The organism is Microbispora sp. CA-135349 (assembly GCF_050947365.1).
In the GTDB taxonomy this organism is placed as follows: Bacteria; Actinomycetota; Actinomycetes; order Streptosporangiales; family Streptosporangiaceae; genus Microbispora.
The window spans coordinates 4,092,626-4,998,157 of record NZ_CP192001.1 but is presented as its reverse complement, the minus strand read 5'-3'; the positions used below and the strand labels follow the sequence as shown (position 1 = coordinate 4,998,157).

The 905,532-nt window shown below is 72.0% G+C and carries 805 protein-coding genes, 18 pseudogenes and 5 riboswitches (2 of these 828 only partly in view); of the genes and pseudogenes, 402 read left to right on the top strand and 421 right to left on the bottom strand.

The annotated features are described in order from the left end of the window. The 3 genes from ACQPZZ_RS23120 to ACQPZZ_RS23110 form a co-directional block, all read right to left on the bottom strand. On the bottom strand, window positions 1–445 hold the beginning of the coding sequence (locus ACQPZZ_RS23120) for a phosphotransferase family protein (protein ID WP_432921809.1). It extends 560 nt beyond the left edge of the window; only the first 445 of its 1,005 coding nucleotides appear in the window; it begins with the start codon at window positions 443–445; its stop codon lies beyond the left edge, outside the window. Window positions 446–465: 20 nt separating this feature from the next. Then, window positions 466–1,350 (bottom strand): aldose 1-epimerase family protein, encoded by an 885-nt coding sequence (locus tag ACQPZZ_RS23115; protein ID WP_432921806.1) that lies wholly within the window; start codon window positions 1,348–1,350, stop codon window positions 466–468. Window positions 1,351–1,959: 609 nt separating this feature from the next. Further along, entirely contained in the window at window positions 1,960–3,282 is a 1,323-nt protein-coding gene (locus ACQPZZ_RS23110; RefSeq protein WP_432921803.1) for a GH1 family beta-glucosidase, read from the bottom strand. A gap of 146 nt (window positions 3,283–3,428) precedes the next feature. Between ACQPZZ_RS23110 and ACQPZZ_RS23105 the strand changes: the two are divergent. Then, window positions 3,429–4,589, top strand: a pseudogene (locus ACQPZZ_RS23105) (RNA-guided endonuclease InsQ/TnpB family protein). Here ACQPZZ_RS23105 and ACQPZZ_RS23100 read toward each other — a convergent pair. The 3 genes from ACQPZZ_RS23100 to ACQPZZ_RS23090 are packed head-to-tail and all read right to left on the bottom strand — an operon-like array spanning window position 4,573 to window position 7,678. Next, window positions 4,573–5,784 carry a 2-oxo acid dehydrogenase subunit E2 gene (locus ACQPZZ_RS23100; protein WP_432921800.1) on the bottom strand — a complete coding sequence of 404 codons (1,212 nt, stop codon included), beginning with the start codon at window positions 5,782–5,784 and terminating at the stop codon, window positions 4,573–4,575. The pseudogene ACQPZZ_RS23105 and the gene ACQPZZ_RS23100 sit on opposite strands and share 17 nt — an antisense overlap. Then, the gene (locus ACQPZZ_RS23095) at window positions 5,781–6,758 is read right to left on the bottom strand and encodes an alpha-ketoacid dehydrogenase subunit beta (protein WP_363645210.1); all 978 of its coding nucleotides are present in this window, start codon (window positions 6,756–6,758) and stop codon (window positions 5,781–5,783) included. The genes ACQPZZ_RS23100 and ACQPZZ_RS23095 overlap by 4 nt, the downstream gene beginning before the upstream one ends. After that, complete coding sequence (locus ACQPZZ_RS23090; protein WP_432921797.1) at window positions 6,755–7,678, bottom strand: thiamine pyrophosphate-dependent dehydrogenase E1 component subunit alpha; 924 nt, start codon at window positions 7,676–7,678, stop codon at window positions 6,755–6,757. Before ACQPZZ_RS23090 ends, ACQPZZ_RS23095 begins: the two co-directional genes overlap by 4 nt. A 548-nt stretch (window positions 7,679–8,226) precedes the next feature. Between ACQPZZ_RS23090 and ACQPZZ_RS23085 the strand changes: the two genes are divergently transcribed. The 13 genes from ACQPZZ_RS23085 (at window position 8,227) to ACQPZZ_RS23025 (ending at window position 29,390) form a co-directional block, all read left to right on the top strand. Then, window positions 8,227–13,809, top strand: a complete 5,583-nt coding sequence (locus ACQPZZ_RS23085) for an amino acid adenylation domain-containing protein (RefSeq protein ID WP_432921794.1) — start codon at window positions 8,227–8,229, stop codon at window positions 13,807–13,809. Next, window positions 13,806–15,353, top strand: a complete 1,548-nt coding sequence (locus ACQPZZ_RS23080) for an AMP-binding protein (RefSeq protein ID WP_432921791.1) — start codon at window positions 13,806–13,808, stop codon at window positions 15,351–15,353. The genes ACQPZZ_RS23085 and ACQPZZ_RS23080 overlap by 4 nt, the downstream gene beginning before the upstream one ends. A gap of 1 nt (window position 15,354) precedes the next feature. Next, a complete protein-coding gene (locus tag ACQPZZ_RS23075; RefSeq protein WP_432921788.1) occupies window positions 15,355–16,941 on the top strand; it encodes a condensation domain-containing protein in 1,587 nt (528 codons plus the stop codon). Beyond that, window positions 16,935–17,168 (top strand): phosphopantetheine-binding protein, encoded by a 234-nt coding sequence (locus ACQPZZ_RS23070; protein ID WP_432921785.1) that lies wholly within the window; start codon window positions 16,935–16,937, stop codon window positions 17,166–17,168. The genes ACQPZZ_RS23075 and ACQPZZ_RS23070 overlap by 7 nt, the downstream gene beginning before the upstream one ends. Then, the gene (locus ACQPZZ_RS23065; RefSeq protein WP_432921782.1) at window positions 17,165–19,003 is read left to right on the top strand and encodes a condensation domain-containing protein; all 1,839 of its coding nucleotides are present in this window, start codon (window positions 17,165–17,167) and stop codon (window positions 19,001–19,003) included. Before ACQPZZ_RS23070 ends, ACQPZZ_RS23065 begins: the two co-directional genes overlap by 4 nt. A gap of 1 nt (window position 19,004) precedes the next feature. Further along, complete coding sequence (locus ACQPZZ_RS23060; protein ID WP_363645196.1) at window positions 19,005–19,217, top strand: MbtH family protein; 213 nt, start codon at window positions 19,005–19,007, stop codon at window positions 19,215–19,217. Beyond that, window positions 19,214–20,641: a condensation domain-containing protein gene (locus tag ACQPZZ_RS23055; RefSeq protein WP_432921778.1), complete on the top strand. Its 1,428-nt coding sequence runs from the start codon at window positions 19,214–19,216 to the stop codon at window positions 20,639–20,641. Before ACQPZZ_RS23060 ends, ACQPZZ_RS23055 begins: the two co-directional genes overlap by 4 nt. Before the next feature lie 13 nt (window positions 20,642–20,654). Further along, complete coding sequence (locus tag ACQPZZ_RS23050) at window positions 20,655–22,568, top strand: non-ribosomal peptide synthetase (RefSeq protein ID WP_432921775.1); 1,914 nt, start codon at window positions 20,655–20,657, stop codon at window positions 22,566–22,568. Beyond that, entirely contained in the window at window positions 22,565–25,705 is a 3,141-nt protein-coding gene (locus tag ACQPZZ_RS23045; protein WP_432921772.1) for an amino acid adenylation domain-containing protein, read from the top strand. The genes ACQPZZ_RS23050 and ACQPZZ_RS23045 overlap by 4 nt, the downstream gene beginning before the upstream one ends. 149 nt (window positions 25,706–25,854) lie before the next feature. After that, the gene (locus tag ACQPZZ_RS23040; protein ID WP_432921769.1) at window positions 25,855–26,379 is read left to right on the top strand and encodes a MauE/DoxX family redox-associated membrane protein; all 525 of its coding nucleotides are present in this window, start codon (window positions 25,855–25,857) and stop codon (window positions 26,377–26,379) included. Between the two features lie 17 nt (window positions 26,380–26,396). Next, window positions 26,397–26,972, top strand: a complete 576-nt coding sequence (locus ACQPZZ_RS23035; protein ID WP_432921766.1) for a TlpA family protein disulfide reductase — start codon at window positions 26,397–26,399, stop codon at window positions 26,970–26,972. A 29-nt stretch (window positions 26,973–27,001) separates the two neighbouring features. Next, window positions 27,002–28,861: an ABC transporter ATP-binding protein gene (locus ACQPZZ_RS23030; protein WP_432921763.1), complete on the top strand. Its 1,860-nt coding sequence runs from the start codon at window positions 27,002–27,004 to the stop codon at window positions 28,859–28,861. A gap of 70 nt (window positions 28,862–28,931) precedes the next feature. Next, on the top strand, window positions 28,932–29,390 hold the full coding sequence (locus ACQPZZ_RS23025) for a S26 family signal peptidase (RefSeq protein ID WP_363645182.1): 459 nt from the start codon (window positions 28,932–28,934) through the stop codon (window positions 29,388–29,390). A 223-nt stretch (window positions 29,391–29,613) separates the two neighbouring features. Here the strand turns inward: ACQPZZ_RS23025 and ACQPZZ_RS23020 are convergent, their stop codons facing one another. From ACQPZZ_RS23020 to ACQPZZ_RS22980, 9 genes are all read right to left on the bottom strand, one after another. Continuing rightward, window positions 29,614–29,793, bottom strand: coding sequence for a hypothetical protein (locus ACQPZZ_RS23020; RefSeq protein ID WP_432921759.1), 180 nt, complete (start codon window positions 29,791–29,793; stop codon window positions 29,614–29,616). Between the two features lie 140 nt (window positions 29,794–29,933). Further along, on the bottom strand, window positions 29,934–31,790 hold the full coding sequence (locus ACQPZZ_RS23015; RefSeq protein WP_432921756.1) for a BTAD domain-containing putative transcriptional regulator: 1,857 nt from the start codon (window positions 31,788–31,790) through the stop codon (window positions 29,934–29,936). 125 nt (window positions 31,791–31,915) lie between these two features. Then, window positions 31,916–32,935 (bottom strand): LacI family DNA-binding transcriptional regulator, encoded by a 1,020-nt coding sequence (locus ACQPZZ_RS23010; RefSeq protein WP_432921753.1) that lies wholly within the window; start codon window positions 32,933–32,935, stop codon window positions 31,916–31,918. 28 nt (window positions 32,936–32,963) lie between these two features. Continuing rightward, complete coding sequence (locus ACQPZZ_RS23005) at window positions 32,964–34,355, bottom strand: GH1 family beta-glucosidase (RefSeq protein WP_363645298.1); 1,392 nt, start codon at window positions 34,353–34,355, stop codon at window positions 32,964–32,966. Between the two features lie 41 nt (window positions 34,356–34,396). Next, on the bottom strand, window positions 34,397–35,290 hold the full coding sequence (locus ACQPZZ_RS23000; RefSeq protein ID WP_432921749.1) for a carbohydrate ABC transporter permease: 894 nt from the start codon (window positions 35,288–35,290) through the stop codon (window positions 34,397–34,399). Continuing rightward, entirely contained in the window at window positions 35,287–36,240 is a 954-nt protein-coding gene (locus ACQPZZ_RS22995) for a carbohydrate ABC transporter permease (RefSeq protein ID WP_432921747.1), read from the bottom strand. The genes ACQPZZ_RS23000 and ACQPZZ_RS22995 overlap by 4 nt, the downstream gene beginning before the upstream one ends. An 84-nt stretch (window positions 36,241–36,324) precedes the next feature. After that, window positions 36,325–37,671: an ABC transporter substrate-binding protein gene (locus tag ACQPZZ_RS22990; RefSeq protein WP_432921745.1), complete on the bottom strand. Its 1,347-nt coding sequence runs from the start codon at window positions 37,669–37,671 to the stop codon at window positions 36,325–36,327. A gap of 347 nt (window positions 37,672–38,018) precedes the next feature. Next, window positions 38,019–39,518, bottom strand: a complete 1,500-nt coding sequence (locus ACQPZZ_RS22985) for a sulfatase family protein (protein WP_432921742.1) — start codon at window positions 39,516–39,518, stop codon at window positions 38,019–38,021. A 120-nt stretch (window positions 39,519–39,638) separates the two neighbouring features. After that, complete coding sequence (locus ACQPZZ_RS22980; RefSeq protein ID WP_432921739.1) at window positions 39,639–40,457, bottom strand: aldo/keto reductase; 819 nt, start codon at window positions 40,455–40,457, stop codon at window positions 39,639–39,641. A gap of 99 nt (window positions 40,458–40,556) precedes the next feature. On the opposite strand from ACQPZZ_RS22980, the gene ACQPZZ_RS22975 reads away from it, so the two are divergent. Next, a complete protein-coding gene (locus tag ACQPZZ_RS22975; RefSeq protein ID WP_363645164.1) occupies window positions 40,557–41,597 on the top strand; it encodes a hypothetical protein in 1,041 nt (346 codons plus the stop codon). After that, the gene (locus ACQPZZ_RS22970) at window positions 41,594–42,847 is read left to right on the top strand and encodes a DUF6716 putative glycosyltransferase (protein WP_432921735.1); all 1,254 of its coding nucleotides are present in this window, start codon (window positions 41,594–41,596) and stop codon (window positions 42,845–42,847) included. The genes ACQPZZ_RS22975 and ACQPZZ_RS22970 overlap by 4 nt, the downstream gene beginning before the upstream one ends. A gap of 150 nt (window positions 42,848–42,997) precedes the next feature. Here the strand turns inward: ACQPZZ_RS22970 and ACQPZZ_RS22965 are convergent, their stop codons facing one another. Continuing rightward, window positions 42,998–44,488 (bottom strand): aromatic amino acid ammonia-lyase, encoded by a 1,491-nt coding sequence (locus ACQPZZ_RS22965; protein WP_432921732.1) that lies wholly within the window; start codon window positions 44,486–44,488, stop codon window positions 42,998–43,000. 62 nt (window positions 44,489–44,550) lie between these two features. Here ACQPZZ_RS22965 and ACQPZZ_RS22960 point away from each other — a divergent pair, with 62 nt between their 5' ends. Next, window positions 44,551–46,104, top strand: a complete 1,554-nt coding sequence (locus tag ACQPZZ_RS22960) for an NAD(P)-binding domain-containing protein (RefSeq protein WP_432921729.1) — start codon at window positions 44,551–44,553, stop codon at window positions 46,102–46,104. Beyond that, window positions 46,088–47,599 (top strand): class I adenylate-forming enzyme family protein, encoded by a 1,512-nt coding sequence (locus tag ACQPZZ_RS22955; protein ID WP_432921726.1) that lies wholly within the window; start codon window positions 46,088–46,090, stop codon window positions 47,597–47,599. The genes ACQPZZ_RS22960 and ACQPZZ_RS22955 overlap by 17 nt, the downstream gene beginning before the upstream one ends. 16 nt (window positions 47,600–47,615) lie before the next feature. Here the strand turns inward: ACQPZZ_RS22955 and ACQPZZ_RS22950 are convergent, their stop codons facing one another. Beyond that, complete coding sequence (locus ACQPZZ_RS22950) at window positions 47,616–48,644, bottom strand: helix-turn-helix domain-containing protein (protein ID WP_432921723.1); 1,029 nt, start codon at window positions 48,642–48,644, stop codon at window positions 47,616–47,618. 242 nt (window positions 48,645–48,886) lie between these two features. Between ACQPZZ_RS22950 and ACQPZZ_RS22945 the strand changes: the two genes are divergently transcribed. Beyond that, on the top strand, window positions 48,887–49,144 hold the full coding sequence (locus ACQPZZ_RS22945) for a hypothetical protein (RefSeq protein WP_432921721.1): 258 nt from the start codon (window positions 48,887–48,889) through the stop codon (window positions 49,142–49,144). 73 nt (window positions 49,145–49,217) lie between these two features. Here the strand turns inward: ACQPZZ_RS22945 and ACQPZZ_RS22940 are convergent, their stop codons facing one another. From ACQPZZ_RS22940 to pulA, 6 genes are all read right to left on the bottom strand, one after another. Further along, window positions 49,218–50,486, bottom strand: a complete 1,269-nt coding sequence (locus ACQPZZ_RS22940) for a polysialyltransferase family glycosyltransferase (protein WP_432921718.1) — start codon at window positions 50,484–50,486, stop codon at window positions 49,218–49,220. Beyond that, window positions 50,479–51,429, bottom strand: coding sequence for a glycosyltransferase family 2 protein (locus ACQPZZ_RS22935; protein WP_432921715.1), 951 nt, complete (start codon window positions 51,427–51,429; stop codon window positions 50,479–50,481). The genes ACQPZZ_RS22940 and ACQPZZ_RS22935 overlap by 8 nt, the downstream gene beginning before the upstream one ends. Beyond that, complete coding sequence (locus ACQPZZ_RS22930) at window positions 51,426–53,504, bottom strand: N-acetylneuraminate synthase family protein (RefSeq protein ID WP_432921712.1); 2,079 nt, start codon at window positions 53,502–53,504, stop codon at window positions 51,426–51,428. The genes ACQPZZ_RS22935 and ACQPZZ_RS22930 overlap by 4 nt, the downstream gene beginning before the upstream one ends. Before the next feature lie 110 nt (window positions 53,505–53,614). Further along, window positions 53,615–55,012: a sensor histidine kinase gene (locus ACQPZZ_RS22925; RefSeq protein ID WP_432921709.1), complete on the bottom strand. Its 1,398-nt coding sequence runs from the start codon at window positions 55,010–55,012 to the stop codon at window positions 53,615–53,617. A 139-nt stretch (window positions 55,013–55,151) separates the two neighbouring features. Beyond that, complete coding sequence (locus tag ACQPZZ_RS22920; protein ID WP_432921706.1) at window positions 55,152–56,582, bottom strand: serine hydrolase domain-containing protein; 1,431 nt, start codon at window positions 56,580–56,582, stop codon at window positions 55,152–55,154. Between the two features lie 87 nt (window positions 56,583–56,669). Next, entirely contained in the window at window positions 56,670–59,264 is a 2,595-nt protein-coding gene (gene pulA, locus ACQPZZ_RS22915) for a pullulanase-type alpha-1,6-glucosidase (RefSeq protein WP_432921703.1), read from the bottom strand. Between the two features lie 190 nt (window positions 59,265–59,454). Here pulA and ACQPZZ_RS22910 point away from each other — a divergent pair, with 190 nt between their 5' ends. After that, on the top strand, window positions 59,455–60,072 hold the full coding sequence (locus ACQPZZ_RS22910; RefSeq protein ID WP_432934492.1) for an amino acid-binding protein: 618 nt from the start codon (window positions 59,455–59,457) through the stop codon (window positions 60,070–60,072). Window positions 60,073–60,090: 18 nt separating this feature from the next. On the opposite strand, the gene ACQPZZ_RS22905 is transcribed toward ACQPZZ_RS22910, so the two are convergent. After that, window positions 60,091–61,359, bottom strand: a complete 1,269-nt coding sequence (locus ACQPZZ_RS22905; protein ID WP_432921700.1) for an ABC transporter ATP-binding protein — start codon at window positions 61,357–61,359, stop codon at window positions 60,091–60,093. Between the two features lie 418 nt (window positions 61,360–61,777). On the opposite strand from ACQPZZ_RS22905, the gene ACQPZZ_RS22900 reads away from it, so the two are divergent. The 6 genes from ACQPZZ_RS22900 to ACQPZZ_RS22875 all read left to right on the top strand — a co-directional run bounded on the left by ACQPZZ_RS22900 (window position 61,778) and on the right by ACQPZZ_RS22875 (window position 68,782). Continuing rightward, entirely contained in the window at window positions 61,778–63,073 is a 1,296-nt protein-coding gene (locus ACQPZZ_RS22900) for an extracellular solute-binding protein (RefSeq protein WP_432921697.1), read from the top strand. A 3-nt stretch (window positions 63,074–63,076) separates the two neighbouring features. Next, window positions 63,077–64,039 (top strand): carbohydrate ABC transporter permease, encoded by a 963-nt coding sequence (locus ACQPZZ_RS22895; protein WP_432921694.1) that lies wholly within the window; start codon window positions 63,077–63,079, stop codon window positions 64,037–64,039. After that, window positions 64,033–64,905 carry a sugar ABC transporter permease gene (locus ACQPZZ_RS22890; RefSeq protein WP_432921691.1) on the top strand — a complete coding sequence of 291 codons (873 nt, stop codon included), beginning with the start codon at window positions 64,033–64,035 and terminating at the stop codon, window positions 64,903–64,905. The genes ACQPZZ_RS22895 and ACQPZZ_RS22890 overlap by 7 nt, the downstream gene beginning before the upstream one ends. Before the next feature lie 26 nt (window positions 64,906–64,931). Then, the gene (locus ACQPZZ_RS22885; RefSeq protein WP_432921688.1) at window positions 64,932–66,545 is read left to right on the top strand and encodes a glycoside hydrolase family 13 protein; all 1,614 of its coding nucleotides are present in this window, start codon (window positions 64,932–64,934) and stop codon (window positions 66,543–66,545) included. Between the two features lie 10 nt (window positions 66,546–66,555). Beyond that, window positions 66,556–67,578 carry a LacI family DNA-binding transcriptional regulator gene (locus tag ACQPZZ_RS22880; RefSeq protein WP_363645128.1) on the top strand — a complete coding sequence of 341 codons (1,023 nt, stop codon included), beginning with the start codon at window positions 66,556–66,558 and terminating at the stop codon, window positions 67,576–67,578. Between the two features lie 271 nt (window positions 67,579–67,849). Next, window positions 67,850–68,782: a carbohydrate kinase family protein gene (locus ACQPZZ_RS22875; RefSeq protein WP_432921683.1), complete on the top strand. Its 933-nt coding sequence runs from the start codon at window positions 67,850–67,852 to the stop codon at window positions 68,780–68,782. 203 nt (window positions 68,783–68,985) lie between these two features. Here the strand turns inward: ACQPZZ_RS22875 and eda are convergent, their stop codons facing one another. From eda to edd, 3 genes are read right to left on the bottom strand one after another with little or no spacing between them, the layout of a single operon-like run. Beyond that, the gene (gene eda / locus ACQPZZ_RS22870; RefSeq protein WP_432921680.1) at window positions 68,986–69,603 is read right to left on the bottom strand and encodes a bifunctional 4-hydroxy-2-oxoglutarate aldolase/2-dehydro-3-deoxy-phosphogluconate aldolase; all 618 of its coding nucleotides are present in this window, start codon (window positions 69,601–69,603) and stop codon (window positions 68,986–68,988) included. Next, entirely contained in the window at window positions 69,600–70,574 is a 975-nt protein-coding gene (locus ACQPZZ_RS22865; protein WP_432921677.1) for a glucokinase, read from the bottom strand. Before ACQPZZ_RS22865 ends, eda begins: the two co-directional genes overlap by 4 nt. Next, window positions 70,571–72,400 (bottom strand): phosphogluconate dehydratase, encoded by a 1,830-nt coding sequence (edd, locus tag ACQPZZ_RS22860; protein ID WP_363645120.1) that lies wholly within the window; start codon window positions 72,398–72,400, stop codon window positions 70,571–70,573. Before edd ends, ACQPZZ_RS22865 begins: the two co-directional genes overlap by 4 nt. A gap of 241 nt (window positions 72,401–72,641) precedes the next feature. Here edd and ACQPZZ_RS22855 point away from each other — a divergent pair, with 241 nt between their 5' ends. The 5 genes from ACQPZZ_RS22855 to ACQPZZ_RS22835 all read left to right on the top strand — a co-directional run bounded on the left by ACQPZZ_RS22855 (window position 72,642) and on the right by ACQPZZ_RS22835 (window position 76,624). Continuing rightward, window positions 72,642–73,793, top strand: a complete 1,152-nt coding sequence (locus ACQPZZ_RS22855) for an ROK family protein (protein ID WP_432921673.1) — start codon at window positions 72,642–72,644, stop codon at window positions 73,791–73,793. A 287-nt stretch (window positions 73,794–74,080) separates the two neighbouring features. Further along, window positions 74,081–74,854, top strand: coding sequence for an NPCBM/NEW2 domain-containing protein (locus tag ACQPZZ_RS22850; protein ID WP_432921670.1), 774 nt, complete (start codon window positions 74,081–74,083; stop codon window positions 74,852–74,854). A 143-nt stretch (window positions 74,855–74,997) separates the two neighbouring features. Continuing rightward, window positions 74,998–75,792, top strand: coding sequence for an ion transporter (locus ACQPZZ_RS22845; RefSeq protein ID WP_432921667.1), 795 nt, complete (start codon window positions 74,998–75,000; stop codon window positions 75,790–75,792). Beyond that, window positions 75,789–76,412, top strand: coding sequence for an HD domain-containing protein (locus ACQPZZ_RS22840; protein ID WP_432921664.1), 624 nt, complete (start codon window positions 75,789–75,791; stop codon window positions 76,410–76,412). Before ACQPZZ_RS22845 ends, ACQPZZ_RS22840 begins: the two co-directional genes overlap by 4 nt. Before the next feature lie 5 nt (window positions 76,413–76,417). Further along, window positions 76,418–76,624: a hypothetical protein gene (locus ACQPZZ_RS22835; RefSeq protein WP_432921661.1), complete on the top strand. Its 207-nt coding sequence runs from the start codon at window positions 76,418–76,420 to the stop codon at window positions 76,622–76,624. Window positions 76,625–76,682: 58 nt separating this feature from the next. Here ACQPZZ_RS22835 and ACQPZZ_RS22830 read toward each other — a convergent pair whose 3' ends face one another. The 10 genes from ACQPZZ_RS22830 to ACQPZZ_RS22785 form a co-directional block, all read right to left on the bottom strand. Then, complete coding sequence (locus ACQPZZ_RS22830) at window positions 76,683–76,985, bottom strand: hypothetical protein (protein WP_432921658.1); 303 nt, start codon at window positions 76,983–76,985, stop codon at window positions 76,683–76,685. 7 nt (window positions 76,986–76,992) lie between these two features. Further along, window positions 76,993–77,574 carry a hypothetical protein gene (locus ACQPZZ_RS22825; RefSeq protein WP_432921655.1) on the bottom strand — a complete coding sequence of 194 codons (582 nt, stop codon included), beginning with the start codon at window positions 77,572–77,574 and terminating at the stop codon, window positions 76,993–76,995. Continuing rightward, window positions 77,574–77,738: a hypothetical protein gene (locus ACQPZZ_RS22820; RefSeq protein ID WP_432921652.1), complete on the bottom strand. Its 165-nt coding sequence runs from the start codon at window positions 77,736–77,738 to the stop codon at window positions 77,574–77,576. Before ACQPZZ_RS22820 ends, ACQPZZ_RS22825 begins: the two co-directional genes overlap by 1 nt. 7 nt (window positions 77,739–77,745) lie before the next feature. Next, on the bottom strand, window positions 77,746–78,330 hold the full coding sequence (locus tag ACQPZZ_RS22815) for a hypothetical protein (RefSeq protein WP_363645094.1): 585 nt from the start codon (window positions 78,328–78,330) through the stop codon (window positions 77,746–77,748). Beyond that, complete coding sequence (locus tag ACQPZZ_RS22810) at window positions 78,330–80,225, bottom strand: hypothetical protein (RefSeq protein ID WP_432921649.1); 1,896 nt, start codon at window positions 80,223–80,225, stop codon at window positions 78,330–78,332. Before ACQPZZ_RS22810 ends, ACQPZZ_RS22815 begins: the two co-directional genes overlap by 1 nt. Window positions 80,226–80,793: 568 nt before the next feature. Further along, a complete protein-coding gene (locus ACQPZZ_RS22805) occupies window positions 80,794–81,366 on the bottom strand; it encodes an AAA family ATPase (RefSeq protein ID WP_432921646.1) in 573 nt (190 codons plus the stop codon). Further along, the gene (locus tag ACQPZZ_RS22800; RefSeq protein ID WP_363645088.1) at window positions 81,363–81,650 is read right to left on the bottom strand and encodes a hypothetical protein; all 288 of its coding nucleotides are present in this window, start codon (window positions 81,648–81,650) and stop codon (window positions 81,363–81,365) included. Before ACQPZZ_RS22800 ends, ACQPZZ_RS22805 begins: the two co-directional genes overlap by 4 nt. Before the next feature lie 121 nt (window positions 81,651–81,771). Further along, window positions 81,772–83,133: a S8 family peptidase gene (locus tag ACQPZZ_RS22795; protein ID WP_432921643.1), complete on the bottom strand. Its 1,362-nt coding sequence runs from the start codon at window positions 83,131–83,133 to the stop codon at window positions 81,772–81,774. A gap of 189 nt (window positions 83,134–83,322) precedes the next feature. Next, window positions 83,323–84,948, bottom strand: a complete 1,626-nt coding sequence (locus ACQPZZ_RS22790) for an LCP family protein (protein WP_432921640.1) — start codon at window positions 84,946–84,948, stop codon at window positions 83,323–83,325. 86 nt (window positions 84,949–85,034) lie between these two features. Then, a complete protein-coding gene (locus ACQPZZ_RS22785) occupies window positions 85,035–86,249 on the bottom strand; it encodes a neutral zinc metallopeptidase (protein ID WP_432921637.1) in 1,215 nt (404 codons plus the stop codon). Between the two features lie 997 nt (window positions 86,250–87,246). Here ACQPZZ_RS22785 and ACQPZZ_RS22780 point away from each other — a divergent pair. Further along, window positions 87,247–88,116, top strand: coding sequence for a LysR family transcriptional regulator (locus ACQPZZ_RS22780; RefSeq protein ID WP_432921634.1), 870 nt, complete (start codon window positions 87,247–87,249; stop codon window positions 88,114–88,116). 166 nt (window positions 88,117–88,282) lie between these two features. Next, window positions 88,283–89,185, top strand: coding sequence for a dihydropteroate synthase (gene folP / locus ACQPZZ_RS22775; protein WP_432921631.1), 903 nt, complete (start codon window positions 88,283–88,285; stop codon window positions 89,183–89,185). A gap of 170 nt (window positions 89,186–89,355) precedes the next feature. On the opposite strand, the gene ACQPZZ_RS22770 is transcribed toward folP, so the two are convergent. The 3 genes from ACQPZZ_RS22770 to ACQPZZ_RS22760 all read right to left on the bottom strand — a co-directional run bounded on the left by ACQPZZ_RS22770 (window position 89,356) and on the right by ACQPZZ_RS22760 (window position 92,977). Further along, entirely contained in the window at window positions 89,356–90,774 is a 1,419-nt protein-coding gene (locus ACQPZZ_RS22770; protein WP_432921628.1) for a pyridoxal phosphate-dependent decarboxylase family protein, read from the bottom strand. An 8-nt stretch (window positions 90,775–90,782) separates the two neighbouring features. Continuing rightward, window positions 90,783–92,135: a sensor histidine kinase gene (locus tag ACQPZZ_RS22765; protein ID WP_432921625.1), complete on the bottom strand. Its 1,353-nt coding sequence runs from the start codon at window positions 92,133–92,135 to the stop codon at window positions 90,783–90,785. A gap of 167 nt (window positions 92,136–92,302) precedes the next feature. Beyond that, the gene (locus ACQPZZ_RS22760; protein WP_432921622.1) at window positions 92,303–92,977 is read right to left on the bottom strand and encodes a response regulator transcription factor; all 675 of its coding nucleotides are present in this window, start codon (window positions 92,975–92,977) and stop codon (window positions 92,303–92,305) included. Between the two features lie 174 nt (window positions 92,978–93,151). On the opposite strand from ACQPZZ_RS22760, the gene ACQPZZ_RS22755 reads away from it, so the two are divergent. From ACQPZZ_RS22755 to ACQPZZ_RS22740, 4 genes are all read left to right on the top strand, one after another. Next, window positions 93,152–94,309, top strand: coding sequence for a LolA family protein (locus ACQPZZ_RS22755; protein ID WP_432921619.1), 1,158 nt, complete (start codon window positions 93,152–93,154; stop codon window positions 94,307–94,309). 85 nt (window positions 94,310–94,394) lie between these two features. Beyond that, window positions 94,395–95,582: an ATP-binding cassette domain-containing protein gene (locus ACQPZZ_RS22750; protein WP_432921616.1), complete on the top strand. Its 1,188-nt coding sequence runs from the start codon at window positions 94,395–94,397 to the stop codon at window positions 95,580–95,582. After that, window positions 95,569–96,522: an ABC transporter permease subunit gene (locus tag ACQPZZ_RS22745; protein WP_432921613.1), complete on the top strand. Its 954-nt coding sequence runs from the start codon at window positions 95,569–95,571 to the stop codon at window positions 96,520–96,522. Before ACQPZZ_RS22750 ends, ACQPZZ_RS22745 begins: the two co-directional genes overlap by 14 nt. Before the next feature lie 64 nt (window positions 96,523–96,586). Continuing rightward, the gene (locus ACQPZZ_RS22740) at window positions 96,587–97,057 is read left to right on the top strand and encodes a hypothetical protein (RefSeq protein ID WP_432921610.1); all 471 of its coding nucleotides are present in this window, start codon (window positions 96,587–96,589) and stop codon (window positions 97,055–97,057) included. Here ACQPZZ_RS22740 and ACQPZZ_RS22735 read toward each other — a convergent pair. From ACQPZZ_RS22735 to ACQPZZ_RS22720, 4 genes are read right to left on the bottom strand one after another with little or no spacing between them, the layout of a single operon-like run. Then, the gene (locus ACQPZZ_RS22735; protein ID WP_432921607.1) at window positions 96,987–97,787 is read right to left on the bottom strand and encodes an ABC transporter ATP-binding protein; all 801 of its coding nucleotides are present in this window, start codon (window positions 97,785–97,787) and stop codon (window positions 96,987–96,989) included. The genes ACQPZZ_RS22740 and ACQPZZ_RS22735 overlap by 71 nt on opposite strands. 2 nt (window positions 97,788–97,789) lie before the next feature. After that, complete coding sequence (locus ACQPZZ_RS22730; RefSeq protein WP_432921604.1) at window positions 97,790–98,578, bottom strand: ABC transporter permease; 789 nt, start codon at window positions 98,576–98,578, stop codon at window positions 97,790–97,792. Between the two features lie 6 nt (window positions 98,579–98,584). Further along, entirely contained in the window at window positions 98,585–99,385 is an 801-nt protein-coding gene (locus ACQPZZ_RS22725) for an ABC transporter permease (RefSeq protein ID WP_432921601.1), read from the bottom strand. After that, the gene (locus ACQPZZ_RS22720) at window positions 99,382–99,768 is read right to left on the bottom strand and encodes a hypothetical protein (protein ID WP_432921598.1); all 387 of its coding nucleotides are present in this window, start codon (window positions 99,766–99,768) and stop codon (window positions 99,382–99,384) included. The genes ACQPZZ_RS22725 and ACQPZZ_RS22720 overlap by 4 nt, the downstream gene beginning before the upstream one ends. A gap of 116 nt (window positions 99,769–99,884) precedes the next feature. Here ACQPZZ_RS22720 and ACQPZZ_RS22715 point away from each other — a divergent pair, with 116 nt between their 5' ends. The 4 genes from ACQPZZ_RS22715 to ACQPZZ_RS22700 all read left to right on the top strand — a co-directional run bounded on the left by ACQPZZ_RS22715 (window position 99,885) and on the right by ACQPZZ_RS22700 (window position 104,268). Next, the gene (locus tag ACQPZZ_RS22715; protein ID WP_432921595.1) at window positions 99,885–100,865 is read left to right on the top strand and encodes an alpha/beta hydrolase; all 981 of its coding nucleotides are present in this window, start codon (window positions 99,885–99,887) and stop codon (window positions 100,863–100,865) included. 129 nt (window positions 100,866–100,994) lie between these two features. Continuing rightward, window positions 100,995–101,396 carry a type 1 glutamine amidotransferase gene (locus ACQPZZ_RS22710; protein ID WP_432921592.1) on the top strand — a complete coding sequence of 134 codons (402 nt, stop codon included), beginning with the start codon at window positions 100,995–100,997 and terminating at the stop codon, window positions 101,394–101,396. A gap of 268 nt (window positions 101,397–101,664) precedes the next feature. Next, entirely contained in the window at window positions 101,665–103,419 is a 1,755-nt protein-coding gene (locus tag ACQPZZ_RS22705; RefSeq protein WP_432921589.1) for a protein kinase domain-containing protein, read from the top strand. A 45-nt stretch (window positions 103,420–103,464) separates the two neighbouring features. Next, a complete protein-coding gene (locus tag ACQPZZ_RS22700) occupies window positions 103,465–104,268 on the top strand; it encodes an ABC transporter ATP-binding protein (protein ID WP_363645048.1) in 804 nt (267 codons plus the stop codon). A 144-nt stretch (window positions 104,269–104,412) separates the two neighbouring features. Here ACQPZZ_RS22700 and aceA read toward each other — a convergent pair whose 3' ends face one another. Further along, a complete protein-coding gene (gene aceA / locus ACQPZZ_RS22695; RefSeq protein WP_363645046.1) occupies window positions 104,413–105,705 on the bottom strand; it encodes an isocitrate lyase in 1,293 nt (430 codons plus the stop codon). A gap of 243 nt (window positions 105,706–105,948) precedes the next feature. Between aceA and ACQPZZ_RS22690 the strand changes: the two genes are divergently transcribed. The 3 genes from ACQPZZ_RS22690 (at window position 105,949) to ACQPZZ_RS22680 (ending at window position 109,092) form a co-directional block, all read left to right on the top strand. After that, the gene (locus ACQPZZ_RS22690) at window positions 105,949–107,421 is read left to right on the top strand and encodes a helix-turn-helix domain-containing protein (RefSeq protein WP_432921584.1); all 1,473 of its coding nucleotides are present in this window, start codon (window positions 105,949–105,951) and stop codon (window positions 107,419–107,421) included. 130 nt (window positions 107,422–107,551) lie between these two features. Then, window positions 107,552–108,637, top strand: coding sequence for an LLM class flavin-dependent oxidoreductase (locus ACQPZZ_RS22685; protein ID WP_432921581.1), 1,086 nt, complete (start codon window positions 107,552–107,554; stop codon window positions 108,635–108,637). 29 nt (window positions 108,638–108,666) lie between these two features. After that, window positions 108,667–109,092 (top strand): winged helix-turn-helix transcriptional regulator, encoded by a 426-nt coding sequence (locus tag ACQPZZ_RS22680; RefSeq protein WP_432921578.1) that lies wholly within the window; start codon window positions 108,667–108,669, stop codon window positions 109,090–109,092. Window positions 109,093–109,114: 22 nt separating this feature from the next. Here ACQPZZ_RS22680 and ACQPZZ_RS22675 read toward each other — a convergent pair whose 3' ends face one another. Together ACQPZZ_RS22675 and ACQPZZ_RS22670 are read right to left on the bottom strand one after the other, a co-directional pair. Continuing rightward, complete coding sequence (locus ACQPZZ_RS22675) at window positions 109,115–109,567, bottom strand: zinc-binding dehydrogenase (protein WP_432921575.1); 453 nt, start codon at window positions 109,565–109,567, stop codon at window positions 109,115–109,117. Then, a complete protein-coding gene (locus tag ACQPZZ_RS22670) occupies window positions 109,531–109,989 on the bottom strand; it encodes an alcohol dehydrogenase catalytic domain-containing protein (RefSeq protein ID WP_432921572.1) in 459 nt (152 codons plus the stop codon). The genes ACQPZZ_RS22675 and ACQPZZ_RS22670 overlap by 37 nt, the downstream gene beginning before the upstream one ends. 19 nt (window positions 109,990–110,008) lie before the next feature. On the opposite strand from ACQPZZ_RS22670, the gene ACQPZZ_RS22665 reads away from it, so the two are divergent. Further along, window positions 110,009–110,503 carry a hypothetical protein gene (locus ACQPZZ_RS22665; RefSeq protein WP_432921569.1) on the top strand — a complete coding sequence of 165 codons (495 nt, stop codon included), beginning with the start codon at window positions 110,009–110,011 and terminating at the stop codon, window positions 110,501–110,503. Here ACQPZZ_RS22665 and ACQPZZ_RS22660 read toward each other — a convergent pair. Next, complete coding sequence (locus ACQPZZ_RS22660) at window positions 110,469–111,068, bottom strand: TetR/AcrR family transcriptional regulator (RefSeq protein WP_432921566.1); 600 nt, start codon at window positions 111,066–111,068, stop codon at window positions 110,469–110,471. The two genes, ACQPZZ_RS22665 and ACQPZZ_RS22660, sit on opposite strands and share 35 nt — an antisense overlap. A 118-nt stretch (window positions 111,069–111,186) precedes the next feature. Between ACQPZZ_RS22660 and ACQPZZ_RS22655 the strand changes: the two genes are divergently transcribed. The 3 genes from ACQPZZ_RS22655 to ACQPZZ_RS22645 are packed head-to-tail and all read left to right on the top strand — an operon-like array spanning window position 111,187 to window position 114,681. Beyond that, window positions 111,187–112,416 (top strand): MFS transporter, encoded by a 1,230-nt coding sequence (locus ACQPZZ_RS22655; protein WP_432921563.1) that lies wholly within the window; start codon window positions 111,187–111,189, stop codon window positions 112,414–112,416. A gap of 35 nt (window positions 112,417–112,451) precedes the next feature. After that, on the top strand, window positions 112,452–113,417 hold the full coding sequence (locus ACQPZZ_RS22650) for a glucosyl-3-phosphoglycerate synthase (RefSeq protein ID WP_432921560.1): 966 nt from the start codon (window positions 112,452–112,454) through the stop codon (window positions 113,415–113,417). Window positions 113,418–113,469: 52 nt separating this feature from the next. Continuing rightward, window positions 113,470–114,681 carry an acyl-CoA dehydrogenase family protein gene (locus ACQPZZ_RS22645; protein ID WP_363645034.1) on the top strand — a complete coding sequence of 404 codons (1,212 nt, stop codon included), beginning with the start codon at window positions 113,470–113,472 and terminating at the stop codon, window positions 114,679–114,681. Window positions 114,682–114,796: 115 nt separating this feature from the next. Here ACQPZZ_RS22645 and ACQPZZ_RS22640 read toward each other — a convergent pair whose 3' ends face one another. From ACQPZZ_RS22640 to ACQPZZ_RS22620, 5 genes are all read right to left on the bottom strand, one after another. After that, the gene (locus ACQPZZ_RS22640) at window positions 114,797–115,702 is read right to left on the bottom strand and encodes a hypothetical protein (RefSeq protein ID WP_432921557.1); all 906 of its coding nucleotides are present in this window, start codon (window positions 115,700–115,702) and stop codon (window positions 114,797–114,799) included. Window positions 115,703–115,726: 24 nt separating this feature from the next. Next, entirely contained in the window at window positions 115,727–116,785 is a 1,059-nt protein-coding gene (locus ACQPZZ_RS22635; RefSeq protein WP_432921554.1) for a hypothetical protein, read from the bottom strand. Further along, window positions 116,782–117,945, bottom strand: coding sequence for a 5'-methylthioadenosine/S-adenosylhomocysteine nucleosidase (locus tag ACQPZZ_RS22630; protein ID WP_432921551.1), 1,164 nt, complete (start codon window positions 117,943–117,945; stop codon window positions 116,782–116,784). Before ACQPZZ_RS22630 ends, ACQPZZ_RS22635 begins: the two co-directional genes overlap by 4 nt. Window positions 117,946–117,949: 4 nt before the next feature. Continuing rightward, window positions 117,950–118,675, bottom strand: coding sequence for an NUDIX hydrolase (locus ACQPZZ_RS22625; RefSeq protein WP_432921548.1), 726 nt, complete (start codon window positions 118,673–118,675; stop codon window positions 117,950–117,952). Window positions 118,676–118,939: 264 nt separating this feature from the next. Further along, on the bottom strand, window positions 118,940–120,739 hold the full coding sequence (locus ACQPZZ_RS22620) for an MGMT family protein (protein ID WP_432921545.1): 1,800 nt from the start codon (window positions 120,737–120,739) through the stop codon (window positions 118,940–118,942). A gap of 273 nt (window positions 120,740–121,012) precedes the next feature. Between ACQPZZ_RS22620 and ACQPZZ_RS22615 the strand changes: the two genes are divergently transcribed. Further along, window positions 121,013–122,020 carry a patatin-like phospholipase family protein gene (locus ACQPZZ_RS22615; RefSeq protein ID WP_432921542.1) on the top strand — a complete coding sequence of 336 codons (1,008 nt, stop codon included), beginning with the start codon at window positions 121,013–121,015 and terminating at the stop codon, window positions 122,018–122,020. 285 nt (window positions 122,021–122,305) lie between these two features. Here ACQPZZ_RS22615 and ACQPZZ_RS22610 read toward each other — a convergent pair whose 3' ends face one another. Beyond that, window positions 122,306–123,502: an IS701 family transposase gene (locus tag ACQPZZ_RS22610; RefSeq protein ID WP_432934490.1), complete on the bottom strand. Its 1,197-nt coding sequence runs from the start codon at window positions 123,500–123,502 to the stop codon at window positions 122,306–122,308. Between the two features lie 344 nt (window positions 123,503–123,846). Here ACQPZZ_RS22610 and ACQPZZ_RS22605 point away from each other — a divergent pair, with 344 nt between their 5' ends. Beyond that, window positions 123,847–124,683: a class I SAM-dependent methyltransferase gene (locus tag ACQPZZ_RS22605; RefSeq protein WP_432921539.1), complete on the top strand. Its 837-nt coding sequence runs from the start codon at window positions 123,847–123,849 to the stop codon at window positions 124,681–124,683. A gap of 4 nt (window positions 124,684–124,687) precedes the next feature. Here ACQPZZ_RS22605 and ACQPZZ_RS22600 read toward each other — a convergent pair whose 3' ends face one another. Further along, on the bottom strand, window positions 124,688–125,203 hold the full coding sequence (locus ACQPZZ_RS22600) for an NUDIX hydrolase (RefSeq protein ID WP_432921536.1): 516 nt from the start codon (window positions 125,201–125,203) through the stop codon (window positions 124,688–124,690). A 57-nt stretch (window positions 125,204–125,260) separates the two neighbouring features. On the opposite strand from ACQPZZ_RS22600, the gene ACQPZZ_RS22595 reads away from it, so the two are divergent. The 6 genes from ACQPZZ_RS22595 (at window position 125,261) to ACQPZZ_RS22570 (ending at window position 132,307) form a co-directional block, all read left to right on the top strand. Then, the gene (locus ACQPZZ_RS22595) at window positions 125,261–126,298 is read left to right on the top strand and encodes an alcohol dehydrogenase catalytic domain-containing protein (protein ID WP_432934488.1); all 1,038 of its coding nucleotides are present in this window, start codon (window positions 125,261–125,263) and stop codon (window positions 126,296–126,298) included. Between the two features lie 199 nt (window positions 126,299–126,497). Continuing rightward, complete coding sequence (locus tag ACQPZZ_RS22590; protein ID WP_432921533.1) at window positions 126,498–127,637, top strand: aminotransferase class I/II-fold pyridoxal phosphate-dependent enzyme; 1,140 nt, start codon at window positions 126,498–126,500, stop codon at window positions 127,635–127,637. A 34-nt stretch (window positions 127,638–127,671) separates the two neighbouring features. Then, window positions 127,672–128,559, top strand: coding sequence for a hypothetical protein (locus ACQPZZ_RS22585; RefSeq protein ID WP_432921530.1), 888 nt, complete (start codon window positions 127,672–127,674; stop codon window positions 128,557–128,559). Continuing rightward, window positions 128,556–129,596 (top strand): hypothetical protein, encoded by a 1,041-nt coding sequence (locus ACQPZZ_RS22580; protein ID WP_432921527.1) that lies wholly within the window; start codon window positions 128,556–128,558, stop codon window positions 129,594–129,596. The genes ACQPZZ_RS22585 and ACQPZZ_RS22580 overlap by 4 nt, the downstream gene beginning before the upstream one ends. After that, on the top strand, window positions 129,593–131,236 hold the full coding sequence (locus ACQPZZ_RS22575) for a thiamine pyrophosphate-binding protein (protein ID WP_432921524.1): 1,644 nt from the start codon (window positions 129,593–129,595) through the stop codon (window positions 131,234–131,236). The genes ACQPZZ_RS22580 and ACQPZZ_RS22575 overlap by 4 nt, the downstream gene beginning before the upstream one ends. A gap of 51 nt (window positions 131,237–131,287) precedes the next feature. Beyond that, a complete protein-coding gene (locus tag ACQPZZ_RS22570; RefSeq protein WP_432921521.1) occupies window positions 131,288–132,307 on the top strand; it encodes a fatty acid desaturase family protein in 1,020 nt (339 codons plus the stop codon). A gap of 17 nt (window positions 132,308–132,324) precedes the next feature. On the opposite strand, the gene ACQPZZ_RS22565 is transcribed toward ACQPZZ_RS22570, so the two are convergent. Beyond that, window positions 132,325–133,161 carry a hypothetical protein gene (locus ACQPZZ_RS22565; RefSeq protein ID WP_432921518.1) on the bottom strand — a complete coding sequence of 279 codons (837 nt, stop codon included), beginning with the start codon at window positions 133,159–133,161 and terminating at the stop codon, window positions 132,325–132,327. 304 nt (window positions 133,162–133,465) lie between these two features. Between ACQPZZ_RS22565 and ACQPZZ_RS22560 the strand changes: the two genes are divergently transcribed. From ACQPZZ_RS22560 to ACQPZZ_RS22530, 7 genes are all read left to right on the top strand, one after another. Further along, on the top strand, window positions 133,466–135,184 hold the full coding sequence (locus ACQPZZ_RS22560) for a carbamoyltransferase family protein (RefSeq protein ID WP_432921515.1): 1,719 nt from the start codon (window positions 133,466–133,468) through the stop codon (window positions 135,182–135,184). A gap of 237 nt (window positions 135,185–135,421) precedes the next feature. Further along, the gene (locus tag ACQPZZ_RS22555) at window positions 135,422–136,771 is read left to right on the top strand and encodes a phosphotransferase (RefSeq protein ID WP_432921512.1); all 1,350 of its coding nucleotides are present in this window, start codon (window positions 135,422–135,424) and stop codon (window positions 136,769–136,771) included. 482 nt (window positions 136,772–137,253) lie between these two features. Then, window positions 137,254–138,123 (top strand): class I SAM-dependent methyltransferase, encoded by an 870-nt coding sequence (locus tag ACQPZZ_RS22550; protein WP_363645000.1) that lies wholly within the window; start codon window positions 137,254–137,256, stop codon window positions 138,121–138,123. Between the two features lie 226 nt (window positions 138,124–138,349). After that, on the top strand, window positions 138,350–140,731 hold the full coding sequence (locus ACQPZZ_RS22545) for a beta-ketoacyl synthase N-terminal-like domain-containing protein (RefSeq protein WP_432921509.1): 2,382 nt from the start codon (window positions 138,350–138,352) through the stop codon (window positions 140,729–140,731). Then, window positions 140,728–141,066, top strand: coding sequence for a PqqD family protein (locus ACQPZZ_RS22540; RefSeq protein WP_432921506.1), 339 nt, complete (start codon window positions 140,728–140,730; stop codon window positions 141,064–141,066). The genes ACQPZZ_RS22545 and ACQPZZ_RS22540 overlap by 4 nt, the downstream gene beginning before the upstream one ends. A 7-nt stretch (window positions 141,067–141,073) precedes the next feature. Continuing rightward, on the top strand, window positions 141,074–142,048 hold the full coding sequence (locus ACQPZZ_RS22535; RefSeq protein ID WP_432921503.1) for a TIGR03560 family F420-dependent LLM class oxidoreductase: 975 nt from the start codon (window positions 141,074–141,076) through the stop codon (window positions 142,046–142,048). Then, complete coding sequence (locus tag ACQPZZ_RS22530; RefSeq protein WP_432921500.1) at window positions 142,041–142,301, top strand: acyl carrier protein; 261 nt, start codon at window positions 142,041–142,043, stop codon at window positions 142,299–142,301. Before ACQPZZ_RS22535 ends, ACQPZZ_RS22530 begins: the two co-directional genes overlap by 8 nt. Window positions 142,302–142,323: 22 nt before the next feature. Here the strand turns inward: ACQPZZ_RS22530 and ACQPZZ_RS22525 are convergent, their stop codons facing one another. Then, the gene (locus tag ACQPZZ_RS22525) at window positions 142,324–142,980 is read right to left on the bottom strand and encodes a thioesterase II family protein (protein WP_432921497.1); all 657 of its coding nucleotides are present in this window, start codon (window positions 142,978–142,980) and stop codon (window positions 142,324–142,326) included. A gap of 181 nt (window positions 142,981–143,161) precedes the next feature. Here ACQPZZ_RS22525 and ACQPZZ_RS22520 point away from each other — a divergent pair, with 181 nt between their 5' ends. From ACQPZZ_RS22520 to ACQPZZ_RS22495, 6 genes are all read left to right on the top strand, one after another. Beyond that, the gene (locus ACQPZZ_RS22520) at window positions 143,162–143,998 is read left to right on the top strand and encodes a hypothetical protein (protein ID WP_363644988.1); all 837 of its coding nucleotides are present in this window, start codon (window positions 143,162–143,164) and stop codon (window positions 143,996–143,998) included. Between the two features lie 180 nt (window positions 143,999–144,178). Next, window positions 144,179–145,453: an MFS transporter gene (locus tag ACQPZZ_RS22515; RefSeq protein WP_432921493.1), complete on the top strand. Its 1,275-nt coding sequence runs from the start codon at window positions 144,179–144,181 to the stop codon at window positions 145,451–145,453. Between the two features lie 87 nt (window positions 145,454–145,540). Then, the gene (locus ACQPZZ_RS22510) at window positions 145,541–145,777 is read left to right on the top strand and encodes a phosphopantetheine-binding protein (RefSeq protein ID WP_363644985.1); all 237 of its coding nucleotides are present in this window, start codon (window positions 145,541–145,543) and stop codon (window positions 145,775–145,777) included. Continuing rightward, window positions 145,774–147,294: an amino acid adenylation domain-containing protein gene (locus ACQPZZ_RS22505; RefSeq protein ID WP_432921488.1), complete on the top strand. Its 1,521-nt coding sequence runs from the start codon at window positions 145,774–145,776 to the stop codon at window positions 147,292–147,294. Before ACQPZZ_RS22510 ends, ACQPZZ_RS22505 begins: the two co-directional genes overlap by 4 nt. Window positions 147,295–147,430: 136 nt before the next feature. Next, window positions 147,431–150,556 (top strand): amino acid adenylation domain-containing protein, encoded by a 3,126-nt coding sequence (locus ACQPZZ_RS22500; protein WP_432921485.1) that lies wholly within the window; start codon window positions 147,431–147,433, stop codon window positions 150,554–150,556. Between the two features lie 127 nt (window positions 150,557–150,683). Then, complete coding sequence (locus ACQPZZ_RS22495) at window positions 150,684–151,220, top strand: NUDIX hydrolase family protein (protein ID WP_432921482.1); 537 nt, start codon at window positions 150,684–150,686, stop codon at window positions 151,218–151,220. A 7-nt stretch (window positions 151,221–151,227) separates the two neighbouring features. Here the strand turns inward: ACQPZZ_RS22495 and ACQPZZ_RS22490 are convergent, their stop codons facing one another. From ACQPZZ_RS22490 to ACQPZZ_RS22475, 4 genes and pseudogenes are all read right to left on the bottom strand, one after another. Beyond that, window positions 151,228–152,211: a nucleotidyl transferase AbiEii/AbiGii toxin family protein gene (locus ACQPZZ_RS22490; protein ID WP_432921479.1), complete on the bottom strand. Its 984-nt coding sequence runs from the start codon at window positions 152,209–152,211 to the stop codon at window positions 151,228–151,230. After that, a complete protein-coding gene (locus ACQPZZ_RS22485) occupies window positions 152,208–152,828 on the bottom strand; it encodes a hypothetical protein (protein WP_432934486.1) in 621 nt (206 codons plus the stop codon). The genes ACQPZZ_RS22490 and ACQPZZ_RS22485 overlap by 4 nt, the downstream gene beginning before the upstream one ends. Then, on the bottom strand, window positions 152,825–153,742 hold the full coding sequence (locus ACQPZZ_RS22480; RefSeq protein WP_432921476.1) for an ADP-ribosylglycohydrolase family protein: 918 nt from the start codon (window positions 153,740–153,742) through the stop codon (window positions 152,825–152,827). The genes ACQPZZ_RS22485 and ACQPZZ_RS22480 overlap by 4 nt, the downstream gene beginning before the upstream one ends. A 124-nt stretch (window positions 153,743–153,866) precedes the next feature. Next, a pseudogene (locus ACQPZZ_RS22475) lies at window positions 153,867–154,982 on the bottom strand (MFS transporter); the annotation flags it as partial. Between the two features lie 139 nt (window positions 154,983–155,121). Between ACQPZZ_RS22475 and ACQPZZ_RS22470 the strand changes: the two are divergent. Then, on the top strand, window positions 155,122–155,865 hold the full coding sequence (locus ACQPZZ_RS22470) for a hypothetical protein (RefSeq protein WP_432921473.1): 744 nt from the start codon (window positions 155,122–155,124) through the stop codon (window positions 155,863–155,865). On the opposite strand, the gene ACQPZZ_RS22465 is transcribed toward ACQPZZ_RS22470, so the two are convergent. Next, window positions 155,798–157,081 (bottom strand): alkaline phosphatase, encoded by a 1,284-nt coding sequence (locus ACQPZZ_RS22465; RefSeq protein WP_432921470.1) that lies wholly within the window; start codon window positions 157,079–157,081, stop codon window positions 155,798–155,800. The two genes, ACQPZZ_RS22470 and ACQPZZ_RS22465, sit on opposite strands and share 68 nt — an antisense overlap. A gap of 1,149 nt (window positions 157,082–158,230) precedes the next feature. Between ACQPZZ_RS22465 and ACQPZZ_RS22460 the strand changes: the two genes are divergently transcribed. The 4 genes from ACQPZZ_RS22460 (at window position 158,231) to ACQPZZ_RS22445 (ending at window position 164,524) form a co-directional block, all read left to right on the top strand. Then, entirely contained in the window at window positions 158,231–160,390 is a 2,160-nt protein-coding gene (locus ACQPZZ_RS22460; RefSeq protein ID WP_432921467.1) for a hypothetical protein, read from the top strand. 147 nt (window positions 160,391–160,537) lie between these two features. After that, window positions 160,538–161,920 (top strand): multicopper oxidase domain-containing protein, encoded by a 1,383-nt coding sequence (locus tag ACQPZZ_RS22455; protein ID WP_432921464.1) that lies wholly within the window; start codon window positions 160,538–160,540, stop codon window positions 161,918–161,920. A 97-nt stretch (window positions 161,921–162,017) separates the two neighbouring features. After that, window positions 162,018–162,770 (top strand): YcnI family copper-binding membrane protein, encoded by a 753-nt coding sequence (locus tag ACQPZZ_RS22450; RefSeq protein ID WP_432921461.1) that lies wholly within the window; start codon window positions 162,018–162,020, stop codon window positions 162,768–162,770. Continuing rightward, window positions 162,767–164,524: a copper resistance protein CopC gene (locus ACQPZZ_RS22445; protein ID WP_432921458.1), complete on the top strand. Its 1,758-nt coding sequence runs from the start codon at window positions 162,767–162,769 to the stop codon at window positions 164,522–164,524. Before ACQPZZ_RS22450 ends, ACQPZZ_RS22445 begins: the two co-directional genes overlap by 4 nt. Window positions 164,525–164,631: 107 nt before the next feature. Here ACQPZZ_RS22445 and ACQPZZ_RS22440 read toward each other — a convergent pair whose 3' ends face one another. The 5 genes from ACQPZZ_RS22440 to ACQPZZ_RS22420 form a co-directional block, all read right to left on the bottom strand. After that, window positions 164,632–164,961 (bottom strand): hypothetical protein, encoded by a 330-nt coding sequence (locus ACQPZZ_RS22440; protein ID WP_432921455.1) that lies wholly within the window; start codon window positions 164,959–164,961, stop codon window positions 164,632–164,634. 713 nt (window positions 164,962–165,674) lie between these two features. Continuing rightward, the gene (locus tag ACQPZZ_RS22435) at window positions 165,675–166,850 is read right to left on the bottom strand and encodes a glycosyltransferase family 4 protein (protein ID WP_432921452.1); all 1,176 of its coding nucleotides are present in this window, start codon (window positions 166,848–166,850) and stop codon (window positions 165,675–165,677) included. Further along, complete coding sequence (locus ACQPZZ_RS22430; protein WP_432921449.1) at window positions 166,847–167,734, bottom strand: sulfotransferase family protein; 888 nt, start codon at window positions 167,732–167,734, stop codon at window positions 166,847–166,849. The genes ACQPZZ_RS22435 and ACQPZZ_RS22430 overlap by 4 nt, the downstream gene beginning before the upstream one ends. Before the next feature lie 11 nt (window positions 167,735–167,745). Continuing rightward, the gene (locus tag ACQPZZ_RS22425; RefSeq protein WP_432921446.1) at window positions 167,746–168,312 is read right to left on the bottom strand and encodes an HAD domain-containing protein; all 567 of its coding nucleotides are present in this window, start codon (window positions 168,310–168,312) and stop codon (window positions 167,746–167,748) included. Window positions 168,313–168,432: 120 nt separating this feature from the next. Beyond that, entirely contained in the window at window positions 168,433–169,857 is a 1,425-nt protein-coding gene (locus tag ACQPZZ_RS22420) for an endo-1,4-beta-xylanase (RefSeq protein ID WP_432921443.1), read from the bottom strand. Window positions 169,858–170,587: 730 nt separating this feature from the next. On the opposite strand from ACQPZZ_RS22420, the gene ACQPZZ_RS22415 reads away from it, so the two are divergent. Together ACQPZZ_RS22415 and ACQPZZ_RS22410 are read left to right on the top strand one after the other, a co-directional pair. Continuing rightward, window positions 170,588–171,670 carry a ricin-type beta-trefoil lectin domain protein gene (locus tag ACQPZZ_RS22415; RefSeq protein WP_432921440.1) on the top strand — a complete coding sequence of 361 codons (1,083 nt, stop codon included), beginning with the start codon at window positions 170,588–170,590 and terminating at the stop codon, window positions 171,668–171,670. Window positions 171,671–171,792: 122 nt separating this feature from the next. After that, complete coding sequence (locus tag ACQPZZ_RS22410; protein ID WP_432921437.1) at window positions 171,793–173,178, top strand: extracellular catalytic domain type 1 short-chain-length polyhydroxyalkanoate depolymerase; 1,386 nt, start codon at window positions 171,793–171,795, stop codon at window positions 173,176–173,178. A gap of 105 nt (window positions 173,179–173,283) precedes the next feature. Here the strand turns inward: ACQPZZ_RS22410 and ACQPZZ_RS22405 are convergent, their stop codons facing one another. Together ACQPZZ_RS22405 and ACQPZZ_RS22400 are read right to left on the bottom strand one after the other, a co-directional pair. After that, on the bottom strand, window positions 173,284–174,516 hold the full coding sequence (locus ACQPZZ_RS22405; protein WP_432921434.1) for a PP2C family protein-serine/threonine phosphatase: 1,233 nt from the start codon (window positions 174,514–174,516) through the stop codon (window positions 173,284–173,286). A 149-nt stretch (window positions 174,517–174,665) separates the two neighbouring features. Further along, window positions 174,666–175,364: a class I SAM-dependent methyltransferase gene (locus ACQPZZ_RS22400; RefSeq protein WP_432921431.1), complete on the bottom strand. Its 699-nt coding sequence runs from the start codon at window positions 175,362–175,364 to the stop codon at window positions 174,666–174,668. Between the two features lie 119 nt (window positions 175,365–175,483). On the opposite strand from ACQPZZ_RS22400, the gene ACQPZZ_RS22395 reads away from it, so the two are divergent. Beyond that, window positions 175,484–175,750 (top strand): hypothetical protein, encoded by a 267-nt coding sequence (locus ACQPZZ_RS22395; protein ID WP_432921428.1) that lies wholly within the window; start codon window positions 175,484–175,486, stop codon window positions 175,748–175,750. A gap of 205 nt (window positions 175,751–175,955) precedes the next feature. Here ACQPZZ_RS22395 and ACQPZZ_RS22390 read toward each other — a convergent pair whose 3' ends face one another. From ACQPZZ_RS22390 to ACQPZZ_RS22375, 4 genes are all read right to left on the bottom strand, one after another. After that, a complete protein-coding gene (locus ACQPZZ_RS22390; RefSeq protein WP_432921425.1) occupies window positions 175,956–178,451 on the bottom strand; it encodes a PEP/pyruvate-binding domain-containing protein in 2,496 nt (831 codons plus the stop codon). Window position 178,452: 1 nt separating this feature from the next. Further along, the gene (locus tag ACQPZZ_RS22385; protein ID WP_432921422.1) at window positions 178,453–179,169 is read right to left on the bottom strand and encodes a TetR/AcrR family transcriptional regulator; all 717 of its coding nucleotides are present in this window, start codon (window positions 179,167–179,169) and stop codon (window positions 178,453–178,455) included. A 148-nt stretch (window positions 179,170–179,317) separates the two neighbouring features. Continuing rightward, the gene (glpK, locus tag ACQPZZ_RS22380) at window positions 179,318–180,829 is read right to left on the bottom strand and encodes a glycerol kinase GlpK (protein ID WP_432921419.1); all 1,512 of its coding nucleotides are present in this window, start codon (window positions 180,827–180,829) and stop codon (window positions 179,318–179,320) included. Window positions 180,830–180,891: 62 nt separating this feature from the next. Beyond that, window positions 180,892–181,671, bottom strand: coding sequence for an IclR family transcriptional regulator (locus ACQPZZ_RS22375; RefSeq protein WP_363647500.1), 780 nt, complete (start codon window positions 181,669–181,671; stop codon window positions 180,892–180,894). A gap of 276 nt (window positions 181,672–181,947) precedes the next feature. On the opposite strand from ACQPZZ_RS22375, the gene ACQPZZ_RS22370 reads away from it, so the two are divergent. The 3 genes from ACQPZZ_RS22370 (at window position 181,948) to ACQPZZ_RS22360 (ending at window position 186,129) form a co-directional block, all read left to right on the top strand. Then, a complete protein-coding gene (locus ACQPZZ_RS22370; RefSeq protein WP_432921415.1) occupies window positions 181,948–182,784 on the top strand; it encodes an MIP/aquaporin family protein in 837 nt (278 codons plus the stop codon). 69 nt (window positions 182,785–182,853) lie between these two features. After that, the gene (glpK, locus tag ACQPZZ_RS22365; RefSeq protein ID WP_432921412.1) at window positions 182,854–184,371 is read left to right on the top strand and encodes a glycerol kinase GlpK; all 1,518 of its coding nucleotides are present in this window, start codon (window positions 182,854–182,856) and stop codon (window positions 184,369–184,371) included. 45 nt (window positions 184,372–184,416) lie between these two features. Next, complete coding sequence (locus tag ACQPZZ_RS22360) at window positions 184,417–186,129, top strand: glycerol-3-phosphate dehydrogenase/oxidase (protein WP_432921409.1); 1,713 nt, start codon at window positions 184,417–184,419, stop codon at window positions 186,127–186,129. Between the two features lie 198 nt (window positions 186,130–186,327). On the opposite strand, the gene ACQPZZ_RS22355 is transcribed toward ACQPZZ_RS22360, so the two are convergent. Then, the gene (locus ACQPZZ_RS22355) at window positions 186,328–187,875 is read right to left on the bottom strand and encodes a protein kinase domain-containing protein (protein ID WP_432921406.1); all 1,548 of its coding nucleotides are present in this window, start codon (window positions 187,873–187,875) and stop codon (window positions 186,328–186,330) included. A 240-nt stretch (window positions 187,876–188,115) separates the two neighbouring features. Between ACQPZZ_RS22355 and ACQPZZ_RS22350 the strand changes: the two genes are divergently transcribed. Continuing rightward, complete coding sequence (locus ACQPZZ_RS22350; protein ID WP_432921403.1) at window positions 188,116–189,195, top strand: endonuclease/exonuclease/phosphatase family protein; 1,080 nt, start codon at window positions 188,116–188,118, stop codon at window positions 189,193–189,195. Between the two features lie 135 nt (window positions 189,196–189,330). Here the strand turns inward: ACQPZZ_RS22350 and ACQPZZ_RS22345 are convergent, their stop codons facing one another. From ACQPZZ_RS22345 to ACQPZZ_RS22335, 3 genes are read right to left on the bottom strand one after another with little or no spacing between them, the layout of a single operon-like run. Continuing rightward, window positions 189,331–190,101 (bottom strand): hypothetical protein, encoded by a 771-nt coding sequence (locus tag ACQPZZ_RS22345; RefSeq protein ID WP_432921400.1) that lies wholly within the window; start codon window positions 190,099–190,101, stop codon window positions 189,331–189,333. Beyond that, window positions 190,028–190,495: a hypothetical protein gene (locus tag ACQPZZ_RS22340; protein WP_432921397.1), complete on the bottom strand. Its 468-nt coding sequence runs from the start codon at window positions 190,493–190,495 to the stop codon at window positions 190,028–190,030. Before ACQPZZ_RS22340 ends, ACQPZZ_RS22345 begins: the two co-directional genes overlap by 74 nt. Beyond that, window positions 190,489–190,833: a YncE family protein gene (locus ACQPZZ_RS22335; RefSeq protein ID WP_432921394.1), complete on the bottom strand. Its 345-nt coding sequence runs from the start codon at window positions 190,831–190,833 to the stop codon at window positions 190,489–190,491. The genes ACQPZZ_RS22340 and ACQPZZ_RS22335 overlap by 7 nt, the downstream gene beginning before the upstream one ends. A gap of 36 nt (window positions 190,834–190,869) precedes the next feature. Here ACQPZZ_RS22335 and ligA point away from each other — a divergent pair, with 36 nt between their 5' ends. The 4 genes from ligA to ACQPZZ_RS22315 all read left to right on the top strand — a co-directional run bounded on the left by ligA (window position 190,870) and on the right by ACQPZZ_RS22315 (window position 195,666). Next, window positions 190,870–192,954 (top strand): NAD-dependent DNA ligase LigA, encoded by a 2,085-nt coding sequence (gene ligA / locus ACQPZZ_RS22330; RefSeq protein WP_432921391.1) that lies wholly within the window; start codon window positions 190,870–190,872, stop codon window positions 192,952–192,954. 89 nt (window positions 192,955–193,043) lie between these two features. Beyond that, window positions 193,044–193,409, top strand: a complete 366-nt coding sequence (locus tag ACQPZZ_RS22325) for an SRPBCC domain-containing protein (RefSeq protein WP_432921388.1) — start codon at window positions 193,044–193,046, stop codon at window positions 193,407–193,409. After that, window positions 193,406–194,332: an MFS transporter gene (locus ACQPZZ_RS22320; protein WP_432921385.1), complete on the top strand. Its 927-nt coding sequence runs from the start codon at window positions 193,406–193,408 to the stop codon at window positions 194,330–194,332. Before ACQPZZ_RS22325 ends, ACQPZZ_RS22320 begins: the two co-directional genes overlap by 4 nt. A 101-nt stretch (window positions 194,333–194,433) precedes the next feature. Then, the gene (locus tag ACQPZZ_RS22315) at window positions 194,434–195,666 is read left to right on the top strand and encodes a hypothetical protein (protein WP_432921382.1); all 1,233 of its coding nucleotides are present in this window, start codon (window positions 194,434–194,436) and stop codon (window positions 195,664–195,666) included. 36 nt (window positions 195,667–195,702) lie between these two features. Here the strand turns inward: ACQPZZ_RS22315 and ACQPZZ_RS22310 are convergent, their stop codons facing one another. Beyond that, entirely contained in the window at window positions 195,703–196,371 is a 669-nt protein-coding gene (locus tag ACQPZZ_RS22310) for an HAD hydrolase-like protein (protein WP_432921380.1), read from the bottom strand. Between the two features lie 42 nt (window positions 196,372–196,413). Beyond that, on the bottom strand, window positions 196,414–197,556 hold the full coding sequence (locus tag ACQPZZ_RS22305; RefSeq protein ID WP_432921374.1) for an ROK family protein: 1,143 nt from the start codon (window positions 197,554–197,556) through the stop codon (window positions 196,414–196,416). Window positions 197,557–197,660: 104 nt separating this feature from the next. On the opposite strand from ACQPZZ_RS22305, the gene ACQPZZ_RS22300 reads away from it, so the two are divergent. The 7 genes from ACQPZZ_RS22300 to ACQPZZ_RS22270 all read left to right on the top strand — a co-directional run bounded on the left by ACQPZZ_RS22300 (window position 197,661) and on the right by ACQPZZ_RS22270 (window position 203,331). Further along, window positions 197,661–198,389, top strand: a complete 729-nt coding sequence (locus ACQPZZ_RS22300) for an amino acid ABC transporter ATP-binding protein (RefSeq protein WP_363647473.1) — start codon at window positions 197,661–197,663, stop codon at window positions 198,387–198,389. A gap of 22 nt (window positions 198,390–198,411) precedes the next feature. Next, window positions 198,412–199,341, top strand: a complete 930-nt coding sequence (locus ACQPZZ_RS22295) for a glutamate ABC transporter substrate-binding protein (protein ID WP_363647471.1) — start codon at window positions 198,412–198,414, stop codon at window positions 199,339–199,341. Beyond that, window positions 199,341–199,985 carry an amino acid ABC transporter permease gene (locus ACQPZZ_RS22290; protein ID WP_363647469.1) on the top strand — a complete coding sequence of 215 codons (645 nt, stop codon included), beginning with the start codon at window positions 199,341–199,343 and terminating at the stop codon, window positions 199,983–199,985. The genes ACQPZZ_RS22295 and ACQPZZ_RS22290 overlap by 1 nt, the downstream gene beginning before the upstream one ends. Continuing rightward, window positions 199,982–200,809: an amino acid ABC transporter permease gene (locus ACQPZZ_RS22285; RefSeq protein ID WP_363647467.1), complete on the top strand. Its 828-nt coding sequence runs from the start codon at window positions 199,982–199,984 to the stop codon at window positions 200,807–200,809. The genes ACQPZZ_RS22290 and ACQPZZ_RS22285 overlap by 4 nt, the downstream gene beginning before the upstream one ends. Then, window positions 200,796–201,746, top strand: a complete 951-nt coding sequence (locus ACQPZZ_RS22280; RefSeq protein ID WP_363647465.1) for an asparaginase — start codon at window positions 200,796–200,798, stop codon at window positions 201,744–201,746. Before ACQPZZ_RS22285 ends, ACQPZZ_RS22280 begins: the two co-directional genes overlap by 14 nt. A 38-nt stretch (window positions 201,747–201,784) precedes the next feature. Then, window positions 201,785–202,531 carry a copper homeostasis protein CutC gene (locus ACQPZZ_RS22275; protein WP_432921367.1) on the top strand — a complete coding sequence of 249 codons (747 nt, stop codon included), beginning with the start codon at window positions 201,785–201,787 and terminating at the stop codon, window positions 202,529–202,531. A 65-nt stretch (window positions 202,532–202,596) separates the two neighbouring features. Further along, window positions 202,597–203,331 carry an alpha/beta hydrolase gene (locus tag ACQPZZ_RS22270; protein WP_432921364.1) on the top strand — a complete coding sequence of 245 codons (735 nt, stop codon included), beginning with the start codon at window positions 202,597–202,599 and terminating at the stop codon, window positions 203,329–203,331. On the opposite strand, the gene ACQPZZ_RS22265 is transcribed toward ACQPZZ_RS22270, so the two are convergent. Together ACQPZZ_RS22265 and ACQPZZ_RS22260 are read right to left on the bottom strand one after the other, a co-directional pair. Beyond that, the gene (locus ACQPZZ_RS22265; protein ID WP_432921361.1) at window positions 203,318–205,459 is read right to left on the bottom strand and encodes an MMPL family transporter; all 2,142 of its coding nucleotides are present in this window, start codon (window positions 205,457–205,459) and stop codon (window positions 203,318–203,320) included. The genes ACQPZZ_RS22270 and ACQPZZ_RS22265 overlap by 14 nt on opposite strands. Window positions 205,460–205,529: 70 nt before the next feature. Continuing rightward, window positions 205,530–205,934 (bottom strand): hypothetical protein, encoded by a 405-nt coding sequence (locus ACQPZZ_RS22260; protein ID WP_432921358.1) that lies wholly within the window; start codon window positions 205,932–205,934, stop codon window positions 205,530–205,532. A 358-nt stretch (window positions 205,935–206,292) separates the two neighbouring features. Between ACQPZZ_RS22260 and ACQPZZ_RS22255 the strand changes: the two genes are divergently transcribed. Both ACQPZZ_RS22255 and ACQPZZ_RS22250 read left to right on the top strand, forming a co-directional pair. Then, window positions 206,293–210,201, top strand: coding sequence for a ThuA domain-containing protein (locus tag ACQPZZ_RS22255; RefSeq protein WP_432921355.1), 3,909 nt, complete (start codon window positions 206,293–206,295; stop codon window positions 210,199–210,201). Window positions 210,202–210,294: 93 nt separating this feature from the next. Next, window positions 210,295–210,936: a hypothetical protein gene (locus ACQPZZ_RS22250; protein ID WP_432921352.1), complete on the top strand. Its 642-nt coding sequence runs from the start codon at window positions 210,295–210,297 to the stop codon at window positions 210,934–210,936. A 205-nt stretch (window positions 210,937–211,141) separates the two neighbouring features. Here the strand turns inward: ACQPZZ_RS22250 and ACQPZZ_RS22245 are convergent, their stop codons facing one another. Beyond that, entirely contained in the window at window positions 211,142–212,305 is a 1,164-nt protein-coding gene (locus ACQPZZ_RS22245; RefSeq protein WP_432934484.1) for an ROK family protein, read from the bottom strand. A gap of 320 nt (window positions 212,306–212,625) precedes the next feature. Here ACQPZZ_RS22245 and ACQPZZ_RS22240 point away from each other — a divergent pair, with 320 nt between their 5' ends. The 6 genes from ACQPZZ_RS22240 to ACQPZZ_RS22215 all read left to right on the top strand — a co-directional run bounded on the left by ACQPZZ_RS22240 (window position 212,626) and on the right by ACQPZZ_RS22215 (window position 218,928). Beyond that, window positions 212,626–214,071 (top strand): sugar ABC transporter ATP-binding protein, encoded by a 1,446-nt coding sequence (locus ACQPZZ_RS22240; RefSeq protein WP_363640514.1) that lies wholly within the window; start codon window positions 212,626–212,628, stop codon window positions 214,069–214,071. Next, entirely contained in the window at window positions 214,068–215,066 is a 999-nt protein-coding gene (locus ACQPZZ_RS22235; RefSeq protein WP_363640512.1) for an ABC transporter permease, read from the top strand. Before ACQPZZ_RS22240 ends, ACQPZZ_RS22235 begins: the two co-directional genes overlap by 4 nt. Then, window positions 215,063–216,004: an ABC transporter permease gene (locus ACQPZZ_RS22230; RefSeq protein WP_432921347.1), complete on the top strand. Its 942-nt coding sequence runs from the start codon at window positions 215,063–215,065 to the stop codon at window positions 216,002–216,004. Before ACQPZZ_RS22235 ends, ACQPZZ_RS22230 begins: the two co-directional genes overlap by 4 nt. Then, window positions 215,991–217,211: an ABC transporter substrate-binding protein gene (locus tag ACQPZZ_RS22225; protein ID WP_363640508.1), complete on the top strand. Its 1,221-nt coding sequence runs from the start codon at window positions 215,991–215,993 to the stop codon at window positions 217,209–217,211. The genes ACQPZZ_RS22230 and ACQPZZ_RS22225 overlap by 14 nt, the downstream gene beginning before the upstream one ends. Window positions 217,212–217,228: 17 nt before the next feature. Continuing rightward, entirely contained in the window at window positions 217,229–218,047 is an 819-nt protein-coding gene (locus ACQPZZ_RS22220) for a sugar phosphate isomerase/epimerase family protein (protein WP_432921344.1), read from the top strand. Window positions 218,048–218,142: 95 nt separating this feature from the next. Further along, window positions 218,143–218,928, top strand: a complete 786-nt coding sequence (locus ACQPZZ_RS22215; protein ID WP_432921341.1) for an SDR family NAD(P)-dependent oxidoreductase — start codon at window positions 218,143–218,145, stop codon at window positions 218,926–218,928. 15 nt (window positions 218,929–218,943) lie between these two features. Here the strand turns inward: ACQPZZ_RS22215 and ACQPZZ_RS22210 are convergent, their stop codons facing one another. Then, window positions 218,944–220,338, bottom strand: coding sequence for a lectin (locus tag ACQPZZ_RS22210; protein ID WP_432921338.1), 1,395 nt, complete (start codon window positions 220,336–220,338; stop codon window positions 218,944–218,946). 320 nt (window positions 220,339–220,658) lie between these two features. Here ACQPZZ_RS22210 and ACQPZZ_RS22205 point away from each other — a divergent pair, with 320 nt between their 5' ends. From ACQPZZ_RS22205 to ACQPZZ_RS22195, 3 genes are all read left to right on the top strand, one after another. Beyond that, complete coding sequence (locus ACQPZZ_RS22205; protein WP_432921336.1) at window positions 220,659–223,346, top strand: glycoside hydrolase family 3 N-terminal domain-containing protein; 2,688 nt, start codon at window positions 220,659–220,661, stop codon at window positions 223,344–223,346. 62 nt (window positions 223,347–223,408) lie between these two features. Further along, window positions 223,409–224,881: an acyltransferase family protein gene (locus ACQPZZ_RS22200; RefSeq protein WP_432921333.1), complete on the top strand. Its 1,473-nt coding sequence runs from the start codon at window positions 223,409–223,411 to the stop codon at window positions 224,879–224,881. Beyond that, complete coding sequence (locus tag ACQPZZ_RS22195; RefSeq protein WP_432934482.1) at window positions 224,773–225,564, top strand: SAM-dependent methyltransferase; 792 nt, start codon at window positions 224,773–224,775, stop codon at window positions 225,562–225,564. Before ACQPZZ_RS22200 ends, ACQPZZ_RS22195 begins: the two co-directional genes overlap by 109 nt. Here ACQPZZ_RS22195 and ACQPZZ_RS22190 read toward each other — a convergent pair. Further along, window positions 225,531–226,715: an MFS transporter gene (locus ACQPZZ_RS22190; RefSeq protein ID WP_432921330.1), complete on the bottom strand. Its 1,185-nt coding sequence runs from the start codon at window positions 226,713–226,715 to the stop codon at window positions 225,531–225,533. The genes ACQPZZ_RS22195 and ACQPZZ_RS22190 overlap by 34 nt on opposite strands. A gap of 87 nt (window positions 226,716–226,802) precedes the next feature. Here ACQPZZ_RS22190 and ACQPZZ_RS22185 point away from each other — a divergent pair, with 87 nt between their 5' ends. After that, a complete protein-coding gene (locus tag ACQPZZ_RS22185; protein ID WP_432921327.1) occupies window positions 226,803–228,557 on the top strand; it encodes a DEAD/DEAH box helicase in 1,755 nt (584 codons plus the stop codon). 96 nt (window positions 228,558–228,653) lie between these two features. Here the strand turns inward: ACQPZZ_RS22185 and ACQPZZ_RS22180 are convergent, their stop codons facing one another. Further along, the gene (locus tag ACQPZZ_RS22180) at window positions 228,654–230,303 is read right to left on the bottom strand and encodes a GH39 family glycosyl hydrolase (RefSeq protein ID WP_432921324.1); all 1,650 of its coding nucleotides are present in this window, start codon (window positions 230,301–230,303) and stop codon (window positions 228,654–228,656) included. 207 nt (window positions 230,304–230,510) lie between these two features. Here ACQPZZ_RS22180 and ACQPZZ_RS22175 point away from each other — a divergent pair, with 207 nt between their 5' ends. Continuing rightward, entirely contained in the window at window positions 230,511–231,554 is a 1,044-nt protein-coding gene (locus ACQPZZ_RS22175) for a LacI family DNA-binding transcriptional regulator (protein WP_432921321.1), read from the top strand. On the opposite strand, the gene ACQPZZ_RS22170 is transcribed toward ACQPZZ_RS22175, so the two are convergent. After that, complete coding sequence (locus tag ACQPZZ_RS22170) at window positions 231,514–233,409, bottom strand: cytochrome c oxidase assembly protein (protein WP_432921318.1); 1,896 nt, start codon at window positions 233,407–233,409, stop codon at window positions 231,514–231,516. The genes ACQPZZ_RS22175 and ACQPZZ_RS22170 overlap by 41 nt on opposite strands. Before the next feature lie 307 nt (window positions 233,410–233,716). On the opposite strand from ACQPZZ_RS22170, the gene ACQPZZ_RS22165 reads away from it, so the two are divergent. The 3 genes from ACQPZZ_RS22165 (at window position 233,717) to ACQPZZ_RS22155 (ending at window position 237,079) form a co-directional block, all read left to right on the top strand. Then, window positions 233,717–235,468 carry a glycoside hydrolase family 27 protein gene (locus ACQPZZ_RS22165; protein ID WP_432921315.1) on the top strand — a complete coding sequence of 584 codons (1,752 nt, stop codon included), beginning with the start codon at window positions 233,717–233,719 and terminating at the stop codon, window positions 235,466–235,468. A 187-nt stretch (window positions 235,469–235,655) separates the two neighbouring features. Beyond that, window positions 235,656–236,246 (top strand): MFS transporter, encoded by a 591-nt coding sequence (locus tag ACQPZZ_RS22160; RefSeq protein WP_432921312.1) that lies wholly within the window; start codon window positions 235,656–235,658, stop codon window positions 236,244–236,246. A gap of 104 nt (window positions 236,247–236,350) precedes the next feature. Further along, on the top strand, window positions 236,351–237,079 hold the full coding sequence (locus tag ACQPZZ_RS22155; RefSeq protein WP_432921309.1) for a YcnI family copper-binding membrane protein: 729 nt from the start codon (window positions 236,351–236,353) through the stop codon (window positions 237,077–237,079). 589 nt (window positions 237,080–237,668) lie between these two features. Here ACQPZZ_RS22155 and ACQPZZ_RS22150 read toward each other — a convergent pair. Further along, window positions 237,669–237,983 carry a hypothetical protein gene (locus tag ACQPZZ_RS22150; protein WP_432921306.1) on the bottom strand — a complete coding sequence of 105 codons (315 nt, stop codon included), beginning with the start codon at window positions 237,981–237,983 and terminating at the stop codon, window positions 237,669–237,671. Here ACQPZZ_RS22150 and ACQPZZ_RS22145 point away from each other — a divergent pair. Continuing rightward, window positions 237,943–240,828, top strand: a complete 2,886-nt coding sequence (locus ACQPZZ_RS22145) for a DUF222 domain-containing protein (RefSeq protein ID WP_432921303.1) — start codon at window positions 237,943–237,945, stop codon at window positions 240,826–240,828. The genes ACQPZZ_RS22150 and ACQPZZ_RS22145 overlap by 41 nt on opposite strands. 415 nt (window positions 240,829–241,243) lie before the next feature. Here the strand turns inward: ACQPZZ_RS22145 and ACQPZZ_RS22140 are convergent, their stop codons facing one another. The 3 genes and pseudogenes from ACQPZZ_RS22140 to ACQPZZ_RS22130 form a co-directional block, all read right to left on the bottom strand. After that, window positions 241,244–241,963 carry a Dyp-type peroxidase gene (locus ACQPZZ_RS22140; protein ID WP_432921300.1) on the bottom strand — a complete coding sequence of 240 codons (720 nt, stop codon included), beginning with the start codon at window positions 241,961–241,963 and terminating at the stop codon, window positions 241,244–241,246. Further along, a pseudogene (locus ACQPZZ_RS22135) lies at window positions 241,959–242,228 on the bottom strand (Dyp-type peroxidase domain-containing protein); the annotation flags it as partial. The gene ACQPZZ_RS22140 and the pseudogene ACQPZZ_RS22135, both read right to left, overlap by 5 nt. 127 nt (window positions 242,229–242,355) lie before the next feature. Continuing rightward, window positions 242,356–243,138 (bottom strand): annotated as a pseudogene (locus ACQPZZ_RS22130) (AraC family transcriptional regulator); the annotation flags it as partial. 158 nt (window positions 243,139–243,296) lie between these two features. On the opposite strand from ACQPZZ_RS22130, the gene ACQPZZ_RS22125 reads away from it, so the two are divergent. The 10 genes from ACQPZZ_RS22125 (at window position 243,297) to ACQPZZ_RS22080 (ending at window position 253,981) form a co-directional block, all read left to right on the top strand. Next, window positions 243,297–244,253, top strand: a complete 957-nt coding sequence (locus ACQPZZ_RS22125; RefSeq protein WP_432921297.1) for an SDR family NAD(P)-dependent oxidoreductase — start codon at window positions 243,297–243,299, stop codon at window positions 244,251–244,253. Window positions 244,254–244,311: 58 nt separating this feature from the next. Beyond that, window positions 244,312–244,536, top strand: coding sequence for a hypothetical protein (locus ACQPZZ_RS22120; RefSeq protein WP_139579411.1), 225 nt, complete (start codon window positions 244,312–244,314; stop codon window positions 244,534–244,536). 84 nt (window positions 244,537–244,620) lie between these two features. Beyond that, entirely contained in the window at window positions 244,621–245,619 is a 999-nt protein-coding gene (locus ACQPZZ_RS22115; protein WP_432921294.1) for an N-acetylglucosamine kinase, read from the top strand. Beyond that, window positions 245,616–247,079, top strand: coding sequence for a glycoside hydrolase family 3 protein (locus tag ACQPZZ_RS22110; RefSeq protein ID WP_363646782.1), 1,464 nt, complete (start codon window positions 245,616–245,618; stop codon window positions 247,077–247,079). The genes ACQPZZ_RS22115 and ACQPZZ_RS22110 overlap by 4 nt, the downstream gene beginning before the upstream one ends. A gap of 149 nt (window positions 247,080–247,228) precedes the next feature. Further along, complete coding sequence (locus ACQPZZ_RS22105; RefSeq protein WP_432921291.1) at window positions 247,229–249,049, top strand: ABC transporter substrate-binding protein; 1,821 nt, start codon at window positions 247,229–247,231, stop codon at window positions 249,047–249,049. Next, window positions 249,046–250,080: an ABC transporter permease gene (locus ACQPZZ_RS22100; protein ID WP_432921288.1), complete on the top strand. Its 1,035-nt coding sequence runs from the start codon at window positions 249,046–249,048 to the stop codon at window positions 250,078–250,080. Before ACQPZZ_RS22105 ends, ACQPZZ_RS22100 begins: the two co-directional genes overlap by 4 nt. Continuing rightward, window positions 250,077–251,009 carry an ABC transporter permease gene (locus ACQPZZ_RS22095; protein ID WP_432921285.1) on the top strand — a complete coding sequence of 311 codons (933 nt, stop codon included), beginning with the start codon at window positions 250,077–250,079 and terminating at the stop codon, window positions 251,007–251,009. The genes ACQPZZ_RS22100 and ACQPZZ_RS22095 overlap by 4 nt, the downstream gene beginning before the upstream one ends. Before the next feature lie 4 nt (window positions 251,010–251,013). After that, window positions 251,014–252,039: an ABC transporter ATP-binding protein gene (locus ACQPZZ_RS22090; RefSeq protein ID WP_432921282.1), complete on the top strand. Its 1,026-nt coding sequence runs from the start codon at window positions 251,014–251,016 to the stop codon at window positions 252,037–252,039. Then, window positions 252,036–253,043: an ABC transporter ATP-binding protein gene (locus tag ACQPZZ_RS22085; protein WP_432921279.1), complete on the top strand. Its 1,008-nt coding sequence runs from the start codon at window positions 252,036–252,038 to the stop codon at window positions 253,041–253,043. The genes ACQPZZ_RS22090 and ACQPZZ_RS22085 overlap by 4 nt, the downstream gene beginning before the upstream one ends. Next, window positions 253,040–253,981 (top strand): GNAT family N-acetyltransferase, encoded by a 942-nt coding sequence (locus ACQPZZ_RS22080; RefSeq protein WP_432921276.1) that lies wholly within the window; start codon window positions 253,040–253,042, stop codon window positions 253,979–253,981. The genes ACQPZZ_RS22085 and ACQPZZ_RS22080 overlap by 4 nt, the downstream gene beginning before the upstream one ends. Before the next feature lie 2 nt (window positions 253,982–253,983). Here ACQPZZ_RS22080 and ACQPZZ_RS22075 read toward each other — a convergent pair whose 3' ends face one another. Then, window positions 253,984–255,090, bottom strand: coding sequence for an exo-beta-N-acetylmuramidase NamZ family protein (locus ACQPZZ_RS22075; protein WP_432921273.1), 1,107 nt, complete (start codon window positions 255,088–255,090; stop codon window positions 253,984–253,986). A gap of 24 nt (window positions 255,091–255,114) precedes the next feature. Here ACQPZZ_RS22075 and murQ point away from each other — a divergent pair, with 24 nt between their 5' ends. The 3 genes from murQ (at window position 255,115) to ACQPZZ_RS22060 (ending at window position 257,968) form a co-directional block, all read left to right on the top strand. Further along, entirely contained in the window at window positions 255,115–256,017 is a 903-nt protein-coding gene (murQ, locus tag ACQPZZ_RS22070; protein WP_363646790.1) for an N-acetylmuramic acid 6-phosphate etherase, read from the top strand. Between the two features lie 22 nt (window positions 256,018–256,039). After that, a complete protein-coding gene (locus ACQPZZ_RS22065) occupies window positions 256,040–257,077 on the top strand; it encodes a serine hydrolase domain-containing protein (RefSeq protein ID WP_432921270.1) in 1,038 nt (345 codons plus the stop codon). 78 nt (window positions 257,078–257,155) lie between these two features. Beyond that, entirely contained in the window at window positions 257,156–257,968 is an 813-nt protein-coding gene (locus ACQPZZ_RS22060; protein ID WP_432921267.1) for a DUF1206 domain-containing protein, read from the top strand. Window positions 257,969–258,053: 85 nt separating this feature from the next. Here ACQPZZ_RS22060 and ACQPZZ_RS22055 read toward each other — a convergent pair whose 3' ends face one another. The 11 genes and pseudogenes from ACQPZZ_RS22055 to ACQPZZ_RS22005 form a co-directional block, all read right to left on the bottom strand. After that, window positions 258,054–259,511: an ABC transporter ATP-binding protein gene (locus ACQPZZ_RS22055; RefSeq protein WP_432921264.1), complete on the bottom strand. Its 1,458-nt coding sequence runs from the start codon at window positions 259,509–259,511 to the stop codon at window positions 258,054–258,056. Further along, a complete protein-coding gene (locus tag ACQPZZ_RS22050; protein ID WP_432921261.1) occupies window positions 259,508–260,254 on the bottom strand; it encodes an ABC transporter permease in 747 nt (248 codons plus the stop codon). The genes ACQPZZ_RS22055 and ACQPZZ_RS22050 overlap by 4 nt, the downstream gene beginning before the upstream one ends. Further along, entirely contained in the window at window positions 260,251–261,162 is a 912-nt protein-coding gene (locus ACQPZZ_RS22045) for an ABC transporter permease (RefSeq protein ID WP_432921258.1), read from the bottom strand. Before ACQPZZ_RS22045 ends, ACQPZZ_RS22050 begins: the two co-directional genes overlap by 4 nt. Further along, entirely contained in the window at window positions 261,159–262,688 is a 1,530-nt protein-coding gene (locus ACQPZZ_RS22040) for an ABC transporter substrate-binding protein (protein WP_432921255.1), read from the bottom strand. Before ACQPZZ_RS22040 ends, ACQPZZ_RS22045 begins: the two co-directional genes overlap by 4 nt. Beyond that, window positions 262,681–263,442 carry a class I SAM-dependent methyltransferase gene (locus ACQPZZ_RS22035; protein ID WP_432921252.1) on the bottom strand — a complete coding sequence of 254 codons (762 nt, stop codon included), beginning with the start codon at window positions 263,440–263,442 and terminating at the stop codon, window positions 262,681–262,683. The genes ACQPZZ_RS22040 and ACQPZZ_RS22035 overlap by 8 nt, the downstream gene beginning before the upstream one ends. Then, on the bottom strand, window positions 263,439–264,581 hold the full coding sequence (locus ACQPZZ_RS22030; RefSeq protein WP_432921249.1) for an MFS transporter: 1,143 nt from the start codon (window positions 264,579–264,581) through the stop codon (window positions 263,439–263,441). Before ACQPZZ_RS22030 ends, ACQPZZ_RS22035 begins: the two co-directional genes overlap by 4 nt. Beyond that, a complete protein-coding gene (locus ACQPZZ_RS22025) occupies window positions 264,578–265,573 on the bottom strand; it encodes a dipeptide epimerase (protein WP_432921246.1) in 996 nt (331 codons plus the stop codon). The genes ACQPZZ_RS22030 and ACQPZZ_RS22025 overlap by 4 nt, the downstream gene beginning before the upstream one ends. After that, window positions 265,570–266,613 (bottom strand): PLP-dependent cysteine synthase family protein, encoded by a 1,044-nt coding sequence (locus ACQPZZ_RS22020; RefSeq protein ID WP_432921243.1) that lies wholly within the window; start codon window positions 266,611–266,613, stop codon window positions 265,570–265,572. Before ACQPZZ_RS22020 ends, ACQPZZ_RS22025 begins: the two co-directional genes overlap by 4 nt. Next, on the bottom strand, window positions 266,610–267,395 hold the full coding sequence (locus tag ACQPZZ_RS22015) for a Rossmann-like domain-containing protein (protein WP_432921240.1): 786 nt from the start codon (window positions 267,393–267,395) through the stop codon (window positions 266,610–266,612). Before ACQPZZ_RS22015 ends, ACQPZZ_RS22020 begins: the two co-directional genes overlap by 4 nt. Beyond that, window positions 267,392–268,645 (bottom strand): ATP-grasp domain-containing protein, encoded by a 1,254-nt coding sequence (locus tag ACQPZZ_RS22010; protein WP_432921237.1) that lies wholly within the window; start codon window positions 268,643–268,645, stop codon window positions 267,392–267,394. The genes ACQPZZ_RS22015 and ACQPZZ_RS22010 overlap by 4 nt, the downstream gene beginning before the upstream one ends. 497 nt (window positions 268,646–269,142) lie before the next feature. Then, a pseudogene (locus tag ACQPZZ_RS22005) lies at window positions 269,143–269,321 on the bottom strand (cytochrome P450); the annotation flags it as partial. Window positions 269,322–269,421: 100 nt separating this feature from the next. On the opposite strand from ACQPZZ_RS22005, the gene ACQPZZ_RS22000 reads away from it, so the two are divergent. The 3 genes from ACQPZZ_RS22000 (at window position 269,422) to ACQPZZ_RS21990 (ending at window position 273,112) form a co-directional block, all read left to right on the top strand. Continuing rightward, entirely contained in the window at window positions 269,422–269,970 is a 549-nt protein-coding gene (locus ACQPZZ_RS22000; protein WP_432921234.1) for a TetR/AcrR family transcriptional regulator, read from the top strand. Between the two features lie 23 nt (window positions 269,971–269,993). Beyond that, complete coding sequence (locus ACQPZZ_RS21995; RefSeq protein WP_432921231.1) at window positions 269,994–272,156, top strand: MMPL family transporter; 2,163 nt, start codon at window positions 269,994–269,996, stop codon at window positions 272,154–272,156. A gap of 95 nt (window positions 272,157–272,251) precedes the next feature. Continuing rightward, window positions 272,252–273,112 (top strand): universal stress protein, encoded by an 861-nt coding sequence (locus tag ACQPZZ_RS21990; protein WP_432921228.1) that lies wholly within the window; start codon window positions 272,252–272,254, stop codon window positions 273,110–273,112. A 114-nt stretch (window positions 273,113–273,226) separates the two neighbouring features. Here ACQPZZ_RS21990 and ACQPZZ_RS21985 read toward each other — a convergent pair whose 3' ends face one another. From ACQPZZ_RS21985 to ACQPZZ_RS21960, 6 genes are all read right to left on the bottom strand, one after another. After that, a complete protein-coding gene (locus tag ACQPZZ_RS21985) occupies window positions 273,227–273,571 on the bottom strand; it encodes an RNA polymerase-binding protein RbpA (protein ID WP_142574828.1) in 345 nt (114 codons plus the stop codon). A gap of 125 nt (window positions 273,572–273,696) precedes the next feature. Further along, window positions 273,697–275,046, bottom strand: a complete 1,350-nt coding sequence (locus ACQPZZ_RS21980) for an MFS transporter (protein ID WP_432921224.1) — start codon at window positions 275,044–275,046, stop codon at window positions 273,697–273,699. Window positions 275,047–275,164: 118 nt separating this feature from the next. Next, window positions 275,165–275,962: a glycerophosphodiester phosphodiesterase gene (locus tag ACQPZZ_RS21975; protein WP_142574830.1), complete on the bottom strand. Its 798-nt coding sequence runs from the start codon at window positions 275,960–275,962 to the stop codon at window positions 275,165–275,167. Between the two features lie 57 nt (window positions 275,963–276,019). Then, window positions 276,020–276,325 (bottom strand): acyl carrier protein, encoded by a 306-nt coding sequence (locus ACQPZZ_RS21970; protein WP_432921220.1) that lies wholly within the window; start codon window positions 276,323–276,325, stop codon window positions 276,020–276,022. Then, window positions 276,322–277,995 (bottom strand): fatty acyl-AMP ligase, encoded by a 1,674-nt coding sequence (locus ACQPZZ_RS21965; RefSeq protein ID WP_432921217.1) that lies wholly within the window; start codon window positions 277,993–277,995, stop codon window positions 276,322–276,324. The genes ACQPZZ_RS21970 and ACQPZZ_RS21965 overlap by 4 nt, the downstream gene beginning before the upstream one ends. Then, window positions 277,992–279,053 (bottom strand): SDR family oxidoreductase, encoded by a 1,062-nt coding sequence (locus tag ACQPZZ_RS21960; protein ID WP_432921214.1) that lies wholly within the window; start codon window positions 279,051–279,053, stop codon window positions 277,992–277,994. Before ACQPZZ_RS21960 ends, ACQPZZ_RS21965 begins: the two co-directional genes overlap by 4 nt. A 75-nt stretch (window positions 279,054–279,128) precedes the next feature. Between ACQPZZ_RS21960 and ACQPZZ_RS21955 the strand changes: the two genes are divergently transcribed. The 3 genes and pseudogenes from ACQPZZ_RS21955 to ACQPZZ_RS21945 all read left to right on the top strand — a co-directional run bounded on the left by ACQPZZ_RS21955 (window position 279,129) and on the right by ACQPZZ_RS21945 (window position 281,084). Beyond that, window positions 279,129–279,701, top strand: coding sequence for an EF-hand domain-containing protein (locus ACQPZZ_RS21955; RefSeq protein WP_432921211.1), 573 nt, complete (start codon window positions 279,129–279,131; stop codon window positions 279,699–279,701). A 54-nt stretch (window positions 279,702–279,755) separates the two neighbouring features. After that, window positions 279,756–280,052, top strand: a pseudogene (locus ACQPZZ_RS21950) (IS701 family transposase); the annotation flags it as partial. Between the two features lie 570 nt (window positions 280,053–280,622). Further along, entirely contained in the window at window positions 280,623–281,084 is a 462-nt protein-coding gene (locus ACQPZZ_RS21945) for a hypothetical protein (protein ID WP_432921208.1), read from the top strand. A gap of 724 nt (window positions 281,085–281,808) precedes the next feature. Here the strand turns inward: ACQPZZ_RS21945 and ACQPZZ_RS21940 are convergent. The 3 genes and pseudogenes from ACQPZZ_RS21940 to ACQPZZ_RS21930 all read right to left on the bottom strand — a co-directional run. Then, window positions 281,809–282,529, bottom strand: a pseudogene (locus ACQPZZ_RS21940) (transposase); the annotation flags it as partial. Window positions 282,530–282,784: 255 nt separating this feature from the next. Then, window positions 282,785–283,360 (bottom strand): TrmH family RNA methyltransferase, encoded by a 576-nt coding sequence (locus ACQPZZ_RS21935; RefSeq protein WP_432921205.1) that lies wholly within the window; start codon window positions 283,358–283,360, stop codon window positions 282,785–282,787. Next, window positions 283,357–284,001, bottom strand: a complete 645-nt coding sequence (locus ACQPZZ_RS21930) for a class I SAM-dependent methyltransferase (protein ID WP_432921202.1) — start codon at window positions 283,999–284,001, stop codon at window positions 283,357–283,359. Before ACQPZZ_RS21930 ends, ACQPZZ_RS21935 begins: the two co-directional genes overlap by 4 nt. Before the next feature lie 128 nt (window positions 284,002–284,129). On the opposite strand from ACQPZZ_RS21930, the gene ACQPZZ_RS21925 reads away from it, so the two are divergent. Next, window positions 284,130–284,690 (top strand): RNA polymerase sigma factor, encoded by a 561-nt coding sequence (locus ACQPZZ_RS21925; RefSeq protein ID WP_432921199.1) that lies wholly within the window; start codon window positions 284,130–284,132, stop codon window positions 284,688–284,690. Beyond that, complete coding sequence (locus ACQPZZ_RS21920; protein ID WP_432921196.1) at window positions 284,687–285,562, top strand: hypothetical protein; 876 nt, start codon at window positions 284,687–284,689, stop codon at window positions 285,560–285,562. Before ACQPZZ_RS21925 ends, ACQPZZ_RS21920 begins: the two co-directional genes overlap by 4 nt. A gap of 660 nt (window positions 285,563–286,222) precedes the next feature. Here the strand turns inward: ACQPZZ_RS21920 and ACQPZZ_RS21915 are convergent. From ACQPZZ_RS21915 to ACQPZZ_RS21900, 4 genes are all read right to left on the bottom strand, one after another. After that, on the bottom strand, window positions 286,223–286,666 hold the full coding sequence (locus ACQPZZ_RS21915; protein ID WP_432921193.1) for a hypothetical protein: 444 nt from the start codon (window positions 286,664–286,666) through the stop codon (window positions 286,223–286,225). A 688-nt stretch (window positions 286,667–287,354) separates the two neighbouring features. Next, window positions 287,355–288,302: a VWA domain-containing protein gene (locus ACQPZZ_RS21910; RefSeq protein ID WP_432921190.1), complete on the bottom strand. Its 948-nt coding sequence runs from the start codon at window positions 288,300–288,302 to the stop codon at window positions 287,355–287,357. Then, a complete protein-coding gene (locus ACQPZZ_RS21905; protein ID WP_363646809.1) occupies window positions 288,299–289,219 on the bottom strand; it encodes a DUF58 domain-containing protein in 921 nt (306 codons plus the stop codon). The genes ACQPZZ_RS21910 and ACQPZZ_RS21905 overlap by 4 nt, the downstream gene beginning before the upstream one ends. Further along, window positions 289,216–290,259 (bottom strand): AAA family ATPase, encoded by a 1,044-nt coding sequence (locus ACQPZZ_RS21900; protein WP_432921187.1) that lies wholly within the window; start codon window positions 290,257–290,259, stop codon window positions 289,216–289,218. The genes ACQPZZ_RS21905 and ACQPZZ_RS21900 overlap by 4 nt, the downstream gene beginning before the upstream one ends. A gap of 125 nt (window positions 290,260–290,384) precedes the next feature. On the opposite strand from ACQPZZ_RS21900, the gene ACQPZZ_RS21895 reads away from it, so the two are divergent. Continuing rightward, window positions 290,385–291,161: a hypothetical protein gene (locus ACQPZZ_RS21895; RefSeq protein WP_432921184.1), complete on the top strand. Its 777-nt coding sequence runs from the start codon at window positions 290,385–290,387 to the stop codon at window positions 291,159–291,161. Between the two features lie 59 nt (window positions 291,162–291,220). Here the strand turns inward: ACQPZZ_RS21895 and ACQPZZ_RS21890 are convergent, their stop codons facing one another. The 3 genes from ACQPZZ_RS21890 to ACQPZZ_RS21880 all read right to left on the bottom strand — a co-directional run bounded on the left by ACQPZZ_RS21890 (window position 291,221) and on the right by ACQPZZ_RS21880 (window position 295,219). After that, entirely contained in the window at window positions 291,221–292,444 is a 1,224-nt protein-coding gene (locus tag ACQPZZ_RS21890; protein ID WP_432921181.1) for a beta-ketoacyl-[acyl-carrier-protein] synthase family protein, read from the bottom strand. Between the two features lie 1,157 nt (window positions 292,445–293,601). After that, window positions 293,602–294,528 (bottom strand): AfsR/SARP family transcriptional regulator, encoded by a 927-nt coding sequence (locus ACQPZZ_RS21885; RefSeq protein WP_432921178.1) that lies wholly within the window; start codon window positions 294,526–294,528, stop codon window positions 293,602–293,604. A 28-nt stretch (window positions 294,529–294,556) separates the two neighbouring features. Then, on the bottom strand, window positions 294,557–295,219 hold the full coding sequence (locus tag ACQPZZ_RS21880; RefSeq protein WP_432921175.1) for a hypothetical protein: 663 nt from the start codon (window positions 295,217–295,219) through the stop codon (window positions 294,557–294,559). 177 nt (window positions 295,220–295,396) lie between these two features. Between ACQPZZ_RS21880 and ACQPZZ_RS21875 the strand changes: the two genes are divergently transcribed. After that, complete coding sequence (locus ACQPZZ_RS21875; RefSeq protein WP_432921172.1) at window positions 295,397–297,508, top strand: sensor histidine kinase; 2,112 nt, start codon at window positions 295,397–295,399, stop codon at window positions 297,506–297,508. Continuing rightward, window positions 297,498–298,154 carry a response regulator gene (locus ACQPZZ_RS21870; RefSeq protein WP_432921169.1) on the top strand — a complete coding sequence of 219 codons (657 nt, stop codon included), beginning with the start codon at window positions 297,498–297,500 and terminating at the stop codon, window positions 298,152–298,154. The genes ACQPZZ_RS21875 and ACQPZZ_RS21870 overlap by 11 nt, the downstream gene beginning before the upstream one ends. A 182-nt stretch (window positions 298,155–298,336) precedes the next feature. Here the strand turns inward: ACQPZZ_RS21870 and ACQPZZ_RS21865 are convergent, their stop codons facing one another. Beyond that, complete coding sequence (locus tag ACQPZZ_RS21865; protein ID WP_432921166.1) at window positions 298,337–299,650, bottom strand: alpha-amylase family protein; 1,314 nt, start codon at window positions 299,648–299,650, stop codon at window positions 298,337–298,339. A gap of 249 nt (window positions 299,651–299,899) precedes the next feature. Here ACQPZZ_RS21865 and ACQPZZ_RS21860 point away from each other — a divergent pair, with 249 nt between their 5' ends. After that, window positions 299,900–300,784 (top strand): DUF2268 domain-containing protein, encoded by an 885-nt coding sequence (locus tag ACQPZZ_RS21860; RefSeq protein WP_432921163.1) that lies wholly within the window; start codon window positions 299,900–299,902, stop codon window positions 300,782–300,784. A 50-nt stretch (window positions 300,785–300,834) separates the two neighbouring features. Further along, window positions 300,835–301,602 (top strand): TSUP family transporter, encoded by a 768-nt coding sequence (locus tag ACQPZZ_RS21855; protein WP_432921160.1) that lies wholly within the window; start codon window positions 300,835–300,837, stop codon window positions 301,600–301,602. On the opposite strand, the gene ACQPZZ_RS21850 is transcribed toward ACQPZZ_RS21855, so the two are convergent. The 5 genes from ACQPZZ_RS21850 to ACQPZZ_RS21830 form a co-directional block, all read right to left on the bottom strand. Further along, entirely contained in the window at window positions 301,592–301,897 is a 306-nt protein-coding gene (locus ACQPZZ_RS21850) for a hypothetical protein (RefSeq protein WP_432921157.1), read from the bottom strand. The genes ACQPZZ_RS21855 and ACQPZZ_RS21850 overlap by 11 nt on opposite strands. A 306-nt stretch (window positions 301,898–302,203) precedes the next feature. After that, a complete protein-coding gene (locus ACQPZZ_RS21845; RefSeq protein WP_432921154.1) occupies window positions 302,204–303,220 on the bottom strand; it encodes a zinc-binding dehydrogenase in 1,017 nt (338 codons plus the stop codon). A 421-nt stretch (window positions 303,221–303,641) separates the two neighbouring features. Next, window positions 303,642–304,358 (bottom strand): DUF3618 domain-containing protein, encoded by a 717-nt coding sequence (locus tag ACQPZZ_RS21840; protein WP_432921151.1) that lies wholly within the window; start codon window positions 304,356–304,358, stop codon window positions 303,642–303,644. After that, window positions 304,334–304,732: a phage holin family protein gene (locus tag ACQPZZ_RS21835; RefSeq protein WP_079319590.1), complete on the bottom strand. Its 399-nt coding sequence runs from the start codon at window positions 304,730–304,732 to the stop codon at window positions 304,334–304,336. The genes ACQPZZ_RS21840 and ACQPZZ_RS21835 overlap by 25 nt, the downstream gene beginning before the upstream one ends. Beyond that, window positions 304,729–305,667 carry a hypothetical protein gene (locus ACQPZZ_RS21830; RefSeq protein ID WP_432921147.1) on the bottom strand — a complete coding sequence of 313 codons (939 nt, stop codon included), beginning with the start codon at window positions 305,665–305,667 and terminating at the stop codon, window positions 304,729–304,731. Before ACQPZZ_RS21830 ends, ACQPZZ_RS21835 begins: the two co-directional genes overlap by 4 nt. A 599-nt stretch (window positions 305,668–306,266) precedes the next feature. Between ACQPZZ_RS21830 and ACQPZZ_RS21825 the strand changes: the two genes are divergently transcribed. The 4 genes from ACQPZZ_RS21825 to ACQPZZ_RS21810 all read left to right on the top strand — a co-directional run bounded on the left by ACQPZZ_RS21825 (window position 306,267) and on the right by ACQPZZ_RS21810 (window position 311,140). After that, entirely contained in the window at window positions 306,267–307,586 is a 1,320-nt protein-coding gene (locus tag ACQPZZ_RS21825; protein WP_432921144.1) for a sugar ABC transporter substrate-binding protein, read from the top strand. A 300-nt stretch (window positions 307,587–307,886) separates the two neighbouring features. After that, window positions 307,887–308,894, top strand: coding sequence for a carbohydrate ABC transporter permease (locus ACQPZZ_RS21820; RefSeq protein ID WP_363646826.1), 1,008 nt, complete (start codon window positions 307,887–307,889; stop codon window positions 308,892–308,894). Next, window positions 308,887–309,726 (top strand): carbohydrate ABC transporter permease, encoded by an 840-nt coding sequence (locus ACQPZZ_RS21815; RefSeq protein WP_432921140.1) that lies wholly within the window; start codon window positions 308,887–308,889, stop codon window positions 309,724–309,726. The genes ACQPZZ_RS21820 and ACQPZZ_RS21815 overlap by 8 nt, the downstream gene beginning before the upstream one ends. Window positions 309,727–309,769: 43 nt before the next feature. Further along, window positions 309,770–311,140, top strand: coding sequence for a GH1 family beta-glucosidase (locus ACQPZZ_RS21810; RefSeq protein ID WP_432921137.1), 1,371 nt, complete (start codon window positions 309,770–309,772; stop codon window positions 311,138–311,140). 31 nt (window positions 311,141–311,171) lie between these two features. On the opposite strand, the gene ACQPZZ_RS21805 is transcribed toward ACQPZZ_RS21810, so the two are convergent. Next, the gene (locus tag ACQPZZ_RS21805; protein WP_432921134.1) at window positions 311,172–312,221 is read right to left on the bottom strand and encodes a LacI family DNA-binding transcriptional regulator; all 1,050 of its coding nucleotides are present in this window, start codon (window positions 312,219–312,221) and stop codon (window positions 311,172–311,174) included. Window positions 312,222–312,434: 213 nt separating this feature from the next. On the opposite strand from ACQPZZ_RS21805, the gene ACQPZZ_RS21800 reads away from it, so the two are divergent. The 3 genes from ACQPZZ_RS21800 to ACQPZZ_RS21790 all read left to right on the top strand — a co-directional run bounded on the left by ACQPZZ_RS21800 (window position 312,435) and on the right by ACQPZZ_RS21790 (window position 314,416). Further along, window positions 312,435–312,968 (top strand): GNAT family N-acetyltransferase, encoded by a 534-nt coding sequence (locus ACQPZZ_RS21800; protein WP_432921131.1) that lies wholly within the window; start codon window positions 312,435–312,437, stop codon window positions 312,966–312,968. A 48-nt stretch (window positions 312,969–313,016) separates the two neighbouring features. Further along, window positions 313,017–313,460: a protein-tyrosine phosphatase family protein gene (locus ACQPZZ_RS21795; RefSeq protein ID WP_432921128.1), complete on the top strand. Its 444-nt coding sequence runs from the start codon at window positions 313,017–313,019 to the stop codon at window positions 313,458–313,460. A gap of 215 nt (window positions 313,461–313,675) precedes the next feature. Further along, a complete protein-coding gene (locus tag ACQPZZ_RS21790; RefSeq protein ID WP_432921125.1) occupies window positions 313,676–314,416 on the top strand; it encodes a sulfite exporter TauE/SafE family protein in 741 nt (246 codons plus the stop codon). Here the strand turns inward: ACQPZZ_RS21790 and ACQPZZ_RS21785 are convergent. Beyond that, window positions 314,401–314,598, bottom strand: a complete 198-nt coding sequence (locus ACQPZZ_RS21785) for a hypothetical protein (protein WP_363646879.1) — start codon at window positions 314,596–314,598, stop codon at window positions 314,401–314,403. The genes ACQPZZ_RS21790 and ACQPZZ_RS21785 overlap by 16 nt on opposite strands. 32 nt (window positions 314,599–314,630) lie before the next feature. On the opposite strand from ACQPZZ_RS21785, the gene ACQPZZ_RS21780 reads away from it, so the two are divergent. Both ACQPZZ_RS21780 and ACQPZZ_RS21775 read left to right on the top strand, forming a co-directional pair. Continuing rightward, on the top strand, window positions 314,631–315,335 hold the full coding sequence (locus tag ACQPZZ_RS21780; protein WP_432934480.1) for a hypothetical protein: 705 nt from the start codon (window positions 314,631–314,633) through the stop codon (window positions 315,333–315,335). Between the two features lie 153 nt (window positions 315,336–315,488). Beyond that, the gene (locus tag ACQPZZ_RS21775; protein WP_363646834.1) at window positions 315,489–315,698 is read left to right on the top strand and encodes a hypothetical protein; all 210 of its coding nucleotides are present in this window, start codon (window positions 315,489–315,491) and stop codon (window positions 315,696–315,698) included. A 109-nt stretch (window positions 315,699–315,807) separates the two neighbouring features. Here the strand turns inward: ACQPZZ_RS21775 and ACQPZZ_RS21770 are convergent, their stop codons facing one another. From ACQPZZ_RS21770 to ACQPZZ_RS21760, 3 genes are read right to left on the bottom strand one after another with little or no spacing between them, the layout of a single operon-like run. Then, entirely contained in the window at window positions 315,808–318,075 is a 2,268-nt protein-coding gene (locus ACQPZZ_RS21770) for a prolyl oligopeptidase family serine peptidase (RefSeq protein WP_432921121.1), read from the bottom strand. After that, window positions 318,075–319,856: an N-acetylglutaminylglutamine amidotransferase gene (locus tag ACQPZZ_RS21765; protein WP_432921118.1), complete on the bottom strand. Its 1,782-nt coding sequence runs from the start codon at window positions 319,854–319,856 to the stop codon at window positions 318,075–318,077. The genes ACQPZZ_RS21770 and ACQPZZ_RS21765 overlap by 1 nt, the downstream gene beginning before the upstream one ends. A gap of 3 nt (window positions 319,857–319,859) precedes the next feature. Then, window positions 319,860–320,999: a carboxylate-amine ligase gene (locus ACQPZZ_RS21760; protein WP_432921116.1), complete on the bottom strand. Its 1,140-nt coding sequence runs from the start codon at window positions 320,997–320,999 to the stop codon at window positions 319,860–319,862. Between the two features lie 225 nt (window positions 321,000–321,224). Between ACQPZZ_RS21760 and ACQPZZ_RS21755 the strand changes: the two genes are divergently transcribed. The 4 genes from ACQPZZ_RS21755 to ACQPZZ_RS21740 all read left to right on the top strand — a co-directional run bounded on the left by ACQPZZ_RS21755 (window position 321,225) and on the right by ACQPZZ_RS21740 (window position 324,704). After that, complete coding sequence (locus tag ACQPZZ_RS21755; protein WP_363646839.1) at window positions 321,225–322,595, top strand: cellulose binding domain-containing protein; 1,371 nt, start codon at window positions 321,225–321,227, stop codon at window positions 322,593–322,595. A 280-nt stretch (window positions 322,596–322,875) separates the two neighbouring features. Further along, entirely contained in the window at window positions 322,876–323,748 is an 873-nt protein-coding gene (locus tag ACQPZZ_RS21750) for a universal stress protein (protein WP_432921113.1), read from the top strand. Between the two features lie 111 nt (window positions 323,749–323,859). Continuing rightward, complete coding sequence (locus ACQPZZ_RS21745; protein ID WP_432921110.1) at window positions 323,860–324,345, top strand: DUF6194 family protein; 486 nt, start codon at window positions 323,860–323,862, stop codon at window positions 324,343–324,345. 50 nt (window positions 324,346–324,395) lie between these two features. Beyond that, window positions 324,396–324,704: a thiamine-binding protein gene (locus ACQPZZ_RS21740; protein WP_363646842.1), complete on the top strand. Its 309-nt coding sequence runs from the start codon at window positions 324,396–324,398 to the stop codon at window positions 324,702–324,704. 66 nt (window positions 324,705–324,770) lie between these two features. Here ACQPZZ_RS21740 and ACQPZZ_RS21735 read toward each other — a convergent pair whose 3' ends face one another. The 5 genes from ACQPZZ_RS21735 to ACQPZZ_RS21715 form a co-directional block, all read right to left on the bottom strand. Next, entirely contained in the window at window positions 324,771–325,454 is a 684-nt protein-coding gene (locus tag ACQPZZ_RS21735) for an endonuclease V (RefSeq protein WP_432921106.1), read from the bottom strand. Window positions 325,455–325,625: 171 nt separating this feature from the next. Continuing rightward, window positions 325,626–326,891, bottom strand: coding sequence for a hypothetical protein (locus ACQPZZ_RS21730; protein ID WP_432921103.1), 1,266 nt, complete (start codon window positions 326,889–326,891; stop codon window positions 325,626–325,628). A 163-nt stretch (window positions 326,892–327,054) separates the two neighbouring features. Then, window positions 327,055–327,960: a D-isomer specific 2-hydroxyacid dehydrogenase family protein gene (locus ACQPZZ_RS21725; protein WP_432921100.1), complete on the bottom strand. Its 906-nt coding sequence runs from the start codon at window positions 327,958–327,960 to the stop codon at window positions 327,055–327,057. 146 nt (window positions 327,961–328,106) lie between these two features. Further along, entirely contained in the window at window positions 328,107–329,258 is a 1,152-nt protein-coding gene (locus tag ACQPZZ_RS21720; protein ID WP_432921097.1) for a glutathione-independent formaldehyde dehydrogenase, read from the bottom strand. 188 nt (window positions 329,259–329,446) lie between these two features. After that, window positions 329,447–330,583 (bottom strand): sensor histidine kinase, encoded by a 1,137-nt coding sequence (locus tag ACQPZZ_RS21715; protein ID WP_432921094.1) that lies wholly within the window; start codon window positions 330,581–330,583, stop codon window positions 329,447–329,449. 196 nt (window positions 330,584–330,779) lie between these two features. Here ACQPZZ_RS21715 and ACQPZZ_RS21710 point away from each other — a divergent pair, with 196 nt between their 5' ends. Together ACQPZZ_RS21710 and ACQPZZ_RS21705 are read left to right on the top strand one after the other, a co-directional pair. After that, window positions 330,780–331,595: a TetR family transcriptional regulator gene (locus tag ACQPZZ_RS21710; RefSeq protein ID WP_432921091.1), complete on the top strand. Its 816-nt coding sequence runs from the start codon at window positions 330,780–330,782 to the stop codon at window positions 331,593–331,595. Window position 331,596: 1 nt separating this feature from the next. Further along, a complete protein-coding gene (locus tag ACQPZZ_RS21705) occupies window positions 331,597–332,865 on the top strand; it encodes a cytochrome P450 (protein ID WP_432921089.1) in 1,269 nt (422 codons plus the stop codon). A gap of 31 nt (window positions 332,866–332,896) precedes the next feature. Here ACQPZZ_RS21705 and ACQPZZ_RS21700 read toward each other — a convergent pair whose 3' ends face one another. Then, window positions 332,897–334,189, bottom strand: coding sequence for a glycosyltransferase family 4 protein (locus ACQPZZ_RS21700; protein WP_432921086.1), 1,293 nt, complete (start codon window positions 334,187–334,189; stop codon window positions 332,897–332,899). Window positions 334,190–334,265: 76 nt separating this feature from the next. On the opposite strand from ACQPZZ_RS21700, the gene ACQPZZ_RS21695 reads away from it, so the two are divergent. Then, window positions 334,266–335,150 carry an AraC family transcriptional regulator gene (locus tag ACQPZZ_RS21695; protein ID WP_432921083.1) on the top strand — a complete coding sequence of 295 codons (885 nt, stop codon included), beginning with the start codon at window positions 334,266–334,268 and terminating at the stop codon, window positions 335,148–335,150. Window positions 335,151–335,175: 25 nt separating this feature from the next. On the opposite strand, the gene ACQPZZ_RS21690 is transcribed toward ACQPZZ_RS21695, so the two are convergent. From ACQPZZ_RS21690 to ACQPZZ_RS21680, 3 genes are all read right to left on the bottom strand, one after another. Beyond that, on the bottom strand, window positions 335,176–336,189 hold the full coding sequence (locus tag ACQPZZ_RS21690; protein WP_432934478.1) for a hypothetical protein: 1,014 nt from the start codon (window positions 336,187–336,189) through the stop codon (window positions 335,176–335,178). A gap of 253 nt (window positions 336,190–336,442) precedes the next feature. Next, entirely contained in the window at window positions 336,443–337,201 is a 759-nt protein-coding gene (locus ACQPZZ_RS21685) for an SDR family NAD(P)-dependent oxidoreductase (protein WP_432921080.1), read from the bottom strand. Further along, on the bottom strand, window positions 337,198–338,085 hold the full coding sequence (locus tag ACQPZZ_RS21680; RefSeq protein ID WP_432921077.1) for an NAD(P)-dependent oxidoreductase: 888 nt from the start codon (window positions 338,083–338,085) through the stop codon (window positions 337,198–337,200). The genes ACQPZZ_RS21685 and ACQPZZ_RS21680 overlap by 4 nt, the downstream gene beginning before the upstream one ends. A 413-nt stretch (window positions 338,086–338,498) precedes the next feature. Between ACQPZZ_RS21680 and ACQPZZ_RS21675 the strand changes: the two genes are divergently transcribed. Then, window positions 338,499–338,948 carry a hypothetical protein gene (locus tag ACQPZZ_RS21675; RefSeq protein ID WP_432921074.1) on the top strand — a complete coding sequence of 150 codons (450 nt, stop codon included), beginning with the start codon at window positions 338,499–338,501 and terminating at the stop codon, window positions 338,946–338,948. Further along, window positions 338,870–339,961 carry an Ig-like domain-containing protein gene (locus ACQPZZ_RS21670; protein WP_432921071.1) on the top strand — a complete coding sequence of 364 codons (1,092 nt, stop codon included), beginning with the start codon at window positions 338,870–338,872 and terminating at the stop codon, window positions 339,959–339,961. Before ACQPZZ_RS21675 ends, ACQPZZ_RS21670 begins: the two co-directional genes overlap by 79 nt. Window positions 339,962–340,073: 112 nt before the next feature. On the opposite strand, the gene ACQPZZ_RS21665 is transcribed toward ACQPZZ_RS21670, so the two are convergent. Beyond that, complete coding sequence (locus ACQPZZ_RS21665) at window positions 340,074–341,327, bottom strand: MFS transporter (protein WP_432921068.1); 1,254 nt, start codon at window positions 341,325–341,327, stop codon at window positions 340,074–340,076. Window positions 341,328–341,576: 249 nt separating this feature from the next. Between ACQPZZ_RS21665 and ACQPZZ_RS21660 the strand changes: the two genes are divergently transcribed. Continuing rightward, window positions 341,577–343,145, top strand: coding sequence for an alkaline phosphatase D family protein (locus ACQPZZ_RS21660; RefSeq protein WP_432921065.1), 1,569 nt, complete (start codon window positions 341,577–341,579; stop codon window positions 343,143–343,145). Window positions 343,146–343,156: 11 nt separating this feature from the next. Here the strand turns inward: ACQPZZ_RS21660 and ACQPZZ_RS21655 are convergent, their stop codons facing one another. Together ACQPZZ_RS21655 and ACQPZZ_RS21650 are read right to left on the bottom strand one after the other, a co-directional pair. Continuing rightward, window positions 343,157–344,923, bottom strand: coding sequence for a thiamine pyrophosphate-dependent enzyme (locus tag ACQPZZ_RS21655; protein ID WP_432921062.1), 1,767 nt, complete (start codon window positions 344,921–344,923; stop codon window positions 343,157–343,159). 12 nt (window positions 344,924–344,935) lie between these two features. Further along, window positions 344,936–345,166, bottom strand: coding sequence for a hypothetical protein (locus tag ACQPZZ_RS21650; RefSeq protein WP_432921059.1), 231 nt, complete (start codon window positions 345,164–345,166; stop codon window positions 344,936–344,938). 294 nt (window positions 345,167–345,460) lie between these two features. On the opposite strand from ACQPZZ_RS21650, the gene ACQPZZ_RS21645 reads away from it, so the two are divergent. Both ACQPZZ_RS21645 and ACQPZZ_RS21640 read left to right on the top strand, forming a co-directional pair. Then, entirely contained in the window at window positions 345,461–348,622 is a 3,162-nt protein-coding gene (locus ACQPZZ_RS21645) for an FAD-binding and (Fe-S)-binding domain-containing protein (protein WP_432921056.1), read from the top strand. Beyond that, a complete protein-coding gene (locus ACQPZZ_RS21640; RefSeq protein WP_432921053.1) occupies window positions 348,612–350,474 on the top strand; it encodes a thiamine pyrophosphate-dependent enzyme in 1,863 nt (620 codons plus the stop codon). Before ACQPZZ_RS21645 ends, ACQPZZ_RS21640 begins: the two co-directional genes overlap by 11 nt. 82 nt (window positions 350,475–350,556) lie before the next feature. Here ACQPZZ_RS21640 and ACQPZZ_RS21635 read toward each other — a convergent pair whose 3' ends face one another. From ACQPZZ_RS21635 to ACQPZZ_RS21615, 5 genes are all read right to left on the bottom strand, one after another. Next, a complete protein-coding gene (locus ACQPZZ_RS21635; RefSeq protein ID WP_363646863.1) occupies window positions 350,557–351,597 on the bottom strand; it encodes a PP2C family protein-serine/threonine phosphatase in 1,041 nt (346 codons plus the stop codon). A 238-nt stretch (window positions 351,598–351,835) separates the two neighbouring features. Further along, window positions 351,836–352,489, bottom strand: a complete 654-nt coding sequence (locus tag ACQPZZ_RS21630; protein WP_363646864.1) for a potassium channel family protein — start codon at window positions 352,487–352,489, stop codon at window positions 351,836–351,838. Between the two features lies 1 nt (window position 352,490). Next, window positions 352,491–353,840 carry a TrkH family potassium uptake protein gene (locus ACQPZZ_RS21625; protein ID WP_432921049.1) on the bottom strand — a complete coding sequence of 450 codons (1,350 nt, stop codon included), beginning with the start codon at window positions 353,838–353,840 and terminating at the stop codon, window positions 352,491–352,493. Window positions 353,841–354,025: 185 nt separating this feature from the next. Further along, window positions 354,026–355,201 (bottom strand): GDSL-type esterase/lipase family protein, encoded by a 1,176-nt coding sequence (locus ACQPZZ_RS21620; RefSeq protein ID WP_432921046.1) that lies wholly within the window; start codon window positions 355,199–355,201, stop codon window positions 354,026–354,028. A 60-nt stretch (window positions 355,202–355,261) separates the two neighbouring features. Further along, window positions 355,262–355,831, bottom strand: coding sequence for a TetR/AcrR family transcriptional regulator (locus tag ACQPZZ_RS21615; RefSeq protein WP_432921043.1), 570 nt, complete (start codon window positions 355,829–355,831; stop codon window positions 355,262–355,264). A gap of 126 nt (window positions 355,832–355,957) precedes the next feature. Here ACQPZZ_RS21615 and ACQPZZ_RS21610 point away from each other — a divergent pair, with 126 nt between their 5' ends. Both ACQPZZ_RS21610 and ACQPZZ_RS21605 read left to right on the top strand, forming a co-directional pair. Further along, window positions 355,958–356,296, top strand: a complete 339-nt coding sequence (locus ACQPZZ_RS21610; protein WP_363646868.1) for a PadR family transcriptional regulator — start codon at window positions 355,958–355,960, stop codon at window positions 356,294–356,296. Then, entirely contained in the window at window positions 356,293–357,420 is a 1,128-nt protein-coding gene (locus ACQPZZ_RS21605; RefSeq protein WP_432921040.1) for a hypothetical protein, read from the top strand. The genes ACQPZZ_RS21610 and ACQPZZ_RS21605 overlap by 4 nt, the downstream gene beginning before the upstream one ends. Before the next feature lie 28 nt (window positions 357,421–357,448). Here the strand turns inward: ACQPZZ_RS21605 and ACQPZZ_RS21600 are convergent, their stop codons facing one another. Continuing rightward, window positions 357,449–357,721, bottom strand: a complete 273-nt coding sequence (locus ACQPZZ_RS21600; RefSeq protein WP_432921038.1) for a hypothetical protein — start codon at window positions 357,719–357,721, stop codon at window positions 357,449–357,451. 130 nt (window positions 357,722–357,851) lie between these two features. Here ACQPZZ_RS21600 and ACQPZZ_RS21595 point away from each other — a divergent pair, with 130 nt between their 5' ends. Beyond that, complete coding sequence (locus ACQPZZ_RS21595) at window positions 357,852–358,505, top strand: hypothetical protein (RefSeq protein WP_432921036.1); 654 nt, start codon at window positions 357,852–357,854, stop codon at window positions 358,503–358,505. Window positions 358,506–358,539: 34 nt separating this feature from the next. Here the strand turns inward: ACQPZZ_RS21595 and ACQPZZ_RS21590 are convergent, their stop codons facing one another. From ACQPZZ_RS21590 to ACQPZZ_RS21580, 3 genes are all read right to left on the bottom strand, one after another. Beyond that, on the bottom strand, window positions 358,540–360,831 hold the full coding sequence (locus ACQPZZ_RS21590; RefSeq protein ID WP_432921033.1) for an N-acetylmuramoyl-L-alanine amidase: 2,292 nt from the start codon (window positions 360,829–360,831) through the stop codon (window positions 358,540–358,542). Between the two features lie 192 nt (window positions 360,832–361,023). Further along, complete coding sequence (locus ACQPZZ_RS21585; protein ID WP_432921030.1) at window positions 361,024–366,384, bottom strand: amino acid adenylation domain-containing protein; 5,361 nt, start codon at window positions 366,382–366,384, stop codon at window positions 361,024–361,026. Further along, window positions 366,381–371,462, bottom strand: a complete 5,082-nt coding sequence (locus ACQPZZ_RS21580; RefSeq protein ID WP_432921027.1) for an amino acid adenylation domain-containing protein — start codon at window positions 371,460–371,462, stop codon at window positions 366,381–366,383. The genes ACQPZZ_RS21585 and ACQPZZ_RS21580 overlap by 4 nt, the downstream gene beginning before the upstream one ends. A 354-nt stretch (window positions 371,463–371,816) precedes the next feature. Here ACQPZZ_RS21580 and ACQPZZ_RS21575 point away from each other — a divergent pair, with 354 nt between their 5' ends. After that, window positions 371,817–372,206 (top strand): hypothetical protein, encoded by a 390-nt coding sequence (locus tag ACQPZZ_RS21575; protein WP_432921024.1) that lies wholly within the window; start codon window positions 371,817–371,819, stop codon window positions 372,204–372,206. A 234-nt stretch (window positions 372,207–372,440) separates the two neighbouring features. On the opposite strand, the gene ACQPZZ_RS21570 is transcribed toward ACQPZZ_RS21575, so the two are convergent. The 4 genes from ACQPZZ_RS21570 to ACQPZZ_RS21555 form a co-directional block, all read right to left on the bottom strand. Continuing rightward, window positions 372,441–374,003: an alpha-L-arabinofuranosidase B gene (locus ACQPZZ_RS21570; protein ID WP_432921021.1), complete on the bottom strand. Its 1,563-nt coding sequence runs from the start codon at window positions 374,001–374,003 to the stop codon at window positions 372,441–372,443. A gap of 517 nt (window positions 374,004–374,520) precedes the next feature. Further along, window positions 374,521–375,051 carry a hypothetical protein gene (locus ACQPZZ_RS21565; RefSeq protein ID WP_432921018.1) on the bottom strand — a complete coding sequence of 177 codons (531 nt, stop codon included), beginning with the start codon at window positions 375,049–375,051 and terminating at the stop codon, window positions 374,521–374,523. 64 nt (window positions 375,052–375,115) lie between these two features. Beyond that, window positions 375,116–375,745, bottom strand: a complete 630-nt coding sequence (locus ACQPZZ_RS21560; protein ID WP_432921016.1) for a response regulator — start codon at window positions 375,743–375,745, stop codon at window positions 375,116–375,118. After that, window positions 375,742–376,845 (bottom strand): sensor histidine kinase, encoded by a 1,104-nt coding sequence (locus ACQPZZ_RS21555; protein WP_432921013.1) that lies wholly within the window; start codon window positions 376,843–376,845, stop codon window positions 375,742–375,744. The genes ACQPZZ_RS21560 and ACQPZZ_RS21555 overlap by 4 nt, the downstream gene beginning before the upstream one ends. Window positions 376,846–376,860: 15 nt before the next feature. Here ACQPZZ_RS21555 and ACQPZZ_RS21550 point away from each other — a divergent pair, with 15 nt between their 5' ends. The 3 genes from ACQPZZ_RS21550 to ACQPZZ_RS21540 all read left to right on the top strand — a co-directional run bounded on the left by ACQPZZ_RS21550 (window position 376,861) and on the right by ACQPZZ_RS21540 (window position 379,659). Further along, window positions 376,861–377,565 (top strand): ABC transporter ATP-binding protein, encoded by a 705-nt coding sequence (locus tag ACQPZZ_RS21550; protein ID WP_432921010.1) that lies wholly within the window; start codon window positions 376,861–376,863, stop codon window positions 377,563–377,565. Then, window positions 377,562–378,311 carry an ABC transporter permease gene (locus tag ACQPZZ_RS21545; RefSeq protein WP_432921007.1) on the top strand — a complete coding sequence of 250 codons (750 nt, stop codon included), beginning with the start codon at window positions 377,562–377,564 and terminating at the stop codon, window positions 378,309–378,311. The genes ACQPZZ_RS21550 and ACQPZZ_RS21545 overlap by 4 nt, the downstream gene beginning before the upstream one ends. Before the next feature lie 340 nt (window positions 378,312–378,651). Further along, window positions 378,652–379,659 carry a glycoside hydrolase family 11 protein gene (locus tag ACQPZZ_RS21540; protein ID WP_363647307.1) on the top strand — a complete coding sequence of 336 codons (1,008 nt, stop codon included), beginning with the start codon at window positions 378,652–378,654 and terminating at the stop codon, window positions 379,657–379,659. A gap of 79 nt (window positions 379,660–379,738) precedes the next feature. Here ACQPZZ_RS21540 and ACQPZZ_RS21535 read toward each other — a convergent pair whose 3' ends face one another. Together ACQPZZ_RS21535 and ACQPZZ_RS21530 are read right to left on the bottom strand one after the other, a co-directional pair. Continuing rightward, entirely contained in the window at window positions 379,739–381,397 is a 1,659-nt protein-coding gene (locus tag ACQPZZ_RS21535; RefSeq protein WP_432921004.1) for a tetratricopeptide repeat protein, read from the bottom strand. 76 nt (window positions 381,398–381,473) lie between these two features. Continuing rightward, window positions 381,474–381,569 (bottom strand): annotated as a pseudogene (locus ACQPZZ_RS21530) (hypothetical protein); the annotation flags it as partial. 990 nt (window positions 381,570–382,559) lie between these two features. Here ACQPZZ_RS21530 and ACQPZZ_RS21525 point away from each other — a divergent pair. The 3 genes from ACQPZZ_RS21525 (at window position 382,560) to ACQPZZ_RS21515 (ending at window position 384,495) form a co-directional block, all read left to right on the top strand. Then, window positions 382,560–383,126: a type IIL restriction-modification enzyme MmeI gene (locus ACQPZZ_RS21525; RefSeq protein ID WP_432921001.1), complete on the top strand. Its 567-nt coding sequence runs from the start codon at window positions 382,560–382,562 to the stop codon at window positions 383,124–383,126. A gap of 116 nt (window positions 383,127–383,242) precedes the next feature. Further along, complete coding sequence (locus ACQPZZ_RS21520; RefSeq protein ID WP_432920998.1) at window positions 383,243–383,470, top strand: hypothetical protein; 228 nt, start codon at window positions 383,243–383,245, stop codon at window positions 383,468–383,470. 317 nt (window positions 383,471–383,787) lie between these two features. Next, window positions 383,788–384,495, top strand: coding sequence for a DUF4190 domain-containing protein (locus ACQPZZ_RS21515; RefSeq protein ID WP_432920996.1), 708 nt, complete (start codon window positions 383,788–383,790; stop codon window positions 384,493–384,495). Between the two features lie 368 nt (window positions 384,496–384,863). Here ACQPZZ_RS21515 and ACQPZZ_RS21510 read toward each other — a convergent pair whose 3' ends face one another. Then, window positions 384,864–385,157 (bottom strand): helix-turn-helix transcriptional regulator, encoded by a 294-nt coding sequence (locus ACQPZZ_RS21510; protein ID WP_432920993.1) that lies wholly within the window; start codon window positions 385,155–385,157, stop codon window positions 384,864–384,866. A gap of 77 nt (window positions 385,158–385,234) precedes the next feature. After that, window positions 385,235–385,864, bottom strand: a complete 630-nt coding sequence (locus ACQPZZ_RS21505; RefSeq protein ID WP_432920990.1) for a 2'-5' RNA ligase family protein — start codon at window positions 385,862–385,864, stop codon at window positions 385,235–385,237. Window positions 385,865–386,289: 425 nt separating this feature from the next. Between ACQPZZ_RS21505 and ACQPZZ_RS21500 the strand changes: the two genes are divergently transcribed. From ACQPZZ_RS21500 to ACQPZZ_RS21475, 6 genes are all read left to right on the top strand, one after another. Next, window positions 386,290–387,471 carry a helix-turn-helix domain-containing protein gene (locus tag ACQPZZ_RS21500; protein ID WP_432920987.1) on the top strand — a complete coding sequence of 394 codons (1,182 nt, stop codon included), beginning with the start codon at window positions 386,290–386,292 and terminating at the stop codon, window positions 387,469–387,471. Further along, a complete protein-coding gene (locus ACQPZZ_RS21495) occupies window positions 387,468–388,001 on the top strand; it encodes a flavoprotein (protein WP_432920984.1) in 534 nt (177 codons plus the stop codon). The genes ACQPZZ_RS21500 and ACQPZZ_RS21495 overlap by 4 nt, the downstream gene beginning before the upstream one ends. 473 nt (window positions 388,002–388,474) lie before the next feature. Next, window positions 388,475–388,693: a hypothetical protein gene (locus tag ACQPZZ_RS21490; RefSeq protein ID WP_432920981.1), complete on the top strand. Its 219-nt coding sequence runs from the start codon at window positions 388,475–388,477 to the stop codon at window positions 388,691–388,693. Next, window positions 388,690–389,025: a hypothetical protein gene (locus ACQPZZ_RS21485; RefSeq protein ID WP_432920978.1), complete on the top strand. Its 336-nt coding sequence runs from the start codon at window positions 388,690–388,692 to the stop codon at window positions 389,023–389,025. The genes ACQPZZ_RS21490 and ACQPZZ_RS21485 overlap by 4 nt, the downstream gene beginning before the upstream one ends. Window positions 389,026–389,269: 244 nt before the next feature. Beyond that, window positions 389,270–389,392: a DUF397 domain-containing protein gene (locus ACQPZZ_RS21480; protein WP_432934476.1), complete on the top strand. Its 123-nt coding sequence runs from the start codon at window positions 389,270–389,272 to the stop codon at window positions 389,390–389,392. 89 nt (window positions 389,393–389,481) lie between these two features. Then, the gene (locus ACQPZZ_RS21475; protein WP_432920975.1) at window positions 389,482–389,901 is read left to right on the top strand and encodes a hypothetical protein; all 420 of its coding nucleotides are present in this window, start codon (window positions 389,482–389,484) and stop codon (window positions 389,899–389,901) included. Window positions 389,902–390,026: 125 nt separating this feature from the next. Here ACQPZZ_RS21475 and ACQPZZ_RS21470 read toward each other — a convergent pair whose 3' ends face one another. Then, window positions 390,027–392,186 carry a choice-of-anchor P family protein gene (locus ACQPZZ_RS21470; protein ID WP_432920972.1) on the bottom strand — a complete coding sequence of 720 codons (2,160 nt, stop codon included), beginning with the start codon at window positions 392,184–392,186 and terminating at the stop codon, window positions 390,027–390,029. A gap of 667 nt (window positions 392,187–392,853) precedes the next feature. On the opposite strand from ACQPZZ_RS21470, the gene ACQPZZ_RS21465 reads away from it, so the two are divergent. After that, a complete protein-coding gene (locus ACQPZZ_RS21465; protein WP_432920969.1) occupies window positions 392,854–393,504 on the top strand; it encodes an HAD family hydrolase in 651 nt (216 codons plus the stop codon). 577 nt (window positions 393,505–394,081) lie between these two features. Then, window positions 394,082–394,285, top strand: coding sequence for a cold-shock protein (locus tag ACQPZZ_RS21460; RefSeq protein WP_363647287.1), 204 nt, complete (start codon window positions 394,082–394,084; stop codon window positions 394,283–394,285). Between the two features lie 255 nt (window positions 394,286–394,540). Here the strand turns inward: ACQPZZ_RS21460 and ACQPZZ_RS21455 are convergent, their stop codons facing one another. Together ACQPZZ_RS21455 and ACQPZZ_RS21450 are read right to left on the bottom strand one after the other, a co-directional pair. Beyond that, the gene (locus ACQPZZ_RS21455; RefSeq protein ID WP_363647286.1) at window positions 394,541–394,768 is read right to left on the bottom strand and encodes a hypothetical protein; all 228 of its coding nucleotides are present in this window, start codon (window positions 394,766–394,768) and stop codon (window positions 394,541–394,543) included. Window positions 394,769–394,897: 129 nt separating this feature from the next. Beyond that, window positions 394,898–395,404, bottom strand: coding sequence for a hypothetical protein (locus ACQPZZ_RS21450; protein WP_432920965.1), 507 nt, complete (start codon window positions 395,402–395,404; stop codon window positions 394,898–394,900). A 197-nt stretch (window positions 395,405–395,601) separates the two neighbouring features. On the opposite strand from ACQPZZ_RS21450, the gene ACQPZZ_RS21445 reads away from it, so the two are divergent. Then, window positions 395,602–395,982: a hypothetical protein gene (locus ACQPZZ_RS21445; RefSeq protein WP_432920962.1), complete on the top strand. Its 381-nt coding sequence runs from the start codon at window positions 395,602–395,604 to the stop codon at window positions 395,980–395,982. A gap of 34 nt (window positions 395,983–396,016) precedes the next feature. Next, window positions 396,017–396,196: a hypothetical protein gene (locus ACQPZZ_RS21440; RefSeq protein WP_432934699.1), complete on the top strand. Its 180-nt coding sequence runs from the start codon at window positions 396,017–396,019 to the stop codon at window positions 396,194–396,196. Between the two features lie 100 nt (window positions 396,197–396,296). On the opposite strand, the gene ACQPZZ_RS21435 is transcribed toward ACQPZZ_RS21440, so the two are convergent. The 5 genes from ACQPZZ_RS21435 to ACQPZZ_RS21415 form a co-directional block, all read right to left on the bottom strand. Continuing rightward, window positions 396,297–397,733: an ATP-binding protein gene (locus ACQPZZ_RS21435; RefSeq protein ID WP_432920959.1), complete on the bottom strand. Its 1,437-nt coding sequence runs from the start codon at window positions 397,731–397,733 to the stop codon at window positions 396,297–396,299. 65 nt (window positions 397,734–397,798) lie between these two features. Next, complete coding sequence (locus ACQPZZ_RS21430) at window positions 397,799–398,488, bottom strand: response regulator transcription factor (RefSeq protein WP_432920956.1); 690 nt, start codon at window positions 398,486–398,488, stop codon at window positions 397,799–397,801. A 43-nt stretch (window positions 398,489–398,531) separates the two neighbouring features. Then, on the bottom strand, window positions 398,532–399,146 hold the full coding sequence (locus tag ACQPZZ_RS21425) for a GerMN domain-containing protein (RefSeq protein ID WP_432920953.1): 615 nt from the start codon (window positions 399,144–399,146) through the stop codon (window positions 398,532–398,534). Continuing rightward, window positions 399,143–400,399, bottom strand: a complete 1,257-nt coding sequence (locus ACQPZZ_RS21420; RefSeq protein ID WP_432920950.1) for an acyltransferase family protein — start codon at window positions 400,397–400,399, stop codon at window positions 399,143–399,145. The genes ACQPZZ_RS21425 and ACQPZZ_RS21420 overlap by 4 nt, the downstream gene beginning before the upstream one ends. A gap of 44 nt (window positions 400,400–400,443) precedes the next feature. Further along, entirely contained in the window at window positions 400,444–401,331 is an 888-nt protein-coding gene (locus ACQPZZ_RS21415) for an SGNH hydrolase domain-containing protein (protein WP_432920947.1), read from the bottom strand. A 163-nt stretch (window positions 401,332–401,494) separates the two neighbouring features. On the opposite strand from ACQPZZ_RS21415, the gene ACQPZZ_RS21410 reads away from it, so the two are divergent. Then, complete coding sequence (locus ACQPZZ_RS21410; RefSeq protein ID WP_432920944.1) at window positions 401,495–401,635, top strand: hypothetical protein; 141 nt, start codon at window positions 401,495–401,497, stop codon at window positions 401,633–401,635. An 81-nt stretch (window positions 401,636–401,716) separates the two neighbouring features. Here the strand turns inward: ACQPZZ_RS21410 and ACQPZZ_RS21405 are convergent, their stop codons facing one another. Continuing rightward, window positions 401,717–402,733 carry a LacI family DNA-binding transcriptional regulator gene (locus ACQPZZ_RS21405; protein ID WP_432920941.1) on the bottom strand — a complete coding sequence of 339 codons (1,017 nt, stop codon included), beginning with the start codon at window positions 402,731–402,733 and terminating at the stop codon, window positions 401,717–401,719. 209 nt (window positions 402,734–402,942) lie between these two features. On the opposite strand from ACQPZZ_RS21405, the gene ACQPZZ_RS21400 reads away from it, so the two are divergent. The 7 genes from ACQPZZ_RS21400 (at window position 402,943) to ACQPZZ_RS21370 (ending at window position 415,230) form a co-directional block, all read left to right on the top strand. Beyond that, a complete protein-coding gene (locus ACQPZZ_RS21400; RefSeq protein ID WP_432920938.1) occupies window positions 402,943–404,898 on the top strand; it encodes a glycoside hydrolase family 127 protein in 1,956 nt (651 codons plus the stop codon). A 142-nt stretch (window positions 404,899–405,040) separates the two neighbouring features. Continuing rightward, window positions 405,041–406,756 (top strand): CBM35 domain-containing protein, encoded by a 1,716-nt coding sequence (locus ACQPZZ_RS21395; protein ID WP_432920935.1) that lies wholly within the window; start codon window positions 405,041–405,043, stop codon window positions 406,754–406,756. A 30-nt stretch (window positions 406,757–406,786) separates the two neighbouring features. Then, window positions 406,787–408,058, top strand: coding sequence for a sugar ABC transporter substrate-binding protein (locus tag ACQPZZ_RS21390; protein WP_432920932.1), 1,272 nt, complete (start codon window positions 406,787–406,789; stop codon window positions 408,056–408,058). A 67-nt stretch (window positions 408,059–408,125) separates the two neighbouring features. After that, window positions 408,126–409,106: a carbohydrate ABC transporter permease gene (locus tag ACQPZZ_RS21385; protein ID WP_432920929.1), complete on the top strand. Its 981-nt coding sequence runs from the start codon at window positions 408,126–408,128 to the stop codon at window positions 409,104–409,106. Beyond that, window positions 409,103–409,924 (top strand): carbohydrate ABC transporter permease, encoded by an 822-nt coding sequence (locus tag ACQPZZ_RS21380; RefSeq protein WP_432920926.1) that lies wholly within the window; start codon window positions 409,103–409,105, stop codon window positions 409,922–409,924. The genes ACQPZZ_RS21385 and ACQPZZ_RS21380 overlap by 4 nt, the downstream gene beginning before the upstream one ends. Window positions 409,925–410,174: 250 nt before the next feature. After that, window positions 410,175–413,123, top strand: coding sequence for a LamG-like jellyroll fold domain-containing protein (locus ACQPZZ_RS21375; RefSeq protein WP_432920923.1), 2,949 nt, complete (start codon window positions 410,175–410,177; stop codon window positions 413,121–413,123). A 406-nt stretch (window positions 413,124–413,529) separates the two neighbouring features. Continuing rightward, window positions 413,530–415,230 carry a lectin gene (locus ACQPZZ_RS21370; RefSeq protein ID WP_432920920.1) on the top strand — a complete coding sequence of 567 codons (1,701 nt, stop codon included), beginning with the start codon at window positions 413,530–413,532 and terminating at the stop codon, window positions 415,228–415,230. A 72-nt stretch (window positions 415,231–415,302) separates the two neighbouring features. Here the strand turns inward: ACQPZZ_RS21370 and ACQPZZ_RS21365 are convergent, their stop codons facing one another. The 6 genes from ACQPZZ_RS21365 to ACQPZZ_RS21340 form a co-directional block, all read right to left on the bottom strand. Then, window positions 415,303–417,375, bottom strand: a complete 2,073-nt coding sequence (locus ACQPZZ_RS21365) for an alpha-galactosidase (protein WP_432920917.1) — start codon at window positions 417,373–417,375, stop codon at window positions 415,303–415,305. A 90-nt stretch (window positions 417,376–417,465) separates the two neighbouring features. Continuing rightward, window positions 417,466–418,512, bottom strand: coding sequence for a LacI family DNA-binding transcriptional regulator (locus ACQPZZ_RS21360; protein ID WP_363647694.1), 1,047 nt, complete (start codon window positions 418,510–418,512; stop codon window positions 417,466–417,468). Window positions 418,513–418,522: 10 nt separating this feature from the next. After that, window positions 418,523–419,860, bottom strand: coding sequence for an ABC transporter substrate-binding protein (locus tag ACQPZZ_RS21355; RefSeq protein ID WP_363647692.1), 1,338 nt, complete (start codon window positions 419,858–419,860; stop codon window positions 418,523–418,525). A 31-nt stretch (window positions 419,861–419,891) separates the two neighbouring features. Then, entirely contained in the window at window positions 419,892–420,716 is an 825-nt protein-coding gene (locus ACQPZZ_RS21350; RefSeq protein ID WP_363647690.1) for a carbohydrate ABC transporter permease, read from the bottom strand. A gap of 24 nt (window positions 420,717–420,740) precedes the next feature. Further along, window positions 420,741–421,682, bottom strand: coding sequence for a carbohydrate ABC transporter permease (locus ACQPZZ_RS21345; protein ID WP_432920912.1), 942 nt, complete (start codon window positions 421,680–421,682; stop codon window positions 420,741–420,743). Between the two features lie 176 nt (window positions 421,683–421,858). Next, a complete protein-coding gene (locus tag ACQPZZ_RS21340) occupies window positions 421,859–423,313 on the bottom strand; it encodes a family 43 glycosylhydrolase (protein ID WP_432920909.1) in 1,455 nt (484 codons plus the stop codon). A gap of 518 nt (window positions 423,314–423,831) precedes the next feature. On the opposite strand from ACQPZZ_RS21340, the gene ACQPZZ_RS21335 reads away from it, so the two are divergent. The 5 genes from ACQPZZ_RS21335 (at window position 423,832) to ACQPZZ_RS21315 (ending at window position 433,390) form a co-directional block, all read left to right on the top strand. Then, window positions 423,832–424,647 carry an NAD(P)H-binding protein gene (locus ACQPZZ_RS21335; protein ID WP_432920906.1) on the top strand — a complete coding sequence of 272 codons (816 nt, stop codon included), beginning with the start codon at window positions 423,832–423,834 and terminating at the stop codon, window positions 424,645–424,647. Window positions 424,648–424,813: 166 nt separating this feature from the next. Further along, window positions 424,814–425,674 carry a haloalkane dehalogenase gene (locus ACQPZZ_RS21330; RefSeq protein WP_432920903.1) on the top strand — a complete coding sequence of 287 codons (861 nt, stop codon included), beginning with the start codon at window positions 424,814–424,816 and terminating at the stop codon, window positions 425,672–425,674. 215 nt (window positions 425,675–425,889) lie between these two features. Beyond that, a complete protein-coding gene (locus tag ACQPZZ_RS21325; RefSeq protein ID WP_432920900.1) occupies window positions 425,890–427,497 on the top strand; it encodes a TIGR02677 family protein in 1,608 nt (535 codons plus the stop codon). Then, window positions 427,494–428,909, top strand: a complete 1,416-nt coding sequence (locus tag ACQPZZ_RS21320; protein WP_432920897.1) for a DUF2398 family protein — start codon at window positions 427,494–427,496, stop codon at window positions 428,907–428,909. Before ACQPZZ_RS21325 ends, ACQPZZ_RS21320 begins: the two co-directional genes overlap by 4 nt. Beyond that, on the top strand, window positions 428,909–433,390 hold the full coding sequence (locus tag ACQPZZ_RS21315; RefSeq protein WP_432920895.1) for an SbcC/MukB-like Walker B domain-containing protein: 4,482 nt from the start codon (window positions 428,909–428,911) through the stop codon (window positions 433,388–433,390). Before ACQPZZ_RS21320 ends, ACQPZZ_RS21315 begins: the two co-directional genes overlap by 1 nt. Before the next feature lie 25 nt (window positions 433,391–433,415). On the opposite strand, the gene ACQPZZ_RS21310 is transcribed toward ACQPZZ_RS21315, so the two are convergent. Further along, on the bottom strand, window positions 433,416–434,171 hold the full coding sequence (locus ACQPZZ_RS21310) for a class I SAM-dependent methyltransferase (RefSeq protein ID WP_432920893.1): 756 nt from the start codon (window positions 434,169–434,171) through the stop codon (window positions 433,416–433,418). Window positions 434,172–434,408: 237 nt separating this feature from the next. Here ACQPZZ_RS21310 and ACQPZZ_RS21305 point away from each other — a divergent pair, with 237 nt between their 5' ends. Next, window positions 434,409–436,103 (top strand): AMP-binding protein, encoded by a 1,695-nt coding sequence (locus ACQPZZ_RS21305; protein WP_432920891.1) that lies wholly within the window; start codon window positions 434,409–434,411, stop codon window positions 436,101–436,103. Between the two features lie 58 nt (window positions 436,104–436,161). Here ACQPZZ_RS21305 and ACQPZZ_RS21300 read toward each other — a convergent pair whose 3' ends face one another. Next, a complete protein-coding gene (locus ACQPZZ_RS21300) occupies window positions 436,162–437,049 on the bottom strand; it encodes an oxidoreductase (protein ID WP_432920888.1) in 888 nt (295 codons plus the stop codon). A gap of 26 nt (window positions 437,050–437,075) precedes the next feature. Beyond that, window positions 437,076–438,509, bottom strand: coding sequence for an MFS transporter (locus ACQPZZ_RS21295; protein ID WP_432920885.1), 1,434 nt, complete (start codon window positions 438,507–438,509; stop codon window positions 437,076–437,078). A gap of 201 nt (window positions 438,510–438,710) precedes the next feature. On the opposite strand from ACQPZZ_RS21295, the gene ACQPZZ_RS21290 reads away from it, so the two are divergent. Continuing rightward, window positions 438,711–439,289 (top strand): TetR/AcrR family transcriptional regulator, encoded by a 579-nt coding sequence (locus ACQPZZ_RS21290; RefSeq protein WP_432920882.1) that lies wholly within the window; start codon window positions 438,711–438,713, stop codon window positions 439,287–439,289. Between the two features lie 66 nt (window positions 439,290–439,355). On the opposite strand, the gene ACQPZZ_RS21285 is transcribed toward ACQPZZ_RS21290, so the two are convergent. Continuing rightward, window positions 439,356–443,024 carry a LamG-like jellyroll fold domain-containing protein gene (locus ACQPZZ_RS21285; RefSeq protein WP_432920879.1) on the bottom strand — a complete coding sequence of 1,223 codons (3,669 nt, stop codon included), beginning with the start codon at window positions 443,022–443,024 and terminating at the stop codon, window positions 439,356–439,358. Between the two features lie 384 nt (window positions 443,025–443,408). On the opposite strand from ACQPZZ_RS21285, the gene ACQPZZ_RS21280 reads away from it, so the two are divergent. The 8 genes from ACQPZZ_RS21280 to ACQPZZ_RS21245 all read left to right on the top strand — a co-directional run bounded on the left by ACQPZZ_RS21280 (window position 443,409) and on the right by ACQPZZ_RS21245 (window position 455,810). Next, entirely contained in the window at window positions 443,409–444,686 is a 1,278-nt protein-coding gene (locus ACQPZZ_RS21280; RefSeq protein ID WP_432920876.1) for a sugar ABC transporter substrate-binding protein, read from the top strand. Between the two features lie 14 nt (window positions 444,687–444,700). Beyond that, on the top strand, window positions 444,701–445,684 hold the full coding sequence (locus ACQPZZ_RS21275; protein ID WP_432920873.1) for a carbohydrate ABC transporter permease: 984 nt from the start codon (window positions 444,701–444,703) through the stop codon (window positions 445,682–445,684). Beyond that, on the top strand, window positions 445,681–446,487 hold the full coding sequence (locus ACQPZZ_RS21270) for a carbohydrate ABC transporter permease (protein ID WP_432920870.1): 807 nt from the start codon (window positions 445,681–445,683) through the stop codon (window positions 446,485–446,487). The genes ACQPZZ_RS21275 and ACQPZZ_RS21270 overlap by 4 nt, the downstream gene beginning before the upstream one ends. A gap of 27 nt (window positions 446,488–446,514) precedes the next feature. Continuing rightward, complete coding sequence (locus ACQPZZ_RS21265; protein ID WP_432920867.1) at window positions 446,515–448,236, top strand: amylo-alpha-1,6-glucosidase; 1,722 nt, start codon at window positions 446,515–446,517, stop codon at window positions 448,234–448,236. A gap of 54 nt (window positions 448,237–448,290) precedes the next feature. Further along, the gene (locus ACQPZZ_RS21260) at window positions 448,291–449,298 is read left to right on the top strand and encodes a LacI family DNA-binding transcriptional regulator (protein ID WP_432920864.1); all 1,008 of its coding nucleotides are present in this window, start codon (window positions 448,291–448,293) and stop codon (window positions 449,296–449,298) included. 126 nt (window positions 449,299–449,424) lie between these two features. After that, window positions 449,425–451,074: a serine/threonine-protein kinase gene (locus tag ACQPZZ_RS21255; RefSeq protein ID WP_432920861.1), complete on the top strand. Its 1,650-nt coding sequence runs from the start codon at window positions 449,425–449,427 to the stop codon at window positions 451,072–451,074. A 114-nt stretch (window positions 451,075–451,188) separates the two neighbouring features. Beyond that, entirely contained in the window at window positions 451,189–454,674 is a 3,486-nt protein-coding gene (locus tag ACQPZZ_RS21250) for an indolepyruvate ferredoxin oxidoreductase family protein (protein ID WP_432920858.1), read from the top strand. Beyond that, entirely contained in the window at window positions 454,671–455,810 is a 1,140-nt protein-coding gene (locus ACQPZZ_RS21245; protein ID WP_432920855.1) for an acyl-CoA dehydrogenase family protein, read from the top strand. The genes ACQPZZ_RS21250 and ACQPZZ_RS21245 overlap by 4 nt, the downstream gene beginning before the upstream one ends. A 69-nt stretch (window positions 455,811–455,879) precedes the next feature. Here ACQPZZ_RS21245 and ACQPZZ_RS21240 read toward each other — a convergent pair whose 3' ends face one another. Together ACQPZZ_RS21240 and ACQPZZ_RS21235 are read right to left on the bottom strand one after the other, a co-directional pair. Continuing rightward, complete coding sequence (locus ACQPZZ_RS21240) at window positions 455,880–456,242, bottom strand: tyrosine-type recombinase/integrase (RefSeq protein ID WP_432920852.1); 363 nt, start codon at window positions 456,240–456,242, stop codon at window positions 455,880–455,882. Window positions 456,243–457,105: 863 nt separating this feature from the next. Beyond that, the gene (locus ACQPZZ_RS21235; protein WP_432920849.1) at window positions 457,106–457,288 is read right to left on the bottom strand and encodes a hypothetical protein; all 183 of its coding nucleotides are present in this window, start codon (window positions 457,286–457,288) and stop codon (window positions 457,106–457,108) included. A gap of 48 nt (window positions 457,289–457,336) precedes the next feature. Between ACQPZZ_RS21235 and ACQPZZ_RS21230 the strand changes: the two genes are divergently transcribed. The 3 genes from ACQPZZ_RS21230 (at window position 457,337) to ACQPZZ_RS21220 (ending at window position 459,125) form a co-directional block, all read left to right on the top strand. After that, window positions 457,337–457,555, top strand: coding sequence for a hypothetical protein (locus ACQPZZ_RS21230; protein WP_432920846.1), 219 nt, complete (start codon window positions 457,337–457,339; stop codon window positions 457,553–457,555). 545 nt (window positions 457,556–458,100) lie between these two features. Beyond that, on the top strand, window positions 458,101–458,274 hold the full coding sequence (locus ACQPZZ_RS21225) for a hypothetical protein (protein ID WP_432920843.1): 174 nt from the start codon (window positions 458,101–458,103) through the stop codon (window positions 458,272–458,274). A 275-nt stretch (window positions 458,275–458,549) separates the two neighbouring features. After that, window positions 458,550–459,125 (top strand): NADPH-dependent FMN reductase, encoded by a 576-nt coding sequence (locus ACQPZZ_RS21220; protein WP_363647192.1) that lies wholly within the window; start codon window positions 458,550–458,552, stop codon window positions 459,123–459,125. 3 nt (window positions 459,126–459,128) lie between these two features. On the opposite strand, the gene ACQPZZ_RS21215 is transcribed toward ACQPZZ_RS21220, so the two are convergent. The 12 genes from ACQPZZ_RS21215 to ACQPZZ_RS21160 form a co-directional block, all read right to left on the bottom strand. Next, on the bottom strand, window positions 459,129–459,854 hold the full coding sequence (locus tag ACQPZZ_RS21215) for a VOC family protein (RefSeq protein WP_432920840.1): 726 nt from the start codon (window positions 459,852–459,854) through the stop codon (window positions 459,129–459,131). Further along, window positions 459,854–460,480, bottom strand: coding sequence for an HAD-IA family hydrolase (locus ACQPZZ_RS21210; protein WP_432920837.1), 627 nt, complete (start codon window positions 460,478–460,480; stop codon window positions 459,854–459,856). The genes ACQPZZ_RS21215 and ACQPZZ_RS21210 overlap by 1 nt, the downstream gene beginning before the upstream one ends. A 9-nt stretch (window positions 460,481–460,489) precedes the next feature. Then, window positions 460,490–461,572 carry an MSMEG_0565 family glycosyltransferase gene (locus ACQPZZ_RS21205; protein WP_432920834.1) on the bottom strand — a complete coding sequence of 361 codons (1,083 nt, stop codon included), beginning with the start codon at window positions 461,570–461,572 and terminating at the stop codon, window positions 460,490–460,492. Further along, a complete protein-coding gene (locus ACQPZZ_RS21200; protein ID WP_432920831.1) occupies window positions 461,569–462,417 on the bottom strand; it encodes a carbon-nitrogen hydrolase family protein in 849 nt (282 codons plus the stop codon). Before ACQPZZ_RS21200 ends, ACQPZZ_RS21205 begins: the two co-directional genes overlap by 4 nt. Beyond that, window positions 462,414–463,310 carry a carbon-nitrogen hydrolase family protein gene (locus ACQPZZ_RS21195; protein WP_432920828.1) on the bottom strand — a complete coding sequence of 299 codons (897 nt, stop codon included), beginning with the start codon at window positions 463,308–463,310 and terminating at the stop codon, window positions 462,414–462,416. The genes ACQPZZ_RS21200 and ACQPZZ_RS21195 overlap by 4 nt, the downstream gene beginning before the upstream one ends. Further along, window positions 463,307–464,746 (bottom strand): MSMEG_0567/sll0787 family protein, encoded by a 1,440-nt coding sequence (locus ACQPZZ_RS21190; RefSeq protein WP_432920825.1) that lies wholly within the window; start codon window positions 464,744–464,746, stop codon window positions 463,307–463,309. Before ACQPZZ_RS21190 ends, ACQPZZ_RS21195 begins: the two co-directional genes overlap by 4 nt. 7 nt (window positions 464,747–464,753) lie before the next feature. Next, a complete protein-coding gene (locus tag ACQPZZ_RS21185; RefSeq protein WP_363647186.1) occupies window positions 464,754–465,818 on the bottom strand; it encodes an MSMEG_0568 family radical SAM protein in 1,065 nt (354 codons plus the stop codon). A gap of 4 nt (window positions 465,819–465,822) precedes the next feature. Then, window positions 465,823–466,338, bottom strand: coding sequence for an MSMEG_0572/Sll0783 family nitrogen starvation response protein (locus ACQPZZ_RS21180; RefSeq protein WP_142562294.1), 516 nt, complete (start codon window positions 466,336–466,338; stop codon window positions 465,823–465,825). Window positions 466,339–466,364: 26 nt separating this feature from the next. Then, window positions 466,365–467,192 carry an amidohydrolase family protein gene (locus tag ACQPZZ_RS21175; RefSeq protein ID WP_432920821.1) on the bottom strand — a complete coding sequence of 276 codons (828 nt, stop codon included), beginning with the start codon at window positions 467,190–467,192 and terminating at the stop codon, window positions 466,365–466,367. 5 nt (window positions 467,193–467,197) lie between these two features. Continuing rightward, window positions 467,198–468,529 carry an MSMEG_0569 family flavin-dependent oxidoreductase gene (locus ACQPZZ_RS21170; RefSeq protein ID WP_432920818.1) on the bottom strand — a complete coding sequence of 444 codons (1,332 nt, stop codon included), beginning with the start codon at window positions 468,527–468,529 and terminating at the stop codon, window positions 467,198–467,200. A 95-nt stretch (window positions 468,530–468,624) separates the two neighbouring features. Next, window positions 468,625–469,776 (bottom strand): FAD-dependent oxidoreductase, encoded by a 1,152-nt coding sequence (locus ACQPZZ_RS21165; protein ID WP_432920815.1) that lies wholly within the window; start codon window positions 469,774–469,776, stop codon window positions 468,625–468,627. Further along, window positions 469,773–470,366, bottom strand: a complete 594-nt coding sequence (locus ACQPZZ_RS21160; protein WP_363647182.1) for a TetR/AcrR family transcriptional regulator — start codon at window positions 470,364–470,366, stop codon at window positions 469,773–469,775. The genes ACQPZZ_RS21165 and ACQPZZ_RS21160 overlap by 4 nt, the downstream gene beginning before the upstream one ends. Window positions 470,367–470,552: 186 nt before the next feature. Between ACQPZZ_RS21160 and ACQPZZ_RS21155 the strand changes: the two genes are divergently transcribed. Then, on the top strand, window positions 470,553–471,434 hold the full coding sequence (locus tag ACQPZZ_RS21155; RefSeq protein WP_432920812.1) for a DMT family transporter: 882 nt from the start codon (window positions 470,553–470,555) through the stop codon (window positions 471,432–471,434). A 132-nt stretch (window positions 471,435–471,566) separates the two neighbouring features. On the opposite strand, the gene ACQPZZ_RS21150 is transcribed toward ACQPZZ_RS21155, so the two are convergent. The 4 genes from ACQPZZ_RS21150 to ACQPZZ_RS21135 form a co-directional block, all read right to left on the bottom strand. Beyond that, the gene (locus ACQPZZ_RS21150; RefSeq protein ID WP_432920809.1) at window positions 471,567–473,120 is read right to left on the bottom strand and encodes a M28 family metallopeptidase; all 1,554 of its coding nucleotides are present in this window, start codon (window positions 473,118–473,120) and stop codon (window positions 471,567–471,569) included. Window positions 473,121–473,278: 158 nt separating this feature from the next. Beyond that, window positions 473,279–474,178: a D-alanyl-D-alanine carboxypeptidase family protein gene (locus ACQPZZ_RS21145; protein WP_432920806.1), complete on the bottom strand. Its 900-nt coding sequence runs from the start codon at window positions 474,176–474,178 to the stop codon at window positions 473,279–473,281. Window positions 474,179–474,311: 133 nt separating this feature from the next. Further along, window positions 474,312–474,476 carry a hypothetical protein gene (locus ACQPZZ_RS21140; protein ID WP_432920803.1) on the bottom strand — a complete coding sequence of 55 codons (165 nt, stop codon included), beginning with the start codon at window positions 474,474–474,476 and terminating at the stop codon, window positions 474,312–474,314. Continuing rightward, window positions 474,473–475,576 (bottom strand): SMI1/KNR4 family protein, encoded by a 1,104-nt coding sequence (locus ACQPZZ_RS21135; protein WP_432920801.1) that lies wholly within the window; start codon window positions 475,574–475,576, stop codon window positions 474,473–474,475. The genes ACQPZZ_RS21140 and ACQPZZ_RS21135 overlap by 4 nt, the downstream gene beginning before the upstream one ends. Before the next feature lie 128 nt (window positions 475,577–475,704). Between ACQPZZ_RS21135 and ACQPZZ_RS21130 the strand changes: the two genes are divergently transcribed. From ACQPZZ_RS21130 to ACQPZZ_RS21120, 3 genes are all read left to right on the top strand, one after another. Continuing rightward, complete coding sequence (locus ACQPZZ_RS21130; protein ID WP_432934474.1) at window positions 475,705–476,445, top strand: group II truncated hemoglobin; 741 nt, start codon at window positions 475,705–475,707, stop codon at window positions 476,443–476,445. Window positions 476,446–476,579: 134 nt separating this feature from the next. After that, a complete protein-coding gene (locus ACQPZZ_RS21125) occupies window positions 476,580–477,857 on the top strand; it encodes a C39 family peptidase (RefSeq protein ID WP_432920798.1) in 1,278 nt (425 codons plus the stop codon). A 26-nt stretch (window positions 477,858–477,883) separates the two neighbouring features. Then, a complete protein-coding gene (locus ACQPZZ_RS21120; RefSeq protein ID WP_432920795.1) occupies window positions 477,884–478,501 on the top strand; it encodes a TetR/AcrR family transcriptional regulator in 618 nt (205 codons plus the stop codon). On the opposite strand, the gene ACQPZZ_RS21115 is transcribed toward ACQPZZ_RS21120, so the two are convergent. Next, the gene (locus ACQPZZ_RS21115) at window positions 478,487–480,184 is read right to left on the bottom strand and encodes an alpha/beta hydrolase (protein ID WP_432920792.1); all 1,698 of its coding nucleotides are present in this window, start codon (window positions 480,182–480,184) and stop codon (window positions 478,487–478,489) included. The two genes, ACQPZZ_RS21120 and ACQPZZ_RS21115, sit on opposite strands and share 15 nt — an antisense overlap. A gap of 176 nt (window positions 480,185–480,360) precedes the next feature. On the opposite strand from ACQPZZ_RS21115, the gene ACQPZZ_RS21110 reads away from it, so the two are divergent. Next, window positions 480,361–481,230, top strand: a complete 870-nt coding sequence (locus ACQPZZ_RS21110; protein WP_432920789.1) for an IclR family transcriptional regulator — start codon at window positions 480,361–480,363, stop codon at window positions 481,228–481,230. A 93-nt stretch (window positions 481,231–481,323) separates the two neighbouring features. Here the strand turns inward: ACQPZZ_RS21110 and ACQPZZ_RS21105 are convergent, their stop codons facing one another. Then, a complete protein-coding gene (locus ACQPZZ_RS21105; RefSeq protein WP_432920786.1) occupies window positions 481,324–481,896 on the bottom strand; it encodes a flavin reductase family protein in 573 nt (190 codons plus the stop codon). Between the two features lie 165 nt (window positions 481,897–482,061). On the opposite strand from ACQPZZ_RS21105, the gene ACQPZZ_RS21100 reads away from it, so the two are divergent. Then, the gene (locus tag ACQPZZ_RS21100) at window positions 482,062–482,208 is read left to right on the top strand and encodes a hypothetical protein (protein ID WP_432920784.1); all 147 of its coding nucleotides are present in this window, start codon (window positions 482,062–482,064) and stop codon (window positions 482,206–482,208) included. 28 nt (window positions 482,209–482,236) lie between these two features. Here the strand turns inward: ACQPZZ_RS21100 and ACQPZZ_RS21095 are convergent, their stop codons facing one another. After that, window positions 482,237–483,163, bottom strand: coding sequence for an oxygenase MpaB family protein (locus ACQPZZ_RS21095; RefSeq protein WP_432920781.1), 927 nt, complete (start codon window positions 483,161–483,163; stop codon window positions 482,237–482,239). Beyond that, entirely contained in the window at window positions 483,160–483,570 is a 411-nt protein-coding gene (locus ACQPZZ_RS21090; protein ID WP_432920778.1) for an undecaprenyl diphosphate synthase family protein, read from the bottom strand. Before ACQPZZ_RS21090 ends, ACQPZZ_RS21095 begins: the two co-directional genes overlap by 4 nt. Before the next feature lie 357 nt (window positions 483,571–483,927). Then, window positions 483,928–484,069: riboswitch (cyclic di-AMP (ydaO/yuaA leader) on the top strand. 11 nt (window positions 484,070–484,080) lie between these two features. Here ACQPZZ_RS21090 and ACQPZZ_RS21085 point away from each other — a divergent pair. After that, entirely contained in the window at window positions 484,081–484,803 is a 723-nt protein-coding gene (locus tag ACQPZZ_RS21085; protein ID WP_432920775.1) for a glycoside hydrolase family 25 protein, read from the top strand. 68 nt (window positions 484,804–484,871) lie between these two features. Here ACQPZZ_RS21085 and secD read toward each other — a convergent pair whose 3' ends face one another. Together secD and ACQPZZ_RS21075 are read right to left on the bottom strand one after the other, a co-directional pair. Further along, a complete protein-coding gene (gene secD, locus ACQPZZ_RS21080) occupies window positions 484,872–487,118 on the bottom strand; it encodes a protein translocase subunit SecD (protein ID WP_432920772.1) in 2,247 nt (748 codons plus the stop codon). Between the two features lie 36 nt (window positions 487,119–487,154). Further along, on the bottom strand, window positions 487,155–487,640 hold the full coding sequence (locus ACQPZZ_RS21075; RefSeq protein WP_432920769.1) for a hypothetical protein: 486 nt from the start codon (window positions 487,638–487,640) through the stop codon (window positions 487,155–487,157). Window positions 487,641–487,902: 262 nt separating this feature from the next. Between ACQPZZ_RS21075 and ACQPZZ_RS21070 the strand changes: the two genes are divergently transcribed. From ACQPZZ_RS21070 to ACQPZZ_RS21055, 4 genes are all read left to right on the top strand, one after another. Continuing rightward, window positions 487,903–488,271: a hypothetical protein gene (locus ACQPZZ_RS21070; RefSeq protein WP_432920766.1), complete on the top strand. Its 369-nt coding sequence runs from the start codon at window positions 487,903–487,905 to the stop codon at window positions 488,269–488,271. Between the two features lie 368 nt (window positions 488,272–488,639). Beyond that, the gene (locus ACQPZZ_RS21065; RefSeq protein WP_432920763.1) at window positions 488,640–488,996 is read left to right on the top strand and encodes a TraR/DksA family transcriptional regulator; all 357 of its coding nucleotides are present in this window, start codon (window positions 488,640–488,642) and stop codon (window positions 488,994–488,996) included. Continuing rightward, window positions 488,993–489,823, top strand: coding sequence for a rod shape-determining protein (locus ACQPZZ_RS21060; RefSeq protein ID WP_432920760.1), 831 nt, complete (start codon window positions 488,993–488,995; stop codon window positions 489,821–489,823). Before ACQPZZ_RS21065 ends, ACQPZZ_RS21060 begins: the two co-directional genes overlap by 4 nt. Further along, complete coding sequence (locus tag ACQPZZ_RS21055; protein ID WP_363647161.1) at window positions 489,810–490,148, top strand: TraR/DksA family transcriptional regulator; 339 nt, start codon at window positions 489,810–489,812, stop codon at window positions 490,146–490,148. Before ACQPZZ_RS21060 ends, ACQPZZ_RS21055 begins: the two co-directional genes overlap by 14 nt. Window positions 490,149–490,279: 131 nt before the next feature. On the opposite strand, the gene ACQPZZ_RS21050 is transcribed toward ACQPZZ_RS21055, so the two are convergent. From ACQPZZ_RS21050 to ACQPZZ_RS21040, 3 genes are read right to left on the bottom strand one after another with little or no spacing between them, the layout of a single operon-like run. Next, a complete protein-coding gene (locus ACQPZZ_RS21050; RefSeq protein ID WP_432920756.1) occupies window positions 490,280–492,100 on the bottom strand; it encodes an ABC transporter transmembrane domain-containing protein in 1,821 nt (606 codons plus the stop codon). Then, on the bottom strand, window positions 492,097–493,827 hold the full coding sequence (locus ACQPZZ_RS21045; protein ID WP_432920753.1) for an ABC transporter ATP-binding protein: 1,731 nt from the start codon (window positions 493,825–493,827) through the stop codon (window positions 492,097–492,099). The genes ACQPZZ_RS21050 and ACQPZZ_RS21045 overlap by 4 nt, the downstream gene beginning before the upstream one ends. A 1-nt stretch (window position 493,828) precedes the next feature. Further along, window positions 493,829–494,419 carry an NADPH-dependent FMN reductase gene (locus ACQPZZ_RS21040; protein ID WP_432920750.1) on the bottom strand — a complete coding sequence of 197 codons (591 nt, stop codon included), beginning with the start codon at window positions 494,417–494,419 and terminating at the stop codon, window positions 493,829–493,831. 112 nt (window positions 494,420–494,531) lie between these two features. Between ACQPZZ_RS21040 and ACQPZZ_RS21035 the strand changes: the two genes are divergently transcribed. The 6 genes from ACQPZZ_RS21035 to ACQPZZ_RS21010 all read left to right on the top strand — a co-directional run bounded on the left by ACQPZZ_RS21035 (window position 494,532) and on the right by ACQPZZ_RS21010 (window position 500,647). Further along, window positions 494,532–495,272, top strand: coding sequence for a TetR/AcrR family transcriptional regulator (locus ACQPZZ_RS21035; RefSeq protein WP_432920747.1), 741 nt, complete (start codon window positions 494,532–494,534; stop codon window positions 495,270–495,272). A gap of 103 nt (window positions 495,273–495,375) precedes the next feature. Continuing rightward, complete coding sequence (gene hsaA / locus ACQPZZ_RS21030) at window positions 495,376–496,542, top strand: 3-hydroxy-9,10-secoandrosta-1,3,5(10)-triene-9,17-dione monooxygenase oxygenase subunit (protein WP_432920744.1); 1,167 nt, start codon at window positions 495,376–495,378, stop codon at window positions 496,540–496,542. A 111-nt stretch (window positions 496,543–496,653) separates the two neighbouring features. Beyond that, window positions 496,654–497,277, top strand: a complete 624-nt coding sequence (locus ACQPZZ_RS21025; protein ID WP_432920741.1) for a TetR family transcriptional regulator — start codon at window positions 496,654–496,656, stop codon at window positions 497,275–497,277. A 10-nt stretch (window positions 497,278–497,287) separates the two neighbouring features. Beyond that, complete coding sequence (locus ACQPZZ_RS21020; protein WP_432920738.1) at window positions 497,288–497,527, top strand: hypothetical protein; 240 nt, start codon at window positions 497,288–497,290, stop codon at window positions 497,525–497,527. A 135-nt stretch (window positions 497,528–497,662) separates the two neighbouring features. Continuing rightward, complete coding sequence (locus tag ACQPZZ_RS21015) at window positions 497,663–498,859, top strand: steroid 3-ketoacyl-CoA thiolase (protein ID WP_432934472.1); 1,197 nt, start codon at window positions 497,663–497,665, stop codon at window positions 498,857–498,859. A gap of 159 nt (window positions 498,860–499,018) precedes the next feature. Then, window positions 499,019–500,647, top strand: a complete 1,629-nt coding sequence (locus tag ACQPZZ_RS21010) for a beta-1,3-glucanase family protein (protein ID WP_432920735.1) — start codon at window positions 499,019–499,021, stop codon at window positions 500,645–500,647. A 55-nt stretch (window positions 500,648–500,702) separates the two neighbouring features. Here the strand turns inward: ACQPZZ_RS21010 and ACQPZZ_RS21005 are convergent, their stop codons facing one another. Beyond that, window positions 500,703–501,647 carry a DMT family transporter gene (locus ACQPZZ_RS21005; RefSeq protein WP_432920732.1) on the bottom strand — a complete coding sequence of 315 codons (945 nt, stop codon included), beginning with the start codon at window positions 501,645–501,647 and terminating at the stop codon, window positions 500,703–500,705. A gap of 464 nt (window positions 501,648–502,111) precedes the next feature. On the opposite strand from ACQPZZ_RS21005, the gene ACQPZZ_RS21000 reads away from it, so the two are divergent. The 7 genes from ACQPZZ_RS21000 to ACQPZZ_RS20970 all read left to right on the top strand — a co-directional run bounded on the left by ACQPZZ_RS21000 (window position 502,112) and on the right by ACQPZZ_RS20970 (window position 509,894). After that, entirely contained in the window at window positions 502,112–502,993 is an 882-nt protein-coding gene (locus tag ACQPZZ_RS21000) for a pentapeptide repeat-containing protein (protein ID WP_432920729.1), read from the top strand. Window positions 502,994–503,002: 9 nt separating this feature from the next. Continuing rightward, window positions 503,003–505,351: an ATP-binding protein gene (locus ACQPZZ_RS20995; RefSeq protein ID WP_432920726.1), complete on the top strand. Its 2,349-nt coding sequence runs from the start codon at window positions 503,003–503,005 to the stop codon at window positions 505,349–505,351. A 112-nt stretch (window positions 505,352–505,463) separates the two neighbouring features. Beyond that, the gene (locus ACQPZZ_RS20990; RefSeq protein WP_432920723.1) at window positions 505,464–505,688 is read left to right on the top strand and encodes a hypothetical protein; all 225 of its coding nucleotides are present in this window, start codon (window positions 505,464–505,466) and stop codon (window positions 505,686–505,688) included. After that, window positions 505,685–506,674 carry an FAS1-like dehydratase domain-containing protein gene (locus ACQPZZ_RS20985; protein WP_432920720.1) on the top strand — a complete coding sequence of 330 codons (990 nt, stop codon included), beginning with the start codon at window positions 505,685–505,687 and terminating at the stop codon, window positions 506,672–506,674. The genes ACQPZZ_RS20990 and ACQPZZ_RS20985 overlap by 4 nt, the downstream gene beginning before the upstream one ends. After that, entirely contained in the window at window positions 506,665–507,090 is a 426-nt protein-coding gene (locus tag ACQPZZ_RS20980; RefSeq protein WP_432920717.1) for a MaoC family dehydratase, read from the top strand. The genes ACQPZZ_RS20985 and ACQPZZ_RS20980 overlap by 10 nt, the downstream gene beginning before the upstream one ends. Further along, window positions 507,087–508,262 carry a lipid-transfer protein gene (locus tag ACQPZZ_RS20975; RefSeq protein WP_432920714.1) on the top strand — a complete coding sequence of 392 codons (1,176 nt, stop codon included), beginning with the start codon at window positions 507,087–507,089 and terminating at the stop codon, window positions 508,260–508,262. Before ACQPZZ_RS20980 ends, ACQPZZ_RS20975 begins: the two co-directional genes overlap by 4 nt. 330 nt (window positions 508,263–508,592) lie before the next feature. Next, a complete protein-coding gene (locus ACQPZZ_RS20970; RefSeq protein ID WP_432920711.1) occupies window positions 508,593–509,894 on the top strand; it encodes a condensation domain-containing protein in 1,302 nt (433 codons plus the stop codon). Window positions 509,895–509,907: 13 nt separating this feature from the next. Here the strand turns inward: ACQPZZ_RS20970 and ACQPZZ_RS20965 are convergent, their stop codons facing one another. Both ACQPZZ_RS20965 and ACQPZZ_RS20960 read right to left on the bottom strand, forming a co-directional pair. Next, the gene (locus ACQPZZ_RS20965; RefSeq protein WP_432920708.1) at window positions 509,908–511,065 is read right to left on the bottom strand and encodes a sensor histidine kinase; all 1,158 of its coding nucleotides are present in this window, start codon (window positions 511,063–511,065) and stop codon (window positions 509,908–509,910) included. Then, entirely contained in the window at window positions 511,062–511,718 is a 657-nt protein-coding gene (locus ACQPZZ_RS20960; RefSeq protein ID WP_363647144.1) for a response regulator transcription factor, read from the bottom strand. The genes ACQPZZ_RS20965 and ACQPZZ_RS20960 overlap by 4 nt, the downstream gene beginning before the upstream one ends. Window positions 511,719–511,873: 155 nt before the next feature. On the opposite strand from ACQPZZ_RS20960, the gene ACQPZZ_RS20955 reads away from it, so the two are divergent. Beyond that, window positions 511,874–513,304, top strand: coding sequence for a hypothetical protein (locus tag ACQPZZ_RS20955; RefSeq protein ID WP_432920705.1), 1,431 nt, complete (start codon window positions 511,874–511,876; stop codon window positions 513,302–513,304). Between the two features lie 143 nt (window positions 513,305–513,447). On the opposite strand, the gene ACQPZZ_RS20950 is transcribed toward ACQPZZ_RS20955, so the two are convergent. Continuing rightward, window positions 513,448–515,973: a DUF222 domain-containing protein gene (locus ACQPZZ_RS20950; protein ID WP_432934470.1), complete on the bottom strand. Its 2,526-nt coding sequence runs from the start codon at window positions 515,971–515,973 to the stop codon at window positions 513,448–513,450. A gap of 290 nt (window positions 515,974–516,263) precedes the next feature. After that, window positions 516,264–517,244, bottom strand: coding sequence for an aldo/keto reductase (locus ACQPZZ_RS20945; protein WP_432920702.1), 981 nt, complete (start codon window positions 517,242–517,244; stop codon window positions 516,264–516,266). A 63-nt stretch (window positions 517,245–517,307) separates the two neighbouring features. Between ACQPZZ_RS20945 and ACQPZZ_RS20940 the strand changes: the two genes are divergently transcribed. From ACQPZZ_RS20940 to ACQPZZ_RS20930, 3 genes are read left to right on the top strand one after another with little or no spacing between them, the layout of a single operon-like run. Further along, window positions 517,308–518,303 carry an ArsR/SmtB family transcription factor gene (locus ACQPZZ_RS20940; protein WP_432920699.1) on the top strand — a complete coding sequence of 332 codons (996 nt, stop codon included), beginning with the start codon at window positions 517,308–517,310 and terminating at the stop codon, window positions 518,301–518,303. 47 nt (window positions 518,304–518,350) lie between these two features. Then, window positions 518,351–518,938 (top strand): TetR/AcrR family transcriptional regulator, encoded by a 588-nt coding sequence (locus tag ACQPZZ_RS20935; protein ID WP_432920696.1) that lies wholly within the window; start codon window positions 518,351–518,353, stop codon window positions 518,936–518,938. Next, window positions 518,935–519,747, top strand: a complete 813-nt coding sequence (locus ACQPZZ_RS20930; RefSeq protein WP_432920693.1) for an MBL fold metallo-hydrolase — start codon at window positions 518,935–518,937, stop codon at window positions 519,745–519,747. Before ACQPZZ_RS20935 ends, ACQPZZ_RS20930 begins: the two co-directional genes overlap by 4 nt. Window positions 519,748–519,914: 167 nt before the next feature. Here ACQPZZ_RS20930 and ACQPZZ_RS20925 read toward each other — a convergent pair whose 3' ends face one another. Continuing rightward, window positions 519,915–520,745 (bottom strand): helix-turn-helix transcriptional regulator, encoded by an 831-nt coding sequence (locus ACQPZZ_RS20925; RefSeq protein WP_432920690.1) that lies wholly within the window; start codon window positions 520,743–520,745, stop codon window positions 519,915–519,917. 31 nt (window positions 520,746–520,776) lie between these two features. Further along, window positions 520,777–522,240 (bottom strand): MFS transporter, encoded by a 1,464-nt coding sequence (locus ACQPZZ_RS20920; protein WP_432920687.1) that lies wholly within the window; start codon window positions 522,238–522,240, stop codon window positions 520,777–520,779. A 250-nt stretch (window positions 522,241–522,490) separates the two neighbouring features. On the opposite strand from ACQPZZ_RS20920, the gene ACQPZZ_RS20915 reads away from it, so the two are divergent. The 4 genes from ACQPZZ_RS20915 to ACQPZZ_RS20900 all read left to right on the top strand — a co-directional run bounded on the left by ACQPZZ_RS20915 (window position 522,491) and on the right by ACQPZZ_RS20900 (window position 530,967). Further along, a complete protein-coding gene (locus tag ACQPZZ_RS20915) occupies window positions 522,491–524,089 on the top strand; it encodes a peptide chain release factor 3 (RefSeq protein WP_432920684.1) in 1,599 nt (532 codons plus the stop codon). A 229-nt stretch (window positions 524,090–524,318) separates the two neighbouring features. After that, window positions 524,319–525,674: an SWIM zinc finger family protein gene (locus tag ACQPZZ_RS20910; RefSeq protein WP_432920681.1), complete on the top strand. Its 1,356-nt coding sequence runs from the start codon at window positions 524,319–524,321 to the stop codon at window positions 525,672–525,674. Window positions 525,675–525,688: 14 nt separating this feature from the next. Continuing rightward, a complete protein-coding gene (locus ACQPZZ_RS20905) occupies window positions 525,689–528,319 on the top strand; it encodes a hypothetical protein (RefSeq protein ID WP_432920678.1) in 2,631 nt (876 codons plus the stop codon). Next, the gene (locus tag ACQPZZ_RS20900; protein ID WP_432920675.1) at window positions 528,316–530,967 is read left to right on the top strand and encodes a DUF6493 family protein; all 2,652 of its coding nucleotides are present in this window, start codon (window positions 528,316–528,318) and stop codon (window positions 530,965–530,967) included. Before ACQPZZ_RS20905 ends, ACQPZZ_RS20900 begins: the two co-directional genes overlap by 4 nt. A gap of 18 nt (window positions 530,968–530,985) precedes the next feature. On the opposite strand, the gene ACQPZZ_RS20895 is transcribed toward ACQPZZ_RS20900, so the two are convergent. The 4 genes from ACQPZZ_RS20895 to ACQPZZ_RS20880 all read right to left on the bottom strand — a co-directional run bounded on the left by ACQPZZ_RS20895 (window position 530,986) and on the right by ACQPZZ_RS20880 (window position 536,483). Further along, on the bottom strand, window positions 530,986–532,140 hold the full coding sequence (locus ACQPZZ_RS20895; protein ID WP_432920672.1) for an alpha-hydroxy-acid oxidizing protein: 1,155 nt from the start codon (window positions 532,138–532,140) through the stop codon (window positions 530,986–530,988). Between the two features lie 98 nt (window positions 532,141–532,238). Further along, window positions 532,239–532,886, bottom strand: coding sequence for a DUF4352 domain-containing protein (locus ACQPZZ_RS20890; protein ID WP_432920669.1), 648 nt, complete (start codon window positions 532,884–532,886; stop codon window positions 532,239–532,241). A 327-nt stretch (window positions 532,887–533,213) separates the two neighbouring features. After that, the gene (locus tag ACQPZZ_RS20885) at window positions 533,214–534,056 is read right to left on the bottom strand and encodes a serine/threonine-protein kinase (RefSeq protein ID WP_432920666.1); all 843 of its coding nucleotides are present in this window, start codon (window positions 534,054–534,056) and stop codon (window positions 533,214–533,216) included. A gap of 555 nt (window positions 534,057–534,611) precedes the next feature. Beyond that, window positions 534,612–536,483 (bottom strand): hypothetical protein, encoded by a 1,872-nt coding sequence (locus ACQPZZ_RS20880; protein WP_432920663.1) that lies wholly within the window; start codon window positions 536,481–536,483, stop codon window positions 534,612–534,614. 338 nt (window positions 536,484–536,821) lie between these two features. Between ACQPZZ_RS20880 and ACQPZZ_RS20875 the strand changes: the two genes are divergently transcribed. Further along, window positions 536,822–538,720 carry an N-6 DNA methylase gene (locus ACQPZZ_RS20875; protein WP_432920660.1) on the top strand — a complete coding sequence of 633 codons (1,899 nt, stop codon included), beginning with the start codon at window positions 536,822–536,824 and terminating at the stop codon, window positions 538,718–538,720. Window positions 538,721–538,744: 24 nt separating this feature from the next. Next, window positions 538,745–540,283, top strand: coding sequence for a protein kinase domain-containing protein (locus ACQPZZ_RS20870; RefSeq protein WP_432920657.1), 1,539 nt, complete (start codon window positions 538,745–538,747; stop codon window positions 540,281–540,283). Window positions 540,284–540,287: 4 nt separating this feature from the next. Here ACQPZZ_RS20870 and ACQPZZ_RS20865 read toward each other — a convergent pair whose 3' ends face one another. The 5 genes from ACQPZZ_RS20865 to ACQPZZ_RS20845 all read right to left on the bottom strand — a co-directional run bounded on the left by ACQPZZ_RS20865 (window position 540,288) and on the right by ACQPZZ_RS20845 (window position 546,359). Next, window positions 540,288–540,632 (bottom strand): hypothetical protein, encoded by a 345-nt coding sequence (locus tag ACQPZZ_RS20865; RefSeq protein ID WP_432920654.1) that lies wholly within the window; start codon window positions 540,630–540,632, stop codon window positions 540,288–540,290. Then, a complete protein-coding gene (locus tag ACQPZZ_RS20860; protein WP_432920651.1) occupies window positions 540,632–543,010 on the bottom strand; it encodes an AAA family ATPase in 2,379 nt (792 codons plus the stop codon). Before ACQPZZ_RS20860 ends, ACQPZZ_RS20865 begins: the two co-directional genes overlap by 1 nt. A gap of 139 nt (window positions 543,011–543,149) precedes the next feature. Further along, window positions 543,150–544,412, bottom strand: coding sequence for a cytochrome P450 family protein (locus ACQPZZ_RS20855; RefSeq protein WP_432920648.1), 1,263 nt, complete (start codon window positions 544,410–544,412; stop codon window positions 543,150–543,152). Between the two features lie 154 nt (window positions 544,413–544,566). Continuing rightward, window positions 544,567–545,172 (bottom strand): response regulator, encoded by a 606-nt coding sequence (locus tag ACQPZZ_RS20850; protein WP_432920645.1) that lies wholly within the window; start codon window positions 545,170–545,172, stop codon window positions 544,567–544,569. After that, entirely contained in the window at window positions 545,169–546,359 is a 1,191-nt protein-coding gene (locus ACQPZZ_RS20845; protein WP_432920642.1) for a sensor histidine kinase, read from the bottom strand. The genes ACQPZZ_RS20850 and ACQPZZ_RS20845 overlap by 4 nt, the downstream gene beginning before the upstream one ends. A gap of 240 nt (window positions 546,360–546,599) precedes the next feature. On the opposite strand from ACQPZZ_RS20845, the gene polX reads away from it, so the two are divergent. Together polX and ACQPZZ_RS20835 are read left to right on the top strand one after the other, a co-directional pair. Next, complete coding sequence (gene polX / locus ACQPZZ_RS20840) at window positions 546,600–548,330, top strand: DNA polymerase/3'-5' exonuclease PolX (RefSeq protein ID WP_432920639.1); 1,731 nt, start codon at window positions 546,600–546,602, stop codon at window positions 548,328–548,330. Window positions 548,331–548,341: 11 nt separating this feature from the next. Further along, window positions 548,342–549,436 carry a class I tRNA ligase family protein gene (locus tag ACQPZZ_RS20835; protein ID WP_432920636.1) on the top strand — a complete coding sequence of 365 codons (1,095 nt, stop codon included), beginning with the start codon at window positions 548,342–548,344 and terminating at the stop codon, window positions 549,434–549,436. A 67-nt stretch (window positions 549,437–549,503) separates the two neighbouring features. Here ACQPZZ_RS20835 and ACQPZZ_RS20830 read toward each other — a convergent pair whose 3' ends face one another. The 8 genes from ACQPZZ_RS20830 to pobA are packed head-to-tail and all read right to left on the bottom strand — an operon-like array spanning window position 549,504 to window position 556,500. Beyond that, on the bottom strand, window positions 549,504–550,913 hold the full coding sequence (locus ACQPZZ_RS20830) for a rhodanese-like domain-containing protein (RefSeq protein ID WP_432920633.1): 1,410 nt from the start codon (window positions 550,911–550,913) through the stop codon (window positions 549,504–549,506). After that, complete coding sequence (locus ACQPZZ_RS20825; protein WP_432920630.1) at window positions 550,910–551,845, bottom strand: carbohydrate kinase family protein; 936 nt, start codon at window positions 551,843–551,845, stop codon at window positions 550,910–550,912. The genes ACQPZZ_RS20830 and ACQPZZ_RS20825 overlap by 4 nt, the downstream gene beginning before the upstream one ends. Then, entirely contained in the window at window positions 551,842–552,222 is a 381-nt protein-coding gene (gene pcaC, locus ACQPZZ_RS20820; protein WP_432920627.1) for a 4-carboxymuconolactone decarboxylase, read from the bottom strand. The genes ACQPZZ_RS20825 and pcaC overlap by 4 nt, the downstream gene beginning before the upstream one ends. After that, window positions 552,219–552,974 carry a 3-oxoadipate enol-lactonase gene (pcaD, locus tag ACQPZZ_RS20815; RefSeq protein WP_432920624.1) on the bottom strand — a complete coding sequence of 252 codons (756 nt, stop codon included), beginning with the start codon at window positions 552,972–552,974 and terminating at the stop codon, window positions 552,219–552,221. The genes pcaC and pcaD overlap by 4 nt, the downstream gene beginning before the upstream one ends. Then, window positions 552,971–554,152 (bottom strand): 3-carboxy-cis,cis-muconate cycloisomerase, encoded by a 1,182-nt coding sequence (gene pcaB / locus ACQPZZ_RS20810; RefSeq protein WP_432920621.1) that lies wholly within the window; start codon window positions 554,150–554,152, stop codon window positions 552,971–552,973. The genes pcaD and pcaB overlap by 4 nt, the downstream gene beginning before the upstream one ends. Next, window positions 554,142–554,648 (bottom strand): protocatechuate 3,4-dioxygenase subunit alpha, encoded by a 507-nt coding sequence (gene pcaG / locus ACQPZZ_RS20805; protein WP_432920618.1) that lies wholly within the window; start codon window positions 554,646–554,648, stop codon window positions 554,142–554,144. Before pcaG ends, pcaB begins: the two co-directional genes overlap by 11 nt. Continuing rightward, window positions 554,645–555,316, bottom strand: a complete 672-nt coding sequence (gene pcaH / locus ACQPZZ_RS20800; RefSeq protein ID WP_432934468.1) for a protocatechuate 3,4-dioxygenase subunit beta — start codon at window positions 555,314–555,316, stop codon at window positions 554,645–554,647. The genes pcaG and pcaH overlap by 4 nt, the downstream gene beginning before the upstream one ends. Continuing rightward, complete coding sequence (pobA, locus tag ACQPZZ_RS20795; protein ID WP_432920616.1) at window positions 555,310–556,500, bottom strand: 4-hydroxybenzoate 3-monooxygenase; 1,191 nt, start codon at window positions 556,498–556,500, stop codon at window positions 555,310–555,312. Before pobA ends, pcaH begins: the two co-directional genes overlap by 7 nt. Window positions 556,501–556,592: 92 nt before the next feature. On the opposite strand from pobA, the gene ACQPZZ_RS20790 reads away from it, so the two are divergent. Further along, entirely contained in the window at window positions 556,593–557,357 is a 765-nt protein-coding gene (locus ACQPZZ_RS20790) for an IclR family transcriptional regulator (protein ID WP_363638304.1), read from the top strand. Between the two features lie 12 nt (window positions 557,358–557,369). On the opposite strand, the gene ACQPZZ_RS20785 is transcribed toward ACQPZZ_RS20790, so the two are convergent. From ACQPZZ_RS20785 to ACQPZZ_RS20760, 6 genes are all read right to left on the bottom strand, one after another. Then, complete coding sequence (locus ACQPZZ_RS20785) at window positions 557,370–557,816, bottom strand: cellulose binding domain-containing protein (RefSeq protein WP_432920612.1); 447 nt, start codon at window positions 557,814–557,816, stop codon at window positions 557,370–557,372. 367 nt (window positions 557,817–558,183) lie between these two features. Further along, the gene (locus tag ACQPZZ_RS20780) at window positions 558,184–558,393 is read right to left on the bottom strand and encodes a hypothetical protein (RefSeq protein ID WP_432920609.1); all 210 of its coding nucleotides are present in this window, start codon (window positions 558,391–558,393) and stop codon (window positions 558,184–558,186) included. 24 nt (window positions 558,394–558,417) lie between these two features. Then, complete coding sequence (locus ACQPZZ_RS20775; protein ID WP_432920606.1) at window positions 558,418–558,906, bottom strand: hypothetical protein; 489 nt, start codon at window positions 558,904–558,906, stop codon at window positions 558,418–558,420. Between the two features lie 110 nt (window positions 558,907–559,016). Continuing rightward, entirely contained in the window at window positions 559,017–559,868 is an 852-nt protein-coding gene (locus ACQPZZ_RS20770; protein WP_432920603.1) for a LuxR C-terminal-related transcriptional regulator, read from the bottom strand. Continuing rightward, window positions 559,858–560,994: a sensor histidine kinase gene (locus tag ACQPZZ_RS20765; protein WP_432920600.1), complete on the bottom strand. Its 1,137-nt coding sequence runs from the start codon at window positions 560,992–560,994 to the stop codon at window positions 559,858–559,860. The genes ACQPZZ_RS20770 and ACQPZZ_RS20765 overlap by 11 nt, the downstream gene beginning before the upstream one ends. A 346-nt stretch (window positions 560,995–561,340) precedes the next feature. Continuing rightward, window positions 561,341–561,832, bottom strand: coding sequence for an OsmC family protein (locus ACQPZZ_RS20760; protein ID WP_432920597.1), 492 nt, complete (start codon window positions 561,830–561,832; stop codon window positions 561,341–561,343). A gap of 216 nt (window positions 561,833–562,048) precedes the next feature. Here ACQPZZ_RS20760 and ACQPZZ_RS20755 point away from each other — a divergent pair, with 216 nt between their 5' ends. Beyond that, on the top strand, window positions 562,049–563,755 hold the full coding sequence (locus ACQPZZ_RS20755) for a GAF domain-containing protein (protein WP_432920594.1): 1,707 nt from the start codon (window positions 562,049–562,051) through the stop codon (window positions 563,753–563,755). Window positions 563,756–563,832: 77 nt separating this feature from the next. Next, the gene (locus tag ACQPZZ_RS20750) at window positions 563,833–564,720 is read left to right on the top strand and encodes a universal stress protein (protein WP_432920591.1); all 888 of its coding nucleotides are present in this window, start codon (window positions 563,833–563,835) and stop codon (window positions 564,718–564,720) included. Between the two features lie 65 nt (window positions 564,721–564,785). Here ACQPZZ_RS20750 and ACQPZZ_RS20745 read toward each other — a convergent pair whose 3' ends face one another. After that, window positions 564,786–565,343 (bottom strand): CBS domain-containing protein, encoded by a 558-nt coding sequence (locus tag ACQPZZ_RS20745; protein WP_432920588.1) that lies wholly within the window; start codon window positions 565,341–565,343, stop codon window positions 564,786–564,788. Window positions 565,344–565,568: 225 nt separating this feature from the next. Here ACQPZZ_RS20745 and ACQPZZ_RS20740 point away from each other — a divergent pair, with 225 nt between their 5' ends. Both ACQPZZ_RS20740 and ACQPZZ_RS20735 read left to right on the top strand, forming a co-directional pair. Continuing rightward, on the top strand, window positions 565,569–566,075 hold the full coding sequence (locus tag ACQPZZ_RS20740; protein WP_363638283.1) for a CBS domain-containing protein: 507 nt from the start codon (window positions 565,569–565,571) through the stop codon (window positions 566,073–566,075). An 80-nt stretch (window positions 566,076–566,155) separates the two neighbouring features. Then, window positions 566,156–566,785 (top strand): MBL fold metallo-hydrolase, encoded by a 630-nt coding sequence (locus tag ACQPZZ_RS20735; RefSeq protein ID WP_432920585.1) that lies wholly within the window; start codon window positions 566,156–566,158, stop codon window positions 566,783–566,785. 47 nt (window positions 566,786–566,832) lie between these two features. Here ACQPZZ_RS20735 and ACQPZZ_RS20730 read toward each other — a convergent pair whose 3' ends face one another. Beyond that, window positions 566,833–567,723 (bottom strand): hypothetical protein, encoded by an 891-nt coding sequence (locus ACQPZZ_RS20730; protein WP_432920582.1) that lies wholly within the window; start codon window positions 567,721–567,723, stop codon window positions 566,833–566,835. A 71-nt stretch (window positions 567,724–567,794) separates the two neighbouring features. After that, entirely contained in the window at window positions 567,795–568,595 is an 801-nt protein-coding gene (locus ACQPZZ_RS20725) for a glycerophosphodiester phosphodiesterase (protein ID WP_432920579.1), read from the bottom strand. 250 nt (window positions 568,596–568,845) lie between these two features. Between ACQPZZ_RS20725 and ACQPZZ_RS20720 the strand changes: the two genes are divergently transcribed. The 7 genes and pseudogenes from ACQPZZ_RS20720 to ACQPZZ_RS20690 form a co-directional block, all read left to right on the top strand. Continuing rightward, window positions 568,846–570,342 (top strand): alpha-N-arabinofuranosidase, encoded by a 1,497-nt coding sequence (locus ACQPZZ_RS20720; protein ID WP_432920576.1) that lies wholly within the window; start codon window positions 568,846–568,848, stop codon window positions 570,340–570,342. A gap of 131 nt (window positions 570,343–570,473) precedes the next feature. Next, complete coding sequence (locus ACQPZZ_RS20715) at window positions 570,474–573,734, top strand: BREX system ATP-binding domain-containing protein (RefSeq protein ID WP_432920573.1); 3,261 nt, start codon at window positions 570,474–570,476, stop codon at window positions 573,732–573,734. 102 nt (window positions 573,735–573,836) lie between these two features. Further along, complete coding sequence (locus ACQPZZ_RS20710; RefSeq protein ID WP_363638271.1) at window positions 573,837–574,022, top strand: hypothetical protein; 186 nt, start codon at window positions 573,837–573,839, stop codon at window positions 574,020–574,022. A gap of 108 nt (window positions 574,023–574,130) precedes the next feature. Continuing rightward, entirely contained in the window at window positions 574,131–575,138 is a 1,008-nt protein-coding gene (locus ACQPZZ_RS20705) for an MvdC/MvdD family ATP grasp protein (protein ID WP_432920569.1), read from the top strand. Continuing rightward, on the top strand, window positions 575,128–576,174 hold the full coding sequence (locus ACQPZZ_RS20700) for a TIGR04500 family putative peptide maturation system protein (protein ID WP_432920566.1): 1,047 nt from the start codon (window positions 575,128–575,130) through the stop codon (window positions 576,172–576,174). Before ACQPZZ_RS20705 ends, ACQPZZ_RS20700 begins: the two co-directional genes overlap by 11 nt. Further along, window positions 576,171–578,327: a peptidase domain-containing ABC transporter gene (locus ACQPZZ_RS20695; protein ID WP_432920563.1), complete on the top strand. Its 2,157-nt coding sequence runs from the start codon at window positions 576,171–576,173 to the stop codon at window positions 578,325–578,327. The genes ACQPZZ_RS20700 and ACQPZZ_RS20695 overlap by 4 nt, the downstream gene beginning before the upstream one ends. Before the next feature lie 69 nt (window positions 578,328–578,396). Beyond that, a pseudogene (locus ACQPZZ_RS20690) lies at window positions 578,397–579,737 on the top strand (BTAD domain-containing putative transcriptional regulator); the annotation flags it as partial. A gap of 863 nt (window positions 579,738–580,600) precedes the next feature. Here ACQPZZ_RS20690 and ACQPZZ_RS20685 read toward each other — a convergent pair. Next, a complete protein-coding gene (locus tag ACQPZZ_RS20685; protein ID WP_432920560.1) occupies window positions 580,601–581,299 on the bottom strand; it encodes a CBS domain-containing protein in 699 nt (232 codons plus the stop codon). Between the two features lie 260 nt (window positions 581,300–581,559). Here ACQPZZ_RS20685 and ACQPZZ_RS20680 point away from each other — a divergent pair, with 260 nt between their 5' ends. Then, window positions 581,560–582,432 (top strand): universal stress protein, encoded by an 873-nt coding sequence (locus tag ACQPZZ_RS20680; protein ID WP_363638261.1) that lies wholly within the window; start codon window positions 581,560–581,562, stop codon window positions 582,430–582,432. A 73-nt stretch (window positions 582,433–582,505) separates the two neighbouring features. Here ACQPZZ_RS20680 and ACQPZZ_RS20675 read toward each other — a convergent pair whose 3' ends face one another. Further along, window positions 582,506–583,855 (bottom strand): glycoside hydrolase family 30 protein, encoded by a 1,350-nt coding sequence (locus tag ACQPZZ_RS20675; protein WP_432920557.1) that lies wholly within the window; start codon window positions 583,853–583,855, stop codon window positions 582,506–582,508. 871 nt (window positions 583,856–584,726) lie between these two features. Then, window positions 584,727–585,170, bottom strand: coding sequence for a tRNA (N6-threonylcarbamoyladenosine(37)-N6)-methyltransferase TrmO (gene tsaA / locus ACQPZZ_RS20670; RefSeq protein WP_432920554.1), 444 nt, complete (start codon window positions 585,168–585,170; stop codon window positions 584,727–584,729). 84 nt (window positions 585,171–585,254) lie between these two features. Here tsaA and ACQPZZ_RS20665 point away from each other — a divergent pair, with 84 nt between their 5' ends. Further along, a complete protein-coding gene (locus ACQPZZ_RS20665) occupies window positions 585,255–585,812 on the top strand; it encodes a YceI family protein (RefSeq protein ID WP_432920551.1) in 558 nt (185 codons plus the stop codon). A 30-nt stretch (window positions 585,813–585,842) separates the two neighbouring features. After that, window positions 585,843–586,688, top strand: coding sequence for an NAD-dependent protein deacetylase (locus ACQPZZ_RS20660; RefSeq protein ID WP_432920548.1), 846 nt, complete (start codon window positions 585,843–585,845; stop codon window positions 586,686–586,688). 10 nt (window positions 586,689–586,698) lie between these two features. On the opposite strand, the gene ACQPZZ_RS20655 is transcribed toward ACQPZZ_RS20660, so the two are convergent. Further along, window positions 586,699–587,454 (bottom strand): CbtA family protein, encoded by a 756-nt coding sequence (locus ACQPZZ_RS20655; RefSeq protein ID WP_432920545.1) that lies wholly within the window; start codon window positions 587,452–587,454, stop codon window positions 586,699–586,701. Between the two features lie 10 nt (window positions 587,455–587,464). Beyond that, a complete protein-coding gene (locus ACQPZZ_RS20650) occupies window positions 587,465–587,677 on the bottom strand; it encodes a CbtB domain-containing protein (RefSeq protein ID WP_363410733.1) in 213 nt (70 codons plus the stop codon). 28 nt (window positions 587,678–587,705) lie between these two features. Then, window positions 587,706–587,887, bottom strand: a riboswitch (cobalamin riboswitch). Between the two features lie 47 nt (window positions 587,888–587,934). On the opposite strand from ACQPZZ_RS20650, the gene cobF reads away from it, so the two are divergent. The 4 genes from cobF to ACQPZZ_RS20630 are packed head-to-tail and all read left to right on the top strand — an operon-like array spanning window position 587,935 to window position 591,426. After that, entirely contained in the window at window positions 587,935–588,693 is a 759-nt protein-coding gene (cobF, locus tag ACQPZZ_RS20645) for a precorrin-6A synthase (deacetylating) (protein ID WP_432920542.1), read from the top strand. After that, the gene (gene cbiE / locus ACQPZZ_RS20640) at window positions 588,690–589,925 is read left to right on the top strand and encodes a precorrin-6y C5,15-methyltransferase (decarboxylating) subunit CbiE (protein WP_432920539.1); all 1,236 of its coding nucleotides are present in this window, start codon (window positions 588,690–588,692) and stop codon (window positions 589,923–589,925) included. The genes cobF and cbiE overlap by 4 nt, the downstream gene beginning before the upstream one ends. After that, window positions 589,922–590,674, top strand: a complete 753-nt coding sequence (gene cobM / locus ACQPZZ_RS20635; protein WP_363638244.1) for a precorrin-4 C(11)-methyltransferase — start codon at window positions 589,922–589,924, stop codon at window positions 590,672–590,674. Before cbiE ends, cobM begins: the two co-directional genes overlap by 4 nt. Beyond that, entirely contained in the window at window positions 590,662–591,426 is a 765-nt protein-coding gene (locus ACQPZZ_RS20630; protein WP_363638242.1) for a cobalt-precorrin-6A reductase, read from the top strand. The genes cobM and ACQPZZ_RS20630 overlap by 13 nt, the downstream gene beginning before the upstream one ends. On the opposite strand, the gene ACQPZZ_RS20625 is transcribed toward ACQPZZ_RS20630, so the two are convergent. The 3 genes from ACQPZZ_RS20625 to cobG are packed head-to-tail and all read right to left on the bottom strand — an operon-like array spanning window position 591,414 to window position 594,758. Then, window positions 591,414–592,910 (bottom strand): precorrin-2 C(20)-methyltransferase, encoded by a 1,497-nt coding sequence (locus tag ACQPZZ_RS20625; RefSeq protein ID WP_432920535.1) that lies wholly within the window; start codon window positions 592,908–592,910, stop codon window positions 591,414–591,416. The genes ACQPZZ_RS20630 and ACQPZZ_RS20625 overlap by 13 nt on opposite strands. Before the next feature lie 6 nt (window positions 592,911–592,916). Next, the gene (locus tag ACQPZZ_RS20620) at window positions 592,917–593,549 is read right to left on the bottom strand and encodes a precorrin-8X methylmutase (protein ID WP_432920532.1); all 633 of its coding nucleotides are present in this window, start codon (window positions 593,547–593,549) and stop codon (window positions 592,917–592,919) included. A gap of 24 nt (window positions 593,550–593,573) precedes the next feature. Continuing rightward, complete coding sequence (gene cobG / locus ACQPZZ_RS20615) at window positions 593,574–594,758, bottom strand: precorrin-3B synthase (RefSeq protein WP_432920529.1); 1,185 nt, start codon at window positions 594,756–594,758, stop codon at window positions 593,574–593,576. 72 nt (window positions 594,759–594,830) lie between these two features. Continuing rightward, window positions 594,831–594,953: riboswitch (cobalamin riboswitch) on the top strand. A 53-nt stretch (window positions 594,954–595,006) separates the two neighbouring features. Between cobG and cobN the strand changes: the two genes are divergently transcribed. Further along, window positions 595,007–598,594: a cobaltochelatase subunit CobN gene (gene cobN / locus ACQPZZ_RS20610; RefSeq protein WP_432920527.1), complete on the top strand. Its 3,588-nt coding sequence runs from the start codon at window positions 595,007–595,009 to the stop codon at window positions 598,592–598,594. Here cobN and ACQPZZ_RS20605 read toward each other — a convergent pair. The 6 genes from ACQPZZ_RS20605 to ACQPZZ_RS20580 all read right to left on the bottom strand — a co-directional run bounded on the left by ACQPZZ_RS20605 (window position 598,552) and on the right by ACQPZZ_RS20580 (window position 606,471). Further along, on the bottom strand, window positions 598,552–599,898 hold the full coding sequence (locus ACQPZZ_RS20605) for a cobyrinate a,c-diamide synthase (protein ID WP_432934466.1): 1,347 nt from the start codon (window positions 599,896–599,898) through the stop codon (window positions 598,552–598,554). The two genes, cobN and ACQPZZ_RS20605, sit on opposite strands and share 43 nt — an antisense overlap. Then, window positions 599,895–600,497, bottom strand: a complete 603-nt coding sequence (gene cobO / locus ACQPZZ_RS20600) for a cob(I)yrinic acid a,c-diamide adenosyltransferase (RefSeq protein ID WP_432920524.1) — start codon at window positions 600,495–600,497, stop codon at window positions 599,895–599,897. Before cobO ends, ACQPZZ_RS20605 begins: the two co-directional genes overlap by 4 nt. Before the next feature lies 1 nt (window position 600,498). Beyond that, window positions 600,499–602,556, bottom strand: a complete 2,058-nt coding sequence (locus tag ACQPZZ_RS20595) for a VWA domain-containing protein (RefSeq protein ID WP_432920521.1) — start codon at window positions 602,554–602,556, stop codon at window positions 600,499–600,501. Next, complete coding sequence (locus ACQPZZ_RS20590) at window positions 602,553–603,155, bottom strand: histidine phosphatase family protein (RefSeq protein WP_432920518.1); 603 nt, start codon at window positions 603,153–603,155, stop codon at window positions 602,553–602,555. Before ACQPZZ_RS20590 ends, ACQPZZ_RS20595 begins: the two co-directional genes overlap by 4 nt. After that, window positions 603,149–604,681, bottom strand: a complete 1,533-nt coding sequence (locus ACQPZZ_RS20585; RefSeq protein ID WP_432920515.1) for a cobyric acid synthase — start codon at window positions 604,679–604,681, stop codon at window positions 603,149–603,151. The genes ACQPZZ_RS20590 and ACQPZZ_RS20585 overlap by 7 nt, the downstream gene beginning before the upstream one ends. A gap of 52 nt (window positions 604,682–604,733) precedes the next feature. Next, window positions 604,734–604,858: riboswitch (cobalamin riboswitch) on the bottom strand. A gap of 62 nt (window positions 604,859–604,920) precedes the next feature. After that, window positions 604,921–606,471, bottom strand: coding sequence for a serine/threonine-protein kinase (locus ACQPZZ_RS20580; RefSeq protein WP_432920512.1), 1,551 nt, complete (start codon window positions 606,469–606,471; stop codon window positions 604,921–604,923). 83 nt (window positions 606,472–606,554) lie between these two features. Here ACQPZZ_RS20580 and ACQPZZ_RS20575 point away from each other — a divergent pair, with 83 nt between their 5' ends. Genes ACQPZZ_RS20575 through ACQPZZ_RS20560 form a run of 4 tightly spaced genes read left to right on the top strand, consistent with a single transcriptional unit; the run spans window position 606,555 to window position 613,395 of the window. Then, window positions 606,555–609,275 (top strand): FtsX-like permease family protein, encoded by a 2,721-nt coding sequence (locus tag ACQPZZ_RS20575; RefSeq protein WP_432920509.1) that lies wholly within the window; start codon window positions 606,555–606,557, stop codon window positions 609,273–609,275. Then, window positions 609,272–611,809: an FtsX-like permease family protein gene (locus ACQPZZ_RS20570; RefSeq protein WP_432920506.1), complete on the top strand. Its 2,538-nt coding sequence runs from the start codon at window positions 609,272–609,274 to the stop codon at window positions 611,807–611,809. The genes ACQPZZ_RS20575 and ACQPZZ_RS20570 overlap by 4 nt, the downstream gene beginning before the upstream one ends. Beyond that, window positions 611,793–612,734: an ABC transporter ATP-binding protein gene (locus ACQPZZ_RS20565; RefSeq protein WP_432920503.1), complete on the top strand. Its 942-nt coding sequence runs from the start codon at window positions 611,793–611,795 to the stop codon at window positions 612,732–612,734. The genes ACQPZZ_RS20570 and ACQPZZ_RS20565 overlap by 17 nt, the downstream gene beginning before the upstream one ends. After that, window positions 612,727–613,395 (top strand): ABC transporter ATP-binding protein, encoded by a 669-nt coding sequence (locus tag ACQPZZ_RS20560; RefSeq protein ID WP_432920500.1) that lies wholly within the window; start codon window positions 612,727–612,729, stop codon window positions 613,393–613,395. Before ACQPZZ_RS20565 ends, ACQPZZ_RS20560 begins: the two co-directional genes overlap by 8 nt. Before the next feature lie 2 nt (window positions 613,396–613,397). Here ACQPZZ_RS20560 and ACQPZZ_RS20555 read toward each other — a convergent pair whose 3' ends face one another. After that, window positions 613,398–614,333, bottom strand: a complete 936-nt coding sequence (locus ACQPZZ_RS20555) for an aldo/keto reductase (protein WP_432920497.1) — start codon at window positions 614,331–614,333, stop codon at window positions 613,398–613,400. A gap of 263 nt (window positions 614,334–614,596) precedes the next feature. Here ACQPZZ_RS20555 and ACQPZZ_RS20550 point away from each other — a divergent pair, with 263 nt between their 5' ends. Next, window positions 614,597–615,637 (top strand): family 2 encapsulin nanocompartment cargo protein polyprenyl transferase, encoded by a 1,041-nt coding sequence (locus tag ACQPZZ_RS20550; RefSeq protein ID WP_432920494.1) that lies wholly within the window; start codon window positions 614,597–614,599, stop codon window positions 615,635–615,637. Window positions 615,638–615,666: 29 nt separating this feature from the next. Here the strand turns inward: ACQPZZ_RS20550 and ACQPZZ_RS20545 are convergent, their stop codons facing one another. The 4 genes from ACQPZZ_RS20545 to ACQPZZ_RS20530 are packed head-to-tail and all read right to left on the bottom strand — an operon-like array spanning window position 615,667 to window position 622,050. Then, window positions 615,667–616,716 carry a glucose 1-dehydrogenase gene (locus ACQPZZ_RS20545; RefSeq protein ID WP_432920491.1) on the bottom strand — a complete coding sequence of 350 codons (1,050 nt, stop codon included), beginning with the start codon at window positions 616,714–616,716 and terminating at the stop codon, window positions 615,667–615,669. 21 nt (window positions 616,717–616,737) lie between these two features. Further along, window positions 616,738–617,280: a MarR family winged helix-turn-helix transcriptional regulator gene (locus ACQPZZ_RS20540; RefSeq protein WP_432920488.1), complete on the bottom strand. Its 543-nt coding sequence runs from the start codon at window positions 617,278–617,280 to the stop codon at window positions 616,738–616,740. Beyond that, the gene (locus tag ACQPZZ_RS20535) at window positions 617,277–620,279 is read right to left on the bottom strand and encodes an FAD-binding and (Fe-S)-binding domain-containing protein (RefSeq protein WP_432920485.1); all 3,003 of its coding nucleotides are present in this window, start codon (window positions 620,277–620,279) and stop codon (window positions 617,277–617,279) included. The genes ACQPZZ_RS20540 and ACQPZZ_RS20535 overlap by 4 nt, the downstream gene beginning before the upstream one ends. Window positions 620,280–620,283: 4 nt before the next feature. Next, a complete protein-coding gene (locus ACQPZZ_RS20530) occupies window positions 620,284–622,050 on the bottom strand; it encodes a thiamine pyrophosphate-dependent enzyme (protein WP_432920482.1) in 1,767 nt (588 codons plus the stop codon). A 103-nt stretch (window positions 622,051–622,153) separates the two neighbouring features. On the opposite strand from ACQPZZ_RS20530, the gene ACQPZZ_RS20525 reads away from it, so the two are divergent. Beyond that, a complete protein-coding gene (locus ACQPZZ_RS20525) occupies window positions 622,154–623,257 on the top strand; it encodes an enolase C-terminal domain-like protein (RefSeq protein ID WP_432920479.1) in 1,104 nt (367 codons plus the stop codon). Window positions 623,258–623,263: 6 nt separating this feature from the next. Here the strand turns inward: ACQPZZ_RS20525 and ACQPZZ_RS20520 are convergent, their stop codons facing one another. The 4 genes from ACQPZZ_RS20520 to ACQPZZ_RS20505 all read right to left on the bottom strand — a co-directional run bounded on the left by ACQPZZ_RS20520 (window position 623,264) and on the right by ACQPZZ_RS20505 (window position 627,008). Then, entirely contained in the window at window positions 623,264–623,866 is a 603-nt protein-coding gene (locus ACQPZZ_RS20520; protein ID WP_432920476.1) for a class I SAM-dependent methyltransferase, read from the bottom strand. A gap of 59 nt (window positions 623,867–623,925) precedes the next feature. Then, window positions 623,926–624,648, bottom strand: coding sequence for a TNT domain-containing protein (locus ACQPZZ_RS20515; RefSeq protein ID WP_432920473.1), 723 nt, complete (start codon window positions 624,646–624,648; stop codon window positions 623,926–623,928). Between the two features lie 414 nt (window positions 624,649–625,062). Continuing rightward, window positions 625,063–625,758 carry a response regulator gene (locus ACQPZZ_RS20510; protein WP_432920470.1) on the bottom strand — a complete coding sequence of 232 codons (696 nt, stop codon included), beginning with the start codon at window positions 625,756–625,758 and terminating at the stop codon, window positions 625,063–625,065. After that, window positions 625,755–627,008, bottom strand: coding sequence for a sensor histidine kinase (locus tag ACQPZZ_RS20505; RefSeq protein WP_432920467.1), 1,254 nt, complete (start codon window positions 627,006–627,008; stop codon window positions 625,755–625,757). Before ACQPZZ_RS20505 ends, ACQPZZ_RS20510 begins: the two co-directional genes overlap by 4 nt. Before the next feature lie 180 nt (window positions 627,009–627,188). Here ACQPZZ_RS20505 and ACQPZZ_RS20500 point away from each other — a divergent pair, with 180 nt between their 5' ends. Further along, entirely contained in the window at window positions 627,189–627,422 is a 234-nt protein-coding gene (locus ACQPZZ_RS20500) for a hypothetical protein (RefSeq protein ID WP_432920464.1), read from the top strand. Then, window positions 627,409–628,425 (top strand): hypothetical protein, encoded by a 1,017-nt coding sequence (locus ACQPZZ_RS20495; protein WP_432920461.1) that lies wholly within the window; start codon window positions 627,409–627,411, stop codon window positions 628,423–628,425. The genes ACQPZZ_RS20500 and ACQPZZ_RS20495 overlap by 14 nt, the downstream gene beginning before the upstream one ends. Window positions 628,426–628,552: 127 nt before the next feature. Here the strand turns inward: ACQPZZ_RS20495 and ligD are convergent, their stop codons facing one another. Then, entirely contained in the window at window positions 628,553–629,521 is a 969-nt protein-coding gene (gene ligD / locus ACQPZZ_RS20490) for a non-homologous end-joining DNA ligase (protein WP_432920458.1), read from the bottom strand. A 133-nt stretch (window positions 629,522–629,654) separates the two neighbouring features. On the opposite strand from ligD, the gene ACQPZZ_RS20485 reads away from it, so the two are divergent. Genes ACQPZZ_RS20485 through ACQPZZ_RS20470 form a run of 4 tightly spaced genes read left to right on the top strand, consistent with a single transcriptional unit; the run spans window position 629,655 to window position 632,740 of the window. After that, window positions 629,655–630,368, top strand: a complete 714-nt coding sequence (locus ACQPZZ_RS20485) for an ABC transporter ATP-binding protein (protein WP_432920455.1) — start codon at window positions 629,655–629,657, stop codon at window positions 630,366–630,368. Continuing rightward, window positions 630,365–631,054 carry an ABC transporter permease gene (locus ACQPZZ_RS20480; protein ID WP_432920452.1) on the top strand — a complete coding sequence of 230 codons (690 nt, stop codon included), beginning with the start codon at window positions 630,365–630,367 and terminating at the stop codon, window positions 631,052–631,054. Before ACQPZZ_RS20485 ends, ACQPZZ_RS20480 begins: the two co-directional genes overlap by 4 nt. Window positions 631,055–631,058: 4 nt before the next feature. Then, window positions 631,059–632,144 carry a sensor histidine kinase gene (locus ACQPZZ_RS20475; protein ID WP_432920449.1) on the top strand — a complete coding sequence of 362 codons (1,086 nt, stop codon included), beginning with the start codon at window positions 631,059–631,061 and terminating at the stop codon, window positions 632,142–632,144. After that, window positions 632,144–632,740 (top strand): response regulator, encoded by a 597-nt coding sequence (locus tag ACQPZZ_RS20470; protein WP_432920446.1) that lies wholly within the window; start codon window positions 632,144–632,146, stop codon window positions 632,738–632,740. Before ACQPZZ_RS20475 ends, ACQPZZ_RS20470 begins: the two co-directional genes overlap by 1 nt. A gap of 22 nt (window positions 632,741–632,762) precedes the next feature. Here the strand turns inward: ACQPZZ_RS20470 and sigJ are convergent, their stop codons facing one another. Further along, the gene (gene sigJ / locus ACQPZZ_RS20465; RefSeq protein ID WP_432920443.1) at window positions 632,763–633,704 is read right to left on the bottom strand and encodes an RNA polymerase sigma factor SigJ; all 942 of its coding nucleotides are present in this window, start codon (window positions 633,702–633,704) and stop codon (window positions 632,763–632,765) included. A gap of 96 nt (window positions 633,705–633,800) precedes the next feature. Between sigJ and ACQPZZ_RS20460 the strand changes: the two genes are divergently transcribed. Continuing rightward, on the top strand, window positions 633,801–634,175 hold the full coding sequence (locus tag ACQPZZ_RS20460) for a hypothetical protein (RefSeq protein ID WP_432920440.1): 375 nt from the start codon (window positions 633,801–633,803) through the stop codon (window positions 634,173–634,175). A gap of 10 nt (window positions 634,176–634,185) precedes the next feature. Here the strand turns inward: ACQPZZ_RS20460 and ACQPZZ_RS20455 are convergent, their stop codons facing one another. From ACQPZZ_RS20455 to ACQPZZ_RS20445, 3 genes are read right to left on the bottom strand one after another with little or no spacing between them, the layout of a single operon-like run. Beyond that, complete coding sequence (locus tag ACQPZZ_RS20455) at window positions 634,186–634,635, bottom strand: hypothetical protein (protein WP_363638177.1); 450 nt, start codon at window positions 634,633–634,635, stop codon at window positions 634,186–634,188. After that, window positions 634,632–634,865, bottom strand: a complete 234-nt coding sequence (locus ACQPZZ_RS20450) for a ribbon-helix-helix domain-containing protein (RefSeq protein ID WP_432920436.1) — start codon at window positions 634,863–634,865, stop codon at window positions 634,632–634,634. The genes ACQPZZ_RS20455 and ACQPZZ_RS20450 overlap by 4 nt, the downstream gene beginning before the upstream one ends. Before the next feature lie 18 nt (window positions 634,866–634,883). Further along, a complete protein-coding gene (locus ACQPZZ_RS20445; protein ID WP_432920433.1) occupies window positions 634,884–635,099 on the bottom strand; it encodes a hypothetical protein in 216 nt (71 codons plus the stop codon). 82 nt (window positions 635,100–635,181) lie between these two features. On the opposite strand from ACQPZZ_RS20445, the gene ACQPZZ_RS20440 reads away from it, so the two are divergent. Next, a complete protein-coding gene (locus tag ACQPZZ_RS20440; RefSeq protein WP_432920430.1) occupies window positions 635,182–635,916 on the top strand; it encodes an SDR family NAD(P)-dependent oxidoreductase in 735 nt (244 codons plus the stop codon). 63 nt (window positions 635,917–635,979) lie between these two features. Here ACQPZZ_RS20440 and ACQPZZ_RS20435 read toward each other — a convergent pair whose 3' ends face one another. The 8 genes from ACQPZZ_RS20435 to ACQPZZ_RS20400 all read right to left on the bottom strand — a co-directional run bounded on the left by ACQPZZ_RS20435 (window position 635,980) and on the right by ACQPZZ_RS20400 (window position 645,265). Further along, entirely contained in the window at window positions 635,980–636,474 is a 495-nt protein-coding gene (locus ACQPZZ_RS20435; protein WP_432920427.1) for a hypothetical protein, read from the bottom strand. A 73-nt stretch (window positions 636,475–636,547) separates the two neighbouring features. Further along, entirely contained in the window at window positions 636,548–637,552 is a 1,005-nt protein-coding gene (gene hpnH / locus ACQPZZ_RS20430) for an adenosyl-hopene transferase HpnH (RefSeq protein ID WP_432920424.1), read from the bottom strand. Next, window positions 637,552–639,090, bottom strand: a complete 1,539-nt coding sequence (gene ispH, locus ACQPZZ_RS20425) for a 4-hydroxy-3-methylbut-2-enyl diphosphate reductase (RefSeq protein WP_432920421.1) — start codon at window positions 639,088–639,090, stop codon at window positions 637,552–637,554. The genes hpnH and ispH overlap by 1 nt, the downstream gene beginning before the upstream one ends. After that, complete coding sequence (gene shc, locus ACQPZZ_RS20420; RefSeq protein WP_432920418.1) at window positions 639,087–641,000, bottom strand: squalene--hopene cyclase; 1,914 nt, start codon at window positions 640,998–641,000, stop codon at window positions 639,087–639,089. Before shc ends, ispH begins: the two co-directional genes overlap by 4 nt. Next, window positions 640,997–642,433, bottom strand: coding sequence for a hydroxysqualene dehydroxylase HpnE (hpnE, locus tag ACQPZZ_RS20415; protein WP_432920415.1), 1,437 nt, complete (start codon window positions 642,431–642,433; stop codon window positions 640,997–640,999). The genes shc and hpnE overlap by 4 nt, the downstream gene beginning before the upstream one ends. Beyond that, window positions 642,430–643,470, bottom strand: coding sequence for a phytoene/squalene synthase family protein (locus ACQPZZ_RS20410; protein WP_432920412.1), 1,041 nt, complete (start codon window positions 643,468–643,470; stop codon window positions 642,430–642,432). The genes hpnE and ACQPZZ_RS20410 overlap by 4 nt, the downstream gene beginning before the upstream one ends. Beyond that, a complete protein-coding gene (hpnC, locus tag ACQPZZ_RS20405) occupies window positions 643,445–644,296 on the bottom strand; it encodes a squalene synthase HpnC (protein ID WP_432920409.1) in 852 nt (283 codons plus the stop codon). The genes ACQPZZ_RS20410 and hpnC overlap by 26 nt, the downstream gene beginning before the upstream one ends. Window positions 644,297–644,467: 171 nt before the next feature. Beyond that, window positions 644,468–645,265 (bottom strand): polysaccharide deacetylase family protein, encoded by a 798-nt coding sequence (locus ACQPZZ_RS20400; protein WP_432920406.1) that lies wholly within the window; start codon window positions 645,263–645,265, stop codon window positions 644,468–644,470. Window positions 645,266–645,396: 131 nt separating this feature from the next. Between ACQPZZ_RS20400 and ACQPZZ_RS20395 the strand changes: the two genes are divergently transcribed. Then, window positions 645,397–646,587: an MGDG synthase family glycosyltransferase gene (locus ACQPZZ_RS20395; RefSeq protein ID WP_432920403.1), complete on the top strand. Its 1,191-nt coding sequence runs from the start codon at window positions 645,397–645,399 to the stop codon at window positions 646,585–646,587. On the opposite strand, the gene ACQPZZ_RS20390 is transcribed toward ACQPZZ_RS20395, so the two are convergent. Then, entirely contained in the window at window positions 646,499–647,416 is a 918-nt protein-coding gene (locus tag ACQPZZ_RS20390; protein ID WP_432920400.1) for a DMT family transporter, read from the bottom strand. The two genes, ACQPZZ_RS20395 and ACQPZZ_RS20390, sit on opposite strands and share 89 nt — an antisense overlap. A 161-nt stretch (window positions 647,417–647,577) precedes the next feature. On the opposite strand from ACQPZZ_RS20390, the pseudogene ACQPZZ_RS20385 reads away from it, so the two are divergent. Next, window positions 647,578–648,021 (top strand): annotated as a pseudogene (locus ACQPZZ_RS20385) (SPW repeat protein); the annotation flags it as partial. Here ACQPZZ_RS20385 and ACQPZZ_RS20380 read toward each other — a convergent pair. From ACQPZZ_RS20380 to ACQPZZ_RS20350, 7 genes are all read right to left on the bottom strand, one after another. Then, complete coding sequence (locus tag ACQPZZ_RS20380) at window positions 647,936–648,469, bottom strand: FAD-dependent oxidoreductase (RefSeq protein WP_432920397.1); 534 nt, start codon at window positions 648,467–648,469, stop codon at window positions 647,936–647,938. The pseudogene ACQPZZ_RS20385 and the gene ACQPZZ_RS20380 overlap by 86 nt on opposite strands. Then, on the bottom strand, window positions 648,466–649,377 hold the full coding sequence (locus ACQPZZ_RS20375; protein WP_363638147.1) for a LysR family transcriptional regulator: 912 nt from the start codon (window positions 649,375–649,377) through the stop codon (window positions 648,466–648,468). Before ACQPZZ_RS20375 ends, ACQPZZ_RS20380 begins: the two co-directional genes overlap by 4 nt. A gap of 68 nt (window positions 649,378–649,445) precedes the next feature. Next, window positions 649,446–650,285, bottom strand: coding sequence for a serine hydrolase (locus ACQPZZ_RS20370; RefSeq protein ID WP_432920393.1), 840 nt, complete (start codon window positions 650,283–650,285; stop codon window positions 649,446–649,448). A gap of 37 nt (window positions 650,286–650,322) precedes the next feature. Continuing rightward, window positions 650,323–651,930, bottom strand: coding sequence for an N-acyl-D-amino-acid deacylase family protein (locus ACQPZZ_RS20365; RefSeq protein ID WP_432920390.1), 1,608 nt, complete (start codon window positions 651,928–651,930; stop codon window positions 650,323–650,325). Then, on the bottom strand, window positions 651,927–652,679 hold the full coding sequence (locus tag ACQPZZ_RS20360) for an amino acid ABC transporter ATP-binding protein (protein WP_432934464.1): 753 nt from the start codon (window positions 652,677–652,679) through the stop codon (window positions 651,927–651,929). The genes ACQPZZ_RS20365 and ACQPZZ_RS20360 overlap by 4 nt, the downstream gene beginning before the upstream one ends. A 17-nt stretch (window positions 652,680–652,696) precedes the next feature. After that, window positions 652,697–653,665 carry an amino acid ABC transporter permease gene (locus ACQPZZ_RS20355; RefSeq protein ID WP_432920387.1) on the bottom strand — a complete coding sequence of 323 codons (969 nt, stop codon included), beginning with the start codon at window positions 653,663–653,665 and terminating at the stop codon, window positions 652,697–652,699. Further along, window positions 653,656–654,540 carry an ABC transporter substrate-binding protein gene (locus ACQPZZ_RS20350; protein WP_432920384.1) on the bottom strand — a complete coding sequence of 295 codons (885 nt, stop codon included), beginning with the start codon at window positions 654,538–654,540 and terminating at the stop codon, window positions 653,656–653,658. Before ACQPZZ_RS20350 ends, ACQPZZ_RS20355 begins: the two co-directional genes overlap by 10 nt. A 205-nt stretch (window positions 654,541–654,745) precedes the next feature. Here ACQPZZ_RS20350 and ACQPZZ_RS20345 point away from each other — a divergent pair, with 205 nt between their 5' ends. After that, window positions 654,746–655,345, top strand: a complete 600-nt coding sequence (locus ACQPZZ_RS20345) for a hypothetical protein (protein WP_432920381.1) — start codon at window positions 654,746–654,748, stop codon at window positions 655,343–655,345. 70 nt (window positions 655,346–655,415) lie between these two features. Here ACQPZZ_RS20345 and ACQPZZ_RS20340 read toward each other — a convergent pair whose 3' ends face one another. After that, window positions 655,416–657,128, bottom strand: coding sequence for a pentapeptide repeat-containing protein (locus ACQPZZ_RS20340; protein ID WP_432920378.1), 1,713 nt, complete (start codon window positions 657,126–657,128; stop codon window positions 655,416–655,418). A gap of 135 nt (window positions 657,129–657,263) precedes the next feature. On the opposite strand from ACQPZZ_RS20340, the gene ACQPZZ_RS20335 reads away from it, so the two are divergent. After that, the gene (locus ACQPZZ_RS20335; protein ID WP_432920375.1) at window positions 657,264–658,127 is read left to right on the top strand and encodes an SDR family oxidoreductase; all 864 of its coding nucleotides are present in this window, start codon (window positions 657,264–657,266) and stop codon (window positions 658,125–658,127) included. Window positions 658,128–658,187: 60 nt separating this feature from the next. On the opposite strand, the gene ACQPZZ_RS20330 is transcribed toward ACQPZZ_RS20335, so the two are convergent. Continuing rightward, the gene (locus tag ACQPZZ_RS20330) at window positions 658,188–658,388 is read right to left on the bottom strand and encodes a DUF3072 domain-containing protein (protein ID WP_363638131.1); all 201 of its coding nucleotides are present in this window, start codon (window positions 658,386–658,388) and stop codon (window positions 658,188–658,190) included. A 59-nt stretch (window positions 658,389–658,447) separates the two neighbouring features. Beyond that, window positions 658,448–658,984: a hypothetical protein gene (locus tag ACQPZZ_RS20325; RefSeq protein ID WP_363638129.1), complete on the bottom strand. Its 537-nt coding sequence runs from the start codon at window positions 658,982–658,984 to the stop codon at window positions 658,448–658,450. Between the two features lie 72 nt (window positions 658,985–659,056). On the opposite strand from ACQPZZ_RS20325, the gene ACQPZZ_RS20320 reads away from it, so the two are divergent. The 4 genes from ACQPZZ_RS20320 (at window position 659,057) to ACQPZZ_RS20305 (ending at window position 662,091) form a co-directional block, all read left to right on the top strand. Then, a complete protein-coding gene (locus ACQPZZ_RS20320; protein WP_363638127.1) occupies window positions 659,057–659,200 on the top strand; it encodes a hypothetical protein in 144 nt (47 codons plus the stop codon). A 154-nt stretch (window positions 659,201–659,354) separates the two neighbouring features. Then, window positions 659,355–659,996, top strand: coding sequence for a GOLPH3/VPS74 family protein (locus ACQPZZ_RS20315; RefSeq protein ID WP_432920371.1), 642 nt, complete (start codon window positions 659,355–659,357; stop codon window positions 659,994–659,996). Window positions 659,997–660,022: 26 nt separating this feature from the next. Then, on the top strand, window positions 660,023–661,495 hold the full coding sequence (locus tag ACQPZZ_RS20310; RefSeq protein ID WP_363638123.1) for an APC family permease: 1,473 nt from the start codon (window positions 660,023–660,025) through the stop codon (window positions 661,493–661,495). Then, on the top strand, window positions 661,492–662,091 hold the full coding sequence (locus tag ACQPZZ_RS20305) for a GNAT family N-acetyltransferase (protein ID WP_432920368.1): 600 nt from the start codon (window positions 661,492–661,494) through the stop codon (window positions 662,089–662,091). The genes ACQPZZ_RS20310 and ACQPZZ_RS20305 overlap by 4 nt, the downstream gene beginning before the upstream one ends. Before the next feature lie 64 nt (window positions 662,092–662,155). Here the strand turns inward: ACQPZZ_RS20305 and ACQPZZ_RS20300 are convergent, their stop codons facing one another. The 3 genes from ACQPZZ_RS20300 to ACQPZZ_RS20290 form a co-directional block, all read right to left on the bottom strand. Then, window positions 662,156–662,416: a winged helix-turn-helix domain-containing protein gene (locus ACQPZZ_RS20300; RefSeq protein WP_432920365.1), complete on the bottom strand. Its 261-nt coding sequence runs from the start codon at window positions 662,414–662,416 to the stop codon at window positions 662,156–662,158. A 233-nt stretch (window positions 662,417–662,649) separates the two neighbouring features. Then, the gene (locus ACQPZZ_RS20295; RefSeq protein ID WP_432920362.1) at window positions 662,650–664,137 is read right to left on the bottom strand and encodes an MFS transporter; all 1,488 of its coding nucleotides are present in this window, start codon (window positions 664,135–664,137) and stop codon (window positions 662,650–662,652) included. 18 nt (window positions 664,138–664,155) lie between these two features. Then, window positions 664,156–664,935 (bottom strand): DeoR/GlpR family DNA-binding transcription regulator, encoded by a 780-nt coding sequence (locus ACQPZZ_RS20290; RefSeq protein ID WP_432920359.1) that lies wholly within the window; start codon window positions 664,933–664,935, stop codon window positions 664,156–664,158. A 70-nt stretch (window positions 664,936–665,005) separates the two neighbouring features. Here ACQPZZ_RS20290 and ACQPZZ_RS20285 point away from each other — a divergent pair, with 70 nt between their 5' ends. After that, complete coding sequence (locus ACQPZZ_RS20285) at window positions 665,006–666,037, top strand: helix-turn-helix transcriptional regulator (protein WP_432920356.1); 1,032 nt, start codon at window positions 665,006–665,008, stop codon at window positions 666,035–666,037. 75 nt (window positions 666,038–666,112) lie between these two features. On the opposite strand, the gene ACQPZZ_RS20280 is transcribed toward ACQPZZ_RS20285, so the two are convergent. Next, window positions 666,113–667,255: an FAD-dependent oxidoreductase gene (locus tag ACQPZZ_RS20280; RefSeq protein WP_432920354.1), complete on the bottom strand. Its 1,143-nt coding sequence runs from the start codon at window positions 667,253–667,255 to the stop codon at window positions 666,113–666,115. Window positions 667,256–667,509: 254 nt separating this feature from the next. On the opposite strand from ACQPZZ_RS20280, the gene ACQPZZ_RS20275 reads away from it, so the two are divergent. The 3 genes from ACQPZZ_RS20275 (at window position 667,510) to ACQPZZ_RS20265 (ending at window position 669,519) form a co-directional block, all read left to right on the top strand. After that, entirely contained in the window at window positions 667,510–668,112 is a 603-nt protein-coding gene (locus ACQPZZ_RS20275) for a TetR/AcrR family transcriptional regulator (protein ID WP_432920351.1), read from the top strand. 82 nt (window positions 668,113–668,194) lie between these two features. Beyond that, a complete protein-coding gene (locus ACQPZZ_RS20270; RefSeq protein WP_432920348.1) occupies window positions 668,195–669,079 on the top strand; it encodes a DUF2268 domain-containing protein in 885 nt (294 codons plus the stop codon). Further along, window positions 669,076–669,519: a MerR family transcriptional regulator gene (locus tag ACQPZZ_RS20265; RefSeq protein WP_432920345.1), complete on the top strand. Its 444-nt coding sequence runs from the start codon at window positions 669,076–669,078 to the stop codon at window positions 669,517–669,519. Before ACQPZZ_RS20270 ends, ACQPZZ_RS20265 begins: the two co-directional genes overlap by 4 nt. Before the next feature lie 50 nt (window positions 669,520–669,569). Here ACQPZZ_RS20265 and ACQPZZ_RS20260 read toward each other — a convergent pair. After that, window positions 669,570–669,719: pseudogene (locus tag ACQPZZ_RS20260) on the bottom strand (transposase); the annotation flags it as partial. 56 nt (window positions 669,720–669,775) lie between these two features. Between ACQPZZ_RS20260 and ACQPZZ_RS20255 the strand changes: the two are divergent. From ACQPZZ_RS20255 to ACQPZZ_RS20245, 3 genes are all read left to right on the top strand, one after another. Beyond that, window positions 669,776–670,972, top strand: coding sequence for an RNA-guided endonuclease InsQ/TnpB family protein (locus ACQPZZ_RS20255; protein ID WP_432920342.1), 1,197 nt, complete (start codon window positions 669,776–669,778; stop codon window positions 670,970–670,972). A gap of 56 nt (window positions 670,973–671,028) precedes the next feature. Beyond that, a complete protein-coding gene (locus ACQPZZ_RS20250; RefSeq protein WP_432920339.1) occupies window positions 671,029–671,400 on the top strand; it encodes a TipAS antibiotic-recognition domain-containing protein in 372 nt (123 codons plus the stop codon). Window positions 671,401–671,709: 309 nt separating this feature from the next. Beyond that, window positions 671,710–672,540 (top strand): MOSC domain-containing protein, encoded by an 831-nt coding sequence (locus tag ACQPZZ_RS20245; protein ID WP_432920336.1) that lies wholly within the window; start codon window positions 671,710–671,712, stop codon window positions 672,538–672,540. Between the two features lie 94 nt (window positions 672,541–672,634). Here the strand turns inward: ACQPZZ_RS20245 and ACQPZZ_RS20240 are convergent, their stop codons facing one another. Next, the gene (locus ACQPZZ_RS20240; protein ID WP_432934462.1) at window positions 672,635–673,030 is read right to left on the bottom strand and encodes a RidA family protein; all 396 of its coding nucleotides are present in this window, start codon (window positions 673,028–673,030) and stop codon (window positions 672,635–672,637) included. A 130-nt stretch (window positions 673,031–673,160) separates the two neighbouring features. Here ACQPZZ_RS20240 and ACQPZZ_RS20235 point away from each other — a divergent pair, with 130 nt between their 5' ends. Next, on the top strand, window positions 673,161–674,129 hold the full coding sequence (locus ACQPZZ_RS20235; protein ID WP_432934251.1) for a helix-turn-helix transcriptional regulator: 969 nt from the start codon (window positions 673,161–673,163) through the stop codon (window positions 674,127–674,129). Between the two features lie 360 nt (window positions 674,130–674,489). Here ACQPZZ_RS20235 and helR read toward each other — a convergent pair whose 3' ends face one another. Together helR and ACQPZZ_RS20225 are read right to left on the bottom strand one after the other, a co-directional pair. Then, window positions 674,490–676,637, bottom strand: a complete 2,148-nt coding sequence (gene helR / locus ACQPZZ_RS20230) for an RNA polymerase recycling motor ATPase HelR (RefSeq protein WP_432934249.1) — start codon at window positions 676,635–676,637, stop codon at window positions 674,490–674,492. A 338-nt stretch (window positions 676,638–676,975) separates the two neighbouring features. Beyond that, window positions 676,976–677,827, bottom strand: a complete 852-nt coding sequence (locus ACQPZZ_RS20225) for a helix-turn-helix domain-containing protein (RefSeq protein ID WP_432934247.1) — start codon at window positions 677,825–677,827, stop codon at window positions 676,976–676,978. Between the two features lie 229 nt (window positions 677,828–678,056). On the opposite strand from ACQPZZ_RS20225, the gene ACQPZZ_RS20220 reads away from it, so the two are divergent. The 3 genes from ACQPZZ_RS20220 to ACQPZZ_RS20210 all read left to right on the top strand — a co-directional run bounded on the left by ACQPZZ_RS20220 (window position 678,057) and on the right by ACQPZZ_RS20210 (window position 679,500). After that, a complete protein-coding gene (locus tag ACQPZZ_RS20220) occupies window positions 678,057–678,818 on the top strand; it encodes an SDR family oxidoreductase (protein ID WP_432934245.1) in 762 nt (253 codons plus the stop codon). A gap of 98 nt (window positions 678,819–678,916) precedes the next feature. Further along, window positions 678,917–679,195 carry a LysE family transporter gene (locus tag ACQPZZ_RS20215; protein WP_432934243.1) on the top strand — a complete coding sequence of 93 codons (279 nt, stop codon included), beginning with the start codon at window positions 678,917–678,919 and terminating at the stop codon, window positions 679,193–679,195. Continuing rightward, window positions 679,192–679,500, top strand: coding sequence for an alpha/beta fold hydrolase (locus tag ACQPZZ_RS20210; RefSeq protein ID WP_432934241.1), 309 nt, complete (start codon window positions 679,192–679,194; stop codon window positions 679,498–679,500). The genes ACQPZZ_RS20215 and ACQPZZ_RS20210 overlap by 4 nt, the downstream gene beginning before the upstream one ends. Window positions 679,501–679,628: 128 nt before the next feature. On the opposite strand, the gene ACQPZZ_RS20205 is transcribed toward ACQPZZ_RS20210, so the two are convergent. From ACQPZZ_RS20205 to ACQPZZ_RS20175, 7 genes are all read right to left on the bottom strand, one after another. Then, entirely contained in the window at window positions 679,629–680,609 is a 981-nt protein-coding gene (locus ACQPZZ_RS20205) for an aldo/keto reductase (protein ID WP_432934239.1), read from the bottom strand. Then, entirely contained in the window at window positions 680,606–680,983 is a 378-nt protein-coding gene (locus ACQPZZ_RS20200; protein WP_363638077.1) for a MerR family transcriptional regulator, read from the bottom strand. Before ACQPZZ_RS20200 ends, ACQPZZ_RS20205 begins: the two co-directional genes overlap by 4 nt. A 46-nt stretch (window positions 680,984–681,029) precedes the next feature. Further along, entirely contained in the window at window positions 681,030–683,090 is a 2,061-nt protein-coding gene (locus tag ACQPZZ_RS20195) for a cellulose binding domain-containing protein (RefSeq protein WP_432934236.1), read from the bottom strand. Window positions 683,091–683,316: 226 nt separating this feature from the next. Further along, window positions 683,317–684,336: a hypothetical protein gene (locus ACQPZZ_RS20190; protein ID WP_432934234.1), complete on the bottom strand. Its 1,020-nt coding sequence runs from the start codon at window positions 684,334–684,336 to the stop codon at window positions 683,317–683,319. Further along, window positions 684,336–684,980 (bottom strand): hemerythrin domain-containing protein, encoded by a 645-nt coding sequence (locus tag ACQPZZ_RS20185; protein ID WP_432934232.1) that lies wholly within the window; start codon window positions 684,978–684,980, stop codon window positions 684,336–684,338. Before ACQPZZ_RS20185 ends, ACQPZZ_RS20190 begins: the two co-directional genes overlap by 1 nt. A gap of 54 nt (window positions 684,981–685,034) precedes the next feature. After that, window positions 685,035–688,352, bottom strand: a complete 3,318-nt coding sequence (locus tag ACQPZZ_RS20180; protein ID WP_432934230.1) for a BTAD domain-containing putative transcriptional regulator — start codon at window positions 688,350–688,352, stop codon at window positions 685,035–685,037. Between the two features lie 359 nt (window positions 688,353–688,711). Continuing rightward, complete coding sequence (locus ACQPZZ_RS20175; RefSeq protein WP_432934228.1) at window positions 688,712–688,951, bottom strand: alpha/beta fold hydrolase; 240 nt, start codon at window positions 688,949–688,951, stop codon at window positions 688,712–688,714. Between the two features lie 263 nt (window positions 688,952–689,214). On the opposite strand from ACQPZZ_RS20175, the gene ACQPZZ_RS20170 reads away from it, so the two are divergent. After that, window positions 689,215–690,630, top strand: coding sequence for a xylulokinase (locus ACQPZZ_RS20170; protein ID WP_432934226.1), 1,416 nt, complete (start codon window positions 689,215–689,217; stop codon window positions 690,628–690,630). Between the two features lie 203 nt (window positions 690,631–690,833). Here the strand turns inward: ACQPZZ_RS20170 and ACQPZZ_RS20165 are convergent, their stop codons facing one another. Beyond that, window positions 690,834–691,289, bottom strand: a complete 456-nt coding sequence (locus tag ACQPZZ_RS20165; RefSeq protein WP_432934224.1) for a hypothetical protein — start codon at window positions 691,287–691,289, stop codon at window positions 690,834–690,836. Window positions 691,290–691,441: 152 nt separating this feature from the next. Beyond that, window positions 691,442–692,005 carry a MarR family winged helix-turn-helix transcriptional regulator gene (locus ACQPZZ_RS20160; RefSeq protein ID WP_432934222.1) on the bottom strand — a complete coding sequence of 188 codons (564 nt, stop codon included), beginning with the start codon at window positions 692,003–692,005 and terminating at the stop codon, window positions 691,442–691,444. A 104-nt stretch (window positions 692,006–692,109) separates the two neighbouring features. Here ACQPZZ_RS20160 and ACQPZZ_RS20155 point away from each other — a divergent pair, with 104 nt between their 5' ends. The 6 genes from ACQPZZ_RS20155 to ACQPZZ_RS20130 all read left to right on the top strand — a co-directional run bounded on the left by ACQPZZ_RS20155 (window position 692,110) and on the right by ACQPZZ_RS20130 (window position 700,799). Continuing rightward, a complete protein-coding gene (locus ACQPZZ_RS20155; RefSeq protein WP_432934220.1) occupies window positions 692,110–695,367 on the top strand; it encodes an efflux RND transporter permease subunit in 3,258 nt (1,085 codons plus the stop codon). An 81-nt stretch (window positions 695,368–695,448) separates the two neighbouring features. Beyond that, complete coding sequence (locus ACQPZZ_RS20150) at window positions 695,449–696,078, top strand: ArsR/SmtB family transcription factor (protein WP_432934218.1); 630 nt, start codon at window positions 695,449–695,451, stop codon at window positions 696,076–696,078. Next, complete coding sequence (locus ACQPZZ_RS20145; RefSeq protein ID WP_432934216.1) at window positions 696,075–697,355, top strand: MFS transporter; 1,281 nt, start codon at window positions 696,075–696,077, stop codon at window positions 697,353–697,355. The genes ACQPZZ_RS20150 and ACQPZZ_RS20145 overlap by 4 nt, the downstream gene beginning before the upstream one ends. 159 nt (window positions 697,356–697,514) lie before the next feature. Next, the gene (locus ACQPZZ_RS20140; protein WP_432934214.1) at window positions 697,515–698,501 is read left to right on the top strand and encodes an aldo/keto reductase; all 987 of its coding nucleotides are present in this window, start codon (window positions 697,515–697,517) and stop codon (window positions 698,499–698,501) included. Between the two features lie 112 nt (window positions 698,502–698,613). Beyond that, entirely contained in the window at window positions 698,614–700,041 is a 1,428-nt protein-coding gene (gene purB / locus ACQPZZ_RS20135) for an adenylosuccinate lyase (protein ID WP_432934212.1), read from the top strand. 8 nt (window positions 700,042–700,049) lie between these two features. Continuing rightward, on the top strand, window positions 700,050–700,799 hold the full coding sequence (locus ACQPZZ_RS20130) for a GNAT family N-acetyltransferase (RefSeq protein ID WP_432934210.1): 750 nt from the start codon (window positions 700,050–700,052) through the stop codon (window positions 700,797–700,799). Between the two features lie 76 nt (window positions 700,800–700,875). Here the strand turns inward: ACQPZZ_RS20130 and ACQPZZ_RS20125 are convergent, their stop codons facing one another. Then, a complete protein-coding gene (locus ACQPZZ_RS20125) occupies window positions 700,876–701,706 on the bottom strand; it encodes an HAD family hydrolase (RefSeq protein WP_432934208.1) in 831 nt (276 codons plus the stop codon). Between the two features lie 123 nt (window positions 701,707–701,829). Continuing rightward, window positions 701,830–702,588, bottom strand: a complete 759-nt coding sequence (locus ACQPZZ_RS20120; protein ID WP_432934206.1) for a MerR family transcriptional regulator — start codon at window positions 702,586–702,588, stop codon at window positions 701,830–701,832. Window positions 702,589–702,834: 246 nt separating this feature from the next. On the opposite strand from ACQPZZ_RS20120, the gene ACQPZZ_RS20115 reads away from it, so the two are divergent. Continuing rightward, window positions 702,835–704,310, top strand: a complete 1,476-nt coding sequence (locus tag ACQPZZ_RS20115) for a pectinesterase family protein (protein ID WP_432934204.1) — start codon at window positions 702,835–702,837, stop codon at window positions 704,308–704,310. Window positions 704,311–704,499: 189 nt separating this feature from the next. On the opposite strand, the gene ACQPZZ_RS20110 is transcribed toward ACQPZZ_RS20115, so the two are convergent. Continuing rightward, complete coding sequence (locus tag ACQPZZ_RS20110) at window positions 704,500–705,063, bottom strand: TetR/AcrR family transcriptional regulator (protein WP_432934202.1); 564 nt, start codon at window positions 705,061–705,063, stop codon at window positions 704,500–704,502. 77 nt (window positions 705,064–705,140) lie between these two features. Here ACQPZZ_RS20110 and ACQPZZ_RS20105 point away from each other — a divergent pair, with 77 nt between their 5' ends. The 3 genes from ACQPZZ_RS20105 to ACQPZZ_RS20095 all read left to right on the top strand — a co-directional run bounded on the left by ACQPZZ_RS20105 (window position 705,141) and on the right by ACQPZZ_RS20095 (window position 707,933). Continuing rightward, on the top strand, window positions 705,141–706,412 hold the full coding sequence (locus tag ACQPZZ_RS20105; RefSeq protein ID WP_432934200.1) for a CynX/NimT family MFS transporter: 1,272 nt from the start codon (window positions 705,141–705,143) through the stop codon (window positions 706,410–706,412). An 88-nt stretch (window positions 706,413–706,500) separates the two neighbouring features. Further along, window positions 706,501–707,367: a MerR family transcriptional regulator gene (locus ACQPZZ_RS20100; protein ID WP_432934198.1), complete on the top strand. Its 867-nt coding sequence runs from the start codon at window positions 706,501–706,503 to the stop codon at window positions 707,365–707,367. Beyond that, entirely contained in the window at window positions 707,364–707,933 is a 570-nt protein-coding gene (locus ACQPZZ_RS20095) for a hypothetical protein (RefSeq protein WP_432934197.1), read from the top strand. Before ACQPZZ_RS20100 ends, ACQPZZ_RS20095 begins: the two co-directional genes overlap by 4 nt. Before the next feature lie 65 nt (window positions 707,934–707,998). Here ACQPZZ_RS20095 and ACQPZZ_RS20090 read toward each other — a convergent pair whose 3' ends face one another. From ACQPZZ_RS20090 to ACQPZZ_RS20070, 5 genes are all read right to left on the bottom strand, one after another. Next, window positions 707,999–708,979: a sterol desaturase family protein gene (locus ACQPZZ_RS20090; RefSeq protein ID WP_432934195.1), complete on the bottom strand. Its 981-nt coding sequence runs from the start codon at window positions 708,977–708,979 to the stop codon at window positions 707,999–708,001. Window positions 708,980–709,037: 58 nt separating this feature from the next. Continuing rightward, window positions 709,038–709,886 (bottom strand): helix-turn-helix domain-containing protein, encoded by an 849-nt coding sequence (locus ACQPZZ_RS20085; protein WP_432934193.1) that lies wholly within the window; start codon window positions 709,884–709,886, stop codon window positions 709,038–709,040. A gap of 11 nt (window positions 709,887–709,897) precedes the next feature. Continuing rightward, complete coding sequence (locus ACQPZZ_RS20080; protein WP_432934191.1) at window positions 709,898–710,983, bottom strand: tyrosine-type recombinase/integrase; 1,086 nt, start codon at window positions 710,981–710,983, stop codon at window positions 709,898–709,900. Window positions 710,984–711,035: 52 nt separating this feature from the next. Further along, window positions 711,036–711,503 (bottom strand): ribosomal protein L7/L12, encoded by a 468-nt coding sequence (locus ACQPZZ_RS20075; RefSeq protein WP_432934189.1) that lies wholly within the window; start codon window positions 711,501–711,503, stop codon window positions 711,036–711,038. Between the two features lie 97 nt (window positions 711,504–711,600). Next, on the bottom strand, window positions 711,601–712,551 hold the full coding sequence (locus ACQPZZ_RS20070) for a DUF2218 domain-containing protein (protein WP_432934187.1): 951 nt from the start codon (window positions 712,549–712,551) through the stop codon (window positions 711,601–711,603). A gap of 116 nt (window positions 712,552–712,667) precedes the next feature. On the opposite strand from ACQPZZ_RS20070, the gene ACQPZZ_RS20065 reads away from it, so the two are divergent. After that, the gene (locus ACQPZZ_RS20065) at window positions 712,668–713,267 is read left to right on the top strand and encodes an ArsR/SmtB family transcription factor (protein ID WP_432934185.1); all 600 of its coding nucleotides are present in this window, start codon (window positions 712,668–712,670) and stop codon (window positions 713,265–713,267) included. Here the strand turns inward: ACQPZZ_RS20065 and ACQPZZ_RS20060 are convergent. After that, complete coding sequence (locus ACQPZZ_RS20060) at window positions 713,195–714,007, bottom strand: phosphotransferase enzyme family protein (protein WP_432934183.1); 813 nt, start codon at window positions 714,005–714,007, stop codon at window positions 713,195–713,197. The genes ACQPZZ_RS20065 and ACQPZZ_RS20060 overlap by 73 nt on opposite strands. A gap of 178 nt (window positions 714,008–714,185) precedes the next feature. Here ACQPZZ_RS20060 and ACQPZZ_RS20055 point away from each other — a divergent pair, with 178 nt between their 5' ends. Continuing rightward, entirely contained in the window at window positions 714,186–714,326 is a 141-nt protein-coding gene (locus tag ACQPZZ_RS20055; RefSeq protein WP_432934181.1) for a hypothetical protein, read from the top strand. Between the two features lie 15 nt (window positions 714,327–714,341). Here the strand turns inward: ACQPZZ_RS20055 and ACQPZZ_RS20050 are convergent, their stop codons facing one another. Next, window positions 714,342–715,226, bottom strand: a complete 885-nt coding sequence (locus tag ACQPZZ_RS20050; protein ID WP_432934179.1) for a LysR family transcriptional regulator — start codon at window positions 715,224–715,226, stop codon at window positions 714,342–714,344. Between the two features lie 80 nt (window positions 715,227–715,306). Here ACQPZZ_RS20050 and ACQPZZ_RS20045 point away from each other — a divergent pair, with 80 nt between their 5' ends. From ACQPZZ_RS20045 to ACQPZZ_RS20030, 4 genes are all read left to right on the top strand, one after another. Then, window positions 715,307–716,515, top strand: a complete 1,209-nt coding sequence (locus ACQPZZ_RS20045) for an MFS transporter (protein ID WP_432934178.1) — start codon at window positions 715,307–715,309, stop codon at window positions 716,513–716,515. A gap of 35 nt (window positions 716,516–716,550) precedes the next feature. Beyond that, window positions 716,551–717,309 carry a sugar nucleotide-binding protein gene (locus ACQPZZ_RS20040; protein WP_432934176.1) on the top strand — a complete coding sequence of 253 codons (759 nt, stop codon included), beginning with the start codon at window positions 716,551–716,553 and terminating at the stop codon, window positions 717,307–717,309. Between the two features lie 77 nt (window positions 717,310–717,386). Beyond that, window positions 717,387–718,247: an SDR family oxidoreductase gene (locus ACQPZZ_RS20035; protein WP_432934174.1), complete on the top strand. Its 861-nt coding sequence runs from the start codon at window positions 717,387–717,389 to the stop codon at window positions 718,245–718,247. 242 nt (window positions 718,248–718,489) lie between these two features. Further along, window positions 718,490–718,708, top strand: a complete 219-nt coding sequence (locus tag ACQPZZ_RS20030; protein ID WP_432934172.1) for a hypothetical protein — start codon at window positions 718,490–718,492, stop codon at window positions 718,706–718,708. A 532-nt stretch (window positions 718,709–719,240) separates the two neighbouring features. On the opposite strand, the gene ACQPZZ_RS20025 is transcribed toward ACQPZZ_RS20030, so the two are convergent. After that, window positions 719,241–719,591 carry a sensor histidine kinase gene (locus tag ACQPZZ_RS20025; protein WP_432934170.1) on the bottom strand — a complete coding sequence of 117 codons (351 nt, stop codon included), beginning with the start codon at window positions 719,589–719,591 and terminating at the stop codon, window positions 719,241–719,243. A gap of 4 nt (window positions 719,592–719,595) precedes the next feature. After that, window positions 719,596–720,114: pseudogene (locus ACQPZZ_RS20020) on the bottom strand (response regulator transcription factor); the annotation flags it as partial. 87 nt (window positions 720,115–720,201) lie between these two features. Here ACQPZZ_RS20020 and ACQPZZ_RS20015 point away from each other — a divergent pair. From ACQPZZ_RS20015 to ACQPZZ_RS20000, 4 genes are all read left to right on the top strand, one after another. Beyond that, a complete protein-coding gene (locus ACQPZZ_RS20015) occupies window positions 720,202–720,891 on the top strand; it encodes an ABC transporter ATP-binding protein (RefSeq protein ID WP_432934168.1) in 690 nt (229 codons plus the stop codon). Further along, a complete protein-coding gene (locus ACQPZZ_RS20010; protein ID WP_432934166.1) occupies window positions 720,891–721,991 on the top strand; it encodes an FtsX-like permease family protein in 1,101 nt (366 codons plus the stop codon). Before ACQPZZ_RS20015 ends, ACQPZZ_RS20010 begins: the two co-directional genes overlap by 1 nt. 163 nt (window positions 721,992–722,154) lie before the next feature. After that, the gene (locus ACQPZZ_RS20005; RefSeq protein ID WP_432934164.1) at window positions 722,155–722,421 is read left to right on the top strand and encodes a hypothetical protein; all 267 of its coding nucleotides are present in this window, start codon (window positions 722,155–722,157) and stop codon (window positions 722,419–722,421) included. Between the two features lie 387 nt (window positions 722,422–722,808). After that, window positions 722,809–723,249: an ABC transporter permease gene (locus ACQPZZ_RS20000; protein ID WP_432934162.1), complete on the top strand. Its 441-nt coding sequence runs from the start codon at window positions 722,809–722,811 to the stop codon at window positions 723,247–723,249. A gap of 34 nt (window positions 723,250–723,283) precedes the next feature. Here the strand turns inward: ACQPZZ_RS20000 and ACQPZZ_RS19995 are convergent, their stop codons facing one another. Then, the gene (locus tag ACQPZZ_RS19995) at window positions 723,284–724,297 is read right to left on the bottom strand and encodes a diacylglycerol/lipid kinase family protein (RefSeq protein WP_432934160.1); all 1,014 of its coding nucleotides are present in this window, start codon (window positions 724,295–724,297) and stop codon (window positions 723,284–723,286) included. Window positions 724,298–724,326: 29 nt separating this feature from the next. Continuing rightward, a complete protein-coding gene (locus tag ACQPZZ_RS19990) occupies window positions 724,327–724,722 on the bottom strand; it encodes a DUF3224 domain-containing protein (RefSeq protein WP_432934158.1) in 396 nt (131 codons plus the stop codon). A gap of 189 nt (window positions 724,723–724,911) precedes the next feature. On the opposite strand from ACQPZZ_RS19990, the gene ACQPZZ_RS19985 reads away from it, so the two are divergent. Further along, window positions 724,912–725,664, top strand: a complete 753-nt coding sequence (locus ACQPZZ_RS19985; RefSeq protein ID WP_432934156.1) for an ATP-binding protein — start codon at window positions 724,912–724,914, stop codon at window positions 725,662–725,664. Window positions 725,665–725,695: 31 nt separating this feature from the next. Here the strand turns inward: ACQPZZ_RS19985 and ACQPZZ_RS19980 are convergent, their stop codons facing one another. Beyond that, window positions 725,696–726,145 carry a universal stress protein gene (locus ACQPZZ_RS19980; protein WP_432934154.1) on the bottom strand — a complete coding sequence of 150 codons (450 nt, stop codon included), beginning with the start codon at window positions 726,143–726,145 and terminating at the stop codon, window positions 725,696–725,698. A 92-nt stretch (window positions 726,146–726,237) separates the two neighbouring features. Between ACQPZZ_RS19980 and ACQPZZ_RS19975 the strand changes: the two genes are divergently transcribed. The 4 genes from ACQPZZ_RS19975 to ACQPZZ_RS19960 all read left to right on the top strand — a co-directional run bounded on the left by ACQPZZ_RS19975 (window position 726,238) and on the right by ACQPZZ_RS19960 (window position 729,567). Beyond that, entirely contained in the window at window positions 726,238–726,954 is a 717-nt protein-coding gene (locus ACQPZZ_RS19975) for an alpha/beta fold hydrolase (protein ID WP_432934152.1), read from the top strand. A gap of 102 nt (window positions 726,955–727,056) precedes the next feature. Further along, the gene (locus ACQPZZ_RS19970; protein ID WP_363637990.1) at window positions 727,057–727,992 is read left to right on the top strand and encodes an ABC transporter ATP-binding protein; all 936 of its coding nucleotides are present in this window, start codon (window positions 727,057–727,059) and stop codon (window positions 727,990–727,992) included. A 1-nt stretch (window position 727,993) separates the two neighbouring features. Continuing rightward, on the top strand, window positions 727,994–728,767 hold the full coding sequence (locus ACQPZZ_RS19965; RefSeq protein WP_363637988.1) for an ABC transporter permease: 774 nt from the start codon (window positions 727,994–727,996) through the stop codon (window positions 728,765–728,767). After that, on the top strand, window positions 728,767–729,567 hold the full coding sequence (locus ACQPZZ_RS19960) for an ABC transporter permease (RefSeq protein ID WP_363637986.1): 801 nt from the start codon (window positions 728,767–728,769) through the stop codon (window positions 729,565–729,567). The genes ACQPZZ_RS19965 and ACQPZZ_RS19960 overlap by 1 nt, the downstream gene beginning before the upstream one ends. Before the next feature lie 16 nt (window positions 729,568–729,583). Here ACQPZZ_RS19960 and ACQPZZ_RS19955 read toward each other — a convergent pair whose 3' ends face one another. Continuing rightward, on the bottom strand, window positions 729,584–730,144 hold the full coding sequence (locus ACQPZZ_RS19955) for a GNAT family N-acetyltransferase (RefSeq protein WP_432934149.1): 561 nt from the start codon (window positions 730,142–730,144) through the stop codon (window positions 729,584–729,586). A 150-nt stretch (window positions 730,145–730,294) separates the two neighbouring features. Between ACQPZZ_RS19955 and ACQPZZ_RS19950 the strand changes: the two genes are divergently transcribed. After that, the gene (locus ACQPZZ_RS19950; RefSeq protein ID WP_432934147.1) at window positions 730,295–731,278 is read left to right on the top strand and encodes a helix-turn-helix transcriptional regulator; all 984 of its coding nucleotides are present in this window, start codon (window positions 730,295–730,297) and stop codon (window positions 731,276–731,278) included. Here the strand turns inward: ACQPZZ_RS19950 and ACQPZZ_RS19945 are convergent. Next, window positions 731,269–732,183, bottom strand: a complete 915-nt coding sequence (locus tag ACQPZZ_RS19945) for an SDR family oxidoreductase (RefSeq protein WP_432934145.1) — start codon at window positions 732,181–732,183, stop codon at window positions 731,269–731,271. The two genes, ACQPZZ_RS19950 and ACQPZZ_RS19945, sit on opposite strands and share 10 nt — an antisense overlap. A gap of 207 nt (window positions 732,184–732,390) precedes the next feature. Between ACQPZZ_RS19945 and ACQPZZ_RS19940 the strand changes: the two genes are divergently transcribed. From ACQPZZ_RS19940 to ACQPZZ_RS19930, 3 genes are read left to right on the top strand one after another with little or no spacing between them, the layout of a single operon-like run. Beyond that, the gene (locus ACQPZZ_RS19940) at window positions 732,391–733,320 is read left to right on the top strand and encodes an alpha/beta hydrolase (RefSeq protein WP_432934143.1); all 930 of its coding nucleotides are present in this window, start codon (window positions 732,391–732,393) and stop codon (window positions 733,318–733,320) included. 33 nt (window positions 733,321–733,353) lie between these two features. Beyond that, window positions 733,354–733,809 (top strand): GbsR/MarR family transcriptional regulator, encoded by a 456-nt coding sequence (locus tag ACQPZZ_RS19935; protein WP_111699619.1) that lies wholly within the window; start codon window positions 733,354–733,356, stop codon window positions 733,807–733,809. A 9-nt stretch (window positions 733,810–733,818) separates the two neighbouring features. Next, on the top strand, window positions 733,819–734,631 hold the full coding sequence (locus ACQPZZ_RS19930) for a class I SAM-dependent methyltransferase (RefSeq protein WP_432934141.1): 813 nt from the start codon (window positions 733,819–733,821) through the stop codon (window positions 734,629–734,631). A 114-nt stretch (window positions 734,632–734,745) separates the two neighbouring features. Here the strand turns inward: ACQPZZ_RS19930 and ACQPZZ_RS19925 are convergent, their stop codons facing one another. The 3 genes from ACQPZZ_RS19925 to ACQPZZ_RS19915 all read right to left on the bottom strand — a co-directional run bounded on the left by ACQPZZ_RS19925 (window position 734,746) and on the right by ACQPZZ_RS19915 (window position 737,530). After that, on the bottom strand, window positions 734,746–735,903 hold the full coding sequence (locus ACQPZZ_RS19925) for a winged helix DNA-binding domain-containing protein (RefSeq protein ID WP_432934139.1): 1,158 nt from the start codon (window positions 735,901–735,903) through the stop codon (window positions 734,746–734,748). Between the two features lie 4 nt (window positions 735,904–735,907). After that, on the bottom strand, window positions 735,908–736,939 hold the full coding sequence (locus ACQPZZ_RS19920; RefSeq protein ID WP_432934137.1) for an aldo/keto reductase: 1,032 nt from the start codon (window positions 736,937–736,939) through the stop codon (window positions 735,908–735,910). A gap of 168 nt (window positions 736,940–737,107) precedes the next feature. Continuing rightward, window positions 737,108–737,530, bottom strand: a complete 423-nt coding sequence (locus ACQPZZ_RS19915) for a VOC family protein (RefSeq protein ID WP_363637968.1) — start codon at window positions 737,528–737,530, stop codon at window positions 737,108–737,110. 273 nt (window positions 737,531–737,803) lie between these two features. Between ACQPZZ_RS19915 and ACQPZZ_RS19910 the strand changes: the two genes are divergently transcribed. Then, a complete protein-coding gene (locus ACQPZZ_RS19910; RefSeq protein WP_432934134.1) occupies window positions 737,804–738,766 on the top strand; it encodes a helix-turn-helix transcriptional regulator in 963 nt (320 codons plus the stop codon). A gap of 46 nt (window positions 738,767–738,812) precedes the next feature. On the opposite strand, the gene ACQPZZ_RS19905 is transcribed toward ACQPZZ_RS19910, so the two are convergent. Then, window positions 738,813–739,259, bottom strand: coding sequence for a TetR/AcrR family transcriptional regulator C-terminal domain-containing protein (locus ACQPZZ_RS19905; RefSeq protein WP_432934460.1), 447 nt, complete (start codon window positions 739,257–739,259; stop codon window positions 738,813–738,815). A gap of 2 nt (window positions 739,260–739,261) precedes the next feature. Between ACQPZZ_RS19905 and ACQPZZ_RS19900 the strand changes: the two are divergent. Beyond that, window positions 739,262–740,821 (top strand): annotated as a pseudogene (locus tag ACQPZZ_RS19900) (ATP-binding cassette domain-containing protein); the annotation flags it as partial. Here ACQPZZ_RS19900 and ACQPZZ_RS19895 read toward each other — a convergent pair. After that, window positions 740,791–740,997, bottom strand: a pseudogene (locus ACQPZZ_RS19895) (VOC family protein); the annotation flags it as partial. The pseudogenes ACQPZZ_RS19900 and ACQPZZ_RS19895 overlap by 31 nt on opposite strands. Window positions 740,998–741,107: 110 nt before the next feature. On the opposite strand from ACQPZZ_RS19895, the gene ACQPZZ_RS19890 reads away from it, so the two are divergent. Further along, window positions 741,108–741,602 (top strand): GNAT family N-acetyltransferase, encoded by a 495-nt coding sequence (locus tag ACQPZZ_RS19890; protein ID WP_432934133.1) that lies wholly within the window; start codon window positions 741,108–741,110, stop codon window positions 741,600–741,602. Between the two features lie 116 nt (window positions 741,603–741,718). On the opposite strand, the gene ACQPZZ_RS19885 is transcribed toward ACQPZZ_RS19890, so the two are convergent. After that, window positions 741,719–741,877 carry a hypothetical protein gene (locus tag ACQPZZ_RS19885; RefSeq protein ID WP_432934131.1) on the bottom strand — a complete coding sequence of 53 codons (159 nt, stop codon included), beginning with the start codon at window positions 741,875–741,877 and terminating at the stop codon, window positions 741,719–741,721. Between the two features lie 55 nt (window positions 741,878–741,932). Here ACQPZZ_RS19885 and ACQPZZ_RS19880 point away from each other — a divergent pair, with 55 nt between their 5' ends. Both ACQPZZ_RS19880 and ACQPZZ_RS19875 read left to right on the top strand, forming a co-directional pair. Further along, complete coding sequence (locus ACQPZZ_RS19880) at window positions 741,933–742,451, top strand: CGNR zinc finger domain-containing protein (RefSeq protein WP_432934129.1); 519 nt, start codon at window positions 741,933–741,935, stop codon at window positions 742,449–742,451. 7 nt (window positions 742,452–742,458) lie between these two features. Further along, a complete protein-coding gene (locus ACQPZZ_RS19875) occupies window positions 742,459–743,166 on the top strand; it encodes a helix-turn-helix domain-containing protein (RefSeq protein WP_432934127.1) in 708 nt (235 codons plus the stop codon). Window positions 743,167–743,216: 50 nt separating this feature from the next. Here the strand turns inward: ACQPZZ_RS19875 and ACQPZZ_RS19870 are convergent, their stop codons facing one another. Both ACQPZZ_RS19870 and ACQPZZ_RS19865 read right to left on the bottom strand, forming a co-directional pair. After that, window positions 743,217–743,816: a YdeI/OmpD-associated family protein gene (locus ACQPZZ_RS19870; RefSeq protein WP_432934125.1), complete on the bottom strand. Its 600-nt coding sequence runs from the start codon at window positions 743,814–743,816 to the stop codon at window positions 743,217–743,219. 43 nt (window positions 743,817–743,859) lie between these two features. Beyond that, window positions 743,860–744,297 (bottom strand): carboxymuconolactone decarboxylase family protein, encoded by a 438-nt coding sequence (locus tag ACQPZZ_RS19865; protein ID WP_432934123.1) that lies wholly within the window; start codon window positions 744,295–744,297, stop codon window positions 743,860–743,862. 184 nt (window positions 744,298–744,481) lie between these two features. Here ACQPZZ_RS19865 and ACQPZZ_RS19860 point away from each other — a divergent pair, with 184 nt between their 5' ends. Then, window positions 744,482–745,432, top strand: a complete 951-nt coding sequence (locus ACQPZZ_RS19860; RefSeq protein ID WP_432934121.1) for a helix-turn-helix transcriptional regulator — start codon at window positions 744,482–744,484, stop codon at window positions 745,430–745,432. A gap of 280 nt (window positions 745,433–745,712) precedes the next feature. Here ACQPZZ_RS19860 and ACQPZZ_RS19855 read toward each other — a convergent pair whose 3' ends face one another. From ACQPZZ_RS19855 to ACQPZZ_RS19835, 5 genes and pseudogenes are all read right to left on the bottom strand, one after another. Continuing rightward, window positions 745,713–746,111, bottom strand: a complete 399-nt coding sequence (locus ACQPZZ_RS19855) for a VOC family protein (RefSeq protein WP_432934119.1) — start codon at window positions 746,109–746,111, stop codon at window positions 745,713–745,715. 80 nt (window positions 746,112–746,191) lie between these two features. Further along, window positions 746,192–747,175: a DUF952 domain-containing protein gene (locus ACQPZZ_RS19850; RefSeq protein WP_432934117.1), complete on the bottom strand. Its 984-nt coding sequence runs from the start codon at window positions 747,173–747,175 to the stop codon at window positions 746,192–746,194. A gap of 143 nt (window positions 747,176–747,318) precedes the next feature. After that, window positions 747,319–748,017: a TioE family transcriptional regulator gene (locus ACQPZZ_RS19845; RefSeq protein WP_432934115.1), complete on the bottom strand. Its 699-nt coding sequence runs from the start codon at window positions 748,015–748,017 to the stop codon at window positions 747,319–747,321. Between the two features lie 194 nt (window positions 748,018–748,211). Further along, window positions 748,212–748,874 carry an alpha/beta hydrolase gene (locus ACQPZZ_RS19840; RefSeq protein WP_432934113.1) on the bottom strand — a complete coding sequence of 221 codons (663 nt, stop codon included), beginning with the start codon at window positions 748,872–748,874 and terminating at the stop codon, window positions 748,212–748,214. Window positions 748,875–749,046: 172 nt separating this feature from the next. Then, window positions 749,047–749,391 (bottom strand): annotated as a pseudogene (locus tag ACQPZZ_RS19835) (alpha/beta fold hydrolase); the annotation flags it as partial. Here ACQPZZ_RS19835 and ACQPZZ_RS19830 point away from each other — a divergent pair. Continuing rightward, window positions 749,366–749,812, top strand: a pseudogene (locus ACQPZZ_RS19830) (hypothetical protein); the annotation flags it as partial. The pseudogenes ACQPZZ_RS19835 and ACQPZZ_RS19830 sit on opposite strands and share 26 nt — an antisense overlap. A gap of 61 nt (window positions 749,813–749,873) precedes the next feature. After that, window positions 749,874–750,371: pseudogene (locus ACQPZZ_RS19825) on the top strand (LuxR C-terminal-related transcriptional regulator); the annotation flags it as partial. A gap of 171 nt (window positions 750,372–750,542) precedes the next feature. Here ACQPZZ_RS19825 and ACQPZZ_RS19820 read toward each other — a convergent pair. Together ACQPZZ_RS19820 and ACQPZZ_RS19815 are read right to left on the bottom strand one after the other, a co-directional pair. Then, entirely contained in the window at window positions 750,543–750,866 is a 324-nt protein-coding gene (locus tag ACQPZZ_RS19820) for a DMT family transporter (RefSeq protein ID WP_363637936.1), read from the bottom strand. A gap of 129 nt (window positions 750,867–750,995) precedes the next feature. Beyond that, complete coding sequence (locus ACQPZZ_RS19815; RefSeq protein WP_432934111.1) at window positions 750,996–751,586, bottom strand: TetR/AcrR family transcriptional regulator; 591 nt, start codon at window positions 751,584–751,586, stop codon at window positions 750,996–750,998. A 78-nt stretch (window positions 751,587–751,664) separates the two neighbouring features. Between ACQPZZ_RS19815 and ACQPZZ_RS19810 the strand changes: the two genes are divergently transcribed. Beyond that, complete coding sequence (locus tag ACQPZZ_RS19810; protein WP_432934109.1) at window positions 751,665–752,672, top strand: hypothetical protein; 1,008 nt, start codon at window positions 751,665–751,667, stop codon at window positions 752,670–752,672. A 183-nt stretch (window positions 752,673–752,855) separates the two neighbouring features. Here the strand turns inward: ACQPZZ_RS19810 and ACQPZZ_RS19805 are convergent, their stop codons facing one another. Together ACQPZZ_RS19805 and ACQPZZ_RS19800 are read right to left on the bottom strand one after the other, a co-directional pair. Further along, window positions 752,856–753,143: a hypothetical protein gene (locus tag ACQPZZ_RS19805; protein WP_432934107.1), complete on the bottom strand. Its 288-nt coding sequence runs from the start codon at window positions 753,141–753,143 to the stop codon at window positions 752,856–752,858. A gap of 37 nt (window positions 753,144–753,180) precedes the next feature. After that, complete coding sequence (locus ACQPZZ_RS19800) at window positions 753,181–754,377, bottom strand: cytochrome P450 family protein (protein WP_432934458.1); 1,197 nt, start codon at window positions 754,375–754,377, stop codon at window positions 753,181–753,183. 104 nt (window positions 754,378–754,481) lie between these two features. Here ACQPZZ_RS19800 and ACQPZZ_RS19795 point away from each other — a divergent pair, with 104 nt between their 5' ends. Both ACQPZZ_RS19795 and ACQPZZ_RS19790 read left to right on the top strand, forming a co-directional pair. Continuing rightward, complete coding sequence (locus tag ACQPZZ_RS19795; protein ID WP_432934105.1) at window positions 754,482–755,621, top strand: TetR/AcrR family transcriptional regulator; 1,140 nt, start codon at window positions 754,482–754,484, stop codon at window positions 755,619–755,621. Between the two features lie 250 nt (window positions 755,622–755,871). Next, on the top strand, window positions 755,872–756,846 hold the full coding sequence (locus ACQPZZ_RS19790) for a radical SAM protein (RefSeq protein WP_432934456.1): 975 nt from the start codon (window positions 755,872–755,874) through the stop codon (window positions 756,844–756,846). A gap of 130 nt (window positions 756,847–756,976) precedes the next feature. Here the strand turns inward: ACQPZZ_RS19790 and ACQPZZ_RS19785 are convergent. After that, window positions 756,977–757,261 (bottom strand): annotated as a pseudogene (locus ACQPZZ_RS19785) (endonuclease domain-containing protein); the annotation flags it as partial. A 418-nt stretch (window positions 757,262–757,679) separates the two neighbouring features. Then, on the bottom strand, window positions 757,680–758,162 hold the full coding sequence (locus tag ACQPZZ_RS19780; protein WP_432934103.1) for an RrF2 family transcriptional regulator: 483 nt from the start codon (window positions 758,160–758,162) through the stop codon (window positions 757,680–757,682). A 90-nt stretch (window positions 758,163–758,252) separates the two neighbouring features. Here ACQPZZ_RS19780 and ACQPZZ_RS19775 point away from each other — a divergent pair, with 90 nt between their 5' ends. Next, a complete protein-coding gene (locus ACQPZZ_RS19775; protein WP_432934101.1) occupies window positions 758,253–759,461 on the top strand; it encodes an MFS transporter in 1,209 nt (402 codons plus the stop codon). Window positions 759,462–759,498: 37 nt separating this feature from the next. Further along, window positions 759,499–760,014, top strand: a complete 516-nt coding sequence (locus ACQPZZ_RS19770) for a GNAT family N-acetyltransferase (RefSeq protein WP_432934099.1) — start codon at window positions 759,499–759,501, stop codon at window positions 760,012–760,014. Between the two features lie 534 nt (window positions 760,015–760,548). Here the strand turns inward: ACQPZZ_RS19770 and ACQPZZ_RS19765 are convergent. Genes ACQPZZ_RS19765 through ACQPZZ_RS19745 form a run of 5 tightly spaced genes read right to left on the bottom strand, consistent with a single transcriptional unit; the run spans window position 760,549 to window position 763,584 of the window. Beyond that, window positions 760,549–761,829, bottom strand: coding sequence for a transposase (locus ACQPZZ_RS19765; RefSeq protein ID WP_432934097.1), 1,281 nt, complete (start codon window positions 761,827–761,829; stop codon window positions 760,549–760,551). Then, window positions 761,808–761,996, bottom strand: coding sequence for a hypothetical protein (locus tag ACQPZZ_RS19760; protein WP_432934095.1), 189 nt, complete (start codon window positions 761,994–761,996; stop codon window positions 761,808–761,810). Before ACQPZZ_RS19760 ends, ACQPZZ_RS19765 begins: the two co-directional genes overlap by 22 nt. Beyond that, entirely contained in the window at window positions 761,984–762,583 is a 600-nt protein-coding gene (locus ACQPZZ_RS19755; protein WP_432934093.1) for a hypothetical protein, read from the bottom strand. The genes ACQPZZ_RS19760 and ACQPZZ_RS19755 overlap by 13 nt, the downstream gene beginning before the upstream one ends. Continuing rightward, entirely contained in the window at window positions 762,584–762,952 is a 369-nt protein-coding gene (locus tag ACQPZZ_RS19750) for a hypothetical protein (protein ID WP_432934091.1), read from the bottom strand. It lies immediately after the preceding gene. Next, window positions 762,940–763,584: a DUF4158 domain-containing protein gene (locus tag ACQPZZ_RS19745; protein WP_432934089.1), complete on the bottom strand. Its 645-nt coding sequence runs from the start codon at window positions 763,582–763,584 to the stop codon at window positions 762,940–762,942. The genes ACQPZZ_RS19750 and ACQPZZ_RS19745 overlap by 13 nt, the downstream gene beginning before the upstream one ends. Between ACQPZZ_RS19745 and ACQPZZ_RS19740 the strand changes: the two genes are divergently transcribed. Continuing rightward, the gene (locus ACQPZZ_RS19740; protein WP_432934087.1) at window positions 763,555–763,752 is read left to right on the top strand and encodes a hypothetical protein; all 198 of its coding nucleotides are present in this window, start codon (window positions 763,555–763,557) and stop codon (window positions 763,750–763,752) included. The genes ACQPZZ_RS19745 and ACQPZZ_RS19740 overlap by 30 nt on opposite strands. Window positions 763,753–763,775: 23 nt before the next feature. Here the strand turns inward: ACQPZZ_RS19740 and ACQPZZ_RS19735 are convergent, their stop codons facing one another. Then, entirely contained in the window at window positions 763,776–764,732 is a 957-nt protein-coding gene (locus ACQPZZ_RS19735; RefSeq protein ID WP_432934085.1) for a helix-turn-helix transcriptional regulator, read from the bottom strand. 62 nt (window positions 764,733–764,794) lie between these two features. Between ACQPZZ_RS19735 and ACQPZZ_RS19730 the strand changes: the two genes are divergently transcribed. Next, window positions 764,795–765,943, top strand: a complete 1,149-nt coding sequence (locus tag ACQPZZ_RS19730; RefSeq protein ID WP_432934083.1) for an epoxide hydrolase family protein — start codon at window positions 764,795–764,797, stop codon at window positions 765,941–765,943. An 85-nt stretch (window positions 765,944–766,028) separates the two neighbouring features. Here ACQPZZ_RS19730 and ACQPZZ_RS19725 read toward each other — a convergent pair whose 3' ends face one another. Continuing rightward, window positions 766,029–766,907 carry a sigma-70 family RNA polymerase sigma factor gene (locus ACQPZZ_RS19725; RefSeq protein WP_432934081.1) on the bottom strand — a complete coding sequence of 293 codons (879 nt, stop codon included), beginning with the start codon at window positions 766,905–766,907 and terminating at the stop codon, window positions 766,029–766,031. 82 nt (window positions 766,908–766,989) lie between these two features. Here ACQPZZ_RS19725 and ACQPZZ_RS19720 point away from each other — a divergent pair, with 82 nt between their 5' ends. Beyond that, a complete protein-coding gene (locus ACQPZZ_RS19720) occupies window positions 766,990–767,439 on the top strand; it encodes a carboxymuconolactone decarboxylase family protein (RefSeq protein WP_432934080.1) in 450 nt (149 codons plus the stop codon). 13 nt (window positions 767,440–767,452) lie between these two features. Here ACQPZZ_RS19720 and ACQPZZ_RS19715 read toward each other — a convergent pair whose 3' ends face one another. Then, entirely contained in the window at window positions 767,453–767,659 is a 207-nt protein-coding gene (locus tag ACQPZZ_RS19715; protein WP_432934078.1) for a hypothetical protein, read from the bottom strand. Between the two features lie 359 nt (window positions 767,660–768,018). On the opposite strand from ACQPZZ_RS19715, the gene ACQPZZ_RS19710 reads away from it, so the two are divergent. The 3 genes from ACQPZZ_RS19710 (at window position 768,019) to ACQPZZ_RS19700 (ending at window position 772,436) form a co-directional block, all read left to right on the top strand. Next, window positions 768,019–769,059: a LacI family DNA-binding transcriptional regulator gene (locus ACQPZZ_RS19710; protein WP_432934076.1), complete on the top strand. Its 1,041-nt coding sequence runs from the start codon at window positions 768,019–768,021 to the stop codon at window positions 769,057–769,059. A 428-nt stretch (window positions 769,060–769,487) separates the two neighbouring features. Next, window positions 769,488–770,909 (top strand): cellulose binding domain-containing protein, encoded by a 1,422-nt coding sequence (locus ACQPZZ_RS19705; RefSeq protein ID WP_432934074.1) that lies wholly within the window; start codon window positions 769,488–769,490, stop codon window positions 770,907–770,909. Between the two features lie 765 nt (window positions 770,910–771,674). Further along, on the top strand, window positions 771,675–772,436 hold the full coding sequence (locus ACQPZZ_RS19700; protein WP_432934072.1) for a phytanoyl-CoA dioxygenase family protein: 762 nt from the start codon (window positions 771,675–771,677) through the stop codon (window positions 772,434–772,436). Between the two features lie 27 nt (window positions 772,437–772,463). Here ACQPZZ_RS19700 and ACQPZZ_RS19695 read toward each other — a convergent pair whose 3' ends face one another. After that, window positions 772,464–773,273, bottom strand: a complete 810-nt coding sequence (locus ACQPZZ_RS19695) for an ArsR/SmtB family transcription factor (RefSeq protein WP_432934070.1) — start codon at window positions 773,271–773,273, stop codon at window positions 772,464–772,466. Between the two features lie 87 nt (window positions 773,274–773,360). On the opposite strand from ACQPZZ_RS19695, the gene ACQPZZ_RS19690 reads away from it, so the two are divergent. The 4 genes from ACQPZZ_RS19690 (at window position 773,361) to ACQPZZ_RS19675 (ending at window position 777,061) form a co-directional block, all read left to right on the top strand. Next, a complete protein-coding gene (locus ACQPZZ_RS19690) occupies window positions 773,361–774,494 on the top strand; it encodes a sensor histidine kinase (RefSeq protein ID WP_432934068.1) in 1,134 nt (377 codons plus the stop codon). Then, entirely contained in the window at window positions 774,491–775,150 is a 660-nt protein-coding gene (locus ACQPZZ_RS19685; protein WP_432934066.1) for a response regulator transcription factor, read from the top strand. Before ACQPZZ_RS19690 ends, ACQPZZ_RS19685 begins: the two co-directional genes overlap by 4 nt. A gap of 109 nt (window positions 775,151–775,259) precedes the next feature. Then, the gene (locus ACQPZZ_RS19680; RefSeq protein ID WP_432934064.1) at window positions 775,260–776,705 is read left to right on the top strand and encodes an alpha/beta fold hydrolase; all 1,446 of its coding nucleotides are present in this window, start codon (window positions 775,260–775,262) and stop codon (window positions 776,703–776,705) included. A 176-nt stretch (window positions 776,706–776,881) separates the two neighbouring features. After that, window positions 776,882–777,061: a hypothetical protein gene (locus ACQPZZ_RS19675; protein WP_363637906.1), complete on the top strand. Its 180-nt coding sequence runs from the start codon at window positions 776,882–776,884 to the stop codon at window positions 777,059–777,061. A 15-nt stretch (window positions 777,062–777,076) separates the two neighbouring features. Here ACQPZZ_RS19675 and ACQPZZ_RS19670 read toward each other — a convergent pair whose 3' ends face one another. The 4 genes from ACQPZZ_RS19670 to ACQPZZ_RS19655 all read right to left on the bottom strand — a co-directional run bounded on the left by ACQPZZ_RS19670 (window position 777,077) and on the right by ACQPZZ_RS19655 (window position 781,842). Next, a complete protein-coding gene (locus tag ACQPZZ_RS19670; RefSeq protein ID WP_432934062.1) occupies window positions 777,077–777,994 on the bottom strand; it encodes a TIGR03620 family F420-dependent LLM class oxidoreductase in 918 nt (305 codons plus the stop codon). 102 nt (window positions 777,995–778,096) lie between these two features. Then, the gene (locus ACQPZZ_RS19665; protein ID WP_142559732.1) at window positions 778,097–778,429 is read right to left on the bottom strand and encodes an ArsR/SmtB family transcription factor; all 333 of its coding nucleotides are present in this window, start codon (window positions 778,427–778,429) and stop codon (window positions 778,097–778,099) included. A gap of 58 nt (window positions 778,430–778,487) precedes the next feature. Further along, window positions 778,488–779,690: an Ig-like domain-containing protein gene (locus tag ACQPZZ_RS19660; protein ID WP_432934059.1), complete on the bottom strand. Its 1,203-nt coding sequence runs from the start codon at window positions 779,688–779,690 to the stop codon at window positions 778,488–778,490. 139 nt (window positions 779,691–779,829) lie between these two features. After that, on the bottom strand, window positions 779,830–781,842 hold the full coding sequence (locus tag ACQPZZ_RS19655; protein WP_432934057.1) for a cytochrome P450: 2,013 nt from the start codon (window positions 781,840–781,842) through the stop codon (window positions 779,830–779,832). A gap of 317 nt (window positions 781,843–782,159) precedes the next feature. Between ACQPZZ_RS19655 and ACQPZZ_RS19650 the strand changes: the two genes are divergently transcribed. After that, the gene (locus ACQPZZ_RS19650; RefSeq protein ID WP_432934055.1) at window positions 782,160–783,254 is read left to right on the top strand and encodes a hypothetical protein; all 1,095 of its coding nucleotides are present in this window, start codon (window positions 782,160–782,162) and stop codon (window positions 783,252–783,254) included. Between the two features lie 43 nt (window positions 783,255–783,297). Here ACQPZZ_RS19650 and recD2 read toward each other — a convergent pair whose 3' ends face one another. Both recD2 and ACQPZZ_RS19640 read right to left on the bottom strand, forming a co-directional pair. Then, window positions 783,298–785,559, bottom strand: coding sequence for an SF1B family DNA helicase RecD2 (recD2, locus tag ACQPZZ_RS19645; protein WP_432934053.1), 2,262 nt, complete (start codon window positions 785,557–785,559; stop codon window positions 783,298–783,300). A gap of 126 nt (window positions 785,560–785,685) precedes the next feature. Beyond that, a complete protein-coding gene (locus tag ACQPZZ_RS19640) occupies window positions 785,686–786,276 on the bottom strand; it encodes a TetR/AcrR family transcriptional regulator (protein ID WP_432934051.1) in 591 nt (196 codons plus the stop codon). A 182-nt stretch (window positions 786,277–786,458) separates the two neighbouring features. Between ACQPZZ_RS19640 and ACQPZZ_RS19635 the strand changes: the two genes are divergently transcribed. The 5 genes from ACQPZZ_RS19635 (at window position 786,459) to ACQPZZ_RS19615 (ending at window position 791,254) form a co-directional block, all read left to right on the top strand. Then, on the top strand, window positions 786,459–787,352 hold the full coding sequence (locus ACQPZZ_RS19635) for an LLM class flavin-dependent oxidoreductase (protein ID WP_432934050.1): 894 nt from the start codon (window positions 786,459–786,461) through the stop codon (window positions 787,350–787,352). Next, window positions 787,352–788,296 (top strand): alpha/beta hydrolase family protein, encoded by a 945-nt coding sequence (locus tag ACQPZZ_RS19630; protein ID WP_432934048.1) that lies wholly within the window; start codon window positions 787,352–787,354, stop codon window positions 788,294–788,296. Before ACQPZZ_RS19635 ends, ACQPZZ_RS19630 begins: the two co-directional genes overlap by 1 nt. A gap of 185 nt (window positions 788,297–788,481) precedes the next feature. Beyond that, window positions 788,482–788,919, top strand: a complete 438-nt coding sequence (locus tag ACQPZZ_RS19625; protein ID WP_363637886.1) for a MarR family winged helix-turn-helix transcriptional regulator — start codon at window positions 788,482–788,484, stop codon at window positions 788,917–788,919. Continuing rightward, entirely contained in the window at window positions 788,916–789,761 is an 846-nt protein-coding gene (locus ACQPZZ_RS19620; RefSeq protein ID WP_432934045.1) for an alpha/beta fold hydrolase, read from the top strand. The genes ACQPZZ_RS19625 and ACQPZZ_RS19620 overlap by 4 nt, the downstream gene beginning before the upstream one ends. Before the next feature lie 140 nt (window positions 789,762–789,901). Continuing rightward, window positions 789,902–791,254 carry a serine hydrolase domain-containing protein gene (locus tag ACQPZZ_RS19615; RefSeq protein ID WP_432934043.1) on the top strand — a complete coding sequence of 451 codons (1,353 nt, stop codon included), beginning with the start codon at window positions 789,902–789,904 and terminating at the stop codon, window positions 791,252–791,254. 16 nt (window positions 791,255–791,270) lie between these two features. On the opposite strand, the gene ACQPZZ_RS19610 is transcribed toward ACQPZZ_RS19615, so the two are convergent. Genes ACQPZZ_RS19610 through ACQPZZ_RS19595 form a run of 4 tightly spaced genes read right to left on the bottom strand, consistent with a single transcriptional unit; the run spans window position 791,271 to window position 794,861 of the window. Further along, on the bottom strand, window positions 791,271–792,467 hold the full coding sequence (locus ACQPZZ_RS19610; RefSeq protein ID WP_432934041.1) for an ABC transporter permease: 1,197 nt from the start codon (window positions 792,465–792,467) through the stop codon (window positions 791,271–791,273). Next, a complete protein-coding gene (locus tag ACQPZZ_RS19605) occupies window positions 792,464–793,249 on the bottom strand; it encodes an ABC transporter ATP-binding protein (RefSeq protein ID WP_432934039.1) in 786 nt (261 codons plus the stop codon). Before ACQPZZ_RS19605 ends, ACQPZZ_RS19610 begins: the two co-directional genes overlap by 4 nt. Next, entirely contained in the window at window positions 793,246–794,310 is a 1,065-nt protein-coding gene (locus ACQPZZ_RS19600; RefSeq protein ID WP_432934037.1) for an efflux RND transporter periplasmic adaptor subunit, read from the bottom strand. The genes ACQPZZ_RS19605 and ACQPZZ_RS19600 overlap by 4 nt, the downstream gene beginning before the upstream one ends. Further along, entirely contained in the window at window positions 794,307–794,861 is a 555-nt protein-coding gene (locus ACQPZZ_RS19595) for a hypothetical protein (RefSeq protein ID WP_432934035.1), read from the bottom strand. Before ACQPZZ_RS19595 ends, ACQPZZ_RS19600 begins: the two co-directional genes overlap by 4 nt. A gap of 142 nt (window positions 794,862–795,003) precedes the next feature. Between ACQPZZ_RS19595 and ACQPZZ_RS19590 the strand changes: the two genes are divergently transcribed. The 3 genes from ACQPZZ_RS19590 (at window position 795,004) to ACQPZZ_RS19580 (ending at window position 797,875) form a co-directional block, all read left to right on the top strand. After that, entirely contained in the window at window positions 795,004–795,657 is a 654-nt protein-coding gene (locus ACQPZZ_RS19590; RefSeq protein ID WP_432934033.1) for a response regulator transcription factor, read from the top strand. After that, window positions 795,654–796,829 (top strand): sensor histidine kinase, encoded by a 1,176-nt coding sequence (locus ACQPZZ_RS19585; protein WP_432934031.1) that lies wholly within the window; start codon window positions 795,654–795,656, stop codon window positions 796,827–796,829. The genes ACQPZZ_RS19590 and ACQPZZ_RS19585 overlap by 4 nt, the downstream gene beginning before the upstream one ends. 219 nt (window positions 796,830–797,048) lie before the next feature. Further along, a riboswitch (cyclic di-AMP (ydaO/yuaA leader) is annotated at window positions 797,049–797,180 on the top strand. Between the two features lie 14 nt (window positions 797,181–797,194). Next, window positions 797,195–797,875 carry a CHAP domain-containing protein gene (locus tag ACQPZZ_RS19580; protein WP_432934029.1) on the top strand — a complete coding sequence of 227 codons (681 nt, stop codon included), beginning with the start codon at window positions 797,195–797,197 and terminating at the stop codon, window positions 797,873–797,875. Window positions 797,876–798,070: 195 nt separating this feature from the next. Here the strand turns inward: ACQPZZ_RS19580 and ACQPZZ_RS19575 are convergent, their stop codons facing one another. From ACQPZZ_RS19575 to trpB, 8 genes are all read right to left on the bottom strand, one after another. Beyond that, entirely contained in the window at window positions 798,071–798,535 is a 465-nt protein-coding gene (locus tag ACQPZZ_RS19575; RefSeq protein WP_432934027.1) for a hypothetical protein, read from the bottom strand. Between the two features lie 106 nt (window positions 798,536–798,641). Continuing rightward, complete coding sequence (locus tag ACQPZZ_RS19570; RefSeq protein WP_432934025.1) at window positions 798,642–801,032, bottom strand: ATP-binding cassette domain-containing protein; 2,391 nt, start codon at window positions 801,030–801,032, stop codon at window positions 798,642–798,644. Window positions 801,033–801,177: 145 nt separating this feature from the next. Continuing rightward, a complete protein-coding gene (locus ACQPZZ_RS19565; RefSeq protein ID WP_432934024.1) occupies window positions 801,178–801,588 on the bottom strand; it encodes a VOC family protein in 411 nt (136 codons plus the stop codon). Between the two features lie 5 nt (window positions 801,589–801,593). Beyond that, window positions 801,594–802,043, bottom strand: coding sequence for a helix-turn-helix transcriptional regulator (locus tag ACQPZZ_RS19560; RefSeq protein ID WP_363637860.1), 450 nt, complete (start codon window positions 802,041–802,043; stop codon window positions 801,594–801,596). Window positions 802,044–802,175: 132 nt separating this feature from the next. Continuing rightward, complete coding sequence (gene rox / locus ACQPZZ_RS19555; protein WP_432934021.1) at window positions 802,176–803,717, bottom strand: rifampin monooxygenase; 1,542 nt, start codon at window positions 803,715–803,717, stop codon at window positions 802,176–802,178. A 228-nt stretch (window positions 803,718–803,945) separates the two neighbouring features. Then, entirely contained in the window at window positions 803,946–804,701 is a 756-nt protein-coding gene (locus ACQPZZ_RS19550; protein ID WP_432934019.1) for a GntR family transcriptional regulator, read from the bottom strand. Further along, entirely contained in the window at window positions 804,698–805,513 is an 816-nt protein-coding gene (trpA, locus tag ACQPZZ_RS19545; protein ID WP_432934017.1) for a tryptophan synthase subunit alpha, read from the bottom strand. The genes ACQPZZ_RS19550 and trpA overlap by 4 nt, the downstream gene beginning before the upstream one ends. Further along, the gene (trpB, locus tag ACQPZZ_RS19540) at window positions 805,510–806,715 is read right to left on the bottom strand and encodes a tryptophan synthase subunit beta (RefSeq protein WP_432934015.1); all 1,206 of its coding nucleotides are present in this window, start codon (window positions 806,713–806,715) and stop codon (window positions 805,510–805,512) included. The genes trpA and trpB overlap by 4 nt, the downstream gene beginning before the upstream one ends. A gap of 134 nt (window positions 806,716–806,849) precedes the next feature. On the opposite strand from trpB, the gene ACQPZZ_RS19535 reads away from it, so the two are divergent. From ACQPZZ_RS19535 to ACQPZZ_RS19525, 3 genes are read left to right on the top strand one after another with little or no spacing between them, the layout of a single operon-like run. Next, window positions 806,850–807,428 (top strand): PadR family transcriptional regulator, encoded by a 579-nt coding sequence (locus ACQPZZ_RS19535; RefSeq protein ID WP_432934013.1) that lies wholly within the window; start codon window positions 806,850–806,852, stop codon window positions 807,426–807,428. Beyond that, window positions 807,425–808,225 carry an NAD(P)H-binding protein gene (locus tag ACQPZZ_RS19530; RefSeq protein ID WP_432934011.1) on the top strand — a complete coding sequence of 267 codons (801 nt, stop codon included), beginning with the start codon at window positions 807,425–807,427 and terminating at the stop codon, window positions 808,223–808,225. The genes ACQPZZ_RS19535 and ACQPZZ_RS19530 overlap by 4 nt, the downstream gene beginning before the upstream one ends. An 8-nt stretch (window positions 808,226–808,233) precedes the next feature. After that, the gene (locus ACQPZZ_RS19525; RefSeq protein WP_432934454.1) at window positions 808,234–808,701 is read left to right on the top strand and encodes a hemerythrin domain-containing protein; all 468 of its coding nucleotides are present in this window, start codon (window positions 808,234–808,236) and stop codon (window positions 808,699–808,701) included. 1 nt (window position 808,702) lies between these two features. Here ACQPZZ_RS19525 and ACQPZZ_RS19520 read toward each other — a convergent pair whose 3' ends face one another. After that, complete coding sequence (locus ACQPZZ_RS19520; protein WP_432934009.1) at window positions 808,703–809,587, bottom strand: LysR family transcriptional regulator; 885 nt, start codon at window positions 809,585–809,587, stop codon at window positions 808,703–808,705. A gap of 125 nt (window positions 809,588–809,712) precedes the next feature. Between ACQPZZ_RS19520 and ACQPZZ_RS19515 the strand changes: the two genes are divergently transcribed. The 3 genes from ACQPZZ_RS19515 (at window position 809,713) to ACQPZZ_RS19505 (ending at window position 813,352) form a co-directional block, all read left to right on the top strand. Then, window positions 809,713–811,098 (top strand): MFS transporter, encoded by a 1,386-nt coding sequence (locus ACQPZZ_RS19515; protein ID WP_432934007.1) that lies wholly within the window; start codon window positions 809,713–809,715, stop codon window positions 811,096–811,098. A 34-nt stretch (window positions 811,099–811,132) separates the two neighbouring features. Continuing rightward, window positions 811,133–811,930 carry a 2-phosphosulfolactate phosphatase gene (locus ACQPZZ_RS19510; protein WP_432934005.1) on the top strand — a complete coding sequence of 266 codons (798 nt, stop codon included), beginning with the start codon at window positions 811,133–811,135 and terminating at the stop codon, window positions 811,928–811,930. A gap of 210 nt (window positions 811,931–812,140) precedes the next feature. After that, window positions 812,141–813,352, top strand: coding sequence for an ATP-binding protein (locus ACQPZZ_RS19505; protein ID WP_432934004.1), 1,212 nt, complete (start codon window positions 812,141–812,143; stop codon window positions 813,350–813,352). Window positions 813,353–813,381: 29 nt separating this feature from the next. Here ACQPZZ_RS19505 and ACQPZZ_RS19500 read toward each other — a convergent pair whose 3' ends face one another. The 4 genes from ACQPZZ_RS19500 to ACQPZZ_RS19485 all read right to left on the bottom strand — a co-directional run bounded on the left by ACQPZZ_RS19500 (window position 813,382) and on the right by ACQPZZ_RS19485 (window position 818,820). Beyond that, complete coding sequence (locus ACQPZZ_RS19500) at window positions 813,382–814,353, bottom strand: sigma-70 family RNA polymerase sigma factor (protein ID WP_432934002.1); 972 nt, start codon at window positions 814,351–814,353, stop codon at window positions 813,382–813,384. Further along, window positions 814,343–815,569 carry an NAD(P)/FAD-dependent oxidoreductase gene (locus tag ACQPZZ_RS19495; protein WP_432934000.1) on the bottom strand — a complete coding sequence of 409 codons (1,227 nt, stop codon included), beginning with the start codon at window positions 815,567–815,569 and terminating at the stop codon, window positions 814,343–814,345. The genes ACQPZZ_RS19500 and ACQPZZ_RS19495 overlap by 11 nt, the downstream gene beginning before the upstream one ends. 202 nt (window positions 815,570–815,771) lie before the next feature. Beyond that, window positions 815,772–816,968: a hypothetical protein gene (locus ACQPZZ_RS19490; protein WP_432933998.1), complete on the bottom strand. Its 1,197-nt coding sequence runs from the start codon at window positions 816,966–816,968 to the stop codon at window positions 815,772–815,774. A gap of 247 nt (window positions 816,969–817,215) precedes the next feature. Beyond that, window positions 817,216–818,820, bottom strand: coding sequence for an MFS transporter (locus ACQPZZ_RS19485; RefSeq protein WP_432933997.1), 1,605 nt, complete (start codon window positions 818,818–818,820; stop codon window positions 817,216–817,218). Between the two features lie 209 nt (window positions 818,821–819,029). On the opposite strand from ACQPZZ_RS19485, the gene ACQPZZ_RS19480 reads away from it, so the two are divergent. Beyond that, complete coding sequence (locus tag ACQPZZ_RS19480) at window positions 819,030–819,623, top strand: helix-turn-helix domain-containing protein (RefSeq protein ID WP_432933995.1); 594 nt, start codon at window positions 819,030–819,032, stop codon at window positions 819,621–819,623. A 134-nt stretch (window positions 819,624–819,757) separates the two neighbouring features. Further along, window positions 819,758–820,609 (top strand): class I SAM-dependent methyltransferase, encoded by an 852-nt coding sequence (locus tag ACQPZZ_RS19475; protein ID WP_432933993.1) that lies wholly within the window; start codon window positions 819,758–819,760, stop codon window positions 820,607–820,609. A gap of 28 nt (window positions 820,610–820,637) precedes the next feature. On the opposite strand, the gene ACQPZZ_RS19470 is transcribed toward ACQPZZ_RS19475, so the two are convergent. The 3 genes from ACQPZZ_RS19470 to ACQPZZ_RS19460 form a co-directional block, all read right to left on the bottom strand. After that, entirely contained in the window at window positions 820,638–821,033 is a 396-nt protein-coding gene (locus ACQPZZ_RS19470) for a DUF1062 domain-containing protein (RefSeq protein WP_432934452.1), read from the bottom strand. Between the two features lie 178 nt (window positions 821,034–821,211). Continuing rightward, on the bottom strand, window positions 821,212–821,949 hold the full coding sequence (locus ACQPZZ_RS19465; RefSeq protein WP_432933991.1) for a VOC family protein: 738 nt from the start codon (window positions 821,947–821,949) through the stop codon (window positions 821,212–821,214). 9 nt (window positions 821,950–821,958) lie between these two features. Continuing rightward, a complete protein-coding gene (locus ACQPZZ_RS19460) occupies window positions 821,959–823,002 on the bottom strand; it encodes a hypothetical protein (protein ID WP_432933989.1) in 1,044 nt (347 codons plus the stop codon). Between the two features lie 132 nt (window positions 823,003–823,134). Here ACQPZZ_RS19460 and ACQPZZ_RS19455 point away from each other — a divergent pair, with 132 nt between their 5' ends. Both ACQPZZ_RS19455 and ACQPZZ_RS19450 read left to right on the top strand, forming a co-directional pair. Further along, a complete protein-coding gene (locus tag ACQPZZ_RS19455) occupies window positions 823,135–824,343 on the top strand; it encodes a sensor histidine kinase (protein WP_432933987.1) in 1,209 nt (402 codons plus the stop codon). Continuing rightward, complete coding sequence (locus ACQPZZ_RS19450; protein ID WP_432933985.1) at window positions 824,331–824,993, top strand: response regulator transcription factor; 663 nt, start codon at window positions 824,331–824,333, stop codon at window positions 824,991–824,993. The genes ACQPZZ_RS19455 and ACQPZZ_RS19450 overlap by 13 nt, the downstream gene beginning before the upstream one ends. A 60-nt stretch (window positions 824,994–825,053) precedes the next feature. Here the strand turns inward: ACQPZZ_RS19450 and ACQPZZ_RS19445 are convergent, their stop codons facing one another. Beyond that, complete coding sequence (locus ACQPZZ_RS19445) at window positions 825,054–825,539, bottom strand: FBP domain-containing protein (RefSeq protein ID WP_363637816.1); 486 nt, start codon at window positions 825,537–825,539, stop codon at window positions 825,054–825,056. Window positions 825,540–825,622: 83 nt separating this feature from the next. Here ACQPZZ_RS19445 and ACQPZZ_RS19440 point away from each other — a divergent pair, with 83 nt between their 5' ends. Continuing rightward, window positions 825,623–826,222 (top strand): TetR/AcrR family transcriptional regulator, encoded by a 600-nt coding sequence (locus tag ACQPZZ_RS19440; RefSeq protein ID WP_432933983.1) that lies wholly within the window; start codon window positions 825,623–825,625, stop codon window positions 826,220–826,222. A 49-nt stretch (window positions 826,223–826,271) separates the two neighbouring features. Here ACQPZZ_RS19440 and ACQPZZ_RS19435 read toward each other — a convergent pair whose 3' ends face one another. Further along, entirely contained in the window at window positions 826,272–827,210 is a 939-nt protein-coding gene (locus ACQPZZ_RS19435) for an RNA polymerase sigma-70 factor (RefSeq protein WP_432934451.1), read from the bottom strand. A 197-nt stretch (window positions 827,211–827,407) separates the two neighbouring features. On the opposite strand from ACQPZZ_RS19435, the gene ACQPZZ_RS19430 reads away from it, so the two are divergent. Continuing rightward, window positions 827,408–828,151: an SDR family NAD(P)-dependent oxidoreductase gene (locus tag ACQPZZ_RS19430; protein ID WP_432933981.1), complete on the top strand. Its 744-nt coding sequence runs from the start codon at window positions 827,408–827,410 to the stop codon at window positions 828,149–828,151. Window positions 828,152–828,283: 132 nt separating this feature from the next. Here ACQPZZ_RS19430 and ACQPZZ_RS19425 read toward each other — a convergent pair whose 3' ends face one another. The 5 genes from ACQPZZ_RS19425 to ACQPZZ_RS19405 all read right to left on the bottom strand — a co-directional run bounded on the left by ACQPZZ_RS19425 (window position 828,284) and on the right by ACQPZZ_RS19405 (window position 833,152). Next, window positions 828,284–829,108 (bottom strand): urease accessory protein UreD, encoded by an 825-nt coding sequence (locus tag ACQPZZ_RS19425; RefSeq protein ID WP_432933979.1) that lies wholly within the window; start codon window positions 829,106–829,108, stop codon window positions 828,284–828,286. Then, entirely contained in the window at window positions 829,105–829,806 is a 702-nt protein-coding gene (gene ureG, locus ACQPZZ_RS19420; RefSeq protein WP_432933977.1) for an urease accessory protein UreG, read from the bottom strand. Before ureG ends, ACQPZZ_RS19425 begins: the two co-directional genes overlap by 4 nt. A 31-nt stretch (window positions 829,807–829,837) precedes the next feature. Beyond that, the gene (locus ACQPZZ_RS19415) at window positions 829,838–830,512 is read right to left on the bottom strand and encodes an urease accessory protein UreF (protein ID WP_432933975.1); all 675 of its coding nucleotides are present in this window, start codon (window positions 830,510–830,512) and stop codon (window positions 829,838–829,840) included. Window positions 830,513–830,556: 44 nt separating this feature from the next. Beyond that, the gene (locus tag ACQPZZ_RS19410) at window positions 830,557–832,383 is read right to left on the bottom strand and encodes an urease subunit alpha (RefSeq protein WP_432934449.1); all 1,827 of its coding nucleotides are present in this window, start codon (window positions 832,381–832,383) and stop codon (window positions 830,557–830,559) included. Window positions 832,384–832,480: 97 nt separating this feature from the next. Further along, a complete protein-coding gene (locus ACQPZZ_RS19405; protein WP_432933973.1) occupies window positions 832,481–833,152 on the bottom strand; it encodes an urease subunit gamma in 672 nt (223 codons plus the stop codon). 499 nt (window positions 833,153–833,651) lie between these two features. On the opposite strand from ACQPZZ_RS19405, the gene ACQPZZ_RS19400 reads away from it, so the two are divergent. Then, on the top strand, window positions 833,652–834,182 hold the full coding sequence (locus ACQPZZ_RS19400; protein ID WP_432933971.1) for a hypothetical protein: 531 nt from the start codon (window positions 833,652–833,654) through the stop codon (window positions 834,180–834,182). Window positions 834,183–834,360: 178 nt separating this feature from the next. On the opposite strand, the gene murJ is transcribed toward ACQPZZ_RS19400, so the two are convergent. After that, complete coding sequence (gene murJ, locus ACQPZZ_RS19395; protein ID WP_432933969.1) at window positions 834,361–836,010, bottom strand: murein biosynthesis integral membrane protein MurJ; 1,650 nt, start codon at window positions 836,008–836,010, stop codon at window positions 834,361–834,363. A gap of 174 nt (window positions 836,011–836,184) precedes the next feature. After that, window positions 836,185–836,718: a YbhB/YbcL family Raf kinase inhibitor-like protein gene (locus ACQPZZ_RS19390; protein WP_432933967.1), complete on the bottom strand. Its 534-nt coding sequence runs from the start codon at window positions 836,716–836,718 to the stop codon at window positions 836,185–836,187. 147 nt (window positions 836,719–836,865) lie between these two features. Here ACQPZZ_RS19390 and ACQPZZ_RS19385 point away from each other — a divergent pair, with 147 nt between their 5' ends. Together ACQPZZ_RS19385 and ACQPZZ_RS19380 are read left to right on the top strand one after the other, a co-directional pair. Continuing rightward, window positions 836,866–837,570, top strand: coding sequence for a GntR family transcriptional regulator (locus tag ACQPZZ_RS19385; protein ID WP_432933965.1), 705 nt, complete (start codon window positions 836,866–836,868; stop codon window positions 837,568–837,570). A gap of 191 nt (window positions 837,571–837,761) precedes the next feature. Continuing rightward, window positions 837,762–838,352 carry a DinB family protein gene (locus ACQPZZ_RS19380; protein WP_432933963.1) on the top strand — a complete coding sequence of 197 codons (591 nt, stop codon included), beginning with the start codon at window positions 837,762–837,764 and terminating at the stop codon, window positions 838,350–838,352. A 130-nt stretch (window positions 838,353–838,482) separates the two neighbouring features. Here ACQPZZ_RS19380 and ACQPZZ_RS19375 read toward each other — a convergent pair whose 3' ends face one another. Further along, complete coding sequence (locus ACQPZZ_RS19375; RefSeq protein ID WP_432933961.1) at window positions 838,483–839,340, bottom strand: LysR family transcriptional regulator; 858 nt, start codon at window positions 839,338–839,340, stop codon at window positions 838,483–838,485. Window positions 839,341–839,410: 70 nt separating this feature from the next. Between ACQPZZ_RS19375 and ACQPZZ_RS19370 the strand changes: the two genes are divergently transcribed. Further along, the gene (locus ACQPZZ_RS19370) at window positions 839,411–839,728 is read left to right on the top strand and encodes a hypothetical protein (RefSeq protein WP_432933960.1); all 318 of its coding nucleotides are present in this window, start codon (window positions 839,411–839,413) and stop codon (window positions 839,726–839,728) included. A 46-nt stretch (window positions 839,729–839,774) separates the two neighbouring features. Here the strand turns inward: ACQPZZ_RS19370 and ACQPZZ_RS19365 are convergent, their stop codons facing one another. Both ACQPZZ_RS19365 and ACQPZZ_RS19360 read right to left on the bottom strand, forming a co-directional pair. Next, window positions 839,775–840,524: an SDR family oxidoreductase gene (locus tag ACQPZZ_RS19365; protein WP_432933958.1), complete on the bottom strand. Its 750-nt coding sequence runs from the start codon at window positions 840,522–840,524 to the stop codon at window positions 839,775–839,777. Between the two features lie 143 nt (window positions 840,525–840,667). Then, window positions 840,668–841,468: an SDR family NAD(P)-dependent oxidoreductase gene (locus tag ACQPZZ_RS19360; protein ID WP_432933956.1), complete on the bottom strand. Its 801-nt coding sequence runs from the start codon at window positions 841,466–841,468 to the stop codon at window positions 840,668–840,670. A gap of 65 nt (window positions 841,469–841,533) precedes the next feature. On the opposite strand from ACQPZZ_RS19360, the gene ACQPZZ_RS19355 reads away from it, so the two are divergent. Further along, window positions 841,534–842,133: a TetR/AcrR family transcriptional regulator gene (locus ACQPZZ_RS19355; RefSeq protein WP_432933954.1), complete on the top strand. Its 600-nt coding sequence runs from the start codon at window positions 841,534–841,536 to the stop codon at window positions 842,131–842,133. A gap of 67 nt (window positions 842,134–842,200) precedes the next feature. Here ACQPZZ_RS19355 and ACQPZZ_RS19350 read toward each other — a convergent pair whose 3' ends face one another. Together ACQPZZ_RS19350 and ACQPZZ_RS19345 are read right to left on the bottom strand one after the other, a co-directional pair. Next, a complete protein-coding gene (locus ACQPZZ_RS19350) occupies window positions 842,201–843,277 on the bottom strand; it encodes a methyltransferase domain-containing protein (protein ID WP_432933952.1) in 1,077 nt (358 codons plus the stop codon). A gap of 176 nt (window positions 843,278–843,453) precedes the next feature. Then, window positions 843,454–844,179, bottom strand: a complete 726-nt coding sequence (locus ACQPZZ_RS19345; RefSeq protein WP_432933950.1) for an FMN-dependent NADH-azoreductase — start codon at window positions 844,177–844,179, stop codon at window positions 843,454–843,456. A 65-nt stretch (window positions 844,180–844,244) separates the two neighbouring features. Between ACQPZZ_RS19345 and ACQPZZ_RS19340 the strand changes: the two genes are divergently transcribed. The 3 genes from ACQPZZ_RS19340 (at window position 844,245) to ACQPZZ_RS19330 (ending at window position 847,084) form a co-directional block, all read left to right on the top strand. Continuing rightward, window positions 844,245–845,144, top strand: coding sequence for a sigma-70 family RNA polymerase sigma factor (locus ACQPZZ_RS19340; RefSeq protein WP_432933948.1), 900 nt, complete (start codon window positions 844,245–844,247; stop codon window positions 845,142–845,144). Between the two features lie 162 nt (window positions 845,145–845,306). Then, complete coding sequence (locus ACQPZZ_RS19335) at window positions 845,307–846,203, top strand: putative protein N(5)-glutamine methyltransferase (protein WP_432933946.1); 897 nt, start codon at window positions 845,307–845,309, stop codon at window positions 846,201–846,203. Then, entirely contained in the window at window positions 846,200–847,084 is an 885-nt protein-coding gene (locus ACQPZZ_RS19330; RefSeq protein ID WP_363637770.1) for a fructosamine kinase family protein, read from the top strand. The genes ACQPZZ_RS19335 and ACQPZZ_RS19330 overlap by 4 nt, the downstream gene beginning before the upstream one ends. 174 nt (window positions 847,085–847,258) lie before the next feature. On the opposite strand, the gene ACQPZZ_RS19325 is transcribed toward ACQPZZ_RS19330, so the two are convergent. From ACQPZZ_RS19325 to ACQPZZ_RS19310, 4 genes are all read right to left on the bottom strand, one after another. Beyond that, complete coding sequence (locus ACQPZZ_RS19325; protein WP_432934447.1) at window positions 847,259–847,606, bottom strand: GntR family transcriptional regulator; 348 nt, start codon at window positions 847,604–847,606, stop codon at window positions 847,259–847,261. A gap of 53 nt (window positions 847,607–847,659) precedes the next feature. Then, window positions 847,660–848,916, bottom strand: a complete 1,257-nt coding sequence (locus ACQPZZ_RS19320; RefSeq protein ID WP_432933944.1) for an APC family permease — start codon at window positions 848,914–848,916, stop codon at window positions 847,660–847,662. Between the two features lie 33 nt (window positions 848,917–848,949). Then, window positions 848,950–849,624 (bottom strand): pyridoxine/pyridoxamine 5'-phosphate oxidase, encoded by a 675-nt coding sequence (locus ACQPZZ_RS19315; RefSeq protein ID WP_432933942.1) that lies wholly within the window; start codon window positions 849,622–849,624, stop codon window positions 848,950–848,952. Window positions 849,625–849,798: 174 nt separating this feature from the next. Continuing rightward, window positions 849,799–849,981 (bottom strand): hypothetical protein, encoded by a 183-nt coding sequence (locus ACQPZZ_RS19310; protein WP_432933940.1) that lies wholly within the window; start codon window positions 849,979–849,981, stop codon window positions 849,799–849,801. A gap of 223 nt (window positions 849,982–850,204) precedes the next feature. Between ACQPZZ_RS19310 and ACQPZZ_RS19305 the strand changes: the two genes are divergently transcribed. After that, window positions 850,205–850,909, top strand: a complete 705-nt coding sequence (locus tag ACQPZZ_RS19305) for a hemerythrin domain-containing protein (protein ID WP_432933938.1) — start codon at window positions 850,205–850,207, stop codon at window positions 850,907–850,909. 15 nt (window positions 850,910–850,924) lie between these two features. Here the strand turns inward: ACQPZZ_RS19305 and ACQPZZ_RS19300 are convergent, their stop codons facing one another. Together ACQPZZ_RS19300 and ACQPZZ_RS19295 are read right to left on the bottom strand one after the other, a co-directional pair. After that, a complete protein-coding gene (locus tag ACQPZZ_RS19300) occupies window positions 850,925–852,169 on the bottom strand; it encodes an RNA polymerase sigma factor (RefSeq protein ID WP_432933936.1) in 1,245 nt (414 codons plus the stop codon). Continuing rightward, window positions 852,166–852,579, bottom strand: a complete 414-nt coding sequence (locus ACQPZZ_RS19295) for a YciI family protein (protein ID WP_432934445.1) — start codon at window positions 852,577–852,579, stop codon at window positions 852,166–852,168. Before ACQPZZ_RS19295 ends, ACQPZZ_RS19300 begins: the two co-directional genes overlap by 4 nt. 296 nt (window positions 852,580–852,875) lie before the next feature. On the opposite strand from ACQPZZ_RS19295, the gene ACQPZZ_RS19290 reads away from it, so the two are divergent. From ACQPZZ_RS19290 to ACQPZZ_RS19275, 4 genes are read left to right on the top strand one after another with little or no spacing between them, the layout of a single operon-like run. Beyond that, a complete protein-coding gene (locus ACQPZZ_RS19290; RefSeq protein ID WP_432933934.1) occupies window positions 852,876–854,471 on the top strand; it encodes an alpha/beta fold hydrolase in 1,596 nt (531 codons plus the stop codon). Window positions 854,472–854,531: 60 nt separating this feature from the next. Next, window positions 854,532–854,939 (top strand): GntR family transcriptional regulator, encoded by a 408-nt coding sequence (locus ACQPZZ_RS19285; RefSeq protein ID WP_432933932.1) that lies wholly within the window; start codon window positions 854,532–854,534, stop codon window positions 854,937–854,939. After that, window positions 854,936–855,805 (top strand): ABC transporter ATP-binding protein, encoded by an 870-nt coding sequence (locus ACQPZZ_RS19280; RefSeq protein WP_432933930.1) that lies wholly within the window; start codon window positions 854,936–854,938, stop codon window positions 855,803–855,805. Before ACQPZZ_RS19285 ends, ACQPZZ_RS19280 begins: the two co-directional genes overlap by 4 nt. After that, complete coding sequence (locus ACQPZZ_RS19275) at window positions 855,802–856,767, top strand: hypothetical protein (RefSeq protein ID WP_432933928.1); 966 nt, start codon at window positions 855,802–855,804, stop codon at window positions 856,765–856,767. The genes ACQPZZ_RS19280 and ACQPZZ_RS19275 overlap by 4 nt, the downstream gene beginning before the upstream one ends. Before the next feature lie 96 nt (window positions 856,768–856,863). Here the strand turns inward: ACQPZZ_RS19275 and ACQPZZ_RS19270 are convergent, their stop codons facing one another. Next, the gene (locus ACQPZZ_RS19270) at window positions 856,864–857,064 is read right to left on the bottom strand and encodes a hypothetical protein (RefSeq protein WP_432933926.1); all 201 of its coding nucleotides are present in this window, start codon (window positions 857,062–857,064) and stop codon (window positions 856,864–856,866) included. A 9-nt stretch (window positions 857,065–857,073) separates the two neighbouring features. Further along, the gene (locus ACQPZZ_RS19265) at window positions 857,074–857,952 is read right to left on the bottom strand and encodes an alpha/beta fold hydrolase (RefSeq protein WP_432933924.1); all 879 of its coding nucleotides are present in this window, start codon (window positions 857,950–857,952) and stop codon (window positions 857,074–857,076) included. 109 nt (window positions 857,953–858,061) lie between these two features. On the opposite strand from ACQPZZ_RS19265, the gene ACQPZZ_RS19260 reads away from it, so the two are divergent. After that, entirely contained in the window at window positions 858,062–860,080 is a 2,019-nt protein-coding gene (locus ACQPZZ_RS19260) for a BTAD domain-containing putative transcriptional regulator (RefSeq protein ID WP_432933922.1), read from the top strand. A gap of 32 nt (window positions 860,081–860,112) precedes the next feature. Here the strand turns inward: ACQPZZ_RS19260 and ACQPZZ_RS19255 are convergent, their stop codons facing one another. Beyond that, window positions 860,113–860,892 carry a helix-turn-helix domain-containing protein gene (locus ACQPZZ_RS19255; protein ID WP_432933920.1) on the bottom strand — a complete coding sequence of 260 codons (780 nt, stop codon included), beginning with the start codon at window positions 860,890–860,892 and terminating at the stop codon, window positions 860,113–860,115. Between the two features lie 88 nt (window positions 860,893–860,980). On the opposite strand from ACQPZZ_RS19255, the gene ACQPZZ_RS19250 reads away from it, so the two are divergent. Then, window positions 860,981–861,829 carry an NAD(P)H-binding protein gene (locus tag ACQPZZ_RS19250; protein WP_432933918.1) on the top strand — a complete coding sequence of 283 codons (849 nt, stop codon included), beginning with the start codon at window positions 860,981–860,983 and terminating at the stop codon, window positions 861,827–861,829. 64 nt (window positions 861,830–861,893) lie between these two features. Here the strand turns inward: ACQPZZ_RS19250 and ACQPZZ_RS19245 are convergent, their stop codons facing one another. Beyond that, on the bottom strand, window positions 861,894–862,835 hold the full coding sequence (locus ACQPZZ_RS19245; protein ID WP_432933916.1) for a pentapeptide repeat-containing protein: 942 nt from the start codon (window positions 862,833–862,835) through the stop codon (window positions 861,894–861,896). Window positions 862,836–862,959: 124 nt separating this feature from the next. After that, window positions 862,960–863,751 carry an MBL fold metallo-hydrolase gene (locus tag ACQPZZ_RS19240; RefSeq protein WP_432933914.1) on the bottom strand — a complete coding sequence of 264 codons (792 nt, stop codon included), beginning with the start codon at window positions 863,749–863,751 and terminating at the stop codon, window positions 862,960–862,962. A gap of 328 nt (window positions 863,752–864,079) precedes the next feature. On the opposite strand from ACQPZZ_RS19240, the gene ACQPZZ_RS19235 reads away from it, so the two are divergent. The 3 genes from ACQPZZ_RS19235 to ACQPZZ_RS19225 are packed head-to-tail and all read left to right on the top strand — an operon-like array spanning window position 864,080 to window position 866,453. Beyond that, window positions 864,080–864,742 carry a DUF998 domain-containing protein gene (locus ACQPZZ_RS19235; RefSeq protein ID WP_432933912.1) on the top strand — a complete coding sequence of 221 codons (663 nt, stop codon included), beginning with the start codon at window positions 864,080–864,082 and terminating at the stop codon, window positions 864,740–864,742. Window positions 864,743–864,789: 47 nt separating this feature from the next. After that, the gene (locus ACQPZZ_RS19230; protein WP_432933910.1) at window positions 864,790–865,161 is read left to right on the top strand and encodes a YciI family protein; all 372 of its coding nucleotides are present in this window, start codon (window positions 864,790–864,792) and stop codon (window positions 865,159–865,161) included. Between the two features lie 8 nt (window positions 865,162–865,169). Continuing rightward, the gene (locus tag ACQPZZ_RS19225; RefSeq protein WP_432933909.1) at window positions 865,170–866,453 is read left to right on the top strand and encodes an RNA polymerase sigma factor; all 1,284 of its coding nucleotides are present in this window, start codon (window positions 865,170–865,172) and stop codon (window positions 866,451–866,453) included. A 52-nt stretch (window positions 866,454–866,505) separates the two neighbouring features. Here ACQPZZ_RS19225 and ACQPZZ_RS19220 read toward each other — a convergent pair whose 3' ends face one another. Continuing rightward, a complete protein-coding gene (locus tag ACQPZZ_RS19220; RefSeq protein WP_432933907.1) occupies window positions 866,506–867,198 on the bottom strand; it encodes a TetR/AcrR family transcriptional regulator in 693 nt (230 codons plus the stop codon). Between the two features lie 54 nt (window positions 867,199–867,252). Here ACQPZZ_RS19220 and ACQPZZ_RS19215 point away from each other — a divergent pair, with 54 nt between their 5' ends. Further along, window positions 867,253–868,371 carry an FAD-dependent oxidoreductase gene (locus tag ACQPZZ_RS19215; protein ID WP_432933905.1) on the top strand — a complete coding sequence of 373 codons (1,119 nt, stop codon included), beginning with the start codon at window positions 867,253–867,255 and terminating at the stop codon, window positions 868,369–868,371. 129 nt (window positions 868,372–868,500) lie between these two features. Here ACQPZZ_RS19215 and ACQPZZ_RS19210 read toward each other — a convergent pair whose 3' ends face one another. From ACQPZZ_RS19210 to ACQPZZ_RS19200, 3 genes are all read right to left on the bottom strand, one after another. After that, the gene (locus ACQPZZ_RS19210; RefSeq protein ID WP_432933903.1) at window positions 868,501–868,878 is read right to left on the bottom strand and encodes a GntR family transcriptional regulator; all 378 of its coding nucleotides are present in this window, start codon (window positions 868,876–868,878) and stop codon (window positions 868,501–868,503) included. Next, a complete protein-coding gene (locus ACQPZZ_RS19205) occupies window positions 868,875–869,708 on the bottom strand; it encodes a hypothetical protein (RefSeq protein ID WP_432933901.1) in 834 nt (277 codons plus the stop codon). Before ACQPZZ_RS19205 ends, ACQPZZ_RS19210 begins: the two co-directional genes overlap by 4 nt. 169 nt (window positions 869,709–869,877) lie before the next feature. Further along, entirely contained in the window at window positions 869,878–870,894 is a 1,017-nt protein-coding gene (locus ACQPZZ_RS19200) for a helix-turn-helix domain-containing protein (RefSeq protein ID WP_432933899.1), read from the bottom strand. A gap of 85 nt (window positions 870,895–870,979) precedes the next feature. Between ACQPZZ_RS19200 and ACQPZZ_RS19195 the strand changes: the two genes are divergently transcribed. Beyond that, entirely contained in the window at window positions 870,980–872,233 is a 1,254-nt protein-coding gene (locus ACQPZZ_RS19195) for an MFS transporter (protein ID WP_432933897.1), read from the top strand. A gap of 72 nt (window positions 872,234–872,305) precedes the next feature. Next, window positions 872,306–872,647: an MmcQ/YjbR family DNA-binding protein gene (locus tag ACQPZZ_RS19190; RefSeq protein ID WP_432933895.1), complete on the top strand. Its 342-nt coding sequence runs from the start codon at window positions 872,306–872,308 to the stop codon at window positions 872,645–872,647. A gap of 55 nt (window positions 872,648–872,702) precedes the next feature. Here ACQPZZ_RS19190 and ACQPZZ_RS19185 read toward each other — a convergent pair whose 3' ends face one another. Further along, window positions 872,703–873,287 carry a helix-turn-helix domain-containing protein gene (locus tag ACQPZZ_RS19185; protein ID WP_432933893.1) on the bottom strand — a complete coding sequence of 195 codons (585 nt, stop codon included), beginning with the start codon at window positions 873,285–873,287 and terminating at the stop codon, window positions 872,703–872,705. Between the two features lie 118 nt (window positions 873,288–873,405). Here ACQPZZ_RS19185 and ACQPZZ_RS19180 point away from each other — a divergent pair, with 118 nt between their 5' ends. Together ACQPZZ_RS19180 and ACQPZZ_RS19175 are read left to right on the top strand one after the other, a co-directional pair. After that, complete coding sequence (locus tag ACQPZZ_RS19180; protein WP_363637726.1) at window positions 873,406–873,888, top strand: cation:proton antiporter regulatory subunit; 483 nt, start codon at window positions 873,406–873,408, stop codon at window positions 873,886–873,888. A 9-nt stretch (window positions 873,889–873,897) separates the two neighbouring features. After that, window positions 873,898–875,058 carry a cation:proton antiporter gene (locus ACQPZZ_RS19175; protein WP_432933891.1) on the top strand — a complete coding sequence of 387 codons (1,161 nt, stop codon included), beginning with the start codon at window positions 873,898–873,900 and terminating at the stop codon, window positions 875,056–875,058. 57 nt (window positions 875,059–875,115) lie between these two features. On the opposite strand, the gene ACQPZZ_RS19170 is transcribed toward ACQPZZ_RS19175, so the two are convergent. Then, on the bottom strand, window positions 875,116–875,325 hold the full coding sequence (locus ACQPZZ_RS19170) for a hypothetical protein (protein WP_432933889.1): 210 nt from the start codon (window positions 875,323–875,325) through the stop codon (window positions 875,116–875,118). Window positions 875,326–875,463: 138 nt separating this feature from the next. On the opposite strand from ACQPZZ_RS19170, the gene ACQPZZ_RS19165 reads away from it, so the two are divergent. Next, window positions 875,464–876,669 (top strand): NAD(P)/FAD-dependent oxidoreductase, encoded by a 1,206-nt coding sequence (locus tag ACQPZZ_RS19165; RefSeq protein ID WP_432933887.1) that lies wholly within the window; start codon window positions 875,464–875,466, stop codon window positions 876,667–876,669. Window positions 876,670–876,708: 39 nt separating this feature from the next. Here the strand turns inward: ACQPZZ_RS19165 and ACQPZZ_RS19160 are convergent, their stop codons facing one another. The 4 genes from ACQPZZ_RS19160 to ACQPZZ_RS19145 all read right to left on the bottom strand — a co-directional run bounded on the left by ACQPZZ_RS19160 (window position 876,709) and on the right by ACQPZZ_RS19145 (window position 880,039). Continuing rightward, window positions 876,709–877,515, bottom strand: coding sequence for a cytochrome c oxidase assembly protein (locus ACQPZZ_RS19160; protein ID WP_432933885.1), 807 nt, complete (start codon window positions 877,513–877,515; stop codon window positions 876,709–876,711). A gap of 10 nt (window positions 877,516–877,525) precedes the next feature. After that, window positions 877,526–878,065: a DUF2243 domain-containing protein gene (locus tag ACQPZZ_RS19155; RefSeq protein WP_432933883.1), complete on the bottom strand. Its 540-nt coding sequence runs from the start codon at window positions 878,063–878,065 to the stop codon at window positions 877,526–877,528. 242 nt (window positions 878,066–878,307) lie between these two features. Further along, window positions 878,308–879,075, bottom strand: a complete 768-nt coding sequence (locus tag ACQPZZ_RS19150; RefSeq protein ID WP_363637714.1) for a TetR/AcrR family transcriptional regulator — start codon at window positions 879,073–879,075, stop codon at window positions 878,308–878,310. A gap of 154 nt (window positions 879,076–879,229) precedes the next feature. Next, window positions 879,230–880,039, bottom strand: a complete 810-nt coding sequence (locus tag ACQPZZ_RS19145; protein ID WP_432933881.1) for an MBL fold metallo-hydrolase — start codon at window positions 880,037–880,039, stop codon at window positions 879,230–879,232. A 318-nt stretch (window positions 880,040–880,357) separates the two neighbouring features. Here ACQPZZ_RS19145 and ACQPZZ_RS19140 point away from each other — a divergent pair, with 318 nt between their 5' ends. Next, window positions 880,358–880,786: a glutaredoxin domain-containing protein gene (locus ACQPZZ_RS19140; RefSeq protein WP_432933879.1), complete on the top strand. Its 429-nt coding sequence runs from the start codon at window positions 880,358–880,360 to the stop codon at window positions 880,784–880,786. On the opposite strand, the gene ACQPZZ_RS19135 is transcribed toward ACQPZZ_RS19140, so the two are convergent. After that, window positions 880,746–883,841: a BTAD domain-containing putative transcriptional regulator gene (locus ACQPZZ_RS19135; protein WP_432933877.1), complete on the bottom strand. Its 3,096-nt coding sequence runs from the start codon at window positions 883,839–883,841 to the stop codon at window positions 880,746–880,748. The genes ACQPZZ_RS19140 and ACQPZZ_RS19135 overlap by 41 nt on opposite strands. Before the next feature lie 98 nt (window positions 883,842–883,939). On the opposite strand from ACQPZZ_RS19135, the gene ACQPZZ_RS19130 reads away from it, so the two are divergent. Then, window positions 883,940–884,893: a tyrosine-type recombinase/integrase gene (locus ACQPZZ_RS19130; RefSeq protein WP_363637704.1), complete on the top strand. Its 954-nt coding sequence runs from the start codon at window positions 883,940–883,942 to the stop codon at window positions 884,891–884,893. 50 nt (window positions 884,894–884,943) lie between these two features. On the opposite strand, the gene ACQPZZ_RS19125 is transcribed toward ACQPZZ_RS19130, so the two are convergent. The 3 genes from ACQPZZ_RS19125 to ACQPZZ_RS19115 all read right to left on the bottom strand — a co-directional run bounded on the left by ACQPZZ_RS19125 (window position 884,944) and on the right by ACQPZZ_RS19115 (window position 887,405). After that, a complete protein-coding gene (locus ACQPZZ_RS19125) occupies window positions 884,944–885,735 on the bottom strand; it encodes a MerR family transcriptional regulator (protein WP_432933875.1) in 792 nt (263 codons plus the stop codon). Window positions 885,736–885,757: 22 nt separating this feature from the next. Continuing rightward, on the bottom strand, window positions 885,758–886,657 hold the full coding sequence (locus ACQPZZ_RS19120) for an alpha/beta fold hydrolase (RefSeq protein ID WP_432933873.1): 900 nt from the start codon (window positions 886,655–886,657) through the stop codon (window positions 885,758–885,760). 91 nt (window positions 886,658–886,748) lie between these two features. Continuing rightward, the gene (locus ACQPZZ_RS19115; protein ID WP_432933871.1) at window positions 886,749–887,405 is read right to left on the bottom strand and encodes a maleylpyruvate isomerase N-terminal domain-containing protein; all 657 of its coding nucleotides are present in this window, start codon (window positions 887,403–887,405) and stop codon (window positions 886,749–886,751) included. A gap of 139 nt (window positions 887,406–887,544) precedes the next feature. Here ACQPZZ_RS19115 and ACQPZZ_RS19110 point away from each other — a divergent pair, with 139 nt between their 5' ends. After that, complete coding sequence (locus ACQPZZ_RS19110) at window positions 887,545–887,928, top strand: nuclear transport factor 2 family protein (protein ID WP_432933869.1); 384 nt, start codon at window positions 887,545–887,547, stop codon at window positions 887,926–887,928. A 74-nt stretch (window positions 887,929–888,002) separates the two neighbouring features. Here the strand turns inward: ACQPZZ_RS19110 and ACQPZZ_RS19105 are convergent, their stop codons facing one another. After that, a complete protein-coding gene (locus ACQPZZ_RS19105; RefSeq protein WP_432933867.1) occupies window positions 888,003–888,755 on the bottom strand; it encodes a sulfite exporter TauE/SafE family protein in 753 nt (250 codons plus the stop codon). Continuing rightward, on the bottom strand, window positions 888,752–889,297 hold the full coding sequence (locus ACQPZZ_RS19100) for a helix-turn-helix domain-containing protein (RefSeq protein ID WP_432933865.1): 546 nt from the start codon (window positions 889,295–889,297) through the stop codon (window positions 888,752–888,754). Before ACQPZZ_RS19100 ends, ACQPZZ_RS19105 begins: the two co-directional genes overlap by 4 nt. 67 nt (window positions 889,298–889,364) lie before the next feature. On the opposite strand from ACQPZZ_RS19100, the gene ACQPZZ_RS19095 reads away from it, so the two are divergent. After that, window positions 889,365–889,622, top strand: coding sequence for a hypothetical protein (locus tag ACQPZZ_RS19095; protein WP_432933863.1), 258 nt, complete (start codon window positions 889,365–889,367; stop codon window positions 889,620–889,622). Window positions 889,623–889,688: 66 nt separating this feature from the next. On the opposite strand, the gene ACQPZZ_RS19090 is transcribed toward ACQPZZ_RS19095, so the two are convergent. From ACQPZZ_RS19090 to ACQPZZ_RS19075, 4 genes are all read right to left on the bottom strand, one after another. Beyond that, entirely contained in the window at window positions 889,689–890,687 is a 999-nt protein-coding gene (locus ACQPZZ_RS19090; RefSeq protein ID WP_432933861.1) for an NAD-dependent epimerase/dehydratase family protein, read from the bottom strand. Between the two features lie 5 nt (window positions 890,688–890,692). Beyond that, window positions 890,693–891,229, bottom strand: a complete 537-nt coding sequence (locus tag ACQPZZ_RS19085) for a GNAT family N-acetyltransferase (protein ID WP_432933859.1) — start codon at window positions 891,227–891,229, stop codon at window positions 890,693–890,695. 256 nt (window positions 891,230–891,485) lie between these two features. Continuing rightward, complete coding sequence (locus tag ACQPZZ_RS19080; protein ID WP_363638386.1) at window positions 891,486–892,070, bottom strand: DUF4865 family protein; 585 nt, start codon at window positions 892,068–892,070, stop codon at window positions 891,486–891,488. Between the two features lie 25 nt (window positions 892,071–892,095). Beyond that, on the bottom strand, window positions 892,096–892,653 hold the full coding sequence (locus ACQPZZ_RS19075; protein ID WP_432933857.1) for a TetR/AcrR family transcriptional regulator: 558 nt from the start codon (window positions 892,651–892,653) through the stop codon (window positions 892,096–892,098). 137 nt (window positions 892,654–892,790) lie between these two features. Between ACQPZZ_RS19075 and ACQPZZ_RS19070 the strand changes: the two genes are divergently transcribed. Both ACQPZZ_RS19070 and ACQPZZ_RS19065 read left to right on the top strand, forming a co-directional pair. Next, window positions 892,791–893,453 carry a lysophospholipid acyltransferase family protein gene (locus ACQPZZ_RS19070; protein WP_432933855.1) on the top strand — a complete coding sequence of 221 codons (663 nt, stop codon included), beginning with the start codon at window positions 892,791–892,793 and terminating at the stop codon, window positions 893,451–893,453. Window positions 893,454–893,513: 60 nt separating this feature from the next. After that, complete coding sequence (locus ACQPZZ_RS19065; protein WP_432933853.1) at window positions 893,514–895,136, top strand: penicillin-binding transpeptidase domain-containing protein; 1,623 nt, start codon at window positions 893,514–893,516, stop codon at window positions 895,134–895,136. Between the two features lie 86 nt (window positions 895,137–895,222). Here ACQPZZ_RS19065 and ACQPZZ_RS19060 read toward each other — a convergent pair whose 3' ends face one another. Then, window positions 895,223–895,480 (bottom strand): DUF3040 domain-containing protein, encoded by a 258-nt coding sequence (locus tag ACQPZZ_RS19060; RefSeq protein WP_363637671.1) that lies wholly within the window; start codon window positions 895,478–895,480, stop codon window positions 895,223–895,225. Between the two features lie 135 nt (window positions 895,481–895,615). On the opposite strand from ACQPZZ_RS19060, the gene ACQPZZ_RS19055 reads away from it, so the two are divergent. Then, entirely contained in the window at window positions 895,616–896,803 is a 1,188-nt protein-coding gene (locus ACQPZZ_RS19055; protein ID WP_432933849.1) for an Rv2578c family radical SAM protein, read from the top strand. 72 nt (window positions 896,804–896,875) lie between these two features. Here ACQPZZ_RS19055 and ACQPZZ_RS19050 read toward each other — a convergent pair whose 3' ends face one another. Further along, window positions 896,876–897,526: a TetR/AcrR family transcriptional regulator gene (locus ACQPZZ_RS19050; protein ID WP_432933847.1), complete on the bottom strand. Its 651-nt coding sequence runs from the start codon at window positions 897,524–897,526 to the stop codon at window positions 896,876–896,878. Between the two features lie 233 nt (window positions 897,527–897,759). Here ACQPZZ_RS19050 and ACQPZZ_RS19045 point away from each other — a divergent pair, with 233 nt between their 5' ends. The 4 genes from ACQPZZ_RS19045 (at window position 897,760) to ACQPZZ_RS19030 (ending at window position 901,969) form a co-directional block, all read left to right on the top strand. Beyond that, on the top strand, window positions 897,760–898,407 hold the full coding sequence (locus ACQPZZ_RS19045) for a CatB-related O-acetyltransferase (RefSeq protein WP_432933845.1): 648 nt from the start codon (window positions 897,760–897,762) through the stop codon (window positions 898,405–898,407). An 87-nt stretch (window positions 898,408–898,494) separates the two neighbouring features. Then, window positions 898,495–899,778, top strand: a complete 1,284-nt coding sequence (locus tag ACQPZZ_RS19040; RefSeq protein ID WP_432933843.1) for an erythromycin esterase family protein — start codon at window positions 898,495–898,497, stop codon at window positions 899,776–899,778. A gap of 29 nt (window positions 899,779–899,807) precedes the next feature. Further along, window positions 899,808–900,473, top strand: coding sequence for a class I SAM-dependent methyltransferase (locus tag ACQPZZ_RS19035; RefSeq protein ID WP_432933841.1), 666 nt, complete (start codon window positions 899,808–899,810; stop codon window positions 900,471–900,473). Between the two features lie 113 nt (window positions 900,474–900,586). Continuing rightward, the gene (locus tag ACQPZZ_RS19030; RefSeq protein WP_432933839.1) at window positions 900,587–901,969 is read left to right on the top strand and encodes a glycosyltransferase family 4 protein; all 1,383 of its coding nucleotides are present in this window, start codon (window positions 900,587–900,589) and stop codon (window positions 901,967–901,969) included. 63 nt (window positions 901,970–902,032) lie between these two features. Here the strand turns inward: ACQPZZ_RS19030 and ACQPZZ_RS19025 are convergent, their stop codons facing one another. Beyond that, the gene (locus ACQPZZ_RS19025) at window positions 902,033–902,794 is read right to left on the bottom strand and encodes an SDR family NAD(P)-dependent oxidoreductase (protein WP_363637657.1); all 762 of its coding nucleotides are present in this window, start codon (window positions 902,792–902,794) and stop codon (window positions 902,033–902,035) included. A gap of 233 nt (window positions 902,795–903,027) precedes the next feature. On the opposite strand from ACQPZZ_RS19025, the gene ACQPZZ_RS19020 reads away from it, so the two are divergent. Continuing rightward, a complete protein-coding gene (locus ACQPZZ_RS19020; protein ID WP_432933837.1) occupies window positions 903,028–903,879 on the top strand; it encodes a helix-turn-helix transcriptional regulator in 852 nt (283 codons plus the stop codon). A 128-nt stretch (window positions 903,880–904,007) separates the two neighbouring features. Here ACQPZZ_RS19020 and ACQPZZ_RS19015 read toward each other — a convergent pair whose 3' ends face one another. Further along, window positions 904,008–904,517: a MarR family winged helix-turn-helix transcriptional regulator gene (locus tag ACQPZZ_RS19015; protein WP_432933835.1), complete on the bottom strand. Its 510-nt coding sequence runs from the start codon at window positions 904,515–904,517 to the stop codon at window positions 904,008–904,010. A 147-nt stretch (window positions 904,518–904,664) separates the two neighbouring features. Between ACQPZZ_RS19015 and ACQPZZ_RS19010 the strand changes: the two genes are divergently transcribed. Then, window positions 904,665–905,532 carry the 5' portion of an NAD(P)/FAD-dependent oxidoreductase gene (locus ACQPZZ_RS19010; protein WP_432933833.1) on the top strand. 230 nt of this gene lie beyond the right edge of the window, so 868 of the gene's 1,098 nt are visible here — the first part of the coding sequence; the start codon lies at window positions 904,665–904,667; its stop codon lies off the right edge, out of view.

Genomic DNA, 905,532 nt, shown 5'->3' with positions numbered 1-905,532 from the left:
AGACACCCGTAGCCGGGATCGCGTGCAGGCGGGCGAGGTGACGGCCCAGCTCGAACCGCAGTGTGCTCTCTTCCGCGGGGCTGACCGTCGTCCGGTTCCACGGCTTCCCGTCGAGCGCGGACAGGATGAGGTAGTCGCCGCCCAGCACCGGGTCGTCGAACGACGCCCGGAGCAGGGCGGGCATCGGCAGCCCCACGGGCTGGGCGAGGTGGTAGACCATCGCCTCGGTGCGCAGCAGATGCCGCTCATAGGTCAGCAACCGCAGGCCGGGCGGAGGCCCGAGCTTGAGCACCACGTGACGGCCGTCGTCGAGGCCGAGTCGCCAGACGCTGTTCGCGAAGCCGTCGGTGAGTTCCTCCGACGAGGTCAGCCCGCAGCCCAGCGCGTCGCGGGTGATCTCCTCGAGCTGCGCGAGGGGTAACCGCCTTTTCGTCCTGCTGTCCATTCAGTCTTCCCGTGACGGAGTTACGGAGCGGTGAGCGCGATGGTCCACGTGGCCTCGTGCTTGTCCCCCGGCTGCAAAACGATCAGATCCGTGCCCGAGTTGAAGGCGTCGGGCGGGCAGGTCATCGGCTCCACGGCCAGTCCCCGATGGCCGAGCCCCGTGCCGGTGCAGATCTGGACCCACGGCATCACCGCCGGGTCCCAGGTGAGCTCCACCCCGCCCTCGGGGCCGAGCACGCGCACGCGTCCCTCCGTCACGCCGGTGAAGGCGTGGTCGACGGCGGTGTCCCCGATAACGTGCGGCGTCCTGAAGTCGTACGGCGTCCCCGCGACGTCCACCAGGTCCGTGGGGGCGAGCAGGTCGTCGGTGAGCAGCACCTTCCCGGCCGGGAGGCTCAGCTCGTAGGCGGTGACCTCCGGCCCGGCCAGCAGCCAGGGGTGCGGCCCGCAGCCGTACGGCGCCGCCGTCTCGCCGACGTTCTGCGCCGTCAGCGTGGTCGACAGGCCCTCCTCGGACACCGAGTGCCGCACCTCCAGGGCGATCCTGTGCGGGTAGCCCTCGCTCGGCTCCACGAGGTGGGTCAGCCGTACGTGGCCGTGGTGGTCCTCGACCGACAGCAGCTCCGCGCACTTCCAGTCGAGGCCGGCGACGAGCCCGTGCAGGGAGTGCCCGCGGTCGGGCTCGTTCACCGGAAGGTGGCGGCGCTGCCCGTCGAAGACATAGGTGCCGCCGACCACGCGGTTCGGCCAGGGAGCGAGAATGGTGCCGCTGTAGTACGGGACCGGCCCGCCCTCCGGCCAGCTCGTCACCAGATCGCGGCCCTCGTGGCGCAGTACGCGCAGCGCGCCGCCCCGCTCGCTGATCGTGGCCTGGTAACCGCCGCCGGCAAGTGTGTAATCGGGCACAGGGGAGTCCTCTCGCTTACGCGACGTCAAGAAGCGGGTCATCTGACGGTATGCAGGGACTTTATCCCGGCTCATCGCCCTTGATCCAAGCGGGGTAGCTCACTGGGAGAGATGTGGGAGCGCTCCCATAGAGGGAAAAGCTAAGTCTTTTCGGCGGACGCGTCAACTTATTCGCGGGATTGTCGCGTAGATCGATGTAACGGCACCGATTTGCCGCAGACCGGTCATCGCATGCACGTGCATGGGCGACCGCCCACCGGTCCCCGCTGAAAGTTTCAGCCCCGCACGACCCCCGCCCCCGTGATCTCGCAGCGCTGTCCGCACGCGCGGCCCTCCGGCGGTTTCCGCACGTGATCTCGTAGTTCGCCGCACGCCCGGGCTCCGACCGGGCGATTCCTGCTCGTGATCGCGCAGGGGAAGCGCGCGTGACCGCGCCGACCGGCCGGAACGCTTCCCTTGATCTCGCACTGCGAGATCAGGGGAAGCGTCCGCGCGGGTCGCGCGGCGGGGCGTCGCAGCGATCAGGTCAGGTGTGTCTGCCGGCCGGCCCGTGGTGGCGTGACAAACCGCACGATCACCCTGGGAGGCCGGTGGGGGGCTCCGTGGTCGTCAGCGCAGCTCGCCGCTCTTCACGACGTCGCGATACCAGAGCGCGCTGTCCTTGGGTACGCGCTTTTGCGTCGTGTAGTCGACGTACACGATGCCGAACCGCTGGCTGTATCCCTCGGCCCACTCGAAGTTGTCGAGCAGCGACCAGACGTGGTAGCCCTCGACCTGCGCCCCGGCCTCCATCGCGCGGCGCATCGCGCTCAGGTGGTCGCGCAGGTACGCGATCCGCCGATCGTCGCGGACCCGACCGTCGGCGTCGACCCCGTCCACGGTGGCCAGGCCGTTCTCGGTGATGACCATCGGCACGCCGGGGTAGTCGCGCTGCACCCGGACGAGGATGTCGTGCAGGCCCTCGGGGTAGATCTCCAGCCACTCGGCCTGGGCCCGCTCGTGGACGAAGACCCGCTCGCCCTTGCCGTCCACGAAGACCGGGGTGTAGTACTGCACGCCCAGCACGTCGATGGGCTCGCTGATGACGTCGAGGTCTCCGTCGAGGATGTGGTCGGCCATCGGGCCGCGCTCGGAGATCCAGCGCAGCGTGTCCTCGGGATAGCGGCCCTTGAAGATGGGGTCGAGGTAGAGCCGGTTCTCGAGCCCGTCCTGGTGGCGGGCCGCCTCGCGTGCCTCCGGCGTGTCGTCGGCCGCGTAGGTGGGGTGCAGGTTGAGTGCGGGGCCGATGCGGCGTCCCGGGTGCCGCTCGTGCAGCACGCGGGAGGCGAGGCCGTGCGCGAGCAGCAGGTGGTGGCAGGCGACGAACGCGCGCGCGTCGTCCTTGAAGCCCGGCGCGTGCTGGCCGAACCGGTAGCCGCAGTCGACCACCGTCTTGGGCTCGTTGATCGTCAGCCAGTCCCTGATCTCCAGGGCGTCGAAGCAGATCCCGGCGTACTCGGCGAAGCGCTCGGCGGTGTCCCGGTTCTCCCAGCCTCCCCGGTCCTGCAGTTCCTGCGGCAGGTCCCAGTGGAAGAGCGTGGCCATCGGCCGGACGCCGCGCTCGGCCAGCCCGTCGACGAGCCGGCGGTAGAAGTCGATGCCCTTCTGGTTGGGCTTGCCCGATCCCGTGGGCTGGATCCGCGGCCAGGCGATGGAGAAGCGGTAGCTGCCCAGGCCAAGGTCGGCGATCAGGTCCAGGTCATCGTTGTAACGGTGGTAGTGGTCGGCGGCGTGCTCCCCGCTGTCTCCGTCGCGTACGTTTCCGGGGACCGCGCAGAAGGTGTCCCACACCGATGACCCGCGGCCGTCCTCCGTGGTCGCGCCCTCGATCTGGTAGGCCGCGGTGGAGGCGCCCCAAACGAAGTCGGCCGGAAACCGTGCGGGTGAGTTCATCAGAAACCTCCGAGGAAGCCCCCGCCTTCGGGCGGGGGAGGAAGCGGACTCCCTGGGGAGCAGGGCCGGGCAGGCGGTTCGCCGCAAGGCGAACCGCCGTACGAACACACGTACGATCCTTGGCTGGGTGTGTGATGATGTGCGGCATGGCGCAGGTAGTGAAGCGGGCCTACAAGTACCGCTTCTACCCCACCCCCGAACAGGCTGCCGAGCTTGCTCGGACGTTCGGATGCGTGCGCCTGGTCTACAACAAGGCGCTGGAGGAGCGGACCCGCGCCTACACCCTGGAGGGTCGCCGGGTGTCCTACGTGGAGTCCTCGGCGATGCTCACCCAGTGGAAACGCAGCGGAGACTACGACTTCCTGTCGGAGGTCTCCTCCGTCCCCCTGCAGCAGGCGCTGCGGCACCTGCAGGCCGCGTTCGCGAACTTCTTCGCGCGCCGGGCCCCACTGGACATCGTGTGGTCGCGCCCGCTTCCGCAGGGGGCGCAACCGTCCACCGTGACGGTGAGCAAAGACGCGGCCGGGCGATGGTTCGTGTCCCTCCTCGTGGAGGAGACGATCCCGTCGTTGGCTTCCGTGGACGCTCAGGTCGGCCTGGACGCGGGCCTCACGAGCCTCCTCACCTTGTCCCGCCCGGTCGACGGGCTGACCGGCGAGGACGGCAAGATCGCCAACCCCCGGCATGAACGAGCCGCCCGCAGGCGCCTGGCCAGGGCCCGGCGAGACCTGGCACGCAAGACCGCGGGCAGCGTGAACCGGGCCAAGGCCCGGCGAAGGGTCGCCCGCGTCTACGCCCGGATCACCGACCGCCGTCGGGATTTCCTGCACAAGCTTTCGACTCGGCTCGTCCGTGAGAACCAAACGGTCGTGATCGAGGACCTCACCGTCCGCAACATGCTCAAGAACGGCTCGCTGGCCCGCGCCATCTCCGACGCCTCGTGGCGGGAACTGCGGTCGATGCCGGAGTACAAAGCGCGATGGTACGGGCGCGGGTTGCTGGTTGTGGGCCGGTGGTTTCCCTCCTCCAAGCTGTGCTCTGCGTGCGGGGCGCTGCACGAGTCGCTGCCGCTGAAGGTCCGGACCTGGGAATGCGCCTGCGGCGTGGTCCACGACCGGGACGTCAACGCCGCGAAGAACATTCTCGCCGCCGGGCTGGCGGAGAGGTGAAACGCCTGTGGAGCTGGTGTAAGACCTCAACGAGAGACCTCTCGCACGAGGCGACCGGCAATGAAGCAGGAAGCCCGACCGGCGACGGTTGGAAACCCCTCCCTTCAGGGAGGGGAGGATGTCAACCATTCTCGGTGAGGAAACGCGCGGGTGATTCGAGCGCCGTGCGGAGTTCGCCGAGGAACTCCGCGGCATCGCGACCGTTGATGAAACGGTGGTCGTACGCGAGGCCGATTGTGGCGGTCTTGCGTACGGCGAAGCCCGAGCCGTCCTGGACGACCTCCGAACGCGGCGCGGTCAGCGACAGCGCGCACGTCTGGCCGGGGAAGACGATCGGGACGGCGAACACGATGCCGTCGTGCGTGTGCAGGGTGAGCGTGATGGCGCCTCCCTGGAGGTCGCGTTCCCGGAACGACCCGGTGAGCGCCGTCTTGCGGAAGCCGACTAGGTCGGCGGCGATCTCGGCGAGCGGCCGGTTGCCGACATCGCGGACGACCGGGATGAACAGTCCCCGGCCCACGTCGACCGTCACGCCCACGTCGGCGGTGGCGGCCCTTCTCGCCCGCGGGCCGGGAGCGGGCTCCGCGAAGAACATCGGGAACCGGTCGAGCAGCCCGCCGGCCGCCTTCACCACCATCTCCGGCAGGCCGACCAGGGTCCGCAGCCGGCGGGTGAGGTCGCGGGCGAGCGACAGGACCTCGGTCACGTCGACGTTCATCGCGGTGAAGGCCGCCGGAATCTCGCGCAGCGACCGCTCGACGACCTCGGCCGTCCGCTGCTGCGCCCGCGACAGCGTGATCCACTGTGCGTCGTCGTCCCCGTCGGTGCCGGTCGCGCCCGTGGTGTCGTCCGCACTCGCGGCGTCGTCCGTGCCCGTGGTGTCCCCGGCGAGCAGCTCCTCGACGTCGGTCCGCCTGATCACCTTACGGCCGAGGGCGTACACCCGCTCCATGGCGATGCCGTGCGCCTCGATCAGCTCGCGCGCGGGCGCGGTGACGACCACGCCCGAGACGTCGCCGGGCGGCGCCGGGGTCTGCGGCCCGCGCGGATTCCCGTCCGCGGCCTTCTGGACGGGCTCGTCCGCGCCTGCGGCCTCGTCCGCGGTTCCGAGCAGGCGGGCGATCACCTGCCCCGGCTCGCATTCGGCCCCCTCGTCGACCAGCCGCCGCAGGACGCCCTCCGCCGGGGCCTCGACCTCCTCGGTCGCCTTCGACGTCTCCAGCAGCACGATCGGCTCGCCGTCCCGCACCGCCTGCCCGTCCCCGGCCAGCCACTCGACCAGGATGTAGGAGGTGTCGTTGTTGTTGAGCTTGGGTACGCGGAACTCGGTCACGACAGCGCCCCTCTCACCGCGGCCCGGATGCTGTCGGCCTGCACGAGCACCTCACGTTCCAGATGGGGGGCGGCGGGGATGACCCCGTCCGCCGAGTTTATTAGCGTGATCGGGCGGCGCAGCCGGCCCCACAGGCGCGGGTAGAGCGCCGTGGCCACCTCGGCCGCCCAGGTGCCGCCCTCGGTTCCGTCGTCGACGACGCAGACGTGCGGCGCGTCCTCCAGCCCCGGCAGGTGGGGCACGGGGTAGAGCTGGGCGGGCACCAGCAGTTCGCAGACCAGGTCGTCCTCCAGGAGCAGCGCCCGCATGGCGTCGAGCGTCCGGTGGACGAGCCCGCCATGGGTGACCAGCGTGCAGTCGGGGCGGCCCGCGCCGTCGAGGTACACCCGCGCCACGTCGTCCACCAGCTCGAACCGGAACATGTCGTCCGTGCGGTACATCTGCCGCGTGTACAGGACCTTGTCCTCGAAGAACAGGCAGGGCCGGCCGAGCCCGAACATCCGGGCGAACAGCTCGCCCGCGTCGTGGAACGGCGTCATCTCGAACAGGGACAGTCCCGGCACGCCGATGAAGTGCTTCTGCGGGTTCTGACTGTGGGTCGGGCCGTAGCCGCGGTTGCCGCCCGTGGGGCAGCGCACCACGAGCGGCACCGGCACGGGCCTGCCGTACATCGAGGTGGACTTGGCGGCGAAGTTGGTGATCTGGTCGAACGCCAGCGCCACGAAGTCGGCGAACATGATCTCGACGATGGCCTTGTCGCCGGCCAGGGCCAGCCCGGCCCCGACCCCGGCGATCGCGCCCTCGCTCAGCGGCGTCGACCTCACGCGGGAGCCGAACCGGCCGGACAGCCCCCGAGTGATCTTGAACGCGCCGCCGTAGGGGTCGCTGACGTCCTCGCCGAGCAGGTGGACCGACGGGTCGGACTCCATGAGGTCGTGCAGCGCCTGGTTGAGGTGCTCGGAGACCCTGGTCACGCCGCCCCTCCCGGCCGGGAGTGGGGCCGGGCGGAGACCTCGGCGACCACCCGCTCGACGAGCTCGCGCTGCTCCCGGTCGACCCGGGCGAACCGCTCGGGATCGGCCTCGGCGTACCGGTCGTACCAGTCGGACTCCCGGACCCGGCGGATCTCCTCCGGCGGGCGGGTGTCGTCGCCCTTGCTGTGCGGTCCGAGGCGGTGTGTGGCGAACTCGACCACCAGCGGGGACGGCTCGGCCCGCACGGCGTCGACCAGCGGGGCGAGGGCCTGCCTGATCTCGCCGACGTCGGTGGACGTGACGTGGTGGTGACGGACGCCGAAGGCCGCCGCCCTGGCGGCGATCGTGCCGGCCATCTGCGCGGACGTGGGGGTCGACTGGGCGATGCCGTTGTGCTCGACCACGACCAGCAGCGGCACCCGCCAGAGGGACGCCATGTTCAGCGCTTCGTAGACGGCGCCCTCGCCCCAGGTGCCGTCTCCGATGTACGCGCAGGCGAGCGCTCCCGTGCCGGCCAGTTTCAGGGCCACCCCGGTCGCCACGGGCAGGCTCTCGCCCTGCACCCCCGTGGACAGGAAACGCCGGTGGTAGATGTGCTGGCTGCCGCCGACGCCCCCGCACAGGGCGCCCTCCCGCCCCATGATCTCGGCGAGCAGGCCGTGCGGGTCGGGGTGGCGGGCGAGGAAGTGGCCGTGGCCCCGGTGGTTGCTGAACACGAAGTCGTCGTCGCGGAGCAGGGCCGACAGCGCGACCGGGATGTACTCCTGCCCGAGGCAGGTGTGGGTGGTGCCGCTGAGCACGCCCTGCTCGAACAGACGGAGCAGGGCTCGCTCGAAGTGCCGGATGAGGAGGAGTGAGCGGAGATCCCCGTCGTTGAGGGCATGCCGCGGGCTCCGGGCCGGTGCAGCGGTGACGATCACAGGTGGTCCGCTCCTGGTGCGTCTTCGGTCGAGGGCGCGCTCGACGCCGGGCCCGGCTGCCAGGGACAGGAGCGCCGGCATCCATGGGCAGGAGCGCCGACATCCATTGACAGGAGCGCCCTGTATCTGGGAGCGCTCCCACGGAGGGTAGGTGCGGTAAGAGGCCTTGTCAATCCCCGGCCATATGGCGAAATCGGCGTATTACGACCGCATTGTCCGTGATCTGCGGCAATATCCTCACATTCCCCACCTTGGGGCTAATAACGGACAGAAACTTCCATGACACTTGACGAACGAAAGCCCTGATCTCTAGCCTCCACTGCCGTGGGAGCGTTCCCACTAATGTGTCCGAAATGGGGGTTACCGGCGCGAGCGGCAGTGGATTCCGTGCCGCGCCAGGCACCAGGCAGGAAGCTCACCGGCGGTGATTCCGCCGCCGGGTCGTTGGCCGCCCGCGTCTTCGCATCGAATCGCCGGCGTACCGGGGCGCAGAGCGCACAGAGGAATGCCATGTTCTTAATGCAAATTTCAACCGAGGTGCCGGCGTCGTGACCCGGACCGGCCTCTCACCGGCCAAGCAGGCGCTGCTGGCACAGCGGCTCAGGGCCGGGAAAGCCGCGAGCGTCACCGTGCCGCCGCGCCCGGCCGGCACCCACCCGCCGCTTTCGCACGCGCAGGAGCGCCTGTGGTTCCTGGAGCAGTACGCCCCCGGCACCACCGCCTACACCGTCGCCTTCGCCGTCCGGCTGGACGGCGGTGAGATCGACGACGCGGCCTTGGAACGCGCCCTCATGGAGGTGGCCCGGCGTCACGAGACCCTGCGCACCCGGTTCGTCACCACCGATGACGGGACGCCGGAGATCGTGCTGGACGACGAGCCCCTGGTGGAGCTGCGGCTGTCGGATGACCCCGCCACCGCGCGGGAGGTCGTCCAGGAGGAGCTGGGCCGGCCGTTCGACCTGGCCGCCGGCCCGCTGCTGCGGCTGCTCCTGGTCCGGCTCGGCGCCCTCGAGCACGTGCTGCTCCTGACCATGCACCACACCGTCACCGACGGCTGGTCCTGCGACATCGTGATGGAGGAGCTGCTCGCCCTGCACGAGGCGTACCGGACCGGGACCGACGCCGGTCTCGCCGCCCCGCCCGTGCAGTACGGCGACTACGCGGTGTGGGAACGCGGACGGACCCACGAGGACGACATCCGCTACTGGCGGGAGCGGCTGGCCGGGTTGCCGCCGCTGGAGCTGCCGACCGACCTGCCGCGCCCGCCCGAGCAGGGATCGGCGGGCGCCGCCCACGACGTCGTGCTGGACCGTGAGCTGGTGGACGCGCTCACGGAGCTGGCCGCGGCGAACGGCGCGACGCTGTACATGACCCTGCTCGCCGCCTTCCAGGTGCTCCTCGGGCGCTACTCCGGTCAGGACGACTTCGCGGTCGGGTCACCCGTCTCGGGGCGCGACCTGCCGGAGCTGGAGCGGGTGGTCGGGCTCTTCATCAACTCGCTGCCGATGCGGGCCGACCTGTCCGGCGACCCGACCTTCGCCGAGCTGCTCGGCCGGGTGCGCGAGACGGCGCTGGACGCCTACACGCACCAGGAGCTGCCCTTCGACCGGCTGGTCGGCGAGCTCGGCGTCGAGCGCGACGTCAGCAGGTCGCCGGTGTTCCAGGTGATGTTCGCGCTGCAGAACTACCGGTCGGCGGCCCTGCGCACCCAGGGCCTGACCATGTCGGCGTACCCGTTCGAGGTGACCGCCAGCCGGTTCGACCTCGCGTTGTACCTGATGGACCAGGGCGACGCCCTCCACGGCACCATCACCTACCGCACCGAGCTGTTCCGGCCGGCCACTATCGCGCGCCTGGCGGAGTGCTTCGAGAACCTGCTGAGGTCGATCGTCGCCGACCCCCACGCCCGGGTGCCGGACCTCGAGCTGCTTCCGGCGGCCGAGCGTGACCGCGTGCTCGGGTTCGCGGGAGCGGCTCCCGAGGCCGAGGCGCCTGCGGCGGACGCGTTCGGCGGGGCGCCGGCGCTGCATGAGGTCGTCGCCGCGCAGGCGGCCCGCACCCCGTCGGCGACCGCCGTCGTCAGCGGGGACGACGCCCTCACCTACGCCGAGCTGGACGCCGCGGCCGACCGGCTCGCCCGGCGGCTGCGCGGGCTCGGCGTGCGGCGCGACGACCGCGTGGCGATCTGCCTGGAGCAGTCGACCGGGCTCGCGGTCGCGGTGCTCGGCGTGCTCAAGGCGGGCGCGGCCTACCTGCCGCTCGACCCGGAGCACCCGCGCGGCCGGCTCGAGTACGTGCTGGCCGACGCCGCGGCGTCGGTCGTCGTGACCAGCCCGGACCTGCGCGACCGGCTGCCGGACGACATCACCGCCGTGCACCTCGACAACGAGACGGACGAGGACGCGCCGGAGCCCGGTGAGCCCTGGGAACCCACGGCGCCGGGCGACCTCGCGTACGTGATCTACACCTCCGGCACCACCGGGCGGCCCAAGGGCGTCGCGGTGCAGCACCACGAGGTCATGGTCTACCTCGCCGGGGTCCGCGAGCGGCTGGGCGTGGAGCCCGGCTCGTCCTTCGCCCTGCTCCAGTCCCTCGCCTTCGACTTCGGCGTCACGGTCTTCTACCTGTGCCTGATGACCGGCGGCACCCTGCACCTGGTGCCCTCGCGCACCGCCGGTCCCGAGCTGGCGGAGATCTTCCGGCGGACCGGGATCGACTACCTCAAGATCACGCCGTCACATCTGGCCGCGCTGCTCGCCGACGCCGGGCCGGACGACCTGCTGCCCAGGAAGCTGCTGCTGCTGGGCGGCGAGGCGGCCCCGCGCGGCTGGGCGGCCGAGCTGGAGGCGCTGGGCCGCTGCCGGGTCGTCAACCACTACGGGCCGACCGAGGCCACCGTCGGCGTGACCACCTACGACGTCGCCCGGCTGCCCGCTCCCGACGGACCTGCCGAGGCGAGCGTGAGCCTGCCGATCGGCTCGCCGCTGCCCGGGGCGCGGGCGTACGTGCTGGACGAGCGCTTGCGGCCGGTGCCCGCCGGAGTGCCGGGGGAGATCTACCTCGGCGGCGACCGGCTGGCCCGCGGCTACCTGAACCGCCCCGGACTGACCGCCGACCGGTTCCTCCCCGACCCGTACGGCCCGCCCGGCGCGCGCATGTACCGCACGGGGGACCTCGGCCGGTGGTCCGGCACGGGCGACCTGGAGTTCCTGGGCCGCCGCGACCTGCAGGTGAAGATCCGCGGCTACCGGGTCGAGCTGGGTGAGGTCGAGTCGGTGCTGGCCGACCATCCGGACGTCGCCCAGGCCGTGGTCGAGCCGCGCGGCGAGCAACTCGTCGCCTATCTCGTCCCCGCCGCAGGGAACGCGGAGAGCGCCGTGGACGGCGCACGGCCGGAGACCGCGGACGTGCGCGCGTGGCTGGCCGACCGGCTGCCCGCGTACATGGTCCCCTCGCGGTACGCCTGGCTCGACGAGCTGCCGCTCAAGTCGCACGGCAAGGTGGACCGCTCGCGGCTGCCCGAGCCGGAGGCCGACGTGGCGGCGGCCGAATACGTCGCCCCGGCGCCCGGCGCCGAGGAGGACGTGGCCCGCGTCTGGGCGGAGGTGCTGGACGTCGAGCGCGTGGGGGCGCTCGACGACTTCTTCGCCCTGGGCGGCCACTCGCTGCTCGCGATGCGGGTCATCGCCCGGCTGCGCAAGGCGCATCCGGACCGGCAGATCACGGTGCTCGACGTGTTCAAGCACCGCACCGTCCGCGAGCTGGCCCGGCTGCTCACGGCCGAGGGGGACGTGCCGCGCTCGCTGCTGCACCGGCTCACCCCCGCCGGGCCCGCCACCACCACCATGGTGTGCGTGCCGTACGGCGGGGGCAGCGCGGTCGTCTACCAGCCGCTCGCGGACGCGCTGCCGGACGACTGGGCGCTCTTCTCGGTGGCCGTGCCCGGCCACGAGCTGGGTGAGGAGGCCCGGCCGTTCGACGAGGTCGTCGTCGACTGCGTGGCCGAGATCTCCGAGATCATGGACAGGAACGGCGGCTCGCTGGTGCTGTACGGCCACTGCGGCCTCGGCGTCATGCTGTCCGCCGAGATCGCCCGGAGGCTGGAGGCGGACGGCCGCACCGTGGACGCGCTGTACCTCGGCGGCGTGTTCCCCTTCGCCCGGCCGGGCCGCGGCATGAACTGGCTCGGCACCTTCTTCGACAAGCTCACCAGCGACCAGCAGCGGGTCAACGCCCTGACCGCGGCCGGGCTCGACGTGGAGGACCTCGGCCGGGAACAGGTCAAACTGATCGTGCGCAACCGCCGCGAAGGCACCCGCGCCGCCGAGCGGTACTTCACGCGGATCTTCGAGGAGGGCGGCGGCCCGGCGCTGCGCGCGCCGGTGATCTCCGTGGTCGGCGAGCGCGATCCGGCGGCCGAGTTCTACCAGGAACGTTACAAAGAGTGGCACTGCCTGTCGGACGAGACGGCGTGCGTCGTCCTCGACGAGGCCGGGCACTTCTTCCTGCGGTATCGCAGCGACGAGCTGGCCGAGATCGTCACCGGCACCCACGCCGCCCTCGCCTCCGGACGTACGGAGGGGATGGAACGGGACGAGGGCCGCACCTGGTGGTTGCAGGGCGTCTCGAGCCGGTCGGCCGAGGCCGGAACCGGAACCGAGGCCGGCGCGGCGAAGGACGGCACGGACGGCGCCGACGGCGCGGCGGACACGCAGGTGCGCGTCGGCCCGCCGCCCAGCATGCGGCGCTTCCTCATCGTCGCGGCCGGACAGCTCGTCTCGATCACCGGCTCCGCGCTGACCGAGTTCGCCATCCCGCTGTGGATCTACCTCACCACCGGTTCGCTCGCCAGGTTCGCGCTGTTCTCCGTGCTCGGCCTGCTTCCCGGCATGCTCGTCGCCCCGCTGGCCGGCGCCCTCGTCGACCGGTTCGACCGGCGCAAGGTCATGATCGCCGGAGACGCGGCCGCCGGCGGCACCCAGCTCGTGCTCGGGCTGCTGCTGTGGACCGGCAACCTGCAGGTCTGGCACATCTATCCACTGCTGGTCTGCCTGTCCGTCGCGCTCACCTTCCAACGGCTGGCGTACGGCTCGGCGATCCCGCAGCTCGTGCCGAAACGGTTCCTCGGGCACGCCAACGGCGTCGTCCAGATGGCCACCGGCACCGCGCAGCTCATCGTGCCGCTGATCGCGGTCGGGCTGATGGCGGCGATCGGGCTGGAGGGCATCCTGGTCATCGACGTGGCCAGCTACGTCGTCGCCACGCTCACCATCGCGCTGATCCGCTTCCCGGCGACGATGGCCTGGAAGCGGCGGGAGAGCGTGCTCGCCGAGATGATGGGCGGCATCCGCCACTCCTGGGGCAACCGGGGCTTCCGCGCGATGCTGTTCTACTTCGCGGTGCTGAACGTCTTCCTGTCCCCGCTGTTCATGATGATCTCGCCGCTGGTGCTGTCGTTCGGGTCGCTGGCCGAGGTCGGCCGGGTGTCGTTCGCGGGCGGGCTCGGCGCCTTCCTCGGCGGTCTGGCCATGGCCGCCTGGGGCGGCCCGCGGCGCCGGCGGTTGTACGGCGTGCTGCTGTCCACGCTCGCCCTGTCGGTGTTCTGCCTGCTGACCGGGCTGAACCAGGACCTGTTCCTCATCGCCGTCGGCGCGTTCGGCATGTCGCTGTGCCTCACCCTGCTGAACGGCGTCTACGCCACGATCATCCAGGTCAAGGTGCCGCAGCGGTTCCACGGACGGGTCATCGCGCTGAACACGCTGGTCGCCTGGTCCACGCTGCCCATCGGGTTCGGCCTTGTCGCGCCGTACGGCGCGCAGGTCTTCGAGCCGCTGCTCGCCCCGGACGGGCCGCTCGCCGACACCGTGGGCACGGTGCTCGGCACCGGCCCCGGCCGCGGAATCGGCTTCATGTACGCCTGCTTCGCCCTGGCGATCGCCGTCATCGCACTGGTCGGGATGCGGGTGCGGGTGCTGCGCCGGTTCGACGCCGACGTGCCCGACGCCCTGCCGGACGACGTCGTCGGCTACCAGGCCCTGACCGAACGCATCGCGGCCGCCCGTAGGGACAAGCAGGCGGACACACGGGCGGACACACCGGCGGCCCGCGAGCCCGAGAAGGAGCACGCATGACGGGGACGACGGAGACGCGGGCGGTGCCCGCGCTCACCGTGCCGGAGCTGCTGCGGCTGCGCGCGGAGCAGGAACCGGACGGCGTGGCGATGATCGTCGAGGGACACGGGACGCTCACTTTCGCCGAGTGGGACCGCAGGTCGGCGGCGCTCGCCGCCGGCCTGGCGGACCGGGGGATCACACCGGGCGACCGGGTGGCCCTGCACTTCGGCAGCCGTGACTGGATCGACTTCGCCGTGGCGTTCTTCGGGGTGCTCAAGGCGGGCGCGGTGGCCGTGCCGATGTCGGACCGGCTGGCGCCGGCCGAGCTGCGCTACATGATCGAGCACTGCGCGGCGGCGGCGGTGCTGCTCGGCCGCGACCTCGCGGCGCCGGCGGAGCGTTCGTGGACCGCGACCCCGGCGGAGCTGGAAGCCGGCGTCGAGCCGGAGACGGCGCAGGAAGGACCGCGGGTGCGGCCCGGCGACCTGGCGCAGATCCTCTACACCTCCGGCACGACCGGGCGGCCCAAGGGGGTCGGCGCGAGCCACGCCAACCTGGCCTACGGATGCGTCACCCAGCCCAAGCGCCGCAGGTTCGCCCACTCCCGCCATCTGCTGCACGCCTTCCCGATCGGCACCAACGCCGGCCAGACGATGCTGATCAACGCGCTGGACGCCCGGCCGGCCGTGCTGACCCCGGCGCGGTTCACGCCCGGCCGGTTCGCCCGGCTGATCGAGACCTACCGCCCCGGCACCGTGTTCCTAGTGCCCTCCATGGCGATCGAGCTGCTCGACGCCGGGCTGCACGAGCGGCACGACATGTCCAGCGTGGTGCTGCTGGGGTCGGCGGCGGCCGCGCTTCCTCCCGCCCTGTCGGAACGTCTGTCGGCGGCCTTCCCAAACGCGACCGTGACGAACTACTACACGTCCACCGAGGCCGCCCCCGCCCAGACGATCATGATTTACGACCGGACGCGGCCGGCCGCGCTGGGCCGGCCGGCGTTCGGCGGCTCGCTGCGCATCACCGACGAGAACGGCACCCCGCTCCCGCCGGGGGAGACCGGCGAGGTCTGGATGCGCTCGCCCACCGCCACCCGGTCCTACTACGGCGACGCCGAGGCCAGCGCCCGGTCGTTCCGCGACGGCTGGGTGCGCATGGGCGACGTCGGTTACGTGGACGCCGACGGCTATCTCTACCTCGTCGACCGGGAGAGCGACGTGGTCAAGAGCGGCGCGTTCAAGGTGTCCACACTCCAGGTGGAGGCCGCGCTGCACGAGCACCCGGGGATCGCCGAGGCGGCCGTGTTCGGGCTCCCGCATCCGGTGCTGGGCTCCGTGCTGGGCGCCGCGGTCGTGCCCAGGTCGCAGGGGCGGCCGGAGAGCCCGGGGTTGTCGGAAAAAGAGGTGCGCGCCTTCCTGATGGACCGGCTGGCCTGGCACGAGCTGCCCGAACGGGTCCTCGTGGTCGACAGCCTGCCCAGGAACCAGTCAGGCAAGGTCATCAAGAAGGGGCTGCCCGCGCTGCTGGGCGACTCCGTGATCAGCACGACGGAAGGCAAGTGAGATGTCACCGACACTGGTCGGCGAGGGGGAGCAGGCGTCCCTCGCGCAGCACGGCATGTGGATAACGGAGCGGATGGGCTGCGGGGGCCGGGTGTACCACATGCCCCTGGCCATCCGGTTCGACGGCCCTCTCGACGTGGACCGGCTGCTGGCCGCCTGCCACGACGTGGTCCGCGCGCATCCCCAGCTCGCCGCGGCCCTGGCGGAGCGGGACGGCGTGCTGCGCCTGGTGCCCGCCGCCGTTGCGCCGCCGATCGGATTCGAGGACGCCTCCGGGTTCGAGGATGCAGGGCGTGAGCCCGGCGAGCTGGTCGAGCGCGAGACCGCGCTCGCCCTGGACCTCGAGACCGGGCCGACCGCGCGGTTCACCGTCTTCCGGCTCGCGCCGGAGCGGCACCTGCTCGTCTTCGTCGCCCACCACGCCGTCTTCGACGGCATGTCGAAGGACATCCTGGTGCGCGGCCTGGCCGACGCCTACGCCGGGCTGTCGTCGCCGGCCCTTCCCGCGGCGTACGGCGAGGCCGTCGAGCGGGAGGACGCCCGGGTGGCCGAGCTGCTCGGCGACGCCGCCGCGTTCTGGCGCGACCGCTGGCGTGACCGGCAGGACCTGCGCCTCCCCGGGCTGTCCGGGGTCTCGATCCGCGCCGCGGCCGGCGAGGCCGTCGACTTCGCGCTTCCCGCCGACCTCGCCGTCGCCGCCGAGAAGATGGGCGTCTCCCGGTTCGAGCTGGTGCTCGCCGCCGTGCACACCCTGCTCGCGGCGTACGGCAACGAGGACGCCGCGGTGGCCGTGGACCTGTCGACCAGGACCGAGGAGACGCGGGGCCACATCGGCCCCTTCGTGAACGAGCTGCCGGTGCCGGCTCCGGCCCCGGGCGGGACGTTCGCCGAGTTCGCCCGGTCCCTGCGCGAGGAGTTGCGGGCCGTCTACCGGTTCCGGCAGGTGCCGCTCGCGCGTGCCGTCGGCGGCGTGAGCCCCCGCACCGCGCTGACGCCGGTCTCGGTCAGCTACCGCAGGCGTGACGGGAGCGCGCCGCGGTTCCCCGGCGTGGAGGCGTCGGTGGACTGGATGTCGTTCAACCACGCGGTGCGCGGCACGCTGCACCTCCAGGTGGTGGACGCGCCGGACGGCATCGCCGCCCGGCTGCAGTTCAACCCGGCCGTCCTGAGCCGCTCCGGCTGCGAGACCGTCGCCGAGCACCTGCTCGCCCTGCTGCGCGCGGTGGCCGCCGCCCCCGACGCCGGCGTGGCCGGCCTGCCGCTGCCGTCCCCGCCGGCAGGCGGCGCGGTCGAGCCGTCCCTCGCGCGGGCCGGGGAGCCGGCCGCCGCCTCCCGGGCCGATGAGGCGGACGCCGCGCCGTACCTGGCGGAGGTGGGCGAGATCTGGCGCGAGGTGCTCGGCATGCCGGAGATCGGCCCGGACGAGGACCTGTTCGACCTCGGCGGGCACTCACTGTCGATCACCCAGATCATCGCCAAGGTGCGCGAGCGGATGGACGTGGAGTTGTCCTTCGACGTGTTCTTCGACGAGCCGACGATCACCGGGATCGCGGCGGAGGTCGCCCGCCTGCGGGAGGAGGCATGCTGAGGGAGCGCGTCGCCGAGCTGGTGTCGAAGGCGAGCGGCGGCGACCTGGCCGTCGCCGACGTCCTGGAGGCGGACTGCAGCCTGCCCGCGCTCGGCCTCACCTCGATCGCCTACCTCCGGCTGATCGACCTGCTGGAGACCGAGTTCGACTGCGACGTCGACCTGGACGGCGGTCATCTCGACACGCTCGACGGCCTGGTCGAGCACATCGCGGGGCAGCGGACGTGACCGCGGGCCCGCCGACGGCGCAGGTCACCGGTCTCACGGCGCTGCCGCCGCGCACCGTGGAGTTCCGCGGCGCCCGGGGCGGGCAGGCCCCGCTGACCTGGGGCCAGCAGGGGATCTGGCGCTCCACCCAGTGGCTGGACGACGGCGACCCCTACTTCAACCTGGCCTGGACCCTGCCGGTGACCGGCACGGCCGGCCTGGACGCCGTGCTGCGCGCGGTGGGCCGCCTCATCGAGCGGCACGAGACGCTGCGCACGGCGTTCGTCCGGGACGGGGAGGGCGCCGGGGACACCGGGGGCGACACCGCCCGGGGCAACACGGTCCAGGGCAACACCGTCCAGCGGGTGAGCCGGGAGGGCCGGCTCACGGCCGGCGTGTACGAGGTGGCGGCAAAGCCGATGAGCGCGGCCAAGGCGCTGGCCGCCGAGCTGGCCGCGACCGGGTTCGACTACGCGGCCGAGTTGCCGATCCGGTGCGCGGTGGTCTGCCAGCGGGGGCGGCCGCGCGCGCTGGCGCTCGCGTTGTCCCACCTCGCGCTCGACGGCTGGTCGCTGAACATGGTGGCCGCGGAGTGGCCCCGGCTGGTCGCCGGGGAGGACCTGCCCGGCCCGGACTGGCAGCCGCTCGACCAGGCCGCCTTCGAGCAGTCCGACCCGCCGCCCGGCGGGCAGGCGCTGCGGCACTGGCGGACCGGTCTCGCGTCCGCCCCGCGTTCGATGTTCGACTTCCCGGTTCGGGAGCCCGAGGAGCCGCGCTTCGTCCGCCACGGGATGGACTCTCCGGCGGCGGCCGTGGCCGCCGAGGCGCTCGCCGCCCGGCACGGCGTCACGACCTCCAGCGTGCTCACGGTCGCGAGCGCCGCGCTGCTGGCCGCCGTCACCGGGCACCCCACGGCGGCGATGCAGCTCATCGTGTCGAACCGGCACCACCCCGGGATGGAGGCGATGGCCGGGCCCGCCGCCCAGGACGGGCTGTGCGTCATCGACTTGGGGAACGGGACGTTCGCCGACGCGCTGCGCCACGGACATCGCAAGACCATGGCGACGTACCGGAACGGGCACTACGACCCCGCGCTCGTGCTGGCCGCGTGGGAGGCGGAGGCGTGGGACCGCGGCGCCGACATCGACCTGGACGCGTTCTTCAACGACGTCAGGCAGGCGGGCCGCTGGCAGGGCCTGCCGCAGGTCGATCCGGGGGACGCCGCGGCGCTCGCCGCGCTGCGGGGCCGCACCAGGACGTTCTTCGTCGGCGGCTATCCCGCGGTCAAGGCGAGGATCTTCTTCGCCACCGGCCCGGCCCCGTCCAGCTGTGAGTTCTACGTGCTGGTGGACACGGCGTTCCTGCCGGGAGCCGTCGCCGAGCGGATGCTCGCCGGCCTGGAGGAGCTGCTGGTCCGGGCCGTCTCGGAGGAGGTGCCGCTGGACCAGGTCGCGAAGATCGCGGGTCTGGACCCCGTACGGCGCCCCGCCGGGTGGACGGCGATCGGCCACGACTGGGTGAGCCTGCCGGAGACCGAGGCGCTGCTCCGCCGGGTGTGCGGAGCCGAGGCCGCGGTCGTCGCGGAGGACCCCGGAGACGGCACCGGAGACGGCACCGGCGGCGGGGCGGCCAGGCTGACCGGGTATCTCGTCGCGCGTCCCGGGCTGGACACGCCCGACGCCGTCCACACCGCCTTCATGCGCGCCGCGGCCGGCCGGACCGACGTGCTCGCCCCCCACCACTACGTCCTGTGCCCGGAGCCGCCGGCCGGCCCCGCGGACTGGCCCGCCTGCCCCCGTCTGATCGAGGGCGACGGCCGGGCCCCGTCTTCCGCAATGACCCTCTTGGGAAGGTGACATGACCGACTCCCCGATGCTCGTGGTCGTCAACGACGAGGAGCAGTACTCCGTATGGTGGAGCGACCGCGAGCCGCCCGCCGGGTGGCGGTCCACCGGCTTCGCGGGCACGCGGCAGGAATGCCTGGACCACATCGAGACGGTGTGGACCGACATGCGGCCACGGAGCGTACGCGACCAGGGCACGCTGAGCGTACGCGACCGGGGCAGATGACCGCCGCCGAGCGCCGCGCCGCGCTGATCGAGAAGCTCGCCGGGCTGCCCCCCGAGCGGCGGGCGGCGCTGCTGCGCTCCCTCGGGGGCGCGTCTCGGGACCCAGGCGGGCAGGAGTGGCCGCTGTCGCCGGGCCAGGAGCGGCTGTGGTTCCTCAGCCGCTTCGACCCCGGTGACACCAGTTACAACACGCCCTGGTGCATGCGGCTGCGGGGGCCTCTCGACGTGGACGCGCTGACCGGGGCGTTCACCCGGATCGTGGCGCGGCACGAGGTGCTGCGTACCCGCTTCCGGCTGCGCGGGGACGCCCCCGTGCAGGTCGTGCTGCCGCCCGCACCGGTGCCGCTGGAGAAGATCGCGCTCGCGGGGGAGGCGGACCTCGACCGGGCGCTGAAGGAGTTCGTCGAGCGTCCGTTCGACCTGGAGAACGAGCCTCCTCTGCGGGCCGGCCTGGCCCGGCCGGGCGAGGACGACGCGGTCGTGTGCATCGTCCTGCACCACATCGTGATGGACGGCTGGTCGCTCGACGTGCTCATGCGCGAGCTCACGGAGTGTTACGCCGCCGGGCGCGAGGGACGTGAGCCCGAGCTGCCGGAGCTGCCCACGCAGTATCCCCGCTTCGCCGTGCAGGAGAGACAGCGGGACCACACCGAGGGCCTGGAGTTCTGGACGCGCCGCCTGGCCGGTGCCCCCGCGCTCGACCTTCCGGCCGACCACCCCCGGCCGGCCCGGTGGTCCGGGCGCGGCGGACGCGAGCAGCTGCTGCTGCCGCCGGAGGAGATCACGCCGCTTGAGAAGGTGGCCAGGAAGCGGCGCTGCACGTCCTTCATGGCCCTGGCCGCCGCCTACCAGGCGACCCTCGCCCTGGCGTCGGGCCAGACCGGCTTCTGCGTCGGCGTGCCGGTGGCCGGCCGGTCCCGCAGCGAGCTGACGCCGTTGATCGGCTACTTCGGCAACACGATGGTGCTGCGCGCCGATCTGTCCGGCGACCCGTCGTTCCACGAGCTGCTGGACCGCGTGCGGGAGGCGACCCTGGCGGGGATGCGGCACGCGGAGGTGCCGTTCGAGCATGTCCTGGCCGCGCTTCGCGTCCCCCGCGACATCAGCAGGCCGCCGCTGTGCCAGGCCATGTTCAACCTGCACAACCTGCCCAAGGACGATCTGCTGGGGACCCGGATGGCCGACCTCGGCCGGGAGGTCTACACGGTCCCGCCCAGCCACACCAAGTCCGAAGTGTCGATGGACCTGTGGCGGGGCCCGGAGGGGCTGGGCGGCGTCCTCGACTACAGCAGCGATCTGTTCACGCCCGCGACCGCGCGCCGCCTCGTCGGCGGTTTCGCCGAGGTCGTACGGCGGGCCGGGGCGGACCCGGACATCCGGCTGTCCGCGCTGAGCGGTCCGTTCGCGAGCGTGTTCCCGAAGTGAAAGGTGCGTGAAAGTGAGTGACGCGGTGAGCGGCGTGACCATCCCTGATACGGCGCTCGCGCTGATCCGCCGGTGGCGTGACGCGAGCCCCGACGCGGTCGCGGTGAGCGGCGCCGGCGGCGTGCTGACCTACCGGGAGCTGCACGACAGGGTCGACCGGCTGGCGGCGCTGCTGCGCGCCCGCGGGGTCGGCCCGGAGGTCCCGGTCGGCCTGTGCCTGGAGCGCTGCCCCGGCATGGTCGTCGCCCTGCTCGCCGTGTGGCGGGCCGGCGGCGCCTACGTGCCGCTCGACCCGGGGTTCCCCGAGGACCGGCTCCGCTTCATGCGGGAGGACGCGGGCATCCGGCTGGTGCTGGCCGGGCAGGGGGTCGAATCCCGGCTGCTCGACGGCGTCCCCGACGTCGTCGAGCTGACGTGGGACGGCGTACCCGCCGCGGGTGCGGCGTACGGCGACGCCGATGCGCCGGCCGACGGCGAGGTGTTGGCCGGCGGCGCCGTGGGGGACCTGGCCTACCTCATGTACACCTCGGGTTCCACCGGCAGGCCCAAGGGGGTCGCCGTGCCGCACCGCGCGGTGGTCAACCTGCTGGAGTCCTTCGCCTCCCTGCTGGAGCTCACCCCGCGCGACGCCTGGCTGGCGGTCACCACGCTGTCGTTCGACATCTCGGTGCTCGAGCTCCTCCTGCCGCTGGCCTGCGGCGCCCGGGTGGTGGTCGCGTCCGGGCACGAGACGGCGGACGGCCGGGCCCTACGGTCGCGCGCCGTGAGCGAGGCCGTCACGATCATGCAGGCGACCCCGGCGAGCTGGCGCATCCTGCTCGAATCCGGCGGTGTTCCCGAGAACGTCGCGACCCGGCTGTGCGGGGGCGAGGCGCTGCCCCGCGACCTCGCCGACGCCCTCCTCGACGGCGGCGCCCGGCTCTGGAACGTGTACGGCCCGACCGAGACGACGGTCTGGTCGACGGCCGGGCGGGTGGCCCCGTCACCGGCCCCCGTGGACCTGGGCGAGCCCATCGGCAACACGACGGTGCACATCCTCGGCCCCGACGGCCGTCCCGTGCCGCCCGGCGAGGCCGGTGAGCTGCACATCGGCGGCGCCGGCCTGGCCAGGGGATACCGCGGCATGCCGGGACAGACGGCGGCAAGGTTCCTGCCCGACCCGTTCTCCGCGATGCCGGGGGCCCGCCTGTACGCCACGGGCGACCTCGCCACGATCGAGAACGGCAGGCTCCGCTACCTCGGCCGGGCCGACCAGCAGGTGAAGGTGCGCGGATTCCGGATCGAGCTCGGCGAGATCGAGAGCGGGCTGCGGGCCGCGCCGGAGGTGGCCGGCGCCGCCGTCGGCGTCTGCGACGGTCCCGACGGGCTACCGCGTCTGGTCGCCTACGTCGTACGCGCGGCGGGGGAGCCAGAAGGGGCCGACCTGTGGCCGTCCCTGCGCGACCGGCTGCGCCGCGACGTGCCCGAATACATGGTGCCCGCGCACCTCGTGGTGCTGGACGCCCTGCCGCTCACCCCCAACGGCAAGCTCGACCGCAAGGCCCTGCCCGTGCCGGAGTGGACCCGGGCGCGCAGCAGGCCCTACCGGCCACCGTCCACGCCGCTGGAGGAGGACCTCGCGGCGATGTGGGGGGAGGTGCTAGGCATCGCCGAGCCGGTGGGCGTCGACGACGACTTCTTCGAGCTGGGCGGGCACTCGCTGACCGCCACCCAGATCATCGCCAGGATCCAGGCGCGCTACGCGACCAGCGTGCCGATCGTGGTGCTGTTCGAGAACCCCACGGTGGCCGACCTGGCGGCGGCGATGGACCGGCTCGACGACGACGACCTGGACCTCGCCGACATCGCCGCGCTCCGCGACGAGCTCGACGGCCTCAGCGCCGAGGACCTGGCGGCCGTGCTCGACGAGATGGCGTCGGACGCATGAGGGCGCCCCTGTCGCCGGGCCAGGAACGGCTCTGGCTGCTGCAGAGGCTGGACCCCCGCGACGCCTCGTACACCATGTACACCGTCCGCCGGCTGCGCGGGCCCCTCGACGCGGACGTCCTCGAAGGAGCGCTCGCCGACGTCGTGGCCCGGCACGAGGGCCTGCGCACGCGGTTCGAGGAGGAGGACGGCGTTCCCTGGGCGGTCGCCGAGCCGCCGGGGGCGGGGTCCCTCCCGCCGGTCGAGCGCATGCGGGCCGACGACGAGGAGCACGCCCGGCGGATCGTCGCCGAGCGGGTGAACGCGCCGTTCGACCTCGCGGAAGGCGTGCCGTTGCGCGTCGCCCTCATCGCGATCGGGCCGCTGGACCACGTGCTGTGCGTCACGATGCACCACATCATCGGCGACGGCTGGTCGCTGGGGATCCTGTTCGACGATCTGGCGGAGTGCTACACCGCGCGCCTGCGCGGGCGCGCGCCGAGCCTGGCGCCGCTGCCGGTCCAGCCGTCCGACTACGCCCGCTGGCAGCGCCGCCGCGCCGAGCGCGCGGTGCCGTACTGGCAGGAGCGGCTCGCCGATCCGCCGCCGCCCGACCTGCCCTGTGGAATCGGGGCCGGGGACGTCCGCGACGAGGATCGCGCGGGCTTCCAGATCGTCCGGGCGGGCCGGGAGATCGCCGGCGAGCTGGACCGGCTCGCCCGGGAGAACAGGACCACGCTGTTCACCGTGCTCATGGCGGCCTACCAGGTGCTGCTGCACCGTCACACCGGCCACACCGACGTCCTCGTCGGCACGGCCGTGGCCGGCCGCGACCGGGTCGAGCTGGAGCCGTTGATCGGCTACCTCTCGCAGACCGTCGTGCTGCGCGGCGACCTCGGCGGCGATCCGTCGTTCACCGAGCTGCTCGGGCGCACCCGACAGGAGGCGCTGACGGCGCTCAGCCGGCCCTCCGTGCCGTTCGAGCGGATCGGGTATCCCGCCGAGGCGCTGATGCCGACCATGTTCATCCTGCACAGCCAGGACCTGGGACCCACCCGGCCGTTCGGCGACCTGTCCGTCGGCTTCTTCCCCGACGGCTACCGGCAGGTCAAGCTCGGCCTGTACACCGAGGCGTGGCTCGACGGCGGCGAGATCATCGTCTCGTTCGGCCACGACGGGTCCAGCGGATCCCCGCATGAGGCGGAGGCCGTCCGCCGGCTCGCCGAGCGCTTCCTGCTCCTGCTCGAGTCGGCCGTGGCCGAGCCGCATCGCCGGATCTCCGAGCTGCGCGTGTGGACCGGCGACGACGAGGCCGACATCCGTGCGATGGCCGGGGACGGCGCCGACGCCCCGGAGCCGGACGGCAGAGGACCGGCGGTCCCCGAGATGATCGCGGAGGTCGTCCGGCGCACGCCCGGCGCCGTCGCGGTGGTCTGCGGGCAGACCGAGATCACCTACGCCGAGCTGGACCGGCGGGCGGCACGGCTCGCCGCGGCGCTGCGGGCGCGGGGCGTGCTCCCCGGCGACGTGGTCGGCGTCTGCCTGCCCCGTTCGGCCGAGGCGATCACCGCGCTGCTCGCGGTCTGGCGGGCCGGCGCGGCCTACCTGCCGTTCGAGCCGGACGAGCCGGAGGAGCGGCTGGCCTTCTCGCTCGCGGACGCCGGGGCGACACATGTGATCACGACCCGGGCGCTGCCCGCCGGGCTCACCGCCGTCGACCCGCTGGCCGGTGAGGACGAGACGGCCCTCGACGGCCCGGACGACCCCGATGACCTGGGCGAACCGGCGCGGACGCGTCCGGGTGACGTGGCCTACGTGATCTCCACCTCCGGCTCCACCGGCCGGCCCAAGGGCGTCGCCGTCGAGCACCGCGCCATCGCGGCCCGGATCCGGTGGATGCGCGAGGACTACGGCCTGGCGCCCGGCGACCACGTCGTCCAGTTCGCGTCGCTGAGCTTCGACACCCACCTCGAAGAGGTCTTCCCCACGCTCGCCGCGGGGGCGACCCTGGTGCTGCTGCCCGGCGGGGCGGCGACGCTGCCCGATCTGCTGGCCGCTCCGGGCGGGGATCGGGTCACGGTGCTCGACCTGCCCACCGCCTACTGGCATCACCTGGTGGAGGAGATCGACCAGATCGCCTGGCCGCCCGCGCTCCGCCTGGTCATCATCGGCGGCGAGCAGGCGTCCGGCGCCGCGGTGGCGCGCTGGCACGGCCGGTTCGGCGAGGGCGTCCGCCTGGCGAACACCTACGGCCCGACCGAGGGCGCGGTCATCGCGACCGCGGCCGATCTCGGAGCGACTCCGTACGGCAGGCCGCCCATCGGCCGCCCCATCGGCGCCACGACGGTCCACCTGCTCGACGCCGCAGGGGCGCCGGTCCCGAAGGGCGCGATCGGCGAGTTGGTCATCGGCGGCACCGGGGTGGCACGCGGCTACCTGCGCCGCCCGGCGCTCACGGCCGCGGCCTTCGTACCCGACCCGCTGGGACCGCCGGGATCGCGCAGATACCGCACCGGGGACCGGGCGCGCTGGAACCAGGACGGCGCGCTGGAGTTCCTCGGACGGATCGACGGGCAGCTCAAGGTCCGCGGCTTCCGGATCGAGCCGGGCGAGGTCGAGGCGCGGCTGCTCGACCATCCGGGTGTCGGCCAGGCGTTCGTGACGGTCCACGCCGAGGAACTGGTGGCGTACGTGACCGGAACCGCGACGGGGGAGGAGCTCGCCGCGCACCTCGCGCGGACCCTGCCGCGTCATCTCGTCCCGACCGCCTGGGTCGTCCTCGACTCGCTGCCGCTCACCAGCCGCGGCAAGGTGGACCGCGCGGCGCTGCCCGCGCCGGTCCGGGCGCCGTCGGCCGGGCACGTCCCGCCGAGCACGGACGCGGAGCTGCTGGTGGCCGAGATCTGGGCGGAACTGCTCGGCGTCGATGCCGTCGGCGCGAACGACGACTTCTTCACCCTGGGCGGGCACTCGCTGCTCGCGACGAGGATCGCGGCCAGGCTGCGCCGGGCGACCGGGATGGAGGTCCCGGTTCGGACGATCTTCGAGCGGCGCACCGTGGCCGAGTTGGCCATCGCGCTGGAGGACCTGCTGGTGGCCGAGCTGGAGGACATGTCGGAGGAGGAGGCCGAGCGCCTGCTCTCGTCCGCCGGCGGCTGATCGCGAAACGCCCGCCCGTGCTCCGGTCTCGCCCGGGCACGGGCGGGCGTGTACATCGGGACGTGTATCGGGCGTGTAGCGGCTTGTTCCCGGCCCTGGCTAGCGTGGGCAGGGCCTGCCCGCCCCCGTCGTCGTTGAGGTGCGCCTCGATGTCCTATGTCCTCGTCGGCTGCCGCCTGCTGATCGGGCTGGTCTTCGTCCTGTCGGCGGTGAGCAAGATCCGGAGCCGGGCGGCGTACGCCAAGTTCCGGGAGGCCACCCGCTCGCTCGCGCCGGGGCTGCCGTACCGGCCGGTGGCGGCCTTCGTCGTGGCGCTGGAGCTCGCGGTCGCGCCGGCGCTGGCCTGGCCGACCACCACCCCGATCGGGTTCGCCGCGGCGGCGGCGCTGCTGGCCGCGTTCACCGTCGCGACGGCCTCGGCGATCCGCCGCGGGTCCCGGGTCGACTGCCGGTGCTTCGGGCCGTCCGCGACCACGGCGGGAGCCGGCCACCTCGTCCGGAACGGCGTACTGCTGGCCGCCGCGACGGCCGGTGCGGGGCTGGCCGTGGCGGGGGTGCCACCGGTGGGCGCCCACCTCGCCGGGGTGGCGGTGGCGGTGGCGGCGGCCCTGCTGCTCACCACGCTGGCGGTGCTGGCCGACGACATCGCCGGCCTCTTCTCGGCTTCGCCCTGACCGGAGGTCCCGTTTCCATGCCGTTCCTGATCGCCCTCGTCGTCCTGGTCGGCGTCCTGTGCGTGCTCGACCTGTTGCTCACCCTCGGGGTGATCCGCCGGCTGCGCGTGCACGGCGAGATGCTCGCCGCGCGGCCGGCCGCCCAGCCGGAACCGATGCTCGCGGCGGGCGGGACGGCCCGGCCGTTCTCGGCCGTCACCGTGGACGGCGTGCCCCTGTCGGACACATCGCTCGCGGACCCGACCCTGCTCGGCGTCTTCTCCACGGGATGCCCGGCCTGCGTGGAGCGCCTGCCGCTCTTCGTCGAGCGCGCCCGGGCGTTCCCCGGCGGGCGCGATCACGTGGTCGCCGTCGTCGTCGGTCCGGAGGACGCCGCCGCCGAGGACGTACGCGAGCTGCGGCCGGTGGCGCACGTCGTGGTCGAGGACCACGGGGGCGCGGTCGCCCGGGCCTTCCGGGTGACGGGGTTCCCGTCGTTCGCCCTGGTGGGCGGCGCGGCGGACGGCGCGGCGGACGGCGCGGCGAAAGTGCTGGCGAGTGGCACGCTCCTCGAGGATCTCGGCGATCTCGACGCCGTCGCGGCCCGTCGATGAAGGGCGCTCCGACCGGCGGCGCCTCGGGCGTGAACACGCCCCCCGGCGGCCGGGCGGCCCCGGGTTCCGGCTCCGTCACCCGCGCGGCGCTGGCCGCGGCCGGCATGGCGTGGCGGGCGGGCAGCCGCCTCATGGCCGGCTTCGCCGCGCTCACCGTGCTGACGGCGGCGGTGCCGGTGACCCTCGCCTGGCTGACGAAGCTGGCGCTCGACCGGGTCGCGGCCGGGCATGCCGCCGTCCCCTCCCTGGCCGGACTCGGCCTCGCCATGGCCGCGTGCGGCGTGCTGCTCACGCTCGCGCCGCAGGTCACCGAGTATCTCAAGGCGGAGACCGGCCGCAGGGTGGGCCTGATCGCGCAGGACCGGCTCTTCCGGGCGACCGAACGCTTCGTCGGCCTGGCCAGGTTCGAGGACCCGCCGTTCCTCGACCGGATCCGCATGGCACAGCAGTACGGCGGCTCGACTCCCGCGATGGTCGTCTCGGCCGTGCTCGGTGTCGTGAAGGCGGTGGTGCTCGGCGCCGGATTCCTGGTGTCCCTCCTGGTCACGATGCCGTGGGCCGCGCTGGCGGTGATCGGCTCGGCGGCGCCGGCCCTGGCGGCGCAGGTGTGGCTGTCCCGGCGGCGGGTGGCGATGCTGTGGCGGATCGGCCCGGTGGAACGCCGTGAGCTGTTCTTCACCGACCTGATGCTCAACGTGCGAGCGGCCAAGGAGCTCCGGCTGTTCGGGATCTCCTCCTTCCTCAGGGAGCTCGTGAACGGGCAGCGCCGCGCCGCGAACGCGGAGCGGCGCCGGACGGACCGGCGGGAGCTGTGGGTGCAGGGCGCGTGCGGCCTGTTCAGCGCGCTGTCGGCGGGTGGCGGCCTGGTATTGGTGCTGGTCTCCACGGCCGACGGCGCCGTCGGCGTCGGAGACGTGTCGCTGTTCGTCGCCGCCGTGGCCGGGGTCCAGTCGGCTCTCGGCGGGCTCGTCACCGAGCTCGCCCTCGCGCATCGGCAGCTCCTCCTGTTCGACCACTACCTCGCGGTCCTGCGCACGGAGCCCGACCTGCCCGTCCCCGCGGTTCCCGCGGGGTCGCGGCCTCTGCGCGGCGGCATCGAGCTGCGGGACGTCTGGTTCCGCTACTCGCCCGGCCACCCCTGGGCGCTGCGCGGGGTCAGCCTCACCATCCCGTACGGCACGGCCGTCGCCCTCGTCGGGAGGAACGGAGCGGGCAAGAGCACCCTGGTCAAGCTGCTGTGCCGGATGTACGACCCGGAACGCGGCGCGATCCTGTGGGACGGCGTGGACATGCGTGACATGGATCCGGCGGAGCTGCGCCGCCGGATCGGCGCGGTCTTCCAGGACTACATGGAGTACGACATGACCGCGGCCGAGAACATCGGGCTGGGCGACCTGGACGCGATGCACGACCGCGATCGGATCGAGTCGGCGGCACGCCGCGCCGGCGTGCACGGGCCGGTCTCGGCGCTGCCCCGGGGCTACGACACGCTGCTTTCGAAGATCTTCTTCGAACCCGGGGACGAGGACCGCGACGTCGTGTCCGGCGCGCACCTGTCCGGCGGTCAGTGGCAGCGGCTCGCGCTGGCCCGGGCCTACCTGCGCGGTGAGCGTGACCTGCTGATCCTCGACGAGCCCAGCTCCGGCCTGGACGCCGAGGCCGAGCACGAGATCCACACGGGGCTGCGTGAGCACCGCAGGGGCAGGACCACCGTGCTGATCTCGCACCGGCTGGGGGCGGTCCGCGACGCGGATCACATCGTCGTGCTGGACGAGGGCCGGGTCGTCGAGGAGGGGACGCACACGACGCTGACGGCGTCGGACGGCCTGTACGCCCGGCTGTTCACCATGCAGGCGCGGGGATACCAGTCCGAGCGGGTTCCGGGGTGAGCCGGATGGCCCGTGCGCGTGTCCGGTCACTCCGGCGGCCGGCGCCCTCGGCGCGGGGAGGGCGGGCGGCGTGTTCGCGTTGACGACTGTGGCCCTGCTCGCAGCGGGGGCCGGGGCCGCGATCGCCCTGATACGGCGGATTTTCCTGGTGGTCGAGGTCGAGGGGCGGAGCATGGAGCCCTCCCTGTCGGCGGGAGACCGGGTGCTCGTCCGCCGGCAACCGAGACGCGGCCAGTCCGTGAGCCGCGGCGAAATCGTGGTGATCGCCCGGATCGGCCCGGGCGAGGGCTTCGTGGTCGACGGCGGTCCCCAGCGGGTGATCAAGCGGGTGGCGGCCGTGGCCGGAGACCCGGTCCCGCCGATGTTCCGGACGCTGGGGGAGGAGGCGGTGCCGCCGGGGCACATCCTCGTGCTGGGCGACAACCTGGAGCACAGCGCCGACTCGCGCCAGTGGGGGTTCCTCCCGATGCGGCGGGTCGCCGGCATCGTGGCCCGCCGTCTCCCGCCCGGGCCCTCCGAGATCGCGTGAAAACGTCGCCCGCTGATCGCCGGGCCCATTTCCCGCGGACTGCCGCCGAATCCCCATGGCCGCTGCGGCCGTGAGGTGATCCGGCCGGAAAAGGATCAGGCGCAAAAGGATCAGGCGCAAAAGGATCGGGGCGGAAAATGTGGGGGGGAAAGGCCCGGAAAACGTAGAGACGAGAAAGGCGGGACGCCCGTCATCCGGGCGTCCCGCCGTGTCCTGCCGAACGTCAGCAGGTGTACTGCCAGGACCCGCAGTACGTGCCGCCGGGGATCTCGCTGCCCCAGCAGCAGTACTGGCGCAGGCAGGTGCCGCTGTACACGTACGAGCAGTTGATGGCGCTCGCCTTGGTCTCCGGAACGAACCGGCCGAGCATCCGGTCGGCCAGGCGCTGAATCCTATTCGTCATCACAACCTCCTCGTTTGACATCTGGTATTCATAAAATAGCGACGAACGTAACAATCGGCATACCAGCCTGATACACGCGGCCTTGTATTCCCCGCATATCGAATTGCCGGCCGCCGGGGCGACATCGCGGGGAGCGCGGCTCACCCCGCGGCCGAGGTTCTCGCCATCTCCAGTGCGAACAGCCGGGTGAGGCCGTTGATCCGGTAAAGACCCTCACCGGACGGTTCGATCAGGCGGATGTCGGCGAGCCGGCCGAGCGCCGCCGACGCCGTGTACGGGTCGCATCCGAGGAGCCAGGCGGCCGCGGCCCGGTCACATTCGGTGATCTTCCCCGTGCCCAGCCGGTGCAACAGCGCGACGGCGTTCCCGTCCGAGGCGACCTCCCCCCGGAGCAGGGCCTCGTAGTCCGGGCGGAGGGCGCCGCGAATCGACAGGTCGCCGTAGGTGAGAAGGTCGAGGCGGTGCCGCTCGTCGGCGAGCATCGTGGCGAAGGCCGCCGGCGACCACTCCTGCCGGACGGCGAGCCTCTTACCGGCGATGTACAGCGCCAGCGGAAGGTGATCGCACAACTCGGCCACCCAGCCCGCGTGCTCGGACTGGACGCGGGAGCCCTTCCGCCCCCGAAGCCGGATCAGCAGCTCAGCCGCCGCCGAGTGCTCCAGAGGACCGAGCGGTACGTGCTCGATGTGGTCGAGTGCGGCCAGCACCCTGCGGCTGGTGATCAGGACCCGGCACTCACGGGAGGCGTCGAGCAGCGGCCGCACCTGCCGCTCCTCGGTGACGTTGTCGAGCAGGACCAGCAGCCGCCGTCCCGTCGTCGCGGCGATGAACCGCTGCACGGCCTCGCTCTCGCTGGCCGGCACATCCTCGTACGCCGGCACCCCGAGGGCGGCCAGCAGGCGGGTCAGGGTCTCGAACGCGCCGAGCCCGGCGCAGGACCGCAGGTCGACGTAGAGGGTCCCGCCGGGAAACGCGTCGGCGGCCAGGTGGGCGGCGTGGATCGCGAGCGCCGACTTGCCCGTGCCCGCCGGGCCGTGCACGGCGACCGACGTTCCCGGGGGCGCCGGCGCGGTGATCCGCGCGACGAGGTCCTTCAGCTCCCCGTCCCGCCCCAGGAAGCGGGGCGGCGGAACGGGCAGCGCCGACAGGGACGGCGCCTCCGTCGGCGGGGCCGGCACGAGCCGGGCGGTGCGGGCCGCCCGGGGCGCGGCGGGCGCCGCCGGGGACGGCTCGGCGAGGTGCGCGGGCTCACCGAGCGTGGGATCGCGCTGCAGGATCGCTTGATAGAGGGACGCCAGCTCGGGGCCGGGCTCGACGCCAAGTTCCCCACGGAGGACCGCCCGCGCCTGGGCGTAGGCGGCCAGGGCCGCCGCCGCGTCACCGGTCCGGTACAACGCGAGCATCAGGTGGCCCCACAGTCGTTCCCTGGTGGCGTGCCCGCCGAGAATCTCGCGGAGCTCGACGATGACCTCGGCGTGCTCGCCCAGGGCGATCCGCGCCTCGGCCAGCGTCTCCAGAGCCAGCGCCCGCTGCTCCTCGAGGGCGTCCAGCCGCGGTCCCAGCGCCGCCGACCTCGGGACGTCCTCGGCGGGGGCGCCGCGCCAGAGGGACAGCGCCGCGGACAGGCGCCTGAGCGCCGTTGCCGGGTCACCGCAGGAGAGCGCCTCCCGGCCCCGCCGTACGGCCTCGGTGAACTCGGTGAGGTCGAGCTCGCCGGGACCGACGTCGAGCAGGTAGCCGGGTGGCCGGGCGACCAGCCGTTCCGGCGCGCCGAGGACGTCGCGCAGCCGGTTCGCGTACGTCCGCAGGTTCGCGACGGCCGAGCGTGGCGGGTCCGCATCCCACACCGCGTCCACCAGCCGTTCCAGCGACACCGTACGGTTGGCCTCCAGCAGCAGGACGGTCAGGAGCACACGCTGCTTGGGGGAGCCGAGCGGGATCTTCCTGCCATCTCGTCGTACCTGGACCGGGCCCAGAATGCTGAACCGCAGACTCATCAAACCTCCGTGTACCGGAAGGAAATCGAGGTCGCACAGGTTCTGCCGTGCAGCAGGTGTGGTCATGGTGCGACCGCCGCGCACCCTCGGGTGCGCGGCGGTCTCTTCGTTCGCCGCCGGTCGCGTCAGGCGGAGGCGCGGATCACCAGATGGGTGTCGAGGATGACGACCGGCTGCTCCAGCGGCTCGCCGTTGATCCGGGCGATCAGAAGCTGGACCATCTGCCGGCCCATGGCCTCGGTCGGCTGGTGCACGCTCGTCAGCTGCGGGTCGGTGTGCAGCGCCACCTTGGAGTCCTCGAAACCGATCACCGCGACGTCGCCGGGCACGGAAAGGCCCTGCTCCTTGAGCACCCGCAGGGCGCCGACCGCCATCGGGTCGGAGGCCGTGAACACGGCGTCCAGATCGGGGTGGCGGGCGAGCAGGTCGCGCATGCCCGCCTCCCCGCTCTCCTCGGAGAAGTCGCCGTACGCGACGCGCTCGGTCATGCCGGTAGCGAGCAGCGCGTCGCGGTAGCCGGCCAGACGGTCGACACCCACGCCCATGTCCTGCGGACCGGAGATGGTGGCGATCTTCGTTCTGCCCTTGGAGAGCAGGTACTTGACCGCCTGCCGGGCGCCGGCCCGGTTGTCCATGTCGACGAAGCTGAACGGGTTGAGCCCGACCGGGCGGCCACCGAGCACGGTGGGCACGCCCATCTCCTCCAGCCGCCCCGGCAGCGGGTCGGCGCCGTGCACCGAGGTCAGCAGCACGCCGTCGACGTGCTGCCCGGTCAGATAGTGCTCAAGCCGGTCGTGCTCGGCGCGGTTCTGGGCCATCGTGAGGATGAGCTGGAGTCCGGTCTCCGACAGCGCGGAGCCGATGCCGCGGATGAGCCCGGCGAAGTACGGCTCGTCGAAGACGCGCTGCTCCGACTCCGACACCACCAGCGCGATGGTGTCGGTCCGGTTGGTCACGAGGGTGCGCGCCGCCCGGTTGGGCACGTAGCCGAGCTCCTGAATCGCCAGTAACACCGCGTCGCGGGCCCGGTCGCTCACCTTGGGCGAGCCGTTGATGACCCGCGACACGGTGCCGCGGCCGACTCCGGCGCGCGCGGCGACCGCTTCCAGAGTCGGCCGGCCTCCGGAACGGCGGTCCCCGTTCATTTACACTGCCCCCTTAACGCGTCTGCGCTTATTGTGCCCGACCCAGCAAGCCGCCGTGTCTGATGGTGTCGGCATACCACAAAGCGCTCGATTTCAGGGTCCTCGCCTGGGTCTCGTAATCGACGTGAACGAGACCGAAACGCTTGCCGTACCCCCAGGCCCACTCGAAGTTGTCCATCAGGGACCAGGCGAAGTAGCCCTGGAGCGGGATGCCCGACTCGATGGCCTCGTGGCAGATGCGCAGGTGGGCGTCGATGTAGGCCACCCGGTCGGGGTCGTGCACGGTGCCGTCCTCGCCGAGCACGTCGTCGTAGGCCGCGCCGTTCTCGGAGATGTAGAGCGGGATCCGCGGGTACTCGTCGGCGATCCGCCGCAGCATCTCGTACAGGCCGCTGTCGTCGACCTCCCAGCCCATGGAGGTGACCGGGCGGCCGCCGTTGACGAAGCCCACGTGCTCGCTGCCGATCCACGGCGACCCGGAGTCCGTCGGAGCGGCGGCCGCCGAGGCGGCGCCGCCGGGCGCGCCGGACACGGTGAAGCGGCTGTAGTAGTTGATCAGCAGCATGTCGATCGGGGACGCGATCGTGGCCAGGTCGCCGTCCTGGATGAACTCCATGTCGGACAGGTGGCTGAGATCGGCCAGCACGTCCTCGGGGTAGGCGCCCTTGAGCAGCGCGTCCAGGAAGAAGCGATTCTGCAGCCCGTCGATGCGGCGGGCCGCGTCCTGGTCGGCCTCGCTGCCCGTGGCCGGCGTGACCGGATACACGTTGACGCAGCCGCCGATCTGCGAGTCGGCGTTCTGCGCCCGCAGCGCCTGGACGGCCAGGCCGTGCGCGAGGTTCAGGTGGTGCGCGGCGCGCAGCGCGGCGGCCGGCTCACGCCGCCCGGGGGCGTGCTCGCCGGAGGCGTAGCCGAGGAACGCCGAGCACCAGGGCTCGTTGACCGTGCTCCAGTGCCTGACCCGGTCGCCGAGCTCGGCGTGCACGGCCGCGGCGAAGTCGGCGAAGCGCTTCGACGTGTCGCGCGACGGCCACCCGCCGGCGTCTTCCAGCGCCTGGGGGAGATCCCAGTGGTAGAGCGTCAGCCACGGGTCGATCCCGTAGCTGAGCAGCTCGTCGACGAGCCTCTTGTAGAAGTCGAGGCCCTTGCTGTTGTACGCGCCCGAGCCGTCGGGCTGGATCCGCGGCCAGGAGACGGAGAACCGGTACGCCGTCAGGCCGAGATCGGCCATCAGCTTGACGTCCTCGCGATACCGGTTGAAGTGGTCGATCGCGATCTCGGCGTTGTCGCCGTTCACGATCCGGCCGTCCTGCGCGCAGAAGGTGTCCCAGATGGAGCGGCCCCGCCCGTCCGCGGTGAGCGCGCCCTCGATCTGGTACGCGGAGGTGGCGGCGCCCCAGACGAACCCGGTGGGGAACATCAGGCCGACCGTCTCTGCCTCGGGTCGTGTGCCTTGCGTCGTCACGCCTTGACCGCACCTTCCATGAGTCCGCCGATGATCTGTCGGCCGAACAGGATGAAAACGACGATGAGCGGGAGAATCGACATGAGCGTGCCGCTGAAGATCAGCACGTAGTCCGTTCCGTACTTCGCGTTGAGCGAGTTGATCGCGACCTGGACCGTCGGGTTGTCCGGGTTCAGCACGATCAGCGGCCACATGAACTCGTTCCAGTTCAGCATGAACGTGTTGATGCCCAGCACTCCCATGCCCGGCCGTACGGCGGGCAGGATGACGTTCCACCAGATCCGCAGGGTGGAGGCGCCGTCGACGCGGGCGGCCTCGACCAGCTCGTTGGGCACGGCCTGCTCGGTGTACTGCGTCATGAGGAAGACGCCGAAGCCGTTGAGCAGGAAGGGCAGGATCACGGCCTTGATCGAGCCGACCCATTCGAGGTTGACCATGAGCCGGTAGAGGGGGACCTGGCCCATCTGCTGCAGCGGGACCATCATCGTCAGCAGGACCAGCAGCAGCAGGATCTTGCCGCCCTTGAAGCTCAGCCGGGCGAACGCGAAGCCGGCGAACGTCGAGATGATCACCACCGAGAACGTCACCGTGGCTGAGATGATCAGCGAGTTGGTGAGACCGGTCAGGTAGTGCGCGTCGGGGTTGGTCAGCACGCGCTGGATGTTCTGGCCGAGGTTGCCGCCCGGCAGGAACGGCGGCGGCATGTCGGTCGCCTCGATGTTGGTGCGCGAGGCGATGACGATCATGTAGTAGAGCGGGAACGCCGAAATGATGATCGTGACGGCCAGCACGAGCTTCGTCAACGGCGTGGCGGTCCAGATGCCTGCGGCCCCTCCCTGCCGCTTGGCGCGCCGCCGCCGCGTCTGGGCGGGCGCGGAGAGCGTGGTCACTTGTTGCCCCCGATCCGGCGGATGAGCAGGAAGTTGATGGCCGATCCGATGAGGATGAGCAGGAACAGCAGCCAGGCGGCCGCGGAGGCGTAGCCGTAGTCGAACTCGCGGAAGCCCTGCTCGAAGATGAACATCGAGACGGTCTGGAACTGACTGGTCGTGCCGCCGTGGACGTTGCCGTTGTAGAACGTGGTCGGCTCGGCGAACAGCGTGAGGCCGCCGATGGTCGAGTTCAGCACGACGAAGATCATCGTCGGCCGGAGCATCGGAACGGTGATCTGCCAGAACTGGCGCCGCCGGGACGCGCCGTCGATCGAGGCCGCCTCGTAGAGGTCCTTCGGGATCGTCTGCATGCCGGCCAGGAAGATGATCGCGTTGTAGCCGGTCCAGCGCCAGTCGACCATGGTCGCGATGGCGAGCCAGGAGGGGAGGCGCTCGGCCTTCCAGTCGATGGGGTCGGCTCCGAACCAGCCGAGCACCCAGTTGACCATGCCCCAGTCGCGGCCGTACAGCTGGGTGAAGACGACCGCCACCGCGACGACCGAGGTGACGAGGGGGAGCAGGACGCCCAGCCGGACGAACAACTGGCCCTTCATCCGCTTGTTCAGCGCGTTGGCCAGCAGCAGCGCCAGCAGCATCTGCGGGACCGTCGCGATGACGAACATCGCGAGGGTGTTGACGACCGCCCTCCAGAAGGCGGAGTCGGACAGCAGGGCGGTGAAGTTGCCGAGGCCCGTCCATTCGACCGTGCCGGCGAGGTCGTAGTCGAAGAACGAGTAGTAAAGGGTGAAGGCGAGCGGGAAGAGCCCGAAGATCAGGAAGAGGATGTAGTACGGGGAGATCAGGAGGTACGGTGCGGCCTTGAGGTCCAGCCAGGTCAGGAAGGATCGCCCCGACCCCGACCGGACGTGCCTCCGGCTGGGCGGCATCGCGTCGACGTGCAGGCTCATAAGTTACCTTTCGGGTGAAAGCAGGCGACCGGCCCGCCGGCGGGGTGCCGCTGCGGCGGGCCGGTGCTCACCTGGCGGGCAGGATCAGCCCGCGGCCTTCACGGCGTCGTCGACGAGCTTCTTCCAGCCGTTCGCGTACGGCACGGAGCCGTCGTCGATGGCGGAGACGACCGACTCGATCGCGTTCTTGACCTGGGCGTGCTTCACGCCTAGGAAGACCGGCTGAAGCGCCGAGGCGGACTTGGCGAAGATCTCACCGACCGGAGCGTCGTTGAAGTACTCGTTCTTCGCGCCCTGGACGGCCGGGTCCTGCTGGGCCTGGACGTTGCTCGGCATGTTGCCGGCGTAGTTGAAGACGTTGACCTCGGCGTCCTTACCGGTCAGGTAGTCGAGGACCTGCGCGGCCTCCTTCGGGTGCTTCGACTGCTTCGGCACCGCGAGCCACGAGCCGCCCCAGTTGCCGCCGCCGCCCGGCACCGCCGCGACGTCCCACTTGCCCTTGAACTCCGGTCCGGCGCCGTCGTCACCGCTGACCGCGCCGAGCATCCAGGACGGGCAGCCGAGGGTGGCGAACTGCGACTTCTTCATGCCCGTGTTCCACTCGGGCGTGAAGTTGCGCAGCTTGGCGGTCAGGCCCTCCTGGCTGATCTTCTGGGCGAAGTCGTACGCCGTCTTGACCGCCGGGTTCTTGTCGACGATCAGGTTGTTGTCCTTGTCGAAGTAGGAGACGTTGCCGTTCTTGGCGGCCTCCTGCACCAGCACCACGTTGTAGAGCGTGTTGGTGCCGTCGACGAACTTGGTGTCCTTGATCTTGTCCTGGAACTTGTGGGCGACCTTGACGAAGTCGTCCCAGGTCGGCCAGAGCTTGCCGACCGCTTCGCGGTCGGACGGCAGGCCCGCCTTCTCGAACAGGTCCTTGCGGTAGCACAGGCTCATGCCGCCGATGTCGGTGCCGAGACCGAAGAGCTTGCCGTCGGCGGTGACGCCGTTCTCCCACTTCCAGGCGGCGAAGTCGTTCTTGCGGTTCTGCAGGCCGAACTCGCCCAGGTCGGCCCACCACTCGGGGTGCGCCTTGGCGAGGCCCATGCCGCCCTCGTCGATGCCGACGACGTCGCCGGCGCCCGCGCCGGACTGCAGCCACTGGATCATCTGCGGCCAGTAGACCTGCTCGAACTGGTCGGTGAGGTGGTCTTCCTTGATCTTAATGTCGGTGTGCTCGGCGTTCCACTTGGCGATCGCCTCTTTGTAACCGAAGTTCTTGCCGCCGCCGAACGTCTGGACGGTGACGGTCACGGGGCCTGCCGCCTGCGTGGACCCGCCGCCCGCGGTGCTGGTCTTGTCGTCGTCCGTGCTGCAGGCGGCGGCGCCGAGAGCCAGCGCGGCCACCGCGGCGACCGCGAGCAGCCTGCCGCGGCGCGAGTTGCTAGTCATTCCGGACCCCTCTCAGGTGGTATCCCGAATCGTTCGTGGGAGGTGCATCCCAGGCCGGTCCCCGATCTTCACGGCCCGCGATCGAAGGTTCTGCTCTGTGCTCCCGCACCGTGGACGTATGCACCGTTGGGAGCGCTCCCACGAAGGGTCCTCTATGAGCAACGCGGGCGTCAATATGCCGAAACCTAACTGTTACTCCCTAGGTGGTTAGAGCCGTTCAATGGGACATAGTAGGACATAGCACTCTTGGGAGCGCTCCCATATCCATATGGGCAGAAATAAATAGCGGACGCCCCCAACCTGCGGGGGCGCCCGTCCTTATGGGTGTCGTGATGCGCTCCGTCGCCTCATCCGTCACTCGCGGTGGCCGTCCCCAGGGACACTCCGCCGCCCAGCGAGGCACCGGCGCCCGCGGCGTCCGCGACCCGGCAGGCCGGCCCGGAACAGGCGCGCAGCAGCGCCAGCCGGGCCGAGAGCGCCGCGGTCAGGCCCGGATCGGCCGTCGCCACGATGTTGTGCAGCTCCGCCGGGTCGTCCCGCAGGTCGTAGAGCTGCCGTTCCCCGGTCTCGTACTCCACGTACGCGTACCGCCCGGTCCGCACCATGGCGTACGTGGGCGGCGACTGCGGCGAGTAGGAGGGGTGGTAGAACTCCGCGAGTACGGCGTCGCGCCAGGGGACGTCGTGCCCGCGCAGGAGCGGGACGAGCGAGCGCCCTTCGGCCGTGGGCGGCACGGCGGCCCCGCCCAGCTCGGCGAACGTGGGCGCGAGGTCGACCGTCGACGCGAGCGCGTCGACCGCGCCCCCGGCGGGCACGCCCGGCCCGCGCACCACCATCGGCACCCGGATGTCCTCCTCGAACGGCGTCGTCTTGCCCGGCCGCAATCGGTGCTGGCCAAGGTGGAAGCCGTTGTCGGAGGTGAAGAAGATGTAGGTGTCGTCCAGCCGGCCGGCCCGGCTCAGCGCCTCGACCAGCGCGCCCACCATGTCGTCCACCCCCAGCATCGCGCGCAGCCGGTCCCGGTGGACGCGGTCGATCCGGCGGGTGTCGGCGGCCGACAGCGGTGTGCGCTCGCTGAGCCAGCGGGGCTCGGCGGACAGGTCGGCCTGGTCGAACGACGCGGTCCGCGGCGCCCGCTCGCCGGCGAAGGCGGCCTCGTGGCGCGGCGCGTGGTGCGCCGGCAGATGCGGAGCGACCGGGGCGAGGTAGAGGAAGAACGGAGCGTCCCCCTCGGCGGCACCGGTGACGAAGGCCGCGGCCTTGGCGCTCAGCACGTCCTCCAGGTAGTCCTCGGGCGCGTGGCCGTACCGCCGGACCGCGCCGTTCTCGTTGAGCGCGTAGCCGTACTCCTGGTACAGGCGGGTGACGGGGACCTGCCACTCGTCCCAGCCGGGCGGCACGTACGTGCGCGGCGCCCCCTCGGGATAGTTGTTGAGGTACTTGCCCATGAGCGCGGTGCGGTAGCCCGCGTCGTGCATCCATGTCCCGAGAGTGGACGCCTCCAGCGGCCGGAACTTGGGAAACCCGCCGGTCGGCGACCGGTTGCTCCACACCTGGTGGCTGTGCATGTACTGCGAGCGGAGAATCGACGAGCGGGAGGGGCAGCACCAGGGATTGGTGACGAAGAAGCGGGACAGCGTGGTGCCCTGGCGCACCAGGAGGTCGGTGATGTTGGGGAACCGGCTCAGATCCGCCGCGTCCAGGTCGTCGGTGAGGATCAGCACGATGTTGGGCCGGTGGGCCGCGGGCACGGGCTCGACGCGGGCGGCGCCGATGAGTCCGAAGCACAGCAGGAGCGCCGCCGCGAGCCCGGCCCACAGCTTTCTCGATCGTCGTGGTTGGGGCACGGCAGCAATCATTGCCGCGCCTCCGCCAGGGGAAACGTACGCCGCGTAATCGTGCGATCGCTCCGTGTCCTTATGTCTGGGCTCCGGCGAAAACTCCCCCGGGCGCGAACCCCCGGCAGGTCAGCCGAAGATCGCCGGGTCCGGGCCGAGGCGGCGGCCCTCGTCGAGGCCGTTGATCGCGGCCATGTCCTCGGGGCTCAGCTCGAAGTCGAAGACCTCGATGTTCTCCTTGATGCGCGACGGCGTCACCGACTTCGGAATCACGATGTTGCCGAGCTGGATGTGCCAGCGGAGCACCACCTGGGCGGCCGTCTTGCCATATCTATTGCCGATTTCGGCTAGGACGGGCAGGTCGAGCAGCCCCTTGCCCTGCCCGAGCGGGCTCCACGCCTCGGTGGCGATGCCGCGCTGCGCGTGGAAGCCGCGCAGTTCCCGCTGTGCGAGCTGCGGGTGCAGCTCGATCTGGTTCAGCGCGGGGATCACCTCGGTCTCGGCGAGCAGGCGCTCCAGATTTGCGACCGTGAAGTTCGACACGCCGATCGCCCGCACCCGCCTGTCGACGTACAGCATCTCCAGGGCCTTCCACGTCTCGACGTACTTGCCCTGCCGGGGCGCCGGCCAGTGGATCAGGTACAGGTCGAGGGTCTCCAGGCCGAGGCGCCGCATGCCGGCGTCGAAGGCCCGCATCGCCTCGTCGTAGCCGTGCTCGTCGTTCCAGAGCTTGGTGGTGACGAACAGCTCCTCGCGGGGGATGCCGGAGGCGCGCAGGGCGCGGCCGACCCCTTCCTCGTTGTGGTACAGCTTCGCCGTGTCGATGCTGCGATAGCCGTACTCCAGGGCCGTCGCCACGGCCTTCTCGGCCTCGTCGTCGGCCACCTGCCACACGCCGAAGCCGAGCTGCGGCATCCGGACGTTGTTGTTCAACGTAATGACGTTCATGCCTCCCATGCTGCCGCAACGCCCCCCGAAGATCCCTTCGGGGTCTGTTCACCGCGTGTTCCCGCCGCCGTAGTGTCGGACGGCTACGGTGAGCGCGTCGTGAACGTTTCTTTACGGGGCGTGGAGAACGAGGGACGGCGCCACGCCGCCGAGCAGGGGCAGGCCGTCGCGTGGGTGGAGTCCCCCCTGCAGCTGCTGTGCGTCGTCGAGGCGCACCACGCGGGGCTCCTCGGCCCCACCACCAGGGTGGTGCCGCGGGCCGGGCTGCCCGCGCTGCGGCTGACCCGCCGCGAGCTCGGGCGGCTCGGGCCGCCCGAGGGGCTGGAGCTCGCCGAGCCGTCCGAGCGGGCACCCCGGCCGGGCCGGACATGGGTGGCCGGCGACGCCTTCTCCGGGCGGGTCCAGCTCGCCCTCGTCACGGCCGTCCCCGGCCGCACCGTGCTGGTGGACGACGGGCTGGCCACGATCCGCCTGCTGGAGCTGCTGGTCGCGCGGCGCCCGCTGCTGCGCGCCCGCGGGACGCCGGGCCTCGGCCGCAAGGTGCTCGGCGCGGTCGCGGGGTTCCGCCTGCGCACCCGCGGGCCCACGGTGTTCACTGCGCTCCCGGTGCCCGCCGGCCTCGCGGAGGCGGTGGAGGACGCGGGTGTGCGGCTCGTGCGGCACGACTTCGCCTGGCTGCGCGCCCAGCCCGCCGACCGGCCGCCGCCGGAGCGCACGGTCGTGCTCGGCACCTCGCTCGTGCGCAACGGGCTCATCCACCGCGACCGCTACCTGCGCTGGCTCGAGCGGATCGGCGAGCCCGTCGCGTACTTCCCCCACCGCCGTGAGGACCCCCGCGACCTCGACCGGGTGCGCAGGGTCGCCGGGCTGACCGTGTACGACGCCGGGGCGCCCGCCGAGATGACGCTGCGTGACCTGCGGCCGGACCAGCGGGTGCTGAGCCTGCCGTCCACCGCGGTGACCTCGCTGCGCGTCCTGCTGTCGGGCCGGGGCGTGCCGGTGGAGACGGTGGACGTGCCGGAGGACTGGTGGACGGCCTCGGCCGCCCCGTCGCTGCGCTCCCACCTCCAGCTGTTCGCGCACCAACCCCATCAGCCCGATCAGCTCCACCCGCACGATCCCGGAAAGGGTGCTCCTTGACCCGTCTGCTCGCCGTGGCCGACTCCGACTCCTATCTCAAGTGGGCCGCGGGCCTGCTCGACGCGACCCCGGAGGACTGGGTCACCGACCTGGCCGTCGTCCGCACTCCCATCGCTCCCTCGGCGGCGCAGATCGCCGCCGCGGTGAGCGGCACCCGCGCGGGCCGAGCCGGGCGGGAGCTGCCGCCCGTGCTGCCGGCCCGGCAGCTGCGTCGGGCCGCCGAACGGTTCCGGCCCGACGTCGTGCTGCTCGCCTGCACCGGACCGGTGGTGGACGCGCTGGCGGCGACACCGGCCGGGCCGTTGTCCGGGCCGTTGCCGGGGCGGGGGCCCCGGCCGGTGCTGGTGTCGGGGCTGCCCGGCATCTCGGTGCCCGCGACGGAGAAGGCCTGGCTGTTCCGCAGCGGCTGTGACCTGTTCGTCGTGCACAGCGCCCGGGAGGTCGCCGAGTTCTCCGAGATCGGCGCGCGGCTCGGCGGGGGAGGCGCGGTGGCGCTGGCCCGTCTGCCCTACCTGGACCTCCTGCACCGCGAAGCGGGCGGAGACGACGCCGGAGGCGTACGCGACCGCGTCGTGTTCGCCACCCAGGCCAAGGTGCCCAGGCGGCGCGAGGAACGGGAGCGGATCCTGCTCGCGCTCGCCGAGCTGGCGCGGGCCAGGCCCGGCCTGGACGTGGTGGTCAAGCTGCGCGCCCGCGACGACGAGCGGCAGACGCACAACGAACGCCACCACTACGAGCGGCTGTGGACCGCGATGGAGGCCGAGGGCCGGGTGCCTCCCGGCGCCGTGCGCTTCGCCGCCGGTCCGATGCACGAGCACCTGAGCCGCGCCGCCGGCTTCGTCACCGTCAGCTCGACCGCCGCGCTGGAGGCGATCGCCGCGAACGTGCCGCTGCTCGTGCTGTCCGACTTCGGGGTCGGCGCGGAGATGATCAACCTGGTGTTCGAGGGCAGCGGCTGCCTGGGCACGCTCGGCGACCTCGCCGAGGCGGACTTCCGGTTCCCGGCGGAGGAGTGGTGCCGGGACAACTACTTCCACGACCGCTCGGCCGGCGACTGGACCGGCCGGGTCGCCGAGCTGGTCGCCGCGGCCCGCGCGGGGACGCTGGAGCCCGCGCGCTCGCTCCTCGACGGCCCCGAGCACGCGGCCGCCCGCCGCCGAGCCCGGTTGCGCCTGGAGGTGCCGCCCAGGGTCCTGCGGTACGGCTACCGCGCCAAGCGGCGGATGCGCGGCTACCTCAAGGCTTTCTAGACGAGGGCGCACGCGGTGGCCACGTCCGGGGCCGCATCCGGCACCGGGGCGCGCCCCCACGAGCGCGGCGCGGGCCGATCGTCATGGAATGCCTGCGAGCCGCCTGGGGAGTGACGAAACCAGCGGAACGACCATGGCGCGGGCTGTCCCTCACAGAGGGGGTGTCGCGGTGAGCAGCTCGGCGGCGTTACGGACATCGGCGTCCAGCGGGCGGTCGGGATCGACCGCGGGGATCGCCTCGGCCAGGGTGTCGAGGAGCGCCGCGCAGCCCGAGGCCGTGGGGCGGCGGGCGCCGACGTGCGCCGCCTGCCGCAACCCCACCGCCAGCGACCCGCAGAGCAGCCGCAGCAGTTCGGCCATGTCGTAAGCACGCAGGGCGGCCTGGGTGCCGAACGGCACCACGTCCTGGTTGTGCAGGTTGGTCGGCAGGCTCTGCATGCCGGCCGGCACGGCGGCGCGGCGGATCTCGGCGACGAACGCGGTCGTGGCGAGCTGCACCCCCTGCATCCCGTGCTGGCGGCCGGGTCCGGCGGCGAGCATGGGGGGCAGGCCGCCGTTGCGGGCCGGGTCGACGAGGAGGTCGAGCTGCCGCTCGGCGAGGTTGCCGAGCTGAGCGGTGACCATCGCCAGGACATCGGCGGCGAAGGCGGCCGGCTGCCCGAAGAAGTTGCCGCCGTGCACGACCAGGTCGTCGTCGGGGAAGAACAGCGGGTTGTCGCTGACGCTGGACAGGTCGGCCGCGACGACACCGTCGACGTAGCGCAGGGCGTCCTCGGTGGCGCCCAGCAGTTGCGGGGAACAGCGGATGCTGTACGGCTCCTGCAGCGGACGCGTGCCGGCCGGGAGGGTCCCGGCGAGGGTCTTGCGCATGCCGTCGGCGACGTCGATCGCGCCGGGATGGCCGTAGGCGCCGAGCAGGCGGGGGTGGAGGAAGCCCGGGTCGCAGCCGAGCAGATCGACCAGCAGGCAGGTGAGCGCCTGCAGGGCGCGGTGCGAGGACCGGACGCTGTCCAGGGCGAGGGCGGTCGCGGCCGTGGTGAGGGAGGTGCCGTTGACGAGCGCGAGGGCGTCCCGGCCGTCGAGCGTCAACGGGGTCAGCCCGGCATGGCGCAGCGCCTCGGCCGCGGGCATCCGCGATCCGTCGAGATACGCCTGTCCCCGGCCGCGCAGTGCCTGGGCGGCATAGGCGAGCGGGATCAGGTCCCCGCTCGCGCCGACCGAACCGTAGCGCGGGATCGCCGGGACGAACGTCGTCGCGAACATCGCGGCCAGCCCGTCGACCACGTGTGCGGAAACCCCGGACGCACCCTGGGCGAGCGACCACGTACGCACGAGGATCGCGGCCCGGCTCACGTCATGGGCCAGATCCGGCCCCTGCCCGGCGCCGAGGTGCGCCAGGGTGTTGTCACACTGGTCCGCTTCCTCCTCCCGGCCGGCGAACCCGACGAGGGCGCCGAATCCGGTGGTCGCGCCGTAGACCGGACGTTCCTCCTCCCGCACGTCGCGGAGGAAGCCACGGCCGCGCTCGACGCGGTCACGGACGGACGCGTCGACCACGACGGACACCGGCGCCGCGGCGCGGTGCAGGTCGGCTGAGCGCAGCGGAGCGCTGAGGTCGATGGTGTCTTCGACGGCGGGCATGTCCGGACTGTAGGCGGCGGATTCTCAGAATCCTATGAGAATCCGTCCGTAGCTTTCGGCTCATGGCGCATGACTACCTGATCATCGGGGCCGGACCGGCCGGGCTGCAGCTCGCCGCGGAGCTCGAACACGCCGGTCACGACTATGTCGTCCTGGAGCGCGGAGCCGGCCCGGGCACCTTCTTCACCCGGTTCCCGCGGCACCGCCGGCTGATCTCCATCAACAAGGTGCACACGGGGTACGACGACCCGGAGCTGCGGCTGCGGATGGACTGGAACTCGTTGCTGAGCGACGATCCCGACCTGCTGTTCACCCGCTACAGCGAGGAGTACTTCCCGCAGGCCGACGATTTCGTGCGTTACCTGTCCGACTACGCGGCGGCGACCGGCGTCAAGGTGCGCTACGACGTCGACGTCTTCCGGATCGGCCGGAACGACGACGGCTTCACCGCCACCGATCGCAGCGGGCGCATCTGGCGGGGGCGGCGGCTGGTCGTGGCCACCGGGGTCTCCCAACTGCACGTCCCGCCGATCCCGGGCGTCGAGCACGCCGAACGCTACGACACGTTCGAAACCGATCCGGCGTCCTTCGCCGACCAGCGGGTCCTGGTGATCGGCAAGGGCAACTCGGGGTTCGAGACCGCCGACGCGCTCATGGCCCAGGCCGCGGTCATCCACGTCGCCGGGCCGCACTCGGTCAGGATGGCCTGGCAGTCGCACTACGTCGGGCACCTGCGCGCGGTGAACAACAACTTCCTCGACAGCTACCAGCTGAAGTCCCAGAACACGATCCTCGACGGCACGGTGGAGAGCATCGAACGCCGCGCCGACGGCGGCTACCGGGTGATGTTCCGCTACGCCCGCACCGTGGAGGCGCTGCGCGAGCTGTTCTACGACCGGGTGGTCGTGTGCACCGGTTTCCGGTTCGACGCCTCGGTGTTCGACGACGGTTGCCGGCCCGCGCTGGTCATCGACGACCGTTTCCCCGAGCAGACGCCGGCGTACGAGTCCGTCAACGTGCCTGATCTGTACTTCGCCGGCACGCTCACCCAGCAACGCGACTTCAAGCAGGGCACCAGCGGGTTCATCCACGGTTTCCGGTACGGGGTGCGCGCGCTCTACCGGATCCTGACCACCCGGTACCACGGCGGGACCTGGCCGGCCGAGCGGGTCGAGCCCACCCCGGACGCGATCAGTGACGCGATCATCGCCCGGGTCGGCCGCTCGTCGGCGCTGTGGCAGCAGTTCGGCGTGCTCGGCGACGTCGTCACCGTGACCGGAGGCACCGCGCTGTACCAGGAGGAGGTCCCGGTGGCGTACGTGGCCGACGGCGGCCTCGGCGGCGCCCGGCACACCTTCGTCGTCACCCTGGAGTACGGCCAGGGCCACGACGCCGTCGACCCGTTCGACATCTCGATCCCGAGGGTCGTCGAGAACGACGCCGTCAACGCCCACGACGCGAGCTACCTGCACCCGGTGGTGCGGCACTACCGGGACGGCGCGCCGGCCGGCGTCCACCACCTCGCGGAGAACCTGGAGAACCAGTGGAACCTGCCGGAGGTGCACCAGCAGCCACTGGCCGTGTTCGTCAAGGAGTGCCTTGCCGACGCCGGCTGAGCCGTACCCGCGTGCCGTTCTGGACCTCCTGGAGGCGGCCGGGGACCGGCCCGTCTTCGAGCACGGCGCCCGTGCCGTCACCGGCGCGCAGATGCTGGGCCTCGTCCGGCGGATCGCGGCCGGGCTGCGCGCCGCGGCCGTCGGACCCGGGGACGGCCTCGCCATGATGCTCGGCGTCACCCCGGAGGCGTTCGCCGCGACCATCGCCGCCTACGTCGTGGGAGCCCGGGCCGTCGGTGTGCGGCCCGGACTGCCCGACGGCCAGTTGCGCCACGTGCTCCACCAGGACATCACCGCGGTCGTGACCGACGCGGCCACCGGTCCGGAACACGCGCGGCGCACGCTGACCGTCTCCGAGCTGCTGGCCGCGCCCGGCGAGGACGGTCCGCTGCGCCTGTCCGGCCGGCCGGAGGACGTCGCCCGGCTCGTCTACACCAGCGGCAGCACCGGCACACCCAAGGCCTGCGCGCAGACCTACGCCGCCATGAACGCGGCGTGGACGGCCCGCCCGGAGGCGTGGCCGCCGGCGATCCGCGAACTGGCCTCCCGGCTGCGGCGCTACCTCGTGTTCGGGTCGCTGAGCAGCCAGGTGATGATGGAGTACGGCATAATCACGCTCGCCGCGGGCGGGACCATGGTCGTCGCCGACCCGCCCGCGCTCCCCGAAGCGATCACCAGGTATCGGGCGACCGCCAGCGTCATCACCGTGCCCCGCCTGTACAAACTCGTCGCCGCCCAGCGCACCGCCCCGGCCGACCTGAGCAGCCTCCGGGCGCTCATGGTGTCCGGGTCGCCGCTGGAGGCGTCCCGGCTCCGCGAGGCACTCGACGTGCTCGGCCCGGTCGTGTTCCATGGCTACGGGCAGACCGAGACCGGCACGATCTCCATGGCCACGCCGCAGGACGTCCCCCCGTCGGTCGGATTCCCGCCCGACGTCGTCGACGTCGAAGTCCGGGACGCGGCCGGCCGGCCCGTCCCGCCCGGCGTCGACGGCGAGCTGTACGTCCGCACGCCGGCTCAGGCCATCGGGTACTGGGCCGAGCCGGCGGAGACCGCCGAGGTGTTCGTCGACGGGTGGGTGCGCACCCGCGACCTGGGCCACTTCGACGAGGACGGACGACTGCACCTGGCGGGGCGGACACGGGACGTCGTCATCGTCAACGCCAACCTCTACTACACAGGCCCGATCGAGCGGGTCCTGGCTACCTCCCCCGACATCGCGGAGGCGTACGTGGTCGGCACCCCGGACGAGGACACCGGCGAGGCGGTGCACGCGTTCGTGGTACCGGTGGCGGACCGGAACCCCGACCTCGGCTCGCTGCGGGCGCTGGTCGGTGAGCGGCTCGGCGAGGCATGCGTTCCGGCGACCGTCACCGTCCTCGACGAGGTGCCGCTGACGCCGAACGGCAAACCGGACAAGCGCCTTCTGACGACCGCGGTCCCCCGAGCCGGGAACGGCGCTCCTCGACGGCCGTCCGGTGACTCGGAGGGATGAGCGGGCGCCTGGTATGTCAGTGAAGGAGTGGTCGAGCCGGCCGCTCGCTCCCCGACGGCCCCGAGCCCGCCGATCGCCCGGCCGCCGCCGTATGCCGGTGCTCGCGTGGTGAGATGCCGTAGGCGGCGCGGAAGGCGCGGCTGAAGGTCGAGGCGTCGGTGAAGCCCCAGCGGGCGGCGACGGCCTGGACGGGAAGGGAGCGCTGCCGGGGGTCGGCGAGATCGCGGTGGCACCGTTCCAGCCGGCATCGGCGGATCCAGGCGGCCACGGTGAGGCCCTGTTCCCGGAAGAGCGTGTACAGGTGCCGGACGGAGATCTGGTGCGCCGCGGCGATCGTCTCAGGGGTGAGGTCAGGGTCGCCGAGCCGCTGCCGGATGAAGTCGTGGATCAGCGACAGCAGGGCCTGACGCCGCGATTCGGGTGACAGCAGGGCGGTGGCCTCGACCCGGTCGGCGCAGGCGGCGGCGATCAGGTCGAGGGTGACGGCGGCCACCGCCTGCGCGCTGTGAGGGGTGAGGCTCTCGGCGTTGTCCGCCAGGTGCCGGAGGTGTCCGGCCAGTACGCCGGTGATGCCCTGCCGGACGGGAAACGGCGTCGCGGCGAGCCGCCCGACGACCTCGGACCGCAGGCCGAGGGCGTCCCGGGGGAACTGGACGACCAGGGCCTCGGCCGGATCGCCGTCCGGTCCTCGCCATCCCTGGTACGGCCGGGAGGAGTCGATGGTGAGGAACTGTCCGGCGCGGAAGGTCGCGTCGCGCCCGGCCTGCCTCAGGCCGCCGGCGCCGCCGAGGAGGAGGTGCAGCTGGAAGACCTCGGGATCCGACTGCCTGATGAGCTTGGCGGTCCGATTCACCCGCAGCGTGTGGTGGCTCATCATCGAAAGCTGCACCGTGCCGAGATCGAACACCCGCGCCGACGCGTGGAAACGGGCGGGATGGTCGGTGGCCAGCCACGCGTGCACGTGTGCCTGCGACATCGTGTCGTACCAGTAGGGAAATCGATCTCGAACGGCCAGGTTCCTGGTGTCCCACTCCAGAATTTTCATGATGTTTCCTCGGCGAGTGGTCGTACGGGGAAGCGCGTTCCGCCGTGAAGTGCTTCCCGGTCACCGTTGTCGTGAGTGCGCCGGAGCGAGAGCCACGCCGGTGAGATCGCATCGGCGGCGTGCACGAATTGCCAGCAATCGTGCAGAGGAAGTCAAGACATCCGCGACGGCTCCCGGCACCCTGACTGCAGGGAGCCCATTCTGCGCCGCAACGACCCTCAGCACGCCTCGGAGGAAGCCCCATGGCAACACCGCGCGAGATCGCCCTCCCGCATCGAGCGCCGGCGGTTCTGTTCGACGAAGCACGGCAGCAGCCGCGGGCGCAGTGTCCCATGCTGACCGGCGCCGACGCCGGAGCCCGGCCGCTCCCATGCCTGCTCGTCATCCCCGAACCTCTCGTCACCGGCCGCGGCGCCCGCACTCCGCGGTGTGGCCGGACGGCGTCACCACCCCCGGCCTCGGCGGCGGAGGTTGCGACCACGGTCGCCCTGTGCTGCTGATCGCCGCGGAAGCCCCAGCATGGCGCACAGCCCGAGAAATCACCACAAGCATGTCCCGCTGGGAGGCGAGGGCTCAGCGGGACAGCAGGCGGCGCAGGCGGGAGGCCGGGCCGGGAGCAGGCGCGGCCGGGCGCGGCCGGTCGACCAGGCCCAGCGACTCCAGCCTGCGCTTCTTGAAGTAGCGCGCCGGTCCGTGGGCGCGCACGTAGGCCGTCGCGGCCTCACGCAGCCCGGGGTGGGCTTCGCTTTGCATGCAGTAGCCCACGGCCGCGACCAGAGCGGGCAGGTCGGCGGCGGGCGGCTCGACGATCGTGCCGTCGGCCTGCAGCCGGGGCAGCGCGGCGTCCGCGATCGTCGCCGGGATCCGGTTGCTGTTCTCGTACGGCGTGAGCCGTTCGAGCACGAGGTCGCAGCCGGTGGTCGCGACCGGCAGGCCGAACAGTCGGCGCGCGGTCACCAGCGCGGTGGAGAAGCACCCGGCGACCAGTTCGGGGCGGTGCGCGGCGAAGCACGCCTCGGCGGGCGTCGTCTCGGCGGCCACGAGGAGCTCGACGCCCAGCTCCGCGGCGACCGGCCGCAGCTCGCGGGCGTGCCGCCGCCCGGCGGCGGGGTGCGGCTTGAACAGCACGCTCCGGTGGCCGCGCGCCGCCAGGCCGCGCAGCATGCGCGCGTGCAGCCCGGCCTCCTCCTCGGCCGTGAGCAGGCCGAGCGCGGACAGGTACTGGCCGAGGATCACCGCGCCGGCGCGCGGCGCCGCCTCGGCCGCCTCCGCCACCCGGCCTGCCACGCGTGCGAACGACGCGTCCGTCAGGGCCTCGGCCGGCACGCCGTGCTCGGCCAGGAGCAGAGGCGCGAGGCCGGGGACGAGATCGAGGTGGAGCAGCCGGGTGATCCGCCCGGCGATCTCCTGGGGGAGCGGGTCGCGGGTCGGCCCGTAGCTCATGAGGCCGTCGGAGTAGACGGTGATCGGGCAGTCCCTGATCAGGCCCGCGAGCGTACGCGACGGGGACACCGCGACCGACTCCAGCACCAGTTCGTCCGGCTCGCCGACCAGGTCGCGCAGCAGGCGGCCGAGCATGGGCGTCTCGATCGAACGGGGTTTCCAGTCCGAGGGGTGCAGCGGCGCGATGACCTCGTTCCAGGACAGGACGCGGTCGAACCTGTCGCGCAGCGCGGCGAACCCCGGCGCCTCGTCCAGCGCCGGGGTGACCTCCGGGATCGCCGCGTTGTTCGACACGAGGAGGACCCGGCCGCGGTCGCGGAACCGTCCCTCGTCGATCGCCGCCGCGATCGTCATCGCGCCGAACAGGGTGGAGGCGTAGAACAGCGTGGAGTCAGGCACGCGGCCCTCCCGGCAGATAGGGACCCAGCAGGGTGGCCCGCTCGGGCTCCAGCCCGCCGATCGCCTCGGTCAGCGTCTCGCGCGGCAGCCGGGCGAGTGCCTTACGCGCCCGCTCGTCGAACCGGGCGCGTACGGCCGGGGTGAACCGGCCGGCGAGCTCCACGTGGTGGGCGAGCAGCGCGCACAGGTTGCGGGCCGCCTTGGGCAGGAAGAACGGCTCGGCCTCGTCGAGCACGATGTCGTAGGCGTCGAAGAAGTGGAGCTGGCGCTCGTCGCCGATCCGCGTGAGCGAGGCCGTGACCCCCCGCCGGTAGTACACGCCCGCGAGGGAGACCACGGCGTACGACCGGGCCAGGCGGTGCAGCCGCCAGATCCACGGGCGGTCCTCGGCGGTGTGCAGCCCGGCGGGGAAGGTGAGCAGGTCGCCCAGCTCGCGCCGGTAGATCCCGGCCCAGGCGTAGGGGTAGTCGACCATGGTCGTGCGATCGGCCGGCAGGATGCCGTCGCGCGGGTCGAGCACGACGCCGCGGCGCGGCTGCGGCGCCCGGTGCGTCTCCCGCCTGCGCCCCTCGACCTGGACGTGGTCGACCCGGACGAAGTCGCACCCGAGCCCGTCGGCGGCGGCGACGAGGCGGGACAGGTAGCCGGGCGCGAGCCAGTCGTCGGCGTCGAGGAAGGTGACGTAGCGGCCGGCGGCCAGCTTCAGCCCGGCGTTGCGGGCGCCGGCCAGCCCGGCCGGCGCCGGGTTGCGGACGACCGTGAGCCCCGGCAGGTCGCGCCGGAAGTCCTCGATCACCTCCGGCGTCGCGTCGGCCGACCCGTCGTCCACGACGATCACCTCGGTGTCGAACTCGGGCGTCCGGTTGCGCGCCAGCGACGTCAGCGCGTCGCCGAGGTAGGCCGCGCCGTCCCGGACCGGCACGACGACGGACAGAGTGATCATGCCGTGACGCGGCGCAGGCGGGCCCGGGGGGCCACCTCGCCCGGGTAGACGCGCTTGACGCCGTCGCCGAGGGCGGTCTCGATGATGCGGATGTCGCGGATCAGGTGCTCCAGGCCGGTGGGCTCCAGCGAGGCGGCGTGGTCGGAGCCCCACATCGCGCGGTCGAGGGTGATGTGCCGCTCGACGGTCACCGCGCCCAGCGTCACGGCCGCCAGCGAGATCTGCAGCCCGCGCTCGTGCCCCGAGTAGCCGACCGGCACGCCGTACCGCTGCCGGAGGGTGGTGATCATGCGGAGGTTGGCCTCCTCCGGCGGCAGCGGGTAGGTGGAGGTGGCGTGCATCATCACCAGGCGCTCGGTGCCGAGGATCTCCACGGCCGCGTCGATCTCCTCGATCGTCGACATGCCGGTGGACAGGATGACCGGCTTACGGGTGGCGGCCAGCGCGCGCAGCAGTTCGTGGTCGGTCACCGAGGCCGAGGCCACCTTGTGCGCGACGACGTCCATGTCCTCGAGGAACTCCACCGACGGAACGTCCCAGGGCGAGGCGAACCAGTCGATGCCGCGCTCATCGCAGTATTTGGCGATGTGGGCGTACTCGTCCGCGCCGAACTCGGTCCGGAGCTTGTACTCCATGTAGGTCATCTCGCCCCACGGCGTCTGCCGGATCTGGTCGCGCTGCTCCGGCGGCACGCAGATCTCCGGCGTGCGCTTCTGGAACTTGACGGCCTGGCAGCCGGCGTCGGCGGCCACGTCGATCAGCTTGCGGGCGATGTCGACGTCGCCGTTGTGGTTGATGCCGATCTCGCCGATCACGTAGACGGGCTGCCCGGGGCCGACCAGCGACCGGCCGATCCGCACCGGCCGCGGCGTGCCGGAGACGGCACGGCCGTACGCCACGGGCGCGGGGACCGGGACGGTCTCCAGCGCGGCGGCCGGGCGGGCCGCGAGCACCCGGTCGGACAGCTCGCGCACGGCTCCGGCGCCCCCGGGGGCCGACAGCACGACGCGAGCGGCGGCGCGCACCCGGGGGTGGGCGTCGGGCACCGCGACCGGCCAGCCGACGATCGCCATGCAGGACAGGTCGTTGACGTCGTTGCCGACGTACGCCACCCGCTCGGGCGACAGGCCCTCGGCGGCCAGCCACTCGCGCAGCGCGACGTCCTTGGCGCCGAGGCCCTGCACCACCGGCACGCCCAGCTTGGCGGCGCGGGCGGCGACGACCGGGTCGCGCTCGGTGGACAGCACGAGCACCTTCACGCCGGCCCGGCGCAGCAGCGCGATCCCCATCCCGTCGGAGCGGCTGACCGCGACCATCTCCCGGCCGTCGGAGGCGACGAACGCGCGGTCGTCGGTGTGCACGCCGTCGAAGTCGGTGACGACGGCGTCGACGTCGATCGGCAGCGGCTCGTCCACGAACGGCGCGAGCGCCCGGGCGATCTCCAGGTCCTCGGGGGTGTCGATCTCGACCGCGTGCCGGGCGGGCACCGGCTGCACGGCCACCTTGCCGAAGAAGCGGTGGCCGCGCTCGCGCAGGCCCTCCGCCCGCATGACGTAGAACGCGCCGGTCTCGCGGAAGTGGGGCTCGCGGTCCTGGCGGCGCGGGCGCACGGCCGGGTCGTGGTTCACCCCGTGGCCGGCGCCGGTCCAGACGAACTCGTAGGTCTCGGTGCCGGAGAAGACCGAGTCGGCCGCGCCGTCCAGCACCTTCGCGACGGCGGCGTCGAGGTCGCGGGGGTCGAGGAACGCGCTGGTGCACTGGACGAGCACGACGATCTCCGGCTCCTCGCCGGCACGTCCGGACAGCTCCGACAACGCGTGCAGCACGGCGGACTCGCTGGAGGCGGTCGAGCCGCTGAGATCGGCGGGCCGGCGCACGACCCGGGCGCCCGCGGCCTCGGCCACCGCGGCGATCCCGTCATGGTCGGTGCTGACGACCACCTGGTCCACGAGTTCGGCGCGCAGACAGGCGTCCACCGCGCGGGCGACGAGAGGGATGCCGCCCACCTTCTCCAGGTTCTTCAGTGGGACGCCCACCGAGCCTCCACGGGCGGGGACGACGGCCAGCACTCGCACGAGTGACTCCTCTACCTGCGACATCGGGAACCCGCGTGACCCAAGGGGGCCGGGGGTGTCCCGAAAACTAGCCAGCAGGTCCTTTCGTTCGGGGTTACTCGGCTGAACGATCAGGGGCGCGGCTCTGAATTCTGCGTGTCGCCGCCGTCGGCGGGGTTGGCCGCAGCCAGCGGCAGCGTGATCACGAACCGCACGCCGGGCTCGCCGTCCGTGACGTCCTCGACCCTGATGGAGCCGCCGTGGGCCTCGACGACCTCGCGGGCGATGGCCAGGCCGAGGCCCGTGCCGCCGCGGTCGCGGCTGCGCGCGGCGTCGGTGCGGTAGAAGCGCTCGAAGATCCGCTCGCGGTCGGTCTCGGGGATCGGCCGGCCGTCGTTGCGTACGTACAGGACGGCCTCGTCCCCGGCGCGCTCGACCCGCACGCACACCAGCGTCAGCGCGTGCCGTTCGGCGTTGTCGAGCAGGTTCGCCACGACCCGGGCGAGGTGGCGGCGCATCCCCTTGACCGTCACCCCCGGGGTGTTGTGAAGGTGGGTCGGCAGCCGTTCCGCCCGCCGCTCGACCTCGGTGACGACCAGGTGGGACAGGTCGACCTCCTCCCTGGCGGTCTCCGGGACCGTGGGGATCCGGGCGAGCAGGAGCAGGTCGGCGACGATCGCCTCCAGGCGTTCGGTGTCGCGCAGCGCGGCGCCGACCGCCTCGTCGGTGTCCTCGGGATGCAGCCGCGCGCTCTCCAGCTGGGCGCGGATCCCGGTGATGGGAGTGAGCAGTTCGTGCGAGGCGTCGGCGGCGAACTGCCGCTGCCGCTGGATCGACATGTCCAGCCGGGACAGCGCGTCGTTGGCCGCCTGAGCCAGCCGGGAGAACTCGTGGTCGCCGGGCGGTTCGGGCACCCGGCCGCCCGAGTTCCTCTCGCTGATCCCGGCGAGCTCCGACCGGATCGCCTCCACAGGCCGCAGCGCGCGGCCGGTCACCTTCCAGGCCGTCCAGCCCGCCAGCGCGGAGAGCAGCAGGGCCGCGAGAAGCAGCGCCGGCAGTGTCAAGGGGGTGTCGAGGATCGGCGGGGCCGCCCGGCCCGCGTAGACGAGACTCGAGCCGGAGCCCGGGGACACCCGCAGCACGGTCACGTAGAGGCAGTCGTGCCCGGTGGGCGAGCAGGCCGTCGTCTGGGTGATCTCACGGCCGGGGGCCGTGCGTAACGGGCTCAGGCGCGGCAGGTTCTTGGCGGCGGCGCTCTCGGCGACGATGCGGCCGTCCGGCCCCGTCACCTCGATCAGGTCGATGCCGTCGTCGCCGACCGGGATGGGGTCGCTCAGGCGCCCGTCGCGGATCTGCCCCGCGACGTGGGTGGCGGTGTCCAGGCTCCGGTCCCAGATGCGGTCCGCGACCGCGTCGCGGACGAGCACGTGCACCACGACCGCGAGCGGGATCAGCAGGATCGCCGCGGTCCCGGCGGCGAGAAGTGCCAGCCGGGCTCGCAGTGACGGGGAGCGCCTGGGGAGGAGCATTACCCGAGGCTACTGATGGTCATCTTTAAGAAAACTCGCGACACCGAAAAGATCCCACCAAAGTTGCTCAAAGTCTCCTAATTCTCCGCAGTTCGTGCACGGTGCCGCGAGGCGGTCGTAACGGACCGGTACATGTCGCCTACGCCACGTCAGGCCGTGTCATCAGCGGCGACCGCAGATGCAACGCCAGATCGGGGCCGGTCAGGGGCACGGCGTTCCACGTCGCCACCGCTGTGCCCGCGGCGGCGTCGACCACCAGCCGCACCCGGTGCGGCGTGGTGATGACGAAGAGCTCGGCGACGAACGTGTCGCCCTGCCAGGCGCCGGCCGCGACGACGGGGCGGCCGAGCGGCGAGGTCTCCCGCCATTCGCCGTGGCCGGCCTCGACGTCGAGGAACGACCCGAATCGCAGGAGCCATCCGCCGTCCACGGGATCGACGATCACCGTGGTGCCGTCGGGCAGAGCCGAGTCCTCGGCGGAGGCGTCGAGTCTCGCCGTGACGGAACGCTCCGGGGCGGCCAGACCCGGCACCGGCGCGAACGACAGCCGCCGCAGCCGCTCGGCGAGGATCTCGTCGTCCCGGCTGCTCCCCGCCTGGTCCACGCCGGGCAGCAGGCACTCCCAGATCGCGCCGAGTATCTCCTCCCCCTGCGGCACGGCAGCGGTCACGGCGATCACGAGATCGTGCGACGGGACGACCACGCACAGCTGGCCGAGGGCGCCCTCGCCGCGGTAACCGTGACGTGACATCCAGAACTGGTAGCCGTACCCGCACAGCGCGTCGGGGTTGTCCGACCAGCCCTCGATCTGCTGGGTGTCGATGTGCCGTCTGGTCGCGAGCTCCACCCATTCGCGCGGGACGAGCCGCCGGTCGCCCCAGAGGCCTCCGCGCAGCAGCAGTTCACCGAAGGCGGCGACGGCCTCGGTCGTGAGGTGCAGCCCGTGGAATCCGAAGGCGGCACCGCTCGACACCCGGTCCCATTCCGCGTGGTCGACGCCCATCGGCGTGAAGAGGCGCTCGTCGAGCAGTTCGGGCAGGCCCCGGCCCGTGACCCGTTCCGCCATCCGGGCCAGGATGAAGGTGGTCGAGTTGTCGTAGGCGTGCCGTGTTCCCCCGGGCTCGGGAAACGGCAGGCGCAGGAAGCCCTTCACCAGGTCGCCCGGCTCCAGCCGCCAGGCCTCGGCGAGGCTGTCCGCGGGGTGTCCGGTCGTCATGGACAGCAGGTGGTGCACGGTGAGGCGGCGGCCCCGCTCCGAGATGCCGGCCGGAACGTGGTCGGGCAGCACGTCCACCACCCGGTCGTCCAGCGACAGCAGCCCGTCGGCGATCGCGAGCCCCACGGCGACCGAGGTGAACGACTTGGTCAGCGAGTAGAGAAGGTGCGGGCGTCCGGCCGAGTACGGCGCCCACCAGCCTTCGGCGACGACGTGACCGTGGCGTACGACCATGAGGGAGTGACACTCGACGGATCGCGCGTCGAGCCGGTCCAGCAGCGCGGCGACCGAACGCGACGACATCCCCGAGGCGGCCGGCGCCGAGCGCGGCAGTAGGGGGCGTTGAGTAGGCATTCGGGGACCCTACCGATCGCCCGATCACATGGACGACTCATTATCCGGGGCCACCGATCACGTGAAACCCGTTCCGGTCCGGCCACGTCACCGAGGCCGCGCCGGGTTCCCCTGATGGGTCTGGGTGAAGACCGCGACCGTGCGGGCCGGCACGGTCAGCGTGCCGGCCGCCGGATCCGCCGACGCCCGCCGGACCACCGGGTCGCCCGACGCCGCCTGCACGGGGTGCAGCGCGGCTCGGGCCCCCTTCAACGCGGCGACGGCCGGTGCGGCGGTCGTCCCGGTGGCGTTGAACACCACGTAGATCGCCGTGTTCACGGGATCGACGCCGGTGGCGTCGATGCGCATGACGATCACGCCGGGAGCGCCGGACGGCGGGAAGGAGACCCGCCTGCCGATCTCCGCGGCCGAGCCCAGCGAGAAGGCGGGGGAGGAGTAGCGGATCCGCAGGAACTCGCCGAACCTCGCCCGGGCCGCCCCGATCGCCGCGCAGCCGGGCCGCAGTGCGGGGTCGGCCAGCAGGGGCCGCGCGTACGGCCAGCGCGCCTCGTTGTCCTTCGCGGGCGGCAGGCCGCCGCCGAAGCCGTTGCCGTCGCGGCAGTCCCACAGCAGGCGGTTGAACCAGTCGCCGGAGTCGTAGGAGTTGCGGTCGAGCGACTTGGACCGCAGGCGCTCGCTGCCGGCGTGGACGAACGCGGTGCCCTGGCCGAGCAGGACCGCCGCCAGCGACAGCGACTGCATCCTGACCCGGTCGGCCATCGGGGTGTCCCCGGGCAGCTTGTAGGCGAGCGCGTCGAACAACGTCTCGTTGTCGTGGGCGTCCACGTAGGTCACCGTGTCGCCGGGACCGGCGGCGTACCCGGCGGGGCCGCCGTTGTAGTCGACCTCCGACCCCTTGACGGACGTGCCGGCCGAGCCGGTGAACGTGAAGTCGCGCAGGTTGCCCGCGAGCCCGAGCTTGATCAGGTCCTCGTAGTGCGCGAGCCGGTCGCAGGGCCGATCGCCCAGGCCGGAGCCGAAGCCCTGCACGCCGGGGTCGGCGTCGAACGGCGTGCCGCCGCGCACGGCGTCGCGCAGCCGGTCGCTGAACGTGCCGATCCCGGTCCCGGCCATGCCGGCCTGGGTGGCCTGCTCGAACCGGGCGTCGCCGGCCACCTCGCCGAAGCTCCAGCCCTCGCCGTACAGGATGATCGACCTTCCGTCCACACCGTCCTCCGCGAGCGTGAGCGCGTCGAGGGCCGCGCGCACGGCGAGGATGTTCGCCTTCGGGTGGTGGCCCATCAGATCGAACCGGAAGCCGTCGATCTTGTACTCCCTGGCCCAGGTGACGATCGAGTCGACGACGAGCCGGCCCATCATCGTGTGCTCGGGGGCGGTGTTCGCGCAGCAGGTGGAGGTGGCCACCGTGCCGTCGTCCATGAGCCGGTGGTAGTAGCCGGGGACGACGCGGTCGAGCACGCTCGTGGGGTCCTGCCCGGCGGCGTGGGTGTGGTTGTAGACCACGTCCATGACCACCCGCAGGCCCGCGCCGTTGAGCCCGGCGACCATCTCGCGGAACTCCCTGATCCTCCGGTCCGGGTCGGTCGCGTACGAGCCCTCGGGCACGGTGTGGTGCAGCGGGTCGTAGCCCCAGTTGAAGGAGTCCGTGGCGGCCGTCTCCGCGACGCACGCCTGCTGCCGGTCGGAGTCCGGCGGCAGCGCGGCCAGGTCACCGGCGGGCTCGGTGCGGTCGGCCTTCCGGTCGGGCACGGTCGCGAAGTCGAAGACCGGCAGCAGGTGGACGTGGGTCAGCCCGTCCTTCGCCAGGCTCCGCAGCTCGGTCATCCCGGCGCCGCCGCTCTCGGTGAACGCCTTGTAGGTGCCGCGGGCGGCCTCGGGGACCGTGGCGTCGGAGGCGGAGAAGTCGCGGACGTGCAGTTCGTAGATCGACGCCCGGTCCTGGCGCACCGCCGGGGGCTTTGTCAGCGCCGTCCACCCCTCGGGCCGCAGCGACCGGTCGCCGAGATCGACGATCTGGCTGCGCCCGGAGCCCGCCGAGACCGACAGGCTGTAGGGGTCGGTCACCTCGTTGGTCACGATCTTCCCGGCGGCAGGGGCGTAGACGGTGACGAGGTAGGTGTAGTACCGGCCCCGCCACGACGCCGGGCCGTCGACCGACCACACGCCCGTCGCGTCGTCCCTGCGCATCGGGTGGACCGTCCGGCGATCGGTGGACGGGCCGTCGTAGAGGGCCAGCTCGACCGTGCGCGCCGTCGGCGCCCACACGGCCAGCCCGCCGTTCCCGGTGGGGCCGAGCGGGACCTTCGCCGCCCCGGCGTACAGGTCGTCGAGCACGCCGGGGATCTGCACGCCGGTGGCGGTCAGCAGCGCGCCGCAGGGCCCGCGCTCGATGGCCATCACCTGCCCGCGCAGCGCGTCGCGCACGAGGTCCGCGTCGCGCGGGTCCACCTTCAGCGCGCCGTACGCCGCCAGATGCGGCCACGTGGCCTTCTGGGCATCGGTGAGCTGCCCGGGAGTCAGCCGGACGAGGTGGACGTCGCCGGTCAGGTCGCCGTCGGCGCACGCGATGTCGCCCTCGGCGGAGCAGGCCAGCGCGTAGTGGTTCGCCGCGACGACCTCGCCCTTCCACACGACCGTGGCCCGGTCGATCCACTGGGCCGTCGCCTCGAGGTATCCGTCCACACCTGACAGTTTCCACGCCCCGTGGCCGGTCATGCCCGAGGCACGGGCGGCGCACGGCGCTGCCGCGGGGTCCGGAAACATCGCGGCCAATCCGTGACCCACCGCTGTAACAGCCGCGAAACGCGTGTCCGACACTGTTGGTGTCGACGTTGGGCCGCGTGAAGAGGATCGTGAAGAGGATGTGGTGGGGATGTTGCTGCGGCTGCGGGTTTCGCTCCCCGACCGGCCCGGGGTGCTCGGTCAGGTGGCGCGCGCGTTCGGGGTGATGGGCGCGGACATCCTGCAGGTCACCGTGCTGGAGCGGCAGGCGGGCCGCGCGGTCGACGACTTCACCGTCTCCTGGTCGGGCGTGTTCGAGCCCGGCGAGCTGCGCGAGCGGATCGGCGTTGTGCCCGGCACGCGGGTGGAGGCCGTGTGGCCGACCAGGGAGGTGCCCGGCACGAGCCCCGACTACGACCTGCTCGGCCATGTCGCCGCGGACCCCGACCGGGCGTACGTCACCCTGGTCGACGCGGTGCCCGACCTGGTGAGCGCGGAGTGGGCGGTGGCGGTCGAGTCGGCCGACGGCACGATCGTCCACGGCAGCTGGCAGGCGCCGCAGATCGTGCCCGCGGCCGAGCTGACCCCGCTGCGCGCGTCGGCGTTCGAGGAGGGCGGGCTGCACCTGGCGAGCGTGCCGATGGACGGCGTCCACCTGGTGGTGGCCCGCGAGCAGGGCCCGGCGTTCCACCGGGCGGAGCTGGACAAGATCGTCCGCCTGGTGGGGATCGTCTCCGTGCTGGCCGGCGGCGTCAGCCGCCCGGTGTGAGGGGCGGCGTGAGCGGCGTCAGCGGCGCGGCGGGTCGATGCGACCGCCGTCCATGGTGAACAGCATGAGCCGGGAGACGTCGACGGCGACCCGGCCGTGCTCGCCCGCGCGCCACACGGGGCGGTTGCCGAGCCTGACGATCAGGTCCGCGCGGCGGTGCGTGCCCGACTGCGAGATCGGCTGCGGCTCCTCCTCCACGGGGGCGGAGCCGTTCAGCAGGCGGCGCATCATCGACCGCGCCCTGCCGCCGCCTCCCGAGCCGTTCAGCTGACGACGGTCCGGCGGCTCCGGCACCACGACGCCCGGGATCCCGGCCTCCAGATAGGCGAGCCACTCATGGCCGTGATACTCCAGCGTCCGCACCCGCCCGAAGAAGGTCGGCCCTTCGGTCTTCTCCGGTACGGGGACCAGCCCGTCGGGCCGGATCCCCACGATGATCTGCATGCCGGTGTGCTGGGACACGGCGTACGCCCGTGGATCGGTCCAGGGCATGGTGAGCTGATGTGGACCGAAATCGAGCATTATGTACTGATTTTGCGGCGTGCGGACCGTGGCCGCGAGCAGGTTGAGCTGCTGCGAGTTGAGGAACGCCGCGGTGAACGCGGTCGCGGGGTCGTTGTAGACCTGCGCCGGAGTGCCGATGTCCTGCAGCACGCCCCGGTTCATGATGGCGATGCGGTCGGCCAGGGTGAGGGCCTCGACCTGATCGTGTGTCACGTAGATGGTGGTGACCCCGAGGGCGCGCACCAGCGACGAGATCTCCATGCGCAGCTCGGTGCGCATGCCGGCGTCCAGGTTGGACAGCGGCTCGTCCATCAGGAACAGCGAGGGCTGGCGCACGATCGCGCGGCCCATCGCCACGCGCTGGCGCTGGCCGCCGGACAGCGTGCCCGGCCGCCGGTCCAGCGTGTCGCCGATGTGCAGCGCGCGTGACAGCTCGACGACCCGCTGCTTGACCATGGCCGGGTCGGCCTTGGCGATCTCCAGCGGGAAGGACAGGTTGCCGCGCACCGTCCGATGGGGATACAGGGCGCCGTTCTGGAAGACCATCGCGACGTCCCGGTCCCGGGGGGCGAGGTTGTTGGCCAGCTGCCCGCCCAGCCACAGGTCGCCGGAGGTGATGTCCTCCAGGCCCGCGATCATCCGCAGCAGCGTGGACTTCCCGCAGCCGGACGGCCCGAGCAGGACGAGGAGTTCACCCTCTTCCGCGCGCAGGTTCATACGGTCGACCGCGAGATACCCCCCCGGGTAGACCTTCGTCACGTTGTCGAGGACGACGGTGCTCATGCCACCTCCTCGACTTCGGCCCCGATTGGGGTCGTGCCGTAGGCGCGCAGGTAAACGCCTCGCCAGACGCCGTCTTCACTGATGCGCTCGCTACGCTCGCTCATGCAAGCTCGTTCCTCCCGAGCAGGCGCGCCCGGATCCCCAGCCGTCGGTGTAAATGATGAGGTAGTACATCGCGTTGCGGGCGCCCGTGTCCATACGTGTCGTGAAAGATCCGGCATCTGCGTGCAACTGCTCGTTACTCGTTACTTTCCCCTCGCTCAAGGCGCCTGTCAGGGCCGGGTCGTGACCTCCCGATGGCCCTTCGGGAAACGTCAAAGGTAACGAAATTGCTGAAAGTTTCTGCAAGGCCTTTCATCCCCTCTCCGCCCCTGTTACGTTCCGCTCAAATCCCCCCTGAGCAAGGAGTGCGACGCAGATGAGGCGAGTCCTCACGTCCGCGGCGGTGGCCGCGGCGCTCGCTCTGGCGGTCACCGCCTGTGGCAGCTCTTCCGGCGGCGCCGGATCGGCCCCGGCCAAGAGCGCCGTCCCCGCTGAGGTGTCCGGCACGGTCACCTGGTGGGACACCTCGGACGCCACGACCGAGGGCCCGGTCTTCCAGGAGATCATCAAGGGCTTCGAGAGCACGTACCCGAAGATCAAGGTCAACTACGTCAACGTGCCGTTCGCGGACGCGCGGGACAAGTTCAAGACCGCCGCGCAGTCCGGCTCCGGCGCCCCCGATGTGCTGCGCACCGACGTGGGCTGGGTCGCGGAGTTCGCCTCGCTGGGGTATCTCGCCCCGCTCGACGGCACCCCCGCCCTCGACAAGCCCGAGGAGTTCCTGCCCGTCCCGGCCGCCAGCGGCAAGTTCAACGGCAAGACGTACGGCGTGCCGCAGGTGACGGACACCCTCGGCCTCCTGTACAACAAGGAACTACTGAAGAAGGCGGGCTACGACGAGCCTCCGGCCACGATGGCCGACCTCAAGAAGGTGGCGCTCGACGTCAAGTCGAAGACCGGAGCCGGCGGCATCGCCCTGAACGTGGACGCCTACTTCCTGCTTCCGTTCATCTACGGCGAGGGCGGCGACTTCGTCGACGTCCAGAACAAGAAGATCACGATCTCGTCCCCGCAGAGCGTGGCGGGGGTGAAGATCGTCGAGGACCTCATCACGTCCGGCGCCGCCGTCAAGCCCGCGCTGCAGGACAGCTACACGAACGCCGAGACCGCGTTCAAGGACGGCAAGGTCGCGATGATCTTCAACGGGCCGTGGTCGAACGCCGACAACCTCGGTGGCAAGGTGTTCAAGGACAATCCGGACAACTTCGGCGTCGCCCCGGTCCCCGCCGGTTCGGTGAAGGCGGGCTCGCCGCTGGGCGGCCACGACTACACCGTGTACGCGGGGTCGCAGAACCTCGACGCGTCCTACCTGTTCGTCCAGTACATGGCGAGCGCGGAGAGCCAGGCGAAGATCGCGGGCAAGCTCGGCCTGCTGCCCACCCGCCAGCCCGCCTACAGCGCGCCGGAGGCCACCGCGAACCCGAAGATCGCCCAGTGGGCGAAGCCGATGGAGACGGCCGTCGAGCGCCCCTGGATCCCCGAGGCCGCCTCGTTGTTCCAGCCGCTGGTCGAGGGCTACCAGAAGCTCGCCGGCGGGCAGACGACGACCGAGCCCATGCTCGAGGACGTCGCCACCGCCTACCAGGGCATCCTCAAGGGCTGGAGCCTGTAGGCCATGACGGCTGACGTCGTCGCGACGAGAAGGGCCGCGCCCCGCAGTGGGGCGCGGCGCCTCCTGTCGCGCCACTGGTACGCCTGGGCGATGACCGCGCCGGTCGTCATCGTGACGCTGGTGCTGGTCGGCTATCCCCTCGTGCGGGGCGTGTACCTGTCGCTCACCGACGCGACCGAGGCCACCATGGGCCGCACGATCGGGATGAACGTCATCCCGTCCACGTACGAGTTCGTGGGCCTGCAGAACTACGCCGACATCATCACCTCGTCGGAGTTCCTCGGCCGGCTCGCCTGGACGGTCGTGTGGACCGTCGCGTGCGTGGCCCTGCACGTGGGCATCGGCCTCGGCCTGGCCCTGCTGCTCAACCGGCCCATGCGCCTGCGGTCGTTCTACCGCGTGCTGCTCGTGCTGCCCTGGGCGGTGCCGGCCTTCGTGTCGGCGTTCATCTGGCGCTACCTGCTGAACGGCGAGTTCGGCGTGGTCAACGCCGTCCTGCGGGCCGCCGGGTTCGCCGGGATCGCCTGGCTCGACGACCCGTTCTGGGCCAAGGTCTCGGTGATCGCCTGCAATGTCTGGCTGGGCGTGCCGTTCATGATGCTCGCACTGCTCGGCGGGCTGCAGGCCATCCCGCGCGAGCTGTACGAGGCCGCCGAGGTCGACGGCGCCACGCCCTGGCAGCGGTTCCGCCACATCACGCTGCCGGGCCTGCGCCCGGTGTCGAGCACCGTCGTGCTGCTCGGCACGATCTGGACGTTCAACCAGTTCCCGGTCATCTACCTGCTCACCAAGGGAGGACCGGGCGGATCCACGGAGATCCTCGTGACGTACGCCTACCGCCAGGCGTTCGAGGGCATCAGGAACTACTCGGGCTCCGCCGCCTGGGGCCTGGTGATCCTCGCCCTGCTCGTCGTGCTGGCCACGGTCTACCGGCGCGCGCTCAGGCAGCAGGGGGAGGCATGGTGAGCCGGGCCGCCCCCGCCCGCCCCGGCACCTGGAGCCGCGACGGGCGCAGCCCCCTCAGGTCGGTCGCCCTGCACCTCACGCTGATCGCGGCGAGCATCGTGTCGGTGTTCCCGGTGGCGTGGCTGGTGCTGACCTCGCTCAAGCCGCGGACGGTCATCGAGACCGCCTCGGTCGCGCCGATCGACCACCCCACGCTCGCCAACTACACGCAGGTCCTGGGGGAGACCCGGTTCCTGACGTGGGCCGCCAACTCCGTCATCGTCTCGCTCATCACCGCCGTGCTCGGCGTGCTGCTGGCGGCCACCACCGGCTACGCGGTCAGCCGCTTCCGCTTCCCCGGTTTCCGCTCGGTGATGTGGATGCTGCTGATCACGCAGATGTTCCCCGTGGCGATCCTGATCGTGCCGATCTACAACCTGATGGCCGGGCTCGGGCTGATCAACCAGTTCCCGTCCCTGGTCATCGCCTACCTCACCTCCACCGTGCCGTTCTGCGCGTGGATGATGAAGGGCTACTTCGACACCGTCCCCGTGACGATCGACGAGGCGGGCCGGGTGGACGGCCTGACCCCCTTCGGCACGTTCTGGCGGCTCATCCTGCCGCTGGCCAAGCCCGGCCTGGCCGTGGCCGCGTTCTACTCGTTCCTCACCGCCTGGGCGGAGGTCGCGTACGCCAAGGCGTTCATGACCGGGGACGACAAGTACACGCTCGCCGTCGGCCTCGACCAGTTCGTCGGCCAGCACAAGGCGGAGTGGGGCCTGCTCACGGCGTCGTCGGTGCTGATCGCCATCCCGGCGGCCGTCGTCTTCCTGCTCGTCCAGCGCCACCTCGTCACCGGCCTGACGGCCGGTGCGACGAAGGCGTGACCCTATATGAGAATCGGGGGATCCCAATGACCGAACTCGCCGTCCAGCCGTCCGCGCTCACCACCAGATGGTGGCGCGACGCGGTGATCTACCAGGTGTACGTCCGCAGCTTCGCGGACGGCAACGGCGACGGGATCGGCGACCTGCTCGGCGTCCGCAGCCGCCTGCGGTACCTGTCCGACCTCGGCGTGGACGCGATCTGGCTGACGCCGTTCTACCCCTCGCCCATGGCCGACTTCGGGTACGACGTGGCCGACTACCGCAACGTCGATCCGATCTTCGGGTCGCTGGCGGACGCACAGGCGCTGATCGCCGACGCCCACCGGCTCGGCCTGCGGGTGATCGTGGACGTGGTGCCCAACCACACCTCCGACCGGCACCCCTGGTTCGAGGCGGCGCTGAAGGCCGGGCCGGGCAGCCCGGAGCGGGAGCGCTACATCTTCCGCGAGGGTAAGGGCGCGGCGGGCGAGCTGCCGCCCAACGACTGGGAGTCGATCTTCGGCGGGCCCGCCTGGACCCGGGTCGGGGACGGCCAGTGGTATCTGCACCTGTTCGCCCCCGAGCAGCCCGACCTCAACTGGGAGCACCCCGAGGTGCACGAGGAGTTCGCCGACGTGCTGCGGTTCTGGCTCGACCTCGGGGTGGACGGCTTCCGGATCGACGTGGCGCACGGCATGGTCAAGGCCCCCGGGCTGCCCGACGTGGGGGCCACGGGCCAGGCCGAGATGATCGGCGCGCAGATCGTGCCGTTCTTCGACCAGGACGGCGTGCACGAGATCCACCGGGCCTGGCGCCGCATCCTCGACTCCTACGAGGGCGAGCGGATCGGGGTGGCGGAGGCGTGGGCGCCCTCGCCCGAGCGCCTGGCCAACTACGTCCGCCCCGACGAGCTGCACCAGGCGTTCAACTTCCACTTCCTGAAGACGCCCTGGGAGGCCGCACGCTTCCGGGAGGTCATCGACGAGTCGGTGCGCACGTCGGCGCTGGTGGGCGCGCCCGCGACCTGGGTGCTGTCCAACCACGACGTCAAGCGGCACGTCACCCGCTACGGCGGCGGCGAGCGCGGCCTGCGGCGGGCGCGGGCGGCGGCGCTGCTCATGCTGGCGCTGCCCGGCTCGGCCTACGTCTACCAGGGCGAGGAGCTGGGGCTGCCCGAGGTGCTCGACCTGCCCGAGCAGTACCTGCAGGACCCGCAGCGGCTGCGCGACCCCGACAGCGGGCGCGACGGTTGCCGGGTGCCGCTTCCGTGGACCGCCGCGGGCGAGCCGCCGTACGGCTTCACCCCGCCGGGCATCTACGAGAGCTGGCTGCCGATGCCGGCCGAGTGGCGCGACATGTCGGTGGAGGCGCAGCTGCGGGACGGCGCGTCGACGCTCAGCCTCTACCGGACCGCCCTCGCCCTCAGGCGGGAGCACCCGGAGCTGGGCGACGGCTCGCTGACCTGGCTCGACAGCCCGGCCGGCACGCTCGCGTTCCGGCGCGGCGACGCGTTCGTCTGCGTCCTCAACATGACCCAGGAATGGGTGGAGACCGGGACGCCGGGCGACCTGCTGCTCGCCAGCGGGGGACCGGAGATCGCCGGCGGAGTGGTGCGGCTCGCGCCCGACTCCGCCACCTGGTGGACCCCGAAGAATGTCTAAAGTGATGCTCATGAACACCACACGGCTCGCCGACATCGCCGCTCAGGCCGGAGTGAGCGAGGCGACGGTGAGCCGTGTGCTCAACGGCAAGGCGGGGGTCTCCCCGGCCACCCGCCAGGCCGTGCTCACCGCCCTCGACCTGATGGGCTACGAGCGGCCCCAGCGGCTGCGCCAGCGCAGCAACGGCCTGATCGGCCTGGTGATCCCGGAGCTCGGCAACCCGATCTTCCCGGCGTTCGCGCAGGCGATGGAGAAGTCGCTGATCCAGCACGGTTACACGCCGATCCTGTGCACCCAGGAGCCGGGCGGCGCCCCCGAGGACGAGTTCACCGAGATGCTCCTCGACCGGGGCGTGTCCGGCATCGTCTTCGTCTCCGGCCTGCACGCCGACACCACCGCGCGGATGGACCGCTACACGCGGCTCACCGACCGGGGGCTGCCGATCGTGCTGGTGGACGGCTACAACGAGGCCATCCCCGCGCCGTTCATCTCGCCCGACGACCGGCTCGCCGCGCGCCTGGCCGTACAGCACCTGGTGGACCTCGGGCACGAGCGCATCGGCCTCGCGCTGGGGCAGCGGCGGTTCGTCCCGGTCATCCGCAAGATCGACGGCTTCCGCCTGGCGATGGCGCAGCTGCTCGGCCTGTCCGACGTCGACGACCTCATCCGGCACTCGCTGTTCTCCGTCGAGGGCGGGCAGGCCGCCGCCTCGGCGCTGCTCGACCGCGGCTGCACCGGGATCTTCTGCGCGAGCGACCTCATGGCCCTCGGCGCGATCCGCGCCGCGCGCGAGCGGGGGCTGTCCGTGCCCGGCGACGTGTCGGTCGTCGGGTTCGACGACTCACCGCTGATGGCGTTCACCGACCCGCCGCTGACGACCGTGCGCAAGCCGATCGGCGCGATGGCGGCCGCGGCCGTCGAGACGCTGCTCGAGGAGATCGGCGGCACCCCGGCCAAACACGTCGAACTGATCTACCAGCCCGAGCTCGTTGTGCGCGGCTCCACCAGCTCGGGCCCCCTCGTCAACCGCTGAGCCCTGCCTTTGAGCCCTGCCTTTGAGCTCTGCCTTTGAGCTCTGTCTCTGAGCCCTGTCTCTGAGCTCTGCCGCCGAGCCCCGCTGTCCGGTCCTGACGCGGATGGCCGCCGCCCGTCCCGGCCGCTCGTGACCGCGTGAAGCGCCGGCGCCGTCCGGCGTGCCCGCAGGCCGGTGCGGGCACGCCGCATCCGATCGTCTTTTCCCTCTTCCTGCGCGGACGTGCGAGGTCACCGCGCCGGATCTCCACATGTCCTCAGGAGCGTCGCGAATGACCGATCACACCTCCGACGTCCTGGTCGTCGGCGGCGCCGGCGTCGACACGACCGTCTACGTGCCCGAACTGCCCCTTCCGTACGCCGACACCTACGCCGTGCCGCCCGTCGTGGACCGGATCGGCAACACCGGCGCGGGCGTGGCGCTCGGCTGCCACGCCCTCGGCCTGCGCGTGAAGTTCGTCGACCTGATCGGCGACGATCCGCAGGGCGCGCTGATCCGCGGCCACCTCGCCGCCCGCGGAGTGGACTTCACCCACGCGGTGTCGGAGGCGGGCACCCGCCGCAGCGTCCTGCTCGTGGGCCCGGACGGCAGGCGCCTGTCGCTCTTCGACCCCCGGGTCGTCCCCGGCCAGCGGATGCCCGCCGGCCTCTACCTGCCCGCCCTCCGGGCGGCCCGGCATGTCCACGTCTCGATCGTGGACTTCGCCCGGCACGTGTACGCCGACATCCCGGACGGCACGACGGTCTCGACCGACCTGCACGACTGGGACGGCGAGAACCCGCACCACGAGGACTTCGCCTACTCCTCCGACCTGGTCTTCCTGTCCGCCACGAAGCTCGGCGGACGGCGGGAGGAGGTCATGCGGGCGATCGCGGAGCGGGGCCGTGCGTCGGTGGTCGTGTGCACGGCCGGGGCCGAGGGCTGCCACGTGCTCGCCGTGCCGGAACGGAGCCGCGGCGAGATCCCGGAACAGGGCCGCGGCGAGGTCCGGCACTTCCCGGCCGAGCCGCTGCCCGGCCCGATGGCCGACAGCGACGGCGCCGGCGACGCGTTCGTGTCCGGCTTCCTGTACGGACGGCTGACCGGCCGGCCCCTGGAGGAGTGCGTACGGCTGGGCGCCGTGGCCGGGGCGCACGCGTGCACCTCGGAGGGCACCCATGAGGACCCCATCGGCCCGGACGCCCTGCTGGGCGCGCTCCCATGAGACGACGCCGGGCCCGCGACCGCCGGTGAGCGGTCACGGGCCCGGCACCCATGGACGTGCCCGGGTCGCGGGCACGGGCATGGCCACCGGTTCGGCAGAGGGAGGACGGCCGGACCGGCGAGCTGGGAAGACTCAGGAAGCGCTCACGGACACAGCGCTCACGGACACAGCGCTCTTGGGCACAACGCTTATGGGCACGACGCTCATGGACGCAGCGCCGCGGCCTCGGATGCGAGCTTCTCGATCCTGGCGAAGTCGCCCGCCGTGACCAGGCTGCGCGGGGTGAGCCAGCTTCCGCCGACGCAGCCGACGTTCGGCAGGGCGAGGTAGGCCGGCGCGTTCGACGGGGTGATGCCGCCCGTCGGGCAGAACCGCACGTCGGGCAGCGGGCCGCTCAGGGCCTTGAGGTACGTGACGCCGCCGGCCGGCTCGGCCGGGAAGAACTTCAGCTCGCGCACCCCGCGCTCGGCCAGGGTCATCGCCTCGGTGGCCGTGGTGACGCCCGGCAGGAACGGCACGCCCGCGGCGAGCATGGCCGCGAGCAGGCCGGGCGTGGTGCCGGGGGAGACCAGGAAGCGGGCGCCGGCTCCGGTCGCGGCCTCCACGTCCTCCGGCGAGCGCACGGTGCCCGCGCCGATCACGGCCTCCGGCACCTCGGCGGCGATCCGCCGGATCGCGTCGAGGGCGACCGGGGTGCGCAGCGTCACCTCGATGACCGGCAGACCCCCGGAAACCAGGGCCCGGGCGAGGGGGACGGCGCTCTCGGCGTCGTCGAGGACGACCACCGGGACGACCGGCGCGAGGTCGAGAAGGTTGCTCATACACGCTCCACATCGGGAAATCGTTGGGCGAGCCAGGCGGCCGCACCCGTAAGCGCCGGCTGCTCGGCGATGATCAGTGAGGTGGCGATCGCGGCGGCGTACTCCGACAGCGCGGGCGCGGTCGTCTCGAACCGGGCCCGGAACGCGCTGCCGGGGATCCGCGAGACCAGGCGGGGGAGAACCCCGCCGCCCAGGTAGACCCCGCCCCGCGCGCCGAGGGTGAGCGCCACACCGCCGGCGAAGCCGCCGAGCAGGGCGAGGAAGACCTCGACGGTCTCGGCGCACAGAGGGTCGTCCGAGGCGGTGATCTGCGCCGCCGTGATCGGGGGCGCCGTACGGGCCCCGGGTGCGACGCCGCGCACGAGCGCGAGCCCGCGGTGCAGGCGGGGCAGCCCGGTGCCGGACAGCAGGTGCTCGGCGTCCACGTACGGCAGGCCGTCCGCGCGCAGCGCCCGGACGATCTCCATCTCCAGATCCGTGACGGCGGGAACCGCCACGTGCCCGCCCTCGCCGGGCACCGGCTGCCAGCCCTCCCGTACGGGGACGAGGCCGGCCACGCCGAGCCCGGTGCCGGGTCCGAGTACGGCCTTCGTCAGGCCGGCGGCCGGCGGCGGGCCGCCGAGCGGCACGAGATCGTCCCCCGCGAGGTGCGGCAGCGAGATCGCCAGCGCCTCGAAGTCGTTGAGCAGCACCGTGCGCGGGATGCCGAGTTCCTCCACGGACCCCGACCATCCCGCGTTCGTCAGCCGGTACCGGTCCCTGTCGACCGGCCCGGCGATCGCCAGGCACGCGGCCCCCGGCCGAACTCCGCCCGCATTGTCTGCGAGATAGGCGGCTACGGCATCGGCAAGGCCGAGATGCTGGGAAACGTCGAGTACGGCTACCGCCTCCGGCTGCCCTCCGGGCCGGGCGACCAAACCGAAACGGGCATTCGTGCCGCCGATATCGGCGACCAGCCAGGGAAGGCTCATGCCACACCGCCGAAGACGCTCGCTCCGCGCTCGGCGGGGCCGACCGTGCGGCGGAAGGCGGCGAACAGCTCGCGGCCGGTGCCGGTCCACTGCTCGTCGGTCAGGGGCGCGCCCTCCGGCGTACGCCCGGTGAGGTCGGCGAGCACGGTGAGGGTCCCGGCGGCCGAGTCGAGGCGGATCACGTCGCCGTCGCGCACCAGCGCGATCGGCCCGCCGTCGGCGGCCTCGGGGGACAGGTGGATCGCCGCGGGGACCTTCCCCGAGGCGCCGGACATGCGGCCGTCGGTGACGATGGCCACCTTCTGGCCGCGGTCGAGCAGGACGGCCAGCGGCGGCGTGAGCTTGTGCAGCTCCGGCATGCCGTTGGCGCGGGGCCCCTGGTAGCGGATGACCGCGACGAAGTCCTGCCCGTCGAGCTCGCCCCGCTCGAACGCGGCGAGCAGATCGAGCTGGTCGTCGAACACCTTGGCCGGGGCCTCGATCACCAGATGCCCGGGCTTGACGGCGGAGACCTTGCTCACCGCCCGGCCCAGGTTGCCCGACAGCATGTGGATGCCGCCGTCGGGGGAGAACGGCTCGGCGACCGGCCGCAGGACCTCGGGGTCGGTGCTGGGCGCGGTCCGCTCCTCCCACACCAGCGCGCCCTCCTTCAGCGCGGGCGCGGACCGGTAGAGGCCGAGGCCGCGCCCGGCGACCGTGAGCACGTCCTCGTGGAGCAGCCCGGCGTCCAGCAGGTCGCCGATGAACACGGGCATGCCGCCCGCGGCCTGGAAGTGGTTCACGTCCGCCTGGCCGTTGGGATACATGCGGGTGATCAGCGGCACGACCTTGGACAGGTCCGCCATGTCGTCCCACGTCAGTTCGATGCCGGCGGCCGCCGCCATGGCGACCAGGTGCATCGTGTGGTTGGTGGAGCCGCCGGAGGCGAGCAGCGCGACGACCGCGTTGACGATCGCCTTCTCGTTCACGACCTCGGCGACGGGCGTGTACTCCTCGCCGTGCGGGATGATCTCGACCGCCCGGCGCGCCGCCGCCGCGGTCAGGGCGTGCCGCAGCTCGGTGTGCGGGTTGACGAACGTCGCCCCCGGCAGGTGGAGGCCCATGACCTCCATGAGGAGCTGGTTGGAGTTGGCGGTGCCGTAGAACGTGCAGGTGCCGGGGGAGTGGTAGGAGGCCGCCTCGGCGTCGAGCAGCTCCAGGCGGCCGATCTTGCCCTCGGCGAAGGCCTGCCGCGCCCTGGCCTTGACCTTGTTGGGCAGGCCCGAGGTCATCGGCCCGGCGGGCACGAATATCGCCGGTAGGTGCCCGAAGCGTAAGGCGCCGATGAGCAGTCCCGGGACGATCTTGTCGCAGACCCCGAGGAGCAGGGTCGCGTCGAACATGTCGTGCGACAGCGCGATCGCGGTCGCCATCGCGATCACGTCGCGGCTGTAGAGCGACAGCTCCATGCCCGCCCGGCCCTGCGTGACGCCGTCGCACATCGCGGGGACGCCGCCCGCCACCTGCGCCACGCCGCCCGCCTCCCGGACCGCCCGCTTGAGCTCCGGCGGGTAGGTCTCGTACGGCTGGTGCGCCGACAGCATGTCGTTGTACGACGTCACGATGGCCACGCCGGGCTTCGCCGTACCGCGCAGGTCGAGCTTGTCCTCGGCGGGCGCGGCGGCGAAGCCGTGGGCCAGGTTGGCGCAGCCGAGCCGTCCCCGAGCCGGCCCCCGCTCGCGCAGCTCGGCCCCGGCGCGGCGCACCCGCTCCAGGTAGACCCCGCGGCTGTCGCGGCTGCGCCTGACCACGCGCTCGGTGACCTCGGTGATAACGGGGTTCGTCACGGAAGGTCCTCCTCCTGCCGGGGCCGCCGCGAGGCGGGGTCCAACTCGCCCGGGAAGCGTCGTCCCGGGACATGTGCCAGGCGGCACGTCCGGCCCCCGATCCGTTGATCGGGCACCAGGTGTCGATCAGGCACGGAAGGGACAGTATCGGGAAGTTATGCCACTTTTCAAGCCTAGTTTTGTAATTCAGAATGAATAAGTCGTTGAACTTAGGTGAGTTCCTATGCTCTACTTAGGCTTGATGTCGCGTTTAGCTACCACAGGTGAGGTCCTCCAGCTGATCCGCAGCGGGGAGGCGGTGACGCGTGCCGACATCGGCCGCGTGACGGGCCTGTCCCGCCCGGCCGTCGCGCACCGCGTCGCCGACCTGCTCCAGCGCGGTCTGATCCTGGAGGACGCCGAAGGGCCGTCCACCGGGGGCCGCCCGCCCGTACGGCTGCGTTTCGCCGCCTCCGGAGGAATCGTGCCGGTGGCCTCGCTGGGCGCCCGGCGCACGCAGATCGCGCTGTGCGACCTCGCGGGTGAGATGGTGCACCGCACCGACCTGGACATCGACGTCGAGGAGGGGCCGGCCGTCGTGCTGCCCCTGCTCATGGACACCTGGGAGAAGCTGCTCGACGGGCGGACCGACGTCGTCGGCATCGGCCTCGGCGTCCCCGCCACGGTGGAGTTCGCCGCCGGGCGGGTCGAGAGCGCCCGCGTGATGGCGAGCTGGACCGGCGTGGTGATCCCGCCGGTAATCGCCGAGCGGTTCCGCGTGCCCGTGCTCGTGGACAACGACGTGAACGTCATCGCGATGGGCGAGCACCGCGTCGTCTACGCATCCGAACTCGACGACCTGCTGTTCGTGAAGGTCTCCACCCGCATCGGCGCGGGCGTGATCTCCGGCGGCGGCATCCTGCGCGGCGCGCTCGGCGCGGCCGGGGAGATCGGGCACATCCCGGTGCGGGACGGCGGGGGCGTGCTGTGCCGTTGCGGCAACCTCGACTGCGTCGACTCGGTCGCCAGCGGCACCGCGATCCTGCGCGAGCTGAGGGCCAAAGGCCGTGACGTGACGTCGCTCGCCGACGTGACCGCCCTGGTCCGGGCCGGCGACGCGGAGACCATGGCCGTGGTGCGGCAGGCCGGCCGCTGGCTCGGCGAGGTCATCTCCGGCGCGGTCAACCTGCTCAACCCCGCCGTCGTGGTGCTCGGCGGCGACGTCGCCGAGATGTTCCAGCCGCTGGTGTCCGGCGTGCGCGAGGTGGTCTACCGGCGCTCCACCCAGCTCGCCACCCGCAGCCTGCGTATCGAGCGCAGCCGGCTCGGGCCCGGTGCGGGCATCACCGGCTGCGCCCTCATGGTCCTCGACCACGTCCTGTCGGCCCAGGCCGTCGACGCCGCCGCCCGCTGAGAGATCCGCCGAAGTGCGCCGCGCTTCGCCGCTGCGGTACCGGCGTGGGACCATCGCCGGGCTCCCGGCGCCGCGGAGGGGCGATCACGTCCGGGCGACCCCAGTCCCCGAGGTTCGGGTCTCTTCTGCGGCACGCGGAGTGCCGGGCGCCGGCCGAGTCATGGCTCGATTCACCCGGCGGCCGAGGACACGTCCGGCAAGGTGCGCATTCTGTCCGTCATCTCACCCTCACGGGGCGGCCGCGGTTATCGTGACCCTCGCTGATCACCTGCAGGAGGGATGGTTCCGTGGCGCATCCGTCTGAGGCTCCGGCCAAGCCGAGCGCCCGATTACTTCCGCAGGCGGTCGGCGTGGTGGCCGATGTGGCCGCCGTAGCGGCCCTGCTCGCCGGCGGCGGGGTGGCCATTGTGTGGACGGCCAGTTTCGGCGCGGTGGTCGCCGGTGTCTACCTCGTGTGGAGACGCTGGGGCGAGCAGGTCGACCGCACCCTGCTCGCCGGATTCGTCATCGCCGTCGCCGGTGCCGGGGTGTTCGGCTATGCCACGGCCACGCGGACCAGCCAGGACGCCGGCTCGCCGTCGTCGGCGCAGAAGATCGACGAGGGCGGCGCCGCGGCTTCGCTCAAGGAGCGCGCGGCGGAGGAGCGCACCGGCGCCGCCCCGCCGGCGGGCGCGAGCTGGCTGGTCGACATGGAGATGGTGGAAGGCGGACAGGGATGGGAGCGAGGGTCGCGGACGGTTGGCGCCGAAGTGTTCCCCCACAGCGTCGTCGGCTCGACGTGCTTCTCGACGTACGACCAAGACGCGTCGTTCAACCTCGGCCGGCGCTTCCGCCGTTTCCAGGCCACCGTCGGCCTGCCTGACGACGCTGCCACCGGCTCCGTCACCCGCTTCACCGTGTCCCTGGAAGACCGGCAGCTCTTCAGCCGTGACCTGCGGTTGGGCGAACGGGCCCGCGTGGATGTGCCGGTGACCGGCGGGCTGCGGCTGGTGCTGCGCGTCCAGCAGGTCGGGCTGACCGATTGCGGCGCCGCGGTGTGGGGTGAGGCGCTCCTTCGCTGACCATGCGGCGCGCCGTCGAGACCTTCCGCAAGCCCGGGGAGCGGAGCAGCGCGCGGCGATCTCGGCGAGGCCTACTGAGAACGGATATGTCGGGCGGGGGCATTAGGCTCTTGCCGATCTTCCATGGCCTCCAGGAGTTTTCCGTGCGTGAACGTGTCCGCCGCCTGATCGAGTCGCGGCGGTTCCAGCAGGCGATCACCGTGGTGATCCTCGTCAACGCCGCCACGCTGGGTGTCGAGACCTCCGCCGAGGCGGTCGCCCGCTACGGCACCGAACTGCACATCGCCGACCACGTGGCCCTGTACGTCTTCGTGGCGGAGATTCTGGCCAAGATCTACGTCTACGGGTGGCGGTTCCTCCGCGACGCCTGGAACGTCTTCGACCTGCTGATCATCGGCCTCTCGTTCCTGCCCACCGCGGGCGGCCTGTCGGTGCTGCGAGCCCTGCGCGTCCTGCGGGCGCTGCGGCTGATCTCGGTGGTGCCGTCGCTGCGCCGCGTGGTCTCCGCGCTGCTCACGGCCATCCCCGGGATGTCCTCGATCGTCGTCCTGCTCGGCCTCGTCCTGTACGTCGCCGCCGTGATGGGCACGAAGCTGTACGGCGCCGCCGCGCCCCGGTATTTCGGCGATCTGCCCACGTCGCTGTACACGCTCTTTCAGGTCATGACGGGCGACGGATGGTCGGACATCAACCGCGAGTTGATGGACACCCACCCCTCGTCGTGGATCTACTTCATCGTGTTCGTGCTGATCTGTACCTTCGTCGTGCTGAACCTCTTCATCGCGGTCGTGGTCAGCGCGATGGAGGAGGAGGCCAGGGAGGACAGACAGGACAGACAGGACAGGGAGGACAGCTTGACGCTCGCCGAGCTGTCGGCCCTGCGGGAGGAGATCAGGGGCCTGCGCGAGAGCCTGAACGAGCGGGTTCCCAGCTCGTGACCGAGGCCTCGCGGACTCCGCGCACGCGGCTTCCGACGGACTCGGAGATCCGCGCGCTGCACGCGAGACACGCGCCCACGGAGGAGGCGTTCGCCCTCGTCCACACGCACTGCGAGATCGTCTGCGCGATCGCCCTGCGCCTGGCCGGCAGCGCCGGTCTCGACGTCGACGTCGAGCTGGTGCGGGCCGGAAGCCTCCTGCACGACGTCGGGGTCTACCGGCTCTACGACGACGGCGGCCGGCTCGACCACGCCGGCTACGTGCGCCACGGGATCCTCGGCCACGAACTACTCCGCGCGGAGGGCTTGCCCGAGAGCCTGGGCCGGTTCTGCTCCCACCACACGGGTGTGGGAATCACTCGGGAGGACGTGGTGCGGCAGGGACTGCCGCTGCCTCCCGGCGACTACCTCGCGGAGTCGACCGAGGAGAAGCTCGTGATGTTCGCGGACAAGTTCCACAGCAAGACCGACCCGCCGAGATTCCTCACCGCCGGCACCTACGCGGCCCACGTCCGGCGATACGGCGACGACAAGGCCGAGCTGTTCGCCGTGATGTGCGCGACCTTCGGCGTGCCCGACCTGCGCCCGCTCGCCGCCGCCTACGGGCACGAGATCGTGTAACCGCCGTGAACGCGCCCGATGACGACATCCTGATCACCAGGCGGCTACGTGTGGTGCTGGCCGAGGACGCCGTCGTTCTCCGCGACGGCATGGTCGAGTTGCTCGCGGCCCGCGCATGCGAGGTGGTGGCCACCGCAGGGACGGCGCCCGAACTGCTCGCCGCCGTGGCCGAGCACCCGCCCGCGGAGGCACGGCCCTCGACCCGGAGGTGATCACGCGTGCGCTCGTAGGGCGGGAGCGGCTTCACGAGTGACGGTGTGTCCTTCTGGTTCAGGTGAGGCCGTACCTGGCGCTGATGTCCCTGGCCTGCTCGGCGGTGACCTCGGGCGGGGTGTTCGCCAGGGCGCGCCGCAGGTCGGACAGGACGGCGTCGGCGCAGCCGCGGACACGGGTGCGATGCAGGGTCAGTTGCTCGTCGAATCGCTGCGCGGCCGGCCCCGTCCACACGCGCCCGGAATGAAAGGTTCGGTACTGCGTCTCGAGATGGTCGGTGATCTCCGTGAGCATCGGCTCCGCTGTACGCAGCGTGTCCCGCAGCGCCAGATACAGCGGATTGGGCACGAGACCGGCCATGTCGTGGTCACCCCCTTGTCGTGGACGGGGTGAGGGTAGGCGTGCTGTCCGGCTTGATCAGCTTCGGCGTGATCAGTTTCATCAATGCCACCACATCCGCCGCATTGTCCCGCCCCTCAACCTCCTTCTCTAATTTGATGAGGAGCTCTGCATGGCCTCGTGCGAGCATCGCGTGGGCAGAATTATCGTCGGTCGACGAGTTTTCGCCGTAGTAGCCGATGGCTCCGGGAATGATTGCGGGCAAAGGAGAGGCGCCGTTCTGCAGCTGATCTTTGACCCGATCTTCACTGCTCAACGGGACCAGGAGAATCTGCAACACCTTCAGCCGGTCGCCGCCTCGTTGATAGATGGCGCAGTCTCCGTCACCGGCGTCCGGCCGGTCGAGGTCCATGTAGCCGCGTACCAGCGGATTGTGTTCCCCGGTCATCAGTTCGACGGCTTTCAGTGGAATATATTTGCACACGTAGGGCGGGGCGGCGACTGTCGGCATCGGCGTTCGGTCAATTTTGATCTCCGTGTGCTGGCAGTCACTGAAAAGGGTCAACGCGCAGATCAACCCTGCCGTCCCGGCAGCTCGTGACGTTTTCATCAATTATACTCGACAAAGGCTTGCATGAAATTGGTGTTCACGCGGCTCAGCAGGTCGTCCCAGCGCTTTCCTATTAGGTTCACGTCGCGAAACCACATTGGCTCCGCTGTACGCAGCGTGTCCCGCAGCGCCACATACAGCGGATTGGGCACGAGGCCGGCCATGTCGTGGTCACCCCTTTGTCGCGGACGGGGTGAGGGTAGGCGTGCTGTCCGATTTGATCAGCTTCGGCGCGATCAGTTTCATCAACGCCACCACATCCGCCGCATTGTCCCGCCCCTTGACACCCTCCTCCAGCTTAATGACGAGTTCGGCATCGCCGCGCGCGAGAATCGCGTGAGCGGAGTTGTGCTTGATCGACGAGTTGTTCCCGTAGTAGCCGATGGCATCGGGCACGATCGTCGGCAAAGGGGAGGCGCCGATACTAAGCTGATCTCTGACCCGCGCTTCGCCTCCCATCGGCACCAGGACGATCTGAAGAACCTTCAATTGGTCGCCATCGCGTTGATAGACCGCACACCCGCCATCGCCGAGGCCACTGGGGCGATCGAAGCTGAAGCCACCGCGCACCAGTGGATTGGTTTCTCCGGTCATCAGTTCGACGGCCTTCAACGGGACGTAGTCGCAGATGAAAGGCGGGGCGGCGGCCGTGGGCAGAGGTGTCTGATCGACCTTCGCCTCCCTGCTCTGGCAACTGGCGGTCAGGGCAAGCAGGCAACTCAGTCCTGCTGCTCCGGCGGCTCGTGTCCATCTCATCATTTGAACTCTGAGAAAGCTCGCGAGTAGCTCTGGTTCAGACGTTCCAGGAGCTCCTTCCAGTGACTTCCAATCAATTTATCATCGCGGATCCATCGTTTGTATGCGTCGAGTCGTTGCTCGCCGACAACCTCACCGCGAGCTGTTCTATCGAGCATCTCGTTTCTGCTCATGATGGTCCGGCCATCCTTCAGGAAGTTGTTGGGATTTCCGCGAGGGTCTTGGTCTTTCTTCAGACTCTCGAGCGAAGCCCAGGGGTGGTTCGGCGCAGGTGGATCGGCTGAGCCGAAGAGACCGTACTTGAGCATCGCCTGCACGGTCAGGTCACTCAGAAGTTCCTGCGTCGTCCTCGCCGCTGAGTTGGCGTTCTTTTTGGCCTTGTCTTCGGAATCGCCTTCGGCGGTGTCTTCGATCATCCCCGTCCACGCGCCGGCGACACCGGAGACTACCGGCCAGGCCCCTGACTGCGGTATGGCAAGGCCGGTGTTCACGATGGCGAGGAGGACCTTCATGTTCCTTTCCTGTGCTTCGTCGAGATCCTTGCCCTGACCTATTTCGGCAAGTCCGCCCGTGTCCGTGATCAAGCCGAACCCTGCTCCAATCCATTCGGCCTGGGTCGACAGCGCCGCGTCACGCCCGGTGAGGGCCATATCGGCGGCGCCGTGATCGAGGAGCTTCTTGGCAAACGCAGTCTGAGCGACCATGACGGTGCTGAATGCCCGGGAGTCGCCGAATGTCTCCGTCATGACTTCATGGATTTCATCTCTTACGATTCGCGCACCCCAATAAGGTGATTTAGGAATACTTGGATAGGTTGTGTACGCGACGTCGGGCACGCTCTTGTCCCCGGTATCGTAGGCGACGCGATTGACGTCGAAAATGTAGCCGGCCAGGATTCTGGCCGTGGTGGTGGGGGGAACGGCGGGTGGGGAATCCGCGGAAATCCGTTCGGCCTCCAGATGGAAGAAACGAGAGGCCAGTTGGGCGGACAGGTATCCGCGGGAAGGCCGATCGGGGGTGCCCTCGTGGTCGCGGAAGGTGAGCATGGCGGCCTCCAGCGCCTCGCCCAGTGCCGCGCCGTCGTCCGGCATGTAAGGCCACGACAAGTAGCGTTCCAGTGCCTTGGGATCGCCGAGGAAGAAGTCCTGCGCCGCTATGGGATTGCGGGCAAGGGCCCGCATGAGGGTCTTCCTGATCGCGGGCTCGCCCGCCATCGCCGACGCACTCTTGTCGATTCTCCGGGCCACCGCCACGAGGAAGGCGGCGGAGGCGAAGGTGCCGTGCTCAAGCGCCAGCGCCAGGGCGTAGCCCGGACGCCAGTCGACGATGGCCTTATCGAGCGTGGCGGTCAGTTCGTCCCCGTAGACGGGGCTCAGGCGTGGGCTCGCGGTGCCGAGGGTCTTGCCGAGGGCCTTCTGCAGCCGCTGCATGATCGCGTCATCGGTGTGCTCGACGGTTTTGATCAGCAGGTCGCGTAGCCGTGCGGCGCCAAGTGTGTTCATCAGCGCCAGAGCGAACGCCGGGTCTCCCGTCCGCTTCTCCAGCGCCGCCACGGTCTTCGCGTCGGCCTCGCCGTTCCTGCCCGCCTCGGTCAGAGTGCTGACCGCTGCGTACACGTCGGGATCCCGGCCGGCTCTGCCGTACAGGCTCTCGTCGAAGGCGGTCATGCCATCGGGCGCGGCGGCGGAGGCGGCCCACTCGTCGTGCTCGGCGCGGATCGTGTCGCGTCGTCGCCGCAGGTCGGGCCGGGCCGTCTCGATCCAGCCCCGCGCCTCGCGCAGGGCGCCCAGCCGGGAGGTGTCCAGGTCGAGCCGCTCCAACATGCCACGAAGTCTCGGCTCGGCACGGCCGATGGCGTCCTGCGCCTGGCCGAGTCCGCGGTCGAAGGCGTCCATCGCGGCCGGATCTATGCCGGCGAAGCCTCCGCTGCGGTTCACCCAGCCCTCGGGTGGTGCCGTGGGTTCCGGCCGGCCGGGCGTGCCGGGCCGGGTCGAAGGGGCCTGCGCGGGTGTGGGTGACGGAGCGGTGGGCGCCGGCTGAGGGTGCGGCGACGGGACGGAGGCCGGGCCGGGTGGAGACGGCTGAGGCGAGGCCGGTGGGGGAGTGGGCGGGGATTCGAGGCGCGGTGACGGCCGAGGGTTGCCTGACGGATGGGTCATACGGCCCGGACTCCCCTGATGTCGATGACGGGCGACGACTCAGGCAGCAAGATTATTTACATTGCTCTCGTTTCGTAAACAGCACCGATAGATCCGATATAGCGGATCAATGGCTGTCGCGCACTCCCGCATTCTCCCGTGCCGTTCCCGGGGCGGTGAAGAGGGTTCGCGACCTGCTGCTCCAACGAAATTAGGAAGATGCGCCGGTCGAATTCCCCGTGCGGCACGACTTACCGGCCGCCGATCCGGGCGGGCGGCAAACAGCGTGAAGGACCGCCCCTTTTTGCCGTGAGGCGGTGAGCGGTCAGGTGCGGGCGGAGGCGACGAGACGGTCGACCTGCCGCTCCAGTGGAACAGCGCCCAGGCGGTTGTCGATCTCGTCGTACGGCACGGCGGGCGGGTCGTCGACGCGGATGGCGCGCAGGTATTCGGCGAACCTCTCCAGCTTCTGCCCGTCCCTCGCGAGGCCCCGGCGGATCAGCCGCTCGCGCAGCGTCGGGCCGTCGGAACGGACCCAGATCAGGCGCACCTCGTGGCCGCCCAGCGCCTCCGCCCACGCGTGCCAGAGCGCCGCGTCGTGGACCTGTGAGGTGAAGGGCCCGCCGAGCATCACCGGGCAGCCGTGGGAGCGGATCTCCCTGGCGGTCGCCGTCATGCCGGCGTATTCGTGCCGCTTGACGTGCTCGTCGTACCACGGACCCTCGCGCTCGCCGTGCGGCCTGCCGTACGCGGCGAGGGTGGCCTCGACGAAGCCGCCGTACATGGTGTCCTTGTCGAGCAGGGCGGGCACGGGGTCGAGACGGGCCAGCAGCAGGTCGCAGACGGTCGACTTGCCCGCGCCCGGTGGGCCGGACACCACCCAGAGAGGGGCGGTCATCGCGGCGGGCCATAGGGCTCGATGGGCGGATCGGAGTAGGGCCCGCCGTCCGCGCGCCCGCGGCCGTCGCCGGAGTCCCCGCCGTCCGCCGCCCCGGCGCCCGGATCGCCGACGCGCCGGCCGGCGTCCTCCGTCACCCGCAGGACGTACAGGTTCCTGGCCGGGTCGACCGGCACGAGGCCGTAGGCGGTGTCGACCTCGTCCGCGGTGAGGTCGAGCCGCCGCATGGCCTCCTCCAGCGTCGCGGGCGCGGGAAGCCGCACGGTGATCAGCACCTCGGCCACCGGCCCCGCCTCCCCCTGCTGGACGTCTCATCACCGACGGCGCGGCCGCCTTCACGGTGCTGCGGTCTCAGGCCGCCTTCGCCGCGCTGTGTTCTCAGGCGGCCTTCGCCGCGCTCTGTTTTCAGGCGGCCTTCGCCGCCCGGCGGCGCAGCGCGGCGACGATGCCGGCGGCGTCCACCACGCCGTACCCGTAGTCGTTGTCATACCCTACGGCACTGCGATCATCGGCCGTCCGGCGCAGCAGGGTCCGGAGCTGGGCGGGCGACAGCACGGTGGCGGGCCAGCGGGTGCGGACGGCGGCGACCAGCCCGGCCGCGACGGGACAGGCGGCCGAGGTGCCGGAGTCGGGCTCGCCGTCGCCGAGCGCGCCCGAGCCGGCGAAGTGGGTGTAGGCGCAGACGTCCGGCTTGCGCGCGGCCAGCCGCCCCGGACCCTGGGAGGAGTAGCCCACCCGCGTCCCCGCCGTGTCGATCCCGCCGATCGACAGCGCCCGGGGATGGGAGTTGGCTCCGACGATGGGCCGGTCGGGGTAGGCGCATCTGCCGTCTCGGCACTGCGTCCCGCAGTTGCCGGCGGCGAAGAGGATGTCGGCCCCGGCCTCGGCCAGGCTGCCGACGATCAGGTTGAACGGGTGGGCGGGGTTGTCGGAGTAGTTGCCGGGATTGCCCGGTGGGAAGTCCCAGCGGGGCGAGAACGACCCCCAGCTGTTGGTCACCACGAGCGCCCGCGACTCGGCCGGCTGGGCGTCGAGGACCTCGCGCAGGTGGGCGTACGCGGCGATCGCGTCGGACAGCAGGCCGTCGAGCGTCGAGCCGCCCTGCCGCCGGGACAGCAGCACGGGCACGTCCACGAGTGACGCCTTGGGCGCGGCGATGAGCGCGTCGAAGGCGCACATCGATCCGTGGTCGACCGGGAAGTCTCCCGGCGTCCCGGAGACGCTCTTGGGGTTCCAGCTCCGCTCGTGATCGACGGTCACGTCGTGCCCGCGTGCGGCCTTGACGTACGCCGCGTTGATGCCCGTGTCGATGACCGCGAGGGGGACGCCGGAGCCGTCCAGCCCCTCGGCCGCCAGGTCGGGCACGCGCAGCAGCCGTTCGACGTCGTGCCAGTCGCCGACGGCGGGGTCGCCCGCGCACGTGAGCGTGGTCTCGATCGCCGGGTCGGCGTACACCGCCACCACGTCGCGGCGGGCCGTGGGCAGGAGGGCGACCCTGCTGGTGACCTCGTCGTCGGCGATCTCCCCGCGGACGACGACCGAGGCGTCCTGCGGCGCCATGGAGAAGACCAGCGGCTGGTTGAGCGACAGCGGGTCCCCGCCGGGGAACGCGGGCATCGGGCGGGGCACGGCCACAGGGGCGTACGAATGGTCGAGGACGACCCCGGGCAGGCCGTCGGCCACGTCGGACGGCATCGAGGGGACCGACGGGTCGGCGACGGCGGCGACCAGGTCGGGGGACGGACGCAACTGGATGAGTACGCGCACGACGAGTCCACTCCGTTACTCAGCGGATTGTGACTGGGTGGATACGTTACGTGACAACCTTGCTGTATCCGTGAAGGCGGCGTCCACACCTTCACCGAAAAACCGCCCGGTGCCGCCCGGCCGAGGCCCTCGCTCGAAAACCCCGGCTCAGAAGTCCTCGATCAGAAGTCCTCGATCAGAAGCCTTCGGTCAGAAGCCGCACAGCTCCGAGAGGCTCTTGGCCGCCTTGTCGTTCGGGGTGGGGGTCGAGCGGGGGCTCGCCCCGGCGAGGACCGGCGTACGTGAGGGGGACGGGCTCGGCGACACGGACCGGCTGGGCGAGCCGGAGGGACTCGCGGACGCCGGCGATCCCGTGGACGTCATCGGCGAGGCGGTGGCCGCGACGGTGCCCCGCTCGGTCATCGACTCCCGGATGGCGTCCAGGGTCAGTTTCCTGATCTTCGCCCAGTCCGGGTTGCCGGTGTAGATGAGCGGCGGCACGAACTGCAGGCTGGTGATCTTGGCGCCGCGCACCTTCATGCCGAGGGGGACGAGGTGCTCCAGCAGGTCGCGGGGAATGTCGGTGCGGAACATGTGCCGGGCCGCCGCTGCGATCTTGCTGAAGTTCGCGAGAACCGTGGCCGGGGTCACCTGCTGGGCGAGCGCGCCGATGACGCAGCGCTGGCGGGACATGCGGGAGAAGTCGTCGCTGTCCACCCGGGAGCGGCCGTACCAGAGCACCTCCTCGCCGTTCAGCGTCCGGTAGCCGGCCTTGATGGTCCCGGCGGTGCCGAACTTGCCGCCCCACTTGACGTCCTGCTCGACCCGGATCTTGAGCCCGCCCACCGCGTCGATCAGAGCCGCGAAGCCGAACATGTCGACCATCGCGTAGTAGTCGATGTGCAGTCCCAGGGTGTAGCCGATGGCGTCCTTCAGCGCCTGGGCGCCCTTGTTCTTGCCACCCATGACCTGGGGGTTGTTGTCGGCGTAGTACCAGACCGAGTTCAGCAGCCCCTGCCCCTCGGCGTTGAAGCCGTCGGGGAACACCTTGCGCAGCGGGCTGCTCGGGGGGAAGCGGACGTACTGGAGGTTGCGCGGCAGGCTGAACAGGACGGTGTTGCCGGTAGCGATGTTCACGCTGGCCACGGTCATCGAGTCGGTGCGCACCCCGACCCGGTTGCCCGCCGCGTCGCCGCCGATCAGCAGGAAGTTCACCCGCTTGCGGCCGTTCCACGGGTCCTCGGCGCGTACGGGGACGGGAGTCGTTCCCTCCGCCGGCGCCATGACGTCGTCGAGTAACTGGTTGGCCGTCCTGATCGTGTTCGCGGTCAAGGCGAACGGGGCCATCACGGCCACGCACAGCACGCCCACGACGATGCCGGACACCACCTGCCCGGTCTGCGGCAGGCGCTGCGGGCGCAGGGCGACGAACGACAGGAGCACGAGCGTGAACCAGGCGAGCGCGCACACGGCGGCGCCGGCCATGATGGCGGTGAGCGTGCTGCCGCGCAGCGCGGCCCCCGCGTCGTCCTTCAGGCGCAGGACCAGGACCACCAGGGCGACCAGCACGACGCCGAACGTCGCCAGCAGCGCGATTCCGGTGCGGCGGTTGCCCGCCCGTAGGTGGGCCGCCCCGGGGAGGACGGCCGACAGCGCCGTCCAGCCGATCAGGGAGGCGGTGGTCAGCGGAGGGCCGAAACGCGGCGCCCCGCCGCGAGCGGCCGCCGCGGGCGGCGGGTCCGTGGGCTTCTCGTCGCTCCCACTCCCACCACGCTGACCTGCACTCTGACCTTCCCGGGGACCCCCGGGATCGTCAGCGGGACCCCCGCCTCGCATGGTTCACCGCTCTCTCCTCCGAAGCTGTGGCTAGGGATTCTAACCCCCATATCCGGACAAGGTAGACGTAAACCAAGGACTGTTGATCACGAGACGGACGCGGAGCCGACGACCCAGGTGTTGCACTGGTAGGCCATCGGGCGGGTGTACCCCTGGCGGAACCACGCGGCGTTGCTGCGCGTGTTCCCGTGGTCACGCGGTCCTCCCGGCGGGTCGCCCAGGTGGCTGTACGCCCACAGGAGCGTGTTGCGCCGGGTGGAGTCGATCGGATACGAGGCGGCGACCGACCGCATGAACATGCCGCCGAAACACGTCGCCTGCAGTTCGTGCCGGCGGCTGAGGGCCATTTTGCCGCTGCGCGAGGTGGAGTCGAGCGTCTGCCGCCACCAGGAGTCGGAGATGCCCGACAGGCTCTGGATGTGATGACCGTACTCGTGGGCCATCATGCTGACGATGATCCCGTTCCACGACCCGAGCGGGCCGTACTCCCGCGCCATGGCCGAGGTGGAGGCGTAGATGGTGCTGTTGGTCGGGCAGTAGTACGGCACGTTGCTGCCGGGCGAGGGATAGTCGCCGCACGCGCCCCTGCCCTTGCGGGCCGCGATCATGTATTTGGGCGGGCTCCAGTCGATTCCCACCCGCTCGAGCGCCGGCGCCCACGCCTTGCTCATGCACGCGCCGGTCTTGAGGATCAGCGCCTTGAACTGGGCGTGGTTGTAGATGCTGGCGTTCCCGCCCCGGCAGTTCGTCTTCGCCGGCGACCCGGCCCGATAGAGGCTGTTGTTCTTCGCCGTCCGGTTGAGCACGGGCCTCGGCCGCGTCGTGGGCTGAGACGTCGGCTTCGAGGTCGGCCTCTGCGTCGGTTGCGTGTCCGTGGTGACGTCGTCCGAGGGAAACGACGAGAAGGTGGAGGTCGGGATCGCGATCGGCGAGACCGTCTCGTCGTGGTGCGACAGACCGGCCAGCGCGCTCACGATCACGACGAGGACGAAGACCAGCGCGAGCATGCCCATGACCGCGCCGACGATCACTCCCGCGCCCGACTTGCGGCGTGGCGGACGCCAGGCGGGCGGCGGATAGGCGGCGGCCGGCCCGCGCGGGGGAGGCGGGGGCTGCGGCGTCCACCCCGGCCCCTGGGGCGCCCATCCCGGACCCTGAGACGCCCGCCCCGGTCCCGGCGCCTGCGCCGGGACCGGGGGGAACGGCGCGCCCTGCGGCGTCTGCGGCATCCCCTGGGGCGGTATCGCCTGGGGCGGGGACTGCGGCGGCATCCCCTGCGGCGGCATCCCCTGCGGAGGCATCGCCTGAGGCGGGGACTGTGGCGGCATCTGCTGGGGCGGCATCGCCTGAGGCGGCGCGGGGACCGCCATATGCGCCTGCGCCGCCGGGGCGCCGCCGCTCTGCGGGTACGCGAGCCCGCTCGGCGCGTACCCCTGGCCTCCCGGCTGGCCCGCCGCTCCGTTCGCCGGGGCGTACGCAGGACCGGCCGGCGGACCCGCCGGAACGGAGGGGGCCGGCGCGGGCGCGTAGGGCTGTGCGTAGGGCCCGGCCTGAGACTGCGCGGCGGATTGCGCGGGGTACGGAACCCCGCCCTGCGGCTGAGATCCGGGGTACGCCCCGGCGCCTTGCGGCGGCCCGCTCGGCGGGTAGGGGCCGCCCTGCGGCATGCCGGAAACATGGGGACCCTGGGGCTGGGGGCCGCCCTGAGGCGAGGGGGTCGCCTGATACCCCGGGCCGCCAGAGGGGGCGTTCCCCGGATACGCGGGCGGGCCCGGCGGATTGACCCCGGGCGTCCCGGGCGGCGGATAGGGACCGCCGTAGGGCTGACCTCCCGGCGCCTGGGAGCCGTTGTGCGCCTGTGCCGGCGGCGGGTAAGGAGCGGCGCCGGCCCCCGGCTGCCATGCAGCGCTCTCCGGGCCGCCCCACCCCGGCTGCCATGCACCGTTCTCCGGGCCGCCCCACCCCGGCTGCCACGCACCGTTCTCCGGGCCGCCCCACCCCGGCGGACCGTACGGCCCCGGCGCCGCGCCGGGGGGTCGTGATCCGTCAGGTGCACCGGATGTGGCCTCCGGTCGCGGCGGATACGGCGGCCCCGAATTCGGAGAACTCCCCCCGGGCGGCTCCTGCGGAGGGTACTGCTGCGGCACGACGTTGCCCCCTTTGTGGATTTGGGGCAAAAGAATACTGATTTCCCATCCCTCACGGATGTAGCAGATGTCGGGCACGATGTGTAATCGACCGGCGTGATCTCTGCGATGTTCCGGAATCGCCGGGCTCGTCTGCCCTAGCGTTTTTCGCATGAATCTGCAGCAGCTCCGTTACGTGGTCGCCACTGCGGAGCACCGCACCATGACCGATGCCGCCAGATCGCTCTATATCGCGCAGCCCGCTCTGTCCCGCGCGATACGCGACCTGGAACGCGAACTCGGGATGACGCTTTTCGCACGCTCGGGCCGCGGGGTCGTCGTGACGGCCCAGGGGCGCCGGGTCGTGAAGCTGGCCCGCGAGGCCCTCGACGCGGTGGCCGAGATCGAGGCCCTCGCAACGCAGGGCAACTCCTCCGGCGCCGAACTGCGGATCGCGTCCACTCCGAGTCTCGAGCCCGGTCTCGCCGGGCGCCTGCTGCCCGCCTACGCCGCCGAACATCCGGGAATCCGGGTGCAGATCGTGCGCTGCGAGGGCCGCGAGGGGGTGGTCAGCGCGGTCCGCGAGCAGCGTGCCGATCTCGGCCTGACCGACCTTCCGGTTCCCACCGACCTGGTCAGCCACCCCCTCGAACGTCAGGAGATCGTGCTGATCTCCCCGCCGCGCATCGATCTGCCCGACCCCGTCCCCGTGGCCAGGCTGGACGGCATGCGGCTGGTGCTGCCCGCCCCCGGCAGCCCGCGCCGCAGGGAGTTCGACCAGATCTTCGCCACGTACGGCGTGCGCCCGATCCCGGCCGTCGAGTCCGACGAGCGCCGGGGCTGGCTGCGGGCCGTGAGGGAGGGGCGGGCCTCGCTGCTGTGGTACCGCGGCATGGCCGAGCAGGCGGCGAGGGCGGGCCTGGTGGTCCGGTCGCTCGATCCCTCCCTCCGGAAGATCATCGCGGTGGTGCACGCCCGGCGCCGGCTTCCCGTGATGGCGCAGGACTTCCTGGCCCTGGCCGAGGGCGGATCCGCGGCGTGACGCATGTCCGGCGGTTGGACCGTTCCACCACACCCGGCGCCCGGCCCGGCGCGACGAGCCCACCCGGGGAGTGCCGCCGTGATCTTCTGCCCTACAGTGAGGCGCCATCGGGGCGGCCGCAGTAGGCCGGCAAGATCACGGGACACGACCTAGTACGCTGGCGGCGATGTCCACTACGCCGCCGCTGCCCGCCGCGGCGCCCGGCCGGCCGGGCGTCCTGCGTTTGCGCGGGCGTGCCTTCGGCCCCGGCGACTTCGCGGTCATGGCCGTGGTCAACCGGACCCCCGACTCCTTCTACGACAGGGGATCGACCTACGCCTTCTCCGCCGCGGTGGACGCCGCCTCCCGGCTCATCGAGGAAGGGGCGGACATCGTGGACATCGGCGGCGTGAAGGCCGGTCCCGGCACGGAGGTCGATCCGGCCGAGGAGATACGCCGCGTGGCCGAGGTCGTCGCCGCGGTGCGCGACCGGCATCCCGAGGTGATCATCAGCGTCGACACCTGGCGCTCGGAGGTCGCCAAGGTCGTCGCCGAGGCCGGAGCCGACCTGCTCAACGACACCTGGGGCGGCGTGGACCCCGAGCTCGCCGAGGTCGCCGCGGCCTACGACATCGGGCTGGTCTGCGCGCACGCCGGGCGGGTGGAGCCGCGCACCCGGCCGCATCGCATCGCGTACGCCGACGTGGTGGCCGACGTGGTCGCGTACACGACGGACCTCGCGGAGCGGGCGGTCGCCGCGGGCGTGCGCCGCGACGCGATCCTGGTCGACCCGGCGCACGACTTCGGCAAGAACACATGGCACTCGCTGGAGGTCACCAGGCGGCTCGGCGAGCTGGCCGCGACGGGGTGGCCGGTGCTGGTCGCCGTCTCCAACAAGGACTTCGTCGGAGAGACGCTGGGCGGCCTGCCCGTGGAGGAACGCCACGCCGGCACACTGGCGACGCTCGCCGTTTCGGCGCTGCAGGGCGCCCGGGTGTTCCGCGTCCACGACGCGGCGAGCGCCCGTACGGCTCTCGCGGTGGTCGCCCGCCTCGGCGGCGCGTCCGCCGGCCCCTCCACGCCGTCCTGAGGGTCCGCGAGGCCGGCCGGCGTCGCACAGCCTCACGACCTGAGTGATGTCCGTGTCGATGTCCGCGATCATCTGGTCGGGATCGCCGCCGGTCATGCCGCCGTCCCCCCGTGCGTGGAGCGCGGCGCCCGTCGGATCGGAGTACGCCCGGCGTTTCGGCGAGGGGCGGGTCAGGAGTACAGGACCGACAGGAAACGGACGAGGATCGCCTCGCGGGTCGCGGCGGGCAGCGCGTCGAGCACCGCGTTCACGACCGCCATCCCCGGCTGCCCCGTCGCGGTGAGGTCGATTCCCACCGACGCGGCGAGTTCGGCGAACGTGGCGTCGTCCAGCGCGTCGAGGTCGAGGGACGCGATGAGCTCGGGCAGGCCGTCGGGCACCTCGGCCGGGCCCCGCCGCCGGGCGGCCGCGGCCGCCTCCGCGATCACCTCCAGCATCGCGTCCACGCCCGCCAGCGTCACGCCGGTGACCGTGATGTGAATGTTGGCCGGGATCCCGGCGTACGACAGCTGCGGCTGAAGGAACCAGCCGAGCCGGCGTGCCTCGTCGGCCAGCACGAACACGTCCACCTCGGGCGACCCGGCGATGGCGACCAGCGCGGCCTCGGGCTCGCCGAGCACCCGCAGACCGGGGATCTTCCCCACACCCTCGACCAGCCGCCTGGCCGCCTCCACGGTCCTGCGTCCGAGCTCCAGGTAGCCCTCCCGGCCGAGGGCCTGCAGGGTCGCCCAGGCGCCGCCGAGCGGCCCGGCCGAGCGCGAGCTCTGCACGGTCGCGTTGATGATCGTGTAGCCGGGCCAGGCCGCCGAGGCGAAGTAGGCCCTGCGGCGCAGCTCCGCGTCGCGGAACAACAGCACCGAGGCCCCCTTCGGCGCGTACCCGAACTTGTGCAGGTCGCACGAGATCGAGGTGACGCCGGGCACGCTCAGGTCGAAGGGCGGGATCGTGGCGCCCGCCTCGCGCAGCCACGGCAGCAGCCACCCGCCGACGCAGGCGTCCACGTGGCACGGCACGCCGCGGGCGGCCGCGAGCGCGGCGACCTCCTCGACCGGGTCGACGACGCCCTGCGGGTAGGACGGCGCGGAGACCACCGCGAGCGCCGTACGGTCGTCCAGCGCGGCCTCGAACGCCGGGACGGAGGCCCGGTAGGTGACCGGGTCGACCGGGACCGGCACGGTCTCCAGGCCGAGGTAGTGCGCGGCCTTGTGGAACGCCGGGTGCGCGGTGACCGGCAGCACGACCCGGGTGGCGCCCGGACGGGCGTCGCGGGCGGCCTTCACAGCCAGCATGATCGACTCGGTGCCGCCGCTGGTGAAGATCCCCGGCGCGCCGGGGCGTCCGAGCAGCTCGGCGACCGCCCCGACCACCTGCCGCTCCAGCGCGACCATGCTGGGAAAGGCCGTCGGGTCGAGCATGTTGACCTCGAGCATCTCCGCGTACGCCCGGTGCGCGGCCTCGTGCACCTCCGGCAGGCCGGTGTCGTAGACGTAGGCCGTCACCTTGCCGCCGCGGACCGGCAGGTCGGCCGCCTTCAGGGCGGTCAGCTCGGCGAGCAGTTCGGTGACGGGCCTGCCGTGGTCGGGAAGCATGGAACTCCTCAACGTGCCAGGGGGAGCCGGACGACGGCACGCAGTCCGGGGGAGGCGTCCTCCAGATGGACCGTACCGCCATGCGCCTCGACCGTGGTGCGCACGATCGCGAGACCGAGCCCGGCCCCGCCGACGTCGCGGCTGCGCGCGTCGTCGAGCCGGGTGAACCGGTCGAAGACCCGCTCACGGTCCTCGGGCGGGATGCCCGGCCCGTCGTCGGTGACGCTGAGCTCCGCGGTCGTCCCGTCGGCCCGTACGCCGATCCGGACCGTGGACGCGGCATGCCGCAGGGCGTTGTCGACCAGGTTGGCGAGCACCCGCCGCAGGTCCAGCGCGTCGCCCGGCACGACGGGAGACGGGCCGGGCCCGAGGTCGAGATCGAGGCCGTACCGCTCGGCCGTACGGCGGGCCATGTCGGCGAGGTCGACGGGCTCCCGCCGGCCCAGGCGGCCCTCGTCGAGCCGGGCGAGGGCGAGCAGATCCTCGGCGAGGCGCGACAGCCGGAGGGTGTCCTCGAGCACCCCCTCGGCGGTCTCCTTCCAGTCCTGCCCGTCCGGGTGGCTGAGCGCGACCTCAAGCTGAAGCCGGATGCTGGCGAGCGGGCTGCGCAGCTCGTGCGCCGCGTCGGAGACCAGCGCCCGCTGGCGGGCGTCGGCCTCCTCCAGCCGCCCGAGCATGTCGTTGAGAGTCGTGGCGAGCGCGTGGACCTCGTCGCGCGCCTCGGGCACCGGCAGCCGCCGCGACCGCGCGGTGCCGCCGACCTCGGCAGCGCCCCGCCGCAGCAGCGCGATCGGCCGCAGCGTGCGCCCGACGACCAGCCATGAGACCGCGGCCAGCAGCGCGAGCAGGATCGGCATGCCGGCGATCAGCACGTGCCCGGTGGTCACCAGGCTGCTCTCCACCTCGGCGAAGGACCGGGCCACGATCACCGTCACGCCGCGGTCCGCGCTGAGCGCCCGCACCCGCAGCGGCCCCGGCAACGCGTACGGCCGGCCGTCCAGGAAGCGGGGCGCGCCGGTGCGCACGGCGGCCTCCCGCTCCCGCGCCGGCAACAGGGGAACCAGCCGGTCGGTGTTCGGCGTGGCGTCGACGATCCGCCCGTCCCGGTCGAGCACCTGCACGATCGTGTTGTCCACCGCAACGACGGGATCGGACAGCCGGTTCGCGTCGGACAGCGCGACGATCTCACGGCCCCGCTGGTACACCTGGTCGTCGATGCCGCGGACGAGCGCCTCGCCGAGCACCCCCACGAACACGTACGCCGACACGCCGAGGGCGAGCGCCAGCACGGCGGTCGCCGCGGCGGTCACCCGGAACCGCAGGCTCTGCCGCCGCCACCACGTCACCGGGCGCGCGAGCACGGCCGGACCGGGCGCGACCGGATCGGGCGCGCGTGAGTCCGGCGCGGGTGGCTTGGGGGCGGGTGGCTTGGGGGCGGGTGGCTTGGGGGCGGGTGATTTGGGGGCGGGTGATTTGGGGGCGGCCGGCTGCGGTGCGGGTGATCCGGGTGGGGGTGATCCGGGCACGCTCAGCCGCCGTCGCTCGCGAGCCGGTATCCGGCCCCGCGCACGGTCTGCAGGGCGGCGCGGCCGAAGGGTGTGTCGATCTTCCTGCGGAGATACCCGACGTACACCTCGACCACGTTCGGATCGGTGTCGTAGGTGTCCCAGACGTGCTCCAGGATCTCGGGTTTCGACACCACCTCGCCCGGCCGGCGCATCAGGTATTCCAGCAGGGCGAACTCCCTGGGCGTCAGCTCGACCGGCGTCTCGTCCCGCGCGACCAGCCGGGCCGCGGGGTCGAGCGACAGGTCGCCCGCGCGCAGCACGGACGGCCTGCGGCCGCCGCCCCGGCGCAGCAGCGCCCTGAGCCTGGCCACCAGCACGACGTACGAGAAGGGCTTGGTGAGGTAGTCGTCGGCGCCGAGGTCGAGCCCGTCGGCCATGTCGTACTCGCCGTCCTTGGCCGACAGCATGAGGATCGGCACCCAGTTCTCCTCCGCGCGCAGCTGCTTGCACACGTTGTAGCCGGACAGGCCGGGCAGCATGATGTCGAGCACGACCACGTCGTAGTCGCCGACGCGGGCCAGATGCAGGCCCTCGTTGCCGTCGTGCGCCAGGTCGACGGCGAAGCCCTCCGCCTGCAGCCCGCGGCGCAGCGCCGCCGCCATCCGCCGCTCGTCCTCCACCACCAGAACCCGCATTGTCCCAGTGTGGACCTTTTCGCGGGCGCGGGCGCGACGAGCCTGAGAGCCCTCTCAGCCCGTCTCAGCGTCAGCACAGGTACGTCCCGGCAGTCTCGGGTCGTCAGGTTTTCCGCCCATAGTGGGAGATGTGAAATGGCGAAGAGAGCCCGCGCCGTGAGGTGGGGAGTTCCGGTGGCGGCGGTGGCCGTCGTGGCGGCGGCCGTGGGGACCGGCCCGGTGATCGCCGCGGTCCGCAGCGAACCGTCCCTGCCGGACCGTACGGCGGAGCAGTTGCTGACCGAAGTCGCGCGCACCTGGCAGAACGGCCGGATGCCGCAGATGTCCGGCACGATCGTCGAGACGGCGTCGCTCGGCCTGCCCGCGCTGCCCGGCATGTCGGGCCTGTCCGGGCCGCCCGGGTCGTCCGGGGCCACGCCGTTGTCGCTGCTGTCGGGGTCGCACCAGCTCAAGATCTGGTACGCGGGGGAGAACCGGTTCCGCCTCATGTTGCCGGGGGAGATGAGCGAGACCGACGTCATCGCGAACGGCGGCACGGTCTGGATGTGGGACAGCGCCGCCAACACGGCGACGCGCCTCACCGCCCCGGCGGCCACCGGCGGCAGGCCGGACGGCGCCTTCCCGATGCGGCCCGGACCCGGGTCCCCGATGCGGCCCGGAGCGTCGTCGTTCGCGACGCCCGAGCAGGCCGCGCGGCAGGCCCTGAACGCGGCGGGCACCGACACCGCGATCAGCGTCGGCGAGAACGTGACGGTCGCGGGCCGCGCGGCCTACCAGATCGTGCTGACGCCCAAGGCGGCCGACTCGCTGATCAAGGACATCCGGGTGGCGCTCGACGGTGAGAAGCTGATGCCGCTGCGTGTCCAGGTGCACGCGAAGGGAGCGGCGGAGCCGGTCTTCGAGGTCGGCTTCGAGTCGCTGTCGTTCACCGCTCCGGCCCCGGAGAACTTCTCCTTCACACCGCCGCACGGCGCGAAGGTCGAGCAGGGGACGGCCGAGCCTCCGGCCGGCCACCGTCCGGAGGCGGCCGCCGAGGCGCACGACCGGGGCCGGGTGGTCGGGTCCGGCTGGGACAGGGTGCTCGTCACGTCCCTGGCCGACGTCACCGGCCAGAAGCAGGAGGCGCAGAAGCAGGACGGGAAGGGGCGTGACGGTGTGGACATCGCCGCGCTGCTCGACGGCGTGAAGGCGTCGGCGACCCCCGTCAGCGGACAGTGGGGGAGCGGCCGGCTGCTGCGCACGAAGGTCGTGTCGATCCTGATCACCGACGACGGCCGCCTGCTCGCCGGCGCCGTGACCCCGGAGGCTCTCTACCGGGCAGCGGTGCGATGAGCGAGCCCGCACACCGTACGGCGGCCGCGTCCACGCTGTGTGCGCCGACGCCGGGAACGGCTCGGACGCGGCAGGCGCGAGGGACATGGCGGACCGGATGGACACCAACCGGATGGACACCGACCGGATGGACACCGACCGGATGGACACCGACCGGATGGACACCGACCGGATGGACACCGACCGGATGGACACCGACCGGATGGACACCGACCGGATGGACACCGACCGGATGGACATGGACCGGATGGACGCGGTGAGCACGGTGACTGCGGGCACGCGCGCGGGGGCGCCCAGGGAAGACATCGGGGCGCCCCCGCCCTCCCCCGGGGACGCGGCGGCGCAGGCCATCGTCACGTCCGGTCTCACCAAACGCTTCCGGGGCGGCCAGGTGGCGGTCGACGGCGTCGATCTGGCCGTGCCGCGCGGCGCGGTCTTCGGCTTCCTCGGCCCCAACGGCTCGGGCAAGACCACGACGATCCGCATGCTGCTCGGCCTGGTCGCCCCGACCTCCGGCACGTGGTCGCTGCTCGGGACGCCCATGCCCACGGGGCTGGCGCGGGCGCTGCCGCGCGTCGGCGCGGTGGTCGAGGGGCCGGCCTTCTACCCGTACCTGTCGGGCGAGGCGAACCTGCGCCGCTTCGACGCGGCCGACCCGGGCGCCGACCCGCGGACGGCCCGGGCCAGGATCGGGGCGGCACTGGAGCGTGTCGGGCTGACCGCCGCGGCGGGCAAGCGCTACCGCGCCTACTCCCTGGGCATGCGCCAGCGCCTGGCGATCGCCGCCGCGCTGCTGGTCCCGAGGGAGTTGCTCGTGCTGGACGAACCGACCAACGGCCTCGACCCACAGGGCACCCGGGAGGTCCGCACGCTGATCAGACGGATCGCCGAGGACGGCACGACCGTCTTCGTCTCCTCCCACCTGCTGAGCGAGGTCGAGCAGATGTGCACCCACCTTGGTGTCATGCGTACCGGCCGGCTCGTCGCCCAGGGCCCGATCGCCGCGCTGCGCGCGTCGGGCGAGCGGCCGCGGCTGCGTGTGGAGACGCCGGACGTCGCCGAGGCGGCGGCCGTGCTGATCCGGGCCGGGCTGGAGGACGTGCGCCCGGGGGACGGCGAGGTGACGGCGGTCGCCGGCGAGCGGGCGCCGGAGCGGATCTGCGCGCTGCTCGTCGGCGAGGACGTGGCCGTGCGCGGATTCGGCGTGGTGCGTCCCACGCTTGAGGAGGTCTTCGTCGGCTTGACGGGGGAGGGGTTCGATGTCGGTGCGTGAAAAGCCGGTGAGTGAGATTCCGGTGAGTGAGGAGGCGGCGGCCGTGCCCGATACCCGGCCGGCCGAGGCGGCGCGGGACGCGAAGCCGCCGTCGGCGCCGGAGGGCGCCCCGCCCGCGCCGGTTCACCTGCGGCACCTGACGCGGCTGCTGGCCTCCGAGATCGGTCTGACGTTCCGCCGTCCGCGCAACCTCGCGATGCTCGGGGTGCTCGCGGTCGTGCCGGTGCTGGTCGGCGTCGCGGTGCGGGTCGCCTCGGGGGGCGACGTGGGCGGCTCGATCGTCGGCCAGATCGCGGGCAACGGCCTGATGCTGACGTTCGCGGCGTTCGTCGTCATGATGCCGATCGTGCTGCCGCTGACCGTGGCGGTCGTGGCGGGCGACGCGGTCGCCGGCGAGGCGGCCCAGGGCACGCTGCGCTACCTGCTCGTCGCTCCGGCGGGCCGGACCAGGCTGCTCGCGGTCAAGTACGCCAACATCGTGGTCTACTGCCTCGCGGCGTGCGCGGTGGTGGCGCTGTCCGCGCTGGCGGTCGGGCTGGTGCTCTTCCCCGTCGGGCCGGTGACGCTGCTGTCCGGCACGACGATCCCGGCGGCCGGCGCCCTGCTGCGCGTCGGGCTGGTCGTCCTGTACGCCGCAGCGGGGATGGCCGCGCTCGGCGCGGTCGCGCTCGCGGTCTCCACGCTCACCGAGGCGCCGATCGGTGCGGTGGCCGCGAGCGTCGTGCTGGTGGTGGTCAGCCAGGTGCTGACCGCGATCCCGCAGGTCGCGGCCGTACGGCCGGTCCTGCTCACGTGGTGGTGGGACGCGTTCGACGGGGCCCTGCGGGAGCCGATGGCGACCGACCGGATGGGCCAGGGACTGCTCGTCTTCGCCGCCTACGCGCTGGTTTTCGGCTCCGTCGCCTGGGCGCGCTTCACGAGCGAGGACATCACGGCGTAAGTGCTGCCCTTTACCGTTCTTTGTCGCTAGTGTTGCCGCGGACCTCTCACCCAAGGCGGTGTTCATGCGGCACTTCTTCGGGCTGCTTCTGGGCGCTCTCGTCGCGGCGGCTCTTCTCCTCGGTGGCGGATGGGCGTCCCAGGAGGCGGTCCGGGGAGCGGCGCAGAGCGTCGACCCGGCCAAGGACACGCGCATGCTGATCGCTCTGGGCGTGATGGCCGTCGTGGGCCTGCTGCTCGGGCTGGTGCTGGTGGGCCGGGTGTCACCGCTGGCGGCGTTCGTCCCGTCGATGGCGCTGCTGGCCTGGACCGTGGTCTACGTCCTGGACGTGTCGCGCGCCGCGAGCCTCGTGCCCACCGGCCCTGCGGTGCAGGCCGAGCTGCTGCAGGCGGGCCGGGGCATGCTCACGCTGCTGTCCACCGGCGTCTACGGCCTGCTCGGCGTCGCGTTGTTCCTCCCGGTGCTCATGCCGTCCCGCTGGTCCGGTCCGGTGCGGGACGAGGAGGAGGAGTACGAGGAGTCGTTCGGCTTCTGAGATAGAGGCCGGCCACCACGTCCTCGATCGACGCGGGCCCGGGCGCCGTCGCGCGCAGGTCGTCCACGGTGCCGTCGAAGGCCAGCCGGCCGTGGTCGATCAGCAGCACCCGGCGGCACAGCCGCTCGACGTCGCCCAGGTCGTGGGTGGTCAGCAGCACGGTGGTCCCTCGTTCGGCGCATCGCCTCCGCAGGAAGTCGCGCACCTCCGCCTTGCTGACGACGTCGAGCCCGATCGTCGGCTCGTCGAGCACCAGCACGTCGGGATCGTGCAGCAGAGCGGCGGCGATGTCGCCCCGCATCCGCTGCCCGAGGCTGAGCTGGCGCACCGGCGTCCGCAGGAAATCGCCCAGGTCGAGCAGGTCGCACATCTCGTCGAGCCGCTCCCGGAACACCTTGCGATCTACCTTGTAAAGGAGCCGGGCCAGTTCCAGGCTGTCGCGCAGCGGCAGGTCCCACCACAGCGTCGTCCGCTGGCCGAAGACGACGCCGATCCTGCGGGCCAGAGCCGTACGGCGCCGGGAGGGGTCGAGACCGGCCACCCTGATCCGGCCCGACGTGGGCGTGAGGATCCCGGTCAGCATTTTGATCGTGGTGGACTTGCCCGCGCCGTTCGGGCCGAGGAAGGCGGCGAACTCCCCGGCCGCGATGCGGAAGGACAGGTCCCGTACGGCGTGCACGACCCGGCGGCGGACCGTGAAGGTCCGGCCGGCCCCGTCTGCCTCGATCATGGTCAGCTCCCCGTCGATCGGTAGCGGCGGATCCCCGCACGCCAGGCGAGCGCGGCGACGGCGGCCAGCGCGAGCGCGGCGGCGGGGGACAGCAGGCCCGTCCAGGACGGCAGCCCGAGCGGGTCGGGCCGGCCGAGCACGTACAGGCCCGGCTGCCAGTTGACGAACGCCAGCGGCAGCACGAAGGTGAGCCCCCGGACGATGCGGGCGTCGTAGACGCTCAGCGGATACTGGTTGAGCATGGCCCCGCCGTAGGTGAACGCGTTGGCCACCTCGGGGGCGTCGGTGAGCAGGAACTGCAGCGCGCCGCCCAGCGTGAACAACGCCGTGAAGATCACGATGCCCGACGCCACCATGACGGGCACCATCCAGACGCGGCCGAGGGGGATCTCCAGCCGCGCCAGGGCCACGCCCAGCACCGCGGCGGCCTGCACGGCCCGGCCGATCCGGTGCGGGCTGAAGCGGTCGGCCGCCACCTGCACGAAGAGCGACGCGGGCCGGATCAGCATGACGTCGAGGGTGCCCGCCCTGATGTGCTGGCTGATCCGGTCGACGTTGCCGAACAGCATGTCGGCGAGCGCGAAGGCCAGCTCCGACGCGCCGTACAGCAACATGACCTCGGCCAGGCCGAAGCCGGCCAGCGTGTCGGTGTTGGCGAAGATCACCCAGATCACCGCTATGTCCAGGCCGCCGACGACGAATGCGCCCGCCGTCGTGAGCGCGAACGAGAGCCGGTATTGCGCCGCGGCCCGCGTCCACGTCCAGGCCAGCAGCGCGTACGTCCTGATCATGGGCGCTCAGCCACCCTGGATCACGACCTTCCTGCGGGCGGCGCCGGTCATGAGCGCGCCCAGGGCCAGCAGGACGGCGGCCCACAGCGCCTGGAAGACGAGGGCGCGGGCGGGCTCGGCCGTGCCGAGGTAGACGTCGGCCGGCACCTGGGCCATCGCCGACCACGGCAGCGCGCGGGCGAGTTCGCCGAACCACCCGGGGAAGATGGTCAGGGGCAGCATGAGCCCGCTGAAGAACGTGGTGAGCACCATCGACAGCGTCGCGAGGCCCCGGTCGTCCATGATCCAGCACGTCGCCAGCGCGATGATGTACCTCCACCCGAAGCTCACGACCACGCCCAGGGCGACGCTCGCGAGGAACGCGACCGGCGCGCGCGGGGCGACGATGCCGAACAGCGACGCGCCGACGAGAGCCGGCGGCGCGCCGCGGACGGCGAACAGGTACGCTGCCCGGCCCAGGTCCTCCGACAGGCACCAGGCCTGCAGGGACGCCGGGCGGACCAGGTCGAGCGCCACGTCGCCGCTGCGGATGCGCTGCGGCAGGTCCAGGCCGCCGCCGAACAGCTGCATGGGCCCGATGAACGCCTGCGTGAGGAACGTGAACGTCACCGCCGCCGCGACGTCGTACCCGCCGAGCCCCGGCCGGGCCTGCCACAGCGCGATCAGCACGTACGCGCGCAGCACCCCGAAGACGGTGTTGGTGAAGGCTCCGGCCAGCGCGGCGGCCCAGTAGGTCGCGTGCCTGCGGAAGCCGTACCAGGCGAGCCGCGGATAGAGGGCGACGGCGGCGCCGTGGCCGGGGATCAACGGTCGGCGAGGCGGTAGACGAACCGCAGCCCCGACCACACCTCGTCCACGGCGCACACCTTGTTGTCCACCAGGCCCTCGCCGAGCCCGAAGGCGCGGACGACGTCGCCCGACAGATCGGTGGCGGCGCCGCTCGCCTTCTTGGGCCAGCTCACCCACAGGCCGCCGTTCCGGGCCAGGCGCTCGCGAGCCCGGGGGAACCCGGACCGCAGGGCGGCCTCGTCGGGGCAGAACATCACGATCACGTCATAGGGCGCGGAACTTCCGTCGTCCTTGTCGTGACCGTCGATCGGCAGGTTTTGCGGAGCGTTTACCAGCAACACGCGGTGGCCGGGCTTGACACCGAGCTTCCGGGGCAGCGGAGCCCCCGAATATCCAGTCATGGATGCCTCATGTCCTGCGGATGTTACCTTTTCGTAACACGGTTGTAAGGGGGGTGAAACATGCCAACCGATAGAACGGATGACCAAACGGGGAATGTCCCTTTTGGGAGGCTTTTATGGGCCATGATCTAAATGTAGACATCCGTCCGGAATATCCGGTCAGCTGGCAGGCTGCCGCGATCAACGGGGTCCTGCGCGGCACCATGAAGCCGATCTCCACGATCCTCGTGCGCAACACCACGGGCATGGCCATGGCCAGCCGCATCATCTGCCTCGGCGAGCGGGTCTCCGGCATCCTCCCCAAGCACGTGTCCATCGTTCCAGACGGATTCGGCTCGTGCACCGGGGAATGGGTGCACGGCGGGCCCGGCCTGGACGAGGGCAAGGCGGTGCTCTACTTCCACGGCGGGGCCTACTTCGTCTGCTCCCCGGCCACCCACCGGCCGATCACCTGGCGGCTGTCGGCCGCCACCGGCCGCCCGGTGTTCTCCCTCGACTACCGCCAAGGGCCGGTCCACTCCCTCGCCGAGTCGCTGACGGACGCGCTCCGGGCGTACGAGTGCCTGCTCGGCCTCGGCTACGCCGCCCAGGACATCGTGCTGGCCGGAGACTCCGCGGGAGGTCATCTCACCCTCGCCACGCTGCTGTCCCTCCGGGACCGGGGCATGCCCCTCCCCGCAGCCGGGATCTGTCTGTCCCCCTGGACCGACCTCAGCTCCAGCCGCCGCCGCGCCAACGTCTGGTCCGACCCCATGCTCCCCGCGGGCCGCGTCGACTGGCTCGCCCGCCGATGGACCGACGGCCTCGACTGCTTCGACCCCCTGGTGTCCCCCGTCTACGGCGACTACACCGGCATCCCCCCGCTGATGATCGTCACCGGCTCCACCGAGGTCCTGCGCGACGAGGCCCGCAGGGTCGCCGTCAGCGCCCGCGAGAACGGCGTGCAGGTGACCTACGAGGAGTGGAACCGCATGCCGCACATCTTCCCCCTCCTCGCCGACGTCCTCCCCGAGGGCCGCCTGTTCTTCGAGCACGTCTCCCGCTTCCTCGGCGCCGTCCACGCCCGCCACTCCGCCTCCGGCGCCGAGGCCGCCTGATCAGGGCCGCGGTTCACCGGACGTCGCTCAACGCGCGGATGAGCGCGCCGAGGTCCTTGCCGTACGCGTGCTCGGGCGGCGTCGCGTAGCCGATGACGAGGCCGGGCGGGGCCGGTAGAGTCGGGCCTCGTGCCGGAAACGCCGCGTGTGCTCGCCGTACAGAACGCAGCGAACGGAGGCCCTGGGCGGTTCGGGGAATGGCTGGACGCCGGGCTGCCCGCCGCCGTCCCGGCGATCGAGAACCACATCGACGCCATCACGGCCCTGCCGCCGGGCGCGGTCTGGCTCGCCGAGACCGGACGCTGCCCCTATCAGGCCTTCCGGCTGGGCGAGCGCGCCTGGGGTGTGCAGTTCCACCCCGAGGTGGGGCCAGAACGCATCCGGCAGTGGGACGTCGAGCACACCCGCAGGCGAGGTCTCGACCTCGACGAGCTGTACGCCGCCGCCGTGGCAGGCGACGCGCTCTCGCGGGCGGCCTGGGGCGAGGCGGCCTCCCGCTTCGCCGCCTTGGTCCGCGAGGGACGACCTTAGGGTCGTGGATCCGGCGCGCGGCGTTCGCCGCGACGGACGGTTCGGCCCTGGCCGTGCTCTGTTCGCGGGTCGTTTTGTGGCTTATGAGACCTATGTGACCTGCGGTTTCTCGATCTGACCTAACCGAACGGTGGCATTGGCCTTACCTCTCATGCCGCTTGTCGCTACTTGAGCGCGTGGCGCGTTCCAAACGGCCACAGTGGCTGTGCGGCACTTCGAGAGAGGTAGCTTCCGTATGGCACGTGGCGGAACGGCCCCCGGAAACGGCATGCCTCCCGGTGTGCGCCCGCTGACGGTGGGCGACCCGGTCGTCATCGGGCGTTATCTACTGCTCGGCCGGCTGGGCAGCGGCGGAATGGGCGTGGTCTACCTGGCCGGGCACCCCGGCGGAGGATACGTCGCGCTGAAGACACCGCATCCGATGCACCTGGGAGATCCCACGCTGCGGGCCCGCTTCGCCGAGGAGGTCGCGCTCTCCCGGCGGGTGGTGCCGTTCTGCACGGCCGCCGTCATCGAGGACGGTCTCGACGGCGAACGGCCCTATCTCGTGACCGAGTACGTCCCCGGCCCCCCGCTCTCCCATGTCGTCGCCGCGCAGGGACCGCTCACCCCCGACCTCGCGTACGGCGTGGCCCTCGGCACGGCCGCCGCGCTGGTGGCCACGCACGAGGCCGGACTGGTCCACCGGGACCTGAAGCCCGGCAACGTGCTGCTGTCGCCGCGCGGGCCGTTCGTCATCGACTTCGGGATCGCTCGCGATCTGGACGTCGCCATGGCGCACACGCAGGCCGGGCAGATCATGGGCAGCCCCGGCTGGGTCGCGCCCGAGCGGCTGCGAGGTCACCATGCCATCCCCGCCTCGGACGTGTTCTCCTGGGGCTGCCTGGTCGCGTTCGCGGCGACCGGGCTGCATCCGTTCGGCGCCGGTGATCTCGACGTGCTCACCCGGCGCATCCTGGTCGAGGAGCCCCGGATCGACGCCGTGCCGAAGATGCTGTGGGACGGCGTGGCGGCGGCGCTGCGGCGCGACCCCGCCGGCCGTCCGGACGCGGCCTGCCTGCTGGCCTCCCTGCTCGCGGCGAGCGGGATCCACGCGGCCGCCGATCCCCGGCGGGCGGTCGCCGCCGTGCTCGACGAGATCTGGCAGCCCGTGTCCTACCCGGCGGGCGCCCTGCCCGGCCGGGCGGCCGTGCGCGGTCAGCGTACGGAGGGCGGGACGGCCCAGGGATCGGCACAGGGATCGGCACAGGGCGGATCGGCACAGGGCGGATCGGCACAGGGGCCGGCACAGGGCGGATCGACACAGGGCAGGTCGACACAGGGGAGGTCGACACAGGGCAGGGCGGCGCGGCGCCGTGCGGCGCGTTCGGGGGCGCAGATGTCCCACGCGGGTTTCGCGGCGCTCGCCACCGTGACGATCGCCGCGGTGACCGTGGTCGCGGCGGGCGCCGGCTCGGCCCACATGGAGAGCACGGCGGATCCGCCGCCCGCGCTGCCCGTGGCCGTCCCCGGCGAGGACAGCGCCCTGCCGCCCGAGGACGTGCTCGGCACCTTCCGCCCGCCGGTGGTTCCCATCGCGGACGGCGCCGGGCCCCGGGTGACGGTGACGGCCACGCGGACCATGCCGCCACCCGCACCACCGTCCGCACCACCGGCCGCACAGCCGTCCGCACCGTCCACGCCGCCGCCCGGGACGGCGGCCCGGGACGACGCGTGGACCACTTCGGCGCCGTCGCCGCCCCCCGGGGTGATCCGGCGCCCGCCGGCGAAGGGGGACTGCGCCACCGGGCGGCCGCGGGACTGTCGTTCGCCCCGGCCGTCCCCGCCCGTCCGGCCCGGACAGACCAGGCAGCCGGGGAATCCCGAACATCCCGGACAGGGCCATACCCCGATCCCGTCGCCGGGGATCACCAGGGAGCCGCAGTGGGGAGACGGGGAGTCTTCTCCGCCCAGCGCCACTCCGCCGCCCCCGGTGGGCGAGTCGCCGGGCGTGGTCGCCACCCCGGCGCCGTCCATCCCCTGAAACGCCGTCGTGAGCGGGTGCGTTCATGCACCATGCTGTGTGTTCATGGACGCAGCTCTCGAACTCGACGACGTGACCGTCCGCGTGGTCGGCCGGACCCTGGTGACCGGGGCCGACTGGCGGGTGGAGCACGGCCAGCACTGGGTGATCCTCGGCCCCAACGGCGCCGGGAAGACGACGATGCTCTCGGTCGCCGCCGCCGTACGCCACCCGAGTTCGGGCACGGCCACCGTGCTCGGGCGCCGGCTCGGCCGGGTCGACCTGCGGGAACTGCGCCGGACCATCGGCCTGGTGGCGGCCAGTCAGCGTCTGGTGGACGAGTCGCTGCTGGAGGAGGAGGGCGCGACCGCGCTGACCGTGGTGCTCACCGGCCACACCGGGACGAGCGCGCCGCTGTGGGACCGGTACGGCGACGAGGAGCGGGAGCGGGCGCACCGGCTGCTGGCCGACCTCGGCTGCAAGGACCTGGCCGACCGCAGGTTCCAGGTGTGCTCGCAGGGGGAGCGGGCCCGGGTCCGGGTGGCCAGGGCGCTGATGGCCGATCCGGCGATCCTGCTGCTCGACGAGCCGTTCGCCGGCCTCGACCTGCCGGCGCGGGAGGACCTGATCGAGGCGCTGGAGGACCTGGCCCGCACCCGGCAGGGGCTCACCACCGTGATGGTCACGCACCACCTGGAGGAGGTGCCGGCCACCACGACGCACGCCCTGCTGATGCGCGACACCCGCATCCTGACCGCCGGTCCCGTCGAGGAGGTGCTGACAGGACCGAACCTGTCCGACTGCTTCGGCCGCCGTCTGCGCATCGACTCGCTGGACGGCCGCTGGTATGCCCGGGCGCTCCGCGTCTGACCGCGTCTGACCGCGTCTAACCGTGTCTGACTCGGGACTCGCCCGCGTCGCGGCCCCGCCGCCGATTCGTCAGAGCCCCGAGGGTGACCTGCGGATCGGCGGCGGGACCCGATCGTCCGACCTGTGTCCGTGCGCCGGCGCCGCTCAGCGAGCCCCGGCGAACTGCGCCTCCTCCGTCGAGCCGCTCAGGGCCGTCGTGGAGGAGTCCGGCGCGACGGCCGTGCTGACCAGGTCGAAGTATCCGGTGCCGACCTCGCGCTGGTGGCGGGTGGCGGTGTAGCCGAGCCGTTCGGCGGCGAACTCCGCCTCCTGGAGGCCAACGTAGGCCGTCATGCCCTCCTCGGCGTAGCCGCGGGCGAGGTCGAACATGGAGTAGTTCAGCGAGTGGAAGCCGGCCAGGGTGATGAACTGGAACTTGTATCCCATGTGGCCCAGCTCGCGCTGGAACTTGGCGATCGTCGCGTCGTCCAGGTGCTGCTTCCAGTTGAACGACGGCGAGCAGTTGTAGGCCAGCATCTGGTCGGGGTACACGCGCTTGATCGCGTCGGCGAACTCGCGCGCCACGTCGAGGTCGGGCGTGGAGGTCTCCATCCACAACAGGTCGGCGTACGGCGCGTAGGCCAGGCCCCGGGCGATGCAGGCGTCGACGCCGTTGCGGACCCGGTAGAAACCCTCGGCGGTGCGGTCGCCGATGCAGAAGGCGCGGTCGCGGGGGTCCACGTCGCTGGTCAGCAGCGTCGCGGCCTGGGCGTCGGTCCGCGCGATGACCAGGGTGGGGACGCCCGCCACGTCGGCCGCCAGGCGGGCCGCGTTGAGAGTCTTGACGTGCTGGCCGGTGGGGATCAGCACCTTGCCGCCGAGGTGGCCGCACTTCTTCTCGGACGCGAGCTGGTCCTCCCAGTGCACGCCCGCGGCGCCGGCCGCGATCATCGCCTTCATCAGCTCGAACGCGTTGAGCACGCCGCCGAAGCCGGCCTCGGCGTCGGCCACGATGGGCGCCAGCCAGTGCGGGGCCTCCTCGTCGCCCTCCGCCCAGCTGATCTGGTCGGCCCGGAGCAGCGCGTTGTTGATCCGGCGGACCACGGTGGGGACGGAGTTGGCCGGGTAGAGGCTCTGGTCGGGATAGGTGTGACCGCTGAGGTTGGCGTCGGCCGCCACCTGCCAGCCGGACAGGTAGACGGCCTTGAGGCCCGCCTTCACCTGCTGGACCGCCTGGTTGCCGGTCAGCGCGCCCAGCGCGTGGACGTAGTCCTCGTGGTGCAGCAGGCTCCACAGGCGCTCGGCGCCGAGGCGGGCCAGCGTGTGCTCCTCCTGCACGGAGCCGCGCAGGCGGATGACGTCCTCGGCCGTGTAGGTCCGCTCGACGTTCGTCCACCGCGGATTGCTGTCCCAGTCCTGCTGCAGCCGCTGGACGGCTGCGGTGAGGCGATCCGACATCTCCGGTCACTCCCTTGTTGCGTACGTTGTCGTCACCTGGGGCTTGCTTCCGAGTTTGTGTCGATATCAAGACACTCACAAGGCCTCCCAATCGAAAGAACGGCAGATTTTCTTCTTCGCGTAAGACTCGGGGGTATTCGACGGTGAAGAAACGTCAAGTTTTCGCTATGGACTAGACCAATCCGCGTGAGGTGGATCGCGTCCGGTTGGAAGAATCGCTGATTTTCCGCATAAGATCGGGTTATGACCTCCGTTCTGGGCGAAGAACCGCTGTCTTTGACGCACGAGCTCGATCTCCTGGCCTTCGGCCAGCGGCTCAAGCACCTGCGCAAGCAGCGCGGTCTCACGCTCACCGAGCTCGGCGAGCGCGTCGGGCGCGCCCCCAGCCAGCTGTCGCTGCTGGAGAACGGCAAGCGCGAGCCCAAGCTCTCGCTGCTGAAGTCGCTGGCCGCCGCGCTGAGCGTGCCGGTGGAGGAGCTGCTGCGCAGACAGGCGCCGAACCGGCGGGCCCAGCTCGAGATCGCCCTGGAGGAGGCGCAGCGCGACCCGCTGTACGCGGGACTCGGGCTGAGCCGGCTGAAGGTCTCCTCGCGGGTGCCCAACGACGTGCTCGAACACATCCTCGGCCTGTTCGAGGAGCTCAAGGCCAGGGAGGCGAAGGGCACGGCCACGCCGGAGGAGGCGCGCGCCGCCAACGCCGAGCTGCGGCGCAGGCAACGCGAGCTGGGCAACTACTTCGAGGACATCGAGAAGGCCGCCGCCGAGGCGTTGACCGCCGTCGGCTACCGGACCGGCGCGCTGTCGGAGAGCACCGTCCAGGCGCTGGTGTCGCACCTCGGGTTCGCCGTGCACACCGCGCCCGACCTGCCGCGGTCGGCGCGGTCGGTGACCGACCTGCGCAACCGGCGTATCTACGTCAAACGCCAGCAGCTGGGCATGCACACGCCGCGTACCGTGCTGCTCCAGACGCTCGGGCACATCGCGCTGCAGCACCACAAGCCGCGCGACTTCGCCGACTTCCTGCGCCAGCGGGTGGAGGCCAACTACTTCGCCGCGGCCGTCCTCGTGCCCGAGGCGGCGGCCGTGCCGTACCTGCGGGAGGCCAAGCAGGACAAGGCGCTGTCGGTGGAGGACCTGCGTGACGTGTTCGCGGTGTCCTACGAGATGGCGGCGCACCGGTTCACCAACCTGGCCACGCGCCATCTCGACCTCGTGTGCCACTTCGTGCGCAACGACGCCGGCGGGATCATCTACAAGGCGTACGAGAACGACGGGATCATCTTCCCCGCCGACGAGCAGGGGGCGATCGAGGGCCAGCGGATGTGCCAGCAGTGGTCGGGGCGCCAGGTGTTCCTGTCGCCCGACCGGTTCTCGCTGTACTACCAGTACTCCGACTCGCCCACCGGCACGTACTTCTGCGTCGCCCACGTGGACCCGTCGCAGGAGAAGGACTTCGCGATCACGCTCGGCGTGCCCTACCGGGAGTCGCGGTGGTTCCGGGGCCGGGAGACCACTCACCGCACCAAGTCGAACTGCCCGAACGGCGAGTGCTGCCGCCGCCCGCCGGCCGAGCTGGCGCAGCGCTGGGAGGGCTACGCCTGGCCGTCGGCGCGCGCCAACTCCCACGTGCTGGCCGCGCTGCCGCCCGGGTCGTTCCCCGGCGTCGACGAGGCCGACGTGTACGCGTTCCTGGAGCGCCACGCCGGCCACGGCTGAGAGGCCCTGCCACGCCTGGAACCCCGACCAGGCCCTCGCCATCCGGGAGAGCCGCGGTTCCCTCCGGATGACAGAGGCAGAAAAAAGTGCCTTCTGCCGCCGGCCGTGGAACTCGTGCAAGATCGAGGCCGTGAGATTCCTCGCCGCCACCCTGCTGTCCGACGATCCGAGCCTGCCCGGGTACGTGCCGGGCGCCGAGCGTGAGCGGTTCCGGGAGGTCGTCGACCTGGCGGTGTGGGCCGAGCGGATCGGCTACGACGCCTTCGGGGTCGGGGAGCGTCACAACCCGGTGTTCCTGTCGTCGGCGCCGGCGGTGGTGCTGTCGCACATCGCCGCGAAGACGAGCCGCATTCGGCTGGTCACGACCGTGGCGGTGCTGTCGCTCGCGGATCCCGTACGGACCGCCGAGGAGTACGCGACGCTCGACCATCTCAGCGACGGACGCCTGGATCTGATCATCGGTAAGGGGAACGATCCCGTCTCGCCCGGAATGTTCGGCGTGGCGGAGGACGAGCTGTGGGACCGTCTGGAGGAGAGCTACGAGCTGGTACGGCGGCTGTGGCGCGAGGAGCGGATGACCTGGTCCGGACGGTACCGGCCCGAGCTGAAGGACGCGACGACCCGGCCGCGCCCGTTCCAGCGGCCGGCCCCGCGGGTGTGGCACGGCTCGGCGACGAGTGAGCGCTCGATCGACCTGGCCGCGAAGTGGGGGGACCCGCTCTACTCGGCCAACGGGTTCCGGCGCACCGAGCACTACCTCGGCCTGGTGCGCCGTTATCGCGAGCGGCTCGCCCGGTACGGGCACGACCCGGATTCCACGCTGGTGGGCGTGGGGGCGCACTCGCCGGTCATCACCGATCGGTCCCAGGACGCGCTCGCCCTGGCCCGGCCCGCCTTCGAGTCCTTCCGGCGCCTGCCCGTCGCGGACCGCAACCACTTCCCGTTCGACTCGTTCGAGGACTTCCTGGCGAACGGGTCGGCGCTGGTGGGCACCGCCGAGCAGGTCACCGCCAAGCTGCTGGACCTGCATGCCTCCTTCGGCAACCAGGTCTTCGGCGTCGGCCTGGAGGGGTTCTTCTTCGCCGACTCCGCGGTCACCCGGGCCCACCTGGAGCGCTTCTTCGCCGAGGTGGTCCCCGTCGTGCGCAGGGAGATCCCCACACCCGCCTGGGAGGCGGCTGCCGCCCATTCCCCACTGGACCTACCGGGAGGGTGAAGTAATATCGCCGTGGGGGTGGGGTGACCATGGCCGCGAGATCCTCCGACGGCGACGCGCGACGGGAGTGGGTGCCCGCTGTCCTGGCCGCACGCGACGACACGGCCTGCCGGGTACGCGAGGTGCTGGACCGGGTGGGCGAGAAGTGGGCGGTGACCGTCATCGCCGAGCTCGGCAGGAAGCCGCGGCGCTACAACGAGCTGCGGCGTTCCATCCCGGGCGTCAGCCAGCGCATGCTGACCGCGACCCTGCGCGACCTCGAACGCGACGGACTGGTGCGGCGCACCGTGCACCCGGTGGTCCCGCCGCGTGTCGACTACGAGCTGACCCCGCTCGGCGCGACCCTGCTGGACACCGTGTCGGCGCTGCTCGACTGGGCCGTGGAGCACATCGACGACGTCGACGGGGCCCGCGCCGAGTACGACGGCCGGCAGGAGGCCGCGGCTCCGGGATGACGCCCGAGCGGGTCGGGACGGCTCAGGCGCCGACCTCGATCACGATCTTGCCGCGGGCGTGACCGTCCTCCACCGCACGCAGCGCCGCGGGCGCCTGCTCGAAGGGGAACGCCTGCGTGACGAACGGCCGGAGTGCGCCGGTCACAGCCAGGTCCGCCACGGCCTCCAGCACCGCTCTGTCGCGGACCCGCTCGACCAGCGAGCCGCCCAGACGGCCGACCGTCTCCCGGTCGACCGCCGTGATCAGCTTCGACCGGTCCTCCAGCAGGCCGGCCACCTCCTCCAGCGCCCTGCCGCCGACCAGGTCGTAGATCGCGTCGACGCCGCCCGGCGCCGCGGCCCGAATACGGTCGGCCGCGCCCGGCCCCGGCTCGACGTGGACCACGCCCAGCGACTCGAGGAAGTCCTTCTTCCCGGCGCTGGCGGTGCCGATCACCCTCACGCCGGTGTGCTTGGCGATCTGCGCCGCCGCCACCCCGACGCCCTTCCGACGCCGGTGATCAGCAGGGTGGCGCCGGGCGGCAGACCCAGTTGCCGCACGCCGTCGTACGCGGTGGCGGCCGCGATGGGCAGCGTCGCCGCGTCGGCGAACGACAGGCCGGCGGGCTTGGGCGCGGTCAGTTCGAGCGGAAGCAGCGCGTACTCGGCGTACCCGCCGGCGACGGTGTTGCCGAAGACCGCGTCGCCGGGCGCGAACTCGCCGGCGCCGTCCCCCACCTCCTCGACCACTCCGGAGACCTCGCCGCCGAACACGGCCGGGAAGTCGACCGGAGCGATCTGCGCGAGGTGGCCGCTGCGCCGCTTCCAACCGACGGGGTTGACCCCCGCCGCCCGCACCGCGACCAGCACCTGCCCGGGACCGGGGACCGGCCGCTCCACCTTCGCGAACGTCTCCACCTCCGGACCCCGGCGGGCGATGCGGACGCGCCGGCTCTCGCGGCGGTGCGCCGGGTCGCGGCCGCGCTGGCGCGGGGACACGGCCGAGCGGGATACCGCCGGGTCCGCCCCGCTGGCGGAGGTCGCCCTGCTGCGGAACCCGGGGCTGCCGGCCCTGCTCGTCCAGGCGGAACTCGGCGGCGCGGGGGAGAGCTGGGAGACGGTCCTCGAGGCCGTCCGGCTTCTCTCCCACGCCGACGCGTCGGCCGCGATGCTGTTCGGCTACCACCACCTGCACCTGTGGCGGCTGGGGCAGTACGGCAACCCGGGCCTGGCCGAGCGAGCGGCCCTGGGGACGGCCCGGGAGGGGTGGTTCTGGGGCGGTGCGAGCAACCCCCGCGATCCGGCTGACCCTGGTCCCGGACGGCGGCGGCTATCTGGTGCGCCGGCGCAAGGGCTTCCCGATGGCGCCGCCGGTCATCTCTCGACGGCGGCGGCGGTCACTTCTCGACGGCGGCGCGGACGAACGCCATGATGTGGTCGCGCAGCGCCTCGTGGCCCTCGGGGGTCGCCGCCTCCTCGCCGACCGTGATCCGGGCGAGCTGCGGCATGACGCTCGGCCACATCGCCATGCCCACGAGCGAGAACACCATCCGGGCGACCGAGGCGTCCGGCTGGCGGCCGAGACCCTCGGCGAGGGATTCGGTCTTCGACCGGCACTTGTCCACCCGCAGCTCCTGACCGGGCAGCAGGTCGTCCTCACCCCGGTAGTGCAGCGCCTCCCACATCAGCAGGCGTACCAGGTCGGGGTGGGCGGAGTAGAAGTCGAAGAGGTTGCCGACGTACTCCGCCGGGTCCTTGCCCGGCATCGCCACCGCGGCGGCGACCTCGTCCAGTGCCGCCTTGATGACGGTGTCGAACAGCTTCTCCTTGCTGCCGAAGTGCCCGTAGATCCGCTCCTTGTTGACCCCGGCCCGCTCGGCGATGCGGTCCACCCGGGCGCCCGCCACGCCGTACGCCGCGAACTCCGTCCGCGCGGCCTCCAGCAGGGCGGCCTTGGTGGCGGCGGTGGGGTCCTTGGCGTCTTTGCGCGGCGACATCGGCTTCCTCCGGGTTCGCGAGCGGACGGGGCTCAGGGTGGGTTCCGCCCAGCATACCGAACCGTGCCACCAACTAGTTGGTTGACACCCAACTGGTTGGTTGGCTACTGTCCCGGCCATGAGCAGATCAACTCACGCCGTCATCGAGACGGCACCCGCGATGCACCGTCCCCCTGAGGCGGACTCCGAGGGCTACGCGCCGTTCGCGCGGACCGTGGCCGCGTTCGTGCCGGCCGGGCTGCTCGCCACCGGGCACCTCTACGTCGTGATCCCCCTGCTGGCGCGGATGTCGGCGGAATGGGGCGCCCCCGCCGCCGTCCTGACCTGGCTGGTCAGCGCGTTCGGCCTCGGATACGCGGCGGGCTTCCTGCTGTTCGGCCCGCTGTCCGACCTGTACGGCAGGCGTCGCGTGATGACCTGGGGCATGGCGGCCACGGCGGTGACGACCGCGCTGGTCGCGCTGAGCCCCGGCTCCGGGGCGGCGCTCGCGCTCCGGGTGGTCGAGGGCGTCACCACCGCCGTCTTCGCCCCCACCGCGTTCGCGTACATCGCCGAGCGCGTCGAACCCCGCCGCCGGCCCGTGACGATGACCTCCGTGGTCAGCGCGTTGTTCGCCTCGGCCGTGGTCGCCCAGCTCGCCGCCAAGGCCCTCGGGGACCTGCTCGGATGGCGGACGGTCTTCCTGCTTGGCGCCGCCGCGTTCGCCGTCGTGACCGTCGTGCTGCGCCGGGTGATGTTGCCCGACACCGGCCGCGGGGCGGGAGGGAACCCCTACGCCGCCGTTCCGGCGCTGCTGCGCGATCCGCGCCTGGTCCTGGTGTACGCCGCCACGCTCACGGTCCTCGGCGCGTTCGTCGCCCTCTACACCGCGCTGCAGCTCGAAGGCCCCGCGGGCATCGCCGGCGACCCCTCGGCGCTGCTGACGCTGCGGGCCACCGCACTGCCGGCGATCGTCGCGATCCCGTTCGCCACGCCGTACCTCGCCCGGATCTCCCCGGCCCGCAGGGCGGCGCTGGCCCTCGGGCTCGCCGCGGCGATCGCGCTGGTGGTCGGGCTGACCGCCCCCGGTGTCGCCGTGCTGGCGGTGCTGCTGGCCGTCTTCGCCTTCGCGATCGGCGTCGCCGCTCCCGCCGTGATCGAGACCGTGGGCCTGCTGGCCGGCCCCGCGCGGGCCACGGCCGTCTCCCTGTTCACCTTCTTCCTGTTCACGGGGGCCAGCATCGGCCCGGTCGCGGCCTCGGCAGCCGCGCCGTACGGCTTCGCCGCTCTCATCTACGGCGTGGCGGGGGTGCTCGCGCTGGGAGGGGGGCTCGTGCTGATCGCCTCCTCCGGCCGCCGCATAAGGTGATGCCAGTGAAAGTGGCGGACAGGGGGAGGACGGGCGTGCTGCCTGAGGTGGAGGCCTGGCTGAGTCGGCGTGCCTCGTCGGCGGCCGACTGGCCGGCCCGCGCCCTGCTGTCCGCCAAGGGAGGCGCCACGATCTCGGTGGTGCTGCCCGCGAGGAACGAGGAGGAGACGGTCGGGGAGATCGTCTCGGCCGTGCGGCGCGACCTCGTCGAGGCCGTGCCGCTGGTGGACGAGCTGGTCGTGATCGACTCCCGGTCGTCGGACGACACGGCGGCCCGGGCCTTACGCGCCGGGGCGAAGGTCTTCGCGCAGGACGAGATCCTGCCCGAGCTGCACGATCCGCGCTACGACGGCAAGGGCGAGGCGTTGTGGAAGTCCCTCGCGGTGACGACCGGCGACCTGGTGGTGTTCGTCGACGCCGATCTGCGCGAGTTCCGGACCTCGTTCGTGACCGGCCTGCTGGGGCCGCTGCTGGCCGACGCCGCGGTGGGATACGTGAAGGCGTGCTATGACAGGCCGCTGCTCGGCGCGGCGGAGCCGAACGCCGGGGGCAGGGTCACCGAGCTGGTCGCCCGGCCGCTGCTCAACCTGCACTGGCCGCTGCTCGCCGGGTTCGTGCAGCCGCTCGCGGGGGAGTACGCCGGCCGCCGCGCGGTCCTGGAACGGGTGCCGTTCGTCACCGGGTACGGCGTGGAGCTGGGACTCCTCATCGACCTGCTGGATCTGGTGGGGCTCGACGCGCTCGCGCAGGTCGACCTGGGCCGCCGGGTCCACTCCCACCAGTCGACCGAGGCGCTCGGCGGGATGGCCGGGCAGATCATGCACACCGCCTGGGCGCGGCTGGAGCGTCACAACAAGATCGTCCCGTTGCACGAGCCGTCCGCGCGGCTCGTCCAGTTCGAACGCGGCCCGGCGGGACACCGCCCGGTGACCCGGGACGTCGGGGTGGCCGAGCGCCCGCCGATGGCGACGGTCCCCCAATACGCCTCCCGGCTGCGCTGACCGGCTCCTCGGGTGTTACCGTTGGTAACACTTCAGGAGAGGAGAGCCCCCGATGACCTTCTGCCCCGAGTTGAGCGACGACCTCCGCGAACTGCGCGGCTGGGTCCGCGAGTTCGCCCGGGACGTCGTCCGCCCCGCCGGTGCGGAATGGGACGAGCGCGAGGAGACGCCCTGGCCGCTCATCGAGGAGGCCGCCAAGATCGGGCTGTACTCGCTGGACTTCTTCGCCCAGCAGTGGTTCGAGGAGTCGGGGCTCGGCCTGCCCGTGGCGTTCGAGGAGTTGTTCTGGGGCGACGCCGGCATCGGCCTGTCGATCGTGGGCACCGGCCTGGCCGCCGCCTCCATCGCCGCGAACGGCACCCCCGAGCAGATGGGGGAGTGGCTGCCCCAGATGTTCGGCACTCCCGGCGACGTCAAGCTCGGCGCGTTCTGCTCCTCGGAGCCGGACGCCGGCAGCGACGTCGGCGCGATCAGGACGCGCGCCGTCTACGACGAGGCGAAGGACGAGTGGGTCCTCAACGGCGTGAAGACCTGGGTCACCAACGGCGGCATCGCCAACGTCCACGTCGTCGTGGCCTCGGTCGACCCCGCCCTGGGCACCCGGGGGCAGGCGTCCTTCGTGGTGCCGCCCGGCACGCCGGGCCTGTCCCAGGGCCAGAAGTTCAAGAAGCACGGCATCCGCGCCTCACACACGGCCGAGGTCGTCCTGGACGACGTACGGGTGCCCGGACGGTGCCTGGTGGGCGGCAAGGAGAAGCTGGACGAGCGGCTCGCCCGGGCACGCGCCGGCGCGCGGTCCGGCGGGCAGGCGGCGATGCGGACCTTCGAGACCACCCGCCCCCTCGTCGCCGCCATGGCCGTCGGCGTCGCCCGCGCGGCCTACGAGTACGCCCGCGACTACGCCCGGGAGCGGGAGCAGTTCGGCCGCAAGATCGGGGAGAACCAGGCAGTCGCGTTCCTGCTGGCCGACATGGCCACCCGGGTGGACGTCGCCCGGCTGATGACCTGGCGGGCCGCGTGGACGGCCCGCAACGGCCGGGGGTTCGAGCAGGCCGAAGGCTCGATGAGCAAGCTGGTCGCGAGCGAGACCGCCGTCTGGGCGACCGAGCAGGCCATCCAGATCCTCGGCGGGGCCGGCTACACCCGCGAGCACCCGGTCGAGCGCTTCCACCGCGACGCCAAGATTTTCACGATCTTCGAGGGCACGTCGGAGATCCAGCGCCTCATCATCGGCCGCGCCGTCACCGGCCTCCCCGTCCGTTAGCGGTGGCTGCGGGGCCGATTGCTCGGCGGGCAGAGCGATCCGATGAGGTGCACGTCCGATCTCTGCCGGCGGCTGCCGTTCCAGCCGCCGGCGGAACCGCTGTCTCCCAGCCCGCCTACGCGGCGGGACGTTCAGGGTCATCCAGGCTGGTCGCGCCGCGGCGGCGCTCGGGGGTCATCCACGCCTTGCCCTCCGCCGCGACACCCTCGAGGACATGCAGAGTGTGGCGCAGCCCGGCCGCGTCCAGCGATACCTCGGAGATCTCTTCGGGATCCTCGGACTGCTGGTGTTCCTCCGGTTCCGGCCCGATCATCTGAGCGGGGATCTTCTGGCCGTCGATGAGGGAGAGCTCGAAGGTGTGCGCGTTGTCGTCCGACTGCCGCACGTGGACGGCCGTGACCGCCTCGAAGCGGTAGTTCAGCCGATTCCGATCGTGGAAGGTGCCGTCCGCGAAGTGAAGCCTGGCGTTGCACTGCCGCACCCCGTCGGCGGTGATGAGGAAAATCATCATCTCGTACTTCCGGTACCGCCAGGGTCCGCCTGATACCCGCGCCCGGGTCGCGGAACCGCTCCGCGCCTCGATGAAGGCGTAGGCGACGACGTCGCTCATCTTGAGCCGGTAGTGCCGCAGCGCCTCGTTCAGGAGCACTTTGCGATCGCAGTCCAGCCAGGCGGCCATCTCTCTGTCGTCGGGCTTGTCGGCGAGCCGGTGCTTCCAACGGACGTAGGCCGCCGCGCACTCGGCCGACAGCTTCTCGGCATCAGACGTGTCGGCGATGAACCGGCGCCGCGCGAGGGCGATCCGCAGCCAGGCGCGCTCGGCGATCCAGCCGGCCGCGATGGCCAGGACGACCGACGCAATCCCGGCCGGCCCGCCGGTCCGCACCGCGCCGCTCACCGCCCAGGCCCCTCCGGCGGCGAAGGCCATCGCGCCGAGCACGGCCGTCGCCATCGTGCGCGGAGGAGTGGCAAGTTCGTGACGGTAGCTCCACAGCGTGCCCTCCGCCCATCGGTCCGCCACCGCACCGGCTCGATGGCGGATCAGCTAGTTGAACGCCTCGACCTTGATACCCGTGTCGCGATACGCGTCCGCCACCTCGTCGCGCATGCGCCTGCGGATGCCGGCCGTCCACGTGAGCCACACTTCGCGGTCCATCCCGTTCGGCATGTACTTGACGAGGTAGTACGCGAACCGATGGTCGACTCTCCGCGCGAAGCGATCGGGGGGCGTGTCGGTCCTGGGGCGTGGAGTCGGCGCGTACGCCTCGTCCATCTCCCGCCGCCGCCCCGAACGGAAGCGCCATTCCAGGCCGGCAGGGGCGGCGACACAGGCCCCGACGATGCCAAGCAGATAGGCGAACAGAGCGGAGATCCGGCCGCCCTGCACCAGCAGCAGGCCGATGTGCGCGGTTCCCGTGACGGACGCGACCGTCCCCGCCACCGCCTTGAGCCACGTCGGAACGGGAACCCGTTCCTGCTCGGGCTGCCGCACCTGTGGATCGGCCGGCTCCGGCTGGAAGAACTTCCAGACCCGGTGCTCGCGGCTGCCGGCCTTCTGCTGCTCACAGGCGTCCCGCAGCGTGAGACGCCACATCTGGTCCTTGATCGGCCCGTCGAGGAACAGCTCCATATGGCGCAGGATCATGGTCCGCTGAGCCGGGCGGAGCCCGTCGAGCTCCGCCATCAGACTGCGGACGTCCGCGTCGGGCTTCTCCGCCGCGTCCAGAAGCCGGCGGACGGTTCGCACGCCGTCGGCCCAGGAGTCGTCGCCGGTGAGCGGGAGAAAGCGGTCCGAGTCTCGCAGGCGGGCCGCCTCCTGGGCGGACAGCTCCCGGCGGGTCCTGCCGCTGACCATGGCGAGCAGCCAGTAGAAGCACAGCCGGTTCGTGAGGTAGCCGGATGCGAGTGCCTCGTCGATGAGCCGCAAGGCCCGGCCCGCCGCGCCGCCCTCGAGGAAACGCGCGCCGGTCTCGAACTTCTCCTGAGGCGACGGATTCAGCGACATCTTGTAGTGGTTGACATCGCCGTGTACGACGGCCGCCTGCACGTCGACATGCGCGGAATCGGTGGCGGAGTTCGTCGCGGTGTTCTGCGGCGGCGTCATGACAGGGCCTGCGCGAGGGCAATGACGGCCGCCAGTTCCGCCGCCAGCTCGCCGACATCGCTGATCAATCCCCGCAGCTTCTTGAGCGCCAGGGTCAGCCTGCTTTTGCGCTCCGGCGCCTTCGACCGCAGAGCCTCGTCCGCCACCGTGAGCTCGGCCTCGGCCGCTGCGTAGGTGTCCTCGTCCAGGCGGCCGTCCGCGCGCGTCCGTTCCAGCCGGGCGCGGAAGGCGGCGAGCGCCTGCTCCAGGTCGACCGGCTGACGCGGGTCTGGGCCGAACCGGACGCCGCCGTGCACGACGCCGGCCTGAACGCCGACCTGGGCGTTGTCACGTGCGATGTTGTACGTCGTTCCCTGCTCCGGCATCCTGGTTCCTCTCGCCGCCGCCTTCGGTAGCCAGCCGCCGTCCCGGTCCTCGGCGGCGATCTCTTCGGCCAGCGCGGCCGCGAACGTCGCGGCGTTGGCCACGGCCCGCTGCTGCCACCGTTCGCGGTCCGTCACCTCCTTGGTTCCGTCGGCCCGGTCGCTGATGCCCCTGATGACGACCACAGGCAGTGCGCCGTTCAGATGTCCCGCCTGGGCCACACCGGCGCCTTCCATCTCGACAGCGAAAGCGTCGTTGTAGTTCTGCTGGATCCATCGGGCATGTCCGGACACCTTGGAGTTCAGGACCACCTCACCGGCCGCGATCGCGCCGAAATGCACCTGCGGGACATGGCCGGGATCGGGGAGATCACGCGTCCACGCGCCGATGCGGCCGATGTGCCGCGCGAGTTGATCGGCAGCGTGCGAGGTATCCCAACCGCGAGGGCGGCTCTTGAGTCCGTCGTCCTCGCTCGTTCCCCCGTGATAGGCGTAGACGCGGGTCGCCACAACGACGTCCCCGAGAGCGATGTGAGACTGGAGGGCGCCCGCCACGCCCACGAACAGCAGAGCGGCCGGGGCGAACTCGGCGATGGCCCGTTCGGCCAGCACGGCCGCCGACTGGTTGCCCGTCCCGACATGGGCCAGGGCCAGACGGCAGCGGTCGCCGTTCAGACGACCGACCTCGAAACGGGTGCCCTGCTGATGGCGGTGTAGCTCCGGGTCGAGCAGCTTTCTCCGGATCGCTTGATATTCCAGGTCCAGCGCGGTGAGGATCACGATCGGGCGGTCGCTCACTGTCCTACTCCATTGCGTTCGGCGGTTCGGCGGGCCGGACCATCGGCGGATAGAGGACTGTGCACGGACCGGCTCGGAACAGCCGGGCCGGCCGGCCAGTGGTGGCCTTGCGGGCTGTCCCTGCCGGGACGATGAACCCTTCGGTCTTCTGGACCTTGCGATAGAAGTTCCGGGGATCGAGTGGGATCCCCCAGACCGCCTCGTACACGTCCTGCAGATCGGTGATGGTGAACGTCGGTCCGCAGAAGGCCGTGGCGAGGGAGGAATGTTCAAGCTTGACGCGAGCACGTTCTACGCCATCCGTGATGATGCGCCGATGGTCGAAAGCGAGCTCGACATCGCCGGAGAACACGTGCTCGACGGGCTGCCATCCTGCGTCGGCCGCGTCCGTTCCCGCGGTCGGCTCCGGCAGGCGGGGTGCGATGGCCAGGTACGCCACGGACACCACGCGGCCACGCGGGTCGCGACCCGGGTCTCCGTACACGCCCAGTTGCTCAAGGCTGAGGGTTTCGACGTCGAGGTCGGCCTCCTCCGACAGCTCCCGGCGGGCCGCGGCGGTGATGTCCTCCTCGGCGTGCTGGAGAAATCCGCCGGGTAGCGCGAGAGCACCTTTGTACGGCTCGACACCGCGCTCGACGAGCAGCACGTGCAGGCTCGACTGGCGCAACGTCAGGATCACCAGGTCAACCGCGAGGAGAACGACGGGCGGCACCCATTGGTCCTCGGTCATGCGGCAGAGACTATCTTTTTGTCAAACTGACAGAAATAGCCGCGAGGTAAGACGTGTCAGTCCCGGAACGGGGCCGAGGCGAGTGCGGCCAGGCCTGACATGCTTCGCTGAGGAACGAGGGGAAGGCGCCACCACGTGCGCCGCAGGCGCGAGGCGTACGCGGGCCGCCTCCTGGCGGCCACGCCTGATCGTCCTCTCCGGGTTCGGGGCTGTGGCGTCAGGAGACGGCCCGGGATGCCCTGCCGGTGGTGCTGCTCGCAGCGGTCAGTGGGGTGGTTCGCCGGTCAGGAACTCGTTCAGGGCCGAGATGATGACCTCTCGGGACTCCGGACGCGCGAGGGCGGCCGGCTGGAGCGAGGGGTACTTCGCGTAGCCGGCGGGTTCGAGCTGGTCGCGCAGACGGGCCGATCCCGGAAGGACGCCGAGCCTCTCGGCGAGCTGTGCCATCCGTTCTTCTGATGCGCCGTGGTTGCGGATGGACCCGAAATTGACAGCCAGGACCGACTTGGCCGGACTCGTGTAGATGCTCCACACGGAGGCCGTGTCCGAGCCGAGATTGAACCAGGCGGTCACCGACGGATACTCGCCCTCGCCGAAGTAGTACTCGTGGAAGGACGGGTGGCTCTCGGCGTGACGGTAGACGGCCAGCAGTGTCTCGCGAACGTCGGCGGGACAGTACCGCTCGACGGCCTGGAGGAAGCCGGGCTCGTCCCACGTGCGCTTCACCCGGGAGCCGGCGGCCTGTCCTGCCCCTTCTGCCGAAGGGGCGCCTCGCATCTCGCCCGCACTGTCGGGGCTCGGGGCGGGAAGGGTGTCGCCGAGGGCCAGTTGGATGGCGATGGCCATCGTTTCGAGCCACTCGATGGTCGCCTCCGCCTCGTCTGCGGTGATCGGGGCCTTCTGCCCGGGGCGTACCGGATCGTGGTCGGCGGTGTGGGCGATGTTGTTCCTGCGCCAGGCGATCTCTCGCAGCCTCGCGCGGACGCCGTCCGCGGTGATCGGATTCTTGGCGTCCTGCCCGGTCAGGACCTCGGCGACCTTCACCCACAGATTCACCGTGCTGACGTAGGCGAACCCTTCCTTGATCTTCTCCGGGTTCTGGAAGGTCATGAACGCGAAATGCCGCTCCAAGTGGGCGCGGAAGGTCTCCCCGACAGGTTCGCCGCGATAGTGAACACGCTCGAACAGCTGGACGGGGATGTTCAGATTGTCGAATCTGGGAGGACGGGGCACATGCGGAGCCAGGGCAAGAGCCACGGCCCGGTCGACGATCTCGCGCGTGATCCAGTGGTCGAGAGCCGCCACGGCCTGGGTCCAGGCCGCGCGGTAGAGGTCGGTGACGTCGAAGGAGCCGACCCCGAGCCGCTCCAGGTTGCGCCCGCCGTCGACGAGCTGCCGGGCGTACTCGAGGTTCTGCTGGAACTGCTCGAACGCGGCAGGAGTCGGGTCGGGCGGAGGCGGAGGCTGGGGACCGCCCACGGGCGGGAGATCGACGCCGGTCTGGGCGAGCATCGTACGGAACCGGTCGGCGGTGACGCGCCGCCGCGGGTCGGCCCGGCCGGCGTGGTCGAAGGTCAGGCCTTCCTTCTCGAGCACCTCACGCGGATCATCGGTCCGTTCCGGGTCCAGCCAGCGGAACTGCGGAGAGATCCGCCCTCCCGACTGCAGGACCCGATGAGCATGGCCCGTGTCGGCGCTCTCGGCCATGAAGCCTCCCACCGACTGCGCCGACATGCCCACCAGGGCCGCCAGGTCGCCATACGTGGTCCAGTGGCCCGGCTCCAGGCGCTCCAGGGCCTCCAGGACGACGTTCCAGCGGGGGTCGCTGTAGACACGACCCTGTGGCGGCAGCCTCCTCGCCCGGTACTGCCGCGCCAGTTCGCGGTAGAGCTCGGTGCCCTCGAAGCCGTCGAGCGCGCGGACACCGGCGTCGGTGATCGCCCAGCCGTTCCGTTTCGTCATCCAGCCGAGAGACGCGGCCTCTCCCGTGCGGAAGCCCAGTTGCGCCCACCACCGTTCCTGGCCGTGCGCGTTGGGCCCCCGCAGCTCCGGGGGTATCGTCACTCTCCCTTCGACTTCCTTGCGAACCTCTTCGGGTCGCAGCGGCCGTCCGGCCTCACGCAGGAGCTCGAGCGTGGCGCGGAGAATGGGAGAGATCTTGTCGGCATAGGCCATCGGGGGGATTCCTGCCTTTCAACTGTCGCCCCCGGCAGGATAAACAAGCGCTCGGTGAAAGTCCCTCGTCTCACGTAACCCTCACCTCTTCGGACGCGGGTGAAACAAGGGCATACGGGTAGAAAGTGGGACCGGGGCCGGGAGAGCGTGGGGAAACGGCCGATGACGACGGCGTTCATCCTGTGGGGAGGCGGCAGCCTGGGGGCCGCGCAGGTCGGCATGCTCCGCGCGCTCACCGCTCACGGGATCCGCGCCGACATGGTGGTGGGCGCCTCGATCGGGGGACTCAACGGCGCCTACTACGCCTCCCGTCCCGACGCCGCGGGAGTGGAGGAGCTGGCCCGGCTGTGGCTGTCGGTGAGCAGCCACGACGTGTATCCGGTGAGCGGGCCCGACGTGCTCCGCACGCTGACGGGAAACCTGCCCTTCCATCCCCTGCGGGGAGCCCTGCAGGCACTGGGCGTGCTCAACTACGCCTTTCCGCTCAATCCGGCCACACTGGCCGCGGCCGCGCTCGGCCGCCGCAACTACCTGTTCGACAACTCCTCCCTGCGACGGTTCCTCGAACGCATCCTGCCGATCCACGCCCTGGAGGAGACGGCGACCCCGCTGTCGGTGCTCACCGCGGATGTGCGGACGGGGCGGCCGGTGGTCCTGTCGCGGGGACCCGCGCTGCCGGCCCTGCTGGCCAGCACCGCGATCCCGGCCCTGTATCCCACCGTGACGATCGGGGACCGCGTGCTCATGGACGGCGGCGTCGCGGACCTGACCACGCTGGACTACGCGGTGGAGGCGGGCGCCGACGAGGTGTACCTGCTGGCACCCGGATTCTCCTGCCACCTGCCGGCCGCGCCGTCGACGGCCATCGCCATGGCCCTGCACGGTTACAACCTGCTCAGTGAGCAGCGCATCAGCGCCTCGATCAGGCAGAACAGGCGGCGGACCCGGCTGCACGTGCTGCCGCCGCTGTGCCCGGTCGAGGTGCTGCCCGTCGACTTCCGCGGTACGGCCGACATGATCGAGCGGGCGACCCGGTCGACCACGCATTGGCTGGAGCGGCACGAACCGCACCCCGGTCTCGCCCGTCCGCTCGGCCCGCCGCACGGCGAGCACCACCGGCGGTGCGGGCCGGGACACCCGGCATCTCGCACAGGGCGCACCGCACCGTAGATCGCCTGGTCGCAGGGGGTTCCGCTGCTCGCGACCCCAACACGTCGACGTACAGATGTCCGCCGACACGCTGCTCGTCCGGCCTCGCCGCCTCCACCGTCACCGACGGGGTGAGCAGGGCGTCGGCGTAGTGGGCGCCGCGCCACAGATCGAGCGGCCGTGAGGGTCCGTGGGCCTCAGCCGGGGGCTCGGACATCCCCCGAAGGGGCCGGTACTACAACCGGGTTTCGTGACATGGATCGTGAACGTGTCGTGGCGGAGCCGCCGTCTTCCCGGCGGGGGTGCTCACAGGTGCCAGGAGACGGCGGACTCCGGCCGGTGTGAGGGGGACCGGGCCGCACGGGCTCTCCGGGCGTGGACGGCGGAGACGGCCAGGTACGCGTGGGCGAGCATCGCCAGGGTGATGTGCCGGTGCCAGCCGTCGAACCGCCTGACCTGGTAGTGGTCCAGGCCGACCTCGTTCTTGGCGGCGCGCAGGCACTCCTCTGCCGCCCGGCGGGCGCCGGCGACGCGGACGAGCTGCTCGATGGTGGTGCCCGTGGGGCCGAAGCACAGGTGGTACACCAGGTCCCGGGGGTCGGCGATAGTCCGGCGGATCAGGAGCCACCGCTGCCACGCGTCCTGCCCGCCGGGAGGGTCGCCGGGAGGGTCGCCGGGCCATGGCGGCAGGGTCGCCATGGCCCAGTCGTACATGAGACCTTCGGCGGCTCGGCCCGCCGAGACGCGTTTCCATGCCCGCGGGGGCGCGTCAGCGGTCACCGTGTCGAAGCGCGGGCCGGTGTCGCCGGGGCCGATCGATCGGCTCCCCGGCACGGCCAGCACATACCCGATCCGGCGGTGCTCCAGGTGGCGGCGGAATTCGCGGTCATCGCCGTAGGTCTCGTCGGCCGTCATCCACCCGGCCGGGACGCCGGCGTCCAGAGCCCGGTCGAGCATGGCGGCGGCCAAGTCGGATTCGGTGGCGAACCGCGTCTGCTCGGGGATGCCGGCTCGCGCGCATCGCGCCGGGTCGCCGATCCAGCTTTCGGGCAGGTACAACTCGGCGTCGATCAGCGCGCACCCGCGTGCGGAGGCGTAGGCCAGGAACACTCCCAGCTGGCAGTTCTCCACCCTCCCGGCCGTGCCGGAGTACTGACGCCGCACCCCCGCGGACTGGTCCCCCTTCTTCGGGAATCCGGTCTCGTCCACGACCAGCACCCCATCGGGTCCCCCGAGGTGCTCGACGACGTAATCCCGCAGATCGGCGCGTACTTCCCGGTGCTCCCAGCGCATGTCGTTCAGCAGTCGTTGCATGCGATGGGGCCGGGCTTCACCGGCGGCCTCCGCCAGTTGCCAGCCGTTCTTGCGCTCCACCGGCGCGAGGAGCCCGACCAGGTAGGCGCGCGCCTGACGGCGGGGCTCCACCCGGCCGAATCGGCCGGCCACCCGGCCGAACAGTTCATCCAGTCCCACCGTTCGGGACCGTGCGTCATCGGCCCTCACCGGATCCGGCACGGAATCGACTATAGATAACGAAACCTGACTGCAGAAGGGGCGGATCCATGGTTCGCCGGCTCGTCTGGGCGAAGTTATCGCAGGCCGGGGAATTCAGGATGTCCGTAACTCAGTAAAGGTCTGAGTCATGGCTCTTTTCGCCTGCGCGATGTGATGCAGTCTGCTGCGAAACCCCAGGTCAACTGGCCTTTGCCATGCTCGGATCGAGCCCTCGAGCGGAAATCAAGGGGGTTGCGATGTATACCTATTGTTCACCTATAGTTGATACGTACTTCACCATCAGAGGGGGCTGATCCGTGGATTCAGTACGTTCTACCGCTGTCAGTGGCCATATGCAGTTGCGCGAGTTGCTGCTCGGTATCGAGGGTCTGGCCCTGCTGCGCGGGATGAACGACGGCGACGACAAGACGGTTGAAGCGCGCATCGACGAGGTTCGGTGGCTGGCGGACGCGGGGAACACCGCCGTCGATGAGCGCATTCCGGTGCGCGAACTGGACGTCGAGGCTCTGTATCGAGCCTGGGCGGACACCTACGACGACGCCAGCCGGCCGATCCGCCCGATCGAGGAACCTGTGGTTTGGTCTCTGCTGGAGCAGGCGGCGCCGGGCCGGGCTCTGGACGCGGCGTGCGGCACCGGTCGGCACGCTCGCAAGCTGGTCGAGCTGGGCCACCGGGTGACCGGCGTCGATCTCTCTCCGGAAATGCTGGCCAAGGCCAAGGAGCAGTCTCCCGAGGTGGATTGGCGGACGGGCGACCTGGCCGACCTTCCCCTGGAGTCCGGGTCGTTCGACCTGGTGGTCTGCGGTCTGGCGCTGGACCATTGCCCCTCGCTCCTAGAGCCGGTGGCCGAGCTGGCCCGGGTGACCCGGCCGGGTGGCCGTGTCATCGTTTCCGACATAAACCCCCTGATGTCGATTCTCGGGGGCGCGGCGCACGTCAAGCTGGACCAGGGAGTGCGTGGCTTCGCCCGCAATCACAGCCATCTGCACAACGATTTTCTGACCGCGTTCCAGGAGGCCGGCCTCGAAGTGCGACGGCTCCACGAGCCGCGATACGAAGCCGGCCACCTGGCGCTCAAGCGGACCGCTATGTCGCTGGTGCCGGACGCGACGCTGGCCGCCTATCTCGGGTTGCCGGCTGTCGTGGTCTGGGATCTGCGGCGTCTATAAGCGGTCAAGACCAGAGTTCGAACGGCTCACTGAGCTTCTCCCCGGCCAGGAAGCCAGTCAGCAATTGGGGAAGACTGCGGGGATAGAACTGTTCGGAGCTGGCCACCACTTCGGCGATCGGCCACCAGCGAAAGTCGAAGTAGTCATCGCGCTCGTAGTCGAGGCGACCGGCCTCGTCGATCAGGTCGCCTGGGCGGTCAAGGCGCACCTCGACCACGACCTCATGCTGGAGATGCCGTCGATCGCGGTGCCGGAACGAGGCGGTCCGGCTCCAGTTCGGTGGCCTGACCTGTTCGGGGGAAATGATGATGCCGGTCTCTTCACGCAGTTCCCGCACCGTGGTTTCCAGGTAGGTCTCGCCCTCGTCAATGCCGCCTCCGGGTAGTTCCCACCACTGGCCGAGTTCCGGCGCGGTCAGTTCGTGAGTGTGAAAAAGCAGGATGCGGTCGCCGGTGTCGCGAAGCACGATGCGAACCGCGTCACGTTCGAAAATCGGCAGGTCCTGGGGGATCTCGACCATGACCAAACCTTTCGTCTCGGGAGTGTCAGCCAAGCGTATAAGAAGGAGTGGCGGGTGATGCGTGCTGTCGTATTCGACAGGGCTGGATTGGTGGTGGTCGACGAAATCGACGATCCGGTCCTCAGTGCCCCCACTGATGCGGTGGTCGGCGTAGTCGCCGCCGGTGTGTGCGGATCCGACTTGTGGTACTTCCGGGGAATCGACCCGGTGGAGCGGGGCGCGCCGCTCGGACACGAATTCGTGGGTGTGGTGCGCCAGGTCGGCACGCAGGTCGAGAATTTCCGGGTCGGCGACGCGGTGGTGGCGCCGTTCAACTACGCGGACGGCACGTGCGCCGCGTGCCGGCGCGGACTGCCGTCGTCCTGCCCGGCAGGCGGCTTCTGGGGCGGGGCGCCGGGACGCGGCGGCGCCCAGGCCGAGGCGATCACGGTTCCCTTCGCCGACGCCAATCTGGTCCGCGTGCCCGCCCCCTCCGACGACAAGGAGCTTTTCCGCTACCTGCTCGCGGCGGACGTGCTGCCGACCGCCTGTCACGCGGTGGCCAACGGCGAGATCACCGGTGACTCCTCGGTGGCCATCGTCGGGGACGGTCCGGTCGCCCTCGCCACGGTGCTGATGGCGAGCCGGGCCGGGGCGGGCGCCATCACCGTGGTCGGCCATCACGCGGATCGGCTGGCGGTCGCCAGTTCGTTCGGCGCGACTCATGTGCTCCTCGCCGAGGGCGACGCGGTTTCGGCCGGCGAGCAGACACGAAGACTCGCGGGAGAGATCACGACGGTCATCGAGTGCGTCGGCACCCAGGCCGCCCTGGACACCGCCCTGGCCTGCGTGCGGGACGGTGGCCTGCTTTCCTGGGTGGGGTTGCCGGTGGGTGACAGCGTCATCTCCATGATTAACGTGTTCGACCGGAATCTGACTCTGCGTGGCGGGGTGACCCCGGCCCGGCATTACCTGCCGGGAATTATTGACTCGATGTCGTCGGAGCTGGACCGATTGGCGTCTCTCGTCGATTTCTCGTTCCGCCTGGATGACGCGCAGGCGGCCTATGAGGCGATGGACCGACGTCGCGTGATCAAGTCGGCACTCATCCCTTGACTGGTTACTTGACCGTATCTACTCGTTAATGTTATGTTCATTCGCGGTTTATGTGCAGATCGGCTGACATCTTCCACCCGCGCCCGTCTCGATTTGAATAGGTCGATGGCGGCTTGCGCGAAGAGGGGGTACGGAAGTCATGCGCGAAATAACCTACCGAACTCCATCCATCCCCGGCCCTGACATTTATGTCGAGGTCATGACGCTCGCCGCCAAACTGGACGCCATCAATCTCGCGCAGGGCTTTCCGCAGGACGCTCGGGCTGCCGCGGTGGCGGAGCAGGCCATCGATGAAGGTCTTCTGCGACACACTCAATACACCTCCCTGTTCGGTCTCGCCGAGCTGCGGGAGGTGCTGGCCGAGCGGGCCGCGGCCGCGGGTCTGAACTACGACCCCACGACCGAGATCACCGTCACGATCGGGTGCACCGAAGCGGTCGCCGTGGCGTTGCTGGCGGTAGCTCCCGCGGGATCGGAGGTCCTGACTCCCGAGCCCTTCTACGACAGCTACCCGGGGGTCGCCCGGTTGGCCGGGGCGCGCCTGGTCCCTGTCCCGATGGCCGACCGGAACGGCGGCTTCGAGCTCGACATCGAGGGGATGCGGCGTGCCGTCACTCCCGCGACCCGGGCCATCCTGCTGAACTCGCCGCACAATCCCACCGGATACATACTGTCCGAACGTGCCGGTGCGGAGCTCGCCCGGCTGGCCGTCGAGCATGACCTGTACGTCGTCAGCGACGAGGTCTACGAGGAGCACGTCTACGACGGCCCCCACGTCCGCATCGCCGCCTATCCGGGCATGCGGGAGCGCACGGTGGTCTGCTCGTCGGCCTCGAAGATGCTCGCTGTCGGCGGATGGCGGGTCGGCTGGGTGCTCGCGCCGGAGGCGGTCAGCGATGCGATCCAGCACCACCACCGCCATCTCACCTTCGCCGTGCCGACGCCGCTGCAGGCCGGGGTGGCGGGGGGACTGAGGTGGGCCGGGCGAACCGGGTACTTCGCCGACCTGCGGGCCGACTATCGGCACCGCCGGGACGTGTTGTCCGCCGCGCTCGCCGAAGCGGGGCTCGCGCCGCGGGCCGCGCCGGGCGGCTTCTTCGTGGTCGCCGACGTGGCGCCGTGGGGCGCGACGCCGTCCGCCATGGGGCCCTTCGCCAAGCGGCTGATCCGCCGAGCCGGAGTCGCCGCCCTGCCGATGGGCGACTTCTTCGCGGAGCCGAAGCAGGCCGGAACGCTCATGCGCTTCGCCTTCTGCAAACCACTGCCGATGCTGCTCGAAGCGGCGCGCCGGCTCGGTGAACACGGCAGCTTAGGAGGGCTGGCCGTCGAGCACGACTGACCATGCCGGAGATTCACGCGGGAGAGGAACGCGCGTGCCAGATCGGGGCCTTCACGTCGCCATGCTCGGCATCGACGGAACGGGCAAGTCGACGATGGCCGAAATGCTGTCCGAGCTGCTGTCGGCGGACGGCCATGCGGTGAAGAAACTCAGTTATCGCGGCGAGCTGAGAGAGGCGAGCCGGACCAACACTCGGCACGCCCTGCAGGAGCTTTGGGTGGAATCACTTCGGCTGCTGTATCTGGGCGTCGAGGAACTGGTGCCGCCGCCGTCGTACGTGGAGTTCGACGGCGAGGACTGGGAGCGGCGGCTCCGCGACACGCCGGTCGCGGCGAACGTTCCCGTGGGCCCCCTGGCCGCCGCCTGGCTGGAATGGGTCGGCCAGGTGCTTCTGCGCCACGAGTCGGTGATCCCGAACCTCGCGGCCGGAGTGCATGTGGTGGATGAGAGCTTCGGGCTCAAGACGGCGTTCCGCGAGCTCCTGCTCGCTTCCCGGCTGAACGCCGATCCCGCCATGGCCGACGAGATCGGCACCGCGAAGACCGTTCTCAGCCGGCTGTTCGCCACCTGCCGGCCGGACATCGGCCTGGTCATCACCTCGCCGATCGAGCAGGCGTACCGCTGGCGGATGCGCCAGAAGGGCGCGCTGGGCATCTTGGAGTCGATGACGGTCGCCGGGGGTGATGCGCACCTGGACGGCTTCGTCGAGATCCAGTCCACGTGTGACGCCTATTTCCGCGAATTCGCGGCGTCGGCGGGCTGGACCGTCTTCGAGATGGAGGACCTGCCGCCACAGGACAACTTCGACCGACTTCTCGGCGTGCTGAGAGCGCATCCCGTGATGGCATCGCTGCTGCCGGATCGGGGCGAGCACGCCGGCTCCGTCAGCACGGCCGACGCGACCGGAGGACTGCACGTATGAGCCTTGTCAGCGCCTACAACGAATGGGATCCGTTGGAGGAAGTCATCGTCGGATCCGCGATCGGGGCCCGGGTGCCACGTGCCGAGCGCAGCATCCTGTCGATCGACTACCACGAGATAGGCGACCCCGCCGCCCTGCCGTCCGGCCCGTACCCGAAGGACGTCGTCGATCAGACGGAAGAGGAGCTGGAACAGTTCTGCACGGCCCTGGCCGGTCTGGGGATAACCGTGCGCCGGCCGGCGCCGTCCGATCCCGACGCCGTGCTGCGCACCCCGCTGTGGGAGACGGACGGCTATTACGACCACGCCCCTCGCGACACCGTGCTGGTCGTCGGCGATCTGCTCATCGAGGCGCCCATGGTGATTCGGGGACGGGCCCTGAAGCAGGCGCTCTACCGCGATCTGATGCTCGAGTACTTCCACAGCGGCGCCCGGTGGATCGCGGCGCCGAGGCCCCGGCTGGCCGATGAGACCTATCGCCCGGAGCTGCCGGAAGGACAACGGCTGGCGAACCTGGAGCCGGTCTTCGACGCGGCCAACGTGTTACGCGTCGGCACCGACCTGCTCTATCTCGTCTCGGACGGCGGCAACGAGCTCGGCGCCCGATGGCTGCAGGAGGCGGTCGGTCCGCAGTACACGGTGCACCCCTGCGGCGGTCTCTACACCGCCGCGCACGTCGACACCACCATCGTGCCGCTGCGCCCCGGCCTGGTGCTGCTGAACCCGGAGCGCGTGACCGAGGAGAACCTGCCGGAAATCTTCGCGTCGTGGGACAAGATCTGGTGCCCGGAACTGGTGGACATCGGCTTCGCCGGGCCCGCGCCGGTGAACTCCGTCTGGATCGGCATGAACCTCCTCAGCCTCAGCCCCGACCTTGTCGTGGTGGAGCGGCGCCAGGTCGGTCTGATCAAAGAGCTGGAGGACAAGGGCATCGACGTACTGCCGCTGCCACTGAGCCATGCCCGTACCTTCGGCGGCGGCTTCCACTGCGCGACACTCGACGTCCGTCGTCGCGGAACCCTCGAGTCGTACCGATGACCGGCGCCGATCTCGTCGTCGACGTGCTGGCCGACGAGGGCGTCCGGCACGTCTTCGGCAACCCCGGGACCACGGAGCTGCCGTTGGTCGCCGCGTTGTCGCGCCGCGGAGAGCCGGGTTATGTGCTCGGCCTCCAAGAGAGCGTGGTCGTCGGTATGGCGGACGGATACGCTCAGGCCACGCGCCGGCCCAGCTTCGTCAACGTGCATGCGATGGCCGGGCTCGGCAACGCCTTGGGCAATCTGACGAACGCCCAGGTACAGGGCTCCCCCATCGTGGTCACCGCCGGCCAGGCCGACCAGCGTCACCTGGTGGCCGACCCGCTGTTGTCCGGGGATCTGACGGGTCTCGCCGCGCCGGTGACGAAGTGGGCGCACGAGGTCCGCCGGGTCGACGATCTGGAGGTCGTGCTGCGCCGCGCCTTCCGCGACGCGGCGTCGCCACGACGCGGCCCGGTGTTCGTCTCCTTGCCGACGGATGTGCTACAGGCTGAGACGCCCGCCACGGACCGGACCCCGAGGTCGGCCGTGATCCGGGACAGCACCGCGCCGGGCGTGGAGGATCTTCTCGACATTCTGCTCGGCACCGCCCCGGATCGAATCCTGGTGGTGGCCGGCGACGACGTATCCGCCGGTGACGCGGTCGGAGCGCTGGTGGAACTCGCCGAGGCCCTGGGAGTCGCGGTGCTCGGCTCGTCGTTGTACGGCACGACCGTCTTCCCGACGACGCACCCGCTGTGGGCCGGTGAGATCGGCCTTACGGCCGGAGACATTCGGGAGACGCTCCGCGGCTACGACCGGGTACTGGTGCTGGGCGGCCGGGCCTTCATGGCGTACGGCTTCGATCCCGGTCCGATGGTGCCGTCCGGTGTCGAGCTGCTCCAGATCGCCGAGGACCCGCACCAGATCGCCAGGTTCGTTCCGGTTCGCCTCGGCCTGGTCGGCGGCCTGCGTGCCACCCTGCGGAAGCTTGCCGCGGAAGTACGCAAGCGCGGCGATGCCGGCCGGGCGGCGACGTCGGCCGCGGGGCTGGCCACGACGCATCTGGCGAACCGGGCCGAGCGCGAGGCGGCCGCGCTGGACCGGTATCCGGACTCGCCGATGGCGCCGCAGGCGGCGGTGCATGCCCTGCTCCGCGCGATTCCGGATGACATCGTCGTCGTGGACGAGTCCATGACCTGCGACGAGCACGTGCGCGCCCTCCACCGAACCGACGGTCCCGGACGCTACTTCGCGGCGCGGGGCGGAGGCCTGGGCTGGGCGATGCCGGCCGCCCTCGGAATCTCCCTGGCGTACGAACGGGAGCCGGTGTTGTGCGTCGTGGGCGACGGGTCGGCCATGTACAGCCCGCAGGCGATATGGACGGCCGCGCACGAGGGCCTGCCGGTGGTTTTCGCGGTCGTCAACAACGCCCAGTACCTGATGCTCAAGCGGAACCTCCGCCGGACGACCGGGCGGGACGACATGTCGTTCGTCGGCATGGACGTCGACGACCCGGCGGTGGACTTCCTCGCGCTGGCCGAGGCGATGGGCGTGGAAGCATGCCGCGCCACCAGTCCTGCCGACGTCGCCGAAGCGGCGGAATTCGCCTGGTCCCTCGGCCGGCCCTACCTCATCGACCTGCCCATCGGCCCGGGATGATCAGGCGCTCGCCCCCAGCGCCGGCCGTCCGTCTCACGGAGAGGAGATGTGATGTCCTCCACGATCTACAAGAACCGATTACCGGCCGCATCCCCGGAACCCCCGTCCGCCAAGCCGTACCACCGCGGCTACACCGCCCCACCCGAGCTCAGATCGGCGATCGCGGCAGCCCACCGCAACCGGAGCTGGATCACGATCGGGGCCGCGCTCGCCGATCATCTGGTGATCTACCTGGCCCTGGCGGCGACCGTCTGGACGGTGACGAACGGCTGGTGGCCGCTGAGCCTGATCGTCGTCCCAGCCGGGCTGGTCGTCGTCGGGCGTAACCTGCGGGCGCTTGAGTGCCTGATCCACGAGGGGTCGCACTTCAACCTGAGCCGGACCCGTCGCCGGGCCAACGACGTGCTGACCTTCGTCTTGTGCGGGTTGCCGGCGGGCATCATCGTCGCCGACTACCGTGCCTCGCATCTGCTGCACCACGGTCGTTTCGGCGGAAATCAAGATCCTGATCGGCAGCGCTACATCGAACTGGACCTGGAGCCGATGCGCCGGGACGACTGGCGTACGTTCCTGATGGGGCTGAGCCGGCGCCTGCCGCGCTACCAGATCGGCTGGCTGCGTGCGATCGGCGCCGATCGGCTCTGTCTGGCGATGCCGCTGGGCTGGGCCCTCATCGCGGTGGGGGCGCCCTTCTGGGCTCTGGCCGGACCGCACGAGGGCATCGTCGCGGCGGTCGCCTGGCTCGGCGCCTATCTGCTGGTGCTTCCCGTGATCAGATTCCTGGCGGAGTCGTCCGAGCACGTCTACTCCGACGCCACCACCGTCTTCGACGCGACGATCTCGAACCTGGGCCGGATGCAACGCCTCCTCCTGCACGCGCACAACGACGGCTATCACACGGTGCACCACATGTGGCCCGGCGTGCCGCACCACGCCCTGCGGAAGCTTCACGAGCTGCTGCTCGTCGAGGATCCGGACGGCTACGGCGCGCGGCTGCGATTCCGTACCCGTTTCCTGCAGGAACCGCAGACCCGGCCAGGTGGACCGGCCGGGCGGCGGCGCCCGCGGTGAGGGGACGCTGTGTGTCCTCACGAGTCGTGCAGGAGACTCCCGATGGCCGGATGGCCGGCGAGCAACTCACGAAGCCGCGCGAAGTTGACCGGCGGCGCAGCGTCCTGCATCTCCAGCACTACCCAGTTCGGCTGCCGGGCGAAGCGGCGGAAGAAGGAGTCGCACTCCTGCTGCAGGCGCACAAAGCCGTCGCGCCCGCGGGCGCCGGCCGCCGCGCCAAGATCTTCGAGGCTGCCCAGTGCGCCCTCCTGCCGAATGCGCCACCGGTACGCCTGATCCACCGAGGAGCTGCTGATCACGATGCCGACGTCGGGGGCGGTGGATTTGAATAATTCCGTGATGATCTCTCGGGCGCGGCCGATTTCCGCGGCGAGGGCCGGATCGTCATTGAGCAGATCGGCGATCAGGAGTTCTTTGTACGCCATCTTCAAACTGAAGCTCTCGTCGATGACGTGGACCCCGCGGGCGCGATGCGGGTTGACGATCTCGTGCATCAACAATGTCTGCCCCACCCATTCCAGCCAGGCGGCCGCAAGGGGGCCGCCCGGCACGTTGGTGGAGAATTTCGAGCCGGCGTACCGCTTCTCCCACTGCTGGCTGTGAAATTCATCGTAGGAGGCGGGGGCCGGCGGCAGATCCACTCCCAGGTGAACGAGCCGGAGCGACTCGACCCACAGTTGACGAAGCGATTCTCGGGTGTTCGGCCGCTCTGCCAGCTCGAGCTCCTCTCGCCAGCTCAGGACCTTCGCCTCATGGCCGCTCCGCTTCAGTTCGTCGGCCAGCATCCTCGTCATGGTTGTCTTTCCTGTGCCGTCGATGCCCAGCACGGCGATATACAACCCGGCTTCGCGCATTTCCGATCCCTTTGATTGAGGTCGCCCGGAGCCTTTGTCTATCATCGTGCAAAGTAGCTCGGCAACCGTTCGGAAGAAGTTCGCAATCTGTGGTTGCGGGGCCTATTGCAGTCAGGTAGCTTGATATTCGGTCAATGTCGGTAATTGCGCCGGGATCGCTTTCGGAAGTGGCGGTCACATCATGTCCGGCGTGCATGAATCTTCGATTATCAATGTCTCTCAACGCCATTCCTGTCGGTTTGGTCCGGAGGCGTTGGTAGTGAGTGTCAGCGGCGACGAAGCGCGACCACCGGGGAGTTTGACATTGAAAAGCAATCCCATCGTCATCGGGATCAACACCGTCTACCACGAGTCGTCGGTCTGCGTGGTCCGCGGCGCCGAGGTGCTGGCCTTCGCGGAGGAGGAGCGCTTCAACCGCCGCAAGCACGCCAAGCCGGCCGACATCGACACGGTCGACGAGATCCCGGTCGAAGCCCTGCGGGACTGCATGCTGCGGGCCGGCATCACCGCCGAGGACGTCGACTACGTGGCCACGTCCTTCGACCCGGCACTGCGTCAGCCGCCCCTGGACGAGCCGGTGACCGCCGGCTCCTGGGGTCATGCGGACGGTGAGCGGTTGTTGCTGGAGCGACTCAACCGCATTCCGGACGAAGTGTCCAAGGTGCTGGGCGCGGACATCCGGGATCGCTGGGTCTGGGTGCCGCACGAAATGAGCCACGCGGCCAGCGCCTACCTCGCCTCCCCGTTCGAGGAGGCCGCGGTGCTCAGCATCGACGGTATCGGCGAGCATTCGACCGCGCTGCTCGCGTACGGCCGTGACGGCCGGATTGAACCGTTGGACACCGTCGTCTACCCGAACTCGCTCGGCTTTGTGTGGGAGAAGCTGGCGAAGTTCGTCGGGCTGGACGAGTACTCCGCGCCGAAACTCATGGCCTTGGCGGCGTTCGCCCCGCCCGACCGCTATCGGGAGACGTTCGAGAAGATCGTCCAGCGGGACGGCGGGGGGTTCACGGTCGACCTGGACACCTTCCGCTTCCGGGTGGAGGACTACGAGCCGCTGGAGGAGCTGTTCGGCCCCCGCCGGACCGGTGGACCCGGCGCTCCGTTCGAGTACCGGTACGCCGAGGTCGCCGCGAGCCTGCAGGAGATGACCGAGGAGGTGCTTCTCACCCTTGCCGGCCGCCTGAAGGAGATGACGGGCTCGGCCAACCTGTGCCTGGCCGGCGGAGTCGCGCTCAACTGTGTCGGCATGGGCCGCCTGCTCAACGACGGACCGTTCGACGGGGTCTTCGTCCAGCCGCTGGCGCATGACGGCGGCACCGCCTTGGGAGCGGCTCTGCTGGTCGCGCGCCAGAAGGGGCGGGTCAGCGGCCGCTTCGTCATGACCGACCCGTACATCGGGTCGCCGCCGCCCACTCCGGCGCAGGTCGAGGCCGCGATCGCGGCCGCGCCGGTCAAGGCCACCCGCCTGGACGACGCTCCGCGTACCGCTGCGGAGCTCGTCGCCGACGGCAAGGTCCTCGGTTGGATGCAGGGCGCCGCCGAGGTGGGTCCCCGGGCGCTCGGGAACCGCTCCATCATCGGCGATCCGCGGAATCCGTCCACCAAGGACAGGATCAACGTACGCGCCAAGCACCGCGAATACTTCCGGCCGTTCGCGCCCTCGGTCCTGGAGTCGGAGGCGGCGGACTGGTTCGAGTTCGCCAGGCCGTCGCTGTCGACCCGGTTCATGTCGTTCGCCGTCAAGGTGCGGGCCGACAAGCGAGCGCTCGTTCCCGCCATCGTGCACGTCGACGGCACGGCTCGCATGCAGACCGTGTCCGCCGAGGTGAACGCGCGATACCACGCTCTCATCCGCGAGTTCAAGGAGCTGACCGGCATCCCGCTGGTGCTCAACACCTCGTTCAACACCTATGACGAGCCGATCGTCTACACGCCCGCGGACGCCATTCGCACCTTCCTGCGAACCGGCATGGACGCGTTGATCATCGATGACTACCTCATCGAGCGTGACCCGCAGTGACCGTGGGGGTGTCAGCGGTGCGGCGCGCCGGCTCGGCCGTGAGCGGCTGGCGCGTCCACCGTCCAGCCGTCGCGCCGGGCGATCTCGATGGCGGCCGGGCGCGGGAGGGTTCCGAGCGGATGAACGGCGGGTGGCATCACGTGGCATGCTCCGGTGCCGGAAACGCCGGCGTGGTGAGGACGACGTGGTGAGGACGACGCGCACCCGTGACGAGCGCACTCCGGAGGAGATCGGCGGATGACCGACGTGATCGTGGCCGCGCTGCGTGGCGCACTGGCCACGGGATCCTTCGCCCGGCTGCGCTCCTTCTACGCGCCCGAGCCGGTTCTGGAAAGCTACGTGACGGGTCACCGGGAAACCACCGTCGGGGTGGACGCCATCGAGCGGAGCTGGGCCCGGATAGCACCGGGACCCGGCGTCGAGACCTACTTCTCGGTCGACGTCCATCCGGGCGGATATGACATCGACGTCCAGCGTACGGTGCGACCGACCGGCCGTCCGGAGCGGTACCTGCACCGAATCGGCGTGGTCGACGGCCGTGTCTCCCGGCACATCGTCTACCCGTCCCTGCCCAGAGAACCGGTGCGGCTGCTCCCCGAGCCGGTCGCGAAGTCGCTCGTCGCCGGCTCCGTCGGCGATCTGGCGCACCGGGGATTCTCCGGCGCGACGTTGATGCGGGCGCGGCTTGCCAGCGGCGAGCCTGTCGTCATCAAGCACATCCGGCCGGGTCGTGACTGGCTGGCACGGGCGAGCGGAGACGAGGGGCGGGAGGGGTGGTTGTTCGTCGAGGGTGTCTACGACCGGCTTCCCGCGCAGATCACGACCCCGGTGATCGACGCCGTCGCCTCTGACGACGGTTGGGTGATCGTCATGCGCGACGTGAGCGGGGCGCTCGACACCGTGAGACACGGCGACCCGGTCGCCTGCGGCAGCGTCCTGCTCGCCGCCGTCGCCGAGATGCATCGGGCCTTCCGCGACACCCGGCCGAGTGCCGTCCTGTGCTCACCGGCGGACCGGCTGCGGTTGTTCTCGCCCTTGCGGCCACTGATTGAGCGGCGCGGCCGTGACATGCTGCCCAAGACCCTGAACACCGCCTGGGAGTCGTTCGCTGACGGCGCCGGCGATGCGGTAGCCGACGCGGTGCTGCGCCTGGTCGCCGACCCGGCGCCCCTGTTGAGTGCGCTCGCAGCCGAGGCGCCGGCCACGCTTCTGCACGGCGACTACCGGCCGGACAACCTCGGTGTCGAAGGCGGCAGGGTCGTTGCGCTGGATTGGGGGCTCGCCTGCCATGGCCCGGCGGAGCTGGACTTCGTGTGGTTCTTGTCCAACACCGCCTGGGCCGGTGATGAGGCACGGGCGGCGTTGGAGGCGGAGTGGGAGAGAGTCAACGGCGGTCACCGGGCAGGCCTCGCGCTCGACCTGGCGGTGATCTTCCACGCTGTCATGGGCGAAGTGGCGTTTGTGATGTCCGAGGCGCGACACCAGCCCGACGGCTTTCCCAAGCCTTCCGCCGCGACCGTGCGATGGTGGCTGCGGCGGCTTGAGCAGGCGTTCGAGCGAGTCGGCGACCTTCGCGGCGAAGGCTGAGGCGCGATGACACATCACCCCGGATACGTTCCACCCGGATGACCATGAATGGTCGACATGCCGTTTCGTCGAGAGAGGGGAGTGATTTCTCCACTGATTTGCCCGTCGCCGTGCGCGCGACCATTCGAATTTGATCGGCATCGGCACGTCCGGGTCGCCGCTCTCGTTTGAGCTGGGAAGAATTCGCCGCGAACGGCGGGATGTCGCGGCGCTTACCAGATGGCGAGAGGACGTCCGCCGGCCAATCCGGCGAGTTTATGATCGCGCCCTTCGCCGGTTAATTCGGCACTGGACATCAGTAGATGATCGTGGCAATCTTGCAGGAGTCGTGGTTGAAGTACGCGACGGTCGCGATGATGCATGACGGCTGCGAGCGTTAAACGGCCCGGGAGGGCCGGAGTGAACGCGATGAAAGGTAGACCTGAATGGCGACGACGAGGCCACTTCATCCTGTCTTCGACTTACCGATATCGCACTTGAAGATGCTGAACGATCGCACTCGGACCCAGCGTTACTTCGAAGCGCTGCGGGAATCGGTCCGGCCGGACTCTGTCGTCGTCGACGTGGGTACGGGCTCCGGGGTCCTGGCGCTGGCGGCGGCCAAGGCGGGCGCGCGGCATGTCTACGCGTTCGAGATCGGGCGTATGGCGGACGCGGCCGAGGCGCTCTTCGCCGGCAACGGGATGGCCGACCGCATCACCCTGCTCCGCGGCGACGCCTTCGAGCTGGAACTGCCCGAAGCCGCCGACATCCTGGTGAGCGAGACGATCGGGCGTGAACCGCTCGAGCAGTACGCGCTCGAGCTCTCCATCGACGCGAGGGAACGCCTGCTCAAGCCCGACGGCATCCTCATTCCGCACGCCATGGCGATCCACGCGACGCCGGTGGAGATCCCGGCGGACGAGCTCGACCGGATCCACTTCACCGAAGCCACCACGGCGCGGCTCAGGCAGTGGTACGACATCGACTTCACCCCGTTGGCCACCGCGCCGGTTCCGCGGGTGATGTTCAAGCCCGGACGTACGGTGCTCGGCTGGCCGCGCCTGGCCGCACCGGTCGAAGTGGCGTTCGTCGACTTCGCGCGGGCGACGGAGCGGTTCGTCGAACAGTCCGGCACGGCCAAGGTCGACAGGCCGGGCACCGTCAACGGAATTCTGGTCTCCTTCGATCTCCGGCTGTCGCCGGGCAGCACGTTCACCACGCACCCGGACCGGGTGAGCCCCGACAACAGCTGGAAATACACCGTGATCCTGCCCGAGCCCGTATCCGTCGAGCCCGGGGCGGAACTGGACCTCACCTACCGTTATCGCGTGCCCGGTCGGCAGCCGGGTGTGGATCTGACGATTCGCTGATGAATTCGTGTGGAGCTGGAAAACTGGCATCGGGACAGCCGTGGCGATGTGGCGTCCGATACGGTCGCCGGCTCAGGGGATGACAACGGGGAGATGAAATGAAAAGAAGTGGAGTGCCCGATCGCCGCCCACCGGCTCACCCGATGAAAAGCTCTTCAATTCGTGAGTATTGCGCGCGCTTCTTCGTCGAAGGCAGGGACTCGCGCCGGACGCAGGGAGCGGCCCGATGACGAATGCGTCACTTCGCGGTCTTCCCGTCGCCGTGATCGGGATGGCCGGTCGCTTCGCCGGAGCGGGCGATGTCGCGCAGTACTGGAAGAATCTGCTGGACGGTCTCGACACGGTGAGCCGGCTGGATCAGGACAAGGCCGGGGAGGATGAGCAGCCGGAGTCCGGGCGCGTGGCCGACGGCGGGTTCGTGCGCGCGGTGGGCAAGGTCGGCGACGTCGATCAGTTCGACGCCGACCACTTCCGGGTGCCGCCGGCGGAAGCCGTCACCATGGATCCGCAGCAGCGGGTCCTCCTGGAGGTCGCGGCCGAGGCCATGGACGACGCCGGCTACTCCGGCGATCGTGACTGTGTCGTCGGCGTGTTCGTCGGGTGCGGGGAGAACCTGTACTTCCGCGATTTCCTGGCTCCCACCGAGACCGGCACGGGACGGCTCCGCGACGTACGCCTCACCATGGCGAACGAGAAGGACTTCCTCGCGCCGCGGCTCGCCTTCAAGCTGGGTCTCACCGGGCCGGCGATCACCGTGCAGACCGGTTGTGCCACGGCGCTCAGCGCGGTCGCGATGGCATGCTCGTCCCTGGCCGCCGGGGACTGCGACATCGCTCTGGCCGGTGGTGTCAGCCTCCTGCTGCCCGATGTCGACGGTTACACCTACAACGAGGGCGGCATCCTGTCGGCCGACGGGCGCTGCCGCGCCTTCGACGCGGAAGCGTCCGGGACGGTGCCCAGCTCGGGCGCCGGAATCGTCGTCCTCAAGCGGGACGACGACGCGCGGGCCGATCGAGACAACCGCCGGGTCGTGATCCGAGGCTGGGCGATCAACAACGACGGCGGATCGCGCGCGGGCTTCTCCGCACCGAACGTCGACGGTCAGGAGGCCGTGATCCGGGCCGCGCTGGCCCGGGCGGGTGTCTCCCCCGGGCAGGTGGGCTACGTCGAGACGCACGGGACCGGGACCGCCATAGGCGACTCCGTCGAGTTCGAGGCCCTGCGACGGGTCTTCGCCGGTGACGGCCGGCCGCCTGGGTCCGTCACCCTCGGGGCGGTCAAGGCGAACATCGGCCACGCCGATGCGGCGGCGGGCATAGCGGGGCTCATCAAGGCGATTCTGGCCGTCGAAAGCGGCACGCTGCCGGGAACGGCGCACTTCCGCACGCCGAATCCCGAGCTCGACATGGAATCGACGCCCTTCGTGGTGACCGCCGAGACCCGGCCCTGGCGGACGGAGGGATCACGCATCGCCGGCGTGAGCTCCTTCGGGCTGGGCGGGTCCAACGCCCACGTCATCGTGGAACGGGCGCTCACCGTGCCGACGGCCCCTGCCGTGCGATCGCGCAAGGTGCTGGCGCTGTCCGCCCGTACCGAGGACGAGCTGGATCGGATGCGCATGCGGCTCGCCGAACGAATCGAGTCGATGGACTCGATCGACTCCGCCGAACTGTCCGACATCGCCTACACGCTCGCGGTCGGGCGCGGTCGCTTCGTCCGGAGGTGGGCGGCGGTGGTCGGCAGCGGCGCCGACGCCATCGCGAAGCTACGGGCACCCGATGAGGCAGGGCCGTCCGCTCCGCGATGGTCGCTGGTGATCGCCGGGGCCCCCAACGACCTGGCGGAGATGGGGAAACGGCTGCGGGAAGCCGAGCCGATGGTGCGGTCGGGTCTCGTTGAACTCACCGGATCGGCCGAGCTGGACGGCCTGCCCTCGCACAAAGCCGGCGCGCTCGCGGCGGCCGTCGTCGGCCGGACACTGCGGCGCCTCGGGCTGACCTTCTCCCGAGTGGACGCGCCGGGCTGGGTGCGGCCGGTCGCGGAATGGCTGACCGGCGGCGCCGACGCCGCGTCGCTGGCCGCGGCCCTGGACGCATGCACCGACGCCGCGGCGTCGAAGGACGCCCGTCACGGCCCCGGCCAGGTGGTGATCGGGCCGTCGTTCGACCTGGAGGACGTGCTGGCCGCGGCGTGGCGCGCCGGAGCCGGCATCGACTGGGCCGCCTACTACGCCGAAGAACGACGCAGGCGTGTCTCGCTGCCCGCTTACCCGTTCACCCGCCGCCGGTTCTGGCTCAACCGTCCCGTCCGCGTCCTGGATGCGGGCGGTGATTCCCCGGGCGCGTCGGCGCCGGCGAACGGGATGAGCACCGCCGACTACGTCGAGCAGGTGTGGCGCGAGGTTCTCGGCGTCGAGCACATTCCGCCGGACGCGCACTTCTCGCACGACCTCGGCGGCGACTCCATCTACGCGGTGGAGATCGGTGCCCGCCTGAGCGAAGGACTCGGGCTGGAGCTGCCGGTCGACCTGCCGTTCATCGCACCCACCATCACTGCCACAGCGGCTTACGTCGAGAAGACCTCGGCCAAGGAGGAGGCGGACTCATGACCACCGTAAGCGACGACATGGTCCTGGTTCGCGGGCTGGACGTGACGGCCCGCCTCAGCGACACGGTCGCCGAGCTCAGTGACCGTGCTGCCGGCGGCTTGCTGCTCGAGACACTGATCGGCCGCTACGTTCTCGACCGCGATGCCCGCATGGCGTGGCTGCTGATCGATGGGCGCCGCACCGTGGGTCAACTGCTCGAAGGTGTCGCCGAGGCCTCGGGTCAGCCGCTCGAAGAGGTTCGGCAGCCGACATACGACCTCTGTGAGCAGCTCCTCGAACGCGGCCTGGTCGAAGTGGCCACGCCCGCCGACGTCGAAGCCCTGACCAGTCTTTAGGTGTGGCATGACTCGCCGACCCATCACGCGCGTTGGCCTGCAGTTCAGTGGCTACTCGTTCGCGGGCGTCCCGGATCAGAAGCTTTTCGAGCATGTCGTGGACGCCGCGCGCGCGGCCGAGAACGCCGGCTTCGACAGCCTGTGGACCATGGATCACCTCCACCAGATCGCATCGGTGGGCAGCCAGGACGAGCCCATCCTGGAGGCCTACACCACCATCGCCGCGTTGGCGGCCGTCACCTCGGCCGCACGTCTCGGCGTGCTCGTCACCGCCTGCGGATTCCGCAATCCGGCGCTTCTGGCCAAGATGGTTACCACTATCGACATCATCAGCGGTGGCCGGGCGATTCTCGGGATCGGTGCCGGTTGGCACGAGGAGGAGTACCGAGCGTACGGCCTGAGCTTCCCGCCTCCGCGGCAGCGATTGGCCGAGCTCGACGAGGCGGTGCGGATCTGCCGTGCGATGTTCACCGAGTATGCGCCGAAGTTCTCGGGGACCTACCACAGCATTGACGAGCCGCTGAACATACCCCGTCCGATCAATCCCGACGGTCCGCCCATTCTCATCGGCGGAGGTGGCGAGCGGGTGCTGATCCCCCTCATCGCCAGGCTCGGGGACGCCTGCAATTTCTTCGGCGGACCGGCGACCGTACGCCACAAGATCGAGGTACTCGAACGGGCATGCGCGGCCGTGGGCCGTGACAGCGGCGAGATCACGAGGACGTGGCTGGGCCATGCGATCATCACCGAATCCGAGTGGGAACTCCAGGAATCGCTGGATCGGCTCGGAACGCTGCTGAATCTGCCGCCGAACGCGGCTCGCGGCTTCGCCCTTTGCGGCACCAGGAAAGAGGTCCGGCGCCAGGTGGCGGAATACCGCAAGTCCGGGGTGGACGGATTCATCCTCGCCGTCCTCGACCCCACCGATCTCGCGCATCTGCACAGCGTCGGCACGACCTTACGGGAGGCGATGGATGACTGATCGGGCGTGCGCACCGGAGGTCGAGTTCGACCTCGACGGCACCCCGGCCGAGGTCGTGCGGGCGGTATGGGCAGACGCTCTCGGCGTGGCGACGATCGAGCCGGACGTCGGCTTCTTCGACCTCGGCGCGACGTCGGCGATGATACTCGGCGTGGTTCGCGTCCTTCGCCGGCGCTGGCCCGGCCTCAAGGTCGTGGACGTCTTCTCTCACCCGACCGTCGCGCAGCTCGCGGCACTCCTCGACGATGAGTGAGGTGAACGCCGGACGTGGTCCGTCACTCCAGCGCGACGCGGATCGTCTCCGCGAGTTCCAGCCACGCTTCACCTTCGAGCAGGTGATCACCCCCGGCTATCTCATGGAAGCTCGTCGGGCCCGTCGTCACCCGGTGCCAGCCGTCGACCTGGGCTCTGCCGAGCACCTCGTCGCCCGCGCCGTACACGACGGTGAGCGGTACCTCGAGGGGATCGCCAGGCTCGTACGCGTAGCGCGACATCAGCTCGATGTCCGCGGCGATGATGGGGAGCAGCAACTCGACGAGGTCGGGCTCCTCCCGGAATTCCGCCGGCACATACGTCATGAGGTCCTGGTCCACCGCGATGCCGGCCTCGGCGAAGTCCCGCGGTGGCCGCTGCGACGCGACGATAAGGCGGGTGACGTCGATGCCGCGGCCGGGATCGGCCAGAGCCTTCGCCAGCTCGAAGGCGAGCACCGCTCCGGAGCACTGGCCGAACAGCGCCACGCGCGACACGCCCAGGTCGGCCAGCTCGGCGACGGTCTCGGCGACGACGTGGGACATCGTGTCCGCGGGCGGCTCCGTCCGGCGGCTCTCGCGCCCCGCGAGCCGCAGGCCGTACACCGTGGCCACGTCGCCCAGCAGTGGGCCCCACGAGCGGAAGGGAGCCGCCCCGGCGCCGGCCCATGGAATGCACACGAGCGCCGGGCCGTCGCTCGCCGGCTCATTCCATGGAATGAGCGACTTTCCCGGCCTTGCCGTCACGGAATTCGATTGATTCATAGTGTGGATACTATGCCGCCGAGAGTCCGATGTACATCATGAGAACGCCAGGACAGTGTTTTCGATAATAACGGCAGACCGATCGGAGGAATTCATCATGTTCAAGCCCACCATTGAGGTCATCGTCTCTCAGCCGCGATTCCGGCAACCGCCGGACCTGACCTTCGAGGGTATCCTCAAGCGGTTCCCGGGATTAGCGGAAGCGCACGCGGTGTGCCGTACGGGGTCGACCGCGGCCGGCTGGGGGAACGTCTTCAGCGATTTCGACCTGTACGCGTTCTCGGATCAGCCGCTCGAGCTTCCCGTGGACGAGACCATGGAGAAGTGGCCGGGGTCGGACAAGAGCGGAATACGCTGGGACAACTGGATGGGCGAGTACGAGAAGTCGCGCGTCGATCTGACGATCTGGCCGACCGACGCCCTCGCCACCATAATCGCGCCCTACCTCGAGTCCGAGGTCGAATTCTGCGGCATGAGCGACGTGCTGCTGGACTTCGTCTACCGGTTCTCCATCGGCATTCCCCTGAAGAATGAAAGTTACTTCCGGGAGATGCGCGAGATGCTCCACAGGTCGTCGTTCCGCCGCGCACTCGCTCGGTCCATCAAGGTGTGGTCGGAGAACGCGCTCACCGATGTGGCGGGTCAGCTGGACGCCGGCGACGACGCGTCCGCACGCATTGCCGCAGGGCTCGCGGCGGCCAGAGCCGTGGATGCCTGCCTCGTTCTGTTCGGGGAGTTCTGCCGGCGCGACAAATGGGTGATGCGCCGCCTGGCGAACACGCCGCAATGCGGGATCGGTGTCGATGAGTATCGATCGGTGGTGCTGAACGGCACCCGCCCCGGAGAGTCCGACGGGGACTACGCGCGGCGCGTGGCGCGCTGGGCGCAGGGGCACCTGGTCCGGCTCGAAGGCGAGTTCCTGGCGACCTCCTGACCTCACGAAGCCGCAGAACCGGACCGGGCGCAGGACGAGGAGGGCCGAATTGGATACCGCAGGACATGTCACCAGGGTCGTCGCGCGGGCGCGCGGACGCCGCCGGGGAGCGTCCGGCGCCGGCCGGGCCATCCTCGCTGAGACGGCCGGCGTTTGCCCGGTCACGATCGAGGTCCGCCGGTGAGCGGGACCGTTCGGCTGACCCGCCTCCGGGCTCTGCTGCGCGGCCCGGAGGACCGTCGCCAGCGACTGTTGACGCAGGCGACGATCGTGAACACCGTCGGCATGGGGATGTTCATGTCCGTCGGCACGATCTTCCTCATCAGATTCGCCGGGCTGGATCCGGCCGAGGTGGGTGTGGGGCTCACGGTCGGCTCGCTGGCCGGCCTCGGGGCGGGCGTACTGATCGGCGACCTGGCCGACCGCCGTGGCGCACGCGAGGTCGTCATCGCCGCCCTGGTGCTGGAAGCGGTGGGGAGCGCCGGCCTGTTGCTGGTACACAACCTGTGGTCCCTGATCGCCGTGTCCGCTGTCGCCGCCGTCGGCAGCGGGGGAACGAGCAGCGCCCGCGGCGCGATGATCGGTGTGCTCGCCGAAGCGGGCAAGGGCGCACGGTTGCGTTCGTACCTGCGTGCCGTGACGAATGTGGGACTGGCGATCGGCACCCTCACCGCCGCCGTCGGACTGCACATCGACACCCGCCCGGCCTACCTCCTCCTCATCGTCACCGACGCGGTCACGTTCGTGCTGGCCGCCGCCATCCTCTCCCGGCTGCCGCATCTGCCGCCGACGCGCGTCAAGAGCACCGGCTCCACCGGGAAGGAACGCAGGTGGATCGCCGTGCGCGACCGCCATTACCTGAGCCTGACGGTCGCGGCGTCGGTGGCGAGCCTGCAGTACTGGGTCCTGATCCAAGCGCTCCCGGTGTGGATCGTGCTGAAGACGGACGCACCGCATTCCATGGCGGCGCTGGCGCTTTTCCTCGGTTCGGTCATCGTCGCGGCGCTCCAGGTCCCGGCGACGCGGTCGATCGACGGTCCGCGATCGGCCGCGCGGCTGGTCGCGCTGTCCGGCCCGCTCTTCCTGATCGCGTGGATCATGATGGCGATGTCGGCCGGCCCGTCCGCGTGGATCGCCGTCGTGCTGCTGCTTCTCGGGGTGCTCGTGCACTCGCTCGCCGAGGTGTGGCAGGCGGGTGGCTCCTTCGAGTTGTCCTTCGCCCTCGCCCGTCCCGAGGCGCAAGGGCAGTACCAGGGCGTTATGGGCATGGGGCACAGCCTGGTCGCCGCGGTGGCGCCAGCCATCGTCATCACGCTGTGCATCGACGGAGGAACGTACGGCTGGATAGTGCTGGCCGTGGTGGTCGCCGTGGCCGGCTTCGTCTGTGCGCTGATCGAAAGAAACTGGGGCCGCTCGCGGCATCCGGTGCCCGGCAGCCCGGAGATGCAGACCTGAACGTCCGACCGGGCGGTGCGGTGGTGCGATCGACCGGTCTCCCGGGCGCTGCGCATCGTCGCGCGGAACGGCGAAAGGAACATGGTGATGTCACACGTTGCAGCCAGTGAGCTCGTGCCGAGACTCACGGCGATCTGGGAGGCCGAGCTGGGTGTCGCCGTGGCTCCCGACGACGACTTCTTCGACCTCGGCGGCGACTCGCTGCTCGCGCTCGCGGTCGCTCGTCAGGCGACCGCGGCGGGGATGCCGATGCAGGCGGGAGCGGTGTTGCGCCATCCGACGGTGGCGGCGCTCGCCGAAGCGGTGCGAAAGGGAACGGCGTGACCGGAGGACGCCCGCAGACGGTGCACGGGGTGTTCGCCGACGTCGCCCGCTCGATGCCCGGGGCGGTCGCCGTCGAGGACGACCGGGATCGCATGACCTACGCGGAGCTGGATCAGCGAGCGACAGCGCTGGCGGAGGTCATCGTCGCTCGAGGATGCCGCGGTGGGTTCGTGGGCGTCCTGCTCGACCGGTCGGCGCAGACCATCGTCGCCCTTCTCGCCGTCCTGAAGGCCGGCGCGGCCTACGTGCCACTCGATCCGGCATACCCCCGGGCCCGGCTCCTGGAGATGGTCGAGCGATGCGGCGCCGCACTGGTGCTGACGACCGTCGCCGTCCATGAGGCCGTCGGCGACGTGGGTGCGAAGGCGATCTTCTTGGACGAGGTGCCGCGGCTCCCGGCGGCCGTCCCGTCCTCCGAGCCCCCGCGCGGGCCCTCGGACCCGGCATACGCCATGTTCACGTCGGGTACGACAGGCCGGCCGAAGGCCGTCGTGATCTCCCATCACAACGTGGTCAATCTGGCGACCCGCGCCGACTATGTGGATCTGAGCCCGGCCCGGACGTTGCTGCAGTTCGCCCCGATCTCCTTCGACGCTTCGACGTTCGAGATCTGGGGTGCGCTCCTCAACGGCGCCAGGTTGGTGGTCGCACCCGGGGGGTTGCTCGGCAGTGATCAGCTCGGTGCGACGCTCGTACGCCATCGGGTCGACTCGATGTGGCTGACCTCCGCGCTCTTCCACCAGATCGTGGACACGGATCTGGCGGCGCTCGGACCGGTGACGCAGTTGCTGGCCGGCGGCGATGTGCTGTCCGCCGATCACGTGCGGCGGGCGCTGGCGGCGGTGCCGGGACGCGTGGTGGTGAACGGTTACGGTCCGACGGAGACCACCACCTTCGCCTGCTGCCATCGCATGTCGGCGGTGGAGGAGGTCGGTCATCCGGTGCCGATCGGTCGTGCGATCCCCGGCGTCCGGGTGTGGATCATGGCGGAGGAGGGTGCGCCGGTGCCCGCCGGGGAGGTGGGAGAGCTGTGGATCGCGGGTGAGGGCGTGTCGCTCGGCTATCTGCAGGACCCGGACGAGAACAGGCGCAGGTTCGTCCCCGAGCCGGGGAATCCCGGATCCCGCGCCTACCGGTCCGGCGACCTGGTGCGGTCGCGCAGCGACGGGGTGCTGGAGTTCCTCGGGCGGATCGACGACCAGATCAAGGTGCGCGGGCACCGCATCGAGCCCGCCGAGGTGGAAGCCGCCCTGGTCGCGCAGCCCACCGTACGCCGGGCCGTGGTCACCGCCCACGAGATCCGGCCGGGGGACAAGCGTCTCGTGGCCTACCTGGTCCTTGCGCCCGGCGCCGAACTCCGCGTTCCGGAACTCCGGCGTGCGTTGTCCGCGACGTTGCCGTCCTATCTGATACCGGCACGGTACGTGGTGCTGGACGATCTGCCGGTCACGAGGAACGGCAAGATCGACCGGCGCGCACTGCCGGCGCCGGAATGGACGCCCGCCCGCGCCGGATGAGCGGTGGCGCGCGTGCCGGCCCGCGCACGCCCTCCCGGCCTCTCACCCGACGGAAGAAAGGCGCACCGACATGGCAGGTTCTCCCCCTCCTCACTCGGAACAGCCGCGGACGCGGGATGACGGCGCGAAGGAGCGTGTGAGCCGGTTGTCGCGCGGGATCGGGCCGGCGGCCTACCGGAACGGTGACCGGATCGAGCACATCGTCCGTCATCATGAACGGCTGGCGCCGGACGCCGTCGCGGTGCGGCAGGGGAGCCGCGCACTCTCGTATCGGGAACTGGTCGCCATGGCGGACCGAATCGCGGGCGGCCTGGCCGAGCGGGGCATCGGGCCCGGCGACATCGTGCCGGTGTGCCTGCCTCGCTCGCCGGAATTCGTGGGCGTTCTGCTGGGCGTACTGACCACCGGCGCGGCCTACCTGGCCATGGATCCCGGTTGGCCGGTCGCCCGGCGCGAGTACATCCTCGCCAGAAGCGGCGCCACGTTGTCGGTCACCTCCGAGGGGCGGGCGGACCCTGTGACCGGTGTCCGGCGGTTGACGGTCGCCGAGCTGACGGCGGGTGGCGGCGTCACGCCGCCACCCGGGCTGAGCGGTACGGACGCCGCCTGTGTCTTCTACACCTCCGGATCGACCGGACAGCCCAAGGGAGTCGTGTCGCCTCATCGCGGCACGGTGCGGGTGCTGGTGGGCAACGACGACGTTCCCCTCGACGCCGGCACCGTCTTTCTCCAGGCTGCGCCGCTGCCGTGGGATGGAGCGTCGCTCGAACTGTGGGCCCCGTTGCTCAACGGCGGCTGCAGTGTGCTGCTCGACGCGGAGGCACCGGTGCTCGACGTGGCGGCCTTGCGAGAGGCCGTGGACGGAGGCGTGAACAGCCTCTGGCTCACCAGCTCGTTGTTCAACGTGTTCGTCGACGAGGCGATCGAGCTGTTCGGCACCGTACGGGTGGTGCTCATCGGCGGCGAGCGGGTCTCGGTGACCCATGTGCGGCGACTTCTCGACCGGTTCCCGGAGCTGCCCGTGGTCAACGGATACGGACCTGTGGAAAGCACCATCTTCGCCACGACGCATGCCATCCGCCGATCGGACGTCGAACCGCCGTCCCTTGACATCCCCATCGGGCGCCCGGTGCCCGGCACCGGTGTAGTCGTCGTGGACGACGCGTTGCGGCCGCTTCCTCCCGGGCATCCGGGGGAGCTGCTCATCTCCGGTGACGGGCTCGCACACGGGTACCTGGGAGATCCCGATCAGACCTCGCGTGCTTTCGTCGAGGTCGACGGTGTCCGGCATTATCGGACGGGTGACCTGACGGTCCTCGACGATGGCGTCCTGCGCTACCGCGGGCGCATCGATCGGCAGGTGAAGGTGAACGGTGTCCGTATCGAGCCGGGCGAGGTGGAGGCGACCTTCGAGAACCACCCGGGAGTACGGGCCTGCTCGGTCGTCAAGGTGGAGAACGACGGCCGTCCCCTGCTGGTGGCGCTGTTCGAAAGCGCCGACGAGGTGCCGCCCACGGCGGAAACACTCCGGGCGTTCGCCGCGGAACGCCTTCTTCCGGCCATGGTTCCGGCGGTTCTGCACCGGGTCGATCGTCTCCCACTCGGGGTGACCGGCAAGGTGGACACGGCGCGGGTCACGGCCATGGCGGAGCGTGTCGTCGAGGAGAGAACCCCTGGGACCGACTCCGGCGTCGGCGCGGCCGTGGAAACCGCCGTACCGGACGTCCCCTTTCTCTCGGTGGCCCGATCCCTGCTGGGTGTCCCTGATCTCCGGCTCGACGACGACCTCTTCGCCGCGGGAGCCACCTCGCTCGACGTGGTCCGCCTGGCGTCACGGTCCGCCGCGTTGCTGCCGTCCCCGGTCGGCCTGACGGATGTCTACCGGACGCCGACCGTCCGGGGTCTGCTCGACACGGCCCGCGTGCGAGCAGGACGACAGCCGGCCGTCGCTGAGAACTCCTCGGCGGCCGATGCGCCGCTGTCGCACGCGCAGACCCGTTTCTGGCTGTCCGAGCAGTTCAGCCCGGGCGCCGCCGACAACATGATCGTTCTTGCGTACGTCGTCACCGGCAGATTGGAGCCGCAGATCCTGGAGACGGCGTTCCGCGACGTCATCGAGCACCACGCGATACTCCGGACGGTATACACGCAGCCGCGACCGAAGGTGGTGCGGCAGACGGTCGTGACGTCGCCGTTTCGCATCGAGACGGTCCCGGCTCCCGCCGGGGCGGAGAACGACGTCGAGGCCGCGGCGCGGCTGCTGACGGCGGACTGGTGGCGGACGCCTTTCGACCTGGAACGCGAGGCACCCCTCCGTGTCCGGGTGAGCCGGCTCGACGAGGAGCGGTACCTGCTGGGGCTGCACCTGCACCACATCGCCTTCGACGGCTGGTCGGAACGGATCCTGATGGCCGATCTCGCGACCGCCTATCGGGCCAGGACGACCGGTGCGGTCCCAGTCCTGCCGGACACACCGGCGTACGCCACGTACAGCCGGGCGGAGCCGGGCGACGCCGGGAGCGGTGTGGAGGCGGAGCTGCGTCACTGGCGGCGCGTCCTGGAGCCGCCGGTCGCCCCGGCCTTCGCGCCACCGCACTCGAATTCGCCCGAAGGACCGCGATGCGAGATCACCCGGATGCTGCCGGGGTCCCTGGTCGGCGAACTGCAGGCCATCGCATCCGGGCTGGGATCGCCGTCCGCCGCGCTCCTGTCCGCGGCGGTGGCGCAGGCGGAGGCGCGCACGTTCGGCGTCGCGGAGGTATGCGTCGGCACCCTGGCGCCGTCGCGGCCGGATCCGCGCTTCGACAACGTCGTCGGCTGCTTCGTCAATCCTCTCCCTCTGGTGTTTCGCGCGGCGGGGGACCCGGGACGGCGTCTGCCACCGGCCGAGGCGGCCGAGCAGCTCCGCGCCGCCATGAGCCACAGCGGGATCCCTTTCGACGCGCTGGTTCGCGCGCTCGGACCGGCCCGGGGCAGACATCCCTGGTTCCAGACCTGGGCAGTGGTGCAGCACGAGCCGCCCCGCGGCGAGCTGAGTCCGCACGTCCGATACCGGCCGGTCCGCGTGGCTCCTCCGTCGACCGCGATGGAGCTTCTCGTGGAGGCCGTCCCGCAGGGCGATGGCAGCTGGGAGCTGGTGGCCTCCTGCCGTACGGATGGAATCGGGGCGGCCACGTTGCGGGATCTGGTGGAGAGGCTGACCGAGGCGCTCGAGCGGTATGCCCACGACGGCGTCATCGAGGAGCCGCCCATCACCGCTTGAGGCGGACCGAGCGGAACCGGACTATACAGTGATCGTCCCGAAGGTGCGCCGCGAGCGCCGTAGAGGTCCGACCGGGAACCTCGCCGAGATGCGAACCGCCCCCCGCCTGGGCAAGTACGATCGATCCGTGACCGAAATGACCGAAACGACGCCAGGCTGGCTCGCTCCCGACGAGATCGAGTCGATGCGGGGCCGGATGCCGATCCTGTACGTGGACGCCGTGCCCGTGCGCGTGGACGACACGGGCACTGTTACCCGCGTCGGCCTGCTGCTGCGGATAGGCGCCGACGGCACCGTGAGCCGGGCGCTGGTGTCCGGGCGGGTGTACTACCACGAGCGCATCCGCGACGCGCTTCTGCGCCATCTGGAGAAGGATCTCGGACCGGTGGCGCTGCCGAGCGTGCCGGTCTCGCCGACGCCGTTCACGGTGGCGGAGTACTTTCCCACCCCGGGGGTCACGCCGTTCCACGACCCCCGCCAGCACGCGGTCTCCCTGGCGTACATCGTCCCGGTGCGCGGTGACTGCCGGCCCCGGCAGGACGCGCTGGACCTGGAGTGGTTCACGCCCGAGGAGGCGGCCGCCCCGGTCGTCCAGCAGGAGATGACCGGCGGTCAGGGCGTGCTCCTGAAGCAGGCGCTCGCCTACGTCGGCCGCCTGACCTGATCCGGGGTCACTCCTCCGCGGCGGCAGGGCCGAGCGCCCGCGCCAGCCGGTCAAGCCAGTCGCGGGCGGTCCCGGTGACGTGTGGATACTCGGCGCGAAACTCGTCCCAGTCCACCTCGTCGAGAGAACGGATCGTCTCCGGGCCGAACTCACCGGCCTCGCGCTCTCCGAGCGCGTCGCGCAGAACCCCGTGAAGAAGGTCGCGGGGAAGCGCCACGCGCTCGGCGAGCAGGACGGCGTCGTAGAGGTCCTTGCCCTGCGGGTGTCCGTCGGAGACCAGCCAGAGCACTTTCCACGCCAGCGACAGCTCCGGGGTGGCGGCGAGTATCGGCGTGGAGTCACCCCCGCCGGGGCGGGGGATCAGGGCGACTTCCGGCGGAACGGGCAGGCGCTCGTTGAAGGTGAAGTCGAGCTGGACGGTTCCCGGCGGAAGGTCGCCGGCCCGCCAGGTGAACACGAGCCGCCGTCCGGGGACACGGTCGTACGTCCAGATCTCGTCCGTCGCGATGTCGCCCGGGTCGAAGGTCACCGTGCCGTCGGCAGGACCGGCCACGGTGGCGGCGATGACGCCCTTGAACATCGCGACGGTGAGCGGGCTGTCCATGTCCACGGTGGGCGGGACGACGACCCAGTCGAGGTCGCCCGGCTCACGCGCCTGCTCGCCGACCCAGGCCTCGAGCAGCAGACTTCCGCGCAGCACGAGGTTCTCGTGCCACGGGGACTCGGCGACGACCCGGACCACATGATCGATCGCCCGGCGGCGAGCCCGCCGCCACCGGCGCCCGGCCTCCGGGTCGTCGAAGACCGGCTCGCCGGCCCGGAACGCACGGTAGAACTGCTTCAGCGCCGGGTCGAAGATCGGCGGCTGGCGGATGCCCGGCCTGTCCGTGACGGGCAGGTAGGTCGTGGGGAACAACGGTGTGCCGCGCGGCGGCACCGTGGTCCCCTCGGGGAGAGTTACTCCCTTGAACCGATCCCAGCTTGACGTCATCGCTCCTCGATCCAGCCGTGGTCGATACCCGGGTTGTCGTCGTGGACGACGTACTCTCGCTCGGCTTCGAGTACGGCGTAGCCGTGCTTTCCGAGATCGGACAGCAGCGCCTCGAAGCGGCGGCCGGCCGTGGCCAGCCCGACACCCCGGCATCGCTGCGTGACGAAACGCTCGTGTGAACCGTCGTCGCGCTGCCGGCGGGCGTTCCGCGACACGTGCGCGCCGTGGACGACGGCGAGATCGGTGAGTGGCGCCAGGTCTGCGCGGACGGCGACCTTGACGTGGTGTTCGAAGTAGAGGCCGGGCATCGCCGCGGCGGCCTCGGCGGTCTGAGGGACGTCCTCGTTCCAGGGGGCCGCCTCGATCTTGACCCGGACCACGCGGAACCCCGCGCCCCGCAGTCGCTCGGTGTGGGCGGCGGCGGTCGTCCTCTGCGCGCCGAGCGTGCCCTCGCCCCGGACGGTGAGCATCGGCTGGGAACGGACCGTCCCGCGTGCGAGCACGATGTGCGTGAACTTCATGTCGTTCTCCCGCGCCCAGGCGCCGAGCGACCCGGCGTCGTCCGCGGCCACCGTCAGGTGGATGTCGAAGACGCCCCTGAACTCCGGGCCGCTCACCGGCGGGCGCCGCTTCCCGGCAGGCTTGCCGGCACTCCGGCCCAGCCGGGCAGCGGTTCCACCCGGCGCAGCCAGTCCTGCGGCAGCCCGCCGAGCCCGGCCCGGCCGCCCAGGATGCCGCCGACGATCGCGCAGGTGGTGTCGACGTCGCCGCCCGCCGTCGCCGTCGTCCAGACAGCCCGCTCGACGTCGTCGAGGTGCCGGGCCGCGGCCCACAGCGTGAACGGCACGGTGTCGCGCGCCGTCACCTTCCGGCCGTTGCCCAGAGCGTCGGCGGCGAGCAGGGGATCGGTGATCGTGAGCAGCCGTCTGGCCGCGCCGATCCCGCTCCGCAGGCGGCCGGGCGGCGTGTGCTCCAGGACGGCGTCGAGGAAACGGCCGGGAGACAGGTCCGCTTCGCCCGCCGCCACGGCGGCGGCCACGGCCACGGCGACCGCACCCGCCACGGCCTCGGAATGGGTGTGCGTGACCCGGGCGGACAGTTCGGCCTGCCGTGCGGCGCGGACCGGATCCCCGGCGAACCAGGCGCCCAGCGGGGCGACGCGCATGGCAGCGCCGTTCCCCCACGAGCCGTTCCCGTCGAAGAGCCCGGACGCGAGTGCCCGCCAGTCGCCTCCCTGCCGGACGAGCCGCAGCATGCGGCCGGTGGCCGGGCCGTAGCCGCGGTCGAAGTCGTGGTGGGCGGCGAACGAGGCCGCCAGCGCGTCCTGGTCGACCGTGCCTCGGTCGGCCAGGAGGCGGTAGATCGAGCAGGCCATCTCCGTGTCGTCGGTCCACTGCCACGACCCGGGCGGCAGGGTTCGGGTGGCGAGCGCCTCGCGGTTGGCGGGCACGAAGAACTGGGAACCGAGCGCGTCGCCCAATGCCAGGCCGTACAGGGACGCGGTCGCGCGAATGAGGGGATCGGACGCCATCGCCGCCCAGTCTGGCACACGGATCCGGCTTGGACGGGGGTTGTCGAGAAGCCGGGCGGCCCACGCGGCTCGCGGATCCCTGACGTCGGTGATCGCGGAGGTGGCGGGTCAGGGCGACCGCGGTGAGCAGGGCGGCGAGCGCGCACACGCCCCGCCAGCCGGCCGCGCTCCAGACGCGTATCCCGATCCAGGACCCCGCGCTGCCGCCGAGGTAGGCGCAGGTCATGTAGGCGGTGTTGAGCCTGCCGCGGGCGTCGGGACGCAGGGCGTAGACCCGGGCCTGGTTGGCGACCATGCCGCACTGCATCGCGACGTCGAGCAGCAGCGTGCCGAGGGTCAGCGCGGCCAGGCCCGCCGTGCCGCCGAGCGACCCGGCGGCGAGGACCGCCGCCGAGAGGAGGACCCCGAGCATGCAGACGAGGTTCACCGGATCCGGTCCCACGCGGTCCACGAGACGGCCGGCGACGGGAGTGCACAGCATGGTCGCCGCGCCGACCAGGGCGAGCACTCCGACGGCCTGGGCGCCCAGCTCGTACGCCGGGCCGGTGAGCAGGAGCGCAAGGCAGGTCCAGACGGCCGAGAACCCGGCGAAGACGGCCGCCTGGTAGAGGCAGGAGCGGCGCAGTTCGGGCTCGGCGCGCAGCAGGCGCAGCGGTTCGGCCAGGAGCGCGGGGTAGCGCCGGCGGGTGGATGCGGCCGTGACCGGCACCGTGACGGCCAGGCCCGCCGCGAGGAGCAGCGCCATGGCCGCGGCCACCAGGTATGGAGCCCGCCAGCCCAGCCACTCGCCGAGGGTGCCGCTGAAGGTGCGGGCCAGCAGCATGCCGCCGGTCGATCCGCTCAGCAGCGTGCCGATCACCGCTCCCCGGCGGTCGGCCGCCACCAGACCGGCCGCCAGCGGCCCGACGACCTGCGCGGCCACGGTGGTGAGGCCGACCAGGGCGGCAGCGACGACGAGCGGCGGCAGGGCCGGCGCGCAGCCCGCGGCGAGCAGGCCCAGCCCGGTCAGAGCGAGCAGGGTCACCAGGAACGGCCGGTGCGGGAAGCGGTCGCCGAGCGGCACCAGCAGGACGATCCCGGCCGTGTACCCGGCCTGGGTGGCGGTCACCACCAGGGCGCCCGCGCCGGGGGACAGGTGCAGCCCGGTGGCGACCAGCGGCCCGATCGCCTGCGGGAAGTAGACGTTGCCCACCGCCACCGCGCAGGTGAGGGTCAAAATCACGAGGATGCGGCGGCTCATGCTTCGGCCACCGGCCCGTCGGCGGCATCGCGGACGCGGCGCTGTCCGGTCGTGCCGCTCACGACGACGAATACGTGGGTCATGGACCGAAGTCCACGCCACGGGCATCCCGCCGCCAATCGATGTAGCTTGGGGCTTAATGATCAGCTTTGTGCTCGGCGTCGAGGATCTCGCGGACACGAGGTTCGCTCTCTCGCCCCTGACCGAGACGGTGCTCAGTCTGCGGGTGCTGCGCGACCCGGGCCTGTCCGCAGTGCATCTCCCATGGCGCAGATCCGTTGTCGGCGAACTCGGCACGCTCGACACGGACCTGCTGATGTCCCTGGTGGCGGAGAGGTTCACCGTTCCCGACTTCCTGACCCCGAGACCCGAGACCTTCGCCCCGGAGTTCGAGGAGGAGCTGGCGGCGGTCCGCCGGACCCCACCCGACCTGGTCCGCCGCGACCTGGCGGCCACGCACGCGCCGGGTCCGCTCCCCGGGCCGCTGCGCGACGGCGCCACCACCGACGACGCGCCGGTCGTACGGCTCCGGGACGCCGTCTGCGACCTCCTGGAACGCTACTGGGAGATCGCGGTCAGGCCGTTGTGGCCGCAGATGCGGCTGGTGCTGGAGGCCGACATGACCTACCGGGCGCGGCAGCTGGCCGTGGGTGGCGCCCGCCTGCTGTTCGCGGGCATGCATCCGAACCTGCGCTGGGACGACGGCGTGCTGCACGTCGACAAGATGATCGGCAGCTTCCGCGTCGCGGCGGCCGGCCGGGGACTGCTGCTCGTGCCGTCAGTGTTCGCGCACAAGCGTCCGCATGAGCGGTCGTTCAGCGGCGTGAGGTCAGCACCTGCGAGAGGACCTCGTGCACGTAGGTGTTGGGGTGCTTGCCGGTGAAGAGGGTGGAGAGGGGCCCCTCCGCCGTAACCGGCACGTCCACGCCGGTGTGGCCGGTCGTGGTCCAGTCCATGACGAACGTGAGCTTGCTGCCGTGGACCGGGAACGGACCGTCCTCGGTCGACAGGTCGCTGCCGCTCTCGTCGCTGCCGGAGGTGTCCTCCACGGTGAGGCCGCCGCAGTCGTGGTCACCCGTGACGACGAGAAGCGTGTCGGGGTGCGCGGCCACGTACGCCCTGGCGACCTGGACGGCCTTCTCCAGCGATCGCATGGCCTGGAGCATGCGGGTGCCGTTGTTCTCGTGCGCGAACTCGTCGATGCCCTCTTCCTCGACGAAGAGGAAGAAGCCCTTCTTGTTCGTGCCGAGGATGTCGAGGGCCTTCTTGGTCATGGTGGCCAGGTCCACGGCCGGAGAGTAGACGTCGCCCTGGCCTTCGGGCCTCTGCTGGAACATCTCCTCGTTGCCGAACAGGCCCAGCAGCTTCCCCCGCTTGGCCTTCGCGAGCTCCTTGGCGGTGGAGACGTACTGGTAGCCCGCGCTCTTGGCCTGGTCGATCAGGTTGCCCTTGGTGCCCTTGCTGGCCTCGCTCGGATCCTCGGCGGGCTTGTCCGGCCACGCGCCGGGCGTGCCCGCCGGGAGCCACCAGTCCTCGCCGCCGCCGAGGATGACATCCGGCTTGCTGACCGCCAGGTACTGCCGCGCGATCTCGTCCTGGGCCGAGCGGTCGGCGGTCTGGGAGAACCACGCGGCGGGGCTGGCGTCGGTCACCTGAGCCGTGGTGACGAGGCCGGTGGACTTGCCCGCCGCCTTGGCCTGCCGGCCCAGGATCGGCAGCGGCTTGCGGTTGACGTCCACACTGATGGCGCCGTTGTAGGTCTTGGTCCCCGTGGCCCAGGCGGTGGCCGCCGCGGCGGAGTCGGTGATCGCTGTCGCGGGGTCGTGCGGACTGGTGCTCAACTGCCCGGAAACCGGAAGCCTGTCCATGGTGAGCTGTCCGTCGAGACCGGTCAGGTACAGCCGCGCGGCTTCACGGTGAGCCGCGGACATGCCGTCACCGTTGATGAAGATCACGCTGCGCGCCCGGCCGGCGCCGTGGCCGGCAGCGGCGGCGTTCGCGGACAGGACAGGAGTGAGGACCGCGCCGAGGACCGCTGTCGTGGCCACAGCCGTCGTCGGCACAAGCAGCCGCAGCAGGCGCTTGCGGGGGATATTCATCAAAACTCCCATGTGGGTATCTGTTGGCAGGACGGGGATATTACGGGCAGAAGGCCACGACGAGATGAACACGGCTTGGCAGGAGCTTTAACCAGGCCGGACCACGCGTCTCCCGGAGCTCTGCCGCCCGCCCGACCGTACGGGAGGGTGACGACGGCGGCGGCCGATCGACGCGAATTTGCCGTTCCCATGAATTGATGACGAACATGCCCGGCGGATCACGGCGTCTGTTCACGTGGCATAACCCGGCATTGTCGTGATGCACACCGTGCCACGTCCTTAGTGTGGCTAACTTTCTCGCTGCCGCACCCGAACCCACGAGCGGGTGCCGGTCGCCGAGGAAGGACACGATGCGAAGAAGCGACATGGACAGGAGCCCGGCGGTCCGGGCTCGCGGAATCACAGTTCTCCTGCGGAGAACGTGTTCTGGCTGATGGGCCTGCTCCCCGGCGCCGATCTCGCGGTGCCCGCTGCGGCCAGCCCCTCTTGCCGCCGTGACGCGGGCCCGCAGAGGCGCGCAACGAAGAGCCGCTCACTGGGACCAGTACGAGCTGGACCCAAAAACTTCTGCGATCGTCGACCCGCGTAAGTGTCGTACTCGAGGTATCTGCGGTCCTTCTCCCACGCGGCCTTTGACGTCTCATGAGTCGTGAAGGGTGCCGGTGTGTGTCACGCCGTTTGTCCCGCCGCCGGCAATGGAGTAATCGGTGGACCCTGACCGTTGGGCCACGTTACGCGGCTTGTTTCGGGGTTGTTGCGTCTGTTGTCGGCCGTTTGTATTTGTCCATCAGCTGCCTGAGCGGCGCAAATCCCGCTCTGGGTAGTTCGACCTGAGCTTGGTACTGAACCAACCCGATTCACGGACCCCGCCGCGCCACGTTGAGGCGTTCGTAACCGTGTTGCGCGTGAGCGCCCATTCACGGCGAGTTAACTCCGCCTAGCCGCGGCGTGAAACATCCGGCTGGCGTCATCGATCTCACCCCACTTCAGGAGGAGTGCATGCATTCTCCCCCACGCGGCATTCTCGCCGCCCGACGCCGGGCCAATCGACGACGGCTGGCTTGGCTGCTGACCCCGATCCTGGTTCTCGTAACAATCGGGGTCAGTCCTTCCTCATCCCAGGCGCTTCCGATCGGTGTAGGAACGCCGGTGCAATTCACGCTAACCGACAACCAGGGTGCGTGGTTCGACACCGGTGCGACGCTGTTCGGCACGCGGTCGCTCGGCGTCGCCGTGACGCCGCGGACCAAGCTCGCGTCGCTGCCGCTGAACACCGACACGCTGCTCAACGGCGATCTCGGCGGCGGCCTGCTCAACCTGCCGCTGCTCAACGGCGACGCACCGCTGATCGGCAGCCTCGGTGTGAACGTCAACAGCCTGCTCAACCTCGACCAGCTCAACTCGGCGGTCGACGCGGCGGGCGGCGTGCTCGGATTCCTGAACCCAACGATCCAGCGTGCCAAGACGCAGATCAACCAGCTCAGCCAGCAGCTGTCGACGGTGCCGGACAGCAGTGCCGTCCCGCTCGGCAGCCTGCCCGTGGGTCTCGACCTGATGCGCACGCTCAACGAGGTCGCCGCGCTGGCGCCCGCGGACCTGAGCCTCGCGCCGAAGGCGAAGTTCACGGTGGCGGCACCGGCGGCCGCCTCGGCCCACTCGGTGACCAGCCTGATCTGGCCGGTCGGCGCGCAGCCGCTCGACCAGAACAGTGCGTTCATCGGCAACGTCGAGGCCAACCTGACCGAACCGGGCCTGTACGCGTGGGTCTGCAAGATCCACCCCTACATGCTCGGCGCTGTGGTCGTGGACGACCCGCTCACGCCCGGCCTGGACTTCGGCAAGAAGCTCAACGTCAACGTCAAGGGCGGCATCGTCGTGCCCAGCTCGGCCGACGTGGTGCAGGAGCTCGTGCAGAAGTTCTTCCGGATCACCACCCCTGACAACTGGCAGGTCTACAGCAACACGCAGACCAAGAACTGGAACCCCTACTACCCGCCCGCGCCGATCCTCGAGTACGACGCGAACGAGCAGCCGGTGATCATCCCGAGCCTCGACGCGTACTACAACAGCAAGTTCAACGAGGGCGTCACGCTGCCCGCGCTAACCCAGCGGCCGAGCGTGCCCGGCGTCGGTGAGCTATGGGTCGACACCCAGATGGAGCAGTACGCCGGCAAGGTCAAGTCCGGCGCGGCGACCAAGGTCGACGTGCAGAACTGGACCGTAGACCGGAAGGTGGCGCTACCACAGATCAACCTCAACAACCCGCACAATATGTGGTCGGACCGCGACGGAAAGTACATCTATCAGACGGAATGGTTCTCCGACCGCCTGACCGTATTCGACCGGACCACGGGTAAGCTCGTGCGAACTATCCAGGTCGGCCCGGACCCATCCCATGTGATGACCCGGACCGACACCGACCAGATCCACGTCGCCATCAACGCCGGCAACGCGGTGGTCGAACTGAGTCCGGGTGCCAAGCAGATCGACAGACGCATCCTGGTGCAGGGTCCCGGCCAGACACCGGCCCACCCGCACGCGCACTGGATGAGCGCCGACGGGCACACCATGGTCACGCCGAACGTCAACCACAACAACTCGACGATCGTCGACGTGCCGTCGGGCTCGATCCAGGAGGTGCAGACCGAGCAGCTGCCCATCGCGACCGGCATGATGCCGGACTCCTCGAAGTACTACGTGGCCAACTTCCTCGGCCAGAGCGTCTCCTGCATTTCGCTGGACGGGCCGGCGTGCCACACCGACAGCGGCACGAAGGTCGGCTACAAGTCCATCAACCTGTGGGCGAACTACGACATGGTGACCGGGGCGACGACCGGGGGCTTCGGCGGCCTGCCGATCCAGATCCCGGTCAGCCCTGACGGCAACGTGGCGTTCGTGGCGAACACGCTCACGAGCAACATCGCCGTCATCGACACCAAGACCGACAAGGTCATCAAGTACATGCCGTGCGACTCCGGCTGTCACGGCATCAACTTCGGTGCCAAGCGCGGCGGCGGCTACTACGCCTACGTGTCGAGCAAGTTCGCCAACACCCTCGCCGTGATCGACCCCGACCCCAACGGCGACGGCAACCCCGCCGACGCCACAATCGTCGGCAAGATGGTTCTCGACTCGGCCGCGGGCACCGCCGTGGACGACGTCGTGACCGGCTACAACGGCATGGGCGGGCAGGGCGTCTTGCCCTACCCGATCGTCTACAACGGCTGGGTGCAGAACGCCACGCCGGAGATGGCGAACCAGCTCACGTGTGCCCAGCTCAACCCCATCAACCCGGCAGTCTGCGAGTAACTGCGGGCCCGCACTGCGGGGGAGGGACCGTGAAACGGACGGTCCCTCCCCCTGACCAGGGCCCCCGATCGCGCACCACCCACGCCGGTCCATTCGGCCGCCGACACGTGGGCGCGTGCATTCCACAGTAGACGAGGAAGTACACCCATGTCTGATACGACCGCGCCGGAGCCCTTCGCGGCCCTCCGGCGTGCCCTCTCCGACGCCTCGCCACCGGTACGGCGGCTGATGCTGATCGGCGTGATCGCGCTCTCGATGCTGGTCTCCGGCGTGGCACTGTTCGCGCCGAAGGCCGCGAACAGTGCCACGAACCACACGATCGCGATCAAAAACTTCGCGTTCACGCCAGACGTGCTCACGCTGGCACCCGGCGACACGGTCACGTTCGTCAACCAGGAGACAGACGGTACCGTCCACGCCATCCGCGGCGACTTCACGTCCCCGGACCTGCCGCCCGGGGCGAGCTTCATGGTCACCGTCACCGCCGCCGGCTCGTACAACTACTACTGCAGTTTCCACCCGTACATGACCGGCATCATCAACGCCGGAACGGCACCGCCGTCGCCGTCGCCGCCCCGGTCACCGAGCGCGAGCCCGTCGCCGTCCCGCTCACCGAGCGCGAGCCCGTCGCCGAGTGGCAGCCCGGGCGCGAGCCCGAGCCCGAGCGTCTCCCCGACGACGCCGCCGCCCGGCACCGCGCCCTGCGACAAGCCGGTCCTCGGCGCCGACCAGGGCGATGGCACCCGGCTGGCCGCCTACGAGCTGGTCGGCACCGTCAAGGTGTTCAAGCTGTGCATGTCGCAGACCGACTGGGAGGTCTCGCCCGGGGTGGTGAAGCAGGCGTACACGTTCAACGGCATAGTGCCCGGCCCCACCATCAAGGTCAACGAGGGCGACCAGGTGCGGGTCATCGTGCAGAACGACCTGCCGGAGCACACGGCGGTGCACTGGCACGGCATGCAACTGCCGAACGCGCAGGACGGCGTGCCGGACATCACCCAGCCGCACATCATGCCCGGCAAGACCTACACGTACGAGTGGACCGCCAAGTCGACCGGCACGCACTGGTACCACTCGCACATGGGCGGCGGCCAGGTCGGCCGGGGCCTCTACGGCGCGCTCCTGGTGACCCCGACGCTGGGCGACATCGCCGCCGACAAGCACTACACCATCGAGATCGGCGACGGTTCCAACGGGTTCACCTTCAACGGCAAGTCGTACCCGGCGACCGTGCCGCTGACGGCGGCGGTCAACCAGAAGGTCCACGTCCGGCTGATCGGCACGGGCCCCGAGATGATCCACCCGATGCACCTGCACGGGGTGCCGTTCCAGGTCGTGGCCCAAGACGGCAACAAGCTCGCCTCACCGTACACCGTGGACACGCTCAACGTCGGTGTCGGACAGACGTACGACATCGTGTTCCAGCCCAAAGAGCCCGGGAAGTGGTTGCTGCACTGCCACATCTTCTCCCACTCCGAGGGGCCCAACGGCATGATCGGCCTCGTGACGATCATCAATGTAACGCCGTAATCGCCGGCTGAACCCGCCTCCGAACCCGTGCCGGTCAGCCGTGAGCGCACCTGGCCGGCACGGGCTCCACATACCGATACGCGCAAGGAGTCCGCGCATGAAGCCCATCCGTGCCGTCGCCGCGACGCTCGTCGCCGGCGTCGCCGTCCTGCTCGCCCCCACCTCGCCGGCGTGGGCCCACGTCACCGTTTCCCCCTCGGTCGCCACCACCGGCGGCTACGGCACGTTCGCGTTCAAGGTGCCCGACGAGCGCGCGGACGCGAAAACGACCCGCGTCGAGGTCGTCTTCCCGGAGAACGCCCAGCTCACCAGCGTCTCCCTGCGTCCCGTCCCGGGCTGGACGGCCACTGTCGCCACCCGGCAACTGCCGAACGCCGCGTCCGCCGGGCACGACGACGAGGCCGCCGACAAGGCCGTCACGGGCATCGTGTGGGAAGGCGGCGCCATCAAGCCCGGCGAGTTCCAGGTCTTCGAGGTGTCCCTCGGTCCGCTGCCCACCACGCCCGGCCAGCTCGTGTTCAAAGCGCTGCAGACCTACAGCGACGGTGAGGTCGTCCGCTGGATCGACATCCCGGAGGCCGGCGCGCCACGGCCCGAACACCCGGCGCCGATGATCGACGTCAAGCCGGCGGACGCGCAGGCCAACGCGCCCGCCGCGCCCGCTGCGCCCGCCGCGGCCACCCCCACCCCCACCGGCGACGGCGTCGCTCGCCTGCTCGGCTGGGCCGGCCTCGCGCTCGGCGCCCTCGCGCTGCTGACGGCGGCCGCGACCGGGCTGCGCCGGCGCACCCCGGTGCCGGCCTCCGCGCCGCTCGCGGAGGCGGACACAGCCGCGCGGCTCTCGCCGTGACCCGCATCAGGACGCGCGGCGCGGGGCTCGCCGTCCTCCTCGCAGGGTTCGCCACCGCCGTGTCCCTCGTGGTGGCGAGCCCTGCCTGGGCGCACGCGGAACTGGTCGACGCCGCGCCGGCCAACGGCCAGATCTACCAGGACTCGCCTCGGACGCTGCTGCTGCAGTTCACCGACCCGGTGACCGTGCCGCCGGACGGCCTGCGGCTGTTCGGCCCAGACGGCGCCCGCATCGGCATCGGCGCACCGGTCCACCGCGTGGGCGACGACACGTCGGTGGAGGCCCCGCTGAACGGGAAACTCGCCGACGGCGTCTACACCGTCTCGTGGCGGGTGGTGTCCTCCGACAGCCACCCGGTGCAGGGCGCCTACACGTTCACCGTCGGTACGCCGGGCAGCCGCCCGGCCGGCGTCACGCCCCCGGGCGATCGTTCCGGCGATGCCGCGACGGCGTACGGCGCCGCCCGGTGGGCCGCGTTCGCAGGATTCGCCATGCTGCTCGGCACCGCGTTCTACCTGGCGTGGTGCTGGCCGGCCGGTGCGCGGCGACGGTCGGCCCGGCGGGCGTTGTGGGCCGGCTGGGGAGTCAGCCTCGCTGCCGCGATCGCCTCCGGCCTGTTGTACGGGCCGTACGTGGCCGACGGCGATGTGGCGGGCGCCTTCGACCTGCGGCTGCTGTCCACGACGTGGGCCACCGGCCTTGGCCGTGCCCTCGGGCTTCGCGTCGCTCTGCTGCTCGCCGCGGCGCCCGCGCTCGTCTGGTTGCTGAACCGCTACCCGGACGCGCCGGACCGCCGCACGCGGTGGACGGCCGCGGCGGCGGTGCTCGCGGCCGCCGCGGCGCTCGCCGCGACCTGGAGCATCGCGAACCACAGCGTGACGGGCGAGGCCGGCGGGTTCGCCGTGCCGGTCGACGTCGTGCACCTCGTCGCCGGCTCGGTCTGGCTCGGGGGTCTCGTCGCGCTCGCCATGACGCACGTGCCGACCCGCGACGCCGTCACCCTGCGCGTGGCGGTGCCCCGGTTCTCGCACACGGCGCTGGTGTGCGTGGCGCTGATCGTCGCCACCGGCCTGTTCCAGGCATGGCGGCAGGTCGGGTCGCCGCCGACGCTGTTCGCCACCGCGTACGGCATGGTTCTGCTGGCGAAGGTCGCCCTCGTGGTCGTGCTGGTCGCGTTCGGCGCCGCCGCCCGCGGATGGGTCGCCCGCTACTACGGCGCGGGCGGCAACCGGCGCCGCGGCGGCCCTGACCCGCACCAGCTCTACGCGTTCTACCGGCGGCTGCTGGCCGAGATGGCGGTGGGCGGCGTCGTGCTCGGCCTGTCCGCCGCGTTGGTCGCCATGGAGCCGGCCCGCTCGGCGTACGCCGAGCGCCGCTCGACGGCGGCGCCCGCGAATACGGCGGCGCCGGTGCCGGCCGTGCCCACACCCGTGCCGTTCTCGGCCGGCTCCGGCCCCGCCGCGCGCGGTGCGGTGCTGCTCGCGGTATTTCCGCCCAAGGTGGGGCCGGCGCAGCTGCACCTGTCGGTGCTCGACCCGAACGGCGCGCCCCTCAACGTGCCGGAGGTGCACGCCGCCATGACCCTCACAGACCGGGACCTCGGGCCGATCCCGGTGGAGCTCCAGGGCGCCGGCGGGCACTACATCGGCCAGCTGAACCTGCCGTTCCCGGGTCGCTGGCAGGCCGTTCTCACGGTCCGCACCACGGAGACGGACCAGGCCACGGTTCGCGTCGTGGTCGACGTGAGCGCCTGAAGGGCGGATTCGGACAAGCCACGCGGCACGCGGGCCGAGATCGACACGGCGGTCGCGGACGCGCAGTGCCGGGCCGAGACCGGCTACTCCGACGTCCGCCGCACGGTCTACACCGAGGCCCAGCAGCGGGTCATCGACCGCGATCGTGCCGTCTTGCCCGGGCCGCCGAAGCTCAGCCGGGTGTCCGGCAGCAGCGCCCTGACGTGCCCGAACTCGCCGCCGGAGGAGACCTCGAACCCGTCCGTGTACGGCGCGAGCGTCCGCAGCACCTCGGGGTCGGGGTTGGCCTTGACGGCGTAGCAGAGCTCGGTCCCGGCCAGGGCGGCCTGTACGGCCGCCACGTGGCGGGCGAGCCCGGCGAGGTCGTAGACGTAGGCGGGGACGTCGTCCAGCGACTCGGCGATCTGCCGTACGCCCGATGGGATGGCCATGCTCATCCGCGCCCCTGGCGTGGGTCGGCTCGGGCCAGAGCGGGCCGGGGCGGGGCCCGGGCGGCGCGAGCGGGTTGGCGACGTGCACGTATCCGGCCTCCCGGTCGGCCGCCCTCGCCCATCGCACGGTGAGGTTCGCCTTGGCGGGCAGCGGCGCCCCCGCCAGCAGCCGGGTCAGCGGCGCGAGGGCGTTGAGGTCGGCAGCGGGCCAGGCGGCGCGGCCGGGCAGGTAGCGGGATGCACGGTCGGGTGCATGGTCGGATGCGTGGCGGGATACATGGTCGGGCGCGTGGGCGGCGACGTAGCAGTGTCGGCCACTGTGGCGGCGACCTCCGCCAGGTGGTTGACGAACAGGCAGTAGGCCACCCGGTCCCAGCCGCGACCGGCGTCGTACGGCAGAGGAGAGGATGATGATCCCCGGTCCTAAGAAGCGGAACGGCACGAATCGTCCAGGTCGGTTGGGGGTGTGTCGCTCATGGCGGTCATCTTCCTCCCGCGGCCGCTCATCCTCGGCTGACGCGCAGCGGTGGAGGCGCTCGTTGCCAGGCGATCGGGCATCGGTGTGCCGCTCTTCCGGCCCTGCGCCGCTCTCGCGGGAACCCGGAGCAGATGAACCGCTTCTCATGGTACGAGGCGCACGACTACAAGAAGCCCTACCCGGGTGACGGCGAGATGCACGGGGCGGGAGGCCGGCCGGGGCGGCGTCCGCGTGAGCCGGGTCAGCGCCGCGCCCGCGCGTCGCTGCCCGACTTGGCCCGGAGGAGTTCGGCGAACAGGTTCTCCCACAGCGGCATGACGTTCTCCGGCGCGTACTCCCTGGCGGTCGCCGCGGCGGCCGCGCCCATGCGCAGTCGCAGGCCGCGGTCGGCGATGAGCCGGTTGAGGGCCGCGGCGAGGGCGTCGACGTCCTCGCAGGGCACCAGCAGACCGTCGGCGCCGTCGGTGAGCACGTCGCGGGGGCCGGTCGGGCAGTCGAAGGCCACGATCGGCAGCGCGTGGGTCATCGCCTCGATCATGACCATGGGCAGGCCCTCGAAGCGGCTGCTCAGCGCGTAGACGGAGGCCCGGGTGAGTTCGTCGTCGAGGCGGTCGGTCCGGCCCATCAGCGTCACGTGCGCGGACAGGCCGTGCTCGCCGATCAGCCTGCGCAGGGCGGCCTTCTTCGGGCCGGTGCCGAAGACCCGCAGGCGCCACTCCGGATGGTCCTTCACCACCTGGGCGAACGCGGGGAGCAGCAGGTCGAAGCCCTTCTGCCTGACCAGGCGGCCCGCGGCGACCACGATGGGGTGCTCCTGCCGGGACGGCTCCTGGTTCACCGAGTGCACCGCGTTGGGGATCCGCACGATCCTCGTCCCGGGCAGCGCGCGCTCGTATTCGCTCCGGTCGCCGGCCGTCAGCACGGCGACCGCGTCGAACGCGCCGTAGTGCCGGACGATCTCCTCGCGCAGCGTCTGCGGATAGGTGCCGAGGTTCATGTGCTCCTGCGCCACCCGTACGACGTTCGTGGAGCCGCGACGCGCGGAGATCAGGTTCAGCGCCGGCCGCGTGGTGATGAGGATCCCGTCGTCCACCGAGGCGACGTAGTCGATGACGGCCTTCTCGACCCGCTCGGTGAAGTAACCGGCGGCGAACTCGCCGTACGGCACGATCTTGCCGCGCAGCCGCCGCCACACGCGGCGGCCGAGGGAGTCGGCCAGCACGCCGGCCCGCTGGTCCACGAGCGTGGTGAGGGCGACGGCGGGATGCAACCGGAACTGCGGCTCCTCACGGCGGCGCACCACGCTGACGATCTCCACGTCGTGGCCGAGCGCGGCCATCGCGTTCGCCTGGTTGACGACGGTGCGGATCGTGCCGCCCATGCCGTAGGCGTGCAGGAGCATGTAGCGGATCCTCATCGGCCCTCCTCCCGGGGGAGGTAGCCCCAGCTGCGGCACATGGGTTTGAGCAGGCCGGGTATCTCGTCCGCCCCGGGCAGGTCGCGCCCCGGCTGCACCGTGCCCGACCGGATCTTGTCGCTCCAGTCGCCCAGGCCCTTCTGCACCACCTTCTGCTCGCCGTACGCCAGCATCGCGGGCTCCCACTCCACTCCGAGGAAGTCGCAGATGGCGCGGGTCGTCTTCTCGGGCTCGGCGGTCAGGTCCTCGTAGCGCACGGTCAGGCCGGTGAGCGCCTTCCTGGCCCGCTGCACCGCCTTCATGTAGCGCAGAGCGTCGGCGGCGGCCTCCTCCCTGGTCCGCTTGACGGGGTCGGCCTCATACCAGGAGGCGGCGATGGAGGCGGGGTGACGCAGCAGGAAGACGTACCGGGCGTCGGGCCAGCAGGCGGCGATCCGGGCGTACGCGAAGGCGTTGGCGGGGGTCTTGTCCACGATGGTCCGCTTGCCGCTGCGTACCAGTTCGCGGTGGAGCACCCGGTCCCACAGCATGTGCTCCAGGTCGGCCTGGTTATGGCCGAGCGCCTCCATCGCCTTACGGGCCAGCGGCGTGCCGAACCCGACGGTCAGCCGCCTGACGTGCAGCTCATGCGGGGCGTGCAGGTCGGGGTGGGCGTTCAGGATCGACCGCAGCAGGGTGGAGCCCGACCGCACCGGGGACATGACGAACACCGGAGCGACCAGCAGGCGATCGGCGCGAGGGTCGGCGGGAGGACGCACCAGTTCCTCCGGCGCCGGAGCCGGGGCGGGACCCGAGGGCGAGGACTGGGCGGCGGGCCGGACACGGGTGAGCTGGACTCCCGTGAACCTGACGAGTGCGCCGTTGATCCTCCGCTGCCATGTCATGGCCCGCGACGTTACCGGGGCTTCCGGGGAATTCCCTGAGAATCCACCCCCTGCTCACCTGTGACTCCCTCGCGTGTCACCAGGCGGCTTGCCGCGGTCAGCCATCGGCGCGCCGTGTCGAGGTGGCCGTCGCCCAGCCCGTCGCGGGGATCGACGGCCACGACCAGGAACTCGCCGACCCCCGGATGACCGTCCAGATACTCCAGATCGGCCGGCCCGAGATCGTCGTCGAACCAGACGAACGGCCGGCCACGGACGTACTCGGCGACGTGCCAGGTCTTGAGGTTCACCCCGGGCGGGCGGGAGGCGTCGCCGTCGATCGGGACGACGGGCAGCGGCGGCAGGCCGATCCTGGGGCCGATCTCCTCGTTGGCGCGCTCGCCCCAGGTCGTCGCCCAGATCAGCGTCGCGCCGGTTTCCCGGCGCAGCGCGGTCAGCTTGGCGCCGTGCCGGGGATCGAGCAGCAGACGGAACCCCTCGCCCTCCACCACGCACTCGAAGCGGCGGAAGCGCGGCGAGGAGCGCCGTACGGGGTTGAGCACCCCGTCGACGTCCAGCAGCAGAAGAGCGCCGTCCATCACATGGCCATCATCTCTCCGCGGACGCCGCCTCTCCACTCCATATGGTGTGCGGAAGCGAAGCGGACCCGGCCGGACATCGTCCGGCCGGGTCCGCTCGTGGTCGTCAGAGGGTGAGGATCAGGAACAGGTGAGGGTCGGGGTGGCCGCGCTGCCGTTGGCGGTGAAGCCGAAGGTGGTCGACGAGCCGGCCGCGACGGAGCCGTTGTAGGGGGCGTTGCGGACGGTCACGTTGGAACCGGACCCGCTCTGCGTGCCGTTCCACAGGCTGCTGATGCTCTGCCCGCCGGGCCAGCTCCAATTGACCGTCCAGCCGTTCAGTGACGAGCCGCCGGCGCGGACCGTGACCTCGGACTGGAATCCGCCGGGCCAGGAGTTGACCGTACGGATGGTCGCGCTGCACGCTCCGCTCGGATCCGGCGAGGTGCTCGGCGAGGTCCCGGGCGACGGGCTGACCGGGGGATTCGGGCTCGGGCTGACCGGTGGGGTGGGGCTGGGCGAGGTGTTCGGCGTGGCGGCGTTGAGGGCGTTCAGCACCGAGGTGTAGGCGGCCTTCTTGTTGCCGTTGCCGTCGAACAGCAGCGGGGTGTCGCCCGAGCGCCAGGAGTCGCTGTCGCGTACGCCCCACACGGTGATGCCGACGCACCTCGGGACGGCCAGGCAGTCGTTGACCACGTTGGCGTAGGTCGTGGCCGAGGCGCCCTGGATGTCCAGCTCGGTGATGGCCACGTCCACGCCGAGGGCGGCGAAGTTCTGCAGGGTGGTGCGGTAGTTGCCCGGGTAGGGGCTGCCGCTGTTGAAGTGCGACTGCAGGCCGACGCAGTCGATGGGCACGCCGCGGGCCTTGAAGTCCTTGACCATGTTGTAGACGCCCTGCGTCTTGGCCCAGGACCAGTTGTCGATGTTGTAGTCGTTGTAGCAGAGCTTGGCCGCGGGGTCGGCGGCCCGCGCGGTGCGGAAGGCGACCTCGATCCAGTCGTTGCCGGTGGCCTGGAGGTTGGACTGGCGGCGTCCGCCGGAGCCGTCGTCGAAGGCCTCGTTGACCACGTCCCAGTAGGGGATCTTGCCCTTGTAGTGGGACAGGACGCCGTTGATGTGGCTGATCATCGCCTGGCGCAGCGAGCTGCCCGACAGCTGCCCCCAAAAGCTCGGCTGCTGCTGGTGCCAGGCCAGAGTGTGGCCGCGGACCTGCTTGCCGTTCTGGATGGCCCAGTTGTAGATCCGGTCGGCGTTGGTGAAGTTGAACTGCCCCGGCTGCGGCTCGGTGGCGTCGGGCTTCATCTCGTTCTCAGCCGTGATCATGTTGAACTCACGGTTGGCGATCGTGGCGTACTGCGAGTCGCCGAGCCTGTTCGCGCTGATCGCCGTACCGAAATAACGGCCGCTCTGCGCCGCCGCGGCGCCCAGCGTGCTCGCCGCCGCGTCGGCGGGAACCGACACCGCCACGGCGGTGATGGCGCCGAGAACGCCGAGGGCGCCGGCGAGCAGCACCCGGGCGCGGCGTGGTCGCCGGAGCCGATCTGAGGGGGTGGCGTTCGTATCCATGCCTGAGCCTCCACAACTGAATCACGGAAAGCGGGACATCCGCGGGATCGGCACCGCGTCCCATCACGGGACGCACACCACGAGGGCGTCGCGGACGGCGACCCCCTGCCGCTTCACCACCGACCTGGCAGGGAGAAACCGCCTCGGGGACTCAGTCTGGAAACCTCGCCGAAATGTGTCAAGACTATCCTGAAACTTTCGGTGACCCTGTCCCGCCATGCTGCCCTAACCGGGGCCCGGTAGGCCCTACAGCCATCGCAAACATGGCGACGACCTCGCCCTATGAGGCGCGTCGTCGATGAAACTTTCAGCGCGACTCCTGTGCCGATCGCGGCCCGGCCGTTCCCGATAAGTCCTGATGAACGAACGTCCGCTCCGTGCCGGCGCGGATCGGCGGATGCCGGGGCCCTTGACGGAGCCCCTCCGGCTCGTATTTGCTCCGGCGCACCACCATCCACCGGCCGCCCCAGAAGAGAAGCAACGACTCGCCGGTTTCTGTTAGCGCTAACAGGTCTGCGGACGGCGCCACGGAGCCGGCCTGCGCCGCTGATGGTCTTCATCGACTGGAGACCGCACCGCCATGCCAGAGCCTCGCCTCATTCAGCTCGCCGCCATCGGGAAGGATGGACCACTGTAGATGTTAACGCTAACAAGTGCTGGCTCCGCGAAGAGGCCGCGCACCCACGGTTGGAGGCGGTGGAGCCGCCGGCTGACCACCGCGCTCCTGGCCATGACCGTCGCGGCGATGGCGCCGGGCGTCGCCCACGCCGAGTCCAACGGCGGGGTGCGGGTCATGCCGCTCGGCGACTCGATCACCGAGGGCACCCAGGTGCCGGGCGGTTATCGCATCGGCCTGTGGCAGCGCCTGGCGGCCGGGCGTTACACGGTCGATTTCGTCGGATCGCAGTACAACGGGCCGTCCAATCTGGGCGACCACGACCACGAGGGCCACCCCGGGTGGCGGATCGACCAGATCGACGCCAACATCACCCGCTGGGTGCAGACCTACACCCCGCGCACGGTGTTGCTGCACATCGGCACCAACGACGTGCTGCAGAACTACAACGTCTCGGGGGCGCCGCAGCGGCTGTCCACCCTGATCGACCACATCACCGCCGCGGCGCCCAACGCCGAGGTGTTCGTCGCGACGATCATTCCGCTGTCGAACTCCGGTCAGGAGGCGGCGGCCCGCAACTTCAACGCGCAGATCCCCGGGATCGTGCAGTCCAAGGCCAACAGCGGCAGGCACGTCCACCTGGTCGACATGCACAGCAAGCTGACCACCGGCGATCTGATCGACGGCATCCACCCCACCGCGACCGGCTACGACAAGATGGCCGCCGCCTGGTACGCCGCGCTGCAGTCGGTCCCCGGCAGCCTCGGCCAGGGCGGCGGCCCGTCGCCGAGCCCCAGCGCGACTCCGACGTCCCCGGGGGCGGGCGCGATCAGGGGAGTGGGCTCCGGCAGGTGCCTGGACGTGACCAGCGCGAGCACCGCGGACGGCACCCAGGTGCAGCTGTGGGACTGCAACGGCCAGAGCAACCAGACCTGGACGTCCACCTCCGCCCAGGAACTGCGGGTGTACGGCAACAAGTGCCTGGACGCGGCCGGCACCGGCAACGGCGCCGTGATCCAGATCTACAGCTGCTGGGGCGGCGACAACCAGAAGTGGCGCGTCAACTCCGACGGCAGCATCCAGGGCGTCCAGTCGGGGCTGTGCCTGGACGCGGTCGGAGCGGGCACCGGCAACGGCACCAAGATCCAGCTGTACTCCTGCCACGGCGGCACCAACCAGAAGTGGACCCGTTCCTGACCCGCGACGTCGCCCGGAGATGACCGGCACCCCCCGCACCGATCCCGGTCATCTCCGGGCGCCCCATCCCTGCTCCTGACCGAACCAGGCATACGCGTCACTCCCGAACGGAAGGACATGGCGTGAAACGAAGGCTCAGAGCGATACTGGCGGCCGTCACCCTGCCCCTGGTGATCGCCGGCACGCTCCTGGGGGCCCGGCCCGCCGCGGCCGCGTCACTGACCCGGGTCATCGGCTTCGGCAACAACCCGACCAACCTGAACATGTACATCTACGTGCCCGACAGGGTCGCGGCGCGACCGGCGCTGCTGGTGCTGGTGCACTACTGCAGTGGATCCGCCAGCGCGATCTTCAACGGCAACGGGCACGACTACGTCACCGCCGCCGACCGGTACGGCTACATCATCGTGGTCCCCGAGGCCACCCGCAGCGAGAAGTGCTTCGACGTCTCCACCCCGGCCGCGCTGCGGCGCGACGGCGGCAGCGACTCCACCGGCATCATGTCGATGGTCGCCTACGCCCGTCAGCGCTACAACGTCGATCCGGGCCGGATCGTGGTCAGCGGCTTCTCCTCCGGCGCGATGATGACCAACGTCCTGGCCGCCGAATACCCCGACGTGTTCGCGGCCGGGTCGGCGTTCTCCGGCGTACCGGCCGGGTGCTTCGCCACCACCAACGGCTCGCTGTGGAACAGCCAGTGCTCCGGCGGGCAGCTCATCAAGACCGCCCAGCAGTGGGGCGACCAGGTGCGGGCGATGTATCCCGGCTACACCGGCCGCTATCCCCGCATGCAGCTGTGGCACGGCACCACCGACACCACCCTCGCCTACCCGAACTACGGCGAGGAGATCAAGCAGTGGACCAACCTGCACGGGCTGAGCCAGACCCCCGCGTTCACCGACCACCCGCAGTCGTCGTGGACCCGGACCCGGTACGGCAACACGGGAACCCAGGCCACCGTCGAGGGCATCAGCATCTCCGGCGTCGGCCACCAGCTGCCGATGAACGGCCAGATCGCCTACGCCATCTCCTTCCTCGGCCTCGACGGCAGCACACCGTCGTCCCCCAGCCCGTCCCCGGGTAGCCCGTCACCCAGCCCGACCGTGACCCCGACCCCCGGTGGAGGCAGTGGGCCGATCAAGGGAACGGCCTCCGGCAGGTGCCTGGACGTGCCCGGCGCGAGCACCGCGGACGGCACCCAGGTGCAGCTGTGGGACTGCAACGGCCAGAGCAACCAGACCTGGACGTCCACCTCCGCCCAGGAACTGCGGGTGTACGGCAACAAGTGCCTGGACGCGGCCGGCACCGGCAACGGCGCCGTGATCCAGATCTACAGCTGCTGGGGCGGCGACAACCAGAAGTGGCGCGTCAACAGCGACGGCAGCATCCAGGGCGTCCAGTCGGGGCTGTGCCTGGACGCGGTCGGAGCGGGCACCGGCAACGGCACCAAGATCCAGCTGTACTCCTGCCACGGCGGCACCAACCAGAAGTGGAGCTGGACCAGGTAGGCCACACCGAAAGCCTCCGGTGCGGCACCCCGCCGCGCCGGGGGCCTTCCGGCGGCCCCCGTCACAGCCTGATCCCGCGACGCTCGGCACGACCTCCAGACGCGTTCAGGGACTGAGCTTCTCGTGCGCGTTGCCGTGCCACTCGACGAGCAGGACGGTGGCGTCGTCGTGCAGCCGGTTGTCGTGATATTCCAGCACGGTCCTGATCAGGCGGCGCAGGGTCTCGGGCACCGGCAGCCCGGCGGCGTTCTCCCGGATCATGAACTCGACGAACCGGCCCAGGCCGAACTCGCCGCTGTCGGGGCTGCGCATCTCGGTGATGCCGTCGGTGTAGAGCAGGAGCCGGTCGCCGGGCTCCAGCTGCTCCCGGCACAGCATGACGGGCAGGCCGAGATCGAGCCCCATCGGGTGGGCGGGCGGGCACTTCAGTGTGGAGGTCCACCGGCCGTGGCGGATCAGCACCGGTGCGTGGTGGCCGCGGTTCACCCAGGAGAAAACGCCGGTGCCGAGGTCGAGATCGCCGATGACCGCCGTGACGAAACGGTCGCCCCGGCCGAACTCGTCGATCAGGGCCCGCTCGATCGCCTCGCTGTTGCGCACCAGGCCCATGCCCTGCCGCCGGTGGTTGCGGCAGCAGGCCACGGCGAGGTTCGCGGTCAGCCCGGCCGAGACGTCGTGGCCCATCGCGTCGAAGACCCCCACGTGCGCGAGGGCTCCGGAGGTGGAGTAGTCGAAGGCGTCACCGCCGATCTCGTACGCCGGTTCGAGCACGGCGCCGATCGTCACCGCCGGTGTGGCGAAGGTCAGCGGCGGCGTCAGATTCCACTGCATCTCCGCCGCCACGTTCATCGGCCGGCTCCGGACGAGGCGCGCGTGGCAGTCGCTGAAAGAGCGCTTGCTGACGACGATCAGCGCGATGAGGGACGCGATGTGCCGCATGCGGTCCTGGATTTCGTCGTCCTCCGACTCGGGGACCATGTGGAGCACGCCGATGCGCTCGGTGCCGTCCAGCAGGGGCACCCACCACTGGCCCGGGCCGCCGTCCTCCGGACCGCTCCGCAGCATGCGCACCTCCTGCAGCGCGCGCCCGGCGAGCGTGGTGTCGATCTTGAGCTCCTCCGGCTGGAAGTCCTCGTCGCCGATGCCGCACAACCGGCGCAGTACGCTCTGCTGCAGGTCGGCGAGGTAGACGCCGATCTCCTCGAAGCCCGCCTCGCGTTCGTACCGGGCGAGCAGCGCCGGGATGCCCTCGAACGCCGTCAGATGGCTGTCCTCCAGCATGCCCGCCAACGCCCGCAACAGCTCACGATCATGAGAAGGGGGGATGCCCTGCTCCATCTGTCCACCCCCGTGGTCCTTCACCACCTACCCACGATGCTCCACCGCGCCTGAGTCAGAGCTGGGCCCCGGGGACATTTGGGCAACGTATTACTTCGGGGGCCGGACGAACCCGGCGACGGCCCACTCGACCATGGGCGACCGCACGCTCAGTCGAAGAAGCGGGCCAGCCGCCGTTCGCAGGCGGGCTCCCGGCCGTCCTTCGCCGGGACCAGATCGGCGAAGACCGTGGAATCGTCGCGGGTGACCAGCAGCGGGTACCAGCACCGGCCCGTGTCGTCGGGCCGGCACAGGTGCTTGAACGTCTGCACGTCGATCAGCCGGACGTGCGTGGGGTCGGCCACCGCGTTGACGTGCCGCCACCAGGGCGCGAGCACGTGCAGCACACCGCCGGGGCGCAGGACCCGGTGGCACTCGCGCAGCAGGGGCAGGTAGTCGGCCAGGTGCTCCAGCACGTGCACCACGAAGATCTGGTCCACCGACTCGTCCGCCAGCGGCACGCCGTACGCCAGGTCGGCCAGCACGTCGACCACCGGGGTGGGGCGCAGGTCGACGCCGACGTTGTCGCGGTGCTGCTTGGTGCCGCCGCAGCCGAGGTCGACGACCCGGGGCGGGGCGCCGGCCACCCGCACCCTGTCCCACACCGCCAGCACCCCGGACAGACGACCGAGGCGTTCGCGCAGAAGATCGAGGCCGCCGGCGGCCGGCACGTCGCCCTCGACGTGCGCGACCCCGCCGTCGAAGCGGACCCGCACGTCCAGGCCGCGCAGCCGTGCATCGTGCGCCAGAAGGTCCGCCGCCGCCTCCTCGAGGTCCCGGTCGACCAGGTCACGCCGACGCCTGTCCATCCCGTCCACTCCTCGCCGCTCCGGATCACCTGTCCCTACCCGCCCCGGGCGGCCGCGTACGCATGACGGGCCTTTGCGAGGATGAATGAAGGCCGTACGACGGGGGCAGGTGAGCGGTCATGCGCGATCCGCGGGCCGGGGGGACCGGCGGACAGCGGGAACGGCACGTGGGAGGAGACGCGGACGTGGTGGCGGAAAGATCCGGAGCGACAGATGCCAGGGGCACCTCACCCGAGCCGCTGACGCCGGAACCGGACGACGGAGGGCTGGAGGAGCTCATCGGCGACGCGTCCGACATCGAGACGCCGGCCGCCGAGACGCCGCCGCCGACCGGGTCGGAGTCGGCGATGCCCGAGGCCGAGCCCGACATCGGCCCGACCTCCTGAGCCGTCCCGGCTCCGCGCGGATGGCGGGGCGTCGCCGCCGCCGCGACCGGCGGGCGGTGGGCCATGCCCACCGCTCCGCATCGCCGGTAGCGGCCCCGAGTTCGGTCAGCGGCTCGTTACGGTGAGGCATGAGGGCCTACGAACAGCTGGACGTTCGGTACGTGCACCGCAACTGCTGAACTCGGGGAATTCAGCCCTCGCGGCTTCAAGCGCCGAGCAGTTCCACCGTGCCGTTCGCGCCGTCCACTCTGATCCTGTCGCCGTCGCGTACCCGCATGGTGGCGTTGCCGGTGCCCACGACGGCGGGGATGCCCAGCTCGCGGGCCACGATGGAGGCGTGCGAGAGAGGCGCCCCGACGTCGGTGACCACGGCCGCCGCGCGCGGGAACAGCGGCGTCCAGCCCACGTTGGTGAGCGTGGTGACCAGGATCTCACCGGGCCGGAGCCGATCGCCGTCCTCGGGGCGGGCGATCACCCTGGCGACACCCTCGACCACGCCCGGCGCGCCGGGAAAGCCGGTCACGGTGTCCACGGCCAGGGGGACGCCGCCGCGGGCATCGTAGACGTCGGCGCGCCTGTGGGGGTCTGCCGCCCAGCGGACCGGGTCGAACCGGCCCACGATGAGCGTCGGGTATGGCGGGAGCGCCGCGTACATCTCGTACGTCGCCCGCCGGGCCGGCACCCGTTCCAGCGGGGCGGCGTCGCCGCCGAGCACGGCGAGCAATTCGTCGAGGTAGAGGTGGAACAGGTCGTCACCGTGGCCGGTCAGCTCGCCGGCCCGCAGGACGAACGCCCGCAGCACCCAGAACGCGCGGACGACCTCCGACCGGGTGGCCTCGCGGTCGCGCACCACTCCGGCCCAGCGCTCGACCCTCGCCCGCATCCCGGCCTCCCGGCGGGGGTGGCGCCGGGCGAAGCGCGCCCACGCCTCCTCCCTGGCCTTGCGCTGCCGGGCCAGCATGCCGTCCGCGCCGGTTTGCATGTCCCGCAGCCCCGCGAGCTGGGCGTCGATCCAGGCGGGGTCCTCCCCGGGGCGCGGGACGGACACCTCGAACTCGTGCGGTCCGCGGTGGCCGTAGAGCCGGGCGAAGGTCTCCCTGGTGATCTCGCCGGATGCCAGCCGGCCCAGCCCCGTGATCAGGCCGAGGCTGGCCAGCTCGCCCTCGCCGCCCGCGCCCGTCAGGATGGCGTCCGCGTCGGTCTCGCCCACCAGCGTGCGCAGCCTGCCGCGGGTGAAGACGAGCGTGCCGCCACCCTGCCGTCCCGCGGCCTCCAGCATGCGGCAGGCCGTGCGGAAATGCGGCTCGACGTCCCGCGACCACATGGCGGCAAGTTCAGGGGCCGACGAGGTGGACCGGATCGCGGCGCGCAGCTCCTCGCATCGCTCCAGGGAGGTGGACAGAAAGGCCCGCATGCCTCCGAGGCTCGCCTTGACCCTGCGCTGGCGGCGTACGGCCAAGGGCACCGCCGTTGTGATGATCTGCCACCGGGACATCCCTAGCGGCGGCACGTCCAGGCCCGGCGGCAGCTTGCCGAATACCTGCTCGATCGCACCGAGCCTGCTCCCCATGCCCAACGCCCGGGCGACGGAGACCGCGATGCTCAGGTTCATGTAGAAACGGCCGCCGATGTTGCCGACCAGGTCGAAGCCGGGCAGCGCGGCGGCCGACATGGCCTCGTTGATGAACAGACGGACGAACGACCAGGTGATGGGCGTCATGACGTCGGGGATGGCCTCCCCGAGGTTGCCGGACGTCCACAGGTAGTCGCCCTTGAGGCTGTCGTTCCACTCCTCCACCCGTGACCCGGAAGCGGTGATCGGGCGGGCCTGGACGAGGGCGAACGTGCCCGCGCGCATGGTCCATTCCACGTCCATCGGCGTGCCGTACAGCGCCTGGACGCGCGCGCCCAGCTCGGCCAGAGCCTGGGCCTGCGACCTGGTGAGGACGGGGACCCGGCGCAGGTCCTCGGGGACCGGCTCCTCGCGGGTGCCGCCGGGGGCGCGGACGGTCATGACGGTCTTGTCGCCGGTGCGCTCCTCGACGACCGCGGCGCCGGAGACGACGACCGTGTCGGGGATGACATGGCCGCCGACCACGGTCTCACCCAGGCCCCACGACGCGTTGATCACAGTCGAGTCGCGGGCGCCGGTGACGGGGTCGGCGGTGAACATGACGCCCGCCGCGTCGGCGTCCACGAGCTCCTGCACCACGACCGCCAGGGCGACGTCGTCGTGTGGCACGCCGTTCTGTTCCCTATAGGCGATGGCGCGGGCGTTCCAGAGGGAGGCCCAGCAGCGCTTGACCGCGTCGAGCAGCCCATCGGCTCTGACGTTGAGGAAGGTGTCCTGCTGCCCGGCGAACGACATGCCGGGAAGGTCCTCGGCGGTGGCGGACGAGCGCACTGCCACCGGGACGTCGTCGCCCAGTGCCGCATGAGCGGCGCGGATCTCCGCGGCGATCGGCTCGGGAAGCTCGCGCCCGGCGAACAGGGCGGCGATCCGCTCGGCGTCGCCCGCCGCGGCGGCGGCCAGCGTCTCCTCGCGGAAGTCCGCCACGAAGGCCCGGTAGGCCTCGGTGGTGATGTGGAAGCCGCCGGGGACGGGCAGCCCTGCCCGTGCGAGGGTGGCCAGCGAGGCGCCCTTCCCCCCCACGGTGGCGAGGTCGGCGCCGGTGTCGTCCAGGGGGATGACGACCTTCATGTCACACGCTCCTCGGAGAGCTCAGGGAATCCGCCAGCTTGCGCCGGGCGACGTCCGTCATCGAGTCGAGATAGTCGAGGGTGGCCCGTTCCACGGCGTCTACGGCGTCATCGGGCAGCGCCCGTCCGGTGCCGATGGCGCGCTCGACCATGTCGGCGAGCAGCGGGGCGAGTCGCTCCTCCGGGGGAGGCCCGCCGGGGAGCATCCACGGCACGGTGAGGAACCCGTAAATGATCGAGCCGATCACCAGGACGTGGTCGCCCGACAGGTCTCTGGCCGCGCCCACCCGGATCAGCGCGGCGTAGTAGGCGTCCAACGCCTCGCCCGGGTTCACCGCGCCGGGGCCGTGCCGCTTCTGCCGGACGAGCTTGCCGAGCACCTCCGAGTCGCCGACCAGCGCCGCCTTCAGCAACGGCCGGCGCAGCAAGCCCGCGGCGATCCCGGCGAACAGCTCGCGCGGCGTGGCGGGAGCGCTCCGCCGCACCTCCTCGAGCATCCGCACCCGCTCCCGGCGCAGTAGCGCGGCGAAGAGCGCGTCGCGCGTCCTCCAGTGCAGATAGATGGTGCCCTTGGCGACGCCGGCCTGCTTGGCGACGTCGTCGATGGTCGTCTTGTCGTAGCCCCAGCGGCCGATCAGCTCGGCGGCGGCGTCGAGGATGCGGTGCGCCCGCTCCACCTGGCGCGCCGGATCCTGCGGGGGCCGTCCCACCCTGCTCATGTCCCCATCTCCATTGTTTGACCGGATGACATTATCCGGTCATAGAACTGAAGACAACGGCGGTGGGGCCAGGACTTCGTAGCGGCCGACGTGATGGGCGCGAAGGCGGCGGCATCGGGATCCGGTCGGCCCGCGAGCCGGCCTCGTCTCAGTCGGTGGTGGGTTTGATCCAGTCGAGGGCGCGCTCGACCGCCCTCCGCCAGTTGTCGTACTCGTCCTCGCGCCGTTCCGGGTCCATCGCCGGCGTCCACTGGGCGGCGCGGTGCCAGTTGCGCCGCAGGCCCTCCAGGTCGGGCCAGTAGCCGACGGCGAGCCCGGCGGCGTACGCCGCGCCGAGGGAGACGGTCTCGGCGACCATGGGCCGGACCACCGGCACGTCCAGCACGTCGGCGATGAACTGCATCAGCAGGTTGTCGGACGTCATGCCGCCGTCGACCTTGAGCGTGGTGAGGGCGATGCCCGCGTCGGCGTTCATGGCGTCCACCACCTCGCGGGTCTGCCAGCCCGTGGCCTCCAGCACGGCGCGGGCGAGATGGCCCTTGGTGATGTACGAGGTGAGCCCGACGATGACCCCGCGGGCCTCGCTGCGCCAGTGGGGCGCGAACAGCCCGGAGAACGCGGGGACGATGTAGCAGCCGCCGTTGTCGTCGACCGTGCGGGCCAGGGTCTCGATCTCCGGGGCGGTGCTGATGATCCCGAGCCGGTCCCTGAACCACTGCACGAGCGCGCCGGTGATCGCGATGGAGCCCTCCAGGGCGTACACCGCGGGCTGGTCGCCGATCTGGTAGCCGACCGTGGTGAGCAGGCCGTGGGTGGAGGCGACCGGCTCGGTGCCGGTGTTGAGCAGCAGGAACGCGCCGGTGCCGTAGGTGCACTTGGCCTCGCCGCGGTGGAAGCAGGTCTGCCCGAACAGCGCGGCCTGCTGGTCGCCGAGCGCCGCGGAGATCCGCACGCCGGGCAGCACCCGCCGGGCCGTGCCGTACGTCTCGCTGGACGGGCGGATCTCCGGCAGCATCGCGCGGGGGATGCCGAAGAAGCCGAGCAGGACCGGGTCCCAGTCGAGGTCGCGGAGGTTCATCAGCAGCGTGCGGCTGGCGTTGGTCACGTCGGTGACGTGGACGCCGCCGTCCGGACCGCCGGTGAGGTTCCAGATGAGCCAGCTCTCCATCGTGCCGAAAAGGACCTCGCCGCGCTCGGCCCGTTCGCGCAGCCCGTCGGTGTCGTCGAGCAGCCAGCGGACGGTGGGGGCGGAGAAGTACGTGGCCAGGGGCAGGCCGCAGCGCTCGCGCACCACGTGCGCGTCGGGGCGGCGCGACAGCTCGTCGACCAGGGTGTCGGTCCTGGTGTCCTGCCAGACGACGGCGGGGGCGACCGGGACGCCGGTGCGCCGGTCCCACAGCACCGTCGTCTCCCGCTGGTTGGCGATGCCGACGGCGGCGACCTCGCCGGGCCCGATGCCCGCCTGGGCGAGCGCCTCGGGGCCGATCCGCTCAAGGTTGCGCCAGATCTCGACGGCGTCGTGCTCCACCCAGCCGGGACGCGGGAAGCGCTGCTTGTGCTCCCGCTGCGTCACCGAGACCAGACGGCCGCGCTGGTCGAACAGGATGCACCGGGTCGAGGTGGTGCCTTGGTCGATGGACATCACATAACGCTGGGTCACGGCGGCCTGCCTTCGGGGCGGATGCGGTGAGGGGCGGATGCGGTGAGGGGAGGTGAGGGGGGTCACCAGCGGGAGGCGCCGAGGTCGCGGGAGACGGCCCGCGCCGCGTCGCGCACATAGCCCACCAGTTCGGGGCGGGGACGTCCGCCGGAGTCGCAGATCCGCTCGGTGGCGCCGGAGATGCCCATGGCGCCCACCACGAGTCCTCCATACCCCCGGATCGGGGCCGCCACCCCCGCCTCGCCCATGCCGGCCTCGTCGGCGTCCGACGCCCAGCCGTGCTCGCGCACGGTCGCGAGCGCGCGCGACAACTCCTTGTGCGTCCGCACGGTGCGGCGGGTGAACTGCTCCAGCTCCCCGTCCTGTACGGCGTCCTGCACGGTGGCGGCCGCGTTGGCGTCGTAGGCGAGCAGCACCTTGCCGATCGCCGTGGCGTGCATGGGCAGGAGCATGCCGACGTCGAGCGTCTGCAGGCTGTCGTCGGGCCGGAAGACGTGGTGGACGACCAGGACCTTGCCCTGGAGGTGGGTGCCGATCCGCACCGCCTCGCCGCTGCGCGCGGCCAGGGCGTCGGCCCAGTTGATCGCCCGCGAGCGGAGCTCGTTCACGTCGAGGTAGCTGGTGCCCAGATGCAGCAGCGCCGCGCCGAGCTGGTACTTGCCGGTCGCCTCGTCCTGCTCGACGAAACCGACGAGCTGGAGGGTGCGCAGGATGCCGTGCGCCGTCCCGCGGGCCAGTCCCAAAGAGTTCGCGATCTCGGTGAGGCCGAGCCGCCCCGATCCCTGGGCGAGCAGCCGCAGGATCGCGGCGGCGCGTTCGATGGACTGGACCGGACCTGGCACGCCCCGGATTCTAGCGATGCCGGAAGGTGTTCGACACTGCCGACACCTGATCGGACATGGATGGAAGATCTTTTGTCATCGGACGGTTTCGCGCGAAATGTGAGTGTTCGCGTCATACCCGGGGAGCGTAGTACGACGTTCGGAATGTGACCAGTGTTCGACAATGCCGACGATCTTTTATTGACGCTCCCTTGGGTGCCGTTTAACGTCCGGACAACCGGCGGCGCTCACAGCGAGCACTTCGGGATCTGACGGGCGTGGTCAAGGAGGAGACACATGGCGGAAGGGCGAAGCGACCGAAGGCTACTCAATCCATTCGCGGGTGAGCTCGCGGCCGAGTTCGCGGGCACGGCGATCCTCATCCTGTTCGGCGTCGGCGTGGTGGCCCAGGTGACGGCCGGCGGCATCGGCGACCACGACAGCATCGCGTGGGCGTGGGGACTGGGGGTGACCCTCGGCGTCTACACGGCGGCCCGGCTCAGCGGCGCCCACCTCAACCCGGCCGTCACGGTCGCCCTCGCCGTCTTCAAGGGCTTCTCCTGGCGGAAGGTCCTGCCGTACGCGCTGGCGCAGACCGCGGGCGCCTTCGTGGCGGCGCTGCTGGTCCGCTGGAACTACGCCGAGGTTCTCGCGAAGGTGGACCCCGGGCACACGATCAAGACGCAGGGGGTCTTCTCCACCCTCCCCGGCAACGGCGCGCTGCCGGTCACCCAGTGGGGGGCGCTGCGCGACCAGATCATCGGCACGGCCATCCTGCTGTTCCTCATCTTCGCGATCTCCGACGAGCGCAACTCGGCGCCGCTCGCCAACCTCGCCCCGGTCATCGTCGGCCTGCTCGTGGTCGCGATCGGCATGGCGTGGGGGACCGACGCCGGCTACGCCATCAACCCCGCCCGCGACTTCGGCCCGCGCCTCGCCTCGTTCTTCACGGGGTACGGCTCGGCGTTCCGCGACCAGTACGGTGGGCTCTACTTCTGGGTGCCGATCATCGGGCCGCTGGCCGGCGGCGTCGTCGGCGCCGGGCTCTACCAGCTCCTGGTCGCCCGCTTCCTGCCGCGTACGGACGCGCCCGAGCCCGGTCGCACGCCGGAGCCCGCCGCGCAGGCCGGCTGATCATCGCCGGGCCGAGACCGGCAACGTCCAGCTCACCCGAGCTCATACGAGACGAGAGGCGCAACGAGAATGGCAGACTACGTCGGCGCGGTCGACCAGGGGACGACCAGCACCCGCTTCATGATCTTCGATCACGGCGGCAACGAGGTCGCCCGCCACCAGCTGGAACACCAGCAGATCCTGCCGCAGGCGGGCTGGGTCGAGCACAACCCGACCGAGATCTGGGAGCGCACCCGGGCGGTCGCCGAGACCGCGATGCGCACCGCGGGCCTGCAGGCCTCCGACCTCGCGGCGCTCGGCATCACCAACCAGCGCGAGACCACCGTCGTGTGGGACCGGCGCACCGGCCGGCCGTACTACAACGCCATCGTCTGGCAGGACACCCGCACCGACCGCATCGCCTCCGCCCTCGAACGAGAGGGCAAGGGCGAGGTGATCCGGCGCAAGGCGGGCCTGCCGCCCGCCACCTACTTCTCCGGCGGCAAGATCCAGTGGATTCTGGAGAACGTCCCCGGCGTCCGCGAGGCGGCCGAGCGCGGCGACGCGATCTTCGGCAACACCGACACGTGGCTGCTGTGGAACCTGACGGGGGGCGTCGACGGCGGCGTCCACGTGACCGACCCCACCAACGCAAGCCGCACCATGCTGATGAACCTCGAGACGCTCGACTGGGACGACGAGCTGCTGTCGTTCTTCGGCGTCCCCCGCCAGATGCTCCCCGAGATCCGGCCCTCCTCCAACCCAGACCTGTACGGCGTGACCCGCGCGAGCGGCCCGCTCGGAGGCGAGGTGCCGCTGGCGGGCGACCTCGGCGACCAGCAGGCCGCGACCGTCGGCCAGGTCTGCTTCGAGCCCGGCACGGCCAAGAACACCTACGGCACCGGCAACTTCCTGCTGCTCAACACCGGCGCCGAGCTCGTGCGCTCCCAGCACGGCCTGCTGACCACGGTCTGCTACCAGTTCGGCTCGGCCAAGCCGGTGTACGCCCTGGAGGGGTCGATCGCGGTCACAGGCTCGGCCGTGCAGTGGCTGCGCGACCAGCTCGGCATCATCTCCGGGGCGTCGCAGAGCGAGGCGCTCGCCAGGCAGGTCGAGGACAACGGCGGCGTCTACTTCGTGCCCGCCTTCTCCGGCCTGTTCGCGCCCTACTGGCGATCCGACGCCCGCGGCGCCATCGTCGGCCTGTCCCGCTACAACACCAACGCCCATCTGGCCCGCGCCACGCTCGAGTCGATCTGCTACCAGACCAAGGACGTGGTCGGCGCGATGGAGCAGGACTCCGGCGTCGTCCTCGACGTGCTGCGGGTGGACGGCGGCGTGACGGCCAACGAGCTGTGCATGCAGATGCAGGCCGACATCCTCGGCGTCCCGGTGTCGCGTCCGGTGGTGGCCGAGACCACCGCGCTCGGCGCCGCGTACGCCGCCGGGCTGGCCGTGGGCTTCTGGAAGTCCACCGACGACCTCAAGCGCAACTGGCACGAGGACCGCCGCTGGGAGCCCGGCTGGAGCGACGAGCAGCGGGAGCGCGGCTACGCCGGATGGCGCAAGGCCGTCCAGCGGACGCTCGACTGGGTCGACGTCGACTGACCTGCCTGAACCAACGAGGGAGTAAACACCGATATGTCTGTACCCATGGGTCCCCGCGCTCGGGAGGCGGCGCTGCGGAGGCTGAGCGAGGACGAGTTCGACGTCCTGGTCGTCGGCGGCGGGGTGGTCGGCGCCGGGGTCGCGCTCGACGCGGTCTCGCGCGGCCTGTCCGTCGCGCTGGTGGAGGCCCGTGACCTCGCGGCCGGCACCTCGAGCCGGTCGAGCAAGCTGATCCACGGCGGGCTGCGCTACCTGGAGCAGCTCGACTTCCGCCTGGTGCGGGAGGCGCTGCGGGAGCGCGGCCTGCTGGTGACCCGGCTGGCCCCGCACCTGGTCCGCCCGGTGCCGTTCCTGTTCCCGCTGCGCCACCGCGTGTGGGAGCGCGGCTACGTCGGCGCGGGCGTGCTGCTGTACGACACGCTCGGCGGCGCCCGCGCACTGCCCCGCCACCGCCAGCTCAGCCACAGCCGGGCGCTGCGCGAGGCCCCCGGGCTGCGCAGCGACGCGCTCGTCGGGGCGATCCAGTACTACGACGCCCAGGTCGACGACGCCCGCTTCACGATGATGCTGGCCCGCACGGCCATGCAGTACGGCGCGTGCGTCACCACCCGCACCAAGGTCACCGGGTTCCTGCGCGAGGAGTCGCCGGACGGAGGGGGACGGGTCACCGGCGCGGTGGTGCGCGACCTGGAGGGCGGCGCCGAGTTGCGCGTCAGGGCCCGCCAGGTGATCAACGCCACCGGCGTGTGGACCGACGAGATCCAGCGGCTCGCGGGGGCGTCGCCGGGCTCGCGGGGGTCGGTGAGCGTCCAGGCGTCCAAGGGCGTGCACCTCGTCGTGCCCAGGGAGAAGATCCGGCTCGACACCGGCCTGATCCTGCGCACCGAGAAGAGCGTGCTGTTCGTCATCCCCTGGGGTCCGCACTGGATCGTCGGCACCACCGACACCCCCTGGGACCTGGACAAGGTCGAGCCGGCCCCCACGCGGGCCGACATCGACTACATCCTGGAGCACGTCAACGCCGTGCTGCGGACGCCGCTCACCCACGACGACGTCGAGGGCGTCTACGCCGGCCTGCGCCCGCTGCTGGGCGGATCGGGGTCGGAGACCGTCAAGCTGTCCAGGGAGCACGCGGTCATCCGGCCCGAGCCCGGCCTGGTGATCGTCGCGGGTGGCAAGTACACCACCTACCGCGTGATGGCCAAGGACGCCGTCGACGTCGCGGTGGCCGATCTCGGCCAGAAGGTGCCCGCGTCGGTCACCGACCGCGTTCCCGTCCTCGGGGCCGCCGGGTTCGAGGCGCTGCGCAACAACAGGCGGCGCCTCGCCGGGCGCGCGGGGCTGCCCGTCGCGCGCGTCGAGCACCTGCTCGGCCGCTACGGCTCCTGCGTCGAGGAGGTGCTCGCCCTGATCGAGGCCGATCCCGGCCTGGGCGAGCCGATTCCGGGCGGGCAGGGCTATCTCAAGGCCGAGGCCGTGTACGCGGTCACGCACGAGGGAGCGCTGCACTTGGAGGACGTCCTGGTCCGCCGCACCCGGGTCTTCATCGAGGAGCGCGACCACGGGCTCGCGGCGGCCCCCGAGGTCGCCGCGCTCATCGCGCCCGTCCTCGGCTGGGACGACGACCGGGTGCGGGAGGAGATCGACGCCTACCGGTCCGGCGTGGAGGCCGACCTCGCGGCGCAGCGTGAGATCGACGACGCGACGGCCAACGCCGTACGGCTCTCGGCGGCCGCCCCGGCGCGGCACGTGGCCTAGAACGATCGGCGCGGCTGCCCCGGCCCGTCTCCCGGCCGGCCCGGGCAGCCGCGCGGCCACGCATCTCAGAGCGGGGGGAACAGGCGGATGAGGCCGCCCTCCAGGTAAGCGGTCCGGCCGGCGTCCACCGCTGCGATCGCCGCGTTCATCCTCCGCGCCAGGCCCGGCGGCAAGAGCGTGTCGAGGTCTGCGGGGTGGTCAGTCCTTGACCAGGAGGCCCTGGAAGGTGACGTCGCCTTCGTCGCCGTCCCATCGGTAGGCGAGCCCATCATCGGTCTGGACGAGGGTGATTTTGCCCGCGGCGCACGTGTCCAGCCGGAAGACGAGTGCCGTGCCGGAGCTGCGCGTCAGCCTCAGGCTTCCCCGGCATGAGCTGTTGGTGTCCTTCCAGCTTCCGGTGCGACCGCCCGGCTCCAGCACGATCTGCACGTCGGTCTCGCTGGTTCCCACGAACTGGTCGGGCTCGAGATGACCTCCCCAGGTGCCGGCGAACGCCGCCGGAACCGTCCCGCCCGGCGTGGTCGACGGCGCGGGAGTGGCCTTCGAAGTCGCTGTGGCGTCCCCCGCGGCGTCGTCCGTCGTCACAACGTCGTCCTGGGGCGCGCCGTCATAGTCCGTGACGGTTTCCCCCGGCGTGGCGTCCGCGGGCCGTGCCGGTGAGCCGGCGATGGGCGAGACGGCCGTCGTCGTGGCGGCCGTGCCGCCGGGCAGCAGGCGCGGTCCGAGCAGAGCGGCGGTGACCGACACCGCGGCCACGGCGGCCACCGCCCCGGCGACGATCCCGGTACGGGAAGACCGCCGGCGGCCGCCCGCCCCGGTGGTCTCCGGGGCCGCCGGTATCGTCCCGGCCGGTCCGGGAGCTGGCGAGGCCGGGAGGATCGCGGTCGTCCCGCCCTGCCGTACGTTGTCCGGCCTGGTGGCCGCCGCGGCCGCGCCCGCCTGAAGCGGGTCGGGGGCGGACCCGACGAGCTCCAGCAGCAGGTCGCGGGAGGACGGCCGGCGCGCGGGATCCTTGGCGAGGCATCGTTCGACCACCCCGCGCAGCGAGCGGGGCAGTGCCGAGGAGTCGGGCTCGGCGGTCAGGATACGGTGCATGACCGCGGGGACGCCGGCGGCGCCGAAGGCCGGGCGGCCCGTGGCGGCGAAGATGATCGTGGCTCCCCAGGCGAACACGTCGGAGGCGGGCGTGGCCGGGCCGCCGGCGATCTGCTCGGGAGCCAGGTAGGCCGGGGTGCCGACCGGGCCCGCCGTGATCGTGTCACTCGCGCCGTGCCTGGCGATGCCGAAGTCCACCACCCGGGGGCCGTCCGGACCCAGCAGCACATTCGCCGGCTTGAAGTCCCTGTGCACGATCCCGGCCGCGTGAACGGCCGCCAGCGCCGTGGCCGTGCCGACCGCGAGGCGTTCCAGCTCGCCGCCCCGCAGCGGACCGCCGGAATCGACCCGCTGCTGCAGAGACGGCCCGTCGATGAACTCGCTCACCACGTACGGCATCCGTCCGTCGACCACCGCGGTCAGCACCCGGGCGGTGCAGAAGGGCGCGACCGCGCGCATCGCGTCGAGTTCGCGGGCCAGCCGCTCCTTCACCGACGAGTCGAGCCCCGACTTGAGCACCTTCACCGCGACCGGTTCACCGCGGGGCGACCGTCCGAGGAACACCACCCCCTGCCCGCCCTCGCCGAGCCGTCCGCTCAGTGTGAACTCGCCCAATGCGCGCGGGTCGCCGGGCTCCAGGGGGGTGGCCATGGCACCGAACCCTAGCGACGGGGATGTACGCCCGGGGCATTCACGAGGCCGGCGTTTCCCCGTCTTCAGGGATCGCCGGGCCGCCGCGATAAGCGTCGGCGTGAGCGTGACACAACGATGACACGGCGCTGACGAGGCGGGGACACGGCCGGTCGACAGTGGAGGGGGTCGACCGGGGGACGAGTCACGGAGCCCCACCTACCCAGGACCCGAGGATGCGGCAGTGAGCGAGGACGGACGATGACGCCGGCGGACACGGCGGAGGCCGTGCAGGACGAGGCCGGCCGACGGGACATTGGCGCGGGGACCCGGCGCGCGCGCATCCGCCGGGCGATACGCGCCGCCGCCCGGCCGGGCCCCTGGAAGCGGGCCCCGGTGCTTGCGGCGCCGGCGCTGCTGCTCGGCCTGCTCATGCTGCTGCACGCGAAGGTCCCGAACCGGATCGGGCACCTCGGCAGCCTGGTGGAGACCTTCCTGCCATGGTTCGGCCTGTTCATCCCGGTGCTGCTGGCCGGGGCGCTGTGGCGCCGCTCCGTCTCCACGGTGGCCGCGCTGCTGCTGCCGGTCATGGTGTGGCTGAACCTCTTCGGCGGGCTGCTCGGCGACAAGTCCCGCCCGGGCGGCGACCTCACCGTGGCCGGCCACAACGTCGGCGCCGGCAATCCCGACCCGGCAGGCACCGCCCGCGGCCTGGTCGCCTCCGGGGCGGACGTGCTGGCCCTGGTGGAGCTGACCGAACAGGCCCGGGGCACGTACGAGGAGGAGCTGGCGAAGGCGTACCCGTACCACACGGTGCAGGGCACGGTCGGGCTGTGGAGCAGGCTGCCGCTGTCGGAGACCAGGCCGGTCGACATCGAGATGGACTACGGGCCGGCGGCGGACACCCTGTCGGCCGAGGTCAAGATGATCGACAACCGGGCGCTGCGCACCACGGTGACCACGCACCGGGGTCCGCTGGCGGTGTATGTGGCCCACCTCGCGTCCGCCCGGGTGAATCTCAGGGCGGGCTTCTCGACGGCTCAGCGGGACAGAGGGGCGCAGGCGCTCGGTAAGGCCGTCACTGCCGAGCGGAACGAGCGGGTGGTGCTGCTCGGCGACCTGAACGGCACCATGGACGACCGTGCCTTCGCAGGCCTCACCTCACAGCTGCGCTCGGCCCAGGACGCGGCCGGGGACGGCATCGGCTTCAGCTGGCCGGCCAGATTCCCGGTGGTGCGGATCGACCACATCCTGGTTCGCGGCGTGAAGCCGGAGAGCTCGTGGGTACTGCCGGCCACCGGCAGCGACCACCTGCCGGTGGCGGCCGCAATCAGCTGGTGAAAGCGAGGTGGCGGCCTCGGCCTGTCTTCCGACCGGCCGAGGCCGCCGCGCATCGTCAGAGCCGGGGGAGGGCCGGGCGGGACGGCGCCCGTGGGGGAGCCTGCCCTGATCGACCTCGTCCGGTCGCCGGACAGGTCATCCCCTCGGCGCTTCTTCTACCGGCAGATCGAAAGTTGCCGTCGTCGGCAGGCTCCCCTGGTCGCCGGCCCACTGAACGCGATACGAGTACGCGCCCGCCTCAGCGGGTGTGTCGGTGAACCTGAACGATCCGGTCCTCAACTCGACGGACACGGACGGCAACGCGGTGATCACGGTGCCCTTGCTGTTGGTGACCTTGCGCAGGACCTTCAACGTGGAACGCCGGACCGGGTGCTGACCACCCAGAGCGAGTACGCCGTCGAAGCTGAGCTGTGTGCCGGCGATCCCCGTCGCCGGTCCGGACAGGGTGAGCGACGATGCCGCCTTGACCAAGGTGACGGTCGCCGAGGCGGCGCTCCAGCGCACGCTCGGACTGCCGTCCCAGAGCACGTCGTATCTGATCACCCCTGCGATCCCCGGCCTGTCCCTGAAGGTGAACGTGCCGTCCTTCGCGGTCGTCACATCGAAGCTCGTGCCGTCGCCATCGCCCACTCGACGGGTCATCACCAGTGGCTGCTCACCCGGAGCCGACCCGCCGGGCAGCGTAAGCCGGCCGGTCAGGGTGAGGATGTCGGTCCCGGTCCCGGTGGCAGGAGCTGTCAGCGTCAACGTGGATCCCGGCAGCGTGGCCCCTTGCAGCCGCCACAGGTGCAGCCGATCGTTACTCAGGTCCCTCCACACGCCGAAGACGTCGTCACCCGAGAAGGTAAGTTCCTTCAAATGCATGATCCGGGGAGATGTCGGTGTAGGTCGCCGCCGTCGTCGCACTGTCGTACAGGGTCACGCCCATTGCCGGTTCGGGCCCCCATCCGCACGCGATATGAGTTCCGTCCGCGCTGACCGCGACGACCGGCGAGTAGCTCCCGGAGGCCGGGTCCGGGCCGTAGGTGCGGACCTTCCGGAGGCTGGTCGTGTCCCAGGCGCCGTACTCCTTCACTCCGAGGAATGCCGCGACGACCGTGGAGCCGTCCGGTGTGATGGCGAGACTTCCCAGGAAACCTGTTTTGTTGTCGTGACCGTCGATTCTGCCGCGCAGGGTGGCCGGGGTCGTGCTCACGTCGTACACCGCCAGGCCGGCCGGAGTGAGCCCCGACTCGCCGATCACCAAAGTGCTTCCGGCGACGGCGACCTTGGGGCTGCTGTAGGCCGTTGCTATCAGCACCGGCCGTGGTGCAGGTGCGAACGGGTTGATACGGACGACACGCCATCCCAGTAGTCGTATCCGTATCCCACCCAGAGGTGGTTGCCGGACAGTGCCAGATTGGTCGGGCACGGGTATTCGGCCAGGTTGAATCGCCGTGTGACGGTGAGATCGGCGGCGTTGATCTCGGCCACCTCGTTCGAACCGCGTAGCGCCGCGTAGAGCCGTGTGCCGTCCGGTGTTATGGCGAGGCCCAGCGCACCGGACAGGCCGGTGACGGCACCGTTGAGCGTGCCGTCGGCATCGGCGACGACGATCCGGTCGTCCCCGGCAACGAAGACCTTGCCGCCTCCCGCCACGACGAATCTGTCGGACCCGCCCGGCACGATGGCCGCATGACTGAAGCACCCCCCATCGACGCGATTCCCGATGAGACCGCCTACGCCGAGGCGGTCCAGCTGGCGGACGACGCGGCCGCGGCCTACTACGGCGACGGCACCTCCCCCCTGGACGACGACGCCTACGACAGGCTCGTCCGTGGCATCGCCGCCTACGAGAAGGCCCACCCCGGCCAGGTGCTGGAGGCCTCGCCGACGGGCAAGGTCGCCGGGGTCGTGGGTGACGTCCCGCACACCGTGCCCATGCTCAGCCTGGACAACGTGTTCGGGCCCGAGGAGCTGGCCGGCTGGACCGCCTCGCTGGAACGCCGGCTCGGCCGTCCGGTGACCGCGTGGTCCGTGGAGCCGAAGTTGGACGGGCTCGCGATCGCCGCCCGCTACCGCGGCGGCCGCCTCGTCCAGCTGGTCACCCGCGGCGACGGGAGCGCGGGCGAGGACGTCTCACACGCGATCGGCACGATCGTCGGTCTCCCCGGGCGGCTGGCCGACCCGGTCACCGTGGAGCTGCGTGGCGAGGTGATGATGACCGCCAGGCAGTTCGAGGAGGCGTGCGCGAAACGGCAGGCGCACGACGGGACCACGTTCGCGAACCCGCGCAGCGCCGCCGCGGGCACGCTGCGGGCGCAGGACCGGCCGTACGTGTGCGAGCTGACGTTCTTCGGGTACGGCGCACTGCCGCTGCCCGATGACACCTCCGACCTCGCGACGCGACTCCGGGAGTCGCCGCACAGCCAGGTGATGGACTGGGTCGCCGGACAGGGCGTGCAGACCACCGCGGGAACCGCGGTCGCCGGGATCGTCGCGACGACCGTGGAGCAGGTGCGGCAGAGAGTCGAGGAGATCGCGGCCGCGCGGCCGGAGCTGCCGTTCGGGATCGACGGCATCGTGATCAAGGCGGACGACGCGGCGGATCAGGCGCAGGCCGGGTTCAGCTCGCGGGCGCCCCGGTGGGCGATCGCGTACAAGCTGCCCGCCGTGCAGAAGATCACGAAGCTGCTCGCGGTGGAGTGGAACACCGGCCGGACCGGGGTGATCGCCCCGCGCGCGGTTCTGGAGCCGGTGGAGCTGGACGGCTCCGTCGTGACGTACGCGACGCTGCACAATCCCTCCGACATCGAGCGCCGCGGGCTGCTGGTGGGGGACAGCGTCGTCGTCTACAAGGCCGGCGACGTGATCCCGCGGGTGGAGTCCCCGGTGGTGCACCTGCGCACCGGCGACGAGCAGCCCATCGTGTTCCCGGAGGTGTGCCCGGCCTGCGGTGGCGAGATCGACACGTCGCAGGAGCGGTGGAGGTGTGTGCGAGGCCGCAACTGCCGCGCGATCGCCTCGATCCGGTACGCGGTCGGCCGCGACCAGCTGGACGTGGAAGGGCTGGCCGACAACCGCGTCCAGCAGATGCTGGACGCCGCCTTGATCGCCGACTTCGGCGACCTGTTCTTCCTGACCCGTGAGCAGCTGCTGGGCCTGGAGCGGATGGGGGAGGTGTCCACCGACAACCTCCTGGCCGCGATCGACAGGGCCAAGGCCAGACCGCTGAGCCGGGTGTTCTGCGCGCTCGGGGTCAGGGGGACGGGGCGCTCGATGAGCCGCCGCATCGCCCGGCACTTCGGCACCATGGAGGCCATCCGGGCGGCCGACGCCGAGGCGTTCCAGAGGGTCGACGGCATCGGCCCGGAGAAGGCGCCCGTGATCGTCGCCGAGCTGGCCGAGCTGAGCGACCTCATCGACAGGCTCGTCCGCGCCGGGGTGAACATGGTCGAGCCCGGTGTGGCGGCGGCCGGTGACGAGGACGGCACGGCCGCCCCGGCCCCGGACGGCGACGAGCCGGATGCCCTGCCACTGGCCGGGATGACGGTCGTGGTCACGGGCGCGATGAGCGGGCAGCTGGCGGCACTGTCCCGCAATCAGATGAACGAGCTCGTCGAACAGGCCGGGGGCCGGGCGTCGTCCAGCGTCTCGGCGAAGACCTCGCTGGTCGTCGCGGGGGAGAACGCGGGATCCAAGCGGGCGAAGGCCGAAGCCCTCGGCGTGCGGATCGTCTCCCCGGAGGAGTTCGCCGAGATGGTCGCGCGGCTGTTGTAGGCGTCCCCGGTGGTCTGCGGGGCGTCTGCGGCGCCGGCTCGGCGCGGCGTCGGGCCGACCACGGCCGCGAGCAATACTTAAGCAACCGCTTGACTACCGGAGGCGAGCACGAACCGGACTTCCGCGTCGGCGGCCGGGAGATCAACCGCGCGTACGGCGACGGCACCTCGCTGATCTTCGAGTCCTGGTACCGCGACATCGTCGCCGACAGCCGCATCGTCTACACCTCGTCCCTGTACGGCGGCGACGAGCTGGCCACGGTGTCGCTGACCACGGTCGAGCTCGCCCCGGCCGACGGCGGCACGCTGCTCAGGCTGACCGAGCAGGCGACATTCCTCGACGGCCGGGAGGATCCCGGCTGGCGGCGGCAGGGCACCGGCGACTGGCTCGACGCACTCGGCGCCGAGCTGCGGCGCGGACCGCGGGAACGGGCAACGGGGGAAAGGCCGTCATGACGAGCATCCGCCGGCGGGTGCTGGCGCTGCTGGGGACGGCGTTCTTCATGACCATCCTGGACGGCACCAGTCTGATGTCGGCCCTGCCGGCCATCGAACGCGACCTGGAGCCCGCCGGTTCCGTGGTCCAGTGGGCGGTGACCGCCTACGCGCTGGCCTTCAGCGGCCTGCTGCTGCTGTCCGGCAAGGCCGCCGACCTGCTGGGGCGCCGTAAGGTGTTCCTGGCCGGAATGGCGCTTCGGGTGCTGTCTTCGCTGCTGTGCGGGCTGGCGCCCTCGCTGGGGGCGCTGGTGGCGGCACGTGCCGGGCAGGGCGTCTCCGCGGCGATCATCGCTCCCGCCGCACTGTCGATGGTGGTCGATGCCCACCCAGAGGGCCCTGAGCGCAACAAGGCACTGGGTGTCTGGGGCGGCCTGGGCGGGTTCGGTGCGACCGCGGGCCTGCTGCTCGGCGGGGTCGTCACCGACGCGCTCGGCTGGAGGTGGGTCTTCTGGATCAATCTTCCCGTCGGAGTGGCGGTGTTGCTGCTGGCTCCCTTCCTGCTCGGCGAGAGCCACGCCCGCTCCCGGGGATTCGACCTCGCCGGCACCCTGACCATCACACCGGCCCTCGTCATGCTGGTGTACGTCATCACCCGGGCGCCCGAGGCCGGCTGGGACGTCGGCGCGCCGGCGGCCGCGGCGGTGCTGCTGACGCTGTTCGTCGTGATCGAGCGGCACTCGGCGGCTCCGCTGCTGCTTCCGCCGCGGCTGCTGCGCTCGCGGGCGCTGGTCGGCGGCAACCTGCTGTTGCTCATCGCCGGGATGTCCGTCGACGGCATGCTGATCACCCTCACCGCACACGTGCAGCGGGTGCTGGCATGGTCCGCGACGTCGTTCGGGCTGGTGACCGCCGCTGACGGGGCCCGAGTTGCTACTTGCTGACCTCCTTCTGGCATATAACGGCACAGACGATCCCATAGCTTCCGGTTACTGAAAGTAGTTGTGGAAACACTCTCTGTCATCGTCGTCAGAGAGGGATCGGCATGAGCGGGCAGAACGAACAGCAGATCGCGGAAGCGCTCCGGGCCGCGCCGCCCATCATCCTTGCTCCTGGCCCCAAGGAGCCTCCCACCCAGATCCCGCCGGTGCCCAACGATGTCTGGGCTCTGCCCGGTGGCACCGCCTGGGTGTACTACGGGCAGGGCAACCGCGCCCTGACCGCACCCGTGATCATGGCCGACGGCTTCAACACCGGACCCAGCACACCCGAGTTCTCCTGGAACGCCCTGGAGTTCAGCGGATTCCCGCTCCTCAGCGAACTGCGCAAGCGCGGCAAGGACGTCGTCCTGCTCGGTTTCACCGAGCGAAGCGCATCGATCCTGGACAACGCCGAAGCCGCCATCGCCGCGATCCGGGAGGCGATCGCGCGGCGGCAGGGCGGCCATCCGCTCACCGTCGGCGGCTTCAGCATGGGCGGCCTGGTCACCCGATACGCCCTGGCCAGGCTGGAAAGCCAGGAGAGGATGGACCACCAGACGGAGCTGTACTTCTCCTACGACAGCCCGCACCGCGGTGCGTGGGTGCCCATCGCGCTGCAAGCGTTCGCGCACTACATCCGCCGGCTCGACAGCCGGTTCTCCGACCAGATGAACAGCCCGGCCGCGCGTCAACTGCTGTGGCAGCACATCGAAGGATGGCAGGACGAGCCCGACACCGACGAGGAGCGCAAGGAGTTTCTCGCCGCGCTGGAGCTCGTCGGCAACTGGCCGCGCAGGCCCCGGCTGATCGGCGTCGCCAACGGCGTCGGCTCAGGCCAGGGCAACGGCATCACGCCCGGCCAGACCGCCCTGCGCGGCAAGGGCCTGGCCATCACCGGCACCGACCTGCGCACCCAGGCGACGGGCGACGACTCGCTCGTCGCCGCTCTTCGGGTCGTGACCGCGCAGCGCCCGGAGATCCGCACCACGGACCTGCCCGATATCGACGGCGCCCCCGGCGGCATGCTGGAGGGCTTCGGCATCCTCGCCGACGCGCTCAACACGTTCACCGGCCTCGGCATGGGCGTGGACAACCCGATCCGCTCGCACTGCTTCGTCCCGGCGGTCAGCGCCGTCGCCATTCGCGACATCGCCACCAACGACGATCTGTACGCCCGCATCGACAGCCTTCCTGCCGACGCCAGCGAACTGGACGAATTCACGCTCGCGTCCCAGAACGAGGGGCACACCGCGATCACCCAAGAGCTCGGCACCTGGATCCTCGACCGGCTTCCTTAGGCGGTCGCTCGCGTGGCCAGGCCCCGAAGGTGACGTTCACTCCGCCGCGGGCGCGCCCGAGGCCGCCTGCGACAGCACGTCGAGAAGGCGCTCGGGCGTGCCGGCGACGGCGATGACGCCGGGAGCGGCGAACTCGGCCGTCTGGCCGAAGCCCCACGTCACCGCGACGCACCGCACCCGGCACTCGGCCGCGCCTGCGACGTCCTCCCCGCGGTCGCCGATCATGACGGTCGCCTCGGGCGGGGCGCCGAGGAGGTCGAGGGCGTGGCGGATGACGTCCGCCTTGTGCCGCCGGGATCCGTCGAGCGTCGCTCCGGCCACGTACGCGAAGAAGCCGTCGAGCCCGAAATGCACCAGGATCTTCTCGGCGTAGACGGCCGGTTTCGACGTGGCCACCGCCAAGGTCCAGCCGCCGGCGACGAGAGCCTCCAGCACGGCGGGGATTCCCGCGATGACCTCGTTCTCGTACATCCCGGCCGCCGTGTAGCGCTCCCGGTACGCGCGCACGGCGTCATCGACACGCTCCCGCGGCACGCCGAGCCGGAGGAAACCGTCCTGGAGGGGAGGGCCGATCATGGCGCGGAGCTGCTCGTGCTTCACCTCGGGAAACCCGATCGCGGACAGGGCGTACCGCATCGAACCGACGATGCCGGTCTCGGGATCGGTCAGCGTGCCGTCGAGGTCGAAGAGGCAGTAGCGCGTCACTTACGGCTGTCCAATCGGGGTCGCGTCCATTCGGGCGGGTGTTCAGGCGAGCACGGCGTCGAGCAGCAGGGACCCGGCGCCGAGCAGGGCGGCGTCCGGCCCCGACCGGGTGGTGGAGATCTCCAGGTCGCGGGTGGCCAGCGGCAGGCACCGTTCGTACACCGCCGCGCGGATCGAGGCGATCAGCGGCTCGGCCGACGACAGGCTGCCGCCTACGACGATCGCGTCGGGGTTGATGAAGTTGACCAGCACGGTGAGCACCTCGCCGATGAGCCGGCCGGCGTTGCGCACCAGGGCGGTGGCCTCGGGGACTCCGTCCCCGACCAGCGCGACGACGTCGGCGGGCCGCCGCACCTCGATGCCCTGCTCGTTGAGCACACCCATGAGCGCCGCGCCGCTGGCGTAGGCCTCCAGGCAGTCGTCGTGCCCGCAGGAGCAGGTGACCGACGAGTCGCTCCTGACCCGCACGTGGCTGATGTCTCCGGCGGCGCCGCGCCCCCGGTGCAGCGCGCCGTTCACGATGACGCCGCAGCCGATGCCGCTGCCGGCCTTGAGCACCATCAGCGTCTCGCACTTCGGCCATGACCTGGCCTCTCCCGCCGCCATGAGGTTGGCGTCGTTCTCCACCAGGACGGGCAGGTCGAAGTGCGCGCCGAGGCGTTCGGCGACGGGGAAGTTGTTCCAGCCGGGCATGCGCGAGGGCGCGACGACCCGGCCGGTCGCCGGGTCCACAGGACCGGGTATGCCCGTGCCGACCCCGCGCAGCGGGACCCCGGGCGGGCCGTGCGCGGCCAGCAGGTCCTCGAACGCGGCCGCCATCCAGTCGATGGTCGCGTCGGGCCCCGCCAGGATGTCGCAGGGACGCTCCTCGACCACCAGCGGGGTGCCGCTGAGGTCGAGGAGGCCGAGCCGCGCGTGGTGCGCGCCGAGGTCGGCGACCGCGAGCAGTCCCGCACCGGGGCTGAGCCGCAGCCGCCGGGGTCGCCGGCCGCCGCGCGAGGTGCCCGCGCCCTCCTCCACCAGCAGCCCGCTGCCGATCAGTTCTTCGACGCGGAGCGAGACGCTGGAGGCCGCCAGGCCGGACAGGCGGGCGAGCTCGGCCCGCGACTCGGCGTGGCCGGCGGCGACGAGGCGCAGGAGATCGCCCTGCGCCCCCCGCACCGGCAACCTCTCTTTGCCTGGCATGGAGGAAGGAATACCACGACTTTACTTTCTGCGCCAACGCGTTGACTTCGCCCATAATCATCCATTACGGTCCGCCATATCTTCGATTTCGAAGGAAGTTGGCGATGATTCGGGTACGAGGCCTCAACAAGTGGTTCGGTGAGCATCACGTGCTGCACGACGTCGACCTCGACGTGGCGCGCGGCGAGGTCGTGGTGGTCATCGGGCCCTCCGGGTCCGGCAAGTCGACGTTGTGCCGGTGCCTCAACCGGCTGGAGGCGGCGGACTCGGGCGAGGTCCTCGTCGACGGCGTCCCCGTGCCCGAGGAGGGCCGCGCGCTGGCCCGGCTGCGGGCCGACGTCGGGATGGTCTTCCAGAACTTCAACCTCTTCCAGCACAAGAGCGTGCTGGAGAACGTGATGCTCGCGCCGATGAAGGTGCGCGGCGTGAGCCGCGCCGAGGCCGAGCGGACCGCCCACGAGCTGCTGGCCCGGGTCGGCATCGCCGAGCAGGCCGGCAAGCAGCCCGCACGGCTGTCGGGCGGGCAGCAGCAGCGCGCCGCCATCGCCCGCGCGCTCGCCATGCGGCCCAAGGTCATGCTCTTCGACGAGCCCACCTCGGCGCTCGACCCGGAGATGGTCGGCGAGGTCCTCGACGTGATGACGGGCCTGGCCGCCGACGGCATGACCATGGTCGTCGTCACCCACGAGATGGGGTTCGCGCGCCGCGCGGCCGACCGCGTGGTGTTCATGGACGGCGGCCGGATCGTCGAGACGGGAGAGCCGAACGCCTTCTTCGACTCGCCCCGCACCGATCGGGCCAGGGACTTCCTGGCCAAGGTACTCACGCACTGATCGCAAAGGATGGTGGACCCCGATGGTGTCCATTAAGCGGGTGGCCGCTGTCGCCGCCGTGGCGATGGCCGGCCTGACGGCCTGTGCCGGGACGGACTCGGCGAGCTCCGCCGTGCCGGGCGCGGCCGCGAGCGAGGGCGGCGGGAGCGGCGTGCTCGCGAACGCGCCGGTGGCCGCCGCCGCCGACATCCTGCCCGGCTCGACGATGGAGAAGATCAAGCAGCGCGGCGAGCTGATCGTCGGGGGCTCACTCGACGCGCCGCTGCTGTCCCAGCAGAACCCCGCCACCGGCGAGGTGGAGGGCTTCGACGCCGACCTTGGCAAGGCGCTGGCCAAATACATCATCGGGCAGCCGAAGGTGAAGATCGTCAACTCGGCGTCCGAGACCCGCGAGGCGCTGCTGAGCAACGGCACCGTGGACGTGGTCTTCCAGACCTACACGATCACTCCGGAGCGGGCCGAGCAGGTCGCCTTCGCCGGTCCTTACTACTCCTCGGGCCTGTCCATCGCGGTCAAGAAGGGCACGACGGGGATCTCCTCGCCGCAGGACCTGAACGGCAAGACCGTCATCGCCGGGGCCAACACCCCCGCCATCCCCGAGATCAAGAAGCTCGCGCCGCAGGCGAAGATCATCACCTTCGGCGGCGACCCCGAGTGCGTCCAGGCGCTCAAGCAGGACCGCGGCGTCGCCTACGTCCAGGACGAGACGCTGCTCGTCGCCGACGCCAAGAAGGACCCCGAGCTGCAGGTCGTGACCAAGCCGTTCACCCAGGACCCGTACGGCATCGGCCTCAGGCACGGCGACGACCAGTTCAAGTCGTTCGTCAACGACTGGCTGAAGAAGATCCAGGCCAACGGCGTATGGCAGGGCATCTGGAAGAACTCCCTCGGCACGGTCGTGCAGGGCGAGGCCCCCACGCCGCCCGAGATCGGTTCTGTGCCGGGTTCCTGATGTCGGCACTCTTTGATCACCTGCCCGAGTTCTGGCAGGGGCTGGTCGTGACCCTCCAGATGACCGCGGCGTCGTTCGTCGGTGCCGCGGCCGTGGGGCTCGTGATCGTGGCGATGCGGGTCGGGCCGGTCCCGGTGCTGCGCACGGTCGCGACCGTCTACGTCGAGACCCTGCAGAACCTCCCGCTGCTCGTGCTGCTCGTGCTCGCGGTCTTCGGCCTGCCCGAGATCGGGCTCACGGCCGGCCTGACCACCACGGCCATCGTGGTGATCGCGCTGTACGAGGGCGCCTACATCGCCGAGGCCCTCCGTTCGGGCGTCAACGCGATCTCCGCCGGTCAGGGCGAGGCGGCCCGCGCCCTGGGGCTGACGTTCGGCCAGTCGCTGCGCCACGTCGTGCTGCCCCAGGCGCTGCGCACCGTCGTGCAGCCGATCGGCAACATCTTCATCGCGCTCACGATGAACACCTCGCTCGCGGCGGCCGTGGGCGTGGTCGAGCTGACCGCCGCCGCCAACCGGGTGAACCTGCTGGAGGCGCAGCCCATCCCGATCTTCGTGGGGGCGGGCCTGGCGTACGCGGCGATCGCGGCCTGCGCCGGGTTCGTGACCGGGCGGCTCGAACGGCGGCTGGCGGTGGCGCGGTGAGCAACCTGCTGTTCGACGAGCCGGGCCCGCGCGCCCGGCGCCGCATCCGCCTGGCCACCGTCGCGGGCGTGGTGGTGCTGCTCGCCCTGCTGGCCCTGGCCGTGCGCCAGTTCGCCGCCAACGGGCAGCTCGCCGCCGAGCGCTGGCAGCCGTACGCGACCTGGCCGATGTGGCGCTACCTGCTCGGCGGGCTGTGGTCCACCGCCCTGGCCGCCGTCGTGTCGGCCGCGCTCGCGATGGCGGCCGGGATCGCCCTCGCGCTCGGACGGCTGTCGCGGCGCCGCTGGGTCCGCCTGCCGGCCGCCGCGTACGTCGAGGCCGTGCGGACCATCCCGGCGCTGCTGCTGGTCTACCTCGTGCTGTTCGCGCTGCCGAGGTACGGCCTGGACCTCCCGCTGTTCTGGAAGCTCGTGGTGCCGCTGGCCGTGTCCAACGCGGCGGCGTTCGCCGAGATCTTCCGGGCCGGGATCAGGTCCGTCGAGCGGGGACAGGGGGAGGCCGCCCTGGCCCTCGGGCTCACCCACGGGCAGTCGATGCGGCTGGTCGTGCTGCCGCAGGCGGCCCGCCGCGTGCTGCCCTCGATCGTCAGCCAGTCGGTCGGCCTGCTGAAGGACACCTCACTCGGCTTCGTCGTCAGCTACGCCGAGCTGCTCTACAGCGGCAAGGTCCTGGCCAACTACAACGGCCTGCTCATCCAGACGTACATCGTCGTCGCGCTGGTCTACCTCGTGGTCAACGCGTCGCTGTCCGCGCTCGCCCGTTCCCTCGACCGCAGGGGCAGGGGCGGGACGCGCAGGAGGAAGAACACCCGTGTCCCTCGCTGAATACGCCCCGCTCGCGGAGGTCGTGCGATCCGGTTTCGTGGAGAGCGTCCACTTCGGCAGCGCGGTCGCGCTGTCGGCGGGCGGGGAGGTCGCCGTCGCGCGCGGCCCGGTGAACGCGCCGGTGCTGCCGCGCTCGTCGGCCAAGCCGTTCCAGGCGCTCGCCTGCCTGCTCGCCGGGGCCCACCTGCAGGGTCCCGCGCTCGCGATCGCCGCCGGCAGCCACACGGGGGAGGACTTCCACGTGCGGCTCGTGGCCGAGATCCTCGGCGGGGCCGGGCTCGCCTTCGGCGACCTGCGCTGCCCGCCCGACTGGCCCGAGGACGAGACCGCCCGGCAGGGCCTGGTGCTGGCGGGCCTCGGGCCGTCGCGGGAACGGATGAACTGCTCGGGCAAGCACGCCGCGATGCTCGCCGCCGCCGTGGCCGCGGGCGCGCCCACGGCCACCTACCTCGACCCCGGCCACTTCGTGCAGGAGCGGGTCAGGTCGGTGGTGGAGGAATTGTCGGGGGAGAAGGCCGCGCACGTCGCCGTCGACGGCTGTGGCGCGCCGCTGTTCGGGATCTCGCTGACGGGCCTGGCCCGCGCCGTACGCGCCATGGTCGTGTCCGCGCCGGGGACGCCGCCGCGCGCGGTCGCCGACGCGATGCGCACGCATCCGGAGTACGTCGGCGGGACCGGGCACGTGAACACCCGCCTGATGCGGGCGCTGCCCGGCGCCGTGGTGAAGGGCGGCGCCGAGGGTGTGCTGGTCGTGGCGCTCGCCTCCGGGCACGCGGCGGCCGTCAAGGCGATCGACGGCGGCCCCCGGGCGACGACGGCGGTCGCTCTCGCCGCACTGCGGGCCGCGGGCGCGGACGTCTCGGCGGCGGCCGAGTTCACGACCGTTCCCGTGCTGGGCGGGGGAGCTCCGGTCGGCGAGATCAGCGCTGTTTTCTGAGTGGCCGTTTTCTGAGTGGCGGTTTTCTAGGGGAGACGATGAACCTGACGTATGAGATCTGCATCGACAGCACGGCCGGGGCGCTGGCCGCCGAGCGGGCGGGCGCGCACCGCGTCGAGCTGTGCGCCGCGCTGTTCGAGGGCGGCCTGACTCCCACCCTGGGCACGGTCGAGGCCACGCTCGCCGCGGTCTCCTCGATCCGGGTCCACGTGATCATCCGGCCGCGCGGCGGCGACTTCGTCTACGACGAGCACGAGGTCGCGGCGATGGCCCGCGACGTGGCGGCCGTACGCGACGCCGGGGCGCAGGGCGTCGTGATCGGCGCGCTCACCCCGGCGGGGGAGGTGGACGTCGAGGTGTCCAAGCGGCTGATCGAGGCGGCCGGAGGGCTCTCGGTCACCTTCCACCGGGCCTTCGACATGACGGCCGACCCGTTCGCCGCGCTGGAGACGCTGGCGGGGCTTGGGGTCGACCGGGTGCTCACCTCAGGTCAAGACAGCTCGGCACTGGAGGGCGCGCCGCTGATCGCCGAACTGGCCGAGCGGGCCGGCGACAGGCTGGTCGTCATGCCCGGTGGCGGCATCACCCCGCGGAACGTGGGCCGGGTGGTCGAGGCGACCGGGGCGAGGGAGATCCACTTCGCCGCCCTCGTGGACGAGCCCAGCCCGGCCGTCCACCGCAACCCGTACCCCTTCATGGGCGGTGAGCTGCGCCAGCCCGAATACGTCCGCAGGGTCACCTCGCCCGCCCTGGTCTCGGAGGTGATCGCCGCCGCCCGCGGCTGAAGCCGGGCCGCATCGCGGTGACCCGCGGGCAGGAGGGGTAGACCCGTGGGCGGGGGGTGAGGCCGATGGCCACGCCGGAGCGGAGCCGGCCCCATCCGGGGCCCGAGGAGGGCGTGCGGCACGGCCGGTTGTCCGCCCGCCCCGTGGCCGTCGCGCGAGCGGCGTCCTCTCCCGAACCGGGGGTGCACCGCCTGGACGGGCGCGCCCTGTTCTCCGTGCCGCCCGCTCAGGGCGCGGGGCCGTCCGCGCTCGCCGTCGTGCTGCATGGCGCGGGCGGCACCGCGGAGCAGGCGCTGGAGTGGCTGCTTCCGCAGGCCGAGGATCTCGGCGTGCTGCTGCTCGCGCCGCAGGCCGTCTCCGCCACCTGGGACGTCATCGTCGGCGGGTACGGCGCGGACGTCTCCAGGATCGACGCCGCGCTGGAGGAGGCGTTCTCCCGCGCGGCCGTCGACGTCGGCGGGGTGGCCGTGGCCGGTTTCTCCGACGGCGCCTCCTATGCGCTGTCGCTGGGGCTGGCCAACGGCGACCTGTTTCACGCCGTGCTCGCGTTCTCTCCGGGATTCATGGCGCCCATGATCCGGCACGGCCGTCCCCGGATCTTCGTCTCGCACGGCACCTCCGACCGGGTGCTGCCCATCGACCACTGCAGCAGGCGGCTCGTCCCGCAGCTGCGGGACAGCGGCTACGAGGTGACGTACGAGGAGTTCCCCGGCGGGCATCAGGTGCCGCAGCGGACGGCCGCCGCCGCCGTCCGCTGGTGGATCCTGGGTCGCGGCACCGGCGACGTCAGCCCGGGGTAGCGGTCTGCTTGAACGGCCACCAGTTCCGCTCGCCGAGCATCATCGCGAGAGCGGGGACGAGCAGGGCCCGGACGAGGAAGGTGTCGGCGAGCAGGCCCAGGGTGACCACGAAGCCGATCTGAAACAGCGCCTCCATCGGAAGCACCATCAACGTCGCGAAGGTGGCGGCGAGCACGAGGCCGGCGGAGGTGATCACGCCGCCGGTTTGCTCAAGAGCCTCCGTCACCGCACGGCGGGTCTCGTGCTGTCGACGCCGCTCGCTGATCCGGCTGAGGAGAAACACGTTGTAGTCGACGCCCAGAGCGACGAGGAAGATGAACGCGTATATCGGCAGATTCGGGTCTGAGGCCGGTTGGCCCAGGAGGTGGGTGAAGATGAGGGAACCGACGCCGAGGGCGAAGCCGAAGGAGAGGATCACGGTCGCGATCACGTAGAGCGGCATCACCACCGCGCGCAGGAGCACAGCGAGGACGACGAGGATCAGGGCAAGGCTGATCGGGACGATCAGCCCGGTGTCACGGCCGAGTGCCTGGCGGGCATCGTAGTTCTCGGCCACGGTCCCGCCGATCAGGATGGTTTGGCCGTCGGCCGCGCGCTCAGCGATTTCGCGCAGCACTGGGACGGCGTCGGTGGACTGCTCCGAGAACGGATCCATCCGCAAGTCCGCGTCGAAGATGAGCAAGTCCTCCGCGGATCTTCGCCGGCCCTGCGCCTCCGCGCCCAGGGAGTCGCCGTCCGCCCCGACCGACCTCGCCACCGCGTGCATGCCGGCGACGGGTGTGTGCGTGCCTTCGGTGAGAGCGCTCTGGACCTTCCCGCCCACCTCGTCGGCGACGACGATGCGAAGCGGCGCCGCCCGGCCGGGGACGAAGTGGTCGCGGATCACCTGCTGGCCGAGGACCGAGTCCGGCGCCTCGCGGAAGGACTCGGAGAAGTCGAGCGCCGGACGCCCGCCGATGCCGGCCAGCGCGCCCGCGGCGAGGACGGCGGTGATCGCCACGGCGATCACTCTCGGGCGTGCGTGAACGAGGCCCGCGACGCGCCCCCAAAACGTGACCCCAGGTGCGGACTCGGGCTCGGGGCGGGGAATCGCGGGCCAGAACGCCCGTCGGCCGAGGGCGGTGAGCACCGCGGGCAGGAGCGTCAGGCCGGCACAGACCATGATCGCGACACCGAGGGCGAGGATCGGGCCCATCTCGCGCGTGGCGTTGAAGTCGGCGAGGGCGAGGACCATCATCGCGCCGACGACGATCGCTCCGGCGGAGACGATTGCCGGGGCGGTGCGCTGGGCGGCGGCGACCATCGCCTCCTCGACGTCCCGCGTCCGGCGCAACTCGTCGCGAAACCGCGCCACGATCAGCAGACAGTAGTCGGTGCCCGCACCGAACATCAGCACGACCATGATCGAGGTCGTCTGGCCGCTGACCGCGGTGAGGCCGACGGCGACAAGGCCGTAGGCCAGGCCGGCGGTGACGAGATAGGCGAGGGCGACGACTGCCAGCGGTACCAGAGCAACCAGCGGTGAGCGGTAGGTCGCGAGCAGCAGGAGCAGCAGTACGGCGATCGTCACTGCCAAAAGGGTCCCGTTGATCCCTTCGAAGGCAGCTTGCCGATCGGCCTCGAAGCCGGCACGGCCGGTCACGAAGGCCCTCAATCCGCTCGCGTCGCCGGCGGCCGACGGGACTACCTCGCGGATCGCCGCGACCGCCTGCTCGATGTCGGGCGTCGAGTCATCGGTCATCAGGACCGTGCTCAAGATGACGGTGTCGTCGGGTGAGGTGAGTAGCGAAGCCCCCGGGCTCATGTCGAGCGGGTCGGTCTCGCCGCACGCGCGTTGGTAGGGGGTGGCGACCATCGTCAAGTTCGGGATCGCGCCGGACCGGCACAGCGCGAGGGCGTCGGCGTCCGCGCGCCGTCCGTCGTCCGCGGTGATCCCACTCTCGCGGAAATAGGCGATCACCGCCGCTGTCTCGCTGCCGCGCCGGAACCGCTCGTCGATGATCCGCTTGACCGCCGCCGACTCCGATCCTCGGACGAGGAAGGTCTCGCTCTCGTCGTCGGCCTGCTCGCTGAGTTTGGCGTGTAGCGGGACCGCGAGCATCGCGAGCGCAAGCCATACCGCGATCACGACCCACCGTGACCGCCGGCCGGCGGCGATTACGGAAGCCCTGGTGAGAGGTCGCATCGGGTCGCCGGCCTTAGAGCCCACCACCGACCCCTTCTATATCGCTGACGACGCCATGCGCGATATAGACGTAGATCCTCGTCGGGTCGATCTCTATCGGCACGGGCCGGCTCTTGCCGTCCTCGCGAGAAACGACGATTTCGCAGCTGTGACGGGCCGCCTTCTCGCGCGCCTCGGCGAGCTCCAAGCCGAGCAGTTCCGCCGTGTCGAAGGCGTTCTCCGCGGGCCTGTACTGGTTGACGCCCCCGTTCTGCCCGGTCTCCACCATCGGGCATTGGAGGGCGGTCAGGTCGCGCCCCCGCGTCTTCGCCTCCCCGGAATCGTCGCTACAGCCCGTCAAAGCCAGTGCTCCGACGGCGATCGAAACTGTGGCCGCAGCGACGCTGAGAAGCCGCCGGTGAACCGTCTGCCCGCTCATAGCGGGGACGCTAACCGACGAAACCGTCTCGTTCAAGAGAACTAATGCCTCGGGCAAACAAAACGACTGCATCTTCGGGGCTGACTTTTTCGTGTACGTGGAGAAAGTCCTTGACACATGGACAAAAGGCGCAGACGCTACGTCTAACCTCAGGCGGTCGAACCACATCGCTCCGGCCGCGGGGCTGGTCGCCGCCGCATTGGGAGAGGAAGTGAGTGGTATGCGGAACGCCGCGCTGCCCGCGCGGAGTGTGAGGCGTTCTTTAACCGCGCTGACTGCGGTCGCTCTTGGGGCTCAGATGCTCGCCCCGGCGACCACTGCCCAAGCGAAGAGCACCCACCTGCCGGCTGCTGCCCCGGTGACGAGCACCGGGCCGGCCAATCAAGGCTTCCTTGCGGCTCCTGCCAAGGAGGAGGACGGCAAGAGGGTCCTCATCTATACCGGCACGACCGGGTACCGGCACGCGGAGGCGATCGACAACGGGCGCCCAGTGGTGCAGGCCGCTCTCAAGGCCGCAGGCTACGAGGTCGACTGGGAGGACTGCGACAACAACGGTGGCGGCACGAACAACTGCGACAACCCGAACAAGAACCCCCGGATCTTCACCGACGACAACCTGGCCCGATACAACGCGATCCTGTTCCTCAACGCGTCGTGGTCATGGGCCGGCGGCGGCCGGACCGGACCGCTCCTGGACCAGGCCCAGCGCGATGCGTTGATCCGCTTCACCCAGAACCGCGGCGGGATCGCGGCCGTGCACAACATGACCGACGCCGGCGCCGGCGCGTCCGTATGGGACTGGTGGGACGGCGGGCCGGACAGCGTCATCGGCACGACGATGACCGCCCACTCGAATGGGTCGGCGACCGGCAACGCCGCAACCGTCCAGGTCGCCGACCACAACCACCTCTCCACCAAAGACCTGCCCGACACCTACCAGCTCGCCGACGAGCACTACAACTTCGTCCGCAGCGTCCGGGGCACCCACCACGTGCTCGAGACCTTCGACGAGCGCACCTACAACACCGGCAGCCAGAAAATGGGCCAGGACCACCCCACGACGTGGTGCAAGCTCTACGACGGCGACAGGGTCAAGGACGGCACCGCCACCCCGCGGTCCTACAACGACGGACGGACCTGGGTGACCTCGCAGGGTCACTTCGGCGTGCGGTACAGCGAGAACGGCGGCGACAACCCGCTGGTCAAGCAGATCGTCGGAGGGGTGCGCTGGGTCGCCGGCGAGGGAAACAAGACCGACTGCTCGGGCACCGTGTGGTCGAACTTCACCCGCACGACCCTGGTCGACAATGCGAACGGCCCGATGGCTCTCGACGTGGCGGCGGACGGCAAGCTCTACTGGACCGAGATCGGCCCCGCGACGGGCTACCAGTCCCAGGGCTACGTGAAGATGCACGATCCGAACGGCCCGCCGAACAACTCGACCACGGTCGCGACGATCCCGACCCGCGCCGACCACGGCAACTCCGAGGACGGCGTGCTGGGGATGAGCCTGGAGCCGGGCTTCGACCTGTCGAACCCGAACAAGCGCGACATCTACGTCTACTACTCCCCGCGCAACCCCGACTGGCCGACCACGGGCAACCAGCAGACGGTCGGTTACAACCTGATCAGCCGCTTCACGCTGAACGAGGCCGGCACCGCGTTCGTGCCCGCACCGGCGGGCGGAGCCGCCGACCCGGCACATCCATACGATGAGCGGCAGATCCTGCGCGTGCCCAAGGCGAAGATCTCAGGCAACCCCTCAGGCTTCCCGGGTGGCCCCACCGACAACGGCCCCGGCCATGTCGGCGGCGCGAGCCTGGTGTTCGACTCCGAAGGCAACCTCTACCTCGGCGTCGGCGACGACACCTCCCCGAACGCGCCCGGCCACAACGGCTACCCGCCGATGGACCATCGCGCCTCCGAGCGCTGGGACGCGCGCAAGACGGCGGCCAACACCGCCGACCTGCGCGGCAAGATCCTGCGCATCAAACCGATCGAGGACATTCCGCCTCCGGCCTCAGGGAGCGCCCCCGACCCCGGCCTGGACAAGACCTACACGGTTCCGAAGGGCAACATGTTCCCGCCGGGGACCCCGAAGACCCGGCCGGAGATCTATGCCATGGGCTTCCGGCAGCCCTTCACGGTGCACACCGACCCCGCCAACCCGGGTACGGTCGTCGTCGGCGAGTACTGCCACGACAACACGGTGGACCAGGCCAACCGTGCCCCGGCCGGCACCTGCGAGTGGGATCTGGTCGACGAGCCCGGCTTCCAGGGCTGGCCGTTCTGCGTCGGCGACAACTCGAAGACCAACACCACGTGGCGCTGGAACTACGAGACCAACTCCTCGACCGGTCAGCAGTACGACTGCTCGCTCGACAAGATCCCGGCCGACCTCGCCTGGGCTCCGCCGGGCGGCAAGAATTCGCAACCCACGTTCCAGGGCCTCGATGAGATTCCAGGCCCCGCCAAGTCGGCGACGATCTGGCGCAAGTACCCCGGCAACCCGGGTGGTCAGGATCCGATGGCCTTCGGCGACCTGGGCCCCGGGGGCATGCAGCCGGTCACCGGCCCGGTCTACCGATACAAGGACAGCTACGGTCCCGGTGCCTTCCCGCCCTACTACGACGGCTCGTGGCTGATCACCAACCGTGGCGCCGACAACGGGTTCTGGAAGGAGGTCCGCCTGCGGGAGGACAACAACCAGATGCTCCGGGTCAACGACTGGCTGCCGGTCAACCACTTCGGCACACCGAACAGCAGCTTCGTGATCCCGACCAGGTTCGGGCCCGACGGCGCCCTCTACATGGGGCGCTGGACCTTCGGCTGCTGCCGCAACCAGATCAACTCCACGATGAAGATGGAGCTGGTCAAGATCGAGTTCAAGCCCTCCACCACGTGCGCGGAGGACACCCAGGCACCGACGGTGTCGCACCAGATCGAGGGCCGGGCCCACCCCAGCCAGCAGAACACCTACATCGACTCGGCCACGCTCAAACTCACCGCCAACGATGTCGGTTGCGCCGGTGTGGAAAAGACCGAGTACCGCGTCAACGGCGGAGCGTGGACCGCCTACGACGCGCCGGTTCCGTTCAAGAACCCGGGGAAGTACACGGTCGACTACCGGGCCACCGATTACTCCGGGAACACATCCAACCCGCAGAGTGCCGTCTTCACGGTGCTCGACGGCGGCAGGACGCTCCCCACGACGTGCGACATCTTCGCCTCGGGCACGGGGTGGAGTCCCGGTAACTGCGAGATCACCCGCGGTGGCACCGTCACCTGGCACTTCGACGTGCCGGATGCGGGAATGCCGCACGATGTCTGGCTCGTGCCGCCCGGCGGCAATCCGGACCCGAACGGCGGCGACATCTTCGAGGTCACCAAGGGCGCTGTCTCGCCGGGAGGTCCGCCGGTCTCCTACACCTTCGATCGGGAGGGGACCTGGACGGTCATCTGCAGGCTCCACTCCGGCTTCGACGGCAAGAAGTGGGCAGGCATGGTCGCGACGGTCACGGTCGGCGGAGGGGCCAAGGGTGTCTACACCATCGCCCCGAAGCACAGCGGCAAGTACGTCACGCCGCAGGACGCCTCGACCGCCGATGACGCCAAGATCGTTCAGATGAGTGCGACGGAGGGCAGCGAGCAGCAGTGGGAGGCCATTCCCTTCACCGCCGGCGCCTACCAGCTCAAGAACGTCAAGAGCGGCAAGTGCCTTGACGTGCCGACCGGCTCGACCGCGACGGGCACCCAGCTCGTCCAGTACTCCTGCCATCCCGACGGACACAAGGACCAGGTCAACCAGCGGTTCTATCTCATCCCGTCCGGAGACGCCTACCAGGTCAATTCGGCGGTGAGCGGCCTGTGCCTCGACATCAACGGCAACTCCAAGGCCGACGGCGCCGCGTTGATCCAGTGGACCTGCAGCAACGCCGACAACCAGCGGTTCGGCTTCACCCCGGTTTCCTCTCCCGGCGTTCCGCTGACCGTGACCGCCTCGTCCCGCTGCGTGGGCACGTCGGCGTACGTGGCGGTGACGGCCGTCAACGACGGCGACGCGCCGGCCACGATCGAGCTGAACACCCCGTTCGGCAAGAAGACCGTGGCCGACGTGGCCCCGGGCAAGCAGGCCTACCAGTCCTTCAACGCGCGGGCCGGACAGATCGGCGCGGGCAAGGTGACTGTTAAGGGGACCGCGACGATCGGCGGCAAGCAGGTCACCTCGACCTACGACGCCGCCTACAACGCGATCAGCTGCGCCTGACCGCCGTACCAAACAGAAGCAACCGGGGCCGGCCGACCGGACGATTGGCCGGCCGGCCCCGCCCCCATGCCTCCCCAAAGATGGAGTCATCACGTGAAGACCAAGAAAACCGCCCAGATACTGGCCGTGTCGGTGCTCGGCCTGGTGCTTTCGGGTGTGGCCGGTCCCGCGATGGCGGCCGACGGACCCGGCGACGGCTCTGGCGACGGCATCGATGTGTCGGTGAAGATCGAGCCCACGACCACGCCCGGTCAGCTGTCGATGACGGTGGCCGACAACAACGGGGTGTCCCTCACCGAGAACGGTTCCGACGCCGCCGCCCGTCAGTTCACCGGCACCCTGCCGACGGTCACGGTGTCCGACACCCGCAACCCCGAGGACATCCCCGCCGGTGAGTTCTGGGCGGTCGTGGGCCAGTCGAGCCAGTTCGTCGCGGCCGACGACCCGGCCAAGACCATCGGCCCGCAGTACCTGGGGTGGAAGCCGCGTCTGCTGAGCGACTCCTCCACCGGGGCGGTGTCGGCCGGTGAGCCGGTCTCCAGTGTCATCTCCGACGGCACCGGAGCCCCGGAGGTGGGTCTGCAGGGTCAGGAGCTGCTGGTGTCGACCGCCAACTCCTCCGACGAGATCGGCACCTCGAAGGTCAACGCCGACCTCGCCCTGCGCACCCCGGTCGACGTCGCCGCCGGCGAGTACCACTCGACCCTGACCCTGTCGCTGTTCAACCAGACCTGAACCGTCGGCGGGACCGGAAAAGGAAACGGGCCCCCCTTCGCCCCGAAGGGGTGGCCCACCAACTGGGGAGCTATTCGGGAGTCCGAGCGCACTATTTTCGAGTCCCGCGTCCGGTTTGTGAAGGGCCGAAATAGGCGAACCTGCTGGAGGTGAGGAGCGGGTTCTGTGACGATCGGCGGATAGATATGCCGTGATTCGACAGAAGTTACCTGGTAACTGACCGATCGACGGTCTCGGGAGCCAGAATGCGCTCGATGACCATCACGGCGGCGCCGGTAACGCCCGCCCGGTCACCGAGTTCGCTGGCGCGAATGCTGAGACTCTGGGTGGCCAGCGGCAACGAGCGGCCGTAAATCATTTCGCGGACGCCTGCCAGAAGGTGATCGCCCGCTTCGACCAGGTCGCCGCCGATCACGATCAGTGTGGGGTTGAAGAAGTTGACGATCGAGGCGAGCGCGCTGCCGACCTCTCTGCCGCTCTGCCGGACAAGGCGGATGGCCAGGGGATTGCCTTCCTTGGTCAGGCGGACGACGTCCCGGCCATCGGCGACATCAAGCCCCACGTCGCGGAGGCGGGCGACCAGAGCCGCGCCGCCGGCCACGGCCTCCAGGCAGCCGACGTAGCCGCAGCGGCACTGCACCTGGTCGATGGTGGGGATGCGGATGTGGCCGATATCCCCTGCGGCGCCTCGGGCGCCGCGATGCAGCCGGCGTCCGGCGATGATGCCGCAGCCGATGCCGGTGCCCGCCTTGACGAAGATCAGATGCTCGACCTCGGGGTAGACGGCCCAGTGCTCGCCCAGCGTCATGATGTTCACGTCGTTGTCGACGAGCACCGGAACGCCGAGCCGCTCGCCGAGCCAGTCGGGTACGGGGAAGCCGTCCCAGCCCGGCATGATCGGAGGGTTGACCGCCGTGCCGCTTTCGTGGTCCACAGGGCCGGGGAGGCCGACGCCGACTCCGCATACGTCCGACGCGGTGTGACCGCACTCGGCGAGCAACTCGCGGAAGGTGTCGAGAACCCAGCTCAGCGTCGGCTCGGGTCCGCGGTCGATGGGCAGGTCGGCGGCACGTTCCGCCAGGGCCGTGCCACCGAGGTCGCTGACGGCGATCCTGGCGTGGGTGACGCCGAGGTCGGCGGCGAGCACCATGCGGGCCTCCCGGTTGAAGGAGAAGGCGGTGGCGGGCCTGCCGCCCGATGGAGTCGTCGCCTCGGCGGGCAGGATCAGGCGCTGGTGCAGCAGAGCGTCAATCCGTTGGGACACCGCGCTCCTTGACAGACCGGTGAGCTGGACCAGCTCGGCGCGGGTACGCGCCCGCCCGTCGCGCAGGATCGAGAGTAGTGATCCCGCTCCGGTCCCCCCGGGCATGCCCTGAGCCACTGGCACTCCTTCGTACTCGACGTTTCCTTATGTCTTACACTACGCCGCCTTTTGCTTGACCGAAGTCATAAGTCGTGTATACGCTCGCGGCGATATGTAGCGGCACACCTATAGTTCTGACAAGCAGACCGCGTGTCGGTCGGGAGCGGGTTTATGAATTGTGTTAACGGCGTGCCCGAGCCGAGAATCCAGAGAGCCCAGCAGTACGGCATCGGCCGGGCCCTTGCTTACTTCGCCCCTGCGGGCGACCGCGCCACGCGAATGCGCGCGGCCTTTCTCTCCTCCGTTCCCGCGGCGGAGTAGAGCCGATGCTGACCATGACGGGCATCGGCAAGAGCTTCTTCGGCGTGCGGGTGTTGTCCGGCGTCGACCTTGCGGTCGCGGCGGGCGAGGTCCACGCGATCGTGGGGGAGAACGGAGCGGGCAAGTCCACGCTCATGAAGATCCTCGCCGGAGTGCACGCACACGACGAGGGAACGATCGAGATCGACGGCCGGCGCGTATCGTTCGGCCATCCGCTGGACGCCCAGCGCGCCGGGGTGGCGATCATCTACCAGGAGTTCAATCTGCTGCCCGAGCGGACCGTGTCCGAGAATGTCTTCCTCGGCAGGGAACCGATACGGCGCGGCTTGGTCGACCGGACCGCGATGGACACCGCGACCGCCCGGCTGCTCGCCGAACTGGGTGAGGATTCCTTCGGCCCCCGGCGGCTGGTCAAGCGCCTGTCGGTCGCTCAGCAGCAGGTCGTGGAGATCGTCAAGGCGCTGTCGCTCGATGCCCGGATCGTCGTGATGGACGAGCCCACCGCCGCGCTCGCCGAGCACGAGGTCGAGCTGCTCTACCGGCTGGTGCGGCGATTGCAGGAGCGAGGCATCGCCGTGCTCTACATCTCTCACCGGCTGCGCGAGGTGTTCGACCTCAGCGATCACGTGACGGTCATCAAGGACGGCAGGCTGGTCACCACGGTCGCCACCGAGGACGTCACCTCCGAGGATCTGGTCCGCCTCATGGTCGGGCGCGATCTGAACGGTTACTTCCCGCCACGCTCCACCTCGGCCGGGGAGACACGGCTGCAGGTCACCGGCGGCGGCAACGACCGGCTGCACGACATCGACCTGAAGCTGAACGCGGGAGAGATCGTCGGCATCGCCGGGCTTCAGGGCTCCGGCCGGTCGGAGCTGGCCAAGGCCCTGTTCGGCGCCGAGCCGTTCACCCGGGGCGAGATGACGCCGGTGCGCCCGCGCTCGGTCCGCGAGGGAATCCGCGCCGGAGTCGGCCTGGTGACCGAGGACCGCAAGAGCGAGGGCCTGGCCCTGCGCCAGTCGGTGCGCGACAACGCCCTTCTCGTGACCCGCGCGATGGGCCGTGGTGCTCGCCGCAGCGGGGTGCGAGAACTGCTGGAACGTGTACGGCTCAGGCCGCCCCGCGAGGAGCAGGAGGTTCGCTACCTGTCCGGCGGCAACCAGCAGAAGGTCGTGCTCGCCAAGTGGATGACCGTCGCCCCGAAGGTGCTCCTGTTCGACGAGCCCACCCGTGGGGTCGACGTGGGCGCCAAGGCGGCCATCCACGACCTGATGCGCGAGCTGGCCGAAGACGGCGTCGCGATCATGATGATCTCCTCAGAGCTGCCCGAGCTGATCGGCATGAGCGACCGCATCGTCGTGCTCCGGGAGGGCCGCATCGTGGGCACCCTTCCCGCGGGCTCCTCAGAGGAGGCCATCATGAGCCTGGCCGCGGGCGAGGTGTCCCCATGACCCAAAACGTTCTCGCTGATCGCAGGGCCAGGTTCTCGGCGCTGGTCAACCCCACGAGTGTCGTCTTCCTGGCACTGGCCGGCGTGATCCTCGTGGGCTGGACGCTGGTCGCCGTGGACGGTGGTCAGTTCCTCACCATGGAGACCGTCGTCGGGGTGCAGCAGCGCTCGGCGGCGCTCGGGATCGTCGCGGTAGGCCAGACGCTGGCCATCCTGGCGGGATCCCTCGACCTGTCGGTCGCCTATCTGATCAGCCTCACCTCGCTGGTCGCGGCGGTGACCATGGCGGGCCAGGACTCCAACATCGTGCTCGCGGTCGGCGCCGTCGTGGCAGTGAGCGCGCTGGTCGGGCTGGTCAACGGCCTGATGATCAGCAAGTTGCGCGTGCACGCGTTCATCGCCACGCTCGGCGTCGCACTGATCGTCAAAGGAATCCTGAGCGACCTCTACGACGGCCCGGCCGGCCGGGTGCCGGAGTCCTTCCAGCACCTTGGCTACGACCGGCTGGGCCCCGTGCCCGTCTCGGCGTTGCTCTGGGCCGCGGTCGCACTCGTCGCCTGGTTCCTGCTCAGACGGACCAAATACGGCTACCGGGTGTACGCCGTCGGCGGTGACGTCGAGGTCGCCAGGTTGTCCGGCATCCGCACCGATCGGGTGATCATCATCACGCACGTGCTGTGCTCGCTCTGTGCCGGGATCGCGGGACTGCTGCTGGCCAGCAGGCTCGGCGCCGGAGCCCCGACCGTGGGCACCGACGGTGGATACGACCTCGAGTCCATCGCCGCCGTCGTACTCGGCGGCACCGCGCTGGCCGGGGGCAGAGGCGGGGTCGCGGGCACCGTGGGCGGTGTGCTGTTGCTCGCCGTCCTGGACAGCGTGTTCAACCAGCTGGAAGTGAACTCCTTCTTCAAAGACGTCGTGCGGGGCGTGGTGATCGTCGTCGCCGTCGCCGTCTACGCCCGGCGTGCGGGCCTGGTCGGAAGGAGGCGGACGTGAAGCGTGCGCTGCCGATTCTCGCGGTGCTGGCGGTGCTGCTGGCCGCCATCGCGATCGTCAACCCGTTCTTCCTCGAACCTGCCGGGTTCCTCTCCTTCGTCAGGCGCGCCGCGCCCCTGGTCATCCTCGCCGCCGGGCAGTACCTGGTGATCGTCTCCGGCGAGTTCGACCTGTCGGTCGGATCGCTGGTCACCGTCGAGGTGGTCGTCGCCGCCCGCTTGATCGACGGGGACGAGGCGGCGACCTGGCCGGTGCTGGCCCTGCTGATCGTTCTCGGCCTGTTCGTCGGTCTGGTCAACGGTGCGGTGACGACCCTGCTCCGCGTGCCCTCGTTCATCACCACGCTCGGCATGATGCTCGTGCTGTCCGGCGCGGTCTTCCTGTGGACGGGCGGCGCACCGCGCGGCGCGCTCTCCCAGGCCTTCCGCATGTTCGGCAGGGAGACCGGATGGGCCGTGCTCATCCTCGTGGTCGTCGCCGTCGCGGCCGTGCTGCTGATGCGGGCGAACTTCGGCAGGACGCTCATCGCCGTCGGCGACAACGAGCGTGCGGCCGCCCTGTCCGGCGTACGGGTCACCAGGGTGAGGATCATCGCCTTCGCCCTCTCCGGCGTGTCCGCCGCGGTGGCCGGAATCCTGCTCGGTGGGTTCGCCGGCGTGTCCGCTCAGGTCGGCCAGGGACTGGAGTTCCAGGCGATCACCGCGGTCGTCCTGGGCGGCGTCGTCCTCGGCGGCGGTCGCGGCACGGTCATCGCCGCGATGGCCGGGGCGTTCACCCTGGAGGCCTTGTTCACCCTGCTCAACCTGTACGGCGTCTCCGGGGCGCTGAAGTTCACCGTGCAGGGCGTCGTCCTCATCGCCGCCGTAGCGGCCGGAGCCATCCGTCTTCCCTTCCTCAATGCCCCGAAAACAAAAGGAGACGCTCATGCCGCCTCATAGACCGCTCATCCTCGCCGTTACGGCTCTGACGGTGCTCGCCGTCGGCGGCTGCACCAGCGACAAGCCCAGCACCACCACCGCCGCCGACACGGCGCCGACCGCGGCCGCTTCGACGGCGCCGGCCTCGGGGACCGGTGAGCAGTCCAAGTTCTTCGTCCAGGCCGACTACGACGCTCAGCTCGCGATGCGGTCGCAGACGGCGGAGGGACCGGCGGACAAGCCCTGGGAGCAGGCCATCGCGCCGCAGATGGTGTCCACCGCCGAGTACAAGAAGAAGGATGGGCCATACCACCTGTGCTTCTCCAACGCGGCGGTCGACAACCCCTGGCGGCAGGTCGGCTGGAAGACCATGCAGGCCGAGGTGGCGTTGCACAAGGAGATCTCCAAGCTCACCGCCCTCGACGCCGAGGGCAAGGACGACAAGCAGATCTCTGACATCGCCGAGCTGCAGGCCAAGGGGTGCGACGCGTTGATCGTCTCGCCCAACACGACGGCGACGCTCACTCCGGCCGTCAAGGCCGCCTGCGGCAAGGTCCCGGTCATCGTCTTCGACCGGGGCGTGGAGACCGACTGCCCGGTGACGTTCATCAAGCCGATCGGCGGCTACGCGTTCGGTGCCGACGCGGCCGAGTTCCTCGTGGAGAAGGTGCCGGCCGGCGGGAAGATCCTGGCGCTGCGCATCAGCCCCGGGGTGGATGTACTGGAGACCCGCTGGTCGGCGGCGAAGGCCGCCTTCGACTCCAGCGGCCTCCAGGTCGTCGGTGTGGAGTTCACCGATGGCGACGCGGCCAAGGCCAAGGGCATCGTCAACGACTACATCCAGCGGTACGGCAAGCTCGACGGCGTCTGGATGGACTCGGGAGCCACCTCCGTGGCCGTCGCCGAGGCGTTCGAGGACGCCGGCATGCCCGTCCCGCCGATGACCGGTGAAGACCAGCAGGACTTCCTGCGTAAGTGGAAGGACGACGGTCTGACCGCCGTCGCTCCCACGTACCCCACCTACCAGTGGCGCACACCGATCATCGCCGCCTTGAAGATCCTCAAGGGTGAGGAGGTGCCGAAGGTGTGGAACCTTCCGCAGCCCAAGATCACATCGGAGAACCTCGACCGGTACCTGCAGCCGAACATGCCGCCGCTGCACTACGCGCTGTGCGGCTGTGAGGGCATGCCGGGATTCCCCGAGAAGTGGGGCGGTAAGAAGGGGTGAGCGCCTTCCCTCTCGGAGTGAACACCTGGGTGTGGGTGTCGCCGCTGACGGACGGCGACCTCGCGTCCCTGGCGCCCCGGATCGCGGCCTGGGGGTTCGACGTCATCGAGCTGCCGGTGGAGCGGCCCGGCGACTGGGATCCTGACAAGGCCGCGGCACTGCTGGCCGAACACGGGCTGAAGGCGTCGGTGGTGCTGGTCATGCCGCCGGGGCGGGAGCTCGTGGCGGCCACGGCCGGGGTCGTCGAGGAGACGCAGGACTACCTGCGGCACTGCGTGGACGTGGCGGTGGCCGTGGGCTCCCCGGTGATCGGCGGGCCCGCCTACGCCTCCGTGGGCAGGACCTGGCGGATGTCGTACGACGAGCGCCGGACGATCTACACCGAGCTCCGGAACAACCTGGAACCCGTGGTCGACTACGCCGGCGAGCGCGGTGTGACGATCGCGGTCGAGCCGCTCAACCGCTACGAGACCAGTCTGCTCAACACCGTTGAGCAGGCTCTCGAGGCATTGCCCGACGGATGCGGCCTGGCGCTCGACGTCTATCACATGAACATCGAGGAGAGGGATCCGGCGCAAGCCGTACGTGCCGCGGCGGGCCGGATCGCGCATGTGCAGGTCTGCGGAACGGATCGGGGCACACCAGGCGCCGACCGTTTCGACTGGCCCGCCTTCACCCAGGCCCTGCGTGAAGCGGGCTATGCGGGCCCCCTCGTCATCGAATCCTTCACCGCCCACAACCAGACGATCGCCACTGCGGCCTCCATCTGGCGGCCGCTCGCACCGAGCCAGGACTCCCTCGCCGTGGACGGTCTGGCCTTCCTCAGGTCGCTGTAGCCGGCGGCCCGCGGTTCCCCGCCACGGCGGGGAACCGCGGGAGCGCTGGTCTCGGGGGCTCACATTCCTACTTCTATGTAGGTAGTGTGGGTTTTATGACCACATCCGTCCACGGCCCGCACGCCGTACTCGTGACGGGCGCCGGATCGGGCATCGGCCGGGCGACCGCCGAGCTGTACGCCGAGCGCGGCGTCGCCGTCCTCGCCGTGGACCACGACGAGCGGACGCTCGAGGAGCTCGCCCCGCTCGACCGCGTGGTGACGCTGGCCGGGGACGTGTCGCTTGAGGAGACCAACCAGGCAGCGGTCACGGCGGCGGTGCGGGAGTTCGGCCGGCTTGACGCGGTCGTGCTCAACGCCGGCATCGGCGGCACCCGGCCCTGGGAGGCTCCCGGCGCGGTGGAGGCCGCGGATCGCATCCTCGCCGTCAACCTCCGCGGGCCGATCCTGGGCATCAGGGCCGCGGCGCCCGCGCTGCGCGAGGCCGGAGGCGGCGCGATCGTCGTCACCGCCTCCGTCGCCGGGCTGCGCGCCGACCCCGGCAACTGGGCCTACAACGCCTCCAAGGGTGCGCTGATCAACCTCGTCCGCGCCGCGGCGATCGATCACGCGCCCGACGGCATCAGGGTCAACGCCCTCGCCCCCGGGCTCACCTGGACGCGGATCAACGCCGGCGTCCGCCGGGACCCGGTGCTCACCGCCGAGATCGAGCGCCGCGTGCCGCTCCAGCGGTTCGCCGAGCCCCGCGAGCAGGCCGAGGCCGTCTGGTTCCTCACCTCGCCGGCCGCCTCGTACGTCACCGGGACCGCGCTGGTCGTCGACGGCGGCCTCGACGCGAGCCTCGGCATCCTCCCGCTGCCGGCATGGGGGAACCGGCCGTGAGGCGGCCGGGGACCCTCAGACGCGGGTCCACCTCTGGTTCGCGCCGCCGTTGCAGGTCCAGATCTGCACCTTGGCGCCGTTGGCCGTCTGGTTGCCGTTCACGTCCAGGCACAGGCCCGACTGGACGCCGGCCACGGTGCCGCCGGAGTTGAGCGTCCACTTCTGGTTGGCGCCGCCGTTGCAGTCCCACACGCCCACCGTGGATCCCGCCGTGGTCTTCTGGTCGAACACGTCGAGGCACTTGGTCCCGCCGAACGTGCGCAGTTCGCCGGAGGAGGTGAGGGACCACTTCTGGCCCGCGCCGCCGTTGCAGTCGTAGATCTGGACGGTCGAGCCGTTGGTCGCGGCGCCGCCGGCGACGTCGAGGCAGCGCCCCGACTGGCCGCCGACCAGCGTGAAGTTCTGCGGAGCCGGCGCGGCCGCCCAGGTGCCGGTGGCCGTGTCGATGGTCCAGGAGTCGTAGAACGCGCTCATCGAGGCGGTGGAGCCGCCGATCGTGAGCGGCAGCCAGACGGGTGTGGAGCTGTTGAGGTCGCCCGGGTTCCAGCGGTCGCCGACGTAGACGTACGTGGTGCCCGACGAACCCGAGACGGGCACGACGGAGGAGGTCTGGGAGTCGAACGTGCGGCTGCCGTTGGGCGCGAACGTGGTGAAGCCGCTCCACGGCCCGGACAGGGAGGTCGCGGTGGCGTAGACGTTGTCGTTGGTGGACCAGCCCGTCAGGTGCGAGGCGAAAAGGAAGTACCGCCCGTTCACCTTCACCATCGCCGGGGACTCGAGGTCGGCGAGCACCGCCGTCGTGCTCACCGCCTGGGTGTAGTCGGCGGACAGCCGGTCGATGCGCAGGCCGTGGCTGCGGTCCTCGGTCAGCAGGTACGCCGTGCCGTCGTCGTCCTTGAACAGGCCCAGATCCCGGCTCTCGAACCCGAGCGGACGTGAGGAGCCGCGGTAGGTGTACGGCCCGCACGGCGTCGGGCTGGTGGCCACCCCCGCGCGCGCGTCGCCGTAGGAGGAGTTGTCGATGTGCACCCACATCACGTACTGGCCGGTCGCGGAGTTGTAGATCACCTTCGGCCGTTCCACGATGCGCCCGGCCGCGAGGTCGCCGCCGCTCTGCCGGCTCAGTGCGTCGCCCACCCGCGTCCAGGTCGCCAGATCGGTCGAGGAGTAACAGGCGACCGCCGTGAACGTGGCGCCGGCGGACTTGTCCTCACCGACCATGTAGTAGGTGGAACCGACCTTGAACACGCCGGCGCCGTGTGCCTGCAGCCGGTTGCCCGCGGTGTCGTACCACAGGACGCCGGGACGAAGCGTCGCGGCGGCGGCGAACCCGGGGGCGGGCGTGAACAGCCCGGCCATCGTCAGGACGGCCGTGCCGAGCGCCGTGAACCACGTGAGTATTCGTCTCATGGGCGCCTCATCGGGTGGAAGGGCGGGCGGGGGACGGAACGCCGGCGTCCGGCTTCGGGCGCTCCCGGACCATAGTCACGGTCCGGCGCACGGGGCAACGCGCGCTCGTCCCGCCCGCCGGTCCGTCCGCGGTGACCTCGGCCCCGGCCGTCCGCCGCGGCCGGACGACCCGAAACTTTCACGGGGGGCGGCGATCGACGTGATTACCGCCGAACAGCTGGAGAGCGCTCTCTTGACCGATGGCCTTTACCGGGTGACGATCTGCGCAACACGCCCGTACTACCCGACCTGGTCCACGGGACCCTCGAGAACGGACGTTCATGCGCAGACTCATCACCCGATCGCCCCGGCGCGTGCTCGCCGCCCTGGCCGGCCTCGCCCTGCTGCCGGGCGCCGTGGCGGCGGCGACCCCCGGCGGGCCGTCCGGGAAGTCGCCGGGCAAGCCCCCGGTGAAGACGCAGGGCAAGCCTCCGGCCCGCCCGGTGGTCGGCAGACCGGACATGGACCACGGCTGCGCGCGCATCGAGAAGCGCCTGCCGACGCTGCCCGACTGGCCGTCCGTAAGGAGCGAGATCAAGCGCGACCCGGCCGGCGAGAAGCACATCGCGAAGATCGTCGCGGGCATGACCCTGGCCGAGAAGGTCGGCCAGATGACCCAGCCGGAGATCTCCGCGATCACTGCCGAGGAGGTCGGCCGGTACGGCGTCGGCTCGGTTCTCAACGGCGGCGGGTCGTGGCCGGGCCGTGACAAGCACGCCTCCCCGCAGGACTGGCTGGCCCTCGCCGACGCGTACTGGCAGGCGTCGGTGAGCACGCGGACCAAGATCCCGGTCATCTGGGGCATCGACGCCGTGCACGGCAACAACAACGTCTTCGGCGCGACGCTCTTCCCGCAGAACATCGGCCTCGGAGCCGCGCACGACCCCTGCCTGCTGCGCGACATCGGCGCCGCCACCGCCGCCCAGGTCCGGGCGACCGGCCAGGACTGGGCCTTCGCGCCCACGCTCGCCGTCGTCAGGGACGACCGCTGGGGCCGCACGTACGAGGGCTACTCCGAGGACCCCCGCATCACCCGGGCGTACGGCTACGAGGTCGTACGCGGGCTGCAGGGCGGGAACTCGCGCGGGCTGGGCGACCGGGGCGTGATCGCCACGGCCAAGCACTTCATCGGCGACGGGGGCACGCTCAAGGGGCAGGACCAGGGCGTGAACGCCTCGTCCGAGGCCGACATGATCAACATTCACGGCCAGGGCTACTACGGCGCGCTCGCCGCCGGGGCGCAGACCGTCATGGCGTCCTTCAACAGCTGGACCAACGAGGACCTCGGCATCACCGAGGGCAAGGTGCACGGCAGCGGGAAACTGCTCACCGAGGTGCTCAAGCGGAAGATGGGCTTCGACGGCGTCGTCGTCTCCGACTGGAACGGCATCGGCCAGGTCGCCGGCTGCACGAACTCCAACTGCGCCCGGGCGATCAACGCCGGAATCGACGTGGTGATGGTCCCGAACGACTGGAAGGCGTTCATCTCCACCACGATCGCCCAGGTCGAGGCGGGGGAGATCCCGATGTCCCGGATCGACGACGCCGTGACGCGCATCCTGCGGGTGAAGCTGCGCGCGGGCCTGTTCGGGGCGCCCAAGCCGTCCGCGCGTCCCGGCGCGGGCTCGCAGAGGGCCCTTCAGGTGCGGGCGCTGGCCAGGAAGGCCGTACGGGAGTCACAGGTCCTGCTGAAGAACGACCGGAAGGTCCTGCCGCTGTCTCCCCGATCCAAGGTGCTGGTGGTCGGCAAGAGCGCCGACAGCATGCAGAACCAGACCGGCGGCTGGACCCTCAGCTGGCAGGGCACCGGCAACACCAACGCCGACTTCCCGAACGGCACGACGATCCTGGGCGGGCTGCGGGAGATCCTCGGCGCGGGCAACGTGACCTTCAGCGAGACCGCCGACGACGTGGACCCGGGCCGGTACGACGCCGTGATCGCGGTGATCGGCGAGACGCCGTACGCCGAGGGCGTGGGCGACCTCGGGCGGCGCTCACTGGAGGCCGCCACGCTGTACCCCGGCGACCTCGCGGTGCTCGACAAGGTGGCGGGCAGGGGCGCGCCCGTCGTGACCGTCTACGTCACCGGCCGCCCGCTGCACGTGAACAAGGAGCTCAACCGGTCCGACGCGTTCGTGGTCGCCTGGCTTCCCGGCACCGAGGGCGGCGGCGTGGCCGACCTGCTGGTCAGGAGCCGCGACAGCGGCCCCGGCTACACGGGAACGCTGTCGTACTCGTGGCCGAAGAGCGCCTGCCAGACTCCGCTCAATCCGGGCGAGGAGGGCTACGACCCGCTGTTCCCCCTCGGGTACGGCCTGCGCTACAGGCAGACCGGGTCGGTCGGCACGCTCGACGAGACCTCGCCGGGGTCCGGCTGCGGCGGCACGGGCGGCGGCGGCACCGCCACCGAGGATCTGGAGATCTACAACCGCCAGGACGTCGCGCCGTACAAGAGCTTCATCGGCTCGGCCGAGAACTGGAGCGGCACGGAGATCGGCGTGGACGGCGAGGCGGCGCACTCGGAGATCGCCGTCGTCCCGTCGGACGTCAACGTGCAGGGCGACGGCCTGAAGGCCACCTGGAACGGCGCCGGGGCGGCGCAGATCTACCTGCAGAACCCGGCGGGCGGCGGCGACCTGCGCGGCTATCTGAACGCCGGCGCCGCGCTGGTCTTCGACACGATCGTCCACCAGCCCCCGGCGGCCCGCACGGTGATCAGCGCGCACTGCGTCTACCCGTGCCTGGCCGAGGTCGTGGCGACGTCGCTGTTCCAGAAGCTGCCCGCGGGCACGAAGACGACCGTGAAGATCCCGCTGTCCTGCTTCGCGCCGAATCTGGACTTCGAGAACGTCAACACGCCGTTCCTCGTGTACACGGACGGCGCGTTCTCCGCCTCGTTCGCGAACGTCCGGTGGGTGCCCGGCGCGGCCACGGACGCCGACGCCCTGAGCTGCGCCGACCTGACGTAGGTACACGGGAGCGTTCGTCGGGCGCTCACGATTCTCCCAGGATGACCTCCTAGCCTGACCGGATGTTCGTCGATGCTGTGGAAACGGGCCGGACCGCGGTCAGGGAGGAGGTCCCGGCCCGGCGGCCGCAGTCCCCGCCGCGGCAGGGATGGCTGGACGCGCTGCGCGGCACGGCGGCGATCGTCGTGGTGTTCGAGCATTCCCTGGACGCGTTGTTTCCCGAGGTGCGCGCGAGCGCGAGTCCGTGGTTCAACTTCGGCCAGTACGGCGTGCTCGTGTTCTTCCTCGTCAGCGGATACGTGGTGCCGGTCTCGCTGGAACGGCGCGGCAGCGTCGGCGGGTTCTGGATCAACCGGGTCTTCCGCCTGTATCCCCTGTGGCTCGTCGCCGCGCTGATCGGGACGGTGTTCGGCGCCGCGGGCGTGTACGCGACGTTGCCGGCCCAGTTGACGGACAGTCCCGTCACCTCGGTCATGGCGCATCTGACGATGCTGCAGGACCTTCTGCAGGTGGCCGGCGTCGTCAACGTGTTCTGGACGCTGTCGTACGAGATGGTCTTCTATCTGCTCGTGACGGGGATGTTCGTGGCCCGGGCGCATCGCGCGAGCGCCACCGCCACGCTCGTCCTCGCCGTGGCGGCCGTCACCGTGGGAGGCGTGCTTCCGTCGGGCGCGCTGTCGCGTGGTGCCGGCACCACCCAGGTCGTGGTGATCACGGTGGTCGTGCTGCTCGCGGCGGCCGCGTCGCTGGCGCGTGGCGGGTGGCCGCGCGTGTGCGGCACCACGGCGGCGGCCGTGCTGGCTCTCGTGCTGCTCGGCGTCAACAGCCGGATCGGGGCGTGGCAGAGCCTCGCCATCCTCGCGACGATGTTCGCCGGCACCCTGCTCTACCGGCTCGACCATGGGCAGCTCCGCTGGAAGAGGAGCGGGTGGGCGCTCGCGTGCGTGCCGGTCGCGTCCATCGGCGCCGCGTGGGCCTTCGGTCCCGGCTGGGGCATGCCCGGCGATCAGGCGCTGGCGTTCACCCGGGGCTGGTCGACCGCCGTCGCCGCGGCATGGGCCACCTTCCTGGCCGCCCGGCTGCTGCGGCGCCGGCCCATGCCCCGTGCCCTCGTATGGCTCGGCCTGATCAGCTACTCCGTCTACCTGCTGCACCCCCTCGCCGTGCAGGTGCTCCGGCGGCTGACGATGGATCCGGGCCGTTTCCCCCTGGCCGAGCGCCTGGCCATGGCCGTCCTGCTGCTGGCGGTGGTCCTCGCCTGCTCCGCGCTGACCTACCGGTTCGTCGAGCGCCCCGCCCAGTCCCTGGGCCGTCGCGCTCTTCGGGAAATGTCGCATTCCTCGGTGAACGCCGTCTTTCGGGCGCTGCCAGCTAAGATCGTCTACGTCGGCGACGGCCAGGGGGAGGCGTCATGGATTCGGCGGCCATGGAGAGCGGGTTCGACCCGAACGTGCCCAACGCGGCCCGGATGTACGACTACTTCCTCGGGGGCAAGGACAACTTCCCGGCCGACCGGGCGGCGGCCGAGCAGGTGATACGGCACGTTCCGGAGGTCACCCTGAGGATCAGGGAGAACCGGGAGTTCCTCGTCCGCGCCGTCCGGTTCCTCGCCGGTCAGGGCGTCCGGCAGTTCCTCGACATCGGCGCGGGCCTGCCCACCCAGCCCAACGTCCACCAGGTGGCGGCCGAGCACGTGCCCGACGCGAAGACGGTCTACGTCGACAACGACCCGCAGGTGCTCGCGCACGCCCGCGCGCTGCTGGCCGACAGCCCGCAGGTGCGGGTCGTGGAGGGCGACCTGCGGCGCCCGAAGGAGATCCTGTCCCATCCCGAGGTGCGGGACCACCTGGATCTCGGGAAGCCGGTCGCCGTGCTGCTGGTCGCTATCGTCCACTTCCTGCCCGACTCCGACGAGCCCCGCCGCCTGATCAGGGAGATCCGCGAGGAACTCGCGCCCGGCAGCTACCTGGTCATGTCGCACGTCGCGGTGGACGACCGCCAGGAGCAGGCGTCGCGCGTCGAGCGGATCTACCGGGGCGCGTCCGCGCAGTTCGTGGCCCGGCGTTCCGACGAGGTCACGCCGTTCTTCGAGGGGCTCGATCTGGTCGAGCCCGGCCTGGTCAACCTGCACGAGTGGCGCCCCGAGCACGACGCGTTCGACCCGCGCCTGCTGAAATTCAAAACCTACTTCCTGTGCGGGGTCGGCCGGATCCCCTGACGCGCCCGCCCGCCCGACGGCGCGAGCCTGCCCGCGCCCAGCAGGACCGCCAGCAGCAGCACGGTGACCAGCGCGAACGAGGCGGGCAGCCCGGTCAGCGCGGCGATCCCGCCGATCGCGCTCGGTGCGACGAAGCCCGACGCGTAGCTGACCGTGGCCGCGCCCGCCACGCCCTCGCTCGGTGAGGGCGTCGCGTTGCCCGCCGCCGCGAACACCAGCGGGACTACCACCGCGATCCCCACGCCGATCAGCATGAACCCGGCGGTCGCCGGCACCGGAGTCCGGGAGACCACGACGAGCAGCCCGCCCAGCGAGGCCAGCGCCGCGCCGCCGCGCACGGTCGCGACCGGCCCCAGCCGCCGCACCACCGCGTCGCCGCAGAACCGGCCCGCGGCCATCATGCAGGCGAAGGCCGTGTACGCCGCGGCGCCGACCGCCTGGGACGCGCCCGCGACCTGCCGGAGGTAGACCGCGCACCAGTCCTGGGCGGCGGACTCGCCGAACACCGAGCAGAAGCCCACCAGCCCGATGAGCAGCACCTCGCGCGGCGGGAGCACGAAGTGGGGCGGGGCCGGCTCGTCGTCGCCCGCCCGCACGTCGAGCAGCAGCGGACCCACGGCCAGGGACGCGAGGAACAGCACGACCGCCGCCCCGCCCAGGTGAAGCCGGGCGTCGAGGCCCGCGCTCGCGGCCAGCGTGCCCACCGCGCCGCCCGCGAGCGTTCCCACGCTCCACATCCCGTGCAGCCCGGACATGATCGAACGGCCGAGCCGCTGCTCGATCACCACCCCCTGGGCGTTCATCGCGACGTCGCTCATGCCGGCCACCCCGCCGTACAGCAGGAGCGCCGCGCAGAGCAGGGGCAGGTTCGGCGCCAGCGGGGGCAGGACGAGGACCAGGCACCACAGGCCGATCGAGACGCGGGTGACGGCCCGCCCGCCGAAGCGGTGTGTGAGGCGCCCCGCGGTCGGCATCGCGAGGATGGCGCCGGCCGCGGGCGCGAGCAGGGCGAGCCCGAGCAGGCCGGGGCCGGCTCCGACGTGGTCCTGGATCCAGGGGATGCGGGAGGCGAAGCCGCCGGTCACCGCACCGTGCAGGGCGAAGGTGACCGACACCGCGATTCTGGCCCGTCTCAGCTCCCGAAGATCCACGATCAAACGGTATCGGCCCCGGGATTTCCGGGCCGCGTGCCGGGGGCGGCGTTCGGGGTAAGGGCGGAAAGACCGTAGGGTCGTCCCGTGCACATTAGCCCCGCCGGTGAGCAAAACCAGGAGCAGAACCATCAGGAGCAGGACATGGTCGTGAACGAGATCGACGAAGGACCCGGATTCGCCGACCTGGCGCTGGGCCCCGAGCTCCTCAAGGCCCTGTCCGGTCTCGGCTACGAGGAGCCGACCCCGATCCAGCGTGAGGCCATCCCGCCCCTGCTGGAGGGTCGCGACCTCCTCGGCCAGGCCGCGACCGGAACGGGCAAGACGGCCGCGTTCGCCCTCCCGATGCTGCAGCGCCTGCACGCGGAGGGCGACGGCGGGGAGCCCGCGGGGCTGGTGCTCGTGCCCACCCGGGAGCTGGCGGTGCAGGTGTCGGAGGCCATGCACCGATACGGCCGCGACCTCGGCACGCGGGTGCTGCCCATCTATGGCGGCCAGCCGATCGGGCGGCAGTTGCGGGCGCTGGAGCGCGGCGTGGACGTCGTCGTCGCCACGCCGGGACGGGCGCTCGACCACATCGGCAGGGGCACCCTGCCGCTCAAGGGCCTGCGGATGGTCGTCCTCGACGAGGCCGACGAGATGCTCGACATGGGCTTCGCCGACGACATCGAGGCGATCCTCCAGGACACCCCGCAGGAACGGCAGACCGTGCTGTTCTCCGCGACCATGCCGCCGCGCATCGACGGGATCGCCCGCCGCCACCTGCGCGAGCCGGTGCGGATCAGGATCGAGCGGGAGCGGCCCGCCGCCGGAGAGGCCCCGCTGATCCGGCAGAGCGCCTACATCGTGAGCCGCGCGTACAAGCCGGCCGCGCTGGGCCGGGTGCTCGACGTGGAGGCCCCCACCGCGGCGATCGTGTTCTGCCGTACCCGCGAGGAGGTCGACAGCCTCACCGAGACCATGAACGGCCGCGGCTACCGCGCCGAGGCCCTGCATGGCGGCATGGGCCAGGAGCAGCGCGACCGGGTCATGAGCCGGCTGCGCAGCGGGACCGCCGACCTGCTCGTCGCGACCGACGTGGCCGCGCGCGGCCTCGACATCGAGCAGCTCACCCACGTCATCAACTACGACGTGCCGTCCGCGCCCGAGTCGTACGTGCACCGCATCGGCCGGGTGGGCCGGGCCGGGCGCGAGGGCGTCGCGATCACGCTCGCCGAGCCGCGCGAGCACCGCATGCTCAAGACCATCGAACGCGTGACCCGCAGCAAGATCGCGGTGGAGAAGGTGCCGACGGTGGCCGACCTGCGCGCCCGGCGGCTGGAGCTGACCCGGGCCGCCCTGCAGGAGAGCCTGATGGAGGACGGCGACCTCGACCGCTTCCGCGTGGTGGTCGAGACGCTCGCCGACGAGTTCGACCTGGTCGACATCGCGCTCGCCGCGGTCAAGCTCGCCCACGAGTCCACCGGCGCCGCCGCCGACGAGGAGGAGATCCCCGAGGTCGCGTCGCGCCCCCAGCGGCCCGAGCGCGGGCCGCGCGACGACAGGTTCGGCCGCGACGAGCGGCGCGGGCGGCGCGCGGGCGGCGCGATGAGCCGGGTGTTCGTCGGCGCGGGCCGCAGCGCGGGCGTGCGCCCCCAGGACATCGTCGGCGCGATCACCGGGGAGACCCGGGTCAGCGGGCGCGAGATCGGCGCGATCGAGATCGCCGACCGGTTCACCCTGGTCGAGATTCCGGACGGCGCGGTGGACGAGGTGGTCTCCGCACTGCGCCGCACCACGATCAAGGGCAGGAAGCCGATGGTGCGCAGGGACCGCGACGACGCCCCGCGCGGCCGTCGCTGATCTTCCCGGAGACGATCGGCACGGAAGGGTGCCGCCGGGTCGGGGCGACGGCCGTTCTCACCCGGCGGCCGTCCTCCGGGGCCCGGCGGCCCGCGGTCATCCCGACTGCCGCACGGACATCACCGCCCACGGCGCGAGTTCGACGTCGAGGTCGAGCACCCCGGTGCCGGGCACGGTCAGCGCGAACCTGAGAAGCGAGTCGGCGACCTCGCTCAGGTGCTCGCTCTCGGCCCGGGACGGGTTGAGGGGGGATCCGAGCCCGTACCAGGCCTCGGCGGCGTTCCCGTGCTCCCAGTCCAGGATCTCGACGAGGAAGGTGGCGCCCGGCTCGAGCCCGCCGATCGAGTGGCGGATCCGCCGGCTCGGCCCCGTCTCGGCCAGCGCGCGTGTCGCCGCGTACGAGCTGTGCGACCGGATACCCTTCAGCGCCATGTCGTCGGGGTAGTTGAAGAAGACCGCCGACACGGCCGACGTCCGGCTGTCACGGGTCACGACCCCCTCGGGCGTCGAGAGGAGCAGCCGGTCGCCGAGCCGTTCCAGCATCCTGAACGCGTGGAACGTGGGCTTGTGGATGCCGTTCTCGTTCACGATGCCGAACCCGCCGTGAAACGGTCCGATCCCGGCGCCCCCCTCCTCGAACACGTCCGTGAAGGTCCAGTAGGAGATCGAGTCGGCGAGGGTGGCGCACTGCAGATACGCCCGCGTGATGAAGGTGGCCGCGAACAGCGTGTCGTGGATGAAGTCGCGCGATGACGGCGACGTCGACCACTCCGTGATGTGGATCTCCGCATCGGGATACGCGCTGTTGTCCACGATCGTGCGGAGCAGGGTCAGATCGTCGAACGTCGCGTCGGCGTACCGGGTGATCTGCACCGCCTCGCCGTCGGCGGCGAACGCGAAGTCGGTGGGGTAGGTGTGGGTCGAGACGAAGTCGATCGGCAGGTCGCGCTCCGCGCACCAGGCCATGAAGTCCTCGATCCACACCGGACGCCAGTCGAGCGCGTCCACGTCGGCCGCGGCGGCCGTCTCGTGCGTCGCGGAGCGGTCCTCGACCTCGCCCTTGTAGCGGTCGTCGGGCACGAAGACGCTCGTCGCGGGCCCGCCCACCTTCAACTCGGGATCGACCCCCTTGATCGCGGTCACGGTGTGCTCGTACAGCTCGAAGTACTCGGTCTTCGTCCCGGTCCAGAAGTGGGGCACCAGGTTCGGCTCGTTCCACACCTCGAATCGCCACCGCCGCACCTCGTCGAGGCCGTACCGGCCGATCCAGTGCTCGACCGTCCTCGTGACCAGCTCGACCCAGCGCGTCATGTCCTTGGGCGGGCTGCAGTGCGCGCCCCACCAGAACACCGTCTCCGTCGCCGTCGCCAGTTCACGCGGCATGAAGCCCAGCTCGACGAAGGGACGCGCCCCGCAGTCGAGGATGAAGTCGAACACCTTGTCCACATAGCTGAACGTGTACACGGGCGAGGCAAGAGGCGCGTCCGGGCCGAAACCGCCGCCGTAGCTCTCCCGGTACACGAACATGTCGTCGTGGAAGAGGCCGTGGAAGCGGACGTACTCGAATCCGCATGCGGCGACGGCCTCGGCGAACTGCTGCCGCCAGTCCGCGCGCAGTGCCTCGTTGGCCCGGCCGGCACCGACGCACCTGCTCCAGACGTGCGGGAGCGGACTCTCGTCGCAAAGCTTCCCGTCGATCCGCACCGCTGAATTGGGCACCGGGGAATCCACACTGTCGATCGTCATGCTCTCAGCCTTGCCTTCTGGGAGAGCCGCGTGGCCTCTCATTAAGAGTATTTCGAAACTATTTCGCAACTGGTTCGGTGCTGCGAGGACAGTAGGTCGTGCCGCTGTCCCCCGTCAACGATGGAACAGGAAGGGAATCGTTGGAGCCGCCGACGGCAGGGGGCTCCGTGGTAAATTCGAAAAAATTTCGATGCCAGAGGAGCCCTGATGCCACGGCGCGGTCCTTCCGAGCGAGCCACCCTGGCGGATGTCGCCCGACTGGCCGGCGTCTCGCCGACGACCGCATCGAAGGTCCTCAACGGGCGCAGCGACGTGGGGGCGAACACGCGCGAGCGTGTCCTCGGTGTCATGGCCGAGATCGGCTACAAGCCGACGGCCGCGCGGCACGAGCGCACACGGGACCGGGCCCTCGTCACCGTGCTCGACATCGTGGAGTCCCGTTACGCCGGCACGGTGCTGCAAGGGATACTCGTGGCCGCGACCTCCGCCCAGGCAGAGCTTCTCCTGCGCCTGCCGCCCGACGAGCCGATCAGCACGAGCCATACGGCGGCCCGTGCCTGGATGGAGGAGCAGAAGGCGTCCGGCGTCGCCGGAGTCATCGCGCTCGCCGTCGCCGTGCCCGACTCGGTGCTGCTCGCCGCGGAGGATGTCGAGGTGCCCGTCGTGACGATCGACCCGATCGACACGACCGAATCACGCGTCGTCAGCATCGGCTCCACCAACTGGGCGGGCGGACGCTCGGCGACCGAGCACCTCATCAGGCTCGGCCACAGCAGGATCGCCTGGATCGGCGGCCCGCTCGGATCCGCGCCTTCGGTGGAGCGCTTCCACGGATACCAGGCCGCGCTCGACTCGGCCGGCATCACGCCGGACCGCACACTGATCCGCCACGAGGCGTTCTCCGTCGAGGCGGGCCTCCGGCACGGCAACGACCTGCTCACGCTCGACGAGCGGCCGACCGCGGTCGTCGCGGGCAACGACGAGATCGCCGTCGGTGTCCTCGCCGCGGCCAAGGAGCTTCACATCAGCGTGCCGGGCGAGCTGTCGGTCACCGGGTTCGACGACACCCCGCAGACCCAGTGGACCGTGCCCCGGCTCACGTCCGTCCGGCAGCCTCTCGTCGGCATGGGCCGGATGGCCGTCGAGACCGTCCTCGGCATGGCGGACGGCGTCCAGCCCGTCTCCCGGCACCTTCAGCTGGCGACGACCCTCAGCGTCCGCGACTCGACGGGGCCCGTCCCGTCGTCCTGATCGACCCGGGCCCGGACACGGTCCTGCGCCGCGCCGCCCGCCAGCGGACGAGCAGCAGCACGAGCACGCCCGCGAGGACGGCGACGGCCAGGCCGGTGCCCAGCAGCGCCCCCAGCCGCTGGTCGGCAGCCCGGTCGGGTGCCCATGTCAGCCCGAGCGCCGCGTACCACTCCGGCGCCTGCGGCGGCCCCACCAGCACCACCAGGCCCGTCCACGCGAGCACGGCGATCGCCGCGGCGAGCATCCAGGCGCGCACCTGCGGCGGGATCGCGCGCGGGAGCGGATCCACGCCGGTGGTCACCGCGAGGAAGAGGACGGCGGTGACCGTCACGACCGTCTGCGCGGCCAGCCGCAGGGCGAGGCTCGGCTGGGCGTACCCGAACAGGCCCGTCAGGTACAGCGCCGGGTACGGCAGGGCGTACAGGACGACCGCCGTCACCGGATGGGACAGCGCGCGCCCGGCGGGGCCGCCGGCGGGGTCGGCATCCGGACGGGCCCGGCGCCACAGCGTCAGCGGCGCGCCGTACACGAGCAGGACGGGACCCACGGCGCCGAGCAGCGCGTACTGCGCCGCGTGCGCCGAGAACAGCGCGGGCGCGTACGCCGCGACTCCTCCCGAGGTGGCGTAGCCGAGCACGACCAGACCGGCCACCCAGGACGCGGTCCGCCAGGCCGGCCACCTCCCGCCGTCTGCCGGAGTGCGGGACAGCCGCCGTACGCCGGACAGGTACGCGGCCAGGGCGGCGGCCAGCAGGAGCAGCGCGATCGGGTCGAGCCGCACCTCGGTGACGAGCGTGCCGGGGGTGAGGGGAGGCAGGGTGTACCCCAGGGCGTCGTGCTGGTGCGCGGCCGTCTCCGTGGGCGGCGGGGGCGTGCGTCCCAGCGCCGCGGCCAGGCCCAGCGTGCCGGCCATCACCGCGATCTCGACGCAGGCGAGGCGGAGGAACGGCGCGCGGGCTCCGCCGGACTCCAACGCCGCGATGGTCCCGCTCCGGTGCCGCCACCCGAACCAGCCGAGCACGGCCAGCGCGGCGATCTTGGCCAGCACGAGCAGGCCGTACCTCGACTGCCACAGCAGAGGCGGTGAGCCGAGCCTGACCCAGGCGTTGAGCAGGCCGGACGCCCCGACTGCTACGTAGCAGCCCAGCGCGAGCGTGCTGAAGCGGCGCACGGCGACGGTGAGCCCGGGCGCGGCGCGCAGGTGCGCCACGAGGGCGTACAGGCCGCCGGTCCACATCGCGACGGCCGCGACGTGCGCCATCAGGCTGAGAACCGCGAGGTTGTGGTCGGCCGCCGAGGCCGAGTGGCCCACGTACACCGGGGGCAGCACCGCGAAGAGCGCCACGGCGAGCAGCACGACCCGGAGCGGCGCGGACCAGCTGCGGGCGCCGCGCGCCGGGAACGACCCGGCGGCGATCGCCAGGGCGGCGAGTGTCACTGTCAGGAACGCCTGTCCCTGCGGGATGTAGAGAAGGAAGGCGGTCAGCGCGCCGGAGCGCAGGGCGTCTCCCGGGGGCAGCCCGAGGAAGTCCGACAGCGTCAGCACCTCGGTGACCGCCGCGCTCGCCGCCCAGCCGAGCGCCCAGGCCCCGGCCGCCCGTACGACGGCGCGGCCGCTCGCCGGGGCCAGCACGACGGCCGCGAGCAGGACCCCGACCGTGGCGACGGCACAGATGTCGTGGACGAGGCGCGCGACCGGCAGGCCCCAGGTGGTCAGCGCGCCGGGGGAGGGGAGCCCCTGGATCGCCGGTTGCGGTCTGCCACCGCCGAACCACAGGGCGAGCACCAGTACGGCGATCGCCGTTGCGGCGACGGCGGGAACGACCGCGCCAGGGCGGCGCTGGGGAGTTGTCATGGTCGGCGTCCTCGCCTTTGCACCGTTGATCGTTGTGAGTATGACCGAAGGGCCGTCCCCGGGGAAACCCCCGCGGGGTGTCCGGCCGCCACCTCGGCGTCCGGCCGAAACGTTCAGCGGTCCTGGCAGCCGTGCGATGGAGGGACGCGCGATGCGAATCGATTCGCTCACGGTCTTGACGCACGTCGTGAAGATTTTTCACACTGAGTGCGCGATCGGCTTCCTCCTGCCGGGGCGGTGACGATCGGCAGGGGCCGGCGGCGACGCCGGGCACTCGCCGGGGATCCCTCACCAGAAGGAGAAACGAATGCGATTACACGGGCCTGCCCCGCGGTGGTTCTCGGGGCACACGGGGGACGGCCGTTCCCCCCGCGTCCGGCTGCTGCTGCGGCTGGTCGTCGCCGTGCACCTCGCGATCGCGACGACGGTGCCGGCATGGTGGGCGCTCGCGGACGGCGCGGTGGCCGCCACGACGAGAACGGCCGGGGCCGCCGCGGCCGTGGCGGCGGTGACGACTCCGCCGATGGGCTGGGCGTCGTGGAACACCTTCGCGGCCCAGATCGACTACAACGTGATCAAAGCCCAGGCGGACGCGATGGTGTCCTCCGGGATGAAGGACGCCGGCTACGAGTACGTCAACATCGACGAGGGCTGGTGGCAGGGGACACGCGACGCGTCCGGCAACATCACGGTCGACACGGCTGAATGGCCGGGCGGGATGAAGGCCATCGCCGACTACATCCACAGCAAGGGGCTGAAGGCGGGCATCTACACGGACGCCGGCCGTAACGGTTGCGGCTACTACTATCCCACCGGCCGGCCGGCCGCCCCGAACACCGGCAGCGAGGGCCACTACGACCAGGACTTCCTGCAGTTCTCCCGCTGGGGCTTCGACTTCGTGAAGGTCGACTGGTGCGGCGGCCAGGCCGAGGGGCTCAACGCACGCACCGCCTACCAGGCGATCAGCGCCGCGATCGACCGCGCCACCGCGGAGACCGGGCGGCCGATGGTCCTGTCGGTCTGCAACTGGGGAGCCCAGAACCCCTGGGACTGGGCACCGGGCATCTCCACCATGTGGCGCACCAGCGGCGACATCATCTACTGGGGGCAGAGCGCGTCGATGGACCGGGTGCTGGCCAACTTCGACTCCGCCCAGCACCCGAACGCGCAGAGCCCCGGCCACTACAACGACCCCGACATGCTCATCGTCGGCATGAACGGCTTCTCGGCCGCGCAGAACCGCACGCACATGGGCCTGTGGGCGATCTCGGGGGCGCCGCTGCTGGCCGGCAACAACCTCGCCACGATGAGCGCGGAGACCCGGGCGATCCTCACCAACCGGGAGGTGCTCGCGGTCGACCAGGACCCGCTCGGGCGGCAGGGGGTGAAGGTGGCCGAGGACCAGAGCGGCCGTCAGGTGTACAGCAAGGTGTTGTCGGGGACAGGCCGGCGGGCGGTGCTCCTGCTCAACCGGACCACCTCCTCCGCGTCCATCACCGCCCGCTGGTCCGACCTCGGTCTCACCGGGCCGGCGACCGTACGGAACCTGTGGACGGGGACCGACGCCGGGACGTTCGACGGCGGCTACACCACGACCGTGCCCGCCCGCGAAGCGGTCCTCCTCACCGTCACCGGAAACGGCACCGCTCCCAGCCCGTCGCCCACTCCCACCGCGACGGGTGCGATCAAGGGGGCGGGGTCGGGCCGGTGCCTCGACGTCAACGGCGCCTCGCAGGCCAACGGCGCGCAGGTGCAGATCTGGGACTGCAACGGCCAGGTGAACCAGCGGTGGACGCCGACCGGTTCGGGTGAGCTGCGGGTCTACGGCACCAAGTGCCTGGACGTGTACAACCGGGGCACCGCGGACGGCACCAACGTGGTGATCTGGGACTGCAACGGGCAGAGCAACCAGCAGTGGCGGCTCAACGCCGACGGCACCATCACCGCGGTGGGCTCGAACAAGTGCCTGGACGCCTACAACGCGGGCACCGCCAACGGCACCAAGATCGTCATTTGGACGTGCAACGGCCAGGCCAACCAGCGCTGGACCCGCCTCTGACCTCTCCTCGCATGCCTTCGCCGGACGGCGCGGTCCGTCCCGGCGAAGGCGGTGCGGCGACAGTGGCAGGCTGCGGCGCGGAGTGGCCCCTTCCCGTGGCCGATGCGGCGAGGGCGGTTGCCCTGGTGGGCGGCAAGCTCGGCGACGGACAGCCTAGATCGCGGGGGTGTGAGACAATCCCGGCGTCATGCGCGCCACGTTCTCCTTCCGGCTCGCGCGGTCGGCCGCCTTTTCGGCTGTCTGCGTGCTCCTCGCCGTCGGCGCGCACCGGTTCGCCGGGGGAGGCGGGCCGACGCCCGCGGCGCTCCTCACGGGAGTGCTCACGGTGACCGCGGCCGCTGCCGCGGCGGCGGGCCGGGAACGCTCGCCCCAGGCGATCGTCGGCCTGCTGGTCGGTGCCCAGGTGTTCCTGCACTGCCTCCTCGACGTCACGGGGTCCGCCGCGGCGTCGCACCCCACCTGGCACGGCGGCCTGGCCGCGCAGACCGGCATGCTCACCGCCCACCTCACCGCGGCGCTGCTCACCGGAGTGTGGCTGTCGCGCGGCGAGGAGGCCCTGTGGTCCGCGCTGCGCGCGATCGGCGCCGGGGCGGTCCGCTGCCTGCGGGCCGTGGCCGCTCTGGTGGGGGCGTTGGCGGCACTGCCGGGAGCGGATCTCGCGGCCACCCGGCGCTCTGTCCAGCGTACGGCGCCCGGTGCCGCGCGCGCTCCCCGCACCGTGGGCGTACTGCGGCACGTGGTCATCCGCCGCGGGCCACCGGTTCTCCGCGTCTTCTGATCTACAACGCGCGGGCGGCGCGTATCTCCCAGGGATCCGGCTCTCCTCCCCCTGGGGGCACGCTCGCGTGCCTTCGTAATCTCGCAGACGACTGGAGAACTCCCATGACCTCGTATGTTCGGCGCGCGGCCACCGTCGCCGCCGGTGCCCTCGCCCTCACTCTCGGCCTCTCCGCGCCCGCCCTCGCCCACGTCACCGTCAACCCCGGCACCGCCGAGCAGGGCGGCTGGACCAAGATCGCCTTCCGCGTCCCCAACGAGCGGGACAACGCCTCGACCACCAAGGTGGAGGTCGAGTTTCCCACCGACCACCCGCTGCCGTTCGTCTCGGTTCGCCCGGTCCCCGGCTGGGACGTCAAGATCACCCGCGGCAAGCTGCCCAAGCCTGTCGTGTCGGACGCCGGTGACACGATCACCGAGTCGGTGCTGAAGATCACCTGGTCCGGTGGGAAGGTCGAGTCCGGTCAGTTCCAGGAGTTCGAGGTGTCGGCCGGCCCGCTGCCGAAGAACGTGGACGCGATCGCGTTCCCGACGGCGCAGACCTACTCCAACGGTGAGGTGGTCAAGTGGGCGGACGCGCCGAAGGCCGACGGGTCCGAGGCGGAGCACCCCGCGCCGACGCTGAAGCTCGTCGCGGCCGAGGAGGAGGACGACAACCAGAGCACCGCCGCCCCCACCGCGCCGGGCGCCGCCCCCACGGTGGCGGCCGCGGCGAGTGACGACGACGAGGGCGGAAACACCACACCGGCCCTCGTGCTCGGCGGCCTCGGCCTCGTCGCCGGCCTGGTCGGGGCCGGGGCGGGCCTCACCGCCCTGCGCCGTTCGCGCGGCTGAGCCGCCCCGCCACCGTCGGAAGCCCCGTTCCGGGTCGCACGGCCCGGAACGGGGCTCCCTCTCCTGCAAGCGCGCCTTGTGTTCCGGTGCGCATGCCGCCCATCGCATGTAACCCGTCCCGGGGCCGGTGCCGCGTCCGTCTCGTGTGCATGTAGCGCTCTGTCTGTGAGCAGCTGTGCTGTATCCGTTCCCGCCGTGTGCGCACCCATGGCGCGGGGGTCCGCTGGAGCCCCGGCACCCTTGCCGGGCCGGGTGTGGCTAGCTGGCCGGCTGTCTGGGTCTGCCGCCTGGGCCTGGCGCCTGGCGCCTGACGCTTGGTGCTTGGTGCTTGGCGCTTGGTGTTGTCGGGAGTGGTTGCCGGTCCGGGGTTTCGACGTCCTGGGGCTCGGTTGGGGGTGGCGTGGTGAGGCTGGGAGCGGGTTGTGGCTCCATGTTGTCGCTGGTCGGGGCTTGGTTCGATGGTGTGTTCGAGGTAGGGTTGGGGTAGCCGTTACAGGTGAGCCTTGCTGGCGGGCCGTCGAGGGCCATACGCCGTGTGTTGAGCCGAGTCTGCGTGAAGGACGTCCCGATCCGGGTGGTCGGGAACCCATCAGCCGCCTGTGTCTCCGCTCCCCGGAGGGCCACCCGCCGTGTCCGCACCCACCTCCACGTCCGCACCCACGTCCGCACCCACGTCCAGGTCCACGTCCACGTCGGCGTCGGCGTCCGTGTCCGTGTCGGCGTCCGCGCCTGTGCCTGTGCCGGTGTCGGTGTCGGTGTCGGTGTCGCCGTCGTCGTCGTCGCCGCCGTGTGGACGGCAGCGGCCGGCGTTGTCGTGCCGGCCGCGGCAGGCGCCGGTGGCGATTCCCGAGGGGCTGGCGGCGATGGCGCCGGGGGCGGAGCTGGCCGGGTTGCTGGCCGGCATCGTGGTGGAGCGGGTGTCGGGGTTCGACACCGTCGAGGTGCTCAAGGCGGCCTACCGGCAGTCCTGTCATGACCGGGCGCGGTTTTTGCAGGCGCTGCTGGAGGTCGGGCTGCGTGAGCAGTTTTCCGGCGACGGCGTGGTCCGGTTGCACGTGCCGGAGGAGTTCGCTCCCGATGAGGCGCGGGCGGCGCTGGTGTGGTCCCGCCGCCGGGCGGATTCGGCGTTCGATCTGGCCTGGAACCTGCACCTGCGTCTTCCCGTCCTGGGGGAGGCCATGCTGGCGGGCACGCTGGACGAGCCGCGGGCGGTGGCCTTCATCCGGTGGACCGGCGGGTTGACCGACGCTCAGGCCGGCTGGGTCTGCGAGCACTTGATCGGCCGGGCCGCGACCTGGACGGTGGGAGAGCTGGTGGAGCAGATTCAGCGTCTGGTGCTGGCGATCGATCCGGGCTGGGCGGAAAGGCGGTATCGGGAGGCGGTGCGCAGGCGCCGGGTGGTCGGGATGCGCAACGACGACGGCACCGCGACGGTGTCGGGCCTGGATCTGCCGCTGGAGCGGGCGGTGGCCGGGTGTGAGCGCATCGATGAGCTGGCCCGGGCGTGCAAACGCGCCGGGGACCGCCGTCCCGTCGATCACATTCGTGCTGATCTGTTCCTGGGCAGTCTGGACGGCAGCTTCGAAGGCCTGTCCGATGCCGAGATCATCGCTCATGTCCGCGCTCACCCTTTCGTGGACGCCTGTGACACCTCCTCTTCCGACGCCCCGGCCGGCTCCCCCGACCTTTCGCCTGCACCCCCACCCCCGACTGCGGCGGGGAAGGAGACCACCGGCGAAACCAGCAGCGCGTCCGGCGACCAGACCGGCGAGGAAACCGGTGCAGGCACCGGCGACCAGACCGGCGTCGCACCCGGCAGCGAGTCCGGTAAGGAAACCAGCAGGGGAACCGCTGACGAGACCAGCAGCGAGCCCAGCAGCGCGTCCGGTGACCAGACCGGCGAGGAAACCGGTGAAGGCACCAGCGACCAGACCGGCAGCGGAACTGCGGTGGGGACCATTGGTGAGACCACCGAGAGGACCGCAAGCGCGGTTCGCCCTGAGGTGCCCCGTGAGACGTCCGGCCAGGTGCGCCCTGAACCCCACGCGGGGACACGCCCTGAACCCCACGGTGGAACGCGCGCGGCAACCCATGGCGGAGCCGGCCACAAGGGCGGTAGTGCTGCGCGTCCTGGGGTACCCGGCGGGACCAGCGAACCGGCAACCACCCCCGGACACCAGCACGGGCACAGCCCCGCACACAGGCCCAGCGAGGAGGTCGCGCACAGGCACCGGCACAACCCCACACACGAGCACCGGCAGGACTTCGCCCACGAGCGCGGGCACAACTCCGCACACGAGCACCGGCGGGACTTCGCCCACGAGCGCGGGCACAACTCCGCACACGAGCACCGGCGGGACTTCGCCCACGAGCGCGGGCACAACTCCGCACACGAGCACCGGCAGGACTTCGCCCACGAGCGCGGACACAGCCCTGAACACGAGCGTGGGCGCAGCCCCGGGCAACCGCGCGGGCACAGCCCCGGGAGTGAGGACCGCCACGATTTCGCCCACGAGGCGGGGAACGGACCCGGGCACAAGGGACTCCGGCGAGGGCTTGACCATGCCGGTGAGCGGCCGGTCGCGGGCTGGAGGTGGTCGATACCGGAAATACGGGTGGAACTGACTACCCTGCTCGGCCTCGACGAGCACCCCGCCCACCTGCCCGGCTGGGGCATGGTCCACGCCGCTCACGCCCGCCGCATCGTCGCCGGCATGCTCAGCGGGCAGTGGCGCTATGCCATCTGTGCCGACAACGGGCACCTACTGCTGACCGGTATCACCCGCCGGCGCCCCTGCCCCACCGCGCAACGGCCCCCACGCAACGCCCGCGGCGGCATCGTCGAACTCCAGATCACCCTCACCCGGCTACGCGAACTCGCCACCACCACCACCGCCACCACCGCCGCCACCGCCGCCACCGCCGCCACCACCACCACCACCGCCACCACCGCCACCACCACCGCCACCGCCGCCACCGCCGCCGCCACCGCCGCCGCCACCACGACCGCCGCCACCGCGACCGCTGCCAATACCGTCACCGCACCCGCCGCGACCGCTGCCAATACCGTCGCCGCTGTTGGTGCCGCGGATTGGGCGCCTTTGGTCGCCGACCTGGCCCGCCGCTGTGCCCAGCTCACCGACACCGGGCACCCGGGCCCCCAGACCGGGCCCGCCGCTGGGCCACAGCCGGCCGGCTCACCCGAATCGGCCGATCGCCGGCACGCCGGAGCGGCCTTACGCCGCTACGTCCAAATCCGCGGCCGGGTCTGCTCCTGGCCGGGTTGCCGCGTGCCCGCCACACGCACCGACCAAGACCACATCCAGGCTTGGGCCGACAACGGCGTCACCACCGCCGCCAACCTCCACCTCGCCTGCCGCCACGACCACCGCGCCAGACACCTGGGCGGCTGGCGGGTCACCTCACGTGGACCCCAGCTGATCGTCTGGACCAGCCCGCTCGGGCATACCTACGCACGCCCGCTCCCGGCGATCATCCAGCCCGCCCCGCAGCCCCAGCCCCGCCACTGGCCCGACGCCCCGCCCGGACGCCTGCCCGCAGACCACGCCGGAGCACCCACCACGATCATGACTCCTCCACACCCGCCCACGGCCCCCACCACCACCGGAAGCCACAACACGACCAGCGGCGAGACAAGCAGCCGAACAACCCACCGGACGGATGAGCAGGCCGGCGGCAACACAACAAAAACCACCTTCACAAACAACCTCGAAGTACCGCCGTTCTGAACCACCACCCGCCCCCGGCACCCCCATCCGCTCCAGCACCGCACCGCCGGGGACACCGACGTCGACGGCTCCGCCCGTGACCCACACGACGCCGACCCACACGACGCCGACCCACACGACGCCGACCCACACGACGCCGAGCCGCATGACTGTGAGCGGCGGGAGTCGCACCGCGCGTCCTGCCGGCGTGGCTGGGGCACGCCGGTGCGGTGCGCACTGTGACGCACGGGTTCCATACGTGGCCTGGCGAAGCCGCATCGCTCGCTGAGGTCATCGCTCACACGCGCCGACGGAACGGAACGGGATGGGGTGGAACGCTAGGCCGTGTACCGGCGTGCAGGGTGGGTGTGCCTCGAGCGGGGCCCGGCCCGGACCCCGTGCAGGATCCGGGCCGGACCGCCGGGAGGTACGGCTGTCAGGACAGGAGGGTCTCGCCGATCCAGCCGTCCGGGGAACACCCGGGCGGCACGGCGAAGACGGCCGATCCGATAGGGGTGATCCACTGATTCAGCAGGTCGACCTCCGCGAGCCGTCGCTGGACCGGGACGAACTGCCGTGTCACGTCGGCCTGGTAGGACGCGAACACCAGGCCGGCGTCCGGCCGTCCCTCGGGGCTGAGGCCCTCCTCGTAGTTGTAGGTCCTGCGCAGGATACGCATGCCCGGGTCGGCCACCCGGGCGCGGCGGATGTGGGCGTACTCGGAGATCACCGGCAGGCCCGACGGGCCGAGCGCGGTGAAATCGGGCTCGTCGGTCTCGGCCCGGCCGGTGAGCTGAGCACCGGTGTCCAGGCGCCGTCCGACGCTGAACTCCTTGGCCGCCGGGTCCGCGGCGTCCCACTTCTCCAGGTCCATCCGGATGCGGCGCAACACCAGCGTGGTCCCGCCGCGCAGCCACCCGTCGCGCACCCACACGGCCCGATCGAAGTCCGCCGACCCCGGGCGGGGGTTGACGGTGCCGTCGAGCTGGCCCATCAGGTTGCGCTGCGTCGTCCCCGGGGCGCGCACCTGCGGGCTCTGCCGGAATCCGTGCTGGGTCCACCGTACGGTCGCGAAGGAACGGGCGTCCCTGACCGCGCAGCGCGTGCGCCAGCGTGACGCGGTCGTCCGCGCAGACCTGGACCAGCAGGTCGCCACCGCTCCAACGGGGCTGGAGGGCGTCGACTTTGAACGCCGGAAGTGGCCGTGGCGCCAGGTGCCCGGCCCCCGCCGCCTCGAACAGTCCGGCGCCGAACCCGAGGGTGACGGTGAGCCGCGCGGGCAGCAGCGCCAGCTCGGCGTCGGTGTCGGCGAGGACGGACTCGCCCCTGGTGAGACGCCGCGCGTCGTCGGTCAGCAGCCGCAGCAGGCGCGCGAGCGCCGCGCGGTCCGTCCCCGGCAGCAGGTCGAACCCGGCGAACACCGCGAACGTCTGTGGAGATGTCGCGATGCCCGCCTGGTGGAGGTCGTGGAAGCGCCGGGGTGCCCGCACGCCGTCGGCGATAATCGCGCGGCGAGCTGCCGGTGATCCGCTTAAACGCGGTGCTGAGGGCGCTTTCCGAGCCGTAGCCGACGGCGAGGGCGATCGTGGCGAGCGTGTCGTCGCCGTCGCGCAGGCGCCGGGAGGCGAGCTCGATCCGCCATCGGGTGAGGTACTCCAGTGGACTGAGACCGACCGTGTCCTTGAACCGCGCGGCGAGGGTGGATCGGGACACCGCACCGGCCCGTGCCAGCTCCGCGACGGTCCATGGGTGGGCGGGCCGGGCGTGGATGGACCGCAGTGCCGCCGCGACCACGGGGTCGGCGAGACCGGCGAGCCACCCCGACACCGCGCGGGGCTCGCGGGCGAGATGCAGACGCAGAACGTGGATGAGCATGACCACGGCGAGATGCTCGGCCACGAGTGTCGAGCCGATCGGACGCCCCCGCAGCTCGGCGTCGATCTGATTGAGGGCCCACCGCACCGCGCTCGCCTCGCCGGTTTCCGCGGGCACGTGGATGACCGGCGGCAGCCCGTCGAGCAGGAGCTCGCGCGCCCGGTCGTTGAACGAGAAGCGGCCGCCGACGAGGAACATGTCCACACCGTCGCCGACGTGGGGGAGGCGGTCCCGGGCGGCCGCCCACAAGGGCCCGGCGTCGACCGGGACGGCGTAGGGGTCGCTGGAGAGAGTGAAGGCGAGGGGGCGCGTGAGCAGGAAGCAGTCGCCCTCCGCCAGAGGGATCGGCGCGGCGAGGCCCTCGACATCCAGTAGGCACCGGCCGCGCCGGAGGGTGTTGAACTTCACGCCGTCCGGCGGCTCGAAGCGCACCGCCCAGCTGCCGCCCGCCGTCATTCCCGTGGACAGGTGCGCCCTGGTGCCCAGCAGCGCGAGCACGTCCTCGAGCGGATCCATCGGCTGCCCCCGGTGCGATCGAGTCGATTGGACGATTGATGAAGTTCTCCGGACTTTCTAGTATAGGTCGTCCGCATCCGGCCTTTTAGTGTGGCCTCATGAACAGCGAGCAGACTCGTCTCACGACTCCCTTCCACTCCCATGCCACGGCCGCCGAGGCCGTCGAGGGGGTGGATCTGTCTGGGCGGCGCGTCATCGTCACCGGCGGCGCCTCCGGCATCGGCGCCGAAACCGTCCGCGTCCTGGCTGCGGCCGGCGCGGAGGTAACCATCGCCACCCGCGACCCGGCCGCCGCGGCGCGGACCGCCGCGACCTTCGCCGACGCGCCCGGAATCGTGCGGGCCGCCGCGCTCGATCTGGCCGATCTGTCGTCGGTCGCGGCGTTCGCACGAGACTGGCGCGGCCCGCTCGACGTGCTGGTCGCCAACGCCGGGGTCATGGCGATTCCGGTGCGCGAGGTTACCGCGCAAGGCTGGGAAATGCAGCTCGCGACGAACTACCTCGGACATTTCGCCCTCGCCGTGGGCCTGTACGGCAGTCTGCGGGCGGCGGGCCGGGCGCGGATCGTCGTCGTCAGCTCCGGTGCCCACCTCGGCACGCCGTTCGACTTCGACGACCCGCAGTTCGAGCGCCGGCCGTACCACCCGTGGACGGCCTACGGGCAGTCCAAGACGGCGGACATCCTGCTTGCGGTGGGTGCGCGCCGGTGGGCGGCCGACGGAATCACGGCGAACGCGCTCAACCCCGGCTGGATCATGACCAATCTCCAGCGCCACCTCGACGAAGCGGCGATGCGCGAGATGGGCGCGATCGACGAAGACGGCGAGATCATCCCTCAGCCCTACCTCAAGACGGTCGCCCAGGGCGCGGCGGCATCGGTGCTGCTGGCGGCCTCCCCCCTGGTGGAAGGCGTGACCGGCCGCTACTTCGAGGACAACCAGGAGGCCCGACCCGCCGCCCCCGGGATCGCCGGCGGCGTGGCGGCCCACGCGCTCGATCCGGACGCGGCGGACCGCTTGTGGGACTACGCGAGCACCGTGCTCGCAGCGGCTTAGGAAATGGGCCGTTTGGGCACTTCAAGAGGTATCGGGGGCGTGTTCGATGGGGGGAACCATGGCTGTATCTGCGGACCTGGCGAAGCTGCTCGACCGCGAGTACGAGGACAAGACCCTGGACGAGATCATCAAGGCGCCGGTGGACGCGCTGGCCGGGGTGAGCGCGGAGGACGCGGAGCTGCTGAAGAAGGCCTTCCACATCAAGACCGTCGGAGACCTCGGCCGCAACAAGTTCTTCCGGGCGGCCACCGCGCTCGTCGATCTCACCGACAGCAGGAAGTAGTCGACAGTCCCGCCCGGCGACGGCCGTTGTAGAAGATTTCCATGGCCTTATAGGTTGATGGAGGGTATCTACAAGGGAGCGGTCGTGGGGGCTCTGTTCGTCGGCGTGGACGGGGGAGGCACCAGCACGCGCTGCGTCGTGGTCACCGAGTCGGGCGAGGTCGCCGGGCGGGGCCGGGCCGGTGGCGCCAACGCGCTCTCGGTCCCCGACCCGGCCGCCAACCTGCGCTCCGCTCTGCTCGGCGCGCTTGAGGGCCTGGAGCCCGCACGGGTCGCCGGAGGGGTGTTCGGGCTGGCCGGGGCGGCCCGCGCCGCGGAACCGGCGGAGCGGGCCTGGCGGGAGGCCGGGCTCGCCGGGCGGCCCGTGGTGGTCGCCGACGTGCTCGTCGCCTTCACCGGGGCCACCGCCGAGCCGGACGGCGCGGTCCTGGTGGCCGGCACCGGCGCGATCGGCGCCCGCATCCGCGACCGCCGGGTCGTACGGCGGGCCGACGGCCTGGGCTGGCTTCTGGGCGACGAGGGCTCCGGCGTGTGGCTGGGCCGCCGGGCCGCCGCCGCCGCGCTGAACGCGATCGACGGCAGGGGCGGGCCCACCGTGCTGGTCGCCCGGGTGGCCGAGGCCGTCCTGGGGCCGGGAACGGCGGGGGAGGACGACGGGCCCGCACTCGCCCGGGCCCTGGTGGCGGCCGTGTACGCGCGGGTCGCCGAGTCGGGGCCCGCCTGGCTCGGCACGCTCGCACCCGTTGTGGACGCCGCCGCGCGTGAGGGTGACGAGGTGGCGCGCGGCGTCGTCGCGGAGGCGGCCCGCAGGCTCTGTCGTACGGCACGGGTCGTCGTCGGCGAGGGGCCCCGTGAGAGGCGGGCGCAGCGAGGCGGAGGGCCGCTGGTGCTCGCGGGGTCGCTGCTGACGGAGCCGACCGAGCTCGCCCACCTGGTCCGGGCCGAGCTGGGCAGGCGGGCCGTGCTGGTGCGTGCCCGGGACGGCGCGGCGGGCGCGGCGGCACTCGCGGTGCGCGCCGCCTTCCCCGGCGACCCGCGCGCCGCCGAGGCGCACCGCGCGCTGATCCGGCAGGGGGGCGCATGAGTGAGCTGGACCGGATGGCGATGGCCGTGCTCCAGCCCGGGTTCGACGGACTCGAGCCGCCCGGCTGGCTGCGGCGGGCGCTCGCGGACGGCCTGGGCGGGGTGGTCCTGTTCGCCCGCAACGTCGCCGGCCTCGACGGAACGGCCGCCCTGGTGGCCGAGCTGCGCAGGGAACGGCCGGACGTGGTGGTCGCCGTGGACGAGGAGGGCGGTTCCGTCACCCGGCTGGAGGCCGCCACCGGGAGCTCCTGGCCGGGCAACATGGCGCTGGGCGTCGCCGGAGAGGAGTCGCTGACCCGCAGGGTGGGGCGGCAGATCGGCCGGATGGTCGCCGCCGCCGGCATCACCCTCGACTACGCCCCCGTGGTGGATGTCAACGCCGACCCGCGCAATCCCGTCATCGGCGTGCGGTCGTTCGGCTCCGACCCCGAGGCGGTCGGCCGCCACGGCGCCGCGTGGATCGAGGGGCTGCAGAGCGCGGGGGTGGCCGCCTGCGCCAAGCACTTCCCCGGCCACGGCGACACCGTCACCGACTCCCACCTGGCGTTGCCCGCCGTACGGGCCTCCCGGGAGGTGATAGAACGGCGCGACCTGCCGCCGTTCCGCGCCGCCGTCGCGGCCGGGGTGCGCGCCGTGATGTGCGGGCACCTGCTCGTCCCCGCCGTCGACGTGCTCCCCGCGACGCTGAGCCGGGCCGTGCTGACCGGCCTGCTGCGCGAGGAGCTGGGGTTCGAGGGGCTCGTGGTGACCGACGCGATCGAGATGCGGGCGGTCGCCGCCCTGCATCCGCCCGGTGAGATCGCGGTGCGCGCGCTGGCCGCCGGGGCCGACGCGATCTGCGTCGGGGTGTCCTCGGCCAGGGGGGAGAGCGTGTACGCGCTGCGCGACGCGATCACCTCGGCGGTCCGCGAGGGGCGGCTGGCGGAGGAGCGCCTGGCCGAGGCGGCGGGCCGGGTGCGGGACCTGGCCGCGTGGTACGACGCCCAGGCGGAGGCCAGGGAGGCGGTGGCGCGCGACGCCGACGAGGGCCTCGGTCTGGCGGCGGCGACGGCGGCGCTGCGCGCGACCCCCGCGGAGCCGGCGGGGTCGCTCACGCGGGCGCCGCTGGTGGTGCGCATGGCGGCCCGCCCCAGCCAGGCGGTCGGCCGCGCGACCCCCGTCACCCTGGGGGAGGCGCTCGGCGAGATCCTCCCCGGGACGGCGACGATCGAGGTGGACGACGACGGGCACCTGCCGGATCTGAGCGAGGCGGGGCGTCCGCTCGTGATCGCCGTCCACGACGCCGTACGGCACGCCTGGATGCGGCGGCTTCTCGACGAGGCCCTGCGGGCCCGCCCGGACGCGGTGGTGGTCGAGACCGGGGTGCCGGGGCCGCCCGCCGGGCGGCTGTACCTCGCCACCCACGGCAGCTCCACGGCCTCGGCGCGGGCGGCGGCCCGCTGGCTCACCGGCGCTGCCTGACCGATTCGCCGGCCCTCCCTGTGGGACGTCTTCCCTGGTAGCGGGCCTGGGTAAAAATTAACTCCATCGCGACGTCTGTCCGTGGAAAAAATTGACGACCCCGCGAGAGCGCCCGTATTGTCCAGGCAATCGGGAACCAGGAGCAGCCCATGAAGCGACTCGCAGCGATCATGGCGGTGGCGTCCATCGCCACCGTGACCGCCTGCGGCACTACCGGGACGACGGACACCGCCCAGCAGGGCGGCGGTGTGTACACCACGATCGACGGCAGCAAGCAGATCAACGCGAGCGCGCCGATCAACCCGTTCAACCCCGTCGGATCGGTCTTCTCGGGATACAACGGCATGGCGCTGGCGTGGCCCAAGAACGACCCCACCGATCCCAACCAGTTCTACCCGGCCATCGCCAGGAGCTGGAGCATGTCCCCGGACCGGTCGGAGGTCGTCATCCACCTGCAGCCGGACGCCAAGTGGTCCGACGGCGAGCCAGTTACCAGTGAGGACGTGCGCGTCTCGATCGGTCTCGCCTACACCCAGGGCGGCACGGCGTACGCGCTGGACCCGAAGGCGGCGGGCGCCGCCGCCGACATCCAGGTCGTCGACACCAAGACGATCAGGGTGACCCAGGGCGCCAACCGCAGCTCGACGTTCCTCGCCAACCTGCTGTCGACCGTGGTCGTGCCCGCGCACGTCTTCGGGAAACTGCTGCCCGCGGACTTCTGGCAGACCCTCAAGGTCGCCCAGCACGGCCAGGGCGCGGCGGCCGAGAAGGCGAAGAACCAGATCACCGGGCTGGCGGAGAAGGTCATCGCCTTCAACCCCGGTCACGACGTGTCGGCCGGGCCGTTCGTGCTGGAGCGGGTGAACCCGGGCGCGGCGCTGCTCAGGCGCAACCCCTACTTCTACGCCCGGCAGAACATCGCGCCGGACAAGGTGAAGATCCTGAACTACACCGGCAACGAGCAGATCTGGAACTACCTGATCGCCGGCCGGCTGGACAACGCCCCCTTCACCTCCGTGCCCACCGCCGTCATGGACCGGATCCGCGACGCGAAGGGCAGCAAGGTGGTCAAGGGCTACTCGCCGGTGGCGGTCTCCCTCGCGTTCAACCAGGCGCACAAGCCGTACGACAACGTGCACGTGCGGCGCGCGATGGCCTACCTGATCGACCGCGCCCAGGTCACGAAGATCGCCTCGCCGGAGGGCGGCACTCCCGCCGCCACCACCTCGGGCATTCACGCCAAGGCGGCCCGGGCCTGGCTGGGCGACGCGTTCGACACCCTCGAGCAGTACCGCGTGAACCCCGCCAAGGCCGACGCCGAGCTGAAGGCGGCCGGCATGACCAAGCGGAACGGCCGCTGGGCCCTGCCGGACGGCAGCCCGTGGAAGGTACGCATCCACGTGCCCGCGTCGTTCTCCGACTGGGTCGCAGCGGGTAAGTCGATCAGCAGCCAGCTCAGCGACCACGGCATCGACGCGAGCGTGGTCACCGCCGCCGACTACACGCTCTATCTTGGAGAGCTGGCCGAGGGCAAGTACGACCTCGGGTTCTGGCTGATCGGCCTCGGCCCCTCGCCGTACAACATCTTCCAGCGGCTGTTCGGGCAGGCGAACGGCTGGCAGATGTTCGGCGGCCGGCTGCGGCACGTCGCGCCGGGCACCGAGGGCAACTGGATGGGCGGGCCGGAGAAGGTCGACGCCGGCGCCGCCAGCACGGTCGACCCGGGCGAGCTCACCAGCAGGCTGAACTACGCGTCCCACGACGAGCAGCAGCGCATCGTCGGCGTCCTGGCCAAGGTCGCCAACGAGCAGCTCCCGGTCGTCCAGCTCTGGGACTACGTCAACACCCAGTTCGTGAACACCTCCCGGTTCACCGCGTTCCCGCCCGAAGAGGACGAGTCCCTGCGGCTGTCGTCCGGGGTGTGGATGCAGCTCGGGATGATCAGAAAAGCGGAGAAGGGGCAGGCATGACGCACGCCGTTCCGGGGCGTCCCCGGCTGGGCGCCATCGCCAGGAAGATCGGCGGCCACCTGGTCCGCGGCCTGGCGATGATCTGGGTCGTCGCCACGATCAGCTTCGTCATCATCCGGGAGATCCCCGGCAACCCCGTGCTCGGGCAGTACGAGAGCCTGATCCAGAAGGGCATGTCGCCCGAGCAGGCCGAGCGGGCCACCGCCGTCCTGTACGGCTTCCTGCCCACCGGCAACCTGTGGCAGCAGTACGTCGGCTACATGGGCTCGCTGCTCCACCTCGACCTCGGGCGTTCGCTCAGCACGCCCGGCGTGGACGTGACCACGCTCATCGGTCACGCGGCCCGGTGGACCGTGCTGCCGGTCCTCGCCGGCACGCTGCTGAGCTTCCTGCTCGGCGTCACGATGGGCGTCTACGCCGCGATCAAGCGGTCGGGCAAGCTGGGCGACCTGCTCGCGCTGTCCGGATCGCTGCTGCACGGCGTGCCGGTGTACGTCATCGGCCTGCTGCTCACCGCGATCTTCGCCACCCTGTGGCCGATCATGCCGTCGGGCGGGCCGGTGGACGTCGAGTTCGTCCCCGGCTTCAACGCCGGCTACATCGGCTCTCTGGTGCACCATGCCGTGCTGCCGGTCGTCACGTACACGCTGGCCAGCTACGGCGGGTGGATCCTCGCGATGAAGTCGAACGTGGTCGCCGTGCTCGGCGACGACTTCATCCTCGCGGCCGAGCTGCGCGGCCTGCGGCGCGGCTTCGTGTTCCGGTATCTCGCGCGCAACGCGATCCTGCCGCTGTTCACGATCCTCGCCCTGTCGATCGGCATGCTGTTCGGCGGCTCGATCTTCATCGAGGAGATCTTCAACTACCCGGGCCTCGGCCTGCTGCTCGTCAACAGCATCAGCAGCCGCGACTACGCGCTGATGGGCGGCACGTTCCTGGTGATCACGGTGGGCATCGTCGTCGCCAACATCGCCGCCGACCTGCTGTACACGGTGATCGACCCGCGGGTCAGGAGCGGAGGCGCGGCATGACCGTCATCGTCAACCCGGAGGGGGCGATCAGTCCCGAGGCCGCGCCGGCCGGGACCACGCGGGCCACACTGCGGCGCAACTTCTGGCGCGGGGTGTGGCGGGTGCTGCGGCGCAAGCCCAGCCGCATGGCCGGGGTGGTCATCGTCGCCCTGTTCGCGGTCATGGGCGTGGCCGGGCCGCTGCTCTACCCCGCGCAGCTGCCGCGCGACGACGACGCGCTGTACGCGCCGCCGAGCCTGGCCCACCCCTTCGGCACCGACTTCGAGGGCACCGACGTGCTCGCGCTGGTCGTCACCGGCGCGCGCTACGTGCTGCTCACGGGCCTCGCCACGGCCGTCATCACGGTCGCGCTCGGCACGGTCATCGGGCTGGTCGCGGGCTTCCACCGCGGCCGGTGGGACACGCTGCTGATGCGGCTGACCGACATGAACCTCGCGATCCCCGGCCTGCCGCTGCTGCTCGTGCTGTCCACGGTGTGGAAGTTCGAGAGCCCGCTGGAGATGGGCCTGGTGCTCGGGGTGCTCGGCTGGGGCGGCATCGCCCGCGCCGTGCGGTCGCAGACGCTGTCGCTGCGCGAGCGCGGCTTCATCGAGGCCGCCCGCGGCCTCGGCCTGCCGACGCGACACATCATCGGCCGCGAACTGCTGCCGAGCATGGCGCCGTACATCGCGATGAACATGCTCATCGCCGTCACCGGCGCGGTGTACGCCCAGGTGGGCCTGTTCTTCCTCGGCGTGCTGCCGTTCGAGTCGAACAACTGGGGCGTGATGCTGAACCTCGCGGTGTTCAACGGCGGGGCGCTCACCACTCCGGCCGCGCTGCCCTACCTGCTGGCCCCGCTGATCGCGATCCTGTTGCTCACCCTGGGCATCGTGCTGATCGTGGACGCGATGGACGAGATCTTCAATCCCCGGCTGCGGGAGGAATAACCCCATGACCGCTCACACGGCCGCACGTCAAACGGCACCGGGGGTCCGGATCCGGGACCTCACGGTCGTCTACAAGACGCCGGCGGGCGAGCTGCCCGCCGTACGCGGCGTCGACCTGACCCTCGCCCCCGGCACGATCACCGGCGTCGTCGGCGAGTCGGGTTCGGGCAAGTCGACGCTCGCGCTGTCGCTGCTCAACGCCGTCCAGCCGCCCGGCAGGATCGCGGCGGGCAGCGTCGAGATCGACGGCCTCGGCGACGTGGTGACGCTGCGGGGCGAGGAGCTGCGCCGCGCCCGCGGCCGCCAGGTCGGGTACGTCTTCCAGGCCGCGCAGAACTCGCTGAACCCGCTGAAGACCATCGGCAAGCAGTTGCTCGACCTCGGCCGCTCCCACGACGTGGAAGATCTGCGGGCGCTGGTGCGCGACGCCAAGGAGCTGCTGGCCCGCATGGGCATGGACGGCGCCCGGGTGCTCGACTCCTACCAGCACGAGCTGTCCGGCGGCATGCGCCAGCGGGTCGGCATCATGCTCGCGCTCGTCCTGAACGCCAAAGTCGTCGTTCTGGACGAGCCGACCACCGCCCTCGACATGATCACGCAGGCCACGATCCTGCGGATCATCCGCGAGGTGCACGAGGAGCGGGCGCTCACCACGCTGGTGATCACCCACGACGTCGGCGCGGTCGCCGAGGTCGCCGACAGCCTCGCCGTCATGTACGGCGGACGCGTGGTCGAGCACGGCCCGGTGACCGAGGTGCTCGGCGACGCCCGGCACCCGTACACGCAGGGGCTGATCAGGGCGATCCCGCGCCTGACGGGCGACCTGTCGCTGGCCCGGGCGCTGCCCGGCCGCCCGCCGACGCTCGGGACGCTGCCCGCGCAGGGCTGCGTGTTCCGCGAGCGCTGCGAGCGGCGCATGGAGGTGTGCGAGACCGACGAGCCGATGTCCGTCAACCGGGAGGGCCGCACCGTCGCCTGCCACGCCACCGACCGCCACCTCACCCTGGTCAAGCGGAAGGAGTTCGTGTGATCACGGGAACCGGGATCACCAAGATCTTCAAGCAGCGCGGCGGCGTGCTCGGCGCCCGTGAGGTGCCCGCGCTGCGGGGCGTGGACTTCGCCATCGCCAAGGGCGGCGCCGTCTCGTTCATCGGCGAGTCGGGCAGCGGCAAGACCACCCTCGGCCGGATCATCGCCGGGCTGGAGACCCACGACGCCGGCGAGATCGTCATCGACGGCGTGCCGATGTCCACGCTCAGCCATCGCGCGCGGCAGCCGTACTTCCGCCGGGTCCAGCTCATCCACCAGGACCCCTACTCGGCGCTCAACCCCACCCGGACGATCCACCAGACGCTGGAGGCGCCGCTGCGGCTGCGCGCCAAGCGGACGGGCCGCCCGAGGTCGTGGGTCGACGGGCGGGCCGCGGAACTGCTGGCGATGGTCGGCATCGACCCCGGCTACGTGCTCCCGCGCTACCCGCACCAGCTGTCGGGCGGCATGCGCCAGCGTGTGGTGATCGCCCGGGCGCTCACCATGGACCCCGAGGTGCTCGTCGCCGACGAGGCCGTCTCGATGATCGACGTGTCGCTGCGCCTGGGCATCCTCGCTCTGCTGAAGGACCTGCGCGAGCGGCTCGGCGTGGGCGTGCTGTTCATCACCCACGACATCGCCACCGCCCGCTACATCGGCGACGACGGCGAGTTGTACGTGCTCTACCGCGGCCAGGTCGTCGAGAGGGGCACCACCGAGAAGATCATCGCCGACCCGGTCCACCCGTACACGCAGTCGCTGCTGTCGGCGATCCCGGTGCTGCACGGCCTTGAACGGCCGGGCGCCGAGCGGGTCGTGCCGCGGGAGATGCAGCGGGAGGGGCTGCCCGACGGCGGCTGCCTGTTCGCGCGGCGCTGCCCGTTCAGCACGGAGCGCTGCGAGAGCGAGATGCCCGTGCTGGGCCGCGACGGCGATACGGATCAGGAGCACGCCTGCTTCCATCCCAGGCGGCGCAGCGTGATCCCGGTGGGGGTGGGCGAGTGACGGAGATCCTTCCGGCCGCGGTGGACGAGCGGCTGGAGAACCTGGCCGCCGCCGCGCTGTGGGCGGACGCCGAGGACGCCGCGCTGGTCGTACGGCGGCTGGCCGACCCGCCGGGGGAGCGGACGTGGACGGTCCTGGCCACGCCGGACCGGGACGGCGTGGTGTTCGCCTCGATCGGCGCGGACGGCCCGGACAACAACATCACTGGTCACATCGACCTGATCGCCGTGGACCCCGCCGCCCAGGGCAGGGGGATCGGGCGGGCGCTGGTCGGCGCGGCCGAGGAGTGGATGCGGGCGCACGGCGCGGCCGAGGCGAGGTTCGCCGGCAACCCGCCCTGCTACGCCTGGCCCGGGATCGACGTGCGCTACACCCCGGCCGCCTGCCTGGCCGAGCGCCTGGGGTACGAGCAGTACCGCGTGGCCTGGAACATGACGGCCGGCCTGCCGGCCCGCTACGACGAGGCCGAACACGAGGCCGATCTCGCGAAGCTCGCCGCCGCCGGCGTGACGGTCGCGTCGGCGGCGACCGGGGAGCGGGAAGCGGTCACGGCCTTCGTCCGCGAGCAGTGGAACGACAAGTGGGCCTGGGAGGCCGAGCAGGCGACCGGCCTGCACTACGCCTATCGCGACGGGGCCTATCGCGACGGGGCCTTCCGCGACGGGGCCTTCCGCGACGGGGCCTTCCGCGACGGGGAGATCCTCGGCTTCGCCGCCTGGGGCGCCCGGCCGCTGTGGTTCGGCCCGATGGGCACGGCCGAGGCCGCCCGCGGGCTCGGCGTGGGCCGGGTGCTGCTGCGCCGCTGCCTCGACGAGCAGGCCGCCGCGGGGCAGACGTCCGCGCAGATCGGCTGGGTGGGCCCGCTCCGCTTCTACTCCCGGGCGGTGGGCGCCCGCGCCGAGCGGGTGTTCTGGCTCTACCGCCGCGCGCTGGGCTGATGTCAGCCGTACAGCAGTTCGCCCTGGGGCGTCCCCGGCGGGGGGCACAGCCCGCGAGGGTCGCGGCCCGCGTCCAGGTGCTCGCGCAGCGACGCCGAGCCCCACAGCAGGTCGAGGAACGGCTCGCAGGCGAAGTCGCCCGGATGGAGGGCGCGCAGCACGTGCAGGACGGACACGCCCGTCAGCACCGGCCTGAAGGCCTGCCGGCCGGTCACGTGCAGCTGCGCGCCGCGCACCACGACGCCCGCGTGCCTGCCGAACGTCGGGGTGAACCACGTGTCGCGGAAACGGACGCCGGGCAGGCCGAGGTCGTTCAGCGCCGCGGCGAACCGGCCGTCCGCGTACGGCGCGCCGACCAGCTCGAACGGCCGGGTGGTGCCGCGGCCCTCGGCGGCGTTCACGCCCTCCAGCAGCCCGGTGCCGGGGTAGACCAGGGCGGTGTCGAGGGTCGGCATGTTGGCCGACGGCATCACCCAGGGCAGCCCGGTGCGGTCGAAGTGCCACTCCCTGCGCCAGCCCTCCATCGGCACGATCTCCAACTCGGCGCCGATCGCGCGGTTGACGGACAGCGCGATCTCGCCGGGTGTGAGGCCGTGCCGTACGGGCAGGGCGGCGCGGCCGACGAAGCTCGCGAAGGCCGGGTCGAGCACCGGGCCCTCGGCCACCGCGCCGCCGATCGGATTGGGCCGGTCGAGCACGGTGAACCGCAGCCCGAGCCGGGCCGCCGAGCGCATCAGGTCGTACATCGTCCAGACGTAGGTGTAGAAGCGCGCGCCCACGTCGCACACGTCGAAGACGAGCGCGTCCACCCGGGACGACGCGACCAGCGCGTCCAGGTCCGCGCCCGACCGCTGATAGGTGTCGAGCACGGGCAGCCCGGTGACCGGGTCGACGGTGTCGCCCTCGCCCCCGCCCGCCTGGGCCGTGCCGCGCAGGCCGTGCTCGGGGCTGAACAACGAGGTCACGGGCACCCCGGCGGCCAGCAGGGCCGGTGCGGCCGCGGTCAGATCGGGCAGGACTCCAGTGGGGTTGGTGACCAGGCCCACCCGTTCCCAGCCGGCCTTCGGCGCGCTCACCAGGAGCTCGAGCCCCGTACGCACGCGATCCATTAAGCACTCCGAAGCTGAGGAATCATGACGCAACCACTCGCCGCTCTCGCCACAGAACAGAGCGATCCCCGCTACAGCGGGATCGACACGCTCCCGACGGAGGAGATCGCGCGGCTCATGAACGCGGCCGACGCCGCCGTCCCGGCGGCGGTGGGCCGGGCCGTCCCGGCGATCTCCGCGGCCATCGACGCGATCGCGGCGCGGATGGCCGGAGGGGGCAGGCTTCTCTACGTGGGCGCCGGCACCTCCGGACGGCTCGCGGTGCTCGACGCCTCCGAGTGCCCGCCGACGTACGGCACGCACCCCGATCTCGTCCAGGGCATCATCGCGGGCGGCGAGGCCGCGCTGGTGCGCTCCGTGGAGGGCGCCGAGGACGACGCGGAGGCGGGCGCCGCCGTGATCCGCGATAAGGCCGTCGGCCCTCGCGACTCCGTCGTGGGCATCTCCGCCAGCGGGCGCGCGCCGTACGTCGTCGCGGCGGTCGAGCAGGCCCGGCGGCTCGGCGCGCTGACCGTGGGCCTGGCCTGCAACACCGGCACCCCGCTCGCGCGGGCCGCCGAGCACGCCGTCGAGGTCATCGTGGGACCCGAGGTGGTCACCGGCTCGACGCGGCTGAAGGCCGGCACGGCTCAGAAGCTGGTCCTCAACATGATCTCCACGATCACGATGATCAAGTCGGGCCGCACGTACGGGAACTACATGGTCGACGTCGTCGCCAGCAACTCCAAGCTCGTCGACCGGGCCGCCCGCATCGTCTCCGACATCACCGGCGCTCGGGTGCCGGACGCCCGCGAGGTCCTGGAGAGCGCCGGGCGGGACGTGAAGACCGCCGTCGTCATGATCGAGCGCGGGGTGGGCGCCGACGACGCCCGCGCGCTGCTCGCGGCGCACGGCAACCGGCTCGGCCCGGCCCTGCACAGTGCCTGATAGCGCGGCGCCTGATAACGCGGTGCCTGACGGGGTGTCCGCGCTCGAAGACGTCCTGCGGGCCGCGGTGCCCGGGGTCGCCTCGGCGGCGGTCGCCGAGATCGCCGTGGACGGGCGCACGGTCGCCGCGGCCGCCGTGGGGGAGGCCGTGCGGTACGCCGACGCGTCCGGGGAACTGCTGGCGGAGCGGCCGCCCGTGACGATGGACGCGCTGTTCGACATCGCCTCCCTGACCAAGATGTTCACGGCCGTGGTGCTGGTCTCGCTGGCCCAGGAGGGCGCGCTCGACCTCGACGAGCCGGTGGCCGTCCGGCTGCCCGGGTTCTACGGGCACCGCCCCGAGATCACCGTGCGGCACCTGCTGACGCATTCGGCGGGCCTGCCCGCGAGCCGCCGGGTGGAGAAGGAGCCGCAGGAGACCCGCTGGGACCTGGTCCTGTCCACCCCCGTGCAGGGGCCCCCGGGCACGCATCTGTACTCGGACGTCGGCATGATCACGGCCGGGCGGGTCGCGGAGGCCGCCGGCGGGGCGCCGCTGGACGTGCTCGTGCGCGAGCGGGTCACCGGGCCGCTCGGGCTCGGCGCCACGGCGTACGGGCCGGTCGAGCCGGGCCGGGCCGTCGCCACGGAGTTCAAGCGCGGCACCTGCGTGCGGGGAGAGGTGCACGACGAGACGGCCCACGCGCTGGGCGGCGTGGCCGGGCACGCCGGGTTGTTCTCCACCGCCGCCGACCTGGTGCGTTTCGGCGAGGCGCTGCGCACCGGCGGCGGCCCGGTCCTGTCTCCCGCCTGGACCGCCGAGCTGCTGCGTGACCAGGGGGTGCCGGGCGCCGCCTTCCGGCAGGGGCTCGGCGTGCGCATCGGCGACCCGGCCATCGTGGGGCCGCTCGCGGACGCGTTCGGCCACTCGGGCTTCACCGGCACGTCGCTGGTCGTCGACCCCGCCCGCCGGCTGACGGTCGTGCTGCTCACCAACAACGTGCACCCCCTCCGGGGGCGGCCCGGCATCCGCGACCTGCGGCACGCCGTCGCGGCGGAGGCGCTGCGCCTGGCCGGCTGATGTTTGATCGTCCTCGTCCGGGTCAGTAGGGAGACGGTTCAGGCAGACCGATCCGTCCCCCCAAGGAGAGGAGCCGTGATGACGACCGCGCATCAGGCGGGCCGGCGGCTGGAAGGCACGGCCCGGAGAGCGGCCGACCATCCTGTCCTGGAGAAGCTCGCCAAGGTCGGGTTCGCCGCTCGGGGCGTCCTGTACGCGATCATCGGCCTGGTCGCCCTCCAGATCGCCTTCGGCGGGGGAGGGGAGGCCGACAAGAGCAGCGCGATCCAGATCGTCCGCGACGCGCCCCTGGGCGACACGCTGCTGTGGATCATGGCCGTCGGCCTGGCCGCGCTGGCGATCTGGCAGGTATCCGAGGCCGTCTGGGGCCGTCCCGAGGCCAAGGACCGTGTGGAGGCCGTGTCCAGGGCCGTCGTCTACGCCGCCCTCGTGTTCTCGATGGTGGCGCTGCTCACCCGGAACAAGGCCGCCTCCTCGTCCGACAGCCAGTCGCAGGACGTCACCAAGGCGCTGTTCGAGTTGCCGGGCGGCCAGTTCCTGGTCGGCCTGATGGCGCTCGGCGTGATCGCCCTCGGCGTGTACTGGATCTACGAGGGCTGGACCGAGAAGTTCATGAAGGACATGCACGTGACCGAGCCCCGCGCCCGTGGCGTCGTGGTCAAGCTCGGCAAGGCCGGCTACATCGCCCGCGGCGTCATCGCGCTGGCCGCCGGCGCCCTGATCGGCAAGGCCGCGCTCACCTACGACCCCGACAAGGCGGCCGGCATCGACGGCGCGCTCAAGGCGCTCGCCGACACCCCGGCCGGTCCGTGGCTGCTCGCCGTGGTCGCGATCGGCCTGGTGCTGTTCGCCGTCTACTGCTTCGCGGAGGCCCGCTGGCACCGCGTGTGACCGGATCCGCCGGGGCGACGTCTCAGGTCGTCGCCCCGGCTTCTGCATGTCTTCCTCCCCACGATTTACGAGGACATCCTCGCTGTCATCGGGCATGGGAGGAGCCGCCGGTCATGCCGGTGAGGGCGCGGGTGACGGGGTGGGACGGGTGGTGGAGCACCCGATCGGCTGGACCGTGCTCGACGAGGCGCCCTTCGTGGACGACCGCGACCCGGTCGGCGATCCGCGCGGCCACGGGAAGGTCGTGGCTGATGACAATCAGGGTCAGGCCGAGGCCGGTGAGCAGGTCGAGGACCTCCGACTGGGTGACGGGGTCCAGGCCGGAGGTGATCTCGTCGCAGATCAGCACGTCGGGGTGGGCGAGCAGGGCGCGGGCCAGGGCGGCGCGCTGGAGCTCGCCCCCGGACAACGCGCCGGGACGTCGTCGCGTGGTGTCGTGGTCCAGCCCGAGTGAGGCCAGGGTCGCGAGGGCTTCCGCACGGGCGGCGGGGGCGGCCAGGTCGCGCAGCCGCACCGCGGTCCTGGCGACTTGGTCGACGATGGAACGCCAGGGAACGAACGAGGCCCGGGCGTCCTGAAAGACGTACTGCACGCGGGCGAAGTCGGCGCGGCCGCGCCGGCGGGGGGACCTCGGGAGCGGACGGCCGGCCAGCCGTACGCTCCCGGACATCCAGGGGTGCAGACCGGCGACGCAGCGGGCGAGCGTGGTCTTCCCGCTGCCCGAGCGGCCGGCGACGACCAGTCGCTCGCCGAGGGCGACGTCGATGGTCACATCGCGCAGGACCTCCGTGCTCAGACCCGCGATTTCCAGGAGCGGGAGTGGTTCCATGCGGGTCCGTGCCGCGCGGGGTTGCGCGGTGACCAGTGCCCTGACGTACGCGTCGCGCGGGGCGTCCAGCACCGCGGGGCCGGACTCCACGACCCGCCCGTACCGGAGCACGACGACCTGGTCGGCCAGCTCCCGCACCAGGTCGAGATCGTGGCTGAGCAGGACGACGGCGACGCCGAGACTGGACAGCTCGGCGGCGACCTCGGCCCGGGCGATGGCGTCCTGCCCGGTGGTGGGTTCGTCGGCGACGATCACGGACGGGTTGGCCAGCAGCGCCTGTGCCAGGACGAGCCGCTGCTGCTGTCCCCCTGACAACTGGTGAGGGAAACGGCGCAGGAAGTCGCGGTCGCCGGGGAGCCGTGCCCTGCGCAGGGCGTCGCCGACGCTGCCGCTGTGCCGCGCCGCGATCTGCCGGAGCACGGTCCCGATGCGCAGCACCGGGTTGAGCACCGCAGAGGGATGCTGGGGGATGTAGGCGACGGTCCCGGGCGGCGGGGGCCTGCCCGGGGCGACCTTATGCCCGGCGACGGTGATACGGCCGGTGACACGGGCGCCCGCGGGATGCTCCCCGAGCAGCGCGAGTGCGGTGGTCGTCTTGCCGCTGCCGGACGCGCCGACCAGGGCCAGTGTCTTCCCTGCGGGCAGGGTGAAGCCGACCCCGTTCACCAGGGTCCGGTCTCGGACGGAGACCACCAGCCCGTCCACTTCGATCACGATGCCGCCTTCTGAGCACGGTCCACTGTGAGGTTCAGCCCGACGGCGAGCATGACGATCAGTAGTGCGGGGGTGAGGACCGCCCACGGGTTCAGGAAGAGCCCGCCCCGGTTCCGGTCGACCATCACCGCCCAATCGGCGGCGTCCGGCGGCACCCCCACGCCGAGGAAGCTCGCGGCGGCGACGAGGTACAGCGATCCGGTCAGCCGGGTGTTCGCGTCGGTGGCGAGCACCCGGGCCATGGAGGGCACGACGAATCCGGCGGTGATCCGCCACCGGCTCTCGCCCTGCAGCCGCAAGGCCTCCACGGCAGGCCTGGCGCTGATCTCCAGTGCGCAGGCGCGCACCAGGCGGGCGACGTCGGGCAGGTGGACCAGCATGACGATCCAGGCGAGCGCCCCGTCGGGAGCCAGCGCCGCCACCACCAGGAGCAGCAGGAGGGAGGGCACCGCCAGGAGCACATCGAGCGGCCGCATCAGGATCTCGTCGGCCATCCGGGGGGCTCTTGCCGCGATCAGACCCCACACCGTGCCCAGCAGGTAGGCCCCGGCGGTGGCGAACCCGGCCGTCAGCACCAGGGATCGCCCGCCCAGGAGTACCTGGTGCCACACGTCGCGTCCGGCGAAGTCGGTGCCGAGCAGGCCCAGGTCCCTGAAGGAGGCGCCGTGCACCGTCGCGTCCGGAGCCGACCACGGGCCCGCGAGGGCGACGGCCAGGGGCACGGCGAGCAGGAGAAACCTCATGCGCGGGGCGCCAGCCGGAAGGCCGCGACGTCGGCGAGCAGGTTCACCGACACGGTCGTGGCGGCGAACAGGAGCGCGAGTCCCTGGAGCACGGGAAGGTCGCGCCGGCCGACCGCGTCGGCCAGAACGGTGCCCAGCCCCGGGACCACGAAGACGGCCTCCACGACGATGACGCCGCCGAGCAGCCAGTCGATGGTGCGGGCCAGGTGCTGTACGGCGGGGATGAGCGCATTGGGCAGCGCGTGGGCGAGCCAGTTGAGTCCGAGGCGCCGTGCATGCCCGACGTACGGCGTGGCCAGCGCCTCGAGCATCGCGGAGCGGACCAGCCGCCCGGTGGAGCAGACGGGCCGCACCAGCAGCACCGTCACCGGCAGCACCAGGGCGGCGGGGGTGAGCCCGCCGAGCCCGGTCGGCGGCAGCCACGCCAGCGCGACGCCGAAGACCGCCACCAGCACGATGGCGAGCGCGAACTCCGGGACCGCGTAGAGCGCCGTGCTCGCCGCGGTCAGTGCCCGATCCGACCAGCTCCCCTCGCGAAGCGCGGCGGCCACCCCGAACAGGATCGACAGCGGGACCAGGAGCAGCAGAGTGATCCCGGCCAGCACCGCGGTGGGGCCGAGCGCGTCCAGCATGATCTCGCTCACCGGTCGGCCGGAGACGAGTGAGGCGCCGAAGTCGCCCCGTACGGCGGCGGCGGCCCACGCGGCGAGGCGTTCGGTGAGAGGGCGGTCCAGGCCGAGCCCGGCGCGGATCTGCTCGATCCGCGCCGGATCCGGTTGGTCGCCCGCCAGCACCACCGCGGCGTTGCCCGGCAGCGCCTCCGCCATGAGGAACACCAGGCAGGCGACTCCGGCGACCTGCAGGACGCCCACGGCCAGCCGCCGCCCCACATAGCGGGTCAGGTTCACGCCAAGCTCACCTTGTCGAACCGGGCCCAGTCCAGGGTGTTGGCGGGCGCCGCCCGGACTCCGCCGACCTTCGGCGAGGTCGCCACGATCCAGTCGGCGAAGCCCCACACCAGCAGGCCGCCCTCGGCGTGGAGCGTCTGCTGCATCTTCAGGTAGGCGGCCTCCCGATCGGCGGGGTTCCGCGCCGAGACGGCCGTCTCGTAGAGCGCGTCGAACTCCGGCCGCGCCCATCTGGTGGCGTTGGTCGTCGAGGTCGACAGCAGCCGCTGCGCGATGTGGGTCTCGATCGGCATGGCCCCGGAACGGAAGCTGACGATGGACCCCTTGGTGAGGATGTCCGACCAGTAGGTGTCCTTGCTCGCGTTGACGATCTCGGCCTTCAGTCCGGCGGCGCGCAGCTGGCCGGCGAAGACCGTGGCCGCCTCGACGAAGCCGGCCGCGGCGGCGGAAGTGGTCAGCTCGACGGTGAGCCCTTCCGCGCCGGCCTTCCTGATCAGCGCCTTGGCCCTGTCGAGGTCGGGGGTGCGCTGGGGGATGCCGCCGGCGTAGTGCAGGTAGCCCTTGCCGAACAGATCGTTGCCGAGCTGTCCGGCACCGGGCAGGACGGTGTCGATCAACTGCTGCCGGTCGGCGAGCAGGAACAGCGCCTCCCGCAGGTTTCGGTCGTCGAACGGGGGGCGGTCCACCTTCATGGCGAACGCCTGCATCGCGCTGTTGGGGGCGCGGACGACCGTGACACGTCCCTCGTACTGGCGCGCGGAGGCCGGGCTGAGGTCGTGCGCGTACTCGACCTGCCCCCCCAGCAGCGCGTTGATTCGTGCGGACTCCTCATTGGCGATGAGGAACTCCAGCTCCTCGATGGACGGCGCGCCGTCCCAGTAGTCCGGGTTGCGCTTGAGCAGCACGGAGCTGCCCGGCCTCCAGGACACGAAGGAGAACGGGCCCGAGCCCACCGGCCTGGCGAAGTCCCTAGTGCCCTCGGGCACGATGTAGGCGCCGAAGGCGGCCAGGACGTTGGGAAACTCGGCGAACGGCCGCTTGAGCCGGAACTCGATCGCCCCTTCCCCGGCCTCCCGGCTGTTCGGCAGGTCGATGAGCGCCAGGCTGGACTTGGCGCGGAAGGTCTCGCCGGGGTCGGTGATCCGGGCGTAGCTGGCCAGGACGTCCTGGGCGCGCACCGGCCGCCCGTCGTGGAAGCGCGCCTGCCGCAGGGTGATCCGCCAGACGGTGAAGTCCGCGTTCGGCTCCCACGTCTCGGCTAGGCGCGGCTGTGGGGAGACGTCCGGGCCGAGATCGGCGAGTTTGTCGTAGAGGGCCTTGGCGCGTGCGGCCTCGTTGAACAGGTTGGCGAGGTGCGGATCCAGCACTTCGGTGGCGCCGCCGCCGGCGAATACGGCCCGCAGTCTTCCGCCGGAGCCGCCGGCGTCCCCGGAGGAGATGGTGGTCGTGCCGGTGCCGCACCCGGCGAGCAGGGCGGCTCCGGCGGTCAGGCCGAGGAAGCCGCGGCGGCTCAGATGGTCACGCATGGTGGGGGTCCTTCGCGAGTCGGGCGACGACATGGAGCCGGTCGGCGGACAGAGGCGGGCCGTCGTGCGGCTCCGCCCGTGGCCCTGGCTGGTCGAACAGGTCGAGAACCTCGAACCCGGCGACGGCCAGGAAGTAGGTGAGCTCCTGCGGGAAGAGCAGCCGCCACGCCGAGTGCTGCTCCAGCGGGCCGCCGCCGGGCCAGCTCCACGTGCGGCGCCGCCGCAACAGCTGGGCGCTGTGGTCGATCCACAGCTCGGTGCGGGAGGTGTAGGTGACGCCGGCGTGGGTCACCGTGCGGGTGAACGGAACCGGAACCGGGTGGGTGAGAAAGTGGGCGGCGCCGCGCATCTCGGCGATCAGCAGACCGCCGGGACGCAGGTGCTCGCGGCAGCGACGCAAAAACGCGGCGAGGTCGGCGTTGGTGTGGCAGTACAGCATGGCGCTGTCCAGGCACGTCACCACGTCGAAGCGGCGGCCGAGCGCGAAGTCGCGCATGTCGGCGTGGATGAAGGTCGCCCGCGAGTGGCGTTCGCGCGCGTAGGCCAGCATCGCCTCGGACACGTCGATGCCGGTGACGTCGTAGCCGAGGACGGCCAGGCGGCCGGCGTCGCGGCCCGTGCCGCAGCCGACGTCGAGGAGGTTCCGCCCGCCGTCGAATCGCCGCACCTGGTCGTCCACGAAACGAGCCGCCCTGTGGTCCGGGTCGGGAAACTGCGCCTCGTACAGGGCGGGATTGTCGGTCAGGAAGTTCACGTGGGCACCGCCGTCCGCCGTTCCTGGACGAGCACAGCCGCCGCGCAGACCAGGCCGATCACCGCGCACACGGCGGCTCCGGCCGCGCCCGCCCAGCCGACCAGCGCGGTGCTTGCGGCGGCGACCGCTCCGGACGCGAGATAGAACACGCCGAAGTAGGTGCCGGACAGGGACTCGCCGCCGAATCGGCCGATTCGCTCGTACACGAACGGCTGCGCCATCATCACGCCGACGGCCAGCGCCAGCACCGCCACCAGGACCGGGACGATCCCGGGCAGCAGCGCGAGGGCGAGGAACCCGCTTCCCATCACGGCCAGGCCCAGCGCCATCGCCCGGTCCCGGCTCGTCGCCTCCCGCAGCCACGTGGTGATCCGCACCTGGAAGAGCAGGCTCACCACCGTGGAGACCAGGAACAGCAGCGCCACCGAGCCCGCCGTACCGGTCGCCCGCTCCGCGGCCAGGGGAAGCACCAGGTAGAGCTGGTTCTCCAAGGCGAACATGCCGCTGAGGGCGAAGGTGAAGGCGAGGAAACGCCGGTCGCTCAGGCAGCGCCGCCAGTCGCGAAGCACGGAGGAACCGCTGCGCGGCACCTGTCTCGCGGGTAGCGCGAGTACCTGCGCGACGGTCAGCACCGCAAAGACCGCCGCGGCGGCGAGCGCGGCGGCCCGGAAGTCCACCAGCAGCAGTGCGCCGCCCAGCACCGGCCCGCAAAGCGCTCCCGCCTGGGCGAACACGTTGAACAGCGCGAACGCCCTGACCTTGTCGGACGCCGCCACGGCGACGTACGCCCGGACGGCCGGGTTGAACAGTGCGCCGGCAAGCCCGCTGAGAACGGCGGCCGACAGCAGCAACGGCACCGCGTCCCCGAACGCGAACAGGGCGAACCCGGCGGTGCGCAATGCGCAGCCCAAGATGATCACCGGCCGCGCGCCGAGGCGGTCGGCGGCTGAGCCGCCGATGAGGAACAGGCCCTGCTGACTGAGGTTGCGCGCTCCGAGGATGACGCCGGTCACCGCGGCGGACAGGCCCAAGTCTCCGGTGAGGTGACCGGCCAAGTAGGGAACCAGCAGGTAGAAGCCGACGTTGACGCCGAACTGGTTGACCAGCAACAGCCGCACGGGCCAGGAGAGCTCTCTCACGCCGGGCGCACCCCCAGCCCGGGCTCACCGCTCAGCCGCAGCACGCCGTCGTGCCCGCCGATGCCGGTCCACGGGTCCTCGGCGAGCAGCAGGTGCCCGTCCAGGTCGGCCCAGCGGGCCGAGCGCGCCAGGTGTACGGCGGGCGCGATGCCCAGACTGCTGGCCACCTGGCAGCCCAGCATGACCTGCAGACCGTGGTCGCGGGCGAACTCGACGATCCGCCGCGCGGCCGTCAGGCCACCGCATTCGGCGAGCTTGACGTTGACACCGTGCACGGCGCCCGGCAGGTTCCGCACGTCTTCCAGCGTCCGCGCGTCCTCGTCGGCGATCACGGGGATCGCCGAACGCGCCGCCACCCAGGCCAGGGCGTCCGGGGCTCCGGGAGCGACCGGCTGTTCGACGGCCTCGATCCCCAGCGGCGCGACCCGATCGAGGATCCGCACCGCCTCGTCCGCCGTCCACGCCCCGTTGGGGTCCAAGAGCAGTCGGGCTCCCGGCGCGGCACGGCGGATCTCGCGGACACGCGCGACGTCGTCCCCACCGCCCAGCTTGATCTTGAGCAGCCGGAAGCCGCGACCGAGAACCGGAGCGGGATCCTGGCCGATGCCCACGGTGAAGGCGGTCGCGGTGTCTGACCACCCATGACCGAAGAGCGCGTGAACCGGCAGCCCGCACCGCTTCCCCACCAAGTCGTGCAGGGCCGCGTCCACCGCGGCGAGCACACCGGGGGCTTCGGCCACAGAGTCGGGGACGGCTGCCAGCGCCGCTTCGGGGCCGGGCAGCTCCTCCAGTGCCGGGCGCAGCCGCCGGAGCAGGCCCGTGATCCGCTCGACGTCGAGCCGGTGGTAGACGCTGGTCACCGCCTCCCCGTGACCCCGCAGCCCTTCATGGGCCACGGTGAGCTGGACGGCGTCCCGGCCGGCCATCACCGAGCGGGAGATCCGCAGCGGTTCACGCAGTGCCAGCGGCGTCACGGTCCAGGTAAGCCTCACGCCGGGACCTCCGCGAGCAGGGGGTCGGCCACCGTTCGGCAGCGGGCCCAGCCGGACACCTCGACGGCGCCGGGGTGCGCGATCTCCACAGGCCCGTCCTCGGACCGCCCCAGCAGACCGCGGGCCCGGCAGTACTCGTCATCGAAGATCGATCCGAGGTAACGGTCCGGCCCGTCCGGGAAGATCGCGACCACTACGGCCCCGGCCTCCCGACGCGCCGTCCACGCGGCGACCCGGGCGACCGCGCCGGTGCTCCACCCTCCGGTGACGAACGACCCTCGTGCCAGCCTGCGGCAGGCGTCGACGGCCTCGACCGGGCCCAGCCAGTGCACCTCGTCGAACAGGTCGTAGGCCACGTTGCGCGGGTGGATGCTGCTGCCCAGCCCGCGCATCAGCCTGGGACGTGCCGGCTGGCCGAAGACGGCCGAGCCCACCGTGTCCACTCCGACCAGGCGCAGGCCCGGCCAGTAACGGCGCAGGCCGCGGAACACCCCAGCGCTGTGACCGCCGGTGCCCACGCTGCACACCAGCACGTCGGCTTGGGTCAGCCGCTCGGCCAGCTCGCGTGCCAGCGAGGCGTACCCCGCAGGGTTGTCGGGGTTGTTGTACTGGTCGGGCCAGTACGCGCCCGGAAGCCGCTCCAGCAGATCGTGCAGCCGGTTCAGCCGGGCCTGCTGCCAACCGCCTCGCGGGTGCGGGCGGTCCACGACTTCCAAACGCACGCCGTACGCGCGCAACAGGGTGCGCATCACCGGTTCGAGCTCGGCGTCGACCACCAGAATCACCGGATGTCCGAGGCACTGTCCGGCCAAAGCCAACCCGATCCCGAGCGTCCCGCTGGTGGACTCCACGACGGGGGCGCCGGGGCGCAGTTCGCCGCGGGCGCGGGCGGCGGTGAGCATGGAGACGGCGGCGCGGGCCTTCATCCCGCCGACACCGAAGCCTTCCAGCTTCGCCCAGAACCCGCCGTGCGGGTGGGGGAGCGGGACGGTGATCCGGGCCAGGGGCGTACGTCCGACCAGGGACAGCAGCTCGTTCATGCCCGCTCCCGGTAGCGGAACAGGACGGTGTCGCCGCCGTCGAGCCAGAAGAAGGGGTACGGCTCCGCCGACACCGCCGTCACCCCCCAGCCCAGGAAGCGCGGCAGGATCGCGCTGCCCGTCTGGGCGAACATCACCAGCGGCTTGCGATGCGCGCGGGCGTGCTCCAGCAGGGTCTCGAAGCTCCCGTTGCCGAGGGTCATCCCCGAGGCGAGCACGGCGTCGCAGGCGCCGAGTGCACGGGCGGCATCGGCGGTCACCGGCTCACCCCACTCGGTGTAGCCGCCCTTCAGATCGCACGGAACGTAGCGGACGCCCCGTTCCCGCAGGCGATGCAGCACCGAGTTGACCACGCCCACCACAAGGACCCGCTCCGTCCCGGCGGGCAGTAGGTCCACCACGGCCGCCGCCCGGGCCAGGGACTTTTCCAGCGACGTCCCGGCCGCCACGGTGACCCGCTCCCCCCAGTGGGCGCGGGCCGACATCAGGTAGGCGTCGAGCGTGGCCACCCGGACCGCCGGCACCGGGTGGAGGAGCAGGTCGGCGACGGCGACGCCCGCGCACTCCTCGACGATCTCGTCCGCGACCTCGCCGGGTTCGACCGCGCAGGAGCCGACGGCCCGGCCGACCCGCAGGCTGACCACATGGTTGCGATAGCCACGCCTGCGGGAATCGTGCCGTACGCCCTGCCGGGTGGTGAAGGCGGTGCTGACCCGCTCCCGCACGGGATCGGGACCCAGTTCGCCGGCGAGTGCCCGTTTGATGATCGATGTCAGGTTCATCGCTCGTACTCGACCTTCAGAGCCGAGACCAGCTCCTGCGCCCGCGCTCCGGCGCCGCTGCCGAGGGTGTCGGTCACCATGACGTGACCCAGGTAGTGGTTGTTGCTCGTGGGCTCACCCGCCCGGTGCCCGCCCGGCTTGACGGACCAGTCGACGACGTCCGCGGCGGCGGCGAGCACGTCGGTGCCGTGGACGGCGGTGATCCGGCCGGCGTGTCCGGGCAGCAGGAAGGCGATGGCGGCGCTGCGCACCCCAGTGTCGGCGAAAGTCAGGTCGGGTTGCTGGCCGGCGGCCAGGCGGGCGTGAACCATCGGCAGGTCGACGCCCGTGACCCGGCGGACCAGCTCGGTGATCTGGTTGCCGGCGGGGCGCGGGTTGACCTCGATCAGCGCCGGGCCGTCCGGGGTGAGCCGTAGCTCCGTATGGGCCACGCCCCGGTCCAGGCCCAGCGCCCGCACCGCTGACACCGCGGCCTCCTTCGCCTGCCTTGCCAGGTCGGCGTCCAGGACGGCGGGGAACATGTGGCCGCTCTCGACGAACCACGGCTCCCCCGTCAGGCTCTTGCCGGTCACCCCCACCACGTGGACGTCACCGTCAACGCTGACCGTCTCAACACTGACCTCCGGCCCGGCGAGCAGCTCCTCCAGCAGCACGACCGGCACCCGGCGCTGACCTCGCGCGTTCACGGGGAACTCCTCAAGAGCGAGGAAGGCCGTGCGCAGCTCGGCCTGGTCGCGCACCTTCCGCACGTACATGCCGGCACACAGGTCGACCGGCTTGACCACCAGTGGGTAACCGAGACCGTTCGCGGCCTCCGCGGCCTGTTCCCAGGAGGAGGCCAGCGCGTACCGCGGGCCCGGCACCCCCGCGTCCCCGAGGGCGGCGCGGGCGAGGTCCTTGCGGCAGGCCCGCCGTACGGCCTCCGGTGACGGACCGGGCAGGCCCAGGTGTGCTGCGACTTCCGCCACGGCCGGCAGGTAGTAGTCGCATGAGGACAGGACTCCGTCGAAGCCGAGCGCGTCGTGTAATCGCTCCACGTGGGACAGGAGCGCGGGGAGGTCGTTGGTCTCGGTGGTCAGAACGTTGTCGGCGGCCAGTAGCGGATGCGATCGGGCGCTGGGCGCGGTACGCAGATAGTGGTGCAGGTCACGGGTGAGGAACGTGAACCTGTGCCCCGCGTCGCGGATGGCGCGGGGCAGCAGTGTGCTCATCGCCCCAACCCAGCTCTCGATCACCAACAGATGTGCCATATCGCCTCCTTTGGTTTTGATAATGATTATCGTTTTCTTCCTCGGGATGCAACCAGGGGCGGGGGAGATCACGAAACGTTCCCGAGCGCGGCAGCCCGACTGGCCAGGCGAAGCACTCAGGGGCCGTGCCGGCCTGAGGCGTGCTGAACACCAACGATCTGGGCGTCGTGTTCTCGGGGCTGTCCGACCTGGTCATCGAGGACGTGGCGGACGAGCACGACTTCGTTCGGGTCATGGTCCGCACTCGGAATGAGCCTGCGCCCTGCCCAGGTGCGGCTGGGGTGCTACCGGTGCCGCACCGACAGGCTCACCGGCCGGCTGGGAGCCGTGGTCACAGAGCTCGCCGGCCGGGCTCGCTCTTCGACGACCTGGTCGATGAGCGTGGGCTATGTGCACAGCGCGGCGAGCTGGTCCGGGTTCTGCGGCAGCGCGAAGGTGCCCAGTGCCGGGGCGTGTTCGCGGTGGTGTCGAATCCGGCCTGGATCAGCGCCATACCCTCGCATCCGGCGGGCGGTGAACTTGCCCGCCAGTGGTTTGCGGTCGCGGCCGTGCTGGGGCCCGTCCGTGAGGAGGAACTCATCGGGCGGCGCTGGAGGAATCTCCAAGTCGCCGTAGTCGATCAGCGGGTGGTGGCGCATCCCTGGACCGACCGGATCAGGTCGTAGCCGGCGACCAGCCGGCCCTGGTGCCCGCGAGGGAAGGGGAATCGGCTGATAGGGCGTTCTCACTGGCCGATCGGTCAAACGCTGGCCGATCGGTCAGCTAAGGTGTCTTCCATGGCACGTTCCGCAACCACCATGCGCGCGGACATCCTGGACTCGGCCCTGCGGCTGTTCGCCGTGCACGGCTTCCGCGGCACCTCCCTGCAGGACATCGCCACGGACGCGGGCTGCTCCAAGGCGTCCTTGCTCTACCACTTCACGAACAAGGACGCCATCTTGACCGAGCTGCTGGCGCCCGTCGGGCCGGAGTTCGCGGCGCTGGAAGGGCGGCTCGCCGGGCTCGACGGCGAGGAGGCGGCCCGTGCCGCCGTGGCCGGGCTCGTCGACCTGTCCCTTCGTTTCCGGCTGCAGGTGAAGATCCTCCTGCAGGACGTCGACGCGCTGATCTGCCGGCCGGAACTGCCGGACGTGGACGGTATCACCGAACGGCTGACGACCGCCCTGTCCGGCCGCTCGGCCGCTCCTCAGGCCCGCGTATGGGCCTGGATGGCGATGCTGGGAATCATCCTGACCAGCGCCGGGGAGCTCGCGCTCCCCGAGGAGACGCTGCGCGCGGAGCTGACCCGCGGTGCGTTGCGAACGCTCGGTCTGCAGACCGACTGACCTCCCGAAGAAAGAGATCTGCTGTGGCAACCCTGCTGTACCGGCTGGGCCGGTTCTCCTTCCGCAGACGCGGGCGCGTGGCCGCCGTGTGGCTGCTGCTTCTCGTGGTCCTGGGCCTGGCCGCCGCCGCCTTCCACGGCCCGACCGGCGACAAGTTCGCCATGCCCGGCACCGAGTCGCAGCGGGCGCTCGACGCCCTGGCCAAGGAGTTCCCGCAGGCCAGCGGTGCCACCGGCGCCATCGTCGTCGCCGCTCCGCAGGGCCGGAAGCTCGACCCCGCCGCGGTCGCGCCGGTGGTCAAGGAGGCCACCGGCGTCCCCGGCGTCGTCGCCGCCCTCGACCCGTTCAAGACCGGCGCCGTCTCGGCCGACGGCCGCTACGCCCTGGTCCAGGTGCAGTTCGACCGCAAGGCCCAGGACGTGACCGAGGCCCAGCGCGCGGCGTACCTGAAGGCCGGCTCCTCGGCGAAGGGGCTGCGCGTCGAGCACGGCGGCGAGGTCCTGAACAGCGCGCCGGAGGTCGGCGGGTCGGAAGGGATCGGCGTCGTGATCGCCGCGGTGGTCCTGATCGTCACCTTCGGCTCGCTGGTGGCCGCCGGCATGACCCTGCTGAACGCGCTGATCGGCGTGGGGGCCGGCATGGGCGGCCTGTTCGCGCTCAGCGGCGTCGCCGAGCTGACCTCCGTCACGCCGGTGCTGGCACTGATGCTGGGCCTGGCCGTCGGCATCGACTACTCGCTGTTCATCACCTCCCGCTATCGCCAGTTCCTGGCCGAGGGCGTGACGCCGGAGGAGGCCGCGGGCCGTGCGGTCGGCACCGCGGGATCGGCGGTCGTGTTCGCCGGGGCCACCGTGGTCATCGCGCTCGCCGGCCTGTCGGTGGTGGGCATCCCGTTCCTGAGCGTGATGGGCCTGGCCGCCGCCGGCACCGTGGCCGTCGCCGTGCTGGTGGCCCTCACGCTGCTGCCCGCCTTCCTGTCGTACGCCGGAGCCCGGGTGCTGCCCCGCAAGCAGCGCACCGGCGAGAACGCGGACGCGGGCGGCCGTGGCTTCGGGTACACCTGGGGACGGGTCGTCACCCGGCTGCGCGTGCCGATCCTGGTGGCCGGGGTCCTCGCCCTCGGCGCGCTCACGCTGCCGGCGCAGAATCTGCGGCTGGCCCTGCCCGACGCCGGCACCGCCGCCCCCGGCACCCCGGCCCGCGAGGCGTACGACCTGACCAGTGAAGGGTTCGGCGAGGGCTTCAACGCCCGCCTGATCGCCGTGGTCTCGGCGGCGGACGCGGCGGCCACGACCGCCGCCGCCGGCGAGGCCGCCAAGCTGATCCAGCAGACCCCCGGCGTGCTGGCCGTGGCCCCGCCGCAGCCCAACGCCGCGGGCACCACCGCGCTGCTGACCATCATCCCCAAGGCCGGGCCCACCGCCGCGGCGACCGAGGACGCCGTCCACGCCATCCGCGCCAAGGTCGCCAGGATCGGCGGCGCTGAGATCGCCGTCACCGGCGCGACGGCCGTGGGCATCGACGTGTCCGACAAGCTCGCCGACGCCATGCCGGTGTACCTGCTGTTGGTGGTCGGCCTGTCGGTGCTGCTGCTCATGCTCGTCTTCCGCTCGCTCCTGGTCCCGGTCAAGGCGGCGCTGGGCTTCCTGCTCACCGTCGGCTCGACCTTCGGCATCACCGTGGCGATCTTCCAGGAGGGCCACCTGGCCGATCTGCTGGGCGTGGACGTGCCGGGCCCGCTGGTGAGCTTCCTGCCGATCCTGCTCATCGGCATCCTGTTCGGCCTGGCCATGGACTACGAGGTGTTCCTGGTCTCGCGGATGCGCGAGGACTACGTGCGCGGTGACGCTCCCCGCCAGGCGACGATCAACGGCATGGGGCACAACGCGCGGGTCGTCACCGCCGCGGCGCTGATCATGACGGCCGTGTTCGGCGGGTTCGTGTTCATGAACGACCCGATCATCAAGTCGATGGGCTTCGCGCTGGCCGTCGGCGTGCTCGTCGACGCCTTCGTGGTCCGCATGACCCTCGTCCCCGCCGTGATGTCCATGCTCGGCCGCGCCGCCTGGTGGCTGCCCCGCGCCCTGGGCCGGGCACTGCCCGACCTCGACGTCGAGGGCGAGCGCCTGCGCCACCACCTCACCACCGGCGCCGCCGAATCCCCGGAGCGGGCCGGCGTGATGTGACCCGGGGCCGGAGGTCCCGCTCCGGTGGGACCTTCGGCGCTCGCACGCCCCGGTGGGGGAGCGGTCTGATGGAAGGACCGGAGAAGGAGGGCCTCATGATCGTCGTGGGTGTCGACGGCTCGGACGCCGGCATGGAGGCCGCCTGCTGGGCGGCCAGGGAGGCCGGCCTGCGCGGCGTCCCCCTGCGCATCGCCAACGCCATCCCCGCCTGGGCGTGCTCGACCGCGCAGCAGGGTGCGTACACGAAGGTCGCGGCGTGGATGCGCGACGGCGCCGCGGCCGTGCTCGGCGCCGCCACCGAGCGGGTCCAAGCGCAGGCCCCCCGTGTGCCGGTCGACACCGCGATCCTGGCCGGCGACCCGCGCCCGGCGCTCGTCGAGGCGGCGGTGGACGCCGATCTCCTGGTGGTCGGCAACCACGGGCTCGGCGGCTTCCGCGGCCTGCTGCTCGGCTCGGTGGCCTACGGCGTGGCCGGTCACGCCCCGTGCGACGTGGTCGTCGTGCGGGAGGTGCCCTCGGCGCCGCGCCCGGAGATCGTGGTGGGCATCGACGGATCGCCCGCCTGCGCCAAGGTGCTCGACTTCGCCTTCGCCGAGGCGGCGCTGCGCGGGACGGCCCTGCGCGTGGTGCACGCCTACAGCTCCCTGGATGGGGGCGGCGGCCTGGCGCCGCTCCCCGACGACTTCGACGACGAGAAGGCCGAGGTGCGGATGGTCAGGGAGGCACTCGCCGGGCGGCGCGAGCGCTATCCCGACGTCAAGATCGTCGAGGAGGTCGTCCGGGGTCACCCCGTGGACATGCTGGGGCAGGCGTCCGCGAACGCCGACCTGCTCGTCATCGGCTCCCAGGGGGCCGGCGAGTTCCGCGGCCTGGTCTTCGGATCGGTCTGCCAGGCCATGCTCCAGCACGCGACGTGCCCCATGGTCGTCGTACGCGTGCCGGCGCCGCCGGGCTGAGCAGCCCGGATCGAGCAGTCTTCCGGATCGAACAGTCCGGAAGATCAGTCCGGACACGCGGAACGCCCCCGGCGGCCGGAATTTCCTCCGGCCGCCGGGGGCGTTGCCGACGTCCTACGCGCTCCTGCGCCGCTGCTCGCGCAGAATGGCGAGGCGCTCGTTCAGCACCTCTTCGAGGTCCTCGATCGAGCGACGCTCCAGCAGCATGTCCCAGTGGGTCCGCGGGGGCTTCGCCTTCTTCTGCTGGGGCTGCTCCGCGTCCACCCGCAACGCCGGGCTGCCGCAGTGACGGCACTCCCAGGTCGTGGGAATCTCGGCCTCGACGGCGAGCGGGACGGTGGTGAGATGGCCCTTGGGACACGTGTAGGACACCTCCTGGCGCGGGGCCAGATCGGTGTTGCGGTCGTTCTCGTAGCTGGTCGCGCCGAGCCGGGTACCGCGAAGTGCACGCTCGCCCATGTCTTTAAGCCTCCTGAGGTCCCCGCCTTCGAGGGGTTCGTTCGCCACCGCGTACAACGCCTGATACCGTGTGTGGATTCCCAGCCGAGACCTGATCCAATCGCGCTTTTTCCGTCCCACTGGTCTCAGATGTGGTCGGGCACCTCGTTCCCCGCCTCACGGATGGCCTGAGGCAGGTTGACAACGGTGAGCAGCACGAACCCGATGACGAAGAACACGATCAGCGAGACGATCGCGGTGCGGTAGCTGTCGGTGAGCTGGAGCGCCAGCGTGAGCACCAGCGAGCCGAGGAACGCCGAGCCCTTGTCGCTGATCTGGTAGAGGCTGAAATACTCCGCCTCCCGCCCGGGTGGGATCACCAAAGAGTACAGCGAGCGCGACAGCGCCTGCGTGCCGCCCATGACGATCGCGATGGCGAAGGCGATCGCGTAGAACTGGACCGCCGCGCCCTTCTGCAGGAAGTAGGCAACCGCCACCACCACCGTCCACACGACCAGGCTGGCCAGGACCGTGCGCTTGGTCCCGATCCTGGCCGCGATCCACGCGAGGCCGAGCGCGCCGCCGACGGCGATGAACTGCACCATGAGGATCGCCCCGATCTGGTGCGTCTGGCTCAGCTCCAGCTCCTGGTCGGCGTACGTCGCGGAGAACCCGATCACCGTCTGCACGCCGTCGTTGTAGATCAGGTAGGCCGCGAGGAACAGCAGCGTGCGGGGATAGCGCCGCAGGTCCATGAGGGTCCGGCCGAGCTGGCGGACGCTGCCGGCCGCGACCCTGGCGGCGGTCGCCTCGTGGACTGGCACCCGCCGGTTGCGCAGGCGCAGCATCGGGATCAGGGTGAACGCGCCCCACCACAGGCCGGCCGACGCCAGGCTCACGCGGACCGCCAGGCCCTCCTCGACCGCGCCGGACAGGTAGAGCACCAGGTTGAGCGCGAGCAGCAGGCCGCCGCCGAGGTAGCCGAAGCCCCAGCCCCTGCTGGAGATCGCGTCGCGTTCCTCCGCGCCGGAGATCTGCGGCAGGAAGGAGTCGTAGACCACGCGCGCCGAGCCGAAGGTCACGTTGGCGACCAGGAACAGCACGCCGCCGAGCAGGTAGCCGCCGCCGGAGACGAGGTAGAAGCCGAGCGTGGCCGCCGCGCCCACATAGGCGAAGGCCCCCAGGATCTGCTTCTTGCGGCCGGTGTGGTCGGCCAGGGCGCCGACGATCGGCATGATCACGATCTGCAGCAGCACCGAGATCGTCACCAGTGCCGTGAAGTACGCCTTCGGCCGCAGGTCGAGGCCCAGGAACGACACGAAGCCGTCCTCGCCGCCCGCCGCCGTCGTGGCGACCGAGGTCAGGTACGGCCCGAGGAAGACGGTCAGGACGGTCGTCTGGAACGCCGAGTCCGCCCAGTCGTACCAGTACCAGCCGCGTTGCTCGCGTCGCCGGGCGCCGGGGATCTCCTCCTGAACGACCTGGGGAGCGGTCATGGTCTCTCCTCACGGGGGTGGAGCGTCGCCGGGGGCCCGGGGCTCGCAGGGGGTTCGGCGGGGACAGAGGCTCAGCGGCTTCGGTGGGGCGTTCCCGGCCGGGCGTGACGGTCCGGAGTCACGGCTCGGCCGGGCGGGGGTGCCACTGCCCGCGTGACTTGAGCACGTCGCGCAGGCCGCTGATGTTGTCCGTCATGATCCCGTCGACGCCAAGATCGAGCAGATGCGCCATCGTCACGGGGTCGTTCACCGTCCACACGTGCACCTGCATGCCGATCGCGTGCGCGGTCCGCACGAGGGCGCGGGTGGTCACCCGCAGGCCACGGAACCCGATCGGCGCCTGCGCGCATGGCACTCCCGACCGGGCCAGCCCGGACAGCAGCCTGCCGTACCCGCCTCCCATCGCGGCCGTGCGCAGGGCGGCCAGGCCGCGCGGGCCGAGCGAGAAGCAGACCTCCCGGTCGATCGCGCGCCGGGCGCGGGCGAGCCGCGCGTCGGAGAAGGAGGTCAGGCACACGCGGTCGTAGGCGCGGGTGCGGCGGATCGCCCGGGCCAGCGGCGCGATGGCGGCGCTCTCCTTGACGTCGATGTTGAGCCGCACGTCCGGCCAGGCGCCGAGCAGGTCCTCCATCAGCGGGATCTCGTGCCGGCCGCCGATCCTGGCGCTGCGCACCTCGCGGTAGGGCAGCCGTGAGATGCGGCCGGTGCGGTCGGTGACGCGGTCGAGAGTGTGGTCGTGGAACGCGAGCAGGACGCCGTCGGCGGTCGCGTGCGCGTCGGTCTCCAGATAGGTGTAACCGAGCTCGACCGCCCGGGAGAAGGCGGCCATGGTGTTCTCGCGCGCCTCCGCAGCCCCGCCTCGATGCGCGAAGGCGAGCGGTCCGGGATGGTCGAGGAACGCGAAACGGCGATGCACGAGAGGAGTATGCCGGGTTCCGGCCAAACAGTCAGCGCACCAAGATGAACATTTGCGTCACAAGAGTCCCTTGTCATCCATGTCCGATGGTCCTTGTCCGGTCCGGTCGCGCGCCAGGAGGCCGGCCAGGTGGGCGGTGATGTCGTCGATCGTGGGGTGATCCCAGGCCAGGGTCGGCTCGACCAGCAGGCCGACGGCCTCCTCCACGTCGACGCACAGACTGAGCGCGTGGATCGAGTCCAGGCCGTAGGAGCGGAGCTTGACCGACGGGTCGATCTCCGCGGGTGGCCGCCCGACATAGACGGCCACCCGCTCGATCAGCCATCGGCGCAGGTCGTCGTGGGGCCCGTTGGCGGTGTTCATGCGACGGTCTCCAGCAGGTCGTTGAGCGCGGGTTCCAGCTCGGCGTGCAGCGGGGTGAGGGTTCCGCTGAGGAACAGCTCCCGCATGTGGCGGCGGCGAAGCTTGCCGCTGGTGGTCTGCCGCACCGCGCCACGGGCCACCAGCATCAGGCTCATCGGGATGCCGAACTCCCGCGTCACCTGGTCCATGACCCGGTCGGCCGTCTCGCCGAGGTCTCCCGGCTGTCCCCGCCGCATCTCCTGGACCACAACGACGTGCTCCCCGCCGTCCGCGCGGCGGACGCCGAACGCGGCGCTACGCCCCGCGGCCGGATTGGCCCGCGCGGCCGCCTCCTCCAGGTCCTGCGGATAGAGGTTGCGGCCGTTGACGATGATCACATCCTTGATCCGCCCCGTCACGTAGAGCTGGCCGTCGAGCAGGAACCCCAGATCCCCGGTGCGCAGCCAGCGCCCGTGCTGTGCGGAATCGCCGGCCCGGAAGGTCGCTCGGGTCTCCGCCGGGCGGCCCCGGTAGCCGAGGGCGACGCTGGGGCCCGAGACCCAGATCTCCCCGATCTCGCCGCCGGCGAGGGAGCGCGAGCCGTCCGGTTCGACGATCCGCAGGTCGAGCCCGGAGACCGGGCCGCACGCGACCAAGGGAGTCCCCTCGGGCGCCGGGACCGCCCGATGCCGTTCCAGCGCGGAAGGGTCGAACCGCCGCACGGTCACGCCCTCCCCCTGGGGCACGCAGGTGACCATCAAGGTGCACTCGGCCAGGCCGTAGCCGGGATTCCAGGCGGTCGGGCGGAAGCCGGCGGGAGCGAACCGCCGCTCGAACTCGGCGAGCGTGCCGGCGCGGATCGGTTCGGCTCCGCTGACGGCCATGGTCAGTGAGGACAGGTCCAGGCCGGCGAGTTGCTCGTCGGTGACCCTGCGCGTGCACCAGGCGTATCCGAAGTCCGGCGACACGGTCCAGTCGGCGCCGTACCGGCTGATCAGCTCCAGCCAGCGCACCGGCCGCGCGACGAATGAGGCCGGTGACATGAACACCAGGTCGGCGCCCGTGTAGAGGGCCTGCAACTGGAGGCCGACCAGGCCCATGTCGTGATAGTGGGGCAGCCACCCGGCCAGCCGCCGGACCGGCCTGTCCCGGGCGAGCAACCGGAAGAGCTCCAGGTTGTGCAGCAGGTTGCCGTGCGAGACCTCGACTCCGCGCGGGTCGCTCGTGGAGCCGGAGGTGTACTGCAGATAGGCGATGGTGGCGCCGGTCATTGCCGGCGGGGTCCAGGCGTCCGGATCGGCTGCGGCGTGATCGGCCACACAGGCCGAAAAGGCGGACAGCTCGGACACGTGCCCGGAATCGGTCAGGACCAGCCGCGCGCCCGCGTCCCGCATCAGTGTCCGTACGCGGCTCGCGTGCGCCGTGCCCGTGTCCGGCAGGGGAGCGGGGATGGCCGGCACCCGGGCGTAGAGACAGCCGAGGAACGCGACGGTGAAGTCGAGCCCGGCCGGGTAGAGCAGCAGCACCGGCTTGTCGGTCAGGCCGCGTCCGGCGAGCCACACGGCGGTGGCGCGCGCCCGCCTGTCCAGCTCGGTGAAGGGAAGCCGGACCGGGCTGCCGTCGTCCCGCACGAAGACGAACTCCCGATCGTCGGCGAGGCGGGCCCGGATGTGTGCGACGAAGTCGGTCATTCGGGCAGTCCCTCTCGTACGTACCAGGAGATCAGCCGGTCGAGGGTCGAGCGGGTGACGGCGGGCGGGGCCGCCGCGTCCCGCCACGCGAATTCGTAGTGGTGCCGGAAGTAGACCGCGGTGTACTTGGCCCGCATGTTGACCACCGCCTCGAACCGGCTGAACGGCCTGTCGCGGATCTCTTCGAGCGTGGCGGGAACCAGTTCGATCGGCAGGTGGGCGTTGATCACGTCGAACAGGTCGCGCACCGGCACGGTGGCTCCGTTCACCACGTGGGAGACCGGACGCACCCGGTCCGCGGCGGCGAGCGCGACCAGCCGGGAGACCGTGGTGTCGACGGGGGTCAGGTGGAGGTTGGCGTCCGGATGGCAGGGGATGCGGACCCGCTCCCCGGGCGTGCGCCGGGCGAAGAAGGCGATCACGCGGAGGAAGTCGTACAGGCCGTAATCGGTCAGCGCCCGTCCCGTGCGGGAGTGCCCGACCATCACACCCAGCCGGGCCACCAGGGCGGTGCCCTCGCGGACGGACCGCGACCGTGCCAGCGCGATCTCCGCCTGCCGTTTGGAGTATTCGTAGAAGTTGCGGAACCGGTCCGGCGGATCGTGCGACGGCCAGTCCTCGGGCACGGGGCCCTCGGTGTCGAGCCCGCACTGATAGGCCGTCCCGACGAGGATGTAACGCGAGCCGGGCCGGGCGTGCCGCTCGTAGGCGGACAGCGTGTTCGCCGATCCCGTCACGTTCACGTCCAGGAGTTCCTCCTCGCGGTGGGGGAAGAAGGTGACGAGCGCGGCGACATGCCAGTAGGTGCAGGGCTCCGCGAACACCTCGGCGACCGGAAGACCGAGGTCCGGCTCGTCCAGCGCCAGCCCGCGCACCCGGAGGCGTCCCGCCGGGGACTCGTCGAGGCCGAGGCAGCGCAGCGCGTCCGCGACCCGGCGGCGCACCACCTCCGCGGAGGCGCGGGCGAGGGCGATCACCTCGTCGCCCTGGGCCAGCAGTGTGCCGATGAGATGAGAGGCCACGAAGCCGTTGGCCCCGTCGATCACGTGAATCCGCACCACGGCACCTTCCCACAAGTGGTCGCGGAAGGTAAAGTCACGGTCGCTCACGGTAAAGGAACTAGGGAGGGGTCCATGCTCAACGACCTGCAGCAGCGCAAGCTGACCCATCTGTTCACGCTTCTGGACGTGGACGACGACGGGACCATCGACAAGATGGACTACGCCGCCTCGGCCGACCGGCTGGTCAACGCCTTCGGGTTCGCGCCGGGCTCCACGCAGTCGCAGCGGGTCCGGGACCGGTACGCGCGGCTGTGGGACGAGGTCACCCTGCCCATGGACGCCGACGGGGACGAGCGCGTGGAGCTGAGGGAGTTCATGGCCGGGTTCTACCGGTTCGTGACTCAGCCCGAGGCGGGCTACCACACCCACGTCGCACCGGTCGCCGACGCCTTCTACGACCTCATGGACACGGACGGAGACGGGAGGATCACCCGGACCGAGTACCTGCGGATGGTCGCGAGCGCCTTCCGCATGTCGGAGGCGAACGCCGCCGCCGCGTTCGAGCGTCTCGACCTGGACGGCAACGGCTCACTGAGCCGGCAGGAGCTGCACATGGCCAACGAGCAGTTCTTCCGCAGCCCGGACGCGGAGTCCCACGGCAACTGGCTGTTCGGCCCGCTCCCCACGCAGACCCTTCAGTCGTAGATTCTCACCCTCGCTGTAGTTCTAGGGGAAAAGAACTGGAGCGAGGGTTGCGGCATGCGAGCCCCCGTGTTGGAGGTCGGTCCGGTCGCCACTGACCTGGAATGGGCCGAGGAGTGGTCGGACCAGCTGGACAACCTGCTGTTGGAGATGGGCCGGGTCTTCCCGAGGGCGGATCTAAGACGGCGGGCGGCGGCCTGCGTGCGGGGGCTGCTGGGACCGGTCTCGCGTAAGAACGGCTGGCAGTTGGCCGAATACGTCGGCGAGAAGCACGCCTGGGGACAGCAGCACCTGCTCTCGCGCGCGGTCCGGGAGGCCGACGAGTTGCGTGACTTCATGAGCGGCTACGCTCTCGGCCACGGCCACTACGCGATCTTCAGATGTCTTCACAAACTCCGAATGATCACGTGGTGGCCGTTCTCATGCCACCTAAACCGCGAAGATCGCGAAGTGTCACTGGAGTACTAGGCCGCCCATCCAAGCGGGGCAGGCTCACGGCTTATCGAAGACTTACTTGCCATATGTACGTGATTTCGCAGACGTACGCTGGTTCCGGTCGGTGTCAGGTTCCCTCGGAACGCCGCGCGAACTTCTCTTCAGTGTTGACAAGGGCCACCAAGACGACTGTCGCCGAGGGAGGGTCGATGCTAAGGCCGTCGTTCTCCCCCGAGATCAGCGGAACGAAAACCGTAGGACTCGACGAAGCTGTTCACACGCCTTACCGCCGCATCAACCTCGTCCGCCAAGGCCTCAAGAACCGTAGCTAACTCGGCAACCGGAAAGTTCGCGGCGGAAGAACAGCAGGCTGCAAAGGCCGGAGCATCGGTCGCTGCTGCCAGTACCTATGTCTACTGGTACGTCCCTTCCTGCTACGCCCGCCAGTCGGGCGCGGATACCTGGTTCGACACCTGTCACCAGGTTAGCGTGCAGAAGAACGACGGGAACTCGACCTACAACTACTGGGGACTCCGTCTCTGGGGCACGTGTACGAGCGAGGCCAGCGATATGGGCCTCGATTACTGCGAAGTAGGCAGCGTCCCTCGTCCCGGCGCTCCCGTCCAGGCCAAGTGGCTGGACTGGCACCCGAGATCCAGCAAGGACACCACCGACTGCAGCACGATCGGCATCGAGCTCGAGTTCCTGGGCATCACCGCTCCCTTCAGTCACACCGAGTGCGGCAAGGCGACCATCTATAAGGGTGGGACGACCGTCCCCGGCCCTGGTACGTTTAGAAGCAGATGGACTAAAGGCGTCTATCTGATCGGCGACACCGCCAAGACCACCTCCTCGGCTATTTCGGTCACGTCGCCTCAAGGGGAGACGCCCAAGTGGGATGTTTCCTTCCCCTGGAGATGGGCCTACTGTGGAGGCACCTGCTGGGGTTGAGACCTTCACAGGTACCTAGTTTAGCGTAATCATCCGTTTCGAAGGATACTCGGAATGCGACATCGTGTGCTACTCTTCTTCGTTTGCCTCCTGGCGATCAGTGGATTCGGTGTATACACCGTTTTCTATTTAGTCCGACAGGAGAGTGCAAGTGGAGAACAGTACCCCAAGGTGTCGCATTCAGAGTCCATCGCGGTACTTGGATCTGTGTATAAGCTGGCGCATTCGAGAGATTTTCGACTCCTGTGCAATAGTTCATACGTTGCCGATGAAGAAATGTGCAAGAGGCTCATCGATGACGCGCGACGGCGAGGCATGGCCTTCCCAGGGTCACAACCGACGGTGGGTGATTCCAATGAACTGCCGTCGGAGATTCCCGGTGAGGACGGGGGAAGAGTCCTTCGCATAAATGGGGGTACGTCCGAAGGCAAGGCCTACGCCACTGACTTCGTCGTCATCCGGAATCACGGACGTCTGCAAACCACCACCCCTGTTTTCTGGTCGGGAGTTCGGCTGGGCAACCAGCCCAGTTGAAATGCTGGGTTGACATGTCTACGGGCTCCAGGATGCGGCTGGTACTGATCTACGAATGTGATTATGGTCCCTTCAGTCGTAGATTCTCACCCTCGCGGTAGTTCTAGCCTCGATCTTTCGCGCCGGGTGGGCGGGGTTCCACGGGCCCTCGGGGGTGTCCTTCCTGGTCGTCGGGGCGGCTTGGCGCTGGTCAGGTGGGTGCCGGGAGCGCCTGGAGCCGGGTGATGGCGGTGACCAGTTGGCCGGCCCAGAGCCAGGATGCGGTGATGCGTAGGCGTAGCCGGCGTCCGCCGCGGCGGACCAGGCGGGCGGCGACGGCGAACAGGCGCAGTCGCAGGCGCCTGGGCTCATAGCGGCGGGCCGGTCCATGAGGGCGAGCATCTGCATCCAGGCGATGAGTTTGCAGGCCAGCGCGACGATCTCGCACCAGATTTGGTTCTGGGTGAAGTCGTGCAGCGGGAGGTTGCGCAGCCCGGTGTCCTTGGCGCCGCGGATGCGGTCTTCGCATCGGGCGCGGCGGCGGTGGCGTAACTCCAGGTCGGCGAGCTGACCCCGCTTGGTGTTGGTGACAAAGCACGTGAAGCGGTGCCCGTCGATGTCGGTGAAGCGCAACTGCGCGCCCAGGTGCGGGCGCTCCTTGCGCACGATCAGGCGCGTCCCTTCGGCCAGCCCTCCAACCTGGCCAGGCCGGTCAGCTCGGCCACCCACGCACCCGGCCGGACCTGCCCCTCGGCGTCTTAGGCAGGCGTCCACGCCTGTGCGGGCAGAGCCTGGATCGCCGTCTGGACTTCCTGGGTGAGGGCGAACCCGATCGAGTAGGACAGTCGCCGCCCGGGCCAGGACAGCCAGGACAGGAACTCGCGGGTGCCGCCGCCGGAGTCGGTGCGGATCAGCACCTGCCGGCGTCGCTGCTTGGGATCCAGCACGCGCTGCGCTGGTCAGCCTGGCGACGCGGGCACCAGGCAATCGCCCGAGCCTGCCACCGAGCCCGCCGGGTAGCACGGCCACCGCCGTGACCAGCCCCGACATGCCGAATTACGACAGCATCAGGGATCTACGACTGAAGGGGCAGAACTGAGCCGCGCAGAACTAACCCCGCGCAGGCTGAGCCGGCGTAGGCAGAAGGGGCTCGCGGCGCGGCCGCGCCGCGAGCCTCCCTGTGTGGTTTAGCTGATCGTTTCAGCGGGCGGCTGCCCGGGGGACGACGCCCATTCCTGCCGCCGGCTCTCCGCCATCGCGATGGCCGCGGCGATGGCCACGTTGACCGAGCCCACCCGGCCGACCTGGGGGATGTAGGCCACCGAGTCGGCCGCCTCCAGGCAGGCCGGGGAACAGCCGTGGTCCTCGCTGCCGAGCACCAGGCAGACGTCGCCGTCGAGCTTGGCCTCGTGCAGGGGGGCGGCGTCGCCGGTCAGCTCGACGGCGACCACCCGGAACCCCGCCTCCCTCGCCGCGCGTACGGCCTCGGTCACCGGGACGGGCTCGTGCCATTCGACCAGCCGGTCGGTGCCGAGTGCCGTCTTCTGGGCCTTGGGGTTGGTGGGCGGAGTGGCGTTGCCGGCCAGCCAGATCGTCTCCGCGCCGAAGGCGGCAGCCGTACGGAAGATCGAACCGATGTTGAAGGGGCCGGTCACCGACTCGAGGATCAGCGCGAGACGCCCCTCGGTGTTGCGGCGCCAGGTGCGGTTGAGCCGCTTGACGTCGGTCGGCTTGAGCTGCCTGCGCGGGTTGGGAGTGCTCATCGCTCCTTGCTCTCTCGCTCCTGGAGGTCTCGCTCCAGGATGTCGGCGGGGCGGGCGTCGACCCGCAGCACACGGTAGGCGGACCGGGAGGCCAGCCGTGAGGTGGGCAGGCCCTGGTCGCTCAGCCAGCGCTGCAGCGAGTCGGAGCCCAGATGCTTCTGCACGACCAGATACGCGCTGCCGTCGGGGGTAAGCCGGCCGAGCCACCGGGTGAGCATCTCGTGGAGCGCGGCCTTGCCGATCCGGATGGCCGGGTTCGACCAGATGGCCCGGAACCTGATGTCCTCCGGCATCTCATCGACATGAACCGACCTTACTTTGTCAAGGCGGGCGCTCCTGGCGTTCCGCGCGCACAGCTCCACCGAGCGGCGGTTGACATCGACGGCCCACACCGTGGCCTTCGGCGCCCGCGACGCCATCGTCAGCGCGACGGGCCCGTATCCGCACCCGAGGTCGAGCAGGTCGCCCTCGGCCGGGGGCGGGGGCACGGTCTCCAGCAGCACCCGGGTTCCCGGGTCGATCCGTTCGGGGGAGAACACCCCGCGGTCGGTCTCCAGGCGCAGGTGGAGATCCGGGAGGACCAGGGCGACCGAAGCGGGCCGGCTGGCCGCCTGGGGGCTCTCCTCGAAGTAATGGGCCACGTGCCCAAACGTACCAACGCCGCGGACCTGTGATCTCCGCACGTGCGAGGACCGGGGACAGGCTGAAACACTTCCGGCCTTCCGGACACGTACGAGATGACGGAGAAAGCGGTGAAAGGGGAGTATCGGTGGCCCGCTCGGACCTGAGGCGTCGTTTCGAGGAGATCTATCTGGCGCATTACGCGGATCTCCTCGGATACGTGCGCCGCCGCACCGAGTCCCCCGAGGACGCGGCCGACACTCTCGCCGAGACCTTCGCCACCGCATGGCGCCGCATCGGCGACGTCCCGGCCGGCCCGTCGGCCCGATTATGGCTGTACGGAGTGGCCCGGAGGGTGCTGGCCAACGGGCGCAGGGCCGAGACCCGCAGGAGCGCGCTCGTGGAGCGGCTCGGCGCGGAACTCGGCCAAGGGGACGACCGTGATTGGACGCCGGACCACGAGGATCTCGACGCTGTACGTGCGGCGTTCCGGCGCCTCGGTCCCGACGACCGCGAGGTGCTGGCACTGGTGAGCTGGGAGGGGCTGGGATCGGCGGAGATCGCCACCGTGCTGGGCTGCTCGCGCGGAGCCGCCCGCCTCCGGCTGCACCGGGCCCGCAAGCGTCTGACCAAGGAGCTGACCCGCGCGGGAGTGGACGTGGCCCGGTACGGCGTCCGGATGCCCGCACTGGCGGGAGGAGGGGCATGATGACCTACGACCGCGATGACCTGCACCGGCTCGTCGCCGGCATCGCTCCTGCCCCCGGCCCGGGGATGACGCCGGCCGCCCTGGACCTGCTGGAGGAGATCGTCTCCGGCCCGGTTCCGGCGGACCGGCGCCGTGTGATGGCAGCGGTCACCGGGGCCGCCGGGACCATCCTGCGCAGCCGTCGGCTGGTTCCCGCGATCGTCTCGCTCACCGCCGTTCTGCTCGCCGTGGGCTGGCTCGTGCCCGGGGCGGCCGGTCTCGGCCCCGCCCCCGCCTCCGCCGCGCTCGACATCAGGTCGGAGGGCGACCACTACGTCGTCATGGTGCGGGACCTTTTCGCCGCTCCCGCGATGTACCAGCGCGAACTGCGCGAACGCGGCCTGGACGTGGAGGTGCGGCTCGTGCCGGTCTCGCCCGCCTCGGCCGGGCAGGTGTTCTACCTCGACGGCACCAGGGACCGCAGCGCCATCACCGCGATCGAGAAACCCGGCGAGTGCGCCCACTTCGGCGGTTGCCCCATCGGCTTCCGCATCCCGGTCCGGTTCCGGGGGCACGCGACCGTGTACCTCGGCCGCGCCGCACGGGCGGGGGAGCGCTACGGAATCCTGGAGTCCTTCGACCTGGAGGGCCAGCCCTTCCACTGCGTGGACTACGTCAACAAGACCGTCGCCCAGGTCCTGCCCCTGCTCCGGGAGCGCGGCCTGCGGGCGCGGTTTTCCTCACCCGGCGCCTACGCACAGCCGTCCGCTCCCGCCGACTGGTACGTCTACGAAGGGGTCATGGTCGCCGACGGGCAGGCGCTCGTGCTGGTCAGCCCCACTCCGAACCCCCGGCCGCGCCCCACGGACGCCTTCTGCCCCGACGGTCCCTGAGACTCCGGCGTCACTGAGATCCCGGCGTCCCTGAGATCCCGGCGTCCCTGAGATCCCGGCGTCCCTGAGATCCCGGCGTCCCTGAGATCCCGGCGTCCCTGAGATCCCGGCGTGCCTGAGCACAGCCAGGCGGTCCGCGCTCCGGTCGCGGGCGCGGACCGCGCCAGGTGCCCCTCCGCGCCCGCGCCCGCGCGGCGGGCGGCGGGCGGCGTAGCGGCGCCCCGGTCCTCATTCCTGCCCTCTCCGGCCGGTCGCCAGGTGCTGACACCGCCATGCCCACCGCCATGCCCACAGTCATGCCCGGCTGTCGCGTGCGAGCGCCGCCCTGCCGGATTTCCCCTCAACGAATGGGTTTTTCATGCCCGCATACGCTCGTGCCCTGCTCCCGGTGCTCGCCGGGACGAGGCGCCACCGGGCCTTCACGGTCGTGCTCACCGCCGCGGCCGCGCTCAGAGTGGTCACGATGCTCGGCTACCCGCCCGCCCGGCTCTACTGGTACGACTCGTTCAGCTACCTGCACAACGCCGTTCATCTGCGGCCCGAGCAGGGGTTCCATCCCATCGGATACCCCCTGCTGCTGCGGGCCCTGCTGCCCTTCCACAGTGTCGAGCTGATCGTCGTGCTGCAGCACGCGATGGGGCCGGCGACGGGCGTGACCGTCTACGCCGTGCTCCGCGGCAGGGGACTGCCCGCCTGGGCTGCCGTGGCCGCCGCGGTCCCGGTGTTGTTCGACGCGTCGTTCCTCCGGCTCGAGCATGCGGTGCTGTCCGACTCGCTGTTCATCCTGCTCGTCGTCGCCGCCACGGCCCTGCTGGTCCGCCGGCCGGTGCCGTCCGCGCGCGCCGCCGCGACCGCCGGCCTGCTCCTCGCGGGCGCTACCCTCACCCGCACGATCGCGCTGCCACTGATCCTGCTCGTCCTGCTGGCGCTCGCCGTCCGCCGCGTGCCCTGGCGCCGGATCGCCGCGCTGGCCCTGGCCGGGCTGCTGCCGGTCGCCGCGTACGCGACGTGGTACGGCGGCGTGCACGGCCGGTTCGGCGTCGGCGGCCTGGACGGAGTGGCGTTGTGGGCCCGTTCGATGACCTTCGCGGACTGCGCGGTCATCCAGCCTCCGCCGGATCTCGCGCCGCTGTGCCCGAACGGGACCGTCTCAGACGCGGCGGGAGAGTACGTGTGGGCGAAGGACTCCTCCCTCAACCGGCTCCCCGGCGGACACGTCGCGCTCAACGACCGGGCGCGTGCCTTCGCGCTGCGCGCCATCGCCGCCCAGCCGGTGGACTACCTGCGCGATGTGGTGAAGGACACCGCGCTCGCGTTCGCCTGGACCCCCGTCGCCCACCCCGCGCGCACCGTCCCCGCGTTCGGCTTCACCCACGGAACCTGGCCGATCCCCGCCGATCAACCGCTCGTCGAGCAGGCCAGACGGGAGTACGACCCGGATCTCGCCGGGATGCGGTCCGTCCGGCCGTACGCCGACCTGCTCATCGCCTACCAGTACCCTGCCTATCTGCGCGGGCCGATGCTGGCCGTCATCCTGCTGCTGGGCGCCGCGGGCGCGCTGCGGCGACCTCGGACGGCGGCGCTGCCGTGGATGGTCGCGGTGGCACTGCTGGTCGCACCGGTGGCGGTGCTCGACTTCGACCACCGCTACGTGCTCCCCGTCGTGCCCGTGGCGTGCCTGGCGGCCGGGCTGGCGTTCGCCCGGCCCCCGCGCGAATCGGCGGGCATCGTGCATGGCGGGCATCCGCCCGGTGTCCCGTCCCGAGCCGGGCAGAATGCCCGGGTGACGGGGTCAGGGGATGCGGGCGCCCAGCAGCATCGCCGCGGCGGCGGCCAGCAGGCCCACGACGATCGCCGCCACGAGGAACCGCTGGGTGATCTCCTGGTGCACGACCTTGTAGCCGAGCGACGTGCCGATCTGCGCGTACACGTCGCGCAGCTCGCTGCCCGACTCCGCGGTGTAGGCCCGGCCTCCGGTGCCGTCCGACAGCGACTTCAGGGTGGTCTTGTTGACCGGCACCTGCACCGGTCGGTTGTCGATCGTCACCGTGCCCTCGGGCGTGCCGTACGCGATCGTGGACACCGGTACCTTGGCGCCGACCGAGGCCTCGATGGCCTCGTTGACCGACCGCCCCGAGGTGTTGTCGCCGTCCGACAGCAGCACGATGGCGGACGGGGGCGGATCGGTGACCGCACGCTGGTCGAACGACCTGATCGAGTCGAGCGAGTTGAACACGGCCTCGCCGATGGCCGTGCCGGGCCGGGTGGTCAGGGTGGAGATCGCGGTGTTGACGGCGGCGTGGTCGGTGGTCGGGGAGATCACCACGGCGGCCGACCTGGCGAAGGCGACCACGCCCACGTTGAACCGTTCGGGCAGGTCCTTCACGAACTGCTGGGCGGCCTGCTTGGCCGCGACGAGCCGGGACGGCGGGACGTCGGACGACTCCATCGACAGCGACACGTCCACGGCGACCATGATGGTGGCGCGGTCGCGGGGCACCTTCACCTCGCCCGCAGGCCGGGCCGCGCCGAGGACCAGCAGGCTCATCATGACGAGGAACAGCACGGCGGCAACGTGCCGCCGCCAGGTGGGCCGCTCGGGCGCCACCAGCGACAGCAGCGCGAGGTTGGTGAAGCGCACCGTGTAGCGGCGGCGGGCGAACTGCGCCGCGACGTACGCCGCGACCAGCACGGCGACCAGGACGAACAGCCAGAGCCAGCCGGGGGACAGGAAGGTCATGCGCCCGCCCTTCTGTTCGCGGCCCGGCGCAGCAGATGGGAGGCCCGCCGCTGGCGCAGCACGAACTCGGCGATGTCGAACACCCAGTCGCGGTCGGTGCGCAGCACCAGGTGGGAGGCCCCGGCCCGGCGCAGCGCCGCCCGGGTCGCCAGGCGCTGCCCGGCCGCCGCCTCGGCGTACCGCTCCCTGAGCGCGCGCGACAGGCGGACGTCGCGGGAGCGCCCGCTCTCGGGGTCGGCGAGGGTGACGAACCCGACGTCGGGCAGTTCCAGCTCGCGGGGATCGATGATCTCCACTGCGAGCACCTGGTGCCGCGTGGCCAGGCGGCGCAGCGGCGGCTCCCAGGAGTCCGGCGAGTCGAGGAAGTCGGAGACGATCACTCGCAGCCCGCGCTTGCGGTGCGCCGTCGCCATCATCTCCAGAGCCTCCCCGAGGTCCACCGCGCCCTGCGCGGGCGGCGCGCCGAACAGCGAGTGCAGCAGAGCGTACAGCCGGGGCCGGCCGGGCTTGGCCGGATAGCGGTGCACGGCGTCGCCGTACAGGATGTAGGCGCCGAACCGGTCGCCGACCCGGCTCGCGAGGATCCCGACCGCTCCGACGGCGCTGACGACCAGGTCGCGCTTGGACATGTCGGCCGTGCCGAACTCCATGCTGGCCGACAGGTCGGCCAGCACCCAGGTCTCCAGTTCCCGGTCGGCGATCAGGTCACGCACGTGCGGGACCGTCGTGCGCGCGGTCACCGCCCAGTCCATGCGGCGCACGTCGTCCTCGCCGGGCACATACACCCGGGTGTCGCCGTGCTCGCTGCCGGGCCCGGGGATCAGCCCCTGGTGGCGGCCCTGCAGCAGCCCGTCCAGCCGCCGCACCACGGTCAGCTCCAGCCGCCGCAGCGCCTGGTCGGGGTTCCCGCCGCTCATCGCATGCCCTGGTTCCACACGACGAGCGGCGGCGGCACCGCCTGCAGGACCCGGCGTACGACGTCGTCGGGGTCCACCTCGTCGGCCAGCGCGTCGAAGGTGAGCATCAACCGGTGCGACATGACGTCGACCGCCACGTCGCGGACGTCGTCGGGCAGCAGGTAGTCGCGCCCGCGCAGCAGGGCCAGGGCCCGTCCGGCGGAGACAAGGCCCAGTGTCGCCCGCGGGCTCACCCCGATCTCGATCGTGTCCTGCAGATCGGCCAGCCCGTAGTCGGCGGGCGTGCGCGTGGCCATGACCAGCCGTACGACGTAGTCGGCCACGAGCTGGTGGACCGAGACCTCCTCGGCCAAGTCCTGCAGCCGCACCAGCGTGGCCGGGTCGAGCACCGGCCTCGGCACGGGCGGGCGCACGCTCATCCGCTGCAGGATCTCCAGCTCCTCGTGCGCGCTCGGGTGGGACACACGCACCTTGAACAGGAACCGGTCCCGCTGCACCTCCGGCAGCGGGTAGACGCCCTCCGACTCGATCGGGTTCTGGGTGGCCAGCACGATGAACGGCCGGGGCAGCGGGTGGGTGCGCCCGGCGAGCGTCACCTGCCGCTCGGCCATCACCTCCAGCAGGGCCGACTGGACCTTCGCCGGTGCGCGGTTGATCTCGTCGGCGAGCAGGAAGTTGACGAACACCGGCCCGAGCTCGACGTCGAACCGCTCCGAGCTCGGGTGGTAGACGCGGGTGCCGACGATGTCGCTGGGCACCAGATCGGGGGTGAACTGGATGCGGGCGAACGTGCCGCCCACGACGGTGGCCAGCGTCGAGGCGGCCAGCGTCTTGGCGACCCCCGGGACGCCTTCGAGCAGGCAGTGTCCCCGGGCGAGCAGCGCCACCAGCAGCCGCTCGACCATGTGCTCCTGTCCGACGATCACCCGCCGGACCTCGGCCAGCGCCTCCCGCAGGGCGTCCAGCCGGGGTTCGTCCTCCTCCTGCTCCGTCACGCCCTCGCCGGGCTCAGGGTCACTGCGTTCATCGGCAACGGTCATGCTCGTTATTCAATCGTGACTCGGCTGGAGAATCCATTTCTCTCCCATTTGCCCGTCCCGGCGCGTGCCACACCCCCTGCCACGGCCGGGTGTCTCGGATACCGGGGTGTGTTTTGATGTGGGAGATGGTCACTCCGCTGCAGTACGGCGACCCGCCCCACGTGGGGCCGTTCGTGCTGCAGGCGCGTCTGGGGACGGCCCCGGCCGGGCTGGTCTACCTGGGCCAGGCGCCCGACGGCCGGGTGGTGACGGTCGCCGTCCTGTCCAGCGGCGCCGCCCTCGACGCCGCGGCCAGGGACCGGTTCGTCACCGCGATCAAGGACGCGCAAAGCAGCGCGATCAGGGACACACAGGGCCGGACGGGCGTACGCGGGTGGGGCGCCTCTCTGGTGGACCGGGTGCGCGGCCGGGTGCCCCCCGGCACGCCGCCCGTGCTGGCGATGCAGGACGGGCCCGCGCCCTGGGTGGCCGTGCCGTACGTGCCGAACGGCCCGGGAGCCGAGCGGTTCCTCGAGCCGGTCCCGGTGTCCGGCACGCTGATCGGGCAGCGGCACGGGCCCGACTTCGCGCACTACTGGCTGGGCGACCGCACCCCCGCGCTGCCCGCCCCGCCCGCGCCGCCCCCGCCGCCGCTGGGCACCCGGCGGTCGGTCGTGCTCGCCTCGACGCTGCTGGCCACGCTCGTGCTCGCGTTGCTGCTGGTCACCTGGATGCTGCTGTTCCGCGGAGAGGACGACCCGGAGCCGCCCCGGCCGCTGCCGAACACCCAGTTCGTCCCCACCCCGCCGCCCGAGCCCGCCACGCCCGAGCCACAACAGCCCACACCCGGCCCGTCCGGCAGCGGCGACGGCAGCGAGAGCCCCTGGCCTGACGACCTCTTCGGCGGCCGCGGCCCCATCTGAGGCCCGCGCCTCTCCAGCGAGCCCGTGCCTCCGCCTGCGCCGCGCCCGCTGCGGGGCGCTCAGGCGGTGGTGAACACCAGGGACGCGTTGTGGCCGCCGAAGCCGAAGGAGTTCACCAGCCCGGCCGTCCACCGCCCCCGGCGCGGCGCGCCGGTCACGACGTCGAGCTTGACCTGCGGGTCGAGGTCGTCCAGGTTGCGGATCGCGGGGATCACCCCGTCGCGGAGGGCGAGGACGGTCGCGATCGCGCCGAGCGACCCGGCCGCCCCGCACAGGTGCCCGGTCATCGACTTGATCGCGGTGACCGCGGGATGCGTCCCGACCGCCTCGGCGATCGACGCGTTCTCGGTCAGGTCGCCCGTGGGAGTGGAGGTGGCGTGGGCGTTCACGTGCCCCACGTCGAGAGCGTCCAGCCCGGCGTCGGCCAGGGCGAGCCGCATCGCCCGTGCCTGTCCGGCCGCGTCGGCGGCGGTGATGTGGTGGGCGTCGGAGGTGACCCTGGCGCCGGCGAGGGTGGCGTGCACCCGGGCACCACGGGCGGCGGCGAACTCCGCGCGCTCCAGCACCACCAGCGCGGCCCCCTCGCCCAGTACGAAGCCGTCGCGCCCCACGTCGAACGGCCGCGACGCCTCCTGCGGCGCGTCGTTGCGCGTCGAGACGGCCTTGGCCTGGGCGAACCCGGCCAGCGTCAGCGGGTGGACGCACGCCTCCGCCCCGCCGGCGACGACCACGTCGGCGCGGCCCAGGCGGATGAGGTCCAGGCCCATCGCGATCGCCTCGGCGCCGGTCGCGCAGGCGCTCACCGGAGTGTGGGCGCCGCCCCGCGCGCCGAGCTCGATGCTGACGACCGCCGCCGGTCCGTTGGGCATGAGCATCGGCACGGTGTACGGCGAGATCCGGCGCGGCCCGGACCCTTCGAGGATCTCGTTCTGCGTGAGCGTGGTCAGCATGCCGCCGACACCCGTGCCGATCACGACGGCGAGCCGCTCGGGCTCGACGCCGGGCGATCCCGCGTCCGCCCACGCCTCCCGTGCGGCGACCAGCGCGGCCTGCTGGCAGCGGTCGAGCCGCCGCGCCGTCACCCGGCCCAGCACCTCGGCGGGGTCCACCGGCAGCCGGCCGGCGATCCGTACGGGCAGGCTTTCGGCCCAGTCGTCGTCGATCAGGCGGATGCCGGACCGTCCTTCCAGCAGACCGGCCCAGGTGGTGGCCACGTCGCCGCCCAGCGGCGTGGTGGCGCCCAGCCCGGTGACCGACACCTGCGCCCTGATCCCGTTTCCCATCGACGACCCCCTGCTCTGCGATGGCCGCACCGACCGGTCCTTCATGGCGGTGCGCTTTCCGGTTGTCACGCTGCCAAAGTGCCCTCGCTTCGGGCAGGCGTGATGATCGACCAAAAAGCCGTGGAAGATTTGTCGGCGCCGCGCAGCCCGCCGCCGCTCGTCACCGGTTCTCTCAGGGCCGTGTTCGCCTGTCCCAACGGGGTGTGCGAACCTCGTGTGCGTCTTTGCGGAAGGACTGATCGTGACGCTCGGAATGGTTCTCGGCGACGCCTCCTCTCGCGCTTCGACGCGGGAGCGGTAACTCTTCCTGCTCTGTCACCCACGCCCGTGCGGCAGCACGGGCGAGTCGCCGTGCTCCTCGTCGAAGTGCTCTTCGTGCCCACACACGTCGATCACGAGGAGTACGTCGTGTCCACGATCCACTGGACCGAATCCCGCATCGCCCGATCCGCCCGCCGGCACTCCGAGAGCGACGCCCCGCCACCCAGGCGGATCGTCGTCGCGGACGACCGGATGAAGGCCGGCACCGCCTACCGGCTCGCCCGTGAGGGCACAGCGCTGCTGTGGAGAGGCGACTACCACAACGCACGTCAGCTCCTGCGCGCAATGAGCCGCCGCATCGACGGAAGCCCGTCCCTTCGGGGAACGACGCCCGTGAGACCTTCCGCGTTCACCGCCGGGCCCGCGGCGACCGCGCCCGGGTCCTGGGCAGGCTCGTCGTGGTGCTGGACGCTACGGCGTCTTCTCCCCGGTCAGGAGGGAGTACGTCGACCGAATGCTCCACGGCTTCCTGGACGGGCTCGCCGCCCACCTGCGACCGGGCGGCGAAGGCTGGCTCATCCTGTCGGACCTGGCCGAGCACCTCGGACTCAGGCCACGCGGGTCACCTGCCGGCCCTGATCGAGGCGGCGGGCCTGCGCGTGGTGGACAGGATCGACACCAGGCCGCGGCATCCACGGGCGACGGACGGCGCCGATCTCCTCCACGCCGCCCGCGCCGCGGAGATCACCTCGCTGTGGCGGCTGGCCGGAACGGGAGGAAACCGGCGGAGATCAGCCGGCCCAGCAGACGCTTCCAGAGCCACAGCGGGGGCGACCCCGCGGTCGCCGGCACGGACGGCCAGACGTTCGCCCAGATGACTCTTGCCGATGCCGGACTCACCCGTGATAGGGGCGAACGGGTGGCGGTGCGGCCGGCGGGCCCGGCGGACGGGAACGGATCCGGCACCGGGACGAAGGGGGGACCGGCAGCGAGCTGCGGGTGCCCGGGGGCCGTAGGTGGGGAGACTGGCGGAGGATGTGCCGTTCCAGCTCGCGCAGCTCGTCGCCGGGGTCGATGCCGAGCTCCTCGGCCAGCGTCCGCCGCACGGCGCGCAGGACCTGCAGCGCCTCGCCCTGGCGGCCGCACCGGTACAGGGCCAGGGCGCGCAGGGCCCACAGCGGCTCGCGCAGCGGATGCTCGTGCGTGAGCGCCTCCAGCTCGCCGACCACTTCCCGGTGCCGCCCCTGCCGCAGGACGGCCGAGACACGCAGCTCGCGGGCGCGTTCCCTGGCCTCGGTCAGCCGCGCGACGGCCGCGGCCACGTACTCCTGTCCGCCCAGGTCGGCGTACGGCTCGCCGCGCCACAGGGCGAGGGCCCCGGCCGCCGCCCGCTCCACGGCACGGGGATCGGCGGCGTGCTCGGCCTCGGCGACCAGAGCCAGGAAGCGGGTGACGTCGACCCGCTCGCGAGCGACGGTGAGGCGGTATCCGGCGGAGTCGAAGGTGAGCACCCGGCTCGGGGCGCGGGGGAGGCGCCCGGGCTCCAGGAGCCGCCGCAGGTGGGAGACGTACACCTGCAGCGAGCCGAGCGCCTTGGCCGGTGCGCGCGGTCCCCAGATGCGGTCGACCAGCGTGGCCGCCGTCAGCGGGCGCCCCTCGGCGAGCACCAGGATGGCCAGCAGCGTCCTGACCTTGGGTGCGCCGAGGAGGAGGGGGAGACCGTCGCCGCCGGTGACCTCCAACGGGCCCAGCACGCGGATGTCCAGGCTCGCGGGCCCGCCGCCGGCGGCGGGCGTCGTGGCCGGCGGCATCAGCTCAGCCATGAGAACCTCCTGTCACCGGGTGGGCGAGTCAGCGGCCGTTCTCGTCGTCCGCGACCGTCAGCTCGGGACGCCGGGCGAGCAGCAGCCCGAGCAGCGCGTAGCCGGCGACGAGGTGGCAGCCGCCGACCCAGTTCGCCAGGGGGTCGCCGAACACGAGGTAGGTGGGGACGGTCGCCACCGCCCAGGTTTCGGCGACAAGCGGCCACCAGCGCAGCACTCCCCGCCACCTCGCGGCGATCGCGAGCTTGACGCCGATCACGAACATGCCGAACATCGACAGCGGCCAGAACACGTCCACGAACCCCAGCCAGGCCTGGTCCCGCAGGTTGTCGGGCAGGACCCCGTGCAGCAGCGACCAGACGCTCGCCACCCCGAGCAACACCGCCTCGACCCGAAGCCCGATCACACCGCCGCGTGAGACGCCGATCGCCCGTGTTCGCGTCTGCACCCACAGCAGGCAGAACACGCCGAGCTGAAAGGCCAGGCCGGTGAGGTCGTGGATGCGCCCGCCCATCCCCTGTGCGTCGGTGCCGAAGACGAAGATGCTGGCGGCCCAGGCCAGCGTCCCGATAGTGAGCGCGGCACCCGCCAGGCGGACGGAGCCGAGGCGGGAGGCGCCGGGGGAGGGAGCCTCGGGCGGGGTGAGATCCGTGCGTGCCTTGGGGGCTTGCCTGGTGACGTGCGTGTCCATGTCATTCCTTCCGTGGTGCGCGGCGCCGGTGCGCCGTGCGGATCCACCATCCGCGCCCGCCGCCCCGGCCCCACAGGGCCGCCGGTCCCGGATCCGGCCCCCACCGCCGGGCACCCGTTCCGGGACAGGAGTCCCGGGACTCCCGTCCCGGGACAACGGGGCGGCGAGCAGAGGACAATGCCTGTCGTGGTGGACGTGGAGGCGGTTGAGCGTTCGGCGACGGGCCGGGCGGCCGCGTGGACGGCACCGGCGGCGGCCGCGGTCGCGGTCGCGCTCGCGGCCGGCACGGTGGTCGTGGACATCCGCAACAGCGGAGTGGCGGCCTCGCCCGGTGCCGACCTCGACATCGCCAACTGGCCGTCGGCCATGGCCGGCCTGGCGCAGGCCCTGCCCGGCGCCCTGCTGCTGCGCCGGCTGCCGCGGCATCCCGTCGCCTGGGTGCTGATCGTCTCCGGACTGGAATGGGCACTTAACGGCTTCCTCGGCGCCTGGTCGCTGTACGCGATCTACACGTCGCCGGGCGCACCGGGCGCCTCGGCCGTCTACTGGTGGTTCGAGCGTTTCGGAGCGGCGCTGCTGATGGGGCTGCCGCTGCTGATCCTGCTGTTCCCCCACGGACGGCTGCCGGCAGCCGGGGCATGGCGGTGGTTGTCCGTCGCCAGCCTCGTGCTGACCGCCTTGCTGCCGGCGTTGCTGCTGGTCGTGCCGATGGATGTGATGGCGCGGTACAACGCCACGACCCTTCCCGCGGAGATCTCCCGTCTCGCGCTGGATCCCGTCAGCATCCCCCTGCCGTACGACGTCTGGGCGCCCGTGCTGGCCGTCGCGTACGCCGCCGAGCCGGTGAGCCTGGTGGTGCCGTTCGCGGTCATGCTGCGCCGATACCGCGTCGCCGACGCGGAGCGGCGTGCCCAGATCCGCTGGCTGACCTGGTCGGCGCTCGTGAGCATGTTCGTGCTGCTGCTCCAGTTCGTGGCGCCCGTCGAGGTCACGGCGGTGCTCTTCTGCTTCGCGGTCGCGCTCACCTCCGCCGCCGTGCTGGTCGCGGTCACCAAATACCGGCTGTACGACATCGACCGGCTGCTGCCCGCGACCGTCCTGTACGGCCTGCTCGCTCTGTCGGTGGTCGGCATCGACGTCGCCGTCTTCACCGTCGCGGGGAGCACGCTGGGGGAGCGTGACTCGGCACTGGCTGCGATCGCGATCGTCGCGGTGGTCTACGCGCCGCTACGGGGCTGGCTGTGGCGGGCGGTACGCCGGCTGCTGCGCGGGGGGCGCGACGATCCGTACGGCATGGTCTCGACACTCGCCGAGCGGCTCGAACTGGCCACCGACCCGGACGACCAGCTGCTCGCGCTGGCCCGGACGGTGGCCGACGCCTTCCGGCTCCCCTATGTCAGGGTGGAGATCGAGCGGGCCGGCGGCGCCCGGTCGGTGGTCGAGCACGGCTCCCCGCACGGGCCGTCGCTGTCGTTGCCGGTGGCCTACCGGGGAGAGGTGGTGGGCCGCCTCATGCTGTGCCGTGCCGACCTGACCGAACGCGACCAGCGGCTCCTCGGCGATCTCGTACGGCAGGCCGCGGCGGCGGCCCGGGCGAGCGAGCTCAGCGCCGACCTGCAGCGCATTCGCGTGCAGCTCGTCGGCACGCGGGAAGAGGAACGCAGGCGGCTTCGGCGCGACCTGCACGACGGGCTCGGGCCGAGCCTCGGCGCCGTGGCGCTGCGCATCGAGACCGCGCGGAACCTGGCCCGCAGCGCTCCCGAGCAGTCCGATCGCATGCTGGAGCAGGCGGCCGCGGACGTCGCCGCCGTCCTGGCGGACGTCCGGCGGCTGGTGCACGACCTACGCCCGCCGGCGCTCGACGAGCTCGGCCTGCGCCGCGCCGTCGAGCAGCAGGCGGAGCGCGTCAGGTCGGGCCGGCTCCAGGTCGCCGTGTCCACCGAGGGAGATCTCGGCTCGCTGCCCGCCGCGGTCGAGGTGGCGGCGTACCGCATCGTGTCGGAGGCGCTGGCGAATGTGGTCCGGCATTCGGGCGCGGCGCGCTGCGCCATCACAATAGGCGTGCGGGAACGAGCGCTGGAGGTGACGGTGCGGGACGACGGCTCGGGCATCGGGGCCGATGTGACGGCCGGGGTGGGGATGCTCTCGCTGCGGGAGCGCGCGGCCGAGCTCGGCGGCGGCTGCGAGGTAGCCTGCCCGCCCGGTGGCGGGACGCTGGTCCGCGCGCTGCTGCCTCTTCAGGAGGCGACCGGAACGACGGAGACGACGGAGGCGGCGGGTGTCCGATGATCTGATCCGGGTGCTGCTCGCCGACGACCACCCGGTCTACCGCGAAGGGCTCGCCATGCTGCTGGCGTCGATCCCCGGCATCGAGGTGGTCGGCACGGCCGCGAACGGCCGGGAAGCGGTCGAGCGCGCCGCGGAGCTGCAGCCGGACATCGTGGTGATGGACGTCACGATGCCGGAGCTGGACGGGATCGAGGCGACCAGGCGCGTCGTCGAGGACAGCCCGCACATCGGGGTCGTCGTGCTGACGATGTCGGAGGAGGACAGTACGCTGTTCGCGGCCATGCGGGCCGGAGCCCGCGGCTACCTGCTCAAGGGCGCCAGCCAGGCCGAGATCACCCGGGCCATCGTGGCGGTCGCCCACGGCGAGGCGATCTTCGGCCCTGCGGTCGCGCTCCGCGTGGCCGAGTTCTTCGCCGGCCCGTCGCCTGCGTCCCAACTCACCGCGTTCCCGCAGCTCACGCCGCGCGAACGCGACATCCTCTCGCTGGTCGCCGCGGGACGGTCGAACGCGCAGATCGCGAGCACGCTGTTCCTGTCGCAGAAGACCGTGCGCAACAACGTCTCGAACATCTTCGCCAAGCTGCACGTCGCCGACCGCGCCGAGGCCATCGTCCGCGCGCGTGACGCCGGACTCGGTCGCACCTGACCCAGAAGGCCCGGCGAAGCAGCGCCGCCGCGACCTCTCCGGCCATCATGGAGGGCATGAGCAGCGCCCCGCCGACGATCAGGCAGGCCCACCTGCGGTAGGTGACCCTGTCGAGCAGCGGGGCGAGGACGCGGTTCACGGCCCGACGGTCCCGCACTCGCGGCGCACGCCGTGCCGTCCGGTCACGGCCTGTGGACGAGCACCCGCCACCCGTGCGCGGGCACGAGAGCGGGATCCTCGTCCGGGCCGCCGGCCCCGGCACAGCTGTCCGCGACGGTCAGACGGGAGACGTCCACGGGGAAGCGGTAGGCGTCGTCGCCGATGTTGAGCAGTGTGACGACTTCTTCCGTCCCCGCCTGGCTGCGCAGCGCGAGGGCCCTGTTGGCGACGTGCTGGGCCTCCGTACGTGCCCGGACCAGCCAGGGGTGCCGGCGGCGCAGCCCGGCCAGCCGCTGGTGGAGCCGGTAGACGGGCATGCCGTGCGGCGCCAGGTCGTCCGGCCCGTCGGGGAAGGCGGGCCGGATCGCGTCGTCGCCCCCGGCGCGTTCCTCCTTGACCCCGAGGAACGCCTGCTCGTCGCCGTAGTAGAGGCTCGGCACCCCGCCCACCGTCATCAGGACGGCCAGCGCGTGCCCCAGGTGCCGTGGATCGGTGAGCCTGCTGGCCAGGCGCGTCACGTCGTGGTTGCCGACGAACGTCATCGGCGCGAACACCTCCAGCAGCCGGTTGTGCCGGTCGAGCGTCCAGGCGAGTTCGAAGAAGTTGCCGTCGTTGAGCGAGCTCCAGACGGCTTTCCACAGCTCGTACTGCGTCACCGAGTCGAGCCCGCCCTCGGTCACGTACGCCGCGTAGTCGCCGTGGATCACCTCGCCCACGAACCAGGCGTCCGGATGCTCCCGCCGCACCCGGGTGACGGCCTCCCGCCAGAAGGTCCGTGGCACCGCGTACGCCGCGTCGAGGCGCCAGCCGGACGCGCCGCGGCCGAGCCAGTGGCCCATCACCCGTACGACGTGGTCGAGGACGGCGGGCTCCGCGTGGTTCAGCGCGACCAGGTGGTCGTGGCCCTCGAACACGGCGAAGCCGCCGGCGCCGTCACCGGGACGGAACCAGCGGGCGGCGGGGGAGTGCGGCCCTTCCGCAAGCGCCCGCGCGAAGACCGGAAACCCCCTGCCCACATGGTTGAACACCCCGTCGAGCAGCACCCGCAGCCCGCGCCGCCGCGCCTGCGCCACCAGGTGGTCGAAGTCGTCGTCGTCCCCGAGCCGGGGATCGACGCGGAAATGGTCCACCGTGTCGTACCCGTGCGTCTCGGACGCGAAGATCGGGCCGAGCTGGAGACCCGAACAGCCGAGTTCGACGGCGTAGTCGAGCCAGCTCTCCAGGCGCCGCAGCCGGTGCCGGCCGGGCGCTTCCCCGGACGCCGCCGTCGGCGGGGCGCCGGTGAAACCCAGCGGGTAGACATGCCACCAGATCGCGTGGTCGCTCCAGGACGTCACATCCGCTCCTCATCGTTCGTCCGTCTGGTCACAGTGTCGTCGCCGCCACCCCCTTCCGCGTCGGCGGCCCCTCGGCGCGGACGTGCCGTACGAGGGCGGGACCCCCCGCCGGCCGAGGGCGACCGCGACGCCCGGTCCCGTGCCGAGGACGCCGGCCGGGACCAGCATCACGCTCCCCACGAAGGCGGACCCCGCACGGGGGAAAAGTCGCTTGAGCCTCACGTTGCGTGAGCTTCTAGCGTCGGCGGTATGGAGATCATCGTTCACGACACGGCCACTGCGATGGCCGATCTGCTGGCCGCCCCCCTCGCGGAACGGCCCACCGCGCTCACCCGCATGCTCCGCCCGATGTGGGACGCCGTGCCCTGGATGCCCGTCGCCGACGTCGTCGGCATGCACCACAAGGGCTTCGGTTTCCGGGTCGACCGGGACGACGAGCGCTACCTGGCCGCGTTGCGACGGATGCGCGACGCGGGGGTGTGGGAGCAAATCGGCGACGCGCTCACCGCCGCCTGGAAGCACCAGCGCGAGGCCGTGCCCGGCATCCGGCATCCCGAGACGCTGCAGGTCTACATCGTGCTCGGCGACCCCGACGCGGAGCACCTGGTGCGGCGCAACCACGGCTACCTCGGCATGAGCGGCAAGGGCCTGGTCTACCTGCTCGTCTGGCCGACGGAGGACAACCTCGGCCGCCTCGGGCACTGCGCCGTCCACGAGCTCAACCACAACATCAGGTACTCGAACGTCGTCTGGGACCCCGCCACCGTCACCCTCGGGGAGCAGGTCGTCTCCGAAGGGCTCGCCGAGGCGTTCGCCCGCGAGTTGTACGGGCCGGAGGGGCTCGGGCCGTGGAGCACATCCCTGAACGGCTCCGCGTTCGACGCCGCGTATGCCACGATCACCGGAGCCTTGAACCTGACCGGCATGCACAACTTCGCCGCGTACGTGCACGGGGACGCCACGGCGGAGTCGATGGGGCAGCAGCCGGTCGGCCTGCCCGACCACGCGGGCTACCCGGTCGGGCTGCGGATCGTCGACGCGCACCTCGCCGCCTCCGGCCTGACCGCGGCCGAGAGCACGACGTTGTCCCTCGAGGAGATCCTGGCCAACGCCGGGTTCCCCGCCGCGCGCTAGGCTCGCTCGTCGGGCCATGGTCAAACCGGTGCAAAGGGGGACGGAGCCGTATGGGTGCCGGACAGGTCGTGCTCCTGCTCCTCGCCGCCGTGGCCGCCGGATGGGTGGACGCCGTTGTGGGCGGGGGAGGGCTGCTGCAGCTTCCGGTGCTGCTCCTGGCCGGTCTCACGCCGGTCCAGGCGCTGGCGACGAACAAGTCCGCCGCCATCTTCGGCACGGGGTCGGCCGCCGTCACCTACGCGAGGAGGACGAAGCTCGACCGGGCGGTGGCCGTGCCGGCCGCGGCGCTGGCCGTGGCCTTCGCCGGGCTCGGCGCCGCCTCGGCGGCCCTGCTCGACGGGGATGTGCTGAAGCCGCTGGTGATGGTCGTGCTGCTGGGGGTAGGGGCGTTCGTGACCCTGCGGCCGGGGTTCGGCCGCCTGCCCCACCCCCACCTGCGTACGCGGGCGCGGGCGGTGACGGGGGTCGCGGTGGCGGGTGCCGGCATCGCCTACTACGACGGCATCGTCGGGCCGGGCACCGGCACGTTCCTGCTGATCGCGTTCACCTCGATCCTCGGGATGGACTTCGTGCACGCCTCCGCCACGGCGAAGGTCGTCAACACCGGCACCAACCTCGGCGCCCTCGTCGTCTTCGCCGTGCAGGGCCACGTGGTGTGGGCGCTCGGCCTGGCCATGGCGGTCTGCAACATCGCCGGGGCGCAGGTCGGCGCGCGGATGGCGCTCAACCGCGGCGCGGGGTTCGTCCGCGTCGTCCTGCTGTGCGTGGTGGCCGCCCTGGTCGCCAAGCTCGGGTACGACCAGTTCTTCAGTCGATGAGATCGCACAGGCCGGGGCCGAGGTCGTCGTCCACCATGCGGAGCGCGGTCTCCGCCCTCGACGCCGGCGCGAGCGGGCGGAAGACCGACGAGCCACGTCGCTGCCGGTCCGCGACGACCGCACGAGCGGAAGCCCGTCCCGGCTTTCCAGCTCCGCGACGATCATCGTGGAGTGTTCCCTGCGTGGATGACGTGGCGCAGCTTGCGGCGGCCGTCGGGGTGCCCAGGGCGGGATCGTCACCGAGCAGGCGCTCCAGCGTGTGGCGCTGCCAGTCCACCGCCGCCTGTGACAGCACCCGCCGATCGAAGACCGGGGATCACGACCGGCGGGAATCGCATGCATGCTGACGCAACCTCGGGGGGTGTGCGGGACATCGGGGGAAATAAAGAGGGCGCGGCCCAGAAGACCGCGCCCTCGGGGGCGACTGCCCCGGTGAAGCCTGTGTTCGCTTGCGCGATGCTCAGAACATACCCGGTTCCGCGCCCGCCGCACCGGGTCTGCCGCACCGGGATTTCGCGAGAAACCTGACCCGTGTCGTCGCTCCTGGGTCGGCATGGCGGTCAACTCGCCCGTGTATGCCGTCTGGTGACGCATCGGGCCATCAGCTCTGGGGTTCCACAACGACCTTGAGCCCGCGCCGGGAGACGGCGGCGGCGAAGGCGTCCGCCGTGGCCGCGAGCGGGAAGCGCTCGGTGACCAGCGACGACACGTCCACCGATCCGTTCTCGACGAGGCGGATCGCCCGTGGATAGGTGAGGTTCATCCGCCGGACCAGCGCGAGCGTGAGGCCCTTGCGCCGGGCCGGCGACGCGGGGAACGACGTGCGGTCCTCGTCGGGGATGCCGGCCAGCACGACCCGGCCGCCGGGCCTGACCGCGGTCATCGCCACGCGCACCGCGTCGTCGGCACCGGACACCTCGAAGGCCACCCGTACGCCGAGGCCGTCGAGCCCGTCGATGCCCGTCCACACGGCCGGTTCCGCCTCCTCGGGAGACAGGACATGGTCGGCGCCGGACCGCAGTGCGGCGGCGCGGCGGTGCGGCAGGGGATCGACGGCGATCACCGTCGAGGCGCCGGCGAGCCGGGCGAGCTGAACCACCAGCAGCCCGATCGGCCCGCAGCCGACGACGGCGACGGGCGCCCCGAGCCCCAGATGCCCCAGGTCCACGGTGTGGATCGCCACACCGAGCGGTTCGAGCATGGCCCCGTCGCTGTCGGACAGCGCGTCGGGTAGCGGATGCAGCAGGTCGTCCGGCCAGGCCAGACACTCGCGCAGACCGCCGTCGAGCGTGCCGTGCCCCGCGAAGCGGACGTCCGGGCACAGGTTGCCGTATCCCGTCGCGCACACTCCGCACCGGCCGCATGGGATGGCGGGGTCGACCGCGACCCGCGTGCCGTGCCGGGGACCGCCCTCGATCACTCCGGCGATCTCATGTCCCACGACGAGCGGATCGTCCAGCACCGCGTCGCCGATGCCGCCCTCGGAGTACCAGTGCAGGTCGGAGCCGCACAGGCCGACGGCGGTGACGCGCACCAGGCTCTCGCCGGGCCCGGGGACGGGGGGCGGCTCCTCGGACAGCCGGATGTCGCCCACCTTGTGGAGCCGGGCGGCCCTCACGTCCTGGTCCCTCGCGCCATCGCCGTTCCCCTCGCTCCGTCCTCCGCCTTGAGCCTAACCCCCCGTCCGGTGGGGGAGGCGTGCCGCCGGTGCCGATGGAGGGCTTCGGCCCGGACACGACGGGACCCACTTGTGCACGCCGCCCTCCGATCGACGTGGCATCACGAGCGACGATCAGCTGTGCCGGCCCGCTGCCTTCCTCGTCGTGCCGCCCAGCCTGATCGCCGAAGGGATGTCATTCGCAGTTCTCATCCGACAGCGGACGGCCTGTCAACGGCTGCTGCGTCGCGGCTACGGCACTGGTCGCGCGCATAGATACCGCACCGAGCCGGCGGCACCCGGCGGACGGTCCGCTGGAGCGGCCGAGAGCCGGGCCCTTCCTGCCGGGCCCGGCCCTCGGAACGTTCCCACGGACCTCGCGCTACGAGCGGGCCTGCCCGGTCATCTGCCGCGCCTGGTCACGCGTCTGCCCGGTCATCTGCCGCGCCTGGTCGCGTGCCTCCTCGCCGGTGGCCCTGGTCGCCTCCGCGGCGGTGTCGCGCACCTGCTGGACAGCCTCTCTGGCGTCCTCGCCCACACGCTGCGCGGTCTCCTGAACGGCCTGCTTGACCGGCTCGACCATCTCTCCGGCCCGGTCCTTCACCTGCACGGCCGCGCGTTCCTCGGCGGAGGTCTTCGGCAGCAGGCTCGCGGCCAGCAGCCCCGCGCCGAAGGCGATCAGCCCCGCGGCGAGCGGGTTGCCCTGGGTGCTTCGCATGGCCTGCCGAGGCGTGTCGCGTACGGTCTGGGCGGCCTGCTGGGCGCCGTGCCGGACCATCTCGCCCGCCTCGGCCGCGGTGCCGCGGACGGCCTCGCCGGCGTGCGCCGCCGCGTCGTGGACCGCCTCGCCGGCGTGCGCCGCGGCCTCGCGCATCGTTCCCGCGGCCTCACCGGCCTGGTCGCGAACCGTCTGGGTGGCGTGTGCGGGCACTCCCATCACCTTCTCCCTCACCGACTGCGCCGTCTGGCGCATCCTGTCCGTACGGCGCCGCACGATGCGCGCCGGGCTCGTCCGGTCGGCGAGCCGGTCAACGTCGGCGGCGAGCTCCGCCCGCGTGACCTCGATCTCGGCCCTTATCTCCTCTGGGCTCGCGCCCATCGCACGTCCTCCTTCAGCGTCTCGATGGTCTGCTCGGGCGTGGGGTTCACCTCGCGCATGCGCTCCTTGCCCCGGGCGAACAGCACTCCGCCGATCACCGCCCACACGGCCGCGACGATGAGCGCGGCCCAGGCCAGGTCCATGACGTTGCCGAGCCCGAACACGACGGCCAACGTGACGAGGAGCGCCACCATGTAACCGGCGAAGCCGGCGCCGCCGAGCATGCCCGCCGCCTTGCCGGCCTTGGCGGCCTCCTGCCGGATCTCGGCCTTGGCGAGCTCCACCTCCTGGCGGAACAGCGTGGACAGGTCCTCGCCGATCTCGCCGACCAGCTTGCCCAGTGAGGGCTCGGCCGGTGGGCTGGGGTAGCTCATCGCGGCCCACCTCCGTTGCCCGGCGTGCCGCGGTAGCCGTCGGTGTACCCGTCCGCGTGGCCGTCGGGATGGCTGTCGGTGCGGCCGTCCCGGATCTCCTCCGACGGGTGGCGCGCGCCGCTCGGGTAGCCGGTCCCGGTGCCGTTTCGCGTTCCGTCATCGGCCCGATACCCGTTGCCGTACGACGGCGAAGGGGTCACACCGGTTCCCGTGCCGTACGCCGGCGGGCGGCTGCCGTACGAGGCGGGTGCGGGCGATCCGGAACCGTATGCGGTGCCGCTCCCGTCACCGGAGGCGGAGCCATATGCGGAGCCGTATGCGGCGCCGGAGCCGAACCGCCTCGCGTCGCCGTCCGCCGTGCCGTTCGTGTGCGGGTCCTCGGCCGAGGCGACGGCCTTGACGGCCCGTCCCACGAGGAAGCCCGCCACCGCGGCCCCGGCGAGGAACAGCCCCGGACGGCGGCGGGCGAAGTCCTGCACGTCGCGCACCGCGCCGTGCAGGCCCTTGGTCTCCAGGTAGTCGGCGGCGCGGTGACCCTGCTCCGCGACCTGCTGCACCACACCACGCATGGGGGAGTCGGGCGTGGCGTTGTCGCCGATCGCCTCGAGTTCGCCGGTCCACTGCCGGATCGCGTCGGCCGCGCGTCTGCTCTGGTGCCGCGCCTGCTCGTCGGTGTGCCTGCGCAGCTGGTGGAGGACGTGCCGGGTCTGCTCCCTGGCCTCGTCGGCCACCGCACGCGCCTGGTCCTTGGCGGTCACGGCCACCTCGCCGGCTGCCGTCCTGGCCTCGTGGGCCGTCTGCTGGGCCGCCTGCCGGACCTGCTGTGCGGTGCCCTGTTGCCCGGTTTCCTGCTGTACGGCCTGCTGCCGGCCGGAGTCCTGCGGCAGCTCGCTTCCTCCCACGTATGTTCGCGTCTCGCTATGGAAGTCGCTCACTGAAGCCTCCTTGGGTCGAAATCGTCCCTGGAGCGGCGAGCTACCCGTGAAGCTCGAACGGACGCACGGCCGGGCCATGCGGGTCCGGGCGGTGGGAGACCGGGACCTGCCCGGCGTTCGGCTGGGGGTCACTACCTCACAATCGGGGACCGGGATTCTGGAGAGCGCTTTCCCGAAGCCTGGACTTCGTCGGAGCGGCTGTCAAGGCGGATCCGCGACTTCGCCGAAACCCCCAGCTCACCCGGTTGTTCTCGGCGTGGTGACGGCCGCGCGCGCAAGCCTGGAGAGCGAGAGGGAGGGTCGCCCCTTGACACTCTTCGCCTTCCGCGCCACTCTCTCGTTGGAGAGCGCTCTCCCATCTGTGGCAGTGAGGAGAGCCCTGCTTCCGTGACGCTGCCGGCCACGTGCGGTGACGCCCGCACAGTCCGGCGGCGTCCGTGCCGCGCTGTCGGAAGACGGCGCTGTCGCAGGATCGCGCCGCCGCCCGTGCTGCCGCACAGCCGCACAGCCGCGCTGTCGCGGCGCACGGACCGTTCACCCCCCAGGCCGCCGCCCTCGACGGGCGGGCGGTCGCACCCGCAAGAGTGAGGACACCACACGTGCGCAGACGCAAGCCATATCTCTTCGCCGTCGCCGGAGCCCTCGTGCTCGCCGCGACGGCCTGCGGCGCCGACGACTCCTCGTCCACGGCCGGATCGGCCGGTGGGAGCGCGGCCCAGACGATCACCTACTGGGCGTCGAACCAGGGCACCAGCCTGGAGAACGACAAGGAGGTGCTCGGGCCCGAGCTGGACAGGTTCACCAAGGAGACCGGGATCAAGGTGAACCTGGAGGTCGTCCCCTGGGCCGACCTGCTCAACCGGATCCTCGCCGCCACCACGTCGGGCAAGGGCCCGGACGTCGTCAACATCGGCAACACCTGGTCGGCCTCGCTGCAGGCGACCGGGGCGTTCGTGCCGTGGGACGACGCGCTGCTCAAGACGCTGGGCGGCAAGGAGCGCTTCCTCGGCCCCAGCCTCGCGGCGACCGGCGCCCCCGGCCAGCCGCCCACCGCCGTGCCGATCTACGGCATGACGTACGGCCTCTTCTACAACAAGAAGATGTTCAAGGAAGCCGGTATCGACAAGCCGCCGGCCACCTGGGACGAGCTCGTCGCGGACGGCAAGAAGCTCACCAAGGACGGCACGTGGGGGCTCGCCGTGGAGGGCGCGAGCGTCAGCGAGAACGCCCACCACGCCTTCATCTTCGGTCAGCAGCATGGCGCCGATCTGTTCGACGCCTCCGGCAAGCCGCACTTCGACTCCGACCAGGAGGTCGCGGCCATCAAGCAGTACCTCGACCTGCTGGCCGTCCACAAGATCGTCAACCCGAGCAACGCCGAGTACGCCAACGGCACCGAGGCGGTGCAGGACTTCGTCTCGGGCAAGGCCGGCATGCTCATGTGGCAGTCGATCGCCACGCAGCTCAAGCAGGCCGGATGGAGCGAGGACGACTACGGACTCGCGCCGATCCCGCTGCCCGACCCGTCGCAGGGCGGCAAGCAGGTCAACGCGATGGTCGCCGGCATCAACCTCGCCGTGTTCAAGACGGCCGCCAACAAGGACGGGGCGCTGAAGTTCGCCCAGTTCATGACATCCAAGCAGACCCAGCAGAACCTCAACAAGGCGTACGGCTCACTGCCGACCGTCACGGACGCCTACGACGACCCGGCGTTCGAGAGCGAGACGATCAAGACGTTCCAGCAGATCCTGTCCACCACGGCCGCGCCGCTGCCGCAGGTGGCGCAGGAGAGCCAGTTCGAGACGCTCGTGGGCAACGCGATGAACCAGTTGTTCGCGGACGCCGCGAGCGGCAAGCCGGTCACCGAGGAGGCCGTCAAGGCCAAGCTGACCGAGGCCAACCAGCAGATGGGCGGCTGAAGCCCCGCTCGTCCCGGCGCCGGGCGGAGGACCCGCCCGGCGCCCCCACGCGCCCGGACGCCGCTGCCCGCGAGAGCCCGCGGCTGCCAAGCTCCCCTGACAGCGAGAACCACCGCCCTTCCAAGCTCCCGGCTCATGAGAGCCCGGACCCGCGAAAGCCCCCGGCGGGCGAAAGCTCCGGCTCGCGAAGGCCCCGGCTCGCGAAAGCCCCCGGAATCGCTCTGCCCGCAAGGCCCCCGCCCGCCAGGGCGCGCCCGCCTCGGCGGGCTCGTGCCCGACATCGAGAGGAAATTGATGGTCGTGTCCACCACGTCCCGGTCCGGCGCGGGACGGAGACCCGCGTCTCCTGGTGGCCCTCCGCCTCCGGGCGACCGGCGGCGGGGGATCGCCGACCGCGTCCCCGCGCGGCTGCGCCGCGTCGCCCTGCCCTACCTGCTGATCCTTCCGGCCGTGCTGCTCGAACTGCTCGTCCACCTGGTGCCGATGCTGATCGGCATCGCGATGAGCTTCCTCAAGCTCACCCAGTTCTTCCTGCGCGACTGGTCGGCCGCGCCGTTCGCGGGCCTCGGCAACTACAGCGTCGCCGTCGACGTCGACGGCGCGGTCGGCCGCTCGCTGCTGCACTCGTTCCTCGTCACCGTAGGATTCACCGCGCTCACCGTCGGACTGTCGTGGCTGCTCGGCATCTGCGGCGCGGTGCTCATGCAGGGCTCGTTCCGGGGCCGGGCCGTGCTGCGCGCGCTGTTCCTCGTGCCGTACGCCCTGCCGGTCTACGCCGGGGTGATCACCTGGAGCTTCCTGCTCCAGCGCGACTCGGGTCTGGTCAACCACGTGCTGGTGGACCAGCTGCACCTGTTCGGGGAGCGGCCGTTCTGGCTGATCGGGTCCAACAGCTTCTGGTCCCTCATCGTGGTCTGCGTGTGGCGGTCGTGGCCGTTCGCCTTCCTCGTGCTGATGGCCGGGCTGCAGAACATTCCCGCCGACCTGTACGAGGCGGCCGCTATCGACGGCGCGGGCTGGGGCCGGCGGCTGCGCGCGGTGACGCTGCCCATGCTGCGCCCGATCAACCAGGTGCTCGTGCTCGTGCTGTTCCTGTGGACGTTCAACGACTTCAACACGCCGTACGTGCTGTTCGGCAAGTCGGCCCCGCACGAGGCGGACCTGATCTCGATCCACATCTACCAGAGCTCGTTCGTCACCTGGAACTTCGGCTCGGGCTCGGCCATGTCGGTGCTGCTCCTGCTGTTCCTGCTGCTGGTGACCGCCGTGTACCTGGTCGCGACGTCCCGGAGGAGGAGCGATGCGTGAGCCCCGCTGGCTGCCGTGGGCGCGGTGGATCGGCCTCGGCCTGCTCGGCCTGTTCACCCTGACCCCGCTGTACGTGATGCTGACCTCGGCGATCAAGCCGTTGCGGGACGTGCAGGGGGACTTCCACTGGATCCCCACGACGATCACGCTGCGGCCGTTCGCCGACATGTGGCGGACGGTCCCGCTGGCACGTTACTTCGCCAACAGCCTGATCGTGGCGTCGGTGGCGGCGCTGGTGTCGGTCCTCATCGCGATCTTCGCGGCGTACGCGATCAGCCGCTTCCGCTTCCCCGGCCGCCGGATCTTCTCGGTCACCGTGCTGTCGACGCAGATGTTCCCCGGCATCCTGTTCCTGCTTCCGCTGTTCATGACCTACGTGAACCTCGGGACCGCGCTCGGGGTCGAGCTGTACGCGAGCCGCACCGGCCTGATCATCACCTATCTGACCTTCTCGCTGCCGTTCTCGATCTGGATGCTGGCCGGATACTTCGACTCGATCCCGACGGCCCTGGACGAGGCCGCCCAGGTGGACGGCAGCGGCCCGATCGGCGCACTGCTGCGGGTCGTTCTGCCCGCCGCCACCCCCGGTATCGTGGCCGTCGTGATCTACGCGTTCATGACCGCGTGGGGGGAGGTGCTGTTCGCCTCGGTCATGACCGATGAGTCGAGCCGTACGCTCGCCGTCGGCCTGCAGGGGTACGCCACGGAGAACGACGTCTACTGGAACCAGATCATGGCGGCCTCCCTGGTCGTCAGCGTCCCCGTGGTGGCGGGGTTCCTGCTGCTGCAGCGCTACCTCGTGCAGGGCCTCACCGCGGGCGCCGTCAAGTGACCCGCCCGTAACCCATCACCCTCGAACCAAGGAGAACCAACGCATGGAGCCGCAGCGCGGCCACGTCCCCGATGTAACCGCTTTCGATGACTTCGTCTGGGGCGTCGCCACCTCGGCCTACCAGATCGAGGGCGCGGCCCTCGAGGACGGCAGGCTGCCCTCGATCTGGGACACCTTCTGCCAGGTGCCCGGGGCGATCGACGGCGGCGACACCGGGGAGGTGGCCTGCGACCACTACCACCGGTGGCGCGAGGACGTCGGCCTGCTCGAACGCCTCGGCGTGGACGCCTACCGCTTCTCGGTGGCCTGGCCGCGCGTGGTGCCCGACGGCACGGGCCCGGTCAACCCGCGCGGGCTGGCCTTCTACGACCGTCTCGTGGACGCCCTGCTCGACGCCGGCATCCGTCCGTTCGTGACCCTCTACCACTGGGACCTGCCGCAGACGCTGCAGGACCGCGGCGGCTGGCCCGAGCGCGACACCGCCCAGCGCTTCGCCGAGTACGCCGCCGTCGTGGCCGAACGGCTCGGCGACCGCGTCACCGACTGGACGACGCTCAACGAGCCGCTGTGCAGCTCCTGGCTCGGGCACCTGGAGGGCTCCATGGCGCCCGGGGTGAGGGACCTGGAGGCCGCCGTCCGCACGTCCTACCACCTCCACCTCGCCCACGGCCTGGCCACGCAGGCCGTACGGGCGGCGGCGCGGCTGACGCCGTCGATCGGGATCGTCAACAACCTCAGCCCGTGCGACCCGGCGACCGACAGCGAGGAGGACCACGCCGCCGCGCGCCGCCTCGACGGTCACGTCAACCGGTGGTGGCTCGACCCGGTCACCGGCCGGGGCTATCCCGAGGACATGATCGCCGTGTACGGCGTCGACCTGCCGATCCGGCCCGGCGATCTGGAGACGATCGCCACGCCGCTCGACTACCTCGGGATCAACTACTACTTCCGGCAGGTGGTCGCGGCCGACCCCGGGGGGCCCGCGCCGTACGCGCGCCAGGTGGAGGTGCCGGGGGCGACGACCACGGCCATGGGCTGGGAGGTCGACGCGGGCGGCCTGGAGCGCCTGCTGCTGCGCGTCACCCGGGAGTACGGCGCGCAGCGCCTGTACGTGACCGAGAGCGGGTCGGCCTGGCCCGACGCCGTCGGCCCGGACGGCGCCGTCGACGACCCCGATCGCGTGGCGTACCTGGAGGACCACATCGCGGCCTGCGGGCGGGCGATCGAGCAGGGGGCGCCGGTGGCGGGCTACTTCGCGTGGTCGCTGCTGGACAACTTCGAGTGGGCCTACGGCTATGACAAGCGGTTCGGCCTGGTGCACGTCGACTACGAGACCCAGGCGCGGACGGTCAAGTCGAGCGGGCGCCGCTACGCCGAGATCATCGGCGCGAGCAAGCGGCTGCGGGTGGCCTGAGCGGCGTGAGGCGAGCGGCGCCGGTGGTCCGTCAGGCGGACTCGCGGACCACCAGCGTCGGCTGGACGATGACCGAGGTGACCCGGAAGCCCGGGTCGGCGACGTGCGCCAGCAGCAGGCGGGCCATCTCGGCGGCCATGTCCTCCATCGGCTGGCGCACGGTCGTCAGCGGCGGCCGGCAGGCGGCCGCCGCGCTGTCGTCGAAGCCGACCACCGCGACGTCCTCGGGCACCCGGCGCCCGAGGTCGCGCAGCGCGAGGAGCGCGCCCTGCGCCATGAGGTCGTTGGCGACGAAGATGCCGTCGATGTCCGGGTGCTCCTTGATGAGCCGGTGCATCCCGGCCTCTCCGCTCGCCGGCATGAAGTCGCCCTCCACGGCCGGCACGTACGGGTGGCCGTGGCCGGCCATGGCCTCCTGAAACCCCGACAACCGGTCCTGGGCCGCGGGCACGTCGAAAGGCCCGCTGATCGTGGCCACCCGGCGGCAGCCGCGCGCCACCAGGTGGTCGGCCGCCAGCGCCGCGCCCGCCCGGTGGGCGAGGTCGACGTAGCTGATCGGGATCGGCCGGGCGGGCCGCGCCCACAGCACGGCGGGCAGCCCGGCGTCCACCAGCAGCTTCGGCAGCGGGTCCTCGCCGTGGGTCGAGACGACCAGGGCGCCGTCGGCGCTGCCCTGCCGGAGGAAGGACACGACGTCGTCGCGGGTCTGCGCCGAGTCCGCCAGCATCAGCACCGGGTGGATGCCCCGCGGCCGCAGGTAGCTCACCACGCCGCTGGCCACCCGGCCGAAGAACGCGTCGGCGAAGACCCGGGACTCGAACGACTCGCCGCCTCTCGCGTCACCCGCGCCGGAGACGACCAGCGCGACCGCTCCCGTACGGCGGGTGACGAGGGACCGGGCGGCCCGGTTCGGCACGTAGCCGGTCGTCGCGATGGCCCGGTGCACGGACTCCTGGATCTCCGGCGCGACGTTGCGAATGCCGTTGATCACGCGCGAGACGGTCGCCCGGGACACCCCCGCCACGCGGGCCACGTCCTCCAGTGTGGGAGCTCCCGATAGCGGCGGAAGGTCGCTGCTCATGCAGCCATTTATAGCATGGGGCGGAGAGCGCTCTCCGCGTCCGATCGCAGGGGTGACGCCGATCCGATCACCGGCGTGCGGCATGCGATGATCGGGTACGCGCCCGCCGTTCTGTACGGACGCCCACCGCTCCTGAACGGACGAGGCGAACGCCGCCCGGCGGGGCCGGGCGCCCGGCCGCCCGCACTGGACCGATCGTGAGGAACGACAGGAATGCCCGATCACCTGGCACTTCGACCCGTCACCGAAGCCGACCTGGTCGCCTTCGACGCGGCCTTCCAGAGCGAGAGCGGAGCCACTTCGTACCAGTGGTTCGGATTCACCCCGACCGTCGCGCTGCGGGAGGCCCTGCGCACCCGCGGTCTCCTGGCCGGAGCCGACAACATGCTCGCCGTCACGGTGGACGGCGAGCTCACCGGGCGGGTCGAGTGGCTGGAGCGGCGCTGGGGCCGCCGTGACACGTCGCTGTGCTGGGAGATCGCCGTCGGCCTGCTGCCGGACTGGCGAGGCAGGGGGATCGGGACCCGGGCCCAGCGGGAACTCGTCCGCTACCTGTTCACCCACACCCGGGTGGAACGCGTCCAGGCGACCACCGACCCGGAGAACACGGCCGAGATACGGTGCCTGGAGAAGATCGGGTTCCGGCTCGAAGGCGTGGTCCGGCGCGCCCAGTGGCGCGGCGGGCGCTGGCACGACCAGCTCCTGTTCTCCATCCTGCGGGACGAGTTCGACCTCACGTCCGGATGAGTCCGGAAATTCGCTGCGAGGGCGGCGCGGCGGCGGGCAGGATGAGGCATGCCCATCGACGATCTTCCTGGTGCCATCCGGCTTCCCGACGGCACCGCGGTGCGGGGCCGCGGCCTCAGACGTCCCACGCCGCCGGGCGTTCCGCCCGACCACGGCCTCTACCTGGGCAGCCGACGGCTCAGGCACAAGCATGACTACGGCCTCACCTGGCCGCACGAGTGGATCGACTGGCCCGACTTCCTCCTGCCCCGCGACCGGGAGCACGCGATCGGCCGCATCCGGGCGCTGCACGCGCACGCGCGCGCCGGCCGCCGGGTGGAGGTCGCCTGCGGCGGAGGAGTCGGGCGTACCGGCACGGTGATCGCCTGCCTGGCCATCCTGTCGGGCCTGCCCGCAGACCGGGCCGTCGCCTGGACCCGGGCCGAATATCACCCGCGAGCCGTGGAGACGCCCTGGCAGCGTCGCTGGGTGCTGCGTTTCCCTTCGTCCTGACCGTCGCGTGCGGCGAAGGGCACCGGCCGGCGGTGTACCAGACCGAGCCGGGCACGCCCGATCGCGACGCGATACTGCCGCTCGAAACGGGATCGGGCACGGCCTCAGCTCAGATCCAGCGAGTGCCGCGGCGCCCGGCCTCGCGCGCCCGTACGGGAGGGCCGGTGCCGGGCGTCCTGAAACCTGTGTGGTTGGGTGCCTTTGTGCTTTTGGACGTGCTGGGACTGGCCGCGGTCGGCTTGGTCGCGGGAGTGGCCAGCACAGTGGTGAGCCTGGCCTCGATCGTGTCGTACCCCGCGCTGCTGGCCTTCGGCCTGCCGCCGCTGACCGCGAACGTCACCAACACGGTCGCGCTGCTGTTCACCGGTGTGGGAGCGGCGGCCGGCTCCCGGCCCGAACTCGCGGGTCAGGGACGTCTCATCGGCCGCCTCGGCCTCGCCACCGCGCTGGGCGGGGCGACGGGCGCGGCGCTGCTGCTGGTCACGCCGTCGCGGACGTTCGAGGCGGTCGCCCCGTGGCTGATCGCGGGCGCCTCGCTGCTGCTGTTGCTGCGCCCGCCCCGCCCGGGACGGGTGCGTCTCGGCGGTGAGAACGGCCTGGCCCTGCGCGTGGGCGTCTTCTGCGTCGCCGTCTACACCGGCTACTTCGGCGCCGCCGGCGGCATCATGATGTTCGCCGTGCTCGCCGCCGCGCTGGACCGCCCGGCGGCCGGCGTCAACGCGGTCAAGAACGTCGTGGGAGCGTTCGCCAACGCCGTCGCGGCCGTGTGGTTCGCCCTGTTCGGTCCGGTCGACTGGGCGGCGGTGGCTCCACTGGCCGTGGGGTTCCTCGTGGGCGGCTGGCTCGGCCCGGCGGTCGCGCGCCGCCTCCCGGGCGAGACGCTGCGCCTCGCCGCGGCCCTCTGCGGTCTCGCGGTCGCGGTCAAGCTCGGCCTCGACGTCTACCGCGGCGGCTGAGCGGAGGAGCCGCCGCGGGGAACCTCCGCCGCGGCCACGGCCTCGGCGTGCCGGGCGCGCAGGCGCTCCCGGATCTCCTCCGGCGTGTACGCACGCCGCCGGCGCTCTGCCCGTGCGAGCACCACACCGGTCGCCGCGACACCTGCGAAGGCCGCCAGACCGAGTATCTTCCACCAGCGCATGTGCCTAGGCTACTGCCGTGGCTCATACGCGGATAAGCCTCGACAAGGCACTCGAACTGGCCCGTACCGGCGACGTCTGGGTGTTCCGCGGACGCAGTGTCCCGGACCGCGCCATCCAGGTCACCACCAACAGCCCGGTCAACCACGTCGGCATGGCCGTCGTCATCGAAGACCTGCCGCCGCTCATGTGGCACGCCGAACTCGGCCGGTCGCTGCCCGACATGTGGTCGGGCACCCACCAGCGCGGCGTCCAGCTGCACGACATGCGCGACGCGGTCTGCGTCTGGGCGGCCAGGTACGGCCAGCGTGCCTGGCTGCGGCAGTTGGAGCCGTCCGCCGGCAGGGAGATGGAGGACGCCGTCCTGCGGACGATCGCGCGGCTGGACGGCACGCCGTTCCCGTCCACGGCCCGCCTGGCCGGGCGCTGGGTGCGCGGGCGGCTGCCCTCGCTCCGGCGCGGAGCGTGGGACGGCGAGCGGACCGGTGAGCGGTCCCGCGGGCGGGATGGCGAGCGGGACGGTGCGCAGGACCGTGCACTGGACCGTGCGCTGGAGACGGCCTACTGCGCGGAGGTCGTCGCCGTGACCTACGAGGCGATGGGTCTGCTGCCCGCAGGGCGCCGCCCGAACTGGTACGACCCCGGGAGGTTCTGGAGCGGCGACAACCTCGTTCTCAGCGGGGGACGCCGGCTGGGCGGCGAGATCGCGGTCGACGTCCCCGGCGGCGAGGCGCCCTGACAAGACATCGGGAGGACCGGTGACACCTACTCGCCGGTACGTGATCGCTCCGAAAGTTTTGCCGCGGCGGTCAACCTAGCGCCGCCGAGGCGCGTCAGGTGTAGGCACCGTTCGTCCAGACCCGGAGGGCAGAGCCCCATGCCTACTCCTGAGATGAGACGCGAGGATCTCGCCGGAAGTCCCGACCGAGAGCGGCTGGCGCGCCTCGCGCTCGACGCCATACGCCGCCAGGGTCCAGAGGCGGTGCAGGAGGAGACGCTCCGCATGAAATCCGAGTTGTTCCGGTTGTACGGCTGGGAGGGGTACCAGCGGGTCATCGCCAAGATGGAGAGCGACCTGGCGCGGCTGCACGAGTCCCGCTGAGGCACGGTGAGTGCGGCACTCACCGGGTGGCACTCACCGGGTGGCACCGCCGAGCGTCAGGGCTGGAGATCACCACGGCTGAGCACCGCTGAGGTGCCGGCGCCGTGAGTCACCCGGAGGAGACGGCGGTCAGGTGCCGTCCGAGCCACTCGGTCACCCGCCTCACGAACCTGGCCCGGTTGGCTCGCCGCCGGATCTCGTGCCCCTCGTCCTCGAACAGCAGCAGTTCGCAGGGCACCCCCCGGGCCCGTGCCGCGCGGACGACCTGCTCGGCCTCGTACACCGGGACGTTGGTGTCCCGCGCGCCGTGCACCACGAGCAGGGGAGCCGTCAGGCGGTCGAAGGCGTGCAGAGGTGACAGGGCGTGCAGCAGGTCGCGGTCGGTCTCCGGATGGCCGTACTCGCTCACGGCGGCCGCCGCGATCCACGGCTCCGTGCGCTCGTAGAAGGTGGCGAAATCCGCCATTCCGCACACGTCCACTCCGGTGCGGAAGAGCCGCGGATACGTGACGAGCGCGGCCAGCGTGAGGTAGCCGCCGTACGACCAGCCCATGCAGGCCAGCCTGGCGGGGTCGGCGAGCCCTGCCCGCACCAGGTAGGCGGCGCAGTCGGCCACGTCGTCGATGGCGTGGAAGCGCAGCGCGTGGTTGTCGGCGTCGCGGAAGGCGCGGCCGAACCCGGCCGACCCGCGCACGTTCGGCGCGAACACGCCGATGCCTGCGGCCACCAGGCACTGGTACAGCGGGGTGAACGCCGGTCGCTCCTGGTCCTCGGGCCCGCCGTGCAGGAAGATCGCGTACGGCGCCGGGCCCAGGACGCCGGGTGGCCGGTAGAGCCACCCGCTGAGCTCCAGCGCATCGCGGGCCGGGACGCGCACGAGTTCGGCGTCCACGGCCCCGGCGATCCGGGCCGTTCCGGCGACCGGCAGGTATCGGCCCTCGTCCAGGTCGCAGAGCACGACGTGCGACGGCTGGGCCGGTCCCTCGACGGCCAGCGCGGCCATCCGGCCGTCCGGCGACAGCCTGACGGAGGAGACGACCTCACCGGGCGGAGCGGGGAGCGGGCGCCGCACCCACCCGGAGCCGCCGCCGAACCCCGCGCCGGGCCGCGCACGGGACTGCGCATCGAACTCGGCATCGAACTCGGCATCGGACTGCGCACCGGACTCCGCGCCGGGCCGCGCCCCGGACTCGGCACCGAATTCCGCGCCGGACCGCGCATCGGACCGCGCATCGGACCGCGCATCGGACCGCGCATCGGACTCGGCAGTTTCGCCGTCACTTCCACCACCGACCGTGCCCGTGTCCCTGACGCCCCCGGCGCATGTGGCGCCCGTGGAGGGCTCTGAGGCCCCGCGCTCAGGGTGCACAGGGTCGGTGTCCGCACGCACGGCGTCGTTGGCGCCGCCGCCGGTGTCGTTGCCCGTCTCCAGCACCTCCAGTTTCGAGCGTCCCGCCGCGTTCCACACCAGCACCAGGCGACGGCCGTCCACGCTGAGCGCGAAGCGGTCCAGCTCGGCGTCCGGACGCTCGGCCACCACGACCGTCAGGCCCTCCCGGCCCCCGGCGAGCGGTCCGGCGAGCGGTCCGGCGAGCGGTCGGCCGCCCTTTCTGCCGCCCTGTCGGCCGCCCAGTCCGCCGGTCAGCCCGTCGACCGGCACGGCGACCAGCGCGGCACGGTCGCGGCCCGCGTCGGTCAGCAGGTAGGCGGTCGCCCCGCCGGGGGAGAGCACGCCGCGCTCGGTCGAGCCGGGCAGGCCCGCGAGCAGCGACCGCTCGGCGACGCCCCCGGACAGGCCCGCGCCCCCGGACAGGGCCGTGCCTCCCGGGAGGTGCGTGCCGTCCGGGGAGAGGTCCTTGACGTACATGCGCCGGACTCCGCGCGGGCCGTGCCGCAGCAGCACCCTCGCGTGGTCGCGGCTGACCGACTCCGGGTGCAGCAGCGGTCCGGCGGCGACCGTTTCACGGCTCCCGGTGGCCGCGTCGATCAGCAGGGCCTCGGTCAGCCCGGACGCCGAGACCTCGGCGACCAGGAGCAGGTCGCCCCGGCCGGTCCAGTCGACGAACCACGCCGATCCGCCCTCGGGCGCGGCCAGCGGGCGTAGGTCGCCGCCGTCGGTACGGACCGTCCAGACCTGCGTGTGCTCGCCGCCGCCCGGCGCCACGAGCACGGCCAGCCGGCCCCCGGCCGGCGACCAGCTCACGTCCGTGACCGGCTCGGGCCCGGTGCCGACGACCCACGCCCGCCCGCCCGGCCGCAGCGGCTCGACCCAGACCCGTGGCCCGCCGTCGCGGTCGCTGACGTACGCGACGGCGCGGTGGTCCGGGGCCAGTGCGGGCGCCCAGCAGCCCCAGGCGCCGAGGACGTGCTCCGCCATCAGATCCCTTGCGCCTGCAGCCACATCTCCAGCAGCCCGAGCTGCCACAGCATGTTGACCCCTGTCGTGGTGCGGTCGGCCTGGGGGTTGTCCAGCAGCTTCCCGACGTACGCCGGGTCGAACAGGCCGCGGGAGCGCGCGGCGGGCGCGGTGAGCGCGTCGCGCACCAGATCGAGGAACGGCCCGTCGATGTGCCGGATCGCGGGCACCGGGAAGTAGCCCTTCGGCCGGTCGACGACCTCGCGCGGCAGCAGCGCCCGGGAGGCCTCCTTCAGGATGCCCTTGCCGCCCCCGGCGAGCTTCAGCTCCGGCGGGCACGCCGCCGCGAGTTCGACCAGCTCGTGGTCGAGGAACGGCGTGCGGGCCTCCAGGCCGTGGGCCATCGTCATGTTGTCCACCCGCTTGACCGGGTCGTCGGCGAGCATCAGCCGGGTCTCCAGGCGCAACACCGCGTCGAGCGCGGTCTCGGCGCCAGGCCGGTCGAGGTGACGGCGGACGAGGCCGGCACTCACGTCCTCCCCACGCAGATGGTCCGGTGCGACGATGCCGGCGAGGTCCTCGTGCGGCCGGTCGAAGAACTCCCTGGCGTACGTCGCGAAGGCCTCCTCGCGTGGCACGGCGGCGAGCGGGGGGAACCAGCGGTATCCGGCGAACACCTCGTCGGCGCCCTGCCCGGACTGCACCACCTTGACGTGCCTGGCCACCTCCCCGGACAGCAGGTGGAAGGCGACGCAGTCGTGGCTGACCATCGGCTCGCTCATGGCCCGCACCGCCTCCGGCAGGCCGGAAAGCAGGCGGGAGTCCTCGATGAGGATGCGATGGTGGTCGGTGCCGAACCGTTCGGCGACCAGGTCGGAGTAGCGGAACTCGTCTCCCGCGTCGCCGCCCGCCGCGTGGAACCCGATGCTGAACGTCGACAGGTCCCGCTGCCCCTCCTCTGCCAGCAGCGCCACGATGACGCTGGAGTCCAGGCCGCCCGACAGCAGCACGCCCACGGGCACGTCCGCGACCATGCGCCTGCGGACGGCGGCGCGCAGCCGGTCGAGCACGGCCTCGCGCCAGTCGTGCGCGTCCATCCCGTCGTACTGCGGCAGCCTGGTGAAAGGCGGGTCCCAGTAGACCGTGTCGCGGGAGGTCCCGTCGGCCTCGACCGTGCGTACGGTCGCCGGGGGCAGCTTGCGCACACCGGCGAGGATCGTGCGATCGCCGGGCACCAGCGAATGGAAGGTCATGTAGTGGTGCAGCGCGACCGGGTCGACGTCGGTGCTCACCTCGCCCCCGGCGAGCAGCGCCGGCAGGGTGGAGGCGAAGCGCAGCCGCCGCCCGTCCCCGGACACGTACATCGGCTTGATGCCGAGCCGGTCGCGGGCGAGCGTGAGTCGTCCCGTCGCCGTTTCGAACACGGCGAAGGCGAACATGCCCGCGAAGCGGCGCACGCAGTCGGGTCCCCAGTGGTGGAACGCCTTGACCAGGACCTCGGTGTCGGAGCCGGAGAAGAAGTGGTACCCCTCGGCCCGCAGCTCCGCGCGCAGCTCACGGTAGTTGTAGAGACAGCCGTTGAAGACCGCGGCCAGGCCGAGGGAGGAATCCGCCATCGGCTGGGCCGCCTTGTCCGACAGGTCGATGATCTTCAGGCGCCGGTGGCCGAGGGCGACCGGGCCCTGTGACCACAGGCCCGACCCGTCCGGGCCGCGATCGTGCATCGCGTCGGTCATCCGGCCCACCGCGCCGATGTCGGCGCGCCGCCCGTCGAACCGGATCTCGCCGGTCAGTCCGCACATGTCCTACCTCCCGGCCGCCGCGAGTCGCCGGTTCCCGGACCTCGTCTCCTCCAGCAGGAGGTCCACCACATCGGTCAGCCGGCCGCCGCGCCGGAACGCCTCGCGCTGCCGCGCGGCCGACCCGCCGTCCGCCAGCGCCCGCTCGGCCAGCGACGAGACGAGCGCCCAGTCGCCGGACTCCTCCAGCTGCGGCCGCAGCTCCTCCAGCATCCGGCCGACGACCGTACGGGCCGGCCTGGGCACGCCCTCGACGGGGTCGATCAGCTCGCCGTCGAGCCCCGAACGGGCCGCCCGCCAGGAGGCCGCCCGCACCAGCTCCGTACGCACGGGCTCCTCGGCCGCGGGGGGCGGGCCGCCGGCGGCGAGGGCGTCCAGCTCCCGCCGTACGAGCGCGCGGAACAGCCCGGCGATCAGCACGATGTCGTCCACGCGCGGGCAGGCGTCGCACACCCGCAGCTCGACCGTGGGCACGTGCGCCGACGGCCGGACGTCGAAGTAGAGCATCCCGGGATCGCTGATGACCCCCGACCGCACGAGCTCGTCCACCATCGCGTCGTACTCCTCGGCCGACTCGAAGTGCTCCACAGGCCCGGCGGTCGGCCAGCGCTGCCACACCATCGACCGGAAACTCGCGTAACCGGTGTCGGCTCCCATCCAGTACGGCGAGCTGCAGCTCAGCGCCAGCAGCGGCGGCAGCCAGGGGGCCAGCCGGTGCGTGACGGCCACCGCGAGGTCGCGGTCGCGCACCTCGGCGTGCACCTGGGTGCCGCAGATGAGCTGCTCACGGGCGAGCGCCTGGTAGTCCGCCAGCATCTGCTCGTAGCGCGGGTCCGGGGAGATCTTCATCGTCTCGGCGTCGACCAGCGGGACCGCCCCCGCGGCGACCACGCCCAGGCCGAGGCCGTCCGCCGCCGCGACCGCTTCGGCCCGCAGCCCGGTGAGCTCACGCGAGAGCTCCTCCAGCCGCGTGCACGGGCGGGTGTTGGCCTCCACGACCGAGCGTTGCAACTCCTGCGTGAACCGATCGGGTGGCAACTGCTGGAGGAGCAGACCGGCGCGCGGGACGAGCTGCCGGGTTTCCAGGTCCACGACGTGGAACTCCTCTTCGACGCCGACCGCCATATCCCGCGCCAACTCCGTCATATGGTCGCTCCCCAGGCTGATGAGTGCTTTCGTGTCCTCTGCCCCGAAAGTCGGCTTACGCACGTCTCTGGTTTCGCATGGTGATGAAAGTTACAGGCCCTCACCGGAGGGTCGCCCAGCTCACCGGCTCGCCGGCGAGGGCCGCCTTGACCCGACCCTTGACGGAGGAGGGCTTCGCCGCCACGATCGCCGCGTTCCGAGCCGACCGTGAGCGCAGGGAGCCCGATGAACGGCCGCAGCCTTTCCTTCCGACGCCGCATCTGGGCGGCCGCCGTCGCCGCGGTGCTGCTGACCGCCTGGCCCGCCGCCACGCCGGCCGGGGCGGTCGACGACCCGCCCGCGCCGGTGACCGGCAGCGCGACCTATTTCGACGGCCTCGGCTCACCGTACGGCGGTTGCGGCATGCCGCAGTCCGAGCTGGACTCGCAGGACTTCGTCGCGCTCAACGTGTACGACACACCGGGCGACTACTCCTTCTACCCCCGGCCGCTGACCGGTGCGAACGCCTCCAAAGCGGGGCTGTGGAACAACGGCCTCAACTGCGGCCGGTACGTGAAGGTCACCGTCTCCGACTACTGCACCGGCGTCAACGACGGCGCGCCCGGCCAGGCGTTCTGCCGCAACGGCTCGTGGGTCTCCGACGCCTACAACGGCGCCACGCTGACCATGATCGTCGCCGACAGCTGCGGCGACTCCAACGGCTGGTGCCGCGACGACCGGTATCACCTGGACCTGTCGAAGCCCTCGCTTAACAGGTTCGTCAAAAACGGGGCGCCGGTCGGGGACATGTACCCGAACCACTGGAACAACCGCCACCTGACGTGGTCGTTCGTCCCGGCGCCCGGCTACAGCGGCGACATCAGGATCGGCTTCATGAAGGGCGCGCAGGCGTGGTGGCCCGCCATCGCGGTCTCCCACCTGCCCAACGGCATCCACGGAGTGGAGTACTACGCCGACGGCGCCTGGAAGCAGGCCCAGATGAACTCCGACATGGGCCAGTCGTACATCATCGGCGGGCTCACGCAGGGCGCGACCCGGTTCCAGATCCGGGTGCGCGACGCGTCCGACGCGCTGGTGAACGGGGGCCGCGTCTACAGCTTCGCCCTGCCCGCGTCCTGCGGATCGCAGTGCGGCGCCGACTACACGGAGGCGAGTTACACCACGACGACGCCCAGCGGGTCGCCCTCGCCCTCGCCGTCCGCCTCGCCGTCGGTCTCCCCGTCCGTCTCGCCGTCGGCGTCGCCGTCCGTCTCACCGTCGGCCTCGCCCAGCCCCAGCCCGTCCCCCTCGGCGAACCCCGGCAACTGCCAGGTGACCTATCAGGTGGCCAGCTCCTGGCAGGGCGGGTTCACGACGAACGTCACGGTCAAGAACGCCGGCACCGCGGCCTTGTCCGACTGGACGGTCACCTGGGACATGCCGTCCGGAGTGAGCCTCGTCAGCGGCTGGAGCGCGACCGTGACCTCCAGCGGCACGCGCTGGACGGCGAAGGCGCCCTCGTGGGCGAGGAACCTCGCGCCCGGCGCGTCGGCGAGTTTCGGCTTCCAGGCGTCCGGCCCCTCCTCTCCGGGAGCGAGCGGATTCACCTGCTCCTGACATCCGCCTGCTCCCGACTCTCCGATCCGCTCCTGTCGCTCCGGTCTGCGTCCTGACTGTCCAGTCCGGTTCTGACCCTCCGGCCGGCTCGCGGCACCAGCGGCACGCGAGCCGGCCGGCCCGCGCGAGCCCGCTCGCGATCTCCTGGCTCCGACGCACCGGCCCTGCCCCGAGCGCCGCCCCCCGCGGAGGGAGGAAGGTCCCGCGGGGCAGGGACCAGCGGCCCTGCCCCCGACGTCGCGCAGACGGTCGGATAGGGGCAGGAGCAGAAGGAGGAGTCATGACCGGACCCGTCATCGTCGGCACAGACGGCTCGCGCGCCGCGGCCGCCGCCGTGGAGTGGGCCGCGGGCGACGCGGCGCGCAGGGGCCTGCCGTTGCGGGTCGTCCACGCGGTGGACCGCCTGCCGTACGAGATCGCGCGCTATCCCATCCCCGTGGAGGACCAGCTCGACCGGGCCGGCCGGCGGATACTGGAGGAGGCCGAGCAGGCCGTACGGGAGACCCACCCGGCCGTCCGCGTCACCCCTGCCCTGATCGAGGGCGACCCGTCCCGTGTGCTGCGCCAGGAGGCCGCGAACGCCGCGGAGATCGTGATCGGCAGCAGGGGACACGGCGGATTCGCCGGCATGCTGCTCGGATCGGTCGGCATGCACGTCGCCGGGCAGGTCGACGTCCCCGTCGTCGTGGTGCGTCCCGGGGTGTCGGCGCCCCACGGGCTGGTCGTCGTCGGCGTCGACGGCTCCGCCGAGGCCGGCGCCGCCCTGACCTACGCGTACGAGCAGGCACGGCTGCGCGAGTGCCGCCTGCTCGCGCTGTACGCCTGGCAGCTTCCGGTGCACTCCTTCGCGCCCGAGATCGCCTATGACCTCGACGAGGTGCGCACGGCGCAGGAGGACTACGTGGCGGACGCGCTGCGCACCCACCGGGAGCGGAACCCGGGCGTCCCCGCCGAGACGCGGGCCGTCTGCGCGCACCCGGTCACCGCGCTGGTGGAGGCCGGGCAGAAGGCCGATCTGCTCGTCGTGGGGTCGCGGGGGCGTGGCGCCGTCGGCGCGGCGGTGCTCGGCTCGGTGAGCCGCGCGGTCCTGCACCACGCGCACTGCCCCGTCGCGGTGGTACGGGTTCCCCGGCCGTCCGCCGAGGACGCGTGAGCCGCGGGTTGAGAGTTCACGAAGGTCCGGCTGCGAATTTCCCGAAAAAGCCTCACAGGGAAGTTCAATGAAACACTCGAAGGAGGAAATCCACCGAGAAAGGGACCTCGTGTGACCGAGAACGACGTCATCGAATTCGTGACCGGCCTGCCGGGCGTCGTCGCCTTCACCGCCGGCGAGGACAACGGCGCCCCGCGGGCGGCGTGGGGAGACACCTTCTTCTACTACGACCCCGACGACCTGCCCTCGAACCGGCAGATGCCGTTCGCCACGATCGTCGTCAAGGATTACGAGGGGTTCGACACCGCCTCCGACCTGAACCGGCCCGGTGTCTTCCGGGTCAACATCGGGGTCGGCCGCGCCGTGTTCGAGGAAGTGCTCGGCTATCCGCCGGCCGCGCACGCCGGCCGTCGCGAGGCGGTGGACTATCGCGCGCTCGACCGGATCCTGCCGCATCCGGTCTACGCCGCCCAGTCCTGGATCTGCGTGCTCAACCCCGGCGACGCCACGGCCGATCGGATGCGTACTCTCCTGACGGGCGCGCATGCCCGTGCGGCCGCCCGCCACAGGAAGGGTGAGCACACCACCCGCACGTGACCGGGCGGGTGTTAGCGTGACCCCGCAGATGTGATCTTCGAGGAGGGTTCATGTCGGTTCTCGTCGCGTTCAGCGTCACGCCGATCGGCGCCGGTGAGGATGTCGGCGAGGCGGTGGCGGAGGCGGTGCGCGTGGTCCGCGCGTCCGGGCTGCCCAACCGCACGGACGCCATGTTCACCACCGTCGAGGGGGAGACCTGGGACGAGGTGCTCGGCGTCGTCAAGGACGCGGTCGCCGCCGTCGAGGCCCGCTGCTCCCGCGTCAGCCTGGTGCTCAAGGCCGACGCCCGCGCCGGGCAGGGCAGGCTCGACGCCAAGGTCGCCTCCGTCGAACGCCACCTCGCCGAGCGCTCGTCCTGACCACGGCCCGGACGTGCGACGGCGCGTACGCCGGGGGAGTTCGTCAGCGCGTCGTCAGGCCGTCCGTCAGGGGGAAGCGGCCAGGGCGGCCTTCAGCGCCGCCCGGCACAGGCGGTCGGCGGCGCGCGTCGTCTCGGGGAGCCGGTGACGGGGGGTCAGAGCGAGGACGTCGTGGCAGGCGGTCTCCAGGTCGACGCGGTGGCCGACGGAGACGAAGACCGGCTTGACGCCGTCCCGGGTGCGCAGCACGCGACCGACCACCTCACCGTCCAGGAGCAGTTCGCTCCACGCGCCGCGCTCCCGGCCGGGCTGCTCGAATGAGCCGACGAAGGCCGTCTTGCCGACGCCGATCGTGGGCAGGCCGGTGAGCACCCCGAGGTGGCAGGCGAGGCCGAACCGCCGCGGGTGCGCCAGGCCGTACCCGTCGCAGACGAGCAGGTCGGGAGTGACGGTGAGCCGCTCCAGCGCCTCGACGAGGCTGGGCAGTTCGCGGAAGGCGAGCAGTCCGGGCACGTAGTCGAAGGCGGGCCGTCCCGGCACCGTCACCTGCTCGACCACGTCCAGGCTCGCCCCGTCGAGCACCACGACCGCGGCGGCCAGCAGGTCGTCGGCGTAGGCCACGTCCACCCCCGCGACCAGGGCGGGGTCACGGGGACCTGGGCCGGTCAGGTCCAGCCGGGGCCGCAGGGCGTCCTGGATCGCCTCCGCCTCCTCGGCGGTGGCCGGAGCGGTGATGGGACAGACCTCCATGCGGAGACGATAGACGCCATCGGCGACCGGGCGGGCGCCCGGTTCACGTGACGTGAGCGGGTCTTCGCGCGGGTGCGGGTCGCCTCCCGCGCCCGAGGATGACCGCGTCGGGCCCCTCGCGCGCCCGGTCGTCGCCCACAGCCCCGGCTCATCGCGGGCAGACGGGAGTGATCAGCCCTTCGTCGGTGTGGGGGCGCCGGCTTCCGAAGCGGCGGCCGCTCCGGCATCGTGATCGGCCGCGGCCCGCCGGGCCCGCAGCAGTGGAGCGACGGGGGCGAGCGCGGCGACGGTGGCGAGCGCCGCGGGAGCGACGCCGCCCAGCTCGGCCAGCCGCTCCGCGGGCCACTCCAGGAGGTCCGCCCCACCGTCGGCCACGGTGGTGAGGACGACAAGCAGGGCGCCCGTCCGCCCGAGCAGCCGGTGTGGCGTGACGGCCTGCCGGTGGCTGAGCAGGGCTACGGCGGCGATCACCGTCCCGGCGGCGGGGACGGCGGCCCCGAGGACGTACCAGATCGGTCCCGGCCCGGTTCCGGACAAGGCGAGCAGCAGGGTGAACGGCGCGCTCGCGAGCAGGGCCCACCACGCCAGGCGGAAGGTCCCGAGCCTGCGGTGCAGCAGCACGGCGAGCAGCGCCCCGATGACGGACGGGCCGTGAACCCGCGCGATCCTCAGCCACCAGGGAAAACCGGTCGGCGTCCCGCTCAGGCCGTTGAGGGCGGTCTCCCACGCCGCGCCCGCCGCCGCGTCGGCGATCCCGGCGAACAGGGCCGACAGCACCAGATAGAGGGCGATCGCCCGCAGTGCCGGATGCCGGGCCGTGAAGCGGATCCCCTCCGCCGTCTCCCGCCACAGTCCAGTCGCGGGCGGCGGCGGGCTCTCGACGGCGCAGACGCCGCGGAACAGCGCCGCCGCCCCCGCCAACGCCAGGCCGACGGCGAACAGGAACGCGGAACCCCACCGGACGGTCCCCGCCAGCGTCACCGGCACGACGACGATTCTCGGCAGCAGCGTCAGCAGGACGTTCGCCGGTAGCAGGCGCTCACGCCGTACGACGGAGGGCAGGTACGCGTCCGCGCCGAGCCCCGTCACCATCGTCAGGACGCCGGACGCCGTGATGACCACGAGGAGGTGCGGCAAGGCGGATGTCCCGGCGGCCCCGGCCGCCGCGACGGACGTGACCACCGCCGCTCCCAGCAGCGCGGACACCACCAGGACGGACCGGCGTCGCGTCCGGTCGATCAGCACTCCGAGCGGCAGCGCCAGCACGAGGATCGCCACCGGCACCACGTTCCGGTCGAGCATGACGAGGATCTTCAACGAGAGTCCCCGGTCGGCGGTCCACAGCGCCGGTTCGGCCAGCGGGAGGCAGACACAGACGACGGCGGCGGCGAGCGCGAAGAGCGCGAACCGCCGTCGAGCCGGGCCGGGGGAGGTCATCCGGTGATCTTCGCCGCCACCGCCCGGTCCATGCAAACCGCCCCGGTCCGCATCGATCGTCGTGGATTCGAGAGAGCCCGGAGGGCCGTGCAGCCGGCCCCCGAGGCCTCGGCCCGTGCCCGGCGGAGAGGGCGTCTCCCGCTCCGATCAGGTTCTTGCCGCCTCAGTAGCCCCGCGCCGGATCGATCAGGCCCAGCAGCGGTTCGCCCCGCAGGTAGCGGGCGACGTTCTCGCGCACCCGCTCGGCGAGGCTCTCGGTGAGGCGGGCCTGCGGGTTGGCGCTGTGCGAGGTGATCAGCACGTTCGGCTCGGTCCACAGGCCGTGCCCGTCGGGCAGCGGCTCGGGGTCGGTGACGTCGAGGGCGGCGCCGCCGATCTCGCCGGCACGCAGCGCGGCGAGCAGGGCGCCGGTGTCGACGAGCTCACCCCGGGCCACGTTGACCACCCACGCGTGCGGGCCCAGGGCGCGCAGTTCGTCCCGCCCGACCATCCGGTACGTCTCCGGGGTGGCGGGCGCGGCGAGGATGACGTGGTCGGCCCGCGACCAGACGCCGGGCAGGCCCTCGAACGGCACGGTCTCGGCCGCGCCCTCGACGGGCTCGCCCGATCGGTTGACCGCGAGGACGCTCGCGCCGAGCGCGCGCAGCCCGGGGACGACCGCCCTGCCGATCCCGCCCGCGCCGACGACGGCCACCGTGCTCCCGCGCAGCGTGCCGGGCTGGTCTCGCTGCCACGTGCGGCGCCGTGCGGCGGCGGGCAGCCGGTGCACCCCGGCCAGCAGCAGGGCGAGGGCGTGCTCGGCGACCTGCGGGGCGTAGGCCCCCGCCGCCGAGCACCACACGCGCGTGGAGTCGACGAGCCCCTCCCGCGTCCAGCGTTCCACACCCGCGGAGGGCAGCTGGACCCAGCGCACGCTCGGTGTCAGGTAATCGCGCACGCCCTCCGGCCGCGAGTCGGTCCAGACCAGCGCCTCCGCCCGGCGGGGATCGCCGACGACCTCGCCGCCGGCGGCGCGAACCGACTCGACGATCAGCGGCGGGTCCGCAGGGGCCACGCAGACGGTGAGCACGCGCCTGTTCCTTCCTGGTCGCGCCGGGCGCCTCCACTGCCGCGGCTTTCCACCACAACAGTACGGTCCGCCCGCTTCCGCCGATCACCGGCCCGGCTCATCGCGATCAGCGCGGCCGGGGCCGCCCGGACGCGGCCGCCAGGCGCTCAGCCGGCCTTGGTGGGATGCAGGACCACCTTGGTCCAGCCCTGTTCCCGCGCGTCGAAGTGCTGATACGCCCCGGGTGCGTCGTCGAGATCCAGCTCGTGCGAGACGATCCAGGACGGCCGGGCCCCGGCCTCGTGGATGAGGGCGCACAGCTGGCGGTTGTAGTTCTTGACGTTGCACTGGCCGGTGCTCATCGTCTGTCCCTTGGACCAGAAGGTCCCGTAGTCGATGGCGACCTTGCCCCACTTGGAGAGGGTGTCCCCGCCGCCGGGGTCGTGGGGGACGAAAAGGCCGACGACGGAGATGTTCCCCGTGAACTTCACCGACTTGACCAGGTTGTTGAGCGTCATGTTGGGACGCTCCGCGCCCTCCGGGTCGTGCGCCTGGAAACCCACGCACTCGCAGCCCCGGTCGGCGCCCATCCCCTGAGTGAGCTCCAGGACCTCCTCCACGGGGCAGGACCGGGAGTCGTCGATCGCGATCGCGCCGATCTGCTCCGCCTTGGCGAGCCGGTCCGGATGATGGTCGATGACCATGACGCCGCTCGCGTTCCTGAGCACGGCGGAATAGGCGGCCATCAGTCCGACCGGGCCCGCGCCGTAGACCACGACGGTGTCGCCCGGCTGCACGCAGGCGAGCATGGTCGCGTGCCAGCCGGTGGGCCACACGTCGGCCAGCATGACGTAGTCGGTCTGCCTCTCGTGCGCGTCCTCCGGCAGGATCAGGCAGTTGAAGTCGCCGTACGGCACGCGCAGCAGCTCGGCCTGGCCACCGTTGTACGGGCCCATGTCGGCGTAGCCGTACGCGGCGCCGGCCAGGCCCGGCTCGGGGTTGGTGGTCAGGCAGAAGGCCGTCAGGCCCCGCTCGCAGTTGGCGCAGAAGCCGCAGGAGATGTTGAACGGCATGCACACCATGTCGCCGACCTTGACCCGGTCGACGGCGTCCCCGATCTCGACGACCTCGCCGAGGTTCTCGTGCCCGAGCACCCGGCCCGGCGCGAAGCTTGTCCTGCCCTCGTACATGTGCAGGTCGGACCCGCAGATGTTGGACGTGGTGACGCGGACGAGCACGTCGGTGTGCCGCTCGATCCGGGCGTCCGGCACAGTGGTGACGCTGACCTGTCGGGGGCCTTCGTAGACCACTGCTCTCATGACTGTCCTCAGCAAACCGATCGTGACGACGGACGCGTGTGTTGGCGACGCAGCACGCAGCACCCCGCCTCCGGCGACGGCGGCCCGGCGCCGGTGCGTCCCGGGCCCACGTGCTCGCGCTGTATCGGTCTGAAGGGCGTACCCCTGTAATTGGGGCGAAAACCGGTCCGCCCGTGTGACGGCCCGCGTCAGCCGTCCGGCCGCCGGAGGGGGAGCCGGGCTGCGAGCACGAAGCCGCCCTCCGGGGTCGGCCCGGAGACGAACCGGCCCTGCGCGAGGCAGACGCGCTCCCGGATTCCGGCCAGTCCGTACCCGCCGCCGAGGGAGGGCGCCGCCCTGACCGTCCTCCCGCCGGCATGGGCGGGGTTCGGCGTGTCGACCACGGAGACGGCCACCTGGTCGCCGGTGACCTCGCAGGTGACCTGCACGCGGGAGTCCGGCGCGTGCTTGCGCACGTTGCTGAGTCCCTCCTGCACCAGGCGATAACAGGCGTGCGAGACCTGCCTGGGCAGCCCTCCCGGGGGCACGTCGAGGCGGAGGTCGATCTGGAGGCCGCCGGCCCGGGCCTCGCCGACCAGCCGAACGATGGCCTCGCTGCCTTCGGCGAGATCCCCGTCCTCGCGCCGGAGCACGGTGAGCAGCTCACGCAGTTCGCCGAGCGCCTGCACGCCTTTGTCCTCGATGGCGGCCGTCAGGTCGCGGATCTCGCCCGGCTCGATGGTGTCACGGGCCATGCCGGCGTTGAGCACCATGGTGGTGACCGCGTGGGTGACGGTGTCGTGCATCTCCCTGGCGATCTTGCGGCGCTCCTCGGAGGCGGCGACCTCCTCGCGTTCGCGTACGCCGACGCGCAGATCCCGGATGAGCCGCCGATAGGCGTACACCCAGGTGCCGACCACCGCGGGCAGGTAGATGAGGGTCAGCGCGCGCACGATGTTCAAGTAGACCGAGTGGTCGGTGTGGGGGTTCACGTAGTCGACGGCGAAGTAGATGACCGTCAGGGCAAGGGCGACGTACTGCCACCGGCGCACCCGATGCTCGGCCGTCATGGAGAAGACGGCGAGGATCATCGGCACGACCTGCCCGGCGGCGCAGGCGCACGCGGCCGAGGCGACGATCGCGGGCCAGGGGGTGCGGCGCCGCACCAGCATGGTCGCCGCGGTGATCACTCCTATCGCGATCTCGGGCCCGCCCGGCGTGCCGCCCCAGAGGGAGAAGCTGTAGCCGATGAGGGTGGTGGGGATGGTGAACGCGATGACGGCCGCCGCGAGCGCCGCGTCGACGAACCAGGTGCGATGCCTGATTGATGCCCATTTGCGCCACATACTGCAAGTCTGCGGGGTTCGCTTTGCGACCCTGACACCGGCACCGTTCTCGCCCTCGGTGCGGGCCGGGACTCGCGGCCCCGGGAGCAAGGCCCGGCTCCTGCCGGAATCCCAGGTGGCGTCCTTGGAAAACTTTTTCCTTCGCAACCCGCGGCACGACTTGACGCAATCAAATGAACAATCATTTAATTTCGGCATGGGGCGGATCGCGGGCGTCACCGCCGCCGAGACGCGTGAGCGGCTGTTGCGTGCCGCCGCCGACGTCTTCGCGAGCCGTGGCTACGACGGCACTCGTGTGGCCGACATCGCCGCCGCGGCCGGGGTGAGCAACGGCGCCCTGTACGCGCACTTCGGCTCGAAGGCCGAGCTGATCGTGGCCGCGCTGCGCGCCCACGGGCCGCGGCTGCTGGCCGACCTGCTGGCCGCCGACCCGAGCAGGCCGGTCGCGGACCTGCTCCTGGCCGTCGGCCGCAAGCTTCCGCGCAGTCGTGACGCACGCGGTTCCCTGATCGTCGAGGCGCTGGTCGCGGCACGGCGTGACGAGGACGTCGCCCGGCCGATGCGGGACTACGTCGGCGAGCGGGCGGACTGGCTCTCCGGGCTCGTCCGCGCCGCCCAGGACGCCGGACAGATCGACCCCGCGTTGTCGCCCGGCGCGCTCGCCCAGTTCTGCCTCCTGCTCTCGATGGGCAGCGCGCTCGTGCCGAGGGACCTGCACGCGGTCGGCGACGAGGAGTGGACCGCCCTGCTCACCCGGCTCGTCGCCGCACTCGCCCCGACCCGACCCCACTCCGCGAAGGGGAACACCACAGTGAGAGTTCAGATCGACCCCGAGCGCTGCCAGGGACATGGCCGCTGCTACGACCTCGCCCCCACGCTGTTCACGGAGGACGACGAGGGCTACGGACAGGTCGCCGGCGACGGCGTGGTGCCGCCGGGCGAGGAGCGCGCGGCGCGCGTCGCGGCCTCCAACTGCCCCGAGCGGGCGGTCGCCGTCGTCGAGGAGGCCTGAGATGACCGTCGACGACCGTTTCATCCGCGACTTCCGGGACAGCGAGGAGCCGCCTGCCGGCACCCGCAACGAGATCGTCACCGGGCCGGTCTCGGACTGGGCGACGGACTTCTCTCACCACGAGCCCGAGTGGGCCGCCGATCCGTACCCGATCCAGGACGACCTGCGGGCGCGCTGCCCGATCGCGCACACCGGGAGGTACGGCGGCGGGTGGCTGCCGACGCGATACGAGGACGTCGCCGCGGTCGCCTACGACACCGAGCGTTTCTCCTCCCGGTCGATCATCATGAGCAACTACCGGCCGACCAGGGACATCGCGCCGGTGGGATCCGTACCGCCGATCTCCTCCGACCCGCCGTTCCACCACGACGCGCGCAAGCTGCTGCTTCCGGCGTTCACCAAGAAGGCGGTCGCGAGGCGGGAGGAGGCGACGAGGGCCTTCTGCCACTCGCTGATCGACACGCTGGAGGGACTCGAGGTCGTCGACGCCGCGCGTGATTACGCGCAGCACATCCCGATGCGGGTGATCGCCGACATGCTGGGCTTCCCGCCGGAGGACGGGACGCGGTTCCGCAGGTTCGTCGAGACCGCGCTGGAGAGCGTCAACCTGCCTCCGGAGGAGCGGCTGGCGCGCATGGAGGAGCTGTTCGGCTACCTGTACGTCCAGATCCGGGACCATGTCGCCAACCCCCGTGACGACCTCACGACCTATCTGGTCGACGCGGAGCTGTACGGCCGCAAGCTGGAGCCGACGCACGTGGCCGGCACCATCGCCCTGCTGCTCATCGCCGGAATCGACACGACGTGGAGCGCGATCGGCGCCTCGTTGTGGCACCTGGCGAAGACTCCGGCCGACCGCGAGCGCCTGGTGGCCGAGCCGGAGTTGCTGCCGACCGCGATGGAGGAGTTCCTGCGGGCGTACGCGCCCGTCACGATGGCCCGGCTGGTCAAGGAGGACATGCACTGGCGGGGCGTCGACATGAGGGCCGACGACTGGATCCTGCTGTCGTTCCCCGCGGCCAACCGCGACCCCGCGCAGTTCGACCGGGCCGACGAGGTGATCATCGATCGCGAGGTCAACCGGCACGTGGCGTTCGGGCTCGGCATCCACCGCTGCGTGGGTTCGCATCTGGCCCGCATGGAGCTGCGGGTCGCCCTGGAGGTCTGGCTGGAGCGGATCCCCGTGTTCGGCCTCGCCGACCCCTCGGCGGTGACCTGGGCCCCCGGTCAGGTGCGGGGACCGCGTACGCTCCCGCTCCGCATCGGCTGACCGTCCCGCGGGGTCCCCGCCCGGGGAGTGATCACGCCCCCGGGCGGAGACGCGCCGCGTCGGCGTACGCCGCGAGCGTGCGGCGGGCGGTGCGCGCCCAGCTGTAGCGCTCCCGCACGTACGCCGCGCCCCGCAGCGCGAGCCGGTCCGCCTCCCCGGCGTCGCCGAGGACACCCAGCAGGGCCGCCGCCAGCTCGCCGGGATCGTCGCGCGCGCAGCGGACGGCGCCGTCGCCGACGACCTCGGGCGAGTAGCCGGGCCCGACGACCACCGGGCTGGCGAGCGCCATCGCCTCGACGGCGACCAGACCGAACGGCTCGTACACCGACGGGAAGACGCAGACGTCGGCGGCCAGGAAGTGCGCGAACACCTCGTCCGGGGCGAGGAAGCGGTTTTCGGCGACCACGTGCCCGGAGGTCCGCGTCCGCTCGATCAGCCGGGCCACCGCCACGGCGTCGCCGGACTGCGGCGCCTGGGCGCCGACGAGCACGAACCGCGCGTCACCGTGCTCGGAGACGACCCGTGGCACCGCCCGGATCAGCGTCCGGACGCCCTTGTGTGGCGACGGCCGTCCGGCGAACACGACGAGCCGGCCCTGTCCGCCGGGCAGGTAGCGCCGTCGCACCTCCGCACGGATCCGGTCGCGCTGGTCGTCCGGCAGCGCGCAAAGCCGCAGCAGGCCGGGCTCCTCGAAGCCGTGCGGCACGACGAGCAGCCGGTCCCGCGGCCAGCCGCGGGCGGCGAGGTCGTCGCGCATGCGGACGCTCGGCACCAGGATCAGCCGCGCCATCCTCGCCTGAGCCGTCTCCAGCAGGTCGAGCAGGACGGCGTACGCCGAACGACGCGGCGCCGGCCCATCACCCGCGGGGGCGTTCAGCTCGCGGGTGTGCACGTGGAACACGACCGGCAGCCGTCCCAGCACCCGGCACACGATTCCGGCCGCGCAGCCCATCCAGTCGTGCACGGCGACGACCGCGCCGGTCCGTCCCGCCTCGGCTCTCAGGATCCGGGCGGCCGCCCGCACGTTGAACACGAGCAGTCCGGCGACCCTCAGGAGCCGACGTACGCCCGGCGGGAGGACCGATCCACCACGGAGGCCGGGGGTGGGCAGCCGGTGGAGCGTGACGTCACCCAGGCGTTCCGTCCCGGGCGCCCGGCCGCCGCGGGGTGCGGCGCCGAAGACCACGACCGGCACCCCGGCGTCTCGTAGCGCGCCCGTCATCCTTTCGGCGTACCTGCCGAGGCCGCCGACCACGTCGGGCGGGACCTCCGAGCAGACGGTGTAGACCCGGACGCCGGGGGAGGGGTGATCAGCGGTGGGCACGGGCGGGAACCTAGTCCCTCACGCCGCGCGTCGCCAGGACATTCGCGGAAAACGTGATCGCCTGTAGTCTCGGCGCGTGCGGTACGAATCACCGGACGGCGGTGCGGGCCTGCGCCGGCATCTGCCGGCCGGCGGGACCCTGCCCGGCCACCGGCTGCGGTTCGGCTCCGGAGCGGCGGGCGTCGAGCGGCTCGAGGCGTCGCTCGTCGGCGAGGGGTTCGCCACGCACCGCCACGACACGTACGCGATCGGGATGACGCTGCGGGGCGTGCAGACGTTCCGCTACCGCGGTGAGCCGCGGCACTGCCTGCCGGGGGAGTGGCACGTCCTGCACCCCGACGAACCGCACGACGGCGTGGCGGGCACCGACGAGGGGTTCGGCTATCGGATCATCTACCTCGCCCCCTCCCTCGTCCAGGAGGCGCTGGGCGGGGCGCCGCTGCCGTTCGTCGCCGACCCCGTGATCGGCCGGCGCGACGCGGACCCCGCGCTCGCCGCGTGGCTGCGGGACATCGACGAGCCGCTGGACGAGGTCGACCGGCTGACGCTCACGCTGCGGGTGGTCCGCACGCTCGTGCGGCACTCCTCCGTACGGAGCTCCTTCACGGGGAGCTCCACGCGGCCGGGCGGGCGGGCTCCGCTGGCTCTGGAGGCGCTGGCCCGCGTGCGCGACCTGATCGCCGGCGACCCGGCGGTGAGGCACACGCTCGCGGAGTTCGAGCAGGTCTCGGGCCTGGACCGATGGACGCTCGCGCGCCAGTTCCGCGCCGCGTTCGGCACCAGCCCGACCCGCTTCCGCACGATGCGGCAGCTCGACCTGGCCCGTCGGCTGCTGCGCGGCGGGGCGCCCCTGGCCGTGGCGGCCCAGCTCGCCGGCTTCGCCGACCAGGCGCATATGTCACGCATGTTCAAGCGGGCCTACGGCCTCACGCCCGCCCGGTGGACCGCCGCGCTCGCGTGACCCGCCGCCTGCGGGCCCGACGCGGTCAGCCGCGGTAGCACTCGGCCAGGGCGGTGAAGGCCGCCTTGGGTTCCCAGGGCATGTCCGGGTAGGTGTCGCCGTGGCCCCTGTCGAGGACCTTCACGATGCCGGGGCTCGCCAGGTCGAGGTCGGCGGTGGGATCGCCGCCGGGGCGGTGCGGGAAGTTGCCGAGCGCGAAGAGGAAGACGAAGGCGCTGTCGACGCCCGCGGCGTCGAAGGTCTCCAGCAGCTCACGGAGGTAGGCGGCCTGACCGGCCTCGTCGCGCTCGTAGACGCCGTCCAGCCGGATCGGGACGCCGTCCTCGGCGTACTCGACGATCTCCATGCAGCGGCCGCCCCGGTCGCCCGCGCCGCGGTAGGCGGCGGTGCCGAACTCGGTGATCGCGACCGGTTTTCCCTGCGCGACGAGGGCGCGGACGCCTTCGCCGAACCGATCGGCGATCTCTGCCGACCGGTAGAGATCGACGCCGACGATGTCGAAGGGCGCCCAGTCGACGCGCTCCAGCGGGATGGCGGCGTAGGTGATCCTGCCGCCGAACCGTTCGCGCACGACCGCGACGGCGCGGCCGAGGAAGTCGTTGACCCGTGCGGGCAGCTCACCGATCAGCTCCCGCAGGCGGCCCGGGTCCCGCTGGTGCAGCAGCGGCCCGAGACGGTCGTCCAGGGTGTCGCCGGGCAGGAACCCCTTGTTCATCAGGCTCAGCTCGGCCCCGGCGACGAACACGACCTCGGCTCCGCGCAGTCGGATCCGCTCGGCCCGCTCGGCGCAGTCGGCGAACAGCGACAGGGTCTCCTCGGGGGTCAGTTCGAGCGGGTAGGGCGAGAACCAGACTTCCAGGCCGAGGCCGGCGGCGTAGGCCGAGGCCAGCTCAAGCCGCTCGGGGTCGCCGCCGATGACACGGACGGCGGAGCAGTGCAGATCATCACGGATGATGGTCAGTTCGCGCCTCACCGCGTCCGGGTCGAAGCGGTCACGGGAGATCTCTCCGTCGCGGACGAAGCCGGTGTCGTAGCTGATGCCCTTGGCTCGCATGGATCTGGCCCTCCCTGTCGGATCCGAGAGGCTCAGACTTGTACAAAAAGTGCGCGCACGCAAGTTTGCGCTCGCGCAAAGAATCTGGAACGGTGGGACGGTGACGGCACGACAGACGGGGTTGCGCGAGCAGAAGAAGCAGGCCATCCGGCAGGCGTCGTGCTGCTGTCGATCCCCGCTCGGCCCGCGCCGCGCGCCGCGTTCGTCGACGCCGCCGCGATCGAACGGGGCGGATCGATCAGAGTCCGCCGTCGACGTTCAGCACGGCGCCGGTGACGTAGGAGGCCCGGTCCGACAGCAGCCACGCGACCGCCTCGGCGATCTCCTCCGGCCTGCCGGGGCGCCCCATCGGAATCCGGGCAGCCACCCGCTGCGCCCGTCCGGGCTCCCCGGCGCGGGCGTGGATCGTCGTGTCGATCGTCCCCGGCGAGACAGCGTTGACCCGGATGCCCGCCGGGGCGAGCTCCCGGGCCAGGCCCACCGTCAACGTCTCGACCGCCGCCTTGGTCGCGGCGTACGCGACGTACTCGTGCGGTGAGCCGGTGCGCGACGCGACCGAGGAGACGTTGACGATGACAGGCCCGGTCGCCGTCGCCGTCGCCGTGCGCCCGGTCCAGCGCCGCGCCGCCTCCCGGCACAGCCGCACCGGAGCCATGAGGTTCACCTCGACGACCCGCCGCAGGTCGGCGTCGGTCAGGTCGGCGAACGGCCCGATCCTGCCGGTCACGCCCGCGTTGTTCACCAGGCCGGCCACCTCGCCGACGGACTCGGCCAGCTCGAACAGCCTCTCCGGCGCGTCCTCGCCGGTCACGTCGAGCCGTACGCCGCGGACGAGGGCGCCGGAGCGGCCGAGCTCGCCCTCCAGCGCCTTGGCGTCGGCGTCGGAGTCCGAGTGCGTGAAGACGACGCCGAACCCGTCCGCGCACAGGCGCCGCACCGTGCTCCGGCCGATCCCGCGCGTTCCTCCGGTGACGACGACGACCGGGCGAGAGGTCATTCGCAGGTCCCTTCCTTGTTCGTCCTGGCCTCGATCGCGTGGACGACGGCGGCCATGTCCAGATCGGCGTGACCCAGTGCGAGGGTCTCGCCGAACAGAGCGTGACAGACGTCCAGCAGCGGCGAGGCGATGCCCGCCCGCCGCGCGGCCTCGGCGATGAGCCGGTTGTTCTTCAGCACGTCGGCGATGGCGGCCTGGGCGGCGAAGTCGCGCCCGGCCAGCTTGGTCGCCTTCACCCGCGAGACGTCGCTCGCCATCTGACCCGAGTTGAGCACGTCGACGAGCAGCCCGACATCGAGGCCCTGACGCTCGCCGAAGTGCAGCGACTCCGCGAGGCCGGTGACCGTCGTGATCAGGAGGATGTTGACGGCGAGCTTCATCAGCAGCCCCTTGGGCGCGGGCCCGCACACCACCGTCTTGGCGCACATCGGCGAAAGCAGCGGGCGGACCTCCTCCACGGCGTCCGGCCGGCCGGCCAGCATCGCGACCAGCCGCCCCTGCTCGGCGGGCACCCGGGAGCCCGAGACGGGCGCCTCGACGTAGCGGCCCCCGGCCGCGAGCACGTCGGCCTCCAGCGCGGCCGAGTAGGCGGGGGAGGTCGTGCCCATGTGGACGACGACCCGGTCCGCGACGGTGCCGGCGAAGGCGGGCATGCCGCGCTCCAGCACCGCGTCGATCGCGGCCTCGTCGGCCAGCATGAGGATCACCACCCGCGCCCGCCGGAACACCTCGGCCGCGCTTGCGGCCACCCGCGCGCCCGCGGCGCGCAGCGGCCCGCTCCTGGCGGCCGTGCGGTTCCACACCACCAGCGGCGTCCCCGCGCGGGCCAGGTTGAGCGCCATGGGCTGTCCCATGATGCCGAGCCCGACGAAGCCCACATCCATTCGTTCGCCTCCGCGCACACGTTCTCGTGCCGCCCTGGCGGCACGCCGGGGACCGTTGTAGCCGATGGCGTGATGGCGGTCTTGAACGATTGTGCCCGGCCGGGCTCCCCGTCGCCCGGGCGGGCACATCGGGGTCTGCCGGAGTTCAGGTGGCACGGAACCCGGCGGCCGGGAGCCGGTTGATGGCCTGGCCGGTCGCGGCGTCGTCGCTAGAGCGCAGAGCCGCTGGCATCGCGACCACGTGCGTCTCCATCGCCGGCGCTCAAGACGTCTCGCGAAATCCCTCACATGCGGGCCTGCCCCGATCGCGGTCGGTTATCGCAAACGCTCACAGTGGTGAAGGCGGGTCGACTTGTGGTCGCGTCGTGATCGCCGATAGTTCTTCGCCGACTACTCATAGTGAGGATGGCGAGTTGAACCGCACGCCACGCCCCCAGGCGGCCCGCCTCGCCGGCCGGGCCAAGGCCGTACCGACGGCAACCCTCGCCGGGGCCCTCATGATCCCCCTGCTCACGGCGACCCAGGCGCAGGCGGTCGCCGACGCCACCCTGCGCAACGCGGATCAGGCCGCCGTCGCGCCCTGCGTCCGGCAAGGGCAGGCGAACTATCCGGTGGAGTACTACTGGAAGAACGTGGTCGGCTGGCGGCTGGGCAACGGGTCCATCTCGGTCACCACTTCACCCGGCCTGTGGGGCGGGCAGATCGCACCGGGCAGCACCTTCACCCTCACACTGAGGCACCACACGGCGCAGTGGCCGGCCCTGGTCCGCACCTACACCACCATGTGGGACCTGTCTCCCTGCTGGCCGGCGCCACCGTCGTCGGGCCGGTCAGCAACGGCACCCTCAGCGGCAACACCCTGAGCGTCCGGTCGCCGGGCACCAAGACCGACCCGGGACCGACGGTCATCACCTTCCGCGTCAACCCCGGCACCGTCGGGCGCAGCATGACCATCCGGCCGAGCGGCATCAGCAGCGTCATCGCCTTCCCGGGCCAGCTCGGCGACAACACCGCCGCCCCGCCCATCCGGATCGTCAGCGGAAGTTCCATCTCGCCTGCCAACGCCGCCGACGACACCGCCTCCACCACGGAGAACACGGCCGTCACCGTGCCCGTGCTGGCAAACGACACCGGGACGTCACCGACGATCAGCGGTGTCACCCAGCCGGCCTACGGCAAAGTGACCATCTCGGGCGACAAGCTGATCTACACCCCGGACAAGGATCGCGCCGGCACCGACACCTTCACCTACACCATCGACACCGCCTGCGGCACCAGCACCGCCACCGTCACCGTCGCCGTGGTCTGCACCCGGGCGCCCGTCAACCTGGTGAACGGCAGCTTCGAGACACCTGCCGTGGCCCGCTACGACTGGAACATCCCCGACGCCTCCACCAACCCGGGCGTCGGCTGGCACACCACCGCCTCCGACCGCAAGCTGGAGTTCTGGAACAGCGCCAGTGGGGTCCCGGCCGCCGACGGCGGGCAGTTCGCGGAACTCAACGCCAACGAGCGCTCCACGCTCTACCAGGACGTCCCCACCGTTCCGGGAACCGTGATGACATGGTCGCTGTATCACCGGGGCCGGGCGGGAACCGACGTGATGCAGGTCCTCATCGGCGCGCCGGGGGCCACCACCACGCAGACCCCCGACGGGGCCGCCTCCCCTGACATCTCCGACGGCGACACCGCCTGGGGTCACTACACCGGCACCTATGTCGTGCCCGCGGGGCAGACCGTCACCCGCTTCGCCTTCGAATCGGTGTCGGCTGCCGGCGGGAACCCGGCGGTCGGCAACTTCCTCGACGGCGTCGTCTTCAAGACGCCGTCCTGTCTGCTCATGTCCGGCGACGCGACGTCCAAGAACGGGAACTGACGCACACGGTCATCGGTCAGTCCCGCGGCCGGGGTGGGGGCCGGCCGCAGGCGGAGGGGCGGGGTACGCGGACACCGCCCAGTCTTCTTCACAGCCCCCTTCACGGCCGCCGTCACGAACCGGTCGGCTTGCGCCGGCGCAGCCCCTCATAGACGAGGGTGCCGGCGGCCACGAGGGCGACCACGCCACCGTAGACCAGTGAGGTTCCCCGCAGGCCCTGCGTGGTGATGGCCACCCCGGCGATCAACGCCGGGATACTGAAGGCCAGGTAGCTGACTACGTAGATCGCCGAGATCAGCGCGGCTCGCTCATGCGGTGCCGCGAGCTGGCTGACCGTCCGGAAGGCACCGAGGTAGGCCGGCCCCCACCCGACGCCGGCGACGAGCACCGCCGCGACGAAGACGGTCAGCGAGGACGACGCCACGGCGAGGATCAGCAGGAGCGTCCCGAGGAGGAGCAGCAGCGTTCCCTCACGCTGCAGGCGCTCCGGTGCGCGCTTCCTGAGCAGCACGGACGCCAGCGCCGAGACTGCGGCGAGCGCTCCGAGCGTGAGGCCGACCGCCGCGTGGTCGTGCTCGTCGAACACCGCGGCGAGCAGCGAGGCCCCGACGGAGAAAATCAGTCCGCCGAGCATCCAGGTGGAGATCATGACGGGGGCCGCGCGCAGGAACGCACGCCTGGCCGGTGCGGGGACGAGCACCTTCGGCCGTAGCGCGGCGGCGGCGCCGGGGGTCCGAGCGACGGTCTCGGGAAGCACCGCCGTCGCGACGGCGAGGCCGATGAACGCCGCGGTGAGAACCACGAAGATCAGCCGGGTCGGGTGCGGTGCGTACTGGATCAACACACCGCTCCCGATTGTGCCGATGCTCAAGCCTCCGGTAGTGGCTGCGCCGTTGACGAGCGATCCCAGCCGCGAGCCGTCGGCGGGTTGCAGGTCGAGCAGGTACGCGCCGACCACACCGACAGCGGCGCCGGTCGCGAGGCCCTGGATGACGCGGGCGGCGAAGAGGGCGGTGACGCCGTGCGCGTCGAGGAAGACGGCCATCGCGGCCGCTTCGGTGACCAGCGCCGCGGCGAGGACCGGACGGCGGCCGAGGAAGTCGGAGAGCCGTCCGACCGTGAGCAGGCTGACCAGCAGCGCGAGCACGTAGACGGCGAAGATCGCCGTCAGCGTGAGGGCGCTGAAGCCGAACTCGGCCTGGTACACGGGATAGAGGGGGCTCGGCGCGCTCGAGGCGGACAGCAGGATGGCGGTGGTGCCCGCCACCAGCCAGAAGGCGGCGGAGCGCGGCAGCGCCGCGAGCCTGCGACGTCTCACCGCCGGGGTGTCGAGGGCGTGCTGTCGTTCGTGCAAGCGACTTGTCATCGTGGCTCCAACCGGCTTACCGTTCGAGATGTATCGAACGGTTGCAACCGCTTGGCCCCGCATTTAGTTCCAAAAACTTCGAAATGTTCGTACGGCCGGGACGTGTGTGCTTCCTCACTCAGAGGCTGAATCGGCAGAGCTCGCACATGGTTCGTTCCACGACCCTCGGGCCCGCTGGGGTGAGCATTTTTGCCATCCGTAATGTGCCGTTCGTCGGGTGGCTGTCCGAACGCGTTACAGATAAGCGGCATGACCTCCCTTGAGAGAAGAACGCTCCTTCGCGCGGGCATCGTGCTCGGTGGCGGCCTCGCCGTGCCGCCCGTGCTGGGGGCCGTGCCGGCGCGCGCCACGGCGCCCGCGTACGTCGTCTCCGGCCGGCCCGAGCTCGGCCACGGCGTGCAGAGCGGCGACGCGACGATGGACTCGGCGGTCGTCTGGGGCCGCGCGGATCGGCCGGGGCGGCTCGTCGTCGAGTACGGCATCCGTCCGGACCTGCGCAACGCCGAGACCATCCGGGGACCCTGGCTCACTCCGGACACCGATCTGACCGGACGGGTGCGCCTGCGTGGACTGCCCGCGGGCCGGCGGATCCACTACCGCGTGCGAGTCGAGGACGAGCGCGGCGCGGCCGGCAAGCCCGTGAGCGGATCGCTGGTCACCGCGCCGAGGGAGAACCAGCGCGCCGATGTGCGATTCGTCTGGTCCGGGGACATCGTCGGCCAGGGCTGGGGGATCAACCCGGACATCGGCGGCATGACCATCTTCGAGGAGATGCGCCGCCTGGGCCCGGACTTCTTTCTGTGCAGCGGCGACACCGTCTACTCCGACGGCCCGCTCGCCGAGACCGTGACGCTGCCGGACGGCCGGGTCTGGCGCAACGTCACGACCCCGGAGAAGTCCAAGGTCGCGGAGACGCTCGCCGAGTATCGCGGGCAGTTCGCGTACAACCTGCTGGACGTCAACTATCGTGCGCTCGCCGCCGAGGTGGCGCAGATCAACCAGTGGGACGACCACGAGGTCCGCAACAACTGGTACCCCGGCCAGATCCTCGACGACGCCCGCTACACCGAGAAGAACGTCGACGTGCTCGCCGCCCGCGCCCGGCAGGCCTTCCACGAGTGGGTGCCGATCGGCGATGACCGGGTCTACCGCACGCTGTCCTACGGCCGCCACCTGGACGTCTTCGTCCTGGACATGCGGACCCACAAGGACCCCAACGACGACAACCGCTACGCCGACCCGCGCCGCGGCCTGCTCGGCGACCGGCAGCGGCGCTGGCTGATCGACGGCCTGAGCAGGAGCCGCGCGACCTGGAAGGTCATCGCGGCCGACCTGCCGCTCGGCCTCGTGGTCCCCGACGGGGCCACGGCGCAGGAGGGAGTGGCCCAGGGCGACGCGGGCGCACCGCTCGGGCGCGAGCTGGAGTTCGCCGAGGTGCTGCGCACGGCTCAGCGGCGCGGCGTAAGCGGGATCGTGTTCGTCACCGCCGACGTGCACTACACCGCCGCGCACCACTACGACCCCGCGCGCGCGGCTTTCACGGACTTCGACCCGTTCTGGGAGTTCGTATCCGGTCCGCTCAACGCCGGAGCGTTCGGGCCCAACGTGCTCGACGGCACGTTCGGGCCCCGCGCCGAGTTCGTGCACGCGCCGCCGCAGGCGAACGCGTCCCCGATGGAGGGCTTCCAGCACTTCGGCGAGATCGAGATCGACGGCCCGAGCGGCGACCTGACGGTACGGCTGCGCGACGCCCGTTCCGCGGTGCTGTGGAGCACGACACTCCGCCCCGAGCGCGGACCGATGCAGAGCCGGGGATAAGGGCACGGCCCTCACGACAGCAGTTCGTTGAACTTGTCGCGGGCCACCGTGGCGAGGGTGCCCACCTTGTGCGGCTGGCCGCGCAGGAACGCCTCGGTGAAGTGCTTTGCCTGCTCGTACTTGACCTTGCCGGGCATGGGCGGCTCGTTCGGGTTGACGTCGCAGTCCACCAGGGCGGGCCCGTCGTGCGCCAGGGCCTCGCGGACGGCGCCCGGCAGGTCCTTCGGGTCCTTGATCTTCGCGCCGTACGCGCCGCAGGCGCGGGCCCAGGCGGAGAAGTCGGCCTCGGGCTGCCGGTGCCGCACGGCGTACTCGGGGTAGCCGAGGATGATCTGCTCCCACAGGATCTGCCCGTAGCTGTTGTTGTTGTTGATCACAACCTTGACGGGCAGGTCGTGCCGCACGGCGGTGAGGAAGTCGGCCATGAGCATGGCGAATCCCCCGTCGCCCACGAAAGCGATCACCTGACGGCCGGGAAAGGCGTGCTGCATCCCGATGGCGTACGGCAGGCCCGGGGCCATCGTGGCGAGGTTGCCCGACAGGTAGAACTCCCGCCCGCCGCGGATCGTCCAGTGCCGCGCGGCCCACGTCGCGATGGTCCCGGAGTCGCAGGTGAGGACGGCGTCGTCGGAGGCCGCCTCGTCGACGCAGCCCATGAGGTACTGCGGCGCGACGGGCTCGCGCGAGGGGTCCTGCAGCGCCTTCATGTCCTCCCGCCAGCTGTCCATCCTGTGCTGGTACTTCTCCAGGAACGACCGGTCCTTCGCCGGTTCGAGCATCGGCAGCAGCGCCTGCAACGCCAGTTTGGCGTCGGCGGCGACCGGGGCCTGGGTGGGCCGGCGGATGCCGAGCAGGGTCGGATCGGTGTCGATCTGTACCACCCGGGCCTGGCCGTCGGGCGGCAGGTACTTCCCGTACGGGAAGGACGTGCCGATCATGATCAGCGTGTCGCACTCCTCCATGAGCTCCTCGCTCGGCGCGGTGCCGAGCAGGCCGAGCCCGCCGGTGGTGAGCGGGTGGTCGTCGGGCACGACGAACTTCCCGGGGAGGGTCTTGACGATCGGGCTGGCCAGCGTGTCCGCGACGGCGAGCACCTCCTCGCGGGCGTGCCGCGCGCCGACGCCGACGAGCATGGCGGTCTTCCGGCCTTGCCGCAGCACCTCGGCCGCCCTGGTCAGGTCCTCCTCGACCGGCCGCAGCGGCGGGAGGGAGCAGGTCGTCAGGCTCGCGGGCGGGGTGCCGGGCCCGATGTGCCGGTAGGGGTCCTCGCTCGCGGGCGCCACCTGGATGTCGTTGGGGAAGGTCAGGTGCGACACCGTCCGCTTGGTCAGCGCGTTGCGCACCGCCAGGTCCACCACGCCGGGCATCTGCTGCGGATTGGTGATCATCAGGTTGTAGGCGGCGAGGTCCTGGTAGAGGCGGTCGAGGTGCACCTCCTGCTGGTAGTGGGTCCCCAGGACCGAGGTCTCCTGCATGCCGGTCAGGGCCAGCACGGGCACGTGATCGAGCTTGGCGTCGTACAGGCCGTTCAGCAGGTGGATGGCGCCCGGCCCCGAGGTCGCGGCGCACACCCCGAGGCGGCCGGTCGCCTTCGCGTAGCCGGTCGCCATGAACGCGGCCGCCTCCTCGTGGTGCACCAGGATGAACCGCAGCTTCTCCCGGTGCCGGCGGAAGCCCTCCATCAGGCCGTTGATCCCGTCACCCGGGAGCCCGAAGATCGTGTCGACCCCCCACTCCACCAGCCGCCGGGCCAGACTCTCACCCACGATCTCGGTCATCTGCGCCTCCTCTCAACGGCCCCGCACTCCGCGTCCCCCGGGCGCGGATCTGTGACCGCACCGCCAGCCGAGGGCGTACGCGGCGACCAGGGCGGCGGCGACGGCGAGCGGCTTCGGCGACGACATGACCGACTTGGCCTGCTTGAGGGCGCCCTTCGGGTCGGCCACGGCGCCCGCGACGCTGCCGATCGCCGACGCCAGGGTGTCGCCCGCGTTCTTCACCGCGTTGCTGTGCACGTTCATCATCGACTCCGGTATGGAACGACCCACCGCGTCCGAAGGACCCCACGGCATCGAACGGCTCGCCCGGTGGGCCCTTCCCGCCCGCCATACGCGTAAACGAAAGCCCAGGTCACAGCGGCTTTGTGTGGAGCAGACCCGCAGCACCCGCATTGGGGAATCCCCGCCGCGCTTTTACCCGTCACCGCGGTCCTGCCCGCGCTCGGCGGGAAGGGTCGCGCGGGAGGCCGCCGCACACGCTGCCGCCGGGCCGTGGCGCACGCGTCCGCCCGGCCGGCGATCCGCGAGGAGGCGGACATGACCCGTGTCTTCCCGAGACCGGAGCCGTCGGCGCCGTCCCGGGCGTGGCCGGGGGCGGGGGAGGCCAGGAACCCGCCGCTGCCCGCGTACGCCGTGGAGCTGCGCGACCGGCTCGGCGAGGCCGTCGCGGGCGAAGTCGGGTTCGGCGGCGGCGACCGGGCCATGTACGCCTACGACGCGTCGGTCTACCGGCAGGTGCCGATCGGCGTGGTGACGCCCAGGGACGCCGCCGACGTCGAGGCCGCACTGGAGGTGTGCCGCCGCTTCGGCGCCCCCGTGCTCGCCCGCGGCTGCGGCACCTCGCTGACCGGGCAGACCGTCAACGGCGCCGTGGTGTTCGACTTCACCCGCCACATGGACCGGATCGCCGAGCTCACCCCCCTGCGCCGCACCGCGCGGGTGCAGCCCGGCGTCATCTGCGACGAGCTCAGGGACGCCGCGGCGCGCTATGGCCTGACCTTCGGCCCGGACCCCGCGACCCACGACCACGCGACGATCGGCGGCATGGTCGGCAACAACTCCTGCGGCGTCCACTCGGTGACGGCGGGCAAGACCGTCGACAACGTCGAGGAGCTGGAGATCGTCACCTACGACGGCACCCGCATGCGGGTCGGCGCGACCGGCGAGGACGAGCTGGAGTGCGTCATCGCGGCCGGCGGGCGGCGTGGCGCGATCTACGCCGGGCTGCGTCACATCCGCGACACCTACGGCGACGCGATCCGCCGGGGCCTGCCCGACATCCCCCGCCGGGTGTCCGGCTACAACCTCGACGCGCTGCTGCCGGAGAACGGGTTCCACGTCGCGCGGGCGCTGGTGGGTTCGGAGGGCACGCTGGCGCTGACCCTCGACGCGACCTGCCGGCTGGTGCGGCTGCCCCCCTTCCGTGCGCTCGTCGTGCTCGGCTACCCCGACATCCCCTCCTCCGGCGACGACGTGCCCTGGCTGTTGCGGTTCGGGGCCATCGGGCTGGAGTTCACCAGCCGCCACGTCGTGACCAATCTCCAGGCCAAGGGTTTCCGCCTCGGCGGCGAGGACCTGCTGCCGCCAGGCAGGGCCTGGCTGCTGACGGAGTTCGGCGGCGAGACCCAGCGCGAGGCCGACGCGCGGGCCGCGCGGCTGGTCCGCGCCGTACGGTCGCGCCCGCACGGCCCGAGCTGCAGGTTCTACGACGACCCGGCCGACGAGACCGCGGTGTGGGAGATACGGCGCCACTCCGCCGGCACCGCCCGCATGCCCGTGGGGCTGGGCGGCCACGGCGGCTGGCCCAACTGGGAGGACGCCGCCGTCCACCCGGACGTCCTCGGGCCCTACCTGCGCGACTTCCTGCGCCTGCTCGACCGGCACGGCTACGACGCCGTCTTCTACGGTCACTGGGGCCAGGGATGCGTGCACAGCCGCATCGACTTCGACCTGCGCAGCCTCGGCGGCGTCCGGGCCTTCCGGCGTTTCATGGAGGAGGCCGCCGACCTCGTCGTCGCGTACGGCGGGTCGCTGTCGGGGGAGCACGGGGACGGGCACGGACGGGCCGAGTTGTGGCCGCGCATGTTCCCGCCCGAGCTGATGCGGGCGTTCGAGGAGTTCAAGCGCGTCTGGGACCCCGACGGCCGGATGAACCCGCACAAACTCATCGACCCCTACCCGCTGGACGCGCACCTGCGTGAGGGGCCGGCGTACCGGCCGCGCGACCTGGAGCACGTTTTCGGCTACCCGCTCGACGGCGGCAGCTTCACCGAGGCGGCCGGCCGCTGCTTCGGCGTCGGCAAGTGCCGCCACCTGTCCGGCGGGGTGATGTGCCCGAGCTTCATGGTGACCCGGGAGGAGAAGCACTCCACCCGGGGCCGGGCCCGGCTGCTGCAGGAGATGGCCGAGAGCGCGGGCCCCGTCGAGGGCCGCTGGCGCAGCGAGGCCGTACGCGAGGCCCTCGACCTCTGCCTGGCCTGCAAGGGATGCAGGAGCGACTGCCCGGTGCAGGTGGACATGGCCACCTACAAGGCGGAGTTCCTCCACCACTACTACGCCGGCCGGCCGCGGCCCCGGCAGGCGTACGCGCTGGGGCTGATCGACGTGTGGGCCCGGCTGGCCTCGCGGGTCCCGCGCCTGGCCAACGCCGTCACCCACGCGCCGGTGCTCGGCCGGCTGGCGAAGCTGGCCACCGGGATCGCGCCCGAGCGTGACGCGCCGCGTTTCGCGCGCCGCACGTTCCGCCGCCTCATGGCCGGTCACGTGCCGCGCAACCCGGGCGGGCCGCCGGTCCTGCTGTGGCCGGACACCTTCACCGAGCACTTCCAGCCGGAGGTGGGGGTCGCGGCCGTGGACGTGCTGGAGTCCGCCGGGTTCCACGTCATCGTGCCCGAGGGCCCGCTGTGCTGCGGCCGCCCGCTGTACGACTACGGGATGCTCACGCTCGCGCGGCGCTACCTGCGCCGGGTGCTCGACGCGGTCGGCCCGCTCGTCGAGGCCGGGATCCCGGTGGTCGGCCTGGAGCCGAGCTGTCTGGCCGTCTTCCGCGACGAGCTGACCAACCTGCTGCCCGACGACCTCGACGCGCGGCGGCTGCACGCGAACAGCTACCTGCTGTCGGAGTTCCTCACCCGGCACGCGCCGGGCTGGCCGCTGCCCCGGCTGCGGCGCCGGGCGCTCGTCCAGGTGCACTGTCACCACCACGCGGTGATGGGCTTCGACGCCGAGCGCGCGCTGCTGCGCGACATGGGACTGGACGTGGAGATCCCGGACTCCGGATGCTGCGGCATGGCCGGCGGCTTCGGCTACGAGGCCGGCGAGCACTACGCGGTGTCGATGGCGGCGGGGGAGCGGGTGCTGCTTCCGAAGGTGCGCGCCGCCGATCCCGGCACGCTGATCGTCGCCGACGGGTTCAGCTGCCGCGGCCAGATCACCGCGGGCACCGGCCGCAGGCCCCTGCACCTGGCCCAGGTGCTCGCGCTCGCGATCCGCGAGGGCGAGCTGGGGCCCGTCGGCCACACCGTCGACGGCGCCGTCGGCAGCGCCGCCGATCATGCCGCCGGAGACGGAGGCGGCGGACATCGGGGCCTGCGCGCGCTTGTCGCCGGCGGCGCGGGCGCCGCCGTCGCCGTCGCGGCGGCACTCGCCGCCAGGCGGCGCGTACGCGTTCCATCGAGGGAGACCCATCATGGGCGATGAGCTCACCGCCGCGGACGTCCTCGTCGACCGGCTGATCCAGTGGGGAGTGGACGTCGTCTTCGGGCTGCCGGGCGACGGCATCAACGGCTTCATGGACGCCCTGCACAACCGCAGGGCGGACCTGCGCTACATCCACTGCCGCCACGAGGAGGTGGCCGCGATGGCGGCGGTCCGCTACGCCAAGTTCACCGGGCGGCTCGGTGTGTGCTTCGCGACCTCGGGTCCCGGCGCGGCCCACCTGCTCAACGGGCTGCTCGACGCGCGCACCGACCAGGCGCCGCTCCTGGCGATCAGCGGCATGACCTATCACGACCTCGTCGGCACGAGCTATCTGCAGGACGTCAACACCGACTACATGTTCGACGACGTCGCGTTGTACAACCAGCGCATCATGGGGCCGGCGCACGTCGTCAACGTCACCGACTACGCCGTGCGCACGGCGCTGACCCAGCGCGGCCCGGCCCACCTCACGTTCCCGATCGACTACCAGGCGGCCCCGGCGAGCTCGGGCAGCCGCTTCCGGCGCAACGTCGAGGGCCACACCTCCACCGCGTACCGTCCGCCGATTCGGGTGCCGCGCCGCCAGGACCTCGACGCGGCCGCGCGGGTGCTGTCGGGGCGGAGCAGGCCGGTCATCCTCGCCGGAGCGGGCGCCCGCGGCGCGGTGGACGAACTCGAGGCGGTCGCGGAGAAGCTCGGCGCGCCGATCGTCAAGGCCCAGCTGGGCAAGGACTGCGTGCCCGACGACAGCCCGTACACCACCGGGCCCATCGGCCTGGTCGGCAGCCGTCCGAGCGAGGACGCGATGGAGGAGTGCGACGCGCTGCTGATCGTCGGGTCCACCATGCCGTACATCGAGTTCTATCCCGCGCCGGGGCAGGCCGCCTGCGTGCAGATCGACGACAGGCCAGAACGGCTCGGCCTGCGCTACCCGGTGGACGTGCCGCTGGCCGGCGACGCGCGGGCCACCCTGGCCGAGCTCCTGCCGCTGCTGACCCGCAACGAGGACAGGTCGTTCCTGGCCAGGGCCCAGCAGGGCATGCGCGAGTGGTGGCGGCTCCTGGAGGAGCGCGGCACCCGCACCGACACGCCGATGAAGCCGCAGGTGCCCGCCTGGGCGCTGAACGGCGCGCTCAGGCCGGACGCCATCGTGTGCGGCGACTCGGGCACGGTCACGAGCTGGGCGGCCCGGCAGATCAAGATCCGCCGGGGGCAGATGTTCAGCTTCTCCGGCACGAACTGCTCCATGGCGGCCGGCCTGCCGTACGCCATCGGCGCGCAGGTCGCCTACCCGGGACGGCAGGTGGTCGCCTTCACCGGGGACGGGTCGCTGACGATGCAGCTTGGCGACTTCCTCACCGCCGTGCAGCACGACCTGCCCATCAAGATCGTGGTGGCGAAGAACAACTCCCTCGGCCTGATCAAGTGGGAGCAGATGGTGTTCCTCGGCAACCCCGAGTATGGCGTCAACCTCGCCCCGATGGACTTCGTGAAATTCGCCGAGGCGTGCGGCGCCCGGGGCATGTGCATCACGGACCCAAGGAGCTGCGCCGACCAGATGTACGAGGCGCTGTCCTGGGACGGCCCGGTCATCGTCGAGTGCCTGGTCGACCAGCACGAGCCTCCGCTGCCGGCCAAGGTGAAGAGCCACCAGGTGCAGAAGCTGACCGAGGCCCTGGTGCAGGGCACGCCGAACCGCAACCGCATCGCCCTGCAGATGGTCAAGGACATGCTGGACGAGTCGAGCTTCGCGGCCAGCCCGGCGCACGCCGTGCCCCGCAGGGTCGGCCAGGCCGCCGCCACGCTGGTGGGCAGGCTCCGCGACCGCGCCAGAGGTGAGCACCCCGAGTGAGGTCGCGGCTCGGCCCGGGGTGCCGGGCTCAACCGGGGTGCCGGGGTCAGGCGGGATGGCAGGCCTATCCGGGGTGCCGGGCTTATCCGGGGTGTCGGCGCAGCAGGAGCATGGCGGCGTCGTCGGGGATCGGTCCGCCGACGTGGCGCAGCAGGTCGCCGCGCAGTTCGTCGAGGGCCGCCTGGGGATCGTCGCCCCGCAGCATGTGCGCCCGCTCCTTGAGCGGATAGAAACGGCCGTCCCGGTCCCGGGCCTCCACCACGCCGTCGGTGTAGAAGAGGATCTGGTCGCCGTCCCCGAACGGCACCCGGTGAGGCTTCGGGCGAGGCGCGCCGAGCATGCCGAGCCCGAGGGGAAGGGCCTCCTCCTGCGGCTCGGCGAAGTGGACGCCGCCGTCGCGCCGCAGCACCAAAGGGGCGGGGTGGCCGCAGTTGAGCAGGGAGATCTCCCCGTCGTGGACCTCGGCGAATATGGCGGTGACGAACTTCTCGCCGCTCAGGTGCCGGGCCAGGCTGGTCTCCACGCGCTCGACCACCCCGGGGAGTTCGGACTGGTCGTAGGCCGCCTCGCGGAAGGCGCCGAGCACCCACGCCGCCGTCTCCACCGCCTCCAGGCCCTTGCCCTGCACGTCGCCGATCAGGATGCGTACGCCCTCGGGGGCGGTGACCACCTCGTAGAGGTCCCCGCCGATCTGGGCCTCGGCGGCGGCGGAGGTGTAGGAGAGCGCCACCCGAAGGTCGCCGGCGCGGCGGGGGACCGGGCGCAGCAGCACGCGCTGGGCGGCCTCGGCGACCAGGCGGAGGTTGGCCAGCTCGCGCTCGCGCCGGTTTCGCAGCCTGCTGGCCAGCATGCTCGCGGCGGTGACGCCGACGATCGCCGCGATGGTGAGGTTGTTCTGGCGCCTGCCGAGAAGACCGTCGTACTGGGCCAGGGGGAGACAGATGACCAGGGCCAGCACCCCCACCAGGGCCGTGCGGCGCACGCCGCCCGCAACCGAGGCGAAGGCCGGGCCCAGGGTGAGGAGCGGCAGGAAGCCCACACCCGGCCCCGTGATGAGGTCGACGATGATGACGAGGAGTATCGCGATGAACGGCAACGCGCGCAGGAGGCTCTGGGAACTCATCGCGACTCCATTGCCGGCCCCCACGTCAGCACATGATTCCTTTTCTGATGGCTTTACTCCTTCCCGTTTTGTGACCGGGGCACTCCCGATCATCCGCGACTGATCCACCAATTCGGGCCGGTCGGTCGGGTCGTGGCACGCCCACTGATCACTTTGAGTAGTGAGGTTACTCCATTTCGTGGCGTGCTGGCCGGTAAAGCCGGACATCCGGCCTTCGCTCCGCACCGTCACGGTGCTGTCACGGCAATTCCGCGAAGCGTTCGACCCGGTCCGTACGGCCGGACACGAGGATGACGTCGCCATAGCTGAGTTCGGTCTCGGCGGTGGCGTAGGTGAACTCCTCGCCCGGCCGCTTGACCGCGACCACCGTCACCCCATACTTGCGGCGCAGGCTGGACTCGCCGAGGGGAACTCCGACGTACTCCTTGGGCGGGAGGGTCTTGACCAGCGCGAAGTTCTCGTCGACCTCCATGTAGTCGAGCATCCGCCCGCTCACCAGGTGAGCCACGCGCTCGCCCATGTCGTATTCGGGGAAGACCACGTGCTGGACGCCGATCCGGCTGAGGATGCGGCCGTGCTGCTGGCTGACGGCCTTGGCCCAGATGTCGTCGATTTCCATTTCCACCAGCAGCGACGAGGTGAGGATGCTCGCCTCCAGGTCGCTGCCGATGGCGCACACCGCGCGGTAGAAGTCCGGCAGGCCGAGCTGGCGCAACGCCTCGGGATCGGTGGCGTCGGCCGTGGCGATGTGGGTGATCTGGCCCGAGAGGCTCTGCACCACCTTGGGGCGGTGGTCGATGGCCAGCACCTCGGTGCCGCGCCGCACGAGCTCCAGGGCGAGCGCGGTGCCGAAGCGGCCGAGACCGATCACCGCGACGGGGTCGTTCCTCATGTCAGCCAACGATGACGTCCTCCTCCGGTAATTCATAGCGGCGGATGCGCTCCTTGAGCGCCAGTGCGGAGCCGAGGGTGAGCGGGCCGATCCGGCCGACGAACATCAGCAGTGTGAGCAGCACCTGCGCGGCGGGGGAGGCGGCGGAGGCGACGCCCACGGACAGGCCCGCCGTCCCGAAGGCGGCGATGACCTCGAACAGCACCCGGTCGAGGGCGTGCGGTGTCAGCACCAGCAGCACGTAGGTGAAGAGCGCGACCAGGCCCACGCTCAGCACGGTGACCGCGACCGCCTGCCGCTGCGCCGCCTCGGTGAGACGGCGGTGGCCGATGTTCACCCGGCTCTCGCCACGCAGCTCCGCCCAGACGATGAACGTGAGCAGGCCCAGCGTGGTGACCTTGATGCCGCCCGCGGTGCCCGCGCTGCCGCCGCCGACGAACATCAGCAGCTCGGTGACCAGCCAGCTGGACGGGTGCATCTGCGTGATGTCGAGGCTGTTGAACCCCGCGCTGCGCGGCATGACGGCCGTGAAGAAGGCGGCCAGCAGCTTGCCCTGCCCGTCCATGGGGCCGAGCGTGCGGGGATTGGTCCACTCCGTGACGAGGAAGACCAGCGTGCCGCCGGCCAGCAGGACGGTGGTGACCGTGAGCGTGATGCGGGTGAGCAGCGACCAGCGCCCGGGGCGGCGCCAGGACCGGCGCAGCTCGAACACCACGGGGTAGCCGAGCCCGCCCACGATGACCGCCGCCGCGACGGTCAGGCAGATCCACGGATCCGCGGCGAACCTGACGAGGCTGTCGGGCCACAGCGCGAACCCGGCGTTGTTGAACGAGGAGACCGCGTGGAACAGGCCCAGATAAAGGCCGCGCCCGACGGGCTCGCCGTACCCGAGCACGAATCTGAGCGTGAGAACGGTCCCCGTGACGGCCTCGCAGAGCAGGTTGAACACGACGACCTTGCCCACCACGCGCCGCAGGTCGCTGCCGTTGAGCACCTTGGTCTCGGCCTGGGCGGACAGCCGGGCCCGCAGGCCCAGCCTGCGGGAGACGAGCAGGGTGAAGACGGTCGCGAGGGTCATGATGCCGAGGCCGCCCACCTGGATCAGGGCGGCGATGACCACCTCGCCGAACGCCGACCAGTGCGTGGCCGTGTCGACGACGGTCAGCCCGTTCACGCACACCGCCGAGGTCGCGGTGAACAAGGCGGTGATCCAGTCCGCGGGCTCCCCCGAGGTGGTGGCGAGCGGACTGGACAGCAGGGCGGTCCCCAGGAGGACCGCCGCCCCGAACACCGTCGTGATGACCTGCGCCGGATGGTGGAATCGCCCCAGGGCGGCCCAGAACAATCTCATGTCGGTCGCTCCGCGCCTGCGCGGCTGTCCTCGCGGCCGTGTCCGCCGCCCTGCCGGGCCGTTTGCAGTACCACCGAGAACCTCCGTGCGGGCAACGCGATCACCTCGCCGACCCGACTTCCCGGCACACCGCGGCCTACCGTAACAGCACATTTCCCGCCGGGCACATCAGGGCGGGAGTCCGGTCAGCCGGTCGTGACGGCGAACGGGCCGCCGGGGCCGAAGACGAGGCGGGCGAAGTTCTCGCCGATTCGGCGATGTCCCGCGGGGTCGGGGTGCACCTCGTCGGGCAGCGGCAGTTCCGCGTAGTCCGCCTCGCCGTAGAGGTCGCGGCCGTCGAGGTAGTGCAGGTTCGGGTCGTCGACCGCCCGCTGCCGGACGATCCGGGCGAGTTCGTCGCGGATGACGTTGAGCGTGAGACGCCCGGCGGCGCGCTCGGCGGGATCCCCCGTGGCCTTGAATCGCACGGCCCCGCCATCGAAGTCGGGCGCGAGCGGGCCGGGGGTGTCCTCCTGGACCGGGCACAGGATGGAGGACACGACCAGCAGCGGCGTGGCTGGATGCCCCTCGCGGATGGTGTCGAGGAAGCCGTGGACCGCGGGGGTGAAGGCGCGCAGGCGCATCACGTCGCCGTTGACGATGTTGATGCCGATCTTGACGCTGATCAGGTCGGCGGGGGTGTCCCGCATCGCGCGGGCGGTGAACGGGTCGAGCAGCGCGCTGCCGCCGAACCCCAGATTGATCAGTTCCACTCCGCCCAGGGCGGCGGCCAGGGCCGGCCAGATGGCGGTCGGGTGGGCGGCGTTCGAGCCGTGGCTGATGGAACTGCCGTGGTGCAGCCACGCCCTGAGTCCGCTGTCCGGCGCCGGCTCGACCGGGGCGTCGGTGCGCAGCGCGATCAGCTCGGTGATCTCCGTATGAGGAAGCCAGATCTCGACGTTCTTGTCACGCGCGGGAAGATCGGCGAAGCGGGCGGTGCCGGGAGGTCCTTCGCGCAGCTCGGCCGACTGCGTGGCCATGTCGATCACGCGGACGTTGCCGCCGGTCACGGTGGCCTGGGCCGTGAGGCGGCCGTCGGCGAGCAGGTCGTATACGCCGTCCGCAGGGGCCGGGAGACCCCGGTAGGCCCTCTTGGTCGGCAACGTGTCCAGTTCGATGGTGGTGGCCCGGGTCCGGAACGCCAGGCGTACGCCGGACGGCTGGGCCTCGGCCATGGCCAGTTGCCCGTCGGGGATCTGCCGGCGAGCCCAGGCGGGCAGCCGGTGCGGCAGCAGGCCGTGCGCCGTGCGTTCCACGTCGAGGACGCCGCGCAGGACGTCCTGGGTGACGGGTGTGGTGATCCAGTCGTGCTCGATGCTCATGTCCTCAGCCTGTTGATCGGGTCGCCGGCGTGTTCCGCCGCGTCTGTGCGGCCCTGGCGGTCAGGGCGTGGTCCGGTTGCGCAGCAGGGTGTCGAGGGAGTCCACGATCCAGGACCAGGATTCCTCCGGGTCGACGGCGGTGTGGCTGAAGCCTCCGCTCATCTCCAGGCTGACGTAGCCGTGGAAGACGCTGCCCAGCATCCGGACCGCGTGTGTCTGGTCCGGCTCCGCGATGTCGTAGCCGCGCAGGATGGCCCGCGTCATCTGTGCGTGCCTGACGCCGGCGCTGGCGGCCGCCGTCTCGGGGTCGAGCCTGAGACGGGCGGCGTCGTAGCGGCCCGGATGCTCCCGGGCGTAGCCGCGGTAGGCGTCCGCGAAGGCGGCCAGGGCGTCCTTGCCGGCGCGCCCGGCCAGCGCGTCGGCGACTCGGTCGGCGAGCTCCTCCAGCGCGAACAGGGCGATCCCGGTCTTCAGGTCCTCGGAGCTCTTCAGATGTGAGTAGAGACTCGCGACCTTGACGCCGAACCGCCGGGCCAGCGCCGAGATCGTCACCTGGTCGAAGCCGACCTCGTCGGCCAGCTCCGCCCCCGCCCCGATCAGGCGTTCCGTGGTCAGTCCCGCCCGCACCATAACCCTCTCCCTGCTTTGCCTAAACTTATTATGGATCTGCCTAACACCTTTAGGCAAATCGCTGCTGGTTCTCGAAGAGATGTACGGCGCGCTTGAATATCATGTTTGCCGATATATTCTGGAGGCATGACAGCACGAGCGATGACGGAACCCGCCTTCCTCGTTCTCACCGCACTGGTCGACGAGCCGCGGCACGGCTACGGCATCGCGCAGGAGGTCGAGCGGCTCTCCGGAGGGCGCGTCCAGCTCAAGGTCGGCACCCTGTACGGCGTGCTCGACCGGCTCGCGGCCGACGGGTTCGTGGAGGCGGACCGCGAGGAGGTGCGGCAGGGACGGCTGCGCCGCTACTACCGCCTGACCGACGAGGGGGCGGGGGCGCTGGAGGAGGAGGCCGTGCGGCTGGCCGACAACGCGCGCCGCGCCGTCGAGCGGCTGCGGCTGCGGCAGGCGGGAGGTCTGGCATGAGCGAGCGGAGGGAGCCCGTCGACAGGCACGGCGCGAGCCGCGAGGCGAGGGGTGGCATGAGCGTTCTCGAGGAGCGTTACCGGTGGTGGCTGCGGCTGCTGCCCGCGTCCTACCGCGCCGAGCGCGAGGAGGAGATGGTCTCGGCCTTCCTCGAAGGCGCCCAGCCCGGTGGGGCCGGGCACGACGACCAGCGCCCGCGCTTCCTGGAGATCGCCAGCGTGGCCGCGCTCGCGCTGCGGCTGCGGCTGGGCGGTCCGGGGTCGCCGCCCCGGTCGTACCTGTGGGGCGAGGCGGTCCGCCGGGCCGCCCTTCTCGGCCTCGTCTTCTGGACGATGATCGGTTGCGTCTTCGCCGGGCAGGCGGTGCTCACGTACGCCATCCCCGCGGACGCGCTCCCCGGCGGTGTCATGGGCATCGGCGACCCCGGGTCGCCCGACCGAGTGCGGCTCGTGCTGGCCGACCTGACGCCGCTGCTGTGGGCCGCCGGCCTCGGCGCGCTCGTGCGCGGGCGACCCCGCGTGGCCACGGCGGCGGCCGCGGCGGCCCTGGTGGTGCCGCACGTGCTGGTGCCTCCGCCCGTTTCCGGGTGGGAGAGCGCGGTGCGCTGGGCCTGTTCGGTCCTCCCGGCCGTGATCACGGTGCTGGCTCTGGCGCTCGGGTTCCACCGCGACGCGCCGCCGCCCGGCCTGCCCGTGCGGCGGGCGCTGCGCCTGCTCGCGCTTCCGGTCGCGGCGGGCCTCCTGCTCTCCCTGGTCGTCGGTGTGCTCGGAGCGATGACGAAAGCCGGGACGGCCCCGGCGCCGGTCCTGATGCAGGCCTGGATGTGGGTCGACACCCCCGGTCTCGCCTGCCTGTCGCTGCTGGCGCTGACGGTGTGGTGCGTGGCCGTGGGCGGGGCGGTGAGGCGGCCCGGGCCTGCGGCACTGGCGGGAGCGATACTGGCCGCACCGGCCGTCGTCGCCCGGGCGGGCACGTTGTCCCCGGACACGACCGGCGTGACCGGTTTCGTGGCGACCCTGCAACTGGCCGTGCTCCTGGTGAGCGGGATCACGCTCTTCGTCATCGGCACACGTGCGCTGCGGGCGACGGATGACGCCGGGGCGCTGGGCGGGCAAGCGCGGTGACGCTTCGCGGGCTCCGGCGCCGTCGCCCTCAGGCCGGAGAGGGGACGTACCGCTGGACGACCGGGCCAGGCCAGTCGACGAGTTCCTGGCGGGTCATCGTGCCCAGCGGGGGAAGGGCGAGCACGTAGCGGCACAGTGCCATGCCGAGGATCTGGCTGGCGGCCAGTGCCGCGCGCTTCCGGGCGGCGGCGTGATCGCCGGAGATCTTCGTCGCCACCGGCACCAGCTGGGCGGAGAATATGGACCGCATCCGTTCGGCGACCGCCTCGTTGGTGACCGAGGTCCGCAGCATGACAAACAATGCCGCACGCCCGTCCAGCGGCGTCTGGCCTGGCGGCTGTCCGGGCTCGACCGCCGCTGACCGGCGAATCCCGGCCGCCGCCGCGGGGATATGTGATCATCGGTAGTCCCCCTACCGACAGGACGGTCTCATGAGACACCTGCCCCGGATCGCCGCGACCGCGCTGGCGCTCGCCACCGCTTTCGTCACCGTCACCCCCGCGTCCGCGGCCGCCGACCGGCCCTTGAGCCGTACGCAACTGAAGAAGGTCCTGCTCACGAAGAAGGACCTGGGCAAGGGCTGGGGCGTGATCGACATACCCCTGAGGCGGATCGACCTGACGGGCCTCGACGTGAACGACGCGGCCTGCGTGACCGCCGCCAGGGAGTTCGACGCCGCGTTCGAGACCGCGGGGAAGAGCCAGTGGATCCTCGGGCGGATCTCCGGCGCCGAGCGCGTCTACACCGGGAGCTCCTCGAAGATCGAGCGGATGACCTCCGCCGCCAAACGGGTGGCCGCCGCCTGCGACGGCGCGGGCGACGCCCGCAACATGGTGGAGATCACCAAGCGTTCTCCCGGCGACCTCGGCGACGCGGCGTACGGTTTCGAGGTCCGCGACGAGAACCCGCCGTATCCCGGGCAGGGCTCGCAACTCGTCCACTTCGACTACGTGGTGATCCGCTATCGGTCGGTCGTGGCCCTCGTCCAGGGCGCAGGCGGCGGCAGGAACCACTGGAAGGACACGCTCGAACTCGCCAGGAAGGCCGCGGGCAAGCTCGCCTCGGCCTACCCCCGGCGCGCCTGACGCGCGACGGCGCGGCCGGGGGCGGCAGGCGCGTCTACCGCCGGGACCACACGACGTGCCGGTGCCCGGCGTGGCGGCGGGCCTTGCCGTGGTGTGGGGGCTTCGGGTGCTTCGCGTGCCGCACGGGTTTCGCGGGCCGCACCGGCGCGGTCGCCGCGGACGTGGCGACGCCCGGCTCGTAGCCGCGGGCGGACGCCGTCACCCGTACGGACAGGCGGGCGCCGCGGTCGCGGCTCCTGACGTGGTAGGTACGCCCGGTCGCGCCCCCGACCTCGGCGCCGTCGCGCAGCCACTGATAGCGGATCCGCGTGGGCGACGGCGTCCAGGCGCCCGGGGAGGCGCTCAGCGTACGGCCGGCCTTCGGGACGCCGCGCACGGCCGGGGGCGCCGTGTTGGTGACCGTCGTCGGCCGCGCGTCGTGCAGGTCCACGTCGGCGGCGCGGACGAAGACCTGGCGATGGGCGTACCAGAGCTGGTAGTAGCGGTCCTGTCCCTTGAGGTCGGTGCGGTCCCCGGGAGCCGACCCGTCGAACGTCGTCGCGCGGTAGTAGTCGGTGACGACGTCGTCGTCGCTCACGGCGTACGCCTGCCCGCCGGGGAGGGCGTACTCCAGGGGCGAGATCGCCTGCACGGGGATGCCGGTGCCGCTGTAGGCGGACACCTCGGGGTAGGCCCGGCCGTACACGGCGGCGGGGGCGGTCGCTCCCGCCTTCACGGTGACCGTCCTCGCCGACGCCGGGACCACGACGGGCCGGTCGGCGGGATTGTGCAGCCAGGCCAGGGAGCCCGCCCACCACACGCCCAGCCAGTCGCCCTGCACCTGCGCGACGACGAGCTTGTGTCCGGAGACGACGCGGGCGCTGATGTCGCTGACGTACGTCGTGCCCGCCTCTCCGCCGGGCTTCCACGCGGGATCGGCGGCGAGCGGCGCGGTCTCGGACGGCGACTGACGGAGCGGGACGAAGTTGGTGCCGGCCCCCGCGACGCACTCCGGCGAGGGCGGCGACGCTTCGGCGCAGCCGGTCAGGGGCTGCGGGTTGTCGTGGTAGCCGGTGCGGACCTCCACCACGTCGCCGGGCGCGACCCGGGCCGTGGCCGCCCGGCCGCCGCCGATCGGCGCGCCGAGCAGCTCGAAGTAGTGGTCCCAGTCCCAGTACGGCCCCGGGTCCCAGTGCATGCTCTTGGTGGCGCCGAGGACGGTCCCCGGCACCTGGTCGTGCCCGATGACGTGCGCCCGGTCGAGCGGGATGCCGTACTTCCCGGAGAGGTGCTTCACCAGCGCGGCGGAGGTCTGGTACATCGACTCGGTGAACCAGGTGGCGCCGCCGGCGAAGCCCTCGTGCTCGACGCCGATGGAGTGCGCGTTCACATACCAGTTGCCGGCGTGCCAGCCCACATCCTTGGCGTCGAGGTGCTGGGCGACGTGGCCGTCGGAGGAGCGGATGGTGTAGTTCCAGGCGAGGTACGTGGGGTCCTGCACGAGCCGCACCGAGGGGTCGTAGTAGCCCTCGGTGTCGTGGATGACGATGTAGTCGAGCTTCGGCCCGCCCGGCCCGGTCCGGTCGGCGATGTCGTGGTTGCCGTAGTCGGTGGTGTCGTCCGGGGCGGTCGGGTCGTGCTTGGCGTACGGCGCCGGGATCGGTTCGCATTCGAGATCGGCCGGGCAGTCGGCGCCGGGGCCGGCGGCGGCCTTGGCCTGCGGGAGCGTGACCGACTCGTCCGCGGCGAGCGTCACGGTCTGGCCGTCGGCGGTGACCCGGCTCTCGCCCGTGCGCAGTGTCTGGTAGACCTGCCGGGTGAAGTCGTGCTTCGCGCCGAACCGCGTCACCGCGTCCCGCCAGGAGGTCAGGTCGTCGCCGCCGTCGTGGTAGGACGCCAGCAGCGCCGCGCCGCCGCAGATGTTCGCGTTCGGCTCCCGGCGCAGCGCGTCGGCCGCGAGGCCGGTCAGCTCGGCGGCCGCCGCCAACTGGCTCTTCACCCCGTTGCCGGCGGCCCGGCCCTTGCCGGCGCCGTCTCCCGTCACCGGCGTGTCGTCGCTCAGGTCGAACACGCCGTAGCCGCCGTCGGAGCTGGGGCGCCCCTTGTGGTCGTCCCAGCGGGACAGCATGTATGCCACCGCCTTCAGCAGCGGCTCGGGCACGCCCGTCGTCCGCGCCGCCTCGCCGAAGGCGGTCTCCCGGGACGGCGCCGACAGCGTCGCGGCGCAGGACACCCGGGGTCCGGCGCCGTCCTCGGCCGAGGCCGGCCCGGGCAGGGCGGCCGGCAGCAGCATCGCCGCGGCGGCGCCGGCGACGGCGACCGTGGTGGCGCGCGGTACGAGTCTCACGGGGGTGGGCCCTTTCCCTGCGGGGGCGTGGGGAAGATCGGACAGGGGTCATCACACCGCCGCGCGAGGGCCGGACGCCAGGGAATCGGGTGAATCTCGGCGAGATCGTTAACTGAAACCCGACAGAACAAGTCAAGTAGGCATTGACCGCCCGGATGTCGGACGTAGCGGCCCCGAAAGCCCCCGCGGGGGCTAGGCCCGGGCGCCCTCCCGCAGCCGGGCGTCGGCCTCGGCCTGGACCGCGTCGAGGTCTTCGGCGATCTCGGCGCCCGCGACCGCGTCGGGCAGCGCGTCCTCCATGCGCCGCAGCGGCCGGAACCACAGTCCGAGCGCGCCCCAGAGCATCAGCAGCGCGCCGCAGACGGTCAGCAGCAGCGCGACGCCGCGCCCCGGGCCCACCCCGACGACGTCGCCGACGACCGTGTCCGCGAGCGCGCCACCCTGGACGAGCAGCGGCCCGAAGACGTCGTCGGCCAGCGCCGGCGCGGTGAGGAACGCCAGCGGCGTCATGGACACGGCGAGCATCTGGTTGGTCGCCAGCACCCGCCCCTGAAGCTCGAGCCCGACCTTGAGCTGGATGATGGCGAGCCAGTGCGCGTTCAGCACGCTGAGGAACGCCCACGACACCAGCCCGCCGAAGGCGGCCAGCGGGAGCGAGGGCCGCAGGCCGACGAGCAGCACCCCGGCTCCGAACCCGATCACGAAGCCGACCATGCCGATCGCGCGCCGTTCCGTGCCGCCCCAGAACACCATGGCCAGCGAGCCGAGCACGGCGCCCAGGCCCTGCATCGCGGTCACCGTGCCCACACCCGCGACGTCGCCGAACGACAGCACCGCGGGCACGGTCACGGCCTGGGCGAGCATGCCGAGGTAGTTCTCGACGACGAAGAACCCGATCATGATCATCAATGCGCGCCGCCGTACGAGGAAGCGCCACCCTCCGGTGATGGCCTGCCAGAAGGACTCCTCCAGGCGGCGGAACAGCCGGTCGGGGAAGCGGACGAGCAGCAGCGTGCCGAGCCCGAAGAGGAACGTGACGACGTCCACCGCCACCACGCCGTGCAGCCCGACCGTCGCGACGAGCGCGGCGCCGCCCAGCGGGCCGATGAGCATGCCGAGGCCGGTGCCGAGGTTGGCCAGCGCGTTGGCCTGCATGAGATACGGCTTGGGCACCAGTTGCGCGACGGCCGCCAGGTACGCCGGCCGGTGGAAGGCCGTCACCAGCGACAGCAGCCCCGCGATGATCCCGACCTGCCAGATCTCCAGCCGTCCCAGCCAGAGCAGGATCACCAGGGCCGCGGTGGCCACGGCCGAGACGCCGTCGCACGTCAGCATGACCAGCCGCCGGTCCACCCGGTCGGCGACCGCGCCGCCCAGCGGCGCCGCCAGCAGCGACGGCAGCAGGGCGAGCATGCTGACGAGGGCGTAGTCGAGCACCCGGCCGTTCTGCTGGTAGGCCCACACGCCCAGCGCGAAGGAGGTCAGCGCGGCGCCGAGCAGCGACACGGTCTGCCCGGCCGCGACGATGTAGAAGCGGCGCAGGTCCCGCCGGGCGCTTCGCCCCGCGACCTCGACCGGCCCCACCGGATCGGGCAGGTCGCCGCCGGCCCAGCGGTCCAGACGCTCGCCGACCAGCCGCGCCAGCGTCTCGGCCTGGTGTTTGAGGAAGTAGTGACCGGCCCGGGGGATCGTGGCGAGCTCGACCCGTTCGGCGAACGCGCCCCACTCGCGGTAACGCTCCCGGTAGAGCTCGGTCGACCGGTCCCGCTCGCCGATCACGCACAGCAGCGGCGCCTTCAGCCTGCGCTCCTCGTACGCGGGGGAGTCTTCAGTGGAGTCCTCAGGGGAGTCCTCGGGGGAGCCGAGGTGGCGGCTGAACCACGCCTGCGCCTCCTCGACGTCGTGCCGCAGGGCGCGCAGCATGATCCCGGTGTCGCCGAAGTCGTCGTCCACGGCGCCGAGCGTGCGCAGGAAGTCGCGCTGGGCGCGGTCGGAGGACCAGCGGTGGGCGGGGAACCTCCGGTTCCACCAGGCCGACAGCCGTCCGGGCAGCCGCGCGTCGGGGAAGCTGCCGCCGACGACGACACCGGCGACCGACGTCCCCGCGGCCTCCAGCCGCAGCGCCAGCTCCATCGTGGCGGCGGAGCCGACGCAGTGGCCGTACAACGCGACGGGCCCGCGGATCGCGGCCAGTTCGGCCGTGAGGCGGCCGGCCAGCTCCGGGATCGGCAGGGGGTCCTCGTCCGGCCGCGCCGAGTCGTGCCCGGGCAGTTCGACGGCGACCACCGCGGTGCCGGGCGAGAGGCGGGCCAGCTCCTCGGCGAGCGGCCGGAAGGCGGCGGCCGAACCGCCGCCGTACGGCAGGCACACGAGCGTGCGGGTCGCCGTACGCGGGCCCGCCAGGTGGTGCAGCAGCCCGGCGGGGGCCTGTGCGCCGCCGTCGAGGTGGGCGGCGAGCTCACGCACCGTGGGCCGGGTGAACAGGTCGATCACCCGCAACGCCGGGTCGATCTCCCGGACGGCGCGGACCGCGCGGAAGGAGTCGCCGCCCAGCGCGAAGAAGTCGTCGTCGACGCCGAAGTCCGCCACGCCGAGGACATCCGCCCACACCGCGGCGATCCGCAGCTCCGTCGGTGTGCTCGGCGCCACGCGCTCCCCGGCGGGCGCCGCCTCGGGCACCGGCAGGCGGGCCCGGTCGATCTTGCCGAGCGGGGTGAGGGGCAGCTCGTGGAGGACGACGACGGCGGACGGCACCATGTAGTCGGGCAGCCGCTCACGCAGCCCGGCCCGCACCGCGGCGAGGTCCACGGTGGTGGGCGCGACCCAGGCGGCCAGCCGCCGCGCGTGTCCCTCGCCTACCGGCAGCACCGCGGCCTCCCGGACGCCGGGCTGCTCCTGCAGCGCGGTCTTCACCTCGCCCAGCTCCACCCGGAAGCCTCTGATCTTGACCTGGTCGTCGACCCGGCCGAGGAACTCCACGAGCCCTTCGGCGTTCAGCCGGACCCGGTCGCCGGTGCGGTAACAGCGGCGCGTTCCGGTCACCGGATCCGGGACGAATCTCTGGGCGGTGAGGTCGGGGCGGTTCAGGTACCCGCGGGCCACGCTGAGGCTCGCCACCCACAGCTCGCCCGGCACCCCGGCGGGCAGCGGACGGCCGGCGGGGTCGACGATGTAGCAGTCCACTCCGGGGAACGGGCGGCCGAGCGGCACCGACCCCGACCCGGTGGGCGTGCCGGGCGCCCGGCCGCCGAGCACCGAGACCGTCGTCTCCGTCGGCCCGCAGTGGATCTGCAGCTCCAGGTCGGGGCGGGCCGCGCGGATGCGCTCGGCCAGCTCCCACGACGTGGCCTCCCCGGCGAGGATCAGCAGCCGGCGCGGCAGCATCCGCGCGAGGTCGCCGTGGGCGGCCAGCAGCTCCAGATGACTGGGCACCATCTTGATCACATCGACGGGACGCGCGGCGAGATAGGCGGCGTACGCCTCCGGGTCGGTCGCGGTCTCCTGGTCCACGAGGTGGACCGCGGCGCCCCGGAACAACGCGCCGTACAGGCAGGTCAGCCCCAGGTCGGCGGCGGTGGTGGAGACCACGCCGTACGACTCGTGGACGTCGGGCACCAGCTCGGCCAGGCCGTGCAGGTAGTGCAGCGCCGACCGGTGCTCGATCCCGGCGCCTTTCGGCCGTCCGGTGGAGCCGGACGTGAAGATCACATGGATGAGGTGGTCCGGGGCGACCTCGACGTCCGGAGGATCCTCGGGCCCGGCGGCGAGGAGCTCGGGCAGCACCAGCGCGCCGGGGAGCCGGCCCGCGTGCTCGGGGTCGGCCAGCACGACCCGCGCGCCGGCCGTCTCCAGCATGTGGCCGAGGCGGTCGTCGGGATAGAGAGGATCCATCGGCAGGTAGGCCCCGCCCGCGCGCAGCACGCCGACCAGCGCCGGAACCAGCCCGCGGTGGCGGCCGACCAGGACGCCGACCGGCTCGTCCGGCCGCACCCCTGCCGCGACCAGGCGGTTGGCGAGGCGGTTGGCGAGCCGGTCCACCTCGCCGTACGTGAGCGAGCCCGTGGCGTCGGCCACCGCCGTCGCGCCGGGCGTGCGGCGTGCGTGGTCGCCGACGACCGCGTGCAGCGGCCGGGTCAGGTCCATCGGCGTCCGCGTGCCCGAGACGACGGGCCCGGTCACCGGTTCCAGCGGCACGGCCGCCGCGGGCGCGTCGAGGCCGGCGAGCATGCCCTCCAGCAGGGTCGGGTACCAGCCCGCGACGCGCCGTGCGGTCGCCTCCTCGAACAGGTCGGCGCGGTAGGCGAGCTCGCCCTCGTACGTCTCGCCCATGTTGTCGAGGGCGAGGTTGAGGTCGTACTTGGTGGTCCGCAGGCCGAACGGCACCTGCTCGGTGGTCAGGCCGGGGAAGTCCGGCGTCCGCGGGCCGTCCTCCAGCACGTTGAGCAGCACCTGGAAGATCGGCGTGGTGGCGAGGTTGCGCTCGGGGTGCAGGTGCTCCACGATCCGGTCGAAGGGCACGTCGCGATGGGTGAGCGCGTCGAGCACGGCGGCCTTGGTCCGGGCCAGGAGCTCGCGGCCGGTCGGCTCGCCGGACCTGTCGCCCCGCAGGACGAGCGTGTTGACGAAGCAGCCGAGCATGGGCGCGGTGCCGGGGTGGAGCCGTCCCGACTCGGGCACGCCGACCGGCACGTCGTCGGTGCCGCAGACCCGGCCGAGCAGCTCCTGCCAGGCGGCCAGCAGCACCATGAACGGCGTGCAGCCGGTCTCCGCGGCGGCCTCCCGCACCCGGGCGGTCAGCGCGGGCGCGAGCCGCACCGGGACGGTGGCGCCCGTCCAGTCCGCGACCGAGGGCCGCGGCCGGTCCACCGGCAGGTCGAGGACCGGTTCGAGCCCGGCCAGCCGTCCGGTCCACCAGGACAGGTCGCCCTCCGGCTGCCCGGCGAGCCAGGCCGCGTAGTCGGCGTACTGGACCTGCGGCGGCTCGGGCGGATCTGCGAGCCCGAGCCGTGCCGCGTACAGGGCGGCGAGCTCGTTCAGCGCCAGGTTGCGCGACCAGGCGTCGAAGGCGATGTGATGCACGGTCAGCGCCAGCACGTGCTCCCGGGCGCCGAGACGCAGCAGCAGGGCGCGGGCGGGCGGCTGCACGTGCAGCGCGAAGGGGCGGGCGAGCTCCTCCTGCAGCCGTGCTTCGAGCGGAGTGTCGTCGTCGAGGTCCTCGACCGTGATCGGCACCCGCTCCGCGTCGACGGGGACCGCACCGGCGTCGGTGAACAGGCTGCGCAGCACCTCGTGCCGGTCGGCCAGATCCCGCACGGCGCCCAGCAGCGCCGGGACGTCCAGCGGGCCGCGCAGCCGTACGACGGTCGGCACGTTGTAGGCGGCCAGGTCGTCGAGTTGCGCGAGGAACCACAGCCGGGCCTGCGCGGGCGACAGGGGAGCGGGGCCGCCGTCCCTGCTCCTGACGGGGATCGCCGGGACGGCCCGGGCGGCGGCGCGGCGGGCCGCCGCGAGCCGGCCGGCGAGGGCGCTTCTGCGCTCGTCGCTGATGGTCACGGCGTCTCCTCCAGGCGCGGCGTCTCAAGGCCCGGCGTCTCAAGGCCCGGCGTCTCAAGGCCCGGCGTCTCAAGGCCCGGCGTCTCAAGGCCCGGCGTCTCAAGGCGCGGTGTCTCCTCCAGACTCGGCGTCTCCTCGATGTCGGCCAGGAGCAGAGCCTCGATGCCGGCGGCGTAGCCGGCCAGCGTCCTGTGTTCGAACAGCAGGCGCACCGGCACGGTCAGGTCCAGGGCGTCGCTCAGCCGGGCCGCGACGAGAGCGGCGGTGGCGGAGTGCCCGCCGAGGGCGAAGAAGTCGTCGTGCACGCCCGCCACGGGGCGATCGAGCACGGCGTTCCACACCTCGGACACCAGCAGTTCGGCCTCGGTGCCGGGCGGCTCCGGTGGAGCGTCGCCGCCGGGCTCGGGCAGGGCGGTGCGGTCCACCTTGCCGGAGGCCGTGACGGGCAGGGCGTCCAGGAGCACCCAGCGGCGGGGGACCATGTAGTCCGGGAGCAGATCGCTCAGCCGCCGCTCCAGCTCGCGGGTGTCGACCCGCTCCGGAGCGGCGAGGTAGCCGACCAGATGGTCGCCGCCGCGCACGGTCACGACCGCGTCGGCCGCGCTCTCGTGGGGCACCGCCCGAAGCAGGGTCTCGCGGAGCACGGTCTCGATCTCGCCCAGCTCGATGCGGTGGCCGCGGACCTTCACCTGCCCGTCGCGCCGCCCGAGGAAGTCGAGCGTGCCGTCGGTCCGCCAGCGGGCCAGGTCACCGGTGCGGTAGCGGCGCCCGCACGCCGGATCGTCACCGGGAGCGCCGAGCGGGTCGTCGGTGAAGGCGGCGGCGGTCAGGTCCGGCCTGCCGCGGTAGCCCCTGGCCACCCCGGCGCCGCCGATCCACAGCTCGCCGGTCACCCCGGCGGGCAGCACGCGCCCCGCCCGGTCGAGCACGTACGCCCGTTCCCCCGGCAGCGGCAGGCCGATGGACACCCGGTCGCCGACCGGCGCGGTCACCCGGATCATCGTGGAGTAGATCGTGGTCTCGGTGGGGCCGTAGGCGTTCCACAGCTCGACCCCGCGGTCCAGCAGCTCGCCGGCGAGGGCCGGGTCGAGCACCTCGCCGATGCTGATCGCACGCACGTGCCCGCCGCGTCCGGAGGGAGCACCCCGCCAGCCGGAGGCGGCCAGCATGCGCAGCGTCGTCGGCGTCGCGGTCATCAAGGTGACCCCGGTCTCCTCGATCCGCCGCGCGACGGCCCGCCCGTCGAGCGCCTCGTCGCGGCCGAGCAGTTCCAGCCGCAGCCCCCAGCACAGGCTCACCCACACGTCGAAGCCGAACACGTCGAACGAGAACGGCGTCAGTCCGAGCATCACGTCGTCCGGCCGGACCCCCGGAGTGATCGTCATCGAGGCGACGAACGCCGCGAGGTTCGCGTGGGTGATCTCCACGCCCTTGGGCCTGCCGGTGGAGCCGGAGGTGTAAAGGACGTAGGCGAGATCGCCGGGATCCACCTCCACGCCGTCCGGCACCACCTCCGGCGAGGGCAGCCGAGCCAGGTCGACGACGACGCCGCCCAGCTTCCGGGCCACCGGCAGACCCTCGCCCGCCGCGACGATGACCTTGGCGCCGCAGTCGTCCACCTGCTCGCGGAGCCGCCGAAGCGGGTGCCCGGGGTCGAGCGGCACGTACGCCGCGCCGGCCAGCAGCACGCCCAGCAGCGCGGCGGGCAGGTGGCGGTCGCGGGGCAGGCACACGCCCACACAGGAGCCCGCCGCCTCCGGTCCCAGCGCCGCGGCCACCCGCCGCGCCCAGCCGGCCAGCTCGCCGTAGGTGAGAACGCCCTCGCCGTCGGCGGCCGCCGGGGCGTGCGGGCGACGGGCCGCCTGGTCCAGCACCGCCTCCACGACCGTCCGCGGCGCGTCCGCGGGCAGCGGCGCACCGGTGCCCGCGGCCAGCAGCGCCGACCGTTCCTCCGCACCGATCACCTCGAACGCCGACAGCGGCCGGTCGGGGTGTGCCAGGGCGTCGTCGAGCAGGCGGACCAGACGGCCGGTCAGGGACTCGGCCGCGGCCCGGTCCAGATACTCCAGGTCGTACTCGACCTGCAGCTCGGGCCCGGCCGCAGTGGCGTTGACATAGACGATCAAAGGCACCTGGACGCTGCCCGCGTCGAGCTCGCCGATCAGGTCCACCCCGACGTCCCCGTGGTCCAGGCGGAGGGGCACCTCGGGTGGCTGCATCGAGAGCACGACGGGGGTCGACACCCGGCCGGGCGGGCGCTCGACGCCCGCGGCCTCGGTCAGCTCCTGATCGCTCAGCCCCCTGTGGTCCATCGCACGGGCGGTCGCGGCCCCCGCGTGCCGTACGGCCGCGCGCAGCGACAGCCCGTCGTCCAGGCGCAGCCGCACCGGGAGCACGTCGACGAGCACGCCGACCACGCCCTCCAGACCCGGGGCGGCGCGGTCGGCCACGGCGGCGCCGAGGACCACGTCCCGCCGGTCGGTCAGCCCGGCCACCAGCATGCCGAGCGCGGTCAGGTAGACGGCGAACGGCGTGGCGCCGCAGCCGGCCGCGAGCTCGCCGGCCCGCGCGGCTGTCGTCGCATCCAGCCGGCGCACCAGGCGCTCCCCGCGCAGGCGGCTCGGGCGGTCGTCCCCGCGGGGCAGCAGCTCGTACGGCGGGACCGCCCCGGCGAGTTCCTCGGCCCAGAAGGCACGCAACGCCTCGGTGTCCCGTGCGGTCTCCTGCTCGCGCAGCGCGACGTCGCCGAACTGCAGCGGCGGCTCCGGCAGGAGGACATCGCCGTCGTGGGCGAGCCCGTCGAGGAGCTCCCGCATGACGACCCCCAGCGACGCGCCGTCGAACGCGGTGTGGTCGGTGAGCAGCACCAGCTCCGCGCTGTCCGGCCCGGACCACAGCAGGGTGGCCCGCAGCAGCGGCGTGTCCCCGGCGAGGTCGAAGTCGTGGGCGACCGCCGCCCGCCGCAGCTCGTCGGCCTCCGCGGGCGAGGCCGGGCGGTGCTCGTCCAGCGGCACCGGCGCCGGGGGCCTGACCTCAGTGGCGACACCGTCGACGACGACGGAGCGGAGGGCCTCGTGGCGCCGCACGATCGCGTCGAGGGCGGCTCGCAGCGGCTCCGCCGAGGTGAGGCCGCGCAGCCCGAGCCGGAAGGCGATCGCGGTGGCGTGCGGGTTCTGGCTGACCTGGCGCAGCATGAGCTTGTCGCGCTGGGAGGCGAGCAGCGGATAGCGGGTCCGGCCGGCGTGGCGGACCAGCGGCGTCACAGTGCCCGGCGTGCTCTCGGCGACGTATGCCGCCAGCTCGGCGACCGTGGGCCGGGCCAGGAACGTCGTCAGCGCGACGCGCACACCGAACGCCTGCTCGATCCCGGCGCAGATCCTCGCGGCGGCCAGGGAGTGCCCGCCGAGGTCGAGGAAGTGGTCGTGGACGCCGATCCGTTCGACGCCGAGCGTCTCTGCGGTGATGGCGGCGATCCGCCGCTCCACGTCGTCGCGTGGCGCGACGTGGCCCCGCCCTCCGACGTCGTCCCGCTGCCGCTCGGTGTCCTTCCGCTGCCGCTCGGTGCCGTTCCGCTGCCGCTCGGTGCCGTTCCGCTGCCGCTCGGTGTCTTCGTGGAAGAGGACCTCGGGCAGGCGGGAGCGGTCGGCCTTGCCCGTGGGGCCGATCGGGATGGCGTCGAGGAACACGATCCTGGCGGGGATCATGTAGTCGGGCAGCCATTCGCGCAGCCAGGACCGCAGCCGCGCGTCGTCGAGGCCGGGGCCGGCCGGTTCGACGTACGCGACGAGCCTGCGGGTGCCCTCCTCGTCGGCGGGGGCGAGCACGACGGCCTGGTTCACCAGCGGGTGCCGTTCCAGCCTGCCCCGCACCTCGCCCAGCTCGACGCGGAAACCCGCGACCTTCACCTGGTCGTCGATGCGGCCCTCGTAGAAGTAGAGGCCGCCTTCCCTGCGGACCAGGTCGCCGGTGCGGTAGTGGCGCACGCCCCCGGCGTCGGTCACGAACCGCTCGGCGGTCAGCTCCGGCCGGTTCAGGTAGCCCCGGCCGACCAGCGGCCCGGCCACCCACAGCTCGCCGAGCTCGCCGTCGCCGAGCGCCTCGCCGTCCGCGCCCCGCACCGACAGCTCCGACCAGGCGTACGGCGTGCCGATCGGCGGCTCGCCCCGCTCGTCCCTGGCGATCTCGTGCGCGCAGCAGTGCACGGTGCACTCGGTGGGGCCGTACAGGTTCACCATGCGCCGCACGCCGGGGTTGGCGAAGACCCGGTCGGCCAGGGCCCGGCTCACCGGCTCGCCGCTGGACAGGACCGTGCGCACGTTCGGCGGCAGCGGCTCACGCAGCAACGCGGTCAGCGCCGAGGCCGCGGCGCTGATCATGGTGACCTCGTCCCTGGCGGGAAGGGTGTGCAGCGCGAGCGGGTTGTCCGCCATGATCACCGTGCCGCCCAGCAGCAGCGGGAGGTAGAGCTGGGGGACCGACGGGTCGAAGCAGACCGACGTGGAGGCCAGGAATCCGGACAGCTCCTCGGCGGTGAAATAGCCGGCGTCCCAGCGCAGCAGCGTCATGACGTTGCGGTGCTCGATCGCGACGCCCTTGGGGCGGCCGGTCGATCCGGAGGTGTAGATCACGTAGGCCAGGTCGGCCGGGTCTCCCGGCAGGTCCGGATCCCGGTCCGGGCGGTCGCCGATGTCGTCGAGCAGGACGAGTTCGTGCCGCGGCAGCCGCCCGGCCGGCTCGGCGGAGGTCACCGTGTGCGTCACCCCGGCGTCCTCGACCATGAATTCCAGCCGGTCGGCCGGATAGGCCGGGTCCAGCGGCACGTACGCGGCGCCGGTCTTCCACACCCCCAGCAGCGCCGCGATCAGGTTCTCGTCGCGGTGCAGGCACACACCGACGGCCGAGCCCCGCCCCGCTCCGCGGGAGAGGAGCTCGTGCGCTATCCGGTTGGCCTGCGCGTTGAGATCGGCGTAGGTCGTGCGGGTCGTTCCGGAGACGACCGCGATGCGGTGCGGGGTTCGTCGCGCCTGCCGTTCGAAGGCCTTGTGGGCCGGTTCGATCGATGCAAGGGTGCCGGCCACCTGCGATCTCCTCTTGTTGAAGGAAGGCGGTGCATGGATCGCACGCGGGCATCGTCACAAACGGCGCCTCGGAAAAGTTAGACCGAAGATCGTTCTGTTATCTCAGTGATATCGGAACGAGTTGGACGCGTTACCGTCCGATTCTCTGACTGTGGGGCGTAACCCCAGCGCCGAAGGCGGGAAGCCGTTCAGGGCCAGCGCTGCGGCCGGCGCGCCGCGGCCGGGTTCGCGCTCGCCGCCGGTTCCCCGGCCGAGTGCTCTGCTCGCTGGTTCCGCTGCTGCCGGGCCTGGCGGCCGGGGCGTGCGGCGATCCCCGGAGCTCCTAGCGAATAGGGCCGCCCGTAGGATTCGATAATGCTCTTCGCCTCGTGTATGACTCGATTCGAGCACGGCCTGGTCATCGCTGCCGCGCCCGGTAGTGTCGACACGCACGCGGGCTGGGACGTTGCGGCTGAACCGGTTCACGGTGGTCCGGACTCTTTGTTCGTTTCGGTCCGGCAAGCCGCCAGCGGTCCGGCGTCGGTCCAATGCGTGCAGGGGCCTTTCCGGCCGAGCGGAAAGGCCCTCGTGTACTCAGGAAATCTGACTCTTCCCGAGGCGTCTCTTGAGATTTCTGACCCAAATCAATCAGTGCGACTGCTGATTCCCGTTCCGAATGTAGAGAATCGGGTCGAGATCTACGGTGACGGCACTGATGAGCCTGATGAGGTGGTGATCGTCCTGACGGGCGCCGAGTCGTGGTGACCCACCCGACGGTCGCCTTCCGTGCGTTGGCCGACGCGCGTGGCCGGGTGCTCTGCCGCGCGTGGTGCAGGCGGTGCCTCGCCGCGTTTCCCGCCCGCGGAAATTCCGTCGCAGGTTCGGAACTTCCGCGGGCCCAGGTCGTCGGCCGGAGGCTCCGCTCCGACCTCCTCTTCCGTCTGGCGACGCATCCACCTGGATCTACGCGTGCGACCGGCGATTATCTGTCGGAAACTCCTACGCCCAGGGCTGGGAGACGACCCAGCTGACGTCATCGTTCCACGCGGTGGAGTTGTCGAAGGAGTTCGAACCGCCGTTGCTCGCGATGTAGACGGTGTTGTTGTAGTGGCGGATGAACCGGCTCGGGAAGTTGTACGACGCGAACGACGTGCCCTGGCCGTTCTTCCCGGACTGCGGGCAGAACGTCGCGTCGGAGGCGAAAAGCGAGCTGCCGTCGTTGTGCTGCCGGTAGAGCTGGTAGTTCTGGTGGCGCAGGTAGTCGCCGGGGTAGTTCCTCGACTCGAACGACACGCACGAGCCGCTGGCCAGGCCACTGCGCACGATCCAGGTGGCGTCGTTCTTGTCCAACGTGGAGCTGGACGAGGTGATCACCGACGTGACGACGCTGTCGTTCTGGTGCCGGATGTAGCGGTCGGTGTAGCCGGAGGTCGTGGCGCGCAGCGAGATCGACGAGCCGGGGGTGAGGGTCCCGGTTCCGGGGTTGCCGCCGCCCGACGTCGAGTATCCGGCGGCGACGATGTTGGCCTGCACGGCGTTCTCGGTGGCGTCCGACGGATAACCGGAGGTCATCACGCCCTCGTAGAAGGTGCCCCGGGCGCCGACGCTGTTGTCGCCGCCGATGCCGAGGATGATGGCGCCTTCCTTCTTCATCGGGTTGTAGCCCGCGACGTTGGGCCGCACCCCGTTGTAGAAGGTCGACAGGGCGCCCGACTGGGCGTTGCCGCCCCGGATGGCCCAGTGGTTGGGCTCACCCTTGATGATGGCGGTCAGGAACCGGTGGCTGATGCTCGGGTCATTGGCGTTGTAGTGCTGGTTCACGCCGGAGAACAGGCCGTTCTCCAGGTCGGCCATGATCCAGGGGCCGTTGCCCGCGCCGTAGCCCCAGACCTTGATGTTGCCGAAGTAGATGGCCTCCATCGTGCCGTTGCCGTTGTCACGGCTGTTGGTCTCGGCGTTGCCGTAGTCGAAGCAGCAGCCGCCGTTGTAGTGCGTGCCGTCGAAGATGGCGTACATGCCCTCGGGCTGGTCGCCCTTGGCCACGCCGTTGGTGTTGTTGTTGCGATAGCCCGTGCCGGGGGCCACGTAGACGCCGTAGGCCTTCTGCCCGCCGACCGTGATCGGCGCCGCGGTCGCGACCGCGAGGTTGTCGTAGCCGCCCGCGGCCGGACCGTTGAACCCGCCGGGAGGCGCCTGGGTCAGCCGGTTGTTGCGGCCGGACTGGTCGTAGATGATCGTGATGAGGCAGGTGGTGTTCGCGCAGAACGAGTCCTGCGCGGCGGCGTTGGCGACCCCGCCCGCGCTCAGCACGCCGATGTCGCGGGTGGCGTTGTCCGAGGAGCGGCGCACCTGGTAGAGCGCGCCGTTGTAGTTGCCGTACAGGGCGCGGGTCGTGCTGTGCGCCGCCACGCACGGCGTGCCGCCCGCGGCGTAGATGTCACACGGGCCCTGCGACGCGGCCTGCGACGGTGCGGACAGACCGGTCAGCAGGCCGGCGGCGAGCGTGATCGCCGCGCCCGCGGACAGTGCCGCCTTCTTCGCGCGTCGTAATCCTGGGATCATGGCTGGCTTCACACCTTCCCGAGAGCGCCCGGCTCTTCCGGTGGCCCACGCGGAACGTCGCGTCCCGCCCGTCCGTGATCTCCGGCCCGGAGGAGAGGAGATCGCTGCGCGGCACGTGGCCGGCGGGCCGGACCCGTCGCGACGATGTCTGACGCGATATCCGACGCGAGGGCCGGCAGCGCCGGAACGGCGCCGCCAGTGCGCGGCGTACGGGGGAACGGACGTTCACGGGAGTGCCTCCCGCGTGGCATTGTTAGCGTTAACAATTCGCGGTGCAGAAGGGGCCGGGAGATCTCACAGTTGGGGATGGGGGGTAGGTGCGCTCAGTGTTGGCCTCGCTTCCGGGTCCGTCAAGACCGGCGCCTCGAAGCGGGCGAGCCGGGCCGCACGACGGTGAAACTTTCACAGCGGGCCGCGTCCGTATCCGTCAGGGCGTGGCGCGGGTGCCGGCCGCGGTGCCCGCCCGCCCCACCCGCCCCGGCCTCGGGGGCGCCGTTCACGGCCGGCATCCCTGCCTTCACGCGTCCCGGCTGTGCGTGGCCAGGCCGGCGAGCCAGCGGCGGGCCTCGCGGGCGGTGCGCAGCCGGACGACGGTGAGATGCGGATGCCGCCCGATGCGCTCCACCGTGATCGTCCGCCTCCGCTCGTGCTGGGACCACGCCCAGCGGATGGGGTGCCCGGGGTCGATCCAGTCCCGCACGCGCTCCCAGTTCCCGTTCCACAACTCCTTGCGCGACAGCGCGTAGGCGAGCGAGCGGCGCACGACCCGGTGCATCACGGTGCGGCGCGGCAGGTCGAGCCAGATGACGGTGTCGGCGCGTTCCCACAGCAGGTCGTGCAGGAACTGGTGGTACTGATCCTCGGTCACCCAGCGCGGCTGCGAGGAGAAACGCTCCACGTCGGACTCGAACTCCGGCCGCTTCGTCCAGCCGGGTCCGTGGTGCAACGCGTCGAGTTCGTGGCGCGGGAGCCCGAGCCGCGATTCCAGCACCCTGGCCATCGTCGTCTTCCCCGCCCCGGAGATCCCTGCGATCAGCACTCTCTGCACGGGGACATTTCACCAGCGATCAATCCGGCGGTCAGCCCGCTCGTGAAAGATCGCGGCCTTCGCGTCAGACGAGGTGGGCCTCGTACGCGGCGATGACCAGGTGAACGCGGGTACGCGCGCCGAGTTTGGTCAGCAGGCTGCTGACGTGCGTTTTCACCGTGCTGAGGCAGACATGCAGGCTCCGGGCGATCTCGGCGTTGGACAGCCCCCGCGCCACCAGGACGAGGACCTCGCGCTCACGTTCGGCGATGCCCAGGCCGTCCGCTCGCGACGGCGGGCTCACGAACCGCTGGATCAACCGCCGTGTGGCGGTCGGCGCCAGCAGGGACTCGCCCGACGCGATGACGTTCACGCTCCGGATCAGCTCGGCGGGGGGCGTGTCCTTGAGCAGGAAACCCGCGGCGCCCGCCCGCAACGCTCCGTAGACGTACTCGTCCAGGTCGAACGTGGTCACGATGAGCACGCGCGTCCGCGGGCGGTCGGCGCAGATACGACGAGTGGCCTCGATGCCGTCCATCTGCGGCATGCGCACGTCCATCAGCACCAGATCGGGACGATCCCGGGCAGCCGACGCCACCGCCTGCGCGCCCGTCGCGGCCTCGCCGACCACGTGGAACCCCGGCGCGGAGTCGATCAACCGGCGGAAGCTCGCCCTGATGAGCGCATGGTCGTCGGCCACCAGCACCCTGATCACAGCGGCAGCCTCGCCATGACGCGGAAGCCGCGCACGGGACGGGCGCCCGCCTCGAACTCGCCGCCGAAGACGCGCACGCGCTCGCGCAACCCTGTCAGGCCGTGCCCGTACGGCCGCGCCTGGCCTCGCGTGCCGTCGTCGGTGACCTCCACCGTCACTCCGTCCTCCTGCCGTTCGATCCGTACGAGGACATGGCGGGCCCCGGCGTGTTTGAGCACGTCGGTCAGCGCCTCCTGCACGATCCGGTAGACCGTCAGCTCCATGTTCCCGCCGATCTCGCCCTCGGTCTTCAGCTCCACCTCCAGGCCCGCCGCCCTGGTCCGCTCGACGAGCGCGCCGAGATCGGCCAGCCCGGGGGCGGGGGCGAGCCCCGCGTCGCCGTCCTCACGCAGCACCCCGAGCAGTCGCCTGGTCTCGTGCAGGGCCGACCTACTGGTCTCCTCGATCGAGGCCAGCGTGCGGCTCATCTCCTGCGCCCCTCCCAGGTGGCCCGCCACGCCCGCCTGCACGGCGATCGTGCTGAGGCTGTGGCCGATGACGTCGTGCAGCTCCCTGGCGATGCGCAGCCGCTCCGCAACGGCCTCCGTGCGAGCCCGTTCCTCCGCCTGCGCGGCGAGTTGCTCGGTGTAGAGCCTGCGCTGCCGTACGGCCGTGCCGGCGGCCCAGGCGGCCACCAGGATCGCCAGCACCAGCCCGAGCTGGTCGCGCACCACGGCCGTTAGCGGCAGCTCGACCACACCCTGCACGGCGACCGCGGCCGCCACGAGCAGCGGGACGACGGCCCTGCTCCGCGTGGCCAGCGCGTACAGCGCGAGAGGCAGGCAGAGCGGGTCGGCGTGCGGGACGAGGAACTCGCGCATGCCGAGCCCGCCCAGCAGGACGACCGCGAACACCGCGCGCGGCCACAACCGCCTGACCGCCAGGGGCAGGCTGGTCGCGAGGGCCGCCGCATAGTCCGTCACGCCGGGCTCCGACAGGTTCCTCGACGAGGCGAGCCCGATGAACGAGGCCGCGAGGACCACGGCGATCGCGGCGTCGATCGTCACCCAGACCCAGACCGGCACCCGGCTCAGCAGGGGAAAACGGATCTGTTCGCGCACGACATGAACCTCGACATGATCGAAGTCACCGGACTCACCAAACGCTTCGGAAAGACGCTCGCCGTGGACGACCTCTCCTTCACGGTCCCGTCCGGCAGGATCACCGGCTTCCTCGGTCCCAACGGCGCCGGCAAGACCACGGCCATGCGGCTGATCCTCGGTCTCGAACAGCCCACCGCCGGGCGCGCGACCGTGAACGGCGTGCCCTATCGGGAGTTGAGGAGGCCACTCACCCGGGTCGGCGCGCTCCTGGACGCGACCGCGGTGCAGGGCGGGCGGCGCGCGGGGCAGCACCTGCGGTGGCTGGCCCGCTCCAACGGCGTCTCCCGGGCGCGCATCGGCGGGCTGCTCGAGCTCGTGGGGCTCGGCCGTGCGGAACACAAGCGCGTCGGCGGATTCTCACTGGGCATGAAGCAGCGGCTGGGGCTCGCCGCGGCTCTGCTCGGCGACCCGGAGGTGCTCGTGCTCGACGAGCCCGCCAACGGACTCGATCCGGAAGGCATCCGCTGGATGCGCGGCCTGCTCAAGTCCCTGGCCGCCGAGGGCCGGACCGTGCTCGTGTCGAGCCACCTGATGAGCGAGATGGCGGTCACCGCCGATCACCTGATCGTCGTGGCCCAGGGCAGGGTGCGCGTCGACGCCGGGATCACCGAGCTGGTACGCCCCGGCACGTCGCTGGAGGACGCGTTCCTGGACCTCATCGGGAGGCGTGCGCGATGAGTGCGATCGCCGCCGAGTGGATCAAGCTGCGGACCCTGCGTTCGACCTGGTGGGCGCTGGGCGTCGGGGTGCTGGTGTCGCTCACGCTCACCGCGCTGGGCGCCTCCACCGTCATCGCGCGCTGGGATCCGGCCCGTACGAGTGATCAGGCCGCCATGGGGATCGTCGTGGCGGTGTACGTGGGAGTGATCCTGGCCCAGCTTCCGCTCGGCATGCTGGGCACAATGACGATCAGCGCGGAGTACGCGTCGAAGATGATCGACACGACTCTCCTCGCCACACCGTCCAGGGCCCGCGTGCTGATGGCCAAGGCGACCGTCCTGAGTGGGGCCGCGATCGTCGCTTCGCTGCTCATCACGGTTCCCGGTTATCTCTACGGGCGGTTCGTCGCGGCGGAGTTCCACCCGTCGCCGCTGCCCGCCGGAGCCTGGACGGTGATCGCCGGCGGCACGCTCATGATCGTGGTGAGCACGCTGCTCGGGCTGGCGCTCGGCACGATCCTGCGCAACGGGGCCGCGGCGACCGCGGCGCTGGTGGCGATCCTTGTCGTGCTGCCGTTCGTCGCGCGCATGCTGCCCTGGGGCGAGCACATCAACCGGGTCCTTCCCGCGTACCCGGCGCTCCAGCTGATCGAGCAGGTCCCGGACATCATGCCGTCCTGGACGGCGTTCGCCGTACTCACCGGGTGGGCGGTGATCCCGCTGCTGATCGCGATCGCCGGCGGGCGAGCCCGCCACCGGTCCTGACAGCCGGTCGCCTGCCCGCTCACGGCCTCGGGAACGGGGAGTGTCTGAAAGTTTCAAGGCCCAAGTTCGGACTCCGAATGCGTCACCACGTGGGGTATCGGCCCCATTGGAGGGTTCCGACCAGCGGTGACGAGCACGTCGTCCACCATACGGTTTCCGGGGCATTACGGAAATCGTTGACAACGAGACAAGTGCGGTCCGATACTTTCGCCGATGTTCCGATAACTTTCGGCTGCGTGCGACGGTGTCGTGTCGTGTCGTATCCCGCCCGCTGACGGCTCCCGGCGAGCCGTCGCACGCCGCCCGCCCCCGACGGCCTTCACAAGGAGGAAGCGCGCACATGATCGACGCCCCCGCATACTGGAGAGGCCGTAGACGCGGCCGCGCCAGGCTACTCATCGCCCGCGCCTGCGCCGTCGCGCTGGCCGCGGCCGTGGCGCTGCTGCCCGGCGTCGCCCACGCGGCCGTCACCACGAACCAGACGGGCACCAACAACGGCTACTTCTTCTCGTTCTGGACCGACAGCCAGGGCACCGTCTCCATGGACCTGGGGTCCGGCGGCAACTACAGCACCTCGTGGCGCAACACCGGCAACTTCGTGGCCGGTAAGGGCTGGAGCAACGGCGGGCGCAGGTCCGTCTCCTACTCGGGCAGCTTCAACCCGTCGGGCAACGCCTACCTGTCTCTCTACGGGTGGACGAGGAATCCGCTCGTCGAGTACTACATCGTCGACAACTGGGGCTCCTGGCGGCCCACGGGCACGTACAAGGGCACCGTCACCACCGACGGCGGCACCTACGACATCTACGAGACCACCCGCTACAACGCCCCCTCGATCGACGGCAACAAGACGTTCAACCAGTACTGGAGCGTCCGGCAGCAGAAGCGGACCGGCGGCACCATCACCACCGGCAACCACTTCGACGCCTGGGCCCGTTACGGCATGAACCTGGGCAGCCACGACTACATGATCCTGGCGACCGAGGGTTACCAGAGCAGCGGTAACTCCAACATCACCATCGGCGGCTCCACGTCCGGAGGCGGTGGCGGCGGTGGCGGCGGTGGCGGCGGCGGTGGCGGTGGCGGCTGCACCGCGACGCTGTCCGCCGGCCAGTCGTGGAGCGACCGCTACAACCTCAACGTCTCGGTCAGCGGCTCGAACAACTGGACCGTGACGATGAACGTGCCGTCCCCGGCGAAGATCCTCTCCACCTGGAACACCAGTGCCACCTGGCCCAGCTCCCAGGTGATGGTCGCCAAGCCGAACGGCAGCGGCAACAACTTCGGGGTGACCATCCAGCACAACGGCAACTACAACTGGCCGACGGTCTCCTGCAGCGCGGGCTGATCCGCACACCCGCGGCACCGCACCCGTGGCGCGGCGGTTCATGACCGCCGCGCCACGGGTTGTGTCACGCGCCGCCCCGTCAGCCCGGGATCGTGGCCGGCGGCCCGGTGAGGCGGCGCAGGGCCGCCTCCGCGTACGCCAGACGCGTGTCCGGGATGTTCAGGCGGACGATCGCCGTGCGGTAGTCGTCGAGGAGCTCCGGCAGCACCTGTCCGGCGCGCTCGTCGTCGGGCGCGTTCTCCAGCAGGTCGGGAATCGTCTCCTCCGCCGCGTCCGCGACGACCCGCCAGCGCTCCGCCTGCGCGGCGCGGCGCGCGAGCAGGACCAGGGTCAGCACGAGAGCGCGCCGCCACGTGCCCGGGGTCTCCCGGTCCAGCCGCCGGTAGCAGGCGACGGCCCGCTCCGCGGCGTCGTACGCCTCGTCGCCCGAGGACGTCACGGCCATCAGGTGCAGGGCCTGCCCGAGGTCAGGCAGGCCGTCCGTGCCGTCGCCCGCGCCGACCAGGACGGCCAGGTCGGCGAGCCCGATCGCCTCCCGGGCGAGGGGCAGCGACCCGGCCGTGTCACCGGCCCGGCCACGGGTCGTCGCCGCCGCGGTCAGGGCCCGGCGCAGGTCCGCCCGTACGGCGCCGTGACCCTCGTCTAGAAGCGCTCGATAGAGGTCCACGGCCCGTTCGTACGCTTCGAGCGCGCCGGCCAGGTCGCCGAGGCCGGCGAGCAGCTCCCCGAGGGCCTTCGATGCGCGGGCCAGGAGGTCGCGGTCGCCGGGATCCTCGGCCGCGAGGTTCTCGTACACACCGGCCGCCCGGCGCATGTGCGCGACGGCGTCCTCCCGCTCGCCCAGGCGGGCCAGCGCGTTCCCGGCGTCCTCGTACGCCTGCGCGAGGAAGTAGCGGAACCCGGGATGCCCTGCCGCGACGAGGTTCTCCAGCAGGGTGGCCGCCCGCAGGCTCACGGACGCCGCCTCGGGGAACCGTCCGGCGCGGGTGAGGGCGGAACCGAGCCTGCCCGCGCCGAGCGCGAGCTCCCCGACCGCCTCCTCGGTCATGGGCTCCGCGGCCTCCCGCAACGCCACGACGACGCGCAGCACCTCAATCTCGTCGTCGGCCCGGCCGCGCAGGCACAGCGCGGCGGCGAGGTCGCTAAGTGAGAGGGCCAGCCAGTCCGGGCCGTCCGCCGGGGCGAACGCGCAATCGGCGGTGGTCTCGGCGAGCTCGTGCAGCGCCGCGGCGATGCCCGGCCGGTGCTCCGCTGTGCCCTCCAGCCGGTCGTACCGCCTGGCGAGGTCGGCCGCCGTGCATCCCTCGTACGTCTCCGTGGCGGGTGCGCTCTGCCGCACGGGCCCGGCCACGCCGTCGGCCCGCAGCCGGGCGTCTTCCGCGGCCTGCCCGCGACCGAGCGCGGCCAGCGCGTCGCCGAGCCGCCGCAGCGCCTCGGCCAGGTCGTCCCGGAACCGCTCGGGGTCGCGCGCGTGCAGGCGTTCGCGGACGCCGAGCGCCCGCGTCGCGGCGTCGAGCGCCTCGACGGGACGCTCGCAGGCGAGCAGGTAACCGGCGAGGTCGCACAGCAGCACGCCCAGCTCGGGAAGGTGAGCGCTGTGGTCGTCGTCCGTGATCGGTTCGAGCAGGGCGGCGCCCCGGCGGGCCAGCCGTACGGCCTCGTCGGGACGGCCGAGCCGGGCGCGGCACCAGGCGAGCCGGTCCAGGCAGAAGGCGTGCAGCCCCGGCACCTCGGGCATCGCGGTGAGGAGCGCGGGCCGCCTGCTCGGCCTCCTCGTCGCGGCCGACGCCGGCCAGGCTGCTGCCGAGGTGGCCCATGGCGAGTGCGACGGTCTCGCGGTCGCCGGACTTCTCGGCCGCGGTCACCGCCCGCTCCGCCCAGCGCAGCGCGGCCTCGTGACGGCCGCACATGAAGTCCACCTGGGCGAGGCGGCCGAGGAGCCGCGCGTGCGACGCGGCCCAGCCGGAGCCCGCGGCGGCGAGCAGCTTGAACAGGCGCGCGGCCACCGTCAGGACGGACGCCGCCTCGCTGAGCAGGCCCTCGCCGAAGAGGATCTCCGCCAGCCGGTACAGCTCCGGCGCGAACCCTTCACGGAAGTCCTCGCTGCCCGGTACGGCCGCGAGATAGGCCTCCTTCGCCTCCATCAGCCGGCCGTGCTCCAGCAGTCTCCTGCCGTACGTCCACGAGGTCAGCGAGCGCACCATCTGCTGGTCGTGATCCAGTTGGCCCGCTGTCTCCACGGCCTCCGCCGCCGCCGCAAGTGCCTCGTCATCGCGGTCGAGCTTCGACAGGGGATCGGAGACGAAGTTCAGGGCCAAGGCGAGCTGTGTCATGTATCCGACATGCTCATCGGCGATCCGGCGCAGGTGGGCCACTGCTTGGAGGCATTCGTCCACGGCCTCGTCCACCCGGTCGAGCCACGCTCGGGCTCTGCCTATCGCGAGCACCTCGTTTCCGCTCTCGCTGACGGCGCCAAAGGCGCCGCCGATCTGGTCGCTTATTTTGTGCTACGCGCCCACGCCATCCTCAATTCTGTTGGCCAGACGGGTCTGATCGCGACCAACACGCTTGCTCCAGGTGAAACCCGAGAGGTGGGTTTGAATAGGGCTGCAAGCGAAGGGACCACCATCCGGCGGGCAGTTAAGTCGAAGCCCTGGCCGTCAAAGTCGGCCGCATTGGAGTACTGTGCCGTTTGGTCCAGTCGCTTTCCCCTAGAGGAAGGCTCAGCTGATAGCGGACGGTGCAGTTGTATCCGGAATTACCTCTTCCTTGGATCCTGAATCTCGTGCGCTCGGGAATCCGTACCGCCTGGCTGTCAATTATGGTATAGCCTTTCAAGGGTCTATTCTTTTAGGGATTGGATTTGCTGTAGAGGTATCATTTGCTCAAGAGATGCTGGCATGCGACCCGCGGAACGTCGAAGTACTTTTTCCTTATGGGATATAAGTTCCCGTCCGGATTGCTCGGCTGGTCGCTGGGCTGTGGATTTCGGTGACCGAACTGCCGAGGAGGCTCAAGAATGGCCTGAGCCTTGGTCTTGGATTGAGAGCAAGGTGAAAGCAGAGCGCGCCAATGCAAGTGCGGCGGTGCGTCAGGTTCCTTGGTGGCAGTATTGGAGACGGCGACCAGCGCTTTACAACTCTATCGCGTCATTAGACCGGGTGACTGTTATTACGCGAGTGAGTAAGGTCGTAATGCCAGTGATGGTGCCAACTGGTCAGGTCATGAGTGAACAAGTGGTGGTATTCGCGACCGATGACACAGCCATGCTGGCACTGCTTTCGAGTGCGCCGCACTACTGGTGGACACTTACTCGGGCGTCGACCCTTCAAACACGGGTGCGCTATACGCCATCCGACGTATTCGAAACGTTGCCGCTGCCGGAGCTGACTTCGGAGATACGTGAGCTTGGCGATCGGCTCGACACGTACCGGCGGGAGCTGATGCTTGCCGCCAAGTCGGCCTGACCGCGACGTACAACCTGGTCAATGACCCGGCGTGCCAGGACGAGGACATTGTCGAGCTGCGCCGCATCCATCGGGACATCGACGCGGCGGTTTGCCGGGCCTACGGCTGGGACGACATGCTCGACAAGCTCGACCACGGCTTCCATTTGGTGGGCGGCCGGGAAACCCGCTACACGGTCGGCCCCTACGCACAGCGCGAGTTCGTGGACCTCCTGCTCGAACTCAACCACGAGCGCTACGCCGAAGAGGTCGCCAAGGGCCTCCACGACAAGAAGAAGTCCGCCAGGCCCAAGCCGGTCCGTACCTCCAAGCAGTCCGGCAACACTCCGCCACCGTTGTTCTGAAGGAGTGCGTGATACCCAGAACGACGATGAAGTAGCCGGAGCGATGCGGCATGTTAGCGCTGAAGCGCTGAGAGGTTATGGCGAGCTGTCAGATGTCGAGACGCGGACTCGCGGCGCGGAGTTGGCTGTCCAGCGACCTCGGATTCGGCTGTAAGGCCCGGTTCTATTCCTCTTGCGATTGTCCGCTGCTTGCCGTCCGGCGGGCGAGAGATGCGTGAGCGTTAACGATCAGGTCACGAAGCGCCAAGTGGGTAAGCCGACTCTGCGGGTGAGCTGTCAAATTGGTCGGAATAAAACAGTAATCCCGGAGTCGAACCATGACCTATCAGCAGGGGCCGTACGGTAACTATCCCTCCCAGCCTGGCTACCCCGCACAGCCTGGCTACCCTGTACAGCCCGGCTACCCCGTGATCCCGCCGCCGGTTAAGACCAACGGCTTGGCGGTCGCCAGCCTCGTTCTCGGTCTCACCGGTTTCATCACGTGCGGCTTCACCAGCCTCCTCGCCGTGGTTTTCGGCCATGTCGCGATGAGGCAGATCCGCCGCGACCACACCGACGGCCGCGGTATGGCGATCGCTGGTCTCGTCCTCGGCTGGATCCTCACCAGCCTGTGGATCGTTTATTGGACGCTGGTCTTCGCCGGCGTCATCGCGGGCATTGCCGGAATCGGCACCCAGTCCGCAGATCAGTCCGCGGGGCGCGGTGACACCACACTCGGGCAACGTGTCGCCGGTGACCACGAGGTGACCTTCGAAGCCGAAGGCGTTGGCGGCGCCAACTCGGCCGGCAACGTCACCTACAACGTCGGATTCGACATCAAGCAGGAGACCGAGGTGTCCTTGCCGTATTCCAAGACCGTCCAGGCGCCCGAGGACACGCTGACCGTGTCGTTGTGGGTGCAGAACGCCGATACAGCAGGCGTCGTGAAGTGCCGTATCAAGGTGGACGGGAAGACCGTCCGGGAGGCGAAGTCCAACGGACCGTACGGCGTCTGCCGGGTCGAGACGGGCTCTCTCGACCAGTGACCGTGGGTGAGGCAGGATCGCTCCTGCCCTACCCACCTTGGCACTCACGAGAGGGGAGCGACGGATGACCGGTCTTCCCGCGGTGATCACCACAAGAGGAAGCGACCGTTATCACGCCAGCGAGGAGTGCCCCATGTGGCTGGCGGGTCGGCTCGGCAGCGAAAGCCAGGGCAACCGCCTGCATAACATCCTGCAGATGTCCGAAGCGGAGGCCCGTGCCGACGGCTGGACGCCCTGCCCCGGCTGCATCGGGAGAGGATAAGTGTGAGTCTCTGGTCTGCCGGGAACATGCTCGCCGTCCGGCGCGTCCGGCAGCCCCTGGATCATCAGCCCGCTGCGGTAGGGCCAGTTCTACCCCGCGTCCAGGCTCAACGGCGATGTTCCATGGATTGTTTTGCCTGATAGTCGGCCTCAAGTCGATTCCAAAGCCGTGCGGGGGTGCCGGTGACTCGCTCCAGGGCTACTGCGACTTCTGGTGGAAGCAGAACCAGTCCGTCGATGAGCTGATCGACATACTGAAGGGGTAGCCCGGCACGAGAGGCCAGTTCGTGCCGAGTAATGCCCTGCTCTTCGAGAATCTCCAGCAGGGTCTCCTCGGGCGGTACTGGATAATCGAGTTCTCCAGCCGGGTATAGCCTGCGACCGCGCTTGTTCGTGGTCACTATCGCCCCTTCCTGCTGTGGTCGTGCTGTGCTGCGACTTCGGCGAGCGGTCCGAGGACGGCGGAGGTCTGACGACATCAACCGCCCAGCGGCGGTGCTTTGAGAACCTTCCATTGGTACATGCCCTCATCTCGGTTGAGGTCGATCAGCGAGACGCGTGTGAGCGTCGCGGGTACGACCTCGGCATGCCGGCTGAGGGTCTCCCGGATCGGAGCCAAGGGCGATCCAGAGGTGTTGGCATAGGCGAGGCTGACGTGCGGATAAAAGCGGTTTTCAGCCTCGGGCACGTGGTCCTTACCCCATACCCCCGCGATGCTCTCGCGGATGCCTCGGCGAATGGCGGCTACGGCTTCGACTGGCCGTACAGGAAGGTGTACGCCCTCTGCGTCTGCGACCACCGGACCAAGGTCAACCGAGACGGGCCGAAAGTTGGCCAGGTGCTCGGCAACCGCCGTGCTGATTACGCTCAGGTCTTCGTCGCTCACCTCGTCCGTGAAGCCCACGCCCTGCAAGGTCATGTGCAGCCACTCGAACGGAATGGGATCGAAAACGCCCGCCTCTTCGAGGTGAGGGCGCAGTCGCGCCGCGAACTCGTGCAGGGCGGGTTGCTCGCCGACAAGGAAGTGCCAGGTGTAAAACGACCGGCCCTTTCGCCATCCTGGGCGCCACCACCAGTGATTACGCGTCTGCTCGTCGATTCCCGTCACGGGATCACCCTTCCAGAGGCGCTGAGCTCTCGGAGCGGAACGCCTTGATTCCTTCGCAGGTCTCCTTCGCGTAGCCACTGGCAAGCACACGGTTGGCGATCTCATCAAGCTTGAGCGGCAGGGGCACCGCCGCATTTCCGGCGGTGGTCCATTCAGCACCAGGCGTAGCGCCTCGATCGCACCGCCAAGGTTCCCACGCGGACGGCGTTGACCGGGCCGAGGTACTCACTCGGTGTTCCGCCGTAGTAGGTGTCGCGGGGGTGACACAGGGCGTGTCACCCCTTCGGCTTCCCGTACGCGAGACTTGACCTCCCATGATCGATAGTGCGATCGCACGGGACATAGACGTCCTTCCGAGGGGCTGTTGCCGAACTCTGAGTTCGGCGAAGCTGGGAAGCCGGGGACACGGATGCTTGAGGGGCGGGATGAACGATCGGGAACTGGGCCAGCGGGTCGCGTACTGGCGGCGTCGGCGCGGCCTGACCCAGCAAATCCTTGCCGACCGGCTGGGCCGTTCAATCAGTTGGCTGCGCAAGGTGGAGGCCGGGGTTCGGAGCGCCGATCGGCTCTCTGTCCTGGACTCTCTCTGCGAGGCGCTGAACGTCGACCTCCAGACTCTCCTCGGCGAGGAATCCGCCCGAAGCGGGACCCTGTGTATCGATGATGCGCAGGTCGAGCGCATTCGGGAGGCGCTGGAGCGCTATCCTCTCGATGCGGGGCCGGGTGATCTCTTGCGCCTGCGCCGCCAGGTCGCCTACGCGTGGAGCGCCTTCGAGGTGGCGGACTACGACGTCATCAGTCAGGTGCTCCCGGAGACGCTGGAGAACGCGCAGAGCACCCATGCCACTCTTGGGACGGAGGAGACGGCCAGGCTCCTCGCCGAGGTCTACCAGATCACCGCCAGCACCCTGCGGAAGCTCGGAGAGCATTCGCTGTCCTGGCTCGCAGGGGACAGGAGCATGGCGGCGGCCCGTCAGATCGGGGACTTGTCGCTGCTGGCCGCCGCCGGATTCCGGATCGCCAACGCGCTGCTGTCCATGGGGCGAGCAGAGTCGGCATTGGACATGCTCACGGGCTTGACCAATCGGCTCAGCGCCGAGTCGCATGCTGAGGAGCAGCGTGCCATGTATGGCCATGTGCTGCTTCAGGGGGCGATGGCCGCCGCATCCCTCGGTAGGCACTCCGTGGTGCGGAACCTTCTCGGGGAGGCGCGGCAGGCGGCACGGTTCGTGGACGCCGACCGCAACCATCACTGGCTCGCTTTCGGCCCGGCCAATGTCACCGCTCATGAGGTCGCCGCCCTAGTTGTGCTGGGTGAGGGCGGCCTGGCCGCCGAGGCGGCGATGGCGGCCGATCCAGATGCCCTCGCCCGGATGCGCCGTGAGCGCCGAGCCGCCTTCCTCGTGGACGTGGCGCGCGGATACAGCCAGTGGGGTCGCCGGGAGGACGCCGTCCGCAGGCTGTTGGAGGCTGAGCAAGTCGCTTCTCGCGAGGTGCGCTGTCGTCCTCTCGCTCAAACCGTCATCGCGGATCTCCTCCGCCGTACCCGAGGACCGGCGCCCGCGGATCTCGCAGGGCTTGCCGCTCGCGCTGGCGTGCGGGCATGAGTCAGGGCGTGCTCTACGTGATTGCTTGCGGAGCTCCTCCAGCCCGCGAAGTGAGCAAGCTGATCGTGGCGGCGCAGGGGAGGGGCTGGTTGGTGTGCCTCCTGACAACCCCTGCGGGCAGACGATTCGTTGACATCGACGCGCTGGAGCGACTGACCGGGCATCCGGTGCGCAGTGAGTACAAGAATCCCGGCGAGCCGGATGTGCTCCCTCCGCCCGACGCGATCATCGTGGCGCCGGCCACGGTGAACACCATCAGCAAGTGGGCCTTGGCCGTGTGCGACACGCTCGCGCTCGGCATTCTGGTCGAAGCCATCGGCAAGCGGCTTCCGGTCGTCGCGTTGCCCTTCACGAACCGGGCACACGCCGCTCACCCCGCCTTTCAGGAGCACATCGACAAGCTTCGGTCCTGGGGAGTCGAGGTCCTCTTCGGCCCGGACGTGTATCCGCTGCACGAGCCGGGAACCGGGAGCCGTTACCTCCACCTCTTCCCCTGGGAACGAGCCCTGGACTGTCTCGACCGCCGATAGCTGGTCCTGCCCTCTCGGAGAAGTATCCTCGACGGCCGACTCGTCACCCAATGGCGTGATCGCAATGTGCCCACCATGCAGGAAACTCTGGCGGCCAGGAGATAGGTCTTCTTCGATGTTGACGGCACCCTGATCGATGCCCTGCACAACCAGCGGCGAGTTTAGATGGCGTGGGCGATGCGGTTCGGCTTGGATCCGGAGGAGGTCTACCGCTGGCCTTCGTCTCCGGCGGCTGACGTAAGCCTCGGCGGCCTCCGTCCTTGCGAAACCCCGGACTGTACGGTGACCGTTCTACAGAACGTCACATCTGACACACTCTGTGTCACTACTCGCTCGCGCTGTGTACCAGTCTTGGGATCGTCCAAGCCGGTCATGCAGGTAGGAGCGCTAGAACCACTGCCTGCATGAAGCGGACCCGCCAGCGGTGCCCTACATCGCCGACGGGTCCTTGATCAGGATGGTGGTCCTGACCCATGACACAGAGTAGGGCTGTTGCCGCCGCCCGTCCGGTGTTCGCCGGGTGGCGGATCATGCGGAGCGATGCCGGGCGGTTGTGGGCGACGCGGGAGCGGCCGTTCCCCTCGGCCGTGGAGGAGGCGGGCGCGCACCGGACGGTCGACGCCGACGACCTGGTCGAGCTGTGCCAGGCGATCGCCGTACAGGAGGGCATCGCCGAGGGGACGGCCGGGTGAGCGCGTCCGCCGCGGTGCTCGACGTCGCCGCCGAAGAAGAGGACGACGACGCGGACTGTCCGGACGTGTCCCCACACCCGGCCGTGCCGCGCCTCGGCCGCACGAAGCTGTGGTGGATCGAGGAGAGCCTCGGGCGCGGCCGGGTCGTCGCCCACACCTGCGCGTGCCAGATGACCTCCTACGAGCTGGTCCGCTGCGGCGGCGTCTACCAGTTCCGCCGCCGCGCCCTCGCCCGCCGCGACGTGCCGCCCGTGTCCTGGACGGCCGGATGCTGGCGGCGCGAGGAGGCGTACGAGTGGTGGCGCCGCCTGCTGGCCGGTCAGGCCCGATGAAAGCTCCCCGCCGATCACGCGAAGACCGTGGTCGGCGGGGTCCGGGCGGCCTGCCGTACGCCTGAGGGGGCTTTCCCGGCAGGCCGCCCGTCGCACAGGACCCCGCCCACACGAGGCGGGGACAGATCGAGAGAGGAAGAGAGACGAGATGACCGACCTGTACGAGCGCGACCTGGCCGGGGCGCGGTTCCGCCGGCTGTGCGGTGGCAACCAGCAGGAGGAGGAGTAGGAGACCTGCGTCGAGATCGCCCCGATCCCGGGCACGGCGGACGCGTTCGCCCTGCGTGACAGCAAGAACCCGAACGCCGGGACGCTCCGCTTCACCGGCGACGAGCTCCGCGCGGCCGGTATGACCGCCAACCTGTAGCCGCCTCGACGGGGCCGGGTGCGGCCCCTGCCCGGTGATAGCAGGCAGGGACCGCACCCCCACTGTAACGACCAGGTCCGAGGAGTCTCATGCACCTGCACTGCTACTCCTGGACGGGAGTCGGCGACGACCGCCGCAACGAGGCCGAACGCCGCCCGCCCCCGCCGTCCGGCGACCCCGGGCCGTTCCTGGCCTCGCCGCTGCCGCCGATGCGTACGTGCGATTGGCTGCTCAAGCCGCGCACCCGCATCGACGTCTCGCCGGGGACGGTGGGGGAGGCGTTGGACTGGCTGACCGGGCGCTACCGCGCGGCCGAGCCGCAGTTCCTGCGGCCGGACGACGAAGCGCGCATCGGGCTCGGCCTGCGCCTGGAGAACGCGGGGGAGGCCCTGACCAGCGGACTGGACGTGCAGTGGGGCATCTGGCTGCGCGGCGGCCGGTTCGTCACCTGCGCCGTCGTCTGCTGCTCCCCGAACCGCGACGCCGCCCACCGCTGCCCCGCCGCGTGAACCCGCCGCAATTCGTAGTACGGGTGCCTAAGCATCCCCGGAGGGCGCCTGTAGCACGGCCGAGGCCGGGCGGAACTGTGACGTTCCGCCCGGCCTCGGGGGTTGGTCGGTTCAGGTGGGGTGGGTCATGGGCAGTTGCCGATGTCGCTTTCGGCGGAGGCCAGGACGACATCGGTCTTGGCCAGACCGAGGGCGTTGACGGTGACATGGACGGCGTTGACGGTCAGGCCCTTGTCGGGGGTGGTGAACGAGGTCTGCTCGTTGAGGACGAGCTTGACGACGCCGACGTTGACCGTGGTGTTCGGCTGGACGTTGGTGGGTGCTGCGATGACCACCGTGTTGCCGACCTTGAGGGAGGCGATGGTGGTGGTTCCGGTCGAGCCGTCGCAGGTGGTGGTCGAGCTGGACTTGATGGCCCCGACGGTGATCACCGGGATGCCCGTGATTCCGATGCTGGTGTCGTCGATGGAGGCGGTGGCCACGGATTTGCCGGGGAACTCGGTGGTGGCGACCTTGGCGCACAGGGCGTGCGCGCTGATCAGTCCGCTGAGGCTGGCGGTGCAGGGCACCGAGGTGGCGCCGGTCGAGGTGGTGGAGACGGGGCCGGTGTCGGGGGTGCGTGCGATGTTGACCAGCTGGATGCCGGCCAGGGCGGCGCTGGCGGTCAGGCCGTAGGCCCGTCCGGTCAGCTTCTGCGGCGTGACGGTGACCTGTTCGTCGCTGCACGGCGAGGTGACGGAGTTGTTGTTGGCGTCGCCGCTGTAGGTGGCGGTCCACCGGTAGGTGCCGGCCGCGCCGATGGTCACGTTGCCGGACGCGGCGGTGCCGCTGCCGGACAGGTCGTCGGTGCGGGTGCCGATCGGCGTCGTGCAGTCGGTGTCGCCGGGGGCGTACAGCTTGAATGTGACGTTACCGGTGGGGTGGAACCCGCCGGAGACGGTGGCGGTGTCGGACACGGCGCCACCGGCCGGCACGGACCCAGATGGGGTGGTGGCGATGCCCGGGGTGGCCTTGACGACCTCGACCTCTTCATCGCCGCACGGGGAGGTGACCGGGTTGTTGGCGTCGTCGCCGCTGTAGGAGGCCACCCACCGGTAGGTGCCCACCCCGCCCGCGGCGATGTTCCCGGACGCGGCGGTGCCGCTGCCCGACACCGTCCCGGTACGAGTCTCGATGGGCGTCGCGCAGTCGGTGTCACCGGGGGCGAACAGCTTGAACGTGACGGTGCCCGTCGGGTGGTACCCACCGGTCAGGGTCGCTGTGTCCGAGATGTTCCCGCCCGCGGGTGCCTGTCCCGATGGTGTCGTGGCGATCGATGGGGTCACCTTGGGGACGTGTTCGGTGATCGTTTCGGTGAAGCCCGGTGACAGGACGCCGTTGAGCAGGAAGTCCACCTTGCAGGTGAGGGTGCTTCCCGGTGCGGCTCCGGCGCCGACGGAGACGTTCTCGGTGAAGGTGGCGTCGTCGCCGCTGGTCACCGCCCGGCTGCCGGGGGTCAGGGACACCGACAGGTTCGCATCGCAGTCGCGCAGCTGGTGGGTCACCGTGACCGGCAGGTTGTGCAGGGCGTCCAGGATGGTGTCGCTGACCTCCGAGGCGTTGAGGCCGGAGAACAGCTGTCCACCCGTGGCGTTGGTGATCGCGGTCGCCTGGCCGCTCGAGTTCAGCCCGGACAGGTCGAACGCGAGCACGGTGATGTCGGCTGCCTGCAGGGCACTGATCGCATTGGCCAGCGTGTGGCCGTTGCTGGGGTCATGGCTGGGGGCGTCCCCGATCAGCAGCACGATCCGGGTGCTGTTCGGCCGGAAGCCGACCGCCCCCGACGCGACCTGGAACAGACCGTTGATGCCGTCCTCGGGGATGTCACCGCCGCCCGAGGCGACCAGCGAGTTGAGACCGTTGGTGACGTCGGTCTGGTCGGCGGTGAGGTTCTGCGCCACCCGGAACGGCGTCGTGTCCCCCATGTCCTTGTATTCGGCGACCGCGAACTGCGCGTCCGGCTGCGCGGAAGCGACGGTGGACAAGATGGTGTTCGCATTGGTCCGCACGTTCGAGATGACCCCGCCCATGCTTCCCGTTGTGTCGATCAGGAACGCGATATCCGGCTTGGGCGGGACCGCCGGAGTGGACACGGTCTTGGTGATCGTCGTCGATCCGCCGGGGGCCAGGTTCAGGGTCACGTCCGCCGGGGTGACCCCGGGCGCGGCGAACGCCGTCCCTACCCCGGCCATCAGCATTGCACCGGCCGCCACCGCGCACACGGCGGCCCGTAAACTTCGCGTCATTCTCACTGTGTCATTCCTTCTGGTGTGGCGTTATGCCACAACGAATTCGGAATCGCCGGCCGTGCGGAATCTCTGTGATTGCACCACCCGGGGCGCCCTCTTCTCGCGTGTGGGCGCGAGCGGATGCCAAATTGCATTGGATGACAATCTCGGTAGACCTTTTCAGTGCCGGCCGCTGATCAACGAGGGGGTGTGGCCACGGTCATATGGTGACTGGTCGACGAATAGATGTAAATAGGCCACTTACGGCAAGTTCCCGACTGGCCACAGTCGGCCACTTCTCGCCGGTGAGAGGGGTGCCGGTGAATAGCGAATCTTTTTCAGGTATGCCCGTTGAAATGCGTAATCGATGGTTCGCCGCCGAGAAGAGCCGTCCTGTGGACCGTCTCAATTCCGGTTATGGGCATCGCCGCGGAGTCGGCCGACAGCTCCCACGTCCATCCGGAATCAATAAGATGCGACGGATATGACAACTTTCGGTCATGACGCCGGCACCCCGGCGAGGTACACTCGCCACCGCCGTATGCCGTGGGCGTGTGAACGGACACCGCAGACTCGGATCTCCACCGCAGCCGGTGCGGTTTACCGACAGCCGGTCCTGCCTCCGAGGAGCTCGCGAACGGTTCTCCCGGCGGCCGGACCGACAGTCCGATGGCATGATCGCGGTATGCCCGTGGTCCCACAGACTCCGGCCGCCAGGAGATGGGTCTTCTTCGACGTTGACGGCACTCTCATCGATCCCCTGGACAACCAGCGGCGCGTTTGGGCGGCATGGGCGGTGCGGTTCGGTCTGGATCCCGAGGAGGTCTACCGTGTCGCGCTGCGGACCCGGCCGGTGGAGACCTTCGCCGCCGTCGCGCCGGACCGGGATCCTCATGCCTGCCTGGCCACCCTGCACGAGCTGGAGGACGAGGACGTGCGGTCGGGCGTCTACATCGCTTCCGACGGTGCGCCGGAGCTGCTGTACGGTCTGCCGCCGGGCTCGTGGGCGCTGGTGACCTCGAACTACGCCCATAGAATTCGCGGGCGCTTCGCCCGCACCGGGTTGCCCGTACCTGAGGTCATCGTGGACGCGGCGGCAACTGAGCAGGGCAAGCCGTCCCCCGCCCCCCACCTGCTGGCCGCGCAGCGGCTCGGTGCCGCACCCGAACAGTGCCTTGTCGTCGAGGACGCTCCTTCCGGCGTACAGGCCGGCCTCCGCGCCGGGATGACCGTGTGGAACGTCAACCTGCCTGTCGCCGTCGAAGGCGCGCACCGTCATTTCGAGCACCTGAGGGATGCGGCAGAGGGCATCCTGGCCTTTGTCGCCGGAGCCTGACACAAGCCTCGGCGGGCTCACGCTCGATTGAGATCACGAACTGCCCGGTGACGGTTTCGCAGTACGGTTGATCGGGAGAGGAAACCCAAGGCGACCGCCCGGGACTACTCCTCCTTTTGCACATCCTGCTGGACGATCGACGCCCCTCGGACATCGGCTCTTTTGCTCAGAGCGCTCAGCGCCTTCGGCAGTGAGCCGTTCCGGCGACAGCGGTCCCGTTCCCGGGGATGTCGGCTCTGGCATCGTTTCCCCCGTACGCCTCGCAGGTGTGCTGTAAACCCAGCTAACGCATTGCGTGTCATCTGCTACGGCACGCCTCGGCGTCCGCGGGGTTTGACGTGGATCGGGCTCCTCGGCGGCGAGGAGATCCAGCTTCCGCCGGGGTGTCTCGTCACCCCAGGCATGTGATACGGTTTACGGCGTTGCAGTTGTGGTACCCATGAAACTTGTGTGCGCCTGACGGGATGTAACCTTCAGGCGCATTTGTTTTTTCCGGCATTCTCCGGAGGGGCCTCACGGCGACACGGAATCCGTGCAGTGCGGATTCCGCTTCGGTCCCTGTTCAAGGAGATTCAACATGGCTGTCGGAACCGTGAAGTGGTTCAACGCGGAAAAGGGCTTCGGCTTCATCGAGCAGGAGGGCGGCGGCCCGGACGTCTTCGCCCACTACTCCAACATCGCCGCTCGTGGTTACCGCGAGCTGCACGAGGGCCAGAAGGTGTCGTTCGACATCACCCAGGGCCAGAAGGGCCCCCAGGCCGAGAACATCGTGCTCGTCTGACCCAGGCAGACTGATTCGGGGTCCGCGCTCGACAGCGCGGGCCCCGACTCATGTCCGGGGGCAGACGCTCCGTCATGGTGCACCTCGTCGATGCGGTCAGCGCCGCTGCCCCATTTGGGGCAGGTGGGCTTCCGGCGAGGGCGGATGAGGATCTGGGTCCTGGCCGCGAGGGAGGGCGCCGGGGCGTGGACGCCCGCCGACGTGTCGCCGACGGAGTTGTACTCTCGCGACGCGCTTCCCTCGGGGCGTTGTCTCTCAGAGCTTGTGCAGCTTTTTGTATGGGGTCGTGATTCGTTCCTGCTGCGATCGGAAATCGACGATCACAGCAACCCCATCCTCGACGTCGAGGACCACGCCGAGACCGTATCGATCGTGGGTCACCTGGTCGTTCACACTGAACTGCTCGACAGGTGGGGCGGGAGGCGGGGGCTTGAAGGGACTGGTGGGCAGGTGACGGCGGGACGCGCCGCTGGCTGGCTTCATTACCTCCAGTATGTGCTGCTCGCCGGGCCGCTTACAACCAACCCCCGGCCTTGAGACGCCGTCGTCGTTCCTGCGGGGCTCTGCTTCGCGCGCCCGAGCAGCGGGCGGAGCAGGAGATCGGGCGTCGTCTCAGGGGCGCCAGTCGTCCTGGTAGTCGGTGTGCCAGTTGTACGCCGCGGCCTCCAGCCTCAGCAGGTGCTCCGCCTGGGCGTGCTCCTCGATCGCCAGATAGAGCTCGTGGACGAGCACGGACTCCAGGAAATCCACGCGGTCGCGCTTCGCGGTCAGATCCCGCTCCGCCTTGTGCCAACCGGGCTCCCCGGCGTCGGTGGCTTTGTGCGCCTGGTCCAGGCCCTCGTCGATGCGGGCACGCAGGAACGGGATCAGGTCCTCGGACAGGACCTCTGCCACACGCGCGCGGGACCGGCGTGCCTCGGTCACGATCTCGCGGTAGCGGGAGGTGAGCGCCGGCTCGTCGGTGCCCGCGGGTTCCGGCCGGGGGAGTCGCCACAGGAGTGTCCCTTTGTCGATCGGCTCACCGTCGCCGGCGGCGAGAGCGTCCCCGAGGAGTTCCGCCGCGAGCAGGGGCCGGTTGCGGACCAGCTCCAGGAGCGTCCCCCGATTGATGGTTGTCATGGCCAGGAGGTTACATGCAGTGATCGAGCGACCGCCAAGGGTGTGCAAGATGCTCGGGGTCGATGTCTTGTCCTCGGTAGTAGGTGTCTCAACCGGTGGTTGAGCGCAACCTTACGATTCGGCCACGCGTCATTCAGATGCTTATCAAGAGCAACTAACGTTGCGTCAAAGGTCAGGCGAGGAAGGACACCCCCCACGTGTTCGGTCGGCAGGAGAAGCTGTTCGCTGCGGGAGCCGACCAGGGAGACCTGTTCGGCCCGGGAGACGACGCAGGGGAGGCGATCGCCGGCAGACAGGGGCGGCATCCGCTTGGCGTGCCGCAGGACTTCCCGCCGGTCACGTCGTTCGAGGTCAGGGGAGAGTTTCAGAAGCTGGTCGAACGCGACCTGCTCGGGCCGTACGACGGCGAATTCGAGGAGCTGCCGCCGAAGGCGATAGGCCCGCGCGAGCGCTACCTGGTCGGCATGCTCGGCCCGAAGCCGTCGCCGAAGCGGGTCGCGGAGAACGCCGGTGAGCTGCCCGACACCGAGATCGGCGCGGAGGGCGACGGCGCCGAGGGCGAATGCCGGACGTGCTGACCCGCAGAACCTCGGCCGCCTGTGGGCGTCGTCCATGGGCATGTCGTTCGCGGTGCCCGTCGGCCTCGACGCGCTGTGGGAACGCGGGCGGCTCGACCTCACGGTCGAGGCCCTGGTCGTGCAGCCGAGGTTCGCGGAGTTGTTCACGCCCGAAGAGGTCGAGGTCGCCCGGCACCGCCTCGGACAGTTCGGCTGGAGCACCGCGGTCGCCTGACCCGCCGGCGGTCATCGTGGATGAGCCCTCGTCGTACCTGCCGATTCTCGATCACCAGGCCATCGCCTGATGCTGCGCGAGCAGCGGATGGAGCCGGGTGTCAGGGCGGGTTCCGGGGCAGTGTGAGAGTGAACACCGCCCCTCCGCCCGGCGCGTTGGCGGCGGTGAGGGCGCCACCGTGCAGGCGCGCGTTCTCGGCGGCGATGGCGAGACCGAGGCCGCTGCCCTCGCTGCGGGTCCGGGCCGCGTCGCCCTTGGTGAAGCGGTCGAAGACGTGCGGCAGGACGTCTTCGGGGATGCCGGGCCCACCGTCGGCGACCGTGATCACGAGGTGGTCGTCCTCGGCCCGAGCCCGGACGTCCACCGGTACGGACTCGCCGGCGTGGCGAAGGGCGTTGCCGATGAGGTTGGCGAGGACGACGTCGACGCGCCGGGGGTCGAGCCGGGCGCGTAGCCCCGGCGGCACGTCGGCGCCGACCCGGTCCTGCCAGTGCCGCACGGTGAGCGTCTTGCCGACGAGTTCGCCCACGTCGATCTCGTCGAGATCCAGTACGGCCGCGCCAGCGTCGAAGCGGGAGATCTCCATGAGGTCCTCGACCATGCGGACGAGCTTGTTCGTCTCGTCGGCGACCAGTTCCAGCGCCTCGGCGGCCTCGGGGTCCAGCCGCCCGGAGGCGGCGTCCTGGTGGAGCACGCCGGTGACGGCGGTCATCGCGGCGAGCGGCGTGCGCAGTTCGTGGGAGACGTCGGCCGCGAAGCGGCGTGCCCTGGCCTCCATGGCGCGCAGTGCGGCGGCGTCGGCCTGGAGGGCGGCGGCCATGGTGTTGAAGGTGCGGCCGAGGTCGGCCAGTTCGTCGTCACCGGTGACACGGATCCGGGTGTCGAGGGCGCCTGCGGCCATGTTCTCGGCGGCGGAGCGCAGTCGCCTGACCGGGCGCAGGACGCGGCGGGCCGCGAGCAGCGCGGGGACGACGGACAACAGCACGACGGGCAGCACGCCGGCCCGCGCGGCCGCGACGAGGGTGGCGACGTCGCGCTCCTGGTCGGCGAGCGAGAAGGACGCGTAGACGACCAGCCCCGAGGGCTGTGCCGGCCGGTCGGCGCGCGTGACCGGCAGAGCGACGGCGAGCCAGGGTACGCCGGCATGGTGGAAGCGCTGCACAAGGGCGGTACGGGCCGTGGAGGCGGCCTCGCGCAGTCGCCCGGGCAGGACGGGCGCACGTCCCGCGGCGAAGATCGGGGCGCCGCCGCGGTAGGCGACCGCGGTGCGCCAGTCGCGGGAGACACCGGCCCGGTCGAGCTGAAGCGCCAGAGCGCGCAGGTCCGCCTCGGCGGGTGCGGCCGGCAGGTCCGGGGCCAGCGAGCCGACCTGGGTGCGCAGGTGGTGCACGGTCGTGTCCCTGGCGCGGTCCAGGATCGCGGTGCGGGCCTGCCGGAAGGTCAGGGCGGCGACGGCGAGCGCGCTGAACGCCGAGACCAGGACGAACGCGACGACGAGGCGGGTGCGCAGGCCCCGCCGGACGAGACGGCGGCTCACAGGCGGCTCACAGGCGGCTCACAGATGTCCCACCGGGGTTGCGCCGGCGCGTCTGCCCGGCGTCTTCACAGCGGTCCGAAGCGGTAGCCGAAGCCGCGCACGGTCTGGACGTAGCGGGGGTTCCGCTGGTCGTCCTCGATCTTGGCGCGCAGCCGCTTCACGCACGCGTCGACGAGCCGCGCGTCCCCGTAGTAGCTGTGTTCCCACACCGCTTCGAGGAGTTGCCGGCGGCTGAACGTCTGTCCCGGGGCGGCCGACAGGAACAGCAGGAGCTTCACCTCGGAGGGAGCGAGCACGAGTTCTCTGCCGTGCTTGCACACCCGCACCGCCGTCCCGTCGATCTCCAGGTCGCCGTACAGCAGGGGGCCGTCGCTGCCGGGTGAGGATTGCGAAGGGGCGACGCGGCGCAGCACCGCGCGCATGCGCGCCTCGATGACCTCGCCACTGGCGGGCTTGACGATGTAGTCGTCGGCGCCCGCCTCCAGGCCCACGACGACATCCACGTCGTCGCCGCGCGCGGACAGGATCACGATGGGCACCCGGCTGGTCTCGCGGATGCGCCGGCAGGTCTCAAGGCCGCTCATGCCGGGCAGCATCAGATCCAGCAGCACGATGTCGGGCGCGAACGGGGCGAGCGACTCCATCCCGTCCTCGCCTGTGGCGACAGCTTCCGTCTCGTGTCCGTTGCGCCGCAGTCCCAGGGTGACACCGCGGCGTACGGCCGGGTCGTCCTCGATCAGCAGGACGCGTGTCATGGTCCAGCTCACTCCTTTCACTCGGCGGAACGCCGCACGCCGGTCAGCGGGCCGTGGGTGCCGCCGCCGGGACGGCGGCACCGGTCTCGTCGCACTTCACCTTCCACGGCCCTCCGGCCAGGCCCGGCTCATGGATCCGGACCCGCACCTCAGGAGGGGGTTTCCCGCCGGGGATCCCCGGCGCCGCGGCGGCCGTGCACACCAGCTGGTCCACCGCCACATGGTCCAGCTCGGACACGAGCCAGGGCAGGTGGAGGTCCACGGTCCCCGGCCCCGTCGCTTCGGCCCGGACCCGGTGTCTTCCGGGCGGGAGCGCGGTGACCAGCCCGCGCTCCCGCTCGCCGCGGGTCGGCCCGGCCAGCAGCGTGTCCAGCGCGGTCTGCGGTCCGGCACCGGCGGGTACGGCACGGGCGACAGGCCAGGCACCGTTGGGAGCGATGAAGTACACCCGCATCCAGTGGGCGGCGTCGGCGGTGCGCGCTCCGACGGCGGGTGCGCCGGCCGGTGCCGGACCCGTGTCCGGGACGCCGCAGCCCGCGAACACACAGGACGCGAGCACACAGGACGCGAGCACACAGGACGCGAGCATGCGGGACGCGAGCATGCGGGACACGGGCATGCGGGGCACGGGCATGCGGATCTCGGACCTCCGTTTCACGGTGTGATCAGCTGCTCGACGTCCACGGTCCCCGCGCCGGGATCCGGTCGCGGCACGGTCCCCCACACGCTCGCCGCCACGGTGACCGCCGCGGTGAGCGCCAGCAGGCCTCGTCGCCCGGTCGTCCACCGGGCCCGGAAACGGACCGGATCCTCCACGAGAACCTTCGTCACCCATGCGGCCAGCAGCGACACGCCGATCGCCACGGCCGTGCGCCCCCACCCGCCGATGCCGGGCACCGGCCGGGGGAGCAGCAGATACACCGGCCAGTGCCACAGGTACAGGCCGTAGGATAGCTCCCCGAGCGTGCGCGGTACGGCGCTGCCCGCCAGCCGCCCGGCACGGCCGCCGGCGTTCCGGGCGAGGAGTCCGATGAGCGCGGCGCAGGCCGCGGAGTGCGCGAACAGCCCGCCCCGGAAGAGGCAGGGCGCGTTCTGACCGCCCGTCAGCACCCAGGCGGCGCCGATGCCGCACGCCAGCGCCGCACACACTCCGTCAGCCACCGGCGCCGGGACGCGGGCGAGCAGGCGCCGGATCGGCGCCGTGACCGCAAGCGCGCCGAGCAGCAGTGAGAACGCCCGTGTGTCGGTGCCCTCGTACGCGCGCGTCGTGTCCACGGCCCCGCCGTAGCGCAGCATCAACGCGAGCGATACGAGCGCCCCCGCACCGGCGAGGGCCGCGACCCGCCGATGACCACGGCGGTGACCGTGCCGGCCCCGCCCGGCGAGCGCCACGACCACCGGCCAGGCCAGGTAGAACTGCCACTCGACGGCGATGCTCCACAGGTGGGCGAAGACGCGGGTGCCGGACGCGTTCCAGTAACCGATCTGCTCGACGATGAAATGCCAGTTCACCGCCTGGGCCGCGGCCCACGGCGCGTCGTCGAGCGCGAAGCGCAGGACGTACGGCGAGCCGAAGGTCCAGGCGAGCAGGACGGCGGCGACGCACACCAGGGCCAGCGCGGGCAGCAGGCGACGTGCCCGCCGCGCCCAGAACGCGGTCAGGACGATGCGGCCCCGTGCCGTCGACTCCTCCATGAGGAGACCGGTTATCAAGAAGCCTGACAACACGAAGAAGAGGTCCACGCCGAGGAAGCCGCCTTCCAGGTGACCGGCGTGGAAGAGCAGGACGGCGACGACGGCCAGCCCGCGCAGTCCGTCGAGCGGGGCGATGCGGACGGTGCGGGAACGGCCGGGAGCGGCGGCGGCGCGGGAGCCGGGTGCGCGCCTGGGAGCGGACGCGGACGCGGACATGACGGGACCGGGGCGGGGAGAGGCGTCATCGGGCACGGGGCGGCTCAGCCGCATCCGAGCTTGCCGTACCGCTCGTCCGCGGTCCACGACCCGGTCGCCCACGTCGCCGGCGCGGCCGGGGTGAACCCGTACGCCTCGCCGAGCCGGTCGGTGAACCACTTGGCGAAGGCGGCGGAGCCCTGCTGGCACGAGTGGATGCCGTCGGCCGAGCGCTGAGCCTTCCCACTCCTGGCATCGGTGCCCCACAGTACGGAGGAGTCGAGGAATCGCACCGTGCGCTCCACTGCGCCGTCCACCGTGACGTCCGCCGTGTCGTCCGCCGTGCCGCCGCCGCGGTCGGCGACCGCTTTGGCGGCCTTCGGCGCGCTCGCGATCGCGCCCGCGTGCTTCGCGTAGAAACCGTCGATCCTGAAGGGCGGAGCCGAGACGATCACCAGCTCGGCCCCGGCGTCCTGCGCGGTCTTCGCGAGCTTCGCGTACGAGGCTCGCTGCTGCCCGGCGCTGCCCCAGTCGTAGGTGGTGATCTGATAAGCGATCACGTCAGGGCGGAACGACTCGATGGTCTTCGCGAGGTTCTTCCAGGTGATCTCGGCGATCGGTCCGGTCATGGCGTCGCCCTCGACCACCGTGCCACCGCCGTCGGACGTCGCGTCCCTGAACGCCTGCCCGCTCGCCTTGAGTGAGGCCTCCAGAGGCGGCGCCTCGGAGCCGGCGATGGAGTCGCCCATCCAGAGAACTCTTCTGCCCGCTTGGGCCTCCTCGGTGGCGCTCGTCTTCGCGCCGGCGTCCTCGCCGCCGTCCGCCCCGCAGCCGCTCAGCACGGCGCCGGTCACGGCCGTGACGACGAGGAGAGCGGCGATCGCGACCGGCCGGCGGTGACGGCGGGCAGAGTCGTGAGGCCGGGTCTCGTGGAAAGCGGTGTCCTTGTCCATGCCGTCAGGCAATCACCGCGCAGGGCCTGTAATCGGCGCGGTCATCGATCGGTCACACAACGACCGGGGGACGGTCACGCCCGCGCCGCGCCGGGCATCGCCGCGATGATTCGTCGCAAGCGTCTGGAAGTCCCTGCACCGCGGCCGTGAGGACTGGGACGACGTGCTCACCTACCTGCGTGACGGGGCGGGCAAGAACACCGGGAGCAGGAAGTCGATCACCTACTGGGCCGGGCAGGGCTTCGCGACCGGCGACCCCGGCGCCTGCAACACGTGGACCGCGCCGTCCGCCAGGGTGACCTGACCATGTCCGGCACCGGCCGTCCCGCCCCGTCCCGCCCCGTCCCGCCGCGAGGCGGGACGGTCCGCCTCTGCCCGGCAGATCTCAGGGCAGCGGGACCGCGCTCGACTCGCGGACGACGAGGTGACACGGCAGGGCGTGCCGGCCGGGGGAGGGGGAGCCGTTGATGGCGGCCAGGAGCATCTCCGCCGCCGACCGGCCGAGCCCTTCGAGGTTCATGTCGACGCTGGTCAGCGGCGGCTGACAGCCCTCGGTCATGACGTCCCAGTTGTCGAAGCCGACGAGTGCGACGTCCTGGGGGACGCGGCGGCCCGCGGCGCGCAGCGCGTCGCACACGCCGCGTGCGATCTGGTCGCTGCCGCAGAAGACGGCGTCGAACTCCGTCCGCCCGGCCATCAGGATGCCGACGGCCTGGCATCCCCACGCCTCGCTCCAGCCGCCGAACAGCGGCGGCGCGGCAGGTTCGAGCCCCTCCTGCGCCAGCCGCTCCAGCGCGGCCGCCGCGCGGACGCGGGCGGAGTTGTGGTGCTCCGGCCCGGTGACGTGCGCGATCCTGGTGCGGCCGACGGCCAGCAGATGCTCGACGGCCTTGCGGGCGCCGCCCGTCTCGTCCGGCACCACCGAGCAGTCGCCGGGGTCGGCCGAGCTGATGAAGGCGTACACCACCGGCACGGGCAGGTCCGCGGCGATGGGCGTGCGCGCCTCGGTCCGCCGGCCGGTCACGATGATCCCGTCGACCCTGCGGCTGAGCAGCGTCCTGACGTAGTACTGCTCCCGGATCGGGTCGTCCCGTCCGTCGCAGAGGAAGACCGACATCTCACCGGCGCCCAGCGCGTCCTCCGCGCCGATGAGCACCGGGATGCTGAAGCGGCCGATCGTGTCCGTCGTGATCATGCCGACCGTGTAGGTGCGGCCCGAGTGCAGGCTGCGGGCACCGGCGTTCGCCTCGAAGCTGAGCTGCCGCGCGGCCTCCCGGACGCGCATGCGGGTCTCCTCCCGCAGTGATCCGCGTCCGTTGAGCGCCTTGGAGGCCGTGCCCACCGACACCCCGGCCAGTGCCGCGACGTCGGCGATCGTGGCGTGACGCTCCAGTTTTCCCACGTTTCCTCCACTTTCCGCTGGCGTTGCCTCGGCCCACTCTATCGCCGGGCCGTTCCACGCGACGCTCCCCGGTTACACGGGTGAAACCTGCTATTGACGGTCCAGGAGGGCGTTGGTAGCTTTCCGGCAACCGTTTTCCTAGTTTTCCTTCGCGTGGCCGTCTCCGGCGGAGTCTCGCACGTTCCCGCGTACGACACGAGAGATCAGGAATGACCCAGCAGAAGCTGTCAGAAACCGTCCAGGCCGCGGCCGGACTCCAGGAGGCCGCCGGGCCCGTGGCCCCGACCCCGGCGGCCCTGTCCGCGCTGCGGCCGCTCGGCCTCGGCCGGGTCCGGTTGGGGGAGGAGGGCCTGCTCGGGCAGTGGCGGAGGCGCAACGCCGAGGACACGCTGCCGCACTGCGTGGACAACCTTCACGGCAGCGGCAACATCGGCAACCTCCGCACCGCGGCGGGCGAGTCCGAGGGCGAGTTCGCCGGCATGTGGTTCGCCGACTCCGACGTCCACAAGACCCTGGAGGCGGCGGCGTGGCAGCTCGCGGCCTCGCCCGAAGACGCGGGCCTGCGGTCGTTCGTCGACGACACGACCGCGCTGCTCGCCCGCGCCCAGCAGGCGGACGGCTACCTCAACTCCTACTTCACCGTCGTCGCGCCCCAGGACCGGTGGGCCAAGCCCGACTGGAGCCATGAACTGTACTGCGCGGGCCACCTCATCCAGGCGGCCGTCGCGGCGGGCCGCACCGGCGCGAGCGACGCGCTGGTGACCCTGGCCCGGCGCTTCGCCGACCTGCTGGTGGAGCGGTTCGGCCCGGACGGGGTGGAGGAGGTCTGCGGACATCCCGAGATCGAGACCGCGCTCGCCGAGCTGTACCGGCTGACCGGCCACCGGCCCTACCTGGACCTCGCGCGGCGCTTCCTCGACCTGCGCGGGCGCGGCCTGCTCGGCCACGGCAGGTTCGGCCCGCGCTACTACCAGGACCACCAGCCCGTACGCGAGGTGCGCGAGGTCACCGGGCACGCCGTACGCCAGTTGTACCTGCTGGCCGGGATGGTCGACGTGGCCGTGGAGACCGGCGACCTGTCGCTGCTGAACGCGGCGGAGCGATTGTGGGAGGACGCCGTCAACCGGCGTACCTACGTGACCGGGGCGCACGGGTCGCGACACCGCGACGAGGCGTACGGCGACCCGTACGAGCTGCCGCCCGACCGGGCCTACGGCGAGACCTGCGCGGCCATCGCGAGCTTTCAGTGGAACTGGCGGCTGCTGCTGGCGACCGGCCGGGCCCGCTACGCCGACGAGATGGAGCGGGTGCTCTACAACGCCTTCGCCGCCGCCGTCTCGTCCGACGGCAGGCACTTCTTCTACTCCAACCCCCTGCAGGTCCGCACCGGGCACGCGAGCGCGGGTGAGGAGGCGGCGGCGCGGCGGCTGCCCTGGTATTCGTGCGCCTGCTGCCCGCCGAACATCGCCAGGCTCATGGCCTCGCTGCCCGGCTACCTGGCGACCGCCGACGACGACGGCCTGTGGATCCACCTGTACGGCGACGCCTCCTTCGACGCCCCCGGAGGGCGCCGCGTGGAGATGCGCACGGCCTACCCCTGGCAGGGCCGCATCGAGCTGGAGATCGCCGAGGCGGGGACCGGACAGCCGTGGACGCTCGCGCTGCGCGTGCCGGGCTGGTGCGACGCGTACGCGGTGAGCATCGGCGGCGAACCGGTGCGGGCGGCCGCGCGGGACGGCTACGTCCGGCTCACCCGCGCCTGGACGCCGGGCACCACCGTCGTCCTCGACCTCGGCATGCCCGTCCGCCAGGTCACCGCGCACCCCCGGGTCGACGCGGCGCGCGGCTGCGTCGCCCTGGCACGCGGCCCGCTCGTGTACTGCCTGGAGCAGGCCGACCTGCCGCACGGCACGGTCCTCGAGGACGTGCGGCTCGACCCCGGCGCTCCGGTCACACCGGACCACCGGGAGGACCTGCCGGAAATCCCGGTCGTCCTCACCGCCACGGGGCTGGTCGCCGACGCCGGCGGTTCGCTGTACACCGCCGGAGCCAGGCGGGAGCGGACGGGCACGCCGCTCATGCTCACGGCGGTGCCGTACTTCCTGTGGGGCAACCGGAGCGAGGGCCCGATGCGGGTCTGGATCCCGGTCGCCGCCACCGGATGACCGCGGCGGGCCGGCCCGGCCGAGGTCCGCTCCGGTCCGGCCCGCGCGCATGAGAACGTCCACGGCGTCCGCCGGCTCGGGGAGGACGGTCTCCGCTTCACCTCCTGCTCACCCCCCACCCGCAGAAAAAACGAGGTAGTGCATGCGCAGACCCCGAAACCCGGCGATACGCGCGATCGGCCTGACGTCGGCGTTGCTGGGCGCGGTCCTCGGCCTCCCCACGACGCCGGCCGAGGCGGCGGGCGCCACCCTCACCGTGAACGTGGCCCAGCCCTTCCGGCCCGTCACCCACGTCGCGGCCGGCGGCCTGTACGGCCTGGCCGAGAACGGCCGCCCGGCCGACTCCACGCTGCTGCCCCTGAAGCTCAACTCGCTGACGCAGCCCGCCCCCGGCGTGGGGCAGCGGCCCAACGGCCAGCCGCCCGGCGGAGACTCCCTGCTCGTGGCCCAGCAGGCCACCCGCGCCGGGGCCGGGGAGCTCATCCGGATGCCGGACATCTATCCCGACTTCCCCTACAAGTGGGTGAGCTGGAACGACTGGCTGGCCAAGGTGGACACGATGGTCCGCGCCCGTCTCAACGCGACCACGGTGACCAACGTCATCGGCTGGGAGCTGTGGAACGAGCCCGACTGGACGTGGAACACCTCCGCCGCCGGGTCCTTCAACGACGGCTGGACGCGCACCTTCCGGGCCGTGCGGGCGCTGGACGCCACGACGCCGATCGTCGGCCCGAGCACCTCCTACTACAACCGTTCCTGGTTGTCGTCGTTCCTGGGCAGCGCCAAGGCGGCGGGCACGCTGCCCGACGTCGTGTGCTGGCACGAGCTGGGCGACCCCACCGCCATCGCCGCCCACATCGCCGACTACCGCGCGCTGGAGTCCTCGCTCGGCATCAGCCCCCGGCGCATCGCGATCAACGAGTACGCCGCGACGAGCGAGGTGGACGTCCCCGGCCGGATCGCCAGCTACGTCGCCAAGTTCGAGCGCGCCGGCGTCGAGATGGCCCACCGCGCGTTCTGGTACGAATACGGCACCATGAACGGTCTGGTGGTCAACAACAACCAGCCGACCGGCACCTGGTGGCTGTACAAGTGGTACGGCGACATGGCCGGCCGCATGGTCGCCACCACCCCGGCCACCCAGACCGGGCTGGACGGCTTCGCCTCCTACGACTCCACGCGGAAGATCGTCAACGTGGTCTTCGGCAACGAGCCGGGCACCAACACGGTCCGCGTCACCGGCATCGGCGCGCTGGGTTCCTCGGTGCGGGTGACCCTGCAGTCGGCGCCCGCCAACGGCAGGTTCACCGCCGTGACCGCGCCCACGACCATCTCGACGAGCACGTACGCCGTGAGCAACGGGCAGATCGCCGTCTCGGTGCCGAACATGTCGGCGACGAGCGCCTACAACCTGGTGATCCAGCCGGTCGGCGGCGTGCCGTCCTACCAGCAGCGCTACGAGGCGGAGAACGCGGCCGTCTTCCGCGCCCAGCGGCTGACCAGCTCCAGCGCCTCCGAGGGCGGCTACGTCGGCCGCATCGACAACAACAACGGCAACCACGGCACCGACAGCTACGTCGACTTCGTGGTGAACGTGCCCACGGCCAGGGCGTACACGATGACCATCGGCTACGCCAACGCCACCGGGGCGACGGCCACGCAGGGCCTGGCGTACAACGGCGGCGCCTGGACGACGGTCAGCTACCCGCCCACCGCCGCGTGGGGCCAGTTCGGCGCCACGACCGGCACCACGGTGAATCTGCAGGCGGGCTACAACGTGATCCGCCTGGCCAAGGGGTCTCCCAACTTCGCCGGCGGCACCGGCTACGCCGAGCTGGACTACATCCAGCTCACCTGAGCCCGCCGGTCCACTGAAAGGAACAACGACATGGAAAGCCTCGACAAGAGCCGGCGCATCGCCGGACTGGGCCTGGCGGCCCTCGTAGTCGCGGGCGGGCTCACCGCGTGCTCCGGGTCGTCGGACGGCGACTCCCAGGCGGGTGCGAGCCAGGCCGCCGGGGGTGGGACGTACACGATCTGGGATCCGTACCCGCAGTTCGACGGCTCCTCGGAGTGGGTCAAGCTGCTCACGCAGTGCGGAACGCAGGCCGGGGTCACGGTCGAGCGGACGGGCTATGACACCACCGATCTGACGAACAAGGCGCTGCTGGCGGCTCAGCAGGGCAACTCGCCGGACGTGCTGATCGTGGACAATCCGGTCGTCTCGACGCTGGCCGAGGCGGGAGTGCTCACCTCGACCGACGAGACGAAGATCGACACTTCGGCCGTCTCTCCGAACCTGCTCGCGGCCGGCCAGCTGGGCGGCAAGACGTACGGCATCCCGATCGGGGCCAACACGCTCGCGCTGTACTACAACAAGGAGGTGCTGAAGAAGGCGGGGGTGGAGGCCGGTGGCATCACCGACTGGGCGTCGCTGACGGCGGCGCTGGAGAAGGTGAAGGCGGCGGGCAAGAAGGGCATCACGTTCTCGGCGATCGGCACCGAGGAGGGCAGTTTCCAGTTCCTGCCCTGGTTCTGGGGCTCGGGCGCGAACCTCACCAAACTGGACTCGCCCGAGGGTGTGGCGGCGTTGTCGTTGTGGGCCGACTGGGTGAAGAAGGGCTACGCGCCCAACTCGGTGATCAACAACACGCAGACCACGAGCTGGCAGGAGTTCGCGACCGGGGACTTCGCGTTCGGGGAGAACGGCACCTGGCAGCTCGCCAACGCCAAGAAGACCGGCTTCGACTACGGCATCATCCCGATCCCGGCCAAGGACGGCGGCACCGCCCCCGCCCCGACCGGCGGCGAGTTCGTCACCGTCCCCGCGCAGAAGGACGCCGCCCGGTATGTCGCCTCGCAGAAGCTGGTGACGTGCCTGGCCAGCACCGGCAACTCGCTGACCACCGACACGACGTTGTCGTACATCGCGCCGACGGAGGAGGTGCAGGCCAAGCAGGTCGAGCAGAACGCGGAGCTGAAGGTGTGGGTGGAGGCGGTCAAGGCGGCCAAGGGCCGCACCAGCGACAACCTCGGCACGAAGTACCCGAAGATCTCCGAGCCGATGTGGAAGGCGATGCAGGCCGCCCTGAGCGGGTCGCAGCCGCCGCAGGAGGCGCTGGCGGCCGCTCAGACCGCGGCGGCGAGCGCCGTCCAGTAGCGTCGCGCGGGCCCGGGACGTCTTTCTCCGGGCCCGCCCCTGGTCGTGAATCGGTCGTGAGGAAAGCATGAAACACGCAACACAGACGCCGGCCCCGCCGACGGGGGAGAACCGGCGAGGACGGGACCCGGCGCCGCAGGCCGCGGGCGGCCGCCGCGCACCCGTACGGCGATCGGGACAGTGGGCGGCGTGGGCGTTCCTCGCCCCCGTCGTCGTCTATCTGCTGGTGTTCTACGCCTATCCGTTGTATCGGAACGTGGATTTGAGTCTGCGGAACTACACGGTGCGGTCGTTCGTGCAGGGGGATGCGCCGTTCGCCGGGTTCGCCAACTACGCCAAGGTGTTCGCCGATGCGACGTTCGGGCCGGCGTTGTGGCACACGGTGGTGTTCACGGTGGTGTCGCTGGCCTTCCAGTTCACGATCGGGCTGGCGCTGGCGGTGTTCTTCAGCCGGAACTTCCGGCTGTCGGCGACGTTGCGCGCGTTGTTCCTGGTGCCGTGGCTGCTGCCGTTGATCGTGTCGTCCTCGACGTGGTCGTGGATGCTCAACAGCGAGTCGGGTGTGGTCAACGCGGCCCTGGGCTGGGTCGGCGTCGGCCCGGTGAACTGGCTGACGTCGCCGGAGTGGTCGCTGTGGTCGGTGATCATCGCGAACATCTGGATCGGGATTCCGTTCAATTTGGTCGTGCTCTACAGCGGGCTGCAGGCGATCCCTTCGGCCGTGTACGAGGCGGCGGCGCTGGACGGGGCGGGTGGCTGGCAGCGGTTCTGGCGGGTGACGTTCCCGTTGCTGCGTCCGGTGTCGGCGATCACGCTGCTGCTGGGGCTGGTCTACACGTTGAAGGTGTTCGACATCATCTGGATCATGACGAAGGGCGGGCCGAGTGACGCGTCCACGACGCTGGCCACCTGGTCCTACCGGCTGGGTTTCGGCAACCTGCTGCCCTCGTTCGGGCCCGGCGCGGCGGTGGGCAACCTGCTGATCCTCATGGCGCTGGTCTTCGGGCTCGTCTACATCCGCGTGCAGCGACGGCAGGGGGCGGCATGACGCAGATTCGGCGCACCTGGTGGCGGACCGGCCTGGGTGTGGTGTTCACCGCGTTCATGCTGTTCCCGGTCTACTGGATGATCAATGTGTCGTTCACGCGTGACCAGGACATGCGCAAGTCGCCGCCGTACTGGTTTCCGGTGCACGGGACGCTCGAGGGCTACCGGGCGGTGCTGGAGCAGCAGTTGCCGTTCCTCGGGGTCAGCCTGGTCGTCGGGCTGGGCACGGTGGCCCTCACGCTGGTGATCGCGGCGCCGGCGGCGTACTCGCTGGCCAAGCTGCGGCCGCGTGGCGGCGGCGTGCTGAGCTTCGTGCTGCTGATCGCGCAGATGATCCCCGGTGTGATCATGGCGATGGGCTTCTACGCGATTTTCCTCTCCACCGGTGTGCTGAACACGGTGCCGGGGCTGATCGTGGCCGACTCCACGCTGGCGGTGCCGTTCGCCGTGCTGATCCTGACGGCGTTCATGTCCGGCATCCCCGAGGAGCTCATGCAGGCGGCGAGGGTGGACGGCGCGGGCGCGTTGCGCACGTTCGTCTCGATCGTGCTGCCGGTCTCCCGCAACGCGGTCATCACGGTGTCGCTGTTCGCGTTCCTGTGGGCCTGGTCGGACTTCGTCTTCGCCTCCACCCTCGACCAGGGCGGCGGCCACCAGCCGATCACGCTCGGCATCTATCACTACATCGGCAACAACAACCAGCAGTGGAACGCCATCATGGCCACCGCCGTGGTCGCCTCCATCCCGGCCACCGTCCTCCTGATCGTCGCCCAGCGCTACGTCGCCGCGGGCGTCACCGCCGGCGCCGTCAAAGACTGACGACTCTTCCCGCACCCCCGCGAACGCGCCGTCACCCACGGCTCGATCGAAATGTTAGCGCTCACATAGGCCTGGCGGCCCCGCCGGAAGCCCTTCGAGCCGACGCACAACGGATGTGAACGCCCCCTCGTTCACGCAACGCAAAGGAGCAGCACCCATGTCCCGAACGGCACCCTCCTCGGGAGGTGCTTCAGCCCCGCGCCGTGGCCTCGGCCGCTTCCGGGGCGCATCCCGCCACGCAGCGCTTCTGGTGGCCGCGCTCACGATCGCGGCCACGGGAGCCGTCCTCTCCACCTCGCCCGCGTCCGCGGCGCCGGCCCCTGCGGCCACGCTCGTGGTGAAGGCCGACCAGCCTTTCCGGCCGGTCACGCATGTCGCGACGGGGTCGTTGTACGGCCTCGCCGACGACGCGACGCCCTCCGACGACCTGGTCAAGGCCATCAAGCCGAACACGTTCGTCCAGATGGCCGTGGGCGGCAAGCAGCAGGCGAAGGGCGACGTGCTGGTGGTCGCCGACAAGGCGGCCAGAGCGGGCGCGAAGGTCGTGAACCGCCTGTCGGACTACTACGCGGGCTGGCCGTACAGGTTCAGCTGGGACACCTGGCCGGGCGTGGTGGAGCAGCAGGTCAAGGCCGTCCAGGCGTCCGGAGCGACGAACATGGCGGCGTGGGAGCTGTGGAACGAGTCGGACAACACCTGGCTCGCGTCCAACGGCACCTACGAGGACTTCTGGACGAAGACCTTCCGTCAGGTGCGATCGCTCGACCCGACCACGCCGATCCAGGGCCCGAGCTTCTCCGACAACATCACCGACATGGAGAAGTTCCTGAGGAACGCGGTCGCGACCGACACGGTCCCCGACATCCTCGCCTGGCACGAACTGATCAACTCGGGCAAGATCGTAAGTGACCTCGCCAAGGTCAACGCCATCATGAAGGACCTCGGCATCAGCCCCCGCCCGATCTCGATCGAGGAGTACGCGGCGCCCTCCGAGGTCGGCATCCCGGGCGCCCTGGTGGGGTACATCGCGAAGTTCGAGCGTTACGGCATCCACGATGCCGAGCTCGCGTTCTGGAACGGCTACGGCGCGCTCGGCGACCTGCTGACCGGCACCGGCGGGAAGCCGAACGGCGCCTACTGGCTCTACAAGTGGTACGCCGACATGAGCGGCGACATGGTCACCACCACCCCGCCCAACGCCACGACCGGCCTCGACGGCGCCGCCGCCGTGCCCACCGACAAGAAGCAGGTCAGCGTGGTCTTCGGCGGCGGCAGCGGTGCCACCGCCGTCAAGGTCGACGGGCTGGACAAGCTCGACCTGGGCGGCACCGTCCACGCCAGGCTCGAGTACACCCCGTCGTACGGGCGCACCAACCCCGTCGCCGGCCCGATCACCATCTCCGACACCGTCTACCAGGTGAGCGACGGCTCCATCACCGTGCCGGTGGCGATGAGCTCCGCCGACGCCTACCACCTGGTGATCAGCGGCGCCGGTGCGGCGACCGACCTCGAAAGCACCTATCGGATCACCAATCTCAACAGCGGGCTCGCGCTCGACACCCATGACGCGGGCACGTCGGCCGGCACCCTCGTGAACCAGGCCGCCGCCGCGGGCGGCGCCACGCAGCGATGGAAGCTGGTCTCCACCGGCTCCGGCCTGCACAAGGTGGTCAACGCGGCCAGTGGCCTGGTGCTCGGGGTGAAGGACGCCTCGTCCGGCAACGGCGCCTCCGCCGTGGTGGAGACCGACACCGGCGGCAACACCCAGCTCTGGCAGGTGGTCCCCGACGGGAAGGGCCACAGCCAGCTGGTGAACTACGACACCGGTCTCGTGCTCGCCGTCGACGGCATGAGCAAGGACCCGGGCGCCCAGGTCGTGCAGTGGAGTGACACCACCGTCACCTCCTCCGGCATCGGCGGCACCCGGGTGGCCGGCAAACTCGGCAAGGCCGTCGCGCTGTCCGGAGCCAGCCAGTACGTCAACGTGCCGCGCGGCGCGGTGAGCGGCGTGACGGGCGACTTCACGGTCTCGACGTGGGTCAACCCCACGAAGAACTCCACATGGTCGCGCGTGTTCGACTTCGGCACCGGCGCGTCGAACTACATGTTCCTGACGCTCACCAATGGCGCCGGGCTCCGGTTCGCGATCACGACCGGCGGCGCCGGCGGAGAGCAGCTGATCAGCTCCACCACGTCGCTCCCGCTCAACACCTGGTCGCTGGTGACGGTGACCGTGTCCGGCACCACCGGCACCCTCTACGTCAACGACAAGGTCGTGGGCACCAACGCCAACCTCACCCTGCACCCGTCCAGCCTCGGCAGCACCACCCAGAACTGGATCGGCCGCTCGCAGTACGGGGGTGACCCGTACCTGGCCGCCGCGGTGGACGACTTCAATGTCTACAGCCGCGCGCTGACCGCGTCCGAGGTGTCCGCCCTCGCGACCGGGCAGGCCGGCGCGGGAGACGTCCTGCGCTACACGTTCGACGAGACCGGAGGCACGGCCGTCGCGGACTCGTCGGGCAACGGACGCACCGCGACCCTCGTCGCCAGCCCGGCGCCCGCGACGGGTGAGGCCGCCGTCCCCGACCACTTCTGGACCCTCACGCCCTACCTGACGATCAAGGGCGTGTCGGTGGCCGACGGCGCCACGGTCTCCGGCACCGCGACCTTCACCGTCGACCTCGGCGGCACGGCGTCCGACGTGTCCTACACCTACATCGAGCTCAACCGCGGCGGCGTCTGGCTGACCGACAACACCAAGGCGCCCGGCAGCCACAACGACGGGCTCCACCCCACCCTCGTCGTCGACACCACCGCCTATCCGAACGGCACCTACCAACTCAAGATCGACGCGGTCGGCGCGAACGGGCTGACCACCGAGCAGACCCTCTCCATCGTCATCGGCAACCCTCCTGGCTGGGCCGCCACCACGGTCTACGACACCGGTGACCAGGTGTCCTACCACGGGTCCGTCTGGCGCGCCTCGTGGTGGACGAAGAACCAGACCCCCGGCGATCCGTACGGCCCGTGGCAGGAGATCGTGACCACGGCGGACGGCACCGCCGTCTGGACGCCGTCTCGGATCTTCGTCGCCGGCGACCGGGCGGAACACCAGGGCGTCGCCTACCAGGCGAAGTGGTGGACCCGCAACCAGAAGCCGGGCGACCCGAACGGTCCCTGGAAGCGAATCGGATGAGACCGACACGATGATGTCGCGGGCCGGGCGTCCTCCAGGCGCCCGGCCCGGGTGTGGTCACCGTGCGCCCATCAGCACTCCTCGGGGGTGGCCCGGGTGAGATGCGGACGGGGGAAGTGTTACCGCTCCCACCTCCAGTCGTCAAGGAAGAGGCCGGGCGGGCGTGAATCTTTCACGCCTCGCCCGGCCTCTTTCGTGTTTCGGCACACGGCTCGGAGCAGGGTGATGAACCGAATTTCGGGGTTCCGGCCGGCGGGCGGGTCCGCAATGTCGCTTGACACCGTCGGCGGCAGGTTCTAGACCCTCATGTTACCGATAACTCACATCGTCGCCGACTTCCACGATCTCCGGCGGGAGCGTCGCTTCCGCCCACCCCGGCCCCACCACCCCAACGAGGAGAAGAACGATGCACGACTTACCCGTTCGCCCGGCGGCCGGGCGGCGGCGTTCGCCGGGCGCCGTCGCCATGGGCCTGCTCGCGGCGCTCGTCACCCTGGCGGCCGTCGCGCTCACCTGGGCGGCACCGGCGTCCGCGGCACCCGCGCCGCTGGTGAGCGCCGCCTCCGGCCGCTGCCTCGACGTGAAGGGCAACGTCGACACGCTGGGCACGATCCTGGACATCTGGGACTGCAACGGCCAGGCCAACCAGGGCTTCGAGTTCACCTCGGCGGGTGAACTGCGCACCGTGAACGGCACCCGGTGCGTCGACGCGTACAACAACCAGACCTCGCCCGGCACCCAGGTGATCATCTGGTCCTGCAACGGCCAGAACAACCAGAAGTGGCGGCACAACGCCGACGGCTCCGTCACCGGAGTCCAGTCGGGGCTGTGCCTGGACGTCGACCACGGGAACACGACCAACGGCACCGCCGTCATCCTGTGGACGTGCAACGGCCAGAGCAACCAGAAGTGGAGCACCACGACCGGTGGCGGCAGCGCCCTCGTGGTCGACGCGGGCAGCGTCGTGCGCCCGGTCACCCGCGTCGGGTCGGGCACGCTGTACGGACTGTCCGACGCCAACACCCCGCCCGTGTCGATCATGCAGCCGCTGAAGCTCAAGCAACTTCGCCAGCCGCCGCCGCTGCACGAGCACCGGCCGAACGGCTCCCCGGTCCCGATCGGCGACACGTTGAACGTCTGGCGGAACGCCGCGGCCATCGGTGCCGTGATCACCGTCGACATGGCCGACAGCTTCGACGGCTTCCCCTACAACTGGACCAACTGGAACGACTGGTACAACCGGATCGACAAGATGATCGCGGCGGCCAAGTCGGCGGGCGTCAGCAACATCGACGCCTGGGAGCCGTGGAACGAGCCGGACTGGACCTGGCCGTCGGCGTCGGGCGTCTCCTTCAACGAGGGGTGGGTGCGCACCTACCAGCGGATCCGGCAGAGCGAGCCCAACAAGGCCATCATGGGGCCGAGCTACTCCTACCTGAACCTGAACGCGATGCGGGCCTTCCTGACCAACGCCAAGGCGACGAACACGCTGCCCGAGGTCGTGTCGTGGCACGAGCTGAGCGGATGGCAGCAGGTCAGCGCCAACGTCCGGGCCTACCGGGCGCTGGAGCGAGAGCTCGGCATCTCGCCGCGGCCCATCTCCATCAACGAGTACGCCACGACCGGTGAGATCGATGTGCCGAGCAGCGTCAACCACTACATCGCGCAGTTCGAGCGCGAGGGCGTGCGCGACGCCGAGCGGGCGTTCTGGTATGAGGCCGGCACGCTCAACGGCCTGCTGTACAACGGCCAGCCCACGGCGTCGTACTGGATGTACAAGTGGTACGCCGACCAGACCGGCAACGTCGTCAAGGTCACTCCGACCACGAACAACGACGGCGTGGCCGCCTACGACGGCAGGACGTTCAGCCTGGTCTTCGGCGGCCAGGCCGGCAACAACACCATCCGCGTCGACGGGATCGGCGGGCTGGGCGCCTCGGTCACGGCGACCCTCGAGTACGTCCCGGGCTCGGGACGCAAGACTAACGTGGCGGCGGCGACCCGGGTGTGGTCGAACCCCTACACCGTCACCAACGGCAGCGTCACGATCCCGATCGCCGGCCAGGACGCCAACGGCGCCTACCGGCTGGTCCTGACGCCGAGGTGAGACGCGCGGAGGCCGCCGGGCACCCCGGCGGCCTCCATGCACGCCTGTTCGCGGGCGCCTATTCCCGCACGCTTATTCCCGGACCAGGTGCACCAGGGCGCTGGCATAGTCGCCGGGAGCCAGGTCGGGGAACACGCCGTGGGTGAGCAGGACGGCGCCGTGGTGGACCTCACCCGTGGCCGCGTCGCGGTAACGCGCGTCCGGGTCGAGGCCGCGCAGCGGGATCCCCGGATCGGCGTGCCCGAACCGGCGGGCGCGGCGGTAGACGAGCACGGCGGTTTCACCGCCGTCGGGGGCGAGGTACTGCACGGCCGACAGCTCGCCGCCCGGCGGCAGCAGGCGATGCTGCCGGCCGTGCTGGACCAGCGGGCGGATCCGCTTGTAGGCGGTCACCAGCTCGGCCGCCCGGTCCAGATCGGCCCCGCTCCACTCGGTCAGGGCTCCGCCGATCGCGAGCACCCCGGCCATGGCCACGTGAAAGCGGAAGTCGAGCGGGATCTCCCGGCCGGTGTAGGGGTTGGGGCTGTCGGTGACCCACGCGCCCATCACCCGGGCCGGGTAGAGCTGGGTGAAGCCGTGCTGGATGTCCAGCCGGTCGAGGGCGTCGGTGTTGTCGGAGGTCCACACCTGGTCGGTACGCCGCAGGATCCCCAGGTCCACCCGGCCGCCGCCGCTGCTGCACGACTCGATCCGCACCCGCGGGTGGGCGGCGCGCAGCCGGTCGAGCACGTCGTACAGGGTGTGGACGTGGCCCAGCCACAGCCGCTCGTCCGGGCCGGCCTCGGTGAAAGGACGGTTCATGTCCCACTTGAGGAAGTCGATGGCGTTCTTGGCGAGCAACTCGTCCAGCGTCCGGTACAGCCAGTCCCCGACCTCCGGCCGGGATAGGTCGAGCACGAGCTGGTTGCGGTGCTCGGTGCGCGCCCGGTGCGGCCGGTGGATCACCCAGTCCGGATGGGCGCGGTAGAGGTCGCTGTCGGGGTTGACCATCTCCGGCTCCACCCACAGCCCGAACCGCATGCCCAGCTCGTGCACCCGGTCGATCAGCGGCCCGAGCCCGTCCGGGAAGCGGTGCGGGCTGGGATGCCAGTCGCCGAGCCCGGCGGCGTCGTGGGTGCGGGCGCCGAACCAGCCGTCGTCCACCACGTACAACTCCACGCCCATCCGGGCGGCCAGCTCCGCCAGCCGGATCTGCCCGTCGAGGGAGACGTCGAAGCCCGTGGCCTCCCAGGAGTTGTAGAGCACCGGCCGGATCTCGCCGGGGTGCGGCAGGACGTGCCGGAGCTGGTGGTCGTGCCAGGCGCGGCTGGCGGCGCCGAAGCCGCCCTCGGTGTACAGGCCCGCGCACACGGGGGTGACCAGCTCCTCGCCGGTGCCCAGCTCCCAGGTCACGGGGTCGTGCCCGAACCCCGCGGACAGCGTCACCCTCTCGGTGGGAAGACGCTGGGCGGTGAGCCGCCAGCTCCCGCTCCAGGCCAGCGCGCAGGAGTAGACCGCGCCGTGCTCCTCGCCCGCCGTGCCGTCGTCGACCATCGCCCAGGGGTTGGCCTGGTGGCTGGTCACGCCCCTGCGGCTGGTCAGGACGGTCTCGCCGTACGGCAGCTCGGTGCGGTGCAGCCGGGTCTCGGCGCCCCACTGACCGCGTACGGAGCTGAGCCGGTAGCCGTTCAGCCGGGGGAGGACCCAGGTGGCGGAGTCGGCCCGTACGACGGTGACGGGCTCGCCCTCGTTGCGCAGGACCAGGTGGCGCTCGATCACGTCGCCGCGCAGGCGGTAGTGGCACTCCACGGCCAGCGGATAGTGACGGTCGGCGTACGCCAGCACCAGCTCCCGATCGGTGCGGCGTTGCCCGGTGAAGACGAGCTCCAGGTCGCGGGTGCCGTCGGCGAAGCGCACCTGCAGGCCGGCGTGCCCGTAGCACAGGCCCCCGGTCGCGACCAGGTCGAAGGAGCCCTCCAGCGGGTCCTCCACCGGCCGGAAACCGGGCCGCGGCAGCCGTAGCAGGAGCGAGGCCGCCTGCTCGGGGGTGAGCCGGGGCCCCCAGTGCACGACGCGCGGCCGGTCGGCCTCGTCGAGATGCAGGACGTAGGAGGAGGACGGCCCGGACAGCACCCAAAGGCGGCGTTCGGAGTCGTGGTGGATCATCTCAGCCTTTCGACGGCGAAGGAGAAGACGGCACGCATGCCGGACCCCTCCGCCGCGGGGCGCGGCGGAGGGTTGTGGAGACGCGGGAGGTCAGGCGGGAGCGGGGCCGCTGCTCTCCCGCACGATGAGTTCGGGCTCGCTCCAGGCCGGGACGGCCGGGGCGTTCTGCGGGTCCAGCCTGCGGTGCAGCAGGCCGAAGCAGGCCCGGCCGAGGCCCTCGAAGTCGAGCCGGACCGTGGTGAGAGAGGGGTTGAGATAGGCGGAGGGCGGGGAGTCGTCGAAGCCGACCACACTGAGGTCGCCGGGGATGTCCCGCCCAGCCTCGCGGGCGGCCCGCATGACGCCCAGCGCCAGGTCGTCGTTGCCGCACAGGACCGCGGTGACCGAGCGGTCCGCGAGCAGGGAGCGCACGGCGAGGTAACCGGATCGGGGGCTCCAGCCACCGGTCAGCGGCTCGGGCACCGGACGGCCCGCCGCGCGCAGCGCCTCCTGCCAGCCCTGGGTGCGCTGCGGCAGCACGCTGGTGGAGGAGGGGATGGCCACGTAGTGGACGGTCCGATGCCCCAGGCCCAGCAGGTAGCGGGTCGCGTGCGCGGCCGCCGCCCGGTCGTCCAGCCAGGCCTGCCAGGGGTCGTCGGGCCCGTCGTCGGGCCGTCGCTCGACGGCGGCCGCGACCGGGACGTCCGCGGGCAGCGCCCGCAGCGCGCGCACGCCCGCGTCGTCGAAGGCGATCACCATGACCGCCTCCCCCGGCCGGTTCAGCCGCAGGGCGATGTCCGCCTGGGCGGAGTCCCGCTCCAGCACGCTGATGCCCACGGAGAACCCGGCCGTCCTGGCCGCCTCCTCCATGCCGCGCAGCGTGGCGGCGGCGCCGTACAGGGCGGTGTCGGAGGTGAGGACGGTGACCGAGCGGACCGGCCCTCCGGCCAGCGCCTGCGCCAGCCGGTTGGGCCGGTAGCCGAGCTCGGCGATGACCTCCAGGACCCTGGCCCGGGTCGCCTCGCTGACCCGGGCCTTGCCGTTGATGACGCGGCTGACGGTCTGCTGGGAGACACCGGCCACCCGGGCGACGTCCCAGATGCTCGCCGACCGCGTGCGGGGGCCGTCCTGGGCAGGCATGTGACCGGTAACTTCCACGAATCAGACCTTACTTGATGGCGGCGTTGGCCTCGGTGGTGATCTTCTGGGCGGCGTCCTGCGGCGACAGCTGGCCCAGCCAGACCTGGTTGAAGATGTCGAGCGCCTTCACGTTGTAGACGTCGGCCGCCTCGGTCAGCGGGTAGCCCATCGTGGTGCCCTCGGCCGCCTTCTTGAAGCCGGTGACGTCGACGCCCTTGGCCTTCCACGCGTCGGCGAAGACGTCGTTGAGTGAGGGGATGCCCGGCCAGACGGCGCCCGCCTGGGCGACGGCCTTCTGGTGGCGTTCGGACGTCAGCCACTTGAGCAGCTCCCACGCTTCCTTCGGATGCTTGGTGCCGGCGTAGACCGCCTCGGTCAGGCCGTTGTAGACGCTGCCCTTGCCGACCGGACCCGCGGGGAGGTCGGCGACGCCGAATCCGCCGCCCGGCAGCGCGGTGTCGAAGGCGCGCAGCATCCAGCTTCCGTCCATCGCCGTGGCCGCCTCGCCGCGGCCGACGACCTGGTCGAGGGACGGGCCGTTGGGCGGGTTGGTGACCGTGGCCGGCACCGCGACGTGATACTTCAGCCGCAGGTCCTGGACGAACTGGATGGCCTGCACGCAGGCCGGCTGGTCGATGGTCCACCGGCCCCACGGCTTGTCCTGGAGCGCGCAGCCGTTCTGCAGGGCGAAGTTCCACCAGTCCTGCTGGCCGGTGGGCGCCTGCATGGCCAGGCCGTACTGCTTGACCTTCTTGGGGTCGAAGCCGGCCTCACCGGCGTGCTTGCCGTTCTCGTCGACCGTCAGTTTCTGCAGCGTCTTGACGAAGGTGCCGCCGTCGGAGGGGTTCCAGGTGAGGCCGTCGAGGTCGGCGGGGGTGAGCCCGGCCTCCTTGAGGGCCTTGGTGCTGTAGAAGAGCCCGATGGTGTCCCAGTCCTTGGGCAGGCCGTAGACCTTGCCGTCGACCTTCCAGCCCTCGGCGAGCTTGGAGTCGTAGACCGAGGTGTCCACCTTGTCCCGCGCGATGAGCGGCGCCAGGTCGGTGAGCACGCCCTCCTTGCTGAACTTGGGGAAGTAGGAGACGTGGTCCCAGAACACGTCGGGACCCGAACGCCCGGCGAGCTGCGTCTGGAGCTTGCTCCAGTAGTCGTTCCAGTTGTTCAGCTCGATCTGCACCTTGATGTTCGGGTGGGCCTTCTCGAACTCCCGGATCGACTGCTCGATCGGCGGCTTCTGCACCTCGTCCCACATGGCGTACCGGAGGGTGACGGCGCCGCCGGTCGCGTCCGGGTCGTCTCCGCCGCCGCAGGCGGCGAGGGACAGCAGGGCCGCCGCCACGACAGCCGATAAGGCGATTTTTCCGGTCATATGTGTATGTCCTTCTCTCCTCGGGGGGTGGTTATTTCAGCCCGGTGAGGGCGATCGAACGGACGATGTGCCGCTGGAACAGCAGGAAGATCACGACGAGCGGCAGCAGCGCGAGGGCGGCGGCCGCCAGGATCAGGTGGTACTGGGAGGAGTACTGGCCCTTCAGCGCCGAGATGCCGAGCGTGACCACCCGGGTCGCGTCGCCGTTGGTGACGATCAGCGGCCACAGCAGCGTGTTCCAGGTCGTGATGAACGTGATGGTGGCGAGGGTGGCCAGGATCGGCCGGCTCAGCGGGAGCAGCACCCGGACGAGCACGGTCAGCGTGCCCGCGCCGTCGATGCGCGCGGCCGACTCCAGGTCCTTGGGGATCGTGCGGAAGTACTGCCGCACCAGGAAGATCCCGTACGGCGTGCCGAACGCGGTGGGCAGGATCAGCCCGAGATAGGTGTCGATCAGCCCGAACTCCCGCATGATCAGGAAGAGCGGGACCAGGGTGACGATCTGCGGCACCATCATCGTCGCGAGGTAGCCCCAGAACAGCGCGTCGCGGCCGGGGAACGACATCCTGCCGAAGGCGTAGGCGGCCATCGTGCTGAAGACGACCTGGCCGGCCGTGACGACCCCGGCGTAGACCAGCGAGTGCAGCAGGAAGCCGGCCATGTCGTACTGCGACCAGACCTGGGCGAAGTTCTCGAGCGTGACGGGGAAGGCGGGCTCCCAGGCGGGGGTGGTCAGCACCTGGGAGGGTTCCTTGAACGCCGAGTTCAGCGTCATCAGGTAGGGCGCGACCGAGACCACGGCGCCCGCGAAGAGCGCGAGATACAGAGCGATCCTCTTGATGGGGATCTTCTTCATCGGGTCCTCTTCATGCGGGGGTCCTCAGGAGAAGTCGTAGACGGTGCGCTTGCGGAAATAGAGGAACTGCGCCGCGGTGACCAGCAGGATCAGCGCGAACAGCACCATCGCCAGCGCCGAGGCGTAGCCGGACCGGAAGAGCTGGAAGCCCTGCTGGTATATGTGGAAGTTGAGCACGTCGGTCGCGCCGCCCGGGCCGCCCTGGGTCATCACGAAGACCGTGTCGAAGATCTGGAACGACCCGATCGTGTTCGTCACCAGCACGAAGAACAGCGACGGCCGCAGCAGCGGCAGGGTGATCATGAAGAACCGCTGCACCGGCGTGGTGCCGTCGATCGCCGCGGCCTCGTACAGGGTGTGCGGAATCGCCTGCAGCCCGGCCAGCAGGATCAGCATCGTGTAGCCCGTGTACTGCCAGACGTTCACCGAGGCGATCACCGGCATGGCCCACGCGGGGTCGGTGAGCCAGTTCGGGCCGTCGATCCCCACCAGGCCCAGCATCTGGTTGACCACGCCGTGTCTCGGGTCGAACACCCAGGACCAGATGATGCCGAGCGCCACCGGCATGGCCATCCAGGGCAGCACGAAGACCACCCGGAGCACCTTGCCGCCGCGCATCCGCCGGTTCAGCGCCAGCGCCAGCAGCAGCGCCAGCACGGTCTGCGCCGGGATGTTGAGCACCACGTAGTAGATCGTGTTGAGCACGGCCCGCCAGACCTCGGGGTCGGCGGCGAGCTCGCGGTAGTTGTCCAGCCCGACGAACGAGGGCGCGCCCATCAGGTTCCAGTCGAACAGGCTCAGCGCCGCCACGCCGAAGATGGGCGCTACCAGGAAGAGCAGGAAGCCGGCGAGGCTCGGCGCGAGCAGGGCGTAGGCCTCGGCGACGGCGCGGACGCGCGTGGCGAGCCGGCGCTCCTCCCGGCGGTGTCCCCGCACGGCGTGTACGGAGGTAATGTTATCGGTCACATTCGTTCTCCACGTGCCACTCGGGTATCCGGAGGGCTCAGGTGATGCAGAGAAGAGTTACCGATAACATCGCGGTCGTCAAGCGTTCGGGGAAAGGAATCGCCCGGGAGCGGCGGGGACGCCACTCCCGGGCGGGGGAAGGAAGGACGGGGACGTGGTTCAGTAGACGACGCGGTTCAGTAGACGTAGGGCCAGCCGGCGCCGTCCCAGCCGAGCTTGTTGATGCCGAGGCGCGAGGAGCCGTCGTCGGCGTACCAGTGGTAGAAGAGCACGTCGCCGTCGTTGTCGGCCAGGACGGCCTGGTGGCCGGGGCCGTGGATGCTCCCGTGCCCGGCCAGCACCTGCGTGCCGCCTCCCGAGGTCATCGCCGTCCCGTTCCTGTCGACGTACGGGCCGGTGACCGAGGCGGAGCGGCCCACCATGATGCGATACGTGCTGGACGCGCCCTTGCAGCACAGGTCGAACGACACGAACTGGTAGTAGTAGCCGCCGTGCCGATAGATGAACGGCGCCTCGGTCGCGCCGCCGTTGCGGCCCGAGATGCCGAGGATCGTGCCGTTGGCCCGCTTGCCGGTGGCCGGGTCCAGCTGGACCATCTTGATGCCGGACCAGAACGAGCCGAAGTCGAGCCACCAGCCACCCTGGTCGTCGATGACGAGGTTGGGGTCGATGGCGTTCCAGTTGTCGGAGGTGTTCGACTCGATGACCAGTCCCTGGTTGGTCCACGACCCCGACGCCCCGGTCGTGCTGGTGGCCAGGAAGATGCCCGAGTGGTTCGAGCCGAAGGTCGAGGCCGCGTAGTACATGTAGTACTTGCCGTTGACGTAGGTGATGTCCGGCGCCCACAGGGTGTTGCTCCCGTTGGTGTACCCGTACGCCCAGGACACGCCGCCGGGGAACGCCGCGCCCGCGTTGCGCCAGGTGGTCCGGTCGGCCGAGGTCTTGAGCTGGACGCCGTCGCCGGTGTAGGCGAGCAGGTAGGTGCCGTCCGGCTTCTTGGTCACCTCGGGGTCGTGGACGCTGGCGTCGCCGTTCACGACGCCGGGGTTCGGATAGGAGGGCGGCGGCGTGCTCGTCCCTCCACCGATCTTGACGAGCTGCCACTGCTGGTTGGCGCCGCCGAGGTCGGTGTACTGGGAGACGCGGCCGCCGTCCGCGGTGGACCATTCCCAGACTTCGAGGGCCTTGCCGCTGTTGCGGTTGATCAGCTTGACGTACCCGCTGTCGGTGTCGGCGACCCGGAACTGCTGGTTGGCGGCGTTCTTGTCGACGTACTGGATGACGTCGGCGCCGTCGGCGGTGGAGCGGCCGGAGATGTCGACGACCTTGCCGCTGTGGCGGGACCTGAGACGGTAGTAGCCGCCGCCGGAGTCGACGAACTGCCACTGCTGCCAGGCGCCGTCGTTGCGCGTCCACTGGTCCAGGGGCGCGTTGTCGCCGGTGGCCTTGTTGTAGACGTCCAGCGCCTTGCCGCTGTTGCGGTTGACCAGGACGTACGACGCGCTCGTGTCGATGGTCGCCGCGCCGGCCGGGCCGGCCGTCACGAGGGACGGGCAGATCGCGAGCAGCGCCAGGATCGCCAGGGCGAGGCCGCGGCGCGGCCACGCGGGAGAGCGTACGGAGGTGTCCATCGGAGGGTGCCTCTCGTCGGGGACGGACGGCTGTGCGGGGCAATGTGAGCGTTAACAGCATCGGTGTGGGAGCGCCTCCACACGGGCTGTCGTTCACCGGGGAATCGCCGCTCAGTGTCGGCGGCGCATCCCGGGTCGTCAAGGACCCGCCGACCGCCGCCGGCTCGCCCGGCCGTGGAGGGGGCGGGGGTGAACGCGCGCGAAGCCCCCGGTAGGCAGGCAGGCCTCCGTGCGTCTGCCCTGCTTCGGCGTGCCGGAGAGGCGTCGCGGCCCGTGCCCGCCTCCGCCGGGCGGCTCCGGTGAGGGAACGGTGAAATTTTCACCTCCGTCTCGGCCGCGACGGCGTGTTCGCGCTAACAGCCCGATGTTCCCCCTGCCCTCATACGCAACCCGCTGAGGGGGCCGCCATGTCTTCCACCCTGTGAGTCGGCCGGCTGACTGGGAGTCGACAAGCGGGCTCACAAGCCGCTAGGGTTCTCCTTAGTTAGTCAGCTAACTCACTTTGAGGGAAGCGAATCATGATCGTTGTGACGGGTGCCATCGGGAACGTCGGAGGCCGGTTGGTCGCGCTGCTCGCCGCCGCGGGTGAGCGGGTGACCGCCGTCTCCCGGCGGGACACCGAACCGCCGCAGGGCGTACGGCAGGTGCGGGCCGACCTCGGCGACCCGGCCGGGCTGAAGGAGGCCTTCGACGGAGCGGACGCGCTGTTCCTGCTGGTGGCCGGCGAGGCCCCGCAGGCGGTCGTCGAGGCCGCCCGGGCCGGCGGGATCCGGCGGGTCGTCCTGCTCTCCTCGCAGGGGGCGGGGACCAGGCCGGAGTTCTACCGCCACCCGGCCGCCTTCGAGGACGCGGTGCGCCGGTCCGGGCTGGAGTGGACGATCCTGCGGCCCGGCGGCTTCCACTCCAACGCCTACGCCTGGGCCGAGTCCATCCGCGGTGGCCGTACCGCCGCCGCCCCGTTCGGCGACATCGGCCTGCCGACCGTCGACCCGGCCGACATCGCCGAGGTCGCCGCGGCCGTCCTGCGCGAGGACGGGCACACCGGCCGCGTCTACGAACTGACCGGTCCCGCACCGACCACGCCGCGGGAACGCGCGGCGGCGATCGGCGCGGCGCTGGGCGAGCCGGTGCGCTTCGCCGAGCAGACCCGGGAGGAGGCCCGGGCGCAGATGCTGGGCTTCATGCCCGAGCGGGTGGCCGAAGGGACGCTCGCCATCCTGGGGGAGCCGCTGGCCGCCGAGCAGAGGGTCAGCCCGGACGTCGAGCGGGTCCTCGGCCGTGCTCCCCGGTCCTTCGCGGACTGGGCGGTCCGCAACGTCGCCGCCTTCCGATGAGCCCGATCGAGGCGTTCCCGGCCGGAGCGCCGGTGGCGGCCCCGGCCCGGCACTCCGGATGCCACTCCGGATGCCGCGGCGTCGCCCCGCCCAACCCGGCCGTCCGCGTCGTCGTTGAGATCACGGCCGGCCGAATCACGAAGCTCCACCTCGGAAAGGACCCGTCATGCCCGTTCAGCACGTTCTCGGCTCCACCATCCACTACCGCGACACCGGCTCAGGGGCGCCGATGGTGTTCCTCCACGGCAACCCCACCTCGTCCCACCTGTGGCGGCACGTCATCCCCGCGATCGGCGAGGGCCGCCTCCTGGCCCCCGACCTCATCGGCATGGGCGAATCCGGCAAGCCCGACATCGCCTACACCTTCGCGGATCACGCCCGCTATCTGGACGCCTGGTTCGACGCCCTCGGCCTGCACGACGTGGTCCTCGTCGGCCATGACTGGGGCGGCGCACTGGCCTTCGACTGGGCCGCCCGTCACCCGGACCGGGTGCGGGGGATCGCCTTCACCGAGACCATCGTCAAGCCGATGACCTGGGAGGAGTTCCCCGAAGGCGGCCGGGGGCTTTTCGCGGCGATCAAGACCGAGGGCGTCGGCGAGAAGATGATCCTGGACGACAACGCCTTCATCGACCAGGTGCTGCCGGGCACCGTCGCCACCCCCATGGACCAAAGCGACCTGGCCGTCTACCGCAAGCCGTACCCGACCAGGGAGAGCCGCCTGCCGCTGCTGCGGTGGGCGCGCTCGATGCCGCTCGGCGGTGAGCCCGCCGATGTGGTGGCCCGCGTGGAGGCGTACGGCGCGTGGTCGGCCGCCGGCCCGGAGGTGCCGAAGCTGCTGATCGCCTTCGCGTCCGGGCCCGGCGCGATGATGCACCAGGACATGATCGACTGGTGTGCGGCCACCATGGCCGGCCTCGAGATCCGGCGGTACGACGAGGTCGCGGGGCACCACACGCCCGAAGACCACCCGGAGCTGATCGCCGCGGCCGTCGCGGACTGGGTGAAGGCGCACGGGCTCCGCTGACGTCTCGGACGCCGCGCCGGCGGACGACAAGGCCGTCCCGGCCCGGCCCCGGGCCCCGCGCCCGCGCCGGGGAGCGGGAGCGAGATCGCCCGTGGACGCCGGGGCAGGTCGCAACTGTCGGTGCCCTCCAATACGGTCTTCTCGGCACGCGGAGCCCCGCCCGCCGGGAAACGGGCGGGACTCCGCGATCGGGTGCACGGGATCGGGGGGAACGGATGGCGGAACGCAGGGCGCTGGATCTCGGCTCGCCTGCCATCAGCGATCGGTTCAGGCTGTTCAACTTCACCAGGCGTGACGACCATGTGGCCTACCTCTGGGTCCTGCGCGCCATGGACCGGCTGCGCGAGGTGCACCAGGTCCAGGTGGACGCCGGAGAGGTGCAGGCGGCGTTGAACGAGCTCGCCCGGCTCCACGACGAGGTCCCGACGTTCGACGGCAACCTGCGCGACCGGCTCGACGCCCTGTACGAGGACGGGGTGGTGCACCGGTTCGACGACGCCTCGCGGGCCGGCAACCTCGTCCGCTACCGCAACAGGCAGTCGGTGTACCAGTTCAGCGAGCTGGGCTACTGGGCGTACACCTCGGTCGAGGGACTGCTCGCGGCCCGCATCCAGGACGCCAACCTGTCACGACTGGTCTTCTCCGACATCCTGGAAGACCTCAAGGCGCTCGCGGCGGCCAACCGCGCGGGGGAGGGCGAGCAGGTCTACCGCAGGCTGTCCCGGCTGGACTCGGTGATGGAGGACATGGGTCGCCGCTCCGCGCGCTTCCACGTGACGCTCGGCGAGATCATCCGGTCCACCGACGCCTCTCCCGAGACGTTCCTTCGGCACAAGAACGCCCTGCTGACGCACATGTCCGAGTTCATGGCCGAGCTCGACCGCCATCTGCCCCGCCTGGCCACGGCCGTGCGGGACGTCGAGGCGAGCGGCCTGGCCTCCCTGCTCGACCGCGCGGCGGCCGCGGACGAGCGGCCCTTTATGGATCGGCACGAGCGGCTGGAGGACTGGCGCCGCCGCTGGTCCGCCCTGCGGGCCTGGTTCGCCCCCCAGGGCCCCGGAGAGTCCCGCGCGGAGGAGTCCCGCGCGGGGGAGTTGCGCAACGCCACACGCATCGCGGTGTCGGGAGTGATCGCGCTGCTGCGGCAGATCTCGGAGGCCCAGCGCGGCGGCGTCAACAGGGCCACCCAGCTGCGGCATCTGGCCGAGTGGGTCTGGAACGCGCCGGACGAGGGCGCCGCCCACGCGCTGATGGGCGCGGCGTTCAACCTGCGGAGCGCGCGGCATCTGGGCGCCGCCCACGAGGACACCGAACAGATCTCGTCCCGGGCGACCTGGTGGGACGCGCCGGGGGTGGAGGTCTCGGTCACGCTCTTCCGCAGCGGGAAGGCGCCCACCACGGGCCTGCCCACGCCGGTGCGCGGCAATCCCGGCGCGCGGGCGGCGCTGCGCCGTGAGCAGGCCGCGGAACGCGCCGCCGAGCGGGTGGCCGCCGGCCACCTGGCGGAGCTGGGCGCGCACGGGCGGGTGCTCGACGATTCCGAGACCCAGATCCTGCTGAAGCTGCTGACGCGGGCACTGGAGGGACGCACGGTCGTCGCCGGCCGGCTGAAGAGGGGTTCCGGCGCGGACGACGCCGTGATGATCCGGCTCGTGCCGTCCGGCACCGGCAGTGCCGTGCGCACCGCGCGGGGGCTGCTGCATCTGCCCGGATTCCGGGTCGAGGTCGCCGGGCGGACACCGGTGACCGGTCCGGGGGCGGGCACGGGGGCGGGTTCGACGACGGGTTCGACGGCGGGTTCGACTGCGGGGGGTGCCCGGTGACGACCGCCCGTGCCCGCGCCGCCGCCCGTGTCGCCGCCGGAGTCTCCGTCACCGACCTCGGCTCGTATCAGCAGGCGGTCCGCCGGGTCCTGACGTGCGATCTGATCACCAAGGAGCGGCCGCGGCCCGGCGTGCTCGACCAGGTGCTGCGCTGGGCCGACGAGATGACGCGCGACTTCCGCGAGCTGCTCGGCTACACGCTGATCGCCACCACCCACCACGTGCGGCTGGTCCGCCACCTCGACGTCCTGGACGACACGCAGCTTTCGATCTTCTCCCGCAAGGGCAAGCCGTTCGACCGGCGCCGGCTGGCCTACCTGTGCCTGGTCCTCGGGTCGTTCCAGCGCTCCCGCATCGAGATCAGCCTGGCGGACCTCGTGCGCATCTTCACGCCGCTGGCCAACTCCATCGACGGCCTCGGCTTCGATCCCGCGCTCGGCTCGCACAAGGCCGCCGTCGTCGACGTGCTGGGCTGGCTGGTGGACCGCGGGGCGCTGCGGCTGTCGGACGGCAGCCTGGAGTGGTGGGCGCGCGACACCGAACGCGGCGACGCGTTGTACGACATCGACCACGACATCTGCGCGGTGCTGTTCAAGCCCGCCCGGCCCGTCCAGCACCTCACCAGCGCGGCCGGCCTGGTGCACGAGCCGCCGCACTCGAACCCGGCCCGCCGGGCGCGGCGGCTGCTCGTCGAGTTCCCCGTGGTGTACTACGCGGACGTCGAGCCCGAGGTGGCCGACGCGTTGCGCGCCCCGGGCCTCGCCGAGGACCTCGTCCGGTTCACCGGCCTGGTCCTGGAACGGCGCGCGGAGGGCGTCATGCTCGCCGACCCGGGCGGCGTCTTCACCGACCGGCCGTTCCCGGGCCGGGGCAACGCGGTGAGCCGGGCGGCCGGCCTCCTGCTGGCGAAGGTCGCCGACCTGCTCGAGGATCCCGGGCACGTGCCGCGGTCGCTGCCCGTGCCGGCGCTCGCCGACGACCAGGCCGGTCTCGTCGCACGGATGGACACGGGGCTGCCCCGCGACGGAATCGTCTCCGAGCTCGCCTGGTCCGCGTCCGAGGCCGAGCAGCCGTCTCCCGGCGACCGGCCGCCGCCCGCCGAGGCGCCGTTCGTGCAGCGCGGCCACCTCGAGGCGATGACGACCGAGCTGTACGACGAGTTCGGGGCGGCCTCGTTCACCACCACCTGGCAGCAGGACCCCCGGGGGCTGCTCGACGCGGTCATCGGCTTCCTCGCGGACCTGATGCTGCTCAGGCCGGTGCCCGGCGGGGTGCTCGTCCTGCCCGCCGCGCTGCGGTACCGCAACATCCGGGCCGCCCTGCCCACCCGGAGCTCGGGCGGCCAGCTGTCGCTGGTGCCGCTGCCGGATCCGTCCACGCGCAAGGACCCGCAGGCGCAGGAGGAGAAGTGATGACGCCGCCACCCGACCGGTTCCAGCCCAGCAGAGCCGGTGTGATCAACGTCTGGGACTACGTGGACGAGGAGTTCGCCTTCGCCGACGGGCGCCTGGTGCTGCGCGGGCACAACGGCTCGGGCAAGACCAAGGCGCTGGAGGTGCTCTTCCCGTTCATCCTCGACGGCGTGGCGGACGCCCGGCGGCTCGACCCGTTCAGCGGTGAGAACCGGACGATGAAGTCCAACCTGCTCTACCGGGGGCAGGAGGCCGAGTACGGCTACGTGTGGATGGAGTTCGCCCGGCGGGAGATCGGGGCGGAGCCCGCCGAGACCGACGAGACCGTCACCCTGATCATCGGCATCCGGGCGCACCGGCACCGGGACGGGGTGCGGACCTCGTTCTTCGTCACCGACAAGCGTCTCGGCGTCGACTTCGGGCTGCTGGCGCCCGACTCCCGGCCGCTCACCGAGCGGCAGCTGAAGGCCGTCCTCGGGGCGGACGCGCACAGCGAGACCGCCACGCAGTACCGCGACGCGGTGGACGCCCGGCTGTTCGGGCTGGGCAGGGAGCGCTACACGCAGCTCCTCGACCTGCTGCTCGCGCTGCGCCGCCCGCTGCTGGCAAAGGATCTCGACCCCGACAAGGTCTCGGCCACGCTCACCTCGGGTCTGAGCCCTCTCGACGAGGAGCTCGTCGACCAGGCGGCCCGCGACTTCGAGAACCTGGCGGCGGTCCAGAAGCAGTTCGACGACTTCGCCGCCGCGGACGCGGCCGTGCGGGCGTTCCTGACCGACTATGTCGCGTACCTGCGGACGCACGCGAAGGCCCGGCTCGCCCGGGTCCAGACCGAAATGGACGGCGCGGTGGAGCACGCGCGCACGCTCGCGCGGGCCGAGGACGCGCGGAGGAGGGCCGCGGCCGCGCGTGAGGTCGCCTCGGCGGCGGCCACCGCGGCCGGGGCCGAGCGGGAGGGGCTGGAACGCCGTCTCGCCGCCTTGCGCGCGGACGACGCCTACCGCGCACGGAGCGAGCTGGACCTGCGCCGCCGTCAGATCGTCAAGACGGGCGAGGAGATCGAACGGGAGCGCGCCCGGCTGGCGGACGGCGCCGAGCACCTGGCCGCCCTGGAAAGCGAGGCGGGCGAGCTCGCGGAGCGGCTGGAGGGGGCACGGGCGGCGATCGTCCGCCACGCCACGGACCTCGTCGACGCCGCGGAGCGGGCCGGTGTCTCCCACGACGGGGACGGCCCGGCCGACACGGGGGAGGACCTGCTCACGACGGCGAGGGCACGTGCCGCCGCCCGCCGGGACGACGTCGCGAAGGTCCGCGACGAGATCGCCAGGTTGTCGGGGGCGGAGAGGGACCGCCTACGGGCGGAGTCCGACCGGGACAAGGCGGAGGAGGACGTCGAGAACCGGGAACGCCGGTGCGAGGCGGCCGACGCCGCGCTGGCGGCGGCGCGCGGCCTCGCACGGGAGGCGCTCGACGCCTGGGCCGGCCGCTGGGCCCGCTCGCCACGGCCCCCCGGAGAGACGGACCCGGCAACCGAGCGCCAGGCGACCGAGCGACGGGAAGACGAGCGCTCGGAGGGCGCGAGCCCGGAGCGCCGGTACCCGGAGCGCCGGTACCCGGAGCGCGAACACCCTGAGCATGAGCACCCTGAGCATGACAACCCTGAGCACGCGTACCCGCAGGACGACGAGGCGGTGGCCGGGCCCGCCGACGTGGAGGCGCTGGCGGAGGCCCTCGCCCACGCCGGTGACGCCGGGGCGCCGTCCCTGGCCGAGGTCTACAGCGTGCGGACCGAGGAACGGCGCACGGAGGCGGCCAGGTCCGCCGAACGCCTGTCCGCGCGCGTCCGCGACCTCGCCGCCGACCTCGTCCGCCTGCGCCGCGAGCGGAAGGAGATCGCGGCGGAACGCGACGAGGCGCCGCCGTACGACGACCGCAGGACGGCCGGCCGGGACGGACGCCCGGGGGCGCCCCTGTGGCGGCTCGTCCGGTTCGCCGACACCCTCGGCGAGCAGGAGGCGGCCGGTCTCGAAGGGGCCCTGTACGGCGCGGGGCTGCTGACCGCCTGGGTGCATCCGGACGCGCGGCAGACCCTCGACGCCGTCGCGGCCGTGGAGTCCGACGGCTACCTGGTTCCGCTGCCGGAGGAGAGCCGCCCGTCCGGCCGTACGCTCGCCGACGTTCTCGTGCCGGAGGAGCAGGACCTGGTGCCGCCGGCGGTCGTCGTGGACGTGCTGCGGTCGGTCGCGGTCTCCGACGCGATCACGTCCGGCGGGACGGCGCCGACGGTGACCAGGCGGGCGCAGTTCGGCTCCGGGCTCCTCCTCGGCGCCCGGCCCAAGCCGTCGCCCGAATACATCGGCGCCACCAACCGGGCCAACCGCCGCGCGGCCAGGCTCGCCGAGTACGACGAGACGATCGGCGAGACGAGCCGGGCGCACGAGGACGCCGAACGAGACCTGGCGCGCGCGAACCGCCGCCTCGAGGACTTCGCACGGGCCAGGAAGGAGCTTCCGCCCGCCACGGCGGTCGTCGAAGCCGTCACCCGCGTGTCGCAGGAGTCCGCGCTGCTGGCTCAGGCGCGGTCGGCTCTCGCGGACCGGCGCCGCGACCTCGACGCGGCGGTGGCCCAGGTCGACGCGGCGCGCCGGCGGCTGCGGCAGGTCGCGGCGGAACGGAGCATGCCCGTCGCCGGTCAGGAGGTCGACGCGGTCGCGCGGGCCGTCGACGACTTCCTGGCGACGGCGCAGCGGCTGCACGACGGCCGCGAGCGGGCCGCGTCCGACGAGCGCGGCCTGGCGGGACGCCAGGCCGCGCTCGTCCGGCAGCGCGAGCGGTACGACGCGGACTCCCGCGCTCTGGAGCTCAAGGAACGGGAGCACCGGGCCGACGCCGAGGAGCTCAGGGCGGGCGAGGAGGCCCTCGACGCGCCGTTGCGCGAGGTGCTCGCCCAGATCGCCGAGACCGAGCGCCGCCTCGCCGAGGTTCGCGAGCGGTGCGAGGAGCACGCCGCCACGGCCGCGCGGGAGCACGAGGCGCTGATCGTCGCCCAGAACGACCTCAGGCACGGTCAGGCGTCCCTCGGCCGGGCGTTCGCGCATCTCTTCGAACACGTCGCGTCGTTCGGGCCGTACGCGCATCCGGAACTGCGTCCGCTGCTCGGCGTCACCGCCACGGCGCCGTGGCCCGCACAGGTGGGCTGGCCCGAGCCGGCGGAGGCGGCCGCGTCGGTGGCGGCGGAGCTGTCCGCCCACCCCGGCGAGGGAGAAGGGGGCGGACCGCCGCGGGACGCCGCGGACCTGGTCGGCCGGGTGCTGCCGGGAGACGTGGCCGCGCTGCTGGACGCCTTCGCCGCGGAGATGGCCGGCATCCGCGTTCCCGGGGAGAGCGCGCTCAAGAGCGCCGCGAGCCGGCTGTCGGCCTCGCTGCGGACCTTCCAGGACGCGCTCGACGGCTGCGCGGAGGACTACCGCCTGGAGCACGACCCCACGGGCGTCGTGATGGTCTACGTCAACGACGAGGGCGGCCGCAATCCGGTCGCCGCGTTCGCCCGGCGCGTCGCCGACCGCGTCGCGGAGCAGGGCCTGCTGCTGGAGGAGCGGGAGCGGACGGTGCTGGAGGACGAGTTGCTCACCGCCCTCGCCCAGCAGGTGCACGACCGGGTGCGCACCGCACGCGACCTGGTGCGCGGCATGAACGACGACACCCGGTCGCGGCCCATGTCGTCCGGCACGAGGATCGGCATCCGGTGGGGCCGCTCCGACAGGCTGAACGACCGGCAGGTCGCGGTGTCGCGGCTCCTCGACCGGGACGCGCAGGGGCTCGGCGCGGCCGGGCTGACCGAGCTGCGCGGCCGGCTGCGGGAGATGATCCGCGACTACCGCGCCGCCCACCCGCGCGCCACGTACAGGCAGGCCCTGGCCGAGGTGCTCGACTACCGCACGTGGTACGGCTTCGAGCTGGTGCTCGCCGTGCCGGGGGAGAAGGAAGTGAAGCTCACCCGGGCCAAGCACGAGGAGATGTCCGGCGGGGAGAAGTCGGCGGCCATCCACCTCCCGCTGTTCGCCGCGGCGAACGCCCTCTACTCGTCCGCCAAGCCCACGTGCCCGCGCGTGATCGCGCTGGACGAGGCCTTCGCCGGCATCGACGACCGGTACAAGCCCGAGCTGCTGGGCCTGACCGTGAAGTTCGGCCTCGACTTGTTCATGACCGGCCACGACCTGTGGATCCACTTCGACACCGTGCCGATGGCCGCGCATTACGACATGCACCACGACAAGAGCGCGCACGCGGTCTCGGCGATGCTGATGCTCTGGGACGGTGACCAGACCGTCGACGCCGACGCCGGTTTCTCCGGCAACGAGGAGCTGGCCGAGACGCTGCTCGGCTTCCGGCCGAGCCGCCGCGCCCCCGCCCTCACCGAGGGCACCCTCCTCGCCGCCGACGGCGACGAGGCATCCGACGTCGCGGAGGCCGAGATGTGACAACGGTCCTCGCGGCGGTGCAGCGCTACCGTTCGAGCGTGAGCAGAGGCGCGGGATCCGCAGGCGCCGGCGCGCCGGGATCTGCGGCGACAGCCTGCTCCAGGCGGCGGAAACCGGTCTCCAGTTCGTCGGGAGTGAAGCGGGCGAAGACCGAATGGGTGCGCAGGCGCAGCCGTTCGAGCATGTCACCGCGGGTGCCGCAGGACGGCTCCGTGACCGTGCCGAAGTCGGCGACGCGCCAGCCGGCCGACGTGAATGTCTCGATGACCTCGTGCAGCGGCTGAAACATGGAGGCGTCCACCTCGAAGCCGCGAGGGAAGTACTCCAGCCACCAGATCCGCGGCATGTGATCGCTGAACCCGGAGCGCAGCAGCAGCCGCCCGGCGGGCCTGAGCACCCTGGCCAGCTCCCGGGCCGCCCGCGGCTTGTCCTGGACGTGGTGCCAGGCTTGCAGCATGACAGCGTAGTCGGCGCTGCCGGACGGCACCGGAATGTCCTCGGCGGAGCCTGCCAGGTATCGCACGCCGGGATGCCGGGACCGCGCCTGCGCGATCTCGCGCATGCGGGCCGACGGCTCGACGCCGGTCACCGGCCCGAACGCTCGCGCCAGCGCGGGGGTGAACCTGCCGGTGCCCGAGCCGACGTCCAGCCCGGCGAGTGGACGCCGCTCGGGCAGGAGAGCGCCGAACGCGGTCATCCATGCCTGCAGTTGCCGCTCGGTGAGCGCGCGACCGCGCGCGTAGTCCTGGTATTGCTCCGTGTCGTAGTCGATCCGCCTCATCGCGGCCCCTTTCGCCTACGGTCCCGCTGGGTGGTGCAGCCCCGTGGGCGGCCCGCCGGAACCCCCACGACCTGGACCGCGATGTGCCGTGCCGATGTATCGACCCGATACATCGGCACGATAGGTAATGACTCGCTCCGGCGCAAGGGTGCACCTCAGCGGATCCCGGGGGTGACACGGCGCGAGGGACGGCCGTACGTTGACGGCGGGGACCGCTTCGACGACGAGGAGTTGCGCGTGAGCGAGACGACCCGCACCCAGCTCTTCCGGGAAGCCCGCGACCTGCTGCTCCGCTTACGGGAGGAGCCCGAGCGGGCGGCCCGCGAGTTCGTGTGGCCGGCCTTCGGCGACAGGTTCAACTGGGCCACGGACTGGTTCGACGCGATCGCGCGGGGGAACGACCGCACGGCCCTGTGGATCGTGGAGGAGGACGGCTCCGAGCGGCGCTACTCCTTCGACGAGATGGCCCGGCGCTCGGATCGGGTGGCGGCCTGGCTGGCCGCCCGGGGGGTCGGCAAGGGCGACCACGTGCTGCTGATGCTCGGCAACCAGGTCGAGCTGTGGGAGTCGATGCTGGCGGTGATGAAGCTCGGTGCGGTGATCATGCCGGCGACGACCGCCCTCGGCACGGCGGACCTCGCCGACCGCGTAGAGCGGGGACGCGTCCGGCACGTCATCGTCAACGCGGCCGACACGCACAAGTTCGACGGCGTCCCGGGGGAGTACGGCCGCGTCTGCGTGGGTGAGGCGGCGGGCTGGCTGCGGTACGGCGACGCCTCCGCGATGCCGGAGCCGGAGCCGTTCGAGGCCGGGACCTCCCCCGGCGACCCGCTTCTGCTGTACTTCACCTCGGGCACGACGAGCAGGCCGAAGCTCGTGCGGCACACGCAGGTGTCCTATCCGGTCGGCCACCTGACGACGATGTACTTCATCGGGGTGCGGCCGGGCGACGTCCACCTCAACATCAGCTCGCCCGGCTGGGCCAAGCACGCCTGGAGCTGCTTGTTCGCGCCCTGGAACGCCGAGGCGACGGTGTTCGTGCACAACTACTCCCGCTTCGACGCCGCCGCCCTGCTCGGGCGGATCCGCCGCGCCGGGGTCACCACGTTCTGCGCGCCGCCCACGGTCTGGCGGATGCTCATCCAGGCCGACCTGGGGGACGGGCCCGGCGGCCTGCGTGAGGCGGTGGCCGCAGGGGAGCCGCTGAATCCCGAGGTCATCGCCCAGGTGGAGCGGGCGTGGGGGCTGACGGTCCGTGACGGGTACGGCCAGACCGAGACGACCGCGCTGATCGCCAACACGCCGGGCACGCCCGTCAAGGCTGGTTCGATGGGCCGCCCTCTTCCCGGCGTCCCCGTCGTGGTCGTCGATCCCGTGACCGGCCGGGCGGCGGACGAAGGAGAGATCTGTCTGGATCTCGCCGCCGGCCCGGTCAACCTTATGACCGGATACCTGGACGGCGACGAGGAGGCCATGGCCGGCGGGCTCTACCACACCGGCGACGTCGCGGTCCGGGACGCCGACGGCTCGATCACCTTCGTGGGACGCACCGACGACGTGTTCAAGGCGTCCGACTACAAGATCTCGCCGTTCGAGCTGGAAAGCGTGCTCATCGAGCACCCCGCCGTGGCCGAGGCCGCGGTCGTGCCCGCCCCCGACCCGATCCGCCTCGCGGTGCCCAAGGCGTACGTGGTGCCGGCCGCGGGCTGGGAGCCGAACCGGGAGACCGCGGCGGCCATCCTGCGGCACGCCCGTGAGAGGCTCGCGCCCTACCAGCGGGTGCGGCGCGTCGAGTTCGCCGAGCTGCCCAAGACCATCTCGGGGAAGATCCGGCGGGTCGAGCTGCGGGCCAGGGAGGCCGGCGCGGCGGACGCGGGCACCCCGCCGCCGGGGGAGTGGCGGGACGACCAGTTCCCCGAGCTTCGCTCCTGACCCGGCCGGTCCTCCATCGGCCCCATCCCCTCCGGCCGCTGCCCGGACAGCGGGGCCGTCACCGCGCGCCGTGCGCGAGGAGGCGGGCGACCGGCTCCTCGGTCAGCCCGACGACGCCGTCGAAGTCGGTCGAACGGCTGACGGCGGCCCAGTGCTCCGCTTCGGCCGCGCGGGACCGGGACGCCTGCTCGGCCATGCGCAGCGCGTCGGAGCCGAGCAGGAGCCGCAGCGGCGGATCGTCCACGTCGACCAGCTCGGCGATCACCCTGGCCGCCCGCCGGGGGTCGCCCGGCTGGGCGCCGTCCACCGCTCGCCGGTAGGCGTTCACCCGGCCGACGGTCTGCTCGTAGTCCGGCCCCACCGGCGGGATGCGCATCGACGAGCCGCCCCAGTCCGTACGGAACCCGCCGGGCTCGACGACGACCACGGTGATCCCCAGCGGCCGGACCTCGCTGTTCAGCACCTCGGAGAACCCTTCGACGGCGAACTTGGCGGCCTGGTAGGCGCCGAGCCCCGGTGTGCCCCCGACCCGGCCGCCCACCGAGCCGATCTGCAGGATGTGACCGGACCGCTGCGCGCGCAGCACCGGCAGCGCGGCCTTGGTCATGGTGACGACGCCGAACAGGTTGGTCTCGAACTGCGCCCGGAAGTCCTCGTCGGAGGTCTCCTCGATGGGTGAGGAGTTCGCGTACCCCGCGTTGTTCACCAGCACGTCCAGCGAGCCGAACTCCTCGACGGCCAGCCGTACGGCCCGCTGCGCCGCCGTGGCGTCGGTGACGTCCAGTGCGACGGCGCGTGCCCGCTCGCCGTGGGCCCGTACGAGGTCGTCCAGCCGTTCCGGCCGGCGGGCGGTGGCCACGAGGCGGTCGCCGCGTTCGAGCACCTCCCGGGCCAGCGCGTGTCCGAGGCCCCGGGACGCGCCGGTGATAAGCCATGTCCTCTGCATGATGTGTTGTCTCCTTCAGTGGATGTTCAGCGTGCCGCGCCCACCGGGACCCGCTCGGCCGCCTCGGCGGCGGGCGCCGCACGGCGGCGCGCCCCCGGGACGAGCAGCGCCACGGCGACGGTGGCCGCCAGGGTCACGGCCAGCACCAGGAAGGCGGTGGTGAAGCCCGACTCGTACGGCAGCCCGTCGGGGCGCAGGTGCCCGGTGACGAGCGAGCTGATGACGGCGGTGCCGATGGAGCCGCCGATGGTGCGGATGTTGGTGTTCATTCCGCCGGCGACGGCGGTCTGGCCGGCCGGCACGCTCTGCACGATCAGGTTCGTCATCGAGGCGTAGGCCAGGCCGAGACCGAGCCCGAACACGGCGGTCGCGGCGGCGAGCTGCCAGGGCCGGTCGTGCCAGAGGGCGACGCCGGCGCTCGACAGCGCGCCGAGCGCGCATCCCCACACGAGCTGAGCCTTGACCCCGGCGACGCGGGAGATCGGGCCGCTCACCGTGCCGGCGACGGCCATCGTGACGAGCATGGGCAGCATCAGCAGCCCGGCCTCGGTCACGCTCGATCCGAATCCGTAGCCCGTCACGGCCGCCGGTATCTGCATGAACTGCGGCAGGAACGCGTACGAGGCGAACATGCCGGCGCCGAACAGCAGCGCCACCAGGTTGGTCGTCCACACGGCCGGGAGCCGCATCATGCGCATGTCGATCAGCGGGTCGCGCGAGCGCAGCTCGACCGCGATCCACGCGGCGAACAGCACCGCGGCGGCGGCGAGCGGCGCGATGACGGCGGCCGAGCCCCAGCCCCAGGCGGACGCCTCGGTGAGCGGGACCAGCAGAGCCACCAGCCATCCGGACAGCAACGCCGCGGCCGCCCAGTTGACCCGGCCGGGCGTGCGCACCGGGGACCGGGGCACGTTGCGGTACGCCAGGAGCGCGGTGGCGACGACGACGATCGCCGGGATCCAGAACAGCCAGCGCCAGCCGAGAGCGTCGACGATCGGGCCGGCCAGCACGATTCCGACGCCGCCACCCGCGGCGATGACGGCGGACAGGACGCCGACCATCGAGGGCACCCGGGTGGCGGGGAACTCGTCGCGCACGATCCCGAACGACACGGGGAACACGGCGCCGCCGAGCCCCTGCACGATCCGTCCGGCGATGAGCACCCCGACGTTGGGGGCGACGGCGGCGACGACGCAGCCGACCGCGATGGCGGCCAACGCGATGAGCAGTGTGCGGTCCTTGCCGATCATGTCGGCGATGCGGCCCATCAGCGGCGTGGCGACGGACGCGGACAGCAGCCAGGCGGTGAGCACCCAGGTCACGGTGCTCTGGCCAGTGTGCAGGTCGTGCTGGATGGTGGACAGCACGGGGCTGACCAGGGACTGCAGCAGGGAGAACGAGGCCGTTGCGGCTGCCAGCGCGAGGAAGGTCAGCCGTTGCGGCGAGGTGGTGCGTGACATCGAGATCCTTCGACAGGAGGAACCGGCGCGACGAGGCGCGCCGGTGACGCCGCCCCGGCGACGGGGACGGCACGAAACAGAGACGACGATCAGGGCGGCGTTGACAGGGAGGACGCGAACGCGAATGCCCGCCTGCTAAAGTCGAGGCGTGCCTCCAGATTAGCGGAGGTACTCCTCCGGTTCAACTCGAAAGGAAGACCGGTGAAGGAGAAGGCGGCCGAAGGCCCCCGGACGCGGGTGCGACGCCCCCAGCGCGCCGACGCGCGGCGCAACTTCGACGCGCTGCTCGCCGCCGCGCGGGAGGCGTTCGCCGAACACGGCACGGCGGCCTCGCTGGAGGACATCGCCCGGCGTGCCGGGGTCGGCATCGGCACGCTCTATCGCAACTTCCCCACCCGCCAGGACCTGTTCGACAGCGTGTACCTGGACGAGATCGACGAGCTGTGCAGTGCCGCTGGGCAGGTCGCGGCCCTGCCGCCGTGGGAGGCGCTGGCCGCCTGGCTGCGCCGGTTCGTGGACTACGCGGCCACCAAGCGGGCCATCTACGAGGCGCTCAACCGCGACTCGGAGATGATGCGGTCGTGCCGGACCGCGATGTACGAGGCGGGGGAGCCGCTGTTCGACCGGGCGAAGGAGGCCGGGGAGGTCCGCGGCGACGTGACCTTCGACGACGTCCTGCGGATGATCTCCGGCATCACCGGGGGCGGGTTCGTGGACGACGACCAGCGTGAGCGGGTGCTGGGCATGGCCCTCGACGGCGTCCGCTCCCGCCCGGCCTGAATCCCGGGGGAGAACAGGAACGCCGGGCGGGGCCGACGGCCCCGCCCGGCTGAGGTGCCCGGCGTGTCACTCGGCGATCGGCGTCACCGCGATCTTGTCGATGATCGGGGCGTACTTCGATCGGAGCAGGATGTCCGGGAAGGTCTCGGAGATGTAGGTGGCGCCGTCGAAGTTCGGCAGTTCGCGTGAGGCGAAGGCGACGGTGTTGGCTCCCTTCGTGAGCTGGACGGGGATGGTCATCTCCCAGAAGTTGTCGGCGTGGAAGGAGTGGGGGAACCAGGCCCGCTGCGGTGTGGCGCCGTTGACGGAGATCTCGGCGTGGCGGGCCAGCGGGTCGGGGTTGTAGTGGGACGCGGGCGACTGTTCGGGGTTGGAGTAGCGAACCGTCAGCGCGTACGTCCCGTTCTCGGGGGCGGTCACGTCGAAGGTGAGGGTGTTCGCGTTGCCGGGGGCGCCGCCGATGTCGGTGACGGCCTTCCCGCCGCTCGCCAGCGGATAGGCGGCCACCTTGGCGGCGCCGGCGACGCGGGCCGACTCGGCCTCATACCAGGTGGGCTTGAGCGTGCCCTCGGTCGTGGCGGCCCGCAGCCGGTCCAGCCGCACCCTGCCCGTGCGCGCCGTGTAGGTGATCTTGTTGACGCCGCCGGACAGGAACGCCTTGACCTGCGAGGACCCGGATGGCTCGGCGATGTCCCGGCCGTTGACGGTCAGCGTGCCCTTGCCGCCGCCGCGCAGGTCGACACCCAGCGTGGACTCGCCGTCGCCCGGTGAGTAGACCCAGAACGTCGCCGACTGTCCCTTGCGCAGGTCGGCCACGCCGGAGCCGGACACCTTCTTCTCGCTGTAGTCGGTGCGCGCGCCGCCGAGGGTGGCGTACTCGGCCTCGTAGATCGCCTCGCTCGCGGCCGGGTTGGCGAGGGTCAGGTCGATCTTGTCGACGATCGCGTCTCCCTTGGTGGCGCGGGTGCCGTCGAGGCTCCTGGCGGCCAGGGTGATCGTGTGGTCCCCCTTGGAGAGGGTGACCTTCGTGTCGGTGTGGTCCCAGACCACCCACTTGTATCCCAGCGGCAGGTGCAGCTCCCGCTCGTCCTTGCCGTCGACCCGGAGGAAGACGTTGGTCGGGCCCTGCTCCCGCACCGCGTCGGCGGTGTTCAGCGAGTTCGCGAAGACCGACAGGTCGTACGTGCCGTCCCGCGGGACCGACACCGTGAAGTTCAGCGTGACGTCGGAGCCGGTGCGCAGCCCGCCGACGTCGTAGCCGCCCGAAGTGTAGAACTTGCCGACGTCGGACGGAGTCCCCTCGGGACCGTTGCGGCTGTACCCCGTGCCCGTGTGGCCGGCGTTCTCCGCCTCGTACGTGGCCTGCCAGAGCGTGGTCGCCGGAGTGCCGGAGGCGGCGTGGTCGCCGGGGGTGAGGATGATCTGGTAGGCCGACGACTCCTTCAGGGCGGGCAGCGCGGGCCCGAACGCGAAGCTCACCGCGCCGTCCGTCACCTTCTGGTTCAGCTCGGCGACGACCCGGGGCTGCGCGGAGTCGCCGACCTGGCCGGTCCACGGGATCTCCTGGATCAGGGCGTGCACCGTGCCCCCGAACCCCTTGCGGCCGAACAGCGCGGTGTCGACGTTGTCGAAGTGGATCCCGACCCGGCCGGACGCGCCGCCGAACAGCGCGCGGGCCTGGGCCTTGGCCTTGTCGAGCGTCGCGACGCCCTGCAGCGTGTAGCTGACGTTCGGCCGCGGCGGGATGACCTTCACCGTGGTGCCGGTCATCTGGCCGTAGGCGTGGAGCAGCCACCACTGGCCGTTGCCGCGGTTCGCCTGCACGGCCGAGTCGGACAGGTTGCCGTCGATGTTCCAGTACGCGATGTCGGCGTCGACCTTCGACTCCTCGATGGCCGAGGCCCACTGGACCATCTGGCCGGGCACCGACGTGTGGTAGTTGAAGGCGTACTCGTCCAGGTTGATCGGGAGCTGCCTGCCCTCGTACGGGGTGCCCGTGAAGATGACCTGCTCCCACTGGCGATACTTCGCCACGTTGGTGCGGATGCGGGCCGGGTCGCCCAGCTCGTGCCAGGTCATGACCTCGGGGACCGTCCCCGCCTGCACGGCGTGCCGCAGGAAGCCCTGCACCTGGTCGTACAGGACACTGGTGTTGGGGCCCGCGATCCTGGCCTTCGGCATCTTGCCCTTGATCAGGGCGTTGATCTCATCCCAGGCCCTGAAGTAGTACTGCGGGTCGCTCAGCCAGTTGATCTTGTTGTAGCTCCACGTGCCGGTGCCGAACATGTTGCCCTCGGGCTCGTTGAACGGCACGAAGACGATGTGGTCCTGATATTTCGGGTCGAGTTGGAGGACCTGGTCGACCTGCTTGGCGATCTTGGCCTTGAAGTCGTTCAGCCTGGCCTCGGGCGTGCTGCCGGGCCACTCGTAGGGGAAGCCCCGGTAGATGTCGGTCATGTAGATGTACACGTCGCCGCCGGTGCTGTCGGCGAGCGGCTTGACCACCTCCAGCGCGTCGGCGCCGGGGTGCTGCGGGCCGTCCTGGGCCTTGGTCGCGACCGTGCGCAGCCGCATGCCCTCGAGGAGGTTGGAGGTCGGCACGCCCTCGCCGTACACGCCGTACAGAGTGCCCGACGCGCCGCCGTGGAAGGCGCCGGTCTCGGTGCCGAGGTCGACGGTCAGGTCGTTGGCGAGGACCTTGACCGTGGCCTCGACGGTGGCCTCGATCGGGGCCCCGGACGCGGTGCCCTTGACGGTGAACTGACCCGGCTTGGCGTACCGGGCCGGGTCGACCGCCTCCCAGGTGACCGGCACGCCGCGGCGGATGCCGTCGGAGAACTGCGCGTTGACGGTCGTGGGCAGCGTCGGCGCGGTGCCCGTGTAGGTGACGATCTCGAAGGAGGCCTGCTCGACCTTGGTGAGGGCGGCCTTGTGGTCGCCGGCGAGTTCCGCGACCTGCTCGGCACTCATGGAGGCGTCGTAGACCCGGAAGTCGTCCAGGTCGCCGGCGAGGAAGGGGTGCCCGCCCCAGAACGGCTTGCCCAGGAAGCCGGAGGTGCTGTTGCGGTCGGAATGCATCACCGCGGCCAGGTCGACCTGGGCGGTGGTGCTGCCGATGGCCACGCCGTTCACGTAGTAGGTGAGGGTCTTGCCGTCGATCGTGGTGACGAGGTTGACCCACTGGCCGGTCGGCAGCTTCTGCGCGCCCGGCACCCCCACCTCGGCGCTGCCGTTGACCGGCTTGATGGACGACCTGGTGGTGGCGTCGCCGGCGTACGACGGGGTGACGAAGGTGGCGGTCCCGGCGTCTTTTCCGAGGTTGTAGACCCACTGGAAGTCGGCGCCGCCCGCCCACTTCAGCCAGGTGGAGACCGTCATCGCGTGCCGGTCGCGGAACAGGCCGTTCGGGATCGTGACATAGGGGGCGGTCGCCGAGCCGGTCGCCCCGCCGGGCAGTGACAGCGCCTGTGTGCCGTCCGGGCCCGCGGCGGCCTTGGCCGCGCCGGGGTTGGCCAGGGCTCCGTCGAGACCGGACGGGGAGCGGTCCTCGATGACGCCGCTCGACAGGTCGCCTTCGAAGTCGTAGTGGAGGACGAGTGCCGGTGCGCCGGCGCTCTGGGCCGACGAGGCGAGTGCCGGTGAGGCGGCAAGGGGGATCGTGGTCATCGTGAGGGCGGAGGCGAGAACGGCATGAGGCACGAGCCTGCGTGCTCGCCCGGACAGGGGTACGGCCATGCGCTGTCCTGTTCGCGGGGGAGTGAGTGGTGAATCGAATCGATTCGGCGAATCGATTCGATCGGACGATAAGCGGGGTTTCGTGAAACGGTCAAGGAACGGCACGTCATCGTCATCTCGCCGTCACACGCCGGCGCACGTGACGGCTCGCATCGGACGACAGCGCCGCGAGCCCGGAGGCCGCACGGCGCACGCGGACGACGCGCCCCCGCGGACGTCCCCGTAGACGTCTCCGCGGACGCCTCCGCGAATGTCCGCGCAAATCGTGCCGCAAGCCCATTGACGCATGCGGCGGACCGGGCCTATCGTCAGCGAACCGATTCGCCGAATCGGTTCGACTCGGATCGGAGACAGCCGCGTAACGCTGTCAGTGGAGGTCACGTCATGAGACCAGGGTCAAGCGGCCGGCGTGCGGCCGGGATGGGTGCGGCGCTCCTCACGGCTGCCGCCGGGCTGGCCGCCTGCTCGTCACCGTCCGACGACGCCGGCGCCTCCTCGGCGGGCGCGAGCCAGGCCGCCGGGGGCGGGACCTACACGATCTGGGATCCGTACCCGCAGTACGACAAGAGCTCCGACTGGGTGAAGCTGCTGGACACGTGCGGCACCCAGGCGGGGGTGAAGGTCGAGCGGACCGGCTATGACACCAGCGACCTCACGAACAAGGCGCTGCTGGCGGCTCAGCAGGGCAACTCGCCGGACGTGCTGATCGTGGACAACCCGGTCGTCTCGACGCTGGCCGAGGCCGGCGTGCTGACGACGACCGAGGAGAACAAGCTCGACGTCTCGTCGATCGCGCCGAACCTGCTCGCGGCGGGCCAGCTCGGCGGCAAGACGTACGGGGTCCCGATCGGGGCGAACACGCTGGCCCTCTACTACAACAAGGAGGTGCTGAAGAAGGCCGGCGTGGACGCGGCCGCGGTGAAGGACTGGGCGTCGCTGACCGCGGCGTTGGAGAAGGTGAAGGCCGCGGGCAAGAAGGGCATCACGTTCTCGGCCATCGGCACCGAAGAGGGCAGCTTCCAGTTCCTGCCCTGGTTCTGGGGCTCCGGTGCGAACCTCACCAAGCTCGACTCACCCGAGGGCGTCTCCGCGGTGGGCCTGTGGGCCGACTGGCTCAAGAAGGGCTACGCGCCCAACTCGGTCATCAACAACACCCAGACCACGAGCTGGCAGGAGTTCGCGACCGGAGACTTCGCCTTCGCAGAAAACGGCACCTGGCAGCTCGCCAACGCCAAGAAGACCGGCTTCGACTACGGCATCATCCCGATCCCGGCCAAGGACGGCGGCACCGCCCCCGCCCCGACCGGCGGCGAGTTCGTCAGCATCCCGGTGCAGTCGGACACCGCACGCTACGCCACCTCGCAGAAGCTCGTGAGCTGTCTGACCAGCACCGGCAACTCCCTGGCGACCACGACCACGCTGTCGTACATCGCGCCGACGGAGGAGGTGCAGGCCAAGCAGGTCGAGCAGAACGCGGAGCTGAAGGTGTGGGTGGAGGCGGTCAAGGCGGCCAAGGGCCGCACCAGCGACAACCTCGGCACGAAGTACCCGAAGATCTCCGAGCCGATGTGGGGCGCCGTGCAGGCGGCGCTGAGCGGTTCCACGGCTCCGCAGGAGGCGATGACGGCGGCGCAGTCGGCGGCGGCGAGCGCGACCCGGTAATGAGCATGAGCCGAGTGACGCGATCGCCGGTGCGTACCGCCCGCGCCCCCGTCCCCGCTCAGGGGCGGGAGCGCCGGGCGGGGCGTACCCGACCGGGGAAGCGGGCGACAGGACAGCGGGCGCCAGAGCAGTGGGCGGCGTGGGCGTTCCTCGCCCCCGTCGTCGTCTACCTGCTGATCTTCTACGCCTATCCGTTGTATCGCAACGTCGAGCTGAGCCTGCGCAACTACACGGTGCGGTCGTTCGTGCAGGGGGACGCGCCGTTCGCCGGGTTCGCCAACTACGCCAAGGTGTTCGCCGACGCCACCTTCGCCCCGGCGCTGTGGCACACCATCGTGTTCACGGTGGTGTCGCTGGCCTTCCAGTTCACGATCGGGCTCGCCCTGGCCGTGTTCTTCAGCCGGAACTTCCGGCTGTCGGCCACGCTGCGCGCGCTGTTCCTGGTGCCGTGGCTGCTGCCGCTGATCGTGTCCGCCTCGACCTGGTCGTGGATGCTCAACAGCGACTCCGGCGTGGTCAACGCAGCCCTGAGCTGGATCGGCGTCGGCCCGGTCAACTGGCTGACCTCCCCCGACTGGTCGCTGTGGTCGGTGATCATCGCGAACATCTGGATCGGGATCCCGTTCAACCTGGTGGTGCTCTACAGCGGGCTGCAGGCGATCCCCTCGGCCGTGTACGAGGCGGCGGCGCTGGACGGGGCGGGTGGCTGGCAGCGGTTCTGGCGGGTGACGTTCCCGCTGCTGCGTCCGGTGTCGGCGATCACGCTGCTGCTGGGGCTGGTCTACACGTTGAAGGTGTTCGACATCATCTGGATCATGACGAAGGGCGGGCCGAGCGGTTCCTCCAGCACGTTCGCCACCTGGTCCTACCGGCTCGGCTTCGGCAACCTCGTACCCTCCTTCGGCCCCGGCGCGGCGGTGGGCAACCTGCTGATCCTCATGGCGCTGGCCTTCGGGCTCGTCTACATCCGCGTGCAGCGACGGCAGGCCGCGGCATGAGGCGGCTCAAGACCGCCGTCGGGCTGGCGCTCACGGCCGTGATGCTGTTCCCGGTCTACTGGATGGTCAACGTGTCGTTCACCCGCGACCAGGACATGCGCAAGTCGCCGCCGTACTGGTTCCCGGTGCACGGCACGCTGGACGGCTACCGGGCGGTGCTGGAGCGGCAGTTGCCCTACCTGGGGGTGAGCCTGGTCGTCGGGCTGGGCACCGTCGCGCTGACCCTGCTGGTCGCGGCGCCGGGGGCGTACTCGCTGGCCAAGCTGCGGCCGCGCGGCGGCGGCGTGCTGAGCTTCGTGCTGCTGATCGCGCAGATGATCCCGGGGATCATCATGGCGATGGGCTTCTACGCCATCTTCCTCACCACCGGCGTGCTCAACACCGTCCCCGGGCTGATCGTGGCCGACTCCACGCTCGCGGTGCCGTTCGCCGTGCTGATCCTCACCGCGTTCATGTCCGGCATCCCCGAGGAGTTGCTGCAGGCGGCCCGGGTGGACGGCGCCGGGGCGCTGCGCACGTTCGTCTCGATCGTGCTGCCGGTCTCCCGTAACTCGATCATCACGGTGTCGCTGTTCGCGTTCCTGTGGGCCTGGTCGGACTTCGTCTTCGCCTCCACCCTCGACCAGGGCGGCGCCCATCAGCCGATCACCCTGGGGATCTATCACTACATCGGCAACAACAACCAGGAGTGGAACGCCATCATGGCCACCGCCGTGGTCGCCTCGATCCCGGCGACCGTTCTGCTCATCGTCGCCCAGCGCTACGTCGCCGCGGGCGTCACCGCCGGCGCCGTCAAGGACTGAGTTTCTTCGAGAAGGGACCCCCTCTTCATGACCGTCGCCGCTTCAGGCCCGGTGTTCTCCCTGCGGGAAATCCCGTTCAGCTACCGCGGCTCCTGGTTCGGGTTCTCGCCGGTGGTCGCCCAGAAGACCTACGCCCGGGACGTGCATCTGGTCTCCCACCAGACCGGCATGCACCCGGTCCTGCGGCTCGTGCCGTCCGGGGAGAGCGACGTCACCGCCACGCCCCACCAGCTCACCTGGAGCCGTGCCGGCGGCCGGATCGACCTCGCCTACGAGAACGCCGACACGGTGCGGCTGCGCGGCAGGGACCTCGGGCTGACTTTCCTGGCCGCAGACCCCGTCCTGACGCCGTTCAGCGGCCCGTACTTCTACCAGGACCCGGCGGACGGATCGTTCGTCTTCACCGTCTACCAGACCGGCCGCCGCTACCGCGTCACGGTGCTCGCGGGACAGGCAGAAGCGCGGGGCGCGCAGGCGCTCGGCACCGCCGAACGGGGCGTCGTCCTGAGTGGCGAGTGGGAGGTCGCCGTCGAGGAGTACGAGGCCGCTCGCGCCCCCTACGCGCCCGCCGGCGCGTTCGAGGAGGTGGCCGAGGCGGCGCGGGCCGAGTTCGACGCGTTCACCGCGGCGGTCGCGCCCTGGCGCAGCGAACGGACGCCCGCGGCCGAGCTGGCCGCCTACGTCCTGTGGTCGGCGACCGTACGTCCGGCCGGGTTCGTCACCCGGCCCGCCGTGCTGATGTCCAAGCACTGGATGGACAAGGTGTGGAGCTGGGACCACTGCTTCAACGCCATCGCCCTCGCCGACGGCCTGCCCGGCCTGGCGTGGGACCAGTTCCGGCTGCCCTTCGACCACCAGGACGAGGCGGGCGCGCTGCCCGACTCCGTCACCCACTCGGAGATCCTCTACAACTTCGTCAAGCCGCCCATCCACGGCTGGGCTCTGCGCCGCCTGCCGGCGGCGGCCGAGCCGGAGGAGGTCTACCGGCTACTGGAACGCTGGACGGCCTTCTGGCTCACGGCACGGCGTGTCCCCGGTCGTGAACTGCCGCACTACCAGCACGGCAACGACAGCGGCTGGGACAACGCCACCACCTTCGACCCCGAACGCGTCGTCGAGACCGCCGACCTGGCCGCCTTCCTCGTGCTGCAGATGCGCGAACTGGCCCGCCGGGCCCCGGACCCGGCGGCCGCGGCCCGCTGGTCCGGCGCCGCCGACCGGATGCGCGACGCGCTGCTCGCCGAGCTGTGGACGGGGGACCGGTTCGTCGCACGCGGCGCGCACTCGGGGCGCACCTGGTCGAGCTCCAGCCTGCTCGACCTCATGCCCATCGTGCTCGGCGACGAGCTCCCCGAGCGTGTGCACACGGCGCTCGCCGCGCGCATCGCCGCGCATCTGACCGCGTTCGGTCCGGCCACCGAGCACCCCGGGTCCGAGCACTATCAGGACGACGGCTACTGGCGGGGACCGATCTGGGCCCCCTCGACCGTCCTCGTCGAGGACGGCCTGCGCCGCGCCGGTCACACCGGGCTGGCCGACGAGATCAGCGCCCGCTTCCGCGGGCTGTGCGAGCGGTCCGGCTTCGCGGAGAACTTCGACGCGCGCACCGGCGAGGGGCTGCGCGACCGCGCCTACACCTGGACGGCCAGTGCCTATCTCAGCCTCGCCGCCGCCCACGAACGGCGACACGAACAGCGGACGCGGACGGCCGGTACGGCGGCTTTGACACAACCGCGGACGCCTGCGTAGCCTGCCGTCGAATCGATTCGAACAATCGCGTCGACGAGCTGCCGCGGGGGACGGGTGAACATCGGGGAGATCGCGAGGCGGGCGGGCGTGTCGCGGAGCACGGTCTCCTACGCCCTCAGCGGCAAGCGCGCGGTCTCCGCCGCGACCCGCCGGCGCATCCTGCAGGTCGTCGACGACGTCGGCTATCGGCCCAACGCCTCCGCCAGAGCCCTGGCGGAGGGCCGCACCCGTGCCATCGGACTGGTCATCCCGCCCGCCGGGCGGCGGCTGACCCCGATCCAGCTCGGCTTCGTCGCCGATGTCGTGGCCGCTGCCGGCCGGCGCGAGCTGGACGTGCTGCTGTCGCCCAGCGGCGGCGAGCACGACCGCTCGTTCGAACGGATGATTCGCGGTCGCCGGGTCGACGGCGTGATCCTGATGGAGGTCCGGCTGCGGGACGCGAGAGCGGCCCGCCTGCGGGAGTCCGGTGTGCCCTTCGTGGCGATCGGCCATACCGCGGACGCGGCCACCGGATACTGGGTGGATCTGGACTACCGGGGACTCGTCGCGGGCTGTGTGCATCACCTGGCCGACCTCGGGCATCGCGAGATCGCGCTGATCAACCGGCCACGAGAGCTCCTCGATTCCGGTTACGGCCCGGCTCGCCGTGCCCTGGACGGATTCACCGCCGCAGCGGCGGCACGGTCCCTGTCCGCGACCGCGTCGTGCTGCGCCGACGAGGCGACGGCGGGCGAGACCTGCATCGAGGACCTGCTGGCGGCCCGGCCGCGGGTCACCGGCCTCGTCACGGTGAACGAGGCGGCCCTGCCCGGCGTCGAGCGCGCGCTGCGACGCCTCGGCCGCGCGATACCCCGGCGGATCTCCGTCACCGGAGTCGTGGGGCGGCACTGGGCCGAGGAGTTCCACCCGCCGCTCACCGCGGCCGACGTCCCGATCACCGAGATGGCCGAAAGGGCCGTCGAACTGCTGGCCGAGCGAATGGCCGAGCCCGGCACGCCGCCCAGCCACGTCCTGCTCTTCCCGCCGATCTCCCTGCGTTCGAGCACGGCGCCGCCACCGTGAACGAGTTCCGCCGGGCCGGCAGGTCCGGCGGATTCGGCCGATCCGGCCGTTCTCGCCCGGTCCGCCCGAGAGGATAGGTTGGCTCCCGATCATCTGGGCGCGAGTCGCTATGGGGAGGTGCGGGACATGGTGCCGTCCACGCTCGGCGGTCGTTACGAGCTGGAGGAGCTGATCGGCCAGGGCGGCATGGGCGAGGTCTGGCGCGGCCGCGACCTGCGGGCCCACCGCCCCGTCGCGGTGAAGATCCTCGCGCCGCAGGTCGCCGGGGTCGCCTCGCGCGAGCGCTTCGCCCGCGAGGCCCGCGCCGCCGCCCGCGTCGTCCATCCGAACGTGGTGACCGTGCTCGACGTGGGCGAGCAGGACGCCCGGCCGTACCTGGTGATGGAGCTGCTCACCGGCCGCAGCCTGGCCGCGGAACTGCTCGACCGGGGCCGGTACGGCGTGGCGGAGGCGTGCGACCTCATGAGCCAGGCCGCCGCGGGGCTGGACGCCGCGCACCGCGCCGGGGTCGTGCACCGGGACGTCAAACCCGCGAACCTGCACCTCACGACGAGCGGCGTGCTCAAGGTGGTCGATTTCGGCGTCGCCCAGGTGGCGACCGAGGCGGCACGGCTCACGATGGTGGGCACCGTCATCGGCACCGCCGCCTACCTGGCGCCGGAGCAGATCGACGGCCGGGGTGGCGGGACCGCCTGCGATCTCTACGCGCTGGGGTGCGTCTGCTACGAGCTGCTGTGCGGGCGCCCGCCGTTCACCGGGTCGGCCCCCGAGCTGGTGTATCAGCACGTCCACCAGGTCCCGGCGCCGCCCGGCCGCCACCGGCCCGACATCCCCGCCGAGCTGGAGCGCCTGATCATCGCGCTGCTGGCCAAGGACCCCGCCGCCCGGCCCGCCGACGCGGAGGTCGCGCGCCGGGTCCTGGCGGCCGTCGCCCTCTCCGCGCGGGAGGCCGCCCAGCGGGAGCCGGCCCAGTGGGAGGCCGCTCAGTGGGAGGCCGCTCAGTGGGAGGCCGGGACGGCGGCGCCGCAGGCGTCGTATCCGGCCGGTGCGCGTGCGGGCGACACGGCGCTGCTCAACACGGGGCTGCTCAACACGGGAATGCTCGACACGGGGCTGCTCGACACGGGGATGGTCGACACGGGGCTGCCCGACGCACCGCCGCCCGGCCTGCCGGCCGGGCGTGCTCCGGGCCGTTCGGGAACGTCGCCGGAACGACGCACGCTCATCCGGCTCGGCGCCGCGGTGGCGGGGCTCGCCGCGGTCACGATCGGGGTTGCGGCGCTGTCCGACGGCGGCGGGCAGGCGGAACCCGCGGCCGCGGCCCAGTCGCCGGCGGGCACGGACGCCGGGGCGTCGCCCACGCCGGCATCCCGGCCGTCCAGGACACCGTCCCCGAAGTCGTCTCCCACGCCGTCCCTCAGGCCGTCTCCGAGGTCGTCCCCGAAGCCGTCTCCCACGCCGCCCGCGCGCCGGGTGTACCGGAGCTACCAGGAATGGCTGGCCGCCTTCGACCACGCCGTCCAGGAGCAGGAGACCAGGGGCGGCATCGAGCCGAAGCTGGCCCGCGAGGCCCACGAAGCGATCAGGAAGACGGCCAGGGACATGTCCAGGGGCCCCGGCAGAGGCAGAGGCAGGGGCAGAGGCGACAAGGCCGCGCGGCACGTCGGAGAGTTGCTCGTCAAGCTGAGACGGGCGCACCAGACCGGCGCGCTCGCCGACGGCCCGCTCGTCGACTTCCTGAACGCCACCGGCCTCAGCGCGCGCAGGGGCCGCTGAGGGTCGCGACCGGCCCGGCGCACCGCGTTGCCGCGGTTGTTTCGCGCGTGACGCTTGCGCGTACGCCTCGGGCGTTGGTGTGCTGTGAATCACCCAGACCCCAGGAGGTTCGCCGTGTCCCCGCCTCCCGTCTCGCTCGACGACAAGTACGCGGCCGAGAACGGCACCGTGCTGATCTCGGGCGTCCAGGCCCTCGTCCGGCTCACCCTGGAGCAGCGCCGCCTCGACGCCGAGCGCGGCCTGGACACCCGGGTGTTCGTCTCCGGATATCCCGGCTCGCCGCTGGGCGGCGTCGACCTGGAGATGGCACGGGCCGCGCGGTTCCTGGAGGAGGCGGGGGTGGTGGCCCGGCCCGGCCTCAACGAGGAGCTGGCGGCCACGGCGGTGGCGGGCACGCAGCTGCTCGCGCAGGTGCCGGGCCGCAGGCACGAGGGGGTGACCGGGTTCTGGTACGGGAAGAACCCGGGCCTCGACCGGGCCGCCGACGCGATCCGGCACGGCAACCTCGCCGGCACCGCGCCGCTCGGCGGGGCGGTGGCCTGGATCGGCGACGACCCGGCCTGCAAGTCGTCGACCGTGCCCAGCTCCTGCGAGCCGATGTGCCAGAGCCTGTCGATGCCGCTGCTCGCCCCCGGTTCCGTGGCGGAGGTCGTCGAACTCGGGCTGCACGCGGTGGCGCTGTCGCGCGCCACCGGTCTGTGGGCCGGCTTGAAGATCGTCGCCGACGTCGCCGACGCCTCCGCCACCGTCGACCTCGGATCGCTGCGCGAGAACATCCGGTCCGGCGTCCCGGTGCCGGACCGCGCCGATCGCGGGGCACCGCCCACCCTGGTCGGACCGGCCTCGCTCGACGCCGAACACGACATGCTCACCCGCAGGCTCCGCCTGGCCCGCGAGTACGCCCGCGCGCACGGCCTCAACCGGGTGACCCACGACGCGCCGCGCGCCACGACGGGCGTGCTCGCGTCCGGCGCCTCCTACGCCGTGGTCCTGCGCGCCCTGACCGATCTCGGCCTGGACGAGGCCGCGATGGACCACCTCGGCCTGCGGCTGATCCGGCTCGCCATGCCGTTCCCGCTCGCGTACGACGACCTCGCCGCCATGACCGCCGGGCTCGACCGGGTGCTCGTGGTCGAGGACAAGGTGCCGTTCCTGGAGGGACACCTCAAGCAGGCGTTGTACGACACCGGGTTGTACGACACCGGGTTATACGACACAGGGCAGCGCCCCGACGTCATCGGCCGTGACCTGCTGACGGCGCGCGGCACGCTCGGCGCCGAGGACGTGGCCGGCGCGCTCGCCGCCTGCCTCGGCCCCGACCGGCTTCCCCGCCGGGCCGCGATCCTGACGCCCACCTCCGCGAGGCGTCGGCTGCTCCCACTGGCCGCCGGCCGCACGCCGTACTTCTGCTCGGGCTGCCCGCACAACGCCTCCACGCGTGCCTCCGACGACACGCTGGTCGGCGCGGGCATCGGCTGCCACGCCATGATCGCCCTGGACGGCGACGGACGCGGCAGGCAGGTCGGCATGACGCAGATGGGGGGCGAGGGCGCCCTGTGGTTCGGCCTGGCCCCGTTCACCTCCGACCGCCACTTCACCCAGAATCTCGGTGACGGCACCTTCCACCATTCCGGCTCGCTGGCCGTACGCGCCGCCGTCGCGGCCGGGGTGTCGATGACGTACAAGCTGCTCTACAACGACGCGGTGGCGATGACCGGCGGACAGCGCGCCGAGGGCCGCCTCGACGTCCCGGCGCTGACGCGGTGGCTGGCGGCCGAGGGGGTGCGCCGGGTCGTGGTCACCACCCCGGAGCCCGAGACCTACCGGAACGTCCGGCTGGCGCCGATCGCGTCCGTACGGCACCGTGACGACCTCCCTGCCGTGCAGAAGGAGCTCGCGGCGATCGACGGGGTGACCGTGCTGATCCACGACGACCGCTGCGCGGCCGAGGAGCGGCGGCTGCGCAAGCGCGGCACGCTGCCCACGCCGAAGGCCAGGGTGGTGGTCAACGAGCGCGTATGCGAGGGCTGCGGCGACTGCGGGGACGCCTCCACCTGCCTGTCGGTGCAGCCGGTGGAGACGGAGTTCGGCCGCAAGACCCGCATCCACCAGGCGTCGTGCAACTCCGACCTGAGCTGTCTCAAGGGCGACTGCCCGTCGTTCCTGCTCGTCGAGCCCCGCTCGGAGACCCCGCGTACGGTGCCCGAGCCGCCGGTGGCGCTGACCGGGCCGGTGCCGCGCTTCCCGGAGCGCTCGGTGCTGCTGCGGATGCCCGGCATCGGCGGCACCGGGGTCGTCACCGTCTCGCAGATCCTGCGGATGGCCGCCCATCTCGACGGTCTGCACGCCGCCGGCCTCGACCAGACCGGGCTGGCGCAGAAGGGCGGTCCCGTCGTCAGCGACGTGCGCGTGTCCCCGCAGCCGATCAGCGGCGCGGTCCGTGCCGCCCGCGGCACCGCCGACGTCCTCATCTGCTTCGACGTGCTCGGCGCCGCCGCGGACGACACCCTCGCCGCCGCCTCGCCGGGCCGTACGGTCGCCGTCGTGAACACCGCGATCGTGCCGACGGCCGCCATGGTCACCGGCCGCGCCGCGCTCTCCGGGCCGCAGGACGCGATCGCCCGCATCGCGTCGGCCACCCTGCCCGAGACCGGCCTCCACCTGGACGCCGGCGCGTTGTCCGAGGCGCTGTTCGGCGACCACATGCCCGCCAACCTCGTGCTCGCCGGCGCGGCCTACCAGCACGGCTGCATCCCGATCTCCGCGGACGCGATCGAGGGCGCCATCCGCCTCAACGGTGGTCCCAAGAGTGCGGCCGTCGAACGGAACCTGGCGGCCTTCCGCTGGGGCCGGGCCGCCGTCCTGGACCGCGAGGCGGTGTTCCGGGCCGTGTCCGGGGCCGCGATCCCCCAGCAAAAGATCGCGCAGCCGGAGATCGCGGCGCCGGCCGGCGCGCTGGAGGAGACGCTCGCCGTGCGCGTCGCCGACCTGACCGGCTACCAGAACGCGGCCTACGCCCGCTCGTACGCGCGCGACGTGCGCGGGGTGGCCGCGCTGGCCGCCGAGCGGGCGGGGGAGGAGGCCGGCGCGCGGATCGGGCTCGCGTACGCCCGGGGGCTGCACAAGCTCATGGCGTACAAGGACGAGTACGAGGTCGCCCGGCTGCACCTCGACCCGGTGGAGCGGGCCCGGCGCGAGCGGGAGTTCGGCCCCGGCGCCGCCGTGTCGGTGCTGCTGCACCCGCCGCTGCTGCGGGCGATGGGCCTCAAGCGCAAGATCAAGTTGCGCCGGTCCGCCGGCGTCGTGTTCCGCGGGCTGCGGGCCGCCCGCGTGCTGCGCGGCACCGCGTTCGACGTGTTCGGGCACGCCGCCGTCCGCCGGGTGGAGCGTACGCTGGTCGTGGAGTACCGCGAGCTGGTACGACGCGCGCTCGGCCGGCTCACCCCGGCGACCGCCCCGGCCGTCGCCGAGATCGCCGCCCTGCCGGACATGATCCGCGGATACGAGGGCATCAAGCTCGCCCGTGTCGCCGAGTTTCGCGACCGCGCCGCCGCCCTTCTCGCCGAGCTGAACGAGCCCGTCCTCCAGGAGGCACCGTGACCGTCGACCGTCTGCTGCCCGGCCAGGACGCCCGGGACCTCATCGAGCTGACCCGCGAGATCGCCGACAAGGAACTCGCCCGCCGCGTCGACGAGCACGAGCGCGCGGAGACCTATCCCGAGGGGCTGTTCGCCACGCTCGGCGCCGCCGGGCTCCTCGGCCTGCCCTACCCGGAGGAGTACGGCGGCGGCGGCCAGCCGTACGAGGTGTACCTCCAGGTGCTCGAGGAGCTGGCCGCGCGGTGGGCCGCCGTCGCGGTCGCGGTCAGCGTGCACACGCTGTCCTGCTTCCCCGTCGCGACGTACGGCACGCCGGAGCAGCGGGAACGCTGGCTGCCGGACATGCTCGCCGGGCGGCTGGTCGGCGGCTACAGCCTGTCGGAGCCCCAGGCCGGTTCGGACGCCGGGGCTCTGACCTGCAAGGCCGACAAGGCCGAGGGCGGCTACCGGATCACCGGCACCAAGGCGTGGATCACCCACGGCGGCCGGGCCGACTTCTACGCCCTGTTCGCCCGCACGGGTGAGGGCAGCCGGGGCGTCTCCTGCTTCCTCGCCCCCGGCGCCGCCGACGGCCTGACCTTCGGCCGGCCCGAGGAGAAGATGGGCCTGCACGCCGTCCCCACCACTACCGCCCACTGGGACGGCGTGCTGATCGACGCCGACCGCCTCATCGGCGCGGAGGGCCAGGGCCTGCCCATCGCCTTCGGCGCGCTCGACTCCGGGAGGCTGGGCATCGCCGCCTGCGCCGTCGGCCTCGCCCAGGCCGCGCTCGACGAGGCCGTCGCGTACGCCAAGGAGCGCGAGGCGTTCGGCAAGAAGATCATCGACCATCAGGGGCTCGGCTTCCTGCTCGCCGACATGGCCGCGGGCGTGGACTCCGCCCGGGCCACGTACCTCGACGCGGCCCGCCGCCGCGACGCCGGCCTGCCGTACGGCAGGCAGGCCAGCGTCGCCAAGCTGGTCGCGACCGACACCGCGATGCGGGTCACCACCGACGCGGTCCAGGTCTTCGGCGGGTACGGCTACACGCGCGAGTTCCGCGTCGAGCGCTACATGCGCGAGGCGAAGATCATGCAGATTTTCGAGGGCACCAACCAGATCCAGCGCCTGGTCATCAGCCGCCACCTCGCCAAGTAGCCCATTGATCAGGGAATTCTTGACTCGGATGAAGATCATCGGACGATACTGGACTTCGCCCGATGATCTTCAGTTCTGCCCGGCCACGAGCCGGGGGCGACGCATGCGCCGGTCGATCGCCTCGCGCGCCCGCTGATGCGAGCTGGACTGCATGTGGGCGTAGACACGTAGCGTGAACCCCGGGTTGGAATGCCCGAGGTACTCGGTCAGTTCGTTGATCGAGACACCGGCTGGGAGTGTCACCGAGGCGTAGTAGTGCCTGAGCTGGTGTGTGCCCTCCTTCCGGGTCGTGATGTACCGGCGGCGGCCTCGCGCGTCCTTCGTCGGCTCGGGGATTACGCCCGCGATGCTCGGCGTGGGAGTCGATGATCGACCAGACCACCTCGTCTGCCCAGGCGATGTCTTCTCGTCGGTGTGCGATGGGGCCTTCACGATCTCGGACTTGGCCGGATTCCGCTTGATCTTCTCGTCGGCTTAGGAAGCCTTCTTGTTCTCCGAGGACTTATAGTCGCCGGCCATCATTTGTAGCATCGGAAAGTTTACCGTACCATTTACGTGTAATGGTAACCGTTGTCAAGATCTTGAAATCCAAAGCTGTGGAACGACACCATAGCGATGTCATGAGGGGTGTACCCCGGTGATGGAGATTCCCTCCAGACATCTACCCCCCGTCATCGAAGGGACTGTGTCTTGAAATTCGGGCTCGCTGGTCTAGCCGTCTTCGCTCTCGCAGCCTCAGGGCTGGTTGTGAATCCAGCATTCGCCGACGCCGCGCCAGACTCGGCCCTCCTGGCCGGCTGCACAGCCACCGCCTACGTTCCGACATACGCTTCGCCGAGTGTCACTGCCAAGGGAACCGGAAGCTGTAGCGGCGTTTCCAGCGCGAGTATCCAGGTCCTTCTACTCAGAGACAGCTCTCAGGTGGCGTCGAGCAGTGGTAGCTGCTCGACCAATGGAGCCTGTTCCACAGTAACCGCCAAAGCGAACAACCAGTCCGGCGACCAGGTGTGGTGCTCCGTTGCCACAGTTTCCTTCACGATTTCCGGCCAAAGCTACGGCTCCTCGGACCGAAAGTGCGAAACATCCGCTTGGATTGCTCGCCCCTAGCTCAGACTGCTATAGGTCGGTCTTCGGGAAAATCGGCAGACCACTTCTCACGGAGCGGGTGGCGTCGATCCGCACCCCTGGGGGTGCGGATCCCGACTCATGATCGGGAACCCGCTCTGTCCGGATGAAGCAGCAAGAAGCCCCCCGCATAGGCGGGGGGCTTCCTGCGTTTCTGATGGTTAAATCCACTACGAGACCCGGCGCTGGATGTCGATCAGTATCTCGAGCATCTGCGCCTGCGCGGCCTTCATACTGGCCTGCTCCTGCTCGATGCGATCGAACCGCTCATCGACCCGACCGAACCGCGAAGAGGGCCACGACTCGGCCTCGCACCGGCGGTTCCTCCAGAGCGACGACTTCCGGCGGGTCATCCTCACCTCGGACGGCCTGACCGCGTACCCGCCCCGGGCGCCGAGCCCTTGACGGCGGGGTTCGCCCAGTCGGTGCCCGGGATCTTCTCCGGCCGCATCGACCACATGAACGCCATGATCGCGACCCTGACGAACATGGCCGCGCCCCACCTCGACGGCGGCTACGTCGCGGCCTCGCTGCTGGACATGTCGAAGCAGTCCGGCGCCTACGACAACACCACCGTCGCCGTGATCGACCTGCTCCACGGCGATGACGACACCAACTGAGCCGGAGCGGCCTGGGCCAGGACGGGCCCCGGCCGCTCCCGGAAGGGAGCCAACACCAGATGACCGAAGCCGCCGCCACCGCGCCCGGCCTCAGCAGCAGCGTCATGGGCCGCTGTCGCATCCCGGCGGACGGCAGCGCAACCTCATCGCTGGGCTGCTGCTCCACAAGTACCTCCCGGCCGCCGCCAACCGCTGGTGGCTCGACCTGCGCGGCGGCGTCGTCATCACCGGCATGTGCCACTGCGGCGCACCCTCCGAGCTGCCCCACCACATCTACGACTCGGCGCGCGCGTGTCCGACAACTACCCGAGAGACGATCCCTGGACCAGGAAAATCCGACCCGCCGCCGACCCGACGACCAACCGGGTGGCGATCACCACGAAGGCCAACCTCGACGGCTGGGTCCTCACTACCGGGCCGGCCGACGAGGACGGCGTGATCGAGCTGACCATACCCGCGACCAGTGGGTCATCATCGTCGCCTGCAAGGGCCAGGCCGCGTTCGGCGCCGCGCTGCAGTGGCCCGGCGACTCCTGCCCGGCCGCGATGCTTTCGCTGCGGGAGCTGACCCGCTACCTGCGCGGCAACCGCGCACAGATGGGCGCCTTCTACATCGGGCAGCGCGTCGTCGTCGGCGACAAGTGCGGGGAGGTGGACGACATCCACCCCTTGCGACCGTGTACCAGTGGAATTCGCGCGGTGGTGGCCCGCGCTTCATGAAGATCGGCAAGCACGTACCGCTACAAGATCGCGGACGTGGAAGCTTGGGAAGGGTCGCTGTGTGTCGAGCAGGCAATCGGCTGACTCCAGATCCAGCGCCTCGTCATCAGCCGCCACCTCGCCCGCTGAAATCCCCCATGCCGTGCGGGTGAACGGCCGCACCCACGCGGGGTGGCGGCCGCCTCGGGAATCGGCGCACCCCTATCGGTGTTCCCTGCCGATCAGAGCGTACCGTTAGGCGGGTTCTGTCCGCTTATTAGCTGTTTGGGGGAATTATGGCTAAGCCAGTTCTGCAGATCGTCATCGCCAGTACGCGCCCCGGGCGGGTCGGGCTACCGGTCGCGGAATGGTTCCGCGAGCGCGCGGCGGCCCAGGACGCCTTCGAGGTCGAGCTCGTCGACCTGGCGGAGGTGAATCTGCCGTTCCTGGACGAGCCGAACCACCCCCGGCTCCGGCAGTACGTCCACCAGCACACCAAGGAGTGGAGCGCCACCGTCGAGCGCGCCGACGCGTTCGTGTTCGTCACGCCCGAGTACAACTACGGCTTCAACGCGGTGCTGAAGAACGCCATCGACTACCTGCACCACGAGTGGCAGTACAAGCCGGTCGGGTTCGTCAGCTACGGCGGAGTCTCGGCGGGCACGCGCGCCGTGCAGATGCTCAAGCAGGTCGTCACCACGCTGAAGATGGTGCCGGTGTTCGACGCGGTCTCCATCCCCTTCGTCGCCCAGCTTCTCGACGAGGAGGGCCGCCTGCGGTCCAACGACGTGATGAACACGGCGGCGGACGCGATGGTGACCGAGCTGGCCCGGCTCGCCACCGCGCTGCGGCACCTGCGTCCCGCCGCCTGAGGCTCACCCCGGCAGCGAGCCGGTCACGGGGTCCCGGCGCGTGAGGCAGTAGACGCCGCCCGCCGGGTCGCGCATGACGATCCAGTGCCGCCCCCGCGCCACGAGCACCGCGCCGTGCCGCTCGTGCCGTACGCGAGCGGCGCCGGGGTCAGCACAGGCCAGGTCGATGTGGGCGGACTGGCCGTGCCCCTCGCCGAGCCGCTGCAGGAGGATCCGCACCGGCATCCCCGGCATCGCCAGCACCGTGAACTCGGGCAGCGACCCCCGGCGAGGCGGCCACCCGGTCAGCGCCTGCCAGAACGCCGCCTCCTCCTCGTACGCGCCGGGGGCGATGTCGAGGCAGACCTGGTCGAGGCGGGTGCCGGCGAAGACGGGCGGCCGCCGCGTCGTCCCCTCTCCGGGGACGAGACAGAACGCCCTGCCCTCCGGGGAGCGCAGCACGGCCCAGTCGCCGTGGTCGTCGGCGACGGCGGCGCCGAGCGCCACGGCCCGGGTCATCGAGGCACGGACGTCGTCCACCTCCAGATCGAGGTGGGCGCCGCCCCCGTCGCCCACCGCCTGGATCTTCGCGCACGCGTCACCAGTCTCCGGCAGCAGCGTGGCGAACTCCCCGTCGTCGCCCCGCCGGGGCGACAGGCGCATGCCGGTGACGGCGGTCCAGAACGCGGCGGCCTCCTCGAAGCTCTCCCTGGGCCTGTCGATGAAGGCCAGCACCCGCCGCAGCGCCATCAGGGAGCCTCCTCGAACAGCGGGAGCAGTGCCGTCTCCAGGTCCGCCGGGGCGCGGTAGACGACCCCGGTCATGCCGAGCGCCCTCGCCGCGGCGACGTTCTCGGCCCGATCGTCGACGAACAGGCAGCGCCGGGCGGGGACGCCGGCGCGGCCGGCGGCGATCTCGAAGATCCGCGCGTCGGGCTTGGCCACTCCCACGTCGTAACTGCTCACGACGTGGTCGAAGGCGTCCTGCAGCTCCAGCTCGCGCAGGTGGGCGGCCAGTTCCGAGGTGGCGTTGCTGACGAGCACGACGGGGACGCGGGCGCGCGCCCGCGTGAGCAGCGCCAGCACCTCCTCGTCCGCCCAGGTGCGGGCGGCCAGCCAGTCGGCGGTCAGCGCGCTCGCGCGCGCGGCCGAGCCCACCAGCCCGGCGAGGACGGGAACGGCCGAGGCCAGCCACTCCTCCCGGGTCACCAGCCCGGTCAGGGCCGGGACCACCAGCGCCGACTGGCCGGTCACCCGGGCCACCGTCCCCGGCTCCACCCCGTACGCCCGCTCGATCTCCGCCTGGTGCTCAAGATCGGACAATTTCAGGACCCCGTCGAAGTCGCACAGCACCGCGTCGAACGCTCTGGCCGCCATGGTCCGAGCCTATGACGCGAGCGACTCGTACAGGGCGATGTGGCGTTCGGCGGCGGCTCGCCAGGTGTGCCGGGCGGCGAGCGCCCGGCCTGCCGTACGCCTGCCCGGATCGGCGGAGTCGAGGGCGTCGGCGAGCTCGGCGGCGAGCCCGGCGGGGGTGACGGCGAAGCGCGCGGCGGAGCCGAAGACCTCACGCAGGACCGGCAGATCGCGCATCACCAGGGGGACGCCCGCCGCGAGGGCCTCCATCGCGGCGAGGCCGAAGCCCTCCTTCACCGACGGGAAGGCGAAGGCGGCGGCGCCCGCCACGAGCGGCGGCAGGTCCGCGTCGGCGACCGGGCCGAGAACCAGCGGCTCGGCGCCCAGCTCCGCCGCCCGGGCCTCCCACCGCGCGCGGTAGTCGCGGTAGTCGAAGAGCGTCTCGCCTCCGGCGATCACCAGCCGGACGTCCGGGCGCGCCTCCCGCAGCAGCGCGTACGCCTCCAGCAGGTCGAGCGAGCCCTTGCGCGGCTCGATGCCGCCGACCGTCAGCACGTATGTCCCGAGCTGACCGCGCCACATGCGAGTGGCGACCGGGTCGGCGGACGCGAAGCGCTCATACGCGACGCCGTTGGGGATCACCGTCGCCGTGATGCCCCACCCGGCCGCGAGCTCGGCGGCCACCGCCTCCGACACGCAGACGTGCGCGTACGGCGTGACGATGGCGCGCTCGTGACAGGCGGCCAGCTCGGGTGTGGTGAAGCGGTCCAGGTGGTGGACGGTGCGCACGCACAGGCCCGCCGCGTTGGCGCTGATGCAGTCCTGGGCGTGCACGACGTCGTAAGAGGCGGCCTCAGGAGCGAACGCCCCGCGCAGCATCGCGATCGACCGCAGCACCCGTGGGCCGACGCCCTCCCCGGGGATGTCGGGGAACGGCACGACGCGCAGCCGGACGCCGGGGTCGACCGGGCGGAAGAACCCCGAGTCGCCGCCCCGGCCGAGCGTCCACACCGTGACGTGCTGTCCCGCCGCCGCGAGCGCCTCGGCGAGGGCGAGGGTGTGCACGACCCCGCCGCGGGGCCTGGTCGAGTAGCTGAGCAGCGCGATTCTCACTCATGCACCTCCTCAAGCACCTTCCGGTAGACGCCCGGCCTGCGCTCCCCGAGATGGTGGAGAATCCGCCGGGCGCGGTCGATCTCGGCGGCGACGTCGAGCTCGGCCACGGCCAGCCCGGCCTTCGACCAGGTGCGGGCGAGCACGTCGCCCCCCGGCCCGACGACCTTGGCCTGGCCCAGGAACCGCATGCCGCCCATCACGCCGGTCTGGTTGGAGGAGGCGAGCACGACCTGGTTCTCCGCGGCCCGCGCCTGGTCGTACAGGTCGAAGAGCCGTGACTGCCGGTCCTGGGCCATCCGCGGCGCGCGGTTGGTGACGCTGGCGGGCCAGGCCGAGAGGCAGGCCAGGATCTGCGCGCCGTCGAGCGCGAGGCTGCGGGCCGACTCCGGGAAGGTCTTGTCGTAGTCGATCAGCATGCCGATCCGCCCGGCCGGGGTGTCGAAGGCGTCGAACCGGTCGCCCGGGCGGTAGGCCGCGGTCTCGCCCGCGGGCAGGTGCACCTTGCGGTGCAGGCCGAGCACCCCGTCGCCGCTGACGCACACAGCCGTGTTGTAGCGGACGTCGCCGCCGTCCTCGCAGAATCCGACGCACACCACCATCTCGGCGGCCAGCGCCGCCACCCGCGCGATGACCGGGTCGTCCGGCTTCAGGGCGGGCGGCAGCGCGTCGGGGTCCGGCCTGCGCAGGTCGGCGAGGTAGCCGCCGAGCGCGGCGTCGGGCAGCACGAGCAGCCGGGCGCCCGCGGCGCGGGCGTCGTCGATCAGTTTGGCGATGCGGGCGAGGTCGAAGGCGAGGTCGCGGCCGAAATGGGCGGCCGCCGCGGCGATCCGCAGGACGCTCACGCCGCGTGCCCCGCCTGCCCCGCGTGCCCCGCGTGCCCCGCCTGCCCCGCGTGTCCGGCCTGCCCGGCCGTCCCGTACGTCTCCGGCCGGCGGTCGCGCAGGTGGCCCATCGACCGGCGCGCGGTCTCCAGCGCCCGCGGCACGTCGATCTCGGCGACGGCCATGCCCGGCCCGACACCCGTCGCCGAGACGATCTCGCCGCCGGGGTCCACGATCTTCGCGCTGCCGACGAAGCGCAGCGACCCGAACGTGCCCGCCTGGTTGGCCGACAGCCACACGATCTGGTTCTCCAGCGCCCGCGCCCGGTCGAACAGGTCGAAGCGCCGCTTCCAGCGGTCACGCTCCAGGTCCAGCGCCGCGTTCGTCCGCGAGCCCGGCCACGCCGACACGCACACCCCGATCTGTGCGCCGTCGAGGGCCAGCGCGCGGGCGGACTCGGGGAACGCCTTGTCGTAGCAGATCATCATGCCGATCCTGCCGACGGGCGTGTCGAAGGCACGGAAACCGTCGCCCGAGGCGTAGCTGGCGTTCTCGCCGAGCGGCTGGTGGACCTTGCGGTGGTTGCCCAGCACGCCGTCGCCGCTGACGCACACCACGCTGTTGTAGCGGGCGTCGCCGCCGTCCTCGCAGTAGCCCGCGACCACGACCAGGTCTCCGGCCAGCGCGGCCAGCCGCCGGATCTCGGGGCCGTCCACGGCGAGCGGGGGCGGCCCGGCGTCCGCGGCGTCGCCGTCCAGGCTGAGCAGGTAGCCGCCGAGGCACGCCTCGGGCAGCGCGAGGAGCCGCACGTCCGCGTTGCGCGCCTCCTTGACGAGGCGTTCGACGATCGCGAAGTCCTCGTCGAGGTCGCGGCCGAAACCGGCGGACACCGCCGCCATGCGAAGGGCGCTCACGCGGTCCCCAATCCGGTCACCGGGCCGCCGACGGCCTCCGTGACCTGTCCGTCGGGCCAGCGCAGCGAGACGCCGCTGCCGGTGGTCAACTCCCCGCACACCGCCGATGCGGCCGGCCCCGGCGGCGGCGCCGGCGCGCCCGGCCGGTCCGTCGTGAGCATCGCGAAGCCGGGAAAGCAGGTGAGCCAGTCGCCCATGGAGGCGGCGGCCGGGCGCGGCACCGCGGCCACGTCCAGCACGGCCGCGCAGCCGCTCGCCTCGGCCAGCATGCCGAGCGTGCCGGCGATCCCCGCCATTGACACGTCCTTGGCGGCGGCGGGGCGACCGGCCGCGACCGCGCCGAGCATCGCGCGCAGCTCGTCGGTGCGCCGGGAGGTGGTCGAGTCCCATTGGCGGCCCCGGTAGCCGGTCCGCCAGCCGCCGCCGAGGTCCGCCGTGAGGCGCACGGCGTGGCCGGGGCGTCCGCCGCCGCCGGGCACGGGACGCGCGGCGTGGCCGAGGGCCGTGACCGACAGCGCGGCCGGCACCCCGAGTTGCGTGTGCCCGCCCAGCACCGGCACCCCGAACGCACGGGCGGCCCGGGCCAGGCCGTCCAGCACCCGGGCGGCGTGCGCGGCGTCGGGCGCGGCGAGCGCGTCGAGCAGCCCCGCCGGGGCGGCGCCCATCGCGGCCAGGTCGTTGAGGTTGACCAGGACCGAGCACCAGCCGGCCCACTCCGGGTCGCGTTCGACCATGGAGGGCACGATCGCGTCGCAGGCGGCGACGAGGTCGCCGCCGGGCACCGGCGCTCCGTCGTCGCCGACGAAACCCGGGCCGCCGAGGGCGTGCGGGACCGGTCCGGCGAGGGCGGCGAGCAGCGGCCCGAGCGCCGACTTGGCCGCCGCCGCGTGGGCCGCGACCCTGCCGATCGGGCGACGCATCAGCACGTGCGGCGCGCCCGCGACCGTCACCGGCCGCACCCGAGTCCAGCCCAGCCGGCGGAAGAACGTCTCGGCCCTGACCTGCACGGTCGCCTCGAACCGCAGCACGCCCTCCGCCTCGGCGCGGGCGCACGCGGCACGCACCAGCGCCGCGCCGGTGCTTCCCGTCGCCCCCGCGCCGCGCGCGGCGGGCGTGACGACCAGGCGCCCGCCCGTCCACCAGCCGATGTCGGGGCCGTCGCAGGCCGGTCCGAGCCGCACGCCGCCGACGACCGCGCCCGCCGCGTCCCTGGCCACCAGCGTGACCGTGCGGGGATCGTCGTCCCTGTCGTCGAGGTCGTGCTCGCCGAACAACCTCTGCTCCCGGACGAACGCCTCGTGCCGCAGCCGCCGGTAGGCCCGGAGGGTCGCGGCGTCAGCGGCCTGCTCGATCCGGACAGGCGGCCGCCGGGCCAGGGTGCTGCGGTCACCGAGCAGCGCGAGGATGTCCGGCGCGGTGTCGCCGTCGAGGTACATCGGCGCCTCACCCGCCCGCCGCGCTCAGCACGCCGCACGCACCGCAGGCGGCGCAGCCCGCGCCCTGGTCCGCGCCGCGCATGCCGGCCGCCCGCAGCAGCGCCGCCACACCCTCGGTGACGTACGTCAGCAGGCCGGCGCCGGGGGCGCCGATCCCGTCGCGGGCCGCGAGGGTGCCCCGCATCGGGCGGAACGGGACCACGAAGGGATAGACGCCGCGCCGGATGAGGCGGCCCGCGCCCGCGATCAGCTCGTCGGGGTCCTCGCCCAGCCCCACCAGCAGGTACGTCGAGACGCGGTTGCGCCCGAACACCCGGACCGCCTCGTCCCAGGCGGCCTCGTAGTCGGCGAGCGGCACCGACGACTTGCCCGGCATCCACCGCCGCCGGACCTCCTCGTCCAGCGACTCCACGTGGATGCCGATCGCGGTGGCCCCGGCCTCGCGCAGCGCGCCGATCCAGGCCAGGTCGCCCGGCGGCTCGCACTGCACCTGGATCGGCAGACGCGGCACGGCGTCCAGCACTGCGCGCACGCACCGCGCCAGGGTGCGCGCGCCGCGATCGGGCCCGGTGGTCGTGCCGGTGGTCATCACCATCTGCCGTACGCCGTCGAGCCGCACCGCCGCCTCCGCCACCTCGGCGAGCTGGGCGGGGGTCTTCGCGGCGACCGTCGCGCCCGACCGCAGCGACTCCTCGATGGTGCAGAATCGGCAGCGGTCGGCCTCGCCGTACCTCACGCACGTCTGCACGACGGTCGTGGCCAGCACGTCCGCGCCGTGCAGCCGGGCGATCTTCTCGTACGGCACGCCGTCGGCGGTGGTCAGGTCGTAGAACCTCGGCCGCCGCACGGGCACCAGGGAGACCCCGGTGTCCTGCTCGCCGAGCCAGACCGTGCCGTCGCGAACGGTGTAGGGGCTGCCGGGATCGATGGGCAGCGCCGCGCCGGCGCCGTCGACGAGGACGTGGCCGTCGCCGCTGGGCCCCGCGCCGTCAGGCCGCCGTACGGGCGTGTCGAAGGCCACGCCGCGCAGGGCCAGCTCGGCGCGGGTCATGATCCGCAAATCGACGGTCACGGCACTACAGCTGGTAGGTGGAGTTGATGATGGCGCCCTTGCGGGCGTAGTGGATCAGCGCGTCCTGCACGTCCAGCGGGTGGGTCGGGATCACGCCCTCGATGAGGTCCTCCTCGCGGGCGCCGTGCAGGGACAGGCCGAACCGGCAGCAGTAGACCTTGCCGCCCTCGGCGATGAACGTCTTGAGCTGGTTGTTGATGTTGTGCTCTCCAGGGAACGCCGAGTTGCCGGTCGTCGGGAAGCCACGCGTGGCCAGGCAGTTCAGCGAGCCGGGGCCGTAGAAGTAGATGGCGGTCTCGAAGCCCTTGCGCAGCGCCCGGGTGGCCTGCAGCACGGCCACGAAACTGACCGACGACTCGTGCGCGATGCCGTGGACGAGCGTGAAGTACGACTCGCCGTTCTCGGCCTTGTAGTCGGGGAACACCTTGGTCGTGCCGTAGATGCTGGAACCCTCGGGCAGGGACGGGTGGGGGATCTCCTCGATGCTCTTCTTCTCGAGGTCGGTCATGTCGACGGACATCTGCTGCTCCTTCGGGTAAAGGTGGGTCAGTCGTAGAGGGAGGCGAAGGTGTCGTGGAAGACGAGCGCGCCCAGCTCGCCGTCCCCGGCCGCGGCGCGCATCCGGGCGTGCTCGCCCGCGAAGTCGCCCCACGGCTGGTCGCTGGCGAACAGCACGCGGTCGTGCCCGAAGCCGCGCCGCTCGATCTCCCGGGCCAGCCAGTACGGCGCGAAGCCGATGGCCCAGGACAGGTCGGTGTAGACGCGTTTGCCGGCCGCGATCCAGTCGAAGAACCGGGAGCCGGCCAGCTTGATGTGGCCGCTCATCCCGCCGCCGAAGTGCACGAGGTGCACCGGCACGCGGTCGGCGTACCACTCGACCAGGTGTCCGACCTCGTCGACGTCCGAGGCGGCGCCCGGCGAGGTGTGCACGTGGACGACCAGGCCGTGGCGTCCGGCCGCCGCGAAGATCTGGTCGAGGCCGGGACGGCAGGCGGGGTCGGTGGGCCGCCCGCCGAGCAGGAAGCTGAGCTTGAGCGCCCGGACACCCCGCTCGCCCGCCAGGGCGAGGGCGCGGGCGGTGCGCTCCTCGTCGCGGGGCAGCGGCGAGACCCACAGCCCCGCGCGGATCCGGTCGTCTGCCTGCGCGGCCTCCAGGACGAGGTCGTTGAGCGCGAAGGCGACCGCCGGGTCGGGCACGCCGTAGTTGGGCAGCACCAGCGCACGCTCCGTGCCCTCCGCGTCGAGGTCGGCGATCAGCTGCGTGACCGTGGCCCGCGCGGTGACGCCGGGGTTCACCGCGGGACCGCCGTAGAAGGGATGGGCGGGCAGTACGCCGATGTGGCGGTGGGCGTCGAAGACCATGTCGCGGATCATGGGACTCACCCGACCGGCAGCGCGGGCGAGAGCTCGGCCGGCGCGCCGGTCAGCGCGCCGCAGACGTCGGCCAGCCGCCGGGACGCCTCGATGTGACCGGCCAGGAACTCGGCGTCCCGGCCCACCGCCTCGAACCGCCCGGAGCCCCAGGTGTGCTGCCAGGGCAGCCCGAGGAAGTAGAGCCCGGGACAGTTCGTCACGCCGCGCCAGTGCATCGGATAGCCCCGGCCGTCGAAGGCGGGGATCTCGATCCAGCGGTGGTCGCGGGTGAACCCGGTCGCCCAGACGACCGAGGTGATCCCGGCCGCGGCCAGGTCGAGGGCGCGTACCGGCTCGCCCGGTTCCCACACCGGCACGTAGCGGGGCTCTCGGGGGGCGTCGATGCCGTGCGTGGAAATGTACGCGTCGATGGCGTCCTTGATCCCCTCGGCCACCGCGTCGGCCCGGTCGAGGTTGTCGTTCAGGTCGGCGGCGAACTCCAGCGTCACACCGGTCACACCGGTCAGCCGGCCGTACAGGCGCATCCCGTCGCGGGCGAAGGCCCGCAGGTCGATGTCGCGCCCGCCGTCGCGTCCGGTGACGTAGTGGTTGGCCCGCAGGCGTACGGCGTCCGCGTCGTCGTACTCGTCGATGCTCCTCGCGTAGTGGCCCATGTCGTGCAGCCACGCAACGCAGTCCCTGCCCCGGTAGAAGCGGGCGACCCGGGGCGCGCTTCCGACGGCGAGGTGGACACGGCGCCCGGCCAGATGCAGGTCCTCGGCGATCTGGCAGCCCGACTGCCCGGTGCCGATCACGAGGACCTCGCCCTCGGGAAGCCGCGCGGGACGGCGGTACCGCGAGGAGTGGACCTGGGTGATCCCCGCGGGCATCCGCTCGGCCAGCCGGGGGACGGCGGCCGCGTGGTAGGGGCCGGTGGCCACCACGACCTGGTCGGCCGTGAGATCCCCGGCGGTGGTCGCGAGCTCGAACGTCCCGCTCGCGGCCCTCCGTAAGCGGCTGACGCGCACACCCTCGGCGAGCGGGGGGCCGAAGGACGCCGCGTAGTCCTCCAGGTAGCGGACGATCTCCTCGCGGACCATGAAACCGTCGGGGTCGGGCCCGCGGTAGGGGAAGCCCGGCAGGTCGCACTGCCAGTTGGGGGTCACCAGGCAGAAGGAGTCCCAGCGGCGCTCGCGCCACTCGTGACCGATCCGCCGCGCTTCGATGACGACATGCTCGATGCCGCGCCGGCCCAGGCAGTGGCTGACCGACAGCCCCGCCTGGCCGCCGCCGACGACCGCGACCGGGTAGTTGGCTCCGGCGATCCGCGGTGTGCTGGTTTCTGCCGCCGATTCCATGACGGCCACTTCAGCCCGCCCGGATTACCGGACCACGGCATCCGGAATAAAAATCCGTTACCGATGCGTCACCGTACGTGATGTCGCCGAGTGAGTCAGGTGATGAGGCGGTGGCCGCCGGGGCTGAGTGAGCCCATGAACAGCCGGTCGGCTCCCGGCAGGGAGGCGAGCCGCAGCAGCCAGTCGCGGGCGGTGATGCGCAGGCGGCTGGACGGCGCCATCCAGGGGAGGAAGCGGCGGCCGAAGGCCTGGACATCGGCGACGACCGGCCGCATGCGTGCCGCGTACCGGTCGAGGGCGGGGGACAGGCCGCCGGGGGAGACCTCGCGCAGCTCGTCGGCGAGCACCCATGCCGCGGCGATCGCGAGGGACGCGCCGTGCCCGGCGAACAGGGAGACCGCCTGACAGGCGTCGCCGAGCAGGACCACCCGGCCACTGCTCCATCGAGGGGCGTCGACCTGCGTCACCTGGTCGTAGTACAGCTCGGGCGGCCGCGGGCACCGGGCCAGCACCTCGGGCAGGATCCAGCCGAGACCCCCGTAGTGCCGGCGCAGCGAGGCGGCCGGATCGGCGGGAGCGGCGGGGTCGGGCTCGTGGCGCAGGAACAGCAGGGCCAGCCGGTCCCCGCCCACCGCGTACGCCCCGGCCATCAGGCCCGGCACGGTCAGCATCCGGTAACGCGCGCCGACCTCCCGGCTGAGGTGTTCGTCCTCCACCACGTACGCCGCCACGTGGTGATCGAGATAGCGGACGAAGCGCTCCTCGGGACCGAAGACCAGCTCCCTGACCCGTGAGTGCACGCCGTCGGCGCCGATCAGCAGGTCTGCTTCGTGCCGGGTGCCGTCGGTCAGTTCGACCTCGACACCCCCGTCGTCCTGCGTGACGGCCGCGACCGTCGTGCCGTACCGGACCGGCGCGCGCACCTGCTCGGCGAGCACGCGGGCGAGGTCGCCGCGCAGCAGGCTGACCACCTCGGCGAATCCCGCCTTCACGGTGAGACGGCTGGTCTGCCGTCCGGAGCCGTCGACGTAGCCGATCTCGTGGACGGGATGGCGGACCTCCTCCAGCCGTGGGCGCAGCCCCATCCGCCCGGCCGCCTCCAGGCCGGGACCGTAGAAGTCGATCATGTATCCGCCCTCGCGGAACGCCGGGGCGCGCTCGACCAGCCGGACGTCCCAGCCCGCGCGTTCCAGATGCCAGGCCAGGGCCGTTCCGGCTATCCCGGCGCCGCAGACGATCGCTCTCATGTTCCTCCACCCTTTTCGTGTCCGTCCGTACGCACCATCGCCCGCAGCGGCCCGGCCAGAGCGGTGAGGTCGAGGGCGGGATCGAGGCCGCGGTGCAGCACCAGCCCGTCCACCGCCGCGACGAGGACCGCGGCGGTCGCCTCGGCGTCGCCGCGATGGCCGTGCTCGCGCAGCCAGGCGGCGACGTGGGCGCGGGAGTCGGCGACGATCTCGTGCAGTCGGTCGCGGAGCTCGGGCAGCCGGGCGGCGGCCAGGTACATCTCGGCGATCAGCAGCGAGGCGGGGTCGGTCCCCGTGTATCGGGACAGCTCACCGAGCAGCCACTCGACGCCGGTCTCGAGGCCGGGCTGCTCCGCCAGCCGCCCGGTGAACTCTCCCAGCATCGCGCGCGCGACCCCCGTCGAGGCCGCGATCAGCAGGTCGGGCAGCGACGCGAAGTGATAGTGCACGACTCCGGGGGCCACTCCGGCCCGCTCGGCCACCATCCGCGTGCTGACCCCGCTCCAACCGGCCTCGGCGATCAGGGCCGCCGCGGCGGCGAGCAGCCGTTGCCGTGTGGTCCTGCCCCGGTCCGCGGACGCCTCCGTCATCTCCTACCTGCTCCGTTCACGTCTCGTACGACTGCCTTGGTCGAACGACTTGGACGACTGCCCAAAAACAATATCGCGGACATGAGGCCGCCGTCACCGGGGATGGCCGGATACATATGCGCGACCCGGTCGCCGAGGGGAGTGATCGATCATGATGTCCGGGGCTCCGGGGGGCGGCGCGGGGCCGTGATCGTCACGGTGGTTCTCGGCCTCGCGGCCGCGGCCCTGCTCGGGCTGGGCTGGGTCGCGCAGCAGCACGTCGCGTACACCGAACCGCTGGGCGAGATGCTGCACGTGCGCCTGCTGTTCGATCTGGTACGCAAGCCGGTGTGGCTGGCCGGGATCGCCGCGATGGTCGGCGGGCAGGTCCTCGGGGCGCTGGCCCTGCGGCGCGCCGACGTCGCCTCGGTGGAGCCGCTCCTGGCGACCAGCCTCATCTTCGCCCTCGCCGCGGCGGCCCTGTTCTACCAGGAGCGCCTGGGCACGGCGGAGTGGCTGGGGGCGGTGCTGGTCAGCGGAGGCGTCGCCGCCTTTCTCGTGGCGGGGCGACCCCACGGCGGCGGGATGCCGGCACCGAACTCTCTGGTCTGGCTGGCCGTGCTGGTCGTGGCGGGGGTGGCCGCGGGCATGGTCGCGGTGGCGCTGCGAATGCCCCTGCAGACCAAGGCGATGTTGCTCGCGGCGGCGGCGGGGGCGTTGTACGGCCTCCAGGACGCGCTGACCCGCGGGGCCCTTCTGACCCTTGCGCGGGGACCGGTGGCGCTGTTCACCTCATGGCAGGTGTATCTGGTGCCCGTCATCGCCGCGACCGGTCTCCTGCTCAACCAGAGCGCGTTCGACGCCGCACCGCTGCGGATCTCGCTGCCCGCCACCACCGCGACCGAACCGATCGTCGGCATAGTCCTGGGGGTCGCGATCTTCGGTGAGCGTCTGCGCGTCGATCCGCCGGCCCTCGCGGGCGAGGTCGGCGGCCTGGTGGCGCTCGTGGTGGGCATCGTCATCCTCGGCCGCTCGCCGTTCCTGGCGAAGTCGGAGCAGGGGCAGCAGGCCTCTCGTGGCCGCAGGTGAATGAAACGTGCCCGGATCCGCCGCTGGGCCCTACGCGTCACGGCCCTGCTGACCGCGTCCCCCGGCAGGCGGTGGGCTTCGGGCCCCGCCGGACGACGTCCGGCGGGGCCCGCGTGTGTCACCGCGTACGGATCACCGGGCGAGCGTGCCGTGCGCCTCGTCGGCGTGGGCCACGGCGGTCCTGGCGGCGGCCGCGGTGGTGCGGGCGTCCGGACCGGGCAGGTCCCGGCTGAAGGCGTAGACGGCGGCGGCGGTGGCGATCGCGCCGGTGTTCAGCGCCAGAGCCTTGTCGCTGATGTTGGCGATGGTGTCGCAGGCCTGGTGGTAGCAGGAGTCGTACGCCTCACCGGCGGTGCCGCCGAACAACGCCTGCTCCTCGGGCGTCTTGACGCCCTCGGCGCCGGTGAACGTCCCGCCGGACGGAATCCCGGCGTCGATGAACGGCCCGTAGTCCGACCGTCCGTCGAAGTCGGTGCCGTTGTGGGCCTGACGGAGCGTGTCGAAGTACTTCTCGAAGAGCTTCTCGATCTCGTCGGAACCCGCGGGACCGGGGCCGGCGCCGGTGGCGTCGGAGTCGTCGCCGTCGTAGATCTTCAGGGCGTAGTTCGGGGAGGCGACCATGTCGAAGTTCAGGTACAGCTTGATCCTCGCCAGGTCGGCGGGGGACAGGCTCGCGACGTAGTGCTCGGAGCCGAGCAGGCCCAGCTCCTCCGCGCTCCAGAAGGAGAAGCGCAGCTTGTTCCTGGTCGGGATCTTGCCGAACGCGGTGGCGACCTCCAGGATCGCGGCGCTGCCGGAGCCGTTGTCGTTGATGCCGGGCCCCGCCGGCACGCTGTCCAGGTGCGCCCCGAGTTGCACCACCCTGTTCGGGTCGCCCCACCGCGAGTCGGCGATGACGTTGTGGGTCTTACGGGTCTCGCTCGTGGTGTCGGTCCTCACCCGTACGGACGTCCCGGCGGCGGCCAGTTCCTGGCCGACCGCGAAGCTCACGCCCACGGTGGGAATGTGCACGGTGGGCTCGCCCAGCGTGCCCTGCAGGGTGTCGGTGCGCCCGGGCTGGCCCTCGTTCATGAGGATCACCGCGGACGCGCCCGCGGCCTGCGCGTTCTCCGCCTTCACCTGGAAGGTGCAGGTGCCACGCTGGACAAGCGCGACGGCCCCCGCCGGGAAGCCGGCGAAGTCGGCGGCCTCGCAGCCGGAGGTGGACGTGTTCGGCGTGGGGCCGGGAGGCAGCACGAGGTCGACGTTCCGCACGGCTCCGGTGACGTCTCCCGACCCGGAGTAGGTCATGGTGGCGAAGTCGCCGACGCTGCTGCCGTCCGGCGGGGTGGGCGCGTACGTCTTGGGGGAGGGCGCGGTCCGCTGGAGGACCGCCGCCGAGTTCTCCTTGAAGAACGGGAAGTCGAACTCCTGCAGGGTCACCGTGTAGCCGGCCTTCTTCAGCACTCCGGCGACGTAGTCGCGGGAGGCCGCGAAGCCGGGGGTGCCGGCGGCGCGGGTGCCGCCGTTGGCGTTCGCGATGTCCTGCAGTTTGCGCAGGTGCTTCTTCACCGCCGACGCGACCACCGTCTGCGCGATGTGGGCGGGGTCGGGGTCGGCGTTCGCCGGCGCGGCGGGCAGGAGGGGAAGCACGAGGGCGGACGCCGCGGTGGCGACGGCGGCCCGCATGCCGAGCGAGGCGCGCATTGGGCTCTCCTTCGGGTCCAATGACGGTCCGGACGGTCCAGGTGCCAGGGCCCCCGCTGGACACTGATCGGGAACTTAACCGGGATTGACCGATCCGGAAAGGCCGTGTTTTCTGGCCCGCCGGGGTATTGCGCGGGCCCGCCTCCCCCTACGCCGGCTCAGCGCTCGGACTCGGACTCGGACGCCCAGTCGAGCAGCCTCTCGGCGGTGTTCCACCGGCGGCTGGCGACGTCCTCGCCGAGGATGATCCCGATGAGCCGGTGACCGTCCCGGTCGGCCGCGAACGCCAGGCAGAACCCGGCGGCGTTGGTGGACCCGGTCTTCACGCCGATCGCGCCCGGCAGGCCGAGCATGTGGTTGGTGTTGTACCAGTCGTACCGGCCGTCCTCGGTCGAGTGGTGGCTCGTCGAGGTGATCTTGGTGAAGATCGGGTTCCGCAGGGCGATCTCCGCGAGCCTGGCCTGGTCGCGGGCGGTGGAGTGCCCGTCGCCGTGGGACGTGGGGAGGCCGTCGGCGTTGACGTAGAGGGTGTCCTTCAATCCGAGTTCGCGCGCGGTGGCGTTCATCTTGTCCACGAAGCCCTTCACTCCGGGGCCGTACACGCGGGCCAGGGCGTGCGCGGCGTCCGCGCCGGAGGGGAGCAACAGGGCGTACAGCAGTTCGCGGACCGGCAGGGTGTCCCCTGCTTCGAGATCGGCCGTGGTGCCGTCGTTGTTCCAGGCGTACTCGAGGTCCTCACGCTTGATCTTGACCTCGTCGTCGAGGTTCGCCTCCCGCAGGATGATGTACGCGGTCATCATCTTGGTGAGGCTGGCGACCGGCATGCGCTCGGCGGCGTTCTTGTCCAGCAGGTCCTGCCCGGTCGTGGCGTCCCACAGGTAGACGGCCCGCCCGTGCACATGCGGCGCTGCGTACGACTGCGCAGGACCGTGCTGTGTGGAAATGTGCTCTGTGGAAATGTGCTGCGTGGAAATGTGCTGTGTCAGGCCGGGAGCGGCCAGGGCGGGAGGGGCGAGAACCGGCGCCGCAACCCCCGTGACCAGGGCAAATGTGGCCATGGAGGCACCAAGGGAAAGCTTCCGAGCGAACATGCGAATCAGCGTGCCATGACTATTCGGGCCTTTCTGGCGAGAATTGGCAAAATATCGGCAAAGCGGCTGAACGTATGTGACTCAAGAGGTTTGATGTGACTTATCGGATAACGGCCGTGACCTGACCGGGAGCGCCGGGACGCCGGTCGGGCGCCGGAGCGGACGGTTCGCCGGGCTGCACGCCGCCGAGCCGCTCGGAGTGGCGCAGCGCGGGGTGCGGGAGCGCCTCGATCTGGACCCCCACCCGGGCGCGTGGCGCGATCATCCAGCGGGCGGGCCCGGCCGTGACACGACCTCGCCCCGTCGCGCCGCAACGGCGCGAAGAGTGGAAGGCCGGAAATCCCTCGTGAACGATCCTGTCAGCCATTCGGTCAGCCATTCGGCGAGGGTCATGTTCTGCGGCGTCAACGTGGAAGGGTCTACTCGGGCACCCGTATGATCCGGCCGCAGGTGGGGACCCACCGGGTCCCATATCCACATCGGGCCCGCGGGATCGCGGCAATCCACGAGCGACCAGATCGCGGTCCCCCAACTGCAGAGCCAGACGAAACCGGGAGGGACGAAAGGATCCGGGCCGGAACTCCATGCGCTGTGGGAGAAGACGATCTCGCGCGCCCGGTGGGCGCCTGGCGCGGGCACCCCCTGGATACCCCGGCCCGGGCCCACTCCTCCATTGGCCACCTCCAGGTACAACCGGCGAAGCAACGGAGGCAGGGAAAGCCCCATCGTCCGTTCCGCCCCGGTGACCGCCGCTGAAGACGCGGGTGAACCGAGGCAGGGCAGCGCGGACATCGTCCCGATGATCTCATCGTCCGGCAGGCACTCCGGCGGGGTGTATTCCAGCTCGCCGGGACAAACGTCGAACGATGCGCGGCGTTCGGCGACGGCGACGAGATCCGAGGTCTCGAAAGCCTTTTCCAGGTTGCCGCTGAGTGACTCTGTGAGCCATTCGGCCAGGGTCATGTTCTGCGGAGTCAACGGGACTTCGTCCGGAGACTCTTCCGCGTCGCAATTCGGGTCCCATACCCACATCGGCCCCGCCGGATCCCGGAAATCCATGACGGACCAGATTCCGCACCCCCAGTCGAACAACCACAACATGCCGGGCCACTCGTCACGTGTATCCGGATACATGTCGACGATGTCGGCCACTTCGAAATGGTGCTCGTATTCGCTCCCGGTCACCCCCAGTATCCCCGTGCGCGGGCCGAAGCCGCCGTTCGCGGCCTCGAGATACAGACGGCGGAGCAACGGAGGCAGCGAGTGCCCGATGACCCGTTCCACCTCGTCGATGGCCTCGGGCGATGCGGGAGGGAGAAGACCGGGGATCGCGCGGACCGCCTCGATGAGCTCGTCGTCAGTCATATGGGCCATCCACCTGTGCCTCCAAGCAAGGCCCCACGGGGTCGACTTGCACTGATTACAGTATTACGGTGATCTTCCATCCGTCATCGCGGCCACGGGGGGCGCTGTCCACATGATCGTCGAGTCGCATCGCGCGGCAGGACGCCGGGGAGTTCGAAGAGGCCTACAGGCGTGCCGCGCAGTCCCTGGCGGCCGCGCCGCAGTGCGTGGACTACGAGCTGTCCCGCTGCGTCGAAGAGCCCGAATGTTACGTTCTGCGCATCACCTGGACCTCCGCCGAGGACCACCTGCGGGGTTTCCGCGGCGGTGAGCACTTCGGAACGTTCTTCGGGGAGATCAAGCCGTACGTCCGGCAGATCGAGGAGATGCGCCACTACGAGCCCACCGCCGTGCGCGGCGCCGGCTCCTCCGTCCCCAGCCTGTACGACTGGGCGGGCGGGACCGAGGCGTTCGAGCGGCTGACCGAGACGTTCTACGATCAGGTCCTCAAGGACGACCTGATCGGTCCCCTCTTCGCCCACATGGACCCGGGCCACCCCAAGTATGTCGCGATGTGGCTGGCCGAGGTCTTCGGCGGCCCGTCCCGCTACACGCGTGAACGGGGCGGTTACCACCACATGCTGCTCCAGCACCTCGGCAAGGCCATCACCGAACCCCAGCGCCGCCGCTGGGTCAACCTCTTCATGGACGCCGCCGACGAGGTCGGCCTGCCCGCAGACCCCGAGTTCCGCGCCGCCTTCGCGAGCTACATCGAGTGGGGCACGCGCCTGGCCTTCGCCAACTCGCAGCCCGGCGCGCGCCCCCCGCAGCAGGCTCCCGTCCCCCAGTGGGGCTGGGGCGTCGCCCCGCCCCACACCCCCGCCTCCTGACGGCGCCGGTCGTAGTGCAGAGCGCGTGCTGCGCCCGCCGTGCGAACCCCGGTAACGGATACGTATTCCTGCCGATGCGCGCAGGGGCCGCGGTCTCTACCGTCGGGGGCGCCGACGAGACCCCGAGGTGAGCCATGCGCGTGCCGAGCGTGTTCCTGCCCGCGTTCCTGTCCGCCCTACTGATGACCTCCTCCCTCACCGCCACGGCAGCCGAGGCCGTGGCCAAACCGCCACCGCCGTCACCGTCGTCCGCCGTCGACGTCGTCTACCAGCGGGCCCACTTCGGCCCGGGCCTGCGGGAGGGAGTGAAGGCGGGCACCACCCTGTCCTTCGGCGCCCCCGTGGGCACGATCTCCTACACCGACGCGCTCGGCACCAAGACCTGGGAGTACGCCCGGTGGACCGGCCCCGAGCGGCCCGTCGGGTTCGCCGCCACCGAGCTGGTGGCCAGCTGGAACGCCGACGTGCCCGCCGGGAGCTGGCTGCAGGTCGAGATGCGCGGCCGCCACGCCGCCGGGCAGACGAAGTGGTACGTGCTCGGCCGCTGGGCGTACGGCGACGAGGACATCCGGCGCACCTCACTGTCCGGGCAGCGGGACGCCGACGGCACCGTCTCGGTGGACACGTTCGTGGCCGCGGCCGGCAAGGCGATCACCGGTTACCAGCTGCGCGTCACGCTGTACCGCACGCCGGGCTCGTCCGTGCAGCCGGTCGTGCGCGCGCTCGGCGCGATGGCCTCGGCCGTGCCCGACCGCACGACCGTCCCGGTCAGCCCCGGCGGCACCGCCTGGGGCGTCGAGCTGAACGTGCCCCGGCGGTCGCAGAACGTCCACGAGGGCCACTACCCCGAGTGGGACGGCGGGGGAGAGGCCTGGTGCAGCCCGACCTCGACCACCATGGTCCTCGGCTACTGGGGCAAGTGGCCCGGCAAGCAGGACACCGCCTGGGTGGACCCCTCCGACCCCGACCCCGAGGTCGACTACGCCGCCAGATACACCTACGACTACGCGTACGAGGGGGCGGGCAACTGGCCGTTCAACACCGCCTACGCGGGGCGGTACGGGCTGGAGGGGTTCGTCACCCGGCTCCGTTCGCTGACCGAGATGGAGCGGCTTGTCCGGGCCGGCATCCCGGTCGTCACCTCGCAGTCGTTCAAGTCGGAGGAACTGCCCGGCGCGGGGTACAGCACCAACGGCCACCTCATGGTCATCGTCGGCTTCACCGCCGACGGTGACGTGATCGCCAACGACCCCGCATCCCCGGACGACGACGCGGTCCGCCACGTCTACCCGCGGGCCAACTTCGAGAACGTCTGGCTGCGCAGCACCGGCAGCGGCGGGATCGTGTACATCATCCACCCGAAGAACCGCCCCCTGCCCCCGACCACACCGGGCCTGCCGGCCAACTGGTGACACCAGGCGGGTCTATAGTCAGTCAGGTGACTGACTCGACCAGTGCCCGGGTGAAGGCCGCGAGCGCCAAGCGGCAGCGGCTCATGGCCGCTGCCGCCCAGGTTCTGCACCGGCAGGGGGCCGAGCGCACCACCATCGCCGACATCGCCCGCGCCGCCGACGTCCCGGTGGGCAACGTCTACTACTACTTCAAGACCAAGGACGAGCTGATCGCCGCCGCGCTCGCCGAGCACGCCCGGCATCTCGGCGAGCTCACCGCCCGGCTGGAGCTGCTGCCGGACCCGCGCGAGCGGCTCAAGGGGCTCGTGGAGGCGTGGGTCTCCCAGCGCGACGTCGCGGCCCGGTGGGGTTGCCCCACCGGCACGCTCGCCACCGAGTTGGACAAACGTGACGAGGGCGGCCTGGACGCGGAGGCGGGCAGAGTGATCCGGCTGCTGCTCGACTGGGCCGAGCGGCAGTTCCGCGAGCTCGGCCTGCCCGAGCCCGACGGCCTCGCCCTGACCCTGGTGGGCGCCTACCAGGGCATGTCGCTACTGGCCAACGCCCTGCGCGACCCCGAGATCATGACGCGTGAGGGTGCCCGGCTGCTCGGCTGGCTCGACTCACTGCGCGGTTCACCACTGCGCGGTTCATCGGGCGCCTGACCCCGCCGCGCGTTGCGCGAGCAGCGTGGTCAGCGCCGTGGTCCGCGCCGCCCTCCGTGCGTCGTTCCACTCGTCCGGCGGCGCGATCCGCGCCCAGGCGGCGACCACCTCGCCGTCGTAGGCGTGGCCGTGTCCCGGCGGTGCGTCGAGGGAGAACACCAGGTCGGCGGTGATCTGCCAGAACGTCACGAACGGATACCACCGGATCCAGGGCAGCACGTCGTCGCCGCGCCGTTCCTCCAGCCAGTCGGGCCGGGTGAGGACGAGCCGGGGCGTCCACCACACGATCGGGTCGGAGGGATGCTGGAGGTAGACGACCCGCGGCGCGTGCCACGGTGACGCGGGCACGTCCAGGTCCGAGGGACGGTTGGCGAAGCGCACGGTCTCGCCGCCCCCGTAGACGGGCAGCGCCTCCCTGCTTCCCCGGTCCCTGCCGTCCACGAGCCGCCGCCACAGCGCGCTGCTGTCCGGCGGTCCCACGAACAGCGCGCCGTCGGTGCGCTCACGCAGGTCCCGGTCGCCGCCGAACGCCGACTCCGCGCCGAAGGCCCCCAGGCTCTCCCCGAAGACCAGCAGCTTGGGCCGGTGCCCCGCGGGCAGCGTCGACCAGCGGGCGTACACCTGGTCGAACAGCTCCCGCCCGGCCGCCTTGGCCCGGTCGCGGTCGACCAGGAACGACAGCCAGCTCGGCAGGTAGGAGTACTGGATCGAGACCAGCGCGGTGTCGCCGCCGTACATGAACTCCAGGGCGGCGGCCGCCTGCGGGTCCACCCAGCCGGTGCCGGTCGTCGTGATCACGCAGATGACCTTGCGGCCGAACGCGCCGGTCCGCTCCAGCTCCCGTACGGCCAGGGCGGCTCGTTCGCGGGTGGTCGCGGCGGAGTCGAGCCCCGCGTAGACGCGGATCGGGGAGACGGCGGCCCGCCCGCCGAACCGGCTCAGCTCGCCCACGCCCGGCGCATCCGCGACGAAGGCGCGGCCCTCCAGGCCGAGGGACGCCCAGGAGACCAGCGAGGAAGGGCTGCCCGACAGCGTGGCCGCGCTCGGCCGGGTGGCGCCGGGCGCCGTCTCGCTGTTGATCGCGGCGAAGCTGCGGTCGGCTCCCCTGAGCAGGGCCTCGGTGACGATCCCGTCGGTCAGGAAGACGGCCAGCACACCCACCCCGAGCCCCGCGGCGAACTGCGCGGCCGTCGCGGGGAACCACCGCCCGAGGAGGCGGCCCAGCGCCCGCGCCGCGATCCGCAGCGCCCTGGCCGTGGCCAGCAGGGCCAGGAACAGGGCCGCCGCGACCAGCGGCACCCCCAGGTAGCCGAGCCGCTCCGGCGGGTCCATTCCCATCAGCACGTAGATGTCGCGCTGCGCGCGCACGCCGAGGACCAGCGAGGCCGCGCCGAGACCGCAGCCGAACGTCGCGACCAGGCGCCGGGCCCGCCGCCGTCCCGTGCGGTGCCACGCCTCGCGCCATCGCTCCGGCATCCGTGCCGCGGCCGGGCGTACGAGTGCGGCGGCGAGCACACCCACCAGGTATCCGGTGGCGGTGAGCACGCCCGCGATGATCCCCTGCAGCGTCCAGGGGCGGGGCAGCAGCGACGGCGTGAGGGACAGGGAGAAGAAGGCGGAGGCGAGGACGATCCCGGCCGTGTCCAGCGGCGCGTCGAGCCGTAACCGCCGCCTTTCCTCCATCAGGCCCCCGATCCCCGTGCCTCACGAAGCAGGCAGGCTATCAAGGTCACGAACCGGTCACGGCGCGGGTGGGGTCGGGTCGTCCGCGCATAAGGAAGATCTCTTGGTCTCTTCCCGGAGGCGTGATGCGTTGCTACATTCCGAAGCGAGAATTAATTTCAGTTTTGGGAGGTGTGATGACCGCTCTCCACGCCGAGCAGGAGGCGGCGGCGCCCGCTCGACGAGAGCTGCCGCCGTCGATGGTCGAGCGGATGACGCTGATCCTGGACGCGTTCACCGGCCGCTCCACCCGCCTCACGCTCGAGGACGTGGCCCGCCGCACTCACCTCCCGCGGTCGACGGCTCATCGCATCCTCGATCAGCTCGTACGGCTGAACTGGCTGGACCACACGTCGTTCGGCTACAGCCTCGGGAAGCGGGCGCTCGGCCTCGGCGGCCGGGACGGCGGCCACGGCGAGATCCGGGAGGCCGCCGCGCCGGTGCTGCACAACCTGCAGATCAGGACCGGGATGGTCGTCCATCTGGCCGTGCTCGACGGCGCAGAGGTGTTCTATCTGGACAAGGCCGGCGGGCGGTTCGCCCTGTCGGTGCCCTCCCGCGTCGGCGGCCGGGCGCCGGCCCACTGCACCGCGCTCGGCAAGGCCATCTTGGCCTGGCTGGAGCCCGAGCAGGCCGAGGTGCTCGTCGACGGGCACATCAACCGGCCGACCAGCCGTCTGCCCAGCCCCTTGACCGGCCGGGCGATCGGCGACATCGGCACGCTGCACCAGGAGCTCAACCGGATCAGGCGGCGCCGAGGGCTCGCCTTCGAGCGGGGGGAGTGCTTCCCCGGAATCTCCTGCGTCGCCGCGGCCGTTCGTGGCCACGAAGGACCGGTGGCCAGCATCTCCCTGGCGGGCGACGACCGTACGCCGCTGGAGAAGGTGGCCCCGCTCGTGGTCGAGGCCGCGCGGCAGGTCTCGCTCGCGCTCTTCCCCGATCTCGGCGCACAGGACAGGTCCCGGGCCGTCCACCGCGTGCCGGACATGGTCCCCGGAGCCCGGTAACCGCCTGCTCACCGCTCGCCACGGGAAGAACGCAGGCCGGTGGAGAGGCGCGATGAGTCACCCGGAGAGGCCGTGGCTGGGGGAGATCGGGGCTCAGCCCCAGTGGTCGCCCCAGCCCCACAGGTTCGGGCCGAGGGCGGAGAACCGGTCGTCGTGCTCCACGCCGAACCGGCCGCGGTAGAACAGCATCGGGCGCTGGTCGGTGGCGACGGGTTCGAGTTCGCGGACACGGCCGATGACCACGTCGTGGTCCCCGGCCACATGCACCTCGCGCACCTCGCCGTGGACGCGCAGCAGCACCCCGCGCAGCGCGGGAGTGCCCCATCGCGACAGGTCCCAGTCGAGCCCGTCGAACTTCCGGCCATTGCTGGAGCCGAACCGGCCGCAGATGTCCACCTGATCCTCGCCGAGGACGTTCACGCAGAAGCGGCCGGAATTCCTGATCCGCGGCCAGGCGCGGCCTTTGTGGTCGGCACAGAACAGGACCAGCGGCGGTTCGAGGGACACCGACGCGAACGACTGGCAGGCGAAGCCCACCGGTTCGCCGTCGTCGAGGCCTGTGACCACGGTCACGCCGCTCGCGAACATGCCCAGCGCGCGCCGGAATTCGGCCGGCGTCGGCGGCGCCGCCCCGGTGAACTCGGGGTCGGCGGGTGCAGCGGTCATGGACTCACCTCGCGTACGTGTCGATGCCTCAGGTAACGAACTTACAAACCCCCTTGTGTGCGACTCGCAGGGGGATCCCGGTCAGCGGAAGGCGCGTACGGGCGGAGTCGCCGTCCGGGCAGGTCACCGGACCTGCCCGCGCCGGTCTCGCCGGTCACGGAACCGATGGGCATCGCCCGGCCGGCCGACGGGGGCCACGTCGTCAACGGCCGGTGGCGGTTCTCGTCGGACACCGGCCGCTGCGACTGGATCTTCCTGGGCGGCATGCTCGGCGACGCCGGGGGCGAGACGGCCGACCGGTGCGCTCGATGAATTCGGCGAGGGGAACGTGGCGAGGCCGTCAGGACTGGGCGAACAACTGGTCGTAGGCGCCGGAGTGCCGGCAGCCGGCGGCGCGTCGCCGCCGCGCTGAGGCGCGTAGGCCGGATCGAGCATGGTCATTACCGTGTCGAGCCGTGTCCACGACTCCGGCAGCAGCCGCGTCGCGAGATGAGTGGACAGGTAGGCGGCGTGCATCAGCGTGCGTGTGCCCGGCACCTCGGCGAGCCCCAGTCGCGCGCGGAGCGACTCGGGCAGCGACGCCACGACGACGGCGCTGGCCGTGGGCCCGGCGAGCGCCCTGCCCGCCGCCCACACGGCCGGCCGGTCCCGTAGCAGAGGGGGTGGGAGCGGGCACCTGCGCGAACAGGCGGTCGAGGATGATGTGGACCGCTTCGGTGTTCTCCAGCCGCTCTTCCACGGCGCGCGCGTAGTAGCGCCAGAACTCCCGCATGGTGGGCGGCAGCTTGCCCCCGTAGGGGTCCATCAGGGCGAGGAACGCCCGGAACTCGGCGTACAGCCGGTCCAGGGCGGGGCCGTCGAGGGACTCGCCGCTCAGCCGGCACATCGTGACCGTGGACTCGAACAGCGTCGCCACCACCCAGGCGCGCGCCTCGGAGTCGGCGGCGTTGAACGGGCGGCCCTCCGCGTCGATACCGGTGATGCGGGCGTGCATGCGGTTGAGCCGGGCCGCCTCCCGCTGCCGCACCTGAATGTCGGGGTCGACCATCCGCTGCGCGCTGAGCACGGTGTTGCGCAGCCGCCGCCACGGGTGCGCGACGAAGGTCGAGTTGGTGATCAACGCCGCGCCGATCTGCGGGTGCGCGGCCTCCAGGACGATGGCCCGGGTCGCCACCAGCCCCCAGCGTGCCTGCCGGGTCAACCGGTGGAGCATCGATCCCGGGCCGAGCGGATCGGCGTCGGTTCCGGCTGCTGCTGCGTCGCTCATCGACATCCCTTTCCCGTAGGGGCCGGTGCCCGTACGCCGCCGAGCCGGCGCTCGCGCCGCCGGTAGGCCTCCAGGCACTCCCAGAAGTGCTCGGCCCGGAAGTCGGGCCACAGCACCCGGGGGAAGACCCATTCGGCGTACGCCACCTGCCACAGCATGAAGTTGGAGATCCGCTGCTCTCCGGAGGTGCGGATGACGCGGATGGCGCGCCGCACCAGGCGCAGCAGGACGTCGACCTCGGGGGCCGGGCGCCGCCAGTTCTCCGTTGAGAAGGCGTAGAGGCTCAACCACTCGACGCCGGCCGTGTGCGCCGCCTCGATGACGTCGATCACGGCGGCCTCCGCCGCCCGATGCCCCGCGGTGCGGGGCAGCGACCGTTGCGCGGCCCACCGGCCGTTCCCGTCCATGACACACGCCACGTGATGAGGGATGCCTCTCACACCCGTTCGTCGCGATCCCCTCCCCAGGTTCGGGAGGGAGGAGGAGGGTGATCCTCTCCGGAGACGGACTCTTTCACGTAGGGCGATTGATCGACTACTCAACGTCGGTAGCCGTGATCCTTACCCCGGCCCGACGGGCCCTAGGGTACGCCGACGCCATCCCGGCCGCGGCAGCTCGCATCGGCGCAGGTAAAGACGCCTTTTGTCCTGTTTACACCATTCTGGTGCGGTGTGTACCTTTAGGTGCCACGGCAATGGGTACCGGCGGTCTCCGCCTTCTCGTGTCCGTTGCCGTGTCGTTGCCCGGTCCACGCGATCAGGATGATCGCGCGGCCGCCGAATCCGCGTCCTGCGGAGCCGGGGACCCATTTCCTGGGGTGAATCGGGCGCAGCCCCCAGATGCGTCCGTAGGGCACTTCCTGCCCGAACCCGTCAGCTAACCCGGTAGGCGGCATGGAAGCAAGGAGTCAACCCCGTATGCCCACCCATCGGCTCTCCCTCGGCCGCCGGCCCTCCCGCCGGCGCCTGCGCTCCGCCCTCGCGGCGGCGACCCTCGCGGTCTCGGCCGCCTCGGCCAGCGTCACGGCGGCCGTCGTCCTGTCCGCCCCGGCCTACGCCAACCCGCACACGTACGGCCAGGACGTCTCCGGCTACGAGGCCGACCACGACTGGGTGAACAGCCGCGCGCAGTTCGGCTTCATCAAGGCCACCGAGGGCACGTCCTGGGTCGACTCGTCCTTCCCCCGGCACTGGCGGGAACTGGCCAAGAAGGGCATCGTCCGGGGTGTCTACCACTTCGGTCATCCCTCCAACGACCCGATCGCCGAGGCCGACCACTTCCTCGGCGTGGTGAACGCGCAGCCGAGCAAGCCCGGCGACATCCTGGTGCTCGACCTGGAGACCACCGACGGCGAGTCGGTCGCACACGTCAACAAGTGGGCCAAGACCTGGCTGGAGTACGTGACGGCCAAGACCGGGACCAGGCCGATGTTCTACAGCGGCTGGAACTTCGCGAACGAGTACGGCGGCGGCCTCGGCCAGTACCCGCTGTGGGTGGCCCACTACAGCAAGGCCCCGGGCGACATCACGCCGCCCGCCGACTGGAAGTCCTGGGCGATCCACCAGTACACCGACTCGCCCATCGACCAGAACGTCTCCGCGCTGACGCCCGCTGAGCTGCGCGCACTCGGCCGGCCCTGATCCGGCCCTGATCCGGCGCTGATCCGCTCTCGTGGCCCCGGGCACGTCCCGGGGCCACGACTCGCGACTCAGACGACCGCGCCCGATCCGTCGCGAGTGACGGGCCTGCGGCGCGGGGCGGCGGGAGCGGGCGGCGGCTGCGAGGTGCGCCTCTCCAGCGCGATCGCCACCGGCCCGGCCACGAACGACGACGACAGCGTGCCGACGATGATGCCGATCAGCAGGGCGACGGCGAAGTCGCGCAGCGAGTCGCCGCCGAACACCGCCAGCGCCGCCAGGATGAACAGCGCCCCGAGCCCGGTGTTGACGGTGCGCGGCACGGTCTGCAGGATCGCGGTGTTCACCACCCGGTGGAACGGCTCCCCGCGCCGCACCGGCCACAGCTCGCGCACCCGGTCGAAGAGCACGACCTTGTCGTTGACCGAATAGCCGATGATCGTGAGCATCGCGGCCAGGAAGACGCCGTCGATCGGCTTGCCGAGCCAGGCGAACGCGCCGACGACGACGGCCGCGTCCACGAACAGCGCCGCCACGGCCGCCGTGCCGAACGTCCACCGGAACCGCAACGCCAGGTAGACGAGCTGCGCCGCGAGCGCGACGGCGAGCGCGATGAGCGCGTTGCGGCGCAGTTCCTCGCCGAGGCTCGGCCCGATGAGCTCGTCGCGCTGCTTGGTGACGTCGCCCACGCGCCGGTCCAGCGCCTCCTCCATGCGGACCACGTCGTCGGCGCTGATCTGCCCGGTGCGCACCGAGATCGCGTCATCCGACCGCTGCACGACGGCCGAGGGGAACCCGGCGTCCGCAACCGCCTGCCTGGCCGTCGCGACGTCGACGGGCCTGCTCGTGCCGAACTCGACGATCCGGCCGCCGGTGAACTCGACGCCGTAGTTGAGGCCACGGGCGACCAGCCCGGCGCCCGCCAGCACGAGCAGCCCGGCCGCGACGGCGAGCCACAGCCGCCTGCCCCGCATCAGGTCCGGGTCACGCCGGGTCAGCCAGGTCCTGACCCGGCCGATCGAGCCGAGGCCGGACGCCCGCGGGCCGATCCTGCCGATGAGGGCGGCGGTGAGCACCCGGGTGATCAGCATCGCTGAGACCAGCGAGGCGAGCACGCCGATGGCCAGCGTCACGCCGAAGCCCTTCACCGGCCCGGACGCCAGCCAGAACAGGAGCCCGGCGGCGAGCAGGGTGGTGATGTTGGAGTCGGCGATCGCGCTCCAGGCGTTCTTGAAGCCACGGTCGAGGGCCGCCTTGAGGCCCCGGCGTGGCGCCTCGCCATACTCCTCCCTGGCCCGTTCGAAAACCAGCACGTTGGCGTCCACCGCCATGCCGATCGCCAGGACGAACCCGGCCAGGCCGGGCAGCGTGAGCGTGGCTCCCATGGCCACGAGCCCGGCGTACGAGATCAGGCCGTAGCAGGCGAGCGCGACCGCGGCCAGCACGCCCACCAGGCGGTAGACGACGCCGATGAACAGCGCGGTCAGGATGACCCCGACGATGCCGGCCTTGGCGCTCGCCGCGATGGCGTCGGCGCCGAGGGTCGGGCCGACCGTGCGCTGCTCGACCAGTTCCAGCGGCACCGGAAGCGAGCCACCCTTGACCAGCACCGCGAGGTTCTGGGCCTCCTGGGCCGTGAACGACCCGGTGATCTGCGTGGTGCCGCCGGGGATCCCGGCCTCGCAGGCCACCGTTTCCGCTACTTGCGGCGAGGAGATGACCTCGTTGTCGAGGACGATGGCGACACGGCGCTTGTGGTCGCCGACCGGCGCGCAGGCCGCCTTTCCGGTCAGCTCACGCCAGGGGCCGGGCTCCCTGAAGTCGATCGTGACGAACCAGCCGGGGCCCATCTGGGGGTCGGTGCGCGCGGCGGCGTCCGTGACGCCGGCGCCGCTGAGCGCGACCGGGCCGAGCTTCAGCTTCTGGCCGCTCTCGTCGGCGATCGCGTCCTTGTCTCCGTCCTCCGCGGGACCGAGCACGGAATGGAAGTTGAGCTGCGCGGTCTTGCCGATGACCTTCGCGGCCTCGCGCGGGTCGAGCACACCGGGCAGTTCGACGATGATCCGCTTCTCGCCGGAGCGGACCAGAGTGGGATCGACGACTCCGAGGGCGTCCGCCCTGCGCCGGAGCACGTCGAGGGCACGGTCGGTGGCGTCGGCGTCCGCCTTGACCGTGGGGGAGTCCTTCGTCTCGAAGACGAGCTGGGTGCCGCCGCGCAGGTCGAGGCCGAGGCGCGGGGCCATGGTGAGGGCGAGCAGCAGTGAGGTCGCGATGACGGCGAGCGCCGCCACCGCGCGCCACAGGGGCGCACGGGACATGAAGCCTCCACAGGCGTGACGAACTGGGAAAAGGTCTCAGTACGCCGTGGAGGGAGGAGCGCGGGCCGTAGCGGCCCGGCGCGGGCACTGGGCGGGCGGGCCGTCGTGGTGCGGCCCGGCCCGGGTGACCCGGGTGCCGCCGCGCGGCGCCGCCGGATTGGGCAGCACGACCGGCCCGCCGGACACGCCGGGGCCGCCCGCGCCCGCCTGGACGCGGGACGGGTCGCCGTTCGCGGGCCGCGTGGCGTGCGCCGGAGCGCAGGCCCGGACGTCCGTGAGCCGGGCGCCGTCACGCGCCGGGGACCAGGCGCGGGCCGCCTGGCGCACACCGCGTGTCCCGGCCGCCGGACGGACCGGAGCGAGGTGCGGGCCGGCGCCGTGTGGGAAGGCGCCGTGTGGGAAGGTGCTGTGCGGTGCGGCCACGCGATGCGGCGTCTCCAGCGCGGACGCGGGCACGCCGGCCGCGGTCAGGAAGATCGCGTGCAGCAGGAGCAGCAGCGCGGTGGTCAGCCTGCGTCGCACGATCCCTCCCTCCCACGCGACCCGGTCTTGCGGGCCACCGTAGCGGCTTCCGCGCGGGCGTGGCGCATGCCGTGCCGCATCCCCTGCCGGTAGGGACATGCCGCACGGGAGGGAAGGGGAAACGCACCCGGGCGTACGGGAACGGCGCCGGAAAACGGGGTACGCATCACGAATGCCGGGAATCGGGCGCGCACCGAACGTCACAAACGGGCAGCGGGAAACGCAGATGACCGTTTCGCGAAGGTGGGTTATGGTCGGTCTCATGGCGACCTCACGACGTGGCATGTGCGGGTCCACCGCCTTCACGTTGGTGGTGGGCCTGCTGATGCTCGCCCTCGCACTGGTCGCATCCACCCCCGCCTGGTACGGCGGCGATCCCGCTCAGCGCACGCCGCAGGGCGCCACCGAGCTGTGGACGATGGGAGCGTGGACGCCGCAGTCGGCGACCCTGCCCACCGGCGGCGCCGGTCCCGAGCACCTGCCGTTCCCGTTGCGGCCGCGCAACGCGGCGGTCACGGTGGCTCCCGTCTACGCACCGATGCCCGCCCGGGCCCACGAGGACATCGTCCTCAGCCCGCAGCAGACCGGGCACCGCACCGCCGGCTCACGCAGTCCACCACAGGTCCGCTGACCAAAGCCCGCTCGGAGCCCGCGGGAACCGCGGCACCGTCACGGCCCTCGTCGTCGCGCGCCTGATCCATGTCCGGCCATGCCGGATCGGTGCGCCGGGCGACCGGGACCGGTGACGCGCGCCGGCGTCCGCGCACCCGCTCACGCCCACCCGCACCCCGCCACACCGCTGTCCCGCCGTGCCCGTCGGCACGGCGCCGTCGGCGTGTCCCCGTGGGGAGCGGGTCGTCGTGACGCCGCGCTCCGAGCGGAGCCCCCGGCCGCCGCCACGCGGGCCCGCCCGCGTACTCATCTCGTGCACCGGCACCGGTGCGTCGAGGCGCGCACGCTCGCGCGCCGACTCATCCTTCACCTGGAGTGATGCCGCTTATGGCAGAGATCAGGTCGCCGCGCCTCCTCATGGAGGAGTGCCGGCGGTACACCGCGCAGCTGTCCGAGCTGCGCATGCTCCTCGAGGAGCGGCTCCACGCCGCCCGGGCCGAGCTGGCCCGGACGCGCGATCCGTACGACGTGGCGTCGTCCGTCGTGGCACGCCCGTCCGCCGCGCGCGTACGGCAGGCGCGTCTCGACGTCGCCGCGATCGAGGCGGCGCTGGAGCGGATGGACCGGGGCCTGTACGGCACCTGCACCCGATGCGAGGCGTTCCTGCCGCTCGACCGGCTCCGGCTCGCGCCGCACGTGCAGCAGTGCGCGGCCTGCGCCGGCGAAGCCCGGATGACGGCATGACGGTCATGACCGGCATGACCGGTGTCAACGGGAGGAGAGGCGGGGAACCGGCCCTGGCTCTCGACCTCGGCACCGCGCGGACCCGGCTGCTGCTGTCCGGCAGCACGGCGGTCAAGGAGCGTCCGTCGGCATGCGGCGAACCGGGGGCGCGCCGGTGGCCGGTGCGGCACGGCATGGTGGCCGACATGCCGGGATGCGCCCGGCTGGTCCGCACGGCGCTGCTCGACGTGGTGACCGAGCGGCACCCGCCCCTGGAACGCGTTCTGCTCGGCGTGCCCGTCGCGGCCTCGCGACTGGACCGGCGAGCCGCGTACGCGGCCGTCAACAGCGCCGCCCGCTGCCGGGTGACGATCGTCGAGGAGCCGCTGGCCGCGGCGGTCGGCTGCGGCCTGGACATCGCCGATCCGAGGCCCCGGCTCCTGCTCGACCTGGGGGCGGGGATCGCCGAGGCGGTCGTCATCCGCTCAGGAGAGATCGCCGACGCGGGCGCCGTACAGGTGGCCGCGGGCGATCCGGCGGAGGGCGCCGGCTGCCCGCCGTACGCGCGGGAACGCGTCGTGGCGATGGTCGCCGACCTGGTCGCGCGCGTTCCCGCCGCCCTGCGGGGCATCGCCAGGCAGCAGGGCCTGCTGATCACGGGCGGCGGCGCCCACGACCCGGAGCTGGCCCGCAAGCTCTGCGCGGAGCTGCGGATCACCGTCAGCCCCGCACCCGATCCCGCGAACGCGACCGTCAGAGGGCTGGCCTGCCTGCTGTCCACGGTCCGGCACCGCACCCCCGGCATGTCTGCCATCGGACGAAAGGACGTCGACGATGACCACCAGTGACGAGTTCACCGCCATCAGCCAGCCGCAGATGCAGGCGATGCGAGCGGACCTGCAGGAGCAGCTCCAGTGGCGTGAGGTGCAGCTGCGCGACCTGCGGGCCGACGTCGGCGGCGGCAACGAGGACACCGCCAAGCTCGCCCTGCTCGCCGACGTCGCCGCCACCGAGCGGGCGGTCGCCGAGCTGCGCAAGGCGCTGGAGCGGATCGACGAGGGGAGCTACGGCCGGTGCGCCGACTGCGCCGCGGTCATCCCGTTCGGCCGGTTGAAGATCCGGCCGATGGCCCGCTACTGCATCACCTGCCAGCGGCGTCACGAGGCCCGCTGACGCCTGCGCCGCTCCGCCCCCGGGCCCGCCCGCCGGGACTTCCACCGAGCGGGAGGGCGGGGGCGGACCGGCGCCCGGCTTCCTGCGCCCGGTCTCCTGTCCCGGGCCGCCGTCACGATGGGCGGCGGCCGTCAGCGGGATCCGGAGAGCCGAGCACCGGACAGTTGAGCACCGGGCAGTTGAGCACCGGGCAGTTGAGTGCCGGACAGTTGAGCGCGGTGGAGCCGGGCGTACGCGCCTCCCGCCGCCAGCAGCTCGTCGTGCGTGCCCTGCTCGACGATCCGCCCCTCGTCCATCACGAGGATCAGGTCGGCGTTCCTGATGGTCGACAGCCGGTGGGCGATGACGAAACCGGTGCGCCCGGCCCGCAGCGAGGTCATGGCCCGCTGCACCAGCACCTCGGTACGGGTGTCGAGCGCGCTGGTGGCCTCGTCGAGCACCAGGATCGGGGGATCGGCCAGGAACGCGCGGGCGATGGTGACGAGCTGGCGCTCGCCGGCGCTCAGCCCTTCGCCGTCGTCGTCGATCACCGTGTCGTACCCGTCGGGCAGCGTGCGTACGAGGTGGTCGACGCCGGTGGCCCTGGCCACCTCGACGATCCGCTCCCGCGGCACGTCGCCGGCGCCGTACGCGATGTTGTCGGCGATCGTGCCGTGCCGCAGCCAGGTGTCCTGCAGCACCATGCCGATCCTGGTGCGCAGCGCCTGCCGGGGCACCCGGGCGATGTCCACCCCGTCGACGGTGATCCGCCCGCCCGTGACGTCGTAGAAGCGCATGAGCAGGTTGATCAGCGTGGTCTTGCCCGCGCCCGTCGGGCCGACGATCGCGACGGTCTGCCCCGGTTCCGCGACCAGGGACAGGTCTTCGATGAGGGGACGGTCCGGCGCGTACCGGAACGAGACGTTCTCGAAGGTCACCCGCCCGGTGGTGGCGGCCGGAAGCCGGACGGGGTCGGCGACGGGCTCCTCCTCGTCCTCGTCGAGCAGCTCGAAGATCCGCCCGGCCGAGGCGATCACCGACTGCAGGAGGGTGGACATCGACGTGACCTGGTTGACCGGCTGCCCGAACTGCAGGCAGTACTGGATGAACGCCTGCACGTCGCCGACCGACAGCGCGCCGGCCGCCACCCGCAGGCCGCCGATCACGGCGACGAGCACGTAGTTGAGGTTCATGACGAGCGACATCGACGGGCCGATCAGGCTGGACAGCAGCTGCGCCCGGAACCCCGCGCGGAACACCGCGTCGTTGCGCTCGCCGAACTCGCCTGCGGCCTGGCGCCGCCGGCCGAAGACCCTGACCAGGGCGTGCCCGGTGTAGGTCTCCTCGATGTGCGCGTTGAGCCGGCCCGTGGCGGCGAACTGCTCGGCGAACCTCGGCTGCGCCCGCCTGCCGACCGCCCTGGCCGCCACGACGGACAGCGGCACCATGACCACTGAGACCAGGGCGAGCAGCGGCGAGGTCCACACCATCATCGCGAGCACGCCGACGAGCGTGAGCAGCGCGGTGACCGCCACGCCGAGCACCTGCTGCAGCGTCTGGCCGACGTTGTCGACGTCGTTGGTGGCGCGCGAGAGCACCTCGCCCCGCTGCCGCCCGTCGAAGTAGGCCAGCGGCAGCCGCGCGAGCTTGGCCTGGGTCCGCTCCCGCAGCCGGAAGACCAGCCGCTGGGCGATGGCCGCGGTCGTCCGCTGCTGGACGAAGGCGAGGACGAACGCGGCCAGGTAGCAGGCGAGGGCGCCCAGCAGGACCCGGCCGGTCGCGGCGAAGTCCACCCCGCGGTGCCCGGACACGGCCGACAGCACCAGGTCGGTGGCCGCGCCGAGCAGCCGGGGGACCGCCACGGTCAGGGTCACGGCCGCGGCCGCGCAGACCAGGGCGGCCAGGGCGAGGGGGAGTTCGGGGCGGGCCGTCTCCAGCAGACGCCGGACGGCGCCTCGCCTCCGGGCTGTCATGCGGCCACCTCCTGGCCTTTCTGGGAGAACACGATCTCGCGGTAGGCGGGGCACGAGGTCATCAGCTCCTCGTGGGTGCCCGATCCGGCGACGCGGCCCTCGTCGAGCACCACCGTCCGGTCGGCGTGCCGGATCGAGGAGATCCGCTGGGCGACCAGAACGACGGCGACGTCGCGGGTCTCCCGGGCGAGGGCGTCGGCGAGGGCCCGCTCGGTGAGCGGGTCGAGCGCGGAGAACGGGTCGTCGAGCAGCAGCACCCGGGGACGGGCGACCAGGGCCCGCGCCACCGTCAGGCGCTGCCGCTGGCCGCCGGACAGCGACGCGCCACCCTGTCCGAGCGGCGTCTCCAGACCCTCCGGCAGCGCCTCGACGAAGTCGCGCGCCTGGGCGACCTCCAGCGCCTGCCACAGCTCGGCGTCCGTCGCCCCGGGCCTGCCGTACCTGAGGTTGCCGGCGATGGTGCCGGAGAACAGGTACGGCCGCTGCGGCACCAGGGCGACGACGCCGGCCGGCTCATCCGGAGGCAGCGACGCGAGGTCCGTCCCGTCGAGCAGCACCCGGCCGCCGGTCGGGTCGAGCAGCCGGGCCACGAGGTTCAGCAGAGTGGTCTTGCCCGAGCCGGTGGAGCCGACGACCGCGACGGTCTCGCCGGGGCGGACGAGCAGGCTCACGCCGCGCAGCACCGGCTCCTCGGCCCCCGGATAGCGCACGTGCGCGTCGCGGATCTCCACCTCGCCCTCCCAAGACCGGCCTCGCCGGGCCGGACTGTTGCCGAGCGGTTCCGTCCCGGTTTCCAGCACCTCGCGCACCCGGAGGGCGGAGACCCGGGCCCGCGGCGCGGCCAGGACGGTGAAGGTCGCGAGCAGGGCGGACCCCAGGATCACGGCCAGGTAGTTGAGGAACGCCACCAGCGAGCCCACCTGGGTCACGCCGTCGTCGACGAGGTGCCCGCCGTACCAGACGACCGCCACGCCGCAGAGGTTGCCGATCAGCATGCCGGCGGGATACATCACGGCAGCCAGCCGCGCCGCGCGTACGGACGCGTCCAGCAACGCGTCGTTGGCCTCGGCGAACCTGGCGCGTTCGCGCTCCTCGGCGGCGAACGCCCGGACGACCCGGACGCCGGCGATCTGCTCGCGGACGAGCCGGTTGACCTGGTCGACGCCGCGCTGCGTCGCCTGTGCCAGCGGGGTGAGCCGTCGCAGGATCGCCCACAGGACGACCGACAGCGCGGGCAGCGCGACCAGCAGCAGCGTGGACAGGCGCAGGTCCTGCCGCAGCGCCATGACCACCCCGCCGAGGAAGATCATCGGCGTCGCGGCCAGGCCGGTCAGTCCCATGAAGACCAGCGTCTGCACCTGCTGGACGTCGCCGACGGTGCGGGTGATCAGGGACGGCACGCCGAAGCGGGCCACCTCCCGGGAGGAGAACGACTGGACCTTCGCGTAGACGGCCGCGCGGAGGTCCTGGCCGACGGCGGTGGCGGTCCTGGCGGCGAGGACTCCCACCACGGCCGAGCACAGGACCTGTGCCAATGTCCCGGCCGCCATGAGGCCGCCCAGACGCACGATCAGCCCGGTGTCGCCGCGCAGCACGCCGTCGTCGATGAGCGTGGCGTTGATCGTGGGCAGCAGGAGGGCGGCGAGCGCCTGCGCGATCTGGAGCACGCCGATCAGTGCGACCGCGCCTCGGCGGGGCCGCAGGGCGGAGCGGATCAGGGAGCCCATCTCAGCCCCCGTACGGCCGGGCCGCCCGCGCCTCGCGCAGGGCCCGGCCGAACCAGACGAGCTCGTCGAGCATGACCTTGGCGGCGCCTTCGGGGCCCGCGGGGTCCTTCGGCCAGTTGCCCTCCGCGTCGAACAGCGTCCAGGGGCTCTGGAAGGCGACCGAGTCGCGGATCGTCACCGCGTGCAGCTCGGCGAAGACCAGCCGGAGCTGCTCGACGGCCCGTAGGCCGCTGGACATGCCGCCGTAGCAGACGAATCCGACGGGCTTGGCCGCCCACTCCCGGTGGTAGCTGTCGATCATCAGTTTGAGCGATGCGGGGAAGCTGCGGTTGTACTCCGGGGTCACGACGACGAAGGCGTCGGCGGCCTCCACCCGGGGCTGGAGCCCCGTGACCTCCTCCGGCTTCTGGCCGCCGAAGTGCCCGCGCAGCCCGTCGGGGAGCCGGGTCTCGGCCAGGTCGATCACGTCGAGCGCGACGTCGTCACGCCGCTCGGCCTGGCCGGCCAACCAGTTCGCCACGAGGGGCGCGACCCTCCCGTCCCGGACACTGCCGATGATCATCGCGACACTGAGCCGGTCTTCTCCGGACATGGTCTCCTCCATGAGGTGAGTACGTCGTACGCAACGAGTACACCGTACGCGCAGATGCGTACAGCGTACAAGTCGGAGTACGATGTACTCAGCGAACGGGAGGGGCATGGCGATGGCCGGGAAGAAAGCGGACGATGTGGACGACGGCGCTCACGAGTCGATCTGGCAGCGGATGGAGCGCCCCGCCCGGCCTCCCCGCGCGGCGCTGACCCACACGCAGATCGCCGCGGCGGCCGTGGAGATCGCCGACGCGGAGGGGCTCGACGCCGTCTCGATGCGCCGGCTGGCCGAGCGGCTCGGCGTCGCCACCATGGGCCTGTACCGCTATGTGCGCGGCAAGGACGACGTGATCGAGCTGATGGTGGACACGGTCTACGCCGAGGAGGCGCGGGCCGCGGAGGGCCGCGACTGGCGGGAGGTCCTGCGGGTGTCCGCGCTGCGGCTGCGGGCCCTCATGCTGCGCCACCCCTGGCTGGTGGAGACCACGGCCCAGGCGGGGCCGCTGACGCCCAATTTCGTCGCGCGGACCGACCGCCTGCTCGCGTCGCTCGACGGCCTCGGCCTCGACGCCGACACGGCGATGACCGTCGTCGGCACGGTCACGGCGTTCGTCACCGGGGCGACCACCGCCCGCATCAGGATGGCCCGGCTCATGCGCAAGGAGGGCGCGGAGAAGATGGACGACCTGCGCGGCCTCTATTCGTCACGGATGAGGTGGCTGCTGGAGTCGGGCCGCTATCCCGCGTTCGAGCGCTACATCCGCGAGGGCGTGAGGAAGGACGACGACGACTGGCAGTTCGAGCTGGGGCTGGACAGCGTCCTCGACGGCGTCGCCGCCCGCCTGAAGATCTGAGGGCGGGTTCCATCGGCCGGGAGTGCCCTGACATGCGGCCGTCGGCTCCACGCACCATCATTGACGGCATCTGACCGACGAGCGTGACACGGAGGACTCCCAGATGAGCAACGAGGTCCTGGACGCGGTTCGGGCGCTGTTGCCGAAGATCGCCGAACGGGCCCGGTCCACGGACGAGGACCGGCGGGTCCCGGCGGAGTCGATCGGGGAGCTGGTTCGGGCCGGGGTCTTCCGGATGCTGCAGCCCAAGAGGTACGGCGGCGCGGAGAGCGACCCGGTGAGCTTCTACGAGGTGGTCAGGGAGCTCTCGGCGGTGTGCGGGTCCACCGGCTGGACGGTCGCCGTGCTCGGCGTGCACCCCTGGCAGCTCGCCCTGTTCGACGAGGCCGCCCAGGACGAGGTGTGGGGGAGCGACCAGGACGCGCTGATCTCCTCGTCGTACGCGCCGGTCGGGCGGCTCGTCCCCGCCGAGGGCGGCTACCGCCTGTCCGGCAGATGGCGGTTCTCCTCCGGCTGTGAGCACGCGTCGTGGGCCATGGTGGGCGGCCTGGTCCTCGGCGACCGGGGCAGGCCGGTGGACTTCATGACCGTGCTGGTGCCCCGCTCCGACTACCTGATCGACGACGTGTGGGACGTCATCGGGCTGCGCGGCACGGGCAGCAACGACATCATCGTCGAGGACGCCTTCGTGCCCGCGCACCGCGTGATGCGCAACCACGAGATGGCGCAGCTGCGCGGCCCCGGCCAGAAGGTGAACACCGGGCCGCTCTACCGCATCCCGTTCGGCGCCGTGTTCACCACCACGATCACCGCCCCGGTCATCGGGATGGCCGCCGGCTGCTACCGGTCGTACGTGACCGCGATGCGCGACCGCGTACGGCTCAGCCTGGACGGCGGCCGGTTCACCGAGGACCAGTTCGCGCAGGTGGCGGTGGCCCGGGCGGCGTCGGAGATCGATGCCGCGATCCTGCAGACCGACCGCAACATCCGCGAGGTGTACGAGCACGCGGTGCGGGGCGAGACGATTCCGGTGGAGCTGCGGCTGCGTGCCCGCCGGGACCAGGTCCGCGCCACCGAGCGGGCGCTCGAGGCGATCGACATCCTGTTCAAGACGGCCGGGGGCAACTCCCTCAGCCGGGGCAACCCGATCGAGCGGGCCTGGCGGGATGCCCACGCCGGCAGCGTCCACGTGGCCAACGACGTCGAGCGGGCCCTCGCGATGTACGGCAAGGGCGAGTTCGGCCTGACCGTCGAGGACAACCTCATCTGAGGCATCACCCATGCCCCGGCCCGGCCGTCCCACTCAGTGGTATGGACCAATGGCAGGCCGCCGCGCGGAGCTGTGTATCTTCGTTGCGACACGTGAGGATCGGGGGGAGAGGTGCCGAGAATCGCCGAGGTGCGGGCGCCGGCGGAGCCCAGCTCGCCGGAACAACGCGCCCGGCACCTGCGCATCCTGCGGGCCGCCGCGCGGCTGGGGTCGGAGAAGGGCCTCGAGCGCGTCCAGATGCACGAGGTGGCCAAGGAGGCCGGGGTGGCGATCGCCACGCTGTACCGGTACTTCCCCTCGAAGATCCACCTGTTCACGGCCGTGATGGCCGAGCAGATCGACCGGTTCGACGAGAGCGTCCCGCGCCCGAAGCCGGGCACCGCGCCGGAGGACGCCGTCGCCGACGTGCTCGTGCTGGCCAGCAGGCAGTTGCTGAGCCGTCCGACGCTGGCGACGGCGATGCTGCAGTGCGCGAACTCGGCCAACGCCGCCGCGGTGGCCGACGCCGGCCGCATCGACATGAAGTTCCGGCGGATCGTCCTGCGGACGCTCGGCATCGCCGAACCCACCGTCGTGGACGTCACGCTGATCCGGCTCCTCATGCAGTGCTGGTACGGCGTGCTGCAGTCGGGCCTGAACGGCCGGGTGTCGGTCCCCGACACGGAAAGCGACATCCGGATCGCCTGCCGGCTGCTGCTCGCGCCCCGCTCGAACGCCGCCGCCCGCACTCACTAGCATTCCTTCCGTGGCTGCGGAGATCGTCGCGTTCCTGGTGATCCTGAGCGTCTTCGCGGCGTTCGGGCTCGGTTCGGTGGTGCTCGCGGCGCGATCGGCCCCGTGGGATCGCCGTACGCTCGTGCGCCGGCGTCCTGCGGTCTGGGTCGCACTCGGCGGCGCACTGGCCGCGACGGGCCACGCCGCCGGTGCCCGGGCGGCCTGCCGTGCGGGACTCGGCGCGGCCGTCGCCGGTGCTGCCCGCCGCTGAAACCAGTATGTATTCCGGAAACCGGCTGAGCGGAAGACCGCTGAGCGGGACAGGACCATTGTCTGTCACAGAAACGATTTCTAGTCTCTCCTCATGGCACCGAACGTGGCATCCCTGTTCGAGTCAGGAGGACCGATGGCCGCGACCGTCACTGGGACCGTCACTGGGGCTGTCACTGGGGCCGTCATCGTCGACGCGGTGCGCACACCGGTCGGCAAGCGCAACGGCGCCCTGGCCGGGCTTCATCCGGCCGAGCTGCTCGGCGTGGTGCACCGGGGCCTGATCGAGCGCAACGGCCTCGCCCCCGAGGTGATCGAGCAGGTGATCGGCGGCTGCGTCACTCAGGCGGGGGAGCAGGCCAACAACGTCACCCGTCAGGCATGGCTGCACGCCGGCCTGCCGTACGGCACGGCCTGCACGTCGATCGACTGCGCGTGCGGGTCCGGCCAGCAGGCGGTCCACCTGGTGGCCGGACTGATCGCGGCGGGCGCGATCGACGCCGGCATCGGGTGCGGCGTCGAGGCGATGAGCCGGGTCTTTCTCGGCGCGGCGATCACCCCGGAGGCGGGCAGCCCCTTCCCGCCGTCGTGGTCGCTGGACATGCCCGACCAGTTCACGGCGGCGGAACGGATCGCGCGGCGGCGCGGCATCACCCGCGCGGACGCCGACGCGCTCGGCCTGCGCTCCCAGCGGCGCGCCGCCAAAGCGTGGGCGGAGGGCAGGTTCGAGGGACAGGTCCTCGCGGTCGAGGCGCCCGTGACGGGACCCGAGGGCCCGACGGGGGAGACCGCCGTCGTCACCAGGGACCAGGGGCTGCGCGAGACCAGCGGGGAAGCGCTGGCGAGGTTGCGGCCGGTGCTGCCGGGAGGCGTCCACACCGCGGGCAACTCCTCCCAGATCAGCGACGGCGCGGCCGGCGTGCTGCTGATGAGCGCCGGCAGGGCGCGCGATCTCGGCCTGCGACCGCGGGCGCGCATCGTCGCCTCCTGCATGGTCGGCTCCGATCCCTACTACCACCTCGACGGCCCGATCGAGGCGACCCGGCACGTGCTGAAGAAGGCGGGCATGAAGCTGTCCGACGTCGACCTCGTCGAGATCAACGAGGCGTTCGCCTCGGTCGTGCTCTCCTGGGCGCGGGAGCTCGACGCCGACTTGGACAAGGTCAACGTGAACGGCGGCGCGATCGCGCTCGGCCACGCCGTCGGCTCCACCGGCTCCCGCCTGATCACGCAGGCGATGTGCGAGCTGGAGCGCACCGGCGGCTCGACCGCCCTGGTCACCATGTGCGCGGGCGGCGCGCACGCCGCGGCCACCGTCGTCGAACGGATCTGAGGAAGCGGCCGATCGGGCCGACCGGCGAGCGGCGCCAGCGGCCCCGCTGACCCGGCCGTCGCCTGCCGGCGGGTATTGACGGGGGGTCAGTCAACAGTAAAGATACTTTACTGAGAGCGCTCTCAGGCTCATCTCCGCACCCCCCAGAGGAGCCGAGGCATGCACATGTCGTTCCGGCTGTGGCGGCGGGCACTGCTCGCCGTCGTGTTGCTGGCCCAGGCGGTCGTACTCGCCGCCGGGCAGCGGGCGGCGGACGCCGCCGTCGCGCAGTTGCCCTTCACAATCACCAACAACTCCGGCCGCGCCGACGCGACGTACGTCTACGTCGTCGCCCGGAACTCGGCCACCGGCCGGCAGGGATACGTGGACGCCTCCGGAACGTGGCGCGCGTACTCCTTCCCCTCGTCGATCCCCAACGGGCCCGTCCCGGCGCCGGACATCTCGATCCCCGGGCCGGGCAACGGCGCCAGCGTGACTATCACGCTGCCGCCGAACCTGTCCGGCGGCCGCGTCTATGTGTCGATGGGCGCAAAACTGCGGTTCTTCCTGACCACGAACGGCCTGGTCGAACCGGCGCCCTGGGCCGACAGCGACCCCAACGCCGGCATCCTCTACGACTGGACGGAGTTCGCGCGGACGAGCAACGGCGGCACCGGCATCTTCATCAACTCGACGACGGTCGACATGTTCAGCGTCCCGGTGACGGTCAGCGTCACCGACGCCTCCGGCAGCACCCAGACACAGGGCATCCCCGGCGACCGCACCGGCATTCTCAACGCGTTCGCCGCCCTGGGATCGCCGTGGTCGGGCCTGACGACGACGCGGGCCTCCGACGGCCTCCCGCTGCGCGTGCTCGCGCCCGTGCACGCGATCGCCAAGGGCCTGTTCCCCGCGACGTACCTCGACTCCTACGTGAGCGCGGTGTGGTCCTACTACGCGACGCACGCGCTGACCGTGCAGACATCGCTGGGCACCTTCACCGGGACGACCAACGGCACGAACTGGACGTTCAGGAACACGTCCGGCGCCGTCATCGGCACGCTCACCAAACCGGCCACGAGCGACGTCTTCGCCTGCTCCGGGGGCATGCAACCACCGAACCAGCCCGACCAGGCGGCCATCCTCGCGGTCGGCGCGCGGGTGTGCGCCGCGCTCAACCGCGCGACGCTGTCGACCTCCGGCCGGGCCATGTACGACACCCAGCCGACGACCGACGCGGCGAAGTTCTACGGGCAGCCGGCGTCGAACCTGTTCAGCAAGACGATTCACGCCAACTCGCTGAACGGCCTGGCCTACGGCTTCTCCTATGACGACGTCGGCGGGTTCGCCCCGGTGATCGACCAGCCCAACCCGTCGTCGGCCGGCATGACGATCGGGAGTTTCGGCGGGGGCCCGGGCGGCCCGGGCGGCACGAACATCGTCGGTCCCGGCGGCAAGTGCGTCGACGTCGCGGGCGACGACACCGGAGGCAACGGCGCGCCGGTGCAACTGTGGGACTGTCAGTCCTACGCGAAGGACCAGCGCTGGACCTGGAGCGGGCAGACGCTGCGCACCCTCGGCCGCTGCCTCGACGTGCAGTCGGGCGGCACCGCCAACGGCACCCCGTTGCAGCTGTACGACTGCAACAACACGGGCGCGCAGAACTGGGTGCGGCTGTCCGACGGGTCGATCCGCAACCCCCAGTCGGGCCGGTGCGTCGACGCCCCCGGCGGCGCCACCGGGAACGGCACCCGCCTGCAGATCTACGACTGCAACGGCACCGCCGCCCAGCGTTTCGCCGTTCAGTGAACACGACGCGGTGACGATCGGGCCCGGCGGTGCGTCTGCCGCCGGGCCGCCCGTCTCACGACTCGCGGCGGGAACGGGTGGTGGCGAAGGCGCCGCTCGCGAGGATCACGGCGCAGCCCGCCAGTTGCAGGAGGGAGGGGCGCTCGCCGAGGACGGCCCAGCCGAGGACGAGGGCCCCGACGGGCGTGAGCAGCAGCAGGATCGCCCCGACGTGGCTCGCGAGATGGGGAGCGGCGACGGCGACGAGGAGCCAGCCGAGCACCTGCCCGAAGACCGCGACCAGGGCCAGCCAGCCGACGGCCGTCCAGCCCGGGGCCAGATCGACGCCCTGCCAAAGGGCGCCCGCGACCAGGGACGTGACGGCGGCGGCGACGGTCACCCACAGATAGGACCGCACCGCCCGCCCGTCCTGCCCTCCCCGCCGCAGCAGGAACAGGAAGCCCGAGTAGCACACGGCCGCGAGCACGGCGTGAACGGTCCCGAGGAGCGGCCGGCTCCCACCGGCGCCGCCCTCGGCCACACCGCTCGCCAGGACCACGCCGAGCAGAAGGGAGGGCAGGGACACGACGAACCGGCGGGGCGGCGGCTCGTGATCCACCAGCAGGGCGAGCAGCGGCACCATCACCACCTGAACGTTGACGAGCACGGTGGAGAGCCCGGCGCCGACCTCACCGATCGCCGCCGTCCACAACAGCATGTCGCCGGCGAACAGAACGCCCGCGGCCAGGGTGACGACCCGCCACCGCGCCGGCGCCGCGTTCTCCCGCCCGTTCTCCCGTCCGTTCTCCCGCCCGTTCTCCCGTCCGCGCTCCAGCGCCGCGAGGGGAACCAGTGCGGGCAGGGCCAGCAGGCAGCGGTAGAACGAGGCCGTCCCCGGTGAGGTGCCCGACAGGTGGATGAGCACGGCCGAGGCCGACACGAACAGCGCCCCCAGCGCCATCGACACGGACGGGTGGCCCGCGGCCCGGCCGGTCACGTCCGCGGTCCGGTTCTCGCTCACTCGCGTCATGGGCGTCCCCCGCTGTCGGCGTGATCGGCCTGGCTACCCGAGCTACCCCCCGTCGCAGGGCCCATGCCTCGGGGACGACGGGCGCGCAGGCGTCGCAAGAGCCCTGAATGCCGAACTATGGCTATTGTCGCGAAGTGGGAATTAAGTGAGGCTTGAGCCGCTCATGTCATTTGTCTGGCGGCCTCTGTTGCGGCGGTCCGAAAACGGTTCCCATTATGAGAATTGCGCCGTTGAAGAGTACGATGACGATTCCCCCGTCATTCTCGGAGACGCCGTTGGCAGTGGATGCGGAGCCTCGCCCCCGCATGCGGCTTGGGCGGCAGGTCTTTCTCTGGCTGGCGTTGGGAATATGTAGCGCGCTGGTCACAGGAGTCGGGCTCTGGTGGAGCCTCGGGACGCCGCCGTGGTCGGGCCGGTCAGGGCTGCCGTCGGCGGACAAGCTCGAGTTGACCAGGGTGGCTCTTACCGTGGTGGGCGGGGTCGGCGGTGTGATCGCGCTGGTGGTGGCCTACCGGAAGCAGTGGCTCAATGAGCGCGCGGAGCTCCGGGAGCAGACCAGGCTCAACGTCGAGCGCCTGGCCAAGGCCGCGGAGCAGCTCGGGGCCGACGCTCCGGCCGTCCGCCTCGCCGGCGTGTACGCCCTGGCGTCGCTCGCCGACGACTGGCCGCGGGGGCGCCAGAACTGCATCGACGTCCTGTGCGCCTACCTGCGCCTCTATTACATTCCCGACCCGCCGGACGCGCTGCCGGAACGGAGGGCGTGGCACGGTGAACGGCAATTGAGGCATTCGATCACCCGCATCATCTCCGCCCGGCTGCGGGAAGGTGCCGGGCCTTCCTGGCAGGGGCACGATTTCGATTTCACCGGCGCCGTCTTCGACGGCGGGGAGTTCGAGGACGCGCGATTCACCGCCGGCAGGGTGAGCTTCCGCAACGCCCAGTTCCGTTCCGGAGTGGTGTCGTTCCGCGGAACCGTGTTCGCCGGTGCGGTGGTCTCCTTCCAGGACGCCCGGTTCGCGGACTGCATGGTCAGCTTCGAGGGGGCACACGTCACGGCGGGGGCGGTGAACTTCGACGACGCCGAGTTCGAGAGCGGTGAAGTCAGCTTCACCGATGCGCGGTTCACCGGGGGAGCGCTCTCGTTCAACGCCATCTTCTGCGGTTGCCTGGTGGCCTTCACCGGAGCGGCCTTCCGCGGAAGCGACATCACGTTCGCCGGTGCCCGCTTCCGGGACGGGCAGGTCGACCTGCGCGACGTCGCTGACTACCGGACGCCTCCGCTTCTGGACGGGCAGCGCACCCAGGACGTGTTCCTGCCACCCGGTTCACCCGCATAGGAGGTGCTTATGGCGGGGATGAGCCCTGGCCACCATCGTGAGCCGTTCCCCGATCCGGCTGATGCGCGGACGCTCAAGGAGTTCGGCACGGCTCTGCGGCGTATGCGCGAACGCTGCGCGAAGCTCGCCGTCGACAGGATGCGCGACCCGGGGTCGCGTGATTGCTGGAAGGAACTGCGCCGTGAATTCATTCAGGCAGTGGAGTGCGGATTCCATCAAGCGGAGTCCGACGACGACGTCCACGACTTTCTCAGCTGTTTCATCCGAGCGTGCCTGCGCGGCAGGCCGGAAGCGGAGGTGACGGCCGAAGTGGTGAGATGGCAGAACGCCTGGAGACAGCTGTCGCGGCTTCCCGCGCCGGACGCACCGCCCGGTGTGCCTCACGAGGTTCCGGCGCCTGCGACGCGGCACTTCGTCGGACGCGTTCACGAGCTGTCAGAGCTTGACACGCTCATCTCCACCAGTGGGGACGACACCACCTCGGTCGCCCTGGTCGGCGCCGCAGGGGTCGGGAAGACCACACTGGCCCTCTACTGGGCCGCCCACAGCGCGGGTTGGTTCCCCAGCGGGCAGATTTACGTGAACCTGCGGGGCTTCGGCGACATCGAGGAGCGGCTCAGCCCCGCCCTCGCGCTGCGTAACATCCTGAGCAGCCTCAACGTGCCCGACGAGGAGATCCCCACCTCGCTCGACTCCCTCGAAGCGAGGTTCCGGACCGAGATATCCGACCGCCGGCTCCTTCTGCTGCTCGACAACGCCTACGACGCCGAGCAGGTCCGCCCCCTTCTGCCCGGCAGCGGTCCGTGCCGCACGCTGATCACCAGCCGGCGGTTCCTGGGCGGGCTGGGCGTGCTGACCGTCCCGGTCCGCCACCTCACTGACGACGAGGCGGCCGGCCTGCTGAAACGGACCGTGGGGGAGGACCGGCTCAGGGCCGAGCCCGGCTCCCTGGCACGGGTGGTGACATTGTGCGCCGGGCTGCCGCTGGCGTTGTCGATCGTGGCGGAGGGACTGGTCGCGCGTCCGAACACCCTGGTGGCCGACGCGGTGGACGAACTGGAGCCCGAGGACGAGCGGCTGGGTACCCTCGCGCTCCACGACCGCGCCGATATCCGGCGGGTACTGCGCTGGTCCTACCAGTCGCTCGGCGCCGAGCAGGCGGCACTCTTCCGGCACCTCGGGTTGCACGAGGGACCCGAGATCGGTGCCGAGGCGGCGGCGACCCTGGCCGGACGGCCGGTCCCGGCGACGCGCCGGCTGATGCGCGAACTGGTCGACGTGCATCTGGTGGAGCAGTTGCCGGCCGGCCGCTACCGCCTCCACGACCTGGTGCGGCTGTACGCGCGTGAGTGCGCGGAGGAGATCGAGCCTCGCGAACGGGAAGAGGCGGTCCGTCGCGTCCTCGAGTGGTATCTCGCGGGAGCCGATGCGGCCGACCGGGTGTTCGCCCCCGAGCGTCGCCGGGTGCCGCTGAGCATGCGAACCGGTGTCGCTTTCCCCGGCTTCCCCGACACCAGGGCCGCCTTCGCCTGGTGCGACCGTGAGGCCGACAACCTGATCCGTGCCACAGGCCAGGCCGCCCGTCTCGGCATGGACGACCTCGCCTGGCAACTCGCCGCCGCCTCCGGTGAGTACTACTACCTGCGCAACCGCTGTCCGGACCTGCTGCAGATCCACCGGCTCGCCGCGGCCTCGTCCCGGAACGCCGGGGGCGTCGCCGACGGGTGGATCCTCAACAACCTCGGCCTCGCCTGCCAGGAGGTGGGGCTGCTGGAGGAGGCGCTCGAACACTGTGCGGCCGCCGCGTCGGCCAACCGGAGGGAGGGCGACAGGTTCGGTGAGGGAATCGCCCTGAACAATCTCGGTCTCACGTACCTGGAACTGCACCGGTGGGAGGATGCCGAGACCACTGTGGGCGAGGCCCTCCGCGTGTTCCGTGAGATCGGCAGCGAATGGGGGATCGCGCACGCGCTGCGGAACCTCGGCCGGGTCGAACTGGGACGCGGCCGCTGGAGTGAAGCCACGGAGATCCTCGAGAAGGCGGCCGACCTCCACCTGGCGATCGGCAACCGGGCCGTACAGGGCTGGGCGTTGTACGAGTCGGGGTTGGGGCAGGCCTCGGCCGGTGCATGGGACGCCGCCGTCGGACGGTTCGAGCAGTCGCTGGCGGTTCACGAGGAAGCCGGCGACCGTCTCGCCGCGGCGATGGCCCTCGACGGGCTGGGCGGCGCGCTGCAGGCACTCGGCCGGCACGACGAGGCGCTCCACCGTTGGGAACAGGCGCTGGTCGTCTTCGACGCGCTCGGCCACCCGCGGGCCGCCGAAGTCAGGTCGAAGCTGATACGGCAACCCGGGTAGCCACGCGGAGGGCCCGAAGGATTCCTCCCGATCAGCGGGATTCGCCGGATCGCCGGCGGGTCCCGCTGACTAACGTCTGGACAGCGTGAAGACCGGAGTGGAGGATCCCCCATTGACTCGACAAGCGCCCAGGACGGCTCCGGACGTGCTCGCCCCGGCGAAGCCCGGGCCCGTGACCCTGCGCAACCGCATCAAGGCGGCCACCTGCGAAGGGCTGAGCCGCGAGAGCCTGGTGACCGACGAGCTCGTCGTCACCGCCTTCGGCGGCGTGCACGCGGTGCTGCGGGTCATGGTCGCCACCCGGGGCCTCGGCCTTCCACGGACTGGTCGCCGATGAGCGATTACGAGAGGTTCGCCGGGCGGGAGATCGTCCCGCTGTGGGAGGGGCCCGACCCGGTGAACGTGCCGATGATCCGGCACTGGGCCGAGGCGATGGGCGACCGCAACCCCGTCTACCTGGACGACGCCGCCGCCCGCGCGACCGGCCGTCCCGGGATCGTCGCGCCCGCGTCGATGACGCAGGCGTGGACGATGCGGGGATACGCCGCGACCGTTGCGGACACCGTTGCGGGCACTGTTGCGGGCACTGTTGCGGGCACCGTTGCGGATACTGGGGCGGCCCCGGGCGCGGAGGAGCTGCACGCGCTGCTCGAAAAGGACGGCTACACCTCGGTGGTGGCGACCGACTCGGAGTTCGAGTTCCACCGGGAGCTGGTGGTCGGCGACCGCGTGAGCGTCCGGGAGGTCGTGGAGTCGATCTCCCCGGACAAGAGCACCGCGCTGGGCGTCGGGCGGTTCGTGACCACGGTCCGCACCTACACCGACCAGGACGGTGAGGTCGTCGCCGTGCAGCGCTGGCGTCTGCTGTGGTTCCGCCCGAAGGCTTCTTCTCCGGAAAAGCCGGCCCCGAAGGCGCTGCGGCCGCGGCCGGCGATCAACCGGGACAACGCGTTCTGGTTCGAGGCGGCACGTGAGCACCGGCTGGTGATCCAGCGCTGCGCCGGGTGCGCGACGCTGCGCCACCCGCCCGGCCCGTGCTGTCCGCACTGCGGCTCGTTCGAATGGGACGCCGCCGAGGCGTCCGGCCGCGGGCAGGTCTACAGCTTCGTGGTCAACCATCACCCCCGCCACCCGGCGTTCGAGTATCCGCTGATCGTCGCGGTCGTGGAGCTCGATGAGGGCACGCGGCTCGTCACCGATCTGGTCGGCGTGGAACCCGGAGAGGCCGAGATCGGCATGCCCGTCGTCCTCGACTGGCTGGACGCCGACCCCGACCTGTCACTTCCGGTGTTCCGCCCGCAGGAGGACGACCGATGGACATGACAAGCCGGACGTACGAGGAGGTGGCGGTGGGGGAGGAGTTGCCCGTGCTGCCGATCCCGCTGACCCGCACGCTCATCGTGGCGACCGCTGTCGCGAGCCGCGACTACCAGGACGTCCACCACGACCCCGGCCTCGCGGTCGAGCGCGGGTCGAAGGACATCTTCATGAACATCCTCACCACCAACGGCCTGGTCGACCGGTACGTCACCGAATGGGCGGGCCCGGCCGCCGTCGTCACGGCCATCAGGATCAGGCTCGGAGTGCCCAACTATCCCGGCGACACGATGACGCTGACCGGCACGGTCACCGCCAAGCACGACGAGGACCACCGGGTCGAGATCGCCGTACGCGGCGAGAACGGCCTGGGCGCCCACGTCACCGGCACCGCCGTCGTCCGGCTCAAGGAGGCGACATGACCCGTCTTTCCGGTGCGGCGGCGATCGCGGGCATTGGGGCCACCGAGTTCTCCAAGGACTCCGGCCGCAGCGAGCTCCGGCTCGCCTGCGAGGCGGTGCTCGCGGCCATCGCCGACGCGGGGCTGAAGCCGTCCGACGTGGACGGGATGGTGACGTTCACCGCCGACACCAACGCGGAGATCCACGTCGCCCGCGACACCGGCATGGGCGACCTGACGTTCTTCTCCCGCATCCCGCACGGCGGCGGCGCTGCCTGCGGCACGGTCCAGCAGGCGGCGATGGCTGTCGCGACCGGCGTCGCCGACGTGGTCGTGTGCTACCGGGCGTTCAACGAGCGGTCCGGGGTGCGCTACGGCCTCGGCCAGGCCGGCCAGCCGATGGGGACGGGAGCAGACAGCGCCGCCTACGCGTGGCTCACACCGTTCGGCCTGTCGACGCCCGCGCAGTGGGTGGCGATGTTCGCCCGCCGCTACATGCACGAGTACGGCGCGACGAGCGAGGACTTCGGCCGGGTGGCCGTGGTGGACCGCAGGCACGCCGCGACCAACCCGGCGGCCTGGTTCTACCAGCGGCCCATCACGCTGGCGGACCACCAGGCGTCGCGCTGGATCGCGGAGCCGCTGCACCTGCTGGACTGCTGCCAGGAGACCGACGGCGGGCAGGCACTGGTCGTGGTCTCGGCCGAGCGGGCGCGCGACCTGCCGCACCCGCCCGCCGTCATCCTCGGCGCGGCCCAGGGCTCCGGCGACGACCAGCACATGATGACCAGCTACTACCGTCCCCGCATCACCGGCATCCCCGAGATGGGACTGGTCGGGCGGCAGCTGTACGCGCAGAGCGGCCTCGGCCCCGCCGACATGGACGCGGCGATCCTGTACGACCACTTCACCCCGCTGGTGCTGCCGCAACTGGAGGAGCTGGGCTTCTGCGCCCCCGGCGAGGCGAAGGACTTCATCGCCGAAGGCAACCTGGAACTCGGCGGGCGGCTGCCGTTCAACACGCACGGCGGGCAGCTCGGCGAGGCGTACCTGCACGGCATGAACGGCATCGCCGAGGCCGTCCGCCTGGTGCGGGGCACCAGCGTCAACCAGCCGGAAGGAGTGCGCAACGTGATCGTGACCGCGGGCACCGGGGTGCCCACCAGCGGTCTCGTCCTCGGAACGGATCGGTGAACGCCGGAGAGCGGCCGGTCGCTGTCCGCGCCCGGGTGCGGCGGATTCGGCGGAGAGCGTCGCCGAGGCCGGACGAAGCGGTTTCCAGGTTGTCAAAATCCAGGTGGAGCGTTCGAAGACCCCTTCCGCCACGTGCGCGGATCGGCCGGTGACCCCGTCGCGCCGCATTGGGCCGAGACGAACGGCACGGGGAGATCTTGACCCGGCCTGAGGCGGTACCTAGCCTTCCATGGGAGCGTTCCCACGGCCTCCCAGCACCACGGCCGCCCGGCACCACGTTCCTCCGCGGACCGGCATTTGCTGATTCAGACGTGCAGTCGAAGGAGAGTCATGCGGCTTTCGGTGGACTTCGCGGCCAACCGCTCCGGAACGGCGGATCTCGCCTGGGGACAGCGGGCCATCTGGAGAGCCATCGACGGTGTGGGGCAGGACGACGCGCACTACTTCAACGTGCCCCGGTTGCTCGACGTCCCGCGCGCGGGCGGCCCGCGCAGTCCCGGCGACGTGGCGGCCGCCCTGGCCGAGGTGGTGGGCCGGCACGACGCCCTGCGATCCCTCGTACGGCTCGGCGCGGACGGGCCGTACCAGGTGGTGAAGGCGACAGGCACTCTGCCGATCGAGCTGGTGGACGCCGCACGCGGCGACGCGGACGACGCCGCGGCGGAACTCGTCGCCCGCCTGGCCGGGCGCTCCTTCGCCGACGGTGAGCAGCCGCTGCGCGCCGGATTCGTGGTCTGCGACGGCGCCGTCACGCAGGTGGTGCTCGTGATCAGTCATGTCGTCGCGGACTGGCGCGCGGCCGACGTCGTGGTGCGCGACCTGCGGATGCTGCTGCTGCGCGGCGCGATCGCGCGACCGCCGTCGTCGCAGTTGCTCGACCTGGTCCGGGAGGAGAAGGCGGCGTCGGCCCGTTCGGACCGGGCCATCGCGCAGTGGGAGACGCTCCTGCGGACCGTGCCGTCCAGCATGTTCCCGAAGGCGGTCGCGGCGGGCTCGACGCCGAGGTACGCGCGGGCCGTGTTGTCGTCGCCCCGGCTCAACCACGCCGCGCAGGTGCTCGCCCGCCGCGCCGGCGTCAGCACCGCCACGGTCCTGCTGGTGGCGGTCACCATGCAGCTACGCGAGCTGACCGGGCACGAGGTGTGCGCGATCACCCCGATCGTGCACAACCGCTTCGACGACCGGACCCGAGACCTGGTCACCAGCCTGAACCAGCTGGGACTGTTCACCCTGGGGCCGTGCGGAAGCTTCGCCGAGACCCTCGTGAGCGCCTATCCGGCGGTTCTCGCGTCGTACCGGCGCGCCCGCTTCGACACGCTGGCCTTCGACGCGATGGTCGACCGAGTGAGCGCCGACCGGGGCGTGTCCGTGTTCCCGTCGTGCTGCTTCAACGACCTGCGCCCCGGAGAGGATCCGGGCAGCGCCGGCGACGTCGACGGGGAGTCCGAGCTGGAATGGCTCCCCGGCACGGACCAGCGCAGCTGCCACTTCTGCCTGGCGCTGATGCGCTGGAAGGGCACGCTCGGCGTGGAGCTGAGCGCCGACACCACCCGCCTGCCCAAGGGTGAGATGGCCGCCCTGCTGCACCGGCTGGAGTCCTTCGTGGTCGGCGCGGCTCGGCCGCTCTCCTAGAAGGGTTCGACTCCTAGGAGGGTTCAACGCAGGGCAGCTCGACCGCGAGGGTGAGGCCGCCCTCCTCACGCGGGGTGGCGGTGACCACGCCGTCGTGAGCGTAGGCGACGGCCCGCACGATCGACAGCCCGAGGCCGCTGCCGCGCTCGGAGCGCAGCCGGTCGCCGTGCAGCCGCCGGAACGGCTCGAAGATCGTCTCGATCTCGTACGGAGGCACCGGCAGGCCGGTGTTGGCCACCACCAGTTCCACCCGGTCGGCCCTGCGCCGGGTCGACACCCACACCTCGCCGCCGGGGTGGTTGTGCCGGATCGCGTTCTCCACGAGGTTCTGCACCAGCCGCTCCACCAGCACCGGCTCGCCCGCCGTCGGCGCGGGGTCGAGCAGCCGGTGCACGGCCACCTGAGCCGCCTCCGCCTCCTCGGCGGCGGCGTCGAGCACGTGCTCGGCCACGTCGGTAAGGTCGAAGGGCCGCCGGTCGAGCACCTTCTGCTCGCCCTCGGCCAGGGCCAGCAAACCGTCGATCAGGCGTTCGTGCCGGGCGTTGACCAGCAAGAGCGACTCACCGAGCCGTTTGACGTCCTCGCCCGCGTCGGCGCGGCGGACCGCCACGTCCACGAGTGTGCGGTTGATGGTCAGCGGAGTGCGGAGCTCGTGCGAGGCGTTGGCGACGAAGCGCCGCTGGCCGTCGAACGAGCGGGCGAGGCGGCCCAGCACGGTGTCCACGATGTCGGCCAGCTCCTTGACCTCGTCGTCCGGGCCGTCGTGCGCGATGCGCTCGGTCAGGTCGTGGCTCTGCGCGATCCGCCGCGCGCTCGCCGTCACCGACCGTATCGGCCGCAGCGTCCATCGGGCTTCACGCCAGCCGAGCAGCGCCGCGAGCCCGGCCCCGGGGAGGAGGGCGATCGCACCCACGACGAGCACGTTCTTGACCGTCTCGGCCTGGTAGACCCGCCTGACCTGCTCGGCCCGTTCCTGGGCGACCGAGTACCCGATTGTGTACGGAGGGTAGATTCCGTTCGAAACGCGCATGTACGCGGGCCGCCCCAGCCCGGCGCGGGGCTCCAGGGTCTGCCGTACGACGAAGGCGACGACCCCGATCAGGACGGCGCCGGCGAGGAGGAAGACGGCGCCGCAGGCGAGCGCGAACCGCAGCCGCAGGTTCTTCGTCATGGGATGCGATACCCCGCTCCCGTGACCGTCTCGATGACCGGCGGATCGCCGATCTTGCGGCGCAGCTTCATCATCGTCGTGCGCACGGTGTTGGTGAACGGGTCGATGTGCTCGTCCCACACCTTCTCCAGCAGCGTCTCGCTGGAGACCACCGCGCCGTCCGCGCGCAGCAGCTCGGCCAGCACTCCGAACTCCTTGCGGGCGAGCGGGACGTATCGCCCATCGCGGAAGGCCTGCCGGTGCGCCCAGTCGAGCCGGATGCCCGCCCGCTCCAGGATCGGCGGGTCCGCCGGCCGCACCCGGCGGCCGAGCGCGTGCACCCGCGCCACCAGTTCCTCGAACGCGAACGGCTTGGGCAGGTAGTCGTCGGCGCCCAGCGACAGCCCCTCCACCCGGGAGCGCACGTCGGCCGCGGCGGTCAGCATGAGCACGCGCACCTGCGCGGCCTCGGTCACCACCGCCCGGCACACGTCGTCGCCATGCGTTCCCGGCAGGTCCCGGTCGAGGATGAGCACGTCGTAGTCGTTCACACGTACGCGCTCCAGCGCCGCGTCGCCGTCGTAGGCGACGTCCACCGCGAGCGCCTCCTCCCGCAGGCCCTCGGCGATCGAGTCGGCGAGCATCCGCTCGTCTTCCGCGACCAGCACCCGCATCGAAGCCCCCTTCACCCGTCGAAACCGCCCCAGGCTGCCAGGAGTGGCATAACCAGGACGTAACCGAATCAGGTGACGGCGAGTTTATCGATCTTTCGCTGGAGTGTCCGGGCGTCGCCGGGGAGCCGCCCCGGCCCGGACCCGGGGGATCGTCCATGCTCACCTCGACACCCGCCCTACGGACGGCGCCGCTCGGGCGCGCCCGCGCGAAACGGGTGCTGACCAGGGGACACGGCCTGTTCGCCGCCGTGCTCGCCGTGGCGGCGGCCCTGCGCGTGCTCGTCATGCTGGGGTACGACACCGCGCAGCTCTACTGGTACGACTCGTTCACCTATCTTGACAACGCCGTCCATCTGAAGCCCGGCGGGGCGTTCCACCCCGCCGGATACTCCTTCTTCCTGCGGCTTTTGTGGCCGGTCCACAGCGTCGAACTGGTAGCCGGCGCGCAGCACGCCATGGGCCTGGGCATTGCCGTGATGATCTACGCGTTGCTGCGCCGCCACCGGTTGCCCGGATGGGGGGCCACCCTGGCCACGCTGCCCGTGCTGTTCGACCCGGCGTTCGTCCGGCTCGAGCACGCCGTGCTCTCCGACACCCAACTGATCTTCCTCGTCGTCGCCGCGCTGACCGTCGTCATGTGGCGGGCGAAGCCGTCCGTACGGTCGGCCGTCTTCGCGGGGGCGCTGCTCGCGCTGGCCGGGCTCACCCGGACCGCCGCGGTGCCGCTGCTCGGCCTGGTCCTGCTGTATCTGGTCGTGCGCCGGGCCGGGGTGCGCCAGGTGGCCGCGCTCGCCCTCGCGGGGGCGTTGCCGCTGGCGGCCTACGCGGGCTGGTATCAGGCCCATCATGGACGTTTCGCACTCAGCGGCTCCGACGGGGTGGCGCTCTGGGCGCGGACGATGACGTTCGCCGACTGCTCGGTCATCAGGCCGCCGGCCGACGAGGCCAGGCTGTGCCCGAACGGCACCGTCGTGGACGCCGCGTCCGAGTACGTGTGGGCACCCGGCGCCTCACTCAATCTGCTGCCCGGCGACCGGTTCTCCCACAACGACCTGGCCCGCCGGTTCGCGCTGCACGCCATCGAGGCGCAGCCGCTCGACTACCTGCGCGAGGTGGCGCACGACGCCTCGCTGGCCTTCGCGGTCACCCTTGTGCGGCACCCCGCACGCATGCGTCCCGCGCTGTCGTTTCCCGTCGGCTCCTGGCCGCTTTCCTCCTTCCCGCTCATCGACAAGGTGCGGGCCGAATACGACCCCGCCATCCGCGGCATGTCTTCGGTCGAGCCGTACGCGTCTGTCCTCGGCGTCTACCGCTACCCGGGCCTGCTGCACGGGCCGCTGTTCGGTGTGGCCCTGCTGCTGGGCGGGATCGGCGCGATCGGCCGGCGGCGCGCGGCGCTGCTGCCGTGGGCGGCGGCCGCCTTCCTGTTCCTCGGCCCGATCGCCGCGCTCGACTTCGACCACCGCTACGTGCTGCCCGCCGTCCCGGTGGCCTGCGCCGCCGCAGCCCTGGGCCTGCGGGATCTGGCCGCGTCCGGCCAGCTCCGTTCGCTCCGTTCGCTCGGTTCTGGCCGGGCGGCCGGCTGACATGACCCTCGCCCGGCCGGCCGCGAAGGCCCCGGACTCCGGGCACGGGATCGCGGCGGACAGCGCGATCGGCGAGAGGCCGCGACGGCAGCCACGCGAGCGCGACTGTGTCATCACAGCCACCGGGCTCGTGGCGCGCGGCGTCACTGCATCCGCAGTCGCCTGGCATGAGCCGGTTGGTAGGTGAAGGCCCAGCGGTCTTTGCCGGTTGCGTGGCGGGTGTAGCGCTCGGGGTGCTGGTAGCGGTCGCGGTTGTGGAACTGGCAGGCCGGGCCGAGCAGCTTCAGGTCCGTGAGCCCGCCGGTGCTCCAGTTGTCGGCGTGGTCGATCTGGCAGAGGGTGGCGGGCAGGGGGCAGCCGTCGATCCAGCAGGTGGCGTAGCGGGTGAAGACCGCCCGGCGTTGGGCCGGGGTGGCGAGTCTGACTTTGCGGCCCATGTCGAGGACCTGTCCGTCGGCGTTCATGACCAGGCGTACCAGGGTGGAGGTGCGGGCAAGGCGGTGCACGCCGGAGACCGGCAGCACCTGCCCCGTGGCCAGCAGCAACCCCGGCGCCCTCCCCAGCAACGCCCCCGGCCATGTTTTTGCCCCCGGATCCAGCCCTGTCGCCGGCCCTTGCTCCGCCGAGTCTGCCCCCGGCCCTGGCACCGGCCCTGCGCCCGGCTTATGAGGGCCCGGCTTATGAGGGCCCGGGTCATGGGAGCCCGGGTCATGGGAGCCCGGGTCGTGGGAGTGCTGCCCGCCGCGCACGTCGCCGTGGGCGTCGGGTGTGCCCAACCCATGCCGGGATCCCCCCGCAGGCCCAGGCCCGGCGTGGGCGTGACGGGCAGAAGCGCCCCACGCAGGAGGATCCGGCGGTTGCCACTCATCCCAGCGCGACCTACCCGGCCGTGACTCGCTCTGCTGTGACTCACGCTGTCGTGACTCGCTCTGCTGTGACTCACGCTGTCGTGGCTTGCTCTGCTGGGGCTCGCTCGACCGCGCCTTCTCCGGCCGAGCCTCCTCCGACCGCGCCCCCTCCGGCTGCGTCCCCTCCGGCTGCGTCCCTCCCTGCTGCTTGCTCTCCGACTCGTTGCCCTCCGACTGTCCGAACCCGGCTGCGTCACCGAGGCCCGCAGCACCGGCACCCGGAGCGACCGCGTCCGTCCCTTGGGCCTCGCTCGACGCAGAGCACACGGCCTCCTCGGCGGGCTCCACGGACCCGGCCGACTCGATGAGCTCGGGGGCGGCCGACTCGGGGGCGGCGGGCTCGGGCTCTGCAAGCTCGGGGGCGGCAGGCTCGGTAGTCTCACTGCGATCGCAAAGGTCATCACCCCGGCCGACAGCGTCAACGACGTCAACGCCACCCGCCTCATTCGGGTCACGTACGTCATCCGAGCCATCCAAGCCAGCGGCGTCGCTGGTGCCGGTGTCCTCGGTGTCGGTGTCGGTGTCGGTGTCGGTGTCCTCGGGGTTCTCAATGTCCTCGGTGTCGCTGGCGCCGACGTCCTCCGTGTCACCGGCGTCGGTGGCGCCCCCGGGGTGCTTGGCCTCGTCGTCCTGGTCGTCCTGGTCGCCCTGGTCGCCCTGGTCGTGGACGGTGTCGGGGACGGGATCGTCGACCGGGTCAGGGGCGGTGTCGGTGACCGGGTCGGTGGGGAGGGACTCGGCGTTGACCAGTACCAGAAGCTCGGCGACGATCTTCTGCTCCAGCAACGCGATCAACGCATCGGCCTGGCGTACCCGCAGCGGCCGGTCATCACCCTCTGCCCGGGGCCGGGCATAGGCGTCCAGCAACGCCCGCAACCGGGCGGCCGCCTCACGAGGCAGATAAAACTCCCCCTCCAGCCCACCCCCCTTACCCGGACGAACCCGCAGAAACTGCCGCCCGTAATCGGCCCGCTCATCACGCTCGTCCCCATCAGGGTCCAGCACCGCCCGCAGATACCGGCCCGCCCTGGCCACCTCCGCCGGCCCCGCCCGGCCCGCCAACTCCAACAAAATCGGCTCAGCCAGCCCCACCTGCTCACCGGTCAGATGCTCGGTAGCCATACAGATGGCCTCCACCACCCCCGCCGACAACCCCCCGCCCGCAAACGCCTCCCGCACCCGCGGCAACCGCGCCAACTGCACGCCCAACGTCAGCAGCCGGCCCGCCCCCGCCACACTCAACCCACCCGCGGTACGCAACCAACTGCGGGTCGAGGCATGCCCATGCTGCCTAGCCTGCCCCGCCCGATGCACCCGCCCCACCCGATCCGCCAACGCCGACGTGATCCGATCCCGCACGAACATCAAGTCCTCGGCCTCGGCCAGGCAGACACCGGCATCGTCCGCAACCGGAGCCAACGCCAACGCCTGCGCCGACTCCCGCAACGAGGCCACCAACACCCACGACGACCGGACCCCCGACGAACGGCCCCGGCCCCGACCCGCACCACCACCGGCATCCCCGACAGACCCGGCAGACCCGGCACCAGCCGAACCAACCCCGGCACCATCGGCGGCAGCACCGAAACCACCCGAAGCAGCGCCAGCATCGGCACAAGCAGAACCCGCCGCACCACTGGAACCAGCCGCGGAAGCGGCCCCGGCAGTATCGGCTGAACGGGCGGTCAACCGATCCCACCAGTCGCCGTCGGCATTATCCGAACGATGAGAGTGGTCATGGTTCCGGTCGAACAGATCCATCATGCCCCCCATTCATTCGAAAGCCTGTACCAATTCTTTCCTTGCCAATACACCTCTGGCAACCGTGCAACGTGATTTGTTGGAGCTACAGGCATACGGGGAGAGCAGCGGAAACGCGCGCCAAACAAGGCGGGAAACGCGGCAGAAAACATCTCAAAGGCTGCTCGTGGGCTCATTGAGCGGTAAGCGGGGAATCGAGCACTCGTGCACCGGGTCGAAGTGTCTGGCTGACCGTGGCTCAGCTGACCGTGGCCCGGCCGCCGCCCCCGCGTCGCGGCCGGGGCGGAGTCTCACCAGGCCCAGGCCTCCGGGCCGGGGCCGCCGTTCCCGACGGGCGGGAACAGCTCCTCCAGCCGGGCCAGGGTCCCGGCCGACAGCTCGGTACGCAGCGCGGTCAGCGGCAGGTCGAGCTGCCCGGGCGAGCGCGGCCCGATGACCGGGGCGGTCACGCCGGGCCGTGACAGCAGCCAGGCGAGCGCGACCGTGGTGGGCTCCTCGCCGATCTCGGCGCACAGCTTCTCGTAGCCCTCGATCGCCGCCCGGTGCGGCTCGACCCGCTCCGGGGCGTGCAGCACGCTGCGGCCGCCCGCGCCCTCGCGCTGCTTGCGCAGCGCCCCGGACAGCGCGCCGAAGTGCAGCGGCGAGTAGGGCAGGATCCCGATGCCCAGCTCGATCGCCGCGGGCAGCACCTCCAGTTCGACGTGCCGGGTGAGCAGGTTGTACTTGCACTGTTCCGAGACCAGGCCGAGGAAGTTGCGCCGTTCGGCCGCCGCCTGCGCACGGGCGAGGTGCCAGCCGGCGAAGTTGGACGAACCGACGTACCGCACCTTGCCCTGGACGACCAGCGTTTCCATGGCCTGCCAGACCTCCTCCCAGGGGGTGTCCCGCTGCACGTGGTGCATCTGGTAGAGGTCGATCCAGTCGGTCCGCAGGCGGCGCAGCGACGCCTCGCAGGCCGCGATGATGTGGCGGGCCGAGAGCCCGCCGTCGTTCGGCCACTCGGTCATCGGGGCGTACACCTTCGTAGCCAGCACGATCCGGTCCCGGTGGCCCGCCCTGTCGAACCAGCGGCCGATGAACCGCTCGCTCAGGCCGTCGCCGGTCTCCCGGCCGTACATGTTCGCGGTGTCGACGAAGTTCACGCCTTCCTCGTACGCCCGGTCGAGGATCGCGTGGCTTTCGGTCTCGCCGATCTGCCAGCCGAAGTTCATCGTGCCCAGGCAGATGCGGCTGACGAGCAGGCCGGTCCGCCCCAGACGGGTGTATTCCATGCGCCGACCGTAGGAACCGGGGGCTGCTCTCCGCTAACCGTTCGAGCGTGCTCGAATGGACAGGTGATCCGGATCGAGTTCGCCCCCGCCGACCTGTTGCGGCTCAGGTTCGCGCACAGCCCGATGGCGGAGGTCGTGGCCAGTTGCCTCGCGCTGCGGTCCCGCTCTGCGCGCCTGGTCCCCGCGTCCTGGCGGGCCAGGGCCGAGCCGCTGCTGCGGGGCCTGACCACCCTTGGCGCGCTGGTCCCCGGCCCCACCGGCTATGTGCCGGACTTCCTCACTCCCGCGCCCGTCGCCGCCCGGCCGACCCTGGAACAGGAGCTGCGGGTGGTGGCCGCCACCCCGCTCGACCGGGCCGCGTACGAGGTGGACCGGGCCTGGGCGGGGCACCGGGCGCCGGCGCAGATCGAGCGGTTCGCGGCCGACCCGGCGGCGGCGCTGGCCGCGACGGTGCGGGAGGTCAGGCGCTATTTCGCGCTGGCGATCGCGCCGAGCTGGCCGCGCCTGCGCGCGCTCGCGGAGGGCGAGCTGACCCGCCGCGGCCTGCTCGCCGCCGAGCGCGGGCCGCGGGCGTTGCTGGCGGACCTGCATCCCCGGCTGGACTGGGACGGCGAGGCGCTGCGGCTCGCGTACGCCAAGGATGGGGAGTTCGGCCTCGACGGGCACCCGCTGACCCTGCTGCCCACCGGCTTCACCGGCTCGCATGTGTACACGATGACGGACTCCCCGACCGGCAGGGCCCTGTGGTACGCGCCCGGCGGCCACGGCCGGCTGTGGGACCGGCCCGTGCCGGCCGAGCCGCCGGCGGCGTTGGCCGCCCTGCTCGGCCCGACCCGCGCGGCCGTGCTCGCTCTGCTGGCCGAGCCGTTCAGCACGGGGGAGGTCGCCGCCGCCCTTCGGCTGGCTCCGGCGACCGCCTCGCATCACCTGACCACGCTCAGGGACGCCGGCCTGGTGACCGGCGAACGGGACGGCCGCCGGTTGCGCTACCGGCGCACGGGCCTCGGCGAACAGCTCGTGGGGGAGGATCAGGCAGTAGACGGTCCGGCAACTATGTAGACCGGTCTAGTTGCATCTACTGGACCGGTCGGTCTAGTGTGATCCGCATGACGCGAAGGAACGACACGCGCGAGCGCGTCCTGCGCACGGCCGCCGGGCTCTTCCAGCGGCAGGGCTACAACGCCACGGGCCTCAACCAGGTGCTGGCGGAGAGCCGGGCGCCCAAGGGCTCGCTGTACTTCCACTTCCCGGAGGGCAAGGAGCAGCTGGCCGCCGAGGCGGTCGCCCTGTCCGGCGGCGACCTGGGGGAGCGGATCACGGCCGCCGTGTCCGCCGCCTCCGGCCCGGCCGAGGCGATCGCCCTGATCGGCGATCTGCTCGCCCACGACCTCGAGCAGTCGGAGTTTCAGGAGGGGTGTCCGGTGGCCACGGTGGCGTTGGAAGCCGCCGGTGCCAGCGAGCCCATCCGGTCGGCCTGCGACGCGGCGTACGCCTCCTGGCTGAACGGGCTGACCCGTTACCTGCGCGAGCACGATGTGGGCGAGGCCGAGGCGCTCGCCGACCTGGTGCTGTCCTCCCTGCAGGGGGCGCTGCTGCTGGCCCGCGTGCGCCGCGACACCGGCGTCATCCACTCGGTCACGCGGCGGATCGGCGCTCTGGTCGACGGCACCGTCCGGGGAAAGGGCTCCGCATGAAGATCCACCACCTCAACTGCGGCTCGATGCGGAAGATCGAGCCCGTGTATGACGACCTGGCGCCCGCGCACGCGGTGTCCCACTGCCTGCTCGTCGAGACCGACCACGACGGCCTGGTGCTGGTGGAGACCGGGCTCGGTCTCGGCGACGTACGCGACCCGGCGGGCTCGCTCGAACGGGAGTGGACGGAGATGGCCGAGCCGCTGCTCGACCCGGCCGAGACCGCCGTACGCCAGGTCGAGCGGCTCGGGTACGCCCCCGCCGACGTGCGGCACATCCTGCTGACCCACCTCGACGTCGACCACTCCGGCGGCCTGCCGGACTTCCAGCACGCCCGGGTGCACGTCCTGGAGGAGGAACTGGCCGCCGCGATGGCCGAGGCCCCCAGCCGGCGCTACCGCCCGGCGCACTGGGCCCACCGGCCGCACTGGGTGACGTACGAGCCCGGCCGGGGGGAGGAGTGGCTCGGCTTCGGCGGCGTACGGCAGCCGGAGGGGCTGCCGCCGGAGTTCCTGCTGGTGCCGCTCGGCGGGCACACCGCCGGGCACGCGGCGGTGGCCGTGCGTGACGGCGACCGGTGGCTGCTGCACGCGGGCGACGCGTACTTCCACCACGGCGAGCTGCGGGCGGGGGAGCCGCAGCCGCACCCGCTGCTGGACATCGTGCAGACCGGCTCGCAGGTCGACGCGACGCTGCGGCTGCGCAACCGCGACCGGCTGCGCGCACTCGTCCGCGACCACGCGGGCGAGGTGGAGGTCTTCTCCGCCCACGACCCCTGGGAACTGAGCCGGTACAGGATGGAGCGGTGAGGGGACAGGCTCCGCACCGGTGTCAGCCGGCGAATGAGCCGGTCCCCGGGCCCGGCCGCCGCCCGCTGAACAGGTCTTCGGACCTCCGGACGGCGGGGACCGGAACGCCGTCCTGGTCGGCCGGTCCGGCGACGACGTGACTGTCGTCGAGCGCCTCTGACCCGGCCTCAGCCCTCGGGCTCCCCGCCGTCCGGCGCGGGCAGATGGAACACCAGCGAGTGCCCCGCGCTGTCGACGACGTCGGCCAGGGTGAGGTGAAAGGTCCGCGTCCCCAGACCGGGGGCCGTGATCGTGCGGGGCCGCAGGCGCGGACCGTGGACGTGCCGCTCGTCCCACCAGCGGCGGAACTCGGGGCTGGCCTCGCTCAGGCCGGTCACCAGTGCGCTCATCCTCGGGTCGCCCGCCAGCGGCGGGTAGGCGGTGCGCAGCCGGGCGACGACGTCGAGGGCGTCGCCGTGCCAGCCGGGCAGCCGGCGCTTGGCCTCGGGGTCGGTCAGCAGCCACCACAGGATGTTCCTGCGTGCGTCCGGCAGCCGCCCGAAGTCCGTGTACCACCGCGCGGCCGCCTGGTTCCACGCCACGACGTCGCCATACCGGTTGCCGGCGTAGAGCGGCCAGGGGCCCTGCCCGGCGGCCTCGACCAGCCGCGCGACGAGGTCCCCGTCCACGACGGTTCCGTCCACAACGGATCCGTCCGCGGCGACCGGCCGGGTGCGCGCGAGCAGGTGGACGTAGCGGCGCTCGTCCTCGCTGAGACCGAGCACGCGGGCCAGGCTGTCGAGCACCGCGGGCGAGGGATTGATGTCGCGGCCCTGCTCCAGGTAGGTGTACCAGGTCGGGCTGAGGCCGGCCAGCACGGCGACCTCCTCGCGCCGCAGCCCCTTCGTCCGGCGATGGGGTCCCACGGGCAGTCCCATGTCCTGCGGCGCCACCCGGGAGCGACGGTCGCGCAGGAACCGCGCCAGCTCGCGCCTGTTGTCGTGCCCGGTCTCGCCCATCAGCCCCCCGCCGGTCGCCCGTGTCCGTCCATCATCGCGAAGCCGGCGATCCCGAAGAAGAGCCCGCCCCGCCCCACCACCGGTCCGGCACCGTGAGCACCGCGGCGGCCGCCGCCAGTGCCCCCAGGCAGACCAGGCTCGCCGCGAACGCCCTGCCGTACGCGACGGGGGAGGAGCCGCCGCCGAGGACGCCGAAGAAGACGATCCCGATCATCGCGACGCCGAGCGCCCCGGCCATCTGCTGCACGGTGGACAGCACGCCGGCGGCCGAGCCCGCGCTGCCGGAGCCGACGCCGGACAGCGCCTGCGACAGCAGCGGGGCGCCGACCATGCCGATCCCGGCTCCAGCCACCGCCATCAACCCCTCGTACAGCGGGAGGTTCACCCCCGCGCCGGCGTCCCGGGTGACCAGCGTGAGGCAGCCCTCCCCGGCGACGATGAGGACCGCGCCGGTCGTGAGCGTACGGCGGCCCAGCAGGCGGGTGAACCGCGCGGCGTTCGCCGAGGTGGCGAAGAACGCCACGCCCATCGGGAGGAACACCAGGCCGGCGCCGAGAGGGGATCGGCCCAGCCCGTCCTGCACGTACAGCGCGATGACGAGCATGAACGAGGCCATGCCGCCGTAGACCGCGAGCACGGTGGCGAGGCCGGTCAGAAACGACCGGGACCGGAACAACGACGGCTCCACCAGCGGGGTGCCGCCTGCCCGCGACAGGCGCAGCTGCTGGACCGCGAACAGGGCGAACATCACCGCGCTCGCCGCCAGCGACGCGAACGTCCAGCCCGGCCACCCCTCCTGCCTGCCCTCCACGAGCGGCACCAGCAGGAGCAGCAGGGCGGGCACGACGAGGGCCACACCCGCCAGGTCGAGCCCCCGCGCGGTCTCGGAGCGCGACTCGGGCACGAGGCGCAGCAGGAGCAGCGTGACCACGCCGACGGGCAGGTTCACCAGGAAGCAGGCGCGCCAGCCCAGGCCGAGCACGTCCGCCGCGATGAGCAGGCCGCCGAGGACCTGACCGCCGACCGTGGCCAGGCCGAGCGCGGCGCCGTACCCCGCGAACGCCCTGGGCCGGTCGCCGCCCGTGTAGGTGACGGTGATGACCGACAGGACCTGCGGGAACATCAGCGCCGCCGCGACCCCCTGGAGGACGCGGGCGGCCACGAGCATCACCGGGCCCGTCGCCAGGCCGCACAGCGCCGACGCCACGGTGAACCCCGCCAGCCCGATCGCGAACACCCTGCGCCTGCCGTACAGGTCGCCGAGACGGCCGCCGGTGATCAGGCTCGACGCGTACGCCATGCCGTATCCGGCGACCACGAACTGGATCTGCGCGTCGGTGGCGCGCAACTCGGCCTGGGCCGAGGGGATGGCGACGTTCACGATGAAGAAGTCGAGGATCGTCATGAAGGTGCCGACGAGGATCACCGGAAGGGCGAGCCAGCGGCGGCGCCCTCGCACGATTGTCCCGGCCGGTTCCGTAACGAGAGAGGACATGCTTCGTCTCCTGGTCTGGTGGGGGAGTCCCGGTCAGAGCCTCCCCGGCCGCGGCGGGGAGGGCCAGAATCGGCCGATGCCGGTATCGCGAGTGCCACCATCCGCGGGCGCGGGCCGGGCGCCGCCGATTCCGGAGCGCGGCCCGCGGCGCGGTAACCTCAACCGTCCACCGCTGTTTGGGAGCCCGGATGGCCTGCACGTACAACCGCACCACGACGACCCGCGCCCGCGCCGGCCGGGAGGCCCGGCGATGAGCGCCGTCACGAGTGAGGCGGCGCGCCGCCGCACGTTCGCGGTGATCAGCCACCCGGACGCCGGAAAGTCCACGATGACCGAGGCGCTCGCCCTGCACGCCTCCGCCATCACCCAGGCGGGCGCCGTGCACGGCAAGGCCGGCCGGCGGGGCGTGACGTCCGACTGGATGGAGATGGAGCGGGCCCGCGGCATCTCCATCACCTCGGCCGCGCTGCGGTTCGACTACCGCGACCACGTGTTCAACCTGGTGGACACGCCCGGCCACGCGGACTTCTCCGAGGACACCTATCGCGTGCTGGCCGCGGTCGACTGCGCGGTCATGCTGCTCGACGCGGCCAAGGGCATGGAGCCGCAGACCATGAAGCTGTTCGAGGTCTGCCGCCACCGCCGCATCCCCGTCATCACTTTCGTCAACAAGTGGGACCGGCCCGGCCGCGAACCGCTGGAGCTGCTCGACGAGATCGAGGAGCGCACCGGCCTGCGTCCCACGCCGATCACCTGGCCGATCGGCACCGCGGGGAACTTCCACGGCGTGGTCGACCGGCTGGCCGGCCGCATCGTCCGCTACACCCGCACTCCCGGCGGCGCCACCAAGGCCCTGGAGACCGATCTGACCCCCGAGCAGGCCGCGGCCGAACTCGGCGCCGACTGGACCCGTGCGGGGGAGGAGGCCGACCTGCTCGCCGCGATCGGCGCCGAGCACGACCAGAAGGCGTTCGAGGCGCACGAGTCCACGCCGGTGCTGTTCGGCGCGGCGCTGTCCAATTTCGGCGTGGCCCGGCTGCTTGACGTGCTCGTCGACCTCGCCCCCGCCCCCGCGCCCCGGGCGGACGTCGAGGGCGCGGCCCAGCCGCTGGACGCGCCGTTCTCCGGCCTGGTCTTCAAGGTGCAGGCCAACATGGACCCCGCCCACCGCGACCGCATCGCGTTCGTCCGGGTCTGCTCGGGCCGGTTCGAGCGCGGCATGGTGCTCACCCACGCCGCCACCGGCCGCCCGTTCGCCACCAAGTACGCCCAGTCGGTGTTCGGCCAGGAACGCGCCACCATCGACGAGGCGTACCCCGGTGACGTGGTGGGGCTGGTCAACGCCACCGCGCTGCGGCCGGGAGACACCCTTTACGAGGGCAAGCCGGTGGAGTTTCCGCCCATCCCCAGCTTCGCCCCCGAGCACTTCGCCGTCGCACGCTCCCGCAGCACGGCCAAGGCCAAGCAGTTCCGCCGCGGCATCGACCAGCTCGACGGCGAGGGGGTGATCCAGGTGCTGCGCTCCGACCTGCGCGGCGACCAGGCCCCCGTGCTCGCGGCGGTCGGGCCCATGCAGTTCGAGGTCGTGCAACACCGCCTGGCCACCGAGTTCGGCGCGGAGATCGTCCTCGACCGGCTGGAATACACGCTCGCCCTCCGCACCGACGCCGAGTCCGCCGAGGTGCTGCGGCGCCAGCGCGGCGCGGAGGTGCTGACCCGCAGCCGCGACCAGGCACTGCTCGCCGTTTTCGCCGACCAGTGGCGCATGCGCTCGATCCAGCGCGAACACGCGGGCCTGACCCTGGAACCGCTCATCGCCGGTCAGGGGCTGCCCGGCGCGACCGCCTGACCGCGATATCCGCCACACCCGGGTTTGTGCCGTCGTCCCGGACGATCGCTCATCCTTCCGGGGCGAGGCCGGCGTAAGCCCGGCAGTCCGCCCGCGTCATGGGCGCGACGGCCAGGCGTGCCAGGTCGCCGTTCCTCATGGCCGCAGTCTGCCTGCCGCCACCGACATTCCGTCCGCCGGCGGAGTGCCGGTCATGATCTGTCGGTCCTGATCTGTAGCGTCCCGGGCCATGGCTGATGCGGTGCTGGCGTACTCCTATGTGCGCTCTTCGGAGCTGGACCTGTCCTCCGGTCTGCTCGACCTGTCCACCTCGGGAGGCGTGACCCCCAGCGGACCGGCTTCCCATCCCGCGTTCTTCAGCGGGCTGCTGACTCGGGCGGCGCCGGCGGCGGCCGGACTGCTCGGAGTCGCCGATGTGGCCCGGGCCCGCTACTACGACGCCCGCCCCACCGGGATCGTGCGCGATCCGGTCGTGACGTGCAACGGCGACCGGTTGCGCTTCGAGTCCTTCTCCGCCTGCGGCGGCGTGTACGCCCGGCTGGACGTGCTGCAGCAGGGCCTCGACGGCGAGGTGGTCGAGCTGGGCACGACCAACGTGGACGTCAACGACCCGCTGCGGCGGGCGCTGGTCCGGGTGGGCGGCGGCGATCCTCTGCATCTGCGGGTCGGCGCCGAGGAACTGGTGGCCACCACGCTCGATGGCGCGGTGGTGGAGAAGAAGGTGCCGCTGCCCGAGCGGTGGGTGCGCGGCTTCGCGGAGGTGCAGGTCATCGCATCGGGGTTCGACCTGCGCGCGGAGACGACCGGGCCGGAGGCGGTGCGTTTCCTGCGGTCGCTGCCCAGGCGCGGGGTGCTGTGGGCGGTGCCCGCCGGAAGGTCGCTGCGTCTGTCGGCCCGTCCGGCGGCGGGCGCCGTCTGCCTGCCCGGCCCCGAACGGCTGGCCAGCCTGCTCCCTCTGCTGCGTTTCGCCACCGGCCTGAGGGTGTACGGCCCGGCAGTCCCCGCGCACGGCCTTCCGGTCGCGAGCGCGTGGGAGCTGGAGCTCCCCGGCATGCGCTACGTGCTGACCCTGTCGCCGGAGGCCCGCAGAGGGTTTTCCGGGGAGGGCGCGGTGCTGGGCGACCTGGCCACCGCGCACGCGGAGGAGGACGCCGGCCTGGTCGGGGCAATGCTGTCGTTCGAGCCCCGCCTGGACGCCGACCTGCTGGCGGAGCGATCCGGGTTGCCCAGGAACCGGCTCCGCGCCGCGCTGACCCAGCTCGGCACGGCGGGACGGGTCGGCTACGACGTGGCGGAGGCGGCGCACTTCCATCGTGAGCTTCCCTACGACCCCGGCCGGGTGGCGGCGATGAATCCGCGGCTGAAGGCGGCCCGGGACCTGGTGAAGCGGGGAGCCGTCCGCTTCACCGCGCCGGACACGGCGGTGGTGGGGGAGCGGCGGGTGCGGCTTACCTCGGACGGCCCGGTCTGCACGTGCCCCTGGTACGCCGACTTCCGGGGCAGCCGCGGCCCGTGCAAGCACGTCCTGGCCGCCCAGCAGGTGCGCGACCAGGGCGGGGCGGCTCCGGAGGGCGGCGCGCGATGAATCCCTGGAAGGAGGTGGCTAGCCGCATCGAGGCGGGCGACGACACGGAGATGGCGCGCTTCCTGGCCACCCTCGACGAGGATGGCCGGCGGGCGGTCGCCGCGCGGCTCCCCGGATACCTGTCCGAGCGGCTGGCCCAGGGGTGGGAGGGCCAACTCTGGATCCAGAATCAGACGGAGATGTTCCGCCTCGCGGGGGCCGCCTGCCTGAGCGGTGCGGCGCAGGTCGCGGCCTGGCTGAACCGGCGTGACCTGCGCTGGGTGCGCCGGCCCGAGGCCGACGCCGCCCGCATCCTGGCGCTGATCGGGGACCGGCCGGCCACATGGCGCGAGGACTTGGCCGTCCGGCTGGTGGAGCGGCTGCGGTCGCCGTCGAGGTCCGCGTCGCGGCTGCTGGACAGCGGTGTCCCGGGGTGGGACCTGGCGGCGGGCCTGGTGCTGGAGACGGGTGCCGAGCCGCCGGACAACGACGCGTTCACCGTCGGGTGGCTGTGGCGGCTGATCGGGCGTCACGGAGCGAACCAGGGCACCCTGGACGCGCTCGCCGTGGACCCGCTGCTCGGCCGTCTGCTCCCCCGGGTGTTCCGGGCCGCGGGCGTCGCGGCGGCGCTGACCTGGGATCTGGTCCGGAACCGCGACCAGGGCGTCGTCGCCGCCCTGGTCGCGCTCGCCGAGAAGGGCCGGGTGCCGCGCGGGGTGCTCGTCGGCGGATGCGTGGAGCGGTTCCTGGCGGGTGGCGGCGCCGAGGAGATCGCCCCGTTCGCGACGCTGTGGCGCAGGCTGCGGCCCGAGCCGGAGGAGATTCCCGCCGTCGAGTTCGTCCGGCTCCTGCCGTCGGCCGCGCCGCCGCTCGTCGAGCTCGTGCTGGAGGAGCTGAGCCGCCTCGACGAGGCGGGCCTGCTGGGTGACGAGTCGTTCGGTGAGGCGGTCGAGGCGCTGGCGTTCCGGCCGGAGAAGAAGTACGTCACGGCCGCCCTGCGGTGGATCGCCGGCGCCGCGCCGTCCAGGGCCGACGCCGCGGAAGTGGCGCTGGCGGCCGTGCTCGACCAGGACACCCCCGCGCTGCGGGACCGGGCCGTGCGCCTGGCGGTCAAATTCGCCCCGCACGCGTCCGGCCCGGCCCTCGACGCGGTCCGTACGGCGGCCTCCCGGCTTCCCGCCGACTTGCGGGAGAAGATCGCGGCCGTCGCCGGTGTGGTGGAGGCCGACGAGCCGCCGCCGATGACCCCGGCCGCTCTGGTGGTGAACCCGCTGCCCGCCCTGCCGGCGACGCTCGGCTCGCCCGGCGAACTGGCCTGGGAGATCGAGGCGCTGGACTGGCGGACCGGGCAGCCGCAGTTCGAGAGCATCCTCGCCGCGCTCGTCGAGCTGACGCACCGTGACAGGGACGCCGTGTCGCAGGCACTGCGGCCGTGGTGCGACAAGCGCTGGCGCCGGCCGTTCGACCCGGCCACCTACGTGTACGGCATCAGCGGCTTCGGGCGGAACACCCACGCGCTGCTGATGCGGTGCGCGCTGGCGGTCGTCGCGCCCGCCGACAGCAGGAAGCTCTCGGCTCTGCTCGCGGGCTACCACCGCAGCCATCCCGAGTATGAGCCGGCGATCCAGCTGCTGGTCCAGCGCCGGCTGCGGGAAGTCGTCGAGATGCTGGAGAGGGGCCGCAGTGTGGCGGTGCTGCTGGCCACACCGACCGCCCCCACCGGCCACGTCGATGCGGAAATCCTGGTCGAGCGGATGGAGCGCCTGGAGGGCGCCGAGCCGCTGCAGGCCGACTTCCACCAGGCGCTCCTCCGGCTGCCGCGCGAGATCGAGTCACGGGCCGTCGTACGTGCCGAAGGACTGACCTCACAGGCGGGCCGGGTCCTGGCGGAGTGGCTGCGGCGGGGCGGGCTGCCCGACCCCGAGGTGATCGTGGAAATGGAGGCGGCGCAGCGGCCGGACGCGGACAGCGGCCCGGACCACTACGGGGAGGTGTTCGTCGAGATCACGCCACCGGCCGGTGTTCCCCGGCCCGTCGCCGAACTCTGCACCGGGTCGCGGCGCATCCTGCACGACGCCGGGGAGGCGTTGTGGTGGCCGGCCGTCATGCCCTCCCACCGTGAGGTCGTCGCCGCCCACCTGCTGGAGACCCTCGCCCTCGGCATCGACGACACCCGGGGCGGGGGCCACGTCCTCGCCGCGCTTGCGCACGGCGACGGGCCGGTGGGCCCGGCCACCGCGAGCGCGCTCGCCATCGGGATGGGGAACAGGCATCCCGGCCAGCGGGCCGCGGCCGTCGACGCCCTCATCACCCTGGCGGCACGCGGACACCTACCGGCGGGAGATCTCGGCCGGGCCGTCGCGGGGCTGGCCGACGCGGGCCTGGTCAAGCTGAACCGCATCACCTCCGCGCTGGACGAGGCGACGACGGCGGGCGCCCACGCGCAGGTGTGGCGGGCTCTCCTCACGGCGCTGCCTCCGCTGCTTCCCCGCACGGGGGACAGGCCCCGGGCCGGGCTCGGGGAGCTGCTCGCGGTCGCGGTGAAGGCGGCCGCCCTCAGCGGAGAGCGCGGCGACGTCCCCGGGCTGGCCGAAACGGCGGCGCGCGGGGGATCCAGCCGGCTGGTCCAGGAGGCCCGCCGCCTTCAGCGGCAGGTGAGCCGATGAGCTTCTGGGCCGCGATCACCCGGCGAGCCGTGCAGCCGCCCGGGTTGGCCGACAGCATCAGGGCGGGCGACGCGGATAGGACGGCCGATCTGCTCGAACGGGCGGGCGACGAGGCGAAGCGCCCACTGGCGGGGCACCTGCGGACGTTCGCCGCACAGGGCGGGCTCGGGAGGGGATGGTGGGACGGCCCACCGCATGACCCGCAGGCGCCCGCGCTTCGAGCGGCCGCCGCGGCCTGTTTCGACACCGCGGCCGAGGTCGCGGACTGGCTCACGCGTCCCAGCCTGTGGTTGTTCGAAGGGCACCAGGACGACGCCCGCCGCATCGCCCGCCTGCTGCGCGACAGGCCGGCGCGGTGGCGGGCGGAACTCGTCCGCCGCCTGGCGGAAGAGCATGTGTGGAGGGACGAGGCCGACGGCGGACGGGCGCACCGCCTGTCGGCGTGGTTTCCGGCGGCCCGCCTGGCGGAAGAGGACGGCATCGAGCCGCCCGGCGATGCCACCTTCGTGCTGGGCTGGTTGTATGCCGTGGCCGACCGCGGCGGCGATGTCGCCGATGAGCGGCTGACCCGTCATCTGGCCGGGAGCCTGCTGCGCGGCAGAGGCCTGGCGGCGCGGCTACGCGGCGCGGGAGACCCGGTCGCCGCGTGGGCCGCCGCGGTCGCGCGCCGGGCAGGCGACGGCGTGCTCGAGCGCGGCGCCTTGCTGGAAGGCTGCGCCGGCGCGTTCTACGACGGTGAGACCCGGCCGTTCACCGACCTCTACGCCGCCCTGCGGCCGAACCCGCGGGAGATCCCCGTCGGAGATCTGGTGCGGCTGGTGCCCACCGCCCCGGGACCGGTCGTTCAGCTCGCGGTGACCGAGCTGCGGCGTGCGGACGCCGCAGGGCTGCTTGCCGACGAGCTGTTCGCCGAGGCGACCGAGACGCTGATGTTCCGTCCGGAGAAGAAACACGTCCGGGCGGCTCTCACCTGGGCGGAGGCCGGCACCCGCGGCCGGCCGGGGCGGACCGGCGCCGCTCTGCGAGCGGTGACCGCGGCCTTCGGCAGCGTTCACCGCGACATCGCCGAACGCGCCGCCGCGGCGGCGTCACGGCTGGCCGCCCGCGCGGACGAGGACGGTCATGCCGCCGTCCGCGCGGCGGCAGACGCTCTCCCCGCCGATCTGCGGGACCGGCTGGCTCCGGTCTTCCGCCTGGACGCTCCGCCCGTCCCCGTGCCGGTCGCCCTGCCGGCCCCGCCGGTCGAGGGGGCCGATCCGGTCCCTGCCGTCGAGTCGCCGGAGGAGCTCGCCGAGCTGGTCGTCACCGCGCGGGACCCGCTGACGGTCGAGCGGCTGCTCGCCGGGCTGGTGACGCTCGTCCACCGCGACCGTGAGGCGGTGCGCGCGGTCGTCGAGCCGGTGCTCCGCGCGGACTGGCCGGCCCTGTTCGACGCCGAGCCCGCCGCCCTCGGCATCGGCGGGATGGACGAGGACCCGCGTCTGCTGACGGTCCGCGCCGTGCTCGCCGCGGTGGCGCCCGAGACCGCCAGAAGGTTTCGCGAAGGGGTGAGGTCCTACCCTCCCCATGAGTGGGACCCGGTGCCCGACACGCTCGTCGTGACGCGCCTGAGAGAGGTCGTCCGTGCGCTCGAGACCGCGCACGTGCCGGTCCTGCTGGCCACGCCCACCGTCGAGTCCGGGCACATCGACCCGATGACGCTGGTCGAGCGCATGGAGCGGCTCGAAGCGGCCGGCGCAGAGCCACTGGACGCCGACTTTCAGCAGGCGCTCCTGCGACTGCCGCGGACGATCCCCCCGGCGGCGGCCGTCCGGGCAGGGACGCTGACATCGGCCGCCGGGTGGGAACTCGCGGCGTGGCTGCGGCGGGGCGGGCTCGCCGACCCGGTGAGCGGCCACCGGGTTGTGCGGCTCCCCTTGTATGAAGGCTCCGCCACGGTCGTCACACGGGTCTTCCCTGTCGTGCGGCCCCGCGAGGAGGACCTGCCGGACCTCGTCCGGCGCATGTGCGTGGTCGAGCCCGCCGACGCCGTGAACCTCGCTTCCCAGAGGATGGACTGGTGGCCCCTGCTCATGCCGTCGCACCGGGAGGTGATCACCGCCTGGATCCTGCCGCGGCTGCCCCCGCTGGTCGGATCCCGCCGGGCCGATCTGGCGCCGCTTCACCGGCTGGCCTGCGGGCAGGGACCGGTGGGCGGAGTGACCGCCGCCGTGCTCGCCCACGGTCTGGGATGTGAGGACGACGGCGCGCGGGGCGTCGCGGTCGACGCGCTGCTGGTCCACGCCGCCCGCGGCGACCTCGACGGCGGCGACCTCGGAGGGTTCCTGTCCGTCCTGGCCGCGGCTGACATGGTCAGGCTCGGCCGCGTCGTCACCGCTCTCGGCGACGCCCTGGCGGCGGGTGCGCATGCTCAGGTCTGGGCCGCCGCCGCGCGCATGCTCGCCGAACTCCTGCCCGAAGGCCGGGAGCGGCCTCGCACCGGCATGACCGGCCTGCTCGGGATCGCCGCGACCGCCGCCTCCCTCACCGGAGCCCGTTCACCGATTCCACGGCTGGCCGCGGTCGCGCGGCGGGCCGGCGACGGTGCCTTCGTCAGAGAGGCCCGGCGCCTCCAGGAGCTGATCGCCGTAAGTGAGGAGACCCCATGAGCTCGGGCGTTCCGCCGGTCATCCCACGCGGCGTAGCGCCTCGGGCGTGAGGTCCTTCAGGGTGGGATATCCGTCGACCGCCATGATGAGGTCCGCTTCGGCCAGTATGGAGCGCAGCACGTGCACCACCCCGTCGACGCCGCCGACCGCCAGCGCGTACGCGTACGGACGACCGATCCCCACCGCGGTGGCGCCCAGCGCCAGCGCCTTGATGACGTCGGCGCCGCTGCGTACGCCCGAGTCGAACAGGACCGGCAGCCCGTCGGCGGCGTCGAGCACGCCGGGCAGGCACTCCAGGGAGGGCAGCCCTCCGTTGGCCTGCCGTCCACCGTGATTGGAACAGTAGACGGCGTCCGCGCCGTGGTCCTTGGCACGGCGGACGTCGTCGGGGTGGCAGATGCCCTTGAGCATCAGCGGCAGCCCGGTCTGCGAGCGAAGCCAGTCCAGGTCGTCCCACCTGAACGGTCCACCGAAGATGGGCAGCGTGCGCACCGCGGCCTCCGTGGCGTCCTCGCCGGGGCGCAGTCTCCTCCGGAACACGGGATCGCTGGTGTAATTGCTCAGGCATCCGCTGGGCACCTGCGGGTAGTTCGAGCCGCGCAGGTCGCGGGGCCGCCAGCCGGTGACCCAGGTGTCGAGGGTGACGGCGATGCCCTTGAAACCCGCCGCCTCGGCCCGGTGCACCAGGCTCGCGGCCAGGTCCCGATCGGGGGCCGTGTAGAGCTGGAAGAATCCCGGCGTGTCTCCGAGCACCGCGGCCACGTCTTCCATGGGATCCGCGGAAAGGGTCGCCGCGAAGAACGGAACGCCCGTCCGGACGGAGGCCCGCGCGCATGCGAGATCGCCGTGCTCGTCCTGGGCACACACGCCGATCACACCGATCGGCGCCATGAACACCGGCGCGGGCAGCTTCACCCCGAACAACTCGATCGACATGTCGCGCTCGGTGGGAGCGACCAACATACGCGGATACAAGCCCCAGCGTGAGAACGCCTCGCAGTTGGCCCTCTGGGTGTGCTCGTCACCGGCGCCGCCGGCCACATACCCCCAGACCTTCGGTTTCATCGCGGCCGACGCCCTGTCTTCCAGCTCCGCGAATGTCATGGGATACGGCGGCTGATGGCCGGTCCGTCCCTGGGCGTACAGCTCATTCTGGTATTCGGCGAAATTCATACGAGCGCGTTACCCGGGGGAGGGTGCATTACCCGAGCCGAGCGGCCAAGCAAAAGCCAACTATGTGAAAAAGGGCCAGGGACAACGTAAGCAGTTCCTCATCGCAGGGAGACCGTGACGCCGCCGGAGAAGAGCGAGTCGTGCAGTTCGACGGCCTTGAGGGTCAGGCCCTTCGGCACGTCGAAGAGCAGGAAGCCTTTGACGCTGTTGCCCGGGTTGATGTTCTCCAGGAACGCGTTGGAGTCCTGCAGCCAGACGGCCGCGCCGGAGTCGGCGTCGAACGTGCGGCCCTTGGTGTCGATGAGCTTCTGCGCGGAATCGGTGAACATCTGGGCCTCGTCGCCGATGTTCTTCACCGTCAGGTGCACCAGGACGTACTGCCCCTGGGCCTTGTGGACCGTGAAGCCCTCGCCGACCTGGGACAGCCCCTTCTCCACCTTGGTGACCTTGAAGGCGAATCTGCCGTCCTTCACGACCTCGCCCACTCCGGGTGCGACCTGGGTTTTCCGGGGCTTGGCCGCGTGTGTGGTCTTCGCGGAACCTTCCGTGAGGCTGACCTCGGAGTCGCCGCCGCGGCCGCCGAGAACGACGCCGACGACGATCAGGATCATGAGCACGGCCGCGCCGACGAGCACGGCCTTCAGACAGCCGTTGCCCTTCTTCTGCACGATCACGGTCGGCTGGTAGTGCTGCGCCGGGGGCTGGGGGTGGGGCTGCTGTGGGTACTGCTGCGGATTCTGGTGCACCGGACAGGCTCTCCTTCCTCTCCGCCACACGTTGGCGACGGGCATGATCAGTAGAGCACATGTGAACGCTACACACAAGCTATCTGTCTCAGAGCTTTGCCTTGCTCGTTATGCGGTGGTCCTGGCGCTCACTGCGGACGATCTGGTTGAATCACGCACACGAGCCTCACGGAGGATGCATGTCGCCTCTCCGCGTTCTGGCCCGAACCGGGTGCATGCGTGGGATGACCGGCGCCGGTGGTGACCAGGCTTGGGGCTGCTTCGGTGGACCTGCTCGGCCACCGGTACGCCGCGTCCGTGTGAAGGCCGGTCAGCGCGAAAGGGCGGTCAGCCGGACAGCGCCAGCAGCAGGTCGGCGGCGGCGGGGCGGGTGCGGGGGTCCTTGTTCAGGGCGGCGGCGAGCGGCCGCCGCAGCGCGGCGGGCAGCGGGGCGAGGTCGGGGGAGTGCTCCATGATCTGCTGGGAGACCGCGAAGACCGACGGCCCGTCGAACGGCAGCCTGCCGCTGGCGGCGTAGTACATCGTGCTGCCCCAGCTGAACACGTCGGAGGCCGGACCGGCCTGCTCACCGAGCACCTGCTCGGGGGACATGAAGGCAGGCGTCCCCTTCGTCCCGGCGCTCGTGGTGAGCCGGTCCATCGCCCTCGCGATGCCGAAGTCGATCACACGCGGGCCGTCGGCTCCCAGCAGCACGTTGGCGGGCTTGAAGTCCCGGTGCACGATGCCCGCGTTGTGGATTCCGCGTAACGCGGCCAGCGTCGAGATGGACAGCCTGGTGAGGCTGTCGGGATTGCGCGGGCCCTGCTCCCTGACGAGCCGTTCGAGAGAGGGGCCGTGGACGTACTCGCTCACGATGTAGGCCAGGTCGCCCTCGACGCCGACGTCGATGACCTGGGCGGTCGCGAACGACGGCACGCGCCGGGCGGCGAGCGCCTCTTTGACGAAGGCGTCCCGCTCACCCAGGTCCGGCCCGATCCTGATGTGCAGGATCTTGACCGCCACCTGCTGCCCGTCCGGCGCCTGGCCGAGGTAGACCGTCCCCTGCCCGCCCTCGCCGACCTTCGTGAGCAGCGCGTACGGCCCCACCCAGGCCACGCCGGCACTACGGCCGGACGCCGGATGCGGGCCGCCGGTGACGTACTGGGAGTACGCGCCGGAGGCGTGCGGCACTGGCCAGGTCGGGGGAGTCGCCGGGGCACGGTAGGCCGGCGGACTGCCATAAGCCCGCGGAGCGGCATAGGCCTGCGGAGCGGGATGGGCCTGCGGAGCGGGGTAGGACGGTGGAGCGGGGTAGGACGGCACCGCCTGTGTGCCGACATGGGGGAAGACCCTGGTGCGCAGCAGGAAGGTGTGAATCGCTCCCCCCGGCCCACATCCCGCCGAACCAGACGACGGCGGTGACGGTGTTGCGCCAGTCGTCTCGGGGAACGCCCTCCAGCAGGTTCGTCGCGACGATGAAGGCGACGAGCCCCAGGGAGTAGCCGCCGGCGGCGAGGGCGAGCCGCCGTTCTCTCAGCCGGATGGCGGCGAAGGCGACGACGAAGGGTGTCCCCAGCCCGCAGGTGAGCAGCGGCACGAGTGCCCACCAGAAGCTCTTGCGCGACAGGTCGCCTCCGGATCCGCGGGGACCGTACTGATGAGGCGGACCGTGACGCATGGGTCAGCATGATAGGCGATCAGTCCGCCGGGAATTTAGGCGTTTGGCCCGTTCCAGGTGCGCGTTTTTCAGTTGGTCCGGGTGTTCGGTAGATGATCGCCGAGGTAGCCGACATAGATCTTGCCGGTGTCGCCGCCCGAGTCGTCGTGGAAGTACATCCGCGGTGCCGGATATCCGACGGCGCGCAGCTTGACGTGGGCCTCCATGACGATCTTTCCGTGGGGGTGGACCTCTGCGGGGACGGGGAAGGTGCGCGGCTGACTGAACTTGGCGTTGCCGGTGACCGACGCCGATTCACGCATGGCCAGCATCCCGGTCGGAATCACCCGCCGGCCGCCGGAACCGTCGGTGCACCAGTCGTAGAAGCCGCCCGCGAACTCGCCGGAGGAGCGGGCGCGGGCGAAGTCGTCCAGCGCGAGCAGCGCGTCCCACGCCTTGGCCGCCCACGTACGGCTGAGCACCGGGTCGGCGTGGTCGAGCCGGACCGCGGCGGCGTCGGTCGGCCCGATGACGAGGTGGGTCAGCCGGGAACGGGCCTCGACCAGGGTCTCGGCGAGGCTCGCGGGCGTGAAGGGCTCGCCGGGCGTCGCGAGGCCGTAGACGGGGTGCCCCGACTCGGCGAGGGTGCGCTCCAGCCACCGGACCCGTTCCTCCAGCACGCGGGCGGCGGTGACGGCCTCGGCGTACTCCTCCCGGAGCAACTCGTGTGCGAGGCGCAGATCGTCCTCGCTCCCCGCGGGAGGGGCGGGGACGATCAGTTCGCGCAGGCCGGCCAGGTGCAGGCCCAGGGTGCGGACCTCGCGCAGCACGTCACGGCCGGTGTCGGCGCCCGCGGCCAGGCCGAGCGCGGTGTCCAGGTCCTGGCGCATGGCCTTGACGACCATCTCGGCCACCCGATGCGCGAGATCAGGGCCCGGCGACTCGGCGACCACGGCGGCCGGATCCGGCGTGGGCTCGGGCTTCGGCGCCGGTTCGGGCCCGGCCGCGACCGGCGGCGCCGCGGGGGGCGCCGGGCGGACGGTCAGCGCCATCATCTTCCGCCGCAGTTCCTCCCGTGCGGGGTCGACGGGCGTGGGGCGCGGCGCCATCGCTCCGTCCAGTTCCGCGACCTCCGCACGGCCCGCCAGGACCCGCAGTACGACGGGCAGGGACCGCCGGACCTCGGGAGGCAGATCCATCGCGGAGGCGCGGCCGATCACGCCGTCGGCGATCTTCTCGAGCGCGCCCTCCTCCCGTAACTTGGCGGGCCGCATCGGCGGATGCCGGTAGGGACTGCGTTCGCTGGCGGGGTCGAAGGGGGCGGTGTACGTGCGGATCGCGCCGCCGTACACCGCCAGCTCGTCTCCCATCAGACGGTTGAAGAGGTGTTCGGTGCGCCTGTCGGCCAGCCGTACGACGACTCCGGCTCCGGCCGTCGCCTCCGCCAGCCGGTCGGCGCGGGAGGTGTTCTCATCGCCGTGGCCGGGCGACGCCACCACGACGGGAACCCGGCGCCGGGGCTCGGTCAGCACACGCAGGAAACGGTGCACCTCGTCCTCCGCCAGCACCTCCGCGCGGTCCACCAGGTGGATCCCGCCGTCGGTGATGCGCGCGGTGCGCAGGTACGCCGGGACGAAGCCGGGGGCCCGGACGTCCGGCCGTGTGTCCCCCTCCCGCTCGACCGTGACCAGGACCCAGCCGGGTTCGCCGTCGAGGAACACCGCTCTGGTCCGCAGTCGTCCGCCTTCCACCGGTTCCTCGAGGATGTAGCGACCGCACCCGGCGCGCCGCTCCATCACCAGGCGAGAGCCCGCGTGCTCGTGGTCGACTCGCGGCCTGCCCGCGTCCGGCGGCGGGAAGCCCTTGGACTGCGCCCAGGCGGACAAGACGCGGTGCAGCCGCACCCAGATCGGCCGGCCGGGGTCCCGCAGGAGCGCCTGGTACAGCTGCGTCGGTGCCATGAGCCGATCCCTCCGCTTGCCCTTGAGGGCGTTTCCGGACATGGCAGCGTAACAAGGACGTGGGGTGGCCGTTCTGTGAATCGGCTAAACAAATAGAACCGTCCGAAGCTAGGCCAGCAGAAGGGCCCTCCGATAGTGTGGGGGACGGATTGGCTGAGCTGGCGGCACCCGTCGAGATTGGTGTGAACCTGGCATGCTGGTGAGCGTGAAGGATTCCGGGGGTTCATACGCATGGGCGGCACGGCGGAAGAGCGCAGGGTTCCGGTGGGCGCGGCTCCGGTGGGCAGCAGGGTCCCGGGCAGCACGGTTCCGCACAGCAGGGTTCCGGGGGAACGACGATGAGTCGTGAGGACGTGACGGTCAACGCGGCCGACATCGCGCGGCTCGCCGACGTCGGCCGGGCCGCGGTGAGCAACTGGCGCAAGCGGTTCGAGGACTTTCCGCAGCCGGTCGGCGGCACGGCGAGCAGCCCGGCCTTCTCGCTCGCGGACATCGAGGCGTGGCTGCGCCGCCACGGCCGGTACGTCGAGGTCGCGCCGATCGAGCGGCTCTGGCAGCGGCTGCGGGCCAGCACCGACGACATCCGGCTGGGCGACGCCGTCGCCTACGCGGGAACACTGCTGCTGTCCCTCCGGGAGGATCCGGACGGCTGGCGTGAGCTCGACGACGACTCCCTGCTCAAGCGGCTACCCGAGGCCGCGCCCGACGGGGTCGCCGTGGACGCCGGCCTGGTCAGGGCCATCGCCGAGGTGGGCGAGGCCGAGGGCCCCGCGGCGGCCTTCCGGGGCATCTGCGACCGCTATCTGGAGCTGCACTCGCGCAGGCTGCTGGCCACGCCGCGTCCCGTCGCCGAGCTGATGGCGAGACTCGGCGGCACCGCCGGCGCGACGGTCCTCGACCCCGCCTGCGGGATCGGCACGCTGCTGCTCGCCGCCGGCGCGTCGCGCGCCCTCGGCCAGGAGCTCAACGAGAGCGCGGCGCGTCTGGCCGGGATCTGCCTGCGGTTCGCGGACGTCGCGGGCACCGTCACGGCCGGTGACTCGCTGCGGGCCGACGCCTTCCCCGGCGAGCTCGCCGACGTGGTGGTCTGCAACCCCCCGTTCAACGAGCGCGGATGGGGTTACGAGGAGCTGACCAGCGACCCGAGGTGGGAGTACGGCCTGCCGCCGCGAGGCGAGTCGGAGCTCGCCTGGGTGCAGCACTGCCTCTCTCATGTGAAACCCGGCGGCCTGGTGGTCGTCATGATGCCGGGCACCGCGGCCGCCAGGCGTCCCGGCAGGCGGATCCGGGGCAACCTGCTGCGCGCGGGGGCGCTGCGGGCCGTCATCACGCTCTCTCCGGGAGCGGCCCCCGCCTCCAGCGGCGCGCCCGACCTGTGGGTGCTGCGCCGGCCGGTGCCGGGGGACAGCCCGCCGTCCGATGTGCTGATGGTCGGGGCGGGTGACGATCTCGTCCTTGCGGACAAGGCGTGGCAGGCGTTCACCGAGGGCGCCGAGCTGCCCGCGGGCAGCGGCAGCGTCCGGATCATCGACCTCCTCGACGAGGAGGTCGACCTGACCACCGGTCATCGGGTGGTGTCGCCGGAGCAACAGGAGTCGGCGGGATACGCGGCCGTCCGGGAACGGGCCGAGGCGCTGCTGCGCGGTCTCGGCGCCGGGCTGCCCAGGCTGGTCGCCGGCGGACGCGGGGAACTGCCGATGACGACGCTCGGCGAACTCGCCCGCGCGGGCGTGGTGGCGATCATGCAGGGACCGCTCAAGATGCCCGACGAGGGTGACCTTCCGGCGCTCACCGCCAAGGACCTGCTGCTCGGCCGTGCGCCGAGCGGCCGTACGGCCGACGTGGCGGGCCAGGTGCGGATCGAGGCCGGAGACGTGGTCGCGCCGCTCATCGCGGGAAGCGGCCCGGTCCCGCGGGTGATGACGGAGTCCGGCGCGGTGCTGGGCGCCCAGCTCCTGCTCATCCGGGCCGATCCCGAGCGGCTCGACCCGCACTTCCTCGCCGGATGCCTGCGCGCGGCCGGCGGCACCTCGACGAGGCTCGGCTCCTCGATGCGCTTCGATCCCCGCCGCGCGCAACTGCCCCGGCTCGCCGTCGAGGAGCAGCGCAGGTACGGCGAGGCGTTCCGCGGGCTGCTCGAATTCGAGGACGCGATGCGGGCGGCGCGGGAGATGAGCGAGAGCCTGGTTGCGGCCGGCTTCGACGGCCTGTTCGATGGCACCCTGCGACTCGAATGATCTGACAGTCCCGGGGAGGCGCGGGTGACCCTCATCGCCGGCAGATACAGGCTCGACCCGGCACGCGCCGGCGGGGGAGGGATGGGCGAGGTCTGGGGTGCCGTCGACGAGAGGCTGGGACGCCGGGTCGCGATCAAGTTCGTGAGGTTCCCCGGCGGTGTGCCCGACCGCGACTGGGAGGCACGCTTCCGTCACGAGGCCACGATCATGGCGAGGCTGTGTCACCCGGGCACGCCCGCCGTCCACGACGCCGGGGCCTACGACGACCCGCTGCGCGGACGGCGGCAGTTCATCGTCATGGAGTACGTCGAGGGGGCGGGGCTCGACGACGTCGTGGCCGAGACCGGGGCCCTGCCCGTGGGGTGGGTGGCGTCCATCGGCGCCCAGGTGGCCGCGGTGCTCGACGCCGCGCACGCCGGGGGGATCCTGCATCGCGATCTCAAACCGGCCAACCTGATGCTGCGCCCGGACGGCTCGGTCCAGGTGGTCGACTTCGGGCTGGCGATCATGCACGACCCCGCGCTGACGAAGCTGACCCGGACCGGTGAGATGCTCGGCACCGAGTCGTACATGTCGCCCGAGCAGGTGCGCCAGGAGGAGCCCACCGCCCGCAGCGACCTGTACGCGCTGGGCTGCGTGCTGCACGAACTGCTCACCGGGCGGACGCTGTTCACCGGCCCGACCGCCTTCAGCGTGATGCGGCAGCAGGTGAGCGTGCCGCCCGCGCCCGCGGGCCGGTGGCGTGACGGCGTGCCGGCCGGGCTCGACGACCTGCTGCTGTCGATGCTGGCCAAGAACCCGGAGGACCGGCCAGGGAGCGCGCGGGAGGTGCACGACCGGCTCATGCCGTACCTGGCGGACACCGCGCCGCTCCCGGGGTTCACCTCGCCCGCGCCGAGCCCGGCCCGGATGTACGCCGCCGCGGCCGGCCGCACCGGCACGGGCGGCGCACCGGCTCCGCCCGCGGGCGCGTCCGCCGCGCCCGCGGACGCAGCCGGAAACCGGCGCGACGGGCAGGACGGGTTCAGCCGTGGCGATCTGCGGCGCGCACGGCAGCGTGCGGACGCGCTCGTGCGCGGGTCCCGGTACGCGGAGGCGGCCGCCGTGCTCGCCGAGGCCGTCGCCCCGGCCGGCCGTGTACTCGGCGCGAACGACAGTGAGGTGCTGGGCCTCGGCGTCCACCTCGCCGACGTGCTCTTCGAGGGCGGCGACCATCTGGCGGCCGCGCAGGCGTTCCACCAGCTCGCCGCGCAACTCGGCCCCGGCGACGAGCGGGCCTTCCAGATCAGGATGCGCGAGGCGACGTGTTTCCTGCATCTCGGCGACACCGAGACGGCCCTGCGGCTGGCGCGTGACCTGCTGGGGGGTGAGCTGCGCGCCTGGCCCGGGGACGACCCCCGGACGCTGGAGCTGCGCCGGCAGGTCGGCGAGCTGGAGATCGCCGCCGGACGGCACGAGGCGGCCCGGCGGACGCTGGACAGCCTGCTCGGCGACCTCACGGCGCTCTACGGCTCCGGCCACCCCGCCACCGAGCGGGTCCGCGAGATCCTGGCCGGCCTGTAGGCCGTCACCACAGGCGCCCGGCCAGCGCCCGCACCTCGGTGTGCAGGCCGCGCAGCTCCGCGGCGGTGGGGCTGAGCTCGTAGCCGTGGTAGTGGCAGGCGCGGCTGAGCGCGGCCCAGCACCGCGCCGCCAGCCGGGCGGTGCCGGGATCGCGGTAGCCCTTGAGGCAGACGATCTGGGCGTGCGTGTCGCAGCGCTCCAGGCCCGGCGCCGTCCTCGACCAGTAGTCGGCCAGGCACGCCTCCAAAGCCAGCCGGATGAGGAACGCGGCCGCCCTGGGCCACGTCTTGTCTCCTCTTGCGCTCAGCAGGGCGTCGGCGTCGTCGAGGAACGTGAGGCACCGGGACATCAGCGGGCCTCCCGCAGACGACGGGCCAGCCGGGTGACGTTGCCGATCGGATCCTTGCCGTGTCCACGCAGGATCTCGTGGAATCGCCGCGGATTGTGACTGCCCTGGTTGCACGCGCGGTAGACCGCGCCGGCCCAGTCGCCGAAGCGGTGGTTGAGCTGGGCGGGCACGTCCTCGCGCGGTACGCCGAGGGCGAGGGCGGCGATTTCCGCGGTCGACCGGGCGTCGGCGATGTCGCGTTCGGTCACCGTGTAGTCGACCCCCTCCGACAGCAGCCGGCGGCGGGCCGCCTCCACGAACGCCGTCTCCAGCGCCACGCGACACAGCCCCGGCAGCACCGTGTGGCCCACGTCGCGGGGGAGCCGGGGGTTCAGCGCCACGCCGCGGGCCTCACGGAGCGCGCGCTCCACCGGGTCGAGGTCGACGGCGATGTCGATCTCGGACCGTTCGCCCCGGCTGACCTCGAGGATGGTCGCCTCGATCCCCAGGCGGCGGATCGCCTGCGGCAGCCGCGTGTCGTGCGTGAAGACGACCACCTGCCGCTTCCTGGCGACCTCGTCGAGCAGCTGCGCCAGGCCGTCGACCTTCTCGGGGTCCATCGACTGGACGGGGTCGTCGATGACCAGGAAACGGAAGGGGCTGTGGTCGGCGAGGGCGCGGGGGAGGAACAGCGACAGGGCCAGCGCGTGCAGCTCGCCCTGGCTCATCACGCCGAGCGCCGCGCCGGGGATGTCGTCGACGGCCACGCTCAGCTCCGCGCGGCGCTGGTTGCCCCTGCCCTCCAGGCGGATCTCCCGCAGCGCCACGTTGCTGTGCCCGCGCATGATCTGCCAGCAGAGACGCGCCTCCTGCCCCTGTGCCGCCATCCGCTCGGCCCGCAGCGTGTCGTGCAGGTCGCGGGCCAGGGCGTCGGCCTCCTTCACCAGCGCGAGGCGCGCCTTCGCCTCCTGTCCCGCACGGGCGTCCCGGCACCAGGCGGCCAGCTCCGGTGCGACCTCCCGCCAGTCGCCGTCCAGCTCGGCCAGCCGGCGGCGGGCCTCCTCTCGTACGGCCGCGCACTCGGCCGCCAGCCGGAGCCCGGCGGCCTCGAAGACGCCGGGGTCGCCGAGGGCGCGGCAGGCCGTCCACGCCTGCCAGACACCGGCCAGCCGTTCGGGCAGGCCGGGTGGCGGGTCGGCGATGAGCCTGCGCGCGGCCTCGCCCGCGTCCCGTGCCTCCCGCACGGCCGCCGTCGCGTCCGCGGCCTCCCGCCGGAGCCGGGGGACCTCCTCGGCCGCCCGCGCCGCCCAGCCCCCGCCGAGGGCGTCAGTGGTGCCGCAGGCCGGGCACGCGGGATCATCCGGGTGTCGCCGGTGGTGGGCCAGCGCGAGATCGAGCAGGTCGGCCCGCCTTCCGGCGTCCTCGGCCGCGGAGTCCCTGACGCGCTCCGCGGCGTGACGGGCGCGGCGCAGGCGCGCGGCGGCCTCCCGGACCGCCTGCTCGGCGGGCCCGGTGAGGTCCGCGAGGCGGCGCAGTGCCTCGTGCTCGGCGTCGCGCGGGCGTTCGCCCGTCACGAGCGCCTCGGCGACGGACAGATCGGGGTGGGCCTTGCTCAGCTCGGCGTGCGCGGCCGCAGCTCTCGAATCGGACACGCCCGCGAGCCGCGCGAGCAGCGGAGGAAGAGCCTTACGCGGCGTGCGTGCCGTCTTGTCGAGCGCCAGCGCCTGATCGTGCAGGGTCGTGCAGGCCGCGGCCAGCCGCCCCAGGCCCAGGATCGCGGAGATCTTGTCGTGGATCTCCGTCGGCTTGTCGAGCGCGGTGCCCAGCTCCGCGTACGGGAGGAAAGGCCGGAAGTCCGTCAGGGCGCGTGCCAGCCCGAGAGCGGCGAGCGGCGTCTCCGGACGACCGGGGCGGGTGACGGTCGCGGCAGTGGTGTCGTGCCTGTCATCGGTCCAGGTGCGTCTCACCACGCTCGGTTCGCTGTCGCCCGCGATCGCCAGCTCGACCTCGATCTCCGGTGCGACCCCCGCGTGGAGGTTGGCGAAGCCGCCGGTCCAGATCTGCGACCTGTCCCTCCACCGGGAGTTCTCACCGGTGAGCGCCGTCTCGACGGCCTCGGCGAAGCTGGACTTCCCCGAGCCGTTCCTGCCGGTGACCAGGGTGAGCCCGTTGCCGGGGGTCAGGGACAGGCGGGCGGCCCGGCCGATGCCGCGAAACCCCCGGACGGTCACCGCCCCCAGGTAGACGCCGGAGACGGCCGGCGAGTCCTGGGGCGGCGCGGCGCCGAGTGCGGCGCGGACGAGTTCCGCCACCTCGGCGGGCGGCTTCGCCTCCGCGAGCCGGGCCTCGACTTCCTCGTCCAAGGTGGCCGCAACGGCGGCCCGGGGGACGTCGGGCATGGGGGATCTCCTGGTGTGCGGGGGTGAGCAGGGCTGCAGGCGGGCGGCCGTGCGGATCCCGCCCGCAAGCAGTAAAGCACACCTGTGTATGCCCTTCACGTGCATACGGGAGATTACCCTGGTTTCGGACTGAAGTCCTTTATGTCCCCAGGCGTACGGGAAGGTGGGCGAGGCGCCAGGAGAACGGGAGAAACTGCCGGTCGAGATCCTGCGGCGCGACGGCCAGTTCGAGCCGGGGGTGACGGCGCAGCAGCGCGCCGAAGGCCACCTCGCCCTCCTGCCGGGCCAGCGCCGCGCCCAGGCAGTAGTGCAGGCCGTGGCCGAAGCCGACATGGACCTCCTTGTGCCCGTCGGCCTCGCGGGCGATGTCCAGACGATCGGCGTCGTCGAAGCGCCGGGGGTCGTAGTTGGCCGACACCAGCACCGCCATCACCGGCTCGCCCCGGCGCACGGTCATGCCGCCGAAATCGACGTCCTCGGCGGCGTACCGGATTCGGGTGCCCTGGACGGGCCCGCACCAGCGCATCAGCTCGTGCACGGCGCGCGGCAGCAGCGCGGGATCGGCCCGCAGCGCGGCGAGCTGGTCCGGGTGGGTCAGCAGCGCGGCGGTGCCGTTGCCGATCAGGTGGGCGGTGGTCTCGTGCCCGGCGAGGACGAGGGTCAGCACCATGGTGACCATCTCGGTGTCGGTGAGCCGGTCGCCGTCCTCGTCGTGAACGCGGATCAGCCCGGTCAGCAGGTCGCCCGCCGGCTCGGCCCGGCGGCGGTCGATGAGCTCCAGGATGTAGGTCACCATGTGCCGCAGCGGCTCGGCCGCCGCTCCCGGTTCGAGCGAGACCAGGGCCCTGCCCCATTCCCGCCACAGCGGGCGGTCCTCCTCCGGGATGCCGACCAGCTCGCAGATGACGGTGATCGGCAGGGGGTAGGCGAAGTGCTCGATCAGGTCCACGACGCCGTCCTCCGCGTGGCCGTGCAGCCGGTCGAGCAGGTTCTCGGTGATCTCCTCCACCCGGGGGCGCAGCTCGGCCACGCGGCGGGCCGTGAAGGCGCGGGAGACCAGCCTGCGCAGCCGGAGGTGGTCGTCGCCGTCGGCGTCGAGGACGCTGTCCAGGATGTACGCGGCGTACTCACGCGGGATGCCGCGGGCCTCGATGAGCTCCTCGCGGATGTTGTGCACGTCGGCCCCCGGCACGTTCGCCGGGTTGTTGACGAAGCGGCGGTCGCTCAGCACGGTCTTGACGTCGTCGTATCGCGTGACGAGCCAGACCGGGGAGTTGAGGCCGGGAAAGGAGCCGCGCACCATCGGGGCCTGCTCCCGCAGCCGGGAGTAGCCCCCGAACGGATCGCGCACCAGGGCCGGGTCGAACAGGTTGACGGGCTCCGCCGTGCTGGACGTGCTCATGACCACCCCCGCGGGTTCGGCATGATGACCGGGGCTGTCAACGTATGTCAGAGCGGGCATCGGAGCAATGGCTCCGCGCCCACCCGTCCGCGCCCACCCGTCCGCGCACACTCTGCGTGCGCTCGGCGAGGAGTGTCTGCCACCCGCCGACGGGTCAGAGCCAGCCGTTGTGGCGGGCGACCCTGACGGCCTCCATCCGGTTGCGGGTGCCGGTCTTGGTGATGCACGCCGACAGGTGGTTGCGTACGGTGCTCTCCGACAGGTGGAGGCGGCGCGAGATGTCGGCGGCGGCGGAGCCGTCGGCGGCGGCGATGAGCACCTCGCGCTCGCGCGGCGTGAGCGGGCTTGGCCCGGCGCTCAGGGCGGCCGTGGCCAGGGCGGGGTCGACCACGACCTCGCCCGCCAGCACGCGCCTGATCGCCTGGGCCAGTTCGCCGACGGGCCGGTCCTTGACCACGAATCCGCGGGCGCCCGCGTCCAGCGCCCGGCGCAGGTAACCGGGCCGTCCGAACGTCGTGACGATGACCACCACGCACTCCGGGAGGGCGGCCCGCAGGTCGGCGGTCGCGTCGAGCCCGCTGCCGCCGGGCATCTCGATGTCGAGCAGGGCCACGTCGGGCTTGGCCCGCAACGCGGCGGAAACGATCTCGCCCGCCGTGGCGACCTGCGCGACGACCTCGAAGTCGTCCTCCAGGTCGAGCAGCACGGTGAGCGCGTCGCGCATCATCGTCTGGTCCTCGGCGATCAGCACGCGGGTCACGGGCCGTCCTTCCGGTCGTCGTCGTCCACACCCGCGTGCGGGATCTCGGCGGTGAGGACGAACCCCCGCGGCAGGCGGACCGCGGTCAGCCGCCCGCCCGCCGCCGTCAGGCGCTCGCGCAGCCCGCGCAGGCCGCTGCCGTCCTCCTCGCGGGCCGGTCCGCCGGCGCCGTCGTCGCTCACCTCGACCAGCACCGGGTCGCGGTCGCGGCGCAGCGTGATGACGCAGCGCCGGGCGCCGGAGTGCCGCACCACGTTCGTGACCCCCTCCCGCACGACCCAGCTCAGCAGCATGTCGGTCTCCCACGACAGCGCGGGCCCCGACTCCTTCACCACGCAGTCGACGCCGGCCGCGGCCAGGGCCGCCCTCGCGCTGTCCAGCTCGGCGGCGAGGCTCGCGTCCCGGTATCCCGTGACCGCCTCGCGCACCTCGGTCAGCGCCTGCCGCCCGATGGCCTCGATGTCGGCGGCGTGCCGTACGGCCGCGTCCGTGTCGCGCGGGGCCAGCCGCCGTACGGCCTCGGCCTTGACGACCACCATCGAGAGCGTGTGGCCGAGCAGGTCGTGCAGGTCGCGGGAGAAGCGCAGGCGCTCGGCCGAGACGGCGGCGACGGCCAGCTTCTCCCTGGTCCGGCCGAGCTCCCCGATCACCTCGGCCATCCGGCGGAAGCCGTACGTCGTGATCCCGGCGAGCGCGGCGGTCAGGGCCGTGCCCCACAGGGCCACGTCGAGGGCGCCGCCCCGGGCCAGGACGATCGCGGCGGCCGAAACGGCCGTGACGGCGACGGCCCAGGCCGCGACGCGTGTGGGCGCGACGAGCGCCACGGCGACCGCGAGCAGGGAGAACAGCGTCCGCCACTCGTCCGCCGAGGGGTAGGCGAGGTTCGCGGTGATCGCGGTCGCCGCCAGCAGCCCGGCGAACACCGGCGGCAGGGGCCGTACGGCCGGGCGGGTGCGACCGGCGGTCAGCACGGCACCCGCGAACGACAACCCCGCGGCGGCCACCAGGGTCCACGCGGGCCAGGCGGGAACTGCCGACGCCGCGGCGATGGCCGGCGCGGTCAGCAGGAGGACGGTCAGCCCGAGCGCGGGAGCGAATACCCGGCCCGGCAGCCGCGCGGGCGGCCACGGCCGGGAACGCCGCACCCCGGGCCCGCACTCGTCCGCCCGCGCCGCCGCCTCTGCCATGGCCGCCATTATGGTCGGCTTCCAATAACGGTGGACAGGGTGGAATATCGCGGTCCCGGCGGTACGAATGGCCCAGACGAAGGAGTCCGGCTCGTCCGGCGACGGCCCGGACAGGGTGATCGCCGACTCGTGCCTGCCCTGTGGCTTGCCGGGCCGGGTCTTCGGTCACACCGAGCCGGGACCTCCGCACCTGGAGAGGTCTCCGGGGCGCGCAGCAGCCTGACGTTGGGGGTGCGTGCGATGAGACGGTGCAACGAGGAGGTCGCCGGGCTGCTGCAAGAGTACGCCGACCTGATCGCGATCACCGGGGGCGACGCGTTCAAGGTGCGGGTCTACGAGAAGGCGGCCCGGTCGGTCGGCGGGTACGGCCGGGACGTCGACGGCATGGACGTGCCGGAGCTGCGGCGGATACCCAACGTGGGCGCGTCGATCGCCGCGAAGATCGACGAGTACCTGCGGACCGGGGCGATCCACCAGCTGGAGGAGCTGCGGACGAAGATCCCGGCCGGGGTCCGCCTGCTCACGACCATCCCCACGCTCGGGCCGAAGAAGGCCATGGTGCTGTATCACGAGCGGGGCGTCGACTCGGTCGAGAGGCTGGAGCACGCGATCCACGCGGGGGCCCTGCAGGGCCTGCACGGGTTCGGGGCGAAGACCGAGGAGAACCTGCTCCACGGCATCGAGGTGATGCGCAAGACCGGCAGCCGGGTGCACATCGGGATCGCGATGGCGGTCGCCGAGGAGGTCGTCCCCGCGCTGTCGGCCGTGCCGGGCTGCGAGCGGTGCGCGTACGCGGGGTCGCTGCGCCGGATGAAGGACACGATCGGCGACGTCGACGTCCTGGCGAGTGCCGGTGACCCGGCCGGCGACTCGGCCGCCCTGATGGCGGCCTTCACCACGCTGCCGTACGTCACCGAGGTGATCGCGCACGGCGAGACGAAGAGCTCGGTCCGCACGGCCGCGGGGCTCCAGGTCGACCTGCGGGTGGTGCCGAGGGACTCCTGGGGGGCCGCGCTGCAGTACTTCACCGGGTCGAAGGCGCACAATATTCGCACCCGGGAGATCGCCGTGCACCGCAAGCTGAAGCTGTCGGAGTACGGCGTGTTCGACGTGGCGACCGGCGAGAAGATCGCTTCGGCGGACGAGGCGGAGGTGTACGGCATGCTCGGCCTGCCGTGGATCGAGCCCGCGCTGCGCGAGGACGCCGGGGAGATCGAGGCCGCGCTGGGCGAGGGGCTGCCGAGGGTGGTGACCACGGCCGACTTGCGCGGCGACCTGCACACCCACACCGACCTGACCGACGGGCTCGCGCCACTGGAGGAGATGGTGGAGGCGGCCGCGGCGCGCGGCTACGACTACTACGCGGTGACCGACCACGCGCCCAACCTGTTCATGCAGCGGATGACCGGCGAGAAGGCGCTGGAGCAGCGCGACCGGCTCCGCCGCCTCGCCGCCGCCCGCCCCGGCATGACGCTGCTGCACGGCACCGAGCTCAACATCGGCCCGGACGGCGAGGTCGACTGGCCGCCGGAGTTCCTGGCCGGGTTCGACCTGTGCGTCGCCTCGGTGCACTCGCACTTCACCCAGCCGCCCGAGGAGATGACCCGGCGGCTGATCCGGGCCTGCGAGAACCCGTACGTGAAGATCATCGGCCATCCGACGGCCCGGATCATCGGCAGACGGGACCCGGTGGACGCCGACTGGCCGAGGGTGTTCGACGCCTGTGTCCGCACCGGGACGGCGCTGGAGATCGACGCCTTCCCCGACCGGCTCGACCTGCCCGCGGACCTCGTGCGGCGGGCGGCCGCCCGGGGAGTGCTGTTCTCGATCGACAGCGACGCGCACGCCGTGCCGCACCTCGACGTCATGCGGTACGGCGTCGGCACCGCGCAGCGGGGCTGGCTCACCCCCGAACGGGTAATCAACACCTGGCCACTCGGCCGGCTTCGGGAGTTCCTCCGGCCGCGATGAAGGGGGGTTTCATGCTGACGATCGACCGGCGGCCGCTGCCCGTCGTGGGTCGCGCCCGGATGTACGTGTGCGGGATCACGCCGTACGACACCACCCACCTCGGCCACGCCAGGACGTTCGTGTGGGCCGACGTGGCGGCCCGGGTGCTGCGCCACGCCGGCGTGCCCGTCGAGGTGTGCCGCAACGTCACCGACGTGGACGACGTGCTGACCTCGGCGGCGCGCCGGGCCGGCAGCCCGTACGACAGCTTCGCCGCGGTGCAGCAGTTCCACTTCGAGCGGGACATGGCGGCGTTGCACGTGCACCCGGTGACGTACGAGCCGCGGGCGCACACGTACGTGCCGCAGGTCGTCGCGCTCGCCCGCGCCCTGCTGGAGCTGGGTCACGCGTACGAGCGGGACGGTGCGGTGTACTTCCGGGGCGCGGGCGTGCGCGAGCGGGCCGGGCTCGGCGCCGAGGAGGCGGCCCGCCTGATGGCGGAGTTCGGCGACGATCCGGATGACCCGAGCAGGGACGACCCGGCGGACGTGGCGGTCTGGCGGCCGTCGGCGAAGGGGGAGCCGGGCTGGCCGAGCGAGTGGGGCGACGGGCGGCCGGGCTGGCACGCCGAGTGCGCCGCCATGGCGCTGACGACGTACGGGCCGGCCCTCGACCTGCACGCGGGCGGCGCCGACCTGCGCTTCCCGCACCACGCCTATGAGGCGGCGATGGCCGAGGCGGTGACCGGGGTGCGGCCGTTCGCCCGCGCCTGGCTGCACGTGGGGGTGGTCCGCGTGGACGGCGCCAAGATGGCCAAGTCGGCGGGCAACCTCGTCTTCACCACCGACCTGCTGCGGGACCACCCGGCGGGAGCCGTACGCCTGATGCTGCTCGGCCATCCGTGGGCGGCCGACTGGGACTACCACCCCGGCGCGCTGGAGGAAGCCGCCGCACGGCTGGAGCGGCTGCACGCGGCTGCCGGGCGCTCCGCCGCCTCGCCGGCGGGGGAGCGGGCGGCGGTGCGCGCGCTGATGGACGACCTGGACGCCGCGACCGCCCTGGCGATCGCCGAGGAGGAGGGCGGGCAGGCCGCCCGCACGATGATCGCGGTGCTCGCCCTCGGTTGACGGCCGGACGCGCGGGCGGCGTTACACGATCACAGAGGGCCGCCCGGCGCCCTCGGGCCCCGCACGCTCACGAAGGGTGTCGTGCCAGATCGGCGCCGTCGTCCGCGGCAAACCGCAGGATCACGGTGTGGGGGTCGTAGTCGTCGTGGACGGCGACGACGTCGCCCTCGCGCCCGGCGGCGGCCAGGATCGAGGCGGCGATGGACGCCCGGTAGCCGCTCGCGCAGTGCGTCCACACCTCGCCGTCGGGCACCTCGTCCAGCCGCCCGGGCAGCTCGTGCAGCGGGATGTGGACCGCGCCGGGGATGTGCGACTCGCGCCACTCCACCTCGCGGCGCACGTCGAGCACCACGACCGGGCGGTGGCGGCGCACGGCCGCCAGGTCGGCGAACGTCGCCGTCGGCATGGACGCGGGCTTGTCGTCGCCGGTCCAGTCGGCCGGGCCGCCGGTGGCGGCCGCGGCGGGGCGGTCGATGCCGATCCGCACCAGTTCGCGCTGGGCTTGCGCGATGTCCCGGGGCGTCTCGCCCAGCAGGGTGACGGGTGTCCGCGGTGTTCCCGACGAGCTCCAGGGGATGAGCCAGCCCAGGTAGACGGCGAGGTTGCCGTCCAGCCCGAAGTTGAGCGTCCCCGCGAGGTGCCCCGCCGCGAACGCCGTACGGGACCGCAGGTCCACCACCCACTCGCCGGCCCGCAGGCGGCGGCGCAGCTCGGCGGCGTCCGCCCGGTGCGGCGGGGACAGGTCGGGCGCGTCGGGCCCGGCCTGGTTGAGCGGGGCCATGTGCGCGTAGTACGCCGGGTAGGCGTCCAGCCCGGCCAGCAGTGACTCCACGTACTCGTCCTCGCTCCGGGTCAGGACCGGGTTGACCCGCCGCTCCCTGCCGATCGTCGACTCGGTGACCTCGGACTGCGTGGCCGAGCAGAAGCTGCCGAACCCGTGGGTGGGGAAGACGTCCGTCTCGGCCGGCAGCTCGCGGGCCAGCCGGTGCGCCGAGGCGTACTGGGCGCGCACCAGCGTGCCGGTGTGCTGCGGGCCCAGCAGATCCGGCCGTCCGGTCGTGCCGTGCAGCAGTGAGCCTCCGGTGAAGACGGCGGGCGGCCGGTCCGGGGACTCCAGCACGTATGACAGGTGGGTGAAGGTGTGGCCGGGAGTGGCGACCGCGCGCACGCGCGTCCGCGGGCCGATCTCGACCACGTCCCCGTCGTCGAGGGGGCTCCGGTCGAACGTCATGGGGTCGGCCGCGTTGACGTGGTAGTCCGCGCCGGTCGCGGCGGCCAGGGCCGGCCCGCCGGTCACGTAGTCGTTGTGCACGTGCGTCTCGAAGACGTGCCGGATCTCGACACCGCGCCGCTCGGCCAGGCGGAGAATCCGGTCGATGTCACGCTGCGGGTCCACCACGAAGGCGATCTCCCCGTCGGCGACGAGATAGCCGCGGTCGCCCAGAGAGGGGGTGTCGACAGGGATGATTTCGATCATTCGGGTCCCTCCTCGGCTCGTGAGGCACCCGTACCCTGGGAAAAGGCTTTCACCTCCTCCCTGGTCGGCGGAACCGCGCCGGCGCGGGTGCAGACGATCGCGGCCGCGGCGCACCCGCGCCGCAGCGCCTCCGCCACGCGCTCGCCGCTGATCGGAGCGCCGTCGAGCGCGTCGAGGTAGGCGGCGGTGAAGGTGTCGCCCGCGCCGACCGTGTCCACGACCTCGACCGCCGGGGCCGGGCAGGTGATCACCTCGCCGTCCGTGGTCTCGTCACGCAGCACCGCCGCGGCGCCGTCGCCGCCCTGCGTGACCACGACGAGCTCCGGGCCCAGGCCGGCCCACCGCCGCGCGACGTCGACGAAGGGCTCGCCCGGGTAGAGCCAGCCGAGGTCCTCCGCGCTCACCTTGACCAGGCGCGAGAGCCGTACGCACTCCTCCACGTGGGCCAGGGCGCGGGCCCGGTCGCCGATGAGGGACGGCCGGATGTTCGGGTCGTAGGACACCGTGATCCCCGCTGCGGCGGCGGCCCGCATCAGGCCTCTGACGTGGTCGCCGCCCGGGGCCACCAGCGTGGCCAGCGAGCCGGTGTGCAGGCAGGTCACCCCGTCGAGCGTGACCGGGGCCGAGAAGGTCCAGTCGAAGCGGAAGTCGTAGGAGGCCGAGCCGTCCGCGCCGACGCGGGCGAAGGCCAGACCGGTCGCCGCCGCCGGGGCGAGGTCGCCTGCCCCGATCCCGTGGCGGGCCAGGTGACCCCGGAGCAGGCCGCCGAAGAAGTCGTCGCCGGTCTCCCCGGCGAACCGCACCGGCCGGCCCAGTGCGGCCAGCGCCACCGCGACGTTGAGCGGGCTGCCGCCGGGCACGGCGGTGAAGGTCCACGATCCCGGCGTGCCGATCAGGTCGACCAGGCTCTCCCCGGCCACGAGGAAGGTCATCCGGCGTCCCCCGGCGTGTCCTCCGCCAGCACCCGCTGGGCGACGGCGAACGCGGCGTTGGCGGTCGGCACCCCGCAGTAGATCGCCGTCTGCAGCAGCACCTCCTTGATCTCGTCGGTCGTGAGCCCGTTGCGCCGCGCGGCCCGCACGTGCATGGCCAGCTCCTCCAACTGCCCGCGCGCCACCAGGGCGGTGAGCGTGATGCAGCTGCGGGTCCGGCGGTCCAGGCCCGGCCGGGTCCAGATCTCACCCCAGGCGTAGCGGGTGATCAGGTCCTGGAAGTCCGCGGTGAACTCGGTGGTCCGCTCCCGCGCCCGGTCCACGTGCGCGTCGCCCAGCACCTCGCGGCGCACCCGCATGCCGTCCTCGTAGCTCATGCCGTCCTCCAACGGGTGGTCAGGTGGCGCGTGATCGCGTCGTTCACGACGTCCGGGCGTTCGGCGGTGGCCAGGTGGGCCGCTCCCGGCACCACCAGCAGCTCGGCGTCCGGGATGCCACCGGCCAGGATCTCGGCGTCCGCGGGCGGGGTGGCCGGGTCCTCGGCCCCGGCGATCACCAGCGCGGGCGCGCGGACGCCGGCGAGCCGGTCGCGGACGTCGAAGACCGCGAGGGCGTCGCAGCACGCGGCGTACCCCCCGGGGTCCACGCCGCGCAGCATGTCCAGGTAACGCCCGGCGTCCGTGAAGGCGGGAGTGAACCACCGCGACCTGGTCGCGTCCACCAGGGGCCCGGCGCCCTCCTCACGCACCAGCGCGGCGCGCTCGTGCCAGCTCTCCGGCGTGCCGAACCGCGCGGAGGTGCAGCACAGGACCAGGCTCGCGACGCGGTCCGGCGCACGCAGCGCCAGCGTGGTCCCGACGGCCCCGCCCAGCGACACCCCGCCGTACGCGACGGTGTCCAGGCCGTGCCGGTCGAGCAGCTCCAGCACCCCGTCGGCGAGATCGCCGACGGTGAAATCGGACGCAGCCGGGGACCCATCGTGGCCGGGCAGGTCGTAGCGGAGCACCCGCCAGGTGCGCGTGAGCACCGGCAGCTGGGGCTCCCACAGGCCGAGTGTCGTGCCCAGCGAGGGCCCGAGCACGACGACCGGAGCGTCCGGCGGCCCGTCGAATCGGTGGTGCAGGATCATGACGCCTTTCCCCCGTGGTGCCGCAGGGCCCGGTCGACCAGCGCGGAGGCGGCGCCGGTGCCGGGGTCCTGCGAGGTGCTCGCCAGCACGGCGAGCAGGTGATCGAGATTGTGCCGCATGCGCTCGGGGAACACCTCCAGCCCCTCGGTCAGCTCGGCGGCCGTCTCGGCCGCCCCGCCGGCCAGGCGCAGGCACTCGCGCAGCGGCTGCCACTCGGCGTGCCAGCTCCCGGCGGGCCGCTCGTGCTCGGCGACCCGCGAGCCGAGCAGGATCTGCGCGAGCGCGGGCGCCTGCAGCGCCGCCGACCTGATCATCGTGGCGAGCACCGGATTGCGCTTGTGCGCCATCGCCGACGAGCCGCCCCGGCCCGGCGCGGCGGGCTCGGCGACCTCGCCCACCTCGCTCTGCGCCAGCAGGATCACATCGGTGGCGAGCTTGCCGAGCGCGCCCGTCACGTCGGCGAGCGCGCAGGCCAGGTCGGTCACGGGCGTGCGCAGCGCGTGCCAGGGCAGCACCGGCTCGGCCAGCCCGGTCTCGGCCGCGAACAGCGGCGGCAGGTCGAGGGCCCGCTCGCCGTACCCGGCCATCGTGCCGGCCGCGCCGCCGAGCTGGACCGGCAGCCGCACCGCCGCCAAGCGGTCGCGGGCGTCCCGGCATCCGGTCAGCCACCCGGCGGCCTTCAGCCCGAAGGTGATCGGCACGGCCTGCTGCCCGAGCGTACGGCCCGCCATCGGCGTCTCGCGGTGCTCGCCGGCCAGCCCGGCCAGCGCGGCGAGCACCCGGTCGAGGTGGCGCAGGATCACCGCGCGGGCCCGCGCGGCCACCAGCATCGTCGCCGTGTCGAGGACGTCCTGGCTGGTGGCGCCGTGATGCACCCAGGACCCTGCCTCGCCCGCCGCGGCCCGCAGATCCTTGACCAGCGGCACGACGGGGTTTCCGGCGTCCCTGGCCCGCCGGGCCAGACCGGCGACGTCGAACCGCTCCGGGCGGGCCGCCTCGGCGATCGCGGCGACGGCAAGCTCAGGGACGACGCCGAGGCGGGCCTGCGCCCGCGCGAGGCAGACCTCCGTCTCCAGCATCGCCCGCAGCCAGGCGTCGTCGGCCGTGATCGCCGCCACGTCCGTGCCCGCCCACACCGGGGAGAGCAGCCCGTGATCGGCACCCGCGTCAGAACTCAAGGAAGACCGTCTCCTGCTCGCCCTGCAGCCGTACGTCGAACCGGTAGACGTCCTGCCCGTCCGGGCGGGCGAGCAACGTCGCCCGGCGGGCCGGGTCGAGGGAGCCGAGCAGCGGGTCGGGCACGTCGGCGAGGTAGACGCGGGTCCGCACCGGCTTGAGCAGGCCCCGGGCGAAGACCAGCAGGGCCGCGTACGGCCTTACCGGCGGCGCCAGGCGGAACCGGTAGGAGCCGTCGGGCGCGGTGCCGCACCGGCCGAAGCCGCTGACGCCGGCCTGCGTGCGGCGCAGCGCCTCGCGGGGCGCGGAGTCGCCGGTTCCTGTGTCTCCGCTCCACAGCTCCAGCAGGGCGTCCGGGATCGGCTCGCCCGCCCCGTCCAGCACCCGGCCGGTGATCGTCACGGCTCCCGGGTGGCCCTCGGGGACGAGCTCCCAGTCGCCGGCGTACGGCAGGGCGAACCCGAAGAACGGGCCGACGGTCTGCGAGGGGGTGATCACGCGTCCTCCATCGGGGTACGGCCGAGCACCACGTCCCACCGGTAGCCGAGCGCCCACTCCGGCTCGGTGATCTCCAGGTCGAAGGTGGAGACGAGCCGCTCGCGGGCGGCCGGGTCGGGAATGGACTGGAAGATCGGGTCGAAGGCGAACAACGGGTCGCCCGGGAAGTACATCTGCGTCACCAGGCGCTGCGTGAACGCCGCGCCGAACACGGAGAAGTGGATGTGCGCCGGTCGCCAGGCGTTGTGGTGGTTGCGCCAGGGGTAGGCCCCCGGCTTGATCGTGACGAACCGGTAGCGTCCCTCGTCGTCGGTCAGGCACCGGCCCGCACCGGTGAAGTTGGGATCGAGCGGCGCCGGGTGCTGGTCGCGCTCGTGGGCGTACCGGCCGGCGGAGTTGGCCTGCCAGATCTCCACCAGCGTGTTCGGCACCGGCCGGCCCGAGGCGTCGAGGATCCGCCCGGTGACGATGATGCGCTCGCCGAGCGGTTCGCCCGCGTGGCCCGCGGTCAGGTCGGCGTCGAGGGGGTCCACCTCGTCGCGGCCGAAGACCGGGCCGGTCAGCTCGGCCGCCTCGGGGTCGTCCTTCATCTGCAGCGGAGGCCGGGACGGCGCCCGCAGGACCGTGCTGGCGTAGTCCGGGTACAGGTAGGGCGGGTGCGTCACGATGTCTCCTCTTCGTAGGGCAGACCCACGTAGTTCTCCGCCAGCGTGGTCCCGGCCGCCTCGGAGGACGTCACGTAGTCGAGGTAGGAGGTCTGCAGCTTCCGGGCGTACGCGTCGTCGGACTCGAACGTGTGCAGCAGCGTCGTCATCCACCACGAGAAGTGCTGCGCCCGCCACACCCGGGGCAGACAGGCCCGCGAGTAGGCCTCCAGCCCCTCCGTCGAACCGTCGGCGAAGAAGCGGGCCAGCGCCTCGGTCAGCACCCGCACGTCGGCGACCGCCAGGTTGAGCCCTTTCGCGCCGGTGGGCGGCACGATGTGCGCCGCGTCCCCGGCGAGGAACAGCCGGCCGTACTGCATGGGCTCGGCCACGTAGCCGCGCATCGGCGTGATTCCTCGTTCGATGATGTCGCCGGTGGCGAGGGTGAAGCCGGGCACGGTCTCCAGCCGGGCCCGCAGCTCGGCCCAGATCCGCTCGTCGGGCCACTCGGCGAGGTCCTCGTCGGGCGCCACCTGGAGGTAGAAGCGGCTGATCTCCGGGGAACGCATGCTGTGCAGCGCGAAGCCGCGCTCGGTCCGCGCGTAGATGAGCTCCTCCGACGACGGCTCGACCCGGGCCAGGATGCCGAGCCAGGCGAAGGGGTAGTCGCGGCGGTACTCGGTCAGCACGCCCTCCGGGATCGACGCCCTGGAGACGCCGTGGAAGCCGTCGCACCCCGCGATCACGTCGCAGTCCAGCCGCTGCTCCGTCCCGTCGGCACCGGTGAAGGTGAGGTACGGGCGGTCGGTCGCCGCGTCGTGCACCGCCACGTCCTCCACCTCGAAGCGGAGGTCGCCGCCGGCCGCCAGCCGGGCGGCGATGAGGTCCTTGACGACCTCCTGCTGGCCGTACACGGTGATGGCCCTGCCGGGCACCAGCCGCTCGAAGGCGACGCGGTGGCCCGCTCCGCCGTACCGCAGCTCGATTCCGTTGTGGGGAAGGCCCTCCTGTTTGAGCCGCTCGGCCACCCCCGCCTCGACGAGTGTGTCCACCGTGCCCTGTTCGAGCACTCCCGCCCGCACCCGCCGCTCGACGTACTCCCTGCTGCGGCGTTCGAGTACGACGGACTCGATCCCGCGCAGATGGAGGAGATGGGAGAGCAGCAGGCCGGCCGGTCCGGCCCCGATGATCCCGACCTGAGTTCGCATACCTCCGAGCATCGGGACGACGACCCGCGCCGCGTAGGCTTGGCTTCTGCTCAGTGGAAGACGACGCGGTTTTTTAACGATTGAGGGGCATCATGTCCGGTGGAGCGCGCGATGCGGGACGGACCGTCACCTCCCGGACCCTGTCCATCCTCGGTGCCTTCGACGACCACCATCCGCGGCTCACGCTGACGGAGATCGCCGGACGTACCGGCATGGCGCTGAGCACCGTCCACCGCCTCGTGGGGGAGCTGGAGGAGTGGCGCGCCCTGCGCCGCGGCGCCGACGGGCGCTACCAGATCGGCCGCCGCCTGTGGGAGCTGGGGCAGCTCGCCCCCGACCCGCTGCAGGAGGTGGCGCACCCCTGGCTGCAGGAACTGTTCGGCGGCACCGGCGAGAACGTCCACCTGGCGGTGCGCGACGGGCTCGACGTGCTCTACGTGGACAAGGTGTACGGCAAGCGGGCCGTGCCGATCGTGTCGCGGACCGGCTCGCGCCTGCCCATGCATCCGACCGGCGTGGGCAAGGCGCTGCTCGCCTTCGAGCCGGACTGGTTCGTCACGGCCTACCTGTCCCGCCCTCTGGAGCGGCCGACCGGGCACACGATCACCGAGCCTGGCCGGTTGGCCCGCGAGCTGGCCCAGGTGCGCGCCCAGGGATACGCGACGACGCACGAGGAGATGACGCTCGGCTCCTGCTCGGCGGCCGCGCCGGTGCTGGTCGGGGACCGGCCCGTCGCGGCCGTCGGCATCGTGGTGTCCTCGCGGCGGGTGCGCGAGTTGCCCCGCCTGGTCGATCCGCTGCTGGCCGTCGCGGGCCGCATCGCCGGCGACTACCGGGCCGCCGTCACGCGGGCGTGACGGGCCGCGCCGTCACAGCGGCGTGCAGGTCACGTTGCTCAGCCCGAACGTGCCGCCCGTGGAGTTGCCGACCGCGGTGATCGCCACGCTCGATCCGGGATTGATGGCGCCGTTCCAGGACACGTTCGTGGCGGTGAGGCTCCGCCCGGTCTGCGTCCACTGCGTGGTCAGCAGCGAGAAGAGCTTCTCGTCGCCGGTGAACGTCCAGAAGACCCGCCAGCCGGTGATCGGGGTCGTGCCGGTGTTGACCACGCTTCCGTCCGCCACGAAACCCCCGGGGAAGGAGTGCACGGTCGGGAAACTGACCGAGCAGGACGCCGCGTCCGCGTGAGCGGTGGCGGGCGCGCCGATCGCCGCGGTGGCGGCCAGCGTGGCCGCGGCGATCCAGACGGCCCGCCCCCGTCTGACGCCGCGTCTGAAACCGGTTTCATGAGTGCCCGAAAAAAAGAGCCGTGCCATGTCCCTGTCCTTTCGCCGTGCCGGGATCTCCGGCGCCCGATGCGACGAGACGTCGCTTCAGGAATGTCACACGGTCGCGGGCGGATGTCATCGGGACGGGCCGGATCCGGCCTGTTGTGGCGGCACACGGATGAAAGTTTCATCCCACGACACGGTCCTGACCGGCGCCGGAGTGGCCGCGCTCGGCCCTCTCGCCCGCCCGTGACTGCGGGCGAGAGGGAACGGGCAGGCCGGTGCGGCCACCACCACGGCGAGTCGGAAACCGCGATCTACGTGCGGCCTGCCCGAGCTCAGGTGGACCGGCCCGGTCCGGACGACGGCGTGACCATGGAGGTCACCGCCACGGCGACCGCCGGCATGCTATCGGTCAGTACTGCCAGCGGCAGGCCCACCCGGAGCCGCAGGTGTTGGGGTTGAAGCCGCAGTCACAGCCCGCGGCGGACCCGAACCGGACCTCGTCCGAGGCGGTCTGCGCGGGAGCCTGGGCAACGTCGGACGACGGAACGTCGGGCGTGCCGGAATCGCCGTCGAAAAGGTCCGTGACCATGTCGACGAGGTCGGAAAGAAATTCGAACATGGGTTTCTCCCGCAAGGACGTTCGTCACTGGAAGAGCAATTGCTTGACCTCTGCCAACTCCCGGGGCATCGGGATTTTGACGAGGAGTTGCGTGATACGCGCGGCGAGATCGGCGAGGTCGTCGGCAGTGAAGCCGGGCCGGGAGAAGTCGGCCGCGCACGACTTGCCGAGGCGGTAGGTGAAAAGGCCGTTCAGCATGACGTTCACCGCCACGACCGACGGCACTCCGACGACCGGAAAGGCCACGATCAGAGGCAGGGCGACGGCCGAGAGCATCTTCGATCCGGCGTAGTAGCCCGAGACTCCGGCGACCGCCGCGGCGACCAACTTTCCCACCATCGCCGTGGAAGCGGGATGTCCGGAAGCCTTGGCGATGGCCACTACCATCGTGGTCCAGGTGGTGGTGATTCCGGCCAGGTCGACGACCGGAAGGAAAGTACCCACGGTGCCTACCCCGGCAGCGCTGATCATGGCGGTTTTCACGATGCCCTGATAGCGATGGTCGAGTGTCATAATCGCACTCCGGATGATGAGAGCGGGAATTGGTGCCGCTCTCAGGATCCGTTCAGGTCAGCGCGGTGGAAATCACCAGAACTGGTGAAATCGCCGGTGCCGGTGACGCGTCACCACCGCCGGTGGGTCGTTTCCGTGCACAGGCCCAGTTCCCTGGCCCACAGCATGGCGACCACCTGCTGCGTGGGCGGCACGGCCGAATCGGCGACGGAATGAGTGGCGAGATATTTCTTCCGGATCCTCGACAGGTGGCTGTTGACGGTGTTCACCTCGATGTTGAGCCGCCCTGCCACGCTCACCGCCGTCGCCCCGGCGGAGCACCCGAAGGCCCGCAAGATGTCGATCTCGCGTTCGGTGAGCTGGTGCAGCCTCCGCCGCAGCGCGGCGGCGGCGAAGATGCGGGTCAGCGCTCGCTGCAGGCCGGCCGCGTCGAGGCCCCGGGCCGCCGCGATCCGGCCGCCGGTCTCGCCGCGGACGAAGGCCCTCAACACCTCCTGGTCGGAGAAGGAGAGCTCCTGGCCGTGCGGGAGCCTGCGCTGCTGCTTGTCCTCATAGAACATGGCCGCCAGCACCGGAGACAGGTGCTTGCGGCCGTCCGCCGCCGTGACGATCGCCTCGATCAGCCGGGCCTCGTCCGGCGACGACTTGTCGATGTAGCCGTGCGCGCCGGCCGCGATCGCGTCCAGCACCTGCGCGGCCGACGCCTGCCCGGAGATAAGCAGAACCGACCAGCCCTGCGAGCCGAGACGGCGTACGGCGTCGGCTCCCGACAGGCCTGGACGAAGATCGACGTCGCATATGGCCAGCCCTCGCGTCGTGATCGGAGGAACCTTCTCCACGCCCGGCACCGGATCGAGGACACGGAACCCGTACTCGAGGAGGCGGGGCCTGACCATGTCGTCCAGGGATCTGGCGACGAGCCCCAGGTTCTCGACGAGGATGACCAGCGGTTCACCCCCCATCAGGCGCCTCCGTCCACGTGATCAGAACTCTGGTCCCCTCACCCGGGGCCGAGGTGATCGTGCAGGAGCCGCCGATCCGCCGGACGGCCTCGAACGAACGCGTGAGACCGCCGCCCCGGGGCGCCGCGGCCGAGTCGAACCCGTTGCCGTGATCGATCACGGACACCTCAAGCCTGCCGTCGTCGAATTCGGCGAAGAAATACACGTCGACACCGTCCCCGGCGTGCTTACGGGCGTTTCCCAGGGCCTCGCCGGCCGCGCCGATCACGACGTCGGCGACGGCGGCGGGCGGCTCCGCGTGAACGTAGAACCTGGGGTGCACGATCAGGTGGAGATCGACGAAGGTGTCGGTGAGCTCGATGAGCCGCGCCTCGAAGCGTGTCTTCCTCGGGTCCGACGTGAGGAGCATGGTGCGGGCCTTCAGCGCTCCGCGCCGGACCGACCGGCGCGCGTCGGCCGGAAGACGGCGATCCTTCGCCAGCACGTCCAGGATGGACAGCACCCCGTCGTGGAGTCCCATGCGCACCCGCTCCCTGTGATGGGCGAGTTCGAGCCGGCGCGTCTGCTCGGCCACCAACTGTTCGGCGGCATGCCGCTCGGCGGTGGCCTGGGCGGTCTGCGCCGCGAGGATCCGCAGGAGGCAGGACACGTAGAGGCCGACCATGTACCACAGGATGAAGCCGAGGAGGTCGGAACCCACTTTCTGCGTCAGGTCGGGGAGAAGCGTGAGGAACCATGCGACCCACATGGTGAACACGGCGACGATCGCTTTCCTGCGCAACCCGACCGCGAATCCCAGGACGAGGGAGGCGACGAGGCTGTAGGGGACCACCTCGGTCATGACCTCGTTGCGCAATTCGGATGTGGCCGCGCGCGAGCCGATCACCATGAGGGCGATGCAGAAACCGGTGTCCACCCAGGCGATCGTGGTGTCGTCACGAATGCTCCTGCGTGTCCAGGCCCGATGGACGAACCAGGACGCCTCGATCGCGCTCGCCGCGAATGCGATCACCGCGAGAACCGGATACTCGAGCTGATGCCAGACGAACAACGGGATGGCCAGAAAGGGCACCATCAGAGCCCGGATGAAAGCGGCCATCTTGGCCAGCCGCTCCTCGTTCCGCACGACGGCCCCGGAGATATCGTTTTCGATTACCGGAACGCGGCTCCAGTCGAGCGCCTCAATGATTCGAATCCACAGATCGCGTCGCGCCCTTCCCGTCACGTTCTTCTCCCGGCAGGCAGTGGACACGTCACCCACGGTCATAATGGCTGATCGCTGAACGGGGTGGGAAGGGCGACGTCCCGAATGGTGTATGACTGTGACGCGTTACTGACTCGCCGGGCCGATTCGTAGGGAACCGGGGTCAAGGCGGCGACCATGCCATCGCCGGGCAGGCACTTCCGTGCCTCCGGTCCGGGCCGATTCGGGAAACCGAAAAGGACTTCCGGGAAAACGCCGGGCGGTCTCTTCAGCCCTGGCGCCCCGGGGAGCCCGCCGGTCCCGGACGCGGTGCGCCGTACGGCCGCTGGGCCGCGGGCAGGGCCGTCCCGGGAACGGCCTGGCGGACGTCGAAGGTGACCTGCGGCGGCACCCGCAGCGTGGTGCGGAGCGCGCAGTGCTCAAGGACCGACAGGAGCGAGGCGCGCAGCCCGGCGGGCAGCCCGGGGGCGTCCACCGACAGCTCGATGTGGTCGATCCGCCCCGGGCAGACGCCCAGGCCGTACCGCGCGGTCACGCCGACCCCGGCGGGCAGCTGACGCTGACGCAGGTAGCGTTCGGCGCAGCAGGCGACGCCCGCGGCCACGCTGCCCACGAACAGCTCGGCCGGCGTGGGACCGGTGTCGCTCCCGCCGACGTCCGCGGGCTGGTCGGCGCGGACCTCGTGGCGCCGGATCCGGACGTCGAACCGGTCGGCGCCGTGCCAGGCGACCCGGATGACGCCGTCACACGCCTCACCCATGGCGCACGGACTCCCGGTGCTGTGCCGCCGCCGTCATGGCCCACCCCCGTGTCCGACCCGGCTATATCCGAGTATGTCCGTGGCCCCGGCCGGAGGGATGCACACGGACAGTAAGAAGCCGGTCGCGACCTGGCAAAGAGCGGGAGCCCGGAGTGTCCGGGTTTGCGACACTTTCAACTGTGGCGGACATGCGTGGCGCCGACGGGGAGGCGGACCATGATCCCGCAGACGTACCCGGACGGGCTGCCGGCCGAGCTGCACACGAGGCTGCAGGCGGTCGTGACGACGCATGACCGGGTCCACGCGCTGCTGGAGGCGGTGGTCTCCGTGGGCGGGGAGCTCGACCTCGAGACCGTGCTGCGCCGGATCGTCGAGACCGCCGCCACGCTGGCCGACGCCAGGTACGGCGCCCTGGGTGTGATCGGGGAGGACAACACCCTCGTCCGGTTCATCCCGGTAGGGCTGACCGAGGAGGAGATCGCCGGGATCGAGCACTGGCCACACGGCCTGGGCCTGCTGGGGCTGCTGATCGAGGAACCCCGGCCGCTGCGGCTCGCGCGCATCTGCGACCACCCCGCGTCGTACGGTTTCCCGCCCGGCCATCCCCCGATGACCGGCTTCCTCGGCGTGCCCGTACGAGTCAGGGGCGAGGTCTTCGGCAACCTCTACCTCACCGAGAAGCGCGGGGGAGGGGAGTTCGACGAGGACGACGAGGCGATCGTCGTGGCCCTCGCCAGCGCCGCCGGGGTGGCGATCAGGAACGCGCGCCTGTACGAGGACACCCACCGCAGGGAGACCTGGCTGCGGGCGTCGGCGGAGATCACGACGAGGCTGCTGTCCGGCGCGCGGACGCCGGGGGTGCTCACGCTGATCGCCCGGCGCGCCCGCCAGATGGCCGGCGCCGACGCGGCGGCGATCCTGCTGCCGGAGGAGGGCGGGCGGACGCTGCGGGTCGTGATCGCGGACGGCGTGCCCGGCGGGGAGGAGGCGCAGGAGGGGGCGCAGGAGCGGGCGTGGGGACGCCGGCTGCCCGTCGAGGGCTCGCTGGCCGGGCAGGCCTTCGTCCACGCGGAGCCCCGCGTGATCGCCGACCTGGGTGACACCGACCTCATCGCCGCCGTCGGGAAGTCGGCCGACACCGGAGCCGTGTGCGCGGTGCCCCTGGGAGCCCCGGGAGCGGTACGCGGGGTGCTGTCGCTGGGCAGGCGGCCCGGCCGCGTCCCCTTCAGCCGGTCCGAGGTGCGCATGCTGCACTCCTTCGCCGGGCACGCGGCCGTCGCGCTCGAGCTGGACGAGGCGCGCAGGGACGCCGAGCGGCTCGGCCTGCTGGAGGAGCGCGACCGCATCGCCAAGGACCTGCACGACGTCGTCATCCAGCGGCTGTTCGCGGTCGCGATGACACTGACGAGCGCCGCGCGGCTGGAGGAGCACCCGGAGGTGACCGCGCGCCTGCGGACGGCGATCGGCGAACTCGACGACACGATCCGGCAGATCCGATCCACGATCTTCGCCCTGCAGGCTCCGGCCGGCGCCCCCGGACTGCGCGCCCGCCTCGTCGAACTGGCCGAGGGCGCGCGCGGGCCCCTCGGATTCATGCCGGCCCTGCGTCTGGAGGGCCAGCTCGACACCCGCGTGCCCGCCTCCGTCGGTGAGCACCTGCTCGCCGTGGCGCGGGAGGCGATTTCCAACGTGGTGCGGCATGCCCACGCCACCCGCGCCACCGTCACCGTGCGCCTGGAGAAGGACCGGCTGACCCTGCTCGTGGAGGACGACGGGGTCGGCATCCCCGCGCGGGGGCGCCGCAGCGGCCTGCGCAACCTGCGCGACCGCGCCGAGAGCCTCGGCGGTTCATGCGCCGCGGAGGCGCGCGCCGCCGGAGGCACCCGGCTGTGCTGGACCGTCCCGCTGCCGTCGACGCCGTGAGAAACGCCGTGAGGAGGCATCGTGCCATGACCGAGCCACTGCACAACGATGTGCACGGTGAACTGAACAGTGAATCGGTGAGTGATCCGGTCGGTGATCCCATCGTCGTCGGCACCGACGGGTCCGCCGGGGCGATCGGGGCGGTGGAGTGGGCGGCCGGCCACGCCGGCCTGCGGGGAGCGCCCCTGCGGGTGGTCCACGCCACCGACCGCCTGCCGTACGACGGTCCGCGCTACCCGATCCCCGACTGCTACGACCGGCTGACCCCTTCCGGAGGGCAGATTCTCGACTGCGCCGAGCGGGTCGCCCGGGACCGGTGGCCCGGTCTCGAGGTGACCACGGAACTGGTCGAGGGGCGTCCCGGCCGTGTCCTGCGCGACCAGGCCGCCCACGCGGCCGAAGTGGTGCTCGGCAGCCACGGCGCGCACGGCTTCCCCGGCATGCTGCTCGGGTCGGTCGGCAACCACGTCGCCGGGCACGTGGCCGTGCCGGTCGTCGTCGTACGGCCCACGCCCGCGGAGGCGATGCCGGAGATCGTGGTGGGGTTCGACTGCTCGGAGTCGTCCGCGCCCGCCCTGGCGTACGCGTTCGAGGAGGCGCGGCTGCGCGGTTACCGGCTGCGCATCGTCTGCGCCTGGGAACCGCCGGTGCCGTACGGGGCCGCCGTGAACCTGGACGAGATGCGGCAGGCCGCGGAGGACTACGCACGCGGGGGGCTGCGGCCGTGGCGGGGCGGGTACGCCGACGTCAAGACCGAGCTGGAGGTGGTCCGCGCCCATCCGGTCACCGCGCTCGTCGAGGCGTCGTCCCGGGCCGCCCTGCTCGTCGTCGGCTCCTACGGCCGCAACGCCCTCGCTGCGGCCGTGCTCGGCTCGGTGAGCCGATCCCTGCTCGGCCACGCGCACTGCCCGGTCGCCGTCGTGAGGAGGACCCGGCCGCGCGGCGGTGAGCCCGTCGTGTCATGAGCCCGGCGAGCCGGTCGTGCCGTGTGGTGGGCCGGTCGTGCGGTGGCCGGTCGTGCGGCGAGTCGTCAGAGAAGGCGGGCCGGCCGCACCCCGGGAACCGCCTGCGCCAGCAGGTCGGCCACGTGTTCGGGGCACTGGCCCTCGGGGCCGCGCAGGTCGACCTCGCCGTCGCGCACGCGCACCTCCCAGGACGTCTCCGAGGGGTAGCGCTCGCGCAGGGCGGCCAGCACCGCCTCGCGCAGCTCGTCGTCCGACCTGGCGAGCAGCCCCATGAGATCGCGGCGGCTGACCATGCCGACGACCCGTTCGTCGCGCAGCACGGGCACGCTCTTGACCCTCTTCGCGATCATCAGGTCGGTCAGCACCCTCGCGTCGGTGGTGTCCTCGACCGCGCTCACCTGGCGGGACATGACGTCTCCCACCGTCCCCGGCACCGAGGCGCCCGGCGCGAACGCGCCGCACAGCAGATCGATCTCGCTGACCATCCCGACCAGTTCGCCGTGCTCCCCGAGCACGGGGGCGGCCGTGATGTGGTGGTCGTACAGCACCCGGATCGCCCGCCGCACGGAGTCGCCGCGCCGCAACGTGATCGCCGGGCTGCTCATGACCTCACCGGCCCGCATGGCCCACCTCCCGCGTCTCGCCCCACCTGCCCGGCACCTGCGCCGACATGGTCATTCCACCGCCGTCCGGGCCGTACGGGCAGGTGCCGGAGGTCCCCGTCCGTGAGGTCTTTGGGCCCGTGCGGCGCCCTGACCCCCGTGGTCGGATGGAGATGGCCCGGTGCGGGCGAGCCCGGCCGCGCGCGGGGCCGGTGCCGTACGGCACGCCGCCGTGGGGAGGAAACGATGACCGTAGAAGCCATGACCGCCGCCGACGTGATGAGCAGGGTGCTCGTGACCGTGAAGCCGGACGAGTCGCCGCTCATGGCCTGGGAGCTCATGCGCCGTGGGTCGATGCATCACCTGCCCGTGGTGGACTCCGGTTCCCGCATCATCGGCGTGCTCACCCGGGAGGACATCGCGGCCCACTGGTCCGGCGGGCCCGCGGAGCAGTCGAGCAGCCAGGTGCGGCAGTTGCTGGCCGGGCGGAGGTGTCCCCACGTGCCGCCCGACACGTCGCTGCCCGTCGTGGCGGCCGTGATGCTGGAGTCGGGGGTGGACGTCGTCCCGGTCATCGGGGCCTCGGGCGCCCTGCAGGGTCTCGTCACCGTGACCGACGTGCTCGTGGCGGTCGCGGGCAGGCGGGGAGCCTCGCACGGTCACGAGGAGGTGCCGGCCGGGATGTTCCGCCTGGAGCCGGTGCTGCCGCCCAAGCCGTCCCGGACCGCCGAGGACCAGCGGCAAGGGCCGTGACGGCGGTCGTGCCCCGGTCGTGGCCATTCGCCGGGCGGTGTGCAGAATAAGGGCATGTTCCGCTCGGTGGTGATCTTCAAGTGAGTGCCCGTATCGACCATGCCGTCACGTCGGGCACCTTCAGCCTGGACGGCCAGACCTTCGACGTCGACAACAACGTGTGGGTGCTCGGTGACGACGCCGAGTGCGTGGTGTTCGACGCGCCCCATGACGTCAAGGCGATCACGGACGTGATCGCGGGACGGCGCGTCGTGGCGATCCTCGCCACCCACGCCCACGACGACCACGTGAGGGTCGCGCCGGAGCTCGCGGAGGCCACCGGGGCGCCCGTCCTGCTGCACCCGGCCGACCTGCCGGTCTGGCGGCTCACCCACCCCGGCCGCGAGCCCGGCGGCACGCTGTCCGACGGGCAGGTCGTCGAGGTCGCCGGAACCCGCCTCGAAGTGCTTCACACTCCCGGGCACGCTCCGGGCGCCTGCTGCTTCCACGCGCCAGGCCTGGGCGTCGTCTTCACGGGCGACACCCTGTTCCAGGGCGGCCCCGGCGCGACCGGTCGCTCGTTCTCCGACTTCGGCGTGATCATCGATTCGATCCGCGACCGTCTGCTCGTCCTGCCGCCCGAGACCGTCGTCCACACCGGTCACGGCGGCAGCACGACGATCGGCGCGGAGGCGCCGCACCTCGACGAGTGGATCCGCCGGGGCCACTGACGCCCCCGGAGCCGACGCCCCCGAGCCGCCGCCCCGCCCGCCGTGGCTCATCCCGCGACCCGGACGCCGGTGACGGTGAAGCGCTCCACCTCGGCCACGTGGCCGCCGGTGCTCGCGACGAGGGTGAGCGTGCGGCCCGCGGCCGCGCGGAAGGTCACCGTGGCGGACCAGGGGACGTCGTCCCCTCCGGCCGAGACGCAGCAGCGCTCGCCGAGTGGGCCGGCGCTCCCGGTGCCGCGCACCCGCACGCGGATGCTCTCGTCCACGCCGGTGATCCTGCCGCCCACCGTGACGGGCGAGGACACGAGCGCGCCGTACCGTGGGGTGGTGAGGGAGAAGGTGGTGTCGTCGGTGCCCACCACCTCCCACGGGGCGTCCGGTCCGGTGCCGAACCTGACCAGGTGGACGACGGCGGCGATGCCCGGCCGTCCGCCGCCCTCGCCGCGGATGCCGACGGAGACGCGGGCGTGCGCGCCGGTGACCGTACGCGTGACCACCTGGTCGACGCCGGTGAAGCCCAGGAAGCCCTGGGTGAAGGCGAGCGCGGTCTGTTCGGCGTCCAGATGCCAGGGCTGGTGGCCGCCCGAGCGGTAGCCCTCCTGCCAGTCCCGCACCTGTTTCTCGTCCGCGAAGGGCCACAGCGGCTGGTAGTGGCCCGCGACGAGAGAGCCCGCGGGGGCGGGGGTGGACACCGGACCGCTTTCCGGGCTCATCGCGGGGCTGACCGTGGGGCTGATTCCCGGGCCGGCGTCTCCGCCACTTCCTGAGACGCTTACCGAGCCGCTTACCGAGCCGCTTACCGGGCCGCTCGGCCCCGCGGTCTGCGGGCCGGATCCGCACGCGCCCGCCAGCAGGCCGAGCGCGGCCAGCACGGCGGGCGCCCACCGGGCCAGTCCTGCCCGGCCGTTGGTCACGCCGCCAGTCACGCCGCCAGTCACGATGCGGGCTCCCGCCTCACGAGAGGTTCCTTGACCGAGAGCATGCCCCCGGCGGGATGTCGGACACTCCCTCAGCGGCACTTGCCCCGCAGCCAGGCACGGTATTCCTTGGGATAGTTCGTCATGACACTGCCCGGCGACTGGTGGAGCACAGCCTGCCACTGGGACACATTGCCCTTCCACGAGGCAGCCGGCTCGGTCCAGTGGACGCTGTCGGTCCACCGGCCGGCGGACCCCTTCAGCAGGTCAGGGTGGCGCTTGGCCAGCTCGCTCTGGATCCAGGGGTCGTTGGAGTAGACCATGATCCGCTGCTTCCCCCGGCGTTCCCCGATCGGGTCGGAGATCTCCTTCCAGCCCCGCGCCGCGAACTTCGGATTCGTGAGGACGGGCTTGGTCTCGGGTTTGATCTCCAGGAGCGCGACCAGCCCCAGGGAGCGCGCGTGGTCGAGCCACTGCCGCAGCGAGTAGACCCGCTCGCCCCGGTAGGGACCCCGGATGACGCGGCGGCCGGCCAGGTTCCCCGCGCCGTACGTCCACCAGATGCCGGTGAGTTTCTGCTGCGTGCCGGTCAGCCCGTGAGTGGTGCTGTTGTGCCACATCACGGCCTTGGTCCCCTCCTTGGTGAGCTGGACGTCGGCCTCGACGCCGTCGGCTCCCCAGGACTTCTGGTCGGCGAGCCCCCGCACGTTGTTGGGCTGGCGCATCTGGTCCTTCGCCCAGCCGTTCGCGCCCTCGGGGTAACCCCCGTGCCCGAACACCAGCGGGCAGCGCGGCAGCGCGCTCATTCCGGACGCCGTGGCCGGTGCCGCGCCCACCGTCGCGCCCGCGGCGAGGACGGCCGCCGCCGCGCACAGAGCGGTCGTGATCCTCATCGTCCAACCCCCCGAGACGGACTGTGTATCAGCGCGGCATCGTATTGGCACGGTCATCGGGAGATCAAGAAACGGCCGGACGGCGGCCACCGGAGTGGTCCTGGACGCTCACCGGCCGGTGCCAGAACTGTTAACGATAACAGCGGCGCTGTCAATGGGCCGGGTTTTCCAGAACGAGGCCTTGACCAGAGCCAATGCGAACGCTAACAATCGGCCCGCGAGACCTGCCGCCTGACTAAGGAGTTCCTTCGTGCTTCAGGCACAGCTGACCATCGACCCCGCCCATCGGGTGGCTCCCGTACGGCCCCGCACGTTCGGCACGTTCGTGGAGCACCTCGGCCGCTGCGTCTACACGGGAATCTACGAGCCCGGCCACCCCACGGCGGACGAGGAGGGCTTCCGCGGCGACGTGCTCGCGCTCACCCGCGAGCTCGGCGTGACCACCGTGCGCTATCCCGGCGGAAACTTCGTCTCCGGCTACCGCTGGGAGGACGGCGTCGGCCCCCGCGAGCGGCGGCCCCGGCGGCTCGACCTGGCCTGGCACAGCACGGAGACCAACGAGATCGGGGTCGACGAGTTCGTCCGGTGGTCCCGCCTGGCCGGGCTGGAGCCGATGATGGCGGTCAACCTTGGCACGCGCGGCGTTCAGGAAGCGCTCGACCTGCTCGAATACTGCAACATCCCGTCCGGCACCGCGCTGTCGGACCTGCGGGTCGCCAACGGCGCCAAGCAGCCGCACGACATCCGCATGTGGTGCCTGGGCAACGAGATGGACGGCCCCTGGCAGATCGGGCACAAGACCGCACGTGAGTACGGCAGACTCGCCGCGGAGACCGCCCGCGCGATGCGCATGGTCGATCCGGGCCTAGAACTGGTGGCCTGCGGCAGCTCCGGATCCTCCATGCCGACCTTCGGCACGTGGGAGGAGGCCGTCCTGGAGGAGACCTACGACCTGGTCGACCTCATCTCCTGCCACGCCTACTACGAGGAGAAGGACGGCGACCTCGGCGGTTTCCTGGCCTGCGCCACCGACATGGAGCACTTCATCTCCACGGTCGTGTCCACGGCCGACCAGGTGGGGGCGAGGCTCGGCTCCGCCAAGAAGATCTCCGTCTCCTTCGACGAGTGGAACATCTGGTATCTCAGCCGCCACCAGGCGGCCCCGCCCCCGCCGGACTGGCCGGTCGCGCCGCCGTTGCTGGAGGACCACTACCACCTCGCCGACGCCGTGGCGCTCGGCAGCCTGATCATCACGCTGCTGCGGCACAGCGACCGGGTCGCGGCGGCCTGCCTGGCCCAGCTCGTGAACGTGATCGCGCCCATCATGACCGAGCCCGGCGGCCGGGCCTGGCGGCAGACGACCTTCCACCCGTTCGCGCAGGCGGCGCGGTACGCCAGGGGCGAGGTCGTGCGGGTCGACCCCGTCTGCCCGTCGTACGAGACCGCCGAGTTCGGCCGGGTGCCCGTGGTGCACGCGGTCGCCACGCGTGACGAGACGGACACGACGGTGTTCGCGGTGAACAGGTCGTCGACCGAGCCGGTGGAGCTGGAGCTCGACGCGCGGGCGCTCGGAGCCGTGCGGATCGCCGAGGCGACGACGCTCACCCATGAGGACGTGTACGCCAGGAACACGGCCGACGACCCCGATCGGGTGGCGCCCCGTGCCAACACCGGCCACGGCGGAGACCCGCTGCGGATCGTGCTGCCGCCGGTCTCCTGGAACGTGATCCGGCTGTCGGGGGCCTGACACCCGCCCGGCGCCCGAGCGCGTGATCACGGGCCGAGGCGCCCGCCCTACACTCGTTGGCTGTCCTGTGCCGCCTGCTCTGTGTCGCCTGTTTGGGGCAGCGGCCACGTCCACACGGGTGGGGAGCAGAGGTGGAGTTCCGGGTTCTCGGCCCCGTCGAGGTGCGCGGCGGCGACGGCCGTCCCGTCGACGTGGGGGGACAGCGGCCCCGCTCCGTCCTGGCCAGGCTCCTGGCCGCGCGGGGCACCGTCGTCGCCACCGAGACGCTGATCGACGACCTGTACGGCGACACGCCTTCCCAGGGGGCGCGGGCCACGCTGCACGCCTATATCTCCAATCTCCGCCGCGTCATCGAGCCGGGCCGGGGGCCGCGGACCCCCGCCCGGCTCCTGCTGTCCAGGCCGCCCGGGTACGTCCTCGCCACGAGGAACGTCGACGCGATCCGCTTCGCCGAACTGGTGGGGGCGGCGGAGCCGGGCACGCCCGGGGAGGCGCTGGTCCGGCTCGACGAGGCGCTCGGGTTGTGGCGCGGTGCGCCGTACGGGGAGTTCGCCGGTGAGCCCTGGGCGGTCGCCGAGGCCAACCGGCTGGGCGAACTGCGCCTGATCGCGGTGGAGCGGCGCGCGCGGGCGCTGCTGGATCTCGGCCGTCCGCAGGCGGCGATCGACGCTCTCACGACCGAGACGGCGGACCATCCGCTGCGGGAGAGCCTGTGGTCGCTGCTCGCCACCGCGCTCTCGCACGCCGGCCGGCACGCCGAAGCCCTGTCCGCGATAGGCCGGGCCAGGGACGCGCTCGGGCGGCTCGGCCTCGACCCCGGGCCCGAACTGCGGGCGCTGGAGCACGACATCCTCGAGCAGGCCGGCTCGTCCCGTCCGGCCGTCCCCGTCGCCGTCGGCAGGCAGCGGGAGCTGGCGGAACTGAAGACGCTGCTGGAACGGGCGGGCCACGGCCGGGTGGCGATCGGCGCGGTGACGGGCGAGCCGGGGATCGGCAAGACGTTCCTGCTCGACGCGCTGCGGCGGCACTGCGACGACCTGGGATACCTCGTTCTCAGCGGGGGCTGCCACGAGGCCCAGGGGGCGCCGCCGCTGTGGCCGTGGCTCCAGGTGCTGAACGCGCTGGCCCTCGTCTGCCCCCCGCCCGACCTGCCGGCGCTGGCCGGGCTCCTGGACGAGGAGGCGCCCGCCGGGTCCGGCGACGCGGCGCGGCTGCGGCGCAACAAGGCCGTCGCCGAATGGCTCGCCGGGGCCGCGCGCGCCCGGCCGATGCTGATCGTCCTGGACGACCTGCACTGGGCCGACCCCGCCACGCTCGAACTGCTCAGGGACGTGGTGATGTGCACCGAGGCCGCGCCGGAACCGGCGCCGCTCACCCTGGTGACGGCCTTCCGTGACGCGGCGTTCGCCGGTGTGCCCTCCAGGAGCACGAGCGGCCTCACCGTGGACGAACTGCTCGGGCGCGTCACGCGGTACGAGCTGCTCCGCATCCGCCTCACCGGCCTGGGAACCGACGCCGTACGCGCCATCGCGGCCGAAATGGGCACGGACCTCGACGAGCCCACGGCCGGCCGGCTGGCCTCGCGCACCGGCGGAAACCCGTTCTTCGTCCGCGAGAGTGTGCGCCTGCTCGCCCAGGGCCGGGCGCTGGACGCGCTTCCCGAGGGGGTGGCGGACGTGGTCCGCCGGCGGATCGCCGCACTCCCGCCGGAGACCGGCGAGGCCCTGAAGATCGCCGCGGTGATCGGCCGGGCCTTCGACCCCGCGGTCGTCGCGGAGGCCGGCCGTACGGACGTCTACGAGCCGCTGGATCGCGCGGCGCAGGCGGGTCTGGTCGTCGAGCGGGACAAGCGGATGGCCTTCGTCCACGATCTGGTGCGGGAGACCCTTCTCGCGGACATCCCGCCGCTGCGCAAGGCGGCCCTCCACCGCGACGTGATGGCCTCGCTGGCCTCCCGCCCCGGCAGCGACGTGGCCGCGATCGCGCATCACGCGGTCGAGGCCGGCCCGGCGGCCTATCGCGAGGCGGTGCGCTGGGCCCGCGCGGCGGCCGAGCAGGCGAGCCTGCGCATGGCCTTCGACGAGGCGGCCTTCTGGTGGAGCCGGGCGATCGACGCCCACGGCGCCTGCTCCGGCGATCTGATGGACCATGTGGAACTCCTGCTCCGCCAGGTCCGCGCGCTGCTCGACGCCGGAGACCTGGTGAGGGCCCGCGACGCGAGAGCCGAAGCCGTACGCGCCGCCGACCGGGCCGGGGCGGGGCCGGAGCTGACCGCCCGGGCGCTGACCGCGCTCGACGTGCCCGCGAAATGGCCGCTTCGCGACCCCTACGTGGCGGTGGAGCTGAGACTCGTCCACCGCTTCGAAACCTGCCTGCGGACGTTGCCGCGGGCGGACAGCCCCGAACGCGCCCGCCTGCTGGGTGGCCTCGCGCAGGAACTGTACGACGGGAGCGGCAACCCGCTCTGCGACTCGCTGTCGGCCGAGGCCGTACGGATGGCCCGCCGCCTGGGCGACCCGCACCTGCTCATGGGAATGCTCAACGCGCGGCACCTGGCCCTGCCGCAGCCGCTCCACGTCGGCGAACTGCGGGACGTCACCGACGAACTGCACGCGCTGGCGCTGAAAGCGGAGTCGCCCGGGTACGAGCTGCTCGCGCAGCAGCTGTACACCAACGTCGGGCTGGAGACCTTCGACGTCAGGGCCGCGGACGAGGCCGCCGCCCGCTGCGACGCCATCCTGGAGCGGCTGCCGCTCCCGTGGCCCCGCTTCCAGCACGCCATGTGGCGGGCCGTCCGGCTGACCCTCGACGGCAGGTTCGGCGACGCGGTCGAGATGTACGACGAGGCCGAGCGCCACGCGGAGCGGATCGACATGTGGCACGCCCACGGCCTCATCGCCCTGGGACGTGTGATGGTGCACTACCACGAGGGCACCATGGCCGCCGCCGGGCCGGCCGTCGACGCCGCCGCCGTCTTCCACCCCTCGATGGGCCGGGACGCCCGGATCCTGCATCTGTGCGCGCAGGGCAGGACCGGCGACGCGCGGCTGCTCGCACGCGACGGCCGGCAGGCGCCGCTCAAGGAATGGTCGTGGCTGCACGCGAGCTGCCTCCAGGCGGCGGCGCAGGCGGCGCTCGGAGACGGTGCCGCCTGCCGGCTGAGCTATTCGACGCTGCTGCCCTACAGCGGGCGTGTCTCCGCCTGGTCTGGGGTGCTGTGCGTGGGGCCCGTCGACTGGTATCTGGCACTGCTCGCCGACGCCGTGGGCGACGCCGGCGCGGCGCGGCGGCACCTCGAACTGGTGGCGCGGCTGGCCGACGAGAACGGGCTGACCTGGTGGCGGGACCGGGCGGTCGCGCAGCGGGACCAAGAACAGCGGGATCAAGACTGACCAAGACGGGCCAAGAGGGCCCAAGAAAACCCCAGACGGTGATCTTCAGGATGGACGCAGGGCCGCAGAGCGCGGCCCGGTACAACCAGATGGGGGATTGTCATGCGTGACATTCTCAAGATCGAAGACCTCCCCGCGGGCGTCTCCGAGCTCTCCGGGGCGGACCTGGACGCCGTCGCCGGTATCGACATCGTGCTGGACGACGGCAGCGTGATCACGGCCGACCTCAAGCCCGGCACCGGCTTCCTCTGCACCGCCAGCCAGACGAAGGACTGCTGGAACACCTGATCACCGCGGTGATCCGGCCGCGGTGACCGCCACCGGATCCCGACTGTGAACAGCGGGGAGCCGGCGTCCGCGGGCGCCGGCTCCCATCGCGTTATGGCGAAGGAGCACGTGACCGTGTTATTGATCATCAGTAGTGCCCGCGACGACTCGGTCCACATGGTGCTGCCGAAGCTGGAGAAGCGCGGCGTGCCGCTGCTGTGGTGGGACGAGGCCGACTACCCCGGGGCCTCGGCCCTCACCACCCGCTATGCCGACGGCCGCTGGCGGCAGACGCTCACCTACCGGGGAAAGACGCAGGACCTGTCCGAGGTCACCGCGGTCTGGCACCGCCGCCCCGGCAAGCCGGCGGCGCCGGACGTGGGGGAGCCGTCGCAGCGCGAGTTCGCCGGGCACGTCGCCAAGCTGGCGCTCCGCGGGGCCTACGACCTCATGACGGGGGCGCGGTGGATGCCGGCGCCGCCGCAGCACGCCCTGGCGATCGACAACAAGCTGCTGCACCTGCACCGTGCCACCGAACTCGGCTTCACCGTGACGGAGACCGTGGTGACGAACGACCCGGACGAGCTCGTCCCCGCCTGGAACCGGGCCGGCGGCAAACTGATCACCAAGACGCTCGACTACGTCCCTTTCTCACTTGACGACGAGGCCCGTCACCTCTACACCACTCAGGTGACCCGGCGGTGGCTGTCCGGACGGCACCGGCTCCGTCACGCCCCGGCGATTCTGCAGCCCAACGTGCCCAAGGCGTACGAGCTGCGGGTGACGGTCGTCGGCGAGCGGGTGTTCGCCGCCCGCATCGACTCCCAGGTGTCACGGATGACCGCCGTCGACTGGCGGCACCACGACGACCCCAAGGTGGGCTATTCCGCCTACGATCTGCCGCCGGACGTGGCCGAGCGCTGCGCCCGGCTGGTCGCCGGGCTCGGCCTCACCTTCGCCGCGCTGGACTTCATCGTGACGCCGGACGGCCGGTACGTCTTCCTGGAAGTAAACGTGAACGGCCAGTGGGGGTTCATCGAGCTGCTCAGCGGCCTGCCGATCAGTGACGCGATCGCCGACTGGCTCGCCGACGCCACCCTCCGCCCCGACTTCAAGGAATCCACCGATGCCCGCTGACCAGAGCACGCTTCCCCTCCCGGCCGCCTTCGCGAACGACCTCGCCGACGCGGTCGCGCTTCTGCGTGGCCTGCCCGCCACCCCCGAGACCGTGAACGACGCGCAGCGGAGCGTGCGGGACTGGGCGGCCGAGCGGCCGTGGCTGCGCGCCCAGCTCGTGGTCGACGAGACACCCGGGACGGCCCGCGTCGGCTACGACCTCCTCCTGGAGCACCCCGAAGGCGGCTCCGTCGCGTTGTCGGCCCAGGTGGACGACGGCATTCCCTGGCTGGTCGACCACTCCAGCCACTGGGCCGCCGCGAACATCCTGAGCGTCGACGGGGTCGGGCTGTCGATCGGGGTCGCGCTGTCGGCGATCCGCTCCCTCGGCGTCCGCGACCCGCGGGTGCACGAGCAGTTGGTGGACCACCGCATCCTCATGAACGAGATGGAGGACGACCCGCGCCCGGTGACCGACGACGAGATGCGACGGGCCGCCGACGACTTCCGCCGGCGGCTCGGGCTCACCACCCGCGAGCAGACCCTGGACTGGCTCGCCCAGAACGGCATCTCCGAGGAGGGGTTCTGGGGGCACGCCAAGATGCAGGCGCGCGTCGCCCGGATCCGCGAGCGCTTCTCGGGCGACCCGGCCCGCCGTTACCTCGCCGAGCACCCGCAGCGGTTCACCGTACGGCGGGCCGCGTGGGTGACCGGGCCGCGCCCTGAGCCGCTGCGGGCCCTGCTCGACGGGCCGGTGAGCGAGTTCGCGAGCCGGGTCACTGCCGCCCTGCTGTCGCCCGGCGATGGGGCAGGCCTGCGCCTGGAGGCCGCCGCGGCCGTCACTCCCCGGCTGCCGGAGCCCCTGCACGACGTCCCCGCGGGAACGGCGGCCGGGCCGGTCGCCTACGACGGCGGTCATCTGGCCGGGGTCGTGTACGAGGTCGTCCCGCCGGACCCGGGGGCCCCCGAGGTGCTCGACGCGGCACGGGACGCGGCGTTCCAGGCGTGGCTGGACGAGCGGCGGCGCACCTCCGAGATCAGGTGGTTCTGGCTGTGAGCAGGCGAGTGCCGCTGCGGATGCAACTCACCCGCAGCGAGTGCGGCGCGGCCTGCCTCGCCATGGTGCTCGGCGCGCTGGGGCGCCGCACCAGTCTCGGGGAGGTGCGCGAGCACCTCCCCGAGGGTGTCGACGGGGTCAGCCTGCGCGAGATGATCCAGGGCGGGGCCCGCTTCGGGCTCCGGCTGCGTGCCTGCCGCGCCCCGATCGAGACCGTCGCGAAGCTGCCCACGCCGTTCATCGCCGTGTGGGAGAACAACCACTTCGTGGTGGTCGAGCGGGTGACGCCGCACGGCGTCACCGTCCTCGACCCGGCGCGGGGGCGGCGACGGCTGTCACAGCGGCAGTTCAGTGCCGGCTACTCCGGCACGGTGCTGCTCGCCGACGCTCCCGCAGGGCTCACGCCCGCCGTCAGGTCCCGGTCGTGGCGGGTGCTGCGCCCGCTGGTCGCCCCCGCGCTGGCGAACCGGAGACTGGTCGCCGCCGTCCTGCTGGCCTCGCTCGCCACGCAGGCCCTCGGCCTGGCCGTACCGCTGTTCACCAAGATCGTGGTGGACCGGCCGGTGGGGGTCGACGTGACGGCGCTCGCGGCGGCCGCCTGCGTCGTCGTCGTCGTGCACGCGCTGATCACGTGGACCCGTGCCTGGACGTTGATCAAGCTGCAGACCTCGGTCGCGGCCGAGATCATGCGCTCGCTCGTCGGCCACACGCTGGCCCTGCCGTACCGCTTCTTCCAGCAGCGGTCCAGGGGAGACCTGCTGAGCCGGCTCAGCGGGGTGGCGATGCTCCGCGACCTTCTCACCGAGCAGTCGCTGACCTTCCTGTTCGACCTGTTCACCGCCGTGACGTACCTGACGCTGCTCTTGGTGGCCTCGCCCGGGCTCGCGGTGCTGACGCTCGCGGCCGCCGTCGCCCAGGCCGTCGTCGTGCTGGCCACGGCCGGTCGCGGACACCATCTGGCCCTCGCCGCGGTGCACGCGAACGCGGCGACCCAGTCCGCTCTGGTGGACAGCCTCACCGGCATCGAGGCGATCAAGGCCGCCGGCGGCGAGGCGGCCGCCGTCGCTCGCTGGCGCGGACACCACGACGAGGAGCTGATCACCGGGGCGGCCCGGAACCGGCATGTGGCCGGAGTACAGGCCGCGAGCAACGCGCTGGGGCTGGCGCTCGATCTGGGGCTGCTCGTCGCCGTGTTCGCCACCTCGGGCGACGGCGCGACGCTGGGGGACCAGCTCGCCCTGGTGTCCCTCGCGGTCTCGGCCACCACGCCGCTTGCGTCGTTGCTCGGCATCGTCTACCAGCTCCAGCTCGCGGCCGCGCACATCGGGCGGATCGCCGACCTGATAAGCGCCGAGCCGGAACGCGCCGGCGGCGTCCGGCTGAACGGCGGGCTGCGCGGCGGGATCACCGTCACCGGGATCAGCACCGGCTACGACGCCCGCACGCCGGTGCTGCGGGACGTCTCCCTGCACATCCCGCCCGGCGCGCGGGTCGCGATCGTCGGCGCGTCCGGGTCCGGCAAGACCACCCTCGGCCGGGTTCTGGTGGGGCTGGTGGAGCCGTCCGCCGGGCAGGTCCGCTTCGACGGGGTCCCGCTGGAGGAGCTCGACCTGCGGTGGCTGCGCGGGCAGGTGGGCGTGGTCACCCAGCAGCCGCATCTGTTCGCCGGCACGATCATGCACAACATCGCCGGATTCTCCGGCCTGAACAGGTACGCGGTCGAGCACGCCGCCCGCATGGCCGAGATCCACGACGAGATCGTGCGGCTTCCCCAAGGGTACGACACCGACATCGGCGAGGGCGGGGCGCGCCTGTCCGGCGGGCAGCGCCAGCGCATCGCCCTGGCCCGCGCGCTCGCCCGCCGGCCCAGGATCCTGCTGCTTGACGAGCCGACCGCCAGCCTGGACGCGGTCACCGAGGAGCGCATCCGCCGCAACCTGCTGCGGCTCGGGCAGACCCAGATCGTCATCGCCCACCGGCTGTCGACCATCCGCGACGCCGACCTCATCGTCGTGCTCAACCGGGGCCGTCTGGTCGAGGCGGGCACCCACGATCGGCTGATGGCCCACGGCGGTCACTACGCCGATCTGGTCCGCTATCAGCACCAGGCGCCCGGCGTCACCGCGGCGGCTCCAGGCGGTCGCCAAGTGTGATGCCAATGATCCGCAAGTCCGTCCTTGTTGGGTGGGGGGTGAAGAAGCACCCTCACCTTAAGGACGTACATGCGCACCCCCGACCATTCCACGACGAGCTGCGCAGCCGCGGGCGCGATGCGGTTCCGCGTTCTCGGGCCGGTGGAGGTCCGCGACGGTGGTGACATGCCCGTCGGCCTCGGCGGGCGTCGCCAGCGGACGCTGCTGGCGAGGCTGCTCGCGGCGCACGGTGCGGTCGTACCGCTCGGCGAGCTGATCGACGACGTGTTCCGCGGCGCGCCCCCGGCGCGCGCGCGGGCGACCCTGCAGTCGTACGTGTCGAACCTGCGCCGCGCCGTCGAGCCGGGTCGTGCTCCGCGGACGCCGCCGCGGCTGCTGGTGGCACGGCCCCAGGGGTACGCGCTGACGACGACGGACGTGGACGCCCTGCGCTTCGGCGAACTGATGGACCGCGCGGAGGGCCGTACGCCGGGAGAGGCGCTGCCCCTGCTCGACGAGGCGCTGGGCCTGTGGCGGGGTTTCCCGTACGGCGAGTTCTGCGACGAGCCGTGGGCCGCCGCCGAGGTGACGCGGTTGTGGGACCGGCGCGCGGTGGCGGTGGAACGGCGTGCCCAGACGTTGCTGGACATGGGCCGGGCGCGGGCGGTGATCCCCGACCTGGAAGGGGAGACGGAGGCGAACCCGCTCAGGGAAGGGCTCTGGTGCCTGCTGGCGCTCGCCTTGTACCGCACCGGCAGGCAGGCCGAGGCGCTGGCGGTCCTGCGCCGCGCCGGAAGGCTCCTGGACGCTCGGCCGGGGACGCGCCACGGCACGCGGGTGCGCGCGCTCGAGACCGACATCCTGCGGCAGGCCGGCTCTCTCGAACACGCCCCTTTCAGCGCCGAGTCCTTCAGCACGGCGTCTCTCAGCGCCGAGTCCTTCAGCGCGGCGTCTCTCAGCACGGTGTCCCTCGGTGCGGACTCTTCCGGCCCGGAACCGGTGCGGCGGCGGCCCCTGCGTGGACGGGAGACGCAACTGGCGGAGCTGACGAGGCTGCTGGACAACGACGGCCCGGCCGCCGCTGTGGTCGGCGGGGAACCGGGCATCGGGAAGACGTCCCTGCTCACGGCCTTCCGCGACCACTGCGCCCGGCGCGGGCGTCTGGTGCTGTGGGACGGCTGCGACGGCGTCAACCGGCTGTGGAGGCGGGTGCCGGAGGAGTTGCGGCGACGCTGCCCGCCGCCCGAGCCCTCCGTGCTGGAGTGTCTCCTGGACGACCGGTCGCATCCGGGGTCCGGGCACGGGGCACCCTCGCGCCGCAGCCGGGCGGTCGCCCAGTGGCTGGTCACCGCCGCACGTGAGCAGCCCCTCGTGATCGTCCTCGACGACCTGCACCGAGCCGGCCCGGCGTCGCTCGAGATGCTCAAGGACGTCTTCGTGCTCGCCCGTGCCGTGCCCGGCAGTCCTCCTCCCATCACCGTCGTCGCCGCCGTGTGCGGTGCCTCGCCGCATCGGAGCGCCGTGCACGACCTTCTGGGCGGCCTGGCCTCGTACGACCTGGCCTGCGTCCACCTCGGCGGTCTGGGAACCGGGGCGGTGCGGGCGCTCGCGGCCGATCTGGGGACGCCGGTGGACGAGCGGACCGCGCACCGGCTGGTCGAACGCACCGGGGGGAACCCTCTCTTCCTGCGTGAGGTCCTGGGCGCTCGCACGCGGAACCAGACGCAGGACACGCTTCCGGATGCGGTGTCGGAGTCGATCCGTCAGCGCATCGCCGGGCTGGGGCCGCGGACCGGCGACGTCCTGCGGATCGCCGCCCTTGTCGGGCAGGACTTCGATCCCGCGCTGATCACCGAGATCGCGGGCGATTCCGCCTGCGAGGCGCTGGACCTGGCGGCGCAGGACGGGGTGATCGTTCCCCGGGCCGGGCGCATGGCCTTCGCCTACGGTCTGCTCAGGGAGACGATCCTCGGCGACATCCCGCCGTCGCGCCAGGCCGAGATCCACCACGCCGTGATGGTCTCCCTGTCCTCCCGCCCCGGCGCCGACGTGGCCGTCATCGCCCGGCACGCGGTCAAGGCCGGACGCCGTGCCCACCGCGAGGCCGTGCACTGGGCGCGAGCGGCCGCCGAGCAGGCGAGCCTGAGCCTCGATCACGCCGAGGCCGCCGCCTGGTGGGGCCGGGCCGTCGCGGCCCATGCCGCGGTCGGCGGCGATCCCCTCACCCACGCCGACCTGCTGTCACGGCGTGCCCGAGCGCTTCTCGACGCAGGGGAGGACGCGGGGGAACCCGTTCACCCGCCGCTCCACGTGGTGGCGTCGTCCTCCTTCCACCGCAGCTCGTCCACGACGTCGACGACCCCGCTGACCCGGCGCGTCATCCGTACGGCCGTGCGCGCGTCGCCGCGCCGGTCCATCTGGCCGGTGAGCGTCACGACGCCCTGATGGACGTGGACGCCGACCCCGGAGGTGTCGGCCCGCAGGCTCCGGCCGAGGATCTCCACGCGCACCTCCCGCTCGATGTCGTCGTCGGCCCGCACGAACGTCTTGATCAGGTCGTGCCGGCTGACGATGCCCCGCAGCCGGCCCTCGGCGTCCACGACGGGCAGCCGTTCGACCCCGTGCTCGTCCATCAGGCGGGCCGCCGCGACCGTGGTCGTTCCGGCGGTGACGGTGACGGCGGGGGAGGTCATCAGGTCGGCGGCCGTCTCGCCGGCCGCCTTGGCCCGCGCCCCGCCCTGCTGTCCGAGGCGGGCGCGCAACCGCGCGCGCAGCGGCGGCCGGTAGCCCTCGCGGTAGTACTGCTCCCTGAACTCCTCCCTGCGCAGCAGATCGGCCTCGGACACGACGCCGATCACACGCCGGTCCCCGTCCACGACGGGAACGGCGCCCACGGCGCGGGCGATCAGCAGCTCGGCGATGTCCCTGAACGGCGTGCCGGCGTGGACGGACGCGACGTCCGTGGTCATCACGTCCTGCACCTTCATGTGCATGTCGGCCTCCTTCCGGCTCGTGGGGCGCCTTCTGGGGGAGCGGCCCGCGCTTTCCATCCCATCCCCGGGGCCGGGATCCGGGGCAGGGCCGAAGGTCCCAGGGTCGTCCGCACCCGGCCAGGCGGCGCCGGGCGGGCGGAAGTCCCGGCGCCTGAGGACTTTGGTCTGCTGCGCGGCGGGCAGCGGACACGATGCGATGGTGGGCGGGAGCATCGACCCCCGCGCGTCCGCGAACCGCTTCAGCACAGGAGGAAAAGCACATGGCCGGACAGATCGTCGTCGCCGTGGACGGATCGAAGCCCGCGACGGCGGCGCTGGAATGGGCGGCGGACGACGCGCGGCGCCGGGGAGACGGCCTGAGAATCGTCCATGTGCGCGAGCCGTGGGCGCACGAGTACCCGTTCCATGCCGTGGAGGGCTTCGCCCAGTCCTACAGCGAGTTCTGTGAGGGTGTGCTCGCCGCGGCCGCCGCCCGCGCCCGCGAGATCGCCCCCGGCGTGGAGGTGACGACGGAGCTCTCCGAGGGGACGGTCGTCGAGGCGTTGCGTGCGGGGTCGGCCGATGCCGGCGCCCTCGTGGTCGGCAGTCGGGGGATGGGGGGTTTCTCGGGCCTGATCCTCGGGTCGGTCGGTCTCGGGCTGGCCGGTCACGCGGAGGTCCCCGTCGTGGTGGTGCGCAAACCGCACCGGGACGAGTACCACGAGGTCGTCGTCGGCTTCGACGGGTCGCCCCACTCGGAGGCCGCCCTGGAGTTCGCCTTCGAGGAGGCCAGAGCGCGGCGCGGGCGGGTGCACGCGGTGTACGCCTGGGAGATGCCGGTGCTCTCGTCGCCTTTCGCCGTCGGGTACGGCGCGGCGCTCGACGAGATCTACGACAGCGAGTCGCGGGCGGCGCGGCTGCGGCTCGCGCCGTGGCGCGACAAGCACCCGGACGTCCCGCTCGTCGAGACGGCGGTCTGCGGCCACCCGGTCCCGGCGCTGGCCGACGCCTCGCTCGTCGCCGACCTCGTGGTCGTCGGGTCCCGGGGGCTCGGCAACGTACGCGGCGCGCTCCTCGGCTCGGTCAGCCATGCCGTGCTGCACCGCGCACACTGCCCCGTCGCGGTCGTAAGGCCCCGCGACGGCGAGAGCTGAAGGCGCGGACCAGCCGAGGGCCCCACCGGCGCCGGAGCGCGGGAGCGGCCCTCGTTCGGCGATGCGGGACGGGTCAGCCCAGGACGATCGTGGTCAGGGCGCGCGGCGCGATCGTCACGCTCTTGCCCCGCAGTGCGATGGGGACCACCGCGTTGTTCTCGTCGGTCACGTACGCCCTCGCCCGGCCATGCCCCTTGATCGTGTCCCAGGTGACGGGGCCCGTGCCCGTGTTGAGGATCTCGATGACGCGGGAGCCGTCGGCGTTGCGGAACGCGGAGACCTTCAGCGTGGGGTCGGAGGCCGACGCCCCGATCCGCACCGCACCGGGCCGGATGAACCGGCTGTAAGCGGCCATCGCCCACAGGCGCTTGGACACCCGGTAGGTGCTGTTCGTGGTGTCAACGCTGATGAACGCCCTGGTGGAACCGCTCGAGACCCCCAGCCAGTAGATGTAGGCGGAGGCGCTGCCGAGCGTGAGCGCGTCGTGGACGGCCTGCGCGACCGTCATGCCGTCCTGGCCGCTGCCGTCGTCCCAGTTCTCGTCCCAGGTGTTGCCGCTGGGGCCCCACTCCGACATCCAGGTGTTCCGGCCCGTCGGCAGTGGGGAGGTCGGGGGGCTGGCGTAGGAGTGCCCAGTGTGGACCTTCACCCAGCGCCTCGCCTCGGGGTCGGCCTCGATCGCCTCCGTGTACGCCTTGGCCTGGTTCCAGCCGAACGAGTCGCAGCACACCAGATTCACGTGCGCGGCCGTGGCCGCCGGGCCGAGCACCTTGACGAACTGGGCGGCCTGTTCAGGAGTGAAGCGCATGGACTCGTAGGGGGCCGTCCAGTCGGGCTCGTTCGTGAAGCCCAAGTCGGTGATCTTGATTCCTTCCTGCTTGTAGAACTTCGCGTACTGCACGAGGTAGTTCGCGTAGGCTTGCTGCCACTCCGGCAGCAGCGTGCCGCCGTTCCTCGCGTCGCCGTTGTCCTTCATGTAGCCGGGGGCGCTCCAGGCGTCGGCGAAGAAGCGCTCGACCCCGTATCTCCGGGCCGCCTTCGCCATCCAGACCTGGCTGTTGTCGTCGCCGTCCCAGACGTACTTCGGCGGCGCGGCCGGGCCGCCCGGGTCTTCCGGCTGGATCGAGACCATCTGGTCGTACGGGACACCCGCCGGCCTAGCTCCGATGCCGAGCCGGAGGACGCTGAGCCCGGCACCCTTCTCGCGGCTGAACCACAGGTCGAGGATCTCCCGCTGCTTGTCCTCCGGCAGGGCTTTGATCAGCTCATTGCGACGGAACGCAGTGGAGACGCCGAACCCGTCGATCTTCTGGTACTTGGCGCTGTTGTCGATGTCGATGGCGACCGCCGACGCGGTCGCCGGCTGCGCCTGCCAGATCAGTGGAACGACGAGCAGTGAAGCCAAGATCAGATGTCTACGCATGGCTACTCCGGTGTTCGGTTGTCGGGGAGCTCTTGGTGGCCGAACAGGCATCACATTGATAGCGCTAACAATCGTGGCTGATGATTGAGGCGGGAATTTGTGCAGACCCGAGATCGCCCGGCAAACCCCGAAGTTCGGCAGGGGCCTGGAAATCGCACTGAATGGGAACACCCATAGTGATAGCACGCCGGATAGTCCGGCTCAATACATCGGGCGGGATTGGCGAAAATTTCAGGCCGCTCCTCCGGTCCGAGGGGTGGAAACCCGCTCGCCGGCCGGGGGGTCGCGCGCCGCGCCTGTCGGCCCGGCGACGGACGCCTTCGTGGGGGCTCCGCTTGCCTCGGTTGGCCCCGGCCATGTAAGGGCCGAAGAATTAAGGGTTCTGCCTGCGAAAATGCTTCATGATCACGGGTCCCCCTTCCGGGGGTGCGTGGTCGCGGCGGCTACGCGGCCGCTCTTGACGGCTGTTAGTGGCAGGCCTCAAATCCGGCCCGAAACATCAGCTCCAGTCCGAAAGTTTCTGATCAATTACCGGTAATAGGTCACACGCCGGGCCGGCTGGGTGAAGCCGGGCGGCGGACGGTCATGGGGTTGTTTCGGTGCGTTCGCCGGCCCACGCGCCTCTCCTTGCCGCCCGGCGCGAAAGCCCGCGTCCTCGAATTCTGCATGATTCGATCGCCTGTGGGCTTCGTGCCGAGTCGCGCACCCGCCCTTTTTGCGAACGCCGATCGCATTCATGGGAAGGGGTCGCCTGCACCGGCCGCTGGGCCTTCATCTACCAGCCGGCCCATGCCAGGCGTAGGGGGACCCCGTGACCGGCGGGGCTCGGAGCGTCAGGGAAATCTACATAGTAAAGGAGCTCAGTGGGTTGTCACCGCTCGGCCGCGTCCAGCACGGGCTTGATGTCGAGCACAGGAGTGCCGTCGACGGCTTCCAGCGGCCGCACCCGCAGGCCCCTCGCCGGGTCGATCTCCAGGACCGTGACCCGGTGCAGGCCGATCGGGTTGGGGCGGTCAGGGGAGCGCGTCGCGAACACGCCGGCCACCGGATTGCTCGTCTCCCCGCGCGGATGGACCCGCAGGGTTTCGCGGTCGGCTTGGTGGAACCAGGTGAGGACGAGCACCTCGTCGCCCGCCGTCACCCCGTCGAGCGCCTCCGTGACGGGCGGGTCGATCTCCAACCAGGCGTCCGGCGCCCCCTCGCGCCCCTGCCGCGGCGCCTCGGCACGGTCGGTCAGCACGGACCGTACGACGCCGACGGGCCGCACGGTGAATGTCCCGGTGGATGTTCCGGTGAACGCCTCGGGCTCGCTCATGATCCGTTTCCTTCCTGGCGATGGATCACCACGATGTCATCCGGTGCCGACATCTCCGGACCGTTCCGCGGGAATGCCCACGAAATGGACGTCGAGGCGGGCACGTACGCGTTGGGGCCGAGGTCCGGCCGGCTCCTGGTCCTCACCGGCCGGGCCGGGCTGGGCGCCAAGGCCGGGCATGACCTCACGATCGAGGTCACCCGGTGGCGGGGCGAGGCGGTGGTGGCGCCGGACGACCTGGCGGGCTGCCGGGTGACGGTGGAGGCCGAGGTGGCCTCGATGCGGGTCCGGGAAGGCACGGGCGGAGTAAAGCCGCTCACCGACTCCGATCGCGTCGACATCGAGAAGAACATGCGTGACAAGGTCCTCAAAGCGGATCAGCACCCGCTGGTCACGTTCCGGTCGACCCGGGTCGTGGGCGAACCCGAGGCGTTCCGCGTGGAGGGCGAGCTGACAATCATGGGCGCCACTCGGCCGGTCACGGTGGACGGGGCGTTCGCGGACGGACGAGCGCGCGGCCGGGCGACGGTCGTGCAGTCCGAGTGGGGCATCCGCCCCTACTCCGCGTTCTTCGGCGCGCTCAAGCTGCGCGACGAGGTCGAGGTCATCTTCGACGTACGGCTGGGGGAGGGGCGGGGCTGACATGTGTGATGCTTCGGGCACCATGGATGCGTGACTGTGGTGCGCGACGCGGGAATTGCCGAGCGGTGGGGCTTGCTGGCCGATCTCGTGGCCGACGGCGAGGTGGTGGTCCTCAGCGGGGCCGGCCTGTCGACCGAGTCCGGGATCCCGGACTACCGAGGGGAGACCGGCCGCAGGCGCAGGGCCGACCCGATGACCTACCAGACCTTCGTGAGCAGCGCGGCCGCCCGCAGGCGCTACTGGGCGCGCAGCCACCTGGGATGGCGTCACATCGTGGACGCCGCGCCGAACACCGGGCATCGCGCGGTGGCCGAACTGCAGCGCTGCGGCCTGGTCGCCGGGATCATCACGCAGAACGTGGACGGTCTGCACCAGGCGGCGGGTGCGCACGGGGTCGTCGAACTGCACGGCAGCCTGCATCGGGTGCGCTGCCTGGCCTGCGGGCACCGCACCTCGCGGTACGCGCTCGACCGGAGGCTGCGCGCGGCCAACTCCGGCTGGCGGGCCCGCTCGGAGATGATCAATCCGGACGGTGACGCCGTTCTGGCCGTGGACGAGATCGAGACGTTCCGCACGGTGGACTGCGAGGGCTGCGGTGGCGTGCTCAAACCCGACGTGGTGTTCTTCGGCGAGAACGTGCCGCCGTCACGGGTCGAGGAGTGCTACGCGCTGACCGAGCGGGCCGGTCTGCTGCTCGTCCTGGGATCCTCGTTGACCGTCATGTCCGGATACCGGTTCGTCCGGCGCGCCGCCGCCCGCTCGATCCCCGTCGCGATAATCAATCAGGGGCCGACCCGGGGCGACGGCGAGGCGCTGATGACCTTCGACGCCCCCCTCGGACCGGCCCTCACCTCTCTCCTGGAGGCCCTCCGCTAGTTGAGAGGAGTCAGGCTGTTCCGGCCGGACGCAGTCGTGCCTCGGCACGGACGCCCTGACGCAGGGAACGCTCGGTGAGGCCGCCGAACAGCAGTCCGATGGCGGCCCACAGGGCGAACTGGACGCCGAACGACGACACCCTGAACCACCAGAGGGTGTCGGCGGGGAAGTCGCCGGACACCTCGTTGATCGGGGGCAGCAGGGCGTACGAGACGCCCACGAGGACGGCGTAGACGACGATGCCCGCGAGGGTCGCGTTCCAGCCGCCCAGCCGGGGCGACAGGGCGCGGCCCGCGTACGTCGCGACCGCGGCGGCCAGCAGCGCGACCAGGATCATCGTGAAGTACAGCGCGGTCCTGCGGCCGATGGTGTCGGGGTTGCCGACGGCCGGGGGATTGGGCGGGTACTTCAGGATGGGGGTCACGTACACGACGACGAATCCGGCGGCCGCGACGACGAGGGCCGTGGCGCGGGCGCCGAGGGCGCCGAGGCGGCCGTGGGCCACGGCGTACGCGATGGAGAAGAAGCCGCCGAGTGCGGCGCCGTAGACGAGCAGGGCGGTCAGGAGGCCGGCGGTCTCCTGGACGGTCCGGCTGACGAGTTCGTGTTCGTGTGCCGCTCCTGTCGCGGCGGCCTTGGCCTCCTCGAGCGAGATGGCGGCGGCGACCTGGGGTTCGCCGGCGAACCAGGCCACGACGTACGCGAGCAGCGCGGCCACGAGGCCGACGAGCATGCCGCGCACCAGCAGGGAGCGCATGGTGGGCATCCGGCGGGCCTCAGTGGCAGGGGAAGCCGAGGAGGTGGCGGCCGTCGTGCACGAACTCGTGCACGGTGTGCCCGCTGATGAGGTGGGTGGCGCCCTGCTCCGCGCCGACGAAGTAGATCAGGATGAGCCCGACCACGGCGGCGAAGACCGCCCAGGGCAGGATCTCGCGCACGGGGATGGTGACCGGCAGGGGCCGGGATACGGGAATGGCCGGCTGAGCCATGATTTCTCCTCACGGGGTGCCTCGCCCCGGTGATGGAGGACAACGGGTCAGTGTCCTGACTCCCGGGTCATCGTGTCGCCCGACCTTCCAGCCGTCTCGGCCGTGGTCACAAGCGGGGGACACTCCCCGGTCACAGTGGCGGGACCGTCCTGGATTCGCACCAGGTTCCTGCACACCGTCGCCTCTGTCTGCAATTGTCCCCTAGAGCGTGCACCGTCTGCAAAAGTACGTCAAGCCGTGGTCCATACTCGTGACCTATGAAGCGCGTCCTCATCATCGGCATCGGCGCCGGGGACCCAGCCCACCTCACCTTCCAGGCCGCCGCGGCGATCGCCTCGGCGGACGTGTTCTTCCTGCTCGACAAGGGTGCAGAGAAGGACGGCTTGGTGCGGCTGCGGCGCGAGCTGATCGCGGCCCACGCGCGGGAGCCGTACCGGGTGGTGGAGGCACGCGACCCGGAACGCGACCGGACGAGCGGCGCCTACGTGGAGGCGGTGGCCGACTGGCGGGCCCGCCGGGCGGAGGTCTACGCGCGGCTCATCGCCGACGAGGTGCCCGAGGACGGCGTGGGCGCGTTCCTCGTCTGGGGCGATCCCGCCCTCTACGACAGCACGATCGCCATCGTCGAGGACGTCCTGGCCAGGGGCGGGGAGCCGTTCGACTACGAGGTGATCCCGGGGATCAGCAGCGTGTCGGCGCTGGCCGCGCGGCACCGCGTCAGCCTGACCAGGGTCGCGAGGCCCCTGCACATCACGACCGGACGCCGCCTGCCCGCCGACGTCGAGGCCGCAGACGACATCGTGGTGATGCTCGACGCGGGATGCGCGTTCGCCGACCTGCCGGAGGCCGCCGACGCGGACGTCTACTGGGGCGCCTACGTCGGGACCGAGGACGAGATCCTCCTGGCCGGGCCGGTGCGCGAGGTCGCCGGCGAGATCCGGCGGCGCAGGGCGGAGGCGCGCGCGGCGCACGGCTGGGTCATGGACGCCTACCTGCTCAGGAAACCCGCTCGATGAGGCCGGTGTCGGTCGTCGGGATCGGCGCGGACGGCTGGGCCGGCCTCACCGACGCCGCGCGCGCCGAGCTGACCGCCGCGGACGTCGTGGTCGGGTCGGCCAGGCAGCTCGCGCTGCTGCCCGCGTCGCTGGCCCCCGAGCGGGTGCCGTACCCGTCGCCGCTGGTCGCGGGGTTGCCGGGGCTGTTCGACGCGCACGCGGGACGCGCGGTCGCGGTGCTGGCGAGCGGGGATCCCATGTTCTTCGGGATCGGCGCGACGCTGGCCCGGCTGCTCGGGCCCGAGCGGCTGCGCGTGCTGCCGCACGTGTCGTCGGTGACGCTGGCCTGCGCGCGGCTCGGCTGGCCCGCCGAGGGCGTCGAGACCGTCAGCCTGGTCGGGCGTCCGCTCGCCACGCTGACCGCCGCGCTCGCGCCGGGCCGCCGCGTCCTCGTCCTCAGCGCGGACGCGGGCACCCCCGCGCGGGTCGCCGCCCTGCTGACCGAGCGGGGATACGGGGCGAGCCGCGTGACCGTACTCGGCGATCTCGGCGCGGCGACCGAGTCGCGCCATGACGGCACGGCCGCAGACTGGACGGGCGCCGGCCGGCCGGGCGCCGAGCCGATGCCGGCCCTGAACATCGTGGCCGTGACCTGTGCCGACGTCCCCGACGCCGCGCCACTGGGGAGGGCTTGCGGGCTGCCGGACGACGCGTACGAGTCGGACGGGCAGCTGACCAAGCAGGAGGTGCGCGCGGTCACCCTGGCCAAGCTGGCGCCCCTGCCGGGCGAGCTGCTGTGGGACGTGGGGGCGGGCTCGGGGAGCGTGGCCGTCGAATGGCTGCGCGCCCACCCCTCGTGCCGGGCCGTCGCCGTCGAGCGCGACCCCGTGCGGGCGGACCGCGTCAGGCGCAACGCCGACGCGCTGGGCGTGCCGCGCCTGCGGGTCGTCACCGGCGCCGCGCCGGACGCGCTCCACGGGCTGCCGGCCCCGGCGGCCGTCTTCGTGGGCGGCGGCGTGACGGGGGCCGGCGTGGTCGAGACCTGCTGGGACGCCCTCGCCCCGGGCGGGAGGCTGGTCGCGAACGCCGTCACCGTGCAGTCGGAGGCGGTCCTCGCCACGTGGCACGCGCGGCTCGGCGGCGACCTCGTGCGGTTGTCGGTGCAGCGCGCCTCGCCGGTGGGCGGCTTCACCGGGTGGCGTCCCCTGATGCCGGTGACCATTTGGACGGCGCGGAAGGAGCGCGAGCAGTGACGGTTCGATTCATCGGTGCGGGGCCCGGCGCGGCCGACCTCATCACGGTGCGCGGGCTGCGCGCCCTGCAGGCGGCCCCGGTGTGCCTGTACGCGGGGTCGCTCGTGCCACGCGACCTGCTCGCCGACTGCCCGCCCGGCGCGCGGCTCGTCGACACCGCCGACCTCACCCTGGACGAGATCATCGCCGAGATGACGGCGGCGCACGCCGCCGGGCTCGACGTGGCCCGGCTGCACTCGGGCGATCCCTCGCTGTTCAGCGCGGTCGCCGAGCAGATGCGCAGGCTCGACGCGCACGGTGTGCCGTACGAGGTGATCCCCGGAGTGCCCGCCTTCGCGGCCGCCGCCGCGGCGCTGGGGCGGGAGCTGACGGTGCCCGAGGTGAGCCAGACCATCATCTTGACCAGGACGTCGGCGCGCGCCACCCGGATGCCGCCCGGCGAGGACCTCGCGACGCTGTCGGCCAGCCGCGCCACGATGGTGCTGCACCTGGCCGTGCAGCGGATCGGCGCCGTCGTGGCCGAGCTGCTGCCCGCGTACGGGGCGGACTGCCCGGTGGCGGTCGTCGCGCGGGCCAGCCGGGACGACGAGGAGATCATCAGGGGCACCCTGGACGACATCGCCGATCGAGTGATCGCGGCGGGGATCAAGCGGACCGCCGTCATCGTGGTGGGCCGGGCGCTGGCGGCGCACGATTTCCGCGACAGCCACCTCTACTCGGCCGAGCGGGACCGGGCGTGCTCGTCCTGATCCTCGGCGGCACCGCGGAGGCGCGGGCGCTGGCGGCCGAACTGGCCGCCCTGCCCGGTCTCCGGGTGGTGTCGTCGCTGGCCGGGCGGGTCGCCGATCCCCGGCTGCCGGTGGGCGAGGTCGTCTCGGGCGGCTTCGGCGGCCATGAGGGGCTCACCCGGTGGATCGCCGGGCACGGCCCGGGCGCGGTGGTGGACGCCACGCATCCGTTCGCGCGGACGATGAGCGAATCGGCGGCGCGCGCGTGCGCGGCGACCGGTGTGCCGCTGCTCGGCCTGCGGCGTCCGGGCTGGTCGGAGGGGCCGGGGGACGCGTGGCTGCGGGTGCCGTCACTGGAGGCCGCGGCGGACGCGCTGCCCGGTCTCGGCGGCCGGGTGTTCCTCACCACGGGCCGCCGCAGCCTGCCGGTCTTCGCGCCGCTGACCGGGCTGTGGTTCCTGGCCAGGTCGGTGGACCCGCCGGAGCCGCCGGTGCCCGCGAACGTCCACGTGATCCTCGACCGGGGGCCTTACACGGTGGCGGGAGAGCGCGCCCTGATCGGCGAGCACCGGCTCGACGTGCTGGTCACCAAGGACAGCGGCGGGGAGCTGACCCGCGCCAAGCTGGTCGCGGCGCGCGAACTCGGGCTGCCGGTCGTCATGGTGGACCGGCCCCCGGCGCCCGGCGGTGTCACCCAGGTGACGGACGTCGCCGACGCCGTCGCCTGGGTTCGCGATCACACGGAAAATCACATGGAAAATCACACGGGATAACGGCGCGGAGTGTAGACGGTCGCCCGCCCGGCGCGTTCGACGACGCGGGTGGTGGACGAGCCGATGATCAGCAGGCAGCGCATGTCGATCGCGGCCGGGTCGAGCTCGCCGAGCGTGGTGACCGTGACCGACTCCCGCGCGCCGCCGACGTCGCGGCCGACGACCACGGGCGTGGCCGGGTCGCGGTGTTCGAGCAACAGGTCACGGGCCGCGGCGACCTGCCAGGTGCGGGTCTTCGACGCCGGGTTGTAGATCGCGAGCACCAGGTCGGCGCGGGCCGCCGCGGAGATCCGGCCCGCGACCACCTCCCACGGCTTGAGCTGGTCCGACAGCGACAGCACGCAGTAGTCGTGGCCGAGCGGCGCGCCCGCCCGGCTCGCCACGGCCTGCGCGGCGGTCAGGCCGGGCACCACCCGCACCGGGACGTCGGCGTAACGCGGGTCGGCCGCGGCCTCAAGCACCGCGCTGGCCATCGCGAAGACGCCCGGGTCACCCGACGACACGACCGCCACCCGCGCCCCGGCGAGGGCGAGATCGAGCGCGTGACGCGCGCGTTCCGCCTCGACGCGGTTGTCGGTGCGGTGCCGGGTCTGGCGCGGGTTGGGCGCGACGCGGTCCACGTAGGGGCCGTAGCCGACCAGGTCGGTGGCCCCGGCGAGCACCTCCTGCGCCTCCGGGGTCAGCCAGGGCCGTCCGGCGGGGCCGAGGCCGACGACCGCGACCTCGCCGGGACCGGTGCGTTCCACGGTCTCCGGCACGAATGTGAGCTGGGCCGGGCTCGGGATCAGCGCCAGCGAGAAGTACGGCACCTGGCCGGGGTCCACGTCCTTCAGGGGGGCGACGCGCTGGGCGTCGGTGGTGGCGCGTTCGACGTACCAGGCCTCGTCGAGACGGCCGGCCTCGGCGAGGGCGTCGCGCACCTTCTCGAACGTGCGGCCCAGCTTGAGCACCGCCGCGGAGTCCGTGCCGCGAAGCTTCTCCGCCAGCACGCCGGCGGGCAGGGTTCCGGGCAGGACCGTCAGCGTCTCGTCGCGTTCGACCAGCGGGCGGCCGAGCACGGCCGACGCGCCCGCGATCGACGTGACGCCGGGGACGACCTCGGCCGGGTAGCGCTGCGCCAGCCGTTTGTGCATGTGCATGTAGGAGCCGTAGAAGAGCGGGTCGCCCTCGCACAGGACGACGACGTCGCGCCCGGCGTCCAGGTGGGCGGCCAGCCGGGCCGCGCAGTCGGCGTAGAAGTCGTCGAGCGCGCCCTGGTAGCCGCCGGGGTGGTCGGTCGTCTCGGTCGTCAGGGGGTACTGGAGCAGCTCCTCGATCTGGCCGTCGCGCATGTGGTGGGCGGCGATGGAGCGCGCGATGCTGCGGCCGTGCCGGGCGGCGTGGTAGGCGATCACGTCGGCCGCGCCGATCAGGCGGGCGGCCTTCACCGTCATCAGTTCGGGATCGCCGGGGCCGAGGCCGACGCCGTAGAGGGTACCTGTCACGTCACGTCACTCCTGCTCGCTGGCGATGGCGTTGATCGCCGCCGCCGTCATGGCACTGCCGCCCCGGCGGCCGTGGACAACCAGAAACTCCAGGCCGGACGCCGCGAGGGCGCGCTTGGACTCGGCCGCGCCGATGAAGCCGACCGGAATGCCCAGCACGGCGGCGGGCCGTCCCGCGCCCTCCGCGACCAGTTCGAGCAGCCGGAACAGCGCGGTCGGTGCGTTGCCGACGGCCACGACCGCGCCGTCGAGCCGGTCGAGCCACAGATCGAGGGCGGCGGCGCTGCGCGTGGTGCCGAGCCGCTCGGCGAGGGCGGGCACGCGGGGGTCGCCGAGCGTGCAGACGATCTCGTTGTCGGCCGGCAGGCGTTTCCTGGTGACGCCGGAGGCGACCATCTGCGCGTCGCACAGCACGGGCGCGCCCGCCAGCAGGGCGGCGCGCGCCTTCGCGACCACGCCGGGGGAGTAGCCGAGGTCGGCGACCAGGTCGGTCATGCCGCAGGCGTGGATCATGCGGACCGCGACCCTGGCCACGTCGCCGGGCAGGCCCGTCAGGTCGGCCTCGGCCCTGATGGTCGCGAACGACCGCCGGTAGATCTCCGCTCCGTCGCGGACGTAGTCGTGCTCGGGCACGGACACCCCTGTTCGTTCGATGGTGTTCGTTCAGTGGCTCACGCGGTAGCCGCCGGGCGTGGCGACCACGTCGGTGACCCGCCCGCGCGGGCGCCCGCAACGACGTTCGCAGCCCGCCCAGTGGATCGGCCCGTCCGGCAGCTCGGGCGTGCCGGTCTCCGCCCAGCGCGCCGCGTCCGCCCGTACGTCGGCCAGCGCCTTCGCGCAACCGGGCCGCCCGGTGCAGGCCGACAGTCTGGCGTACGGCGAGGCCGGGTCGATCACCAGCCCCGCCTCGACGAGCGAATCGGCCACCGGCCCGACCGTCCCGGGCGCCAGGTCGGGCAGCACGACCGTACGCCACGGCGTCAGCCGCACCTCGGCGGGGGTCAGGCCGGCGAGAAGGTCCGCCTGTGCGGGGGTGAGCCTGCCGAGCGGCACGATCACGTCGACCGCGACCCGCCCGTCCGCCTGGGGAAACACCCCGCCCTTACGCGGCTCGGCAGCCGCCACGGTCACGGGCACGGTCACGGGCACGGCCACGGGCGCGGCGCCGGGAAGGCGGGCGGTGATCGTCGCGGGGCCGCCGGGGAGCTCGGCCACGCGCCAGGCGTCCCCGCGTACCGACTGGAACGCCTCGGCGGCGGCGAGGGCGACGGCGACGGCGTCGCCGGCGGTCACCGATCTGACCGGCTCGCCCGCGAGCAGGAGCGTCAGATCGCCGCCCAGGTGGTCGACAGGACGGCCGGGCTGCGCGGCGAGCGTCACGTCCGCGCCGAGCCCGAGGACGTCGCCGGTGCCGTCGTCGAGCGCGAACAGGAACCGGCCGGGCAGGCCGGCCAGCGCCGGACGCCCGCACAGGTCCGCGTCCAGCGCCGTCACCAGCGGCCGGACGTCGAGGACGCCCGTGGCCGACCGGCCGCTGAGGGGCGAGGCGACGATGTTGCGCACGCGTTCGTGGGTCGCCGACGGCAGCAGCCCGGCGGCGGCCATCCGCGCGGCGAACGCCGCCGGGTCCGCCAGCCCGCGCACCTGGACGTTGGCGCGTGACGTGAGCTCGATGACCCCGTTGCCCAGCTCCCCGGCGCAGGCGGCCAGCTCGCGCAGCGCGTCGGTGGTCAGGGCGCCGCCGGGCACGCGGACGCGGGCCAGCGCCCCGTCCGCGGCGACGTGCACCTGGAGCGCGCCGGGGCAGGCGTCCCGAGCCGCACGTCCGGAAAAGCCACCTATGACCACAGGCAGGATGCTAACGCCAGTTTTTCGATAGGGCCTCCGTCCCGTAAGGTCGGCGATGAACGATGGCAAGCGGAGGAAGCCGGTGTGAATCCGGCGCGGTCCCGCCACTGTGACCGGGGAGCGAACCCCACCACACGGCCACTGTCGCAAGACGGGAAGGCCGGGGTGAGCGTCGATCCGGGAGCCAGGAGACTCCTGCCGTCGTGCCGCCACGACCCGGGGCGAGGACCCCGAGGGAGGACCCTGCCATGCGCACGGACCAGCCACTCATCGTGCTGTTGTCCACGTCGGACACCGATCTGCTGAGCGCGCGCGCCAGCGGGGCGGCGTTCCGGCTGGGGAACCCGGCCCGGCTCGCCGTGGACGATTTGCCCGCGCTGGTCGAGGGGGCCGGCCTCGTGGTCGTCCGGCTGCTCGGCGGGCGGCGCGCCTGGGAGGACGGGCTGGACGCCCTGCTCGCGGGCCCGCGCCCGGTGGTCGTCCTCGGCGGCGAGCAGGCCCCGGACGCCGAGCTGATGGAGCTGTCCACGGTGAGCGGCGGGGTGAGCGGCGGCGTGTGCGCCGAGGCGCACGCCTATCTCGCGCACGGCGGCCCCGCGAACCTCGCCGAACTGCACGCGTTCCTGTCGGACACGGTCCTGCTGACCGGCCGCGGCTTCGCGGCCCCGGCCGCCACGCCGACCTGGGGCGTGCTCGAACGCGACGCCCGGCCCGGCGACGGCCCGGTGATCGGCGTGCTCTACTACCGGGCGCACCACATGGCGGGCAACACGGGCTTCGTCACCGCCCTGTGCGACGCGATCGAGGACGCGGGCGGCCGGGCGCTGCCGGTCTTCTGCTCCTCGCTGCGCACCGCCGAGCCCGAGCTGCTCGACGTGCTGCGCCGCGCGGACGCCCTCGTCGTGACCGTGCTCGCGGCGGGCGGTTCGCGGCCCGCGACCGCGTCGGCGGGCGGGGACGACGCGGCCTGGGACGTCGGCGCGCTCGCCGACCTCGACGTGCCCATCCTGCAGGGCCTGTGCCTGACGACCGGCCGCGCCGAGTGGGAGGACAACGACGACGGGCTGTCCCCGCTGGACGCCGCCTCGCAGGTCGCGATCCCGGAGTTCGACGGGCGGATCATCACGGTGCCGTTCTCGTTCAAGGAGATCGACGACGACGGCCTGACGGTCTACGTCGCCGACCCCGAGCGCGCGGCCCGGGTCGCGGGCATCGCCGTCCGGCACGGCCTGCTGCGGCACGTGCCCCCGCAGGACAAGAAGCTCGTCGTGATGCTGTCGGCGTACCCGACGAAGAACTCGCGGGTCGGCAACGCCGTCGGCCTGGACACCCCGGCCAGCACGGTCGGGCTGCTGGCCCGCCTGGCCGAGGAGGGCTACGACCTCGGCGACGGCTTTCCCGGGCAGGCGGAGCAGGACGGCGACGCCCTGATCCACGCGCTCATCGCCGCGGGCGGCCAGGACCAGGACTGGCTCACCGAGGAGCAGCTCGCGGCCAACCCCGTGCGGATCCCCGCCGAGACCTACCGCGCCTGGTACGACACCCTGCCCGAGGACCTGCGCGCCGGCGTGGAACGCCACTGGGGCGCCCCGCCCGGCGAGCTGTTCGTCCACGACGGCGACATCGTGCTCGCGGCGCTGCGCAGCGGGAACGTCGTGGTGATGGTGCAGCCCCCGCGCGGCTTCGGGGAGAACCCGATCGCGATCTACCACGACCCCGATCTGCCGCCCAGCCATCACTACCTGGCGGCGTACCGGTGGCTGTCGGCCGAGTGGGGCGCGCACGCCATGGTGCACGTCGGCAAGCACGGCAACCTGGAGTGGCTGCCCGGCAAGTCGGCGGGCCTGTCGGCGTCCTGCGCCACCGACGCGGCGATCGGCGACCTCCCGCTCGTCTATCCGTTCCTGGTGAACGACCCCGGCGAGGGCACCCAGGCCAAGCGCCGGGCGCACGCCGTGCTCGTGGACCACCTGGTGCCGCCGATGGCCAGGGCCGAGACCTACGGCGACATCGCCCGCCTTGAGCAGCTCCTCGACGAGCACGCGACGATCGCGGCGATGGACCCGGCGAAGCTGCCCGCGATCCGCGCCCAGATCTGGACCCTCATCCAGGCCGCCCGCCTCGACCACGACCTCGGCCTGAGCGAGCGCCCGCACGACGCCGAGTTCGACGAGTTCATCCTGCACGTGGACGGCTGGCTCTGCGAGGTCAAGGACGCCCAGATCCGCGACGGCCTGCACGTCCTCGGTGCGGCCCCGACCGGCGAGGCCCGCGTGAACCTCGTGCTCGCCATGCTGCGCGCCCGCCAGATGTGGGCCGGCCGCGAGACCCTGCCCGGCCTGCGCGAGGCACTCGGCCTGGCCGAGGACGGCAGCGCCGCGACCGGCGTCGTGGACCGCGTCGAGGCCGAGGCCCGCGCGCTCGTCGCCGCCATGGAGGAACGCGGCTGGGATCCGGCCGCCGTCGCCGGCGTCACCGACGACCCGGCGGTCGCGCGGGTGCTGACGTTCGCGGCGACCGAGGTGGTGCCGCGGCTCGCGCGCACCACCGACGAACTCGACCACGTGCTGCACGCGCTCGCCGGGGGATACGTCCCCGCCGGGCCGTCCGGGTCGCCGCTGCGCGGGCTGATCAACGTGCTGCCGACCGGCCGCAACTTCTACTCCGTCGACCCGCGCGCCGTGCCGAGCCGCCTCGCCTGGGAGACCGGGCAGGCCATGGCCGACTCCCTGCTGGCCCGCTACCGCGCGGAGACCGGCGAGTGGCCGCGCTCGGTCGGGCTGTCGGTGTGGGGGACCAGCGCCATGCGCACCGCCGGTGACGACATCGCCGAGGTGCTCGCGCTGCTCGGCGTGCGGCCCGTCTGGGACGAGGCGTCGCGGCGCGTCACCACGCTCGAACCGGTGCCGCTGAGCGAGCTGGGCCGCCCGCGCGTGGACGTGACGGTGCGCATCAGCGGGTTCTTCAGGGACGCCTTCCCGCACGTGGTGGCGATGCTCGACGACGCCGTCCGGCTCGTCGCGGGGCTCGGCGAGAGCCCCGAGGACAACTACGTGCGCGCCCACGTCGATGCCGACCGGGCCGCGCACGGCGACGACAGGCGCGCGACGCTGCGCGTGTTCGGATCGCGTCCGGGCGCGTACGGCGCGGGCCTGCTGCCGCTCATCGACAGCGGCAACTGGCGCGACGACGCCGACCTCGCCGAGGTGTACGCCGTCTGGGGCGGCTACGCCTACGGCCGTGACCTCGACGGCGCGCCAGCCCGCGAGGACATGGAGAACGCCTACCGCCGCATCGCCGTCGCGGCCAAGAACGTGGACACCCGTGAACACGACATCGCCGACTCCGACGACTACTTCCAGTACCACGGCGGCATGATCGCGACCGTCCGCGCGCTGACGGGCCGCGCGCCCGCCGCGTACGTGGGCGACAGCACCCGTCCCGACGCCGTCCGGACCCGGACCCTGTCGGAGGAGACCTCGCGGATCTTCCGCGCCCGGGTCGTCAACCCCAACTGGCTCGCCGCGATGCGCCGCCACGGCTACAAGGGCGCGTTCGAGCTGGCCGCGACCGTGGACTACCTGTTCGGCTACGACGCCACCACCGGCGTCGTCGCCGACTGGATGTACGACACGCTCGCCTCGACATACGTGCTCGACCCGGTCAACCGCGACTTCATGGCCAAATCGAACCCGTGGGCGCTGCACGGCATCGCGCAGCGCCTGCTCGAGGCCGCCGAGCGGCGCATGTGGGAGCACCCGGACCCCGATGTGCTCGCCGGGCTGCGCGAGGCCTACCTCGCGATCGAGGGCGACCTGGAGGAGGGCTCTGCGTAGGCCAGCAGCCGCCGGGCGAGATGCGGTGCGCCCGCCCAGTGCAGGTGCAGGTAGGACGCGGTGAGCCGGGCGTCGCCGGCCCCGTCGGCCCCGCCCCGCCACCGGAAGACGGGCTCCCCGCCGCCGGTGATCGTGGTCCGGTGGAACTCGTGGCCGCGCAGCCGCTCGCCCTGCCGGGTCAGCAGCGTGTCGCGTACGGCCACGGCGTCGCGGTAGCCCAGCGTCAGACGGTCGGTCATCCGCCCCACGCCCGGCACCCGGCCGCACATCGGACGGCCGTCCAGCTCCTCGCACAGATAGAGCAGCCCCGCGCACTCGGCCGCCACCGCGCCGGGGAAGGCCGCCACCTCGGCGCGCAGCCGCTCGTTGGCCGACAGCTCCGCCGCGTACACCTCGGGGAAACCGCCGCCCACGACCAGCGCGGACGCGCCCTCGGGCAGGGACTCGTCGCGTACCGGATCGAACACGGCGACCTCGGCCCCGGTGGCGGCCAGCATCTCGACGTGCTCGGCGTAGCCGAACGTGAACGCCGCGCCGCCCGCGACCGCCACCACCCGCCGTTCGCCCGGCTCGTGTCCGTCCGACGGGTCCCACGGTTGTCCGGTGAGCGGGGACGCCGTCGCGGCGAGCCGTACGAGACCGTCCAGGTCGCACGAGCCCGCCACGAGCGCGCCGAGCCGGTCCACCGCCGACACGGCGGCGGGCAGCCGCTCGGCCGCCGGGATCAGCCCGAGGTGCCGCGACGGCGTCATCACGGCGTCGTCGCGGTGGACCGCCCCCAGCACCGGGACCCCGGTCTCCTCCAGCGCGGCCCGGCACAGCTCCTCGTGGCGCGCCGAGCCGAGACGGTTCAGCACCACGCCCGCCACCCGCACCCGCGAGTCGAAGGTCGCGAACCCGTGCACCAGCGCCGCCACCGACCTGCTCTGCTTGCCCGCGTCCACCACGAGCACCACGGGCGCGCCGAGCAGCCGCGCCACGTGCGCGGTCGAGGCGAAGTCGCCCTCGCCGCGCCCGTCGAACAGCCCCATCACGCCCTCGACGACCGCGATGTCACAGCCCGTCGAACCGTGCAGGAACAGCGGCGTCACCCGGTCTTCGCCGGTCAGCCAGGGATCGAGGTTGCGGCCGGGCCGCCCGGCGGCCAGCGTGTGATAGCCGGGGTCGATGTAGTCGGGGCCCACCTTGAACGGCGCGACGCGCAGCCCGCGCGCCGCCAGCGCCGCCATCAGCCCGGTGGCCACGGTCGTCTTGCCGCTTCCCGAGGCCGGGGCCGCGACCACGAGACGCGGGACGCCCGTCACCACTCGATGCCCTTCTGGCCCTTCTGCCCGGCGTCCATGGGGTGGCGGACCTTGCCCATCTCCGTGACGAGGTCCGCGGCCTCGACGAGCGCGGCCGGGGCGTCGCGGCCGGTGATGACGACATGCTGCGAACCCGGCCGGCCGGCGAGCGCCGAGATCACGTCGTCGAGGTCGATCCACCCCCACTTGAGCGGATAGGTGAACTCGTCCAGCACGTAGAACCGGTAGGTCTCCGCCGCGAGGTCGCGCTTGATCTGCTCCCAGCCCTCGCGTGCGTCGGCCGCGTGGTCGGCCTCGGTGCCGGGCCGCTGGATCCACGACCAGCCCTCGCCCATCTTGTGCCAGGCGACCGTGCCGCCCTCGCCGCTCGCGCCCAGCACGGTCAGCGCGCGCTCCTCGCCGACCCGCCACTTGGCCGACTTCACGAACTGGAACACACCGATCGGCCAGCCCTGGTTCCAGGCGCGCAGCGCCATCCCGAACGCGGCCGTCGACTTGCCCTTCCCCGGGCCCGTGTGGACCATGAGCAGCGGCCTCGTCCGGCGCTGCCGGGTCGTCAGGCCGTCGTCCGGCACGTTGTCAGGCTTGCCCTGCGGCATGTCAGCCCGCCTTCCTTCGTACGAGATCACCGAGCGACTCCAGCGGAAGCACGCGCGCGCCGAGTCGCAGGGCGAGCGCGTGCGCCATGCCCAGGCGGACCGGGCCGCTCTCGCAGTCCACGACCACCGAGGTCACACCGGCGAGCGCGGCGGCCGCGCGGGTCACGTCGCCGCCGGAGGTCGCGCGGCCGTCGGTCACGACGACCAGCAGGGGGCGGCGGTCGGGGTCGCGCAGTCGCTCCACGCGGAGCACCTCGGCGGCGGTGGCCAGGCCCTCGGCGAGCGGGGTGCGGCCGCCGGTCGGGAGCGCGCGGAGGCGGGCCGCGCCCGCCTCGACCGACGAGGTCGGCGGGAGCGCGACCGTCGCCCCCGCTCCCCGGAAGACGACGAGGCCGACCTTGTCCCTGCGCTGGTACGCGTCGAGCAGCAGGCTCAGCACCGCCGTCTTGACGGCCGTCATCCGCCTGCGCGCGCCCATGGAGCCGCTGGCGTCCACGACGAACAGGACGAGGTTGCCCTCGCGGCCTTCGCGGACGGGCTCGCGGAGGTCGTCCCGCGTGAGGACGAGGCCGGGGCCCCGCCTGCCGCGGCGGAGCTGGTGCGGGGCGGCGGCGAGGAGGGTCGCGGGGAGGTCGATGCCGGCGGGGCCGGCGCCGGTCGGGACGCGGGTCCCGATCGTCCGGCCGTGCCGCCCCCGGCCACTCGACCGCCGCCCCGCGACGCCCGCCCCGACTCCGGCGACAGTGAGAACGGGCACGCGGAACGGAGCACCGGCCGCGGCCACGTCCTGGGGACGGTCGTCGTGAGGCCGGCCGCCGGAGCCGGCGGCGGGGTTCGATTCTTCGGAGCCGGACCCCACGGAGCCGGACCCTTCTGAGACGTCCGCAGTGCCTTCGGGGGCGCCGCTGCCGGCACCCGGGCCGCCGGAGCCGTCAGGGCCCTCGGACCGGCCGGAGCCGGGTCCGCCGGAGTCGTCGGGACCCGGGCTGTCGGGACCCTCAGGACCGCCGGGATTGTCGGGATCTTCGGGGTCCTCGGGGGCGGCGGGCTCGGCCTGGTCGAGGAGCTCGTCGAGAAGACGCTCGTCCAGGCCGGGCGCGTCGAACGGATCCCGGCGACGCCGGTGGGGCAGCGCCAGCCGGGCCGCCACCCGGACGTCCTCCCGGGTCACCACGTCCCGGCCCTGCCAGGCGGCGTGCGCCACCGCCGCATGCGCCGTGACGAGATCGGCCCGCAGCCCGTCCACCCCGAACCCCGCGCAGACGGCCGTGATCTGCCGCAGCCGCGAGTCGGGCAGCCGCACCGACCCGACGACGGCACGGGCACGCGCGATCCGCGCGGCCAGGGCGGCCTCCTCCGCGGCCCAGCGCGCGGCGAACCCCTCCGGATCGGCGTCGAACGCGAAGCGCCGCCGTACGACCTCGGCCCGCTCGTCCGGCTCCCGCGTCGCGCGCACCTCCACGGTCAGCCCGAACCGGTCGAGCAACTGCGGCCGCAGTTCGCCCTCCTCCGGGTTCATGGTCCCCACGAGCAGGAACCGCGCGGCATGCCGGATCGAAACGGTCTCCCGCTCGACGTAGCAGACCCCGAGCGCGGCCGCGTCGAGCAGCAGGTCCACGAGGTGGTCGTGCAGGAGGTTGACCTCGTCCACGTAGAGCACGCCGCGGTGGGCCGCCGCGAGCAGCCCCGGCTCGAACGCCTTGACGCCCTCGGTCAGCGCCCGTTCCAGATCGAGCGAACCGACCAGCCGGTCCTCGGAGGCCCCCACAGGAAGCTCGACGAGGGACGCCGCCCGCAGCGCCCCTGCCGCGTCCGGCTCGTGCGGCCCGTCGGGGCAGCCGGGGTCCGGCGCCCCGGGGTCGCAGTGGAACCGGCACCCCGCCACCACCGCGACCTGCGGCAACTGCGCCGCCAGCGCGCGTACGATCGTGGACTTCGCGGTTCCCTTCTCGCCGCGGACGAGAACGCCGCCGACCCGGGACGAGACCGCGTTGAGCACCAGGGCCAGCTTCAGATCGGCGAGCCCGACGACGGCGCTGAACGGATAGGCGGAGTTCACAGGGCGGCCTTCCTGTTGACGTAGGCGATCCGCCAGCCGCCGTGCCGTGCGGCCAGCTCGGTGCGGGACAGCGGGGCGATGTCGAACAAGGCGGCCCGCGTCGCGGGCAGGCCGAGCGCGTGCGCGAGCGCGGCCCGGACGGGCCCGGCGTCGCAGACGGCGACCACGCGGGCGGCGTCCGCGTGCACCGACTCCAGCCACGCGGCCACCCGCGCGCCCAGCTCGGAAAGGCTCTCCCCGCCGTGCGGGGCGGCGTCCGGGTCGGTCAGCCAGGCGCCGAGACCCTCGGGCTCGGTCTCGGCGATCTCCGCGAACGGCCGTCCCGCCCAGGTGCCGTAATCGGCCTCGGCGAGCGCACCGGCCACGACCGGCTCGCGCCCGGACGCGGCCCGCGCGGTCGCCACGGCCGCGGGCCAGGGCGCGGCGAAGACCACCGCGTCATCGGGGAGGGCCAGGTCGGTGCGGGCCAGGTCGGTGCGGGCCAGGTCGGTGCGGCGCAGGGCGGCGGCCTGCGCCAGCCCCGACGGATCGGCGTCCTCGGGGGCGGGGAAACAGGCGCGGCGTGTGCCGGGCGTTCCCGCCTGGCGAATGATCAACATGGGCCGGCCGCGCCGTTCGCACCGCTCGCGCCGGGCGGCAGGGCCCGCAGGCCCGGCGTGGGCCCGCTTCCGATGAGCGAGAGCAGCCCGTCGGTGTCGACGTTCCGCTCGACCAGGTCCCCGAGCGCGTCCAGCCGCGCCTCCCGCAGCCCCGCGAACGACAGCGACGGATCACCCCGGAACTCCCGCCCCGCCGCCCTCGCCACCTCCCCGAGGAAGGCTCGCCGGAACCCGTCGTTCTCCAGCGCGCCGTGCCAGGTCGTGCCCCACACGTTTCCGGCGCGGCACCCGTCGAGGAACGGCTCACCCCCGTCGTGGGTGACGACCCCGTGATGGATCTCGTACGCGCGTACCGGATGCCCGTAGCCCTCGCCGACCGGCCGCCCGAGGGTCTTCTCCCTCGCGAACGCGACGTCGGCGGGGAGCAGCCCCAGGCCGGGCACCGTGCCGGCGCCGGACTCCACGTGGTCGGTGATGGTGCGGGCGAGCATCTGGTAGCCGCCGCAGATCCCGAGCACCGGACCCGTCCTGCGGACGACGAGGTCGGCGATGCCGGTCTCGCGCAGCCAGGCCAGATCGTCCACCGTGGCCCGCGAACCCGGCAGGATCAGCAGGTCGGCGCCGGCGCAGGCGGCGGGTGAGGTGACGAAGCCGACCGTGACCCCCGGCTCGGCGGCCAGCGCGTCCACATCGGTGAAGTTGGAGATGCGTGGATAGCGCACGACGGCCACCCGCAACGCGCCGTCAGCCGCGGCGCTCCCCGTGTTCCCCGTGTTCCCTCCCGGCCGGTTGTCGAGCGACAGCGAGTCCTCGACGTCCATCCACAGCCCGTCGAGCCACGGGACGACCCCGTAGACCCGGCGCCCGGTCAGCCCTTCGATCATGTCCAGCCCCGGCGCGAGCAGCTCCCGCGCGCCCCGGAACTTGTTCACGATAAATCCGGAAATATGCGCCTGATCGGCGGCGTCGAGCAGGGCGACCGTGCCGTACAGGTGCGCGAAGACGCCGCCGCGGTCGATGTCGCCCACGACGATCACCGGCAGCCCGACGGCCCTGGCCAGCCCCATGTTCGCGATGTCCCCCGCCCGGAGGTTGATCTCCGCCGGGGAGCCCGCCCCCTCGCAGATCACCACGTCGAACTCGTCGGCCAGCCGCCGGTACGACTCCACGGCGATCGCGCGCAGCTCGTCGCGATGCGCGCGGTATTCCAGCGCGTCCACGTCCGCGACAGGCCGTCCGCGCACGACTACCTGGCTACGGCGGTCGCTGCCCGGCTTGAGCAGGATCGGGTTCATGTCGGCCGTCGGCTCCAGCCCGCAGGCGGCCGCCTGCACGGCCTGGGCCCGCCCGATCTCCGCGCCGTCGGCCGTGACGTAGGAGTTCAGCGACATGTTCTGCGCCTTGAACGGCGCGACCCGTACGCCGCGGCGGGCCAGCCACCGGCACAGACCGGCCACCAGCACGCTCTTCCCGGCATCGGAGGTGGTGCCCGCGACCAGCAGGCCGCCGCCGGGCGCCCCGGCCATGGGATGTCCCCCCTGGGGGTGTCCGCGCCCCCGGTAGAAGGTCCGACGGCCGGAGTATCCTGGCTCCCGGATCCGCGCTTTCCCTCAGCCTTCCCGCCCGTGCGGGGCAGTGGCGTGGGTGAGGGTCGCTCCCCGGTGACAGTGGCGGGACCGCGCCGGATTCACACCGGCTTCCTCCGCGTCCGTCGCTTGCGGTGGTCAACATACACCTTCATGCCGGACGTTCCGCAAGTGTGCCGCTATGTGCGTTTCAACGTGGCGATCATGTAGAACGGCTCGTTCTTCGTGACCTCGTTCTCGCCGTGCCCGTTGTAGTCGAAGGTCATCGTCCCGTTGTCGTGAACGGTGAGGTAGATCGTGCCGTTGCGCACGCAGTTGCCCCGCATCGACACCCGCTTCAGGCGCACGGTCGTCCCGCTGACCACCTGGAGTCTGGACCTGCCTACGCACCGGTAGTCGACGAACTGCTCGGTGACGGTGTCGCCACCCTTCGGCACGGTCAGCACGAGCGTGTCGTACGCGCCGGGCTCGTAGTCCACCCTGCCGCGCCACACGCCCGCGAAGCGTGCCGTGAAGCGCAGGGGCACGCGCACGGTGGGCGCCGGACCGGGCGCCGAACTGAACGTCGGACTCGGCGCCGGAGCCGGCGTCCGCGTGGGTGTCCCTGCGAATGTCCCCGTGAGTGAGGTGGTGGGCGAGGGGGCCGGAGTGACGGCGGCCGCAATGTGCCGCGCGACACCGTCGCCGTCACGGTCGCCGTCACGGTCGCCGTCACGGTCGCCGTCACCGCCGGCGACGCCTCCGGACGGGAGCACGGACAGCAGCACGGCCCCCGTCGTCGCGGCCGCGAGTGTGACCGCCGCCCCCGCGAGCAGCCCACGGCGGCGGCCGGAGCCCCGCCGTGAGGGCACGGTGTCCTGGTCCGGAGAAACGGGACGCCCCGCGGCGGCGAGCAGGTCCGGGACGTCCCCGGCGGTCCCCTCCGGCGCCGCGGCGAGCAGCCGCATCGTGATGTCGAGGATGTCCGGGCGCTGTGCGGGGTCCTTGCGCAGGGCCAGCGCGACGATGGAGCGCAGCGGCTCCTCCAGGTCGCCGAGGTCGGGCTCCTGGGTGAGCACGCGGTTCAGCACGGCGGGCAGCGCGTCGTCGCCGAACGGCGGCCTGCCGGTGGCGGCGAACACCATCACGCCGCCCCACGCGAACACGTCCCAGGCGGGCGCGGGCGGCTCGCCGGCGATCTGCTCGGGCGCCATGTAGGCGGGCGTGCCGAGGGCGCCACCGGTCGTCGTGGTCGCGTCGAGACGGCGTGCGACCCCGAAGTCGACGACCCTCGGACCGTCGGGCCCCAGCAGCACGTTGGCGGGCTTGAAGTCGCGGTGGACGATCCCGGCCCGGTGCACGGCGGCGAGTGCGGTCGCGGTCGCGACGGCCAGCCGGTGCAGGGCGGGCCCGGACCGCCGTCCCGCCCGCTGCAGCGTGGGGCCGTCCACGTACTCGCTCACGACGTAGGGCCGCGGGCCGTCGAGGTCGAAGCCGAGCACCCGGGCCACGCAGAACGGCGCGACCCGCCGCGCGGCGGCGATCTCCCGCGCGAAGCGGCGGCGGGCGTCCTCGTCACCCGGCCGGCCCCCGTACGCCGGCTCGTGCAGCAGCTTGACCGCCACCGGCGCGCCCTCGGCCGTACGGCCGAGGTAGACCACCCCCTGGCCGCCCGCACCCAGGCGGCCCTCCAGCCGGCAGCCGCCGATCTCGGCCGGATCTCCGGGCAGCAACGGCTCCACCGCAGGCATGCAGCCCTCCTCGGCCCGTTTTCCCCTCACCCTAAATGAACGGAACGGTGGCACTTCCCGATCATGCTTGCCATCATGCCGGGATGGACGTGGTGGGGACGGTCCGGGCGCGGCTGCCGCTGGTGGTCCGGCGCGCCCTGGCCGAGCCCCTGCTGCTGACCGCCGCTTTCGGCTCCATCCTGCTCGCGACCACGGCGATCTCGGCGCTCCTGCTGCACGCGGGGTCGGCGACCCAGACGGGCGTGCGCCGGGCCCTGGAGACGGCGCCGCTCGGCGCCACCGCCACCGTCGTCACCTCCTCGGTCACGGCGAGGGACTTCACCGGCGTCGACCGGGCCGTGCGCGCGGGGATCGCCCACGCCCACCCGGAAGTGCCCGTACGGGTCACGGTGCGCGTCGAGTCCGGCTCCTACGCGCTGCGGGGACGGGCGCGCGGCGATGACCAGCCCGTGCTGACCCGGTTCGCCACGTACGAGGGACTGGACGGCCGGACGGACCTGGTGAGCGGGCACTGGCCGGCCGAGGGCGGCCCCACGGCGGGGGCGGAGGCAACGGTGGAAGCGGCGCTGTCCGAGCCGGCATCGCGGGCCATGAGGGTGTCCGCCGGCGACGAGTTCACCGTCGTGGGACGCCTGGACGGCGCGCCGGTCCGTGTACGGGTCACCGGCGTCTTCCGGTTGCGCGACCCCGGCGACCCGCGCTGGGCGGGGGAGGACCTGCTGCGCTACGGCACGCGGACGGGCGACTTCACCTCCCGGGGGCCCCTGGTCGTGCCGGCCGGCGCCTTCCTCGGCCGGTTCACGACCGGCGACTCGGCCCGCTGGCTGGCCGAACCCGACCTGCGCCGGCTTCCGCCCGACCGGCTGCGGGCCTTGTCCACGTCGGCCGCCGGGGTCTCCGCCGACGTGCGGGCCGGCTGCCCCCGGTGCGCGGTCACCGAGACGCTGTCCGCGACGCTGCTGCGGCTCGACCGTGGCGCCCTGACCGCCCGCTCGACCATGCTGGTCCCGGTGTTCCAGTTGCTGGTGCTGGGCGCGTACGCGCTGGCGCTGACCGCGCGGCTGCTCGCCGAGCACCGCCGGATGGAGACGGCCCTGCTGCGGTCGAGGGGCGGCGGGTCGCCGCGGCTGGCCGCTCTGGCCGCGGGGGAGGCGCTGCTGATCGCGCTGCCCTGCGTGCCGGCGGCGCCGTTCCTCGCGCCCGTCCTCCTGGGGCTGGTGAGCGCGTTCCCCTGGATCGAGGCCACCGGCGTGCGGCCGCCCGGAGCGCCGGACGGAGCCACGTTCGCGGCCGCGGCGGCGGTCGCGCTCGCCTGCGCCGCCATGCTGGCGGCCCCGCCCCTCCTCGCCGCCCGCCGTACGTACGCCGAGGAGCAGGCGGCGCGGGGGCGCGACGACCGGCCGGGCCTGATCCAGCGCGCCGGGGCCGACATGGCTCTGCTCGTCGTGGCGGGCCTCGCCGTCTGGCGCCTGCGTGACCAGGACGCCGGCGTAACCGCCCGGCTCGGCGGCGAGCTCGGGCTCGACCCGCTCATCGGGGCGGGACCGGCGCTGGCTCTGCTCAGCGGCGGCATGGCCGCCCTGCGGCTGGTGCCCGCCGTGGCCGGGGTCGCCGAGCGGGCGACGCGGCGGCGCTCCGGCTTCAGCCCGGTTCTGGCCGCCCGGCAGGTGAGCCGGCGCCCGGCCCGCTATTCGGGGCCGGCGCTGCTGCTGACGATGGCGGTGGCGATCGGCGTGATGTCCCTGGCCACCGCCGCGACCTGGCGCGGCGTACAGGAGGACCGGGCCCGGCATCTCGTGGGCGCCGACCTGCGCGTCGCGGCTCACGCGGGGGACGGCACGCGGACCTTCACCGGGCTGCCGGGGATCGTGGCGGCCGCACCGGCGCACCGCGTCACGGTCGTCGCGAACGGCGGAGACGCCACTTTGATCGCCATGGACGCCACAGAACTCGGCCGTGTCATGCTGCTGCGTCCCGACCTGTCGCGGCTGTCACCGGCAGGGCTCGCGGCCCGGCTCGCCGGTCCACCCGGAGAGACGCTGCGGGTGGTGGTGACCGAGGGCCTGGCGGACACCGTACGGATCACGGCCGGCACGGCGACGATGCCGATCGAGGTCGTGGGCGTCGTCGCGGCGATGCCGGGCACGCCGGAGGGGACTCCGGCCCTGCTCGCCGACCTGGCGGCGCTGCGGGCGCACGGCGGGCAGGGGGGACAAGGCGAGCAGGCGACGCAGTGGCCGGTGACGGAGTGGTGGCTGGCCGCCGGCGGGCACGACACGACGCGGGCAGCCGCCGCGCTGGCGGCGACCGGGCGGGAGACCGGCGAGGTGACCGCTGTGGCCGCGCTCACCCGCGGCCTCAGGGACGACCCCACGGCGGCCGGCCTGCAGGGGGCGCTGCTGCTCGGCTTCGCGGCGGCGCTGGCGTTCGCCGTGCTGGGATTCCTGGTCAACGCGGCGGTTCTGGCGCGCGAGCGCAGGGGCGAGTTCGCCGTGCTCGGCGCGCTCGGCGTGAACTTCCGGCAGACGCTCGGCCTGCTCGCGGCCGAGCAGTCGTTCGTGATCGGGCTCGCGCCGGCCGGCGGAGTGGCGCTCGCCGTGGTCGTCTCCGCCGCGGTGGTGCCGCCGATGGTGTCCACCGCGGCCACCGGCGCGCTGCCCGTGCTCCTCCACGTCCCATGGGCGCAGGTGGCGGCGCTGGTGGCCGCGGTCATCGCGGTGTTGTCCGTGATCGTGGCGGGGCTCGCGCGGTCGCTGCACCGCCGCGAGCCGGCCGCCGCGCTGCGAGACGGGGAGGCGCCGTGATCCGCCTGCTGGGTGCGCACAGGGGTGTGGCGGCGCTGCTGGCCGCGCTGGTGTTCGGCGCCGCCCTGACCGTCTCCGCGCTGCCCCGGACGGTCGAGTCGTCCCTCGACGCGGCGGCGAGGGCGGCCGTCGGTTCCGCGCCGCCCGTCACCGCCACGCTGGCGGTGCGGTTCGACCGGCGCTTCGACCTGACGGCCCTGGGAACCACGGCCGAGGCCGCGCGGGCGGACGGCGCCTGGCGCGGGTTGCTCCCCCCTGCGCTCAGGAAGGTCGCGGGCGACGAGCCGCACTTCGGGTTAGCGGCCGCGCCGAGGCTCATCGACCAGCGGACCCACCGTTATCTCACCCTGCAGTGGGTGTCGGGGGCGGACCGGCGGGTCCGCTATGTCGAGGGCCGTCCGCCCGGTCCCGGCTCGGGCACACGTCTCGAAGTGTCCGTCCCCGCCGTCGCCGCCGCCGAGATGTCGATCAGGACGGGCGACACGCTCGATCTCGGTGCGCTGGCCGGGTCCGGCCTCCCCGGCGCGCTGACCGCGACGGTCACGGGCCTGTTCGAGCCGGTGCGCCCCGCCGACCGGTTCTGGGCCGCCGAGCCGGAGCTCACCCGTGTCGTCCACCGTCGCGCGCCGCGCGCCGAGGAGGACGACCTGATCGTGGCCGGTCTCGCCGACGGCGACAGCCTCGCGGGCGTCCCCATGCCGCTGACCTACCAGTGGCTCGTCACCCCGGTGCCCGGCCGGATCACCGCGGGGGACGCGGCGGCGGTGCTCGCCGCCACGGAGGAGTTCGGCCGCCGCCTGGGGAGGCAGGACCTCGAACTCGCCCTGTCGACCGGGTTCGACCGCATCCTCAGGGAATACCTGGACCGGATGGCCGTCACCCGCGCGCTCATCGCGGTGTTCCTGAGCGGGCTGGCCGTCGTGTGCCTGGGCACCACGGCCCTGGCGGTGCTGCTGCTCGTCCGGCGGGTGCGCGGCGACCTGCTGCTGATGCGCGCACGTGGCGCGTCCCTGGCACGGGTCGTGCTCGCGTGCGGGGGAGCGGTCGCGCTCGCGGCGGTGCCGGCCGCGGTGGCGGGCCAGGCGGCCGCGGGTCTCGTGCCGGGCGCCGCGACTCCGGCCGCGCGGCTGGGGCCGGCCGCGCTGGTGGCGGGGACGATCGCGATCGCCTGCGCCGCCGTCGCGCTGCGCCTGTCTCCAGGACGCCTGTCTCCAGGACGCCTGTCGCCAAGGCTGCGGTCCCCGGGGCGGCGGGCCCATGGGCGGCTGACCGGGAGCGCGCCCCGCCGGATCATGATGGAGATCCTGGTGCTCGTGGTCGCCGTGGCGAGCGTCCATCTCCTGCGCGCCCGCGGTCTCGGAACCGGCGACGCCCTCCTCACGCCGGCGCCCGTGCTGCTGGCGGCGGCCACCGCGCTGGCGGTACTGCGCGCCGGTCCGGCCGTGATCTACCTGGCGTTCCGGGCGGCCGCGCGGCGCGCCGCCGCCGTGCCGTTCCTCGGGCTCGCCGCCGCACGGGCCGTGCCGGGCACCGCGCTGCCGGTGCTCACGCTGCTGCCGGCCATCGCGCTGGCGTCTTACGCCATGACGACCGCCGGTGGGCTGGAGGCGGCCCAGCGGCAGACCGCGTGGGAGCGGACCGGAGCCGAGACCAGGGTGGAGAGCGAGCAGGGGATCCCTCCGGAGACGGTGGAGCGCATCGCCCGCGCGCCGGGCGTCAGGAGCGTCGTCCCGGCCGCGGTCGGGACGACGACCGCCGAGGTGGGCTTCGGCGGGCGGCCGGCCACGGTCGTCGTGGTCGACCTCGGCGACTACCGCAGGCTGGTCGCGGACAGCCCGCTCCACCTGCCTCCGCCGGGGGGCGGTGTGCTGGTCTCACCCGGCCTGTCCGCGATGCGGAGCTTCGAGATCGGCTGGCCCGAGCGGATGACGGTCACCCCGGCGGGGACCGCCGGCACGATGCCCGGGGTGGAGACGGGCGACGGTGACCTCATCGTCCTCCCCACGGCTCCCGCGCACGTCACCACGCTGCTGATCGCGGGCGACGCCGGCGCGGTCAGGCCGCTGCTGCCGCCGGGGGCGCGCATCACCACCGTGGCGGGCGCGCTCGCCGAGATCACCGCGGCGCCGCTGACCGCGGCGCTGATCACGGCGTTGCGCGTCGCCGCCGCGGCGCTGGCCGCCTACGCGCTGGCGGCCGTCGCGATCGCCCTGGCCGCGGGAGCGGCCCGGCGGGCGGAGGACCTCGGGCTGCTGCGTGCCCTCGGCCTCACCCGCAGGCAGGCCGGCCTGATCACCGTCCTCGAGGCGGCGCCGCTGCTCGTCCTGACCGCCGCCGTCGCGCTGGCGGCCGGTCTCCTCATGCCCGCGCTGCTCGGGCCCGGCGTCGACCTGTCGGCGTACGCGGGCGGGCGGCCGGGCGCCGCGGTGGCCGGTTGGGCCGCCCCCGTTCTTCCCGGTGCTCTGGCCGCCGGGGTCGCCGCCGTCGCCCTCGCGGGCGCGTATCTGGGAGGTAGCCGTGGACACGCTGGCTGACCTGGAGGCCCGGGCCGCGCGGGGCGCTCCCGCGTTCGGCGCGGACGCCCACATCCTGTGCGACAACCTCGTACGGATCTACAAGGTCGACGGCTCCGCCGCGGTGGAGGTGGTCGCGCTGCAGGGCCTCGACCTGCTCATCGGCCGGGGTGAGCTGGTGGCGATCGTCGGGGCCTCGGGTTCGGGCAAGTCGACGTTGCTCAACATCCTGTCGGGGCTCGACGTGCCCACGGCGGGGCTGGCCCGGGTCGCCGGGATCGACCTGCTGTCCATGACCCCGCGCGACCGCCTCCGCTACCGGCGCTCGGTCGTGGGCTTCGTCTGGCAGCAGACCGCCCGCAACCTGCTGCCGTACCTCACCGCCCGGGAGAACGTCATGCTCCCCATGCGGCTGGCCGGCGGCACGTCCCGGGCGGCCAGGTCGTCCCGTACGGACGAGCTGCTGGAGCTGACCGGGATGGCGGACCGCGCCGGCCGGCGGCCCGGGGAGATGTCCGGCGGCGAGCAGCAGCGGGTGGCCGTCGCCGTCGCCCTCGCCAACGCGCCCGAGGTGGTGCTCGCCGACGAGCCCACCGGTGAGCTGGACAGCGAGAGCGCCGAGACGGTCTTCGGCGTGCTCCGCCACGCCAACCGGGAGCTCGGCGTCACGACCGTCGTCGTGACGCACGACCCGATGGTGTCGGAGCAGGTCGACCGGACCATCGGCATCCGGGACGGCCGCACCTCCAGCGAGACGTTCCGCCGCACCTCCTCGGACGGAAGGGTGGTCGCCGAGGAGTACGCGGTGCTCGACCGGGCCGGGCGCCTGCAGCTGCCGAGGGAGTTCATCAACGCCCTGTCGATGGAGCACCGGGTGCGCCTGGAGCTCGAACGCGACCACATCGGGGTCTGGCCCTCGGGGGTGGAGGAAGAGACGAATGAGTGAGCCGCTGGTCGTCGTCGAGGGCCTGCGCAAGACCTATCCCAAGGGCGTGCGCGCGCTGCGAGGGGTCTCCTTCGAGGCTCATCCCGGCGAGCTGGTCGCGATCCGCGGTCGTTCCGGCGCGGGCAAGACGACGCTGCTCAACCTGATCGGCGGCCTGGACCGGCCCGACGAGGGGCGGGTGCGGGTGGCCGGGCAGTCGGTGCCGGACCTGCCGGAAGAGGGCCTGCTGCGGCTGCGCCGCGACGTCGTCGGGTTCGTCTTCCAGTCGTTCCGGCTGATCCCGGTGCTGTCGGCCGCCGAGAACGTGGGCGTGCCGCTGCGGCTGGCGCGCGTGCCCGCCGGGGAGAGGCGGGAGCGGGTCGCGACGCTGCTGTCCCTGGTCGGGCTGTCCGGTCAGTCCGAGCAGCGGCCGCATGAGCTGTCGGGCGGCCAGCAGCAGCGCGTGGCCATCGCCAGGGCCCTGGCCAACCGGCCCCGCCTGCTGCTCGCCGACGAGCCGACCGGCCAGCTCGACTCCCAGACCGCCCGCCAGATCATGGAGCTGCTGCGGGTGCTCGTCCGGGGCGAGGGCGTCACCGCGCTGGTGGCCACGCACGACGAGGGCCTCGTCGGCCTCGCCGACCGCGTGCTGGAGCTCAAGGACGGCGAGTTCCTGAGCTGACGTCAGGTCCAGGGGAGGGCGGCGCGGCGGGCCCAGTAGGTCTCGGCGTCCTCCGCCAGCCCGGCGAGCGCCTGCTCGGTCTCGTCGTCCCAGGTGACGGCGAGCGCCGTCAGGTTCTCGGCGAGCTGAGCGGTCGTGGCCGCGCCGCTCAGCACGACCCCGGCCCACGGGCGGGCGAGCACGGCGGCGAGCGCCAGGGCGTCGGGGGTGACGCCGCGTTCGCGTGCCGCGCGCGCCAACGCCGGCGGCGCGCCGCGGGCGGTCAGCCTGCCGTTGGCCACCCCCTCTTTGACGATCACCGCCAGACCGGCGGCGTGCGCCCTGGCCAGGGCCTCGCCCGCGGAGCGCTCGAGCAGGTTCCACGTCGACTGCACGCTGTCGAACAGTCCGGTCGCGACCGCCCTGTCGATCGTCGCGGCCTGCGCGGGGCCGGTGGTGGACAGGCCGACGGCGACGCCCCCGGCGCGCAGAGCCCGCAGCTCGCCGAGCACCTCCTCGTCGTCGAGCACCCCGCTCTCGGCCGTCGCCGAGTGGATCTGGTAGAGCGACAGGTGATCGCCGAGCAGTTCCCGGGTCTCGCCGAGCTGGCGGCGCAGCCGCGCGGCCGACAGGTCCTTCTCCTCGTGGCGGACGGCGTCCATCCGCCAGCCGCCGACGTACTCGTACCCCCACTTCGAGCCCACGGCGGCCTCGCCGGGCCGGATGCCCCGATCGGCCAGCCAGCCCGCGAGGAACTCCTCCGCGAGGCCGTAGGAGCGGGCCGCGTCGAGGTAGCGCACGCCCGCCGCCCACGCGGCGTCCAGCACCTCCCAGGTGCGCGCCCGCATCGCCGCCACGTCGCGGTGGCCGCCGAGGTCCTCGTCCCGGCCGAGCGTGATGTACGCCGGGCGGCCGAGCGCGGCGAGCCCGAGACCCATCTCCTGCACCCATTTCCGCATGGGGCATCAGGTTAGGGGATGTCGAGCGATCGGGAGGGGCGCGCCGCCGGTCTGGACCGAGGAGCGACCGAGGAGCGAGCGGGGAGCGAGGGACGAGCGACTCCGAGCGGCGAGGGCTGTGCTCCCCGCGCGCATCCGGCACGACCAGGCGGGTGTGCGCGCCCCGATGGTGAGCGGGGAGCACGTGTGGTGAGGAGGCGGCCGGGGTATGCCGACAAGTCCAGCCGGCCTGTGGGTCCATTCGAGCCCGAGGTGGTGGGAGCGTGACGGAACCGGTGGCGGAGGGAGTGCGGACCGCGGCGGACGTGCTCGCCCGGACGCGTGACCTGGTGGAGCCCGCTCTGCGCCGCGCGGTCGGCACCCTGCCTCCGTCGATGCGCCGGATGGCGGGCTACCACTTCGGATGGTGCGACGCGCGGGAGCGGCCGGTGCGGGCGGGCGGGGGGAAGGCCCTGCGGCCCGCGTTCACGCTGCTCGCGGCGGAGAGCGTGAGAGGAGACGCGGAGGAGGCGCTGCCCGCCGCCGTCGCGGTCGAACTGGTGCACAACTTCTCCCTCGTCCACGACGACGTCATGGACGGCGACGCGGTCCGCCGCCACCGTCCCACGGTCTGGAACGTCTTCGGGCGCGCCGAGGCGATCCTGGCCGGCGACTCCATGCTGGCGCTGGCCTTCGCCGCGCTGGCCGAGGGCGGCGGGAACGCCGAGAGCGCGCGCACGCTGTCCCGGTGCGTCCAGTCACTGCTCGACGGCCAGAGCGCCGACCTCGGCTTCGAACAGCGTGCGGACGTGAGCCTGGGGGAGTGCGTGCGCATGGCGGAGGGCAAGACGGGCGCGTTGTTCGGATGCGCCTGCGCCCTCGGCGCGCTCCACGCCGCCGGTCGCTCGGGGGGTGCCGCCGCCGAACAGGTGGCCTTCCTGCGCGTGTTCGGCGAGCGCGTGGGGCTGGCGTTCCAGATAGTCGACGATCTGCTGGGCATCTGGGGCGACCCGGCGGTCACCGGCAAGCCGGTCCATTCCGACCTGCGCAACCGCAAGAAGTCCCTGCCGGTCGTCGCCGCGCTGACGTCGGGCACGCCGGCGGGCAGCGCGCTCGCCGTGCTGTACCGCCGCCCGCTCGCGCGGGCCGACCTCCCCGGGGCGGCGCGGCTGGTGGAGGAGGCGGGCGGGCGCGCGTGGTGCCTCGCCAGGGTGGACGACCTGCTGTCGGAGGCGCTGGAGGCGTTGCGGTCGGCGGAGCCGGCGCCCGGGGCGGCGGCGGGGCTGGAGGCCCTGGCCCGGCTGGCCGCCCACAGGGACCGCTGACAGGGACCGCTGACGGCCGGGCGGGTCCGTCACTCGTTCATGAGCATGACCTTGACGTCGTCCTCCCGGCGCTCGAACGCCTCGGTGTACCGCCGCAGCGGCACGCGCCGGGTGATCAGCCGGGCGAGCCAGCCGGGGTCGGCCTCGGCGAGGGCCCGGGCTCCCGCCACGTAGTGGCTGAGATTGGCGTCGATGGCGCCGATGACGACCGCGTTCTCCAGGACGATCTCGCGGTTGAGCGTCCCGGCGTCCACCGTGATCCGCCGGCCGCCGGGGGTGACCCCGGTCAGGCAGACGATCCCGTACGGCCCGATCGCGGCGATGGCGCCGATGATCATTTCGGCCGCGCCGGTGGCCTCGATGACGATGTCCGGCCGGATCGAGGCCATCACGTCCTCCACGTCTCCCGTGTGGTAGGCCGCGCCGAGGTCGGCGACGAGGCTCGGTTTGGGCCCGACGGTGACGCGGTCGAGGACGTGCACGGTGAGGCCGCGCTGGACGCCGAGCAGCGCGGCGAGCAGGCCGAACGGCCCCGCGCCGGTGACCAGCGCCGTCCGGGGCTCGAACCACGCACGCGCCCCCACCCTGTCGACCTGCTCCCACGCCTTGGCGACCACCGAGGACGGTTGCAGCAGCACCCCGTCCATGCCGAGTCCGGTGGCGACCCGTACGGCGTAGGACTTGTCCGCGCACCACAGGTCGCTGGCGTAGCCGTCGCGTTCCTTCATGCCCCGCTCGAAGTAGCGGCCGTTGCGGCACATGTCGAACTGGCCGTGCGCGCAGGCCCCGCACGGCACCGGGTCGGGCCTGCGCACCAGGCCCACGACGAGGTCTCCCGGAGCGAAGCCGGAGCCGGGCGGGGCCCGCCGTACACGGCCGAGGGACTCGTGCCCGATGACCAGCCGCTCCCGGCCGGGCGGGGCCCAGCCGTAGTCGCCGGCCACGATCTCCCTGTCCGTACCGCAGATGCCGATGGCCAGACCTTCCACGAGGAGGTCGTCCGGCCCGGGCTCGGGATCGGGGACCTCGGTCAGCGCCAGCGAACCGGCGCGGTGCGGGACGACGGTGAGCGCTCGCATGCCGGTCTCCTTTCCCTGCGGTCAGTTCGGGCCGCCGTCGCCGGGGTCGCCCGCCGCCGCGGTGAACTCGCGCAGCGTCCGCGCGAGCGTACGGCGGCTGCCCGGCGGCAGGCGGCGCAGCGCGTCGGCGATGTGCCCGCGGCGGGCCGCGCGGAGCCGTTCCAGCGATCTCCGGCCGGTCTCGGTGACGTCGATGGTGACCTCGCGGCGGCTGTGCGGGGACAGCAGACGTGTCAGCAGCCCGGCGGTGTGCAGGCGGGCCACCAGGCGGCCGGAGGCGGAGACCGACATGCCCAGCAGGGCGGCGAGCCCGCTCAGGTTCAGCGGGCCGTGCCGGTCGACCGCGAGCAGCACCCGCAGCTGGGTGACCGGCAGGCCGGCGCTTCGCGCCACCGCCGTGAGGGTCATCTCCACGAGGGCGAGGGAGGCGTCCTCGACCACCCACGCGTCCTCCTCCAGGCCGCCCGAATCCGGGCCGCCCGAATCCGGGCCGCCCGAATTCAGGGCTCCCGAGTCCAGTGCTTCGGAGTCCAGTGCTCCCGAGTCCAGGGCTCCGGCGCTCATCGTGCCCCCAGGACCCGCGCCGGGCCGGGCCTGCGTACGATCCGGCACTCGGGGTGGTCGCCCAGCGGGGTGCCGCGCACCCCGGCCGCCAGCAGCTCCGCGAGGTGGATCGCCTGGCGTCCCACCCCCGACTGCTCGATCTGCGTGCGGCAGCTGAAACCGTCGGCGAGGATGAGGGTGCCGGCGTCGGCGGCGCGGATCGCCGGCAGGATCTCGTGCTCCGCGCAGGTCATCGACACCTCCAGGTGACCGGCGGTGAAACCGAAGTTGCCGGCGAGGCCGCAGCAGCCGCCCACCGCCTCCACCCGCACGCCGGCCCGTGACAGCAGGGCCTGGTCGGTCTCGAAACCGAGCACCGAGTGGTGGTGGCAGTGCGGCTGGGCGACGGCGTCCCGGTCGATCCGGGGCGGGTCCCAGCCGTCGGTCGCGCTCAGCAGCTCGGCGAGGGTCCGGGTCTGCTCGCCCAGCCGGGCGAAATCCCGGTCGTGCGCGAACATCTCCGGCGCGTCGGCGCGGAACACCGCCGTACAGCTGGGTTCCAGCCCGACGATCGGAATGCCGCGGCGCAGCGCCGGGGCGAGCGTCCGGACGGTCCGGCGCAGCACCCGCCGCGCCACGCCCAGCTGCCCGGTCGAGATCCAGGTCAGGCCGCAGCACAGGGTGCGGGGCGGGAGCAGCACCCGGTAGCCCGCCGACTCCAGCACCTCGACGGCGGCCCGGCCGATGTAGGGATGGAAGTTGTCGGTGAAGGTGTCCGGCCACAGCACCACGGGGCCCCGCTCGCCCCCGCCGCGGGGACCGCGCCGCCGATACCAGTCGCTGAAGCGCGCCGGTGCGAAGTCCGGCACCGGCCGGGCCGGTTCGAGATGCGCCAGGCGCTTGGCGAGCGCCGCCAGCACGGGCGCGTGCGTCAGCGCGTTGACCACGCCCGGGGCGAGCGCGGCCACGCGGGCCCACACCGGCAGCCACCCCATCGCGTAGTGGTCGGTCGGCCGCAGCCGGCGGGCGTAGTGGTGGGCGAGGAACTCGGCCTTGTACGTCGCCATGTCGACCTGCATCGGGCAGTCGTGCTTGCAGCCCTTGCAGGCCAGGCACAGGTCGAGGGCGTCGCGCACGGCGGTGGAGCGCCAGCCGTCCTCGACCGCGGAGTCGGCGTGGCCGTCGAGCATCTCGAACAGCAGCCGCGAGCGGCCGCGGGTGGAGTGCTCCTCCTCACCGGTGGCCCGGTAGGACGGGCACATCACCCCGCCGGTGTGCTCGCGGCATTTGCCGACCCCGACGCACCGCATGACGGCCCGCTGGAAGCTGCCCTCGTCGTCCGGGTAGCCGAAGTGGACGGGCGGGTCGGCGGGCGTCCACTCGGGGCCGAGCCGCAGGTTCTCGTCCAGCTTGTACGGTGCGACGATCTTGCCGGGGTTCATCCGGTCGCCGGGGTCGAAGACGGCCTTGACCCGCTCGAAGGCGGTCATGACGTCGGGCCCGAACATCCTCGGCAGCAGCTCGCCCCTGGCCTGCCCGTCGCCGTGCTCGCCCGACAGCGAGCCGCCGTAGGAGATGACGAGATCGGCGGCCCGTTCGAGGAAGGCGCGGAAGGCCGCCACCCCGTCGGCGGTCACCAGGTCGAACGGGATGCGGGTGTGCACGCAGCCCTGCCCGAAGTGCCCGTACAGAGAGGCGTCGTCGTAGCCGAACTCCTCGAACAGGCGGCGCAGGTCGCGCAGGTAGCCGCCGAGCCGCTCGGGCGGGACCGCGGAATCCTCGAAGCCCTCCCAGGTCTCGCGCATGCCCGGGACCCGGGCGGTGGCGCCGAGCCCGGACTCGCGCACCTCCCACAGCTTCTTCTCGGTCTTGGCGTCGTCGACGAAGGAGATGTGCGGCGCGTGCTCGCTGTCCTTCAGCTCCTTCAGCAGGCCACGTCCCCTGGCGTCCGCCTCCTTCTGGGAGTCGGCGCCGAAGGAGACCATGAGCCAGCCGCCGCCCTCCGGCAGCCGCTTGAGGGCGTCGGGATGCATGTGCTTGCGTCGCTCGAAGTCCACGAGCTTGTCGTCCACCCCCTCCAGCTGAAGCGGGCCGTAACGGGCGATGCGCGGCACGGCGTCGGCGGCCACGTTGATGTCGTGGTAGCCGAGCAGGACGAGGCACTCGGCCTTGGGCGCGGGCACCAGGCGCAGCTCGGCCCGCAGCACGGTGACCAGCGTGCCCTCCGACCCGACCAGCGCCCTGGCCAGGTCGAACCCGTTCTCGGGCAGGAGCTGGTCGAGGTTGTAGCCCGACACCCGGCGGGGGATGTCGGGGAAGCGGCGGCGGATCTCGTCGGCGTGCTCGTCCACGATCGCGCGCAGCTCGCGATAGATCCGCGCCCGCGGCCCGCCCTCTGCGACGATCCGGCCGAACTCCTCGTCGCCGGTCGGCCCCACCCACATCCTCTGGCCGTCGTAGGTGAGGATCTCCAGCCGCGCGATGTTGTCGGCGGTCTTGCCGTACGCCTGCGCGGTCGAGCCGCAGGAGTTGTTGCCGATCATGCCGCCGAGCGTGCACTGGGAGTGCGTGGACGGGCGCGGGCCGAACATCAGGCCGGTGTCGGCCAGCAGCCGGTTCAGCACGTCGAGCACGATGCCGGGCTCGACCACGCAGGTGCGCGCCGCGGCGTCCACCGACACCAGCCGGTGACAGTACTTGGACCAGTCGATCACCACGGCGGCGTTGCAGGTCTGACCGGCCAGGCTCGTGCCGCCGCCCCGCGAGGTGACGGGCGCGCCGTGCTCCCGGCAGACCGCGACGGCCTCGGCCGCCGCGTCCACCGTGCGGGGCACCACCACCCCGAGCGGCACCTGCCGGTAGTTCGAGCCGTCGGTGGAGTAGGCGCCCCGGCTGCCCGGGTCGAACCTGACCTCGCCGTCCACCCGGGCGGCGAGGTCCCGCTCCAGGTCGCGCAGCCGCACGTACGGCTGTCGCGGCCGGGCCGTCACGGGCGGGGGAACGAGCACCTGGTCGGTCATGGCGTCACCGCCCCAGTTGAGAGATCTTGTCCTTGAAAAGCGTCGTCGCGATGGCCGCCTTGTGCGGCTGCCCCTTCAGGAACGCCTCGGCGAACTTGACGGCCTGGTCACGGGCCACCTTGCCCGGCATGGGCGGCTCGTTCGGGTCGACGTCGACGTCCACCAGCGCGGGTCCCGGATGGGCGAGGGCCTGCCGTACGGCCTCGTCCAGCTCGGCGGGATCGGTGACCTTGCGCCCGTACCCGCCGCAGGAGCGGGCCCAGGCGGAGAAGTCGGAGGACGGCGCGCCGAATCTCACCCCGTGCTCGGGGAACCCCAGCACCATCTGCTCCCACAGGATCTGGCCGAGCGAGCCGTTGTTGTTCACCACCACCGTGATCGGCAGGCCGAGACGCGCCGCGGTGAGGAACTCGGCCATCAGCATCGCGAAGCCGCCGTCGCCGATGAACGCGATCACCTGCCGGTCGGGGTGGGCGAGCTGCGCCGCGATCGCGTACGGCAGGCCGGGGGCCATGGTGGCGAGGTTGCCCGACAGGTAGAACTCCCGGTCGCCGCGGATCGTCCAGTGCCGGGCCGCCCAGGTCGCGATCGTGCCGGAGTCGCAGGTGAGGATGGCGTCGTCGGAGGCGGCCCGGTCCACGCAGCCGATCAGGTACTGCGGGGCGATCGGGGTGCGCTCCGGGTTCTCCAGGGCGGTCATGTTCTCCCGCCATTCGGCCATGGCCTTCTGGTACTTCTCCAGGTGCGCCCGGTCGTCGTTGCGGTGCAGCAGCGGCAGCAACGCGGCCAGCCCCTCCTTGGCGTCCCCGACCATCGGCACCTCGGTCGGCATGCGCACGCCCGCGCGGGCGGGGTCGGCGTCGATCTGCACGACGCGGACCTTGCCGGGCTCGGGCAGGTGCTTGGTGTAGGGGAAGTTGGTGCCGACCATCAGAAGGGTGTCGCAGTCCTCGACCAGTTCCTCTCCCGGCTTGGTGCCGAGCAGGCCGATCCCGCCCACGGCGTACGGCGAGTCGTCGGGGATGACCGCCTTTCCGGGCAGGGTCTTGATCACGGGAGCGCCCAGCGTCTCGGCGACGGCCAGCACCTCCGCGCGGGCGTGCAGGGCGCCGGCCCCGGCGAGGATCGCGGGCCGCCGGGCCGCGTTCAGCACCTCGGCGGCCGCCCTCAGGTCCTCGGCGCGCGGCACGCCGGGCGGGGACAGATAGACGGGGGCGGTCGCGGGTGGCCGCGCGGGGGCGACGTGCTGGTAGGGGTCGGCGTCGGCGGGGGCCACCTGGACGTCGTTGGGCAGGCACAGGTGGGCCACCCCGCGCCGCGCGTACGCCGTGCGGATCGCGATGTCCACCACCCCGGGCAACTGGGTGGGGTTGTCCACCACCAGGTTGTACTCGGCCACGTCCTCGAACACCCGGTCGAGGTGGACCTCCTGCTGGTAGCCGGTGCCCAGCACACTGGTCTCCTGCATGCCCGTGATGGCCAGCACCGGCTGGTGGTCGAGCTTGGCGTCGTACAGGCCGTTGAGCAGGTGGATTCCGCCGGGGCCCGAGGTGGCCAGGCACACGCCGATGCGGCCGGTGGCCTTCGCGTGCGCGGCGGCCATGAACGCGGCCGCCTCCTCGTGGTGCACCAGCACGAACCGGACACGGTCGGATTGGCGGCGCAGCCCTTCCATGATGCCGTTGATGCCGTCACCGGGAAGCCCGAAGACGGTGTCGACACCCCAGTCGGCGAGCCGCCTGATGAGTACTTCGGAGGCGATTTCCGTCATATAGGCCGCGCTGCCCGGGGAATGGGAAGCCGAACACTCACCGCATGGAAAATCTTTCCTCCGATCCAGAGTCCTGGGGGCACGACCGGGTAGGAGGACGCCCGTGATCAGGGACCTCGTGATCAGGGACCTCCACGTGTCGGCGTACCGCGTGCCGACCGACCGCCCGGAGGCCGACGGCACGCTGAGCTGGGACGCGACCACGATGGTGGTGGTCCGCGCCGACGGCGGCGAGGCGGCCGGGCTCGGCTGGACCTACGCCCCGGCCGCCGCCGCGGCGGTCGTCACGGACCTGCTCGCGCCGGTGGTGCGCGGCGGCGACCCGATGGACGTGCCGGGCCTGTGGACCGCGATGGTCCGCCGCGTGCGCAACGCGGGCCGCACCGGCGTCGCCGGGTACGCGATCTCCGCGGTCGACGTCGCGCTCTGGGACCTCAAGGCCCGGCTGCTCGGCGTGCCGCTCGCCCGCCTGTTCGGCCTCGCCAGGGAGCGTGTGCCCGTGTACGGCTCGGGCGGGTTCACCACCTACGACGACGACGTCACGACGGCGCAGCTCGCGCACTGGGCTCACGAGCAGGGCATCCCCCGCGTCAAAATCAAGATCGGTGAGTCGGCGGGCACGGCGCCCGGCCGCGACCTGCACCGCGTCGCGCTCGCCCGCCGCGTCATCGGCGACGACGCCGAGCTGTACGTGGACGCCAACGGCGGCTACGGCGCGAAGCAGGCCGTGCGGATGGAACGCCGCATGCGTGATCACGACGTGCGATGGTTCGAGGAGCCGGTGTCCTCCGACGACCTGGCCGGGCTGCGCCTGGTGCGCGAGCGGGCCGACGCCGACGTCGCGGCCGGGGAGTACGGCGGCGACCTCGTCTACTTCACCCGCATGTGCGCGGCGGGCGCGGTCGACTGCCTGCAGATCGACGCGACCCGCTGCGGCGGCTACACGGGCTGGAACGGCGCGGCCGCGATCGCCGCCGGGCACGGGCTGGAGGTGTCGGCGCACTGCGCGCCCAACCTGCACGCGCCGGTCGCCGCGGCGACGCCGAACGTGCGTCACATGGAGTGGTTCCACGACCACGTGCGCATCGAGGGCGACCTGTTCGAGGGCGCGGCCGACCCCACGGGCGGCGCCGTGCGCCCGCCGGACGCGCCGGGACACGGCCTGACGCTGCGCGCCGCCGCGGCCGAGCCGTACCGGGTCGCGTAGAGCCGTTCAGTCCCCGGGTTTGCGCCAGACGACGCTGTAGCGCCACAGGAGATGGCGCCGATATCGGGAGCCGGGCAGGAGTTCGGCGGCCAGCGCCCGCATCTGCGGGTACGTCACCGGCGGCGGCCACACGGTGGGGGACGGATGCTCCCAATGGCCCTTCACGGCGCGGTGGGCGGCGAAGGCGACGACGCCGGCCAGCTCGCGCGGCAGGTCTCGGGGGACGGTGCTGCGGGCCAGGCCGACGACGGCCAGGACACCGCCGGGGCGCAGCAGGTCGCGCATGCGGGCCAGCCCGGTGGCGGCGTCCATGTGGTGCAGGGTGGCCACGGACGCGACGACGTCGAACGACGCGGGCTCGAACGGGTGGGTGAGGAAGTCGCCGAGGACGTAGTCGACGTCGTCGCCGTATCCGCGGGCCTGCTCGACGCTGGGGGCGTGGAGGTCGATGCCGGTGACGTGCGGCACGGATTTCCGCAGCGCGCGGGCGAGCATGCCCTCCCCGCAGCCGACGTCGAGGGCGCGCCGGGCGCCGCCGGGGACCGCGCCCAGGATGCGGGGATGGTAGTGGATGTTCGTGTTCCACCGTGTGCCGTCGTCCGCCGTCATGTGATCACCTTGCCCGAACCGGGCGGGCGCGGCGTGCCCGCCCGGTCGGCCGCGAGGGCTCAGTTGAGGCGTTCGAGGTAGCCGTTGTCGGCCAGCCACTGGATGGACACCTCGCCGTTGGTCCCGAACGTCGGAGCGCCGGGGATGTACTTGGCGAGTGTGTGGAACTGCTCGCCGAGGCCCCGCATCTGGAACGCCGAGGCCGCCGGGCCCCCGTCCACGTAGAACGGCCGGGTCACCCGGTAGGCGTGGTAGTTGCACAGGTGCGGATCACCGGGGGCGTTGTTGAGGTTGCTCGGCGGCAGCGACCGCTTGGAGAACGGCGTGCCGAAGGGCGCGAGGAACGCACCGGTGGGCTCCCCGCCAAAGCGGTCCACCTTGTAGCCGAGCGGCAGCCGCACCGGCCTGACGAGCGGCCGGCCGTTGGTGAACCCGCCGGAGTGCGCGAACCCGAAGTCCTGGGGGAAGCGGTAGAACTGCGTCGTGTAGTCGTAGTAGCGCTCGAGGAACCGCTCGGGGGAAAGGCCGCCGTATCGCACGTATCCGTCCAGAATCGTGGCGATGAGTCCCTCGCGCGGCAGGAACACCGGGCCGAGCAGCCGATCACCCTTCACGTACGGCGGCCCGCAGATCTCGCCCGTCGTCGCGCGCAGGGGCGCGGGAGCGGAGGTCGCGGCGCCCTGCCCGGCGGGGGCGGTCGCGGCATGGGCCGGGACACCGGTCAGGGCCGCCGCGGCGAGGGTGCAGGCGGCCATGAACAGCTTGCGAGAATGAACGCGCACGAATTCTCCCGAAATTGCGCACACGGGATGCGATCTGGACATATCCGCATCAGATCAATTTCATGGAAATCGCTCGGTGAAGGGCGCCGAGAAACAGCCATGATCGCGCTGACGCGACGAATTCGTGCGTACCCGGCCTTTGTCCAGGCGCATCGCAAGGAGATCGCCGCAGCGTTCAAAAACCCCGCGTCGCCGGGAGAGACAATGCGACGGCAGGGCTTATTTGGACACCGGTTTCGACGAAATTCCTATTGTGGACAGAATCCACTCTTATAACGGTCCGCGACGACACTCTCCGGACGGGCGGCCCTGTCGCCGTGGGAAAGGCGGTGCCCGGGTGGCGCGGTGTCGCCGCGACGGCCGCGACGGCCGCGACGGCCGCGACGGCCGCGTCGTCCGGGTCAGTCGTCCGGGTCAGTCGGCCGGGTCGAGTGGGTCGTCGAGCAGCGCGGCGTCATGGACGAGCAGGGCGATCTGGACGCGATTGTTGAGGCCGAGCTTGGCGAGGATGCTCGACACGTGCGTCTTGACGGTGGGGACGCTGAGATGCAGCAACGCGCCGATCTCGGCGTTCGGCCTGCCCCGGCCGACCGCCACCGCGACCTCCCGTTCCCGGTCGTTCAGCCGCGCCAGGCGCTCCGCGGCCCGGGTCCGGCGCCGGTCCTGGCCGTCCTCGGCCACCCGGGCGATGAGCCGCCGCGTCACGGCGGGTGACAGGACCGGGTGGCCCCGGGCCACCCGGCGGATGGCGTCCACGATCTCGGCCGGCGGGGTGTCCTTCAGCAGGAACCCGGCGGCCCCGGCGCGCAGGGCACGCAGCACGTGCTCGTCGGCGTCGAAGGTGGTCAGCACGATCACCTCGGGCGCTCCGTCGCGCGTGCGCAGCGCCTCGGTGGCGGCCAGGCCGTCCATGACCGGCATCCGGATGTCCATCAGCACCACGTCGGGGCGGTGCCGGCCGGCCAGCGGCAGCACCTCGGCGCCGTCTCCGGCCTGGGCGAGGACGCGGATGTCGGGAGCGCCGCCGAGCATCATCACCAGACCGGCCCGGACCAGGGGGTCGTCGTCGGCGATGAGCACGCCGATAGGCGCGGATTCTGGCACGATCATGCCGGCCACGGTAGCCAGGCCCGCACGCGCCAGCCACCCGGGCCCCCGCCGGCGCCCCCGTCCGTACCCCCCTCCACAGGGCCATGCAGGGGTCCATGCAGGGGTCCATGCAGGGGTCCGTGCTCCAGCCGTCCTCCCACCAGCGCGACGCGCTCGGCCAGGCCGGCGAGGCCGTGGCCGCCTCCGCCGCCGGCGTCCGGTGGGACGTCGGCGGGGGCGTCGGCGGCGTCGTTGACCACCTCGACCGTCAGGCCCTCGCCGGGCGCCCCCGACACCCGTACGCGGACCGCGGCCCCCGGCGCGTGCTTGCGCGCGTTGGTCAGGGCCTCCTGCACGACGCGGTACGCGGTCCGGCCCGTCCGCTCCGGGACGCTCTCCCGCGAGCCGAGGTCGTCACGCAACCCCACCCGCATGCCCGCCTGGCCCGACTCCGCGACGAGCCGTCCCAGGTCGGCCAGGGTGGGCAGGCCGGGCCGTGTCGGTGCGGACGACTCGCCCGCCGGGGCGCGCAGCACGCCGATCACCTCGCGCAGGTCCTGCAGCGCCCGGTGGGCGCTCTCCCTGATCACCCGCGCCGCGCGGGCGACGTCGGCGGGGTCGGCGCCGGGATTGAACTCCAGCGCCCCCGCGTGCACGCTCAGCAGCGACAGCCGGTGACCGAGCACGTCGTGGATCTCCCGGGCGATGGCCTCGCGGACCTGGTGCTGCGCCTGCTCGGCCCGCAGCCTCGCCTCGGTCTCCATCCGGGCCACGCGGTCGCGCTGCGCCAGCACCAGACGGCGCCGATGGTGGACGAACAGCCCCCAGCCGGCCGCCGCGCCCTGCAGGGCCAGGCCCAGCGTGAACATCACGGACGGCGGCTCGTTCGGTTCGGGGCGCAGCAACGTGAAGACGACCCCGGCCAGAACGCTGAGACCGAACACCGTGCCGGAGGTCCGCGGGCGACGGTGGACCGCGACCGAGAAGAGCGCGGCCAGCATCGAGCCCGCGACCATCTCGAAGACCGCCGACAGCGCGACCAGTGTCACCGCGAGCCCGACCGGCCACCGGCGGCGCAGCCACAACGCGGCGCAGCCGAGCGCGCCCACGAACTGGTCGAGGGGGAACAACCATGCGGGCGGCAGCGGCGCGTTGTGCAGGCGGTCCACCGACATGAAGAAGGCGAAAGCCGCGGCGAGCGTGAACATCGCCGAGTCCACGAGCCAGTCGCGCCGGCTGCGCCGGTGCCGGGGAGTGGCGGAGGGATCCATATTCCCCGCAGCGTACGGCCCGGGGGAGGCCGGCTCACGGCCGAGCTTCGAAGACCATACCGAAGTCGGGCGCCGTCCTACTTCGGCCGGCGGGGGCGCCGCACGCCGGCGACCTTCGCCGGACGGAAGCATGCCGACGCCCGATCCCCGCCGGGTCCGCCGGTCCCTAGCGTCGGCGCCATGCGTAAGTTCATCCGATTCGCCGGGGGGTTCCTGGTCGTCGCGGGCATCAGTGGGACCATCGACCACCTGGCCGCGCAGCCGTTCTGGGGCGCGATACTCAACGTCTTCAACCGCCAGGTCATCCCGCGGCTGAGCTTCCTGACCGGCTACGAGATCTACGCCAACCTTCTTGTCGCGGTCGTCGGCGCCGTCGTCTTCGCCGCCGCGTGGAGGCGAGATGACGAAGCCTGATCCGTGGCGTCTCGCCATGGCGGCCGGGCTCCTGGTGCTGGCGCCGATGTGCGCCGAATACGTCACCGGTTACGACGACAGCACGGGCGACCCGCTCGTGCTCGCCGCCAGTCTCCTGATCTTCAGCCCGTTGTACGGCGCGCCCGCGTTGCTGATCCGTGAGACGTCCCGCCGCCTGGGCCTGGGCTGGCCGGCGATCCTCGCCCTCGCGACGGCGGCCGGCGTGCTGCAGGCCGGCGTCATCGACCAGTCGATGTTCAGCGAGGGATACCGGGACATCCCGTACTGGGAGGAGATGGTCCGCCCGACGTACGTCGAGCCGCTGGGACTGGCGGCCTACACCGCGCTGTCCTTCGTCGCGGGCCACGCGATCTGGAGTTTCGGGGTGCCGATCGCGCTGACGGAGGCGCTGAGCCCGCGCCTGTCGCGCACGCCCTGGCTGCGAACGCCCGGCCTGGTGACGGCTGCGGTGCTGTACCTCGCGGCGGCGGCGCTGGTCCTGCGCGACCACCTGCGGACCGAGCACTATCACGCCTCGGCCGCCCAGACAGGGGGATCGCTGGCCGCCGTCGCGCTGCTCGTGCTCTTCGCGTTCGTCCCCGCCGTACGGAGACGGCGCCGGCCCTCGGTCCCGGCTCCGCCCGCAGAGCCGTCCGCGGGGGTGCCGCCGCGGCCGGTCCTCGTGGCGGCGGGCGGTCTGGCGGCGGGCCTCGTCTTCAACTTCCTGCCGTCGACCTGGGCCGGGGTCGCGGCCGGACTCACGGTGATCGCCCTGTGCGCGGCGGGCACCGGCCGCCTGGCCCGCACGCGGCGGTGGAGCGGCCGCCACGCCGCCGCGCTCGCCGCCGGAGCCCTGGGCGCGCGTGCGGTCGTCGGGTTCTTCGCGGTCCCGCTCGGCGAGGTCCCACCGGTCGCGAAGTACGCGCACAACGTCGCGTTCCTCGCGGGCGCGGTGCTGCTCGGCGTGCTGGCGGCGCGGCGCCGCGACACCGTGACACCGTGACACCTTGACCCTGCGACACCGTGACACCTTGACCCTGCGACACCGCGGCGCCGTGACACCTTGACCCTGCGACACCACGACGCCGCGACACCGTGAACCCTGAGCTCACGCGCCTGAGCCGGGCGCGTCATCCTTCTCCGCGGACGACCTCGCCGGGGTCCTTGTCGTCGCGCAGGCCCCGCCAGGAGGGGTGGCGCAGCCGCCCCTCGCCGGTCCACTCGGCGAACTGCACCTCGCCGACCAGGACCGGGTCCACCCACCGGCCGCCCCTTGCCTCCTCGCGGGTGATGTCCTCGAACGGGGATGTGTCCCGCCGCAGCGGCGCCAGGCGTTCCCCGAGCCGCCGCAGCGCGTCGTCGGTGAAGCCGGTGCCGACGCTGCCGGCGTACCGCAGGCGCCCGCCGGCGTCGTTGACGCCGACGAGCAGCGAGCCGACGGTGTTCGCGCGGCGGCCCTCCCCGGCCCGCCAGCCGCCGACGACGACCTCCTGCGTACGGACGTTCTTGACCTTGACCCAGTCGGGGGAGCGGCGGCCGGGCCGGTAGGGGGAGGCGAGCCGCTTGGCCACCACGCCCTCCAGGCCGAGACGGCGCGAGTCCGCGAGCGCGTGCTCCCCGCCGCCGCTGTAGTACGGCGGGATGGCCCACCGGCGGCCGGTGTGGACCAGGTCCTCCAGGCGGCGCCGCCGTTCGGTGTAGGCCAGGGCGGTCGCCGGCGCGGCGTCGACGTGCAGGACGTCGAACAGCAGGTACGTCACGGGCGTGGTGACCGTGAGCTGCCGGATCTTCAGCGGGTTGCGCTGGTGCATCCGCGGCTGCAGCGCCCCGAACGACGGCCTGCCCTGCTCGTCGAAGGCGACGATCTCCCCGTCGAGCACGAGCGCGTGCCCGCCGGTCGCCTCGGCCAGTCCGGCGAGTTCGGGGTAGGCGGCGGTGATGTCCCTGCCGTTGCGGGAGACCAGCCGGAGGGTCCCGTCCTCGACGTAGCCGAGGGCGCGGACCCCGTCCCACTTCATCTCGTGCGCGTAGTCGCCGTCCGGCTCGGGCAGCGGCCCGAGCTGGGCCATCATCGGCGCGTACGCCGGAAGGGCGGCCATGCCCCGCTGATACCCCGGCCCACCCGGCCAGTACCCCTGACCTGCGGCGACGCGACGGCATCCTCCGGATGGAGGATGCCGGGCGACGTGTCGGGTGATGCCGCGCGATCGGCGCCGCCGCGAGTCTCGAGGCATGGAAGCCATCGAGGTGACAGACCTCCGCAAGTCGTACGGGGACACCCCCGCCGTGGATGGCGTGACGTTCACGGTCCGTACCGGGGAGACGTTCGGGATCATCGGCCACAACGGCGCCGGCAAGACCACGACCGTCGAATGCCTGATCGGGCTCAGGCGAGCAGACGCGGGCACGGTCCGCGTGCTCGGCGAGGATCCGGCGCGCAGGCGGCGGGCCCTCGCCCACCGCCTCGGCGTGCAGCTGCAGGACGGTTCCCTGCCCGATCGGATCAAGGTGGCCGAGGCGCTGCGCATGTTCGGCTCCTTCTACCGCGACGCGGCCGACTGGCGGCGGGTGATGGAGTGCTGGAGCCTGCGGCCGCTGGCGAGGAAGGCGTTCGGCGACCTGTCGGGCGGGCAACGGCAGCGGCTGATGCTCGCGCTCGCCCTGGTCGGCGACCCGGAGGTGGTCGTGCTCGACGAGCTGACCACGGGCCTGGACCCGATCGCGCGCCGAGAGACCTGGCGGCTGGTCGGCGACCTCAGGACGGCGGGCACCACGGTGGTGCTGGTCAGCCACTACTTCGACGAGATAGAGGCGCTCTGCGACAGGGTCGCCGTCTTCGCCCGCGGCCGTGTGGAGGCGACGGGCACCCCGGGCGAGCTCATCGCCCGGACCGGAACCGCCTCGCTGGAAGAGGCCTACCTCGCCCTGGAAGGAGTGGACCGATGAAGGCGTTCACGGCTCTGGCGGCCGCCGAGCTCAGGCTGCTGTCGCGCGACCCCGCCTCGCTGTTCTTCATGGTGGCCTTCCCACTCATGCTGCTGGTGCTCAAACGCGGCGACAGCGGTGCGGTGCCCGGCTACCTCGCGATGATCGCCGCCATCGGCGGGATGGGCGCGCTGCCGGGCCTGCTGGCCTCCTATCGCGAACGCAAGGTGCTCAAGCGGCTGGCCACCACGCCGATCTCCCCGGTTCTGCTGCTCGGCGCCCAGCTGGTCGCGCAGGTCGCCGCGGGCCTGGCGGGCTCCGTGCTGCTGGTGGTCGTCACCATCACGGTGTTCGGCGGGCAGGCGCCCGGCGACGTCCTCATGCTCGCCGCCGCCTTCCTGCTCTGCTCGGTGATGGCCTGCGCGCTGGGCTTCGTGATCGCCGCCGTCGTGCGCAACACCAGGGGCGCGAGCCTGATCGGCATGCTGGTCATGTTCCCCATGATCTTCCTGTCCGGCGCGGCCGTGCCCAGGAAGGCACTGCCCGGCTCCTTGCGCCAGATCGGCGACTTCCTGCCGCTGACTCCGGCCGTGGAAGCCCTCGGGCATGCCTGGAGCGGCAACGCCGCGATCTTCCCCCTGCTGATCCTGGCGGGGATAATCGTGGCGGCCACGGCCGCCGGCGCCGCGCTGTTCCGATGGGAGTGAGGACGTGAACGTCTGGGAGGCGCGCTGGCTGCGCGCCTTCCACATGCTGTACTACGCCTGCCTGGCGCTCGGGCTGATCCTCTCGTCCGGGGAGAGCGCGGGCCCCGGCCCGCTGACGCTGGGAATCGTCGCGCTCATGGCCGGATGGCACGGCTTCTTCGTCGCACGGCGGCCGCGTCTGCTCGGGCGGCCGAACCCGATGGCGTTCCACCTGGCGGTCGTGTGCGCGCTCTACATCGCGCTGGTGTCGCAGGACCGATCCTTCGACGTGGTCGTCTTCGGGCTGATGCCCCAGCCGTACCTGATGCTCGCGAGCCCCTGGTCCTATGTGGGGGCGGTGGCGACGGTTTTGAGCACGTTCACCGCCAGGGGCTACCTGGACGAGCCCAACGCCGTCTGGCGGCTCGCCGGGAGCTCCGGTCTCGTCGTCGCGATCGGGTTGTTCGTGGACTACGTGTCCCGGCAGAGCGCGCAGAACCGGACGGTCGGAGTGCTGGAGGAGCGGGCGAGGCTGGCCAGAGAGATTCACGACACCCTCGCACAGGGGTTGAGCGGGATCATCACCCAGCTGGAGGCGGCCGAGCAGGCGATGCCCGACCCGCGTGCCGTACAGAAGAGGATCACGCTGGCCAAGGAGCTGGCGCGCGACAACCTGCGGGAGGCGCGGCGCTCGGTCGCCGCGCTGCGGCCCGGACCCCTCGCCGGCGCGGGTCTCGAGGCGGCGCTCGCGGAGGTGGCCGCACGGTGGTCGCGGACGTCGGGGGTGGCGGCGACCGCGTCGGTGGAGGGGACGCCCCGCCCGCTGCCCGGCGAGGTGCAGACGACGCTGTTGCGGGTGGCCCAGGAAGGGTTGTCGAACGCGGCCAAGCACGCGCGGGCGGGCCGGGTCGCGATCACACTGACCTACATGGACGATGAGGTGACGCTCGACGTGTTCGACGACGGGGTGGGTTTCGACCCGGACGTGCGCGGCGCGGGTTACGGGCTGGCGGCCATGCGCGAGCGGGCCGGCGGCGTCGGGGGGACGCTGACCGTGGAGTCCGCACCGGGAGAGGGGACGGCGCTGTGCCTGCGGATCCCCTCAAACTGATGATCGTCGACGACCATCCGGTGGTCCGCGACGGACTGCGCGGCATGTTCGACCACGTGACGGACATCGAGGTGGTCGCGGAGGCGTCCGACGGGTTCGAGGCGCTGGCCATGGCCAGGCGGGCGCGGCCGCACGTGGTGCTGATGGATCTGCGCATGCCCGGCCTCGACGGTGTCGGGGCGATCCGGCGGCTCCGGGAGGACCACCCGGAGATCAAGGTGATCGTGCTGACCACGTACGACACGGACGCGGACGTGGCGCGGGCCATGGCCGCCGGGGTGGCGGGCTACCTGCTGAAGGACGCGCCACGTGAGGAACTGCACCGAGCGGTCCGCACGGCCGCCGCCGGCGGAGCGGTCCTGGCCCCGTCGGTGGCGTCCGCCCTGATGAGCAGGCCCACGGCGCAGGAGCCGAGCCCGCGCGAGCTGGAGGTGCTGCGCCTGGTGGCGCGGGGGTCGGCCAACAAGGAGATCGCCCGAGCTCTGCTGATCAGCGAGACGACGGTGAAGACGCATCTCAAGCACGTCTTCGCCAAGCTCGGCGTCGACAGCAGGGCCGCGGCCGTCGTCGTGGCCATGGAGCGGGGGCTCATCTAGCCCCTGCACCGAGACCGGAGCATCAGGCGTCCCGCGCCCACAGCCGCAGCTTCTCCGGGTTGCGGACCGCCCAGATCCGGCTGACGCGGCCGTCGGCGACGTCGAACGCGGCGACGACCACGACGACGCCGGCCTGCCGGGCCACCAGGCCCGGCACGCCGTTGACCTGCTGCTCCAGGAGTTCGAGCCCCGGAGCCCTGCCGGCGATGGCGACCATGTACCTGGCGATGCGCTCGGCGCCTTCGACCGGGTGCAGGACGGTGCCGGCCATGCCGCCGCCGTCGGCGGTCATCACGGCGGCCGGGTCGAGGAGGTCGACGAGGGCCGCGATGTCCTTCGCCTCCCATGCCTGTTTGACGTTCCGCACCACGCCGGCCTGCCCGGCCGCCGTCACCGGGGCGCGCGCGGCGCCCACCCGCCGCCGGGCGGAGGCCGCCAGCTGCTTGCAGGCCGCAGGGGTCCGGCCGAGGACGCCGGCGATCTCGGCGAAGGGGTAGCGGAAGACGTCGTGCAGGACGAACGCCACCCGCTCGGCGGGCGTCATCGACTCCAGGACGACGAGGAAGGCCATGGTCACCGATTCGTCCATGACCACCTGGTCGGCAGGGTCGGCGTCGTGGCCGTGGTCCCGCCCGGCGCGCCCACGCAGCGACTCGGGCAGCGACGCCTGCGGCGACTCGGGCAACGGCTCGGGCAGCCACGCGCCGACATAGCGTTCACGCCGGGCCCGTGCCGAGCCGAGCAGGTCCAGGCAGACGCGGCCGGTCACGGTCGTCAGCCAGGCGCCGGGGGACAGGATCTCCTCCTGCCGGTGGCGCGGCAGCGCGTACCAGCGCGCGTAGGCCTCCTGCACGGCGTCCTCGGCCTCGGCCAGCGAACCGAGCAACCGGTAGGCGACATTGATCAGTTGGCGCCGCTCACCGGCTATCGCATCGGCGCTCGTCCCCGCCGTCCCCGTGCTCACGGCCGCCTCCTCGCCTTACCTTTCGCGGGCCCGCGTCGTCGGGCTGGTGAGACCTTATCGATCGACTGCCCCCCGGGGCGGAACAGGGGACCTGACATGGCCATCCAGGCGACGGCACAGCGTGACTTCTCGTTTCTGCGGATCGCGATCACCTTGCAGACCCTGACCATCTTCCTGCAAGCGGTCTCCGCCGGACTGCTGCTGACCTCGTCCTACGGAGAGACGCTGCACAGTGCCGGAGCCCGCGTGATGTACGGGGCGTCGATGCTGTACGTGCTCGCGGCGGTGCTGGCGTGGAAGCCGGGCGGCGGCTCGCCCCGGCCCGTCTGGCACGCGTCCGGCTTCCTCGCGCTCGCCTCCGTGCAGGTCGTGCTCGGCATCGCGCACGTGCCGTCGGCCCACCTGCCCCTGGGTGTGCTGATGTTCGGGCTGAGCGTGCTGGCGCTGGCGCGGTCGCCGAAGCGCCGGTGACACAGGCCCTTCAGGGGAGGATCTCCAGGCGGACGTCGAGGCCCTCGTACAGGTAGGGGGTGGCGGTGATGATCCGCCAGCCGCGGCGGGTGGCGTGCACGGCGGCGTGGGCGGCCACCAGGACGTCGGGCAGGAGCGCGTCGGCGGCGGACGGCCGGTGACGGCGCAGGCTGGCCATGATCTCCTGCGCGTAGGGCCCGCCTTCGACGGCGTCGCCGGGGGACAGCGCGCCGGTGACCACCATCGACATGCGCAGGAAGCGTTCGAGCCGGGGCTGGATGGGGCCCAGCGACAGCACCTGGACGGCGAGCGCGGGGACGAGGAGGGTGACGCCGTGTGCCGAGGACTGCCGCACGACGGCCCTGCCGTACATGCTCTTGCCCTCGATCAGGTGGACGACGGCGTCGAGGTCCAGCACGTGGCCGGACAGGACGCCGGCCGGTGGGACGGGGTCGGTCACGCGGCGTCCGCCTTGGCGCCGCCGGTCATCAGGCGCGCCGCGCGGGCGCTGTCGTCATCGCTGATCCCGTCCTGCCAGCCCGGCCCCCATAAATCGGCCATGATGGCCAGGTCGCCCTGGATGCGCCGCCGTTCCCGCAGCGCCGCGGCGATGTAGGCCGAGGCGTTGCCGGACGCCTGCGCCTCGTCGGCGAGTTCGTCCGGCAAGGAGATCGTAATCTTCTTGGTCATACTTGGGAGCCTACCCAGTCATACCGTCGGCGGTCCACCGGTTCGCGGAAAAGCATCCGCCTTCACCGCCGGCACTTCACGGGGCACGGCGGCGGGCGAACGGGGGACGCCGCGCGGCGTCACCATGCCCGCCACCGCCCCCACGCCGCCCGCTGTCTCGTACGCGGACTCGGCCGGCAGTCGCGCGGCGCGAAGCCGTTCCGCAAGCAGATCCATATCGCTCATCGTGATCATCACTACATCCCCGGTCCGCCGGGAGGGCCGGGCGGCGGCGCACGCGCCACGGGGTACACCCCTGGACGAGGGGGTGGGGCGCATGCGGCCTGCGGGGGCACGGGTGCTGGTCACGGGCGCGTCGTCGGGCATCGGCGCCGCGACGGCGCTGGAGTTGTCGGCGCGCGGCGCGCGCCTGGTGCTCTCCGGGCGGGACGAGGACGCCCTCGCCGGCGTCGCCGCCCGGACCGGCGGCGAGGTCCTGCCCGCCGACCTCTCGGACCCGTCGGCCGACCTCGCCGTACGCGCCGGGCCGGTGGACGTGCTGGTGGCGTGCGCGGGCGAGGGCTGGAGCGGACCGTTCACGCGAATGTCCGCGGGCACGGCCGAGCGCTTGATCACGGTCAACCTGGCGGCTCACCTGCGGCTCACGCGGCTGCTGCTGCCCGGGATGCTGGAGCGCGGCCGGGGCCACCTCGTCTACGTCGCCTCGATCGCCGGTGTGGTGGGCGTGCGGGAGGAGGCGGTGTACGCCGCGACCAAGGCGGGCCTGCTGGCCTTCGCCGAGAGCCTGCGGTACGAACTGCCGGGAATCGGGGTGACGGCCGTGGTGCCCGGAGTGGTCGACACGCCGTTCTTCGCCCGGCGCGGCAGGCCGTACACGCGCAGCAGGCCCGCGCCCGTCCCGCCGGAGCGGGTGGCCCGGGCCATCGCGGTCGCCGTCGAGCGCGGCCGCGCCGAGGTGTACGTCCCGGCCTGGCTGCGGCTGCCCGCCCGTCTGCACGGGGCCGCGCCCGGCGCGTTCCGCGTCCTCGCCCGCCGCTTCGGCCGCCCCTGACCGCCCTGCGAAACGGTTCTCCCCGGCCTGATCGCGAAATCAGTCTTTGGAGGCCTCGGGCGGTTAAGAATCACGATCTATGATCGCGACCAATTCCTCCAGGAGCCCGAGGAACTCCTCGGTCCGGAGTTCGGCCACCCAGACCTTTCCCGCATGCTCGGGATGCTCCCGCAGGTGCTCCTCGCGCCAGAACGCCACCGTGATCGTCAGGTGGGCCCCCTCACGGAAGGCGAACGCCTGAAGGTTGTCGGTGGTGGGCCCCCAGCCGAAGAACCGGCAATTCCAGGCGGTCTCTTCGAAGTCCTCGGACTCGTCGACGAGCCGCCGGTGAGCGGCCACGGGGGACAGTCCGGGGAAGGGCGGAGGAGAACCGCCGCCGGAGCGCATCCAGCGGGCCGTGCCCGCCACGGACAGACGGAACTGCTTGACGAACGCCAGGTTGTCATCACAGGTCAGCCGCTGACCGGCGATCCACAGATCCACCTGGCGCAGTTCCGAGTCGACCCAGTCGCCGACTTCCATGCCGAATCTCTGTTTGTCGCCGAGAAGCACAGTCATGCGACGACTGTGGCAGACCGTCACCTCACGGCAAAGCGAACAGGCCCCTGCCGCGTAGGACCGAAGCACGGTCCTACGTGCCGCGGAGCGCGCGCAGGGACTCGCGCAGCGAGCCGAGGGTGGCGAAGACCGCCGTCGGCTCGTAACCGCAGTGCGCCATGCAGTTGGCGCAGCGCGCGTCCCGCCCCCGGCCGTAGGAGCTCCAGTCGGTCTCCTCGACCAGCTCCCGGTAGGTCTTCGCGTAGCCGTCGGCCATCAGGTAACAGGGCCGCTGCCAGCCGAACACCGAGTAGGACGGAATCGCCCAGGCCGTGCAGGGGAAGTCGGCCCTCCCCTCCAGGAAGTCGAGGAACAGCGGCGAGTGGTTGAACCGCCAGCGCCTGCGGTTGCCGCCCGCGAACGCGGCGCGGAACAGCTCCCGCGTCTGCCGCACCCCCAGGAAGCAGTCCTGGTCGGGCGCCTTCTCGTAGGCGTACCCCGGCGAGATCATCATCTGGTCGACACGCAGGTCGTCGTTGAGGAAGTCGAGCACCTCGATCACGGTGCGCGGGCTGTCCCCGGCGAAGAACGTGGTGTTGGTGGTGACGCGGAAGCCGCGCCTCTGGCACTCGCGCACCGCCGCGACCGCCTCGTCGAACACGCCCTCCTTGCACACCGACGCGTCGTGCCGCTCGCGCAGGCCGTCGATGTGGACCGCCCAGGCGAAGTACGGCGACGGCGCGAACCGGTCGATCTTGCGCGGGATCAGCAGCGCGTTGGTGCACAGGAAGACGTACTTCCTGCGCGCCACCAGCTCCTCGACCATCTCCCCGATCTGGGGGTGCATGAGCGGTTCCCCGCCGGCGATCGACACCATCGGGGCGCCGCACTCCTCGACGGCGGCCACCGCCTGCCCGACCGGCATGCGCTGCTTCAGCACGCCGGCCGGGTGCTGGATCTTCCCGCAGCCCGCGCATTTCAGGTTGCACGCGAACAACGGCTCAAGCTCGACCAGCAGCGGGAACCTCTCCCGCCGGCGCAGCCGCTGGGCCAGGATGTACGCGCCCACGCGCAGGCTCTGGCGTACGGGCATCGGCATCAGGGCCGCACCTCCTTCGGCAATGTGAACTCGACGTTCTCCTCGGTCACCCGCCGTTCCTCCACCTCCAGCGGGCCGAGCCCGCCGAGGGCGGCCACGACGGCGTCCACCATCGCGCCGGGGGTGGACGCCCCGGCGGTGAGCCCGACCGTCCGCGCGCCGCGCAGCCAGTCGAGCGCGACGTCGCCGGGGCCGTCGACCAGGTGGGCGAGCGGTGCCCCGTCGTGACCGGACCGCGCGGCGACCTCGGTGAGGCGCAGGGCGTTGGACGAGTTGGCCGAGCCGACGACCAGCACCAGGTCGGCCTCCGCGGCGACGGCCCGCACCGCGTGCTGCCGGTTGGTCGTCGCGTAGCAGATGTCGTCGCCGCGCGGCCCCTCGGCGTCCGGGAAGCGGCGCCGTATCGCCGCCGCGACCCGCCCCGCCTCGTCGGCCGCCAGCGTGGTCTGGGTCAGGTAGGCGACGCCGCGCCCCCGCGGCACGTTCTCCACCACGGCCGCCACTCCCGCTTCGTCCTCGACCAGCACGCCCGCGCCGGGCACCTCCCCGAGCACGCCCTCGACCTCCTCGTGCCCGGCGTGGCCGATCAGCACGACGAGGTCGCCCCGCGAGGCGAACCTGCGGGCCTCCGCGTGGACCTTGGCGACCAGCGGGCACGTCGCGTCGACGACGCGCAGCCGGCGTCGTGCCGCCTCCTCCCGCACGGCGGGCGCCACGCCGTGCGCGGAGAAGACGGTCACCGCGCCCTCCGGCACCTCGGCCAGGTCGTCGACGAACACCGCGCCGCGCCGCTCGAGGTCGCGTACGACGTGGACGTTGTGCACGATCTGCTTGCGCACGTACACGGGCGCGCCGAACCGGTCCAGCGCGCGTTCCACGATCTCGATGGCCCGCTCGACCCCGGCGCAGAACGAGCGGGGTGACGCGAGCAGGACCCGGCGGGGACCCAAGGCCGCCGCCCACCGCGCCAGGACCGGGCCGATCGCGGCGAGCGTGCGCCGCGCGGCGACCGCGCCGGCCAGGGTGGCGAGGTTCAGCAGGGGGGCGTCGGGGGTGTCCACGATGACCCGCACCGCCGCGAACGGCCGCCCGCCCGCGGCCGCCGCCAGGGGAGCGCTCTCCATGTCGACGGCGGAGGCGCCCGCGCGGGCCAGGACGAGCCGGTCGCGGCCCGTCACCATCCCCGGCGAGGTGACGAGCGGGCCGGTGCGGGCGGGCAGCCCGGCGCGGGTGAGTTCTCCCGCCAGCAGCGGGGCAGACGGGCACGGCCAGACCCGGCCGCCGGAGCGGACCTCGGTGGCGACCAGCACGTCCCCGGGACGCAGGCCGTCGTGCAGGGCCCCGCCGAAGCCGGTGACGGCGAGGGCGGCGGCCGGCGGGAGCAGGGCCGCCGCCCGCGCCGCCCGGTCCGGGCCCATGCCGATCCGGACGACCCGGACACGCGGATGGCCGTCCCCGAGATCCGGCCGATACCGCAGGCCACGGGCGACGGCCCGGGCCTCCATCCCCAGCGCGGTGCACACGATCAGGTCTTTCATGACGTCCCCTCCCGCGCCCGCAGGTAGCGGCCGAGCGCGCTGACCGGGAAGACGAGCCGGTAGAGGTGGTAGTTGATGAAGAAGTCGCCGGGAAAGCCCGTCCCGGTGTAGTGCGGCTCGTCCCACGTGCCGTCCGGGCGCTGGCTGTCGGCCAGCCAGGCCGCCCCTCTGTCCACCGCCCGGCCACGCTCCCCGGCGGCGAGCAGGCCGATGAGGGCCCAGGCCGTCTGGGAGGCGGTCGGCTCGCCCCGCCCGATCCAGGCGGGGTCGCGGTAGGAGCGCATGTCCTCGCCCCAGCCGCCGCAGGGGTGCTGACACGCCTCCAGCCAGGCCACGGCCCGCCGTACGGCGGGGGCGCCGGGCGGCACCCCGGCCGCCGCGAGGGCGGGCAGCACCGCCCCGGTGCCGTACACGTGGTTGGCCCCCCACCTGCCGAACCAGGAGCCGTCGGGCTCCTGCGCCCGCAGCAGCCACATCACGGCGCCCCGGACGACGGGGGAGCGGGCCAGGCCCTCGGCGGCGAGCGCCTCGACCACGTGCGCGGTCACGTCGGCCGAAGGCGGGTCGATGACCGCGCCGAAGTCGCAGAACGGCAGCCGCAGGCACAGCTCGCGGGTGTTGTCGGCGTCGAAGGCGGCGAAACCCCCGTCGCGGCAGGCCATCCCGGCCATCCAGCGCAGCCCCCTCTCGACGGCCGGCCGGGCGTCGGGCCGGCCCCAGCGGCGCAGCGCGAGGATCACCTCCGCGGTGTCGTCGACGTCGGGATAGCCGTCGTTGTCGAACTCGAAGGCCCAGCCGCCCGGCGCGAGGCCGGGGCGCCGCACCATCCAGTCGCCCGGTCCCCGGATCTCCTCCCGCAGCAGCCACTCGCCCGCCCGGGTCAGCGCGGCATGGTCGCCGGGCAGGCCGGCGTCGAGGAGGGCGGTCATCGCGAGCGCGGTGTCCCAGACCGGCGACTGGCACGCCTCCAGCCTGCGCGTGCCGTTCTCCCTGATGGTGAACCTGTCCAGCCCGGCCAGGCCGGCGCGCATGACGGGATGGTCCAGGCCGTACCCGCTCAGGCTCAGGGCGATCAGCGAGTAGACCCAGGGAGGCTGGATGCCGCCCCACGAGCCGTCGGCCTCCTGCCGGGCCACGACCCACTCGGCGGCCCGCCTCAGCGCGGCGCGGCGGAGTCCGGCCACCGGGCGGCGCTCGTAGCGGTGCAGGGCGCGGTCGAGGGCCGCGAACACGGCGTCCCAGCCGGTGCGCGGGCCCCGCCGCGCCACCTGCCCGCCGGTGATGTCCCGGCCTGAGATGTCCAGGCCTGAAATGTCACCGCGCAGCTCCGGCAGGCCGAACGGCAGCGGGCGGACCGGGCGGTGCGCGGTCACGATCGTGAGCGGGACGATGGTCTGCCGCGCCCAGCAGGCCCAGTCGTACACGTTGAGCGGGCACCACGGCGGCAGGAACATGATCTCCGGGGGGATGACCGGCAGGTCCTCCCACCGCCAGAGGCCGAACAGCGCGAGCCAGATCCGGGTGAAGACCCGGGCCGACTCGACGCCGCCGGCCCCGCGCACGTACGCCGCCGCGGCCCGCATGTGCGGCGCGGAGGGCGGGTCGCCCGCGAGCCGCAGCGCGGTGTACGCCTCGACGGTGGTGGACAGGTCGGCGGGTCCTTCGTGGAAGTTGGCCCAGGTACCGTCTTCGCGCTGTTGCGACCTGATCCACCGGGCGGCCTCGGCGGTCTCCTGCGCGGTCCGCACGCCCAGGAACTCGCGCAGCAGAAGGTCCTCGGCGTCCATGGTCACGTTGGTCTGCAACTCGCCCTTCCACCACCCCTCGGGCGTCTGCAGGCCGAGCAGGTGGTCGCGGGCCGCCGCCAGGGCGGTCGCGGCGCGGGCGGCGCCGGTGGCGACCGCGGTCACGGCGCCCACTCCCGTGCCCACTCCCGTGCCGAGATCCGCCCGAGATGCCGCCTGACGAGACGGGCCGCCTGGAGTCCGCTGCGCACGGCTCCCTCCATCGTGTCGGGCCAGCCCGTGTCGGTCCACGCGCCGGCGAGGAACAATCCCGGCCACCGGGTGGCCGCGCCGGGGCGCAGCCCGCCGCTTCCCGGGACCTGCCGGAAGGTCGCCCGCCGTTCCCTGGTGATGAACAGGTCCACGACCCGCGCCTCCCGCGCGGCCGGGAGCAGCCGCTCCAGTTCGGGCAGGAACACCTCCCGCATCACGGCGGTCGGCACGTCGATCCAGTGCCGCGCCGCCGACACCGAGACCGTCAGGTACTGGCCGCGCGTGAGCCCGCCCGCCGCGGTCCTGTCGAAGATCCACTGCACCGGCGAACCGACGACCGCGGCGAACGGCAGCCGGGTGACCGGCCGGTCGTAGACGACGTGCACGTTGACGATCGGGCTCGCGCCGAGACGCGCCCAGGCGTCCCGTTCCGGCGCGGCCTCGGCCGGCACGAGCCGCGCGGCCTGCCCGTGCGGGGTGGCGACGACGACGGCCGCCGCCTCGACGTGCCGGCCGCCCACGAGGATCGACGGTCCGTTCGGGCCCGGCGGAGACGGCAGCACCCCGTCGACCTTCGCCGCCAGCCGCACCTCGCCGCCCAGCCGGGCGATGGCCGAAAGCGCGGCGCCGCCGTGCAGGTCGCCGAGCGGCACGGACGGCACGCCGATGTCGGCGGCGTCGGCGCGGCCCAGCAGCGCCGTCCTGAAGACCATCGCGGCCGGCCCCAGCGCCGCCTCCTCGGACGGGATGTTGAGCGCGGCCACCGCGAACAGGTCCCACAGCGCCCGCCGTACGCTCTCCCGCTGGCCGTTGGCGGCCAGCCAGCCGCCGAGCGCGACCCGGTCGAGGGCGGGCTCCGCCGGGTCGAGCCCGCGCAGCGCGAGCGCGCCGCGCACCGCGCGCAGCCGGTCGGCGGGGGACAGCAGGCGGTAGCCCGCGAGCGCGGGCAGCAGATGGAGCGGCCCGGGCAGCGCGGACCGGCGCAGCCGTCCCCGTCTGCCGTGCGGAGTGAGCACGCTCACGTCGAAGCGCTCCTGCAGGCGCACCCGCCCGGTCCCGCCGAGCCGGTCGAGCAGCCCGCGGTAGGCGGTGCAGCAGCGCAGGAAGACATGCTGCCCGTTGTCGGCCGTCAGGCCGCCCCTGGCGAAGGAGTGGGTGGCCCCGCCGAGCCTCGGCCTGGCCTCGTAGAGGGTCACCGGCCAGCCGGCCTCCGCGAGCGCGAGGGCCGCGGTGATGCCGGCGAGGCCGCCGCCCACCACCGCCACGGGCGGGACGGCCCCGCTCCCCATGCCGTTCAGCGGGCCGTTGCCCATGCCGTTCATCGGGCCGTTCATCGGGCCGTTCATGGGCCCGCCCCCGCGATCGCCCGCGCCGCGACCATCGCCTTCGCCCACGGCGTGAGCGACACGCGTCCGTCCAGCGCCCGCCCCGGGTCGGCGGCGATGCGGGCGAGCAGGCGCCGGTAGATGCCCGCCATCGCCGCGGTGCAGGCGGCGCTGCGCCGGTCGAGCAGCGGGATCAGGCGCATCCCCTCGGCGTACCAGCCGAGCGCCCGCCCGGCCTCGTACCGGATGAGCCGTGCCAGCCGCTCGGGCGGGTCGGCGAAGGCCCCGGACCCGTCCAGGTCGAGCGTGCAGCCGAACCTGCGCAGGTCGTCGGCGGGCAGATACACCCGGCCCGCGCAACGGTCCTCGCGCAGGTCCCTGAGCACGTTGGTGAGCTGAAGCGCGACCCCGAGGGAGTCCGCGAACCGCGCCGCGCGCCGCAGCGTCCCTCCTCCGGCGCCGTCGCGTCCGTCCACCCCGGAGGCGAGGCCGAACACGCCGAGCGACAGCCGCCCGATCGACCCGGCGACCTCCCTGCAGTAGCCGACGAGGTCCTCGTACGACTGGTAACACGCGCCCGCCACGTCGGCGGCGCATCCGTCGATCAGCTCCTCGAACGCCTCCAGCGGAACGGGGAAGCGCGCGGCGGTGTCACGCAGGGCCACCAGCACGGGGTCGGCGGGATCCGGCCCCGGCGCCCGCAGGCCCGCGCGCGCCTCCTCCAGCGCCGACAGCCGCGTGTTCACCGGCCCGGCCGCGTCGCCGATGTCGTCGATCCTGCGGGCGAAGGCGTACAGCGCGCAGAGCGCGCGGCGCTTCGACGGGGCCAGCAGGCGGATTCCGTAGGCGAAGTTGCGCGCCCGGGCGCGCACGACGCGCTCGCAGTACCGGTAGGCCACCGGCACAGGCACGAGCACCGGCATCGGCCCGGGCACCGGCTCGGAAATGGGCGTGACGGGGCGCAGCGCGTGGCCGGTCGGGTCGTCGCCCACGCGACGCGGCGTCGGGCCGGGCGGGCGATCGGGAGCGGGATCAGGAATCGCGCCGGGAACCGTCACCGTTCACCTCCTTCAGCACGCGCACCCATTCGCTCAGCACCGCGCGGCGGCGCGCGCGGACCGCCCGGCCGAGGACGTCGTGCCGGCCGCGATCCAGCGCCGCGAGCGCCGCCCGGCCGCCCGCGACGTACCCGGCGACCGCGGTACGCGCGAAGCCGCTCAGCGTCTCCAGCAGCGGCATGCCCTCGTCCAGCAGGGTGGCGGCGCGGCGGGCCTGCAGGGCGACCGCCCGGCGCAGCCGCGGGCAGGCGTGGGAGGCGGCGAGGTCGGCCTCGCGGCAGCCGAACCTGCGCAGGTCCTCGGCGGGCAGGTAGACGCGGCCGCGGGCGTGGTCCTCACCCACGTCCTGGCAGTGCTCGATCACCTGCAGCGCGGAGCAGATGCGGTCCGACAGCCGCGCCCGCTCGTCGGTGGCCACGCCGAAGACGTGCAGGACGATCCGGCCGACCGGGTTGGCGGACAGCTCGCAGTAGGCCAGCAGCTGCCCGAAGGTGTCGTAGCGCCGCACCACCTGGTCGCGCCGGTTGGCCTCGACGAGGTGGAGGAAGGGCGCTCTCGGCACGCTCCGCCCGGTGACCAACGGCGCCAGCGCGCGTACGGCGGGCAGCCGCGGGCTCCCCCCGGCGTACAGGCGGCCGAGGTCGGCCTCCACCGCGTCGAGCAGGGCGGGCCGATGGGCGGGATCCGCCTCGTCGCCGACGTCGTCCACGTAGCGGGCGAAGCCGTACACCGCGATCAGGTCGCGGCGGTACGCGCGCGGCAGCAGGCGGGAGGCCACCGGGAAGTTCTCCCGGCGCGCGGCGTCGCGTACGTCCGCTGCGGACATGCCTGAAGAATCTCCACCGCAATTCGCCACAAACCCGGACAGGTCGGGCAGGTGTTTTACGTGGGTAACCCCGGAGGAAAAGCGGCGTACACGAGCAGGCGGCGCCCGGAGAGAACGGCAAAAACACGGTCGAGAACAACGGCGGGAGCGCGCGGCTCTTTTCCCCGGACTTCACGCTTCCGGCCGCGGGTAAAGAGTTGCCCGGACCGGAAGCCGGTGCGGCCGCGCGCCGCCGGGTACAACCCCGGTCCGGGACGTGTGCGGGCGGCCGACGCCGTGGGCGCCGAGCGGTCCGACACGGAGCCCGGCGGCGCGGCAGCGGCCGACCACGCCGGCGAGCGCGCCCAGCGCCGAGCGCCAGGAACCCGGGGCGGAGGTGTGGTCGCAATCGTGCAGCAGCAGCGTCGCCCCGCCGCGCAGACCGGGCTCCAGGGTGCTCAGCACCGATTCCGGCGTGGCACGCTCCGTCCAGTCCCGGCCCCAGGCCGTCCACAGGACCGGCCGCAGGCCGTGCCATCGGGCCGCGAGCAGTGCCTCGGCGCTCAACACCCCGTACGGCGGGCGGTACCACGAGGGGCGTACGCCGGTGACGGCGGTGACGAGGCGCACGGCCCCGCCCATCTCCGCCGCGACCCTGCCCGGCCGGGTGACCAGCGTGTTGTCGTGCCGCCAGCCGTGCACGGCCACCTCGTGACCGGCGCGCGCGATGCTCCGTCCGACCTCGGGGTGGCGGCCGAGCATCTCGCCGAGGAGGAAGAAGGTCGCCCGGCACCCGAGCCGGTCCAGTTCGTCCAGGAACAGCGGGGTCGAGCGCGGGTCCGGCCCGTCGTCGAAGGTCAGCGCCACGTGCCCGGGATCGCCCTCGCCCGCGAGGGACGGCAGCAGGCGGCGGACCGGGGGCAGCCAGGTCGCCCCCGGCCCGGCGTGGAGCAAAGCCAGGCCGGCGGCGACGAGCGCGTGATGTCTCAATCGACCCTCCATCGCGTGGAGACTCCGGCGCCTTCCCGTGTCCGTTCGGTTCCTTCAGTGTCGCCCAGTGCCTGTCCAGTGTCCGTCGGTCGCCACCGGGGCTCCACACGGCCTGCCGGGGAAGGAGGGCCATGACGACAGCAGCGCCCGCGCCGCCCGTGGGGACGGTGCTCATCGTCAGCGCCTCGATGGGAGCGGGCCACGACGCCGTGGCCGCGGAGCTGGCCCGCCGTCTGGCCGCCATCGGCGCGCGTGCCGAGACCGTGGACGTGCTCGCCCTGCTGCCGCTGCGGCTGGGCGCGCTGATGCGGTGGTGGTACCGCGGGGTGATGCTGCGGGCGCCATGGCTGTACGCGCTGGTCTACCGCGTCTTCTTCGTCTCGCGCCGGGCCCCCTCCACCTCGCCGCTGACGGTGGTGGCCGCTGCCGGGCTGGCCCGGGTGGTGCGCCGTCTGCGGCCCTCGGTGGTCGTGCCCGTCTTCCACGTGGCCGCGCAGGCCGCCGGGCATCTGCGGGCGCGGGGGCGGCTCGCGGTGCCGAGCGTGGTCGTGCTGACCGACTTCGCCGTGCACCGCCTGTGGCTGCACCCCGGCAACGACCGCTACCTGTGCCCGGACGCGGCCACCGCCCTCGCCGTGACGGCCGCCGTCGGCCGCCCGGCCTTCCGGTGCGCCCCGATCGTCCGCCCCTGGTTCGCGGCGCCGGGGTTCGCGGTGCCGGGGCCCGGGGCGCCGGGGGCCCGGGCCGGCGCGGCGGACGTCCGGGCCCGGATCGGCCTGCGCGACGGCGATCGGATCGTGCTCGTCTGCGCGGGATCCTGGGGAGTCGGCCGGGTCGCGGATACCGCCCGGACCCTGGCCCGTTCTGGCCGGTACGCACCCGTCGTGCTGTGCGGGCGCAACGAACGGCTGCGCCGCCGGCTCGGCCGCCTGCTCGGCGGCGCGGCGGGCGCCGCCCTCGGCTGGCGGGACGACCTGGCGGACCTGCTCGCCTCCGCGTACGCGCTGGTCGACAACGCCGCCGGACTGACCTGCAGGGAGGCGTTCGCGGCGGGGGTGCCCGTCGTCACCTACCGGCCCATCGCGGGTCACGGCGGGGACGGGGTGCTCGCGATGGCGCGTGCCGGGGTGAGCGTTCATGCGCGCCGCCGCGCGGACCTGCTGAGGGCGCTCGACCGGCTCGAACCCGGCCTGCCCGGGCGGGCCGCGCTCACCGCGCGGGCGGCCGCCCTGTTCACCGCGGCGCCGGCCGAGTCCCTTCTTCTCCCGGGCCTTCCGCTCCCGGGTGACGCCGTGCCCCGGCCATGCGCGCCTGCTCCCTGATCGGCGCGGATCTCGACAGCAGCACGCTGCCGTACAGGATGAGGGCCATGCCCGACAGCTCGGGCAGCACCCACGGGCCGGTGCGGATGTCCTCACCGAACATCGCCACGCCGTACGCGGTGCTGGCCACGGGGTCGGTCACGGTCAGCGCGGGCTGCACGGCGACGAGCGGACCGCTGTGCAGGGCGTTCTGCAACAGGAACAGGCTGCACAGGCCGGCGGCCACCATGGCGTACAGCGACCAGGAGCCGGCGAGCGTCCGCACGCCCGCCGGCAGGTCCTCCACCGTGCGCTTCATCAGGACGGCGGTGTAGGCGAATCCGAGACCCGCGGCGGCCCCGAGCAGCACCGCCCGGGCGGGCCCGTCGGCGGCGATCGCGGCGGCGACGCAGCCGGCGAGGAGCCCGGCGGTCACGCCCGCCGAGATCACCCAGGTCAGCAGGCCGGGAAGCCGGTCGCCCGGGGTGGGTGACGCCGCCGCGAGAAACCCGGCCAGGCCCGCCGTCAGCGCGCCGATGGCCAGCCACGTCTGAGGGGTGACGCGAACCCGGAACATCCAGCCCGCCACGAGCATCGTGATCGGCAGTTCCGCGACCAGCAGGGGCTGGACGAGCGCGAGCCCTCCGGAGGTGAGGGCGGCGGCCTGCAGCAGGAAGCCTGCGATGAGCGCGGCGATGCCGCCCAGCCACGCGGGCCGGCGGACGAGGTCCCAGATCAGGCCGGCCCGGAACGCCTCGTCGGCCGGGGCGCTGCGGGCGGCCCGGCGCTGCAGCACGGAAGCGACGGCGTTGGCCGCCGCCGCGAGCACCGCCAGGACAACAGCGATCATGACCCAGCGCCTCGTCTCCGGCCTCTCTTCGCGGGCTCTCTCGCTCGAGGCCCTACCGCTAACCTCCCCTGCGACGCCCGCCGCATGTCGCCTTAGACGCTCCGAAACGTATTTATCCGTCTATTGCAGAATTAGCACGCAATTATTAATCAGAATCGAGAATGCCGGGAGTTTGGGGGGTATGGCCGTCGGCACAAACGCACGCAGCAGGAAAGGCGGAACCAGACATGGTTGGACCCACCGGCCTCGAGCGTCATCCCGACGTCGCCGAACTGCGCCAGACCTACGACCGGGCGGGCTCGACGGCCCCCGCCCAGGTATTGGAAGGGCTGGCCTTCCTGGCCGGGCTCTATCTGGCCCTCTCGCCGTGGATCGTCGGGTTCTTCGGATTCCGGGGCATGACCGTCAACAACCTGATCACCGGTCTCGTGATCAGCGCCCTCGCTCTCGGGCTCGCGTCCGCCTTCGGCCGCACCCACGGAGTGGGGTGGCTGCTCCCGATGCTCGCCGTCTGGGCGATCATCTCGCCCTTTGTGCTGCGCGCGGGACGTGAGGCCACGGCGACGACCATCTGGAACAACGTGGCCATCGGCGTCGTGACCCTTGTGCTGGGAGCCGCCGCGCTGGCGATGGCGATGGCGTTCCGCCGGCACGAGCGGGGCGAGCGCAGCGCGCGCAGGCTCGGCAACTGGTGACGGAACCGGTGCCCGGCTCGCCAGGAGGCGGGCCGGGCACCGCTCGCTTCACCCGCCGCACGCCCTTCGCCGGAACGCGGACGATCAGCCGCCTTGGGGGCTCACCTGCCCGAGGGCGGTCGGAGCCCGGCCGGTGTCGCCGGGAAACGCGCGCAGGCGCGCCAGGGAGAAGGCCGCCGATTCCGTGGCGTTCCACGAGCGTGACCCGGTGGCCCCTCGCGGCCAGCTCGGCCGCGGCGGACAGGCCCCAGGCGCCGGCCCAAACTACCGTGCACCGCACGTGATCACTCCGTCCTGTCTTCGCGCCGTGTCTCTGCGCCGTGTCTCTGCCCTGGTGCTCGCCCGGCGGACGGCTCATCGGAGGGTGACGCTGAGCCGGGCCGAGGCGTCCCTGAGGTAGTCGGCGAACGCGCGCAGGGCGGGATTGGGATTGGTGGGGCGCAGGGCGGCGCCGATTCGCCGGTAGAGCTTGGGCCCCTCCACCTGGCACGCCTGGATGCCCGCGGCGCCCTGCACACCGAGGCTCGGCACGAGTGCCACGCCGAGCCCGGCCCGCACCAGGCCGAGCGTCACCTCGTAGTGGTCGCTGCGGCAGCGGATGGTGGGCGTGAACCCCTCCAGGGCGCTGGCCCGCTCCAGCACCGACACCGGGGTCTCGGTGCCGAACGTGGTGATCCACGGTTCGTCGGCCAGGTCGGTCAGCCGGGCACGGGGCCGGTGCCCCACGGGGTGGCCGAGGGGCATGACGAGGAGCTGCGGCTCGTCGAACAGGTGGACGACCTCGACGCCCTTGGGCGCTTTCCAGGGATCCAGCGCGTGCTCGAACACGACGAGCACGTCCAGCTCGCCGCGCTCAACGTCGGGCAGCAGCTCGTGCGGCTGCCCGAGCACCAGATCGAGCTCGACGCCCGGATGGCGGGCCGTGAAGGACGACAGTGCCATCGGCAGCAGCCGGTAGCCGGCCGAGGCGAAGAACCCGATGCGCAGCTGCCCGGCGTCCGCCCGCGCCTGCGCGAGCAGGTCCTTCTCGGCGGACTCGATGAGGTCGAGCACCTCCTGGGCCCGCCCGGCCAGGCGGCGGCCCGCCGCGGTCAGCCGCAGGCTGTGCGCGGCCCGCTCCACCAGCCCGACCCCCGCCTCCTCCTCCAGCCGGGCGAGCTGGTGGGAGACGGCGGACGGCGACAGCCGCAGGTTCTTGGCGGCTCCGGCGATGCTCCCGGTCCTGAAGACCTCCAGGAGCACCTTGAGGCGGTGACTGCTGAGCATGCCCCCAAGTATCGGCTCCATTCAGCATGCACCGAGCCTTCGCGCCCTGCCTGACGTGCTCCGACGGGCTAGAGGACGGCGGCGGCGACGGCGAGGCCCGCCTGCCGGATCGCCTGCACCAGGCCGTGCTCGCGGCCCGCCGGTCCGTGCGCGAGCACGGCGTAGCCCTCCCACCGCGCCCCGGCAATGACGCCGACGTCGGCCCGCGTCCCGGCGTCCGTGCCGGTCTTGTTCGCCACCCACACCCCGGCGGCGTACGGCAGGGCCACCGGCGGGTCGCGGTCCTCGGGCTCGTGCGGGAGCAGCGCGGGCACCAGCGCGCGGTCGGTGTTGTGCGCCATCCAGCCGAGCAGCAGCCGCTGCCACGGCTCTCGGCCGTACGCCAGGGACCGCATGAGCCCGGCCAGCTCGCGTGCCGTGCCGCTCGCGAACGCCGGCGGGTGCTCGGGCAGCCGCGGCTCGCGGATCGTGTCGTGGATCCGGGTCACGGCCAGCCCGAGCGCGGCGGCGGCCGCGTCCACCCGGCCGAGCCCGAGCCGCCGCAGCAACGCGTTCGTCGCGGTGTTGTCGCTGACGGAGGCGGTGAGCAGCGCGAGGTCGCCGGCCGTCCAGACGCGTGCCGAAAGATCGGTCAGCAGGCCCGAGCCGCTCGCGTAGTCCTCGTCGAGCAGCGTCACCGGCTCGGCCGGGTCCACGACGCCCGCCGCCACGTCCTGGGCGAGCGCCGCGAGCAGCAGCACCTTGCCGGTGCTGGCCAGCGGCAGCACGGCGTCCTCGTTCAGGCCGAGCACCCCGGGAACGCAGACGGCCAGCGTGCCCGGGCAGGCGGCCGCCGCCTCCTCCAGCCGCGCCGCCCCCGGCGCACGGGAGTCCGTCCCGCCCACGCCGCCGGTGTCCTTCCCGCTCATGACGTCATCCCTTCCCCGGTCGCTCTCACAGTGCCTCTCACAGGGCCAGCACCGCACCCGGGCGGGCGCCGGTCTCCTCGCCGTCGCGCACCACGACCTCGCCGCCGGCGACGACCGCGTCGATCCCCGCGGGCGGCAGCAGCGGCTCGGTGAACGTCGCCAGATCGGCCACCGCCGCGGGGTCGAAGACCACCAGGTCGGCGTGCGCGCCGTCGCGGATCACACCGCGGCCGGTCAGCCCGAACCGCGCCGCGGCCATCCCGGTCATCTTGTGCACCGCCTCCTCCAGGCCGAGCAGCCCCAGCTCCCGGACATAGCGGCCGAGCACCCGCGGGAACGTCCCGGCCCATCGCGGATGCGGACGCCCGCCGGGCTTCGGCACGCCGTCCGAACCGATCATCGCGTACGGCGCGGCCAGCACCCGCCGCACGTCCTCCTCCACCATCGAATGGCTGATGATCGTCACCTCGCCGGCCTCGGCCACCAGCAGATCGGCGGCCACGTCGAGGGGGTCGGCGCCCGCGGCGGCCGCGAGGTCGGCGATGGTCCTGCCCTCGGTCCGCGGGTGGCGGGGCGCGCACGCCACGGAGATGCGGTCCCAGCCGCCGTTGCCGACCGTGTTCTCCCAGCCCGGCACGCCCTCCGCGATGGCACGGCGCATCCGGTCGCGCTGGACGGGATCGCCGAGCCGGGCCGTCAGCGCCCCCAGGCCGCCGTCGTTCGCCCAGGGCGGCAGCATGGCGGCCAACGCCGTGCTGCCCGCCGTGTAGGGGTAGACGTCGCAGGTGACGTCCATGCCCTCGGCGCGCAGCGCGGCGATGCGCGGCAGCGTGCGCTCGGTGCGGCCCCAGGCGTACCGGCCGGCGGTCTTGTGGTGCGAGACGTGCAGCGCCGCGCCGCTGCGCCGGGAGATCTCGATCGCCTCCTCCAGCGCCTCCTCCACGCGCGACATCTCGTCGCGCAGGTGGGTGACGTACGGCTTGCCGTGCCGGGCGGCCACCGCCGCCAGCGCCACGACCTCGTCGGTGCCGGCGTACGAACCCGGGGTGTAGATCAGGCCGGTGGACAGCCCGGCCGCCCCCTGCGCCAGCGAGGCGTCGAGCAACGCGCACATCGTGCGCAGCTCGCCGGGCCGGGCGGGCCGGTCCACGGGGCCGAGCACGCCCGCCCGGAGCGTGCCGTGCCCGACGAGCGAGGCCAGGTGGTTGGCCCGGGGCACCCCGGCGTGCGCGGCGGCGAAGCCCGCGAAGTCGGCGTACGCGCCGACGTCGCCGCCGAAGGTGATCCGCGTCTCGGCCCGCATGGCGGGCAGCCGCTCCGGCAGGGCCGGGAACAGGCTGGACCCGCAGTTGCCGCAGATCTCGGTGGTCACGCCCTGCAGCACCGACGCCCGCACCAGCGTGGAGCCGCCGCCGGACGGGCCGAGCAGCGTGACGCCGTCGGAGTGCGTGTGGACGTCGATGAAGCCGGGCGAGACCACGCGTCCGCGCGCGTCGATCACTTCGGCCGTGCCCGTAAGGGGGGCCTCGCCCGGGGCCAGCACGGTCAGCCGCCCGGCGGCGATCCCGACGTCGGCGGCCCTGCCGGGGCGGCCGGTGCCGTCGACCAGCAGGCCGTTCCGGACGACCAGGTCGAAGCCGTTCACCGGACCTGCCCGAGGAAGGCGCGCAGCCGCTCGTGGCGGGGCGCCGCGAGCACCTCGCGCGGGTCGCCGCGCTCGACGACGACGCCGTCGTCCATGAACACCAGCTGGTCGCCGACCTCGCGGGCGAAGTTCATCTCGTGGGTGACGACCATCATGGTCATGCCGGTCGCCGCGAGATCCCGCATCACGGCCAGCACCTCCTGCACGAGCTCGGGGTCGAGCGCGCTGGTCGGCTCGTCGAACAGCATGAGGCTGGGCCGCATGGCGAGGCTGCGGGCGATGGCCACCCGCTGCTGCTGCCCGCCGGACAGCTGGGCCGGGTAGTGGTGGGCCCGGTCGGCAAGGCCGACGCGTTCCAGCAGCTCCTGCGCCTGCCGCCTGGCCTGTGCGGCGGGTGTGCCCAGCACGGTGACCGGCCCCTCCATCACGTTCTCGATCGCGGTGCGATGCGGGAACAGGTGGAAGCGCTGGAACACCATGCCGATGCCGCGCCGCTGCCGGGACAGCTCGGCCGGGCGCAGCGCGTGCAGCCGGCCGCCGCGCTCGGCGTAGCCCATCAGCTCGCCGTTCACCCAGATCCGGCCCGAGTCGATCGTCTCCAGGCGGTTGACGCAGCGCAGCAGGGTCGACTTGCCCGACCCCGACGGGCCCACGACGCACACCACCTCGCCCGCGGGGACGTCGAGGTCGATGCCCTTGAGCACCTCCAGCGAGCCGAAGCGCTTGCGGACCGCGCGGATGCGCACCATCGGCTGGTCCTGCGCGTTCACGAGGACTCCTTCGACGACAGGGGCTCCTTCGACTGGGACTCCTCGGGCGACCGGGGCTCCTTGGACGGCAGCGGGGACAGGTTGCGGCGGACCCGGGAGGACAGCCGCACATGGCCGCGCTCGAACCGTTTCTCGACGAAGTGCTGGCCGACGCTCGCGATGGTGGTGAGCACGACGTACCAGATCGAGGCGACCACGAGCATCGCGATGACCTCGAAGTTGCCGAGGTAGATGCGCTGCGCCACGGTCAGCAGCTCGGCCCCGGCGATCACCGAGACCATCGAGGTGGTCTTCAGCATCGAGATGAACTGGTTGCCGGTCGGCGGGATGATCACCCGCATGGCCTGTGGCAGCACCACGCGGCGCAGGACCTGCCGGTGCGACATGCCGAGCGACTCGGCCGCCTCCCGCTGGCCCGGGTCGACCGAGCGGATGCCCGCACGGACGATCTCCGCCATGTACGCGCCCTCGTTGATGGCCAGGCCGAGCAGCGCGGCGGTGAACGGCGTGATGACGGCGTTCGCCTGCCACTCGATCAGCTTGGGCCCGCCGAACGGCACGCCGATCGCGAAGGTGGGGAAGACCAGCCCGATGTTGAACCAGAAGATGAGCTGCACCAGCAGCGGCGTGCCGCGGAAGAACCACGTGTAGAGCGCGGAGGTGCCGCGCAGCACGGGGTTGTCCGACAGCTGCATGACGGCGGCCAGCACGCCCAGCGCCAGGCCGATGGCCATGGACAGCACGGTGAGCTGGATCGTCACCCACAGGCCGCCGAGGATCCTGCCGTCGCCCAGGTAGGCGACGATCACGTCCCAGTGCAGGTTCTCGTTGACGATGACCGTGTAGGCCAGCCAGACGAGGAAGAGGAGGGCGACGGCCGCCCCCAGCCACCTGCCGGGCCGTACGGGGCGCACGGCCTCGATCGGCAGCTCGGCGCCGGCCGCCTGCTCCCGGGTCACTTCCACGGCTGGGTGTTGACCAGCACGCCGTCGACGGCGTTGGCCGTCACGCCGTACTTGTCGAGCACGGCCGTGTAGCCGCCGTCGGCCTGGAGCTCCTCCATCGCCTTGGCGACCGCGTCGCGCAGCGCCGTCTTGCGCTTGTCGACGGCGATGCCCCACGGCCCGGCGTCGTACTGGTCGGGCAGCACGTCGTACTTGCCGGTGTCCTTGGCGTACATGACGGCGACGGGGTAGTCGACGATCGTCGCGGCGGCGCGCCCGGAGTCGATCGAGAGCAGGCCGGTGGGCGCGTCCTCACTCTGCATGATCTTCATCTTCGTGGCGCACTTCTCGTTCTGCTTCTCGCCGATGGCGAGGTTGGAGCTGCCCTTGGCCAGCACCACCGTGCGGCCGCACAGGTCCTCGAGGTTCTTGATCCCGTCGGGGTTGCCCTTCTTCACCATGATGGCGCCGCCGGCGTTGAAGTAGTCGACGAAGTCGACCGCCGCGCGCCGCTCCTCGGTGTCGCTCATCGAGGACATCACCATGTCCCAGCGCCCGCCCTGAAGGCCGGGGATGAGCCCGTCGAAGGCCGCGTTGGTGATCGAGAACTTCAGGCCGAGCTTGGCCGCGATGGCCGCGCCGAGGTCGGGGTCGACGCCGGTGAGCTCCTGGGTGCCCTCCTTGTACATCTCCATCGGGGGGTAGCCCTCGGACGTGGCGACCCGCAGCGTGCCCGTCTTGCGCACGTCCTCGGGAACCAGGTCTTTGGCGGTCTTGCCCGTCGTCGCCGCCGCGTTGTCGCCCGCGGCGGCCCCCGACGACGAACGCCCGCAGCCGCCGGCGAGCGCCGACACGACCAGCGCGCCAGCTATGGCCATATATAGGCGCTTTGTCATGGAACCTCCTGTTTTGCGAACGATTGAGCTTATGCTGACGACAGGAGGTAACAGCTGTAACAATCGTGAACGCTTGCGGTCCTGAGCATCGAAGTCTTCGACGCTCCGCCCGGCGGTGTCCTTCCTCGTGACGCGGCGAACGGGAACGGCGCCACACCCAGCCGGCTGCAAGTGACCCACAAGTTGCGATCGTTACGTTCCGAACATGAGGAAAAGATCGTCTGCTCTGGCCGCCCTGTCCGCCGTCGCCATGCTGGCCGTTCCCGTCGCCGCCCCGGCCGCGGCGGCGCCGGCCGGGGCCTCGCCGGTCGCCGCGGCCCCGCAGGCCCGCGGGACCGCGGCCCTCTCCTTCCGCGGCATGAACCTGAGGATCCCGTCCGCATGGAAGGTGCGCCGCTACGCGGACACGGTCAGGGTGATCACCGGTGCGTGCGCCGATCCCGAGTACTTCTACGGCGACTGCAAGGGCTTCTGGCTGGTCGGCCCCAAGACACTGGGCTATTGGGGATACACCGGCAAGACCCAGTACATCCCCACGCTCGCGCAGCCGTCGTGTCCCTTCGGCGGGCTCACCCCCGTGGTGTTCGCGGACAGGGCCGGTTCGAAGGGGCTACGGCAGGCCGGGCGTGGGCACACGGCCAGGTACACGGCCTGGCGCGACTACTGCGAGCCGCAGGGCAGTTCCGGGCGCAAGGTGAGGTTCACGCAGCGGGAGTGGTTCCTGCCGACCTCGAAGATCCTGGTGGCGGACCTGTGGGACCACAAGGAACTGTCCGGCCTGCTCAAGAACGCCACCTGGAGCTGACCGGGAACGCCTGCCCGCCCGCTCCGCTGCCGGGACCGGGAGCCGGCCGGCGCGGCGCTTGCCCCGGCTCTCAGCCGCCCAGCCCGTGCGCCGGGCGGGACGCGGACGCCGCGGGCCGTACGACCGCGACCCGGGCACGCTGAACGTTCGGCTTGCCCGCCGGACGCGCCACGGCGGTCCAGCACACCGCGCCCACGGCGAGAGCCGCCACCAGCGTGAGCCACCCCAGGGCCCGCCCCGCGCGCAGGCCGTACCCGCAGGCGAGCCAGTACAGCGACAGGAGCATCCGGGCCCGGCCACGGGGGCTGCCCAGCCGCCGCATCTCCATCGCGCCGAACGCGAAGTCGTCCGCCACGCGCGCGTCGTCGACGCCCGGCCGCAACCGCTCGTACAGGACCGCCAGGCGCGCCGGATCGGACGCCCGATCCCCGGCAGGGCCGGCGGACGGCCCGTCCACCCCCTGCGACGGCCATCCCCGCCACAGGTGCTCGTCGGCGATGACGCGGCGGCGGCTCCACCACCGGACGGGCGGCCACCCCAGGCGCAGCCCGAGCCCGCCAGGGGGCGCGGCGAACAGGCATTCCCGCAGGCGCAGGCCCTCGGGACGGCGCAGCCCGCCGAGGCCGCACGCGCGCAGATCGGCCCCGGTCAGCGTGAGCGCGCCCGCGTCGAGGCCGTCGAGCGAGGTCACCCGCAGCCGGCCCGCGCGCCGCGCGACGGCCGCGGGCCCGGCGAGCGTCGCGTCCCGCAGGTCGACCTCGGCGTCCGACAGCCGCGCGGCGAGCCGGCCGAGGACGGCCGCCGAACGCAGCACCACCCGGCACCCGCCGGTGTCGAGGTGCAGCGGCGCGCAGGCCCGTACGCCCGCCAGCGACAGACGCCGCACGATCCGCATCGGGCCGAGGTAGGCCGCCCCCTCGAAGCGGGCGTGCTGGAACTCGGCGCTCGCTGCGCAATCCGAGCCGCGGAAGGAGACGGCCCGGTGGAACCGGGCGCCGCGGAAGCAGGCGTCTCCATGGAAGGCGGCCCCGTCGAACACGGCGAACCCGTGGAACTGCGCGTGCTGGAACGACGCGTTCCCCGCCTGCCGGAACGACGCGTTCCCCGCCTGCCGGAACGACGCGTTCCCTGCCTCCTGGAACGACGCGTTCCCTGCCTCCTGGAACGACGCGTTCCCTGCCTCCTGGAACGACGCTCGCGGCAACGGCGCGTCCCGGGACGGCTCGGTCGCGGTTTCCCCGGACGGCGGGGCGCCGAACGGCCCCGCCCCGAACCGTGTCTCCCCGAACCGCGCCTCACCGAACAGGGCGTCGCCGCGCACCGTGACGTGGTCGAACGTGGCGTGACCGCACACCCGCGCGTCATGCAGGGACAACTCCCGCAGGAACCGCGCATCCCGGAAGGAGACGTTGCGGAGGAACCGGGCGCCGTAGAACGAGGCGAGACGGTCGAACCTGGCGTGGCCGAAGGTCGCGTCGCCGGCGAAGACGACCTCGCCGAAGCGGGCCGGGCCGGTGAAGACCGCCCGGTCGAACCTCGCCCTGCCCAGGCGGCCCTCAACGCCGTCGAGGACCCACGCGAGCAGGTCCTCAGACAGGAGGGTGCCGCGCAGGTCGAGAGCCTGGCCGGGCGTCAGGCTCCGCAGCACCTCGGCCGTCTCGGCCGGCGTGAGGTGCGCCAGGCACCTGCCGTACGGCTCCTGGGCGACGCCCAGGCACTCGGGCATGGCGTCGCACGTTCTCCAGACCACGTCGAGCGGAGCGATCCGCGACCGGGGTGTCATGGCAACGTCATACCCGATGTCCCGTCTCGGGACATTAAAGCGTGATGGATAGGTAACAGTGTGTGTCCGCCGCGTGATCGACGCCGTGCCCGCGGGCGGCCGTTTGCCCTGGACGGGCAGGGGTACCCGACGTGCATGCCTGAGCAGCCGAACTCCACACCGCCACCGCAGACGCAGCCGTACCCGGGCCGGACGGGCGAGATGACGCCCGAGCCCAGGGACGAGATGCGCGACTACGCCGGACGCGACCTGCTGGCCGGCAAGCGCGCCCTCGTCACCGGCGGCGACTCCGGCATCGGGCGGGCCGTCGCCGTGGCGTTCGCCAAGGAGGGGGCCGACGTCGCGATCGCGTACCTGACCGAGCACGAGGACGCCGAGCACACCAGGAAGCTCGTGGAGCAGGAGGGCCGCCGCTGCGTGACCATTCCCGGCGACCTCGCCGATGCCCGCCACTGCGAGGAGGTCGTGGAACGCACGGTCCGCGAGCTCGGCGGCATCGACGTGCTCGTGAACAACGTGGCCACGCAGACCCCCGTGCAGTCGTTGGAAGAGCTGCCGGACGAGCAGTGGGAGCACACCTTCGCGGTCAACATCCACAGCTACTTCCGGGTGACCAAGGCCGCGCTGCGGCACATGCCGGAGGGCGGCTCGATCGTGAACACCTCGTCGATCAACGGGCTGCGCGGCAACAAGACCCTGATCGACTACTCCGCGACCAAGGGTGCGATCAACGCGTTCACCTACTCGATGGCCCAGGTGCTGGTCGAACGGGGGATCAGGATCAACGCCGTGGCCCCCGGACCGGTCTGGACGCCGCTCATCCCGTCGACGTTCCCGGAGGAGAAGGTGGACAAGTTCGGTCAGCAGGTGCCGATGGGCCGGCCTGCCGACCCGGACGAGATCGCTCCGTCGTACGTGTTCTTCGCCGCCAACCGGCTGTCGTCGTACTACACGGGCGAGGTCCTCGCCCCGATCGGCGGCGAGACGCTGCCCGGGTGACGGCGCCGGTGGAGCCGAAGGGCCGCCCGCGGAAGACCCCGGGCGGCCCTTCGGCGTGGTTCACCCGTTCTCGTTCAGGCGGCGGCTCTGGTCCTGCAGCTCGTCGATCAGCCGGGAGGCCTCGGCCTTGCTGAGTCCCTCCGGCACGTCCCGCCCGGCCTCCCTGGCCAGCGTGCGCAGGTAGGACTCCTGCGGCGCGGTCATCGGCTCGTCCCCGGTCGCCCACTCCTCGGGGTCCTTCTCCACAGGTCCTCGGTCCATGACTCCTCCATTGTCGAACTGCCGTTCGCTCTACCCGTCGTCGTGGTACGTAACCCGAATCACCGCGCGGCGGGATGGCGCAGGTAGCGGGCGCGGGTGAGCTCGGACTCGGCGGGCTCCGCCCGTCGCCGCAGCATCCGCGCGGCGAGCACGCCGCCCGTGGCGCATCCCGCGGCCAGCGCCGCCGCCGCGGCGAACATCGAGCCGGTCCGGGTCGACGGAGGCTCGGGCCGTACGGCGCGGGCCCGCCAGGCGCGCAGCCACATCGCTTCGGCCGCCGCGTCGAGAAGATAGGTGGGCCGGATGCGGCCCGTGGGCACGTAGACCAGATCGACGGCGAGCAGCGTCGCCGCCGTGGCCATGCCCAGACGGCGTGCCTGGTCGGCGCCGCCGGGGCTGGACGCGCCGCGGATCTGCGTCCACCCGATACCCACGAGGAGCCCGGCGACCGTGCGTTCCAGCCATCGGTCGGTCTTCGCGCCGAACACTTTCTCGAAGCTCGGCAGGTGCAGGAGCGGCCACAGCCCGCCCGCCATGTTGAAGAGCCCGTGGGCGCGGGCCAGGGCCGCTGCGCCCCTGTCGTCCTGGGTGGTCATAGGCCGACGATGCCCGGCCGAAAAACGGACAAACCGCGCTCGGTTCGGTGCGCGGGCCGGGGGTAGGCGCACATGGAGCAGCAGCGGGAGGACACCATGCCGGGAAATTTCAAGATCCGGCCGCTCGGGGGAGCGGCGGGCTGCCTCATGATGATCGTCATCTCGGTCGTCGCGTCGATCCTGCTCACGATCCTGGCCAACGTCCTGCTTCGCTGACCGGCCGGCGCACCCTGGATCGTGATTGCGTCAGCCGAAAACCGGATTCCGGCCGGCTTAAATGATATATAGCGCGCCAATAATACGAAATTGTCCATGTACCACGAATTCGCGCGCTGACAGATAGAACAATTCGCCTATATCATCGCCGACCGTGGCTGAAGGCGATCTTTCGAGCCCGTCCCTTGTCGATGATCTCTACTTTGTCCTGCACGACAATGCGACGGGTCATCCGTTGCTTCATTCCCGGCTCACCGGGCTGGTGCTGGCGAGCGGGGTCCTCGGAGAACTAATGATCGCCGAGCGCGTGGCGCTCGACGTCGCCGCGACCCCCGAACGCCTCTACGCGACGGTCCAGGAGGCCGGCGGCGACCCGCTCACCCGCGCGGTGCTCAGTCACGTCATCGCCGAGCCATACCACCCGGTCGGCACGTGGCTCCTCTTCTTCGCCCGCACGATCTACGCCGACGTCACCGCCAGGATGATCGCCGCGAAGCTGCTGAAGCCTCCGGTCAGGCACCTGCTGAAGCATCAGCCCGCGGCGCCGGCGGACGTGAACACCGCCGCATGGCCGCTCGCCCGCCTGAACCTCGCCGTGCAGCGGCGCAGGACGCCGGTGACCCAGGACTGCCTCCTCCTGGGGCTCCTGGCCGCGGCCGGCTGCGCCCAGCGGGTCCTGTCCGAGCACGATCCCCCGTTCGTGGCCGCCGCGACCGCCATGCTCCCCCTACCGCTGCAGAGACTCATCGCCCAGACCAAGGTCGCGGTCGGCGAGGCCGTCATCAGCCGCCGGTGACCCCACCCCCTAACACGGAGTTCCAGGTGTCCCTCACACAGCAACGGCCCAGCGCCGTCACCGCCGCACTGGCCGAGGACCGGCTCGGCGTGCCGTCCATCGTGTTCTTCGTCATCTCCGCGGCGGCGCCCCTGATGGTCGTCGCGGGGTCGGTCCCGACGGCGTACACGGTGACGGGCGTCATCGGCGTCCCGTTCGCGTTCCTGCTGCTGGGCGCCGTCTTCGCGCTCTTCGCCGTCGGATACGTGACGATGGCCAGGCACGTGGTCAACGCGGGCGCCTTCTACGCCTACGCCGCGCAGGGTCTCGGCCGCACCCAGGGAGTCGCGACCGCATGGGTGGCTCTGCTGGCGTACAACGCGCTGCAACTCGGCCTCTACGGAATCATCGGATCGGCGGCCGAGCCGCTGCTCACCGACTGGTTCGGCGGCTCGCCCCCGTGGTGGGTGATCGCGCTCGTGGCCTGGGCGCTGACCGGCGTGCTCGGCCTGCTGCGCGTGGAGGTCAACGGCAAGATCCTGTCCATCCTGCTGATCAGTGAGATCGCCATCGTGCTGCTGTTCGATTTCGGCGACGTGACGCACGCCGCCGCGGGCGGTCTCAGCTTCGAGGGCTTCACCCCCGGCGCGCTGTTCGTGCCCGGCGTGGGCGCGGCGCTCGCCACCGTCGTCGCGGGGTTCGCCGGTATCGAGTCGTCGGTGGTCTTCGCCGAGGAGTCCAAGGACCGCCACAGGACGGTGCCCATCGCCACCTACCTGGGCATCGCGATCATCGCCGTGCTGTACTCGTTCTCCGCCTGGGCGCAGACGGTGCCGACCGGGCCGGACGGGATCGTCAAGGCCGCCTCGGAGCAGGGGACCGAGCTCATCTTCAACCAGGCCGCCGCCCACCTGGGCTCCGCCGTCTCGACCATCGGCTCGGTGCTGTTCGTGACCAGCAGCGTCGCCTGCATGATCGCCTTCCACAACACCACGGCCCGCTACATCTTCGCTCTGGGCCGGGAGAACGTCCTGCCCTCGGTCTTCGGCCGCACCTCGGCCCGCACCGCCGCTCCGATCGCCGGGTCTCTGCTGCAGACGGTGCTCGGGCTGATCGTGATCACCGTGTACGCGGTCTCCGGCCTCGACCCGGTCACCAAGATGTTCTTCATCTTCGGCACCTTCGGCGGTCTCGGGCTGCTGACCCTGCTCACCGTCACCTCGATCTCGGTGATCGTGTTCTTCTCCCGTGACCCCCGGGGGGAGACGACCTGGCGCACCCGCGTCGCCCCGGCCTTGGCGATCCTGGCGCTCTGCGTGATCATCGGTCTCACCCTCGTCAACTTCGACACGGTCCTCGGGGTCGAGCCCGACTCGATCCTCCGCTGGGTCCTGCCCGGGATCTTCGTCGTGGCGATCGTCTTCGGCCTCGTCTGGGGCCGGGTGCTGAGGTCGACCCGGCCCGAGGTTTACGCCAACATCGGCCTGGGCGCGCGGGCCGTCGGCGGGGGCGTCAAGTGACCGCCGAGATCACCCGGCTGGCGGACGCGGACGCGGCCGGCGGCCTCATCGCCGACACCTTCCACACCGACGAGATCACCAGATGGCTCATCCCGCGGATGGACGACCGCCTGCCGATGCAGCGGCGGTTCTTCACCATGTGGGCCGGGCACGCGCTGGAACACGGCGACGTCTACGGCCTCCACGAGTCGGGCGAACTGGCCGGTGTGGCGGTCTGGTTCGCCGCGCCGTTCCCCGAGATCCCCGGTGAGCAGGAGGCGATCGCGTCCTTCGCGGGGGAGAACGCCGGACGTTACCGTCTCCTCGGGGAGCTGATGGACAAGCTGCACCCGCAGGAGCCGCACCACTACCTGGCGTTCATCGCACTCAAGCGGGGGAGGACCGGCCGCGGCCTGGGCAGCCTGCTGCTGGAGGAACACCACCGCAGGCTCGACGCCGAAGGTATCGCGGCCTATCTGGAGGCCAGCAGCCAGGCGAGCCGGCGGCTCTATCTCCGCCACGGCTACGCCGACATGCCCGAACTGGTGCGGCTGCCCGATGGTCCGGTCATGTACCCCATGTGGCGCGAGCCCCGCTCGTCCGCGCAGCCCGGATAACCGCACAGCCCGCGAACCACCGAGGCCGGAAGACGGGCGGCGGCAGATCGCTCCGCCCGACCGCTCAGCCGCCGCCCGTCTCCTCGGCCCGGGTGGACACGTACGCCCCCTGCCCTTCGACCACGTACACGAGACCCTCACCGCTGAGCACCTCGACGGCGCGGCGCACGTCGTCGGGCGCGAAACCGTGCTCCCGCACGAGGCGCTCCTCGGGCGGCAGGGGACGATCGGGCTCGATCCGGCCGCGCACGATCTCCTCGCGCAGCATCGCCGCGAGCCGCCGGTACGCGGGGACCGGCTCGTCGGAATCGCTGGTGACGGCCACGCCCCCCCATTGCCCGTCCCCGCCCGTTCCAATCCTCGGCCTCCGCCCCGGCTTGTCGTTCCCCACCGCCCCGTGACCGGCGGCCGCGATCCGGTTGCCGTGATCGGCCGGATCGGTGGCGTCGTCGGCGATCGCGCGAAGCCGGGCTCTGTCTCGGCGCGCGGAGCGGCTCCCGCGCACAGCCGGCAGTACCCGCTCCGGCGGCCTCCCCAGGCGGCTCGATCACGGGCGGCTCACTCGCGGGCGGGCTCGGCGTGGCGGCCGGCCGCGGGTTCCGGCCGGGGCGAGCGCAGCGCCGGAGCGGCGAGGGCCACGAACAACGCGAGCACGGCGGGCACCAGCAGCGCGTGCGGAAGGGAGACGGCCTCGGCCAGGCCGCCGATGAGAACGGGACCGGTGAGGAAGCCGGTGTAGCCCAGACTCGCCACGGCGGCCAGCGCGCGACCCGACTGGGCGGGGTCGCGATGCCCGGCGGCCGAGAACACCTGGGGAACGATGCACGACAGGCCCGCGCCGAACAGCCCGAAGCCCACGACCCCGGCTACGGGGTGACCGACGAGGATCCCTGCCGCGAGGCCCACCCCGGCCAGCCCCCCGCAGCAGCGGACCAGCGTGACCGGCCCCAGCCGGGCGGCGAGGCGGTCCCCGGCGAACCGGCCGGCCGTCATCATGATCGAGAACGCCGCGTACGCGGCCGCGGCGAAGCCGGCGGAGGAGCCCAGGTTGTCGCGCAGGTAGACGGAACTCCAGTCGGCCGAGGCGCCTTCTCCGATCATGCAGCAGAAGCCGAGGACGCCGAGGAACAGCACGGCGCTGTTGACGCGCCATCGCCGTGCCGGGCCGGTCGCGGGGGACGCGACCTGCGCCGCCTCTCGCGCCGGGTTGTCCCGGACGGCCCAGCGGGCGCTCAGCAGGGCGATGAGCAGGATCACCGCACCCATCGCCGCGAAGGTCGCCCCCGGGCTCACCCCGGCGTGCGCGAACAGGCCGCCGGCGGACGCCCCCGCGAATCCGCCCACGCTGAACACCGCGTGGAAGGACGACATGATCGGCCGGCCGTAGGCCCGCTCGACGACGACGGCGTTGGCGTTCATGGCCACGTCGAGGGTGCCGTGCACCGCGCCGAACGCGAACAGGGACAGCGCCAGCGCCGGCAGGTTGGGCATGAAGGCGGGAATCACCAGGACGAGGCCCTGGACGATGGCCATCGGCAGCATGGTCCGGTAACTGCCGTGACGGTCCACCAGCCGGCCGACGACCTGCATGCCGGTGATGGCGCCGGCCGCGATGCCGAGCAGGCCGAGGCTGAGCGCGCCGTCGCTCAGTCCCAGGCCGGCCTTGATGGCGGGAATCCGGCTGGTCCACGTGCCGATGGCCATGCCCGACAGCAGGAACAGTCCGTAGACGGCCACACGTGCGCGCAGGAGCACGGGGCGGGCGGGGGCGGACAGAGCCATGGGGTGCTCCTCGAGTGCCGAGCGATTCGTACTGGAAGGTTCGTCTGTGCCCCGGCGTGGAAGTGCCTGTGGCGGCCGGTGTGGAGGTGGCCGGGGCCGGGCAGCCAGTGCCAGGCGGCTGGTGTGGAGGCGGCGGCTGTGCGAACGATCAGGGAAGGTGTTCGCACCGCACCGCCCCCGAGGAGCGTCGGGTCGACTGACCGTGCGGTTGCGAACCCGGTGCGACGGCGGCCACGGCCACGGACGGCTTCGGCGTGACGCCACGCGGGGGAGAGGCGGTGCTCAGGTGACGGGGACCGAGGCGGGCACGGTGCGGACGGTGACTCCGGCGGCGGCGAGGGCGTCGTGCTGGTCCCGGGGGATGCCCTCGTCCGTGACGACCACGTCGAGCCGGTCGAGCCCGCAGACCGCTCCGAACGCCGTCCGGGCGAACTTGCCCGAGTCGCATGCGACGACGACGCGGCGGGCCGAGGCGATCGCGGCCTGCTTGATGGCCACCTCGGGCAGGTCGTGGGCGGTCAGGCCGTGCTCGGCCGACAGGCCGCAGCAGCCGATCACCGCGGTGTCGAACCGGAGGGCCCTGATCGAGGTCTCGGTGAGCGGGCCCATGAAGTTCATCTCCCCGTGCCGCACCTCTCCTCCCGGCAGGACGAGGCGGATGCGGGGTGCGGCCGCCAGTTCCTGGGCCGCCTGCAGCGCCAGCGGCAGGACGGTCAGGCGTCGCTCGCGTACGGCCCGGGCGACTTCGAGCGCGGTCGTGCCGCCGTCGAGCAGCACGGCCTCGCCGTCGGCCAGCAGTGCGGCGACCTCGGCGCCGATGTGGCGCTTGGCGTCGATCGCCTCCCGCTCGCGCACCCCGAAGGGCGGCTCCTCGCCGCGCAGCAGCAGGCTCAGGGCGCCGCCGCGGACCCGCCGGACCACCCCCTGCTGGGCGAGTTCGTCGAGGTCGCGCCGGATGGTCATCTCCGACACGCCGTACGCCAGCGCCAGCTCCGCCACGGAGACGCTGTCGGCGGTGCGCAGGGCGTTCATGATGGCCCGAATCCGATCGGCACTTTCCATGTGTGCATTTGAACACAGGTTATGTGAGAAGGCAAGTGAATCTACTTTGTAAAGGTGGCAGACTGGTCGCATGCGCGCGAGCCGGTTGCTGTCCCTGCTGCTCCTGCTGCAGACCCGCGGCAGGATGACCGCCACGGAGATCGCCGAAGAACTCGAAGTCTCGGTCCGGACCGTCTATCGCGACGTCGAGGCCCTGTCGGCCGCCGGGGTGCCCGTTTACGCCGACCGTGGCCCGCTGGGCGGCTACCGGCTGCTCGACGGCTACCGTACCCGCCTGAACGGGCTCACCGTGGAGGAGGCGTCCTCCCTGTTCCTGGCCGGGCTGCCGGGCCCGGCAGCCGAACTCGGGCTCGCCGACTTCGCCGCGGCGGCGGAGCTGAAGCTGCTGGCCGCGCTGCCGCCCGAACCGCGGTCCCACGCGGCCAAGATGCGGGAGAGATTCCACCTCGACGTGCCGGGCTGGTATCGCGGCGCCGACGAGGCGCCGTTCCTCACGGAGGTCGCGGAGGCGGTGTGGGAGGAGCGGGCGCTCCGGCTGCGCTACCGCAGGTGGGGGCCGGCGGAGGTGGAACGGCTGGTGCATCCCTACGGCCTGGTGTTGAAGGGCGGTTCCTGGTATCTCGCCGCCGCCTGCTCGGGCACGGTGCGGACCTACCGGGTGGGCCGCATCCTGGAGGCCGAGGTGCTGCCCGAGCACTTCGAACGGCCGGCGGACTTCGACCTCGCCGAGTTCTGGCGCGGCTTCGCCGCGGAGTTCGCCTCACGCATGTACACGGCAGAGGCGGTGATACGGCTCGCGCCGGGGGCGGAGGACCTGCTCCGGTACACCCTTGGGGGAGACGTCGTCGACAAGGCGCTGGCCGGCGGGCAGCCGGAGCCCGGCGGCTGGACCCGGCTCACGCTGCCGATCGAGTCACTCACGCACGCGCGGTGGTTGTTCCTGCGCATGGGCGCTCTCGTCGAGGTGCTGGAGCCGGCCGACCTCCGCGCGCTGATGGCCGAGGCCGTCGCCGACCTGTCCCGCGTGTACGGTGCGGCGCCGGACGGCGGCGTCCCGCCGGTGCGGATGCCGCCCGCCCCCGATCCGGCGGACTCGCCGTGACCCGCCGGCCATAACCGCCCGCGTCCTGTTGTCACTCCTGGACGGCCGCACCGCCGGGGCCGGGTCCGGTGGGTATCAGTGGTGGGCGGTCATGTGGGCGAGGGTCTGTTCGGCGCTGTCGGGGGAGAAGGCGCCGTCGATGCCTTCGGCGGCACCCTCGGCGGCCTCGACGGAGCGGGGCAGGAGGATCTTCTCGTAGGCGATGACGGCGTCGTCCAGCTCGGCGTGATCGATGAGGGCCTGGGCGAGGTCGGCGCCGTCGCGCATGGCGAGATTGGCGCCCATGCCGGAGAAGGGGGACATCAGGTGGGCGGCGTCACCGAGGAGGGTGACCCCGGGGGCGTGCTCCCAGACGTGGGGGACGGGCAGGGCGAACAGCGGGCGGTTGACGTAGCCGGTGTCGGTGTCGGTGATGTAGCCGCGCAGCGCCGGGCTCCAGTCGGCGAAGCGCTCCAGGAGGGCGTCGCGGACGGCGGCGGGGTCGGCCAGGTCGACGCCGGCCTGCCGGTGCCAGTCCTCGGGGGTGCGCATGCCGACATAGACGCGGATGTGGCCGCCGCTGTTGCGCTGGGCGACGAAGCCGAGGTTGTCGTCGAGGGCCAGCATGGTGCCGTCGCCGGTGAGGGCGGCGAGCTCTGGGTGGCGGGCGTCGGCGTCGTTGAGGCCGGTTTCGACGAAGGTGACGCCGGTGTAGACCGGGACGGCGTCGGAGACCAGGCGGCGCACCCGGGACCAGGCTCCGTCGCCTCCCACGACGAGGTCGGTGTCGGTGGTGGCGCCGTGGGCGAAGTGGAGTCGGTGGCGGCCGTCGCCGAGGGGTTCGGCGCGCTCCAGTTTGTGGCCCCACCGGACGGTGCCGGGGGTGAGGGAGTTCACGAGAAGGTCGCGCAGACGGCCGCGGTCGATCTCGGGGTTGCCCTGGCCGTCGCCGGGCGGTGCGGCGTCGAAGAGCACCTCGCCGCCACGGCTGACCAGGCGGATCTGCTCGCCTTCCGGGCGGGCCAGAGCGGTGAAGGCGTCCCACAGGCCTGCGGCCCGCAGCGCGTGCCGGCCGGTGCCGGGGTGCATGTCCAGGGTGCCGCCCTGGTCCCGGGCGGCGGCGGAGGCGTCGAGGTCGTAGACGGTGACGTCGATGCCGTGCAGTTGCAGAATGCGGGCCGTCATCAGGCCGGCGGGTCCGGCGCCGATGACGGCGACACGGGCGGAGGCGGGAATCATGCTGGTACTCCTCGGTGATGGGTGTCGCGCCGGCCGGGTGTGCGGCCGGCGGCCGAGTTCGGGGGCAGGCGCCGGCCGGGGCCGGCGACGGGAAAGCCCCTGTGACGGCCGGTGGCTGACCTGACCGTGTCGGCGAGGGCGGGGGAGGAGCGCGGCGGGGCGCGTCCTTCCGTCGACGCCCACAAAAGCACACTCGATCAAAAAGTGCAACGACACAACTTTTTGTACTGCTCAGACATCTGTACGATGTCAGCATGACGACGCCCGTAGGTCGGCGCGAGCGGAAGAAGGCGGCCACCCGCCAAGCGCTCGCCGACGCCGCCCTGAACCTTTTCATCGCGCACGGCTACGACAACGTCACCCTGCATGACGTCGCCGAGGCCGCCGACGTGTCCACCACGACGCTCCTCAAGCACTTCCCCAGCAAAGAAGCCCTGGTCTTCGACCAGGAAGCCGACCAGAAGGCCGCCCTGGTCGCCGCCGTGCGCGACCGCGCTCCCGGCACGACCATCCCCCGGGCCCTGTGCGTCCACGTCAAACGCGTACGCATCCACGCCGGCGGCTCCGACGCCCGCTACAGCCAGTTCGCCGAACTGGTGAAGACCACCCCCGCCCTCAGCGCCTACGCCCACCGCATGTGGATGCGCCACCAGGACGCACTCGCTCGCGCGATCGCCGCCGACACCGGCGCCCCGTCCGACGACCCGCGCAGCGCCGCCCTGGCCCACTTCGCCCTGGAGAGCGCCGCCCTCGCCCACCGCGCCACCGATCCCGAACAGGCCGTGGAGGCCGCCTTCGACCTCCTCGAACACGGCTGGGAAAACCCGGCCGCGAAGCCCGGCGCCGCCCGCCCGTGACAGGTCGGGCGGCGCGCGTACCTCGACGAAGGGTGCCACCGGTTTGACCTTGACGCTGCGTCAACTTCTAGCATCCAGGGCCATGCCGATCACTGTTCTCGACACCCGCTCCGCCATGAGGCGGATCCTGCTGGCCCCGGTCGCGGACCGCGTCGGCCTGCTGCGTTCGATGCTGGAGCCCGCCAGGGGCATGTACCGCTACCACCCCGGCGAGGTCGACCTGGTGGCCATGCACCTCGAAGCGTCGGGGTTCCCGATCGACCGCGACGAGGAGCGTTGCCTCGACGCGCTCGAAACCCTGGCGGCGGCCGGAGCATGGGAGCGCATGCGACGCGCCTTCGACGACGCCCTCACCGTACTGCTGGAGGCGACTCCGGGATTGGGGGCCCCGGACATCGCCGTGCTGTTCGTGCTCGGCGATCCGGGTGACGAACACTTCATGGGTCCCTGCCAAGGAGTGACCGGGTTCGGCGGCATCTCGGGCCACATCGTGATCACGCTCTGGCCCCTCCCCGAGAACGTGGAGCGGCTGGAGGCCACCGCCGTGCACGAACTCCACCACAACCTGCGGTTCGGCCCGGGCGGGGTCGTGTGGGACCCGATGACCGCCACGGTCGGCGATCACATCGTCTCCGAGGGCCTGGCCGACGCCTTCGCCCGGCAGCTCCACGGCGACGAGCTCGGCCGCACCCGCATCGGCGTGCCACACCTGCACGACGACGAGATCTTCGGCAAGGTGCTCACCGGGCTCGACGTGACAGGCATGCGGAACTTCACCGCCTGGGTGCACGGCGACCCCAGCGCCGAACGCTTCGGCCTCACCCCGGTGGGGTTGCCGATGGGCGCCGGGTACGCCGCGGGCAACAGACTGGTCGACGCCTACCTGGCGGCGACCGGGCAGACGGCGGCGCAGGCCCTGCACGCCGACAGCTCGGAGATCATCGCCGCCACGCTCCGTCGCGGGTGACACTGAAACGATGGAGTGGACGATCCAGGAACTCGCGACGAGGGCGGGCATCACCAGCCGCACCCCTCCGTCACTACGACCGCGTCGGGCTCCTGGCCCCGTCCCGGATCGGCGCGAACGGGTACCGCTACTACGACCCGGCCGCGGTGGTCCGGATCCTGCTCATGCGCCGGCTCGGCATGGGCCTGCCGGCCATCGCCGAGGTCCTGGCGGACGATGTGGACACGTGCGACGGGCTCCGCGCCCACATCGCCGCGCTGGAGGAGGAACGGGACCGCATCGAACGGCAGATCCGGTCCGCGCGCCACACGATCGAGGCCCTGCAGGCGGGGGCGGAACCGCAGATGGACATGATGCTGGCGGGGTTCAACGACGGCTACCGGATTCGTCCGCAGTGCTCCGGCCTTCAGGCCGGGGGTGAAGCGGACTGTCCCGCGTAGCGGGGCAGGGAAAGCCGATTCGCCGTCAGGCGGATCGGCGTCTTGGCGGATCAGACTGGGCGGTTGTGGTGCTCGGTGTACTGGCGCAGGACGCTGATCGGTGCGCCGCCCACGCTCCCGGCGAAGTGGGAGCCCGACCACAGCGTGTTCGCCCGGTAGTAGTGGCGGGCCAGTTCGGGGAACTCGGTCCGCAAACGCCGTCCCTGCGTGCCCTGACTCCCCGTACGCGCCCATCAACGGATGGTAAAACCTTGGTGTGCGGCTTCGGTACAACTTCCGCCTGTCCCCGGCCCCCGCCCAGCAGGTCGCGCTGGCCCGGGCGTTCGGGTGCGCGCGGGTGGTGTTCAACGACGGGCTGCGCCTGCGGCGGGAAGCCCACGCCGCCGGGTTGCCGTACATCTGCGACGGGGAGTTGTCCACGCGGGTCATCACGCAGGCGAAGAAGACCTCGGAACGCTCGTGGCTGGGCGAGGTGTCGGCTGTGGTGTTGCAGCAGGCGCTGGCGGACCTGAACTCCGCCTACCGGAACTTCTTCGCCTCGATCGGGGGGAAGCGGAGGGGGCCGAAGGTCGCCCCGCCGAAGTTCCGGTCCCGCAAGGACACTCGGCAGGCGATTCGCTTCACCAAGAACGCCCGGTTCCAGGTCACGGCGGGCGGGAGGCTGCGCCTGCCGAAGATCGGCGAGGTGCCGGTGCGTTGGTCCAGGTGCCTGCCCGCCGAACCGTCGTCGGTGACAGTGGTCAAGGACGGGGCCGGGCGGTACTTCGCCTCGTTCGTGGTCGAGGTCGCCGAGCGGCCCCTGCCGCCGGTCGAGTCCGAGACGGGGATCGATCTTGGGCTGTCGGCCTTCGCCGTCCTGTCGGACGGGCGGGAGATCGACTCCCCGCGTTTCCTGCGCCGGGCCGACAAGAAGCTCAAGCGGCTCCAGCGGGCGCTGTCGCGCAAGGCCAAGGGGTCGAACAACCGGGCCAAGGCACGCCTGGCGGTGGCCCGCCGGCACGCGAAGGTCGCCGACGCGCGCCGACAGTTCCACCACCAGCTGTCCACACAGATCATCCGTGAGAACCAAACGGTGATCGTGGAAGACCTGGCCGTGGCGGGGCCGGCGCGCACCCGGTTGGCCAAGAGCGTGCATGACGCGGGCTGGTCGGCCTTCGCCGGCATGCTGGAGTACAAGGCTCGCCTGTACGGGCGGGTCTTCCACCGGATCGACCGGTGGTTTCCCTCCTCCAAGCGGTGCTCACAGTGCGGGACCGTCCAGCAGTCCATGCCGCTGAACGTCCGGGAGTGGACCTGCCCCTGCGGGGCGGTCCACGACCGGGACGTCAACGCGGCGAAGAACATCCTGGCCGCTGGACGGGCGGACAGGCTCAACGCCTGTGGAGCGCGGGTAAGACCAGGCCCTGGCCTGGCACAGCGCGAGGAAGCAGGAAGCATCAGAGGTGCCGCATGATGCGGCACGGGCTGAATCCCCGGCCTTCAGGCCGGGGAGCGCGTCAAAAGGACGAGGTGATCTCCCGCTGGGGCGAGCGCGCGTTCCGGGAGAGCAACGACTGGTGGCACGGCAAGACCCTTGACCAGCAGCGGGCCTGGAAGCGGGCCGCCGAGGACCTCGTCGCCGCATGGGTGGCCGCGGTCGAGGCCGGGGTCTCCCCGACGTCGGAACAGGCTCAGTCACTGGCCGCGCGGCACGTCCGGTGGCTGAGCCGGATCCCGGGCACTCCCACGGCCGAGGGCGATTGGGAGCGCTCGATCGAGATGGTGACCTGCCTGGGGGACACGTACGTCGACGACCCCCGCTTCGCCGGCATGTACGACGACGCTGCGGGGGCGATATTCGTCCGCGACGCACTGCACGCGTACGCGCGGACCCGGATGTAGCTCGTCTGGCCTCGTGGAGACGACCAGCGAAACTCCCTACCTTCTTTTCTGATCTACACTGTAAAGGCGCCGGGCGAATGAAAAGCGCGAGATCAATTTCATAAAGGATCCCAACGACCCCGTGAGGCGGCTGCGGCCTTGTCGCGTGCGGCCCTGCTCTGACGCGCCCGCGTAACCAGGGCAGGGCAGAGGAGCTCGGCGAAACCGCCGGCGGACGCGGCGAGGGTGACGATGCCGGCTCCGTGTGGGCGGGCAGCATCGCGGCCAGCGCGGCTTTCTGGGAACGATTCTCGGACGTAGCCTGGCGGAATGAAGCTGGCCGAGATCCGTAGATATCCGGTTAAGTCAGTTTCCGGGTGGGTTGTTGATTCGGCGGTTGTGGAGCCGTGGGGGCTGGCGGGGGACCGCCGGTGGGCCGTGGTGGACGAGTCGGGGAACCTGCACTGGGTCGGGGAGAATCCGCGGCTGCTCTCCGTCGTGGCCACCCCCACCGCCGACGACGGCGTCCTGCTCGAGGCTCCGGGGCTGCCGCGGCTGAGGGTCCCCCCGGCCACCGGTGAGCACGTCCCTGTCCACTTCGTGGAACTGGACACGGCGGTCCTCGCCCATCCGGAGGCCCATGCCTGGTTCACTCGATTGCTGGGGAAACCCGCCCGCCTCGTCTGGCAGGACGACCCTCGCCGCTGCGCCGTCCCGGCCTCTCACGGAGGCCTCCCCGGCGACGTCGTCAGCTTCGCCGGGGACGCCCCCTTCCTGCTCACCTCCCGTTCCTCCCTCCGCCGGCTCGACGAGTGGATCGCCGAGGGCGCCCTCGATCGTCAGGAGGAGGTCCCCGCGCCCCTTGACATGGCCCGCTTCCGTCCCAGCCTCGTCGTGGACGGTTTCGCCCCCTTTGTCGAGGACACCTGGCGGGAGATCCGCATCGGCGCTCTCCGCTTCCGCATGTCCGAACTCTGCGACCGCTGCGCCGTACCCACCTACGACCCGACCACCCTGGAGAAGGGCAAGGAACCCCTCCGCACCCTGGCCCGCCACCGCCGCTGGGACGGCAAGACCTGGTTCGGTGTCCGCTTCGTCCCCCGCGGCTACGGCGAAATCCGGGTCGGCGACCCGGTGACCGTCCTCGCCACCGAGCCCTGACCCGGCAGCACGGGTCTCAGGAGGCGGTCAGGCCCGCCACCTGCCTCCTCCTCGTGCCGTCTCCGGCCGGGCCGCAGGAGACGGCACGGTCACATCACGCGACGGCGGTCCCCTCAAGCTCGACCATCAGGCCGGGGACCGCCAGCCGGGTCACCCCGAGCATCGTGGTGGACGGCGCCACCCCGGCGGCGCCCAAGCGCGACGCCAGCACGCCGTAGTGCTCGAAGAGCCGGTCGACGTCGGTGGTGTAGACGTTGAGCCGGACGAGGTCGGCGAGGGACATGCCGGCCTCGCCGAGCACGGCCTCCAGGTTGTCGAGGCTCAGCGCCAGCTGCGCCGCCATGTCACCCGCATGCCGGGGCTCACCGTCGCCGCCCATCGCGGCCTGCCCCGCGCAGTACAGGGTCCGGGTGTGCCCGGAGACGATCTCACCCTGGTTGTATCCCAGCTTCACCGACCACGCCCAGGGGTTGATCGCCGTTCGCTCCATTGCCACATCAGCTCCATTCGGGTCGACGTCATGTGCGCCGGTCGGCTCGGTACCGCCGTTCTCGGTCGCGTTGATGAGCCTCCCAACAAATCACGACATCCTTTGTCGTATATCTCGGTACATTTCTCGGGTGCGCGCCGACCGGTTGGTCTCGCTGGTGCTGCTGCTGCGGCAGCACGGCCGGCTGTCCGCGGCCGCGCTGGCCCGCGAGCTGGAGGTGTCCACCCGCACCGTGCTGCGCGACATCGAGGCGCTGTCCGCAGCAGGCGTCCCGGTCTACGCCGAACGCGGGCGGCACGGCGGGTTCGCGCTGTTGCCCGGTTTCCGGACCGAGCTCACCGGGCTGAACCACGACGAGGCCCTTGCCCTGCTGGTCGCCGGATCGCGGCGCGGCGCGCAGGCGTTCGGCCTCGGCTCGGCGCTCGCCTCAGCGATGCTCAAGGTGGTTGACGCGCTGCCGGAAAGCTACCGGGACACCGCGGCCGGCGCGGCCGAGCGGCTGCTCATCGACCCGGAGACCGACCTCCTCTCGCGCCGGCTGGTCGCTGAGGAGGTGCCTGACGCCGTAGCGGCCGAGGTCCTGCGCGCGGTGTTCGCCGGACACAAACTGCGGATCCACTACGCGGCCGTGGACCAGGCCCCGAAGTGGCGCACGGTGGACCCGATCGGCCTGGTCACCGTACGCGACCGGGGCTACCTGCTGGCCACGAGGTCCGGCGCGGACCGCACCTACCGGCTGTCGCGGATCCTGGCCGCCGAGGAACTCGCCGAACCCGCACAGCGACCGGACCGCATCGATCTGGACCGGGCCTGGCAGGAACGCAGCACGCGCTTCCGGACCGGCGGCGACCAGGTCGCCGTGCTGGTACGGGTGGACCCGGCGCGGCGGGAGGACCTGGTGAGCACCGCGCTGGCGGTCCTCGCCGAGGAATCCGGCTCGGACGGCCGGCTGCGTCTGGAGGTGACCTTCCAAGATCCGAGACACGCCGAATGGGCGCTGTGGCAGCTCGCCACGGACGCGGAAGCCCTGGCCCCGCGGTGGTTGCGTGACTCCCTGCGCAACCGCGCGGCCGCGGTCGTCACGCGCTACGGACCGTGATCCCGAATGTGGTCGCCTTCCGCGGGCCGCCGTCGCAGGCCGGTCGGCGGTGCAAGATCGAGGCGCGGAGGCCGGCTCGCCTCCCCTCCTCTCAGGGGCGGGCGTGAATCCCCATGCCCCCGGAGACGACGAGGTTGTCGCCGGTGATGTAGCCGGCGGCGGCGGGGGGCGAGTTCGAGCGCGAGGGACCGCATGAGGGGCACCAGAGCGCCCTTGGCGGCGGTCATGGCGGCTCCGATCCCCATGGTCCTGTACGACGAGTGCCTGGCCGCAGTGCGCGGCTGAACCGCAGCCGTCGGCCGGCCCGGAAACCGCGGCCGTTCCGGCCCGGCCAAGGCGGCGCCCGTCCCGCCGCCGGCGTCAGGAGCCGGTGAGGATGACGAGTCGCTGGGTCGCCCGCGTCATGGCGACGTAGCGGTCGACGGCTCCTTCGATGCCCTCGCCGAACCTCTCCGGGCCGACGAGGACGACCAGGTCGAACTCGAGCCCCTTCGTCAGCTCGGGGGTCAGCGACCGGACGCGGGGCGTCTCCCGGAACGCGGGGGCGCCGATGACGCAGGCGGTCCCTTCGTCGTGCTCGGCGAGCCAGGTGCCGAGGACGGCGTCGAGATCCGCGACGGATCCGTGGACGACGGGGACGCCGCTTCCGCGGATGGAGGCCGGCACGTTGGCGTCGGGGAGCACGGCCCGGATGACCGGCTCGGCCTCCGCCATGACCTCCTCCGGTGTCCGATAGTTGATGCTCAACGTGGCCAGGGTGATGCGGTCGAGCCCGACCCGCTTGAGGCGTTCCTGCCATGACTCGGTGAATCCGTGCCTGGCCTGGGCGCGGTCTCCGACGATGGTGAAGCTACGGGACGGGCAGCGGAGCAGCAGCATCTGCCACTCCGCGTCGGTGAGTTCCTGAGCCTCGTCCACGACGATGTGGGCGAACGGGCCGGCGAGCCGGTCCGGGCCGGCCGCGGGCAGCGCGGACTCGTCGACCAGGGCGTCGCGCAGGTCCTGTCCGCGCAGCATCGACATCACGAGCATCTCGGAGTCGTCGGCCTCGATGAGGTCGTCGACGACCCTGGTCATGTGCTCGCGCTGGACGGCGACGGCGGCGTCCTGCCGGCGCTTGCGTCGTGACGCCTCCGGGTCGCCGAGCCGCTGCCGCGCCGCGTCCAGGAGCGGCAGGTCGGACACCGTCCACGCATGGGCGTCCGCGCGCTGCAGCTTCCGTACGTCGTCCGGGCCGAGCCAGGGCGCGCACAGCCGCAGGTAGGCGGGCACCGACCACAGATCGCCGACGAGGTCGGGCGCTTCGATCAGGGGCCACGCGCGGTTGAGGGCCGTGAGCAGTTCCCTGTTGCGCAGCAGCGACCTGCGGAGCAGGTCGGCCGGGGCGTCGCCGTCGTGCTTGTCCACCAGGATCGTGAGCAGTTCCTCCAAGATCTGGTCGCGCGCCTCGTTGTGCGGGGTGCCGGGTTCCGGCGCTTCGAACGCCTCGGCCCAATCTTCGGCGCTCAGCCAGATGTCGGACCAGGGGGTCGTGACCGTCATCCCCTTGGCGGGCGGGTTCTCGTAGAACCTGACGGCCGGCTCGATCGCCTTCACCATGTCCGCGGACGATTTCAGGCGGGCCACGTCCGGGTCGGTCTCGATCGCCGCCGTGCCTCCCTCGGGCACGAGGTCCCGCAGGGTGCAGGTCCGCACGCCCTCCTCCCCGAGGCTGGGCAGCACGTCGGCGACGTAGGCCAGGTAGGGCTGATGCGGGCCGACGAACAGCACGCCGCCCCGGCGGTGACCGAGGCGAGGGTCGGAGTAGAGGAGATAGGCGGAGCGGTGCAGGGCGACGACGGTCTTCCCGGTGCCGGGACCGCCGTCGACGACGAGCGCGCCCTCGGATCCCGCGCGGATGACGGCGTCCTGGTCGGCCTGGATGGTGCCGAGCACGTCCCGCATCCGGGACGACCGGCTGCCGCCGAGGCTGGCGATGAAGGCGGACTGGTCGTCGAGCGCGGCGTGCCCGTCGAGCCCGTCCGGGGTGAACACCTCGTCCCAGTAGTCGCTGATCAGGCCGCGGGTCCAGCGATACCTGCGGCGGCTGACCAGCCCCATCGGATTGGCGTGGGTCGCACCGAAGAACGGCTCGGCCGCGGGGGAGCGCCAGTCGAGCAGCAGACGGCGACCCGTGCTGTCGGTGAGGCCGAGCCGCCCGACGTACACGGGCTCGGGGTCGTCCGCGCCGACCATGCGCCCCAGGCACAGGTCCAGCCCGAAACGGCGCAGCACGCGTAGGCGAGCGCTCAGCCGGTGGACCTCGAGGTCCCGGTCCAGTGCCTGCCGGCCCGCACCGCCGGGCGCCCTGAGTTCGGCGTCGAGACGGCCGGACAGGTCGATGATCGACTGTTCGAGGCTTTCTGCGATGGCCGCGAAGTGCCGCTCATCGGCGGCGATCAGCCGCGGATCGGCCTTGCGGGACAGACGTTCGGGAAGGTCGAACGCGCTGGTGGTCAGCGGGTTCACGTCATCAGCTCCGATCTGGGTCGCTTGCGACCATTACGCGCACCAAGGCCGCCAGGACCGCTGTGACGAACCCGGCGGCCATGACGGGCAGCGGTATTTCCGCAGGCGCTGCCTGCCCGGCGGACGATTGTGCGGCATGACAGGGGTCTTGCCGCAAGCCCCCCTGTGCGCTATACGTTGAGAATGGAAAGGAGCGGATAACCCCCTTTCCCTTCATGGCCCGCCGCGGACGAACGGAATGCCGGCGGCCTCAGGACCGGACGTGATCACGATCTCCGTCGGGGACACTCTGATGCTCAGCGGTCAGGTCGCCGTGGGTTCCGAGACGGCTGTTCGGTTCAGCCGTTCGTGATCCGGCGTTCGTTCTGGTGGGCATGGTCCGAGGTCATGGAGGCGAGGAGGCGTAGTTTCTCGTCGCTCTCGCTGCCCTGATCGGCGTAGTAGAGGACCAGCAGCAGATCGTCCACGGGGAGCTTGTCCCGGTGCAGGCGCAGCTCACCGACGACGGGGTGGTTCACGGTGGTGGTGCCGCCCTCGAGGTCGCGGACGTCGTGGCGCGCCCAGAGGGTTCGGAAGCGCTCGCTCGACAGGGCGAGCTCGCCCACCAGTTCCACGAACCGCGGGTTGTGGATGTCGTACCCGGCGGACTTTCTGAAGGCGGCGATGAATCCTTCCGCGGAGCGCGTCCAGTGCTGCTGGAACGCCTGCTCCTCGGGATCGAGCAGCAGCGACCGCAGACGGTTGTACCCGGGCTGGAGACGCGGGGAGAGCGCGACCGCGAGCCGGTTGGACGCGAGCACGTCGAACGCGCGCCCCTCCACGAAGGCGGGAACCTGCACGCCGGCCAGGAGCTGGTGCAACCGCGCGGGGACACGTTCGGGTTTTCTGCGCGGCTGGGGCCTGGGGCGCGCGGCGGTCAGGCCAAGGAGGTATTCCTGTTCGAGCTCGTCGAGGTGCAGGACCCGCGCGAGCGATTCGAGGACCTGTGCTGAGGGGTTCTTGTCGCGACCGCGTTCCAGCCGCAGGTAGTAGTCGGCGCTGATGCCCGCGAGCATGGCGACCTCTTCACGGCGAAGCCCCGGAACGCGCCGGTTCGTGCCCGGTGCGAGCCCGGCCTGCTCCGGGGTGACCAGGGCCCGCCGGGCACGGAGATAGCCGCCGAGCAGGTTGGCGCGGTCGTCGTCGCTCATGTTCGCCATCGTATTTCGGGCTCCGTCGGCCAAGGGGGCCCTGGCAGGACCCCGGAAGACGGGGGCACTGCCTCCTGCCGGAGAACGGATCGACACTGAAGGCGTCGCCGCCCAGGAGAGGAACCGGAAGCGGCGATGCCGAAACCGTGCCGGTCGCGGACGCACCGCCCTATCCACCGCACCGCCCTATCCACGGCGCCCACCGGCACGCCCTGAGCAGGAGCAATCAATGGACATCACCAACCGCACCGTCTTCATCGCCGGAGCCACCTCGGGAATCGGTCTCGAGCTCGCTCGCCGCTTCGCCGCGGCAGGCAGCTCCGTCGTCGTCGGCGGCCGGCGGGCCGACCTGCTCGGCCGGCTCGCGGCTGAGGGGTTCGACACCGTTCCCATCGACGTGACCGACCATGACAGCGTCGGCCGTGCCCGCGACACGATCCTCCGCGGACACCCGGGCCTCGACACGATCGTGACGATGTCCGGGATCGGGATCCCCGAGGACCTGCGCGATCCCGCGCACTTCGCCGCCGCGCAACAGATGATCGACACCAACCTCCTCGGCACCATCCGCGTCATCGACGCGTTCACCCCGCACCTGGTCGGGCGCGGCGCCGGCACCGTCATCACGGTCACCTCGGGGATCGGCTTCCTGCCGTTCCCGGTCATGCCGACCTACGCGGCTTCAAAGGCCGCCGTGCACGCCTACTCCGAGGCGTTGCGCGCGCAACTGGAGGGCACAGGCGTGGAGGTGTCCGAACTCGTCCCCCCGGCTGTGGCCACCACGCCGGAGCAGGTGCGGCGCAACCCCCGCGCGCTCGACCTGGCCGAGTTCGCCACCGAGGTGATGGACCTGCTCCAGGCCGACCCCACTCCGCACGAGATCCTCGTCGAGGGCGTGCTGATGCACCGGTGGGCCGAGCGCGACGGCACCTACGCCGATCTGGTCGCCCAGCGGTCGCGGGCGCTCGCGACGCTCCCGGGCCGTCGTTAGGCAGGAGCCGCTCGGGGCGTTCTCGTCCGTCGCCGGCCGGGGCCATGACAGGGGATATGCGGTTGCGGCGCTCGGGCGGGGGCCAGGACGATGTGCCCGTGATTTGGCTCGCTTTCGTCGGTTCCTGCTTCCTGCTCGCGATGATCCCGGGCGTCAGCACCGCGGTGATCCTGCGGCAGACGCTCAGGGCAGGCCGCTCCTCCGGTGTGGCCGCTCTCCTCGGCAACGAGACCGGCATCTTCCTGTGGGCGATGGCCGCCGTGTTCGGCCTGTCCGTGCTGGTCCTGGCCTCGCAGGTCGCGTACGGCGCGATGAAGGCGGCAGGCGCGGCGCTCCTGGTCGCCCTCGGCGTCCGCGTCGCGCTGGAGGCCCGATGACGGTCTGGCACGAGGAACGGGGCTCAGGCGAGCCCGTCGTCCTGCTGCACTCCAGCGTCGCCGACTCGGGCATGTGGGATCCCCAGTGGGAGCCGCTGGGGGAGCGGTTCCGCGTCACCCGGCTCGACTTCCGGGGGCACGGGCGCACGCCTTTCGTCGCGGAGGGGCCGTACTCGGACGCCGGCGACGTCGCGGAAGCGGACGGCACATCGCCGGGGCGCTGCCGGACGCGACGCTGCTCGAGCTCGACTGGGCCGGTCACCTGCCGAGCCTGGAGCGCCCCGCCGAGATCACACGTCTACTGACCGAGTTCCTTATCCGATCTACAACGTAAAGGCGCCGGGTCAATGGAAAATCAAGATCAACTCCCGAAAACCCTTCGCCGCAGCGCGGAAACCGGGCACGATCTTCGTGCCCGGTTTCCTATGGCCGCTCAGTGGTTGACGGTGCTCATCCCGGCCGGGTTGTACCGGTCGCCGGCGACCTGACCGGCGAGGGAGTCGAGCGCGTCGAGCTGGTCCGCGTCGAACTCGATCTCCAGAGCCGCGACGTTCTCCTCCAGCCGGGCGACCCGCTTGGTGCCGGGGATGGGCACGACGTCGTCCCCGCCCCGGGTCAGCACCCAGGCGAGGGCCACCTGGGCCGGGGTCGCGCCGAGCGCGGCGGCGATCTCGCCGACCTTGGTCACCAGGGCCTGGTTGGCGTCGAAGTTGCCGCCCTGCCAGCGGGGGTTGTGGTGGCGGAAGTCGTCGGCGGACAGCTCCCCGGTGCTCGTGATCGCACCGGTGAGGAGGCCACGGCCGAGGGGGCTGTAGGCCACCAGGCCGATGCCGAGCTCCCGCAGCGTGGGCAGCAGCTCGTTTTCTATGTCGCGGGTGAACAGGGAGTACTCGTACTGCCCCGCGGTGACGGGGTGCACGGCGTGCGCGCGGCGGACGGTGGCGGGCGCGGCCTCGGAGATGCCGAGGTGGCGGACCTTGCCCGCCTCGACCAGCTCCTTCATCGCACCCCAGGTCTCCTCGACGGGGACGCCGGGGTCGACGCGGTGCTGGTAGTACAGGTCGATGTGGTCGACCCCCAGCCGTTCGAGCGAGGCGTCGCACGAGCGGCGCACGTAGTCGGGCCGGCCGTTGACGCCCACCCGGGTGCCGTCGGGCAGGCGCTCGATGCCGAACTTGGTCGCCAGCACCACCTGGTCGCGCCGGTCGGCGACGGCCTTGCCGACGAGCCTCTCGTTGGTGAACGGACCGTACGCGTCGGAGGTGTCGAGAAGGGTGATCCCCAGGTCGAGCGCGCGGTGGAGGGTCCGGATCGACTCGGTCTCGTCGCCCGGACCGTAGAAGTCGCTCATTCCCATGCAGCCCAGGCCGAGCGCCGACGTGCGAAGGCCCTGGCCGAGCGTGTGCTGCTTCATTCTTCTCCCCTGATTCTGCGGCGGTAGAGGTCGATCTTGTAGTCGACCGTCTCGAGATCGCTGCGGAGCTGCTCGATCTTGGCGATGACCTCGGCCCGGTGGGCTTCGAGCAGCTCCTTGCGAGCCGCGTAGGTGCCCTGGCCCCGGCGGGCGAGTTCGGCGTACCGGCGCATGGCGGCGATGGACATGCCGCTCGCCCGAAGGCGGGTGAGCAACGCGATCCAGTCGGCGTCCCGCTCGGTGTAGCGCCGGTGGCCGTTGTCGCCTCGCGGCGGAGGCTCCAGCATGAGGCCGGCGCGTTCGTAGTAGCGCAGCGTATGGGCGGTGAGGCCGGTACGCTGCGCTACCTGCGCGATGGTCATCCCCTCGTCCATGGGGACCAGTCTGGGAGTTGGAGCGCGCTCTAAGTCAAGCTGAAGATCATTGCGCGGTGCAGAGGGCGCCGTTGAGGGTGAAGGCCGTCGGCAGCACATTGGGGCCGCTGTAGGCCCCGACGAATCCGATGGAGGTGCTCGCGCCGGGTGCGAGCTTGCCGTTGTCGGTGGTGCTGGTGACGGTGACCGAGGTCCCGCTCTGCGTCCAGTTGGCGCTCCATCCGCTGCTGACGCTCTGCCACGCCGTCGGCCAGGTGAAGTGGAGCGTCCATCCGTCGACGGCGGCGGTGCCGGTGTTGGTGATGTCCACGGTGGCGACGAACCCGCTGCCCCAGTCGCTGGTGTCCTTCAGGCGTACCGCGCAGGAGCTCTTGTCCGGTGTGCCGGTGGTGAAGGTGAGCGGCGCGGAGGCCCAGGAGACGCGGCCGGCGGTGTCGCGGGCGATGACGTTCACCGTGTAACGGGTGCCGGGGACGAGATTGCGGACCGTGAAGGAGGTGCCGGGGGTCTCGCCGAGCTGTTCGGTGACGGCGCCTTTCTGACGGTGGATCTCGTATTTGGCGACGGGACTCGCGCCGGGTGCGGCGGCGGGCCAGGAGATGGTGGCGGTCTTGTCGGTGACGTCGCTCGCGGTGGGCTGCCCGGGGGCCGCGGGGGCGCCCGTGGCGGCGGTGGCCGGGTGCAGCACCAGCGTGGTCAGCGAGTACGGCGGAAGGGTCCGGGTGGTGGCGGTGCCGTCGTGGGCGGTGCTGACCGAGGTGGCGCCGTTGGTGAGGGTCTGCACGGTCGGCGCTTCGTCGGCGGGGGTGAACCCGGCATAGCCGATTTTCACCGTGCGTTCGCCGTCGGGGTCGCGGTTGATCAGCAGGACGGCGAGGTCGCCGTTGGGGCGCCGTGCCGCGTGCGCGGCGACCAGCGGCTCGTCGGTGGCCGCGCGGACGAACCGGTCGCCGGGGTGGGCAAAGGCGCTGATCATGGAGAGCGCGTGGTAGGGGGCGAAGGGCGTGTTCAGCGGGGGCTCGCAGGTGTCGCCCGAGCAGGTGCCGCTGGACAGCATGCCGAAGTCACCGTAGTCGGTCTGGCCGGCGACGGTGCTGATGGTGCCGGCGCCGTTGTGGACGTTCCACCAGTCGACGGTGAACACGCCCTGTTCCATGAGGCCGGCGTAGGCGTCGGCGGCGAACAGCGCGCCGGGCTGTGTGTTCGGCGCGATCCCGCTGTTGATCTCGGTCACGGCGATGCCGATGTCGCCGGCGCGGGCGCCCGCGTGCTTGGCGATCTGCTCGCGGACCAGGTAGATCATGTCGGGGATGTGGGCGGTCTTGGTGAGGACGTCGGCCACGTCGTTGTGCGGGGGATACCAGTGCAGGATGACGAAGTCGATCTTCGAGGCGGCGATCGACAGGACGGTGTCGTTCCAGGTGTTCTGGTCGCCGTCGGCGACGATGGCGTCGGGCCAGTTGGCGGGGGTGGTGAGCACCGCGCCGATCTTGATGGCCGGGTCGACGGCCTTCATCGCGTCGGCGTACCGCACGAGGTTCCCGGCGTACTCGGCCGGGCTCTTGTCGGCGTGGTCGTCGGCCTCCCAGTCGGCGCCGTAGTGGCCGTTGCCGTAGTTCTCGTTGCCGATCTCCCAGTACTTCACGCCGTACTTCTTGGTGACGTTGGCGTACTCGACCCAGTCGGCGGCCTCCTGGGCGCTGCCGGTGCCGTAGTTGGCGATGATGATCGGCTGCGCGCCGGTGCGCCTGGCTCCGCTGATGAAGGTGTCGAAGTCGGTGCCGGGGGCGACGTAGCCGCCGGGGGCGGTGTGGGTCTTCCAGTGGTAGATGTCGGCGTACGACCCGCCCGGATAGCGGAGCATCTTCACGCCGGCGGCCTTGAGGAGGTCGGCCGTCTCGTTCGTGCCGAGGTTGCTGTCCCAGATCGCGTGGTTGGCGCCCACGGCGGTGTCGGACGCGGCGGCCAGCCCCGCGCGGGCGTTGACGGTGACGTTGACGGGCGTGGTGTTGGCGGTCGCGGCGGGTACGCCGGTGAGTATCTGGGCGGCCACCGCTAACCCCGTGACGAGTGCGATGGCCGGTCTGGCGATGCGCAGGGTGCTCATTACGTCCCTTTTTCTGGAGGATCTTGCCCGTGTGATCGTGAGTAGGACGTGTGGAGCGGTCAAGCGTGCAGCTGCCGGTAGGGCCGTGAGCTGCGGCATATTTAGGCGGGACGTGCAACTTTCACCGTCAGACACGACCTGGCGGCGGGTGGGTCCGTCGAGAGCCGTTCACGGCCTCGCCGTATCCGCCGCAGGCCGTCGCGCTCCGGCGGATACACGGACGAAGTCAGGCGCCGGGGCGGCGGACGCGGGGGACGGGCTGGCCGCGGCGGGCGGCCTCGGCCTGCAGGCGCTTCCTGAGCATCCTGCCCTGGCCGAGGAACGAGCGGTTGCGCTCGCGGCGGTTGCGGGGCAGGCTCCAGTCGTTCAGAGCCCGGTCGACTCGCACGCTCAGCCGGTCGCCCTCCCCGGTCGCGGTCCCGACGAGCACCACGTTCTCCTGCCACTCCATGGCCGGGCCGTGCCGGTGGAAGGTCAGGCACACCGGCCCCTCGGCCGCCCGGACGCCGGCGGGCAGCCGCAGGTCGAAGCCGGCCCCGGTACGTACGGCCGAGCGGGTGCGCACCGCCAGCGGCATGCCCTCGCCGGCCCCTCCTGTGACCCCGGTGGCGACCATGGTGACGACGGGTTCGCCCAGACGGGCCGCGCGGTCGGCGAAGGGCCGCCAGTCCGGCGGCGGGGCCGACCGGCTCGGCAGCCGGGGGCCCGTGGGGGCGGGGTCGGAGGCGGGGACCGCGACGTCCCCCGGACCCGTCCAGATCTCGGGCGCCCTGGACAGGTCGCCCTCGGGCCACCAGACGATCCTCTCGGGGGTGACCTCCACCCAGACGCGGGCGAAATACCACCCCAGCCGCTTCACCAGAAACCACGGCATCGCGGCGAACCCGGCGCCGGTCTTGGCGAGCGACTCCCGGACGTACCGGTCGGTGTTGGCCTGCAGATCCGCGTCGCGTACGGTCGCCCGGCCCTGCACGAGGACGACGGGCGCCGGGGGATGGGCCCGGTCCGGTCCGGTGCCCTCGGAGTAGAGCAGCGCGACGCGCGGGTCGCGCCGGGCGCGCTCGGCCTTGTCGGGGTAGGTGAGCCCGGTGCTCACGTCGAGCGTGCCGCCCGCGCCGACGTACGGGGTGACGGGCCAGGTGACGGGCCGGCCGTCGCGGGTGAGCGAGGCGTATGCGCAGACCATGGCGCGGTCGAAGATCTCGGCCGCCTCGCGCGGCCACGTGGTCGATACGGATGCGGTCATCACGACTCCAGGAGAGCGTTTGCGGGGGCGGTGGTGCCGTACAGGCGGGTGAAGCGCCGCCGGTAGGCCGGCCACCAGAACAGGCGGAACATGAGCCGGGCCACGACGGGCAGGTCGGCGTACGACGCCGCGAGCAGGCCGGCGTCGGCGCTCGAGGCGAGCCAGCCGAAGATGACGGGGACCCGGCGGCGGCCGAAGTCGTCCATCGCCCGGCGCTTGTCGGCCTCGACGTCGTCGAGGGTGAGGTGGCGGAGCATGAGAGGCACGACGGCCCGCTCCTCGTGGTCGAGGTGCTCGTTGACCACCTCGTGCAGCCGCCGCAGGGTGGGCGCGCGCCCGGGCAGGGGCACCCCGCGATCGGAGGCGGCCGCGATGAGCGGGTCGAGCACGGCGTGCTCGGACTCCAGCTCGGCCAGCACGTCCGCCGCCTGCGGGGCGCGGCCGGCGAGGGTGGGCCACAGAACGGCGTCCTCGTGGGCGTGGTGGGCGTGCAGCATGTCCAGCACGAGGGCGAGCTGCTCCTCCAGCAGTTCCTCGTGCGTGTCGTCACGCGGGTTCGCGCACGCCTCGGCCAGGCGGCCGAACTCTGCGCGGAAACCGGCGTGCATCATCAGGAAGCCGGTCAGGTGTTCCTCTGTGATCATCGATCTGTTTCCTCACGTGGCGAACGTGTCGGAAACAGCGTGCGCGACCCGCCCCTACGTGCACTTGTCGAGTGCTTGCCGGGTCCTTGCCAGCCAGTAGCCCGCCCCCGCCTGCTCCAGCAGGCGCACCGCCTTCCGCAGGTGGGCACGGGCCCCCTCGCGGTCCCCGAGCGCCAGCAGCGCCTCGCCCATGTGGCCGTCGTACGCGCCGTCGATCGTGGTGCACGTGCCGCTCACGTGCAGCAGCCCGGCGAAGGGACGGAACGCGTCGTAGACCTCCCGCACGATGTCCGTCTCGCCGAGCCGGATCGCCGCGTGCAGCCGGCACATCGCGGCCATCGCCCAGTGGTAGTCGCGCGGAGGCAGCGGGGTCTCCCGCAGGAGCCGCCGGGCGCGCTCGTGCTCGCCCCGGTCAGCCAGCGCGTACGCCAGGACGTAGGCGAGCCCGGCCATGCCCGTCCGCCGGAACACCTCCTCGACCCATTCCGCCTCCTCGCCGAAGCGGTCCTCCTGGATGAGCGTCTCGGCCCGCACGGCGAGCATGCCCACCTCGAAGTACGCGAGGTCGGAGAAGGACAGCGTCGCCCTGACGGGCTCGTAGTGGCGCGCCGGGTCCGGCACGCCCTGGAACAGGTCGAGACCCACGTGTGCGATCGCCGCCTGCAGCGCCAGCGCGGGGTTGTGTAAGTCGCGTAGCAGCGCGTCGGTCTCCGCCAGCAGCGCGCGGGCCTGCGGCACCCTGCCGTGCTCGACGTGATCGACGACGAGGTGAAGCTGTGCGATCGCCCTGAGCTGCGACGACAGGTCCGGCTCGGCCAGCAGGCGCCGCGCGGTCTCGGCGCGCTGCTCGATGAAGTCCTGTCCCTGCATGGCGAGCAGCCGCAGGTGGAGCACGCGCCGCAGCAGGGCGGGGTCGCCCAGGCGCTCGGCCGCCGCCACGGCCTGCGACGCGACCGCGTCGACCTCGTCCTCGCGGCCGGTCTGGGCGAGCACGACGGCCCGGACGGCCTGTGCCGTCGCCCAGGTCGGTGTGGACGGCGGCAGCTCTCGCACGGCCCGGTCCGTCGCCTCCCGCAGGGCGGCCACGTCGAGGCCGTACCGGAAGGGCACCCAGACGCCGTGTCCCATGGCGATGTCGGCGGCTTCGACGGCCTTGTCCAGGTCGGCGCCCGCCATCGCGAGCGCCTGCTCGACCGCCTCGTAGCCCTCGTCGAAACGCCCGGCGGCGTAGCGGCTCTCGGCCAGCCCGACGGCGAGCTCGAACCGCTCGGCCGGGCCGGCCCCGGCCGGCTCGGCCGCCGCCAGCGCCTCCTGCCATGAGGTGGCCGCGTCGTCGGGCGCGTGCCGCCGCAGGGCCGCCCGCGCGGCGCGGGCGCAGTAGTCCATCGCCATGCGGGCGGGCTCCGCTCCCAGCTCCGCCGCCGCCAGCCAGTGCCGCGCGATCACCGCCGCGCGGTCGTCCCGGTCCCCGTGGACGCGGGTGAGGACGCCCGCGACCCGCTCGTGCACGTGCGCCCGCCACAGCCGCGACCGGCGCGACAGCAGCGCGTCGGTCACCAGGGCGTGCGCGAACTCGTAGACGCCCAGCCGGTACGACGACTCCCGGATCAGTCCCGCGGCGAGGGCCGCGTCGAGCGGCGGCAGCAGGTCGCCGACCGTGCCGCCGGCGACCTGGGCGAGGACGCCCGCCTCGAACTCGTCGCCCATCACGGCGGCGAGTTCCAGCACGCGGGCCGCCTCCTGCCCCAGGCCCGCCACCCGGTGCAGCACGACGTCGAGCACGCCCTGCGGCAGTTCCTCGCCGGCCCGGGCCAGCTCCGCGAGGAAGAAGGGGTTCCCGGCGGTGCGCCCGCGCAGTTCCTCGGCCTTGCGGCTGCCGGGGTCGCGGCCGGACACCTCCCGGACGAGCGCGCGGACCTCCTCGGCGGCGAGCCCGTCGAGCCCGAGCCTGCGTGCGCCGAGCCGTGACAGCGCCGACAGCGTGCCGGTGAGCGCCGACGCCTCGTGCCGCCGGAAGGTCGCCACCAGCAGCAGGCCCGGCCGGGCGGTGGACGCCACGTGGACCAGCAGTCGCAGCGTCGCGTCGTCGGCCGCGTGGATGTCCTCCAGCACGACGGTCACCGGGCCGACGCCGCCGAGGAACGTGCCGACGGCCTCGAAGAACCGCAGCCGCGCCCCCTGCGCGTCGGACGCCGGGATCGCCTCCAGCCCGCCCGACAGGAACGTGCCCACCTCGTCGGGCAGGTCGGCCTGCGGGGCCGCGGCGGCGAGGTCGCGCAGGATCCGTTCCCAGGGCCACAGGGCGGGCGCGGTCTCGTGGTCCGGACTCGCCCCCCAGCCGACCGGCACGTCGGCGGTCGTGATGAACCGCTTCAGCAGGCTCGTCTTGCCGACGCCCGGCTCGCCGTCCACCAGCACGACCTGCCCGGCGGCGGACGACGCCTGCGCCGCCTCGTCCAGGAACTCCAGCGCACTTTCGCGGCCGACGAAGACCGGTTCGTCCGCCGCGGGCTCGGGAACCGCGCGTGCCGTCGTCTGTTCCGGTGTCCGCGTCAGTGTCCGCTGTGGGGGCCGCTGTGGGGATGACGGCGCGGCGGGGCGCTCCGGCGGGAGCAGAGTCGTGTCCTGGCGCAGCACCGCGCCTTCGAGCTCCCGCAGCCGCGGCCCGGGGTCGATGCCCAGTTCCCCGGCGAGCACGTCCCGCACCCTGCGCAGGCATTCGAGGGCCGCCGCCTGCCGGCCCGCCCGGTAGTGGGCCAGGACCAGCAGTTCCCAGGCACGCTCGCGCAGGGGGTGTTCGCGGACGAACGGGTCCAGCCGCGCGACGACATCCGTGTGGCGGCCCAGCTCCAGCAGGGCCGCGGCCAGCCCCTCCACTGTGTCCAGCCGCATCTGTTCCAGACGGCCGATCTCCGGCTGCGCCCACTCCTCGGACCGCACGTCGGCATAGGGGGTGCCCCGCCACAGGCCGAGCGCCTGGGCGAGGGCGGCCGCCGCCTCCTGGTGCCGTCCCTCGTGCAGTTGGGCGGACCCGGTCGTCACGAGCGTCTCGAAGTCTCTGGTGTCGAGGGCGAGCCCGCCGGTCATCAGGCCGTATCCGTCGGCGGCGCTGACCAGGACGGTCGGGGTCGTGCCGGGCCGCCGGCCGGGTTCCAGCCGGCGGCGCAGGTTGGAGACGTACACCTGCAGGTTTCCCTGGGCGCCGGCCGGCGGGTTGCCGGACCACAGCCGGTCGGCCAGGAGGTCGGCGGGGAGCACGCGGTCGGCGTGCATCGTGAGGAGGGCGAGGAGGGCTCGCTGCTTCGGTGGTCCGGCCAGTACGACCTGCCCGGCCACGACGAGTTCCATGGGCCCGAGGACGTTCAGCCGCACGGGCCAATAGTAGGGAGGTGTTTTTCGACCGGTCCAGTTGTCACATTTAGGGATCGTGCGAGCCGTGGCGCCGGTGGTCGCCGTACCCCGGAACGCGATGCGGGTGAGGAGTTTCGGTCGGCGCGGCTCAGTCCGGGAGCGGCCGCGGTGTGGCCGCCGCTGCTGCGTCGGGCAGCCTGAGCCCGGCCGCGGCGAGCGCGGGGTCGGTGAGGGCGGCGGTGTGGTAGGCGGTCCAGGCCAGAGAGTCCAGGCGGCTCTGTTGGTTGGAGGGAAGGATCGAGCCGAGGACGGCGGCGAACAGACCTCGCGTGGACGGCCCGCCCGGGGCGGCGGCCCGCTGCCGGACCCGGCGGTCTGTCCTACGGCGTTGCGATCCCGGGCCGTGCCTGCCCGGGAAAGGTAAGGATCCGCTCGACGACCAGGTCGGGAGCTTCGACGGGCAGCGCGTGTCCGGTGCCGGGCACGATCTCCACGCGCCAGGACGGCGCGATGCGGGCCAGCCGCGCGGCCACCGCCGCCGCGTCGAGCAGCGCGCTGCGGGCACCGAGCAGCACCTGCACGGGTACGGGCAGCTCGCGAACCTGTTCGATGGCGTCCACCGGCACCGGCCACAGTTCGCCGAGCAGGCGGTCAACGGGTGCAACCGGCAGGGGTGCGTGATCTTGACAACACATCGAGCGCCGCTGAAATAATTCAGCCACTCAACCGAATAGCCCTGGCGTTGCAGATCTTCGACCCCAGGCATGGTCGGCGCCGAGGGCGCGGGTTCATCCGCTCAACCGGCTCGCCGTCAATCACGTGGTGTGCGCCCCCGCCGACCAACCACGCCACAAGACCCGCACCCGACAAGCCCGGAGAACCAGTGCCCCTCGTCGCCGGAGTCGACTCGTCGACCCAGTCGTGCAAAGTCGTCATCCGCGACGCCGAGACCGGGAAGCTGGTGCGCGAAGGCCGCGCACCACATCCCGTCGGCACCGCCGTGCCGCCGGCCGCGTGGGAGGCCGCACTGTCCGACGCGGTCGCACAGGCCGGCGGACTGGACGACGTGGCGGCCGCCTCGATCGCCGGGCAGATGCAGGGCATGGTGTGCCTGGACTCCGACGGCGCGGTGATCCGAGACGCCGTGCTGTGGAACGACACCCGCTCGGCCGGCGCCGCCGCCGACCTGATCTCGGATCACGGCGGCGGCGAGGCGGGACAGCGAGCATGGGCGGAGGCGGTCGGCCTGGTGCCGGTGGCCAGCTTTACCGTGACCAAGCTGCGCTGGCTGGCCTCGGCGGAGCCGGACAACGCCGCCCGTACGGCCGCGGTGTGTCTGCCGCACGACTGGTTGACCTGGCGACTGTCCGGCGCGCCGGGGCTCGATGCGCTGCGCACCGACCGCAGCGAGGCCAGCGGGACCGGCTACTGGTCGGCGGCGGCCGGTGAGTACCGCCTGGACCTGCTCCGGTTGGCGTTCGGTCGCGACGATGTGCTGCTGCCGGAGGTGCTCGGGCCGACCGGTCAGGCCGGGCACCTGCCCACGGGTGCGCCGCTGGGCCCCGGCGCCGGCGACTGCGCCGCTGCGGCGCTGGGTGTCGGCGCCGAGCCGGGCGACGTGATCCTGTCGATCGGCACCTCCGGCATCGTGTCCACCGTTTCCGACGTGCCGGCCGCGGACCCGAGCGGGATCGTGGCCGGGTTCGCCGACGCGACCGGCCGGTTCCTGCCTGTGGTGTGCACGCTCAACGCGGCCCGGGTGCTGGACGCGGCCGCGATCATGCTGGGGGTGGACCACGCGGGGCTGTCGGCGCTGGCGCTGTCCGCCCCGCCGGGCGCCGACGGGCTGGTCCTGGTGCCCTACCTGGAGGGCGAGCGCACACCGAACCGCCCGCACGCCACCGGAGCCGTGCACGGCCTGACCCTGCGGACCTCGACCCCCGCGCACCTGGCCCGCGCGGCGGTGGAGGGCATGCTGTGCGCACTCGCCGACGGGCTGGACGCGATGATCGCGCAGGGCGCGACGGTCAACCGGGTCATCCTGGTCGGCGGCGGCGCCCGCTCGGAGGCGGTGCGCCGCATCGCACCTGCAGTCTTCGGCCGTCCTGTGCTCGTCCCACCGCTGGGGGAGTACGTCGCAGACGGCGCCGCCCGTCAGGCGGCCTGGGTGTTGTCGGGCGGGCAGCGGCCGCCGTCGTGGACGGTCGGGCAGGTTGAGACGCACGAGGCGGACGGCGTGCCGGCGATCCGCGAACGGTACGCCGTGGCCCGCGAGAACGTCCTGGACCGCACCGCCTGACGGCGGCAGAGTTGGTCAGCGGGCCGGTTACATCGTTCACCCCGACGAGGAGGAGCCCGACCGGGTGATCGACACTTCCGGCTGTGCAAGGGGTTGGATCTCGTCGTCGTCCCCGGCGGCGGCCGGGTCGCGCAGGTCGCGGTTGGCGCCGTGATCACCGGTCCGGCGTGCGTGAGGTGTTCGCGGCCCGGCCTGGCGGGGCGTCAGGATTTGCGGCGGATCGGCATGTTCTGTCCGAGCAGGCAGTTGTCCGGCTGCGACGCACAGAAAGCGGACTGCACCTCGAACGCGCCGTGGTCGGTGATGGCCTGCTGTGCCTGCCCCTGCACGAAGGTGGGGCTGATGACGCCGTTCAGGCTCTGGTTGAACCGGCCTTCGCCGGAGCGGTCCTGGCCGCCGCCCGCGCGGCCTCCTCTGATCACCTGGCCGCCGCCGGCGCGGCCTCCTCTGCCCGCCCGCGCTCCGTCTCCGCCCGGTCCGGGGTTGCGGAGGGCGGTGAGTCCCGTGCGCGGCTGATGCGGGGCGACGCGGGCGATCGCGGGCTGCGCGGCGGCGATCCCCGCTGTGATCAGGAGCGCGGCCGCGGCCAGCCGCCGGCTCGTGAGGGCCGTCGCGGGGACGGTGGTGTCGCGCGGGTCGCGCGCGCGGGAGCGGGACATTGCGTGCCTTCCTGGTCCTGACCCGGCGGTTCGCTGCCGGTCGCGTCCGGTGCCGCCGGGACGTGAGCCTCATACCCCTCGGTGAGGGGCCCCGGCCGGAGCTGGTCAAGATCGGCGCAGGTCATTACCGGTCCATTGGAATGATCGCCGGGTCAGGAGGGTTCGGCGTCCTCGGCGTGCATCTCGCGCATGGCGTCCTCGATTTTGCGCATCACCGTCTCCATGGTGCGCAGGGTCTCGGTGTCGAGCCGTCGCAGGAGGCGGGTGTAGCCGCCCGTCCCGGCTTCGATGATCTCGCTGGTGAGCCGCCGCCCCGCCTCGGTGAGCTCGACGCGGCGTACGCGGCGGTCGTGGGGGTCCTCGTGACGGGCGGCCAGGCCCTGGGCGACCACGCGGTCGACGATGCCGGTGACGGTGGCCAGGCCGACGCCGAGGTGGCGGGCGAGTTCCTGCCCGGAGGTGGACCCGGCGAACGACAGGAACATGACGACCTTGAGCTGCTGCATCGTGAGGGTGGAGGCCAGCAGCGGCATGGAGCGGTCCCGGGCGAAGAATCGGCCCATGCTGCGTTGCAGCTCCGTGAGGCGCGCGATGAGGCATCCACGCTCGGAGCCCTCCCCGTTTTCTCCGGGGGGTGCGGGTTCGTCCTGCGTGCGGGGGGCGGCCGCCGCGTCGATGCCGGTGGGCCGCTCGGCCGGGCTGTCGTTCACTGTCACCTCTCGGAAGGAGAGGTTACCAGTCGTTAATGCAACAGCTGAATGTTCGTCCAATGCGAAGTGTTAGGGTTGGGCAAACACTTTCCTTACTGTCAGGAGCTCGGATGACCTCCTTGGCCAGGCTGAGCCTTGGCAATCGCACTCTCGTGATCATGATCGCGCTGGTGCTCGCGGGTTTCGGCTTGTTCGCGATTCCCTCGCTGAAGCAACAGCTTTTCCCGTCGCTGGAGTTCCCGGCGGCGTTCACGGTGGCGAGTTACGCGGGTGCCGCTCCGGAGATCGTGGAGGAGCAGGTCACCAAGCCGATCGAGAGCGCGTTCCAGGGTATCGCCGGTGTCACCGACATCACCTCCACCTCCCGGGAGGGGATGTCCCAGGTGCAGGTGGCCTATGAGTACGGCACCGACATCGACCAGATGATCGGGAAGATGCAGCAGGCCGTGAGCCGGATCAAGGCGCAGCTTCCGGCCGACGTCGATCCGCAGGTGGTCGCGGGCGGCACCGACGACATCCCGGTGATGGCGATCGCGGTGGGCGACGGCGGCGACCAGCACGCCATGCTCGACAAGATCGAGAAGATCATGGTGCCGGAGCTGCAGTCGGTCGAGGGCGTGCGCGACGTCAGCGTCAGCGGCGCCCGCGAGGAGCGGGTCGTCATCACTCCCGACCAGGAGAGGCTGGCTCGGCTGGGGCTGTCGACCGCAGCCATTCCCGACCTGCTTCGGGCCAACGGGGTGTCCATCCCGGCCGGCACCCTGACCGAGGACGGCAAGTCGCTGACCGTGCAGATCGGCGACCCGGTGCGTACGGTGAAGGACCTCGAGAACCTCTACCTGACCCCGGCGGCCGCGCCCGCGGCGGGCCAGGGCGCCGCCGCCGGGCAGCGCGGCGGCGCGGGCCAGGCCGCAGGACAGGGTCCCGGACAGGCGGCAGGACAGGCGGCAGGACAGGGCGCGGCGGCGCAGCCGCCCCGGCCGAAGCCGGTCAAGCTCGGCGACGTGACCGACATCAAGGTCGAGGACGCCGCCGCGACCACGCTGACCCGCACCAACGGCACCCCGACCCTGGGCGTGTCGATCACGATGGTGCCCGACGGCAACGCGGTGCAGATCTCCCACGACGTCAACGACGCCCTGCCGGAGCTGACGCGGGCCCTCGGCGGCGACGCCGAGCTGACCGTGGTGTTCGACCAGGCGCCGTACGTCGAGCGGTCGATCGAGGACCTCACCACCGAGGGCCTGCTGGGCCTGGCGTTCGCCGTGCTCGTGATCCTGGTGTTCCTGCTGTCGGTGCGGTCCACCCTGGTCACGGCGGTGTCGATTCCGCTGTCGGTGGTGATCGCGCTGATCGCGCTGTGGATCGGCGACTACTCGCTGAACCTGCTCACGCTGGGCGCGCTGACGATCGCCGTGGGCCGGGTGGTCGACGACTCGATCGTGGTGCTGGAGAACATCAAGCGTCATCTGGCCTACGGGGAGGAGAAGCGGAGGGCGATCCTGACGGCCGTGCGCGAGGTGTCCGGCGCGGTGACCGCCTCGACGCTCACCACCGTCGCGGTGTTCCTGCCGATCGCCTTCGTCGGCGGGATGGTGGGGCAGCTGTTCAGCCCGTTCGCGATCACGGTGACCGTGGCGCTGCTGGCGTCGCTGCTGGTCGCGCTGACCGTCATCCCGGTGCTGGCGTACTGGTTCCTGAAGGCGCCGGCGCTCACGCCGCAGGAGGCGCAGGCCGTACGCGAGGACGCCGAGCGCAGGGAGCTGCGCAGCCCGCTGCAGCGGATCTACCTGCCGGTGCTGCGGTTCGCGACGCGGCGGCGCCTGATCACGGTGCTGATCGGGGTAGTGGTGTTCGTCGCCACAATGGCGCTGGCGCCCAACCTGAAGACGAACTTCCTCGACAACTCGGGCAACGACACCACGCAGATCAGCCAGCGAATGGCGGCGGGGACCGACCTGGCGACCACCGACGCGGCGGCCAAGAAGGTCGAAGAGGTGCTCGCGGCCGACGGGGGCGTGAAGTCCTACCAGGTGACGGTCGGCGGCGGGAACCGCTTCCTCGGCGGGCTGGGCGGCGCCTCCGATCACGCGTCGTTCTCGGTGACGCTGAAGGAGGGCGTGGAGACGACCGCCCTGGAGGACCGGCTGCGGGAGCGGCTGAAGGGCCTGACAGGGGTCGGCGACATCACGGTCGGCGGCAGCGGCGGCGGGTTCAACTCCGACCAGGTGCAGGTCATCGTGCAGGGCTCGGACCAGGCCGCGCTGAAGACGGCCGCCACCACGGTGCGCGATGCCATGGCCAAGGTGGACGGGCTGCGGGACGTCACCTCCAACCTCGAAGACAGCGTCCCGCGGGTCGAGGTGCACGTGGACCGGGAGAAGGCCGCCGCCAGGGGACTGACCGAGGCCGGGATCGGGCAGCTGGTCGCGCAGGCGTTCCGCGGGGCACCGGTCGGCTCGATCGACGTCGACGGCCGCTCCAGCGACGTGATCCTGCGCGCCGGAGGCGACGTGCCCGCCGACGTCGCGGCGATCAGGAAGCTCGCCATCCCCACGGCGACCGGCATGGTGAAGCTCGGCGACGTCGCCGACGTGGTGAAGGCCGGTGGGCCGACCCAGATCACCCGTCAGGACGGCGACCGCACCGCGACGGTGTCGGGCACCGCCGACGCCTCCAACCTCGGCGCGATCACCACGAAGGTCACCGACACGCTGAAGACGCTGACGCTGCCGGCGGGGGTGACGTACAAGATCGGCGGTGCGAGTTCCGAACAGCAGGACGCGTTCGCCGACCTGGGACTGGCCATGCTGCTGGCGGTGGCGATCGTCTTCATGATCATGGTGGCGACGTTCCGCAGCCTGGTGCAGCCGCTGATCCTGCTGGTGTCGATCCCGTTCGCGGCGACCGGCGCGATCGGGCTGCTGCTGGTCACCGATACGGCGCTCGGCGTACCCGCGCTGATCGGCATGCTGATGCTCATCGGCATCGTCGTCACCAACGCGATCGTGCTGATCGACCTGATCAACCAGTACCGCGAGCAGGGGATGGGCGTGGTGGAGGCGGTCGTGGAGGGCGGCCGGCGGCGCCTTCGCCCGATCCTGATGACCGCGATCGCGACGATCTGCGCGCTCACCCCGATGGCGCTGGGCGTGACCGGTTCCGGGGGGTTCATCTCCCAGCCGCTGGCCATCGTCGTGATCGGCGGCCTGATCTCCTCGACGCTGCTCACGCTGGTGCTGGTGCCGACGCTCTACACGATCGTGGAGCGGCTGAAGGAGCGCATGCGCCGTACGCCGAAGCCGCCCGCCTCGGGCGAGGGCGACCTGACCGTGTACGGCGAGGAGGCCCTCGAACCGGCCAAGTGAGCCCGGCCGCGTGAGGTAACCGCAAACAGTTCTTCGCGAACACTTCTTCGCGAAGAACTGTTTGCGGTTTATGGTGGGGTCATGACCGATCACGACGAGACGCCGTACTCTCCGGCCGCGGAGGACGTGGTCGTCCTCGACGCCAAGGGCCTTCGCGCCCTCGCCCACCCGGTGCGCGTGCAGGTGGTCGGCCTGCTGCGCAAGCACGGCCCGTCGACGGCCACCCGGCTCGCCGAGCTGCTGAACATCAACTCCGGCGCGGCCAGCTACCACCTGCGCCGGCTCGCCGCCGCGGGCTTCGTCCAGGAGGACACCGCGCGTGGGAACGCGCGGGAGCGCTGGTGGCGCGCGGTCCACCGGTCCACCTACCTCGACGACCTGGACCTGGCCGAGCGGGAGCCCGAGGCGACGGTGGCCTACCTGCAGTCCGTCGCCGCCACCTACACCATGCGCACCCAGCGGGCGATCAACGAGCTCCAGACGATGCCGCGCGAGTGGCGCGCCGCGTGCGACATGAGCGACTGGGCGCTGCGGCTGACCCCGCAGGAGGCCACCGCCCTGCGGGAGGAGCTGTGGGCGGTCGTCACCCGCCACCGCCGCGACGTGCCGGAGGCGGCCGGTGCCCCCGAGGACGCGGAACGGGTGTCGGTGATCGTGCAGATCCTGCCCGAACTGGACGCGCCCGCCCCCCGGGAAGACGACGCGCGATGACGGGTGCCTCCTCCCGCACGCGGAGGCTGCGGCCGCTGGGCGGGCTGCTCGCCGCCATGGCGGTCGCGTTGACCGGCACCCGGGTGTCGGCCATCGCGCTGCCGTGGTTCGTGCTGGTCACGACCGGCAGCGCCACCCAGACCGGGCTGGTGGCCTTCTGCGAGATGACTCCGTACGTGGTGGTCAAGGCGCTGACCGGGCCGCTGGTGGACCGGGCGGGTCCGCGGGTCGTCTCCTGGAGCACCGACGCGGTCAGCGCGGCCGCGGCCGGCGCGGTTCCCCTGCTGCACGCCCTGGACCTGCTGACCTTCCCGGTGCTGCTGGCCCTGGTCGCGGTGATCGGCGCCGTACGCGGCCCCGGCGACCTGGCCAAGGAGGTGATGGTCCCGGACGCGGCCGAGCGTGCCGGTGTGCCGCTGGAGCGGGCCACCGGCCTGTCGGGCGTGACCGAGCGGCTGGCCTCGACCGTCGGGCCGGCGGCCGGCGGCCTCCTGGTGGCGGTGCTGGGCCCGCTGACCGGCCTGGTCGTCAACGCCGTGTGCTTCGCCCTCGGGTCGCTGATCATCGCCCTGGCCCTGCCGCGCGGCATGGGACGCCCGGCGGACGAGGCCCCGGCCGATTCCGGCTACTGGCGGCGCTTCGGCGAGGGCTTCGCCTTCCTGCGCGGCGAGCCGCTGCTGCTCACCATCATCGTCATGGTCGGGGTCACCAACCTGCTGGACGCGGCGTTCAGCACCGTCCTGCTGCCCGTGTGGGCCGAGCGGTCCGGCAACGGGCCTGCCGCGATCGGCCTGAGCAACGGCGTGTGGGGCGCCACGGCGGTCGCGGGAAGCCTGGTCGCCGCGGCCGTCGCGCACCGGATGCCGCGCCGGGTGGTGTTCTTCGCGGGATTCCTGCTCGCCGGGGCGCCGAGGTTCCTGGTGCTGGCGACCGGCGCGCCGATGTGGGCGGTGCTGGCGGTGTTCGCGGCGAGCGGGGCCGGTGGGGGATTCCTCAATCCGATCCTGGGGGCCATCGCCTTCGAACGGGTGCCGCGCGGCCTGCGCGGGCGGGTCAACGCGCTGGGCGATGCGATGGCGTGGGCCGGCATTCCTCTCGGCGGCCTGGCCGCCGGGGCCGCGGTGGCCGGGTTCGGGCTCGGGCCGGCGCTGGTGGCCGGCGGCGCGGCGTACTTCCTGACCACCAATCTGGCCGCGCTGCTGCCGCAGTGGCGTGAGATGGACCGTCTGCGCGGCCGGGGCGCCCGGGAGTCCCGGGCGGCCGAGCCTGTCGCGTGAGGCTCTCGCGGCGATCTCGGGCTTGTGTCGTGCTTCCGAGGTCCCGCACAGCGACGTCGCGGCCGGCGACACGGGCCCGAGACGACACCGGAGTTTCCGCACCGCGACCCTGGGCACGCGGCATTCCTGATCGGATCTGGATCGGATCAGGAGGAACGCATGAGCGGCGAGTCAGGCCAGGAGCGGATCACGACCCGGCGGCTGTGGCCCGGCGGGCCGGAGGTGGGGGCGATCGGGCTCGGCTGCATGGGGATGACGTGGGCCTACGGCGCGGCCACCGACGCCGAGGATCCCCGTGAGGTCATCGGCCGGGCGCTGGACCTGGGCGTGAACGTCCTCGACACCGCCGACGTGTACGGGCCCTTCACCAACGAGGAGACCGTCGGCAGGGCCATCGCCCGGCGGCGCGACGAGGTCGTGCTCGCCACCAAGGGCGGCAACGTCGCGCGGGTCGGCGATGACGGCGTCCCCGCCCTTCCCCACCCGGACGGACGCCCCGAGCACCTGCGCGCGGCCCTCGACGCCTCCCTCCGGCGGCTGGGCGTCGACCACGTCGACCTGTACTACCTGCACCGCCCGGACCCGCGGGTGCCGGTCGAGGAGAGCATCGGCGCCATGGCCGAGATGGTGGCCGCGGGCAAGGCGCTGGCCCTCGGGGTCTCGGAGTTCAGCCTGGAGCAGCTCGACCGGGCCCAGGCCGTCCATCCCATCAAGGCCGTGCAGTCGGAGCTGTCCCTGTGGACCAGGGACCACCTGGCCACCTCCGTGGAGTGGTGCGCCCGCCACGAGGCCGCCTTCGTGGCCTACTCCCCGCTCGGCCGCGGCTTCCTGACCGGCCGGTTCCGCGAGGCGAGGTTCGCCCCGGACGACTATCGCTCGCACAACCCCCGCTTCCAGGAGGAGAACCTGAAGGCCAACCTGGCCATCGTGGACACGGTGGAGCACGTCGCCGCCCGGCACCGGGCCACCGCGGCCCAGGTAGCCCTCGCATGGACGCTGGCACAGGGCGAGCACATCGTGCCGATACCCGGCAGCAGGCGCCGCTCGCGGGTCGAGGAGAACGCGGCGGCGACACGCCTGCGGCTCACCCCGGACGATCTCGCCGAACTCGACGCCGTGCCCGCGCCGGCCGGTAGCCGGTACTGACGCGTGGGCGTGCGGGCCCGGGCCGGCAAGTGGTCGCGCTGAGACGCCCTGGTGAGCCCTGCCCGGCACCTGGGGACGGGCGGCGGGTGCGCGCTCAATAGACTGGGCCAACGTGAATGCCAAGCCGCGTATCCCGAATGTCCTGGCCGCCCGTTACGCCTCCCCGGAGCTGGCCCGCCTGTGGTCTCCCGAGCACAAGGTGGTGCTGGAGCGCCGGCTCTGGCTCGCCGTGCTGAAGGCCCAGGCCGACCTCGGGATCGAGGTGCCCGAGCAGGCGATCGCCGACTACGAGAAGGTCGCCGAGCAGGTCGACCTGGCCTCCATCGCCGAGCGGGAGAAGGTCACCCGCCACGACGTGAAGGCCCGCATCGAGGAGTTCAACGCCCTGGCCGGGCACGAGCACGTCCACAAGGGCATGACCTCCCGAGACCTGACCGAGAACGTCGAGCAGCTGCAGATCCGCGACAGCCTGCTGCTGGTGCGCGGCCGGGTCGTGGCGCTGCTGGCCCGGCTGGGCCGGCTGGCCGCAGAGCACTCCCCGACCGTCATGGCGGGCCGCTCGCACAACGTCGCCGCGCAGGCGACGACGCTCGGCAAGCGCTTCGCGACCGCGGCCGACGAGCTGCTGGTGGCCTACGCGCGGCTGGAGGATCTGCTGGAGCGCTACCCGCTGCGCGGGATCAAGGGCCCGGTCGGCACCGCGCAGGACATGCTCGACCTGCTCGGCGGCTCCGACCGGCTGGCCGCGCTGGAGGACCGCGTCGCCGCGCACCTGGGATTCGCCCGCCGCTTCACCAGCGTCGGCCAGGTCTATCCCCGCTCGCTCGACTACGACGTGCTGACCGCGCTGGTGCAGCTGGCCGCCGCCCCGTCCTCCCTGGCCAAGACCATCCGCCTGATGGCCGGGCACGAGCTGGTCACCGAGGGCTTCAAGGAGGGCCAGGTCGGCTCGTCGGCGATGCCGCACAAGATGAACACCCGCTCCTGCGAGCGGGTCAACGGCCTCACCGTGATCCTGCGCGGGTACGCCTCCATGGCCGGGGAGCTCGCCGGCGACCAGTGGAACGAGGGCGACGTGTCCTGCTCCGTCGTCCGCCGGGTGGCCCTGCCCGACGCGTTCTTCGCCTTCGACGGCCTGGTGGAGACCATGCTGACCGTGCTGGACGAGTTCGGCGCGTTCCCGGCCGTCATCGAGGCCGAGCTGGGCCGCTACCTGCCGTTCCTCGCCACGACCAAGATGCTCATGGCGGCGGTGCGGGCCGGTGTCGGCCGCGAGACCGCCCACGAGATCATCAAGGAGCACGCGGTGGCCTCGGCGCTGGCCATGCGCTCGCGCGGCGCCGGCAACGAGCTGCTCGACCGGCTGGCCGCCGACGAACGTTTCCCGCTCGGCCGGGCCGAGCTCGACGCGCTGCTGGCCGACCGGGCCTCCTTCGCCGGCGCGGCCGCCGGTCAGGTGGAGGCCGTGACCGCGCGGATCGGGGAGATCACCGCGCGGCATCCCGGGGACGCCGCCTACGTCGCGGGCGCGATCCTGTAGGGACACGCGTGCGTGAGCTGGTGAGCGAGGCCGAGGTCGTCGCCGCCTCGGGAGACGACGACCTCGTCGTGTGGGCGGCGCAGGGCATGCGTCCCGGCGTACGCGCCTGGGCCTACGGGGACGCGGTGGCGGTGGCCAGCCCCGAGGCGGCCCGGCGGGACCGCCTTGCGGTCAGGGGCGAGGCCGCCCGGGTCGTCCCGCTGCTGCGGCACGCCCTGGCCGAGGCCGGGCCGTCGTACCGGCCCTTCGGCGACGCCGCGCTGATCGAACAGGTCGTCGAGGCCGTGCCGGAGCTGGAGCTCGCGGGTCGCTTCTCCTGGATGGGCACCGAGAAGCTCGCCCCGCCCCGCGAGCGGGCCGGGGGCCGGGAGCGGCCTCCCGCCTGGCTGGCGGACTCCGCCGCCGGCGAGGTGGCCGATCTGCTCGCCGCCGCCAGCCCCGGCTCCTACGCCGTGCCGGGCCTGCCGCGCGTGCACCGCTGGGCCGGTGTCCGCGACGGTTGCGGCGCCCTGCTGGCGGTCGCGGCCGACGCGTGGCCGGCGCCGACGGTGGGCCTGCTCGCCGGCGTCGCGACCGCTTCGCCGGCGCGGGGACGCGGGCTGGGGGAGCGGGTGTGCCGGTTCGTGGCCTCCGCGCTGCTGGCCGAGCACGGCCGCGTGGCGCTGATGGTGGACGACTGGAACGCGGCCGCCGTCGTCGTCTACGAGCGGCTCGGCTTCGCCCGCCGCCGCGTCGCCGCCGCCGGTCTGCGCGCCTGACCGCTCACGCCCGCGGCCGTGAGGGATGTGCCGGCTGCTCGGGCTCACGGCGGCGTGTGCCCTCACCACGGCGAGGTCACCCGAGCGGCACAGGCACCGCGATCCCGCCCATGGCCGTCCGGGTGACCGTCGCGAACGCGGCTGTTTCCCGGCCGGTCGCGGCTTCGGGCGTACGGCGCCGTGGCCGGCCGGACCCGCGCGAGTTCACCGCGTCCAGCGCGCCGGGCAGGTCCCGCAACGTGGTGATCCTCGGTACGGCGGGGGAGGAGGGGGCGGGCTCCGCGCGGTACCGGTCGAGCCACACGCCGTGCATTCCCGCCCGGGTGGGGGCGACCGCGTCGAGCAGGAGGTTGTCGCCCACCATGAGCACCTCGCCGGGAGGCAGGCCCAGCGTCGCCGCCGCCCGCCGGTAGCACTCGGGGTCGGGCTTGAACGCGCCGAGCGCCTCGGGCGTCAAGACCACCTCCACACGGTCGATCAGCCCGATCCGGCGCAGTTTGGCCTCCTGCTGCGCCGCCGTGCCGTTGGTGAGCACGGCCGGCACGGGCGCGTCGTCGAGAAGCGCCAGCGCCTCCAGCGTCTCGTGTACGTCGGGGAAGGCGGCCCAGGCCGACTCGTAGTGGGTCAGGAACCCGGCGAACGCCAGGTCCGGGTCGGCCGGCGCCGGCAGGCCGAGCCGCCGGCAGAACTCCCGCAGCCGCCTGCGCCGCTGCTCGGCGAACGAGCACTCCCCGGCGTGCCAGGCCGGCAGGTGCTTGTCCTCCAGATCCAGCCACAGCGCCGGCGCCTCCGGCAGCAGCTCGTGCCCGGGGCAGACCGACTCGGTCCAGCGGGTCGCCGCGTGCGCGACCGCCCGGCGATGATCGAAGAGGGTCTCGTCGAGGTCGAACAGAATGGCCCTGATCACGAGTCCTCATCTTGACCCGGACGTGTTTCCGCCGCGTTTCCAGGCTGTGAAGGTGCCAGGAATGACCGGGAGGGGAACAGCCACCGGTGGCACCGGCACCGCCCGCAGGACACGCCGTACCGGTCAGGCGTGCCGAGCCGCGTTGGCGTGGACCGCGTCGCGGACGTACCGGCTCAGCCCCTCGGCGACCCGCTCGTAGTTGTCCGCGAAGCGAGGGTCGCTCACGTACATCTCCCCGAGGCCCTTGTGGATCTCGTAGGTGCAGTCGTAGAACCAGCGGGTGATGTGCGCGCGGTGCCGCTCGGCCACGTCCGTCGCCCGCTCGCCGTCCGCGGGGGCCCCTTCGGTGAAGGCCGCCGCGAACGCCTGCAGCACCTCCTCGGCCTCCGCGGTGATGGCCCGCCAGTCGTCCTTGGTGTAGCGGGCCGTCCGGCGGCGGCTCTGCTCGAACGCGTCGGTGCCGCCCCAGCGTTCCTCCGCCTCCTCGGCGTACCGGTCGGGGTCGAAGTCGCCGAACACCTCGAACCGCTCCTCGGGTGTGAGGGAAATGCCCATTTTTCTCGCCTCCATCGCGCGTTGGACCGCCGCGGCCATCTCCTCCAGCCGGCCGATCCTGCGCCGCAGCAGCTCGTGCTGGTGACGCAGGTGGGTCATCGGATCGGCGCCCGGATCGTCGAGGATGGCGGCGATCTCCTCCAGGGAGAACCCGAGCTCCCGGTAGAACAGCACCTGCTGCAGCCGTTCGAGGTCCGGCTCTGTGTAGCGCCGGTATCCGGCCGCCGACCGCTCGCCGGGCGTCAGCAGCCCGATCTCGTCGTAGTGGTGCAGCGTCCGCACGGTGATCCCCGCGAAGCGGGCGACCTGGCCGACCGAGTAGCCCATGGGCTCTCCTCCCTTCCTGGTCCAAGCCTGCGGTCTCACGCCGCGTGAGGGTCAAGCGGGTGGCCCGCGATGAAAGTTTCGCACCGGGCCCGGCCGGTCGATCAGCGGCGACGCGACACCGTTAGTTGAGGCGATTGACTTATTCGGAGCAGTTCGCATACGGTGCGGTGGCTCTCGCGCCGACGCCGGTCCTTCCGGCGCGAGCCGTGGTCCTCCCGTTCGCGCAGCGCGTCCGAAGGAGTGCAGATGCCTGTCACACCCCCCAGCAACGCCTCGAGTCCGCCTCGGATCCGCCGCCGGCCGGCCCGGCGTGCCGCCGGTGGGGCGGCCGTCCTCGCCGCCGCGCCGCTGGCGGCGGTCGCGTTGTCCTCCGTCCCCGCGCAGGCGGCCGTGCCCTCGGCCGGGGGGACGTACCAGATCAGCGTCACCAAGAGCGGCATGTGCCTGGACGTGGTGTCCGGCTCCACGAGCAACGGCGCGCTGGTGCAGCAATGGGGCTGTTCCGGCGCCGCCTGGCAGCACTTCACGCTCAGATCCGCCGGATCCGGCGTTTACACCATTGTGAACGCTAACAGCGGCCTGTGCCTCGACGTCCCGGGCGGCTCCACCGCCTCTGGGGTGCAACTGCAGCAGTGGGGCTGCGCCAACCAGACCAACCAGCAGTGGCGCCTGGTCGCCTCAGGCTCCGGCACCTACCAGATCGTCAGCGTGGCCAGCGGGCTGTGCGTGAGCGACAAGGGCGCCTCCACCTCCTCCGGCGCCGCGGTCATCCAGGAGACCTGCACCGCCAACACCAACAAGCAGTGGCTGTTCACCCCCGCCGGCACGCAGGGCGCCGCCACCGTGGCCGCCGACGGCACCGGCAGGTACCGCACGGTCCAGGCCGCGATCGACGCCGTGCCGGCGAACAACGGCGGCCGCGTGGTCATCACCATCAAGCCCGGCACGTATCGGGAGATCGTCACCATCCCGGCCAACAAGCCGTACATCACCCTGCAGGGCCTCGGCGCGTCGGCCTCGGACGTCGTGATCGTCAACAACCACTACGCCGGGGGGAACGGCGGCACCTTCAACAGCGCCACCGCGTTCGTGAACGGCCACGACTTCACCGCCACCAACCTGACGATCTCCAACGACCACGTCGAGAGCTCGTCCGTCGACGGCCAGCAGGCCGTCGCGCTGAACCTCAACGCCGACCGGGCGGTCCTGTCGAACGTGCGGCTGCTCGGCGACCAGGACACGTTCCTGGTCAACGCCTCCGCCCGCGCCTACATGACCGGCTCCTACGTGGAGGGCACCGTCGACTTCATCTTCGGCGACGGCACCATCGTGATCGACAACTGCGACATCTACGAGAAGCGCGCCAGCGGGGCCCCGATCACCGCCGCCAGGACGGACGCCGCCAAGACCTACGGCTTCCTCATCTACAGGTCGCGGATCTCCGGCGCCACCGCGGGCACCACACAGCTGGGCCGCCCGTGGGGCCCCAGCGCCCAGGTGCTCTACCGGGAGTCCACCCTCGGCTCCACCATCAAGACCTCCCAGCCCTGGACCGACATGTCCGGCAACTCCTGGAAGAACGCCCGCTTCTTCGAATACAGGAACACCGGCGCGGGCGCCGGCACCAACGGCAACCGGCCGCAGATGAGCGACTCCCAGGCGGCGAACTACACCCCGCAGAAGTACCTGGCCGGATCCGACGGCTGGAACCCTGCCCCCTGACCGCTGCCGGCTGATCCCTGCCCCCTGCCCCCTGGCCCCTGCCTCCTGGGAACGGACCCGCGCCGCACCACGCTCCGGGCCGCCGCCGCACCGACGGCGGCGGCCCGCGCCGGCCTCCGTTCCCGGGCAGGCGGCCCTGTCCCCGGCGTTGGCAGGCCCGCGCTCCCCTCCCACCTGACCTTCGCCTGATCAGCGGGAACGCAGTCCGTCGAGCGCGACCTCGATGTATCGCCGCCAGTCGCCCGCGGCGTTGCGGATGACCGCCGCCAGGCCGCAGATGACCATGTTGACGTCCTCGGTCGTCACCTCCTGCCGGACCGCGCCGCTCGCCCGCGCCCGGTCGATCAGCTCGGCGGCGATGGCCAGCAGCGCCTCGCGGGTCTCTTCCCGCGGCTCGCTCGAGCCCATGGCCTTCTCGACGACCTCCGACATGCCGCGGTCGTCCGCGAGCACCTCGCCCATGTGGTGCAGGAAACGGGCCAGGCCCTCGGCCGGATCGCCGGCGCCGGTGAGCCGGCGTGCGGTGGCGATGATCTCCACGGCCCGGTGCTCGGCGACGGCCTCGATCAGGGCCTCCCTGGTCGGGAACTTGCGGTAGAGGGTCCCCACGCCGACGCCCGCCGCCCGGGCGACCTCCGACATCTGCACGTCGTGACCGGACGCGGCGAACAGTGCGCGAGCCGCCTCGAGGACGCGATCGCGGTTGCGCTCGGCGTCGGTACGCGTCCTGCGGCGGGCCGGCGGAGTTGACATCTCAAACGATCCTCTGCCTAGACTTCGGGGCGGAATCCGGATTCCTTATTCCGTATTATGTCAGAGAGGTCGACGCCATGTCGAAGGAGCGTTCCGTCCTGGTTTCCCCCGATGAGAAGCGGCCGCCAGGGCGTTCCGGCCGGGCGCTACTGGTGTGGGGACTGCTGGTGGTGGCGGCCAACCTGCGGCCGAGCCTGACCGCCGTCGGGCCGTTGCTGGATCGCGTGCAGGCCGATCTGGGGCTGACTCCGGCGGTGGCGGGCCTGCTGAGCACGCTGCCCCTGCTGGCGTTCGCGGTGATATCGCCGCTGGTCCCGCGGCTGGCGGCCCGGTGGGGACCCGAGCGGCTCCTCTGGGGTGCGCTCATGGTGCTGACCCTCGGGATCGCCATCCGGTGGGCGCCGTCGGCGATCGGCCTGTTCTCGGGAACCGTGCTGATCGGGGCGGGAATCGCGGTGGGCAACGTGCTGCTGCCGAGCCTGATCAAGCGCGACTTCCCCACCAGAGTGGGCCTGCTGACCAGCGCGTACGCCACCGTGATGGGGGCCGTCGCCGCGGTCGCCTCCGGGGTCGCGGTACCGATGAGCCAGGTCGTCCCCGGCGGCTGGCCCACCGCGCTGGGGTGCTGGATCCTGCCCGCGCTGGCGGCCGTGGTGCTGTGGCTTCCGCAGTCGCGTACGGCGAGGCCGGCCCCGCGGGCGATCCGCGGACACCGGTTGCCGCTGGGATCGGCGCTGGCGTGGGCGGTCACGGCGTTCATGGGATTGCAGTCGCTGGGTTTCTATGTCGTCGTCACGTGGTTGCCCCAGGTGTTCCAGGACGCCGGGGTGAGCGCGGCAGCGGCGGGATGGCTGCTGTTCGTGTTCCAGGCGGTCGCGGTGGCGACCAGCCTGGCGGTGCCCGCCGCGCTGCGGTGGGCACGTGACCAACGCGCGGTGGCCACCGTGAGCTCGGCCGTCCTGCTCGCCGGATACCTCGGCCTTCTGGCGGCGCCCGGGTGGGCGTTGCTGTGGAGCGTCGTCCTCGGCCTGGGCGGCGGAGCGTGCCTGGTGCTCGCGTTGGCGTTCCTCAGCCTGCGCGCCCAGGACGCGACCGTGGCGGGCGCGTTGTCGGCGATGGCCCAGTCGATCGGTTACCTGCTCGCCGCCGCGGGACCGGTGGTTTTCGGGCTGCTGCACACCATCACCGACGGCTGGCAGGCGCCGATCATCGTGATGTGTGCCGCCGCGGCCGGACAGGTGATCGTCGCCATGGTGGCCGGCCGGGGCACGGTGCCGCCGGCCGACGGCCGGGCACCCGGGCGCGCCTCCTCACCGGCACCGGATCGCGCCCCTTCCCCCGGACAGTGACGCGTCGTCGTCTTCGGTATGCCGCCGAGCGCAGGCACGCCGGATCGCCGTCCCTCGCGGGATGGACTCTCCCACGGAGGGAGAGGCCATGCTGGGGCACGTGAACGACGACCTTCTGTCGATCGGGCAGTTCGCCCGCCTCGCCCGGCTCAGCGTCAAGCAACTGCGCCACTACGCCACGCTCGGCCTGCTCGAACCCGCCTGGATCGACCCCGCCAGCGGCTACCGCTACTACCGGGCCGCCCAGGCCCGCGACGCGCTCGTCATCGGCCTGCTGCGGTCCCTCGACGTCCCCCTGCCCGTCGTCGCGGCCGTCCTGTCCGCCGGCGGGGTGACCGGCCAGGACACGGGGAGACAGGACCCCGGGGGAGACGGCAGCGGGGGAGAGGGCACCGCGGCCGCCGCGCTCGCCCGGGTGAAAGACGACCTGGAGGCCGAACTCGCCCGCCGCAGGCGCACCCTCAAGACCCTCGAACACATCCTCGCCGCCGGCCTGCCCGGCGCCGAGGTCACCGTCGTCACCGAACCCCCGCGCCCCGCGGTCGTCGTCCACGACCTGGCCGCCACCCCCGACGACATCGGCCGCGCCACCTCCGCCTGCGTCGCCCGCCTGATGGGCGCCGCGTCCGGCGCGATCCCGCTCCACCTCGTCGGCCTGTTCCCGCTCGACTATGGCGAGTCCGTCCCCGTCGCCGTGGCGCTCACCGGCACCGGCCTCCCGCACGTGCCGGGCGCCCGGCCCGACATCCTGCCGGGCGGCACCTTCGCCACCGCCGCCCACGTCGGCCCCTACGACCAGATCGCGCTCACCGCCCACGCCCTGCTCGCCTGGTGCGCCGAACGCGGGCACGCCCCCACCGGCCCCCTCCGGGAGGCCTACGTCTCCGACCCCGCGACCACCCCGCCCGAGCGGCTGATCACCCACCTGATGATCCGGCTGGAGGACGAAGAATGAACCACCTGACCGATTGGTATTCGGCCGCCGACACCCCCGAGCTCGCCGAGTTCGGCCCCGTCACGGGGCTCGGCGTCACCGGACGCGGCGCCCCCGGAGGATCGGCGCACCTCGCCGCGATCACCGCGCTGTACGCCGTGGCAGGACCCCTGACCGGCCTCGCCGGAGGACTGCCCATGCCCGTGCTCGAAGGCCGCTGGTGGGTCGAGGACACCACCCGCCACCCCCTCGATGTCCCCAGGGACGAGTGGCACTGGCACCTGTTCCTCCGCCTGCCCGCCGGCCTCGACCCCGCCCTCGCCGAACAGGCCCGCGAGGCCGCCCGCCCCACGCCCGGCGTCGGCGCCGTCCAGCTCGTCACCTTCACCGACGGGCGGTGCGTCCAGATGACCCACCACGGACCCTTCGCCGAGGAGCCGAAGTCGCTCACGCTCATGGAGGAGTTCATGCACGCCCACGGCCTCGTCCCGGCCGGCCTGCACCACGAGCTCTATCTCACCGGCGTCCAGGAGGCCGACTCCGCGGACGTGCGCACGATCCTGCGCCAGCCCGTACGCCCCGCCTGAGCGGCCCGGCTCGACGATCCCGCGCAACGACGCGGCCGGGGGAGTGCCACGAAAGACGGCGGGCGTCAGTGAAGCGCGGGCGCCCGCCGCCCCGTGCCTGCCTGCCCTGTGCCTGCCTGCCCCGTGCCTCCCTGCCCCGGGGCGGCATGGCAGGCGCCGGACGCCCTGAACGGCTCGGCCAGCTGGGCCAGATACGCGCTCGGATAGTGGGGCTTGGCCGCCATGCCGAGCAGCTCTGAGGTGAAGCGGCGCCCGGGGTCGTAGGAGTAGGTGCCGAGCAGATGGTCCCAGACCAAGGTGAACAACCCGAAGTTGACGTCACCGACGCCCGCCCACTTCAGGTGATGGAAGCGGTGCCCCTCGTTGAGCGCCAGGACATACCTGAGCGGGCCGACGCGATAGTCGGCGTTGGAGTGCTGCAGCAACAGCTGGACCGCCACAGCCAGGGCCAAAACCGAGGCGACCCGGACGGGCAGGCCGATCAGCAGCAGCGGAACGACCCCCGCGGCCATCTCCATCGTCTGGTGCACCGGGTGCTTCATCAGGCCGTTCAGGCCGTAGAAGCGTGTCACGGAGTGATGCACGGCGTGGAAACGCCACAACGCGCCGACCTTGTGGCTGCCGTAGTGAAACAGGGTGATCCCGGCATCGGCGACCACCACAGCCAGCAGCACCTGCACCACGAACGGCCAGCCGCCCGGCCACAACCCCGCGGCGGGGACGACGGCGGCCAGCAGCGGGATGACCGCGACACCGACCAGGATCAGGCTCTCGTTGACCAGGCCATGCGCGACATCACGCCCGGCATCGCCACGAGAGGTGTTCCAGCCGGTCTCATACGGCACGATGCGCTCGGCGCAGAACGACACGCCGACGGCGGCCGGCAGCAGGACGAACAGCCACAGCTCGGCGGCACCGGCGGAGGCCAGCGCGACGGCCGCGCCGTTGACGCCGAGCAGCATCAGCGGGACATAGCCGTAACGCACGGCACCCCGTACGGCGGCGCGCGCGGTAACGGCGAAAGCAGTGAAGACAGGAACGGACATGCCCATCACTGTGGCGGCGCGGCACCGCTCGCGGCTTGAACGGATCCGCTGAAGCCCTTCACCGGCCCCCGCGACCGGCGGACCTCCAGTGCGCGGCGGCAACGGCGTGGCTGGGGGTGATGCCGAACATGGCCCGGCAGGTGCGGGTCAGATGGGCGCTGTCGGCGAACCCGGCCGCGTGCGCGGCCTCCGTCAGGCCGGCGCCGTCGCGGACCGCCTCGATGGCGTGCAGAAGCCGCGCCCAGCGCCGCCACGCCGGATAGGGCAGCTGCAGATGCTCGGCGAACAGATGACCCAGGCGGCTGGCCGACACCCCCACCCGAGCCGCCAGCTCACTCAGCAGCAGCGGTCCGCTGATCAGCTGCGGAATCAGGTCCAGGGCACGCACGAGCACCGCGGGCAGCTCACCCGGCCCGGCCCCGGGCACCTCGTCGTCCATCGCCGCCCCGAACGGCTCGCCCACAACCGGCTCGGCGGCACCGCGCCACGTGCCCACGGCCTGCGGATCGCCGCCGCCCGATCGGACGCGGGCCATGGCCGCACGCCCCGCGCGGCCCGCCGGATCCAGGTAAGCCAGCAGGCCGTGCGCGCCCGGACCGGCCAGCAGCTCGTGCCGGACCCCGGTGGGGATGATCGCGGCCTCCACCTGCCGCTGCCGCCGCCCGCTGCCGTCGACCAGCTCCACGTTCCCCTCGGTGACCAGCAGCACCTGCACCGCGGCGTGCGCGTGCGGCTCCGCGGTGCCGATCGCGCCGGTGAAGGCGAGCAGACCCGGCGCGGCGCTGACGCTCCCCGCCCACCGCGCGCCGAATGCGCCACCCGCCCACCGCGCGCCGAATGCGCCACCCGCCCACCGCGCGCCGAATGCGCCACCTGCCCACCGCGCGCCGGAAGGCCACTCACCCATCAGCGCGACGCTCAGGGCGTGTCCGGCCCGGCCTGGCCGCGCCGGCGGCGCAGCAGCGGATGCGACCCCATCGCGATCTCCAGCTCTCCGGGCAGGTCGTCCCGGTAACGGCCCAGCGTCGACAGATCACTGTGTCCCAGTACCCGTCGTACCGCGTCCATGTCCGTGCCGTCCGCCAGCAGATGCGTCGCCGTCGTGTGCCGCAACCCGTGCGGCGTCACCGCCCGCCGCTGCCCGGGATCCACCCGCCGCTGCACCCGGTCGATGACCGCCTGCACATCGCCCCGCGCCAGCCGCCTGCCCCGCCACGACAGCAACAGCGCCTTCTCGCCGTTCCCGCCCGGCCGGACCGCCAGGTAAGCGTCGAACGCCGCGGCCACGGCATCGGGCAGCGGAACGTCACGGGTCCGCCCGCCCTTGCCGAAGATCCGCCAATAGCGCACCCCGTCGTTGGTGTAGAAGTCCTCCACGTTGGCCCGCACCAGCTCCGACACCCGGGGGCCCACCGTGGTCAGCAGCAGCACCACCAGCGCGTCACGCACCTCGGTCCGCTGGTCCGCCCGGCGGCGGCGGCGCCCCACGCCGGAACCCGCCGGCTCCGCCTCCGGAGGCGGCCCAGAGGGGGAGCCGGCCGCCTCGATCAGGCCTTCGGCCTGCTCCCGCGTCAGCGCCCGCCGCTCCGGCCGCAGCCCGCCCCGCTCCCGCGCCCGCACCGACGAGGCCGCCATCGGATCCAGATGCACCCACCCCGCCGACGTCGCGTGCCGGAACAACGCCGACACCGACCGGCGGAACCTCGCCTGCGACGCCGCGCTCTGTCCCGCGCCTTTCCCCGTGCCCTTCCCCCGCTCGTCGCTCTTTCTGCGCTCGTCCGGCTTGCGCGCGAAGGCCAGCAGCACCGCGTCCACATCCTCGCCGGTCAGGTCGTCCAGCACCCGGTCCGGCCCGGCCAGCCGTACGAACGTGGCCACGTCACGCGCGTACACCTCGGCCGTGGCGGGCGACAGCCCCCCGGTCAGCGTCTTGGCCCGGACCAGCTCCACGTAGCGGTCCGCGGCCTCCTGCACGGTCACCCTGTTCACCTGTGCGGGCAGCATGATCGACACCGTACCGAGCCGCACCGACAACCGGCACCCGGAGGGCGGCCTCCTACGCCTCGCCGCCCTCCGCGTCGACGGCGTCGATCGCGTCGACGAACCGCTCGGCCTCCGACTGGCCCATGCCCGTCTCGCCGCGCACCAGGAACACCGCCTGCTCGCCGCGTCCGGCCGCCTTCAGCTCCCGCACCCGCGACGCCAGATCCGGCCGCGCGTGGCCCGGGGCCACCGGCAGCGGCCGCCCCGACGCCAGGGCCTCGGACAGGTCCTTGGCCTCCTTCAGACCCAGCCCGGTCTGCTCGCGGATCAGCTTGATCGCCTCGATCTTCTTGCCCTCGGCGTACAGCTCCCGCACCCGGTGCTGCAGATCGGCCGACACCGGCGGCAGCAGCCCGGGGCTGCGCCACGCGAGCGGCCCGGCGGGGCGGGCGCCGGCCCGCACGGCCGCGAGTGCCACACCGAGAAGCGCGATCACGATGACGGCGAGGATCAATACCTCGACCATGCCCAAGCCGAACATGTGATGATCGTAAACCCCGCCCCACGGAACAGTCAGCCCTTCCGGCTAGGGTGAACGACAGACGTGATCGCCGGCCGGGTGACCCGGCGCCTGCCGGTCAGCCCACCCGCCGGGCGACGGTGACGCCGTCACGCACCGGCAGCATCACCGACTCCACCCGCTCGTCCTGCGCGATCGTCTCGTTCAGGCGGCGGACGGCCACCTGCGCCTCCCCCTGGAAGGCCGGGTCGAACACACGCCCACCCTGGAACACGTTGTCGAGCACGACCAGGCCGCCCGGGCTCAGCCGCGTCACCACCTCCTCGTAGTAGTCCGGATAGCTCTCCTTGTCGGCGTCGATGAACGCGAAACCGATGACCGGCTCGGCCGGAAGCGCACGCAGCGTCTCCAGCGCCGGCCCGATCCGCAGGTCGATACGACCGGCCACACCCGCCCGCTCCCAGTAGTTCCTGGCGATCGACGTCCACTCCGTGCTCACGTCGCACGCCAGCAGGCGCCCGTCCGGCGGCAGCCCCCGGGCGATGCAGATCGAGGAGTAACCGGTGAACACCCCCACCTCCACCGCCAGGCGGGCGCCCGACATCCGCACCAGCATCGTCAGCAGCGCGCCCTCGTCGTGAGAGATCTGCATCCCGGCCGCGCCGCCCGTCTCCTCCCGCGTCCTGACCACCAGATCCCGCAGCACCTCGTCCGGCGGGGAGCAGTGCGTGAGCAGGTAGTCGTCCACGACGGGGGACAGGTCCCACACCGCGTCGCCCCCGACGGGCGGCGACCAGTCGACCACGAGCTCCTCCTGGGTGGCGAACCGCAGCAGGTGACGGGTCACGACGTCCCGCACGCCGGTCAGCGACTCCTCGCCGCCGGCGGTCGCGATCATTTCGAATCCGCCGGCGCACGGCCGCAGCACGCAGCGCCCGGCCCCCAGCTCGATCACCGCCCGTCCGTCGCCGCCGAGCACGGCCTCCACCTTGTGGCCCATGTGCGATACGAGCTGCCTGATGTAGCGCTCGGGCCTGTCGGTGACGACGCGCGCCGTCGAATGAGGCATCGGCTTCCTCCACGTGAGGCATCAAGCGTCGAGAATGCTCGACGCTTCTGGTCCGGCGATTGTGCTGTCCCGCCCACCCGTTTGTCAAAGCGTCGACCATCCTCGACACTTTCTCCGTGACCGACGAGACGACGACGGGGGAGCGCCCCTCAACGCCCCCGCACGACCCCGACCTTCTGGAGCTACGTACCCCCGCCCAGTTCAAGGCCCTCGGCCACCCCGTCCGCCACCGCATCGTCAACCTTCTCCGCCAGCGCCCCGCGACACTGGGGGAGCTGGCCACGGCACTGCGGGCCGCCAAAGGCACCGTCGGCTACCACATCCGAGTCCTGCGCGAAGCGGGCATCGTCCACCTCGCCGGCACCCGGCACGTACGCGGCGGCACCGAACAGACCCTCGCCCTGGTCAGCCGGGGCTTCCGCCTGCACGAGGAGGCCACCGCAGGCCCCGGTTTCCTCATCAGAGCCGCCCTCGACGAGATGCTGCCCGCCCGGCCGGGCCAGGCCGAGCACACCCTGCTGAACCACCTGTGGCTCACCCAGGACGAGGCCCGCGCCCTCATCACCAAGCTTCGCGCCCTGCTGCCCCCTCCCGGCGGCACCCCGTCCTCCGCGGGCGAGCCGTACGGGCTGCTGCTCTCGCTCTATCCCGCCGACATCCCCACCCTGCCGTCCCGCCCCTCCGGCGAGAGCGCCTCCAGGAACAGCCCCTCATGACGGGCCATATGCGCGCTGTCGGTGAAATACAGCAGATCGTGCCCCTCCGCGACATGAGCGGCGAACGCCTCGTGACCCGCCGCGGCCTCGGCACGCATGTGGGCCACCAGATGCTCCAGCCGGGCCCGCGCGGTCTCCACCAGCACCTCCCGGTCCTCCGCCACGAGCCCGTAGGCGTCGGCGAACACCCGCAGCCGCCGCGCCTGCTCCTCCACTCCCGGAGCGCTCCCGTCCCGGCCGGGATCATGCATCGGCACGAACCGGTAGGCGGCATACGCCACATCCCACACCCGCGGCCCCGGATGCGCGGTGTCGAAGTCGATGAACGCCACCGGCCGCCCCTCCCGGAACACACAGTTGTACGGCGCCACGTCACCATGGCAGACGACCTCCGCCGGAGCCCGCGCGGGGAAGTACCACCCGGCGTCCTCCGCGGGCGCGAAGCCCACCGTCGCGTCGTGGTAGTCCCGCAGCAGCGTCCCCACGGCGACCAGCGCCTCATCCGCCGTCACGTACGACGGCAGGGGATAGTCCGGCACCTCACCCGGGACGAAATCCAGGACCTCCCGGCCCTCGCCGTCACACCCGTGAGCTCTCGGCGCGCCGCCGAACCCCACCGCCGCCAGATGGCCGAGCAGGGCGTGCACCACCGGCGTCCACCGGCGGGCCGGCCGGCGCACCGTGCCTCCCACCCGGACGACGCGGTTGACCCCGCCCCCGGTCAGCTCCTCTTCGTCCATCCCAAGATCGTAGGCGTGATCACAGCAGACCCCGGCGCGGCCCCGGCTCCCACCCACAGCTCGCCGGGGGAGAAGGCGTGACCCCCCGGCACGCGACCCGCGGGCGTCACGGCCCGGGAGGTCGCCGTGCTCGTCGGACCGCAGACGTCGGGCAAGTCCACCTTCTAGCCGCGCCCGGGTGCCCGAAGTCGGCATCCTCGCCACGGTGGAACGCCTGCGCCGCCCACGCCCGCAGGACGGGTTCGACGCGGTCCACACGGTGACCTTCGACGGCCGGGGCGGCTTCACCGTACGAGACGAGGACGACCACGGCCGGTGAGGAACGCCGCGCGGCTCAACCGGGAGACGCCTCCGCCCGATCGGCGCCGATCAGCTCCAGGAAGGCCAGCGCCGCCGGGGACGGCCGGTTGTCCCAGATCAGGTGCTCCACCCGGGTGGGAGCATCGCGAAGACGAATGACACGCAGGTCGGGAAAGCGCGGCGCGAACGCGGCCGGCAGCATGCCGACGCCGAGGCCCTGCCGTACCAGGTCGACCATGAGTTCGGCCGACGACACCTCGAAGGGCACGTCACGCCGCACCCCCACCGCGGCGAAGGCCTCGTCGGACTGTGCCCGCCCGGCCGCTCCAGCGCGGAAGTCGATGAACGGCTCGTCCGCCAGACTCCGCAGATCCACCTCGGTCTCCGTCCGGTGATAACCGGGCGCGACCACGGCGACCAGCTCACCTCCGCCGAGGCGGCGACTCTGCACGCCCTTGGGTTCCATCCGGGGCGGCAGGCCGAGAAACGCGACGTCGACGCCGCCCTGCCGGACCCGCTCGATCAAGCTTTCGCTGCCCGCCGAGGTGAGCGTGATGTGCACCCGCGGATAGCGCCGGCGGTAGTCCCTCAGGGCGACCGGAAGGTCGACGGCCGCCAGGGTGGGGATGGCCCCGACGGCGAGCCGCCCCAGGATCTCCCCGCCGACGGCCGCCACCTCGGCCCGCGCCCGGTCCGCGGCCTCCAGACACTCCCGGGCCGCGGGCAGGAACGCCTCCCCGGCCGGTGTCAGGCGTACGCGGCGGCTCGTGCGCTCGAACAGCCGTGCGCCCAGCTCCCGCTCCAGAGCGGCGATCTGATGACTGAGCGCCGACTGCACCACCCGGCAGCGCTCGGCCGCACGGGTGAAGTTGCTGGTCTCCGCGACCGCGACGACATACCTCAGCTGCTGCAGTTCCACCCGACAATCATGCATCACGATAGATAGCAATGAAAATTATGTGTTGGACTCATAGATCGATGCTCGCGCACCCTTGAACCATGACGGAAACCACGCACTCGCCCCTGAAACCATGGCTCGGCGTCGCAGCGATCACAGCCAGCCTCTTCGTCTTCCTCACGACCGAGCTCATGCCCGTCGGCCTGCTGACCCCGGTGAGCACCAGCCTGCACATATCCGTGGGCATCGCCGGGCTGATGGTCACGCTCTACGGCGTCTCGGCCGGACTCGGCGTGCCCTTCATCGTCGCCTGGACCAGGCGCGTCAACCGGCGCGTCCTGCTGTCCACGCTCCTGGCGATATTGACCCTGGGAAACGTGATCACCGCCATCTCGCCGAACTATCCCCTGGTCCTGGCAACGCGGCTCATCATGGGATTCGCCAACGGGGTGTTCTGGGCCATCGGCGTGAGCATGGCGATGCGCCTGGTCCCCGAACGTCACGCCAGCAGGGCGGCCGCGACCGTCATGTCCGGCATCTCGGTCGCCGCGGTCGTGGGCATGCCGCTGGGAACAATCCTGGAAAGCCTCACCAGCTGGCGAACCACGTTCCTCATCTGGGCCGGCCTCGGAGCGCTGGTGTTCCTCGCGGTCGTCGCCGTCATCCCGTCGCTGCCGTCGACGAACGCCGTCTCGGTGCGCGAAGTCTTCAGCCTCCCGCTGAAGAACGTGCCCCTGCGTCTGGTGCTGTTCACCGTCATCCTCTTCGTCCTCGGCCACTTCGGCACGTACACGTTCGTGCGCCCCTACCTTGAGCAGAGCGCATCCGCCGCGCCCTTCTTCATCACCGTGGTGCTGATGGTCTACGGCGCCGGAGGCGCGGCCGGGAACTTCATCGCCGGATACACGGCCAACAGGAACCTGAGGGGCAGCTTCATCGTCGGCTGCGCCGGCCTCGTGATGTCCATGCTGTTCCTGCTCACGATCGCCGGCGGACAGGCCGGTTCGATCGTCACGCTGATCCTCTGGGGAGCGTCCTTCGGCGTCGTCCAGCTGTGCCAGGTCAACATGACGCAGGCCGCCGCGCCCGACACCTTCGAAGCCGCGATGTCGCTCAACACGATGGCGTACAACACCTCCATCGCCCTCGGAGCGCTGTTCGGCGGACAGTTCGTCGACCACCTGGGCGTCACGAGCGTCGTCTGGTACGGCCTGGCGCTCACGGGGGCTTCGCTGCTCCTCACACTCGCCACCCGCCGGAAGACCACACGCACCGTCCCCGACGACGCGCTGGCACTCGCCCGCGGTTGAGCGCGTCCTCCGACTTCCTGATGAGGTGATCCGCCTTGAGAGTTCTCATCGTCGGCGGCAGCGGCCTTCTCGGCAGCGAACTGGCGAGGCGGTGTTCGGCGGCCGGGCATGAGGTCGTCGCGACCTACCTCACGCGGCCAGGAAAGATCGTGGACGTCGAGTGGGCGCCGCTCGACATGCTCCGGCGCGAGGACGTCGGCGCTCTGATCGGCGCACACAAACCAGAGATGGTCGTCAACGCCGCGTACCGGCAGGCCGACTGGACGACCACGGCGGCCGGAGCCGCGAACGTCGCTCTGGCCGCCTCCGCGACCGGCGCGCGCCTGGTGCACATGGCCGGCGACACGGTCTTCTCCGATGCCGCGACGCGTTACGACGAGACCAGCGTCACCGGCGCGATCACCCCGAACGGCGCCGCCGCAGCCGTCACAGCGATGAACGCGATCGCGCCGGCCGCGGTGACAGCCCGGACCTGCCTGCTGACCGGCGACGGTGATTGCCCGCACGAGGCGCCGGCGCATCCCCCGGCCACGGACTGGGGGAGCGGAGTGCTGTTCACCGACGACGTGCCGCGCCCCGTGCACGTCGCCGATCTGGCCGCGGCGCTGCTCGAACTCGCCGCGTCCGAGCACCACGACGTCCACCGGGTCGCCGGAACCGACGCGGCGAGCCGAAACGAGCCGGGGTCGCTCACCGCCCGGCGTGACGGCCTCGACGAGGACCGGCCGCCATCGGCCCAGCGAGCGGACACCGCCGCGCCCGGTCCGCTCGATGCGCGTCTGATGTGCTGCTGACTCAGCGGCCGCTTCGGACCACGCTGCGCGGCGGTTCCGGGGGATGGGAAGCGATTGCTCAACTAGGGTGACCGGCCATGAGATTCCTCATCGTCGGGGGCAGTGGTCTTCTCGGCAGTGAACTCGCCCGGCAGTGTGTGGCGACCGGGCATGAGGTGGCGGCGACCTACCTCACCCGACCAGGAGAGACCGCCGGCGTCGACTGGTTGCCGCTCGACGTACGCCGGCGCGAGGACGCCGACGCACTGGTCGGCGCATTCCGGCCGGAGGTGGTCGTCAACGCCGCGTACCGGCAGACGGATTGGGCGACCACTGCCATCGGAGCCGTGAACGTGGCTCTCGCCGCCACCGCGGCCGGCGGGCGCCTGGTCCAGGTGTCCAGCGACGCGGTTTTCTCGGGCGCCGCGATCCACTATGACGAGACCTGCGTCCCCGACCCGATCACCCCCTATGGTGCGGCCAAGGCCGCTGCCGAGACAGCGGTGAGCGCGATCGCGCCAACGGCGGTCATAGCCCGGACCTCCCTGATCATCGGGGACGGTGGTTCCTCGCACGAGGCGCTGGTGCACGCACTGGCCGGCGGCAGACAGAAAGGAGTGCTGTTCACCGACGATGTCCGATGTCCGGTGCACGTCGCCGATCTGGCTGCGGCGCTCCTCGAACTCGCCGCATCCGGATACCACGGCATCCATCATCTCGCCGGAACCGATGCGGTGAGCCGGTTCGAGCTCGGGCTGTTGATCGCCCGGCGTGACGGCCTCGACGCGGACAGTCTGCCTTCGGGCAGGCGAGCGGACACCGCCGTGCCCGGACCGCTGGATGTGCGACTGGAGTGCGCCATGACGCAGCGGCGCCTTCGGACCACGCTGCGCGGCGCGCGGCGGTTCCTGAGCAGGGGACAGGAACCGCCTCTGCAAACCGAATCAAAGCCCTCATAGCGACTGGTAGCCACTTATACCGGACAGAATCCACCTTCTGTCCGGTATGACGGTTTATAGATGCCTGCGATCAGAATAGGGACCTTTGTCGTGATCGCAGAGGACGGGCGGGTTCTCGTTCGGCGACGTGGGCGTCCAGAAGGAGAATCGTGGACCTCGGGTGCCGAGAATGCGGCACCGGCTCCGTCCCGGGTACGCCAGTGGCGACGACGGGCCGCGCGACGGAGGAGGAGAGGACCACCATGACGATCCAGTGGAGGAACAACCTCGGCATCGTCGACGTCATCGCCCGCCTGCGCATCCACGCCGCCGAACTCGTCGGCGAACTCGTGCGCCCTGAGGGTGGCTGCCGGCTCTGTCGCGTCCGCGGCCCGGAGGCATCGTCGTCGCACTGGTCGAGCAGATCGGCTGACGGCCCTCGTCGCGGCACCAGCACGGAGACGGTGTCATGCGCACCTTGAAGGAGCGTCCGAAACTCCAGGCCAACGGCCCTTCGTGCCCCTTCCAGCATTGCTCGATAATGAACATTATGTCAAGTAAGCGATTTGGCGGCCCTCCTCCAGGCCACTCTCCTGGCTCTACGACCGACTCGCCGCCCGTATCGCGGACATCGCCGCGCGAGGGCGTCCGAGCGTCCATGTCGCGGCGCCGAACGGCGGGCCCGATGGCGTGGCGGTGCCGCGCCACGGGGCTTGCGATCGTCGCGCTCGTGCGGACGAGCACTCCCGCGGCCTGGCTTCGCGGACGGCGGCGCCCCTCTCGCGGCGGGTCTGCGGCGCCACACGTCGTTCGGCCGCCGACCGGTTGGAGACTCCCCCGCCCGTGTTCGATTTGCCGGCTCTCGACGAGGTTGCGCACCTGCGGATCGTCCGCTTCCGGCCCGCCGGCTCTGGTGACCTGCTTTCCACCGCTGGGACCGGCCCGCTCTGCCACGCTCCCCGCGCCTCTCCCCCGCCTTCCCGGGCGCACACGGACTCACCCGTGAGAGTGTGGTCACTTTCCGCGATCACCCTCTCCCCCGCCCTTCAGCCGGTCGCGGCCGGGCGAGGTGGGCAGTTGGACGACGATACGGAGCCCGCCCGCGGGGCGCGGGACGATGGTGAGAGACCCGTCGTGCGCGTGAATGATGCTCTTGACGATTGCCAGGCCGAGGCCGACGCCCGCGTGGTCGCCGCGTATTCTTCCGGTGCCGCGCTGGAACGGTTCGGTGAGTGTCGCGACCGACTCCGGGGGCAGCGTTTCGCCGCTGTTTTCGACTGTGAGCATCACGGTCTCGGGGCGGACGCCGGTCGTGACCCACGCGGTGCCCTGTTCGGGCAGGTTGTGCACGATGGCGTTGTGCACAAGGTTCGTCGTGGCTGACGACCCCGCCTTCGGCGACGACGAGCACTTCGAGCACGGCGAACTGCTTGCCGGTGAGCGCGACGTAGCGGCCGTCGCGGTAGACCTCGCGGCGGAACGGATCCAGCCGCAGGCCCGCGATCTCCCGCACGGGCGGCCTGTTGTAGGCGCGCCTGCGGTCGAGTGCTCTGAGCCTGAGGACGAGTTCGCGGAGTTCGAACGGCTTCGTGAGGTAGTCGTCGGCGCCGAGTTCGAATCCGGAGACCTTGTCGTCGAGCCGGTCGGCGGCGGTGAGCATGAGAATGGGGGTGCCGCGGCCGGAGGCGACGATGCGTTTGGCGATCTCGTCGCCGGAAGGGCCGGGGATGTCGCGGTCGAGGACGGCGATGTCGTAGGCGTTGACGCTCAGCAGTTCCAGGGCGGTGTCGCCGTCACCGGCGATGTCGGCGGCGATCGCTGCCAGGCGTAGGCCGTGGCGGACGGCTTCCGCCAGGTAGGGCTCGTCCTTGACGATCCGCACACGCACGCTCTCGAGGCTACGGGTGAGCGCATGTCGTCGGCGTATCGAAAATCTCATACGTGCCGGCAACACCGCGCCGCCTTGACTGCGGGCATGGACTACAGCGAACCGACCGTGGCCGCCGGCGCGCGGAACCTGACCAAGACCTACGGCCAGGGCGATGCCCAGGTGCATGCCTTGCGCGGCGTCGACCTCGACCTCCCCCGAGGCAGGTTCACCGCGATCATGGGGGCGAGCGGGTCGGGCAAGTCCACGCTGATGCACTGCCTGGCCGGACTCGACCACCCCAGCGGCGGCACCGTCACCGTGGCGGGCATCGACCTCGGTTCACTCGATGACGACGCGCTCACGGTCTTCCGACGCGAGCATGTCGGCTTCGTGTTCCAGTCGTTCAACCTGCTGCCGATGCTGACCGCGGGCGAGAACATCGTGCTCCCGCTTGAGCTGGGCGGTCGCCGGATCGACGGCGCGGCGCGGGAACGCGCGCGGATGCTCGCCTATGTCCTCGGCGTGGCCGACAGGCTGGGTCACCGGCCCGCGGAGCTGTCCGGCGGCCAGCAGCAGCGGGTCGCGATCGCCCGGGCGCTGATCACCCAGCCGGACCTGCTGTTCGCCGACGAGCCCACCGGGAACCTGGACAGCACCACGTCGGCGGAGGTGCTGGATCACCTGCGCCGGTCGGCGCGCGAGCTCGGGCAGACCGTCGTGATGGTCACGCATGAGCGGGACGCGGCGGCGTACGCCGACAGCGTGGTCGCCATGCAGGACGGGCGGATCGTCTGATGCGTACCGTCTTCCTCGCGTCGCTGCGTACCAACGCCCGCAGGTACGTGGCGGCGGTGATCGCGGTCGCCGTCGCCGTCGCCGTCGCCGTCGCGGTCGCCTTCGTCGTCGTGGTCGTGGTCGGCGTGCTCACGTCCGGGGCGCGTAGCGGGCTCATGGACGGCCTGGGGGCGCCGTACCGCAATGCCGACCAGGTGGTCTCGGCGGCGAGATGGCCGGCGTCCGAGCTGGACCCGAAGGCCGCGATCGCGTTCGCCGAGCGGCAGGGTGGGAACGCGGCCGCGACCGGCCGGGCGACTTTGCCGGTGCGTGTGAACGGGCGGCGGCTGTCCGGGACGACCGTGGGGCCGATCTCCACCGTTGAGGAGTGGCGCTGGCAGAAGCTCAGCTCGGGTCGCTTCCCGGCGGGCATGGGCGAGGCGGTGGTGGACGTGTATTTCGCCCTGGCCGAGAACGTCGAGCTCGGCGACCGGGTTCGGATCGGCGAGGGCGCCGACGGGCGCGACGTGGGAGTGGTCGGTCTCGTGGAGTCGCCCTCTCCCCCGGCCCAGGCCTCGATGTACGTCACCTGGCCGCAGTTGCTGCAGTGGCGTGACCGGCTCCATCTGACCGCGGTGGCGGTGCGCGGGGAGGTGGGCCGGCTTCCGGAAGGCGCGAAGGCGCAGTCGCCGGAGGGGTTCGCCGCGGAGCGGCTGACTTATGTCCAGTACAGGGTGGACAGCTTGTCGGTGATGCTGGTGTTGTTCGCCGGTATCGCGCTGTTCGTGTCGGTCCTGGTCGTCGCGAACACGTTCTCCATTCTGTTCGCGCAACGACTTCGCGACTTCGCGCTGTTGCGCTGTGTCGGGGCGACCCGGCGGCAGGTGGTGCGTTCGGTGCGCCGCGAGGCGGCTGTCGTCGGGGTGCTCGCGTCGCTGGCGGGGACACTGGCCGGTGTCGGTCTCGGCTATGGGCTGATCGCTTTGATGAACGGTCTCGTGCCCGCCGTCCCGATGGGTGCCGCCGGGGTGCCCGTGCCCTGGCTGCTGGGGGGTTCGTGGTCGGCTTGGTGGTCACCATGGTCGCGTCCTGGTTGCCGGCCCGGCGTGTGGTCCGGGTGAGCCCGCTGGCGGCGTTGCGCCCGGATGGCGGGGTCGGTGTACGCACGGCCATCGGCCGGGTGCGGCCGGCGGTCGCCGCGTTCCTTCTGGTCGCCGGGCCGGCTCTGCTGGGGGTGGCGAGGTCGAGGGCAGTACGGCGCTCATGGTGGCAGGCGGAGGATCGGTGTTCGCCGGTGTACTTCTCTTCGGGCCGGTGCTCGTCCCCCGCCTGGTTCGGATCGCCGGCGCGCTGCTCGGCCCCGCCGGGCGGCTGGCGACCGCGAACGCTGTGCGCAATCCGCGCCGGACCGCCACCACGGCTGCCTCCCTTCTGGTCGGCGTCACCTTGACGAGCGCCGTACTCACCGGGATGGCCACATGGCGTTCGGCGGTGGATGAGCAGATCGGCAGGGACCATCCCGTCGATGTCGCGCTCACTTCTTCGGCGTGATGGCCCGGGTGGGTTCGACCAGCCGATTCCGGTGGTGGCCGCGCCGGCCGCGGCGTGGGTGGCGCGTGACGGCGGGGCGTTCGCCCGGGTCGATCCGGGGAGGACCAGGATCGATTCCGAGGCTTTCGGCAAGGGCCTGAGTCTCCGGTCCGGTGAGCGGGTCATGGTGCGCGCCGGCGAGCGGCGAGCCTGGCTGCGGGTGGTCTTCGGCACCGGCTGGGGCCCGGCCGGCGTGGTCGCGCCGGAGACGCTGGCGATGCTCACCGACGCTCCCGAGCCGCGTGCCGTGTGGATCCGCGCCGCTTCCGGCGCCGACCCGGCTCGGCTCGGCTCGGCGGTGCCCTGGACGAGCTGGCGGATCCGGTTGGTGCGACGGTTGAGAACGGGTTGCGGACCTGGGAGTCGCTGGACCGGCAGCTGGGGACCTACACCTGGTCGGCGCTCGGACTGCTCGGGATCGCCGTCGTGATCGCGCTGATCGGGATCGCGAACACTTTGGGGCTGTCCGTGCTCGAGCGGGCCCGTGAGCACGCGATGCTGCGCGCGCTCGGGCTCACCCGCGGGCGGCTGCGGTGGATGCTGGCGACCGAGGCGGTGCTGCTGTCGGTGGTGGCCACTGTGCTTGGCACCGTGATCGGCGTCGGGTTCGCCTGGGTGGGCTACGAGACGGTGGTGACGCGGGCTCTGCGCGGCGCCGCCATGCGGGTCCCCTGGTGGTCGCTCGTCGTCGTGGTTGTCATCGTCGCCCTTGCCGGGCTTGTCGCCGCTGTCGTCCCGACACGCCGGGCCGCCCGGGTGACTCCGGCCGCGGGGCTGTCCCTCGACTGATGCTCTCGTCGGTCGTTCGCGGGGGCCGCGGTGGTCATGCGGTGGTGTCGGGCAGGCAGACCGTGATGGCCTGGGGGACGACTTTGACCTTGATGTTTCTGACCTGGTCGCGGGCTCCCCCGTCCAGTTCGTACGTCTTGGGGTCCTGAAGTTTGACCGATATCTTCTTGGCGCGGGTGATGCGGACGAAGGGGGATTTTTCGGCGTTGCCGGCGCTCATGCGGCCGAGGGTCCGGGCCCATTGGATGGGGCCTTCCGCGGTGGAGACGCCGACTTCCAGCCAGCCGTCGTCGGAGCGGGCGTCTTCGAAGACGTCGATGCCGCCGGTGACGGTGCCGACGTTGCCGACGAGGACGCAGCTGGCGTCGCCCTCGAACCAGTCGGTGCCGTCGATTCTGATTTTCATGGGGGTGACGGCGCCGCCGACGTGGCGTAGCCCGGTCCAGATGTAGGCGAGGCGGCCCAGGCGGTCCTTGAGGCCGCGGTCGGCGTCGGCGATCATTTCGGCGTCGAGGCCGACGCCCGCCATGACCGCGAAGTGCTCGCCGTTGATCTTTCCGAGGTCGAGTTTGGCGCGGCGGCCCTCGAAGCCGATGCGTACGGCCTCGGGCAGGTCTTCGGGGATGCCGAGGTTGCGCGCGAGGAGGTTGGCGGTGCCTGCGGGGACGATGGCGACGGTGGCGCCGCTGCCGGCGAGGGCGTCGACGCAGCGTTGGACGGTGCCGTCGCCGCCCCAGAGGAAGAACAGCTCCGCGCCGTCCTTGAGGGCTTGGCGGACTTTCTTGGGGGCCTTCTTGCTCTTGGGGACCTCGTACCAGAGCAGGTCGGCGATGTCGTAGCCGGTGATGAGCTTGCGCAGCTCGTCGAGGCCGCCGCCGAGGGTCTTCTTGCGGTGCGCGATGACGGCGACGCGCGGGGCCCTGGTGTGGCCGTCAGTGGTGCGGCCGGTGGGGCGTGCCGCGGTGCGGGGGGTGGCGGGAGCGGCGGAGGCGGGCTCTGCCGGGGCGGCGGCCTCGTCCGTGGTTCGCCGGTCAGCGGATTTCACCATGGACCGGCGGCTACCCGGATGAGAGCGGGTTAGGCGTCGGGCAGGGTGTAGTCGAGGACATAGTGGTGGCCGTCTTCGACGCGGATGGTGCCCTGTCCGGTGAGGCCGGTCAGCTCCCCGGTGCCGCTGGTGGGGACGATCTGCCATTTCATCCATTGTTCGCCGTTGTGGCTGGCCGCGCTGTGCTGGAGGGCGAAGGTGCCTTTGCGTCCGTGGAGGGTGCCTGCGACGTGTTCGACGCCGACGTAGGCGGCGGGGCCGTCGGGGGTGATGACGGTGAGGATCTCGGTGGTGCTCGTGCCGACGAGGTCGCCGTGGAAGGCCTTGGTGATGTGGTTGCGGCCGAAGGTGGCGCCTTCCTTCTCGTCGGTGGCCAGTTCGTTCCAGCTGGTGATGTCGAAGGTGCCGGTGGCGTGTGCGTTCATGTGTCCAGCGTGGCGCGTTTTCCTGTCGTCTTCTGTCAGGTATGGCGGTGACTGGAGGATGAAAATTCTGCGAATGCCGTGAAGCCGGTCACTTTACCGGCGTTCATGACAGAGGATCGGAGGCATGGGTTCTCCCCGAACGGCCGTCCCGGTCGTCGTCGACCGGTCCGTCCACGCCCGTTCAGCGGAATGCTGACCTCTCCTTTCCCTTCGCAGGAGGGCCGCAGCAGCGCGTACAGGGCGTTCGGGTCGGGCGCGACCGCCCCGCGCCGGGCGCGCGCGTTCGTACGGTGCCAGTTGCGGGGGTGGGAGCTCGCGCATCTGGCCGAGACGGCGGAGCTGGTGGTCTCGGAGCTGGTGACGAACGCGGTGCGGGCGACGGACGCCGTCGTCAGTCCGCCGATGGCCTCGTCGATGTTCCCGGTGGCCCTGCGTACGGTGGCGCTGCGGGTCCGGGTGGCGCCGGGGCGAGGCAGCCTGTTCATCGAGGTGTGGGACGTCAGCGACGGCGAACCGGTGTCGCTCGGCGCGGCGGAGGGCGATGTGGACGGTGAGGCGGGCGGCGAGTTGGGCGAGAGCGGCCGGGGGCTCGCGCTGGTCGGCAGTCTGGCCCGGAGCTGGGGCCACTACTCGGCGCCGGACCGGGGGAAGATCGTGTGGTGTGAGCTGGCCATCGTGCCGGTGGAGGCGGCGCTGCCGTCCTTGGCGGGGGGCGCGGCGGACGCCGGAGACGGGCCGCGGGTGCGGACGGGGGCCTTGACGGCGCAGCGGCGGGAGCCGGTGACCGCGGGGACGTCTTCGGAAGCGTCTTCGGGGGCGCTGCCGCGGCGGGCCCGGCGGCATCCGGTGGCCGCGCGGGCGGACGGCCCGGACGAGGCGACGTTGCTGCGGGTGCTGGAGGGCCTGCGGGCGCTGGACGTGTCCGGGCCGGAGCGCCGCTGAGCCGGTCCGCGGTCCGGCTACGCGGGGCGGATCAGGGGACGACGGTGACCGGCCAGCGGCCGGCGCGGACCAGGCGCAACGCGACCGAGCCGATGAAGCGGTGGCCGGCCTGGGTGGAGGCTCCCACCACGACGGCGTCTGCTCTGATCTCGTCAGCGATCTTCGCGAGGGCGCCGGCGGCGTCGCCGTACTCGGTGCGGAAGGTGTAGTCGACACGCGAGTGGGTGGTCTGGGCGAAGCGTTCCACTTGCCGGAGGAGGTCCGCGGCGACCTCCTCCCCCGCCTCGATCACCGAGGCCGACGCGGCCGGCATCATCGTGCTGATCGCTCCGGGATTGGTGACGTAGACGAGGACGACGTGCGAGCCCTGGCGGCGGGCGAGCCCCCAGGCGTAGGCGGCGGCGCGCAGGGAGGTCTCCGAGCCGTCGATGCCGACGAGGATCACTCGCGGGCCGTCGGTGCCCAGCTCGAACGTGTTCACGCAAGTCAGCGTACGGCCATCGGAGGGTGCCCGGATATGGGCCCCGCGCCGGGGGCGCGGAGCCGCCGGCGGGGCTCGCTACGGTGTGTGCCATGGCGGAATTCGTACTGGTGGCCGGAGCGCGGCTGGGGGCGTGGGCGTGGGAGGAGGTGGCGCCGCTTTTGCGTGCGGCGGGCCACGGCGTCCATCCTCTGACGTTGTCCGGGCTGGCGGACAAGCGGGGGGTGCCGGCCGGTCAGCAGACCCACGTACAGGACGTCGTCGGCGAGGTGGAGCGCCGTGATCTGCGTGAGGTGGTGCTGGTCGGGCACAGTTACGCGGGCGTTCCTGTCGGGCAGGCGGCCGGGAGGATCGGTGACCGGCTGGCCCGTGTGGTCTTCGTGGACGCGGAGGTTCCGGTTGACGGAGCGTCGTTCGCGTCGGCGTGGCCGGACGGCGGGGAGGCATTGCGGGCCTGCCTCGCGGAGAACGGCGGATTCTGGCCGGTCGCGACGGCGGCTCATTTCGAGGGACAGGATCTGACCGAGGACCAGATCGCGCGGATCGTGCGCGGGGCTACGCCGCATCCGGGCGCCACGCTGGTCGAGCCGGCGGTGCTCGTGCGGCCGCTCGACGAGCTGCCGGCGACGTACGTCGGGTGCCGGTACGACGGTGGAGAGCCCGATGACCTGGATGACGCGGATGACGTGGTGCGGCGTCTGCTGGCGGGCGGGCGCTGGCGGCTGGTGGAGATGGACACCGGGCACTGGCCGATGTTCTCCCGGCCGCGGGAGCTGGCGCGGATTCTGCTGGATGAGGTGGCGGTCTGACGGTTTTCCGCGTGGTCGGCGTGGAGGCGGGGCAGGACCCGCGCCAGGGGCGCGGATAACCTGTTGCGGAAATGTCGGGGCCGTTGGTTAGGGTCTCGGATCGTGGCTGATCAACCGCTGATCTACGCGCGTGGCCTGGTCAAACGCTTCGGGGAGTTCACCGCCGTCGCCGGGATCGACCTCGAGGTGGCGCCGGGAGAGGCGTTCGGTTTTCTCGGGCCCAACGGGGCCGGCAAGTCCTCCACCATGCGGATGATCGGCTGCGTGTCCACGCCGACCGCCGGGGAGCTGCGGATTTTGGGCATGGACGCCGTGCACGACGGGCCGCGGATCCGGGCGCGGCTGGGGGTGTGTCCTCAGCTGGACAACCTCGATCCCGACCTGACGGTGCGGGAGAATCTGGTGACCTACGCCCGGTATTTCGGGCTGTCGCGGGCGGAGAGCCGCAGGCGGGCCGATGAGCTGCTGGAGTTCGTGCAGCTTTCCGACCGTGCGAGTGGGAAGGTGGAGCCGCTGTCGGGTGGCATGAAGCGGCGGCTGACGATCGCGCGGGCGATGGTCAACGAGCCCGATCTCGTGCTGCTGGACGAGCCGACGACGGGGCTGGACCCGCAGGCTCGTCACCTGTTGTGGGAGCGGCTGTTCCGGCTCAAGCAGCGGGGCACGACGCTGGTGCTGACGACGCATTACATGGACGAGGCCGAGCAGTTGTGCGACCGGCTGGTCGTGATGGACGGGGGCAGGATCGTGGCGGAGGGGTCGCCGCGGTCGCTGATCGAGACCTATTCGACGGCCGAGGTCGTGGAGTTGCGTTTTCCCGGCATGCCCGAGGCGGGGTCGCGGTATGCGGCGGCGTTGGAGGGGGTGGGCAAGCGGGTCGATCCGCTGCCGGATCGGGTGCTGGTGTACGTGGACGACGGCGACGCCGCGCTGGCCGAGATGCATCGGCGGGGGGTGGAGCCGTCGAGCGTGCTGGTGCGGCGGTCGACGCTGGAGGATGTGTTCCTCCATCTGACGGGCCGGACGTTGGTGGAGTGAGATGGCTGTGGCCCATGGGGTGCGTCCGACACTGGCGGTGCTGGAGCGGCATCTGACGTTGTACCGGCGGTTGTGGCAGGCGTCGGTGTTCTCCTCGTTCGTGCTTCCGGTGCTGTTCCTGCTGAGCATCGGGATCGGCGTGGGTGGTTATGTCGGCAGGGTGCAGGGGGTCGATTACCTGTCGTGGATCGTGCCGGGGGTGCTCGCGTCGACGGCCTTCCAGATCGCGATCGGCGAGTCGACCTATTCGGTGCTGGGTGACTTCAAGTGGGTCCGGGCTTATCACGCGATGCGGGCCACGCCCGTGGAGCCGGTGGACATGGTCCGGGGCCACGTGCTCTACCTGGTCTTCCGGGTGACGATCGCCGTCGTGGCGTTCCTGGTGGTGGTGGTGTTCTTCGGTGGGCTGCATTCGCCGTGGGCGCTCGTCACTCCCGTGGTGTGCGCGGTGCTGACGGTGTCGGTGTCGGCGCCGGTGATCGCGTTCGCCGCCACGATCGATCATGACAGTTACTTCTCGATACTGTTCCGCTTCGTCGTGCTGCCCTCGACGTTGTTCGCCGGGGTGTTCTTCCCGGTTGAGCAGCTCACGGCGGTGTTGCGCCCGCTGGCGTACGCCTCGCCGTTGTGGCATGCGGTGGAGTTGTGCCGGGCGGCGACGCTCGGCAGGGCCCCGGCCTGGCCGGTCGTGGTGCATGCCGGGTATCTGCTGGTGTGGGCGGCGGCGGGTCTTTTCCTGGCGGTGCGGGCGTTCCGCAGGAGGCTGGAGGACTGATGGTGACGACGTTGGTGGCGTCCCGGGTCTCCCCCGGCCGGGTGGGCGCCGTGATCGGCCGGAACGTGGGGGCGCTGCGGTCCGGGCCGTCGTACTGGATCGTGCTGGTGTCGGGTTTCTTCGAGCCGCTGCTGTATCTGCTGTCGATCGGTGTCGGCGTCGGTGCGCTGGTCGGTGATCTGACGGTGGACGGGCGGACCATGTCGTACGCGTCGTTCGTCGCGCCGGCGATGCTGGCGGTGTCGGCGATGTCGGGGGCGTTGGCGGAGACGACGTTCAACTTCTTCTTCAAGTTGAAGTACATGAAGACGTTCGAGGCGGTGCTGGCGACGCCGGTGCGGCCCGTTGAGATCGCGGTGGGTGAGCTGGTCTGGTCGATCGTCCGGGGCTCGCTCTACACCGCGATCTTCCTGGTGGTGATGGTGGTGATGGGGCTGGCGGAGCCCGCGTGGGCGGTGGCGGCGTTTCCGGCGACCGTGCTGGTGGGGCTGGCCTTCGGCGGTCTGGGGATGGCGGTCAGCACGCTGATGCGCGGCTGGCAGGATTTCGACCTGATGGGCACGGGGCAGTTCGCGTTGTTCCTGTTTTCGGGGACGTTCTCCCCCGTGCGGGATTATCCGGTCGGGGTCGAGGTGCTGATCCAGCTCACGCCGCTCTATCACGCGGTGGAGCTGGTGCGCGGTCTGTGCATGGGAGTGCTGGAATGGGGGTTGCTGGGTCACGCGGCCTATCTGGTGGTGCTGGCCGGGGCGGGGGTCTGGTTCGCGTCCCGGCGCCTGACCCGGGCCCTGTGTGACTGACCTGGGCACCGCGTGATCAAGCGGGCACTGGGTGACCGACCGGGCCCGAGGACCACACGCCGAACCACTGCTCGGCGCCGTACTCCTCAAACCGCTCCACCTCGGTGAACCCCAGCTTCGCCGCGAGGCGCATCGAGCGGTGGTTGGCGGTCTGGGTGCAGAGCACCACCGGCTCGGCGGGAAGCACGCCGGCGAACCAGTCGAGTGCCGCCGCGCACGCCTCGGCGGCGTACCCACATCCCCACGCCTCCGGCAGGAACATGTAGCCGAGCTCGGCCTCACCGGCATCCGGACGGACGTGACCCGGACGCTCCGCGTCGCGCCGGTCGAGTGTGACGATGCCGATCATCGCTCCGTCGAGATCGACCACGAAAAGTCCGGGGCGCCGCCTGGGCGTCTCAGGCACCGTACGCGCGAACTCATCACGCGGTCGAGGGCCACCAAGGTAGAGGCCCACCTCTGGCGAGGTGAACAGCTCGATGATCGCCGCGCGGTCGCGGGCCTCGGGTTCCCGGAGCAGGAGCCGCTGGGTCCGTATCGGGGCAGGTGGCCAGGCGACGGGTCCGAGCTCGGTCATGGCGGGCAACCTATCGCACGCCCGCCGGGCCACACGTGCTCTGGCAACTCGCGAACGAGGAGCGGCCCGGCAGGTCAACGCCTTCTGCGCGGCTGCCGGTTCAGCCGGCCCGGACGAGTAGCGGACACGCTCATCTCCCAAGATGAGGGGATGCGTGTATCTCGGCTGATCTCCTTGGTGTTGTTGCTCCAATCTCGTGAGGTGATGACGGCCGCGGAACTCGCGCGTGAGTTGGAAGTGTCCGAGCGGACGGTGTATCGGGACGTGCTGGCACTTTCGGCGGCGGGCGTACCCGTCTACGCCGAGCAGGGGCGAAATGGCGGTTACCGCCTGATCGGCGGCTACCGGACCCGGTTGACCGGGCTGAGCCGCGCGGAGGCCGAGGCGCTGTTCCTTTCCGGACTGCCGGGTCCGGCCCGGGAGATGGGGCTGGCCGATGCCGTCGCCGGTGCGCGGCTGAAGGTGATCGCGGCGCTGCCGGCCGCGTTGCACGACGCCCCGGCGCGGGCCGGGCAGCGGTTTCATCTGGACGTTCCCGGCTGGTTCGCCGCCGCCGATCCGCCGCCGCTCCTGGCCGGCCTTGCGCAGGCGGTCTGGGGGGACCAGGCCGTCGAGCTGCGCTACCGCCGGGGCCGGGAGGACGGTGAGGAGGTGTCTCGTGGGGTGCATCCATACGGGCTCGTGCTCAAGGCGGGTGTCTGGTATCTCGTGGGCCGGGTGCGGAGGGACTATCGGATTTACCGTGTGGACCGGATCGTTGCCGTCGAGCCGGCTCAGACATCGTTCGACCGTGATGAGTCCTTCGATCTCCCCGGGTTCTGGGCGGAGCACACCGCACAGTTCGTCGCCTCGTTGCTGGCTGAGCACGTCACCATTCGGTTGAGTCCGAGGGGGATGCGAGCGTTGCGGTTCGCCGTCGAAGCACCCGCCTTCGAACAGGCGCACAAAGCCGCCGGGAGGCCCGACGGGCAGGGACGGGTGACGACGTTGCTGCCCGTCGAATCCCTCGACGTCGCCTATGACGTGCTGCTACGGCTCGGCCCGGAGGTGGAGGTGCTCGACCCTCCGCAACTGCGCACCCGCATGGCGGAGGCGGCGGACCGGCTCGCCCGGATGTACCGCGGTCAGCGGTAACCCGTCGCGTCGGCAGGCTTGCCGGCGTCCTGGACCTCGACGGCGTAGCGCCACGCGTCGGGCCGGCTTCCGTCCACGTCGGTGAAGCCGTAGACACCGGCGAGCTGCCCGCTGGACAGCGACTGCCCGTTCCACCGCGCGACCTCGGAGTCGGCCGCGAGTGCCGCGACCGCACGCCCCACATAGGCAGGCGTTTCCGAGATGACGAAATGCGGTTCTCTGTCCAGCGCGTCGCGCCAGGTCGCCTCCGTGACGCCGTACACATCCAGCATGATCTCCGAGCGCATCCAGCCCGGCGTCAGGGAAACGGCGGTCACCCCGTACGGCGCCAGCTCCTTCGACTGCGCGAACGCCAGGCGGTTCACGGAGGTCTTGGCCAGGTCGTAGAACACGGAGATGCGGTAGTTCTCCGCGTTGTAGGCGGTGGTGCCGTCGGTGACCTCGACGACCAGGCCGCCCGGCTCCCGGATCATCAGCGGCAGTGCGTAGTGGCTGGTGATGATGTGGGTGTCGATCGCGAGGCGCAGGACGCGCAGGCCCTTGTCGAGCGAGTGCTCCCACACCTTCTCGTTCCACCCGAAGAGCAGTTCGCCGCCCCAGATGTTGTTGACGAGGATGTCCAGCCGCCCGTGCTTGCGGTCGATCTGCTGGATGAGGGACTCGACCTGGTCCTTCTGCAGGTGATCCACCTGGATGGCGATCCCCTGGCCGCCGGCAGCGGTCACGAGATCGGCGGTCTCCTCGATCGTCTCCACCCGGTCCATCTCCGAGCGGTGCTCTCGCGTACTGCGCCCCGTCACGTAGACCGTGGCCCCCGCTGTGCCCAGCTCGACGGCGATGCCCCGGCCCGCGCCCCGTGTCGCCCCCGCGACCAGGGCAATCTTCCCTCTCAGCGTTTTCTCCATGGCAGGAATGCTCACAGAAATACCTGACAATCGACGTCAGGCTTTTCCGGGACCGAGTCGTCCGAAGACGAGTTCCCCAACGCTTCGTGGACGCCCCGAGGTGACGGCGGCGCGCAACCCTCTTCCGTCGGTACGGCCTCCACGATTGACATTGCTAGCTATTTCAGTCATGGTTGAAATAACTAGCCAACAAGTACGGAGCAAGCCGTGGAACACGTGACCTTCAACAGCCTCGGCACCCGCTGCGCGGGCGATCTCTACCTGCCCGAGACGAGCGACCCGGTCCCCGGGCTGGTGCTCGGGCACAGCGGGGTGATGGTCAAAGAGGCGCTGGCGTTCTTCGCGCCCTACTTCGTCAAGGCCGGCTTCGCGGTGCTGGCCATCGACTACCGCACGGTCGGCTCCAGCGAAGGCGAGCCGCGCGGCCTGGACTACCCGGAGCGGCAGGTGGAGGACTTTCGCAGCGCCGTGTCCTACCTGCAGACCCGTTCCGAAGTGCGGCCAGAGCGGATCGGGGTGTGGGGGGTGAGCATCGGCGGCTCGGTGGCGGCCCAGGCCGCCGTGCTCGATCGGCGCATCAAGTGCGTCGTCGTGCAGAGCCCCAGCGTGTGGAACGGATGGCGATACATGGAACGCCTCCTGGGCCGTGCCGGTGTCCACGCGCTGCGCGACCGGCTGCAGCAGGACTGGCAGCGGCGCTACGAAGGCGGGCAGAGCGCTCGCGTGCCGCACCTGACACTGGAGGGCGACAGCGTGAAGGACACCCCGGACATGTCGACCCGCCTGTTTCCCACCTACCGCAACGAGAAGACCCTCGACTCGGCCGAGCACCTGCTCACCTTCGCACCGGAGAACCTCATCCACCGGCTCGCACCGACGCCGCTGCTGATGATCGCCAACGGCGGCTGGGACCCGTACCACATGCTCGAGGAGGCGCAAAGCGCCTTCGCCAGGGCGGGCGAGCCGAAGCGGCTCGCGGTGCTGCCCTACGACGTGCTCGGCCTCTACACCGGCCCGGGCCTGGAGGAGGCGATGGCGCTCGCAATCGAGTGGTTCGACCTCCACCTGCGCAGGACCCGGCTCGCGGCCATCACCCCGGCACCCACCTACGAGTCGGTGGCCGCCATGACACAGTGAACCGGCACGCGATCGACAAGGGAGGACGCGACGATGAGCACTGAGGAACAGCAGGACCGGCTGCTGCGCTGGGTGGAGCGGGTGGCCGCCTTCTGCGTGGAGGAGTGGGGGCTGCCGCCCATCACCGGACGCATCCTCGGCTGGCTCATGATCTGCGATCCGGCCGAGCAGTCCGCCGGGCAGATCGCGGAGGTCATCCAGGCCAGCCGGGCCTCGCTCACCTCGAACATGCGGTTTCTCACGGCCATCGGCCTGGTCAAAAAGGTGAGAAGGCCCGGCGATCGCGTCTCCTACTACCGCATCGAAGACGACGCCTGGCAGAAGGTCATCCAGCGCAAGCTCGAAAGCCTGAGCGCGTTCGGCGAGATCGCCGACGAAGGGCTCGACATCGCGGGCGGCGACGGGCACCGCACCGAGCGCATCAAGGCCGCCCACGACTCCCTGACGTGGCTGCAGAACCTCGCGGCCCGTCATCCGCTACGCCGTTAAGGAATTCCCATGCACCGCCGGCAACCCAAGCTCGGGCTGATCCAGGAAACGCTGCTGCTCACTCTCTACGCCAGAGCCCTGGACGCCGGGCGGCCCAGCCCGCTCCTCGGCGACACGCTCTCCGCCGAGCTGGCCGGCACCATCGATTACGACTTCGGCAAGCTGCAGGTCAAGCCGAACCTCGTCCTCACCACGGCACTGCGCGCCAAGAAGCTCGACGGTGTCGTCCGCGCCTTCATCGCCGCTCACCCCGGATGCGTGGTGCTCGACCTGGGCTGCGGCCTGGACACCAGGGTGTTCCGCTGTGATCCCCCGCCCGGCGTCGACTGGTACGACATCGACTTCCCGGACGTGGTGCACCTGCGGGCCGAATGCCTGCCCGGCCGTTCCCACCTGGTCGGAGCCGACCTCACCCGCTCCGACTGGCTCACAGCCATCCCCGGTCACCGCCCGGCGATGATCGTCGCCGAGGGGCTGCTCCCCTTCATGCCCGGCGACTCCTTCCAGGCGATGACTCGCGCGCTGGCCGGCCATTTCCCTTCGGGCGAGCTCGCGCTCAACGGCTACACCCGCTTCGCCGCCTGGGCCATGAAGTATCACCCGACCATCAAGGCGCTCGGCGTCAAAGCCGCCCAGGGCTTCGACGACCCCCACGAACCGGAGTCCTGGGACGCCGGCCTCGAACTGATCGAGGAGCAGATCCTCGCCCGCGCACCGGAGGTGGCCCGGTTCCCGCAACCGCTTCGCGCGCTCACCCGTCTCACCGCCCGCAGTACGGCCTTGTCGCGGCAAGGGGCCCGCATCCTCCGCTACCGATTCTGACCGGCCCCTCGCGGCAGACGTCGTCCTTCACTCGTGCACGCGCCGCCGAAGGCGGCTGGGGCGGTGGAACGGAAACCGGCGCGAGCGCCTCCGCTCGACGAAGACCGCGCACTGTCAGCGAGCCCGGCGAACGAGCCTTGGCGTACGTTTCCGTTCCTCCACACTCCGAGGGCCGGCTCCCGGCGGCGACAGCCGTACGCGGTCGCTGTCGCCCTCGGACAGGAACGACGCCAGCGCCCGGCCCTCTTCGGCCACCGTGTCGCGCTCGGCGCGGGAGAAGGAACGCAGCGGGGTGACGATCACGGTGTCGTCCTCGACGGTCCAGGTCGCGGCGACCCGGCCGTCGACAAGGACCATGCGGGCACCGGCGACCGACAGGCCGCGGTCGGTGTCGTCGATGATCCGGCCGCGGTCGTGGTAGCCGAGGATCGTGTTGTCGAACGCCGGCAGGAACCGCACCGGGGCGGGTGTGTCCGGGTCGGGGCGGGGCGCGTCGGGGAGGTCGAGCAGTTCCCGGCCCCGCTCGTCGCGGAAGGAGACCAGCTCTCCGCGGATCGAGGCCACCGCGGCCGGCAGTCCGGCCAGGCCGCACCAGGCGCGCAGGTCGGCCACGGCGGCGGGGCCGAACGCGGCGAGGTATCGCCGGACCAGCGTCTCCCCCACCGGATCGGTGCCGTCCGCGGCCGGCGGGTCGATCTCTCGCCCCAGCCATGAGGAGAGCGGGACGTTACGTACTCCCGCTTTCGTGCGCCACAGCCCGCGCGGCGGCAGCTGCGCCATCGGGACGAGGGCGGCGACAAGCATCTCTCCCAGCGCCCGTGGTCCGGGCTCCGGCCAGCGGCCGGCCAGGGCCCGCGCGAGTTCGCCCATCGAGCGCGGCTCGCCGTCGGCCATCACCGCCCGGCCCGCCGCCGCGAGCTCGTCGAGGTCCACCCCGGCGAGCTCGCGGCGGTAGGTGCCGAGCACCCGCTGGCGCAGCATGAGGTCGTGGCGGGCCCGCCAGGCGAGGGCGTCGCCGGCGGCGAGGAGGTGGACGGTGCGGCGCATGAGGTGGGTGCGCACCACGTCTCGTCCGGTCAGCAGAGCGTCCAAGGCCGCGGGGCGGAAGGCTCGTGCCCGCGACCACAGCCCGACGAACGGCTCCTGCGGTTCCTGCGCCTGCATGCCGCACAGGTGCGCGACGACGTCGCGGATTTGTGTGCCGGTGCGGTCGAGCAGGAACTGCCGGGCGAGCGTGGCGCGGTTGAGAGCGCGGCTGTCGAGGACCGTCATGGTGTCAGGCCGCGGCCCGGTCGCCCGCCGGGCGCCTGCGCAGCGCCGGATGCGTGATGGCCGGCGGGTCGTGGGCGATGTCGAGGGGGCCGATGTCGGTCCCGGGCGGGACGATCTCGTCGATCTTGTCGAGGATGTCGTCGCCGAGTGTGATGGCGGCGCCGGCCAGCAGATCCTCGAGCTGTTCCACGGTGCGGGGGCCGATGATGGCTGCGCTGATGTCGGGGTGGGTGGTGGCGAATGCCATCGCCATGTGGGCCAGGGACATGCCGGCTTCTTCGGCCACGGTGATGAGCTGTTCGACGGCGTCGAGCTTGCGCTCGTCGGTCAGGTGCTTGGGCACCCAGTGCATCCTGGCGTTGTCCGCCCGGGGGACGCCCTTGCGGTAGCGGCCGGTCAGCAGGCCCGACGACAGGGGGCCCCACACCAGCACGCCCAGGCCGTAGCTCCGGCAGACGGGCAGGACCTCTCGTTCGATTCCGCGGTTGAGGATGGAGTATGTCGGCTGCTCGGTGCGCAGCCGGTGCAGAGCACGCCGTTCGGACACCCACTGCGCCTGAACGATCTCGGAGGGGGGCAGGTTGGAGGAGCCGATGGCGCGGACCTTGCCGCTGCGCACCAGGTCGGTCAGCGCGGACAGGGTCTCCTCGATGTCGGTGCGGGGGTCGGGGTGATGGATCTGGTAGAGGTCGATGTAGTCGGTCTGCAGGCGTCGCAGCGAGTGCTCGACCTCGGCGGTGATCCAGCGCCGTGAGCTGCCGTGGCGGTTGGGGCCCTCGCCCATCCGGCCGTTGACTTTGGTGGCCAGCACGACGTCGTCACGCCGGCCTTTGAGGGCCTTGCCGACGATCTCCTCGGTCTCGCTGTAGCCGTACACGTCGGCGGTGTCGACGAAGTTGATGCCGGCGTCCAGCGCCCGGTGGGTCATGCGGACGCAGTCGTCGTGGTCGGGGTTGCCCACTGGCCCGAACATCATGGTGCCCAGGCAGTAGGCGCTGACCTCGATGCCGGTTCGCCCCAGCTCTCGCGTTCTCACAGTGATCCGATTCCTCTTCGATTCGATGGGGCCGCTCGGTGGGGTCTCGCGGCCTTGCCGGCGGTCCCGTTCCCGGCGCGCGGGCAGGAGCGGGATGGAAGGCGGAGGGGTGCGGCAGGCAGGCGGATGCCCGCCGCCCCCCTCTGCGGGGGAGGTCGGTCGTCGTGCTCAGCCGTTGTAGGGTGCCGCGACGTCCAGAACCCAGACGACGCCGAAGCGGTCCTTGAGCATGCCGTAGAGAGGCGCCCACTGCGCGGGCTCCAGCGGCCGCACGATGGTCGAGCCGGCGGTCAGCTTGTCCCAGAGGGCGGTGATCTCGTCGGTGTCGTCGCCGCGTACGGAGACGAAGACGGCGTTCTCACCGGGGTTCCAGGGGGTGTGGGAGGGCACGTCGTAGGCCATGATGTGAAAGCCGTTGTCGGCGATCACCTGGCCCCACATCACCCAGTCCGCCTCGTCCGGAGTCTGCGCGTTGCCCGCGTCCTTGTAGGTGACGGCGACGACGTGTCCGCCGAAGACGGAGTGGTAGAAGTCGAGCGCGGCGCGGGCGTCGCCGCGGAAGTTCAAGTGGGTCGTGGTGGTGATGGACATGATGACTCCTGGCATTCGATCGGTCGGACAGGCGCCGGACGAGTTCGGGGGCGGAAGCAGCCGGGCATGCGTCGCGGCGGCGGTTGCCCGCCCCGGCGATGGGCGTTCCAGCGATCCCACGGGTCACCGTCTCCGCCGTAGCGGGCAGGCGCTCTTCATGGGTGGTGACCTGTGGTGATCGTGCTTCTGTCCGGCCTCGGTCGGCGTCGGTGACCTCACGCTCCCATGGGTAGCGGACAGGATGTGTCCTCTACTTGGGGCAGGATGAGTCTCATGCCGAAGACGTCCGCGCGGCTGCTCGCGCTTCTCTCGCTGCTGCAGACCCGTCGTCACCGGTCGGGCGAGGACCTGGCCGCGCGGCTGGACGTCAGTGCGCGCACGGTCCGGCGTGACGTCGACCGTCTCCGCGAGCTCGGTTACCCGATCACGACGTTCAAGGGGCCCGAGGGCGGATACCGGCTCGATGCCGGTTCGCAGATGCCGCCGCTGCTGTTCGACGACGATCAGGTCGTCGCCCTCGCCGTGGCTCTCCAGACAGCCACCGCGACCGGCGCCGGCATCGAGGAGGCCGCAGCGCGTGCGCTGAACACCGTCCGGCAGGTCATGCCCGGGCGGCTGCGCCACCGGATCGACACCCTCCAGGTCACCGCTGTCGAGCGGCCCGCGCCCCGGCCGGCCCCGCGGGTCGGCCACGAAGTGATCACAGCGCTCAGCGCCGCCGTCCACGCCCGCGAGGTGCTGCGCTTCGACTACGGCCCGCAGTCCCGGCCGCGGTGGGCGGAGCCCCACCACCTCGTCACGTGGGGCGGGCGCTGGTATCTCGTCGCCTGGGACCTCGACCGTGAGGACTGGCGCACCTTCCGCGCCGACCGGATCACGCCGCGCATCCCGGCCGGGCCCCGCTTCACCCCGCGTGAGCTGCCCGGAGGAACGGTGGCCGCCTTCGTGTCCGGCAGGTTCCTGGGCTCCGGCGGCTCCGGCGGCTCCGGAGACTGGCCCTGCCGCGGCGAGGTGATCCTCGGCCTCCCTGCGGCCGACGTGTCCCCCTATGTCCGCGACGGGGTCGTCGAGGAGCTCGGCTCGGGCCGTTGCCGGCTCGTCCTGGGCTCGTGGTCGTGGACCGGGCTGGCCGCCGCCGTCGGCAGGTTCGACGCCGACATCGAGGTCGTCGGCCCGGCCGAGCTCAAGGACGCCTTCGCGCGCCTGTCCCGCCGCTTCGCCGACGCCTCCGCATAGCGCGGCCCGGTCTCCGGCCCGACACCGTGGCGAGGGCGGGCGCTCCTCAGGTGCTCACGCCGGGCTCGGCGGGTCTGCGGCCGGCGGCGGCCGTGCCTGCCTGGATGCCTGCCTGGATGCCGTCCAGGAGCCACCGGAGGCCGAAGGTGAAGCTGACGTCCCAGTCGCCGTCCGCGACGAGGGGTCCGTGGGCGGCGAGGACGGGATACCGGTCGCCCGTGGCGCGCAGGTGCTCCCGGGCGGCCTGTGCCGTGGCTTGTCCCGTGGCCTGCTCTGCCCTGGCCGTCCAGGTGGCCTGCATGAGCGCGGACCCGATCACGTAGTTGGACAGCCCGTACGCCGCGGCGGTCAGGCAGGGTTCGGCGACCCCGGCCCCAACGAGGGTGGCGTACAGGAACTCGCTGCGGGCGAGCACGTTGGGGCCGAGCATCGGGCGGCCCAGCAGCGCCGCCGACCAGGGGTGGTCCAGGAGGACGGCACGCCACCCGGTGATCAGTGCTGCCGGATGGGCGGCTGCTGCTGCACGAGGTGTCGTTCCGCGTCGGCGACGGCGTCAAGGCCGGGCTGGTGGGACCGAACGGCGCGGGCAAGACGACCCTGCTGCGCCTGATCGCCGGGGACCTGCGCCCGGACGACGGCCGGGTGAGCCATTCGGGCGGGCTCGCGGTGATGCGGCAGTTCATCGGCGGCGTGCGCGATGACCGGACACTGCACGACCTGCTGCTGTCGGCGGCTCCCGAGCGGGTCAGGGCCGCCGCGGCGGCCCTGCGGCGGACGGAGTCGACGCTGGCGGCGCGTGACGACGAGGCGGCGCAGCTGGCCTACGCGCAGGCGATCGGGGACTACGCCGACGCCGGCGGCTATGACATGGAGGTGGTGTGGGACACCTGCGCGACGGCGGCGCTGGGCGCGCCGTACGACGTGGTGCGGCGGCGGCCGGTGGGCACGCTGTCGGGCGGGGAGCAGAAGCGGATCGTGCTGGAGGCGCTGCTGCGGGGCCCGGACCAGGTGCTGCTGCTGGACGAGCCGGACAACTACCTCGACGTGCCCGCCAAGCAGTGGCTGGAAGAGCGGCTGCGCGCGACGTCCAAGACGGTGCTGCTGGTCTCCCATGACCGGCGGTTGCTGGCCGAGGCCACCGACCGGATCGTCACGGTGGAGTCGCGCGGTGTGTGGGTGCACGGCGGTGGCTTCGCCACCTACGCGCAGGGCCGCCGTGACCGCATCGACCGTCTGGAGGAGCGGCGCCGCCGCTGGGACGAGGAGCACGCCAAGCTCAGGCGCCTGGTGCAGACTCTCCGGCAGACCGCGGCCAACAACGACGCGCTGTCGTCGGCCTACCGGGCCGCCCGCACGCGGCTGGAGCGGTTCGAGGAGGCGGGCCCGCCCGAGCGCCCGCCCCGGGAGCAGAACGTGCGGATTCGGTTGCGCGGCGGGCGGACCGGCAAACGTGCCGTCGTCTGCGAGGGCCTGGTGCTCACCGGGCTGACGCGGCCGTTCGACGTGGAGATCTGGTACGGCGAGCGCGTGGGCGTCCTCGGGTCGAACGGCTCGGGCAAGTCCCACTTCCTGCGGCTGCTGGCCGGGGCCGCGCACGGCACGGCCCCGGCCACGGTGCCCTCAAGCGCTGTGACCTCTGGCGGGGTCGCCGCGGACGCGCTTCCCCCGGTGCGCCACAGCGGTTCGGTACGGCTGGGCGCGCGGGTGGTGCCCGGCCACTTCGCGCAGACCCATGCCCGGCCCGAGCTGCACGGACGCACCGTCGCCGAACTGGTGACGTCCGGGTACGCGCTCACGCTCAACGACGCGATGGCCGCGCTGGCCCGCTACGAGCTCGCGCCGGCCGCCCGGCAGCGGTTCGAGACCCTGTCCGGCGGGCAGCAGGCCCGGTTGCAGATCCTGCTGCTGGAACTGTCCGGCGCGACCCTGCTGCTGCTCGACGAGCCGACCGACAACCTCGACCTGGCCGGCGCCGAGGCCCCTGCCGGGGTGGCTCCGAGCGCGGCGGCGCGCGCGACCGCACCGGCGAAGTCATCGGTGACCAGGTCGAGGTGGACCCGGTTCTTCACGGTCTTGGGTTCGGCGGCCCGTTGCAGAGCCAGGTCGGGACCGAGGCTGATCCAGTCGTCCTCGCGGCGGGTGATGTCCCGCTCCAGCAGCCTGCTCCAGAACTCGGCGAGCCCGTCGAGGTCGTTGGCGTCGATGACCACGCCACCCAGGCGAATGCTCATGCTGTCCCCTCGGCGTACGAATCGATCCCGCCCGGGCCCGTTGCCCGGGCCGGCCCGAATCTGGACCATGGCATAAGGAGGATCTTCCAAGGAAGGGTGGGGATCGTATCGTGAGCCCGGTTGTCATACGCCGTCTCGGCGGCGGGGACTGGCGTACCTGGCGCCGTCTGCGGCTGGCGGCACTCGCCGACGCGCCCGGCATCTTCCACGGGGACCTGGAAGAGGAACGGGCCTACGACGAGGGGCGGTGGCGCGGGTGGACCGAGGAGGGTGTCAAGGTGGCCGCGTTCGACGCGGACGCGCCGGTCGGCGTGGCCGCGGGGCGTGTCCCGCAGGACCGGGCCGGGGCCGTGGAACTGTTCGGCATGTGGGTGCGTCCCGAGGCCAGGGGCGGGCGGATCGCCGAGCGTCTGGCACTGGAGGTGGTGGCCTGGGCGCGGGAGTCGGGACGCTCCCGGGTGGAGCTGTGGGTCATCTCCGGCAACAGCCCCGCGGAGCGGCTGTATCGGCGGCTCGGATTCCATGGCACGGGCGAATACGAACTCCATCCGCACGATCCGTGCCTGCGTAAATATGTCATGGCCAAGGGCATCGGCGAACGGTGAAGCGTGATCCCCCGGCCGGAGGCGGGGGGGTGATGCCGGCGGCGCTGTCGCGGGGCGTCGTGCGGTTCCCGCTCGGCGCGACTGCGGGCGGAAGCGCCCGCCGGCGCCGCGCGCGTTCACCGATCCAGGGGGCCGCCCAGCCACACCGGTCGCCCGCCGCCGGATTCGGTGAGGATCTGCCACAAACGGCAGGCGCAGCGCCTGTAGACGACCCATCCCTGGGATGTGCGGTGGCGGGAGGCCTCGGTCCAGTGGTGCACATGCTGTCCGGTCATGTCACCAGTGTGTTGTAATGCCATTGTGCATTTAAACCCTTACGGTGCCGAGGCGGTGGCACTCGCCGTCGACCTGGCCAACAGGAAGCCCGCCACCGTTGAGGAGCTGGTGCACAGGTGCACCGAGGCCGGACTGGTCATCACGCAACCGGTTCGGGCGGAGGATCTCGTCCGGACGATCGCGATGCTGCGCGACTGGGAGCGGATCGTCGACACCGTCGAGGAGCGGGCGCGGGCCGACCTCGTCAATCGCCGGCTGGCCGCCGTGGCCGCCTACCCGCGGCTGAGCGATCACGCCGGTGACGGCTGGCACCTGCACTATCGCGACGACGACGCGTCCTTCATCACGATGCTCAAGGCGGTCATCTTCGTCGGGACGGCGCTGCATCTGGCCGGTCGTGGGATGCACCGCCTCGGGAGGTGCGGGCTGGCCGGCTGCGACGCCGTCTACGCCGACACCTCCCGTGGCGGCACGCAGCGTTATTGTTCGCCGCGCTGCGCGAACCGCGACGCGGTCCGCAGGCACCGTGCGAGAGCACGTCCGGCTCCTGACGCGTCCGTGCGCGGGGGATAATGCCCGCGTGTACGAGGAGAGGGCCTCGCGTGTGCCGGGCGCGGTGGTGTGGTGGAGCGTCTCCCCCGGCTCCGCGGCCGCCGCGCGCCGGGTGCTGCCGGACGGATGCATGGACGTGATCTGGGCGGACGGCGCGCTGCTGGTGGCGGGTCCGGACACCGCCGCGCACGTGGTGGCCGACCGGCCCGGCGCCCGGTATGTGGGGCTGCGTTTCGGCCCGGGCACCGGCCCGGCGGTCCTTGGGGTCCCCGCGCACGAGCTGCGCGACCGGCGGGTGCCGCTGGCCGAGCTGTGGCCGGGGGCGCAGGCGCGGCGGCTGGCGGAGCGGGCGGGCGAGGCCGCCGAGCTGGGAAGGTCGGTGGGCGCGGTGCTGGAGGAGGCGGCGGGGCTCCGGCCGGGCGCGGCGCCGGGCCCCGTCGACGCCGTTGTCGTCACCGCCGTCGTGAACGGCGTGCGCGCGGGGCTGCCGGTGGCGCGCATCGCGGCGGACGCGGGGGTCGGCGAACGGCGGCTGCACCGCCGGTGCCTGGACGTCTTCGGGTACGGGCCGCGGACGCTCGGTCGCATCCTGCGGATGAACCGGGCGGTTGACCTGGCCCGCGGGGGCGCGCCGTTCGCCACGGTGGCCGCCGTCGCCGGGTACGCCGACCAGGCTCATCTGTCCCGTGAGGTGAGGTCGCTGACCGGGGTGACGCTCGGCGCGCTGGTCCGCTGACCTCCCCGCTCCTCCTGCGCCTTGCAGCGGGGAGAGGAATGGGCCGGCATTCAACTGCCGAGGGCGCGCTTTTGCGGGTGGATCGTTTCGCCGCGGGCGAGCATGTCAACGAACTGGGTGATACGGCGGGCTCGGGTCTCGGCGCGTTTGGCGTTCGTGATCCGATAGAGAATGGCATAGCGGTTCTGGGAGGTGAGGATGTCGAACATCGCTTGTGCCCGGGGTTCCGCGGCCAAGGCGGCGGTCAGGTCGGCCGGTACCTCGATGCCGGCTTGTCCCGCGTAGGCCGCCTCCCAGCGGCCGTCGGCCTTGGCGCGTTCGACCTCGGTCATTCCGGCCGGATGCATCCGGCCCTCGCCGATCAGACGGGTGACGATGGAAACGTTCCGCGCTGACCAGGGACTTTGCCTTCCGCGAGGGGTGAAGCGCCGGCAGAAGGTGACCTCATCCCGCCGTCGTAGCCGGCCGTCGATCCAGCCGTGGCACAGGGCTTCGTCGAGCGCCTGGTCATAGGTCAGGCTGGTGGGCAAGGTCGCGTTCTGCTTGGCGAGGACCAGCCACACCCCTTCCGAGCTGTCGTGGTGCCTGCTGAGCCACTCCCGCCAGGCTCGGGCATCGGCAACGGTCAGTTCCGGTGGTTCGTCGCTCATCGTCTGTGCCCCTGATGATCATCGCGGGTTTGGTTGTCGGCGGTCACCAGGTCTTGCCGGCCTGCTCCCGGATCGTGTGGTTGATCCGGTTGAAGAAGTTGGTGATTGCGATGTTCAGGGTGATCGAGGGCATCTGCTTCTCGTCGAAGTGGGTGGCAGCGGCGTCCCAGATCTCGTCGGTCACACCCGGCGCGCCGTCCTGGATCCGCGTGGCGGCCTCGGTAAACGCGAGCGCCGCCCGCTCCGCCTCGGTGAAGAACGGCGTCTCGCGCCAGGCGACCACGCTGTGCAGCCGCTCGTCGGTCTCTCCATGCTTCTTCGCCGACGCGACCCCGGCGAAGACGCACGGGCTGCATCCGTTGATCTGGCTGGCCCGCAGATGGACCAGCTCGAGCACGAGCGGGTCGACGCCACCGGAGTGAATCGCCTTCTGGAGATGCGTGATCCCTGTGATCACGTCGGGATTCGCCACGCTCTTCATGCGCGCTTCCATGGGTCCTGCCTCTCGTCGGTTACGTGCGCCCATCCGGGGCCCCTCATTGAACGCACCGTGGCGTAGGTCATCGTCGTCATGGGCTTTTCTGCCGAGGACTCCCGGTCATGCCGGCGACGTTACGGTATGACCCGGTCAAAAACGGTCCTGGTTATCGAGCAGACTGTCAGCCGTGCTCAACACCTCGGCGCGGCTGCTGCGGCTGCTGTCATTGCTGTCGACGCGGCAGTCCTGGACGTGCGCTGATCTTTCCGCCCAGCTGGAGATCACCGAACGGACGGTTCGCCGGGACATCGCCCGGCTACGTGAACTCGGCTATGGCATCGAATCGGAGATGGGTCCATGGGGCGGCTACCACCTCGGGCCCGGAACCAGCATTCCGCCACTGATCCTTGACGAGGAGGAGGCCCTCGCGGTCGCTGTCGGGCTGCGCACCGCCGCCTTCAGCGGAGTCTCCGGCAGCGACCAGGCAGCCCTGTCGGCGCTGCTGAAACTACGCCAGGTGCTGCCGGCCAGGATCGCAGGCCGGCTCGGCGAGCTGGACGCCGCGTTCACCCACACCGCACGGCCCGACGACAGCCAGATCTCCCCCGCGCTGCTGCTCGACCTGGCCACCGCGTGCCGGCGAGGCGAACGCACCCGGTTGACCTACCGCGACGATGCCGGAACGACGTCCACCCGACGAGTAGACCCCTACCGGCTCATCTACACAGGCCGCCGCTGGTACCTTCTCGCCTACGACCTGACGCGGCAGGACTGGCGCACCTTCCGTACCGATCGCATCATCGATGCCACAGCCACCGGGCAGGCCACTGCCCTGCCCGACCCGCCGGATCCGGCACAGATGGTCGGCACGGGCATCGCGCTGAGGCCCTACCCGGTGCGGGTGACCATCCGCCTGGCCGTACCGGCCGATGAGGCCCGCAGGCTGGTGCCGCCGACGGTCGGCGTCCACCACCCGGACGGCGATGACGCCACGATCATCGACATCGGCGGGCCGGACGCCGACGGCCTGGCCCGCTACCTGCTCAGCCTCGGCCGGCCACTCCGGATACTGCACTCAGAAGAGGTCCGCCAGGCATTCCTCGCCCGCACACAACAACTCCTTCAGGACAACCGGTAACACGAACACCCGCCGAGCGCGGGCACGGCTACCTGCGGTGACGGATGTCGCCTGTCACCACGAAGTGCGATTGCGATCGTGCGGCCGCGCCGTTCCCGGTCGTCATCCGCCCAGTGGACCGGCCCCGATCGCCGTCGTCCGCGACCCGCGACGAGAGATCGTCCGGTCGAGGAGGACGGCAGGCACGATGGCCGCCGCCGGCTCCGCGCCGATCCATGGGGCGGAGGTGATGCCCGCACCGGCATTCAAGGCGGCGTCCTGAGCGGAGCCGGCGGGCGGATCAGGTGGTGGGCAGTGCGGCGAACAGGTCCACGCCGTTGCCGTCCGGGTCGTGCACCACCGCGTAGCGCTGCCCCCAGAACGCGTCCCACGGTTTCAGGTGTCCCTCGTAGCCGGCCTCGGTGAGGTCCGCGTACAGACGGTCGACCTCCTCGGGGCTGTCGCAGCGGAAGGCGAGCCCCATGCGGCCCCCGCCGCTCCCGGGCGACCAGGAGGGGTCGAACGACCGGACGGTCGCGTCGGTGTCCCAGGCGAGGCGCAGCCCGCCGGGAAGGGTCACCTCGACGTGGGGTTCGGTGTCGGCCGAGGACGGGATGTCCAGCCCGAGCCGGCGGTAGAAGGACAAAGAGGCGGCCATGTCGGTCACGACCAGGCCGATGAGATCGAACGCAGGTGCCATGACGGCCACGTTAGGAGGCGGGCGGGCCGGCCGTCTTGAACGAATCGGACACTCGGCACCGGGCAATCAGCGCCGGGCACTCAGCGGGAGAAGGGCGTGACGGCCGTGACGGCGGCCACCGGGATCGGCCCGTAGATGTGGGGGAAGGCCTCATCCGCCCCCGCGGGGACCTCCAGCCTGACGGGGCAGCCGAGCCGGTCCTCGTCGATCTCCAGCAGCACCAGGGGCTCGGTGACGTGGCCGTAGTAGCGCCCCGCCACGCCGCGCGCCTGAGCCACATCGGCCGAGGCGTGGATGTACCCCTCCTCCTCCAGGGTCCGGCCGAGGGTCGAGACGCGGTACTCGCCCGCCGTCACGGCCGCGTCCCAGTCGGCGGCCAGCGCGAGATGGAAGATCATGGTCCGATTCTGGCGGGGCGGACCGAGCGCCGCCAGCGCGCGGGTCACCGACTCCCGGGCCCGGTCCCTGGAGTCGGGGCGGGCCTCGACGACGTCTTCCACCCACAGGCCCGACAGCAGGCCGGCAACGAAGCGGACCTCCGCGGAGCCGCAGGGGTAGCCGGCACGCTCCAGCACGCCGGCGACGATCTCGTCGCAGCCGTCGGTCCAGGCCCGGGCGATGGCCTGCAGCGCCGGGTCGCGGCCCGCCTGCAGATACAGCTCCCACAGGCCGAGCTGGCGCAGCCGGTCGGAGGCGTACACACCGGTGAGGGTTTCGGCGACCGCGTGCGGCCTACGGCTCGCGAGGTTGTCCACCGACTCCCGCATGCGGGCGAGTTCGCGCGCGACCAGCAGGGCGAACGCCTCGGCGAGCAGCTGGTCGCGGCTGATGAAGTAGTAGGAGGTGGCGGCGAGAGGGAGACCGGCCCGGCGGGCGACGGCGCGGTGGGTCACGGCGGCGAAGCCGCCGTCGCCGAGCAGGTCGACGGCCGCGTCGAGCAGCGCCTCCCTGCGGCGCACGGCACGCTCTTGCGGACGCCGCAGCCGGGGCGTGACCGCCCGTACGGCCACCCCGCGTGCGGGGGCCGCCGCCGGGACGGGTACGGGCCGGTCCTGATCGGGCACGCCGTGATCCTCCCTGGATCGTCGTAGGCTCCACGGCCGGCCGGTGAGCCGCCCGGATCGCCCTCAGATCGTTCCTGACAAATCATGCCCTGCCAGAGGTGGCCCAGGCGGCCGAAGACGCCGGCCGCGCCACGGGCAGGTGGTCAGGTGGTCTCGGCCGCGAGTGCGGTGGCGCACAGGTAGGCGTCCAGGGCGGCGGCGCCCTTGAGCATGGCGCGGCCCCGGGCGGACAGGCGGGCCTGCCAGTCGCGCAGGGTCGACTCCAGCGGCGCGACGCCTCCGGCGGAGCGGACCTGTGCGATCAGCGGGGCGATCTGCTCCAGCAGGTAACCGCCCCGCCTGAGCTGGTGGGCCAGCCGGACGTCCCGTACGTCGGCCGGGCTGTAGATCCGGTAGCCCGTCCGCGGGTCGCGGCGCGGCCGGACCAGCCCGGCGTTCTCCCATTTGCGCAGTGTGGCGGGGCGGACGCCGAGCCTCCTGGCCAGAGGGCCGACGAACGTGTCGCCGCGCTCCTGCGGCACGGGCGCCAGATCGCGGAGCGCGGCCTCGACGGCCTGGAGGGTGCGGCGGTCGTCGAGGAGCTGGCCGTGGCTTTCGTCGATGAGCCGCAGCGCGTCCTCGGCGGCGCCCCGGTTGACCGCCTGCATGATCGCGGTCGCCGTCTGGTGACCGTGCCCCGGGACGAGGTCGAGGAACGCGCGCAGGGCGTGCGCGTGCAGCGGCGTGTAGGTGCGGTAGCCGTGGACGGTGCGTTCGGCGGCGGGCAGGATGCCGGCGTCCTCGTAATTCCTGATCGCCTGCGTGGACAGGCCGTGCTCGCGCGCCAGGTCGACCGGCCTCATGGGTGCATCACCGATTGAAGGTTCATAGCGGCCAAAGCGGCATTTGCCAGAAAAAGTTCACACCAGACGGCCAACGATACCGTCGAACCTCTGCCGCCACCACCGGCGCCACCAGGGCCCGGTCGGCCATACCGGGCGCAGGTGACCTGGCTCCCCGGCTCTCAACGGGGACGATCAACGAGGTGACGGGCGGATCAGGGATGGCAGATCGGGTCGGCGGCGGGGAGGGTGCCGGTGGCCAGGTAGGCGTTGACCTTGGCATCCACGCAGGCGTTGCCGTACTCGCCGTAGATCCCGTGGGCGGTGACGCCGCTCAGGGTGAGCAGACGGGAGCCGGTCAGCGCCCGGTGCATGGCCTTGCTGCCCTCGTAGGTGGTGGCGGTGTCGCCGGTGGCGGACACGATCAGCGCGGGGGTGGGATTGGCGACGCGCGTGGGGCGCTCGCGCGGGGGGTTCGGCCAGAAGGCGCAGGGCCAGATGTTGTTCCTGAGCGGGCCGAACAGGGGGTGGCGCGCACGGCTGCGCTGGACGTCGTTCCAGTAGACGTCGGGGTCGCGTGGCGCGGCGCGGTCGCCGCAGATGATCGCGGCGGCGGGGCTGGCGAGCGGGGAGCCGGCGCTGGTCAGGACGAAGGTGAGGAATCCGTCGAGTTCGGTGCCGGTGTCGGCCGGGCGGCCGTGCGCGGCCTCGTTCAGGGTCCGCACGGTGGAGGAGAACTCGGCGCGGGCCGCGGGGCGGTCGTCGCCGGAGCCGATGGACAGGATGTACGGGACCGCCTGGTCGTCCACCTCGTACGGTCCGACGCGCAGCGGGCGGTCCTGCGCGGCGGCGACGATCGCGTTCACGCTGGCGAGCACGCGGGCGGGGGTGGCGCCGAGGCCATAGGTGCCGTGGCGTTCGGCGGCCCAGGCCGCCCAGCCGCAGTGCGCGTTCCGCCTCGTCCTCGGTGCCCTGCGTCGCCTGGGGGCCCCACTCGTTCGGGGCGCCCGCGCTGTCGAGGACCACGCGGTCGGTGCGGCCGGGGAACATCTGGGTGTAGACCGCACCCAGATAGCTGCCGTAGGAGTAGCCGAGGAAGGAGATCCGGCGCTCCCCGAGGACGCGTCGTACGAAATCGATGTCGCGGGCCGTGTCGCGCGTGTTGGCGTACGGGAGCACGTCGGCGTGGCGCCGGGCGTAGCGCTCGGCCAGGTCCTTTGCCACCTTCACCTGGTGATCGAACCGGGCGCGGGTCGGATCGGCCGAGCGGAGCCACAGGCCGATGGGCCAGCCGCAGTCGAGCGGCGTGCTGCGCCCGACGAAGCGCGGGTCCAGGCCGACGAGGTCGTAACGGGCGGCGACGTCCTTCATGGCCGCGCGCGTCTGCAGGGGCATGCCCAGCGCGCTCTCGCCGGGGCCGCCGTTGTTGAGGACCATGGTGCCGATGCGGTCGGCGCGGTCGGTGGCGGGCAGGCGGGACAGCGCGAGTGTGATGGTGCGGCCGCCGGGCTTGGAGTGGACGAGTGGGACGGTGAGCTCCGCGCACCGTGCGCCCGCCCGGTCGAGCTCCCCGCCGAGGGCGTCGTCGGGGCCCTGGGCGCAGGGCTTCCAGTCGAGCGGTGCGGTGGCCTACTACGTGATCGCCGAGGCGCTGACGAACGTGACCAAGCACGCCGCCGCCACGCGGGCGGCCCTGCGCATCGAGCGCACCGAGGGCATCCTGTCCATCGAGGTCAGCGACGACGGAAGGGGCGGCGCCGACGAGGCGCGCGGCACCGGGATCCCCGGGATACGCCGGCGGGTCGCCGCGCTGGACGGCGCGGTCCGCCTCGACAGCCCGCCGGGCGGCCCCACCACGCTCGCCGTCCGGATGCCGGGAGGGGATCCACGCCGCGCTGCGGGCCCGCCGCGAGCACGGCGCGCTGCCGATCCTGGTGCTCTCGCAGTACGTCGAGCGCGAGTACGCCGGCGAGCTTCTCTCCGACGGCCGCGGCGGCATCGGTTACCTCCTCAAGGACCGCATCGGCCGGGTGGCCGAATTCGTCGACGCCCTGCGCCGCGTCGCGGCCGGCGGCACCGCCATGGACCCCGAGGTGGTCGCCCAGCTCCTCGCCCGCCGCGCCGGTGATCACCTGGACACCCTCACCTCCCGCGAGCGGGAGTCGCTCGCCCTCATGGCGCAGGGCCACGACAACGCCACCATCGCCGAGCGGATGCGCATCTCCGACAACGCCGTCCACAAGCACATCGGCAACATATTCGCCAAGCTCGGCCTGGCACCGGACGACTCCGGCCACCGCCGCGTACGCGCGGTGCTCGCCTACCTGGACGGCACGTCGCGGCCGGACCCCGGCCGTTTTTCCGGGGCAGGGTGAGCGCCCTGTCGGGAACCGTCTGATCCCGGAACCTTCGGGTTGTTGTGGTGGGTGGAGCGCCGGCTCGCTCAATACCCCCTGCGGCGAGGAGCGGCGGCCGGGCGAAGGAGCAAATCCCGCCCGGCGGCCGGGGACACGTTCGGGAGCGGAGAGCCCGGACCTCTTACGCTCTCAGTGCGCGCCCGAGAGGTTGAGCACGGCGACCCCGACGATGATCAGCGCGATGCCGGCACCTTTGACGAGGTTCATGTGCTCGCCGAGGAACAACGCGCCGATCAGCGCGATCGCGGCGGTCCCCGTGCCCGCCCACACGGCGTATGCGATGCCGACGGGCATGCGGAGCTTGAGCGCCCAGGCCAGCAGGATGAACGAGGCGATGTACCCGACGGCGACCACGATGGTCCAGCCCCAGCGAGTCAGGCCGTCGCTGAGTTTGAGCGCGGAGGTGGCCAGGACCTCCGAGGCGATCGCGCCGACGAGCAGGAGCCAGGCCATGGGAACCTCTTCGATAAAAACAGTACGCTTGTCCCAATTTTACGTGGCAAGGCTTCGCAAAGCCATGGGCAGGTCAACCAGGCGCTCCAGCCTTGTGATCAGGCTCGTGTGACGGTCATGCAAACAGTGTCAGTCCCGGGCTCCGGCGTCGATGCTGCCGAGGATCAGGTCGGTCAGCGCCGCGATGGCCTCGGCGACGATGGCCCGCCCCCGGTTCAGCTCCGCGGCGATCGCCTCAGCTGCGCCCAGCGCGCCGACGCAGCGCAGCCGGAGGGCTTCCTGGGTGAGCCCGGAGTACGGCCGCAGGGCGGTGGCCATCAGGTCCGTGTAGCCGTCGAGCAACTCGCGCTCGATCGCCTCCATCTCCTGGTTGCCCTTCAGCGCGGCCGAGATGGCGGTCCACTCCGGCATGTCGGTGGCGCAGGCGAAGTAGGCGACGCTCAGGACGCGGGCGATCTCGCGAGGGACGGCCGGGGCGTCGCGCAGGGCCTCCTCCAGGGCGGCCTGGTGCCGCTCGTCGAGCCGCCGGTAGAGCGCGATCAGCAGGCCGGGGCGGGTGCCGAAGTGGTCGTAGACGATCGGCCTGCTCACTCCGGCGGCCTCCGCCAGGCTGAGCAGCGTGAGGCTGTCGGTGCCGTGAGCGCGCACGATCGCCATGGCGGTGTCGAGCAGTTGCTCCCGTCTGGCCGGCCTGGACAGGCGAGTCGATCCCGTGGTCATCGTCCTCCCTTGCTTCACCTCCCAGCGTAAGCTACAAAATGTAACTTACAGAATGTAGGTTAGGGAGAGGACATCACTGTGGAGCGCTCCGTACTGATCATGGGCGGGTCCGGCCAGGTGGGCGCGGAGACCGCGGCCCTCCTGCGCCGGTGGTACCCGGAGCTGCCGTTGACGATCGCGGCCCGTGATCTCGGCCGCGCCAGGCGGGTCGCCGACGAGCTCGGCGGCGCGACCGCCGTGACCATCGATGTGCGGCGGGACGGCCTCGGCCTCCAGCGGACCGACGGCTACTCGGCGGTCGTGGCAGCGGTGTGGGACAGCCACCTGAACGGACTGCGTTACGCACAAGACCGCGGCCTGCCGTACGTCAGCATCTCCAACGGCCTGGTCGACATCGGACCCGAGGTCGTCGCCGCCGGCCTGCGAGCCGGTGCGGCGCCGATCCTGCTGGCCAGCCACTGGTACGCGGGAATCGTCGTCCTCGCGGTGCTCAACCTCGCCGGGGAGTTCGACCGGCTCGACACCATCGAGGTCAGCGGCGTGCTGGACGAACAGGACGGAGGCGGGCCCGCGGCCGTGGCGGACGTGGCACGCCTGCTGGCCGCCACTTCGGCGGGGCCCGTCCGCCGCGACGGCGTCTTCGACTGGGTCAGCGGCCCCGACGCGCAGGTGGAGGTCACCAGCGTCGACGGCGCCGTACTGCCCGGCCAGATCGTCCCCATCCTCGACGTGCCGAGCCTGGCCGTCGCGACAGGCGCGGCCAACGTCCGCGTCGCGTTCGCGATCGGTGAATCGGCAGGCAGGCGGCGCGGCGGGCCCGCGTCCGCGGAGGTCAGGATCGACCTTGAAGGCGTGGATCGCGTTGGCGCACCCCTCAGGACGAGCCGCTACCTCCTCCACCCGAAGGGGCAGAGCCCTCTGACGGCGCTCGGCGTCGCCCTCGGCGTCGAGCGGCTGCTCGGCCTGCGCGGCGGCCCCGTGCAGCCCGGTCTCCACACCCCCGAGGCGTTGATCGACCCCGGCTACGCGGCCGAGCGGTTGGCGGAGATCGGCGCCACCTTCACCGGCGCGCACGGCGGTCACTGACTCCGCCGATCGAGAGTCGCGGGCGGCGCATCCGTAAGATGACCTGGCTCATGATGGCTCTGTCAGGCACGGACCGCGCCGCCGAGCTCGAGGGCACGGACATCGTGTGACGCGCGTTCATCCAGCCCCAGCCCCGTCGCGCCGTCTACCTCACGATCGGCGCGCTGTCGGCGACGCTCACCTTCAACTGCGCGCTCGACGACGCATGCCCTCGGTGCCGGCCGGCAGCTTGCTGACGTAGGCGTAGTCGTTGCGCAGGTACTCGGCGCGGTCATCGAAGTCGGCCGCCCGATCCGGACGGCCGGGCCTGCCCACCAGCTCCTGCTCCCGCTGTGCCAGCGGCGGCAGCGTGCGCCCCGGATACGGCAGCGGCGCCGGAATCTCCTCCTGCAGCACTCCCTCGACCGCGCTGCCCTCGACCGGCAGCCAGATCGTGCGATTGGAGCGCGACAGCCAGATCCCCCCGTCCACTGGAGAACGCCCGCGCGAATCTTTGGTGAGTCGTGTTTCACAGGGTCACCGGCAGCGCGGACAGCCGCCAGGTGCCCGGATCGGGGGCGCGCAGATCGTCGGCCGGGGCGGCCATGGCCAGGCCGGGGAAGCGGCGCAGCAGCGCGGTGAGCGCGACCTGGGTCTGCACGCGGGCAAGGGAGGCGCCGAGGCAGAAGTGCGGGCCGTGGGCGAACCCCAGGTGGCCGGCGCCGGGCGTGCGGGTCACGTCCAGCCGGTCGGGGTCGGCGAACACCCGCGGGTCGCGGTTGGCCGCGGCGACCAGGGCGGTGACCTTGGCGCCCTTGGGCACGGTCGCGCCGTACAGGTCGACGTCCTGGCGGGCGTGGCGTGGGATCGCCAGCAGTGTGGGGCCGCACCAGCGGATGAGCTCCTCGACGGCCCCCGGCATCAGCGCGGGGTCGGAGCGTACGGCGGCGAGCTGGGCGGGGTGGGACAGCAGGGCGGCCACGGCGTTGGCGATGAGAGTGGTCGGCGTCTGCCCGGCGAGGACCAGGTGCCAGACAAGGGTGACGATCTCGGTGTCGCTCAGCCGGTCGCCGTCCTCGGCCTGGACGCGCACCAACTCGCCCAGCACACCCCCGGGCTCGCCGGAGTCATCGGCACGGGCGGCGGCGACGGCGTCCCTGGCGCCCGCCATGATGCCCGGAATGGCCCGCGCGAAGTCCTGGCCCGCCCCGGCGGCGACGGTGGCGCCCCATTCCCGCCAGCGCGAGCGGTCCTGCTCGGGGATGCCGACCAGCGCGCAGATGACGTCCATCGGCAGCGGCCGGGCGAAGTGCCGCAGCAGGTCGGCCCGCCCACCGTCCGCCCGGGCGGGCAGATCGTCGAGCAGCGCGTCGACGATGGCCTCGATCCGGGGCCGGAACTCGGCGGCCCGCCGGGGAGTGAAGGCCGGGGCGACCAGCTTGCGCAGCCGCCCGTGCTCGGGGCCGCTCATCTCGCTCATGGTCCGCATGTACGGCAGGCAGTCATCGGGGACCTGCGGACGCATGAAGCTGTCGGCGGAGATTTCGAAACGGGCGTCGCCGAGCATCGCCCGAGCACCGTCGTGCCTGGTGAGGGCCCATATCGGGCCGAGGCCGGGGATCAGCAGCCGGGCGAGCGGCGAGCGTTCGCGCGCCCGTCCGTAGGCGGTGAAGGGGTCGCGCAGGACCTCGGGGTCGGTGAGGTCCACCTCGGGCAGGGCGATCACGGGCAACTCCAGATGTTATGTCCAGATGTTCTTATCATCTGAGTGGTGACGGTATCTTGGGGTCCGCCCGTACGGCAAGCGGGCGTACGCGGACGAGGAGAGGGATGGGACGCCTCACCAGGGCCGAGCTTCAGGCACGCAACCGGGCCAGGGTGCTGGCCGCCGCCCGCGACGAGTTCGCCGAGCGAGGGTTCCGCGACGCCAAGGTGGACGGGATCGCCGACCGGGCCGGGCTCACCCGCGGCGCGGTCTACTCCAACTTCCCCGGCAAACGGGCCCTGTACTTCTCCGTGCTGGCGGACCTTGCCGAGCGGGAGGCCGGGCCCGACGGTTCGCGGCGGCTCTCCCCCGCGTCCGGCGAGAGACTCGCCACCGACCCAGCCGACGCCGGCACAGCCACCACCGGGACATCGGCTGCGGCCACGGCCCGGGAGGCGCTCGCGGCGTTCGCCCGCGCCTGGGTCTCCCGGCTTCCGCTGGCCACCGACGGCCCGGCCAGGCTCGGCATGGACCTCATGCCTGAGGTGCTCGCCGACCAGCGGGTCCGCCGGCCGTTCGCGCAGCTCATGAAGCTGAACGCGCTCGTGCTCGGGCTCGTGCTCGAGCGGGTCGACGGGCACGTCTCCACGCGGCGCCGGGTGCGGATCGCGGAGACGGCCCTGACCACCCTCCACGGCGCGAGCCAGATGGCCGACGCGGCGCCCGGGTTCGCCGAGCCGTTCGACATCGTCGCGGCGTGCGCCGCGCTGGCGGACCTCGATCTCGGCGACCGGTGGGACCCTCCTCACCTGCCCTTCGTGCCACGCGCGCGCCCCGCCGACGAGCCCTGGTCGCCGCCGCTCGCGGTGGACGCGGTGCGGGGCGAGCCGGTCCCGCTCACGCGTGACGGCGTGGTGGCGGTCCTCGGGCTGCACCGTCTGGAGGCCGTGGAAGAGGCGGTGCGGGCCACGCCGCCCGGCGGCGAGGTCACCGCGGTCCTGGTCACCGGCGATCCCGGCGAGCTGGGGCCGCTCGCCCGGCTGACCCTCGCCGACCTGCGCGCCTGCCTGCGGCAGGTGTTGCCCGCGCCGGCCTGGCCGCGCCTGCGTGTGGTGCACGACGACGAGGGGGCCGTGGCGGCGGCGGCCGGGGTGACCGCCGTGAGCGACGGGACCGAGGCGGCCGTCCGAGTGCGGTCGGGCCGTGTGGTCGCGCGTGCCGACGGGTACGGCGCCTGTCACGCCGCCGCCTCCGCCGAGCTCTGACCGCCGCGCCGCGCCGGCCGCCGGTGGCCGAGCGCGGGCGGCGCGCGCGGGCGCGGACACTTGGCGCGAGGGTCGAATGCGTGTTCTACTGAACCTCATGCGTCGCGACGCCACTTCCCGCGCGGAGGACCAGCCCGTTGCGCGGCCCCGCGGGCAGCAGCAGACGGTGCGGCAGCCCGGGCAACAGCAGGTGCGGCAGCCCGGAAAAACGGTACAGCCCGGAAAGACAGTGCAGCAGCCGGGACCGTCTGTGCAGCAGTCGCTCGTCGGTGAGGGGCCCGCCCGCCCGCGCATCGAGCGGCAGGCCGTCACCCGCGTCTTCGACGGCATCACCTGCTATGAGGTGCCGGCCCGCGCGGCGCTCGAGCGGGTGCCCGAGGCCGCCGAGTTGCCCTTCGCATGGGGCGCGAGCCCTTATCGCGGCTGCGAGTCGGGCTGCGGCTACTGCACCGCCCGGCGCGGCCACCGCTACCTCGGCCTGGATCCGGGCCGCGACTTCTCCACGAAGATCGTCGTCAAGACCGACCTGGCCCGCCGCCTGCGGCGCGAGCTGGACTCCTCCCGCTGGAGCGGCGAGCCGGTCGCGCTGGGTCTCACCGGCGACTGCTACCAGCCCGCCGAGGAGATCTACCGCCTGATGCCCGGCGTCATCCGGGCGCTCGCCGAGGCGGCCAATCCGTTCACGGTGCTCACCAAGAGCCCCCTCGTCCTGCGTGATCTCGACCTGTTACGCGAGGCCGCGAAGGTGACCCAGGTCGGCGCCCTGGTATCGGTCGGCTTCGTCGACGACCGGCTGCGGCGCGCCGTCGAGCCGGGGGCCGCGACCCCGCAGCGGCGCCTGGAGATCTGCGCGACGCTGAACGAGGCCGGCATTCCCTGTGGTGTGCTGATGGCGCCGATCCTGCCGCTCATCACCGACTCCACCGATCACCTGCTGGCGACCGTACGGCGCGCGGCCGAGGCGGGCGCGGTCAGCGTGACGCCCGTCGTGCTGCGCCTGCCCGCCGGTGCCCGGGAGTGGTACATGGGGTGGCTGGAGCGCGAGCATCCCGGTCTCGTGCCGCGCTACCAGGCGCTGTACGGCAGGGGCCAGGTCGCCGAGGACGGTTACCGGCGGCGGATCGCCGAGCAGGTGCGCGGCCTCGCCGAGACCTACGGCATCGGCAGGGACGCCCGGCGGTGGCGGCGGCGCCGCTCCCCCACCCGCCAGCTCGCCCTCGTGTGACCGAATTCGTGGTCGCGAGTTGGTCATCGCAGGGGGAGGCTGAACACGCCGGATCACCGGGCTTGCGGCTGATCGCGGCACGCGGGTAGGTCAGGCGGAGGTAGGCGGCTGGCGGGTTGTTGAGGTAGTCGCCCCAGACGCAGCCTGCGGAGTGGGGGCAGGTCTCCAGCCAGGTGTTGCAGTGCCGGCACAGCAGGCCGCGGACCTGGAGGCCGGTGGGGTCGTGGTCGACGAATACGCCGATCGTGCTGTGGCATGCGTGGCAGGCCGGGCCCAGGGCCGTGATCAGCGCTCTGATGATCGGGCCCAGAACCGGCCCCTGGAACGGAGGCCACCGCGCGCTGTCTTGTTCGACCGGGCATCGCTCGCGTCGCCTGACGAGAGCGGGGTCGGTCTCGGAGCCGAGGGCGAGCACCGCCCAATGCACGGTCCTGCTGCCGGGGTGGCCCTCCTCCGGCCGGGTGCCAAGGGGCGGGTTGACCCGGTAGTGCTGCCCGTCCGCGCTCCACCACTTGCACCATTGCTCGTGCGGCAGGGCCGGGGGCGGCGGCTTCTTCAGTCCTCGCCACGCCCGGGCGCAGAGATATCGCGTGCCAAGACGCAGGTGGTAGCGGCCGTCGTCGCCGAGCACCGCGATCGGAGGGGTGAGCGCGACGGATCCGGTGAGGACGCGGCAGGGCCGAGCGGCCCTGGCGGCGGCCAGCGCTGCCAGGGCCGCGGGCTCGTCAGTGCTGGCCTCCCAGGCCAGCCGGCGCAGCAGCGCGTCGCGACGGTGCTCGGGGAAGTCGGCGGGCCCCAGCCAGGCGATCTCGATGGCCAGCACGCCGAGCGCTTCAGCTCCTGGTGGTGGTCAGCCAGCGGCGTACGTCGGGCATGGCGGTGCCGTTGCTGTCGGCGTCGATGTCGGCGGCCAGGTCGGCGATGGAGAGCTGGGCGAGTGCGCGCGACCAGGCGTCTTGGGCGGCGGTCATGGCTCGGGCGATCGCGCATGGCCGTGAGCACCGTTCGGCGGGAATGCCGAGGGGTCCGCGCTGCCGTATCTCGGCGCATCGATACGCGGGCTCGTCTCCGTCGATTGCCTGCACCACCTCCAGAGCGCTGATCTCCGAGGCGGGCCTGGTTAGGGTGTAGCCGCCGACCTGGCCCATGGTGGAGTGGACGATTCCGGCCCGCGACAGTGCCTGCAGGTGCTTGGCCGTGTACGCCGGCGGGGTGCCGTGCAGTTCCGCCAGTCGCGCCGCCGGCACCGGTTCGTGGCTCTGGCTGAGCGTGACGCAGCTGTGCAACGCCCACTCCACCCCGCTCGACATCTTCATGCCCCAACCCTACCCATCCCGGACCAGAGGTGTCCGAGTTGTGATATGAACTCGGATAGAAAATATCCGAGAGAATTTGTTGGAGTGCCCATGACGCAGACAGCACTGCAATCCAGCCGCACATCCCTGGGGGTGGCAGCCTTAGCGTTGTTCGTCGCGGCGGCGAACCTGCGGCCGGCCATCGCGGCCGTCTCGCCGCTTGTCGACCACATCCGCGCCGACCTGGATCTGTCGGCGACCGGGGTGTCGCTGCTGACCACCGTCCCGACGCTGGCCATGGGAGTGTGCGCGCCGCTGGCCGCGTACGCGGGCCGCCGGTACGGCCTGCAGTCCGGCGTGCTCGCCGGGCTCGTGATCATCGCCCTGGCTACGGCGGCGCGCCTGCTCGGCGAGTCCACCTGGCTCCAGCTGAGCAGCGCGGCAACCGTCGGAGCAGGGATCGCCATCGCCCAAACCCTGCTGCCCGCCGTGGTCAAGACGCGCTTCGCCGCCCACGCCGGGCTGGTCACCGGCCTCTACACCGCCGGACTCGGCCTGGGCGGCGCGGTGGCCGCCGGGGTGAGCGCGCCGCTGGCCGACGCCCTCGGCTCCTGGCCCGGAGCGCTCGCGTCGTGGGCGGTGCTCGCACTGGCGGGCATCGCGCTGTGGTCTGCCGCCAAGGGCCCCCTGAGCCTGGACAAGGTCACGACCCCCGCCGGGCCCGTAACCCAGCAGATGCCCTGGCGCAGCGGCACGGCCTGGCACATCACCATGTTGTCGGCCGTCAACTCCGCCCTGTACTACTGCGAGCTGGCCTGGGTGACGCCGCTACTGCACGATGACGCCGGTCGCGACGCGGCGACCGCCGGGGGCATGCTGACCGTGATGATCTCCATCCAGGTCGTGGCGATGCTGGCCGTACCGGCGCTGCTTGGAGAACGCCGCGGCACGTGGGCGGGACTGGCGCTTACGATGACGCTGACCGCGGCCGGCTTCCTGGGGCTGTCGTACGCGCCGGGCACCGCGACGTGGATATGGATCGCGGCGCTGGGCGTGGGGCACGGCGGGCTGTTCACGCTCGTGCTGACCCTGCCCGTGCTGGCCGGCCGTGACCCCGGCGAGGCGGGGCGGATCAGCGCGATGGCATTCTTCGTCGGCTACGGCTGCGCCGCGCTGGCCCCCCTTCTGGTGGGCGCGCTGCGCGACGCCACGGGCGACTTCGCTCTCGCCTTCGGCGTGCTGGGCGCGATCGGCCTGCTGATGCTTCTGCCCATCGCTCGTCTGCGCAGCACCATCCTCCGTCCGGTCAAGGAACGCTGACGTGCACCTCGAGCATCGGAAAGGTGCGGGTGCCCGCGTGAACCTCGAACGTCTCACCGGTCAGGAGATCCTGCCCCGCACCTCTCACCTGGTGAAGATCTACCGGGCCGCGTTCGGCGGCCCGCCATGGCACGAGGACGAGCGCGCCGCCGACGCCTTCGCTGAACGCCTGACCGCGGACGCGCAACGTCCCGGATTCGTGGCGGTGCTGGCCAGCGACAACGGCGAACCCGCTGGTTTCGGTACGGCATGGCGCACCCCGAGGCCTTTCCCCACGGGCCGCGCCTACGATCTCGTCCGTGCCGAACTAGGTGACGCGGTGGAAACGCGGCTGGTTGGAGCCCTGGAGGTGGACGAGCTGGCGGTGAGCCCACACGCGCGCGGCCAGGGCCTCGCGGGACGAATCCTCGACCTCCTATGCGGCCGCGCCGACTCCTGCTGGCTGCTGACCGCCCCGCAAGCGGCTGACGCGATCAGGTTCTATGAACGGCTCGGCTGGCGGCGCCTGACCGGGCCGAGGGCGAACATCGTGGTGTTCTTGCGTTCGCCGTGAACTCCTCGATCAGCTGACGGGCCGTCACGATCATCCTCTGCTGACCCCCCTCTTACGGGTGCCCGTCCCAATGCACCTGCCGTGCGGCCCGGGAGGCGGGCCCTACGGTATCCTCGCGAGGGTTCGGATTTCGCTGACCTGCATTAATGCGTGCTCCCGCACCGGAGCGAGGCGGCCTCGGCACGCGCCGACCGGTTTGCTGGACGGCGCTCGCGGGCGACCCAGCCTGCGCGAAGCTGCCCGGGAGATCAACGCCCGTCCGTAAGCGTCGTGTCAGCCAGGAGATGCGGCTGCACGCCACCAGAGCGCCGGCCTCGATGCCGCAGTCGCTCTGGCATCGAGGTCGACCTGCATCCGCCGCGCGCGGCGGATCTGGCCGCCCCTCATGCCCGGCGCACTGTCGTGTTCGACGCCGAGACCATAACGGCCGCCTACGGCATGCTCCAAGTCAGCGTCGCGCTCGCCCAGAACGGGCCGTAAGCACAAGAGGGTGGCCCGCGCCCGACACAGGCCAACCCCAAGATCGTTCGTCGCTCAGAGCGGACCAGCTGAGTGCAGGCCCTCGGCGCTCGGCACCGGTCCGAGGTCGAGCTGTTTGCTCATGTCGAGCTCGAACTTGCCGTACAGGTTCAGATGGGACCAGAAGAGAGCCGACAGGGCGCGCCGGTCGGCGTCGGTGAGCTTCTTTCGCCACTTCGGCTCGGCGAGAACGATCTGCACCATCCTGGTGTTCAGGTAGACGATCGCGGCCTGGACCAGGTGAAGGGCCAGGGCTGAGATTTCGACGTGTTCGCGGTCGTCGCCGGTAAGATCACCGGCCTTACCGTAGAGGATGTCCTTATTGGCCGAATTCCAGTTCTCCACCACGTTCAGGCCCTCGTGGATCTCTCGGCGCAGTTCCTCCTCGGCCAGGTAGTCGCAGATGAAAACGGTGCGAATCACCCGGCCGAGTTCCTCGATGGCCCGATAGGTGGGGTGCTTGGGGCCGCCGCGGGTGAAGCGGCGCAGCATCTGATGGGCCTCGGCGGTGCCCAGCCGCAGCGCCGTCGCATACTTGATCATCTGGTCGTACTGGTTGGCGATCAATTCCCAGTCGATGGTCTTGCCCGACAGCACGCCCTCCAACTGCGGCCAGCCCTCGCCCTCGGTCAGGCCCGGCCGGTACAGGCGGGCCGAGCCGATGTTCTTCAGCCGGGGCAGCAGCTTGAAGTCCAGCAAGTGCGAGAACGCAAAGCCAACGATCGAAGCTCCGTGGGTATCGGTGTACTGGCGATCGATCTCCGCGCTGGTCAGATGACGGAGCAAGCCCTCGATCATCGAGGCCACCTCGGAGTCCGCGGTGGATCGCACCTGGCTGTAGATGCACACGTTCTTGCGCTCGACGTGCCAATACACCATGATCCCGGCACCACCGTAGCGCTGGTGCCACTCGGTCATGAAGTTCGCCGACCACGAGCCGAACTTGCGCGAGTCCGACGCGCACGCCGTACCCGGCCCCCACAGCGAGACATCGCGCACCTCCAGCGTCTTGTTAACCACCGTGCGGATCGCGGCGCGCAGGTTCTCGCGGTTGACGAACAGCCGGCGGGTCCGGCGCAGCGCCGCCTCGGTATCGGCCTCCATCCCCTCGATCGCCGCAGTGCCGTCGGCGACCCGCTTGATCCCCATGTTCGTACCGAGCCCGAAGGTGCACAGCAGCAGCCGGCGGCGCAGCACCTTCGCATCGGTCACCGTGCGCGAGGCCACCGAGGTGAACTCGCCGGTGAACTCCGTGGCGTGGTCGACGTTCTTAATCAGGTCCAGCAGGTCGACCACTCCCCAACGGCGAGCGATCTCTCCTTCAGCGCCTCCAGGTTCTCCGGCTCGATCTGCTTGCCCAGGGGCGGCACGCTGATCCACGGCTCGCCCTTCCTCCTGGTGATACTCACCCCGCCCGTCGTGGCCTTCTTCAGCCCCTTGTTCAGCCGGTTCAACGCCGCCACGTGCCGCTTCTGCAGATCGGCGATGAAGTCGGCCGGGTCGCGGGCTTGGCCAGCGCCTCGTAGTGCACGTCCCGGTTGTCCTCGAAGTCGGCGGGCAGATCCTCATCGGGGTTGCGCCAAGTGTTGGCGCCCTCCACCCAGATCTCACGGCGCCGGATGGCCTTGCGCAGCGCGACCAGCACGCACAGCTCGTACGGGATGCGCTCCACCAGGCCGCTGTCGGGGTCGAGGACCGCGTCGCGCCAGTCCTCGGGCACCACGTGCTCCAGCAGCACCGCCTCGGCGGCGGCGTAAAAGTCGGCGTCGGAGCCGTCGTAGCACTTCAGCAGGTCCAGGGCGTCCATGACCGGCTTGAAGGTGTCGTTGCTGGAGCGGAACCTCACCGCTTTGAGCAGCTTGGGCAGGCCGCGCCGGTAGTGGTGGGAGTAGGAGCCGCGCAGCTTGGTCCGTACCCGGGTGCGGAGTTCTTTCTCGTTCGCCTTGGCCTCGGCGATGATGTCTTCCAGCGTCCGCTCGCCGACCACCGGATACAGGGCTTTGCGGACGGTTTCCTCCGGCAGTTCCAGCGCCGCTGTGGCGAGCTTCACCTAGATCCCGTTCTTGCCCTGCACCCGCCGAAACTCGGCGTTGAGCTCGCCCTCGACCTTCTTCTCCGCCCGCACGCTGATCTTGTGCACGAGCTGGATCAGCAGCTCTACCAGCCCGTCGATCAGCTCCGCCTGCCGCACCTGGCACAACGCGACCAGCAGGGTGAGCCGCACCGGCGCCGCCGCCGCCTCGAAATCGGACGGGTACATCTTCATCGCCCGGGCCCGCCAGCCCGCCACGACCTTCTCCGAGACCCCCTCGAACAACGCTGCAGGCAGACCGATCGCCTTGACTCGCTCCAGCTTCACGATCTCTGCCAGCAGCGTCTCCAGCTGCAGCGGCCCCGGGTCCTCCTTCAGCTCTTGCAAGAACGCGCGCCGGCCGCCGCTGGCGCCACTGGCGACCTGAGATTGCCCGTCTCCTTCCGGAGCGTCCTGTCCGGCGACCGGGACGACGGGCGGGGAGCTTCGGCGACGATCAACTCTTCCAGTTTGCCGACCGACTCGAACGACAAGCGCTGCACGGTCGTGGCGGTGAAGTTCCGCTCGAACATCGCCTCGGCCGCGCCCAGCACGCGTTCGATCCGGGTCGTCTTCGGCGGCTCGATTCGGTCTTCGCGGCAGCGCGCCAGCAGCGCGCCGCGCAGCCGATCCCGCGACATCTCCACCGGACAGATCTTGGTGGCCAGCCAGTCGGCGAGCTTGTCCTCATCGCCGACGGTCGGCTCGCGGAAGTCGTGGAACTTCCTGATCTGCGCCCGGTGGTACTCGATCGTGCGCCCGGACCAGTCGTAGGAGGCGAACAACTCCGCGTCTACCTTGACTTGTCCCGCCATGAACTCCACCGCTGCGCGAGGTATGTCCTCCCGGCGAGGGAACCTGGCTTCCAGCTCGAAGAACTTCAGCATCAGACCGAAGCCGAGCCGCGTCGCCCCGGATTTGTTCGCCAGCAGCGCGTCGAGCAGCAGCCGGTGGACGCCGCCGAGCTGGGCGGCGGCCACCCGGGGCAGAGTGTCGCCGGGGGCCGGCGCCGGTCTCCGCGGGTATACGGCCTGCCCACATCCGGGTGCGAGCCGTACGGCATCACCCTCGGCCCGGACGGCGCGCTGTGGACGGCGCTGGAAATCGGCGCGCTGGCACGCATCGCTCCGGCCCGCGACGAGGTCTGAAACAGAAAATCATCCCAAGCCCGTCATCGACGCCGTTCGGCCGCACTGGCGAAGCGGTCGGACAGCTTGCGAAGGTGCCGGGCCAGTTCCGGAGGCGACTCGACGTCGAAGTCGGCGTCGAGCATGCCCGCCACGAGCGCGACCAGGTCGAGTGAGTCTGAGGCCAGTTCGAGCAGGCAGGTGTCGTCGTCGATGGGGGTGACGACGCCGTCGACGCGTCCGGCGATCCGCGAAGCGGGGGCGTGCACGCGCAGCCGGGAGCGGTACGGCCAGATGTCGCGGCCGATCGTCCGGCGAAGGTAGGCCGCCACGTCGCCGCCGGGTGGCTCGCGGTGGGTGAAGCGGGGCCCGTTGGGCGTGCGCAGCGACATCCGGTCGGCTCGGAAGGTGCGCCAGTCGCCCCGGCCGACGTCCCAGGCGATCAGGTACCACCTGCGGCCCCAGGAGACCACACGGTGGGGTTCGGCGGTTCGGGCCGACCGCACCCCGTGATGACCGACGTAGTCGAAGCGGAGCGTCTCGGCGTCGCGAATCGCGGTGGATACAGCGGTGAGGACGGCCGCGTCCACCGTGGGCCCACCGCGCGGCGGGATCGTGACCATCGCGTTTTCCAGGGTTTCGACCCGGTGGCGTAGCCGCGACGGCAGGACGTGCTCGACCTTGGTCAGCGCACGCAGCGACGCTTCCTCGATCCCGCTGACACCGCTCGCCGCGCCGGTGCGCAGCCCGACGGTCACCGCCACCGCCTCGTCGTCGTCCAGCAGGAGCGGGGGCAGCGAGGTGCCGGCCCCGAGCCGGTAACCACCCGCGGGGCCCATGGTGGCGTGCACCGGATATCCCAGCTCGCGCAGCCTTTCGACGTCGCGCCGCACGGTCCTGGTGGTGACGTTCAGGCGTTCGGCGAGTTCGGTGCCCGACCAGTCGCGGTGGGTTCGCAGCAACGACAGCAAGCGGAGCAGGCGGGCCGAGGTGTCCGACATCCGTCCATGGTGATGGATGTGTAGGAGCGTAGCTGTCCTACACAGACGGGAGGCTGACTGCCATGAGCACGCCACAACCGTTTCGCATCGACATCCCACAGGCCGATCTCGACGACCTGGCCCTCCGTCTGGCCCGCACCCGCTGGCCGGACGAGCTTCCGGGCGTCGGCTGGGCCTACGGGGTGAACAAGGACTACCTCGTGGAGCTGGTCGACCACTGGCGCACCGGCTACGACTGGCGCGAGCACGAGGCCCGCCTCAACAAGGTCCCGCAGTTCACCACCGAGATCGACGGCCAGACCATCCATTTCCTGCACGTACGCTCCCCCGAGCCCGACGCCACCCCGCTGATCCTCACGCACGGCTGGCCGAGCACGGTGTACGACTTCCTGGACGTCCTCGGGCCGCTGACCGATCCCCGGGCGCACGGCGGGAACCCGGCGGACGCCTTCCACGTCGTCGCGCCCTCGGTGCCGGGCTTCGCGTTCTCCGGCCCGACCCGCGAGACCGGCTGGGGGGCCGGCCGCGTCGCGCGGGCCTGGGCCGAGCTCATGCGGCGCCTGGGGTATGAGCGTTTCGGCGCTCAGGGAGGCGACTTCGGCAGCATCGTCTCACCGGAGCTCGGCCGGTTCGCGCCGGAGCGCGTGATCGGCGTCCATGTCAACGCGCTGGCCACCGCCTCGACACCGGTCGACCCCGGCGAGCTCGACGGGCTCTCCGACGACGAGCGCGAACAGGCCAGGCGGAACAAGTCGTGGTGGTACGCCCACTCGGGCTACGCCACCCAGATGTCCACCCGGCCGCAGACCCTGGCGTACGCGCTCAACGACTCCCCGGCCGGCCAGCTCGCGTGGAACCTGGAGTGGTTCGTGGACTGGGACCCCACCCGCACCGAGCGAACCCCCGTCGACCGCGACGCCGTTCTGACCAACGTCACGATCTTCTGGCTGACCGGAACGGCGGGATCGGCCGCGCGGCTGTACCTGGAGAGCGGATCGGAGGCGTGGGGCCGGCGCCCCGCGCCCTCGCCCGTGCCGACGGGGGTGGCGAACTTCCTCGGCGACCGGGCGATCCGCGGGCTGGCGGAGCTGTCGAACACCGTCGTCCACTGGTCACGCTTCCCCCGTGGTGGGCACTTCGCCTCGCTGCAGGCTCCTGACCTCCTGGTCGCCGACATCCGGGACTTCTTCCGCAAGCTGAGAGCCCAGTAGGGGCGCGGCCGGACAGGCACGCCCGCCCGGGCGCGGGGGTGCCTGAAGAGTGCGGACCGGACGCGGAGCCGGTTTCCGCGGTGACTCACCCCGGATCCGGCAGGTCCATCGCCGCGAGCCTGGCCGGGTCGGCCACGACCGCGATGCCGGTGATCCGGCCGTCGGCGACGGTGAACGCGACGACCGAGAGCGGGGTGCCGTCATCGCGCCAGGACACGATTCCGGGAAGGCCGTTGACGAGCACCGCCCGCGTCCGTACGGCCAGGCCGCCGCCCAGCCGTGCGCCGGCGGCGACCGCGGTGGCGCCCAGGGTGACGACCATGCCGCCGGGGGTGTCGGCGGTCAGCTTCACCTCGGGGTCGAGCACGCGCAGCAGCCCTTCGAAGTCGCCGCGGTGTGCCGCCGCCAGGAAGGCCTGGACCACCTCGCGCTGCTCCCGTCCGGCGGCCGCCGGACGCTCGGTCGCCCGCACCTTCCTGCGGGCGCGGCTGGCGAGCATCTTCGTGGCGTCCGCGGATCTGCCGAGGATCCGGCCGATCTCGGCGAACGGCACGGCGAACAGATCGTGCAGCACGAACGCCAGCCGCTCGCTCGGCCCGAGCGAGTCGAGGACGACCAGGAGCGCGAGCCCGACCGAGTCGGCGAGCACCACGTCGTCCTCCGGCGCGGGGCCGTTGTCGACCGTCACCACCAGCTCGGGCAGCCGGTCGTCGTAGGACGCCTCGGGGCGGGCCTGCCGCGATCGCAGGACGTCGAGGCTGATCCGGCCGACCACGGTGGTCAGCCAGCCAGCGAGGTTGTCGATGGTCGCCGTGTCCTGGCGGGAGACGCGCAGCCAGGCCTCCTGGACCACGTCCTCGGCGTCGGCGTGCGATCCGAGCATGCGGTAGGCGACCGCGCGCAGGCGGTCGCGCTGGGCCTCGAACGCCTCGGCCACCGGGTCGGTCGGGCTGGTGCCGGACATGTTGTTACCTTCCTCGAATCCGCTCCGTCATGGGGATGACGGGCCCGGACGGGCCGAGGTAACCGATGAAGGAGCACCACCGATGGAAGCACGTATGAAGAGCCCGGCGAATCCCGACGTGATCGCGGCGATCCAGCAGCTCACCAAGGCTGTGTACGCGGCGGGAGCCGACCCGCTCGTGCTCGAGCTGGTCCACCTGCGCGCCAGCCAGATCAACGGATGCGCCCCGTGCGTGTTCGCGGGGGTCGCGTCGGCCAAGAAGCGCGGGGAGACCGACGAGCGGCTGCACAACGTGGTCGCCTGGCGGGAGACGCCGTTCTTCACCGAGGCGGAGCGGGCGGCGCTCGCGCTGGCCGAGGCCGCCACCCGGATCCAGGACGGCGCGCCGGGCGTGACCGACGAGATCTGGGACGCCGCCGTCGCCCACTTCGACGAGAAGCAGATGTCCGCGATCATCCTGAACGTCGCGCTGACCAACTTCTTCAACCGGATCAACCACACGGTCCGGGAGCAGGCCGGCAAGACCTGGTGAGCCGGCCGGGGCGTCACCGCCGGTGACCGCGTACGGCCCGGCCGCCGTGGCCGGGCCGCCCCAGCGGAAGAGCCGCCGGCCACGGTGAGCGGCTTGCCGCTGTGCGGTTGACGATACGGTAGGTCGCGACCGACACCGGGCCACCCGAACCGGACCCGAGGGTGACGTACTCGACCGCGTCGGTGAACGTCGTGGCACCCGACTTGGTGGTCACCAGCACCAGGTACACCCGTGAGCCGCTCGCCGGCGTGATGAAGGTGACCGGCTGGGTGAGTCGGCGCCGGGCGCGGCGTCGAGGCTGACCGGGCGGCTGCCGTCGTTGCCGTTCATCGCCGTGTAGAGATCCTGCTCGAACTGCTCGGAGTCATTGCCGAAGGTCAAGTCGTCGGCCTGGCTCCAGCGGATTACGGCGGGTGATTGCGGTCCCGCGACGTGAGTGCGCGGGCGTGAGCGACGATGCACCCCGTTTCCCCGTATTCCGATGGCACCTTTGGATAGGATTTCCTGCGGCCGATAGCGCTATTTCTACCGGTGATTCCGCAATTTCATGATGGCTTCCACGCTTCGTAGAATCTCGGCGTGACCGCTACCCCCCACGACCCGTACGCGGCGCCTCGTCCCCGCCCGGAGGTCACGCTGGCGCATATCGCGAAGCTGGCCGGCGTGTCCGCCCCGACCGTCTCCAAAGTGATCAACGGCCATCCCGGCGTGGCGGCCGGCACCCGCCGCAAGGTAGAGGAACTGGTCCGGGAGCACGGCTGGCGGCGTCGGCCGGACACAGTCGACTCCAGCGCGGTGGTGGAGGTCGTCTTCGAGTCCCTGGACAGCCTGTGGGCGCTGGAACTGATCCGGGGCATGGACGAGGTCGTCCAGGCCAGGGGCATGATCCTGGGCTTGACCGACATGCGCGGTCGGCGCTCCCCGCGCTCGGGCTGGATCGACCAGGTGCTGGCCCGCCGCCCGGCCGGGGTGATCGCGGTCTCGGCCGACCTCAGCGAACGCCAGCGGGCCCGGCTGGCCAGCCGGGCCATCCCGCTAGTCGCCCTGGACCCCCGCGGCGAGCCCGACCACCGCATCCCCTCGGTGGGGGCCACCAACTGGAACGGCGGCCTTGCCGCCACCCGCCACCTGCTGGAGTTGGGCCACCGCAGGATCGCCATGATCAACGGTCCGGACACGCTGATGTGTTGCCGGGCCCGCCTGGACGGCTACCGGGCCGCCTTGGACTCAGCCGGCGTCCTGCCCGATCCCGGCCTGGTGTGCACCGGCCCGCTGTATGTGGAGGGCGGCCGCACCCAGGCTCAGGCGCTGCTGGGGCTCCCGGATCCACCGACCGCGATCTTCGCCGCCAACGACCTGCAGGCCCTCGGGGTCTACCAGGCCGCCCACCGGGCCGGGCTGCGCGTTCCCGAGGACCTGAGCGTCGTCGGGTTCGACGACCTGCCCCTCGCGCAGTGGGCGGACCCGCCGATGACCACCGTGCGCCAGCCCTTGCAGAAGATGGGCACCGCCGCCGCCGAGATGGTGCTGGCCCTGGCCTCCCGCGGAGCACCTGTCGAGGACCGGGTGGAGCTGGCCACCCGGCTGGAGGTGCGCTCCAGCACCGCTCCCCTCGTTTGACCCAGGTTCACCTGCCATCCGCGGGCCGGCGGAGCTGCGGGGCCGGGGTCAGCTTCGGGCGCGGAGGGCCGACACCGTGGGGCCGACCACCGCCCATCGGCGGCAGGGCCAGGAACGAGTGTTTCGTGAAATTTTCAGAAGCATTCATTCCATTATCCGCGTTCACCAGCGGAAACAATCGCAACATATGGACCGGGGTGTTCGCCGTGTAGTCCTCTGTTTCACCATTTGGGCACGCATAATCACCAGAACGCCCTAAGGGGTGCTGGTGAACGGATCAACATCCCCGCCGCGGCTGCCGCCCCCCGCCCGAACCAGAACCGAACCGCCGACGAGCGACCGACGGCGCGAGTGGCGCAGGTCAGTGGACCTGATCGTCCGGATCTCCGCGTGACCCGATCGGGTCCCGTCAAATTCATGGAGGACGTATGAAACACCGGATCGAGTTCGGGCGCCTTCGAACTACGGTCATTTTCGTCGCCGGTCTCCTGATGTGCGCGGCACTGACCATCTCCACCCAGGCCGCCGCCGCGGACACCTCAACCAAGTACCTCGGAGTGTTCCGCGAGACGAGCCCCACCCAGATCCTCTCGGGGACCGTCAGCCGTTACGGGGTCACCCCAGCCAGCGTTGAGTGGTTCGACAGCTGGGCCACCGGCAACGCCTTCAACGCGGCCGAGGCCAGGGCCCTGTGGAACCAGGGCGTCATGGCGCATTTCACCTGGGAACCCTGGAACCCGGCTCTCAGCGTGAGCGATTCCAACCAGATCCACCTCCAAGACATCGTCGACGGGAAATGGGACAGCTACATCAAGGCCCGCGGCGCGGAGTTCGCGTCGGTCGGCGCGCCGATCATGGTCCGCTGGGGTCACGAGTTCAACGGCGACTGGTATCCCTGGGGCATCGTCAACAACGGCAGCAACCCCGCTTTGTACATAAGCGCCTACCGGCGGGTGCACGACCTGGTCGTCGCCGCCGGCGCCACCAACGTCCAGTGGGTGTGGTGTTTCAACAACAGCTCCACCCCCAACTCCTCCTTCAACGACCCCGGGCAGTCCTACCCCGGTGACGACTACGTCGACTGGGTCGGCATCGACGGCTACAACTGGGGCCTCGGCCCGTCCTGGGACCCGTCCGGCAATTACTGGACGAGCTTCGACTCCATGTTCTCCAGCCCGTACGCCAAGGCGCGCGCCGTCGCCCCGAAGCGCCCGGTGATGATCGGCGAGGTCGGCTCCAGCGAGGACGGCGGCAACAAGGCCCAGTGGATCAACGACATGGCGTCCGTCCTGCAGTCAGGCCGCTACCCCGACCTGAAGAACGTCGTCTACTTCGACCAGGACAAGGAGGAGCGGTGGTCGGGCACCTCGTCATCGGCCGTCCAAACCGCTTTCACCTCGTGGGTCAACCAGACCTACATGAGGGGAACGGGAACGGACCTGGCCAAGGTGGCCGCGGAGTACAAGGGAACGTCCGCGAGCCCGTCGCCTTCGGCTTCGCCGTCCGCGAGCCCGTCGCCTTCGGCTTCGCCGTCCGCGAGCCCGTCGCCGGTCGGCGGCGCGTGCTCGGCCACCTACAGGACGGTCGGCTCCTGGCCCGGTGGATTCCAGGGCGAGGTGACGGTGCGAACCGGCACCTCAGGGATCAACGGTTGGACGGCACGCTGGACCATGGCCGGCGGGCAGACAATCAGCCAGCTCTGGAACGGCACCTTGAGTGTCAGCGGTTCCGCGGTGACGGTGAAGAACGTGAGCTGGAACGGCTCGCTGGGCGCGAACGCCTCCACCACGTTCGGGTTCCTCGCCAACGGATCACCGACATCGCCCACGCTCACCTGCAGCAGCCCGTGACTTGTCGAATGCCTCAACGCGGCGACAAACCACCTCGCTTCTCGCGGCCAGAGGCGAACATCTCACCCGCATGCCCGCACCGGGGTGATGAAGCAACCGTGGGGGCACAGGTGACATCAGGCCGCGGCCATCACCAACCTCGCCATCAGAAGTCGCGATGAGCACGCCAGCGGACCGCCGACACCTCGTCGCCCCCGCTGCGGCGACCGTCGGCGCCGTCGCGCTGCCTTCGACCTCTTGATCGGCTCAGCGGCCGCCGCCGTGCCGTCGCAGTTGACGCCGCCGCAACGCGGCATCTTCGACACGGCCGCGGCCGCTGGTTGGACCGATGCCTTCCTGACCGGCAACCGTGAGCGTGGGGTCATGCTCTACGGCGCAAGCCGAACCCTCGTCCGCCTCACCACCAAGAGCGCACGCTTCCGCACCTCCATGACCGTCGACGACCACGCGCCGTCGCCCGCCGCCTCAGGCGGCCGCCGGTCTCAGGAGCGGACTCGGGGCGGGGTGAGGAGCGCTCACGCCCTGCTGCCCGCAGAAACCGGGCACCCGCCGAGGACGGGAGCCGGGCATGACGGCCCACGTCATCCGGAGGTCTCGATGCCGGACGGCAGGAATGACGGCCCTATCTGGCACTGGTTGACGCGCACCTCGCGCCAAACGTCGTCCACCAGACTCCGTCGCGCCGGCGGCCGTCCGGACCCGGCGGGTGAGGCGCGCCGGGTAAATCGATCGACACCCGGCGCCGGAGATCGCTACCGTCCGGCCATGGCCGCAATCACCGATGCCGACCTCGACCGCTTCGTCACCGAGGGCTTCCTCAAGGTGGAGGAGGCGTTCCCGCGCGAGACCGGCGACCGCGTCAGGGATCAGCTGTGGCGGCAGATCGGGTTGTCTCCCGATCGGCCGGAAGACTGGACGCAGCCGGTGGTGTGGGCGGTTCCCGACCCGACGGGGCAGGGTCCGTCCGGCGAGGCGATGCGGAGCCCGCGCCTGACCGGGGCGCTGGACCTGGTCGCAGGCAAGGGCGGCTGGGTGCCGCGCGGCACGATCGGCAACACGCCGGTCCGCTTCCCCCACTCCTCCGACGCCGGGGACACCGGCTGGCACATCGACCAGAACGACCCCGGTCCGGCCGGGGCCTGGGGGATCGTCACGCTCAGGTCCCACACGATGCTCGTGCTGGTCCTGCTGTCCGAGGTCGGTCCCGACGACGCGCCGACCCGCATCAGGGCCGGCTCCCACCTCGACACCGTCCGCGTCCTGGAACCGTACGGTGAGCAGGGACTGGAGTTCTTCGCCTCCGGCCCCGTGCTGGACGAGGCGACCGCGCACCGCCCCGAGATCTACGCCACGGGACTGCCCGGCGACGTCTACCTGTGCCACCCGCACCTCGTGCACGCCGCCCAGCCCCACCACGGCACGCGGCCGCGCTTCATGTCCCAGATCCCGATCTCCCTGACCGAGCCGCTGGCCCCCGGCGACGCCACCCCTCTCGCGCGGGCCGTACGGCTCGGGCTCGGCGGCTGACCGGCCGGGGGCGCGGCAGGCGCCGGCTCAGGCGTGCTCGTGCGACATCTCCCACGGCGCCTGCGGGAGGACGTCGCCGGTCTCGAGCAGCGACTTGAGGTTGGCCAGCACGGCCGGCCATCCGTGTGAGACCGCGTCGAGCGCCGTCTGGTCGGCGAGCTTCTCGTGGGTCACGGTGAGGCGGACGATGTCCTGGTGAGGTTCGACCACGAAGGTGACGACCGAGGCTTCTCGCGTCGTTCCGGGTGCGGCGGCGTCGTCGAAGGTGATGGCCAGGCGCATCGGGGGTGTGGCCTCGATCACCCGGCCGGCGACGTCGACGGCGCCTGACCCGTCGACGCGCCGGTGCTCCCAGGTAGAGCCCGGCTGCCAGTCCGAGACGTTGGCGTGCCCCCAGTAACGCGCTGTCAGGTCCGCGCTCGTCAGCGCCTGCCACACCTGCTCCGCGCTCGCGCGGATGTAGGTGACATAGACGTAGGTCGGCACGGACGCGGGTCCGTCGCTCATGGCGTGCTCCTCTGCCTGATTCTTGATGGCACTGATCGCGTGCAGACGGGGCCTGTCGAACTCCGCGATCCATCGCTGCTCGATCTCGTGGATCGGCACGGGATTGAGGTAGTGAAGTCGTTCCCGCCCGCGCCGCACGACGGTGACGAGGCCGGCCCGTTCGAGGACGTCGAGATGCTGCGTCGCCGACTGGCGCGCCATGTTCAGGCGTTCGCACAGCTCACGCAGCGTCTGACCGTTGTGCTCGCGCAGACGGTCGAGCAGCAGTCGCCGGGTGGGATCGGCCAGCGCCTTGAAGACCACGTCCATCTGCGTCGCGTCGAACGTCACCCCCGAATTATGCAGGCATCTGCCTGCATAATGTCAACGGCGGGCGCAGAGGGCACGGACGTCACGCCCGTCCTCTACGATCCGATCATGGATTGTCCGGCGGTGGTGTTGCCGCGCCTCCGCAGGCAGCACCACACCGACGTTCTGCCGGTGTTGTCCGTCTGGGCGTTCCAGGCGGTGTTCGCCGTCTCCGCCGGTGTGCCCCTGCCCCTGCCCGTTCTCGTGATGGCCGACACCGTCGCCTCGGGGACGCTGCTGTGGCGCCGGAAACGGCCCTGCACCGTCGCGGCGATCACGATGGCCTGCCATCTGACGACCATCGTGGCCGGTCACCCGGCCTGGGCCGCCCCGGCCGCACTGTGCGCCCTCTACGCCGCAGGCCGGTACGGCGCACCGCGCCGGGCCTGGATCACGGCGGCGGCGGCCGATCTCGCCGTCACCGTCACCGTCCAGGTGCTCGCCGCCGGCACCCGGCCGCCGGCGGGCACCTTGGGAGCCGTGGCCGCGGTCGGGCTCGGCCATCTGATGCGCTTGCGCCGGGAGTTGAGCGACCGGTCCAGGGCCGAGCAGGCTCGGGAAGCGGTACGCGCCGAGCGCCGCCGGATCGCACGCGAGATGCATGACGTGGTGGCCCATCACATCAGCACGATGAATCTGCTGGTCGGCGCGGCGCGCACGACAATGACCCGGGATCCGGAGCAGGCCGGGGACACGTTGCTGACCGCTGAGCGGACCGGTCGCGAGGCCATGGCGGAGATGCGCCGCCTGCTGCACGTGCTGCGCGCCGACGACGCTCCCGGCGAGCACTCCGCCGGGCACTCCGCCGGGCACGGCGCGGCCGCCCTGCCGGATCTGATCGCCAGAGTCCGGGACGCCGGCCTGCCGGTGGAGATGCGGGTGTGCGGCGATCCGGTGGAGTTGGAGACCGCGACCGACCATGCGCTCTACCGGATCGTGCAGGAGGCGTTGACCAACGTGCGCAAGCACGCGGGCGGTGCACGGGTGAGCGTCCTGATCGCCTACACGTCCGGGCAGGTGGAGGTGACCGTACGCGACGACGGTCCCGGCGCGGCCACCGCAGGAGACGGCTTCGGGCTGGCCGGCATGGCTGAGCGGGCGGCGGCCTGCGGCGGGCGGCTGCGGGCCGCACCCCGGCCTGAAGGAGGTTTCGAGGTGCACGCGTCCCTTCCCGCCCCCGCCACGCCGAGGGAGAAGGCATGATCACGACGTTGGTCGTCGACGACCACGCGCTGGTCCGCGCTGGTCTGCGCATGATCCTGGACGCCCAGGACGACATGATCGTGGCGGGCGAGGCCGGCGACGGCCGGGAAGCGGTGCGCCGTGCCCGCGAGTTGCGGCCGGACGTGGTGCTGATGGACCTGCACATGCCGGAAGCCGACGGCATCACCGCCACCAGGACGATCACCACCGAGCTGCCCGGAGTCCGGGTGCTGGCGCTGAGCACATTCGACCTGGACGAGTACGTCGTCGACGCGCTGCGGGCCGGGGCCTCGGGCTTCCTGGCCAAGGACGCCTCCGCGGAGGACCTGGCCGGAGGCGTCCGCGTGGTGCACCGGGGTGAGGCGGTGGTCGCGCCGCGGCTGCTGACCCGGCTGATCGGCACGTTCGTCCGCGCCGAGCGCCCGCGCTTCGCGACGGCGCCCGGACGGCTGCCCGCCCTGACCGAGCGGGAGCGCCAGGTGCTGATCCTGATCGCCCGGGGTTGCTCCAACGCCGAGATCGGCGACGTGCTCGGCGTGACGCCCTCGACCGTGAAGAACCACGTCACCGGCCTGTTCTCCAAGATCGGCGCCCGTGATCGGGCTCAGGCCGTGATCACCGCCTACGAGAGCGGGCTCGTCACTCCCGGCGGTTGACGCCTGGGAGCACGCTCCCAGGCGAGCACGCCTGCGGGACCGCACTCCCAGAACGAAGGGCGTTCCCACGCAGGAGGAACCTGGCGCTTTCGCGGGTCAGGCTGATCGCATGCAGATCACGATGCTCCGCAGATCACTGGCCGGGTGCCTGGCGCTGGCCGCCGTGGCGGGGATGTCCCCGCCGGTCCCGGCACACGCCGCAGCCCCGGCGGCATGGACGACCTGCCGGGGAGACGACATCCCGCCGGGCATGCAGTGCGCCACAACCACGGTGCCGGTCGACTGGCGGCACCCGGCCGGGCCGGCGATCACACTGAACCTGGCCCGGCTCCCGGCCACCACCCCGGCCCGCCGCATCGGCACCGTGCTCATCGTCCCCGGCGGCCCCGGTCAGGACGGGATCCCGGTGCTCAAGGAATCCACCGCCTCGTTCGCGGCCCTGCGCCGGCGGTTCGACGTCGTCGCCTACGACCCGCGGTCCGGCAACGCCATGCGCTCCATCCTGCCGCCGTCGTGCCTACGGCCCGGCCTGAAGGCCGTCTCGGCCGTACGGACCCGCACGCGATACCGCGCCCAGGCCGGCGCCCTGGACGAGGCGGTGCAGCGGTGCCGCGCCGACGACACCACCGGCCTGGTGGACCACCTGGACTCCTTGTCGGTTGCCCGGGACATGGATGCCGTCCGCGAATTCGCGGGCGAGGAGAAGCTGAGCCTGCTGGGCTGGTCCTACGGCGGGGTTGCGGCCGCGGCCTACGCCCGGCTGTATCCCCGGCGCGTGCGAGCCATGGTCCTGGACGGCGTGGTCGACCACAGCGGTGGACCGTTCGCGCTGGAACGCTCGATGCTCCCACCCGTGGACCGGTCGCTCGCCCGGTTCACCGCCTGGTGCGCGTCCGACAAGGCGTGTGCCCTGCACGGGCGAGACGTCCGCGGGCTCTGGCGCCGGCTCGTCAAAGCCGTCGGCCGGCGTCCGGTCACCGTCGGCTCTCCCGGGCTCGGCACGATCACCATGGACGACACGCACCTGAAAATGTTCGGCGGCACCGTGACGCAGCCCGCGGCGTGGCCGGCCCTGGCCGGCGCCCTTGCCAAGGCGGCCGAAGGCGATTTCACCTGGTTCGGCGAGCAGGCGCTGCACAACTCCCAGGCCTGGACGATTCCGGCTTTCATGGCCGCCCGCTGCTCCGACGCCCTGGGCTACCAGGGCTACGACGAGCTCGTCCGCGGACGCCGCCACGCCGAACGGATCTCCGCGGACTTCGGTGGCGGCTCCCTGTGGGAGTCTCTGGTCTGCTCCGGCTGGAAGCAGCCGATCGCCAACCCGCCTCGCCCTCTGCCGGTCGCGGGGCTGCCGCCGCTGCTCGGCCTGGGCAGTTACACCGACTTCGCCACGACCGAGGCGCTGACCCGCAAGATCCCCGGATCGGTCTCCGTCCGCTACGACGGCCCCGGCCATGTCATGTATCTGGCGGGTCACCGGTGCATGACCGAGCACGCCGACCGCTACCTCACCGACCTGACGCTGCCCCCGGCCGGCAGCGTCTGCCGATCATGACCGCATGACGGTTCGTCCCCGCCTCCCGGCTCCCGGGGGACATCCGGGCTCTCGCGGCGACCATCAGCGTGGTGCCCGGCGTCGTCATCACGCCGGGGGCGATGGCACCGATCCCCGCGGGGCCGGAAGCCTTGACATGGCGGTGGCGCGAGCGACGCGGGCGGTAATGTGCGTGCATGTTCCACCGCAAACCCATCGAAGAGCGCATCGCCGAGCGCGTCGCCAAGCGCCCTCCTCTGAAGGAGGGCAAGCACTTCGAGCACCGCCCCGCGCTGATCGTGTTCTGCGTGATCATCGCGCTCGTCGCGCTGAAGATCGTGGGCGCCTTCGCCCTCATGAAGTGGGGCGTCCAGTAGGACCGCAGCCTCTCCTCACGCGGTGGGCCGGACGACGGCTCCCCGGCGCGCGTCACCGGGCAGCAGCGCGTCGCCCAGCAGCCGCCAGTACGGCATCGCGGACCGCCCCGGCTCGATCCCGATGACCTGGATCGCGACGTGGTCGGCGCCGGCGTCGAGGTGGGCGCGGAGCTTGGCCACGATGGTGTCGAGGTCGCCCCAGAACACCAGGTCGTCGACGAGGCGGTCGCTGCCGCCGCCCGTGATCTCCTCATCCGTGTAGCCCAGCCGCCGGAACTTCGCGATGTTGTACGGCGTGTTCAGGTAGGGGTGAAGGTGCTCGCGGGCGGCCGCACGGGCCCTCGCGGGGTCGGCCTCGAACAGCACCGCGTGCTCGACGCCCAGGAACGCGCCGGGCCCGAGGATCTCCCGCGCTCCTGCGGTGTGCGCCACGGTGACGTGATAGGTGAGGGCGCCGGCGGAGCGGTCTCGGGCCAGTTCGAGCATCTTGGGCCCGTACGCCGCGAGAATGCGGCGCAGGGGCGTCTGCGGCAGCGGGTTGGACGTCGTCAGCCCGTCCATCTCGTCGAGGTATCCGGCCATCGCCGCCAGCGGCGTGACCCCCGGTCGAGGCACGCCGCCGAATCCCAGGCCGACCACGTGCCGCCCGGGGTAGGCGTCGGCCAGGAGCAGCGCGGCGCCGTACGCCCAGGGGGCCTCGCGCGGCCAGATCTGCGCGATGCCGTTGACGACGGTGATCCGCCGCGTGGAGGAGAGCAGGTAGCCGGCGTGCGTGAACGCCTCACGCCCCGCCAGCTCGGGGATCCAGAACGCCGGCCATCCCCGCTCGTCCAGTTCCTGTATCGACTCGCGCATCCGCGCGGCCGACTGGTGCTCGAAGTCGAAGGTGTAGATCCCGAACCTGCCCAGGTCCAGGCCGTCGAGGTCGCCCATCGGTGATCTCCTCGCGCTCGTCTCCGCCAGTTCATATCGAACTATCGCAGATTTTCGATATGACGCGCAACGCGAGATTGGCCGGCATGGGACGTCGTGGTTCTAGAGCGTCTCCCCCAGAGTGGCGACGAGCTGGGCGATGCGCTGCTCGTCGCGCTTGTAGTGGGTCCACTTGCCCACCCGCGTGGCCTTCACCAGGCCCGCCCGTTGCAGCTCGGCCATGTACGCCGACACCGTCGACTGCGCGAGGCCCGCCCTGGCCTGGATGTGGCTCACGCACACGCCGACCTCCGCCGGATCCGCGATCGCCTCCTCCAAGGGGAAGTGGCGCTCGGGCTCACGCAGCCACATCAGCAGCTGCAACCGCACCGGGTTCGACAGCGCACGCAACGCGTCGACCAGCCCGGGATCCGGTGAGGTCACGGTCTCCGCCATGAGCCCAGGCTACAGCTCCCCCGCCGATGTTTCGGAATTCCTCGATGTGATCGAGGGATCACGATTCCAGGGCGCTGCCCTGCTTCCACTTGCTGAACGGCATCTGCCAGAAGCCCCAGCCGTTGTCCCACTCCAGGATCCGGCTGGTACCGACGATCTTGACGATGTCGCCCCGGTGGAAGTTGTCGTAGAACCACTTGGCCTGGGAGGGGCTGGCGTTGACGCACCCGTGGCTCACGTTGGCCCGGCCCTGGGACCCGACCGACCACGGCGCGCTGTGGACGTACTCCCCGCTGTTGGAGATGCGCACCGCGTGGTTGACGACCTCCTTGTAGTACCCGGGGTCGCCCTCCTTCTTGCCCGGCGAGATCATCGTGACCGGGTTGCCTCGTTCCATGGTCAGATGGATGCCGCTGGTGGTGGTGTACTCGCGGGTGTCGCCCTTGCCGGCGCTGATCTTCATGGTCTGCACGACCTTGCCGTCCCGCCGGACCACCATCATGTGGGTCCTGGTGCTGACCGAGCTGATCCAGGCCGCGCCGATCTTGATGGTCGTGCTGTGGTCCTCGAGGCCGTAGGTGTTCGGCCCGGCCTTCACACCGGTCAGGTGCGCGGTGAACTTCACCTTCTGGTGCGCGGGCCAGTACTTGGCCGTCCGGTAGATCACGTATTTGTCGTCGACCCACCGCCAGGCGCCCTTGACCGGCTTCTCCGCGTCCACCTCCAGGGCCTGCTCCACGGCGGCCTTGTCCCGCACCGGCGCGTTGAACCGCACCATGATCGGCATGCCGATGCCGACCGTCTCGCCCTTGATCCCGGGGGTGACGTCCACGACCTCCAGCCCGACCTTGGGCTTGAGCGTGGTGAAGCTGCTGGTCGCGGTCGCCGGGCCGCCCTTGCCGGTGGCCTTGGCCGACACGGTGTACTTGGCGGAGGGCTTGAGCGGCTCCTTGGAGGTCCACTTGGTGTGAGTGGGGTCGAACTCGCCCTCGACCTTCTTGCCGCCCGCCTGGACGGTGACCTCCTCCAGCTCGCCGTCGGCGGCCGTGACGATCACGGTCTTGTCGGGACGCACCTTCGCGCTGCCCGTCGCCGGGCTGATCGCGATCTTGGGAGCCGGGACGGCGGGCGCGGCGTCACCGGAACCCCCGCCCGCCGAACCTGGCGCGTCCGACCCGCCGGAGCATGCCGACAGAGCCGCGGTCAGCACCACGGCGACTCCGGCGATCGGCCACCTCGAACGACTTCCAGTGCTCAGCACAACTACTCCCCCATAAGCGCGAAGGGCACCATAAGACCTTATTCGGGGTTGCCTCTTATGTTGGCATTTTCTCCTGTGCTTAGGTCACATTTCGGTCGCTTCTCCGGTGGACTCGCCTGAGAAGACGGTAAGGTGCAGGTCAAGACTGATCAAGCACCGAGTCAGCGTCCGCCGCGACGAGGGCCTGCACATCCGCGTACGACGGAAGGCCGGCGGGGATCTCTTCGCCCGCGGCGACCGCCCGGGCGGTCTGTGTCACCGCGTGCAGGGCGGCCCGCAGCAGCAGCGACCCGGTGCTGATCCGGCGGACGCCGAGTGCGGCCAGACCGGCGACCGTGTGGCGGCCGGGCAGGAAAAGCACGTTGAGCGGCAGGTCGACCGCGTCCACCAGCGCCCGCACGTCGTCGGCCTCGGCGACGCCCGGGACGAACACCCCGTCGGCTCCGGCCTCGGCGAAGGCCCGCAGCCGGGCGAGGGTCGCATCCCGATCCCCTGCGCCCAGCCAGTAGGTGTCGGTGCGGGCGTTGACGAACAGGCCGGGCGCCCTCGACTTGACGGCCGCGATCGTCTCGCACCGCTCGCCGAGGTCGGCGAGCGTCCCGTCCGGCCGGCCGTCCTCGATGTTGACGCCGGCCACGCCCATGCGGGCCAGTTCGGCGGCGATCTCCGCCACCCCCTGCGGCGTGTCCGCGAAGCCGCCCTCGATGTCCACCGACACCGGGCACGGCAGCCCGGTCAGCCGCCGGGCCAGCGCCAGCGTCTCCGCCGCGGTGTCGCCGGTCGCGTCGGGCTTGCCCGCCGCCGCCGCGACACCGAGGCTCGTGGTGCCGATCGCGGCGAACCCGGCGGCGGCCAGGACGGCCGCCGAGGCGTGATCCCACGCGTTGGGCAGCACCAGGGGGCGCTGGGCATGGTGCAGAGCACGAAAATCGGCAGGGTGCGGAGCACGGGAATCCACAGAGTGCGGAGCACGGGAGTCGGCAGCCTGCGACGCAGGGAACGTCTCGGCGTGTGTGTTCATCGAGGTCCTTCCACACTCTCGCGGGTCCTGCAGTTCGTTGGGGGCCTGCAGTCTCTCGGGGTCCTGCAGGCAGAGCCGGGCGGGCACGCGCAGGTTAGGCGACGGCTCGTACGGGATCTCGGAGTCGGCGAGCCGGTGGCCGAGAGCGGCCTCCACGATTCCCGCCGCGAGGGCGAGCGCGGCCCGCTCTCCCGGGCAGGGCCTGAGCCCGTCGCCGAAGCCCAGGTGGCCGCCGCCTCCGCCGCGGCCCTGCCGGAAGCGGGCAGGGTCGAAGCGGGCAGGGTCGAAGCGCGAAGGGTCGAAACGGTGCGGGTCGGGGAAGACCTCGGGATCCCGGTTGGCCGCCGCCAGGTCCAGCACGAGGACGGCCCCCGCGGGCACGGGAACTCCCCCGGCCATGGCGTCCTCGGCGGCCACGCGGCGCGTGAGCCGTACGGGCGGATCCCACCGCAGGGTCTCGGCCAGCAGCACCTCGACCGGCCACCGCAGGGCCAGGTCGGCGGGCATGCGGGTCACGGCGGCGAGGGCGTTGCCCACCAAACCGGCGGTGGCGTCGCACGCCTGGATCAGCACCCCGGCGACGGCGGCCAGCAGGCCGGGCTCTGGCGCCTCCCCTTCGCCCAGCGCGACTCCCAGGGAGGCCCCCAGCACGCCCACCGCCGCGTCGGCGGCGTCCCCGGTGGGCGAGGCGTCGGCGGCGGGCGGGAGGTGATAGGCGGCGGCCATGGCCGTCACCGCGGCGACCACCTCCTCCCTCCACTCTTCGGGGACGCCGAGCCGTGTGGCGAGGACGCCGACCGGGACGCGGCGGGCGATCCTCGTCATCACCTCGACGCACGCCTCGCCCGCCAGTTCGGCGCGCGTCCTGTCATACGCTTCGCGGCGCAGCCGTGCGGGGTCGAGGGCGTCGAGCAGCCCCACGGCACGTGCGCGGCGGCGGGTGTGCTCGGCGCCGTTGCTGAACCTGCTGACCGCTCCGCGTAGCCAGGTCATCCCCGTTCCCGGTCGTACGGCGACCGGTTGGGCGGCGGGGGCGGCCGGGACGAGGAAGCGGGGATCGGCGAGCACGGCGCGCACATCCGCGTGCCGCGTGAGCCGCCGGTCCTGCCCGGCAGGCGGATCTGCTGTCATCGGTGGCCGGGGGCGCGTGGAGGCGGCCCCCTTCCTCCCTTCCGTGGTGGTCGTCGTCTCCCCGGCACGCTAGGGCCGCGACCTTTCGGTTCCGGTCAAATGATGAACGTTTCACGCCTATGCGTCCGGTGCGCGGCCTGTGGGCGTTTGGGCCTTTTCAACGATCGCCGGGCGGGTTATCACAGGGCGAGAGGGCGATTGTGATCTCCTGCCTTCCGAGTGCGATCCACGGCTCCACCGACGTACGGGTTCCACGCGCCGGGTCACCGGCGTCGACATCTGCACGCCCGCTGGGCACCACTGCGATGGAGGACGGCATGCGCCTGTTACGAACCGTGGTCACTCGATTACTACTGTTGTGTGCGATGGTCGCCGCAGGCGCCACCGCCGGGGTGGGGGCCGCGAACGCGGCGGTTCCCGATGTGTGGGGCTTCGCCTACGTCGACGTCACCTCCGGGGTGCCGAACCTGGCCTACCAGGCGGGCAGCTGGGCGCCCGGGCCGACGGTCAGCGTCTCGCCCGGCGGCACGGGCGAGGTCTTCGTGCGGTTCCCGAAGATCGGCATCCCCAAGGGGGGGATCGCGCACGTGACCGCGATCTCGCAGTCGGCCGAGTGGTGCCAGATCGAGAAGTGGGGGCAGGCCGGCTCCGACGAGATCGTGGCGGTGCGCTGCTACAAGTACGGCGGAACCCCCGTCTACGCGCGCTTCTCGATCGTCTTCGCCAGCAGCAGCGGGGCGCTGGCCTCGGCGACGCAGGCGTACGGCTACGTCTACTGGGACGGCGCGTCCATCGCCTCCGACTACAACTCCGCGCTCGGCGTGAACGCCGTCTTCCCCAACACCACCGGAGACTGGACCGTCTGGCTGCCCGGGCTCGGCTCCGCCGTGCAGGCCGGGAACATCCAGGTCACCGCGGTCGACTCGGGCAAGCCGGCGCGGTGCAAGGTGGGCGCCTGGAGCTGGGCGGCGTCGGGGCAGAAGATCCAGGTGCTCTGCCATGACGTGGCCGACAAGCCGTACGACACCGGCTGGACCCTCACCTACCAGCGCGAGCGGGCGATCACCGGGGCCTTCGCGCCGCCGAAGCTGTTCGCCTACACCTTCGACAACGTCCCGGCCAACCCCGGGCCGTACGCGCCGGTGCCTCCCGGGATCAACTACAACTCCCAGAGTGGGGTCAACACGGTGCGGACGGCCGGGACCGGCATGCGCCTGGTGTACTTCCCCAGGGTCGGGTCGCCGCCCAACAACGTGCAGGTGACGGCGTACGGTCCCGGGCCGGAGTACTGCAACCTGCTCACGCTGTGGACGACCTCCGGCGCCGACGTCTACGTGCGTGACGTCGTCTGCTACAAGGGCACCACCCAGGTCGACCAGCCGTCGTTCGTGACCTACACCTCGAAGTACTGACCCGCGCGCGGGGGGCGGGCCCGGCCGGCCAGGACACGAAAGATCAGGGCACGCGGAGGCGGTGGGTCAGCCCCGTGTGGCGGCGGCCCGCCCCCCGCGTGCGCACCGCCTGGCCGAGCGCCCGCCGCGACCCGACGATGACCACGAGCTTTTTGGCCCGGGTGATGGCGGTGTAGAGCAGGTTGCGCTGCAGCATCATCCAGGCGCTGGTGGCCAGCGGGATGACCACGGCCGGATACTCGCTGCCCTGGGAGCGGTGGATGCTGACCGCGTAGGCGTGGGCGAGTTCGTCGAGCTCGTCGAAGGAGTAGTCGACGTTCTCGTCCTCGTCGGTCAGCACGGTCAGCTTGCTCTCCTCGGGGGTGATGGCGGTGACCACGCCGACCGTGCCGTTGAACACCCCCGCGGCGCCCTTGTCGTAGTTGTTGCGCAGCTGGGTGACCTTGTCTCCGACGCGGAAGACCCGCCCGCCGTACCGTCGCTCCGGCATGCCCTCGCGGGCGGGGGTCAGCGCCTCCTGCAGGGCGATGTTGAGCGCGCCGGCGCCGGCCGCACCGCGGTGCATGGGCGCGAGCACCTGTACGTCCCTGCGCGGGTTGAGCCCGAACTTGCTCGGGACGCGCCGGGCCACCACGTCCACGGTCAGGGCGGCGATCTCCTCGGGTTCCTCGCAGGGGAACAGGAAGAAGTCGGGGAACTCCCGCACCAGGGGGTGCTGCCCGGTGTTGACGCGGTGGGCGTTGACGACCACGCCCGACTCCTGCGCCTGGCGGAAGATCTGCGTCAGGCGCACCCGGGGGATGTCGGGCGCGGCCAGCAGGTCGCGCAGCACCTCTCCGGCTCCGACCGAGGGAAGCTGGTCGACGTCGCCGACGAACAGCAGGTGCGCTCCCGGGGCCACGGCCTTGGCGAGCTTGTTGGCCAGCAGCAGGTCGAGCATGGACGCCTCGTCCACCACGACCAGGTCGGCGTCGAGGGGGTTGTCGCGGTCGAAGGTGGCGTCACCGCCGGGGCGCAGCTGGAGCAGCCGGTGCACGGTGGTGGCCTCGTGGCCGGTCAGCTCCGCCAGCCGCTTGGCCGCCCGGCCGGTCGGGGCGGCGAGGATGACCTTGGCCCGCTTCGCGCGGGCGAGGGTCACCACCGAGCGCACGGTGAAACTCTTGCCGCAGCCGGGACCGCCGGTGAGCACGGCGACCTTCTCGGTCAGCGCGAGCCGTACGGCCTGGGCCTGCTCGGGCGCGAGCTCGGCGCCGGTCCGGCCGCGCAGCCAGTCGAGGGCGGCGGGCCAGTCCACGTCGGTGAACGCCCCGAGCCGGTCGCGGCCGGAGGTCAGCAGAGTGCGCAGCGTGCCGGCCAGCGACAGCTCGGCGCGGTGGAAGGGGACGAGGTAGATCGCGGGTACGGTGCCCTCGTTCGCGCTGTCGTCGCCGTTCTGCGCGCCGTTTCCCCTGGCCGGGACCTCCTCGCGGACCACGCCCTCCTCGGCGACCAGTTCCTCCAGGCACGCGCTGGTCAGGTCGGGCGGCACCTCCAGGATCTTGACGGCGTCGGCGACCAGGTTGGGAGCGGGCAGGAAGCAGTGGCCGTCGTCGGCGGCCTGCGACAGCGTGTAGCGCAGCCCGGCCTTGACCCGCTCGGGGCTGTCATGCGGGATGCCGACGGCCTGCGCGATGGTGTCGGCGGTCTTGAACCCGATGCCCCACACGTCGTCGGCGAGGCGGTAGGGCTCCTTGCGGACCACGTCGATGGATTCCTCGCCGTACTGCTTGAAGATGCGCACGGCGATCGAGGTGGACACGCCCACGCCCTGCAGGAAGATCATCACCTCTTTGATGATCTTCTGTTCCTCCCAGGCGGCGGCGATCATCTTGGTCCGTTTGGGGCCGAGTCCGGGGACCTCGACCAGGCGCTTGGGCTCCTCCTCGATCACCCGCAGGGTGTCGGTGCCGAAGTGGTCCACGATCCGCTCGGCCATCTTCGGGCCGATGCCCTTGATGAGGCCGGAGCCGAGGTAGCGCTGGATGCCCTGGATCGTCGCCGGCAGGACCGTGGTGTACGACCAGACCTCGAACTGCCTGCCGTACCTGGGGTGGGAACCCCAGCGGCCGGTGAGCCGCAGCGACTCCCCCACCTGCGCCCCGAGCAGCGGCCCGACGACGGTGAGCAACTCGGTGCCCGACCGTTCGGTGGCGACCCTGGCGATGGTGTAGCCGGTCTCCTCGTTGGCGTAGGTGATCCGCTCGAGCACGGCGTCCAACTGCACGCCGGGCGGCCTGCCCGCGGCGCCTTCGGGAGCATTGGTCATGGACCGCATTGTCCCCCACACGACGGCACGCGCCCGCCGCCCGGCACCGCCGTCGCCTCGTACGCGGCGGCGGGCATGCGACGTCGTGCGGCGGGCACGGCGCGGATCTCGCCGCACTGCAGCGGACTACCGCGGCACGCGCAGCCCCGCGATGAGGAGCCCGACCATCCGGCGCGCGTCGTAGCGGGGGTCGCTGTCCGCGCCGATGCAGAGGTTCCCGACGCCGCGCATGAGCTCGATGGCCTCGATGTCGGAGCGGATCTCACCCGCAGCGGCCGCGGCGTCGAGCAGCCGGGCGCACACGGGCACGAGCCGGTCGAGGAAGTAGGCGTGCAGCGTGTCGAAACCGGCGCTGTCTGACCGCAGCACGGCGGCCAGTCCGTGCTTGGTGACCAGGAAGTCGGCGAACAGGTCGATCCATTGCCCCAGCGCTGCGTAAGGGGTCGCGCCGGTGGCCAGCAGGGCCGGCCCGGCCTCGGCGCAGGCCTCGACCTGGTGCCGGTAGACGGCGATGATGAGGTCCGCCCGCGTCGGGAAGTGGCGATAGATCGTGGCCGTCCCGACGCCGGCCTTGGCCGCGATGTCGCGCACCGGCGCGTCGACGCCCGAGGTGACGAAGACCGCGGCGGCCGCGTCGAGCAGGGCCTTCTCGTTGCGCCGGGCGTCCGCCCGTCTGGGCCGGGCCGCGTCCCCGGTGCGCCGGTCGCCGTCGTTCATCGCGTCGTTCCCTCCGTCGCGGGACTTGCTAAACGGGACATGGTTCCGTATGTTCAAACGGGACACCGTCCCGCTTTCTTATCCTGCCAGACCAGCGGGCCGGCCACCAGGCCATGTGGCACCGTTCCCGCCCCAGCGCACCTCCCCCGGCACTCCGGCACGGAAAGGACCGACGCCCCCCGATGCCCACCACCACATCCCCGCCCCGCTTCGGGATCATGACCGCTCCGCAGCAGGTCGGCTACCACGACGTCCTGCGCGTCTGGCGCGAAGCGGACACGATCCCCGAAATCGAGCACGCGTGGCTGTTCGATCACCTCATGCCGATCGCCGGCGACCTCGACGGGCCCGTCCACGAAGGCTGGACTCTGCTGGCGGCCCTCGCCGCGCAGACCCGGCGGCTACGCCTCGGCGTGCTCGTGACCAGCAACCGCTTCCGGCCGCCCGCCATGCTGGCCAAGATCGCCGCGACCGTCGACATCGTCTCCGGCGGTCGGCTCGACTTCGGCATCGGCGCCGGCTCACGACCGGGCCATCCCCTGGCCCGGCGCGAGTACGACGCGCACGGCCTGCCCTTCCACGACGCCGCCCACGCCGTGGAGAGCCTCGCAGAGGCCTGCACGGTGATCCGGCGGCTGTGGACCGAGGCCGAGCCGTTCGACTTCCACGGCACCCACGTCCGGCTCACCGGAGCGTTGTGCAACCCCAAACCCGTCCAGCGTCCCCATCCGCCGATCCTCATCGGCGGGCGGTCGTCCCCGACGCTGCGCGTGGCCGCCGAGCACGCCGACCTGTGGAACATCCCCGGTGGCGACATCGACGACGTCGTCAGCCGCAGCGCGCTGCTGGACCGCTACTGCGCCGAGATCGGCCGCGACCCCGCCTCCGTCACCCGCTCGATCCACCTGCCCGTCTCCTACGACCGGCCCGGCCCGGTGCGGGACGCGATCGGCGAAGCGATCGACGCCGGCTTCCGGCACATCGTCCTCGGACTTCCGGCGCCCTACCCCGCCGGCGTGGCGCGGTGGATCGCCGACGAACTCATCCTCCGAACAGTTGAAAGGAAGGCCCTTTGATGAACGAGCCCGCCATGACGATCAGGGACGTGGCCGCCGGCGCGCCCACTCCGGTCATCTCGGTGGAACCGGTGGTGCTGCCGGCCCCGGGCCGCGGCGATGACCTGCACGTACGGGTGTCCGCCCCGACGACAGGACGGGACCTGCCGGTCATCGTCTTCTCACACGGCTTCGGCGAGTCGTCGAACGGCTACGCCCCCCTGGTCGACTTCTGGACCGCTCACGGCTTCGTGGTGATCCAGCCCACCCACCTCGACTCGCGGACGCTGAACCTTCCTCCCGACGATCCCCGAACGCCGTCGATCTGGCGGTTGCGGGTCGAGGACCTCAAGCGCGTACTCGACCGGCTCGACCTCGCGGAAGACGCCGTTCCCGGCCTGAACGGGCGTCTCGACCGCGGCCGCATCGCCGTGGCCGGGCACTCCTGGGGTGCCCAGACGGCGAGCATGCTGCTGGGCGCGCGGGTCCTCGGTCCCGACGGCGAGGCGGGACAGGACATGTCCGACTCGCGGATCAAGGCGGGTGTGCTGCTCGCCGTGCCCGGCAGGGGCGGTGCGGACCTGACCCCGTTCGCCGCCGAGCATTTCCCGTTCATGAACCCGGGCTTCACGGAGATGACCACCCCGGCCCTCGTGGTCGCGGGAGATCACGACCAGTCCCTGCTGTCCGTCCGGGGACCCGACTGGTTCACCGACGCGTACTTCATGAGCCCGGGCGGCAAGAGCCTGCTCACACTGTTCGGCGCGGAGCACTCGCTCGGCGGGATCTCCGGATACACCGTCACGGAGACGACGGACGAGAACCCCGAACGGGTCGCGCTGCTTCAGCGGCTCACGTGGGCCTACCTCCGCGACGCACTGGGTCTTGACAATGTCGCCTGGCCGGCGGCGCGCGCGGCTCTGGCGCAGGGCGCCGATCCCCTGGGCCGGCTCGAATCCCGATAGCCGGCGAACGCACCGCGCGCTTCACGGCCGGCTCGGCGCCTCCTGCCGCACCCCCTGCTGCGCCCCCGGCATGCGCCGGCCGCCGAGTGCGGTCGTCGCCCGCGGAGCCGTTCTCCTCGCAGCAATCGGGGATGGCGGCGTCCAGGTAACTTGCTTTGGCTAAGTTAGCATGTTAAGTTACAGGCATGGAGCGAAACCTAAGCCTCAACCTGCACGTGCTCATCGCCCGGCTGGACCGGGCGGCCGACCGGATCCTGCGGGCCGAGCACAACATCTCCTACAGCCGCTTCCTGGCGCTGACCCTGGTGGGCGAGCTGGGCGCCTCGACGCAGCGGACCCTCGCCGAATACCTCGGCGTGACCGAGCCGTCGGTGAGCCGCATGACCGGAATCCTCGCCGCCGACGGCCTTCTCGACGTCCAGCCCGACCCCGCCGGAGGGAACCGCCGGCAGCTGAGCCTCACCGGCGAGGGAAAGCGGGTGGTGAGCTCGATCCGGCAGGAGTTCGAAGACCGGCTGGCCACGGTCGTGGCCGAGAGCGGCGTGCCGTACGCCGAATACGCCGAGCACACCGCCCGGCTGCTGACGACGTTCGACCGGCTGGAGCGGGAGGCGGGCAAGTGAACCAGGACATCCAGACCACGCCGTTACGCGAGAACACGGCCGTGTCCGCCGACGGCACGGTGATCGGCTACCAGACGCTGGGCGCGGGACCCGACCTCATCGTGGTCGGCGGCAACCTCAAGACCTCCGACGACTATCTGCCACTGGCCCGGCTGCTGGCCCGCTCCTTCACGGTGCACGTCGTCGACCGGCGCGGCCGGGGCGCCAGCGGCCCCCAGGGGCCCGAGTACTCCCTGGCCAAGGAAGTGGAGGACCTTCGCGCCGTCCAGGCCGCGACCCAGGCGCGGCTGGCGTTCGGGCACAGCTACGGCGGGCTGGTCGTCCTGGAGACCGCGCGATCCTTCCCTCTGTTCGACCGCATCGCGGTCTTCGAGCCGGGAGTGCCCGTCGCCCCCGTCCCCACCGCCTGGATGGAGCCCTTCCGGGAACGGCTGGCCGCGGGCGACCACTACGGGGCGTTCATCCACTTCATCCAGGGGTCGGGCGGCGCACCGGACTTCATGAACAAGCTGCCGCACTGGTATCTGCGCACGGTCTTCCGCATCGCCTTCCGCGGGCCCTCCTGGCAGCGGATGCGGCCCCTGCTGGGCGCCTGCCTGGCCGAACACGAGCAGCTCGCCGCCCAGTACGGCCGCCTCCCCGAGTTCGCCGGCGTCACCGCCCCGGTGCTGCTCCTGGTGGGCGCCCGCTCCAAGCCCCACCACCGGGAAGAGTTCGCCACGCTGGCCGGCACCCTTCCCAACGCCGTGCTCCAGACCGTGGACGGCGTCAACCACATGGGTCCCTCGGAGCGGAAGGGCGCCCCGGCCGTGGCCGAGCAGGCGCTGCCGTTCCTTCTGTGACGATGCGGGCCGTCGGCTCCCGCTCCACGGCGCGGCGGCCGCACGACGAGGTGCGGCCCCGGCCGGCTCCGGCCGGCTCCGGGGCCGCGCGGGCGGCGGGGCGCTAGCCTGGTGCGGGTCACGGAAAGGGGACGACCGGAATGGTGCTGGAGGGGACGGCCCGCGCGCTGCTACGCAGGCTGGCGGCCGAGCAGGCGGAGTCACGGGTGCCGTCGCTGGTGGCGGCGATCGTGCGGGACGGCGAGATCGCCTGGTTCGGGGCGCGCGGCCGGGTCGGCGATGAGCCGCCCACCCGGGACACCCAGTACCGCATCGGCTCCATCACCAAGACCTTCGTGGCGACCGCCGTCATGCGGCTGCGCGACGAGGGCCGGCTCGACCTGCTGGACCCCCTGGACAAGCACGTGCCCGGCACGCCGCTGGGCGACGTCACGGTCGCCCAGCTGCTGTCCCACAGCGGCGGGCTGACCGCCGAGTCGCCCGGCCAGTGGTGGGAGCGCACCCCGGGCGTTCCGGCGGGCGACCTGATCGCCGCGCTCGGCCCCGAGTCCGCCCGGCACCGGCCCGGCCGCCGCTACCACTACTCCAACCTCGGGTTCGCCCTGCTCGGTGAGTTGATCGCGCGCAAGCGGTCGGCGCCGTGGGACGAAGTCGTACGCGAGGAGATCCTGGAGCCGCTCGGCATGCGCGACACCACGCCCCGCCCCCGGGCGCCGCATGCCACCGGCTACGCCGTGCACCCGTGGGCCGACGTGCTGCTGCCCGAGCCGGAAAACGACCACGGCGCGATGGCCCCCGCGGGGCAGATGTGGTCCACCGCCGCCGACCTGGCCCGCTGGGCGGCCTTCATGGGCGGCGACACCGGCGAGGTGCTGCGCCCGGCCACGGTCGCGGAGATGCGCGAACCGGCCGTGGTGGACGACGGCGACATCTGGACCCGCGGTTACGGCCTCGGTCTCCAGCTGGCCCGGCACATCGGGCCCGGCGGCCCGCGGCGGCTGGCCGGCCACACCGGGTCGATGCCCGGATTCCTCGCCACCGTGTGGGCCGACCCCGCCGACGGCGTGGCCGTGCTGTGGATGGCCAACACCACCTCGGGCATGCGCAACCTCGACACCGCCCTGCTGGACATCCTGGCCGAGCACGAGCCGCCGCTGCCGGCCGAGTGGTCGCCCTCCCCGGTGGACGAGGACCTGCTCGCGCTGACCGGGCCGTGGTACTGGGGGCCGACGCCGTACGTGCTGCGGGTCCTGCCGCATGGCGGCCTGTCGCTGACCCCCGTGAGCGGGCAGGGCCGCGCCTCCCGGTTCGTCCGCCAGGCCGACGGCACCTGGCTCGGGCTCGACGGCTACTACGCAGGGGAGACCCTGCGGGTGGTGCGCTCCCCCGGCGGGGTGACCCACCTCGACCTCAACACGTTCGTCTTCACGCGTGAGCCGTACGACCCGGCGGCCCCGGTGCCGGGCGGCGTCGACCCGGCCGGCTGGCGGTGACCGGCCGGGTCGCCGGTCAGGTGGTGGCCAGCGCGACCGTCGGCGACAGGCGGGCCGCGCGCATCGCCGGGTAGAGACCCGCGAGGGTGCCGATGACGAGCGTGGCGCCGACGGCGCCCGCGAAGGCCCAGGCCGGGACCACCGGCGGCCAGTCGCGCGACAGCGCGTAGCCGACGGTGGCCAGGCCACCCAGCGCCGCCCCCGCGATCCCGCCGAGCGCCGACAGCAGCAGCGACTCCGCGAGGAACTGCAGACGGACCTGTCCCCGGGTGGCGCCCAGCGAGCGGCGCAGGCCGATCTCCCTGCGCCGTTCCAGCACCGAGATCACCATCGTGTTGGCCACGCCGACCCCGCCGACCAGCAGCGCGACCGCGCCGAGGCCGAGCAGCAGGTTGGTGAACGCGCTCGCGGCCGCCGCCCGGGCCGTCAGCGCGTCCGAGGGCCTGCTGACCGTGACCTCCTCGGGGTTCTCCGGGTTGACCGTGCGCGGCAGCACGGCACGTACGGCCTCCACCGACTCCTCGGCCGACCGTTCGTAGATGGTCGTCGGGTGGCCGTCGAAGCCCAGGTACTTCTCCGCGGCCGGGAACCCGACGAGTGCCGAACGCTCGATCTCCGGGGCGAGCGGCATCGGACCGAGGACGCCGACGACCGTGAACCACCGCTCGCCCATCCAGACCTGCGCGCCGGTTCTGGTGATGCCGAGCCGTTCCGCCGCCTTGGCACCCAGCACGACGGCGGGCCGCGCCTCGGTGGCGGCGTTCAGCCAGGCGCCCGTGACGACCCGGCCCTCCAGGGTGGTGAGCAGGCCCGCGGTGGCGGCCTGGACGGCGATGCCGCCGGTCACGGCCTTGGGGATGCGGTCGGTGCGCCGGATCGTGGTGTCGACCGATCCGGTGGCCGAGGCCGTGCGGACCGGCCCGATGCGCCGGACCATGCCGAGCGCCTCCGTGGGCAGCTTGGCCTCCCCGCCGAACAGCGTCTGCCCCGGCGAGACGGTGAGCAGGTTGGTGCCGAGCCGGTCGAGCTGGCGCAGCAACTGCTCACGGGAGGAGGACGAGATCCCCAGCACCGCGATCATCGTGGCGATACCGATGGCGATGCCGAGCGCGGACAGCACCACCCGCGCGGGGCGGGTGCGCAGCCCGGCCGCGCCGGTCCGCAGGACGTCGGACGGCCCGAGCCTGGCGGGGGTCAGCCGCTGACGGGTCATCGTGGTGCTCCCTTCGCCGCCCCCGCCTCCGCCGTCCGGCGATCGGGCGCCGCTTTGGGATTGGCTCCGGGAGGGCGGCGTCCTTCGCCCGGCCCGGCGTCGGCGACGACGCGGCCGTCGCGTACGCGCACCTGCCGGGGGCACCATTCGGCGATCTCGGGGTCGTGGGTGATGACCGCGATCGTGGTGCCGGCGGCGTGCAGGTCGCGCAGAACCCCCAGCACCTCGGCGCCGGCCGCGGAGTCGAGGTTGCCGGTCGGCTCGTCGGCCAGCAGCAGCGGCGGGTCGCCCGCCACGGCGCGGGCCACCGCCACCCGCTGCTGCTCGCCGCCGGACAGCTGGTTGGGGCGGTGGCCCAGACGGTGGCCGAGGCCCACCTTCTCCAGCGCGGCGGCGGCGCGTTCCCGCCGCGCCCGCAGCGGCGTGCCGGTGTACAGCAGGCCGTCGGCGACGTTGTCCAGCGCGCTCACCCCGGGCGCGAGGTGGAACTGCTGGAAGACGAAGCCCAGGTGGCGGGCGCGCAGCGCGGACAGCTCGCGGTCGCGAAGCCCGGCCACATCGTGCCCGGCGATCCGTACGGTGCCCGTGGTGGGCCGGTCCAGGGTGCCGACGAGGTGCAGCAGGGTCGACTTGCCGGAGCCGGACGGCCCGGCGATGGCGACGAGTTCGCCGCGTTCGACCAGCAGGTCCACTCCGCGCAGGGCCCGCACGCCGCCGCCGTACACCTTGGTCACCTCGCGCAGCTCCACCACGTACGGCTGCTCGGGCTGCGGGATGCTCATGTGGCGGGCACCCCGACCTTCATGCCCTCGGCGAGCCCGGCGCCGGTGATCTCGACCATGCCGCTGCCGAAGGCGCCGAGCTCGACCGGGACCACGCGGGTGGAGGCGCCCTCGACCACCTCGACGCCGAAGCCGCCCTCCCGCAGGGCCAGCAGCGCCTCCACGGGCACGGCCAGCACGTTCTCCCGCCGCTCGCTGACCAGCTCCACCTCGACGGGGGCCTTGTCGAGGCGGGTCTTCGGGGTCGTGCCCAAGGTGATGTCGACGTCGACGGTGCTGCCCTCGTCCTGTCCCTGCTCGGAAGGGACGGACTCGGCCACCGTGCCGACCGAGGTGATCCTCCCGGTGACCCGCTCGCCGCCGGGCAGTTCCACGGTGACCTTGGCGCCCTTCCTGGCCAGCGTCTGGTCGTCGGTGGACAGGTCCACGTGCACCAGCCGTCGTACGCCCGACACGGTGAGGGCCGGGCGTCCGGGCGTGGTCCTGTCGCCGACGTCGACCTTGGCGGCGGTCACCCGGGCGGCGGCGGGAAGGAAGACCACCTGGGAGGCGTCCACCTGCCCGGTCTCGGGCAGCCCGGCGTCGTCCTGCCACTGCTTGACGGCCAGATAGGTGGCGTAGCTGAAGTGGTCGTCCACGGTCAGGTCGTCTCCGTAGCCCAGGACCTTGAGGTTGCGTTCGAGCTGCTCGACGTCCGGGCCGTCGTCGACGCCCTGCCGCAGCGGGCGGTACATCGGCAGCGAGCCGTACATGAGGACCACCGGCCTGCGGTCGACCCTGAGCAGCGGGCGGCCGCGCCGGACGACCGCGCCCTCGGCGGGCGCCCAGGTGACCGTGCCGGAGGCGTCGGTGCTCACCTGACGCTCGCCGGAGTAGGTCAGGGCCCCCTCCACGGTCTTGGTGTCGATCAGGTCCTGGCGGGTGATCGACGCGGTGGCGGGGACCGGGGGCGCGGACGGCTCGGCCGCGCCTGCGCCGTCGCCGCCCGCCATGGCGACGGCGGTCCCCGCGGCGGCCAGGGCGAGGACTCCGGCCCCCGCGATCACCAGGCCCTTCCTCACGGCCTGCTCCCCGGCGCGAGCTCCTCGCAGGCCTTCTGCGCCTCTTCCATCGCCTTCTCCTGGCCCGGCTTGAGCTTGAACTGGATCCCTTGTCCGGGCGCCGGGTCGGGGATGTCGATGCCGTGCTCACGCATGCACTGGGCGAACTTGACCATGCGGTCGCGTACCTGGGGGTCGTCGCCGCCGAGCTTGTCGCCGACCGCGTCCTTCATGAAGTGCTCGCAGGCCTGCATGGCCTTGCGCATCACGGCCTCCTCGCCCTTTTTGCCCATGATGCGGACGCGGCCGTCGGGGCCGGGGTCGGGCATGTCCACGCCGTGCTCGCGCATGCACTGGGCGAACTTGAGCTGGGCCTCCTGCCGGTCGACGGTGCCCGGCGAGGGCTTCGTCGTCGCGCCCGTCGCGGTGCCGGGGGTGACGCCGGTGGTGGTGCCGGGGGTGGCGCCGCCCGCACTGGCGATCCCGTCGTCCGCGGGGGCCGCGCCGCAGGCGGCCAGTGCCAGCGCGAGCCCGAATGCCGGGCCCAGGGCGCGCAGCGGTCGTAAGCGCATGGGTCGCTCCTTCTTTCCCGGGGCGTTCGCCCGGGACGGGGCCCAACTTCAGCGGAGGCGGTGCTAAACGCGGATAAGCGAGATCCGTTTATCCGCGGCTAACACCTCCTGCGCCAGTCTCGGAGCCGAGCGGGAGGTTGGAATGCGGGTGCTCGTGGTCGAGGACGAGGAACAGCTGGCCCACGCGGTCGCCCGCGGGCTGCGGCTGCACGCGATCGCGGTGGACGTGGCCTGCGACGGCCGGGAGGCGCTGGAGCTGGCCGCCTACGTCGACTACGACGTGGTCGTGCTCGACCGCGACCTGCCCGAGGTGCACGGAGACGAGGTGTGCCGGGAGCTGGTCGGCGCCGGCGGGGCGAGCCGCATCCTCATGCTGACGGCGGCCGGGCGGGTGCGGGACCGGGTCGGGGGCCTGTCCCTGGGCGCCGACGACTACCTGGTCAAGCCGTTCGCGTTCGCCGAGCTGGTGGCCCGGATCCGGGCGCTGGCCCGGCGCACGCCCCGGGCGGTGCCGCCGGCGATCGAGCGGGCCGGGATCCGGCTCGACCCCGCCCGCCGCACGGTCGTGCGGGACGGGCGTCAGGTGGCGCTGGGACGTAAGGAGTTCGACGTGCTGCACGAGCTGATGAGCGCGTGCGGCGGGCTGGTCACCCCGGCCCGGCTGCGCGCGAAGGTGTGGGACGAGCACGCCGGCGCCGGTACCGGCGTGCTGCGCGTCACGATCACCTCGCTGCGCCGCAAGCTGGGCGAGCCGCCGGTGATCGAGAACGTGCCGGGCCGGGGGTACCGGCTGTGAATCGCGTCCTGTCCTTGTGGGGCGGGCTCGGTCTGCGGATGCGGCTCACCCTCCTGTACGGCGGGCTGTTCCTCCTGGCGGGGTCGGTGCTGCTGTGGTTCACTCACCTGCTGACCGCGCGGGCGCTCAACCAGCGGTTCGTGGTGGCGGTGGCGTCGAAGGTGACCGGCGCGGGCGCCCCCGTTGCCGTCCCCGGCGGCAGGCTACCCGACGGCGACCTGCTCGCGCAGCGGGTGCGGACCAATGTCGAGCAGGGTGCGGCGGACGTGCTGAGCGACGTGCTCAGGTCGACGGTGATCGTCATGATCCTGGTCGGGGCCGTCGCGGTGGTGCTGGGCTACCTGGTGGCCGACCGCGCGCTGCGCCCGCTCGACCGCGTGACCGAGACCGCGCAGCGGCTGTCGGAGAGCACGCTGCACGAGCGGATCGCCCTGCGCGGCCCGCAGGACGAGGTCAAACGGCTCGCCGACACCTTCGACGCGATGCTCGACCGGCTGCACCGGGTGTTCGACGCCCAGCGCCGGTTCATCGCCAACGCCTCCCACGAGCTGCGCACCCCGCTGGCGGTCAACCGTACGGTCCTTGAGGTGTCGCTGGAGGAACCGGCCGCGTCGGAGGACCTCAAGGCGCTGGCCCGCGCGCTGCTGGGCACGAACGCCAGGTATGAGCGGCTGATCGAGGGCCTGCTCATGCTGGCGCAGTCGGAGCAGGAGGTGACCTGCCGCAGGCCGGTCGACCTGCGGCAGGTCGTCCGTACGGTGATGGAGCAGATCGACCTGCAGCCGCGACGCGGGAAGGTGGTCGTCCACGAGGACCTGCGCCCGGCGGTCGCGCAGGGTGATCCGCTCTTCCTCGAGCGCTGCCTGTTCAACCTGCTGGAGAACGCGATCAAGTACAACGTGCGTGACGGGGAGGTCTGGGTCCGGCTGCGGGAGGACGAGGCCGGGGTGAGCGTGACGGTGGAGAACACCGGGCCCCTCGTCCCGCCGTACGAGGTGGACGACATGTTCGAGCCGTTCCGCCGGCTCGGCGGCGACCGCGTGCGCTCCGCCCGGGGGGCGGGGCTGGGCCTGTCCATCGTCCGGGCCATCGCCGTGGCCCACGGCGGCACGGCGGAGGCGCTGGCCCGGCCGGAAGGCGGCCTGGCGGTGACCGTGCGCCTGCCCGGGTGATCACGGGTTGCGCGCGCCACGGCGCGCCCCTGGTGATCACGTGGCGCGGCCCCTACCCACCCCCGCCCGCTTGGCGCATTCAGCACCGTAAAATCTGACTTGGTCTAACTTGACCGGTTTGACCTGGTCTATTACCTTTTAGGCATCTCAGGGCGCACTTGCTCATCTCAATGGTCAAGAAGCCCTCCTCAGACCGACGCGGCCGGCCGATACCGGCCTGCCGCCCGGCCGCCGAGTCCGCGTCCGCGGAGCCGGGGACCCACCTCTCCTGGGGTGAATCGGCATGCCTGCCGTAGGGCGACTTCCAGCCCGAACCCGTCAGCTAACCCGGTAGGCGGCATGGAAGTAAGGGAGTTCGCCCCACCATGCACGTCCTCAACACCTGTATGCGCGCTGCCCTCGCGGGCGGGGCCCTCGCCGCCACCGTGCTGGTCGCGTCGCCGGCCGCGCACGCCGACAACCCGCACGCCGGCAAGGGCCCGGCGGCCTCGCAGTCCATGGCCGAGATCGCCTCCACGCTGCCCAAGATCAGCGCGGCGGACGTGCTGACCCTGGCCAGGAGCCAGGTCGGGATCAGCGAGAACGCGGCCGGCGGCGGAACCAAGTTCCAGCAGTGGTACATGTCCTCGCCCCGCGCCCGTGAGACCCTCGCCCGCGACGGAGGCACCCTGAAGGGCTACCTCAACGCCGCCTGGTGCGACATGTTCGTCTCCTGGGTCGGCGACCAGCTCGGCATCGGGCCCGTCATGGGCTCCGACGCCTACACGGTCGAGCACGCCCGCTGGTTCGCCGACCACGGCCGCTGGGGTCAGACGCCCAAGCCGGGCGCGGTGGTGTTCTTCAACTGGAACGGCAGCAAGGACATCGACGACATCGTGCATGTCGGCTTCGTCGTCAAGGACAACGGCGACGGCACCATCCAGACCATCGAGGGCAACACGGGCGACGGCGGCGCCGTCGAGACCCGCACCCGCCCCACCTCGCAGGTGGTCGGGTACGGCTACCCGATGTATCCCGCGGACGCCTCCACCACCGCCTCCGCCTGACGGCCCGGCGGTCCGGCACCGGACCCCGAAGCGCGCCGGTGATCCCGGCGCGCTTCGCCGTTCAAGGGAGGGACCGGAGTGCCGCCGGCCATCGCTGTGCACTCGCACGCCGCGACCCGCGACGGGTTCTCGAACGGGGCTGTCCGGCCGGGCCGATCAGAGCGAGGATCGAGCCTCCGGCAGACCCGGAGCGCGTCAGGTGGCCTCGCCCAGCTGTGCGGCCAGCCGCTCCAGGCCGCCCCTGATGAGCTGCCCGTACTCGTCGTCGCCGAGCTCGCCGATCAAGGCCCGCGCCTGCTGGAGATGCTCACGGGCGCGGCCTGAGTCGCCCAGCTTGCGATAGCACTCACTCAGGTTCAGGTGCAAGGACGGATACAGGCCGGCCACGGAAAGTGGCACCCCGGCCTGGGCCACCCGCTCGTCGGTGACGAGATCGGCGGCGGCAAGCGCACGCAGATCCCACATCAGCTCCTGGTGCACGTCGTCCTGCACGTCGGCCATTGAGTGGGCGAGGACGCAAACATGCAGCGGGTCGCCCTGTTCACCGCCGATGTCGTCCCAGATCTGTGCGAACAGGTCGCGGGCGGCTTCACGCTGACCTTGGTGGTGATGCAACTCCACCCCCTGGCCGATCCGGGTCATCGTCGGGTCGGTGGTCATGATCATCTCCTTTGCCGACGCGGGCGATCGCGGTCACCCTAGTGCCTGACGTGTCCTGACGACATGTTCCTGCGGGCGGCCGTCGCGGTGCCCGCGACGGCCCCGGTCAGGCGCCGACGTAGGCCGCGAGGTGCTCGCCGGTGAGGGTGGAGCGGGCGGCGACGAGATCGGCCGGAGTGCCCTCGAAGACGATCCGGCCGCCGTCGTGACCGGCGCCCGGACCGAGATCGACGATCCAGTCCGCGTGCGCCATGACGGCCTGGTGATGCTCGATCACGATGACCGACTTGCCGGAGTCGACCAGCCGGTCCAGCAGGCCGAGCAGCTGCTCGACGTCGGCGAGGTGGAGGCCGGTGGTCGGCTCGTCCAGGACGTAGACGCCCCCCTTGTCGCCCATGTGGGTGGCCAGCTTGAGCCGCTGCCGCTCGCCGCCGGACAGCGTGGTGAGCGGCTGACCGAGCGTGAGGTAGCCGAGCCCGACGTCGGCGAGCCGGTCGAGGATGGCGCGCGCGGCCGGCGTGCGCGCCTCGCCGGAGCCGAAGAACTCCTGGGCCTCCTCCACCGGCATCGCGAGCACCTCGCTGATGTCGCGCCCGCCGAGCTTGTGCTCCAGCACCGCCGCCTGGAACCGCTTCCCCTCGCACTCCTCACAGGTGGTGGAGACCCCGGCCATCATCGCCAGATCCATGTAGATGACGCCGGCGCCGTTGCAGGTGGGGCAGGCGCCCTCGGAGTTGGCGCTGAACAGCGCCGGCTTCACGCCGTTGGCCTTCGCGAACGCCTTGCGGATCGGGTCGAGCAGCCCTGTGTACGTCGCCGGGTTGCTCCGCCGCGAGCCGCGGATGCCGCCCTGGTCGACCGACACGACACCCGCGCCGGCGGGGATCGACCCGTGGATGAGCGAGCTCTTGCCCGATCCGGCCACTCCGGTGACGACGACGAGCACTCCGAGCGGGATGTCGACGTCGACGTCGCGCAGGTTGTTCGCCGTCGCGCCGCGGATCTCCAGCGTGCCGGTGGGCGTGCGCACCGACTTCTTGAGGGCGGCCCGGTCATCGATGTGGCGGCCGGTGACGGTGCCGCCGGCCCGCAGCCCCTCGACCGTGCCCTCGAAGCAGACCATGCCGCCCGCCGTGCCGGCGCCGGGGCCGAGGTCGACGACGTGATCGGCGATCGCGATCATCTCCGGCTTGTGCTCCACGACCAGCACCGTGTTGCCCTTGTCCCGCAGCCGCAGCAGCAGGCCGTTCATCCGCTGGATGTCATGGGGGTGCAGGCCCGTCGTGGGCTCGTCGAAGACGTAGGTGACATCGGTGAGCGAGGAGCCGAGGTGGCGGATCATCTTGACGCGCTGCGCCTCGCCGCCCGACAGCGTGCCCGACGCCCGGTCGAGGGACAGATAGCCCAGTCCGATCTCCACGAACGAGTCGAGGAGCTGCTGCAACGTGGTGAGCAGCGGCGCGACCGACGGCTCGTCCAGGCCGCGGACCCAGTCGGCCAGGTCGCTGATCTGCATCGCGCAGGCGTCGGCGATGCTGATCCCCTCGATCTTGGACGACCGGGCCGCCTCGCTGAGCCGGGTGCCGCCGCACTCGGGGCAGGTCATGAACTTCACCGCCCGCTCCACGAACGCCCGGACGTGCGGCTGCAACGCCTCCTTGTCCTTGGACAGCATCGACTTCTGGATCCGCGGGATCAGGCCCTCGTAAGTGAGGTTGATGTTGTCGACCTTGATCTTGGTCGGCTCCCTGTGGAGCAGGTCGTGGAGTTCCTTCTCGGTGAAGTCGCGGATCGGCTTGTCCGGGTCGAAGAAACCGGAGCCGCTGAAGATGCGGCCGTACCAGCCGTCGACGCTGTAGCCGGGGATCGTGAGCGCGCCCTCGTTGAGCGACTTGGAGTCGTCGTACAGCTGGGACAGGTCGATGTCGGAGGTCCGGCCCATGCCCTCACAGCGCGGGCACATGCCGCCGGTGACGTTGAACTCGCGCCGCTCCTTCACCGTCTTGCCGCCGCGCTCGAATTTGACCGCGCCCGCGCCGCTGATCGAGGCGACGTTGAAGGAGAACGCCTGGGGCGAGCCGATGTGCGGCCGGCCGAGCCGGCTGAACAGGATGCGCAGCATCGCGTTGGCGTCGGTGACGGTGCCGACCGTGGAACGGGGGTTGGGGCCCATCCGCTCCTGGTCGACGACGATCGCGGTCGTCAGCCCGTCGAGCACGTCGACCTCGGGCCGGGCCAGCGTCGGCATGAAGCCCTGTACGAAGGCGGAGTAGGTCTCGTTGATCAGCCGCTGCGATTCGGCCGCGATCGTGCTGAACACCAGCGAACTCTTGCCCGAGCCGGAGACGCCGGTGAACACCGTGAGCCGGCGTTTCGGGATCTCGACGCTGACATCTTTGAGGTTGTTCTCACGCGCGCCGTACACGCGAATCAGGTCGTGGGTGTCGGCGACGTGCGGCGTGGCCGACCGCGTGTCCGTCCTCGGGGCCATGGTCATCGTGTCTCCATATAAGTTTCAGGCGGAGCCGTCCTCGCGACCCGCGCCGGCGTCGCCTGACTGATTCAACCAGCTTCGAGCGGTACGCCCGGTTCTGTGCGCCCTGCGCGGGCCGCCGCGGAACCGGCGATGCGGCATGGCCGGCTCAGCGCAGCTCGTTGACGCGGATCAAGTTGCCCGCAGGATCGCGGAAGGCGCAGTCGCGAACCCCGTACGGCTGCTCGACGGGCTCCTGAACGACCTCGGCGCCGCCGGCCCGCAGCCGTTCGAAGAGGCCGTCGAGGTCCTCGGCGGCCAGGGTGATCATGGCGTAGGTGCCCTTGGCCATCATCTCGGCGATGGTGCGGCGCTCGTCGTCGGTGACGCCGGGGTTGCCGGCCGGCGGGTACAGGACGATGGACGTGCCGGGCCGGCCGGGAGGACCGACCGTGATCCAGCGCATCCCGCCGTAACCGACGTCGCCCCGGACCTCGAAACCGAGGGTGTCGCGGTAGAAGGCCAGGGCAGCGTCCGGGTCGTCGTGCGGGAGGAAGACCGAGTGAATCCTGACGTCCATGGTCGTCACGCTAGCCGCGGCTCGGCGAGTGGCGCTTCTCGATTCCTGACCGGCCTGGTCACCTGTTTCGCCACACAGGGCGGCATGCCCGCGGTCGCGTCCGCCGCCTGGCGCCGGTAGGTGCTGGGCGGCACGCCGACCAGCTCGGTGAAGCGGGTGCTGAAGGTGCCCAGAGACGAGCAGCCCACCGCGAAGCAGACCTCGGTCACGCTGAGGTCGCCACGGCGCAGCAACGCCATCGCGCGTTCGATGCGCCGCGTCATCAGATAGCTGTACGGCGATTCGCCGTAGGCGAGCCGGAACTGGCGGCTGAGGTGCCCGGCCGACATGTTCACACCATGGGCGAGCGCCTCGACGTCCAGCGGCTGTGCGTACTCCCGGTCGATGCGGTCACGGACTCGGCGCAGCAGCGCGAGATCGCGCAGGTGCTGCGGCGAGGCGGTTCTGCTGGTCACCCGGGGATAGTACGTCGCGCCACCGACACTTTCGCGCGGCCACCGCCCGCCGGCATGGCCGTTTTCCGCCATGCCGGCGGGCGGTGGATGTCCGGCCCGCGCATCCGCGGGATGGCCGCCGCTCAGGTGAGATCAGTCGGCGGGCCTGCCGAACCAGCGGGAGAGGTGGTCGTCCAGGTCCCGCTGGTCGTCGCCGATCCAGGCGACGTGGCCGTCGGGGCGTAGCAGGACGCACGGAGCGTCCAGTGCCGCGGTGGGATCGGCGAGGTGGTCGACCCGGTCCGACCAGCCGCCGGCGGTCAGGCGTTCGGTGCGGTCCAGCAGCAGGCCGCGGCCTCGGTGCAGCAGGTCGTAGAGGCGGCCCTGCTTCACGTCGATGTCGCGCAGGCGGCGGCCGAGCAGGTCGGGGCCCTCGCCGAAGTCGTAGCGGACGCCGATCGCGGTGATCTTCTCGATCAGGTGGCGGTTCACCTCGTCGAAGTCCATCAGTTCGGTGAGCAGCCTGCGCACGGCCTGCGCGCCCGGTTCAGAGGAGAGCAGTTCCGTCTGGGCGCGGGTGTTGTCCAGCACGTCCTCGGCGACCGGACGGCGTTCGGCCTGGTAGGTGTCCAGGAGTGTGTCCGGCGCCCAGCCGCGGATCTGTGCGGCCAGTTTCCAGCCGAGGTTGAACGCGTCCTGAACGCCCAGGTTGAGACCCTGTCCGCCGATGGGCGGGTGGATGTGTGCCGCGTCCCCGGCCAGCAGCACCCGTCCGACCCGGTAACGTTCGGCCAGCCGGGTGGCGTCCCCGAAGCGGGACAGCCAGCGCGGGGAGTGCACGCCGAAATCGGTCCCGGCGACGGCGCGCAACTGCTGCTGGAAATCCTCCAGGGTGGGCGGCTTCGCCCGGTCCCCGACCTCCGCGGCCGGGACGACGACGCTGTAGACCCCTCCCCCGAAGGGGCGGAGCCAGAACGGCCTGTGGGTCTCGTTGATTTCGGCCACCTTGGCGGCGATCTCCTCCGGCGGCACGCCCACGTGCATCTCGCCCATCAGCGTGTCGTTGCGCGAGGGCTCGCCGGGGAAGCCGACGCCGAGCAGTTTGCGCACCGTGCTGCGCCCGCCGTCACAGCCGACGAGATAGCGCGAACGCAGCTGTTCCCCGTCGGCCAGCTCGACGGTCACGCCCTCGTCGTCCTGTTCGAAACCGGCGACCGCGCAACCGCGCCGGACCTGCGCGCCCAGTGCGGTCGCGTGTTCTTCGAGGAAGCGTTCGACGACCGGCTGCGGGATGCCCAGCAGATAGGCGTACGCGGAATCCAGGCCCTCGGGCGCGGGTTTGGGGATGGCGGCGAAGAAACCGCCGGCCGGACGCCGTCTTCCATGCGGGAGAACGCGATCCAGCAGTCCGCGCATCGCCATCAGCTCGAGACTGCGAATGTGCAGACCGACGATGCGGACGAACGACTTGGGCTCGGTCTCCTTCTCCAGAACGAGCACCCGCACATCGTGCAGCCGGAGTTCGGCGGCCAGCATCGCGCCGGTCGGCCCGCACCCGGCGATGATCACGTCGAACGGAAGGGATGCGCGCTCGGCGCCGGAGGCCGGCGACCAGGGCCCGGGGACGTCGCCCGCGGTGGAGTCGCGCCCGGCCCTGTCGTCCGGCGACGGCCCGGCGGTGAACTGAGAGTCCATAGGTGTTGCCTTTCGGGAGTGCCTTGTTGGTGAGGCGCTCCCGGCGACACCTACATCGATCGCCCGGCCGTGACGGGAAGGGGGAGCACCCACATCGATACAACGTTCATGGGTCTCACCTCCTCTGGCGGCGTCACGGTCAGCTGCAAGCTACAAGTCCGAGCATCGGCCCGTCCAATCCTTTCCCGCCACGGCCGAGGCGTCATCGGCGTGTGCGGCGGGAGGTTGTCAGCTGGTGGGGCCCCAGGTGAGAGACAGGCCGGTGGCGGCGCGTTCGGTGCGGATCTCCATCATGCTGCCGAGGATGGTGGCGTGGTCGGACACCACGGGGGTGGCGTCGAGGGTGTAGGTGATCCGGGTGCTGAGGAGCACCGGACCGCCCTGCGGCTCGTGCAGGTGGCGGGCGGCGGCGGGGCCGAGCAGACCGGGCCGGACCACCTCCGACGCCCGGGCGACCGCCACCCCCGCGTCGGCGAGGGCCGTGTAGAGGGAGACGGCGGTGAAGTCGCGGTCGCGGATCTGGTCGGCCACCGGCCGCCGGACCCAGGACACCTGGTGCACGGCGGGACGTCCCGCGAACTCGCGGACCCGCTCCAGCCGCAGGGCGGTGTCGCCGGGACGCAGCCGCAGCTCCGCGGCGATCGGGGCGGGGGCCCGGCGCACCGCCCGCCCGACCACCTCGGTGCGCACGTCGTGGCCCTGTTTACGCAGGTCGTCGACCAGGCTGCGGAGCGAGTCGAGCTGGTACGACAGATGGGGCGGGGCGACGAACGTGCCCCTGCCGGGCTGCTGCACGATCAGCCTCTCGTCGCTGAGCTCCCGCAACGCCTGCCGCAGCGTCATGAGGGTCACCCCGTAGGAGGCGCTCAGCTCCCGTTGCGGCGGCAGGGCCTCCCCGGGGGCGTAGTGTCCCGACCGGATCTTCGCGGCGAGGTCGGCGGCGATGGCGCGGTATCTCGCCTCGTGCCCGGCGTCGGGGGTCATCGTGGTCGGTCACACTCCTGGTCGAGGGCTCGCCGCAGGGCCGCGAGGAAGGTCCGCAGGTCGTCCGGCCCGGCCCCGTCGAGCACCCGCCGCATGACGGCGGCGCCGACCACCACGCCGTCGGCGTGCCGGCGGGCTTCGCGTGCCTGGTCCGGGGTGGAAACGCCAAATCCTAGCAAGACCGGCCGGTCGGTCACGCGCCTGATCCGCTCGGTGAGCTCCGCCGCCGAAGCGGCGAGGGCGGCCCGCTCACCGGTGGTGCCCATCACCGACACCGCGTAGACGAAGCCGCGACTACGGCCCGCGATCTCCGCCAGCCGCGGCTGCGGCGTCGCCGGCGACGCCAGCAGGACCAGTTCGATCCCCGCGGCGGCGGCCACGTCCGTCAGCTCGTCCGCCTCGTGCACGGGCAGGTCGGGCACGATCAGGCCGTCGACGCCGGCCCCGCGCAGCGCGGCGCAGAACGCCGCGGGGCCGTCGTGCAGCACCAGGTTGTAGTAGGTGCTGACGACCAGCGGGACGCCCAGGTCCGGCATACCGGACAGGTCGGCGAGGATCCGGCGGGTGCTCGCCCCCCGCGCCAGTGCCGTGTCGCCTGCCTGCTGGATGGTGACGCCGTCCAGCGTGGGGTCGGAGAAGGGCAGGCCGACCTCGATCGCGTCCGCTCCCGCGGCGGCGAACGCCCGCAGGTAGTCCGTCCAGCCGGGCGTGATCCCGCCGGTGACGTACGGCATGAGCAGGCCGCGGCCGGCGTCCCGGCGGGCACGCAGGTGGCGCTCGACCGCGCCCGGGGCCAGGGTGGAGTTCGTCACAGCAGCTCCTTCAGGGTTGAGACGTCCTTGTCGCCCCGGCCGGACAACGTCATCATCACCGTGGCTCCCGCGGGCAACTCGCCGTCGCCCGCCGCGCGGATCACCCAGGCGAGGGCGTGCGCCGATTCGAGCGCCGGGACGATGCCTTCGGCACGCGCCAGCCGTACCGCCGCGCCGACGGCCTCGTCGTCGGTCACTGTGACGTAGCGGGCCCGGCCGAGATCGCGCAGGTAGGCGTGCTCCGGGCCGACTCCCGGGTAGTCGAGCCCGGCGGCGATGGAGTGCGCCTGAACGATCTGCCCGTCGTCGTCCTGCAGGAACAGCGAGCGGCAGCCGTGCAGGACGCCCAGCCGGCCGCGGGTCGCCCCCGCGCCGCCGTCCGCCTCGACACCGACCAGGCGCGCCGGGGTGTCGGCGAATCCGGCGAACGTGCCCGCCGCGTTGGAGCCGCCGCCGACGCACGCGACCACGTGGTCCGGCACGCCGGTCCGCAGCTCGGCGGCGCACTGCCCGCGGGCCTCGTCGCCGATGACCCGCTGGAACTCCCTGACCATCCACGGGTAGGGATCCGGCCCGAGGACCGAGCCGATGCAGTAGTGGGAGTCGCCGGTCGCGCCCACCCAGTGCCGCATGGCCTCGCTCGTCGCGTCCTTGAGGGTGCGGCTGCCCGTGGTCACCGGGACCACCTCGGCGCCCAGCATGCGCATCCGGAAGACGTTCAGCGCCTGCCGCTCGATGTCGCGCTCGCCCATGAACACCGTGGCCTCCAGTCCGAGCAGCGCGGCGGCGGTCGCGGTGGCCACCCCGTGCTGGCCCGCCCCCGTCTCGGCGATCAGCCTGCGCCGTCCCATCCGGGTGGCCAGCAGGGCCTGGCCCAGCACATTGTTGATCTTGTGGGATCCGGTGTGGGTGAGATCCTCGCGTTTGAGGTACAGCCGCACGCCCAGCGTCTCCGACAACCGGCGGGCCGGTGTGAGCGGTGTCGGCCGCCCGGCGTGCACGGCGAGCAGCCGCGCCAGGGCGCCGCGGAACCCCGGATCCACCCAGGCCTCCCGGAACGCCTCGTCCACCTCGCGGCACGCCTCCACCAGGGACTCCGGCGCGTACCGTCCGCCGTACTCGCCGAATCGGCCAGGTGTCTGAGGCTCGCCCATCGTCCCGTCCAGCGGGACCGGCTCACTCCACGGCAGCACGTCTCGCATGCCATCCTCCGATTGTTCTATAACTCTATGAAGAGTTCTATAACAGTGAGTGTCGCATGGACGGCACCGGCGCGCCACCATGGGTGCGCTACTCGTGTTTGACTAGTCGGCGCTAGTCGTGTTTGAGTAGTCGCGTGAGTGACGCACGCATGTTCGTGCTCGGCGCCCTGCTGCACGGTCCGATGCACGGGCATCAGATCCGCCGGCAGGCGCAACTGGACCGCACCGAGCTGTGGACCGACATCAAGGTGGGCTCGCTGTACGGCGCATTGCACCGGCTGGTCGCCGAGGGGGCGATCGAGGTGGTCCGCACCGAGCAGGCGGCGGGTCCGGCACGGACGGTGTACGCGCTCACCCCGACCGGCCGCGAGGAGTTCATCGCGCTGCGCGACCGCACGCTGCGCGAGGTGCGGCTGCGGCCCGACCCGGTGGACCTCGCGCTGCACTACGCCGCCGACCTGCCGGAAGAGGACCTCCGGGCACTGATAGAAGACCGGCGTGACGCGCTGATCGCCCGGCTGACGGCCTGGCGGCACCAGCGCGAGCAGGCCGAGCCCTACCTGCGCGGCCTGGAGCCGATGACCTTCGATCACACCACGGCACGCCTGCAGGCCGAGATCGCCTGGCACGAGAGCCTGCTGGAGCAGCTACCGAAACTGCTCGCCGCGCGCGATCACGGCGAAGCGCCGACAGCGGAAGGACGGCGGGAATGATTCTCGTGACAGGAGCGACCGGTCTGGTCGGGCGACGCCTCGTCACCACGCTTCGCGAGGATGGTGCCGAGGTGCGCGCGCTCAGCCGTCACCCCGAAACCGCGGACCTGCCGCCCGGGGTGCGGGCGGTGGGCGGTGACCTGGGCGAGCCGGCGTCGCTGGCGCCGGCGTTGACCGGCGTGGAAGCGGTGTATCTGTTCTCCGCCGGCCGGGCGGCCGGCGGGTTCGCCGCGGCCGCCGCGCGTGCCGGGGTCAAGCGGATCGTGGTGGTGTCCGGACTCGACGACGACCCCGCCGGCGTGGAGCGGCCGCTCGCCGACGCCGGGCTGGAGTGGACTCATCTGCGGCCCAACGCGTACGCCTCCAACGCCCTGCGGCACTGGGGCGGCATGATCCGGCACCAGGGCGCGGTGCGTGCCCCGTACCCGGACGCGGCGACCGCACCCGTCCATGAGGCCGACCTCGCCGCCGTCGCCGCGGTCACGCTGAGGGGCGGCCACGCGGGCCGGCGATACTCGCTCACCGGGCCGCAGTCGCTCACCTTCCGCGAGCAGGTCGCCATCCTCGCCCGCGCGCTGGGCCGTGAGCTCTCCTTCGTCGAGGAGACTCCGGAGCAGGCCCGCGAGCGGATGGCCCGCTACGGCATGCCGCGTTCCGTCGTCGACGAGCTCCTGGCCATGTGGGCCGCCACCGTGGGAGTGCCCGCCACCGTGTCATCTGCCGTCGAGCGGCTCACCGGGCTGCCCGCCCGGGGGTTCGCGCAGTGGGCCGACGAGCACGCAGACGACTTCCGCTGAGAACCGTGATGCTGCGCAACCGCATCTTCGCCTGGCACCGGGAGTTGCAGGACGTGCACCACCGCCTGGAAAAGACGCTGGAGGACGCCCGCAGGGCCATCCGCTCCGGCGAACGCGCCCAGAGCCTCGAACCCGAGCTTCGCGACTTCTGCTACACCTTCTGCTCGGCCCTGGGCAGCCATCACCGCAGTGAGGACAGCGACTTCTTCCCGGCCTTGCTGCAGCAGATGCCCGAGCTGGAGCCCACGATCGCCCGCCTGGGGCGCGAGCACGAGGTCCTCGCGCGCCTCCTCGCCGACTTCCGCCTGAGCCTCGACGATCCGCAAACGTCACCGCAGCAGCTCTTTCGGCAGATCAACGACATCAAGGCCGCGATGAAGGCACATTTCGGTTTTGAGGAAGGCTCCCTGAACCAGGCACTGCATGCTCTCGATGCCCCGAAGAGCGACAGGAGCCGCATGCTCGGCGACCTCTGACTCAACGGCCCGCGGCGCTGGCGTACAGGACCTCCCGCATGCCGGGAAGGGCCTCGCGGTCGGCCCGCCACACCAGGCGCAGGCTCAGACCGGGGACGTCGAGCGCGAGCCGGGCGAGGGCGCCGGCGGCGACCCGATCGGCGACCGCGAACCACGGCAGCAGGGTGATCCCGAGGCCACGCTCGGCCCAGGCCCGCATGACGGGCACGCCCCCCGCCCGCACCCGCTCCACCCGGTCGCCCAGCAGGCGCTCCCCCGCCAGCCACAACGAGCAGGCGGGCACGTTTACCAGCAGCCGCTGGCCGTACAGGTCCTCCTCGCGCAGCCGCGACGCGGCGGCCAGCGGATGATCGGGTGCGGCGACCAGCGCGAGCGGCACGGGATCGAGGTCGAGGAAGGCAAGCGGAGTGTCCGGCGCGCCGAAGCCGAGCCCGCCGACGTCTTCTCCGGTGTCCAGCAGCAGCGCCGCGTCGAGGTCCGCGGCGGCGACCGCGTTCAGGAGTCGGTCGCGGACGCCGTCCGACCGCACCTCGACCACGAGGTCGGGCCGGCGCTCGGCCAGCCGGGACAGAACCTCGGGCACGTGCACGGCCGCGATCGTCTCCAGGGCGCCCAGCCGCAGCACCGGGCGCGTACCGGCCACGTCGCGTCTGGCCTGGTCGGCCTGGTCGAGCAGGCGGCGCGCCCAGCCGCGCAGCCGCTCGCCCGCCGCGGTCAGGCGCATCCCCCGGGGTCCCCGGTCGAACAGCGCGACCCCGAGGTCCCGTTCCAGCCTCCTGATCTGCTCCGACACCGACGACGGCGCCAGATCCAGGGCGACGGCGGCGTCGGTGACCGTGCGATGAGTCACAACCGCCTCGAAGGTGCGCAGCTGCCGCAGTTCCATGCCGCAGCGAACAGGCCGGGAGCGTTCGGTTATTCCGAACGCTCCCTGCGGCCGGGCCGGTGGAGCCCGTACGGCGGCCGGCTCCACAGTGAGGCCCAGGTTGATTCACCTTCCTGGAGATTCTCATGACGATCACAGCCTCTCCCCCGGCCGCGCCGGCCCGGGCCCGCGCGCTGGCCGGGATCGCGCTCGGCTATTTCATGGTGCTGCTCGACACCACCGTCGTGTCGGTCGCCGAGCCCGATCTCGCGCGTTCCTTCGGCGGAGCGGGCGTCGCGGGGCTGCAGTGGGCCGTGACCGGCTACACCCTCGTGTTCGGCGCGGCGCTGCTGACCGCCGGGTCGGTGGCCGACCGGTACGGCGCGCACCGCGTGTTCCGGGCGGCGGTCACCGCGTTCGGCCTGGGCAGCCTGCTGACCGCGCTCGCACCGTCACTGTGGGCGCTGGTCGGGCTGCGGGCGCTGCTCGGCCTGGCCGCCGCGGGCTGCGTCCCCGCGTCCATGGCCATGATCACCCGGTTGTATCCGGTGCCCGCAGAACGAGCCCGGGCCGTGGCCGTCTGGGCGGCGACCAGCGGCGCCGCGCTCGTCGCCGGCCCGGTGGCCGGCGGGGCGCTGACCGATCTGGCGGGCTGGCGGGCGATTTTCCTGATCAACGTGCCGCTCGCCGCCGTCACCCTCGCGCTCACCGCCGTGCCCGCCGTGCGCTGCCCGCGCGGCGACCGGCGGATCGACTGGACCGGCCAGATCCTGGCCTGCGCCGCGGTGGCGCTGCTGACCGACACGCTGATCGCCCTCGGCGCCCGATCCCTCGTCCACGCCGCCTGGTCGGCGGGCGCAACGGTGCCGGCGGTGTGCGCCTTCGCCGTACGGGAGCGGCGCGGCCACGCGCCGGTTCTGGCGCCCGCCGTGCTCCGCGCGCCCGGTGTGCCCGCCGCGCTGCTGGCGGGCGCTGCGGTCAACTTCGCGATGAGCGGGGTGCTGTTCGTGCTGCCGCTGCTGTTCCAGCAGGCGCTCGGCCTGACTCCGGGGCAGATCGGAGCGGCGCTCCTGCCCATGACGCTGCCCTTCGCCGTCAATCCGCTGCTCACCGGCAGGCTCGTGGCCAGGTCAGGGCCGCGGCCGCCGGTGCTGGCGGGGCTCGTCCTGCTCACGGCGGGCGGCGTCGCGTTCGGCGCGGCCTTCCGGGCGGGCGCCTCCTACCCGTTCCTGCTGGCCGGTCTGGTCGCCACCGGCTTCGGTGTGTCGTTCGCGCTGCCCGCGCTGGCCACCCTGGTCGTGACCGCGGCTCCCGAGGGCGCCGCCGGCGCGGCCGGTGGGCTGCTCAACGCGGCCCGGCAGTGCGGCGCCACGATCGGCGTCGCCGTGACGGGGGCGTTCGTCGCCCTCGGCGTTCCCGATCAGGGACACCGCGGCGCGGCGTACGCGCTGATCGTGCCGGCGGTGGTGTGCGCCGCGGCGGCCGTCGCCGTCGCACGGACGTCCCGGAGGGCCCGGCCGCCCGCCGGTTGAGGCGGGGTGGGCCCCTGCTCAGCTCCTGCCGAAGGTGACGGTTATCGGCGGCCGCCCGGCTCTGCGGGCCGGCCGCCGGAAGGACGGCACCTGGCCGGACCTCGCGCCGGGCATGCGCGATCATGACCGGATGGACACTCGTTTCCTCGGCATCGCCGAGCTGGCCGAAGCCCCGTCCGCGGCGGTCGTGGTCGACGTCATGCGCGCCTTCACCGTGGCTGCCTGGGCCTTCGCCCGGGGGGCGGAGAAAATCGTCCTCGCCGAGTCGCTGGACGAAGCCCTGGCGCTCAAGGCGCGCCACCCGGACTGGGTGGCGATCAAGGACGGTCCGCCGGCGACCGGGTTCGACACCGTCAACTCGCCGGGCCTGCTGCGGTCTGCCGACCTCGGCGGGCGGACCGTTGTGCAGAAGACCACCGCAGGGACGGTCGGCGCCCTCGCGGTCAAGGAGGCGTCGCTCGTGCTGTGCGCCGGCTTCGTGGTGGCGGAGGCGACGGCTCGGCTTCTGCGCACACGCGAATGCGGCAGTGTCACGTTCGTGGTCACCGGCGACGACGGGCGCGCCGATGAGGATCTGGCGTGCGCTCAGTACATCGCGCGCAGGGCCACCGGGGCCGGGGCGGATGCGTCCGAGTTCCTCGGCCGAGCCGGCGAGTCGCGCGCCGCCGCCGAGTTGGCGGAGGGCGTGCGCCAAGGAGCCCATCCTGACGACGTCGCACTCTGTCTTGAACTCGACCGGTTCCCCTTCGCCATGGTGGCGGCCGTTGAGGACTCGTTCATGGTCCTCCGCCCGTGCGCCGTGCCCCCGCCGACCGGCGACGCTTCGACCTGACCGCCGGTGCGGCCCGCCGTACGAGACGGTGGACGGTCCTCGTGATGGCTGCGGGCGTGTGCATCTGCTTTTCCGTCACCCTTCGGCGGCGTCCCCCGGTGACACGCGGCCTCATGGGCATAGGAGACAACACGGCCGCCGGACGCGCGGCCGGGAGTCTTGCGGACTGGCTGGGGCCGGAAGACAAGGTGCGGGAAAGGCACCGTGGTCATGAGGTCAGAGATCGACTATGAAGCGGTGTTCCGGGCCGGTCAGGCCCCGTCGGCGGTGCTGACCCCGGCTTTCGTCCTGGTCGACGTGAACGACGGTTTCCTGAAGACGCACGGGCGCGATCGCGACGCCTTCGTCGGCCGCGGCCTCTTCGACGTCTTCCCGCCCAATCCCGCCGCGCCGGAGGACTCCGAGCAGCAGGGGGCGCCGGCACTGCGAGCCGCCCTGGAACAGGTGCTGACCACCGGGCGCCGCGACTTCGTTCCGCTGCAGAGGTACGACGTCGAGGCGGTGGACCGGCCCGGGGTGTTCGAGGAGCGGTATTGGAGCACGGTCCTCACTCCCGTTCCCGGCCCGTACGGCCAGGTCAGATGGATCGTCCTCAGCACCGAGGAGGTCACCGACCTCGTCCGCGCGCTGCGCCGCGCCGGCGCGGACGGAGACGAGGGAGGCGGGAACGACTCCCTGACCCTGCAGTTGCGGACCCTCAACGACCAGCTCAGGCAGGCGCACCGGGAACAGCGCGAGACGACCTCGGCGCTGCGCGAGGCCATCGAACGGCAGCGGCGGCTGGTCTACGACGCCTCCCACGACCTGCGCAACCCCATCACCGGCCTGCTGACCGAGCTGGAGGTCGCGCTGTCCGACCCCGGTTGCGACCTGCACCGGCTCCTGCGCAAGCTGCTGCGCGACGCCGAGCGGCTCAACGACATCGTGGCCGACCTGCTCGACCTGGCCCGGCTGGACAATCGGGCCCCCGAGGACAACCGCCTGATCGACCTCGCCGACTTCGTCACCGAGGAACTGGACCGCCGCACCCCCTCCGCGGCCGTCCTCACCCGCCTCGATACGCACGTGTGCGTGCGCGCGTCGGCGATCCGCCTCGCCCGCCTGCTGAGCAACCTGATGACCAACGCCGAGCGGCACAGTCACACCAAGATCGAGGTGGTCGTCACCGCCGACCCGCCCGACGCCGTCCTGGAGGTCGTCGACGACGGTCCCGGCATCCCGCCGGAGGACCGCGAACGCGTCTTCGAACGCCGTTACCGGCGAGAGGAGGCACGCCTACGGGATCCCGGCGGGTCAGGGCTCGGCCTGTCCATCGCGCGGGAGATCGCCCAGGAGCACGGGGGCCGGTTGTACGCCGCCGAGCAGAACGGCGGTGCCCGTCTCGTCCTGCGTCTGCCCCTCGCCGCCGAGCCGCGCACGTGAGAAAGGACCGCGAACAGCACGGCGCCGGGTCACCACTGGCTGATAAGCGGCGTGTCCGGTCCACGCTGCCGCCAGGCCTCGGTGAGGCGGACGAGGCGGGCGGGGGCGGCGATGCCGCGCACGGTTGCGATCCTGCCTCCTGCGATGTCGAACGTCACGGCGCCGATGACCTGGTCGCCGATCACGAAGAGGATGGCGGGGGCGCCGTTGACGAGCGCGTAGTGGACGGCGGGCGTGCCGCCGGCGAATCGCCGCTTCGCGGGCGTGGGTGTGAAGCCGGCTCGCGCGACGGCGGCGATGCGTTGCGGAGTGTCGTACCGCAGCAGCGTCTCGGCCAGGCCCGCGCCGTCGGAGATCGCGATCGCGTCGTCGGTGAGCAGCGCCACCAGCCGTTCGGTGCGGCCCGAGGAGGCGGCGGCGAAGAATTCCTCGACCACCCTGCGGGCGGATGCCGGGTCGATCTCGCCGCCGCGGCGCCCGGCGGCGAGACGGCGCCGGGCCCGGTGGAGGTGCTGCTGGCTCGCGGCCTCGGTGATGTCGAGGATCTCTGCGATCTCAGCGTGGCTGTAGGAGAACGCCTCGCGCAGGACGTAGACGGCCCGCTCGAGGGGCGGCAGGCGCTCCATGAGCGTCAGCACGGCCAGGGAGACCGATTCGCGCTGCCCGAACGAGTCGGCCGGGCCGAGCATCGGATCGCCGTCGAGGAGCGGTTCGGGCAGCCAGGCGCCGGCGGCGCGTTCGCGGCGGGCCCGCGCCGAGCGGAGCCGGTCGAGGCACAGGTTGGTGACGACCTTGGTCAGCCATGCTTCCGGCACCTTGATCCGACGCCGGTCCACGGCCTGCCAGTGCAGGAACGCGTCCTGCACGGCGTCCTCGGCGTCGGCCGCGGAGCCCAGCAGCCGGTAGGCCAGTGAGGCCAGCCGGTTCCGGCTGCCCTCGAAGCGTCCGGTGTCGAAGCGATCCGTGGCGGCGCTGTCCTCGTGGACCACCTCAGGTGGCAACGCGACCGCCCTCGCGGTGGGCGGCCGACTTCCCGGCGGTCGCGTCCGGCGCGGCGGCCAGGTGGTGCTTGCGTTTGGGCATGCCGAAGGTCGGGTGCATGGTGGCCCACAGCGACATCGTGACGATGCCCGCCTTGACCCGCGCGGCCTTCCGGCCGCTTATGAACTTCGGCTTCGCCTGCCCTTCGTCGTCGACCATCTGCAGGATTCCGTCCCGCCGCCCGAGGCTGATGTGGTTGTACGTGTAGACCAGCTTGCTGTTCGAGATCTCACGGCCGGTCAGGCGTCCCACGATCGCCTCGATCGCCTGCCGGCCGGTGTAGCCGGCCGAGGCGCAGGACATCGGCAGGGGCCGGCCGTTGTCACCGACGGCGTAGGCGCTGTCGCCGATGGCGTAGACGTTGGGGTGCGAGACCGACCGCATGGTGCGATCGACGACGATCTGACCGTTCTCGGTGACTTCCAGCCCGCCGGCGGCGGCGATGGGGGCGACCGCGAACCCGGCCGTCCACACAGTCGCCTCGGACGCCAGGACGGTGCCGTCGGCGCACAGCACACGCGTCGCTTCGACGGCTGTGACGCCGGTGTGCTCCAGAACGATGATGCCCAGCCGGTCGCAGGCCTGGCGCAGGTGGCTGCGGGCCCCTGCGGAGAGCCGGGCGCCCAACTCGCCGCGAGCGACCAGCGTCACCGACAGGCCGGGCCGGGATTCGGCGATCTCGGTGGCGGTCTCGATGCCGGTCAACCCGTCGCCGACGACCACCACGCGCCCGCCTTCGCCCCGCCTGCCCAGGCGGTCCGGGCGGTCCGGGCGGTCCGGGCGGTCCGGGCGGTCCAGGCTGTCCAGGCACTCGCGCAGGCGCAGCGCCGAGGGCCTGGCGGCGACGTCGAAGGCGTGCTCGGCCGCGCCGGGTACGCCGCGGACGTCGCCGTGACTGCCGAGCGCGTAGACAAGCGTGTCGTAGCCGAGCTCGCCGCCGCCGTCGGTGTCGGCCACGGTGACGACCCGCCGCTCGGGATCGACGGCGGTGACGCGGGCCACGCGCAGTCGTATCTCCGTGCCCGCGAAGACGTCGGCGAGCTTCGGCTGCACGAAGTCGGGCACGGTGTTGACCACGGTGATCTCGATGCCCGCCGGGGACAGCCGGCGGGCCAGGGTCCCGGCCGCGTAGGCCCCGGCATAGCCGGCCCCGAGGACGACGATGCGGTGCTTCATGCGACGCTCCTGTCGGTTCGCTTGCTCTCGGTGACATGAGCGGAGCAGCGCCTCGATTGCTGACAGGAACCGCATGTGGCATGGGTCACACAGCGGCAGGAGCGTCGCCCGGCCATGCTCGCGACGTCGAGGCGGCGCAGATGGGCCGAGCCGAACGAGGTGATCCGTGCGGCCGGCGTCCGAACAGCGAGAGGACGATGCGTCACGACCCGGGCGGGGGTTCTGGCGCCTCCTGGCGCAGCCGAAGCTCGGCGGCGACCGCGCGTTCGCGCAGCTGGGCCGCCTCGGACCGGGCCACGTCGAGCTGCGCGCGCAGGTCGGCCAGCCGGGCCCGTTCCAGCGCCAGCTCCGCCTGGACGCGCTCCCGCTCCGCGGCGGCGTCCCGGGCGTGCCGCTCGGCCCGTCCCGCCGCCGCGTCCGCCGCTCCGGCGCGCGCCTCGGCCTGCGCCGCCTCCGCGCGCACCCGGGCGGCCTCCGCGACGGCCTGCTCGCGAGCGGTTTCCGCCGCCTCGGCCCGGGCCAGCGCCCGGTCACGCTCGTCATGGGCCTGCGCCACGGCCCGGTCGCGTTCGGCCTCGGCGCGCGCGACCACGCGGTCGCGTTCGGCCTCGGCCGCCTGGGCGCGGGCGAGGGCGGCGGCGCTGGACTGCTCGGCCTCACGGTGCGCACGGCGGGCCAGCTCCGCCTCCGCACGCGCCGCCCGCGCGTCGGCCTGCGCCGCGTCACGTTCCCGCACGGCCTGGTCGGCCTGCTCCCGCGCCAGGCCGACCTCGGCCGCGGCCCGGTCCACCCGCTCGGCCAGTTCTCGTACGGCCTGCTCGCGGGCGGTCTCGGCGACCTCGGCGCGGCGGGTGGCCTGGTCGGCCTCCTGCCTGGCGCGGCGTTCGGTGCTCGCCGCCTCCCGCAGGGCGGCCAGCGCCTGCTCGCGGGCGGTCTCCGCGTCGGCGAAGGCCGTGTCGCGCTCGGCGTAGGCCTCCTCCATCCGGCGGCGGGCATTCTCCGCTTCCCCGCGGGCCTCCTCGGCGGCCTCGCGGGCCAGCCGCACCTGCTCCAGCGCCTGCTCACGCTCGGCGCGGGCGATGGCGACGCTCGTGTGCGCCTCGGCCTGGATCGCGCTCAGTTTCGCCTCGACCCCCGCGGGGCTGAGCTCCTGGGCGAGCACCGTTGCGAGCGGCTCGATCGCCGCCGCCAGGCCTTTCTCCATGCGCTCGTACAGGTCCTCCACCCGTGCGAGCGCGCCCTCCAGGCCCGGTGTGGCACGGCGCAGCTCCCGCTCCCTCTTGGCCGCCGCCTGGCAGTCACCGTCCGGGCAGTACTCCCGCGGCCTGCCCCGCCGTACCGGCTGCTCTATGGGGGCGCCGCAGTGCTTGCACGCGGTGATCGTCACGGAGCTCGTCACGGCGGCTCAGCATAGCCAATTTCTGATTTTCTGGAAATAGAAAATAGAAAATATTCATCCGTTGCGTGCTGGCGCCGTCCGGATAACTTGGGAGATGGGTAATTCTCGCAAGCTATCCGAACGCCTCGGGTTCCGCCGCCGTGATCGGCTTTGAGAGCGTCGGCACCAGCGGCCCTTCGGGGCCGCGAGCACGTGCTGGGCACCCGGCCACCGGCCCGACAAGGCCCTGCGCGAGCCGGTTCAGCTCTTACGCGCTCACCTGGGGGTGGCGGTCTTCTGGGGTTTTCTCATCGCCCGCCGACGTGGAGAGCTTGTTCCGCGGACCGCGGGCGGCGATGTAGACGAACAAGACGCCCATGACGACGACTCCTGCCCACATGGCCTGCTGCCAGCCGTCGACGAAGGACTGACGGGCGGCGTCGACCAGCGCCCGCGCGTGGGAGCCGGCAGTGCCCGCGGCCTCGATGGCGTTGGCGACGCCCTGGCGTGCGGCGTCCGCCGCGCCTTGAGGGATGCCGCCGAGCCTGTCCTCGATGGCACTGCGGTAACCACTCGCCAGGAGGGCGCCGAGCAGGGCGACGCCGAGTGCGGTGCCGAACTCGCGGGTGATGTCGTTGAGCGCGGAGGCGACACCCTGCTTCTCTCGCGACAGGGCACTGGTTATGGCCTCGGTGGAGGGGGCCATCGACAGGCCCATGCCGATGCCCATGGCGAGCATGCCGGGCAGGATGGACAGATAGCCGCCGTCGACGGAAACGATGCCGGCGATGAGGGCCAGACCGGCGCCGAACAACGCGATCCCCGCCGCCATGGTCGAGCGGGCGCCGACACGCGCGGCCAGCTTGTGCGCCAAGCCGGAGGTCATCATCATCAGCACGGCCATGGGCATCATCGCCAAAGTGGACAGCAGTCCCGACCAGCCGAGGACGGCTTGCAGGAACGGGAAGAGGACCACGAAGACACCGGCCTGGACACCGAAGACCACCAGCAGTGTGACGGAGCCGCCGGCCAGGCCGCGCTCGCGGAAGAGGCGCACATCCAGCAGGGATGCGTCCCCGCGGCGCAACTCCCAGGCCACGAAGAAGATCAGGGCCACCAGACCGGCGATGAGACTGATCAGAGCGACAGGGTCGCTCCAGCCGCGCTCCGGGCCTTCCTGCAGGACGAAGATGAGGCCCACCACGGCGACGACGGAGGCCAGTGCGCCCATGGTGTCGAAGGAGTGCCCGGAGCGCTCGCGAGAGTTGGGCACGGACCGCATCATGCCGAGCGAGACGACGACAAGGACGACGGGCAGCACGAACAGCCACCGCCAGTCCCCCACGTCCACGAGCAGGGCGGAGAGGAACATGCCGATGATGCCGCCGCCTCCGGCGACGCCGGTCCACACGCCGATCGCCTTTCCACGCTGCTCGTCCGGGAAGGTCGAGGTGATCACAGCGAGGGTGATCGGCATGATCACCGCAGCGCCCACACCGCTGAGCACGCGGGCGGCGATCATGACCTCAGACGACGGGGCCAGGCCCGCCAACGCGCTGGCGATTCCGAAGATGCTCAGCCCGGTGATCAGCATGGGCTTGCGGCCCAGCCGGTCACCGATCGCGCCGAGCGGAAGCAGCAGCGCGGCCAGAGTGAGGGTGTAGATGTTGATGATCCACAGGATCATGGTCTGTGAGGCGCCGAATTCGACGGCCATGGCAGGCTGGGCGACGTTCAACCCGGTCACCGAGGCGATGACCGCCATCAACGCGACACAGACGGCGATCAGGATGGTGCGCAGTCGGCGCGCGTCCGGCGCGCCCCTGCCTATTGCCTCGGCGGTTGCCCCCTGTACGGACTGGTTCGTGCTCATGAATTCCTCTCGAAAAGGCAGGTCAAAGGGCAGTTGAGGTCCGCGCCACGACGATGAGCCGGGGAAGGCGCCCGCGTGCCGGACGCGCCAGGAAGACGGCGTCCTCGGCGACGCACGCCGATCGGGGTGCGGAAGTCGGCCCTACCGGATCAGGGCCGTCTAGGTGCGACGATATCCGCGCCTTGCATCAACGGCATAGGCTGTTGCCTATGAAGCAAGAAGATGAGGGTCTGGACAGCCTCGTACGCAAGCGCATCCGCGCCCTGCGGGTCGCACAGGGTTGGTCGCTGGAAGAGCTGGCCACCCGTGCCCGGCTCAGCCAGTCCTCGCTGAGCCGCATCGAGAACGGCCAGCGCCGTCTCGCGCTGGATCAGCTGGTCACCCTCGCCCGCGCCCTCGACACCTCCCTCGACCAGCTGGTCGAGACCGCCGCCGACGACGTCGTCACCAGTCCGATGATCGATGGCACTCACGGCGTGATGCGCTGGCCGATCAAGAGTGACCCCGGCATGACCGTGATGCGTCAGCGCATGACCGAGCCCCCGCCCGACAATCCCGCCCGCATTCGCGCCCACCCGGGCCGGGAATGGCTTGTCGTCCTGTCCGGCACGGCGATCCTCATGCTGGGCCACCGCCGCTTCCGCCTCGAAGCCAATCAGGCCGCCGAGTTCCCCACGATGATGCCGCACGCCATCGGCGCCGAAGGCGGACCGTGCGAGATCCTGGGCATCTTCGACCGTGACGCGCGGCGCGGCCACCAGCGCGAGGACGGCGGCCGGGATGCCCGAGAGGGCGGTGACTGATGGTGCGACAGGTGCCCGGTGCTGCTGGACGGTGCACGGATGCGTCTTGCGTGCCCGGCAGCGCCGGCGGCCATTTTCTTGCGCGATACGAAAGGTGTTATGCCAGGGGCGCATAGACTTCGTAATGTGACGTCATGACCCGAACACACCTGCACACCAGCCACGACCACAAGCAGGGCGCCGGCGGCCAAGAGGAGATCCTCGACCTGGACGCGGAAGTCCTCGCCGAGCACCTCGCCGCCATCACCGAGTGGCTGCCCCTGACCGCCGGCCCGCGTCATATCGTGGACGTGGGCTGCGGCACCGGAGCGGGCACCTTCGCACTCCTCGAACGCTTCCCGGAGGCACACGTCACAGCCGTCGACACCGCACCCGGGCACCTGCAGCGCCTGCAGGAGAAGGCGTGCGCCCGTGACATGAGTGACCGCGTGCACGTCGTGCAGGCCGACCTCGACGACGCCGACTGGCCCGACCTCGGCACGCCCGACCTCGTATGGGCGTCGGCCTCGATGCACCACATGGCCGACCCCGAGCGTGTCATACGCAACGTCCACGACCTGCTCGCGCCCGGCGGCCTGTTCGCCGTCGTCGAACTGGCCGGCTTCCCCCGTTTCCTGCCCGCCGGCGCACCCGAGGACCGGCCCGGCCTGGAAGAGCGCTGTCACGCCGCGACCGGCCACCTTCACGCCGAACACATGCCCCACCGCGGCGCCGACTGGGGGCCGATGCTGACCGGCGCCGGATTCGCCCTCGATGGCACACACACCATCACCGTGCACATCGAGGGCTCCCGCAACGAGGCGATCGGCCGCTACGCCCTCAGCGCCCTGCGGCGCATCCGTGGCGCCGCCGTCCAGGCGCTCTCGCCCGAAGACCTCGCCGCGCTCGACCGGCTGCTCGACACCGGCAGCCCGCACAGCATCCTGCGCCGCGGCGACCTCGCCGTACGCACCGAACGCACCGTCTGGGCCGCCCGCCGCACCTGAGCTCACCGAGTGCGCAGACGTGCATCGTCTAGTCTCCGGCCATCACGGTGAAGGTGAAGCCGGTGCTCCTTGGACGGCGCAGCGAGATGTCGCACTTGATCCGGCGCAGCACTTCGTTCCTGCTGAAGCCGAGACCTTCCGCGATGAGCCGTTCCGGGCGCACCGGTACCGGATCCTCGAAGACGACCTCCACCTGCACCGGCCACGCCTCGTCGAGCCATGGCGACGGGGTGTCCAGCCGCCAGGCCGCCGTCCAGTCCAGGGTGAAGCGGTTGCGCCGGGCGAGCAGCGGATCCAGCAGCCTGGACGCCACCAGTTCCGGATCGTTGACGCGGTAGCCGTGAAGTGCACGGGCAGCCCGGCAGAGCCGACGGAACGGTCGGCTGGTGAATGAGCGGAAGAAGGTGTCAGATCTGAAGAGCAGGCGGGGTCACGCGGTCTTGTCCTCTGTCCTCACTACGACGGGCAGCAGGCAACGTACGGGAAGCAGAAGTAGGGTTCAACCGGTTTACCGGCCGCAGCGTCGTCAGTGCGACCGCGATGCAGTGGCGAAGGTGACGCCGTCGGCGGTGCCCACGACGAGGACCGGCAGGGCTCCGCGTTCAGAGCGGGGTGAGGACGCAGAACTCGTTGCCTTCGGGGTCGGCGAGGACGACCCACGGGACGTCGCCCTGGCCGACGTCGGCGGGTGTCGCGCCGAGGGTCTGCAGCCGGGCCGCCTCCGCCGCCTGGTCGTCACCGGGGTACGGCCGCAGATCGAGGTGGACGCGGTTCCACACGGTCTTCACGTCGGGCGTGCGGAGGAACTCCAGATACGGCCCGACGCCCTTGGCCGAGCGCAGCACCCCGTGGTCGTCGGTCACCTCGTGCAGGGTCCAGTCCATCGCCTCGCCCCAGAACCTGGCCATGGCCCGCGGATCGGCGCAGTCGACCACCACCGCGGCGATCGGACCGGTGTCCCGGTAGATCTCCCGGGGCTCCAGCACGCAGAACTCGTTGCCCTCCGGGTCGGCGAGAACGACCCACGGCACGTCGCCCTGGCCCACGTCGGCGGGCGTCGCGCCGAGTCCCCGGAGGCGTGCGACGAGGTCGGCCTGGTGGGCCGCGGAGGTGGTGGCGAGGTCGACGTGCACGCGGTTCTTCACCGTCTTGGGTTTCGGATCGCGGACGACGTCGATGCAGACGGCGGCGGGGTCGGGATAGACGAAGCCCTCGGGTTCGAGGTTGGTCACGCCGGGCCCCTCGCTGGAGATGCCCCAGCCGAGTGCCTGCGCCCAGAACCGGCCGACCGCGGCATCGTCCCCGGCTTTCATGTGAATCTGCACGAGCCTCGTTGCCATCCACCGATCCTATGCCCGCGGCCGCCCGCGGAGATCGCGGTCCCCATGCCGCGGGGATGGACGACCAGCAGCAGCCGCTCGGCCGCTGTATCGGCCCAGTACAGCCAGCAGACACGCCATGACCACGCCGACGGCCGCCAGGCCGGCGCGGTCGGCCGCCGTGTCGGTGTTCGAGATCAGGCCGAAGGCGGTGTGGGCGACCAGGGCGCCGGAGGCCAGAGCGAGGCTGTGCCGGTCCGTCCACAGGCCGCCGGCTGTCCAGCGGCGCAGGAGCCACGCGGCGGCCACCGCCAGGGCGGCGGCGGCCGCCATGGGCACGACCACCCACCCGCCGTGAGTGAAGGCGGGCTGGGTCGCGCCGCCGAAGGGGAACAGCGCCGCCAGGTATACGAAGGCGGCCACGGCGCCGAACACCCCGGCCGCCGCGGGTGCGGGCGGCGTGATCGAGGGCCTTCCCGCAGAGGCCTTCAGCCGCAGCCCCGCCGCCACCAGCAGGGCCACGGCGGCCGCGCAGCCCGCGAGGATCGCCGGTCGCGCCTGGTAGCCGGGGTCGATGGAGGTTACTACCGTCACTCGCAGCAGCAACGCGCCGAGGACGAAGACCGTCCCGGCCAGCCAGGTGCCGAGCCTGCCCAGGTAGGGCCGGTCGCGCAGGGAGGGGACGATCAGGTCGGTCAGGAGGATCGGGATCGCGGCGCTGAAGACCGCGTGGTAGGGGATCTGCAGCTCGGTGTACGCGCTGTTCAGGCCCATTATCCGGGGCGCCCACCCGGCGGCGCCGTAGATCGTGGGGCTGCTCAGCGCCTGCAGCGCCAGACCTTCCTCGACGATGCCGTAGGCGGCGCCGAGCAGCAGCACCCCGGTCCAGCCCGTCCCGGCCCGCCGCACCAGCTCGCGCACCAGGACGACGCCGGCGCCGTATATCGGGATCCACAGCAGCAGGAGCCCGGCCATGCGCAGCGGCGGGTTGCCGAGGGTGAACTCGGCCACGAGCGGTGTGATCACCGCGAGCAGCAGTGCGGCCCGGCGGCCGCGCGTCTTGTTCGCTGTCATGGGGTCAGCGTGTGCCGCACACCCCGCCCGCGTCTGCCGCCCCGGGTCCTGCCCGTGGCAACCCAGGTGACAATCCGGCGTCGACTTTGGACGCTGCCGCCGGTGGGCCCGCCGTCGTTACGCTGGGCGTCCGTGACGGCAGACGTACGGCCGGGCCCTGTGAGGACCCGGCGGGACCGGGCGATCCGGGCGGGGGGTGTCGCCTGCGCGCTGGCCGCGGCGGCGGTCGTCGTGCGAGGCGACCTCGGCGCGGCTCCCGGCTGGTATCTGGTCGCGGACGTGTCCTGCGGCGCGGCGGCGTGCGCGGCGCTGTGGGTGACACGCCGGTGGCCGGCCACCACCGCGCTGGCGGCCGTGGCGCTGGCGGTGCCCGCGGCCTCGGCGTCGGTCGCGGCCGGCATCGCCACCCTGATGACCGCCCTCTACCGGCGCTCGGCCGTCGCGATCGGGGTGGGCGCCGCCTGGGTGGCGGCGATGCTGGCCCGGTTCTGGCTGCGGCCGCCCGGGCTGGCGCCGTACCCGGTGTGGGCGCTGGTCGCGGTGCTGTTCGGGGTGGCGCTGACCGGATGGGGGATGCTGGCGCGGGCCCGCCGCCAGCTGGTGCTGTCACTGGCGGAGCGGCTGCGCCGGGCCGAGGAGGAGCAGCGGCGACGCGTCGAGCAGGCCCGCCACGCCGAACGCCTGGCCATCGCCCGCGAGATGCACGACGTGCTGGCGCACCGGCTGTCGCTGCTGGCGCTGCACGCCGGGGCGCTGGCGTTCAACGCGCGGGCCGACCCCGCCGAGGTGGTCGAGGCGGCCGCGGTGATGCGCACCAGCGCGCACCAGGCGTTGCAGGAGCTGCGTCAGGTCATCTCGGTCCTGCGCGAGGCGCCCGTCCTGGCCGCACTCGACCTGCCGGCCCTGCTCGATGAGGTACGGCAGGCGGGTGTGCGGGTCGAGATGTACGACGGCGGCGTGCGCCTGTCCGATCTGCCGGGTGCGACGGCGCGGGCCGCCTACCGGATCGTCCAGGAAGGCCTCACCAACGCCCGCAAACACGCCCCCGGCCTACCGGTGACCGTACGCCTCGACGGCGGCCCCGGCCGGGGGCTGGCCATCGAGGTGCGCAACCCGGTCGCGGCGTCCGCCGCCGGTGCAGCGGCGGACCTCCTCGCGGGCGAGGGCGCCGGCCTGGCCGGGATACGGGAACGCGCCGAGCTGGCGGGCGGCCGGGTGGAGCAGGCCGGAGCGGAAAAGGACACGGCGGAGAAAGACACGGTGGAGAAGGCCAAAGTGGAGCAGGCCGGGGCGGAGAAGAGTGAGTTCCGCCTGGCGGTCTGGCTACCATGGCCGGGGTGAGCGCCATACGCGTGCTGGTCGTGGACGACGATCCGCTCGTCAGGGCGGGTCTGACGCTGATGCTCAGGGGCGCCGACGAGCTCGTCGTGGTGGGCGGCGTGGCCGACGGCGCCGACGTCGGAGCCGCGGTCGACGCGCACGCGCCCGATGTGGTGCTCATGGACATCCGGATGCCGGGCCTGAACGGGATCGACGCCACCCGGCTGCTGCGGCGGCGCCCCGCCCCTCCCCACGTCATCATGCTGACCACGTTCGACGCCGACGAGCACGTCTTCGGCGCGCTGCGCGCCGGGGCCAGCGGGTTCCTGCTCAAGGACACCCCGCCGGAGGGCATCGTGGAGGCGGTCCTCCGGGTCGCCGCGGGTGAACCGATCCTGTCCCCGGGGGTGACCCGGCGCCTGATCGCCCACCTGGCGCCGGAGGCGGAGGACCGCCGCCGCGACGAGGCGCGCAGGCTGCTGTCCAGGCTCAGCGACCGCGAGCGCGAGGTCGCCGCCGCGGTCGGCCGGGGCAGGTCCAACGCGGACATCGCGGCCGAGCTCCACATGAGCGTCGGCACGGTGAAGAGTTACATCTCGCGCATCCTCGCCAAGACCGATCTGGACAATCGCGTCCAGCTCGCCCTCATCGCCCACGACAATCGGCTCTAGCCAGGCGCGTCAGGGCCCGCGGCGCCCCGCGCACGGGTCCTCGCGGGCAGACAGCGGGCATCAGGCAGTCACCTTCTGGAGGAAGTCGCGCACGTTGGCCACGGTCCTGCTGATCTTCTCTTCGAGCGTGAGCGACTCGGGCATCCGCCCGCCGGGCCCGACGTCCTTCTTGCCGCGCAGATAAAGGGAGCAGGCCAGGTCGGTGCAGACGTAGACGCCGACGGAGTTGCCGCTGCCGGCGGCACGCCGGGCGGTCATCAGCGACACGCCGTCGCCCGTGTGCGTGGTCAGGCAGAGCGAACACATGCTGCGCCGCACATGCCCGGCATTGGAAGTGGCCCGGCGTAGCGCCACCCCGACCAACCGGTCGCCCTGATCGGCGACCAGGTACGCCCGGCCCGGCGACGCGAGATCCTGCCAGCCCAGGAAGTCGAGGTCGTCCCAGGGACGCGCGTCCAGGTCCCTCGGTACGGCGAGGCGTTTGGCCTCACCCTTGGTGCAGTTGACGAACGAGGCGCGAATGTCGCGCTCGGCGATCGGTTTCATAGGAACGAAGCTATCCCCTATCGATTCCAGTCGCAATCAATTAAGCTTTTGCCTAGGATCTCTAGGAAGCGGAAGGGCAATCGATGGCACGTGCGGGGGTGACGGCCGAGCGGCTGATCGAGGCGGCGGCGGACCTGGCCGACGAGGTGGGGCTGGAGAACCTGACGATCTCAGAGCTGGCGCGAAGGTTCGGCGTCAAGGACGCCAGCCTCTACTCCCACATCAGAAACGCGCACGAGCTGCGGGTCCGGGTGGCCGGGCTGGCCCTGGCCGAGCTCGCCGACCGGGCCGCGGCGTCGCTGGCCGGGCGGGCGGGCAAGGACGCGCTGGTCGCCTTTGCCGGCACCTACCGCGACTACGCCAGAAAACACCCGGGCAGGTACACGGCGATGCAGACCGACCTCGACCCGAAGAGCCCGGAGGCGAGCGCGGCCCGGCGGCACTCGGACATGACGCGGGCGATCCTGCGCGGCTACGCACTCGCGGAGCCCGACCAGACCGATGCGGTCCGCATGCTGGGCAGCGTTTTCCACGGGTTCGTCAGCCTGGAGATGGCAGGGGGCTTCCGCCATCATTCACGAGCCGCCGACGAGTCCTGGAGCAGGATGCTCGACACGATCGACGTCGCCCTGCGCAACTGGCCGGCCCCGCGTACGGAGTCAGGTTCGAGCCGCGAAGCCTGACCGCGCGTCGCGACGCGGGCGTGCGAGTGGTCGCGGGTCGTTTCCGGCCTCAGCGGCTCAGCACGGTCTCCCGCTCCACATGTGAGAGCTTCTCGGGATTGCGTACGAAGTAGAGCCCGGTGACGAGACCGGTCTCGACCCGCATCGCCAGGACACCGTCGATCTCGCCGTCGATCCGCAGGAGGAGACCCGGCCAGCCGTTGACCTGCACCGGCTCGACCGACACCCCGGCGCCGAACTTGACCACGCCGGCCGCCAGCAGGCGGGCCACCTTGCCGGCCCCCGCGACGGGCCGCGGCACGGCGCGCTTGAGTCCGCCTCCGTCCGTCAGGAGGACGACGTCGGGGGCGAGGACGTCGAGCAGGCCCTGCAGGTCGCCGGTCTCGACCGCCCGCTGGAACGCCTGGAGGGCGTCGCGGGTCTCGGCCGGGGTGACGACGTCGCGCGGCCGGCGGGCGGCGACGTGTGACCGCGCCCGGTGGGCGATCTGACGGACCGCGGCCGGGCTCTTGCCCACGGCGTCGGCGATCTCGTCGTACCCGAGATCGAACACCTCCCGCAGCACGAACACCGCCCGTTCGGTCGGGTGCAGAGTCTCCAGCACCAGCAGCATCGCCATCGAGACGCTGTCGGCCAGCTCGACGTCCTCGGCCACGTCGGGTGTCGTCAGCAGCGGCTCGGGCAACCAGGGTCCGATGTAGGACTCCCTGCGCCGGCCGAGCGTACGCAGCCGGCTCAGCGCCTGGCGTGTGGTGATCCGCACGAGGTACGCACGCCGATCCCCCACCGTGTCCAGGTCGACCCCCGCCCATCGCAGCCAGGTCTCCTGCAGGACGTCCTCGGCGTCGGCGGCCGAGCCGAGCATCTCGTAGGCCACGGTGAACAGCAGGTTGCGATGGGCGACGAACGCCTCGGTGGCGGAGTCCGTCCGGCCGCCCTCCCCGAGCGGCACAGCCGTGCCTGTGGTCCGCTCGCCGCACTCGGTCATCGCCGGCTCCCCCGTCATCGCTACCGACTGTGTCACACGCACAAGACGCCGTACCCCCCGGCCGCGTGACACCCGCGACCCGTGACATGCCTCACACGACCGTGTTGTCACAAGGAGCCGGTCGCCGGCGTCTCCATGGCCGTCAAGACGCCGTGCGGACGCACCGCACGGCATGCGACTCCACGATGGAGGATTCGATGACGAACACGGAACGGACCTCGGTGCTGATCACCGGAGGCAACAAGGGCCTCGGCCTCGAAACGGCCCGGCGCCTCGGGGAACGGGGCTGGACGATCTTTCTCGGCTCGCGCGACGAAGACCGGGGACGAGCGGCCGCCGGCGAACTGACCGCCGGTGGCGCGAATGTGGTCCCGGTCCCGCTTGACGTGACCTCCGACGACTCCGTGGCCGGCGCCGTGCGGCTCGTCCGCGAGCACACCGACCGCCTGGACGTGCTGGTCAACAACGCGGGCGTACCGGGAAGAGTCGTCGCGCCCGCGGACGCGACGGCCGGCGAGATTCATTCCGTCTACGACACCAACGTGTACGGGCCGATCAGGGTCACGCATGCGTTCCTCCCCCTGCTGCGGGCGGCGGACAACCCGCGCGTGGTGATGGTGTCCAGCGCCGGCGGCTCCTTCGCGGTCGTGACCGATCCGGAGCAGGCCGTCTCGAAGATGCACGAGCTCGCCTACAGCTCGTCGAAGGCGGCGTTGAACATGATCACAGTCCGGTACGCGCAGGCGCTCCCGGAGATCAAGTTCAACGTCGTCACTCCCGGAGAGGTCGCCAACCACAAGTTCACCGCCACCGACATGAACAACCACACCGGCCAGCTGACGGTCACCGAGGGCACCGACCCGATCGTCGAACTCGCGACGCTCGGCGCCGACGGACCGACCGGGATCTTCATCGATCGCCTCGGCCCCGTCGCGTGGTGACCGCCGTACCCCCACCCCGCCTGATCGCGGCGAAGGTGATCCGGCCGGGGCCGGTGAGCGTGGTGAAGGGGGTTGCCCACGCCTCTCCCACCACGGCACGCTCTACTGTGTCCACCGCGGCTGACCACATGTTCAGGCAATGAGGTGCGCCGCATCCAGCAGACGGCGCAGGTGCAGAGTGTTCGGGGCCAGAGCGGTGATCAGGATGGCGGGGCCGGCCAGCGGGGTCAGTACGGCCTGGCCGGTTGCCGGGTCGTCGCCGAACAGTCGGGTGGGGGGCGGTTGCCGGTCCAGGGCGGGGTCGACGATGAGGATCTGGCCGACGGCGCGGTGGCAGGCCACGATGGCGGGGCCGTCCCAGCCGGACGCTTCGGGGCCGTACCTGGTCTGCTGCTCCAGCAGGGGGTGCCCGTCGCGGCGGACGGTGAGGTGGGTGGACAGCCGGCCCGGCCCTTCGCCGGAGCGGCCGAGCACGATTTCTTCGCGAAGCAGAAGCCGGGCAGTCGGGGCCAGGTCGACGGTGCAGCTTTGACGCAGGTTGCTGCGTGCCGCCGAGATCAGGGGCTGGGGCACCCAGAGCAGGCTGGCGTGCTCGGCGACGTTCAGGTGCACATCGTAGGTGGCGTGGGCGGTGGTGGGGCCGCGCAGGGCGATGGTGGCGGCGGCGGTGGTGACGTGCAGGTGGGCGTTGCGGTCGGCGGTGGCCTCGATGCGCAACCGGTCGCCGCCGAGGGGGGCGCTCATGACGCCGAGGATGCACACCCGTGCCTGGTCTCCGTGCGGGCGGGCACGGCGCAGGTCGAAGGGGCCGTCACCGGCGAGCACGGGTAGGCCGGTGCCGCCTCCCATGCGGACCGCCCTGATGCGGGCGGTGGCGTGGACGCCCGGCCCGGCGCGCTCGGACGGCGTTGGGGCGGGAGTGGGGGGCGGTGTCGGTGGCAGGGCCGCTCGGCTCATGCGGGGCCCGCGGTCCAGGCGGCCAGGCGCTCGCGGATCCAGCCGGCCACGGGCGTGATGCCTCCCGTGGTCTTGACCGCGGTCAGGACGGTGGGCAGGTCGCCGCGCTGGGCTTTGGCGTCGCGGGCCATGGCCTCCAGGTCGGCGCCGACGTGGAGGGCGAGGTCGGTCTTGTTGATGACGAGCAGGTCGGAGGTGGTGACGCCGGGGCCGCCCTTGCGGGGGATGTCGTCGCCGCCGGCGACGTCGATGACGAAGATCTGGGCATCGACGAGACCTTTGGAGAAGGTGGCGGTGAGGTTGTCGCCGCCGGATTCGATGAGGATCACATCGAGCGGGGCGAGACGGTCCTCGAGGTCTTCGACGGCTTCGAGGTTGGCGGAGATGTCGTCGCGGATGGCGGTGTGCGGGCAGGCGCCGGTCTGCACGGCGGTGATGCGCCCGGCGGGCAGGACGGCCTCGCGCACAAGGAACTCAGCGTCTTCGCGGGTGTAGATGTCGTTGGTCACGACCGCTATGGACAGCTGCTCGCGCAGCGTGCGGCACAGGGCGGCGACAGTGGCGGTCTTGCCGGAGCCGACCGGTCCGCCCAGCCCGATGCGCAGGGCGCGATGACCGCCGCCGGGACGCTCGCGGGAAGAACCGCCGGGGCCGTGAGGGGAACCTTCGGGGAAGGTGTCGTCGTGATGGAGGTGCATGGCTGCTCCAGGCAAGGGGTCGAAGGAGTGGTCAGGAGGCGAACAGGCGGGCCGGGCGGGTGGCGTGCTGTTCGGCGGTGATGTCGAGCAGCGGCGCTGAGGCGGCCGGCAGCGCGGCGACTCCGTCAGTGCGGACACGCTGCGCGGCTTCGGCCGCCTGAGCGGCGACGTGGTCGATGTCGGCGGCCAAGCGGGCCAGGACGGCGGTGGCGTCGAAGGGGTCCAGCCTGAGCAGGCGGACGGTCGCGGTGACCGGGCCGCCGATGCTCTCGTACGCCGCCGCGTAGGCGGCGTCCATCGGCGCCAGTCCTGCGCAACGGGCGGTCAGGCCGAGCACCACGCTCTGGTGGGCGCCGCGCGGGCGGGCGGCGGCCAGGGCGTCGAGCTCGGCGCACGGCCAGGCGGCCCGGGCGGCGCGCATCAGTTGGCGGCCGAGCCGCCGCGAGGTGTGCCGCAGGGCGGGGGCGCTGGTGCGGGCGTCGGCCGCCTCCTCCAGCAGCAGCGGGTCGTACCCGGCGGCGGCCGCGGCCGCGAGCCCTGCCGCGACCAGGCCTGCCGTGTGCAGCCGGCCGCGGCAGAACTCCTGCAAACTCGCCACATTGCGCACCCGTCCGGCCGCGACGGCCTCCTCGGCCCCGCCGGAGTGGGCGTGCCCGCCTGCGGGGAATCGGCCGTCGGCCAGAACGAGTAGGGCAGCGCGGTTCATCGTGCGCGGCTCACCTTCCGTTCGAGTCCTTCATGGTGCGCTGGTCAGAAGAGGAAGTAGCGCTGCGCCATGGGCAGCGTCTCGGCGAACCGCCGGCCGTCCACAAGCTGATCGTCGATCTCCGTCTTGACGTCCTTGGCCTCCGCTCCGCCGATCACCACCTCGAAGGTGTCGGGATCGATGCTGATGTCGGGGCAGGCGTTGTTCTCCCGCATGTCGGCCTTGAACACCTTGCGGGTGTTGCGGATGGCCTTGAACGGCTTGCCCACGTTGACCCGTTCGGGCAGGCCGGCCTGGATGGCGTGTTCGGTGACGAAGTTGACCGCGTTGGCGGTAGGCGCCCGGCCCGTCGCTCCCCACATCGGCCGGGGCAGGATCGGCTGCGGGGTGGTGATGGAGGCGTTGGCGTCACCGACTTGCGCGTAGGCGATCTGGCCGCCCTTGATGACCCGGTGTGGCTTGACGCCGAAGAACTTCGGCTCCCACAGCACCAGGTCGGCGAGCTTGCCCACCTCGACCGAGCCGACCTCGTGGTCGATGCCGTGCGCGATGGCCGGGTTGATGGTGTATTTGGCGACGTAGCGGCGGGCGCGGTGGTTGTCGGCCCCGCCGTCGCCCGCCCGGTCGCCTTCCAGCGGGCCGCGCCTGTCCTTCATGACGTGCGCGGTCTGCCAGGTCCGTATGATCATCTCGCCGATGCGGCCCATGGCCTGGGCGTCCGACGACATGATCGAGATGGCGCCGAGGTCGTGCAGGATGTCTTCGGCGGCCATCGTGGAGGGCCGGATCCGTGACTCGGCGAAGGCCCGGTCCTCGTCCACCAGCGGGTTGAGGTGGTGGCAGACCATCACCATGTCGATGTGTTCCTTGACCGTGTTGACGGTGAAGGGCCGGGTGGGGTTGGTGGAGGCGGGCAGCACGTTCGGCAGGCTCGCCATGGTGAGCATGTCGGGGGCGTGGCCGCCGCCGGCGCCCTCGATGTGGAAGATGTGGAGCGGATGATCGCCGATGGCCTCGATGGTGTCGGCGACGGTGCCCGCCTCGTTCAGTGAGTCGGCGTGCAGGGCCAGCTGGACGCCGGTCGCCCGGCACACCTCCAGGCACCGGCGCAGCACGGCCGGCGTGGCGCCCCAGTCCTCGTGGATCTTGAACCCGAGAACGCCGGCCTCTACCTGGTTGTACAGGGATTCGGTGGACATGGTGCTGCCCTTGCCGAGCAGTCCGATGTTGACCGGGAAGGCGTCCAGCGCCTCGAACAGCCGGGCGATGTGCCAAGCGCCGGGCGTGACGGTGGTGGCGGTGGTGCCCTCGGCGGGGCCCGTGCCGCCGCCGATCAAAGTGGTGACCCCGGCGGCGAGCGCCTCGTGCACCTGCTCGGGGCAGATGAAGTGCACGTGCGTGTCGATGCCGCCCGCAGTGAGGATCTTGCCGTTGCCCGCGATGACCTCGGTCTCCGGGCCGATCAGGAAATCGGTGGCCCGCTCGTGCCCGTCGTGCAGCCGGTCCATGGTCTCGTCGTTGTAGGCCTTGCCGAGCGCGACGATCCGACCGTCTCGAAGGGCCACGTCGGCCTTGACCACGCCCCAGTGGTCGAGGATGACCGCGCCGGTGATGACCGTGTCGGGCGGCTGCGGGGCGCCGAACGTGGCGGAGTCGCGCGGTGCGCAGGACTGCCCCATCGACTCGCGGATCACCTTGCCGCCGCCGAAGATGACCTCGTTGCCACTGCGTCCCGGGCCGCCGGCCCAGTCCTCGGTGATCTCGATGCGCAGGTTGGTGTCGGCCAGCCGGATGCGGTCGCCGGCCGTTGGGCCGTACCGGTCGGCGTACTGGACACGGGTCAGCGGCAGATCGATCGTCAGGATCTCCATGTCGGACGCGGGCTCCCGCGGCGGTGTGTCCGCCACCATCTCGGCGAGCGCGCCTGGCGCCTGGTCTGCTGCAGTGTCGGCCGATGCGTCCGGGGCTTCATCCATCGAGTCGCCCTCCGACCTGGCCGCGCAGGCCGGCGACGATGCGCTCACCCTCGATGGGCACGAGCTTCACCGTCCGGGTGCACTGGGGTTCGAACCGGACCGAGCTCCCGGCGGGTATGTGCAGGCGCTTGCCGTAGGCGGCGGAGCGTTCGAAGTCGAGAAGGGGGTTGGCCTCGTAGAAGTGGTAGTGCGAGCCCACCTGGATGGGACGGTCGTCGGTGTTGGTGACCGTCACCGTCGTGATCTCGCGACCTTCGTTGAAGGGCACCTGCGTGGCGCCCTCCGGATGGTCGATCTTCCCCGGATGAATCAGCGACTGCGTCCGCGCTTCCTTCGTGTCCTTCTCCCCGTCTCCCTCGTCGTCCGCGAAGGGGTCGCGGATGGTGACCAGCTTGGTGCCATCAGGGAACGTGGCCTCGATCTGGAGGTCGGAGATCATCTCCGCGACGCCCGGCATGAGGTCGTCCCGGGAGAGGATTTCGTTGCCGGTGGACATGAGCTCGTGCACGGACTTGCCTTCCCGGGCCGCCTCCAGCACGTGCGCCGTGATCAGCGCGACCGCTTCCGGGTAGTTGAGGGGGACCTCCCGCTCCTTGCGTCTACGGGCTACGTCCGCGGCCACATGGATCATCAGGCGTTCCTGTTCATGCGGGGTCAGATGCACCCGCCACCTCGCCTTCGCTCTGCCTCGGGGCGTATTCCCGGGGGTTCGTCAACGGCGGATCGCCTTGCCTGACCGGCCTACGATCACGTCGCCGTCCGCTGTTCGGCCAAGAGATGACCGCCCGTACCCAACGCCCCAAGTACGGTGACCACCACCTTGCCGCCTACTGAAAGTAATTGAATGCACACCGAGAGTGATATGACGTGCGAGTGAGGCATGCGTCACCTGTGACCTTGAAATCGCATCAGCTGCCGGACATAGTCCGGCGGCCATGTCCCGCCCAGCTCACCGCTCGCCCCCGCCGGGCCGACTCGGCGGTGTTACCTGTCACATCAGCCCTGCGGAAAGAACGTAAATAGGCAGGTTTATTGACAGCTCGGGAATCGCACGCCATTTTACTCAACAAGCGATCCCTCTATTTGCGCAAGAGTCATTCTTCTCCGCCCGGGCGACACGGCGGGCGAGCCGGGGCCTACCGCATCACACGAGGAGACACATCATGGCCAGAAGGAGAGTCCGGGCGCCCTCACTGGCCCTGGCCGTCGTAGCGGCCCTCACCGTGGTGACACCGGCCGCGGCGAACCCGGCCCAGGCGAGGTCGTCCGCGCTGGTGCAGTGCCAGGGGACCGAGTCCGACGCCTACGACCCCGGGGTGATCTTCCAGCCCCGCACCTTCGAGATCACGACCACCGGTCGATTCACCTCCTGCCTGGGCGGAGGCGAGGTGACGGGCGGATCGTACGACGAGCAGTTCAGCATGTCCGCCGGCTGCAACGACCTGCTCGACGGCTTCCAGGGCGCGCGGACCGTCACCTGGAACACCGGGCAGGCCAGCGTCATCGAGGGCGCCGGCAGCAGCACCGCCGTGGCCGGGCAGGTCGTCACCACGTTCACCGGCACGGTCATCTCGGGTCCGTTCGCCGGCCAGTCGGCGGTGCAGCTCATCACCCTCCCCCAGCCGGGGCTGCTGAAGTGCCTCACCACCGGCTTCACCGGCGCGACAGGGGTGACCACGCTGACCATCACCTGACCACTCACCGCGAGGTGACGGGGAGCGCGTCGCCCGGAGGTGGGGCGCGCCGGTCGGCCGGGAACACCGGCCGGCCTGGCGGCATCGAAGCAGGCGTGGCAGCGGGCGGTGGTGCGGGCCGACCGATGGGACCCGCACCCTGTCTCCTGCGGCCCTCGGGAATCCCGGGCCACTTTGATCAGGTGCGGGTGATGCTCAATCCCGCGGTCAGGGAGGTGAGCTCGCTGATCCGGAGAAGGCGGGCGATCAATGCATAAAGACAGGCGCCGACGGCTGTCGCGGCGCAGACAACGGCGAGCGAACCGCCCGGTCCCTCACCCACGGCCCGGCCGAGACCCGAGGCGACAACCGCTGCGGTGAGCCCGGCGCCGACCGCAGCCGCCAGCATCCGCGAATGAGAGCTGAGCAGGCGATGGCCGTCGATGCGGCCGAGTCGACGCCGCAGCAGCTGTGCAGTGATCACGAATCCCAAGGCGTAGGCGATGGCCGTGCATCCGGCCAGGGCGATCACCATATCCGTGCCCGGGTAAAGCCGCGCAGCGGCCAAGCCGCTGACGAGGAGAGCGGCGGAGACCGCGACGCTGATCAGGGCCGGCGTGCGCGTGTCACCGAGGGCGTAGTAGACGCGCAACATGATCTGGTAGCCGGCGAACGGAACCAGTGCCAGCCCATAGGCGGCCAGCACGACGCCGGTGAGATGGGCCGCGCCGGGTGAGGCGTTCCCGTGCGCGAACAGCAAGGTGGTCAGATGCGGGCCGAGCACGACGAGCGCGGCGGCCGCGGGAAGCAGCACCACGCCGGTCAACCGCAGGCTCTGGGACAGGTCGGCGGTGACCTGGGACAGGTCGCGTTCGCTTGCCGCCCGGCTCATGCGAGGCAGCATGCCGGTGATCACGGTCACCGCGATGACCGCGTACGGCAGCTGGAACAAGGTGTACGCGTTGGAGAAGACACTGACCGCGCCCGGCCCCGCCTGCGACGCGAGACCGTTGACGACGATCAGCGCGATCTGTGCGGCGGTCACCGACGCGATGGTCCATCCGGCCATCGCGGCGATCCTGCGCACCGCGATGCCGCGGGGGTTGGCGCGCAGCCGCAGCGGGAAACCGGCCCGTCGGGTGACCACCGCCAGGACGGCCATCTGGGCGCCGACTCCGGCGCTGGTGCCGATCGACAGCAGCAGCATCTGGCCCTGGGTCAGCGTTTCCATCCGGCCGGTCCCGCCGACCAGCAGGAACGTCCCGGCGGTGGCGATGACGACCAGGTTGTTGGCCACCGGAGCCCACATCGGAGCGGCGAACCGGCCACGAGCGTTCAGGATCGAAGCGAGTGTCGCGCTGATGCCGTAGAAGAGTATCTGGGGCACGAAGATCCGGGTGAAATCGACGGCCAGCTCACGCTGGGCGAGGCTGAACCCGGGAACGGTCAAATTCACGATGAGCGGAGCGGCGATGATCGTCACTATGACGACCGCTGAGAGCCCGTAAAGCACCAGGGACAGCAGCCGCTGCGTGAACAAATCCGCGTCGATGTCGTCGTCAGCCGCGCTGCGAACCAGCAGCGGGACCAGCACACTCGCGGCCGCTCCGCCCATCACCAGTTCATAGATGCTGTTGGGAGTGACGTTGGCGGCGGTGTAGGCGTCGAGCAGGCGGGTGCCGAGTCCGAGGGCGGCGACCAGCGCCAGCGTACGGAGGAATCCGGTGATCCGGGAAACCAGGGTAGCCACCGCCATTGCCCGGCCGGTCCGTAAGATGCTTTGCCGGTCCGCCATAAAACTTGCCTCTCCTCTTCGGCGATCAACGGGTCGATTATGTCCGTTGACCATGTCCCGGAGAAAATCCACACAAAGGCAGCAGGGCCTAATGCGGGGACTCCCACATTGAGCTCCAGGTTGTCGGCTTTTCCAGAAGAGGTGCCGTGCCGGGCGCTCTTGCGCTGGAGCCCGGCACGGTGCGGAGTTACCTCGCTGTGGTGCCGACGAGTCCGGACACGCCCTCCGTCAGACCGGGGTTTCGGCGGTGGCGGTCAGGACGGCGCGGCCGAGGGTGTGGCCGGACATGGTGAAGCCGAGGAGGGCCGGGGTGGCGTCGGCCGGCACGCCGATGGACTCGACGTCGAGGGCGTGCACCACGATGAAGTAGCGGTGCGGGCCGTGCCCGGCCGGCGGCGCGGCGCCGATGAAGCGGGCCGCGCGGACATCGTTGGGCAGTTGGAAGGCGCCCTCGGGCAGGCCCGAACCCGTGTCGTCGCCGGCGCCCTCGGGCAGCTCGGTGACGGTGGCGGGAATGTCGGCGACCGCCCAGTGCCAGAACCCGGACCCGGTGGGAGCGTCGGGGTCGTAGACGGTGACGGCGTAGCTCTTGGTGCCTTCCGGCGCGCCGCTCCAGGACAGCTGCGGGGAGATGTCCTTCCCGCCGGGGACGCCGGAGGAGAACTGCTCGGGCGGCCAGGGGGCACCGTCGCTGACGGTGGTGCTGGTGACGGTGAAGGAGGCCGCCTCGGGGAGGCGGGCGAAGGGGTCGTTGGCGCTCATCGCGTCGTTCCTTTCAGGCCCTGGTGTGGGTGGTGGTGATGCGGCCGACGCAGCCTCGCGCAGAGGCACTGCCGAGCCTTCCTCGACCGCACGCATCGACTATAACAGCAATAATCGATTATTTATCGAATCGTCTATGCTGTTCGCATGACCCAGACGGCCCCTCTCCCGGTTCCGCCGGGAAAGCAGATGCTCTCCGAGCAGGTCTACGCACACTTGCGGGAGGCGATCATGCGCGGGGACCACGCCCCCGGCGACGCCCTCAAACCCCAGGACCTCGCCAAGGAACAGGGCGTGAGCCTCGCTGTGGTGCGCGAGGCGCTGGTGCGGTTGGTCGGCGAGGGCCTCGCCGACCGGCTGCCCAACCGCGGCTTCGCCGTCCCGGCCTTCTCCGACCGCCGCTGGCAGGAGATCGCGGAGGCCCGCCGGACCATCGAACCGGTCGTGCTGCGCATGTCGATCGAGCGTGGCGACGTCGATTGGGAGGCCCGCGTCCGAGCCGCTCACCACCGTCTGGCGCGCACCCCGGCGTACGTGCCTGAGGAGGGCGAGTACTACAGCAGCGCATGGGCCGAAGCCCACCGGGTCTTCCACCGCACGCTGCTGGAGGGGTGCGGCAATCCCGTCCTGCTGGAGACCGTCGACCGGCTGTGGACCGCCAGTGAGCTGGCTCGCCGCTTTTCGGCGCACCGTGCCCCCGGCCGGGACCACGTCGGCGAGCACCGCCGGCTGGAGGAGGCGGCGCTGGCCCGCGACGCCGACACCGCGGCCGAGGCACTGGCCCGGCACCTCACACAGACCGCGGCCGGACTGACCGGCCGCGCCCACCACGAACCCCCGAAGGAAACCTGATGCGTCTCGCCGACCCGGCCGGTCACTGATGGGGAGCCCGCCGAGCGGGCCGGCCATCGCCGGCGCGACGCCCCGGGCGCCGTATGGATGAGGACCGGCCGGAGACGGCGTCACCCCGGGTGTCCCGGAGCGACACCGGGTCCGGAAAAACACCGGTGCGGACCCCCGGCACCCGCTGGAAGACTGCCGGCATGACCACACCGGGACCGAAGACGGATCTGCACCGCTATCTGCAAGCCGCCCGCGACGCTGTGCTCTGGAAGCTCGACGGACTGGCCGAATATGACATCCGCCGCCCGCTGACCCCGACGGGCACCAATCTCCTGGGGCTCGTCAAACACCTCGCCGGGGTGGAGGCGGGCTACTTCGGCGAGACGTTCGGGCGGCCGTACGGCGAAGCCCTGCCGTGGATGGCCGACGACGCCGAAGACAACGCGGACATGTGGGCGACCGCGGACGAGTCGCGTGACGACATCGTCGACCTGTACCGGCGGGTATGGCAGCACTCGGACGCCACGATCGCCGCACTGGCGCTCGAAGCGACCGGTCGCGTGCGGTGGTGGCCGGACGAGCGGAGCGAGGTGACCCTGCACCAGATCCTGGTGCACGTGATCGCGGAGACCAACCGGCACGCCGGTCACGCCGACATCGTCAGGGAACTCGTCGACGGGGTGGCCGGGTTGCGGGACGGGAACCTCAACCTGCCCTCCGGGGACCGGGCGTGGTGGGAGAGCTACCGGAACCGGCTGGAGCGTACGGCGCGGGAAGCCGGGCGCGACTGATCCTGCCCCGCCGCCCGTCTCGCGGCCCACCTCGACCGGCTGATCACCGAGTTGGCGGCCGCCCACCACCCACCACGCAGATGCCGGTGATCCGGCTCAGCGCCGGCGACGAGCCCGGGTTCTCTGCAAGCTAGGGCGTCGGGCGGCGGCGCCTGCCCGTGGCGGCGAGCGCCGCCGCCACGAACGAGGCGACGAGTGGGCGGCGGTCCGGCTCCGCCCAGGCGAGGACGATCCGGCTGGCGGGGGCGTCGGCCACCGGAACGCACACGAGTCCCGGCGGCACGGGCTCCACGAGCGAGCGCGGGAGTATCGCGATCGTGCGTCCGAGCGCGATCATCTGGATCATCTGGGGCACGTCCACCAGCTCAGGCCCGGTACCGCCGCCCGGCACGCCCTTCCAGCGCGGCAAGGTCTCCCCCTCGAGATCGGCCAGCCGCAGTTCGTCGCGCGAGGCCAGCCGGTGATCGGTGGGGAGAATCGCGACGCGGTCCTCGACGTGGAGCGTCTCGTACGCCAACCGCGTGAGATCGTCGAACGGCGCGTACAGAAGTGCCACGTCGGCCCTGCCGTCGCGCAGGTAGTCGGCGCGGTCGGTGGCGCCGCCGAAGAGGATGTCGACCCGGCGCGCGTCAGGCTGCTGGGCGTACGCGGTGAGGATCCCCGACAACAGGTTCGCGTCGCCACCCGGTTTGATCACCAGTCGCAGATGCGCGTCGGCGTCACCGGCCTGCCGCGCCTTCTGCACCGCGGCGCTGACCGCGTTCAGCGCATGGCGGCCGTGATGCAGCAAGGCCTCCCCCGCTGCCGTGAGCGAGACGTGTCGGCTCGAACGCGCGAGCAGCCTCACGCCGAGCCGGGCCTCGACGCGCCGGATCGCTTTCGACAGCGCGGGTTGCGCGATCGACAGGCGCACCGCGGCGCGGCCGAAGTGCAGCTCTTCCGCGACCGCGACGAAGTACTCGAGCTCGCGCGTCTCCAGCTCAACCATTCCTGTAGGTTATCGCCCGGTGCCCAGTCGGTCTTGGACTCCGCGCCGACTGCGCTGTTTGGATGGGCTCGTGCTCAACCACACGATGATTGTCTCCTTCGATCAGCCCATCCCCGATGCCGAGCTGGATCAATACCTGAAAGACATCGAAAACCTGATGCTGGGGTCCGGCCACGTCCAGACGTTGTCGGCCCGGCGCCACATCCGCGTGCCGGCAGACGACCACAGTCCCGTCTTCGTTGCCAGCGCGATCGTGCAACTCGGGCTTGCCGACCTGGACGCGCTGAACGCGGTCTTCACGGTGCCCGGCGCTGAGGAGCTCATCCGGCGCTGGCAGTCGCGGTACCCCTACAAGGTCGTCTGGGCCAATCACGAGGCCCTTTCGTGACGGACTTCGCGGGAAAGGTCGCACTGGTTCCCGGCGCCGGCAGTGTCTAGTAGGCGAGTTCTCCGATGCCTCCATCGACGCGCAGGACGGTGCCGGCGGTGTAGGCGGACTCGTCAGAGGCCAGGTAGACCGCCGCCTTCGCCAGCTCGGTGGTGGTGCCGATGCGATGGAGGGGCACGGTCTGCCGGAGTTCGTCGTAGATGGCGGCCTGTCGCTCGGGACCGAGCGACTTGAACGTGTCCGTCAGGGTCGGCCCGGGGCTCAGCCCGTTGACCCGGATGCCCCGGTCCTTCAGCTCATAGGTCAGCCCACGAGAAAAGGACAGCAGGCCTGCCTTGGCGGCACCGTAGACTGCCGCGTTCTCATGCCCGATGAAAGCGGAGACAGAGCCGACAAGGATGACCGAGGCTTGCCGTGAAAAGAGCGGCAGCAAGGCCTTGACCAGGAAGAACGGCCCCTTGAGGTTGGTGGCGACGAGCCTGTCGAATGCCTCCTCTGTCCATGCCTCGATCGGGAGATGGGTGACATCGGCGGCGTTGCTCATCACGATGTCGAGCCGCGGCCACTCCTCCTGCAGCCGCGCCGCGAGTGCCGCCTGGCCGGGCACATCGCCGGCGTCGCTGAGGATGGGCAGCAGCGGGCCGTCCAGCTGCCGGGCGGCCTCATCCAGCCGTTCCCGCGAGCGGCCGGTGATCGCGACAGTCGCTCCCTCGGCGAGGAACTCGCGGGCGGTCTCAAGCCCGATGCCGCTCGTCCCGCCCGTGATCAGTGCGTGCTTTCCCTCAAGACGACCCATTGAACTCATTTCCTCTCACTCACGCCAAGGTGGTTCTGGTAACGGTGGTCCGGCAACGATGACGGGCCATCCCTCGTCATCACGGGACACCCGCCGGGGGCCGGCTTCCTCGCTGCGGACGCGGGCCTGGCAGGCGCTCGGGGTCAGATGGCGGTACGGCCGCCGTCTGCGGCCACGACGGCACCGGTCACGTAGCTTGCCCGGTCGCCGGCGATGAAGGCGATGACCTGGGCGACCTCGGCGGGGTCGGCGGTGCGCTTGAGCGCGGTCGTCAGTCCCATGCCGCCGAGGTCCGGTCCCATGGCCGCCACCACCTTGGAGGTGGTCATCGGGCCGGGCGACACGGCGTTGACGCGCACGTTCGAGGCGGCGAACTCGGCCGCCCAGGTGCGTGTCAGGGACTCGAGCGCTGCCTTGGTCGCACCGTAGACCGCCATCGGCGGCATGCCCAGGCCGGCGGCGGTGGAGCTGACGTTGACGATGCTGCCGCCCCCGCGGGCGGCCATCTTCGGTGCGAGCCTGGCGACCAGGACGAACGGTGCGCGCACGTTGACCGCGAAGGCGGCGTCGTAGTCGGCGATGTCCTGGTCGGCGGTCGCGCTGAAGGGGACGACGCCCGCGTTGTTGACGAGAATGTCCACCGCCCCGGCGTCCTCGGCCAGCCGCTGCACGGCCCGTGGGTCGGCCAGGTCGGCGGGAACGAAGCGTACGGCGCCGGTCGCTCTCCTCCGCACGTCGTCCACGACCTGGGCGCCGCGGTCCGGGTCGGTGCCGGTGACGATCACGTTGGCCCCGCCGGCGGCGAGGATCCTCGCTGTCGCGTGTCCGAGCCCGCCGATGGCACCCGATCCGGTGATCAGTGCCGTCTTTCCCTCGAAGTCCACGTGGTCCTGCCTCTCGTCCGGCGGCACGCTCGCGCCGCCGACTTCCGTGTGGTCGTTCAATAAGTCGGTCAGCCCTCACCGTACGGCTTTTTGTGCAGGCGGTCAAAAAGTCCTAGCCTGGGGGTGTGGCACGGACAGGACGCCCCCGCGCATTCGACAAAGATCAGGCCCTGGAGCGCGCGCTCCTCCTGTTCTGGTCGCGGGGCTACGGAGCGACCTCCGTTCAGGACCTCGTCGACACGCTGGCCCTGGAGAGGGGCAGCCTGTACGGCGCTTTCGGCGACAAGCGGCAGTTCTACCTGGCCGCGGTCCAGTTGTACTGGGACACCTACGAGCGCCAGCTGGTCGCGGCACTGGAGGCCGGGCCGGTGCTGCCGGCGCTGCGCGAGGTGCTCGCCAATCCGGCCCGGGCGCAGGAGTACGCCTCGGAGGCCGGCGTTCCGCAAGGGTGCATGATCGGCAACACCACCGCCGAACTCGTGCCGCAGGATGCCGAGGCCCGCGAAATCGTCGCCCGCTCGCACGCCCGCTTCACCCAGATCGTCGCCGACGCCCTGCGGCGCGCGCAGGCCGGCGGCGAGGTCACCCAGGCCGCCGCCCCCGAGGCCCAGGCGCAGCTACTGCTGTTCACCGTCCAGGGCCTTTCCCTGGTCTCCCGCGCGGGACTCGACACGGCCGCCGCGCTCGCCGCCGTTGATGCCCTGATCGACGCCCTTCGCGCTTGAAGAGTTGAAAGCCGGCCCACTCCTCTCCCCGCCTCCGCCCCGTCACGTCGCCCGCACGGCAGCGCCCTCAGCCCGCCCGGGGCGCCGTCCATCGGACGAGGAACGTCTCCGCCCCCGCGACCCGTACGCGCTGCAGGTGCACGGGCGTGAGGCCGTGACGGATGCCGAGCGGCAGCTCGGCGACGCCGGGGAGCAGGACCACGGCGGTCCCGCCGGGCGCGAGCACCCGGCGCACCTCGGCCCACCATCGTCCGGCGGACGCGGCGAGCAGGCCTCCGGGGGCGACCTGGCCACCCCAGGGCGGATTGGCCAGCACGCGGTCGGCGACGCCGTCCGGCACCGGCAGACGGCCTGCGTCGGCCCGGGCGACGGCGACGGGCAGCCCCGCGGCGTTCTCCCGCGCGGCCGTCACCGCCTGCCAGGCCAGATCGAACCCCAGCAGACGAGCCGTGGGCCGCTGCCGGGCCGCCTCGATCAGCGGCGTCCCCGCGCCGCAGCAGGGATCGACGACCGTGTCCCCGGGCTCGACACCGGCCATGGCCACCATGGCGGCGGCGAGCGGAGGATGCAGGGTCCCCGGGACGGACCGCCGCTTGTACGCCCGCCGGTGCAGGGGGCGCTCGCCGATCCGCAGCAGCAGCGTGGCCCGCTCGCCGTCGAGGGTGACCCGCCAGCCGCTGTGCCCCGGCGGCGGCGCGCCGCCGCCGCGCCGCGAGTGGTAGCCGACCCCCAGGCGGGCGGCCAGGGCGTGCCCGACCGCGTCTTCCACGTCGTACCTCGTGAAGGTGCGCCTGCCGAGGAACGACGCCGACACCTCGACGCCGGTGAGCGCGCCGGGACCGCCGTGGTCGTGGCGCAGCCGCGCCAGCGCGGCGAGGTCGGCGGCGTCCGCGAGGCCGGCGAGCGCGGCGGCCCCCTTCCGCGACGTGCCGGCGTCGGGGCCCTGCGCGGCCAGCAGGAACACGTCGTCCGCCGTGCGCAGACCCAGTGCAAGGCCGCGCGGCGCGGGGGACCGCGACGCGCGGAAGTGCACCTCGCGATGCCCGATGTGAGTGATCGTGCCGAGCCGGAGCCGCAGTATCTCGGCGGCGACCGTCGGCTCCAGCCCGTGGACGCACCGCGCCACCAGGCTCACCGCCGTCATGGGACGGCGGGAGCGCTGGGACGCGGAGCGGTGAGAGTGACAGCGCGTGCGCGCATCGTGATCGTTCTTCTCCCGCGTCAGCCCGGGACGGCACCCCGCCGTCCCGCCTCGTCGGCGACGGGCGGATCCTCGCTTCGCCGACGGCGGCTAGCGGAGGTGGAAGAAGAACGTGAACGTCACGGGCGTGATCCTAGGGCCCGCGCGTAGGCCCGATCAATCTCCACGCTCCCGGCCAGCACGCGCACCGCGGCGAACGCGTCGGCGAGAGACCGATCACCCAGCTCACGGAAGCGGGCCAGCTCGGGGACGTCCCCCGCGCGGGTCATCTCGGCCTGCACGACGTGCAGGTTCTCCTCGGCCACTCCCAGGTTCCGCAGGTACGCGCGCAGGTAGGGCGTCTGGAAGTCGAAGCCCTCCCGCGGGGTGCCGGGGCCGTAGGCGCCGCCCCGGGCGGTGACCACGATCACGGTCGTGCCGCGCAGGCGGCTGTCTCCGGTGGCGGGATCGACGTACGCCCCTGGGAATGTCACCCGGTCGATCCACGCCTTGAGCGCGGCGGGCACCGTGAAGTTGTACATCGGGCAGCCGATCAGCACGGTGCGCGCCGCCAGCAGTTCGTCGATCAGCGGCAGTGTCAGTGCCCATTCGCGTTCCTCGGCCGGGTCGGCGGTCATCGCGGCCACCCGCGCCGGCGGGACGACGCCGTGCCGCTCCACCCGGCGGCCGAGCGTCGTGTAGGCGTGGGACACCAGCGGCACGGGGTCGGCCGCCAGATCCCGGTACCGGTACCCGTCCCTGCCGTGCCGCCGGCACCAGGCCTCGGCGAACGACGCCGTCAGCCGCCGGGTGACCGAATCCCCCGGAAGACTCGCGCTGGAATCGACATGCAGCAGTGAAAACACCTGTCACTTCTCCTTCCTCGTGTACGTCATGGAGATGACGAGACGGCACGGGGGAAAGGTGACCGATGGGCGAGCACGACATGGCGGAGCTGTTCGAGACATACCGTCCTCATCTGCGCGCGGTCGCCCACCGCATGCTGGGCGTCGCGGGAGAGGCCGACGACGCCGTCCAGGAGACCTGGCTGCGGCTGAGCCGCTCCGACGTCGGCGAGGTGGCGAACCTCGGCGGATGGCTGACCACGGTCGTCTCCCGCGTGTCCCTCGACATGCTCCGCGCCCGCGCCGCGCGCCGGGAGGAGGCCGAGCCGTGGCCGTACGACCAGGTGTGGGGCGACCGGACGGCGGACGACGCGGGCGACCCCGAGCAGGAGGCGGTGCTGGCCGACGCCGTGGGCCGGGCGCTGCTCGTGGTGCTGGACACGCTGACTCCCGCCGAACGGATCGCGTTCGTGCTCCACGACGTGTTCGCCGTGCCGTTCGACCAGATCGGTCCCATCGTCGGGCGGTCGCCCGTGGCCGCCAAGAAGCTCGCCAGCCGGGCACGTCACCGGCTGCGCGGCAGGCCCGGGACCGTCGGCGCGCGGGCCGCGCGGCACCGGCGCGTCGTGGACGCCTTTCTCACCGCCTCACGCGAGGGCGACTTGGAGGCGCTGATGGCGGTGCTGGCGCCCGGAGTGGTGCGCCGGGCCGACGCGGCCGCGGTGCCCGCGGGCACGCCGACGGTGGTGCGCGGGGCGCGGGCCGTCGCGCGGGAGACCGTCGTACTCGGCCGGCGGGCCCGGTTCGCCGAGCCGGCGCTCGTCAACGGCGCCGTCGGCATCGTGGTGGCGCCGCGCGGCCGGCTGCTGCTCGCTCTCCGTGTGAAGGTCGAGGGCGAGCGGATCGCCGAGATCGACGTGATCGCCGACCCCGCGCGCCTGCGCACCCTCGACCTCGCTCTCATCGACGCCGCCCCGTGCGGGTGAACGGGCGCTCTGGTGTAGGGTGCCGATCACGGCGGCGACGACGCGAGGAGGTGAGCCCCATTACCGCTGAACTGGTCGGGTGCTCCCCTCATCCCGTGCGTACGGTCGCGTAGAGGCAAGGCGACCGCGGGAGCGCCCTCGGCACACCGAAAGGCTCTCCCCTTGTCACTGTCCTTCTCCCCCGCTCTTCCTCCGATCGTGGCCCGGCTGCGGGCCGCCGGATGCGTGTTCGCCGAAGACGAGGCCCGTCTTCTGGCCTCCGCCGCGCGTACCCCCGCCGAACTCGACGACATGGTGGACCGGCGCGCCGCCGGCCTGCCCCTGGAACACGTCCTCGGGTGGGCGGAGTTCTGCGGGCTGCGGCTGGCCGTCGACCCGGGGGTCTTCGTGCCCCGGCCGCGCACCGAGTTCCTGGTCCGCCAGGCCGCCGCGCTCGCCGGGCCGGGCGCCGTCGTCGTCGACATGTGCTGCGGCTCGGGTGCGATGGGCGCGGCGCTGGCGGCCGTCGCCGGGCCGATCGAGCTGCACGCCGTGGACGTCGACCCCGCCGCCGTACGCTGTGCCCGCCGCAACCTCGCCCCGGCGGGCGGCACGGCGGTGGGCACCGTGTACGAAGGCGACCTGTACGCGGCCCTGCCGGCCGCCCTTCGCGGCCGGGTGGACGTCATCGTCGCCAGCCCGCCGTACGTGCCCACCGACGCGATCGGGCTGCTGCCGCCGGAGGCACGCGTGCACGAGCCGCAGGTCGCGCTCGACGGCGGCGCGGACGGGCTCGACGTCGTACGGCGGGTCGTCGCCGAGGCGGGCGGCTGGCTCGCGCCGGGCGGACACCTGCTGGTGGAGACGAGCGGAGGCCAGGCGGAGCGGACCGCCGAGGCCGTCGCCCGCGCCGGGTTGGCCGCCCGCCTGACGCGCGACGACGAGCTGGACGCGACCGCCGTGATCGGAACCAGGCCGGCCGGTGCGCGCGGGCCCGGCGGCGGCCCGCGCGAAGAACCGGTTGATCGGCTCCGGGTGCCCACGTCCGGGTCCGGGGGGACCGAAGGAGCACATCCGTGACAGACGCGACGTCGTTCCTGCTGGAACGCCTGCACGCGGCCGGCCTGACCGACGTCGTCGCGGTCGAGCCGGCCACTGGAGGCCTCGCCGCGACCGCGGGGCTCGCGCGCCGCGGTGACGGCACGTCGGTGTTCGTCAAGGCGTTCGGCGAGCCGCCGTCGGACGACGCCTTCGCCGCGGAGGCCGAAGGGCTCACCGTGCTGCGCGAGGCGGGCGGCATCGCCACGCCCGAGATCATCGACGTGGACCGCGACCTGCTCGTGCTGTCCGTGCTGCGGCCCCGGCCGGACACCGGGGCTTTCTGGGAGCGGTTCGCGCATGCGCTCGCCCACCTGCACACCACCACGCGATACCCCCGATTCGGATGGCACCGGGACAACTGGCTGGGCCGCCGCCGGCAGGTCAACACCTGGGATGACGACGGGTTCGAGTTCTTCGCCCAGCACCGCCTGCTGCGCTGGCTCGGCGAGCCTCGCGTCCGGGAGGCGCTCGACACCGCGGACCGGACGGCGCTGGAGCGGCTGTGCGACCGGCTGCCCGAGCTGTTGCCGGTCAGGCCCCCGTGCCTGACGCACGGCGATCTGTGGGCGCTGAACGTCATGGCCACCCCCGACGGGCGTCCCGCGCTGATCGACCCGGCCGTGTCGTACATGTGGGCCGAGGTCGATCTGGCCCACCTGTGGACGACGGCGCCGCCGCCCGAGGCGCAGGTGTTCTTCGATGTGTACGCCGAGCTGACCGGGCTCGACCGCGACTGGCGTGAACGCATGCCGATCCTCCAGCTACGCCAGCACCTGGCCGTGATCGCCCAGTTCGACCCCGACTGGGGCGCCGCCGACCTCGCGCGCGTCACGCTCGCCCCGTTCCGGCGGCGGCCGTGAGCTCGGCCGTGAGGTCGGCTTAGGGCCCGGGGCGGGCAGGGGCGGCCGCCGGGGGATAAACCGGTTGATCGGCTCCCTGCGCTCTCGTCTATCGTCGGGCCGTGCTTTCCCACGTGCGGCTGCCGTCCGCCTGCCGTACTTCTTTGCCCAGGCCCCGGGCGGGCAGGACGGCGCTCACGCGATGTCCTCCTGTGAGGCGGCCCGGAAGGTGGTCATGAACAGGGCCTCGATGCTCTCGTCGTCGAGACCGGCCAGCCGGGCCTTGGCCAGCCAGCGGCGCAGGTCCTGACGCAGGCGTCCGTGCGCGGCCAGGGAGGCGTCGGTCAGCGTCCGGGTGACGAACGTCCCCACCCCCGGGCGGGCGGCCGCCAGGCCTTCGTGCTCGAGTTCCCGGTACGCCTTGAGCACCGTGTTCGGATTGATCGCCAGCCGGGCCACCACGTCCTTGACGGTCGGCAACTGGTCACCCTCACGCAGCAGGGCCGGCCGCAGCGCGTGCCGCACCTGCTGGACGAGCTGCAGGTACGGCGAGACGCCGGACCGGCCGTCCGATTGGTGGCCGAGGCCGCGATTCCTCAGACGGCCTTGCGCAGGGCGTACACGGCGGCGCCCGCGGCGAGCACGGCTGCCCCGGAGACCACCGAGGACGGCGGCAGGGCGAAGGCGAGGATCAGGCACCCGGCCAGGCCGAGGGCGGGCACGGCCCGCGGGGGGCGTCCCTCGGCCGCGGTGAGGGTCCAGGCACTGGCGTTGGCAATGGCGTAGTAGACCAGCACGCCGAAGGAGGAGAACCCGATCACGCCGCGCAGGTCCGCGGTGGCGGCCAGGATCGCCACCACCGCGCCGACGGCCAGCTCGGCCCGGTGGGGCACCGTGAAGCGGGGGTGGACGGCGGCCAGCGCGTGCGGCAGGTGCCGGTCACGGGCCATGGCCAGCGTCGTGCGGGACACCCCGAGGATCAGCGCCAGCAGCGAACCGAGCGCGGCCAGCGCGGCGCCCGCGCGCACGACCGGGGCCAGGCCGGGATGCCCGGCCTCCCGCACGACGGCGGCCAGGGGGGCGGCCGCGTTCCCGAGGCCCGCGCCGCCCAGCACGGCGAGCGCGGACACCGCGACGGCCGCGTAGACGACCAGGGTGACCGCCAGCGCGATCGGGATCGCCCGGGGGATGGTCCGCGCCGGATCCCGGACCTCCTCACCGAGGGTGGCGATGCGGGCGTATCCGGCGAAGGCGAAGAAGAGCAGGCCCGCCGCCCGCAGCACCCCGCCGGGAGTGGCGCCGGCTCCGGCGCCCAGCCGCGCGGGGTCGGCGGCGGCGGAGGTCAGGCCCGCGACGACCACGGCGGCCAGCACCGCGAGGACCACTCCGACGATGACCCGGGTGAGCCAGGCGCTCTTGTGGATCCCCACGTAGTCGACCGCGGTCAGCGTCACCACGGCCGCCACCGCCACCGCGTGGGCCTGCTCCGGCCACACGTAGGAGCCGACGGTCAGCGCCATCGCCGCACAGGAGGCGATCTTGCCGACCACGAACGCCCACCCCGCCAGGTAGCCCCAGAACTCCCCCAGCCGCTCCCGCCCGTACACATACGTGCCGCCGGAGGCGGGGTAGCGCGCGGCCAGCCGGGCCGAGGAGGTCGCGTTGCAGTAGGCGATCACCGCCGCCGCCCCCAGCCCGAGCAGCAGCCCGGACCCGGCCACGCGCGCCGCCGGGGCGAAAGCGGCGAAGACTCCGGCGCCGATCATCGAACCCAGCCCGATGACCACGGCGTCGGCCGGGCCCAGCCGCCGCTTCAGCGGCCCCTGTCCGGGGCGGGACGGCGTGCCCGCCATGGCGACCTCCAGTGACGAGGGGTTCCGGCAGTCTCAGGGCCACAGGCGGTGCCGCGCCCAGCCGGACTCCTGACGCGTGTAGCGCAGACGGGTGTGGCGGCGGTCGCGGTCCGCCTGCCAGAACTCCACGTCGCCGGCGCGGACGCCGTACAGGGTCCATCCCGGCGCGACCGCCCCGGGGTCGGCCTCGATCTCGGCGTGCGCCGCGCGGAGCGCGTCGTCGAGGGCGGACGGGTCGTCCAGGACCTGCGACTGGCGGCCGGTCAGGGCGTCGGCACGGGCGCCTGGGGAACGCGCGAGGAAGTCGGCGGCGGAGCGCTCGGCGCCCGCCGGGACCACCACGCCCCGCACCCGGACCTGACGGCCCTGCTCGGGCCAGTGGAAGCACAGGGCGGCGTACGGATTGCCGGCGAGCTCGCGGCCCTTGCGGCTGCCCGCGCTCGTCGCGAAGAACCAGGTGCCGTCCGCGTCGAGGTCCTTGCAGATCAGCATGCGGGAGGAAGGCCGTCCGGCGGCGTCGGCCGTCGCCAGCGACATGGCGTGCGGTTCGCGCACCCCGGCCTTCACGGCCGAAGTCAGCCATTCCACGAAAAGGGCGACCGGATCGGACGGCGCGGCGTCGACGTCGAACTCCGGCAGTTCGGTGTCGAAGACCGCGAGATTCCGCAGCAGATCACGGATCGACCTCGCCGGACCGTTGTCCACCACGATCACTCCTCCACCTCGAACCTCGATGATGACCGGTCGCCGCCATGCTTCACCACCGCCAGCCCGCCGCCCGCTTCGCGTACGCCGCGAGTGCGGCCCGGCATGGCCCCTTCGGCAGTATTCCAGCACCGGAAACACCGCCCGCTCACCGATCGCCGAAGCTCTGCCGCGCCATCACACCGCCGGCCCGGACCACGAGTTCACCCGCACGCCGTACAGGTGCTGCGCGAGCGCTACGGCATCGACATCGCCGACCGGCGGCCCCGCCACCTGCACTCGCTGCGCGGTCGCCGGTTCGATGACGTCATCACCCTGCGCGACAGGGCCGGCGAAGCCCGCCCCGATTTCGGCGGCCACAGTTCGGCGGCCACGCGCGGCGGATCCACTGGAGCATCCCCGGCCCGGCCGCGGCAGTCCCGTCGGAGCAGGACAGCCTTGCCGCGCTCGCCGGTCGCGTGACCGGATCGCCGGGCGAAGCGTTTACCCGCGCCGCCGCGTGGCGTCCGGCCGTACGGGGGAGTCTCCGATCGCGTACGAGCACGCGGGCGGCGCCCGACGACCGGGCGAGGACGGAGACGGCGTGGACGATCGTGGTTCACCGGCGGTGCGCCGCCGCGACCTGCTCGGCATGTCCGCCGCCCTCGCGGGGGCGGTGACCGTCGCGGCCCCCGCGGCGGCGGCCGCGCCGCGAGCCCCCGAACGGGAGGCGGAGGTGACTCCGCCCGAGGACCTCATGCGCGAGCACGGCGTGCTGAAGCGTCTCCTGCTCGTCTACCGGGAGGGCATCCGGCGGGCCGAGGGCGGCGACCGGGTGCCCGCGCAGCCGCTGAACGCCGCCGCCCGCATCATCCGCGGCTTCATCGAGGACTACCACGAGCAGCTGGAGGAGAAGTACGTCTTCCCCCGGCTGCGCGAGGCCGGCAGGCTCACCGGCACCGTCTCGGTCCTGCAGCTGCAACACCGACGAGGACGCGAGCTGACCGGGCGCATCCTCACCGCCACCCGGCGTACCAGGGGGGCCAGGGCCGCCCACACCCTGGTCGCCGACATGGCGGCGTTCGTCCGCATGTACGAGCCGCACGAGGCGCGGGAGGACACGGTGGTGTTCCCCGCCTTCCGTCAGGTCGTGCCCGCCAAGGAGTTCCTCCGCCTGGCCGAGGTCTTCGAGGACGAAGAGCACCGGCGTTTCGGGCCGCGCGGCTTCGAAGGCGTGGTCGACCAGGTCGCCGACATCGAGAAGGCGCTCGGCATCTACGACCTGTCCCGCTTCACCCCCGCCGGATGACGGATCGCCCCACCGTCAGGGGTCGTCGTCGAGACGGGCGGCGCGGGCGTTGAGGTAGCGCCGGCGCGGCAGGCTCGCCGCCCGCCGGGCCGCCGCCAGGTAGGCCTCCCGCGCCGCCGCCCGCTCCCCCGCCAGCTCCAGAAGGTGCGCGCGAACCGCGGGCAGGCGGTGGTCGCGGGCGAGCCGTTCGTCGCCCTCCAGGCCGCCGAGCAGGTCCAGCCCCGCCCGCGGGCCCCGGCTCATCGCCACCGCGACCGCGTGGTTCAGCGCTGTCACGGGGTTGTCCGACATCCCCGACAGCACCGCGTACAGCGCGGCGATCTGCGGCCAGTCGGTCGCCTCCGCGCTCGGCGCCTCGTCGTGCAGGGCGGCGATCGCCGCCTGGATCTGGTACGGCCCGGGCGCTCCCCGCGACAGCGCCGCGTCGACCAGCGCCACGCCCTCGGCGATGCGGGCGGCGTCCCACAGGGCGCGGTCCTGCTCGGCCATCGGGATCGGCGTGCCGTCAGGGGCGGTGCGCGCGGCGCGGCGGGCCTCGGTGAGCAGCATGAGCGCGAGCAGCCCGGCCGCCTCACCGTCGTCCGGCAGCAGCCGGTGGACGACGCGGGCCAGACGGATCGCCTCGGTCGTCAGGTCCTCCCGGAGGGGCCAGGTCTCCCCCGCGTACCCCTCGGTGAAGACCAGGTAGAGCACGTGGAGGACCGCGCGCAGCCGCGCCGCGCGGTCGGCACTCGCGGGCATGCCGAACGGGACACCGCTGTCCCTGATGCGCTGCTTGGCCCGGGTGATGCGCCGGGTCATGGTCGCCTCCGGCACCAGGAACGCCCGCGCGATCTGCGCGGTGGTCAGGCCGCCGACCGCACGGAGGGTGAGGGCGATCTGCGAGGCGGGCGGCAGCGCGGGATGGCAGCACAAGAACAGCAGGATCAGCGTGTCGTCGGCCCCGGCCGCGGACAGGTCCGCCGCGGGCGCGAGCCGCCACTCGGCAAGCACCCGTCTGCCGGCGACGTCCTCCCGGTTGCGCCGGGCCTGCTCGGCGCGCAGCAGGTCGGTGAGCCTGCGGCCGGCGACGGTGACCAGCCACCCCAGCGGGTTGTCCGGCAGGCCGTCCCGCGGCCAGCGGCCGGCGGCGGCGAGCAGCGCCTCCTGCACGGCGTCCTCGGCGGTGTCGAAGTGGCCGTATCGGCGCACGACCGCGCCGAGGACCCGCGGCGCCAGCCGGCGTAGCAGGTCCTCGGTCTGTTCTCCCGGCGTCGTCACAGCTCCAGCTCGGCCGGCGAGCCGGCGATCGGGCGCACGTCCACGTACCACTCGTGCGCCAGCGCCGCGCCCTGCGGATGCGGAGTGCGCGCCAGGCGTGCGGCGATCTCCGTGGCCCGGTCGAAACCGTCGCACTCCACGATCGTGTAGCCGGCCAGGACCTCCTCCGTCTCGGCGTACGGGCCGTCGGTGACGACGGGGACGCCCTCACGCAGCCGGATCCTGCGTGCGTGGACGGGGGCGGTCAGTCCCTGGGCGTCGACGAACTCCCCGGACTTCACCAGGTCGTCGTTCCACTCCGCCATGAACGCGTGCATCGCCGCGACGTCGTCGGCCGACCACACGGGCCCGCCGCCCGGCCGTCCCGCCAGGACGTCGTAGTCCTGCTGCGAGCCGTACAGCATGATCATGTATTTCACGGTCTGTTCCTCTCCGCCGGGCGCCTTCGTCGCGCCGCTCCACCATGGACGTCGGAGCCGGCCGCCCGATCCGGACACACTTGGTGAACACGAGAGACGTCCTGCCCGCTCGCTGTGCAGGAGACTGTGCCGGAGCGGGCGAGTCCTGTCACGCCGGCGGCATGGGCGAAAGTTTCACGCGCGGGCGCCGGGGTCCGTGCCCCGGAGCAGCACGCACTCCCCCCTCCGTGCGGTATGCGGAGGCCGGCCGCTGGCGCGAGCGACTCCCGTTGATCAGTGTGTGCGGCATGGCGTACTGGGCAGGCGCGTCGCGGCTCGCGGCGATCGCGGCGACCACTGTGGCATCGGCCGTGCTGCTTTCGCCGGTGGCGGCGGCCCCGGCGACGGCGCGAGTGCAGAGCGTCGAGGGCGTGGAGGGCGTGGAGGGCGCCGCGGACTTCGCACCACAGCCGAATCCGGGCGAGAATCCGCGGCAGGACCCGCGGCGACGTCCCGGGCGGCCGAGGGGGCAGGACCTGCGCTGGGGCGACTGCGCGGGAGTCGACGACCCCGCCCTGCGCTGCGCGGAGGTCACCGTGCCGCTGGATCACCGCCGTCCGCACGGGCGGACGATCACGATCGCGATCTCGCGGCTGCCCGCGACCGATCCGGCCCGCCGACGGGGCGTGCTGCTCACCACAGGAGGCGGACCCGGCGGGCCGGGCGTGCCACTGCCGTCGACCCTGGCGCCCCAGCTGTCCCCCGAGGTGCGGGCGCGCTACGACCTGATCGGCTTCGACATCCGCTTCGTCGAGCGGAGCACGCCCATCGGCTGCGGGCAGAGCGTGGAGGAGCCCGGCGGCTACTGGGTGCGCACCGCCGCCCCCGGGAGCTTCCTCGGCGACGCGGCCGAGGCCCGCGCGTACGCCCGCGACTGCGTACGCGTCGCCGGGTGGGCGCTGCCGTACGCCACGACGGCGAACGCGGCCCGGGACATGGACGTCATCAGGGCGGCGCTCGGCGAGGAGAAGATCTCCTACCTCGGCGGATCGTACGCGGGGATGCTCGGGGCGGTCTACGCCGCCTTGTTCCCTGGCAGGGTGGACAGGTTCGTGCTGGACAGCCCGCCGAACCCGGACACCGCGGGGCGGCCGTACGAGCTGGCGCGCACCCCCGCGTTCGAGGCCGGGACGGCCGCCTTCGCCGCCTGGACGGCCGAGCGGAACGCCGACTACGGACTCGGCGCGACCGCGCGGGAGGTCACCGACGCCGTCACGGGACTCATCCGGCGCGCCGCCACGGCCCCGATCGTCGTCGCGGGCCACGCCTGGACCTCGGGCGAGTTGGGGACGCTGCTGGTGGCGGGCATCTACGACGAGCGTTCCTTCGGTCTGGTCGCGGCGGCCTTCGCCGACCTCGCCGCGGGGCGGGAGCCGTTCGTGCCGTTCCCCCTCCGGCCGCTGCCGCCCGCCGGGGTGCCGGGCGTCCCCGCCGACAACCACACCGCGACCAACATGGCCTACCGGTGCGGGGACGGCCCCTGGCCGCACGAGGCCCGCGACTACCTGCGCGACCTCGCCTCCTACAGCGCGCGGTATCCGTTGTTCGGGCCGGCCAACGCCAACATCACGCCGTGCGCCTTCTGGCCCCGGATCAAGGACGAGCCGGTGCGGCTGTCGGCCAACCGCGCGCCCGGGGTCCTGGTGACGGCCGCCCTCCGGGATGTGGCGGTGCCGATCGCCAACAGCCGCGCCGTCGCGGCGCGCATCCCCGGCTCGCGCATGGTGACCGTCGACGCCCACACCCACGCGCCGTACCCGTCCTTCGGCGACGCCTGCCTCAACCGCGCCGTCGACGCCTTCCTCACCACCGGGACGCTGCCGCCCGCCGACGTCGCCTGTTGACAGAACCCCACCACCAATAACACCATTCCACTACTCAATTAGTGGAATGGTGATGACGACGTGATCGAATTCCATCTGGACCGGGGCTCGGGGGTGTCGACCTATCTGCAGCTTGTCCAGCAGGTCCGGCAGGCACTGCGCGTGGGCGCGCTGCGGCCGGGCGACAAGCTGCCGACCGCCCGCGAGGTCGTGGAGGCCCTCGCGATCAACCCCAACACGGTGCTCAAGGCGTACCGCGAACTGGAACGCGAGGGCCTCGTAGCAGGCAGGCCGGGGCTGGGCACCTTCGTCCAGCGCTCGATCGGCGGCGCCCGGCTGGCCGGCCAGACCGCGCTCCGCGACGAGCTGGACGCGTGGGTACGGCGGGCCCGGGCGGCGGGCCTCGACCGCGACGACATGCGGACGCTGTTCGACCTGGCGACGTCCGATGTGACGCCCGCAGAGGCGGCCGGGGAGGAGACGGCGTGAGCATCGCTCTTCGGGCGACCGGCCTCGGCGTCCGTTACAGCCGCTTCGCACGGCCCGGCGCCTGGGCGCTGCGCGATTGCTCGCTGGCCGTGCCGCCCGGCCGGGTCGCCGCTCTGGTGGGTCCCAACGGCGCGGGCAAGACCACCCTGCTCCACGTGGTCGTGGGCCTGCTCGCGCCGGGAACGGGGACCGTGGAGGTCGCGGGCCAGGTCGCCTTCATGTCCCAGGACAAGGCGCTGTATGGCACGTTCACCGTGGCCGACATGCTCGCCTTCGGCCGCCGCCTGAACCCCACCTGGGACGACGGCTACGCCCGCGACAGGCTGGCCGAGCTGGGCATTCCCCTCGACCGGAAGACCAGCTCGCTGTCGGGCGGGCAGCAGGCGCAGGTCGCGCTCACCGTCACCCTGGCCCGGCGCCCCGACCTGCTGGTGCTGGACGAACCGCTGGCCAACCTCGACCCGCTGGCCCGGCACGACGTGTTGCGCGCGCTGATGGGCGCCGTCGCCGAGCGGTCGTTGACGGTCTTGTTCTCCTCCCACGTCGTGTCCGACCTGAAGGACACCTGTGACTGGCTCGTCGTGCTCAACGGCGGCCGGGTACAGGTCAGCGGCGACATCGACGACCTGCTCGCGGAGCACACGGTGCTGAGCGGGCCCGCCGAGCTCGCCGACGGCCTGGCGGCGCGGGCGCGGGTGGTCGAGGCGAGCCGCACCGGCAGGCAGGTGCGGCTGCTGGTGCGCGACGCGCCACCGCCCGACCCGAGATGGACCGCCCGGCCGCCCGGTCTGGAGGAACTGGTGATGGCCTACCTGCGCACCCCGGACGCGACCGCGCTCCCCCGGCCGACGGCGGTGCGGGCGTGACCTGGCTCACCTGGCGGCAGCACCGGCCGCAGATCCTGATCACCGCCGCCCTGCTGGGCGTGCTCGGCCTGCTCCTGCTCGGCTCGGCCGTGGAGGCGCGCCTGTACGTCGCCGGTCACGCTCCGCCCGGCTGCCCCGGCCCCGGCCCCGCCTGCGGCGACCTCGCGGCGGCGCTCGACGACAGGTACGACGCCGTCTACACGATCTTCGGATGGATGCCGCTGCTCGCTCCCGCGCTGATCGGCGCCTTCTGGGGTGCGCCGCTGCTGGGCCGGGAATACGAGCACGGCACGCACAAGCTTGCCTGGACGCAGTCGGTCTCCGTCCGCCGCTGGCTGACGGTCAAGCTCGTCATGCTGGGCGCCCTGGCGGCGGGCGCGGGACTGCTGCTGTCGGCGATGGTCTCCCTGTGGCGACCGGCCTTGTCGCGGCACGACGTGTTCGGCAACATCGGCACCTTCAACATGGTCGGCGTCGCCCCCGCGGCCTGGTGGCTGTACGCGTTCACGCTGGGGGCCGCGGCCGGCGCGCTGCTGCGCCGCACGCTGCCCGCGATGGCGGTGGTCGTGGCCGGGATCGCGGTGACGATGCCCCTGCTGTTCACCCTCAGCGACCACTACGCCCCGCCGGTCCGGACGGTGCTGTCCGAGCTGTCCGACACCGTCGCCAGGGCCGGGCCCGACGGACGGCTGGTGGGCGAGGCGTGGATCGACCCCTCCGGCCGGGAACTGGCCGGTCCGCCCTCCGGCGTGTGCCCCCGTCTGCCGGACGCCCCGTCGAGCGACCGCAACGAGCAGGCCTTCGAGCGGTGCCTGCTCGGCAAGGGCTACCGCTTCGCCGTCTACTTCCACCCGCCGTCGCGGTTCTGGCGCTTCCAGTGGTCCGAGGCCGCCATCCTGGCCGCCGCGTCCCTCACCCTGGCCGGTCTGACCGTACGCCGCACGCTCCGGCGTACCGCCTGAACCCGGTGTGAGCCTGTGAAGGGGGCGGCCCGCCCCCTTCACAGGCCCGCGTCCGGCTGCGCCGGTGCGTTCGTGACTGCCATGGCCCAGAATCAATCAATCCAGTTTGATCATTATGATGATGGCCATTGTGCCGTCCGGTGAAGCCGTCCCGCCGCCGTTCGTCCGGCTGGCCGCCCACGAGTTGCGCTGGCGGCTGCCGACGCCGTGCGCGTGCTGCACGAGCGGCACGAGATCGACGTCGCCGACCGGCGTCCGCGGCATCTGCACACGATGACCGGCCGCCGATTCGACCACGACGGGAGCTCAGCGGGTGAGAAGGGCCCGCAGCGCCCCGGCGACACCGGCCGGGTCCTCCTCGGCCATGAAATGCCCGGATTTGACCGTCGTGTGCACCAGGTCGGGGGCCCAGGCGCCCCACAGCGCCACGGCGTCGTACCCGAGCGCGGCCCCCCAGTCCTGCTGCAGCACGGTCACCGGCATCCGCAGCCGGTTCCCGGCCTCCCGGTCCGCCTGGTCGTGGTCCACGTCGATCCCCGCCGACGCACGGTAGTCGGCCACGATCGAGGGCACCGCGGCCCGGCAGGCCTCCAGGTAGGCGGCGCGTACGTCGGCGGGGATCGCGCCACGGTCGCGGGTCCAGACGTCGAGGAAATGGCCGAAGAAGGCGTCGGCGCTCGCATCGATCATCCGCTCGGGCAGGCCGGGCGGCTGAGCCATCAGGTACAGGTGGAACCCGACGGCGGCGCCCACGCCGTGCATCACCTCCCACATGTCCAGCGTGGGCAGCACGTCGAGGCAGGCCAGGTGACTGATCGCCGCCGGATGGTCGAGCCCGGCGCGGAAGGCGACCAGCGCGCCGCGGTCGTGCCCGGCCAGCGCGAACCGCTCATGTCCCAGCGCGCGGGCCAGGGCGACGACGTCTGCGGCCATCGTGCGCTTGGAATAGGTCTCCCGACCGGCCTCGGCCGGCTTGTCGCTGGCGCCGTAGCCGCGCAGGTCCGGGCAGATCACGGTGTGGCCGGCGGCCAGGTCGGCGGCGACGTGCCGCCACATCAGGTGGGTCTGGGGGAAGCCGTGCAGCAGCACGATCGGGCTCCCCGACCCGGCGACGGCGACGTTCAGCGCGACACCGTCGGCCACCGGCACGCGGAGGTAGTCGAAACCGGGAAGGACAGGCGCCATGGTGCGCCCCTTTCTGTGCGGGATCAGATGCCTTCAGGCTGCCGGGCGTGAATGAGCATCCGATGAGCGCGCTACCGTGACGTGAGGCCAGGTGGGGAGGGGGCCGCGGGTGGAGGTCGCATTCGGGGTGCTGGGGCCGGTGACGGCCTGGGACGGCGCCGGCGACGCGATCGCCCTGAAGGGGCCACGGCACCGCGCGGTGCTGGCCCGGCTGATCGTCGCCCGAGGCCGCGTCGTCCCGGTCACCCGCCTCGTCGACGACCTGTGGGAGGAACCCCCGGCGGGCGCGGTCGGGGCCGTACGGACGTTCGTGGCGGCGCTGCGCCGGGCGCTGGAACCCGACCGGCCGCCCCGCGCCCCCGCGCGGCTGCTGGTCACCGAGGGACCGGGGTACGCGCTGCGGGCCGGCGCCGACGCGGTGGACGCCTGGCGCTTCGAGCACGCGGTGACCGCCGCAGCGGCGCTGCCCCCGCACGACGGGCTCGCACGGCTGGAGGAGGCGCTGGGATGGTGGCGCGGCCCCGCGTACGCGGAGTTCGCCGACCAGGACTGGGTCCGCGCCGAGCGCTCCCGTCTGGCCGAGCTGCGGCTGCACGCGGCCGAGCGCCGGGCCGAGGCGCTGCTGGCCCTGGGACGGGCGGCTGAGGTGGTGCCCGACCTGGACGCGCACGCCGCCGGGCACCCGTGGCGGGAGGATGCCTGGCGGTTGCTCGCGCTCGCGCTGTACCGCAGCGGACGGCAGGGCGACGCGCTGGCCGTACTGCGCCGGGCGCGGACGCTGCTGGTGGACGAGCTGGGAGTGGACCCTGGCCCGGCACTGCGCCGCCTGGAGACCGACATCCTGCGCCAGGCCGATCACCTCGACTCACCGGTGCGCGGCTCCGCCGAACGGGTCTGGGCCGAGGCGACCGCCGCCTACGACCGCGCGGTCGCCTCCGGGGCGCGGGCCCGCCTGGAGTCCACGACAGGCCTGCTGCGCGATCTCGCGGTGACCGGGGGCGGCGGCCCGCGGGCGGCCGGCGAGCACCGCGTGGCCGCGGTCGAGGCGGCCGAAGAGCTGGGCGACGCGGAGCTGACCGCCCGGGTGATCGGCGCCTTCGACGTCCCGGCCATCTGGACCAGGTCCGACGACCCCGGGCAGGCGGCGCGGATCGTCGCGGCGGCCGGGCGCACCCTGGCGGCGCTGGCCCCCGATCACCCTGCCGCCGGTCACCCTGCCGCCGGCCACGAGGCGGCCCGGGCCCGCCTGCTGGCGACGATCGCGCTGGAGTCACGCGGCGACCGCTCCGGACACGGGCGGCGGGCGGCGCGGCAGGCCGAGGAGATCGCCCGACGCCTGGGTGATCCCGCGCTGCTGGCGTTCGCGCTGAGCGGCCTGTTCATGCAGACCTTCCACCGCACGGGCCTGGCCGCCCGCCGCGACGAGATCGGCGCCGAGCTGGTGGAGCTGTCCGCCCGGCACGGCCTGGTCACCTTCGAAGTGCTCGGGCGTCTCATCCGGATGCAGGCCAGGTCGGCGCTCGCGGACTTCACGGCCGCCGACGCCCACGCCGCCGAGGCCGAGCACCTGGCCGTACGGCACGAGCGGCCCCTCGTGGGCGTGTTCACCACGTGGTATCGGGCGCTGCGCCTGGACGCGTCCGGGCGGGCGACGCTGGAGGAGACCGAGGCCGCCTACCGGCAGGCCGCCGCCCGGCTGGACGGCGCCGGCATGCCCGGCATGGAGCGCGGCCTGCTGCCGCTCGCGTTGCTGTGCCTGCGCCTGCGGCACGGACAGCCCCCGCCCGATGTCGGACATGCCGGCTGGGGGCCGTACGCGCCGTGGGCCGGGCCTGTGGTGCTGCTGGCGCGCGACCGCCGCGCGGAGGCGGCCGAGGCGCTGCGCGCCCTGCCCGAGCCGCCGCCCGACCTGCTGACGGAGGCCCTGTGGTGCCTGGCCGCCCGGGCGGCCCTCACGCTCGGGGACCGCGCGACCATGGAACGCGCCCACGCCGCGCTGCTGCCCGCGGCGGGCGAGCTGGCCGGGGCGGGCAGCGGGGTGCTCACGCTCGGCCCGGTGTCCGCGCATCTGGACGATCTCGCCGCCGCTCTCAACCGGCCGACGGGGGTCGCGCCGAGCCGGTCGTGACGCCTGTGCTCTCCCCTCTGCGGGATCGCCGGTCAGCATGGCTGGAGGGAGGGGAAACGGCCCGCGAAAAAGGCGGCCGGAGGCACGCCCATCAGGGTGCGGAACTCGGCGGACATGTGGGACTGGTCGTAGAAGCCGGCGGTCGCGGCGAGCTGCGCCCAGCGCGCGGTGCGGGCTCCGCCGCGGGCGAGCACCCGGCGGACGCGTTCGATGCGCTCGAGGCGCTTGGGCGGCACGCCGATGCCGTCGCGGACGAGATCACGCAGATGACGCTCGCTGACGGCCAGCCGCCGGGCGATGACGGCGATGGGCTCGCGCTGTTGCCCCGCCTGGTCACGCAAGGCTTGCGCGGTTGCGCGCACCAGCGCGCCGCGGGCCAGGTCCGCGTTGGACTGGGCGGTGATCCGCGCCGGCAACGCCGACTGAAGACGCCGGAGGACGCGCCTCACGTCGTCTCCCGGCTCGGCGGTCAGCCCCGCTGCGCCGTCCCACAGCTCCTTGAGGTCGACGACCCGGTCGACCAGCTCGGTCATCGGGACTCCCAGCAGGAGCCGGGCGGCGCCGGGGCGCAGCCTGAGCCTGAGGCAGAGCGGGAAGTCCTTGCCCACATGGTAGGAGGCGCGGGTGCGGGGGCCGGCCACCAGCAGAGCGCTGCGCCGCGCCGATGTCGTCCGGAAGATCAGCGAGGTGTCGGCGTCCGGAACGTGGACGAGCGGCGTCCGCTCGGCCGGTACGCCTGCCCTCAGAGATGTGATCTCGCTGACCAGCCACCGCAACGGGACCGGCACGGGCATCGGGACTTCGAGGGTCACGGCCTCACGTTACCCAGCGGCGCTCGGCACGCCGACCGTGCCGAAAGTTCCTATAGCTCGCGGCACCTGCGCTGACATGGTGGTGACCATGATCCTCGTGACAGGTGCGACGGGCACCATCGGCAGTGAGACGCTCCGGTTGCTGGCGGCCATGGGTGCGCGAGTGCGGGCAATGACCAGAGACCCGGCAACGATCACGCCGCCACCGGGCGTGGAGGTCGTGCGGGGCGACTTCGGCGAGCCCGATTCCCTGGCGCGGGCGGCGGACAAGGCGGAGGCGCTCTTCCTGCTCAGTGCCCCGGGGCCGCGGCTGCCCGAGCATGACGAGGCGATGCTGGCCGCCGCGTGTGCCGCCGGTGTCGGCAAGGTGGTGAAGGTGTCGGCCGTCGGCACGGGCCGGGACACCGAGGTCAAGGTCGGGGACTGGCATCTGCCGGGAGAGCGGGCCGTACGCGCGAGCGGCCTGCGATGGACGCTACTGCGCCCGTCCAGCTTCGCCTCCAACACGCTGCGCTGGGCCGGTCACATCCGCCGTGGAGAGCCGGTCCCGAACACGACGGGGACCGGCAGGCAAGGCGTCGTCGACCCTCGTGACGTCGCCGAAGTCGCCGCGCGGGCGTTGACCTCCGACGATCACGCGGGCGGCGTGCTCACATTGACCGGGCCAGAACTGCTGAGCGTCCCCGACCAGGCCACTATCCTGGGCGAAACCATCGGACGCCGCATCACGGCCACCGACGTACCGCTGGATGTGTACGAGAAGCAGATGCTCGCCGCGGGCGTCGATCCCGCCTTCGCCGAGATCGCGGTCAACGGCTCAAGACTGGTCGCACAAGGCGGCAACGCCATCACCACCAAGGACGTGGAACGCGTGCTCGGTCGTCCGCCCCGTACGTTCTCCACCTGGGCATACGATCACCGCGCCGCGTTCGCCTGAATGTCGCCGAATCCCGGTGCCGCCGGACCGCCCGGCTTCCGGCGTGTGCCGGCGGGCCCGGAGGCTATCCGCGCCCGCGCCCGCGGCGGGGGCGCGGGCGGCGGGTGGAGGCCCGGCCCGCCGCGGCGGCGGCGGCCGGGGCCGCCTGACCCGACCAGTGCGCCGGGCGGGTGAGGGCCGGGGGCAGCCTCGTGGCGTCGTCTCCCCTGGCCGCGTTCACCTGGACCTGGGTGAGGAAGACGCTTCCGGTGAGGTCGGCCCCGCGTAAATCCGCCCCGCGCAGGTCCGCCCCGATGAGGTCGGCTGCGCGCAGGTCGGCCCCGCGCAGGTCCGCGCCGATGAGATAGGCCCCCCTCAGATTGGCCCCGCGCAGGTCGGCCTTCCTCAGCCGGGCGCCGATGAGATCGGCTCCCCTGTGCTCGGGGGCCCGGCCCCCCGCCGACGCCCGCACCAGCTCACTCGTGCGCAGCAGCAGCACGTTGACCTTCTCGCGGTGGGCGGCGACGTCCACGCCGAGCAGGTCGTCCGGGGTGCCGGTGGTCAGGCGCTCGGTCTCCTCGAAAGCGCCGCGCAGCTCCGCGTGGATCGGGCGGGCCACCGGCAGGGACAGCGCCTCGTCCAGGTACCACAGCAGCTCGTGCAGGTGCCGCACGACCGGGAAGACCTCGAACATCCGGGCGGCGGCCGATGGATCGTCGCGCCAGCTGCGGCCGAAGGTGACCTGCGAGACCTGCTGCCCCGCGCCGAAGCAGTCGTAGACGGTGCAGCCGGAAAAACCGCTGTCCCGCAGGCGCGCGTGGATGCCGCATCGGAAGTCGGCCTGCAGGTTGGGGCACGGCCGCCCGGCGTCCTTGGTGATCGCGAAGTCGGCCGACGCGGCGAAGGGCAGCGCGACGCAGCACAGCCCGAAGCAGTTCGCGCAGTCGGCCCGCAGGCCGGTCCGCCGGCCGCCGGGGCCCGCGGGGGCGTCCGCCCGGGCGTCCCCGGGGTCGTGCGTATCGGGCAACGTGCCTGATCTCCTCGTGTTCCATGGGTGTCCGCGGGTGGGCCGGCTCGCCGCCGTCACGGCACCCAGCTAGAACGTATCCCATGCGGATCGCCCCGCTGACCGGGCGCACGGCCCCTTCCGTTCATACGACGACGTCGGCCGGGGCACCCCTGGGCAGCCAGCGGAGGCTTTCACGGAGGGTGGACGAGCCGGCGGCGAGCTCCCGCTCGATGCCCTCCCGGTTTTCGCGGAAGTGCTGCCAGCCCTCGTAGTGAACGGGCAGCACGGTGCGCGGGCTGATCGCCTCGTGCAGGCGGACGGCCTGCCTGGCGGTCATCGTGTAGCGCAGGGGCCCGGTGATCGGGAAGCCGACGCCGCCCAGGTGGAGCAGGACCGTCCCGGGCCGCAGGCGGGCGGCCGTGTCGCGAAGCGCCCGGTGATACACGGTGTCTCCGGTGATCCACAGCGGTCCGTGTTCCTGCCCGGGCCAGGTGAGTGCGAAACCGACGACCTCGCCCACGATCGGCCTGCTGAACGGGGGTCCGTGCCGGCAGGGCGTGGCGGTGATGTCGATGGGCGGGCGGCCGGAGTCCTGCAGACGGGTCGCCTGCCCGGCTCGCAGGCCACGGGCCGGGTACGGCAGGGAACGGGCACCCGAGGAGGTCGTCACGATCGTGCCGGCGTCCGGCAGCAGGGTCCGGCCGGTGTCGTCGAGGTTGTCGCCGTGCTGCTCGTGGGTGAGCAGGATCGCGTCGATGGGGGGCAGCTCGTCGAGCGCGACGGCGGGACCGGCGAGCTTGCGGGAGGAGGTTCCCCACCCGAAGGCGTAGGTCCGGCCGGGGGGATCGAAGGTCGGGTCGGTCAGCAGGCGCCAGCCGTCGACCTCGATGAGCACGGTCGGGCCCCCGATGTGGGTGAACCGGACCTTCGTCATGGGGACGCTCCCTTTCCGCGGGTTCGGGCCGGCGCCAGTAGTGGCCGGCGGCGATGGTGGCGAACCCTGCCGTCACCCAGGTGCCGTCACCCAGGTGGCGTCACCCGCGCGGCGGCGATCACGCCGCGGCAGGTCGCCGCCGCGGTGCACGTGGCCGGCCCGGAGGGCCTGCACACCGCTCATGGCATCACAACGGCCGCGACGCGAGGGACCCCCGGGAAAAAATCTTGGAAGAAATCCGGGAGAGATGTCGATCCTGAGGCGTCCCGTTCGAGGAGTGGGTGAAGGGCCGGTGAGGGACCGGCCCACGGACGAAGGGACGACCCCCATGACCGCCACCACCGCTCACGCCCGCGCCGCCGCCCGCCCCTGCGACCGCGAGACCAGCCTCACCCGCAGCCTGCTGGGATACGGCGTGATCGCCGGCCCGGTCTACGCCGGGGTGTCGCTGACCGAGGCTCTGACCCGTGACGGATTCGACCTGACCCGGCACGCCTGGAGCCTGCTCGCCAACGGCGACCTCGGCTGGATCCACATCACGAACCTCGTCCTGGCCGGGGCGATGACCATCGCCTTCGCCGTGGGACTGCGCCGGGCCCATGGCCGCGGCTGGGCTCCCCGCCTGCTGGCCGTCTACGGCCTGAGCCTGCTGGCGGCCGGGGCCTTCCGCGCCGACCCGGTTCAGGGCTTCCCCCGGGGCGTGCCCGGCGGCGAGGTGACCTGGCACGGCGTCGCGCACCTCGCCTCCGGCGGCGTGGGATTCACCTGCCTGGTCGCGGCCTGTTTCGTCCTGGCCCGCCGCTTCGCCCGGCGCGGGCGGGCGGCCTGGGCGTGGAGTTCGCGGATGACCGGCGCGCTGTTCGCCGCCGGTTTCCTGTCCATGGTCTCCGCCGCGGGCGTGGCCTGGTCCAACCTCGCCTTCACCGCCGCCGTGGTGCTCGGCTGGGCCTGGATCAGCGCTCTGGCCGCGCACGCGTACCGAAACGCCTGACACGTCCCACAAGCACCTGATAGATCAAGACCGGAAGGAGACGAACGATGCGATACATGGTTCTGCTCAGGGCCGGCCAGCCCGCCACCCCGCCGCCCGCGGACCTCATGGAGGCCATCGCGAAGCTCGGTCAGGAGGCGGCCGTCGCGGGGGCCCTGCTCGACACCGCCGGCCTCGCCCCCAGCACGTCCGGGGCGACCGTACGGCTCGCCGAGGGCGAGCTGAAGGTGACCGACGGCCCGTTCGCCGAGTCCAAGGAGCTGATCAGCTACGCGCTGTACGACGTGCGGACCAAGGAGGAGGCGGTCGAGTGGACCGCCCGCTTCATGCGCCTGCACCGTGACCTGTGGGAAGGCTGGGAGGGCGAGGCCGAAGTGGTCAAGGTGCTCGGCCCCGAGGACTTCGCCCCGCCGGCCTGAGCACCCCGATGACCGGCTCTCCGATGCCCGGCTCCCCGACGACGGGAACCGACGCGCTGCTCGCGGCGCACCGCGCGATCGAGGCGGTCTGGCGGATCGAATCCGCCAGGCTCGTCGCGGGGCTGGCCCGCCTCGTCGACGACGTCGTCCTGGCCGAGGAACTCGCCCAGGACGCGCTGCTCATCGCGCTGGAGCAGTGGCCGGAGGCGGGCGTGCCGGAGAACCCGGGCGCCTGGCTGATGGCCACCGCCAAGCACCGCGCGATCGACCACCTGCGGCGGCGCAGCCGCTACGAGCGCAAGCTCCAGGAGATCGGGCGCGACATCGAGAGCAGGCCGGAACCGGACCCGGACGCCGACATGGATGACCACATCCGCGACGACATGCTGCGGCTCATCTTCACCGCCTGTCACCCCGCGCTGACGACCGACGCCCGCGTCGCGCTCACCCTGCGCCTGCTCGGAGGCCTGAGCACCGGGGAGATCGCCAGGGCCTTCCTGGCCGGCGAGCCGACGGTGGCGCAGCGGATCGTCCGCGCCAAGCGCACCCTGGCCGCCAAGGGCGTCAGGTTCGAGATGCCGGCGCCGGCCGAGCGGCTGGCGTCCGTGCTGGAGGTCGTCTACCTGATCTTCAACGAGGGGTACTCGGCCACGGCCGGAAACGACTGGACCCGCCCCGACCTCTGCCACGAGGCGCTGCGCCTGGGCCGCCTCCTCGCGGGCCTGCTCCCCCGCGAAGCCGAGGTGCACGGCCTGGCCGCGCTGATGGAGCTGCAGGCCTCCCGTCTGCGCGCCCGCACCGGGCCCGGCGGCGCGCCGGTCCTGCTCCCCGACCAGGACCGGCGGCTGTGGGACAGGCTTCTGATCCGCCGCGGCCTGCGGGCGCTGGAGCGGGCCGAGTCGCTCGGCGGCGCCTTCGGCCCCTACGCCCTGCAGGCCGCCATCGCCGCCTGCCACGCCCGCGCGCCCCGCCCCGAGGACACCGACTGGGAGCGCGTCGCCGCCCTCTACCGGGTGCTCGCCCACGTCTCACCCTCCCCCGTGGTGGAGCTGAACCGCGCCGTCGCGGTCGCGATGGCCGACGGCCCCGCCCGGGGGCTGGAGGTCGCCGACGCCGTCGCCGCCGACAAGGCCCTTCGGGGCTACCCGCAGTTGCCCGCCGTACGCGGAGACCTGCTGGCCCGGCTGGGCCGTACGGACGAGGCGCGGCGGGAGTTCGAGCGGGCGGCGGCCCTGACCGGCAACGAGCGGGAGCGCGCCCTGTTCCTCGCCCGCGCCGCCGGCTGCCGGTAGAGGGCGGCCTTCACGGCCCTATGGGCACCGGGCCCCGAGCTCGCTTTAAGCGTCATACCGGCGGCCGGGTGAGTTTGGCGGCCACGGCGTCGAGGACCCACTCCAGGCCGGTCGCGAAGGACGCCTCGGCGTCCACGTCCGTGCCGTCGTACACGGCCTTGGTCAGCGCCGGGAAGCGACCGGTGGCCAACATCCCTGTCAGCCGCGGGCCGGAGGCGCGCTGCCAGTCGTGCTTCGACAGGCCCGTGGCGCGCTCGGCCCGCAGGCTCGCGATCTCGCGCCTGATCGCCCCGGTGAAGTAGGCGCTGACAGTCTCCACCGCGCGCATGGCGGTGTCGATGTCGGCGAGGCTGTTCAGGGCGGCCAGCGTGGCCTCGCCCACGGCGAGGGCGTTCGGGCCCAGGGCCGGGCGGCCGCCGAGCAGGTCGGCCAGCCATTCGTGCCGGAGAGCGGCGTGTCTGGTGCGGTGGGCGAGGGCGCGCAGCACCTCACGCCAGTCACCGGGCTGCTCCTGGGGGAGGATCTCGGCGTAGACCTCGTCCACCATGAGGTCGAACAGCTCCTGCTTGGTGGAGATGTATCCGTACAGCCGCATCGGGCCGACGTCGAGCCGGGCGGCGACCTTGCGCAACGACACCGCCTCCAGCCCGCCCTCGTCGGCCAGCGCGATGGCGGCGGCGACGATCCGCTCGCGATCGAGCGGGGCGGGTCGAGTCGGCGGCTCCGGCCGGTCCCACACGGTCATGGGCTACATCGTACTGTTGCGATACACCGTATTAGGGAAATACGGTGTATCGACATGAGACACCGTATCGCCGTGGTCGGGAGCGGCCCGGCCGGCCTTACCTTCGCCCGCGTCATGCACCGCCACGGCTACCCCGTCGCCGTCCTCGAACGCGATCCCGCCCCCGATGCCCGCCCCCCGGGCGGCACGCTGGACCTGCACGAGGGGATGGGCCAGCTCGCGCTGCACAAGGCGGGGCTGCTGACAGAGTTCCAGGCGCTGTCCCGCCCCGAGGGGCAGGCCATGCGCATCCTGGACACGGACGGCACCGTCCTGCGCGACTGGCGGCCCCGTCCAGATGACCGGGCCAATCCCGAGATCGACCGCGGGCAACTCCGTGACCTGCTGCTCGGCCCTCTCGACGTTCAGTGGGGGCGGAGCGTGACGCAGGTGGTGCCGGGGACCCGGGAGGGCGTTGCGGTCCACTTCGCGGACGGGCGACAGGAGACGTTCGACCTCGTGGTCGGCGCGGACGGCGCCTGGTCCCGGACACGCCCGGCAGTCTCCTCGGTGACGCCGCACTACACCGGCGTCACCTACGTCGAAACCTCCCTCGACGACGTCGACACCCGCCACCCCGGCCTCGCCCGGCTGATCGGCGACGGCTCCGTGGCCGTGTACGGGGTGAACCGAGGTCTCGTCGCCCAGCGCAACAGCGGCGGCCACGTCAAGGTGTACGCCCAGTTCCGCGCGCCGCTGGACTGGCACACGGACCTGGACCCGGCCGACGTCGAAGCCGTGCGATCGAGCCTGCTGGCACTGTTCGACGGCTGGGCCGCTCCCGTCCTCGACCTCCTCCGCCACGGCACCGCTTTCGTCCACCGCCCCCTCTACGTCCTGCCCGTGTCCCACACCTGGACCCACGTCCCCGGGGTGACGCTACTGGGCGACGCCGCCCATCTGATGCCCCCATTGGGGGCGGGCGCGAACCTCGCGATGCTGGAAGGCGCCGAACTCGCCGAGTCCATCGCCACCTGCCGTGGAGATCTGGACGAGGCCGTCCGCGCCTTCGAGGAACAGATGTGGGCACGGGCCGGCAGGTGGGCGAAGATCACGACGGCCGGCCTGGAACGCCTCGTGAGCCCGGACCCCGCCGACGCGCTTGCCCTCTTCGACCGAGTCCAGCCATCCTGACAGCCAAGCGCGGGTGCACCAGCACCAACGGCTCACCATGCTTCACGGGACAGTACGGCACCACTACGCTGATCGGCCGTTACGCCGACGTCGCGCGCCCGGCGGCGTGACTCCGCGGCCGGGTCGCGGTCATGACGAGGCCGGTGCTGCCGTGCCGGACGCCAGAGCCGCCTGTACGATGCGGATCGCCTCGCCCGCGTCGATGCCGACGCTCGCTATCACGGCCGCGTAGTCGGCGGCGGCCCGGCGGGCCCGCTCCCGGCCCTCCTCCCCGGCGGCCGACACGAACGAGCCCGCCCGCCCGCGCGTTTCGATCAGCCCCGCCTCCTCCAGCTCCCGGTAGGCCCGGCCGACCGTGTTGACGGCCAGGCCGAGGTCGGCCGCGAGGTGGCGGATGGTCGGCAGCCGGGCACCCACGGCAAGCGTGCGGTCCTGGATCTGCCGGGCGAGCTGGGCCCGCAGCTGCTCGAACGGCGGCACCGGCGAGGCCGCGTCGATGACGATCATCGGACGCTCATGGCCCGCCGGGCCACCGTCGCGCTCGACGGCGTCTTGGCATGGAGCGCGACGCACGCGACCAGGCCCAGGATCAGGTAGGCGACCGCAGCGGCGCTCCACCAGGCGGGCGCGGTGCCGAACAGCAGCACCATGGGCAGCGACCACTGCGCGCTCGGCACGGTGAGGTCGCGGGCGTCCTCGACGCGCATGATGACGTCGGCGGTCAGCGACTCCTCGTCCTCCGCCACGACCGGGCGCCTGAGCAGGTGGCGCAGCTGCATGGCGATGATGGCCGTCACGCCGAGCAGGCCGATCAGCAGGACGACGGCCAGCTGCCGCACGGTGGGGTCGGGAACGGCCAGGGCACTCCCGGCCAGCACCATCGCACCGGCGAACGTGGCGACCGCGAAGACGGCGTACGGCCGGCCGAGCACGGCCCGCCAGCCGGGCTGGATCAGATGGGCGGCCCTGCGGGACAGCGACGCGCCCGCCCGCTGGTCGACGCGTCGCACCCACCAGTCGAGCAGCGACTGTGCCAGCAGCAGCCCGGCCACCGACGCGGTCAGGGCCAGCAGCGGCAGCGGTCGATGCGGCTGGAAGCCGCCGAAGGCGGAACTGGCGAGCCGGTCGTAGGACGCGGCGAGCGCGCTCGCGATGATCAGCACGGCCAGGATGAGGTGGGCGGCGAGGCGGGCGCGTCTGCGGGCCGCCAGCCGGTCGGCCAGCAGCGGGGTCGGGCGGGCGCCGGCCAGGTCGTGCCGGGCCAGCCACTCGCTCGCCAGTCGCAGATCGGCCGCACGCGCCGGCCGGTCGGCGTCCGATAACGATTCGTCGGTCATAGCGCCTCCTTTGTCTCAAGCTTTGTAGCAACATAGTGAGTCATACCTTGAGACAAAGTCAACGCTTCGCGGTCCCGGACCGCCGGGCCTGCCACCCGGCGGCTTGCGCCCTCATTGAGAGGTGCGCAGGGCCAGCCGGGGCGCAGAACGGCATAGACGTCGCGGTGGATCAGCGACACGACCTCGCGCTGCTGACGGACGACCCGGCGAGCGGAGACCGGCCGTGGAAGGCCCGCCGATACTCCATGGGGGTCACGCCGACGGCCCTGGTGAAGTGGTGGCGCAGGTTGCCCGCGGTGCCCATGCCGCACAACCGGCTGATCCGCTCGACCGGCAGGTCGGTCGCCTCCAGCAGGTGCCGGGCGCGCGCGAGCCGCTGAGCGTGCAGCCAGCGCAGCGGCGTGGTGCCGGTGGCGTCGTGGAACCGCCGCACCAGGGTACGCGCGCTCACCCCGGCCCAGCAGGCCATCTGCGCGACGGTCAGCTGCTGATCCATGTGCTCGATCGCCCGCTGCAGCACCGGGGCCAGCCCGTCGTCGCCGGAGCGGGGCACCGGGGCCTCGATGTACTGCGCCTGCCCGCCGGGCCGATGGGCGGGCACGACCATGCGGCGGGCGACCTGGTTGGCGACCTCGGCGCCGAGGTCGGTCCGGACGAGATGCAGGCACAGATCGATCCCCGCGCTGCGGCCGGCGCTGGTCAGCACGTCACCCTCGTCCACGTAGAGGACGGCGGGATCGACCCGCACCCGAGGGTGGCGCGCGCCGAGGACGTCGGCGTACATCCAGTGCGTCGTGGCACGCCGGCCGTCAAGCAGCCCGGCCGCGGCCAGAACGAACGCGCCGGTGCACAACGAGACGATCCTGGCCCCGTTCGCGTGCGCCTCCCGCAACGCCCTCAGCAGCCGCGGGTCGACCGGCGCACCGGACAGCACGGCGTCAGCCGGCAACGCCGGGACCACCACCGTGCCGGCCGCGGCGAGCGCCTCCAGGTCGTAAGGGGTGTGCAGGACGAACCCGTTCTGCGTTCGCGTCCTTCCCGGCTCGGCGGCGCACAGCCGCAGCTCGTACCAGGGGTCGGCGAGGTCGCGGCGGTCGGTGCCGAAGATCTCGCAGGCGATGGACAGCTCGAACATCGGCATGTCCGCGGTGACGGCGAGGGCCACGACCCCCGTGCCGGCTCTCATGCCTCCACGGTAGCGGCAGGATCTTGATGTAGGCAGGCAGTTCTGCCACTGGCCGGGCGCCGGGCACCCGGCCAGGCTGATGAGCGTGAACAACGACACCTCCGCTGCTCCGCCCGCGAGGCGGCTGGGACCCCGGCCCGCGTTCGCGCTGACCGCAGGGGTCATCGGGCTCTGCCTCGCCGCATCGGCCCTGCCGTCCCCGCTGTACAGGCTCTACGCGGCCCAATGGCACCTGCAGACCTCCACCGTGACGCTCATCTACGCCACGTACTGCTTCGGAGTGCTGGTCTCGCTGCTGGCCTTCGGCCGGGTCTCCGACACCTGGGGCCGCCGGCCGGTCATCAGCGCCGGCCTGGCCGGCCTCCTCGTCTCGATGGCGGTGTTCATGTGCGCGCCCGGCGCCGGCTGGCTGTTCGCCGCCCGCGCCGTACAGGGCCTGGCCACCGGGATCGCCATCAGCGCGTCCGGCGCGGCCCTGCTGGAGTTGCACCAGGGCGGCGACCCCGGCAGGGCCAGCCGCTACAACGTCGTCGCCAGCGCCCTCGGCGTCGGGGTCGGCGGCCTGCTCGGCGCGGTGCTCGTGCAGTACGCGCCGGGACCGCTGGTGACCCCGTTCCTCGTGCTCGCCGTACTGATCGTCGTCCTGCTGCTCGGCATGCTCGGGGTTCCCGAGACCGTGACCGGCGAGTCCCGCACCGGGTTCCGGATCGCCGCCCCCGGCGTCCCACGGCAGATCATCGCCCCCTTCACGCTCGCCGGCCTCGGCATCGCCTGCACCTGGTCGATCATCGGCCTCTATCTGGGGCTCGTCGGGACGCTCGCCCCCGCTCTGCTGCACACCCAGAGCCGGCTCGCGGCCGGTCTGGCCATCCTGGCCCTGGGCGGCGCCTCCGCGGTGCCGCCGCTGATCGCGCGGAGGCGGGCCCCGGCCGTCCAGATCGCCTGGGGGGCGCTCGCGCTCACCGCAGGCATCGCGCTGATGGCCTGGTCGCTGTCGGCCGGCAGCGCGGCCCTGTTCGTCGTGGCCAGCGTGGTGATCGGCGTCGGCGTCGGTTTCGGGATGTTCGGCTCGCTGCGCACCGTCGGCGCCGCCGCGCCGCCGGACCGGCGCGCTCAGGTCATGGCCGCCTTCTACATCGTCGCCTACGCCGCGATCTCACTGCCCGCCGTCGCCGCCGGGTTCGCCGTCCGTCGTCTGGGAGCGGTGCAGACCTTCCAGATCTTCGGCGCCGTCATCGTCGTCGTCTCCCTCGGCTCCCTGGTGCCGGCCGTGTCCCTGTACCGGGCCCGGGCCCGGTCGCGGGCGGCCGCGGCCGTCTCGGCGACGCCGACGCTATAGTGAGCCGCGCTGTGACAGCCGCAGCATGACAGTGAGCCGCACCGTCGCGCACGCACCCACCGGGAGGCGACCGTGGTGACCACCCAGGACGTGCGTCAGGTGGCGATGTCGTTGCCACGCACCACCGAGCACCTGATCCGCGACCGCGTCAAGTTCCGTGTGGGGCGCATCGTCTACGTCTCGCTGTCCCGCGACGAGACGCTCATGGGTTTCGCCTTCCCCAAGGAGGAACGCGCGGCGCTGGTCGCCTCCGACCCCGGCAGGTTCCTCATGCCCCGGCCGTCGGACGAGCGGTACAACTGGGTGTGCGCACGCCTCGCCGGGCTCGACACCGCCGAACTCGCCGAGATCGTGACCGAGGCCTGGCGCATGGTGGTGCCGAAGCGGGTCGCCGCGGCACACCTGGGAACCTGACCCCCGGCAGCCCCCGGCCCGCTCAGCAGCGGGGCCGATCGTTCCCGTTCCCGGGTCACCGCGGTGCGGGGCGGGCACGAAGATGCGCGCGCTCGCCCTGCCTGCCGAAGAGGCTGAGGAACTCCACCGCCCGCGAATCGGCGGCGCCGAACCAGTGCGGCAACCGCGTGTCGAACTCGGCCGCCTCCCCCGGTGACAACACCAGATCCTGCTCGCCGAGGACGACCCGCAGCCGCCCGTTGAGCACATAGAGCCACTCGTACCCCTCGTGGGTCTTCGGCTCCGGCTCCCTCCTGCCGCTGCCCGCCGCGATCACCAGCTTGTACGCCTGGATGCCCCCGGCCCTGCGGGTCAAAGGCAGCATCGTCATGCCGTTGCGCACGACCGGGCGCAGGTGGATGCGCGGATCCCCGGTCGGCGGGGCGTCCACGAGCTCGTCCAGCGTCACACCATGGGCCCGCGCCAGGGGCAGCAGCAGTTCGAGGGTCGGCCGGCGGGCGCCCGACTCCAGCCGTGACAACGTGCTCACCGAGATGCCGGTCGCCGCCGACAGGTCGGCCAGGGTCGTCTCGCGCTGCCGGCGCAGCGCGCGCAGCCGGGGCCCGACCGAAACGAGCGCGTGCTCGAGGTCGTCGTCCACGTCGCCAGCTTGCCATACCGGCAACAACACGTGCGAAGACGGCCCGAAGTCAGACCTCTGCCCGTGATTGGTAGGTTCACTGGACAAGTATTTACTTATCGAACGGAGGAGCAGCGCCGTGGATGTCGAGCAGACGGTGTTGCCGGGGATCGGGTTGCGGCACGAGTTCACCACGCGCTCGGGACGGCGAATAGGGGTCGTCTCCCACCGCACCGGGCGGCGCGACCTGGTGATCTACGACCCCGACGATCCCGACAGGGCCTGTGAGACGGTGAAACTCAACGACGAGGAGGCGGACGCGCTCGTCGAGCTGCTCGGCGCCCCCCGCATCGTCCAGCGGCTCAACGCCCTGCACCGCGAGGTCGAGGGACTGGTCAGCCTCCAGCTGCCGATAGCGCCCGGCTCCCCCTACGCCGACCGGCAGATGGGCGATGCGCAGGTGCGCACCCGCACCGGAGCCTCGATCGTGGCCGTCGTCCGCGCCGGGCGCGTCTTCGCCAGCCCCGCCCCCGACTTCGTCCTCGCCGAGGACGACGTCGTGGTCGTGGTGGGCAGCGAGGACAGCACCGCCGCCGTCGCCGACATCTTCGCGAGCGGCTGAGGGCAGCGCGTGCACAATACCGCCATACTTTTCCTGGAATTCGGCGCCGTCGTCCTCGGACTCGGCATCCTCGGAGCACTGGCGCTGCGCGTCGGCATCTCCCCCATCCCCCTCTACCTCATCGCCGGTCTGGCCTTCGGCACCGGTGGCATCCTCCCGCTGGCCACCAGCGAGGAGTTCACCGCCACCGGCGCCGAATTAGGCGTCATCCTGCTGCTGCTCACCCTCGGCCTGGAATACAACGCCGACGAACTGGTGACCAGCCTCAAGGGCAACGCCCGCGCCGGCCTGGTCGACCTCGTGCTCAACGCGACGCCCGGCGCCATCTGCGCATTGATCCTCGGCTGGGGACCGGTCGCCGCCGTCGCCATGGCCGGCGTCACCTACGCCACCTCCTCCGGTATCACCGCCAAGGTGTTGTCCGACCTGGGCTGGATCGGAAACCGGGAGACCCCCGTGGTGCTGTCGCTGCTGGTCTTCGAGGACCTCACGATGGCGGTCTACCTGCCGGTCCTGACCGCCATGCTGGCGGGCCTGAGCGCGGTCGCCGGAGCGGTCACCGTGGCCATCGCGCTCGCCGCGGTGAGCGTGGTACTGCTGGTCGCGCTGCGCTTCGGCCGCTACATCGAGGCGTTCGTGGCCAGCCCCAACTCCGAGGTGCTCGTGCTCAAGGTGGTCGGGCTGGCGCTGCTGGTGGCCGGGCTCGCCCAGCAACTGCAGGTGTCGGCCGCGGTCGGCGCGTTCCTCGTCGGCATCGCGCTGTCGGGCGAACTGGCCGAAGACGCTCAGGCGCTCCTCGCGCCGCTGCGCGACCTGTTCGCCGCGGTCTTCTTCGTCTTCTTCGGCCTGCAGACCGATCCCACCAAGATCCTTCCCGCCGCGGGCCTCGCCGTCTGCCTGGCCCTGGTGACGATGATCACCAAACTGCTGACAGGGGTCTACGCAGCCCGCCGGGCCGGCATCGCCCGCGCCGGGCGGGTCCGCGCGGGCATCGCGCTCATCCCCCGCGGCGAGTTCAACATCGTCATCGCCGGGCTGGCGGTGGCCGCCGGCGCCCACCCCGACCTGGGCGCCCTCGCTGCGGCGTACGTCCTGATCCTGGCGGCCTTCGGCCCCCTGGCGGCGCGTCTCGTCCAGCCACTCCTCACGCGGATAGCCGCCCGCGCCTGAGAACCCTTCCCCCGTCGTCACCGGCCTGCCCCGCACCCGCGGTGGCAGGCCGGTGCGTTACTGCCGCCAGCCCATCGTCCATGGGCGGAGCTTGTCGGGGTTGCGTACCGCCCAGATGTGCGTGATCCGGTCGCCCGCCACCTCGAACGCGTACACCGACACGGTGACCCCGTCCTGCTGGGCGACCAGACCGGGGCGACCGTTGACCGTACGCTCCAGGAGCGTCAGGCCGCGCACCCTGTCCCAAAGACGGATCAAAGAGCGCACGATTCGCCTCACATTCCGGGGTGCCGCGTTGTCGGACTGGTGAGAACCGGTCAGCGCACAGGGCCTCAGCGCACAGGGCCACCCCCGTCGGGTCGCGAAGCCTCGAACCCGCGCTGCAGTCGAGAAGGGAACCCGTTCATGTCCACGCCCGGACACCACACACCCCACAAGGTCGTCGTCATCGGCGGCGGTTACGCCGGCACGCTCGCGGCCAACCGTCTACGGATGCGTCCCGACGTCGACGTCACTCTGGTCAATCCCCGCCCCGAGTTCGTCAACCGAATCCGGCTGCACCAGTTCGCGGCCGGCACCGGCGAGGCCACGGCCGACTACGGCACGCTGCTCGGTGAGGGCGTCCGGCTGGTCGTCGACAACGCCGCGCGCATCGACGTCACCGCCCGCACCGTGCGGCTGGCGTCGGGCCGCGCGCTCGACTACGACCACGTCATCTACGCGGTCGGCAGCACCGGGGCGATACCGTCATCGGTGCCCGGCGCGGCCGAATTCGCCCTCGGCGTCGCTGAACTCGAATCCGCGCGGCGGCTGCGTACCAGGGTGCGGGAGCTGCCCCCCGCCGCCGCGGTCACCGTGGTCGGCGGCGGGCTGACCGGTGTCGAGACGGCCGCCGAGCTGGCCGAGCAAGGGCGCAGGGTCACGCTGGTGTGTGGCGGGGCCCTGGCGCCGTCGCTGAGCGTGCCGGGGCGCCGTTCCGTGGCCAAGTGGCTGTCCCGGCACGGCGTCGTCGTGATCGAGGCCGCCGTGGTGAGCGAGGTCCGGCCGGATGCGGTCGTCCTCGCCGACGGTTCCGCCGGCAGTGTGGTGCGCGCGAGCGCACTGACCATCTGGACGGCCGGTTTCGGGGTGCCGAAGCTGGCGGCCGCCAGTGGACTGCGCACCGACGCGCTCGGCCGGCTTCTCACCGACGAGACGCTGACCAGCATCGACGACGACCGCGTCGTCGCGGCCGGGGACGCCGCCGCACCGTCGGGCCGGCCGCTGCGGATGAGCTGCTACGCGGCCGGGCCGCTCGGGGCACGGGCCGCCGACACCGTGCTCAGCCGCATCGCGGGAACCGCTCCCGCGGTGATCGACCTGGCCTTCACCGGGTCGTGCGTCAGCCTCGGCCGGCGGGCAGGCCTGCGGCAGTTCGCCCGCAAGGACGACACCGCGACGAACGTCCACTTCGACGGCCGCATGGGCGCGGCGTACAAGGAGCTGACCTGCAAGTTCGCCCTGTTGAAGATCCGCCGTGAGGCTCGCAGGCCGGGTTCCCTCGCCTGGATCAAGGGCCGCCCGCGTACCGAGCAGCCGGCCACCGCCGCGCCGGTGGTCACCTCCCCGTAACCACCGGCGGTGAAATCGTTCGCGGACGCGGCCCATCGGCTACCCGCGGGCGAGGGCCCCGCGCCCGGGCCGGGGGCGGCGCTCTGGACGCCAGGTAGAGACGAGCGCGGCGGCGACAAGAAGCTCGGCGATGTCGCCGCCGTAGTACATGATCTCCGCGCCGCCCCGCACCTCCGGGATCGGGGCGTGGACGTCCACCCAGAAACCGCCGTACATCAGCTGCGCGGCGACGGCGTGCACGGCGATCGCGCAGCCGAGGTAGACCAGGCGCGCACGGACGCCAGGCCGGGCGGGCGCGGGGTCAGGACCCGCGATGACGTGCGCGAACAGGCATCCCGACAGCAGAAAATGGACGTGCAGCAGCCAGTGCCCGGCGGGCCGGGCCGTGACGGCGTCGTACAGCGGAGTGAAGTACAGCACCACGACGCCGCCGGTGGACAGCAGCAGGGCGATCGCCGGATGGGCCGCCAGCCGGGCGGGGCGGCCGTGCACGACGGCCGACAGCCGCCGCGCCCCCGCGACGGGCAGGGTCCGCAGCAGCAGGGTCACCGGGGCGCCGAGCACCAGGGCGAGCGGGGCGTACATCCCGATGAGCAGGTGCTGGACCATATGCCCGCGGAAGTCGGCGTGGGCGAAGGGCGCGACAGGTGGTGACAGCGCCACGGCCGTCAGGGCGAGCCCGGTCCCGAAACTCGCCGTACGCCACCGGCTCCACCCGAGGACCGGGTTGCGGCGGCGTGCCCGGCCGGCCAGGTGCAGGTACGCGAGCAGGGCGAGGACCGGCAGCAGCACACCGGACAACCCCGCGACGTGCGCGCCGTGGTCCATGACACCGTGGCCCATCATGCGGGGCCCATCATGCGGGGGTCTCGGCGGGATCGAAGGACCGGCCGCTGCGCGCGAGCAGGGAGCCCCCGGCGAGCAGCAGCGCGCCCAGGACGAGGAAGCCGATGTCCCACCACAGCTGGTGAGGGCCACCGCGGACGTGATGGATGCCCAGGATGTGGTGGTCCAGAACGCCTTCGACGAGGTTGAAGATCCCCCAGCCCGCCAGGATCCAGCCCCACAGCACCCGCGAGGTCCACACCCGGCGCCGGTCGCGGGTGACCCTGGAGTACAGGATCGCGAGCCCGATGAGGACCGCGAGCCAGCACACGGCGTGGAAGACGCCGTCCCAGACGGTGTTCATCTCCAGCCCGGAAACGGTGCGGGGGTTGTAGTACTTCACCCCGATGTGGTCGCTGTCGGTGCTGCTCAGCATGTGATGCCACTGCAGGATCTGGTGCAGCAGGATGCCGTCGACGAACCCGCCGAGTCCCACCCCGAGCACGATGCCCGGCAGGCGCAGACTGGCCGGCGCCGGACCGGCCCCGCCCTCGCCCGCGGTGGTCGCCATCGCCCTGCCTCCGTCCCTCGGCGCCGCCGTACGGATCCGCCGTACGGATTCCCAGTACGGATCCCCTGCGCGTCTCCGCCTGGGCAGGTTCCCGGGACGAGGGGCCGTAGTCACGCAGGCACGCGCGGAGCCGCCGCGGGCCTACCGACTCTTTACAACGGTGTCCAGACCAGGGGACGTGGTCGAACCTCTGCGAGCGTCACCGGCCGAGCCGCTCGGACGCGGCACCGACCGCGCGCTCCTCATCCGGCCGTACGGGTCGCGACGAACGCCTCGATGCCGTCGAGCACGCGCTGCAGGCCGAACTCGAAGGCCTGGCCGGGGTCGTAGGCCGCGTTGTACGCCTCACCCGCCGCCGCGCCCACCCGGGCGGCCAGCGGGTAACGCCGGGGGTCCAGCACCGTGGCCAGGTAGGGCGCATGGGCGTACCACCACTGCTCGTCGGTGACGCCCGTGTCCCCCGGCGCCTGCGCCGCCTCCACCACGCCCCGCGCCGCGCCGCTCACATAGCCGTTCACCAGCGTGACGACCGAGTCCATCTCGAGGTCGTCCAGGCCGATGCCGTCGACCGCCCGCAACTCGTAGTCGTACTTCGCGATGAGGTTGGGACCCAGCGGCGGCCGGGTGACCGACGACACCTGCAGCATCCACGGATGCCGCCGGTACAGCGCCAGGTTCTCCCGCGCGATCAGCTCCAGTCTGCCCCGCCAGCCGCCCGGCACCTCTGCCGGCGCCGGCAGCTCGCCGTACGCCGTGTCGAGCATGACATCGATCAGCTCGCCCTTGCCTGGCACGTAGGTGTACAGGGACATCGTCCCCACGCCGAGCCGCTCGGCGACCTTGCGCATGGACAGCGCGGCCAGACCCTCGGCGTCGGCGACCTCGATGGCCGCACGAACGATCCGGTCGACCCCGATCTCCGGCTTGCCCTTACGCCCGGTCCGCTCCCCCGTGCGCCACAGCAGGGCCAGACTCCGCGCCGGGTCTCCCTGCGAGCTGTACTCGGTCATCGCCGCGAATTCTATGCGCACCCCGGTTCCGTATGCCGTACGGTACGAGTTGCTGCGGGGGTGACGACGCCGGCGGGGCGGGTCGCGAAGGCCCGCGACGACACCACCAAGCGGCTCGCACCGATCGCCGGCGGGGCGTCCCGTCGCGTTCGCTTCAGTGGCCCAGGCGCCGGAGTTGCCCTTCGTGCACGTCGCTCACCCACTCCCAGCCAGGCTTGGCCGACGGGCCGATCCGCGGGTCGGCGGGGACTCGGCCGTTCCGCAACGCGAGCACGTACGCCCGATCCTGGCTGATCCGTGCCTGCACCCGGTCGGATCCGCCGACGGACCCGTGGCCCGGGACGACGACGTCGACGCCGCCCGCCACGCCCTCAAGCAGCCGCAGCGCCGCGAGGTAGTCCTCGATCGGGTCAGCGGTGCCGTTCACGTCGAGCATCGGAATCAAGACATCGGAAAGCATGTCGCCGGCGACGAGAACCCCGCGTTCCGCGATCAACAGCGCCGCATGGCCCGGTGCGTGCGCGTGATGCTCGATGATCCGGACCTCGGGGCCATCCCAGGGAATCTGCGCGGTTTCGGCGGGCAGGCCGGTGATGAGGCCGAGCAGGTCCAGCGGCACCTGCCCGGCGATTTCCGTCTCCAGCAGGTGGGCGGCGATGCGGGCCTTCGCATCTGCCTCCGACAGCTGATCACGGACAGTGGCCGCGCAGCGCGCCGTGCCGTAACGGGGCGCCCCGCCGAGCCGGTCGTGCCAGAGCAGGTGGTCCCAATGCGGATGCGTCGAAAAGCCCGCCACAACGGGCCGGCCCAACTCGCGAAGGTCGTTCGCGAGGCAGTCGAGCTCGGACCCGGTCACCCCGGGGTCGATGAGCAACACACCGGCCCTGCCCTGCACCACAACGGCGTTGCTCTGCACGAACGCACTCTCGTGGACCAGCACGCCTTCGGCCACCTGCCTCAGCACGAGCTCGCCTCCTTCGCCCCCCGGATGGCGTGGCGACGCATCGTGACGCCCTGCCCGAACGATCGCTGCTCCAGCGGGTCGAAGCGGCCCATCAGTTCCTCTTTTCACAAGTGATTGCAATATGCAACTCCTATCGGCGGGACGAATCACCTGTCAAGGAGGAATCGTGGAACCACGGTCCGGGTGTCCGATCGACGCCGCCGTCGAGGCGCTCGGAGATCGCCGGTCGGATGCTCGTGCCGCGCCACGTCATCTCCGGCGGACCACTGAAACCCCGCCCCGGCTGACACCCCTAGCCGGTGCGCTAGCGTGAGCGCCATGCTGCGCCGATGGATGCTGCCGATCCTCTTCCTGGCCCTCGGCCTCGCCGCGGCGGTGCGGCAGACCAACGAGGGATCCCCGGGCGGCGCCGTCACGATGCTCCTGATCTTCCTGCTGGCCGCCGTCCTGTTGTCGCCCCTGGTGTTCCCGAGGTCCCTAAGCGCGGCGGAGGCTCAGCGCCGCAGCCGGGCCGACGGCCGCCCCGTCGTCTACTGGCGCCCCGGCTGCCGCTACTGCCTGCGACTGCGTACGCGGCTCGGCCGCCACGCCTACCGGATGCACTGGGTCGACATCTGGCGCGACCCCGAAGGCGCCGCGGCGGTCCGGGCGGCCACCGGCGGCGACGAGACGGTGCCCACCGTGGTGGTGGCGGGCACATCGCACGTCAACCCCGACCCGCGGTGGGTACGCGCGCAACTGCCCTGACGAACCTCACCGGCGCGGCGCCCCGACCATACGCGCCGTCCAGACCGCGCAGCGCCCGCGCCGCCCCGGCGAGCAGTGCGGCACGCGGCAGGTCCCCGCCGCCCGCGCACCACTCCGCCACCGCCTCCAGCACCGCCGCCCGCACCGTCTCGTCGCCCGCACGCCCCGACAACTCCAGCGCCGACCGCAGCGACCGCCACGCCTGCTCACGGTCACCGCGATCCGCCCGCACCCGGGCCAGCTCCACCTGAACCGTGGCGAGGAACTGCGCCGGGGCGCCCACCTGCCCGTCGGCCAGCTCCAACGCCTCGACCAGCAGGCCCTCCGCCTCGGCGGGTTCCCCTCTCCGCCGCGCCACCTCCCCGGCCGCCTGCCGCACCCGCGCCAGCGCCACCCGGTCACCCGTACGGCCGGCCACCTCACCGGCCCCCGCCAGCTCCAGCTCCGCCCCCGCGAGATCACCCGTACGAGCGCGCAACTGGGCAAGCCGCACCCGCAGCATCAACGGGACGGGAATCGCCTCCATCCCCCCGATCAGTCCCGCCAGCTCCGCCGCCTCCTCCAGCAGCGTCAACGCCTCCGCCGCGTCCCCCCGGTTCTCCGCCGCCAAAGACAGCCAGTACAGCGTCAGCGACAGCCCCCACCGCTCCCCCAGCGCGCGGTAGCCCGTTAAGGCCTCACGCAACCACGCCTCGGCCGCACTCGCCCCCGCCCTGCCGTACTCGAACTCCCCCACCCCACCCATGAGAAGCGCCGTCGCCCGCGTCCACGGGTCCTCGTGATCGGCGAACGCCCGCATCGCCGCGACCGCCCTGCGCCAGTGCCCCGCCGCCCCGCCCGCCGGCCTGACCCCCGCGATCCAGGCCCACAACGCCACGGGATGGCCCGACTCCTCCACCACACGCAGCGCCTCGGGCGACGCGTACGGCCCGCCTGGCGCCATCAGCACACACAGCGAGTACGGCAACTCCAGCCCGGGCGCCGCGGACGCACCCGGTGCCGCCCGGATCGCCCGCGCCCACCCGGCCGCCTCGTCGCCGCGCCCCCGCACCGCCCACGCCCACAACCTGGCCATGAACAGCCGCAGTGACGGCCGTGCCTGCCCGGTCCGTACGGCATGGCCCAGCGCCGCGTCGAGGTTGCCCCGCTCGGCGTCCAGCATCGCCAGCAGGCGCAGCTGCTCCCCCGTCCGCAACCCGGGCTCGGCCTCCTCCGCCGACTCCAGGAAGAACCCCAGATGCAGGTCCCGTACGGCCCGCGCCTCGCCCGCCTCCTTCAGGCGCTCGGCCGCGTACACCCGGACGGTCTCCAGCAGCCGGTAACGCACCCGCCCGTCCCGGTCCGCGGGCCCGTCCGGCTCGGCCGCGACGACCAGCGACTTGTCCACCAGCGAAGCGACCGTCTCCAGATCGGCCCCGCACACCCGCCGCACCGCCTCCGTCGTCGCCCCGCCCGCGAACACCGACAACCGGCGCAACGCCACGCGCTCCTCCGGCGACAGCAGACCCCAGCTCCAGTCGATCACCGCCCGCAGCGTCCGATGCCGCGACCCCGCCGTACGGCCGCCGCGCAGCGCGAGCCGCTCCCCCACCGCCGCCGCGAGCTGCCGCATGGTGAACGACCGCAACCGGGCCGCCGCCAGCTCGATCGCGAGCGGCAGACCGTCCAGCTCCCGGCACACCGCGATCACGTCGGCCACCACGCGGTCGTCCACGGCGAACCCCGGCCGGGCCGCCGCCGCCCGCTCCGCGAACAGCGCCACCGCCGGAGACTCCATCGCCCGCGCCGCGTCCGCCCCGTGCGCCGGCACCGCGAGCGGGCGCACCGGATGAAGGTGCTCGCCCGGAATGTCCAGCGGCTCCCGGCTGGTCGCCAGGATCCGCAGCCCCGGCGCCTTCGCCAGCAACCGCTCCGCCATCTCGGCCGCGCCGTCCACCACGTGTTCGCAGTTGTCGAGCACGAGCACGAGCTCCCGGCCCGCGAGCGCCTCCGCCAGCGCGTCGAGCGGCGACGCGGCGGGCCGCCCGGCCGCCTCTCCGTCCGGCTCGGGCGCGGCAGCGGGTATGGTCGCGCGCACGACCGCGGCCACGTCCGCCGGGTCCCCCGCGGAGGCCAGCTCGGCCAGCCACACGCCCCCGGCCGGGGCGAGCCCGCCTGCGACCTCCACCGCCAGCCTGGTCTTGCCCGCGCCACCCGGACCGGTCAGCGTGACCAGCCGCACGGCCGCCAGCAGGCTCCGCACCCTGGCCACGTCCTCCTGCCTGCCGACGAGACTCGTCACCGGCGCCGGCACATTCCCCCGTACCGGCCGTGCCGGTACGGCTCGCGCCGTGGACGCCTCGCGCAGCGCCTCGAGGTGTGCCGCGCGCAGTTCCGGCCCGGGATCGACGCCCAGCTCGTCCGCCAGCCGCAGCCTGACGCGTTCGAACGCCTCCAGCGCGTCCCCGCGCCGCCCCGCCGCGCACAGCGCCCGCATCAGCAGCGCGTGGAACCGCTCGCGCAGCGGGTGCGCGGTCACGACTTCCTCCAGCTCCGCCACCAGATCGCCGGCCGCCGCCATGTCCGTCACGACAAGATCGGCCGCCATCCGGGATTCCAGGGCCGAAAGGCGCAGCTCCTCCAGGCGTACCGCCGCCACCCGCGCGAACGGCAGGCCCGCCGCGTCGGCGAGCGCCGCGCCGCGCCAGAGCGACAGGGCGGAACGCAGGCAGGCGGCGGCACGCCGAGGGTCACGCTCGGCCCGGCCCTCGCCCACCAGGCGTTCGAACTCCGCCGCGTCCACCTCGCACGGTGGAACGTCGAGCAGATAACCGGCCGGATGCGACACCACACCACCCGGCAGTCCCCCGTGCAGCTCGCGGCGGAGCCGGGACACCAGGGAGTGCAGGGCGGCCACGGGGTTCGCCGGCGGCTCCTCCCAGAGGTCGTCGATCAGTCTCTCGGCGGTGACCACTCTGCCGGGTTCCAAAGCGAGCCGGATCAGGAGCACACGCAGGCGTGCACCTCTGATGGCGACGTCCGTCACCCGTAACGGCCCGAGAATCGCGATTCGCATGGTTCTCGCATTGTCGTCGAGGGTTTTGGGCGGCAGGGTAAATGATCTTGTAACTGCCCACCGCCTTTACATTGTAGATTCATAGTAGGATCACGGTGATGAACACCCCCGCCGTCCCCGAGCCGAGCGCCCCCGCGCGACCCGGACGCGACCCCTACCAGGTGTATCTCGACGCGCTGCAGAGCCCCGAGTCCAAGCGCACGATGAAGGGCTGTCTCGACCGCATCGCCCGTCTCATCACCGGAGACCCGGAGGCGACCGGCGCCGGGCAGCCCTGGGAACTGCTCCGCTACGAGCACACGATCCGCCTGCGCACGCTCATGCGGGAGCAGGGCTGGTCGCCCTCCCACGTCAACAAGCACCTGGTCGCCCTGCGCCGCGTGCTGAAGGAGGCCTGGCGGCTCGGGCTGATGAGCGGCGAGGACTACCAGCGCGCCGCCGACCTGCCCGCCTACACGCACACCCGCGTCCCTGCGGGGCGGCACGTCGAGGCCGAGGCGCTGGCCGCCGCGCTCGAGGTGTGCGACGGCGACCACTCCCCCGCGGGCCGTCGCGACGGCGCGATGCTGGCGGCGCTCTATTCCACCGGCTGCCGCCGGGCCGAGATCGCCGGGCTCACCCTGGCCGATTTCGATCCCCACGCCCGCTCTCTGCGGGTGCGCGGCAAGGGCGACAAGGAACGCCTGGTCTACCTGACCGCCGAGGCCGTCGAACGCCTCGACCTCTGGCTGGCCGTGCGCGGCCGGAGGACGGGCCCCCTGTTCTGCCCCGTCAACAAGGGCGGGCGGCTGCGGCTGGCCCACATGACCGGCCAGGCCATCGCCGACATCGTCTCCCGGCGCCTGGCCGCCGCCGGGGCGGCCCGCCGTACGCCGCACGACTTCCGCCGCACGTTCATCGGCGAACTACTCGACGCCGGGGTCGACCTCGCCACCGCCCAGGCCCTCGTGGGCCACGCCTCCCCCGCCACCACCGCGCGGTACGACCGGCGGCCCGAGCGGCGCCGCCGCGAAGCCGTCGACCGGCTCCGCGTCCCCGGCGCCGCCCGCTGACCGGCCCTGCCGTTTCGCCGCGCCGCGGTGTCCTCCTGTCCGTACTGGCACTACCCCGGACGCACACCCGGCGTCGGGGCCACGCGCTCGAGCTTGGTCCAGCCCGTCCAGCCTCGCTGCTTCAACAGCTCGATCAGCCGGCGTGCAGGCGGCACAGTGTCGAACGCCAGCGTGTCCATCAGCGTGACAAGCGGCGCCTCGATGTCAATGTCGCCGACATAGTCCTCGCCCCGCTCGTCGGCCATACGCGTGATGTAGGCGGCCAGCTCGTCGGCCAGCTCGACCAGCCGCGGGTCGTCGTCGGGCCGGTCGAGAGCCCGGCTCAGGGTGAGATAGAAGCCGACGAGCCGCGGGTCGTCGATCTGCTCCCGCTTGCGGGCGACCCACTCCGGGACTCGCGCGGGTGAGTGCGTGGCCAGCGGGATCCAGCCGTCACGCTCGGCCCGGACGATCCGCTCGTCGATCCCGAGCGCCCGCAGCCGGTCGAGATAGTCGACCACCTCCGGAGGCAGCGCCAGGCTGTCCCCGGAGGCGAGCCGGGCGATCCGCTCGCGGTGCCGCTGCCGCTCCCGGATCTCCGCCTGGAGCCGCACGTCGATGTCCGCGACGGCCGCGGCGAACTCCTCCTCACCGGCCCGCAGCAGCTCCCGCACCCGCGCCAGCGGGACCCCGGCCTCGGCGAGGATCCGGATTCTGATCAGCTCGATCACGGCGCCGGCGTCGTATCTGCGGTAGCCGGAGTGGTCCCGCTCGGGCTCCGGCAGCAGCCCCTTGGCGTGGTAGTGCCGCACCGCGCGCACCGTCACTCCCACGTACGACGCCAGCTCACCGATGGTCAGCATCAGACCAGTCTCCAGGAGTCGCTCAAGAGGTCGTCCGGCCGGCTGGGCCTGGCGCGTTCCGGATGATCCGGGCGATGTCCGGGGCATGGGTGAAGACCAGCTGGTGGTCGGCGTCGAGCCAGGTGGTGTCGATGTGCGGCCGCTCACGGACAAGCCGCTCGACACCGGCACGCCAGTTGTGGTTGAACCGACCCGCATGCCCTTCACCGCTGTCACCGGCCATCGCGGTCGACATGATCATGCGGATGGGCCGGGAGATCTTCCTGTAGCGGTCGAGGATTTCGGACCGAACCCCATCGATCTCGACGTTCAGATCGAGAATCTCCTGCGCGGTGAGCAGCACCTGACGCGCGGTGCCCCGCACGGCCTCGTGCCGCGTCGCCAATTCCTCGCACATGGCGCGGAAGTCCGGCAGGACCGCCTCGGTGATGAACGGTTCCGGCACCGGGTTGGCCCCGTCGATGAGAACAAGCCCGGCGACGGCTTCCGGATGCTCGCAGGCATAGTGCACAGCCAGGTCCGCGCCCAACGAGTAGCCCACCAGCACGGGCGCCGAGGACGTGCCGAGGTTTCGCAGCTCCGCCATCACCGCGGCGAGATCGCTCAGGAAGTCCTCGAAGGAGTACCGGCCGGCGGCCGAGGCGAGGCCATGACCCCTCAGGTCGAAGGTCACCACTTCGTGGTCGCGCCGCAGCAGCCCGGCCAGCTCGTGCAGGTCCGCCTGTGTCGAGTTCAGCCCGGGGCACAGGACCAGTGGTCGTCCCCGCCCATCACGGGACACTGGGATCGTGACACCGTCGTGCCGGATCTCGAAGTGCCGCATCGCCTTGTCGCCTCTCTCCGCCCGCGCTCCGTCATCGTCGCGCTCGCCGTACGGCCTGCGCGGTCCGGCGACCTCGATCGCACTGGTTTCCGTGGTCATGCCGCCATGCTGAGAGATTGACCCTGCGTCAGGGTCAAGCGGCGCGGCGACATGACCTCCGCACGTCCACGCTGCCCGGGCAGCCGGACGATCAGCCGAGGACGAACGGGAGTCTCGCGGCCAGCTCGCCCAGTTCCGCCCTTTCGGCGTCGGTCGGGGCACGCCGCCCCGTGCCGACCAGCAGCGCGTCCTCGTCCGAGAACGACGAAGGAAACGCGCCCCCGGCGATTGTCTCCAGCATCTCGCGGGAGCGGGCGAGCCCCTCGGCGGGCGGTCGCGCCGCGTTCGGGAGACGCGCGACCAGGTCGAGGTGGTGCAACGTCCACTCCAGGACGTACGCCGAAAGGTAGTCACCGGCGGTGAGAACCTCGCCGCGGGTGCCGACCCGCAGTCCCGGGCCGGCGAGCCGCGCGGCGCGGCCGGCGGCGGACCCGACGTCGTCGAGGTGGAACTTCAGCAGCCGAGGCTCCTGATAGGCGGCGGCCAGCCGGACGATCAGCGCGTCCAGCGGGTCGTCGCCGGTCGGCGGCGTCGCGGAGACCTCCCAATAGGTCACCGCGTCACGGGTCGGTTCCGTTTCCGCGGGCGTCACGAGGGTGATCAGGACGTCCTGCGCGTCGATCACCAGATGGCACACCAGATCCCGCACGAGCCAGCCGGCGCAGCCGGACGGCTGCGCGAAATCCTCGTCCGGGAGCTCGGCGACCGCCTTGCGCAATGCCGCCCACGAGCGCGCGAAGAGATCCATATGGGCACGGTAGTGCGGTGCCGCGATGGCGGACAGCCGACGGTTTGGGCGCGCGTGATCGTCCGGCTGACGCGGCCGTCGGCGCGTCCGTCGCCGAGGCGCGCGAACCCCGGCGTACGGGGGCCGACATAATCGCTTCATGGATCATGTCGCGGTGCGGGAGTTCGTCGACAGCTGGGTGGCGGCGTGGAACGCCCATGACGTGGACGCGGTGCTGGCTCACTTCGCGGAGGACGTGACGTTCCGTTCCCCGGTCGCGGCGCAGCTCGTCGGTGGCGATGGGACCATCCGGGGCAAGGCGGCGCTGCGCGCCTACTGGACGGAAGGGCTGCGGCGCATCCCCGACCTGCGGTTCGAGGTCCTCGGCTCCTACGCCGGCGTCGATTGCCTGGTCATCAACTACCGCAACCAGAAGGGCGGGCTGGTCAACGAGGTGCTGATCTTCGACGGCCCGCTGGTGGTCGAAGGATACGGGACGTATCTCGGCGACGACGCGAACCCCGCCGGCGCGACGGCGAGCTGAACGCCCCCGCGGTCGTCACCCGGGAATCCCGGCGCCGATGACCGGGCCCGCACACGGCGCGGGGATCTCGGTGCTCACATCTCCGGTGCGACCCACAGGCGGGCCGCCAGGACGAGGCCGATCAGGGCGACCACCCAGCGCAGCAGCGCGGCCGGCAGGCGCCTGGTGACACGAGGGCCGAGTGTGGACCCCGCGAACAGCCCCGCGGCGAGAGGGGCGACGGCGGCCCAGTCGACGGGCCCGAAGAGGGCGAATCCGGCGGCGGAGACCAGGGCGCCCGCGCCGAGGAGCATGTTCTTCAGAGCGTTGGCGGCGGGCAGTCGCGGCTCGGCGGTCACCAGGAGAAGGGCGAGGATCATCACCCCCGACCCCGCGCCGAAGTACCCGTTGTAGACCGACAGGGCGATCAGCCCGAGGGGGAGAACCGCCTCCGGCGAACCGCTCCGCCCGTGACGTACGGCGAGCCACGGCTGCGCGAGCAGCGCCACCGAACCGGCGGCCACGAGGAACGGCACCACGCGGGCGAAGACACCGGGCGGGGTGGACAACAGCAACGCCGATCCCGCCGCCCCGCCCAGCGCCGACAGCGGCACCCAGCGCCGCAGCCACGGCCCGGTCCCGCGCAGTTCGGGCCGCGAGGCCAGGGCCGAGCCGGGCCAGCAGGCGACGAGCGCGACGATGTTGGCCACGTTCGCCGCGAGGGCGGGCAGGCCCGCCGCGAGCAGGGCCGGATAGGAGATGAGGGAGGTGATGCCGCCCGCGGTGCCGACCAGCCCGGCGAGCACTCCGGCGGCGGCCAGCAGCGCGGCGTCACCGATGCCGGTCAAGCCCCGGCGTCCGGCGCGGGCGTCTCGACCGGGAACAGGATCGGGCTGAGCAGGTGCCGCCTGCGGTCCTGCGCGGGTCCGTGCCGCATCCGCGCGACGATCACCGCGCGCAACTCCTCGATCATCTCGGCGCGCTCCCCGGGGCTCAGCCACAGTACGTGCTGCCGGTAGCCCACCTCGTCGGCCACCGGGTCGGCGCCGTCCAGCCCGAGATAGGCGTCGAACTCCGAGATCAGCGCGGCCATCGCCGTCGCGAAGGTGCGCCGGTGGTCGTCCGGCGACATCGCCGCCACGACCTTGGTGCCGATCACCACGCGTTCACGCAGCCGGTAGCGCCGTTCCACCGCGCCGCGTACGCGGTGCTCGCCGTCCACCTCCAGCACGCCGGCGGCGGCGAGCGCGCCGACGTGGCGGTAGACGGTCGCCTTGTGCACGTCCGATATGCGCTCGCACAGCTGCGCCGTCGTGAGAACCCGCCCACCGGTCAGGGCCTGCACGACGCGCAGCCGCACCGGATGCGCGAGCACCTCCATCACGTCCATGGCCCAAATGATCGCACGCGTGCTACCGTTCGCAGAAATGCGAATGATCATTACGGAAGAGGGCGGAATGAGACGACCGTCATCGGAAACGGCGGCCCCGCCACTGGGGCGTCTCCACGAGGTCGGGGAACGGCGGCTGATGCTGCACCGCTCGGGCTCCGGCGGTCCGAGCGTGGTGTTCCTGCCCGGGGCGGGCCTGGTCGGGCTCGATTTCCTGAACGTGCATGAGGGGGGCGTGATCGACGGCGCCTCGCACCAGTACCTGCACGTCGAGCGGGCCGAGGAGGTGCTGCGGGCGATCCGCGACCTGGCGGCCGCGGGCTGAGCCCCGGCGTCACCCGGCGTCACCCGGCGGCGCGGAGCTCCTCGAGCAGGACCGCCGGGTCGTCCGTCATCGGGTCCCACGCGCCGATCGCCGCCAGGCGTCGATCACGGCCCGCTCCTCGGCGGGATCGAGCCCGGGCGGGATCTCGGGGATCTCACCGGACCCGCTCAGCCACGCCCAGGTGTCGGCGACGGTCTCCACCACCGGACGGCACCGCAGCCCCGTGGCCAGGGCCCGGCCGACGCCGGTCCAGATGAGCCCGGCCTGCTCGGGACCTGGCGGGATCCAGCCCGGCAGCGCCGCCCACCGGTCGATCCCTGCGGCCTCGATGGCCTCGGGCTCGACCCAGACCGGCTCGGCGAGCCCGCCGGTGACCGCGACCGCGGACTCCAGCAGGTCGCGGGTCGTGGTGTGCCCCTCCGGGTTGACCAGGTTGACCGGGCCCCGCACGCCGCCCTCGGCCGCGTCGAGAAGCCAGGCGGCGAGGTCGCGCACGTCCACGAAGCGGAACGGCTGGCCGGCCGGGCCCGGGGCGAGTATCTCCCCGCCCCGCGCGGCCCGCAGCAGCCAGTGTGGCAGCCGTCCCTGGTCCTCGTACGGCCCGAGGATCAGCCCGGCCCTGGCCAGCACGGCGCGGTCGCCGAAGGCCTCCTCCACGGCGATCTCGCCGCCCCGCTTGTTCGGGGCGTAGTCGGTGTCCCCGGCCTCCGCCGAGGCCTCGACCGTGGGCCAGTCCTCGGTCAGGCCGACCGGCGTCGGGGGCGCGTACACCGCCCTGCTGGAGACGTACACGTACCTGCCCGCGCATCCGGCCAGCGCGCGGGCGCTGTCGCGCACGACCCGGGGCGCGCCCGCCCAGGTGTCCACAACGGCGTCCCACCGGGCCTCGGCGAGCGGGGCCAGGTCGGCCGGACGCAGCCGGTCGCCGGTCACCGCCTCGGCTCCCGGGTGGGCCCACCCGGCGAGCCCGCGGGTGAACGTGGTGACGTGCCAGCCGCGCTCCACGGCGGCCGTGACCACCCATCGGCCGACGAACGTCGTGCCGCCGAGCACCAGCAACCGCATGCCGCTCACGCCTGACGGCGGATCCGGTACAGCACGTGGCGGCTCAGCGGGTGCCCCGCAGGGAGCACCGGGTGGTCGAAGTCCCCGGCGGCATCGTGGGTCATCCCGATCCTGCGCATGACGGCCTGCGAGCGGACGTTCGGCACCGCCGTGAACGAGACGATCTCAGTCAGGCCGAGGCGGCCGAACCCGTCCTCCAGCGACGCCCGTGCCGCCTCCGAGGCGTACCCATGCCCCCAGGCGGACCTGGCGAGCCGCCAGCCGATCTCCACACATGGCGTGAAGTGGGCGGTGAACCTGGGGACCTGCAGCCCGGTGCAGCCGATGAACTCCCCGTCCGCCTCGACCGCCCACCAGCCGAACCCGCGCTCGTCGAACCCGGCGTCGGCGCGCTCGGCGATCGCGTCGCTCTCCTCGCGGGAGAGCGTGGCCGGGAAATGCTCCATGACGGCCGGATCGGCGTTCAGCGCCGCGAAGGGCTCCTTGTCCTCCTCGCGCCAGCGCCGGAGCAGAAGTCGTTCTGTTTTGATCGAATTCGTCACCCGCCGACGATAGTGCACGCAGGCTTGGGCCGCTGATGACGGAGCCCGATGCGGGGGGCGGGAGAAAGCAGAGGCGAAAGTCGGCTAGAGTCGTTCATGGCCGATGTGGTTTGTGTCCCCCGGGCCGCAATCACCGCCTTCACGGAATACCGTTCGGCTGGAGCCGTGTTGTGCATCTCGCCGAGGAGGCGACCGCCACATCGGCCCTCGACGTGGGCGCCCCGCGAGACCTGTTCTCGCGGGGCGCCTTGTCTTCTCACCAGGCCCGGCCTTCGGGCAGGCTCGCCAGGCCGGGCTCGGACAGGTGCAGCACCTCGTAGCGTTCGGCGTCGCCGTGAACGCCGGGAACCTCCCGCTCCCACAGCGCGTACGTCAGCAGTGTCCAGTGATGAGGGTCCACGGCGAGGGCGGCGGTGTGCAGGCCGTCGGCGCCGGCGAGATCGCGCAACTCGGCGAGGGCGCCCGCCACCTGCTCGGCCGGATCGGCAGAGGCGGGCATCGGCGTCAGCCGCCGCGACGCCGCGAGGGGCGCCGCCCGCCGGGCCGGGCCGGCCTCGACGGCCAGGCCCGTCCAGTGCCGGACGACCGGGCGGCCGAAGTCGGCGACGATGCCCTGGAAGCCGCCCCCTCCGACCAGGAACTCGCCCATCCTCCCGGCGTCGTTCCAGAGGTAGAACGGCGCGTACTGGTTGACCGGCGACCCGGCGACGCCCCGCTCTCGGATCAGGTAGGCCTTGAGGCCGAGCCCGGCCCGGTCGTCGAGGGCGTGGCCGCGGGTCGCCACCCGCTCCCGGATGATCGTCATGTCGTAGCCGGCGGGCAGAGTGATCTCGTACTGCATCGCGTACACGGCGGGTTTCCTTGTCTCAAGCGCGGGACAACAGGGCGAGCACCCCGTCGACGGCCTCGTGGAACGGCTCGGGCGAGCCCGCCGCGCGGGCCAGGACGTAGCCGCCCTGCAGCACCGCCACGATCGTCGCGGCGGTCCTGACGGGATCGAGACCGGCGTCGAGTTCGCCCCGGTCCCGCCCCTCGGCCAGCACCGCCGCGAGCCGGTCGCGCAGCCACGCGAACGTCTCCTCCACCGGCCGCCGCAGCACCGGATCGGCCATCACATCGGGGTCCTGGGTGAGCCGGCCGATCGGGCAGCCCCGCAGCACGTCCCGTTCGCGCCTGAGGTAGGCCGACACGCGCTCGACGGCCGTGCCCGGGCCGTCCAGGATCTCTTCGATCCCCGCGCGCATCTCCCCGGCCGTACGGCCGATCGCCGCCAGCGCGAGATCGGGCTTGCCGGAGAAGTGGTGATACATGCTGCCCTGCCCGGCTCCCGCCCGCTGCTGGATGGCCCGCGGGCTGGTCCCGACATAGCCGCGCTCCCACAGCAGTTCGCGGGTGCTCTCGATCAGGCGGTCCGGTGTGCTCATGCTGTACATACTAGTAGGTACAGCAGTGTGTTGGTGAAGCCGTACAAAACACGAGAGAGTGTGTTGCAGAGGGCGTACACCTGTGCGGGGGTCCGAGCGGCCTAGGGTATGTCCGTCAGACCGGAGAAGGAGAGGCCGTGCTCTACCCCGCCCTGAAGTTCGTCAGCGTTCCCGTCATGCACGCGCTGTGGCGGCCGCGGCTGGAAGGACTCGAGCACGTCCCTGCGCACGGGCCCGCGATCCTCGCCTCCAACCACCTGTCCGTGCTCGACTCGTTCTTCATGCCGGCCGTGGTGCCACGGATGGTGCGGTTCGTGGCGAAGAAGGAGTACTTCACCGGTAACCCCCTCGTCGCGGCGTGGATGCGCGCGATGGGCGCGATGGAAATCGACCGCGAGAACGTCTCCGCCGCCCAGGACATGCTCGACGCCGCGGTGGAGGTGCTCAAGGCGGGCGAGCTGTTCGGCATCTACCCCGAGGGCACCCGCTCCCCCGACGGCCGGCTGTACCGGGGGAAGGTCGGCGTGGCCTGGCTCAGCCTGACCACCGGCGCTCCGGTCGTGCCCGTCGCCATGCTCGGCACCGAGAAGGTGATGCCGCCGGGCACAACGGTGCCGCGTCTGCACAGCATCGGCGTGCGGTTCGGCAAGCCGATGACCTTCACCGGCGAGCCGGGCAACGCCAGGGACCGGCGAAGGGTGACCGACGAGGTCATGGCCGCGATTCAGGGGCTGTCCGGGCAGGAGTACGTCCCCCGATACGGCGCCAGCGTCAAGGGCGCCGGCGGAACAGAAGTGTAAATAACGATTTGACCCCGCTAGGCTCTGTTGCCGACCACAGGGCCGTCGATGGGGGTGCACGTGCCGCGAGGACGTACTGTCGCGATCTCGGCCGCCGTGGCCGTGGTGCTGGTGGGGGCGGCAGCAGGCGGGGCCTACTACGTGCTGCACACGCGCGGCACGCCGCAGGAGACCGCGTCGCGCTTCGCCGCGGCGTGGTCCCGGGGCGACCTCGCGGCGATGAAGGCCGAACTCGCCTCCCCCGCCGCCGGCTTCGACGCGGCGTACGCCGAGCTCACCAAGAACCTCGCGGTGACGAAGGTCGTCGTCCGGGACCTGCGGACCGGCGCGGCGAAGGACGACAGGGCGACCGCCTCCTACACCGCCACCGCGACGGTGAAGAACGTCGGCGACTGGACCTACAAGGGGTCGCTGAAGCTGGTGGTCAAGGACCACTACTGGAAGGTCGACTGGTCGCCCTCCGCGGTCCACCCCGCGCTCGACGGGACCAGCCATCTGGCGCTGAAGACGTCGTGGCCGCAGCGGGCGGCGATCACCGGCGCCGACGGCCACCGCATCGACGGCGGCGACGTGGGCGGCTCGGTGCAGCAACTGGTCGGCTTCCTCGACAAGGCGACGGACAAGGACGTCGAGAAGCTGGGCGCCGCCTACAAGAAGGGCGACGCCGTGGGACGTGGCGGCCTGCAGGAGACGTTCCAGAAGCAGCTCGCCGGCACCCCCACCACCGAGATCCAGGTGGTGGGGCCGGCCACGAAGACCCTCCATTCCGTGAAGGGCTCCCCCGGCAAGGACCTGCGGACCAGTCTCGACCTGAAAGTGCAGAACGCCGCCGCCGACGCGGTGCGCGACCTGGACAAACCCGCCTCGCTCGTCGCCGTCAGGCCCTCGACGGGCGAGATCCTCGCCGTCGTCAACAACAGGGGCGGGTTCAACCGCGCGCTGGACGGCAGATATCCGCCCGGGTCCACGTTCAAGACGATCACCGCCGCGGGGCTGCTTGCCGAGGGACTGACCCCGTCCAGCCGGGTGACCTGCCCGAAGGAGGCGGTCGTCGGCGGGCTGAAGATCCGCAACTCCGACCACGAGGCGTTCGGGTCGCTGTCGTTCCTCGACTCCTACGCCCACTCGTGCAACACGACGTTCGCCCCGCTCGCCGCGGACAAGCTGAACGCGGCCAAGCTGTACGACCTGGCGACCGATCTGGGCTTCAACCAGCCGCTGCGCATCGGCGTCCCGGCCACCGCGGGCAGCATGCCGAAGGCCACCAGCGCCGCCGACCTTGCCGCGGAGTCCTTCGGGCAGGGCAGGATCACCGCGAGTCCCCTGGTAATGGCGACCGTGGCCGCCGCCGTGGCGGACGGCTCCTGGCGGCCGCCCACACTGGTGCCCTCGATGAAGCAGAAGGCCGCTCCCAAGGAGCTGCCGCAGGACGTCGTCACGGGCCTGCGGTCGATGATGCGGGCGGTCGTCACCAAGGGCACCGCCCACGCCGCCGGACTTCCCGGGGGGACGGCAGGCAAGACCGGGACCGCCGAGTTCGGCACCGGCCCCGAACTCGACTCGCACGCCTGGTTCATGGGCTTCCGCGGCGACCTGGCCTTCGCCGTGGTCGTCGAGGGCGGCGGAATGGGCGGCGCCGTGGCGGCTCCGGTCGCCGCGCGCTTCCTCAAAGGCCTGTCCTGATCCCGCCGCCGAGGCGGGCGGCGCGCGCAGCGGGCGTGGGGTGACCGCGCTCGCCCGGGTGCCGAGAGGGCCGGATGACGCCCGAGCTACACGGGGAGAGCGGCGGCGTCGTGCCGCAGGGCCATGACCAGCAGGGTCGCGATCAACGTGGCGATGAGCAGCCAGCTCACCGCGATGATCACCGTCGAGCGGCCGGGCCGGCGGCGGCCGGCGCTCCGCCCCTGCCGCCCGCGCTCCGCACGGTGGTTGAACGACTCGAGCCTGGCCGCGAGCTTCGGGTCCTCGTCGGTGAGGTGCCGCTCGATCATCGCCAGCATCCGCTCTTCGTCCTGCGACCAGGCCATCGCGCAACTCTCCCAGAACGCAAGGTATGTGCCGACGTTCTGCCCAACGATGAAGATCGTTAGCCGTTTCCAGGGCCGCGATTTACCGCCCGTTGCACGTTGCGATCTCCATCGAACCTCTGTTCTAATCGGAAGGTGCGGTGGGATGGGCTGCGCCTCGACGTGGGCGTCGACACGGGTGACGGCGGGCACGATGACGGTGGCCGGGGCGGTGGGCAGGGCGGCGGGCGTCATGGCGACGGACAGGGCGGGACGACGCCCCTGTTCGCCCGGTCGGCCGTGGCGAGGACCTTCGACACCCCCGAGTTCCGCGGCGTCACCTTCTACGAGATCCACGCGCGGTCGATCATCAACCGGGTGCCCTCGGCCAGCCGGGTCCCGTTCGAGTGGACCGTCAACCCCTATCGGGGCTGCACCCACGCGTGCACGTACTGCTTCGCCCGCAAGACGCACGAATACCTCGATCTGGACTCAGGACGGGACTTCGACTCGAAGATCGTCGTGAAGGTCAACGCCCCCGACCTCGTGCGCAGGGAGCTGGCGGCGCCCCGCTGGGGCGGGCACCCCATCGCGATGGGGACCAACGTCGACTGCTACCAGCGGGCCGAGGGCCGCTACCGGCTGATGCCGGGGATCCTCGCGGCCCTGCGGGACGCCCGCAACCCGTTCTCGATCCTGACCAAGGGTTCGCTCATCCTGCGCGACCTCGGCCTGCTCGCCGAGGCGGCGGAGGTGACCGACGTGAGCACCGCCGTCTCGATCGGGTTCACCGACGAGTCGCTGTGGCGGGCCGTCGAGCCCGGCACCCCGTCGCCGCGCAAGCGGCTGGAGGTGTGCGCCGCCCTCAACGGGCACGGGGTTCCGTGCGGCGTGCTCATGGCGCCGATCCTCCCCTGTCTGTCCGACTCGCCCCGGACGCTGGAGACCACCGTCCGGCGCATCGCCGAGGCCGGCGCCACGCATGTCACACCGATCGTGCTCCACCTGCGGCCCGGCGCGCGTGAGTGGTTCATGGCCTGGCTGTCCCGCGAACACCCCCGGCTGGTCCCCCGCTACCTGGAGCTGTACGGCAGGGGCGCCTACGCCCCCAAGGCCTACCGGGAACGCATCGGCGAGATCGTGCGGTCGCTCGCCCGCGAGCACGGCATCGGCCGGTCGGCCCCACCCGGCGGCGAAGCAGGCGCGCGCGGCGGCCGAGCGGCAGAGGCACGCGGGGCCGGAACAGCGGGGACGCGCGGCGCCAGCGCCGGACAGCGCCCCGGCGGGCGACCGGTTCCGCCGCCCGCGCCCGCCGCGACGCCCGAACAGCTCACACTCCTTTAAGGCGGCCACCTTCCCCCGCGTGGAATGTCACTCTGGGCGGCGTGATCGTCCGATACGGGATCGACGGAGTGATCAGGTGTCGCCGGACGGCGGGGTTCCGTCGAAGGCGCCGGCGGATGCGGCGAGGGTGGCGGTTCTGGCCGCGCGGCCGGGCAGGCCCGGGTCGGGGGGCGTGCGCAGAAGCACCAGGTGGTGGTAGACGGGCGCGGTGGCGGCGATGAGCAGTGGCCGGGCATCGGTGTGCGGGGGGAGTTCGCCGCGCCGGATCGCCCGGTGGACGATGGTCTCGCAGCGGGCGTAGCGGTCTTCCCAGAGCCGCCGTTGGGCGTGGTCGGCCTTGTCGGAGCGGAAGGATGCGGCGATCAGGGCCCCCATGATGGGCGGCTGTGCGGTCAGCGCGTCCTGGATCTCGTGGTTCAGCGCCGCCAGGTCACCTTCCAGAGAGCCGGTGTCCGGGGGTTGCCAGGCGTCGTCGCCCGCCGCGTCCAGGACGTCGGCGAGCAGGCCTCCGACGTCTCCCCAGCGCCGGTACACCGTGGCGCGGTGCACCCCCGCACGGGTCGCGACGGCCTCCATGGTGAGCCCGTCGTAACCGCCCTCTCCGAGCTCCGCCAGGACCGCGTCGAGCACCTGCTCACGGATACGGGCGGTGCGGCCGCCGGGGCGGCGCCGGGACGGCGGCACGGGCTGAGCGCCCTCCGGTGGCGGCGCTGAAGGAGTCATCGCTGATGGTCCGTTTGCTCGATGAGACGGTGTCGTGACAGGATCTTAATGCATCAACTGTCGCAATAGCGGGGGTCATCGGTGGTCATCTGACATTCGCCCGGCCGCGGGCTTCTGACGGCCGCCCCGCCCACGAACCTCCCCGAATGCCGTGAAGTGCCCGAATGCCCGCACAGGTCCTCAACGCCTGCCCCCGACGTCCGCGAAGGTCCTTGCGGAAAGGAAACGTTTTGATGGTGCCCGCCGACCCGACCGTGCTGCATCCGATGCCCGGGCAGCCTCGGGTGGTGCTGCTGAAACCGCTGATCACCTCACCGCTGATCGAGGTCGGCGAGTTCTCCTACTACGACGATCCGGATGACCCGACCGCCTTCGAGACGCGCAACGTGCTGTATCACTACGGGCCGGAGAAACTGGTCATCGGAAAGTTCTGCGCGCTGGGCGAGGGCGTGCGGTTCATCATGAACGGCGCCAACCACCGCATGGACGGCCCCTCGACGTTTCCCTTCCCGATCATGGGCGGTTCCTGGGCGGAGCACTTCGACCTCATCACGGGCCTGCCCGGACGAGGCGACACCGTGGTGGGCAACGACGTCTGGTTCGGCTACCGGGCCATGGTGATGCCCGGTGTCCGCATCGGCCACGGAGCGATCATCGCCTCTGGGTCCGTCGTCGTCGACGACGTTCCCGACTACGGCGTCGTCGGCGGCAACCCCGCCAGGCTCATCCGCCGCCGCTACAGCGACGCGGACATCGACCGCCTCCTCGCCGTCGCCTGGTGGGACTGGCCGATCCGGCACATCACCGAACACCTCCGCACGATCATGTCCGGAAGCGTCGACGACCTGGAGAACGCGGCGGCCGCGCGCCCGCACCGCTGATCCACTCGCGCTCCGGCCCTTCAGAGTCCCGGCCCTTCAGGGTTTCAGCACTTCAGAGTTCCAGCACTTCGGAATGGAGCCATCAGCATGCCTGCTCCGTCCAGCCACAACCCGTTCGCCGGCTGGCTTCACAGCCGCGCCGTTCCGCTCACCCACCTCGACCCGGCCGCGCCACTCGATGACCTGGAGCCGCTGCGCGACATCGTCGGCGACGCGCGCGTCGTCTCGATCGGCGAGAACTCCCACTTCATCACCGAGTTCTCTCTCATGCGCCGGCGCATCCTGCGGTTCCTGGTCGAACGCTGCGGCTTCACCGTCCTGGCCTTCGAGTACGGCTTCAGCGAAGGCTTCCCCCTTGACGCCTGGGCCCAGGGGGAGGGCGCGGACCATGATCTGTCGGATCACCTCGCCGCGGCGATCCCGGTGGGAGTCGAGGAGCCGCTGCGCTGGATGCGCCGGCACAACGCCACGGCCGCGGCGCCGGTGCGTTTCGCCGGAATCGACATCCCGGCGGCCGGTGGTTCCCTGCTTCCCGCCCTGGCTCCGGTCGCCGACTACCTGCGCCAGGTCGATCCCGAAGCCCTAGCGGTCGTCCAGGCGGCGATGCGGATCGCAGAATCGTTCGCCGGTGCCTCCGCGGCCGCGGCCGCGCCCGCGTGGACCCGTCTGACCAGCGCCGAGCAGGACGCCCTCAGCGCGATCCTGATGCGCCTGCTCCTCCGGTTCCGCGCCGTCGAGGTGCTGTACGTCTCCCGCGGCGATCGGGCCGGTTACGACATCGCCCTGCGCCGGCTCGAGGCCGCCTGCCACGCCGACTACGGCTTCCGCGCGATGGCCGGCCTGTACGCCGGCACCGGCCTGACCGCCGACACCTCGGCCCGCGACGTCTACATGGCCGGGTCGGTCCTGTGGCACCTGGAGCGCTTCGGCCCCGGAACCCGCATCGTGCTGGCGGCCCACAACGCCCACATCCAGAAGACGCCGGTCTCGTTCAACGGCCACCTCACCGGGCTCCCCATGGGACAGCATCTGCACGGCTCCCTGGGCGATGACTACGTCGCCCTCGCCCTGACCAGCGTCACCGGGCACACCGCCGACATGCGCCCCGACGAGAACGCGCGCTTCGGGTTCGCCATCGACGACACCGCCCTGCAGCCGCCCGAGCCGGGAAGCGTCGAAGCCGCCTTCGCCGACGCCGGTCTGGGGCTCAGCATCGCCGATCTCCGTCAGGCGCGCCACGGGATCCCCGGCCCCGACCGCATCCGGATACAGAGCGCCTACGTGCACACCCCCGTCCTCGACGCGTTCGACGGCGTCCTCAGCACCCCGTCCTCCACCGTCGCCGACGACGTCCGGCTCCCGGGCGCGTAGCCCCGGACGTGCGGATACGATCGGCGGCCGTGGAGAACGACACGGAGGACGACGCCGAGGATTTCGTCCGCGCGCACACCACGCTCGCGGCCGTGCCATACGTGCCGGAGGTACGGCTGCACACGATCACACCGCTCGTCACCCGGGACGCGGGCGGAGACGACCGCGTGTACGAGCTGTGGGAGCGCGCCGGGCGGCTGCCCTTCTGGGCGTGCCCCTGGGCCGGCGGGCAGGCGCTGGCCCGGCACGTGCTCGACCACCCGGAGATCGTGCGGGGCCGTACCGTTCTCGACCTCGCCACCGGCTCGGGGCTCGTCGCGATCGCCGCGGCGCTCGCCGGAGCCGCCCTGGTCGTCGCCAACGACGTCGACCCGTACGCGCTGGCGGCCGTGAGGGTGAACGCACGCGCCAACGGCGTGGCGGTGCGCGTCGCCGAGGGCGACCTGCTCGACGGGACGCCGTCCCAGCAGGTCGTGCTGGCCGGCGACGTCTACTTCGAGGAGCCGCTGGCCCGGCGGGTCACCCCGTTCCTGTCCCGGGCCGGAGGCGCTGTCCTTATCGGGGTGCCCGACCGCGCTTGCTCCTATCTCCCGGAAGGCGTGTTCGAGCAGGCCGGCGTGCATCGGGTGCCCGCCGCGCTGGAGAACACCCCCAGCAAACGGACGACCATATATCGGCTTTCAGGCACTATGTGATCTAGTTCACAACAACGGGACAACTGCCGGTTACGTCATAGGGAAAGGGGATCTTCATCTGACACGAACGGGGCGTGACTGTGTCTTCTCTTCATCGCAGGGTGGTCAGGAAGGTGGCCGGGAAAGCGGCCAGGACGGTGGTGCGGGCGCTGGAGGCCCGTGACCGGCAGCGTGCCCGCTCGGCGCCGCCACCCGACGGTCATGAGATCCGCATCCTGCTGCTGCACGCCAACGGCATGGGCGGCACGATCCGCACGGTCTTCAACCTCGCCGGATATCTGGCGCGCACCCACGACGTCGAGATCGTGAGCGTCGTACGGGAACGCGAGGAGCCCTTCTTCCCCGTTCCTCCCGGAGTGCGCGTCCGCTACCTCGACGACCGGCTGCCCCGCCGCAAGGGCCTGCTGTCGCGATTCCCGAGCAAACTCGTGCCGAAGGACGAGGCGGCCTACCACTGGTTCACCCTGCGCACCGACCTCAAGCTGGTCCGCTACATCCGCTCCCGCCGCCGCGGCATCCTCATCGGGACCCGGCCCGGCCTGAACCTGATCGCCGCGCGCTTCGCGCCCCCGGAGATCATCACGGTCGCTCAGGAGCACGGGAACCTGGCCTCGCACCAGCCGCTGGTGCGCAAGCAGATCCCCCGCAGGTACGGCAGGCACGACGCGGTCGTCACCCTCACGCAGGCCGACCTGCGCGCCTACGAGCGGTCCTTCGAGAAGGCGCGCAAGGACCTCCCGGCCGTGCTGACGCAGGTGCCCAACGCCACGCCCCGCCTGAACGGCGGCGTCTCGCCGCTCACCGCGAAGACCGTCGTCACCGCGGGCCGCCTGACCTGGGGCAAGGGCTACGACCTGCTCATCCGCGCGTGGGCCCACGTCGCGGCGCGGCATCCGGACTGGACGCTGCGGATCTACGGCGGCGGCCCCCGGCAGGAGAAGCTCCAGGCGTCGATCGACAAGCGCGGCCTGTCCGAGCGGGTGTTCCTCGAAGGCCCGGCCGAGGACGTCGGCGCCGTCCTCGCCGAGGCCTCGATGTTCGTGCTGAGCTCCCGCCACGAGGGCATGGGGATGGTCATCCTGGAGGCGATGAGCAAGGGCGTCCCGGTCGTCAGCTACGACTGCCCGACCGGCCCCAGGGAGGTGATCACCCACGGCCACGACGGGCTGCTGGTGAAGCCGGAGAAGATCCACGCGATGGCCGACGCCATCTGCACGCTGATCGAGGACGAGGACCTGCGCCGTCAACTGGGCGCCAACGCGCTGGAGACGGCCGCCCGCTACGACCTCGACGTCATCGGCGCCCGGTGGGAGGACCTGCTGGCCGGCCTGGTGGACCGGCGGCGCGGCCTGCCGACCGGCGGCGAGCCGCTCGGGCACGGACAGGCCGGGACCGGCGAGCACGACGCCGGGGAACGGCCCGGCCCGCTCGACGCCGCCGCGCTCGACGTCGGCCGTACGCGGGACGTGACGGCACGCCTCAGCCAAAGTGCGTGAACCCCGGGCGGGCGGCCCCCTCAGGGACGGGGAGGAGGACCGCCGGCGGCTCCGGGGCAGCGGTCACAGGAAGATGCCGCCGGAGACCTCGACGCGCTGACCGGTGATCCAGCCGCTCCCGTCGGCGAGCAGGGCGGCGATCGCGCCCCCGACGTCGGCGGGCTCCCCCACCCGTCCCAGCGCGGTCTGCGACGCGAGCAGGGCGCGGAACCCCTCGTCGTCCCGCATGACGCCGCCCGCGAAGTCGGTGCCGACCGGACCGGGGGCGACGGTGTTGACCGTGATGCCGCGCGGCCCGAGCTCCTTGGCGAGGTATCGCGTCAGCACCTCCACCGCGCCCTTCACCGACGCGTACGCCGCCTGCCCCACGCTCGCGAACCTGGTCAGCCCGGTCGAGAGGTTGACGATCCGGCCGCCGTCCGCGATGAGGGGCAGCAGCTTCTGCGTGAGGAAGAAGACGCCCTTGAAGTGCACGTCGAGCAGGGCGTCGAAGTCGCTCTCGGTCGTGTCGGCGAACGCCGCGCTGACCGCGATGCCGGCGTTGTTGACGAGGTAGTCGAAATCGTCCCGGTGCCACCGCTCGCGCAGGGTGCGGCGCAACTCGTCCGCGAAGCCGTCGAACCCCGCCACCACCGCGGTGTCCAGCGGCAACGCAGCCGCGGTGCGGCCGAGACCGGTCACGGACTCGACGACCTCCTCGGCCTGGTCCTTGCCGGCCCGATAGGTGACGACGACGTCGACACCGCGCCCGGCGAGGGCGAGTGCCGTGGCACGCCCGAGGCCCCGGTTGCCGCCGGTGATGAGGGCGATTCGCTGAGAGGTCATGATTGAAGCTCCTGGTCATCGGGACACGGCCCTCTGGCGGGGCCGTCACGCCCAGTTCACCGAGTCGCGCGCCGGCCTGCCACGGCCCACATGTCCACGGCTCACGCAGCCATGGCCCGCGCAGCCATGGCCCGCGCAACCGGGGCCCGCTTATCCGGGGATCGGCAGGCCGTGGATACGCGGTGACCGGCGCGGAAGGATGAGCGGGACGGGAGAAGGCGAGGAGGCCGAGGGTGGACCGCGAGGGACTGGCGGACTTCCTGCGCAAGCGCAGGGAAGCCCTGCAACCCGAGGACGTCGGGATGGTCCGCGGGCCGCGCCGGCGCACCAGCGGGCTCCGCCGCGAAGAGGTGGCCGCCCTCTGTGGCATGTCGAGCGACTACTACAGCCGTCTGGAACGCCTTAGAGGACCGCAGCCCTCGGAGCAGATGCTCGCCGCGATCGCCCGCGGGCTGCGCCTGACCCTCGCCGAGCGCGACCACCTCTTCCGGCTCGCCGGGCACAGCGCACCTCAGCGAGCGCTGCGGGGCGACCACGTGAACCCGGGGATCATGCGTGTGCTCGACCGGCTCTGCGACACCCCCGCCCTGGTCACGACCGCACTCGGCGAGACGCTCCGGCAGACCCCGGCCGCCGTCGCGCTGTTCGGCGACCAGACCGTCTTCAGCGGGATGGCGCGCAGCCTGTTCTACCGGTGGTTCACCGACCGGGCCGAACGGAGCCTCTACCTGGAGGACGACCATCCCCTGTACGGACGCGTGTTCACCTCCCTGCTGCGGGAGGCCGCCACGCGCGAGGGGCCCCGCTCCCGCGCCGCCGCTCTCACCCGCGACCTCCTCGGCCGCAGCGCCGAGTTCGCCGCGCTCTGGGACAGGCACGAGGTCGGTCTCGGGCACCCGGACACCAAGCGGCTGCTGCACCCGGAGCTCGGCGTGCTGGAACTGCAGTGCCAGACGCTGCTCGATCCCGACCAGTCGCAGGCGCTGCTCGTTTACACGGCCACGCCGGGCACCGAGAGCCACGAGAAGCTGCGCCTGCTCGCCGTCATCGGCAGTCAGGCTCTGGGGGACGGGAATCGGCTATAGCCGGGACCGGACGGAAGGCAGGACGGTGGGCCAGGTGAGTCACCCGGTTCTCCCATCGTCTGTCGTCGCCTGGTGCGGGTGGCTCCGTCACCGTCGTCGCGCCATGCGGCGTGGCCCGCTGCGGGCCGTTACGTGATCGACTGATCGGCGCTCTCCGCGGCGATGCCATCGGCGCCCTCACCGGAACGCGCTTCGACGCGGTCGACCATCTGCCGGCTCCACATATGGATGGCCGCGGCCTGCTCGGGCGTGAGCGTTTCGAAGAAGTACCGGCGGATGTTGTCCGCGTGCCCCAGGATGGCGTTCTCCACGGCGCTGCGGCCCTTGGCGGTCAGTCCGACGCCGATCCGGCGGCCGGACCGGTCCTCGGTCCTGTCCACGAGCTCGCGGTTCTCCATCCGCGTCAGCTGGTGCGCCACCCGGCTTTTCTCCCAGGCTAGTGACTCGGCGAGCTCACCCACGCGCATCCGGCCCTCGGCCGCCCGGTGAAGCGTCACGAGCACGCTGAACTCGGCCTTGGAGATGCCGTAGTCGCGCTGCAGATCGCGGTCCAGCTCACGGGCCAGGAGACGCTGCGCCTGCATCCAGCTGTTCCACAGCTCCCACTGCTCGGGTTCCAGTGTGCGGGGCTTCGCCATGACACCAGCATAACGACCCGAAGTTGACGTGACAACTCGCCCGTGCTTAGAGTTGTCACGTCAACTTCGGGTGGTGCCCTGCGCGGCCTTCCGTCATGGTGCGCCGCGCATCGCCACCCAGCGGCGGCAATGCGCTGAGGAGCGAGAATGAATCACACAGTGGTGGTCGTCGGGGGAGGGTATGGAGGGTCGCTGGTCGCCAGGGAGCTGGACTCCGAGGCCGACGTCACGCTCATCGACCCCCGGGAGGCCTTCGTCAACGCGGCCGCGTCGCTGCGGGCACTGACTCGCCCGGACTGGGCGCACAACGCGTTCTTCTCGTTCGCGACGCTGCTCCAACGGGGGCGGGTGATCCGCGACAGGGCCGTCTCGGTGGACCCGAAGGGCGTCACGCTCGCTTCTGGTGAGCGAGTCGAGGCCGACTATCTGGTTCTGGCCACCGGTTCCAGCTACACATATCCGGCCAAACCGCGCGATGCGTCGACGAGCATCGCCCAGCAGCTGAACGATCTGCGCGAGACCCACGAGGAGTTGGCCGGCACCGGCCGCGTGCTGATCCTCGGCGCCGGCCCGGTCGGTCTGGAGCTCGCCGGGGAGATCAAGGACGTCTGGCCGGACAAGCATGTGGTCGTCCTCGACAGGGCCGATCAGTTGCTCCCCGGCTTCCTTCCCGAGGTGCGGAACGCGCTACGCCACCAGCTGGACGAGCTCGGTATCGACGTGCGGACGGGTACCGGTCTGACCGCGTTGCCGGCGGTCGCGGCCGGTCGGGCCGGCCGTTTCGCGGTCACTACCGACAAGGGCGAACAGATCGTGGCAGACATCTGGTTCCAAGCCTTCGGAGTCGAGATCAACACCGGCTACCTGGCCGACGGATGCCTCTCTCCGCTGACCGGGCAGAAAACAATCCCGGTCACCGAGCGACTGAACGTCCAGGGCTACGAACACATCTACGCGATCGGGGACATCGTCGCTCTACCCGACCCCAAGATGGCCTCCTATGCGATGACCCATG

Bases quoted from the DNA above. Each gene is read 5' to 3' on its own strand.
- ACQPZZ_RS19480 (WP_432933995.1), top strand. From the start codon at position 819,030: ATGAAGCAAGAAGATGAGGGTCTGGACAGCCTCGTACGCAAGCGCATC.
- ACQPZZ_RS22815 (WP_363645094.1), bottom strand. From the start codon at position 78,330: ATGAGATGGACACGAGCCGCCGGAGCAGCAGGACTGAGTTGCCTGCTT.
- ACQPZZ_RS21105 (WP_432920786.1), bottom strand. From the start codon at position 481,896: ATGACCGCTGCACCCGCCGACCCCGAGTTCACCGGGGCGGCGCCGCCG.
- ACQPZZ_RS20785 (WP_432920612.1), bottom strand. From the start codon at position 557,816: ATGGCACGGCTCTTTTTTTCGGGCACTCATGAAACCGGTTTCAGACGC.
- ACQPZZ_RS19075 (WP_432933857.1), bottom strand. From the start codon at position 892,653: ATGAGCACACCGGACCGCCTGATCGAGAGCACCCGCGAACTGCTGTGG.
- ACQPZZ_RS20960 (WP_363647144.1), bottom strand. From the start codon at position 511,718: ATGCGGGTGCTGGTCGCGGAAGACGAGCGGATGCTCGCCGACTCGATC.
- ACQPZZ_RS19015 (WP_432933835.1), bottom strand. From the start codon at position 904,517: ATGGCGAAGCCCCGCACACTGGAACCCGAGCAGTGGGAGCTGTGGAAC.
- ACQPZZ_RS19095 (WP_432933863.1), top strand. From the start codon at position 889,365: ATGAGACGACCGTCATCGGAAACGGCGGCCCCGCCACTGGGGCGTCTC.
- pobA (WP_432920616.1), bottom strand. From the start codon at position 556,500: ATGCGAACTCAGGTCGGGATCATCGGGGCCGGACCGGCCGGCCTGCTG.
- ACQPZZ_RS21895 (WP_432921184.1), top strand. From the start codon at position 290,385: ATGGTCACTCCGCTGCAGTACGGCGACCCGCCCCACGTGGGGCCGTTC.
- ACQPZZ_RS22155 (WP_432921309.1), top strand. From the start codon at position 236,351: ATGACCTCGTATGTTCGGCGCGCGGCCACCGTCGCCGCCGGTGCCCTC.
- ACQPZZ_RS19130 (WP_363637704.1), top strand. From the start codon at position 883,940: ATGAACACCCCCGCCGTCCCCGAGCCGAGCGCCCCCGCGCGACCCGGA.
- ACQPZZ_RS21220 (WP_363647192.1), top strand. From the start codon at position 458,550: ATGGCTAAGCCAGTTCTGCAGATCGTCATCGCCAGTACGCGCCCCGGG.
- ACQPZZ_RS19775 (WP_432934101.1), top strand. From the start codon at position 758,253: ATGACGCAGACAGCACTGCAATCCAGCCGCACATCCCTGGGGGTGGCA.
- ACQPZZ_RS20680 (WP_363638261.1), top strand. From the start codon at position 581,560: ATGGCCGGACAGATCGTCGTCGCCGTGGACGGATCGAAGCCCGCGACG.
- ACQPZZ_RS22705 (WP_432921589.1), top strand. From the start codon at position 101,665: ATGCCTCCCGGTGTGCGCCCGCTGACGGTGGGCGACCCGGTCGTCATC.
- ACQPZZ_RS20790 (WP_363638304.1), top strand. From the start codon at position 556,593: ATGTCCGGTGGAGCGCGCGATGCGGGACGGACCGTCACCTCCCGGACC.
- ACQPZZ_RS21550 (WP_432921010.1), top strand. From the start codon at position 376,861: ATGATCGAAGTCACCGGACTCACCAAACGCTTCGGAAAGACGCTCGCC.
- ACQPZZ_RS19125 (WP_432933875.1), bottom strand. From the start codon at position 885,735: ATGCTGACCATCGGTGAGCTGGCGTCGTACGTGGGAGTGACGGTGCGC.
- ACQPZZ_RS20500 (WP_432920464.1), top strand. From the start codon at position 627,189: ATGCGTAAGTTCATCCGATTCGCCGGGGGGTTCCTGGTCGTCGCGGGC.
- ACQPZZ_RS19605 (WP_432934039.1), bottom strand. From the start codon at position 793,249: ATGAGCATCCCGCAGCCCGAGCAGCCGTACGTGGTGGAGCTGCGCGAG.
- ACQPZZ_RS22430 (WP_432921449.1), bottom strand. From the start codon at position 167,734: ATGACATGGCAGCGGAGGATCAACGGCGCACTCGTCAGGTTCACGGGA.
- ACQPZZ_RS20450 (WP_432920436.1), bottom strand. From the start codon at position 634,865: ATGACCAAGAAGATTACGATCTCCTTGCCGGACGAACTCGCCGACGAG.
- ACQPZZ_RS23005 (WP_363645298.1), bottom strand. From the start codon at position 34,355: ATGTTCCCCACCGGGTTCGTCTGGGGCGCCGCCACCTCCGCGTACCAG.
- ACQPZZ_RS20700 (WP_432920566.1), top strand. From the start codon at position 575,128: ATGCCCGCTGACCAGAGCACGCTTCCCCTCCCGGCCGCCTTCGCGAAC.
- ACQPZZ_RS19150 (WP_363637714.1), bottom strand. From the start codon at position 879,075: ATGACCGAGTACAGCTCGCAGGGAGACCCGGCGCGGAGTCTGGCCCTG.
- ACQPZZ_RS21225 (WP_432920843.1), top strand. From the start codon at position 458,101: ATGCTTTCGCTGCGGGAGCTGACCCGCTACCTGCGCGGCAACCGCGCA.
- ACQPZZ_RS23010 (WP_432921753.1), bottom strand. From the start codon at position 32,935: ATGAACGGGGACCGCCGTTCCGGAGGCCGGCCGACTCTGGAAGCGGTC.
- ACQPZZ_RS22660 (WP_432921566.1), bottom strand. From the start codon at position 111,068: ATGTCGCCGCGCAAAGACGCCAAGGACCCCACCGCCGCCACCAAGGCC.
- ACQPZZ_RS19955 (WP_432934149.1), bottom strand. From the start codon at position 730,144: ATGACCGAGCTCGGACCCGTCGCCTGGCCACCTGCCCCGATACGGACC.
- ACQPZZ_RS22075 (WP_432921273.1), bottom strand. From the start codon at position 255,090: ATGGATCGCGTGCGTACGGGGCTCGAGCTCCTGGTGAGCGCGCCGAAG.
- ACQPZZ_RS22160 (WP_432921312.1), top strand. From the start codon at position 235,656: ATGCGCGCCACGTTCTCCTTCCGGCTCGCGCGGTCGGCCGCCTTTTCG.
- ACQPZZ_RS20380 (WP_432920397.1), bottom strand. From the start codon at position 648,469: ATGAGCCGTCCGCCGGGCGAGCACCAGGGCAGAGACACGGCGCAGAGA.
- ACQPZZ_RS19250 (WP_432933918.1), top strand. From the start codon at position 860,981: ATGATCCTCGTGACAGGTGCGACGGGCACCATCGGCAGTGAGACGCTC.
- ACQPZZ_RS20105 (WP_432934200.1), top strand. From the start codon at position 705,141: ATGTCGAAGGAGCGTTCCGTCCTGGTTTCCCCCGATGAGAAGCGGCCG.
- ACQPZZ_RS22390 (WP_432921425.1), bottom strand. From the start codon at position 178,451: ATGAAGGTCGTCATCCCCCTGGACGACACCGGCGCCGACCTCGCCACC.
- ACQPZZ_RS19635 (WP_432934050.1), top strand. From the start codon at position 786,459: ATGCCCACCACCACATCCCCGCCCCGCTTCGGGATCATGACCGCTCCG.
- ACQPZZ_RS21070 (WP_432920766.1), top strand. From the start codon at position 487,903: ATGGCGACCTCACGACGTGGCATGTGCGGGTCCACCGCCTTCACGTTG.
- ACQPZZ_RS19155 (WP_432933883.1), bottom strand. From the start codon at position 878,065: ATGGCGACCACCGCGGGCGAGGGCGGGGCCGGTCCGGCGCCGGCCAGT.
- ACQPZZ_RS20930 (WP_432920693.1), top strand. From the start codon at position 518,935: ATGAAGATCCACCACCTCAACTGCGGCTCGATGCGGAAGATCGAGCCC.
- ACQPZZ_RS22625 (WP_432921548.1), bottom strand. From the start codon at position 118,675: ATGACCGAGGACCAATGGGTGCCGCCCGTCGTTCTCCTCGCGGTTGAC.
- ACQPZZ_RS19445 (WP_363637816.1), bottom strand. From the start codon at position 825,539: ATGAAACCGATCGCCGAGCGCGACATTCGCGCCTCGTTCGTCAACTGC.
- ACQPZZ_RS19110 (WP_432933869.1), top strand. From the start codon at position 887,545: ATGGATCATGTCGCGGTGCGGGAGTTCGTCGACAGCTGGGTGGCGGCG.
- ACQPZZ_RS21720 (WP_432921097.1), bottom strand. From the start codon at position 329,258: ATGAGAGCAGTGGTCTACGAAGGCCCCCGACAGGTCAGCGTCACCACT.
- ACQPZZ_RS21355 (WP_363647692.1), bottom strand. From the start codon at position 419,860: ATGACCGGAAAAATCGCCTTATCGGCTGTCGTGGCGGCGGCCCTGCTG.
- ACQPZZ_RS21495 (WP_432920984.1), top strand. From the start codon at position 387,468: ATGAGTCAGGGCGTGCTCTACGTGATTGCTTGCGGAGCTCCTCCAGCC.
- ACQPZZ_RS22905 (WP_432921700.1), bottom strand. From the start codon at position 61,359: ATGAGCACCGTCGTCCTCGACAACGTGACGAAGGTCTACCCGGGGGGG.
- ACQPZZ_RS20370 (WP_432920393.1), bottom strand. From the start codon at position 650,285: ATGAGCGGGAAGGACACCGGCGGCGTGGGCGGGACGGACTCCCGTGCG.
- ACQPZZ_RS19985 (WP_432934156.1), top strand. From the start codon at position 724,912: ATGCTGACCTCTCCTTTCCCTTCGCAGGAGGGCCGCAGCAGCGCGTAC.
- ACQPZZ_RS21270 (WP_432920870.1), top strand. From the start codon at position 445,681: ATGAGGCGGCTCAAGACCGCCGTCGGGCTGGCGCTCACGGCCGTGATG.
- ACQPZZ_RS20925 (WP_432920690.1), bottom strand. From the start codon at position 520,745: ATGGGCGAGACCGGGCACGACAACAGGCGCGAGCTGGCGCGGTTCCTG.
- ACQPZZ_RS19160 (WP_432933885.1), bottom strand. From the start codon at position 877,515: ATGATGGGCCACGGTGTCATGGACCACGGCGCGCACGTCGCGGGGTTG.
- polX (WP_432920639.1), top strand. From the start codon at position 546,600: ATGAGACGGTGCAACGAGGAGGTCGCCGGGCTGCTGCAAGAGTACGCC.
- ACQPZZ_RS20035 (WP_432934174.1), top strand. From the start codon at position 717,387: ATGAGATTCCTCATCGTCGGGGGCAGTGGTCTTCTCGGCAGTGAACTC.
- ACQPZZ_RS22150 (WP_432921306.1), bottom strand. From the start codon at position 237,983: ATGCCGGCCAGCAACCCGGCCAGCTCCGCCCCCGGCGCCATCGCCGCC.
- ACQPZZ_RS22200 (WP_432921333.1), top strand. From the start codon at position 223,409: ATGTTCGTCGATGCTGTGGAAACGGGCCGGACCGCGGTCAGGGAGGAG.
- ACQPZZ_RS19215 (WP_432933905.1), top strand. From the start codon at position 867,253: ATGAGACACCGTATCGCCGTGGTCGGGAGCGGCCCGGCCGGCCTTACC.
- pcaD (WP_432920624.1), bottom strand. From the start codon at position 552,974: ATGATCCTGCACCACCGATTCGACGGGCCGCCGGACGCTCCGGTCGTC.
- ACQPZZ_RS19725 (WP_432934081.1), bottom strand. From the start codon at position 766,907: ATGTCCGGCACCAGCCCGACCGACCCGGTGGCCGAGGCGTTCGAGGCC.
- ACQPZZ_RS22205 (WP_432921336.1), top strand. From the start codon at position 220,659: ATGCGCAGACTCATCACCCGATCGCCCCGGCGCGTGCTCGCCGCCCTG.
- ACQPZZ_RS20770 (WP_432920603.1), bottom strand. From the start codon at position 559,868: ATGGGGGGTGAACCGCTGGTCATCCTCGTCGAGAACCTGGGGCTCGTC.
- ACQPZZ_RS19460 (WP_432933989.1), bottom strand. From the start codon at position 823,002: ATGACAGCGAACAAGACGCGCGGCCGCCGGGCCGCACTGCTGCTCGCG.
- ACQPZZ_RS22995 (WP_432921747.1), bottom strand. From the start codon at position 36,240: ATGAGCCTGCACGTCGACGCGATGCCGCCCAGCCGGAGGCACGTCCGG.
- ACQPZZ_RS21535 (WP_432921004.1), bottom strand. From the start codon at position 381,397: ATGCCCGAGGTGCCGGGGCTGCACGCCTTCTGCCTGGACCGGCTCGCC.
- ACQPZZ_RS22605 (WP_432921539.1), top strand. From the start codon at position 123,847: ATGCAGTTGCGCGAGTTGCTGCTCGGTATCGAGGGTCTGGCCCTGCTG.
- ACQPZZ_RS22395 (WP_432921428.1), top strand. From the start codon at position 175,484: ATGCGCGATCCGCGGGCCGGGGGGACCGGCGGACAGCGGGAACGGCAC.
- ACQPZZ_RS19040 (WP_432933843.1), top strand. From the start codon at position 898,495: ATGCCTGCTCCGTCCAGCCACAACCCGTTCGCCGGCTGGCTTCACAGC.
- ACQPZZ_RS19450 (WP_432933985.1), top strand. From the start codon at position 824,331: ATGGCCGGGGTGAGCGCCATACGCGTGCTGGTCGTGGACGACGATCCG.
- ACQPZZ_RS22060 (WP_432921267.1), top strand. From the start codon at position 257,156: ATGACGACCGCGCATCAGGCGGGCCGGCGGCTGGAAGGCACGGCCCGG.
- ACQPZZ_RS21035 (WP_432920747.1), top strand. From the start codon at position 494,532: ATGGCCGGGAAGAAAGCGGACGATGTGGACGACGGCGCTCACGAGTCG.
- ACQPZZ_RS22470 (WP_432921473.1), top strand. From the start codon at position 155,122: ATGATCAGCTTTGTGCTCGGCGTCGAGGATCTCGCGGACACGAGGTTC.
- ACQPZZ_RS22210 (WP_432921338.1), bottom strand. From the start codon at position 220,338: ATGAGACGAATACTCACGTGGTTCACGGCGCTCGGCACGGCCGTCCTG.
- ACQPZZ_RS21980 (WP_432921224.1), bottom strand. From the start codon at position 275,046: ATGACCGCTCCCCAGGTCGTTCAGGAGGAGATCCCCGGCGCCCGGCGA.
- ACQPZZ_RS22590 (WP_432921533.1), top strand. From the start codon at position 126,498: ATGACGCTCGCCGCCAAACTGGACGCCATCAATCTCGCGCAGGGCTTT.
- ACQPZZ_RS20070 (WP_432934187.1), bottom strand. From the start codon at position 712,551: ATGCCTCATTCGACGGCGCGCGTCGTCACCGACAGGCCCGAGCGCTAC.
- ACQPZZ_RS22780 (WP_432921634.1), top strand. From the start codon at position 87,247: ATGAATCTGCAGCAGCTCCGTTACGTGGTCGCCACTGCGGAGCACCGC.
- ACQPZZ_RS22350 (WP_432921403.1), top strand. From the start codon at position 188,116: ATGACGCCGGCGGACACGGCGGAGGCCGTGCAGGACGAGGCCGGCCGA.
- ACQPZZ_RS20520 (WP_432920476.1), bottom strand. From the start codon at position 623,866: ATGACGGCGGACGACGGCACACGGTGGAACACGAACATCCACTACCAT.
- ACQPZZ_RS22400 (WP_432921431.1), bottom strand. From the start codon at position 175,364: ATGGACAGGCGTCGGCGTGACCTGGTCGACCGGGACCTCGAGGAGGCG.
- ACQPZZ_RS19950 (WP_432934147.1), top strand. From the start codon at position 730,295: ATGCGTGTATCTCGGCTGATCTCCTTGGTGTTGTTGCTCCAATCTCGT.
- ACQPZZ_RS21170 (WP_432920818.1), bottom strand. From the start codon at position 468,529: ATGGAATCGGCGGCAGAAACCAGCACACCGCGGATCGCCGGAGCCAAC.
- ACQPZZ_RS21570 (WP_432921021.1), bottom strand. From the start codon at position 374,003: ATGATCCCAGGATTACGACGCGCGAAGAAGGCGGCACTGTCCGCGGGC.
- ACQPZZ_RS19365 (WP_432933958.1), bottom strand. From the start codon at position 840,524: ATGGGTCGTCTTGAGGGAAAGCACGCACTGATCACGGGCGGGACGAGC.
- ACQPZZ_RS22105 (WP_432921291.1), top strand. From the start codon at position 247,229: ATGAAGCGACTCGCAGCGATCATGGCGGTGGCGTCCATCGCCACCGTG.
- ACQPZZ_RS22090 (WP_432921282.1), top strand. From the start codon at position 251,014: ATGACCGCTCACACGGCCGCACGTCAAACGGCACCGGGGGTCCGGATC.
- ACQPZZ_RS21840 (WP_432921151.1), bottom strand. From the start codon at position 304,358: ATGGGCGCGAGCCCAGAGGAGATAAGGGCCGAGATCGAGGTCACGCGG.
- ACQPZZ_RS22195 (WP_432934482.1), top strand. From the start codon at position 224,773: ATGGAGAGCGGGTTCGACCCGAACGTGCCCAACGCGGCCCGGATGTAC.
- ACQPZZ_RS19165 (WP_432933887.1), top strand. From the start codon at position 875,464: ATGTCCACGCCCGGACACCACACACCCCACAAGGTCGTCGTCATCGGC.
- ACQPZZ_RS20755 (WP_432920594.1), top strand. From the start codon at position 562,049: ATGATCCCGCAGACGTACCCGGACGGGCTGCCGGCCGAGCTGCACACG.
- ACQPZZ_RS21150 (WP_432920809.1), bottom strand. From the start codon at position 473,120: ATGCGCGCCTCGCTCGGCATGCGGGCCGCCGTCGCCACCGCGGCGTCC.
- ACQPZZ_RS20090 (WP_432934195.1), bottom strand. From the start codon at position 708,979: ATGTCCGTTCCTGTCTTCACTGCTTTCGCCGTTACCGCGCGCGCCGCC.
- ACQPZZ_RS21625 (WP_432921049.1), bottom strand. From the start codon at position 353,840: ATGAGATTGTTCTGGGCCGCCCTGGGGCGATTCCACCATCCGGCGCAG.
- ACQPZZ_RS19690 (WP_432934068.1), top strand. From the start codon at position 773,361: ATGGATTGTCCGGCGGTGGTGTTGCCGCGCCTCCGCAGGCAGCACCAC.
- ACQPZZ_RS21010 (WP_432920735.1), top strand. From the start codon at position 499,019: ATGCACATGTCGTTCCGGCTGTGGCGGCGGGCACTGCTCGCCGTCGTG.
- ACQPZZ_RS22750 (WP_432921616.1), top strand. From the start codon at position 94,395: ATGGCGGACCGGATGGACACCAACCGGATGGACACCGACCGGATGGAC.
- ACQPZZ_RS23080 (WP_432921791.1), top strand. From the start codon at position 13,806: ATGACGGGGACGACGGAGACGCGGGCGGTGCCCGCGCTCACCGTGCCG.
- ACQPZZ_RS22635 (WP_432921554.1), bottom strand. From the start codon at position 116,785: ATGACGCCGCCGCAGAACACCGCGACGAACTCCGCCACCGATTCCGCG.
- ACQPZZ_RS19090 (WP_432933861.1), bottom strand. From the start codon at position 890,687: ATGCGGTTGCTGGTGCTCGGCGGCACGACGTTCGTCGGCCGATGGGTG.
- ACQPZZ_RS22770 (WP_432921628.1), bottom strand. From the start codon at position 90,774: ATGCTTCCCGACCACGGCAGGCCCGTCACCGAACTGCTCGCCGAGCTG.
- ACQPZZ_RS20875 (WP_432920660.1), top strand. From the start codon at position 536,822: ATGAGTCGTGAGGACGTGACGGTCAACGCGGCCGACATCGCGCGGCTC.
- ACQPZZ_RS22655 (WP_432921563.1), top strand. From the start codon at position 111,187: ATGAGCAGATCAACTCACGCCGTCATCGAGACGGCACCCGCGATGCAC.
- ACQPZZ_RS20335 (WP_432920375.1), top strand. From the start codon at position 657,264: ATGCCTGAGCAGCCGAACTCCACACCGCCACCGCAGACGCAGCCGTAC.
- ACQPZZ_RS19100 (WP_432933865.1), bottom strand. From the start codon at position 889,297: ATGGACGTGATGGAGGTGCTCGCGCATCCGGTGCGGCTGCGCGTCGTG.
- ACQPZZ_RS21705 (WP_432921089.1), top strand. From the start codon at position 331,597: ATGACCGTCGACGACCGTTTCATCCGCGACTTCCGGGACAGCGAGGAG.
- ACQPZZ_RS21335 (WP_432920906.1), top strand. From the start codon at position 423,832: ATGATCGTTGTGACGGGTGCCATCGGGAACGTCGGAGGCCGGTTGGTC.
- ACQPZZ_RS22520 (WP_363644988.1), top strand. From the start codon at position 143,162: ATGTTCAAGCCCACCATTGAGGTCATCGTCTCTCAGCCGCGATTCCGG.
- ACQPZZ_RS21935 (WP_432921205.1), bottom strand. From the start codon at position 283,360: ATGAGCACTCCCAACCCGCGCAGGCAGCTCAAGCCGACCGACGTCAAG.
- ACQPZZ_RS19665 (WP_142559732.1), bottom strand. From the start codon at position 778,429: ATGGCGGAGACCGTGACCTCACCGGATCCCGGGCTGGTCGACGCGTTG.
- ACQPZZ_RS19425 (WP_432933979.1), bottom strand. From the start codon at position 829,108: ATGAGCCGAGCGGCCCTGCCACCGACACCGCCCCCCACTCCCGCCCCA.
- ACQPZZ_RS21265 (WP_432920867.1), top strand. From the start codon at position 446,515: ATGACCGTCGCCGCTTCAGGCCCGGTGTTCTCCCTGCGGGAAATCCCG.
- ACQPZZ_RS21385 (WP_432920929.1), top strand. From the start codon at position 408,126: ATGAAACACGCAACACAGACGCCGGCCCCGCCGACGGGGGAGAACCGG.
- ispH (WP_432920421.1), bottom strand. From the start codon at position 639,090: ATGAAAGACCTGATCGTGTGCACCGCGCTGGGGATGGAGGCCCGGGCC.
- ACQPZZ_RS23075 (WP_432921788.1), top strand. From the start codon at position 15,355: ATGTCACCGACACTGGTCGGCGAGGGGGAGCAGGCGTCCCTCGCGCAG.
- ACQPZZ_RS21040 (WP_432920750.1), bottom strand. From the start codon at position 494,419: ATGTCCGGAGAAGACCGGCTCAGTGTCGCGATGATCATCGGCAGTGTC.
- ACQPZZ_RS22305 (WP_432921374.1), bottom strand. From the start codon at position 197,556: ATGCCAGGCAAAGAGAGGTTGCCGGTGCGGGGGGCGCAGGGCGATCTC.
- ACQPZZ_RS21350 (WP_363647690.1), bottom strand. From the start codon at position 420,716: ATGAAGAAGATCCCCATCAAGAGGATCGCTCTGTATCTCGCGCTCTTC.
- ACQPZZ_RS22535 (WP_432921503.1), top strand. From the start codon at position 141,074: ATGACTCGCCGACCCATCACGCGCGTTGGCCTGCAGTTCAGTGGCTAC.
- ACQPZZ_RS22405 (WP_432921434.1), bottom strand. From the start codon at position 174,516: ATGGAGCAGGGCATCCCCCCTTCTCATGATCGTGAGCTGTTGCGGGCG.
- ACQPZZ_RS22760 (WP_432921622.1), bottom strand. From the start codon at position 92,977: ATGCGGGTTCTGGTGGTGGAGGACGAGCGGCGGATGGCGGCGGCGCTG.
- ACQPZZ_RS19655 (WP_432934057.1), bottom strand. From the start codon at position 781,842: ATGACAGCAGATCCGCCTGCCGGGCAGGACCGGCGGCTCACGCGGCAC.
- ACQPZZ_RS19375 (WP_432933961.1), bottom strand. From the start codon at position 839,340: ATGGTTGAGCTGGAGACGCGCGAGCTCGAGTACTTCGTCGCGGTCGCG.
- ACQPZZ_RS22575 (WP_432921524.1), top strand. From the start codon at position 129,593: ATGACCGGCGCCGATCTCGTCGTCGACGTGCTGGCCGACGAGGGCGTC.
- ACQPZZ_RS21710 (WP_432921091.1), top strand. From the start codon at position 330,780: ATGGGGCGGATCGCGGGCGTCACCGCCGCCGAGACGCGTGAGCGGCTG.
- ACQPZZ_RS20095 (WP_432934197.1), top strand. From the start codon at position 707,364: ATGAACCACCTGACCGATTGGTATTCGGCCGCCGACACCCCCGAGCTC.
- ACQPZZ_RS22440 (WP_432921455.1), bottom strand. From the start codon at position 164,961: ATGAGCATGGCCATCCCATCGGGCGTACGGCAGATCGCCGAGTCGCTG.
- ACQPZZ_RS20510 (WP_432920470.1), bottom strand. From the start codon at position 625,758: ATGATCGTGCCAGAATCCGCGCCTATCGGCGTGCTCATCGCCGACGAC.
- ACQPZZ_RS20650 (WP_363410733.1), bottom strand. From the start codon at position 587,677: ATGGCTCAGCCGGCCATTCCCGTATCCCGGCCCCTGCCGGTCACCATC.
- glpK (WP_432921412.1), top strand. From the start codon at position 182,854: ATGGCAGACTACGTCGGCGCGGTCGACCAGGGGACGACCAGCACCCGC.
- cobF (WP_432920542.1), top strand. From the start codon at position 587,935: ATGAAGCGCGTCCTCATCATCGGCATCGGCGCCGGGGACCCAGCCCAC.
- ACQPZZ_RS19735 (WP_432934085.1), bottom strand. From the start codon at position 764,732: ATGTCGGACACCTCGGCCCGCCTGCTCCGCTTGCTGTCGTTGCTGCGA.
- ACQPZZ_RS21175 (WP_432920821.1), bottom strand. From the start codon at position 467,192: ATGATCCGCGACATGGTCTTCGACGCCCACCGCCACATCGGCGTACTG.
- ACQPZZ_RS22270 (WP_432921364.1), top strand. From the start codon at position 202,597: ATGGCCACGCCGGAGCGGAGCCGGCCCCATCCGGGGCCCGAGGAGGGC.
- ACQPZZ_RS21640 (WP_432921053.1), top strand. From the start codon at position 348,612: ATGGGCGATGAGCTCACCGCCGCGGACGTCCTCGTCGACCGGCTGATC.
- ACQPZZ_RS20275 (WP_432920351.1), top strand. From the start codon at position 667,510: ATGACGACGCCCGTAGGTCGGCGCGAGCGGAAGAAGGCGGCCACCCGC.
- ACQPZZ_RS19415 (WP_432933975.1), bottom strand. From the start codon at position 830,512: ATGAACCGCGCTGCCCTACTCGTTCTGGCCGACGGCCGATTCCCCGCA.
- ACQPZZ_RS20880 (WP_432920663.1), bottom strand. From the start codon at position 536,483: ATGGCACCGACGCAGCTGTACCAGGCGCTCCTGCGGGACCCCGGCCGG.
- ACQPZZ_RS20340 (WP_432920378.1), bottom strand. From the start codon at position 657,128: ATGACACCCCGGTCGCGGATCGCTCCGCTCGACGTGGTCTGGAGAACG.
- ACQPZZ_RS19505 (WP_432934004.1), top strand. From the start codon at position 812,141: ATGAGGTCAGAGATCGACTATGAAGCGGTGTTCCGGGCCGGTCAGGCC.
- ACQPZZ_RS21235 (WP_432920849.1), bottom strand. From the start codon at position 457,288: ATGACCCGCCGGAAGTCGTCGCTCTGGAGGAACCGCCGGTGCGAGGCC.
- ACQPZZ_RS22550 (WP_363645000.1), top strand. From the start codon at position 137,254: ATGCTGAACGATCGCACTCGGACCCAGCGTTACTTCGAAGCGCTGCGG.
- ACQPZZ_RS22530 (WP_432921500.1), top strand. From the start codon at position 142,041: ATGACTGATCGGGCGTGCGCACCGGAGGTCGAGTTCGACCTCGACGGC.
- ACQPZZ_RS20845 (WP_432920642.1), bottom strand. From the start codon at position 546,359: ATGGCAGAGGCGGCGGCGCGGGCGGACGAGTGCGGGCCCGGGGTGCGG.
- ACQPZZ_RS22385 (WP_432921422.1), bottom strand. From the start codon at position 179,169: ATGAGCAGGGTGGGACGGCCCCCGCAGGATCCGGCGCGCCAGGTGGAG.
- ACQPZZ_RS20190 (WP_432934234.1), bottom strand. From the start codon at position 684,336: ATGACCGCATCCGTATCGACCACGTGGCCGCGCGAGGCGGCCGAGATC.
- ACQPZZ_RS19410 (WP_432934449.1), bottom strand. From the start codon at position 832,383: ATGGAGATCCTGACGATCGATCTGCCGCTGACCCGTGTCCAGTACGCC.
- ACQPZZ_RS22920 (WP_432921706.1), bottom strand. From the start codon at position 56,582: ATGCCTACTCAACGCCCCCTACTGCCGCGCTCGGCGCCGGCCGCCTCG.
- ACQPZZ_RS22360 (WP_432921409.1), top strand. From the start codon at position 184,417: ATGGGTCCCCGCGCTCGGGAGGCGGCGCTGCGGAGGCTGAGCGAGGAC.
- ACQPZZ_RS21795 (WP_432921128.1), top strand. From the start codon at position 313,017: ATGCCCATCGACGATCTTCCTGGTGCCATCCGGCTTCCCGACGGCACC.
- ACQPZZ_RS21045 (WP_432920753.1), bottom strand. From the start codon at position 493,827: ATGGGCTCCCTGATCCGCTCCGCCCTGCGGCCCCGCCGAGGCGCGGTC.
- ACQPZZ_RS22890 (WP_432921691.1), top strand. From the start codon at position 64,033: ATGGTGAGCCGGGCCGCCCCCGCCCGCCCCGGCACCTGGAGCCGCGAC.
- ACQPZZ_RS20855 (WP_432920648.1), bottom strand. From the start codon at position 544,412: ATGAGCACGTCCAGCACGGCGGAGCCCGTCAACCTGTTCGACCCGGCC.
- ACQPZZ_RS22990 (WP_432921745.1), bottom strand. From the start codon at position 37,671: ATGACTAGCAACTCGCGCCGCGGCAGGCTGCTCGCGGTCGCCGCGGTG.
- ACQPZZ_RS20540 (WP_432920488.1), bottom strand. From the start codon at position 617,280: ATGAGCGCCGGAGCCCTGGACTCGGGAGCACTGGACTCCGAAGCACTG.
- ACQPZZ_RS21470 (WP_432920972.1), bottom strand. From the start codon at position 392,186: ATGACGCGAAGTTTACGGGCCGCCGTGTGCGCGGTGGCGGCCGGTGCA.
- ACQPZZ_RS20970 (WP_432920711.1), top strand. From the start codon at position 508,593: ATGCGGCTTTCGGTGGACTTCGCGGCCAACCGCTCCGGAACGGCGGAT.
- ACQPZZ_RS20900 (WP_432920675.1), top strand. From the start codon at position 528,316: ATGAGCTTCTGGGCCGCGATCACCCGGCGAGCCGTGCAGCCGCCCGGG.
- ACQPZZ_RS19795 (WP_432934105.1), top strand. From the start codon at position 754,482: ATGGGACGCCTCACCAGGGCCGAGCTTCAGGCACGCAACCGGGCCAGG.
- ACQPZZ_RS20975 (WP_432920714.1), top strand. From the start codon at position 507,087: ATGACCCGTCTTTCCGGTGCGGCGGCGATCGCGGGCATTGGGGCCACC.
- ACQPZZ_RS19390 (WP_432933967.1), bottom strand. From the start codon at position 836,718: ATGAGCGCCAACGACCCCTTCGCCCGCCTCCCCGAGGCGGCCTCCTTC.
- ACQPZZ_RS19855 (WP_432934119.1), bottom strand. From the start codon at position 746,111: ATGGCACCTGCGTTCGATCTCATCGGCCTGGTCGTGACCGACATGGCC.
- ACQPZZ_RS20830 (WP_432920633.1), bottom strand. From the start codon at position 550,913: ATGATCGAAATCATCCCTGTCGACACCCCCTCTCTGGGCGACCGCGGC.
- ACQPZZ_RS22415 (WP_432921440.1), top strand. From the start codon at position 170,588: ATGACCGTCGCGGCGATGGCGCCGGGCGTCGCCCACGCCGAGTCCAAC.
- ACQPZZ_RS20390 (WP_432920400.1), bottom strand. From the start codon at position 647,416: ATGATCGCTGTTGTCCTGGCGGTGCTCGCGGCGGCGGCCAACGCCGTC.
- ACQPZZ_RS19680 (WP_432934064.1), top strand. From the start codon at position 775,260: ATGCAGATCACGATGCTCCGCAGATCACTGGCCGGGTGCCTGGCGCTG.
- ACQPZZ_RS19515 (WP_432934007.1), top strand. From the start codon at position 809,713: ATGACGATCACAGCCTCTCCCCCGGCCGCGCCGGCCCGGGCCCGCGCG.
- ACQPZZ_RS20495 (WP_432920461.1), top strand. From the start codon at position 627,409: ATGACGAAGCCTGATCCGTGGCGTCTCGCCATGGCGGCCGGGCTCCTG.
- ACQPZZ_RS20120 (WP_432934206.1), bottom strand. From the start codon at position 702,588: ATGGGCTACTCGGTCGGCCAGGTCGCCCGCTTCGCGGGGATCACCGTG.
- ACQPZZ_RS19720 (WP_432934080.1), top strand. From the start codon at position 766,990: ATGGAAGCACGTATGAAGAGCCCGGCGAATCCCGACGTGATCGCGGCG.
- ACQPZZ_RS21215 (WP_432920840.1), bottom strand. From the start codon at position 459,854: ATGGCGCTGCGGCGGGTGCTGGCCTTCATCGACAGGCCCAGGGAGAGC.
- ACQPZZ_RS19385 (WP_432933965.1), top strand. From the start codon at position 836,866: ATGACCCAGACGGCCCCTCTCCCGGTTCCGCCGGGAAAGCAGATGCTC.
- ACQPZZ_RS21145 (WP_432920806.1), bottom strand. From the start codon at position 474,178: ATGGCCACATTTGCCCTGGTCACGGGGGTTGCGGCGCCGGTTCTCGCC.
- ACQPZZ_RS22215 (WP_432921341.1), top strand. From the start codon at position 218,143: ATGACCACATCCGTCCACGGCCCGCACGCCGTACTCGTGACGGGCGCC.
- ACQPZZ_RS21990 (WP_432921228.1), top strand. From the start codon at position 272,252: ATGATCGTCGTGGGTGTCGACGGCTCGGACGCCGGCATGGAGGCCGCC.
- murQ (WP_363646790.1), top strand. From the start codon at position 255,115: ATGACGCAACCACTCGCCGCTCTCGCCACAGAACAGAGCGATCCCCGC.
- ACQPZZ_RS19870 (WP_432934125.1), bottom strand. From the start codon at position 743,816: ATGAGCGACGAACCACCGGAACTGACCGTTGCCGATGCCCGAGCCTGG.
- ACQPZZ_RS19080 (WP_363638386.1), bottom strand. From the start codon at position 892,070: ATGCAGTACGAGATCACTCTGCCCGCCGGCTACGACATGACGATCATC.
- ACQPZZ_RS19595 (WP_432934035.1), bottom strand. From the start codon at position 794,861: ATGCGCTTACGACCGCTGCGCGCCCTGGGCCCGGCATTCGGGCTCGCG.
- ACQPZZ_RS22555 (WP_432921512.1), top strand. From the start codon at position 135,422: ATGACCGACGTGATCGTGGCCGCGCTGCGTGGCGCACTGGCCACGGGA.
- ACQPZZ_RS21125 (WP_432920798.1), top strand. From the start codon at position 476,580: ATGCGCGTGCCGAGCGTGTTCCTGCCCGCGTTCCTGTCCGCCCTACTG.
- ACQPZZ_RS21490 (WP_432920981.1), top strand. From the start codon at position 388,475: ATGACACAGAGTAGGGCTGTTGCCGCCGCCCGTCCGGTGTTCGCCGGG.
- ACQPZZ_RS22965 (WP_432921732.1), bottom strand. From the start codon at position 44,488: ATGCCCGCCGTCGAAGACACCATCGACCTCAGCGCTCCGCTGCGCTCA.
- ACQPZZ_RS21810 (WP_432921137.1), top strand. From the start codon at position 309,770: ATGGAGCCGCAGCGCGGCCACGTCCCCGATGTAACCGCTTTCGATGAC.
- ACQPZZ_RS20195 (WP_432934236.1), bottom strand. From the start codon at position 683,090: ATGAGCACCCTGCGCATCGCCAGACCGGCCATCGCACTCGTCACGGGG.
- ACQPZZ_RS19240 (WP_432933914.1), bottom strand. From the start codon at position 863,751: ATGACGAAGGTCCGGTTCACCCACATCGGGGGCCCGACCGTGCTCATC.
- ACQPZZ_RS20920 (WP_432920687.1), bottom strand. From the start codon at position 522,240: ATGTCCTCTCTCGTTACGGAACCGGCCGGGACAATCGTGCGAGGGCGC.
- ACQPZZ_RS22680 (WP_432921578.1), top strand. From the start codon at position 108,667: ATGGCCGCGAGATCCTCCGACGGCGACGCGCGACGGGAGTGGGTGCCC.
- ACQPZZ_RS22425 (WP_432921446.1), bottom strand. From the start codon at position 168,312: ATGGACGGCGCTCTTCTGCTGCTGGACGTCGACGGGGTGCTCAACCCC.
- ACQPZZ_RS22880 (WP_363645128.1), top strand. From the start codon at position 66,556: ATGAACACCACACGGCTCGCCGACATCGCCGCTCAGGCCGGAGTGAGC.
- ACQPZZ_RS21100 (WP_432920784.1), top strand. From the start codon at position 482,062: ATGGGCATCGCCCGGCCGGCCGACGGGGGCCACGTCGTCAACGGCCGG.
- ACQPZZ_RS21180 (WP_142562294.1), bottom strand. From the start codon at position 466,338: ATGTCCGTCGACATGACCGACCTCGAGAAGAAGAGCATCGAGGAGATC.
- ACQPZZ_RS20910 (WP_432920681.1), top strand. From the start codon at position 524,319: ATGGCTGATGCGGTGCTGGCGTACTCCTATGTGCGCTCTTCGGAGCTG.
- ACQPZZ_RS21210 (WP_432920837.1), bottom strand. From the start codon at position 460,480: ATGGCGGCCAGAGCGTTCGACGCGGTGCTGTGCGACTTCGACGGGGTC.
- ACQPZZ_RS19050 (WP_432933847.1), bottom strand. From the start codon at position 897,526: ATGACTCCTTCAGCGCCGCCACCGGAGGGCGCTCAGCCCGTGCCGCCG.
- ACQPZZ_RS19530 (WP_432934011.1), top strand. From the start codon at position 807,425: ATGATTCTCGTGACAGGAGCGACCGGTCTGGTCGGGCGACGCCTCGTC.
- ACQPZZ_RS19340 (WP_432933948.1), top strand. From the start codon at position 844,245: ATGGGCGAGCACGACATGGCGGAGCTGTTCGAGACATACCGTCCTCAT.
- ACQPZZ_RS19625 (WP_363637886.1), top strand. From the start codon at position 788,482: ATGGAGCGAAACCTAAGCCTCAACCTGCACGTGCTCATCGCCCGGCTG.
- ACQPZZ_RS21915 (WP_432921193.1), bottom strand. From the start codon at position 286,666: ATGACCGCGCAGTCCGCGAAGGTCATCGAACGGGCCCACAACGCCACT.
- ACQPZZ_RS22240 (WP_363640514.1), top strand. From the start codon at position 212,626: ATGCTGACCATGACGGGCATCGGCAAGAGCTTCTTCGGCGTGCGGGTG.
- ACQPZZ_RS19910 (WP_432934134.1), top strand. From the start codon at position 737,804: ATGCCGAAGACGTCCGCGCGGCTGCTCGCGCTTCTCTCGCTGCTGCAG.
- ACQPZZ_RS19705 (WP_432934074.1), top strand. From the start codon at position 769,488: ATGAAACACCGGATCGAGTTCGGGCGCCTTCGAACTACGGTCATTTTC.
- ACQPZZ_RS21165 (WP_432920815.1), bottom strand. From the start codon at position 469,776: ATGAGAGCGATCGTCTGCGGCGCCGGGATAGCCGGAACGGCCCTGGCC.
- ACQPZZ_RS22300 (WP_363647473.1), top strand. From the start codon at position 197,661: ATGATTCGGGTACGAGGCCTCAACAAGTGGTTCGGTGAGCATCACGTG.
- ACQPZZ_RS22175 (WP_432921321.1), top strand. From the start codon at position 230,511: ATGCCACGGCGCGGTCCTTCCGAGCGAGCCACCCTGGCGGATGTCGCC.
- ACQPZZ_RS22785 (WP_432921637.1), bottom strand. From the start codon at position 86,249: ATGCCTCCGCAGGGGATGCCGCCGCAGGGGATGCCGCCGCAGTCCCCG.
- ACQPZZ_RS21110 (WP_432920789.1), top strand. From the start codon at position 480,361: ATGACCGCTCTCCACGCCGAGCAGGAGGCGGCGGCGCCCGCTCGACGA.
- ACQPZZ_RS19495 (WP_432934000.1), bottom strand. From the start codon at position 815,569: ATGAAGCACCGCATCGTCGTCCTCGGGGCCGGCTATGCCGGGGCCTAC.
- ACQPZZ_RS21875 (WP_432921172.1), top strand. From the start codon at position 295,397: ATGCCTGTCGTGGTGGACGTGGAGGCGGTTGAGCGTTCGGCGACGGGC.
- ACQPZZ_RS19930 (WP_432934141.1), top strand. From the start codon at position 733,819: ATGCACCGCCGGCAACCCAAGCTCGGGCTGATCCAGGAAACGCTGCTG.
- ACQPZZ_RS20825 (WP_432920630.1), bottom strand. From the start codon at position 551,845: ATGACCTTCCTCGTGGCCGGGGAGAGCCTGGTCGACCTGATCGGCACG.
- hpnE (WP_432920415.1), bottom strand. From the start codon at position 642,433: ATGAACGGCCCGATGAACGGCCCGATGAACGGCATGGGCAACGGCCCG.
- ACQPZZ_RS23070 (WP_432921785.1), top strand. From the start codon at position 16,935: ATGCTGAGGGAGCGCGTCGCCGAGCTGGTGTCGAAGGCGAGCGGCGGC.
- ACQPZZ_RS22015 (WP_432921240.1), bottom strand. From the start codon at position 267,395: ATGAACCTGACATCGATCATCAAACGGGCACTCGCCGGCGAACTGGGT.
- ACQPZZ_RS20110 (WP_432934202.1), bottom strand. From the start codon at position 705,063: ATGTCAACTCCGCCGGCCCGCCGCAGGACGCGTACCGACGCCGAGCGC.
- ACQPZZ_RS22805 (WP_432921646.1), bottom strand. From the start codon at position 81,366: ATGACCGCCCCTCTCTGGGTGGTGTCCGGCCCACCGGGCGCGGGCAAG.
- ACQPZZ_RS19670 (WP_432934062.1), bottom strand. From the start codon at position 777,994: ATGGGCGACCTCGACGGCCTGGACCTGGGCAGGTTCGGGATCTACACC.
- ACQPZZ_RS20555 (WP_432920497.1), bottom strand. From the start codon at position 614,333: ATGCGGAAATGGGTGCAGGAGATGGGTCTCGGGCTCGCCGCGCTCGGC.
- ACQPZZ_RS20435 (WP_432920427.1), bottom strand. From the start codon at position 636,474: ATGACTGTGCTTCTCGGCGACAAACAGAGATTCGGCATGGAAGTCGGC.
- ACQPZZ_RS19380 (WP_432933963.1), top strand. From the start codon at position 837,762: ATGACCACACCGGGACCGAAGACGGATCTGCACCGCTATCTGCAAGCC.
- ACQPZZ_RS22110 (WP_363646782.1), top strand. From the start codon at position 245,616: ATGAGTGAGCTGGACCGGATGGCGATGGCCGTGCTCCAGCCCGGGTTC.
- ACQPZZ_RS21650 (WP_432921059.1), bottom strand. From the start codon at position 345,166: ATGAACGTGCACAGCAACGCGGTGAAGAACGCGGGCGACACCCTGGCG.
- ACQPZZ_RS22615 (WP_432921542.1), top strand. From the start codon at position 121,013: ATGACGACGGCGTTCATCCTGTGGGGAGGCGGCAGCCTGGGGGCCGCG.
- ACQPZZ_RS19290 (WP_432933934.1), top strand. From the start codon at position 852,876: ATGGCGTACTGGGCAGGCGCGTCGCGGCTCGCGGCGATCGCGGCGACC.
- ACQPZZ_RS21615 (WP_432921043.1), bottom strand. From the start codon at position 355,831: ATGGTGCGGGCGGGACTGACCACGGAACGCCTGATCGGGGCGGGGGCG.
- ACQPZZ_RS19945 (WP_432934145.1), bottom strand. From the start codon at position 732,183: ATGGAGAAAACGCTGAGAGGGAAGATTGCCCTGGTCGCGGGGGCGACA.
- ACQPZZ_RS21885 (WP_432921178.1), bottom strand. From the start codon at position 294,528: ATGGCTGAGCTGATGCCGCCGGCCACGACGCCCGCCGCCGGCGGCGGG.
- ACQPZZ_RS22125 (WP_432921297.1), top strand. From the start codon at position 243,297: ATGAACAGCGAGCAGACTCGTCTCACGACTCCCTTCCACTCCCATGCC.
- ACQPZZ_RS19780 (WP_432934103.1), bottom strand. From the start codon at position 758,162: ATGAAGATGTCGAGCGGGGTGGAGTGGGCGTTGCACAGCTGCGTCACG.
- ACQPZZ_RS19205 (WP_432933901.1), bottom strand. From the start codon at position 869,708: ATGACCGACGAATCGTTATCGGACGCCGACCGGCCGGCGCGTGCGGCC.
- ACQPZZ_RS21520 (WP_432920998.1), top strand. From the start codon at position 383,243: ATGCTCGACAAGCTCGACCACGGCTTCCATTTGGTGGGCGGCCGGGAA.
- ACQPZZ_RS21880 (WP_432921175.1), bottom strand. From the start codon at position 295,219: ATGGACACGCACGTCACCAGGCAAGCCCCCAAGGCACGCACGGATCTC.
- ACQPZZ_RS19845 (WP_432934115.1), bottom strand. From the start codon at position 748,017: ATGAGGCCGGTCGACCTGGCGCGCGAGCACGGCCTGTCCACGCAGGCG.
- ACQPZZ_RS19550 (WP_432934019.1), bottom strand. From the start codon at position 804,701: ATGACCCCCGACGCCGGGCACGAGGCGAGATACCGCGCCATCGCCGCC.
- ACQPZZ_RS22510 (WP_363644985.1), top strand. From the start codon at position 145,541: ATGTCACACGTTGCAGCCAGTGAGCTCGTGCCGAGACTCACGGCGATC.
- ACQPZZ_RS20240 (WP_432934462.1), bottom strand. From the start codon at position 673,030: ATGGAGCGAACGGCGATCAACCCCTGGGCGTGGTCGGTGAAGCTGGGA.
- ACQPZZ_RS22100 (WP_432921288.1), top strand. From the start codon at position 249,046: ATGACGCACGCCGTTCCGGGGCGTCCCCGGCTGGGCGCCATCGCCAGG.
- ACQPZZ_RS22050 (WP_432921261.1), bottom strand. From the start codon at position 260,254: ATGAGGTTTCTCCTGCTCGCCGTGCCCCTGGCCGTCGCCCTCGCGGGC.
- ACQPZZ_RS20290 (WP_432920359.1), bottom strand. From the start codon at position 664,935: ATGGAAAGTGCCGATCGGATTCGGGCCATCATGAACGCCCTGCGCACC.
- ACQPZZ_RS22730 (WP_432921604.1), bottom strand. From the start codon at position 98,578: ATGATCAGGACGTACGCGCTGCTGGCCTGGACGTGGACGCGGGCCGCG.
- ACQPZZ_RS20545 (WP_432920491.1), bottom strand. From the start codon at position 616,716: ATGCGAGCGCTCACCGTCGTCCCGCACCGCGCCGGTTCGCTGGCGCTG.
- ACQPZZ_RS21280 (WP_432920876.1), top strand. From the start codon at position 443,409: ATGAGACCAGGGTCAAGCGGCCGGCGTGCGGCCGGGATGGGTGCGGCG.
- ACQPZZ_RS20030 (WP_432934172.1), top strand. From the start codon at position 718,490: ATGACGATCCAGTGGAGGAACAACCTCGGCATCGTCGACGTCATCGCC.
- ACQPZZ_RS21050 (WP_432920756.1), bottom strand. From the start codon at position 492,100: ATGACAGCCCGGAGGCGAGGCGCCGTCCGGCGTCTGCTGGAGACGGCC.
- trpB (WP_432934015.1), bottom strand. From the start codon at position 806,715: ATGCGAGACGTGCTGCCGTGGAGTGAGCCGGTCCCGCTGGACGGGACG.
- ACQPZZ_RS21015 (WP_432934472.1), top strand. From the start codon at position 497,663: ATGGCCGCGACCGTCACTGGGACCGTCACTGGGGCTGTCACTGGGGCC.
- ACQPZZ_RS22245 (WP_432934484.1), bottom strand. From the start codon at position 212,305: ATGCCCGGGGGGACCGGAGCGGGATCACTACTCTCGATCCTGCGCGAC.
- ACQPZZ_RS22260 (WP_432921358.1), bottom strand. From the start codon at position 205,934: ATGAGCGGGCAGACGGTTCACCGGCGGCTTCTCAGCGTCGCTGCGGCC.
- ACQPZZ_RS21775 (WP_363646834.1), top strand. From the start codon at position 315,489: ATGAGACGCGAGGATCTCGCCGGAAGTCCCGACCGAGAGCGGCTGGCG.
- ACQPZZ_RS21370 (WP_432920920.1), top strand. From the start codon at position 413,530: ATGCACGACTTACCCGTTCGCCCGGCGGCCGGGCGGCGGCGTTCGCCG.
- ACQPZZ_RS19350 (WP_432933952.1), bottom strand. From the start codon at position 843,277: ATGACGGCGGTGAGCCTGGTGGCGCGGTGCGTCCACGGGCTGGAGCCG.
- ACQPZZ_RS19220 (WP_432933907.1), bottom strand. From the start codon at position 867,198: ATGACCGTGTGGGACCGGCCGGAGCCGCCGACTCGACCCGCCCCGCTC.
- ACQPZZ_RS20360 (WP_432934464.1), bottom strand. From the start codon at position 652,679: ATGGTGCGCATCCGCGCGGTCCGCAAGCGCTTCGGCTCGCTGGAGGTG.
- ACQPZZ_RS19485 (WP_432933997.1), bottom strand. From the start codon at position 818,820: ATGAGCACGAACCAGTCCGTACAGGGGGCAACCGCCGAGGCAATAGGC.
- ACQPZZ_RS20485 (WP_432920455.1), top strand. From the start codon at position 629,655: ATGGAAGCCATCGAGGTGACAGACCTCCGCAAGTCGTACGGGGACACC.
- ACQPZZ_RS19700 (WP_432934072.1), top strand. From the start codon at position 771,675: ATGGCCGCAATCACCGATGCCGACCTCGACCGCTTCGTCACCGAGGGC.
- ACQPZZ_RS22565 (WP_432921518.1), bottom strand. From the start codon at position 133,161: ATGCGCGAAGCCGGGTTGTATATCGCCGTGCTGGGCATCGACGGCACA.
- ACQPZZ_RS20585 (WP_432920515.1), bottom strand. From the start codon at position 604,681: ATGGCCGGGGCGCCCGGCGGCGGCCTGCTGGTCGCGGGCACCACCTCC.
- ACQPZZ_RS21295 (WP_432920885.1), bottom strand. From the start codon at position 438,509: ATGTCACGCACCACCTCGCCGCAACGGCTGACCTTCCTCGCGCTGGCA.
- ACQPZZ_RS21835 (WP_079319590.1), bottom strand. From the start codon at position 304,732: ATGAGCTACCCCAGCCCACCGGCCGAGCCCTCACTGGGCAAGCTGGTC.
- ACQPZZ_RS22910 (WP_432934492.1), top strand. From the start codon at position 59,455: ATGTTGCTGCGGCTGCGGGTTTCGCTCCCCGACCGGCCCGGGGTGCTC.
- ACQPZZ_RS20915 (WP_432920684.1), top strand. From the start codon at position 522,491: ATGAGCGCCGTCACGAGTGAGGCGGCGCGCCGCCGCACGTTCGCGGTG.
- ACQPZZ_RS19120 (WP_432933873.1), bottom strand. From the start codon at position 886,657: ATGACCACGGAAACCAGTGCGATCGAGGTCGCCGGACCGCGCAGGCCG.
- ACQPZZ_RS20270 (WP_432920348.1), top strand. From the start codon at position 668,195: ATGCCGATCACTGTTCTCGACACCCGCTCCGCCATGAGGCGGATCCTG.
- ACQPZZ_RS19115 (WP_432933871.1), bottom strand. From the start codon at position 887,405: ATGGATCTCTTCGCGCGCTCGTGGGCGGCATTGCGCAAGGCGGTCGCC.
- ACQPZZ_RS22960 (WP_432921729.1), top strand. From the start codon at position 44,551: ATGGCGCATGACTACCTGATCATCGGGGCCGGACCGGCCGGGCTGCAG.
- ACQPZZ_RS20575 (WP_432920509.1), top strand. From the start codon at position 606,555: ATGGACGTGGTGGGGACGGTCCGGGCGCGGCTGCCGCTGGTGGTCCGG.
- ACQPZZ_RS23045 (WP_432921772.1), top strand. From the start codon at position 22,565: ATGAGGGCGCCCCTGTCGCCGGGCCAGGAACGGCTCTGGCTGCTGCAG.
- ACQPZZ_RS20185 (WP_432934232.1), bottom strand. From the start codon at position 684,980: ATGATCACAGAGGAACACCTGACCGGCTTCCTGATGATGCACGCCGGT.
- ACQPZZ_RS21545 (WP_432921007.1), top strand. From the start codon at position 377,562: ATGAGTGCGATCGCCGCCGAGTGGATCAAGCTGCGGACCCTGCGTTCG.
- ACQPZZ_RS21330 (WP_432920903.1), top strand. From the start codon at position 424,814: ATGCCCGTTCAGCACGTTCTCGGCTCCACCATCCACTACCGCGACACC.
- ACQPZZ_RS21660 (WP_432921065.1), top strand. From the start codon at position 341,577: ATGACCTCCCTTGAGAGAAGAACGCTCCTTCGCGCGGGCATCGTGCTC.
- ACQPZZ_RS21440 (WP_432934699.1), top strand. From the start codon at position 396,017: ATGGGCATGTCGTTCGCGGTGCCCGTCGGCCTCGACGCGCTGTGGGAA.
- ACQPZZ_RS20150 (WP_432934218.1), top strand. From the start codon at position 695,449: ATGACCGATCACGACGAGACGCCGTACTCTCCGGCCGCGGAGGACGTG.
- ACQPZZ_RS20745 (WP_432920588.1), bottom strand. From the start codon at position 565,343: ATGCGGGCCGGTGAGGTCATGAGCAGCCCGGCGATCACGTTGCGGCGC.
- ACQPZZ_RS20895 (WP_432920672.1), bottom strand. From the start codon at position 532,140: ATGAATTTCGCCGAATACCAGAATGAGCTGTACGCCCAGGGACGGACC.
- ACQPZZ_RS21765 (WP_432921118.1), bottom strand. From the start codon at position 319,856: ATGTGCGGACTGACCGGCGAGATCCGGTTCGACGGGCGGCGCGCCGAC.
- ACQPZZ_RS19575 (WP_432934027.1), bottom strand. From the start codon at position 798,535: ATGACCACCGACCCGACGATGACCCGGATCGGCCAGGGGGTGGAGTTG.
- ACQPZZ_RS19525 (WP_432934454.1), top strand. From the start codon at position 808,234: ATGCTGCGCAACCGCATCTTCGCCTGGCACCGGGAGTTGCAGGACGTG.
- ACQPZZ_RS21860 (WP_432921163.1), top strand. From the start codon at position 299,900: ATGGAGATCATCGTTCACGACACGGCCACTGCGATGGCCGATCTGCTG.
- ACQPZZ_RS22825 (WP_432921655.1), bottom strand. From the start codon at position 77,574: ATGAAAACGTCACGAGCTGCCGGGACGGCAGGGTTGATCTGCGCGTTG.
- ACQPZZ_RS19865 (WP_432934123.1), bottom strand. From the start codon at position 744,297: ATGAAGAGCGTGGCGAATCCCGACGTGATCACAGGGATCACGCATCTC.
- ACQPZZ_RS22225 (WP_363640508.1), top strand. From the start codon at position 215,991: ATGCCGCCTCATAGACCGCTCATCCTCGCCGTTACGGCTCTGACGGTG.
- ACQPZZ_RS20375 (WP_363638147.1), bottom strand. From the start codon at position 649,377: ATGCTCAGCAGTCACCGCCTCAAGGTGCTCCTGGAGGTCTTCAGGACC.
- ACQPZZ_RS20985 (WP_432920720.1), top strand. From the start codon at position 505,685: ATGAGCGATTACGAGAGGTTCGCCGGGCGGGAGATCGTCCCGCTGTGG.
- ACQPZZ_RS22895 (WP_432921694.1), top strand. From the start codon at position 63,077: ATGACGGCTGACGTCGTCGCGACGAGAAGGGCCGCGCCCCGCAGTGGG.
- ACQPZZ_RS19265 (WP_432933924.1), bottom strand. From the start codon at position 857,952: ATGGCGCCTGTCCTTCCCGGTTTCGACTACCTCCGCGTGCCGGTGGCC.
- ACQPZZ_RS23035 (WP_432921766.1), top strand. From the start codon at position 26,397: ATGCCGTTCCTGATCGCCCTCGTCGTCCTGGTCGGCGTCCTGTGCGTG.
- ACQPZZ_RS19435 (WP_432934451.1), bottom strand. From the start codon at position 827,210: ATGACCGAGTGCGGCGAGCGGACCACAGGCACGGCTGTGCCGCTCGGG.
- ACQPZZ_RS19935 (WP_111699619.1), top strand. From the start codon at position 733,354: ATGAGCACTGAGGAACAGCAGGACCGGCTGCTGCGCTGGGTGGAGCGG.
- ACQPZZ_RS21090 (WP_432920778.1), bottom strand. From the start codon at position 483,570: ATGGACGGGAACGGCCGGTGGGCCGCGCAACGGTCGCTGCCCCGCACC.
- ACQPZZ_RS20740 (WP_363638283.1), top strand. From the start codon at position 565,569: ATGACCGTAGAAGCCATGACCGCCGCCGACGTGATGAGCAGGGTGCTC.
- ACQPZZ_RS20590 (WP_432920518.1), bottom strand. From the start codon at position 603,155: ATGTTGATCATTCGCCAGGCGGGAACGCCCGGCACACGCCGCGCCTGT.
- ACQPZZ_RS20460 (WP_432920440.1), top strand. From the start codon at position 633,801: ATGGCCATCCAGGCGACGGCACAGCGTGACTTCTCGTTTCTGCGGATC.
- ACQPZZ_RS22865 (WP_432921677.1), bottom strand. From the start codon at position 70,574: ATGAGCCTTCCCTGGCTGGTCGCCGATATCGGCGGCACGAATGCCCGT.
- ACQPZZ_RS19885 (WP_432934131.1), bottom strand. From the start codon at position 741,877: ATGACCGGACAGCATGTGCACCACTGGACCGAGGCCTCCCGCCACCGC.
- ACQPZZ_RS20480 (WP_432920452.1), top strand. From the start codon at position 630,365: ATGAAGGCGTTCACGGCTCTGGCGGCCGCCGAGCTCAGGCTGCTGTCG.
- ACQPZZ_RS21715 (WP_432921094.1), bottom strand. From the start codon at position 330,583: ATGTGGCGCAAATGGGCATCAATCAGGCATCGCACCTGGTTCGTCGAC.
- ACQPZZ_RS19730 (WP_432934083.1), top strand. From the start codon at position 764,795: ATGAGCACGCCACAACCGTTTCGCATCGACATCCCACAGGCCGATCTC.
- ACQPZZ_RS20945 (WP_432920702.1), bottom strand. From the start codon at position 517,244: ATGGAATACACCCGTCTGGGGCGGACCGGCCTGCTCGTCAGCCGCATC.
- ACQPZZ_RS19400 (WP_432933971.1), top strand. From the start codon at position 833,652: ATGGCCAGAAGGAGAGTCCGGGCGCCCTCACTGGCCCTGGCCGTCGTA.
- ACQPZZ_RS20530 (WP_432920482.1), bottom strand. From the start codon at position 622,050: ATGACGGAAATCGCCTCCGAAGTACTCATCAGGCGGCTCGCCGACTGG.
- ligA (WP_432921391.1), top strand. From the start codon at position 190,870: ATGACTGAAGCACCCCCCATCGACGCGATTCCCGATGAGACCGCCTAC.
- ACQPZZ_RS20015 (WP_432934168.1), top strand. From the start codon at position 720,202: ATGGACTACAGCGAACCGACCGTGGCCGCCGGCGCGCGGAACCTGACC.
- ACQPZZ_RS21325 (WP_432920900.1), top strand. From the start codon at position 425,890: ATGGCGGAACGCAGGGCGCTGGATCTCGGCTCGCCTGCCATCAGCGAT.
- ACQPZZ_RS20860 (WP_432920651.1), bottom strand. From the start codon at position 543,010: ATGCCCGACGTCCCCCGGGCCGCCGTTGCGGCCACCTTGGACGAGGAA.
- ACQPZZ_RS21315 (WP_432920895.1), top strand. From the start codon at position 428,909: ATGACGCCGCCACCCGACCGGTTCCAGCCCAGCAGAGCCGGTGTGATC.
- ACQPZZ_RS21970 (WP_432921220.1), bottom strand. From the start codon at position 276,325: ATGAACACCGCCAACGGGCCCCACGACGACCTGCGCCGATGGCTGATC.
- ACQPZZ_RS20165 (WP_432934224.1), bottom strand. From the start codon at position 691,289: ATGTCCCGCTCCCGCGCGCGCGACCCGCGCGACACCACCGTCCCCGCG.
- ACQPZZ_RS21680 (WP_432921077.1), bottom strand. From the start codon at position 338,085: ATGGATGTGGGCTTCGTCGGGCTCGGCATCATGGGACAGCCCATGGCG.
- ACQPZZ_RS20075 (WP_432934189.1), bottom strand. From the start codon at position 711,503: ATGTTCGGCTTGGGCATGGTCGAGGTATTGATCCTCGCCGTCATCGTG.
- ACQPZZ_RS20470 (WP_432920446.1), top strand. From the start codon at position 632,144: ATGATCGTCGACGACCATCCGGTGGTCCGCGACGGACTGCGCGGCATG.
- ACQPZZ_RS22740 (WP_432921610.1), top strand. From the start codon at position 96,587: ATGCGGCACTTCTTCGGGCTGCTTCTGGGCGCTCTCGTCGCGGCGGCT.
- ACQPZZ_RS20225 (WP_432934247.1), bottom strand. From the start codon at position 677,827: ATGAGCGACGACGACCGCGCCAACCTGCTCGGCGGCTATCTCCGTGCC.
- ACQPZZ_RS19440 (WP_432933983.1), top strand. From the start codon at position 825,623: ATGGCACGTGCGGGGGTGACGGCCGAGCGGCTGATCGAGGCGGCGGCG.
- ACQPZZ_RS19230 (WP_432933910.1), top strand. From the start codon at position 864,790: ATGCGATACATGGTTCTGCTCAGGGCCGGCCAGCCCGCCACCCCGCCG.
- ACQPZZ_RS21655 (WP_432921062.1), bottom strand. From the start codon at position 344,923: ATGACCGAGATCGTGGGTGAGAGTCTGGCCCGGCGGCTGGTGGAGTGG.
- ACQPZZ_RS20935 (WP_432920696.1), top strand. From the start codon at position 518,351: ATGACGCGAAGGAACGACACGCGCGAGCGCGTCCTGCGCACGGCCGCC.
- tsaA (WP_432920554.1), bottom strand. From the start codon at position 585,170: ATGAGCGAGCCCGAGGCGTTCACCGGAACATCCACCGGGACATTCACC.
- ACQPZZ_RS23040 (WP_432921769.1), top strand. From the start codon at position 25,855: ATGTCCTATGTCCTCGTCGGCTGCCGCCTGCTGATCGGGCTGGTCTTC.
- ACQPZZ_RS22420 (WP_432921443.1), bottom strand. From the start codon at position 169,857: ATGGATACGAACGCCACCCCCTCAGATCGGCTCCGGCGACCACGCCGC.
- ACQPZZ_RS20320 (WP_363638127.1), top strand. From the start codon at position 659,057: ATGGAGCAGCAGCGGGAGGACACCATGCCGGGAAATTTCAAGATCCGG.
- ACQPZZ_RS19990 (WP_432934158.1), bottom strand. From the start codon at position 724,722: ATGAACGCACACGCCACCGGCACCTTCGACATCACCAGCTGGAACGAA.
- recD2 (WP_432934053.1), bottom strand. From the start codon at position 785,559: ATGACCAATGCTCCCGAAGGCGCCGCGGGCAGGCCGCCCGGCGTGCAG.
- ACQPZZ_RS19640 (WP_432934051.1), bottom strand. From the start codon at position 786,276: ATGAACGACGGCGACCGGCGCACCGGGGACGCGGCCCGGCCCAGACGG.
- ACQPZZ_RS22720 (WP_432921598.1), bottom strand. From the start codon at position 99,768: ATGACTGGATATTCGGGGGCTCCGCTGCCCCGGAAGCTCGGTGTCAAG.
- ACQPZZ_RS21065 (WP_432920763.1), top strand. From the start codon at position 488,640: ATGGCAGAGATCAGGTCGCCGCGCCTCCTCATGGAGGAGTGCCGGCGG.
- ACQPZZ_RS21855 (WP_432921160.1), top strand. From the start codon at position 300,835: ATGGGTGCCGGACAGGTCGTGCTCCTGCTCCTCGCCGCCGTGGCCGCC.
- ACQPZZ_RS20395 (WP_432920403.1), top strand. From the start codon at position 645,397: ATGACGACAGCAGCGCCCGCGCCGCCCGTGGGGACGGTGCTCATCGTC.
- ACQPZZ_RS20725 (WP_432920579.1), bottom strand. From the start codon at position 568,595: ATGAGGATCACGACCGCTCTGTGCGCGGCGGCGGCCGTCCTCGCCGCG.
- ACQPZZ_RS19960 (WP_363637986.1), top strand. From the start codon at position 728,767: ATGGTGACGACGTTGGTGGCGTCCCGGGTCTCCCCCGGCCGGGTGGGC.
- ACQPZZ_RS20330 (WP_363638131.1), bottom strand. From the start codon at position 658,388: ATGGACCGAGGACCTGTGGAGAAGGACCCCGAGGAGTGGGCGACCGGG.
- ACQPZZ_RS19915 (WP_363637968.1), bottom strand. From the start codon at position 737,530: ATGTCCATCACCACCACGACCCACTTGAACTTCCGCGGCGACGCCCGC.
- ACQPZZ_RS22745 (WP_432921613.1), top strand. From the start codon at position 95,569: ATGTCGGTGCGTGAAAAGCCGGTGAGTGAGATTCCGGTGAGTGAGGAG.
- ACQPZZ_RS21190 (WP_432920825.1), bottom strand. From the start codon at position 464,746: ATGTACCTCGACGGCGACACCGCGCCGGACATCCTCGCGCTGCTCGGT.
- ACQPZZ_RS21135 (WP_432920801.1), bottom strand. From the start codon at position 475,576: ATGACTGACGACGAGCTCATCGAGGCGGTCCGCGCGATCCCCGGTCTT.
- ACQPZZ_RS19965 (WP_363637988.1), top strand. From the start codon at position 727,994: ATGGCTGTGGCCCATGGGGTGCGTCCGACACTGGCGGTGCTGGAGCGG.
- murJ (WP_432933969.1), bottom strand. From the start codon at position 836,010: ATGGTCAACGGACATAATCGACCCGTTGATCGCCGAAGAGGAGAGGCA.
- ACQPZZ_RS21310 (WP_432920893.1), bottom strand. From the start codon at position 434,171: ATGAGGCGGATCGACTACGACACGGAGCAATACCAGGACTACGCGCGC.
- aceA (WP_363645046.1), bottom strand. From the start codon at position 105,705: ATGTCGGATCGCCTCACCGCAGCCGTCCAGCGGCTGCAGCAGGACTGG.
- ACQPZZ_RS21605 (WP_432921040.1), top strand. From the start codon at position 356,293: ATGAGCGAGCGGAGGGAGCCCGTCGACAGGCACGGCGCGAGCCGCGAG.
- ACQPZZ_RS19820 (WP_363637936.1), bottom strand. From the start codon at position 750,866: ATGGCCTGGCTCCTGCTCGTCGGCGCGATCGCCTCGGAGGTCCTGGCC.
- ligD (WP_432920458.1), bottom strand. From the start codon at position 629,521: ATGGCCGCCCTTCCGGCGTACGCGCCGATGATGGCCCAGCTCGGGCCG.
- ACQPZZ_RS22165 (WP_432921315.1), top strand. From the start codon at position 233,717: ATGCGATTACACGGGCCTGCCCCGCGGTGGTTCTCGGGGCACACGGGG.
- ACQPZZ_RS22595 (WP_432934488.1), top strand. From the start codon at position 125,261: ATGCGTGCTGTCGTATTCGACAGGGCTGGATTGGTGGTGGTCGACGAA.
- ACQPZZ_RS22945 (WP_432921721.1), top strand. From the start codon at position 48,887: ATGGCAACACCGCGCGAGATCGCCCTCCCGCATCGAGCGCCGGCGGTT.
- ACQPZZ_RS21645 (WP_432921056.1), top strand. From the start codon at position 345,461: ATGACCCGTGTCTTCCCGAGACCGGAGCCGTCGGCGCCGTCCCGGGCG.
- ACQPZZ_RS21500 (WP_432920987.1), top strand. From the start codon at position 386,290: ATGAACGATCGGGAACTGGGCCAGCGGGTCGCGTACTGGCGGCGTCGG.
- ACQPZZ_RS20950 (WP_432934470.1), bottom strand. From the start codon at position 515,973: ATGGATCTGTTCGACCGGAACCATGACCACTCTCATCGTTCGGATAAT.
- ACQPZZ_RS21055 (WP_363647161.1), top strand. From the start codon at position 489,810: ATGACCACCAGTGACGAGTTCACCGCCATCAGCCAGCCGCAGATGCAG.
- ACQPZZ_RS19060 (WP_363637671.1), bottom strand. From the start codon at position 895,480: ATGGCCTGGTCGCAGGACGAAGAGCGGATGCTGGCGATGATCGAGCGG.
- ACQPZZ_RS20780 (WP_432920609.1), bottom strand. From the start codon at position 558,393: ATGTTCGAATTTCTTTCCGACCTCGTCGACATGGTCACGGACCTTTTC.
- ACQPZZ_RS21800 (WP_432921131.1), top strand. From the start codon at position 312,435: ATGCCCGATCACCTGGCACTTCGACCCGTCACCGAAGCCGACCTGGTC.
- ACQPZZ_RS20685 (WP_432920560.1), bottom strand. From the start codon at position 581,299: ATGCACATGAAGGTGCAGGACGTGATGACCACGGACGTCGCGTCCGTC.
- ACQPZZ_RS22570 (WP_432921521.1), top strand. From the start codon at position 131,288: ATGTCCTCCACGATCTACAAGAACCGATTACCGGCCGCATCCCCGGAA.
- ACQPZZ_RS19565 (WP_432934024.1), bottom strand. From the start codon at position 801,588: ATGGACGTCAGGATTCACTCGGTCTTCCTCCCGCACGACGACCCGGAC.
- ACQPZZ_RS22290 (WP_363647469.1), top strand. From the start codon at position 199,341: ATGTCGGCACTCTTTGATCACCTGCCCGAGTTCTGGCAGGGGCTGGTC.
- ACQPZZ_RS19570 (WP_432934025.1), bottom strand. From the start codon at position 801,032: ATGACCATGGCCCCGAGGACGGACACGCGGTCGGCCACGCCGCACGTC.
- folP (WP_432921631.1), top strand. From the start codon at position 88,283: ATGTCCACTACGCCGCCGCTGCCCGCCGCGGCGCCCGGCCGGCCGGGC.
- ACQPZZ_RS22235 (WP_363640512.1), top strand. From the start codon at position 214,068: ATGACCCAAAACGTTCTCGCTGATCGCAGGGCCAGGTTCTCGGCGCTG.
- ACQPZZ_RS21525 (WP_432921001.1), top strand. From the start codon at position 382,560: ATGCGACCCGCGGAACGTCGAAGTACTTTTTCCTTATGGGATATAAGT.
- ACQPZZ_RS20115 (WP_432934204.1), top strand. From the start codon at position 702,835: ATGCCTGTCACACCCCCCAGCAACGCCTCGAGTCCGCCTCGGATCCGC.
- ACQPZZ_RS20280 (WP_432920354.1), bottom strand. From the start codon at position 667,255: ATGATTCCCGCCTCCGCCCGTGTCGCCGTCATCGGCGCCGGACCCGCC.
- ACQPZZ_RS21965 (WP_432921217.1), bottom strand. From the start codon at position 277,995: ATGACCGACTTCGTCGCACACATCCGGGCCCGCCTCGCCGACGATCGG.
- ACQPZZ_RS22120 (WP_139579411.1), top strand. From the start codon at position 244,312: ATGGCTGTATCTGCGGACCTGGCGAAGCTGCTCGACCGCGAGTACGAG.
- ACQPZZ_RS21475 (WP_432920975.1), top strand. From the start codon at position 389,482: ATGCACCTGCACTGCTACTCCTGGACGGGAGTCGGCGACGACCGCCGC.
- ACQPZZ_RS22490 (WP_432921479.1), bottom strand. From the start codon at position 152,211: ATGACGTCAAGCTGGGATCGGTTCAAGGGAGTAACTCTCCCCGAGGGG.
- ACQPZZ_RS22700 (WP_363645048.1), top strand. From the start codon at position 103,465: ATGGACGCAGCTCTCGAACTCGACGACGTGACCGTCCGCGTGGTCGGC.
- ACQPZZ_RS22020 (WP_432921243.1), bottom strand. From the start codon at position 266,613: ATGAACGAGCTGCTGTCCCTGGTCGGACGTACGCCCCTGGCCCGGATC.
- ACQPZZ_RS20775 (WP_432920606.1), bottom strand. From the start codon at position 558,906: ATGACACTCGACCATCGCTATCAGGGCATCGTGAAAACCGCCATGATC.
- ACQPZZ_RS19610 (WP_432934041.1), bottom strand. From the start codon at position 792,467: ATGACCCGTCAGCGGCTGACCCCCGCCAGGCTCGGGCCGTCCGACGTC.
- ACQPZZ_RS21420 (WP_432920950.1), bottom strand. From the start codon at position 400,399: ATGTCCGCGTCCGCGTCCGCTCCCAGGCGCGCACCCGGCTCCCGCGCC.
- ACQPZZ_RS19140 (WP_432933879.1), top strand. From the start codon at position 880,358: ATGCTGCGCCGATGGATGCTGCCGATCCTCTTCCTGGCCCTCGGCCTC.
- ACQPZZ_RS20965 (WP_432920708.1), bottom strand. From the start codon at position 511,065: ATGACGAAGAACCTGCGGCTGCGGTTCGCGCTCGCCTGCGGCGCCGTC.
- ACQPZZ_RS19815 (WP_432934111.1), bottom strand. From the start codon at position 751,586: ATGACCACGGGATCGACTCGCCTGTCCAGGCCGGCCAGACGGGAGCAA.
- ACQPZZ_RS20955 (WP_432920705.1), top strand. From the start codon at position 511,874: ATGCTCACCTCGACACCCGCCCTACGGACGGCGCCGCTCGGGCGCGCC.
- ACQPZZ_RS21095 (WP_432920781.1), bottom strand. From the start codon at position 483,163: ATGAGCGACGCAGCAGCAGCCGGAACCGACGCCGATCCGCTCGGCCCG.
- ACQPZZ_RS19675 (WP_363637906.1), top strand. From the start codon at position 776,882: ATGTTCCACCGCAAACCCATCGAAGAGCGCATCGCCGAGCGCGTCGCC.
- ACQPZZ_RS22600 (WP_432921536.1), bottom strand. From the start codon at position 125,203: ATGGTCGAGATCCCCCAGGACCTGCCGATTTTCGAACGTGACGCGGTT.
- ACQPZZ_RS22810 (WP_432921649.1), bottom strand. From the start codon at position 80,225: ATGGACGCCTTCGACCGCGGACTCGGCCAGGCGCAGGACGCCATCGGC.
- ACQPZZ_RS20285 (WP_432920356.1), top strand. From the start codon at position 665,006: ATGCGCGCGAGCCGGTTGCTGTCCCTGCTGCTCCTGCTGCAGACCCGC.
- ACQPZZ_RS20580 (WP_432920512.1), bottom strand. From the start codon at position 606,471: ATGCCTGCGGTGGAGCCGTTGCTGCCCGGAGATCCGGCCGAGATCGGC.
- ACQPZZ_RS22820 (WP_432921652.1), bottom strand. From the start codon at position 77,738: ATGGCCGGCCTCGTGCCCAATCCGCTGTATGTGGCGCTGCGGGACACG.
- ACQPZZ_RS21665 (WP_432921068.1), bottom strand. From the start codon at position 341,327: ATGACAAGTCGCTTGCACGAACGACAGCACGCCCTCGACACCCCGGCG.
- ACQPZZ_RS21340 (WP_432920909.1), bottom strand. From the start codon at position 423,313: ATGGACACCTCCGTACGCTCTCCCGCGTGGCCGCGCCGCGGCCTCGCC.
- ACQPZZ_RS19925 (WP_432934139.1), bottom strand. From the start codon at position 735,903: ATGACGGTCCTCGACAGCCGCGCTCTCAACCGCGCCACGCTCGCCCGG.
- ACQPZZ_RS23020 (WP_432921759.1), bottom strand. From the start codon at position 29,793: ATGACGAATAGGATTCAGCGCCTGGCCGACCGGATGCTCGGCCGGTTC.
- ACQPZZ_RS22320 (WP_432921385.1), top strand. From the start codon at position 193,406: ATGACGAGCATCCGCCGGCGGGTGCTGGCGCTGCTGGGGACGGCGTTC.
- ACQPZZ_RS21760 (WP_432921116.1), bottom strand. From the start codon at position 320,999: ATGACGGAGTTGGCGCGGGATATGGCGGTCGGCGTCGAAGAGGAGTTC.
- ACQPZZ_RS22715 (WP_432921595.1), top strand. From the start codon at position 99,885: ATGGGCCATGATCTAAATGTAGACATCCGTCCGGAATATCCGGTCAGC.
- ACQPZZ_RS21910 (WP_432921190.1), bottom strand. From the start codon at position 288,302: ATGACCTTCCTGTCCCCCGGCTGGCTCTGGCTGTTCGTCCTGGTCGCC.
- ACQPZZ_RS22690 (WP_432921584.1), top strand. From the start codon at position 105,949: ATGACCTCCGTTCTGGGCGAAGAACCGCTGTCTTTGACGCACGAGCTC.
- ACQPZZ_RS20145 (WP_432934216.1), top strand. From the start codon at position 696,075: ATGACGGGTGCCTCCTCCCGCACGCGGAGGCTGCGGCCGCTGGGCGGG.
- ACQPZZ_RS19630 (WP_432934048.1), top strand. From the start codon at position 787,352: ATGAACGAGCCCGCCATGACGATCAGGGACGTGGCCGCCGGCGCGCCC.
- ACQPZZ_RS22950 (WP_432921723.1), bottom strand. From the start codon at position 48,644: ATGAAAATTCTGGAGTGGGACACCAGGAACCTGGCCGTTCGAGATCGA.
- ACQPZZ_RS22830 (WP_432921658.1), bottom strand. From the start codon at position 76,985: ATGGCCGGTCTCGTGCCCAATCCGCTGTATCTGGCGCTGCGGGACACG.
- ACQPZZ_RS21985 (WP_142574828.1), bottom strand. From the start codon at position 273,571: ATGGGCGAGCGTGCACTTCGCGGTACCCGGCTCGGCGCGACCAGCTAC.
- ACQPZZ_RS21060 (WP_432920760.1), top strand. From the start codon at position 488,993: ATGACGGTCATGACCGGCATGACCGGTGTCAACGGGAGGAGAGGCGGG.
- ACQPZZ_RS21300 (WP_432920888.1), bottom strand. From the start codon at position 437,049: ATGCAGAGGACATGGCTTATCACCGGCGCGTCCCGGGGCCTCGGACAC.
- ACQPZZ_RS21115 (WP_432920792.1), bottom strand. From the start codon at position 480,184: ATGGAGGAAAGGCGGCGGTTACGGCTCGACGCGCCGCTGGACACGGCC.
- ACQPZZ_RS19580 (WP_432934029.1), top strand. From the start codon at position 797,195: ATGCACGTCCTCAACACCTGTATGCGCGCTGCCCTCGCGGGCGGGGCC.
- ACQPZZ_RS21785 (WP_363646879.1), bottom strand. From the start codon at position 314,598: ATGCGCTGGTGGAAGATACTCGGTCTGGCGGCCTTCGCAGGTGTCGCG.
- ACQPZZ_RS22580 (WP_432921527.1), top strand. From the start codon at position 128,556: ATGAGCCTTGTCAGCGCCTACAACGAATGGGATCCGTTGGAGGAAGTC.
- ACQPZZ_RS19590 (WP_432934033.1), top strand. From the start codon at position 795,004: ATGCGGGTGCTCGTGGTCGAGGACGAGGAACAGCTGGCCCACGCGGTC.
- ACQPZZ_RS19045 (WP_432933845.1), top strand. From the start codon at position 897,760: ATGGTGCCCGCCGACCCGACCGTGCTGCATCCGATGCCCGGGCAGCCT.
- ACQPZZ_RS22885 (WP_432921688.1), top strand. From the start codon at position 64,932: ATGACCGAACTCGCCGTCCAGCCGTCCGCGCTCACCACCAGATGGTGG.
- ACQPZZ_RS22545 (WP_432921509.1), top strand. From the start codon at position 138,350: ATGACGAATGCGTCACTTCGCGGTCTTCCCGTCGCCGTGATCGGGATG.
- ureG (WP_432933977.1), bottom strand. From the start codon at position 829,806: ATGCACCTCCATCACGACGACACCTTCCCCGAAGGTTCCCCTCACGGC.
- hpnH (WP_432920424.1), bottom strand. From the start codon at position 637,552: ATGCCGATGCCCGTACGCCAGAGCCTGCGCGTGGGCGCGTACATCCTG.
- ACQPZZ_RS20995 (WP_432920726.1), top strand. From the start codon at position 503,003: ATGGCGGGGATGAGCCCTGGCCACCATCGTGAGCCGTTCCCCGATCCG.
- ACQPZZ_RS19210 (WP_432933903.1), bottom strand. From the start codon at position 868,878: ATGATCGTCATCGACGCGGCCTCGCCGGTGCCGCCGTTCGAGCAGCTG.
- ACQPZZ_RS21085 (WP_432920775.1), top strand. From the start codon at position 484,081: ATGCCCACCCATCGGCTCTCCCTCGGCCGCCGGCCCTCCCGCCGGCGC.
- ACQPZZ_RS20205 (WP_432934239.1), bottom strand. From the start codon at position 680,609: ATGAAGCAGCACACGCTCGGCCAGGGCCTTCGCACGTCGGCGCTCGGC.
- ACQPZZ_RS22010 (WP_432921237.1), bottom strand. From the start codon at position 268,645: ATGGCACATCTGTTGGTGATCGAGAGCTGGGTTGGGGCGATGAGCACA.
- rox (WP_432934021.1), bottom strand. From the start codon at position 803,717: ATGGACTCTCAGTTCACCGCCGGGCCGTCGCCGGACGACAGGGCCGGG.
- ACQPZZ_RS22455 (WP_432921464.1), top strand. From the start codon at position 160,538: ATGTCTGATACGACCGCGCCGGAGCCCTTCGCGGCCCTCCGGCGTGCC.
- ACQPZZ_RS19235 (WP_432933912.1), top strand. From the start codon at position 864,080: ATGACCGCCACCACCGCTCACGCCCGCGCCGCCGCCCGCCCCTGCGAC.
- ACQPZZ_RS19295 (WP_432934445.1), bottom strand. From the start codon at position 852,579: ATGATCATGCTGTACGGCTCGCAGCAGGACTACGACGTCCTGGCGGGA.
- ACQPZZ_RS20350 (WP_432920384.1), bottom strand. From the start codon at position 654,540: ATGACAAAGCGCCTATATATGGCCATAGCTGGCGCGCTGGTCGTGTCG.
- ACQPZZ_RS20155 (WP_432934220.1), top strand. From the start codon at position 692,110: ATGACCTCCTTGGCCAGGCTGAGCCTTGGCAATCGCACTCTCGTGATC.
- ACQPZZ_RS20345 (WP_432920381.1), top strand. From the start codon at position 654,746: ATGAGGAAAAGATCGTCTGCTCTGGCCGCCCTGTCCGCCGTCGCCATG.
- ACQPZZ_RS19650 (WP_432934055.1), top strand. From the start codon at position 782,160: ATGCGCCTGTTACGAACCGTGGTCACTCGATTACTACTGTTGTGTGCG.
- ACQPZZ_RS20535 (WP_432920485.1), bottom strand. From the start codon at position 620,279: ATGACCGACCAGGTGCTCGTTCCCCCGCCCGTGACGGCCCGGCCGCGA.
- ACQPZZ_RS21890 (WP_432921181.1), bottom strand. From the start codon at position 292,444: ATGGGAAACGGGATCAGGGCGCAGGTGTCGGTCACCGGGCTGGGCGCC.
- ACQPZZ_RS21400 (WP_432920938.1), top strand. From the start codon at position 402,943: ATGACCCAGCAGAAGCTGTCAGAAACCGTCCAGGCCGCGGCCGGACTC.
- ACQPZZ_RS22735 (WP_432921607.1), bottom strand. From the start codon at position 97,787: ATGATCGAGGCAGACGGGGCCGGCCGGACCTTCACGGTCCGCCGCCGG.
- ACQPZZ_RS22790 (WP_432921640.1), bottom strand. From the start codon at position 84,948: ATGCGAGGCGGGGGTCCCGCTGACGATCCCGGGGGTCCCCGGGAAGGT.
- ACQPZZ_RS22170 (WP_432921318.1), bottom strand. From the start codon at position 233,409: ATGACAACTCCCCAGCGCCGCCCTGGCGCGGTCGTTCCCGCCGTCGCC.
- ACQPZZ_RS21515 (WP_432920996.1), top strand. From the start codon at position 383,788: ATGACCTATCAGCAGGGGCCGTACGGTAACTATCCCTCCCAGCCTGGC.
- ACQPZZ_RS22480 (WP_432921476.1), bottom strand. From the start codon at position 153,742: ATGGCGTCCGATCCCCTCATTCGCGCGACCGCGTCCCTGTACGGCCTG.
- ACQPZZ_RS22355 (WP_432921406.1), bottom strand. From the start codon at position 187,875: ATGGCCACCCCCCTGGAGCCCGGCGACCCGCGCGCATTGGGCGAGTTC.
- ACQPZZ_RS21620 (WP_432921046.1), bottom strand. From the start codon at position 355,201: ATGAGCATCGAGCACGACTGGATCACCACACCCGTCACCCAGGACGTC.
- ACQPZZ_RS21815 (WP_432921140.1), top strand. From the start codon at position 308,887: ATGCGTGAGCCCCGCTGGCTGCCGTGGGCGCGGTGGATCGGCCTCGGC.
- ACQPZZ_RS21540 (WP_363647307.1), top strand. From the start codon at position 378,652: ATGATCGACGCCCCCGCATACTGGAGAGGCCGTAGACGCGGCCGCGCC.
- ACQPZZ_RS22665 (WP_432921569.1), top strand. From the start codon at position 110,009: ATGCGGACGCGCCGGCTCTCGCGGCGGTGCGCCGGGTCGCGGCCGCGC.
- ACQPZZ_RS21685 (WP_432921080.1), bottom strand. From the start codon at position 337,201: ATGACCTCTCGCCCGGTCGTCGTCGTCACCGGAGGAACGCGCGGGATC.
- hsaA (WP_432920744.1), top strand. From the start codon at position 495,376: ATGAGCAACGAGGTCCTGGACGCGGTTCGGGCGCTGTTGCCGAAGATC.
- ACQPZZ_RS19430 (WP_432933981.1), top strand. From the start codon at position 827,408: ATGACGAACACGGAACGGACCTCGGTGCTGATCACCGGAGGCAACAAG.
- ACQPZZ_RS22435 (WP_432921452.1), bottom strand. From the start codon at position 166,850: ATGAGGATCCGCTACATGCTCCTGCACGCCTACGGCATGGGCGGCACG.
- ACQPZZ_RS22095 (WP_432921285.1), top strand. From the start codon at position 250,077: ATGACCGTCATCGTCAACCCGGAGGGGGCGATCAGTCCCGAGGCCGCG.
- ACQPZZ_RS19995 (WP_432934160.1), bottom strand. From the start codon at position 724,297: ATGGTGAAATCCGCTGACCGGCGAACCACGGACGAGGCCGCCGCCCCG.
- ACQPZZ_RS21160 (WP_363647182.1), bottom strand. From the start codon at position 470,366: ATGACGGAGGCGTCCGCGGACCGGGGCAGGACCACACGGCAACGGCTG.
- ACQPZZ_RS19025 (WP_363637657.1), bottom strand. From the start codon at position 902,794: ATGACCTCTCAGCGAATCGCCCTCATCACCGGCGGCAACCGGGGCCTC.
- ACQPZZ_RS21610 (WP_363646868.1), top strand. From the start codon at position 355,958: ATGACAGCACGAGCGATGACGGAACCCGCCTTCCTCGTTCTCACCGCA.
- ACQPZZ_RS20710 (WP_363638271.1), top strand. From the start codon at position 573,837: ATGCGTGACATTCTCAAGATCGAAGACCTCCCCGCGGGCGTCTCCGAG.
- ACQPZZ_RS20010 (WP_432934166.1), top strand. From the start codon at position 720,891: ATGCGTACCGTCTTCCTCGCGTCGCTGCGTACCAACGCCCGCAGGTAC.
- ACQPZZ_RS22645 (WP_363645034.1), top strand. From the start codon at position 113,470: ATGACCTTCTGCCCCGAGTTGAGCGACGACCTCCGCGAACTGCGCGGC.
- ACQPZZ_RS22935 (WP_432921715.1), bottom strand. From the start codon at position 51,429: ATGATCACTCTGTCCGTCGTCGTGCCGGTCCGGGACGGCGCGGCCTAC.
- ACQPZZ_RS20200 (WP_363638077.1), bottom strand. From the start codon at position 680,983: ATGGACGAGGGGATGACCATCGCGCAGGTAGCGCAGCGTACCGGCCTC.
- ACQPZZ_RS21955 (WP_432921211.1), top strand. From the start codon at position 279,129: ATGCTCAACGACCTGCAGCAGCGCAAGCTGACCCATCTGTTCACGCTT.
- ACQPZZ_RS20210 (WP_432934241.1), top strand. From the start codon at position 679,192: ATGACGGTCTGGCACGAGGAACGGGGCTCAGGCGAGCCCGTCGTCCTG.
- ACQPZZ_RS21900 (WP_432921187.1), bottom strand. From the start codon at position 290,259: ATGACCGTTGCCGATGAACGCAGTGACCCTGAGCCCGGCGAGGGCGTG.
- ACQPZZ_RS21770 (WP_432921121.1), bottom strand. From the start codon at position 318,075: ATGGCGGAGCACGTCCTCGGCGCCTGGGGCTGCTGGGCGCCCGCACTG.
- ACQPZZ_RS20060 (WP_432934183.1), bottom strand. From the start codon at position 714,007: ATGGACGAAGAGGAGCTGACCGGGGGCGGGGTCAACCGCGTCGTCCGG.
- ACQPZZ_RS21920 (WP_432921196.1), top strand. From the start codon at position 284,687: ATGATGACCTACGACCGCGATGACCTGCACCGGCTCGTCGCCGGCATC.
- ACQPZZ_RS19465 (WP_432933991.1), bottom strand. From the start codon at position 821,949: ATGGCAACGAGGCTCGTGCAGATTCACATGAAAGCCGGGGACGATGCC.
- ACQPZZ_RS21380 (WP_432920926.1), top strand. From the start codon at position 409,103: ATGACGCAGATTCGGCGCACCTGGTGGCGGACCGGCCTGGGTGTGGTG.
- cobO (WP_432920524.1), bottom strand. From the start codon at position 600,497: ATGCCGCAGGGCAAGCCTGACAACGTGCCGGACGACGGCCTGACGACC.
- ACQPZZ_RS20835 (WP_432920636.1), top strand. From the start codon at position 548,342: ATGCTGACGATCGACCGGCGGCCGCTGCCCGTCGTGGGTCGCGCCCGG.
- ACQPZZ_RS22900 (WP_432921697.1), top strand. From the start codon at position 61,778: ATGAGGCGAGTCCTCACGTCCGCGGCGGTGGCCGCGGCGCTCGCTCTG.
- ACQPZZ_RS22275 (WP_432921367.1), top strand. From the start codon at position 201,785: ATGAACCTGACGTATGAGATCTGCATCGACAGCACGGCCGGGGCGCTG.
- ACQPZZ_RS19225 (WP_432933909.1), top strand. From the start codon at position 865,170: ATGACCGGCTCTCCGATGCCCGGCTCCCCGACGACGGGAACCGACGCG.
- ACQPZZ_RS20440 (WP_432920430.1), top strand. From the start codon at position 635,182: ATGCGGCCTGCGGGGGCACGGGTGCTGGTCACGGGCGCGTCGTCGGGC.
- ACQPZZ_RS21905 (WP_363646809.1), bottom strand. From the start codon at position 289,219: ATGAGCGGCGGGAACCCCGACCAGGCGCTGCGGCGGCTGGAGCTGACC.
- ACQPZZ_RS21730 (WP_432921103.1), bottom strand. From the start codon at position 326,891: ATGACCTCCCCCGGCCCGGCTCGACGGCGGTTCGCGCTCTTCGCGCTC.
- ACQPZZ_RS19135 (WP_432933877.1), bottom strand. From the start codon at position 883,841: ATGCGAATCGCGATTCTCGGGCCGTTACGGGTGACGGACGTCGCCATC.
- ACQPZZ_RS21450 (WP_432920965.1), bottom strand. From the start codon at position 395,404: ATGACAACCATCAATCGGGGGACGCTCCTGGAGCTGGTCCGCAACCGG.
- ACQPZZ_RS21415 (WP_432920947.1), bottom strand. From the start codon at position 401,331: ATGGACAAGGACACCGCTTTCCACGAGACCCGGCCTCACGACTCTGCC.
- ACQPZZ_RS23060 (WP_363645196.1), top strand. From the start codon at position 19,005: ATGACCGACTCCCCGATGCTCGTGGTCGTCAACGACGAGGAGCAGTAC.
- ACQPZZ_RS22925 (WP_432921709.1), bottom strand. From the start codon at position 55,012: ATGCTCCTCCCCAGGCGCTCCCCGTCACTGCGAGCCCGGCTGGCACTT.
- ACQPZZ_RS19475 (WP_432933993.1), top strand. From the start codon at position 819,758: ATGACCCGAACACACCTGCACACCAGCCACGACCACAAGCAGGGCGCC.
- ACQPZZ_RS20760 (WP_432920597.1), bottom strand. From the start codon at position 561,832: ATGGGTGAGGCGTGTGACGGCGTCATCCGGGTCGCCTGGCACGGCGCC.
- ACQPZZ_RS21755 (WP_363646839.1), top strand. From the start codon at position 321,225: ATGAACGGCCGCAGCCTTTCCTTCCGACGCCGCATCTGGGCGGCCGCC.
- ACQPZZ_RS19615 (WP_432934043.1), top strand. From the start codon at position 789,902: ATGGTGCTGGAGGGGACGGCCCGCGCGCTGCTACGCAGGCTGGCGGCC.
- ACQPZZ_RS22145 (WP_432921303.1), top strand. From the start codon at position 237,943: ATGGCGCCGGGGGCGGAGCTGGCCGGGTTGCTGGCCGGCATCGTGGTG.
- secD (WP_432920772.1), bottom strand. From the start codon at position 487,118: ATGTCCCGTGCGCCCCTGTGGCGCGCGGTGGCGGCGCTCGCCGTCATC.
- ACQPZZ_RS22875 (WP_432921683.1), top strand. From the start codon at position 67,850: ATGACCGATCACACCTCCGACGTCCTGGTCGTCGGCGGCGCCGGCGTC.
- ACQPZZ_RS22180 (WP_432921324.1), bottom strand. From the start codon at position 230,303: ATGACGATCGACAGTGTGGATTCCCCGGTGCCCAATTCAGCGGTGCGG.
- ACQPZZ_RS20665 (WP_432920551.1), top strand. From the start codon at position 585,255: ATGGACGTCGAGGCGGGCACGTACGCGTTGGGGCCGAGGTCCGGCCGG.
- ACQPZZ_RS19685 (WP_432934066.1), top strand. From the start codon at position 774,491: ATGATCACGACGTTGGTCGTCGACGACCACGCGCTGGTCCGCGCTGGT.
- ACQPZZ_RS21465 (WP_432920969.1), top strand. From the start codon at position 392,854: ATGCCCGTGGTCCCACAGACTCCGGCCGCCAGGAGATGGGTCTTCTTC.
- ACQPZZ_RS20675 (WP_432920557.1), bottom strand. From the start codon at position 583,855: ATGCGTAGACATCTGATCTTGGCTTCACTGCTCGTCGTTCCACTGATC.
- ACQPZZ_RS20085 (WP_432934193.1), bottom strand. From the start codon at position 709,886: ATGGGTGAGTGGCCTTCCGGCGCGCGGTGGGCAGGTGGCGCATTCGGC.
- ACQPZZ_RS21395 (WP_432920935.1), top strand. From the start codon at position 405,041: ATGCGCAGACCCCGAAACCCGGCGATACGCGCGATCGGCCTGACGTCG.
- ACQPZZ_RS19975 (WP_432934152.1), top strand. From the start codon at position 726,238: ATGGCGGAATTCGTACTGGTGGCCGGAGCGCGGCTGGGGGCGTGGGCG.
- ACQPZZ_RS20445 (WP_432920433.1), bottom strand. From the start codon at position 635,099: ATGATCACGATGAGCGATATGGATCTGCTTGCGGAACGGCTTCGCGCC.
- ACQPZZ_RS23015 (WP_432921756.1), bottom strand. From the start codon at position 31,790: ATGAGTCTGCGGTTCAGCATTCTGGGCCCGGTCCAGGTACGACGAGAT.
- hpnC (WP_432920409.1), bottom strand. From the start codon at position 644,296: ATGTCCGCAGCGGACGTACGCGACGCCGCGCGCCGGGAGAACTTCCCG.
- ACQPZZ_RS21430 (WP_432920956.1), bottom strand. From the start codon at position 398,488: ATGACACGCGTCCTGCTGATCGAGGACGACCCGGCCGTACGCCGCGGT.
- ACQPZZ_RS20245 (WP_432920336.1), top strand. From the start codon at position 671,710: ATGAAGCTGGCCGAGATCCGTAGATATCCGGTTAAGTCAGTTTCCGGG.
- cbiE (WP_432920539.1), top strand. From the start codon at position 588,690: ATGAGGCCGGTGTCGGTCGTCGGGATCGGCGCGGACGGCTGGGCCGGC.
- ACQPZZ_RS19320 (WP_432933944.1), bottom strand. From the start codon at position 848,916: ATGGCGGGCACGCCGTCCCGCCCCGGACAGGGGCCGCTGAAGCGGCGG.
- ACQPZZ_RS21365 (WP_432920917.1), bottom strand. From the start codon at position 417,375: ATGATCCACCACGACTCCGAACGCCGCCTTTGGGTGCTGTCCGGGCCG.
- ACQPZZ_RS20325 (WP_363638129.1), bottom strand. From the start codon at position 658,984: ATGACCACCCAGGACGACAGGGGCGCAGCGGCCCTGGCCCGCGCCCAC.
- ACQPZZ_RS20980 (WP_432920717.1), top strand. From the start codon at position 506,665: ATGGACATGACAAGCCGGACGTACGAGGAGGTGGCGGTGGGGGAGGAG.
- ACQPZZ_RS20100 (WP_432934198.1), top strand. From the start codon at position 706,501: ATGCTGGGGCACGTGAACGACGACCTTCTGTCGATCGGGCAGTTCGCC.
- ACQPZZ_RS21740 (WP_363646842.1), top strand. From the start codon at position 324,396: ATGTCGGTTCTCGTCGCGTTCAGCGTCACGCCGATCGGCGCCGGTGAG.
- ACQPZZ_RS21285 (WP_432920879.1), bottom strand. From the start codon at position 443,024: ATGGCCGTACCCCTGTCCGGGCGAGCACGCAGGCTCGTGCCTCATGCC.
- ACQPZZ_RS21390 (WP_432920932.1), top strand. From the start codon at position 406,787: ATGGAAAGCCTCGACAAGAGCCGGCGCATCGCCGGACTGGGCCTGGCG.
- ACQPZZ_RS21735 (WP_432921106.1), bottom strand. From the start codon at position 325,454: ATGGAGGTCTGTCCCATCACCGCTCCGGCCACCGCCGAGGAGGCGGAG.
- ACQPZZ_RS22450 (WP_432921461.1), top strand. From the start codon at position 162,018: ATGAAGCCCATCCGTGCCGTCGCCGCGACGCTCGTCGCCGGCGTCGCC.
- ACQPZZ_RS21460 (WP_363647287.1), top strand. From the start codon at position 394,082: ATGGCTGTCGGAACCGTGAAGTGGTTCAACGCGGAAAAGGGCTTCGGC.
- ACQPZZ_RS21805 (WP_432921134.1), bottom strand. From the start codon at position 312,221: ATGAGCAGCGACCTTCCGCCGCTATCGGGAGCTCCCACACTGGAGGAC.
- ACQPZZ_RS20220 (WP_432934245.1), top strand. From the start codon at position 678,057: ATGGACATCACCAACCGCACCGTCTTCATCGCCGGAGCCACCTCGGGA.
- ACQPZZ_RS21140 (WP_432920803.1), bottom strand. From the start codon at position 474,476: ATGATCGCGCCACGCGCCCGGGTGGGGGTCCAGATCGAGGCGCTCCCG.
- ACQPZZ_RS21750 (WP_432921113.1), top strand. From the start codon at position 322,876: ATGACCGGACCCGTCATCGTCGGCACAGACGGCTCGCGCGCCGCGGCC.
- ACQPZZ_RS23055 (WP_432921778.1), top strand. From the start codon at position 19,214: ATGACCGCCGCCGAGCGCCGCGCCGCGCTGATCGAGAAGCTCGCCGGG.
- ACQPZZ_RS22855 (WP_432921673.1), top strand. From the start codon at position 72,642: ATGTCGCGTTTAGCTACCACAGGTGAGGTCCTCCAGCTGATCCGCAGC.
- ACQPZZ_RS21455 (WP_363647286.1), bottom strand. From the start codon at position 394,768: ATGAAGCCAGCCAGCGGCGCGTCCCGCCGTCACCTGCCCACCAGTCCC.
- ACQPZZ_RS20865 (WP_432920654.1), bottom strand. From the start codon at position 540,632: ATGTCCCGGTGCCTCACGTTCCTCGACGACGCCGACGCCCTGCTGAGC.
- ACQPZZ_RS23110 (WP_432921803.1), bottom strand. From the start codon at position 3,282: ATGAACTCACCCGCACGGTTTCCGGCCGACTTCGTTTGGGGCGCCTCC.
- ACQPZZ_RS21255 (WP_432920861.1), top strand. From the start codon at position 449,425: ATGGTGCCGTCCACGCTCGGCGGTCGTTACGAGCTGGAGGAGCTGATC.
- ACQPZZ_RS22465 (WP_432921470.1), bottom strand. From the start codon at position 157,081: ATGAATATCCCCCGCAAGCGCCTGCTGCGGCTGCTTGTGCCGACGACG.
- ACQPZZ_RS22370 (WP_432921415.1), top strand. From the start codon at position 181,948: ATGGCGGAAGGGCGAAGCGACCGAAGGCTACTCAATCCATTCGCGGGT.
- ACQPZZ_RS22540 (WP_432921506.1), top strand. From the start codon at position 140,728: ATGACCACCGTAAGCGACGACATGGTCCTGGTTCGCGGGCTGGACGTG.
- ACQPZZ_RS19200 (WP_432933899.1), bottom strand. From the start codon at position 870,894: ATGAGAGCCGGCACGGGGGTCGTGGCCCTCGCCGTCACCGCGGACATG.
- ACQPZZ_RS21595 (WP_432921036.1), top strand. From the start codon at position 357,852: ATGAGACACCTGCCCCGGATCGCCGCGACCGCGCTGGCGCTCGCCACC.
- ACQPZZ_RS22980 (WP_432921739.1), bottom strand. From the start codon at position 40,457: ATGAACGTCATTACGTTGAACAACAACGTCCGGATGCCGCAGCTCGGC.
- ACQPZZ_RS19520 (WP_432934009.1), bottom strand. From the start codon at position 809,587: ATGGAACTGCGGCAGCTGCGCACCTTCGAGGCGGTTGTGACTCATCGC.
- ACQPZZ_RS21575 (WP_432921024.1), top strand. From the start codon at position 371,817: ATGCTCTTCGCCTCGTGTATGACTCGATTCGAGCACGGCCTGGTCATC.
- ACQPZZ_RS21630 (WP_363646864.1), bottom strand. From the start codon at position 352,489: ATGAGGAACGACCCCGTCGCGGTGATCGGTCTCGGCCGCTTCGGCACC.
- ACQPZZ_RS22000 (WP_432921234.1), top strand. From the start codon at position 269,422: ATGGCACGTTCCGCAACCACCATGCGCGCGGACATCCTGGACTCGGCC.
- ACQPZZ_RS20655 (WP_432920545.1), bottom strand. From the start codon at position 587,454: ATGCCCACCATGCGCTCCCTGCTGGTGCGCGGCATGCTCGTCGGCCTC.
- ACQPZZ_RS22040 (WP_432921255.1), bottom strand. From the start codon at position 262,688: ATGCGTGACCATCTGAGCCGCCGCGGCTTCCTCGGCCTGACCGCCGGA.
- ACQPZZ_RS20045 (WP_432934178.1), top strand. From the start codon at position 715,307: ATGACGGAAACCACGCACTCGCCCCTGAAACCATGGCTCGGCGTCGCA.
- ACQPZZ_RS20505 (WP_432920467.1), bottom strand. From the start codon at position 627,008: ATGGATCCCTCCGCCACTCCCCGGCACCGGCGCAGCCGGCGCGACTGG.
- ACQPZZ_RS22295 (WP_363647471.1), top strand. From the start codon at position 198,412: ATGGTGTCCATTAAGCGGGTGGCCGCTGTCGCCGCCGTGGCGATGGCC.
- ACQPZZ_RS21635 (WP_363646863.1), bottom strand. From the start codon at position 351,597: ATGAGTTCCCAGAGCCTCCTGCGCGCGTTGCCGTTCATCGCGATACTC.
- cobN (WP_432920527.1), top strand. From the start codon at position 595,007: ATGCGCACGGACCAGCCACTCATCGTGCTGTTGTCCACGTCGGACACC.
- ACQPZZ_RS22315 (WP_432921382.1), top strand. From the start codon at position 194,434: ATGAGCGGGCAGAACGAACAGCAGATCGCGGAAGCGCTCCGGGCCGCG.
- eda (WP_432921680.1), bottom strand. From the start codon at position 69,603: ATGAGCAACCTTCTCGACCTCGCGCCGGTCGTCCCGGTGGTCGTCCTC.
- ACQPZZ_RS20080 (WP_432934191.1), bottom strand. From the start codon at position 710,983: ATGCTGCCCGCACAGGTGAACAGGGTGACCGTGCAGGAGGCCGCGGAC.
- pcaC (WP_432920627.1), bottom strand. From the start codon at position 552,222: ATGAGCTACGAGGACGGCATGCGGGTGCGCCGCGAGGTGCTGGGCGAC.
- ACQPZZ_RS20560 (WP_432920500.1), top strand. From the start codon at position 612,727: ATGAGTGAGCCGCTGGTCGTCGTCGAGGGCCTGCGCAAGACCTATCCC.
- ACQPZZ_RS20140 (WP_432934214.1), top strand. From the start codon at position 697,515: ATGAGCGGCGAGTCAGGCCAGGAGCGGATCACGACCCGGCGGCTGTGG.